The following is a 922746-nucleotide window of genomic DNA, read 5'->3' as shown; positions in this document are numbered from 1 at the left end:
CATGTGTCATTCCTTCATCAATGCCGCACGGCAGTGGGATTTCGAGTTACGCATAGCATGCCCCGACGGTTTCGAACCCAATGAAACCTTACTCAAAGAGAACGCTAATCGCGTAACGCTTTGCAAATCACCTGCTGATGCGGTGAAAGATGCACACTGGGTTGCAACCGATGTGTGGGCATCGATGGGCCAAGAAGACGAACAAAATGCTCGACTCGATAAATTTAAAGGCTTTCAAGTCAACCATGATTTACTGTCTACTGCGCAAAGCGATGTACTATTCATGCACTGCTTACCGGCTCACCGCGGCGAAGAAGTATCGGCAGAACTAATGGAAGACAACAATATCTCCGTGGTTTGGGACGAAGCGGAAAACCGCCTTCATGCGCAAAAAGCGTTGGTAGAATTTTTATTGCGCGCCAGCAACTAGACTCACTCAAAACACGTTACCGCGAGCGCAATCTACCAAGCGCTCCGCGGCCAACCAAAGCCAAATCTACTTCGTCGCCACTCGCGCTACGCCTTCGATCACATTCTAAAAAATACGTCTTTTGAGTAGCGGACTTGCGTGCCACTCGCATAGCAAAACGTCAACAAGTTCTCAATTGCGGATGAAAAACTGTCCCTCGACGCCCCCCAAAGATTTCATCGAGTATACTCAAGCACTTATTAAACAGGAGAGACGATGTGCTTATTCTCAGCCGACGCAACGGCGAATCTTTTGTCATTGGAGACGACATAAAAATCACTGTGCTATCACAACGCAGTAATCAAGTTCGCATAGGTATCGAGGCGCCTCGCTCGATGCCAGTTCACCGTGAGGAGGTCATTGCTCGGCGCGAAAAAGAAGCGGCGCAAAATCAATCAAGGGCAACAAGTCGACACTCCTCTTCGACTACCGACACCTCGCTGAAGACCGAGCTAGTGATAGAGCGCGACTAATCTTCGTCGCGCTATATGTACTATCCACAATATAATAAATCGATATATCTGCCCGCAAACACCAGTCTTTTCAATCTACCCCCCACGAAAATTGCCACAGCAGATTAGTAGCCACTGACAACCCTTTTTACTCACACTTTATCCACAAGAAATCCGCCTTCTTATAGTCTTGCAAAACCCCCTAAACCGCATTATCTTGTATGCCAGTTTATGAAAACCCCTATATATAGGGGTGTGAGTGTCTCTGGATCGATTGTTTTGCACACCCTTGGGTCAGGTAATCAAGCCGTGTTCCAGACTTGTGCAGCAATCCAAACAAAGGGAACTGCAGGTGGCTAGTTGACGAGTAGCTAGTTGATAAGTTGTCACGTGTACCGAAGAGACCACTAACAGCATTCAAGCTGTTATTCAGCAATCATTTTTACGGCGAGTTATTCGCCAACTAAGTAGGGCAATTTAGCAGTGAGAAATAAGCGTATTAGTATGGATGTAGCACGCCTAATAATAAGATCCGCGACAAGCCCAAGCTCTACTTCCAATAAAAAGGGATCGCTAGCACCCAATAGTTAACACTATTGTCGAGGTGCGATCATCCACCTCGCTAACAGCGCCTTGTAAAGCAACACCTGAAGTAAAACCTTAATTAGCTATTTTTTAGCACGCCACATGTTTCATGTGAATAACAACAAAACCAACCGGCAATCGCCGAAATAAACGCCTTTATACCGGAGACATCAATGCACACAGAGCCATCGGAAACCACTGTCGCAGAACCCGCCGCCCCCTCTGCTACTAAACCGGCCTCCAACAGTTCTAACCTCAACTCGACTGCACCAGGCCAAGTTCGCGTCATTAAGCGAAATGGCACGGTCGTTCCTTATGATGCGAGCAAAATTGCCATTGCCATCACTAAAGCCTTCCTTGCCGTTGAAGGTGGCACAGCCGCAGCATCAAGCCGTATTCACGAAACGGTAGAAGACATTACAGACCAGATTTCAAGCACCTTCAAACGTCGTATGCCTTCCGGTGGCACCGTGCACATTGAAGAGATTCAGGATCAAGTCGAGTTATTTTTAATGCGATCTAGCGAGCATAAAGTGGCTCGTGATTACGTGCTTTATCGTGAGCAGCGCGCTCGCCTCCGTGCGGAAAGCCAAGCGGCCCAAGACTCACACCATCCCACCATTCAGGTAACCATGGAAGACGGCAGCAAAGCGCCGCTCAATATGACTCGCCTAGAAGTGATCGTTAGCGAAGCCTGCGCTGGCCTTAAAGGTGTTGAAGCCAATGCGATTCTAGATGAAGCGTTACGCAACCTATACGATGGAGTTTCTATCACAGATGTGAACACCTCGTTGGTGATTACCGCGCGAACCCTCGTTGAAAAAGAACCTAATTATTCTTTTGCCACTGCACGTTTATTGTTAGATAAGCTTCGAGCGGAAGCGCTTAACTTTTTAGACGTTGCAGAATCGGCAACGCAAGCGGACATGAGCACGCTGTATGCGCAAGCACTGCCTGCTTATATCCGTCGCGGCGTCCAGCTAGAACTCCTGTCTCCTGAGTTATTGAACTACGACTTAGACAAGCTTGGTCAAGCTATCGATGCTGACCGCGATTTGCAATTCACCTACCTCGGACTGCAAACGCTCTATGATCGCTATTTCATTCATAGCAACGACATCCGTATTGAATTACCTCAAGTGTTTTTCATGCGTGTAGCAATGGGCCTAGCGACAGAAGAAGCAGATAAAGAAGCGCGAGCCATCGAGTTCTACAAGCTTCTATCGTCTTTTGACTACATGAGTTCTACGCCAACGTTATTTAATGCGGGCACCTTGCGACCACAACTATCGTCCTGCTACCTCACCACGGTACCGGATGATCTTCATGGTATTTATGGCGCCATGCAAGATAACGCCATGCTATCTAAATGGGCCGGCGGCCTTGGTAACGATTGGACCCCTGTTCGCGGCCTAGGCGCTTACATCAAAGGCACCAACGGTAAATCTCAAGGTGTTGTGCCTTTCTTGAAAGTAGCAAACGATACAGCGGTAGCCGTTAACCAAGGAGGCAAGCGCAAAGGGGCTGTCTGCGCTTACTTGGAAACATGGCACATCGATATCGAAGAGTTTTTAGAGTTGCGTAAAAATACCGGTGATGATCGTCGACGTACTCACGATATGAACACAGCGAACTGGGTACCCGACCTGTTCATGAAGCGTGTTTTCGAAGATAAAGAGTGGACACTGTTTTCGCCAAACGACGTGCCAGACCTTCACGACTTATACGGCACCGCTTTCGAACAACGTTTCGAAGAATACGAGCGTTTAGCGGCCGAAGGGAAAATGCGTTTATTCAAGAAAGTCAAAGCAGCTGATTTATGGCGCAAGATGCTAGGGATGCTGTTTGAAACAGGCCACCCTTGGATCACGTTCAAAGACAGCTGCAACTTGCGTAGCCCACAGCAACATGTTGGCGTCGTTCATTCGTCCAACTTGTGCACCGAAATCACATTGAACACCAAGGCCAACGAAGAAATTGCAGTGTGTAACTTGGGCTCAGTGAACCTAGCTCAGCACATCGAAAATGGTCAGCTGAATAAAGCTAAACTAGCGCAGACAGTAAAGACCGCAATTCGCATGCTGGACAACGTTATCGACATTAATTACTACTCGGTACCTGCTGCACGTACATCAAACTTACGTCATCGCCCAATCGGTCTCGGCTTAATGGGCTTTCAAGACGCATTGTACAAAATGCGTATGCCCTACGGCTCGGATGAAGCAGTTAAGTTTGCAGACGAATCCATGGAAGCTATCAGTTATCACGCGATTGACGCGTCTAGCGAACTTGCCATTGAGCGCGGTCGTTACTCGACCTTCGAAGGCTCCCTGTGGAGCAAAGGCATTATGCCAGTCGACTCTTTAGAGATTTTGTTAAAGAGCCGCGGTGCTCAATTCATGGAAGTGGATCGCAGTCAAACGTTGGATTGGGACGCTTTACGACAAAAAGTACAAACCCAAGGTATGCGTAACTCGAATGTCATGGCAATTGCGCCGACAGCGACTATCGCCAATATCACAGGTGTTTCTCAATCGATCGAGCCTACCTACCAAAACTTATACGTCAAATCGAACCTTTCTGGTGAATTCACCGTGGTCAACCCACACCTTGTTCACGATTTAAAAGACCGCGGGCTTTGGGACAACGTGATGGTTAACGACCTGAAATACTACGAAGGGTCTGTGCATCGTATCGATCGAATTCCAGCTGACCTTAAGGCGTTGTATTCAACTGCATTTGAGGTAGAACCACGCTGGATTGTTGATGCGGCCAGCCGTCGCCAAAAATGGATTGACCAAGCACAAAGCCTCAACCTCTACATTTCTGGCGCTAATGGTAAAAAGCTCGATATTACTTATCGCATGGCTTGGTTCCGTGGTTTGAAAACCACGTATTACTTGCGCGCCTTGGCCGCAACGTCAACCGAGAAGTCGACCATTAACTCTGGCAACTTAAATGCGGTGTCATCTGGACAAGCAAGCGCTCCAGCAGCGGCAGGGCCAGCGGAAGTACCGAAAGCCTGTTCGCTAGACGATCCAGATTGTGAGGCCTGCCAATAGGCTGACCGGCAACGGTTATTGGGGGAGAGCGTCTGGCGAGGAGTTAACTGATTGAGCCCGGTTAACTCCTCGTAAAGACCTTTTGCAAAACTCGCTGCAACTCTCTGCGGCGAAAGAACGGAAAAAGTTATAGGTAAAAATCATGTTAAGTTGGGACGATTACAACACCGAAGAGCAACCCACTAAAAAATATAATCCTGCTGCTGAAGAACCTGCAGCACAACAAAACGAAGTTGATTTGGAACTACGTCAAACAGAGGCAAAGGCAGAGCCTGCACTGCCCGAAACAGCAGCTACTCCAACACCTGCACTAGAGCCAGCTAGCAGTGAAGAACACAACATTGATTCTCAGGCGAAGGATCATATCGCCGCAGCGAAAGCCGCCATCGATAATCTAGACCCGGCTCCCGGCTTAGCCGAACTAGAAATGGGCGCATCGCGCATTGAAGTTGACGACAAAGCCATGATCAACTGTCGTGCCGACCTTAATCAGCTAGTCCCCTTTAAATACGACTGGGCGTGGCAAAAGTATCTAGACGGTTGCGCAAACCATTGGATGCCTCAAGAAGTAAACATGACTGCAGACATCGCGCTGTGGAAAAACGCTGACGGACTAAGCGAAGACGAGCGTCGCATTGTCTTGCGCTGCCTTGGTTATTTTTCGACGGCCGACTCATTGGTCGCCAACAACTTAGTTCTAGCGATTTATCGTTTAATCACCAACCCAGAAGCACGCCAATATATTTTACGCCAAGCGTTTGAAGAAGCGATTCACACCCATGCGTACCAGTACTGCATTGAGTCCCTCGGGATTGATGAAGGTGAAGTGTTCAACATGTATCGCGAACTTCCGTCGGTAGCGAACAAAGCAGCATGGAGCTTGAAGCATACTCAAGCGTTGGGTGATCCTACATTTAAAACAGGCACGCCAGAAACCGACCAAGAATTACTACGCAATCTCGTCGCCTTCTATGTCGTCACCGAGGGAATTTTCTTCTACTGCGGTTTCACACAAATCTTGTCCATGGGCCGCCGTAACAAAATGACCGGCGTAGCAGAACAATTTCAATATATTTTGCGTGATGAGTCTATGCATTTAAATTTTGGCATCGACGTTATCAATCAAATTAAACTAGAAAATCCACACCTATGGACGGAAGAGTTCAAACAAGAAGTCATCCAGATGGTGTTGGAAGGCACAGAACTTGAAGTGCAATTTGCGCGTGACACCATGCCTCGCGGTGTTCTTGGTATGAATGCGGCAATGATGGAAGAGTACCTTCATTTCATCGGCAACCGTCGTCTAGCGCAGGTCGGTCTACCTGAGCAATATCCTGGAGCCCAAAATCCTTTCCCATGGATGAGTGAAATCATGGATTTGCGAAAAGAGAAAAACTTCTTCGAAACACGTGTTATCGAATATCAAACAGGTGGTGCCTTAAGCTGGGATTAATACCACTAAATACCACACAACCGGGCGACAAATCGTCGCCCTTTCCGTGCCCAGGGGGAGTCATGGACAACGATAATAAAAAGCTAGATGAAGAAGTAGAATCAATCATTCAAGCACTCGATCAGCTAGGTGAAACACTTGCGGTTATGCACGAAATGATCGGCCGATTGAAATCTAGCGTTCTCGATGTCGACAGCCGATCAACTAGCGCATCAGGTGGTCGACGAAAATCAGACACACAACGAGACGAAAGACTCGATGCATTGATGGCAGAAACCCCCATCATCGTGCATTAAATAGTTTTCACTATACGCATCAGAACCAACCGCGCGTTACACATGTGTACCACAAGGTGATAATAGGGAGAGGTTTTGTTTTATGGCGCAATTATCGAATCATGTGCTATCAAGGAATGCATCAGCGTCAGCATCAACACGATCACGTACGGCATTGATCAAACAGGTCTCTCGTATCATTTGCCACATTCGTGACGAAATTCACCGTGATTACCCGCAAGTCATAATGCCTACTCGCAAAATGGTTGAAGCATTGGTTCACAACGCGTGCCAGCCAGAAAGTTTTTGTGACAACAACTGGCATGACTTAGTCATCGATACTTTAGATCGAATTAACCGCGCCACCCATTTAGATTTTGACGAACGCAGCCAATACACGTTGTCCGATGGTAAAACGCCTCTATTCCCCAATAGCGAACTCTTTGACGAAGTCGATGCCCATCGTTTTAGCCAAGCACTGCTGCATCATTTAGAAAACACTTTACGCTAAGCAGCAAAATCGCCGATGAAAACAACGCTCAATGTTACCGGGAGCTTTCGTGGAACGGTTTAACGACTGGCAGACTGCCGCTATCGCAACGATTAGCGCACAATTGCCGACTCTCAACAAACACCAAATTCTATTAATATCTCCTGAGCCATCTGCGACACTTAAACAGTGGTGCGAGAAGCAATCACTCGCTGACAAGCATATTGCTCTAGATGTTACACACATACAGTCACTGGAAGAAACCTCGGCACTGTCAGAGAATTTTGCGCTAGCGCTTATTCATAGCGTCATTGATGAAAAACCCAAATCACAATCTCAAATGTTACTTGGCCGCTGCCACAACCTTTTAGCCAGCCGCGTGTGGCTAACCGTTACTGCACAGTCTGCATGGACGCTCAGTGACTTTTTAGCGCTAGGTTTCAAACGGGTCAGTACCATTGAAAACCCCTCCGGGGATTTAACTTGCTTCGGCTATGACCTTGCCACCTATAACCACAAACGCAAGTGGAATAACCCCCAATATTGGGCAAACCCAGAAAACTGGAATAAGTTTCGCTGGTAATCTCTCACGTCAATTTAACCTGACTCGACATTGCCGCGGCGAACTCGACATTACTACGGCTAAAAAGTAGCGTGAATCCCAGCGCAACCCCAGGTTTTATCTATACTTAGCTAGAACGTGGTTTGGAAAAAAGCTGATGGCGCGAGTACTTATCGTCGATGACATAGCCGACAACACCCAATTGCTTAAATTTGAACTGGAGGATGACGGTCACGAAGTCTTCTCTCTTGATAATGGTCAAGCGTGTCTAGATTCTGTCGCCGACGTAAATCCAGATGTGATATTGCTGGATATCATGATGCCCGTATTGGATGGCATGTCCACATTGCGCGAACTCAAGGGGCGCACTGCCACTCGAGATATTCCTGTTATCATGATTTCCGCTAATGATGTTGATGAGCAAATTATTAACGCATTAGACATGGGAGCTCACGACTATGTTAATAAACCATTTGTTTATCCCATACTTGCCGCTCGCATGCGATCGGCGCTTCGACTCCAGGAAAGCCAACGCTTACTCGCTCTCGCCAATCAAAGCCTAGCGAAACTAGCCTCTCAAGATCCTTTGACCGGGGTCTACAATCGACGTTACTTTTTTGACCGGGCTGCCAGCGAGTTCTCAGCCTCGAAACGCCATGAACGAAGCATGGGGTTAATCATGCTCGACGTCGACAATTTTAAAGCGCTAAACGATAAATATGGTCACACAATGGGTGATACAGCACTCGCCCAACTGTGCCACACTGCCGGGCAGTTAATTCGAGCGGGCGACTTTATCGGCCGTATGGGTGGAGAGGAGTTCGCCATTTGCTGCCCAGAAACAGATCTTCCTGGAATACAGTCAATGGCTGAGCGCATTCGACGCACCATCGAAAAACAGTCGATTTGCTATGGCGAACTTTCGTGCTGCATGACGGTGAGCCTAGGCGTCACTCACAACCTCGAATCCGACACGCACTTTGAACAATTGTACGAACGCGCCGACCAACTACTCTATCAAGCGAAGGAGCAAGGGCGAAATCGTGTAATCGCCGCCTAGTAACGGGCTATTCGTCGAGCCTTGCTGTTCATTCGTCCCCAAAACGCGACATTTTTACCTTCAAAGGAACATCACTCCATTGTTTTTTTTGTTGGCTGCTACACTATGTAAGACATTTCCTACAAAAACTAGTGTCAATGACGACTATCTGGAACTTAGGAAAGGCAAGATAATACTCATCAACACGGACGTTTCAGGAACACACTCTGATTGACACAATGAGAGTTTCGGCCACGAAGGCCTACTAGGACGTTTGCGCACGGATCGCAGAGGTATGCTCAAGGATATGGATACTTAGAGCATCAGGAATGGGGACTTGCTGGTACGAAACGGACTTTAGGGACACTAGTTTTAAGGGCTCTTAGTTAGGAAATTAACGCAAGGATGTTAAGCCAGGATGGCTTTTTGGTCATGAGGGACGGATCTCACGCACGGAATGTCGACCAAGCAATTAAAAACGGGCTGTGTAAAACAGCCCGTTTTTTTATGTCTGGCAATGACGGCTAGCAACCTTATAACCCCCATCCAAACCAACTAACTCATTAAGACAAACCCAGTGCTGCTACACGTTCTCGCAATACCGGCACAACCTCCTTCTCAAACCAAGCATTATTACTTAGCCAACGACGATTGCGTGGCGACGGATGAACTAAAGGCATGAACAAAGGCGCATACCTAGCCCATTGTTTTACGCACTCAGTTAACGTCGAAAATTTCTCAGGCAAATAGGCCTGCTGAGCGTAGCGACCAACCAACAGCGTCAACCTAACGTTTGGCATCGACGCGAGCAGTCGGCCATGCCAGTGTTCTGCACATTCAGGCCTCGGCGGTAAATCACCACCACGCCCCTTACCCGGATAGCAAAACCCCATAGGCATAATCGCAACTTGAGAAGGGTCATAAAACACATCGCGCCCCATGGCCAGCCAATCGCGTAAGCGGTCGCCAGAGGGGTCATTCCAAGGAACGCCGGTTGCATGAACCTTAGTGCCGGGCGCTTGCCCAATAATAAGCAATTTGGCCGTTGAGCTAATTTGAACGACAGGCCTCGCGCCTAAAGGCAACGACTCCTCGCACACTGTACACGCACGCACTTCCGCCAGAAGGTCTGTCAAAGGGATGATAGTTGACGAGTTATTTTCCACGCGAAACCTCAGCGGCCTCGAAACATATTTGCGTTTGCAGCGAGATTATCGCAGCGTTCGATCAGGGATTTCATCTCGTGGGCGATCGCTAAAATGAATATTGCCGTCTTCATCCGTCCATCGATAGACCTGAGGTTCTGGCGTCGATTCGGATTCTTTTTCCATCTGGCTTTTTACCTGTGTCACTATGGGCGATTGAGAAACATCCGTGTTCATAATTGCGCTGACAATATTCATGAATCTCGCATCTGCCATTAATGCCATCGGATTCTTGGCTTGGACTTTTTTTTGAAACTCTGGGTCGCGCAATACCGCTTGAATTTCCGGGTTGTCTTTGATGGTTTGCGCCCTTCCCCAAAGCGTTGCCATTTGACCAGCCAATGAGTGATTGAACTCACTAGGGTTACTGGTATCAATGCCCGATGCTTCGGCTAATTGCTGAATCTGTTCGTTATCAGCAAACGCCTGAAAAGAGGGTAGCTGCGCGATTGCCTCTGGATCGTTACTCGCGAGCACGGCCTGATTGTCTGGGTTATTGAATAAATCTTTCGCGGCAGGGCTATCAAACACTTGTTGCATACCACCGACAATAGCTGCTGGATCAGTCACTAACAGACTCGTCATCTTAGCCACAGCGGGTTCCGCATCAAGCCCAGCGGCTGCCCAACTCGCAACACCACCGGCTACTCGCCTGGAAATTTGTTCAACACGACTAGGCGACTCAACCTGCACCGCGTCCGGCCGAACAGTGCTATAGACATCACGAAAATAACTCACAATAAACACCGCCGCCAAGCCAAATACCGAGCCCACCAACGCCCCGGTGGTAAGCCCCAAGACTTTAATCGCAGGAGAGCGCTGCTGCTTAATAGGCAAAAGTTTTCTCAGCAAAGAAATAAGTAAACTCACTAGCAACGAAGCGCCAAAAAACAACCCGATTGATGCGGCAATGAGCGACGCAAAGCCTTGAATAGTCGTTCGCTCACTGAGAACTTCGCTCAACGGCTGAGCAAATATAAATGCAGCGGTATAACCTGCAACCAAACCCAATATTCGGCCAAGCGCTGACAACGCACCCTGGCGGTAGCCCTGAAAACCAAAATACAGCACGCAAACCAATAAAATGATCCAGCTATATGACATACCTTTCTCCAACTATCGGGCCGTCACCCATAGTACCAGCGCATCGGACTCGCTGACCGAGACCAAACAATGGCCCATAGCCGCATCGTAATACATACTGTCGTTCTCATTCAGACGAACTGGCTCATAGTGCTCTGTATAGACGTCAATACAACCCTCTAACACTAGCAAAAACTCTTCTCCAGCATGCCGCACCCAACCCTCAAAATCATCAAATGAGCGCGCTCGAACCCTACATTTAAACGGCACCATCTTCTTGTTGGTAATCGATGCCGCAAGTAATTCATGCTCGTAAGTCGAGGTTGGATGAGGCTTGCCCTCGCCAGACCGAGTGACATCGCGGCGACTATTGGCAGATGAGCCTGGGGTGACGGGAGTGAATAACTGCGGAATGTCGATGCCTAACCCAGCGGTAAGCTTCTGCACCGCCTGAAAGCTGGGGGAAATCTGCTCGTTTTCGATTTTGGACAGCGTTGAGCGCGCCAACCCTGTTAGCTGGCTGGCCTCCTCCAAGGTCAGATTATTCGCTAAGCGAATTTCTTTAAGTCGCTTTCCAAGCTGCAACGGCTCCTCCAGACGGGGCTCCGCGCTAGGAAAATCGACTACGTCGTCGGCACGCTGGATGATTGGAGTAGCAGTAGATAGTGGCTTGTCTGGCACAACAGGTCTCACACGATTGGCACTGAGAGGCTAGCCTAACACAGCCCTACAGAGTTTGGAGACAAATTCCCCTAATGGAAACATAAGTTTCCTATAAGAAATTATTATTTGTGGAGCGATCACGACTTCTCTATCATCTCCCCCCTTCTCAACACCTATGAATTCAGACAGGAAACCACCATGTCGACTCAAGCGTCCTCCCCAAATTGGCAAGTAGCCCCTCTTACAGGCTTTGCGCAACGCCACATTGGCCCAGATACCCAAGAAACAGAGCAAATGCTCTCCAGCCTCGGAATCAATTCGCTTGAGCAACTGGTTGAAAAGGCCGTCCCCGCTGCGATCCGCAAAGACAAGCCACTAAAACTCGGCTCACCTCTATCAGAACAAGAGGCGCTGACAGAGTTGAAAGCTATCGCCAGCAAAAATCAAATGTTCACTAGTTACATTGGTATGGGGTACCACGACACTTACATTCCACCCGTCATTCTCCGCAACGTGTTAGAAAACCCAGGCTGGTACACCGCTTATACGCCATACCAACCCGAAATTTCACAAGGCCGACTAGAAGGGTTGCTCAACTATCAGCAAATGATCGTCGACCTCACCGGGCTAGACATGGCCAACGCATCGCTTCTGGACGAAGGTACCGCTTCAGCAGAAGCAATGGCACTGGCAAAACGCCAGGTAAAGAAGAACAAGTCCAATGCATTTTTTGTCGCCAACGATGTGCACCCACAAACTATTGCCGTTGTGAAAACTCGCGCCGAGCATTTCGGCTTTGAGATTATTGAAGGCGATTATACTGAACTCGATCAACACGAATACTTCGGCGCACTCCTGCAATACCCCGGTAGTACAGGCAAGGTTCAGGACCTCACCCCGTTTATCGAAACTATCCACAGCAAAAATGCATTAGCAACCGTCGCCAGTGACTTGATGAGCTTGGTATTGTTAACGCCGCCTGGAGAAATGGGTGCAGATATTGTAGTCGGTACCAATCAACGTTTTGGCGTACCCATGGGTTTCGGTGGACCACACGCTGGTTTCTTTGCCTTCCGTGAAGAATACAAGCGCAACGCGCCTGGCCGTATTATTGGTGTATCGATCGATAAAAAAGGCAACCAAGCGTTGCGCATGGCGATGCAAACTCGCGAGCAACATATTCGTCGCGAAAAGGCCACCTCAAACATTTGTACGTCGCAAGTTTTATTGGCATTGATTAGTGCGTTCTACGGGATGTATCACGGCCCCGATGGATTAAAAGCCATCGCCACAAAAATTCATAATCAAACCAAACAACTAGCAACGAACGTAAAGGCCGCCGGTTTTACATTAGTAAACGATACTTTTTTCGATACACTAGAGATTACGGTTAAAAACCAAAACGAAATCATTGAAAATGCGAAATCAAAGCGCATTAATCTTCGTGCTATTGGTAGTGATCGAGTTGGCCTTAGTATAAATGAAACAACCTCTGATGCAGACTTGGCGCTTTTGCTAAGCTGTTTCACCGAAAACGCTCTGATTCAAGCGAATGATGACAGCATCGGTATCCCCTCTGCATTAAATCGCCAATCGGATTTTATGACGCATGTGGTATTCAATAGCTACCACAATGAAACCGAAATGATGCGTTACCTAAAACGTTTGGAATCAAAAGACGTTGCGCTGAACCAATCAATGATCCCTCTCGGCTCATGCACCATGAAACTGAATGCAGCCGCGGAAATGATTCCCGTCACCTGGCCGGAATTCGGACGCATGCATCCGTTTGCACCTATAGAACAAGCCGAAGGTTACAAAGCCTTGTTTGAAGATTTGCAACGCATGCTCGAAGAATGCACCGGTTACGATGCAATCAGCTTACAACCCAATGCCGGTTCGCAAGGTGAATACGCCGGTCTTGTGGCAATCAAAAAGTATTTTGAAAGCAAAGGCGAAACACAACGCACCATTTGTCTCATTCCGTCGTCGGCTCACGGTACCAACCCAGCATCAGCGATGATGACAAGTTTAAAAGTCGTCGTTGTGAAATGTGATGGCGACGGCAACGTAGATATCGCCGACCTAAAGGCGAAAGTTGAACAGCACGGTGATACTATTGCCGCGCTAATGGTGACCTACCCATCTACCCACGGCGTTTACGAAGAAGGTATCCGCGAAATCTGCGAAATCATTCATTCCGTCGGTGCACAAGTGTATATGGATGGCGCCAACTTAAATGCACTGGTTGGTGTTGCAGCACCGGGTGAATTCGGCAGCGATGTCTCGCATCTTAATTTACACAAAACATTCTGTATTCCGCACGGTGGTGGCGGCCCAGGCATGGGCCCAATCGGTGTGGGCGCACACCTAAAACCATTTTTGCCAGGTCATCCAGTACAAAGCGTACCCGGCACCGACCCAAGCAACGGTACTATTTCTGCCGCACCCTGGGGCAGCGCTAGCATCCTTCCCATCAGCTGGATGTACATCAAAATGATGGGCAGCGAAGGCATGCGTAACGCAACCGAATATGCGATTTTGAATGCAAACTACATTGCCAAACAACTCGATAGCTCATACCCTGTCTTGTACAAAGGCAAGCAAGGGTTCGTTGCACACGAATGTATTATCGACATTCGCCCACTGAAAGAATCTAGCGGTATCACTGAAGAAGACATCGCCAAACGTTTAATGGATTTTGGTTTCCATGCGCCAACGATGTCATTCCCCGTAGCGGGCACCTTGATGATTGAACCGACGGAAAGTGAGTCCAAAGCAGAGATGGATAAATTCATCGAAGCGATGATCACCATCCGCCAAGAAATTGATGACGTAGTGAAAGGCAACTACACACTAGAAGACAATCCGCTGGTGAATTCACCCCATACATTAGAAGATGTATTAAGCGCAGATTGGGCACACCCTTACAGCCGTGAAAAAGCAGCGCGCCCTGCCAGTTACTTAAACGACTTTAAGTACTGGCCTACCGTCAACCGTATTGACAACGTTTATGGCGATAGAAACTTAATGTGCACATGCCCTAGCATGAGTGAATTTGAAGAAGAAAACATTTAGAAACATAAAACAAAGGGAAGCAACAGCTTCCCTTTGTTTTCAACAACTAAAGCTCAACAATAATGTCAACACGACGTTTCGTTTCTTCATCCAAGCCATTCGCATAATGATCGATAGTTTGGGGTCGATATTGATGTGTTTGCCGAATGATTTCTTGGCGCACGCCGAGTCTTGTTAGCGCCAGCACAACCATATCAGCGCGTGCCTTGGCTGTTTTTTTCTCCTCTCTCAAATCAACACCGTCGACAACATAGGGTTTTGTTGCAGCATACCCAACAACCTTTACCGAGGCTGGCTTCGCCGCTTTGATATACAGTGCGATTTTTTCTAACAATACTTCACTGTATTGGTAATTGAGAAAGCTAGAATTAAAATGAAATAAAACAGAAAACGTTTTATCTACGTAAGGCGGTGGAGGCAGGTCCCGCGGCACATTGGTTGGTTTCATCACATCTTTAGGCAACGAGAAAACCCTACTTGGGTATTCATCCGCCGTGATCACGTGTTCAGGGCATTCCTCATCGAGCAAGGACACACGAACTGGCTCAAGCGTCACACCACCACAAAATTTTTCATTACCGGGCGACACCACACCTTCAACCAATATCGCTTGACCCAATAGCGGTTTTGATTTTGCCGCGCTAACATCATACTGAACCCCTGACCCCCGCTCGGTTGCCAACCAACAACCTGATTTTGGACCCGCGTCGACATCGCGATACACAGGGCATGAGATGAAGGCTACCTCTTCACGCGTCCCTTCTTGTGCAAAGGAAATGATGCTAAAGCATAGTGACGCGATGATTACACCCAATCTAACCATCACAGCACACTCATTAAATTAGTAAGGTCTTGTTTTTCTTGTTCGGTCAAATTCATTTGATAACGACGCACGTAGTAATCAACAATTCCGCGGATATCCTCAGATAAACCATTGGAAAAAAATGGCGCACGGGCACTCAAACCACGCATATTTTGGATGGTTATTTTACCGATATCTTTGCAGCGCCCCGTTGTCAGCGCCAAACCAGGATCACGAGTAAACACCTCGCGCCCCAAGTGAGGGTGCGGCGCAAACCCTGGCTTACACGTTAATTTAAAAAGTGGTAGGTGCGGTGCAGGGTCGGCAAATGGCTCATTGGTCGTTCCCAGGTCCACTTGCCCAGGGGCCACATCCATTCCAGTTCTTGTCATGTTGTGGCAAAAATTACAATCATTTCGCACAGGATTACCGAACCCCATATCAGTAATACCTGCACTGTCTTTCACTAAGAACGTGCGATTGCGAAACAACATCACGCCACGAGCGACCGACAGACGAAATGCTTTTTGCTCTTCTGTTAAATGGCCAAATTTTTCGGCGCTGGGGTTTTTCAACAACTCTAACCAAGCATCAAATTCGGTCCACATTGGCAAACGTCTACCGGAATTAAGCACGCCTGCGTCGGCTTGCGCCAAGTACTGTGGACCACCTTGCGCACCATCTGATGTTAAATCCCCACCCTTAAAATCAAACTGTTGAGCGGCATAAATCTGCATTTGAAACGCAACCATCTCTTCAATTACTTCATCTGGCATGACGCCTGAAAATTCAAGGTGGCCACGTAATGCATCACGAGTTTGCTCCTCGATTGTCCAGACACGACGATCCGCAGTGATATTGCCACTCATGGGTTCGCCAGTTTTTGGATTGATAGGTAAAGGCAAACCATCTTTAGGCTCAAAGGGAAAACCAACCGCAGTAATGAATTTTAAGTTGGCTACAGGACGAGGCCGCCGATAAACGGATATGGCCGGTTCTTTCGCATTAAGGCCATAGTTTTTACTGGTGTTGCACCCCGTCGGATCTCTTACCACGTCAATCGTAAATTGGGGTTCTATTGGCTTTCCTAAATAGGGTTGCGGTGGCCAGGGCCGAGGAACGCGAATAAGCCCATAGTTAAGCAAAAGCGAATGAGATTTTTCTTCTCCTTGCGGCAAGTTCGGGCAATCAGAACCATCTATTGCCGCAAACAAGGGGTCACGACCATCGGTTGCCTTCCAGCGTTGCCGCACTGAATCTATCGACAAGCTCATGCCGTCCGCAGGCTGGTGACAAGTTACGCATGCACGACCATTTGAACCCAGGGGCTCAAAGAACGGATGTCCTTTTGTGTCTATTGCTCCTGACTCGTTGTAAATTCTCAACAAACCGCTGTCATTCGCGTAGTCTGTTGATTCATTCAATGGCTCGCCTTGGCCGGGGCTCCACCAAATACGCTCAACGTCAGCTACCGCAGCCGATGAGGCTGTCAAAATCAAAGACGCTACCATTGTTTTCTGCAGGATCATAGGGTTGCTTAAATAATAATTATTGGTATCAAAAATACAAAAAGCCATGGAGAGTTTAGCAACCCATCCATGGCTTTAGTAGTTAATGATTGTGAATCAATTTAAAGGTTTTTACGCACGAAAACAGAGATCATACGCCCCAAAGGAGAAGCCGCTGTGGGGTCGTACCCACCACCACCATTAACCCCTGGTGCAATATTCGCGTAAGGAGGCTCTTCGTCGAGTAAGTTTTTGATGTTCATTCCCAGCACCAAACCATCCGACAGGCTCGCTGCACCAGATTCACCAAACGTCCATGCCACATCGAGATCAAATGTATTAAAGGCACTGACTGTTTCGGGTGTTGCAGCACGATCATTGGTATAGCTATTGACGTGATTCCAGGTCAAACGCGTTGCAAGGTTTTCCAGACTCCAATTAACACTAGAGCGAGTTTTCAAGGTCAACGGGTTAAATATCGTGTTGCGATAATCATTCAGTTGACCCGTTGGCGTAATCGCTTCTTTGTAGTCAGCGATGTACATTCCACTCACTTTAAAGTCGATAGTGCCGTAGTCATCCAACGCGAGGCCGTAGTTAACTGCCACGTCAAAACCAGACGTTTCAGTTCGCCCAAGATTGTTTGTTCGACCATCCACAAACAACGTTACAGGTACTGGCGGAACACCGCGCGCATAGCCAAAGCCATCCGCGAGAAGATCATTCACATGAGCGTCAGCAGCGGCATCGCGTAAAATAATGCCTGTACCGGCAAATTCACTTTCCAGCGCAAGAATCGAGAGATCCGCTAAATACGCTTCGATTTGACCTTCATAGGTCACGTCAAAATAGGTCATGCTAAGCGAAAACTCGGGCAAAAACTCGGGCGAGTAATCGAAACCAGCACTCCACGTTTCAGCTTCTTCAGGCGTCAGGTCCAAGTTACCACCAGATAACGCTACGCCTTGCACAACCGCACCGCCATTGGTTGGGTCAGAGTATGGCTGAACAAATAATGCTGACGAATTACCATAGAGCTGCGAAAAGAGGGGTGCACGGAAAGATGTTCCGTAGCTAGCCCGAACCGTCAGTGAATCCGTTGGCTCCCACGTGATGCCATATTTGGGGTTGGTAGTGTTTTCAGATAAATCTGAATACTCGTCTCGTCGCGCTGCAATGTTCAACTGCAAACTGTGTATACCCGGTATCGCATTGTCTGCACCAAATACGGGAATCAACAATTCTGCATAAGCACTACGGATATCGCGTTCAAAGAAACGTTTGCTGTAGGGTCTCGACGCGCTTCCACGTTTTAACCATGGCTCATAGCTAAGCTCTTGCTGCTCGATACCAAGAGCAAGCTGAACATTGCCACCCGGCAGCTCCATTAAAGAACCGTCGGTATGTAGTTCGTAAGCTTTCATTTTGTGCGTGTTTTTAGCAATGAAAACTTGATCACTAATGGCTGCAAGCGTCGCTGCCGAGGTGCGATGCAAGCCGAAAGGATCAAACGCAGTCGCCGGATCACTACTTGCCAAAGCAACAGCTAAGCTACTGGTTGGGCCACGAGAGTCTAAACCAGCCGTCGTATTTGACTGACCATACAAATCACCATAGGTCATCAAGCCTTTCACGCGCCAATCACCGGCCACATCCAACTCAAAACCCGAGGTCATTTCCCAACTGCGCTCACCACCGGTTTGCTCATCGGGTGCTAGATCGTCGATGAAAGAGTAATTCACGGTTACCGACGTTGGCGACATTCCCTGTGGTGCCACAAAAAACGCATTCGTGTCCGGAACGACTAAAGCCCCACTAAAAGATGCGGGAGAACGTGTGAAAGATCGGTCCGCATAAAAACCATCCAGTAACCAAGTGAATGTATCACTGAATTCAAATTTCGAGGTGAATGCTAGGTTCTCGTATTCTTGTCGCGGGAGCAGATCTTGATTAGGTAAGCCCTCACATAAATTCGAGGTGTCCGCAATTAGCTGATCGTTGTTGGCAGGGGTTACACCACCAACAGGGATAGCATAATTCACACCGCCTACAACCATCGTACCCGGTGAACAACGGTTTACGCGATAGTCAGCATTGGGGCGCTGATCCGATGTAAAAAAGTCTCTATCGTTTCCATTCAGTTCACTGCGCTGACCTTTTTCTGCGGCCACAAAAAATGAACCGTTGTCCCACGTTGTCCCCCAGGACAATCCAAATTTGTACTGATCGAAATCATCGGCACCACCGTATTGTGCAACGAATTCGGCACCGTCTACATCGCGACGCATAATTAAGTTCACCACACCAGCGACTGCATCAGACCCGTACACAGCTGATGAGCCATCAGCCACGATTTCTACGCGCTCAAGTGCCAGGCTCGGCAAAACTGACGGATCGATTGCACTACCGTTACTGTTGACCCGATGCCCATCGACTAGTGTCAATGTTGCGTAGGGGCCAATACCACGTAGGTTAATGCTGTTCCCCCAAATAATATTTGAGCTTCCGCCCGACTGGCCACGTGATGCCTCAGATACACCGAGGTCGAAGACCTGTGGTACTTCTTTAATCATCTGATCAACTGAAATCGCAGGCGAAGCCTGAATATCATCACGATCAAGACTGACAATGGGCGAGCCAACCGGTGCTTCAGCACCACGCAAGCGAGAACCTGTCACCACGACTTCGTCCATGGCGTCATCGCTGCTGCCTTGAGCAAACAGTGTTTGACTAGGCAATGCAACCACGCTTGCGGTGAGCAGAATTGAATAAGGTAGGTGTTTTCTGGACATAAGTCTCCCTCCTCGTATGAATACGAGTTGTTGTGTAGATGTATCTAACGAACAGCTAGGTGACGTGTTCCGTGGAGTTTTTTATTTAAGCATTAATGCTTTTTATAGTTATATAGACAAATAGCTTTTATTCACTTAGTTCAAAGTCAATATGCTCTCATCATTATTGTATTAGCTCGTGATGAAAAATCATGATTGATTACCGGCACCCTAACCCAAAAATAAGCACCAGATTATTGGTTTGCACCACAAACTATTTTGCGATAGTGCGTCTAGCGTTTTAATAAATCAAGGGGTCATTCACAAATTTGAATAGGAGAAATCAAACAATTTCTGGCGATACGTTCTCCGCTATTCACGACAATCCATCGCTAGACCGCCATTAATTTTCTCTATGAGGGCACTCACGTAACGAAAGATGGCCTCGCCATCAACTCCGTAGCGGCTCAACATTTTCGCATCCTGCAATGCGATGCGGTGATAAATATCGTTCAGCCTGACCTGCTCACTTTCATCAAGCTCAACAAATTCAACACCTTGTTGCTCGCCGTATTCCACTGCTTCACGATTGCCTTTGAGGATATAGTGGGCGATACGCTCTTCCCAATAACGACCACTACGGGTAAGTACCGCTTGCAAATCTTCAGGTAGTTCAGCCCACGATTGATCCGAAATCCCTCGCGACGGATAACCACCGCGATGCATCGCAACACGGTTAAGATATTTACCAATTTCAGCAAAATGCATTGAACGTAAGGTGTCTTCTGGTGTTAACACTCCATCAATGACTCCTTTCGCAAAGGCTGAATACACATCACCCATTGGAATGAGCACAGGATCACCACCCAACTCATAGACCACGGGCACAAGCGCCGTCGGCGCTCTGAGCCGCAAACCAGCAAAGTCTTCTAATGTACGAATTGGCGCTTTCCGAGTCAGTACATAAGAGGGCGTTCCTCCCTGCACCACAAGTACCTTGACGCCTTCTAGCTCCTCTTGAAAAATCGGAAAGTCTCTTAATAAACAATGAAATACATTCACTTGTGTATCTATCTTATCTGCGCCAGCATAAAAGCCTGTCTGAGCCCTCGTCGCATGCATGCCAGCTCGCATATAAATTGGCGTAATCATCGCGATATCGGTAACACCGTGACGCAATTCAATAACACTTTGATCGCCGGAGATAAGGCTGGCCGACCAATAAGGATGAATTTTTATTCGCCCATTACTCTGCTCTTCGACATACTGCATCCAATCTTTGTCGGCGTGACTGAATGTATGATTGGAAGGGAGTGCCGAGCCATAGGTTAAGTGGTAGACACCCTCTTTGATTTTTACAGCAAAACTAGCCGCACTAAAAAACGACAATATAAGAGCCAAACACCAGAGGTGTTTCACTCTACGTTTATGGGTATTTGTTTTTTTCACAGAAACATTAAAAATTAGGGATAACACGATGACCCTCTGAAATATATATTTGATTATTCTTATTCATCACATCTACATTAAATATGGATTGATTGAAGACTAACAGAACTCATTGCCACGATAAACGTTTGCACTGCAAACTAATTCTATTTACACTTTTCGCGCACCACAATCATTACCCACCGATAATGTACGTTTTCACGAGGCCCCCTATGAGCATGCCGCCACCTCTACAAGGCATTACTGTTGTTGATTTTAGCCATGTTATGGCCGGCCCGTTTTGTACCCACACATTAAAAACCTTAGGGGCTCGAGTCATAAAAATCGAGCGTGCTGGCGAGGGTGATGTCATGCGTCACTATGATACGCGTGAAGAATACAAAGGAACGGCCCCCCCTTTTATAGCTGTCAATTGTGGAAAAGAATCTATAGCGCTAGATTTAAAATCAGAAGCCGGACTAAGGATCGCAAAACAACTATTAGAAAAAGCTGACGTAGTCGTCGAGAATTTTCGTCCCGGTGTGCTCGACCGTCTAGGATTAGGCTACCACGAAAACAAAGCAACTAACCCCGGCGTTATTTATTGTTCTGTCTCTGGATTCGGAAAATCCGGCCCCATGCGTGACAATCCAGCCTACGACCATGTGGTACAAGCGGTCTCAGGGGTTATGTCGTTAACTGGCGAGCCTGGCAGCAAACCGACCAAAGTGGGCTTTCCGGTACTGGATACGTTTGCAGGCTATACAGCGGCAAGCGCTATTGTTGCGGCTATTCTCCAACGGGAGCGATTTGGTGAAGGCCAATACATTGATGTTGCCATGTTAGACGCATCACTAAATTTAATGATCGCGATGGTCGCACCCTATCTCATTGCCGGTGATATTCCTAAAAAAGTTGGCAACCGCGGGTTTAACATGAGCCCAACGTCCGACACTTTTCAAGCCGCTGATAGCGAGATATCTATTGGCGCTAATACACAGGTGCAATACGAAGCATTATGTAAAGCGCTTGATCGTGAAGACCTCATTCATGACCCACGTTTTGCCGAGCGCGAAGGGCGGATCAAAAACGAGATCGCACTTCGCGACGAAATTGAAAGCCGTACGCGCGAAAAACCCGCCGAAGAATGGGAAATTATTTTTAACAAAGTCAGCGTTCCGTCCGCAGCAGTGAGAACGATCAACGACATTGCCAACCACCCCCATGTCGAACAACGACCGCTGAAGGTCTCAATTGATCTACCTCACAACCCATTAGCTAAAACGCTTGGACCAGGTTTTCAGCTGGCCAATGTGCCACCCGAAAGCCTTGGAGCGGCACCTCAGCTGGGTGAGCACACTCGCGCACTACTTATAGAATTAGGTTACACCAACGATGCGCTAGACACCCTGGCCGAACAGGGCGCTATCCAAATCGGACAGTCGCGAATCTAATTTAGTAGCTCAGCAATTTCTTCTTCACTAAAACCAAATTCCTTCAACACCGCTTGATTATCCGCACCAGGCATTCGCCCCAGGTGACGGATGGTCCCCGGGCTAGTAGAAAGTTTTACTGCGGGTCCAATTTGCTGTGTTAATTGGCCATCACTACCAGGCACGCTAACTACAGTACCTCGTGCAATAGCATGCTCATCACGCAAAGCATCGGCCAGCTCGTAGGCCGGAGCTACTTGAGTACCCGCCTCCCTCAACAGAGCGAACCATTCATCCCGTGAACGCGAGGCAAATACTTGAGTAAGCTCGGCATCTCGAAACTCAGCGTCTTCTCCCTGCGCAAATTGCAACGGCGTTAAATCTTCCCTGCCCACTGCGGTACAAAATTTTCGCCAGTACGCTGGCTCTAAATCTGTGGTACATAGTACCTTGCCATCTTTCGTTTTCCACAAGCCAATATTGGCACCCCGCCATGACTTCGGTGGCGCCTTACCCTCCATCAGATAACGCTGCATGACTGAGGTCATCATTGATAGCGCGCAATCAGACATGGCAACGTCAACCAATTGCCCGTGTCCTGTCGCGTCCCGTGATCGCAGGGCAGCCATGATACCGATAACTGTATGCAGCCCGGTGGCCAAATCACCGACCGGCATACCGGGAATATTAAAATCTGCCAATTCACCTCCCAGGCGACTTAGCGCACCGGATAGGGCCAATGCGATCGGATCATGTCCCGCCAGAGACTGGTAAGGGCCGCTCTGCCCGCAGACGGACACTTCGACATGAATAAGAGAAGGAAACTGTTGTTTAACCGAAGCGTAATCTAACCCCATTGCTTTCGCGTTCTCTTGACGATAGTCATGGATGAGGACATCGAAGCCAGCAATCATTTGTTGCAATGCGCTCCGCGCTTGCGCATCTCGCAAGTTGATACACAGCGAGCGTTTATTTCGAGCAAGCATTTCCTGCTCTTTAATAGCTCTTAACGCCTCAGCGCTGAGATGATCACGTCCGAACACTTTATTCTGTTTAGCAACCTCGTTAGGCTGCTCTACACGGATCACATCAGCACCGTAATCGGCCAGTATCATCGTTGCGTAACCGGCTGGTAAAAAGCGTGATAGATCCAGCACTTTGACACCCTGTAGGGGTAGCGGCGTTGCTTGCAGTTTGCCGGTGTCACTCATAAAAAACCTCTATAACCAAGAAAAGGGCTATCGCCTCACCTATTAAAAAAATACACTGCGCTATGCGAACTTTGCTATTTAGCCTAGGCGCGACTCGACACATCAAGATAGTTTGTGGTACAAACTATATCAGTGCAAAGATACCAAACCAAGCGACAATATTGGCGCTATCTCAACGCTTAAAAAACAATAATATAGATCACGGATCATAAATAGCTTCGATGCAAGAACCAACCAATTCCACAACGCAATTTCGTACAATGACAGCCATTAAACTTGCTGGCGCAATCACATTGGCATTGACGATGTTACTCGTTAGCGCCAGCGCCATTGGCCGTCATTTTGGACTGCCCCTACCAGGTACTGTAGAAATTGTAGAAGCACTAATCCTAGTTACCGCAGCTGCCGGCATACTATCTACTACTATCGAGCGTGCACATGCTTCCGCGAAATTAATAACCGAACTTCTTCCTCCAAGTACTCGACGTTTTGTTGAGGTGCTCGGGCTGATATTAGGTATTATTTTTTGTGCAGGTCTAGTAATCGGCAACACGTGGTTGATCTATGACGTTTGGGGGTTACAGGAAGCAAGCCACTTACTGGGTATTCCTATCGTGCCTTTACGGATCTTATTTGTAGCAGCACTGACCTGCACTGGTTTTATGTTGGCTCTACATCTATTCAAACCGGTTCCATCTAACGACTCAGACGATAGCGAGACACGAATACCATGATGGAATTTATATCACCAGAGATGCTTGGCGTCATTGGCTTCATAACGCTGCTGGTGTTATTGGCTGGAGGCATGCCTATCGGCTTTGCCTTGGGGTTTGTTGGTTTTGTCGGTTTAGCGGTGTTGATTGACTTCGAAGCGGCCGTCATTAAATTGGGTGTGATTAGCTTTAGTATGACATCCCACTACGAATTGGGTGTCATACCGCTGTATCTATTAATGGCCCATGTATGCTTCGCTTCGGGGGCAAGTCGTGATTTTTTTAATGCAGCCTCTCGCTTATGGGGCCACCATCGTGGCGGGCTAGCGATTGCATCCGTCGGCGGCTGCGCTGGCTTTGGTGCGGTAAGCGGCTCAAGCCTCGCAACAGCCGCTACCATGGGCTTGGTCTCCATCCCTGAAATGCGCGCAAAAAATTATTCCCCCAAATTAGCCACGGGTTCCGTCGCCGCTGGCGGCACTGTGGGGAGTCTAATCCCTCCCAGCGGGATGCTCATCGTATTGGGGATTTTAACCGAGCAATCTATTGGTAAATTATTTGCCGCTGGCATTCTACCTGGTGTTACACAAGCACTATTCTACGTTGTTGCCATTGCCATTATTTGTCGTATTAACCCAACGCTTGCGCCAACGGTTGCAAAAGCGAGCTGGAAAGAAAAGATTCAAGCACTGAGCAAGATCGGTGACTTATCACTGCTCATCTTTATCGTCATTGGTGGGTTGCTCATCGGTTGGTTCACACCAACAGAATCCGGCGCCATAGGCGCTTTAGGTGCAATTACACTTGCTATGGTAAGAAAGCGCTTAACGATGCGTGCATTTATCGACTCACTATACGAAACGTTGCGCACTGCCGGTATGTTATACGTCATTATTATTGGCGCATTTATTTTTAGCACATTTATATCTGCATCCGGATTGGCCAGTGATATTTCCGATTGGATTTTAAACGGCCAACAATCCACTATTGGGGTGATGCTTGGCATATTGCTCGTCTACTTTATTCTTGGAATGTTTCTCGACGGCATGGCCATGATGGCTCTCACCATACCTATTTTTTATCCCATCATTCAGTCATTGGGTATTAGCGGCATTTGGTTTGGCATTCTTGTCGTGCGTGCAATCGAAATCGCGCTAATTACACCACCTGTGGGAATGAATGCGTTTGTTATTCACGGTATTAGCAAAGACATTCCACTAAAAACTATTTTCGCCGGAATTGGTCCATTTCTTATTGCCGATCTATTCCACGTTGTTCTACTTCTCAGCCTACCGATCTTGTCTCTGTGGCTGCCTAGCTTGATGTAAGCATTTACGTATGAGTATTTCATCACCACGCAATCTTTCCGATAGCGATATCGCTAGCCTTCTCAAGACACTGAGCGAAGACCGTCTCGTGGTCGCAAAACGACACAAGGCTGAAGGCAAAAAGGTTATCGGTTACATTAGCAACAATGTGCCGCTTGAATTGATTGATGCTGCCGGCATTCTGCCAGTACATCTCGCTGGAATACCGGGAGAAAGCACGCCTCTGGCGGATCGCTTTTTAGAGCCTGCTTTTGACCCCTGGAGCCGTTCTATATTTAATCGCTTACTGCGCGGAGACTATGATTTTCTAGATGCTATCGTATTACCTCGCACGCATGACTCATTTCAGCGGCTTTACTATTATCTCTGTGAAATTGAGCGTTCGCATCCAGAGTTTTCATTACCACCTATCTATCTTCTGAATTTGCTACATACCGATAGAAAGAGCACTAGAAATTATAACCGTGCTCAATTTGATGATTTCAAAGCCTACCTTTCAACAATCGGCTCAGAGATTACCAATCAACGATTATCCACCAGCATCGAGCGCTACAACCAGTTACGCATCCAGCTAAAATATTTTTCCGATCTTCGCGCAGATCGTACTAGATTTTTTTCAAACACGCTCTGCTATCAAACCTATGCTGCATCGCAGTCTTTTCCAGTGAACACGGCGATCGACGTTGCACTCTATGCCTGTGAGCAATTTAGCGAGAAGCCAGATAAAGAACGGTTCCTAAGACTAATAGTCGCTGGAAACGGATTAGATTATCCGTTGCTGCATACAGTACTGGACAGACATAACTGCCTATTGGTTGGCGAGTATCACAGTCTCGGCAATCATTTTCTCGATACACCACTCATCAATATCGATGATAACAGCGACCTGACTGATAAACTTGTTGATCACTATCAACTACACACTATCAGTGGACGCTCATTTGATAGCTCAGCGAATAACTTGCTCGACTTTTCACATAGCCAACAGGCAGATGCCGTACTTTTTCACTACTTATTAAAAGAAGAAGCACTCGCATGGCATTACCCTGCACAGCAACGCGCTATTGTCGACTCAGGATTAAGCACCGAGCTAATGATCGACCAGCCCTACCAACTCGATGTGGACGCGCTTACTCAAGCTATCGCATCGTTAAAGTCAAAAATCGGAGGTTAACATGCCTGGCCTTTTATCTGGCTTGCGCGTCCTTGATATGAGCGACTATACCGGCGCGACAACGGGAAGCTTTCTTGCATCCCTTGGAGCCGAAGTAATCCGTATCGAACGGCCGGGTAGCGCGTCTAATCATCAGACATTGATAGCACGTCGAGGAAAAAAATCCATAACCTTAAACCTAGACGACCGCAACGCGATTGCTCTGTTTAAAGGCCTAATTAAAAAATCGGATTTTTTAATTGAAACGTTTAGACCTGGGTTTCTCAAAAGCAAAGGCCTGAGCTATGAAGAGCTCTCAACCATCAACCCCCAATTAATTCATGTATCGATTACACCTTTTGGGCAAACCGGCCCCTATAGTCAGTTCCTAGGCGGTGAATTGGTTGCTTCTGCCATGGGGGGCACCCTAGCCACCTGTGGTTATCCAGATGATACGCCAGTATTGGAAGCACTCGATGCTTGCAGCTTCCATGCATGTTCCGCAGCCGCCATGGGCGCCATGTTTGCACATCGAGACCGGGGGCTCACCGGGTTAGGTCAACACATTGATTGCTCTATTCAAGAAGTCGCTGCAAGCCGCAATACAAACAACCTTTTATCGTATCAATTTGATAAACGAAAACTGGAACGTGCAGGCAACAAAGTGCGCTTTGGCGTTGCCACCGTGCGCGTAGTCTGGGAGCTTGCAGACGGCTATTGTTTCCACAGTTTAATGACCGGTAAATTCGGCGCTCCAGCGAACTCCGCTTTATCTCGGTGGATGACTGAAGAAGGCTATGAAAATCCTATGGCTGATGTGAACTGGGATACTTACGATCGGAGCGCATTACCCGCAGACACACGACTGATTTGGGAAACCGCCATCGCAGCGTTCTTCAAATCAAAAACTAAAGCACAGATTCGTAACGAAGGTCATCAGCGCGGAATACGTGCGACCGTTGCAAATGATCCAACCGATGTGATGAACGATGATCATTTAAACGCTAGAGATTTCATTCGTTCAGTGGAGATGCCCAATGCTGGAGCTATTCAGCTGCCGGATTATTTCGTTCGCTTAAGTAATAGTGATTTTCGAAACCCAGCCAACATTCCTTCGTTAGGTAAAGACAATACCGAAGTATTTTCACAGCTACTCGACATTGGTGCCTCTGAGCTAGCCAATCTTCACGCTAAGGGGGTAATTTAGAATGAGCAACTCAACCCCGCTAGCAGGCGTTAAGGTTCTCGATTTTTCATGGGCTTTGGTTGGCTCTCTGACAACCAAGTTGCTAGCAGACTTTGGTGCTGAAGTTGTCAAAGTAGAATCTGCTTTGCGCCCGTGCTTAAGCCGAATAGATAAACAAGTGAGTGTATCCAGTCGAGAAAGCCTTGATGACAAGCCGTGGTTTAGCCATTTCAACAGTTCAAAGCTCAGCCTTCAACTCAACATGAAACACCCACGCGTAAGGGAAGTGATTAACCCGCTGCTAGACTGGGCCGATGTCGTTGTTGAAAATTTTTCGCCCGGGACTATGGAAAAACTCGGCCTCGATTACCCAACTATTAAAACACAACACCCTGACATCATCATGGTCAGTGGTAGCGTGTTCGGTCAAACCGGTCCCTACGCAAAAAATTGGGGCGTTGATGGCACCGGTGCGGCATTAGCCGGACGTATGTATATGACTGGGTGGCCAGATCGCGACCCCGTCACGCCTTCTGTCCCATACGGCGATGTAGTACTTCCCTATTTCATGGCGTCAGCCGTCGCTGCGGCCATCGAGCACAAGCGTACTACAGGCCAAGGTGAGTATATTGACGCCAGCATGTACGAAGTATGCGTACAGCAAATGTCAGAGGCCATAATCGAAAGCCAAGTTTCCCACGCTCCCCCTTTTCGTCAAGGAAATCGCTCACGCTCAGCACTTTATCAAGGTGTATTCCCGTGTCGAGATGACCAATGGATTGCCATCTCCATATTTAATGAGATGCAATGGCAAGCACTGGTTAACTGTGTCGCTAAAGCGCACGCCGAGCAAAGCGCTTGGCCTGCAGCTGAGAACCTTGATGAACTGACGCCTCCAATGTTAGATGAACTCGATGCACTCGTCAGTGAATGGACAGGTTCCCAAGAGCGTTACGCGCTTATGGAATTATTGCAAACCAATCATATTGCTGCCGGTGTTGTGCAGGATATTGCCGATACATTTGAAAACGACCCTCAATTACAGCACCGAGACTATTTAAAAACCCTAGACCACCCGCTACTCGGCGAGTTCGGACACCAAACACCGCCAGTAAAACTTTCACGCACACCGGCTGACGTAAAACTTGCCCCCAATATGGGCCAACATTGTGCGTATGTCTGCAAACAGATAATCGGAATGACCGATGATGTGTACGAAAGCCTTCGGGATGAAAACCTATTTGTATAGCAACACTTTGTGTGTGCAAGTGAATTTGGAGTAACTAATGGCACAACGTAGCCGCAAAGATCTAGAGTGCACGCCGAATGCACAACGTTTTCAAAAACAATTTGGAAACGAGTTAAAACAACGGGTGGTAGAATCTGGCGAGCCGTTTGCTATTGTGCAAGCCGATACGCCACACGAAATTTTTCACGCAATGGATATTCCCATTGTTACCAACCAATGGTGGTCAGCCTATATTTCCGCAAAACAACTATCGACCCGCTATGTTAAGGTGCTCGACGATGCCGGATTTCCGAAAAACAGCTGTAAATATTGTTCGCTAGGGCTCGGCTGCACATTGGACAACGACCCCGAAACAGCTCCTTGGGGTGGTCTACCCACACCGACGGTACTCGTCGCTAGAATGACATGTGATTGTATTCAACAAGTATTTACCTTGTGGGCCGACGCGCTTGGTGCGCCATTTTATCCACTGGAAGCTCCTGGCTGGCAAACAAAAGTTCCCAACTGGTGGGAAAAAGCACCACGCGAATGGGAAGAAGTTTATCAATCTGATCGCCTAGACCTAATGGTTGAAGAAATGAAAGGATTGATTTCATTATTAGAAGAGCGTACCGGTCGACGATTTGATGAAGGTAAATTGCTCGATTTAATGCAACGCATTAACGAGCAGGAAGAAATTCTTGGCGAGTGCGCACAGCTAGCGTTAGAAACTAAACCCTGCCCTGTAACCATTGTTGATCAGATGCCAAACACTATGATTCCTCAATGGCATCGCGGTTCCGACTGGGCTATCTCTCACGTCAAACAGTTTCGTGACGAATTGAAAGCGCGAGTCGATGCGGGTATCGGTGCTTGTAAAAACGAAAAAATTCGTATGATGTGGATCGGTGCAGGCCTATGGCATGACTCCGGTTTTTATCAGGCGCTAGAAGACCAATTTGGGGCTGTGTTTGTTTGGTCGATGTATTTACCGTTCGCGAATTACGCCTATCCGCGCTACAACCTCGAAGACCCTCTTCGTGCCTTAGCAAGCCGTATTTGTGGAATGAACGAAGTTTTACATTTGCCGCCTTGGATGAACGAGTGGATGCTCCACGAAGCAAAGCGCTCAGGCATTGATGCAGTCTTTATGTTGATGCCCGAAGGTGCACGCTTATCACAGAGCGGCTCCTTATTTACGCAACAAGCCTTTGAAGCCGCAGGCATTCCGGTATTAGCCATTCCCGCTGATATGGTCGATGCGTCAAGCTGGAATCGCGATGCAATGATAGAAAAGATCGGTACGTTTTTATCAGGCATATGAATCGCCGCTTTCGCTTCCAAAGCACCTGCAACCTTTTTCTAAAAATGCAAACCGCCCTTCAACAATAAAAAAGCCGCATTCGCGGCTTTTTAACTACACATTTTATATATAGTCCGCTTAGTGGTTCCGCGCCACAGGAAACATACGTCTCCCTTCCTGAATCTTAGGGTCCTCGACGCCTGGGAATAGTTTTGCGACTTTTACTTCACGCTCACCATCAGGGCTAACAATAAACGCTGGACTTAGATACATCCTATAGGCTGTAGAAATCGCCTGATGCTGGCCATCTTCGTCGGGCAACAAATCAGCGTTGCGACGCAAAGCATACCAATACCCAACCATATTAACGTGTGTGACGAGTTCATGAATTGCACCAGCTGCCGCCCAACCTCGGTAATAGTCATCGATGGATCGGTAACCACCAATCCAGGCCATCACCTGTTCACCGGTTGTATCAACTTTGATTTTGGCATTGTGCAATAATAATTGCGGAGGGAAAAACGGCGCTGTCTCGACATTACGAACACGCAACTCAGTTTGCTCTGTACTTACTAGCACACCATCAACAATTTTCGCTTTGTGAATACTTTGGAAACGCGGATCAGGGTTAATTCGAAACGTATAGTCATGTGCGATTTGACCGTTCGCATCTTTCGCCATCGGATCTTTCGCAAGATAGAAACCCACCGTCACATCTTGATCATTATTGGGGTCCTCACCTTCTCCCGATACCAACACCAACACACTAAAGACACCATCGCGCATTCCATCATTTACATATTTTGCATGATGCGAGAGCTTTGTCGGTCCCCGCCATGCCATCCAACAACCAGCCGCACGGTAATATTGATTATCAATACCCGGCGTGCCATCTGGACTTGTAAAACCTGTATCTGGATTGTTATCCAAGTCAAAACCATAGGCAATATTTCCCGAAACACCCGTCATCTTTGGATCAGGAACAACCCACGGTTTTTGATACACGTTCTCTTTATTTGGGCCACGAATTCCACCCATACGCGCTCGCTGTGGGTTTTCGGGATCCAGTATTTTTTCGATATCTGCATCAGAGCGATAGGACGTTTTTAATACTTTCCGCCAATCTAACTCAGGGTTAGTGCCATTAGGGCAGTCGGTGCCGGGATCGCTTTCACCCGTCTCTGCACCGTAGTAAAAAGCAGGCTCAAACCATTCCGCGACATAAGCCTGATGCCACCCTGCTGAAGCACCACTGACCCACAACATCCCGCACACTAAGCCGCCAAACAATCGTCCACTTCGCCGACTAAAATGCTTGCTTACTCCAGGGACATGAAACATTGGGGGTACCTTTATAAAATGAAAATAAAAATTCGAAGGCTAAGCCCGCCTCAATACCGCGGGCTTAGTTGGGTTTATCTAATGGGGAACTAGTTTGGAGCCATACTGCCACGAGGCGCGCCACGCGGAGGCCCATTAGGAATAGTCGACGCTTTCACTAATGATGGCGCGGCTTCAAACCGTGCAGCATCATCACTTTTTTCGGAGAACGCTGGCCAGCTAAAACCATCGGCACAATTAAGCGATGTCGCCGTTGGGCTTGCTTTAGCAAAAGCCACCCAACAGGAATGCACGCGTTTTGCTACCGTTCGATCAATTGCTTCTACCCCACCTTCTATATTGAGAGTCGTCGTATCCCAGCTATCAAAGACATACACTATTTCAGCTGAGTGAGGAGCGCCCATTGGCTGCGACTCTTTTCGCCACTCTGGCACATACGCAAAATTATAGAGAAACACGGGGGCTTTCTTACTCATCTCTGTTGCTACAGCACGAGCGCCATTGAACCCGCCTTCACCATTATTGCTACCAATAATTAACGGCACATAATTAGCCGAGCCAGTTTTAAATGCATTAAGTGTTGATTGCGTTTTAAACTTGCCATCAATCGGGCTACCTAAGCTTCTAGCGGTGTCTCGGTTTTGAGAAAACTTAGCGGCTGGGATCGAGCGAAGTTGCGCAAGTGACGCGTTGGCTCCATCTAACCCCATTTTGGTCGCCCATTCACTAGCGCGCTGCTGAGCATCATCCAGTGACAGTCCATCCCTAAGTGCCGCCCCCGACTGAATACCCGCTTTGGCAAACAAACCCTTGGCACTAGGAATTCCGAGTAAATTAACCACCATAAAACCGCCTGCTGACTGGCCAAACACAGTGACGTTGTCTGGATCACCACCAAACTGTTTTATATTGCGTTTCACCCACTCAAGACTGGCAACCGCATCCTGTAACGCATAGTTACCTACCGAATCGCTACCGCTGACTGACTTCACCAATGATGGATGTGCAAAGTACCCTGCTGGGCCTAAGCGATAATTTACCGTTACCATGATGACGCCGTCTTGCGCAAAAGCCGGCGCGTTGTATGAACCTAAGGAACCAGCACCAAGGAACGAAGCACCACCGTGCAACCAAACCATTACCGGGGCACTCTTAGCCGATGGCGGAGCAACAACGTTTAGATAGAGGCAGTCTTCTGAAGTATTCCCCCACACACCGCCGCCATTACGCGTTTTACCATCGGGGTTTGTCGGCTGGGCACAGGGCGCGGCAAACTCTGTCGCATCCCGTTCGCCTTGCCATTTGATCGGCTGAGGTGCCTGCCAGCGAAGCTCTCCCACGGGCGGCTTCGCGTAAGGCACTCCGCGAAAGTAGTGCACACCGTCAGCAGATTCACCGACAATTATCCCGCTGTCTAGCATGACCTTAGGGGCAGGACTTTCCGCGTTAGCCGATACGGCCATACACGCCAACAAACTGAGAATAAGCTGTCGAGTCATAGGTATTTCCTTATTGTTTTAAAATGACGCCGAATTGAATGGGAAGCGCGGAATGACATTCCTAGTCGTCTTCTTCACGAAACTGATCGTGACATCCCTTACAAGCCATACCCACTTTGCGATAATGCTTTTTTAAACCCTCAATATCTTTTGCGAATGCTAGCTCTAAAAATTTAGGCATCACATCGACCAATGCTTGTTGAGCTTTTGCAAATTCCTCTGGGTTTTCCCATATTGCGGCTTTGGCTTCAGTCTCCACACCGGCTTCTGGACCACTACCTTCTGGAAACCACAGACGCTGAACATCAATGTCAGCAATATCTTTCATCTGCTGCACAGTCGGTTGGATGAGGTAGATGTTCGGCTTTTTCGTTCGCAATTGATCGCGTATTGATTTGAAAGCACCACCAAGATCACGATAGGAGTGCTGCCGAGCTTTAATGGTCTCCTCGATCGACATATCTTCAGCGACGGATATCCCAGCGCCAGAAACAAAACCAATACTGACAAATAATAGTGTGATTTTGCTCGCCGCATTCTTCAGCGGTGCCAACATAGAGATTTTCATAAAAACTACCTTACTACTTAAATCAAAAAAGGGAGCGTTAAGCGAACACTTCGGTTGCTACACGATCTGTTTTCATACTACCTTGGCCAAACTCACCAACGGACATACCTGCCAACTGTTGTGCGGTCAAAGAAATACGAGAAACGGGATCACCATTACCCACAACATGCTGACCGGTCTTATGACGACCACCTGCAGACCCCGCAATAAACATTGGAATATTGTCGGTAGAGTGAATTTTTGCATAACCGGTATCACTAAAACCTAACACCATAGAATTATCCAGCAACGTTCCGTCACCTTCAGGTACCGCATCTAACTCGCGAAGAAAGTCGCCAAAACCTCGGAAAGAAAGCTCCGCCAACTCACTCGAAATCACTTGATAGCCCAATTCTGTATCAACGGGTTCATCATGCGTATGCAGATGATAGATATTTGAATCACCGGGTAAGTAGGTTTCAGAAGTGGCGCTGGTATGCACCACACTGAACACTTTGGTTTGGTTACACGCGAGTGCCATCGCCATCAAACGGCCCATCAAAATATTATTTTCGTTTACTTTATAAATTTCACCGCTACGCTTTCGATCCTCAGGCGCTTGAGGCACTACACAGGCTTCGGCTTTGGGTGGACGTTTTAATTCTACTGCTAGCTGCTCTTCTAGCTCACGAACGGAGGTGAAATATTGATCCAGTTTGATTCGGTCTTCGCTACCGGCATTCGCCATTAGAGCCTTGCGCTGTTCGCCCACAGTAGAAAGTACGCTCTTGCGAAGAATAGTATTGGGGTCAGGTCGCCAGTTCGGACTATTTGGATCCTGAAAGCCTTCTCCGAAAAGTCGATTGTATAGCGCCAAGGGTGAAGCATCAGGCGTATTAAAACCATTGCCGGTGGGTGTGGAGTAACTCAATTTGGGATTTCCAAACGGTGTCAATTGAACCGAACGAAAACGGGTACCACCGCCCAACTGCTCAGCCGCAGCAACGTCGAAGCTAGGACGATCAAATGCTTTCACAGTGGCGGGCGCTAAGCCAGTAAGAATGGCTCCTTGCCCGGTCCAATGCTGAATATTCGGTCTGCCATCGAGCAGCACGCGAAACCCAGAAAAAACACTCACTTTATGCTGTAAGCCTTTCAGCGACTGCAACTCTGGCGTCAGCTCGTATCCAGCACCTATTTTTTCAGGAACCCAACGGCCAGGTGTCAATCCTAGTCCCCAGAAATAGGTCCCCAGGCGAATAGGTAGCGGGCTACCGTCAGCATAGGCATTACCGTTCTCATTTAGAAACATATTTAGAGTGGGAAGCGCTACGACGTAAGACGCTCCGCGCAACGCACCACGCAGCAAAGAGCGCCGTGTAAACTTAGGATGCTTAGCCATGATTATAGATCTCCCGCGACAAGGTTGACATTGCGCGCGCGCAAACGCTCGGCAACTATTTCTGATTCTGGAACTTCAAAAAACTTTTCTGACGTAGCAATTTGGTTAAGTAGATAACTGAACCGGAATCCCTTCTTGGCAAACTCTGCAGTCTGCTCTTTAATAAATCCGTTTCGTTCCTTCGAAGTTGGCGCCCGACCAACGCCATAGGCATAGACGTTACGAACTAAACAAGAATGAACACGTTCATTTTCATACAAGACTTCACCCAAACCGCGAGAGCCCGTAAAACTTGTCCCTAAAAAATTGACGGTGACATCGATTAATTCACCATTTTCATACAACCGCGGCTGAGCCAATGCATCGAAGCGTTCTAATGCCATACCCAAAGGGTCGATCATTCGGTGACACCCTGAACAGGCTGGGTCTTCTGCGTGCGCCTCAAGTCGCAATCTAGACGTTTTTAGATTGGGATTATTTGTATCATTAATGATAGAAAAGTCGACATTCGCTGGCGGCGTAGGTGTTGGACTACACAAGAATATCTCATTAATTCCCACACCCCGTAGCGTAGGTGAGCTTTTGCCAGGGTGAGAAAAAACGCCCGCTAAACTTATCTGAGTGAGTAGTCCGGACTGTTCGGAATCTTTTGGAAAGGTGTACTCAGTCCAACCATCCTCTGCCAAAAACGGAATTTTATAAACTGCCGCTAAGGGCCTATTCATAAACGTGGTTCGCATAGTCAACAAATCACGGTAGTCGCCATCGTTTTCAATGAGCTGATGAACAACGGTTTTTAATGTTTGTTCTTTCGCAGAATTTGCAACCGTCTGACTAAACTTTGGATACAGTTGTGCATCTTTGGTGACCGTCGCATAGCGGTCTAGATGAAGCATATCGGAAAAGAAAGCGCGTGTTCCCGCCTCAAGGTTTGGGGACTTGAGCAATCTTTTTACCTGCTTTTTTACGCCCTTTTCAGTATGTAACTCACCGCTAGCTGCTGCACGCAAAAGCTCCGCATCAGGGGATACATCCCAGAATAAGTGAGAAAGTCGCGCGGCCTTAGTATATCCATCGAGTCGATATGCATCAGGGTTTTCGGGGTCAGGTTCAGCCACCTCAAGCCTAAATAAGAATTCCGGCGCAGACAACAAACCAATCATTGCCAACTCCATACCGCGATAGAAATCTTTCGCTTGAGTCGCGCCAGCGTTTGCTAGCTCTAAACGCGGCGCCAGCTCGGCTTCGGTCAATGGGCGCCTAAAAAGGGCTTTCCCATATTTTGACAATACTTCACTTGCACATTTTTCATCTGCTGCTTTGGCATTTGACGGAACACAAGAAAAATAGTGTTCACGATTTTCAGAGTTTACAAAATGCGAGGCGACCCCCCTTGCCATATTGAAGTATTGATTAAAACCCGCTGAGGATATTGACAGATCTGAACTACCCAATGCCAAGAGTAATTCAAGCCGCTGCTCTGGCTCGAACAAACCATTAATCTCGATATCGTTACCAAAGATTGCAGCAATGCTGTTGCGGTATTGCGTCTCAGTGATCCGTCTTGTCGCGACAATGACCTGCTCCTTGCTTATCGCCAGCGATTCACTAGATGATGCAGCATGTGAATTAACAGCAGCAAATATAGGTAGTACGATCAGTACATTGGTCACAGCAACCGAAGCAAGGCTTTTCACCAGCCCTGATGACGATAAGGTTTTACGACTTACCCGATTATTCGAAAAAAACACTGACTCACCTCACTTTGACTTCTCTATTTTTATTGGCGCACTTTTTCTAACCCGAAGACGGATTTCTACCTCGATGCTTGCTCAATTTTTTCGGGCCGTGGTTTTATTTGCGGTGGAAGAACGTCTTGCGGCGGCTCTACGGGCACATAACGCCGACGTCCAAAACCTGCTTTGGCCAGCGCATCTGGCTCGTTATTGCCTTCAAACAACGCGGCTGCAACTAGTGCTTCGGTAGCGGTCGGCGATACGACAATGGCCGGATTCGCGTAGATTCGATAAGCGGTTGAAATAGTTGTGTAACGACCACTAACAGGGTCGTAATGACCATCAGCCCATCGCTGTAAAGCGTACCAATAAGCCGGAATATTAATGTGCATGGTAAGTTCAAAGATTGCGCCTCCGGCTGCCCATTCTCTGAAGTAGCTGTCAATATCGCGATAGCCACCAACGAAGCCAATTAATTTCCCATCTTCACCAATTTCAAAGTTAAGATGGCCAGACCGCAAATGCATCGGCAGTCGGTCTATACTGCGCATGTGAATGTCTACCGGATCAATTGTTTCTACGATACCATCACGCGTTCTTGCTCTGACAATAGATTCATAACCAGGGCTAGGGTTAATACGGAACGTATAGTCGCTGGCCACTTTGCCGACCGCATCCATGACAATCTTGTCTTTGGCCTGGTAGAAACCGACTTTGACATTGGAGTCATTTCGCCAATCCGCTCCCTCTCCAGAAATCAACATGACTAACGTAAATCGACCGTTATGCATGCCATCGTTGACATACTTTGCGTGATGACCTTCTCGAGTTGGGCCACGCCATGCTTTTAGGCAACCAATGGCTTTATAGTAGGTATTGTCGATTCCTTTTTTACCCGTCTCGCCATGTATACCTATATGATTAAAGCCTGTTGATTCGTCAGCATCGAGGTTAAACCCATAAGCCAAGTCCCCGGTCACTTCCTGCAAACCTGGGTCTGGAACCGCCCAAGGAATTTGATAAACGTTTTCTTTGTTGGGGCCGCGAATGCCGCCCACTTTTGCACGCTGGGGCTTTTCCGGGTCGAGTATGGTATCGATATCAGCATCAGTCCGATAAGATGTTTTTAGCACTTTACGCCAATCCATTTCTGGGTTTGTACCCGCTGGACAATCCGTACCCGGCGCGGAAATACCTTCCTCTGCACCGTAATAGAAAGCTGGTTCATACCACTCTATGACAAAACCTTTTTGCCATGCGAAAGCGAAATTGCTCGCGGCAACGCAAGCGCCTCCCAAAACGAGCGCGGTCAAATGTGGAAAATGTATTCTCATTATGGATTTCCGTATAAGGTGTATTTTTATTATTAGAATTGCCCTGGAAGTACAGCAACAAACCATCCGGATGGTTTGCATTATACGACTTCACGGTCGTGCGCCAACGGAAAAAACTCGTTCTGGCGATTATTTACACTCTTTAACTCAATAAATTAGCAGAGGTTATAGTTAAAATAGCCTACCTAAAACCTAACATAATAAGATGCATCCCTGACATAATGTCACTTCATCAAACGATAAATAGATAGCTGCTTTTATGACACAATCTGATTCTCCCCGCCCTCGACGCACAAACGCTGAGCGAAGTGCCGAGACCATTGAAAAAATCCTTGAAGCAGCAATAAAGTGCATTTACGACGCGGGCTACGCGGGGACGTCAATTAATTCAGTGGCACTAATAGCCGGTGTGAGCAAAGGTGCAGCACAGCATCATTTTGCCAACAAAGCAGAGCTAATGCTCTCTGTTGCAAAGCGCTGCTTAGAAATTCATAACCAGATTCGTTGGTCCGTCTACTCAAAGTACCCACCCGGCAGCCAACGCATAGAGCAAAGTTCTGAAGCAAGTTGGGAAGTAGTCAATGACCCATCCTACACTGCGCTAATAGAAATTATGATGGCCAGCCGCAACGATGAAGAGTTGCGCAACGGGATGACACCTATTCTTGAAACTATCTACCAAGAACGACAGCGCGGTGTAGATACGATGTGCGAAGAGTTCAACCTCGAGCGTACCCCTCTGGTAGAAACTCTGATAAGAACTCACGTAACGGCGCTACGCGGTATCGCGATAGGCTTAATGTTCAACCCAGACAAAGACGCTTTTCGTGAGGAGCTAGCAATGATGCAGCGCTACGAAAATGCGATGCGACATTACTTGGAAAAAGAGTACCCGAAAAAAGACGTTGATAATAAAGAATAAAAAGCGAAGAAATGTAGCTATTCACTTTGTATGGCGGCATCGATGTTGCGGATTTTTGATAAACCAAAGTACATTACGACAACCAATGTAACGACACCTACCGCCGCGAAAAAGATTGCGGCTTGAGGACCGACCTTATCGGCCAACAAAGAAAGCGGAAACAAGGCAAGCGGTGCGAGACTGTAACTCATTAAAATATAGCCGGAGACGCGACCACGAGCGTCCTCACTGGACAACAGCTGAATAACCACTTGGTTTGTCACCAATGATACGGCCGCAAACATGTTGGCTAGCAACAAACACAACACGGCAACTCGAAACTCAGTCGCTTGACTGAACGCGCCAAAAAATATAGCTGCACCAACAGCCCCTACTAGCATTAACGTTGACCTACCCACAACTCGATTGAAACGCGCAACGAATAACGCACCTAAAAACGCACCACTACCCATTGCGGTAAGCAACACACCAAGGCCCGCATCGCCCGCTCCCCAAACATTCTTGGCAAACAGTACTAACATGTATTGCGTCGTCATCAACAGCATTAACGGTGGCAAACTAAACATCAGGCAATAGGCGATATAGCGATCACGAACTAAATAGCGCAACCCTTGTTGAATATCGTGGAGGACAGATGTTTGATCGCTTGCGGTCGGCTTGTGTTTAGGAAGCTGCAGCTGGCAAAGTAAGGCAATCAAAAACAACGAAACAACCACACCGTAAGCGACAGTCGTATCGTATAGAGCGAGTACGCCACCAATAATCGCCGGCCCGAGAATCCGCGATAAATTCATTCCGCTCGATAGCAGCGCAACCCCGTTGGCCATTTGTGCTCGACCAAGAAAGCTATACATTAGCGCCGTGCCCGCTGGATGAACAAATGGGTGGATGCAGCCACTGATAAATGTCACCAGCAGCACATGTGAAAAAACTAAGCGATGAAAGGACAGTGCGATAAGAATAGAAAGTTCACTCAGAAAAGCAATTGTCAGTCCCGCTGTAATTAATCGCTTTCGCTCCCATCGATCGACCAGCGCGCCAGCAAAGAGTGCACCAAAAAACATTGGTACAGCTAAGACCAGATTAATTTGCGCGAGTGCTATTTCTTCCCCAGTAATTTCCCAAGCCAATAAGTTGCATATCATCATCCTTGCAGCAATCGCGAAAAATTGCGCTAAATTACCACCAAGCAACCAGCGATAGTGGCGGTTACTGAGGGCGGCGAAAGTAGCACTCATCTGAGGTGTATCACTCAGTCAGCCATTACGTTTGTCGATTCGTTTGGCTCAATACGCAAAGGAACAGACAACGTTCCCCATTCTGGCCAGCGAGTCATTTTGACTTTTCCGTTCAGTTGAATAGTTTTGCTGCGTTTCAAAAACTCTTCTAATGTAACCTGCAACATCAATCGCGCAAGTGGCTCGCCTGCACAACGGTGTGGCCCCAATCCAAATGCGACATGATCTTTAATATTTGGGCGATTTAAAATAAATTCGTCGCCATTAGGAAAGATAGACTCATCACGATTGGCCGATGCATATACCAAAGCGATAGGCTCATCTTTTTTGATTAATCGGCCATTGATAGTGACATCTTTATTAGCGGTACGTGCAAAACCACGATAAGGCGTGTATAAACGTAAATATTCCTCAATTGCAGGCTCGATAAGGCTATCATCATTGCGAATTTGCTCTTGTTGTTCTGGGTTCTCTGCAAGATGGTGCAACATTGTGCCGATAAATACACTCGGGGCAATCATGCCCACTACAATCATTTGGCGAATAGTGCCCAAAACCATTTCTTCCGGTAATAGGTCGCCTTTCCACTCTTTCGCAAGCAAGGCCGAAGTGATATCGCTTTTAGGGTCTCTAGGTGAAGCCTTTCTATCTGCGATAATATCTCGAGCAATTTCATACAATTGCAAACTTGTTTCTTTCACTAACTCATCATTTGCTTCCTGTAGCGCCTTGTCGTAAACACAAGTCGTTTCTTTTATGCGCATCGAAAGCTCGGTTGATAATCCAAAAAATTCTGCAAATAAGTAGCCAGGATACTTGTGAGTGAATGCCTCACACACGTCACCGCCGCCGGCAGCAATATATGGCTGCATTAATTCCACGGTAACCCGTCGCAATACCGGCTCAAAGGCTTCGACATTTTGCTTGCTGAAAAAAGGATTGAGTGCTTGCCGATACGGAGTGTGTTCTGGTGGATCGAGATGTAGCGGCGGTCGGCGCCCTGTAAATGCCACTTTAGGTACAACGTTTTGTACTGAAGTAATATAGGTCCGATAGTCTTTTAATACGCCCACGACATCTTCATAGCGGGTTAACGCCCAAAAACCATTCCATTCATTGGTGTGCGCAACAGGACAACCACCGCGTAATTCTTTATAAATCGCGTGCGAAGATGTAAAGTCTTCTTCCGCTAGCGGATCAAAGTCGTCAGTCAGGCGGCTCTCATCGGAGCCAGTCATCGTTGTATCACTCATCGTTTTTCATCTCTATAAATAATTAAATAGCGAGCTTTCTAAATCACTCACCTGCTCTAGCGTTAAAATAGAATCTGCTAACGCGTGAATTTTCTGCTCATCCAGTTCGTGCATCGCAAACGAACAACAGTGTCTAAATTTTTCACGTAACGCCACCTGGCTCAGCGGTTGAGCAGGTGAGCCAGGTGCACCGTGACTTTCAATGTGCAATGTTCTGCCATCTGCAGTAACAACCTCCAGCCTGCCTCTTAGCATGCCATTTCCTCTATCGGCATAGTGACTTTCGACTTGGTAACTCACTTTCTGGGCAAACGCTAGTACGCTTTTATCAGCTAGCGATTCAGGGAGGAAACTATTGAGCGATGGCGAACCATAAACAGCCGTCCATGCAACACAGTAGGGAATACTAAACTTTGCGTCGATACTGGTTGAAGGCTTTTGCTTTGCTTCTATAGGTTCAGCCAACATGCGATTAATCCCATTACCGAATGCCCTTACTTGGCTCACATTGGTTATGGATATTTTATGCTCTTTTAGCACCCGCGCCGTCATATCAATAAACGCATGAGTACCGCGGCAACTCGGCCACAGTTTGAAACTAAGGTGCTTAACTTGAAATTCTTGCCCAAGACCATCGACGCACCGCCCCACATCATATTGATCACGAGCAAACATTGCGAAGAACCCTGCCTTGCCCTCGAAGGGTTCAGTAAATCCTTTCAGCCCTCGTTTGGCTAATTGGACAGACGACACACCTAATTGTGCAGGAAATGCGTCGCGCACCGCGCGGATAACGCTGGTCGGATTGTACTTAATCTCTCCGCTGCAACTGGTTTGCAGCAAGGTTAATGAAAATGCATCTAATACTTGCTGTTCATTTAATTGATAAAGGTTTGCAACGGCCGCAGTCGCACCAAAGGCACTCAAAATAGGCGGCGGATACCAAGCATACCGGTCAAGCGGTACGGTTAGCGCCAACCCCAAACGACACACAATGTCGCAACCGACGGCAATCGATGTTAACAATTGCTTGCCATTAATTGAGACACCTTGCTGAAGCAGCGATTCTGCCGCTGCAAAGACGGCAGGTATTACGGCGGCATTGGGATGAACCAACGCCTCATCATGGGTATCTTCAAAATCTAACGCGTGGGACAGCGAGCCATTGGCTAATGCCGCTAAAGACGCTAGAGATCGGGTTCCCGCTCCCCAAACACGGCTTTCCTCTACGGAACTTGCTGCTAAAGCTTGTTCACGAAATACATTGACGCCCTCACCCAAACGGGTTGCTGCCAAAGCGACACCCAGACCATCGAGTAACGCAACTTTAGTCGCGCTAACTGTTTCACTATCAAGCTGTTCAAAGCGCGTGCCTGATACAAACTGTGCGAGTTGCGCTGAAAGCGACGAACTACTCACCGGCTGCCTCAATAAAAATTTCGTTGCCCTCTTGCCGAAAACCAACACTCAACTTTTGATCACGACTAATGTCATCGACATAGTTAACGACTTCGTCAAAACGCGGATCAGTATGCTCGAGTACTTCGGGTACCGCCATGGGGCAAACGTAGGTTGGCAGGTAGCTAACTGACTTCACTTCACCGTCGGCTATCATTAGCTTCACGATCATTGTTCGACGTGAATCCGGAGGAAAGTTGTACAAACTATCAAAATCAGGAATCCATTCGGGGTGTAAGCCTTGAATTTCCTTGAAACCTTTACTCTGTGCATGCTCAGGTGTCATTGGTAAATCCACGGCAAAATTACACAGGCTGTAAAAAATGGGTTTACCTTTATAAACCTCCACACCCTTCAAAATATGGGCATGATGCCCCAAGATCACATCAACCCCCGCATCGATTGCGGCATAGGCCACTTCTTGTTGATAATCAGCGAGGACCGCCGGTACAAAATGAATACCCCAATGAATGGACATAACAACCACATCCGCCTGCTCTTTTGCTTTCGCAATATCGGCTTTGAGCGCGGCTAAATCATCTCGATGCGCAAATGTGTGGGTGCGGCAAGGCGTGCCTGGCTGGTCGTGTTCAATCTGCTCATACAACGTGTGTGCACGCATGGGCGCGCAACCAGGCCTATCGGCTTCTGCCCAATAGCATTGAGGCAAGATAGAAGAATAGGCAATAAACGCAATCTTGGTTCCTTTACTTTCTACAATTATCGGAGCACGAGCCTCAGTGATATTTGCACCGACACCCACCACGCTCATCGATTCTTCTTTCAATGCTTTAATCGTATCGAAAAATGCTTCGCGGCCCCAATCCATACAATGGTTGCCAGCGAACGACACCACATTAAAACCTGCATTGCGAATGGCGGTTGCCGCTTCGCGCTGGATACGGGTTGTATGTCGAGCTTGCGGTAGTCGTGTGCCGCGCTCAGAAATATTTGCCTCTAATTGGCAAAAAGCAACATCACCCTGACTGATTAAATCTCTGGTCTTCTCGAAAATCGAGTGCGGATCTTCTCTTTCTGGCAGCACATCGCCAACAGCATAAAGTACAACCGGGTCAGCCATTTACGACCTCCTCATGCGACTGTTGAGTTATAAAACACGCAACTTGATGCTCTTTGGTTTGCCCTATTAGTTCAGGTCGAGAACGAGAACACACATCCATACGACGTGGGCAGCGATCGATATAATGGCAACCTACCGACATCGTATCTGTGACACTAGCAACCGCTTTGTCTCGATCACTGATAGACGTTGGGTCAAGTTGCGCTCCATTGTTCTCTGCATTGCGCCCAAGCACTGGCTGCTCTGGCAAATTCGCTTGAAATAACGCTTGTGTGTACGGGTGCTGTGGATTGGCAAATACCTTTTCGCTATTTCCATCTTCAACAATTCTACCGTGATACATGACGGCCAAACGATCACTCATAAAGCGTACAGTGGCGAGATCATGCGCAATAAACAAATAGCTCATGCCCAACTCATCCTGCAAATCTTTTAAGAGATTAAGAATCTGTGCCTGAATAGAAATATCCTGCGACGAAACTGGTTCATCCAGAACAATAAGTTTTGGACGACACGCAACAGCCCGCGCAATAGCAATACGTTGACGCTGCCCACCACTAAATTGATGTGGATATTTTTCACCATCTTCAACGCGCATACCGGTCACTTCCAGCGCCCACGCCAGGCGAGCGTCGACTTCTGATTTAGTTAACGATTCATTCGTACGTTTTGCACTAACCAATAGCGGCTCAGTAACAATATGCTTAACACGCATTCGCGGATTTAATGAGGCATAGGGATTTTGAAAAACAGGTTGCACTTCGCGACGAAAGAGTGCTTTATCCTGTGCGTTTAATGAAGATAGATCTTTACCTCGATAAAATATTTCCCCGCTTGAAGGTTGATCCAACATCAATAATAAGCGGCTCAAGGTTGTCTTGCCGCTGCCTGACTCACCGACGAGTGCGACAGTTTCGTTGGTTCCGATATCTAAATTAACATCTGTGACTGCGCTAATGATTCTTTGTGACGATTTAAACCAGCCGCCCTGTTTAACGGTGAACTGGCGGTTGAGATTTCGCAAACTGAGGATGTGTGACGATTGCTTATCCTCAACGCGAGCTGAACTGTTTTTACTATTGCCTGGTGTTAGAGCTGCTTTTGGCTCGATATCAGTTTGCATTGCCATCCCCCTTTAACGGATTTTCAGGGAATTCACCTGACAAAGGGTACCAACACCGGACTTGATGCCCTTCAGCTAGATCCATTGCCGGTGGGCGTTGTTGCGTACACTCAGGCTTAGCTTGAGGACATCGCGCCGCAAACTTACAACCTTGAATATTGTCAGTTGGCTTCGGCGGAGCACCGGCAATAGAGGCTAAACGCCTGGGTTTCTCATGAAGCTTGGGGCGGCTCTCTATGAGAGCTTTAGTATACGGATGAGCAGGATTCTTAAAGATGGTCTGTACATCAGCCGATTCAACAATATGACCACCGTACATCACACAGACTCGGTGACACATTTTCGCAACCACGCCGAAATCATGAGTCACAATGACAATACTCAGCCCCATCTCTGATTGAATATCCTGAAGCAACTGTAAAAACTGCATTTGGATAGTGGCATCTAACGATGTAGTTGGCTCGTCAGCAATCAACAACCGAGGCGCACAAGACACCGCAATTGCACCAACGACTCTTTGCCGCATACCACCACTGAGTTGATGTGGAAAAGCGGAAATTCGCGATTCAGGTTCGGTAATTTTTACTTTGGTCAAAGCGCTTAGAACACGTTCTCGCAATTCTGATGATGACACTTGCCCATGACACTGAATCGCTTCTTCTATCTGGCTACCAATTGAAAAGACTGGGTCTAGGGATGTCATAGGATCTTGGAGGATCATGGATATATCACGTCCACGAATCTGCCGAAGTTCTTTGTCGGTCATCTTTAGCAGATCCTGACCATCAAACATTACCTCACCCTGGTAACGAACCTTATTATCGCCCTGTCCCCTTCCCGTACCGACCAACTGTAAAAGCGAAAGTCCTAGCGTTGACTTTCCTGAACCAGATTCACCAACAACACCGACAGTTTGATTTAACGATACAGAGAAATCGATGTCATCGATTAAGGTCAACCCACCTACTGAGGTAGACAGGCCTTTTACCTGCAATAGCGACTTTTCACGCTGTGAATTAGACGCTACCGCTAAGCGATCAGCGTTGTGGTCGCTTGAGACACTCGGAGATTTGTCGGTGACTACATTATTTGACACGAATACGCCCTCTACAACTTTACGTCGCGCCGAAGAGTGGGATTTAACCGTTCTGCTAAAAAGTCGCCCAGAATATTGATCGACATAACGGTTAACAAAATTGCCAAACCGGGGATAATCGCGATCCACGAGGCGGAAAAAATATAGGAACGCCCCTCAGCAATCATCGACCCCCACGCGGGCGTTGGCGGTGGCACACCTACACCTAAAAAACTCAACGATGCTTCAAGCACAATCACCACACCAACCTGCAGTGTCGCAAGTACAATTAACGGACCCGCAATATTAGGCGCGATATGCCGCGCGATAATGTAAGGAGTTGAACATCCAGCACTGCGCGCAAGATCGACATAATCGGCATGTTTAATTTTAAGCGTTTCTCCACGAGCCATACGTGCATATTGGCTCCACAACACTAAGCTAACCACGATGACGACATTGGAGAACCCGGGTCCAAATATCACACCAAACAACAGCGCCAGCAAAATAACAGGAAAAGACATTGCCAAATCCACCAAGCGCATCAAAATGGCATCCCACCAACCGCCGAAATAGCCGGACAGCACACCCAAGATTGAACCAATCGACCCTGCAAATAAAATCGCTAAGCCACATACTGTTAGAGAGATTCGAGCACCGTACACCAAGCGACTTAAAATATCGCGGCCTAGACGGTCGGTACCCAACACATAGTCAGACGTGCCGCCCTCCTGCCACATCGGCGGTTGTAAACGATCAAGCAATACGCCGTGTAAAGGGTCGTGAGGTGCGATCCACGGCGCAAAGATACCGACAAGAATTAAGCCAGTGCAAACCGACGCGACGATAATTAAGGTAACCCGCTGGAACATCTTCGATTACCCTTTTGCTAAACGGATACGTGGATCAACCCAGGCATAGGTCACATCCACTAAAAGGTTAACGACAATAAACAATGCCGTCATTGACAGCACAACGGCTTGAATCACTGGAAAATCTCTATTGAGGATTGCTTCGAACGCCAAGCGCCCAACGCCAGGCCAAGAAAAAACAGTTTCAACAACTACCGCGCCGGTAATCATCGTTGCAAAAAAAGTCCCCATAAACGTTAACACCGGAATCAAGCTATTGCGCAACGCATGCTTCCAAACGATCTGAACTTCACTCAATCCTTTAATGCGGTTTAATTTGATAAATTCACTGGAAAGTGCTTCTGCCATGCTGGCACGAATTAAGCGCGTTACCGCCGCCGTCGTAAACAACCCCAATGTTAATGCAGGCAAGATGTAATGATTCCATTGGCCATACCCCGACGTTGGAAACCAACCTAGCTGCACACTAAACACGTACATCATGACAAGCCCCAGCCAAAAAGCTGGAATCGATTGACCTAACAACGCCATCAAACGTGCTAACGAATCCCACACTGACCCATAGTACACAGCCGCAACAACCCCTAGCGGCACACCAATACTTAGGCTAATCAGCAGCGCAACTCCTGCTAATTTCAATGACGCAGGAAAGCGCTCCATCAACATATCAATTGCGGGGCGCTGATCGCCAATGAGTGAATTACCAAAATTTCCACTCAGCACATTGCCAAGAAAATTAACATACTGGGTCGCGATGGGTTTATCTAATCCCAGCTCTGCGGTGACACGGGCCCGATCTTCGTCGGACGCATAATCACTTAATAAAAGCGATACAGGGTCACCAGTAGCACGCCCCAACACAAAGACCACCATACTCATTAACAGCAACGCAACCAGCATTTCAGAGAGGCGTTTTAGAATATAGGTCGACATTATTTCTGCCCCTGCTCGGTATTGGTGCTTTTGGTAATGAGATCCATATTCGTGACGTGCTGGCTAAGGGATGGCCAGCGACCAATTTTTTGTGTCGCACCGTATGGCTCGTTACTAAAGATAAGAAACACACCGGTTGCCTCGTCGTGAATCATCTCACCGAACTCACGAATGCGTTGAGAGCGAACCTCAGGATCAAGCGCATTACTGATGCCTGACAGCATCTCTTCTACGTTGTCGTTGGAGAATGTAGAAAATACACTTTCCGATGTATAACTGGCTTGCAAACCGACTAGCGGATTGGGGAAGGCGATACCGCGATGTGTCCAGACAAAACCCGTCGTCTTGCCATTAATTTGCGCGCCTCGAAGCGATATCCAGTCAATCGGAACGATACGAACGTCAATACCTATTTCTCGCCAATACATTGCAATAATTTCACCAATAATCGGCAACTCAGCACCTGGGCTGGTAGTAAAGGTTTTTAGCGTTACAGAAAAACCTTTCTCAAAACCAGCATCTTTCATCAATGCTTTGGCTTTGGCTGGATCATAGGGATAAGGCTTAATCGGAAAAAATTCTTGCGCTGGAAAATCGGTCCCGGCAATGCGCCCTTCACCATGAAAGATCGCATCCAAGATAGCTTGCTTATCCACTGCATAGTTAAGCGCTTGCCGAACGCGCTTATCTTGCCAGGGCACCTTGCCATTGAAATATTTCTCATTATTTGAGACTAGACCGCCGAGACGCACAATCGGCGACCACGAATTTTTAATCGACACTATATTCAGGCCATGTCGTTTTAAGCTTTTAATCGAGTCAAAATTAACGGGCGCCAGATCGGCTTCGCCGGTTCTCAGCATCGCAACACGAGTAGACTCTTCTGGTACTGCATAAAATGCAATGCGTTGGAAATCAGGTTCAACCCGCCAATGCGGCTTAGACTGTGAAATTGATTTCACAATAATCGACACACCACTATGCAATGACTCCAATTCAAATGCGCCCGTACCAATAGGTTTTGCATTGGCCTCTTCATCACCCACTTCGGTAACATAGCGCTTCGATACGATCATCGCCTGCATAGCATTCGATAAATACCCTTGAACAAAGGCGATGTCTGGTGTTTTTAGTTGAATTTGTAGCTGATAGGGTGACGTTTGGCGTACATGCTCAACGACAGCGCGCATTGAAGACGACGGCCCCGATACCGCAGATGGGTCCAATAAGCGCTCGAGAGAGTAAACCACATCTTCCGCAGTCAATTCGCCCCAGCCTTTATGAAATTGAATGCCCCGACGAATATTTAACGTCCACAACATGCCATCGTCTGATACATGCCAGTTTATTGCTAGGCCGGGCAATAGCTCGTGTGTATCGGGGTCAAGATAGGCCAGGTATTCATAGATAGTATCGAGGTAGAACTTTCTCCCCCCGCCACCTATCCAGGGTAAAAAAGTTTCCTCGTGCAAAGTCGACATCGCTACACGCAATGTTGCTTGTTGAGTAGACGCACTTGGTTTTTCGCTAGCACCAGCCGCAAGGCTTACAGCGAAGACACTAAGAACACATAAAACAATTCGGATGTTCGACAACATAATGCCCAAGGTATAGATAAAAAAGGAGCGGGACAAGCCCGCTCCGCAAGGGGAGACTCCACGTCTCACTACACTCTAACTGGAGTAAACGGCCGACAACTGGCTGGCCGTTAAGGTCTTCATGAAAAACAGGTTTAGAAGTTATAGACTGCTCGCAAACCAAACTGTCGGGGGGCACCGTAAATTGGCCCACCTGTTGCGCTCGATGAATTTTGAATTTGCGATGCAACATACTCCTCATCTCTAAGGTTAGTAACAAACCCTTCGATCATTAACTCATCAGTTGGCAAGTAAGTAAGTTTTGCATCCAATAGTGTTCGAGAATCAACACGCGTCTCAGGATGGTCAAACGGGGTTGCCAACTGGTCATCAATATGTGAAATCTGTAGGCGAGGAATCAACGTGCCGTCTCCGACCTCGAAATCATATTGAATGCCCGCGTTAAACGTAATATCGGGAGAGAACGGCAGTGTATCTCCAGCCTCTACCGTATTGTTCGCCCCAGCATTGGTATCGTTGAGCACCACATCTTCATCAAAGGTCGCATTTAGGTAGCTAAGGCCCACATTGAAACCTAATGCATTAAACGCCCCCGTTAACTCGACTTCGAAACCATACGCGCTTGCAGATGCTGCGTTTTCTGTCACGGGTAAAGGAGGTCCAAACAATGCTCTCAAGCTTGCAAACTGGATATCGGCGTAATCAGAATAAAACACATCGGCATTGACACGTAGTCGGCTATCGAACAACTCTGATTTTACACCTAGCTCGAGAACGTCATTAGTTTCAGGCTCAAACACGCCTTGACGTGGATCCAGGTTTACACCACCCGCTTTGTATCCGCGAGATAGCGTGCCGTACAACATGGTATCTTCACTAGCAAAAAAGTTTAAACCTAGACGCCCTGTTACTTTATCCGACTCCTGAGTTGTATCGCATGGAAAACAGTTGGGAGGAGGAGGTCCAGGTAAGGCAAAACGGGTATAGACTTGCTCGTCCTCCGAGTAGCGTGCACCGAAGGTTAGCTGTAGCGCTTCACTCAAATTCGCATCGATCTGACCAAAGACTGACTTCGATGTATTTTTCGCTTCGGCCTGAATCGTTGAGTTGGATGTATCAAAGTCCTCCGTGTTGTAATTATCACGTTCTAAAATAACCGGTACATCGTCACTCATAAAGAATGCACCCGCCACCCAATTCACAGTCTCGTTACCTTCTGAAATTAAGTTAACTTCGAGAATGTCGGTTTCGAAATCTGTTTGCGCCCGACTAATACGACCTGGATATAAAGCCCGGTTAGCCCCGCTTGCGGGTAATCCAGTTGGGATTGCAGGCGCTGTCGAGGTGCGGTCACCATCAGTCTGATCTTTTGTGTAACCATCTTGAGTAGAGTACAACGCTCGTAACGCCAAATTGTCAGAGAAGTCCCAACGACCTTCAACTGATGCTCGGTAACCTTTTTGGTCTAAATAACCGCGCCCATCGTACGAAATTTCAAATGGATCATCGTTAGGGTCGTTACGATCTTTTACTGCGATATTGCCAGTTTCATAGTCAAACGTTTCATATCGAAAGTTATACGTTTGGCTATCTGTTGGCGTTAATAATAAATTAGCTCGCATGCTTTTCAGATCGCTACTGCCGGGGTCCATTCCCGTTGAAGGCCCTTTATTGTCAACCCATCCATCACGTGTTTCATAAACACCCGCAATACGCAGCGCCGCAACGTCTGTTGCCAAAGGAAGGTTGGCACCTACTTGAGTTCGACTCCAACCGTAACTACCGAGAGTTTGGTCGATACTGCCAGAGAATTCATCAGTGTGAGGTTTTGGCGTCGTAACATAAATTGCACCGCCGGTAGAGTTTTGCCCAGTCAACGTCCCTTGAGGACCGCGCAATACTTCAATGGCACCGATATCGTAAAAGCTTTGCCCAATAAATTGCTCATGAGGAATCAAAACACCGTCAATATAATAGGCTACACCCGGATTGGACGTCGGTGCGGACTGAGCGATACCCACTCCACGAATATTAATGAATGTGGAACGATTATACGTATTGATCGCCAAGCTTGGTGCAACCTGCTGTAACTCATCAACGTTATCAACACCTTTTTGAATCAAGGAGTCACCGGTTAATACAGTCGCAGAGATGGGTGTTTCTTGAAGGTTAACTTCACGACGTTCAGAGGTGATAACAATCTCTTCGAGCACGGCACCGTTGAAAGCATCATCCTGTGCAAGCGCTACTGTTGCGCTACCGCTGAGCACAGCTATAGCACTTGCTAACAGTTTTTTACGGTAAAGTGGATTTGAATTCATTAAGGTTACTCCCGGAGTAGTCATTATTGTTATGTAAAAACGCCGCGGCAGGAATGTAGAAATTCGTAACACGTTGATATCAACAGGCTAGGCGACGTTATTCTTATAGTGGGCCAAACAGGCCCTTTGCCATATTTAGTTTTAACTACAAACTATGAAATCATTCTAGAGCAAGCAAACTCAGCTTGGCAATAGTTTGTATTGTAAACTAATACGTGCAGTATTTTTTTTATATAGCAATTGCGTTGCAGCCCTTTAATTTGGCCACTCCGCCTTAACACTGAACAAATCGAACACACCAGTCATACTCAACTTCAACGTGAAATTAACTGTTCATTACTCTTCTAGATAAACCCTGTAGCGAATAGAACAGTTTGAGCTATATAACTGAAACAGTAGAAGAAAAAATTTTTGCACTCCTCCTCACCAGCTCTCCTATACTTGAAACGAAGACCACGTTTTTGGCCATCTAAATAGGCCAGAGTCCTTTGAAGAGCAAACCATTGTAGGAGACGTAGTGATGGGAATTGCGACTTCGCTAAAGCAGCACCTAGATAGTATGGGTATCGCCTATATTGTCACCCAGCACCCCTACGCTGAGGGTTCGGCCAATACGGCCCGCAGCGCGAAAATCCCACCCCAGTGCATGGCTAAAGCCGTGCTCTTTCGTGACGAAGACTTTAACTATACGCTGGCAGTTCTTCCCGCCTCGCACAAAGTAAAGCGACACACAATTAACGAGATTTTTGATCGCCATATGGAGCTTGCGGATGAGGAAGAAACCCTAGAGCTATTTGGTGACTGCCAATTTGGAGCAATCCCAGCCGTGGGAATGGCCTATAACATCGATGTAATTTGGGATGATAGCTTGCAGGATGCTAGTTATATATGGATTGAGGCAGGGGATCATGAGCATCTAATTCGATTAGACGTTAATAGCTTCACTCGCTTAATGGATAACTCACTACATGAACACATTAGTACCGCGCAACGCTACCATCCCCCACCCAAGCAAGTACCACTTAGTTACTATTGGTAACCGCTAAGTGGGTTGTTACCGTTTGCGGTAACCCGTGCCCACTTTCGGGAAACAAAGGTAATTGGCGATGCTGGTCGCCCACCTGAGAGTCCCTTAGTCGTACACCAATACCAATCAACCTAACAGACTTGCCCGCACCTCGCTCAATTGCGTCTTCGCATAGGCGTCGATAGTCTTTAAGTGTGGTACCCGCACTCACTCGTTCTATTGTCGTGACAGAAAAATCTGAAAATTTCAACTTCAAAAACCCTTTCACCGGCTCATATCCTCTATCCAATTGACGCATTCGCCTTACAAGCTGTTGACTCAACGCCGGCAATTGACTCAAACATTCGCCTAAGCCCGATAAATCAGCAGCAAACGTGTGCTCAACGCTCAGCGACTTGCGTCGCCAGTTTGTTTTTACAGGTCGATCATCCTGCCCCCTCGCTAACTGGTAAAGGCGCGTACCCATGCTGCCGAAAGACGACGCCAGCTCTAGCTCAGACATGGATTGAAGATCGCCGCAGGTTTCAACGCCTAAATTTTTCAAACGTTGGGCCGTTACCTTGCCGACACCAAAGATACGTGAAACCGGTAAAGCCTTCACAAAGGCATCGACGTCAGCCGGGGAAATCGTCGTTAAACCATTCGGCTTTTGCCAATCGCTTGCCACTTTTGCGAGAAACTTATTAGGCCCAACACCAGCCGACACAGTGATGCCAATCTCCTCTTTTGCGCGTCTTCGTATCTCCTCTGCTATCAACGTCGCACTACCCTGGTATTGATCCGCCCCTGTTACATCAATGAATGCTTCATCCAATGATAAAGGCTCTATGATTTCCGAATATTCATCAAATATACGGCGAAGGCGGCGCGATGCCTCTTTGTAACGTTCCATATTGGGAGGGATAATTAACAAATCCGGGCAGAGGCGCATAGCATGAGCCGATGACATCGCGGAACGAACGCCATACTCCCGCGCCTCGTAATTGCAGGTCGATATAACGCCACGTCTTTCGCTTGCGCCGCCAACCGCAACGGGGCGACCAATAAGACTTTTATCAAACAGTGACTCCACTGCCACATAAAAGCAGTCGGCGTCACAATGTATTATTTTCCGCTGCACCAGAATGCTCCACACATACAAACAACTGTATTAATATACAGATATATACGACAAATAAACCTAATAGGCAAGCATGTTGAGTTTTCAACGCCTATTTAGATCAACCGCTGAGCAAAAAAGCTTGAATTTTTACCGAAAAGTAATACTTTAGGCTGCTTATCTAGACCAATCACACTCTGCTGCAAGGACAGGGGCACTTAATCATTCTTACTGACTCTTTCTCACTCCACTTTTTAAAATTTAATTAACGATTCCAAAGGAATACACCATGGCCGCACGCAAAAAAGCAAAAACAGTCGACCCGATCGCAAAACTTGAAGCCGCTCTAGCAAAAGCTAAAGCCGAGTTGGAAAAAGCGCGAGATAAACAACTCGCCGAAGCCGAGAAAAACCTGAAAAAGCTTCAAACTCAAGCTGCTGCGTCAACCAAGAAGGCGCAAGCTGCCAGCAAAAAAGTGGCTGTACTACGCAAGAAAAAAGCTAACGCCACTCAAGTATCCACCGCTAAGAAGGCTGCTGATGCGGCAAAGAGCGCCGTTGCAGAACTTAAAAGTGCTGCCAAAGATGCTGCAAGCCACCTCGGCGATTTGAAATCAGCACGTAGCAAAGCCGTCCAATTAGGCAAGGCTATCGCTAAAGAGGAAGCCGCGCTGGCCAAAAAATTAGCCGTGGAAGAGAAGAAGTTAGCCGCTAAAGCGAAAGCAGTTGCCAAACGGGCTGCCGCCAAAGCGAAAGTGCAAGAGAAGAAGTTAGCGGCCAAAGCAAAAGCTGTGGCTAAGAAAGCTGCAGCCGCTGCTAAAGCAAAAGAGAAGAAGCTAGCAGCCAAAGCGAAAGCTGCTGCCAAGAAAGCAGCCGCCACTGCTAAGGCAAAAGAGAAAAAACTCGCTGCTAAAGCGAAGGCCGCAGCGAAAAAAGCGCTAGCGAAAGAAAAGAAAGTCGCTAGCAAGGTAAAAGCAGCCGCAAAGAAAGCAAAAGCCAAAAAGGCACCCGCCAAAAAGGCCGCAGCAAAGAAAGCGCCGGCAAAGAAACGTCCAGCTAAAAAAGCAGCCGCAAAAAAGAAAGCATAATGATTGAAGTCGCAGCCCACAGGCCGCGCAACCTAAGAAGGGCTCTTACCAAGAGCCCTTTTTTACGTTTACAGATCAGGAACGCCAGCTCCTGACGAGTTATTATCCGTCTCTTCCGTAGCATCCTTGTCCGTTGCCTTCCAGGGGTGAATGTCAATATGCTTCTCGTCCCCTGCAAAGCGACACACGCCTAAGTACTTTAAGGTACTTCCACTCGTCCCTGCCGCATTAAAGCGCACATCGAATACCACGTCCTTACCCTGCTCTTTAGCCTCGGGCATTCCAGACACCTCTCGAGTCACACCTCGCATCTGCCCGGTTCGTAGCTCGATCTGTGCTGAACAGATCTCCCAATAACTCTCATATTCCTTCATTCGCCTTTGCTTTGCCAGCTCCTCGCTATTGGGTGGCGGTGGACGATTAATGATCTCCATACTTAAGCCGTCGATCAGCCAAGCGAATGTCTGACGCTGCTTATCTCGACAAGTAATTTTAAATACCGGGTGATCTGGTTTACTGCGTCCCTGACTGATAGTACCCGCGATTACATATCGACAACGCTCGGTGGCTTCACCCACTTCCACGGCCTGGTTAAGTGCTTTTTTGTAGCGATAATAATTGCGCGGTAGCCATAACTGCGACGGATCGACGGCAGCCATGGCAACATCTGCGAAAAGCAAACCGCTAACGCAAATTTGGCAAATTAGACTGCGCCAACTGATAGCTAACATAAGCATAGAGCACTACTTTCCTTTCTGGTTCTTGCTCTAAAAATTCAACACCCAAGATTGTCAAAGGCGATGACTTCGACTTGTCGGGCGGATTTATTCGTGTACGCACTTTAGCTTTGACGTTGATATGGTGAGGCAACGTCTCAATATGAAAATCACTGCTGATATAAACTTCATCACCAATCACCGCTACCGGCTGCTTTAACTCTAGCTTTGCGCCAGAGTAGCTGATGTCCGTCAGACGACCTTCTGTGGCGTTATGTTGCTTCGCGACGCTACGTACAAACACCGGCAAATTGACCTCGACCCGATCAGCGTTGCGAATCTCTTTGAATTCAACCTGTTTAGGGTAGCTAAGGTACATAACGGGAAATGGGTCGTTTTGTACCATCAAAATTTTTACTGGAAACACACAAATTCCACGACCTATCATTAACCGCGCGGTCGCGGTGACACCCGCTGATACGTCTTCTATTTGCCCGCCCGTCACAAGCTTTGAGGTCACGATATATTGGTTCGCCGTGCAGCCAATGTACTTGCAAAAGAATCGCTGCTTATTACCGCGCGAGTCAGGCACCTGGAGCTGTATGGGATACCCAGATTTGAGATGAAGATGAGCAAAATCGGTCATACACTGCGAACTACGGTTATAAATGCGGTTATTTATAAAAGTGTAGACGATTGAACGTAGTTAGCGTGAGGAAGGAAACCGCACCCCATTGACGGGGTGCAGGCCGTGCTGGACTAATTGTAGCGCGCGCCGATGACAGGCAAATGGCGACGCAATGGTCGTACGTAAGTCACCCATAGCTCTCCAAGCCTTTGCGGCAACAGCAGCATAACGGGTGTAAGCAGTAACGTTAAAAATGTCGAGAAGGTTAGACCATATACAATTGCGCTCGCCAACGGCACCCACTGCGTAGCAATCGGGCCACCGTGCGCAATACTGCGACCAATTAAGTCGACACTTAGCCCAAGCGCCATAGGCAACAACCCTAAAATGGTTGTGAAGGTGGTCAGAAATACCGGGCGCAAGCGCTGCGCGCTGGCCATCACGGTTACCTTGGCCAAACTCAACTGGGGGTTTTCTTTACGTAAATAGTTAAAGGTATCGATCAAAACAATATTGTTGTTGACCACAATACCCGCTAGAGCAACGATACCAGTACCTGTAAGAATGGTGCTGAACACCGATTGCGTCAGCACTAGACCTAGCAGCACACCGGCAGTTGACATGATGACGGCAGATAGAATTAAGGCCGCTTGATACAAACTATTAAATTGCGTCACCAGTAAGATAAACATCAAAAAGAGTGCTGAAAGCATCGCCACCCCCAAAAACGCTTGAGAGTTTTCTTGCTCCTCATTGCTTCCTCGGAAAACGGCCTCAACATCATCTTCCAGTGGATGCTCTTCCAAATACGCTTGGATTTTTTTCACCATGTCATCAGCCAACACACCATCATCTAGCCCGGCTTTTATTGTCATCACTTCGATGCCATCTACGCGATCAACTTTATCCACGGTGGGGCTCGGCACGCGCTGCACAAACGTCGCAATGGGTACAGCGCCTTGATTGGTATTAACACGCAATAATTTGAGTGAGTTTACGCCGCGATACTCTTCAGGAAACCGGACACGAATATCCACTGGCTCCTCTGCATCGTCTGGTCTGTATTCGCCAACCTTCACGCCGTTAGTAACCAACTGAACCGCTCGACCAATTTCGGTTAAGCTTGCGCCAAACTGCGCAGCGAGTGTGCGATCAACCTGCATCTCCCAAGTAATACCGGGTAATGGTGTACTGTCGACAACATCTATCAAACCTGGAATATCGTTTTCCATAACTTTTTGTATGCGTCGGGCTTCGCGAATTAATTTCTCACGATCAAATGATTCCAACTGAACATTGACCGGGCGACCAACGGGTGGCCCACCTTGAGGGGTATCAACAATCACTTTGATTCCGGGAAGGTTGGCTGTTTTTTCGCGAATTTCCAATAGCACTTCCCGTGGTGTCGTGGTTTCTAGATCTTTACCATCCGCTAGCTCAACAAAAACTGAACCCACCTGGTCTTTAATCGATTCACCACCAAAATTACTGGCACCACTAAACGCGTTGGTCAGCAATACACCATGTATATTGCCGATAATGTCTTCTACTTCGCCAACTAGCTCGGACGTTTCTTCGACACTTAGATTACCTTGCGCACGAATTTTGACGTCGACATACTTCGGTTCCGACTCGGTAAAAAACTCAACCCCAGCATTAAATTTACCAAACAGCATAAATATGAGGATAAGTAAGACGAGCCCTGCAAAAGCGGTGCGGCCGACTCGTTGAGTCAGTTGCGTAAGCAACCGCGCATAGCCGCCAGTGAAGCCACGAAGTTGTTCGGGGTTCGGTGATTCCAGGTCGCGTAGATTTTGCAACATGCTTTCCGAGCCTTCACCGTGCGGCGTGCTCCCGATGAAACTACCAATAACTGGCGCGAACAATAGTGCATAAAATAACGAACCCAATAACACTGCAAAAACCGTTACCGGCAAATAGCGCATAAATTCGCCGGCCACACCCGGCCAAAACATTATTGGTAAGAACGCTGCCAAGGTAGTCGCCGTGGACGCAAGTACAGGCCAAAACATTCGTTGAACCGCAATAGAATAGGATTCTTTAGGCGATAGACCCTCTGCCATTTTTCGATCGGCAAATTCCGTAACAACGATTGCGCCATCAATCAACATCCCCAACGCCAACAACATGCCGAACATCACCATCATGTTGAAGGAAAAACCAATAGAGTTCAGGATAATTAGCGCGAACAATAACGAGAACGGGATACCAAAACCTACAATAAGCCCTGATCGCATGCCCAGTGCAGCAACAACAATGACCATTACTAACGCCATTGCGGTTAAAATGTTTCCCTGCATTTCTGTCACCATACTAATGGTGAACTCGGACTGATCTTGGGTGAAGTCGACGTCAACGCCTTTAGGAATGGTACCGCGCTCCTCTTCTACCAACTGGCGCACTTGTTGTACTAATTCGATATCGTTGACACCTGTTCGCTTGGTAATACGAATGGCAATAGCACGATTCCCATTAACACTGTTAAATCCGCGGGGATCTTTAAATGTACGACGAACTTCGGCAACGTCACTGAGTTTTACCGCGCCCGTAGTGGTGGTTTTTACTGGGAGGTCATAAAGGTCTTGCGCAGTCTCAATCAACCCTGGCACTTTGACCGAGAAGCGTCCTTGCCCAGCCTGCAACTCCCCTGCTGGCACTAACCGGTTGTTGTTTGCAATTGCGCGCGCAAACTCGTCACCCGTAATGCCATACAACTCTAAACGTGCGGGGTCGACAATGGCTTCCGCCACTTCTTCTCGGTGCCCGACTAGTTCCGCAGAGAGAACTAAGCTAATCGCATCAATTTTGCGTTTCAAATCCTGTGCAGTTTGGTAGACGATGCGTTCGTTCACATCGCCACCCACCGTCACCACTAATGAGACAGTGCCCTGCGCAGACAATTCAGTGATGATAGGCTCTTCCGCTTCTTGTGGCAGTTCAGCTTTAGCACTATTGACCGCAGCCCGGACATCTTCAAGGGAACTGTCGAGGTCAGCTTCCGCATTAAAACGTACCATTACAGTCGCAATAGATTCTTGTGCCGTAGCGACAATTTCGTCTAGATCATCCAGCGCACGTAACTCTTTTTCGAGCGGCTTGACGAGCATGCGAGCACCGTCTTGCGGAGAAATACCATCATGATATACCTGCACCATGACCATCGGCACGGAAACATCGGGGTTAGCCTCAGTGGTCATTAAGGCTCGCGATGCTAAACCAGCAATCAAGATAAACACCAATATGCTGAAGGTGCTTCGCGCACGCGACACCGCGCTGACTAAAAAGCTCATACTATGAAACTCTTTTGGGGTAATTTAATTGAATGGTTAACGTGCCGTGGTGGATACTGCTTCACTTTCCTCACCAACGGTTTCTTCTGCATTGGGCTCATCTTTTGAGACTGTCATCCCACTATCGTCAACTTCGTCATTGGTAGGCGACGCACCTTCATCTGACGTCGGCACGTCTTCAGAGGCCGCCGTGCGAGAAGCTGGTTCGGGCGTGTCTAAAGAAACCGTAACCACATCGCCATTCGCTACATACTCTTGGCCAACAGTGATTAACAATGTTTTCTCCGGTAGACCAGTAACCCACAGGCCTTCAGCGCTATCACCGATAACATCGACATTGTAAAACTGCACTGTGTCATTCTCATCGACGGTGCGCACCCCGATCTTTCCTTGATCATCCAGCATCAGCAAAGACGCTGTGATCAGATGCGCTTTGACATCGCGCACTGCAATTGCGATTTCGGCCGTAATACCACTGAAAAACAACATTTCAGGATTATCTATCGCAACTTCGACACGAAAGGTGCGCGTGATGTCTTCAGACTGACGAGCGATGTAACGAATATTGCCGCTCAACTCGACGCCAGTTTTTAAACGCGCGAAAGCGCGTGCATTAGGCTGCAAATGAATCACTTCGTCTTCCGACACTTCACCGCTCACCACCAACGGATTCATATCTAAGACCGTGGCACAGGTGTCGCCGACTCGCATTAGCGTTCCAATTTCGACCGGCCGGTATTCAATCACGCCATCGAAAGGCGCACGGATAGACGTTTTTTCTAAATCTATTTTACGGCGCAATTCCTGTGCCTCCGCCGCTTCTAAGCGTGATTTCGCGCTCGCAATGGCTGTCTCTGATTGATATCCGCCGGTTTTCAGTCGCAATGACCCTTCGTATTCTATCCGCGCTTGTTCAACAGCCGCTTGCGCTTCCTGCAAGCGCAGTTCGCGATCCTCTACCGCCAGTCGACAGATCACTTCATCTTTTTTAACTAACTGACCTTTGGCAAAAAGCAATGCCTCTACTTGACCTGCAACTTCTGCCTTTAAATCCACTCGACGATTGGCTTCCGTTTTTCCCTGAACACCAACCCTCAATGGATAGGTAACAGCTTCGATATGGCGACCACGAACGGAACTCCGCTCCTGAGATTTTTCAGAATTTGCCGCCTGCTCGGACGCTTCATCTTGAGAGCCAGTAAACACACCCGACAACAACCATAGCCCCATCAACAGCGCGATAATCATCGAGTAGCGGGTATTAGGGTTGCCCCAAAGTGAATTGAAAACATTACGCATAGCAGCTTCGCCAATAAACAAATAAGGCTGGAGTTTTCCAGCCACATTACATGAAAGAGGGTAAACAAATTTACGTGGAATGAAGCATCACTATGGTTGGGTGATATTATCCACTCAAGTAAATTAGTGTTTAGATCTACTGAGCCGCGCTAATGAACCACAAAACAGTGATTCTGCTCGCTCTGTCATTGAGGGATTAAATAGAAAAACGCGGAAAGAGCCGAACACGCCTCATCAAATGAGGCGCATATTTTATGCCCAGTACTGGCATCATACAAGTAAACTTACTCTACGCCAGCGACTAATTCGGGTTTGATTGCACCGCCGTCATTCAGCGATAAAACGCCAAAATTAGCATTCCATTGCACTAGCAATTTAGCCAAATCTCCCGCTTGCGCGTTGAGGGAGACTAACTCTTCAAGGGTATCTTTAGGGCCAACATACAGCTTGACCTTGTGATGAAGTCCCGCAAGCTCAGAGTGTGGATACTTCATGCGGTAGACATCCAACTTCCAACGTAGGTTATGGACTGTGTTTCGGTAAAACGCTAACTTTGTAGGCAAGGTAATGGTTCTAAAGTCGTCGACCTCACCAAATACTGTAAAGTCAGTGCCAAAAGCCACCACTTTGCGGCAGTTAGCGTCAGCAACCAAGGTGGCTGTGCGCTGGCGATTACCTAACAGCATCGCTACGTCACCAAATACCTCGCCAGGCGTTATGTAATTGACAGGTGCGGCCTCACGCGTTTCGTCTCCAACAAATACGGCGAGTTGCCCTTTTAGTAAAAAATAATGCCAGTTGTCATACTCGCCGCTGCGAAGTACAACCTCACCAGGCTCGAAGTCGACTATGCGTGAATGTGTTAAGAGGACTTCGAACTGCCAAGGGTCGTTCTGCTTGACCATTTTATAAAATGGTACCGAAGCCAATAACTGATCTACTGATTTGCGAGTGGTGACATCAAACTGTTTAACATCCATAGTGCTTAAATATAGCTCCAATATTTACATCTGCGCTGATTGCCGAGACACCCTCACAACAGCATAGCGATACTAGCCTGATCTACAGGGTGCGTATGACGCCATCCACACAAAGTGAGAACTACCGCGCAAAAAAATCTTCCAAATTTTGGCTGCAACAGGCAGTTTTCGCTGAGGGGTAAATTAATTGGATGAAAGGCAAACGATTTTAACATCCTAAAATCCTATCGCATTTAGGATAATAAACTTCATTAGCGAATATTTTAGGACAGAGAGCCTAAGGCGTCAGCTCGATTAGCCTACCTGACAGAACTACCGATCACTTTTTCATTGGGGCCCAGCTGGCAGCTGTTTACTCGAATTCTCAAATATCCTATAACTCGATCACATAATCAGATGACCGATCGACGAACCGGTCAGCTAAATTTTCATCCTGACGATTTAACCGCGATAACAAATATAACGTTACTAGGTTGGAGTTGCGCTTCATGAATATCCGTAAATTTACACAATTTGCAACGGGGCTAGCACTGTGTGTTGCCTCTAGCTGGGTGCTAGCCAAACCAGCCCTAAACGGCATGGCACCGCATACAGAGCTCGGCAAGGAGCGCTTTATAGCGGCGCTTTATTCAAACACGCTATCGAAAGACGCAAATGCGATCCTCAATAGTACTGAAGCTCGCCGCATGGAGCTGAAAGTCACAGCGCGCTTTTTGTCCGCGCGCAGCCTGAACAGCATGTGGATCGAAGGCATGGCGATTAACAATAGTTCAACTGAGCTCGAAGCTCACGCGGAAAACCTTGCCAAGCTAACCAACATGGTTCGTAAACGCTTACTCCAAGGGGATGTCCTCGCTATTGACTACGCACCCAGCATAGGCACTACTGTCTCAGTCAATGATGTCGAACTTGGCACCATTGCCTCCCCAGAATTTTTCCCGCTATTACTTCGAAGCTGGATTGGCCGCGTTCCGCTGTCTTCTGATTTCCGCAAGCAATTACTTGCCGAAGGTGATGTCGGTGCAAGCATTGCTGGACGCTATGCCTCAATAGAGCCAGATCCAGCTCGTATTGAAGTCGTGTCCGGTTGGGCCAACAGCAAGCCTCCAGCTCCACCTGCTGCCTTAGACGCTGATTCAGAGGAAGCTAGCTCAACCCCTCAACTTGCCATTGCGCCTCCCCCTCCTCCGGTCAAGCTCTCACCACCGCCAGGTAACGTCGACACTGCACCAGCACCGACTAGACAGCCTTCTCGTAGCCAAGCACAGTCGACTGTCGAAGCAATTAAAAAGCAGGATCCGCAAAAAGTAGCCGCCTCACTACCTAAAAACAAGCCAGCACCGGCGCAACCCAAGGCGACAGAGCAGCCTAAGCCACCGGCAGAGCCCAAACCAGAACCAGTGGTAGTTGCGAAAGCCGCTACGCCCGCTCCGGCGGTAGAAGACGAAGAGGACGATGATTTTGAGGAAGAGATATTCTCAGCAACTAGCCTACTGGACCGACAGTTCTATGTTTCTTCTTCACTCTTCTCTATTCAAAAAAACGTGAAGTACCCACGTCGCGCCTTGGAGCGGCAACAGCAAGGCACCGTGCGCTTGGCAATTACCGTCGACAGAAATGGCGCAGTGCAACAAATCGTTACGGTCGAAGAATCCAAGCACAGAGCGCTTGATCGGGCCGCCGTTGATGCAGTTGAAGACGCTTCTCCATTTGCCACGGTGCCTAACGGTGTTGGTGGTGACTCGTTTACATTTACGGCACCGATTACTTTCGCGCTCAAATAGTTTGAGCGATTGCCATCAACAAAAATGCCGGCTTTAAGCCGGCATTTTTGGTTTTGAGGGGCAAAAATTAGAGTTAACGTATAGTCGACATACGATCAATAATGACCTTGCGGATACTCTGCTGCTCAAGATTTGAAATGGTTGAAATTGCGTCGAGGTTAATCGAGTGGAGATGTAAGCATGGCGTACTTGCGTTCAACTCTCGCAAGTCCCCTTTCATTAACACCGGCAACAACGCTTTTCCTGCAGGGCGCTGCTGATTAACCACTCGTAACCCCACCTGTAGCGGAACCGCCCGATATTTAGTTTTTCCACTTTTAAAAGGTATGGTGAGGTAGGCGCCACTCTTACCAACCATAGCTCCAGGGATGATATTCAGTCCTGTCGCAACAACTGCATCTTCAGGGATGCCATTATAGTTGTCGTGGTGTGCATAGGGGTTCGGTAGGATAACGAGCTTTCTGTCTTCTTCTTTAGGAAAGAATAGGTTGTAGTTGGTATAGAGCTGATTGACGGAATTTGAATAAACACAAATCTTGTTTTCGAAACTCATGACAAAATCGATAGCACGCTGTCGCTGCTTAAAGCTATCGAGATCCCAAACGAGATCTTTGTTATCCGTTGCCAAATCCACCTTTGTCCCCTCAAGCTTTCCAAATAGCCCTCAGCAGCCCATACAGCGCTGAGCCCTCTATTCCTCGCGAAGGGTGACGTAAAGGTACCTACAGCAGAAACCGTTAGGCGGATATATCACTGCCAGCGCGAGGCAATCGTTATATGATGGCGTAGTTATTCCACGATGCCAAGTATCTACTAGGCATTAAGAATAAATTTTTATAGCGGAAATGAACGACGGTGATATTTAAAACAGCTCGATACTTTTTTGCTCTGGGCCTGGTGTGCGCTTATTGGGCGGCGCATCCGTCGATTCTGGGTCTCGAGAAAGCGCATCTTCTACCATGGCAGCATTGATTAGCGCCTTATCCATGTCCTCGCAAAGCGTATAAAATGCATCGTCGACCCGGAGCCCCTCGTTAAAAATACGGTTCGTATCGACCACACAGTGGGTAACAACTTCATCGAAAAACTTTTCTTGTTCTTCGCTAAGCGCTAAGTTTGGTATGCGTTCGCTAACCGCATCAGCGAGATCTTCTACTACCGTAGCGATATCCCTCATTACTTTCTGATAGGAATTATCGATTTCTGTCATCACCCGTCGAACATCTTCTGACAACTTGGTGAGTGCGGCTTTTTCATCGCGCAGTTTACTCTGCGCGTCGAGCGCCTTGATTCGCGCGTCTATCCCCATTAACAGCGCCTGCACATTATCCTTTATACTGCCGTATCGCTTCTGATTGTCTAGCGGCATATTGCGCACAAGGATGCTGGCTTGACCATAATTCATGATTGTGCGTTTTCCAAAATCAATGTACCTACCCGCACCGGCCATTTGTTCCAATAGCTGCGACTCCAGATCCTTCGCCATGCCGTTTGCTTCCATGTTCTTAATTCCATAGAGGCTGCGCATTTGCAAGCTGCACGAGAGTTCGTAACGAGATAAGGTTGAAAACAGCAACTGCCCAAGCTCATCCAAGTTATCACAATTATTGGCATCAACTAGGAACTGAACATTTGAGCCCAAATCACTATTATCCGCCATTGCAGTAAATGCTGTTTCGTTCGCAGCCATTAACCGGCTCTGTAACTGCTCATTGGCGATGGTATTAAAAATTGATTTGTGAATTCGCGCTGCCACTTCCTCGATACTGTCATTTGCATGCAATACATCGTCACAGCCTAATTCAAATGCGCGCAACTTATGACGTAGTTCTTCAATCGGCGACAACACAATAACAGGTTGAGACTTCACGGCCTCATCCTGCAAGAAGTCTTCGTAGCAATCGATATCAAACTCACCATTAGCGATGAGATCTAGAATCAATACCTTATATTCAGTATCACAGAGCAATTCAAGACATGCCTGCTGATCAGTAGCTGACGCATGAGCAAAAGATTGCGCAATATATTCAGCGACCTTTGACGGCCCCTGTGGCTGATAGATAAGAATTTTGTGTTCTTTGGACACTCGCTGCCTCCTGCAAGTTTGACCATACAAACGACATACCTGTATTAAGGTTTAGCTGAAAAAGTACATTAGTGCCATGCAAAGGCACCTAAAACAACAAATTCAGCGCGAGGCAGCAGCAAATTGTTTATTGCCTTATTTATTATATGGTTTAAAAGGAATGAAACAGGGAACGAGAGTGGAACTATTGATGCTCGGGCCTACATCCAACGAAGCTTTCTCTACAGTATTGGTACAGGGATTGAGCCTCCTCTTCGTAGTCTTCTCCAGGCTCAACTACTTTAGAAAAAATTATTTTCTTACGGCTGTAATCAAAACCAATCACTAGAATAGGCACACCCGCTGTGCGCGCAATACGAACAAAACCAGTTTTGAATTTGGTCACCTTTTTACGCGTACCCTCAGGGGTAATAACAACCCAAATGCTATCCTCTTCGGCAATTTTTCTGGCGACCTGGTTAACCACCCGAGCTGGCTGCGATCGATCCACAGGTATACCACCAACAGTCATTAACAAGCTTTTAAAAGGCCAGAAAAATGCCTCTTGCTTCATTATATAGGAGGCCTTCAGCTGCAAAGAAAACTTAGCCAGCATTGCAATAAAGAAGTCCCAATTCGATGTGTGTGGTGCGAGAATAACAATAGCTTTTTTTACTTTGGGTATCTCGCCCTCAAAACTCCAACCCATTTTCTTGAAAACATATCCGAACAGACGGTCTAGCACAGGCCAATACATTCGCGGCATGGTGTCAGGTATGTGTTGGCAAAAATTATTATTGTGATCTGACATAAGATTTTGCAAAAAATTAGAATGAGTTAATGCTCGCGCGTAGCCCAAAATTCAACATCTGGGTGGCGCTCTTGGGTCAATGATAAATTGACACGCGAAGGAGCTAAATAGGACAAATGGCCACCGCCATCAATGGCAAGATTATCCGCACATTTACGCTTAAATTGTTCCAATACTTTCGCATCTTCGCACTCCACCCAACGCACAGTGTTTACGGTGACACTTTCATAAATGGCGTCGACTTTGTACTCATCCTTGAGACGATAAGCAACCACTTCAAACTGCAGCATCCCCACGGCACCAACGATTATGTCGTTATTGTTCATTGGGAAGAAAACTTGCGTCGAACCCTCTTCTGCTAATTGCTGCAAGCCTTTTTGCAGTTGTTTGGTTTTTAAAGGATCCGCCAAGCGGATACGTCGAAACAGTTCAGGTGCGAAATGCGGAATCCCCGTATACTTGAGCGTTTCACCTTCCGTAAAAGTATCACCAATCTGTATTGTGCCATGGTTATGAAGACCGATGACATCGCCGGAGATTGCCTCTTCAACATGGCTACGATCCCCCGCCAGAAACGTTACCGCATCGGCGATTTTTACGTCTTTCCCTAATCGAACGTGTTTCATTTTCATACCACGCTGATAGCGCCCAGAACAAATGCGCATAAATGCAATTCTATCGCGGTGCTTTGGATCCATATTGGCCTGAATTTTAAAAACGAATCCCGAAAACTTTTCTTCTGTTGGCTCAACATGTCGCTCTTTGGTATCGCGACCTAAGGGTGAAGGTGCCCATTCGACAAAACCATCGAGCATTTCCCTAACACCGAAGTTTCCTAACGCCGTACCAAAAAACACAGGGGTTTGCCTGCCTTCGAGATAAGCATCGCGATCGAACTGGTGGGTGGCACCTTTCACCAATTCGATTTCATCAAAAGTATCTTCCCAATAGCTACCCAATAGCTCTTTCGCCTCAGCAGACTCTAGGCCCTTAATTTGTATATCATCTTGCAGCATATGCCCCATGCCTTTTTGAAAAACATGAATCGTATCGGTATACAGGTTATAGACACCCTTAAACTCCTTACCCATACCTAGGGGCCAATTAATGGGTGCCGCCTCGATCTTAAGCACTTCTTCAATTTCATCCATCACCTCAATGGGGTCACGAATATCGCGATCCATTTTGTTAATGAATGAAAGAATCGGCGTGTCACGCAAACGACAAACCTCCATCAGTTTAATGGTTCGATCTTCCACACCTTTCGCCCCATCAATAACCATCAAGACCGAATCAACAGCCGTCAGGGTGCGATAGGTATCTTCAGAAAAGTCTTCGTGCCCAGGGGTATCAAGAAGGTTCACCGTGCGCTCTTTATATGGAAACTGCATCACTGATGAGGTCACCGATATCCCCCGTTCCTGCTCCATGCTCATCCAATCCGACTTTGCGTGCGGTCCTTTTTTACCCTTCACACTACCAGCCGTTTGAATTTGATTACCGATGAGCAATAGCTTTTCTGTGATGGTTGTTTTACCAGCATCCGGATGCGAGATGATAGCGAACGTGCGCCGCTTGCTGATTTCATTTGATAATTTGCTATCACCCATACTGTCGTAAACCTTTTTAATACTCTTTAATTTGCGATTTCGCTTAATTTCTTGGCGAATGCCCTTTATAGGCCTTATCGTTAAGGCGCCGTATTGTATCTGAATACAGGCCCGCTATACATGCAATCCATGGGGCATATTTGATTGAAAACTGGCCTCTCTTGTCGTATTCCATTACCATTGGCGCCCCCTTAACATTGCCAGACTCACCGAATTTACTATGGAAGCACAAGACCCACCCGTTTTGTTGGAGCGAATTTATCCAAAAGAAATGGATATGTCTGACAGCAATGACCGAGAATCTCTCGCTATCCACGAAGCCCGCTACGAATTCGCCTCATCTCACTTAACCGGCAAGAGCATATTAGACATGGCCTGCGGCTGTGGTTTCGGCACTGCGCAAATGGCGGGGCGGCATCCTGAACTGCGATTCACGGGGGTTGATATCGACCCGGAAGCTATCGACTATGCGCGACGCAACTATCAATTAGACAACCTTGAGTTCATCTGTACCGATGCAATGCGCTTTGACCAAGGCCGCTTCGATACGATTGTCTCGCTTGAAACCATCGAGCACTTGATCGATCCTCGTGCGTTTATTGCGAATTTACCCAGTCTGCTCAATGCTGGTGGTGCCATCATCGCCTCGGTACCGATCACCCCCACCTGTGATGGCAACCCTCATCACTTGCATGATTTCAGCTTACGTAGCTTTAATAAATTATTTGGCAACATCAACTTCAGCCCAAAGCAAATATTCAAACAGACGCAACCCTGGGTATACAAAGACGCCTTTAGTGAAGATCAACAAAGCACCAGCCGCTCACAAGGCGTAGGCAACAACGTATTGGCCTACTACCGCAAGCACCCACTTGCGCTACTGACCCGCATCTACTCAATTTTGCGTCACGGCACGTGTAACATTTATGCCACTCAAGTGTTTACACAAAATACCTAAACCCGGTTAATTAATCGACCCAACACACACGGAAGTGCCAGCGATGACCTCACTCTCATCTGCATCGGAATCAATCGAATTAAACGCGTTGACCGCAATTCACCAAACAGCTTCCCCCGAGTTACAACAAAGACTGGGACTACAACTGAAAAATATTGGCGGCATTATCTGCTCGACCTCCAGCAAAGACCCCAGCATTCTCATTAACCGCTGTTTTGTATCAGATAATCGGATTCTGCAAGATCACGTTACACTTCAGAAAACAAAAGACTTCTATAGTCAAAACGCCATCAAAAAATTTTTTCTGCATGTAACCAATCCGAGCCAGCAAACTAGCGAGGCGTTATCACACGCAGGCTTCCAGAAGGCGCGGAGCTGGATGAAGTTTTCTCGTGACACCACACCACATTCATTCCCAACAAAGCATAGCGTTAAACAAATAACATCAGAACATGCAGAACACTTTGCACGAATCGTCGCGCCCTGTTTCGACTTGGATGAAACGTCAATTCCGTTAATTGCATCGATGATTAACCACCCTAACTGGCATCTTTTTATGGCCTTTGATGGTGACCTACCTGCGGCAACCGGCGCCCTGTTTTACGAAAATGGCATAGGCTACTGTGACTGGGGTGCAACCCACAGAGATTATCGTCAACGAGGATTTCAAGGCGCATTGTTGGCAGCGCGAGTGAATGCGGCGATTGCTATGGGCGCCGGGAGCATTATCACAGCAACCGGTGAAGAAGTGCCGGGTGACCCACAGCATTCATATAAGAATATATTGAGAAGCGGATTTAAAGAAAATTATTTACGTGAGAACTGGGTACCCACTGACAGCTAGCGTGCTGTTAACCCTCTTCGCATACTGACAATGTGCCTGCCTGTTGACGACTAACAACCCGACGCATCCATAGGTAGGCAATCAGTCCCACCATTAAATTAGATAACATAGTCGCGACAAACAATCCCGTTAGCCCCCACAACCAGCTAAAAACAATGGCAAAGGGCAGGTAAACCCCCATCACCCTCAAAAAGGATATCCCAAGCCCTGGCAAGGGATGGCCCATACCATTAAACATGGCAATAATAGACATCACCATGCCATAAGCCCCATAGCTGATCGGCACGATCGATAAGTAGCCGACGACCACACCAACAACTTCCTCGGAATCACTAAAAAATCCCGCAATATGCGGCCCAACAACCCACAAAAGCCCGCCAAGCAGCAGGCCAAACGAGAGACAGAATCGCATCACGACAGACAGTGTTTCTTGAACGCGGTGGTATAAACCAGCACCTTTATTTTGGCCGCACAATGGACCAACAACTCCAGACAATGCGTAAAACACAATGAGCGCTATGGGTTCGACCCTGACCGCGACACTGAAACCCGCCACCGCTAAATCGCCATGTTTCGATACCAAATTCACGACGATACCACTGGAGACAGGAATAATCAGATTACTAATCATCGACGGAATGCCGACATGAAATAGCGTGGCCCAGGAACTCGCTATCTCTTTCCAGCGCACGAAGGGGTTGGTCAATACCTGCATCCTCCCCTGCAGCACATAAATAGCAATGATCAACGTGACCACCCGTGACGCCAGGGTTGCGTAAGCCGCACCCTCCAATTCCAAGCGCGGCAAACCCGCCCAACCAAATATGAGAAAAGGATCTAGAACGCCGTTTATGAGTGCGCCGGTGATCATCAAACCACCTTGAATCTTCGCGAATCCAAGCGCGCGCAACGCGGATAGACTGATCATCGGCACCATGAGAAAAGGAGCACTCACGTACCAGATGGCCATGTAATCGTGAATGAGTGGCAGCAGCTCAGTGGAAGCACCAAGGACGGAAGTAAATAGCCAATCAATAGTAAAAAGGCCAATCACGCTCACAGCAAACGCGATGAGCGTCGCAAGCGTGAGGGCGTCCGTTGCTAAACGACGAACTCTGGTGGTATTACCTCCCCCCATAGCACGAGCAATAGCCGAAGAAGCACCAGCGCCTAGTCCGATAGAAATACTGGTAATCACCATGACAACCGGAAAGGTATAGCCCATTGCTGCAAGCGCCTTATCACCCAAACCGGGTTCAGACACGGTGTCCCAGTTGCCATCACCGAGGTGAGAAACAAACAAGGTATCGACAGCATTGAATGACATGGTCGCCAAAAGCCCCCACACCATTGGCAGGGCCATGGACCGTAAATGCCCAGCTATTGAGCCTTCGGTTAGAGTGGCGTGCAAAGAAGAATTCAAAACGAGAGTGTGTGTCCGCAGTCGCTATTTATTAGGCCGCGAAGTATAACATTGCGCCACCACAGCAACAGGCAAGAAGATTTAAGCGAACGCTGATTTAATCTAACGCCCCTCGAAAACGTTACGGCAGGTGGTTATCCGCCAGCGGCAGCGCGTAAATCCAAGCATCCTCTCGCCCGCCATTCGGCCCTGGGTAATAATTTGGGCGAACACCCACTTGGTTAAAGCCATAGTGCTCATAGAGATTTTGCGCGCGCAGATTAGATTCCCGCACTTCTAAAAAAACGCTATCGGCTTGACCAACTATTGTCGCGACCAATTCATCTAATAAACCTCTAGCCAAGCCTTGTCCCTGCGTTTGACTGGCAACAGCAATGTTGAGCAACTCTGCTTCCCCACCCGCGACCGACAGGATGGCATATGCCAATAATTCTCCATGACGATTTTCGACCACGCGGGAGATGTGACGAGTGGTGAAACAACTAGCGAAAATCGCCTCAGACCAGGGGCTTAGATGAACAGCATTCTCGATTGCCATCACCCGAGGTAAATCATCGAGACGAAGCTCGCGAATCGCACAGTCAATTGTATTTGGCATTGGCTAGAAGAGCCTATAGTGGTTGCAACGGGTTCGCGCGGAGAGGCTGAATCGCTTGCCAGGTTACCGATTTTAAAACGGGGGTTTGCAACATTGCCGAAAGACTCGGCACGACAATCGCCTCTGGCACAGCTGCTTTATTAGAATCAAAGCTACTTAGAGAAAAATGCTTACCCAGCAATACACGAGGGTCATCATCATCGGGCCAGAGCTGCTCATCCAGCGTAAAACGCACAGCGCTGGCACCCATTAACAAGACCTTCGAAAAAGGAAAGTGACCCAGTTGAGCTTGTAAATACGCTTGCACATAGGCGCGAGCTTCAGTTACTTGTTCCTCCGCTGACCCACTAGACTGCGTCAGCGGCCAACGCACGTGCTCAACGGCGGGCAAACGCTCCAGCGGATAACCGAGCGCCTTAAGAATGTTAAGCAACAAAGCATCCGTAGGCAGCGCCAGGCGTGGGCGGCGACTATCTACTACCAGCAAATTGGGGGCGATACGCCATACCGACAACACAAACCGTAACTGCGACTGGGGCTGGGGCTTGAGCGCTGAGTTGTTGTGTACTGGCTTTTTCTGGCTGCTAGCCGCCACGTCAATATTGTGCGTGCGCTCCCTGGGAGGGGGCTCGGCACGGTCATCGAGCGCAACGCTATCCATCACGGACTGGCTAGGCGCGCTGACTTGCGCATTCGACAACTCAGCCTCGACAACCTCGTCATCGACCCACTCATACTCGCATTGAACTGACGGCAAGGCATTGGGCAGCACCCAACGTGGCTCATAGCTGTCAATTTCAAACGTTTGTAAATAGGCTTGTCGCCACTGCTCGTGCATACGCAATCTCTAGCTCACCTCTACCCACGGTAGAGGTGAATATTGGCGGTCTGGTTTAAACCCCTTGCCCTTGCCCTTGCTCTTGCCATCGAACCCGCGGCCCTTGCGACTTAAGCAAATTTAGCGCATCGAGATAGGCTTTGGCAGACGCGATGACAATATCAGTATCCGCACCAACGCCGTTGACAATCACACCATCCTTTTCCAAACGGACGGTCACTTCGCCCTGTGAATCTGTACCCTGGGTAATCGCATTCACGGAATAAAGCTTTTGCGCCACACCGCTGTTCACCACAGCCTCAATCGCTTTGAAAACTGCATCAACTGGTCCGCTACCTTCAGCGCTGGCCTCTACCGTTTCGCCACCTTCGATGCTGAGCTGCACCTTAGCATGAGGAACACTTCCGGTCTTCGATAAAACTTCCATATCAACTAAGCGATACACCTCTTGCGTATCACTTTCAGAAACGCCACCCATGATCGCGTGCAAGTCTTCATCAAAGATTTCCATCTTTTTATCGGCGAGCTCTTTGAAACGCTCAAAAGCAAGGTTCAACGCCGCAGGGGAATCGAAGGTAAAGCCTAAGTCTTCCAAACGAGCACGCACGGCGGCGCGACCACTATGCTTACCTAAGACGATGCGGTTGTTACTCCAGCCTACGTCTTCGGCACGCATAATTTCGTAGGTCTCGCGGTGTTTCAAGACACCGTCTTGATGGATACCCGCTTCGTGCGCAAAGGCATTCGCACCGACAATCGCTTTATTCGGCTGGACAGGAAACCCCGTAATCGTCGAGACCAACCGCGAGGTCGGAACGATATGCTCGGCCACGATGTCGGTTTCAACGGGGAAGATATCCTTACGCGTACGTACCGCCATTACGATTTCTTCTAAGGAGGCGTTGCCAGCGCGCTCACCCAACCCATTGATGGTGCATTCAACCTGACGCACACCGTTCATGACGGCCGATAAAGAATTCGCTACCGCCAAGCCCAAGTCGTTGTGACAGTGTGTCGAAAAAATCGCTTTGTCCGAATTTGGAATATTTTCAATCAATCGCTTGAACAACAAGCCGTATTCACCTGGCTCACCATAACCCACTGTATCGGGCAAATTAATGGTGCTCGCACCCGCGTCGATCGCTGCCTCAATAATGCGGCACAAGAAATCAAACTCTGAACGACTCGCATCCTCACAAGAAAACTCCACGTCATCCACCAAATTACGTGCATGACGAATCGCATCTACCGCCTGCTCGACGACACGTTCAGGGGGCAACTGGAGCTTATATTCCATGTGGATAGGTGATGTTGCTATAAATGTGTGAATGCGTGGCGCATTAGCGCCTTTTAACGCTTCACCAGCGCGGATAATGTCCGGCCCGACTGCCCGAGCCAAACTACACACTCGCGAGTCTTTCACTGCTTCGGCTACTGCTTTTACCGCTTCAAAATCACCGGGGCTGGCTATCGCAAAACCGGCCTCGATAACATCCACTCGCATTTTTTCAAGCATTTTGGCGATACGGATTTTTTCATCCTTAGTCATCGAAGCGCCGGGGCTTTGCTCCCCATCTCGAAGAGTGGTATCAAAAATTACTAATTTGTCTTTGCTCATTACTGACAACTCCAGTCATAACCTCGCCATGCTGGAGGCGAGGTCGAAAAGTATAGGGGTGGTATGGACAGAGTGAAATTGATTAGCCGCGCAGCGGCAGCAGAATACCTTTATGGCACCCAGAGAGGATAAACACATTAAAGCGGTTTGCCGCTATCATCTTAGACCTTCAGCCTCTCTAGAGGCATTTGTTGCAACAAGGACGCTAGCACGCCTCATCACCATTAAGAATCAGTTACAGCGACTATAGCCGCCACAACGACAACAAGTCAATACATATCCTAAATATTTTTAATATAATCCAGATCCATCCTAAAAAATAACACTAACAACCCAACAAGCGAGATGTTTATCCCGAATCAGGCTATTGCCTATGACGAATCTCTTTTTGAGCGGATAAAAACAAAACATCGGCCCTAAAACGCACGCTAAAACACACAATCCTCATCTCACCCCATCGTTATTTGACTACACTTAAAAGGCTAGATAACTGCTACACCATAAGCTGTGCAGAGATCCACCTACCTGCGCAGCTAGCCTATTTGTTTCGGAACGTTGTATGAAAGACCGCCTAATGCACATCCACCAGGAGAGCTTCACGCCATTACACACTCTAAGTGAAGTCACAGCCCCCGAAACAACGCGAGTCGCGGATACGCCAATGACTCATCGTATCACCGCAGTTCAAAAGTCAGGGCACAAGGGTGCTCGCTCAAAGGGCGACCCTAAAGCAACCGCTCCCCAAGGAAAGCCAAGCACCCTAGGCACCCTAATACCTAGCCACCTTCATGTCTTGATCGTAGAAGACGACCCACTTGATCAAGCCATTAGCTACGCAGCAGCCCGACAATTGAAATGCAGAACGGAGATTGCCTCAACCGCTGAGGAAGCGATAGAGAAACTTAAACGCACCGACGCAGACGACTTTTTTGACCTAGTCCTGATTGACTACATGCTACCGAGTATCGACGGTGTCTCTGTTGCACAGCAAATAAAGACGCATTTACAGCTGGAGAACCCTCCTCCCATAGTGCTGGTCAGCGCACTAAGAAAAGACGACATTATATTTCCCCGCTCAACGGCCCCATCTGTTGATGCTTACGTTAATAAACCCCTGTCTCCAACAAAAATACGGGAAGTGATAGCGGATATCGAAGACGAAAAATCTTGGGCCGGTATTCGCTGGCCTAATCACATCCGCGACCACAGACAGCTCATTAGCAACTTACGAGTCCTGTTAGTTGAAGACAACCCTGTCAGCCAAAAGGCAGCCCAATCGCTTCTCGAAAGTCGCGATGCTGACGTCACTATCGCAGACAATGGGCTGCAAGCTGTTGAACTCATCGAAACCAAAACACCAGGCACCTTCGACATCATTTTGATGGACCTCGACATGCCGATAATGGATGGCGAACGCGCAACCCAAAATATTAACTCGCATGCCACCTACAAAGACCTGCCAATCATCGCGCTAACGTCTCACACAGAAATAGAAACTAAAAAGCGTTGTTTAAAAATGGGAATGCGCAACTACATCACCAAACCTATACACCCAACCGCACTCTATGCGGCGCTAATACAAGAGCTTGCCTTGCCCCATTCAACACCATCCTCTAGTCTCGAAGAGCAATGAGTTTATGCCCACACGAATGCTTTACGAGACTCCACACTCCAGCTACTTAGCGCACCAAGAAAGTGAAAGCGTAACGTTGGACGTCGTAAATTTCTCTCTTGGATTTGGGACAACGTTAGATGAAGAAACTTTCATCGCTCAATCCACAAGATTTCTTGAGCTTTGTGCGGCCAAGCTAGTGGCGCTGTTAATAAAGCGTCCGAACAACGGTTGGCACACTGTATTGCTACCAGAAAAGTCGGCTATTTACTTTCAAGAATCCCAGTCTGAACCTGACACTAGCTTGACAACACTCGTTGAGGCAGCAACCGGGAATTCCGCTCCAGCGCAGTGCCATCTAACCGGTTTCTCCTGCAGCATTATTGAGTCAAGCAATAGCGACAAGCTCGTCACTCTCAATATAGTATTGAACTCGGGAATACATTATTTGCTCATTGTCTCTTCCGACCAGTTATTAAAGGAAGTTGCAAGAGCACAGACTTTCCCCGCTTTACAGCAAAATTTTCTTAGCCTCATTTACTATTGTGAAGACCTCTTAAAAAAAAAATGAGAACTCAAAGTCGGTTGAACACTTGTCTAGAGTGCTAGACCAGTCCGATGCAATTTACGGCACATGGAATGAAAAAGATGGGTGGAAATACCATAACATCAAAGGCTTTTTAGACCTCGGCTATAGCGCTGAAACACTTACCTTGGACAAAATTCTAGAAAGTAACCCTATGCATGAAGCTGATTGGAACGCCGTTTTATCAGCCTTTTACGACTGCGCCAAGACAGGAAAGGAGTATCAACACGATTATCGCGCAATAGGTTTAAATGGTGATGTAGCCTGGTATCGCAACAACGTCAAAGCGGCACGAAAACATGAAGGTGGGAACACTTACGAACTTACTGCCATATCACGTAATATTACTGAACTAAAACAGGCAGAAAACCAAATCATCCATCATGCACAGCAAGAACAGTGGCTCGTACAAATTACAAACGATATATTCGACTGCAGCGATTTTGCATCCCTGCAGAAAATATTGGCTCGATTTGGTGAACACTTAAAGCTGGACCGTTGCACACTGCGGCTAACCGACCCTGCGACAGGCTTCTTCAACATGGTGTCAGAGTGGCATCGCCCCGGGCTTGAGCCTCTCGCTAAATTGTTTCCAGACCTCATCTCTCAACTGGGGACAGGCTGGCTAGATAGGCTCACTTCATGGGGGGACACTTACGCCATCAACACCTTGGAAGATCAACCGAGTAAAAGCGTTACCGCATACTACAGAAAAATAGACATAGACGCTTATGCTACCCAACCGATATTTCAGAACAACCAAGTTATCGGCCTTTTTAATATCTTAAGTACCGAAAAGCGTATCTGGACAAAAGAAGAAATCCGGCTGTTACGGATACTAACCGATAATATTCACATGGCCGTCTTACGCAACCGAATTTTGAACGAACTTCGGGCCAACGAAGATCGCTTCAACCTGGCGATGCAAACATCGACTCACGGGCTGTGGGACTACAATACTGAAACACAACACATCTACTTAAGCGAACACTATTACTCCGCACTCGGGTATGAGCAAGGCGAAATCGAGCCAACAATTCAGGCGATGATAGAGCTCACGCATCCTGACGATCGAGATTATTTCACCTCTCAAATATACAGCAATAAACAAAATAGCCAAGGCATGGTCAACATTGAGCTACGCCAAAAGAAAAAAGACGGTAGTTACGTATGGATGCTCAGCAAAGGCAAAGTCGTAAAGCGAGATGCATCAGGAAAAGCCTTGCGTATTATGGGTGTGAATTTGGACATCTCGTCACTCAAGGCAAAGCTTGATCACTTGAAAAGTATCCGCAAAGAAGCTGAGTTAGCAAACAACTCAAAGAGCGAATTCCTTGAACGAATGAGCCATGAAATTCGCACACCAATGAATGCCATAACCGGCATGTGCTACCTCGCGCTGCAAGATAAGCTTACCACCGAGCAACGAGGTTTTCTCAATGACATAGAATCAGCCGCACACTCACTATTGCGAATTATCGATGACATCCTTGACTTTTCAAAAATAGAATCAGGAACACTCGATCTAGTTCATGAAAACTTCAGCCTGTATAAAGAACTTAAATCAATCATCAAGTTGGTTGCAGCAAAAGCAGAAAAAAATCATAACGAGCTTTCCTTAAACATTGGCGACAATGTACCTAACAATGTTATTGGCGACCGGCACAGGCTTGGTCAAGTCATTACTAATTTGCTCAGTAATGCAGTGAAATTCACAGAGAACGGCAACATTTCTGTGTCTGCACAACTCGCCGATTTAGATTCCCGCACCAATTCTGTATCGATTCTTTTTTCAGTGAGTGATTCAGGGATTGGGCTAACGGACGAAGCGCTAGAAAAACTGTTTGAGCCATTTATACAAGCAGCGGATTCTACCACCCGAAAATATGGAGGAACTGGTCTAGGCCTATCCATCTGCAAAAATTTAGTGGAAATGATGGGAGGGTCAATTCAGGCTATCAGCCTCCCCGATGTAGGTACAACGTTCCATTTCACCATTGTATTCAAACAATCACCAACTCTAGAGGACGTAAACCCGCACGAAAAACGCTATCGAGCCGAGCCTATCACGCATGAAATACCACTCACATTGAAAACCGTCCTCCTCGTCGAAGACAACATCATCAACCAACGCGTTGCACAGGGAATGTTAAATAAGTTTGGCATTAATGTGATTACCGCAAACAACGGACAAGAAGCGCTTTACATGTTAAAAGCCTCTTCTACTGAGGAAATTAGCGCAATCTTAATGGATATAGAAATGCCAGTATTGAATGGCCTTGAAACCACAAAAAAAATTAGAGCAAGTGATGAAAATTGGCGAAACATTCCCATTATAGCGATGACAGCCCACGCAATGGTGGGAGACAAAGAACGCTGCCTAAGTTTTGGAATGAACGACCATATTGCAAAACCGGTAGATCCAGAAAAGCTGATTAGTACCCTATCGAGGATTGTTTCGCACAAATGACACTCGATACGCACTCCCACGACAACAACAGACCGCTTCCGCCCACATTCATTGGCGGTGTCGACCGGCGTACAATATTAAGGACTGTATCGGAATTACCGCACTACCTTAACCACGTGACTACGATCGAAGATATTCAAAAGTTGTGCGCCAATCAATTATCTATTTGGCCAATTCACACTGTCGCATTATATTATCGACGCAAAACACACGGTCATTGCCACCAGTTTTTTGCCAGCGATTCTCATCCTCTCCCGACGACGATTAAGTGTGATGACACACTATTAGAACATATGAACACTACACGCGGGCCGGGGCTTCACGTCATCCCAACGACTCCCATCGACGCAAAATCAAGCACGCTTTATTATCTTCCTATCACCACCAAAGGGCAGCTTATTGGATTTTATCTAATTACCGAGCCCGCTAGCGATGACAGTCAAGACAGCGATTTAAGCTGGGTTTGCAAGATGATGAAGATATGTGGAGAGCTTTTAATTCAAAAAACGCTTCGTCATCTAAATTCAACAGAGGTCTCCAATTCATACGGATCCTTAACCAAGCTTTTTGACAACAGTGAAGAGTTCATTTCTTCCTGGCATCGAGATACGGGATGGACATACCACAACGAACACATACTTTATCGTATTGGATATAAACCATCAGAGGTACAACCAGAAAACATTTTTGGTTGTCGCTACTTAATGAGCAAACAAGATTGGGAACGCTGCGAATTAGCCCTAAACAACACTATTGATGGCCTAGATCAACAAGTTTTACGGTTCACACTATTCGATGCCAAAAACAAAGAACACGTATTCCAGTCTAAAATCTCTGTTATTGATAACTACCCATCACTTGGCGAGCGCACGATTGTTGCTGTAAGTGCGGAAATAACTCAGACCTATCGATTCGTAAAGTCCAATCACGAAAATGCCAAGCTAGATGCCTGGCTTCTGGATGTAAATGCTAAGCTATTTAACACGTGTAACGAGCAGAGCATGCAAGTCACACTCGAAGAGTGCATTGATAAACTCGATTTTGATCGATGTTCCATTCGGCTCTATGAAGATCACGACCACGCCACACTATTGCTTGAGGCGCGAAAGAACTCTGTTAAACAAACCATCCCTGGACTGCAAACCATCGCAATAAACCCCAAGTTTCGAAACAACTCTTTTATCTTTGAGGATATAAAGGATGATGGCAGGCTTGAGAAAGTCAAAGCGTTTGCCAAGGAAGCTGGTGTGTCATCAGCTATTGCTAGACCCATAATTCACAAAGACCAGGTACTCGGTATCTTTGTATGCGCAAATGAGCATCCTCGTCGTTTCACTAGTCGAGAACTGAGAGCGACCCAAGTCATTAGTGAAACCTTAGGGATGGTACTCACCAAGGAAAACTTAGTCGCCAAACTCAATCTTAGTAAAGAACGCTTTCACATGGCGATGGAAGCCGCTTCCTATGGATTGTGGGAAATAAATTTATCGGAGCAAACTATTTACCTCAGCCCTAATTACTACGCTATGCTTGGTTACGACCCCGAACGTTATTCTGGGTTTCACCCTATCAGCGGATACCATTTGCATATCGATGATCAAGAAATAGTTCTCGAATACGCTAGAAAGCTTACCGCTGGTGAGATTGACGATTTTTCCCTAGAAATACGCCATATAACTCGTGACGGCGACATTTTATGGATACTTATGCGGGGCAAAGTCATCAGCTGGGACGATCTTGGAAAACCCATCTGCGCCATGGGAACCATGACCGACATATCAGATATCAAAAAAGCTGAAACTGATATTGAACTAGCCCATCAGCACGCACTCTCAGCCCACCACGCAAAAAGTGAATTTCTCGCCAGAATGAGCCATGAAATTAGAACGCCGATGAACGCAATCATCGGCATGGCTTACCTAACGATGCAAACGCAATTAAATGATGAGCTACGATCAAAGATTGTAGATATTGAAAATTCAGCGAAGTCATTGCTCAACATAATTGACGACATTCTTGACTTCTCAAAAATTGAAGCCGACAAGCTGGTCATTGAATACCACCCATTTAATTTAAAACGCCACTTAACCCGAGCACTTTCTCCCTATACCACACTGGCTCAGAAAAAAAACCTCACGTTAAATATTGCGATTGCTGAAGATGTGCCCGCTTTCGTTTCTGGCGACTCAACACGTATTCGCCAAGTGCTTGCCAACCTTGTTCACAACGCCATAAAATTCACCCGAGAAGGTCATGTCGACGTCAGTATTCACAGCGAAGAAGAAGTCAGCAATGTTGTACTTCACTGCAGCGTCAAAGACACCGGCATTGGCATTAACGCCGCACAGATAGATCAACTTTTTGACGCTTTCACTCAAGCCGATGGGTCATCATCAAGAGAGTTCGGCGGTACAGGTTTAGGACTAGCCATTGCAAAAAAACTGATCGAAATGATGGGCGGTCAAATTCAAGTTACCTCCCACCCCAAACAAGGCACAGTGATTGAGTTTACCCTTCGCTGCCAAGCGGTAAACAGCGACTCGCAGCCAACACTAGGTTTATCCCAACACAACTCCGAGGCGGCCGCTCGACAAAATAGCCGAGAGATACTTCTCGTCGAGGACAACCCTGTAAACCAAAAAGTTGCTCAAGGTGTCCTTATCAAACGCGGCTATGACGTAACCATCGCTAGCAACGGCAAGGAAGCGATAGACAAGCTCCAGCAACATACCGCCGACCACTTCGCGGTCGTGCTGATGGATATTGAGATGCCAGTGTTAGACGGATTTGCCGCCACCCAGCGCATTCGTGCGCTGGGAAGCTATAACTCACTGCCGATTATTGGCATGACCGCTCACCAAGCTGAGAGCGCTCGAAATAGCTGCATAGAAGCGGGAATGGACGATATTGTTTCAAAACCTATCTCCCCAAGCGCTCTTTATGCCAAGTTGGAACAGTATTGCACCTTGCATAGAGCATAAAAATTGTTTCTCGCCCTGACACAGCGCTCAAGTCTGCTAAGCTTTTTTATAGAACGTCTACAAAAGCAAGGATTGAGGTTACGGTATGGCGCGTTTGCCCCGTTATTATCTACCTGAACACCCACAACATGTGATTGTTCGAGGCAACAATGGCTGTGATATTTTCAAGCAACCAGCTGACTATGATTATTATTTGCTACAGCTTAAAAAAGCCTGTGCAAAGCATGCCTGTGAACTGCATGCTTATGTGTTGATGCGTAATCATGTGCATTTACTTATCACACCCAAGCAAGAGCAAAGTATTGGCAAGGCCATGCAAATGATTGGACGCTATTATGTCCAGTATTTTAACCAGACTTATGATCGCAGCGGGACGCTTTGGGAAGGTCGCTACAAAGCAACCCTGATCGATGCGAAAAACTATTTGCTGACGTGCTCACGTTACATTGAGCTTAATCCCGTTCGAGCGGGTTTGTCCGAATCTCCGAGCGAGTATCGTTGGTCAAGCTACGGAGCCAATGCACTGGGTAAAACTGATCATTGCTTAACTCCTCACGCCGAATATCTCAGGCTGGGCGACTCGCCCCAAGCCCGCCAAGCGGCCTACCGCTCACTATTTGAAGCGGAACTTTCCGAACAGACTATCAAAGCCATTCGCGAATCTACCAACAAAGCGTGGGTATTAGGCAAACAAGAGTTTAAAGACGATATAGCGAAGTTAGTAAATCGACGTGTTGAACCCAAGCCTCGTGGTGGTGACCGTCGCTCAGAAGCCTTTAAAGCTAAGCGTCGAGCAGCTCAACAAACTCAGCAAGCAACAATGCAATCACCGCCTCCGAACTACCCGCCTCACGCTCATACGTCCTGAATAAGGTCTACAGCATAACTGAGCGGTTCTCATAAGAACCGTTCAGTTATCATTGTGTTCCACTTTCTGTTGTTATCGACAGACGAAGCAGACAACTACCTACCACGGTTTAACATTCCGTTTTTACAGCGTTGCCATTCAATGGTTATACGACTTATAGATATTCTGAGTACTTGTACTGCGTCGAAGATAGGTCGAGCGGGGATATACCTTAAGTAATTTGTCTGGCGTTACGCTAGATCGCAATATCCGCCGCGACAATAGATTAAAGGCTCACTGTTTTCATCATGCAGCTTCACGGAGCTGATATTGGCTATCACAATATCGTGTGTACCGTAGGGGATACATTGTGTCACTTCGCAAATAAAAGTCGCCAAACCGTCCTGTAAACAAGGTACATGAGTTAACTCACAATCTTGCCACTGTCCTTCAGAGAAACGGTCTTCTTCATTTGGCGTGTAAGCACAACGGTCAGACACAGACTGTTGATCACTTTTTAAAATATTCGCACTGATTATCGCCCCCACTCCAATCACTTGGGCAACGGCGGCCTGCCGATGCAGACAGATTAGCAAGGCGGGGGGCTCATCAGTGACTGAGGTAATGGAAGTCACCGTCATGGCATAGGGCCGCCCAGACTTGTCACGGGTTGCGATTACCGAGACGCCACTCGCCAATTGGCGCATGCCTTGCTTCATTGCAGTTGCTAGAGGGGTATCATTTGATGGAGAGTGCGTAGACATACTTCAATAAGCCAGGGTGAAAACCTTATTAGACAAGAGGACATAAAACTATCAATCTGTGGCATCTTATAAGTATGGAGACCCCGCCACAACTGACTAGTTTAACACAGACGAGGCTCCGTTAGATAAGCCTAAGATAACACCACATTTGTGAATGACGAATCGCCATGACAGACTAAGCGAAAACAGACTTTAAACACCAAACAATCCGCCAAAGCACTATAACAGGTAACTATAAACGCCCCGCGATGCTTCCTCACCTCAATAACAACACATCCATAGACGCTCACGCCAACCAATTTTGCAGCGCCCTAAAAAAGCGAGGGTTTAGTGGTGATATCGAGTTAGATCTCGCTAATCGCGCAGTACAGTCGGTTGATAATTCGATTTATCAGCAATTTCCCAGCGGCATTCTCTACCCTCGCAGTCATAATGACATCAGTATCATTCTCCTCACGGCAAACCAACCGGCGTTTGCCGATATTGTATTTGCTGCGCGTGGTGGTGCCACTGGGACCAATGGTCAGTCATTGACCTCTGGGTGGGTAATCGATCTATCTCGGCACATGAACCGCATCCTCGAAATCAATGTAGAGGGCGGCTGGGCCAGAGTGCAAGCAGGTGTCGTAAAAGATGCTCTCAACAATGCCGTTAAGCAACACGGTTTGTTTTTCGCTCCGGACTTATCCACCAGTAGCCGAGCAACTATTGGCGGGATGATCAATACCGACGCCTCTGGCCAGGGTTCTGCGGTCTATGGAAAAACCAGCGATCACATTATTAGCACAACCAGTGTATTGAGCGATGGCAGCACTTGGCACTGTCAATCGATGAGTAGTGATGCATTGCATCGCTCACACGTCTCCAACAAGTTGCTCGATACAGCGCTTCGGCGCGTAGCCGACATTGTCGACCAACAAGCCCAACTCATAGAAAATAGTTATCCAAAACTACAGCGTGCTGTAACCGGTTATGACCTAGCCCGAATTCGTCAACAACAGGCTGATTGTCCTACTTGGGACTTTAATCGCCTGATCTGCGGTAGTGAAGGAACCCTGGCAATCGTCACCGAAGCCATCGTAAATCTCGAGCCTATTGCCAAACACACACAATTATTCGTGTGTAGTTACAATACAATAGTCGAAGCTTTACACCACAACGAAAGACTCAACCAATTTTTACCCCTCTCAATCGAAACGATAGATGATAAAGTCATCGCGCTTGCAGAAAAAAATATTTTATGGAATGAGGTAAAGTCCCTCGTTGTCAGCCCAGGCGGAGGGGTTCCCGGCGCCATCAGCTTTATTGAAATCATGGCAAGCGACGAGGAAAAACTATCGGCAGAAGTTGCGCGTTTTGAGGATTGTTTCGAAAGCACAAAAAACCAGTGGCTTAACTATCAAACATTGCATAAACCAGAAGACCGAGCAAACCTTTTGGCATTGAGAAAAAAAGCGGTGGGCTTGCTGGGTAGCATGCAAGGTCAAGCGCGTCCGGTGCCATTTGTAGAAGACGTTGCAGTCCCTACCCCGTACCTTGCAGATTTTATCACCGACTTCAAACAACTTTTGGACAGACACCATCTGACTTACGGCATATTTGGCCATGCCGATGCCGGCGTCATGCATGTGCGCCCGGCATTAAATTTACGCGACCCTTCAACTATAAACATGGTCCGTCGTATTAGCGATGAAGTCTTCTCCCTCGTCCGACGATACGGTGGTGTAATTTGGGGAGAGCACGGTAAAGGCGTGCGCAGTGAATATTCTCCAGCCACGTTTGGCGAGCTCTATCCCTATTTGCAACAAGTCAAACAAGCATTTGATCCCCACAACAAACTGAACCCTGGAAAAATTGCCACCCCCAACGCAGAAGCTCAGCTGACAAAAATTGACGAACTATCGACACGTGGGCAACGTGACAACTTAATATCGGTCGAGAGTTGGGAGGCTATGGCAGAATTACCATACTGTAATGGCAACGGCACGTGTTTTGATTGGAATCCTAATACAACACTGTGTCCATCTTTCAAAGCTAGCGGACAACGACTTTTTTCTCCCAAGGGGCGGTCCCAACTTATCAAGGAGTGGCTAGCTCAATTAGGAGAAAAGCATTACAACGTAAATACCGCTCCAGTTTCGTCAATATGGCATCTACCCAAAAAAATAATGAATCACTTTCTGGCAAAAACGTCTCAGACACCAGATTTTTCACAGCAAGTCCTTAAATCAATGGAAACCTGTTTAGGCTGCAAGGCCTGCGCGACCCAGTGCCCTATTCACGTGGATATTCCCGCGGCAAGAAGTCAGTTTTATGCCCATTACTACACGCGCTATCTACGACCAGTTCGACATTTTTTTATCGCGCACCTAGAAAAACTTTTACCCATCGTCGCTCGCACACCGAGAGTCTATCAATTTGCAACCGAATCCCAATGGGGCCGGCATTTAGCCGAAAGACTCATAGGTCTAGTTGACCTGCCACCGCTTAGCCAAAACACTCTTCAAACACTCGCAGGCCGCTACCCAATGCGGGTTGCCAACGAAAGAAACTTACAACGATTAGATGAATCTGAGAGGCCGCGAGCGGTTATTATCCTACAAGATAGTTTCAACCATTACTTTGATGCATCAGTTGTCGCCGATACCTATCAGTGTATCGAGCGCTTGGGTTTTATACCTTTTCTGGCACCGCTCGTGGAAAACGGAAAAGCGCTGAATGTATTGGGCTACGAGAAGGCATTTGCAAAAACCGCACAAAACACTGCCGCAATATTGGATACATTATCAAAATATAATATTCCAATGATTGGCATTGATCCCTCAATAACACTTTCCTACCGACATGAACATGCAAAGGTTCTTGGCTATGCCCCACCCGTTATGCTACTGCAAGAATGGCTCATCGATAATTTAAAACACCTACAGTGGAAACGACAACATCATAGCGGCAAATCCGAGCAAGCGATTTTACTTCTACACTGCACTGAAGCATCGCAAGGTGCTCAAACTGCAACGCAATGGGAAAGTATTTTTAACCGCCTAGGCTTTTCTCTGATTGTAAAATCTACGGGCTGTTGTGGTATGGCTGGAGTCTTTGGTCTTGAGCGGAAAAATCAGTCGCTATCTAAGCGCGCCTATCAACTCAGCTGGCAACAGATTGTCGAGGATCATCCCAACGCATTGTTAGTCACGGGATTTTCTTGTCGCAGCCAAATATCTCGATTCGGTCACACTTCTACCCCCCTTCACCCTATGCAATGGCTACTTTTACACATCGCCAAGGCAGATCGCGAGAACGAACGAAACCTTCTCAACTGACCAGACCATCACTTTGTTAAATTTTTATGAATTTTCCTAGAATTTTTAGGGATAAAAGCAGATTATTGATAGTGTATTAGTACATAATTAATCAATCTCGACGGAGCATTTTTCTGCCCCCACAAATGCTCACGCACCGTCGAGCCAAGTGTTTATACCGGGTGATCAAAATCGAATGGAAAAACCAACCAATCGAACTTGTTCGCGAATGGCATAGTGGAGCCACTTTCAGAGCTTTGCCACAGAGAATTTTCCAATTCGACTTGGCTATACTTAATTTAACAGGCGCGCTGACGCGACACGTCGCCCAACATCGCCCGCTGTTCACGCAGTGTTGATGGTTGCTACGAAATGTCTCGGGCCTTTCTATGCGCCAACCCTATCAAGCGGCGATTAGGTAGCATGAGGTACGGCTGCATAACCAGCCGTTATGCAAAGTTAATTTGATTTCTGAGGCCGCTCGTCAAAGAGTTCGAAGCGTCGAGACTATGCATATGAAACGAACCAAAGTAGCTCCCACATTGATCGGCCTCGTGCTGGTGTGCAGCCTGTCTCCGCTCGCGCTTTCCTTAACCAGTACTTCGGACTTGGGTCTACCCGATACCACCTCCGCTCAGAAAGAGCCTCAAGCATTGAGTAAACCGCCAGGAGCTCAAGAACCCACTTCGTCGCGCCTCAGCTATTCGCAGCATCTGGAGAACTACCATATTGAAATCGAACGCCTGGAGGCGGAAGCTGGACCCTGGAGTGCAGATCTTGCTGAACAGCTATCCGGGCTTGGCGAGATTTATCAGGAACGCGGCCAGCACCACGAAGCTATCGCAATCTTTGAGCGCGCCGCTCACGTAGCTCGAGTCAATAATGGCCTATACAGCTTGGTGCAGGCGCCCATTGTCGAAAACCTCATTGAAAGCCTCTCGGCACGCGGTCAATGGGATGACGTCTATGATCGGCAACAATATTTGTATTGGCTGCATCAACGCAGTTATGGTGAGGACGATCCTCGCATGTTGCCCCTACTCTCAAAAATGGGAAAATGGTACATCAATGATTACGCTATGAACGCCGAAGAGCGCGACCCCGCCAGCCTAATCGATGCGCACAACATATTTACCAATGCCACTCGCATTATTCGCAAAGAATACGGCGAGCACGATTTGCGCATGATAGAGCCTCTGCGCGGCCTTGCCCTCACCCACTGGTACTTTGCCGCCTACAACGCGCAAATCGTCGCCGAGGTTAACGCTACACGTTATTCATCCCAGTTTGGCATCTCTGGGATCGATGCGTCTTATGAGAGTTACCTTCGCAGCCGAACCAATACAGCAACTATCAGCTTGAACGATACGCGAGTGCCGCCCCAGTTGCGCCGCTACATCACCTCTCCATACCCCTATATCGGTGGCAAAGACGCCATTGTAAAAATGATGGAAATTTACAGCACCAACCCCAACGCGCCAGTGGGAGCGGCGGCAAAAGCCAAAATGGAGCTGGCCGATTGGCAGTTAATGTGGGACAAATTCCACTCGGCTAAAGCCTTATACCATGACGCTTACGCCCTAATGGCAGATGAAGTCGACAACCAAGAGCTCACTAACCGCTTCTTCCACAACCCCACTGCACTCCCGGCCATTTCTCTACTTGAAAGCCAGCTAGACACAGAAGTAGCCAGTGACGCGACCCCCACTGCCAACGACCCAGAATCGGAACTGCTACATTTCGTTTTGGTCCAATACGATGTCAGCACCTACGGCGATGCGCGAAATATCGAATTCCTAGAGTCTTTCCCTGCTGACAATAGCTCCAACAGGGTTCGTGTTAGACGCGCTTTGGAAGCAACACGATTCCGTCCACGTATAGTGAATGGAGAGCCGGTAGTCAGTAAAAAAGTAGTACAAAAATTCGTTTTTCCCGCCAGGTAGGATTTACGTCAATCAAGTTCGCCGCTGGCATTGCGCAGTATCACAACCCCGCAATAATTAGGTAGTAATATTGAATAACTCGCCTCCACGTAGCGATGCTCTTGGCAGGCAAAAATAATCGGTTTCCGCTGCTGTACGTCAACGGGCTAGCTACTATAATCAATAGGGCCAGGCCAGTAAGACGATGGAAGTCAACGGCATAGTTTGATCGCAGCAAATACAGGTAACGGGTTAGCTATGAGTTTACATCAGCATTATAAAAAGCTTCTGGTCACAACCATTGCCAGCGTGGCGCTTGCAGGCTGCCTGTCCAATCAGTCACAACAACAAAGCCAAAACATTCCGAGCACGCCATCATCGAGCAGCCAACAACAGCCTGGTACTAGTGGTCAGACCGGCAAACAGAGCCCAACATCAAGCCAACCCTCAACAGCAAGCTCGTCCACTAATTCGGTACTGAACAAACCCACCGTTCAGCCTTCACCAACTAGTGCTTCGTCCAGTAAACCGTCGACCGCAACTGTAAGCTCTAGCCGACAGCAACCCACTGGGCAAAGCCGATCACAGCCAGGCAACCCATCACCCAGCCAATCATCAAACCGGTCTCAACCGAGCGGGAGCGCTCAGCCCGCAAGTTCTACTCAACCAACGACAGGTAGCCCTAGCCTGCCCACCCTCTACTCTGAACATAGTGGTAGCCCTGCCCCAAGTGACGGCACTCCGACTCCGGAAGCATCAGACGCGACTGGAGATACACTCGACGACTCACTACCACAACCTGATACTGCTCAACCCGCAGAAACGACCCCAAGTGACGACATTGACTTCTCAGAAGAAGAAGCTTCCGCAAGCAACTCTAGCTCATCGAGCTCATCCGATTCGTCGAGTAGCTCTAGTCAGCAAACGCCAAATAGCCGTGACGAGCAAACCTTGAGCCACGAAGAGCGAGTTGCCGCTTTGGAAGAACAACTTGAGGGCTCGATGCGTGATTACGATGGCATGATTTTACGCGAACGCAACCAAGTACTGGCACGCGCCAACGACGACGGTAGCGAAGAAGAGGTAGCCGCCATTGACCGCTCCGTTGCCTACTACGAAGAAGCTGATTTATCCGCACCTGGCATTGAGCAGGTTGGCCCCGCGGGAGCCGGCTTGCCTGGCATGGACGAAGCAACAGGGTCCAGCGGATCCGGTCCCGACGGGCGAGGTAATGGCGGTGGAGGCCCAGGACAAAATGCCGATATTTATCCACCTCCGAATGATATTCCAGATGCTGAAGATGACGACGTCGTGGCTCGACAAATTCGAGAAGCTGCATTACATGAGCGCGACCCGGCACTGAGAGAGAAGCTCTGGGACGAATATCGCAAATACAAAGGAATCACAAAATAACATGAGATTCCCATTCACAAAGACGCGACCGCCCACAATCATCACATTGTGTTTTTGTAGCGCCGTACTGCTGCTTTGCGGATGCTCCAGCAAGGTAGTCAAGACAGCTAATCCCGAACCGGTCATTACAGAGGCCGGTGAAGTCCGTGAGGATTTACTGCTTGACGTTGGTGTTGAGATCTTCGGCACCGGTATCGACGACGCGCCAGAGGATGAAGACTACCTTCTTTTTGCCGAAGTACGAAAAGCCGAGTCGCGTTATATGCCGGTTCAAGTCATGGAGTCATTGCAAATCAGCGCCGCATGGGGACCTGTGCGTGTCGTTCCACCTCAGGAAGGCAACGTCGATGTGTATGTCGAGGGTGATATTTTGCAGTCTGACGGCGAAATATTAGCGCTACTCATTCGAGTCAGTGACGCTACCGGAAGAATTTGGTTCTCCAAAATTTATGAAGGTTTAGCCAGTAAATACGCCTATGAAAGCCGAGCGAGAGACCGGGGTGACCCATTCCAAAATATCTACAACCGTATCGCCAACGATATGCGCGAATACCAAATGACCCTTAGCGATGAAGATAAGCTCACAATACGTCGCGTATCAGAACTTCGTTTTGCGCAGGCCTTCTCTCCCGACGCATTTTCAGGTCATTTGGAGCAAAACAAAGCTGGTCACTATGAGTTAGTTCGTTTGCCAGCAGAAAACGATCCTATGTTAATGCGTATTCATCAAATTCGTGAACGCGATTATCTATTTATCGATACGCTGCAAGATTACTACGGCGGCTTTGTCAGAAACATGCAACAACCCTATCAAGAATGGCGAAAGCAGACCTATCACGAAGTTACTTCGATGCGAAAGCTGCAACAAGAGTCGCGCCGTCGCACAATTGCTGGCGTTCTTTCCGTGCTGGGTGGTATCGCCGCTGTTGGCAGCAACAACGGCTCTCTGTCCGCTGCTGGGTATACCGGCATTTTAGGTGGCGGATATTTAGTAAAAAGTGGTTTCGATATTAATAGCCAATCTAAAATTCACATCGAAGCGCTACAAGAACTTGGCGATTCACTCGAAGCAGAAATAGAGCCTAAAGTTATTGAGCTCGAAGACCAAACTATCACCCTATCGGGAACTGTCGAGAACCAATATGACCAGTGGCGACAACTGCTCAAAAATATTTACCAACTCGATACCGGCGCCGCCGTTAATTAGACGGCATCAATAATTCATTAATATTTACATATACGTTTTATGGCTACGGATACACATCAATCCTCATCAAACAATCGAGTCACACCCAGCTCAGATGCGCAACCGTTGGAGGCCACCTCAGTAACGCTGAATGCTGCGCCGCAAGCCCCCTGTAGCACAGAACGCTCATCAAACACCTGGCACCAATACCAATGGCCGATTATTGGTGCCGCCATCTGTATTCCTTTGGTTATATTGGTGGTTTTCGTACTACCCAACCTAGTCACTTCATCATCACCTACAGCGTCTGTAAGTGAAAGCGAGGAAAAAACAGAAGCACCTGCCGCACCAAAAAATGAGCTTGAATCACCCTGGCAGGATGCGCAACTGGCAAAAGCTCGCCGAGAAACCCAAGATCTACTAGCGATACTCCTCGATAAACAAGCGCAACTAGACAGCATGAACGTTGCCGACTGGGCAAATAATGAGTACCAAACAGCGGTCGATTTTGCTCATCAAGGCGACGAACATTATCGAGCGCGTAATTTCACAAGAGCACAAGAAGCCTATCGCAGCGCATTGTCTACTTTCGATGACATACTAATTCTCAGCGAAACGGTGTTCTCCAACGCTCTTAGCGACGGCGCAGAAGCAATCCAGTCAGGTACGTCTTCCATCGCTCTCGCGGCCTTTGAACGCGCACTAGCCATCACCCCTAGTAGCGAGTTAGCACAAGAAGGACTAAATCAAGCCAAGGTACTTGATGAAGTCGTTACATTGTTGAAAGCAGGTTCACGGGCAGAACGGCAAGAAAAATTCAACGACGCGCAAAACCTTTACCAAAAAGCACTGACGCTACTACCAGGACATCAAGCAACACAAGTGCGCTTGGCCGCTGTCAATGACCGCATTCGCGACAACCAATTTGCGGCCAAAATGGCGGCGGGATTTGCAGCGCTGGCAGCAGACAATGTACAAACAGCAATCTCATCTTTCCAGGAGGCACTCACCATAAAACCCAATGCTGCTGATGCCAACACAGCTTTGCGACAAGCTCAGCAGCAACAAACCAATAAAACAATCCAATCAACGTTAAAACAAGCCCTCCAGCAAGAGAGCGAAGAAAAATGGCAGGAAGCGCTATCCAGCTACAAGGCTATTCTTGAGCTTGACCGAAATATTGTTGAAGCACAGGTAGGAAAAATTCGATCTCAAGTCCGACACGATGTCGACAAAAAGTTAACGGATATTCTCAACAATTCCGCACGCCTCAATAGTCCAGCAGTCCATGCTCAATACACCGCGTTCTATAAAGACACGCTAAGCATTGCGACACCTAACAGCAAATTGGAAACCCAACTGAATCGCTTGAATATGGCTCTACACGCTGCCAATCAACCTACGATCATAACGCTACAATCGGATAATGAAACACAAGTTACCTTGTACCGAGTTGGCGACCTCGGCATGTTTTCTGAAACGACCGTCACATTGAAACCTGGCACTTATACTGCCGTTGGAACGCGCCGAGGCTATCGTGATGCGCGAACTGAATTTACAGTATCAGGCGAGAACCAAAATCAAACGATAGTTATTCAGTGCAGCGAAAAGATAAATAACGGATGAACCAAGAAACCACATCATCTTCTACGCTACCCAAGCAAGAGTACGCCCCGGCCACACAGGGGCAGGAGACTCCAGTTGACCGCGAGTTAATTCAACCCGCGTCGTTTACGCCGTTAAACCAACCGCAAGTATTTAAATCAAAACGCTGGCAACTACATCACTGGCTTATCGCACTTGCACTCTTCTCACTCGCGGCAATTACTACGTTTCTCTTTAGCGCGCAAACACTGTCAATCCACACTATACCCAATACGACCGACAGTGATATCGAGGTGCGACTCAGCCGGCTGTTGAGTTTCAAAATCGGTGATAATTATTTGTTGCTCCCAGGCGAAACTACTGTTTCTGTGCACGCAACGGGGTATCAACCCAAGCAACAAAATATTGTTATAACCAAGGAGGGTGAACAGGTTCTCAATATCGTTTTAGAGAAACTCCCCGGCTCACTGCAGTTAATCGCCACAAATGAAAAGGTACACAACCCAGATACGATTAAGGTCATGATTGACGGCAAGTATCGGGGAACGTTGGGAGAACCCATTGAGGATGTAGCGGCAGGTCTTCGCACGCTGCACATTGATTCCGAACGCTATCTACCTTTAACATCCGAAGTCAACGTCACTGGGCTCGGCCAACTTCAGAAGCACAGTGTCCGCCTCCAACCCGCCTGGGCCAATGTACAACTCACTAGCGAGCCCAATGGTGCGCAAATTATTGTTGATGGCGAAGTACAAGGTGTCACACCATCAACTGTGGAAATTCTCGCAGGAGAAAGGGAAGTACAACTTAAGTTAGAGGGTTACAAACCATGGTCAGAACTACTGGAGTTGAACGCAGGCGACCAAACCAACCTTGAGCCAATATCGCTTGAAAAGGCAGACGGTTTAGTTTCAGTCAATTCCCAACCAAGCGGCGCTAGCATTACCGTTGCAGGACAATATTTCGGCTTAACACCACAAGACGTTTCACTAAAGCCTGGGCAAACTTATACGATTACATTATTCAAAGAAGGCTACCAGCCATCTCACCAGCGCGTTGCTATTGAATCCAGTAAAAAAGCGAACATCAACATTGCGCTAACCGCTAACCTAGGAAAGCTGAATATCCAAGCTAACCCAAAAGATGCACTGTTGTACGTCGATGGCAGGCTCATGGGTAGAGCCAACCAAACACTCACGCTTCCCGCTGTTCAAACACAAATTAAAATTGAAAAAGACGGGTACGCTGCACACACCACGAGTGTTATACCACGTGTTAACTTTGCACAAACATTGAATGTAAAATTAAAAACCGTAGAAGAGGCCCGCTGGGAAAATATTCCAGCCACTATCAAAACCAAGATAGGCCAAACATTAAAACTCTTTAACCCCGAAGTAACCTTTACCCTGGGAAGCTCACGCCGCGAACAAGGACGGCGAGCTAATGAGGGATTTCGTAGCGTCACACTCAATCGGCCTTTCTATTTAGCCACTCACGAAGTCAGTAACAAAGACTTCCGTCAATTTCAAATTGAACACAGCTCTAATCATGTCAAAGGTAACAGCTTAAACGGTGAAGCATATCCTGTGGTCAATATTACTTGGCAACAAGCCGCACTATTTTGCAACTGGCTCTCTGAGAAAGCTGATTTGCCGGTTTTTTACCGTGTCGAAAACGGCGAGGTGGTAGGGTACAACGCACAGTCGAACGGCTACAGATTGCCAACCGAAGCCGAGTGGGCATGGGCGGCTCGTTTTAACAATGGCGCCATGTTGAAATATGCCTGGGGTGCGCGGTTAGCACCAAACAAAAAGGTCACGAATATTGCCGATCGCTCTGCCGCACCGGTAGCTGGCTATGTTCTTGCCGAATATGATGACGGCTTTGTCGCCTCCGCCCCAGTGGGATCATTCCAAGCAAATAGCAAAGGCTTATATGACTTAGATGGTAATGTTGCCGAATGGATGCACGATTTTTATGAGGTAAGTGCCGGTCTATCGTTGAAAGATGAAACAGACCCGCTAGGGCCAGAAAGTGGTGGCTATCATGTTATACGCGGGCCCAGTTGGTCCCACGGCACCATTACTATGTTACGCCTTAGTTATCGAGACTACGGTGTTGATGCTCGCAATGATGTGGGGTTCCGAATTGCTCGCTATGTCGATTAGTCACCAAAAATTAGGTTCCCGCGTGAGGGCTGCATTGGTAGTCTTTTTACTCTCGCAGCTGGTTGTATCCGCCGATAGGATCTACGCAGAGGATACGTCCACACAAGAGCAAGTTACGGAACGCGAGACTACCGACGAAAACACAGAAAACTCGAATAAAAGTAAAGACGTTCGAAACAAAGAGTCCATCGATAAACTAGAAGATGACATATTTATTCCATCTGAAGAAATTTCAGAAGATTTGTCGGTGTCGTTTCCAGTGGACATTTAACGATTGACAATAAAGTGTGCGAGCTACGCACACTCCAATATTCAATAATGCAGTAAATCGAGAGCCTTATGAAACGTTCACACCATACGGAATTTTTCTACCAACTATTTGCCTTGATTTTGGCTTTCATTGTGGTGCATACCATCTATGTGGGTCTGATTCGGCCAAAAGCAAATGCTGTATTAGAGGAGCAACTAGCTCGCCAGGCTGCTGGAGAGCAATACGTTGTGCAACGTTCGTTATATGTTGTGATGAAAGATTACGAACAGGAAGCATGCTTTGTGTTGATGATTTGGGCCATGGCCATCATGGGGTTCAAAGCAAACCGAGCGCTCAACGAGCGCAAGCTACTGTCGCAGACACTGATTAATGTCAGCGAGGGCACAAGCATATTACCAGAAGATGCACGAGAACTGTCTCGTCCAATTCAAGCACTGGATGAAAAGCAGCAACATTTTTTATTACCTCGCACGCTATTGGTTGCGTTACAGCGATTTGGCTCAACACGCAATATTGGCGATGTATCCCACGCCATCAAAGAAACCTGTGATACAGAATCGGAACGTTTGGACAGTGAATTAGCTATGGTCCGCTACATAGCTTGGGCGATTCCATCGATCGGTTTCATCGGCACCGTAAGAGGTATTGGCGAGGCCCTAGGTATGGCCCACAAAGCTGTCGAAGGTGATATCGCAGGTGTTACAGAAAGCTTAGGCGTTGCTTTTAACTCGACGTTTGTCGCTTTAGTACTGAGCATTATTATTATGTTCTTCTCGCACCAACTTCAACTACTGCAAGAACGTTTAGTTTTAGATGTGCAAAGCAAATGTGACAATAGTTTACTCAGGCATTTACGAGTACGTACGACGAGCACTGCCACGGCTTAACATTCATTCCTTTTTAATCGAAAATTCCTATGACTGTCAATGTAATCGAATTAAATGATGCCGGGCTTCGACTCTTCCATGACGAAAAAACTATCGTGGAAAGTCCTGGGCTTGCCGTAGTCCAAGGCCAGCAGTTGCTACTAGGCGAAGACGCTTTAAGCCAGTATCGACTGCATCCCGTTAACACATTTAGTCACTTTTGGCACCGCCTAAGTGCCGAAGCGCTCACCATTAATCACCCGCAATTTCGCCATCATGCTGACCTAGCTTACAGCCAATTACAACAATTACATCAAGTCTTGCCGGAAATGAGCGATGTTATTTTCGCGTTACCCGGCAGTTTCACACGAGAGCAAATGTCCATGCTGTTGGGGATCGTGGATCAATGCGCATTTAATATTGTGGGGTTAATTGACAGTGCTCTCGCCTCCTCTGTTCACGCCATACAAGGCTCTCTAGCAGTACATGTCGACCTACAGCTCCACCAAGCCATCATCTCAACGCTTGAAAATACCAAAGAAGGAAAGCTCATTCGTTCGCAGGTCGATACCGTCCCCGGTGCAGGCATACTAGCCATTCGAGATGCGTGGGCTCGCGGCATCAGTGACTATTTTATGGAGCAAGCTCGCTTCGACCCGCTGCACAGTGCCTCTAGCGAGCAGTCTCTATATGACCAGCTACCTTTGTGGGTTAACAATTTCCAAAACCAGTCAGAGTGCATACTCACTATTGAAAACAAGTCCGCCAAAATAAGTCGTGCACAATTTATTCAGCCAGTATCAGACATTTACACCAGAATACTAGATAAAGCCTTTTCACAAAGGCACCGCATTGAGCAACTAATTGTCGGTGATAGGCTCGCTATACTGCCAGGCTTTCTCGGCTTAGCACAACGTGATGACATATTTCTAACCAACTTAAATCAGGAGTCTCTATGCCGGGGTATTCTGGCCAACGTCAACCAAGTCCAGTGTGAACCCAGCAACATTCATTTCGTTTTATCGCTCGATATTGATAAACGAATGTCCCCGCAAGCAGACAAACAAAATTCTTCCCCTAATAACCACACAATTACACACTGCTTAATCGATTGCTATGCGCTGCCGATAAACACTTCAACCCTATTTGTTGATATACCAAACAAAACTATATCACCGACTCAAACAGGCTCGAGTACATTTTCTGTTACTCCGTCACCAACAGGTATTCAACTATCCCCGCTTGACACAGCTATAACATTGCGAGGAAAAGCTATTGATGAAACAACGGATATTTATCTAGGAGATGAACTACAAATAGCAGACATGAACGAATCCATCCGCTTCATCAATGTCGCCGAACACGGGTAAGGCGCTAACACATGAGTCGCAAGAATCGGCGTTTCAGCACTTTTAACCTGTCTTTTTTGGATATCATGTCCTGTGGTTTTGGTGCTGTCGCACTCATTTTTTTAATGATCAAACATGGCGCCGACAACCAAGTTGATAGGCCCTCCCTAGAGTTAATGGCCGAGGCGAATTTATTAAACGAAGAGGTTCTCGACGGAGACAAACAACTTGTCGACATTCAGAATACTTTATCAGACTTAGACCAACGACTAGCGGAGGCACAAGGTTTAGCCCGGCGCATCAATGATAACGTCCTGGCTTTGCGCAACCGTGTCACGACCTTGTCACAGGACAACACTGATCAGCAGATAAAAGAACTCGAAAAGCAACTCAACGATGCACGGGTTGAACGGGAACGATTGGCACAGCAAGAGCGTGAAAGAGGTAGCGATGCTCGAAGGTTTATGGGGCAAGGCCAGCGCCAGTACTTAACAGGCTTAAAATTGGGTGGTGCACGAATTTTAATTCTGGTGGACGCATCCGCCAGCATGCTCGATGAAACTATCGTCAATGTCATTCGGCGTCGCAATATGAGTGCTACAGCTAGGCAGTCGGCACCCAAATGGCTACGTGCGGTAAATACAGTGCAGTGGCTAGTTGCTCAACTTCCTACCCAAAGCCGCTATCAAATTTATACCTTTAACACTAAACCGACGTCGGTTATACCGGATAGCGAAGGGATTTGGCTATCGATAAGTGATAGAAATCAGCTTGAAAATGCGGTTCAGAATCTCTCGCTTATCTCTCCTGAAAAAGGCACCAGCCTCGCCAATGTATTTACGTCAATTTATCAATTCGAGGAAAGACCAGATAACATCTATTTAATCACTGATGGGTTACCAACACAGGGAGAGCAGACACCCAATAAAAATACGGTTAGTGGAAAAGAGCGCCTCAAACTATTTCGCGATGCAGCAGAAACACTTCCAATGGGCGTACCGGTCAATATCATATTACTTCCGATGGAAGGCGACTGGATGGCTGCGGCGGAATACTGGAAACTGGGTCAAATAACAGGTGGCTCATTCCTCAGCCCATCTAAGGATTGGCCATGAAGCGTAACCGCCAAGATAGTAGCGACTTAAACATCTCTTTCCTCGATGTTATTTGTTGTGGCTTTGGCGCGATCGTACTCTTGCTCATTATTGCCAAGACTGTGCAACCTATTCCGCTGGAACAGTCGGATATTAACCTCAATGGCCAGGTGGCAGACTTGCAAACTAAGCTCTTTGAAATTCGTGGCAAGACCAAAACGTTTAATCGAGAGCTGAACGCCAAACACGAACAGTTGTCGCTCGAGCTAGAACGTATCGCAATACTGCGCACTGAACTTGCGAATTTAGAATCCCGCTACGCCCTAGCTTCAAAAAACACATCCTCTGAAGACAAATTGTTACAGCAACTCGAAATCGCATTGCAGTCTCTTTCCCAAGAAATCGCAGATTTCACCATTCACGACAACAACCTCATCGGCGGAATTCCCGTCGATTCTGAGTATGTCATTTTCGTTATTGACACTTCTGGCAGTATGTTTAGCTATGCCTGGCCTCGGGTAATGCAAGAAATGGAAAATATTTTGGCCATCTATCCCAATATAAAGGGCGTGCAAGTGTTGAATGACATGGGGGACTATATGTTTCCAGCATTTCGTGGACGGTGGATTCCAGATTCAGAAAGCCGAAGAGACGCTATCATAGCTCGGTTAAAAAACTGGAATGCATTTAGCAATTCAAGTCCAGTAGAAGGTATTCAAAAAGCTATCGGCACGTTTTACGAAGCCGACAAAAAAATCAGTATCTACGTTTTTGGTGATGACCTTTTGCCTAACCATTCAATCAATGAAGTTGCGAATACAATTGATCGCTTAAACCGCAAAGGAATTAGTAAAGAACCCCTAGTAAGAATTCATGCGGTCGGCTTCCCCGTTATTTTTCAGGCGGCCGGCCCACAATACCACGCTACCGCTAACCGATTTGCAGCTTTGATGCGAGAAGTCACTCACCGCAATGGTGGTACGTTTGTCGGCTTGCAAGATTATCGGCAAGAATAATTTGGACTGACTATGTTGATGATAAAAGTTCCCAATATAGCTCGTATTGCATTTGCAGCACTACTTTACTGCCTACTTAGTGGATGTGCGAATACATTGCTGGTAGAGGGTGATTTTCCAGATCCGCTTATTGAACCCATACCTATCAGCGTGGGGGTACACTTCTCAGATGATTTTGAGTCGTTTCAGTATACGGAAGAAAGCAATGATCGAGATAAGTGGATAATTGTTCTTGGAGACATCCAACAACAACTATTTGAGATTATTTTCCAAGGTATGTTTAGCTCACTACACAGTATCGATTCTTCGCCACCATGGGAGTCGACGAGAGAGAGAGACTTTCTTAAAGATATCGATATTGTTTTGATTCCCCAGGTCAATGAGTTCCAATACACATTACCCTCTGAGACAAAAATCAACGTCTATGAAGTTTGGATCCAATACAATATCAAGGCTTATACCGCAACAGGCGACTTGCTTGCAGACTGGATACTGACCGCTTACGGGAAAACCCCTGACGGTTTTATGCAGAGCAGTGAGGGGGCGCTAAACCAGGCCATAGTCGTCGCACTCAGAGATGCCGGCGCAAACCTCGCGCTCAATTTTAAACAAGTCCCTGAACTGCGCGCCTGGTTAGCAGGAAGGGAACCAGCTATAGTAAAGAAAGGCACTTTTGATAGCGAACCATCGGATCCCAACGCCACAAATTAGATCGTCATAGGGAGGCCCTTATGAATAAATCGGATTACATCAGGCTAACTTCGCAGGTGCTTGCTTGGGGATTTTGCGCTCTATTACTTTCCCTCTGTGGCTGTACCAATGTCACCGTTGATCACTACTCAACGGCAGCCTTAGAACGCAATGACTCCGATGCAGTGGTGGTTCTTGGGCGCCGCTATGCCTCAAACTATGATACTGAAATCGATCTCATTTCATGCGTGGGCGAATCATTAGCCGAAGGCGCTGCAGACATTACCGTTATTCCGGAGTCCGAATTTGTCGACCGATTATATCCGTGGTTCGAACCGAGAACAGCCCCACTTCATGTTACAGGTTTACACAAACTGATTGATCAAGCGCCCATCGCCAAAATAATGGATGAGTACAAAATTCGGCATATCATCTGGATCGACGGGAATACAGAAACCACTCACAGTAGCGGGTCCATTGGGTGCTCTATCGGCGTGGGTGGTGCGGGATGCTTCGGCTTTGGTAGCTGGGACCGCGAATCCAATTACGAAGCCACCATCTGGGATTACCGAGACCGCAGTTTAATAGCCAAAGTCAGCACTGAAGCGGCAGGAACCAGTTATATGCCTGCGGTTATTGTACCGGTTCCATTGATAGCGCGCGTACAGAATAATGCCTGCAAAGGAATGGCAGACCAACTGGATACCTTTTTCTTATCCGCTAGCGCAGAATAATAAGTTGGCACTACAATTCCAGCTGGTCATTTAGAATAATTCTGACTGACTCAAAGACTTTCATAAAAAAGGAAGCGTTATGCGAGCGCCATTTCGTCTAACTCGACTCATCATTTCCTTAAGCAGCTATGTGATTAGCTTTTACATATTGAGCGGCTGCGCCATTAACCCCGCCACGGGTGACGCTGACTTTGTATTGATGTCGGAAGAGGCAGAATTAGAATTAGGTAAAGAGGCCCACGAAAAAATCATTGCGTCCGGCCCTATTTACGAAGATGAAGGCCTACAACACTATGTTAACGATATTGGTCAAAAGCTAGTAAAGCAAAGTGATCGCCCAGATCTCACCTATACCTTTACCATCATAGATTCACCAGACATTAACGCTTTCGCACTACCGGGCGGTTATATCTATGTGCATCGCGGTTTAATCAGTTACCTGCAATCAGAAGCTCAGCTCGCTGCGGTGCTCGCTCACGAAATTTCTCACGTCACTGCTCGGCATGCCGTGCGTCAAGATGCGGCGCGAAAAAGTTCTAAAGTGGGAACGGGTGTCGCCTCAATTTTATCAATCTTAACAACCGGTACCAATGTGGGTGGCGAATTGACGAGCCTGTATTCATCCGCCGCAGTTAGCGGTTACGGTCGTGATATGGAACTTGAAGCAGACCGATATGGAGCAGAGTACCTTTATCGCACGGGTTACAACCCTCAAGCCATGGTCGAAGTCATCGGCGTATTAAAAGATCAAGAGCGCTTCTCTCGCCTGAAAGCAAAGGACCAAGGTAAAAAACAACAAACTTATCACGGTGTATTTTCAACTCACCCACGTAACGATCAACGCTTACGAGAAATCGTTGATTCCGCTGGAAAGCTATCAGAAATAACGAAGATCAATAACGGCGAGCGCATATTTCGTGAAAAAACCCAAGATCTTATTTTCGGGATAAATTACGAAGTGGCAATAGCCAACATGCCAAAACCTGAGCCAAACCGTTACACACACGCAAAGCTCGGTTTCACTATGTTATTCCCCGAAGACTGGGGCATCAAAAATGAACGTTCAGCCATCATCGGTCGCGAGGAAGGCGGTGCAGCGCAACTATCACTTGGCGTCGCACGCCTCAATGCCAATATTCCGCCTGACGAGTACATCAGAACACAATTAGGGATTGAGCTTCTCATGAATTCTCAGCCGTTTGTTCAGAATGGCCTAATTGGACATACGGGATTAGCGCAGTTGAGCGGAGAGACATCACCACAACGCATTGCAGTACTTTACCAAAATCGTCGTGTGTATATTTTCAGAGGTAAAATACTTAAATCACCCCAAGACGAAGAGGTTGATTATGACGCGTTATTTCTTAGCAGTATTCGCAGCTTTCAACCCACTCGCGTCGCAGATTACTCTAATGTAAAGTCATATAAAATCCACTATGTAAAAGCCAATAACAATACAACGTTCGCTGCACTCGCCCAACTATCTCCGCTCAGACGCTACGCAGAACAAGAATTGCGGCTTCTTAATGGCTACTACCCTAACGGTGAACCGAGGCCCGGCCAGTGGATTAAAATTATTAAATAGCGCGGCAACTCTAATAGCTTTATTAAACTAGCTTGCGATATACTACGCTTTCCATCTTAACCAACAATAACAAATCGATAGGCCCTAGAGGCCTCATACCGGAGACGACCATGCATAGCACGATGATGAATACGCCGTTAGTACTCACCTCTATTATGAATTTTGCAGAAAAAGTGTATGGCGATTCGGAAATAGTATCTGTCACCGCTGACAACCCTCTACACCGCTACACCTACCGAGATGCCTTCAAACGTGTACGACAACTAGGCAATGCGCTAAAAACACTTGGTGCCAAACCACTGGATTCGATCGGCACAATGGCTTGGAACGACTACCGACACCTAGAACTCTACTATGCCACTGCCGCTTCGGGATACGTCTGTCACACTGTTAACCCACGTCTATTTCCTGAACAAATGGAATTCATTATTAATCACGGTGAAGACAAATTTATGTTCTTGGATGTGGCATTTGTGCCGATTCTTGAACAGCTTCAAGATAAACTCCCCAACGTTAAAGCCTTCGTCATTCTAACTGATGAGGCGAACATGCCGAACACGTCACTGCGCAACGTTATGTGCTATGAAACCCTACTCGCTGCTGAAAATGATCAAATTGTCTGGCCGGAACTCGAAGAAACAAGTCCAGCAGCCATGTGCTATACCTCAGGCACCACCGGCGACCCTAAAGCGGTAGTCTACAGCCATCGCTCCTCTGTGTTGCATGCCTATGCTTCGGTGCTGCCCGATACGTTTGGTATTTCGGTTCGCGACGTTGTTATGCCCATCGTGCCAATGTTCCATGTGAACGGATGGGGAATTGTTTATAACGCTCCCATGGTTGGCGCAAAATTGGTTTTACCTGGGCCAAAAATGGGGGATGGCGAAACCATTTGTAAACTCATTAATGGCGAAAAAGTCACCATCTCGGCTGCTGTACCCACAGTTTGGTTAGCGCTGCTCGATTACCTTGACAGCTCAAAAGGAAGCATCGACAGTCTAAAACGCATTACCGTTGGTGGTGCCGCGTGCCCATTGTCGATAATGAACGCTATGCGTGATAAATATGACGTGGAGGTCAGACACGCTTGGGGCATGACAGAAACAAGCCCTTTAGGCACTTACAATACCCTAAAACCCGGTATGGAAGACCTCCCCGCTGAAGAACTTGATGCTATTCGAGCGACACAAGGTCGACCCATTTTCGGGGTCGACATGAAAATTGTTGACGAAAACAATAACGAGTTACCGTGGGATGGCGAGGCCTCCGGCGCCTTAAAAGTACGCGGGCCTTGGATTACGCAAAGTTACTACAACACCGACAAAAAAGCGGTGGATGACGACGGCTGGTTCGATACAGGAGATGTCGCCAGCATCGACTCCAATGGCTTTATGATGATTACCGACCGCACAAAAGACGTCATTAAGTCCGGTGGCGAGTGGATTTCTTCCATTGAGCTTGAGAACCTTGCAGTGGACCACCCCGCAGTTGCCGAAGCGGCGGTAGTTGGTATTGCTCATCCTAAATGGACAGAGCGCCCCTTACTTATTGCCGTTGTAAAACCCGGAGAAACGCTGTCGAAAGAAGACCTATTAAATTGGTACGACGGAAAAGTGGCGAAGTGGATGATTCCAAACGACTGCGTTTTCGTTGATGAATTACCGCACACAGCCACCAATAAACTCGATAAAAAAGTGCTACGCGTGCAATTCGAAAACCATGCTTGGCCTGACGCTTAAACGTTAAATCATAACCGTCACATTTAACCTCAATCTCGGGATGTGCGTGATGAAATTTTTAACGTTTGTATGCCAAGTCATGACGATTGCAACGATTGCAATACTCTCGACAATGGTTTTTGCGGACAGTGAAAAAGGATTTAATAACGATACCCCCACACAGACCTATGGCGGCAAGATCACTAAAGACACACCTATTGATCTCGCGAAAGCAATCGCGTTGGCTGATAGTGGCAGCCAACAAACTATACTCGTAGAAGCAACGGTGGACAGCGTTTGCCAAAAGAAGGGCTGCTGGCTGTCGCTTGAAGACACGCACTCTCCGGTTCGTGTCACATTTAAAGATTACGGCTTTTTTGTACCGCCTACGATTAAAGGCCGGAATGTATTAGTTGAAGGCACTATTCACAAAAAGACCTTATCGCTTGCCGAATCGAAACATTACACTCAAGACGCTGGCGGCGACCCTAGCTTGGTGACTGAACCGTTAGTGGAATATCAGATGATCGCTATAGCCGTAGAAACCCGATAGCACTGAGCGTATACCATGGGTAATTCAGTACCACTCGACTTCAACAAGGTTTACCCCTACGTTTGCGACAATTCACTCAGGGAAACTCCCCTACTTCAATTGCTTCGTAAACAAACAGCAGAGCTGCCAAACGCAAGCATGCAAATACCCCCCGAGCAAGGTCAGCTTCTGGGTTTATTAACTCGTCTAACTGGGGCGCACCATGCCATCGAAATTGGCACATTCACCGGTTATAGCAGCCTGTGTATCGCAGAAGCATTGCCTAATGATGGAAAATTAATTTGTTGTGACATCAGTGAAGAATACACCACTATTGCTAAAAAATACTGGCGGCAAGCGGACGTTGAACACAAGATCGAATTAAAGCTAGGCCCAGCAATAGAGACTTTATCGACGCTGCTTAAACACCAGCAGAAAGAAACATTTGATTTAGTCTTTATTGATGCGGACAAGACCAGCTATATCGACTACTACGAGTTGTCTCTAGAATTATTAAAACCCAACGGTTTAATCATCTTCGACAACATGCTTTGGGGTGGGAAAGTCACGGATGAAAACGAACGGGATGAAGATACCGTCGCGCTTCGAGAAATGAACAGATTGCTACACGGCGATCAGCGTGTCGACATCAGTTTGCTAACTGTCGCAGATGGCATCACCTTGACCCGAAAGCGCTGAGACACACAAGCAAAAAAAGTGAGCAACCATAAAAGTGCCGAGCACAAAAAAGGCGCTTGCGCGCCTTTTCGTTAAACATACAACTTAATAATTTAGTTGTTGTTTTCAGTCTTATCAATGATTTTGTTGGCTTTAATCCATGGCATCATGCTACGAAGTTTCGCACCCACTTCTTCGATTTGGTGCTCGCCGGAGATGCGACGCTTCGCTTTTAAGAAAGGCGCTCCCGCTTGGTTTTCCAACATAAAGTCACGTGCGAATTTACCTTCTTGGATATCAGACAATACACGCTTCATTTCTTGCTTAGTTTCATCAGTAATGATGCGAGCGCCCGTTACATAGTCGCCGTATTCTGCAGTATTAGAAATTGAATAACGCATATCCGCGATGCCGCCTTGGTACATCAAGTCAACAATTAGCTTAAGTTCATGCAGACACTCAAAGTATGCCATCTCAGGCGCGTAGCCTGCTTCAACCAAGGTTTCGAAGCCAGCTTGAACCAATGCAGAAGCACCACCACACAATACCGCTTGCTCACCGAACAAATCAGTTTCAGTTTCTTCACGGAAGTTAGTTTCGATGATACCTGAACGACCACCACCGTTTGCAGAGGCATAAGACAACGCGATTTCTTTCGCTTTGCCGCTTGCATCTTGGTACACGGCGATTAGCGTTGGTACACCACCGCCTTCTAGGTAAGTAGAACGTACTGTGTGGCCTGGGCCTTTTGGTGCGATCATGATCACGTCGCAATCGTTAGGCGCTTGAATCAATTCAAAGTGAATGTTGAAGCCGTGCGCAAACGCAAGTGCCGCTCCTGATTTTAGGTTAGGTGCAACTTGATCTGCGTAGATGTTTGCTTGATGCTCGTCTGGAGCAAGAATCATCACCACATCAGCGTCTTTTGCGGCACCTTCGATGGTATCAACTTGCAGACCAGCTTTTTCAACTTTCGCCCAATTAGCTGAGCCTTTGCGCAAACCAACGACGACATTGGCAACGCCAGAATCTTTTAAGTTTTGCGCGTGAGCATGGCCTTGTGAACCATAACCAATGATCGCGACTTTCTTACCTTTAATGATAGAGAGGTCGCAGTCTTTGTCGTAATAGATTTGCATTGTTTTGTCCTAGGTTAAAAAATTAAATTAAAGACTTAGTACTTTTTCGCCGCGAGCAATTCCGGATACACCGGTACGCACCACTTCGAGAATGGCAGCTTCACCCACTGCTTGGAGAAACGCGTCCAACTTGTCACTTGCGCCAGTTACCTGAATAACATACACAGTACTGGAAACGTCGACGATTTGTCCGCGGAAAATATCAACACAGCGCTTAATCTCCGCACGTTGTGCACCGGTGGCTTTGACTTTCACCAACATCAATTCGCGTTCTACATGCGCGCCCTCGGTAAGGTCAACTAACTTCACTACATCAATTAAACGATTAAGATGTTTAGTGATTTGTTCGATGATATGGTCATCACCGACGGTGGTTAAAGTCAACCGAGACAAGCTTGGGTCTTCGGTTGGCGCCACCGTTAAAGTTTCAATGTTGTAGCCACGCTGTGAAAATAAGCCTACAACGCGAGATAAAGCACCCGGTTCGTTTTCGAGCAATACGGAGATAATTCTTCTCATTAGGTACGCTCCGTTTTACTCAACCACATATCGCGCATAGAACCGTTCGGGGCGATCAACATTGGATAAACGTGCTCGCTTTGGTCTACAGCGATATCCATAAATACAACTCTGTCTTTCATGGCGAAACATTCTTCTAACTTTTCTTTAAGCTCTTCACGCTTGGTTACGCGCATACCGACGTGGCCATAAGACTCTGCCAATTTAACAAAGTCTGGAAGAGAGTCTTCGTAGAGGCTTTCAGCATATCGACTTGAATACTGCATATCCTGCCATTGACGCACCATACCCAACGCCTGGTTATTCAAGCAGATAATTTTTACGGGCAAATTATATTGCGTACAGGTCGACAGCTCTTGGATACACATTTGGATGCTGCCTTCACCGGTCACACAAACCGAAATTGCATCGCGATCGGCAAATTGCGCTCCCATTGCCGCTGGCAAGCCGAAGCCCATGGTGCCAAGGCCACCAGAATTGATCCAACGACGTGGTTTATCAAACAAATAGTATTGCGCCGCAAACATTTGATGCTGGCCCACATCAGACGACACATAGGCCTCACCCTTCGTGACTTCATGCAAAGCTTGAATCACTTCTTGAGGTTTTATTTTACCGGTGGCATCGAAACGATTCGCCGTATATAGACCGTGGCGCGCTCGCCAATCATCGATTTGTTGCCACCAATCCCCTAGGGCCTTCGCATCAGGTTTTTCGTCGGATGACTCAACGACTTCAATCAATTCTTTTAGTACGTGCTCAACTGAGCCAACAATCGGGACATCAGCCGTCACAGTCTTTGAAATGGAAGCTGGATCAATATCAATGTGGATGATCTTTGCGTTTGGACAGAACTTGCCCGGAGTATTGGTTACACGATCATCAAAGCGCGCACCCACGGCCAAAATCACATCACTGTGATGCATCGCTGTGTTTGCTTCAAAGGTGCCGTGCATACCGAGCATACCGAGAAACTGGCGATCAGTCCCAGGGTAGCAACCCAAGCCCATCAACGTATTAGTCACAGGGAAATTTAGGGTCTGTGCAAGCTGAGTCAGCATCTCGCTGCCCTCACCCTGGATCACGCCACCGCCGGCATAGATCATCGGACGCTTTGCCGTTAGCAATAGCTGCGCCGCCTTCTTAATCTGACCACTATGGCCTTTACCTGCCGGCGTGTAGGAACGAACCTTAACCTTGCTCGGGTATTCGAACTCGAATTTATTGGCAGGATCGGTGATATCTTTAGGGATATCGACAACTACAGGCCCAGGTCGGCCAGTGGAAGCAATGTAGTAGGCTTTTTTGATTGTCGCAGGGATATCGCGAGGGTCCTTCACCAAGAAGCTGTGCTTTACGATAGGACGCGAAACACCGACCATATCAGTCTCTTGGAAGGCATCTTCGCCAATCTTGTCTGAGGCCACCTGACCGGAGATGACAACCATAGGAATTGAATCCATGTAGGCCGTAGCAATGCCGGTAATCGCGTTAGTCGCACCTGGACCAGAAGTCACTAGTACAGTACCGACTTTACCTGTTGCGCGCGTGTAGCCATCAGCCGCGTGTGTCGCAGCCTGTTCGTGACGCACAAGCACATGACGGACTGCATCTTGGCGGAAGATCGCGTCATAAATGTGCAGGGCTGCACCACCGGGATAGCCAAAAATGAGCTCAACGCCCTCTTCTTGAAGCGAGCGAATCAGCATGTCTCCGCCAGACAACATTTCCACGTTACTACCTCTTTGCAACATAAATGGGCTGCACAATGCAGCCCAGTATTCGTATTTAGTTAACCGCTTAGTCGAGTTTCGCGCTAGACCGGCATACACCGTCGCGGGGAAGCCATACGGCTTAGGCGGCTGCATGGGCCACCTGATCCAAGAATAAATCGGGCCCATCGCTAAACCGGAGAGATTTACCACCGGTCGAGAGAACCCGGCATTTTGGCAATTTTGTGTGCAATGTCAAGGAATTGGGCGTGTAGACTGCAACAATTACAGATTAATCAACATTTTAAGCACCTGACCACGCATTTCGGTTTATAGTTAGAACGATAGACCGTAGATTGTCGAGAATCACAACGGGGCCATACTGCCGTTTCTCGATCAAAATCTAGGCGATGAAGCGGTAGCCGGCTTCAGCGCAACGCCACAAGGATATGATTGCACTATGAATAAAACGTTACGCCGCACGCTTCCTCTGCTCTGTTGTCTTGGTTTTTTGAGCCTATCTACCCACGCGGCCCAAACCTTTTACAAATGGATTGACGAAGAGGGTGTGACACACTACTCCGCGCAAAAACCACACGGGCAGCAAGCCGATGAGGTCACCATTCGCGGTGGTCGACAGACTTCCCAAAGTAGCTCTCAAGCTAGCACCCCAGCAAATACAAACAACCAAAAGGATAGCTCGCCAGAAACCACCTCAAATGAAGAGGAGTTCTCTCGGAAAGATCCCGAACGATGTAACTGGGCCAAGGATAACCTTGCGACGTTGCAGTCTTATAGCCGGGTTCGGGTCAAAGAAGACAACGGCGAATTGCGATACCTCAGCGACAAAGAAAAGCAATCAAAGATTCGTGATATCCAAAAGATCATTGACGAAGCCTGCTAGTCTTTACCGAGATTTGCCACAAAAAAGCCCAGCAATTGCTGGGCTTTTTTCTATTCGAGAATGACTTCAATCAACTAAAAACGATCCGATCTCTCTCCTCATCCAAGTGGCCGTGAATAGTGTCACCCGGCGCAAACTCTCCAGCCAATACTTGCTGAGCTAACGGGTTCTCCACATATTGCTGGATGGCTCGCTTCAACGGCCTCGCTCCGTACACAGGGTCATAACCAGCCTCGACCAATTTTGCCATTGCAGGCTGATCTAATTCAAAGCCAAGGTCTCGTTCTGCCAACCGCTTGCGCAACAAGTCCAATTGAATTGAAGCAATACCCTCAATCTGGGATTGCGCCAATGGATCGAACACAACCACCTCATCAATCCGATTAATAAATTCAGGCCGAAAATGTTTACCTACAATATCCAGTACAGCGTTTTTCACACCTATCTGTCGCGCCTCTTCGGATTCAAAGCTACCATGACGCGTCATTTCCTGGATCACATCAGAGCCGAGGTTAGAGGTCATGACGACAACGGTATTTCGAAAATCAACAGTCCGCCCCTGCCCGTCGGTCAAACGGCCGTCTTCTAATACCTGCAGCAAGACATTGAAAACATCAGGATGCGCTTTTTCAACCTCATCGAGCAGCAACACAGAATAAGGTCGACGACGAACAGCTTCGGTTAGGTATCCTCCTTCTTCATATCCAACATAACCTGGAGGCGCACCAATCAAGCGAGCAACCGAGTGTTTCTCCATAAATTCGGACATATCAATTCGAACCATCGCCTCTTGGCTATCGAATAAAAATTCTGCCAGCGATTTACACAATTCAGTTTTACCTACACCGGTTGGGCCAAGGAATAAAAATGAACCATTGGGGCGATTAGGGTCGGCCAATCCTGCTCTTGAACGCCGCACAGCATTCGCAACCGCATTAACCGCTTGAGATTGACCAATCACACGCTTGTGTAACGCATCTTCCATACGCAATAATTTATCACGCTCACCTTCCAACATTTTAGAAACGGGAATGCCCGTCCACTTGGAAACGACTTCGGCTATCTCCTCTTCTGTTACGTTATTCCGCAACAGTTTCATCTCCATCATCTCCGCTTGGCCTGCCATATCCAATTGTTTTTCAAGCTCTGGTATGACGCCATATTGCAACTCCGACATGCGACCCAAATCACCTGCACGGCGTGCTGCTTCTAAATCCAAACGAGCCTGCTCCAAACTGGACTTGATCCCTTGCGATCCTTGTAGTGCGGCTTTTTCAGCTCGCCAGATTTCTTCAAGATCCGCAAATTCACGCTCCACCTTTTCGATTTCTTCCGCCAACTTTTCTAGCTGTTTTTTAGCACCTTCTGTTTCATCTTTTTTAACCGCTTCCCGTTCAATTTTTAACTGAATCAGACGACGCTCCAAACGATCCATTTGCTCCGGCTTTGAATCGATCTCCATACGAATACGAGATGCAGCCTCATCAATAAGATCAATGGCCTTATCGGGTAATTGTCGATCGGTAATGTAACGCTGAGACAGTTTAGCGGCCGCAATAATCGCAGAATCGGTTATATCGACGCCATGGTGAACTTCATAACGCTCTTTCAATCCGCGCAGAATTGCAATGGTGTCTTCTTCACTTGGCTCATCGACTAGGACTTTTTGGAAGCGACGCTCCAATGCTGCATCCTTTTCAATGTATTGACGATATTCATCAAGCGTTGTTGCACCAACACAATGCAACTCGCCGCGAGCCAGTGCTGGTTTAAGCATATTTCCAGCATCCATTGCACCTTCAGCCTTTCCCGCACCAACCATGGTGTGCAACTCGTCAATAAACAAAATAATACGGCCTTCTTGCTTACCCAATTCGTTAAGCACCGCCTTTAAACGCTCTTCGAACTCGCCTCTAAATTTCGCACCAGCAAGTAACGCACCTAAGTCCAATGAAAGTAGGCGTTTATTTTTAAGTCCTTCTGGCACTTCACCATTCACAATCCGCTGAGCCAAACCTTCCACAATGGCAGTTTTACCCACGCCAGGCTCACCAATTAGGACCGGATTATTTTTAGTTCTGCGCTGCAGCACCTGAACCGTTCGACGAATTTCATCGTCACGCCCAATCACTGGGTCTAACTTGCCTGCCTCAGCACGAGCGGTTAAATCAATCGTGTACTTATCAAGTGACTGTCGATTTGATTCCGCCTCAGGGCTATCAACGGTTTCACCGCCGCGCACCTTCTCAATACTTTCTTGGAGGCGATTTTTGTCGCCAAACTTCGCCAGTAATTTTCCAAGATCACTGCTGCCATCATTCATCGCCGCCAGCAAAACGCTTTCACTGGAAATAAACTTGTCGCCGCTTTGCTGCGATTGTTTATCAGCAAGATTTAACAACCGACCCATTTCACCCGACATATGAACATCGCCAGTAGGGTTTTGTACACGCGCTAAATTATCGAGCTGTTTGGCCAGTTCATTTCGAAGGCCTGATACATCAAACCCTGACTGACTTAACAGTGGACGCACACTACTTCCCTGTTGGTCTAACAAGGCCAACATCACATGTGCGGGTTCGATTTGACTATGGTCACGTCCAACCGCCAACGATTGTGCGTCAGACAGTGCCATTTGCAATTGATTAGTTAAACGATCAATTCTCATGAGTTACCCCATCAATAAATAAACATTACTCAGTACAGTAATGGACTGAATACTATCTTGGGGTTGGCTGATATATTTCAACTGATGCAGATCAAAAGAGAGAAGAGAAATTAAACCTCGCGTCACGATAACACGATGGCTCTTGGGACTACGTCTGCGATTAAGAAGTTTTCCAGATCAGGCTCGCCATTCTCCCTGTAATACCGTCCCGGCGATACGAATAAAACTGATTTTCATCTCGATAAGTACAGTTATTTCCACCATAAACTTCATTCACCCCTAACGCGGCAAGATGCAATCTAGCCACCTCATAAAGGTCCACCATCAAGCGCCCAGAATGATTTGATGGTACGCTGTATTGGTTTCGCTTGAGCCCTAGATTGCCGTCTATTTCTTCACACACTTCTGCACCTACCTCAAAATACGCCTGGCTAATGGCAGGGCCTAAATAGGCGTTTAGTTGATTCACTGGCGCTGAAAAAGCGTTGACCGCTTTCGGCAAAATACCTGCTGCCAATCCACGCCAACCGGCATGGATTGCTGCAACCTGGACGCCTTGATTGTCACACATCAGCACAGGCAAGCAGTCTGCTGTCAGCACTGCGCACGCAACACCAACCTCTCGAATAAAACTTCCGTCAGCTTCATGAATACTTAGGTCGGACGAACACGGTGTTTTAGAGGAACATTGAGAAGTCGCATCCACCAAACGCGTACCGTGAACCTGATTTAACCAACAGGGCTGCTGCTGAAGTTTCAAAGTGGACTGTAGCTGTAAACGGTTTTCTTCGACCTTGGTTGGGTTATCACCTACGTGAAGCGCGAGATTATTGCTGGCATAGGCATTTTGACTTGAACCCCCAGTACGAGTAGTGACAAAAGCTCTAACATTTGCCGGGGTAGGCCACTGCGGTGTAAAGCCGATGTCTACATTACTTTCCATCTACGCGACTCCATCTTCCATCTATAACACTCTCCACCTGTAGCGTTCTCCACCTGTCACCACTTCTCAACATCATCAAGCATTAACCTTGGGGGTCGTGGCGTCGCAAGGTTGCCAAGAGGTTACTCATATCAAGCGGCAACTCACGCTGCCAGGTACAACGCTCCTCCGTTTCCGGATGAATTAATGACAGTCGCTCAGCGTGTAAAGCTTGTCGATCAAATGTAGTGAGTACCGATTCGAGATCGGGGTCCATCCCTTGAACTTTGCGCATTTTCGACCCGTAAAGAGGATCGCCTACTAGCGGGTAACCTAAGTGTGCCATGTGTACCCTGATCTGATGTGTTCGCCCTGTCGACAACTTCAAAGTCATGCTAGCAAAGTGTCGAAAGCGTTCTGCGACGCGAAAATGGGTGATCGCCTCTTTGCTGTTACTGTGTACCACTGCCATTTTCTGCCTTTGCCTTGGATGCCTGCCTATCGGCTCGTCGATCGTCCCTTCAGCGGGGGGGCTCCCTTGCACAATGGCCACATATTGGCGCTCCACTGACCGCGCTTGCAACTGAGCAACCAGGCTATGATGCGCTTTAAGAGATTTAGCCACGACCATTAATCCCGTTGTATCCTTATCTAAGCGGTGAACAATACCGGCGCGGGGAAGCTCACGCAGATCAGGAAAATGGTACAACAGTCCATTTAGCAGGGTGCCATCCGGGTTTCCCGCTGCGGGATGGACGACCAAATTGGCCGGTTTGTTAATAACGATGACATGATCATCTTCGTGTACGACATCCAGTGCCAGGTTCTGGGCCACCCAATCACCTTCGCTCTGTAACACCACCGTTAAACTAAGCCGCTCACCGCCCACAAGCTTAGTTTTTGCTTTCACTGTGCGATCATCTACTCGCAGAGCACCCTCAGCAATCCAAGCCTGCAGACGAGATCTGGAATAATCAGGAAACAAGTTTGCAGCCGCTTGGTCCAAGCGTGCGCCAGACCAATCAACAGGAACGATTTGATGATGGGTTTCCGTGGTTTGCATGAATAGCCTAGGCTCGATCTTGAAAGTACTCTATTTTTCTCGGTATTCAGCCCCCACCGCTAACCGAGTTGCTGGCAGACAGGCATGGACCGCTAAGGTATCACATACGGTGCAATCACGCGTCGCCTGTGGAATAATGCCCGACCGTCGACAACGCCTACAGCGAATGTCGGGACCGAATTAGACTGTTGTTTTTGAGCGTGCACATGCAAGTAAAGGCCTTTTCTTATCTCACCATCCTAAGCCTATCAGCCCTGTTAGTACTGGGCGGCTGCGCCAGCAAAGAGGAGCGCGACCAACGCCGGGCCGAGCGTTTACGCAAGACCGAGAGAGAACTCTACGAGACATCTCAGCGACAACTACGCACCCAGCAGTGGGAGGCCGCAATTCAAAACCTCCAAGCATTGGAAGAGAACTTCCCTTTCGGTACCTACGCGGAGCAAGCACAGCTCGAGCTGTTATTTGCCTATTATAAAAATTACGATTTTGACGCTGTCATCGCCAACGCAGACCGCTTTATCCGGCTGCACCCCAGGCATCGCAATGCGGACTACGCCTATTATTTACAAGGGCTCGCATCCTTTGAAATACGAGGCGGAGGCCTTGATCGCTTCACCTCGGTGGACGCATCAAAACGAGACGTTGACGCTGCAACACAAGCGTTTGCTTATTTCAGTCAGCTTTTAAGCCTTTACCCTGATAGCCCTTATACAGCGGATGCTGAAAAGCGCATGATTTACTTACGCAACCTAATGGCTCGCCACCAAATCCATGTCGCTAACTATTACTTAAAACGAGGCGCCTATATCGCCGCCATCAATCGAGGCCGGTACGTGCTAGAAAACTTCCAACAAACGCCTGCTGTTCCAGACGCGTTAGCGGTAGTTGCGCAAGGTTACAAGCTGCTAAACATGGACGATCTGGTTAATAGCACACTCGCCATTCTCAAAGAAAATTATCCTCAACACCCCGCATTTGATGCCGATGGCTCGTTCGATTTTCAATTCCAATCGACAGGCGAGCGCTCATGGATAGACATTGCCACGTTTGGGCTATTCGATAAAGCAGAGCCACCGGGTTTTGATTCTCGCGAAGCATTTAACCCGCAATACCAGGCCAAGTAATTAGACCTAACCTCGCACAAACCAACAATGATCGGCGAATTAATCGCCGATCTTCCAACCTGATGTAATCGGATAACGACGATCTCGACCAAAGCCCCTTTTAGTAATTCTCGGTCCAATAGCGGCTTGGCGGCGCTTGTACTCATTGATATCCACTAAGCGTAATACGTGCTGCACATCGTGGCGGTCGTAGCCCAAAGAAATAATATCTTCTGCGCTTTGATCCTCTTCAATATAGAGCGCAAGAATTTTATCAAGCACTGAATAAGGCGGGAGACTATCTTCATCGATTTGATCAGGCGCCAATTCTGCCGACGGCGGTCGCTCAATGACACGCACCGGAATCACCTCCGAGAGCGTGTTGCGGTATTTCGCCAACTCAAAGACCAGTGTTTTCGCCACATCTTTGAGAGGGTCGAAACCGCCAGCCATATCACCGTATAGTGTTGCGTAACCCACCGCCATTTCGCTTTTGTTACCGGTGGTCAGAACCAGATAGCCTTTTTTATTCGAGATCGCCATGAGCAGATTGCCGCGTGTGCGAGCCTGAATATTTTCTTCCGTTTTATCAACTGGCAGCCCATCAAACTCATTGGCTAGGGCCGCTTGAAAGGCATTGACGATGGGCTCAATCGCAATAGATTGGTATCGCACACCCAACCGCTGCGCCTCTTCTGCCGCATCGTCTTGGCTCATCTGCGACGTGTATCGAAACGGCATCATAACCGCCTCTACACGGTCTTTTCCTAACGCATCAACAGCGATAGCAAGCACTAGTGCCGAGTCTATTCCCCCGGACAAGCCCAACACGACGCCCTTAAATCCGTTTTTTTCAATATAATCCCTCGTGCCTAATACGAGTGCTTGATAAACCTTCGCCAGGTTTGGGAGCGGCTCCGTCAATACACCCCCACTCACTCTGACACCGCTTTCGACACGCTGAACCTTGATAGGGTACAAACCTGTTTCAAAACTCGGAGCCTGACAAACAAACTCACCCTGCTGATCAATAACGAGCGAGCCGCCATCAAATACTAGCTCATCCTGCCCTCCCACTTGGTTGACGTAGACAATGGGTAGTCCAGTTTCTTGATAACGCGCCAGCAATACCTCTCGACGTTGATCAAACTTATGTATCTCAAAAGGTGACGCATTCAACACAACAATCAGCTCAGCGCCCAACGCCTTGGCTTTAGCGCTAGGCTCCGGCTGCCAAATATCTTCGCAGACCAGCACTGCAACTCTAATACCCTGGATATCTACAACGGTTGTTTCAAGCCCTGCAGTAAAATAGCGTTTGTCATCGAATACCTGATAATTGGGTAGACACTGCTTGCGCGCTTGCGCAGGCTCGCCGTCTTTTTGCAACACCCCTGCGGCGTTATAAACACCCTGCGAAGTCACCGCTGGGTAGCCAACAACAATACTCGCCGGTAAGTTTTCGTTAGCAATCTTCTCTAAACCAGCAGACACCCTTTTTTCAACACTGTCTCGCAATAGAAGATCTTCTGGTGGGTACCCCATCAAGGTCAGTTCAGGAAAAACGACCAAATCAGCCTCATATTCATCCACTGCTCGTCGCGTCATATCGATGACTTGCTGGCTATTTCCAGGGATATCGCCTACTAATGGATTAATCTGTGCAAGCACCAGTGTTAAAGTGGCCATAACGCTATACTACTCATTGAATTGAAACTGATAAGATAGCCGCTATTATACGTGGGACATTCCTAAACGACCATGACGACAGTTAGCCCAATAAGCTCCACATTCATAAACGAGCCCGAAACGTTCGACGAAGAAAGCTACAAATTATTGAGGGTATACGCTTACTATCGCACGCTTCTTAGCAGCATATTGTTGCTCCTCTTTATTTCCCAGGTCACCAAAAACTACCTTGGCGTACAGGCAGGGGTACTGTTTTTAACCACCGTGATTCTATACACCACAACAAACCTATTTATACTGATCTACCTGTGGCTCAAGCACTTCACACCACGGACCCCTCAGATTATCGCTATTCTGGTCATCGATATCTGTGCGCTCGCTGTACTCATGTACGCCAGCGATGGTAATGAACTCGCTTACTTAATCATTATTTGCATAGCTGCGGGTAGTATCTTCCTGGATAACAAGATCAGCCTTGGATTAGCCGGCTTCGCGGCTTTAGTCGTATTGACTGAAAGCTTTGTTCAGGCTGAATCAGCTACTCAGCTTACTAAGAACTTCATATTCTCTGGCACCTTTACAGCACTAGTTCTCGCTACTGCACATGCGTTCAATATTCTCAGCAATAAAATTCGCACATCTACCCTAGAGGCAAAAACCCAAGCGCGGCAAGCAGAATACTTAGAACAATTATCCCAGCTGATCATCGAACGAATGAGGACCGGAATTTTAGTGGTCAACAAAGAAGATGAGATTATGCTTAGCAACCATGCGGCTAAAGAACTACTGGAGTTAACACCAGACTCTTTTAGCATTGCAAGTATCAGCACACTAAAAGATCACTTGGATGTGTGGCGGGCTTACCCGCATACACGCAGTCCGACCTTAGCTATCGGTTCCGATACGAGATCCGACATACGAATTAGCTTTGCTAAACTCGATACAAGCCATCAAAGCGATACGTTAATTTTCGCGGAAGATAATCGACGGCTATCACAACAAGCACAACAACTTAAACTCGCATCCCTTGGCCGCCTAACCGCGAGCATTGCTCACGAAGTACGAAACCCTCTCGGCGCAATAAGCCATGCAGCACAACTCCTTTCAGAATCTAAAGAGCTATCCAGTCCAGACCAACGACTGAGTGATATTATTCAAAATCACTCAAGGCGAGTTAATGGCATCATTGAAAATATCATGCAACTATCGAGAAGGAAGCATTCTTCTCCCGAGCGGGTCAATATCAACGAGTGGCTTCAGGCTTTCGTTGATGAATACCTTCAGTCAAAAGCCGGGCATCTTTCATTAAGCCTTGAGCGCGCAAACATAGAAACCCGCGTCGATATCAGTCAACTTCATCAAGTACTTAGCAATTTATGCGATAACGGTTTACGCTATAGCGAGATGCACACAGGGAAGCCTGAAGTGTCCCTCCGAGCAGGCATTGATTCACACTCGGAACTTCCCTATATTGAAGTTATTGACTCAGGCAAAGGGATAGATGAGTCTGATGTCGAACAAATTTTCGAACCATTTTTTACCACCGAGTCCTCAGGCTCTGGCCTTGGCCTCTATATCTGCCGAGAACTTTGCGAAACAAACCAAGCCACTCTAGAATATCGACGCACTCAGGATGGGAAAAGTTGTTTTGTCATCACGCTAGCCCACCCCGATAGGGTCTTTTAAATCCACCAATCAATGTAGAGCACAATGAGCAATCCCATAGCCCTTGTCATAGACGACGAACCCGATATTAGAGAGCTTCTTGAAATTACACTTGGGCGAATGGGTATTGAGACCGAAAGCGCGGCCAATCTCAGCCAAGCCAGCGAAATGATCGCAAACAACAGCTATAACCTTTGCTTGACGGATATGCATTTACCCGATGGCAACGGCATCGACTTTGTTAAAAAAGTACAAGTTGAATACCCCCATATTCCAATCGCCGTAATTACCGCGCATGGCAATATGGATACGGCCATTGAAGCAATGAAAGCCGGTGCATTCGACTTTATTTCTAAGCCTGTAGAGCTCAATGATCTCAGAAAAATCACCTCTACCGCTTTAAAGCTCAGTACAACGCAGTCATCAAAACCCTCCACTCAATTACTCGGTAACGCAGACAGTTTTGTCTCGGTAAAAAAGAAAATTGCCAAACTCGCCCGCAGTCAAGCACCGGTCTACATCAGTGGTGAGTCGGGTACAGGGAAAGAACTAGTTGCACGCTCGATACACGACCAAGGCCCACGTGCCAACGAACCTTTCGTCCCCGTTAACTGCGGTGCCATCCCAAGTGAACTAATGGAAAGCGAATTCTTCGGGCACAAAAAAGGCAGCTTTACTGGCGCCAATAGCGACAAGCAAGGGCTTTTCCAAGCAGCCAACGGTGGCACACTATTTTTAGATGAAGTAGCAGACCTACCGCTAGACATGCAGGTTAAACTCTTACGCGCCATTCAAGAGAAAGCCGTTAGACCGGTGGGGTCCCAGCAAGAAGATCAGATAGATGTACGTATTCTCAGCGCCACCCATAAAGACCTGAACAAAGAAATTGCAGATGGAAAGTTCCGAAATGACCTTTTCTATCGCATCAATGTCATTCAATTAGACATCCCACCACTAAGAGACCGAAAAGAAGACATCGACGAGCTAGCAAAGCATTTCCTCAATAAGTTTGCAGCAGAACTCGATCTTCCTTCAGCGACTCTAAGTAAGCCAGGCATTAAAGCTCTAAAAAGCTACCCGTTCCCAGGAAATATACGAGAGCTAGAAAACATACTGGAACGCGCCTACACCCTCTGCGACAACGAAGAAATTGGACCTGACGATCTACAGCTACCGCAAGCCAAGGACGAAGATAAGGGCATAACAATGGGTAGTCGTGCAACAGCAATCACGGGATCTCTTGACGAGTACCTTGAAGATATTGAGCGTGATGTCATAACGAGAGCGCTGGATGAAACCCGTTGGAACCGAACCGCAGCCGCCAAGAAACTTGGTGTTTCTTTTAGGTCACTTCGCTATCGCCTTAAAAAACTTGGCCTAGATGAGGATGAGGAAGTAAGCGACAGTTGAGCGATATCTCTCACAAATCGCATATACAATGTCCTACAAGCAATTCAGACTTGACTAGTATTCCCCACGCCATAGAACTAATAACATTGTCACTCCGATCAATTACGCGCAAAGGATTGCAACGTGACAATAACAACCACTTCCAGAAATGAAGTAAATGGATTCACTTTAATCGATTTATTACTAGCCCTCGCAATCGGAGGCATTACACTTGGGCTTACTGTTCCTTCGTTTACACACATCTTTGACTCTTACCGGTCTCGTGTTTCGATCAACACTTTGGTAGGTGCAAATCACTTTGCGAGAGTCACCGCGATATCCAAAGGGAAAACAACTACACTCTGCGCAAAATCAGACGAAGCGACTTGCGGTACCAACTGGAGCAAAGGGATTCTTATCTTTATAGATGATAATAGAAATGGAAGGCTCGATGAGCAAGACACCCTACTAAGGACAGTAGAAGCCTTCAAAGACGCAAACGTAACGTGGAAGTCGTTTGGAAGCAACAACTACATTCGCTATAGTGCCAGCGGCTCAACCATTAACCAAAACGGGAGTTTTACGTATTGTCCTGCAAACGGCGATGAGATTTACGCGAACCAGGTAATAATTAACCGCGCTGGACGAACAAGAACAGCTGTAGACTATGACAAAGATGGCATAAAAGAGAACTCTTTAGGTGAAAACTTATCGTGTAGCTAAGACTATTAGCAATTGCTATCCCAGCAAGTTTCGCCACTGCCAAATGGGTCGTTATCTCCGTCTCGATCCCACCCTCGGAGACCCGTAGAACGCAAACCTAACACACCATCCCCCGCTTGATCACCCGTCGGTGTAGCTAGTATCTCGTAACTAGTTGCTCCCGCCGAGTCAATAGTGAGATTATAAAAAACCGTATTTCCGTTAGCTGGCGAGGTCGCAGAAAAGATCCTGGGCGCACCGGTATCAGCTGGGGTACTGGTCGTACCTGCCGCTCCAGCGTAAGTGCCATTGGTTGTGTAATGACGTTCCATAGCCTGTGCGAGCCCTTGCAGTGAAACTTGGGCGTCGGCACGACGTGTCTTTTTAATATGATTTGTATAAGCAGGGAAACCGATAGACGCAAGAATGGCGATAATAGCCACAACAATCATCATTTCTATCAGTGTAAAACCCTTATTAGTCGCCCTATTTCTACAGTTCAGCATTAACATTACCCTCAATGACATTCGAATAGACCGCTAATTGCGATACACCTCTTCCCAGGTGAGCCGGCCTTCATTGGTTCCTTGCCCAACCTCAATTTCTCGCTCTTTAATACTGCCATCACTTCCTGGTGTATATTGCTTGTCTCCTAGAAACCCTGACTTAGCGGGCAGGCTGTCAGCAAAATACCAGCCAACGTAACCCAAATCACTGTTATCAATGGTTCCGTCGTTGTTCGCGTCAAACACAGGAAACGGTGGAGCTAATCCTGTTAAGAAGTCAACTGACATTAACCAACCGGAGCCACCGGATGAACATGCCACACTACTTGGGATTACAGTATTAAAGAACAACACCTGTCGGCGAATCTGCGGATCAGACACGACACGTTCCCCAGTTGCAGGTAAATCCATTCGCCAACCATATTGAGTAGCCCAATCAACGGGGTTACCTGATACTGTACGCAAAATTTGGTAGTTGACCGTGGTCTGAGACAGTGAACGTGGCTCTAAATCAGATCTAGACAAGCTTGAAGTCCCCACATCCCATACCGTATAAAAGGACATGGTTGTGGTGTTGGAGACGTCGGTCGACTCAAGGTATTTTCCTGTACCGAAAGACACCAATACGTTAGGCGCAGAACCCGCTGATTCACTATTAATGGATAATATTGGAGCAGACGTAATCGGCTGCGAAGCAGACGTAAACAAAGGTGCGTTATTAACAACGCCCCAGCTACCATCAGATGTGCTGCTCACGTCAAACACCCACATATTTCCTTCCAAATCTCCGGCGTATATTCTATCGACAACTAGATCACCATCGATATCAGCCGCACGCGGTGTCGACAAACCGTTGGGGGTCGTCGTGGAACCAACACCCGTATCAATTTTCACGTAGTCTCCCGCTACCCACGTGCCGTCAGTGCCTTTGTTAATATAGATAATAAACAGCTTGGCATGGCCATCGCCCGTACTGTTGTATCCATTACCGACAATCGCCGCCCACTCTCCATTAGGCATCATCGCGATCGTTGGCTGACTATAGGTGTATCCCAGATCAGCGTCGTCACTGGAAGTAAATTCCCACAGAACAATATTCGCTGCATTACTCGCCGTTGTGTAGTCACCTGGGTCAGTCACATCAAGTGCAAATAAGCCACGACCACCTTCTCGAACACCTCCAACCAGAATTGTTGCCCAGTCGCTTTTACTGGTTAAATACACATCGGAAACCGCGGGAGTGAGGTCAACATAAAATTCATGCTCATAAGACTGGCTCGCCAAATAATGCAAACCTTTATTAGCTGCGGTCGAAACCACCGTGCTTGGGATGTAGGCCATTACCTCTTTACCTGCACTAGTGCCCGACAATTCCGCATTGAACCCGTGAAGCATGCCATCATTCGCGCCGACATAAACTACTGGCGTGCGAGAGGCATTCGCTGTCACGAATGCAGAGTAATTTTTTGAGCTAGTCCCAAACCGGTTGTCTGTAGCATAGTCAGGCCAGGCAAGCTCTGGCTCGCCAACAAAAACAGGGGTTGAGTTTACGATATCACCGAGACGATTTTTATCCGTACCATCATTTCTTACACGATACGAATTTGCACCGCTGCCCTCAAAGGTGTCGTCTCCAAGCAAGTACTCTAAAAGCGATTGCGCATCATCATCATCATCAACACCGCTGTCCACTGTTGACACCCCATCTCCATCTCTATCCACTCCCAAATACAAATCCGCTTTTAATGTAGCAGGAACATTTGTCCAGTTGGCAACCGAAACAGAAACACCATCTCTAACCGAAGCATCAGGATCATAGGTGAACACATCCCGCGTTGTGTGCGGCGAACTCATGTTGTCCAGTTTTTTGGCAGCATCCCACACTTCCGGGACTTGAATCGTACCTGTAGCATCGTTAAGGCTATAAGCCAATAAATTACCGTGCCATGGAACCGTATTAAACTTTGCTTGGAACAGCGCGCTGCCCGCATCTAGCTGGCCGGAATTAAAAGACACTGAAGCTACAGACCCTTCTTGTGTCAAAATTTTACTAATAATCGCATCAAAAGCACCTTGCAACTCATCGAGGTCATCTGGGAAGAATGGATCTTCAACGCCTCCACTGCCATTCTTAGCAACGTCATCAAATAATGGGTCTGTTTTGATACCTTGATCGGCAAAACCGATGATGTAAGTCGAAAGGTTATTAACAAACGCATCACCGGACTTTCTGTTGACATCTGGCCGCAAATCCATTTCATACATCGCCATTGCGACATCATCCATATAATCAGAAGAGTCGTTGAACTGATAAGAGTAGCCACCGGTATTTTTACGGTCCCGGTTAAACGGACTTTCGCAATTGGATGCATTAGCACCAGAACAATCTCTATCGTAATCGCTTAACGTCGCACTGATATTGTCATCATCGTTGGTTGGCTGGCCGTCCGTAAGCGCAATAAGATAATTTTTTTCACAAAACTTAATCGCATCGATGGGTGAAGCAGTCGACACACCGCTAGCGTATTGGGGTGGAAGATCAAAGAAATCTCTATAATCTTCAGTGCTAGGCAAGGGGTCATCATTAGGGTGTGGCTGCAATTGCAGCACGGTAGAAGGGCTACCTATAAAATACCTAGCGATCTCTGAGAAAGCTTCAGCCAAAGGTGTACTGCCGTCAGCATGAAACCCATCAATAACACCACCAGCCGCTGTTAACGTACTTTTTGCACTAGCAGTTAGAGGCGCAATCGCCTCATTTATTTCGGCACCGCTACCTCCGTCAAGGGTACTCAATCCTAGATTAATCGTATCGTCGTCACGCTCCGTGATAAAACTTTTGAGTACAATTTTTCCTACCTCCGAGCGCGTATACTGTTTAGGATGGTGTTCATCAGTAGGATCCCAAGAGCCCAACTCCGTTGAGAAATAGTAATTGAGATAATGGCCACTGTACAACGCACCGGCACCCGTAGCAATACTTGTGGTTGTTAACGTTGCTCGGTAATTAGCGTCATCATCGAAGCACTTGCCATTGAGACTGTATGGGCCACCATTATCTCTAGACGTTCCACTATTAAAATCGTGGAAGTAGTAGTTGTTACCCTGCTTAATCACTGGATAAGCGTTGCCAGCGCCACTGAACACCAACTCAATTTCTGTTCCCGTAGAGAGCCTAAGATTGTTCTTACATGTGCCGTAAGTCGCGTCTGAATCATAGTCCTGGCTAGGCGTCATATGATTCATTGAACCAGATGTGTCAAACAGCACCATGACATTAGGATCAGCAGCCTCAGCAACAACCAAAGGTTTGGTAGACAAGTTCAGCGGTGCAGCAGTAAGTATAGCGGGTAGCACACCGGCAGCAGTCGACGTACAAATTAATACCCTTTTAGGTACTTTGTGAATAAATGACTTTTTCATTATCTAACCCTCGAAATCAACACCGCTGATTATCGTTAAATTCTTTTACCGTAATAGGAAATGACTACTCGCTCTGCCGCTCCACTGAGACCAGTTGCTCTGGAAACAATGCGGAACCCAGTCGTATCACCTTGACCAGTGGTTTGACCGTACCCCAGTAGATTGATACCCGTTTCTGCATCGGAAGGTTCAGCCATAACACCTAATACTTCTATGTAATATTGCACGGTGAAGCTGGAATCAGTACCATCGCCGTTGGTATCGTAGCTGACGGTTAGGCTACGAGTTTTTGCATATGTCCAACTCGTGGAATCAAAATAACTAGCCGGACCCGAATCTTCAGCATATAAACCACCAGCGCCGCTAGCCGAAAAAATCGTGATACCGGTTATTCCGTCGAGAAAAGCTTCTCCAGCCTTTAACCCGCTCTCAGCAACCTCTAGAGCCACTTGTGAATCTCGCATCGCGGTAGTCATTCTCTCTTGAAGCACAACCGTTTGCGTACTCGATACAACTACAAGAGTTAGGATCAGCATAATGATTAAGGCAACCACCAAAACCACGCCAGCTTGACGACTCGCAGTTGAATTAATGGCTTTTTTGTTTCGTGACCTCATAGCACTACCGTTATATTAAAATATAGAATCTAAAGGACTCGGTTCCGTATACTCGATACGGCGTAAAAAGTTCTCTCAAGCGGAGCCCCTTCAATGCCAGTATCACCACTTTGTATTTGTAACTGAGCTCGAACCGAAATCACATTCTCCATATCCGTTACAGAATCGGCGTCAACATAAGTATTTACTGACTGGTTTGTACTAGTGTCTTCACCAAAAAATATTTGCATGTCAGTAACGCCGCGAATCACCTCCTGTGACACGCCAGTATTATATCTACGATAAAGAGACCAGGTCGCACCACCTCCGCTTTCACCGATAAAATAGGTTTTTGTATATGGAGAAGTAATCTGGGCATCACCCTTGTAGGTTTTAGAAAAATTTTGCGTAGCATTTTGTACTGAGCCAACGACAGATAAAGTACCCGTGTTATGAGCAACGGTCCCACTAGTTGGCGTATTGGCTTGTGTATTAGAAAATAAATCAGCACCACTACAATCACTAATCAACAGGATTTGGCCATTTGAAATATTGGTTCCTTTTCGCACGTGAACTGCAGCGGAACTCGTATTCATATATGGCTTTGTGATTTGCGCTCCTTCTAAAGTTGCAGAACCTCGCAACGTAATGACGTCGGTACCATCTTTCACAGTAATTGTACCGATAGTTAAGCTCGTAACATCATTTTGTGCCGCTAGACCGTTAGAGCCCCAGTTATTGATTATCGACGCATCATAGTCAGGGTCTGCCGTACTTAAATGATTAGTGACACTCCCGGCAGACTTATTACACCCCCAAAAGTCTGCCATTCGGATATCTCGCGTCATTAGCTCAACTGCGATGCGCGCACTTTCTTGAACACGGCTAATCGATGTCTGGTAGTTAGAGGATCGGCGATTGGAATCAAAAATAGTAATCACCCCATAAAGCAAGATCGCACTAAGCAGCAAAGACACCATAACTTCAATTAGAGTGAAGCCAGCGCTACTAGATTTGGGGCTCATTAAGGTATTCACACGTTTATTCATTTAGATTTGCACCCTAAGAATATAGTTTTGCTCGCCGACACTGCCGCCATCATTCGAAGAGATTTGCTCATCCCAAGTAATCGTAATCTCGAAGAAGCTTGATGCACCAACTCGACTAATAGACCACTCACCATTAGGTAAAGATCCATTTGCCAAATCATCACTATCTCCTTGAGTAATCAGTGTTTCCCATTCAAATGCATCAATTTGTGCTATTTGAGTAGGCGAGCACGAATTGCAGATAGGCCTATCTGCTGGTGCGCTTATGCCGTTATAAATAGCTTGCGCTGAACGATTTGCACGAATGCGTTCAGCCATATCGTGGGCATACATCGTTGCCAATGTACGGTAATTCGAGTTGTTGACGTTCTTCATCGATACCAGCTGCAAAGCCCCCAACCCAAGAAATCCAATTGAGGTAATAATCAGCGTTACCAATACTTCCCAAAGAGTAAAACCGCCAGAAAGTCTTTTATTCATATCAGTTCTCAATTAACTACATGTCACCGACGTTCGCGTCGCCGCACCAGAGATTAGTACATCTACTCTGTTACCTTCCTCGCCTACACGATCATCACAGACAGTAAATGTCTCCGCACGACTCGAAAAGCCCGATGCACCAAACGTCAAAATTGCTTGAGTGTTATCACCATGTGTTAGGGTTACGCCTGCCGGGAAGCTTTCCCAAACCCTCAGCACCTCGTCTGTAGAGTCCCAGTCATTGGACGTTGAACCCGAATCGACCCACACCACCCAGGAAACATTTGTTTCTTGCGCGGTCACACCAAGCGCGATTGACCCAACGTGAACAGTCGCGCCTCGTTTAACAGCCTCTGTACGCGCAAAATTCATAATCCCGAGCACTTCATTAGTGGTCGTCACGATACGATTTCTCTTGATGGCGCCCTGAAAGCTGGGAACTGCAAAAGACACTAATACACCAACCAATACCAACCCGATCATGAGTTCAGGAATCGTAAATCCACGCTCATTATTTACCTTGTCTATGTTTAAAACACCTTGCGCCATGGACTTCTCACTCACACCTTTTCAATTTCTGACACATAGGATAAGCCAGCCCCTTTTCTTCGTCGTCGGAAGTGGGATAAACGGCAATAGATAGCGGCTAGGTGACAAAAAGTGTCGGAAGAAAGGACTAGTTGCGGAATAAACCTCAGAAGAAGGTACCAAAAAACACGCAAAAATTGCGACAAATGATGTGAGTGCGCCAGGCGCCAAGAAAAGGCTTTAAGTTAGGCGGCGTAAGGCCTTGATAGTGATAGGGGTTTGGAAAAAACAAGCAGAATGAACGGTTAAAAAAGGACGACAGACTGTAAATCTATCCATTGACAATAATTGTCACGTCACACTAACTTTTTAATTCTTTAGGCAATGAAAAACTAATATTTTCAATTCGTCCTGGCACCTCAACGGGGACTTCTGCACCGAGTGATGCCAGTTTTTTAACCACTGACTGTACCAATATCTCCGGTGCGGAGGCTCCAGCCGTCACGCCGATAGTTGATACTCCTTGCAGCCAACTTTCATCAATGTCGGTTTCATCATCAATTAAGAATGCCTTTGCACCACAGCGCTCGGCGAGCTCACGTAGGCGATTCGAATTGGAGCTATTGGGAGAGCCAACCACTAAGACTAAATCCGATTCTAACGCTAACTGTCGAATAGCATCTTGACGGTTTTGTGTGGCGTAGCAGATGTCGTCCTTTTTAGGACCTTCAACATTTGGAAATCGTCGTCGAAGCGATTCGATAACTTTTGCTGTATCGTCTACCGACAACGTTGTTTGAGACACATAGGAAAGCTTTTCGGGGTTATTCACCGAGAGACGCTCAACATCGTTCTCGTCTTCAACAAGATAGATTTTCCCACCGTGGGAAAGATCATATTGCCCCATGGTACCTTCTACTTCAGGATGACCAGCATGGCCAATTAGCACGCACTCTTGTCCATCACGACTATAACGTAGAACTTCCATGTGAACTTTGGTTACAAGCGGACAAGTTGCATCAAATACTTTAAGTTTGCGCTCTTCTGCTTCCACTTTGACCGCTTTTGAAACGCCATGGGCGCTAAATATAACAATGGCATCGTCAGGGACTTGATCCAACTCTTCAACAAACACGGCACCACGTTCACGTAGGTCATTCACAACGGTTTTATTGTGAACAACTTCGTGACGAACGTAGATAGGTGCGCCATGGATATCCAACGCGCGATTGACAATGTCGATGGCTCGATCAACCCCTGCGCAGAATCCCCGAGGGTTTGCCAAATTAATCGTAATACTCATAAGGCCTGCGCCAAAGTAGAAAAGGTCTGAATAAGATCAGTGGCTAACAGCCACTTGTACATCGATGATATCAACATCAAACAACAAATCGCGTCCGGCAAGCGGATGATTAAAATCAACGATCACTTTATCGTTATCAATGCTGTGAACAACACCGGGTAGCTCTGCGCCATTAGCATCTGCGAACGAAACCATGAGCCCTTCCGACAGTTCTTCTTGGATATCAAATGCGTCTAAGGGGATTTCTTGCATATTGTTGGGGTTTCGCTGACCAAAGCCCTGCTCAGGTGTCACACGAAACGATTGTTTATCGCCAGCAACCAGCCCCATCAACAACTGCTCAAAACCATCGAGCAAGTTTTTATCACCCACCTCAAATGTTGCAGGGTTGCGATCGAACGTCGAGTCAACCACCGTACCGTCATCTAATTTAATTGCGAAATGCAGAGTCACCTTGGTGCCCTGACTAACCTGTAATTCAGACATCAATTACCACTTAAAATACGTCGATATAATAACGCGATTGTGTTACGAAGCTTGCTTATCCTGAACAAACAACATATCAAAGATTAATAACCCTGCGCCAACGCAAATACCCGCATCGGCGATATTGAACGTTGGCCAGTAATAGTGCTGGTAGTGCCAAACAATAAAGTCAACAACATGCCCGAGCATTATACGGTCGTACAAGTTGCCTAAAGCACCGCCTAATACTAACGACAGCGCCCACAATTCGTAACCTCGCCCAGGCTTTGCCTCGCGAACTAATTTCGCAATCCACACGATCAAACCAACGCTGACAACCATGGCGATCACTGCAAAAAACCAGCGCTGCCAACCACCACCGTCACGAAGAAAACTAAAAGCCGCGCCAGTGTTGTAGGCCAAATCAAATTTAAAAAATGAGGTAAGCACAATTTCCTTGCCACCTTTGAGGACGTTTTCGGCCCACACCTTTGTCGCTTGATCAGCAACAAACACGATCACCGCAATGGCATACCACATGGTTAATTTACTGACGGTATTGCTCGGCTTCATTGTCGCTGCGCCATCCACTTATTTATTCACTCGCTCTTGAAAACATTACACGAAATGGCGGGTTTCACCGGCACCATCAATATTATCAACACAGCGCTGACACAACGTAGGGTGAGCATCTAATTTGCCCACTTCGGGCAAGTAATGCCAACAGCGTTCGCACTTTTCATTGGGTGTTTTCGCAATACTGACTCGAAGTCCGCTCAAATCCGTTGCTTCTCCTTGCGCACCATCGTCTAGTGGCAACAATTCAACCGATGACGTGAGCAATGCGAAACGCAATTCATCGCCAAGTTGTGAAAATAAAGCATGGGTATGCTCGTCGGCATAAAGCGTGATATCACATTCCAGCGAACTACCCACATCACCGGCTTTTCGCACTGCTTCGATTTGTTTATTAACGGCGTCTTTCGCCGTCATAAAACGCTGCCAATAATCAGTACCAAAGGTATCACCCGATGGCAAACGTGCCAGCTCGTGCCAGCGCGCTGCAAACACAGACTGGCTACGGTCGCCTGGCAGCAGTTGCCAAATTTCGTCGGCGGTAAAACTTAATATCGGTGTAATCCAGCGAACAAATGCTTCCGCCACATGATAAATCGCTGTTTGTACAGAACGGCGCGCCAAACTATCCGACTTGGTGGTGTACTGGCGATCACGAACAATATCGAGATAGAAACTACTTAAATCTACGACGCAGAAATTGTGTAAACGCTGATAAATGGTGTGGAACTGATATTTATCGTAGAGCTCAATAATTTCGTCTTGTAATTGCGCAGCGCGATCTACCAACCAACGGTCCAGTGCCAGCATTTCATCGAAATCCACCGCGTCATTTTCGGGTTCAAATCCGTTTATATTAGACAACAAATAACGCGCTGTATTTCGAATACGACGATAAGAGTCAGACGAACGATTCAGAATCTCATTGGAAACATTCATTTCCGACGAGCAATCGGTTGACGCCACCCACAAACGCAATACGTCAGCACCGAGCTTATTGATCACTTCGCCAGGCAAAATGACATTACCCAGTGACTTCGACATTTTGCGTCCATCAGCATCGACCGTAAAACCGTAAGTCATGACTTGCTTGTAAGGAGGCTCCCCTTCAATCGCCATAGCGGTTTTTAAAGACGACTGAAACCAACCACGATGTTGGTCCGAACCTTCCAAATATAAATCGGCTGGATAGCGCAGCTCTTCGCGTTTTTTCAACACAGCAAAGTGGGTAACACCGGAATCAAACCAAACATCGAGCGTGTCGGTGACTTTTTCATAATTGTCCGCTTCAGCACCCAACAGCTCAGAGGGATCAAGATCAAACCAGGCATCCATCCCCTCTTTCTCAACACGTTGCGCGACTTCTTCAATTAAATGCGGCATCTCAGGATGCAGCGCTTGTGTGTCTTTATGCACGAACAATGCGATAGGCGCACCCCAGGTGCGCTGACGAGAGATACACCAATCGGGACTGGATTCCACCATCCCTTCGATGCGCGCTTCGCCCCATGCAGGCAACCACTCAACATTTTTGATGGCGTCTTTCACGGCACCCAGCAAATTATTTTGCGTGAGCGAAATAAACCACTGTGGTGTTGCGCGGAAAATCAGTGGTGTTTTAGTTCGCCAGCAATGCGGAAAACTGTGGGTGATTTTTGCTTCGTTAAGTAATGCGCCACGCTCTTTCAACAGGTCGATAACTTTTTCATCGACCTTATAAACGTGATCACCAGCAAAGATCTCAACGTTATCGCCATAGACACCGTTGGCATTAACGTAATTCAAGGTACCGATGTCGTATTTTTTGCCCACCAAGAAGTCGTCCATGCCATGATCGGGTGCAGTATGAACACAACCAGTACCTGCGTCGGTAGTGACATGGTCACCCAGAATAATGGGGACCTGGCGATCATAAAATGGATGTTGCAATAAAATATTTTCTAAATCTGCACCATCGCATTCACCGACGATAGGCACACTTTCCCAGCCCACACGCTGGCTGATGGATTCCAATAAATCCTCTGCAACAATTAGACGCTCTTCACCCACTTGCACGGCCACGTAACGCAGCTCAGGGTTAACGGAAACTGCTTGGTTCGCAGGCAATGTCCAAGGCGTGGTGGTCCAGATCACGACTTTAACTTCACCCAAACCGGTGAGGTTAGGCATGATGGGTTCAATCGCCGCTTGATCGACAAGGGGGAATTTCACATCAATTGAGAAAGATGTTTTATCTTGGTACTCAACTTCTGCTTCCGCCAACGCAGAACCACCCACCACACTCCAATACACAGGTTTAAAGCCTTTTTGCAGGTGGCCGTTCTCGGCAATTTTACCCAGCGCACGAATAATATCGGCTTCGAATTCATAGTTCATGGTGAGATAGGGATCATCCCAATCACCGAACACACCTAAACGAATAAAGTCTTGCTTCTGGCCGTTGACCTGCTTGGTCGCATACTCGCGACATTTTTTGCGGAAGGTTTTGTGATCGACCTTAACACCGGCTTTACCGATTTTTTTCTCGACTTGATGTTCGATAGGCAAGCCGTGGCAGTCCCAACCCGGCACGTAAGGGGCATCAAAGCCGCTCAAGGTTTTGGCTTTGATAATAATATCTTTTAAGGTTTTATTAACTGCATGCCCCAAGTGAATATTGCCGTTCGCATAGGGAGGACCATCATGCAAAATAAACTTCTCGCAACCCGCACGCGCATCTCGAATCTGCTGGTAAACATTCTCTTGCTGCCAACGTTTTAAGGTTTGTGGCTCACGCTGAGCGAGATTTGCTTTCATAGGAAAAGCAGTTTTTGGCAAATTTAGTGTATCTTTATAGTTCGTCATTGATGTCGTAATAACCTGATGTCAATAATTTGGAGTGGCTGCGACCTTCTACAACCTAACCCCTCTATGTTGTTTTGTTTGCGGCGTCCACTTTAAATAACGTTTGCGCGTTTTTAATATCTTGCTGGATTTGCGCCTGTAAGGACGGCAACGATTCAAACTTTTGTTCGTCACGTAGTTTATGCTGAAAACGCACAACAACACGCTGCCCATACAAATCGCCAGAAAAATCCAACAGGTGCGCTTCCAACAACGCTTTAGGTTCATTATTCACTGTCGGGCGCATACCCACATTAATAACAGCAAAATACTCACCTGCCCGAGTATTTACATGACCAGCGTAAGTCCCTATAAATGGAGATGTTAATCGCTTGAGATCAACATTTGCCGTGGGCACCCCCAGCTGCCGACCTAGTTGGCGACCATATTTAACTCGCCCCGCAATGGTAAAAGGACGCCCCAAACAAGCCTCTGCGGAGGCAAAGTCTCCTTGCGCGAGCAATTCACGGATGCGTGTACTACTCACTCGCTCACCTTCAAGACAAACAGTTTGAGCGCTTTCCATGGTAAAACCATGCTGAGCGGCATACTGTTCAAGCAACGCCTTATCGCCGCGGCGTTGCTGGCCGAACTTAAAGTCATCCCCCACTACCAAGTGCTTTACGCCGAGCCCTTCCAACAAAATTTCTTCGATGAAATCTTCAGGCGACTGTTGGCTCAGCGCTTTATTGAAGCTTAAGCACAGCACCCGATCAATCCCACACTCAAAGAGCGCTAAACACTTTTCACGAAAGGGCAAAATCCTCGCCACAGATTGACTGCGCTGAAAATACTCGCGAGGCAATGGCTCAAAGATGATGGCAACTGCGGGCAAATTCAATTGCCGTGCTTTGCTAATCGCCTGCTTAAGGACCGCGCGATGCCCGAGATGGACTCCATCAAACGCACCAATCGTCACAACACTGCCGTGATGCTCGGGTCGAAGGTTGATCCGGCCTCGAATCAGTTGCTTGGGTTGTTCGGTCACGGAGGGTCAACGGCTCCCTGGGCCTTCATCATTGTTGGGGCAAAACGAAGGCGGGAGTATACCCCAGGAGGCGCACAGCGCCTACCGTGGGACGAGATCAGTGGGGGAGGTCGTCGGGCTTAATTTCTGCTCGGAGAATATCTTTCCAACTCAGAATACCGACCACAACATTGCTTGCATCAACCACCGGCAAGATGGAAATTTCATGCTTAAGTAGGATCCCAGCCGCATCGCTAAGGGATTGGTGAGGGGAAATGGTAATCGGGTCTTTGGTCATAATATCCTGCGCCGACAATGCTAGCAGGGAGTGATCCGCCTCCGATTCATGATCTGTCCCAATGTGCGGGCACAGGCTGGATAAGACATCACGATCTGAAATGATGCCTATCAGGCGTTCATTCTCTTCGACCAGCAAATGATGGTAGTGAACGTCCGTTAGGATTTCATGGATAAGCTCCAAGGGCTCGTCGGGCGCCACACCATGCACATGGACGCTCATCAAGTTCGACACGGGTTGCGACATATCCATACCAGGCTCCTATCACCATATCGCTCAATACCGGCAACAATATTGGTTACCGATATATTGAGATTAGCACAGGAATTCACGAACTAAGCGCGGTGCGGCGCCTTGAGATGCTGAGGTCGCAACCCGCAGAGCCATAGTGTGGCAGCATAGGTGAACAAACCAGCAAAACACAGACCTGCCAGATGAAGGGAACGCTGCCACCAACCCCAATCAATCCAGCCACCCCATTGATCAAGCAACAGCACTAAAACCACAATCATGGCGACCGTTGCCGAGACCAAAGCTAAAGCAAAGCGGCCAAATTGAGGGCCGACATGATAAACACCTAAGCGTCGCAACCCCCTAAACAAAAGAGCCGCGTTGAGCGTTGCAGACGCTGCTGTAGCCAAGGCCAAGCCAACGTGCCCCAACCCGTAACCGATCAGCGAGAACACAAATACCGCGTTACACACCATGTTAACGATCATAGCGATGACACCAATACGCACGGGGGTTTTCATATCTTGGCGGGAAAAGTAACCTGAGGCCAACACCTTAATCAACATAAACGCCACTAGCCCTAAGCTGTATGCCTGGAGACTGTAACTCGACATCGTGATGTCAGCCACCGTGGCACGATTATATTGAAAGAGCGTCAACAAAATCGGCTGCGCCAAAACACATAACGCTGCTGCAGCCGGCACACCCAGCAGGCACACCATACGCACAGCCCAGTCCAGCGTAAGACCAAAATCCTTGCCATTGTCCGACGTATGTTGACGAGACAAGCTAGGAAGGATGACAGTAGCGATTGCAATGCCAAACACGCCGAGAGGCAATTCCGACAAGCGATCAGAGAAATACAGCCACGATACGCTCCCGGTAGGCAACAAAGTCGCCAGTATTGTATCGAGCGTCAGATTTATTTGGCTCACTGACACGCCAAAGAGCGCTGGCACCATGAGCTTGAGTATCTTTTTTACTCCTGGGTGATGCCAGTCCATGCGCGGACGCGGCATTAACTCCATCTTCATCAAGAAGGGTAATTGGAAGGTCAGCTGCACGATGCCCGCCGCCAACACCCCCCAAGCAAGCGCTAACGCTGGAGGGTCAACCATTGGCGATACGAAAACTCCCGCCGAAATCAAGCAAACATTGAGAAGCACTGGCGTGAAGGCTGGTACTGCGAAGTAACCGAAACTATTAAGGATCGCCCCGGCAAAGCCGGTCATGGAGATAAGAAATAAATAAGGTGCGGTAAATCGAATAAAATCAGTGGTTAGCCCAAACTTATAAGGATCATTCCAATAGCCTAACGCAAACACTCCGGTTACCACCGGTGCACCGACGACCATTAGCACGGTAACCAACAGCAAACTCGCCCCTAGACACCCTGCAACCCGATCAATCAGCTCCTTCACCGCCGCAACTGAGCCAGCTTCCCTGTACTCGGAAAGAACCGGGACAAAGGCTTGCGCAAAAGCCCCTTCGGCAAATAAACGCCGCAAAAAATTGGGGATTTTAAAGGCAAGAAAGAATGCATCAGCATCCGCACCCGCACCAATGTAGCGGAACAAAATATTGTCACGCACTAAGCCAAGCACTCGCGACAGCATAGTCATCGAGCTTACAACCGCACTCGACTTCAGCAGTTTATGGGACGTTTGCGTCGCCTGAATGTCACTCATCTTTGAAGGTAGAGCCTATAACACATTGAAAACTGTAGGGAATGAGGGACAGCATCGTACCTGCAACCCTGAGATGAGACCACTTAATTTTTTTGAGCAATAAAAAACCCTTACCAGCGAAACTGATAAGGGTTTTCGAAGACCTGAGAAGATTTAAACGCTGAAACCTTCCTTGCTAAACGGCAAGGTGCGAATACGATGCCCAGTTGCTGCGTGAATGGCATTACAAACAGCCGCCGCAAGAGGTGGGAACGCAGGCTCACCCAGCCCCGTCGGCGCAAACTCAGATTGGATAAAGTGAGTTTCGATTTCCGGGGTACTACGCATTCTTAGCGGGCGATAATTATGGTAATTAGATTGCTCAACCACGCCCCCCTCCATTGTCACCTCGAGATCAGCCATGGTACTTAACGCGTCCACAACGCTGCCTTCTACTTGGTTTTCAGCTCCACTCAAATTGACGATTGGACCAACGTCTGCGGCAACTACCACCTTGTGCACAGTGACCTTTTTGTTGGCGTCAACACTCACCTCGGCCACTTCAGCAATATGACCTGAGTGGGAGAAATGGAACGCCAAACCCATACCTCTGCCTGGAGGTAAAGTTTTACCCCAGCCCGCTTTCTCGGCTGCTAGCTTAATTACGTCAGCCGCTCTACCGGTATTCAGTGATCGAGTATTTCCTTCTTTAAACCAACGAGGCTCACCCATCACTTCGAGCAGAAACTCTTTGTGATCACGACCCGCCGCATCAGCTAGCTCAGCCACAAAGCTTTGCATAACCCAACCAAACGCATTCGCACCGGGAGCGCGCCAAGCATAGCAAGGTGTGCCAGTATCCAGTTGAGTTTGGGTCACTTTGCAGTTGTCGACGTTGAGCGCAGGAAACTCATCGGAAGCTAATGAACCACCACTGACGGGTCGACCGCCAAATGCAAAGGTAATGAAGTGATTTTGCCAAGCTGATAACTTACCGTCGGCGCCAACTGCACCTTTCAGCGAGTGGAAGCCGCCTGGGCGGAAGTGATCATGTTGTATATCTTCCTCTCGCGTCCACTGTAGCTTAACTGGAGCGTCAACACGCTGAGCAATAGCAGCCACCTCAGCGACATAATCATTGAGAAGGCGGCGACCGAACCCACCACCAATACGCGTTTGGTGGATTGTAATGTCTGACGCTGGAATCCCAGTCGCCGCAGAAGCGCTAGCAGGCGCACGCTGCGGGGTCTGAGAAGGCGCCCAAATTTCCATTTTGCCATCTTTATGCCACGCCACACAGTTTTGAGGCTCCAATGGCGCATGTGAAGCGAATTGGTAGGTGTAAAAACCTTCCACTGTTTTCGCTGCATCACCAAACGCCGCAGCCACATCACCACTCTCGGAGACGACTTTCTCACCGTCTTCGGCAGCCAAAGACTTCGCTTTAGCAGCACTATCGGTCCAGCTTAGAGTAGATGCTTTGCTAGTATCCCACTCCACTTTCAACTGCTTGCGCGCCTGAAACACAGACCAGGTGGAGTTGCCCACAATAGCAACGCCTGATGGCAGATCAGCATGTGTGCCTTTCGCACCCAAAATAAAGGCATCTTTAATACCCGACATTTTTTTGATGTCTTCGAGATTTGCACTTTTAGCAACACCACCAAACTGCGGGCATCGCGCAAAAGAGGCGTAAAGCATACCCGGCAGACGTGTATCGATACCAAACAAAGGCTTACCAGTCACAATAGCCTCGTTATCAACACCAGTGATTCGCTTACCCAGCAACTTAAAGTCGCTGCGATCTTTCATGGGCACACGCTTGGGCACATCTAGCTTCGCCGCGGCCTCGGCTAAGCTGCCATAGCTTAAACGCTGGCCATCCGGCGCAATCACAGCGCCGCTGTCAGTTCTCAGCGACGCCGCATCGACATTGAGCTGTTTTGCAGCAGCCGCGACCAACATAGCTCTAGCCGCAGCGCCAGCTTGACGGAGCGCCATCCAATTCATCGGGATTGACAGTGAACCACCCGCAAACTGCCGGCCATAACGAGAATCGATAGCGGATTGCTCGACAATGACATCGTCCCAGCTGGCGTCCAGCTCTTCAGCAATAATCATGGGCAGGGACGTTTTAACACCCTGCCCAATCTCAGGATTGACAGCGTAAATATAAATTTCGCCACTTGGTGCTATGCGCACGAAAGCAGTTAGCGTTGGTAAATCGCCTTCACGGTCTTGAGCTTCGGCCAGTTGAGGGGCGATTCCCACGGCGAGGGTCAAACCTCCCCCTGCGACACCCATCAACTTGAGAAAGGAACGACGACCTAACGAGGCTGCAGGCAACTTTGCTAGAGCTGACTCCGTTTGCTGAAACAGCTCGGCGAGAATTGGATCAGGAATATCGGACTGAGGGTTTAGATGACTCATGCCTTCTCTCCTTGATTTTCAGCCGCCGTGTGGATCGCCGCACGAATACGTTTATAAGTACCACAACGACAGAAGTTACCAGACATTGCCTGGTCAATTTCTTCATCGGTTGGATTTGGCTTTGCCTGCAGTAACGCCGTCGCGGACATTACCTGACCAGCCTGACAGTAGCCACATTGCGCAACGTCGTGGTCTACCCATGCCTGCTGGACTGCGGTCAACTTACCGTCATCCGCCAGGCCCTCAATGGTAGTAATTTGTTTGCCTTCTAAAGACGAGACAGGCGTCGAACATGAGCGCACTGGCTGCCCATCGACATGCACGGTACACGCACCGCACTGTGCGATGCCACAACCGTATTTAGCGCCGACCAATCCCAAAGAATCGCGTAATACCCACAAAAGAGGTGTGGATGGATCAACCTCGTTTACGGTTTGTTCCTGACCATTAATTGAAAGTTTTATAGTAGACATGAGCTCGTTCCGTTCAGTCGTCAGAGGCTTGAATAGTAAACCCAGTGTTCTAACGCCCCGACAGATCAAAGTCAAGCAACTATACATTCCATAACAGGCTCTACGTCACAAGGTGGCAGCAAGCGAGGTAAAGCGCAAAACAGGCGATAGTTAATACCTAGCATTAAGAATAACAATGCGACCTAAAGCGACCCGATGAAGAATCAGATTGTTATATTAATGGAAAAAGCATTTTTTTATCCGCCCCAATCTAAGCGAGAGGCATCAGAAGTTTTATTCATGAAACATCATGTAAAAAAATATAATTGTTTTTCTAGCGGCTTTACCAAACTCCGGAATGAGTACACACTCTGCCCTCGCTAGTTAAATCAAAATAATAAGGTCACCATTCAAACCCGCTTTTCTAACGAAAGGTGTGGAACAATAAACAAAGAAAGGAGAGGAACTCATCATGCGTAAACTACGCCATATTTCTCAGCGGTTATTCTCAGGAACATTAACAACGATTCTCTTTGTGCTTTCGACTCACGTTATCGCTGGAGCCGGTGAGATCCAGAGCGCACTCAACTCCGACAAACGCACAGCGGGCGATAGCGAGCGTGATGCAGGTCGAAAACCTGCCGAGGTGCTGGCTTTTCTCGGCGTTAATGAAGGCTCGACTGTCCTCGATTTAATGGCGTCTGGCGGCTGGTATACCGAAGTCATGTCACTTGCCGTTGGCGAATCAGGCAAAGTGTATGCGCAAAACTCTCCGGCATTTTTGAAGTTCCGTGACGGCTATTATGACAAGGCGTTAACCGAGCGTCTTGCTGGAAACCGACTTCCCAACGTCCAACGAATAAACGCTGACTTCAATGCAATGGGTCTGGAGAATGAAGTTGATGTCGCGATTACTGCCCTCAACTTTCATGACATTTATAACCGCAATCCCGACGATGCAATTGCCATGTTAAAAGATGTGAAAAAGGCACTAAAGCCAGGCGGGGTTATCGGCTTAATTGACCACGACGGCAATCCGGAAGCCGATAACAATAAGTTGCACCGCATGACCAAAGCACAAGCCATTGCGGCAGCCGAAGCAGCCGGTTACGAAGTAACTAGCAGCGATCTATTAAGCAACAGCGAAGACGACCACACCCAAGGCGTATTTGGCCCTGGGCTTCGAGGCAAAACTGACCGATTCTTGTTAAAGCTTAAAAAACCGATGTAATTAAAGCCAACAGCACAAAAAGGGGGTCACAGCACTGTGACCCCCTATTGGCACCCCACTCCAGATCCGGCAGTCAGTGACTAACACGCATTCTCCCCGTAAAATACCGCGCCTACACAAATCACCCTCACGTAACCTCTATCATGATCCAACTACGCTTCCAAACACCTGACACCTGGACTCAAATTGTGCTAGCCGATTTCAACGCTTTTTTAATCGATCACGCAGCGGCGGAAAAAAAAGCCTCGGGCATGGCAGTATCAATGTTATCGCATTACCCCGATCGCCCCGCGATAGTGAAAGCCATGATTGATTTAGCGATTGAAGAAATGACTCACTTTCGCGATGTTGTCCGAATCATGACAGAGCGCAATATACAACTCGCCGCAGACGAAAAAGACCCGTACATCAACCAATTTCGCAAACATATTCGCAAAGACAGCGAGCCCTATTTGCTCGACAGATTAATATCCGCGGGCATTATCGAAGCTCGTGGCTGCGAGCGGTTTAGCTTAATTGCCGATGCACAAGAAGATCTTCAACTAAAGCGGTTTTATACAGCTATTGGTCGCTCCGAATCCCGTCACGCGACGCTGTTCACTGATTTGGCAAAAGAATATTTCCCTGCTGATGAAGTGGAGGAACGCCTTGGAGAAATGCTCGATATCGAAGCTGATATTATAAGCCGACTCCCCTACCGGGCTGCATTGCATTAGCTAGCAATGGCCGATAAACAAGTAACAAAATACCTCGATAAGTATTGCGAAGCTGAGGCTACGCTGCTTAAAGATTTCGCCTTACCGAGCGAATTTCAGAACGGTTTTAAACACGCTGTCGTCATTCCCGCTTACAACGAAACACACGAATTTGTTGATCGCTGGCTTAAGCAGTTTAATGAACATGCATTGTTAATTGTCGTAATCAATGAACCAGACCTCAGCCAAGATCACGACCATAGCTCAACCATTAACAAGACTCTCTTTGATTACCTCACTACACATGGCGCCATAGTGTGGCGCAAAGGCAAATTAGTGTTGGTGATGCGGCTGGGGAGAGCCATCCTTATTGTCGATCGGTTTTCACAAGCCTCCAATAGGATCCCACGCAAACAAGGTGTGGGGCTGGCAAGAAAAATAGGACTCGACATTGCAGTTACCCTGTGGGCAAACGACCAAATCCTGTCTGAGGTCATTCACACGACAGATGCAGATGCCAACCTGCCAGAGGATTACTTCTTACAGACTGAACAACAGCCTTTGTGCGCAGCCTACGTGTACCGCTTTTCACATCGTGGACCCGACAACCCGACCACTCGCGCAACTCGTCTCTACGAACAATCCATACAATATTATGTCGATGGACTTAACTTTGCCGGGTCGCCTTATGCATTTCACACTATCGGCTCCTGCTTGGCCATTTCAGTTCGTCACTATTGCCAAGTGCGTGGCTTTCCCAAAAAAAATGGCGGCGAAGACTTTTATCTACTAAACAAACTGGCCAAATTAGCGCCCATTAAATCATTATCTGGCTCACCCATTTATATCGACTCACGCTTGTCCAATCGTGCGCCCTTTGGAACCGGGCCGAGCGTGGAAAAAATTCTTGGATTAAAAGAGCCAAATAACTTTGGCTGTTATGACCCGGTGATTTTTGTAGAGCTACAAACATTGCTGCGCAGCTTTTCTGAACTCGCCAACGCTGACAGCGTCAACCAATTTCACCTATGGCGCTCTGCTCTTTCGGAAGCCAACCAGCGCATGGTCGACCAGCTTTCTTTCATCGACCTATGGCAACACCTCAACAAACAGCAACATCGCGGCTCCCACGCTCTGAAGCACATCCATTGGTGGTTTGATGCCTTCAGGACGCTCAAGTATGTTCATGAGTCACAACGACACGCCTACCCTCCACTACCATGCCAACTGGCCTTCGAGAATTTCGCGACGCTCACTCATCGTTGAACCCTATACATAACAACTTGTCGAATGCAGCCAACCACGCGGATACATCATTCAAATGAAACACCTTCTGATCAACATTCACTGCCCATCTAGTAACACTCAAAAGCTGCGAGATGCGGCCGTCAAGGGTGCCAGCCACCCTGATATCAGTGACGTAACGCTGCGCGTTGTGGAGCCACTCTCAGCAACGCCAGAGGATGTGCTTTGGGCTGATGCGGTTCTTTTGGGCACGACGGAAAACTTCGGTTACATGAGTGGCGCAATGAAGGACTTTTTTGACCGCGTTTACTATCCCTGCCTCGAACTCAAACAAGGCCTACCCTATGCCATTGGCATTCGCGCCGGTCTCGACGGAACGGGTACCAAAATCGCCATGGAGAAGATCATCTCCGGCTTGAAATGGCGTGAGATTCAGCCTCCGCTAACCTCTAAAGGTGACTTCGACTCTCGCTTTATTAGCGACTGGGAAGAGCTTGGGCTAACCATCGCCGCCGGCTTAGACGCAGGAATATTTTAGATTGCCTTATTTCGCGAGACCGTTGGTTTTTGCAAGAAGAAAAAAGTTCGCCCTACCGCCACACAACCCCAGCCCGTATAATCCGGGCCGACCATTTGCCCGACTGGCACAAAACCACTTGGGCTAACCTTGCCTGGAGGAAACATGAGGAAGTATTTACTAACCTGCTCGGCGTTTGTATTCGCCGCATCAGCTTTGATTGCAGGTTGTGGTGACAACCGTGACAAGATAGAGCCATACCAGCCGCCAATCGAAGCGGACTTTATCAGTGGCGTCGTTGAAGCACCCAATGGCCTAGTCGCCCAATTACAACCCTCCCCTCTTCTCCGGGATATTGCTAATTGGCTGATCCCTTCTGCCTACGCCGCACTGACTGGTATAGAACCCGTTGTAGGTGCTGAGGTGGAGCTAGTCTACATCGATGACACGGGGACTCAGGTAGGCGACGTTATTGATACCGCCATTACCCAAAGTAACGGGGGATTTACGTTGATTGTCCCAGAAGGGGTCGAGATTGAAGAAAGTGGCGACCTCATTGTGCGTGTTCTAGGTGGTCCAGATTTTCGTGGGCAGGTAGTGCGCGGTCGTGCCGATATTAACCCCTACACTGAGCTGCTACTGCGCCGTTTTATCAACGATGGTTTTGACTTATCCGAACTCAATCCGGCATTAGTAGCAGCCATTTACACGTTTATCGATGACTACGAACTTCCCGTCGGGGCCAGTATTGAAGACACCATTACACAACTAGAGACAGAAGTCGGCCCACTTCTCGATAAGCAAATAGAAATATTACTAGCAACACACGGCAGCGCGTCGGATGTGCTCGACTCCTACCGTCTAAGTGAATTTCGCTGGGCCATGGTTGGAGACGGTGATGCTGACCATGTCATCGAGCAATTCAGCCTCACGGTATGGGACAGCCAATGGAATCTGGTTGACGATAGCATCAGCGATGATGGGTATTTACTCGTGAGCCCTGTATTCCAAGATACTGCTTTTTCTCAACTACTTGCCGACAACAGCATAAATTTCAATGCCAGCGAATCTTCACTATCGGGTAGCAGCGGAGGTCTTCTCTCTTCCGACAACATTTTGTATTCCCAAGTAGGATTGCTGCAAAGTCTCAATGGCGACTACCGACGAGATACCCAGCCAGCCGTAGTGGAGTATCAATTCTCTCCGGACTTTAACGTGTTTGCCCTTCCAAGCAAGACCGATAGCGAGTACTTCCGAGTAGTCGATGACGATGATGAAGTCATCGACCCAGCTGAAGAAGCGGGTGACGATTTTACTCGGGGTCTAGTTCTAAGCACCCGCATTCCCACTGAAGCCAGCACTAGCGATCTATCAGGCGATTTTGGGCGGGTTGCTATCACAACATCCATCGAGAATGATGGTAGCGTCGAGGCCGCGCTAACCAAAGATGAAATGAATTTTGATGGTATCGACACCGTAACTTTCACCAGCGGTACTCGCCAAACTCTTTCACGGACCGGCAGCAATAGCACCGACTATCTCAGCGCGACTTTTACTGATACCGATGGCAGCTATGCGATAGATGAAAACGGTAACGTTACCTTGAGAGACACAGAAGAACCAACAGGCTTTGTGAACGCCAACTTCGACTTTTATGGTGCGGTGATTGCTGACAGCACTGACGATGGAGCAGAGGAAGACCCTGAAACACTCTCGACGACACAGGAAATCCAGTGGGCAGTCAAACGTCCAAGCTCATTGATCGACTTGACCGCAAAATCTTACCGATTACTGTTTACTAACTTATCCATGACAGGTGATGCGATTGGCATTAGCTCAGCTCCGTTTGCATCAGTACTAGATATTGGCTCTCCAAGCAGCGGCACGCTGAACAGTAACGTCGATGTCTTGAATCAGCCGAGCCGAAATGCCGGAATCACTCGAAACCAAATAGCCCTCACCAACACACCAGTTACTATCAACTTACTAGCAACTGGCGAACTCACTATGAGTTTCGTCGATAGCAATGGCGATAGCTACAGTCTTGAAGGCTTTCTCAACGCGGCAGGAAACCTTGCCATATTAGGCTCAAGCTTTACGCCAAACGGGGCAAGCGAACCAACTCAGTTAGGCTTAGCGCTATTGATTGAAACACCATAAATATAGAACGCAAAAAAGGGGCTATACGATTACATCGTATAGCCCCTTTTTTTATTGCCATGACCCAGCGCGAGCAATTGTTTTATTACTCGAGAGTTAACCCGTCTAACGACTGCAAGACCTCAACCAGGTATGTCAGAAAACGTCCTGCATTAGCACCGTTGACCGCCCGATGATCATAAGACAACGATAACGGCAGCATCTGCCGCGGTTCAAATTCTTTGCCGTTCCACCAAGGTTTAATACTGGCTTTTGATACACCCAAGATTCCCACCTCTGGCGCATTCACAATCGGTGTAAAACCTTGGCCACCGATTGCTCCCAAACTCGACACAGTAAAGCATCCGCCTTGCATATCGCGCGGCGTCAACTTGCCATCGCGACCTTTGGCCGCCAAACCAGCGACATCTTCAGCAATTTCCCAAATGGATTTTTTATCTGCATCACGAATCACCGGCACAACCAAACCCGCTGGCGTATCCACGGCCATTCCAATATGTACGTACTCTTTTTGGTACATGTGCTCGCCATCTGAATCTAGCGAAACATTAAAACTAGGCTCCTTTTGCAGCGCGAGAGCACAGGCTTTGATAATAAAAGGCACTGGAGATATCTTAATACCGCGTTGCTCAGCATCCGCTTTTTTACTTTTACGGTAACCTTCCAGTGAGGATATATCGGCATCATCAAACTGCGTTACGTGCGGTACATTTAACCAGCTGCGTTGCATATTCGACGCAGTTAGCCGATGTATTTTCGATAATTTAACTTTTTTAACTGAGCCAAATTTACTGAAGTCGATATCGGGTATAGCCGGGATACCACCGCTAGACTTATCTGCAATAAGGTCACGCACATACTTGCGAAGGTCTTCTTTAGTGCAGCGATTACGTGGTCCGGTACCTTTTACTTTTTTAAGATCAACACCCAATTGTCGGGCCAGTTTTCTTACTGCCGGGCCCGCATAGACTTCGCCTTGACTGTCTGGAAGCGTTACCGCAGCGGAATGGGTCTGCGCAGGCTGCGATGCTTTTTCTTTTGTAGCTTTAGGGATTTCCGCTGCTGTCTGCTCTGCCGCTTTCGGGGGTGTATCGACCTGCGGCTCGTTTACTTCGCCAGCCGCAGCCGATGAAATCATACAAACCAACTGCCCTTCTTTAACTGAATCTCCCTCAGACAAAGACACACTCACCACTTTGCCCGAAACCGGACTAGGTACATCGACAGACGCTTTATCCGTTTCGATGACAATTAGGGAATCTCCCTCACTCACGTCGTCACCAGCAGAAACGGAAATTTCGATAACTTCAACGCTATCCGCACCCCCTAGATCTGGCACTTTGACTTCGAAACTCTCCGCCGCTTTTCCGCCTGGAGGTGGCGCCGCTTCGGTAGTGTCGGTAGAGGGTTCCGAGCTTGCTTCGGCATGCTGTTCTTGTGTAGGCTGGGATTCTTCTTCGGCGCTGTTTTCTCCGCAATCAACGGAAGTGTCCAACTCTATAATCGGCGCACCCGTTTTTATCTGATCGCCCTCGTTCACCAAAATTGAAATCACCTTGCCAACCGTATGGCAAGGGACTTCAACCGACGCCTTATCTGTCTCTAACACAATGAGAGATTGTTCCAGCTCCAGTACATCACCAACTGATACACAGACCTCAACCACTTCTGCCGCATCATCTGTACCAATATCAGGAACCTTTACAGTTTGAGTTGCCACGCGTTTTCCTTAGTAAAATCGAATTAGGCGATTGTATTGACGCTTTAAATACATTTTTTGTGCTATCAAGCGGACACTAAAGCAAATAGGGGTCTGACTTTTCAGAATCAATACCAAATTTTTGCATTGCCTCTGAAACCAGTTGCATATCCACCTTACCCTCGTCTGCCAACGCTTTAAGAGCAGCAACTGTAATATAGTGACGATCCACCTCAAAAAACTCGCGCAACTTTGCACGCGTATCACTGCGACCAAAACCATCTGTCCCCAGCACCGTATATCTCGCCGGGATAAATCCACGCAATTGTTCAAAGTAACTCTTGATGTAATCTGACGCAGCAATAACCGGTCCTTTATGTTTTTCGAGCTGTTGCTCAAGATAACTTTTACGCGGCGATTGCGCTGGGTGCATAAGATTCCAGCGACTGGTACTCTGCCCATCCTTCGCCAGCTCATTCACACTCGTCACACTCCAGATCTCAGCCGTCACCTGAAATTCATCTCGCAAAATTTCAGCGGCGGCCTCCACCTCTCGAAGGATCGTACCGCTACCGAGTAATTGAACGGTTTTATCTGATTTAACATCGCACCGACGCAGCAAATAAATACCTTTAATGATGCCTTCTTCCGCATCAACCGGCATGGCGGGATGTTGGTAATTTTCATTCATAGTTGTGATGTAGTAGAAACAGTTTTCCTTTTTTTCATACATACATTCAAGGCCATGCTGAATAATTACCGCCAATTCGTATCCATAGGTAGGATCATAACTACGACAATTTGGAATGGTGCTAGCTAGCACATGGCTATGTCCATCCTGATGTTGCAAGCCTTCACCGTTGAGTGTTGTTCTACCTGCGGTTGCTCCGATTAAAAACCCACGAGCTTGGCTATCACCTGCTGCCCATGCCAAATCACCAATACGCTGAAAACCGAACATGGAATAAAAAATATAAAACGGAATCATCGGTACGTTATAGTTGCTGTAAGCGGTTGCAGCCACTAGCCAGGCAGACATTGCACCGGATTCATTAATACCTTCTTCGAGAATTTGCCCACGCTTATCCTCTTTGTAGTACATAATTTGATTGGAATCGTGGGGTGTATATTTTTGGCCCGCTGAAGAATATATTCCCAACTGACGAAACATACCCTCCATCCCAAATGTTCTAGCCTCATCAGGCACGATAGGCACCACACGAGAACCAACAGATTTGTCTTTCGCCAATGTTGATAAACAGCGTACAAATGCCATCGTGGTGGAAATTTCTCTATCTCCGGAACTTTTAAGTTGCGCCTTGAAAGCATCGAGGGATGGAATTTCTAGTGATTTAAATTCACTTCGCCGAGAAGGAATAGGCCCGCCGAGCTCTTGACGGCGCTGCGACATATATTTTACTTCCGGCGAATCATTCTCTGGTCGGTAATAAGGCACTCGCTTAAGTTCTTCATCAGCGATAGGAATACCAAAACGATCGCGGAATTTTTTCAAACTTTCTAAATCAAGTTTTTTAACAGAGTGCGTCTCATTCTGAGCCTCACCCGCATCACCCATACCGTAGCCCTTTACAGTATGCGCAAGAATAACCGTAGGCTGGCCTTTATGTGCTACCGCTTTGGCGTAAGCGGCGTACACTTTAAATGGATCATGACCACCGCGATTGAGATACATAATATCTTCATCGCTTAAGTCTTTAACCATTTCGAGAAGCTCCGGGGAAGCACCGAAAAAGTGCTCTCGTGTATATGCCCCGCCATTGGCTTTATAGTTTTGCAATTCGCCATCACAAACTTCATCCATACGCTTTTGCAGCAAGCCGTTCTCATCTTTTTCAAATAATGGGTCCCAATGCCTTCCCCAGACGACTTTAATGACGTTCCAGCCAGCGCCACGAAAAATACCTTCAAGTTCCTGAATAATTTTTCCATTGCCCCGTACCGGGCCATCAAGCCTCTGCAAATTGCAATTGATAACAAAAATTAGGTTTTCCAACTGCTCTCGTCCCGCGAGAGAAATCGCGCCTAAAGATTCTGGTTCGTCGCATTCACCATCGCCAAGAAATGCCCATACGTGGCGGTCTCCTCGCGGCGCTAAACCTCGCGCTGACATATACCGCATAAAGTGCGCTTGATAGATTGCCTGAATAGGCCCCAAGCCCATCGACACAGTGGGGAACTGCCAGTAATTAGGCATTAACCATGGATGCGGGTATGAAGATAAGCCTTTACCATCAACTTCGCGACGAAAATTATCTAACTGCTCTTCAGTTAAACGCCCTTCCAAATAGGAACGAGCATACATGCCTGGTGCACTGTGACCTTGGAAATAAATGAGGTCACCACCATCTTCGGCATTATTGCCTTTAAAAAAGTAATTAAAACCGATGTCGTAGAGCGTCGCTGCCGATGAAAAGGTCGCAATATGGCCACCTAACCCTTCATCGTTGCTATTGGCTCGCATAACCATTGCCATCGCATTCCAGCGAATAAGCGAACGGATACGACGCTCCATAAACAGATCGCCAGGCATACGTTTTTCAGCATGGAAGGGAATGGAATTACGAAATGGTGTAGTAATCGCCGGAGGCAGTTCAACTTCAGATGTTACAGCTGCATCAGATAGTGCCTTAATGAGCTCTGCGGCACGCTCCTTACCTGAATGTCGAATAATGGCGTACAGTGAGTCTAACCACTCTTTAGTTTCGAGGGGATCTACATCCTCGTGCATGTAATGCTCCTTAAACAGGCAAGTAACGAAGTAAGCGGCCATATTGGCGGCTTAACAGAAAAATCGACGCAAGTAATCCGCTGTATTAAATAGTTTAGCTGATATGTAAAGGATTGAACGGTGACGTTGCCTATTAGGCGGGTGGAGCTGATACGCGGGTGCAGCAGGAAACCAAAAGATGGCTCGCTTGAAAAAATACAGACAAATTTTCTCAACATGACTTAAATCCGTTACCTCACCTTTTGTGCTGAACAGGATTATTGAAAAAGCGTCTACCACTACGGCATATTATGATGCACATTAGAGTAAAGCCGAAAGCCATATATATTTGATGAATGTACATGGCTCACAGAAATTTCAGAGCGAATCTATGATGAAGATTCTATGCTCAACACGCAGCTGTCGCGAATAATGTGTAATACCTGTTAAGTTAACCAGAAACGCCTCAGCCATGTTGCGACATTAAATTAGTCTGCAACGCCAACAGCACAACTTTTGGTTGCTCTTGCTCCGTCAACTCGGCAGTAATCACGAAGCCGCGCTTTCGGTATCATCATTGGCATCGCCAGCAACAACACCAGGCAATTCGTCATAGCGGGTAGGCCATGCATTTAAGATTGCCTTAATCAAGGTAGCTAAGGGTATCGCAAAAAACACTCCCCAGAAACCCCAAATGCCGCCAAATACCAACACGGCCAGAATAATCGCGATAGGGTGTAAATTAACCGTCTCGGAAAACAACAACGGTACAAGTACATTTCCATCCAGCGCTTGAATAACACCATAGACGATGATCACCGTCATAAAATCAGACGACCAACCCCACTGCATGTATGCAATCATTGCGATAGGAAGGGTCACCACGGCTGCGCCAATATAGGGGATAACAACTGAAAGCCCCACAGAAATCGCGAGCAGCAATGCATAATTAAGCCCCAGAAAAATGAAGGCTACGTAGCTCACGCTCCCGACAATTAGAATCTCGATCACCTTGCCGCGCACATAGTTGGCAATTTGCTGATTCATTTCTAACCCAATTTTCGTCATTACCGGACGCTCATTCGGTAAGAAACTGGCAACGAAGCGGAGCACCTTGCGCCCATCTTTTAGGAAAAAAAACACCAGAATGGGTACAAGAACTAAATACACAATGACCGCCGCCAATATAGGCAACCGAGTAACTGAGAACGATACTACTTGTTGCCCGAAGTCACCAATTCGTTTTGCGATGGCCTCCATAAGTTGTGCGATCTGCGGCTCGCTCACGATGTTTGGGTATTTTTGAGGCAACAGCAACACCACACTCTGCCACTCACCAAACATACGCGGCACGTCCGTCATCAACCGTGTTAGTTGCTGCCACAACCCAGGTAACAAGACCAACATAATCACAGCTAACGCACCGACAAACACAATACTGGCCAAGCTTACCGCAACAAGATGAGGCACACCCCACCCCCGCAACCGCGCGACCATTCCTTCCATCAAAAAGGCAATAATCATACTTGCGATCATTGGCGCTAAAATATCGCCCATCGTCATTAAAACAATGACCGCGCCGATCATAATCAATACCAGCAGCACGGCTTCTTCATCGGCGAAGTAGCGATTAATCCAATTTCTGAAAATACTATACATAGGCATTTGCTACAGGTGTCTTAGATTTTTTGCAAAACATAGGTAAAAGTATCGCCTATCTTTTCCAGTTGAACCAATGAATTACCGCTCAAGTTTGCAAACACCTCAAAATCTCTTTCAGAGCCCGGATCCGTGGCAAGGACTTTTAGACATTCTCCTGACCGCAGAGACTTGAGCCCTTGCTTTGCTTTGAGCAACGGCAACGGACAGGTTAGGCCGGTGGCGTCAACGGTTTCTGCTATGGTTAGTTTATCGCACATAAAATGTTCACAAATCTGTCAAAGGAACTTTACCCCTCAGAATGAGGTCAACTTAGACTGTTCTACGTCGAGTTTTCTACAACGACTGAGGCTTCACAACGCGCAGCATGTTGTCCGTTTCGAAGTGTAACACTTAGTCAGCGGGGTAAAAAGTTGCTAGAGTATGCTCCCCTTATCTTGGAAGTAAATGCGTGCTACAAGTTCTTAACATTGCTTTAAGGCGATTCACCCCTAAACCCATCTGTTTGGCGATTGCCCTGAGCGCTTTGCTTAGCACTTCAGTCTTACCCGCTTATGGCGCAGATGTTGATTTACCGGCACTAGGAGATAGCAGCGCCGGTTTAATCTCACCGCAGCAAGAATACGAACTTGGCCAAAAGGTGCTGAAATTGTACCGCAGCCAAATGCCAACGTCTTCTGACCCGATCATATACAGCTACTTAGAACAATTAATTACCAGTATCGCTGCCCACAGCGATCTACCAGATAAGCGATTCGACTTAATCGTAATCGACAACCCCTCGATTAACGCCTTTGCAGTCCCGGGCCGTATCATCGGCGTCCATACCGGCATTTTTCTAGAAACGGAAAAAGAAGACCAGCTCGCTTCGATACTTGCGCACGAGCTGGCCCACCTCAGTCAACGTCATTACGCCCGACAAGTCCAAGCACAGCAGTCATCTAGCCTGCCCACTATGGCTGGTTTGCTCGCAGGCATTATTCTCGCAGCGGCCGGTAGTGGTGACGCTGGGATGGCCGCTATTATGGCTACACAGGCTGCCGCACTGGATTCACGTTTGCGTTTTAGCCGCTTACACGAACAAGAAGCGGACAGGGTTGGCATTCAAACTCTGGCCGCCGCAGGACGAGATCCCAATGCGGCAGCCGACATGTTTGAAGTCATGCTACGTGATGCGCGCTTTTACCGAAAGCCACCGGAGTTTTTATCAACACACCCTGTGACTGAAAGCCGAATTGCCGATGCACGCGCTAGAGCAATGCAGTTTCCCCAGCGAGAATACCCGGATTCTGTTGATTTCCATTTAATTGCCGCACGCGCTAAGTTACATCACTCCGAATCTATTCAGCACGCCATCAAAGCATTTCAAAGCGAAGTAGACGGACAGTCTATATCTCAAGAAGCCAGTCGTTATGGCTTAGTACTGGCGCTAACAGAAGCAGGAAAAACGCAGCAAGCGCGTGAAGAACTGGATAATTTACTGGCCAAGCGCCCAGAAAAACTCATTTACACTCTCGCTTCTGCGGACGTCGATGCCAAAGAAGAAGATTACAAAAGCGCGCTAAACAAACTCAACAAATTGCTAAAACTCTACCCCAGTAGCCATGCCGTCAATATACAGTTTGCCGAAACATTAATGTCTGCAAAAGAATATGAACTGTGCGAACAGCTTTTAGTGCGTTATTCGCGCATTCGAAGTGACAACGACTATGTTTGGTATCTTCTAGCAGAGGTTCACGGTTTAGTCGGCAACATTATCGAGGTTCATCGGGCTCGCGCCGAATATTTTATTTTGAACGGCATCTACCAACGTGCTGAACGACAATTACAAAACGCCTATCGACTAGTCGATAATAATACGCCGACCGCTGCACTTATCGAGCAACGTTTAATTGACGTTAAACAACTTCAGAAAGAGGCAAAACTGTAACCTATAAAACGTTAGTTCACGTATTGCGTAAGCTCGACCAGCCCGCATTGTCTATCCAGGGTTCTACCGCCTCCGCAGGCATTGGTGGCGCAATATAGTAACCTTGAGCGAGGTCACAGCCCATTCGATCTAATTCAGTAAGTGCTTCAGCACTCTCAACGCCTTCCGCAACGACTTTCAACCCCAAGTTATGAGCGAGGTGAATGGTCGAATTCACAATAATCGCATCGTGTTTATCAACCAACATGTCCTTTACGAAAGAATAATCAATCTTTAATGTATCCACCGGTAGGCTTTTCAAATAAGCTAAAGAAGAATAACCTGTACCATAGTCATCAATAGATAAGTTAACCCCTAACTCACCCATTTGCCGCATAATATCCGCTGCACGTTTTGGATCCAACATGATGGAGCTTTCGGTAATTTCCAACTCTAAAAACTTAGGCGGGACCTTATAACGCTCAAGCAAGGTTGATATCATGTCGACAATATTTTCATCCAACAGATTTCGCGCCGACAAATTCACAGCCACCTTGCAATCTAGTTTCTTCGCTAGCCATTCACTACAACTTTTAATGGCAGACTCTAAAACCCACAAGGTCATTGGTTTTATATTTTCCGTCGACTCGGCTAACGGGATAAACTCCCCCGGAGGCAAAAATCCTAAACCGGGGTGATTCCAACGCAGCAACGCTTCAAACCCACGAATAAAGCGCCCTCCCAAATCAATCTTAGGCTGAAAATATAATTCAAATTGATTCTCACGAATCGCTTTCCCCAAATCGTTCATTAACGATAAACGGCGAGGCGTATAGGCATCCAAGCTTGCATCGTATTCAATAAAACCTAGGGATTCATTCTTCGCTTGATACATTGCTATATCGGCGTAGCGCATCAACCCAGAGATATCGCTCGCATGTTTTGGCGCTAGAGACAACCCGATACTTGCTTTAATTTCCGCCTGAAAACCGTTGAGGTTAAATGGTTCATTGACTGCATCACACAATGCTCTTGCTATCGTACCCCACTCTTCGTTATTGGTGCCCGGCAACACAATAGCAAACTCATCGCCTCCTAATCGTGCAACCATACCATTCACTGTTTTCACAACAGTCTCTAACCTAGGCCCAATTTTCTTTAGCAGAAGATCGCCGATATGATGGCCCAGGGTATCGTTTAGCTCCTTAAAGCGATCTAGGTCTAACAGTACAACCGCAAGCGGATTGCTTTCGGAAACATATTGGAGGTGGCTCTCAAGAATAGTATAGAACTTTTGCCGATTGGGTAGGTTGGTTAGAGAATCATGGTTTGCCTGGTACTCTAATCGCTGCAAATAGTGATAACGCTCGGTTACATCGCGAAGCGTGCCCCAACAACCGCAAAGAAGACCATCGTTAAAAACACCGACTAAACTAATACTGATCCATGTCGCTTGCGCGTTACCCATCGCCACATTGAGAGGTAGTCGAGCAACTTTAAAATTCCCGCTGGCAAACTCCTCAACTAGCTTGCGCGCGACGTTTTCACCACTTGCTTCCGACAACGTAAGACCGACCACATCCATCGGGTTGTCAATACCACAAAGTTTCGAAAATTCGTCATTGCATTCTCGGATGGTTAAGCTTTCATACAATACAGAAATGAGCTCATGAGTCGGTCTATCCGCACGAACGGGTTCTTTGAGTCGAGCCTCAAAAATGCCTTCATGGCTATTTTCAATAAAGCTTCGATAGCGCGCCTCGTTGTTTTCTAGCTCAACCGCACGACGCTTCGCTTCAGTAACGTTTCGAAAACTTCCCCACAGCTCATATAGCTTACCATCGGTAATGATAGGCTTCGCAGAATGCTCCCACCACTGACACTCGCCATCAATCATATGCTCGACTTCAACACGTTGTGGCCTTAACTCATTTTCTATAATGGTTGAAAACAAGTTTCTCTCGGGATCAAAGGTACCGACGATGTCGTTCACTTTGTGATAAAGAACTTTGTCGACGTTACGACGCAACAGCTCCGCGCACCGTTCATTGCAGTCCTCAAAATAGGCATACTCTGCAAACCAATCGACTTGTTTATCCTTTCGAAGACTCATCGGCATTGGTGGATTGATTGAAACGCTATACATCGCTTCAAAACTGTTTTCCATTAGCGCTCGAGCGCGAACTTCTTGGTCCTCAATTTTACGTTTTTGCTGCTGCATATGGCTAACATCTCTAACCACAACCAATGCGTTTGCAATTGAATTATCGATATTGAGAACTGGGGATATTTCAATTTTTATCCAGTATTCCTGCCCCTCTTGCACATAGCTTGCTTCAATTTTTACAGACGATTTTTTACCACTAAGCACATCACTGATACCGTCATCCAACTCCGGGGACCGCTCCCAGAATGGAGCAATACCAGACATGGTTTTACCATAGAGCGATTCTTTTGATGCCTTTAGTAATTTGGCGACCTTATTATTCACCAACTGTGCCTTACCCTGGCGATCAAAATAAAAAATAAGGGCGGGCATCGCTTCGATAAGCTGCCTTCTGCGAACATCCAGATTTGCAATGATTCGTAGCGCCTTTTCATCAACAGTTACATCGACAATACACGCACCAGTACCCACTACATTGCCAGCTTTATCTTTAAGTGAAAATCGCTTGGTTGAGTAAGTTGTCTGATCATTGACAAAATCAGTTTGCTCGGCGACTGCTTGTTCTTGAAGCTCAAGATCAATACTGGATGACATCAACCATTCTTCAAAACGTTCCTGTGAAGACGCATCCTGACCTGTACACTCACCAATGGTTTTACCCAGTAGATCTGCCGCGGATTTACCTAATGCTTTTTGGCAAGCACGATTAATAAAAATGAAACGATGTTCGGTATCCTTTACGTAAATCAGAGGCTCGGTTTGCGGTAAGTACTGGTCATTTAGAAGAGATGAATTACCCAACCGGAGTAATACACCACTCATCCACTCGGTTGTGTTGTCGTTATTTAGGTACGGGCTACCCATTAAGCGATAAGCGCCGTCATTGGCCGACCCACCCTGATTGATTGAGAGGTCAAAACTAAATTCCTCACCGGATTGACTCGCTTTTTTAGCCTGTGAGACAAGCAGATCCGCCTGTGCCTGATCCAGCATATCTAGCACGTGGGAAGCCAGTCCCTGACAAACCGATGTCATGCCTATTGCTTCACTGCATTGAAATTTGTTGCTGGCTAGGTTCCACTTCCAGGCGCCAACAACCACCGGAGAGAAATCAGCATTGGGGAAGGGCGCGTTCATGTAATCCTCTACATGAACGACACTTGATAGATTATTTGAACGTTTTTCTGCCCACATCATACTGTCAGAACAGGCCTGACCTGCCGCTAAGAATTTCAACTCCAGTATAGCCAACTCCCACATAGACGACAGCGGCGCCTCGGTATCGGGCAAAAAGAGCGGGTAGGCGGTCGATAGGCAACATAGACCCTATGACCAGTAGGGTCTCATCCAGTCTTGAATCGGCCCCGCAGGGATTGGCTTGCTGATGTAAAAGCCTTGAGCATAGTCACACCCCATGCGGCTTAGTTGCTGGAGAGCGGCCTGGCTTTCCACCCCCTCAGCGACGACTTTTAGCCCTAGGTTGTGCGCCAAATTGATGGTCGAATTTACGATTATGCGATCTTGCTCATCTTCAAGCATGTTAATCACAAACGAAAAATCGATTTTCAACGCATCGACGGGTAGCTTCTTGAGATAAGAAAGAGAAGAGTACCCCGTCCCAAAGTCGTCAATGGATAGTCGAACACCCAACGCGTGAATATTATTCAGTATGTGCAGTGCACGCTTCGGATCTTCCATAATCGAACTCTCAGTAATTTCCAGCTCTAAACATTCAGCCTTCAGTGAATGCCGTGTCAACAAGTTGGAAATTGAGTCGACGATATCGTCATCCATAAGATTTCGTGTCGATAGGTTAACGGCTATCGAAGTGAAGATGCCTTCATTCTCCCAAGCCTTGCATTGCTTGATCGCTTCTTCTAATACCCATAACGTCATTGGATGAATAAGACCCGTGCTTTCAGCGATGGGGATGAATTCACCTGGAGAAACCATACCCAATTCGGGGTGCTGCCAACGGATTAAGGCTTCGACACCGGTTGGCCTGTGCTCAACCAGGCTAAGCTTCGGCTGATAATGTAGCAATAGTTGCTCTTCACGGATCGCTTTACCCAAGTCACCCATTAACGACAGGCGTTTAGGTGAATGGGGGTCAGCGTCAGGATGATAAAGCGTGACGCCAAGCTGTTCCTTCTTTGCTTTATACATAGCAACGTCGGCGTAACGCATCATCGTAGTTAAGTCACTCGCCTGATTGGGTGATATGGCTATGCCGATGCTCGCGCCAATCTCCGAGTGATATCCCTCGATCATAAATGGTTGTTGAACCGCATCCAGCACCCTGTGCCCGAAAACGATTGCTTGCTGCTGATTGCGAATGTTGGAAAGAAAGATCGCAAATTCATCCCCCCCTAGCCGAGTGACAATACCTGGAGCATGTTCCATTTCCGCTTCAAGACGCGGACCTAATAGCTGCAAAACCTTATCACCAACATGATGCCCTAACGTATCATTGATTTCTTTGAAACCATCCAGATCGATAATTAGCAAGGCCATCAATTGATGCTGTTTTCGAGTTTGCATCGCTTGCTCGATCTCGTTGTAGAGCATGACTCGGTTCGGCAAGTTTGTGAGTGAATCATGTGTTGCCTGGTAGTCTAATTTCTCGAGATAGCGTTTACGGTCGGTGACATTTTTCGATGTTCCCCAGATGCGAATGAGGAAGTCACCTTCCACGGTGCCAACGGTTGTCACCTGCCAAAACTCTTTGTGCCCGTCGGAACTAAAGCGCTCACCGGGCTTATCGACGAGCTGGTACCCTTCGCGCACAAAACCCTCTAATCGAGACCGGTAATTTTGGAATCTTTCGGTTGGAATGGCCGTTCCTAGCAACTGTTCGGGATTCACATCTCCGTACAGCTCTGCAAAATGCTGGTTGCACTCAACCAAATGCGCGTTAGCCACAATGGCATCAACTTGTTGTTCAACCGGTAAATTGATATCCACAGGAGGCTCGATTTCAAAGCACCAAATGACATCATGACTTGCAGAAAATACTGCTTGGTATCGCTGCTCAGACGCTAGCAACTGCGAGCGCTGCTCAATAACTTCAGTTGAGTCTGTCATCGTCACAATAACCCCAACGATCTCATTGCACCCATTTTTAAAGGGGGTTTTGTCAATGGTGAAGTTACGTATTCCGTGTTCAGTAGGTACAACCTGTTGATAGCCAATCGAGCCTATATCGCGTGATAAAACATTGCGCATCTCCTCGTCATGAACATCCCAATACGCCTCGGGGAATATCCGGCTAAGCACATCAAATAGTCGCTCGCCTGAGTGAGGGTTCGAGTCTAGGAGTGCGACGGCAGCCTGATTTTCAAATATAATTTGGCCGTCACGATCCAAACACCAAAGCCCGTCGTGGACAACATCTAGACATTGCGACAATCGCTGATCGTATTGGACTACTAGCGCCGCATTGCTAAGGGAGGATTGATCCGCGCTGCCGATATGCACTAAGCCAGTGACGATATTTTCAACCGGCGATAACTGTTGCACACCACCATAAAAGCTCAATGGATAGCGGCTACCACTCACTTGCAACGTCACCGTGACGCCGATGGGGCACGCACGTATTGTTGAGGCAACTATAGAATCGCAAAGCGCCTGATGATCGGAGACGGATAAGTATCGAGCAAGGTCATCGAGTTTTTTCAAGGACCCCTGCGGGATATTGAGCTGCTGGTAAAAGTGCGGAGAAAAATTTAGGCTGTCACCTTCGATGGCCCAGGACCAAAGAACAGCCTGTGTCGCTGCCATAGCGCGGTCTAGTAATACATCGTCTGATACCGATGATACCCCCACTGACGCGGTCAAATGATGCATAAATACTACTCAACAAACAACTAATTAGACATCCCTCTCCAAAAGTGTAGTCGATCGTCGTTTTTTAGAAGCATCATGTGAATTTAGGTGCCGTTTTTTTGAACCAGCCTGCAAAATTGACCCATGCGATTTGTCGTATCTCACCTACCCCGCCAAATAACGGGCTTCAATCCGCACCAGGGAAGTGAGCGCCACAAATTCGACAATATTTTGCATCACGCTCATGGCCCGCATGGTTACAATTGGGGCAAGTTCGCGTCTGGCGATCGCGCTGAATTTCATGCGCAAGCTCGGCGGTAATAATCCCGGTAGGTACAGCAATGATGGAATAACCAATCAACATCGTCGTCGCCGCCAAGAGCTTTCCCAACACCGTGTGAGGAGTGATATCACCATACCCGACTGTGGTGATGGTAACGATGGTCCAGTAAATACTCGTTGGAATACTGGTAAAACCATTATCCTCCCCCTCAACGATAAACATCAGTGACCCAATGATTGTCGCCATCACTAACACGCTGTAAAAGAATACGAATACTTTACGACGTGAGACCATTAATGAGCGCAGCAATACATTGGACTCCCCGACGTAACGCGATAGCTTGAGGACACGGAAGATTCTGAGCACCCTAAGGAGACGCACAACCAATAAGAAATTGGCTCCGGGGAAAATGACAGTTAGGTAGGTCGGCACTATCGAAAGTAAATCGACCAGTCCGTAAAAGCTGAATATATAGGCCCGCGGGTTGGGAGAAGAATAGATTCTCACGAGGTACTCAAGCGTAAACAATATCGTAAACGCCCATTCCACTAGCGTAAGCTCGAGGCGGAATGTGCGGGAAAACCAACCAATCGAGTCGAGCATCACCGCCAAAACGCTGAGCAAGATACTGCAGATCAATACAAGGTCAAAGAGTTTGCCGGCGCGGGATTCAGTTCCAAAAATAATGTCGTAAAGTATTTCTTTTAATTCACGTTGACTCACAATCTCACCTTTTGCCACACTGACCCCGTCGTTCAGTGCCGACGATACCACAGTCTCGAAGTCTAAACATACCAGGCAATTCAAGTCGCATGATGGAACAACAACCAGACAAACTATCTAGAAGCCTATCGCTGCCATTAATCACCCTGTACGGAATTGGTACTATTTTGGGGGCGGGTATTTATGTCCTGGCAGGTGAGGTTGCGCGCGAAAGTGGCGTCTACACGCCTCACGCATTCTTGCTAGCAGGCATTATTGTCAGTTTTAGTGCTTACGCTTATGCCAAGCTTTCAAAGCGCTTTCCCCAGAGTGCAGGAGAAGCCGCATATATTCACGAAGCATTGAAAAGCCCTGCTCTAGCAAAAGTCGTAGGCTGGGCAATTATGCTCACTGGGATCGTGTCCGCAGCGACCATTACTCGCGGCTTTACTGGATATATTGCACTATATCTGCCGTTGCACCACTCTCTCAATGCGGTTCTCTTTGTCTCCATACTCACGGGGTTGGCCATTTGGGGGGTCAAGCAGGCCGTTGGGCTCGCAGCATTGTTCACGCTTGTCGAGCTGATTGGCATAGGGCTCATTGTGTATTTTGCCTGGCCTCTACTGCCTTCAATTGCAACAAACTACCCGATGGCCATATCACTGCCGCCACCTTCTGCGCTTAGCGCGATTGCTTTAGGTGCTTTTATCGCGTTTTATGCTTTTATTGGCTTTGAGGATATGGTCAATATGGCAGAGGAAGTAAAAAATCCGCGACGTAATCTGCCAATCAGTATTTATCTCGCTCTGATTCTCACTACTGGCTTGTATATTTTAACCGCTTTTAGTTTCCTCGCCCTCCTACCTATTGAGGAGTTAGCTAACAGCGAAGCCCCTTTTGCGGATGTTGCTCGCAACCACCCCGGTCTTTCCATTGGGCTGATCACCATGATTAGTATCGCGGCTATTTCAAATGGTGCATTGGTACAAATTGTCATGGGATCAAGAGTTCTCTACGGTATGGCAAATCGCCGATTAGCTCCGCGTATTTTCGGCAGCATTAACCCCACGACCCTCACCCCTATACCGGCAACGTTGGTGGTCGGCTTATTGGTAATTGTGTTCGCCACCGTGTTGCCTTTAGACATACTTGCCAAAATCACCAGCGCAATCGTGCTGAGTATTTTTAGTCTTGTTAACTTGGCGCTACTCATCCTTGAAATCAAAGCCGTTAAATCTCTTCAGCCTCTTACCCTCGCTAAACTATTCATACCCTTTATCGGTATGCTGCTATGTGTATCCTTTTTAACATTACAGTTTTACGAATGGTTCTTCAGGCATTAGTCGCGGTAATTCTGATACAATCAACATGTATCCAAACTTTGAACCCATTCTAGTTATGAGTAAAAATCGCAACGATAGCCGACTGGTCTACTCGACAGAATCAGGCCGAGTAAAAGAGCAACCAGAAACCGCAACACCCCCGCCGACCGATGGCATTGTGCGCATCAGTTACGAAACCAAAGGACGTAACGGCAAGGGCGTAACGGTGATTCGCGGCCTTGGGCTAGCGGGCAAAGAGTTACAACAGCTGGCCAAAAAGTTGAAGCAACGTTGCGGCACTGGTGGCAGTGTTAAAGATTTTAATATTGAAATTCAAGGCGACCACCGACAACTGCTAAAAACACAACTGGAAGGCCAGTCCTATGCCGTCAAATTTTCCGGTGGCTAAGCGATACCTCTCCGTCAAATAACCGCCACTTTTCAACCTCCAGAAAACATAACCCAGCGGGCAGCCGCCCCCATATTTTGTCGATCTTCGAGCGAAGCGGCGCGCTGCGCCAACCATGACAACCAAATCCCCGCCTGGCCTGAGTCTTGCAATCTCCTAGAATGACGACACTGGCTGTCGTAATTTTTGACAGTGCGGCCCAGATCAATTTGGGCTGATAAATCAGTTTGGGCTGGAGTTTGGCACACCATGGAAAACACTATCTTGTGGCAATTGCTGGATACATCATTAAAAATTGGTCTCGGAGCTTTGATTGCAGGCGTATGCGCTTGGCTATTGGTGCTCCGCCGTCACACACCGGAAATGCAATCTCGGCTGAATCGTCGCATGGAACTTTTTGAAGAGGTCTCGCGCAATGTCGGTGCTGTAAACCATATATTCGCCAAGTACTCTTCTTTGATTATTGAATCTACTCGGTTTGGACTACGCTGGCCTCAAGCCAGAAAGGATGAACTGGACCGAGTCAATGCTGAGCTGGTGGCAGAATTCAATAAGCTCGCGGATGCTGAGGCGAAACTACTCATGCTGGGTGAAAAGGGAATGGAGAAAACGTTGCGTTTTTACGGCGCGAAAATCGCTTACTTTCGCAAACACGTTTACGTTGGTCGGCAAGATATTAGTGATGAGGAAATCACGCAAATCAAACGAGACATTACTAAATTACGCGAACAGTTTTACGATATGCTGAGCCGGAAATATGATCGCTTGCTAGCGGCGAGCTGAGAAAAATCAACAAGCTTTTATGAACAATACCCGTTCTCTCATCGGCCTCAAGGATGCTCAAATGGAATGTGTAGGATCACAGGGAGAGCGGGTATTATTTTATAGCATCATCGCTACAGCTGAATTCGAACGTTGTTTTTAGTGAACAACTCCAACTCAATTCCATAGGCCCCGTCAATCAGCACCTGCCTGATACGAATAGGCGGTCCATCTTCCTTGGACTGATCCTGCAGACGAACAATGCGCTGCTGAGTAGGATTTTTGTTTTTATCTCGTACAATGGCAACTGTTGGCTGCAACCTATTCCCAGGGTTCGCCGCTAGCACGACACCCACTTCGCCCGAGCTTAACTCCACCAACGCCCCCGGCGGGAAAACGCCGATACACTCAATAAATTTAACGACCAACTTCTCATCAAATTGACTACCTGCATTTTCGTATAAGATTTTCAATGCCGTAGCTGACGTTTCACTGTGACTATAACAACGTCGACTGGTAATCGCGTCGTAAGCGTCAACGATAGAAACCACCTTAGTATAGAAGTCGACTGCGTCTGCGCGTAAACCATGGGGGTAACCCTTCCCGTCTGGTCTTTCATGATGAGACAGCGCAGCCGCTAGTACCTCAATGGGTAGTGTTTTATCTTCTTCAAGAATTTCTTTCGCGTAGAACGGATGGAGCTTGATGTGATCGAATTCTTCAGCCGATAAGCGACCGGGTTTGTTCAGTATGTCAGGTGAAACGCGCATTTTACCCACATCATGTAACATGCCGCATAGGCCCAACATTTCTAAATCGGCTTTATCAACACCCAAATGGCGACCAAATGCGATAGCCAATACACCGACATTTAAACAGTGTTCTGCCGTGTATTGGTCTGCGTGCTTAATGCGTGTTAACCACATCAGTGCCGATGGGTTTGCTTCGATCGAGTTGACACACTCTTTTACATAACCGTGTACGTTTTTGGCGGAAACTGATTGCCCAGTCTTAGCTCTCTCCAGAAGCTCACCAATAGCCGATTTCGCGCCACTGTAACTCCTGAATGCACGATCGATCTCTTTTTCGACGGCATGTTTGATCTTGTAGGCTTTTTTATTGAGCTTATCGGTGATCGGATGACTTCGGGACTTCTCCGGTAAGTAATATGACTTCAATACGTCGATATACACAAAGTCACAGATACGACGCAAAGTCTCCAGATCATTCTCATTTTCAACCTGGAACCCTTGAAACAAGAAAGGCGTCTCAAGCCAAGAACGATCTAGCTTAGAGATATACATCCCCAAGCGGATCTGATCTGCTGACACTTTTAGCGTCTGAGTTACCTCAGGCACCTTAGACTTTTGTGAATCTTCAGGCATATGAACTTTCGCAATGACATCATTATTAGGATAGTCCTTGATCGCAATCTAATCTCATTATTTGGCGAATGATATAGGCAAACGAACGGCGGCGACGAAATTGGAGTAAGCGGCGCGCACATTTGAAATTCCTGACAATCCCAAGAGCTTGGCGAGCTCTATCCAGCACCGACTACCAACTTACCACATGTAATCCACAGCGATAGCACCTCGTACCTGGCCGAGTTGATAGCCTGTGGCTGCATCGACCGGGTAGTATTGCGCCAACTGCTCGGAAATGGACTGAGCAATTACCTCACCATGACACGTCAAGCATAGGGGTTCTACCCGCTGCGCTTGCAGGTAACGAAAATATCCGGGTCGCCAGGAGCTAAGCTTTAGCGACTGATTAGGTCGCTTCGCTGCCTCGATATCAAAAACCCGCAACTGCTCAGCTTGCCACCTATCAGGCTCAGCACTGGGGTTGCGCGGTTTTAAACTCACCCGCTTGATTTGCCAACCAGACTCCTCTGACAGCTTAGCCGCAATTGCAGGCGCACGCTCGGCACACACCGCAATTGCCGCTGCCGGTCCTTGAGACTCCAACGCAGCTTTTAGGGTTGGCTTTAACTGGCCCACAAACTGCCGAACCAATGCTTGAGCCTTTCCAACTAGCTCGCTCTCGGTAAGTAACACATCCTTTTCTAAGCCTGGCTCACCCTGCGAAAAACTCAAGCCGCTGCAGGCACAACAGGTGGCCACGAGCGATAAGCAGATGGTGACCTTCAGGCGGCTTACACTACTTCGATACATCTCGGACCTCCTCAATAACACGTTAAATGACAACTCAATTAGCGCGTGTCAACAAAGCATATTGATCTAAGCCAGGGGCTGGCAATGGAATGTTCACAACCCAGCCATCACCCGGTGCAACCGCCAGAGCTTCCCCCCGCTCACTCCAAATCGATTCCAATGTGAACGAGTGATCACCCTTCGGCGTAATGACCTGCAACCGATCGCCAACGCAAAACTTATTTTTTACCACTATCGTTGCCGTCGCGCTTTTGTGGTCCACAGACTTCACTTCGCCAACAAATTGCTGCGTTCCCGAAAGGCTGCTATTTTGCTCATAGTTTTGATATTCCTTTGGCAAATGGCGACGATAAAACCCTTCGGTATAGCCTCGATTTGCTAGAACCTCCAAATCATCCATTAATTGCCAATCAAAATCTTTTTGCTGCAAAGCATCATCTATCGCGCGCCGATAAACCTGCGCGGTGCGTGCGACGTAAAAAGGTGATTTAGTACGGCCTTCAATCTTGAGCGAGTCTACGCCAATATCAATCAGTTGTTTTACATGCTGTACTGCACGCAGATCTTTAGAGTTCATAATATAAGTGCCGTGCTCATCTTCAAACGCAGGCATGTATTCACCAGGCCGGTTCTCTTCTTCCAACAACACGTACCCGAGATCATCATCAGAGACAGGTGTAAACTCCTGCACTACACGCTTAGCATCTTCGCATTCAACACCACCTGCGCGAGCAACAATATCACCTTCTGCTGTGGCGACTGCGGGCGTTGCCGAATACCGCCAACGGCACGAGTTAGTGCAAGCACCCTGGTTCGAATCCCTGTGGGTCATATACCCTGACAACAAACACCGTCCGGAATAGGCAATACACAAAGCGCCGTGCACAAACGTTTCCAGCGACATTTCTGGAACGCGTTGCTTGATCTCAGCAATTTCGTCCAGCGATAGCTCACGCGATAGAATCACGCGACTGATACCTTGTTGCTGCCAGAACTTTACGGTCGCCCAATTCGTCGCGTTGGCCTGTACCGATAAATGAATATCTTGCGCGGGCCAATGTTCGCGAACCAACATTATTAACCCCGGGTCAGACATTATTAGCGCATCCGGAGCCAAAGCAATAATAGGTTCCATTTCTCGCACAAACGAGCGGATCTTGTCATTGTGGGGAGAAATATTAACCGCGAGGTACAATTTTTTATGGTGGCTGCGCGCGTATTCAATAGCGCGCGATAAATTTTCGATATGGTTAAATTCATTGTTACGCACGCGCAAGCTGTAACGTGGCTGACCAACATAGACCGCATCAGCGCCATAAGCGAAGGCATACCGCATAGATTTAAGGGTGCCCGCAGGCGAGAGTAATTCAATCATAGACTACCGGTAAATCATTCGAGAAGGTCTGTGATTATACCGGCAAGCAGGCTGTAGCTATTGACTTAGCTCAAGTCATGTTAATGAGCAAAATAAACTAATCAAGCAGGGCTGTTTTACTGCGCTCATAGTTCAGCGCGGCACCGGCCACCTTGCCGCCACTCCCTGTGATAATCCAACGTTTTACACGTCCAGCATCGCCAATGGGGGAAAGTTTGCCGAAGGAATCTAACAACACCATTACGACGGGTATCCCATCTATATCGCTAAGCAAAACCAGGCAACGTCCGGCCTCATTGAGATAGCCCGTTTTACTCAAGCCAATTTGCCAGCTGTGACGGTGTACTAAACGGTTAGTGTTGCCGTAATAAAGGCTATACGATGGCTTACGGAAGCGGGCCGTGTATCGTGTCGTTGTGGAATATTCCCCGATGAGTGGATACGCCGACGCAGCAACCACCAGCTTCACCAAATCCCCTGCGGTGGATACATTGCCTAACGACAAACCCGTGGGACCAACAAAGCGAGTGCTGGTCATCCCTAATGCCAACGCTTTGTCATTCATTGCTTTGACAAACGCTTTCAAACCACCTGGGTGGTGTTGCGCTAAGTTATCTGCTGCGAGATTTTCCGAAGCCATTAACGCTAAACGCAATAAATCCTTGCGACGCAATTGCGAGCCAACTCGAATTCGCGAATAAGCATTTTTAGAGGATATTTTTTTATAGGCTCTTATCTCTAAGTATTCTTCAAGCGAAACACCGCTTTCCATTACTACGAGAGCCGTCATTAATTTAGTGATGGAAGCAATCGGCGCCTGCACATCTGAGTACTTATCGTAAATCATAGTCCCAGATTGCGGATCGTAGATCGCAGCTTTGACTGATGCCAACTGCACATTATCAATTTGTAAAGCCGCTAAGGCTTCTGGCAACAATTGACCAGTGGAAATTTCCGCACGAAGAGGGTGAGCCTGGATCAGCACCAAACCCAGCAGGAAAAGTGCATATCTAATTGAGCTATGGAAACAACATTTACATCGGATAAACATATTCGAGCATAGGGCTTTTGGTGTAACACGAGTTTGTGAGCACATAGCACTAGGCTTAGAACATAGAACTAGGCATAGAACATACAAATGTGGCCCAGCTGCCAGCCTTGACTAAGCTATTTTTTGTAACTCAAGCGCCGCGAATGGTACCTAACTTTATCGGCGAGATACAGCCTTAGTTTAGACCAGTATTATCTCGCTCACAGATAGCACACGCCTACTATCGGAGAACATTAATAATCTAAGCCTTCTCACCTTTTAGTGTTTGTCATTGTCTACTGACAACCATATCAAGCCAATCAACTCAGCTTCGTTCCGCGAGGCAACCAACATAAAATCTTGCGATTTATCTCCGTTTAGATCCAGAGGCGCAATATCGTTGATTATCAACTTGGTCTCAATCGCATAACGCGCGCTGGGCTCTTTACCCGCGACCAACAACTTAAAATCTGTTCTGCCAGACGTTGGGTTCTCCAGAATGGTCTTCAAGTCAACATCATAACTGTCTCGCTTAGGCGAGTAATCCGAGATACCTAGGAATTGTCCTTGCAACGCATCCTGAACATCGTTGTATACCCACAGTTCATTTCCGACCAACTGCACTAAAGAGGAAGTGCTTTCCTCGGACCGAGTAATCAGGCCCTTACCAGCACTAGGCGTTTGTTTATCCCGATCACTGCCCTGTTCTTGGTTTGCAAATGCACTAACCACTAAATCGGCGGAACGGAACAATGATGGGAAAGCGTAGCTTACCGTGAGCTTTCTATGTGGACGACGTGCAAACTGTTGACCAGAATTTTTATAGACAAACACCTCAACATCTACGCTTCCCGAAATGGCCAACCACATAAAAATATTGCCAACGGAAATATCCTGCAGACGCGACAACCACAGGTCTAAGCGTCCATCCCCGTCTTCATCACGCAGCATGACGCCAAGAACATTGCCCGCAGACTTGAGAACTTGACGTGGTTTTTCTAAGTTTATCCCCTCAGCATTGCCGGAGAACACCACCACACGCCCACCCTCGCGCAACAACAGGTCATCAACTTTATCGCCATCAATGTCGGCCAGTAGAAAACTAAAACCATACGACAACAATGAACTAAGGTTATTGTAGTCGACCTTATCAAAATCAATATCACCTAGGCGATCACGCACTTCAGTTAAATCCAAACCAAAAGATTCGCGAGAACCAAAACGATTCTGAATACTAGCTAGGTAAATAGATAACCTTTGCTCGCTGGTAACAATCAAATCACTTCGCCCATCCGCATTAACATCTCGCGTATTCAGCTGAGGGATTATCACCGACTGACCAACCATAATGTTGAGATTGTCGCGGGCCCTAACTCGCACATCGACATCCGCTTGCGAGCGAATAACAAATGGCGCTTCCCACTGATCTCCGTTTAAACCCAAACGAACATGCAGTTCGTCAGCCTGGGGGATAATTAAATCGGCATAGCCATCGGCATTAATATCGCGAACAAAATTTAGAGCGAAAGTACCGAGTGGCAATACTGAGTCAACCGATGGATCGAGAACCATTTCACGCAAACCTTCCTGCCATGACCACCGAACAATTTCGGCATTGTCTCGAACTGCGTAGATATGCCTCTCCAGCACCGCCCAACCCAATGAGCGAGCATCCGCTCCTAAGATCAAGCTAGGCTTTTGTGTATCAAATGGTTTTTTACTGTTTCCACTATTGAAATACAGCGCAATACCACCTCGATGGCCAACCAATAAATCCCTGTGGCCATCGACATTAAAATCAACACTAATTACACGCTCTGCACCATGTGCAAACTCGAATGGGAATACACGGTATTGCGCACCCTGCCCAGTTAAGGGCTTACTCAAAACAACGTCAGACGCTAGTTCATCTGCAGAGGTGGAAAAACAAATGATGCCAAACAATATCGTCAGCAACTGACGATGCCAAGCAACGTTACTCATTGACACCCCCATCTTCCACAGAGGCAAGCAACGTCAGAGAACGTTGGTGTGATAACGCCAGATCTGGTTTTTGATCGTTGTTCAACCTAAGCGACTGAAACCAGGTAATCGCGTGAAGCGGAACAAATCGCCAATAGGCTTCAGCCTGAATCTGCAAACTCGACTCTATTTTTCTCGCCATTAACGCGCCTTCCTGATCGACAGATAAGGCGTCTAGGCGCGCATCGCCGTCAAAGTCTTCACTGATGTCTATCCGCTGCGTCAACCCCCTAAAATTATCGGATGAAAATTTTTCTTCAAATTTAACTGACGGTCTTCGCTTAAATTTCACCTGCCCATCGAGATTCTCGCTCTCATAAATGAGTAATGTGCGCAGCATATTGCCACCCCGCACGGCACTTGCTGCGGACAGGCTATAGTAACTTACTAACATTTCAGGGCTGCGATTCATATCAATATCAACGAATTCCACATCGACATCGTAACCGGAAAACTTCAATATTTGATGTGGTGGCGCTCCCAAATGGGAATCGGTTTGTTGATACAGAGCGAGTGTTGCACCGCCTGCCTCCTTGTGATCACGAGTAACCAATTCTTTAACATCATCGCCATCCCAATCAACAAAATTCACAACTGACGTTGATGGAAGTAAGGCTCGAGAACGAAAAACGTCGTCGGAATGTGTACTATTTTTAGGTGCAATGTGTACGAACGTATCGCTTAAAATATTAAGCCGACGTTGGTTCTTATCTTCTTCGTCTAACCGTGGATTATCGAGGTATACCAGTTCAAGTTGTCGATCATTGTCAATATCATGACTCATGACTGCGCTTTGCCAATGTTCGCTCACTAGTAGTGGTTCATCATCACGCTGCAACTCGCCAGGTAGAGGGGAAACGTTCAGCTGTGGAACCAGTGACGCGCGAGAGTATATGTCGTTTGTCGCGAAGCTTAACCCACGGCGCATATCGAACCCAAGCTCAGCTTTAACGCCACTTGATCCAGAAACCTGTTTAGAAACCGGAAGTTCTCTCACCTCGTCAAACTGATTACTGCGTTGCAAAAATACGCCATAGCGTGTTTCTCCCGGTAACAGCAAATCTAACTCACCATCACCATTGAGATCTTGTAGCGCGTTAATGTAGCGGACGCCCTCCTTGTCACGATACGTTTGAGCTAAGGGCCATGAGATCAACCGCTGAATATTATCCGCATAACTTTCTTTCAGAGTCGAGAAACTATAAGCGCCCTCTCTAGTAAAAAAGACCAGCTCATCACCAGGGTCTGATCGTACATCGCCATACGAAAACGATAAAATGTCCTTTTTAAATGGAATAATACGATTTGGACGATTGCTGAAACCGCCATCTTCAGCCTGCCAATAGATGCGAATATCTTGCGCCTGGGTAGGATCTTGTTCGCTTGGCATTAAAACAACCAAAACATCATTGCGCCCATCACCATTAAAGTCGGCTACACGATATTGCTGGAGGTCGCCATTAAACTCTAACACACTCGCACGGTACTGAAGCTCAGCGGTGACGTTGAAACTCGCGCAAAACAATGCTGCAAAGCAGCCAGTATTAAGCCGCAAACGTTGACTCGATTTACTCACCCCACCCCCTTGCTGTTCATTCTTGTGTTAGTTCACCATAACCGGTAGAAAACTCCATTAACCGTAATATATTCACGCTTTTCTCATTATTTTCTTGTTCATATGCAAACAACCACAACAACCAAAAGTCCAACAAAGACCAACGCATCATTTCACCGTCGGCTGATGCTGAGTAGGTGAATAGCGGCCAAAGATTAACACTGGTGACTTTTCTTTCTGGCTTCCAGAGCGTGACGCTTAGCTCTTTAATTTGCACCTCGCCAACAATTTGACCTAGCGAGTGAATACGTAAGCGAATACTTTCTCCATAATCCGAATTAGCCAACAAGTCATTGACAAAAGACTGCGCTGACACAATTGGTTGGCCATTCATTTCCAGAATTATATCGCCCTCATCGATACCAACTTGCTGCAAGGGGCTATCTCCAAAAAGATGCAACACCTGCAACGCCACTTGGTTTTCGTGATAATTCACCAACCGGTAAGCTGCCCGCGTTTTTAGCGGATCAATACGCCCGACTTCTCGCACGGAAGAACCGGTTAACTTAGGAGAAACCAACAACCCTACCTCGAGTAACGTCGTATCGCGGCGAACAATCACATTAAATTTCTTATCTTGCGCAACATCGCCCTCATTCTCAGATGGCTCCAAAATGGCGTATAGCGTATCGGGCTTATTTGTATCGATACCGTTTACTGAAAGAATCACATCCCCCGAGCGCAACCCCGCCACATCCGCCACGCTACCAGCATCAACTCTGCGTACCCGTAACCCAGGCAAAATAGCCATATCCATCAGAGAGTCACTTTCATTTGCACTCACAGACAAACCAATATCAATACTGGTTGTACTCAAAGACGCCAAACTGACGTTATCGGGGGACAAATTTACGTGCGGCATTTGTTCAACCTGTTCTCGAGCCACACAACCACCTAGAACGTTTAGCAAAGTTACGCAAAAAACCATTTTGACCATGTGCACATAACGCCACATCGTAATTGTTTCAAACATCGAACATTCCTTATCAATTTCATGTTACATACGCTTACGACGTATCAACCAACACGCCACACACATCAAAAATACCGCCTGAACAGGCGGTATCCACCAGTTCATTAACATGTGTTGATCACTCACTAAAACATCAGAATAGCCACGCACAATTTTAGCCACTTCACCTAAGTAAGACGTGTCAATCAATGCGGGCTGATAAAAACTGAAAAACCAACGCCCCATGTCACCAAGTTGCGTTTTAAATACATCAACGACGACGCTCACGCCGAGCGTTGTGGCAACAGCCTGCATCGCACTATTCGTCAACACAGAGCACAATAACCCCAAACCTATCACTGCAGGCAACGTAACCAGAGCAAGAAGAAATCCCTGCCTTAATTCGAAATGAATTTCATCAACACCAATCAGCTCAAAGCCATCCTCGACCACGGCCAAGAAATCCCAAAACATGCTGGTCATTAGAATGGACACTGTCGAACATAGCACCAAAGCAGACAGCCCGAGAATTACCAAATTTAGAAACTTAGCGAATAGAACTGATATCCTCCCGGCGCTACGAATTAAATAGTGCCGGGCCGCGCCACAGTCACGTTCAAAGGCAAAACTGTACGCCGATACCCCCGCCAACACGAGGTATAACACCATAAATCCCGTTGACCAGGCATCAACTAGAAACCCATAGCCGCTCACAGCTTCATTGTCATCAGAAAACAACCAACGTGCCGACATCACCCGCACAACCACAGCCAAAGTTGGGAGGAGTAAAACCAATTTTAAGGCACGACTACGTAACAAGGAGTAACCATCCAGTGCCATACAGCGTTTAATATCACTCACTACCTGCATCATAGAGCAACCTCTGAAGCCTGCTTTTGCGAGGATGATGCTACAGAGCCGGTGACTTGCTGAAATAGATCGTGTAGAGACATGGGTTCAAGATGTAATTCCGCTATCGATAATTGCATATTCACCAAAGCAGTATTAAAGGCCGCGCTATTGCCACTATCCAGATAACAGCGCAACCATAACTCTTTGCCATTGTTGGTCATATGATCATCTAGACACTCAACTTTACTGACTCCAACCATGGTTGTGATCTTGGACAACACATCGGCAACTGAACTTTCGCCCAACAGAAGTTTTACTTTCACTTGGTATGAATCACGTTGTAACAAGCTATAGATGTTACCGCTAGCGACGGTTGTCCCGCCGTGAACAATTGCCAAGCTATCGCAAACGCGCTCTAGATAAGACAATTGATGGCTTGCCAACACGCAGGTAACACCGCGACGTTGTAGCTGCTGCACGAGATCTAAGACCAACTCCACCCCGTCGACGTCTAGACCATTGAAAGGCTCATCGAGTATGAGTAGTTTAGGGTCTCCCACCAGAGCCTGCGCTATAGACGCTCGCCGACGATTACCCAGCGACAACTCGCCCAACCTGTAATCACGAAACTGTTCGATATTTAATAAGATCAATAACTGATGAAAATATTCCGGGGTAAATTGCTTACCCGTAAGCTTTTGCGCCCACACTAACTGTTGATACACAGTAAGGTGAGGCAACAAACAGGGTTCATCAAAAACTGCTGACACTTTTCCGCGCAACTGATAAAGATTGGATGGCGTCTCACCAAACAGCCAGATATTACCCGCATCAAACGGAGTCAAACCCAACGCACAAGCTAAGGTGGTGCTTTTACCCGCACCATTTAAGCCAACTAAACCGCAAATTGAGCCAGGGGATACTTCAAGGTCAATACCACGCAAAACCTCGCGCGCACCAAATCGCTTGCGTAGACCACGTATTACGATCGGCGAACTAGAAGGCGGCTTTTCCGCAGCAGGTTGTTCAGCAAGCACACCAAAACTCCTTATAAACGCGTGATTTAATCCGTAGCGAAACGCCAGCACTTTAGGTAAAGGGCATGGTACACTTTTTCTCACGATCGTCGACACCAACCTAAACAAACGTGAGCAAGCAATGACGCGACCACCCAGCAAGCCAGAGCCGCAAACGGATAACAACAAGGCATCGGTATTAAATCGAATTGAAAACGCGCTGCGAGAATATTACATCGCACCGTTCCGCCAATCGATCGGCCGCGCGCAACGCGATGAAGATGATCTGTTCATGTTACTCGTTATGGCCGAGACGCTAGGGATACCCAACCCAACGACCTATTACACATTGGAGTTACTCCCCATTATTTACGACCGATTTCATGAATGGCATAAACGCATGGGAATGGAGCGATCCCCACTAGATCACGTTCACTGCTGTTAACCCATACCATCAATGTCACAGAGAAAACAATAAAAGGCGTATTCGTGAGCTTACTTCGAGATATCACAAAGGATAAAAAACTATTGTTTTTTAGCGGCAAAGGGGGGGTAGGCAAAACTACTGTTGCTGCAACCTGCGCGCTTGGGGCGGCAAAACAAGGGAAGCGCACGCTTTTAGTCTCTACGGACCCAGCACACAATCTCGGCCATTTGTTTAACGGCCACATCGGCGATACGATCACTTCGCTCACCGACAACCTTTTTGCTTTAGAGCTTGATCCAGAGAAAACTGCCACAAAACATCTCGACGAAGTCAGTCAAGTTTTGAGACGGCTCATGCCAGGCCAATTGGCAGGTGAAATTGATAAGCACATGGAACTCGCAAAACACGCTCCCGGCTTGCATGAGGCAGCTTTGCTGGAACGTATCGCGGAAGTACTAGAAACAGCGGAAAGTTACGACCTAATCGTCTTTGACACAGCACCGTCTGGCCACACCGCTCGTTTGATGGCGCTCCCCGAACTCATGTCGACCTGGACAGATGGATTACTTAAGCGACGCGACAAGTCTGAAAAGCTCGGCAAATTGTTATCAGGACTGGGGAAAAAAACGGAAGACAAGCAAGGCCGTAGTATCTTCGGCTCGGAGAGCAGCTCGCCTACCGCCGAGCGTGACGAACAGATCCGGCATATTCTCCATCGACGCAAACACCGGTTCGCCCATCTCCGCAACGCCATCCAAGATGATTCCCAATGTGCATTTCTCATCGTTCTCACATTGGAGCGTTTGCCAGTGATGGAATCCATTGAACTTGCACAGCAGCTCGCCGCCACCCGAACACCGTTAGCCGGCATAGTAATAAACAAACGCATCCCATCCGAAGCCACAGGATTGCTCGCTGAACGACGCAAACAAGAGGACGCTTATCTCACGGAACTGGAAGCCTTTCTGGGGCACTTACCGCAACAAGTTTTGCCGCTCAACGCCCAAGATATTACCGGGCTTGACGCACTGAATAAGCTAGCAGAAGAAGCCTGCCGCTAGTCGCCTTGCGGTCTACACAAGGCAAGCCGCGCGATATTTGCGGAAAAAATCGAAAAGGGACAGAGCGAAAAACAATTTGTTCTTAATTTTCAATAAGTTACAAAGCTTTAGACACCCCAGCACACATAAAATTAAAACGTGACACAGTTCTCAATTGTGGCATATAATTCCTCTTCACTAATGAGGGGTAAGTCCCGACCTATTGATCGTAAAGATTAGTTGTATAGACATTTCTAGGTAAGCATATGAGTTATCGTGCAAACGAAGAAGATCGCAGCTGGTTTCGCACAGACCGCTTCTTCATCATCAACAACGAGTGGTATTTCAATACGCGGGAATGCGAGAATGTCGGCCCATTCAGCAGTTTGAAAACAGCCCAGCAAGGTGCACACCGCTTCCTAAAAACTCTCAGCCTAGACAATACCACACCGCAGTATGCTGCAAATATCGCGCGCTCCGGAGAATGGGCTGTCACACTGTATCAGTAGCACTGTCGGTTAGCGCACACCTGCCCAAGCGCTAACCTTAGCGACTCTTCCACACGTTGCACTACTGCCGTTTTCTGGTGACAACAAAAGTCTCATCGTTAAACCACAGTGCTCCGCGGCGTTTTAACACCTCTTTAGTCACCTGCAAGTATTGGCCCGACGCCACAGCCGATGCCAATTGCTCTTCTTCGATTTGGTTCACGTAAATCGCTGCATTCCATGCGGCAAATAGTGTTGAACTGCCAATATGGTCACCAATTTCAGACGGCATGGTGTGCATGTCATAGCGAAAGACACTTTTCGCATCCGACATCGCATTGCAGTGAAAATCCCGCGCTTGTGGACCCAGCTCTTGTTTCAATACTTCGAGTAACACATGGCGATTTACCGTAAACGGTTGCTCATCGGGCCAGATACTTTGCACAATTTCCAAACCTGGATCATCACCGTAACTCTGCACGCCCAGCAGCCTACCTCCTGGAGCGAGTGAACGCGACAACGGTGCAAGAATCCTTTTAATTTTAAACTCTGCAGAGACACGCGCTTGCCATGGCTGCGCAGCTAAAATGAAATCGTAGTCACCCTCTTGGGCGCTTGGGCTGGGAATAATATTTTCCAGCAAAAATTGTTGGTCAGCGCGATACAGCACAATAACTGAAGGTGTCGCATAAATTGGGTTACCGGTTTTTTCACTGGGTTTGGTTTGCCAACCCTGATCTAAACTTTCATGAAGAGCAGATATCTGTTCGCCATAGGCATGAGCGCAGTTGCCTTCCAGGGGCACGAACTGCCAGTTAACTTCGACACCCTCACGATGACTCTTTAACCAAGGTGCTTCATCGTATGCGAGATTACTAATCGCAAACACCGTTGCAGGATGTTCCACCAAGCGATCAGGTAATTTCATTAGACCTAACCGCGTATCCTCCAGGCTCATTTCTTTTGCATTAATAAAGAATGGAACTGTTGGAAAGAGACGATGCATGTATTGCATCACGTAGGTTAAAACAGTGCCATCCCCCATGCCCGCGTCAAACATCCGTAATGCAGGAAACGTGGGCTGAATTAACTTCAACTCTTTACCCGCTCTCTGGGAAATAGCCCATTTTTCGTTACAGGTATGGACGAAATGTAAATATTTTTGTCGATTTTCGTAAAAGCGAAAGGGGCGGCGCTGATGCTTTTCAGTCGTTACCGTGGAAGCAATATCTTCGATTGGTTGAGCGACTTTCAGGGCAGGCTCAGAATAACTATCATCGACCAAGGTCAGTTGCGCGTCCTGCTCAGAAATAGTATCCGGCCCGGGCGGGTGGTTGCGAATATATTCGTTAACTTTATTGAGCGTTTTGAGAGTAACACCGCGCCCACTACGCAAACGCTTAACAAATTTGCCATCGTTAACGACCAAGCGGCCAAAAGTGGACTCAGAGAGCTCAGCTTGTTTGCAATAATCTGCAATTTTTATCAGCAGCTGTTCTACATCACTATCCATAGTACCGACCGATATTAGTAAACCAAACGCACACTGTTACGACCATAACTGTCTTTTAAGCGCTGCAGTAATTCATCACTCGGTTTTACTTGCCAGTCTTCACCCAATACGATCTGACCTTTAACATCGGCTCGCTGATAATCAATACGTATCCGACAACCTTCGCTACGATAAGGTGTCAACATGGAATGCAGGTGCTGCGCGAAATCAGTTTCCAACTCTTCACCTACGACACTGAGGCAAACTCCGCGCGCAAAGCGCGCCCGTGCGTCATCCAGCGTATGTACCGAGTCAGCCCGCATTTTTAAGCTGCCACTATAGTCATCATGATTTACGGTGCCTTCAATTAGCAAAATACTATCGCTCACCAACTTTTCTCGATGCTCCGAGTACGCATCGGCAAACAGTGCCACTTCGATGCGCGCTGTCCGATCATCGAGTGTTACAAAAGCCATATTGTCACCGCGTTTAGTTTTCATTACGCGTAACGCAACGATCATCCCCATGACTTTTTGTGTCGCGCGATCGGGTTTCAAATTGACAATGCGCGCCGAAACCAGGCGATCCACTTCTTCTTCATATTCATCGATTGGGTGTCCGGTAAGATAAAGCCCTAACGTATCTTTCTCTCCTTTAAGACGCTCTTTCATGCCCCAGTGACGAATCGTAGCGTAGGATTGATAAACATCTTCCGTCGTTTTGGCGCTCGGGACCAAACTACCAAACATATCTTCCATACCCGCAGCCGAGTTGGCAGTCGCTTGTTCTGCAGTTTTAACGGCTTCATTAATCGCAGCAAACATAACCGCGCGAGAAAAATCGACATCATCAGCTCGTCCTGCCGGGCCTATGCCATCTAACGCACCACTGCGCACCAAAGCTTCTAGCGCTCGCTTATTCACTTTACGCCCATCTACTCGCGCACAAAAATCGAATAAGTCGGTAAATGGACCACCACTATCTCGCGCCTCGATAATGCTTTCTATGGGACCTTCACCCAAACCTTTAATCGCACCTAGACCATAAATGATGTCGCCGTTATCGACGGTAAATTGAAACAACCCGCGATTCACATCCGGTGGCAACATGCGCAGTTTCATGCGCCGACATTCTTCAATAAACGTCACTACCTTATCGGTTTTATCCATGTCCGAAGATAGCGTTGCGGCCATAAAGTGCGCTGGGTAGTGCGCCTTTAACCACGCCGTTTGGTATGACACCAGTGCATAAGCGGCGGAGTGAGATTTGTTGAAACCGTATCCGGCAAACTTTTCCACCAGGTCAAAGATTTTAATCGCCAACTCCGGATCGATGCCTTCGTCTTTTGCGCCCGCTTCAAACGTTTCACGCTGCTTGGCCATCTCTTCCGGTTTTTTCTTACCCATCGCACGACGCAACATATCCGCGCCGCCAAGAGTATAGCCAGCAAGGGCCTGCGCGATTTGCATTACCTGCTCTTGGTAAACAATAACGCCGTAGGTCGGCTCAAGAATCGGTTGCAAACGCTCGTGCTGATATTTTGCGTCGGGGTAAGCGACCTGCGCGCGACCATGTTTACGATTGATAAAGTCATCCACCATGCCCGATTGCAACGGCCCCGGACGGAACAGTGCAACCAAGGCGATCATGTCTTCAAGGTTATCGGGCTGTAGCCGTTTAATCAGATCTTTCATGCCTCGCGATTCCAACTGGAATACGGCAGTGGTTTCGGCAGATTTCAATAATTTAAATGTGTCGGGATCATCAAGCGGAATAACGGTAATATCTAGCTCTTCTTCGCCAGCAACCTTCCGCTCTTTATCGATCATTTGCTTTGCCCAATCGATAATCGTCAGCGTCCGCAAACCGAGGAAGTCGAACTTAACCAGACCTGCATCTTCCACGTCGTTTTTATCGTACTGTGTAACGAGGTTGTTGCCGGCTTCGTCGCAATACAGTGGCGAAAAGTCGGTTAGTTTGGTCGGTGCGATCACGACACCACCGGCGTGCTTACCGACATTGCGCGTCATGCCTTCGAGCTTTAAAGCGGTTTCCCAGATTTCTTGACCGTCGCCGTCATTTTCCAAAAAGTCGCGAATAATTTCTTCTTGTTCATACGCTTTGGTCAGCGTCATCCCCGGATCGGGAGGAATCATTTTTGAGAGCTTATCGGCAAGGCCATAACTCTTACCTAGCACCCGCGCGACGTCGCGCACCACTGCTTTCGCCGCCATAGTACCGAAGGTGATAATCTGCGATACCGCATCACGCCCGTAGGTTTCGGCAACGTAATTAATCACTCGATCACGTTTTTCCATACAGAAGTCGATATCAAAATCCGGCATGGAAACACGTTCTGGATTCAAGAAGCGCTCGAAGAGCAAATCATATTTAAGTGGATCAAGGTCGGTAATGTTTAACGCATAGGCCACTAATGAACCCGCACCCGAACCACGTCCTGGACCAACCGGGACACCGTTTTTAATACCCCAATTAATGAAGTCCATTACGATCAGGAAGTAACCCGGAAACCCCATTTGGTTAATAATATCGAGCTCAAATCGAATACGGTCGAGATACACTTGATGTTTGGTGTTGTATTCCGGATCACTCTTATCGAGAATTTTTTCTAAGCGCTTTTCCAGACCTTCGAGCGAGATTTTTTCAAAGTACTGCTCTTCGGTCATGCCATCGGGAATCGGGTAAGCGGGCAGGAAGTTTTTACCCAAGGTGATATTCAGGGTACAACGCTTAGCAATCTCAACCGTATTTTGAATTGCTTCAGGGATATCACTGAATAGCGCCGTCATTTCCTCTGCGGAACGAAGGTATTGCTGTTCGCTATAACGACGCTCGCGACGCGGATCATCCAGCGTACGTCCTTCGGTAATACACACCCGAGCTTCATGAATTTCGAAATCTTCCGGCTCGATAAAGCGCACATCATTGGTAGCCACAACCGGGCAATTGTATTGCTCCGCCAGATCGACGGCAGCGTGCAAATATTCTTCATCATTTTCACGCCCTGTACGTTGTAGCTCGATATAAAAGGCGTTGGGGAAATCAACCATCCATTCTTGCAACAGAGCTGCCGCCTCTGACTGACGCCCCGCAAGCAACGCCATACCAATATCACCAAACTTCGCACCACTTAAGGCAATCACGCCCTCTCGGTGCTCGGTAATCCACTCGCGCTCGACATAGGCCGCACCATGATGTTGACCATGCTGGTAGGCGCGCGAAATCAACTCGGTCAGATTGCGGTAGCCACGGCCATTCATGGCGAGCAAGGTAATGCGCGTAGCACTCCCCTCACCTTTCGGCGCCACAATTAAATCCACACCACAGATAGGCTTAATACCGGCACCTTGAGCAGCTTTATAGAATTTGATCAACGCATAGAAATTGGTTTGGTCGGTGATCGCACAGGCAGGCATTCCCTTTTCAGCCAAAGCCCCAACCAGCCCTTTGACTCGCACAACGCCATCAACCAAGGAATAATCGGTATGGACACGCAGATGGATAAATTGGTCAGACATAAACGGTTTTTAATTTTTTGATTAGCTGAGAACAACGAGAAAGCCCGATTCTACTCGAAGTCCACTTCAAGACCCTAGCCTACAGCCCACAAGGTCATATTATTTGGAATCTTTTTTTACTTAGTGATGTCACAACCGATTAGGCCGAAGTCAGCGCAGCGGCCAAACGTTAGGTAATGCTATTTTTCTAGGCACCCTCAAAGCATTGTTTTACTATTGATGACCAATATTTACTCAGCTTGGCTCGCTAGCGTGCCGCAATGACTGCAAGCAAACAGTGTTCTGTATGGATATATCTTTCGACGCACCACACGCACAAAAAACATCCACGCACTTTGCTAGACACAAGGTGCGCCCCCCTATCCCTTACTTAATAAGGCTAGTCATATTCCTCTGTCTCGCCGCCAGTGCGCACTTTGCTGCAGCCGAGGCGGCTCCGGTGGCAATACATAGCGCCATTAAAGCCAATCTTATTGAAGACATTCCCCTTACCGGCACGGTCGTCGCCCCAACGCATTCGACCCTGTCTGCCTCTGTTGCTGGATTGGTTACCAAGCGCCATGCCGCTATTGGCGATGAAGTGAAAACTGGCCAAGTATTACTCGAGCTTGATGATGAAATAGTGAAGATTGAGCTAGACGGCGCTCAAGCTTCTCTGCAGAGCGCCCTGGCCAACCACGCTGAAGCACAACGCCGAGTGCAAGAAGCCGCCCCGCTTGTAAAGCAAAACAGCATTGCCGCTACCGAAATGCGTGCTCGAGAGTCCCAAGCCAAAATCGCCCAAGCGGCCGTTGATCGCGCCCGGGCTGAGGTTGCTCGTCGTAGCGCGGAATTAAAACGACACACCATCGCCGCCCCATTCGATGGCGTGATCAGTCAACGTTATGCGGAAGTCGGCGAATGGGTCTCTCCAGGACGAGAAATGTATGAGCTTGTGGCAACTCACGATGTTTATTTAGATTTCCAAGTACCGCAATCTATTTACCCTCGCGTGTCAGGCAACGCCAATATTTTCGTCAACTTCGATGCTATTCCGAATCAACAGTTCGCCGCATCCATCGTGAGCCGTGTCCCTGTCAATAATGCTAGTGCGCGAACATTCTTAATTCGCGCGCGCTTGGTTGAGCAACCACCCAGCATTACTCCGGGTATGTCGACACACGGAACCCTTCAACTACAGTCATCGGAACAGGGCGTGATGGTGCCCCGAGACGCGGTCATTCGCTATTCGGACGGCCGAATAGTTGTGTGGGTTGTTGACCTCAGCGAAGACGAACCCACGGTGAGTGAGCGCATTGTGACGTTGGGAATTAGCTCAAACGGTCAAGTGGAAATTAAGCGCGGATTAAAACCCGGGGAAGTAGTTGTCACCGAGGGCAATGAGGCGCTTCGCCCTGCGCAAAAGGTTAAAATTACTAACCGAGGATCGTTGGGTTCCGCGCAAGCACTCTAGCCATTTTCTTTTTCGGCTCGACACATCAAAAATAATAATTTGAGCCTCAAATTAAACGAGAAAGCGTATGTTTCATCATATCGTTCGCCATGGCATATTGGTCACCGTAACGGTGTTAATTATTTGTGTACTTGGGGTGTTGGCAGCGTTTCGCATTCCTGTGCAAATGATTCCCGACTTAGAAGTTCGCTCGATATCCGTGCGAACATTTTGGCCTGGCGCAACGCCGCAAGACGTTGAAAAAGAAATCCTCATCGAGCAAGAAGAATATTTACGCAACCTTCCCAATTTAACCGAATTAACATCCCGCGCATCCACAAGCTCTGCCAATATCAGTTTAGATTTTCCCTTCGGCGTCGACATGACCGACATGATGATTCGCGTGCAAAATGCATTGAGTCAGGTACGCGGATACCCCGAAAATGTCGACCAACCACGGGTGTCCGCCAGCTCCTTTTCAAGCAATGCATTCATGTTCTTTCGCATTGCGCCGCTAGAAGGCAACCCCCGCAACCTCGATCTCTACTTGATGCGCGACTTTATTATCGACAATGTACGTCCGCGCATGTCGAGTGTGCCTGGTGTATCCGAAGTGGATATTCGCGGTGGCGCGATCCGCCAAATCCAAGTTCGTATCCATCCAGAAAAGCTCGCCCAACGCGGCATTAGTTTAAGCCAGGTCAGACAAGCAATCCGAAACCGAAATCGGGATGTGTCCGCAGGCGAAGTGGAAAGCGGAAAGCGCCGATACTTGTTACGAACTATCGGTCGCTTTGAGCACATTGAAGAACTACCGGAACTCATCATCGCTCGCCGCGACGACGCAGTGATTCGCCTTGCTGATGTTGCTGACGTCGTCATGGACCATTTTGAAATTGACAACGAATCGATCATCAATGGCCAACCCGTCATTGCCGTGGCCGTTAGGCGCGAATCCGGCTCAAATGTGCTGGAAATTAAAGAGGCGATGATGAAACTAGTCGCCCCTATTAACCGTGACATTTTAAACCCTGCGGGCATGGAACTGATATGGACAGCAGATGATGTTGTTTACGTAGAAGATTCCGTTCGTAACGTCTGGAAAAACTTATTTCTCGGTGCGCTATTCGCTACCATTGTCATGTTTGTTTTTTTGCGCTCCATCCGTACAACACTGATTGGCGTGGTGGGCATTCCAATCTGCACCATTGCAGCGTTTTTAGGCTTGTTGCTAGCGGGGCGCACGATCAATGTCATCTCACTTGCCGGTGTCGCGTTTGCGATAGGCATGACGTTAGACAACAGCATTGTTGTTCTCGAAAGCATTCAATTAGAAAGGCGCAAAGGCCTCGACCGCATAAAAGCGGCTGTTACCGGCATACAAAAAGTGTGGCCTGCTGTGTTGGCCTCGACGCTGACCACAGTCATGGTATTTCTCCCGGTAGTATTTATTCAGGAAGAAGCCGGACAACTCTACTCTGATATCGCGATTGCAGTATCTGCATCGATACTCGTTTCAATGCTGGTGGCGATCACGGTTATCCCGACTGCCGCCGCCAACTTCGATTTGGACCACCACTCAGATAAACCCATCCCTGGGGATGGCCTGCGACAAAAAGTAGTCGAAAAAATCAGCTGGCTGATCGCCACATCCAAAAGAAGAATTCTGTGCATCATCACGTCGGTGGTTGTCAGCGGCTTAATCCTATTTTTATTGACGCCGCCAGCAGAGTACCTACCGGATGGGGAAGAGCCTAAAATTTTTGCCCGCATGAATGCACCGCCCGGTTACAACATCGACACTATGTCGGTGATGGGACACGAAATTCACGAGTACTTTTTACCTTACACAAAAATGGAACCTGAACAGTACGATGATGGCGAAATCGATATCCCTCCGATTCGCTACATCAACATGGGGATTTCCAATAGCAACGTTCGAATTATTGCCGAACCCAAAGACCCTCGGCACGTGCGTGACTTGATGGACGCTATTGGCGAAAAATATAAAACCTACCCCGGCATGCGCTCGTTTGTTTCTCGCGGTTCAATCATTAGCGGAAACAGTGGCGGTACGCGCGCGGTCAACCTGCGTATTTCTGGTCCCGATCTCGAGTCGATTTATGATGCCGCGCTCGCCACCTATCGTCGTGCGCAAGACGTGCTCGGCAACCCTCGCATTCAAACACGACCGTCGTCTTTAACGCTGGCTCAACCTCTCGTGCAAATTCGCCCGAACTGGGATCGCGCCGCTGAACTAGGCATGAGCACACAAGACATCGGCTTTACGGTTGCGGCGCTAACTGACGGCGCATTCGTTGATGAATTTTTTCTCGACGACAACAAAATCGATATTTACTTATTCAGTAATAGCGGGCCATCTTCAGACCTCGACCAATTAGATAAACTACCGGTTTACACACCACAAGGTACCGTGATCCCGTTATCCGCTTTAGCCCGGATCGAAGAAACTGTGGACACAAGCTTCATCAATCGCGTGGATGGCCGACGAACGGTGACCCTAGATATTATTCCACCTGCCGACATTCCATTGGAAACGGGCGTAGAGATTGTCCGCAAAGAAGTCGTTGAACATTTACGCTCATCCGGGGTGGTGCCGAGTAATATCGACATGATTATTTCTGGCGCAGCCGACGATCTTGAAGCCACACGCAGCGCATTGAAAAGTAATTATTTAATTGCACTAATTATTGTCTACTTGCTGATGGTGGCCATCTTTTCACACTGGGGCTATCCGTTATTAATTATGCTCACTATTCCGCTGGGCATCGCCGGAGGGATTGCCGGACTATGGCTAATGAACCTCACTACCGCATTTACCCAAGCAATAGGTCTTGGCGGCACTCATCAAGCCTTTGATATGATTTCTATGCTGGGCTTTTTAATCCTGATGGGCACCGTTGTGAACAACCCGATTTTGATCGTGCACCGCTCAGTATCCAACATGAAAGAGCTGGGGATCAACGCGCTGGATGCGGTTAACGAAGCGGTTGAAAGCCGAATCCAACCTATTGCCATTTCGACTATCACGACAATTTGCGGCTTAGCACCGTTGGTATTTTTACCTGGAGCAGGCAGTGAACTCTATCGCGGCGTCGGTATTATTGTAATGTCAGGAATTGTTGGGGCAGCCATCGTCACATTGACATTGCTACCAGCGCTAACGGTCATTGTTTTGCAGTGGTTTGAAAAAAGAAGAGTTGCGCGCCATGAATTTATAAATAATAAACCGAAAAACAGTTTGCTTTAACATGGATTGGATATTAAAGCACGGAGATTGTAGTCTACATTCCTCCGAGAAGTGCTCAAAGATCTCGGAGGAGCCTTCTTCTGCTTAAAATCCCACTATTTGAAACGGAGTTTAAAATGATTCGACAAACTATTTCCAGCTCATTGCTATTATTGGCGGTGTCATCACAAGCAGCACCGACCATGACAATCTTTGAGGACGAGCTTTGCCTCAAGGCTGAAATTGGCGTACCTTTCGCAACTGGAGGCACGACTTATAATATACAAAAGTTTTCAGGCAATATTTTTGACTCACCAAGAACCACAAGCACATCGAACGAATTTATTTTTCATGATGACATATATGGGAGCGAACCACTTTTCGTCTACACGCGATTGATGGGCTACGCTGATGCCAGCGTAGTCTCAATTGAGCTTCGCTCCGAATATAACTACAGTAGTAAACCTTCCAACCCAAATTATCCTCGACTAGCCGAAGATCGAGAACCGAGCTTTTCACCCATTGCATCACTGAATCTACGCTTTGTAGTCGACGAGCCATTAACTATCAATTTTCAATCAAGCACTCCCGGATACAAAACTGGGTTCGCCTACGCGAGGTTGACAGACCTGACTGAAAGATCTGATTTACTAGTATATAAAGAGAATAAAAGTAGATTCCATCAAGAGTCAGACAGAGTTAGCTTAGTCCCGGGTAACCTCTACAAGCTAAGATTAAGACTTAATGAAGCAGGCATCTTTGACGCTGACACATATATTAGTTTCAAGCTAGATGATAATGTGACTTATAAATATCAAACCGAAACTCACCCTAACTGCAATTAATAACATTCAAGGCGGCAACTCCAATCGTGTCTTTATCTTGTGTTGAGGCTGCCGCTTTTCACTGTGCTCAGCAGCCAACACCTCGAATATACTGATTTGTCTCTCGCCCACGATTCAGATCCAAACAGTTCGTTAAATAATGCAAATATTATCTAACGGGGATCTTCAGCGCTGCATTTAAAGGATGCTACACTGGCCCCTCAACCTTCCCGACCGCACAGCAAAAGGAGTTTTTCGTGATGTCTCATTCAAGTTTCAATCTGCACCGTGGCTTAGCTTGCTGCCTCGTAGCCTGCGTAGCATTCAGCGCAAACAGCTTTGCCGAATCTATTAAGTCCCTCATTGGTAAAGACAACGTCTATCTGCTGGTTAACCAACACCCTGACGAAGGCCGCCAGCGTATGTATACCGTTAATTACCAACTCCCGGCGGTTCTACCCGTTTGCACCAAAGTTCGACTAACTAAACTTAAGCGCAAGTACCTCGAGTTTGAAGTCCCTGAACGGGGAGATCGAGAGTATCGTTACTATCTTCACAAATCGCTGCCAGGAGATTTCCAAGATCACCTCGCAGAGATCTTTGGTACCAACTGCCCAGATATTTCAAAGATGTCAAAGAAAGACCAAGAAGGCATTAAAGCGGGTCGACCTCTGGTTGGAATGACAAAGAAAGGCGTGCTCATCGCAATGGGCCCCCCACCGGCTCACGTAACCTACTCTACCGATTTAGATACGTGGGTATACTGGGTAAACCGCTTCAACAAACAGAATGTTGAATTCAAAGACGGTAAAGTGAGCAAAGTCATCGACTAAGCTAAAACGTCCCGAATCCCAATTTAAAGGCGTGTTTGCTGACACGCCTTTTTCATTTTCGCCTACCAATAAACAAAAATGATAGAAAGTCGGTAGATTGCTTTATCACGATTTCCTGTTCGCTTTATAGCCATCATTCACAAGAATTATATGGGTGAGACAGTCAATAGTTCGCTTGAATCTCACCCCCTCTCAATGACATAATACGCCCCCTTAAAAAAGGGCAGCAGGTCAGAATCAGGGAGCGGTTCTTCCCAGCGTTGTTCGACTTCCTTTACCGGGAATTAACAACCCAGGTCTCCGCTACCTACGCGCCCCGTGAAGCGTCGACATCCAGTGGCACAGCATGCTTTTGCCATACCCGACACACCCAAAAACCTGCACAGTTTCAAACACTTAACCAGCGACAGACGACCGCCAGAGGTATATCTGATGACGACCAAGAACCAAGCCCTCCAGAAGTGGGTGGATGAAATGACAGCGCTATGCCAACCAAAAGATGTGGTTTGGTGTGATGGCTCTAAAGAAGAATACGATGCGATGTGGGACCTAATGGTCGCCAGTGGCTCAGCGAAAAAACTCGACGAAGCCAAGCGTCCTAACTCTTATTACGTTCGCTCAGTTCCAGAAGACGTGGCTCGCGTTGAAGACCGTACCTTTATCTGCTCTGAAAAAGAAGAAGATGCAGGCCCGACCAATAACTGGTGCGCTCCGGCTGAGATGCGCCAAACACTAAATGGTCTGTTCGAAGGCTGTATGAAAGGCCGTACCATGTACGTTATCCCTTTCAGCATGGGGCCTATTGGCTCACCTATCGCACACATCGGTGTTGAGCTTTCTGACTCTCCTTACGTTGTCACCAACATGCACATCATGACTCGCGTAGGCGCTAAAGTGCTTGAGCAACTGGGTGAAGACGGCGAATTCGTCCCTTGCGTTCACTCTGTTGGCGCACCGCTCGACGAAGGCCAACAAGACGTTGCATGGCCATGTAATCCAGACAACCGCTACATCGTTCACTACCCTGAAACACGTGAAATCTGGTCGTTCGGTTCAGGCTACGGCGGTAACGCACTACTCGGTAAAAAATGTTTCGCGCTACGCATCGCATCGGCCATGGCTCGCGACGAAGGCTGGTTAGCGGAGCACATGCTTATTTTGAAACTCACCAACCCAGAAGGTGAGAAAAAGTACATCGCGGGCGCGTTCCCAAGTGCGTGCGGTAAAACCAACCTCGCGATGTTAACGCCAACTATCCCAGGCTGGATTGTTGAAACGGTTGGGGACGACATCTGCTGGATGAAGTTCGGTGACGATGGCCAACTTTACGCCATCAACCCAGAAGCCGGCTTCTTCGGCGTTGCGCCAGGTACCGGTATGGACTCCAACGCTAATGCGATGTTGTCTATCAACGAAAATGCTATTTTCACCAACGTTGCCCTGACTGATGACGGCGATGTGTGGTGGGAAGGCATGACTAAAGAAAAGCCAGCACACCTAACCGATTGGAAAGGCAACGACTGGACACCTGAATCAGACACTCCAGCCGCTCACCCCAACGCTCGCTTCACCGCACCCGCGGCACAATGCCCAGTGATTGCAGACGAGTGGGAAGATCCAAAAGGTGTACCTATTAGCGCTATCCTTTTCGGTGGCCGTCGTGCATCCGTTGTACCGTTGGTTAACGAAGCAAAAGACTGGAACCACGGTACTTTCCTCGGCACCATCATCGCATCAGAAATGACTGCAGCAGCATTCGGCGCAATCGGCAAACTCCGTCGCGACCCATTGGCAATGTTGCCATTCTGTGGTTACAACATGGCCGACTACTGGGGCCACTGGTTGAACGTTGGCAAAAAAGAAGGTGCTAAGTTGCCAAATATTTACTACGTTAACTGGTTCCGCAAAAACGAAGAAGGCAAATTCATGTGGCCTGGCTTCGGTGAAAACAGCCGTGTATTGAAGTGGGTATTCGAGCGCTGCAACGGCACGGCTGAAGCAATCGAAACACCAATCGGCAACCTACCAAAAATCGATGGTATTGATTTCAGCGGCTTGGATCTTTCTGAAACTGAAATCGCTAACCTACTTCGCGTAGAAATCGATGGCTGGCTACAAGAAATTCCAGACATTAAAGAATACTACGCAAGCTTCGGCGATCACTTACCGAAAGAATTGCTAAACCAGGTTGAACAACTTGAAGCACGTTTGTTAGAAGCGAAAGCGAACTCTAACGTTGCTTAATTAGTTTTTTGGCTCGTAATTGGAAAGCCCCGCTTGTTTCGGCAAGCGGGGCTTTTTAATTTTCAGAAACTTAAGCGCTTGCTTTACTTGAGAAGTAAAATATCACTAGCCAACACCGCTACGCAGTTATCTGCAGCCTTTTGCAGATAATCTTTTAGCAGCTGGGCATTATTTTCCAACAGATCATCTTTTGTTGGTGGGTTTTCATCATCCCCCTCTCCGGCACTACACAAAGTCTCAGCAATCACTTTCTTTTCAGCCGCGTCAACAACCCTCAAACGGCCGCTATACCCAACCCTGTAATGAGACCAATCCGCAGGGTAGTAACCAAACATCCAACCAAACGTTTTATAATCGAGTATGTAGTCGACTTTTGGGTGATTATCTACCAAATCGTTGACTTTGTCGGACTCAGAGACAAAATCAGAAGAAACCAACTTCATACCTCGCTGATCCGCCAGCGCTTCCGCAAGACTATTCGAAATATATTTTGCTGGGTCTTCGATATCATTCTCTTCGACGATTGAATTCCCTTCCGCAATCATAGCTATCGCCCCAAAGGCCGCAAACGCCGCTTTCCCCGCGGTCATAGCGGTAAAATCGGGCTTGGAATAGCTTGACTGAACAATTGTTTTATTCGTCAAATTTTGAGACTGCTCCTCGGTTAGAGGAATATGCTTGACCGACGTACACGCCCCCAAAATGCTTAACAACGACAAGAATGTTAATCTTTTATACATATTATTATTTCCATTTAACGTGTAGAAAATTAAAAACCGCCAGCCGAGAATAGCAAAAATCCACACAAAAAATCCCGCCTCCCGACGAGTAGACCATTAGCCACGGTCAATGGAGCGAGCATTAAATGATATTCTTTTAAAACAAGATAAAAAATGTTTCTATAAGGGACGCATCGGTGCCGATTTTGGCGATGATAGACACGCTAAGCCGTATCGAATCAGGTTATTCACAACACAGCAATTATTGACAAGGAAAATCAGTCGAACTCAAGCAAAGATGCTTAAGCACTTACATAAACCATTGCTATAACAGTAAAAAACCCAGCGAACGCCAGGTTTCTTCAACTCGAATGACATGTGATATAAGCGCTATTTTTTAAGCTTTCTTAAAATCCAACATGCGCTGGAGTGGGATCATCGCCTTACGTGCAATCTCAGGATCTACAAATACTTCCTGACCACCATGCTCTAACACATGCGCTAAACGCTGCAAATCATTCATTGCCATCCAAGGGCAATTTGCACAGCTACGGCAGGTCGCACCGTTACCGGCCGTTGGAGCAATAATTAATTCTTTATCGGGGCAGACTTGTTGCATTTTGTAGAAAATGCCTTGGTCGGTGGCGACAATAAATTGTTTTGCATCCATGGTTTTTGCGGCGTTGATTAACTGCGATGTTGAACCGATGACGTCTGCAAGCTGCACGACATTATCGGGGGATTCCGGATGAACTAATACAACAGCTTCAGGGTAACGAGCTTTTAAATCCTGAATACCTTTCGCTTTAAATTCTTCGTGAACAATGCATGCTCCATCCCACAATAAAACATCGGCACCCGTTTGTTTCTGCACATAGCTGCCTAGGTGCTTATCTGGGGCCCAAAGAATTTTTTCTCCTTGGCTATCGAGATAATCAACTACATCTAAAGCGATACTTGAAGTCACGACCCAATCAGCACGCGCTTTTACCGCAGCCGATGTATTGGCGTACACAACAACGGTCCGGTCCAGGTGTTGATCACAGAACGAGCTGAATTCATCCGCGGGGCAACCAATATCTAGCGAGCAGGTTGCTTCTAAGGTTGGCATGATGACGCGTTTCTCAGGGCTTAGAATTTTCGCCGTTTCACCCATAAACTGAACACCCGCAACAACGAGTGTTTCAGCTGGATGGTCTTTACCGAAACGGGCCATTTCCAATGAATCGGAAACGCAACCACCGGTTTCTTCGGCCAACGCTTGAACGATAGGATGGGTGTAATAGTGAGCCACTAGCACTGCATTGTGCTCACGTAACAGACCTGTAATTTTTTCGCGATAAAATATCTCTTGTTCGGGCGTAATACCCTCAGCGCTTTCAATCTGGGCAAGAAATGCCTGTACACGCTCTTGGGGCGTGAGCGTGTTTGGAGAGACTTCGGGGCTTAACTCTACTGTTTCAATAGCGCTTGTCATACTGCTGCAGGTCTAGTGACTGTGGATATCTGTGGAATTGTCTATTGAGCATGGCTCAACTGATTTCGAGCCGGGCATTTTACCACAACTGCTGCTTTATTCACCGCTTCGTAGCGGGAATATCAGCCTTCACCAGATCTGACGTAACCTTTTGTTTTATCTAGAGTTTTTGTTGGGGAGCCACAAAAACCCTAAATTTACCAGCCTACCAGCTCGCCTCCTTAGCTTTTTCGCCATCAATTGGTTTGAATAGCGGGTCAAAGTTGGGCTTGATGCTCGGTTTGGTGGTTACCTCCTTGAGGAACTCAGAGGCATCACAGCTTCCATCCCGTTCCAGGCACCAATTCGACGGGTTACTGAACTTCGCTCGGTTTTGGTCGTGACGAAAACTAGACACCGCAAAGTAGACTAAACGACGGGAACGGTTAAGACTACCTAAAGGCTCCCATTCCCCAACGCCATGCCAAGGGTTCATAGAAAGGTTCTCACAGAAGCTTTGTTGCGCTTCGCTGGTAAACATTTGCGGCGGGATATAGACCTTCGCAATCGGTACGAAAGGAGACTCTTTCTCTGACCAGATTACGGTGGCGTCATCCAATGGCATATTCGCGCCGGGTCGCTTTTCTTGCACCATAAAATCAAAGCAGGCTGCATCACTATTCAAGGTGTTAGACATTTGTTCTGTTAGAAAATCAAAACTCGACTTATCGACTTTCTTAGAAAAGGACATGCCAGGACATGGTTTAACAGAAAATTTAACCGGCACTTCGCCCAAACGGTACGGCAACATAGAATAATATTGCGGCTGCAAGGGATTATTTATCTTTTGGCTAACGGTTTGTGTCGCACGATAAAAGCGCTTTGGATGCAATCTAGGTGGAAACAAACCAATGAACCAACCAGTCCGATCAAGCCGCGTTAGATATTCCATGTTATCGACATAATCAAACACGTTACGATTAAAGAACGCCGGGGTATTGGTCATAATAAAATCTTGCACGTTCGAATCCGGTAGCTCCGGTGCTATTTTTTCTCCAGGCACACCCACAACTCGAATCGCCATACCGCGTGCATCTGGCTTCTCATCTTTTTGAACGGTCATATCACCATTAGAAAAACGAATCCAAGCTTGAAATTCACTGGCGGGACTTTTAAATACACTGTGCTGATAATGCTCAGGGATATCGCCGTTTACGCTAAATGTCGCACGAACACAGCCAGTTGCTTTCGCGTGAGCATCGCGACGGTACGGCAGGCCATTTACTTTTTCAGCAGCGCGAGATATCTCTCGACCATACTCCATAGCTGTCGCTATTGCGGCTTTTTCTTCTTCAGAAATAATCATACCGAGCGTATCGATACGGTGTGTATCCGTCGCAAGCGGCAATTCATCAGAGAAGGTACTCAATGAAGTCAACGCGATTGCTGTCGCTAACAGCGATTTTCGAGCGGCGACCATTGCTGGAATCGTCATAATATTTTTCATTACAATGCCTCCCCAGCCGCTTTTTTATTGAAGCTAACCGCATGACGTAAATGCGAGTTACTGCACGACTGTTCGTGCACGTCGATTTCGGGGGGCGCGGAATACTGACTCCAATCCTGCGGATCACCACCAAGCGCTTCACTAAATTCGGGGTTGCCCATGACTTTTAGGTACTCCATTAAAGCAAATTTTTCAACTTCGCTTAACTTACTACCAATACGACCTGGCGTATTAGTATCAGTAAAGAGATGCCCAATGTTTTGATTGCCAGGAATAGACGTATCATGTTTAAAGCTACCAGGACTTTTAGCAGCGACATAACCCAAGTGTTGAGGATCATATTCACGGTTACCCACATAAAACTCTGTAGGCCGCTCTTCCAATGTCGATAGCATATGGTAGACGGTCGGCACCGAACCATTATGTAAGAACGGTGGTGTCGCCCATACCCCATGTAAAGGACGAGCCTTATACGCGCGAACATTTTCGATACGGAAAGGCACATTTAACCCATCGTAATCCGGAATTTGCTCACCTTCGATTTTCCAACGCTCGTAAGTTAATGGCACGAGTTCGTTCAACAATAACTGCAAACCAGAACCGGCATTTACTGGATCTGAACCAGGGATTAGTTTTTCAGCACTGTAAAGATTATTGATAAAGTTATCAGCTAGCTTGGGATCGGTACCGATTTCATCCACATCCAACCAAGGCACAGACCACATCACCTCACGCCAATCTTTGCGGAAATATTTGCCATCTTTTTCGACAACATCGCCTGCCATATCCCATTTCCAATTCACACCAGCCTGTCCTTCAATAGTGGGGTTCGCTTCGTCGGCAATGGGCCAAAGGTAGGGTTCGGACCGGTGCGGCCCGTGACAATGCTGGCAGCGCTCGGCAAACAAGTGTTTACCTTGCGTCGCTTGCTCGATATCGATCCTGCCTAGTACGTCTTCTGGCCAACGAGGAGGTTCCAAATCGCGCAATAAGCCTTCTGCACAATGCAAGCCATCGATATCAATGAGGGATTGACCAAATTCTTCGCCCTTTAAGAGCTTACCGTCTTCGTCAACCAACTTGATCGGGGCCAGTACACCTAAACTTTCACCCATGTTGCGCGCCATTGCCTGGTTGGTAAAACCCGTGTATTGCACCCAATCAAAACGCCAGATATCCCAAATAAATGGATAGCTAGCCGGTGCATCCGCTACGTGAAGATTCTCCGGCTGATCAAGATCATAACCAAAAACCATATTCCCAATACGGCCCACAGCGTCGGTACGACCACGCCCCTCTTCAACCGGATAGTATTTCGAGGCACCCGCTCCCGTAACAAAATCTTTTAGTCGATTGGCTAGCGCCCATACATCCTTCTTAAGGTGTTTACGCGCCTCGCTATCATGGCCGACAACGCGTGTAGCAAAGCGATCCCATTTTGCAGGAACCAGTAGGGTTTCAAAAATCGACGCTCCAAGTGTGGTAATGAATTCACCGCGTTTTGCATTGGGAATACTTTGTACCGCCTGCCCGCCATCAATTCGCAACGCAACACCTTGGTAGTGAAGCTCACCGGTGTGGCAAATTGCACAACCGATATCGAGCACTTCTTTTTGGGTTGTGGGATCTATATGTCGCCCCAAACCGACAGGTAAATTTCCAGGGTTGATAGGTGATGGCCGCTGCCCTGGGTCAACGATAAAACCCCAGCCGCGCATGTTTTCCTCGGTTACCAACAGCTCGTTGGATAGAGGCAACTCCAAATTGATAAACCATTTATATTCTAGACCGAACAGTTCTGTTCCTTGCGGCGTATAATAAAAGCTTTGACGTTGCTGCTCGCTCCAGCCTTCATTCAAATAACGCAGTGAATATACGGTTTCCTGTGTGAGGTTTGGCTGTAAGTAGTCATCGATGAATCGATAAGCTAGAAACCCTACAACGGCGACCACAAGCGTGACTCGCAGCCAATGCGGGCCTAATGCGCGCCAAAATTGCAGCGCCGCACGTGATAGACCACATAGCCAACCCCATAAATGCTTGAACGTCCGTGTAATAAAGCTAAGCACATTGCGTAGAACACGCTTAAATCCTTGGATCAGCAAAGCTAACCCACTCCGATGTGACATAAGGTTGACCCCATTTCTTTTAGCGAAACATTTTTGTTTTTTGATTAATGCAGTTGAATGGTGAAGGGTAGCGTAATAGAGCTATGTCAGTCGGGTTCATATTTTCTTAAAACGACAAAGCCCCATCTACAGGCGACCAACAAACATTTGTCCTCATGACAATAGCAGTTCAAGCCGAGACAACGGTAATACGAATACTTTTTGACCCAGAACTATAGTTAGCCTTGTATGATTGACGTATGATCCGGCATAGTGCGCGTCTTTATCGCGTCGCTTAATTCAACATCAATTATTATAAGAAGGCTTCACGCTCAACACTCGTATGCGCACTTTACAGACCATAAAGCAGGCCTCGCGCCTTGAACAAATTTTACGCAAAAGTGTTGTATTGGCTACCAGCCTATGGCTCTTGTTTTTAAGTCTATCGGTAGCAGCGTCAGAGCCTATCGAGATAACCGGTCGAGAAGCTGGCGAAAAAAGCACCGGCACAGAGGCTATATGGCATGACCCCAATAAAGACCGCTCTCTTGACGAGGCCCTTGCTGCCTATCAGCAAGGTCAATTTATTAAACTCAATACAGCGGGCTCTACGCGGCTGAAAAAAGGTGCCGTGTGGACGCATTTTGCACTTCACAATACTACCGACAAGGCACAACGTGTCCAACTTGAATATGTTGATCACCAGCTCATCGAACTTGAGGCTTACGAAAAATCCCCGCAAAGAGATGCATTTCTAAAAATTGCCGATCTCTCTCTCGATAATCCATTTTCACATCGCCCCATTGCCTATAATCGGTTCGTTTTTGAAGCGTCACTATTACCAAACGAAACGCACGATTTTTTTGTTAAATTATCTTCTGATCAGAGTGGTTACGCATTCCCCAGTTTGCGAATTTGGCAACCCAGTGAGTTGAAAGAGTTTCAAGCCAAAGAAACCAGCGCGCTTTCCTTTCTATTTGGTGGTTTTTTCGTGATGTCAATCTTCGCATTGATTGCTGGTATCACCAGCGGCGAAAAGATGTTCTACGCCTACTCGGCCTACTCATTCTCCAAGTTACTCATCTGGAGTACCGTATTAGGCTACGCTCACCAGTATATTGTCACCGAGCACTATAGCTGGCGCTATATGTCTATAAGCGGCGCTCTAACAATTTTCAGTGGAATATTTTTCGCGCGAATGGCGCTCCAATCTCGTGAATACATGCCGAGGCTCGATTGGGTACTGATATTGATGCTCACCAATTCGGTGTTCTTATTTGTTTGCGGAATTTTTAAGCTCAACACATTAGCCATACTCTCCATTACCTTTGCATTATTTCTATACCCTTTTCTTGCTATCGCCTCTTTTGTTCGCTGGCGACAAGGGTCAACCGAGGCAGCCATATACGCGGTTGCATGGAGCGTCCTGGTGTTTGGGTTGGTGGTTCAGGCAATGCGCGACGTTGGATGGGTACCGCACAACTATGTGAACTATTACTGGCCACCCGTCGCCTCTTTTACTGAAATGCTCACCATTATGGTCGCTATGGGTATTCGAGTACGGCGTTTTCGTGTGCAAAAAGAGCAAGCAGAAAAAAATTATCGAGATCAAATGGAGCGCTCTAAAGCTGAGCTTGAAGTGTTGGTGCAGGAACGCACCAAAGAACTTGCCGAAGCAAAAAAATTGGCCGAATTTGAAGCACATACCGATGCATTAACAGGTACTCACAATCGTCGAAGCTTTTTAAAACAAGCGGATTCTTTAATTAGCCAGGCGAAACGTAAAACGCTGTCACTTCACTTATTGATGCTCGACATTGATCACTTCAAATCAATCAACGATACCTACGGTCACAACGCAGGCGATAACGCATTACTTGCGTTCTGCCATAAGCTATCTAAATCAGTACGAGACAACGACGTATTCGGCCGTGTTGGCGGGGAGGAATTCGCATTATTAATTAATGAGGAGACGGCTGGCAGCCACGAATTGGCCGAAAGAATTCGACAAGAAGTTGAAGAAATTCGGTTAGATGGGGAAGCTGACGAACTCCGCTTGACGGTGAGTATCGGTATCGCCCGTTTCGAGGAGCATGACGACATCGACTCGCTAATGAAGAAATCTGACACTGCGCTCTACCAAGCCAAAGAGAACGGCAGAAATTGTGTCGTAGCGTACGCAAGCGAAACGGCATAGATGGGAATGGTATTGCCCTTAGTACCTCATACTAACAACTGCATAATTACCCAAACCGCTCCGCTATCGCTCGACACTGGGTTGAACTAAATGCTTTCGCCCACTTCTCTGATTCTGAAATAACATCCCGGTGTTTAGCTATATTTTCATCGGTCCAGTTGTCGGGATTACTGCCGAGCGGCAAATTATTGATCTCCGCCAAAACCCCCGTAAACGCAAAGAAGTCAGGATCATTTTCGTAAATACCGAGTGCCTCACGTAACGATACTAACTCGATAACGCCTTTAAGGTACGGCATCGAGCCTTGTAACATCGCGCTCGCTACCTCACCCGCACGACGCTTAGCGCTGTCTGTGGAAGTTTGCCGCTGCATAAAGAAATTAGTCTCGAAACACCACCGTCTTACTGCCGTTTAACAAGACTCTTTCTTCCAACAGATAGCTAACAGCTCTAGCGAGAACATTGCGCTCAATATCTCTGCCCTTTCTTACCAGATCGTCTGGCATATCGGCGTGAGTAATGTGTTCAATGTCCTGTTCGATAATTGGGCCTTCATCTAAGTCTGATGTGACGAAATGCGCCGTTGCACCGATTAATTTTACGCCTCGTTCATATGCCTGATGATACGGTTTTGCGCCTTTGAATCCAGGCAGCGAGCTGTGGTGAATATTGACACAACGACCTGAAACAAATTCAGTCAAATCTTCTGATAAAATTTGCATATAGCGTGCTAACACAATCAATTCAGCACCACTTTCATCAATGACTTGTTTTATTTTTGCTTCCTGCTCTGGCTTAGTCTCGGGTATAATTGGAAAATGGTAATAGGGCACATCACCCAAGGTCGCAATATTCAGAGAAGACCTTGGATGGTTAGATACGACGCCGACAACCTCCATCGCCAGCTCCCCGATTCGAGTACGGTATAGTAGGTCACCTAAGCAATGATCTTGCTTAGACACCAATATCAGTACTTTCTTTTTTTGGTTGAGAGGTTTTAGGGTCCATTCAATAGAAAATTGCTGAATGGGCTTTTGCAACGCTTTCTCCAGCGTACCGTCATCGCACGCCTCCGCACCTGCGGTAAATACGACGCGCATAAAAAAACGACCGGTATCCTGATCGTTAAACTGTTGAGCTTCGATAATGTTCGCCCCCGCCGAAAACAAACTGCTGGTGACGCCAGCGGTAATGCCGGGCTGGTCTTGGCAGACGACGGTTAATACAAATGATGCAGCCATAAATTATCTTATTTTGAGTCGCGTAGTTAATGTTTCAGGCCACTATAACTTTCTAGCTAACCGTTTTTCAATCTGCTTACGTGCCCAACCGCGCATGAAGACATTACCCTCCTCACAGTTCAACAGGCAATCTTACGAAGCTCCAGCCACTCGTTTGCTTTTGCGCTTAGTGAGACTGCGAAGCAAACGCCTGTAGGCCAATGCGAGCCCAGTCCATACCATAATCACTGACGCTAAACTGGCTAACCCAGCAATGGTTTGACCAACAACTCCCAGTGCTTCACCCGTATGAAGGAATCGAAGCAGCACTCGCCATTGACGCCCGGTCGACAGAGATGAAAATGGTTTGACTGCTGAAACCTCGCCAGTAGCGATATCCACTTCAACCGTCGTGCGGCGCTGAGGTTGACCGCCATTCCCAGTATCAAGAGTCACCGAGAGCACTTCAGCGTCGCCGCCCGGTATTGCTACCGACAGGGTTCGCCAGTCCGGCACTTGCTGTGCCGCAACGGCTATTAATTCGGACAAGGGTTTACCAGAGCTAACAACAATCTGTTGACTAACGCCCGCATTGGATAAGTCGCTCCCCCTGACTTGAGATCGCTATTGTATCCTCGCACCGCCGCGCGACGGAGGCTCCTCACCCGCTGCGAAATACACTAAATTACTGGCCCAGTTGTAACCAAATACCGTACCCGATGCAATTATGACCACCAAGGGAATGGCAAACCAAAAGCCCAACACGTGGTGCCAGTTAAAGTCTCTAGCGGCGCTACTAGGTGCAGTGACAAACTTCAGACGCAATTTGAAGGCACCCCAACGGTATACCTTGGGCAGCCACAAATACAAACCACTGAACAGTAAAAATAAAAACAATAAATTACTGACCCCTGTGATGGCGCGACCAGTTGCCCGCGCATCCCCCGAAAGATCAAACCAGCGGTGAAAACGAGTGATGAAACCAAACACCTGCGCTAGTGAGGATTCAGCAGGCTCAGACCATTTTCCCGTATAGGGGTTTTGTACTATAGAGTCTCGACGCCCCGCTCTCCAGGTTACGGGCGCATTCGGCTCACGACTCAATGAGACACTACTCGCCCGAAACGATGACTCATCAATAATAGCTTTTAATTGCTCTATAGGAAGCGGCGCTTCGGCATCAGGGGCGGGCACAAACTGCGGTGCTTCTGCTGCAAGTATCTGTCTTTCGTAAGTCAGTAACACGCCGGTTATCGACATGGAAAACACGATCAACGCCGCCGCCACACCACTACTCAAGTGGCACCAAAATAGAAAGGTCCTAAATCCAGCCACGCTAAGCCCCTCGCTACGAGTTATTTCAGTTATTTTTATGAAGAGCGACAGGTTAGCGTTTTAGGCAGTAAGGGGCGATTAATTTTTATTAAGGGCCAGGCGTGCCGTTGAGTGAGAACAAAAAAGGGCCGCCCATTTGGGCAGCCCTTTTTTGTATGGTGGGTCGTACTGGATTCGAACCAGTGACCAATTGGTTAAAAGCCAACTGCTCTACCAACTGAGCTAACGACCCATAAACTTTTGCTAATTGTGATTGCTGCATGAAGGCAGCTTTCTTTGAGGTGGCTTTCTTATAGGTGATAAGCTGGCGCTTTGGTGTGCGCTACCGGCGTCTCAAAGAGGCGCATATAGTAATGATTTCAGTTCAAAAGACAAGTGCTTTGGAGAACTTTTTTTATAGCAAAAGCAAGGGGTTATTCCCCTTCGTTCTGATTAGGCCGGTACGTATCGAGTTGGGTCTGAAACGCCTGCTGCGCGAAAGCCCTCTTGTCGGAGATAGCAGCTATCGCAGCGGCCGCAGGCACGACCTTCAGTATCAGCCTGATAGCATGAAACAGTGGCAGCATAGTCGACGCCAAGTCCAAGCCCACGCTGGATAATCTCGGCCTTACTCAGGTCAATAAGCGGGGTTCGAATACGCAGAGGCGTGCCTTCAACGCCCGCTTTGGTCGCAAGATTAGCCATTTTTTCGTAAGCAGCGATAAAATCAGGACGGCAGTCGGGGTAGCCTGAGTAGTCCACCGCATTTACCCCGATAAAAATGTCATTGGCACCCAGCACTTCAGCCCAGCCCAGAGCAATCGACAGAAACACCGTGTTGCGGGCGGGCACATAGGTAACAGGAATCCCTCCCTCTTCTTGGTGATCAGGGACATCGATAGTGTCATCAGTCAAGGCGGAACCGCCAATCGCTCGAAGATCCAGGTTAACCACTTTATGCTCGACGGCCCCGAGTAGTCGGCTATTACGCTCAGCGGCCACTAACTCTGCACGGTGGCGTTGGCCGTAGTCGAAAGCCAGAGAATAAACGGCGTAGCCCTCTGACTTTGCGATGGCAATTAAGGTGGTGGAATCTAATCCCCCTGAGGTTAATACAACGGCTGACTTATTCGACACGCTTGCTCCGACTGGCTAAAACTAGAGGCGATATTTTAAGGCCTCGTAGGTTTTATATAAACCGCGCTTTCTTCGGCGCCGAGCCGCTACTTTACACATCGTAGCAAAATAAGGTGATAGCATGCTGACCCGACAATAAATCCTACTATCGAACTTTGAGGACTACTCACCATGAAAGGAAACAAGTCACAACTGGCGCTTTGGCTCGCCAGCATGTTTCTGGCCACTAGCGTAATAGCGCAACTGCCGCAAACAACACCTGTGGTCGAAACAAACCTCGGAAAAGTCCAAGGTTTCGTTCACAACGATATCGACACCTTTAAAGGCATCCGTTATGGCGCAGCACCCGTCGGCGACCTACGCTTTATGCCTCCGCAAAAGCCTGAGCCAATCGAAGCGTTATACAACGCAATCGATTACGGTGCACCGGCGATGCAAGCAGCGGCAGGCTCGCTGGCGTTTCACCGCAACGACTATAGTTTGCGTATGCAAGCGCTAATGCCGACCTTCAGCGAAATGAAAATCGACAATGAGGATTGCCTGTTCCTGAATGTTTGGACTCCAGAACCCGATAATAATAAACGCCCCGTTATGGTTTGGTTTCACGGTGGAGGCCATGCCTTCGGCTCTGGTAATTGGCCTTTATACAACGGTGAAAACCTCGCCAAACGCGGTGATGTAGTCGTAGTGACCGTGAACCATCGCCTCAATGTCTTTGGCTACCTCCATCTCGCAGAACTGCTCGGCAAAGACTACGCGACCTCCGGTAATGCGGGAAATCTCGACATGGTGCTCGCATTAGAGTGGGTACGTGACAACATCGCCAACTTTGGTGGCGACCCATCGAACGTTACGATTATGGGTGAGTCCGGCGGCGGCCAGAAAGTGAGTAATCTTATGGCCATGCCGTCTGCTCAGGGGCTATTTCACAAAGCCATTATTCAAAGCGGCCCAGGCATAACCGTCACCCCTTCTAAAACAGCGACCGCAACCGCCACTGCATTGCTAGCTGAACTCGGAATTAACGACGTCCAAAAAGATTTAAAAACTCTCCAAGGCCTCAGCGCTGACACAATCATGGCAGCCGCTCTTAAAGTCGGTTCTGGAAAATTTTCGCCAGTACTGGACGGCATATCCATGCCACAACATCCCTTTATTATGGGTGCCCCGAAGATTTCCGCCGACGTTCCCGTGCTCATAGGCACCAACAAAGACGAACTCACATTCTTCCAAGCGTCAGAGCCATGGTTTGGAAACCTAACCGAAGAACAGCTCGAAGAATACGCAGCGAATACTCGCAAAGGCAAAGCACTGCTCGCAGAATTCCGACGTATCTATCCGGATTACTCACCCACGCATTTACGCACGGCGATAGACTCAGCAATGTTCCACTACGGATCGCAAATGCTCGCTGAACGTAAAGCGGCTCAAAATGCAGCGAAGGTTTATATGTATTCGTTAACCTGGGAAACACCAGCGAACAACGGTAAATTCCGATCTGCGCACACATTGGAAATACCATTCATGTTCGACAACGTGGAATTGTCACGCATTTTGGTAGGCCCGGGTGATGAGCCACAAGCAATGGCGGACCAAATGTCAGAAGCCTGGATAGCCTTTGCACGCACCGGCAATCCCAACAACAAAAACATTCCTGAGTGGCCCGCGTTCGACGCTGAATCACGTTCGACGATGATGTTCAATCTACCGAGTAGAGTAGAGAACGACCCCTTAAGCACTATTCGAAAAATCTTGTCAGGTAAAGAGGGATAGCGTTAATTCGAACACTAACCATCAGAGGCATGGTGGTTAGTGTTGACAAAACATTCTTATATCCCAGCTTGTCCACGAATAATTTTCTCATGATCATCGCAAGCACTTTTGTTGAAAAAAATAATTGATCAACAACGTTAAGAATGTCTTTGACACGGATGCAGACATTAATATTTTCCAAAAGATTCATATAGTCGTAAGCCATAGGATCAAGTGATACAGCATTAACGCCTTGCCATATATAATTCATCAAATAGCCTGTCACCAATCCGCAGCGATTTGGTACGCCGCCCTTCTTCAACAAAACCAAACTTTTTATACAGTGCGATCCCTCGCAAATTATCTTCTCGAACAGAGAGCTCTATCCGTCTAACCCCTTTGCAATTCGCCGCATCAACAACGACTGCAAGTAAATTGGCACCGACACCCCTACCCCAATATGGCTTTCTAACGCCCATCACCAAAGAACCAACGTGCCGAGAACGGCGCTGTTTACTAGCTGTTACGGCACAATAGCCAATTAGCTCTTGTCGGTCCTGTGCAATCATCCACGTCACGTTATTTTGTGCTACAGCATTTGAAATAATTTCAGACTGTAAAATTTTCGACTGCGGTCTCTCTCCTGGCTCGAGTAACATAAAATCAGATTCTGCATCGAGTGCCAAATTTAGCGCTAGCATTAAACCAGCGTCCCCTATTGCGATAGGCCTAACTTCCATCCCTGCCCTCCATAAATTCAAACTATCTCAAACTATAAATTAAAGCATGAAATGTGTTGAGAAGTTCTTAACACTTCTACACTTTATATTGGTCTACTCGAAACCGCGCTCAAACTAGCATACACTCACGAACCAACAACAAACCCGCTTAAGCAGTACGAGAGACATAACATGAATGGCGCTGAGAGTATTATTCAAACCCTTTTAAAAGCAGGTGTTGATACTTGCTTTACTAACCCGGGCACTTCTGAAATGCACTTCGTGCACGCGATTGGTACCCAACCGAAAATGCGTTCTGTGCTTGGACTTTTTGAGGGTGTTTGCTCTGGCGCCGCCGACGGCTACGCTAGGATGACGGGTAAACCTGCGGTTACGCTACTGCACCTTGGCCCAGGTCTCGCAAACGCGACAGCCAATATCCACAATGCTCGCCGCGCCCACTCACCGATGGTTAATCTCATTGGCGATCACGCCACTTATCACTTGCAGTATGACGCACCTCTTGCATCCGATATCAATGGCTTAGCGACTGCGTTTGGTGATTGGGTTAAGCATGCCGAAACGGCCGATGAGCTTAGCGGCTTGGGCGCTCAAGCTGTGCAGGCCGCAATGAGCAACTCAGGCCAAATTGCAAACCTCGTGGTGCCTGCTAATTGCGCGTGGGATGAAACCAACACCATTGCTGATGCCTTAGTTCCGACGCCACTTAAGTCAGTGCCTGGGGATCGCATAGACGCTATTGCCAAAGTGCTTCAAAGTAAATCGAATGTCACGATAGTTATTGGCGGCCCAGCAAATCAGCCGAGAGCATTGCACGCCCTAGATAAAATCGCACAAGCCACCGGCGCTACCGTTTTATACGAAACATTTAACGGTCGAATTACACGTGGAGCCGGTCAAGTAAAATTTGATCGAGTAGAATATTTTGTTGAGGCCGCCCAGGCGCAATTTAAGGATTGTCAACATGTCATCACCGTCGCGGCAAAATCACCAGTTGCGTTTTTCGCCTATCCCAATCGCCCAAGTACGCCGCTCCCTGACGGCTGCACTACCGACGCTCTCGCTGGTCTAGATGAGGATGTATTTACCGCACTGGATGATTTAGTTGAAGCTCTAGGCGCACAAAAAATATCGCCACGCATTCAAGAAGTCATTACTCCAGACCTCATGACTGGCAACAGCTTGAGCGCTAAAAGTATTGGCTATGCCGTTGGTAACATGCTGCCTGAAAATGCAATCGTCGTTGACGAAGCGGCAACGTCCGGAGGACCATCCACTGGATTAACGCAAGGGTCTGCCATGCATGATTGGCTGCAACTAACGGGTGGTAGTATCGGCTATGGTTTACCCGTTGCCACCGGTGCGGCTATCGCCTGCCCAGATCGCTCCGTTATTTGCTTACACGGGGATGGTGGTGCCATGTATACCATTCAATCACTCTGGACGCAGGCGCGCGAAAATTTAAATGTAGTAAATATTATTTTTGCCAACCGAAAATATCGTATTCTTCAAGTTGAGCTTGCGCGAGTAGGGGCAGAAAACCCCAACACCAAAACATTAGATATGTTGGATATTGATAAACCCGAACTTAACTTCCAAGAAATTGCGAAAGGCATGGGTGTCAATGCCACTCGCGCAACAACCGCTGATGAATTTAATGAACAACTCAAACGCGCACTTGCAGCGGAAGGCCCACAGTTAATCGAAGCCGTCATTTAAGTGTTACCCACCCTGAAAATAAAAAAGGAGCAGATTTGCTCCTTTTTTATTTTCAGGGTAGGGACTAAATTGAACGCTCTTTGCTTAAAGCAACACTAGGAATATCTGCCAACAATCCTGGTAATAATGCTTGGAACACTAACGAATTACTTTCGCCAGTTTCAACTTGAGCCGCTTGCACGCGCCAAATATTTCGAGATGTGGCAGCTTCTGACAAGGTTAGTTGCATCACCGTCTCATTGGTAGGCAAGCTAGCCACATCCTTACTCAAATCGTACACACCTTCCAACTGCGTACCGTTCCTTGCACGTACAGCGAACTCGCTACGTAACACTAAATCAGGGTTAATATTAGTAATTTTGTAGCCTTGAGTTGTTAAACAACCTTTTATTTGTTCTGCCATTTGCGCCTCGCCAGCGCCGGCGTTGGGCTGCGGCTCTACAGCCACGGAACGATATTCGCTCCAATTCGCCGTATTGTCTAACCAACGTTTTACTTTGGCATTATCTTGATTACGCTTTTGTTTTTGCTCCATACGCAAGCGAAGTTGAACATCGACTTCTGAGTCTGCAAGACGCGTAGCTTCTTCTTGTGTAATCGCCCCTTCGGCGACAAGTTGGTAAAGTGCATCATCAAACGTTTGACTACTGCTATTTTGATCCTTGCGCATAAGCTCTTTAAGTTCTGCAGTAGAGCCTTTGCGAATTATTTCTGCCATGTGCATGTTGTTGTACAACAACTCGATAACCGGCATTGTTTTACGTTCGATACCTTTCGCTAAGCGCTGTGCTACAACGGCTAGTAAGTGTGAAGCCACATCCTGATAAATTCGATGATGTGCATCAGGCGGGAAGAAATTCACCAAACGATCAACCGCCAAGTTAGCGGAAGTCGCATGTAAAGTCGCCACACAGAGATGACCTGTTTCAGCTAAACGTAGCGCATGCTTTGCCGTTTCTTCATCGCGGATTTCCCCAATGACAATGACATCCGGCGCTTCACGCAGCGCAAATTTCAAGGCATCAGCGTAGCTTTCCGTGTCCACACCAATCTCTCGTTGACTGACTAGCGATTGCGCGTGGTAGTGAATATATTCGATAGGATCTTCAATAGTGAGAATATGGCCTTGCCGATTTTGGTTGCGGTAGTCCACCATCGCAGCGACAGTAGACGACTTGCCGACACCAGTTGCACCAACAACCAACAGTAAGCCCTGCTCGGCCATAATGAGTTCTTTCAACACTGGCGGCAGATGAAGTTCTTCAATAGTCGGGATAATGTTCTTAATGTGACGAGCGACCAGTGCTACCTGTCCTTTCTGGCGGTATACATTGAGCCGAAATCTCCCGCCGTTTTTAATCTGCAGGCTAAGGTCAACCTCAAGGTTCAGCTGAAATTTTTCTATCTGTTCTTGATCTAGAGACTCAAGTACAAGCTGCTCAACTTCATTTTCTTCCAGGGGTGTTTCTTTCACCCAGCGAAGCTCACCATTTACTTTGAACATAGGTGGAGCTCCCGGATTTAAATAGAGATCGGAAGCTTTCAGCACTGCCATGCTCTCCAGCAAGCTGTGTAGATTCGTCATCATCTCGTTAAACGCCCCTCAATTTTATAATTCGTACTGTATAAAGTTTTTTGCACGGTGATAGAAAAATCGAAGAATCTTTGTACCCTATCACCACAGTGATGTAAACATTGCTCAGTTCTTAAATTTGAAGGAAATCACCTCTAATTCCACTCGTCGATCTACCCGTCACCTTTAATTGGGATTACTATAGGTGGACTAAGCAATTAACTTAGTCCCGCTTGGGGGTCAATCATTAACTTAGAGGATACAAGACCATGTTTTCGCTCACCCACCTTAAACAGGCATCGATGGACATCGATATGAACCAATTAAACGGGTATATGGATCAAGCACCAGACTTACTCATCACCTACGGTGCCAAGTTACTATTGGCACTCGCCATCTACATCGTTGGTGGCTGGGTCGCAAAATTTGTATCTAAGATGCTAGAAAAAGCGCTAGACAGCCGTTCGGTCGACCGCACCATCACGGTCTTTGTACGCAACCTCCTATACTACATCATGCTCGTGGTTGTGATTATCGCTGCACTCGGTCAGCTCGGCGTTCAAACAGCTAGTTTTGTTGCCATCATCGGTGCTGCGGGCTTAGCCGTTGGTTTCGCATTACAAGGCTCACTTTCAAACTTCGCCGCTGGCGTAATGCTAATTATGTTCCGCCCCTGCAAGGTCGGCGATTTCGTTGAAGCCGGCGGCGCTATGGGTGTGGTTTCTGACATTTCTATCTTTGCAACCACAATTCTCACTGGCGACAACAAGACCATCACCATTGCGAACTCAAGCATCATGGGCGGTAATATCGTCAACTACTCAACTCAAGAAGAACGACGCATTGATATGGTGGTCGGCGTAAGCTATAACGCAAACATCCAACAAGTCAAAGACGAACTGGCAGCCATCGCCGCAGCGGACGAACGCGTACTCACAACCAAAGATGTGACTATTGGATTGGCTGAGCTCGCAGACTCGTCTATCAATTTTGTATTCCGCCCATGGGTTAAGTCAGGTGACTACTGGCCCACCAAATTCGATTTGAACGAGAAGATCAAAAATCGTTTTGACGAGTTGGGTATCGAGATTCCATATCCACAAATGGATGTTCACGTACAACAGGCTTCCTAAATCACTTTTGATTAGGCACAAAAAAACCCGCTCAAAGCTGAGCGGGTTTTTTATGTCTAGCGTATAGAAACCTGTCGGGAGCGCTTACGCATCACCCGCTGGTTGTTCAGGCGCAGCCTCTTCAGCAGGTTGCTCAGCCGCTTCGTCTTGTTTCGCTTCTTTAATTGAAAGCTTGATACGGCCACGTTGGTCTACGTCTAAGCACTTCACTTTAACCATTTGGCCTTCTTCCAAGTAATCTGAAACACTATTCACACGCTCTTCAGCAATTTGCGAAATATGAACCAAACCATCTTTACCCGGCAAGAAGTTCACAAATGCACCGAAATCAACAATACGGACCACTTTGCCTTCATAAATCTGGCCAATTTCTGCTTCGGCAGTAATTTCACCGATGCGATCAACAGCCGCCTTCATTGACTCATTGTTATCCGCATAGACTTTAACCACACCGTCATCATTAATATCAATTGATGCGCCAGTCTCTTCGGTAAGCGCACGGATTGTCGCACCGCCTTTACCAATGATGTCTCGAATCTTGTCTGGATCAACCTTCAACGTCTCAAAACGTGGTGCGTTGTCGTTCACTTCGGTCCGTGAAGAATCGATAACTTTATTCATTTCACCAAGGATATGGAGACGGGCTTGAAGCGCTTGCTTTAACGCGACTTCCATAATCTCTTCGGTGATACCTTCGATTTTGATATCCATCTGCAACGCAGTAATACCCTGCGCTGTACCAGCCACTTTGAAGTCCATATCACCGAGGTGATCTTCGTCACCCAGGATGTCGGTTAATACGGCGAACTTTTCACCTTCTTTTACCAAGCCCATGGCGATACCCGCAACAGGCGCGCGAAGCGGAACACCAGCATCCATCAATGCCAAGCTTGAACCACATACTGAAGCCATAGAACTTGAGCCGTTAGATTCGGTAATTTCGCTGACAACCCGAATGGTGTACGGGAAATCTTCTTCTTTTGGCAATACCGCCGCAACACCACGACGCGCCAAACGACCGTGACCGATTTCGCGACGGCCCGTGCCGCCCATACGACCGGCTTCACCCACAGAGTATGGAGGAAAATTGTAGTGCAACATGAAGTTATCGCGTTTTTCGCCTTCAAGTGCATCGATGATTTGCGCATCACGTGCAGAGCCCAAAGTCGCAACCACAATTGCTTGAGTTTCACCGCGAGTAAACAACGCAGAACCATGCGCTTTCGGCAACACACCAACTTCAACATTGATTGGACGAACAGTTTGTTGATCACGGCCATCAATGCGTGGCTCACCGTCGGTTACACTGGTACGTACGGTTTGCTTCTCGATAGAACCGAAGACTTTCTTCACTTCGTCGCCATCAATACCGCTTTCTTCGGTAGCAAGAGTTTCAACCGCTTTCGCACGTAACTCACCCAGTGCGGTGTAACGCGCTTGCTTGTCAGTGATGCGATAAGCTTCTTTAATGCCCGCTGCGAAGCCTTCTGATACAGTGCTAATCAACGCTTCATTTTTAGGTTCTGGCTGCCAATCCCAACGCGCTTTACCGGCATCACGCGCCAATTCCTCACACGCTTGCACAACCGCTTGCATCTCTTGATGAGCGTAAAGAACAGCGCCCAACATAATATCTTCTGGCAATTCGCTTGCTTCTGACTCAACCATCAAGACAGCATCTTTAGTGCCTGCAACAACCATGTCTAGCTCTGAAGTCTCTAGGGCTTCGTACGATGGGTTTAGTAGGTAACCACTTTCCTGAGTAAAGCCAACACGAGCCGCACCAATTGGACCGCTAAATGGAATACCAGAAATCGCCAAGGCTGCGGAAGTACCAATCATTGCTGCAATGTCAGGGTCTTGGGTTTTGCACGTTGACATCACGGTACAAACAACTTGCACTTCATTCATGAAGCCGTCTGGAAAAAGAGGACGGATGGGTCGATCAATGAGGCGAGACGTTAGTGTTTCTTTTTCACTTGGTCGACCTTCACGTTTAAAAAAGCCTCCTGGGATTTTACCGGCAGCGTAGGCTTTTTCGATGTAATGAACAGATAGCGGGAAGAAGTCTTGACCTGGTTTGGTATCTTTTGCACCAACCACGGTGACCAATACTGCAGTTTCTCCCATGGTGACTAAGGCAGCGCCAGTAGCTTGTCGAGCGATGCGGCCAGTTTCGATGGTGACGGTTTGTCCGCCGTATTCAAATGATTTAATTACAGGATTCACAATTTTATCCTTTTCTATTTAGATACTATTTTTACGTTAATTTTTGCGTTAATACGGATACGTTGTGATACGGAATGAGTACAGCTGATTGCGCTCTCCGTTTACAACAACGTACTTCGATCGAATTAATTAGCTCTATGGTTATTCAATTCGACCACAAAAACGAATAACTCTGATTACACGAGCAATTTAAACGCCCACTAGAGAGTTAATTATCTACGAGGTAAACAAAAGGGGCTCGTAAAACGAACCCCTTATGTTTGCTATCGTCTTAGACCCAGCTTTTGGATCAAAGCGGCATATCGGCTTACATCTTTGCCTTTTAGGTAATCCAACAACTTGCGACGTTGGTTAACCATACGGATCAAACCGCGGCGAGAGTGGTGATCTTGCTTGTGAGATGCGAAGTGACCTTGCAACTTGTTGATGTTGGCAGTCAGCAATGCAACTTGCACTTCCGGAGAACCGGTATCACCTTCTGATTGTTGATGTTCTTGAACGATTTGCGCTTTTTCTTGAGCACTAAGTGACATAATTGTTACCTCAGTTAATATGCAATTAATGAACAGCTCATCTAGTCAGATAAAGCCATTCCCCATTCAGCCATACCCGCGCACATTTACAGGTAGGCTAATCAATAGGGACTTTATATTCCTATTGATCCATGACGCCACAGCGTAGCCACAACATCATAAATTTTGTTCCGCTGACAGTCCTTATACCACCAGCCTTTTTGGCGCGATACGCCCGTCATCCGTGGCCTCAGCGACGCCTAAAAAATCTCCAGTGTCGGAGAAGACACGCACAATACCACCTTCTTCTGTAATCTGATAGACCTGCGGATCCATCACCGCTTGGCCGTGTTTAAAATAGTAAACACTATGCTCGTTCAATGTTAGCACCGGCAGCTCCGCAATGGGCGCATCAACTGGAAGCAGATGGTGATCTAGTAGTTCCGCCAGGCCATCACCTCGCTCCTGCTCTAACTCGTCGAGTGACACGGCGTTTGTATCATCAAAAGCCCCAGTCGCTCGGCGGTGCAATTCAGCGACGTGACCACCACAACCAAGATCCTGCCCCAGATCCTCAGCAATGCTGCGAATATACGTCCCTTTGGAACACTCTACATCGATATCAACGTACGCAGGGTTACCAGGGATGAAGTCTAGCAGTTTAATCGCGTAGACAGTCACCTGCCTGACCTTACGCTCGACTTCTTTGCCCTCTCTAGCCAATTTATACAACGGCTGGCCTTGGTGTTTCAGGGCAGAATACATTGACGGGATCTGCTCAATCTTACCTTCGAAATGACGAAGCGCTTGCTCTACCACATCCCGAGATAACGTTGATGCATCACGCTCTTCAATTATTTCACCGTCAGCGTCACTGGTAGTTGTTCTAATGCCTAAACAAATACGGCTGCGGTAAGCTTTATCGGAGTCTAACAAAAACTGTGAAAATTTCGTCGACTCACCAAAACAGATTGGTAACACGCCAGTAGCAAGCGGATCTAAGCTACCCGTGTGCCCGGCTTTCGCAGCGAAGAACAAGCGCTTGGCACGCTGCAAGGCACCATTCGACGTCATGCCTGCTGACTTATTTAATAACAGCACTCCACTGATGGGGCGCCCTTTAGGTTTACGAACCAAGACCTTACCTATTTACAACTTCTACACGCGAGATTTAGCAATCGACAAAATGCGTTGCGTTATTCCTCGAGGTGCTTCTTATCTTTTGCCACAGCTTTATCAATCAAGCTGGAGAGCTTTTGACCGGCAACAGATGTTTTATCGTATTTAAAGTGTAACCGAGGAGTGGTACGACTATTTAACGACTTTGCTAATTGCCCGCGAAGAAAACCCGAGGCTTTGTTGAGAATCGATATCGACAGGTCAATTTGCGCAGGGTCTTCACTATTAATGAGCGTGACATAAACCGTAGCATTGGCGTAATCGGGACTAACATCAACCTCGTTAATATTTACAATCCCAATACGAGGGTCTGCGATTTCCGTTTGGATAAGTTGCGCGAGGCTTCTCTGTATTTGATCCGCAACGCGCAACGAACGACTAAAATCTTTTGGCATATGATGTCTCTAAAATAGCACGGCTATGCAAGAACGCGCAGCCGGATTACAGCTCACGCGCTACTTCTTTTACATCAAACACTTCGATTTGATCACCAACTTTTACGTCGTAGTCCTTCACACCGATACCACATTCAGTACCGTTGCGCACTTCATTGACATCGTCTTTAAAGCGACGCAATGATTCCAGCTCACCTTCAAAAATCACGATATTGTCGCGCAACACGCGAATAGGTTTACTTCGATACACAGTACCTTCAACCACCATACAGCCAGCCACTTGGCCAAACTTGGGTGACCTAAAGACATCCCGTACTTCGGCAATACCGACAATTTCCTCGACTCGCTCAGGTGCCAACATACCGCTGAGGGCGCTCTTCACCTCATCGATTAGTTGATAAATAATCGAGTAATAACGAATTTCAACCGACTCTACTTCAGCGAGCTTTCGAGCAGACGACTCAGCACGTACGTTAAAGCCGATCACAATTGCGCCACTGGTGATAGCAAGGTTAATGTCATTTTCGGAAATGCCACCAACACCAGCGTTGACAATATTCACCTGCACTTCTTCGTTACCCATATCAAGCAAGGCTGCTTGAATGGCTTCGAGAGATCCACGAACATCCGTTTTCAAAATAACTGGGAGCACTTTTTTATCTGCTTCGCCCATGCTTGAGAACATATTCTCTAATTTAGCAGCCTGCGCACGCTTCAAACGCTCTTCACGCTCTTTTTCCCCACGATGGAGAGCCACTTCACGCGCTTTCCGCTCGTCAGGGACAACAACAAACTCATCACCCGCTGCAGGAGCAGAGTCCAATCCGAGAATTTCGACTGGTGTTGATGGGCCCGCTTCGGTTACTTTTTGCAACAATTCGTTTGTCATCGCACGTACACGACCAAAGCTCTGACCAGCCAACAAAATATCGCCAGCTTTTAAGGTGCCTTGTTGTACCAACATGGTCGCCACAACGCCGCGACCTGTTTCTAGCCGCGATTCAACAACCACACCGCGCGCTGGTGCATTTTCAACGGCGCCAAGTTCAAGCATTTCGGCCTGTAGCGACACCGCGTCCAGCAGCTCATCAACTCCCATTCCGGTATGGGCAGACACTTGAATAAACTGCGTGTCGCCGCCCCAATCTTCGGGAATAACGTCTTTCGCTGCCAATTCGTTTTTAACACGATCCGGATCAGCGGTTTCTTTATCGCACTTATTGATAGCTACAACAATCGGCACACCTGCTGCTTTCGCGTGCTGAACCGCTTCTTCGGTTTGTGGCATCACGCCATCATCAGCGGCAACAACCAAAATAACCACATCCGTGCACTGAGCACCACGCGCCCGCATCGATGTAAACGCGGCGTGTCCAGGAGTATCCAGGAAGGTGATTTCACCATGGCCTGTTTTCACCCTGTATGCACCAATGTGCTGGGTAATACCACCGGCTTCACCAGAAGCAACTTTTGATTCACGGATATAATCGAGCAATGAGGTTTTACCATGATCAACATGGCCCATCACAGTAACCACTGGCGCACGGGAAACTTGATCACCTTCGACGGTAATCGCTTTTTCGAGCTTCTCTTCTACTTCATTGCCAGAGACTAATTTGGCCGTATGCCCCATTTCTTCTACGAGTAGCTGAGCCGTATCCTGGTCTAACGATTGATTGATAGTTGCCATAACACCCATTTTAATCAGGCGCTTAACAACCTCAGTACCTTTTACTGTCATGCGTTGAGCTAGCTCAGAAACAGAGATAGCTTCGGGTATTTCCACTTCGTGAACAATCTTTTTGGTCGGCATCTTAAACTTATGTTTGTTGACCAATTTGATTGGCGTTTTGGGTTTTTTACGTTCGGTTGGAATCAGATCTGCCGCCGTTGCATCTGCATCGTCGATTTCTTCTTCAGCCAACGCTTCATCAACTAACAGATCGATACGCTTGGCTTTTTTAGGACCCGCGCCCGGCGCTTTTTTAGTTTTCTTGTGACGAACTTCTTCTGCATCATCTTCTTCGTGACGCTCTTTGCGTTTAGCATGATGCTTGCGATCTTCTTCACTTGAATCTTCTGATGCTGGCGCTTTTTTAGCTGATGCAATTTGGGCAGCTTTTTCTGCTTTTTCTTTCTCTGCTTTTTCAGCCGCGACACGCTCAGCTTCTTCTACCTCACGACGCGCTTTAATAGCGGCCAAACGCTTCATCTCGATTTCATCGACGAACGATGATGGCTCGCTAGCAGGTACTTCTTTCGGAGGCTCTTCTACGACCGGCTCAGCTTCTACTTTCGCTTCAACTGGCTCTGGCGTTTCAACCGGAGCGGGCTCAGGAACAGGAGCGGCTTCAACCTCTGGGGCTGGCGCTTGAACTGGCGCTTCTTCCGCTTCTGACTCTTCTCGCTTAACGTAGGTACGCTTTTTCCGCACTTCAACGTTTACGGTTTTACGAGAGCTTCCACTACCGGTTTTTAAGGTTGTCGTCGTTTTACGACGCAACGTGATTTTCTTTGGCGTCGCTGCCGCCGTCTCGCCATGACTGTCTTTCAGAAACGCTAGCAAGGCTTGCTTTTCTGCATCGGAAACGACTTGGTCTGGTGACTCATGAGCTAAACCAGCCTCTTTCATCTGGCTCAACAATCGATCGACGGAGGCGCCGACCGATTTAGCGAGTTCGCTTACTGTTACTTCTGCCATGTTTTTTCCCCAGTCTTAATACCTATTGATTACCCTCTGAAGCTTCTGCTTCAGCAAACCAGGGTTCGCGTGCTTTCATAATCAATGCACTAGCACGCTCTTCATCAATACCTTCGATTTCTAACAATTCATCGACAGATTGTTCTGCAAGATCTTCCATGGTCACAATGCCACGACTCGCTAGTTGGAAAGCCGTTTGTTTATCCATACCTTCCATGTTGAGCAGGTCATCCGCCGGCTCTAGCGCATCTAGTTTCTCTTCACTCGCCAGCGCTTGAGTTAACAGCGCGTCTTTTGCACGCGCGCGGAGCTCTTCCGAAATTTCTTCATCAAAACCTTCAATCGCCAACATTTCTTCCAGCGGTACGTAGGCAACTTCTTCTAGGGTAGTAAAACCCTCTTCAACTAACACTTCAGCAACGTCCTCATCAACATCTAGAGCACGCATAAACGTTTCAAGAACGCTACCGGTCTCTTCCTGCTGTTTAGCTTCCCAGTCTTCAACGCTCATGACGTTGATATCCCAACCAGTTAAGCCTGAGGCAAGCCGTACGTTTTGCCCTGCACGACCAATGGCCATCGCCAAGTTATCTTCTGCCACAGCGACATCCATCGAATGCGCATCTTCATCCACCACGATAGACTCAATTTCGGCCGGAGCCATCGCGCTAATAACGAATTGTGCTGGGTTATCGTCCCAAAGAATAATATCGATTCTTTCGTTACCCAGCTCATTCGATACAGCTTGTACACGTGAACCACGCATACCGACACAGGCGCCGACTGGATCGATACGACCATCATTGGTATTCACTGCAATTTTTGCACGAGAACCTGGGTCGCGAGCAGCAGCCTTTAATTCTATAATTTCTTCCGAAATTTCTGGCACTTCAATTTTGAACAGCTCGATGAGCATTTCCGGACATGAGCGACTCAATTTGAGTTGAGGGCCACGCGCATCAGCAGAAATCTCAATCAAGATCGCGCGAATACGATCCCCCATTCTAAAGATTTCGCGACCAACTAATTGGTCTCTCGGCAACAAGCCTTCAGCGTTGTTACCAAGGTCTACGATAATATTATCGCGAGTCACTTTTTTTACTGTGCCGTTAATTAATTCGCCGATACGATCTTGGTACTCTTCAACAACCTGAGCTCGCTCTGCTTCACGAACCTTTTGTACGATAACTTGCTTGGCTGTTTGTGCAGCAATACGTCCAAAGCCGACGTTTTCAACCTGCTCTTCATAGACATCGCCCGGTTGTAAGGAATCGTCTTTTTCATGCGCTTCTTCAAGCGTAAATTCAGTACCCAAGGCAGCCATTTCTTCATTATCGCGGACCAACCAGCGACGAAAGGTTTCATAGTCACCAGTCTTACGATCGATAATCACCCGGATCTCAGAGTCTTCGTCGTAACGCTTTTTCGTCGCTGTAGCGAGCGCAACTTCAATCGCTTCAAAAATAACGTCTCGATCGACACCTTTTTCGTTTGATACGGCGTCAGCGACCAGCAAGATTTCTTTATTCATGCCTTGACCTCATTACTTGCCTTTGAGCTTTTTCTCACTCTTTGGGCTTGAAAAATTTGGGACTACATTTGCTTTGTCGATGGACTCGATAGGGAAAAGGTATTCCTCATCGTCGACCACTAATTTAACTTCGTCTTCCTCGGTACCAGTCAATAAGCCCGCAAATAGGCGGCGCCCTTCAAATGGTACGCGGAGTTTCAATTTAACTTGCTCACCGGCAAATTGTGCGAACTGCTCGATTGTGTACAGAGGCCTGTCCATTCCTGGCGTGGACACCTCCAACGTGTATTCCCCCTGAATAGGGTCTTCCACATCCAATACACTGCTGACCTGGCGACTAACACGCTCACAATCACTCAAACCTACGCCATCTTGCTTGTCTATATATAGACGCAAAATACCCCGACGCTTGCCTGCAGAGTGGTATTCCAACCCCCAAAGCTGACACCCTAGGGACTCGACCACAGGCTCCAACAGCTCGGTTAGGTGCTTCGAATTACCGCCCACCATGACAAACCTCGGTTTAAAACCAAAAAATGGGCCTACGCCCATTAAAACTTCTACCGCTAGGACTGCGGTCATGATCATGCTCAGCAAAGCTCAGCATGCGAGATACGAAAAAGCCCCTAAAAAGGGGCTCTTACGAATGCCTCTATTGGCCGTGACAACAGTCAAAGACCAACTAAGCCTTGTGACATCGTAAACGGCTACACGCACCGTTTACCGACCAAGCAACTGAGCGACGCTCAACCTGCTGAAAAGAACTCAGTTTAGCATAGAGCCAAACTAACGCCGAGTCTAGAGAATCACCAGCCTGGGCACTTAAGCCAACAACTTACAAGATTCCTAGGTCTCTGAAATAAATTGGTAGCGGGGGCTGGTTGCCAACGCTGTCTAAGCTGCTGGTCAATGCCCTTGATATTGCCTCTAAGCCACCACATATCAGCGCGTTACTATCTAGCTTAGAGGGAGCCCACGCTTCACAGGGCGCGGAGTATAACGGCGAAAGCCCCATTTTGACAAGTGGAGGGGCTTTAAATGGACGATAAAACGCCAAAAACCAAATATCCACCTCCGTTCTCCATGAGATTTACAGAGGAAGAGCGCAAGGCGCTGGAGACGGCTGCGGCAGGCAGACCACTGGCGGCTTACATTCGCTGGCTGATCTTCAAAGAAGATATGCCCGAAATGCCCAAAAAGCGCACGCGTGGCGAAACTGCTGATATTGATCAAAAGGCCATCGCCAAGCTCATTGGGGCGCTCGGCCAATCCCGCATTAGTGCCAATATTAACCAGCTCGCCAAGGCGGCTAATTCTGGTTCTCTCCCCGTCAATCATGACGTTGTGGAATCACTCAATGAGTCTGTTACGGCCATCCAGTGGATGCGTGACACCCTGATTAAGGCATTGGGGCTCAAGCCCCAAAGTGAGCCAGAAAAGGAGGATGACGATGATCCTCAAGGGTAATCAACGCGCTGGCGGTCGCCAAATGGCGCTTCACCTGCTCAACGGGGAGCAAAATGAGCACGTCAATGTGCATGAGGTGAGCGGCTTTATGGCACAGGATGTTCTTGGCGCATTGAATGAAGCCTATGCGCTATCCAAGGGAACCAAGTGCAAGCAATTCATGTATTCCCTGAGCCTGAACCCGCCTCAAGATGAAAAGGTCGATATTGAGACCTTTGAAAAAACGCTGGAGCGCGTGGAGCAAAAACTGGGGCTGGAAGGCCAGCCCCGCGTTGTGGTCTTCCATGAAAAGGAAGGCCGCCGCCATGCGCACTGCGTTTGGAGCCGTATCAATACGGACGAAATGAAGGCGGTCAACATCTCGCACCCAAAACTAAAGCTCAATGATATTTCAAAGTCACTCTATCTCGAACATGGCTGGAAGATGCCTGAAGGCTTCAAAGACAAAACCAAGAAAAACCCGCTGAACTTCACCCGCGCCGAATGGCAGCAAGCGCAGCGCGTTGGCCGCAAAGCCTCGGATATAAAAAGTGAGCTTCAGGAATGCTGGGCAATATCCGACACCAAAACCAGTTTCGAGCATGCGCTTCGTGAAAAAGGCTACTTTTTAGCCAAAGGCGATAAACGCGGTTTTGTGGCTTTAGATGTATATGGTGAAGTGTATTCACTCACGCGCCAGCTTGGGCAAAAAGCCCAAGCCCTAGAAGCGCGCCTTGGTAGTGCCAAGGAACTGCCATCAGTGCAGGAAGTAAAAAACGGCATACAAGGCCAGCTTTCAAAGCTGTTTGATTCTTATAAATTAGAATTGCACAACGTACACAATGAAAAGCTCAAACCTCTGCTTGCCGATAAGGCCAAGCTGACCAATGAACATCGCTCGGTACGCGCCAGCCTTAAGGAATATCAGCAAAAACGCTGGCAAGCTGAAGAGCTGAAGCGATCCGCAAGAATCCGAAAAGGCTTTAAAGGCATTTGGGACAAGCTCAATGGCCGCTACTGGAAAACACGAAAACGCAATGAACAAGAAGCATGGCAAGCACATTTGCGTGATCGTAAACAGCAAGAGGAACTGATTCAAAAGCAGTTAACCGAGCGCCAGAACTTACAAACACAAATCCAATTGCTTCGTGATACTCAGGAAAAAGAGCGCCAAGCGCTGGTGCGCGATCTTTCTCATGTTGCCAAGCATGAAGAAAAATCAAAACACGCTCATCGTTCGAAAACCAATACACAAAGCAAAAACACTCAAAACACCAATGCACCAAACCGTCAAAACAGGCGTGATGACGACAAAGGCATGGATTTAGAGCCTGAGATATAAGAAAGGACAATGGCATGGCTTGTGATAAATGCGAACATTGCGGAAACCGATACCACTGGAGCCATGCCTTTTCAAAATTCGGCTACGATGACGGCGGCGGAAAAATTGAAACGCCTGAAATCGCCGAACTACTCGAAAGCGAAGGCTATGAAGTGTGTTATGGGCGCTGGCTTGCGCACAACACGCTTATTTTTTCTATTAAAAAAGACGGCATGGAACTCATGCCGCTCAATAGTTCTGAAATTCGGATCGGCTATGACGATCCGGCGATTTATTTGCCTGAAGATATTCAGGCCATATTAAACAGCAAAATGCCATTCACTGGCGTTTTTCCTTATTAGCGCGGACAAAATTATGAGCTATCAATTTAAAACGGCAGATATCATTAAAGAATCTGAGCGCCTTATGAGTTTGAGTGAGGAAGCAGGACTTCTGGGCTGTCAAATGGCGCAAGTTTTAAGCAACCAGCACAACCACGAGCCGCAAACCTCAGAGTTTTACAGCGCCGTTTCTGCATATTGCTACGCTATGGAATGCTGCTCTAGTGAAATAGCTCAGCGCTATAAGCGCGCCACCGCTTCAGGTGAAAATTATAATTGGCCTCATCCAGAATTTTTACCTCTGGATTAGCTCATTCTATCAATGAGTTTTTCTATTTCTTGAATTGATAGTGAGCCGTACTTTTCGAATATTTCCATGGTGTTTTTTGATGCATTAGAGGGTGCGTTTACTCCGGCTATAGATTTGTAGTTACAAACTTTAGCACTTATGCTTCCCGCACTTAAATTAGTAATTTTTGATAGTTCTTGACAGAGACGAGACAGCTTGCCTCTTGGGAACCCTTCTTGTTGTAAGACTTTGAATATCAGAAGGCATTCAACTTCATTTTTGTCGTTCCATGCAGAGTTTTTCTTATAGCTCATAACTTAAGTGTCCATATTATTTTTTATATCTATTTAACTAACAATATCTGTGACACATTTTCAAATGTTTGAATAAAATTCGTCGCCGATAACTCGACAACGAATTTTAGATTATAACTATCTGTTCCAGAAAACATGCACTTCCTGATAGCCCGTTTCGATTGTAAAAATATCGCCGCTCATTTCCATGTCGCGCCCCATGCGGTCATAGTCGATATAAAATTCTAAATGGCTGGGCACTTCGCTTGTTTCTTCCGTGATTTCCTGCGCGTAATCCGACAAACTCGCATATTCGCCTTGATAATCTTCTTCCATGGCTTTCTGTGCTTCTTCAAGCATTGAAAAATGGCTGATCAATTCCGCGGCTATCTCGCCATGCTCTTCAATAAAACAAGCCACCTCGTGCGCGCTTTCTATGCCTTCATATTCTGACAGACGATAACTGCCGTATCCTTCAAAGTCGTGTATGGCGTATTCCTCGGCATCCTCTACAGGGCTGGATTCCAACATGCTGTTTATTTGGTCTTGAATGTCGTCAATGTCTGCGGTTGCATCAATCCAAACACCGTGCAAATAGCCGCTGTTATACGCTGCCAAACATGCCACATAAATTCTGATTTCTTCGCTCATTGCTTTTCTCCTTAATCTTAAAAACACATCCCCTTTTGGGGTTGAAAACCCCGGACAAAGGAGCGAGAGAAGCGAGCGTATGATCACATGTTTTGGCGCAATCCAGACAGGGGGAACCGCCCGACCTGCACAAGCCCAGTCGTTTCGGGCGCGGAAGGAAGGGGGATGTCTTGATGGAGACAAGTTGTGTGATATTTTGACGTTTACCCAAAAGGGGCACGTAATTATTGAGTCAAGTGAACACGATCAGTGTTCACACCTTATTGAACTTTCAGCCTAGCGCAGCGAAAACCTTCAACGCCTTTCAAAGCAGTCGTGCTTTAGCACTACCCAAAATTTTTCAATCAATCAGCACCGCCTGATTGAGCCCTTAACCAGCACTGCCTTTTAGCATTACCACTAGCGCAACGTGACAATTGATCAGCAAGCGTAAAGCTTCTTCACATTATTGCGACCTAAGGTGCAGATCAGTCACTTTGCACAAACACGCGGCCATACAAAGGCCGTGGCAGTCACGGCCTCCAAAAACAGGAGGTAACAATGAAATTGATTACAAGATTTGAACTGGCAGCCAAAAACACGAACGAGCTTTATGGTCTACATAGAAAGGCTTTTAATGAGCTGGCGAGAAGCAAGCCTGATAGCCATCAGAGAAGAAACGCACTCGCATCCATCGAGAATATTCAAAATGAATTGGCTTCAAGGGCACCTTGCCCTTGAAGCATTTTTTCTTAAACGGATACGGTGATCACAATCCAGATAATTTTTTCCATACTTCTTGGTAATCCTGACCAGACATAGTTGCGGATTGTGGTTTCATTCTATCCCAATCGGATGCCTGCAAAGATTTTAGATACTCATTAGCAGCATTGGGCGTAAAATTATCTGAATGAACCTGCTTAAACTCTGCTCCAGTTGCTTCGGCAATACTTCTAGGGACTGAACTCATTCTCATCAATACTGCTTCTTCGGTTTTAACACCGTGATAAATCATCGCAGGAAGGTTGTTTAGTTGTCTTCTTTTCTCATCTGACATTTCTTCAAAATTAAGACCTGATGTAGGCATTTTACTTAATGCAGATAAACCCCAAGAAGCATTGTTAGCGAGGTCTCGATATACAGCTTTACATGCTTTTGAAATCTTAACTGTAAAATCATCACCTTCAAAAAATGAATCTGCGATTTCAGCCAAACTTTTGCCAGATACCCACGCTTGAGTAATGTCAGCAAGTTTCCTATAACCCACACCGTCGCCAGTTAGTTCCTCTAAACTAGACTTAAGCTGAGGAACTTTCATCATAATGCCCATAAGGTCTGGTAATGTTGTATTACTACTATCACCAAACAAGCTAGATGGTTCCCAACTCTCACTAGAGAGATTGTTATCAAGCTGTCCCATTTCTAATAGTGCAGAACGAACGCCTTCAGGAGAGAAACCAGTTGCATCAGCCAGCGTTGCATTTTCAGGATGCTCGGCTAAAACTCTTACATAACTTCGAGTTGCTTCTAAAAGTGCTTCGGCTTTTTGAAGAGATGACTCGTCATTCTTTGCGCGCAGCGCACCAAACCCAAAAGTATTACGCAGCGTTTGTTCAGCCTCGCCAATAACAACATCTAAATTACGCTTTTCATTCCACAGATGGGCGATATAACTACGAAAATCAGCCCATTGATCTTGCATTATTAATACGGAAAGATTGTTTAGCTCCCCAGTCTCATACAAATCATCAAGCAGCGACTCCATCCTAGAAATTAATTCTCCAGTTGCGTCACTGACATATTGCCGCACGGCATTAGGATCGTTACCTGCTGCGATGCCTACGATTCCAACGCTATCCTGACCTATTCGTCCAGCACGCCCAGCCAAATTCCAGAAAGCGCGATGAGACATTGGAATACCGTAAGGATATTTCGTAGTCGCCAAGAACACGGATGAAACTGGGAAATTCAGACCTTGCGCAATCGTTGTAGTCGCGCACATCACACGTACATGACCAACTTCGGTTAGCCACTCTATTAAAGCCAAGGCTTCTGCTGGCAATCCTGCATGGTGAACCACTACACCCTTGGACAGCATATCAATAAGCTCAAAATCCTCACTCACTTCTGTCGCCAAGAATCGCTGAACAAGTGCCACCTCACTAGGCACTTGTTCAAAAGCCGGAAGCTCTGCGGCTACTTTTCTGGCAATACTCCATACATCCGGTATTTTTTGAGCAACAGCGATGCTCGTGCCCCGATGCGAGAATGATTTTGCCATGGCGACAGCTTGAGCAGAGAGGCTACCTCGAACCGTTGAGAAATTAAGCGCACTGAGTGGTCTAACGCCATTAATCTCATGTACCCCACGCAAATGAATGGTTCTTTGAGTCGTTGTCAGTGTTTCGAAATTCAGGTGCCAATCGCCTTGCCTTTCACCTCTGTCAGAGTCAAAAGGAGTGACATCAAACATACCAACCAATCTCTCGTTAGGCTGCCATGCGGTCGTTCCCAAGCTAATTGTTCTGCCTCTATCAGCAGCTAGCCACTGCGCTAAATCTTCTGGATTAGGAACAAAAGGCATCATTAGAAGGAAATTTGCTCTTGGAGATTCCTGTTTGATCGTTGCAAGAAGCAGCTCTATTCTAAGACCGCGTTGTTCATCCTCTATGTTATGAGCTTCATCCATCACAACTAATGCCAGAGGTCGAGCAATTTTCTTGTTACGCATTACGAGCTGTAATTTTTCAGGGGTCGCAACCAAAACCTGAAATGCGCGCTGCTCTCCCAAAAGAGCCTCTTCAAAGGCATCAACCTCAATAGCTCCCGACAATTGCTCTACATGAATATTTAAAGGCTCAAAATCTGAACGCAGTCTTCTAGTAATCTGTGAAACTAGAGCGCGTGTTGGCGCAACATAGGCGACCCAGCCATTATCTTGATCAAACTGATTCAGCGCTTGCAGCATCCTAAATTGAGACAACTGTGTTTTCCCGCCTGATGTAGGCAGGTTCACAATAACAGCTCTACTTGCCTGATCGAGTAATCCTTGCTCCTGCAAAGCTGCTCTTTGCGGAGGCAAAAGCTCAAACATCCCCTGATGTTTTGTTACATGATTAACAAATCTCGTCACTCTTGAATTTACGGTATGAGCAACCCACCATAAAGAACCCTCAGCCATTTTCCGACTAGCTAAATGAAGCCAATTCAGAACCATTTCTAACTGTACATCACGACTACTCTTAGCAGCTTTCACCGCTGCCTCAAAATGTTGGTCAAGTTCTGAATCAATGGCTACTGGCTCACCTTGCAGCATGTATACAGCAAGTCTTTCAGTGGCTTTGGCAAAATGGTATAGGGCAATCAATTGTAAAGCAGTAGCTTTACCTGCTGTTCCAGATCGGTCTTCGACTAGGAGAGATTCAAAGCGGGATTGATCTCTACGTAAACCAAGAACTATTTCTGAAATTTGGTCTAGATCATCCCAACTATTTTTCCGTAGCAGCCGAATCCAGCAGTCAAACAGCCTGTATAGCAATCGTTTATCCCACTGAACATCGGCCACAGAAGGTATTGCAATGGCTTCTGGGGAATCAGAAAACCAGCGCTTCAAATCTGTCCAACGCTCACCGCAATACGCCAGACCAGCCAGATGCAGTGTATGAAATATTCGAAAATCTGTATTGGTCGGAATTGGCAGAACGCGATACAAACCAAATGCCTTATGAGCGCCAGCTTGAGCTTGGTTTTTTAGCGCAGCATTCTCTTCACCTTGTGATGAACGCAATACTGCTGACAAGCCCTCAATAGCTGCCATTTCATAGGCTGTTGCAACATTTTCTATATCTTTATCAGTCACCTCTGACTGAACAGCGTTATGCAGAATCTGGCCTAACGCAGACCTAATTAATCGCTCATCAGCGGCCTCAAATACTCTGGCTAGCATGTCACTAGGTATTGCTTGTACAGCCCAGTGCTGATCGATATTTTCAAGATCGTGCAAGGTAAGTGTCATGGCTCACTCCCTTGCAAAGCTTGTTGTGCTTTGGCTTCCAATAGAGAAATTGCATTCTCTGAAAGATACAAGGCGTAAAGCGCGATACTCGTTAAGTCAGGACAACCATTCGCTAGAGAGGTCGCACGATATGAAAGGTCTGATTCATTAGGCTCTACATCACGAATCAGAACCCCAAAAATAGCAATATCAGTATACTCAGAGCTTAAATATCGCTTTGTAGCGCTTTCAAACATATATCGCCATGATGCATTTATGGCGTGATGCCCAAGATATAAAATCAGACTTTGCTTTGTTGGGTAAGAATCTCTTAATCCCTCAAGCTGATTTTTTAATCCCGTTCGACCGTACATGACATTAGGCGGATAATTTTCATCGCTGGATGTTTTTACCTCACCAAAAGCAAATCTGTATGGGTTTTCAGAATCGCCCGTCTCTTGAAAACCTGTCAAGTCTGCCCCAGCAGGGCTAGCTTCAGGGTTTTTCAGGTCTCTGCTCGTCGGCCAAGGGAAAGTGCAATTCTCATTGTCTGCGACATAAGCTTCGGCAAGAGCTTCACCTACTAACCAATCTTCGGGTTCAGGTTCTGCCTGTAACAACTGACTTATTTGATCTTGTTCAAACTCAGTGGAAGCTAGACCAGCAAGCATGTCATTTAGCTCAGCAGTCCCTGTTGTATCAAGCAGCAAGTCTTTAACAGAGCCATTGATTGCCTCATCAAGTTGTTCTTCATTATAGGCCATCCCACGAGCTATCACGGGCGCACTATCAACACTGTAGCTAAGCGTTGCTTCAGGCAAAGGCATGTGAATAAATCCTTTTTGTTTCACTGCGGCTACTGATGGCTAAAATATACATTGTTTCAATCCGCACCTTGTGTCAGTTCAGCTTTATTATGATCATATACATAATCAGCTATACTCCCATCCTTAATTTTTTCAACCACCTCATCAATAATAAACAGTGGCACTAAAAACCACTCTTGGGGTGAAACAGGATTTCCAAACCTGTCGGCAATTTCGATATCGAGCTTTGCGTTTTCAAAGAACCGATGGAGAAGATTTTCCAGCTTCACGCGATTTATATTGAATAGCTCGTATGTAGCGACGACCTCTACTTCAGCCATCAAGAAGGTAGGATCAATTTTCGCATTCGCTATACGCTTTTCGACTTTCCCGCCTGTCACTCCAATCTTATGAATAACATCTCGGTTTTGGGAAACAACCGGGTTATCTGACTTACTACGAAGCACATAGATGACGCCGCTTGCTAAATCCTCTTCATCCGCAACATCATCGAATAGCGGCCCAGCCGACAAGGATACAATTCTTCTACCTGCCTCATCCTCATAGAGAGCTTTTTGAAGTGAGCGCAATAGCAAGTCACTTTCCGTGCGATTGTCGTAGATCACACGAAGTCTATAGTCGTTCTTATCAAAGCCGTGATTGCGTTCTTTACTAAACTCGGCAACATACGCCTTTTGGCCATTTACAATAAACCAATCGCCTTGTTCGATTTTGGCCATGTAATCGCGGTCTTTTTGATCTTTGAGCAATTTAGCTTCTACAAGTCCATGCTTTAAATCGCTTTGAACCTTATCGAATAACGGTTTAAATTTATCGAAGTCTTCACACGGAGTGCGGTTAGCTATCTCTTCCGCCGCTTTTTTATCTGCCTGAGATTTCACATGTTTTAGGTAGGTGATATCACCTTCTTTTGGTGCCTCAATCCCTAGCTCAGCTAGTAGCTCTTCATCCGTATTGTATTCGGCTGGTGGCTCAGCCACTTGCAAGCTGCCAGCTAAAAGACCTTGATGATCAATTTCTTCAACGAGAGTGCGACACTCTTCCTGCTTTCGAATCTGATCCAGTCTTGTGGCATACAAGCGCTCAAATATATCTTTGTTCTCACCATGCTCTGGAGCATGCCCATGCTCTTCTACAAATCGCTGAATTTCCTCAAAGCCTGCGATGATGCGCTCTTCTTTTGGTGTTCTGGCCGCTTTCTTTTCTTGCTTAACCTCTACGCCAAGTTCAGCCAAAAGCTCTTGGTTAGTTTTTTCTTGTTTTACCTCAGCCATTACTTTCCTCCATTACTTTCCGTTGAAGGAAAGCGATGCCTTCTGCCATTCGACGCTCCCAAGGGTCTGCGGCTGTGATATCAGGCAATCGGTCTCGTTCACGTTTGAACTGAACCGCACGCGTTGCTAGCTCACGTGCTTCCTCTTCGGTGAGCTTAACTTTTTTGGAGTTAATAACTGCCTTCACCTGCTTAAGGCTTTCTTCATCCATCGATTTAGCGAGGATCGCATAGGCTTCGCTGAATGGGTTGATACGATCAATCAAATCAACGTCCAGCTCCCGCACGTCCATAGCGAACTTTCGAACGCCATCTACAAACGCTGTGTTAGCCGAGGCCTCACCATCTGCACCATCATTGGCGATATCTTTCGCTTGTTGTGTAATGTTTAACGCAGCAATTGCATGCTGGCGAACAGCCTCTTGGTCTTCCGCATCAAGCTCTGGGTATTTATCTTTAACAATTTTTCCCATCTTGAGCTGCGTGAGTTCTTCAGGAACGACTTCTTCATCAAACAAGCCTCGCTCCAAAGCGGCTTTATCCTGAACGAATGCTGTGATCACCTCATTCAAATCTTCCTGACAAATACGTTTAGCACTATCGCTCTTCGGCTCCACCAAGCCATTAATCTCGATCTGGAACTGGCCTGTATCTTCGTTGAAACCTACATTATTCCCATTTGGGTTATAGCCCTCCTCACCGTAATCAAAGCCTTCTTGTGGGCCACTGGTTGGTGTTTTCGGCGTAAAGTTAAATTTAGGCGTAAGCACCTGCTCCATTAGAAGGCTGGCAGCGATGGCTTTAAGGGTATCGTTCACTGCGTCAGTAACCGCTTCTTCCGATGCATCAGGCTCAGCAATCAGGTTAGTGAATCGAGCGCGAGTTTTACCCTCGGCATCACGGGTTGCACGACCAATAATTTGGATGATTTCGGTAAGGCTGGAGCGATAACCAACCGTTAACGCATGTTCACACCACACCCAGTCGAAGCCTTCTTTCGCCATGCCAAGCGCGATAATCACATCGACAAAATCTCTGTTCGATTTGGCCTCTGGGCGTTTGAGCGCTGCTGATACTTTGTCACGCTTTGGATCATCATCGACCAGATCGGCAACCTTAATCAGCTTTCCTTCGCTCGTTTTAATTAGCTGAAAGCCAGTATCTTCATCTGAACCTTCCCAATCGCCCAGTGCCGAGAAAATGCGTTCGACTTCGGAATACTTGTCTTTCTGACTTTCTCTGGATGCGGGATGAGGTATATGCACGATGGTCTTTTCTGAAGGGTCAAGAACTTCTCTAATCTCGTGCGTATAGTCGCCACTTGAATAAAAGTAGTAGCCAATATCCAGCGACTTTAAATATTCATAGCCATTAAGCTGCTCATAGTAGGTATAAGTTACTGTTTCAAAGTTAGCTTCATCTTCAGGGGAAAGAACAGCCTCGGCATCGCCTCTAAAGTACGAGCCTGTCATGGCGACTACATGAACTTTGTCTCGTGTAATAAAATCGCCTAGATGCGCACCCAGTTTGTTATCTGGATTAGCACTCACATGGTGGAATTCATCCACTGCTATCAAGCAATCATCAAAGGCGGGAACACCAAAACGGTCTACTGCAAAACGGAAGGTAGCATGCGTACATACAAGCACTTGGTCATCGCTATCAAGGAAAGCCTTTACAGAATTTACCTTACCGCCATCTTCACCTGGCGCATTACAAAGATTCCATTTCGGTACAACTTCCCAATCCCAATAAAAACCGTATTTTGTCAGTGGCTCATTGTTAAAGCTTGAACCAATTGATTTTTCAGGAACGACAACAATGGCTTTTTTAACCCCCTGATTGTTCAGCTTATCCAAAGCAATAAACATGAGAGCACGGCTCTTACCAGAAGCAGGTGGAGACTTAATTAAAAGATATTGTTCACCACGCTTTTCATAAGCACGCTCTTGCATCACGCGCATGCCCAACTCATTCGATTTCTTTGAGCTGCCATTGCTAGCATAGTTAACAGATACTGAGGGTATAGATTTATGCTCCGTCATGCTCAAGATACCTTTTTCTTAGAGTTGGAAGTGGATTTAGTCATTTTTGTATAGAGGTCAAAGAGCTTTTCAAGGCGCTCAGTGTCATTCTTGAACTTACGTCCAATGTAAATGCGCTCTAATACCTCGTCATTGCGCTCGTGTGCTCTGCGCAAATTATCTGGCATTTTTTCAGGATCATAGAGATCGGCAATGGTGGCGGGAAAATGCGCTTCGCGGGCGAGAAGAATGTCTTCTGCGCATTTGGTCAAATCTTCTTTATTTTTCTTGGTAAGTTGAGGGACAGGAAACGTATTCCAACCAAGGGTATTGGAATATGAAAAATCGGTTCGCATCCGCACGCAAACCGCTCCGATCCAAACCCAGTGCAGCCTTGAAGCTATTAGAGATAAATTCCATAGCGGCGCATCGCAAATAACAAAATTTCTATCGCCAACAATTGTATTACTGTCATAGTAATCTACGGGAAGCACATCCCTATTTTCTGATGTTACGCGTGGCACAACAATGCAGTTGCTCTTGGATATCCCTTGAATTTGACGAAATTTATGTGGGTATTGGGCATAGTCTCTTGTTGATGCAGCACTGCTATTAAGCCTAGACTCTTGTACTTTTTCTATCCGACCTTGAATTTCAGGTATCTTTTTAGCTTCTTCTATTTGATGATCTTCAATCCAGATACAATACCTAGTTAGACCTTTAATCAACTCTTGAGCACCGATGAATTTTCTAATGTATGGAGAGGCATCTACGTTACTATTTTCTAAAAACTGTTTTTCAGCCTCATTTAATAGAAGATTCCCTCCATCAGTCGGCATATTGCCGCGTATCATAAAGCCTCTTTCATCATGAGCTTTACTGATAGTATCTACAATTATCCTCTTTCCCGAAATTAAGTATGCATTGATATTTATCACTGAACTGGAGGTGGACACACCTTCACGGTCAACGTGAAAGATAGTTTTATTTTTGTATTTTTTTTGATTACCAACACCAACGATCACCACTGTTACGCCAGCATTGTGCGATGCTAAGTTTGCCCATTTGAATGATGTGTAAGCAAAGTAAATATCCATTTCATTTTCATAGATAATCGGCCATAAAATTGGAACCTGCTCACCTTGACAAATGGAATTCGTACTTACAAAAGCGTAGCAGCCATCTGTGGCTTTAAAATAGTCTGATGCCAACTTGAACCAACAAGCAACTAAGTCAAGTGATCTCCATTTCTTCGTATATCGGGAAAAAACATGCTGAATATCGCCTTTTTGTTCAGCACTTTGCTTTGAGCTGCCAACATATGGGGGGTTCCCGCATATATATGTCTCTCCACCTTCGTTTACAAAATCAATCTCAACTTGATCACAAGGAGCACCAAATAGGTCGTTACCTTGTACTTTGACCCCCGAGCCAGTAGGCGGGCATATGTGGAGCCAATCCAAACGGAGAGCATTGCCACATATAATCCAATTCATCGCATCCAAAGGCAGTAATTCCGCCAACGCCTCTTTCTGACCACGATAAAGGACATCACACTGATACTCCGCAATTATCAAGGCCAGACGAGCAATTTCAGCAGGAAAATCCCTAAGTTCAATACCCCGATAATTTGTTAGGGGAATATCTGATTTCCTGCCGCTTTCACCTCTACGCTGGTTGATCTCTGCTTCAATTGCTCGCATTTCTTTATAGGAGATAACGAGGAAATTCCCTGAACCACAGGCAGGATCGAAAACGCGTATTTTCGCCATACGCTTGCGAAGATTGAGTAACTTTTGAGGACTATCACCAGCCTCTTCTAGTTTCGCCCGAAGGTCATCAAGAAATAGCGGGTTCAGAACTTTTAGAATATTTGGCACTGAGGTGTAATGCAGGCCAAGAGCGCCACGCTCTTCTTCATCCGTGACCGCTTGGATCATCGAGCCGAAAATATCAGGATTGATTTTCGTCCAGTCCAAATTCCCGATATGAATAAGATAAGATCGCGCAATCTTACTGAAACGCGGAACATCTGTATTACCCGAGAAGAGGCCGCCATTCACGTAAGGGAAGGTATCTGCCCATCGTGGCAGGTTAGTGCTAGCTCTATCTTCAATCGAAGTATCCATTGCTCGGAATACTTCACTCATAATTTCGTGCGTATTTGAAGAGTCCCGCTCACTCATCTGCTCAATGGTCTTGGTAAACAGTCCCTCGCCATTGAAAATATCTGTATCTTCTGCGAAGAAGCAGAAAATCAAGCGAGCCATGAAGTGGTTCATATCATGGCGGCGTTCTTCCGTGCCCCATTCAGGGTTGTCTTTAAGCAGCTCGATATAAAGCCTGTTAAGACGCCCAGTTGCCTTTATATCAAATGAACTTTCGCGGATTTGTTTAACGGTCGTAATGCCTGCCAAAGGCAGGAAGAAGCCAAAGTGATCGGGAAATTCGTTGAAGCGGCATACCACTGGCGGATCGTCGGAGGTTAAATCTTCAGCCTCAAAGTCAATTCCATCTGTGGCAACTACAAACTTTGCTTTGCCTTTGACCGTTGCAGGACTTTCTTTCAACCGAGTAAGCGTTTCAGATACCGCACCCTCACTGCACGTGGCGATATGGATGTTATTTCGCTGTAAAACACCGCCATCGATATCTGAGGAGTTCGTATTGCCGCTTTTTAGGCGTTTAATGGTGGCGGGTTTATTTCCGAACGCCTCTAAAAACGCATACGGGAAACTAGCTGAGTCAAAGTCTTGCTCAGCGAGTAACGATATGGCTTCTTCTATTTCTACTGCGTTCAAGTGGTTTTACCCTTTATTCATGTTCTTTTGCTCTTCAATCCACTGGTCAATATCTTCTTTTTTGAAGCGCCAGCTCCCGCCAACCTTAAAACCGGGCAGTTTATCTGCTGCTGCCAGTTTGTAGGCGGTTTTCTCAGCGAGTTTTAAGTACGCCGCGACCTCTTTTAAGGTCAATATTTGATCAGTCATAGCATGTATCGCCCTCATAGCTTAGGGGAGAATATGGGAAAATAGAGGAAGGAACAACCAAAAACACCTATGATTGTTGGAGTTTCTGCACTAAATTGTTTGCAGCCAACCGAATAGACGGACTTTAGATGAACAACGCGCCAACCCAAGCCTATATCAAGCCAAGCGATGCCAGCTCTTGGGCATTGTGCGCGCGCCGTGTATGGCTGGATAACTATCCCGAGGCTTTGGGCGAACTGGAAGTTGAAAAAGCAGAGGATGCCTTTGAGGCTTTGATCATTGAGCTTGGCCTTGCTCATGAGCAAGCGGTACTAACCCAGCTAATGAAAGAAAAGTCGGTGCATACGGCCACTTCACCAGAAGATACGCAAAGGCTTATGGCCGAGGGTGTTGACGTTATTTACCAAGCCCAATTGCTCGACAAAGAAAATCTACTTGTGGGCTACCCTGATTTCTTAATTCGTCATGCCAGTGGCGAGTATCAGCCAGCCGATGCCAAGCTATCCCTCAGCGAAGATAAAAAGGAAATACAGGTGCAGCTTGGCTTTTACCGTCGAATGCTCAATGCAAGTTTGCCTGCCATCGTATTCTTGGGTGATGGTGATACCGCTGAAATTGACGACGAAACGAACCCTCTCACCAACCAGTTTGTCACCGAAATGCGGGAGCTACTGGCAAGTGATACAGAGCCACTGGTTCGCTATAGCCATAGCAAATGCCGCGCATGCCCTTATTACACGCATTGCAAACCTGCCTTTGAGGCGAAGGAAGAAATTTCACTGCTTTACGGTGTGCAAGGCCGTGCCGCCGATGGGCTGGAAAAACACGGTATTAGTACGATATCGGAATTAGCCGCAAGCTCGCCTGAAAGCTTGCCCGATGTGCCTTATCTCAAAGGCTATGAAAAGAAGCAGCGTGCCATATTGCAGGCACAATCCTATTTCAGTGGCGAAGTGCATCAAATTGCGCCCGTGAGCCTTCCCGATGGTCACTGGGTACATTTTGATATCGAAGATAATCCGCTCACGGGGAACGGCGAAAAGCATGTGTATCTTTGGGGTTTCTTAGTACCTGATTTTAGCAACGCTGATTTCGAATATGTTTGGACGGATACTGCCGAGCAGGATAGACAAGGCTGGATGGAGTTCCTTGCCAAAATCGAAGAATACCGTGAGCGCTATGCTGATTTGGTACTTGCTCACTATTCGCAGCACGAACGCACAACGATACGAAGCTACGCTAAGCGATATGACATGGAGAGCAATGAAACCGTCCTGTATTTGCTTGGTGAAGAAAGCCCTCTATTTGATATGCAAAAGCCTGTGCTCGATAGCCTTGTATTGCCATTACAAGGTTATGGCCTGAAGGACATTTGCAAGCACAAAGATTTAGTCAATTTTCAATGGGAAGATGACAACTCAGGCTCGCAATGGTCGGTGGTTCAATTCAACCGATTTTTGGCAGAAAACAATCCAGAAATGAAAGCTCAGTTAAAGGCCGAAATACTGGGCTATAACCGCGATGATGTGATTGCAACGCGACGGCTGGAAGAATGGCTACGAAACAGGTTCATCTAAAACTACAGGATTATTGTACTAAATGCGAGATTCATATGAACGCTTCTTTTCAGAGGGCTATATAGATAAAGATCAGTTCTTCGATTTTGGCCTACGCGAGACGATTTATGCGCCAAAAGATAAAGCAAAAGAAGGCTGGGAGCAGTTAAAGCAACGAATAGTAAATAACGAACCTGTATTCATGCGGGGCTTCGGCAGGAATTCGAATGGTAGCCATTTATTTCAAGAGTTTTACCGTCTCGCTTTTAGCAATGACAATGTAAAAATTGACCCGACCAACAATAAAGAACCGACCTTAGTTATTCGTGATATGACTGGCTACTCCAAGACCAAAAGTGCAAAGTATGAACCGATACGTAATTATCAGGTGTCCCATATTTTTGGGCGAACTAAAAATATATTCGCCTTCACTGCGCCTTGGAATATCGTATATCTGCCAAAGATGATCGACCCTTTTACAGGACATGAAGCGAAAGGCGATTTGATCGACGAATATCAGATGATGTTCCAGAAGCAAAGCTTTGCTTATTTTGAACCTTTGATAGACGACTATAACCAGCTAATTTTGGGGAGCAGTCTTCAAGCTCGTATTGACGAGGGTTTGAACGGCCTTCGCAATAATAATGCATTTTCTGATAGCGACATTGACAAGCTGATAAAGTCTGTACGTGAAGAGCTAACACCTATCTTGATCTAAGTAACGCATCCAAGGTCGCACCTTGGTCGTTCTCCACTGGCGAAACAGTGGTCGTGGTTAAGCGTCGAAACGCTTACGGCATCCAATCCGCGCAGGGTTGGTCGAGGGAGTTCATGAGGGGCTATGACATGCCCCTTTGATTGATGGGAAGTCCATGAAGGGAGAGCTAACGTCTCCTTTCTGGTTGATGGGGATGCAAGGGGAGAGCAAAATCTTGCCCTTGCCCATGGGGTTCTTAGGGGTAGCTCGGAGGCTCCCATAAGTGGTGATCGAACGGCCAATCGTTCGCTGGTGCAGCATACCAATCACTATGGATTGCGCACCAGATAAGCTCTTGCCAGAGAATGATAATTCGATGCTTAGAGCGCCGCCTGAGGATAGAACGGACGGGGCAACGTCCTTCTCAAGATAGGTGCGGGGAGGGAAAAATCTCTGATTTTGTACTACACGCACACATCTTGCGGTCATCGTAAAGCCGCGCCAATAGCGGAACTATGCTGAATTGCAGCAATTTATTCCTACTCACTCTTGTCCCATCTTCACGATGACGGTGATACTGAGGCCTGCCCCAAGGGCAGAAGTTTACTCTTTAATGCTCCGCGCCCACTGCCTGTTTACCGACTGCCGATGTCTATTACAAGCGCGATGTTGAATCATCATCGAGGCAGTCGGATGATCGATGGCATTGCCATCAGGTCATATAGGGTGGGCTTGGCGGCCAGTCAGTTTTCCGTGGCGCTCTGCGCTCCTTGCTATGCAAATCGGGAAAACTGGCTGGGGGTATTTAGGGCTTTGAGATTTGGCTCGCCCGCTCTTTCTTCAAAAAACAAGCACAATAAGCGAATTTTGGCACAACACAATAAGCGAACAGCAGCACATAGAAGCATCTCGATAAAAGCAATATATATGCTTCTTTTTACAACTAATATGCTTTAACCACGTAAAAGCAACTTATACGTTGCCAAAACCACAAAAAGAAACTAATATGTTTCTTAATGGCAAATAGCAACATATACGTTTCATTATGAATTCACTACTCGAACAGATCAAAAAACGCCGTATCGCATTGAAACTCAAGCAGCACGATATGATGCTGCGCGTTGGTATATCGCGCCAGCAATATCAGCGCTTGGAATCCAAGGGCAACCCACGGCTTGATACTCTTGAGCTAGTCGCTAAGGGGCTTAAAAGTGAATTGCTTCTAATACCACAAGAAAAATTGAATGCTGTGCTGGCAGTACTGGCCGAAGATACTCTTTTGCAGTCTGGGTCATCAACTGGGACAGCAACCAAGCCAAGCAAGGCGGGAAAAGAACACAATAACCCACTGGCCGATGATCCATGGCAGGGTTTGCTGGGAGAGAATGAATGAGCACAGATAGCAATGATGAAGTAAATGTTCTACAGCTCTCAATTCATGGCGTGCTGATCGGCTATCTCGCAGGGTTTAAAAATGGCCGCAATGTATTGAGTATTGCAGACTCATTTAAAAACAATCCTGATCGCCCGATATTCAGCCTGATTACTCATCCCGCGTTTCCGAATGCGGCCAAGCTCATGGCTGCACCATGGGCGCGGAATCAACGGCTGCATCCTGTACTTTCAAACTTGCTACCAGAGGGATCATTACGTGAGCTGATCGCACAAGGCCTGAAGGTGCACGTAGATAATGAATTTCACATTCTCTCGTATCTTGGCGAAGATTTGCCGGGGGCAATCGAAGCCATGCCAATGGAGCCTGAAGATGTTCCTGATTATGTCCTGAGCACGCACGGAAAAGCTAAGGCCGTTAAGTTCGATAAGGTCACTCAAGAAAACAAGTTTTCGTTGGCTGGCGTGCAAATGAAGTTTTCCATGAAGGAAAAGGATGGGCGCTATAACTTATCGAAGGGTAACGTGCTGGGTGACTGGATCATCAAAACGCCCTCAACAAAGCACAAGTTTGTGCCACTGAACGAATATACCTCCATGTCGCTGGCGGGGCTCGTTGGCGTTGACATTCCTGAGATCAAATTGGTCGAGCTGGATAAGCTCGACAACCTGCCACAAATTAACTTACCCGATGAAAAGCAGGCCTTTGCCATCAAACGATTTGATCGCGCGGATGATCAACGCATCCACATGGAAGACTTTGCGCAAATTCTGGTGAAGTACCCGCACGAAAAATACACTTCGGCAAATTATGAGAATATCGGCAAAGTCATTTATGATTTTTCTGGCGACGGCCTTGCCGACGCACAGCAGTTCGCAAGGCGATTGCTGGTGAATATTCTCTTGGCGAATGGGGATGCGCATCTCAAGAACTGGAGCTTTCTATATCCCGATAAGATTACGCCACGGCTGTCTCCTGCATACGATATCGTTACAACCAATGTCTATATCGAAAATGAAACCCAATATGCGCTCAACCTCGGTAAAACCAAAGAATGGTATACCGTTACCATGGCGCATTTTCAGTCATGGGCAGATAAGTCGGGTATTCCGTGGAGGGCAATAAAGCCGCACTTGGAAGACACCATGGCAAAAGCTAGGGAGCTTTGGCCTGAAGCACTCAAAGCACTACCGATGGATGATGCTCATAAAGATGGGCTTAGAACACATTGGGGTAAGCTTCAGGGCGATTTTAAGATCGAAGCCACAAAGTAAGTTAACGAATAATTAAGATACAACACGTATGATATTAATAGATACGTGGCTTAATTCTGAGAAAGCGATTACCTGTCACCAGCAGGCACGTGGCTAATTTTCAAACATGGGTGCAAGGAAGCGATGCAGCATATGGCTGTTACCGCTTCCTTTGAAAAGGAAAGCCCCATGGATGAGTTATTAAATGGCAAAAGCATTAAAGCAGACTTTGAAGCGCAGGTAACAGCGGCGCTTATGATCCAAAGCAATGCGCTTATCCCTCTCAAGCTTGCCGCTCGCTTATGCGGTATCCCTAAACACGAAATACTAAGGCGCATTGATTGCGGCACATTCCCCAAACCTAGAACATTATCCTCCACAGGTAAGCGTATTCGCGAGGCGTTTTACCTGAAAGATTTGCATGAATGGATTAAGTGCCCACACCTCTATCACCAGAGGGGGCTGCATGAGTGATCAATTAAGCTTGGCACAAATTAAGAGAGCGTATCATCAGGCTGCAAAAATTGTGGCACGATATGGCGATAAATACCTGCCGATATTCGAGCGCCTTGAAAAAGAATACCAGTGCAGAAAAGATAAAGTTAAAACCCTAAACCGTGCTATAAAAATTGCAGAAAAGCACACGGAATTCGAACCTACAGACCTCTAAAAACTGGGACACAAAATGGTACACATACTGGGACACAAATTTTTATAGTAGTAATTTCTAATAAATATTTAAAGCACTGAAATAGAACAATAATTAGAGATGAAATTTTTCAAATCGAATCCTGCCCCCTCCACCATTTTCATTTACATAATCTTAACCATTTACCCGCTAACATGTTGTATTGATTGAAATTTGTTTTTCAATTGACCAAGGCGCATTTTTGCTTTACCTAAAAATGGTACACAAAGTGGGCTACAAATTGGGACACATGGATGGCGAACTATGTATTTTGCAGAGGGAAGAATTTTTATTATCGCAGGCGCGTTCCTGAATACGTGTCCGACTATGATAAGCGCGCCATCATCAAAATATCTTTGGGCACCAAAGATGAAAAAGAAGCCATCCGAAAAGCTGCCATCTATAACGACTATATCGAAGATTATTGGCGCAGCCTGATTAAAGGCAATGGCAAAGCTGATCCTGAAGCTGAATATCGCACTGCTATCAAGCTCGCAAAAGCCCATGGCTTTGCCTATAAGAATGCCGTTGAAATTGCCAAAGAGCCGTTAGAAGAAATAGTCGAGCGCCTGAAGACGGCAAACAAGGCCATAGAACAACCTGAAACGGTCTCTTCTGTGCTTGGCGGCACAGAAGTGCCAGAGCTTCCTTTAAGCACTTGCGCTGATAAATACTGGCCGCTATGCCGTGACAGGCTTACCAATAAGTCCGAGCATCAAATCCGCAAATGGAAAAACCCGCGCCTTGCTGCCATCAATTACTTTATCAGCGCTATTGGTGATAAGCCTCTTAAATCCATTGCCCGATCTGACATTTTACAGTTCCGGCAATGGTGGATGGATCGCATTGAAAAAGGCGAAGTCGTCGCCGCAACTGCTAATAAGAACATGATGTACGTGAAAGACATGCTTCAGGTGGTCGGGCTTCAATATGAAGTCGCGACCGACTTTGACGTACTGTTTTCAAAAATACGCCTTAAAGAGCTGGAGCAATCACGACCACCTTTTGAAGCCAGCTATGTTCAAGATGTCTTACTTTCCAAACACGGCCTGAATAGCCTCAATGACGAAGCGAGGCTTTTGGTATTTGCCATGGCCGATACTGGTGCGCGGGAATCTGAGTTAATCGGCCTTACTGAAGAGGATATCGTTCTTGACGAGCCTATTCCTTATATCTGGATTCGCGCGCGTGAAAATAAAGCACTCAAAACGCTTACCTCTGAGCGAAAAATCCCACTCGTAGGCGCGGCACTTCATGCTTTCCAGCAACTACCGAGTGGATTTAACCATTATCGCACTGCCGATACCGCCTCCACGACCATCAACAAATATTTGCGTGAAAACGATTTAAAGCCAACGCCAACACATTCACTCTATTCGCTGCGCCATACCTTTAAAGACCGCCTCCGCGACGCAGGCGCGCCAGAGGAAGTCATCGACGAACTTATGGGGCACAAGAAGTCGGGGCCGAAATATGGCCGTGGTCATATGCTTGAGAAAAAGTACGAGTGGCTTAGGAAAATCGCTTTTAGCGTCTAATTACGATTTTTATTGAAAATTTTAAAGTTTTTCTGATATCCATAGTTTAGGAAGGCAGGCTATGGATGACCGACAATAAAAACAACACCCCAGAAGTAGGCATGACATTTCAAAATGTTACTGCTGATGAATTAGAAGAGCAAACAAACACCTCTGATGATATAGCGCCCCCTCAGGAGCCTTTTGATAAGGTTTTGAAAGAACAGCTCTCTCAAACAGACATACCAGAAAAAGACATTCGTAAGGCGTTGTTTGATAACGAGACACCGACCAGTGATGACGTACCACCAAGTTGGTTTAATGACTTACCTGATCTTGATATATAGGCTCAGGTAGTATTTTCTTTGTTTTGTAGATATTTGTGAATGCGCTCATTTACCTCTAGAAAATCAGCCTTGTTGGGCTTGAAAAAATCCCAATAGGTGTTTCTCTTTGAGCTCTGCTTTCGCTCCACCACCCACTTTAAGTTCTCAAGCATGGTCGAAAACCAATATTGAGCATCCGTGTGATAATCATGCTGATCTCTGATGGCTTCCCACACATCACTTGAAAATTGTGCTGCTTTATCTCCGCCTCTTATCCAGTCTAACCATGCGGTCACGGTCAGCTTCATGATCGAGACTTCATTTTGCATTTGAATGGCGAGTTCAAAGTTCCAGTCTTCCTCATCCAAGCCATGGTTCTCAGCATAGTGCTTGAGAAAGTACATTCTTAAACCTTGAAACCAAAAGTAATAGGTCTCTGAAATTGACCATTTTCGAAGCGAGTGGCAAATAAGCACATTACCAATGGCGTGATAAATTAGATTTTCTCTACCCTTAATACTGGGATTTGTATGCTTAAATCTTTTGGCTAGCTTGTCTACATCGGGAGGAGCACCCAAAGTTAAAAGCATTCCAGCCCCAAAGAACAATTGCGGATAATTCAGGGCTCCATCGATAAGATCAAGCCGTATTAAATCGTAGTACTTATAGGCGGAGGCTTCACTGATGGCTAATTTCTTTGCAATGTCTTTTACAGGCATATCACACAAAAAAGCGGCGAAAAGTGTCTCGACTTGGGCGTTTGATAGTTTGGAATGCTTGTAGTATTTATTTTTAGGCTTACGAGCTTTCCTTGCGCCACGCAGGTTAGGGAGTAGTTTGGCTTTCCATTTGGAGAAAGAAGATTCTGATAACTTGTTTTGTATACAGTACTCAGATTGAGTTAGCTTGCCACGCTTCCAAGAAAGAACATGAGCTTCCCAGAACTCAGATTTTGCCGAACGTTTTTTGGTATTTGCCATTTATACGCCTCGAACTCCCAGCTTTTGAATTTCCATTATACGGATAATAATTCCATATTATTCAACGGGTTACGGACTTCACCGTAGTTATTATTCTTTCGTCCTCCTTTTGCTCAAATTAACTGGATCACATAAGGTTTTCACAAGCTTTGCGCAAAGCCTCTTAGAACCCATGTTCATTGATTACCCCTTCTTAAAGGGGCTGGAGGCTTTACATGTCTGATGATATCCAAATATCCATTGAGATCACAATTGAGGCGGATCACCCCGTCCAATCCGATTTATCTGTACCCCCTAGCCAAGACGATCTACTGCGCTGTGAGATGTGGGCAAGGTGCGAATGTGCCTATTGCCACTCTTTTGGCTGTGTGAACGCGCTTAGCCATAAAAATTCGGAGGTGCACTAATGAACTTCGACAAACCATCCCCGTTTGACGGTGTGAAAGCCGTCAGCCCTTCAGGAGTGATCAAAGTACTCTTTGCCGTCTCACTTGAAGCCGCCATGTTCGTTATGTTCTATGCGGTCTACACCGAAACGATAGGCTTGATGAACGAAACGTACCTTTCAGAGCTTCCTGTACTCGGCGGCATGTTTGGCATGCTCGATCCCGATGCCAATGCCTCTCACATCATTTCGATATTGCTGGCCACGTTTTCGGTGGCAACGCCGCTCTTCATCTGGGCGGAAGTGCATCGTCAAAATATCTTGGATGATCCTCAAGAATGGTTTTCTCACCCGCAAAATCAGATTTTAGCAAGCATCGCTGGCTTGGTCTTAATCATGGTCATTGGCCTAGAGGTCGTGAATTTATACACCCTCGTTGCAAGGGAAAGCACTCAAGGTGGTTTTGTGGTGCAGCAAGAAAGCGGCGTGATGGCCTTCCTTGCACAAAACAAAGGGCTGGCGATTGGCGTGAGCGCCGTGATTGCCGTCATCAACATCATCCTAGCTTTATTCACGACACGCGCCTTCCAAAGCCTTAAGTCAGAGGAGAAATAGTCATGAAATATTTAACCGCTCTTATCCTTACTCTTTGCATTTCTGCTTGCGGCGAGCAAGTGCAGGCACCCAAAGCTAAAGCTCATGAAGATATTTTTGTGCTCATCGAGAATGGTGGAACGATTGCCACTGAAGATCAGGGAGAAGCGCTGAATACCGCGCTTTACTTACTTCAGCAATTAACCTCGCTCTCCCGAAGGAAAGCCACGAGTGATGTTCAGATTCACATTATTCTGAGCGCACTGCCTAACCGTATTGCGTGGTCGGGAACGGCTGGGCAGCTTCTCTCACAGGCGGAAGATGTTATGAATCTGATTATATTCAAACCGACTTTTTCAGATTTGGTTATGGCGTTTGATCAGATTGAAACAACCGTGAATCTGACTCAGCCTGACTCCATCCGATTGTACTGGATTGGCTCAACGGTTCATGTGCCGTTCCAGAATGGTAATGATCCGATTGACGTTGAAGTGCCTCAAGAAGTGCCAAGCGAGTTAGCGCTGGCAAATCTCGCCAGCAAGCTCACCACTCTCAAAATCATGCGCGTTCACCCCGATCAAGACAAGGTGCTGCAAGCCTATCTTGGCTCACTCGGGATTTTGAAACGTGCGCGCAATGGCGACATTGATTTTGAGTTGCTTGGTGAAGCGCAAACGAAGTCCCGACTGAATACGTTGCTTTAGGTGGAGGGATACCGATGAAAACTCTCATTAAAAACCTCGCAGTTGCAGTTGGCCTATCGGCCTTCTGCAACACCAACCTAATTGCAAACGAGCCTGTTATCACTGTTAAATCAAAAAGTGAGTATTCAGCGCCGATTATTGTTATTCGCTCAAAATATGATTTTGAGAAATCCATTTCTTTGAAGTTAAAAACTGACCCTTCGCTTGACGCCTCGGACATTCTCATAAGAACAATATCCAAGTTCGGAATGGTCGATGCCAATGGTATTAAGATCGTATCGGGGTTCGATATCGATCAGTCAAACAATATTATTGTCGCTTTTAGCGGTGGAACCTCCGAGATTATTCAAACATCGGGAAACCCTTCGCAGCTCAATATCGTTGCCAGCTTTCGAGATGCCAGTGGTCAGTTTGTTTCACCGCCTCCCGATAGCGTCGCGGTTTATTCTATGAGTGGTGAAAAGCTGTGCTTTGACTACAAAACCGTTCAGCAAGCACCACCTAACATTGGCATTGCTTTACTGCTAGATCGTTCAGGCTCTATGGCTGGCAACATTGATGCGGTGAAAAGCACGGCAAACAATTTTCTTAATTCATTGCCGACACATGCTCTATGCGCCGTTGGTAGCTTTAACTCCGACCTTACTTACGGTCATAAAAACTACCAGCAATGCAATGGCGGCGGATTTGGCTTTGAAAATATAGAAGCCAGTGGTGGCACAGATATTTTTAAGGCACTGAGCAGTGCCTATTCAGACCTATCGGGTAGTTACTTCAATGGGTATCAGAAGGCGGCCATTGTCATCACTGACGGTTACACCGTAAATGATGCAAAAGTAAAAGCTGAATTACTCGCCAATAAAAATGGCATTCTGACCTTTGTGTATTTCATTGGCGGAAACCATAAAGATGACCTTGAAGGCATTACCGACCACTTCATTTCTCAAGGCGGCAATGTAAAGCAGTCGCTATCACATTACTTTAGTGCCATCGGTCTTGCTTATAAAAGTCAGAAAGTTTTGAGCGTCAAACCTTGCTCTGGAGGTGCGCATGCAACTCCGTAGCCAAGGCACGCAGCATCCGTCGCGGATATATAGCCGCGACCCCGATTTGCATGGCTCAAGTAAATGGGCAACGAAAAACCACCTTCACCAAAAAGGCTATGGCGAAGGTGGGCGCATATTCCTTGGCTACGGCATGGCCGAAGCGAACAAAGGCCGTGCTTATTGCATTACCACAAACACACAAAAGCACCTGCTAACTGTAGCACCTACACGAAGCGGAAAACTTCTAACCGCGAGTATGCCGCGATGCTTGGAGCATCGTGGTTCGCTGGTTGCGCTTGATGTGAAAGATGGTGAGCTATCTTTAATTGCTGCGCGATATCGGCGGGATGTACTTGGCCATAAAGTCATCATTATCGATCCATGGGATTTAGCTTGCTCAAAGCTCGGCATGCCACAATCAAGGTTTAACATTATGGACTGGCTTGATCCTGACAATGATGACTTTGTTGAGGATGCCATGAATATTGCAGATAGTCTTGTCACTGATCGAGGTGGCAAAGACCCATTTTGGACGGATGAAGCTCGTGCGCTCGTTATGGGGCTAATTCTCTATGTTGCCGCCACGCCTCTGGTGCTAATGCCGACTGTCAAGCGCTCACGCGACATTCCGCAAGTGAGAAGATTGTTAAGCCTATCTTCTGATGACTTTAAAAAAATTGTTGGAGGCGAGTATGCTGAAGACGAAGAAGGCAATGCCGTGTTAATAAAGCCCGGCATGATGCAAAGCTCCAACGAATATGTTCGCGCTTCAGCCGCACGTATTCTCAATAAAGCGTCGAAGGAATTTTCTAGCATTTTATCAACGGCGCAACAAAATACGCATTTCTTAGAAAGCCCGAAAATACAGCGCACCTTATCGGAATCAGATTTCACCTTTGAAGAGCTGGAAAATGGCAAAACGGATATTTTTGTTGTTTTACCTGCGGGGAGATTGTTTACCTATAACCGCTTTTTGCGCATGCTGCTGAGTTCTGCAATCACTTCAGTAACTCGCTTTAAGACAAAACCAAACCCTCCCGTGTACTTTCTTATGGAAGAAGCCGCTGCCTTGGGACGTATGGAGGTCATTGAAACCGCCTTTGGGCTTATGGCGGGGTATGGCATGCAGCTTCATATGATCGTGCAGGACTTAAATCAGCTCGTCTCGCTTTACGGCGAGAGGTGGCAAACCTTCATTGCCAATAGCGGCGTTATACAAATCTTCGGCACCCGTGATTTGATGACCTCTGAATACACATCAAGGCTGTGCGGCATCACAACGATTGAATCGTTAAGTGAGTTCAGTGCTGAGATGCGAGCTCGCCTTTTTAGTGATCCCAATTTTTTAAGCCGAGAGGATGCGCTCACATCGCGTTCGCTTATCACCCCCGACGAGGTAATGACGATGAGCCCAGTTGCTCAAATTCTTATCTTGTCTCATGCCAATCCAGTCGCGTGTTTTAAAACCGCCTATTTTTTGGATCAGAGATATAGAAATAAAAATGGTTCACCCATTTATGACATTCATCCAAACTTTGCCGACGACCCAATAAGCAGGCCTGTTAATTTCACCAAACAGGGGCTCAACATTGCTGCGCCTCTATCTTCGATATTTGATGGAGGGTGAGCACATGATATTTAGAGCATGGGTTTCAATTATTGTAATAGGCGTATGTGCATGGAGCGTGTGGGTTGGGCTTGATGGAAAAATCCCCTCTTATGATTACGCGCCTTTTAGTTTTGTCTTTCATCGCGTAACACCATGGCTGTTACTAATTTTGTCGGCAAAGTCGTGGTATCGCGTTTTTATTTGGGAACGCATGCTTCAGGCGAAGCAAACACCGCCAATTCTTAGTCGAGGTCTCTCAACACAGGCGCATAAGCAAACAAATACAGTTTTATTGAAACTGACTTTACAGGCGCTATTTATTTTCGCCTTAGCTGGTGTGTTAAATCAGTTCTCAATTAATCACATCGAATGGTGGATCGCATCAATCGTTGCCTGTTTTTATCTTCTTAAAAAATCATCAAAGACGGGGTGATAAGTATGATTAATTTATTCTCCGCAAAAACAGAAAGTAAAAAAACGGCAGAAACATGCGGTTTACAGAGTGCTTATTTACGATTTATTAACGATTTCAGGCGTATCATTATAAGTATGAGAGATTGTCGGGACGCCAGAGCGTTCCATGCAACTCTCTTTTTTTGTGGTCAGGTGGGTGTATGTGCATGTTCCGCACCCAGAACGTGCCATCTCTCAGATATACGCGGCTGGCGCAAAGAATACGGCAGTGAGAGCAGTAATTCGCTTTCACTGCTTTTTTATGGGGGGATATATGGATAACCCTCTCATAAAACAGAATAAAAATGAGTCAAATGAGGCTCAGATTTGTTTGAAGACTCCGCTGAAAGCGAGTCATAATCGGGGTTCCGACGATGAAGCGATAATCGCTCTCGTGAAGTTTCTCGCAAGACGCGCCGCCGAAGAAGATTACGAATTTTACCGCAGCGCACTTAGCAATCCCGATATAGAAGATGGTGGATAGGAATATGACGCAACGTGCTTGCATATATGCTCGATATAGCTCTGACCTTCAAAGTGACGCATCTATTGAAGATCAAATTCGCCTGTGCAGTGACAAAGCAAGCGCTGAAGGCTGGAAGCTTGGCAATTGTTATACGGATGCAGGAATTTCAGGGGCATCACTCATGCGCCCTGGCATTCAATCTCTGCTCAGCGCCGCAATGAATGGTGAGTTTGACATACTCATTGCAGAAGCCTTGGATCGCCTCTCCCGTGATCAGGAGGATATCGCAGGCATTTTTAAACGCATGGAGTTTGCTGGCGTTAAAATCATCACCCTTTCGGAAGGTGAAATATCTACGCTTCACATAGGCCTGAAAGGCACTATGAACGCGATGTTCCTGAAGGACTTAGCCGATAAGACCCGCCGTGGGCTCCGTGGCCGTGTAGAAAAAGGTAAATCTGGCGGCGGTTTGGCTTATGGCTATCAAGTGGTAAAACAGTTCGACGCCAATGGTGAAGCCATCAAAGGGGATCGTGAGATTGATGAAGTGCAGGCCGATATCATCCGCCGCATCTTCCGGGAATATGGCCTTGAGAACAAATCGCCCAAAGCTATCGCTGCTCAGCTCAACGAGGAAGGTATACCTTGCCCATCTGGCAAAAGCTGGGGGCAATCCACCATAAACGGCAACCGCAAGCGCGGTACTGGCATTCTGAATAACGAACTGTATATCGGTCGCCTGATCTGGAATAGACAACGCTTTATCAAAGACCCTGCCACAGGAAAGCGTGTAACACGCCTGAATGATCCGTCTGAATGGATTGTTCAGGATGTGCCAGAGCAACGCATCGTTGATTCTGAGCTATGGGAAGCGGTTAAGGCGCGCCAGAAAACACTGGATCGTAAATCTTCCTCGCTTTGGCAAACGAACCGCCCTCAATATCTGCTATCAGGACTGACCAAATGTGGCGTTTGCGGTGGCGGGTATTCCAAGATCAACTCTACCCAATATGGCTGTTCTGCTGCAAAGAACAAAGGGGATAGCGTCTGCAACAATCGCCGCACCATCAAACGAGAAGCGCTTGAGGGCTATGTTTTGGATGGCTTGCAAGGCCATTTCATGCGTGAAGAGCTGGTCAATGTGTTCTGTAAGGAATACACCAAGCATTTGAGCACCTTGCATGCGCAGGCCAATGCGCAGCGTAAATCGCTTGAATCTCAACGTGACAGTCTTCTTAAAGAGCGTGAGCGCCTGATACAGGCCATCAAAGACGGTATTCCCGCCAGTATGGTGAAAGACGATCTGGAAAGCGTTTCAGAGCGCATTGAGAAAGCGGAACAAGCTCTGACGGTGCAACCTGCACTCAAGCCACTGATCCATCCCGCCATGGCATCACGTTATCACCAAGCCATAAAAGACTTAAAGGCATCGTTGAATGCGGATGGCGCGCGCGCCGAAGCATCACAGCATTTAAGGGGGCTTATCGACAAAGTGGTGCTGACGCCAGAAGAAGGCGAGAAAGGCCTGCGTATTGATCTGTACGGTGATTTAGCTGGAATCTTGAATATGTCTTTGGAGACGAAAGATATGAAAATCTTGGACAAACTATGCTTGAACGCATCGAATGATAATAAGGCTATCAATGGGGCTTTCGCCCACATAGATAGAATTGGTAGCGGGGGCTGGATTTGAACCAACGACCTTCGGGTTATGAGCCCGACGAGCTACCAGGCTGCTCCACCCCGCACCTGAGACACTGTTTTCTTGGAAAGCCCGAGCTGGGCTCAAAACCGAAGGTCGTATCACCCTTCGACTTTTGCGCTTTGGGAGCCCGTCAAACTAAAAGGCTGCTCCACCCCGCACCTGAGATACCATTTTTTAGAAGGCTGCACTTCCTTCTGCGATATAGACCAGCTAATCGCACCTGGTTTCTCAGCTGGGAAAGTCTCTCCCCTAACTGAGGCTGCGCATTATAGGGAGGAGCGTAGGAGGGGTCAAGACAAACCCCTGATTAGAAAGGTTTTATTTAAGGGTTTAGGCCGCATGCTCCGGGAAACACTGTTGTGCCTGCCGCTTTAAGTAATTAAACCGCTCAAACTGAGGGCTAGACTCCGATAAACCGTCGACACTACTTAGACACTTGCGACAGATTGCACGGTATTGGCGCTGGGCTCCGTTACTTTCGCATTCGGCAAGGATGACCTGAACAAGGTTTAGATTCAGACCAACGTGTTTAGGATAAAGCGCAACCGCGTTCTTAAATATGTGAATGGCCTCTTCGTAGTCCTTGCCCTCATAACACGCGATACCCCGCTTGGTGAGTTCAGACACCTGTTTTTTACCTCGTTTAGAAACAGGCTCGTCGGATAGAGAATCAATTTGTTCAGCCAGCTCGACGTTATTGGGGTCTTCTTTAACGATACGCTCCATAATCTTTCGAGCAGCTACGTCGTCACCTGAGTTCATTAATGTGTGTGCATACTCGAGACTTGCCTCAACCCCGACCTCATCTTCAATATCAAAGTAGATTTCACGAGCGGTATCTTCCCATTTTTCTGCATCTGCCAACTCTTTTCGCGCCGAGTGAACACGCGATTTGACGGATGCGCTTTGCAGCAAAATAGACTTATCTCTCGGATAGCGTTGCTCGACCTTCTGTAGGATTTCAAACGCTTCTTTCGAGTTTTGCGAGTTACTATTGCCGTTTTCCTTAATCGTATCTGCCAAGCGGCCCGCCAAATTGAAATAGTCTGTCGGGGACTCATAGCAAGAATTCTGACCGAGTTTTACAGTACTGCGACTCGCTTTTAGACTGGTTGGAATATCCTGGTTTTTTAAGGCCAGGGCAGCCAAACGACGCTGACGGAGCACAGATTTGGGCGACACCTCAACGGCTTTTTTCATTTCCGCTTGAGCGCGAATGCCGTCTGCCTGCTCGTTATAGCAAACGGCCAATAGGTCGTGGGCCTCGACGTAGCGATTATCCACTTCCAGCACTTCTTTAAGGACCTCTTCAGCGTCGCCGAATTCGCGCAACGCTATTAGTGTTTTACCCAAGCCTAGCTTCGCCCATACTGCATCAGAATCATCTAAGACACTGTCGTACAATGATCTTGCCTTGTCGTACTCTTCAAGCAGCTGATATAGCTCCCCTCGCATACTCTTACACATCATCTCGTAGCGCGGTTCGGTCTTTTCAACGGCCTCACTTAACTCGGCTGCCTTTTTATAGTTTTTCTTATCGATCGCCTGTTTTATGCCGTACAGTGCTTCATGACGAATAAGGGCTTTATCCAGACGAGTCCTCAAGGAGGACTGCGTAATAGGCTTTGTCACGTAATCATCCGGCTGATACTCCAGAGCACCCAACACCATGTCTCGGGACGATTCTGCCGTAATCATGATGTAGAGACTGGTGTTTTTCAGCAGCTTTCGAAAACGCAGCTCCTCTAAGATCTGCTGGCCATCCTTACCCTTACCAAGATTGTAATCACACAGCACTATGTCATAGCTTTTGCTGGTACAAAGCTCTACGGCTTCCTCACCATTTGCCGCAGTGTCCACGTCCTCAACGCCGAACACTTTCAGCATCCGCTTAATCGACCCGCGAATTTCGGAAAGATCATCGACAACCAAGCATCGCTTCTTGCTATATATTTTGATCAAATCAATCTGCTTCATGTAACCACTCATCTTCCTAAAACGATTTAGCTACTTACCCACGGTAAAAAGAGCCCTTTAGCTCAGTTTAGATGAGTTTTTGCAGATTGACCGAGTATCTCTATTTGGTCGAACCCCTTTGAAAACAGCAGCTGTCGTCGATTAACCGACAACTTCTCAACCTCCTAGCCCGCTGGCTGCTATTTTTGCCAGCCGACCCTTTAACCCTCTTAGCAGTGACTGCTAAACTGGAGAGTTCCTGGCCTACACTGAGTGAATCGTTTAGATCGCATGCCATGCCGTATATCAAGCCCTCAAAATCAAAAGCGAAGGAACGCCAAGAGCTGACAGAACAAATAGACGCGTTTTTGAAAAGAGGCGGCCACGTCACGCCCGTTGAAAGAGGTATTAGCGGAAAAGAGATCGGCGCTTACCAAATACCACCCGTGACTTTCAGCGAACCTAAAGAAAACCGCACGCCATTAGTCAATGAAGTCAAAGCGATTGATGCCAGGAGAAAGCCCACCCCCACGCCGAAAAAAGTCCGCAAACAACCACGACGCGTTTTGATTCGTGATGACTTTGGCGAACCCCTCCGCTGGAGCTGGGAAGACTGAATAGTCGTTATAATCCGCGCTGTTTTTTCACCAACTCAACCGCCTCCTCAAACACCGGAGATAACTGAGGTTCTGGCCAACCCTGCGGATATGACGTGTTCATAATCTCTAAGAAGAGCTGTTTATCTTGTTCGGATTTATTCAGTAGGTAATTCAGGAAGGTATAGAGCTTATCGGTAGATTCACCGATAAACACCTGCAAGTCTTGCTCGCTCAACTTGCCATTGGCGACAAAGTCATCCAGAACCGTTTTGCGCACACAATTTACCGACATAAGCAGCGCCATGTGTTGTACTACCTTTGGGTCCATGCCAAGCCTCGCCGTTTTTATGGAGTTGGTTATCCGCTAAATGACACCATGCCACCAAGCTATAGCATAGGCAACTCCGCCGAGACCGGAAACGACCAAAAACAGCACAAAAAGGAGCAATAACGGACGAAATGGCTTTCGCTCGATATCGTTGTATCCGCGCTTATTGTAGGCATCTACTCGAGCCTGATCATCTGGATAAAGTCGATTGTCCGACATATTGCCTTTCACCACGTTGCGAAGAATTACATTATTTTCAGTGCCGCTGATTATAAAGACAAAGCCCCTTACCGGCTAGCCAGTAAGGGGCTTGGAGCAGACCACAGATATTCAGCGCACGGAACTAAATATCAGCAAATCGCTCTTGGTCCAACGTCATCAAAGAATCGACACCATCTTTAATAGTCGCAACCAATGACAAAGTACGCGGTAAAATACGACGGTAGTAGAAAGTTGCCGTATCAAGCTTCGCCTGATAAAACTCAGTCTCGACACCCTCTTTCAGCTTTTCTTGCGCAACTTCAGCTGCTCTCGCCCAGAAGTAAGCCAAAGTAATGTAGCCTGAGTACATCATATAATCGAAAGACGCGCCGCCTAATTCGTCCATATTTTGCATTGCACGTGCACCCACATTCATCGTCACCTCGACCCACTCCTGGTTGAGTTTGTTCAGCGGCTCAATGAAGGGAGCCAACTCTGCATTCTCAGCATTTGCCTTACAGTATTTATGGATCTGCTTGGTGAACTTCTGAAGAGTTTGTCCCTGATTGCTCAGAATTTTACGGCCTAACAAATCCAGAGCCTGGATACCATTCGTTCCCTCGTAAATCATCGCGATACGCGCATCGCGAACATTTTGCTCCATACCCCATTCAGCGATGTAGCCGTGACCACCAAACACCTGCATGGCCAAGTTTGCGCCTTCAAATCCAACTTCGGTGATAAAACCCTTCGCAATCGGCGTCAACAGCGCCAACAACTCATCGGCTTCATTACGCTCCTCTTCGGTTTCAGCATAATGCTGAACGTCCAGCAGCTGCGCACAGTAATGCCCCAGCATGCGCGTACCTTCGGCAAATGCTTTCACGGTCAGCAACATGCGACGCACATCAGGATGAACGATAATTGGGTCTGCCGCGCCGTCGGGATTTTTAACGCCGCTCAAGGAGCGCGATTGCAACCGATCCAGCGCGTAACGAGTTGCGCCCTGCAGGCCGTTTTCAAGATGAGCCAAACCCTGCAACGCTACACCGAGTCGAGCCGAGTTCATCATTGTGAACATGTAACTCAAACCCTTGTTCAATTCGCCCACCAAATAGCCTTTTGCGCCATCAAAATTCATGACGCATGTGGCGTTACCGTGGATTCCCATCTTATGCTCTAGCGCACCACATGAAAGTGAATTGCGCTCGCCAGGGTTGTTATCTGCGTCAGGAACATATTTAGGAACAACAAACAACGAAATACCTTTTGTTCCAGCTGGCGCATCAGGCGTGCGAGCAATGACTAGATGAACGATATTCTCCGCCATATCGTGATCACCGGACGAAATAAAAATCTTCGTCCCAGTGACAGAATAAGTGCCATCAGCTTGTAGTTCCGCCTTGGTACGCAATAGACCAAGATCGGTACCGCAATGCGGCTCAGTCAAACACATGGTGCCTGTCCAGCGCCCCTCGGTAAGCTTCGGCAAATAAATACCTTTTAGCTCATCACTACCGTGACACTCCAAACTAGTTCGCGCTCCATGGCTTAATAGCGGGTACATTGACCACGACCAATTAGCCGTTCCGAGCATTTCATTCATGACCATACCCAACGAAACAGGTAGGCCCTGACCACCAAACTCAGTTGGACTAGACAAACCGGACCAGCCGGCTTCGATAAATAGTTGATAGGCTTCTTTAAAGCCATCTGGCGTTTTTACTTCGCCATCCTCTAAGCGACAACCTTGCTGATCACCCACTTGGTTACAAGGAGCCACTTCGTTTTCACTAAACTTGCCCAACTCTTCCAGGATCGCATCGATCATATCGGGGGTTGCATCTTCACACCCGGGTAACTTCGCCCATAATTCATGAAACTTGAGTACTTCATTACGTGCAAACCGAACGTCTCGCAACGGCGCTTTAAATTCTGGCATATCCACCTCAACTGATTTAAACACGGCCCCATTGAAGGGCTCGTTCTGGTTTCATAAAAACGCGACTGAAAAGCGCGAATTGGTCTCACTATAAAATAGAAACGAAATGGAACAAAGAGTCACAAAAAAATAAATGGCAACTTTACCATTTATAGCTCATTTACTACCGATGACCCAATGGCCAATACTGGTTAATTGGTCACAGATAGAAATTCAACACACTGTCGTAATGAAAGATGGCAACAATAATAGGGCATTACGTTGCCGAATAAAGATAGGCTCAGAGAATAGAGTAATTAATTACCAAAAGAATTAAAACGGGTAACGGAGATTTCTTTGCCGCAGCGAACGAATCAGACCGACTCGCTCACCATCGAACCCGAATCCGCTGAGGAGTCCTGCACCCCAATATCAATAAGGCGCTGATTGAGGTCGAGATTCCTGGCTCGGACTGCACTGAACACTTCCTCACGCTGCTGAGCTTCCTGCGCCAACTCTGAAACTCTCTCTTCTTTCTGCTCTTGCGCTTCACGCAGTTGATCTTGCCGCTCCATGCGCTGTTCGCTATCGGCTAGACGCTCTTGCTGAGCTTTCTCCACCAGCGCTTGCCTAGCATCAGCCTCCATTTGCGCAGCGCTAGCGGCTACACGACGGTCTTGCGGGGATGGGTCTGAGGGAGCCAACGCGGCGCGCCGAATGGCTTGCGCCTGCTGAATATTAGCTCGCGGATCTTCACTAATCCTGCCACTACTGATGGACACCTCCCCAGACACCGCGTAATTAACACCATCGGGACCACGCTTATAAGTATAGGTTGGCGCACCAGCATATACGCCGCCTAGTGCTGAGTGAGCACGCTCATGGTTACGCACTTCTCGATCACGCGCGGCAAGGTCGCGAATTTGATTTTGCACATCAATATCTTGTCGCCGCTTTTTAGACTCTGCTGCGTCAGCATCTGCCTCTTCCCTGTTTTCTTCACGGGCACCAGAACCCGACTCTTGCTCACCTTTCTCTTCCTCAATTGGACGATTGGCGCGATCCATGAGCTTGTTGGGATCATCTTTTTCTGTGCGGTTGTCTGACTTATTGGATTCTGGCGATTCTAAGACGGGTTTGAAGGTGCTTGCTTTAGATTCCGTATTTTCTTCACCAACAGCCTGCTTACCTACTGGGCTAAAGGGAGAGATAGCATTCGCGAAGTTGTTGACTGGACCGACGCCATTCATGACGCAACACCGCTAGGCCTTAATGTCCATGAGAGTGCCCAACATCTCATCGCCTACCTTGACAATTTTTGCAGAAGCATCAAATACTTGCTGCTCAATCGCCATGTTAACGATTGGCTCGGCAATATCAGAAATATTACTGTTATCGCGCTCTGTCGTACCGGCCTTTACAATGTCGTCGGCGGATTTCACGATCTCACGACTGCTACTCTGCAGCCCTTGCAAACCGGTATTAATCACTGAGCTAATCATAGGGACTCCTTGGGTCGACAGTGCACGAAGCGGGAGACAAAGCCCCTGAGTTGCACTTAACGCTGTAACACAGTGTACCGCGAAACTGTACAAAAATTCAGTCTAAAAAGGAGGTAACAGTCTATTTTATAAGACAATTTTTACTTATAAAAACACCTATATCTTCGCTCTGCGTCTAACCCCTTTGGATGGGTTCTTAGAAGTTCACAGGCAAAAGCGGGATGGAATATAGAATGAAATTGGAAAAGTAGGCAGCTTTTGCGAGCTGCCGTTGGGAACCTACACGGCGGCGTTGTAGAAAGGCTTGCGAGGGTCGGACTCCTGAATAGCATCAAGCAAGGCATTGCCTTCTTTATCTTGATCAACTGACGTTTCTACCATCTCAGGTCGCAATCCGAGCTTTTTAAATAGCTGCACATCGCGGTTAGCGGTTGGGTTGCTAGTAGTTAAAAGCTTTTCCCCATAGAAGATGGAGTTAGCACCCGCCATAAAGGCGAGAGCTTGGGTTTCTTCACTCATGTTTTCGCGGCCAGCGGATAAGCGCACATAGGATTGCGGCATTAAAATTCGCGCCACCGCAATGGTACGCACGAAGTCCATGCCACTGATGTCTTCGGCCTCTTCCAAGGGCACACCTTTTACCTTCACTAATTGGTTGATGGGTACGGACTCTGGATGTGGATTCATAGCAGATAGTTGTTGCAGCAGTCCCGCGCGATCACTCACTTCTTCGCCCATGCCAACGATACCGCCACTACAAATTTTCATGCCTGCCGAGCGAACGTTGTCGAGAGTCTCCAAACGGTCTTGGTAGGTGCGGGTGGTGATAATCTCGCCGTAAAACTCGGGCGAGGTATCAAGGTTGTGGTTGTAGTAGTCGAGCCCTGCATCGGCCAATTGCTGCGCCTGGTTTTCGTTGAGCATCCCCAGCGTCATGCAGGTTTCTAGACCCAGCGCTTTCACGCCCGCCACCATATCGGTGACCATGCACATGTCTTTCTCAACCGGAGAACGCCACGCCGCACCCATACAAAAGCGGGTTGCACCATTCGCCTTGGCTTCGCGGGCTTCTTGCAGCACCTTCTCCACAGCCATCAGTTTTTCTTTTTCAAGGCCCGTATTGTAGTGGCCGCTTTGCGGGCAGTACTTACAGTCTTCAGGGCAAGCACCTGTTTTAATGGAGCAGAGAGTGCTCACTTGGATTTGGGTGGGATCGAAATTCTCGCGATGCACCGTTTGCGCACGAAACAGTAATTCGTTGAAAGGCAGCGCAAATAAGTCCAATATCTCTTGTCGAGTCCAATCGTGGCGCAGACCTTTAGAGGCGATTGGCGCTGGGTGCGCTTGCGTCGATTGCGGTAAAGTCGATGCGGCTTGTGCCATAAACAGTGATCCCAGTTGTAGGTGGCTAGTATCTGTCCATAGTAATCATGAATATTTCACTGTCAACCTAAAAGACACAAACAAGTTAACGGTAATCACGGATGATGTCGTTTGCACGAACCCTAGCTCGCCAAGCAGCTAATGGCTTGCTTCCACAACAATGCCTAATTTGCCGGCGCCGCACCGATGCGCGCTGCTGCAGTGGCTGCTGGCAAGACCTCCCCTGGCTTGAATCGCGCTGTGCTCGCTGCGCCCTGCCTCTCCCAATCCATCAAAACAATCAGTTATGCGGTACTTGCTTGGCGTCTCCACCATTGTTCGACACGTGCTTTAGTGCCTGTCGCTATGACCATCCCATTGACCACTTAATTAGCCGCTTTAAATTCCACGGCGACCTCGCCGCAGGCCAGTTGCTAGCCGACATCTTGGCAGCTCACGTCACGTCAACGGCGCTTTGTGACTCAGCCGCTCGGCAAACACCAGATGCTATATTGGCGGTGCCTTTGCATTGGCGCCGCCACTGGAAACGTGGATTCAATCAAGCGCAGTTTTTAGCAGATCAACTGGGTCGACGACTTAACATCGAAGTAGTCGACGGTATTGCCCGCCAACACCACACCCCCAAGCAACAGGACTTAAAACGCAGCCAGCGGCTACGTAACCTGCGCAACGCATTTGTCACAACAAGAAGGTTTGATGGCCAGCATATCGCGTTAGTTGATGACGTGGTCACCACAGCAAGTACCGCCAACACCCTAGCCAAACTGCTGAAAAAAGCAGGTGCATCACGGGTCGATATTTGGAGCATCGCGCGAACCCCTTCGCCAGCAAAATAAGCCGACTAGCGAAGCTGACGTGAGAAGAGGATAATGCCGCGCAAATAGCCAACCCCCCGACCAGTAGAGATAAACATGAGCGAGAGCGAAGAGCCGAGTACGCAGCACCCTTATTCTGCTCTGACGCCAGAGGCCATTCTCGACGCAGTAGAAAGCCAAGGCTTTTTGTCCGATGCGCGCATCCTCGGGCTCAACAGCTACGAGAACCGTGTTTATCAAGTCGGCATTGAGGGCGAACAACCGGTTATCGCAAAGTTTTATCGCCCAGAGCGCTGGAGCGACGCGCAGATTTTGGAAGAGCATCAATTCATTCAAGATCTGGCAGATTTAGAGGTACCGGCGGTAGCGCCTCTGACAAATGAGCAGGGCGAGACGCTTTTTCAGTGGCAAGGCTTCCGCTTTGCACTCTTTCCCCGCCAAGGCGGGCAAGCCCCTGAAGTCGACAACCTCGATAACCTCGTCGTTATCGGTCGTTACTTAGGTCGCATTCATGCGGCAGGTGCAAAGAAACCCTTTACACACCGCCCAACGGTGGATGTCGCCAGCTTTGGCGAAGAAAGCGTTAACTTTCTATTGAACACCCCAGGCTTTATCCCAGATGAGTTACGCGAGAGCTACACCAGCCTCACCACTCACTTATTGGAAGCGATTCGCGAGCAATTTGGCAAAATCACCTATCAAACTATCCGATTGCACGGCGACTGCCATATAGGCAACGTCCTGTGGCGCGATGACCGCCCCCACTTTGTCGACTTCGACGACGCCCGCAATGGCCCATCGGTGCAAGATTTTTGGATGCTGCTTTCCGGCGAACGCGAACAGCAGGTGGTGCAAATCAACAAACTGCTGGACGGCTACTATCAGTTTTATGACTTTGACCCTATCGAGCTGAATCTGATCGAAAGTTTACGCAGCTTACGCTTAATGTATTACGCGGCCTGGCTGGCACGGCGCTGGAGTGATCCGGCGTTTCCGCACAACTTTCCATGGTTTAATACGCAGCGTTATTGGTCGCAACATATACTAGAATTACGCGAACAAATGGCGGCCATGAACGAACCACCACTGTCGCTAAATACGGGTAACTTCAATTATTGATGGTGGGCACACAAGCTGGCCTAACAGTGCGAGCTAACAACTTTTTACTTAAATTCAAGTTTTTCTAACTTACGTTAGGGTTGCCGCGCCTGTTACCATTCGCGCCTAACAGACGTAATTAAGCCGACGTAGTTGATCCAGTTCGATTGGATACACGTAAGCTTGGCATACGCAAAGGAATCGAGTGATGAACAACCCATCCCCAGCAGCAACGACCGACGGCGATATTGTTTGGCAAACAATTTTGTCCGAAACGCGCTGTCAGGCAGATCGCGAGCCGATCTTGGCGAGCTTCATCCACGCCACGATTCTCAACCATAAAAACATGGAAACGGCGTTGAGCTTCCATCTGGCCAACAAGCTCGATAGCCCGACCGTATCAGCCATGCTAATTCGCGAAGTAATCCAAGAAGTGTTAGACGCTGACCGCACCATCGGTGAAGCCGTTCGCGCGGACTTGATTGCAATGAAAACTCGCGACCCTACGGTAACCGGCTTAAGCGTGCCTTTTTTGTTTTATAAAGGCTTCCATGCCTTGCAAGCCTATCGCGTTGCACACTGGTTATGGCAAAACGATCGCAAGTCATTGGCGTTATTTTTACAGAATCAGATTTCCGTGGTGTTTGGCGTCGATATTCATCCGGCAGCGAAAATTGGTAGCGGCATTATGCTCGACCACGCCACCGGCATTGTGATTGGTGAAACGGCCGTTGTAGAAGACAATGTATCGCTAATGCAATCGGTTACACTCGGCGGCACCGGTAAAGAAGGCGGCGATCGCCATCCAAAAGTACGACGCGGCGTGTTGATCAGTGCGGGCGCAAAAGTCTTAGGTAATATCGAAATCGGCGAAGGCGCCAAAGTAGGTGCCGGCAGCGTTGTATTGCGCAATGTCGAACCCCACACCACGGTTGCCGGCGTGCCTGCGACCGTTGTCGGTCGCCCGCGCTCATCAAGCCCAGCACTAGACATGAACCATCAGCTTAATTGCGATATGGATTCCACAAAGTAACTGCCAACGCAGTAAACGTATTAAAAGCAGCCATTCGTGTCACGCCGAAAGTCCAGCCCCAAATTTATTAAGCCCGGCGGTTCTAGCATCCGCCGCGGACGCCATCGCACTTCTGCACAACAGGCTTCCGCATCATTCTCTGAAGAAACATTTACAGCCGTGGTGCGCGACATTGCCAGCGATGGTCGTGCGATACTGCCGCACCCAAGTGGCAAAACCGTATTTGTCCCGGGACTGTGGATTGGCGAAGAAGCTGAGATAAAAATTACCGCCAAGAAGAAAAATATTTTTGAAGGCGCTTATCAAACGATAGTTACCCGCCACCCTGGTCGCATCGAACCTCTCTGCCCGCACCACGGGTTTAGCTCAACCGAGTCAGACAACAAATGCGGCGGCTGCCCATGGCAATTTATCGAATATAATCAACAACTGACCGTCAAACAGCAGCGAGTAGAAAACCAGCTGGCTCGCATCAGTGACACGAAACCAAATCCAATTTGGCCTTCACCCAAAATCACCGGTTACCGCAGTCGAGCACAATTAAAAACCGATGGCCAAGTGATTGGTTACGCTAGTCTCGACAGCCATCGCATCGCGCCTATCCAGAAATGCCCTGTACTGAGCGAAAAAAACCAGCAGCTGTTAACAGGGTTAATCGAACAATTACCCAACCCACTTTGGAAAAAGAAAGGAAAGCAGCCCTGGCGCGAGCTGCATATCGACGAATACACTCATCTCGACGAGATTGTGGTCGATAAACCGCGCTTATTCCAGCAAGCAAATCTCGATCAAAATATTGCTATGCAACAATGGCTACGCAAAAAGCTATCGGAGATTGGCAACCGGCCATCAAAGCCACTGCACGTTCTTGAATTATTTTGCGGTGCAGGCAATTTTACTGAGCAAATTGCGCAAGATGATGACGTTCAGGTTACTGCGGTGGATGGAAAAGGCCCGGCCATTGCACAATTGGAATCGAAAAATCACGCACACGTTACAGCCTTAGCAAGAGACCTTTACGATGAAGCCGTGCTACCGCCACTTCACCGCCAACATGGACCATTCCAGGTATTGTTAGTTGACCCACCTCGGGACGGCCTCAAAAATACGAAAGGTTTAATTGATAAGAAACAGCCTTTCTCTGACATTTTGTATGTCTCGTGTAATTTAGCGACATTCATTCGAGACGCAAAATATCTCATTGAGGCGGGTTATCAATTAGTTGAGTGCCAGCCTCTCGACCAAACACCGCACACACCTCACATCGAAATATTGAACCACTTCAAACGCATTGTGTGATCTACAACAAGTGTTATCGACGCGATACTCAGTGCAATCTAAACAAATATTTACTTAGTGACCGACAATTTCTCGGCTGTTAAACAACGAGAGTTACAACACCCTCCAGATTGATTCAAAATTGGTGGCTACTGATACTCACCACATATAAACTTTTGAAATCAAAAAAATGGTTCTAAATAATAGAACATAGTAAAAAACATTCGCATTTGTGTGTTTCAGTAACACAAAAAACTGAAAGCACGACAAATCCGGGCTTACTGTCACTCGACTGTCACTACAACCCACCTTTTGAAAAAATCCGACCGCAATACGCTCGGCTGTTAAATGTTAGCAGGCGTTGCATAGGTGTTTTTCGTGAGTAAGATACCGCCACCTCTCACGCTTTACTTATAAATATAACGACACTCGCGTAACTAAAAATGAACAACCATTCCTTCAAGAATACTCCGCACACCGAATCCGAAGATGTCGTCTACCTTTGGGATGATCGCACGCTTTACTTTACTAACAAGCGATTAACTCCCGACGGATTAGTAACCACTGCCGATATGCTAATCGCCTATTTTGACGGTCAAAGCCTTTTAAAAGATGTGGAAAACTACGAACAGCATTCGCGCCTATTGCTGGTCAAGGCAGGACATTCCTTGGAGTTTATTGCGCAAGAGAAACAACGCGACTCTGCCATTGCGATTATTTACCTCGATCCGTTTCGGCGTGATTTTGAGTTACTACGCCGCAACATGAAACAAGTTAGCGAAAATATTTACGCTCACCACAACGACGAAAAATCCATACTGAAGAGCCTAGACAAAATTGCGCGCGGTGACCTCACTAGCCAAAAGGCGCGCGCAATGCTCAACAAAGTTGTGAGACCAGATGGCGCACAAATTCGTGGCCATGCACCGGTAGACGCACGCATTGTTCGCGTGGTTGAGCTACTAAAAAGTAGAGCCAATCAAAATCTAACTCTTGAACAACTCGCCAATACCGTGCACCTATCAGAATCACGGTTGTGTAAATTATTCAAGAAAGAAATTGGTGTCCCAATTCGTCGCTATCGCATGTGGCACCGCTTGTATATTTGCTCGGTAGCCTACGCGAATGGGCACTCGCTACTCGATAGCTCGCTATTGGCAGGCTTTTCCAGCCAATCACATTACACCACCGTATTCAGAAAGCTTCTCGGCTTAAGCCCTTCGGAAGTATTACGTCGCGAGAACGTCATGAAAGTTGTCGCAGATGATTCCGCGCTAGAGCGATTCATCAACCCCTATTCCGACAACGCCCTCGCTCTCCAATAACCCGCCTCGCACCTCCGTCGCCAGAACATTAGCGCTGGCGGCGCGGTCAGCTTTTTCAATCAGCATATTCGACTACACTTTAACTAAGGGTACCCATAGAGACTGAGCGTGGTTATCCATACCTTATTTTCTCCATATAAATCAGACAGTTAGATTATCGCCAACAGATTGGCTATTTGACGGAAGTGAATGAGCACTAGAGACGCGCCCCCCGAAAGAGCCGACGCACTTTCATCGGCCTCCTTTCCCTATAAACAAGCCGCCACCTGCTTACTGGGTACAGTGTGCTTCGTGGTGGTCTGTACTGGCCTATTCTTGAACACGTCCGGCTTCTGGCGAGTGCTCGCGCCTGTCCTGGCTATCGCTGGTATTGCGACGCTCCTGCTTGGGCGCTATCTGTCTACAAACGTCATGAGTGGCCAAGCGATCGAAGTGCTGCGCGCAGCCTCCAACACTGAACATTCCGACTTGAGTTCGCGACTGCCGGAGCGAAGTACCGCAAGCCGCCTCGATATGGCTTTGCGCGTTAACACACTGTTAGAGCGTGTTGATGAGCTGCTAGCGCTGCTACTGAAAAACAGTCTGAAAATTGCCGCCGCATCTGCAGAAGCACGTCAGCTTGGTGATAAATCACAACAAAACGCCACACGCCAAGCCGAGCTGTCCGATGTTATTTTTCAAGCCAATGCCGAAACCAATACCGCTCTGTCCGAGCTTTCTCAGCGCACCACCGCGATTACCGACTCAAACAACCTCAATTTAGAGGCCGCGAGAAAAAGCTTATCGGACATGGAGAGTGCGTTGCGACACATCGAAGTGTCGTCGGATGTGATGGGTGATTTCCAAGAAACCGTCACGCGGCTAGTGGGCAGTGCCGAATCGATTCGCGCGATTCTCGATACAGTGCAAGGGTTTGCCGCACAAACCAACATGCTAGCGCTGAACGCCGCCATCGAAGCCGCCCGCGCGGGCGAACATGGGCGAGGCTTTGCCGTCGTGGCAGATGAAGTTCGCTCACTGGCCGCTAAAGTCGGCCACGCTGCAGATCAAATCAACGAACTTGTCGAGGAAATGGGTGGCGCCGTTGAAAAGACATCCGAAAGTACAGCCTCGGCCTCCCACAGCACTGAAGAAGCTAAACAAGCCATCTCTTCGACGCTCAATGAATTTCAAGAAATGATGCACAAGTTTGAGCACACTAACCAGGATTTACTGCTAGTCAGCTCAACAATCGAAGAACTCAGCCTAACAAACGCTGAAGGTTTAGAACGCGCGCGAGAAATTCGTGATCTCGGTGAAGACATTCGCGAAAACATGGGCGAAATTTTCGTCCGTGCCGACGTAATGCGCGACACCACTAATATTGCATTGCAACAGCTAGCCAAATTCAGAACCCGACACGGTGTCATTGAGAAATTGGTCGCCACATTGTTTGAACGCCGCGAGATCGTTGAAAACATACTGACTGAGCTGCAAGACGAAGGCGTCGATATTTTTGACCGCAATTATCGAAAAGTTGATGGCTCCAAAATGGATAAATACGACGTCAGCTATAGAGTGCCTCTAGCGAAGAAAATCCAAGGCGTTCTCGACGATTGGCACAAGCCCGAAAATAGTCAAGGCGCCCTGTATTGGCTACCCAGCGACGACCAAGCTTATGTCAGCGTAAATCGCAGCGAAGTCTCTCAACCAGAAACCGGTGACCCAAAGTACGACGCAGCACACAGCCGCTATATGTTTTTCTCTGTATCCAATGAACAAGAAAAACGCAATGCCGCCGATTGCGGTGAAATTAGTATGGGCACACTGGTCATTCCCGGCGGAATGATCGTTATTACTATTTTTATCCCCGTTATTATTCGGGGAAAACGCTGGGGCACCTTCGCGCTAGGCGTATTACCGGCAGCGTTGGACCTGCTTAACGAATAGCATGCTTCGTACCGACCAGGCGGAAAAACGCCGTTAGTTTTTTTGAGATAACGTAGTACAAGAATCGAGTATGGAAACAACACAGCCTCAATCAAACCGAGAACCACTTCCATTGAAGCGTGTGGCTTTTTTTGTTGCCTGCATGTCGTGTTTAGCCCTCGCGTCCGTTGCGCTCTTTGTTCAATCAGAAGGGACATGGCGTGTTATTTCGCTGGTCGCGCTAGTTGTGGGAGGCGGCAGTATTTATCTCAGCCTCTTTTCATCTGCAGCCGGTATAAATCAGCAGCAAAATTCGGCGTTACAACTGGCGACCAACCCCGATCACGCGGACTTACGTCAACGCTTGCCCCTCTCGGGTTCGCGAACTGAAGGCGTGCGTCATTACGTCAATACGTTTTTCGGCCGAATTGATTCACTATTTGCACTGTTGTTGAAAAATAGCTTGAAGATTGCGGTTGCGTCGGCTGATGCACGTCAACTCGGCACTAAATCCCAAGCCAATGCCGATAAACAAGCAGAACTCTCTGACATTATTTTTCAAGCCAACGATGAAACCAATAATGCACTAATGGAGCTCGCCAAACGCACTAGCGGGATCACCGACGCTAACAACTTGAATCTCGACGCGGCACAACAAAGCTTAGAAGACATGAGTAAAGCACTAACACATGTCCAAACATCATCGCAGGTTATGGGCGAATTTCACGAAACCGTCTCTCGGCTTGTCAGCAGCTCCGAAAGCATCCGCACTATTCTTGATACCGTGCAAGGCTTTGCCGCACAAACGAATATGCTAGCGCTTAACGCCGCTATTGAAGCCGCCCGCGCGGGTGAGCACGGACGCGGATTTGCCGTGGTAGCGGATGAGGTGCGCTCGCTTGCTGGAAAAGTTGGCCACGCGGCTGACCAAATCAACGAACTCGTTGAAGAAATGGGTAACGCGGTGCATAAGACATCGGAGAGCACGCAATCAGCAACGCACAGCACTGAAGATGCTAAGACCGCCATTTCATCTACCGTGAGCGAATTCGAAATCATGATGGAGAAATTTTCCCATAGCAATCAGGACTTGCTACTGGTTAGCTCAACCGTAGAAGAGCTTTCGCAAACCAATGTCGAGGGGCTCGAGCGTGCACGAGAGATTCGCAACCTCGGTGAAGAAATCCGCAATAACATGAGCGAGATTTTTGTACGTACCGATGTTATGCGGGATACCACTAACATTGCATTGCAACAACTAGCGAAGTTCCGCACCAGCGAGGGCGTTATAGAAAAAGTCGTTGCATCGCTCTACGAGAAACGCGACTTTGTGCAACAGAAGTTAATTGAACTAGAAAAAGAAGGCGTCGACATATGGGATAGAAATTACCGTAAAGTGCCAGGCTCGCAAATGGGGAAATTTGACGTGAGCTACGGTGAAGCATTCCGCCGCAAGCTACAACCCGCTATCAATGAATGGCACGCAGGCGCTTTACAAAAAGGCATCATCTACTGGCTACCCAGTGACGACCACTATTATTTAGCCATTAACCGGTCGGAAAATGCGCGCCCAGAGACTGGCAATCTAAAAGAAGATATGGCCCATAGCCGCTATATGTATTTCTCCGTTGACAACGAACAAGAAAAGAAAAATGTCGACAATTGTGGCGAGATTAGTATGGGCAGTTTTGTCGTTCCCGGCGGGCAAATTGTCATTACTATATTTACACCGATCCGACTCCATGGTCGGCGCTGGGGTTTAATGTCCGTTGGCATTGTACCTATGGCGCTCGGCATTTAACGGAAACCCTTCCTTTGAATTTGGTTCCCACACCACTGCTCTTCCTGAAATTTATTTTTCAACAAAAGAAAACAAGTGTTTTCCTTGTTTTAAAAAGCGATGCACTAACGATCGCAGTTATTACCTTTACTAATCGAAAAATTTACTTAACAACCGCAAATTATAACGACACAAAAAAGTGCCAAATTGTGAAAGACTTCACCTAACCCCATCGAAAAAATCGCGTTTTTTCATCAAAAGAGTGCCAATTTGTGAAAGAGGCTACAAGTTTACCTTGTTAACTTCTCTTCCAGGCTTTCGTCACCGACGGAGCATCCGAAAAACTACAGCCGCTTCAGTTTGATCAAGTAGGCAAAAACAAAATGGATGCCCAGTCAGATAACTACAACTATGTGATGGTTGCCATGTTTTACCTGACTCAAAACAAAAATATTTATACACATAATTAAAACAAGGTTGGTCTCATGAAAAAATCTATCTTAGACAAGTTACTTGTCGGCGCGAGCGCGCTCGTTCTTTCTACCACTCTATATGCTTCAGGTGGTGGCGACGGTGGTGATGGTGGCGGCGACGGCGGCTCTACTCCTCCAAGCGGTGGCACTGAGTGCGGTCCAGCACCAACTGAATCACAATTGCTCCAAACCGGCGACAGTGGTCCATTCAACGTTTCCACTAAAAGCGTCAGCGACTGGTCAGCTAGCGGTTTCGGCGGCGGCACTATCTGGTACCCAAATAACTCTAACTGTGGTCGCATGGGTGGTATCGCGGTTGTTCCTGGCTATGTTTCCTACGAAAGCTCAATCGAGTGGTGGGGCGAGCGTTTAGCATCTTGGGGTTTTGTTGTGATCACTATCGACACAAACTCTATTTATGATCAGCCAGACAGCCGTGCCGATCAATTAAGTGCTGCACTCGATCACATCATTAGCGATAGCACTGTTGGTGGCATGGTTGATTCAAGCCGCTTGGGCGCAATTGGTTGGTCAATGGGTGGCGGTGGCTCACTCAAGCTTGCAACTGAGCGTGCAACTGTAAAAGCCATTATTCCACAAGCACCATACTATTCTGGCTTTAACGACTTCGATGAAATTGACGCAGCAACTTTCCTAATTGCTTGTGAAAATGACACCATCGCACCGGTCTCTTCACACGTTGATGACTTCTGGTATGACGTACCTAACAGCACATCAAAAATGTACATCGAAATCAACGGTGGTTCACATTACTGTGCTAACACTGGCTACTCAGACGAAGACTTACTGGGTAAAGCAGGTATCTCTTGGATGAAGCGTTACATCGACGGCGACACTCGCTTCGATAGCTACCTCTGCGGTAACGAGAGCTACTCTAGCCTTGACGTCTCTGACTACCGTTACAACAACTGCCCCTAATAATTTTTAGGATGGTGGTTTAAAGAAGAGGGCAGCTTAGGCTGCCCTTTTTTGTGCAACAGACTTTTCCATTACGCTGAATCTTTTCTCTTTTCTCTTTTCTCTTTTCTCTTTTCTCTTTTCTCTTTTCTCTTTTCTCTTTTCTCTTTTCTCTTTTCTCTTTTCTCTTTTCTCTTTTCTCTTTTCTCTTTTCTCAAATTCTTTATTTGTAAGACTGATAAATACAAGCAGAAGGGTGTGAACCACGTTCAAAAAAACATCAATAGTGCCAGAACATGAAATATGGAAAATATTTCTTCGTGATAATTTTCTAACCAGGCTGTCGCTGGAGATATGAACTGTCTTCTACGCAGTATGGACAGGTAACTTTGCAGTTAAATATCGCAGTACCACGATCATGCCTAAAAACAAAAAAATAATTTAATAATTAAAAAGGTTGGTACTATGAATAAATCAATATTTGAAAAGATAATCATTAGTGCAAGCGCACTAATTCTTTCTTCAACACTTTATGCATCCGGTGGTGGTGACGGCGGCGATGGGGGTGGTGATGGTGGCGACGGCGGCACTCCTCCTTCCAGCAGCGAATGCGGCCCAGCGCCAACTGACTCGCAATTACTTCAAACAGGCGATAGCGGTCCATTCAACGTTTCCAGCAAAAGTGTAAGCGACTACGCAGCCTCTGGATTTGGTGGCGGCACAATTTGGTATCCCAATAATGCTGACTGTGGTCGCATGGGCGGTATCGCTGTTGTTCCAGGGTATGTTTCCTACGAAAGCTCAATCGAGTGGTGGGGCGAACGTTTGGCGTCTTGGGGATTCGTTGTCATCACGATCGACACAGATTCCATTTACGATCAGCCAGACAGCCGTGCAGATCAATTAAGTGCCGCGCTTGATCACATTATTGGTGATAGCACAGTAGGTAGCATGGTTGATTCAAGTCGTTTAGGTGCCATCGGTTGGTCCATGGGCGGTGGCGGCTCTTTGAAGCTTGCTACCGAGCGCTCAACGGTAAAAGCAATCATCCCACAAGCTCCTTACTATTCGGGTCTTAACGACTTTGACGAAGTAGACGCTGCAACGTTCTTAATTGCTTGTGAAGATGACAGCATTGCACCGGTATCTTCTCACGTAGATGATTTCTGGGATGACGTGCCTAACAGCACGTCTAAAATGTACATCGAAATTAACGGTGGCGATCACTACTGCGCAAATTCAGGAAACTCTGATGAAGATATTCTCGGAAGAGCTGGTATCTCTTGGATGAAGCGTTACATCGATGGCGATACGCGTTTCAACAATTACTTGTGTGGAAACGTCAGTTTCTCAAGTCGCGATGTATCTGACTACCGCTACAACAACTGCCCCTAATTACTAAGGCGGTGAACCGATAAGGGCAGCCAAGGCTGCCCTTTTTTATTTCAATTTTGAAAAATCGAAAAACTTTTCACACCCATTTTATTTAGCAAAAACCTTTCGTAACCCCTACAAATATCACGTCATAATTTTCACTTTTTAGCACACTTATCTCTCCAAAAAACAAAAGTGACGGAAAGTGAAATAAAGAAAATAAACGGTTGTGCTAATTTTCGCACCAGGCTGTCGTCGGAGATACAAGCTTTCTATCACGCTGTATCCGTAGATACTTTTGAATCTCAATATCGTTTTAGCGCGACCACGCCGATAGCGACATAAAAATAAATTAATAATTAAAAAGGTTCATTTCATGAAAAAAACAATCACTGAAAAACTCTTGGTTGGCGTTAGCGCCCTGCTACTTTCCTCTGCGTTGTTCGCTTCTGGCGGCGGCGACGGTGGTGATGGCGGCGGTGACGGCGGTTCAAACCCACCCCCAAGCGGTGGTAATGCCTGTGGTCCAGCCCCAACCAGTTCTGCACTATCTCGCACTGGCGCAAGCGGTCCATTCTCTGTTCGCACCAAGAGTGTTAGCAGTTATGCGGCTAGCGGTTTCGGTGGCGGCACCATTCACTACCCAACCAACTCTAACTGTGGACGCATGGGTGCCATTGCAGTAGTACCTGGCTATGTGTCTCGCGAGAGCTCAATCAGATGGTGGGGCCCACGCCTTGCCTCTTGGGGCTTTGTGGTTATTACAATCGACACCAACTCCGGCTATGACCAACCTAACAGCCGTGCTCGTCAACTTAGCGCTGCATTGGACCACGTAATCAGCGACAGCACTGTGGGTAGCATGGTTGATCGCAACCGTCTTGGTGCTATTGGCTGGTCAATGGGCGGCGGCGGCTCGCTGAAACTAGCGACCGATCGCAGCGAAGTAAAAGCAATCATCCCACAAGCACCTTGGTACTCTGGTAGCTATGGTCGTATGAACACACCTGCATTCATGATTGCGTGTGAAAACGATGCAATTGCACCAACGTCCAGCCACGTTGATGACTTCTACCGTGATGCGTCTGGTCCTAAGATGAAGATCGAAGTTAACAACGGCAGCCACTACTGCGCAAACTCTGGTTACAACGAAGCGTTGCTTGGCAAGCCTGGCATTGCTTGGATGAAGCGCTACATCGATGGCGATACTCGTTACAACCAGTTCCTATGTAGCCAAGAAAACTACGGTAGCAGCCGGGATGTATCTGATTACGATTACGCAAGCTGCCCCTAATCTAATTAAGGCGCTGTATGATCAAAAGGGTGGCTCCAAAGCCACCCTTTTTTTGTCTGCTTTTTGCAGTTACGCTATTTCAAAAGGAAAGGTTAATACGTCCGCAATATCATTACAGCCGTTCATTACCATCAGTAGCCGGTCAACCCCTATAGCGATACCCGCACACTCCGGCAAACCATATTCCAACGCCGCCAACAAACTCTCGTCATAATTAACTGCGTCTAAGCCCAGAGCAATACGTTGAGCATTATCCTTTTCAAATCGACGTCGCTGCTCCGATGAGTCGGTTAATTCCCAATACCCATTCCCAAGCTCCACTCCCTCGCAAAAAACTTCAAAGCGTCGAGCAACTGCGACGCCAGAATGGTTCACAGTGACTTTAGCAAGCGCTGCCTGGCTCGCAGGATAGTCATGCACAAACCATAGCTGATCAACCAGTGTTGGCTGGATAACGTGCGAGAAGAGCAGATCCAACCAAAAGTCTCTACTGCCCTCATGCGAGTCGACATCAAGATGCAATTGAGAGATCTTCTTCAGGTCCGCCACCGGTATTGTCAAAGGATCAACACCCAGCGTGTCTTCAAACAACTGCTGATAGGTCGTTATTTTCGGAGATCTGCTCAATATAGGACCTAAAAGCGCTGATACTTCCTGCATTAGGGCGTGGTCATCAAACCCAGGACGATACCATTCGAGAATCGTAAACTCTGGGTTATGGTTTTTGCCGCGCTCGCCCAAACGAAAAGACTTAGTGATACTGTAGATAGGGCCACTTCCCGCTGCGAGCAACCGCTTCATGGCAAACTCAGGAGAAGTTTGTAGGTACCGAGAGGGATTAACTGTGTCGGTTAGAAAGGATTCAATATGGAGGTCCGACGTACCGGCTAAGCCAAGCAATGGTACATCGACTTCTGTATAACCTTGCGCATCAAAAAACTGTCGAAGTGATTGATATAGCGACGCTCGCGCTTGCAGCATCGAATTCGCGGCGGTTGGCCGCCACCGCGAATCGCTTTCCGGCGCAATATCATTCGCCATTTATTATTGCTCTTTAGCGCGACTCATATATTCGCCGGTTCGTGTATCGACACGAACAACTTCACCCTCTGTCAAAAACAAAGGCACTTTGACTACAGCACCAGTTGAGAGCTTCGCAGGCTTGGTACCACCTTGAGCTGTGTCACCTTTGAGACCAGGGTCGGTTTCAACGATTTCTAATTCCACATGATTGGGTGGAGTCACTGCCAACGGTGCACCGTTATAAAGAGTAACAATGCAAGTGTCTTGCTCTTTTAACCACTGAGCAGCATCACCCACAGTGTTTGCATCGGCCTGATGCTGTTCGAAAGTCTCAGGCTCCATAAAGTGATAGAATTCACCGTCGTTATAGAGGTATTCCATATCGCGGTCTGTTACGTCAGCACCCTCAAGGCTTTCACCTGATTTAAACGTACGTTCCCAAACCCGACCCGACTTTAGGTTACGGAGTTTGACGCGATTAAATGCTTGGCCCTTGCCTGGTTTGACGAACTCGTTATCGAGAATTGAACAGGGGTCGCCGTCTAACATGACTTTCATGCCGCTGCGGAATTCGTTGGTAGAATAACTTGCCATATGTCCTCAACACTCAGTAGGTAATTGCCGAATTGATTAGTGCAAGACCTATATCTTTCAGCTGGATTTTTAAAGGGCGCCTATGATACCCCGAACTGAGCTCTCATGGCAGAGCCAGAGCTGGCAAGAACAGCTTATTAATATTATTCGAGACCCGAAAGAGCTTTGCCGAGAGCTGGCCATTGATGTCGACGCGCTTAAAGGCTCATATCCCGCGCTCTGTAAGGCCAACGACGACTTCCACGTACGCGTACCCCGCAGCTATTTGCAACGTATCGAACGCGGCAACCTTAATGACCCATTACTGCTACAGGTTCTTCCCAGCGCTGCAGAGCTCATCAACGCACCAGGTTATGTTACGGACCCCCTCGCTGAAGCCGCCGCCACGCAAGCACCGGGAATCATTCAAAAATACCACGGGCGAGCGCTGCTGATGCTAACCAGCGCTTGTGCCATCCACTGTCGCTACTGTTTTCGTCGCCACTTCCCTTACGAAAATCACCGACAAAGCCGACACGAATGGCAGGAATCCCTAGACCGTATAGCAAGAGATACCTCACTGAATGAGATTATTCTTAGCGGTGGAGACCCGTTAACCTTAGCGGACGCCTACTTGGCAGAATTTGTCGAACGCCTTGAAGCCATTTCACACATCAAAACATTACGCATTCATACAAGACTGCCCATCGTCATTCCTGACCGCGTAAACCCAGAACTGCTAACGTGGCTGCACCGTGGTCGGCTTAACAAAGTGATGGTCCTGCATGCGAATCACGCCAACGAAATTAACAATTGTGTCCGCAGCGCTTGCCGCTCGCTACGAGATGCGGGCGTGACATTGCTCAATCAGGCCGTACTTCTGCGGGGCATCAACAATTCTGTCTCCAGTTTAGCCACCCTCTCTCACAAACTCTTTGAAAGTGGTGTACTTCCCTACTATTTACATGTCCTCGATAAAGTTCAAGGCGTCCAACACTTTGACCTACCGAGGCCAGAGGCATTAAAGTTGCATGAGCAACTACAAGCTCAACTCCCCGGATATCTCGTTCCTCGCTTGAGCCACGAGTTGGCAGGAGCTCCCAATAAAATAATTTTGTCGTGATAGGTGCCACCGGCTGGCCATTACGGTTAACATACTGGATTACACGGAAGATATCGCTAAGCTATTGATATGAGTGCAGAATTCAATCTGACAGAAATGTTTGAGAAAGTGACGTTACCCGCCCAAGATTTAGCGGCACTGTCTTTTTCTGCCAGTAATAAAGCGTCGTCGGTTAAAGCATGGGCCGAGGCATTACCCGCCACGCGAATTACACATACCGGCGTCTTGCTATACAAATCACTGCCTGAGATTCCTCGCCTTGAAACCTCCGCCGATAATCGGCTCGCGATGCTTGAAGCTGTTCGACCCTACGTACAACACTGCATCCAGGGTCTGGCGAGAGGGTTTCTTAATCAGCCGCTTATATTGCCTGAAGGGCCAATGAAAACCGCAGTGGTCGCACAAGCCCTACAAAAACATATGTGTGTTGGCTATTTATCGGTTCTCAAAGACATTGCCAGCAAAAGTACTAAAACCAAACCCCACCCACATCTCGAACTCGTGTGTCACCGAGCCATTGTCGGCTTAGGATTACTCCTTTTTCGGAGCTTCCAACTCTACCGGCAAACACCCGAGCAACTGTGGTTAGAGCTGCATACCTGTTACCGCGTGGCCGAGGAATTCGCCTTGCTCGATCGATTGGTCGCCGACCAGTTACTCGAAGAGAGCGACGCCTGCACAACCCAGCAGGCGTACATGCGGATCATATTGTTGGCCGCATCTCGCCCCAATCAAATGCGACAAATTGACGTTTCTGCCACCTACCAGGCTCTGGAGTCATGGGCGTATTTAGCGAAGCTGGTACCCACCGATAGCAACCGCAAAAATTTGTACGTGCTCAATCTAGCTGCCGACATAGGGCCGCTTAACAAAGCGCGCTTCAGTGGTTCACGCGGAGACTTGCGAGAGCTAGATTTGTCGCAATTGCTCACTGCGCTTAGAACCCAGCGTGAAGCGAAGGAGACGGACAAAGAGTTACTTAAAATCCCAAAGACGCTATCAGTAGCGCTGTTAGACCACCTAGAGCAGGCCTGGAGTACAAACTTACAACGCGCTTTTGAACGTCAGCCAACCAACAGCACTATCGAAGCTAGTGTTGGCTTGAGCAATATCCATCACCATATTATTAATGGCATGTCGTTCGAAGAGTTTCTTGGTCAAGACGAGATGGAAGAAATCGATTTTGGCTCCTTCGCGAATGACCCATGGAATAGCAAACAAAATGACGACGCGGAAGCCGACGATCACCCTATTGATCTCGTTCAAGTCATCGATACTAGCCCCGGCGGATACTGCCTAGAATGGCGGAAGGCAATTCCAGCGCACGTACGCGCCGGTGAAATAATCGGTCTACGAGAAAAGGGTAGACACCGTTGGGGCGTTGGCGTCATTCGCTGGGTGCAACAACAGCAAAGTTCGACGCGACTCGGCATTCAGATACTCGCGCCAAAGGCAACACCGTATGCTGCTGCAATCGAACAACCGACTGGTGAATATGGCGATTACATGCGGATATTACTGCTACCCGAATTAAAAGCGGCCAATCAACCAGCCACCCTCATTACAGCCTTCGCCCCCTTCCAAGAGTACAACCGGCTAGAATTGAATAGCTTTGGTGAGATTAGTCAGGGGCAATTAACGCGTCGCATATTTTCAAGCGGCTCAATTAGCCAGTTCCAATTTCGCGCTGACAAAATAGACGCGCCGGAACCGCACGTCAGCCAAGAAGCCACCGCCTCGGAATCTCAGCAAGTGGATGCATCGAGTGACGACGATTTCAGCTCTGCCTGGGATGACTAATATTCAAACAGCGCCTTCACTCTATGTTAAATTCTGCCCCCCCCCCCCGTTGAGAGGGCTGCAAGTTCAGTCCAGGCCCCATGTTGCACACGAACCAGCGGGTAATACGGGCGATCTCATCGCACATTGACGCTTTTTAGTCCGCTTAGCGAACATTTAAACTTAATCAGTCGCTCTCGATCACGAAATTTGAGTTAAACTGTTGTTATTAATGCTAATTTAGTGAGAGGATTAACCGAAATCAGAGTGCCGGCGTCCCTCGACCTAAGAGCACACGTTAGTAGCTTACTAAGCCACCAAGATTTTCTTGTATGAATCCCAACGATACTTTTCGTTTACTTATTCTTAACGACTCTCGTGACGAAGCCGAGCGCTTGATCAGCATGCTGCAAAATGCTGGCCGCTCGACGCGTTCACAATACGTCGAAAATGAAGAGGTCCTGACCAAGTTGCTGCAAGAGCAAGCATGGGATTTATTGATTGGCGATGCACGTGCAACCAACGTCCCACCATCATCAGCAATCAAACAAATCAAGCGCCTAAAAAAGGACGTACCCGTCATCTTATTAACTGACGAGGAAGGTTCACAACCGGCTGTAGAAGGCATGAAGATGGGCGCACAAGATGTTGTGCGTATTGACGAAGACCAACACTTGTTACTGGTCATCCAGCGGGAATTAGAAAACCACGAACAGCGCCAACAAAAGCGCCGCTCAGAACGTCAGTTCAAAGAGGCAGAACGTCGCAGCCAACAGCTACTCGACAGCTCTCGCGATGCCATCGCCTACGTCCAAGACGGCATGTACCTTTACGCTAACGAATCTTTTGCCGACATGTTTGGCTACGATGACCGGGAAGACCTGGAGTGCATGCCCATCATCGACATGATCAGCGACCCCGATCAGGACAAAGCCAAGGTATTCATGAAAGAGTTTGCGCTCAAAGGGGAAGAAGGCGAGAGCAGCCAGCTCGCATTTTCCGGTGTGCGTCCAGATGGTTCTATCACACCGGTAACCGTTGAGGTCGCCAACGCAATATACGACGAAGAACCCTGCATTCAATTCTTGGCACGTGCGCAAGCGGCAACCAGCGTCAATAACGAAGCATTAGAAGCGCAGCTCAACGAGATAAAACACCAGGACACTGCCACTGGGTTATACAACCGCCAGTATATGGTCAACCAGCTTAAGCAAGTCCTTGCCAGCACCGACGACTCTCAGCAGTCTGGTGCATTCTTAACACTTGAAGTCGATAATTTTGCCGATGCGATTCAATCAGTACTTGGCGTGTCGGCTTCCGACCAAGCGCTTGCGAGTATCGCTAAAGCGCTGAAGGAAAAATGCTCCGGGGACCAACAGCTTGCCCGTTTTGGTGACAACTCCTTCTCTATACTCATCCCTAGCATCACTGCAGACGACGCCGTCAAGTTTGGCGCAATGTTATGCAAAACAGTTGAAGATCATATCATTGATGTCGATGGCAGAACGTTGCAAACCACTTTGAGTGTAGGCATCTCGATTATCAGCGACACATCAACGAACTCGGAAGAAGTCATTGAACAAAGCATGAAGGCAGTCGCAAGTATTGCCGCTGGCACTGACAGTGACGCAGGCAACAAAGCCTTACTATTTGAACCCGAAGTATCGACAGATGCCGAAACCGATATGTCGAACGTTGTTCAAACGGCTCTAGAAAAAGATCAATTCAAATTATTATTTCAGCCCATTATTAGTTTGCGTGGCTCAGAAGAAGAACATTACGAGGTTCTGCTGCGCATGGTCACCGATGAGGGCGAAGAAGTATCACCGCACACCTTCCTAGAAGCGGCAGAACAAATCGGCGCGCATATTAAAATTGACCGATGGGTAATTCTCGAATCGATTAAAATGCTGTCCGAGCACAACAAAAAGGGCAATAAGACTCAGCTCATCGTCAACTTGACACGCCATTCAATGATGGATAAATCCTTGTTACCTTGGCTCGGTGTCGCCTTTAAAGCCGCCGGTTTAACGGGACAATCTATTATTTTCCAAATTAGCGAAGCGGACATTACTAACCACCTCAACGCTGCAAAAGATTTTCTCTCCGGCTTGGCCGAGATGGGCTGCTCGCGATCCATTAGTAATTTTGGCTGCGCACTCAACCCCTTTAATACCTTAAAGCACGTTGACGTAGATTTCGTAAAAGTCGATGGCTCGTTTACCTTAGACATTCAAAATAATAGTGAAAGCCCGGAAACACTTACCAACTTACTGAAAGAGCTTCACGCCGAAAATAAAATTACTGTGGTGCCTTTTGTGGAGAACGCCAGCGTGTTGTCTACCTTGTGGCAAGCAGGCACCCACTATATTCAAGGACATTATTTACAAGCACCTGCTGACGATATGAATTACGATTTCAGCATGGACAGCTAAACCAACAAGATATTAAGTTTCTCGATCGCGAAACCCTAACAGGTATAAAATAGCATCCAATCCCATCGTTGAAATCGAATGCTCTGCCGATGCTTTGACTAAAGGTTTAGCTCGAAAAGCGATACCTAACCCAGCACGACTCAGCATCGGCAAATCATTTGCCCCGTCACCCACAGCAATGGTTTGCTCCAACGAAATGCCTTCTTTTTCTGCCAACTCTTTCAGCAATTCTGCTTTACGCTGGCCATCAACAATGTCCCCTGAAACCTTACCTGTTACCTTGCCATCGACAATTTCAAGCTCATTGGCATACACATAATCAATCCCAAGCTTGTTCTGTAAATAACGACCAAAGTAAGTAAAACCGCCTGACAATATCGCCGTTTTGTAACCTAGCTGACGCAACGTGCGAATTAGCCGCTCTGCACCTTCCGTTACAGGTAAACGCTCAGCAATATCAGCGAGCACTTTTTCATCGAGCCCCTTCAACAAAGCCATACGCTCAGTAAAACTTTGCTTAAAATCCAACTCACCTGCCATTGCCCGCTCGGTAATTGCTGACACCTGCTCTCCCACACCAGCCAATATCGCAAGCTCATCAATTACTTCGGTTTCAATCAGTGTAGAGTCCATATCAAAACAGACTAAGCGGCGGTTACGCCGGTAAACGTTATCTTCCTGAACAGCGACATCAATATCAAAGCGGGTGGACAACTCCATAAAATCCGCTCGCAGTTGCGTCATGTCACTGGCCTGACCTCGCGCCGAGAATTCGACACACGCCTTGGCATCTCGCTGACTAGAGTCCAGCGGAATGCGACCAGACAATCGGTTGATGTTATCGATATTTAAATTATGCCGGGCAACGACAGCTGTCACCTCGGCAATTTGAGCCGCTGTCAGTTTGCGCGCTAGCAAAGTAATAATGTGCCGCGTCTTTCCTTGCTGACTAACCCAATCAGAGTAACTTTCCTCGGAAATTGGTTGAAACCTAATCTGCATGTCCATTTCGTGGGCTCGGAACAACAGATCTTTCAATACAGGAGAGGAATCGTATTCACTCGGAATTTCAACCAATATTCCCAAGGTCAGACGGTCGTGGATAACAGCCTGTCCGATATCCAAGATGTTTGCATGGTAGGTTGCCAAAATACTTGTAATGGCGGAGGTCACACCAGGCCGATCATGGCCAGAGACGGTGATCAATAGAGGTTCGTTCACAAGAATTACCGCTTGGATAACAATCAAATAGGCCGCGAGGTTAGCATAATTTACGAATAATGTGGTGTATCACTTCCGAGGCTTTTACGGCCCTAAGCTTTTGACACTATAATGCCGGGCTACTTTGACGCGACAGGAAAGTCATGAACACCAGGAAACAACTTTTTTTGCATCACCGGTGGTTGCCCTCCATTGTCATCACACTGGTTGCGCTAGTTGTAAGCGTTGGATGCAATTGGTGGGTCGCTCCGCAAATAGACAAGATGCATCATGATTACGGTCAAAATATCGCTGAGCTCGCGGCAAGCCGCGCGTTCGAGCCGAGCCTAGAACAGGACCTAGTCAGCCTACAGGTAATTGTTCAAGATGTAGTCGCCGCCCCAACGATCATCAATGCCACCATTCATGATGTCGAGAACAACCTTTTGGTTCAAGCTGGTAAACGCAGCCTGAACGTCACTCAATCACAGGTCCAGATCGTTACAACACCCATTACCGCTCATGACAGTGTGACGGGTTATATCTCGATAAGCATAAACAGTAACCAGCTATTTTTTACCTTAAGTTTCGCCCTCGCTACGGCTATCGTCGCCGCCGTTGCCATCGGGCTAATGTTGCTACAACGCTCCGTGCAAACAACACCCCCACCAAGTACCTCTTCGAAACCATCCACTGCCACCCACAGTGCGACTATCCCAATCGTTAACGTCGAACCGGAGCCTACAGCCAGCACCAATGATGCGGTGACAGAAACCGGCGCTCTTGGAGGCGCCGGACGGGAGCCGCAAGTGGAACTATTCATTTACTTCCATAATTTAAGGCAGCTTCATGGTCAACTAAACCACTCCTCCCTGCGAACAGTCACCGAGCGTTTTGAAATTCATCTACGCGATATTATGACGCTTTACTCAGGCAAATTAGCCAGCATCAACGCTGACTACGCCTGTTTACAATTTACCAATACGGCCAGTGTAGAAGCGGTATTTAGCGCGCTATGCAGCGGGCACCTATTACTAGAGTTAAACAAACAACTCAGTCAATTTCAGCTGCACTTTTCTTGTTTAGTCGTGCCACGCGACAGCGCCACCAAACAGCTGCGCAACTTGCCATACAACTTACTCAGCTTTGATGAGTGGCTGACGTTGTTACACAACACTGCTGCTGGCTCGTTGTTGATTGACGATAGTTTATTGGCAGAGGACTTGAACTTAGCGCCGCGCCTACATTCAAATGAGTTAACACACCACGCAGACGTATCGGTGGTAACCGGTTTTACATCACCCTATTGCATGTTACTTGATAAGCAACTTTCACAACTGCGGAAGCACACCAACTAAAATGGCAACACTCCCCTCCAAGGTAACCATCGTCGACGTCGGCCCACGGGACGGCTTGCAAAATGAGTCGAACGTTATCGACAAGGCAACAAAAATTGAATTGATTCATCGCTTAGCAGACGCTGGTCTATCAAAAATTGAGGCCGGCAGCTTCGTTAATCCGTCTCGGGTACCGCAGATGGCTGGCAGTGAGGAAATTTTTAGAACACTGTCCGAATCAGAGACAATGGGTATCACCTACACCGCGCTTACACCCAACTTGAAAGGGCTGCAGCGCGCACTCAGCGTTGGCGTCAGCGAAGTCGCGGTTTTTGCCGCGGCGAGCGAAACATTTTCGTTGCGCAATATTAATTGCAGTATTAGCGAAAGTTTACAGCGCTTTGAAGACGTCTGCGCCACAGCGCTCAAGCAAGGGGTTGCTGTACGTGGCTATATCTCCTGTGCGCTAGGTTGCCCGTTCGAAAACGAGGTGGATTACCATCGCGTCAATGAAATTTCTCTAGCATTACTCGAAATGGGTTGTTTCGAGGTCTGCTTAACCGACGCCATCGGCGTCGCAACACCGAAGCGAGTTGAAGAATTACTCAGTATTGTGACGACCTCGATCAGCACCGATAAACTCGCACTTCATTTTCATAATACTTACGGCCAAGCACTCGCCAATACCTATGCAGGGCTGCAAGCAGGAATCTCAACCTTCGATACATCCATCGCCGGGCTTGGTGGCTGTCCGTTCGCGCCCGGCGCGACCGGCAACGTCTCCACAGAAGACATGGTCTATATGCTGAACGATTTAGGGATCGAACACGGCATCGATATCGACAAACTAGTCGCAACCGGCAGCTGGATTTCTGCTCAGCTTGGTAAAGCCTACGCGTCCAATGCAGGAAATGCTCTTCTCTCCAAACTAAAACGCAGTGAGTAATCAATGACTAATTCACATAGCTCACGTCAACACACATGACTGACAACAAATCCAACCAGGCCGACACTCACTGGCGCTACAAAATCATCTATTACTGTCAGCAAGATCCGCGTTTAATAGTAAGAGCAAAAATTCGTTGGCTTGGCTGGTCAATCAACCTTGCCCACCGGACTAGCTACCTATTGGCGCTGGCGCTCGTTCTAGCAGCCCTTGTCCCTGCAATTTCTGCACTGAAAGATAATAGCGGTCCGAGCCTTCATGAGTCACTGATGTTATCGCTACTTTTTGTGGTGGCTATTCTATTTTCTGCCTATCGCGTAGGACGAAAATCAGAAAACTAATAACTGCCGCTATAATTCGACATAGCGACATTGCAGCAAAGGCGCTACACTAACTCCACACCTGACAATTTTTTTGTTACACTTCACTCGTTCTCCAACTCACCTATATTTTATTGACTAAGGCGGTAAAGCACACATGCGCAAGACGAAGATAATTTGCACCATTGGCCCTGCAACAGACAGCCTGAGCAAATTAACCGAACTTCATGAAGCCGGCATGAGCGTAGTCAGGCTCAATATGTCGCACGGTGATCACGAATCTCACCTCAAAGTCATGAAAGCCATCCGTACACTCAATAAAAAAGTCTCTCCTCCTGTGCCTATTTTACTAGACACCCAGGGGCCGGAGATTCGCACGGGTAATCTAAGCAGTGACCTAAACCTAAGTGATGGCGATGTTATATCCATCGTTGCTCGCGGTGTCGCCAACGTTGAAGAGACTTCGATCCCGATTAATTACGATGACTTAATTACTGACGTCAATATTGGTGATCGTATTACAGTCGATAACGGCTTAATCAACCTCGAAGTCTTAAGTAAAGAAGAACGCACAATGCGTTGCCGCGTGATTGACGGTGGGGTTTTAAAAAGCAAACGCCATGTTAATTTGCCTGGGATCCGCGTAAACCTACCTGCAATCACCGACAAAGATCGCCAAGATATTCAATTTGGTATCGATCAAGAAGTGGATTACATCGCTCTTTCTTTTGTTCGTGAAGCAAAGGATATTCGTGAGCTGCGCGAGTTTCTCGGGCCAAAAGCCAACAAGATTAAAATCATTGCCAAAATTGAAGACCAGGAAGGCGTGCGCAATATCGAAGATATTATTCGAGAAGCTGATGGCATAATGGTGGCGCGAGGCGATTTAGGAGTTGAAGTCCACATTCACGACCTGCCCAATATCCAGCGCAACATCGTTCGACGCTGCCACGAGCTTGGAAAGCGCGTTATTGTCGCAACACACTTGCTGGAGTCGATGATCGAAAACCCCATACCTACGCGCGCTGAAGTCACGGACGTCGCCAATGCTGTCTATGAAGGCGTTGATGCAATTATGCTCTCCGGCGAAACCTCGGTAGGGAAGTACCCCATCAAGTGCGTAGAGTTTTTAGATGAAATTGCGCAGTCCGCAGAGAAGAACCTAGGCTTGAGTTTTGAACGGAACTTGATAAAAGACACCGATAAACAGCATATTGCAACGGCCGCTACAGAACTAGCAGATTCACTGAATGCCGTGGGTATCATCGTGATCACGCGCCGCGGCTTGATGGCAAATTATCTCACTAATAGCCGCCCCAATGCTCCTATTTTGGCATTTACAAACGACTCTCGTACTCGGCGGCAGCTCGCGCTCAACCGCAACACGATTTGCTTCCGCATTCATTTCTCCAGTGTCCCAGAAAAGACCTTAGATAAAGCCTTTGAGATATTACTCGAGCGGGGTGGCTACAAAGAGGGCGATAAAGTGGTGGTGGTTTCCGACATCATCAGTGGCGCAGGAGTCGATGCGATTCAACTGCGACAGCTAGGCAAAGTCGCCGAAGCCATCGTGGAGCCCGCGGCCCACGACAATTAAGGGTCAATTACGACACGCTGCCTCGGTAAGCGCCTAGCGCGATAGGGTCTCGATGTTTGACTGCCCATGCAGGAGTCAAGAGACGCCGAGGCAAAGTAAACACTTGCTTACATTACTCCCCAGCAAAACCTAAATGTGACCCAGCTCACAAGTGTAGTGTTAGATTTGTGCTTTAATCAAACGCCGTTCCAATCAAGGCAGTATATGAGCGAACACACAGGCACCGCCGTTACCGGCAAGGAATTACGATTAAGGAGACAAGTACATTTTTTAAGCCGTGACGAAGCAGAGTACCCTCAGCTCACCCGCCTCTGTTTAGATTTCGATTTTCATGTGCTGCTAGTCGACAACTTTGCAGAGCCTAATATCCAGCAGTACATTTTAAGCCGAACCGCACCCCAGGTTGCCATTAACCCAATCACTCCCGCATTTCCCTCACTCCAGTCGCTAGAACGCTATACCAATGCAAAGGTTCTCGACATTCTCAAGCAAACCGTCTTTAGCTCAGACAGTTAACTGCATCAGACAATCTGGTTAAGCCCCTCAGTGTAAAGTCAGTGGATTATGCAACTCTTGGGAACCAATGGTGAAAGTGCTACTCTTAGAACCAGCTTATTCGTCAACTAAATTAATCGCTACACCCCACATGCACGCGACCTCTACACTACTAAAAGCCATCGCAACCAGTCTCTGCTGGCTACTACTCACGACGCAAGCGTTTGCCGGAAAACCGCTAGTTGAGGGTGATGACGCACCTGACTGGATATTAAACACTCCGACACAAGAAAGCTTATCGCTCTATCGAGACAGCGCGGACAGTAAAGCGGTTATTTTATTTTGGGCTACCTGGTGCCCATATTGTGAAGCCCTCATGCCCGAGCTCCAAGCCTTAAAAAATGAGCTCGATGGCCAGAGTATCGATTTTTATGCCTTAAATATTTGGGAAGACGCCGACCCCATCGCCTACATGCAGCGCAAAGGCTACACCTTTAAGCTATTGTTGGATGCCGACAAGATCGCCAAACGTTACCACGTTCGCGGCACACCCGGCTTATTTGTCGTCGACGAGAATAAAAAGGTGATATACGCCCGCAAGAAAGGCACATCACCTCAGGAGAGTATAGAGTTCGTTCGCACAGCCTTATCGAAATAGACACGGCGCCACGAAGAGAGCGGCTTAAGGCTGGGCAAGCAAATCTTCGAATTCTTTTAGCAAATCAAGTGGCTCGATTTCAGCGCCACTGAGCTCATCATCCCAGTTCACACCCACTAGAAATACATCTTCATGCATACCAGGCAACCATTCCTCCAGGAATTCTTCCAGGGACACGGGTACAACCTGATAGTCCGCCCACTCATCTCTGCAATGGTCTTTGGCGTACTCAGGTTGCGACCAAAACGGTATAACATCGGTAGAGGTATACTTATCGGAGGGGCATAAAGCCCAGCCGTCTGGTCCTTCTAGCCCCCAAATACACCCAAGCTCAATGGCATCTGCAAAAAATGCACTTAGGTTTTCTTCCGGGTCATCACTCAGTGGTTGCACAGCTTACTCCTAGAGAATCTTTACTGCGCTGCATTATACGTTAGCCCCGACTAGCGATATAGTTTCGCCAACCACCAAGAGACGTAATATCTTCAGCACCGTCTAGCCCATAGGCCTCGCAAATAAAGCCTGGCTCCCAACGCCCATCCACCAGCTGCACTTTGCCGATACCCAATGGAGCAGGAATCTCGCTCACAAATGATCCAAATGCAGACAACGGCAGCGACCACACTTCCACTTCGATAGTTTGACCCGACTCATCATCTCTCGACATACCTGGTCGAAACGGGGGGCCGCCCGGTAATGCAAATAGCCGGTAAGCCTCTGCAGATTGCGTCACCTCCACCAAATAACCACCTCGTTCGAGTAGTTGCCAATTGAGCGGAAGTCCAGATAGGTGCGCTCCACAAACCACTACATTCACACGATCTTGAGGTACACCCACATTATTATTCGAGCTCAATGCTAACCCTGTCGCCCCCAAAGGCAGCGCAAGTTGGTGCTGGACCTGTGCGGCCAACGACAGTAAACGCTTATCCGACATCGCTTGATGAAAAAATGTGATACCAAAGCCGACATTATTCTCGTACTGGCCTGTCGGCACTGCCACCGCCGCATAATCCAACAGGTTCATAAAATTGGTGTAATAACCGAGATTAGAATTTAACTGTATCGGGTCGGCTAATACGTCTGCGATAGAATAATGTGTACCGATAGTGGGTGTAACCACAGCATCAACTTTATCGAGTTCTAACGCGGCGAGCCGCGCGAAAGTTTCGAGTTGATATTGTGCAGAAAACGCCTCCGTCGCTGTGCGCGTTCCGCCGGGCTCGACAATTTGCCGAATAACCGGTAATAGTTTATCAGGCGATTCGTCAATGAGTGGTTGCAGAGCTAAGTAGCGCTCGGTCACCCAAGGGCCCTCATACAAGAGTTTTGCCGCTTGAATAAACGGGGAAAAATCAATGGCAACCATGTCATGGCCGAGTGCCTGCAGCGCTTCGCAACTTTTATGAAATAATGTTTCCGCTTCAGAGTTACCGAAAAACTCAAGCTGATCCGCTTGGGGAACACCAATCTGTAATCGCGGCACATTCGCATTAAAATACCGCGAACCATTTGCGTAGGAATTCTTTCGTGCATAGGGTTCAGTTTCATCAAACCTACTGGCAACATCGAACACTTGGTTCGCATCACTCGCGGTCAATGCAAAAATACTGACGCTATCAATACTTTTACAAGCGGGTACCACACCTCGATTACTCAGCAAGCCACAGCTTGGCTTTAAGCCAACGATATTATTAAGCGCCGCAGGAACACGACCGGAGCCGGCGGTATCCGTTCCCAGTGAAAAACTAACCCACCCTTTTGCGACTGCCACAGCCGAGCCAGAACTCGAGCCGCCGGATATAACCGTATTGTTTAGCGCATTTTTACAAGGTCCCCACGGTTCCGGAGAGCGCACGCCGACGAGTCCTGTAGCAAACTGATCCATGTTAGTTTTGCCCAAGGGGATTGCACCCGCTCGAATTAGCGCATCTACCACGAAAGCAGACTCTTTTGGTGTGTAAGTAAAATCCGCACAAGCGGCAGTGGTAGGCACGCCTGCTAGGTCAATATTGTCTTTAATAGCAAATGGCACTCCCCACAAAGGCAACGCATTACGCTGTGCTTTATCCATCGCCTCTAACGCGACTAAGTATGGTTCCAACTGCGCTGCATCAAGTTGTGTTATCCATACCGGGTTATCGACTTCGCTATTCATGGTGTCGCATAAAAACTCAATCAGCTCACGCGGTGTAAAATCACCTCGATCATAATGTGCTCGCAAGCCATCCAGAGTAATATTTAATAATTGCCACTGCATTAAGTGTTCTCCAAAATCATAACGGATTGTCCCGCTTGCACTGCTTGGCCTTGCTGTCGCAATATTTTTTTCACGACACCGCTATCGGGCGCATACAGCTCTATTTCCATTTTCATTGACTCAAGGATGCAAACCACATCACCCTCAGACACTTTTTCGCCCTCTTCAACACGCCACTGCCAAATGCTACCGGCGACGCTACTATCAACAAACTGTGAATTCTCCGGTAATTCAATCGTATCGCTAGCCGGTTCGCTTTCCTGGATACTAGAAAAATTAATTTGTCCCGAGTCAACCCAGCGCTGCAGCTCCTCTGCAAACGCCTGTTCTCGGTGTTCAGTAAATAGTTCAATACTTTTTTGATTATCAGATAAAAACGTCTCGTAGTCGTTAAGTGAAAACTCGGTTTCTACAATATCAATTGGATATTGGCCACGGGGAAAGTCTGAACGAATCTGTGTCAACTCATCAGCGGTGACTTCGTAAAACTGAATCTGATCAAAAAACCGTAGCAGCCAAGGTTTCGTGAATTCATGGGTTTTGCGATAGCGGTTCCACATTTGTAATGTGCGGCCAACAAACTGGTAACCTCCTGGCCCCTCCATACCGTACACACATAAATACGAACCACCAATGCCGACTGAGTTTTCTGCAGTCCACGTTCTTGCTGGATTATATTTTGTCGTGACAAGCCTATGGCGCGGATCCAAAGGCGTTGCTACAGGTGCACCGAGATAAACATCACCAAGCCCCATAACCACGTAGCTTGCAGAAAATACAATGTTTTTGACCTCTTCGATTGAACTCAAACCGTTAATACGACGAATAAATTCGATATTGCTCGGGCACCACGGTGCATCTTTTCGCACCGACTGCCTATATTTCTCTATCGCCTGGCGGCAAGCCTCATCATCCCAACTCAGGGGTAATCTCACGATACGAGAAGGAACTTTCAAGTCCTTAAGCGACTGGAGCTTTTGCTCTGCATTTTTCAACAGGAAGAGCAATTTATCCAATGGCAGAAGATGATTGTCATAATGAATTTGGAGCGATCGAATTCCGGGAGTCAACTCCAAGACGCCTGAAATATTTTGTTCTTGCAACGACAACATTAAGGCGTGTGCGCGGAAACGAAGCGAGATATCTAGTACCAGCGGCCCGTACTCGACCAACAAATACTTGTCTCCAGCCTGACGATAGACAACCGGTGTTTCAACATGATCGCCATCTATCTGATCAACGATTGGCGACAATGATCGCCAATCGTTGAAATCGACTGGTATAGCGTTGTGTGATAACGCCAATTGACTATCACCCGTAGCGGTTTGAATATATTGCTGCTGCGCCACCTCGATTTCTTTGGCTTGCTGTTGTGTTACCGGTACAAATTTAATTTTTGCACCAGCCTTCAGCTGTCCTAGCTTCCAAAGGTCAGCGGCAATGACAGTAACCGGGCAAACAAAGCCGCCAAGCGAAGGGCCGTCAGGACCAAGGATAACCGGCATATCTCCAGTAAAATCAACCGTACCAACAGCATAGGCGTTGTCATGGATGTTTGAGGGGTGCATGCCCGCTTCGCCCCCCGTTTCCCGGGCCCACTCAGGCTTTGGCCCTACCAGTCGCACACCCGTGCGGCTGGAGTTGTAATGCACTTCCCACTCGCTTGAGAACAAGTTGTCGATATCATTACGTGTAAAAAAATCTGGCGCACCATGAGGACCATACAACACGCGCACCTGCCAGTTATCACTGACAGTGGGTTGTTTATCGACTGTCAAATAATTTTCCGAGGGCGCTTTGAATACAGGAGAAACATGCAATACATCACCAGTGCGTAGCGCTCTACCACTGAAACCGCCAAATTGGCCTAAGGTAAATGTCGATTGCGAGCCTAAATAATCATTCCCTTCTACACCTCCCGCAACTAACAGGTAGGCTCTCGCACCATCCTTTTTGACTCTGCCCACATCCAGCACATCACCCGGCGTAGTGTGGTACACGCGATAAAACTCAACTGCTTTCTGATTGAGCGTCGCGTCCATCACTGCGCCTGTTAATATAAACGACGTTGCATGGTTAAATTGCAATTTCGGACCGGTTAGCGTTATTTCCAAACCGGCACAATTTCCATCATTTCCTAATAGATTATTCCCCAATTGAAACGCCAATGAGTCAAATGGCCCCGAAGGCGGAACTCCCACATCCCAGTAACCCGTGCGTCCTGGGTAATCTTGAATCGTTGTCATCGTGCCAGGCGCCAACACATCAATTGTGCTGGGGAGGTAGGCAAAGTCATTCAAAAAACGTGTGAAAATTTCTCCGCGCTTAAATACATCAGTACAAAGAACATCGCTGACGTAGCCACTATTTGTTTCCACGCCCTGAATAGTTATACCGCGCAAAGCACCTTGTAGTTTTGCAATCGCTGCATCGCGAGTATCGGACCAAACAATCACTTTGGCCAACATCGGGTCAAAGAAAGGTGACACCTCTACACCGGGCTCCACCCAGTGGTCTATGCGTAGCGGATGTCGCCCGTCAACAGTTTCGTCAATTATCGGAAAAGACACGGAACCCAGTAATCCAGCTGAAGGTTGAAAGTTTTTTGCAGGGTTTTCTGCGTAAATTCGTGTTTGAATAGACCAACCTTTAGGTGTCAGTCCGTCTCGCTCTTGTTGAAGATTCGGTAGATTATTCGATGCCAATCGCAGCATCCATTCAACCAAGTCAACACCAAATACTTCCTCTGTCACACCGTGCTCAACTTGAAGTCTGGTGTTCACTTCAAGAAAATAAAACGCCTGGGTCGCTTGATCAAAAATAAATTCAACAGTGCCGGCATTGCGATAATCCACAGCCTCCAGCAATCGCCTCGAGGCGGTGGCTAGCTCACGGCGAACCTCATCTGTTAAATTTGGCGCAGGACACTCTTCGATAACTTTCTGGTGACGCCGCTGGGCAGAGCAGTCCCTCTCTCCTAGCGTTACCACCCTACCCTGTCCATCACCAAAAGCTTGCACCTCAATATGCCGTGCTCGCTCAATATATTTCTCGACAAATACGCCATCATTTGAAAAATTGTTTGCACTTAAGCGCTTAACCGAATCAAAAGCTTTACACAGCTCTGCTTCTGACTGGCAAATTTGCATGCCGATACCGCCGCCACCGGCAGTACTTTTAAGCATCACGGGGTAACCAATGCTTGCAGCACTAGTGATTGCTTCATCGAGATCCGTTAAGAGATTACTACCGGGCAACAAGGGCACTTGATTTTCTTGTGCTAACGCACGCGCGGAATGTTTTAGCCCAAAGACATTAATCTGCTCAGCAGTGGGCCCTATAAATACAACGCCTGCGACATTACATCGCTCTACGAAAGTTGGGTTCTCGCTGAGAAAACCGTAGCCAGGATGAATAGCTTGCGCACCAGTGTCTTTAGCAATTTGCAACACTTTATCTTGATTAAGGTAGGTATCAGCCGCTGCACCGCTCCCGAGACAATACGCCTCATCAGCCTGGGTGACGTGAAGAGAATCGATATCCGCTTCGGCATAAACGGCAACGCTATCGATACCTAACTTACGGAGTGTTCGAATTATTCGAACTGCAATAGCCCCACGATTTGCAATCAGTACTTTTGAAAACATGCTTATCACATTAGCTTTGCGGGCCGTCCCGCCATGTTGACACGCTACTCAGGACGTCCCGAGCGCGGCGCATACTCGCGCGTATAAGAGGACTAAAAACTTACGCCAACGTTTATGACCAAACCAATACTTCTATAGGTGTTGGATTATAGCCATTGCATGGGTTATTCAGCTGCGGGCAATTGGAAATAAGCACAATGGTATCCATGAGTGCTTTTAGCTCGACGTACTTTCCAGGCGCAGAAATTCCATCTTCAAAAGTAAGCCCGCCCTCAGCCGTTACTGGCACATTCATAAAAAAATTTATGTTGTGCGCGATATCTGTTTTACTTAGCCCATATTCTTCATGCTCGGCTATCGCCAACATCCAGCTATCACGGCAAGCGTGCATACAGCGCTTTTCAAGATCGTAGCGAACCGTATTGCTCTCAGTAGCGCATGCACCACCAAGGGTATCGTGCCGACCGCAGGTATCAGCGACTATCTCCAGCAATGGATTTTCTAAATTCGTTCTTAAAATTGAACCGGTTGTTAAATAAATATTCCCCTGCATACGTATGGTATCCATTGCACTATAACGCTCAGCAGGATTATCAGCTCTGAAAAATAATGTATCTGCAGCCTGATTCCCCTCAATATCGAGAATTCGAATCACATCACCGGAATTTATAGTTTTAATAAAGTAGTCGCCAGCATCGACGATTTGCCTAAAACTCGCGTCTTCTGTTTTCAATTGGCTTTCAACTAACATCACTGAGACTCCATTCCGAAATGATACAATGCGTTGTTCTCAAAGCCACGTTGATTTTCTGGTCTGAAGTTTTTACAAAAATCATCATTTTCTATCGGCGCGGCTTTTTCTAACAGTATGTCAACGGGCTTCTCTGGGTAAGCTGTTGAAATATTCAGTGGATGAGGGCAAGTATGCAATAAGACCAGCGTATCCATTTCAAATCGCAACACCACCTCGTCACCGGCCTTACTTTGGTTAGCTAATATCAAATTACCTTTGTCATCTGCTCTTACACAGCTAAACCAATTGATATTGGATGCCATATCTCTGGCCGACAAATTATATTTGGTTAACTCGACTAAAAACGCATCGTAACCGTTTTGGTGCCACGCATTACTGTCTTTTTGATAGTCTCGCTTGCCCCAACGCTCCTCAACCAATGTTGCATGACTATTACCACACACTGACTCATGCCACCCAAATGAATCGTCTACCACCGAGCAAAATATACGCCCCATATCGGAATATAAACAATTCCCCTTGCTCAATTTGAACGTATGCTGACACTTTAATGTATCGGGGGCATTATACTTTTCAGTTAGCATTGTAGGATTGAAGAAGAGCATGCCGACATTTGCGCCACCTTGAAGGTCTCGAAGAGTCATCTGTACTCCCCGCCTAATCACAAGCGACCAATGTGACCCACCGGCTATTGTCGTTTTATATGTTTCCATTATTTTCACTTTGTTCAAGTTCTACGTTAAATACACCTTTCGTTTCGCTCAAGATGTTCCAGTTTTTCTCTCCCCAGGCTCCCCAATCGGAGGCAACGGATGAACCTGAGGAATAATCGCTGTGCTTAGCAAAAGCCTACCCGTGATAACCCCTCGCAGAGAGGTCATTTGATTGGCGATATCCTTTAGCTTCCCTCCAGGCCCTTGCACCAATACTACAGACATCGTGCGCGATTCTGTCAGATTAACATTTAGACTACTGATGACTTCATCTATGTATTTGTAGTGTATTTCTGCAAGCTGTTTTTGTAAGTTTGGGACAGAGTGATCAAACACTATATTGATTGTACCCGCCATAACGTTGTTGCCCTCATCCTGTTGATGCTGACTGAGTTGTTGATGAATCATGTCAACAATGAGTTGCGAACGACTATCGCAACTCCTATCGGCTACCATTTTATCCAAGTCCCGTAACAAAGCCTCAGGTAAAGACACGCTGATTCGGCTAATTTTTTCTTTAACAGATTCCATTATTTCAGGCCACATATTGAACTAAACGTCGTAAAAATTCGCAAACCTCTACCGCGCCATGCCCGAATTTTCACTGCTCCACTGCCTAAATTCATCGCGAACCACCGTCGCCATGAATTGATTTATCTTGTCTAAATCCACTAGCGATTTTGCGCCATCAATACTACGATATTCATAACCATCCGGCCCGAACTCTGGTGTCACGCTGGTTATGGAACGAGTTTTCTGAATACCCGCCCACAATACTCGCCATGTATTGAGGTGCGAACGCAACATGGTTCGATACTCGCCTTTTTCAGGATCAGGTACCTGTGGTCCTTGATCGTATCCAACTCGCGCATGAATGTGATATGCGTTGTCGGCTAAGCTAGCAATTAATGATTCCTCGGTACTCTGCAAACCTTCGCAAACCACCCACCAATGACTGATATCGAAAGTGAGTTTTATTTCGGGTATCTCTTTGACGATAGCCGCCGTCGCCCACGGGCTAAACAAACTACGGCCGCGATGCGTTTCGAAACTAATAGCTAAGTGATTCTCTGCCGCAATCGACATTGCTCGCGTAAAGAATTCGACAGACTGCTCAAGTGACCACGCATCGCACCCGCCTAAACACGTAACAAATTCGGGCTTTAAGTCTGATAGACTATCAAGATTTTTCTTTAAATCATTTAGGTGCGCTTCAACATTGCAGCGCCGATCGGGAACATAACTACCCGTAGTGGCTATTTCCGCAATATATTTCAGACCATGGTGCTTCAGTGACGATGTAAACTTTTCGATTTCTTCAACGTTGTGCGGGATCGAGGCTTCAACACCATCATAGCCCTGGGATTTTGCAACAAAGGTGCTCTCCGCCGCTGAAGAGGTACACCCCCAAAGTGTTTTGTAGCATTCCAATTCCACTTTACACCCCCACCAAGAACGACACGCCGGCTGCACCGATTGTTTGTTGCTGTTTTTCATCTAAAGAATCATTGTCAGTAATTCTTTGTTCACGATATTGGTGGTAACACTGCAACTGATCGTGAAAGGTAATTTCTTGGGGACAATTCACACCATAGCGATCGCGATGCATAGCCGGCAACCTATACCAAGGCTCACCGGATTTAACGTGATGAACATTGTGGTAACAAAAATTCAGCACGAATAGATTGAGAACAGGATATTTTCGACTGAGGAGGTTTGAATAGGTATGTTGCTCTTCATAAGCCCTATCAAATTGCGGCTTGCTTCGAGGTTGGTCAAGAGTCAAACGAATCTCATACGTGTGCTGATAAGCATCCATAAAGCCAAGGACAGTGATACACAAGAGGTAGGCTAGCCAATAGATAACCAGCAATTGAATATTGATACTGGCGACCAGCGCAAAAAATGCAACGCGAGAAGCAAACACTAATAGAAATCGCTTCCGCCATTGCACATGCTCGTCGACAATCCATGGACTGAATAATGCCAATATATGCGTCAAAACTTCCGCTGCGGGCAAGTGGTAACGCTGACCCAGTGTGACAACCTTTCGCAACATGTCATGACGCTGCAAAAACTGACGATAATCCAGTGTGACAACATCACAGCGCTCGGCATGATGCCGAAAATGCTTGTTTTTCAAGTGTTGATAAGGATGATATCCAGCACCTAATAGCCAGCAGATAAAGGCACCCATTTTTTCATTGGTTTCTACTCGCCTAAAAATAATATTGTGCATACACTCATGAGCAAAGTACGCCATTATTATCATTAGGTGCGCACAATATAGTGCTGAGAGCAAGACAGCCCAATACGCCCCTAGAGCCGATTGTACATCGGCGTAGAAGACGACTAACGACATTAAACCTATGACGACGTACACAATTAATACCGTATTAGGCAACACTGCGTCGTCGTATCGGTATAGCTTACGTAAAAAGCCTGAATTTAGATGGTTAAGCACCTTGATTCCCAGCCAGGTCGTCCTGCTTGTGATTCGCCTTACATAGGTCGTCCTACATAAGGGGTTAATCTCAAAGGCTCAAAAGCCCTAGAATAAATGACTATATCGCTCTAGCTCCCACTGAGATATGGTGCGATGGTACTCGTTCCATTCGTCACTTTTATACTTAATAAATTCTGATTTCAATTCTTTACCAAGTACACGTTCCGTTAGAGGATCCTCGTCAAACGCCCGAACCGCCTCTTCCAAAGTACGCGGCAAAAATTCTATACCCCTATCTCTGCGCTCAGCCTCTGTTAAATCATACAGGTTGTCTTCTTGCGGTATACCGGGATCGATGCCTTCTCGAATACCTTCTAGCCCCGCTGCTAATGCCAAGGTTGCTGCCAAATAGGGATTCACCGCACCATCAGCGTTACGAGATTCACAACGCCCTCCATTCATCGGCACGCGAATAGAGTTGGTGCGGTTATTCGAACCAAATGAGTTAAACACTGGAGCCCACGTAAAGTAAGGCATGTCACCTTGTCGAACCAAACGCTTATAGCTGTTTACTGTCGGCGCAAATGCCGCACACAACGCGCGACCGTGCTTGATAATGCCGCCAATAAACTGGTAACCCAACTTTGTCAGCCCCAAACCATTCGGATCATCTTTGGGACCACATTTAAATAGGTTTTCTCCGGTATTAATGTCGTAGAGCGACATATTAAAATGCGCTCCATTACCTGTTTTGCTAGCGAAGGGTTTTGGCATAAAGGTAGCGACCAGCCCTTCGTCGCGAGCAAACTCTTTCGCCATCAACTTTAAAAACGTAAATCGATCGCAACTTGTTAGCGCATCGGCGTACATAAAATCGAATTCAAATTGGCCATTGGCATCTTCGTGATCAAATGAATATAAATCCCAACCTAACTCATTGATGCAGCTCGCCATTCGGTCTAGCCAGGTGAATTGATGAAGAAAACCTCGTGCGTCATAGCATGGTTTAGTCAACTTATCTTCTTCATTGGGCACGGCGAGGCTGCCATCGTCATTTTTTTTCAGTACAAAAACTTCTGCCTCGATGCCTAGGTTCATCCCAAAACCCATTTCTGCGGCTTGGGCCAATACCTTCTTCAAGGCAACCCGCGTGTTGAGCGGGTAAGGCTCACCTTTGAAAGTATTGTCCGCTGGCATCCAGGCGATTTCTGGCTGCCACGGCAATTGAATAATATGATCAAGATCTGGCACGGAAGCGATTTCATCATCATTAGGCGCTTGACCTAACCCATCTAATGCATAGCCTGTATATAGCTCAGAGCCATGAGCCATGTGTTCCAAGTGCGATATCGGGACTACTTTACCTTTTTGAACACCGTGAATATCGACATAGGCTCCAAGGCAGTATTTCACGCCCTTTGCGATTAGCTCTTCTTGGATCTGTTTAATTTCAGCATCTGTTTTCATTGCAACCTCAACAATTTTTCACAAGCAATGCGATATACGATTACAAGCGCTCAAAATAGGAATGATTGAGTGGCGGCTCCTCTTGCTTTCCTTTTTCCACTAATACACACAAATCCTCGACCATCCATGCAAACAATTCTTCTCCTTTTGATTGGGTCGCCAGGCTTGGCGTTCCTGTCACGCCATTCTTACTCGTACGATTTACAGGATGAGAAAATATTGAATTAACAGTACGGTCTTCATCGTCGCTATCCGCGCATTTATCTGCTCGCACCATTTTGTCGTCGATTGCCAGCATCAGCGAGGTTTCCGCGTCGTTCGCATGCCAGTCTTCCGCATCGCAAAAGTGCGCTTGTTTTACTCGTTCACTAATTTCTGGGGTATTTATTAATGCAACCATCATGTCATCATGCTCCGCGCGCAACATTTCTAGCGCACAACGTAATGGAGCAAAGTTTGTCACATGCGCATTGATAATGAATAAACGCTTAAACCCCGAGCGATACACCCAATCACCAATGTCTTTTATTACATCAATCAGCGTCTTTGGCTGAAGGGCAATGGTACCTGGCCACCGCTGAGAATGACCGATAGAACAACCGTATGCTTGAGTGGGCAACAGTGCCACATCGACCTGTTGAGCGACTGCGCGACACACGCGCTCAGCTATACTCGCATCCACACCACAACCCAGTTGAGGGCCGTGTTGCTCTGTTGCACCGACTGGAAGCATGGCCGCGTCTACGCCACTTTCACGCAATGTGAGAATTTCTTCCCAGGTCATGTAGTACCAGCTGTTCATACTTGTTCTCACAACACACTTGGCACGTCGTCACTGACGTGAACCATCCGAACCATGTTTAACTTATCTTCGGATACATCATCAGCCTCTTCCGGCGGATGGATGAGTTCTTCTAACCGTCGCTTAGTCGCCATAAACTCTTCACTCAACAATTGGGAAGGGTCTCGCGGCTGAGGGACCGGTACTTCAATTAATTCCTCGACCTCGCCGGGATGTGCCTTTAGCACTAATATGCGATCCGCTAAATAGATCGCTTCATCGAGATCATGGGTAATAAACACAACGGTAATATCGATGTTGCGCCAGATTTCCATTAGGTGGGATTGCATTTTTCCACGTGTTTGAGGGTCCAATGCACCAAACGGCTCATCCATCAACAGTATCTTGGGTTGATTTGCCAGCGCTCGGGCAATAGCCACACGCTGCTTCATTCCACCTGACAACTGATGGGGATAACTATCTGCAAAATTTGATAGCCCAACGAGATCTATCCACTGAAACGCTTGCTCTTCCGCCGCCACCTTGCCGATACCGGACTCCATAAGTCCAAACATTACATTGCGTTTTACCGATAACCACGGGAATAACGTATACCCTTGAAAAACCATACCACGGTCAGGCCCAGGACCGGTTACCTCGTTCCCATTGAGTAACATTGACCCGCTACTAGCGCTCTCTAAGCCTGCCAGAATACGAATCAACGTTGACTTGCCACACCCTGACGGCCCGATCACGCAGACAAATTCTCTGCGGTGCGCCTTAAAGTTAATATTTTTTAGTGCGGTTACCTGGCCCTTCGGAGTTTCAAAATGCTTGTATAGATTTTTTACTTCGAGTGTCACCGGGCGATCCTTTAAACGATCAAAACGGTCTTTCACGCTATCCGATTGATCTAAGTAGCTAGGCTTTTTAATATCATCCATATGCTATACCTCAGCTTCTTTTTTCTGCCACGGGAACAAGCGGGCACCAATGGCCGCTAGCAACATATCGATCGCCAAGCCAATAATGCCAATCATCATAATTGCGGCAAAGACGTTTTCGAAGTTCTTGTAACGCGCTTGCTGAGTTATAAACCAAGTAATACCTGAGCTTGTACCAATGAGTTCTGCAACAATTAAGTACGTCCAGGCCCACCCCAATAAAATTCTCATATCACGATATAAGTCGGGAAGCACACCCGGCACGACGACTTTAAACAATAGTGATTTGTTTTTTGCACCTAAGGTTTGAGCAGCCTCTAACAAAGAAGCGTCTAACTTTCTCGTCGTATTCGCAATCACTAACACTTGCTGAAAAAATGTACCAATAAAAATAATAGCTATTTTAGGTGCTTGATATATCCCCAAAATCGCCACCGCTAACGCACCAAATGCCGGCGCAGGTAGGTACCTAAAAAACTCAATGAATGGTTCGAAAAGGCGTGAAAAAAAATCGTACGTACCACCTAAAATGCCAAGCGGCACTCCAAACAATGAAGAAAGAAAAAACCCCCAAAAAATGACTTGGATACTGCTCCACAAACTTTCATGCAGCCATTTTTCGCTTCGTCGTTGCGGCTCTGTAGTAAACGAGGTGTAAAATGCACGCACCACCTCATGAGGGGCAGGGAGATAAATAGGGTTTGCCCGAGCTCCTTCAGGAAGCGCTAGGCCTTCTGCTATTGCCGTTTGCTTCTCGGTTTCAAATAATTCACGCTCAACCAGCATCCCTTCTTGAAAATACGATACGCCACCTTTATTTTCTATCTGTATCATCGGGTGCCATATAAAGGGCACATAGCTGACCACACACCAGATAATAATCGGTAAAGCGAAACTCAGGAGCGTTACCCAGCGACGCGGCCGCGGCGGAAGTTTTTTGCGCACGGCCAAAAGGCTTGCAGAAGACATAGCAATCTCTTAACGGTCAGTGATATCAAAGTCGATAGACAATGTTTCCGTAAAGCACGCAATAGCCATGTATGCAAACTACTGCGCACTTTTCGATAGGTTACATTGACTCCATTAGGCTTGTGTCAATGTAGCTGTCGATCGACTGTGCTTCTTTATACACGTCGTTCGCGAGATTAAAATCATCAGAGATTTTTGAAGAACCATACAACGAACCAAAACCATCTCCTTTACCCAAGAACGCTTTCGCCTCGTCGAGAGTCAATATTTTGGTGCCGTCAATAAAACCTTTGTATTCTTCAGGCGGCAAACCGACGCGTGCAGCCATAATAGAGATCGCTTCTTCGCGCGTTGCTGGGTCATTTAAATAACTGACAGCCATGTACCATGCTTTAAGTACTTTACCCCAGTCACTTTTTCTCGCGGCAAGACTCGACGGCGACACCGCAAGCACATCATAAATAAGGCCTGGTTCATCTGCACTGGAGTATATTCGAGTAGAGCCTGGCACTAGGTTCAAGGCCTGGCCCGAATTAGGTTGCCAGGCAACAATGGCATCGACATCTCCGGACGCCAGCACTTGCGGCGTTTCGTTGGTTGGTACATTAACTAGCTCGACATCTTTTTCTGTCATGCCATTTTTTTCGAGCGCATTTAATAACAACAGGTGCCCCACAAAACCAATTTCTACGCCGACTTTTTTGCCTTTCAAGTCTTTTACAGATTTGATACCTGGTTTAGCCACAATCATGTCATTGCCATTACTGTAGTCATTAACCAAAATCATCACGCTTTGCGCACCGGTTGCGCCAGTCACTAACGCATCACCATTCGTCATTGCAACCGCGTCTAGCTGACCTGCTGCAAAGGCGTCCATACTAGCGACATAGTCAAACCATTCAAACTCAACATCGACGCCGACCTCTTTGAACATCTCTTTTTCAATAGCAATTTCCCAGGCCACCCAACCAGGCCAATCGGAGTAGCCAATCTTGAGTGGTTCTGCTGCATGCACCGCAGCGGTCATTAGCAGGCCAGTCATGATTCCTGCTAGTCGTTTCATTGCTCTGCTTTTCATTGTTCACCCCTTGATTAAGTCTTGAAGGCACGTGATTTAGTAAAGTCGTGTGACCCCAGTGCGTTACGGTGCTCTCTAAGCCAGTATTACTGGAACGCATTTAGGTAATACTGACAAAGCAACCTACGTGCCACCGCCCCTGAATACAGTAACCTACTGATAACTATGGGTATTTAACCAAGAAGGGTTTCGCGCGATGTGATCAGAACGTATACAAAGGGTGCGAAAGGCGCCATGACGCACCAAAAAAGGGAATAAATTGAGACAACGATAAAGCGTTAGACACGCTCATTAATCACAGTGCCGATGGCTTGGGATGAGCGAGCTATAGGGGCAGACGCTGAAGCGCTATACTGTTGAGGCGGTGTGGCTGACCTAGCCAAATCAGGTGCTGTTGACTCAATTAACTGCAACGCTATTTCAGCCACCAACTTTTGGTGCTTCGCGGAAGGCGGCAAAGGGGCTAGCGTAGAAGATACCGATGAAGCCGATATATCCATTGTAATTCCACCTGAGCGACCGCGTTAGTCGAGGCGATAATCCAACGAAAATATAATACTTCGTCCTTGTAGCGGGTGGTCTATGGGAATTGACGGATCACCTGGCTCCAATGCCTCTTCATCGAACGCATTATGTATCACCAACCCCATATCCCAATGACCAAAAACGCGCTCTTTAAAAAGGTTAATGTTGACCAAGGTATAGTCATCGAGATCATCCCGTGAATCAAACGAAGCCCGTTCTCGATCCGCAACATGACGTAACGAACCCGTTAATTGCCATTGGTCGTATAGCTGCCAGTCTACTCGCATCGAAATAAGCTGTTTCGGTGCCTCCGCAACCGGTTCCTTTAACTGAGAATTTTCAGTGTCTTGCCAGGCGAAATTCCCGGACAGCGTGAGCGCGTCATTTAACGCCCAACTTGCCTCCATCTCTACACCATGGCCATCTTGATCATGGGAATTTTGCGCTACTTTTTCGCCAACGTTCATCGGGTCAGGCACGAAATTAATGAGCCCGTCGATATCATATCGATAGATACTAAATTGTGTATTCAGAGCGTAGGAATACCGATAGTTAAAAACCAACTCAATGGTGTCGATGGTTTCAGGATCGAGGTCCTCGTTACCCAAAAATACCGGATTGTTTTTTGCGAACAACTCGCTCAATGCTGGGGCGCGAAAAGCACGGCCATAAAGCAGCTTGGAGGTTAACTTGTAAGTCGTTTCCCAAACTAGCGCCAAACGAGGATTGGTGGTGCTTCCAAAATCAGAATAGTCGTCGTACCGTAAACCAGCGGTCAACACCCAGTCACTTGCCATCACCCATTCATCCTGCAATGACACGTGGTACGCATGGCGATCAGTGTCTTCCAAGAAAATAAAAGATGTACCTGTTATATCCGTTAAGGAGCCGTCCACAACCGGCTGAGACCCATCAATGACACCTGGACCAAAATTAAGTCTTTCGTTGATCGCAGTTTTCTGATGTTTATAACCTGCCGCAAAACGAATATCGTGATTTTCGAAGCCAGTAAAATGTTCAACCAGGTCAATGGAATAGTAATCGTCTTGGCCTCCAGGGCGCGCGAGGAGACCATCAGGGAAGAAAACAACACCGGCGGGAGCCACGGGATTAAAGTTGCCATTGCTATCAATAGGCAATACGGCACCGGCAGGGAAAATAGTGTAATGGTTTTTCTGCTTTAGATAGTGGTAATTAACGCTAACATCTGTCCGCCAATCATCAAACCGATCTTCCGTTGAATAGTTCGCATCAAGTAGGTGTTGCAAATAATACTGATTGCCGGTTGGATCTAACGCGTCAGCTATACCCGTACCTAACCCTGCTTCATCCTGGTAATAGGTGTTAAGCGTAAATTCCCAGTGTGGCCGAGATAGTTGAATCTGAGTATTAATGTATTCGTAATGCGTATCAGCTGAACCAGGTGCATGGGATACACTGGTAAGAAAGATTTCATCTAAAACGGTTTGGGTATCGCGCTCTACTGTTCTGCCTTCGTCCCCTTTACTTTGCTCTGTTTCTAATTGCACACTTAACGCCCAATCGCCCATTTCGGTTTTTGCTTTCAACCAACCACCATAGGTGTCGTAGGACCCAGCAGAAACTCCCACCTCTAAAGCGCCGAGGTCGTCATTCCCATAGGTAATGATATTGATCACGCCAGCGAACGCATCAGCACCATACACAGCTGAGCCGGGACCTCGAATAATTTCGATACGGTTAATATTTCGGATAGGGAATTTGCGCATGATGATTCGCGCACCGCTATAGACCTCCGATAACGGCGTACCGTTGAGCAACACCAAGGTTTCTGGAGCAGCCTCGGTATAGATTCCTCTCATCGATATATGAGACCCATACCGATCGAGAACGGAAACATGTACGCCTGTTACAGTGCGCAATACATCCTCAAGCGAATTGGCGCCCAAAACGCGAATATCTTCAGCCGTGATGACTGACGTAACAGAGGGAGCTAGGCGCTGAGGTTTGCTGGACCCGGTAGCAATACTAACTACCTCTTCATCGCCATAGAGAAATTCAACGCCTTCATCGATAAAATCTTGCGCGACGGGCTGCTGGGCGAGCAGGAGCCAGCAACATCCCAGCATCACACTCACACTTGACCGACGACAACCTTCCATAACTACACCACTCCAACACGACTCAAAATAACCACTTAATAGATCGATCAAAGAAGCCGGGCACTACCCGCGCACTCTCTTTATCAAGTGTAGAAGTGATTGACGCGTTTGATAGGGTATTTTCGTAGGAAGAGTAAAATAGGCTCGGTTTTAGGCGTCAAAGCGTTCAATAACACGTCAAATTGGCGCGAATTTCATCTATAAAACTATATTGAGCGCTGAGCTTTGGTTAACTAAGAGCCTAGCGGCTGTGATCATGATGATGATCTTGTTTATTGCCCTCAACATGCTCTCGCGAGTATCCGCGCGCCTCGTTGTAACGAACCACTTGCGCAGGTGTCAGCAATTCCTTTTGCTTTATGTGGGTTTTTAAATGCACCTCTCGCACTTGTGCATACACGGCACCTAGCTCAATCATTATCGAATGCAGCTTTGTTTCTGTCGCCATTTTCGATGCAAACAATTGATCGAGCTGTCGCTCTAAGTCAACCAATCTTGCCCCTAAAGGCTGAGACTGAGCGGACATCGCCGCAAACAAACTGTGTGTTTGACTTTTTTGCTCATCACTTAACTGCAGCTCTTCAGATAGATCTAACACATGTTTTGGGCCCGGATATCCGTTCAATTCTGCCGCTCTTGCCAACCCCATTCCCTTACCAGAAAGATAGCCTGACACTTGCTCGCTGGATAACGCTTTGATTTCACGTTGTTGCTCAGAAACGTAGGGAGACTTTTCATCTGCATTTGAACAAGCCGACCCAATGCAAAACATAACTATCAACAAATGTTTCATCAATATTCCTCTAAATAGTTTCAGCCTTTACTGCGCTGCAATGGGTAACTGTCGTTTGCAGGTTATTGTTCGGCATGCGATAACGCTACTTTTTTACCGGACGTTTACTCAGCTTGCGCTGCAATGTTCGTCGATGCATTCCCAATGCGCGTGCCGTCGCAGAAATATTGCCATCATGTTCTTGCAACACCCTTTGAATATGCTCCCATTCCAAGCGATCAATAGATGGTGGATTAAATTCTTGAGCTGAAGCACTTGAGGATGCCCCACCGGTCTTATCTTGAAATGCATTTAAAATTTCTTCGACATCCGCCGGCTTGCTGAGATAATTCACAGCACCCAACTTAATGGCGTCAACTGCCGTGGCGATACTTGAATAGCCCGTCAACATCACCAATTTCATACCGGGTTGCTTGGCAAGTAGTGCAGGTATTAATTGCAAACCGGAAGCTTCGGCTAGTTTTAAATCTACAACCGCTTTTTGATAAGCATCCTCACTGGCTTTTTCAAGCGCTGAGTCATAATCGTTCGCGACGCTTACCGCATATCCGCGCCGCGTCAGCGCTCTTTCAAGCACTTGCGCCAACACCACATCATCATCGACCACGAGTATAGATTCTTGGCTATCAGTATCATCTTCCACTTACTTACCTATTTTTCCGATTCAACCAGTGGGATCAGAACGATCAGTGTTGTACCGCCCGATTCTCGATCTTTTATCTCTATTGTACCGCCAGCACGGGAGATAGTAGCGTTACTCAAGAATAAACCCAGCCCCAAACCTCGCCGTTTTGTCGAAACAAATGGTTGGCCCAACTGTTCACGAACATTGCTGGAAATTCCCGCGCCATCATCTTCAATGACAAAACGCATCTGCTGCTTATTCCAAGTAATTGTGATATTGACCTGATGATGACAAGCGTCTGCTGCGTTGTTCAGCAAATTAATTAGTGCCTGATCAAGCGTAGAGTAAAACTCAGCGGTTTGTTGATTATCGTCTTGTAAACTAATACTTGCTACCACATCCGGGCGCAACACCTGCCAACGCTCAATGACTTTTTCAGCAAACTGATGTAAGTTCACGCGGTAATCTCCGCGGCTTTCATTTGCTTCTGCTTGTATTGATAGATCTTTCAATGTCTTAGTACAAACTTGAACTTGCTGTTTAAGCAGAGACATATCCTTAGCAAGGTTGCCATCGCCGCTATAATCATGAACCATTTCATCAACTAGCACTTTCATTGTCGTCAACGGCGTTCCTAACTCATGAGCCGTCCCTGCTGCCAACGTTGCTACTGCCAGTAGTTGTTCGTCTCGAAGATTATCTTCCCGCTGCTGATTAATTAATGCTTGCTGTGCCTTTAAGGCATTTGACATGCGAACAACAAAATAACTGATCAAGATCACACTTAAAATAAAATTAAACCACATACCCACGACATGAGCATTTAGATAACTTGCTCCGTGATGTGCATGAGATGATGGAGCTAGGCCGGGAATCGGTATGTTATAAATCAGCAACACGCTGTAGCAAACAATGGAAAGCAATGCCAGCGCCCAAGTAAAACGCCAAGGTAACGTTACCATCGAGATGGTGACAGGCACCAAGTAGTACGAGATAAAGGGGTTGCTCGCACCGCCACAGAAAAAAAATAAAACGCTAACCGCTAGAATATCGACGACTATTTGTACGGAAAATTCCAATGCCGTAACAGGCCAAGGCTGACGTAGGCGTAGCGCCATGACAATATTAAGCAACACAAACGAACTGACCAACCAAATCAGCAGTACATAGGGAAGCTCAATCGCATAGAGCCAATAACTGACGGCCAAGCCGATCAGCAACGCGAAAATCAAAAGACCACGAATAATTAATAATAACGCCAAGTTTTGACGGGGGGCTGCAATGGCGGGAACGTTTGTTTTCATGAGGCGGCGACACTGATTAGACCGATCAAGCCACAGTGTACTGTATTTTGTAGCGCATCTCGATTGAACTTAATGCAATCGAGATGCAAATAGAAGGCGCTAGCGGTTGATCATCGAATATATCTAGAAGTGATAGCTCACTCCGGCACGAACGTTTCGGCCGGCACCCGGCAAACGCTCACCCACCGCCACATCTGCGTCGGCGACACGATTATAACCATTCAGGTGTACTGCGTATTTCTTATCAAATACATTGTCGATACCTAATACCACGTGAAGCCGATTGGCAAATTGCCAGCGCGCATCAATATGCAACAAACCATAACCTGCCGAGGCTTGTTCATTGTTGTAACTAGAGACTTTGTCTTGCTTGGCGACCAATTCAGAGGTGGCACTGAGATCCCAATTACCCAGAAGTGCTCCTAAGGTTAAACTGTGATTGAGCGGCGCAATGCGATACAAATCATCGCTCACATCATCACGCTCGCCACGCACATAACTTAAGTTTCCACGGTAGTACCAATGCTCAGCAAAGCTTCCTGTGTAGCCAATATCGGTACCGTATAGTGTTGCTTCAACATTGTTAAACTGAAGCGCAGGCTGACCACCCATCATCGTTGAGATCATGTTGACTTGCATGGCATTGGGCAAATTTATCTGCGAAGTGCCTTGAATGTAATCATCCACTCTACGATAAAAAAGTTGTGCAGACACAGCAAAAGTCCCGCGATCTACATCCATGCCAACGTTTAGTTCGCGAGCCGTTTCATTCTCCAGATTCAGATTACCGACATAATTGCGACCGTCAGCTAACCCACCAGTGGCTTGCAATGGCGCCCACAAATACAACTCTTGATAACTAGGTGCACGCGTTTTTTGTGCAACACCCGCAGACAGCACGGCATGGGATGATGCGTGATACGCTAACTTGGCAACCACATCGGTATTGCGCTCATCTCTGTCGCGCTCACTCGCATTGAACTGTACTGCCAGCGGGGCGACCATCATCGGACCGCTCACCTCATCCGCATCAGACTGCCAAGAATTACTTCGAACCCCAAGCTCCCATGACAATGCATCACTTTTTGAAATCCACTCTGCATAGAGTCCAACAATCGTTTTTTCGACATTGTTGAAATTGGCAACCGCAAACATCGCATTGTTGGGGTTGCTGATGTCAGAATTGTGTAACGCTTTTGAATAATCTACGCCGGCATTGATATAGCCAACCCCAAGCGGGGCATGAACAGCAAAGTTCGCATGATCGTGATCACCGGTAGCATAGTTATTCCGATAACGAGTAGGGTCCACAAGGAAGCGATGACTAAAATTATCCATCTCGTGTTCAATATCTTGCGTACCAATTGCAGCACTTAATGTCATGCCACCCACTGCGATAGAGCCATCAACATTTACTGTATCGGCATCAATATAGAGAATATCCATCGGCAACGATGCCGTACCCGTGTCTTCTGTTGCAATTTGCGTGACATCGATATTTAACGTGGAATTGTCTGTTTGCAAAGCGTAAAAAGCAGCTACACGGTTGCGACGAAAGAATGTATTGGGCACGTCGCCATCAACGTAATCTTGATCATCACCTTCCTGATAGCTATAGGCGACACCCGCTTTTTGTTGATCATTCGCGACAGCCGCCAATACACTCGAATGCGCACCGCCGCCGTTACCATTGTACAAGCTGGTGACACGTACCTGCGGATGCCATTGAGCATCTTCGGAAAACTGACCGCGCTGACTGGTCACCGCCATGTGCCCGCCCAAGGTTTCTTGCGCAGCACTGACCGACGCAATACCGCGGCTCACTGAGAGTGTTTTGACGTCTGAGCCCGGCACAGACGAGATCGGCGCATCCATCGCGTTGGGACCACCCGGAAATAAAGTCATTCCATCAACCGACACATTTACCCTATCGCCACTAGCACCGCGATATTGAGGCAGCGCCGTTAGCGGCCCATTGCGATTGATATTCGCCCCGGGCACCCATTTTAAAATGTCACCCGTGTTGCCAATTTTTAGCGCATCTCCTTCGAGAGACAGACTATTTTCGACCAGCTGAGATTCACCCACCACGACAATTTCATCTATGTTGCTGTCAGCAACACATACACCAGCCATCAAAGCGGCGGGGGCTATAGAAAGTTGCAGACAAGATAGCAATGAGCTTCGGCGGGATAGATTGTTGGCCATTTTATTCACCTCTTTTTATATGGCCGCCATAGTAGAGGGTTAGTAAGACTGGAGCGATGCGACAAATTGTCGCACCTCTGGTGTAGCCAGCTACTCCAGCAATTGATATTTACGCAAGTAGCCGCGCAACTGATGATAACTCAGACCCAAAAACTCAGCGGTTCTACGCTGATTGAACTGACAGTGCGCCAAGGCTTGTTGCAGCATGGTTACCTCCCTACCCTGCCAAAACTGCTTAAAGTCTTGCGAGGCGCTCTTAAAGCGCTCAAAGTCATCTGCACACTCTGGCTCCACTTCAACTTCGCGCATCGGCTGCCCAGTAGGTTCACTCTCTTTTTGCGTGGGACGAAATGGCGAAGCAAACGGGTCAAAAACGAGGTGGTCAATGGGCTCATCCGGATCAATAGAGCGGTAGACCGCCCTCTCCACAACATTTTTAAGCTCACGAATGTTTCCCGGCCAAGCGTAAGCCTGAAGTTGCTGTTTCGCATCGGCCGAAAAACCCGGAAAATAATCACGTCGCATCTCCTTCACCATCCCCATGGCGAACACTTCAGCAAGAATCTCAATATCCTCGGTTCTCGCCCGCAGCGGCGGAAGGGTTATCACATCAAACGCTAGACGATCCAGCAAATCAGCCCGAAAGTCCCCTCGCTGAGCCAAGGTAGGCAAATCACCATTGGTTGCCGCCACCAAACGAACATCCACCTCGACAAGCTTGTCTCCACCCAAGCGAATTAGTTCACCATACTCTATGACGCGAAGTATCTTCTCCTGCACGGCGACTGACGTCGTTGCCAACTCGTCTAAAAACAAGGTGCCGCCATCAGCTCGCTCGAAATAGCCTTTATGCTGCTTAGTCGCGCCACTAAACGCTCCAGCCTCATGACCAAATAACTGAGAATCCAGCAGAGACTCACTAATCGCCGCACAGTTAATTTTAAGAAACGGCTGCCCCCAGCGCTCCGATAAAAAATGAATTCGGGAAGCGATCAGCTCCTTCCCCGTGCCCCGCTCGCCCACGACCAGCACCGGCTTGTTCAGCGGCGCCAGCCGAGAAACCTGCTCCTGCACCTCTAAAAAGGCAATGGATTCACCCAGCATGCGTGTCGTCGATTCTGAGTTCATAAAGCCACCCTTAACTAGCTATTTTGACTATATATTAGCGTATTTACCCTATTAATAGTTATTTAAACCACTCTCCATATTCAACCAAAATTAAATCAAGCCAACAAACACAATAAAATCAATAAGTTACGAATCGAGATGCAGTTGGCACAGCCTTCGCTATATAAGAATGCAAATCAACTGTCTTAACCGCTATACACGGATTCAATACACGAGGTGAAACATGGGAATTTTTTCACGCATAAGCGACATCATTAACGCCAACATCAATTCATTACTGGACTCCGCTGAAAACCCAGAAAAAATGATCCGCTTGGTAATTCAGGAAATGGAAGAAACCTTGATTGAGGTGCGAACCAACTCAGCCAAAATCATCGCGGAAAAAAAGGAGTTGCTACGCCGAAATGATCGCCTACAGAAGCAGGCGGACGACTGGCAAACTAAAGCCGAACTAGCACTTAGCAAAGACCGAGAAGACCTAGCCAAAGCGGCACTAATTGAGAAGTCCACTGTGGTAGATCTGGTCAGCGTCATCAAAGAAGACCTAGACAAGCTCGACGATACGCTAACCCGCCTCACAGACGAAATCGAACAGCTACAGCAAAAACTCAATGACGCGAAAGCGCGACAAAAAGTTATCGCCATGCGCACTCGCGCAACAGAATCACGAGTGGGTGTTAACCGTCACCTCAATAGCAAAAACTACGACAGCGCGATGGGGAAGATGGACTACTTCGAGCAGAAAATTGAAAAGATGGAAAGCCAAATTGAGGCAGACAATCTCGGCAACCAAGGCTTACAAGGCGAATTCGAAGAACTAGAAAAGCAAGACAAAATAGATAAAGAACTTGCAGAGCTGAAAGCCAAAATGACGAAGCCAGAATAATCGTGTTGTTCGCTGACAGTATATAGTTTGCCATAGGGGAGAGGCGACATGGAGTCACGAAGTCATCTATATATTTTGCTGACTGCTGGATTACTGCTATCAGCGAGCTTAGTACACATGTGGTTTAGCGGAAACATACATTTTGGCCACGGCAAAGAAGCTATATGTAGCAACGGTAAAGAACAAAGCAGTAACGGAGTACAGGTGAAGATCAACTTGCAACATTCCACCTGGATTTGGACTCAGTGCAAAAATTCTTAACCAACCGGTAATCATTCACCACCAGTAATAAGGAGATAGGCATGAAATTACTCGACCCGCTAAGACAAGCAAAAATTGAATACTACTTTCAAGTCATGTTTTCAGCTTTGATCTCTATTGGCTTCACGCTGATCTTAGCTATAGCGACAACACCCGGATATTTTGCAAACGCCAGCCAACTGACCGGGGCGTAACAAAAGCGCTTCACAATAGCAGACGCTTGAAAATAGCGAGTAGAGCGACAACAATGACTAAGTTTATCGCCGCACCTAGTCGCTAAAAGACTCACTTTAAACTTCAACCATGTAATAGGGATTCAGATTTACCAATGACAGGCTCAAACATTATCGGCCTCGTGGCCGTTATTATGGTATTCAGCATTCCTCTGTGTCTCATTTGGGCGCGGGTATTAGTCATTCGCTATCGCTCCCAACAAGCGGAGGTCGGCACAGCGGAAGCAGAGGAACTACAACGCCTGGACGATCTCGCAGAGAAGTTATCACAACGGGTTGCGACACTAGAATCAATCCTCGATAGCGAAATACCCGGCTGGAGAGATGAACATGAACAATAACGTCCCTTTTCTACGCGACCGAGACAACCGTGTTATTGCCGGCGTTTGCTCTGGCCTCGGAAAGTATTTCGACGTCGAGCCACTATTCGTTCGCATTGCGTTTGTTGTGGGTACAATATTTTGGCCACTGACTATCGTCGCTTATATCATTTTAGTCTTTACAATGAGCAAAAAGCCTACTGACTTAAGATCAATGGGTGAAGACATCAGCTCTAGCCGAGTTGGCAAACGGGTAAAATCCATCGACTACAAACGTGGCCTTCATAAAAATCGTCGCGATAAAAAAATTAGCGGCGTATGCTCTGGCATTGCCGAATATATTGGCACCTCGCCGTTCGTCGTAAGACTGGTTTTCGTGTTGGCAACCTTTATTTTCCTCGGCCTCTTTGCACTCGTCATCTATATTATCGCCGCTATTCTTATGGAGGACGACCCAGATTATTTAGCGTATAGAAAGCAGTGCACTCGTGGAGACACCAGCTATCGAGAGTGGCACAGGCGCCAGTGTCAGCAAAATCACAGGGATCAACACTATGCCCAGCCATTTAATAAGCGTGACTTGCAACGCACCACTGAGCGCTTTGCGACACTAGAGAAACAATTACAGCGCCTGGAAGCAACGATCACATCAAAGAAGTTCAAACTTCACAATGAATTCAATCGAATGTAAACAATTAGCAGATCTGAAGGTATAGGAGCAGAAGAAAAATGGAAGAAGTGATGTACATAGTCCTTATAAGCGTCGCGTCGGTCGCGTTTGGACGCTACTTAAAGCATCGTCAACGTATGCAAGAAATAGCCGCCAAAAGAGAGGCATCGCCGGACATACAAAAAGAAATCGCTGAACTTCGTGATCGTGTAAAAACACTCGAAACCATCGTCACAGACAAAGGATATCAATTACACGAAGAAATCGAAAAACTCAACGGATAACCTCAGCTTCAATAGCAAAGGACTGTGATCATGCCTATTCCAGATGCCGATAAACCACTTGAAACTCTGCGCGAAGAATCGATCGACCAATTGATTATGAACTATGGCCATGGACGGTTATCTCGATTTGCATTTGAAGAGCGATTAGATAAAGCAATTTCGGCACACGAGCATCAGCAACTGATTGAAATTAGCGAAGACTTAGAGCTAGAAGTAGACGAACAATTTATCCAAGTAAAACGCGCCGAAATGGGTAGTCGCTACGCGAGTGCTCCTAGGGCTAGCAAAGAAACGTTTTTTAACATTTTTTGGGGTACGACGCGAACAGGAAACTGGAAGGCACCCAAAACAATTTATATGATTAACCTGTTCGGCGGTGCCGAGCTAGATTTTACAGAAGCCACCTTCGACAGCAACGATACCACCATTAATATCATCTGCGTGTTTGGAGGAGTTAGCCTTCTTATTAACGACAACTTTAAGGTGAAAAGTAGAATGCTCGCTTTTTTTGGCGGAAGCGACAATCACTCAGGCTCCACATCGCAACCTCAAGGGCCAAACATAACCATTCAAGGCATCGCCCTATTTGGCGGAGTCAGTACCGAGATCAAATACTCACTCAGGGAAAGTTTGCGGGGTTTTGCGAAACAAATAAGGAATGAAATTCGATAGTAAGAACAGCCTAAAGCTCATCTATCCGCTCTTTCGGTATCATCGTGACAGTAATAATTGCAGCCACTATCAAAAAGAATAGGAAAGAATAAAACGCAGGATTGTAAGTCCCAAAGTTGTCATACATCCAGCCTGCCAATGGCAATCCTAACACCTGTAAAGGCAACATCATGGGACGAGACAAGCCCATTACCTTACCAAAACCTCTACGACCGAACAATTCACCAACGGCCGAACCATGAAGCGGCACCACACCGCCCATACCAAAACCAAAAATAATTGACGCAATAGACAGCGTCCACGCTTGTTCGACCTCGGTCATCATCGCGATACCAATCCATTGGGTGCCTATGGCCCAAAGAATTGCGTTCCCAATACTAACTTTATCCGATAAAACACCAAAAAATACTTTACCCAAAACACCTGCCAGCGCTCCGTAAGCTAAGATTTGCGCGGCATCATGCTTTTCGATTCCCATATCAACGGCCAGCGGGATCATGTTAGTTAACGTTGCGCCCATACCACAAAACGTTAGACCAAAAGTCAACGTGACCGCCCAGAATGATCTCAGCTTAACAATCTCTTGCCATTTAATATCAAATGTAGGTTTTGGAGGCACCGGAATATTGTCTAACTTAAGTCGACGACGACCATCAGGCTCCTGATCTTTCTCCTCCGGAGTACCCACTACAAACAATAAAACCACCGGCACAACAATGAGTATGGTTGCCACCGAGAATATTTCTAAACTGCCACGCCAACCAAAAAGATCAATTAACCAGGTCGTCACATTAGGCATCACTACGCCCGACAACGACACCCCCATGGTTGCAATACCCAATGCCATACCACGTTTCGCGACAAACCAATTGGCTACCAATTTTGCTGTCGCGAGCTGCCCCATGATTGATGTGCCCACTGCAGTCAATAACACCAACACGATATAAAATTGAGTCATGCTTTGCGCAAACGACAAGCAAGCAAAACCAATGGAGCTGATCACCGCCCCCAAGGTCATGATGTATTTTATGTTAAAACGATCCAACGCATCGCCTACCCACGGAGCAATAATCGCCCCGGTCGCATTGACTAACACGATACCCATATTGACGCCCAACCGGGAACCGCCGCCGAGCTCTTCAGCAATAGGTAAGAAAAAAGCGCCGTAACTGTAGAAGAAAAAACCCACTGCGATAAAGTCGACCACAAACGCCACCATGACGATTGTCCAGCCGTAAAAGTATTTTGAATCGCTCATGGTATTCCTAAAGTGAACTACTGAAAGACAAACAAGCGAGCACAACTGCTCGGTAAGAGACTTGATAACCAGTATAGGATCAAAACTGGCCTGAGATTATACGCTGACATCGCACTATAACGAAGCATCCCGGCGTAAAGATTCGCTACGGGAGCTGCTTATTGGCGGCTGGACAAACTCCATAAACCGCCTTAATAGCACGCTATAAATTACTTTCTAGTGCGAGGTTTTTTATCGCCACCTCGAAACTTCTTTGGCCCGCCACGACGTTCACCATCGTCTGATTTGCGACGGGGGCCTTTCTTGGCGAATTTTTCATTGCCATGACTTTTTCCACGACCATCACGCGCATCCTTACCTCGACGATCTTTGCGGTTTCCATCAGGCTTATCATTACGCTTACGTGATGACCTACGGGACTGCCCGTCATCAGCGCCCGTAAATGCGCGCATGTTCAGTTTTTGCTGACAAACCCACACGCCTTGAAGGTGTGACAGTACCTCCGGTGGCATTTCTGCAGGTAAATCAACCACTGAGTAATCGTCAAAGATTTCAATATGGCCAATGTATTTACTTTCGATATCAGCTTCATTGGCAATAGCACCCACAATATGCCCAGGTGCAACGCCATCACTGTAACCTACATCAATTCTAAATCGCTGCATGTCCACATCGGGGAAGTCTTTCAACGGCTTTGCATTGGTGTCGGCCAATGTTTCATCTTTTTTACGGCGCTTACCTTTTTGCGCAGGTCGATCATCATCCCACTCTCGCTGACTACGAGATTCTTTTTTAGCGGGTTTATCTTTCACCAAAAATGGCTGATCACCTTGAACCATTCGCGCCAAACCGGCCAAAGCATCTATCGCATCAATTTCTCGTGATGAAATATAATCAGTAAGCATTTGTTTATAAAAGTCCAGGTCATCCGCCTGACGCGCCTCATCAATACGCTGCATAAATCGCTCAACTCGCTGCGTATTAATATCTTGCTCACTAGGCAAGCGCATGAGTTCGATAGGCTGTTTAGTCGCACGCTCAATCGCCTTCAGCATGCGTCGTTCGCGATTTGCGACGAACAGAATGGCTTCGCCTTTACGCCCGGCACGTCCGGTTCGACCAATACGATGGACATAGGCTTCGGTATCAAACGGAATGTCGTAGTTAATGACATGAGAGACGCGCTGAATATCGATACCCCGTGCTGCCACGTCAGTTGCGATCAAAATATCCAATTTACCGGCACGCATTTTCTCAATAGTTTTTTCACGCTGTGCCTGCGCCATGTCGCCATTCAGCGCATCAGCACTGAAACCACGTGCGCATAATCGATCCGCCAATTCGGTCGTTGAGATTTTTGTACGCACGAAAATAATCACACCATCAATAGGCTCAACTTCGAGAATACGCGTGAGTGCATCCAGCTTATTAATGCCCCCTATTGGCCAATAGCGCTGCGTGATTGCTGTTGCGGTTTGGGTTTTTCCAGCAATTTTGACTGTCTGCGGCTCGTTCAAATAATTCTGAGCAACCCGCTGGATTTCTTTTGGCATGGTTGCCGAAAACAGTGCCGTTTGACGGTCATCCGGCGTGTGCTCCAAAATCCATTCGACATCATCGATAAATCCCATACGTAACATTTCATCCGCTTCGTCTAAGACGAGCGCACGAAGCTGATCTAGCTTCAACGTTCCACGACGCAAATGGTCCATCACACGCCCTGGCGTACCCACTACGACTTGAGGATTAGACTTCAGCTGCTTTAACTGCGTCGAGTAACTGGCGCCACCATAGATGGGCAACACACGAAACTGCGGAATGTGGTGCGCATAAGACTGGCATGCCTCCGCTACCTGAATAGCCAGTTCACGGGTCGGCGCCAATATAAGTAACTGGGTGTAACGCGCCTTCGGATCTATACGCGATAGCAACGGTAACGCAAAAGCAGCCGTCTTGCCGGTACCTGTTTGTGCCTGCCCTAGTAAATCGCAACCATCGAGAAGAATGGGGATACTCTGCGCTTGAATCGGCGATGGCTTTTCATAGCCTACTTCGGAAATAGCTTTTAAAAGATGCTCGGGCAAACCGAGACTAGCGAAGTCAGTGACTTCTGGGGCATTGGTCATAATGGATTCCTGGTATACCGCAAAGCACAAACTGCAAGGCAGGAGAAAGGCGATAAGTGTCGAACTGAGAAAAAGGGGGCGGGAGTATACAGGAAATAGTAGAGCGAGGCTAAATTTTCATCAGCCCCGCCAGAGATTTTCTTCGTTACACCATGCAAAAAGCACAGAATTTGTTGCCATCCAGATCCCTGAAGTAGGCCCCATAGAAGGTATCGGTACGCATACCGGGCTCTCCCTCATCGCTACCGCCAAGTGCTAGCGCTTTTTGATAAAACGCATCAACGGCTTCTTTGTCTTTCAACGATAGTGAGACCATCATGCCATTCCCCACGCTAGCAGGCTCTCCATTGAAGGGCGCTCCAACACCAAGCAAAGGCTTGCCTGGCTCTACACCCCAGAATGTCATGTGGTCATTGCCGAAGAATTGTTTACCACCAATCAATGCCAGCAACTCATCAAAATAAGCAGCCGACTTTTCTCTATCATTTGTACCCACAGTTACATAGCCAATCATCTTTCACTCCTCATCGTATCAATGCCTACCTTGCGTGGTAAGACTGTCATAAGTGGTAGACACCATTGTATTCGCTTGCATTTTGCAAGTGAATAGAGGCGGCAAAGAAAGGCTGAAATCGAGGGGTTTTTGGTAGATCAAAGGGGCTTAAGGCGCTATTGGTCAGCCGCTGACACATGGGCGATCATATATTCAACACCCGGCATAAACATCGCGCGCCACGCCAATCCATCCGCAGGCTTATAACTAGGATCAACACGCTCTAGGGCTTCGACCAAACTGTCCATCCACAAAGCAAATAGATCGGCTGGAATATGCAGCTTTGAATGCACCCGTGCCAAGGATTGCAGACTCTCGCTGGTCTCGCCGGTCGCAGCACAAGACAGCAGCATCATTAAGGAGTCTTCAAGCATCGACTTTTGTCGTTCCATATCAACGCCGACAAAAGCCTCTGCCACCCTGGGATCCTTCGAGATAAAGCAGCTATAAAAACACTCATAGAACTGATCTCGATAACGATCAGACATGCGCTGGTAGCTGTCATTAAAAATCTCGGCGATTGACGCAGACATACAATGCCTTCACAAATATTATTTGAATTACCTACATTAAGTATGTCTGCAATCTGTCATTAATCAAAAGCACCCTACCTAACTTTTCGACAACAGCCTTTATGCATCTTCGGGAATCACCACTCGAAAAAGAATGGCATAGAGAACCGGCACAATAATTAAGGTTAATACCGTTGCAAATGCCAAACCGGCCATAATAGTAATCGACATATTGACAAAAAAAACATCACCCAGCAGTGGAATCATGCCCAAAATCGTTGTACTGGCAGCCATCAACACCGGACGCATTCGGGACACGGCGGCTTCGATAATTGCAAAATAGGGTTCTAGACCTTCCGCAATCTGTTGATCAATCTCTTCAATCAAAACAATAGCGTTTTTAATTAGCAAGCCGATTAAACTGAGCGCACCCAGTATCGCCATAAAGTCAAAAGCTCCGCGAAAACTCAACAGCCCCACTGTAATACCAATGATCGCGAGCGGAACGGTAAACCAAATAATCAGTGGCTGGCGCAACTTACCGAACAACAAAATACTAATTAAAATCATCGTCAAGAAACCCATGGGTAATTGCGCAGACAAACCTTTTTGTGCTTTTTGCGAGTCTTCGTACTCCCCTCCCCAACTGAGAGAATATCCGGAAGGCAACGGAATCGCTTCGACCTGTGGACGAATGCGATTAAATAGCGGTTCGGCCAATGGCTCTATGGGGTTAGCTGACGCGATAATTGTTTGGGCTCGATTTCTACTACGGATTTCAGTGTTTTCCCAAGACACGTCGATGCGGTCGATGACCTGTGCAAGAGGAATACTTTTATTCAGCACAGGGCTCCATACTTGCAAGTCTAGAATATCGGCCGCATTAATATTTTCCGCTCGAGGAGCACGCGCTTGAATCGGCAACAAGCGATTACCATCCCGGTATATTCCTACTTGCATGCCACCAAATGCATAAGCCGTTGCAACGGCCACCTCTTCTCGTCCGATACCAAGGTTTCTACCTCGCTGCTCGCTGTACACGGGCACTAAAACTTTCTCCAGCTGGCGCCAATCGTTCCGTACTTCTTTGGCACCGGCATCCGCACGTAAAATGGCTTCGGCCTGACTTGCCAAATCGCGCAACACGACAGGATCAGGGCCATGAAAACGCGCCTCTATTTTGCTGTCACGACCAGGGCCGATGCGTAATGCTTTGATAAGCGGATCAATGTTCGGCATCCCCACCATAAATTCGTCAACCGCTCGCCACACTTCCGCAATATGTTCACGCGATTTCGTTTTAACAATAATCTGCGCATAAGCTGGATTCGCTTCCTTCGGCGTAAACACCAGTGAAAAACGTTGGTCCCCGCCTCCCACTATCGTTGTTGTTTGTTCAACACCAGGCTGTGCGCGTAAAAACTCACTCACTTTTAACGCATCGTCTCGCGTCATGCGAATGTCCGTACCCTGACGCTCCCATATGTCAACGAAGAACATCGGTGTATTTGAATCCGGGAAAAAACTTTTTTTCACAAAACCGAAGCCCAAACTAGATGCGACAAACATCGCCACAACAATGGCAAGCGTTGCCCGACGATGATGCAAAGCATAGGCAACCAAACGCTTATACAGTACAAAAAACTTTCCAGCGTAAGGGTCTACTTCTTCCTCAACGCGGCCCGGCTTAATTAATAGACCGCATAGTAATGGCGTAGAACTAATCGCAGTAAACCAGCTCAACAATAGCGAAATGAAGATAACCTGAAATAGTGACCCAGCAAATTCACCCGTAGAATCTGGTGAAAGTCCGATAGGAGAAAATGCCACAATGCCTATGACAGTGCCGCCCAATAAGGCCCAAATATTTTTTCGTACCACATCGCCCGCAGCCTTAACCGCACTCATCCCTGCTTGCAACCGCACCAACATGCCTTCAGCAACCACAATCGCATTATCCACCAACATACCCAATGCAATCACTAGCGCACCGAGGGAGATACGCTGCAGCTGGATGTTTTGTAACTGCATAATCCACAGTGTTCCAGACACTGTAATGAGCAGAATAGTGCCAATAATGAGCCCCGTCCGCAATCCCATAAAAAACAAGAGCACAACAATTACTATGGCAATCGCTTGACCTACACTGACGAGGAATGAATTGACAGAGTTGTCGACTTCACTAGGCTGGTCGTAAATAACATTAAACTCAATACCCGCAGGAATAATTGAATCCAACTCTGCAATACGACGGTTCAGCGCAGCGCCAACATCAATAACATTTTCACCGCGCAACATGGAAATACCCAGCGTGATAGCGGGTTTGCCATTAAGATAAATTAGCTTTCTCGGAACTTCCCTGTACTCTCTGCGAATAGTCGCGATATCACGCAAATAGGTTTGCCGACCGTCCAGATCACTGATAATGGTGTCTCCCATGTCACGCACCGAGAGAAATTCCCCTGTCGGCTGAATGCGGAGGTACTCTCGACCAACCGTCACGTTCCCGCCCGACACCACTTTATTTTGCGTCGACAACGCTTGCGCGATTTGCGATATAGGAATACCTAACTCACCCAATTTAGCGCGAGATACTTCAACGTAAACCACCTCTTGTTGATCGCCGCTAATCACGATTTTTCTAACGCCCGATACTAAGACTAATTGCTTCTTGAGGTTGTCAGCGGTGTCTTTTAAATCACGATAGGTGTACCCCTCACCGGTCAATGCAATGTACACACCGTAGACGTCAGCAAAGTCATCTACTACGATTGGCTTTTTCGCGCCAGGCGGTAGCTCTCGCTCCGCATCCGTGATTTTTCTTCTCAGCTCGTCGTAAATTGCCGGGAAATCTTTACCGCGATATACATCTTTAAACTCTATGGACACTTCCGAATAACCCGGACGTGAAATAGACATATTCAAGTTTTTAACTTGTTCTAATTTTTGTATCGCATCTTCAATGTGATACGTCACTTCATCCTGAACTTGCCTTGCCGTTGCACCAGGGTAATGCGTTATGACTTTTGCTTTCTTAATTGTGAAGGAAGGATCTTCCAGCTTGCCCATTTTTTCAAAGCCGTAAAGACCGCCACCCACCAAGATGATAATAAAGAGCCAAGAGACAACAGGGTTCTTAACGGAGTATTCACCTATATTCATGATTGACAATCCGTACCGTAGCGTTTATTTCGCTTTAAAGTTCAGTTGCCTGCTCGACATCAGGCATGATGGTCACTTGTTGACCGGGCTGGAGAAATGACACACCGGCAACAACTATTCTCTCCCCCGGCTCAACTCCGGATACGACTTCGATACGAGAATTTCCGACACTTCCCAACGTCACTTCGCGAGCAATGAGGTTCATATTTTCTTCGTCGACAATAAAAACTTGCGCAGCACCATCGTTAGCACCAAATACAGCAGCACTTGGAATCCATGGATTTGTATTGGCAGCACGCTTAAGGCGTTTAGTCAGGTCGACCGTCACAGTCGCCGACATTCCCGGAAGCAGGGTAATGTCGCTTAGTGCAGGCATGATGTACACAGCGGAAAATGTTTGTGTCGCGCTATCGGCGGTGGTCGATATTTCTTTGAAGCTGAGAGGTATTGCCTTGTTTGCATAGTTTTCAAATGCGGCCGTCACCGCAATGTCATCAGCGCCGTGGCCTGGCTCTCGACGATCAATCTGCTGTATTAAGCTTTCTGGAATCTGAATCACCAGCTCTAGCAAATCTGGATTGTTTAGACTAATAACCGTTGTCTTAGCGGTAATCTCCTCGAAATTATCAACCCACCGTCTTGCAACCACACCATCAAAGGGAGCCAGCAGCTCCGTATAGGCGAGATTCTGTCTCGCTTTCTCAAGAGAGGCCCTAGCTGATTCAAACTGGCCCTGCAAACGGTCGTAATCGCTGCGAGAGATATATCCATCAGGCATCAAACTTTTAGCACGTTCAAAGTTCGCCAACGCAGTTTGGTAGCTTGCCTCTTGTTCTCGGACCGCAATCTCAAAATCGGTTGGATCCAAACGCGCTAACACCGCACCGGTCAATACGTTTTCGCCCTCTCTAACATTCAGCTCCTGAAGCGTGCCGGAAATACGAAAAGACAAGTTGGCGGTTTGGTTCGCCTCTACGCGTGCAGGGAACTGTCTGATAGCTTCGCCACTCTCACCTGACACAACCAGTGTCTTAACCGGTTTAGATCCCACCTCAATGACCGCAGCCTCTTCACCACTACAGCCACCAAGCATTGCCAGCTGGGACCCAAGACATATCACAGCAACCGTCATTGCCAAAAAGCGCATAGTTATCACCCGTATTTATGGTTCGCAAGTCGTCGTTTTTTCTTGTCACCGTTACGACAAAGTCGTTAGCAAACTTTTAGCATAGCCCACTAGGAAGCTAGCCATTTTTATACTTGCGAGAAGTATGTCGCCATCAGTCTAGCCTCAATAGGGTCAAACCACTAGCGCCACTACACCCAGTTTTTTTAACGCGCTATTCAACCCATCTAATGCAGCCTAACTAGAAGCATCTATACTTTTAACATAGGCAAGGAGAACACCATGATTATCGAACCAGGTGATGCGATGCTGATATCGCACCGACGACTTTTCTCAGATGACACACCACGCTATTTTGTTGGCACCGTCGACGCTTACCAAGATGGACTTGTACGAATCACTGGGACTACGTGGCTACATGATTTAATTACCGCACAAATGCACCACAAAGAAGATAAACGCACAAAGGTTATTGCATTAACGTCTGGGACCTTCATTGCTTATTTATTGCCGTCAGGTATCAACACTGACAATCTGCGTGTTGTTTACGAACAGCAACACTATTTTCTGTGTGATGAAGGCGGTTTTAAGATGGATATTAGTGACCGAGTCGGTCATCGCAGCCAAACGTAGCGTTTAGTTATCAATGACTCAGAACATCAACCCCTCAGTCAATGAGATTGATTGTGCACTGGCAAGCATCAATCGCGCAGACTTTATACAGCATGACCAACCCGAACTCATTTCGGGGCATAGCATTCCTGCCAAACGTTTAGCGCAACAGATCCTTTATCAAATTACCTTTCCTCCAGACGCCACCATTTTGCAGATAGGCGCTGGGTCAGGTTACTTCACAGCATTACTCAGCCAACTGGCCAAACAGGTTTACGCCGTTGAAAAGCAGCCTCAGCTCGCAGAATTTGCGCGCACTAATATCGAAAAATTACATATCCACAACGTAAGGATCATACACACTGACGGCACCAAAGGACTTAATGAACACGCACCATTTGACATCATTGTCGTCTCAACATCATCTATTCAAAAACTGGATCAACTAATAAAGCAACTCAAGGTTGGCGGCCAACTGTTGTGTTTAGAAACCCTACAGCAGGCTAAGCTGCTTCTCGTTCGATATAAAGTCGATATTGAAGGTAGCAGTACACGGGAAGAGCTTGGCATTGTTAACTTCTCTCGCGACAATATCGATCTACTCGTCGACATGGGGATCGCCGACGAATCATTATTAGATCAAGCAAAAAAGATCGCGCAAAAAAATCGCACCTCGGTATTAAAAGAATTACACCAACTGATTAACATCGAAGACAATACGCTCTACCGATCGCTTGCTCATCAATCAGGATTACCGGTAGGTGAAGTCGAAGATTTACTTAAAATCGCAAATCCGTCACTGTTCCACTCGTTTTCCAAGGCATTTCTGGATAGTCATCGCATAATTCCATTGGTATTAACTGACGATTCACTGGTTTTTGCATCAAGCGATACCGACCCACAAACGCATGATTTGCGATTAATTCAGCCAAACAAAAAACTAAAGCAATACCTAGTCACACCTACCGACTTTCATCGGCTCTGGTCTGCACTCGATCTCAGTCGCAAACATGATAATCAAACTGTCTTGACCGCATCACAAGACACCAATATATCTGATGACCTGCTCGAAGAATCTCACACTCAGCTCAATGCGCACCTTATAACGGTATTTAATGCCATGCTGTTAGATGCCGTAGCCAGCCGAGCTAGCGATATCCATATCGAGCAATACCATAAACGAACTCGCGTTCGCCTAAGGGTGGACGGGGAATTACGTGATTTATCACATTATGATTTATCACCCATGGATTACCTTGGGTTAATCAACGTTATCAAGCTCCGTGCAGAACTCAATATTGCAGAGAAGCGCCTACCACAGGGCGGCCGGTCACACTTAGTCGTTGGCGGCGACACGTATGATTTACGCGTGCAAATACAGCCATCGCTGTATGGTGAACACGCAATCATTCGCTTATTACCGCAAAATCAATCACTGCTGGATATTAAACAGCTGGGTTTTTCTGAACCGCTCGCCAACAGCTATGAGCGACTACTGCAAAACCCAGCGGGGTTAGTCTTAGTTGTTGGGCCCACCGGCTCAGGAAAATCGACAACACTCTACGCTGGCTTACAAACATTGGCTCACGATAGCTCGCGCAAAGTTATTACCGTTGAAGACCCCATCGAATACTCTATCGATGGCATACAACAGACACGTGTCAGACCCGACATAGGATTTCATTTTTCCGATGCCATGCGTGCATTTGTACGACAAGATCCGGATGTTATTCTTGTGGGTGAAATTCGTGATAAAGAAACAGCACTAGAAGCGGTACGCGCTTCGCAAACCGGCCACGTCGTGCTCTCTACCCTTCACAGTAACGATGCAATTGATGCGCTACAAAGGCTTTACGATTTAGACATTCAAGCCAATTCACTTGCCAGCGAGTTATTGTCAATTATCGCACAGCGTCTTGCTAAAAGGATCTGCCCACACTGTAAAGTCTCAGCAACACCCAACCCCGATATACTCAATGAGTTATTTCCCCGCCAAGTTCCGCATAACTTTCAGTGTTTTACCGGCAAAGGGTGTAAGCATTGCAATGGGCAAGGCACCTCCGGCCGAATTGCGGTTATCGAATACCTGCAAATAAATCCGGATTTACGCAAAGCCATTGCATTGCAACCACCTATTGTGGAACTTCGACAACTCGCATTAGATACAGGATTAATGACGATGCGAGACAGCGCCTTAAGCCATGTTATTCAGGGCACTATTGCGCTAGACGAGCTGCCAAGAATTCTCCCACAAGAGCGCATGGCACCGGAGCGCCGAGGTTTATTAACGTGAACACGATGTCGACACACAGCGCTCCGATTCAACGACCCGCTGCAGAACAGTTATATAAAGACGAACTGGAACAACTTCACGAATGGGACAAACATCCACGTCCCGCCGGCTGGCAACTATCGCCTATTGCGGTCGAAAAATTTGTCGCAGGCAATACCGAAAAAGGTGCACCGAACATTCAACGGAAATTCGTTGCGCCACGCGACTTACTGACGCGCGTTATCGTTGGGCTACTAACAAACCGGGGAGCGATGTTGGTTGGAGAACCCGGCACTGCTAAGTCTTGGCTATCTGAGCTTCTTTCAGCCGCTATATCAGGAAGCTCTACCTTGCTTATTCACGGTGGCGCAATCAGCTCAATCAACCAACTGATGTATTCCTGGAACGATGCACTTCTCGAAAAACATGGTCCCTGCCAAGATGCATTAGTACCAGGCCCTCTCTACCACGCCATGGCACAGGGAAGAATTTTACGCTTTGAAGAACTCGCCCGGGCACCCATAGCACTCCAGGATGGCTTACTCTCCGTGTTGTCGGAGCGACAGTTTTCAATTCCAGAACTCAACGAAGACAGTATTTTATTTGCCAAGGCAGGCTTTAACGTAGTAGCCACATCCAACACCGTCGATCAAGGATTGCAAACCATGAGCGCCGCTCTTAAACGCCGCCTCAATTTTGAAACTATTTATCCTATTCGTAACCTAGATGACGAGGTCGACGTCGTACAGCGCGAAGCCCACAAATTACTATTGGCTTTAGGCATCGATACAGAACTGCCAGAAGAGCTGATAGTGTGCTTAGTCACTATGTTTTGCGAGTTACGCAATGGGGAAACTATTGATGGGCGCAGTACCGACCGCATTACCGGTACGAGTATGTCCACCGCCGAAGCCGTTAGTGTTGCTCATGCACTGGGTGCTCACGCGCACTTTTATCGCGACGGGGCTGTGGATGTAAAAGACTTAGTTGGCTTTCTAGTGGGTGCGACGTTGAAAGATAACCCCAATGATCGGCGACGACTGCGTCATTATTTCGATCTCGAAGTGGCCCATAAGCCTGACCCCATTTGGCGTAAGGTATATCGCTACAAACACCTTATCTAAGCAACCTTACCCACCACCTTAGCCAGCACTGTCCGGTCATCTGCTAATTTTGCCGCCAACGCCGATTTCGCCAAATTCATACAAAATCTGTACGCTTATTTACATTCGAGGCCTTTTCTAGCCTCTATCATTACGTAAAAATGTGCTAGTAAGCTTCGCTTATTATCTGGGTCCGCGTAGCTTAGTATTCCTAAGTGACAAACATCATTTAAAGGCTTTTATAGCATGCAGTTTGAAAACGATATCCTCTCCATTTTCATGACAATCGTAGGGGCCGTTACCGGCATACTGATTTTGGTGGAAATTTATCTGCACTTCGCCAAAGGCCGACGCTACTACCGGTATGTCGATGTCATTACCAATGTGCAAACAGCCGTGCTCTACAATGTGCTAGGCATTGTGGCACTGGGCGTCATCTACTGGTGCTACCAATTTGTAGCCGACAATTTCAGCATCATGCAGCAAGACATCAATTCGCCTTGGGCCTGGATTGGCGGATTCATTCTCGCGGACTTTTGTCATTACTGGTTTCACCGCACATCACACCAAAATAATTTCTTGTGGGGCATTCACCAAGGTCACCACACTAGCGAAGACTTCAATTTCAGCACCGCCGTACGCAAAGGTATTTTTCAACAGTGGGTTGACTGGCCGTTCTTTATACCGATGGCGATTCTGGGCTTCCCCTTTTTCACCATGTTTTTACCACTGAAAGGTCTGCAGTTTGCCTACCAGTTTTGGCTCCACAACAAGTTCATCCCCAAGTTACCATGGATTGATTGGTTGCTGGTCACCCCCTCTGTGCATCGTGCGCATCATGGACAAAACCCACAATACATTGATAAAAATCATGCTGGCGTTTTCATTATTTGGGATAAGTTATTTGGCACCTATGCCGAAGAAGGTGAAGAAGTCGTCTACGGCACCACGGAATCTGTCGATAGCTTCAACCCTATCGGCATCCAGTTTGTGTGGTACAAAAACCTATGGAATGACTTTAAAAACACCAAGCGCTGGCGCGACAAACTCGCTATTTTCTACAAAGAAACGGGATGGCGACCCGCAGACGTTGCTGACCAACCCCGCGCCAACCACATTGAAGATATTAAAACTTACAACCGTTTTGACATTCCCGTGCCTGGCACACTTAAAGCCTATGTATTTATTCAAGTCATTTTTCTTTTCATGGTGTTTGGTGCATCTGGCGGCAACAACCCCAACCAGGGCGCGCAGTTTGCGGAAGCTAGCCTGTTTTCTTTTAGCGACCCGCTGCAAGTGTTCGGCCTCGTCTATATCTTATTGACTTGCTTCAGTTTGGGCGCACTGATTAATCGGACACGTTACTCTCGAATATTGGAGTTCGTACGCCTCGGCACCCTATTCGCATTCGGGCTATTCGCCGAAACGACCACTTATTTCGGTACACCCACTATGGTACATGCTGGGTTATTGATGATAATTCTTTCTACAGTTGCTTTTTCGGCTATCGCGCTAGGACAGAAGCAAGCGTGGCAAATGTCGATTTCAAACCCTGCAATGCAATAAGCAAATAAAAACCCAGGAAAGCCTGGGTTTTTATTTAATAGCATGACGATAAACCCCTCTCGAAAGAACGTACCTATCAGCCGACTACAACATAAATAGTCACTGCGCTTCAACGTACAAGCTTTCACGCCTCAGGGGCTCTCCAACTCCATATTATTCAGATGCGGTATAGGCACGTTTTTGAGCCTCAGACCGAGGCCATATAAAAGTCGATGTTTGTTTTAGCCACCCGAGTTTTTCATAGAAACCACTTTTACCTGGAGCAGCAGTCAACATGGTAGTGATATAGGATTCAAGGTCGGTTTCCAGCTCTTTTAACAGACAAGTACCAATACCCATACCTTGATATTCCGGGAGAACAACCAAGTCAACAATCCAACCGTAAAATGCGCCGTCATCAACCGTTCTGCCAAAACCAATAAGCTTTTCACCATCAAACGCAAAACGAACAGATGCGCTTTGTCGAAATGCGCTCTCTAGAGCGTCCGCTGGCCGAACACCCCAATCAACCACCTCGAAGATTTTCGCAACTTCGCCCCAATTGACAACATCACAATGTTTAAAATACGTTATTTTCATAATGAATAATCATATTGGCTACTACAACGACCGAAAACCAATCTAGTTTTCTCCGCTATATTCTTAGAAGTTATCTGCACCGTTGAAATACCTTACCGGTACATGCTCAACACGTTGACGCGCCATACCGAAATTGACGGCAACGATCGGATCCGAGCGTCCTGCTTTTGTCTCATAATGAGTAACACAACCACATTGAGCACAACGTATAAAATCGATTTCTTTATCACCCCAGCAATAAGCACTGACACCGGCTGCACCTATTTCAATCTTCGCCTCAGCAGGTTTGACATATCCCCACAAACTCATGTATCGACTGCAAATAGAACAGTTACATTGAGTCACCTGACTGGGCTCATCAACATTAATGATGACGTTTTTACAGTGGCAAGTTAACTCCATTGACAGTCTCCGCTTTACCCTGAGCCTTTGGTTACCCTGTTGAGGAATAACAGCATCTCGTGCGTTTTTCTAGCATGCAAGTGTTTGACACTGGGCTATTTTGTTATTTTTCAATGTGACACAACGCCTCAACCTGTAGGAGGTTGCCATAATTCCACTTTATTGCCTTCCGGATCGATAACCCAGGCAAACTTTCCATACTCCGAGTCATCAATTTTATCCAGCACGTGACAGCCTTCCTCTTTAAGTACTGTAATCAATGATAACAAGTCATCTACTCGGTAGTTGATCATAAACGAGGCATTACCCGGCGCAAATGGAGCGTCTTGCTCCGAACTAACAGACCATATAGTTGTACCGCCAGTAGAATTGCCACTGGAGTCTGTTGACTCAAACGCAGTGCCACCCCACTCTTGGACGTCGATGCCGAGGTGACGCTTATACCAAGCGCGCAATGTAGAGGCATCTTTTGCCTGAAAAAATACACCGCCAATTCCGGTAACTCGTTTCATAGGAATGCCTAATCATGTTGATGATCGTTAATTAACTTAATGTATCTAACCTCTGATTTGTAAGCGTTTAATGATTTTTCAAGATCATTGTTCGCTCAGGGCTACAATCTTTATTTTCTAGGAAGTATTACCTTCCATTCCAAAGCTTATAGCGTGAGCCATCATCCAATATCACCTCTCTAGCCATAGCACGTGCATCGTCTTTACCCGATATTCTCCCCGCGATACGAATTTTCTCGCCAACCTGAAACATTTCTTTTCTTACACCAAGCTGGTACAAATTCGATATTGTATCGGCAATGAAATTAACCTTAACGCCTTCTTTCGTTTGAATAACCAGCTCAACATGAGGATTTTTCCAGCTCACACTGGTCAGAGTGCCATCAAATTCCGTTGTTAAAAATAGAAATTCTGAAGTGGCGTGATGCCCATGTATCGACAATGTCGTGAGACAACATAACACTGCGGTTAATAGTTTTATTCGTCGAGTCTTTTGCATTTGGACAGGTTTCTCCCTAATACCTGCAGAAACGGTTTTTCTAGTATTTATTACAACTGTTCTTGAGCATGACTGATGAACTCTCTCCAAACGCTGTCCATCTTTGGCAACCACTGCTCCAAAACTGGAGTTTTGGCTTGGGCAGCTGAGAACCCCTTGCTTTGCAGATATCGAAATAGAAACGCTGAAACACGTGCATTAACAATGCAATGTACCCACACTTTTTTGCTTCCGAGTGCGTCCATGAAACCCGCAAATGTTTCGAAGTGATCTTTATTAGGCGAATCGAATGGGACTGGAATATGAATATAACTCATACCAAGCGATGTCACTATGCTCCCTTCTGCGGCGATAGAGTTCTCGTGGTCTGGCATTACCAAGTTAATAATAACTTCATAACCATCCCTAGCAATTTCGTCGAATTGAGCTTCTGTCGGCTGACCTGAAGATGCAATGCTTTCCGTCACTTGGTAATAATTGAGTATGCTCATAGTGTTCACAGATACGTAAAGTTATGACGCTTATTATATCCATCAACAGATAAAATCTACTTACTACTATATACACCGGTATAACTTCCTGATGTAGACAGTTACAACCTGCCGCCCCCTTTTGAGGGCACGCAAATTCAGCACCAACGCATTAACTCATCAACAGATAGGTTTTTTAGTTTATACGGCCCAAAATAACCAGATGCGCCGGATATATCTAGCAATTTTTGCTTACGCTGGATGCAATCAATGAAATACTTCATCACTGACGCAGAGTTCAATGTATAAGTGTTTGATTTTTCGATAGAAAATAGCTCTTCGCTTTGACATAGCACATCAGACAAAGCCCGCGCACTTGCACAACCATAAAAGTACTGTATATTTATACAATATACTTATTTTGATGGCATGCTGATGAATTCTGAATTAGAACAGCTACTACAACTACCTAATGTCTGGCAGGCTTCGCGCTTAAAGCGGCGCACCACAGTCTTGAGTACCGGTTATACGCCACTCGATAAGGCATTACACGATGGTGGCTGGCCCGATAGCGCGACCACCGAATTGCTGTTACCTCATGTTGGTATTGGTGAACTACGCCTACTCATACCGGCACTACGCAAAGTACAACAACAGCGGCCTTGGGTGGCCTTCATTTCGCCTCCGTATCTGCCTTTTGCCTCCGCTGTTCGATTGCTAGGGCTTAATCCACAAGGGGTATTATTAATTACACCCCGTGATGAACGCGAGCAGCTTTGGAGTGCTGAGCAGGTGTTGCAATCTGGGTGCTGCAGTGCAGTCATCAACTGGGCCGTCACTACGCAACTTGATAGTCGGCAATTACGACGCTTACAACAAGCCGCTCACCGCGGCCAATGCTGGCACACATTGGTACGGCACCGCAGCCAAGCAAAGCAGCCCTCTCCTTCGGCGCTACGCTTAAGCCTTCAAAGCGAACCCCAAGGGCTCTTGCAGCTTAACATTTTGAAGCAGCGAGGCGGCTGGAGCGGGCAACAAGTTAAGCTAGCGCTGACACCTGATTTAACAAAATTACAAACACTCTCGACCTTTCAACTGCCATTACCCCTTGTTCAACTGCAACACAATACCGCCGCTGTGAGCGACACCTCAAGCTCAATCAAGAGCAACAACGTAATACCGATATCAACTCCGTAACGCGCAGCCTTTAGTCTATTAATGTTTCTTTATTGGTATGAAAAAGTCACAACAACGCGATCAATTATGGTTGTGCCTCCATCTTCCGCAGCTTCCTTTGGATCAACTGTCGAGGCAATTGGGAGCGCGGAAGGCGCAGGCACCGTTAGCGATTGTAGAGAAGCAGCGGCTGGTGTTCGTGAATACCGCAGCGCAAGCCAAAGGATTACGTATCGATATGCGACTCGCTACGGCCTACGCCTTAGAGCCAGACCTACAGGTGATGGAACGCAACGATGAACACGAGCAAAAAGCGCTGGAGAAGCTTACCGAGTGGGCTTATCAATTCACCCCCACTGTCAACAACAAGCCGTTTAGTTTGCTGCTAGAAGTCAGTGGCTGTTTGCGCTTATTTAGAGGAGTAAGTCGTTTAAGAGGGCAAATCCAACGCGGCTTGCAAAGCAAAGGCTTTCATTGCGTTGAAGGCTTAGCGCACACCCAAGAAGCGGCTTGGTTATTTGCCCGTTTTCGCACAGATAACCCTGAACAAGTGTTATCTGATTCCCCTCTCAACGAGTTTGTTGCCCCTCCCGCCACGCACTGGAAGACAATGCTCGAACAAATGCCAATAGCCTATCTTGACGGGGCAGAAAAACAGCAGCAACAATTAATCAACGCTGGTTTAACAACACTCAAGGACCTATTTTTATTACCTTCAACTGAATTAGGGAGCCGTTACGGCAAACCGCTGATAGAGCAACTCGCTTCACTGGCGGGAAATTTATATGATAAGCAATACACCGCGAGGCCCGTGCAGGATTTTATTCCTTCATTAGTCTTTTTATCTTATAGAGAATTCCAAGGTGAGATTACCAATAGCCAAGGATTAGAGCTGCCGATTACCGAACTACTCAGCGAACTATGCCAATTTTTAGTCCAACACGGTGTAGCCGCTAGTCAACTCAGCTGGACATTTTATTATTTTAAACACCCTAGTGATCAGCTCAATGTCGACATATCCAGCAAACAACAAAACCTGGCAGGTTTGCAACACCTTACACGATTGAAACTAGAATCTTTCTCGCTGAGTGCACCTCTAGAAAGCTTAGCTCTAAAGGTTGAGCGATTCACAACGTTAGATGGCGCGAGCCAGTCCTTATTTCCAGAATTATCATTGCCAACCGAGCAACTGAACGACTTCAAAGCATTACTCGATAAATTGATGAACCGGCTCGGCGACAACGCCTTAACGATACTTGACGAACGCGATGAACATTTACCCGAATTGCAACAAAGCTGCCTGGCTGTTACACCCTTGACGATTGATAGAATCACCCTACCCAAAATATCTAACATAGAAAATACCAGTGAAATTCTTCCGTTATGGCTTAGCCAACAAGCTATTCCTATTAGCGCACCTCATTTACCAACCGATGAACATAATGCCCCGAGCGCAACATCACCATTACGCGTTGTCTACGGACCAAAACGTATTGACAGCCATTGGTGGCAACACCGACAACAACGTGATTATTTTATTGCACGTCACAACAACGGCAGTTATTGTTGGGTTTACCAAAATCTATTGAACCAACGTTGGTATTTACACGGTTTTTACGGTTAACCCACTGACAGCCAGGAAATTCACAATGCACGCTGAAAAACCCAGTTCGCCCACAACAATTGCACCCGAAGAAGTTGATGTTGTGATTGTAGGTGGCGGATTATCCGGTATCGGCGCCGCGGTACATCTACAACAACAATGCCCAGGAAAACGCTATGTATTATTGGAATCACGAGATGCATTAGGTGGCACTTGGGATTTATTCCGCTATCCAGGCATTCGCTCCGATAGTGATATGCATACTCTAGGTTTTAGCTTTAACCCCTGGCCCGATGCAAAAGCCATTGCCGATGGCCCGGCCATCAAACGTTACATCAATGACACAGCCGATAAATTTTCCGTTACACCGCATATACGTTTAAGCCATCGTGTTACCCAAGCATTTTGGTCTGATGAAACTCAACGCTGGACAATTACCGTTCAGCATGGCGGCAATACACTTCAGTTTATTGTCCAATTTTTATTTATGGGGTCTGGGTACTATAACTACAATGCTGGGCATAACCCACTATTCCCTAACGAGTCAGACTTCAAAGGTGAAATTATTCACCCACAATTCTGGCCAGAAGAGCTCGATTACCGCGATAAGAATATGGTCATCATTGGTAGCGGTGCGACAGCAGTAACGCTAGTTCCTACGCTCGCGAAAACAGCCAAACATGTCACCATGCTGCAACGATCACCTACTTATATCGTCGCTCGACCCGGCAAGGACCGCATTGCCAATCTGTTAAAAAGCCTGTTGTCCGACACGCTCGCCTACAAAATAACTCGGAAGAAAAATATCTGGCTTAGCCGTTTTTTTAATTCACGCATTCAAAAGAACCCCGGTAAAGCCAAGAAATTCCTTTTAAAGCTAACCCGAAAAGAACTTCCAGAAGGCATCGACATCAAGCACTTTACGCCTGACTATATGCCATGGGACCAACGTATTTGCTTAGCACCCGATGGTGACTTTTTCTCAGCGCTACGCAATGGGTCGGCGAGTATCGTTACAGGTGATATTGAATCCTTTTCCTCTAGTGGCATTACCTTAAAATCAGGACACACGCTAGAGGCAGACATCATTGTTAAAGCAACAGGATTAGAGTTGGTGACAGGTGGTCATGTTGATATACGAGTTAACAATGAGCCCATACATTTCGGCGAGACTGTCAGTTACAAAGGCGTGATGTTTAGTGGTGTACCTAACTTCGTGTTGGTATTTGGTTACACCATGGCGTCGTGGACATTAAAAGCCGATTTGGCCGCCTTGTATTTCTGTCGGATGATTAATCACTTGGATCGTACCGGGTATTCTATGGCCTGCCCACCTCGACCACCTCAAGACCTACAGATAAAACCATTGCTCAGCTTTAACTCAGGCTATGTACAGCGCGCCGAAGCAAAATTACCCAAACAAGGGGATCGCCCACCCTGGGTGGTACACCAGGACTATCTAGCAGATCGACAAGTACTGCTTAATGAAGAAATCCCCGACGGGGTGATGGTGTTTAAGTAATTAAACGTTTTTTTCGGTTCGGCGCAGCGTGGGTAACATAACGGTAAATTCACTACCCTCACCTAGCTGACTACGCACGGTAATAATACCCCCCAGGGCGTTAACTAACTGCTGGGTAATCATCAATCCGAGGCCAGTGCCTTCCCGATCGGTACCCTGAACCTCTTTTGCTCTGAAGTAGCTTTTAAATAGTTTTTGTTGGTCTTCATCGGACAAACCAATACCCGTATCTTTAACGCAAAAACAGACGTGCTCATCAGCCGAATTTTCACCTTTCTGCTCAAGAGATAAAACAACAGACCCCGCATCAGTATACTTTATGGCATTCGAGACAATATTTTTAATGATTTGTATTACCTTTGTTTCATCGCTACGCATAATGATAATTTTTTCTGGCAGATTAGCGGATAGTGATATATCACTACCCTCACTATTTTTTTCATCTACTAAGGCCTGCCAATCCTTTAGGTTAGTGTTTATCAGAGCCACCACATCAAACGAGGTTAACGTTAACTCTGTTTTACCCGATTCCACTTTTGATATATCTAAAATATCATTAATCAAAGCCAACAAATGTTTACCGTTGCGATGAATTGCTTGCAACCCTTCTAGCTCACGCACTTTTAACCGATCGGCGACATTACGCGTTAGCACCTGAGAGAAGCCGATAATAGAATTTAATGGCGTACGTAACTCATGAGACATATTAGCCAAGAAGTTGCTCTTCGCTAGATTTGCCTCAGCAGCTCGCTCAGTCGCAAGGCGATAATCCGCTGTCATTTCTTCCGCTATTTTTTTCGCTTGGCGATTGATCGAATACAATGAAACAATGAGATAAAACAAGAACAGATCAATAATAATACCGGCAATAAGAATAAATTTTGGCTGATCAGACGCGTCTATATTTCCCAGACTAGCCGTATCTTTGTAAACAATTGTCCATAGCCGGCCCTGTAGCTCCACTTGCTTTATTGTTTGCTCGAGAGAAGACGGCTGTGCCGCTTTGCTTTGAAACAGCAGCGCAGTAGGCGTGATTGTATCGCCATCATAAATCGCAAACTCAATACTGGGATCTTCGGCACCGATAATGCCGCGCATTAGATCTCCTACACGGAACGGCGCATACACCCAACCTCGTATCAAGGCCTGACGTTCTTCAACGGTGGCTGGAATATTGCCACCATGATAAACGGGCAGGTACATCAAAAAACCTGCTTGTACATTTTCATCAGTTTCTTGTACTAAGGTGATTTTTCCAGACGTTGACGCATTAGCCGTTTCTACCGCACGCGCCATCGCCTCACGCCGTACTTCATTTGACCACATGTCATAGCCAAACGCGCGTTGGTTGCGCCAGTCAAAAGGCTCGAGATAAATTATCGACGTATAGTAGTCACGAGTCCCCTGAGGGTTCACTGCAAACTCGGGAAAACCTTCCGCACGCACGCCCGCCACGAAAGGTTCTAGCTCCTCAGGTTGAACCGGTACGGAAAACCCAAGCCCTTGAATGCCAGGCCAATGCCGATTGATATCAATCGTGGTGACGAAATTACGCCAATCATCACGTGACGTGTTTTCCTGACTACGAAGTAAAGCAACACCACTGCGTAAGGCTTGCTCGTAGACATTCATTCGCTCTTCAATGGCCAGCGTAATTTCATTCGCCCTGTATTCAAAACGCTGCAAAGCCTTCTGCTCGGCCAAATTACTCGCCACTAAATAGGCAACAACCGTAATGGTCAGCGATGCGCACAGCACCACCCAACCCGATAATGGATTGTGTAGATAGCTGATGATCCGCCAGTTAAGCCCAAACGCTCGATCAATTAGCGTCTTCTGTTCTGAAGCAACATGATCTCTACCACGCTGCGGGGACATATTGGCATCTGAATGCTTTGCTGTATTCATTGGGTCCAGATGAGTGAGCCTATATCGCTATTGAACTAGTGCCACTTTAAAAGCATAGCACCCACACACCAGCACACATTTATATTCAACGGGGTTCTCCACTCAGCATTTTAACTGTATATTAATACAGTTATGAGCCAATTTGCCGAACTACACTGCCTCAGCAACTTCACCTTCTTACGCAGCGCCTCCCACCCAGAGGAGCTAGTGTGGCGCGCCGCTGAATTGGGTTATCGCGCATTAGCAATTACCGACGAGTGCTCGCTAGCTGGGGTAGTAAAGGCTCACTCCGCGGCCAAAGCCGTCAGTCAAAGTGGGTTACCCTTACAGCTCATCATTGGTACCGAACTGCACCTACATAGCAACCCAAGCAACGAGGCCAACAGCCAGGCACCCGATATCCATCTACTTCTGTTATGCCCCAACCGCACTGCGTATAGTGAAGTATCCGGGCTCATATCCCGGGCTCGTCGGCGCAGCGACAAGGGGCACTACTACCTAGCACTATCTGATCTACAGTTCGGGACCCAACACTGCCTCGCTATTTGGTTGCCCAAGGCCGGCCTAGCCCCCACATCGATACAAATACTCGGCCAAACACTGGCCAGTTTTTTCAAACACCGGCTCTGGATTGGTGTGACACTCAATGCGCAAGGCGACGACCAAGCGCACTATCACAGCTGCCAACAACTGGCCGACATATGCGAAATCCCTATGGTGGCCTGCAACAACGCGCAAATGCATCACCTGTCGCGAAAGCCCTTACACGATGTGCTAACCGCTATACGCCTTAACACTCCCGTGCAAGACTTAGGCACACAGCGACTCGCTAACGCCGAGAACTATTTACGCCCCATTGAAGAACTCCAGCAGATTTATCCCGCCGCTTTATTAGAAGAAAGTGTGCATATCGCAAATCACTGTCATTTCAGTCTGGATGAGTTGCGCTATGAATACCCCGAAGAGCTAGTGCCCAAGGGGCAAGATGCCACGGTGTATTTACGCAAACTCACGTTCAGCGGTGCTCAACAGCGCTGGCCTCAAGGTATTCCCCCTAGTGTGCGAGAACAACTCGATAAAGAATTAGCTACCATTGCCGAGCTGCGGTATGAACACTACTTTTTAACGGTGTACGACTTAGTTCGTTTTGCCCGCAGCCAACATATTCTCTGTCAAGGTCGAGGATCAGCAGCCAACTCAGCGGTATGTTATTGCCTCTTTATTACTGAAGTTGACCCGGCACAAAGCGATCTATTATTTGAACGTTTCATTTCCAAAGAACGCAACGAGCCACCCGATATTGATGTCGACTTTGAGCACGAACAACGAGAAGAAGTCATTCAATATATTTATCGAAAGTACACGCGTAAGCGTGCTGCATTAGCCGCTACCGTCATTACTTATCGTTCTCGTAGCGCTATTCGTGATGTCGGTAAAGCCCTGGGGTTTGATGATCCATTGATTGATAAATTGGCTAAAAGCATGGCTTGGTGGAACAAGGCTGACCAACTCGCCGAGCATTTTCGCTCAGCTAATTTATTACCTTCTCAAGAACCATCCAACAACAATAAACATCGAGCAAAAAAAGCAGGACATTATCAACACATAGCTCAACAGTTCTTATCGCTAGTCAAAGACATTATTGGTTTCCCTCGACATTTATCACAGCATGTGGGTGGCTTTTTAATTACACACAGTCCTATTAGCACCTTAGTGCCAATTGAAAATGCGGCTATGCCGGATCGCACTATCGTGCAATGGGATAAAACGGATATCGAAGCATTAGGTTTGTTAAAAATCGATGTCTTAGCATTAGGTATGTTGACCGCCATTAGAAAAAGTATCGAACTTATTAACCAATATTCGGAAAATACATTGTCTATTGCCAACATTCCCAAAGAAGATCCAAAAACGTACAACATGTTATGTCGGGGCGATAGCATCGGGGTTTTTCAAGTGGAGTCCCGCGCGCAAATGGCCATGTTACCGCGCCTAAAACCCAAAACATTTTATGACCTGGTCATTCAAGTTGCGATTGTTCGCCCCGGCCCGATTCAGGGCGATATGGTGCATCCGTATCTAAAGCGTCGTAATGGCGAAGAAGCTGTTACTTACCCAAATGATGACGTCAAAGCCGTATTAGAGCGTACGCTTGGCGTACCTATTTTTCAGGAGCAGGTTATTAAACTTGCAATGGTCGCCGCCGGTTTTAGCGGAGGAGAAGCTGATCAATTACGTCGCGCGATGGCATCATGGGGGAAAAACGGCCACCTGCAACAATTTCACGATAAGGTGATTAATGGCATGCTATCACGTGGGCACGATCGTGAATTTGCTGAACGACTGTTTCGACAAATGCAAGGGTTTGGTGAATACGGATTCCCAGAATCACATGCGGCTAGTTTCGCATTGCTTGTTTATATTTCCGCTTGGTTAAAGTGTCATTATCCCGCCGCATTTTATTGCGGTTTATTGAATAGCTTGCCGATGGGTTTTTACTCCCCATCGCAACTCATACAAGATGCGCAACGCCATCAGATTAAAATCCTGCCCGTGGATGTGCGCCATAGCCAATGGGATCATTGTTTATACCACCACAGTAAAAACCCGGTACTCGAACAACAACCAGCCATTCGCTTAGGAATGCGTATTATTAAAGGTTTTAATCGTGCTGCGGCTGAACGTATTGTCAGCGCACGCAAGCAAGCCTTTACTAGCGGCCATGACATTCGCCTACGCGCGCAATTGAACCAACAGGAACTAAGTAGCCTAGTCAATGCTGATGCACTGTTAAACGTGACAGGGCATCGCCATCAAACCCATTGGGACACACAGTCCATTGCCTCTCCGACGCCACTGCTTGGTCTAAGCGAACTAGAAAACACCAATAGCCACTATACACCTAGACAGATGGCGCCCCCCGATAAAGTCGCCACTACGGTAATGGATTATCACAGTACGGGTTTAACACTGAACTCTCATCCAATGGCGCTGCTGCGAGAACAACACACATTCTCTCGCTGCCGTCGCGCTCAAGATCTGTACACGTTAAACACCGGGCGCTTTGTCCGCATCGCCGGACTAGTGACAGGCCGCCAGCGTCCCGGCACCGCATCAGGTGTAATCTTTATGACGCTTGAAGATGAGACAGGCAATAGCAATATCGTTATTTGGCGAGATGTATTACAACGCTTTCGTCAACAAATTCTGACAGGACGCTTGCTGTTGATTAAAGGCGTAGTAGAAAGAAAAGATTCCGTCATCCACGTTATTGCCGGGGATATTATCGATTACAGTGAAGCATTACCGACATTACGTAACCGTTCGAGAGATTTTCACTAGCCATCCACTCTAGCAAGACAGCTGAACACGTCAGGGAGCTAAATCTCCTAGACAATGAGCGCTTTAGCTGGCTAAAGCCCATGCTCCATATCACGAAAGTTTGACTAAAATTACGCTAGTGATCGCGCCGAATACGCAGCTAAACGACAAACGGCGTAATAATCATCCCAATTCTCCATATCCATAATTGGCGAATTCCAAACAAGCCCGTAACATTATTAACCTCGTAACGCACCACATCGCAACACGCCCAGTAGCCGACCAAGCGATGTATGATGTTATTGCCGCAGTGATGAGAAAGGATGCCACCCATGAGCAGCGTAAACCCCTACACTACCCCCCAAGGACAAAGCGGCGTTGGCTTAGAATCAGACTACCAACCCAAAATCTTCACCATGAAAGGCCGCATCGGTCGCCTACGCTATCTAGCTTACAGCTGGGCGTGGGGCATTATTTCTATGCTGCCTATTGCTATCGCTGGGGTTATCGCAGGCGCAGCCGCCTTCGCTGGCACCGGAGAAATTGGCCCTGTCGCTGGCCTCTTAATTATACTCGGCTACATCATTTCCTTTGTCGGCACGTTTGGGATGGCGAAACGCCGCTTGAACGATATGGATCGAAGTGGATGGTTATCGCTACTGCTACTATTACCCTTCATTAATTTCGCCGTAATTCTATTTTTAATTTTTGGTCGCGGTACGCAAGGCTCGAATAGCTACGGGTTGCAAACGGTGCCCAACACAACCGCTGTCTGGGTTTTCGGTTTAGCTGCACCTATTTTAAGCCTGTTGGTGATCATTGGAGTCCTAGCGGCTGTCGCTATACCCGCCTACCAAGGCTACGTTGAACAGGCACAAACAGGCTTTGAAGATCGCGGTATTGACTTCCGCTCGAACGGCACTCATGAAATACCTGTTGCCGAAGCCATGTCCTATACAGCAGATCTTAAGGAAAGAGTCGAAGCCTACGCTATCGAAAACCAAGACTTTCCCGCACAAAATGCTGATATCGGACATCACTACAAGGTGAGCTCGCCATACCTCGAATCAATTGATATCACTACAGGCGGAATTATCACAGTCTCATTCAGCAAAGAAGCTGACTCAATTATGGGTGAGACACTGGTATTTAGACCACTCGTTAACAATGACGGGTATATTGAATGGGACTGTAGTGGTGGCAGCTTAGCTACCGAATACCGGCCAACGAACTGCCAGTAACCAGACAAACAAATTTTAAAAACGGAATAACCATAATCACCCAAGACAGGGCAGGTAAATTATGTCTAAAACAGCAATCATTATCGATTCCGCAGGAAGCCTTCCTGGCTCGGTGTGTAAAAAGTACAACATATCATTTGTACCACTAACCTACACCGTCAATGGCGATACGCAAACCGATCCATGTGATGAAAAAGCAGCTTCAGAATTATTTACCTCGAATGCCTTTAATCGAAAAAATGACGTCTACACCACCCCTCCCACAGTAGATGACTTTGAAAACGCCATACTCAAAAAAATTGAAGAAGGCTACAATAGAATTATTGTACAAACGGTTAACCGAACCCAAGGAGAAACCTACAGCAATGCCAACGCCGCTCTCGCCAGGGTAAATAAGAAGTTAACCGACAAATCGGTCACTGTGCGAATCATGGATAGTCGCACAGCGTTTGCCGGACAGGGATTGATGGCGATTGAAACTATTAGACGTCTACTAAAAGAAAAAAGTGATGACGCAGTACGTCGCAAGATGGACAAGCTATCCGAAAAAATTCACACGTTTATATTGCCCAAAGAGGTCCGCATCGCACAAAAGCGCTCGAAGACCCGTAACGAAAATAGCGTTAGCACAAGCCAGGCTTTTATTGCTGATACACTTGGCATCCACCCTATTGTGTGTAACGTTAACGACTCCACCCATTCACCCGCAAAAATTCGCGGCTTTAATAAAGCAGCACAGGCCTTGTTTTCGCACGCAAGCAAATGCATTGAGTCCGGTTTGTATAGCCCCATCATTACCGTCACTTACGCAGGGCCACTTAGCGAGCTAAAAGAATTGCCGGGTTATAAAGCATTGAGTGAGAAAGCTGCAGCGAAAAAACTGATGTTGGTGCCGACGGTGGCAAGCCTAGCTGCAGGAATCTATACAAGCCCCGGCTCTCTTTCATTGGCATTAGCAGCCGAACCTCAAGAATGGAGCTAAGACTTTAGACAATATTCAGGGGCACAATCCAGGGGCACGGTTAAGTGTGACCCCTGAGCTAAAGATATCACAGGCATCACGCGATGCTTATGCCACTCTGTCATGCTCGACTATTATCGGCGCAACCTAGCCGCGCTGCTTAGCAAAATAAGCCTGCAAATCAGTAAACCCACCGATATGTTCATCACCGAAAAAGATTTGCGGCACAGTACGACGCCCACTGCGCTCCATCATTTCTAACCGCTTAGCAGGTTCTCTGCTGACATTTATTTCTTGGTAGGGAATGCCTTGCTGCTCCAGCAAACGTTTCGCCGCCACACAGTAACCACACATATCTGAGCTATACACTAAAGCAGGTTCCATAAACTTCTCTCTTTTAAACATTTAAAACGATACACCCTTAAGTCCATCGCCGACAAATACAACTATACGCGCCAGTTTAATCAAATAATTGACTTACTCAAGTTGTGGTTAGACAAAGCAGTTATATTGATAGCCTTTTCCCAGATTTTAATGCCATTTGTTAGGACATATAAAGAGCGAGTACGTTACAATCAGCACGATAGTGGACAGGCTCGTTTTAAGCCGTCAACCTCATTATGTAGCTCCACACGTGCAGTGTGATAGCTGAAGTTGCCGACAATACGTCAAGGCAGCAGCACAACATGAAGAGCGCCGTTGCCAATACGATTACAAAAGACAAGCTATTGATCCACCTGCTCCGGCCGCGAAAGAATTGGACTCAGTCAGTGAAACCAAACAAAGAAATAAAACATTTATTTCTTATCAGCATAACACTGATGCTGGCACTGATCGCAACACCTCATACCCAAGCTCAAGCCCAACCTCCACATAACGCAGTACAGGAACAAGTCTTACGCGCGCACCTCATTATTAATTTACTTCGCTATGTAAAATGGGATCGTGATAATAGCGCATATACAATTAACGAGACCCCTAAGTTAAACCTGTGTACCGCAGGAAATCCCAGCTCCACCAATGAACTTCGCAAGCTTCACGGCGTCACCATAAACACTCACACGATATCGGTCATACCACATTCAGAAACGCAGTGGTCTTTATGTGATGTATTGGTATTTGGTGAAGAATTAAAAAAAACCGAAACACATTTTGAGTTACACACGCCACTGTTAATTTGTGATAGCTGCATCTCGCAAAAAATACCGTCAGCCATTCGCATAGTAAGAATCGAAGAGGAGCAAAAGCCGGGCAACGTGGTTGTCCGCAATGGCTTTGAGGTTGACCTTAAACCTGCCAAGGAAGCTGGAGTATCTTTTGGATCAGATTTATTAGCGCACGCCATCAAAGTAAAGGGAATACAAGATGGCCAAGAGTAAGCGACAATCAATCCTAACGAAATGCCTAAATGCACTGCTGATCTGTATTTTAATGGGTATAATTTTTAGCATTTTTAGCCTACAAATTATTGGCACACGATTATCAACTCAACGTCTCAGCAACGACATAGAAACCGTCGGCATTATTCTAGGCAACCGTTCAATTGCATCGCTACGCTTTAATGACCCTAACGCCGCGACGCACAACCTAGAAGCCGCTAGATTCCACCCACATATTGACCGACTATGTTTATACAATACAAACAATAAAATTTTCACACAGTATATTGCCGACGGAAGCCAACAAGCCGATTGCAGCGAAACTATTTCTTCACAACAAGATTCTGGTTACAACTCTATTCGGGGAAACAATATACTAATTATCAAAGACATCTTTGATGATGGCGCTTACATAGGCAAATTAGCCATTACGGGAAACCTGTCTTTTGTAAAAAAACAACAAGGTCTCGAACTTATTGCCCAAGTTATTATTTTTGGTATATCAGCGCTAATTTGTTACTTTGCCGCGAGAAAATTGCTCGGCAATACACTTAAACCACTGGCCAAACTCAATCACGTTGCACTTAAGATCATCGATGACCCATTAACTAAGAGACGAGCGGGCATTGAAAATGACGATGAAGTGGGTGATTTAACCCAAGCGTTTAATCAAGTATTAGACAATCTATATGATGAAAACGGGAAGTTAGCAGCATCAGAGCAACGTTTTCGAACGCTGGCAGAACACTCACCCATCGCCATCTATTTTCGTGACAAGAAACATAACTTAATTTTTGCCAACAGAATGTGGCATCAATTCACGCATGTTAGCGAAACAGGTGAGCTAGAAGAGTTTTTTCAATATATCGAACCATCTGACCGCCGCCGCTACGAAAAGCTGATTACCGAGCAAACTCTGGCAGGCAAACAAGGAGTCATTGAATACAAGTTTAACCACCCAAATGATTCCGACAAAAAAGTGCTGCTCGAGTATATGGCGCCGCTCAGCGATACGGACAATCCCTCCGAAGTAGACGATATCACGGGCTACATCGGATCCGTTATGGATATTACCGAGCTAAAGTCTGCACAAATAGAGCTAGAAAAACTCGCATTTCACGACCCTCTAACCAATTTGCCCAATCGTCGGTTTTTTAACGATCACCTGAATTTTCGACTGGCCTCTGCAAAGAAAATTAGCACACCGCTCGCGGTTTTATTGATTGACCTTGATAATTTCAAACGCGTAAACGATTCACTTGGCCATGATTCCGGTGACCGATTGCTTGCGATTGTTGCTCAACGTCTGCGGGACGAAGTTTTTGAGGAAGACGTTGTTTCTCGGATGGGTGGTGATGAATTCATTGTGTTTTTGGAGTCTGCGCTCACAGAGGAAATGATCGATTCTGTTACTCAGCGCATACTGCATGTTGTCACCAAACCGATCAACATCTCCCGCCACGCAATCGAGGTAACCTGCTCAATCGGCGTCGCCAGGTTTCCACAAGATGCAAATAGCGCTGAGCACCTCATTCGCAACGCAGACATCGCGCTCTACAAAGCTAAAAGCATGGGCAGAAATTGCGTTGCTCATTTTTCTATGGAGCTCGATAACTATGTTCAAGAAAAAGTCCAATTAGAAACGAATTTACGAAAAGCGATATTGCGCGATAAATTCGAGCTATATCTTCAACCGCAGTTCAACACCCGGTCGAATTGTTTCGAATGGGCAGAAGCACTCTTACGCTGGCGCTTGGACGATGGCAGCTTTGTGGCGCCGGATAGATTTATCCCTGTTGCCGAAGAGACTGGGTTAATCGTTAAGTTAGGCGATTGGGTTTTTCGAGAGACCTGTCGAATAATTGCGTCACACCGACCTATATTGTCTGATTTAGGCATTAAAGGTATCTCTATTAACCTATCGCCCCGCCAATTCTATAGCAAGAACTTCGTCAATTTCGCGAAGAAGACCATAGCAGACTTCGATGTAAACGCTGGAGAAATAGAGCTTGAGATCACCGAATCTATCCTGATGGAAGATGTACCGGAAGCCGTGCTTCGCATGAGAAAATTGCATGCCTTAGGCTTTAAAATCTCAATTGACGATTTTGGCACAGGCTACTCTTCACTGTCCTACCTCAAAAACTTCAGCATCGACAACCTGAAAATCGATAAGTCGTTCGTTGAAGAGCTACCTCACAATCACAATGATGTGGCGATTACGACGGCGGTGTTAGCCATGGCGGAGAAGCTAGGTTTTGTTGTTATCGCAGAGGGGGTTGAGACACAAGAGCAAAGCGATTTTCTTCAACAGCAAGGTTGCTACATGATACAGGGCTACCTTTATGCCAAGCCCATGCCTATTGGAGAATTACTTGCGTTACCGCCTAGCTTAGCAAATTCACAGTCTGCTCACCGTCTCGAAGAGACTCGACAAGGTAAACGCTATTGAGCATTAGTTGCAGCATCGACTTTGTCTTTATCTAATGCCGCAACCACCCAAAAATCTACCGCGTTTAGAATACATTCCTCTCGGCTGATGCCCAATCGTTGATACATCTCAGGCCTAGCCGCACTGCGCAGCAATGCTCGGTAAGCTGCCCAAGAAAAATCTTGGGCTAGATCTTCTCTCATGTAGGGCGAAATAATCTTCCTTATAATCTCGACTCGCCCTCTGAATGCTTTTTCATAGTGGCTGTATAAATCTGGGTATTCTGATCTGAGGTCACGCCAAAATGCGACACAAAACTGCGCATCTGTATTGACCCAGCGTTTTGCCCAACCTTTTATCGAACCAACGATATCTGTTTCAATAAAAACGACCGGCTCGTTCACGCGCCGCTCCCAACGCACGATCAATTCATAGGTAATTGCCTCTTTACTGGGAAAATATTTGTAAAGAGTCTTCTTGCTCATACCCAAAGATTTGGCCAGGTCAGAGAGCAATATAGTTTTAATACCTACCTCGCGAGCCTTGCCAGCAAAGGCCTCCACGATTCTTTTCGCAACTTCCGCATGCTCATCATCAGCAATTTTACTGACTAATGACGGGCGCCCGTCAGTATTGACTTCTAACAGTTTCATAATAGAATTTCGCCATAGGAAACCAATATATTTAGTCCAGTTTCCACGAAATAGTATTCAGTTTCAAGGTTTCAGTTTTAAAAGCCTGCTTAATCGTTCGATAGCCAAATAGCTGCTCTATTTAAGCACCCGCTCGATCTTTGCAGTCACTTTAGCGTTTGTTAGAAATTGACGAGCAAAGTAAAACTGAAAATCCATCGCTAGTCACTTGACGGGATTACAATCCATGTTTTCGGTCAGTCGATTAGCGAAACGCTTTCATAGACCAACCTTGTGTGCCGTATCGGTTAACCCGCTCTGCGGCACTTTTTTTAACACCTTTTTTAACGCCTTAAGTAAACACGTCGAAGCCTCGATAGCGTCAGTGGCATTCGCTCGAACTCTCTTCCCACACCAATGATCTAACACGCCTGAAATGACGAACAACCTGCACCACTGGTGAGCACACAGGAGAATGATTCGTGATAGGATAGGCGTCCGTTTGTACCGAGCAATATGACTCGCTCGAAACCAAAGGTCATCAGGAGACAATATGCGACGCTTTATCTTAAGCTGTTTTAGCTTATTAATCGCATCCGCCGTAATCGCTCGCCCAGTAAGCGACACAACCACCTTAGATGGGGACGAGAGTTTCGTATTGGTGAAGCTTAACTCTGATTCCCACCCAAGATTCGCAACCCTATCACTCGTGCGCTGGGAAGATGAAAGGATATCAACATCCTTAGCCGAGTATTACAGTCTGCCTGCCAACGGTGAATATGTGCTCATCAAGCAGAGCCTCGCGGGCACCTTCTATCCCTACAACATCGACGACAGTAAGCGTGATGCACAAGGCCGCAAGATGGTTTTTGGCAAAACCCTTAAGGGTTCTTTGGTTGAAGGTGAACAAGCACAATATCGATACACACTTACCGAGGGCAAAATTAACTACATAGGTGACATTTCCGTGGAATCTGGTGAATCGGGTCAACATCAACTAAGCATCCAAAATCAGATTGAAGCGGCCACACAATTTGTTCAGACTCATTACCCCTCGCTATTTGAGCATTACGACGTCACTGAAGCGCTAATGACGACCAACAGCGATAGTGAAACCAGCGATTAACTGACCTTACGAGCTAACCGTTCCCAGCTAACCCTTACCAACCACCCTTTACCAGCCAACAACAGGCACTCACCGTACTCATGCGCTATCAAGGAAGCTGCCACTGTCAGGCGATTCAATTCTCAATAGAGGCACCTGAGACCTTAAATGCCATCAACTGCAACTGCACTATTTGCACAAAAGGTGGCTTCCTTCACTACATTATTCCACTGAACGATTTTCATTTGATCAAAGGTCAAGACGATATTACGACCTACTCATTCAATACTGGCATCGCTAAGCATACATTTTGTAAACACTGTGGCATCAAGCCGTTTTACACTCCCCGATCCAACCCCGACGGCATTGACATAAACGTCAATTGTTTAGACACCCGGCCCAACGAACTTGTTATCACCCCCTTTGATGGCCAGCATTGGGAGGAACATGGTCACACCCTCTCACACCTTAGCAAAGACTGAACACCACGCCCTGCAACCCAAGGTGGCGCGCAATCAACAGATGACGCTCTCAGGCTGTGCAGTCCTCACGGAAACTGCTCACAAGAGTCATGCATTCGCATTCAACCAGAAATCCATTGTGGTGCACCAAGGTTGCAAGACGCCTTAGCATTGAGCATCAAGCCCCCTAAGTGACCTACAAAATACCCCACAATAGCCTTAACCCTTTGAAATTAGTGGTAATTAATTTGCTGGCACACCAATTGCTCTGTCTCCGACATCACAATTGTTTAACACGCTCAACTGACACGTTGTGATCAATTGACTAACAACATTTCGATTTCCAACCGATTTCCAACTAAGGGAGCCGACATTTATGGCCAGTTTGTATGAAAAACTAGGTGGCGCAGCCGCTGTCGATGCAGCCGTTGATATCTTTTACCGCAAGGTTTTAGCCGATGATCGCATCAGCGAATATTTCGATGGCGTGGATATGACAGCGCAAGCAGCAAAGCAAAAATCCTTTTTAACCATGGTATTTGGCGGCCCTAACGAATACACAGGTAAAGACATGCGTGCAGCGCACGCGGGCATGAAAGGTTTAAACGATACACACGTTGATGCCGTGATCGAAAACCTTGGCGCAACACTCGCTGAGCTCGGCGTTGGCGAAGCTGATATCGCCGAAGTCGCGGCTATTGCGAACAGTGTTCGCGATGACGTATTGAACCGCTAAGTTTATGACGACGTAACGACAGCGCGAGCTATAAGCTCGCGCTGTTTTTTTATAGCACCACTGAAAACCGAATGAGTAATGGAATCAATTCAAGTCATGTATGCCGATACGCCCCTTGCGTATCAACCAGGCGAGTCACTCCTCGAAGCCGCCACGCGGGCAAATGTAGCCATCCCCAATAGCTGTCGCAGCGGAATATGCCAATCGTGTTTAGTGAAGGTTACCGACGGTGAAATCCCCGCTAAATCTCAAGACGGTTTGAGTGAAGCTCAAAAAGCACAAGGTTACGCACTTGCATGCCAATTGAAACCCGATAGCCCTATCCTCGTCCAACCTGCTGATCATCAAGATCAACTCAACGCTACCGTTATTGAACATTCACTGTTTAACAACGGCGTTCTCAAATTAGTGCTCGCAAGTGATGAACTGAAGTGGATTGCAGGCCAATTTATTTCAATCTGGAAAACCGATCAAATAACAAGACCGTATTCAATTGCGAGCCTACCTGAAGATCATCTCATTGAATTACACATCCAAAAGCACGAACACGGTATCGTGAGTCATTGGCTACACGATGAAGTAAAGCCAGGCGATACGCTCAAGATTGGCTCTGCACGCGGTGAATGTTGTTACGGCGATAACATGTCAGAAAAATCGCTGTTGCTAGTAGGCACAGGAACAGGCCTTGCCCCTCTTATAGGGATTATCAAAGATGCACTGCAACGTGGCCATCAACAACCTATCAAATTGCATATTGGAGCTCGTGATGCCAATCGCCTTTACCTGGTTAATGAACTACGAGCGCTGCAATCAACCTACACAAATTTTGAATTTTTACCGATATTGAAAGAGGCGGATGACTTATCAGCAAGCGGGCCTTTCGAACAGGCTGATGAACTCAGCAGTTACATAAAAGAAAGCTACAGCAGCTTTCAAGATTGGTGCGTATTTTTATGCGGCGCGCCTGATTTAGTGCGAAAATTGCAACGCATCTGCTTCTTAAATGGAGCAAGCTTAACCGATATCCATGCGGATCCTTTCATCAGCAATTAAAAGTGTGCACCTAAACCAGCTATAAACGATCCATTATGTAGCCTTATTAATCAAATTCGCTTCAACATAATGCACTATTATCCTAGGTTTTCAGCTTAGAGCTTCCGGCAACCACAAAATACCTCGCTATCACTCCCCAGAACTACCCAAATTAGGCGTCTTCAGATGTTTTTGTCGTACGAACGCAAAAATTATCGCAAAAATAGTTTTTGGCAAGCGAATTGCAAATATCTAGCTATCGGCGCCACTTTATCCAGGGCGCACCCAATTAGGTCATCACCTTATTTAAATCCATAGCCGGCACCATGAGCGATGTAGCACTACATAAACCTACTTCCAACAGTGACGAAAGCAATCCTTTGGAAAGTACACCGCCAAAAGCGCCCGCCAAAATACTTGATGGGCCGCAATTTATTATTGTTGGCGCGGGCCCTGTGGGCACTCGTTGTGCGACCGAGATTCGTAAGCGTTTCAAAGCGCCTTGTAGCATTACAGTATTTGGGGATGAACCTTACGCGCCTTACGACCGCATTAAACTCACTCAACTGTTAGCGGGTAACATTCACTACCCCGATATATTTTGGTCATTGGATGTGAACGAAGCTGAGAAAGGTCATCCGGACTCTCAACTCGACTTCGTCACCGCAGCCATTGACCACATTAATCCAGTATCCAAAATTGCGGTTGATAGCCAGGGGAATCAACACCCTTACGACTATATTATTCTTGCGACTGGATCGTCGCCGCACATTCCCAACATTACCGGTACCGAATTATCCGGTGTCTACACCTTCAGAAATATTCGCGATACCGAAGGACTTATCGCTCGCATTAACCGATCACGACATGTTGTTGTCGTAGGCGGTGGCCTACTTGGACTTGAGGCAGCAAAAGGCTTACAGCGAAATAACACGCAAGTGACATTGGTTCATCAGGCACCACGTTTGATGAATAGGCAACTAAGTGAAGGTCCGGCAGAAGAGCTGCTCGAACAAGTAAAAGCACAGGGCATTCAAGTCATCACCAACGACGGCTTACGGAAAGTCCATGGCGATATCCGGGTCGACGGCATCACCACCCGCCAAGGTAAATTTATCGAGTGTGACACTGTCGTATTATGTACGGGCATAAAGCCCAACACTGGCATCGCGCAACGGTCTGGTATTGCATTCAATCGCGGCATTATTGTTGATGAAACATTAAAAACGTCTGCAAATTGCGTTTATGCCATCGGTGAATGTAGCGAATTTAAAGAAGAAGTTTTTGGCCTCGTTGCCCCAGGTCTCGAGCAAGCATCTGTACTCGCAACAAACCTCGCTGGTGGTAATGCGACTTTCTCGGGCACACAACCCTATACCAAACTTAAGGTAATGGATACTCAAGTCAATAGTTTGGGCTTGGTTGCTGACTTTATTAAAAGGCCGAAACTTTCACAAATAGAACGCACAAAAACCAAAAAAGGTAAGACCCTGTTTAGTCGCAGTGTCGCCTTCTACAAGGGCCATATTATTGGTGCCTGCGGCGTCGGTGAATGGCCTGAACTACAACGTATTCGCGAAGCTTACCTACAAGAACGATTCATCTTTCCATGGCAGCTACTGTGGTTTCGTTTAACCGGTAATATTTGGTTCACACAAAAAGAAGACCACGTCAGCAACTGGCCCGCTAACGCCGTTGTATGCCAATGTAACCAGGTCAGCAAAGGCAGTATCGAAGGCGCTATCGCTCAAGGAGCCAACTCTGTGGCCGCTGTTGGCAGTATGTGCAATGCTGGCACAGTGTGCGGCAGCTGCCAGCCACTACTTCAAACACTAGTCGACGAAAACATGCAAGACCTTGGCGAAGCGGTCGAACTACCTAGCACAGGCTTTCTTTCGTCACCAAGTCTGATGCTTAGCAGCGTTATCGCGTTTGCCATTGCTGCTGCAATTCTATTTCTTCCAAGTATTCCAGCACCAACATCTGTTCAAGAGGCTTCACTATCTTGGTTATGGACGGACACATTTTACAAACAAGTGTCCGGATTTAGTTTGCTTGGGATTACTGCTCTCGGTCTAATTTTGTCATTACGCAAACGATTTAGATGGCAGTTCTTAGGTGATTTTAGCCATTGGCGTTTGGTCCATGCCATTTTTGGTGTACTGGCGTTGGTGATATTGCTTGCTCATACAGGGTTAAGCCTAGGAGATAACCTAAACCAGCTATTGATGATTAATTTTTTGGGTGCAGCTCTAATAGGCTCAGTATTGGGTGTACTTATTAGCTCCACCAAGGTGTCAACTAACAATCAAACATTCAGAAAACTGAGTTTTTGGATGCATGTTTTAACGGTATGGCCTCTTCCGGTGCTCATAACAGCACACATTGTATCGTCATACTATTTTTAGTTTTTAATAGGAACACCCATTGTTTGGCAATAAATTTATTTGGTTAATTTGGGGATTAGTGACAGTGGCACTAGGTGGTTACTATGTTTATCAATTTGAAGGCGCGGAGGATAAATCCGCCCTACTCATTGGTGATACCAGCCACGGACATTTTCAAATTGAAATGGCTTGCTCTAGTTGTCATACCGATCCGTTTGGTGGTCCTGAGATCCTTCAGAATGCTTGCCTTAATTGCCACCAAGACGAGTTAAAGGCAGCTGATGATTCGCACCCTAAAAGTAAGTTCACCGATCCACGTAATGCTGATCGAGTCAAGATTCTAGATGCTCGCTACTGTATTACCTGCCACACGGAACACGACAAAGACAACACACTGGATATGGGCCTTACCATTCCCGAAGATTACTGTTTCCACTGCCACCAAGAAATTTTTGAAGAGCGACCCAGCCATGAAGGCATGGGCTTTGAAACCTGTGCTACCTCTGGCTGCCATAATTACCATGACAACCGTGCACTCTACGAAGACTTTCTCATTGAACATGGCACTAAGCCTGCAATGCTGCCTACTCAGAAGTTACCCGACTTAGTGAGTGATAAGGAAGATAATCAGCTCACAGTGACTGAGGCTGACGCACCTATAGAACATCAAAATGCAACAGCAATGTCGGAATGGCACGAAAGTGCTCACGCACAAAAAGGTGTGCAATGTAGCGATTGTCACCAACCCCAACACTCTGATTCATGGATAGAAAAACCAGGTATTGCTGAGTGCAGCACTTGTCATACCGACGAAGCTGCAGGTTTCACACAAGGCAAACACGGGATGCGTCTTTCATCGACTCTAGACACGCCTCTAAACCCGGTAACTCCTGCGCTGGTCAGCAGCAATGGGACAGCTCTCGCGTTCAATCCCGAAACCATGGATCAAACACACGGCTGTAACACTTGCCATGGCGCACATACATTTAATACACAATCTGCCGCAGTCAATGCTTGTTTAAGTTGTCATAACGACGACCACAGCCAAGCTTATAACAGCTCACCTCACGCTGCCTTATGGGAAAAAGAAATTGCCGGAACTGCAGAACCAGGTACTGGCGTAAGTTGTGCTACCTGCCATATGCCGCGCGAAGTTCATGATGACTTCGGCAACATCACTGTAATCGTTCAGCATAATCAAAATGCGAACCTTCGACCTAACGAAAAAATGATTCGTAGTGTTTGCATGAACTGCCACGGACTGGGTTTTAGTATCGACGCGTTAGCCGATGATTCACTCATTAACAGCAATTTTCATGGGCAACCCGCGAACCACATACCATCAATAGATATGGCCATTGAGCGCGCGGAGCGATAGCAAAATACCATTAACAATCACCACTAAAATTGAAGCGTTAAACATTAGCAACATTACACATCCATTAAGGGGTAGATATTATGAAACATTCAACATTGGGTTTAAGCATTGTAGGGGCTGCTTTACTTTTGAGTGCTTGTGGCGAAGAAGCCGCGGCGCCAGTGGGCATTGAACCAAAACTCTATACCGATTCACTATTTGCGGTAATGAACGCGGACCGCGCTAATTACACAAAATTAATCGTCCAACGCCTGGGGCCAAATGGCGCGGGTGTTATCAAACCAGACGAGCACTGGAAAGAACTTGAGAATGGCGCGCTGCTTCCAGCGCAGATGTTCCGTGCGGGTGCTGAAGCCGTTGCCGAAAAAACAGATGAATTCTCTTACTCGTTACAGTCTCTATGGCCTGTTAACAAGCAAAACGCACCGCGAACGGAAATGGAAAAGGAAGGTCTACAGTACATCGTTGATAACCCTGGTGAAAATTTTTACGGTACTGAAGCATTAGGCGATGTCAGTTATTTCACCGCTGTTTATCCTGATGTTGCGGTTTCTCCCGCGTGCGTAAATTGCCACAACGAACATAAAGATACGCCTAAAACTGATTTCAAAATCGGTGACGTAATGGGTGGTGTGGTTATCCGCGTTCCACTTTAGGCGTTATAGTTCGTCACTCTCATTCAGCTGATTGCATTCATACCGGATGCAATCAGTTTGAGTTGTGCTCAGTGTGCTCTAGCGGGTGGAGAGGAAACTCTCCTAGCTGAAAGTCGTTTCCGTTTTGTTTTGTTGCTTCTCTCGATGTGTTTTAGCAAAACTCACCGCAAGCGTGAATCGACTGGAAAGACTCCGATACCCGCTAGATCACACTAAGCGCAATTTCCCTATCACTCCACCGCTGCGTGTTAAGGAGTCGTCCCATGTCATTGTTACTTGCAGATTCTAAGGTAGAAAAAGCACATCGTTTATTAGGATCAGGTTTTTTCTGTGGGCTATTGTTGCTTATCGGCTGCGACAAAACCGACCCTGACATTATTGCTGGCGAAACGATAGTGAATCAAAACTGTAAGGTTTGCCATGCCCCAGGTCTCAACAATGCACCGGTTTTAGGCAACAAAGTGATGTGGAAACCACGTGCAGAACAGGGCTTAGAAACTCTCGTCCAGCACGCGTCTAATGGCTACGGCTTAATGCCTGCAAAAGGCGGAAACGAAGCGTTGACAGAGCTAGAAATCACGCAAGGTATAAAATACATGCTGTCGCTGTTAGAGGCGGAATAGTATTTAAATACCACACCAATGATATAAGGCCTGGGAGAACCCTAAATAAGCCGATTTTTGCTTCGTACGCCGACACATCCAAGGGACAGCGCCCATTGAATTCCATTTCGACTTCCCAATGCTCCCCGTATACAATTTCCTTTCGTCTCGTCCATACTAAAAAATAACCAACCCTTTAGACAGACCTAAGCGTCCGAAGATAGGAAATACAACATATGACTAATATAGTTGAAATTCATTACTGTACCTTATGTCGCTGGCTACTAAGATCGAGCTGGATGGCGCAAGAGCTTTTGACCACTTTTGATGGCGAGATTGATGCTTTAACGTTGCGCCCTGGCAGTGGTGGAGTTTTTGAAGTGACCGCAAATGGAAAAATCGTATGGTCGAGAAAGGAAGAAGGCCGATTCCCCGAGATCACTGAATTAAAACAGCGCGTGAGGGATGTCATTTCTCCCAATAGGGATCTCGGCCATATAGATAAAGTTAAGCGCAACGTAGAATAAAAATTCTACGTTATCAGCACCGACTATTCATTGTGCCACTCTATTACAACGAGGACTGTTTCGCGGTAATAATATAAGCACCATCCCAGGCTTCACGATGGAGCTTATCCGGATCGTCGACAATTTCATCTTGAGAAGAAAAGCGATAAATTTTCCGATCTTCATGACTGTATTGCGGCCAATTGTCTAAAGGCTTTCCATGGTGAACGAAGTGTGCCCAATGGGCTTGCATACGCTCGGCAAGCGCTTTTCGTTTACCCCAAAGTAAACCGCCACGCATCGCTATACCAAACAAGCCTTTAAACGGCCAGACAAAACCTAATTCAACAGCGTGCGCCGCACCGAGTAGAGGATGTTTAAAATCAAACCGATAGCACCAGGTATCATTATTTTTCGCATGCTCTTCAGCAAAATTCATGGTGGGCATACCAAAGGTAATATGCGTTGCTAGTAAACGATTTCCCGCTTTATCATTTGGATAGGCGCTTAATAGCTGATTTGCCGCTTCGGCGCTAAGCTGCTCTCTAACCAACAGTTCGCTATCCTCACGAGCCATTGGCAAAATTGGCTTTCCCTTTATCACCTCAAACAATCTAATCTCCTCTTGATTGTAACCAACCAGTAGCGGCACGTTATGAGTTGTTTTTGCTCTAGCCTCTTCTAAAGAGGTAGGAAAAACATCTCCATCATACCAAGGCGCCGCTGGCACTGTTTGCTCTTCGAAAGAAGCCGCTTTTATTTGAGCATGTAACAATGTCGAAATATCCAATGCACGCAGCGCTTCAAGACTGGATGCTGCTTCACCAAGCACTTTTTTATAGTGTTCAGCAATACGCTGACTCCGTTCTTTGGCATGGAATAAACTAAGCGCACCACTCTGCATAATTGCACCATGAAACAACGGCCACTGGGTTTCATTAATCAGCAGCATTGAAATGGCTAAAGAACCTGCGGACTCTCCCGCAATAGTGACCCGTTGTGGGTCACCTCCAAATGCAGCAATATTGTCCCGCACCCATTCTAGCGCAGCTATTTGGTCACGAACCCCCAAATTACTTGGCACATCCAAGCCGAAAGCATCAGCGAAATTGGCAAAACCTAAGATACCCAAACGATAATTAATGGAAACGACGATTATATTTTTTTCACTCGCGAATTTGCTGCCGTCATAGGTATTGCCGGAACCCGTCATGAAAGCGCCGCCGTGAATCCATACCATGACCGGCAGCGGCGTATCGCTTTTCTGACAGGGAGTCCAAATATTGAGGACCAAGCAATCTTCATCAACAGTTGGACCCGCGATTTTTTTCTCGGTGGCAAGCGCACCAAAAAATTGCGGACACTCCGGCCCATATTTCGTTGCGTCTTTTTCTTCGACCCAGGGCACTGGGGATTTAGGAACACCAAAACGCTCTGCAGACGCATACGGCACCCCTAACCAATAGCGTGCTCCGTTGCTCTCTGCACCATGAACAGGCCCGGACTGTGTCTCGACAACTAAACTCATGTAGTACTACTCACCTCAACATTTATTTATATTTTCTCACGAACTCACAATACAAGACTGTAACGTACTAAAGCGGACAGAGTATCCCGCTGGCTATCGAATGACTATCACGTTTTGGCATCTATTTTTGTACCACATTCCAATGCAAGTCTTAATATTGCCACCCACACTGAATTCAATAGGGTACCATATGTAAAAAATCATTGACCAAAGAGCTGGTCCAAACTTTATAATCGACCCATCATTCGTTTTTTCGTATATACAAGGTAATCATTCATGACGTCAATAAGCGGCACGCTCAAACACCGAGAGCGTATATTGCAAGCAATTCGCGACCTACCGTTCCATCGATATTTAGGAATAGAAAAATTGGTTGCCAATGATGGACAAGCAACGCTTTCATTGACTGTTAATAAAAATACGTTAAATCCAGGGGGCATGTTCCATGGTGCAGTAGCCTATGCAATTGCAGATATAACTGCTTATGCAGCAGCCGTCAGCACACTCGAAGAAAATCAGGAAGCAGTCACTCACGACTTACATGTTTCGATGCTGCGCCCAGCGAATGACGGCGATAGGATTGTGACGGAAGCCAACGTGGTCAAGCGAGGACGCTCTATTATTTTCATCGATGTAGCCGTTTACAAAGAGGCTTCACACTCTCTGCCTGACAACTCTTCTCAGCAACCCGATAACAATCCGCGTGCGCTCATTGCGATGGATCGCGTAACTAAAAGTGTTATAAATTATTAGCGCTTGTGATATTCCATGAAAACTTCAAAACCTTTTTTGCTACCGCCAATTGCCACTGCATTATTATTTTTTGCATTGCAGTATGCTACTAGAGAAATAACCGTCACATTAACAGAAACGTTTAAAATAAGTGCACATATCTTTGACAACGTTACATGCATCAGCCTCTCGGCAATATTATCCACTATTTCTACGTTATTGATTGGAATCTCGACTTTCCAGTTTTGGCGAGATCGCACATCAGTCAACCCTCGTAATTTCGAAGGCACTCAAACGCTTGTCGTCCGCGGTGTTTTTAGACTGACTCGAAATCCTATGTATTTGGGGTTTTTCCTATTACTCGTTGCACTTGGTTTTTTCCTTGATAACATAGTCAGCATGATAATTGCAGTGTTCTTTATACCAGTGATGACACGGCTACAAATCAAACCGGAGGAACAATATTTAAAAGAAAAGTTTGGAGAAAGCTACGAAAACTATTGCGCGAACGTTCGCCGCTGGCTTTAATAAATCACCAGTCCATTGGCGTTAACTAACTGCCTAAACGATAGCGAAGTTTAACAACCAGCTGCTCTGAACTCGGATTATGATATGCAGACTGCAGCATATCCTGGAATTCATCCTGCTCTATCGGTGCATATCTCTCATTACTATTCTTGGTATAAACAACAAATAGATCTGATAAAGGCGCGATCTCCCACCGGTATCGCAACTGGAAATTGAGATTTGAGATGCTGAACTGCCTCGATTCATCTGCCGGATTGAGCGCATCCTCTATCAGGTGTCCCGGACTACTAGGAATTGTATATCGTTCATCTTCAAATGCACGAATACCCACCCACTGAAAAGATGCTCGAAACTGCTGCTTAGCCGTGAAGAAAAAGTCAAAGTCCCACTGAACCTTCCACTCTTCTGCGTCATAAGTACTCATGCTTTCACCCGCAAAGTGCAGCAACCAACCTTCACGATTTTTATTACTCATACTAAGTGAAGTGCTCAAACGATCCACAGGGCGATAGGTTAATTTCATCCATGAATAAATGTTATAACCTCCTTTGTCCTCAGGACCTCGCTCTAGCAAGAAATTAGCCGAGAGTTTTTTTGACGTATCTGTCTTGTAACCAATACCTGCTTTGTATCGCTGGTCGATTTTATAAGTGCCATTCCCAAAACTATTACGATCTTCGTAACGCTCGGGTAATAGATCAATTTTGGTTCGCCACTCTGATAGGTTATCGTTTGTCAGATAGCCTTTCCAAAACAAACCGGAACGAATCAATCGTTTATCTAGATTCCATAACTGCAGCATCGATACGTCATTTCGAAGTTCTCGCCCATAATTGATAGAAGAATCTTGCAAATTCAACGAATAGCGGAGAGCCATTGCATCATTACGGCGAAAAAACCCAAGGTCGTTAATGTTGACTTCACGATCAAAATATTCCAATTCCAGCATGTGCTTCACACCTTGATCAGGAGTATAAACCGTATCAAGGAAGCCACCGACACCGTCACCTTCGACATCAATATCTGAATAAAATACCTGGCCGTCTAATTGCCACCGCCCGTCACCTGTCAAATAGTGCCCGTCAATACCATGCACTACGGCCTCACGATCAGAGTGTAGAGCTGCCGTCGACATCCAACCCAAACCCCGAGTAGCGCCACCACTGGCGTCTTCATACAAGACTCGAGCAACAGCGTAGTTTCGACCATTTTGCTCAACGTCTACTGCTGATCCACTGATATCTTCACCCACAAATGTTGTGTCATCCTCTATCGCTGATAACAAACCGTATCGGAAATTACCGCTCTCTCCTGTGAGTTTTGCGGCTCCCAACAATTCCGCAGGCTGACCCAGCTCTACGGATGGGATGTCAACATCTGCGGGGATATCAGGAGCAAATGCTCGACCACCAATCCGTCGGGTATTGAGTAGCGTTGTTGGAACATTATTTGTGGCTTTAGGTGTTGCTATAAATACGTCTTGCCCTTCTAGGAAAAAAAGCCTTTTCTCGGGAAAAAATGTTTCGGTCGCGGACAAGTTAACGATCACGTCATCGGATTCCACACTACCAAAATCTGGATTTAATGTTGCCGCCAGTTGAAAGTTGGTTGTCGGACGCCAAAATATATCGGCTCCCGCTTTGGTGTCCGTCTCGTCGGTTATTCGGTCTAGCGTTGAAGAAAGGTAAGGGAAAATACTGTACTGTTGGCGAGGCGAAACACCCACCACTTCGTATTGATCTAAGACCGACAGAAATTGCGGCTTTGTGCTCGGCAAGGCAGGCCAAGCCCACCGCTCATCCAAATACCCTACTTTACGAGATGCATATACGCCGATGTTCCGCTCAGCTTCGCGTTTAGGCATGCTCATCACAGACCACGGAATAAACATTTCCGCGCTCCATCCATACTCAGTTTCTGATGTAGCACCGCGCCATGGGCCGTCCCAGTTCGGAGAATAACGTCGCTCCGGTAAGATCGTTCCATCCAATAAGCTGCCGCCCAGAGCGACACCAAACCAAAACCCATAGCGGGCTTCACTGGAACTATCGAAAGTAATGAAGACGGCATCGCGATTCAAACCGCGATTATCCCGCGATGATAATCGGTTGAGTAAGGTTTCTTTAGGTTGGTGCAGATCAAAGCCGACATAAACTCCCTTTTCGCTATAGAACACTCTAAGCTCTGTGAGGTGTTTGCCAGGGACTAAGGTGTCTGGTTCAACGGTACCGAAATCAGTTTGCGGTTCGATGTCGCGCCATTGCGGCTCGAGTAGCTTACCGTCGATGCTCATGTCGAGCTCTGACTCGACAAAGTTCAGCAGACGAATGCGAGATGTTGGTTGGATAGTACGATCTAAGGGACGAATCGAGTCTTCTGCATTCACGGGTTGAATACCTTGGAATGCTAAAAGTAGTAAGATTCCTCCGCGGGACAAGAGCGACCTAACATTCTCTTGCCCGTTACAGCACTTTAATAACTGACTTTTAAAAACAGGCAGGTGAAAACATCGCATCAAGCGCAAACCTCTGAAACACATCGGCAAATAAAAACTCATCACACGCTTTGTCGACTTGGAATGCGAGACACATAAGGGACATTACGGCGGAACATCTGAACGCGAATTATAGACATTCGCGAAGCGATTAAAAAATGCGAGGGCGTGTTTGAGGCAGAAAATAGCCTAGATTTTAATGCGATTTACCATTCTTAATATTTGGCAAGCCATTAATAAAGTTTTGTAAACGGCAAGTCTTATACGCTACTTTAGAGTTCAGTCTATTTCTCAATACCGAAAGAGTTAACAACCCTATGTTTTTGTAGAGCGTGAATAGGGATTTGCGGGATAAGAGAAATAGAGCATGACAATCGCAATGGTTGCGTAGCTTATTGTCGCTATAACTATAGTCGACAAATTCGTTGCTTGATCAATAAAATATCCGAGCAGGATGGGTGAAAGTGAAGTCGCAAATACTATGATCGCAATATTGACAGAGCGTATAGCGCCAATAGATTGTGCACCATATATTTCTGCCCACAATGCCCCAGTAATCGGCGAGCCACCACCGATCGACATCGCCAAAAGCGCCATAAAAACTATTGCGCTCCGATCTCCATCGCCAAATAGAATCACCGCTAGAGCACACACCAGAGGTATAAGAAAGTATGGTAGCAGCCGATGAGCGCTAAACCGATCGACAAGCACCCCACTCACTAGCGAGCTAACCCAGTGCACTACGCCATAAACAATAAAACAGGTCGCAAACAATGCGGCTGACCACCCTTTGCTATCTAGCAAAAAATTCTGGTGGATAAAGATACCTGTTGCGATAAATGGTCCCGCCATCAATCCGGGTAACGCTAGCCAGTATCGGTAGTCTCTGAGTAACAGTGCCCGTATACCTTTTTTTTGAATAGCAGCGGTCCGAACGGCGGAATCATTTCCAGAACTATGTGTACCCTTCTGCGCATCGTCTAGACGCTCGATATCGCTATACTGGATAAGCATTAACATACTCGGCAACACAACAATCAATACCCACACACCAATGGCCATAAACGCATGCTGCCAACCAACTGTTGCGATCAAAACTACCGCCAAAGCCGGTAAGATAATCTCTCCCACCGGGAACCCAGAGGAGGCAATGCTGAGTGCCTTTCCACGATGGGTATCGAACACTCTCGCCATCGTAGTCGAGCCTGCGTGGGGCAAAAGTGCCTGCCCAAACAATCGCAAAAAATACAACGCGATAACTAAAAGCGCCGCCACTTGCACCTGCGACAACAACAAACAAGCTACCGACAGCCCCACACAGACAATTGCAACATAGTGGCGCAACTGCAATCTATCTACCAATCTCCCTGCCCACACAACGGTCATCGCACTTAGCAACGTCGCCAATGAATAGGTAGAACCGTATTCGGCGGCGGAAAGACCGAGGCTACTTTGTATCGCTTCGCTAAACTGGCCGACAAAAAATGATTGCCCAAAATTCCCCCAAAACACGGCGAGAAATCCAAACAGTAGAACGGCCCACGAATGCTTTACGAAGAGAAAGTAAGATTTCATAAATAATAGCGCAGGCGTTAGAACGCCTGATTAGAAATTGACTGTAAGCCGACGACTTTGCTTTTTAAGATGTATACGTAGCGATTAGAAAGCGAATCAATGGAATCGACTGTGCTGCGATAGGAAATTTTTTTGGCTTCCCGGAACGCTTGCATATGATCGACAAAGCGACCACATTGAGGGCTATAGTTTTCACCGAGAGCATACTCTAGTTGGTGATTACCATCCCCCACACCGCCGACCTCCAGCTCTTCTCCAGAACGAAGGTAGACAAGCAGCTGAACATCGCCATCGCCATTTTTCAACTTCACCAGTGCATCTTTTCCTGGAGGGTTTGCCAATGTTAAAACGTGCTGGCCGCTACGAAAGAAATTACTGATTACGCTGGTCATCGGACGCTGTGTTCCAGACTCACGGCAACGCAAAGCGATCGTTTCCTCGGATGGCCCTGGTCGCAAATTCGAACGTAACGTATAGCCTTTTACCGAGGGTGAACTTATCCAAACCCAAAGCCCATCATCGGATATTTTCTCCACATTGACTTCGACCTGATGCTCCAACTCTATAATGGGTTCTACCGACTGATCCGATTTAACCATGCGAGGGTAAATAGCCGCAGTCAACGATTTAACATGCATCAACTCAGGCGCGAGCAATAACTCCATGTCATCGCTAGCAATATGCGACACATCATCATCAGAAAATAAGATAGCCAAAACTGCAATACACATTGTTGCCGCAGTAGCAAAAAAACCTAGCACTCGGTTTTTCCGCTTCTCACCGGTAACCTTTTTTTCAACACCTGAAGAGAAAGCAGACATCTTCACGGGGGTAATCGTTTCACTCGCTGAAAGTGAGGATGCCTGTTCGGCGGACTCTGCAAAATCACCATAGCGTTTCACCCAGCCCGCATTAGACTGCATATCAATAGCCTGCCTGACTTTTGCGATAGCTGTTAATGCTCGATGAGTATTGTCGTAAGCTACTTTTCTATCAGGGTTTAATAGGATAGAGAAGCATGCATGTTGTTCGTCATCATTACCTTGGGTGATATTGCTTAGCTTGTCCCGATTAATCTCATAGTTGGCCAAACCACAGCGGCGATATAGATCCTTCATCCGCGTAGCACCTCGTAAGCTTGCTTGACCAACACAAACATAGTGCTCGCGACAGCGGCATCGACTTTTGTAGGGTCATTTCGATCAGGGTGATACTGCTGTGCACGTTTTCTATATGCCAGTTTTAATTCTTCTTGCGTTACATCTTTAGCCACACCCAGTACTTGGCGCGCATCATCCGCTGTTAAGCTCTCAGCATTAAATCGTTTAACAATCTCTTCAATTCCAAGTGCTTTCTTCGGCACACTGTTTTCCCACCAGTCAACACTGCTGGGGTCACCCGGCGCTTTCAGTATCCGCCGTGTTTCTGTTTTGTATGCGTCTTGTAGTACTCGATGGTCAATATCAAACAAATCAGCCAAGAAAGTTAAAATATGAATATCAGCTTCTGAAACATGCGGTTTCGCGTTAATCAGTTTAATTGCCTGTTCGACGAGGAATAATTGTTCAGCGTGGTTTAAGTGCTTGCGTAAATTCTCGCAAGCAATCACCAAGTGTTGGAAAGATTGTCTTAAAGACTTATAAATAAGCTCCGCGTACTGACCTGTTTGCGTATCGTTTTTTAGATAGCGAGCCAGAATCGGGCGCTGGGCATCCATCAAACGTCCTTCGCTCAACGAAAGCCATACCATGATGTATGCGACTGACACATCAACTTTAGTTGACGGGTCGACTAATAAAGAGTCTAGCGTTACCTCTTTAGATCCCGATGACATAGTACCACACAAAATAACTGACGATTTACTACGACTTTTTTCTGAGTCAGCGTCTTTTCCTGGAGGAGAAAGGAATCGTACGTTCGAAAAAGCCCTCAATAAGATATTGGGCTAATTATAGCGCAGTGAATAGCCAAAGCGGAGAGATTAAGAGCGCAATCAATGCGCTAACAAAAAATATTAGTAGAAGTGCTTTAAACGGCTTTTGTTTTACGTTACCCCAAAAGCTAGGTGCGCGGCCTCGAATTACAGATTGACGATGTTCGTCACGGGCTTTCTGAGCAAAGCCCTCCTGAAACTCAATAATGAGACTCTTCGCCTCTGCAAGGCGTTGCTCGTCGCTTGGCAAGGGCTCAGCGACGAGCCGCGTTTTTTCTTCGGCATCTTGACTCGCTGCGGCCTCAATCACCGCACCCTCAATTAACCATAAACCATGCACGCCCGTCCCCCAGAAACCCGGAGAGGTTTCGTAGTATGCAACATGGTTCTCGTCAAGTAGTCGCTTTACCGCTGCTGCTTCAGCCGGAGGAACCTGATGAAGATTAAATATCAATCGAGACACAATAGCGTTTACAACATACCCTAAGGCTTGAGGCCATAGCCTGTGCGAAAAATCCAAGCTACCACGCCTAAACACAACCCAAGAAAACCTAAGATAGTGACAATACTAACCACCACACTCACATCAGCGATCTCATAAAAACTCCAACGAAAGCCGCTAATCAAATAGAGCACAGGGTTTAACAGCGTGATGTTTTGCCAAACAGGTGGCAACATATCAACGGAATAAAAACTTCCCCCTAAGAAAACCAATGGCGTGACTACAAGCATCGGAATTAGTTGCAATTTTTCAAAGTTATCCGCCCAGATGCCAATAATAAAGCCACATAAGCTAAAAGAAACACATGTCAGCACCAGAAAGAAAAGCATCATAAATGGATGGCGAATCTCTAATGGCACAAACACCGAAGCCGTCATCAAAATAATAATACCTAATAGCATCGATTTGGATGCCGCTGCACCAACGTAACCTAGCAATATTTCCCACATTGAGATGGGAGCGGATAGCACCTCGTAAATTGTGCCGGTGAAGCGAGGAAAATAGATTCCAAATGAGGCATTAGATAAACTCTGAGTCAAAAGCGATAGCATCATTAGGCCTGGCACAAGAAAGGCACCATAGCTAACGCCACCCACTTGATCAATTCGAGAGCCAATAGCTGAACCAAATACGACAAAGTACAACGAAGTAGACAGCACTGGTGACACGATGCTCTGCAACAACGTGCGCATAGTGCGAGACATTTCAAAGAGATAAATTGCTTTTACTGCGTGCCAATTCATACTAATCACCGGGCGACAATCTATCGCCAATATATGTTTATTCAGTTACCGACTACCGTTCACTAGCTCAACAAATATATCTTCTAATGAACTTTGCTGTGTCTGCAAATCTTGAAATACAATTCCCGCTTCGCGTAGTGCATCGAGTAATTCCGTGACCGTGGTCGCCCCGGATTGTGCGCTATAGTTGTAGACCAGTCGTCCGTCATCGCTGAGTTGCAAATCATAGTTTGACAAACTATCAGGTATTTTTTCTATCGGGTTAACTAGCTCGAAGGTCATTTGTCGGCGACCTAGCTGACGCATCAATACGTTTTTCTCTTCGACTAAAACGAGCTCGCCTTTATTAATAACCCCGATACGATCAGCAATTTCTTCAGCCTCTTCAATATAGTGGGTGGTTAAAATGATAGTCACACCGGAAGCTCGGAGTTCCCGTACCAAGTCCCACATATCCTTTCTCAGTTCAACATCGACACCTGCGGTGGGCTCGTCGAGGAACAAAATACTCGGTTCATGCGAGAGCGCTTTAGCAATCATAACTCGACGTTTCATACCGCCTGATAACGTCATCATCATGTTATTTTTCTTATCCCATAGACTGAGCGCGCGCAATAATTTCTCGATATGCCCGGAGTCTTTTGGCTTACCAAATAAGCCACGGCTAAAGTTAACTGTATTGATTACGGTTTCAAACGCATCGGTTGTTAACTCTTGAGGAACCAATCCGATTTGACGGCGCGTCTGGCGAAAGTCTTTAACGATGTCATAACCGCCAACAGTGACGGCCCCATCGCTGGGGTTAATAATCCCACAGATAGTGGAGATGAGTGTGGTTTTACCAGCGCCGTTAGGCCCCAGGAGTGCGATGATTTCACCTTTATGAATATCGAGATTGATATCCTTCAGAGCCTGAAATCCGCCCTCGTAGATCTTTGATAAGTGCTTTACAGAAACAATTGATGTCATGGTGTAGCCGATACTCTCGCCACAAAAAGACCGCAGTATGCATGTTTTAGATGGAGCGTGCACGTCATGTGCAGGGACTAAAGGAATTTTTAGGCGTTTTTTCTGGTTTGCTGTTTGATGTCATCAGCACCGACGGCTCTATCTCGACCCAGACCTTTAGCAACATACAGCGCTCGATCAGCCTGCCCCTGTAACTCACGAAGTTCCAAATTCTGCTGTGGTATCAGCGAAGCGAAACCGATGGACACAGTGAGATACGAACTAATAGGCGATGCGACGTGGAGAATTTTTTCCTTGCGAATACAATCTAAAATCACTTGTGCCATATTGGCGGTATTTTGATAGTCATTCCCTGGAAGCAGTACCACAAACTCTTCACCGCCATAACGAGCGATCAGGTCATTTGGACGTCGGAGCTCAGAGCTGATCAGTTTGGCCACTCGACGCAAGCATCTGTCACCCGCATCATGGCCATATTCATCGTTAAAATTTTTGAAGTAATCGATATCAATGAACAATACACCTAGCGGTTCCGAAGAACGCTGCATCGCGCGCCAATCCAACTGTAAGCGATCATCTAGCTCTCGTCGATTGGCAATGCCGGTTAGCTTATCGATCCGAGAAAGCCGCATCGCCTCATCGCTGCGTTTGTAAACTCGACTATATGCCACCGTGGCAATAATCAAAGCCAGTAATGTAATCAATAAAATCGCGCCGCGCTGCTCGACCACGGGAAGAAATTGTTGCCATACACTCTGTTGAGGAATGGTAACGACGGCCAACAGCTCAATGGGCTCCATCCAATAGAACCCTGCGCGGCGGCGCTTCTGATCATAAGGGCTGTGCTCTATGACTAATTGTCCACGTTGCCTTTCTTCCATAACTTGGAACTCTGGCGTTTCGAAAACATTAATCGAGGAACTGGCCGGATCGAATGGATATCGGTAACTCCACTTGCCAGATTTTTGAGCAATCACCACGCTACTTCCTGGCTCAAGCGCCAGCTGCTTATAAAAATATTCGAAGGCATCCACTCTTGTGGTGATACCCACTACACCAGCAAAATTACCTTCCGCGTCGTTTAAGCGTAAGGTTTGATAGATCACCCAACGATTAGTTAAGCGAGATTGCAGCGAACCGCTATAGTAAACATCCGGCGAAGTATTCTCAGTGTGATGCTCAAAGTAGTCGCGATCTATAGCAAGAATCTCAGGTGTGGGGTGGGAATAGCTTGTCACTCGCACCACACCTTTACTATCGACCCAGAATAAATCGTGTTTGGAAACAGCGACATCCGACTGGGCAAACGCAGCTACAACCCCGCGCAGTGAGTCATATGCTTGGGTATCATCCCAGGAATCAGGGTTAGGGTTGTCCTGCAATTTGTCACGAGCAAAGCGCAATGCCAGCTCCGTTGAACGAAATTCCGCTTCAGCTTGTTTGATGAGAGTTAGGGAAAGGTTTTCTAGGGTTGTATCCGTTGAGGCAATATGGTCCTGGTAGCTCAGGTATAGTTGCCCACAAAAAGACGCAACAAGCAGCACAATCAATGAAATCGAAAATCGAATCCAGTTGCGCTTTGAATCAACTATGCGTTTACCAAGCTCAAACAATGTGAAGCATCCGCTGTTTTGATCTTAATCCCTAACCCCTTTTCGTTTTGGGGCATATCGTTTGATCTGTCCTTATTTTGGCAACATTAACCTGCCGAATAAGGCAGTCGCAACCTGTCCGCGACAAAGGGTTTGCTCAACGGTATGTTAGCCTTCCCAAGCAATCGATAAAATTTCCATCACATCCCCAGCAGACCTTATAGGCCGTGGGTTTGCTTTAACCACTTTGTGCTCAGCGCTAGCCTCAGCAATGGCAATTAATTGGTTTTTCGCGACGCCAACATCTGGTAACGCCGACGGTAGCCCTAGCGTTTTGACCAAGGAACGAACCAATACGGCGGCGGAATCCCCTCCTCCAAGGGCGGCGGCAACTGCACGTTGCCTTCCTTCATTGACTGACGAGTTCCACTCAAGCACGGCCGGCAACATGACACAAGAGGTATAGCCATGGGGAACACCACACTGAGCGCCCAGTGCATAGCCGATGCCGTGGCTTGCGCCGTGCCGCACCCGCCCCAAACCAGAGCAAGCTAACCACACAGCCTGCTGAAGCTGGCTACAAGCATCGCGGAAGTCAGTACCCGCAGCCTTTTGCGTAGGTAAGTACTCAGCAAACAAGCGTATTGCATGCAAGAACTGCCCCTCGAGGTATGGATAGACGTTGCTGGCACAGTAACCCTCAATAGCATGGTCGAGCGACCTTATGGCAGTCGATAGCCACAACCATTCTGGCGTACTTTCACCTACAGTAGGCGAATAGATTACGCCTTGCGGGCACAAAATCGCGTCACGGTACCCCTCCTTTGCACCGGTATCCGTGTTCAATGCACTAGCGGAATGACTAAATTCCGCTCCAGAAAGTGTCGTTGGTACTGCTAAAAAGCGAATCGGCCGAGCACGGGCCAGCGTCGATCCAGCCTTTGGCCCGCGAGAACCATCACTGAATTGGGCGTATTCTCGTAATTCAGCAACCGTTTCCACTTCCGTGTTCAACGCCAATTGAATAATTTTAGCCGCATCAATTACAGAGCCCCCGCCGATAGCTATCAACACATCCGCAGCAGACTGCTTGGCGAGAGTCACGCCGCTCCACACATTTTCATAAGGTGTATGAGCTTGAACGGACGGCAGCACGGCAACACAACGTTCACCAAGCTCCTTTTGAAAGACCGCTAAGGTGTCGCCTCCCAATCCACTTCCTCGAGACAGGCTGTTATTCGTAACAATCAATGCGCGACTGAGGCCAGCACCGTCTAACCACCGAGCAATAGCGTCGGCTGGGTTGTCAACCTGAGATACGAATTCGATGGGTAAATTTTGATGAATCATTGGCTGAATAAATCGTGTCATACCGAGAGTCTAGAGATGAAAAAGACTTTGTTCATAAACTGAATTGTATCATCGACAATTCGCACCGCTGCCATTTATGTAACCCGGCACAAATGATAAACTTCGCCGCCAGGTGCACCCTAGTGTGCAACGCCATCATCGCACATAATTGTCAATTTATATAAAACCCAAACTCAACGGAGAAAAACGGTGATTCGATACACTTTAGCAGGATGTACACTGTTACTTAGTAGCGCAATTTCACAAGCAGAAACATGGAGTGGCGAAGGAGAGCTTGGCTTTGTTCATGTCAGCGGCAACACATCATCAGAAACCTTCAACCTTGGGTTTAAGGTAGAAAAAAAATCCGATCCTTGGCTGCATCAACTCAAAGGCTCGGCCGTGAAAGCGGAATCCAAAGGTGCGGTCGATGCACAAAGTTATGCATTAGGCTGGAGAACAGAATATTTCTTTAGCGAGCGAACCTATGCTTTCGGTGATGTGCGTTACTTTGAAGACAAGTTTGATTCATTCGATGAGATTTACACCGTCGCTGCGGGTGTCGGTCACCTCTTCATTGACCGTGAAACGATGAAATGGAAACTCTCCGTGGGTGTCGGTTATAAAGACACATCAACCGAGCCCTACGATTCGACGCCTGATGCTCCGACGCCAACAATTGTCCCCTCTGAAGATATTAGTAGTGTTACCTACTTATTAGAATCTGAGTATAAGCACGATTTAAGCAAAACGACAAAATTCGAAAATTATACGCGTGCGGAACCTAATAAATACAATACGTTTGCGCAAAACGTATCGTCTTTGGCCGTAAAGATAAACTCATCGCTTGCATTGAAGCTTATCTATGATATTCGCTATAACACAGATCCAGAACCAGGTTTCCGTAATAGCGATCGTATTACTTCGATGAATGTCACCTACTCGTTCTAATCGTAATCACAAGCCAATGGCGGTAGCCACCTTGCTATCGCCATTTACTTTTCACTTCTCTCCAAAACAAATCTCACCTGACGCCCCCTCCCGCCAAGGCTTGTATTTCATCATCACCGATTGGAATAAAGTGGAATTTAGCAACTCATCTAACCAACGCTGCAAGTGCAGAAAATCTGCGCTATCGAACCAGCCTTTATCGACAAAGGCGCATTGACGGATAAATGGAAAAATAGCTATATCGGTCAGTGATGGATGTTGGCCGCAAAGGTAAAGACTATCGGCGAGTCTGCTGTTTAACTCAGAAAGAAATACCACTACCTTCGCACGGTAAAACTCCAACGAATGCTCAGGATAACGATCGGCATATTTATAGCGATCCAAGTGCGGCTTAAACTGGAGATCATTCTTCAGCACCAACTCTTTATCGTAATTTGACAGCCAATGATCGGGGTCGTTTTTGTGCAACGCCCACAACATCACATCAAGACTTTCATCAATCACGCCACCGTCTGGCAACACCAACACAGGAACCGTACCTTTGGGAGAAATATCTAGCATCGGACGTGGCTTGTTTTTTAGCTCCACCTCCCGCAAACAAACCGGAACGCCTGCGTAATTGAGCGCAATGCGCGCGCGAATCGCGTAAGGGCAACGTCGAAATGAATACAAAATGGGAATGTTGTGAAGCATAGCCTAAGGAAGCAGGTTAACGCGAAAAGGCTAGCAGCCTTTAGCGCTGAACTAAGCCCAGCGTTTGAAGATTAAGGAGGTATTGATGCCGCCAAATGCAAAGTTATTGCTCATCACATAATTAACATCCATCGAACGACATTCGTGTTGAACATAATCAAGTTCGCCACAATTTGGATCGACATTATTCAGATTGATGGTTGGATGGCACCACCCTTCGCGCATCATTTGAATCGCCACCATGGCCTCTAATGCACCACAGGCCCCAAGAGTATGCCCGGTATAGCTTTTAAATGAGCTGACTGGCACTTTGTTGCCAAAAATTCTCGCTGTTGCCTGCGACTCGGCAACATCTCCTCGATCTGTTGCGGTTCCATGAGCCGAAATATAGCCGATATCATCTGGGGCTAAACCCGCACTTTCCAAGGCTAACTCCATCGCACGCTGCATGGTAGCTGACTGCGGTTGTGTCACGTGCGTACCATCGGAGTTGCAACCAAATCCCACTAGCTCCGCGTAGATTGTTGCACCGCGCTGCTGCGCATGCTCCAACTCTTCGAGAATTAAAGTACCCGCTCCTTCGCCGATCACCAAACCATCACGATCAACATCAAAAGGCCGTGGTGTGAGATGCGGCGTATCGTTGGCTGTACTGGTTGCATATAACGTATCAAATACGGCAGCTTCCGTTGGGCACAACTCTTCACCGCCGCCGCCTACCATTAACTGTTGCATACCGTACTTGATCGCTTCATAAGCGTAACCAATCCCTTGACTACCTGAGGTACAGGCACTGGATGTGGTGTACACACGCCCTCGCAAACCAAAAAATACGCCAATATTGACGGGCGCAGTATGCCCCATCATTTTGATATAGGTATTGGCATTAATACCATCTGTCGAATGGTTAAGTAGCATGTTGCTAAATTCCATCACGGCATCAGTGGAACCTGTAGAAGAACCATAGGCTACACCCATACGACCATCTTTAATGATTTCATTTCCGAGAAGGCCTGCATCACTTAGCGCCAACTCTGTCGCGTGCGTCGCCATCATTGCAACACGCCCCATACTACGGGTCATTTTACGATTATAGTGCGCGGGTTTTTGCCAATCGCTTACAGCCCCCGCAAGGCGGGTATTCAGATCTGAATATTTATCCCAATCGGTAATATATTGAATGCCGGACTGTAAGTTTTTCAAATTGGTCGAAATCGTTTCCCAATCACATCCAATAGGAGAAATTCCTGCCATTCCGGTAACGACAACTCGTTTCATTAACACATACCACCATTTACAGAAATCACTTGCCGAGTAATGTACCCAGCATCTTCTGACAACAGGAAACTAACAGTCGCTGCTACCTCGTCTGGTTTTCCCATTCGACGCGCGGGGATCATCTTCATCGCTTCGTCTAGCACGACATCTTCAACCATATCAGTTTCGATTAAACCCGGGGCAACACAATTCACCGTAATCTGTCGTTTTGCCAATTCAAGCGCTAGCGCTTTCGTCGCACCAATGAGTCCGGCTTTCGATGCACTATAGTTCACTTGACCTCGATTCCCCATCACACCAGAAACAGAAGACAACACCACTATGCGGCCTGGTTTACGACGCCTCACCAACGGCATTGTTAGCGGGTTAAGAACATTAAAAAAGCCATCTAGATTTGTGTGAACAACACGATCCCATTCTTCCCCGGACATTGCTGGAAAAGCGTTATCCGCAGCCAACCCGGCATTACACACGACGCCGTAATAGGCACCATGCTCCTCGACATCTGCCAACAACGCTTCGCCTGCTTGCTTGCGGTCCGCGATATCAAATTGCAGTATACGTGCGCGTCGACCGAGCGCCGCGATTTCTTGCTGCACAGCCTGCGCCGCATTAAGACCACTACGACAATGAACCACAATATCATAGCCTTCATTTGCCAAGCGGAGCGCAATAGCTTTTCCAATACCGCGACTAGAGCCGGTTACCAATACTGATTTTTCCACACAACTTCCTAAAATTTTAACTAATTCCACTATCGCTAGATGGGTGACTCACCCGATAAAAATGCGTCAACATCATCCGGCTGAAATACGTTTAAGCTACTCTCTACGCGCGACTTATCATCACCATCGATCACACAATCAAAGACCCCGAGGCCATTATCAGCCTGAAAAGCCTGAGTGACTGTGATTCGCAACACCGAGCCATGCGTAAAAAATGCTGTCGAAGGTTGATATTTTCTCGCACCAACAAGAAAACCTACTTTGGCTGGTTCTCCTTTTTCATGCTGCTCAACACCCGCGTAAGCCGCAATTGCTTGCGCCATGTATTCAATGCCGACCCAGGAGGGAACACCATCTTCGACAGCAAATTGTGCATTCGGATGCACATCAACCTCGGCCACTATATGCTCTTCACCGTATTCAATAATGCGATCAAGAAGGCTCATTGAACGCCTGTGCGGTACTACAGCATCAATAGGATAAAGACTTGCAGGCTTTGAACTCATTGAACACGCTCCAACAAGACGGCAATGTTATTTCCACCGAATGCGAAGGAGTTACTCATTATCCGCTCAATGCTTGCCACGCGATTATTTTCGCGACTCACCAGCTTGATCGGGGGTATTGATTCATCCATCGCGCCGTCCCATCGATGCACCGGTAATTGTAATTTATTTGGTGACGAGATACCCAAGGTCTCTTGTTGCAATGTTAACCAACCGAATCCCGCCTCCACTGCGCCAGCCGCGCCTAACGTATGCCCGGTATAACCTTTGGTTGAACTGCATGGCAACTGACTACCAAATAGTTGGTTCACAGCCAAACCCTCCATGGAATCATTCAATGGGGTCGCAGTGCCATGCAAATTCAAGTAATCGAGCTCCGCAGCACTACAACCCGCATCGTCAAGCGCCTGCTGCATCGCTGCAATAGCACCTCGACCATCGGGCGCCGGTGCCGATATATGATGCGCATCAGAGGTTTCTCCAACTCCAGCGATTGTAACACTGGACTGACTAGCACCACGCTCACCCGTTACAACAAACAGCGCGGCACCTTCACCAATATTGATTCCGGATCGGTTGCGACTAAAGGGAACACATGGGCTTGCGCTTACCGAGTCGAGCGCACTAAAACCGTTAACTGTTAGTTTACAGAGAACATCGACGCCACCGGCAACCACAACATCGCAGATCCCATGACGAATTAATCGTCTCGCGCTTGCGAGTGCTTTGGCACTTGAGGAACACGCAGTTGATATATTAAAAGCGGGGCCATCGGCACCGATTTGTTCAGCCAAAAACTCTGCCGGGGCAGACATTTCCTGCAACTCATAAGAATAACTTTCTGGAAACTGCCCATTAGCGAAGTATTCACGCCAGGCCTCTTCACCTTCACGAATGCCGCTGGTACTCACGCCCAAAATTACGCCGATTTTAGCGGATGGCACGCCGGCTAATGCAGCATCAAGTGATAATTGAATTTGTGATAATGCAGCCAATAGCAGCTGATTACTGCGAGACTGTTGTGACGCTGGAAATTGTTGCAGTGAAGGCAAAGGCTCCTTAACAACACCGAGCGTTACTTCCGAACCAAACGTGAATTCTGAAGTACTCGATAAGCTGTCGCCATAACCTTGAAAAAGACGCTCAGCAATTTGTTGCTTGCCACTTCCTAAAGCGCAAACAATGCCTAAATCATCTAAATAAACTTGCCTTGTCATTACTCTAATGTATCTATAGTTATTTTTTGTCTAACGACGTTACACTCAAGAAAAAATCTACCCAATGATGCTGGACAAAAACCTCACTATCCTGCTCACTAACAGTAGAATCATTGTCAAGCCCCTGACAACCACCCGCCTCTCTTAAACTAACCGACAACACCAAACGACGCTGCAAAAATAATTGTCTACAACCTGCACTTACCCTTGCCTGCCAGGCGGAATGTCGATATCCGTTCTGCACACTGGACTCAGGCCAGTGCGCCAATTGCACTTGTGCTAATACATCTCTAGCAGGAAATGCATCAGGCATCAGCGGACTAAAGTCCTCTTCCAAGGTTTTACCGTCATAACTCAGTGTTAGCAGCCGCTGCCCTGTCGGCGTCAACCCCACGAAAATTAATTCGTCTTGATTAACCGTCCAAGCGGCGAGTAGAGTTTGCTTTTGGCCCTGAAATTCAACAATGACTCGCTGAGATCGCTGAACGGCGACTTGCTCATCACTACTTACAAATACTGTCTGTGCTGAAAAATAATCCGAAGGCGGCAACAGAGGCAAATCTGGTGGTTGGGAAAAACCAATAAACCAACTACTGCACCCCGACAAAATACTAATTGATAAAACTATGCCGATTGAACGCGACATATTTCCGCCAAAGTATTCATGCGGCGTTCACTTTCTTTAACATAGGGATTTTTATCATCCCAAGCATAACCAGCAAGAATGGAAGAAATCATCTCACGGATTTCTGTCGATTGATTTTTTGCAAAAATAATATCTTGAAAGCGACCGTCATACCAAGCGGTGACAAATGTTCGGAAAGTATCTACGCCCGCGCGCAAAGGTAACGCATAGTCTTCTTCCCAATCAACGAGCTCACCTTGCAGCTGCCTATCCAGGCATTTTACGGCGAGACTTGCCGACTTCATGGCAATTGTGACCCCGGAGGAAAACACTGGATCGAGGAATTCACCCGCATTACCCAGCAACGCAAAACCCTTACCCCATAAACTACTCACGTCAGCCGAATAACCCGTAATCTGGTTGACTGGCGTATCGAACTCAGCGTTGCGTAAAAGGTTTCTTAGATTCGGATCTTGCTCGACAATAGTTTGAAGACGACGTTTCGGATCCTCTGGCAGACCTTCATAAAATTCACTCTCGGCGACAACGCCAAGCGAACAACGACCATTGCTGAATGGAATCAACCAAAACCAGACATCTTTATGTTCCGGGTGGATCGTGATACGAATTTTATCGCGATCAAATTCAGAAGCGTCAATGTTATCTTGGATATGCGTAAACAAAGAAGTTCGTGAAGGAAAGCTACTGGGTTTTTCGAGTTTTAATAAACGCGGCAATACACGCCCAAAACCACTAGCATCCAATACAAAACGCGCAGACAACTGATAGGCATCGCCTTCTGCATCTTTTGCATGTATCACTGGATACTCGCCGCTATTATCAAGAGACGTCAATTCATGCCCCCATGATATTTGAACGCCTTTTTTATGCGCTTCTTCCGCTATGAGGTTATCAAACATCGCGCGCTGAACTTGAAATGTTGTTCCTGGGCCTTCTGAAAATTTTTGACGAAAATCGAAATCAGTGTAGCTATCACCACGTACAAATGCAGCACCATTTTTGAACTGAAAACCTAACCGGTCTGCGGCTTCATTGACAGCATCAAGCATCCCAGCCTCTTCAACAAATTGCATACACTGCGGTAGTAAACTTTCACCGATTGAAAAGCGAGGAAAGTATTGCTTCTCGATAATGTGTACGCTGTATCCTTTGTTCGCCAACATAGCCCCGGCAATACTGCCTGATGGGCCTGCACCGACAATCGCTACATCACAATCTACCGCTATGTTTTCCATATTCATGCTCATCTTTCAATTCAAATTAACGACTGGGGCACCCTGACAACACCATTCTGACCCTGCCAGCAGTTTACCATATTTGTCTTCTCTACTGCCGACACTAGGTGTTTGCCAATTCCTGTTCTGGCTTATCGACAAAACACGGGGTTAAAACCCATATACCGGCTAGGCTGACTAGCACAGTGATACCAAATTGGTGCAACACCGGGGTTTCACTTAACGCAAGAAACCCGAAAGCCATGACTGTAGTGAGTGACGACAACGTTACCGCGACCCAGGTGTGTGGACTGCGCCGACTTTCCCTGAGAAAGATACTGGCATCAAGACCAATTCCTAGCACCAACAACAACGCCAACAAGTTAAAGATATTCAAGGGTATACCGAGTGCACCGAACACCGCCAAGGTAATCAGACTCGCCAACCCAGGGGCAGCAACAATACGCCAAGCTTGACGAGTATAACGCCAAGACAATATGAGAAACACTATACCGTAAGCCGCAAACAACCAGAGTTGAAACTGCTGCCGGTGATAAGTGAGAACCGCTTCTAAAGCAGCAACGTTGTCAACGAACTCAACATGGGCATGCTGTTCAGCAAGAGTCGCAAGAGAAGCGACAGTATCTCGATCCTCTATACCCGCCAGCGTCACAATCATATGACTGATACCGTCAATTTCACCAAGCCAAAGCGGGCGCAGGGGCTGACTAACATCATGCTGGGACCAGTCTTCGAAGGTAAGCAGTTGTTGACGCGCCCCAGCGAAGGTGCGATTAAAATCATCGAGCAGTTGAGGTGTTCCAATTGCATCTAAAAAGTCGAATAGCAATCCGTCATTTATGTATACCTTTTCAGACTGCAACACTATATTTTGTTGCTGCGACTGCAAAGAAGGCAGCACTCGCGCTATGCTTTGAAAATCGTATAACGCACCAGCCTCTACCAACTCCTGAAGGGAAGGCATGAACGCTTCAGCATGCTGCAATACTTGCTCAGCATTGTTGCCACTGATTACGAAAAATTGGCTACCCGATATATCACCAGTCAATTGTTGAATTTTTCGATCTTCTGCAAGCAGCTCTACCGGCGATGTCTGTAATCTTAAAATCCCATCATCAACATCAATTTGACTAACACCCAGCACAGCTAGGAAAAAGACAGCTAGCAAACCCGCCCTAACGGGCCATACATCAATCGTTGGCCAGCGAAGCAGCAGACGGGTGATCCCCTGAATAATGAATGCGGGCATTTCACGATTTTCACTTTGTTTAACCTCTCTAAATGGTAACCAAGGAAACCAACTGACAACCGTTAACCAAGCACCCAACAGCCCACATACAGAAAACAAAGCCATCTGTCTTAAACCAGGAAATGGCGCTATACCCTGCGCAGCGTAAGCCAAGATACTTGACACCAAACCGAGGAATAGACCGGGGAAAATTAGCACTAACGTTCGCCTGGCACTAGCCCGAAAACTACCGCAGTAGTGATTGCTAGGCTCACGCTGAGCACACAAAAAATGTAGCGAGTAATCGATCGCAACGCCCACCAAGCTCGCACCGAACGCGAGCGTAATAATATGCAGTTGGGCAAACACGGCATTGGTGACAGCGAATGCAAATGTGCAACCCACAACGATTGGTAAAAACGCCAGAAGCAAATAACGGACGCGGCGAAAGACATAAAGCAACAGCAATGTCACACCTGCCAATGACCCTAGACCAATAGTCGACACTTCACGCTTTGCCAACTCTGCACCGTATGCCGCATGCTTTAGAATACCGGAAGTAATGACATCCGATGAAGGCGGGAGGTTATCCTTACCCCGTTGAATAGCCATAAAGACAGCTTGCTGATAACTCATATCAAACGGGCTTTGTGTTAGTTCAGCACTGACCATCCTATAATAGACTTCTTTACCATCTTGTTTGGTTTTCCGTGTCAGCCAATTGTCATTGATAGACAATGGTGTTTTAGGAGGGGCGTACATCTGCCAATCGAAAAAAAGCTGTAGTGGATCTGACTGAATATCTGGAGCAACGCTAGCCGCCATTGGGCTATATAGTCGAGCGACTGCACGAGATACTAACGCGCTAGCATCTTCTTTCCTGAGCAACGCTTGCGCTTCTGGGGTCAACAAACCATATCGATAGTCGTGATAAAAGCGCTGCCATTTAACGGCATTATCAACAGTCTGTTCAGCAACAATATTGTTGAATAATTCGCTTCGGCGAAGTGCCCGTGTGAAGTTCTCGGCCGCTGTAATACTATTTTCCCTGTCATTATCGACCACCAAAAACAGCATTCGAGTGCTAGCACTGTCAGTGAGCTGACGTTTCGCCAAGCGTACACTTTCTCGCTGCGTTGACTGCTCTTCTGGCAGCAACGCCATAATGCTAGTATCGAAAGTTTTGTAGGGTAATGTGAGAAGAATACTCAGTAGCGACAGCACAACACACAAAAACCAGAGCTGCGCTGCTCGGCGATGCGTTAAGACAGACAACAACCAATTAAAGTACTCGAACCGCATTCTTTACCTAATGACTATCAGCATACGTGACATCCAAATTAATTTCTGTGCGCTCCTGGTTGGGCTCAAACATGACGATCGACTCTACCACGCCACCTCCCTTTACCTGCAACCTATCGATTACCGTAGACCAAGACAGCTCCTTAGGCGTGAGTTGCACCGACCATCGACCTTCTTCGATACTCCCGGCAAGCACAAAATATTCTTGCAGGACTTCCCAGTTGGAGGACAGTATGCCTGTCAGGACTTGAGTAAGTGCGACGGTAATCGGCTGATTGGGGTCAATAGCCCAGAGTGTTTCACCATCCACTTGCTGTGATATACCCAAGTGATTGAAGTGTAATTCACTCGCAATGGGCTCTAACGTCTTCCAGAGCAAACCGCCATCTCGTGAGAAAGCAAACTCACCACTAGACCGCAAGGGATGAGGGAGCACCTCGATAAACTTCTTTTGAGTAAAAGAACCTTGCACATTCTCGGACACTTGCACAATAGCCTGCACCCGCTCTGCCAACACATCACCTTCAAATTGCTCGGCAGACAACGGCGCACCGATTAGAAGTAAGGCTAACAGCCATATCTTACAGGTAGTTTTATTCACGCTTCTTTCAGACCAAGCTTTTCGAGTAACACATCAGGTGATGCCATGCACATTTCACCCTCTTCCATGTTTACCGCAACTTGCACGGTATAGCCTTTTGTTACGCGCTTCCCCTCAGCATTTCGAATTTCGTAATCAATTTTCAAACGATTTTCCCACTCCACCAAGTAGGCGGTCACCGACACAACCTGACTAAACAATATCGAGCCGGGGTAGCGTACCCGCAGATCAATAACTGGCCAAGCATAACCAGACTCTTTCATCTGCGGGTAGTTGTAGTCGATTTTATCTAACAGAGCACAACGGGCAATTTCCAGGTAGCGAACATAATGCCCGTGCCAAACGACACCCATCATATCAACATCATGAAACGGCGCCTTGATCTCAACGGTTGCGCTAAGCAGAAAATCTTTAGGCATCGTACACGGCCCATTTTTGAGTTTGTATGAACTGAACTAATTGACGTAGCTCACCATCTAACCGTCGATCTTCAACAAGAAAATCTACACTTTCGCGCACGTCCGCCATGGTCTGCTTGATGCTTGCGCCTATTTGTTCAGATGCAATTTCGCCGCTATTCATCCGCAACTCAACGCCCTGCACAACCGCAAACAAACTCGCTGCCACCACTTGTTCGGTTAACTGCAAAACACGCAAACAATCTCTCGCCGCGATGGTACCCATACTTACCTTGTCTTGATTGTGACATTCCGTAGAGCGTGAAAAAACGCTGGCGGGCATGGTTAACTTGAGCGCCTCTGCAGTCCATGCCGACACGCCAATTTGTACTGCTTTAAGGCCATGATTAATGGACGCACGCGGACCTGACGCACCACTTAAATTGGCTGGCAATCCGTGATTAAATTTCCCATCGACAAGTTGAGCTAACTGGCGATCGAGTAAATCGGCAATATTGGCGATGATTGTTTTTAGTGTATCCATCGCCAATGCGATATGACCACCGTAAAAATGCCCACCATGCAAAACCTTCTCATTTTCGCCATCAATGATTGGATTGTCGTTTGCGCTATTTAACTCGTTTTCTATTAGCTGTCTTAACCACGGCAAGCTATCCGCAAGCACTCCGATAACTTGCGGTGCACATCGCAAAGAATAACGATCCTGCAAACGATCAGAATTTCGCGGCGCTTCACCACTGTGCAAGTCTTCACGTAGCCATTTCGCAATTTGCTGCTGCCCAGGGTGAGGTTTGACAGAAAAAAGCGTTTCATCAAAATGGTGCGCATTACCTTTACCGGCAATCACCGCCATTGCTGTGATTCTAGTTGATAACTGCATTAAGTATTCTGCTCGCTTGTAAGCTAAGCAGGCCATGGCTGTCATCACAGCCGTTCCGTTCATTACCGCCAAAGCTTCTTTCGGACGTAACACCAGTGGCTGTATCTTCAAGGAAGAAAATACTTCGGCGGTTTTTCTTATCTCGCCTTGATAGTAAACTTCGCGCTCACCGCACATAACCGCAGCAACATAAGATAGGGGCGTCAAATCGCCACTCGCGCCAACCGATCCCTCAGCTGGAATAACAGGGACTATATCGAGGCTGATTAAGCGCTCGAGCTGCTCAAGCAACTCAACGCTCACGCCGGAAACACCTTGTGATAAGGATGCTAAACGCGTCGCTAATACAGCGCGACCAACTTCCGGAGAAAGTAACTCACCCAAACCACAGCCGTGAAAAGTATACAGGTGCTTAGGCAGCTCTTTGGTTAACTCTTCGGCAACCGCGACAGTGCAAGAGTCACCATAACCTGTGGTAACACCGTATATAGAACCTTCTTCACGTAGCAACGTATCAACAAACTGAGCGCCTTTAGCGATACGCTCTCGAAACTCGGCAGAACCACCCAACGCAACCTTTTCGCGTTGTGCGGCAATGTCCGCCACGGCTTCAAGCGTCAACGGTTGGCCATCAAAAATAATCATTTACGAACTTCCTTAACTTTATTGAGGGACGCCTCTACGTCAGAGGTACGCCAAAAATCATAAAAATTAAACCATTGCATAGGATATTGTTTAGCATAATGCTCTAATCGGTCAGCATAGCGCTGTGCCCACTGCTGCAAATCTACATCGCGTGTTTTCCGAGACAACTTAATTGAATCGGCAAATTTTTCGATAACGACGCAGAAATGATCACCCTCTCGAACAAACATAACGAAATAAACCGGGCACCTCAACAAGGACGCCAATATGTAGGGACCTTCCGGCAAATACGCCGTTTCACCCATGAAGTTGACAGCTGCCTGGCGATCCCCGCCACCTACCGGGGTACGATCAGCAGCGATGACAACGGATTCACCTCTCTCCACACGTGCGTTCAAATCTATTGCTGTTCCAGGAGAAATACCCGTCACTTGCAACAGATTAAGCGCACTATTTTCGTCCATCTCGTTTAAAAGACTATTAAATTTTTCAGCATGCTTGGTATGAACAAGTATGTTAAGTTTGGCACGACGGTGCGAACCAGCTATCAAACGACCTGCTTCAACATTCCCAATATGGCACGTTAGCATTAGTCCACCGCGCCCACTTTCAATGTGTTTCAAAAAATCTTCCCGCGCACCGCCATGATACGAGACCGGCCCAGTCTTAATTTTGCCCGACCAAAGCGCCAATTTATCCAGCAAGCCAAAAGCGAATGACACAAAATGACGGAAACTCATCCAGTATTTTTTTACTGGCTTCTCACGCAATGACGGTATCACCTTGCACAAGAATTGAATTGATGCAGAACGTGCCTGCTTCTCAACAACAAAATAGAAAAACATGACCGGCAACAGTACGCACGAAAACACAAAACGTCCGAACACGCTGTACACCCACAGCAATATTTTCATGCCGCGCACATTGCTATTCTCTTCGATTTCGTCCCAAGCCTTATTGCTCACAAACTATGTCGCCGTAGTAGAGATTTTTCGCCAAATTAAACGAGGCAACCGAGCCAACATCCCGAAAAAAAGCCGGGTATGCATTTTAGTAATCAAGACATTGTCCTGAAATAATTGGAAGTGAGACACGCCATCCGCGGGATACCGGACATGAGTTTCGATATTAGTAACCTCTCCACCACGCCAAACCCAGCGAACCAGCAACTCGGGATCAAAATCCATTCGATTACCTAAAAATTCCTCATCAATTAGGCGACATACAGCCGCTAGCGGGTAAACGCGTAAACCACACATGGAATCTTTGATCTGCAAAGAGAGGGAATTGATGATCACCCAAATATGCGTCAAGTAGCGCGCATAAAACCGCACAGTGGGTACTGTTTCATCATACACAGGACAACCAGACACTATGATACTTGGCGATTTTTGCGCTACTGCTAAAAAAGACGGAAGATCATTTAGGTTATGTTGACCATCCGCATCAACCTGCAACGCATGACTATATCCGCGCATCCAGGCCTCACGAATCCCCGCTTTTACCGCGCCACCTTTACCACGATTTTCAGGCAGCGACACTAAAACGCAGTCAGCGTGTTTATCTGCAAGCTCTACTAAAACTTTTACGCATTCTGGCGAACTGCCATCATTCACAAGCACAATGGGCAAATGATGATTAAGCACACCTAACACAACGTTTTCGATAGCATGCTCATGATTATATACGGGAATAATGACGCAGGGGTTCCATAAGTCTTGCATTCTCACAACCCCATCATACAAACACGAATCGACCACTAGAATGTCGCCCGCTGTCCGACTCGAAACGAAAATGCAACTTCCCTTTCTCCGCCTCGTATCGAAGCGTCAAGCTCACACGCTGCTCCGGCACAATGACATTTTGAAATTTAATCGCTTCAAGGTGTGAAAATTTTCCCTGAAACTTAAAATGTCCACGGCCATAGTATTCCGCCCAGGTCAGCTGCACGACACCGGGTAAAACTGCCGCCTGATCAAAATGACCATCGAAATACACGAGATCTTTAGGGGCTTCAAAAACAATAACCCAGCTGTCATTTTCACTGTATTGTTCTACCAGGTTGGGATAACATTTGTCAGACATACTCTTTACTTTTCTTCAAACAACGCGAGCAGTGTGGCGCGAACTAATTTTCCCTGCGAGGTATAAGGCATGCGCTCACAATAGCGCCATCGACGAGGTAACACAGGACGATCAAACTGCTCAGCTAAAAAATTTTGCAACGTCTGATTAATATGACGCTTACCTTTTTGCGCTAGCATCTGCTGACCAGCGCTTGATAATTCAACAACTGCCCCGAGCTGAGTACGCCGCCCGTCGAGCAGCAGTAACTTACTGGCTTGAACCCACTCATGTTTCTTCAGGCGCAGCTCTACATCGGTTAGCGATACACGCTTGCCCTCTACCTTCACTATTGAATCGGCGCGGCCCTTCAATTGGAAGTGATTATGTTCATCTAAGACCGCCATGTCCGGCGTCACGTACCAACTATTTCGCAGCGCGGCTGGCAAATAAGGTGATTGAATAGACAAACATTGTGACGACGCATCGATTGAGACATCTATACCGGGAAAAGGCTGCCAAAACACATCGCTTGCTACCGACTGTTGACGCCACGCAATGCCTCCCGTCTCACTACTGCCAAAAACTTCATAAGGCGACAGTCCGAATTTTTCCCGACTATCTGCGCTACCTTCAGCTGGAAGCGGTGCTCCAGAACTGTATATTGCGACACATCGATCACGAATTTCTTGCCAGTCAGCATCAGGAATACGGGTCAAATGGGTTGGGCTAGAAATGAGTGCAATAATTTTATATTGAACAGCAATCCGCTGAACGTCTTCGAAAAACTCACAAATCTCTGGATAAAAGCGCAATCCCGCAGCCAAAGGTAAAAACACTCGGAATAACATGCCATAAATATGATGATGGGAAACTGTACCTAAGACGACCGCACCTTGAAGTGCATCACCCCAAACCCGGTAAAGGTTATGCACTTCACTATTGAGCTGACTAAGCTCTTTGCTTATCGCGCTCGGCTCTCCCGAAGAGCCCGAGGTAAAAACTTCCAGCACCATTTTACTTTCATCAAGCGTGACATTACCTGAATCGGGAATCGCCGAATCAACACCATCGGGCGTGCACTGCAGACAATCCACATCATTAAATTCACCGATAAAGGCATCGACTCGTTGACTAAGCTGCTTTGTCACTTCTGGCAGATTAGAGCCAGGCACACAAGCAACTTTTCCTTCCGCCCAAATCGCGTACAACATTGCTGAAAATTCAAATGAATCATCACAATATAACGCAACTCGGCTACCAGAAACGCCGCGAAGGCTTTTACGCCATTGAGCAACTCGCTTTTTCCAATCACCCCACGTTAGCATCATTTGGTCATGCTCAACCAAAGGATAATCTGCCGGTCTGTTAACACTTAACAGTGATTGCAATGGCGTATAGTTATTCATTGTCATATTTCATTACAAATTGACGAACCACCCACTCAATCGCAAACATGGCACCGAGCAGAAAGTATGAGATAAGCCCATTGTAGAGCGCCCACGTTTTGTCTGATGCAGCGACTGCGGTATAGAGTGCGATACTGCCATTACAAAAGAAAAACACGCACCAGACGACAGTCACTTTACGCATATAGTTGCGAGCATAATCACTAAATTGTTGCCCACCCATGGTTGCCAGGCGCTCAATCATGCTTTGGGGTGATTTTAGGCTCCAAGCAAAGGTAGCGAGCAAACTCAGATTCACCAACACGGGGTAGACCTTTAGCCCCATACTCGTATTGCCAACCCACGTCCAAGCAACGAGCACAGCCAATAGCGCCACCGCTCCCCACTGCATAAGCGGCCCCTGCTTATCGGTAAACAGTCTCACCGCAACAAAGAAAATAAGCAGGAGTATTAAAAAACGGGGGTCAAAGTGCTGCAAACCAAAGTAGATGGCAAACGGATAAAGAACCGTTAACACACCGACGAGAATACGCCAGATCACAATTATTCGTCTTCGAGCAGCTCAGCAACCGCATCAACTACGTCAGCGACAGTTCGAACATTTTTAAAATCATCAGGTTTGATTTTTTTTCCAGTGATTTTTTTCAGCTCAACAACCAAGTCGACAGCATCAATAGAGTCCACATCTAAATCAGAATAAAGATTAGCTTCCAACGTAACATCAGCCGGATCAATTTCGAAAAGCTCTTCTAATACACCGACAATTCTATTGTATATTTCAGTCTTGTCTTTCATTATTCAACCCGCACTTTGCTACTGTCGATTTTCTTCGACAAAGTTTTTCAAGCTATCCAAGCTCGCAAAATGTTTTTTGGTTTCTTCAGAATCAGACTCCAACTTAACACCGTATTTTTTCTGTAGCGCCAACCCTAATTCTAACGCATCGATCGAATCAAGCCCCAAGCCTTCAACGAACAATGGCTCGCTACTAACAATATCCTCTGGCGTTACATCTTCCAGATCTAATGAATCAATAATTAACTGCTTAAGCTCAAGCTCGAGGCTGCTCATTCAGTGATAACTCCTGTGTAAAATAGTTGTGCAAATACTTTGTTAAATTTCTCGCCGCCAATGATGCACTATTCTGACCTATTACATCAGCAACATGAATTGAGGGTCGAACCGTATAACTAAAATGCGGTTTAGTTTTCGGCACTCGGTACCAAGGCTCCCCCTTGGTTAGGGTAATTGGATCACAGCGCGAAACCACAGGCGCTATCGGTGCATTTGTTCGCACAGCGATGTTAGCCGCCCCACGACGAAGCTTTATTGGCTGGCCAGGGGTCGTTCGGGTACCTTCAGGGAATATGATCAAGCTATTGCCTCGCGCTAACGATGCAGCAGCTTCGACTATCACGCCCTCGGGGTCATCATTGGCGATGTAACCTGCCAGACCTATTGGAATTCGCGTAAACGGGTTGCGCTTTAACGCACCCTTCACTACACAATCGGCATTCGGTACAAAGGCAATCAAAAAAACCGTATCAATTAATGTTGGATGATTTGCCAGCACCAAATGCCCCGGGCGATTATACTGTGTCTTGTCGCCTATCTGGTAACTCAACACGCCCAAACCATGCATTATGCGAACAAAACTTCGCATTAGAAAACTCACGAAGGCCTTAGCTCGCCTTTCACGGGTTCGCTGATCTCGAGTAGACAGGTAGATAATTGGCGCAACCAATACCGGCATAATCACACCACCCAACCCAAACACGGAAAAAGACAGCCCTGTAGCAGCTATCCTCCACATCCTATTAAGCACTGCCCACATCCGCAGCTAAACCACTTTCGACCACTGCCAAGCATGACGCTTGCCAGCAAAACGCAGGTCACCTGCATTACCACTCAACAGAAACTTGATGAAGTGCATTGCCTGCGGGACTCCCTCCTCATCATCTACAGACTCGACTGACTGCAACTCAACGGTCAACCTGTTCGCTGGGGAATCCACTGGAAGCACGCTCGAAAGCACAAAGGCTGCCGCATAGGGAACACTCGGAGTAACGCAGTGAAATTCTGCCTGAGGGGGCTCATCGTAGATTACACACAACACCTCAGGGCACTGCTGCTCATCTAGAATCATTTGAGCTTCCAGCAAAGCAACACTGAGCCCTTCATCACCCGCAGCCAGTGCAGTAATACTGGACATATCTTTGCGTGCAATCGACGCAACACCACCAATCGCATTATGGACAGACAGGCTAAAATGAGTTGGTGACAGGTCTTCCTCGTCGGCCAACTGCTTAAGCAAAGTCACGGTGCGCCCAAGCTCCCCGTGGCGACTACAGAATACACTCGGTATTGCGACACCTTCTCCCATGAGTGGCCAAGCGACAGACAACGCCATTTTACCTAGCGAACTAAGACGACGGCGCAACATGGCTGGAATCGCACTGACGACGGGCGGCTCACCGAATTGAACCTCTTTTTCTCCCAAAGACCAGGCCTGCCAGTCCTCCAGAGTTTGCAAGCCAGGAGCCCAGGCCGCCCAGCGGCTAATTATTATATCTGCCACAAATACCCCAAATACCTGTGACTACTGAGAGCAGTATCGCAGCAGCCAGCACTTTAAAGGCGTACATTCTACCGGCTGCCAAGCGCTTAGCAACAGCACCCCACCAATGATTCTTAACCCTACACCCCTTGAACAGCATAGGGCACTTGTTAGAACATCTCGCCATAAATTAAATTAATAGCCACTACTTACAATATTCCACCGAGAGAGGAATTTCCATGCGCCGTTTAGTACCCGCCCTTGCACTACTATTAATAGCTGGCTGCTCCGAAGAAGCGGCTCAGCAAACACCTTACCGGCCGCATCTATCCATGATGGAATCAATGAACATCCTCCTCGACCCCGCCGCTGACGTTATTTGGGGTTCTGCTGGCTGGGATATTACAGCAGAAGGCGAGAAAGAGTTATGGCCAACCACCGAAGAGGGGTGGAACAACCTTGTCTACGCGTCTGCCGTGGTCACAGAAGCTGGAAACCTGTTAATGATTCCGGGCCGTATTGATGGTATTGATGGCCGAGGAGAGGATTGGACAGCCTATTCACAGGCGATCATCGATACCGGGTCAGCACTTATCACCGCCTCTCAGGAGCGTAACAAACAAGCCATCTTCGACTTAGGTGGACAGCTCTATCGAGTTTGCGTGGCTTGCCACACCCGCTATGCCTACGATGACGCCGACGAATAAACACCGTGAAATATCTAAAGCCACTAAGCAATGCAGGTCTCACCTCACTTCTGACACTACTGACATGCAGCGCACTCGCCCACAATATCTCAGATAGCAACGCTCAATTTGTGGAAGGAGTGGAGGGTGCTGCGATTGCACCCTTCCTATACCTAGGTGCAAAACACATGGTGACCGGCTACGACCACTTGCTGTTCTTAGTGGGTGTCGTATTTTTCCTGTATCGATTAAGGGATGTTGTCATTTACGTAACACTCTTTACCCTTGGGCACAGCGCAACGTTGCTACTGGGTGTACTTGGCGGACTAAACGTTAACGCATATCTCATCGATGCCATTATCGGCCTGTCAGTAGTGTATAAAGCATTTGAAAATATGGGCGGGTTTCGACGCCTTATGGGTGTCAACCCCAACACCAAAGTTGCTGTAGGCATATTTGGGTTATTTCATGGACTAGGTCTTGCGACAAAAATTCAAGAGTTTGAACTAAGCGATAACGGACTGATTGCAAACATCATTAGTTTTAACCTGGGCGTTGAAATCGGGCAAATGTTGGCCCTATCCGCTATTCTATTGCTGTTGTTTCGCTGGCGACAAAGCCAACACTTCAACAAGCATGCATTTCTCGCGAACTCAGTATTAATGACCGGCGGCTTTCTCTTGACCGGCTACCAACTTGTCGGTTTTTGGTTGTATTAACACTCCCTAACCAACAATTACAAAACCCCACCAGCAGGAACAGATCATTGCAATGAACACTGAGTTAAATCAAAAAAACTCGCCTAACCGGCATATAGTATTTGCTACCATAGCGTCCTCAATTGTTGCAGGCACTATTTTAATGACTGCCATTTTACCGGCAGAATTTAATATAGATCCCTTAGGCACTGGAAAGCTTTTGGGTATAACAGGAATGTCAGAAGAGCAAAACGTTGGCGTTCTTCATACTCAAGAAAAACCTGCTAGTGAAGATGTTTTTGAATTTACGCTAGCGCCATTCGAATCGCTAGAATACAAGTACCGTCTTGAAGAAGGTGCTACTTTATTGTTCGAGTGGTCCGGGACAGATCAGCTAAAATTTGATTTACATGCAGAGAAAGATGGCGTGGACCCAATGGAATACTCTCCATCATTTGACCAGCGTCAAAGTAACGGAGAACAGGGTTCTTATACTGCACCATTTTCTGGACTTCACGGCTGGTATTGGGAAAATCGCACATTGAATGATGTGACACTCAAATTAGAAACGACCGGCTTTTTTAGCAAGGCAATTGAGTTTAGAGAAAACTACAAAAACGAAAAAACGTTTTAATTTTTCAAAGCTGCAATATAAGCAGTCACTTCCATTACAGGAGAAACCATAACGTGATCAACCAACTACTTTTTGACTTTTCAACCTGGCTGGAGTCTCACCCCAGCAGCGAGTCGATACACAGCTCCTTTTACTTATGGAACTGGATCGAGTCCACCCATGTTCTCATGCTAATGGTTTCATTGGGCAGCCTGTTTATTATCGACCTGCGAATGATTGGCGTAGGTTTTACCAACATTCGCGCTTCAAGTGTCGCTGATCGCCTAGCAAAACCGATGTTCATTGGTTTCGCTTTTATGATCGTCACCGGCCTTATTCTGTATTACGCGAACGCAGTTCACGAAACACAAACTATTTGGTTCCGCATCAAAATTGTGTTGCTTTTCGCGGCCGCCATTAATGCTTGGTTATTCCATCGCGCACTGAGCAACTCTGTTGATTCTTGGGATAGCGACCCAACCCCACCAAAGCGCATACGCGTTGGCGCAGGGATTTCACTTGGCCTATGGATTGTGATTGTCATCATGGGACGCTTGATGGCCTATGACTGGTTTGACTGCACTAACCCTCAAGGTCCGTTTATGACCTGGTTAGTTGGCTGCGATCTACATTAATCCGATTACGAATAATTACTGACAGATTTTTAGGAGTTCCCAATGGAGCTATTACCTTTTTTCGAATGGTTAGAAACCTCATTATTAGGCCAAGCGGCTAAATCATACGGCGGACTGTATGCGATGTTCCAAAGCGCGCACTTGTTAGCCATGGCATTACTTGGAGGCTGCGTTCTTATCACTGACCTCCGAATCATGAATATCGCGATGACAGACACACCTGCCCGCGCAGTTGTCGACGGCGCGCACAAGTGGTTTAAAGTTGGCTTGATCATTATTCTGGCCACAGGCGTATTTATGCTCGCCGGTGTTGCTACTAAGTGTTATCACAACGCCGCCTATTGGGCAAAAATGGCCGCTTTATTTTCAGGCATTTTATTTGTTTTCTTGGTCAAGCAACCCTTGCTTAAATACGACCTAGAACAGATTAAACCTTGGGTATTAAAGTCTGTTGGCATCAGCTCACTACTGATTTGGTTTACAGTCGCCGCAGCCGGACGCTGGATTGGTTTTTCATAAGTGCCACGAAGCAAATATTTCACAGATTTTTTGATTAATGGAGGACACTATGTCTGACAACAACCTCGCTCAAAAGCAAACAATTGCGGGCGCTAGTTCGCTGGCTATCATCACTGCTAGCATCATTTACTGGGCATTCCAAGTACACAACTGTTATGAGATGCTATTGCTGGCTTATGGCTGATTAGTCCATTTGCAAAGTGCTAAAAGCCACCTTCGGGTGGTTTTTTTATGGGCGTAAACAAAGCAAATAGAGTTTATATAGACCGGCAAATTCTGGGTTGCAGGCTCACAGATATTTTGTCAGCAATGGATTTACTTAAACCAAGTAAACGCCCCTAAAACGAAAACCATGACTCATAGGGCAGCCCTCGTAAAGTATTTCCACACCCACAACCCGCAAACATGCGCACGCCCCAATATCATCATAGCGAAATGCAACACCCCTCAACAAAACTCGCTTCGCTATTCCGCCCACAAAAAAGCCCGCACTAGGCGGGCTTAGAATAAAATTTAAAAAGGGAAGAATGAAATTATTTCTTCAAGCCTTCCGCGCCATCATCTGGAGCACCAGTACCTGATGAACCCATGAAGACTTTCTCGCCATTTGCAAGCGTGATATCTCGACCATTCGCTTTACATTTTGGCTCGCACGCACGGTCTTTACTTTGGTAACCGCGAACAATTACATCAGTACCAATTGGCAACGAACGCTTAGTAATACCGTTGCGAAGCAAAGTGTTAGGTGTACCACCTTCAACCATCCAATCAGTCTCAGTACCGTCTTCGTCAACGGCCTTCACATGAATCCATGAATGTGGGTTGATGAATTGAACGCGCGTTACTTTACCTTTCAATAAAACCGGCGCGTTCGCGTCGAATTCTGCCGCGAAAGCGTGGTGAGCATTAACCTGACTAACACCATAGATAGCCGCTAATGAAGCTGCTGCTGCAGCAAGAGCAAGTTTGATTTTCATGAGTGTTACCTCTATTTGAGTCTATATTCTGTTCGATCTTGTGGTAGTTTCACTATGACAGATATTACCGTGCCATATTTAGACCTAGATCAATCCAAAGGGTTCTTTCTTAGGTGGCCATACATTAGCTCTTCGACAAACTCGACACACTTAAATTGTTGAAGTTGAGCATCTTTACCCGCCATTTTGTAAATGGTGGTTTTTATCGTCCAAGGCTTGGTAAAAACCTCTGGGTTCTCAATGGTCGCTTCATAATCCATGGTGTTTGGCCCGGTTTGGGTAAAACGCTCAACGACTGTTGCACCATAACCAATGTAGTTGCCAGATCGATCCAACCAAGTTTCACCGTTTTGGTCGGTTACCGTAATAACCAAGGTGTCACCATCCCACTTTGCCCAAGACTGCCCCATCCAAGAATCAATAGGTGCCGGACCTGGATCTTCCAATACGACGTTGCGAACCGCACCAGCGTACTCATAAGCAAAGAATAGCGCATCTTCATTGTGGAAGATTTGAAAGCTGTACGGCATATAATTAGCGCGAGGAATACCCGGAAGGTAACATTTTACCTCTGGATCCTTTTCTAAGAAGTTAGCCGCATTATCATCGCGAACTTTAAGCGCTTCAGGCTTGTATGGGATCTTGCCGCCTTCAACAATACCAAGGCTTGCAGGAACAGACCCAACAGAACCTAAAGCCACAACGGCCTTTGCGGGCACTGGCACAAAAGGACCTTCACGGAGCTGCATCGCAGCACGCGCTGAATGAGGCTCAATATCGTAGTTGGCTCGTCCAGTAGCCTGCCAAACGCCGTTAAAATCCGGCTTGCCATTCGCAAGGCGCTTGGGCTCATAGTCTTCAGCAAACGCTGAGGACGCAGAAAGTAGCGCCGCGGAGACTAAACCCGCTACAAATAATCCAGTTCGGATACCTTGGTTGACCATATGCATTCTCTCTTGTGGCTAAATCTGTGAATGTGCGTTTAATTATCAATATGCGTTGTTATGACTTCGAATAAATCAGTAGTATCAGTGAAATATTCCCCATCTTTCTCTAACAGCTCATCACCTAGACCCAAAATAGTCAGGCAAGCTGCCCGAAATTCAATGGAGAAAAGACTGCTCTCGACGCTCAGTGGCGGAGATGTTATCGAATCACTGAATATTTCGCAAAGCGGAACCCCCCTGAACAACACTACTTAACCCAAGTGTAACTATCCCATACAATGGCCGTTTATTTATGCTTGCCAAGAAACCACGCCAAACACGTAAATTAGTGTATTTACCCGATGTTTCGGCGATAACCAGCGGCCTCTTTTATGAAGACCACCATTGAACAATGGCGTATGCTCGAAGCCCTTATTAAACACGGTAGCTTCGCCAAGGCCGCCAGCGCGATTCATAAAAGCCAATCAAGCATCAATACAGCCGTGCACAAGCTGCAAGACTCTCTTGGCGTCACTTTAGTAACCACTCAGGGCAAACGCACGACGCTCACTTCAGCAGGAGAATTGCTGTTGCGGCGCGGAAGCCTGGTCTTGGATGAAGTTAAGAGAATAGAGGAGCTAGCCCAGCAGTTGGGAAATGATGTTGAGACCCACTTTCCGGTCGCTGTAGACAGCATTTTTCCGTACGAGGTGATTTATAGAGCCTTTGACGAACTGTCCATACACTACCCGTTTACCCGAGTGGAGTTGCGGGAAACCATACTCTCAGGGAGTAACGAATTATTCGCGTCAGGGGAAGTGACAGTCGCTATCTCAGCGTCCGCACCGCCTGGCATCCTGCCAGAGCAAATAGCCGAGGTTGAATTTGTCGCAGTCGCCAGCCCTCATCACTCTCTTACTGCCAAGCCCGCTCCGCTGTCACCTCAAGACCTTCAAGCCTTCAGGCAAATAGTAACTCGAGATTCTGGCCAGCATCACAGTAAAGATTCTGGGTGGCTTGAGGCTGAACAGCGCTGGACTGTCACGAACCTAGATACATCTATCGATTTGATCAAACGTGGGTTTGGGTACGCCTGGCTACCACGCACCAAGATCGATGAGGCGATCCGTATCGGTGAACTTGTAGAGTTACCATTACAAGCAGGCACAACTCGCCACCAGACGCTGTATTTAGTAACGCCAGATGAAGCATCCCTTGGACCAGTAGCTCGCCGCTTTATCACTACACTACGCCGCATGCGCGACGAGTAATTGGGTCACTCACGCTCGCTAAAGACGCTCTACCGAAGCGATCAAATCGTCGACCAAATTATCAAGCTGAGCCAACCCAGCCTCGTCAATCAACTTTCCCTGATCATCGAAGGCTTTTCCGTAATAGGGAACCGCCAGCTGATTCGGTAGCACATTCACTTGGATATTACCGAGTAACATACGCAGCGGAACCAACCCACGCAAGCCACCAAAGTGCCCTGGTGCCGCAGCAGCCAGCGCAGCGACCTTGCCTCTATAGGCCACTAATGGCGTCTCATTTTCTTGATGAGGTCGAGAAATCCAATCGAGGCTATTTTTCAGCAGCGGCGAGAACGAAGAGTTGTATTCCGGCGAAGCGATGAACAACCCCTGGTGCTCAGTAAATACTTGCTTAAGCTTAATAGCGTTATCAGGCAAGCCGCTCTCAGCCTCTAAGTCCCCGTTATACAGGGGCATATCGAAATCCGCTAGATCAATAAAGGTTGCCGAGGCGCCTTTCTTCAAGGCAAGTTCGTAAGCCTGCTTGGCCAATTGCTTATTCACCGATTGCGTTCGCGCGCTGCCTGCTAAAAATAAAATCTTGTTACTCATAAGAATCTCCAAATGATTATAAAACCTTTAAAAAATGCCATTAAGCAGGCAGATCAAACACCAACAGATTGCTATCGACCTGGGCCTGGAACACTAGCTCCCCATCATGCTGCAATCCGACACTATCGCCTTCATTTAATACTGCCTCGTCCACCCCATTTGCGGATAGGGTGACACACCCTTCTGCAACATGGACCCACGTTTTCCGCTTTCCACTGATAGCGTGTTGTTGGACGTGACCAGCCGAAAACAAGCCAGAATAGAGCGTAGCGTCTTGGTGAATCTTCAGCGTATTTGGGATACCACGGCCAGACACAATGGGAAGCAGTCGGTTTCTCCGCTGCTGCTCTGAGAAGTGCTGCTGTTCGTAACTCGGCTCAAGTCCCGTCTGATTAGGTAAAATCCATATTTGCAAAAAGTGGCTAGCCTCCGTTGAGGACGGATTAAATTCCGAATGCAAAACACCCGTCCCTGCAGACATTCGCTGCACATCTCCTGTGCGAATTACCGACCCGTTACCTAAACTGTCCTTATGCTCCAAGGCTCCAGACAAAGGGTAGGAAATAATCTCCATATCGCGATGGCCATGAGTATCAAAGCCACCTCCAGGCGCGACACGATCATCATTAATGACTCGCAACACACCAAACCCCATGTGATTGGCATCGTAGTAAGAACCAAACGAAAAGCTGTGACGACTGTGCAACCATCCAAAATCGGCAGTTCCACGATCATGCGATTGTCGAATATACATCGGGGCTAAACCTCCTTTAATTTCGCGCACCCTTTAAGACATTGAATAGGTGCTTGCTATGAATTAACACCAGTATATATTCGGTTATATAAATTAAAATCGTAAAATATCGCCCATATCGTTCTATTTAAACGAAGGGTAATACAGGGTAAGGGGGGGGGCAGATCATTGAGGACAGACAACTGCCGCCCACAGGTTATGCAGGCGAACACTAGGGCAACTTAGATGATCCGAGAGAAACTTTGCTTTGTCGGCTGGCGCAGGTAGGCATCAAATACCATGCAGACACGGCGGATTAACAATCGTCCTTGAGGTGTTACTCGAACGTGAGTGGGTGCCAATTCGATGAGGTGATCGGCGGTAAGTTCGTTCAGCTCACGCAATTCTGTTGCAAAATACTGCGTGAAATTAATACCAAATTTATCTTCGATTTCAGCAAAGCATAATTCAAACTGACAAATTAAGCGGTTAATGACGTACTGCCGCAGCAAGTCATCTTCACTGAGTACCAACCCTTTCTGCATCGGTAGCTGACCGCTCGCAATTGGCGCAGAGTAGCCGGGAATATCTTTAAAATTTTGCACATAAATATTATCGATTGCCGAGATTGAAGAGACACCAAAGGCAAACATGTCACAATTCCCATGGGTAGCATAGCCTTGGAAATTGCGCTGCAGCTCGCCTTTCTCTTGCGCTATCGCTAACTCATCATCAGGTTTTGCAAAGTGGTCCATACCAATATAAACGTACCCCGCTTGGGTCAGCAGAGTAATGGCCAACTCAAGCATCGATAACTTTGTATCGGCACTCGGTAATTGGCGTTCATCGATTTGCTTCTGCGTTTTAAACAGGTGGGGCAGATGGGCGTAGTTGAACAGCGATATCCGATCTGGTGACAACTCTATAACCGACTGTACAGTGGCTCGAAGCGTTTCAAGCGTTTGCATCGGTAAGCCGTAGATAAGATCCATACTAATGGAATGAAATTTTTTCTGGCGTGCAGCCGACACCAACTCACTCACCTGCTCAACACTATTGAAGCGATTGACGGCTCGCTGAACAAGTGGATCGAAATCCTGAATACCCATGCTGATACGATTAAAACCAAGCTCACGCAATACACCTATAGTGCCGACTTCCATTTGGCCAGGGTGTACTTCGATAGAGTATTCACCAGTATCATTTTCATGAAGATTGAATAACTCTCGCGTCACCCCCATGAGCTCGCGCTTTTCGTCATCGCTTATGTAGGTGGGCGTCCCACCCCCCCAGTGCAACTGATTAACCGGACGATCGCTGGCGACTTTCTCCGCCATCAAGCGCATTTCATCAAACAGCGAATCCAAATAAGGTCGCGCACGTGATTTATTCGCGGTAACAATTTTATTACACGCGCAGTAGTAACAAATGGTGTCGCAAAACGGTATATGGAAATAGAGCGAGAGCGGGCGTCTACTCGCATTGCTTCGCTCAATAGCCGATTCAAGCTGCTCGAGGCTAAACTCTTCATGAAACTGCGGCGCTGTCGGATACGAAGTATAGCGCGGCCCAGACTTGTCGTGACGCTGAATCAGTGTTGGGTCCCAGCTTGGTGCTTGCATCTTTTAAACATTCCCCGTCAGTAATGGCATTGAGCGGCGGGCATAGTAACGTTGTTACCCGAACCTCATGTTGACCTGCATCAGAACATCCACGACTTCGGAGTAAAAAGAGCGTATCTCCGACACGCCTGATCTACATCAAGGTCAGAGTAGTAGCCCTTCTGCACAATAACCCCTAATTTTTAACTGGGTAATATGCCGTGCCTTCAAACGACTCCAACAAACAGGTGCCTGAAAGGCCTACCGTTGTCGCGTGCGCTGGTGGCTCACAGGTAGCCAAGGTGGCAAATGATATTGCCGTTTCGCTGAGTGAAAACAGGCTCGCAGACATGGTAGCGGCATCCAGCATTGGGGCAAATATTCTACCCATCGTACAGGCCTGCAAAACTAAACAGCGAGTGATCACGATCGACGGCTGCGGGTTACACTGCGCTAAACGCTGCCTTGAGATGAAAGGCATTCAACCACATGAGAGCGTTACACTAACGGATTTAGGTATTGTTTCAGCGCGCGACGACCATGTTTCGATCATGCAAAGCGTTCAATTGGTCCAGCGCGTCTACCAAGCCTTGGGGTTTGCTGTACCCGCCACAAGCGGTGATCGCTAACTCGTCTAACGCAGCGCCCCCCCCCCGCTACCGTTATCCAAATACCGCTATACACTGACGGCTCAGCATCACCAAGCGTCCGTCTTCATCCCAAAAGTCACTATTTTGCCAAGTGTAGCCCTGACCGCTGGCAAGAGCCTCGGCATCGACACGAAACCACGGTTTATCTGTCAGCGCACTGGGCTGCTGCACAAATTCGAGCTGCCAATTCATTGAACTGGCGGGCGCGAATTGACTCAACGCCGCCATGGCGACTGGCGGAGCTACATCACCTAACGCCACCAAATGTGCCTCGGTCACCATATCGTCATCGCGATGCCTTGAGTAAGCGATAGCTCGTGGATGTTTGGTGGCAGAGAATAGTTTAGGTCCTTCGGCAAAATGCGTTTCAAAATGCTGAGTAAATGCCGGCATCATGCCTTCAACATATTTTACCCGATGGGACTCATCACGACCGCGTTTCGCTGGCTCCGCAGTGGGAACGTCTGCCAGCTCAGACGGTCGATCGGTGCCGAAAATACCGACAGCGATTAAACGTAGCTTGCCGTCATCGTAAATTTCCGCTTGCACCTGGGTGGCCGACTTTCCTTGACGTAACACTTTAGCATTGACGGTCACGTCGCCAAAAAAAACGGGGCCGATGAATGTCACCTGCAAGCTCCTTAGGGGAACATCATTTCCTAAAACCCCGCGCATGGCGGTTACAGCCATCGCGCCCTGCATCCCACCAAAGACGGTCCGCCCCTGGCCCCAATCTTCAGTGACATTAAACGTGACGGAGTCACCCTGCCACTGGGCAGCGCCTATAATTTCAGAAAATTTATTCATAAAACGAAATTCCGGTTCAACGTTGTAAAGCAACCTCGCCATACCAATCGGTTTGGGCGCCGCACAATAACACAGCAAAGACCAAGGCTCGACTAACGAAAACTTTCTACCAACGCTTGAATATCAGCTTTATTGTCGAAGATTACATCAAGCCAATCGGGGTGTTTGCAGCGACGTTGCTCAGGCAAGAGTTTTTTGTATACAGCAAGCTCACCAATGGCAGGTAGCGAAGCAGACTTGTTCGTGAACTTGACCGCGTAGTAGATCGAGAGGTTTACCACATCCAGCAACCCCACGCTCACTCCATCCGTATCAGCCCAATCACCACAGCGCTTCGCGACGTCAATGTATTGCTGATCCACATTCCATTTTTGCAATAAAATGCTACCGAGAGATTTACTGTAGTTGCGGCACAAACTGACATAGGTATCAGAATCTGGGGCTGCGTCCAACTCCAATAGCGCTGAAAGCACCGCTAGCGCCCCAACTTCCGTCAACATACTCGCCATTTGCGCCTCATCCACCGAGACACTCTTGAGTTGCTTGGCGAGAAAGCCAGCGACGCTCATTTTTACCACCAAGCGCCGCCATGTTTGGGCAAACAATTTTTTTACCGACGGACTGCGCAACACCATAACGCTGCGTACACTGTGTAACATCACCAGGCTATTTACACTGGAGAATCCGAGTAAACCGATGACCTCAGGTAAAGTTTTAGGTGTGACGGCACGGCGGTAGATTGGACTAGAGGCGGCCTTTAGTAGCAGTGTACTTAGGGCAGCATCCTTGGAAATGAGCTCCGCCAACTGCTCAATTGTCGTATTCTCGGAACTGATAGCGCGGCGAATTTTGAGGGTTACGCTGGGCAGGCTGGGTAACTTCTCACTATCTTTCAGAACCTGCCCAATGACTTGTCGATAAACTTGATATTGTTGATTCAGCGATTGCACCGCGATACCCAATGACTCTGTTACTTACAGAGTAGACCATCTAGCATTCACTGCGGAGCAGAGCACCGAACCCAGCTGAATCAGACAATCAGGCACTGGCTACACTGTTTGGCACCACGTTAGTCTGTTGAGACACAGATACGCGATTCCGGCCTTCGCCTTTGGCCTGGTAAAGGGCAATATCACATCGCTTGAGCCACGAGTCAGGCGAATCACCCGAACACACACTGCTGATGCCACAGCTAATACTGACGGGACCGCCAGCGAGAAGCACCGATTCAAAAATCGCCGACCGCAAGTCCTCCGCAACCAACTGTGCTTCAGTTTCGGGAGTATTCGGTAGAATGACAACAAATTCCTCACCGCCAGCACGACACACATAATCCAATGAGCGCACTCGATTGATGAGAATATTCACTAGGTCCTTAAGCACCTTGTCGCCCACACTGTGGCCGTAGTTGTCATTGACCTGTTTAAAGTGATCGACATCCAACACTATCAATGTGGACACAGTGCCACGTCGACGCTGCCACTCAATCATTTCTGTCAACTTGGTATCCATAAAGCGACGATTAAAAGCGCCCGTTAAGTGATCGGTAATCGTCAATCTTTCCAGCTCACCCACATGTTTTTCCCAGTGAACAACAGCGATGTTAAAAAAAACGGCAATCATCATAATGGTGAGGCCAAACCTGATCACCATAAATGGCTCAAATAAGACCGCCGCTGTCCCCACCGATATAATAAATAGTAATACAACGAGATATAGCGCCGTGGAACGGCTGTGAACCCAGTACACTGAAAGCAAAATGGGGTAAGCCCAGAACATGCCCGACACACCCAGCAGGTAGATAACGCTACTATTGGATACAACAAACAAAGTAGAAATAACGACCGGTGAGATGGGCATACGCCCGGTATATTTATGAGCCAAATAATTTGTTACGCATAGCAGCGCAGCGAACCCTGGAACTGCAGATACCTGCCAATTCCCCTGCACTAACCACCAAGCCACAAACGGCAACACAACCACTCCAACCACGGTGTAAAACTGGAGGGCCATCGTTGTACGATTTGCCAGTTGAAAGGTTTGCATAACTCACCATTTAACTCCGCTTTCACGAAGCTACTACAAATACCTAAATAAACAGGATTGTGACGCGGTCGTCACCAAGAGGAATGATGCGACATAATACCGCAGTTGGGGTTTAGTACTTATATCGATTCAGTATAGTTTTCCAAGGAATTATGCATAGGCTGAAAAACAAACACTCCCTGGCATCGCAACCTCAATTTGATGTCAGACAAATAAATCCTAATTTTTTACCTATCAGATGAATATGACACTTCTATTATCAGGACAAGTCTGCTATCGTTAATGATAACAATTCGCATCTCTTTTCACCTTTCTATCTTCGGTAGATGTTCATGGCGCTTTCTGATTTCTCTGTACAGGCCCACTCCCTCCACCAGGCCCGCCCCGGCAGTCGCTGGCGCGTCACTGATATCGCGAGTGCACCAGAGATCTCAAGTCGACTGTTTGCGCTAGGGTTGTTTCCTGGAGCAACGCTCGATGTCCTTCGTTATGCGCCCATGGGCGACCCCATGCAAATTAAAGTGGGTCAAACCCTACTGAGCATCCGCAAAGACGACGCGCAAAGCATTGCCGTCGAAGAATTGGTCACTCATCACGAGACGCTGGTCACCGGGGTAGCTTAATGTCCAGCAGCATTGCGCTGATCGGCAACCCCAATTGCGGGAAGACGACACTCTTCAATGTTCTCACAAGTGCCCATCAAAAAGTCGGGAACTGGCCAGGTGTTACCGTTGAGAAAAAAACCGGCACCCTAACCATTGACGGCCAATCCGTTGAAATCGTCGATCTCCCAGGCATTTATAACCTCGAACAGACGCATGTCGGTATTGACGAACGAATCGCCCAAGATGCTCTCGACCAGGGTGATTATTCCTTAATCATCAACATCCTCGACGCTAGCAACCTCGAAAGAAATCTCATTCTGACGCAGCAACTGTTGGAGAAGCAGCTACCCGTTATTGTCGCTTTGAATATGCTCGATGTGGCTGAGCAGCAAGGCTTACACATCAATGCTGACGAACTAGCTGGGCGCTTACAGGTTCCTGTGATCCCCATCGTGGCTTCGCGTAAGCAAGGTGTTAATGGGTTGCTTGAGAGTATTTCTGAACACCTTGGTGTGGATCTCCTCTCACCGCCAGAAACCCCAGACCCTGTCACACCCGGTGACTTACCCGCGCGTTATATGAAAGTGCAGCGCATGCTGGATGGCGTTGTTACCGTTGAATCACACCGCCAGCCTTTTACCGAAAAAATTGATACCTGGGTACTCAATCGCTATTTAGGGATCCCCGTTTTCCTATTAATGATGTACCTAATGTTTACCTTCGCAGTGAACGTTGGCGCAGTGTTTATCGACTTTTTCGATATTGTATTTGCCAGTCTATTTATCGATGGCACACGCTACTTGCTTGATTTAATACACTCGCCTGCCTGGCTAACCACATTGCTTGCAGATGGTCTTGGCGGTGGCGTCACTCTAGTCGCAACGTTTATTCCCGTTATCGGATTTTTGTACCTTTGCCTATCCGCCCTAGAAGATTCAGGCTACATGTCTCGCGCGGCATTCGTTGTCGATCGCCTAATGGCCCGGATTGGGCTACCCGGGAACGCTTTTGTACCTTTGATTGTTGGCTTTGGTTGCAACGTTCCCGCCGTGATGGCTTCGCGTAGTTTAAGCCGCGATAGCGACCGGTTAATGACTATCGCGATGGCTCCATTTATGTCCTGCGGTGCACGATTAACCGTGTACACGTTATTTGCGGCGGCGTTCTTCCCTACTAACGGACAAAATATTGTTTTCCTTTTGTACCTGTTGGGGATTGCACTCGCCGTAGGCACAGGCTGGATATTCCGCCGCCAATTATTTCCCGGAGAAGTGACGCGATCAGTTCAGGAAATGCCGGCCTATCATATGCCCGTCATGCGTAACATTTTTATCACGACTTGGTTTAGGCTGCGCGGCTTTGCCTTACGGGCCGGTAAAAACATTGTTGCTGTAGTTGTGGTACTGAGCATGCTGAACTCAATTAGTACCGACGGCACCTTCGGCCATGAAGATTCTCAAGACTCTGTATTGGCAGCGATTGGTCGCACCATTACGCCAGCGTTTTCGCCGTTGGGAATAAGTGAAGATAATTGGCCTGCGACGGTTGGCTTGTTCACCGGCATGTTCGCAAAAGAAGCTATCGTCGGCACCCTGGATGCACTCTATAGCGAACCAGTAAACAATGACGCGGGCACAGCGGAAGCACCCGATATTGTCGGCGCATTTAGTGAAGCAATTACATCCATTGGTACAGCGGCCAAAGATTTGAGCGGTGCGTTAATTGACCCGCTAGGAATAGGCGGTGTAGGCAGCGAAGATGCAGCAAGCGTTGCAGAAAGCCAAGGTGTAAAAACGGCGACATTGACCAATATGGCCGCTTTATTCGGCACTGCCTTTGCCGCATTCTCTTATCTCGTGTTTATTTTGTTGTATGCACCCTGTGTCGCGGTGCTGGGGGCGGTAGTGAAAGAGGCCGGGTGGCGCTATGCATTAATCGTGTTTAGCTGGAGTACGGGCCTCGCTTATTATATCGCCGCATTGATTTATCAAGCAGGTTCACTAAACACCACCCCGCTCTTTTCTTCGATCTGGATTATTGCATCCACCATAGCGATGGCGGCGGGTATATTTTCACTAAAACGATTCGGCAAAAAAGCCGTATCACCTCACCTCATCAACGTCGTGCAAATCGGTTAGACGCGGACTCGGTCTTCTACTGAGCCACTGCTGTCGAGACCAAACGCACTAGGCAGCAGTCCAGAATTTAGCGTGCCCCAGCGTTTTCCATTGACGTATAACGCAGTGTATACCGAGAACACTGTCGTGCCATCGGGGAGCAAGAACGTCGACATACTAAAGTTGTTGATCTTGCCAATAACCGCGAGATCATTCTTGTCTGTGATAGCGAAATACATGTGGCGACTTTGCAACCTATCCACTTTAGGATCGCCAGTCGGCTCTTTCGAAATCGACGATCTATTCACGGATACGTACCCATCCGTTGTGACCGGTAAGCAGTAGAGAATATTATCTTTGTTTTCCCAGTCATCAATAATGTGTTGCGTCGCGCGCATTAACGGCTGACACCACGACACATCATACTTCGGCCAACCATTGTTAGCATGTTCTCTATAATTTTTATCCCAGATATCGACGCCGCTTTTTTCTAGATCAGCCAAAGTTGCTTCAAAAATGCGCTTACGCTCAATGAGCACATCCATATTATGCTCAATCGCTCCTTGACCAATTCGAACGGCGACCAGGCTTCGTAGCGCAACATTCGTTGTCAGTCGCATCACGTCGGCATGATCAAAAATAGTTTCCATATCACGATGAATTTTTTCACCAAGCTCTAAAATCTCGGTGCTACGCTCATGAGACTCTTGATTAGACGCAGACATTTGTTCAACCGCTGTACTTATCATTAACAAGTCACTGTGCGTTCGTTCAAAATCCCCCATCATTTCCGAAAATTTTTGTGTCGATTCAGAGATTGTCTGTTGCGCCAGCTCGGTGCTCTCAATCATATTGGTAGTACCTACGGCGGTTTGACTGACAGCGCCCCCCATTTCGCCAACCAATTCATCAATTTGATCTGCGGCTCCTCTTACCTTCCCAGCTAAAGATCTAACCTCATCAGCGACCACGGCAAAACCACGGCCATGCTCACCCGCGCGTGCAGCTTCAATGGCTGCATTCAAAGCCAGCATATTTGTTTGCCCCGCAAACGCTTGAACGGTATCTAAAATTTCGCGAATACTATCGGAGGTAGATTCTAGCCGCTCGACCGTGTCGGAAAATTGCTGCATTAATTGCGATACCGAACCAACCAAATTTTGAACATTCCCCATATCCTGGAGTGACTCTTTTGCCAGTTCGATATTTTTCGAATTAACTCGAGCAATTAATGCACTACGCTCCGCCAATTCATCTATAGCACTAGCAGTCTGCTGACTTGATTGAAAATTGAGATCCGATACTGACTCTTGTTTGCTTGCATGATTTTTAGCCGCAATAGCCAGCTTTCGAGATTCCACGGCAGCCAAACCGATTCTTAGGTTATTCATTTGGTCTTGTTCAACAATTTTACGAACACGCTCAATAAATTTATTAAATTCCGTCGCCACCTCTCCCGTGAGCCCACCCGTATTCACTTCAACATTGTTAGATAGATCTCCTACATCAGCATTTGCAGCTCGCATCACCTCCAATAAATTCGAAATTGCAGCACCACTGCCAACAAATCTCCGTATCCAAATCGCCAAGGCAAAAGACGTCACCCCCATCGCTAATGCGAGATACTGAACCCACCCTTCTGCTACCCAAGCAAAACCTAAGGTCAAGCCAAGTTGGCAGACCAAAATGCCGACCATGGCACCACCTTTAATCAATACTTCTGACCAATTATTAGCACGTTGACTCAATGTATTTCCCGTCCATTCATTTTATTTTTTGACCGAAAAAATCAGCCTGCCATATTCATAACATCATTAATGTTTACACCAAACGCTTGGGGTGTTACACCAATGCTCACGGTTCCCCAGCGCTTGCCATTGACTATCAAAGGAGATGATACAGAGAAAGCAATGTCACCATTCAGTACGGTAAACGTCGTTAAACTTATGTCTTTTATAGCGCGGTTTGACTCCACCCGCTTTGCATCCAAAGCAATATATCGGTAACGACTTTGCTGTACGTCGACCTCTGGATTGCCAGTCGGTGGCTTGGATAACGCGCTACGATTAACAGACACATAACCTTCGTCATCAACTGGTAAGCAATAAAGGAAACCGGGATGCTTAGTGCTATCAGTCCAATCATCCATGGTGGCTTGCAATCTATCTCGCAATACACTGTCCCATGCTGTTGTATACTGCTTGGGATTAACCGACTCGGGCACGGGTTGATAATTCCGGTCAAAAACGTCTACACCTTCGCTCGCCAGGTCTTCAAGCAAAGACTCTAAGTAGCGTTTTCGATCAGCTAGCAAAGTGACTACAGGCTCAATTACGCCAGCACCAATTTTGATCCGCACGTAATCTCGCACCGCACTATTGGAAAACTCACTCATGGCATTGGCGTGACCAAACGACGTTTCCAACTCATCATGGATACGCTTACCTAGATCCCGAATCGTGGCGCTATGTTCTCGCGACTCCTCATTAATTTGTGACAATTCTTCAGCGGCGTTGCTGACATGAACCAAGTCAGCATGCGCCGATGTAAATTCAGATACCATAGATTTAAATTGAGACGTGGCCTCATCCACTGAGCCCTGAGCTTGCTGCGTATTAGAAATCGCCAACGCACTACCGTCCGAAGCACTTTGCACCGCACTCGCCATCGCCTCTAATAGCTGATCAATTTGCGAAGTCGCAGCATCCACTTTCCCCGCCAAGGTTCTCACTTCATCGGCGACCACCGCAAAGCCTCTACCTTGTTCACCGGCACGTGCAGCTTCAATAGCCGCATTTAATGCCAGCAAATTAGTTTGAGCAGCAAAACTTTGCACGGTTGTTAATAACTCTCGAATACTCTCCGAGCTGGAGGTCAATTCACCAACGGTTGCTTCAAAACCCACCATTGCATCAACAGCAACATTTATATTGTCTAACGCGCTACTTAACCCGGTTAAAGAGTTTCGTGCGGATTCTAGATGACGAGTGTTTAACTCAGTCACTGAGCTTGCCCGCTCACTTAATCCATCGATGGCTTTAGTCACGCGCTCATTTGAATGGAATATTTGCTCGGACACCTGCTCCTGTTGCTGTGTGTCTTGGCGGGCTTGCGTCGCCAATTTGCGCGCGTCAGCGCCAATGTATGCAATTTGCATATTCACGTGTTGCTGCTTCTCTAATGTTTCTTTCAGAACACGAATGAAGCCTCGATAATCATCAATCAAAGCGCCCGACATACCATTAGCGCCACGAGGAAGGTCCATTGAAATATCGGCAGGTTCACTATTTGCCGCGCCCAATGCCTTGTGCAATTGAGCTAAGTGGTGAGTGCTGCCAACGTTGACACTGACAACGATCAGATAAACGGTGAACAACAGACAAACCAGCCCACAAAGTAAGGCTCCCTGCCAACCAGCCAGAAATAACGATAACACCGCCACTCCCCACCCCAGCAGGAGACAGGCGGTGACAACGCCACGATTCAATAAGGTGCTCACCCAGAAAAACGACTTAGACAATCATCTCTCCCTATTCTATTGACCCTTTTTTCAGTATAGACACGAGATTCGACCCACGAACGCACAATCACGTGAGAACAATGAGTCACTTCGCAATAGAGGTTGTAATCACCCACAATCTCATTAGGATTTGGGGTCAGAGTGGCTGGGCAATCCAGCCAATGACAAGCAGGTTCACCCTATGGCATACCTTCTCGCAATCGATCAAGGCACCACGAGTTCTCGGGCAATCATTTTTGATAGCGCGTCAGTGTCCACACATAGTGCACAGCAGGAGTTCCCTCAACATTTTCCCGCCGACGGCTGGGTTGAACACAACCCCGATGACATCTGGCAATCAGTCATCGATACCAGCCGTGAAGCTATACAAAATTCAGGTCTCTCCGCTGCTGACATCAGCGCAATAGGCATTACCAACCAGCGAGAAACGACGTTGGTGTGGGACAAAAACACAGGCGAGGCCATCTACAACGCCATCGTCTGGCAAGACCGCCGTACCAGCCAATATTGTCAGTCGCTGAAAGCCCAGGGCCACGAAACGGCCCTAGCAGATAAAACCGGCCTACTGTTGGACCCCTATTTTTCCGCCAGCAAGATCCATTGGATATTAGAGAATGTCGAGGGTGCGAGAGAAAAGGCCCAGGCAGGCCAATTACTGTTTGGCACCGTAGATACTTACCTACTCTGGAAACTCACCGATGGCCAGTCGCACAAAACCGACGCCACCAACGCTTGCCGCACAGCGCTCTTTAACATTCATACCCAAGAGTGGGACGACGATCTCCTCGCGCTTTTTGATATTCCGAGATCGATGCTGCCTGAGGTATGCGACAACGCTCACGCATTTGGCCATACCGCTGATCAATGGCTAGGGGGGGCAATTCCTATTTTGGGCATGGTGGGTGATCAGCAAGGCGCATTCTTCGGCCAAGCCTGTTTTGAGGAGGGAATGGCCAAAAGCACCTACGGCACAGGGTGTTTCTTAGTATTGAACACCGGTCGGCAGCCACTTAAATCCCAAAATAAGCTGCTCTCAACAGTCGGGTATCGTTTAGATGGTGAGGTTACCTACGCACTTGAAGGTAGCATTTTTATTGCTGGTGCCGCCGTGCAATGGCTGCGTGACGGTCTAAAGCTCATTAGCAACGCCGGTGAGACAGAAGCCCTTGCCAAGAAAACTGCTGAGGACCATGGCGTGTTTTTAGTACCCGCATTTACCGGGCTAGGAGCACCCTATTGGGATCCCGATGCACGCGGCGCCATATTTGGCCTAACGCGCGATACAGGGATTAACGAAATTGTAACGGCTGGCTTGCAGTCCGTGTGCTTCCAGACCAAAGACCTCCAAAAAGCGATGGAGGCTGATGGTTGTCGACCGACCACATTGCGCGTCGACGGCGGTATGGTTGCGAACGATTGGCTACTGCAGTTCCTAGCCGATATTCTCGGCGCAGAAGTCGACCGCCCCACCATTATTGAAACCACTGCACTGGGGGCAGCGTATCTTGCTGGTTTGCAAGCCGGTATTTTTAGCAGCCTTGATGAAATTGCAGAGCGCTGGGCTTGCGACCAGCGCTTCGCACCGAGATGGGACAAAACACGTCGCGATCAATACTACGATCAATGGCTTGATGCTGTAGAGCGTGTGCGTAGCGAACGATAACACCGACAACAATATAGACTGCCCCGTCATACACATTTGATACAATGCCCGCAGTCATTGAGATAAGAACAACCATCGAGAGAGAAGTACACATGGCACAAGTTTTAGACGGCGTAAGAGTTTTAGATTTTGGTCGTTACATCGCAGGCCCATTTTGCGCCGCACTATTATCTGACATGGGTGCCGAAGTCATCCGGATCGAACGCATCGAAGGGGGTGAAGATCGATTTACCTCCCCGGTTGCCGAAGACGGCTCTGGCGCTGCGTATCTGCAAATGGGCCGTAACAAGAAAGGGATGACCCTGAACCCACTTAAGCCAGAAGGCAAAGAAGTTGTCCGTCGCTTGGTGGAAACCGCCGATGTTGTGATTGCCAATCTACCGCCTCAAACTCTTAAAGCGATGGGCATCGACTACGACAGTCTCACTGCTATTAAACCTGACATTATCCTTACCTGGATTTCCACCTTTGGCGAAGGCGGCCCCTATTCTTCACGACTTGGCTTTGACGGTTTAGGGCAAGCCATGTCTGGCGCCATGCACTTAACCGGCCCGCAGGATCACCCGGTGAAGTCCGCAATCAATTACGTCGATTTCGGTACGGCAAGCCTCAGCGCCTACGGTACTATGGCTGCATTATTGGAAAGAGAAAAAACCGGTCAAGGGCAAATTGTGGAAGCTTCTCTGTACCGTACAGCACTCAATTTCGCAGGCAATTTTTTAACCGAGCAAAGTGCATTAAATTTAAATCGACACGGCACCATGAATCGTCTCCAAAACAGTGGCCCTGGTGACACCTTTCAAACCAAAGATGGCTGGGTCTTGGTGCAAACTGTTGGCAACGCCATGTTTGAACGTTGGGCAAAATTAATGGGTGAGGACCACTGGCTCACCGACTCACGTTTTAAAGACGATATTTCTCGCGGCGATAATGGCGAAATAATCAGTGAGCGCTTGGCAAACTGGTGTCATGAGCGGACAACGGCTGAAGTTCTTGCCGCGTTTGAAGAAGCAAAACTACCTGCTGGTTCAGTGTATGATTTACAAGAAGCGCTGGATGACGAACACGCGGCAGCGACCAGCGCTTTTGAGGCAACAGATTACCCCGGCACACCGAAGGCAGCGAAAATCGCCAACACGCCCATCAAACTATCCAAAACCCCTACCGCCATTAAACATCGCGCCCCAACACTATCTGAACACACCGATCACATTATGACATCACTAGGTTACAGCGAAGCAGAGATTGCCGAGCTTAGAAACAAGCGCGTCATTTAATGTTGAATAACCTACTCACATTTCATAAGGCTCTACACAGGATACCCTCAATGAATAAACACTTGTTTTTTGGTTTATCAATGCTCGGCGTTGCCGCAATATCCGGTTGCGGCGGCACAGAAAAAATCGAAAAGACGCTAGTTTATTGTTCGGAGGGAAGCCCTGAAGGTTTCAATGCGGCTTTATTCACAGCGGGGACAACATTCGACGCCTCATCCAAAAATGTTTACAACCGTTTAGTTGAGTTTGATATCGGCACAACAAATATTAAACCTGGGCTCGCAGAATCGTGGGAAATTTCTAACGATGGACTGACCTACACATTTCATTTACGACAAGGGGTTAAATTTCATAGCACTGACTATTTCACTCCAACCCGCGATTTTAACGCAGCGGATGTCGTGTTTAGTTTCAAACGCCAACTTGATAATGAACACCCCTATCACTCTGTATCGGGCGGCAGTTACGAATACTTTGCTAGCATGGACATGCCGACACTATTAAAAGATGTTATCGCAATTGATGACTACACTGTCCAATTTACCCTAAACCGCCCTGAAGCGCCGATGATTGCCAACATGGCAATGGATTTCGCGTCCATAATGTCTGCTGAATATGCCGATAAAATGATGACCGCAGGCACGCCAGAAAAAATTGATTTACAGCCAATTGGTACCGGCCCATTCAAATTCGTCGCCTACCAAAAAGACGCATTTATTCGTTATGTTGCTCACGCTGATTATTGGGCAGGACGCACCGCTATAGATCGTTTAGTTTTTGCCATCAACACTGACCCAGCCGTTCGCTATCAAAAACTTCAAGCGGGCGAATGCCACGTAATGTCTTATCCTAACCCGGCAGACTTAGAAAAGATGGCAGCAGACCCCGCCATTAATTTGCTGTCACAGCCAGGTCTCAATGTGGGTTATCTCGCCTTCAACACACAAATGCCTCCCTTTGACAATCCACAGGTGCGCCGAGCACTATCTATGGCCATTGATAGAGAAGCCATATTGGATGCAGTCTTTCAAGGGGCAGGCGTCATCGCAAAAAACCCAATTCCACCCACCATCTGGTCATACAATAATGCTGTCGAAGATTTACCTTACGATCCGGATGCAGCCAAACAAATCCTAGATGAAGCGGGCATAGAAAATCTTGCAACCAATATTTGGGCCATGCCGGTGCAACGCCCATACAACCCGAACGCGCGCCGCATGGCTGTGCTGATTCAAGAAGATTGGGCAAAAGTAGGGGTATCTGCAAACATCGTGTCCTACGAATGGGGTGAATACTTAGAACGCTCTAAGGATATTAATCGCGATGGGGCACTATTAATGGGGTGGACTGGAGACAACGGCGATCCCGATAATTTTCTGGCTACGTTATTAGGGTGCGGCGGCGTCGGCAACGCCAATCGCGCGCAATGGTGCTACCAACCATTTGAAGAACTAATTCAAAACGCCAAAGTCGTTTCCGACAAAGCAGCGCGCACAGAAATTTATGAACAAGCACAGGTTGTTTTTAAAGAACAATCGCCCTGGGCAACCATAGCGCACTCAACAGTCTATGTGCCGACTCGATCAGAGGTTACCGGTTTTAAAATCGATCCACTTGGCGGTTTTTATTTTGTCGACGTCGATATAAGCGACGCGCGTTAGTCGTTAGCTAGTAACTCATGCTTACGTTTTTTCTGAAAAAAGTCGCCCTACTTATTCCCACATTTATCGGGGTGACGTTAATCGCATTTACGTTTATTCGCGTTTTACCTGGCGACCCTATTGAGTTACTGGCGGGCGAACGAGGAATTTCAGATGAACGTCATGCAGCATTAATGGCTGAATTCGGCTTCGATCAACCCATTTGGCAACAGTATTTTTCGTTTTTAAACGGCATTTTACGCGGCGATTTTGGTGAGTCTTTCGTTACTAAGCAACCTGTATTGAGCGAATTTATTCCACGCTTCAGCGCCACTCTCGAACTAGGCATTTGTGCGTTATTGTTTGCCATAGTCATTGGCATACCAGCCGGCACCGTCGCCACCGTGAAACGCGGCTCCAAGTTTGATCACATCATTATGAGTTTCAGCTTAACCGGCTATTCAATGCCGATTTTTTGGTGGGGCTTACTGATGATTATGTTTTTCTCTGGGTATCTCGGATTAACACCGGTCTCCGGACGCATTGACGCCATGATTTGGCTAGAACCTACCACCGGCTTCATGCTCATTGACACGTTATTGTTTACCAACGAACCAGGTGCGTTTACATCAGCGCTAGCTCACCTGGTACTTCCCTCTATTGTTTTAGGCACAATGCCATTGGCTGTTATCGCGCGACAAACCCGCTCCGCGATGCTCGAAGTATTAGACGAAGACTACGTCCGTACTGCGCGCGCGAAAGGGTTAAGCGATTTTCGCGTGGTAGGCATTCACGCACTGCGCAACGCCATGATCACCCTCGTTACCGTCATCGGATTACAAGTTGGCGTCTTAATGGCAGGCGCAATTTTAACTGAGTCGGTTTTCAGCTGGCCTGGAATAGGCAAATGGATGGTCGATTCTATTTTTAGACGAGATTATTTTGTTGTACAAGGCGGGTTGGTGCTCATTGTCTCCATTATCATGGTCGTAAACTTAGTCGTCGATTTACTTTACGGCCTAATTAACCCTCGCATCGTAAATAATTAGCAATGAACAGCGAAATTTCTCTCGACGCAAGCATCCACTATTCACCTCTACGCGCGACGCTGAAGGAGTTTTGGTTTTATTTTGCCGAAAACAAAGGTGCCGTCGGCGGTCTCGTCGTTGTCATTGGGATTGTCTTGCTGGCCATCTTTGCAGACCTGATTGCACCTCACGCTGCTAACGAACAATTTCGCGAAGCGTTATTATCTCCCCCCTCCTGGCAACAAGGTGGAAGCACTAAATTTTTACTTGGCACTGATGATGTAGGCCGTGACATTCTGTCACGGTTAATATATGGCACCCGTTATTCACTTTACATTGGCAGCATCGTCATCGTTTTTACGCTGACAGCTGGGATTGTGCTTGGACTCACCGCAGGTTTTTTCCGAGGCTGGTGGGAAGCGCTTGTGATGCGCATCATGGATATTATTTTGTCTGTGCCTTCACTACTTATGGCATTGGTACTCGTTGCCATTCTCGAACCCGGGCTTGGCAATGCCATGATCGCAATCTCCATTACCTATCTACCGCACTATGTGCGACTTATTCGAGCATCGACAATCAATGAAGCTAACCGCGACTATGTGACAGCAAGTCGAGTTGCTGGGGCGAGCAAACTGCGTTTAATGTTCATCAGCATCTTACCCAACTGCCTGGCACCTCTCATTGTTCAAGCGACATTAAGTTTTTCAGCTGCCATTTTAGATGCCGCTGCACTGGGATTCTTAGGGATGGGCGCTCAGCCGCCAACACCGGAGTGGGGAACGATGTGTGCGGAAGCCAGAGAATTTATCTTGAGTGCATGGTGGGTAATTACCTTTCCCGGCCTGGCCATTTTGATCGCCGTGCTTTCAATCAACCTCTTGGGTGATGGTTTGCGTGACGCACTCGACCCCAAGATGAAACGTTCTTAAGAATTGAACAAGCGATGAGTCTACTCGAAGTCGAAAATCTAAGCGTAGAGTTTGCCACAGCCAAAGGGACTTTCCGTGCGGTTGACTCAGTGAATTATTCATTTAATAAAAATGAGATTGTCTCCATCGTTGGCGAATCTGGCTCTGGAAAATCCGTTTCTATGCTCGCGCTAATGGGACTACTCCCCACCTCTGCCAGTGTTACAGCGGATAAAATGATTTTTAACGGCGAGAATTTATTGGGCCTAGATACACATCAGCGACGAAAGATCGTTGGCAACGACATGACAATGATTTTTCAAGAGCCGATGAGCAGCCTTAACCCCTGTTTTCGCATTGGTTTTCAAATTGTAGAAAGTTTACGTCAGCATGTTGGAGGGACTAAACGAGAATGCGAAAAAGTCGCCATTGAATTGTTAGGTCGCGTCGGAATACCCGCGCCTGAAAAACGAATGAAGGCCTACCCGCACCAATTATCAGGCGGCATGTGTCAGCGGGTAATGATCGCCATGATGATCGCATGCAAACCTCAGCTGCTTATTGCCGACGAGCCGACAACCGCACTTGATGTGACAATTCAATCGCAAATTCTCGATTTAATTAGCGACCTACAACACACTGAACAGATGTCGATAGTCTTGATAACTCACGACATGGCCGTAGTAGCGGAAACAGCCGACCGCGTTATCGTGCAATATGCTGGACAACAAGTTGAGCAGCAAAATGTAGAACACCTATTTGATCACCCAAAGCACCCTTACACACAAGCGCTGCTAGCTGCCCTTCCTGAACGCGCAGCACCAGGCAAACTAAAAAGCATCCCCGGCGTCGTTCCTGGGCAAAACGATAAACCGCGTGGGTGTTTATTCAACCCACGATGCGAATACGCACAACCGCGTTGCCGCGAAGAAGCGCCACTTTATAAAGACCATGCCCGCTGCCACTTCCCGATACCAGCAACCCAATAATCACCTGACAAATAAATAACTTCGCAACCCAATAAAAGTGAAGGCCATGCAGAGTAGTGACAAACCCATTCTTATCGCCAAGAATTTGCGCCGCACCTACCGCGTCGACGGAGACAATCTATTTAAGAAAAACCGAGTCACGGCCATCGCCGACGCAAGCTTCAGTCTTAAAGCAGGAGAAACACTTGCAATCGTTGGCGAGAGCGGTTGCGGCAAATCTACGTTAGCGCGTTTGTTAACGCTTATAGAACCACCTGACGCTGGCTCATTAATCATGGACGGCATTAATGCGACGGGCAACTTAGACAGCGACGCTACAAAAACATTGCGTCAAACGGTACAAATTGTATTTCAAGATCCTTACGGTTCGCTTAACCCAAGACATAAGATAGGAAGTATTCTTAGTGAACCACTGCGTATTAATACCTCATTTGACAGCAAACAGCGCCGAGAAGCCGTCGAAGACATGCTGGAGAGAGTGGGCTTGCGTAGAGAGCATTATAATCGCTACCCACATATGTTTTCTGGCGGCCAACGGCAACGAATCGCTATTGCGCGCGCCCTAATGCTCAGTCCTAAAATCGTTGTGCTAGATGAACCCGTCTCTGCGTTGGACGTCAGCGTACAAGCCCAGGTATTGAACTTACTACAAGAGCTCAAGCAAACGTTAAATCTCACTTTCGTGTTTATTTCACACGATCTATCCGTTGTTCGTTACATTGCCGATAAATTAATGGTGATGTATTTAGGACGCGTAGTTGAAACTGGCGATAGTGAAAAAATATTCAACAACCCGCAACACCCCTATACCCAAGCGCTACTATCAGCGAGACCAATAGCCGACCCGGCTAATAGGAAAAGCAATAAAGCAAAACGGATCAAACTTACAGGCGAACTACCTTCTCCTCTAGCCCCTCCTTCAGGTTGCGCATTTCATCCACGCTGCCCCATCGCGACGACCCGCTGTCGAACCGAAACACCACAACTCATACATCACGAAAGCAACGCTAGCGACGTGGCCTGCCACGCGGTACAGCAGAAGAGCACATAGCGATGATTATTTTTCGCTGCGAAAATATTGGACATCAGACGTCTTGAAATTAAGCGATTGTGGCCACAGCACATCCAACTGCGTTTCTGCCACTTGGTCTTCATCAAAATAGACAGTAATTTTGTAGCGTCCGCCGGGCATATCCAATAAAAACACATTTAGCAACATATAGTCGCCGTCTTTTAAAATATAAATATCATCTAGCGCTTTCTGCTTCTTGTCCGGCTTATTATTAAAATCCAATAATACGGATTTATTCGCAACAATCTCCCCTTGCGCAATTTTCTTAGTGTCCATCAGACTGACGGCAAGGCTATCAAGCGCACCCACCCAACCGCTTCCAGCAGCCGCTGGAACACCTTCAAATAACCCTAGAGAAAAGCCTAATGAACCAGTACAACTGACAAGCTTCTCGTCATCGGCCTGCATTGTCTCACGCAACACATAGTTTTCTGGGAGGGTAAATTGTTCACCGAATGATTTACCTGTTCCATCCAGCAATTGGTACTCACCATGCATGTGAATTGCAGACGCCGACAAAAGATCAAATGTTTGTTTAGCGTTTTGGCTGTTAATCAGTACTACGGCGTCCTCGTTGCCACAAGGAAAGTAAACAAAAGGTTTGTCGGCCATATAGGCCTCTAAAACTGTCACATCTAATAATTGACGCTCAAAATTATTAATGTCCTCTCGTAGGCTTTCGGTAGGAGACAGCTTGGTTAATTCACTAGCAGGTAAATAAACAAGTTGCCAACTCGTATCAACCGGCTTCACTGACGTGAGTAGACCATCGTCGAGTATTACCCCATGGCTTAACAGTTCAAAAGAATCTTCTCGCTCTCGGCTTACCTCGCCGTTATTGAAGGTCAACGAGGTAGACATTGTTACGTTAGTCACCGGTGCGCCATTCACGCCAAGCCACAAACTACCCAAACCCGGGTCGTAATCATTCTTACTAAAGACAGCCGTTAAATCTGATTCCACATCTAACATATGCCACGGAAAATCATTACCGGACACTCTTTCGGCAGATATTTTCACTCTATTCAAAATGTGTCCATCACGGATATTTCGAACAAACAAGCGAATGGCGGCAATGTTTTTATCACTTAGCTGAGCCTTTCTAAAATATTCTTCTCTGGGATCATCAGAAGACGTCCCATCTTCAGAAATACTGACTCCAAGAGATTCTGCCTGTAAGGTGTTATATGCATTGGGTAGCGGGTTGTCTTTAAACTCTGCCAACTCATCGAAATAGTAACGGCCAAAATCGTTGAGAATACTTTCGAGGGCACTCTGCTCCAGAGAAAACACGCCATCAGAATACTGATAGCCTTCAACCGGGTACACAATAGACGTTTCTTCTAGTACAGCAGGCTGAAATTGATTCGCTATTGTCCAATGTACTCCATAGGCGACAAACGGAACGAGCGTAGTCACCAACACACCAGCCTTCAAAAAAGATCTTTTACGCGAAGCGTCGTTACTATCTTGGCTGGTCGCGGCTATACATTGCTGCAAAGATTCTGCCAGTGGCATGCACTGCGCAAAGGGCAAATCACTTCCTAGCAATATCTCAACCTGCTTATCTGCTTGCTCTATTGCTATACGCAAATCGTCATCTAGCGGAGTCCTTAAAGCGTGTTCGAGGTCGATTTTGAGTTCGCATAACGTATGCACGAGATCGCCATCAGAATGACGCACAATCTCACCCGGATTGAGTTTAATATTTTTATAAAGCTGGACTTGAATCGACCTAATCATCGACTCATTGAGAATTGAATGTGTCGCCACTCCATCAGCGAGGGCCGGCAATAGCTTTTCTAATAACGACGTCGCCCACATAGTTGCCCCATCCTTCTGGTCGATGTGAAAATAAAACTCGGTTGATCAGGTCGGCAGTTAGCCGCTACTTTTTATTGGGTACTGATTGTACTGACGAGAGGCGAAATGGATAGGACATTTCTTGCTTATCGATATGCTGAGCGAAATAGTCAAGAAAACGGGAAATTTTAGGTGCCAGCTGAAAACGACTTGAGTACAAGCCGTAGGCTTTAATAGGCTCGATGGCGACATCAGACAATAATCGCGTTAGCTCGCCGCTTTGCAACTCCTGCCGACATTGTGCTTCCGTCATTAAGGCGACGCCCAATCCATCTTTAGCCATCTGTTTGATCGCCGCTGAACTGTTGGCCCAGGCGCGGGGTTTAAAGTTTACTAAGCGCTTTTCAGTACCTACGCCCAATGGCCAGATGGGCGCCGATTTGGAACTCCCCAACATCAAACCGAAGTGATTGGATAGCTCCAATGTGCTCTGCGGCTCGCCATGAGCTTTCACATAGGCGGGGCTCGCGACTAGTACGAGGCGCCGCTCAAATAACAGGCGAGCAACTAAATCAGAGCTAGCCAGTGGCCCAAACATCACAGCGATATCGCAATCTTGACCAATCAGGTCGATTTCGCCATCCGCAAACTGTACCTCAAGATCGACCTTGGGGTAGAGCTTGAGAAACCCGGAACATAGCGACGCCATCACCTCCTGATTGAATGCGATGGGTAGCATCACTTTCAAGCTACCTGAAACATCTTCTCTCGCGTTCTCGATGGTGGCGTGAACCGATTGCACTTCACGCAGGATGTTGAGGCAGTTGTCATAAACTTCTCGGCCGACCTGGGTCAGTCTCAGCTGGCGCGTATTGCGTTGCAGAAGACGAACACCCAGTGTTTCTTCCATCTGGGAGATCTTTCGACTGATGGTAGATTTAGGAATACCGGCCTCTTTAGCCGCCCGAGAGTAACTTTGTGCATCCACCACTTTGGCAAATAGCATCATTGCATTGAGATCAATCATCGCTTTTTGTGCTCTCTATCCACCCTACGCTTATCTGTCTCTCGCTTTGGAAATAAACCCGACAAATCAAAATTGGCAACTCACACGCCACAATGCTCAAAATTCAATCGATATTATTGCGCTGTTAATCTGGCTTTCATCAGCAGGTTAACTGCCACAACTGTTGCAAATATGGAACAAAGCGTTCGTGACGGAATGGTACCACAACCCAGGAATATCGGGATAATGCTTAGACTACAGGCTACGTGGGCTTTGCAGACGACCTCTACACGGCCAATATTTGGGACAATCATCACATTTGAGATCCCTTCGAATAGGTCGAACAGCCACTTCAGCCACAGACATGCACCTTGACCCACCACATAAGTTCAAACGAGAGATAGCACCTTATGACGGCGAAACAAAAGATTGATCAGGCACCTAGCGTCGACACGCTGTTTATCCAAGCAGAAAACCTCGCATCTAACTTTTCACTGTTCCCGGATCAAAACCCGCTCTCCGCCGGTAAGCATCTCAAAGGGCTAATTGAGGAACGCCGCGTTAAAGCCCGCCTCAAACAGCTTGATAAACTCGATGTCGATGGCTACATCGCGGAAGTGGTTCAGCCAGCGCAACATACCAAGCGCCCAGGTGCCAAAGAAATCATCTCTCGCCTGAATGGCAAGATCATCACTAGCCAAGAAAAAGGCCCGTTCTATAGTGCTGAAATCGAGCTGCCCTTTAGCGATACCACCCGCCGTATCGGTATCGTCGCGCAGGAGCGTTCGTCAGCCAACGGCGCCTGGATGCCTGAACACCACCTCATGGCCAGCGAAACTATTCGCCGCTTCGCCGATATGTCATTACCCATTGTCTACTTTATTGACACGCCCGGGGCGGACGCTGGTGAGGCCGCCAACAGCAATAACCAAGCGCACAGCATCTCTCGAATGATTACCGAAAGCACCGATATCGATGTACCATCAGTCGGTATTGTCATAGGTGTCGGCTACTCGGGTGGTGCGATCCCTCTTGCCGCCGCAAATATTCTGCTTTCAGTTCGAGACGGTATTTTCAACACCATTCAACCGCAAGGCCTGCAAAGCATTGCCCGCAAGTTCAATCTTTCTTGGCAAGAATGCGCTAAGAGTGTTGGCGTCTCACCAGAAGAACTTCTGTCGCAGGGTTGTATCGATGGTGTCATTGATTATTCACCCATCGATACCGACGAACGTCAACACAACCTTCAACGTGCTATTGTTTCCAGTATTGAAGCGATTGAAAAAGCGGCGCTGGAATTTGTGCCGCAAGAGCCTGACTTGATCCAACATTACCAACGCACCCTGGATCGTTATCTAAACCCAACCGAATACCAGCAAGCACTTGAGCGTAACTCGCCCATGTTGCTAATGCGCAGCCCAACTGTACAGCCTAACTTGTTCGGCATGTGCTACCGCTATATGCGTTACCTGCGTTTGCGTGGCCGTATTCATTCGATTTCAGCAAACGAGTATGGTCGCCTATCAAAACTCACCTTACCCGAGGGTGATTTACATGCACGCCTTTCACAAGAGCAAGCAAAACAATTCACCAGCTGGCTAGAAAACCCAGACAAACTGGTTTATGACGATGTATTGGCAAAAGCGTGGAAAAACTTCTACTCGAAACGCGAAGATCAAGGTACCGAGCGCAATAAAGTCACTCGATTTTTGCTGGGTGAACCTAAAGAAAATTATGAAAAAGCGAAACAACGCCTACTGTTCAATCTGAGTTTCTCACTGTATAACCGCTGGAAGAGTGGTGCCACCCACAACCTTAGCGAACTAATCAAACTCTTAGATGACGAAATCAAAAACCCGTCAACAGAAAGCTGGCCAGCACTGAGTGACATGACAGTGCTTGACGCTGTACTCCACAAGGATCTGCGCAATCCATTTAAAGAAATGTGCGAGAACTTGTTAATCTTTGATGCGCTATACAACAATGTAGTTGCCGACCTGCCGTCTATTGCAAAAGAAGCCATGGACACTAAAGAGTTATCCAAAGATTCGGTAGGCAAACTTCTCAACACTTCACTAAGCGTCGCCCTCTGCGCTGGTCGCAACAACTGTGAAACCGCAGAAGGCAAAGCGTCTTTCGAAAGTTGGTTGCAGTACTTTGTTTCACAGCGCAACCGCGGTGAGCTGTTGGTCAAAGTGGAGGAATGGAAAGGCATTGGCTTCCCGCAAATGAACGATAGTTTATTTGTTATTCTCACCTATTTCTTCGAAAACCTATTACCTTCTTATTACAACAGCGAAAACGGTAGCGCTTTCAAAGGTGCCATCAACCCTGCTCGCATCGGTCGCAAGAAAGACTTCTGGAACCGTTTAATCATGGGTTACCGAGACCTCTTGATTCAACGCCTACTTAAGGAAGTAAAAAGTACAACGAAAATGTCACCTGATGACATCATCAATAAGTTCTTTAACAACTTTGTTGAACTTGATGCAGACAAAGCCAGCTCCAACCCCGTCAACTTCCCGGGATTCCGCCAAGCAATTGAAGGGGCTATTGAAAAAGGCATGCGTCCAAGCGGTCTTGTCACTGGCTTTGCTGATTACACAAAGGGCAAAGAAACTAAGCGCGTAGGTATTGCGGTATCCAACGTTGCTTTCCAAGCTGGCGCTTTCGATATGGCTAGCGCGGAAAAATTCTGCCACCTACTGGTTGAATGTGCGAAAAATAATTTGCCGGTTGTGTGCTTCATTAGCTCTGGCGGAATGCAAACTAAAGAAGGCGCTGCAGCACTATTCTCCATGTCAGCCGCGAACGATCGCTTGACTCGATTTGTTGTTGATAATGATTTACCGGTGGTCATTTTTGGTTACGGTGACTGTACCGGTGGAGCGCAAGCGAGCTTCGTTACTCACCCGTTAGTGCAAACATATTACTTCTCCGGTTGTAACATGCCCTTCGCTGGCCAAATGGTTGTACCTTCATATCTACCATCGACGTCAACGTTGTCGAATTACCTTTCTACTAATCCAGAATCAATGTCTGGTTTGGTTAAGCACCCGTTTGCCGATGATATCGACAGCAAGTTACGTGAGATCGACCCAAGCATGCCTGTGCCATCGCTAACGGTTGAAGAGATCATTGACAACACATTCACTAAAGCATTGCCAGAACAGATTCTTGATGCAGGTGATACTCAAAGTGATCCTCGCAAACTGTTGAAACCCGTCGATAAAGTCTTGGTGCACGCTCGCGGTTGTACAGCGGTGAAATTAATTCGCAAAGCACACGAGAGTGACATTAATGTCGTACTCGTTGCATCTGACCCAGATATGGCCGCAGTGCCCGCAAAAATGCTGAAAGAGAGCGACCGACTCGTCTGTTTAGGCGGCAACTCCTCTGACGAAAGTTACCTTAACGCCCATTCAATTTTGCGTGTCGCCGACTACGAAAAAGTTAACGCACTGCACCCCGGTATCGGTTTCTTATCGGAAAGCCCACAGTTTGCAAACTTGTGTGTTAGCCATGGCATCAACTTTGTTGGCCCAAGCTCTTACAGCATGATGACTATGGGTAACAAATCCAATGCGATTCAAACAGTTCAAGATTGTAACGTGCCTGTTGTACCCGGTAGCCACGGGATTTTGATTAGTGCCGAACAAGCAGCGGACATTGCAGCTAGCATTGGTTACCCCGTATTGCTAAAAGCGGTACACGGCGGAGGCGGTAAGGGCATTCAGGTGGTGCAGTCTCCCAGTGAAATGTTCCGCTTCTACAATATGATTAGTACCGAAGCACGTGCCGCATTCGGCAATGGTGATTTATACCTAGAGAAATTTGTCACTTCAATGCGTCACATCGAAGTGCAATTGCTGCGCGACTCACACGGCAATACCAAAGTCCTCGGCTTACGCGATTGCTCTGTACAGCGCAACAACCAAAAAGTTGTTGAGGAATCTGGCTCTACGATGTTGCCGGAAGAACTGAAACAAAAAGTCTTCGACTACACCAAAGATATCGCTAATAAAGTCGACTATATGGGTGCCGGCACGGTCGAGTTTATCTACGACCTGGCCAATAACGCTGTGTACTTCATGGAAATGAATACCCGCTTGCAAGTTGAGCATCCCGTTACCGAAGCCACGTCAGGCATTGACATTGTTAAAACGCAATTCGAAATTGCATCTGGCGGTAGTATTGAAACCCTTGAACCTGGCGATAGTGGCTACGCGATTGAAGTTCGCGTTACCGCGGAGAAAGTAGTGGTCGACAGTGATGGCATTATGCAGCTAGCGCCTAGCCCAGGAAAAATCGTTGAATGCGTGATGCCGGAGAGAGACGATGTAGAACTCATCTCAATGGCGGGCACCGACATTGAAATTTCACCTTTTTACGATAGCTTAATTGCACAAATTATTATGCGTGGTAAAGATCGTGAAGATGTCACTGACAAGCTACACGGCTATTTAGATAGCGTTGTCATTAAAGGTATTCCTACCAATATTCCATTGCTGAAGAAAATCCTTAAAGACGACACTTTCCGCGGTGGCGACTATGACACCGGTTACTTGCCCAAGTTTATGGCTACTCTCGATGCCGACGCGTTGATAGCGGAAATTGAAGAGGCAGCAAGTGCCGCAGGCAACACAATCGATACCGATTCAATTCGAGTTGATGATAGTGAAGAACTTAAAGTATTCGCGCAATCGTCAGGTATTTTCTATACCGCGTCTTCGCCTTCTGATCCAGATTTTGTGAAGCCAGGAGACATTGTATCCACCAGTGATACGCTTGCGTTGATGGAAGCGATGAAAATGTTCAGTCAAATCACGCTCGGCCAATACAACCGCAGCGGTGCTGAACTTTATCCGTCTAACAAAAAGTATCGCATTGAGCACATCAATGTGGCTAGTGGCCAACAAGTCGGCAGCGGCGACCTACTATTCATTGTTAGCGTGGTGGATTAATTCACAGCTTAACTTAGTTCTCACCATGAAAGGGGCATCAATCGATGCCCCTTTTTTATTCGCTGCTTTCCATTAGTTCGCGGGCTTCTAACTTACGCTTTCATTGTTCATGCAAGAACGCACAAACCAGAGAATTCTCAATTAGCCCCATCTTTTAGTGAGGCGTGTTTTATACACGCTGAGTCATCTGTGTTTTCATCAATGCATTCATCTTTGGTTATCACACGATTACGACCGTTGTGCTTAGCGCGATAAAGACGCCGATCGGCATCTTCAACAGATTTTCTCCAATCATCGCAATTACCCTCCGCGACACCAGCGCTAATAGTTAACACACTGTATGGACTGGCGTTGTGTTCAATGGCCGCTTTTTCGATGGCTGCACGAGACCGCTCAGCAATTTCTTTTGCACTTTGTAGATCAACTTTTGGCATTAGCAACACAAATTCTTCTCCACCATAACGGTATAGCCGATCACTATCTCGAATCTGGGTCTGAATAATCTCGACTACACGACGTAAAGCGTCATCACCTCGTTGATGCCCGTATTCATCGTTGTATCGCTTAAAGAAATCAATATCTAACAACGCGAGATGGTATTCCTCACCATATCGATTTGCAGTGGATTGCGTGTGGTTGAGATCGATCTCCATAGCGCGACGATTACCAATCTTCAGTAAGCCGTCTTCCATTGCAAGATCAAGCAGCTGGCGATTACTTTCTTCGAGCTGCTCCGTGCGTGATTTTACTTCGTCAGCTAAATTCGTTTCATAGTTTTGCAACGTGCTGAGGTAGGAATCCACCATGTCTGTTTGGGTAACAATACCGACTAACAGACCCACTTCATCGACAATCACTAAGTGTCGCAAACGTCGCGCGCGAGACAATTGCAATGCATGCAAAATAGAAGACTGCATATCAACACTCACAGCGGGGCTGGACATGATGTCTGACACCGACACGTCTTGGAAGCTATTTGGTGAGCGAGCAATAAGTCGAACGATATCGCGCTCGGTCACGATACCCTCTGGTCTGCGCCCATCGCCAACGACAACACAAGAGCGTTGCTCTTTGGCCATGACGCCCACTACCGCCGAGACTGACGTGTTTGGCGGAATGCATTCAGTATGCGGAGTCATAATGTTGGCAACGACGCGTTGCGGCATGGCTATCTTCACTCTTTATTGCGAACTTGCATTTTGTTAACGCTGGTTTCTTTCATTATAATACATCGCCAAACAGCTCTCACGGTGCTAGCGCTGCACGCCTAGCGTATCTTTTCCATCAATATACGCCAGAACGATGCCTCAATCGGCATCACTGAAAGCCGCGGTTGCCGAATTAAAGGCATCTCGCTCAGTCGAGCGTCAGACTTGATATCCGCCAGCGTTAGCGGCTCGGCAAGGCTTTTTATTGCCTTCAACGTCACGGCAACAAATTTGCCACTTTCATCAGTGGGGTCAGGATAGGCTTCAGCGATTACCTCGGTAATACCTACAATTTCCCGTCGCTTTCCCGAATGATAAAAGAGCACTCGATCACCACACTTCATCGCTTTCAGGTTATTGGCAGCCTGATGATTTCGAACACCGCTCCACACCTCACCCACGTCTCCCCTGTCCAATTGGTCTTGCCAAGACCACTCCTCAGGCTCGGATTTAACCAACCAATACTGTCTCTTTGACGGCATCACGCCCCTCTCAATTTAACCTAGTCGGCGACAAATCGCGCCTTGCTAATAAAGCGTGCTGCGAATGGCCCGCTTTACTAATAGATAGCAACTTTCAATATCAGTAGAAAGTGGCAGAGTTTTCGACTCAATTACATACAGAGGTTAGCTGTCCCGAATTAATTATGACGGCCTTCACTCTACAAACGAGTCACTACTTACCTGAAACCTCGCGCCAGAAGAGGTGTACACATTTCTGACATTTATATGAAACCTATTCGTAACATAGATGAAATCATAATGACACACGTTTCATCTAATTTCCCCCGCGACATCGACAAACCAACAGGGTTTCCATTCGTCCTACGGATGCGAGCATTCACCCAATCCCGGTAGGCCCAACCCTACCGACACAATTTTCGCTGTTAAGACGCTTCTCGCTATTCATCTCAACAGCCTCGAACGTCAGTCATTTTGTTTTACATATTACACAACCATAGGAGTGTATTTTCACAATGAACGCTAAAACTTTAATCAGCATGGGGACACTTGCCGCGGTATTGGCCGGCTGTGGTGGTAATGATGGCATCACCTTGGCGCCCTCAAACACTGCTATTAATTCAAACAACACGACCGGTGGTGGCTCAGTTTCGAACAACCCTTGCGCAAACTACCAGGTATCTGGCCAAACTTTCCAAGGCCAATTTGATGGCGACAACTGTATCTACGACGTTACTTTTGTCAGTGATACTCGCCCGCTCGTAGCAGACCTCAACATTCCCGCACTTTCAAATGACGGCGTTCATATTTTTGAAGACAGCCTTTGGGTCGGTGAAGATGTTAACGCGAGTGCCGCTGCTGCTGGTGTTTCAATTCCCCAAGATGGCGAAGGCCCAACCTTAACTGTCGCGCCGGGAGCAAAAATTGCTTTCTCGGCTCCGCAAGATTACGTTCGCATTGCTCGTGGCTCACGCATCATTGCCGAAGGAACTGAATCAAGCCCGATCATATTCAGCGCGACTGCAGACCTTATCGATGGCACTGCAACTGAATCAGACCGTGGGCTTTGGGGTGGTATCCAAATAAATGGTAACGGCCTAACTAACAAATGTACTGATGCAGAGCGTTTAGCTACGGGCTCTAATCCTCACAACTGCCATATCACATCTGAAGGCCGCCCAGCGACTTACGGTGGCAACAACAACGACGAGAATTCTGGTGTATTGAAATATGTTCAAATTCGTCACGCCGGTTACGAAGTTGTTGATGGCGACGAGCTAAACGGTTTAACACTAAACGCTATTGGTGCTGGCACCACAATTGAATTTGTTCAAACCTACACTACACAAGATGATGGTTTCGAAATGTTCGGTGGTGCAGTGAACATGAAAAATATCGTTGCGGTTAACGTAGGGGATGACTCAATCGACTACTCGGAAGGTTACACCGGTAACATTCAATTCGCTTTAGTTGTTCACACCTCTGGTGGTAACCGCTGTATTGAAGGTGACAACACCGGCGATAGCCGTCCAGACGACATTGCTCCTTACTCAAAATTACGCATCTCTAACATGACTTGCGTAACCTCGAACGTTGACGAAGGTGCAGGAACAGACCCAAGTGCTAAAGGCGACTCAGAAGGTCCTCTATTCCGCGAAGGTGTTTACTTCGAAATGTACAACTCTCTGATCACTTCAAATGAAGCGGTGATGACAAGTAACGAATGTTTCGAGCTTAGCAGCACGCAATCAATCGACGGCGTTGACACGTTTGCTTATTCAGTAGCGCTAGGCAACGTCATTGCGTGTACTGAAGCACTTAAAGGTGGCGCGGACGCAGTAACGCTTCGCAACTGGTGGGAAGCCGACAACGCGGTTGTTGACGACCCTCTAAACCTGCCTGCGTCAGTGATCGATGGATTAGACACCGACCCACGCTCATACATCACGGCAGCATCGCTAACAGACGCAAATGCAGCGCCTATCGCAGTGACTGTTTACGACGTCACTCAACTCGAAGACTCTTTTGACGCTCAAGCGATTCCTGCACTTGGCGGAAGTGGCTCAAGCTCGTTCTTCGAATCAGTCGACTTTGTAGGCGCGGTTAGCGCTGGGGATGACTGGGTTAGCGGGTGGACCACGGGTTTATAAGCAACGCCTTATCACTCCTTTTGGCGAGGCCTTACTGGCCTCGCCGCATTCATTTCCAATCAACAGAATTCATTTAAAAGTGTTTAACGTAATTATTGGCAGGTTAAGCCCATGAAAACCATTTTTTTAAAGCGCCATAAACTCGCTGTAGCTATTGCCGCTGCAAGTTCTATCTTGGGCGCACCGCTTGCGATTTCTCAAGAAGGTGAAGTTCTCACACCGCCACCACCTGCACCTGAGGCGCCAGTCATTGACGAACTTGTTGTTACCGCCCGCCTTCAAGATGCCGCCAGCCAAATCGCTTTGGAGCGATTTGAACAACCGTTTGCCGCAGAGATTTTAGGTGTTGATCAAATTGTTCGTGTCGGCGACTCGAATGTAGCCTCCGCTTTACGCCGCGTGACAGGTTTGACACTTGTCGATGGTAAGTTTGTCTATGTTCGCGGTTTAGGCGAACGCTACTCAAGTGCAACATTAAATGGTGCATGGGTGCCATCACCTGAATTATCACGTAACGTTATTCCTTTGGATGTTTTCCCAACGTCTATATTAAGTTCGGTTAAGGTTCACAAAGCCTACTCACCAGACCAGCCTGCATTATTTGGTGGTGGCGCTGTCGATATCCGCACCCGTGGCGTGCCTGATGGCCCAGTATTCAAAGTGTCTATTGGAACCGGTTGGGACTCAAACAGTGGAGACGATGGCATCGAAGTATACGGCGGCGACAGCAACGCTGTTCCATCGTCACTAAAAACAGCTATTAATACTTATCAAGGTGATCCAAGCTTTAACAGAATTCTATCTTTCATTAACGCAGATGGCGGTGTTTCGAGCACAGCTCAAAGAGCAGAAGCCGATCAGATTAACCGTCAAATCGCTATTGACTCTACCAACCGAAATCAAGATTTCGAAAATAGTTCGTTATCTCCGGACTTTGATGGCAGCATCGGTTTAGGAAACTCTTGGCTAATTGGGGACGACTGGGAAATCGGCGTACTTGCCAATTACGAGAACAAAACCAAGGTTCGAAACGAAGATCGAATTGAACGTAATTATCAATCGCCAGACCTAATATATACCAACATCCGCCAAACCAAAGAAAGCCAAGACACCAACTACGCAATTAACTTTGGTATTAACTACCTAGGAAAACATTCGATTGCAACCAACAGTTATCTTCTGAGAAATGAAGATGATCGCGCCTCTATCGCTGAGGGCTTCGATTCAAACTTTACCATTGCAGACGGATCACAACGCCTTACCTATAACGCCCGCTATGAAGAACGTGAACTATTGGTTAACCAGGCACTGGGTGAACACACAGTTGAAGATGGCGACTTTGGCTTCGCCTGGGTACCAGCGCCGTTTGATGCGGTTAACATTTCCTGGATCTATTCTCTTTCAGAAGCAAACACGATCAACCCCGGCGAAGCGACGTATCGTGCTGCAAACTATTTTGATCCTGTGACGCGCGTTAGTACCGGATCGTCCCTGCTTGGCACAACATCTGTTGCGCAATTTAATTACCTGGACCTCGAAGATGAAGTCGAAAGCTATGGGATGAAATTTGAGCTTCCCTTTACTACCGACAATACCTATGGAAGCTTGTACGTCGGCTGGCTTGATAGCAGCAAAAATCGCGATTATTCCGCTTATACTGCAAACATCAACGCCTCTGGCATGACCCGCGCGGATCTCGCAGGTACGCCAAACACGGTACTCTCCAATAGCAACTTGATGAATACATCGAATAACTTGTCATTCAATCTAGGCGGTGCATTTGGAACCGAAAGCTATGTTGCGGCCCAGATGAATGATGCTGTGTATGGTGGGTTTGATATCACATGGGACGAGACTTGGCGTTTAGCGGCAGGTGTCAGGTGGGAACAAGATCAATACGCGATCTTACCTTATGACAACCTTGATTTCTCAGGCACAAGTATCTTGCAATACTTCGAAGACCTGTTAGATCCCGGTCAAAACTTTGCGGGTGAGACTGACGACTACTACCCCACAATTGCGTTAACGTATATCGGCACAGGCCTCCTTGGAACCGAAACCTTCCAAATACGTACAAGTTATAGTGAAACCGTTGTTCGTCCTGACCTACGAGAGCGCGCACCGATTACCTACCTTGATCCAGACTTAGGTATTCGCGTACGCGGAAATTCAAATCTAGTCGATGCAACCATTTCGCACTTTGATCTCCGCACGGAGTTAATGTACGAAAATGGCAACAACTTAACAGCGTCACTTTTCTATAAGGACATCACCGATCCAATCGAGACTATTAACGAGTTCGCCTCTGAGACCATCGCTCAGACATTCGTCAATAGTACTGATGGTTATGTTTATGGTATTGAAATTGAAGGATTGGCCGAGTTAGGGGCTGGATTATTCTTAACCGGGAACGTAACTCTGAGCGATTCAGAAACCGACTTTAGCGGCTCTGAAGAAGCTCTCAACCAAACCAATCAACAACGACGCTTAACTGGGCACTCTAAGTATGTTGTTAACACACAGTTAGGCTACGATTCCGATGACGGAATTCACTCAGCATCGTTGGTTTACAACGTGTTTGGGGAAAGAATTTTTGCCGGTGGCTTAAGCCCCGACCCAGACCAGTACGAACAACCTTTCCACAGCCTAGACTTGGTTTACTTCATTTATCCAACAGAAAGTATTTCGGTTAAATTTAGTATCGAAAATATTTTAAATAGCGATCTAGAAGTTGATCAAGGCGGTGTTACTGTGATTGAAGAAGAACGAGGAACAAGCTTTGGTTTAGATTTCAAATACGACTTCTAAACTTATCCAGATTAAAAAGGGTTGCCATGAAAGTGGCAACCCTTTTTTATTGTTTCAAGATTTCAATATTAATCACTCACCCTTTGAATTCTCGCCATCGTTAAACGTGAAATACAACACAACTTATCGCGATCATCAAAAATTTTGATTTCCCATACTTGCGACGTTCGGCCAATGTAGTGAGGTGTTGCGACACTGGTTAACATTCCTTCCCGAACACCACGCAAATGATTGGCATTAATTTCCTGCCCTACGCAATAATGTTTGCTGGTATCAATTACCCAGTTGGCGGCAACGCTGCCAACGGTTTCCGCGAGACTCACGTAGGCACCACCGTGAACACGGCCGGTGGGTTGATGTATTTCAGGGCGGACTGGCATAGTCGCTTTCAAGTAATCTGGACCACTTTCAGTGAACATAATATCCAGATGTTCGCCTAAGTTACCCTGCATACTGGTATTTATTTTTTTTAAATCGGGTTCTGTAAACCAGATAGATTCTTTCGTCACATTACATCTCGTTATTTTATTCAGTCGCTATTACAGCCAGATCCAAGCAGTACGGTATTTATCGATAACGCGCATCAGCAACAAAAGGGTTGGTCGCGCGCTCTTGACCAAAGGTGGACATCGGTCCGTGGCCCGGCACAAATTGGACATCGTCACCCAACGGCCAAAGCTTTTCACGAATCGATGAAATTAGCGTGTCGTGATCACCACGCGGGAAATCGGTACGCCCAATAGAACCTTGAAAAAGCACATCACCGACAAACGCCACGCGCTCTTTTGCCGCAAACAATACAACATGACCCGGCGTATGCCCTGGAGTATGAATGACTTTTAATTCGACATTGCCCACTTTCACTTCATCACCATCATGTAGGTATTGTGTTGGCGTAAAGGTTTCGCAAGGAGGAAAACCAGATTTAGCGCAATGCTCGGGCAATAAATCCAACCAGAATTGATCCTCTTCTTGAGGACCAATAATCGGTACACCGTGGCGTTGCGCCAGTTCCGCTGTACCGGCTGCGTGATCAAGATGCCCGTGGGTGAGCAATATTTGTTTTAGCTGAAGATTGTGTTGCTTGAGAATGTTCTCGATTAAATGTAAATCACCACCCGGGTCGACGACAGCCGCCTCATTGGTTTCATCGCACCAAATGACACTGCAGTTTTGTTGATAAGGTGTAACGGGAACAATATTCGCCTTTAACATGATGCTTTGAAGACCTCTGGTGATTTTGTATTCAAAGGTTATTATCGCAGTTCGCAGAAATGATGTCTTCCCTAACCGCGTCAGTTCGAGTAAAGCGGTAAATGTCATATTGCAATGCATCTCCATCTTGAAAATAGGATTGGCACGCTAGTCGCGGATCAACATGTAGCAGCTCTTGAGGCTCTAGGATGAACCGTCGATTGAAGCCAGTCTGAAGGTGGTGATTAAGATTAAATGTTGTCACCACCAGCTCGCCATTCAGTGCCAATTGATCTGCACACCACCCATAGAGCGTATGTACCGCTTTATAGCGGCATAAACAAATCAAGTCGTATTGAGTTTTGCTTGCATCAGGCGCAGGGCGATTCAAATCACGTTCTAGATCCATCACTTCTGTATCCACCATCAAGCCTTCCGCTTGAGCAAACCTATTGAGCCGGACCAATGCTTCTTCCGAGAAATCAACACCTCGCACTTCCCACCCCATCCGCGCCGCCATCAATGCTACAGCTCCATCACCGCATGCTAGGTCCAACAACCGTCCGGGAGCCCGCGTCTGAAGCAGTTTGAGTACATGCTGGGGACAAGTGGGCGGCTGATCGGCCTGCTGCTTATATCGGCGCTGCCATTTCACTTGTGTCATAAAGCCTCTACACTAATAGATAATCTCTCTATTGATATTCTGCTTGATAACAAATATGACCATTATTTTCATTTTTTCGCTCGCGATCATAATGATTGCCGTCCTCATCCACTATGAGGTGCTTAGCTTGTTATCTCGAGCACTACCGCGCTTTAACTGCCAACGCCGCATTCTCGTTTTAATTGGCGTTATCGGTGCGCTGATTGCGCATGTATTGGAGGTCATTCTATTTGGCTTAACGTACTACGTGTTAATTCGTTGGTGGGATGTGGGCACACTGGCAGGAAATTTAGATGGGACTGTTTTTGACTGCGTATATTTCTCCTTTACTACCTTCACTACACTGGGTTTTGGCGACATTGAACCAGACGGCTACATCCGCATGCTAGTTGGATTAGAGGCTCTCACTGGGCTAGTGCTCATTACCTGGAGTGCCTCGTTTATGTTTATTGAAATGCAGAAGTTTTGGCAGCGCTAGCGCGGTATGCAGCCATGCAGCGCCACACCCTACTGCCTGGTTTATGATAAACGCATATTACCTTCACATACCACCACCCCCGTACCGCCAATACGGATGGTCAGTTGATCGCTTCCCTTATTATCCACCTCAACATGCAGTAGGCTCCGCCGGGTATTTGATGAACCGCGTTCAGCAATAAAACTGTAAGTGCCTTTTTGAATATGATCATGGGCACAAAGGTAGGCCGAAAACGCGGGTATTGCCGATCCTATTGGCGGCGGTGTTGCACTATAGCCAGTAGGGCTCAGTAAGCGAAGGTGAAAATCTGCACCAGGTTGCTCGGTCTGAGGGGAGAATAATATGATCTGTTGCGCCAGCGTATTGGGTGCTAACGAATGATTCCACGCGGCGCGATCAAAAACGGCTGCTTCTAGCTGTTCCCGGTAATATATAGGCACAACGATGTAAACGCCTTTATTGGCAACGAGCAACGGCTTAAAGTCTTTGATACCGATCATTTTACTATCAATGGAAAGTAGCGACGCCAACTCTTCATTACTGGGCACATAGTTGTCGACAACAGGTTGCGTGGTCAAAGAAAATGTCGCGAGGTAATCATCTTGCTGACGCGTGACATGAACATCGATATCCCCTGTTTTATGACGAAAAATAATCGGGGAGCTTGCATCACTCACCTTGGCTTTACCCGTTGACGCCAGCACCTGTGCCGCCGCTAACGTCGCGTGACTACCGAAGTCAATTTCTTTTTCTGGGGTGAACATCCGAAGTGAATAGGTGTTTTGTGAGTCTTCGTGATTCAAAAACACAGTAGACCAGAGATTTAACTCTTGTGCGATTTGCTGCATTTGTTGATCAGAAAGTTGATCTGATTCAGTGACGACAGCAACTTGTGCTCCGCCAAAGGTTGCATTGGTAAAAACATCTGCCGTGTAAAAAGGAATGTGCATAAACGCTGCTCCGTTGTGTACTGGTAGTTGTTTAACGCTTTGAAAGTGTTTCAATTGTAACTAGCAGACAACAGGTGTCACGCACTTTTTACCCGCTTATACCTGCAGGCTTAGATGGCCCAAATCCTGAAGCAGATGATCTGGCGCTTTTACCGTACGGGCAATTGCCGCCAAGGGTACATCGTCTGACGCTATTTTATCTACCGCATATGCCTCACAATACAGGTTCGCATCAAATAATAATTTCCCGTACTGATCGACTTGAGTGCCCACATCTAAGTCGACTTGCTGCTGCAATGCCGTACAAATTTCTTTGGGCAAATCCCAATCCATCGCAATCGTTGCGCTGAGTGATGCGGCTTTATCTTGCATCACGGGAATAAACGCACTTGCAGGTGGTGTACTAGGTGTACTATTCAGTTTGAATTGACGACATAATTCACTGAATATTGTGATCTTACCAATGTCATGTGTAAGCCCCAGTAGATAACCCTTGTACGGCTCCAAACCTCGTAGTTGACCCAGTACTTCACAAGTCACGGCGCAGCATAAAGTATGCTCCCACAACTTTTGACCAAAGCCACTGTAGTAGTCCGACTGACGCTGCACAACTGGCTGCATAACTGCTGCCGAAAGCACCGCCCTCAATCCTTCTATACCGAGCTTTACGACAGCCGTGTCGATATTTTGGATGCGATTTGTCGTTGGGTTAAAGTAAACACTGTTAGCCAGTTTCAGTACCGCAGCACTCATTGCTGGGTCCTTGTTAATGATGGAAACGTAATCTTTTGCCGACGCCTCAGGGTCTCTCAAACTTCTCAACAATCGGGGAATCACGCTGGGCAGCCTGGGCACCGCTTTAGTACGTGCGGATTTTTCATCTAGCGAGTTACGCGCAACGTCAATGACCAAACGCTGCGGAACGCTTAGGGTTTGCGTCGCATGCTGCGCGTCAAGTGGTAGAGCAACGCCAAACAAGGTTTCATAAAACCGTTGCTCAGACAAAGACGCTGGCCAGGTTGATATGCCTTCAATAGTATGTCGCTGCGCTGCCGCGTAAGTAGGAAAGCTCTCACCCTCGGTGTTTCCACGCTGAAGAAACTGTCTAACAAATGAAAATGCCACGCTACCGTTCCCTATTTTTTGTAAAGTACCTACTCAGTCGGTCACAATGCTATGATCTAAGCCGACACCCAAAGGCCGCCGACCTTATAGCCATTTTGAAAACACTCCTTTTAACATTAGCACAGGCCCATGGAGGCGCTGCTATTTCTTGAGAGATCGCATCATGCACAAACCGCACAGACTTACCTGTTTCGCACACAGAGGAGGCCGTTCTATTGGTGTCGAGAATGCGCTGGAGACCATTGAAAAAGCACTTGCCTTGGGTGTGGATGGGGTTGAAATTGATATTTGGCTGGCGGGTGGTCAACTGATCGTGACCCACGATCGTCGATTAGGCAGAACAGTAAAAGGCGAGGGGTCCCTGCTGAAGTTATCTACCGACGAGGTCGCATCACTTAGGCACTACGATGACAGCCCGGTCGCGACCCTCAAAGAGGTTTTAGAGTTGATTGGCCAACGTGCAAGATTGAATATTGAAATTAAAGGCCCAGGATGTGCATCACCCATAGTTGAGCTACTCACAAACTATTGCCAGCAAAGCAATACGCCACTCGATAATTACATTATCTCCAGTTTCGACCACCGCCAATTACAGCAAGTAAAACAGCGTTTACCGGATGTCCCTATCGGCGCTTTAGTGGACGGCATTCTTTTGGATCTAGCCGCCTGCGCAGAATCGTTAGGAGCGATCTCACTCCATGCCGCTATTGATTTTTTGAGTGACGAATTAATTGACGATGCGAAAAATCGTGGGCTCAAGGTTTATGTTTATACTGTGAATGAGGTGGATGACTTCGAAGATCTAATGAATCGCGGGGTGGATGGCGTGTTTACTGATTTTCCGGAGCGACTGTTAGAATTTAATAAACAGCTGTGACGCCACACAAACAACCGGCACCTTCAACCTCCCATGTCGGCAACGACTTTACCGGTGATAACATCACGCAATTGTTCAAGTAATGCATCTAACGAATTATGCGTCTCGAAACAATGATCTCCCAAACAGATTAACCCTTGATTGTCGTCTAACATTAACAGTTCTGGCGGGTGAACATCTGAGCTATCGGGTATATAAAAACAACTGACTTGCTCTCCATATACTTGGTAGATTGACTGCTGCCAGCGGCGTAGATCTTCACCTCCCTTTAACAATATTTGCGGTGTGGGATGCAAGTATTCAGACAATGCCAACAAAATAGTGTGATGAGCTTTCGGCGTTTTTAACATAGCTCCCCAGCCACTTAACAATGTGCGGCGCGCTGCTTCAATATAATGCGGCTCAGCTGACAAATATCCGAGACGTAACAGTACTTTTGCCGCAACACCATTCCCGGAGGGGAAGACATTATCGGCATAGGTTTTTGGCCGGGCGATCAATGGCTCACCATCATGACTCGAAAAATAAAACCCACCGCCCTCGTCATCTGAAAAATCATCAATCAATGCTTCAGCCAGCGACACAGCAAGCTGGTAGTCTTCATCCCGCCAATGACTTCTTAACAACTCCAACAACCCATCTAACAAGTAGACGTGATCAGATAAATACCCATAGTGTTTTGGCTTGCCATCTTGCCAGGTAGCGAACAAGCGATTATTAACCCATAAATTTTCACGAATAAAATCGACAGCTTTTTGTGCTGCCTGAATATATTCGGGCGACCTAAACGTTCGGCCAGCCATGGCTAAACCTCGAATCATTAGGCCGTTCCAGCCGGTTAATATTTTATTATCATGAGCAGGCTTATTGCGTTTTAAACGCGCTTGGCGTAATTTTTCTAACGCAGAATAGAATTGTGATTTAACGGCATCCTCTTCTAACTCTAATTCTTCCGCTATCGACACCCAATCTCTCTCACGATGCAAATGCCAGTGGCTACCAAAATTTGCGTATTTATCCAGCTCAAACGCGGAGTACAAGACACCACGTTGTGTCGCATCGAGCAAATCGGATAATTCATCCGTCGACCAAAGATAATATGCACCTTCTGTATCATCACTATCGGCATCAAGCGAGCCGTAAAACGCGCCATGCTCATCACGCATTTCCGTCAAGGCCCACTGCGCGATACTATTCGCCGCGATCTCTAAATTCGCTTCATGAAATACCGTAAACGCTTGCGAATAAATAGCCAATAACAATCCGTTGTCGTATAGCATTTTTTCGTAGTGCGGGATCATCCATTGAGCATCGCGCGCATAGCGAAAAAAGCCTCCACCGACCTGATCGTTGATACCCGACCTCGCCATAATCAGCAAAGTATTGTGTAAGTGTACTGCGCAAGCGTCGCGCATAGGACTTTTGGTAAAAAGCGTAACGAACAATCGTTCTAGATTCGCAGGCATGGCAAATTTGGGCGCACCACCAAAACCACCCTGCATGAGATCCGCATCCTTTAGTAAATCCCCGGCCGCCTTAAGTACAGGAATCCCGCTCATGTTGACTTCAACATCTTGAGTGGTTTCGCTGCTATACAACTGTTTAAAATGCGCGCGCACATCTTTTAGTGTATCGGCAAAATCTTTGCCACGAGAACGATAATAGTCATCCACTTTGATTAGCAGGTCTTTAAAACCCAGCTGGCCGTTATTGGCTTCAACATTAAAGTAGGTGCCCACCAAAAAGGGAAGTCGAGTGCGAGGACATAAAAAAACAGTTAGCGGCCAACCGCCAGGTTTATTAGTGAAAAACTGATGAGCTGCTTGGTAGATTTCATCAATATCGGGACGCTCTTCTCGGTCTACTTTAATATTGATGAACATGGTGTTCATGAGTGAGGCGATCTCGGGGTCGCTAAAACTCTCTCTCAACATGAGGTGACACCAGTGCGATGCCGAATATCCTATCGATAACAATATCGGTTTATCCAGGCTTTGAGCAAGGGCTAAGGTTTCTTCGCTCCACGGTTGCCATGCCACAGGGCTGAATTGATGCTGCAACAAATAAGTGCTGGTGGCGTGCTGCAGTTGGTTGGTGAGTCGAGTCATTGACATCTCAAAGATACATCGCGAAGGCAAGTCATTTGCCAAAACGCAACACGTTATACCAATCTCATTGGTCCCTCTAGCCTGTCTCGATTAGCTAAAATATTTTCCCGATAAGCGTTAGGGTCGCACACCGTTTGTTTGACTACCCGATGTGTCTGCCGATAACATCCGCTGCGCCTGCCATGTGTGCAAGTTGATTAGCATGATATCAACCCACTGGCGCTGCACACGCGCAGAGTGACACCACTCCCACCCCAAAGCAGCGTAAAAAGCCTTGTGCTTTGGCGTAAACAATCGTAGACGATGCTGACCGTGCTGAAATGCGTAAGCACACGCATGATCAACTAACTGCTTGCCAATACCTTGCTCTCGATGACCTTCAATCACAAAGAGGTTCGCCAGCCAAACACTCTTGGTCGAGACCCGGTTGCCATAGTGTATGAGGCTGACCGACCCTACTAATTGCTTGCCATCCAGCGCCACCCAGGTCACCGGGTATTCTTCATCAGACAAGTGCTCTTGCAAGCGCTGCGCTCGCTCTTCCGAGGTTGTCACAGTGCCATCTAATTCCCACTCTTGCTGATGACAGTCAGCCAACGACGGCAGATAGTCAGGACGGGTTCGAAGGTCAACAATTTCTACGGGGGTATACATCAATTGTGTCTATCACTGTTACTTCTCGGTTCTTTGAGTGTAGCAGTTGACGACCGGAAAACGGCAGCATAGGCATAGAACGCCACCTTATCCGACAAACAGATGGCATATTGGCGGAAAGGGGGTAATTGAATCGCGATCAGACGATTTTCTCGCCTGATGCTTGTTTATCAGCATGATAGGACGAACGTACCAACGGCCCGCAAGCCGCGTGCTTGAAGCCGAGTTCTTTAGCGAGCGCTTCGTATTCAGAGAACTCGTCGGGGTGAACGTAACGATCAACTGGAAGGTGATGCTTAGATGGCTGAAGGTACTGGCCTATCGTGAGCATGTCGATATCATGCTCACGCATATCCTTCATAACATCAAAAATCTCGTCTTTGGTTTCTCCCAGCCCAACCATTAAGCCCGATTTGGTGAGTACATCAGGACGACGAGATTTGTATTCTTTGAGCAGCTTGAGTGACCACTTGTAATTGGCACCGGGGCGCGCTTGACGGTACAAGCGTGGCACCGTTTCCAAATTGTGGTTGAAAACATCCGGGGCTTCTCGCTCAAACACATCTAGCGCCTCGTCCATACGACCACGGAAGTCAGGCGTCAACACCTCTACCGTCAGGTCTGGAGAGAGACGTCGCGACTCGCGGATACATTCAGCGAAGTGCGCAGCGCCACCGTCACGCAGATCATCACGATCTACCGACGTGATGACCACATAGGACAAACGCATTTCAGCAATCGCCTGTGCCAGGTGCAAAGGTTCGTGGGCATCCAGTGGATTAGGCTTACCATGACCCACATCGCAAAACGGGCAGCGTCGAGTGCATATCTCGCCCATCACCATAAACGTTGCTGTGCCACCAGCAAAGCATTCACCAAGATTGGGACAACTTGCTTCTTCACAAACGCTCGCAAGACCATTTTTACGCAAGATCTTTTTTATTTGATCGACACGCGGGTCAGCCGGCATTTTTACGCGAATCCAGTCTGGCTTGCGCAGATAGGTCTCGCTTTCAACGACCTTAACGGGAATTCGCTCGACCTTATCAGCATCTCGCAGCTTTTCGCCTTGCACTCGGCGTCGGGTTCGCTTGACGGGGATATTGTCTTGGGTGTCACTCACGATGATGTCTCTTTATCGTCAACGGCTGTTTAGCCAGTTTTATCGGTTTGTATCCAATCAGGGGCTTCAGCCCAGCGCGGGGATAGGTCTAAGATGTCGGCGCAATGCCTAACCAGTGCCCGGCTAACATCATCCAATGATAGGCCGTCATCTGAGCTCAAGTCAGACATTTGTGTGACCGCCATGCCCGCGTAACCACAAGGATTAATGCGCTGAAAAGGCTCCAAATCCATCGCTACATTGAGGCTCAAACCATGGAAGCTGCATCCTCGGCGCACTCTCAAACCAAGGGCGGCAATTTTAGCACCTTTTACATAGACACCGGGCGCACCAGCCATTCGTTCTGCCTCAATACCATAGTCTTTTACGGTATTGATCAGCACCTGTTCGATCTTTTCCACTAACTCGCGGACCCCGACTTTCAATCGGGGTAGGTTCAACAATGGGTATGCAATCAATTGCCCCGGGCCGTGATAGGTCACCTGCCCGCCGCGATCACACTGAACAACTGGAATGTCGCCAGGTGCCAACACGTGCTCTTGGCGGCCCGCTTGCCCAAGGGTAAAAACCGGCGGATGCTGCACCAACCAAAGCTCATCTTGAGTATCCGGCGTGCGAGAGTCTGTAAACCGGCGCATCTGCTCCCACGTGAGCTGATAGTCTTGCACACCGAGAGAGCGCACCAGAACTGGCTGGGGCATTAGAGAACCATCTTAATCAGGTCACTGGCCATCAAATCTCGGTGTAGTGCTTTCAACTGGTCTTCACCGGTTGCCGTAATAAACACGGTAATGGATTGGTAACGGCCATTGCGACTATCGCGCACGGTTATCTTGGTTTGATCAAAGCCTGGGGCATGGGTATCCACAAGGGTGGTTACAACACTGTGGAGGCTATCATGCGCCTCCCCCATGATTTTTATCGGGTAGTCGGCGCAAGGAAATTCAATTTTTGGTGGTTCTTCTTGAGTCATACAGGACTAGGTCGGAGTTAGCGGATTGATAACATGTTAAGCCCGTCGCGAAGATTCGACAACGTCTCAACAGCATGGCCGTATTAATGAGGGCGAGCTAAGCAATCTCAAGACAGGCAATCATTGGACCCGCTCTGCGGGTCCGAGGGTCACTTACAACATACCAAATAAGCCCATGAAGAACAGCTTTAAGCTATCCCACAAGCGCGCAAAGAAGCCCGCCTCCTCTATCGCTTGTTTAGCCACTAAGGGTAAATCGAGAATTTGCTCGCCTTCAAGCGCTACAGTCACCGAACCAATTTCTTGACCCGCCTTAATGGGTGCTTCGATCACTGTATCGAGGTGCATCTCAGCACTTAAACTATCTTCCGCGCCGCGCGGAATAGTGACAGCGATTGGTTTCGCCACACCTAACTCTAGAGAGTCTGACTTGCCTTTCCACACATCAACCGTGTGCAATACATTGTCTACGCCGTATAGCTGGTGCGTTTGAAAATAGCGAAAGCCATAAGCCAAGAGCTTTTGCGACTCTGAAGCGCGCGCTTCTTCAGATTTGGTGCCCATCACTACCGCAATCAAGCGCATATTATCTTTCAGTGCTGAACTTACTAAACAGTAACCAGCGGCTTCGGTATGTCCTGTTTTCAAACCATCTACACTAGGGTCTCGAAACAATAACTTGTTACGGTTTGGCTGATTAATACCATTGTATTTGAAGTATTTTTCCGAATACATTTCATAATGAGATGGGTAGTCGTTAATGAGTGCGCGGGCCAACAAGGATAGATCTCTTGCAGTAGTGACGTGACCTTCAGCGGGCCAGCCCGTCGCATTCTTGTAATGCGTACTATTCATTCCTAACAGTGTGGCTTGCTGATTCATGATATCAGCAAAGGCATCTTCACTACCTGCCACATGCTCAGCCAATGCAACGCTAGCGTCGTTACCGGATTGAATAATCACCCCACGCAACAAATCTTCAACCGGCACCTGAGTACCTTCGCGGATGAACATTTTTGAGCCACCCATTTGCCACGCTTTAACACTGATATTGACCATGTCATCTAGCGCAAGATTACCGCTAGCAATCTCACCCGACACAATGTAGCTGGTCATCATTTTTGTCAGGCTTGCAGGTGGCAATTGTTCATCTGCATTGTGCTCAACCAATACTTTACCCGTATTGGCATCCAGCAATATGTATCCCGTTGACGCTAATTGCGGAGGCGATGGAATAATAACAGGCTTGGCACTCGCAATACTCGACAACAAACAAATGCCCACAAACCCCAAAACTGCACTCAAACGTTTTACCAACAAAACTGACTCCCTTAGCCTAATAAATATCAAAATGTTTATTACTATTTATCGAACAACATGAGGCTTACCTAGCCTTTGCTGTTCTATTAAAGACTGCAAACTAACCAACTCGAAGTTATCGGCTATTGGGCCGATTCTTACCCTAAACAAGCGTTTTGCGGCGCTGATAGTCTCTTCAACAAAAACTGGGTACTGGGTGAGCGCCCTAATTTTTTGCTGTAGGTTATTCGCCGCACTGGGGTCACTAAACGCACCGGCCTGTAAATAGGTTGGCTCAGCTAGCGAATAACCCGCCGAATTATCCGGTGCATTCGCTACCAAATCGCCCTCAGCATTTTCAAACGTTGACTCACTAGTTACTTTGCGACGTTCGAATGTGCCGACTACGGGGGCAGAGCTTTGCGAAGCCTGTTGGCTTTGGGTTTCTCTGGCATTGCGCTCAGCATGAAACGCTACCGGATCGATCGCAGCAATTTCCACCATTGCTGTACCTTTATCGACAAACCCCAACTTCTTCGCCGCGGCATAAGTTAAGTCAATGATGCGATCACCATGAAAAGGCCCTCGATCATTAACTCGCACAATCACTTCCTTACCGTTTTCAATGTTACGCACAGTGACAAATGTTGGAATCGGTAAATTTTTGTGCGCTGCGGTCATACCGTACATGTTATATACCTCGCCATTGGAGGTGCGTCGGCCATGAAACTTACGCCCATACCAGGAGGCATAGCCTCGCTGCGTAAAGCCATGAGACTCCGGTAATACGCTATAAGTTTTCCCAAGTACTGTGTACGGGCTTTTATTCCCTGCGCTGGTACGCGGCTCTACTCTGGGTACAGCATCAGGAACATGCGCCACATCAACAGGCTTGGGAGGACCGGAATCTTTTATGTCTTGTTTGCCAAGACTAATACAACCCGTCAAGGCGAATAGAGAAAAACCAGCGACGAGGATTAGCCGTATTAACGGCAACGGCGATGCTTGAAGAAATCGAAAGGGCAAATGATTTTTCATTATTACTTCGTCATCTCCTGGGTCGCGGTGAGGTCAAGTGTTAAGGCAGACGAACTCGCACTGTCATATCGCTTACGCAATTCTTCACTCAATTGATAAACCGCTAGTGCATACAATTGACTACGATTGTAACGTGTAATCACTTCAAAATTCTTAAACCCCATCCAAAACTCGGTCCCCGCCTCGCCCTGATGCTTCATAACCAACGCGTCGAGTTCTCCGTCAACTTGGTTTACAGCGGTATAACCAAGAGACTCTAGCTCTGTAACGCTATGGGTTAGTGATAGTTTCTTTGTGAGTGCACTTTGATCGAAAGCCGCTGACACTTTCACGCGTGACGCAACGGGCTGACCTGCTCGCCAGCCATGACGTTTAAAATAATTGGCAACGCTACCAATAGCATCAACGGGATTGTTCCAAATGTCGGTGAAGCCATCAGCATCAAAATCGACGGCGTAGGCGCGATAACTCGACGGCATGAATTGCCCATAGCCCATAGCACCTGCATAGGAGCCCGTCAGCTCTAATGGACTTTGCTGTTGCTCGCGGCTCAACAACATAAAGTTTACCAACTCTTTACGGAAGAACTTAGACCGCGGGGGGTAATCAAAGCCCAGCGTCGATAACGCATCGATTACACGGTAGTTCCCGGTATATGTGCCATAACGAGTCTCCACGCCCAGTATCGCCACGACGACTTGAGGTGCCACACCCAGCTCTTGTTCGGCACGCGCTAACGTACCCGCATGTTTTTGCCAAAACTTCACACCATTATTTATGCGCCGTTCTTCAATGAATATGTCTCGATACTCTCCCCAGGTCAGTGTTTTTTCTGCCGGACGCGCAATAGCATCTAAAATAGACTGTTTTTTCTCAACCTGCGTAAACAGTTGGCGCAAATCCTCTTCAACAAATTGATGCTCTGATGTCATCTCTGCGATAAAGCTGTTAATTTCATTATGCTGAGAATAATCAGCCGCAACCAACGCGCTCAGTGACACACTAGCCAGCGCCATAGCGTTTGCAACGATTTTTTTGTTGAAGATCCCCATACTACATTCCCTTAAATTTCTTACATCGTGACGCGTTTCGGCTCAGTACTCACAGCCATCAGTAGACCAAACCCCATCATGAGTGTTAACAAAGAAGTACCACCGTGGCTAACGAGCGGTAAAGGCACCCCCACAACGGGCAGTAAACCTGCAACCATTCCCATATTGACAAAGACATAGACAAAAAATGTCACTGTAATACTACCCGCCAACAATCGACTAAACGTATCTTGCGCGCTCATGGCGATATACATTCCCCGCAAGAAAATTAACAGGTAAATGGCCATCAACAGCAACACGCCCATTAAACCAAACTCTTCTGCAAGAACCGCAATGATAAAATCGGTATGACTTTCCGGCAGAAAATCTAAATGCGATTGTGTGCCTTGCAGCCACCCTTTCCCGTGAACCCCACCAGAACCAATGGCCGTTTTAGATTGAATGATATTCCAGCCGGCGCCAAGTTTATCACTTTCCGGGCTGAATAATGTGAGGACCCGTTGCTTTTGATAATCCAATAAAACGAAGTGCCACATTGGCCAAATACTAGCGAGCAACAAAGCCAGAGCACCAAAGATTAGCCTCCAGCGAATACCCGCAAAAAACAAAACAACCAACCCTGAAGAGGCAATTAGCAGCGAGGTTCCAAGATCTGGCTGTTTCAAAATGAGTAATGTCGGCACCAATACCAATACCAAACTCCAAAATATATGCTTAATCCCTGGCGGCAGTGAGCGCTGAGCGAAATAGGCAGCAATAGTGATTGGCAAAATCACTTTCATAATTTCTGAAGGCTGAAATCGAAAGCCTCCTACGCTTAACCACCGTTGCGCACCTTTCGCACCCACCCCAAAAAAGATCACAGCCACCAACAATGCCACGCCAAGCCCCCACATTACAGGAGCCCAACGCATCAAGCTGTGCAACTTAACTTGAGCGATGGCAAACATGACGCCGTATGCGAGAACAAAAAAAGTAACCTGACGCTTGATGTAACTTGGCGAGTCATCGCTAGCGCTGATTAGCACCGTTAGCCCATAGGCGGTGAGTGTTAACAACAGAAGCAGTAAAGGAACATCAATACCCAAACGCTGAGACAAACTGCTCCTGCGTCGCAAGTGGTAACTCGCTTCCGGCATACGACGAATAAAATCTTGCGTGGCCACTATGGCGTCCCCGAGATATGTTTGACGTTTCGCCGCGCTTCACTCGCGAAATATTCATCGAGCACGATACGTGCAATTGGTGCAGATTTTTCGCCGCCGTGGCCACTGTTTTCCAGCACAACCGCAATGGCAATTTGCGGCTCGTCCGCTGGCGCATAGCCTACAAACAATGCCTGATCACGCTGACGTTCGGCCACATTTTCTTCATCGTACTTTTCATCTTGGGCAATACTAATAACTTGTGCGGTACCTGTTTTGCCAGCCATACGGTACCCGATGTCTTTACTAATGCGCCGCGCCGTTCCCTTAGGGCTGTGTATCACTTTTTCCATAGCAAGTTGCACATAATCCCAGTGCGTGTCGCTGACATTGAGTTGACTCACCGGGTCGGTTTGAGCCAGTGAGTCGCCTTCGTTCAACGGGTCCCATTGTTCGTCCACCAGCTGAGGCGTAAAGCGGGTTCCGCGCGATGCCATGGTCGCGACCATCACCGACAACTGCAGTGGCGTTGCCAACACATAACCCTGCCCCACTCCAACATTTAAACTGTCGCCCGGATACCAACTGACACCTATTCGCTCACGCTTCCACTGCCGTGACGGCCATGCTCCGGTTTTTTCGTTAGGAATATCAATACCGGTTCGATACCCCAATCCGAAGTGACTCCCGAACTCGTGAATACGATCAATGGTCATGCGATTTGCAAGATCGTAGTAATAAGTGTTGCACGACTCTATTATCGCTGTTTCTAAATCAACATTTTTACCGTGCCCCCAGCTGATGTGGTCGCGGTAGCGTCGTTCTTCTCCGGGCAGCTGAAAATAGCCAATATCATTGATGGTATATTTCGAAGAGATAATCCCGGTGTGCAAGCCACCTAGGCCTATCATCGGTTTTAGGGTAGAGCCTGGCGGATACTGACCTTGAATAGTTCGATCGAACAATGGAATGTCTTTAGATTCTCGCAGCGCCGCATAATCTTTGAAGCTAATGCCCGTCACAAATAGATTGGGATCAAAACTCGGCGTCGATGCCATAGCGATAACGCCACCATTTCGAACATCGACTGCGACCACTGCTCCCCGATAACCTGCCAGCGCATCGACTGCCGCTTTTTGCACGTCTGCATCAATAAATAAATGCAAATCTTCGCCGGGCTGTGGATCTTCACGCTCCAATTCTTTTAGAACACGCCCCCGCGCATTGGTCTCGACATGCTGGTACCCCACCTCACCCAGCAATCGTGACTCATATTGCTTCTCTAAACCAATTTTGCCAATTGAGTAAGTGCCGCTGTAACGCTGCTTTTGTTCTTCATCAAAACTTGCTACTTCACGATCATTGATACGACCAACATACCCAACCGAATGAGCAAACAGTTCACCCAAAGGATAATAACGTACCAACTGGGCCTCCACTTCAACACCCTCTAAGCGATATTCATTGGCAGCCAATTTAGCCATTTCAATTTCGGTGAGCTGGTAACGCAGTGGTACGGCCTCAAATGGTCGTCGGTACTGGGAAAGATTCTTCTCAAATTTTTCTAAATCACTCTCGGAAACATCAATCAAGTCACTAATAATTGCCAAGGTTTCAGGCAAATCTTTTATTCGCTCTTTGATTAATGACAACGTGAAGCTGGGACGGTTGTCGGCCAGCAAGACACCGTTGCGATCAAAAATGAGACCTCGAGTAGGAGGGATAGGCTTAACGTGAATGCGGTTGCGGTCGGATTCGGTAACATAATCCTCATGCTGGACAACCTGCAAGTTGTAGTACCGATAGATCAAGACACCCGCAAGTGAAACCACCAACAACCCCATCACCACAGCACGATGGAAAAATATCCGCGCTTCGCGACTGTGATCTTTTAGATGGAGATGATCGGACATACTGTCGTAATCGGTAGCTGTTTAATTATCAATCTAGTCTAGAACAGATAGGACAGCAAAAACACCCATAAATTCAGGCATTTAGCTGGCAAATTATGTTTTTTTTGGATACTTTTCGCAAAACACCCGATGTTTATTTATTTGTGGTACGGGTGATTATTTAAAATCGTCCACGCTCGATAAATTTGTTCCGCCAATAACACTCTCACGAGAGGATGAGGCAAGGTTAACGCAGACAGCGACCACACCTGATTTGCGCGCGTTAAGCAGGCTTGAGACAAACCGTCTGGCCCACCAATCAATAACACAACTGATTTGCCGTCCATTCGCCAGTTTTCCATTTGACCGGAAAGCTGCTCAGTACTCCACTGCTTGCCACGAGAATCTAACGCGATAACCCACGCTCTATCATCGATCGCATCGAGTAACTGCTGCGATTCTTTTTCGATAGCTTGAGCCGTATTAGTATTTTTACCGCGATTAGTTAGCGGCAATTCACGAAACTCAAGCATGCAATCTCGTGGCAGACGCTTGAGATATTCACCACTACCCTCTTGCACCCAACCCGGCATTTTTGTGCCGATGGCCAACACCGTAATCTTCATGATTTTTTATGCGAGACGCTAGGTTATTCAGTATCAGTTTGTTGCGTGCGATTTTCTGGCTCGAGTGACCAGAGTTTTTCCAACTCATAAAATTCACGCGTTTGCGGCAACATTGCATGAACCACCGTCACCCCATAATCAACGAGCACCCACTCACCGCCTTCTTTACCTTCCATGCCCAGAGGCCTCTCACCAATCTGCTTCATCTCATCTATTACGTTGTCGACCAATGACTTTACATGACGGCTAGATGTACCACTGACAATAATCAACGTGTCCATGACATCGCTGAGTTCACTGACATCAATTGAGACAATGTCTTTGCCTTTGAGGTCTTCAAGAGCCTGGATGATTACTTCGTTAAACTGCTCAGCCATTAAAGCTTACCTTTTGTGTTTTCTGGAGTGAGTTGGGGGTGTATATCGCATTAGTGTGTAAATATTCACTTACCTTTTGAGGCAGTAAACTAGAGACATTTTCATTTTGCAGTAGGGCTTCACGCACCACGGTGGAGGAGATATTGACTAGACTCAGCTCAGCCAAGACGACCTTCCCTTTTGCCTGCTGTTGCACATCGATAGCCTCTCCGCGGTGTGCCTCTATAAAATCAATAAGCTCGCCGGATTCAGGCAGCTGATAACCAGGGCGCGCGGCAACAACGATGTGACCAAAGTTGAGCAGCTCTCGCCAGCGATGCCATGAGGCCAAACTCGCTAAGGAGTCCATCCCCATACCGATGCTTAACGATACATCATTGCCTAACTCCTCGCGCAACACCTTCAATGTGTTGAGAGAATACGAGGTGTCCGGGCTATCCAGCTCCACGGTATCTATCGTGAGGTCCGGATGATCCTCGACGGCCAGACGCAGCATCTCTAAGCGCTGATTGACGTTCGCGATTGGCTGCGGCCGATGCGGAGGGATGTGGCAGGGCACTAAGCGCATTTCATCAAGCCGAAAATACGCCTTTAACTCAGTGGCCATTTGAATATGTCCACGATGCACAGGATCGAATGTGCCACCAAACATTGCGACGCGCTTCACTCGGACACCACCTGACAGTAAGAGAGCATCTGCGCACATGAAAAGCGGAAGAACGTAAACACGGTAGTTAACCTAGAGGAGACAAATCCGCACGGCACCGTAGTGAGGTGCCGCACAGCGAAAACACGTTTGACCATCTTAAGGGCGAATATGCCCATCACCATAGACGACCCATTTTTGTGTTGTTAGCCCTTCCAGACCGACAGGGCCGCGAGCGTGGAGCTTGTTCGTAGAGATTCCAATCTCGGCACCAAGGCCATACTCAAAGCCATCGGCGAATTGGGTAGACGCGTTGACCATTACAGAGCTGGAATCCACCTGCGCGACAAAACGTCGAGAGGTCGTTAAGTTTTCAGTAATGATGGAATCAGTATGGCCAGAACCATAAGTAGCAATATGCTCCATAGCCTGGTCGACATCGTCAACGATACGGATTGATAAGATCGGTGCCAGGTATTCGGTAGCCCAGTCCTCTTCAGTCGCGGCGGCCGCTCCAGAAATCAGGCTCAGCGTTTTCTCGCAGCCACGCAACTCAACACCTTTTTCGGCATAAGCTTCCGCCAAACGGGGCAAAACATGGGGTGCTGCCTTGGCTGAAACAAGCAAGGTTTCCATGGCACCACAAATGCCGTAACGGCGAGTTTTTGCATTAAGCGCGACATTAAAGGCTTTATCCATGTCGGCATCGTCATCGATATAAACATGACAGATACCATCCAAATGCTTGATCACAGGCACTGTCGCATTATTGGCAATTCGCTCGATCAAGCCTTTACCACCACGGGGTACGATGACATCGACATAATCTTGCATCGTAATCAGCTCACCCACTGCTTCGCGATCAGTCGTATTGACCACTTGCACCACGCTTTCTGGTAAACCCGCGACCCTCAAGCCCTCAGCAATACACTCCGCAATGGCCTGGTTCGAATGAAGTGCTTCGCTGCCGCCACGCAAAATCGTGGCATTGCCGGATTTCAAACATAACGAGGCGGCATCGATAGTGACATTAGGGCGAGACTCATAAATGATACCAATAACGCCAAGTGGCACGCGCATCTTACCTACTTGGATACCACTCGGGCGGTAGGTTAGACCTGTCACTTCACCACAGGGATCATTCAGACCAGCCACCTGCTGCAAGCCTGCGATCATGCCATCGATTCGCGCTGGCGTTAACTCGAGGCGGTCAAGCATGGCCGCATCGAGACCTTTATCTTTACCGGCCGCCATATCTTTTTGGTTCGCGCTCAAAATATCCGCGCGAGATTTTTCCAACGCGTCTGCCGCGGCAGTTAACGCAAGATTTTTTTGGCCAGTGCTAGCAGCAGCAACAAGGCGAGCGGCTTCGCGCGCCTGTTTACCTAATGCCTGCATGTACGACTTGGTATCACTCATTAGCAAATATTCTTTTCTTTCAATTCAAAAGGGTCAGGGTTACACACAAAAAGTACCTAGTGTGCTACTCAATGCCCGGCATTATATCGCCTTTACCAAGAAAACGCGTGACCCGCACACGCACTTATCAAGAATTACCCGAAATTACCAAGATATCGGCTAACTTTTGGAAAGCTCTGCGACTAGCCCGGCCAAGTATTCGAGCCTCAAGCCGACGTCGTTGCATAAAAACGTACGCCGCTTCTCAGCCTCCGATAACGGCAGCAAATAGGCTAACTGGTTTGCCAAATCTGCCGTTGTGGCAACCCCTGGCAAACCGAGGCTTTCGTTGTGGGGGTGCTCTTTTAAGGTTTCAACCAAATCCACCAAACCTTGATATTCTTCATCAAGTGGAATTTGCTCATCGCGAGATAAATAGCCAATACGCCCCACCATCAGTCCATCATCTTGAGTCTCGCTATCCAGCACCTCAAAACGGCGCCGCCCCATTACGTCTAACTGAAGCAAGCCATTGGGCCGCTGATCCCAGTCCGTCACGATGACTTCAACGCCGAGTGGATAGATCTCCGGTGGTCGCCCAACCTCTTCCCCCTTGGCAATTGGCACAATACCAAAGCCCTCATTGGCTTTTAGTTGGCGACTAACCATATCTAGATAGCGGCGCTCAAAGATCTGCAGTTTTAAGGGTATCCCCTGAAACAAAAACACCTTAAGCGGAAATAATGGCAGCGTGATATCCGCTGCTGCGCCACTAGAGTTATCAAGATTAGACACATACACACTCTCTATCGGTTTAATTCTTCAGGATTCATTCAGGGTTCGCGCCGTAACCTGTATCCATAGTCAGACACAGATATCGACAAGGCAACATTTTCCACACTAGCAGAATGGGAATCACTATGAAAACAGGCACTAGTATTACAACACGATTGGCGTTATCCGCAGCACTCGTCACCGCGTTAAGCACGACGAGTGTAGCAAGCATCGCGGGAAACAAGCACCACAACGAACACCACAACCACCGCCACCATTACGAGCATAACCCCCACCCCCGTTACGCGAGAGTAGTGTCAGCGGAGCCAGTGTACCAATTTGTCACTGAAACAATCCCTAAAGAAACCTGTTGGACAGAAACCGTCTCTCGACCACGACACTCTCGTGATGCAGCGCCATTAGTTGCAGGCGTTATTGGTGCCGCAATTGGCAACCATATCGGCCGAGATGTGGGTCACAACGACCACCATACGCGTGTCGGCACTATTGCCGGCGCAGTCATTGGTGCGACCATCGGAAAGGACATTGCTCGCAAGTCTCGTCATGGCACGATCACTGAGGATATTCAACGCTGTGAAACTCAATATCATGAAGTCCGCCATAAAGAGATCATCGCGTACGACGTACATTATAAATACCGAGGGCATAGCTATTTCACTCGCACCTCGCATCACCCTGGAAAAAGAATCGAAGTAGACTGCGAGCTGACCAACCGTAAACATCACAAAGGGAAGCATCATAAAACCAAGCACTATCACGGCAAGCATTACCGTAGCAGCACCTACTGAGACAACCTTTGTAGCGATACCCCACATGATGGATATACTCTAGGCACACGGAAGTGCCCTGAGTACTTTCGCAAGACATGTACAGCCGGCTACACTTAAACATGACGCCATTAACATCCAAAATGAGCCACGCTATCCAAACAGCGAGGTACCGCACCTCGGCTCCCAACGAAGACTTAGCACTAAACCGGCACCGAATATGACTCAACGATTAGCAACAAAACCTTTCGCACACATTCAACGATATGCCCTAGCTTTCGCGTTCACCCTCGCGACAATGAGTTTGTGCGTGCCGGCCAGCGCAGTGATCACTACTTACGAAAATCGACAAACCGTGATCCAAAAGGCAGGTTTTCTGACACCAAAACGTCAGGCTGCGTCCAACGCTGCGGACGCTGCTAAAATCGCACAGGCTCGCCATGGCGGCAAGGTTGTCAAAGTCAGCAGAGTTGAAACTAATCGCGGAGTTCAATACAAGGTAAAATTGTTACTCAAGGATGGAAGAGTAAAAACGGTTACCGTAAACGGGCGATAAACGCTTACATTCATTTCGGCTCTAAAGAACAACAGTATGCGAATTTTAATCGTTGAAGATGAACCAACCTTACAGCAACAACTTGCTGAAACGCTGCGCGACGCAAAGTACACCGTAGATACCGCCAGTGATGGCAGTGAAGGGCTCTACTATGGCAGCGAATATGAGTACGACTTAGCCATTATCGATCTCGGCTTACCAAAACTGGATGGTGTAAGCCTCATTAAACAGCTACGCAACGAGAATTATAATTACCCTATTTTAATACTTACCGCACGCGATGCCTGGCAGGACAAGGTCGAAGGGTTAGAAGCTGGTGCAGATGATTACCTCGTCAAGCCGATTCACCCAGAGGAATTGAAAGCTCGATTGAATGCGCTATTGCGCCGCTCAGCCGGACAAGCCACACCAGTATTTCGTTTCGACGATATTAGTGTAGATACATCGGCCAAGCTGGTCTGCGTAAACGACACCCCACTTGAACTCACCAGCTATGAGTACAACACGCTAGAATATTTGATTCATAATGCGGGAAAAGTAGTCTCTAAAAGCGAGCTCACCGAACACTTGTACGATCAAGACTACGACCGAGATAGCAATGTTATTGAAGTATTTGTAGGCAGATTGCGCAAAAAGCTCGATCCAAACGGCATACGAAAACCTATCGCCACGGTGCGAGGCCAAGGTTATCGATTTACACTCACCCAACCCGCCGACCAATGACCTTATCGCTACGAGCCAGACTCCTGTTAACGTCTTTACTGCTACTACCTGTACTGTTGGGCATTGCGGGTTTTGCACTGGAGAGCGCGTTTAAAAAAAGTCAGCGCGCCAGTGAAGAGGAGCGACTTACCAGCCACTTTTACCTAATACTTGCCGCAGCTGAAATTATTGAAGGCAACCTATGGATGCCAGATCAATTAACCGAACCACGCTTTGGCCAACAAAACTCTGGCTTATACGGATTCATCCTGGATCAAAACAATCAAGTAATTTGGCGATCTACCTCCTCGAACCTACTCGGCACAATCAACAGCTCAACCTTTTCTGAGACTGAAATAACACCGGGCCTTTCGTATTTTTCAGAGAAAATCGTCCAAGACGAAGCGTTATTTTTTTCCTTGCGCGATATTGAATGGGAAATAGGTGATCAGGAAGACTCAACATTACCTTTACGATTTATTGTCGCCCACTCACAAAATGAATACATCGCCGCACTCTCAAGCTATCGAAAACAACTCTGGCAATGGCTGTTATTTTTAACGATCAGTTTGCTAGTCGCCCAGCTCATTATATTGCGCATTGGCATGGCCCCACTACGTGCCATAACGCGTGATATAGATTCGATAAAGACTGGCGAGAAATCAAAGCTACAGGGGCAGTACCCAAGAGAAATTGGCCCGTTAACAGAAAACCTCAATAACCTGTTACAAAGCGAACAACAACAGCGTCAGCGTTACAGCAACACCCTCGCAGACCTTGCCCACAGTTTGAAAACTCCTCTCGCCGTTATGCAAAATACCATTCTCGATGAGAACGAAGCGCTACAGACTGACTCCACGAACACGCTACGCGAACAACTCGATAGAATGAACCAAATTGTCGGTCATCAACTCAAGCGCGCGACGAGCGCTCAACAGTCACTTTCACAACGAACTACGATTATAGCGCCCATCGCCGCTCGTATTATCGACTCATTAAAGAAGGTTTACCGAGACAGAGACGCCAACATTGAAATGTTACTGACACCTGAAATGGGCTGGCAGTGCGACGAGCGAGATATATTTGAAGTATTAGGGAATGTGCTTGAGAACGCATTTAAATATGGCGCCACAAAAATATCAATCCACGCAGAACAAGAGCAATCCATGCTAACCGTGTATATCGATGATAACGGTAACGGAATATCTCAAACACAACAGCACGCAATTTTGCAACGCGGAGCACGAGCAGATACTGCCACTACAGGTCAAGGCATTGGCTTATCCGTTTGTGTTGATATCATCAGTAGCTACGGCGGCAGCCTTGATATAGCCTCATCACCCGATGGTGGCGCACGTATTCAAATAGCCTTGCCCTGTTAACGCTTCTCCCTACACCGTGTATCAATCGGTATTCGAATCTCTCCGCCGCCCTCTGCCATAGAATCCAATCTGGCGGTCTGTCCGATAATCGCTATAGGGGTCTCCACTTTGCTCCTGCTGCTCCAGCCGACGCACAATAGACAGTATTTTTTGTCTGATATATTGGTGAGGCGCAGACGACTCAACACGCCGATGAGTCACCATCACATAATGGATATAACTTTCTTCTTGTACTGGGAGCTTTATGGCTGCCAAACCGACACCCAGTGCCGGATGACGAGTGATAAACGGCGGCCCAAACAAAACGCAATTAGTTCGCCTAACGACTTCGATAGCAGAAAACATGTGTGACGTTTCAAACACGACTTGCGCTTGCTGTGGTCGCCCCAGCTGTCCCATTTCTAACTCATCAAGATCGGGGACATACAAGCCGACCTGGGGATAGCGCTGCACGATGTCCAGTAGCTCCTGCCAGTGACTAATTTCTTTTTTCGCTGCTCGCAATGGGTGCGCCTGCCGCACCAGCAATACCGGTGGCAGGCTTGCGATAGGATCAAGCGTAAAATCGGAGGGATACTGAGAATGTTTTACATGAATGGCGATGTCTAAATCGCCAACCGCCAGGCGCTCCAATTGATGCTCGATACGAGTGATCGAGACAATTTTGATGTTGGGCGCTTCGTGTTGCAGCTCTTCAATCAACGTTGGCAACACCACCATACCAACGTATTCCGGAATCGCGACTTTGATCTCACCGCTGTAGGTCCAAGGATCAAATTGTTGTTCGACAACCAACCCCTGCACACTCTGCAAGATAGCGGTCAGCTCGTTTTGTATCTCCGCTGCACGAGGCGTTGGCACCATGCCATGACTACTGCGAGTAAACAGAGGATCACCGAATAAGTCACGCAAGCGGCCGAGCGTTTTACTCATCGCGGACTGAGTGATAAACAACCTATCGGCTGCCTTGGAGACATTACACTCTTCAATTAAAACCTGGAGTGCAACCAATAAATTGAGATCTATACGGGCTAACTGTCGTAAATCCATTGGCATCTAATATATGAATTGAAGTCATGATTATTTTACAGTGATGCCACAAAAAGACTATCAAAACTCAGTAAAAACCCTCTCGCACGGCCGCCAAGCAGCGCTACAGCCGATTAAAGCAATGGGGGTAGAGACAATTTATGAAAATTCTCGTGTCACAATAACCAGCCACGTCATGGTATGAATCTGTTTCATTGTTAAGATGACTTTCTACCATTTGAAACATATCACCCCGGAGCGTATCTTTACTAGCAATTGAACAGCAACACCATTTGCCCTCAGGGCGGAGTAAGTATCATGTTTAGCTTAATTACCTTTAGCGTTTACGCAGTTCTATTAGCGGTAGTCGCTTGGGAAGATTTACGCATGGGTTCAAGCGAGTTTTCACTCAAGGCTTAAGCCCAAGCAAACCCCCGTGAGAATGAGTCAGTCAATCTCCTCTTTGTTTTATCACTTCTAGCTTCATTTGCCCGACTCCCCGTCGGGCTTTTTTTTGCCCATTATTTTATATCAGCTCTCTCTTGCCTTTGAGTACACACTGAAACCGGCTCTTAGTTAAAACATCACACCGTAAGGAAGTCTTGTTTTGAGGGGCTAAAAACGCTCACCTGAATCGGTAAGTCAAACAGCGTACCAACACCGCCATGATATGAATTTTATTCACTGTTAAGATGATTTTCTACCATTTGAAACATATCACACCAACCCCTATATTTACACTCAAGCAAGACGAAACGACAGCAGCACAGGAGGGATTTACCATGTTAGTCGCTACAGCATTTGCACTTTATTTTACTTTGTTAGGCTGGGTTGCCTACGAAGACTTGAATTTGGGTGGTCAGGCTTCGACGTTTAAAGCCTAATCGCTCAACTCCCCCCTCGAGGATGAATCGTTCATACTCGTGACTTCACTTCTCAAATCTAGCTTTTAGTGCCCATCATCTTGATGGGCTTTTTTTATGCTCGGTACCAAGTTGGCTCAAAACAATAATTTCTGCGACAAACTGCCCAAAACAGGACAGACAGATACTGCGTCGGGCTGATCTACATCAATTCAAAAATAACCCGTTCCGTCAAAATGGCAGATCACATCTACTCAGTGACGGTCAGCTCCATGTCGAAAGTTATTCCTTTTAAAAAACGAGGCGTACTACCGATTATGTTCGCATGCAGCGGGCCATCGGATTTGGCGCAAGTGAGCAACGATATTGCCATTACCTTACATAATTTGGGTTATGTAGAAATGCTAAGCCTTTCAAGTATAGGGGCGAGCATTGAATCAGTTATCGATAAAGCAAAAACTGATAGGCCTGTTTACGTCATAGAGGGGTGCGATACGAGTTGCGCCAAACGTTGTTTGGAATCTCACGGCATTCAGATCGAAAAATATATAAACCTCAACGCACTTAATGTGACACGCCATACTCATCACAATGTCTCTTTTGCAGAAGGCGCGCGTTATTTACGTCTCGTTTATCAAGAACTGGGCATCACGCGTCGACCTCGACTTGAAATCAAATAGCGCTGAACCCGCCAAGATTCCCGCACCATTTCATCCGGCATATGCACTACGACCCATTTTCTCTTACCGCATGATTACGATATTGATCTACCGCCAGTTGCGATACAATGCCGCCCACACCTTCAACGCACGACATGCATTCTGAAATATCGCAGCAGACCAATCGTATGCGTGGCTAATTTTTAGGTATAGGTCGTGACAACGCGTATCCAAATCATCAACACATCAGAGATTGACCCAACACTCAACCAGCAGTTGTGGGAACTCTACAAAGATGCGCACGCTATTGATTTTGAACAATTCAGCTCACGCCATCAGCAATTAGACAAAGTAGCACTATGTTGGGATAAACGAACAGAGCGCCTAGTAGGCTGTATCGGCATTCGTTTTCAAGAGCTTCCTCTCGATAAAGGGAAGACCGTACCGACATTATATTTTGGGCAGGTATATATTCTTCCAGAATACCGCGGTCGTCTACTTGTACAACGTACAGTCATTCGGCTAATGCTTCACAGCAAAGTAAGCCACCCGTTTAAAACAGCCTACTTTTGGACGGATGCACTGTCGTACAAGCCATACCTAGTGATGGCAAACAACCTCGCAGAATATTATCCAAGCCCATTGTTTGCTACACCACCCGCAATACACTCACTGATGTTGGCGATTGGAAAACGATACTACACCGACAGCTTTCAAGAAGAGACGTGCACTGTGCACAAGCCATTCCGGTTGCTAACGGATAAATCTGTCGTCATTACCGAGCGAGATTTCTCGAATCCATTCATTCGCTTTTACGCTGAACGTAACGCCGGACATGCAGAAGGCGATGGGCTACTCTTAGTTTGCCCCATGAGTATCAAGAATTTACTGCATTTCGCTTGGCGACGTTTGCGCCCGAGGCGCTCCTCGCGACCAGAATATGTTCGTTAAGCGCGTCAGCATTTTTCAAGTTAACCTACCGCTGCGCGCTTCCTTCAAACACGCTTTGATTGAACGAAAAGGTTCCCAATCTCTATTTCTACGCATTGATGTATCAGGGGAATCTGATTGCGTCGGCTGGGGAGAAGCGCTACCTCGAGATTACGTCTCTGGCGAAACTCTCGCATCCAGCACGGCTGCACTTTTAGCCTGGCGTCCCCAGCTTGAAGGCCAAGCCCTCGATAGCTTTGACGCTTTGCGAGCGCACTGTGCTTCCTTTGAACGCGCGTTTCCTCGTGAGCGATGCGCATTGGCTGCGCTAGAGTTAGCGCTGCTCGATGCCTGGAGCCGCTCCACCGGAGATACCATCTGCAAATTTACCGGCCAATTAAAAAAACAAAACCTACAATACAGTGCCGTAATTTCCGACGAGTCGCCACAACAGCTTGAACGGTTATTTTCACTTCAAGCTCAACTCAGACCCAAAGATATCAAGCTAAAAGTAGGTAAAGATATAGCGCGCGTCAAAGAGCAATTAGCAGCCACTCGACGCTTTTACCCCGATGCAACAATACGGCTTGATGCGAATGGTGCTTGGCAGTCAGTCGCTATGCGAGACGTCATTGACGTAATACACCAATTTTCAATCGACGCTATAGAACAACCGTTTTTAACGGGCGCAGTGTCAGCACAAGATCTTGCAGCACTAACAACATATCGCCAGCAGCTACATCGAGATAGCCAATGTCTGTTAGTCCTTGATGAGTCGATTTGTTCCGTCGCCGACGCCAAAGCCCTGATCGACGCCGAGGCGGTTGATATTATCAATATCAAAATTTCAAAAATTGGTGGCCTGCTGGCTGCTTTAGAAACTCATCGCATCGCCAGCGAAGCAGGCATTATTTGCCAGCTGGGAGCTAATGTCGGGGAAAGCTCGTTGATTACAAACGCCGGACAAATTTTTGCGGCCTGCGCAGGCGATCTTATTTACCACGAAGGTGCTTTTGGTAGTTTATTATTAGCAGAGGATGTCTGCTCAACCCCCACAATGTTTGACAGCAACTTTTCAGTTAACGTTGAACATTTTGAACATTCCCTCGGCTGGGGCATTCCCGTAAACCAAATGGTACTCGAGCGGTTCAGCCGTTAGATAACCCCCAAGACTTTTTCTTCCCCTACCCTCCTGACACTAACTTTACCCCGCAAACAATCAAGCAAGCTTTCGGCTCTGCAGGCCTAGCTTCTACGCGAACCTCTAACTTCACCAAAGTCCTCATAGACAAACGTGCGCCATAATAGTTATGATATATTGTATCTTTATGGTGATCTATCCAGCTAATCAGCAGCAAATGACACCGTAACGCATCCAACCCAATTATTAGGAGCCAACTGTGAGAACCCCCTACGCGTCGACAAACGTGCTGTACGTAGCAGTACTTTTATCCTGCACATTCCCATTCAATTCTGCGTTCAGCCAAACCAGTGAAGCAAAAAGCGCTGAAATAGAAACCATTGTCATCACGGGCACACGACAAGCGTACCGGGGTCAATTCACCACACTAGAAACACCTCAATCGGAACTGACGCTTGACTCGGAAATTCTACGCAATGCAGGAGCCATCGACCTGAACCAGGCGTTAGATCTTTCATCATCAGTCGCTCGCCAAAATAACTTCGGTGGGCTGTGGAACAGCTTTGCGGTTCGAGGATTTATCGGCGACGAAAATCTTCCCAGTAATTATCTAGTGAATGGGTTTAACGCAGGTCGAGGTTTTGGCGGGCCACGTGACCTCTCCGGCATCGAATCGGTCGAAGTGCTGAAAGGTCCTCGCGCAGCGCTGTACGGCCGCGGCGAACCTGGCGGCACGATCAATCTTGCCACTAAGCGCCCAACCTTTGAGAACCACACAGAAGTAAGAGTCTCTGCGGGTAGTTTTGATACTTACCGCGGCGATGTCGATTGGGATAGCGCTATCTCTGACGCCGTCGCTTTTCGCTTGGTCGGCTTTTACGAAGATGCAGAAAGTTTTCGCGATACCGTTGAAACGACTAAATACGGGCTAAGCCCATCGGTTGCCGTACGATTTAATGATCAAAGCCAGTTGGTTTATGAAATGGAATTCAGTGACCAAGAAATCCCATTCGATCGTGGTGTTATTGCTATCGATGATAAATTAGGTGTTATTCCTGAAAGCCGTTTTCTTGGCGAGCCGAGCTATGGGCCAATAGAAACCGATGTACTTGGTCATCAAGTAGAATATCAACACGATTTTGATGGTAACTGGGTGGGCCTAGTTGGCTTCAACTACCGTGATACTTCGCTTGAAGGCTATGCATCAGAAAATGGCTTTGCAGCTCCAGATCCAAATGGCGATTACAATCGCTTTACGCGCTATCGCGACTATGATGCCACCTACCAAGTATTCCGCGCTGAAATCAGCGGGAGTTTTGATACAGGAGCCCTTAATCACCGTGTTATTGCTGGGCTCGATGTTGATGAGTTTGAGAATGATCAACTTGCTCGCCGGGATCGCGATACTCCTCAAATTATCAATATTTATAATCCAGTCTATGGTAACTCCCCAATATCTTCGCTCGACCCCAGCGTACAAATTAACAGAGTTGAAACACAAGAAACTATTGGGTTTTATATACAAGACCAAATCAGTTTAACCAACAACTTGGATATACGATTAGGCGTACGCTTCGACGATTACGACCAAGAGCTAATAGACAGACAAAGAGCTCCCGACCATCCACAGAGAAAATCAAACTATTCAGAGACTCAAGTGAGTCCGCAATTTGGCGTAGTGTACAAAGCAACCGACTCGCTATCCTTTTACGCGGCTTACGGTGAAAATTTTCGTCCGCTGTCAGGTGCGACAGACGAAAACGGTTTGGATCCCAACCTATCAAAATCTGCCGAAGTTGGTTTAAAGTTTTCGCTCAATGACGGTGCGCTAGAAGGCACCTTCGCCATTTTCGATGTTGAACAATCTAACGTTGCCACACTGGACGACGCATACGAGCCCACCGCGATCGGTGAAGCAGGAAGCCAGGGACTTGAGTTAGACCTGACCGGTAACCTAACCAACAACCTGAGTTTGTGGTTTTCGTATACGTTTATTGATGCCGAGACTAAAAACGATTACAGGGATGCAATTTCGTACCGTGATATTCCCGCAGGCTCTGATCTGCTGAACATTCCTGAACACCAAGCCAGCCTACAATTGACTCAACGAGTTGAACTAGCGGGCAACCCATTAACATTTATCGGCGGTGTGCTGTACGTCGATGATCGCAGTGGCGAATTTGGCTATCCACGTTTTAGATTACCTAGCTACACCACTGTGCAAGTTGCGGCTAACTACGCCATCTCAGATTTCGCTGAACTGCGGGTAGAAGTTAACAATCTATTTGATGAGGAGTACTACACCAACTCCTATGCCTCGGTGTGGGTACAACCAGGAACGCCAATCAATGGGCGCGTTTCTGCCACGTTTAAATTCTAAGTCGTCTTACATTGAAACGCATCGATTATTAAACATGAAACTACAAACCGAATCATTACATGTCTCCCGCACAGGAAAGGAAGTCCTGCGCGGTATTTCTTTTTCCGTCAATGCCGGGCAAGTCTACGCGCTATTGGGAGGTAATGGCGCTGGCAAGTCGACCACCTTGCTAAGTTTTCTGGGCTTTATCCAACCCAGCGGCGGCTATATTCGGGTTGATGGGAAAGATGTTCACACACATTTAGCGAGCACACGCAAAGCCATTGCGTATCTACCGGAATCGGCGTCGTTGTATGAGCACCTCAACGCTTACGAAAACATAACCTACTTTTTGCAACTAGCCGGTAGCGAAGCGAAACATCAGGATATAGACAACGCACTGGATCGCGTGTCGCTGGCTAGTCAATCGAGACAAAATCCATTGCGAGATTATTCAAAAGGTATGCGTCAAAAAGTCGCAATTGCATTGGCAATATTGCGCAACACCGACATCCTGCTATTAGATGAACCCACATCAGGTTTAGATCCCAGTGCCATTGATGAATTGCATCACATTGTTCGTAGCCTAGCTGACAGCGGAAAAACTATTTTAATGGTGACTCACGATGTATATGGGGCATGCCAAGTCGCCGATAAAATCGGCTTGCTGCGAAACGGTGCCTTAGTCGGCGAATTTTCTGCTGACGGTGACCGTATCGATACCGAAAAGGTTCACAAAGCGTTTACTGGCACACCTAACCAATCGCAACAATCCGTTCCGGCCTAATCTTTATGAATCAAATTCTACATATAGCCGCTGACGAATGGCGATATTGGTTTCGCTCGCAGCTTGCCCTTGGCGCTGCGGGAATATTTTTAGTATTCGTGCTAGTCACTAGTCTGATCACTGCGGTGCGTATGGAAGCAGAAACCCATACGCGCACCCACCAACAAACCGAAGCCGAACAAACATTTTTATCGCAACCTGATCGCCACCCGCATCGCATGGTGCATTATGGCCACTATCTTTTTCGGGCGCCCGCTCCACTCGCGATGTTTGACCCTGGGCTTGATACCGTAACAGGGCAATCAATCTTTCTCGAAGGCCATCGTCAAAATACAGTGATGTTCGCGGAGTCAGCTGCAAGCGCAAATTTTGGCGGTCTGGCTTGGCTATCGCCTGCGTTGGTTTATCAAATATTTGCCCCAATTATCATCATTTTATTGGGACATAGCGATATTGCACGAGAGCGCGAATCCGGCCAACTGGTCTCTCTACTGGCAATTAGCATCAGCGGCCATAAAATCATGGCTGGAAAAGCCCTAGCGTTACTTTCACTTTCTTTATTACTGCTAATCCCACTCATTATTGGCACTTCCATAGCCCTGGCTAATGGTGAAGATTTTTTCGCTCTCCTGATTCTCTTTGCTGCGTATTTTTCCTATCTAGCGCTTTGGGTTTTCATAACACTAATCGCATCGATCGTATTGACTCAACGTTCAGCAACATTGGCCACATTAACAGCGGCTTGGTTTGGTTTTGCCCTAGTATTGCCGTCGGTTGCAGTAAATGTCGCTACCGGCTCTACACCTGTGGCAGGAAAAATTGAAACTGATCTTGCGATGCTTTATGACTTACGCAAGCTGGGTGATGGCCACAACGAAAACGATCCAGCTTTTCAAACGCTGCGATCAGACTTACTAGAGCAATACAATGTAAAACGCATTGAAGATCTGCCCATCAACTTTCGCGGCATAGTCGCTTTTGATGGCGAAGAACAACTGACGAAAGTTCTCAACGAATATGCAGAAGAGCGCATGCAGATTGAGGCCCAGCAAGACACCACGATTTCTCGGTACAGCATATTGACGCCGGTCTTAGCAATAGCCTTTGCGTCTCGCTCAATCGCCGGTACCGATCTGGCACACTATCACCGATTTCAACGAGAAGCAGAAGCAGTGCGTTATGATTTTGTGCAGGGCCTAAACCAAGCCCATGTTGAAAAGCTCTCTTATCAAGCAGACATCAATCGTAATAAGGATGAAGAATCGTCACGTCGAGCGCGCGTGGATGCGTCTAACTGGCAGGTGCTCGACGACTATCAATTTGAAACAGCAGACGTTTCTCAACGCATGGCCACCGCGTCTTACTCGCTACAATGGCTGTTAACCTGGTTAGCAACCTCGTTGATTAGCTTGTTATGGCTGAGTGGGAGGATAAAACCATGAAGAGCTCAAATGCGTTTATCCGTGAAACAAAATTTGCTGCTCGTGATCGTTCACTGTGGTTCTGGCTCATCGTCGTTGTTGCATTATCGACAATTTCTATTAGCTTCGGGTTAACAGAAGTAGCACGACAAAATGCCACACTAGAAAGACTGGTTATCAGCGACCAACAAGATCGCTGGGCCGAATTAAAAAAGCAACAAGATTGGGGCAGCGCGGCGTACTACAGTTTCCACCTGACTTACGATGCCCCGTCAGACTTTACTTTTGCGGCTATGGGCCTGCGCGATCAACAGCCCTGGAAGCATCGAATTCGGATGCTGGCGTTAGAGGGCCAAATTTACGAACGAGATGTCGCCAACCCAAGCGTAGCCCTGATCGGTCGGTTTGATTTTGCTTTCCTCGCCGCATTTGTTATTCCGTTGGTTTTAATCATGCTGCTATACGACCTCAGAGCTAGCGAGCGAACCGCCGGGCGTCTCGACCTTTTAGAATCAACTACAGCGAATACTTTACGTTTTTGGTTAACGCGCATGAGCTTGCGCGCTAGCGCTGTATTTTTATGCGTCACCCTACCGCTTATCGTTGGCGGCCTAATCGCGAGCACTGCGCCAGGCACACTGTTTCTCGCGTCCTGTGCTGTATTTATCTATATCGCTTTCTGGTCACTTATTTGCTTTTACGTTGCCTCTTGGAAAAAATCGAGCGCAACGCTACTGATGACGCTCGTTTCAGCATGGCTAACAACCGCCGTAATAGTTCCAGCAGGTGCACGACTAGCTATCGACCAACTAGTACCCGTTCCATCCGGTGCGGATATTTTATTATTGCAAAGAGAAACAGTAAACGACGCATGGGACTTGCCAAGAGAAACCACCATGGATGCCTTCTTTGAACGCCATCCCGAATGGTCAAATTATCAGCCAGTGGAGAGCTCTTTTGAATGGCCATGGTATTACGCATTCCAACAAGTAGGCGATCAACGCACCGAAGATCTGGCCAACGCATACCGCGATGGCCGCCAACGACGAGATCACCTAGCCGCATGGACAAGCCTCTTAGCACCACCTTCGCTATTGGAACGGTGGCTTCAAAAACTTGCAAGGACGGATTTAGAGTCGAGCATCCACTACGAGAACAGCGTCCGCGCATATCACCAAGCACTGCGCGACTTCTACTACCCTAAATTTTTTAGCGCTGCGCCTTTTGATAAATCATTGCTAGCCGAACTTCCTAAGTATCGGCCCACGCAGTCAGATGGTGCCCATTAGACTTCGGTTGAAACGACCTGCTAATAAAAAACCCGTAAGAATGTCTTCTTACGGGTTTTTCTACGTTCGCGTTCTGTATAACAAATACTGTTTAAGAAAATGGGTTACGTAGAACAATAGTCTCAACACGATCTGGGCCAGTAGAAATAATATCCACGGGCACGCCCACTAATTCTTCTAATCGCTTAATGTAATCGGTCGCTTCTTTTGGTAGGTCTTCGTATTTTTTAACGCCGACAGTGGTATCGGTCCAGCCGGGCATTTCTTCGTAAACGGGGGTGATGTCGTCCCAGCCTTCGGCATCGAATGGGATGGTAACTGTTTCGCCTTGGCTGTTTTTGTAGCCAGTGCAGATTTTGACGGTTTCAATACCGTCGAGGACGTCGAGCTTGGTTAAGCATAAACCGGAAATAGAATTCAGTTGTACCGCGTATTTAACGGCAACAGCATCGAACCAACCGGTGCGACGTTCGCGGCCAGTAGTTGCGCCAAACTCGTGGCCTTTTACGCCGAGGTGTTTGCCAATTTCACAACTGAGTTCGGTTGGGAATGGGCCGGAACCAACACGCGTGGTGTAGGCTTTGGTAATACCGAGTACGTAATCTAAATACAATGGACCAAAACCAGAACCGGTTGCCGTACCACCCGCCGTGGTATTTGATGAGGTAACAAAGGGATAGGTGCCGTGGTCGATATCCAGCAACGAACCTTGTGCTCCTTCAAACATAATGTCTTCGTTGCGCTCACGGGCACCGTGAAGAATGCTCACTACGTCGGCAACCATTGGTGTTAATTGCTTGCCCCACTCCAACGCGTCTTTCAAGACATTGTCGTAATCCACGGCTTCAGTTTTGTAGTACTCGGTGAGCATAAAGTTGTGATGCTCAAGCACGGTTTTTAATTTCGCGGCAAACTTTTCGGGGTTTAATAAATCACCCAAACGTAAACCACGACGTGCGACTTTGTCTTCGTAAGCGGGGCCAATGCCACGACCGGTAGTGCCGATTTTTCCACTACCGAGCGCTGCTTCACGCGCCTGATCAAGGGCAACGTGGTAAGGCAAAATTAGCGGGCAAGCGGGTGATAAACGCAAACGCTCGCGCACAGGAATATCGTTCGCTTCCAGTCCCGCTATTTCACTTAACAGCGCTTCAGGCGATAGCACAACACCATTGCCAATCAAACAGGTCACGTTATCGCGCAAAATACCCGAGGGGATAAGATGCAGCACGGTTTTTTTACCGTCGATGACTAAGGTGTGACCGGCATTGTGGCCACCTTGGAAGCGCACCACCCAGGACACTTGTTCGGTGAGAAGGTCTACGACCTTACCTTTACCTTCATCACCCCATTGGGTGCCCAACACGACAACGTTCTTTCCCATGCTTTTTCTTACCTAAGTCGATCAAAAAATTCTTTGTTAAAAAACAGAAACGGTTAACTGTCTGCGACGACAGTATATTTACCACCTACGTTTTCAATACGGCGATCGCAACGCTGCGGCGGCGAAGTATCACCCGTGAAACCACAGATAACCACTTCACCTTTGCTTCGCAACGTTTGGATAAATTCCCACAATACTGGGTCTTCGCTACTTTCCACAAAAATGGCGGAAGTTTTTTCTACCGGCATATTCAGTAGTTGATTCACTGTGGTGACATCAATTGAAAAGCCTGTAGCAGGACGCGCACGACCAAACACTTCGCCAACGTCGTCATAGCGGCCACCACTGGCAAGCGCGCGACCCAAACCTGGCGCGAAAACAGAAAACACTAAACCAGTGTGATAATTAAAACTGTGAGGTTCACTTAAATCGAAATACAAGCGCGCTTGAGGGTAACGGGATAATAGCCTATCGGCTAAATTTTCAAGCTCACCGATTGCATCCAGAACCGGGGCGGGGGCATCGGCCAGTTTCTCTCTCGCTTTTACCAATGAGGCTCTGTCACCGGCTAGCGTTGGTAACACGTTAATCAGTTGTGCCACTTTCGATTCGCGAATATTACTTTCGATCCAACTACTCAGCTCGGTCAAAGCCTTTCGCTGCAACATATCAAACAGCTCAGCACGACGATTGTCAGACAGCTGTGCTGCCTCTGCAATGGCTCGGAAGATTGCAACGTGACCCAATTCAATCGATGCACTGCTAAGCCCAACTGTGTCGAGAGACTCTAATAGAAGAGATAGCACTTCAAGATCGGCATTGATGCTAGCTTCACCAAACAACTCCACACCAGACATAATGGGCGAGCGAGTTGCGAGAGGGGCCTTGGGTTTGGTAAACAAAACGTGTCCGGCATAGCATAAGCGATTTGCACCATCGCGTTTTAACGAGTGTGCATCCATTCTGGCCGCTTGGGGTGTGATATCAGCACGAATGCCCAACATACGACCAGAAAGCTGGTCCGTCACTTTAAAGGTGAGAAGGTCTAAGTCACTCCCCATGCCAATCAACAGCGAATCGGTGAATTCCATTAAAGGGGGAATAACGAAGTCGTAGCCCCAGCGACGGTAGAGATCGAGTAGCTGGCGGCGAAGTTGTTCGATTTGCTGCGCCTGACCAGGAAGAATTTCTTCCACTCCGTCAGGGAGCAACCATCGATCTGCGTAGGTCATGTTATTTAGGTCTTTCTTGATCAGTTTTTGAAATTTAGCGCGTGCAAAACTGTCTAGCGCAACAAATACAGCATCGCGACACCTATGGCCATCGATACCAGCCCTATTATGCGGAGACTGCGGTCATTAATAGTAGCCATCACAACCACCATACTGCGCCACCGCTTCGGGTAGAGAAACGGCATAATGCCTTCAAACACCAACATCAGGCATAACGCCCTGAGGATTTCCTGCCACATGTTTCCTGCCACATGTTTCCTGCCGCGTTGAGGAAGCTGCATTAAATAAGGGACACAAAAAAACCGGGTTGGAGTCTGTTGGATTTAGGACTACAAGCCAGTGCAAGACTGGGTTGGCAACTAGCGCTAAAGCCGACAGGCTCCACGAGCCCGGTTACCGAATTCTACCATTAATTGCCGTAGCGAGAACAGGGAATTTACCTAGCTGTGATGATTCTGCAGTCGCTAGGGGTTGAGCGGGATATGACTGATAGGAATCTCAATTTCTGTAGACGGGAGGGACAACATAAAGGCGAAAACAGGCTAAAACGCGGTATTTACACGCAGTAAATGAGCATTTTGAGCCTGTTTTCGCCCCCAATGGCAACCCAGATAGGAAATCCTACTGAGCGCCTGACTTGTTCAAATATCGGAAGAAATCGCTATCTGGGTCAACCAATAACAGGTCACTCGGCCCGTTAAACGACTCTTTATAAGCATTGAGGCTGCGCACGAACGAGTAAAACTCTGGATCACGAGTATAGGCATCAGCGTAAATACTGGCAGCCTGCGCGTCCCCTTCACCGCGGATTTGCTCAGCTTCTCGATAAGCATTCGCGCGAATCACCACACGCTGACGATCAGCGTCGGCCTTGATGATTTCCGCCTGCTCCTGACCTTCTGAACGGTGGGCTCGCGCCTCTTGCTCACGCTCGGCTCGCATACGACGGAAAACCGATTCAGATACGTCAGGCGGAAGGTCAATGCGCTTCACGCGAACATCGATGATCTCGACACCCAAGCGCGCTTGAGCTTCTTCGCTAACCTTGTTGATTAGCGCTACCATCAACTCATCACGCTCACCACTAACCACTTCTTGTAGAGTTCTCTCACCAAACTCGTTGCGCAACCCTTCATTTACCGGCCTAGCGATAGCTCGATCAGCATTGAATTCGTCACCATTGGTCGCCGTGTAGTATTTACCGACATCTGAAATTCGCCATTTCACGAAGTAGTCTACTTCCATACCCTTTTTCTCAACGGTAAGGAATCTCTCTGGGCGCTCTGTACGTGATGTCAGTATGCGAGCATCGAAGATTTTAGTCGTGTTAATTAACGGCCAACGCCAATGCAAACCAGGCTCGATTTCGGTATCAACCACTTTCCCGAACTCAAGCATAATCGCTTTTTCGCGCTGCTCTACGATATATAGGCCGCTGGATACATACAACAATGCAGCAACGGCGACGATGATTACAATTAAGCTTTTACCACTCATGATGTCGTCTCCTTAGCGCCAGCGGGTATTGTTATTTGACGTTTCTCGCCGCAATTGCTCGAGAATACGCTTTTCCATTTCAGCGATTTCATTGGCCGAGAGACCAGCGCTAGCGCCGCCGGAGGAGCGAGTAGCTCGCTCAGTCAACTTGTCGAGAGGCAAGTACATCATATTGTTACCGCCTTCGACATCTACCAATACTTTTGAGCTGTTTTGCATAACGTCTTGAACAGCATCGAGATACAAGCGCTCTCGCGTTACCTGGGGCGCTTTTTTGTACTCAACTAGCAGTTTGGCAAAACGATCCGCCTCACCTTGAGCCCGTGCAACCACCTCATCACGATAACCGTTCGCTTCTTCAATCACACGCTGCGCCTGACCACGAGCCTCTGGGATAATACCGTTGCTATAGGCTTGCGCCTCATTAATGGCACGCTCCTCATCCTCCCGAGCGCGGTTAACGTCGTCAAACGCATCTTGTACAGCGCGAGGAGGTGTTGTTTCTTGGATGTTCACTGTGCCGATAGACATACCCGCTTTATAGGAATCAAGGTATTCCTGCAGGCGCTGAGCAACCAGGATAGCCAACTCGCCACGCCCTTCCGTCAAAACTTCATGCATTTCTGCAGAGCCCACTTCATGACGCAACGCACTGTCGGTCGCTTCACGAAGACTCGTTTCGGGATCACGGACGTTGAGCACAAAATCTTCTGCGTTGGCAATGTTGTATTGCACAGTGAGATCAACCTCAACAATGTTGAGGTCTTGTGTCAGCATTGAGATGCTTTTTACTTCATGGAATCGCACACGCGTGACATTCACCGTGTACACCTTATCGACTAAAGGTGGAGCCCAATTCAAACCTGGGCTAAGCGTTCGATCATATACACCGAGGCGAAGCACAACCGCGCGCTCTTGTTCATCGATGATTTTGACACCTGCGACAACGTAGACCACCAACATTACCGCGATAATCAAGCCAAAGGTCGCACCGCTAAAACCTTTACCCTGGCCGCCCCGGCCTCCGCCGCTGCCAAAAATACCGCCTAGCTTCTCCTGAAATTTTTTCAGTGCTTCATCTAAGTCTGGAGGCCCTTGATTGTTGCCTCGATTGCCGCCGCCCCACGGGTCTTGGTTATTACCACCGGGTTCGTTCCAAGCCATATTGTTCTCCGTCGTACTAGGTTCACTACTCAATTGTTTGGGAGTTATGTAATGAAGTGATACGTAGTTTTAATTTTAAAGGTTTATGATTTTCAAAAGTTAAAGAATTCTAGACGCTTCGGGTGACGATTTCAGCCTAAATCGAAAAATCACTGCACCAAAGCTACACATGCGGACCTTCGCTATTGCCCTGACCTCGCCAGTGCAGGTCGTCCCAGCCGACGTTTTCAGCGCTGAGAAGGCGCATAAAATCTGGTTTGGGCATTTTGATTTCCAGTTCACTGGAGCCGTCATCCAAAAAGTCTTCGTGACTTACCGCATTGGCATCAAACAATCGCGCCCGCAGACGACCAAACTGCGGTTTGAGCCAAAGCACATCGTGCAGTTCCTCACTGGCTAAGCGCTCCGCAACCACTTCCTGTAGCAGCTCGACACCTTCGCCTGTGTGGGCGGACAACCACACAGCTGTCGCTGTGCCGTCTTCGTCACGTTCAATGCGCGGCGCGTGCCCCGGTAGTAGATCTAATTTATTGAAAACTTTGAGCTGTGGTTGTTCCTCAGCGCCGATCTCTTCGAGCACCGTATTAACATGTACTATGTGATCGGCGGCCTGTTCGCTCGCGCCATCAATCACATGTAGCAGTAAATCAGCATTGTTAACCTCTTCGAGGGTCGCACGAAATGCTTCAACGAGACGGTGAGGAAGGTGACTGATAAAGCCCACTGTATCCGCAAGTACCACGGGCCCAACCCGCTCAATCTCGATGCGGCGCATGGTTGGATCCAATGTCGCAAAGAGCTGATTCTCAGCATAGACGTCGGAATGAGTCAGGCGATTAAACAACGTAGATTTACCCGCATTGGTATAACCCACCAAGGAGACCGTTGGGATATCAACACGCTTTCGACTGCGCCTACCCTGTTCACGCTGCTTACGAACTTTCTCGAGGCGCGCTTCAATTGAACGAATTCGCCCACGAATCAGGCGGCGGTCAGTTTCTAACTGCGTTTCACCTGGGCCTCGTAGACCAATACCGCCCTTTTGCCTTTCCAAGTGGGTCCATCCGCGAATCAATCGAGTCGATAGGTGCCGAAGCTGCGCCAACTCCACTTGCAGTTTACCTTCGTGGGTGCGTGCGCGTTGCGCGAATATATCGAGAATCAAGCCGACACGATCCAGTACTCGACAGCCGAGTACCTTTTCCAAATTACGCTCTTGGCTGGGGGATAAGGTGTGGTTGAAGATCACTACTTGAGCTTCGTGAGTAACCACTAGATCCTTCAGTTCTTCTAGTTTGCCTGTGCCGATAAAATATTTCGGATGAGGGGTAGCACGCTGCCCCATCAAGAAAGCAACCGGATCACCTTGCGCTGATAAAACGAGTTCTTCAAATTCCCGTGGATCATCGGGTTCGTCGAAACGATTAAAGTCGAAATGGACAAGAACCGACGCCTCGCCCGACTCGGGCCGATCAAAAAACAAGCAAACCTACCTGATTAACTACCTGACTCACCTTCTTGAGGATTAGCCATAGGAATACGAACGGCACGCGATGGCACGACAGTTGAAATCGCATGTTTGTATACCATTTGGCTGACGGTGTTTTTTAACAACACCACAAATTGATCGAATGACTCAACTTGCCCCTGCAGTTTGATGCCATTCACAAGATAAATGGAGACAGGAATACGTTCTTTTCGTAATACGTTTAAGTAAGGGTCTTGTAGACTATGCCCTTTTGACATGGTGGTTCTCCTTTAAACAAAGATAAATAAAAGTAAGCAAAAACAGAATTTGGCAAATAAGCCCCAATTTAGTGCCGGGAGAAATGCACTCCCGCTTTCGGGGAACATCAGCATCAGTATGGTGCATTTACGCTATAAATCCACCGAGGTTACACCCAAAATCTCTGGAACACGGTTTCCAAGTTGGAAACACTGACTAAAATTCATTCCAAAGCAAAAGCAACCGCTGAATATGACAAGCAAACTTGCGCAGCGTTTCCATTATATCCCTGATATTTGTAAATAACTCAAGGTCTCTTTGACTATTTGGTTAATATTTTTAGTTTGACCTTGATCATTATCGGTGAAAATCCACTTCAGTTCAGACCAACCACGTAACCACGTGAGTTGGCGCTTGGCTAGCTGACGAGTTGCCGCCACGCCTTTTTCGACCATTTCATCATAGTCATATTCGCCATTCAGATAACCCCACATTTGACGATAACCCACTGCACGAATAGCGGGTAAGTCGCTATGTAAATCGTCGCGCTGATAAAGCTTTAGCACTTCGGCTTCAAAACCTTCGTCCAACATTCGCTGATACCTTAGCGCTATTCGGGCGTGCAGAGTTTCACGCCTTGTCGGTGTCAGCGCGATTTGTTTAACGTCGTATTCCGCCAGCGGATCGCGTTGACGTTGAACATGCTGTTCATTGCGCAGTTGAGTCATGGTTTTACCGCTTAACTGGTAAACTTCCAAAGCTCGAGCGATACGTTGCGAATGGTTGGGGTGTAATGTGGCGGCGAGTTCTGGATCAATTTTTTCTAAGCGCTGATGCATTGCTGGCCAACCAAGTTCGCTAGCTTGTTGTTCAATTTGCGCCCGCAGATCCGGATCCGAGGCTGGCATATCAGCCAGCCCTTTAAGCAGCACATTGAAGTACATCATGGTACCGCCAACCAACAAAGGGGTTTTACCTTTTGCAATAATGGAATCGATAAGACGCAACGCATCATCACGAAACTCTGCCGCAGAGTATGGGTCGGCGGGATCTCGGATATCAATTAGATGATGGGGGATGCTGGCCAATTCCGTGGCGCTTGGCTTGGCCGAGCCAATATCCATCCCTCGATAGACCAGGCTTGAATCGACGCTAATAATTTCACAAGCAATATGCTGCCCTAGCGCCAAGGCGAGATCAGTTTTACCCGATGCCGTTGGCCCCATAATAAAAACAATTAAGGGTTTTGATTGCATATCACTCGATCAGGTTCAAATGTTGTTTGTAGTTTGGTAAAGCACCGGCTTGAGCGTTACCACTATTGCCCACGCATAAATAATTTATCGAGTTCATTAATGCTAAGCGCCGTCCAAGTCGGACGACCATGATTACACTGTCCACTACGTTCGGTTTCTTCCATATCGCGCAACAGTGCATTCATTTCAGGAATGGTCAGTTTTCGGTTTGCTCGCACCGAACCATGACAGGCCATAGTGCCGAGAATTTCATTCATGTGTTCAGCAATGCGTTGACTTGTACCGTGCTCAACTAAGTCAGCTAAAACATCACGTACCAACTGCTCCACATTACTGCGATCAAGCATAATAGGGATTTGCCGAACCAATAAACTTTCTGGCCCTGCACGCTCCAATTCAAAACCTAACTGTTTAAATGTCTCGGCATGTTCGTCGGCGCAATCTGCTTCTTTTTGGCTCACCGCTATGGACTGAGGAACCAATAATGGCTGTGTCGCTATACCCTGCTCTGCCAATGATTGTTTCATGCGTTCATAAGTGATGCGCTCATGCGCCGCATGCATGTCGACCAGCACCAAACCTTGCTCATTTTCCGCCAACACATAAATACCTTTAAGTTGGGCAATCGCATAGCCTAACGGCGGGATAAACGCAGAGTTATCTGCAGAGGAGGCTACTTGCACACTATGCTCATCGCGTGAATGAGACGATGGATGCAAGGCTTGATACACGCCCATATTTTCGCGAACTTGCGTTACGGTAGGCGATGGGCTTTGAGACAAATTCAAGGCCGTTTGATTACGCAATGTATCGGCTTCAGCAGCCGAAGTGCTGGCCAAACCGGAATTACTTGGCTGCAGCATACGCTCCGATGCCAACCCGCTTTCATTGCTTGAAGCATTGGATGTCGGTGGCGCAGCATTACCCGGGCGCACATCGGCCAAGGCTCGATGCAAACTTCGGTACAAAAAATCATGGACTAGTCGGCTATCACGAAAACGAACTTCATGTTTTGTTGGATGCACATTGACATCGACGGTGGCAGCATCTAACTCTAAATTCAGCACGTATGCAGGATGACGCCCATGATAAAGCACATCAGCATACGCCTGACGCACTGCATGGGTGACGACTTTATCGCGAATAGCGCGACCGTTAACATAAAAATACTGAAGGTCCGCCTGGCTTCGAGAGAACGTCGGTAACGCAACCCACCCCCATAAGCGCAGCCCACTGGCTTCCATTTCGATAGCCAGAGCATTCTCCATAAATGCCGGGCCACAGACTTGAGCCACACGCCGTTCTTTTTCTGCTTGTGTCGCTGCCGTACGGTAGGCATGCACAACACGGCCATTATGTTTTACGGTGAAATTAATATCGAAGTGGGTCAGCGCTAAACGCTTCACCACATCTTCTATACGATTAAATTCTGTTTTTTCCGTGCGTAAAAATTTTCGTCGTGCTGGCGTATTGAAAAACAAGTCTTGCACTTCGACAGTGGTGCCTTGAAGGTGAGCGGTCGGTGTCACCTCAGCTTCCATATCTCGACCCGCGGCCCTAACCTGCCAGCCTTGCCCCTTCTCCTCAGTGTTACTCGACAACACTAGTCGGGCAACTGAGCTAATACTGGCTAAGGCTTCGCCACGAAACCCTAGTGTTTTTACTGCTTCAAGGTCATCTAGTTCGACAATTTTACTAGTCGCATGACGACTCAGCGCTAAAGCCAGATCGTCTTTGGTAATGCCGCAACCATTGTCACGCACCCGAATTAATTTTACTCCTCCACGCTCAATATCGATCTCAATATTGGTCGCCCCCGCATCGACTGCATTTTCGAGCAATTCTTTAATAACTGAGGCAGGCCGTTCCACCACTTCGCCGGCTGCAATTTGGTTTGAGAGGCGGGGGCTAAGTAGTTGAATACGACGGGTGTTTAAAATGGACACAAATGATTACGACGTTGGAATTTTAAGACGCTGACCAACACGAATATTCGTGCTATTCAGCCCGTTGACGGAAAGAATGTCATTAACCGATACCTTGTAACGTTGCGCGATAGCACTCAAGGTATCACCACGAACGATGACATGCTCATTAAATTGTTTACCCGTAGATTTAAGCCAAGCGAGGTAACTGTCTGGCGGAGGGACTTGCTGAAAATAGCGATTCACACCATAAAATATTTTTTCTGCTATTTGTTGACGATATTTTGGTGTGCTTAATCGTTTAGCTTCGCCAGGGTTTGAAATAAAACCTGTCTCAACGAGCAATGAGGGCATATCCGCTGATCGCAATACAGCGAAATTCGCTTGTTCAACGCGCTGTTTGTGTAAATGCGCAATACCGCCCATTGACTTCAAGACTTCGTCACCGACTTCGAGGCTTGAGCTTAATGTGTGTGTCATCGAGAGATCCACAAGCACATCAACCAAAACTTGATCCTTGCCACGCAAGTCAAGATCAACAACACCACCTATCAAGTCAGATTTGTTTTCTTGGCTTGCCAAATTCGCAGCGAATTCTGAGGTTGCTTTCGCGCCTCGTCGACTCAGTGTAAACACCGAGGCTCCCCTAGCGCTTTTATGCTTGAATGCGTCGGCGTGAATCGATACAAACAAATCGGCACGATGTTTACGCGCTAATTCACGTCGCTGCCGCAAAGCGATGTAGTAATCACCCGTACGAATTAAAACGGCTTTATAACCTGGCGTGGCGTCGATTTGTTTCGCCAGGCGCTTACTAATATCGAGCACGACATCTTTTTCTTTGATCTTTTGTGCACCGATCGCACCCGGGTCTTCGCCGCCATGACCTGCATCGATGGCAATAATAATATCGCGCTTAACATCGGATGGCCTATCGACGATGGTGGGCTCTACTGGCTTACTCGGGGTGAGGTCGTAAAGATCCAACACCAAACGATCGGACTTATCACCATGCTTAGCGAGCACAAAACTACTCGGGTCGACTTTTGATTTAAGGTCTAGCACGATACGCAAATCATTGCTGTTGCGCTTACCCGTACGCAGACCACTAACCGGGGTATCACTCAGAGCAAGGTGGTTTAACGATGCTTTGAATTGCGCATTGTTAACATCGATCACCAAGCGGTTTGGATTTGCCAAAGTAAATATCTTGTGCTCAACAGGGCCGCTGAGATCAAACACAATGCGCGTGTTATCAGGCGCTCGCCATAAACGCACGCTCTCGACGTTTTGCGTCGCATAAGCCTCGCCACCGATCACAACGAGCGCGGCAATCAGCAAACCTTGTACGTAGCGTAAAACCAAAAAAACCTCACAAACACGTTAGGACTGAGGTGCAAATTCACGGCAACCTTGAATGATTGCCTCGCCCACTTCACTCTGCGCTAAAAGTCGCGCTCGGCGCCCTGGCAAAGAGCCCAAAGACGAGGCCTCTCCGGGGCTGACGCTCACTTTAACGATTAAATCCGCAGGAGGCAAAACTCCTTCCCCACGACTCGGCCACTCAATCAAACACAGACTTTTACCGTCGAAATAATCTCGAATACCGACATATTCAAGCTCTTCCGGGTCAGCCAACCGATAAAGATCAAAGTGGTAGATGTTGCGGCCAGGCATTTCGTAAGGCTCAACCAAGGTATAGGTTGGACTCTTAACCGCACCTGAATGCCCCAGCGCATGCAGCACACCACGTGTTAGCGTGGTCTTCCCTGCACCGAGGTCGCCAATCAAATAGATGATAGCGCCCCTATCAGCTGACAATGACTCTAAAATTTTCGCGCCAAGAGCGACCGTAGCCTGCTCATTCGGCAACATTAGTGATAACTCACTCACTGATTTGTCTCGACTCTATCTATCTTGTAATCCGCCCAGCAGATGTCACATGCCATTTAACAACTGGCGCAAATGAGGCAAAAGATCCGTTGCCAGCAACCCTCGTTCTCCGCCGTTCGCCGCAGCGCGATCAGCCGCTAGGCCATGAACGACGGTGCCTAATTGGGCCGCATCAAACGCCGTCAAATGTTGTGCTAGCAATGCACCAATCACTCCACTCAATACATCCCCCATGCCACCGCCAGCCATTCCGGGATTGCCATAGCCACTCACGGTTAGCGCATGTGTAGTGGCCACAACACTTCCCGCGCCTTTCAACACGACAGCTGCGTTGTAGTTTGCCGCCAGTTTAGCGGCTGCCGCAAATCGATCACGGTTAATTTCTTGCGTCTCAACCCCGAGTAATCGTGCAGCTTCCGCAGGATGAGGGGTTAACACGATGGTTTTTGCCCCTTTTGCCTGTTCAAGTAACGCTGGCGCTTCGGCAATAAGGTTCAACCCATCGGCGTCAATCACCATGGGCAATGGGGATTTGATGATGGCAGAGAGAAAATGTTGCGCCCACTCGTCTAGCCCCAACCCTGGCCCGACTACCACAACCGATGCAGCGCTCAACAACCGAACCAAATCAGCGACCGTTTCCGTCGGTTTCACCATGATCTCAGGCTGACGGGCTAGAAATGCCGATACATGCTCCGGCTGAGTAGCAACGCTGATTAACCCCGCCCCACATCGGGCAGCAGCCTGCGCCGCCATCAACGCTGCGCCACCCATGCCATGATTCCCCCCCACTACTAATACGTGACCAAAATGGCCTTTGTGCGAAACTCGCGCTCTGGGAGGTAATAAAGTTGAGAGACTGTTATAGCTTAAACGGGTCGCCGCAGGCACAAGAGACTTATACACATCGTCCGGTACAGACAGAGAATCGAATCGCACATCGCCGACATAATCTGCCGCGTCTCCGGTCAACAAGCCCTGCTTCAAACCGATGAAGGTCACGGTAACAGAGGCAACAACACTACAACCTAATACGTTGCCGGTGTCCGCACACAGCCCCGATGGAATATCGACCGCTAGAACCGGTTGCTGACCACGATTGATCAGCTCTATTGCTTGCTGATATCGACTGCGAACCTCGCCATTCAAACCTGTGCCTAGCAACGCATCTACAACCACGCCAAAGCCGTCGAGCGACGTATCGTCACTAAATGGTTCTATAGGTACCGACGCCTGCTTCGCAAACTCAAAGGCTAGCCGCGCATCACCCGTTAGCTTGTCTGTTTCAGCAACAGTCACAACCCTCACATTGAAATTTTGCTGTGCCGCCAATCCCGCGATGATATAGCCATCGCCAGCATTGTTACCGACACCGCAGAAAACGGTAATAGCTTCAGGTTTTGGCCAATATGCCAATAGCTGCTCGAAAGCCGCGCGACCCGCCCGTTTCATCAGTACAATACCGGGGACAGCAAATTCTTCGATGGCGATTCTATCTAACTCACGCACTTGCGCTGCGGTATAAGCGACAACGGGCAAATCTGAAGCAGTCATGGGAAGGCGACCATTATGACGTCATGTATATTTAGTGGTGTGATGTAGAGTCATTGAGTGACAGACTTCCACAAAATTTTTCACAATTATACGCACAATCTTTTAAGCACGCAGAGTTATGCAAAACACCTTTGACCTTCAACAACTCGCCGACCAAATTGCGCTCTGGGCTAAAGCATTGGGCTTTCAAGGCGTAGGGATTGCCGACACTCACTTACAAGTACATGAAACGCACCTCGAAAACTGGTTAGACAATGGCTACCACGGTTCAATGCAATGGATGGAAAGCCATGGGACAAAACGTTCGCGACCGCAAGAACTGCTCCCCGGTACGCTGCGGGTAATCTCCGTGCGCATGGATTACCGTCCGGAAGGCTACAACCCGGTAGAGCTTTTACAGCAACCCGAGAAGGCCTATATTTCTCGATACGCATTAGGACGTGACTACCACAAGCTAATACGCAAGCGACTTGCACAGCTCGCCGACAAAATCGCCAATGCTGTCGCCAGTGAGGTTCAGCAGAGGCCCTTCGTTGATAGCGCGCCTGTGTTAGAAAGGGCAATCGCTGAAAAGTCTCGCTTAGGATGGATTGGCAAAAACACGATGTTAATCCACGAGAAAACAGGTAGCTGGTTTTTTCTTGGTGAACTTTTTACAAATATCCCCTTACCCGCAAGTGAAGAACCCGCCACCAATCACTGTGGCAGTTGCAGTGCTTGTCTCGATATTTGCCCCACCAACGCGTTTATCGGCCCCTATCAGCTAGATGCTCGCAAGTGTATTTCTTACCTCACCATAGAGCATGATGGCAGCATACCGGAAGAGCTTCGGGCGCTTATGGGCAATCGCATATACGGCTGCGATGATTGCCAACTGGTTTGCCCATGGAACAAGTTTTCACACATCAGCCAGGAACCCGATTTTGCACCTCGACATAGGCTAGATCGCGCCGATTTGGTCACGTTATTTAATTGGACCGAACAAGAATTTCTAGACAACCTTGCTGGCTCAGCCATTCGCAGAATCGGTTACGAAAAATGGCTGCGCAATATTGCCGTGGCTTTAGGAAATGCGCCCAGCACCACCGAGGTTGTGCAAGCACTGGAACACAAACGTCAACACTCGTCCAAACTCGTCAGAGAACATGTCGTTTGGGCGCTTGCTCAACACCAATAGCCGCTAGGCTCAATTGTTTTGGTTTTACACTCAACGGGCCGCTAAGGCATTTTAAAAAAGTTGGCTCGGTAGTGCTGCAATTCAGCAACAGAATCTTTGATATCATCCATCGCCAAATGACTGCCACCTTTTTTTACCCCGGCGGCGACGTCTGGGTGCCACTGCTGGGCAAGAATCTTTATCGAGCTAACATCAAGGTTTCGGTAATGGAAAAACGCTTCTAGTGTTGGCATTTCTCGCGCCAGAAATCGACGATCCTGACAAATCGAGTTGCCACACATCGGCGACTTGCCCGCGGCAACCCACTGCTGTAAAAAAGCGATGGTTTGTTTTTCCGCTTCCTGCGTCGAAATTTGACTGTCTCGAACACGCTGCGTTAAACCCGAGCTACCGTGTTGATTGGTGTTCCATTCATCCATTCCTAATAAAATACTATCGGGCTGGTGAATGGCATAGATAGGGCCCTCGGCAAGGATATTCAGCTCAGAATCAGTGACCAGTGTGGCGATTTCAATAATTGAATCCTGCTGCGGCTCGAGGCCGGTCATTTCCAGGTCGATCCATATTAAATTATTGTCATTTTGCATAACTCGCCTTCTTATCACGTTAGGGAACACATTCGATCACAGCCGCAGTCGACCTAATGCCACCAAGGCCAACAGCAGACTTATATGAGAATAGCAGCAATCGTTACTCCAAATCAGCCCTAATTCCCAAATAGCGATGCAATCAGTCATACAATTTCTGCTATCCTTCCGCGGTGCACAATTCTTCACACCGAACACAACGAAGACAACGAAGACAACGAAGACAACGAAGACAACGAAGACAGATTATGACTGACCGCCAACTCTCCTTAATCATCGAGCCCGAAGACCTGCAAAGCATCGCTAGCCAAAGTGACAACCTTATCATCGTAGACCTATGCAGCGAGCCTAATTACATGAGTGGGCATATTCCTGGAGCTATTCACGTCTCACCGGCAGAAATAGTGTTAGGTGTACCGCCTGCCCCCGGCAAGCTTCCTGAAGTTGAGCGCCTCAACAGCGTGATGACTCGGATCGGTCTAACGCCGGACAGCCATGTTATCGCCTACGACGATGAGGGCGGCGGCTGGGCAGGCCGCTTTATCTGGACGCTTGACGTCATCGGCCACGCTCACTCTTCTTACTTAAACGGCGGTCTAACCGCTTGGAAACAGGCGGGCCTAGAGCTCACAACCGACATTCCTAAGCCGGCACCGCAGCCTAATAGCGTCACGATTCATCATGAACCAATACTCAACAAAGATGAGATTTTGACCGCACTGGCACAACCCAACTTTATGGTATGGGACGCTCGCAGTGCCGACGAATATTCTGGTCAACGCCAAACCGCCCAGCGTAATGGCCATATCCCCAAAGCTGTGCATTGCGAGTGGACAGAGTTAATGGATCAAAATGCAGGGTTGCGTATTCGAAAAGATGTCGCAGCGTATATTGAAGCCAAAGGGATTACCGCAGACAAATTAATCGCGACACATTGTCATAGCCACCACCGGTCTGGGCTGACCTACTTGGTCGGCAAATCCCTTGGGCTAAATATCAAAGCCTATCCTGGATCGTGGTCGGAATGGGGTAATGATCCACTCACGCCTGTTGAGTAGCAGCGAGCATAGAGATCATTAAGGCTTCTAAATTTTCAGATAATACACAGGTACATCAGTGAAATTTATTTTCGCATTTTTACAATATCTAGTTCCGCAACAATGGCTATCTCGCTTAATGGGTAGCCTTGCAGACTCCACTTTGGGGCCCATCAAGAACACGTTTATTTTAATTTTTATCAAAGCATTTAAGGTGGACATGAGCGAGGCTCAAGAACCCAATCCAAGGAGTTATCCAACGTTCAATGCTTTTTTCACTCGTTTGCTACAACCACAAGCGAGACCATTGTGCTCAGAAATGGACGCTGTTGCTTGCCCTGCCGATGGTACTATTAGTCAACTGGGAGACATAGAAGGCGGCCAACTTTATCAAGCCAAAGGCAAGCAGTTTGACCTAACAGCATTGCTCGGCGGCGATGAATACATCAGCCAGCAATTTATTGGCGGTAAATTTGCAACCATATATTTATCGCCAAAAGATTACCATCGCGTTCATATGCCAATGGATGGACAGCTACAAACCATGATCCATGTCCCTGGTAAACTTTTTTCCGTCAACAATGCCACGACGCAAACCATTGACTCTTTATTTGCGCGCAATGAACGCGTGGTGACGCTATTTGATACGAGCGCAGGGCCGATGGCGGTCGTGTTGGTAGGTGCGATGATTGTAGCCAGCATCGAAACAAGCTGGCACGGTGTAGTGACACCAATCCCACGGAAAATCACGACAATTGAATACCCAAATACCAACGAAGAAATTCAGCTTAGCAAAGGTGATGAGATGGGTTTATTTAAACTGGGTTCAACCGCAATTGTTTTATTCGGGCCTGATATGGCGGAATGGCAAGAAGGGCTCCAAGCCGGCAGCAAGGTAAGAATGGGAGAGCGACTCGGCTCGTTAATTAACGTCTGATAGGGCGCTATTGAGAAATGAATGCGGCGCGATTAATCCCAATCGCGCTTCAAACCAAACAATGACAACAATCCTTTTTTCTTAGGCTGATCACTATCACGAGGAATTCCACCTGCAAACATGTAATCGTCGCGAATACGTGCGACGTCGATGGCGTAAGTTCCTGGTTCTAAATCCTGCGCAATTTCAATTTTTTCGACTTCAGCAGGAGTCGCTTTACCTTTATCAATTAATTCTTGTTTTCGGCGCTCATCTTCAGCCATATCCAACAAGATTGGGTTATGCAGTGGATTTTTGACCGAGTCGAGCACCAATATAATTTTTGGCTTTAATCGACGCTCAAAATTTTGCTCTACAACAACCCCAACTTCACCAGTGCTTAATTCGACCAGCGTCCCGGTTGGGTATAGGCCGATAGCACGGATAAACTCAACAACCAAATCTTCCTGAAATTCAGTGTTACGGAGCTCATAGAGTTTAGCAACAGCTTTCGACGGTGACAGAGGAAATTTTTCTCCCCGCGGATTAGTCGTCTCGTCATAAAATGTAACGACGCCTGCAATCTTGCCCAGTAAAGGAATTTTATCGCCCCGCAAGTGCTGCGGATAACCACTACCGTTTAGCCTTTCGCGATGCGTTTTTACCACAGAAATAACTCGCGGCTCGATTCCTGGCGTATCACGCAATATTTTTACACCGGCTTCAACAAATTTTTCATACTCGAGCTCTTCCGATGAGTTGCGCTGCTTTTTCATTATCAGGTCTTTGGATAAGGTAGCCTTGCCGACATCCTTAAGCAGTACGCCTACCGCCAGTGTATCCAATTCTTTCTTTGGCAAACCAACGTGTCGCCCAAACAAAATTGCCCATACTGCAGAACGCACTGCATGACTGTAGGTGTACTCATCGAGTTCCTTTACCCGCGCCAACCAACTAAAGGCATCAGGGTTTCGGATGATACTATCAACCATATCGCTAGCCAGGCGCTTTGTATCAGCAACCGGCACATGGCCACCGCCTTCAATCTGCTTAGTGACTTCCGATACGGCACGGTAGACGCGTTGATGTAACTGCTGCGCCCTAGAAATTTCTTTCTTCAGAGGCTCTTTTTCTGAGTAGACATCACGCTTGATTTTGATTGGCGCCACTTCAATTTTAGCGGCGGTATTTTTGGAATTACGGGTAAAGAATTTAGGCTTCTGAGCAGCGGAGCTTTTTTTGAGATTGGTTTGAACGGGACCTCGTCCTTTCACCACATCGATATAAACATGCTTACAGTGAGACTTCAGCTCTTTGACTTCTTCCATGTCACGCACGTAAAAGCCTTGAAGCGGAAAAGGCGTCTGCGACCATGGCCGGTCTAGGCCTGACACAAACATGCCGACCGCGACCTCATTCACATCGACTTTTATCTGCTTAATAGACACCCATGGCCTCCGTCCACCTGCCAGATGAGTATGCTACCCACCATATTCATTGAGACTGCGATAACTTGATAGAATTCTACTGACGAGCTGCAGTACTCACCCGATCGCACATTTTCCCAGCAGTCTAATGTAATACAGAATGGCGCGTCTGCCTACTGCAGAACGGCCAGGACGCGACGGGCAGCCCACAAGGCAATCCGAATGGAATAATGAATAGACTTAGATAACGCTTTGGAATGTAGGAGATTATTCAGGCGCGTGAGTATCGTGATAAGCAGGAGATAGCTCAACCACGGCATCAATGAAGGCACCAGCATTGGCTGGATCAACCTCTGGGGTTATGCCATGACCCAGATTAAAAATATGCCCCGGGCCAGACCCGAAACTGGCCAAAATACGACCAACTTCGTCGCGGATTTTGCTCGGCTCACTGTACAGAACGGCCGGATCCATATTTCCTTGAAGCGCCACTCGCTGGCCGACTCTGGCGCGAGCCTGACCAATATCCGTGGTCCAATCAATACCCAATGCACTTGCCCCAGTGTCGGCCATTCGCTCGAGCCATTGACCGCCACCTTTGGTAAATAAAATAACGGGTATTTCACGACCACGATATGCTTTGTGCAAGCCGGCTATGATACGAGCCATCGGTGCCAACGAGAAGCGCTGATAGGCATCATGGGATAGCGCACCACCCCATGTATCAAAAATCTGTACCGCCTGAGCACCCGCTTCAATTTGTGCATTGAGATAATCGATAACAGAATCGGCCAACTTATTCAGCAGCTCCATCAGCACTTCAGGCTGGTTATATAGCATCGACTTTGCTCGTCGAAAATCTTTACTAGAGCCACCCTCAATCATGTAGGTCGCAAGAGTCCAAGGGCTACCAGAAAAACCAATCAGCGGTACACGACCATCTAGCGCTTTATAGATTGTGCTGACCGCATCGGTGACGTATGACAAGTCTTTTGCCGTATTAATGACATCGAGCGCTTCGATATCTTGCGCTGTGCGCACAGGCTTTCTGAAACGGGGGCCTTCACCCGTTTCAAAATAGAGGCCTAAGCCCATGGCGTCCGGAATTGTCAGAATATCTGAAAACAAAATGGCGGCATCAAGAGGATACCTTTCTAGCGGCTGCAGGGTGACTTCACAGGCCAACTCTGGATTCATACAGAGGGACATAAAGTCGCCCGCTTGCGCTCGCGTAGCGCGATACTCTGGGAGATAGCGGCCCGCTTGACGCATCATCCAAACAGGCGTGCGGTCTACAGGTTGTCGTAATAGAGCTTTTAGGAAACGATCATTTTTTAATTCGGTCATGCGCCAGACAACTCTGTTTTTAATCGAGAAAAATTAAAGCTCTATTTTGCCTATTCAGGCTTTTATACTTTCAGATAATCTAATATGGATTCTGCCGCCTGGCGCCCCTCCCAAATGGCGGTTACCACTAAGTCTGAACCTCGCACCATATCACCACCAGCAAACACTTTCGGGTTAGTGGTCTGGAAAGGGAATTGCTGTTCTTCACCGGCGACTACGCCACCCCAATCGTTGATGTCGATATTATTATCGGCATACCAGTCTTGAGGGTTGGGGCGAAAACCAAATGCAATCAAAACGATATCTGCATCCAACGTTTCTTCACTACCTGCAATAGGCTCCGGGCGACGACGACCGTTTTCATCCGGCTCGCCTAACTGTGTCGTGACTAACTCTACACCCGCAACCTTATCATTCCCGGCAATAGCAACTGGCTGACGGTTAAACAAGAATTTCACACCTTCTTCACGGGCGTTGGCAACCTCACGGCGCGACCCAGGCATATTTTCTTCATCGCGACGATAGGCACAAGTCACTTCTTTTGCACCTTGACGAATGGACGTGCGAACACAATCCATCGCCGTGTCACCGCCACCCAGGACGACGACTTTTTTATCTTTGACTGAAATAAAATCGGCGGGGTCTTTTTCGAAACCGAGGTTACGATTTACGTTAGCAATAAGAAATGGCAGCGCGTCGTAGACTCCGGGTAAGTCTTCTCCAGGAAAACCACCTTTCATGTAGGTGTAAGTACCCATACCCATGAACACAGCATCATACTCGTCGAGTAGCTCAGCCATAGAGACGTCTTTGCCGATGTCAGTATTTAGCCTGAATTCAATACCCATCTCGGTAAAAATCTCTCGACGTTTTACCATCACGGACTTTTCTAATTTAAACTCAGGGATACCAAACGTGAGCAAACCACCTATTTCAGGATATCGGTCAAACACAACGGGCTTCACACCATTACGCACCAGAATATCCGCACAACCCAAACCTGCAGGACCAGCACCAATCACCGCTACCTTTTTATCGGTCCAAACGCGACTCGACAAGTCTGGCTTCCAGCCCATAGCAAACGCAGTATCAGTAATATATTTTTCAGCATTACCAATGGTTACCGCGCCAAAACCGTCATTCAAGGTACACGCGCCCTCACACAAACGATCCTGAGGACATACTCGACCACACACCTCGGGTAGCGTGTTGGTTTGATGACAAAGCTCAACCGCTTCCATCACGTGGCCTTCCGCAATCAGCTTCAACCAGTTTGGAATGTAATTGTGAACAGGACATTTCCATTCGCAATAGGGGTTGCCGCACTCTAAACACCGTTCAGATTGATCGGCGGCTTGCGTTTCGGAGAATGGTTCGTAGATTTCTACGAATTGCGTCGTGCGCAAGTCCATCGACTTCTTCGACGGGTCTTGCCTCCCTTGATCAAGGAATTGAAAAACATTTTTTGATTTCTTGCTCATATCTCTGTTCTCAAAACACGCCTCAGTTGGTGGCGTTTTTGCAAATGAGTCGTTGCCTCAGCAAATCGCTAGTGCTGAATTATTCACAACGCGTGGTTATTGTCGCCAATAAAGATTCAAGGCTCGCGGCCTTAGGTTTTACTAGCCAGAACTTGCCAATCCACGCGCGGAAGTTATCAAGAATTTCTTGACCCCAAGCGCTGCCGGTTTCAGCAACAAACTCTTCAATAACACTGCGCAAATAATTTTGGTGATCACTTAACGCTTCACCATCAATACGATGACTATCAATCAATTCATGATTTATTTTGTCGGCAAACGTATTCGACTGATCTAGCACGTACGCGAACCCACCCGTCATGCCGGCACCGAAATTAACGCCACAATCACCAAGAACGGTAACCAGTCCACCCGTCATATATTCGCAACAGTGGTCACCTGCACCCTCAACCACCACATGCGCACCGGAGTTGCGAACACCGCAACGCTCCCCCGCGCTTCCAGCAGCAAACAATTTACCACCTGTAGCGCCATACAGGCAGGTGTTACCAATGATACTGGTGTCTTGAGATTTAAATGAAGAACCGGCTGGTGGTCGAATTACAATTTTACCCCCTGCCATACCTTTACCGACGTAGTCGTTGGCATCACCTTCAAGATAAATATCCAATCCACCTGCATTCCATACACCCAAGCTTTGACCAGCAACGCCTTTTAATTCAAGTCGGACTGGCTTGTCACACATACCAAGGTTGCCGTGACGCTTCGCGATTTCACCACTCAAGCGCGCACCGATGGAACGATCGCAATTGGTGATATCGTAACGGAAAGTGCCGCCCGCTTTATTTTCAATCGCTGACAACATATCCGCTACCATTCGCTCTGCTAAGAGCCCCTTATCGTACGGGGTATTTTGCGGCAACTGACAGATCTGAGGCTTGGACTCAAGAAACTCATCGCTATAAACGATGGGAGATAGGTCTAGCCTTTGTTGCTTACTGGTTGCACCGGAAATGGGTGCAAGCAAATCGACTCGACCAATGAGATCGTCGAGTTTACGCACACCTAAAGACGCCATCAATTCACGAGTTTCTTCTGCGACAAAGCGGAAGAAATTAATCGCCATTTGAACCGTGCCTTTGTAATGATCTTCGCGCAACTGATCATTTTGCGTTGCAACGCCTGTAGCACAGTTATTCAAGTGGCAAATACGAAGGTATTTACAGCCTAACGCGACCATCGGTGCAGTTCCAAAGCCAAAGCTTTCTGCACCCAAAATAGCCGCTTTAATTACATCCAAACCGGTTTTCAAACCGCCATCTGTTTGTAAACGCACTTTGTCACGCAGGTCGTTGGCACGCAGGGTTTGATGCGTTTCGCTTAGCCCCAACTCCCATGGCGAGCCAGCATAGCGAATTGACGTTAACGGGCTCGCAGCAGTACCACCGTCGTAACCAGAGATAGTAATTAAATCAGCGTAGGCTTTCGCAACACCCGCTGCAATGGTGCCCACACCTGGGCGCGATACGAGTTTTACGGAGACAAGCGCATCTGGGTTGACTTGCTTGAGGTCGTAAATTAACTGCGCCAAGTCTTCGATGGAATAAATATCATGATGAGGTGGAGGCGATATCAATGTCACGCCAGGCACAGAATAACGTAGGCGCGCAATTAGCTCATTGACTTTTCCGCCAGGTAGCTGACCACCCTCACCGGGTTTAGCACCTTGCGCCACTTTGATCTGCAACACTTCCGCGTTAACCAAATAATGCGGGGTGACACCAAAGCGTCCCGAAGCCACCTGCTTAATTTTAGAAGACTTAATAGTGCCGTAGCGCGCGACATCTTCGCCACCTTCACCACTGTTGGACCGGCCACCTAACGTATTCATGGCTTCCGCAAGCGCTTCGTGTGCCTCAGGCGATAGAGCACCTAATGACATCGCTGCAGAATCAAAACGTCGCACAATTTCTGAGACTGGCTCCACCTCATCCAGAGGAATTGCTTTAATGTCGTTTCGTAACGACAACAAATCACGCAGTGTTGCCACTGGGCGCTCGTTGATTAAAGTTGCGCAATCACGCCAGTCGGCATACTCACCACTAATTACCGCACGGTGTAATGCTTGCACCACATCAGGGTTAAAAGCGTGATATTCCTGACCATGGACGAACTTAAGCAGACCACCAGGATGGATAGGTTTACGTGCAACCCACGCAACAGCAGCCAGCTCTTTTTGATCGGATTCTAGATCGTTGAAGCTCGCACCTTGAATACGACTCGCCGTACCCGTAAAACACAAATCAACAATTTCATCGTCAAGACCGATTGCCTCAAACAACTGAGCACCGCGATAAGACTGGACAGTTGAAATACCCATCTTAGACAGGATTTTCATCAAACCTTTGTCGATACCTTTGCGGTAATTCAGATAGGCCTTTTCCTGCTCGACACTAATTTCACCAGTGGCAATTAGATCATCGATAATGGCATAACTGAGATAAGGGTAGACCGCCGTTGCACCCATACCAATTAAGGTGGCCACGTGGTGCGAATCTCGCGCAGTACCGGTCTCGGCAATCAGGTTGGCCTCACAACGTAAACCCTCATGCACCAAACGGTGATGCACAGCACCTACTGCAAGTAGCGCATGAATGGGTAATTGACCTTCTGCTAAATCTTTATCGCTTAGGATAATCGTTACGACATTTTTCTTAACCGCAGCTACAACTTCATCGCCCAATTTTGCGATCGCGCTTTTCAAATCAGTTGTCGCTGGGTCGTAATGCAGTGAGAATTTACGGCTCTCGTAACCGGGGCGATCTAAACGCTCAACTGCGTCAGCTTTACGTGGTGACAACAGTGGCGAGGTTAAGATCACGCGATTGGCGTGAGTCTCTAACTGCTCAAATACTGACTCTTCCCTACCTAGGCATGTCTCCAGCGACATCACAATTGCTTCACGTAGCGGATCAATTGGCGGGTTAGTTACTTGCGCAAACTGCTGACGGAAATATTCGTAAAGGGGGCGTTGCTGTTGCGACAAAACAGCCATCGGCGTGTCATCACCCATAGAGCCAGTGGCCTCTTGGCCTGACTCAGCAAGTGGAATAACGACCTGAGAGCGCTCCTCCATGGAAGCCTGATACATCTTCATGTAGGTGTTAAGCAGGTTCGCCGGCACACCGGTATCGCCACCACCTTCTGTCTGAAGAACATCTTCGACGTGGAGTGCATTTTTATCCAACCACTCGCGATAGGGATTGCCAGACTTCAACACTTCGTCGATATCACTCGTGTGCAGCAGCTCTCCGGTTTCGGTATCTACCGAAAGAATCTGACCGGGACCAAGACGACCTTTCGCCACAACGTCAGCAGGATCATAGTCGTAGACCCCAATCTCGGAAGCCACGGTAATGATGTCATCTTTGGTGATAACCCAGCGCGATGGGCGTAAACCATTTCGATCGAGTGTACACACTGCATAACGGCCATCGGTAATAACCAAGCCTGCGGGACCATCCCACGGCTCAATGTGCTTCGAGTTAAATTCGTAGAACGCACGGAGGTCTGGATCCATATGTTCAACATTTTGCCAAGCTGGCGGCACGAGCATACGGATGGCTCGATACAACTCCATGCCACCTGTCAGTAGCACTTCAAGCATGTTATCTAAGCTGGAGGAGTCAGAACCGGTTCGGTTAACAATAGGAGAAACGTCCTGAAGGTCAGGCAGCAGATCCGTTTGAAACTTTGGCGTACGCGCTACAGACCAGTTACGGTTACCCATAATGGTGTTGATTTCGCCGTTATGCGCCAGCAAGCGGAATGGCTGAGCCAACGGCCAGCGTGGCATCGTGTTAGTTGAAAAGCGCTGATGGAATACACAGATACCTGTCTCTAGGCGCTCATCTGCCAAATCCAAAAAGAACTTCGGCAGATCAACTGGCATTACCAAACCTTTATAGGACACCACTTTGGCGCTCAAGCTGGCAACATAAAAATCTTGATCTTCGGCAAGACGCAACTCGGCTTTACGGCGAGCAATAAATAGCCTGGACGCTAACTTACTTTCGCTAGCTTCGCTGGTATTGATAAAAACCTGATAAAACTGGGGCAACGTTGTCTTCGCAATCTCACCGAGGATTGCATTGTCGGTAGGCACCTGGCGCCACGCGGCGACTTCAAGACCTTGCGCTGCCAGTTCTTCACCAAGTACTTCACGTGACCTGGCGGCTTTACTCTCATCGATGCTGAGCATGATGCTACCCACACCATAGCTCGCCGATAACTCAACGCCCTGCTCGTCTTTTAAGACTGTTCGAAAAAAGCTATCCGGCTTTTGCAGCAGCAATCCACACCCATCACCGGTTTTACCATCAGCACCAATTGCACCACGGTGAGTCATGCAAGTGAGTGCCTCAATGGCTGTGGACAAAAGTTTATGGCTCGGCTCGCCTCGCAAATGGGCGATTAAACCAAACCCGCAATTGTCTTTAAATTCATCAACGCTGTATAAGCCAGTAGTCATAGGCAGTGTACTTCCCAGGGTTAGTCTGGAGTTCATTCATAGCCGCTGCGACAAAATCATCATCACAGCGTCAGCGATCAACCGGATTAGTAGCTAAAAGCGTCGCGACGCATGGCATGAAAGAAACGCAGGTGCGATACAGTGGCAACTTTAATGCCAACTGCGAACATCTATCGCGATCCTTTGGTGATCGGTCTGTTTGGAGGTCAAAACCCCCATCCCCAGACAAAAAAGCCCCTTAGGGAGGGGCTTGGTTTTGAATGGGCGGCAGATATTACCTGCTGGCGACCAGCTTGGCAAGAGCCAAGAAATCCTTTAAATATCGGTAACTTACGATACCTGCGACACATTAGGGCTTGCTAGAGTCTCTACATGCTAGCCAATTTATGCGACATTTGGGTTTCAGACGACTATTTTCCCGCTATAACGCAGGACCAGGCCACCCATTGACGGTCAGGTCAGATATTTCTTTTAAATCCATTAATATCTTTGTGAATAGACCCCATTTGGCGCGGCCATGCGCCAGCTTTACGCTGCACATCAGGCAGCTGATTTATCGCCTGGCGAGCCAGATCTAGCGAAGAGAAAACACCGGCCACAACAATATAAACAACCCGGTCATTGCGCTTCGCGGAATAAACTCGGAGTTGCGAGCGATTGGGCTGACGCACAATGTAATCGTCAACGGCCTCACGCACAGTTCCCGATAGCACTTGCAACGTATATTTATCTGCTGGCGTATCCAGCAAACGTCTCTCGTCAATCGTAAACAACTCCGCCTCAGCATCGGCGAGCATCGCCGCTTCAATACCAAATGGTTGCGCGGGCGGCTCATCTTTCAGGTCGGGCATAGCCTCGGCAGTAGGCTGACTGCTGGAATCCGGTAATGCGGCAGCAGATTCAGCAACCAGCCCCTCTTCCTCCGCCAGCACCCTCTCCATAGGTTTACTCGGATCCTCTTTAGGCGCAACTGCGACGCTATTTGCGCCCCCCGACACAACGGGTAACACAGGCTTCGCGATAACCGTACGCTCACTCTCTACTTCAGCTTTCTCGGCAACCAGCTCAAGAGGCTCGACTAGCGCTTCATCAGGGTCTTCAACAGACGCTGACTCTTCCTGGTCTCGAGTATCCGCGGCGTCACCCGCCGTCCGCTCCCCAAGCTGGGACAAGGTTTTATTTCCAGAGTTGTGATCTACAGCCAACGGGATCACAGCTGGCTCATCATCACCAGATGAGCTCAACAGTAAAATTAACAACAGCCCAGCGGCCAACACAACAATAATAGCCATATGCGGTAACGGCAGACCAAGCCTGCGCGCTTCCGGCTCAGGCAACACCATTTCAATTAAGATCTCTCTCGCAGGCTCGTGAACAGCGCTAGGTATACCTTGCGACACATCATGGAGAAAGCTTATATCGTCATCACTAAACGGAAAGATCCCTGAGAACCCAGCCAAATCGAGACGAAAACGCAAATATGCCCGCAGATCCTCTCGGCTTAAAGTTTCCAGATGAAACACTTGCACCATCTGATCCGACTTTGCGCACTGAACTAGCCGAACACCGAACATGTTTTCGCCGAACAAGATGAGATGCAGGCAGCGATGATCTTCGTCTTGATATTGCGCAATACGCATTAACGCCGAAAGACTTTGTTCATCAAGCTGGTGTGCTTCATCGATAATAAGAATCTTAAGCGGATCATCATCCTCTGCGGCCGCACCATAGTGGCCAATCAATTCAACCAAATGATCAATGATTTGGCCTGGCTCACCGTCAGGAATAGAAGAAACAGAGGGAAGGTTAAAGGCTTGCGCGATGTCTATTAGAAGCTGACGAGGATCATTAAGTACCGGGGCCGACATATCGACCACAATCTCGCTTTCGTCGATTCTCGCTAATAGCTCTCGCTTAAAAACTGACTTACCCATGCCTCGCTCGCCCACAACGGCAAGGACACTGGTACTAAACTGGCTCAGATGGATGAGCTGCTCAAACTGATCCCGCCGATTAGCACCATCAAACAGCTCGCCACCTTGATCAAGAAATGGGTCTTCTGTAAGCCCAAAATGGTCAAGATAGTCAGCGACAGCGCCCTGCTCAAGTGCTTGGGTATTTAGCATAGTGGTAGCCTACAGTGCACTCGCGAGAAAAAGTATCTAGTTACTGTGATTGCTCTAACCGTTGGCAGCAATAATAGCCTAATCAATCGTGTACTTAAATGACGACACCCAGGCTCAAATTATCTGATTGACGACGCAGGCCTTGCGCGAGCGCCGCAATTAATCTGCAAGATCCGCTGCGTAATCACGCGTTAAACACTCACGCAGCTTATCCAAAGGAAAGTCGTCCGTCACCAACGCCTCGCCAAGTGACTTGAGCAAGACCAAGCGGATTTTGCCATCCAACACTTTTTTGTCTTTCGACATCAGCGTCAAGTAGCGATCCTCGGACATCTTGGGCGGCACCACCGGTAAATGTGCTGCCCGCAATAGAGCGACTAGACGGTTAAAATCCTCTTGGGTTGTCCACCCTAACCGACAAGAAAGATCCATCGCCATGACCATTCCAGCCGCAACAGCTTCACCGTGCAACCAATTCCCATAACCTTGATCAGTTTCGATTGCATGGCCGAAGGTATGCCCTAGGTTTAAAAACGCTCGGACACCGGACTCTCTTTCATCTTTAGCGACTATGTCAGCCTTTATTTCGCATGACCGGCTAATTGCATGAACCAACGCACTGTCTTCGAGAGCCATTAACTCGGCAATATGCTCTTCTAGCCAGCAAAAGAACTCAGAATCTGCAATAAGGCCATACTTGATAACCTCAGCCATACCTGCGGACAACTCCCTTGGAGGTAAGCTTTTCAGCACATCGGTATCAATGAAAACTGCCTGAGGCTGATGAAAGGCCCCAATCATGTTCTTACCCAACGGGTGGTTAACGCCAGTCTTACCGCCCACCGAAGAATCCACCTGTGAAAGCAAGGTGGTTGGCACCTGAATAAAGTTCACGCCGCGCTGGTAGCTCGCTGCCGCAAATCCCGTCATATCACCAATTACCCCTCCACCCAGTGCAACCAAGGTCGTGGTGCGATGATGATGATCTTGAAGCAACGCATCAAAAATCAGCTTTAGTGTATCCAGGGTTTTATATTGTTCACCGTCAGGCAACAGAACACTAGTCTGCTGTCCAGCGCCCGCGAACTGTGCTTCCAGCAGCGGCAAATAAAGCGAAGCCACCGCTTGGTTCGTAACAATGCAAGCTTGTTTTAGCTCAGGATCAAGTAACCGCTGAATTTCATTAAGGACGCCACTGCCAATGTAAATCGGATAAGACTTACCGGGGATAAAAACATGGATGGTATTCATAGTCGATACAACAAACTGAAACAATAATTTGAAGGACTATTGTATGACGTTTGCGATCAGCTTAAAACGTATTGCGCCATCGACGGATTAAAAGCGTAAGGGAAATACCGGAAAGCAATTTCTGCTTCCTAATAATTGAGAGACGAGACGATCGACTGCGCTACAGCTTTTGGGTTACCAGCATTGGTGTCAATAATATGGTCTGCCACTTCTCGATACAAAGGGTCTCTACGCTGGTAGAGCTCTTTAATGCGCTGTTTGGGGTGGTTTACTTGAAGTAGCGGGCGCTTCTTGTCCTTGGCTGTACGCTGAGCCAACTGGCTAAGTGACGCATTGAGGTAAACAACATCGCCACGTCCCGAAAGAAGGCTGCGATTCGCGTCACGCTCAACCACACCACCACCTGTGGCAATGACACAAGACTCGTGAGCATCAAGCAACTCAGACAACAACTGCTGCTCTCGATCGCGGAAACCAGACTCTCCTTCGACATCAAAAATCCACGAAATATCAGCACCAGTGCGCTCTTCGATGATCTGATCCATATCGAGAAAAGGTAGTGACAAAAGATTTGCCACTACCTTTCCAACAGTCGATTTACCGGACCCCATAGGGCCGACGAGAACTACTTTGCGAGCCACGTTATTGAACGAGTGTCTCAGCCATAATGCGAGGAGTGATAAATATCAGCAATTCGCGCTTTTGCTCTCGCTTGACGTCTTGGCGGAACATGCGACCTAAATATGGAATGTCACCCAAAAACGGTACCTTGTTGACACCCTGAGACTGCTCTGTTTGATATATACCACCTAAAACTACGGTTTCGCCGTTAGCGACCAACACCTGGGTTTCAATTTGAGTGATATCAATAGTCGGGATACCACTAGCCAAATCAATTTCACCCACTGAGTCTTGGGAAATATCTAAATCCATAATGATATTGTTATCTGGGGTTATTTGGGGCGTCACATTGAGCTTTAACACAGCCTCTTTAAATGAGGTTGAGGTTGCACCACTCGCAGAGGCTTCTTGATAAGGGATTTCAGTACCACTAACAATTTCCGCTTCTTGCTTATCTCCGGTAATGACCTTAGGCTGAGAAACGATCTCGGCATTACCAGTATTTTCTAGCGCCGACAATTCCAGATCGAGAAGCAAAGCATCCTCACGAAGCACCCTGAAAGCAAATGAGCCCGCAGGATTTACCACACCCAGATCCACGACCAAATCCTCAACGATATCTGTGGTCCCGCCATTAAAAAATTCCGAAGGCGCACCGGGATCTGAGTCCAGGGCTTCATGACTACCAGCGAAAGCAACATGATTACCGTCACTACCTTCGTTATAACCAACCCCGCCCCATCTAACACCTAGCTCTTCGCGAAAGTCTGTGTTTGCGATAACAATTCGGGCCTCAATCATCACTTGGCTAACCGGAATATCAATTTGCTCAACCAGCTCTCTAAAATTGTTTATCTTGTCTTGCGTATCCGTGAGAATAATTGAATTAGTTCTCTCATCAACAATTGCCTGCCCACGCTCGGACAAAATCGAGCCAGTAGCATTGCCATCTTCACCACTACTACCGCCACCACTATCCGAGTCTTTAAACAAATTAAACAAATCAACAGCATTTGCGTAACGAATGCGTATGTATTCGGTTCGCAACGGAGCAAGCTCCTCTAACTGCTTTAAGGTTTCGAGCTCTTGACGCTCACGCTCTGCAATTTCTGCAGCAGGCGCCACCATCAACACGTTGCCAATCTGACGGCTATCTAGGCCCTTAGTCTTTAGCACCAACTCAAGAGCCTGATCCCAAGGAACATTATCCAGCCGGAGAGCGATATTTCCGGACACTGTATCACTTGTAACTAAATTCAAATCCGTGATATCGGCAATAATCTGTAACACAGAACGTATGGGGATATCCTGAAAGTTTAAGGATAATCGCTCACCTGTATATTTGAACTTTTCATTCCTTAGTTCAATTTCCTTTTGAGTAAGCGGCTTAATACTAATTACATATTCTTCATCGGTCTGATATGCCAAATAATCATACTCACCGGTTGCTTCAATGCGAATAATAGCTCCAGAGCGTTCACTTTCAGCATCTACAAATTGTACCGGCGTTGCAAAGTCGATGACGTCATAGCGGTTCGCCAAATCCGAAGGCAGCTGGGCGCCATCAAAGGTTAACTCAATTGCCCCCCGAATTTGCTCCATATCAACATTAGTATTAGGGTTCGATAACGAAACAACAATTTTTCCCTCTCCGTCAGCTCCACGACGAAAGTCAATACCTGTAATACCACTGTTACTTTTCGCTTCAAAAGCAGCTTCATTGCGACGCTCCAGCCCCTGACTGGAGGAAGATCTCTGAGTAACTGCCGGTTTAGCGACGTCGGAGGATCGGGTTGAGGCCGCCACTTGAGCTTGCCCCACTTCCAAAACAAAATCATTACCTTCGGTGGACATTGTATAATTGGACAGCTCATCCAAATTCAAAATTAGTCGAGTTCTATTTTCACCACCAAGAACCATTGCGCTTTGGGCGTTCGGCATTGAAAGGCTGTGTCGTTTTTCTTTTAACGCACTTTCAGCGCCAGGAAAATCGACAACAATTCTCGCAGGCTGCTCAATGGAATAATGCTCCACCTCCGGAGGCTCATCACTAAAAGTTAAGCGGACTTCAAAGCGGTCTCCAGGTAAAGCTGCAAAGCTGATATCATTGATGGCGTTTGAATAAACGGCAACGGCCCCAAATAAACCAAGCAACAGCACAAAGCTTTTTAGGAAGGCTTTATTTTTAATAAAGTATTTGGTCAACATAACCGCTTATTCCTTTTCTTTCAGTTGCAATGACCGAGGACGCTCAACCCAGCCGTCTAAGCCATCGGTAACAATTTCGATAATATCGATCTTGGTGTTTGAAGACGCCACAATACGCCCATGGTTTTTCCCAAGATAGTTGCCGTTTTTAACCATATGAATTTGACCTTCACCGTCATCCACGAGAGCCCAGAGGGTCTTATCCTTCTCGATCGTCCCCACCATCGAGAGCGATGCGAAATTGTAGTTCTCGAGCAATTCTTTAGGGCGATTAAAATCAGGCTTTACGTTGTCACTAGATCCCACGATAATATTTTTCTGCTCTTCAACGATTTGCTCAAAGGGGTTGCGCAACCGAGCAGCACTATAGGTAAAAGCCTGATACGGCGTAAAAGTGGGCATTGGCTCGATTTGCCCTTTAGGTCGCCGTTTAGTTTCATTAATAAAATCGGTGAGGTCTTGATTATCCCCCCCCATACAACCCACCAACGAAAGTGATAGGCCGATGATAAGAATGCGCCGCCACCTCATAGTTATTCGTCCTGACTTTTATATCGATAAGTTTTCGCAAGGATTGTCATATCCAAGCCACGCCCGGAGCTAGAGCCACTAATAGTGAAATCATGTAAGGTAACGATTCTTGGCATTCCAGCGATAGCACTAACAAAACTGCCTAAATCGTGATAGCTTCCTTGTACTTTCACTTCAATAGGAAGCTCAACATAGAATTCTGCAGCTCTTTCAGACTTAAACGTGGTGCTATTTAAATTTAGACCTGTAGCCTCACCACGCTCTTCAATGTCTTCGAGTAAGCCGGGAACTTCCGTATCACTTGGAAGCTGGGAAACCAAGCCTTTAAAAGCTTCCTCCATTGCAACCATCTGCTTTCGATAATCATCCAGATTTGAAGCCTCAAAGGCTTTTTTCTCAAAAGTACTACGTAATTGAGACTCTTTATTTTCTGCAGACTGCAGCTTGTCATTCATATCTTTTACAAACATGAAATAAGCGCCTGCGATCAGAACCACGAACGCTGCGACCCAGATCGCAGCCCGAACTGCAATCGGCCAGACGCCAATACGCTCTACGTCGCCAAGATCAATATTTTGAATTTCTTCGAGAGTATCTTTCCAAGCCATTAGCCATTACCCTCTTCGTCTTCACCTTCTTTTCGCGGTGATGTAGTATTTACGGTCATGGTAAATCGTTGAATTGTCGAGCCCGAGTCTGCGCCTGACGCTTCATCAATCTTCGACATATTTGCACCGTTGAACCAATCTGAGTTTTCCAAGTTCCTCATTAGCGAAGATATTCGATTAAGAGACTCTGCTGCCCCCTCAATACTAAGCTTATTCTTGCCCCTAGACAGTTTCGTCAGATACACACCCTCGGGTACTGCACGAACCAATTCATCAAAGTAACGAACAATAACGGGACGAGTGCCTTGAAGATCTTGAATTACCTTCATTCGCTCCAGAAGCTCTGCACGGCGCTTTTTCAGCTCCTGAATTTCTGCCACCTGCTTCTGCAACGCATCAATCTCCGATTGCAACATTTTGTTGCGACTATTCTGGTTATCGATGGTGCCTTGCACCGCACTTATCCAAACGTAGGCACAAAGCACACCAAGGATTGCAAAGCCACCCAGCACGGTGAAAAATTCTTTTTTCTTCTCCTGGCGCTTTGCGTCGCGCCAAGGGAGGAGGTTGATATTCGCCATTATTCAAAACTCCTCATCGCCAGGCCGGTTGCAATCATCAAAGCCGGCGCGTCATTGGCAAGCGCTACAGTGTTTACTTTGGGAGCAACAGACATATTCGCGAAGGGGTTAGCAACAACGGTTTGCGTTCCTAATTTTTCTTCAATTAGGTCTGACAAACCTTCCAGCGAAGCAACGCCACCAGCCAAGACGATATGATCCACATCATTGTACTGGCTCGACGAAAAGAAAAATTGCAATGAGCGAGTAACCTGCTGCACTACAGCATCTTTAAACGGCTCTAACACCTCACTCTCGTAGTCATCTGGGAGACCGCCTTGCTTCTTCGCCAAACCCGCCTCTTCGGCAGACAGCCCATAGCGACGCTGAATTTCCTCGGTTAATTGTCGACCACCAAACAGCTGTTCTCGGGTGTAAATAGTCTTACCATTTACCAACACACTGAGTGTGGTCATGGTCGAGCCGACATCCACGATAGCGACCACCTGATCTTCTTGCTCTTCAAGCTGCTCTTCAATTAGCTGATATGCGCGCTCCATGGTATACGCTTCAACATCTACGATTTCCGGATTCAGACCTGCGGCCTCGATAACTTCAACCCGCAAATCCACGTTTTCACGACGACACGCAGCAAGCAGCACATCGACTTGGTCCGGATTGCGCTCAGAAACACCCTGAACCTCAAAATCAATTGCAACCTCTTCAAGCGGATATGGAATGTATTGATCCGCCTCCATACTAATCATGGTCTCCATGGCGTCATCGCTGAGCCCGCCCTGCATTTCGATTAGCTTGGTAATAACAGCAGAACCCGCAACCGCAACCGCGACGGATTTATTTTTCGATTTTGCTGTCTGAGCCACCGTGCGCACGATATCGGAGACTGCTTCGACATCATTAATGTTCTTTTCAACAACGGAATTAGGTGGGAGAGGCTTAACCGCGTAGCTTTCCACACGGAAGCGGTCACCTTGGCGGCTAAGCTCCAGCAATTTGACGGATGTCGAGCTAATATCGATCCCGATGACCGGCTTGGTCTTTTGATCTAAGAAGTCAAAGATTCCCATTTTTCTATCTATTTCCGAGACTTATACGTGATTGATGTTATAGCACTTTAAGTAGGGTAGGCAACAGGGATATGAATAGGTAATCCGCCGAAAAGCCCGTATAATGAACCGATCATCCCAGGAAAATCAGCTAACCCCTTAATTTAATTAGATAAAATGCCAATTAACCGCTCGTCCTTATCAATCGTCCTTCTAGTACTTTTGACTGGTGTCTGTGGGGCCGTCGCAGGTTGGACAGCCCTCTACTTATACCTTAGCCCGAATTTACCGGCCGTGGAGTCAATAAGGGAAATCAAATTCCAAACACCGCTGAGAATATACTCAGCAGACGATCATTTAATCGGTGAGTTTGGCGAGATCCGACGCATCCCTGTCAGCTATGAACAGACTCCGGCTCTACTCATTAAAGCGTTTCTTGCAGCTGAGGACGACCGCTTTTACAGTCATAATGGGGTCGACGTCAGAGGGATACTGAGAGCTGTTTCACGTTTACTGCAAACAGGGGAAAAACAAGGCGGTGGCAGCACAATTACCATGCAGGTCGCGAAAAACTCTTTTCCAATCAACGATGGCTCTTTTATTTACAAAGCGAAGCAGATCATTCTCGCGACAAAAATCGAGAAAGAACTCAGCAAAAACGAAATCCTAGAGATCTACCTAAACCAAAACTTTTTAGGCTACCGAGCTGAGGGTATTGGCGCAGCCGCGCAAGTCTACTACGGCAAAAGTATCGATCAGCTGACCCTCGCGCAGTGGGCAATGATCGCTGGACTTCCCAAGGCCCCCTCGACCTTGAACCCCCTGGTTAACCCCGAGCGAGCCAAAGAGCGTAGAGACTGGATTCTGGAGCGAATGTACAGTCTCGAATATGTTTCAGAAGAAGACTTCCGTGAAGCGGTATCCACACCGCTCACAGCCAGTTACCACGGCCAGCAAATAGACCTTAGCGCACCTTACGTTGCAGAGATGGTGCGCGCGGAAATGCTCACACTCTATGGTGACGCCGCTTACAGCGAAGGGTTTAAAGTCGTCACTAGCGTCGACAGCCATCTGCAAAAAGTTGCACAGCAAGCGGTTATAAAAGGCCTGCTTGATTACACACAACGACACGGATATCACGGCCCGGAAAAAAAGTTTGAAACATCATTGTTTGACGTCGAAGAGGCCAAATCACTGATCGACGCTAACGAGCCTGCAAGTGACAATCCCACAACCTCAGCGTTTGAGTTATACGCAATTCACGCGACCCTTCCACAACCTCAAGCCTCACTAGAACCAAACAACAACGAAACACCGGAGGCAAGCGAAACACCTGAGACTGAAGCCGAAGCAGAAGGGCTTGGCGAGATTACCGAATACATTGACCTTGCTCCATGGCGCAAAGAACTCACCGACACGCCTAGCTTTGGAGGCCTAGCCCCCGCCATCGTCATCGACGCTCGTGAGCGGCACATCGAAATCCTCGTTAAGGGTGCCGGTGTCATGACACTCCCCTGGGAGAACGGGCCTTCAAGTGCGCGCCCTTATATCTCTGAAGACCGTCGAGGGCCAAAACCCAAAGTCGCGACAGACGTTATCAATCGGGGCGACCTTATTCGAGTATATTTCGATAGCGAAGACGAACCTTACCTAGCGCAAATCCCCAAAGCTCAAGCGTCGCTGGTCTCCCTAGACCCAAATAACGGTGCCATACGCGCTTTAGTCGGCGGCTTCGACTTTAGCTATAGTAATTACAACCGCGCCACACAGGCTAACCGTCAGCCCGGCTCTAATTTCAAACCATTTATCTACGCCGCAGCGTTAGAAAATGGCTTTACAGCGGCCACCGTGGTGAATGACGCCCCCATTATTAAATTTGATAGCACGCTTGAAAAAGCCTGGCGCCCTGAAAATTCAGGCGGCAAATTTAGTGGCCCTATTCGCCTGCGAGAAGGGCTTTATCGCTCGAAGAATTATGTCGCCATTCGCGTGCTAGATTCCCTCGGTTTTACGCAAACCATTCGCGGCATGGACCGCTTCGGTTTTGACAAATCCGAGTTACCACGAGATTTAACACTCGCGCTAGGCAGCCATGTGCTAACCCCACTCCAAGTCGCTCGCGGCTATACAGTATTCGCCAACGGTGGCTACAAGGTAGAGCCCTATTTTATTGAAAAGATTTTTGACTCAGAAGACAATCTGCTCTTTGAAGCCACCCCTATTACTGTGTGCAAAAACTGCAACAAGGAAGACAAAGCGCTAGCTGACGAAACACTGGAAAACACAAACCAAAGCACCGATGCAAACACCGAGCTAGCAGAAAATATCGAATCACCGCAAACAATTGATTCGCAAATGGTTAGTGATGAAGAGCTACTCGAAGCAGAACTAGAAGCAGAGATTGCAAACATGCTCAATGCAGAAGGACAGCTGATAGCGGGGGAAAAATCAGAAGATACCCACCAGGAACATCTAAAACAGAAGCAACTGCCGATTGCCGAACTGGTTATGGATCCACGTGTTGCCTACATCATGGACGACATATTGAAAGATGTTATTAAACGTGGCACAGGTACCAAAGCGCGCTCCCTACAACGCCCAGATATCGCTGGAAAAACTGGCACCGTCGGATCAGACATCAACAACTTTGATGCCTGGTTTTCAGGGTACAATCAAAAAATAGTCACTACCGCTTGGATAGGCTTTGATCAAAATTTACCTCTCGGTAAAGGCGAATACGGCTCGTCCGCCGCCCTACCCATTTGGATGACATTCATGCGTGAAGCGTTAAAAGATATTCCCATTGAAACTCGTGAGCAACCACCCGGTTTAGTCACCGTACGCATTAACGCGAAAACCGGTAAACGTGCTCAGCCAAATGACCCGGATGCAACCTTTGAAATATTCCGCGAAGAAAACGTACCCGAATTAGAGCCCATAAGCGACGTGTTTGTACCGGCAGATAGCACCGGTGAGGTACACCCCGACGAATTATTTTGATTTAAATAGGACGCATTAAAAAAGCCCAGCCTGTTAAAACCAACGCTGGGCTTTTTAATGCCTTTTTGAAACCGCTAAAGCGGATAATGTTCCGGGTAATCCATTCGCGCCGCATCCGACTCTATTGCTGCAGCAGCAACCGCAGCAGCGACATTGGATAGCAAACGGGGGTCTGTTGGTTTCGGCAAGATATAATCAGGCCCAAAACTAAACGTAACACCACCGTACGCCGCGCTCACGGCCTCAGACACAGGTTCTTTTGCAAGCGAGCGGATCGCTTCCACTGCTGCCAATTTCATTTGGCTATTGATTTCCTTCGCGCGCACATCGAGCGCCCCACGAAATAAAAACGGGAAGCACAGCACATTGTTAACCTGGTTTGGATAATCGGATCGGCCAGTCGCCATAATCAAATCATCACGCACCTTATTCGCAACATCGGGAGAAATTTCCGGATCGGGATTTGAACACGCAAACACAACCGGACGCGGTGCCATTTTTTGCAACTGTTCAGCTGATAACAAATCCGGGCCAGACAAACCTAAAAACACATCGGCGCCAGTAATTGCGTCATCAAGGTCGCGCTCATTAGTCACCAATGCAAATTCGCGTTTATGTTTATTCAAATCCGTGCGCTCTGAATGGATCACACCTTTTCGGTCTAACATCGAAATATTTTCTAATTGAGCACCTGCATCAATCAGCAATTTACAGCACGCTACTGCCGCTGCACCGGCCCCCAGACAAACAATTTTTGCCTGACGCAACGACTTCCCTTGAATTTCCAGTGCGTTAAGCATGCCCGCCACCGTAACAATCGCGGTGCCATGTTGGTCATCATGAAAAATAGGTATATCGCAACGGCGAACCAGCTCTTGTTCAATTTCAAAACATTCAGGGGCTTTAATATCCTCGAGGTTGATTCCACCCCACGTCTCAGCAATACGTGCAACAGTGTCGATAAACGCTTGTGGAGACTCTGCGTTGACCTCGATATCGACTGAATTAATATTCGCAAAACGCTTGAAGAGCAGGCTCTTTCCTTCCATCACCGGCTTGCTGGCCAATGGTCCAAGGTTCCCCAAACCTAAAATAGCCGAGCCATCAGAAATAACCGCGACGGTGTTACCTTTGCCCGTATAGCGGTAGGCATCGTCAGGATTTTTGGCAATTTCACGGACAGGCTCTGCAACACCAGGACTGTAAGCCAAAGCCAAATCCAACTGGGTATCTGCGGGTTTAGTCAATTCCACACTGAGCTTTCCTGGAACGGGAAACTCGTGGTAATCCAACGCTTTTTGTTTAAAGTCTTCGCTCATCTCTATTCCGTACTACGTATAACGCGAGAAAATTCAGTCGACTGCCTCAGCTAAATATAGCTAAAAGCACATTAATTACTCTCAATCTTTGGGCATGCAGCCCAATCCAGTGCGTAAGGAGTACGCACCTGCATTAGCCAAGGTTTATAACCCCGAGCTTTGACCATTTCGTTGTCACTTCGATCAATCAGCCACCCGGAAACTGTAATATGCATTCCGACTGCAGACCTAAGCCTCTCAATGTCAAATTCGCTATGTTCAAAATAGCGCATATCACGATGCGCTACGCGCAACACCAAATCACCTTCCAGTTCGATAAAGAGATCGCCAGACTGGTCTACCTTTTGGACAACCCCGCAAACACGACGAAAAGCGGGCTCAAGATCATTTAACTGGTGTGCTGCAACCGCCTGCCAATACGGATCATTCCAGAGCCCCAAACCCGCCTTTTGCGCTTGCTTGGCTTGCGCCATGAGACAATCTGAAAAAGCTAAATCTGGAGGCACTGCCAAGGGGAACGCTAATCCCTGGCTTATTAAATGGCTTTCAAGGTTGCGGCCCGATGGGAGGGTGACATGGGCCAAGACTCTACCGTAGCGATCAGCCCGGCGAGACTCAAAAGACAAATGCACAAACTGTGTTTCCGCCAAAAAGGCCTCAACCGCTTCCCGCGATGCACGGGCTAGAGGTTGCTCTGCATTGCCATCTCTTGCTAGTTCGGGTGCATTGATTGCGATTAATCGCACCCTGCGTCCGTCCGTTAAACGGAGCGTATCACCATCATGAACAGAGGATACTTGCGTGCGCTCATGGATGGGCAACTCGGGACAATCCATTCCCCAAGTCGTTGGCGACGCAAATACTGCGTTGCCAAACAAAAAAACGCCTGAGATTAAAACCCCAGACGTTCTGTAAAGCATCTACTGGGTACTGTGAAGTCATAGCTAGCGCGACGGTTACCGAAACGCTTCTTGAAGCGGTCAATACGACCACCCGTATCCGCCACTTTCTGTTTGCCAGTGTAAAACGGATGACACTCAGAACATACGTCGATAGTAATGTCCTTCGCCAAGGTTGATTGAGTTTCAATCACGTTGCCACAACTACATTTAGCGTTCATCACGCCGTAGTTTGGATGAATTTCTGCTTGCATCGGCTTTGCCTCATCAATATCGTTCGTGCCCTGCCTCGTGCGCGGGCAACTGCGAGTAGCCACAGATAAATAACTGCAGCCACCTTAAAAATTAAGACGGCGCATACTACCAGAATGCAAGCGCAAGGCAAGCGATCTCCGCGAATTGGCGGTTAAATTTTCACCCTTTGAGGGAAGTCTGCGAGAATGGCTTCCGTATCCGAAGAAAGTAGGCCGATAATAGAGAATGCTCCCCACCCTCGTATTGAGTATCGCGCTCCCAACTCCATTGCGCCGCTGCTTTGACTACCTGCCTATCGAAAGTGCTGAGCTACCCGCTCCCGGTTGCAGGGTAACCGTTGAATTTGGCCGCCAGCAATTAGTCGGAATCGTCGTATCGCACAATCCTTCAAGCGACGTTCCTATAAATAAACTTAAGCCAATTCAACGGGTTATAGATTTATCACCCTGCCTTAATGAAGAACAACTCAGCCTACTAGAATGGGCCGCAAAATATTACCAAGCCCCTATTGGCGAAGCGATTACTGCTGCACTACCCAGCCTATTGCGCCAAGGTGAACCGGCGCAACTAGCGCCACAATTCGCTTGGCACCTAACCCGAGAAGGGCTGGGACTGCCCGCTCAATCACTTTCTAGAGCGCAGAAGCAGCGCCAAGCGCTCGACGCCTTATTAACGCACAAGCACATTGCCCCCGCCCAGCTTGCCGCTTTAGGCCTCACCACCCCACCTTTCAAAGAGCTTGAGAAAAAGGGCTTAGCAGAACTGGTAGAGCTTGATGAAACGCCAGAAAATGCCCCACAACCTCTATTGGCCGAGAAGCCGTTGCAGCTCAACGAAGAGCAATCCATCGCTTTGCAGCAGATTTCACTCTCCCAATACCATTGCTACTTGCTAGAAGGCGCCACAGGAAGCGGTAAAACCGAAGTCTACCTTCAGGCAATTACCAAAGCGCTAGAAGCCGGAAAAGGTGCGCTAGTATTAGTGCCAGAAATTGGCCTCACACCGCAGCTCGTTGGCCGCTTTAAACGACGCTTTAACGTAGACATTGCCTCTCTTCATTCTGGCCTATCAGACAAAGAGCGGACACAAGGTTGGATTCAAGCGAAAGAGGGCAAGGCACGCATTGTTATTGGTACCCGCTCCGCGATATTCACGCCCATACCCAACCTTGGGTTGATCGTCATTGATGAAGAGCACGACCTGTCTTTCAAACAGCAAGATGGGTTTCGTTACTCCGCGCGAGATCTCGCCGTACTGCGCGCAAACAGGCTCGGTATTCCCCTGCTCATGGGCTCAGCCACACCCGGCTTGGAAACACTCTACAACGCCATTCAAAACCGCTACCAGCACCTGCGCCTAACCCGTCGCGCGGGAGATGCCAAACCTCCGACAACTGAGCTAATCGATATCCGCGGGCAACAGCTTTACGAAGGGTTTTCGAGTGAGCTACTGCAACGTATTGAAACCACGCTGGCAAAAAGCGAGCAGGCGCTGGTTTTCATTAACCGCCGCGGTTTTGCACCCGCTATGCTGTGCCACGATTGCGGGTGGATAGCAGAGTGCAGTAACTGTGCGGCCAAAATGACGGTGCATCGCCATCCCCCACACTTGCATTGCCATCACTGCGATCAGCAGCGTCCCACGCCTCGGCAATGCCCAGAGTGCCGCAGCCAAGACTTGGTTAACCTCGGCATTGGGACTGAGCGGACCGAGCACAACCTCAAAGAACTATTCCCCACCACACCCGTCATCCGAATTGACCGTGATACTACTCGCCGCAAAAACGCCATGGAAGATTTGCTCGCCGAAGTAAAGCCGGGAACACCCTGTATTCTTGTAGGCACCCAGATGCTGGCAAAAGGACATCACTTTCCCGATGTCACTCTGGTCGCCATTCTTGATATCGACAGCGGGTTATTCAGTGCCGATTTTCGCGCTCCCGAACGCATGGGACAATTGCTCATTCAAGTCGCGGGCCGCGCTGGTAGAGAGCAAAAGCCAGGCAATGTGGTGATCCAGAGTCATCACTGCGACCACCCCAGCATCCAGAGCCTAATCAAGGAGGGCTACCACCGCTACGCACGCCGATTACTGCGTGAAAGGCAGCTAGCAGGACTGCCACCCTACCAATACATGGCATTATTCCGCGCCGAGTCAAAGCGACCTGCCAATGCGTTGGAGTTTTTGCACCTCACAAAAAACTTGTTACGGCAAACGGTCGCGGCCAGCCCAACTATGCAATACATTGGCCCCCTACCTGCGTTTATGGAACGCAAGCAAGATCGCTATTGCTTCCAGCTTCAGGTCATCGCGGCAGACCGTCAACAATTGCAACAGCTGTTAACTAGCGTGTGTTTAGCGTTGGATAGTCACGCACTTAGCCGCCGTACACGGTGGTCAATTGATGTCGACCCACAAGACATGAGCTAGCACCAGAGTCGCTCAAAAGCCCGAAATTCAGTGGTCGCGTAGACTTAACCAGAGCTTCCCAATACAATCCGCTGCACGTTTTGCCAGACACTGTCGTTGGATATTTTATGAGCCGTGATTACAAACGCCGCAACAACTCATCCACTCATCGCGAGTCGAGGATTCCTGGTTGGGTATGGCTATTTACCGGTTCGATCCTCGGTGCGTTTGTGATGTTTTTGTTCTACCTGAAAGATATTCCTAAACAACCTGCCACATTAATGACCGAATTTAACGGTAACGACACCAACAAAAGCGCAGCACCCAAAATAGACGAAACCAAAGATGAAGACGGCGTCACCAAACCACGCTTCGTCTTTTACGAGCTACTCAAAGAAAACGAAGTCGTTGTGGATACCACGCCCATCGACATGCCGGAAGCGAACGAAGTCAAAGAAGACATTGAGTACATGCTACAAGCCGGATCATTTCGTAACGCTGCCGACGCTGATCGCTTGCGCGCGCAACTCATTCTGCAAAACCTCAATGCGACGGTTGAAAAGAAGCTTGTCCGCGACCAGCCCTGGCATCGCGTAATGGTCGGCCCATTCAAGACCCGCGCCCAGGCCTCCAAAGCCCGCGGCACTCTGGCAAGCATGGATATCGATAGCATTATGAGCAAACAAACTGTCGGTGGCGGCTAGCCAGCAACTCAATTACGCCGTTGAATTCTGAACGACCGCCCCCATCTTGGCTAGTTCAGCCTCCTGCACTCAGCATTTGATCAAATCTAGATAATAAGGATTCACCGTGGAGCAATACCGAGGTACCACTATTCTTTCCGTTCGCCGCGGCAACAGCGTTGTTATCGGCGGCGATGGTCAAGTATCACTTGGCAACACCATTATGAAAGGCAACGCCCGCAAGGTGCGACGTCTCTACAAAGACCAAGTCATCGCCGGCTTTGCCGGTGGCACCGCCGATGCCTTCACCCTCTTCGAACGGTTTGAAGCCAAATTAGAAGCTCACGGAGGTCAACTCACCCGCGCCGCTGTCGAACTTGCCAAAGACTGGCGAACTGATCGTGCCTTGCGCCGCCTTGAAGCCCTACTCGCGGTTGCCGACAAAGAGGCGAGCCTAATCGTCACTGGAAATGGTGACGTCATCCAACCCGAGCAAGACCTCATCGCCATTGGCTCTGGCGGCCCTTTTGCACAATCGGCCGCGCGCGCGCTATTAGAAAATACGGATCTCAGTCCCCGTGACATCGTCGAAAAAGGCTTAGGTATTGCAGGCGATATTTGCGTCTACACCAACCACAACTTCACCATCGAAGAACTCAATTTTTAAGCTCGCTAGGCAAAATACGCTAAGCGAGCCAATCAAACGGTTAATTGTTTTATGTCAGATATTACTCCCCGCGAAATTGTCCACGAGCTAGACAAACACATTGTCGGCCAACAAAGCGCAAAGCGTGCGGTCGCGATTGCACTGCGCAACCGCTGGCGACGCATGCAACTCGACGAAGCCATGCGCGATGAAATCACGCCAAAAAATATTTTGATGATTGGCCCAACCGGGGTCGGAAAAACAGAAATTGCAAGACGTCTCGCCAAACTTGCAAATGCACCATTCATTAAAGTAGAAGCCACTAAATTTACCGAAGTAGGATACGTTGGCCGCGATGTAGAATCGATTATCCGCGACTTGGTAGAAACCTCCATCAAACAACACCGCGGAAGCGCAATGGAGAAAGTGCGCTTCCGGGCAGAAAATGCAGCAGAAGAACGTATTTTAGATGCACTCCTGACACCCGCCCGTGGCGAAGAACCCGACAACAACGAATCGTCAACGCGCCAACTATTTCGCAAGAAATTACGCGAAGGCGAACTAAACGAAAAAGAAATTGAAATCGATATGGCTACAACACCGGTAGGCGTGGAAATAATGGCACCCCCCGGCATGGAAGACATGACCAGCCAACTGCAAAATATGTTTTCCTCTATGTCATCAGGTAAAACTAAAATGGTGAAAACCACCGTTAAAGATGCCTTAAAAAAAATCACTGAAGAAGAAGCGCAAAAACTCATTAATGAAGACGAAACCAAGGCCCAAGCCATTGAAGCCGCCGAGCAGAACGGCATCGTCTTTATTGATGAGATTGACAAGGTAGCAAAACGTGGCGATTCAGGTTCAGGGGGAGACGTATCACGCGAAGGTGTCCAGCGTGACTTACTGCCTTTAATCGAAGGGTGTACAGTCAGCACCAAACACGGCATGATCAAAACCGATCATATTTTATTTGTGGCTTCAGGTGCATTCCACCTTAGCAAACCATCTGATTTAATTCCCGAGCTCCAAGGGCGTTTGCCGATCCGAGTTGAACTCGAAGCATTAACGCCGGACGACTTCGAGCGCATTTTGACGGAGCCCGATGCCTCACTCACCGAGCAACATCAAGCGCTTCTAAAAACCGAAGGCATCGAACTCGACTTCACAAAAGACGGCATTCGACGCATCGCGGAAACTGCTTACCAGGTAAACGAGACCACGGAAAACATTGGCGCCCGCCGCCTACATACGGTACTGGAAAAACTGTTAGAGGATGTGTCGTTTAGTTGTGGCGATGACACAACATCATTAGAAGTGAACGCCGAATACGTCGACAAACATCTTGGCGCTCTCGCCAGCAACGAAGACCTCAGCCGCTTCATTTTATAAATCGCAACCAATAACTGAGAGCTACACGCAAGGTAAATCAGTGGATATTCCGCAACGCATAAAACTCCACAAGAAATCCAAACGGCTCGAACTGGTGTTCGGTCATAGCGAGTACATGCTCGACGCGGAATATCTACGCGTATACTCTCCATCAGCTGAAGTAAAAGGTCACGGCCCCGGGCAAGAAGTGTTGCAACACGGCAAGATGGACGTCGCTATAGAGAAAGTCGAACCGGTTGGTAATTACGCGCTGAGGATTGTGTTTGATGATGGCCACGATAGCGGACTCTATAGTTGGAACTACCTCGCCGATTTAGGACATAAAAAAGACGCCAACTGGCAAGACTACCTCCGCCGCCTCGAAGCCGCAGGTAAATCACGTGATGCCAATGTGAGTGTTGTTAATCTGATCGACCCAACACCTACCCTTTAAACTTACTCAACGCCTCATACGCCTCTCGCACCTCGCGAAAACGCTCAACATCACCACCCTTATCGGGGTGATGCGTCGCAACCAATTCTTGATAACGTCGCTTTATCTCATCCATAGAGGCATCATTGGAAACCCCCAACACATTTAAGAAGTCCGTTCGCCCATCGTAACTCGCGTACATCTCCCAAACACCTTGAAGCAATTCGCGAACATTGCCTGGCTTCATGTCTTCAAAATGACGCCAATCGCCGTAGTATTCGCGCAACAGCCTGTCGGCATCGAGGTTGGCGCTGGGTAAATTGCAGGTTTCGGCTTGCCCCAGCGGCTTCAACGCTATCGCAAGTGGTGAAATTGATAAGTAACCAACGTTATTTTCCAGCCATTGCTGTTGTAAATCATAGAGCGTATTCATCAAGACAAAATGCCGCCTAAACAATTGCAGTTCAGGATCGTCATCACTAAATGACAATACATCGTGACCAGAGAGTAGGCCTAACAGCTCGTACTCGCTGCAAGAAGACGCCTCAGCGTTCAAAAACAGTTCGCTCAAATCGCGACGCAGTGCAGCCGTTTCCATTGTGCCCTTTTGAATTAGCTTGATACCTAGCGGCAATATTACTCAACACAATCAATCGATAACGATTCAATTAATGCTTGGCGATAGTAAATAATCAATTAATAACCGAAAAGAATAGGCCATTTAACAATATAGCGTGATAGAAAACAAAAGCAGCTACACTTATGAGTGAGGAGTACTCACCTACAAAAGAGTTACGCCGATTAATGACTCAAGATATTCGCTAAACACGATGCTTCGCAAAAAAATACTGACACAGATTTTGCTAATACAGCTGCTAATACTCTGCCTATTTCTAGCAGCGTATGCTGTTATTTACTCGAGCTATAGCCGCATTGAGCTACAGACGCTCGAGACCAACCTGAGTCGCGCAAAGAGCGCTCTCAATCGCGAAATCTCCAACTTAAATAGATACAATCGAGAATGGGCCGCCAGCGGAATCATTTACTACTCCATCCGAAATACGGAAGAAAGCACTATTCGAATGCGGCGACTTATGATGAGCAGCATTGTTGGTGCCTTTGGAATCAATAAAGCCGCCATTTACGATAAAAATGGCGAGAAAGTTCAGGCAACCGAACTAGTTGACAATGGCCCCAAAGAACGTGAGATTCTAGATGACAGTCACTTCATGCGTAGCATTCAGCAAACTCCTGCGATCTTGTCCCACGAAACGCTCGAGAGCTCAATCAGCGGCTTGCACATCGCCGGAGATGATATTTTAATTCTTGCTTCACAACCCATAACGCTCGGTGGTTTCGGCCCAGGTGTTCAAGGCTCGCTAATAACCACTTCCGAGTTCGGGGAGAAAGCGATTCAGAACCTGGAAGACATTGTTCGGCAAGAGCTCGATATCCAACCACTTTTTGAATTTTCAAGCACGCAAGAAGGTGAAGACATTCTTGCAAAAACACTAAAGTCTCCCAATCAGGAGCTATACACCCCTATCGACTCAGACACCATTGGTACCTATGCATTACTGAATGATCTCAATGGCAACCCGAGCTTCATGTTATCTATCCGCTCTCCACGTGCGATCATGGCTCAAGTGAGGGACACACTGGTAACCTCCGGCATTGCCCTACTCATATCTTTCACATTGATGGCAGCATACGTTCTCTTCTTCCTCGATCGATCAATTCTAAGACGCTTAAAAATATTGGACAGCGACGTCCGCGATATCGCTAACGCCGAAAACATTCAACATCGGCTTGAAGTGTCTGGAAATGACGAGCTATCAGGGCTAACAGTTGCGTTTAATGGTTTACTTGACTCACTTGAAAAGATTCAAGACTCGCTCAAAAACGAAAAAGATAAAGCCGAGACAACGCTGGCCTCGATTGGCGACGCCGTGATTACTACCGACCTCAAAGGCAGAGTCGAATACATCAATAAAGCGGCACAAAATATAACTCGGGCATCATTAACAGAATGCCAAGGAAAAAAACTGGAAACTTTTTTTAACCCGACAGATGAACACGGCGAAACGCAACAAATTAATCTCGCGCTACGCTGCATTGAAGCACATCGCACTATTCGCGACACAGAGTACTGCAACCTCATGACGGCCAGAGGTGAAGACATTATCATCGAAAGCCTAGCCTGCCCCATTCAAGGACAAGATGGCCTTGTAAAAGGCGCAGTTGTCGTCTTTAGAGATGTCTCTCAGTCGCACCACTTACAAAAAAATCTCGTTTACCAAGCCTCTCACGACAGCCTAACAGGTTTGTTCAATCGTAGTGAATTTGAAAGACAACTAGGCATTGTGACGCAATCAGCTCACCGCAATGACCAACACTACCATTTATTATTTATCGATCTCGATCGCTTCAAAGTGGTCAACGATAGTTGCGGTCATATTGCAGGAGATCGAGTATTAAAAGAAATCGCACGAATTATGAACTCATCCATTCGCCAAAGTGATGTTATTGCGCGAATTGGTGGTGACGAATTTGCAATTATCTTAATGGACTGCAAATCTTCAGATGCCTATGACGTCGCCGAAAAGATTCGCATAGCGATCGATAACTACCGATTCACTAGCAGTGGAAAATCGTTCACATTTGGCGCCAGCATCGGCCTCCTCAACCTCAAAGATCAAAACTTTACCAGCGACACGGGTGTACTATCACTCGCAGACAAAGCCTGCATGGCAGCTAAAAATGCTGGCAGAAACCGCGTACATATATTCAAACATGAAGACGCAGAGCTTGCTGAGCAACAGAAACATACACAATGGGTTCATCGAGTCACAGACGCCTTAGAACATGATCACTTTATACTTTTCTATCAAAAAATTGTCCCTGTTCACCCCAATGCCGATCTACCTACAAGCGCAGAAGTACTCATACGCATGGAAGATACCGACGGCTCAATTATCGGACCCGGGGCCTTTTTGCCCGCAGCGGAACGTTATGGGTTGATGAAATTTGTTGATAAATGGGTTATCGAAAAATTTGCCTTGCTATCTAACTCCAACCCAGAGATATTTGAAAGCGTGGACCAATTCTCTATCAATTTATCTGGACAATCCCTAAGCGACAGTAAATTTTTAACCTATCTGTTGGAGTTTTGCGAAAACTCAAATCTCGATCCCAAACGTGTTCGGTTTGAAATCACCGAAACCGCGGCAATACACAATATCCAAAACGCACAACACTTTATCCAACGACTCAAATCTATCGGCTTCACCTTCGCACTGGATGACTTTGGCTCTGGTATGTCTTCATTTGGATACCTTAAAAATCTTCCGATCGACTCGCTAAAAATCGATGGGGTTTTTATTCGCAACATTGATAAAGAACCAATCGATTACTCAATGGTTCGCTCAATCACTGAAATCAGTAAAGTCCTAAACATTTATACTGTTGCAGAGTTTGTCGAAAATGAAACAACGATGACACTTCTACGCGAACTTAATATTGATTATGCGCAAGGCTATCACACACATAAGCCCGAGGCGCTAAACTTGTTATTCAATCCAGCGCACCACTCCAGCGCCGCATCCTAGACAATCTTCGCTTCACTCATCCGCCATGGTGTAGCGCTACAATTTAGTAGATAATCGCGTTTACTTTAGGGAACTAGAGAACGCATCAATGACAGTTCAGTTCAGTGACACGGCATGCAGTATTGGTATTGACCTCGGCGGCACTAAGATTGAAGGCGTTGTACTCGAACGCAATGGAAACGAACTCGCACGGAGAAGGATAGCCACTCCTCGCGGCGACTACAGCGACATCATTGAAGCGATCTGCACCCTGGTCGAAACTCTTCGCAATACAACTCAAACAACCACACCGGTAGGTATAGGAACGCCGGGCGCACTGGACAACAACTATCAACTAAAAAACAGCAATACCACCGAATTAATTGGCCAGCCCTTTAAGCGCGATATAGAAACACGTTTGGGTCAGCCATGTGCTATCGCTAATGATGCCAATTGTTTTGCCCTCTCAGAGTCTGTCGATGGGGCCGCCGCTAATTCAAACAGTTGCTTTGCTGTTATCCTTGGCACAGGAACGGGTGGAGGGCTTGTTTTTAATCAGCGACTGCACACCGGCGCAAACAATATAGGCGGCGAATGGGGCCATAACCCTTTACCCTGGCCTAGCGACGATGAGCGCCCCGGGCTGCGCTGCTATTGCGGAAAAGATGGCTGTATCGAGACGTTTCTTTCCGGACCTGGTTTTAGTAAACATTTCGCCAAAAATACGGGGGCACAATTAACAGCTGAGGAAATTTTCGCTCTTGCGGACAATGGCGACCCACTCGCGCTCAAGTACGTTGAGATTTATGAAGACCGCCTCGCACGGGCTTTGTCTTCGGTCATTAATATCGCAGATCCAGATTGTATTGTCGTAGGGGGTGGCCTCTCGAAGGTGGCGCGCTTTTACAACACTATACCTGCACTGTGGGAGCGCTATGTATTTAGCAGTGATGTCACCACCCCCTTAAGACCGGCGCAACACGGTGACGCGTCTGGAGTGCGTGGTGCGGCGTGGCTGGGTTTCGAACTAGCCGCAAGCCAGCACAGCTGACTATGGCTTAGCAGACCAATAAATCGTGTTTGGCGAGATAGTCTCACGCAACTAGCTAGTGAAACCTTGTCAATAAAAAGCCACAATACGACCAACGAAGCCGATACCTTCTTGAGTGTCATTCAAGCGCTTGTCACTACACTGATATAGTAGTGCCTCACATTTTTTGCCGTAGCTGCCGTTCACGCGTTAATGAATAGTACATCGCACAAACAATTTATACCCTTCATTGCACTGCTAGTTCTAGTTGGGCTTATTGTATGTGGACTATGGTTTGCGGTAAGCGCCACTCCTGATTCTCTAAAGCCTACTCGGACAGTGAAAGCTGGATTGGTAGTCCATAATGGGGAAATACCTCAGCATGATTCCAACGCTTACACAGATGATTATTCTGATGACATCTTCTATGTCTTGCTTAGAGAGATTGCCAAGCCACGTGGCTGGTATCTTGACTACACACCTTGCCAATGGTTTGAATGCATCGACCTGCTTAAGCAAGGTGAGATTGATGTCCTTCCCGCCGTAACCTACAGCGCGGAGCGAGACGCGCTTTTCGATTTTCACTCAATATCTGTTCTACAAAGCTGGAGCCAGGTGTACACCAACCCTGGGGCTCACATCCGTAACCTGGATGACCTCGCAGGACTCACTATTGCAACACCACGAGGCAGTATTCAAGCAACGGATTTGCAGCAGGCGATGTCATCCCGGGGACTTACGTACAACGAGTTGTCTCAACCCTCTACGAGTGCAGCGCTAGATGCCCTGCGCAGCGGACGTGCTACAGCTGCAATTGTTGATAATATTTTAGGCAGGCGTCTTGCGCACGAATTTAACGTTATCGAAACCCCAATTTCACTAAACCAAGCTGGACTTTTTTTCGCTACCCCTGAAGGCACTAATGCCGACCTTTTGATGGCATTTGATCAGCAACTCGCAACGTGGAAGGGAAACCCCGATTCTGTTTATTTCGATACTTTCAATAAGCAGCTCACTTCCTCATCGCCCCAGAGGATTCCCACATGGCTGATTTCCACTCTTCTTATCACCACCGCATCGGTTGTAGTACTCATTACGGTTGTGCTCTTTTTGCGCTGGTCCATTAAAGCGCGTACGGCACAAATACAATCCACCAACCAGCGCTTACATCATTTAATGAATTCGAGTAGCGCCATTATTTATTCCCTGGACCCACATACCGGACATATTCGGTGGATCAGCGACAACGTGCTTCGTATTACAGGGTTCACAGTTGCAGAAGCTTGCCAAGCCAAATGGTGGATAAATCAACTACATCCTGAAGATCGCGATACAGCTATCGCTACTTTTAAAAAAATATTTTCCGACAAACACATCACACAAGAATACAGATTCATTGATAAAACTGGCAATGTCCGATTTGTCCGCGACGAATTGCAGCTCACATCATTACCCGGTAACCGTCGCGAAATTATCGGCACATTGTCCGATTTAACTGACGACTACAAATACCAAGCAGAAGTTAGCTTTCTACGAGAGCACGACTCACTCACCGGCTTACCAAACCGAACCCAACTATTTGAAAAATTAACAGCGACGATTAATGAATCACAAAGAAATAAGAACAGCTTTTCAATCATATGCATTGATCTCGACCGCTTTAAAAACATCAACGACTCACTAGGTGTCGAATTTGGTGATAAAGTATTATTGGGTTTGACTAAGCGATTAGAATCATTCTGCCGTACCGGCGAAACGTTAGCACGAAGCGGTGCCGATCAATTTGTTTTACTATTACCAAATCACGGTAGCGTGCAGGTCGCCGAAAGAACCGCCAGTTCGCTGTTGCACGAAATTCGCAGACCGCTAAACATCGACAAAAAATCTCTCATCATCACATCGAGCATTGGCATATGCTTGTACCCAGAAAACGCCGAACGGGCCGACCAAGCAATTCATAACGCTGAATTAGCTATGTTTGCTGCAAAAGAGCAAGGCGGCAATAGCTTCGCTTTCTATCAAAACTATCTTGCAAAAATTAGCGAAACAAAGTTCCGCCTAGAGAACGACTTGCGTCATGCCATTGCAAACGAAGAGCTTCAGCTGTACTACCAACCCCAATACGGTCTACGCGATCTATCCTTAACTGGAGTCGAGGTACTTATTCGTTGGGAGCACCCCACGCAGGGCTTTATACCACCCAGCCAGTTTATTCCTCTTGCGGAAGAAATCGGCGTTATTGCCGAGCTCGATACCTGGGTAATGCATCAAACCTTTAGTCAACTATTGAGCTGGGATAATGACATTGGATTTAAAGTTCCACGGATCAGTTTAAATTTATCTGCCGCAGAACTGGATGATCACAACTTGGTGAATCGCTTTGTCGATGCAATTGAAGACCACAATCTATCTGCGGATAGAATTGAATTAGAAGTTACCGAAAGTGCGTTAATGCGGTCGCCAGACACTGCCATACGAATATTACGAGAATTACATTTACTCGGAATCAAAATTTCCATGGATGATTTTGGTACGGGTTATTCAAACCTTGCTCATCTTGGCCGACTCCCCATCGATTGCCTTAAGATAGACAGATCATTCGTCCAACAAATTGGCAAATCACACTACAGCGACTCATTAATTCGCGCCATTATTGCGATGGGGCAGGCACTAGACTTGAAGATTATTGCCGAGGGAATCGAAACCACCAAACAGCAACGGTTTCTATTCCATGCGGATTGCCATATCGGCCAGGGTTACCTATTGAGTAAACCACTTTCCGCAGACGCAATGTCGAAACATCTGCAGGAACTAAAAACGCAAGACACTCAACGCTCGCAAAACATGCTTTAACATTATAGATCGAGCCTAATGCTGATGTCCGCCTGGGCCATGCACGTGCCCATGAGCTATTTCTTCTGCCTCTCCAGCCCGTACCGACTCTATACTGACTTCATAGTACAACGTCAGACCTGCAAGGGGGTGGTTCATATCAACATCAACATTAAACTTGCCGGATTTTACCACCACCATATTTCTCACACCTTGGTCAGTTTGCACTGATACAATTTGACCAGGTCGCAATTTTTGTTTTTTATTATTTAAATGTAGATGTTTAATCGGCACTCGCTGCACTGCATTCTCGCGACGCAGACCATAACCCTCTTCAGGCGTGACAGTAATCTTGAGATCGTCGCCAACACAGCGTCCCAACATCGCCTTTTCCATACCTGGAATTAAATTGCCATGCCCATGCAAATAGTACACAGGATCACCGTCCAGAGATGTTTCGAGCCATTCACCGTGGGTGCCATCAGCGTCCACTCGACACATTTTATAGTGAAACCCAACCACTGAATTTTTTTCGATTTTCTCTTCGCTACTACTATCTAAAACCACTATACCTACCTCAATTGTCCGCCCAACAAGTAGTCCTCGCAGGCCGTTACTGTATTAATATCACCGAGAATCATAACAATATCTCCCGGCTTTAGTTGATCCGCAAAGGTGTCTGCCGGAATAATATGTCCTGCTCGATGAACTTCGACTAGCGGGCTACCCTCACAAGGCACGGTTAATTCATCAAGCCGCTTACCACAACTCCACGCATTGTCGGTTAGCGCAGTGGCATGCAATATTTCTCTAGACACATCATCCTCCAACCGATATTGCTCACCTTGATAAAATCCATGTAACAATTTATATCGGTTAGAACGCGCCTTATTGATGACCTCATCTATTTTACTATTCGGCACATTCAACATTAGCAGCACATGAGACACAAGTGTCAAGCTAGCTTCCAAGGTTTCAGGAATGACCTCTTTTGCCCCCTCTGCCAGCAGTCCCTCTAACTGGCTGTCGTCGCGCGTACGAACAAACACTGGCAGCGTTTCATTAATTTCTTTTACCCTGCGTAAAATATCTTTTGCCTGAGCGCTATCGTCAAAACTGATAATTAAAAGAGCCGCGCTTTCAATACCTGCAATTTTTAAAATATCACTTCGCGTACTATCGCCATAGTACGCAGGCTCTTCCGCGGCAACTGCCTCGGATATTCGCACCATGTCGGTGTCGAGTGCCACATAAGGAATATCCAACTGTTTAAGAAATCGCGCAATAGTTTGGCCCACTCTACCAAAACCCAAAATGACAACGTGGCCGGTTTTTGCTGGAATTGCCTCCGCCCCGGGCAGATTAGACTCGTCTCCCAACACCTGCTTCCCAGAGAACCGCCCTAAGAGCGCATCAATTTTATCCACAATAAAATCAGAATAACGGATGACCACGGGTGTTAACGCCATACTGACAATAGTCACTGACAGAAGAAATGACGCAACGTCATCGGGGATTAATTTTTCTCGAGTTGCTAGCGCAAGCAATGCAAATAGAAATTCACCACCCTGCGCAAGGGATAACCCCGCTTGCATCGAGGGACGAAGTGACTCACCCAACGCTTTGGCTACCAGCGTAATAATGAGCGCTTTAAAAGCCAGTAATGCTACACCACTGACAATTATGCGGAACCAATACTCCGTCAGCATGCCAATATCGATCAACATACCAATGGTGATGAAAAATAGTGCCAGCAAGACATCGCGAAACGGTCGCACATCAACTTCCAGTTGATGCTTAAAGCGCGTTTCACCTAACATCATTCCAGCAAGAAAAGCGCCTAATTCCATACTCAAACCAACCGCCTCTGTCGTCACTCCCGCCAATAACACAATCACCAATGCGGAAAACACCAGCAGCTCATCGGAACGAGTTCTTGCTACCTCGGCCAAAATTCGTGGCAACACATAACGCCCAAAGAGAAAGAAGAGCACCAAAATGCCGCCACTCTTCGCGACCTCTAAAACAAGCTTATATCCATCGGCTTGCTGGCTGCTACCTGCCATCAATGGCACACTGATTAGCAAGCCAACAGCGACTAGATCTTGAAAGAGCAATACGCCAATGGCCATTTGGCCGTGACGGCGATGCAATTGGCCAAGCTGAAGCAATTCACGCGAAACAATCGCGGTGGAAGACAGCGCCAAACCTCCGGACACCAACAACGCGAGACTCCACTGCATCCCCCACCAATAAAAGGCGACAAAAAATGCCAGAGTACAAATGATGACCTGCGCAGAACCAAGTCGAAAAACCGTGTTGCGCATGGCCATTAACTTCGGTAGAGAAAATTCCAAGCCCAGTACAAACAATAAGAAAACCAACCCTAGTTCAGCAATCGCACGCAAGTCTTCAACATTAGTGACCACCGCAAACCCGGTAGGCCCTAACGCCAAGCCAACTAGCAAATACGCTAGCAACCCGGGGATATGTAAGCGGTGAAAGATCGTGCTAAGTACCGCCGCATTGGCCAGCAAGATTAAAATAGGTTGGAAAATGTGCCCTTCTTCACCGTGCACGCGAGCCTCCTCATTGAGTCACCCTGACTGTAGACAGACTTGCTATTAAACAGGATATCGACAACGTCTGCATTACTCGCACTCAACATCAACAAAATTCGCTCCGCAGAAACAAAAAAGGGAACCGCTGGGGTTCCCTTTCTCTATTGCTTTCGAAAGTTACGAGTCTGGATGCTCTTCTTCAACGACGCCTAGACCAGACGACGTATCACCTTCACGTGGGTTGACGTAACGCCACTTAATGGAACCAAATAGCATTTCATCCCAAGACTGCAAACCCCAAGGTACTACACGATTAGGATCTGGGTTTGCTGGGTTTTGTGCTGAGTTATCCCAGGCGGTGTTATGTACAATCACGGTACCCGCGGGCAATTGGATCGGCTCTTCTAAGTGATAAGTTGTTTGCCAGTTAAAATCGTAATTAGGAACTGACAACAATACCTCTTCGCGACCATCAGGATAGCGAGCAACAAAGTTTGATGCTTTACCGCGAAAATGCGCGTGTGGTAACAGCGTGTAGACCAAAATGTCACGCTCTAGCGGCTTTGATTCGCGCTTTGCCCAATACTCTTTGGTGTTCGCTGGAATCTTAATCATCGGGTTGAGCAATACTGTAGAATCCAATGGATACTTTGGCTTCTTCTTGTGCAGATAGATACCCATACGCGATGTATCTGTCACCGGCTTACCAAACGTGGTGTAGTGCATTTGAAAAGAAAACACAGCATCTTTAGGCAAAAAGACGCCAGTGTCTTCCGGAAACTCTTCACCTCGACCTCCTGGTACATACCCCCCCAAACCACCCATAGCCTGAATGCCACGAGGGTTGTTTGGATCGGCTTTACCAAAGGTTGTAATAACATGGTGCAACGCTTGACGTGAGCCTGGCAGAATCTCGACAGCGCGAACCCACACATCTTCATCTAATGGGTTTTCTGCAGTGGGGTTCAAGTAATCAACAACGCCTTTTGCAGGCACATCAAACGACGGAATCTCTACAATCACATCTGGCTCACCCAGAGTCCACTCTGGCCAGTCGTGCTTGTACTCCGCCAGCGGGTCACCACCTTCTCCACGTGGGGCACCGGCCTCAATCCAATGAACGAGTGTTTGCTGCTCCTCATTAGACAAACTTCGATCATTAGAAAACTCACCCACATGTGGGTCAGCGTGCCATGGCGGCATTCTCTTGGTTCGCACTACCTCACGAATCATCGGCGCAAAGCCGCGAATCATGTTGTAGTCCGACATCGCGAAGGGACCAATACCACCATCGCGGTGACAGGTTAAACACTTATCAATCAAAATGGGGGCAATCTCATCAGCGTAAGAGATTTGCTTGTGCTCTTCGGTTTTATCCGCTTCCAAAAGGTTAACCAAACAACCTTTTGCTTCTGTATATGCCAGCTCAGGTTGTTTGCCTTTTAACGTGGCATTAATAGCATCAACAGCATAGGTTTTTGCCGCAGCAACTCGTTGCGTCTCGTAACCCAAGCGGTCACTTAACTCACCGCGATAAGTCACCTTCCACGACTTAGGATCAATAACGTAAACATCAGCCGTGCGTACCACGCCCATCGACTCTGCTATCAATTGCGTATCGTCGATCAAGATCGGCATATCGATACCAAACTCTTCGGCTTCTTTCGCGATTGATTTTCTAGAGTCTTGAATAAACGAGTTAAGCATTAAGAACTGTACATTCTTATCTTTGAACTGATCGCGTACTTCTTTGTACTCATGTACCGCATTGCGGACAATCGGGCAACCGTTACCATGAATCATTATCACTACCGCATCCATATCGGAGTAGTAGTACAGTTCATGCATTTTTCCGTCTTGATCTAGCAGCTTGAAGTTATCGATGCGGTCGCCCGGTTGCAGAGCCCAAGATTGGAATGCCACTGATAACAGCAGCACGGAGGTTAGTATTTGTTTCATCGCATTCACCCTGTTTGATGGGATAGACGTAGTCCGATTCTAGCGGCAGTGCTGCCAGAGTATTGACTACACGGTTCTTATTTGTATTTATAAAGGAAACCTATATCTATGTTAGCGCCAAATAAAATTAACTTCAGGTTAAGAAAGGTTTCTTCGCGTTAGCTTTTCCTTCTTAAAAGGTCACTCAACAGAACAATCAGCCTGGAAACACCTTTTTTTATAATAAACTCCACCATGATAACTAAAACTAATCCATGCATAAGCGAGCCTAATCAAGCCATTAGAGCAACTAATAGCGTAACGTTAGCCGTGCTTATTTCTTTCAAGCCTAGCTTGAACCCACCGGTTCAGCACAAGATAATGTCGCCCTCTTTTAACTTGTAGTCTTTTGGGAATAACTATGGCCACTTTTGTTAGCGCGACCGGTATAGGGGTCAGCGATCTCTCTGCCTCTGAAAAATTTTATGCAGACATGTTAGGCATGGACTCCATGCAAACGATTAAAGCATCCAACATGGATGAAATCGTGATGGGCTATAAAGGCACTCGCAGCGCCGCTATCGTGTTGATGCATTTCACCGATGGCTCAACCCCTAACTACAAAAACAATCCGATCAAACTTGTTTTTATGGTGGAAGACTGCGCCGGCACACTGGATAAAATTGCCGCCGCCGGCTACACGGTTGTCGAAGAACCTAAAAATTACGCCGCTATGGGCGACATGATCATTGGTTTCGCGAAAGACCCAGATGGCTATCTCATTGAATTAATGCAAAAGCCTGAAAAAAATTAATTGGTATAGAAGTAGAGCATTATGGCAAACACGGCAACCCCCTCGTGGTTTCAACAAGCAATAGACACACCCTATAGTGAGCACAAGGTCTCTGCTTACGGCTGCGATATCCATTACCAAGCATGGGGAGACCCGAGCAACCCTGGTCTCTATTTTTTGCATGGCAATGGAGCGCATTCACACTGGTGGGATTTTATAGCGCCGAGTTTCGCTGATCGCTTTTATGTCGTCGCCCCCTGCATGTCAGGCATGGGAGATAGCGGGCATAGAGATATCTATAACGTCGCCACTTACGTAGAAGAAGTAAAGGAAACATGTGATGCCATTGGCTTTTCAAGCAAACCCTTATTAGTCGGACACAGCATGGGAGGACGGCTGGTATTCGCAGCAGAGAAAAAATACCGTGATGCATTTTACGGGGTCATTATTGCTGACTCTGCTTTCCCGCCGCCTGAACGAACATTTAATTTTGAAGAACGACGCAAGGCGGGTGTTAAACCTCATAAGATTTACGCAACCGAGGAAGAAGCACTATCTCGCTTTAGACTTTTTCCACCGCAGCCATGTGACAACGAATACATTGTAAAATTTATTGGCAAGCATTCTATGCGTGAGGTAGACGGGGGATGGAGTTGGAAATTTGACCCTAAAGTATTCAGCCAATTCGATTATGAAAACATGTTATCCAGCATGCCAGAAGAAGGCGAAAAAATACTAGGGATGATTTACGGCGCAGACAGCAGCCTATACACCGGCACGGCTGTGGAATATAACGAAAATTTGTTCGCCAAATTTGGTTTACGTAAACCGATCGCGATACCTGGCGCCCACCATCACTTATTTCTCGACCAACCACTAGCGTTCATTGATGAACTCAAAAAGCTGATCGACGAAACAGGCTACGGCCAATAAGGCTCATCGTTGCGACAAACCGCCAAAGCCTGTGAGCGCATTCCCACACAAGGAAAGAGCCAAACAAGGAAAGAGCCAAACAACGAATAAGCCAATCGTTGGCTAGATAGTAAATCCAACATTGTGTAACGGCATCTCAGTAATGCGCTCTCCACAGGCGTTAAAAATTGCGTTACAAACCGCGCCCGCCAATGGCGGTAAAGCAGGCTCACCCAGCCCTGTTGGGGCATAATCACTTTCAATAAAATGCACATCAACTGGTGGCGTTTTCGCTATACGCATACCGCGATAATCATGGAAATTAGATTGTTCAACGCGACCGTTTTCCATGGTAATAGCTAAGCTATTTAGCGTGCTAAGGCCATCAACAATTGACCCCTCCACTTGCGCTACTGCACCACTGCGATTGATCACCGGACCGGTATCGACCGCCGCAGTAATGTTGTGCACGGTGACTATTTTCTTTCCGTTAACATCTACATCGACACTGACTTCGGCCACTTCGGCTACATGCACGGCATGGCTAAAATGAAACGCTAGCCCCATACCCCGCCCGGGAGTTAGCTGTTTACCCCAGCCTGATTTTTCCGCGGCGAGCTTGATCACCCCCGCTGCACGGCCTGTATTAAGCGAACGGATATTAGTGGAATCGAACCAACGCGGCTCGCCCATAATCTCCAGTAAAAATTCAACATGATCACGCTTAGCGGCATGCGACATTTCTGCCAAGAAACTTTGCAACGCCCAGCCTAAGACATTAGAGCCAGGAGCACGCCAAGCACCACAAGGTGTCTTCGTATCGATCAAGCTCATGCTTCCACGATAATTGTCGATACACAGCGCAGGAAACTCTTTCGGGTTTTGATAAATACCAACCGGTGAACGCCCATCAATGCCTGGGCCAATAATGTGATTGTGGAGTGCAACCAACTTTCCTTTTTTATCAACGGCGCCTTTAAATTGGTAAAAGCCGCCCGCGCGGTAAAAATCATGTTGCACATCATCTTCGCGCTTCCACATTAAATGCACAGGCGCACCAACGCGTTTTGAAATACTGGCCGCCTCGCTGGAAAAATCAGTCCGGCCTCGACGACCAAAACCACCGCCCATTCGTGTTTGATGAACAGTGACCTGATCGTTATGCAAGCCAAGCACTTGTTCCGCCATGGTATAGATACGCACTGGCGCTTGGGTCGGTGCCCACACCTCGAGACTTGCGGGTTGACCATTTTTTCCTGCACGAAAATCGGCGGTGCAGTTCATAGGCTCCATGCATGCATGGGCGACGTAGGGAAAGGTATAAAAGTTTTCAACTACTGTATTGTTAGCGTCAGCAAATTGCCCATCAACATCGCCCGTATTGGCACGCTGCTGTTGCGGTTTACCGGCGGCAATCTTTTTTGCCTCGGCTTTCATGCCTGTCCAACTATCTTTGGATGCGTTGCGCTCATCCCACTCGACCTTTAATGCGGCTCGAGCCTGATAAGCTTGCCAGGTGGTCTTGGCTACAATAGCCACCCCATCAAGCAACTGATTAACATCGCCATTACCTTCCAACACAAAAGCATCAACCACACCGGGCAGCTTTTTAATCTCCGCAAGATTGGCCGATTTCACCTTACCGTAAACAGCCGGGCACTTGATGTAAGTGGCATACAACATGTTCGGTAGTTTTACATCCGCTCCGAACAGCGGCTCACCAGTAACAATAGCGGTGTTATCGACACCGGTAATCGACGAACCAATGAGGGTGTAATCTTCTTTCTCTTTAAATGTTAAGTCATTTTTCGCAGGCACTGATTGCAACGACGCCTCATGCACAACGGCTTTAAACGGCAAGCGTCGCCCAGTCGGCTGATGGATCACTTCGCTGTCCACGGTTTTACATTCACTCGCACTGACTTGCCATTGTTTACTAGCGGCAGCAATCAACATTGTTCTCGCCATTGCGCCCATTTCACGCATAGGCTGCCAATTGCGATTCAAACTGCGTGAACCACCCGCACGCTGTTCGCCATACACGGCTTCGTTAACCGGTGCTTGTACGATTTGCACATCATCCCAACTTGCCCCCAACTCTTCCGCCAAAATCATGGGGATCGCCGTTTTTACACCTTGCCCCATTTCTGGGGTATGAGAATACAGCGTAATTTGTCCGTCGGGGCTAATATGCACAAAGGCATTCAAAATGAATTGCCCATCTACGCCTTCACCATCGGCGGCGAGCGTAACATCGGACATCAATCCGTTTGCCAAGGTTAGGCCACCACCCGCAACTGCCGACATTTTTAAAAATGATCGACGATCAATAGTCACTAAATCATCTTGTGTTTGCGGCCTACTCAACGCGCCGCGAAAGGTTTGCTGAATAGTTTTGAAAAGCGTTATTGTCGAGTCGTCATCGCGCAGTGGGGCATTCATGAGGTGTCCTCAAGCAGTCCGTTTTAGAAACTCTACTTTAGCGCATGGTTTGTTGGAATTTAACTCTACTAGACACTTATTAGCACTATTCCACGGCATCACGCGGCACCACTATTTTTTGTAAGCCGCTCGTGATTGATATCGCTGCACTCTTTTAGGTTATATCGCCATTCTTGCAAATAACCTTGATGTAGATCACGAGCTGCCAGCGGTTCTTAACACTACTATCGATATAATGGCGTACAGAAAAAGGGGAATTGTCATGATGAGAAACTATCTACCGCATCTACTACTGGTGAGTGGCGCATGTCTATTGAGCGCCTGTGAGGAACCAGCATGCATAGACAACACTAAACCGGATACCGAGACTGTTGCGCAAGCGCCCAGCGTCACAATCGCCGCTACGGTAAAAGAACTTATGGTCGGCGCCATTGAGCCCGCAAGCAATGCCATTTGGGCCATTGGCATGGATGAAAACATGCCGCAAAGTGAATCCGATTGGCAAGCGCTGGAAAACGAGGTCTTTCAAATGATGGCTGCAACCGCCGCGATATCACTAGGGGGCAGCGGCGCAAATGACGACGCCTGGGCGAAACAAGACGCTTGGCAGTTGATGACGCAGCAAATGGCGACTATTTCCTCGGATATTCTAACGGCTGTGCGCGCACGCGATTACGATGCAACGCTCGAAGCCAGTAACTATCTGATCGAGCCCTGCGGCGCGTGCCATAGCGCGTTCCCTGGCGAGTCTTCTCTGTAGAACCTTTCGCCGCTTCATCGCCTCAGCGCAGCTGGGGCTAAATCAGCTTACTCACACCTCCAGCCCCTATTGTTAAGCCCATGCGAAGACAAGCTGGCTTTGCTATCATCGCCGCCCATTTTCGTTGCGCAGTAGTAGATGGAGACGCCGAATGAATCACCCTATGACCACCCTTATCCGCATTCGCTATGGTGAGTGCGATGCTCAACAAGTCGTGTTTAACGCCCGGTATGCAGACTACGTCGATGCCGCCATGACTGAATATATGCGTCATGTGCATGGTGGACCGAACAAGCTGCTTGAGCAGGGGCTAGACAACCAGGTGGTCAAGATGACGACCCAATGGCGCTCCTCCGCCGTGTTCGATGACACCATTGCCATCACCACGGAGACCGTTCATATCGGTAACACGTCGTTCACATTGATGTACAAGATATTTGATTACCCTACCGGAATACTCAGAGCGACCTGTGAAATGGTCTATGTCATGGTCGACAGCACCGACTACAAAAAACACCCGATTTCAGAGGATATTCGCCAACAGCTTGAGCGTGGTGCGCCAGGCGTGGTGATAAACTTTGCCGCCATCGATTTCAGCGCGGAGACATTGTTTAACAATATCGAAGAGCACTAGAACAAACATAAAAAACCCCGCCAATTGCACACAGTAACTACTCGATTGGCGGGGAATAAGAGCAAATATTCAATTAATCATCACAGGTTAATCATCGCCTTTTAAGCTTGGGTAGCCATGGGTAAACACCCAGTGCGTGCCTGCAGCAGGCAAATGACATCCTTTGCAAGACACCTCAAAGCCTTCGGATATATTCTTAGCCGGGTTCTGAGCATCAAACAACGCCCACCCCCAACCTTCCTGCCAATGTTTGTTGCCTGGAAAGCGGTCAGCAGTATCCCGCACCATGACAAACCAAATCTTGGTCGCACCCGCCCATTGCGCGTGCCCGGTCGTTAATGTCCCCGATTCAATGTGACTAACATCTTTTACTATCACCGTCCCGTCGGGGAAATCGCCTTTGTGACGATAGGATTCGAGTGCCTCAGGCTGGGTGTAGACATCATGCAGACCGGCACCAGGTGCCATCGGTTCGGCAATTACCCAGCTGCCGAGGTGCGACCACTGCTGACGATACTGTCGAGGAAGTCGCAAGCCACCTTTCTGGTCGATCAGCGACTCAAACGTGCTGGCCAGTGATTGCGCCTCTGCCGTATGCACCGCAAGTAAAATCGCAACGATGGCCAATCCGCGTAACAACGAAGATAACATGCTAGTTGCCATACTAAACCTCCATAGAGGTGAGGCCAGACAGCGGCCCCACGCTCGTGTCATGCACCGAGAAATTTAATCGAGCGATACAGTGGGAAAATCGATGTCGGTGTCTGCAATATGGTTGGTGTAATTGGTGAAAATGTTGGCCACCACATTGGCAACAATTTCCAGCAACAATCCATTGTCGACACCGGCTTCATAGGCATCTGCCAAATCGGCGTCACTGACCACACCGCGATTGCGCACGATCTTGGTCGCTAGATCAGCTATTGCGTTGTGAAGGGCATTAGTACCACGCCCTTGCCTGGCTTCAGCAATTTGCACCTCCGACAGGCCGGCCCCCTTACCCAATAAGGTGTGCGCAGAAACGCAGTATTGGCATTCGTTAGCTTGACCAACGGCAAGCGCAATGACCTCCCTCTGAGATGCTGTTAAACGGCCATTAGCAATGACGCCGTTTAAGGTGAGAATGGCTTCGAGCGCCGCGGGGGCATGCGCCAGAGTGGCGTACAGATTGGGGACCATGCCGATCTTGGCTTTCACGCCATTTAAGAGTGTTTGCGCTTCTGGCGCGGCGGATTCTAACGTTAGCGGTTGAATACGTGACATAAGACTGACTCCTGAGTTAATTGTTTAACGATTCGAGAGTCAGTATGCGATACTTTTAGCAACACAAAGTATCACAAACATTGCAGATCATACCAATGTTTGCTCTAATCCCCACTTTGCGACAAACAGGAACGACCACCATGGATCGCTTGTCACCTATTTTCAGCCGCTTCAGACCCACCACAACCGTGTTCTACGCCGGTCAAGTTTGTCAGCAAGCCAGCTTCAGCAAGGATGACAGCTTCGGCCATTTACACATTATGAAAAGTGGCTCGATGCGCTTAGCAGAAGATGATGAAAACGAGCTTGTTGAAATCAATGAGCCAAGTGTCATTTTTTATCCTCAACCCAAAGACCACCAATTTATACAAAGCGACCAATGCCCTCTAGATATTGTCTGCGCATCAATTGATCTTGGAAGTACCGCATTAAACCCGATATCAGCGGCACTCCCAGACCGCTTAATCATCCCTCTCGCAGCAGTCGAGACCTTGCAGCCATTACTCGATATTTTATTTAGTGAAGCGTTTTGTAATTACTGCGGCAGACAAGCAGCACTCGACAACTTGATCAGTTATTTTCTCGTGATTTTATTGCGCTACTTAATTGAAGAGCAGCAGTGCTCGACGGGACTGTTTGCCGGACTAGGCGATGCGAAGTTAGCAAAAGCCATGGTCGCCCTACACGATAACCCACAGCTTAATTGGAATGTTGAAAGCCTGGCAGACTATGCGGGAATGTCGAGAGCGCGGTTTTCAGAGCACTTTCATTCCGTGGTGGGTATCACGCCGATGGAATATGTGACGCGCTGGCGTATCAGCGTCGCACAACAACTGCTTAAACAAGGCATGAGTATTAAACAAGTCGCAGGCAAAGTGGGATATCAAAGCGCTGCGGCGATGACACGCGTGTTTAGCAAACGCACCGGCGTGTCACCACGAGAATGGGCGGCAACAGTGCGGACGAGCGGCCAGGAGTCAATCCCACCGACGCTGACCTCTTACATGCCATCTCTGAAGTAACGAGTATCGCTTATTGTTTTTGCTGCCGTTCTTGCAGACGCGCGCCTTGCAATATACCGGGCAAACCGTAATTACCTTCATGGCAAGCGTATTCATAAATCACATCGTCAAATGCCATCATCGGCAACTCTCCTGTGAAGGGTTGTGCAAACGATGCAGGGTCATCAACGGTAAAACGGTAGATAATTTTATCGTCCGCGACACGGGTTAAGCGCTCAGTAATTTTCGCGTTAGCGGAGCTACCGCGAAAACTTTGCTCTTCACGAAACCCCGTCGTTTCAATCACTAAGGTATCGCCATCCCAATGCCCGATGGAATCTCCCATCCACTTAGCCAATGGACCGTGTTGCTGATTGTCGCCGATGGGGATAATGCGCGCATCGTGAACCATCTCAGCCAAAATCATCACATAACCCGGCGACTGTACGATTTGATAATGCGCGTTGTACATCGTGGGTAACATGGGTGGCCCAGCTAAGGAGCCAAAAGATAAAATACACCGCTCTCCCAAGGAGCGGCCTTCTGGGCCATCATTCTGAGTCGCACGCGATCGACGTCTTGCTCTCTCTTTCCCCGATTCCGTTAATGCAGGCATTTTGCCGTTGGGCGGGTCAATCAAAATTGATGTGCGATATTCACCGTTAATTTGGGCAGCTTCCATACCCCGATCGGTCCAAAATAAATTGTAATTCCCAACCGGCGGTAATGGCTTCGCTTCCGGAGCTGGCGCGTCGGGGTCGGTTGGCTTGGCATCCTCTGCGACTCGTGCATAAGCCTCTCGGCTTATGGCTTGAGCTTCCTCTACCGTAAGTGCTCGACGAGTTCCAAATTCAGTGGGACGCTCAAACGGTGTGGCAACCTTATTGTGCCAAAACCCTTGAAAGTCCGGCGTACCGTCCGCCATCCGTGGCACGGTATACGTATCAGCACTCACCTGACCACTAAGACCAACGGCAACGAGACACACAGCGGCGTAACGCACCATATGTGCTGACCTACGCGAGCCTTTGAAGTTGACTTCACATTGATGCGTACAATCGACTACCATAGCTTCTCCAGTTTTTATTATTTTTGCTCTGCACAAAGCTTGAGTGATTGATTTCTCGCTGTAAATCACTTTAGCAGTTCTTAGCATGAGTACCCAGTGAGCCCGACCAAGACAGCCTTCATGATGTACTTCCCCCGCTTACTGTTACGATTACCGTTGCTATTACCGTTGCGATGGTGTCTTGCACTCTGCACAACGATGCTACTGAGCACCCAAGACAGCCACGCCATTACAAACAATAACGTCACACTACTGCCGACTAAAAATACCGTCCGCGTCAACGGGCTGAGCACCGAGCAGATTAAAGCACTGGCTCAACTAACCGCACTCGAAATGCGCAGTGCTCTATCGGTTGTCATTAGCAACACCTTCCCCAGTGACGCAGATTTTGTGATTTACGTCGTCGGCGACGTGGAATTTTCCCACGATCACATCAGTTTTGTGCCCGACCAACCATTAAACCCACAACAAGAATATTATTTAACGCTTTCGCTTATTCCTATTGGAGAAAAACTAATAATCGAAGAAAAATTTACCTTAGCCACGCTTTTAACAGGCGATGAGCCAAGCATTGTTCACGTCACACCCGGCTCCACCCAAGTACCAGCCAATCTGCAACAATTTGAGGTTATTTTTTCTGAACCAATGGATACGGATATTCCAAACAGCAGCATTCAGATTCTCAATGCGCGACAAGAACCTATTGCAATGCTCAACGCCTTAATGCAATTACGATGGTCGAATAGAGACAGAAGGCTAATCATCACACTGCCCAATCAACCCAATACAGCATCCGACGATAGTTATAAAAGCGAACGCTTTGCCATTCGTCTGCTACAAATCAAAGGCACTGTGCGCAATCAACACGGCGAACCCATGCGTAGCGATTACCAAAAACCGTTTTATGTTTTACCAATAGACTTAACATCACCTGAAATAAATAACTGGGCAATTGACACACCAAAGAGAGACACAAGAGAAGGGTTCGAAATCCATTTTGATGAACCGCTAACCCTCAAAGACTTACAGACAGCCATCGCAATTTACGATAGCGAGGGGAACAAAATCGCGGGGAAATCGCTAATCAGCCATTTACAACTTTCATGGCACTTTATTCCGAGTCGCGCCTGGAAAAAAGAACGCTATCAAGTTCGTCTCTCTCACGCGTTAAGCGATCTCGCAGGCAATACAATTTCCAACGCCCAGGATATTCGGTTGCACTTTACACCGGAATAGACCAATCCTCAGGCGCTTATCTAGCAATCAATTATTTCGAAAGATTGTTGGTAGGAACGCAGCACGTCGACCACATCAATTCGCACGTTGCGATACCAGCGACCGTGGCTATACGCACTAGCATCCGCATGATCAACATCATCGCGCCAACGTTGAATATCTTCTAACGAATGCCAGTAGGAAATGGCGATATCCAAGTCGCCTGGCTTTTCACCTTCTGATACCGCACTAAAATCCACGCAACCGTATTCGCTAAATGCCTTATCACGTAAAAAATTAGTCGCTTTTTCATAGCGCTCATCAAGTGCGTGAATCTCCGCACGAAAAATAACAGCGTACATTTTTCATCTCTGTAGGTACATTTGATTTAACAGCCATTACTCTTACGCTTGCTGCTCATGATTTAGCAGCCAACGCTTTCTTTCCAACCCGCCAGCGTACCCTGTTGTAGATCCGTTGGAACCGATAACACGATGACAAGGCACAATAATCGCAATAGGATTGCGACCATTCGCAGCACCCACCGCACGCGCAGCCGCTGGCTTGCCGACGGCTGTAGCCAATGCCTTGTAACTCCAGGTGTCGCCCAGTGGAATGGTTTGTAACATACGCCAAACACGCTGTTGAAACGACGTTCCTGCTGGCTTTAACGGCAAATCAAACGCCACCCTTTTTCCTGAGAAATATTCTGTTAGCTGCTGTGTTGCATTGGCAAATATCACATCGTTAAATTGCCAATGATCCACGGCAGGGATATTTTTTTGTCCCGCCATCCACACATGTGTAATGGCGTCACCATCGCCAGCAATACCTAGCTCCCCTAACGGGGATGCCATGCTTGTGTAATAGACAGTCATTCTATCGCCCCCTCAGTTGAATGAGTGTTAGAGTGTAACGTTGCCCATAGCGTACTAGACTAATGGATGACCGCTCTGCCAACACGACTACTGCCGTCAACCGAACACCCCATCCCTCTCACCATGCCAGTAAAGCCACGCCACAGCCCCAGAGAAACACCACGGTATGCTAACCCGAAGTTCAATTCAAGATGGGACTTTGTCGGCCATCACACGGCTAGAACCAGCGTCTACGACGTTAGCGTATAGACTGGTTGAATGACGAAGGCGAGTCGTGAGATTCTTAACCCATCGCGCCGTGGCTCAGCAAGAAACAAAGACCCCGGCAACGCATATAGGCACACTAAACGGACAGAATGTTTGCTAAAACCAAAACACACCAATGGATGACGCATGAAAAATCAGCTAACCCACGGCGAAAGTAAGCGAATTATGTACATAGAAAATAAAGAAGGCCTGATTGATGAATTCGCCGCACATATAGGATGGGTTACCTTTTCAAAATCGGGAAAAACTGTTTATTACAAAGACAAAGTGCTAAACAGGCTGAAAGGAGGCGGAATTACCGGCAATCATATGGATGCAGCCTCAGGTGACGAGTATTGGGTTTCGGGTATAAAGAAACGAGGCTTAAATACGCATTGGGCTGAACCGACCCCCGTCAAAATAGACGATGACGCCCGGGAAGAATATGAACGTCTCATTAAGCGCTAACCGGCATAACTAGACGAGGTTTTTATGAGCACCAAACCCCAAATATTATTCTTGTCTCATGGTGGCGGGCCGATGCCCCTATTGGGCGACAAAGGCCATGCTGAGATGGTTGATTGTTTAAAAAAAATCACGTCATTACTACGTAAACCCTCAGCTATTTTAGTGGTGAGCGCGCACTGGGAAGAAAAGGTACCAACCATCACCGCCGGCGAAAGCCCAGCACTTATTTATGACTACTATGGATTTCCAGAAGAATCCTATAACATCACCTATCCTTGCAAGGGCGAAGAATCGCTAGCCAAAAAAGTCCATGACAAGCTGAAAATTGCTGACATCGATTCTAACCTAGACAAACAACGCGGTTATGATCACGGGTTATTTATACCACTGAAGATAATGTATCCAGAAGCAGACATTCCATGTGTTCAGTTATCACTTCTGGATAATCTGAGCCCAGAACAGCACATTAATTTGGGCCATGCGCTACACGATTTAGACTACAAAAATCTGCTAGTCATAGGCTCAGGCTTTTCTTTTCACAACCTAAAAGCTTTTTTCGCCCCAGAATCGCCGGAGATGAAAGCATCAAATGAATCATTTGAGTCTTGGTTGCTAGATACGTGTTCGAACCCGGATATCACTGAAAAAGAACGGCAACTACGATTGTGTGAGTGGGAAAAGGCACCGGGCGCTCGTGCCTGCCACCCGCGAGAGGAACACTTATTGCCACTACATGTATGTTATGGTTTAGCAAACAGTGCCTGCACACAATCATTCGAACTTGAGATTCTCAATAAGAAATCAAGCATGTACTTGTGGCAATGAGATGACAACGCCGCTTAATAAAGCGGCTTAGATTAAGCTGGCACACATGCGAGTGTGCCACTTTGAGCTAGAGAACGATATTCGCCAATGTGGCAAGAACAACAACCAAAGCCACTGTAATAGAGGCTGCAATTGCAGTTTGACGTATTAGCCGCAGATTTTCATCGGTTCCGGTTTTATCTGTTGAATCCATAATAATCACTCATATATCGACGGGTTTATGATAATACAACCATAAACCTCACTTTAAAAAAGGGATTAGCGGCCGTATTTTTCGGGCCGCTATTTTAGAGGCTCTAAACAAAAAATTATAGAGCCCGCTCGATAAATTATTTGCTCTATTTTAGGGCAAATAGTCAGGCAGCCCTGCTATATACTTGAGGGTAAACACAGACACTTACAGCGATCCATGCACAACCAACTGCCATCCTTGTTGTCGTGACTAAGCGTCCCCTTTCCACGAAAATCGCTGGCAAGCACACATGAATATACTGGAAACTGAGCGTTTACTATTAAGACCATGGAAAGCATCTGATTTAAAACCGTTTTCCAGAATGAACTCCAACCCTAAGGTTATGGAATATTTCCCAAAAACGTTAAGCGAAGAAGAAAGTACCCGTTTCGCAGAAAAAATAGCAAAAGGTATCTCGAACAATGGTTGGGGGCTTTGGGCCGCAGAAAGAAAAGCCGATGGGAAGTTTATAGGCTATGTAGGTCTTAACCGGCCAGATGCTGAGCTGCCGTTTTATCCGCGTGTTGAAGTAGGCTGGAGACTCTCAGAGGAGTACTGGGGAATGGGCTATGCGACAGAAGCGGGGTTGAAGGCGCTAGACTTTGCCAATAGCAGCCCAGATATTACTGAAGTAGTGTCTTTTACCGCCGCTATCAATAAACGCTCGGAGGCCGTAATGAAGCGGCTTGGGATGATCAAAGTACAAGAAAGATTTTTCCATCCAAACATACCTAAAAACGACCGCTTATGTGAACATATTTTGTATAAAATTAGTGTAAATCGCTAAGCTTTGGCAATTAAATACCAGCCACCGAAATCACGGTGATACGCCTATGTTTTTGTCGAAACGGCCGAGGGTGGATTTTTAAAACTTAAAATGAATTGTCCAAAATGTAGTTGCCAGGGAGCCAAACTCAACTTGGCAATGACCTCACTGCGGTATAGCGTGCTCAACGTACACGTGATTATTAGACAGACTCGCGACAGATAAAAACAGAGGCTTAATAGTCAGACAGCCTACAATCACTTCCAAGCGGCCAGGTATAGGTCCAAATAGTAATTTATAGACAATGGACTAGTTAGCATGCGTGAAGAAGACGTCCCCAGTCCAATAGATTTGAAAAACTTAAAGGATGCACAAGAATGGGAAAAAGCCGCTATGCAGCGCCCATTCCGACTCGATTTTTTTCAGGCCTTTTGCACACAGCTATCGGCGTCAAACAATCCCTCTCTCAACGTATTAGAACTTGGTTCTGGTCCAGGCTTTTTGGCGGAGTATTTATTATCTCGGTTACCCACACTGAACATTTCGCTGTTAGATAACTCGCCCGCGATGCACTCGCTGGCAGAATCAAGGCTGGTCAAATATCTCGATCGCGTCGAATTTATTGAAGCTGACTTCAAGCAAGCAGATTGGAATAAAGAGCTAGATACATTTGATGCGGTAATCACATTACAGGCCGCGCATGAACTCAGGCACAAGCGCTACGCCGCTGAGTTTCATCAACAAGTCCGACCGCTGTTAGGCGAAAATGGCGTTTATTTGTTTTGTGATCACTATTGTGGCACTGATGCCATGCAGAATGATCAGCTGTACATGTCTATCGAAGAGCAGCGCCAAAGCCTAGCGGCCGCTGGTTTCTTCTATCAAGAGATCCTCAACAAAGGTGGTAGGTGCTTGTACAATGCTTTCTAAAATAGATCGCTTGCCAGAGAAGACAACAAGCTGACCAGCATGGATTTTTATTACAAATTGACATTCCTATACCAGATGAATTTACCCAAGGTTCGTCGCACATGGACATAATTAAAATCGACCAATCACACTGGGAAGATTTGAAGACTATCAGGATCGAGTCGCTACGCGATTCACCCGAGGCGTTTGGGGCAACCCTAGATGAAGTGCAAGGCTTCGACGACGACAGATGGAAGTCGATTCTGTCGAACGACAGCAACCTAGAATTCTTTCTCGCTTATAATAATGGCCAACCTATTGGCATGATTGCTTTCGTAAATGCATTAACGCTCGCATCTATGTGGGTAAACCCAGCACACCGGATGGAAGGTATTGGACGTAAACTAGTTTCCACTGTACAAAGTCATGCAAGCTCCATGGGCCACGAAAAAATAGTACTCAAAGTCGAGGCCGAGAATGCTCAAGTGATTAGCTTTTACCAAAAATGCGGCTTTGAAATGGTTAAAGAGCCCAATAACGAAATGGTTTGGCAACCTTAGTAAAACAACCTAGCACATAGAGCACACAATGAAAGAGATTGAAGCGGTATTAGATTTCATCGTCGAGATAGAAAAGCTCAAAGACGTACACAGAAAAACCAAGCCGGTAGGATTAGAACGCTTTGAGAACTCTGCAGAACATAGTTGGCATGTATGCTTATCCGCCTTGATGCTAAAAGATTATGCTAACGAAGCGGTAGATATTAATCGCGTTGTAAAGATGTTATTAATCCATGATCTCGGTGAAATTGATGCCGGCGATACTATTATCTATGCCTCAGAAACTAAACAGCTAAAGGATCAAGAGGAACAAGGCCTACGACGGGTACTGAAATTCCTCCCAGACGGCAAAGCACAAGAGTATATTGATTTGTGGCTTGAGTTCGAAACCGGTAAAACAGCCGATGCAAAGTACGCAAAAGCCATCGATCGAGTACCACCACTACTACATAACCTCCATGGAAACGGGCATAGCTGGAAAGCCCACGACGTATCCCCCGAAAAGGTCCTAGCCGTCAATAGCCGCATAGCAAACGGCAGTAAGAAACTGTGGCATATCATGGAAGGTAAGATAAGAGATAAAGTGCACAACGGCGAGTTTAAAGACACGTTTGAAGTTTAAAGATACCCGGTTGACTTAAAAAGAGAGCAACATGAAAAAAATAATTGGTTTAGTATTCTCAATGCTATTCTCGTTTGCTAGCTCCGCGCAACTTTCACAAAAGGATGGAAATGGAATGACACCGAATGACTTCATAAAAGCCTACGAAACCGCAATTTCCAATCAACGCTGGGAAAATATTGAGGGTTTAATCCATGACGACTGCGTCGTTACCTTTACCAATGGAACCTATCGAGGTAAACCGCAAGTTGAGGAGATATTTCGCAAGAACTTTGAACTGATCAAAGATGAAGTGTACACCATTTCCAATATTCATTTCGTTATCGAAAAACCCGACTACGCCGTGTTTATATTTCATTACCACTGGAAAGGCATCATCCACGGTCAGCCCTCCGAAGGTGGCGGTCGCGGCACGTCGGTCATCGTCAAAGACGAAAAGAGTGGCAATGGCGCTTGGCAACTGATTTCCGAACATCTCGGACCGCATGCCTAAGCTCAGTTGATAGATGGGCACGCTAGCTTGAACCCATTTAGCTGAATTGACACTATGATACCCATCTTATGAAGCCAACAGACACCGGCAAAGCTTACGATACCATCACTGATCGCTGGACCAGCGATCGTTTTGATATGCATAACGGTATCGAACAGCATCGCCGCGCGATTACGTTTACCGATAACAGAGGCTACGCACTCGATGTCGGCTGCGGTTGCACCGGGCGCTTTATGGATTTGTTGTCGTCGGAAGGTTTCACACCCGAAGGCATCGATGCCTCGGAAAAGAAAATAGAAATCTCACGCCAGCGTTCCCCCGATCTCAGTTTTTATCACGACGACATCTGTGTTTGGGAACCCAACAAGCAATATGACTTCATCACCGCATGGGATAGCATTTGGCACGTGCCACTTGAAGATCAAACCGCACTGATGATAAAGCTCATAGACCTTCTCACTGTGGACGGTGTTCTTATATTTTCTTTTGGCGGAACCGAAAAACCCGGCGACCAAACCAACCACGATATGGGGCCAAAGACCTACTACTCCTCCCTCGGTACCAATGGATATCTGGAATTATTTATAAAAAATCATTGCGCGATAAAACATTTAGAATTTGATCAGCACCCAGAGCTGCATACTTATTTGATAGTAAAAAAGCTCGCCTGACAAACAAATATCTATTTTATTTCTCGATTGCTCAAACCTGGGCTCGCAGATTTATAGTGGCCACTTATGATTAGAGACTTTGAAGATAGAGATTTAGAACAAGCTTCCATACTATATGTTGAGGTTTTCAAACACGCTCCATGGAACGAAGGTTGGAAAATCGAATGGGTGCAAGACAGGCTACAAATGATTATGGATTCACCTGGCTTTTTCGGATGCCTCTACGAGGAAGATAAAACTGTAGTAGGCGCCATTGTCGGACGCACAAATAGCTTTAAGGGCCGGCGCGAACTCGAAATAGTCGAGCTGTTCGTATCACCCACACATCAGTCAAAGGGATTGGGTAAAAAACTCCTTTCTGCAATTGAGAAAAGTGCAAAACAGGGTGGGTACAGCCACTCAACGCTCATCACATCCAGAGCTGCGCCAGCTTTTGATTTTTACATTAAACGAGGATTCAAAGCCCGTAGCGACATGACGTTTATGTCGCACTCGCTAGATTGATGTTCTGAATTATTGATAAGCATACAACCGAATAAAGGATTCAGCAGATACAAAACTGCCCCGCAAATGCGAGGCAGTTAAATATAAAGCACCAAATATGCTGAAGCAGATCCCTAAAGCATATGCTCGATGGCTTTTCTCACTTCACGCGCAATTCGCTCAGTAATTCGGTTTAACACCATACGAATTAAAGCTTCGGTTAACTCTTCGATGGTCTCAGCAACTTTCATCCCCAATGCGCGCATCATGCGCTTAATCAACAAGAAAACCCACGTTGCGGCCTCACCACCTAGCTGAATGCCTTTTTTAAGAATAATGGCGAGGTGATCGGCAATAGTTAATGCACCAACAACGACGGCTTGCGTTTTAGCAATCAACATTTGAATCACGTGGGATAAAGCAAAATTAAGTTTTTCCCAAAAACTTGAAGATTGCACTGTGTCGGCAGAGTCACTGGTTAGCCATGCTTTTATGGCTGCAGCAGAGTTTTGAATAGGATTGGGTTGATAGACAGCTTCCCAATCATTACCTTTAATCGAGCCAATATAATTTCTCATTTTATGGGCACTGAGGTTAATCAGGATACCGCCAAACTGCATGTAATAAGCACGGCCAGATGTTGGCGCATGTGAGTATGGAAAAACAGGAACCATTGTTACTGGGTCTGTCGAATGATACATACGATAAATATTCTCTGCCTTAAGCTTGCTAGTAAGCGCTTGACCAAAACCACCTACGCCGAAGCCAACCCGTGGAGCGCCGAAGGTATACAACTGGGTTTTAACCGAAAATTTATCTTTTACCCAATCAGCTGCCAGCGATGCAACCGCACCACCAAGGCTATGGCCAATACAGTGGACTGCAGTGACACCCGTCTGCCCCGCGAGAAATCGAGCCAAATCACCACAAAGACTACTGAAGACTTGATTAAACCCACTATGTACAAATGAACCCGTTTTCGAAACACTCAATCCGCAGCGTAGATCCGTGACAATATCCGCTCCGTAGTTCGACGTTGTGGTACCACGAAACATAAGAAAAACGTCATTTGCATATTCTCCAGCGCCTCGCGCACAGACCGCAAAACTGTCGCGGGTATTGACCAACCGGCTACCCACCTCGCCAGCTAAAGCAGTCTGATCACCTTTCTTCTGAGAAAATTGCGGGCTCATCATGAATAAGTTTAAATCAATACTATCTTGAACACCGTATACATCTGCTGCCAACTTTGCGGCAATATTTGCAGCTACTCTAGCCATTGCCAAATCTCCTTATTAATTATTGATCCCAGTGACAGGTGGTTCCGATAAACCCCATTTCCATATCAACTCGTCGCAAATCTTCACCTAAATCACAACGTAAGTTTTGTGGCTTCGCACCACCAAACTCTCCAAATTCTTCCTCGATGAGTTTTCCGCCTGTCCATATCAGGTGCTCTTGTCCTTGATATTCGACAAGTATTTTTTGCCTGGAAACAAACTGGACAACCAAACCACGTTGCTTATCCCAAACTGATTCAAATGAAAACCTGCCCTCTTCATCGGCAGTTACCACATCTTTATGCTCAGTATTTTTGAATTCGTATGTCCTCGTTAATTTCGCACCCGAGGCAGGTTCTCCATTCAGCATAACCTGACCAGCAAACCCCGAGAACAAACAAACTTTTTCCCCTATCAAAAGGCCCATATCTTCATCCTCTACCGTCGATACATATGCCAATGGAATAACACCTAGCACGAGAAGCACAATCGCTACCACACCCCAAATTTTCCAACGCCCTTTTGTTTCAGACATAGCGCACGCTCCCATAGCAAAGGGATACCAGTAACAAATAGGTGTGAAATCGATTGCCGCTCTGAAGAGCGAAGCGTCTGGGCTGTTTAGCGAATATGGTTTGCATTAATCAGAGATCCATCTCAGCTTGGCGCGAGTCGTCTATATTACCGCAGCCAGGCGCAGCACATTTTTATAAAAACACAAAATGTGCGCCAATTATCACTTAGCTAACAAGGCTGGTTACAGCTTAACCTACCGATTCCGGCATAAACTTAATGTCTACGAAAGAAGTAGTAAGGTAGCAGCCCTCATCAGCCATTACCTCTTACTCTCGACTGCCCCTTAGACCCAACTAATCCCAATGACAATTGGTACCAACAAAACCGGGATTAAGATCTACCCGCCTTATTGGGTCTTTCAATTCGCATCGTAAGTTCCGGGGTTTATTTCCTCCGAACTCCCAAAACTCCTCTTCACCTAATTTAGCGCCGCCCCAGATTTTCCAGCGTACTTTCCTTTCAGCCACAACATTTACCCTAAAGGCAAAGAAATAGAAAAAATAAAATCGTTGTAAAATTGATTGACGCGTATAGTGGCAAAACGAGCCAGCTGTTTAGCGAACGTGGTGTGCATTAGTCAGAGATCAATATAAACCCTGTTCGAGCAGCGCATGTTACATCAGTTGATGATTGTTTTGACACGATAAGCTGTAAAATTTGCTAGGCCTATCAGTTCCGAATAAGATATGCATCCCAATCAATACGGCGCGTCTCTATACACTTGCACACCCCGATACCGTGACACATCCGTTTACCTTGACACACCTCTATACCCTGACATACGCATAGCTCTAGCAACTCAAAGAAATCTAAAAAATAGGACAAAGCATTGCTATACCTAAGAAAACCCACCAGCGACGATGAACAGCAAGTTCAATCGCTCTACAAACAAAGTAAGGATCTGCATCTTCCGTGGAGCTATCCGCCTCAAGACATTAAAAAATATTTGAATGAAGAAGAACGTTACTTTTTGTGCCTCGATGACGACCAAACGATAGTGGGTACATTTAACATCTCCGGAATCGTTCGTGGATATTTCCAATCGGCTTATCTTGGCTATGAAGTGTTTTCGCCTTTTCAAGGCAAAAGTTACATGCGAGAAGGGTTAGCACTTTTAATCGACGAAGCGTTCGGCCCTTTGAATCTCCACCGCTTAGAAGCTAACATCCAACCAGGTAATACCGCGTCCATTAAGCTTGTCGAAGGTGCTGGATTTACGAAAGAGGGGTTTTCCAAAGCCTATTTAAATATCGGTGGTAAAGGCTGGCAAGATCACGAACGTTGGGCGCTAGTTAACGAGTACTGGCAAGAGCAGCAATAACCACTTCAACACAGCAAGCCATCAACTGCGCTGACGCTGCACGATGCCCATCATTTTATATAGCAATTGACTCGCAGCGAATTCGTAGGCGTGGAAGCCAGGGATGGGAGCGAATTCAAGCATGTCGAAGCCAATGATGTTGCGCTGGCTAACAACGGATTCAAAAAGGCCGAGGGTTTGATACCAGCCTAAACCACCAGGAACAGGCGTACCAGTAGAGGGAAAGATGGAGGGGTCCATGCCGTCGATATCGAGAGTGAAGAAAACATTTTTCGGGAAATCACTCGGCAACGTAATCTCTGAAATATTATTCGGCACGATGTCGTCGGCATCGAAATAGACTACGTTAAATTCTTTGCGCGCTTGCATTTCTTCTTCGCAATACGCGCGAATACCCAGCTGCACGAGTGGAATATTTTTTTCAACAATGCGTTTCATCACGGATGCATGGCTGTATAGGTCGCCTTCATAAGCATGTCGAAGATCGGCATGAGCATCAATTTGCACAACGCCAAAATCAGTAACACCCGCGTCGAGATAGCCTTTAATAATTCCCCAGGTGACGGTGTGTTCGCCGCCAATACCAACCGGCATGCCGCCCTTTTCTAAAATGTTTTGGGTGGCGTTGGCGATACGCTCGATAACAATTTCAGGATTGCCTTCGCAGTTCACCGCTTTATGGGTATAGATACCCAACTCACTGGGATTACTTTTTCCATCCCACGTTTCTAATTGTTCAGAGGCTTCGATAATACTTTTAGGGCCTAGTGCGGTACCGCCACCATAGGACACCGTGCGTTCAAATGGTACAGGCAAAATATGGAATAGCGCATCATCAAATTTCGGCTGCTCAATTTCGGAGCCCAGAAAAATGTTATCGATTGCCTGATCATTCGACATATATGATTACTCTTGATTTCTAAATTTTTTATAAAAGGGGCTAACAAGGCTCTTTAGGATAAGCGCGTTTTAAAATCGTCGTAGGTAAATTCACGCACGAGTGTTAATACATCAGTCTCCGAATTCCACAACATAATCGCCGGCAATTTCGTGCCATTGAAGGTTGTGGTTTTTACCATGGTGTAGTGCGCCATATCTTCAAATACAATTCGCTGACCGATTTCTAACGGCTCGGCAAACGAATAGTCGCCAATGACATCCCCCGCCAAACAGGTCATGCCGCCTAAGCGGTAGGTATAAGGAAATTCATCGGGCTGCCCAGCATTTGTAACATCAGCGCGGTACGGCATTTCTAACGTATCCGGCATGTGGCATGTCGCGGAGGTGTTGAGAATGGCTTGCGGTAATTCGTTCCAGGTGACATCAAGCACCGAGGTGACTAACACACCGGTACCAATGGCCATTGCTTCGCCTGGCTCTAAATAGACCTGCACATCGTAGCGATCAGAAAATTCTTTAATCGCGTCGACTAGCGCATCACGTTGATAGTCGTCACGCGTAATGTGATGACCACCACCAAAATTAACCCATTCTAAATCTGGCAGGTAACGACCAAACTTTTCTTCTACTGCCGCCAGAGTACGTTGCAACGGTAAAAAATCTTGCTCACAGAGTGTATGAAAATGCAGCCCGGAAATACCGTCCAGCGTACCGCCCTCGGCTTCCCATTGCTCGAATTGCGACAAGGGAATCCCTAAGCGTGAACCGGGTGCACAAGGGTCGTAGATTGGCACTTCACCTTCAGAGTGTTCAGGGTTAATCCGCAAACCAAAGCGCAACTCAGGCCGCGCTTGCTTAGCATCGTGAATCAACGGCTGAAAGCGCTGCCATTGAGAGAAGGAATTAAATACGACCGTATGGGCGATCCCGAGAATTTTTTTCAAATCCTCTTCGGCATAGGCAGCAGAGAAGCAATGATGCTCCGCGGCATTTTCTTTATCTATGGCATCATCGCCGGAATAATAGTCATGCGCCAATTGTAATTCGTGCAAACCACTAGAACAGGTACCGCTAAGATAATTGGCCGTCAAATCACCTAACGACCACATGGAAAATGCTTTTAGCGCGCCTAAAATCTTTGCCCCGCTGCGCGCTTGCACATCGGCAAGAATTTCCAAATTTTGACACACCGCCACCTCATCCACCACAAAGCAGAGTGGCGGCAGGCGAGAAAGGTCGAGTTTTTTAAAATCGGTTCGTTGCATCTTCTTATACAACTAAACGGAAAAATCCGGATCTTCAATCACCTTCCAAGGCAATCCGTATTTGTTCATGTCTTCCATAAAGGGATCGGGGTCCATTTGTTCCATATTCCAGACGCCGGCGCCTTGCCATTTTTTTTCAAGCAACATTTTTGCACCGATCATCGCGGGCACACCGGTGGTGTAGGAGATCGCTTGCGATTGTACTTCGGCGTAGCAGGCTTGGTGATCGCAGATATTGTAGAGGTACGCGGTTTTCGGCTTGCCGTCTTTAATACCGGTAACGTAGCAACCAATACAGGTTTTACCTTTGGTACGCGGACCAAGGCTTGCCGGGTCTGGCAACAGGGCGCGCAAAAACTGCAATGGAATAATTTGCTTGCCTTCAAATTCGACCGGCTCGATTCCAGTCATACCCACATTACCCAACACTTCCAAATGTTTGAGGTAGTTGTCGGAAAAGCTCATCCAAAATTGCGCACGTTTTAAAGTCGGGTAGTGTTTCGTTAATGACTCCAACTCTTCGTGGTACATGCGATAAATATTGTAGGTGCCCACATCTTCCGGGCAGGTGAACGACTGCGACGTAGACATCGCCGGTGTTTCACGGAATGCGCCGTCTTCCCAATGACGACATTCAGCGGTAACTTCGCGAATATTAATTTCTGGGTTGAAGTTAGTGGCAAATGGGTAGCCGTGATCACCACCGTTTACATCAATAATATCTAAGGTATGAATTTCGTCGAAATAGTGTTTCGCCAAATAGGCAGTGAAGACGTTAGTTGCGCCTGGGTCAAAGCCAGAACCTAATAGCGCCATGCGGCCCGCTTGTTTAAATTTATCTTGATAGGCCCATTGCCAGCTATATTCAAACTTAGCCGTTTCTGGTGGTTCATAGTTGGCGGTGTCTAGGTAATCGACGCCCGCTGACAAACAAGCATCCATGATACTCAGGTCTTGGTATGGCAACGCGACATTGATCACCAAATCGGGCTTCTCGGCTTTCAACAACTCGGTCAACTCAGGGACATTATCCGCATCCACAGCGACCGTTTTAATTGGGCGGCTGAGCTGTTCTGCAATAGCATCACACTTTGATTTTGTGCGACTCGCCAAGGTGATTTCGGTAAATACTTTGGGAAGCTGCGCACACTTATGCACAACCACACCACCAACGCCACCAGCACCAATAATCACAACTTTCGCCACTGCCAGACTCCTTTTAAATACTCAATAAATTAAACGGTATTGCACATCAACTAAATTGGTTAACGCTCAAAATAGGTATATCCACGCAAGCTTTCTGAAAAGGCTTGCAGCATGCGCTTACGTGTCGCTGGCGAAATTTTGCCGTTACGCACTGCCTTTTCTGCTGACCGGCGGAAATTTTCCAGCATATCTTGAGGATTGTATTCGACGTAACTCAGTACGTCCGCAATACAATCACCTTCAAACTCACGCTCAAAGTCAAAGGTTGCATCTTCATTAATTCGCACGCTCACCACGTTAGTGTCGCCGAACAGGTTATGCAAATCACCTAGCGTTTCTTGATAGGCACCCACTAAAAACACCGCCAAATGGTATTCTTCATTTTCATTTAGCGGGTGCAACGAAAGAGTCGTTTGCTCGCCATTGGGGTTCGCGAAACGGTCAATCTTGCCATCACAATCACAGGTCAAATCTGCAAGGATCGCTTCTCGTGTTGGTTTTTCGGCTAACCGTTCGATGGGCATAATTGGCAACAATTGATCAATCGCCCAGATATCGGGTAACGATTGAAAGACACTAAAATTACCGTAATACACATCACTCAACAAATTGGGCAACGCTTCAAGTTCTGGCGATACACGACGAGCCTGAGGTAAAAGTTGTGCGATTTTATACAACACTGCGCGACAGAATTTATCAGCCAGTGCACGCTCCCGTAGTTGCATTTGCCCATGCCGAAATAAGTCATACACCTCATCTCGGTAATAAAGCGCATCGTTAAAACACTCTTGCAAATTATCTTTGGTAACGCGATCAAGCACATCGACTAAATTGACAATTAGCTCATGACTGTCGTCGGGGAGTTTCTCTGGTAAGTTATGCGGCTCCGGCTTGCGCACATCCAGCACGTTAAACAGCAACAGCGATGAATAGGCGACGGTCGCACGACCACTTTCCGTCACCAACACTGGATGAGCAATATCTTGCGCATCTAATACTTCTTTAACAGCTTCAACAATGTCGACGCAGTATTCATCGAGTTGGTAATTCATACTGTGAGTTGAGTTAGAAGCGGAGCCGTCGTAATCGACCGCAAGGCCACCACCCAAATCCAGATACCCCATCGCCGCACCTTCTTCAACCAGGCTGACGTAGTAGCGACACGCTTCTAATACGCCTGTACGAATGTTACGGATGTTCGGAATTTGCGAACCGAGATGAGCGTGCAGTAACTGCAAACAGTCCAACATGTCGGCTTCTTTCAACAGGTCGACAGCATCAATTAATTGCGATGGGGTTAAACCAAAGAGGCTTTGTTCGCCGCTGTCATTTGCCCAATGGCCATCTACCTTAGTTGATAAGCGCATACGCGCTCCAATTAAGGGGCGCACCCCCATCGCTCGGCTGCGTTCGATAATGATCGAAATCTCTGACAGGGATTCCACCACAAAAAAGCAACGGATACCCATTTGCACCGCATACAAACCTAGCTCAATAAATTCCGCATCTTTATAACCGTTACAAACAATGAGGCTATCGGTGTCTTTTAAATGCGATAGCGCGATAATGAGCTCGGCCTTGCTCCCCGCTTCCAACCCATGATGGTAGCGCGCACCAAATGACGCAATCTCTTCAATCACGTGACATTGTTGATTCACTTTGATCGGGAAGACACCGCGATAATGATTTTGGTAATCCAATGACTCTATCGCTTTTGCGAATGCTTCGTTTAACTGGCCAATGCGGTGGTCGAGAAGGTTTTCAACACGTAACACCACGGGCATTTCCATGCCGCGTTCCGCCATGCCGTGAACGATATCTTTAATTGGAACGCGAACCTGTTTATCCGCAAAATGCGCAATAACTTCAGCATCACCTTGTTCACTGATGTCGAAGTATCCAGCACCCCAATCACGGATACCGTAGAGCTCTGCACTAGCCTGCGCCGACCAATCATCTTCGCTAGTTTCATTAAACGCAGCAAAGGTATCAGACTCAATGGCTTCTGCGATGTCGGAAGGGGAAACAGTCATTAAAGAACCTCGAAATCGTTAGGGTTTCTTCAGCAACGGGCGAGAAATAGCTGTGGAACTAGCCAGATATGCTGGCTGCGGATTTTGCATATTCTGACAGACAAAGAAAGCAGAATTTCAATTTTTTTCGATGGGTTGGGGCCGCCGCTTTTCGACTTGATCGCGCTCAGCGGTGGACAACGATTTATAACCTCTGACTTCACCATCCGTTAGATAGGGCCACCCATAACCCCATCGAAATGGCGTATCAAGATAGGGGCTGCCACCGACACGCACTCCCATTAACATCATCATCGCCACCTCCGGCTGCCCCACTTCGGCTACACATTGGCGAAGGGCCTCATCAGCTGCCTGGCGCTCGGCGTAACTTCCACCGGCCCAGTAGGCTAGATCGTGAGCAATGCAGCACTCGAGCCAGAGTTCGTTTTCCTTCGCATTGCCATCGGGAAACAAACTGCAGCCATCGCTGCGAAATGGCTGTAGCGTCGATAGGTTATCAGCACCATCGCCGACCTCATTCTCGGCGGCAGAGGGTGAGCTGACAGGCAGCAGGAGCAAAGCGACCACCAACACAAGGAAAGGAACAGCTGTTACTTCCCCAAACGGGAGTAAAACTCGTTGATTCATTCGTTATTCTCACTGGAGTTCGGGCATTGGCAATGTACAATACCGACACTTACGAAAAGCAATGCGTAACCGAAGGTAGACTCCATGTCGCAGCAGAGTGATAACAATATCAAAAGCCAATCTGATACTACACATTTTGGCTTTCAGCAGGTCAAAGTAGGCGAGAAGGCCGGGCGTGTCGCCAACGTATTTCACTCTGTTGCCTCTCGCTACGACCTAATGAACGATTTAATGAGTGGCGGCGTTCACCGATTATGGAAGCGCTTCACCATTGAGTCTGCAGCAGCCAGGCCTGGGCAAACCATCCTCGATATCGCTGGCGGTACCGGCGACCTCACCATGAAGTTTTCATCCATCGTGGGCAAAGAAGGCCAAGTGGTGCTCGCTGATATCAATGATTCTATGCTCAAGGTCGGACGCGACAAGCTGATCGACAAGGGTTACGTCGACAATATCAACTACTTACAAACCGACGCGCAGTTTCTACCCTTCCCGGATAACACATTCGACTGTATTACCATCGCTTTTGGCCTGCGCAACGTCACCGATAAAGACACCGCGCTCGCCTCGATGTTGCGTATTCTAAAGCCCGGCGGCCGACTCTTGGTACTGGAGTTTTCCAAGCCAAGTAACCCTGGCTTAGGCAAGATTTACGACACCTATTCCTTCAGTATTTTGCCGCGCATGGGCAAGCTCGTCGCCAATGACCCCGATAGCTACCGCTACCTCGCCGAGTCGATTCGCATGCACCCCGACCAAGAGACACTAAAGGGAATGATGGAGGGTGTGGGGTTTGTAAATACTAGCTACACCAACCTAACCGGTGGCATTGTTGCGCTGCACAAAGGGTTTAAAGCCTAATGATTGATCCCAGTATTCAAAGTGCTGCCTGTGTTGCGATCGAAGCAGCCATCAATACGGCGTTGCGCTACGACCCAGGTACTCGCCAAGGCCTCGCTGGCCTCAGTGGACAAGTGTTAGCAGTTGAAGTGAGTCCGCCCGGCGCGCAGGTCTACCTGGTACCCGGAGAAACCAAGGTATCGGTACTTGGGCAGTACGAAGGTGATGTATCGACACGGGTTAAAGGCTCACCACAAGCGCTGCTAGCACTGATGCGATCTAGACAATTAAATTTGGCCGAGTCCGGCGTTGAGGTGTTTGGCAACACTGGCCTGTTGATCCAGCTAGCGTTTATCCTCGGCGCACTGGATATCGATTGGGAAGAAGCCCTCAATGACATCGTGGGTGAGGTCATCGGTCATACTACAGCCGACACTATCCGCCGCACACTGGGCTGGGCAAGGGAGCGCAAACAGAGTTTTACTCGATTATTGGGCGAGTACGTTACCGAGGAATTGCGCAGTACGCCCGCGCAACCAGAACTCCATGACTTCTATAGCCAAGTCGATGAGCTTCAGCTCGCCGCCGACCGTCTCGGGGCTAAACTCGAGCAAATTAGAAAAAAACGCGACCAAGACAGAGCCGCCGCAGACGCTGCCGCCTTAGACAATTTTGATTCGCTGGACCCGAATAGCGAAACCAAACATTAACCTTGCCGACGCTATTACCCGGATCGCAAAACCTGCTATTGACCGACACCGCCCGACAGAGACCCCTACGTGATCGCACTATTCCGTTTTCTTCATGTCAGCCGCATCATTCTGGCCTATCGACTCGATACTTTGCTGCGCGACTACCCAACCCCCTGGGCCGTTCGGTTGCTAGTCGGCTTACTGGGTTATTTACCAGAACCTAAAACAAGCCGCGGCATTCGCTTGCGCCTTGCGCTGGAGTCACTAGGACCGGTGTACGTCAAGCTAGGGCAACTGCTGTCCACCCGGCCTGACCTTATCCCCGCAGATATCGTCCAAGAACTGGATAAACTCCAAGATCAGGTGCCACCCTTTGCGCCGGAGTCATTTCGCCAGATTGTGGAATCCGCCCTAGGCGCATCTATTGAAGATCACTTTGCAAATTTCGACAGTCAACCGTTAGCCTCAGCTTCCGTTGCCCAGGTCCACGCGGCCACGCTACCCTCTGGCGAAGAGGTGGTCATTAAAGCGATTCGCCCAGGCATCGAGCGAACGATTGCAAAAGACATCAAGCTGATGCAACGCTTAGCGCAACTGCTCGAAAGCCACGTGTCGTTCGGCAAACGTCTACGCCCAGTGGAGGTAATCGAGGAATACCGCCACACCATTACTAACGAACTCAACTTACAACGCGAAGCCGCCAACGCAACGCAACTGCGCCGCCATTTCGCCGGATCGCCTCTGCTTTATGTCCCCGCTGTCTATTGGGATTTAGTGCGCAAAAACGTGATGGTCATGGAGCGGGTGTACGGTGTACCGGTCGCGGACATCGATACACTCAAAGAAGCTGGCACAGACATGAAAGTGCTTGCCGAGCGCGGGGTCGAAATCTTTTTTACCCAGGTGTTTGAGCACAATTTCTTTCATGCTGACATGCACCCAGGCAACATTTTCGTCAACATCGAAGACCCAGCCAACCCCAGCTATATTGCGTTGGATATGGCCATCGTCAGTTCGCTCAACCAGGACGACCAGTTCTATTTAGCGCGCAATCTGCTGGCCATGTTCCGCCGTGACTACCGCATGGTGGCCGAGCTGCACGTCATGAGCGGTTGGGTCAAAGAAGAGACCGACATCAACGAATTCGAAGCGGCCATCCGCACAGTCTGCGAACCAATTTTCGAAAAACCATTGAAGGATATATCGTTCGGGCAGGTCCTAATTACGCTATTCCAAACTGCCGCGCGATTCGATATGACGGTTCAGCCACAGCTGGTGTTATTACAGAAAACACTACTCAATATCGAAGGCCTGGGCCGTCAACTCTACCCCGAACTCGACCTGTGGAGCACCGCCCACCCTTTTCTCGAACGCTGGCTTAAAAAGCGCTTCAAGCCGAAAACCCTTGTCCGCCAACTGCGCCGATATGGTCCAGAGTGGCTGGAGAAATTCCCTCAGGTGCCCCACTTAGTATTCAATGGCTTACAGCAAGTTAATCGCCTGGAAGACACCTTAGGCACACTGGAGCAGCAGGTAAAAAGCCAGCAAACTACGCAACGTAGCACCCGACGTCGCAATGTCATTGGCATCATCTGTCTGGTTGCAGGCGCCGCCATTGGCTGGCCAGCCCTACAGGCACCCATCGTCGCATTACCCACTGCCAGCGCTGTACTATTCACGGTGGGCGCATTAGCGTGGCTAATACGCTAGAATCACACCTAATCTGCGATCCCGAAAGTGCATCGTCAAACTAAACCATCGTTTCTCAGACATCACACCATGACCGACGTTTCCACCACAGACAGCGCTTTCCTCGACGAGATAAAATGGTCCGCGGATGGCTTAGTTCCCGCCATCGCACAGGATGCCGACACGCATCGTATTCTGATGGTAGCCTGGATGAACCGTGAAGCCTTAATGCTGACGGCACAAGAGAACCGTGCCGTGTATTGGTCTCGCTCCAGGTGTAAACTATGGCGCAAAGGTGAAGAATCCGGGCATGTGCAGCAAGTCCATGAGATTCAACTAGACTGCGATGCCGATGTCATTATTCTTAAGGTGAAACAGCTGGGCGGTATTGCCTGCCATACTGGGCGAGAATCTTGCTTCTATCGAGTTTTACGTGATGGCCAATGGGAAGTGGTTGAGCCTGTACTGAAAAACCCAGACGAGATCTATCACCACACCAAGAGCGATGAAACCATAGACGGCCAATCCAAAGGTTGAGAAAAGAATTGCAATGAATGATGTACTACAACAACTGGATGCCATACTAGCCGAACGCAAAGGGGCCGATGCCGGGTCGTCCTACGTCGCCAGTCTGCACCACAAAGGTCTCAACAAGATTCTAGAGAAAGTCGGTGAAGAAGCCGTTGAGACTGTACTCGCCGCAAAAGACGCTGAAACTAGCCAAGACAATAGTGATCTCATCTATGAAACAGCAGACTTGTGGTTTCATTCACTGGTCATGCTATCGCACTTGGGGGAATCATCCGAATCGGTTCTCAACGAACTGCAACGCCGCTTTGGCCAATCAGGCATTGAAGAAAAAGCCTCGCGGCAACCTAAATAGATTTTTGTTACGGAGTTAAATTATGGGTATTGGCGGCATTAGCATTTGGCAATTACTAATCATCTTAGCCATTGTGGTCATGATTTTTGGTACCAAACGCCTTAAAAATATTGGTGGCGATTTAGGTTCTGCTATTCGCGGATTTAAAAAAGGCCTCAACGATGAGGACAAACCTGCGGTTGAAGAAAAAACTGACGACGCAACGAACGAGAAAGTTATCTCTGGTGAAGCCGAAAAGGTTGAGAAGGACTAACCTCAGTGTTTGATATTGGTTTTACCGAAATCATCGTCATTGCCGGTGTGACGTTAGTCGTGGTCGGCCCAGAACGCCTACCCGAAACTGTACGCACAGTGGGTTTATGGCTCGGCCGATTCAAACGCAGCCTGCGTGAAACTCGCCGCGAACTGGAAAACCAATTTGGGGCGGATGACATTCGTAGACAACTGCACAACGAAGAAATCATGCGCAGCTTAGAATCAGTGCGTGATGACACCGTGGATGCATTTGACCTGCAACAGGATCTGGAAAAAGAAGACGACCTTTATCCACCGGGTCACCATGATCATGACCCCAATAATGATGAAGAAGAAAAGCGTCTAGCCACTGAAAACACCATTGCGCCACCTCAAAACAGCGACATTCAAGACAGTGTCGAGACCCCTAGCGATAGCGCATCCGTTAGTAGCGAGAGCACAACTGAAACCAACAAACCCTCTTAGTTAGCCCCAACCTGAAACAATAGACTCTATGACCGCCGGCAGCAGCTCCACAGACCATAGTAATGATCAAGAATTGCCCCTGATTGCACACCTAAAAGAACTGCGCAATCGGTTACTGTATTGTTTTATTGCCGTCATCGCTGTTTTTTTATGCCTAGTGTACTTTGCCAACGATATTTACAGCGTAGTGTCAGCGCCGATGATGCGAGCCCTCCCGGAAGGCTCGAAAATGATCGCTTACGAAGTTGCCTCGCCTTTCTTAGCGCCTTTTAAATTAACGTTTTACGTTTCCTTTTTTATCGCGATGCCTTTCGTGCTCTATCAAATCTGGTCTTTTATTGCACCAGCGCTGTACCAAAAAGAAAAACGTATCGCGATACCCCTGTTTATTTCGAGCGTTATCTTGTTTTACGCAGGCATGGCGTTTGCGTACTTCGTGGTGTTCGAAATTATCTTTAAATTTTTTGCCTCAGTGGTGCCGTCGGATATTCAGCAAGCCCCGGACATCAACGCCTACCTCAGCTTTGTTCTAAAATTATTTTTTGCCTTTGGCTTTGCTTTCGAAATCCCTATCGCCACTGTTTTGCTGGTATGGGCGGGCGCTGTGGATACAACCAAATTGTCGAATGCGCGCCCCTACATCATCATTGGCTGCTTCGTCTTTGCCATGCTACTAACCCCTCCCGACGTGATATCACAAACATTATTAGCTCTGCCCATGTGGCTATTGTTTGAAGTAGGCGTATTTTTTGGCCGTTGGATCGAGAGAGACAAAAAAGACGAGGAAGAAAGCCCAGCAACCTGATTACACAGTTCAAATTTGAGGCATAAAAAAACCAGCAATAAGCTGGTTTTTTTAAATTCTTTAATGAGTTCTCTTACAGCATCAGGAAGATCAAAATCCATCCGATAGCAGCCACAACGATAGATTCACCGGCTTTCGCCCAGTTAAACAAGCCGTAAAAGTAAGAGAGCGGCGGAACAAAGACGGTCGCCAAACCCCATGTGAAGTCTTCTTTGAAAGAGCAAATTAACAACATTACCCAGCTGGCCACTAAGAGGGCTATGCCGAAAGTTAGTAATACGCCTGACACTGGATCCATCGATCTCTCCTCAACAATCGTGTAATTGCGCCCCAAGTGAGCGACAGTCATTCAATTCTGTTCCTGCATTGTTGTTTGTCTTTTGCAGGAAGGAGGTGAATGGGGCTAACCCAGTCCCTCGCGAGATGGCGCATAATACCAGCCTCTTTGCGGGCTTGCTAGCGCTACGCTGACAACCAGAAGGTAACGGGGCCGTCGTTACAGAGGCTGACCTGCATATCAGCGGCAAACTGGCCTGTAGCCACCTGCAATTCAGGGTATTCACCAAGCTTCGCGACAAATGCTTGGTAGAGCTGATCGGCGAGTGCAGGAGGCGCCGCTGAAGAAAAACTGGGACGCAGCCCTTTCTGGGTGTCCGCCACCAGAGTGAACTGTGATACCACCAGAATACCGCCTCGGATATCCAACAGACTGCGGTTCATCTTTCCTGCTTCGTCGGAAAAAATACGGTAGTTAATCACCCTGTGAAGTAGCTTATCGAGCTGCGCTTGGCCATCAGCCTTTTCAACGCCTAAGAGCAGTAAGATACCTTGGTCAATGGCGCCAACAACATCACCACCCACCTCAACTTTGGCATGCGTTACCCGCTGAATCAGTCCCCTCACGTTTCCCCCGTAATCAAGCCATAAAAAGCGTGGGAGAGTAGGCCATTACGCCTCGGAGGGGAAGTCTGCCTCAAAACGATCAGCCATTTCTCGGGTGGCACGCACCAGCGCATCCACGATACTAGGCTCGCGCGAAGCATGGCCCGCATCTCGAATAATGTGCAGCTGGGAATCATGCCACCGCTTGTGGAGCTTGAATGCGTTATCAAGAGGACACACGGCGTCGTAGCGGCCGTGAACAATAATCCCTGGAATGCCTTGTAGCTTGTCGGTATGTTCAAGAATTTGGTTTTCGTCGATAAAGCAATTGTTGATGAAGTAATGCGCTTCAATACGCGCTAACGCCACGGCACGGTGTGGGTCGGCAAAAGTCTCCACGACTTCGTGATTGGGACGCAACGTTGAGCAGCGCCCCTCCCACACAGACCATGACTTAGCCGTAGCCATCTTAGCCAGCTCGTTCTCTCCAGTCAGCCTATCGTAATACGCCTTAATCATATTACCGCGTTCAGCTTCCGGAATTGGTTTGACGTAGTCTTCCCAATAGTCAGGAAAGAGATGGCTCGCTCCATCTTGATAGAACCAATTGAGATCGCGCTGACGGCAGAGAAAAATACCACGCAATATGAGCCCCATGACTTTGTCTGGGTATGCCTGCGCATAAAGCAAACTCAAGGTTGACCCCCAAGACCCTCCAAATAGAACCCAACGCTCAATACCTAAGTGCTTTCGAATTTTTTCGATATCACTCACAAGTGCTTGTGTGTTGTTGTCCTCTAATTCCGCATGCGGTGTAGAATGCCCCGCGCCACGCTGATCAAAAGCAATAATGCGATAACGCTCAGGATCGAAAAAACAGCGATCTTGCTTACCCGCTCCCCCACCTGGTCCGCCGTGAACAAACAACACAGGAATCCCGTCCGGGTTCCCAGACTGCTCGACATAGAGCGTGTGCAAATCACTAACACCCAACATTTGCTTATCGAAGGTTTTGATATCCGGGTACAAACTGAACATGGCGGCCTCTATTTCGCTGCTCTTGTGCAGAGCAAGTTGAGCTATAAGTGTAGACTAAAGAGACTACTCTCATCCCTTTTCAGCCGCTACGCCTATTCGCGCGGTTTTTGACTTAGATCGAGAAATAGGTCTACAAAGCCTCGTCAAGGCTCAGCTCCTCTAGGCACAGCCCCTCTCAATCTAAGGCCATAAAACCAAAGCCTATAAAATCTCAAGCTCATTGACTTTCCGAGGTGGCACCGTATTAGCGGCACTCTTCGATTGCGAATCACTCTCTGTCTTACGCAACTAAGATTGGCGTCTCGGTCTCAAGGTTGGCATATGGCACATTGGCCAACAAAACAGAGAAGCTAACAAATCAGCAGCAAACAAATACGCCCACCGCTATCACGAAGTACACCGATCTTAGCGTTTGAAGAACCTGCACTACGGCAGCCAAACTTGGTACGCGCGATACAAGAGATGAACTGCAAAGAGAAATAAAGGCAAAGCCATTATTTTAATGAATAGCGCATACAACCGTTTATTGAACATGTTGCCGAGACGAAACACGGCCAACGCAACAGCCAATTTTGTCAGACATAGCGAGGTTAAAGCCACAATGATAAAAACGCCGGCTTCCAAGGCCGTCCCCATAGCAATGTAGCTACTGCCAATCGTTAGCCAAAACAAATAAGGTGAGGGATTTAAGGCATTGATTTTTACAGCCGTCAACAAACTAGATGCCCCACTCGATTGTTGAGGATTAATCTCGCTTGGAGCCATCAATAATTTGTAGCCGACCCACAATAAATACAACCCACCCAGCAATGACAACAACGCTTCTAACTGACTCAGAGAGTGAAGCGTCGTCGACAGGAGCAAGGCAATGATAATAATAGGACCATCAGTAATGAATGGCGCGAGACTAGCAAGAAAGCCAACCCGAACACCTCGCGTGAGGGTTTGATGAATAATAAAAACCCCCAATGGTCCAGGCTTGATACCCGCAGCAACACCAAATGAAATGGCAGCGAACATAAACACTAACATCGGCGCTCAACATTCCAACCAGTAGCGTGCCAATAATTCAACAACAAACATTCTTTACTTTCTTATTCACTATGGCAATTGTTCGCGCTCGACAGAGGCCCCAGCGCTCGCAGTGTAGTTTCACTATTAGTGCCTGAAATTACTCACCCGAAAGCCCACAATGGGCTATATGTATTTAGTATTAAGTCATTCTCGAGAAGATTAAATTGGACCATCTGATTTAATGGTTTGGTTTTTTATCATACCTAGGGAATTCGTCATTGATAACGTACCAGCTAGGCGTGGAGGAAATAAAGGCATGATATTGTCTAGCAGGATTAATGTGCGAGTCTAGCGTTCCCACGCGCAGCCGCAAAATACTCGGCAGATCATCTCTTGCGCTATATAAGGGGCTTGCACAGATTCCGCAAAAGACGCGACGCTTGTTTGGTGACGCTCGATATTCGCTGAGCTTATCTTTTCCTTTTACGACTTTGAAGAGTTCCGCTTCGATCGGTGCAACTGCGACGAAAGCACCGCCTTGGGCTTTTTGACATTGCGCACAATAGCAACGCGATAGCTCCTCGATGTCTCCCGCATAGGTATAGCTTACCTCACTGCACAAGCAACTTCCGCCATGCATAATAGCCCCCTTAATCGTATTCTAAGCGCTTACCCATAGAGACCACTCGATCCATGCTGTAACCGATCGCCTCATAAAATTCTATAACCTGTTGATTGGTTGTTCGTATTTGCAGGTTTATCTTTGGGCAGCCTACAGCTAACAATCTTTTTTCCACTGCTTTCATCATCTCGCGGCCTAACCCTTCACGTCGCATTGAGGGCAATACGGCCAAGTAATTAATCCAACCTCGATGCCCATCGTAGCCAGCCATTGCACTCGCCACGATTCTTCCGTCAATATCGCCCACCAAAAACAACTTACCACTATCCTGCAACTTTCGATCAATATCTTTATGTGGGTTGTTTTGCGGAACAACTAAACCGCACACCTGCCAAAGATCGATCACCGCTTCGCGATCGTGCTCATCAAAAGATCGAATGTTCATTCTGATTCTCGCTCGTCTGCCAACGCATCCTCGATTGGCCCATCAGCATGAACACCAAACTCACGGCCAAAAATTTGCCAAAACGCAATAAATAGCATGGCGATGATTGGACCCACGACAAAACCATTCATACCAAACAGCGTTAAACCACTTAACGTCGACAGCAACACCATCCAATCTGGCAGCTTGGTATCTTTGCCGACTAATATGGGGCGCAGCACATTATCAACTAAACCAATAACAAAAATACCGAAAAGTACTAGCACCGTGCCCGACATCACTTCACCCACTGCGTAAAGGTAGATTGCGGCTGGCAACCACACGAGACCCGCACCGACGGCTGGAATTAACGATAACACTGCCATCACCACACCCCACAACAAAGCTGGAGGCAAATCCAACACCCAAAATATAATGCCACCCAATGCACCCTGAACAATAGCAATAACCAAGTTGCCTTTTACCGTTGCTTTTGATACTTCACTGAATTTTTGGAACAGAAGACGCTCACGCTCATCACCAATTGGCAGATAATGAATCAGCATTTCAATGAGCTCATTCCCATCTCGCAACAAAAAGAACGCAACGTAAAGCATAATGCAAAATGACAGAAAAAATTGAAATGTACCCTGACCGACAGCAAGCGCATTGCCCGCGAGAAATTGGCCCGCTGCTAACGCTGCTTTGGAAGCACCCTGCCTTAACGCATTAATATCAATATCAAATCGCTGCAGAAGTGATTCAATTGCGGGAAAAGCCGCACGCACCTGATCGACATACTCAGCTGGATTTACATCCCCCTCTTTTAACTTTTGGTAGAGGTCGACGCCTTGCTGTATAAAGGTAAACCCCAGAAACAACACTGGTATAATCACTAAAACAATACACACCATCAACGTTACCAAGGCAGTAACATTTGGCCTCTTCCCCCACTTGCCGACCAACCAACACTGCATTGGGTGAAATAATATGGCGATAATGCAAGCCCATAAAATCGGTGCAAAAAATGGCAGCATGAGCGCGCCAAATAGTAGCGTAATGCCAATTAGCGCACCGAGAAATGCTCGTCTTTCAATTTTTTCCGCACTCATGCAAACCTCTGTATTGATAAAGATGTACTGATAGATTGAGCGTTAATCAGCGCAAAACCTTTTCGTCATATAACAACCATTCGAGTCCTCACTGTATGCAGCAAAAAGGCTTGCAATACACAAACCCCTCACGCTCGCACAACCGCCCGGCTTGGTCAAAATGGCATGCTTCCAGTTGCCAACCATAATGATTGATAACAACGCCCAAGCAACGCCTCGGTCTCTCGACTCTCGCGCAGTGCGCATCGATTTAATGTCACCGTTTTGTGAATTCAGCTCTTTCAGCGCCGCACACCCCAATACATTCAACTTATCTCTTGCCACCCAACATGTCACGTCACGGTACTTTAACTTCTCAAAGGTAAGTGCATGTCTACTTTCAGGGGGAGATGTGATTTGCATATCTGCCAGTTGTTCTTTGAGCAACCGAATAACAGCAGGGTCTTCGATGAAGTCTATTGATGTGTCCATGCATAGCCAGTCCTTTGCAAAAATAGAGTAAACGCTTTGTTATTGGGTTCTACAGGACGTTTCCTTTTATGATTAAAACATAAGATGAACACAAGAGAGAATACGCAAGCGCAAATAAGCGACAACCAACCGCGCATAGTTGTAATTCAATTGCGACTAAGGTTAGAGTGGAGCCCCTAATAACGTTGAAGCCCCCAGGAGCTAACAATGCTCGAATTTCCTCAGCAAAAGGTTGATAGCGCGCGTCTTTTTTCAGAAGACACCGACAAGCCTTTGCCGGAGACTCTCAACCCCAAAACACGCTACGCATTTTTTAGCACCATCGCCAAGGGCGGAAAATCCATTATTCAATCCTGCCGCGATCTGCACCTAGGACGGACTATCTGCTATAAATCGCTACGCCCTGAGTTCATTAACGACCCGATTGAGACAAAACGCTTATTACGAGAGGCTCGTATTTCTGCAATTTTGCAGCACCCCAATACTATTCCAACCTATGAAATCGGTCGCGACAATCGCGGCAATTATTATTTCACCATGAAATTGGTACACGGTTATACACTTCGTGAGGTGCTAAATTTTCGTGAGCGTTATGATCTAACTCAGCTCATGGATCTTATTATGCCCGTCGCACAAGTGCTCGGTTATGCTCATTCACGAGGCGTACTGCACCGGGACATTAAGCCTGAAAATATTCTAGTAGGCCCATACGGCGAGGTACTTCTGCTGGACTGGGGGCTTGCAAAGGTATGGTCAAAGGACGAGAAAAAGGTCGACGATAATTCGGAGCTAGAACAAATTGCCGCCGAACCTGGCATGACCGGCGAAGCAAAACTTCAGGGCACGGTCATGTATATGTCACCAGAGCAGATACACCGAGACCCATCCATCGACGTACAGTCTGACCTGTATAGCTTAGGCTCGGTACTCTACGAAGTACTCACTGGACTAACACCTTTTCAGGGCGACAATGTGACAACGCTGCTGGAACAAATTAAAACCGAGACACCTGTCGACCCGCGCAAAGCATCTAAAGCCCGAATACCGAGTATTCTCGCCGATTTAACCATGAGCTGTTTGGAAAAAGACCCCAATAACAGGCCGCACTCCGCCGATGCTGTGCTGCGCACCCTCAGAGAAAACTGGGGATTTGTGCAATAGACTCTCGCGACCTCGATACCAGGCTTACTCAAAATATAGAACCACGGCCATGCCCTACATTGATTTTAAGCAGCTGAAAGAACTTGAAACGACATGCACGTCGGCAGCCTCGATATCCTGGCATAGCGCAGCTAAAAGTCATGCAGGACTGGTGCGCAAAGCCAACGAGGATGCCTTTTATCACTCATCGGAACATGGTTTATGGGCCGTTGCCGACGGCATGGGTGGTCTAAATCGCGGTGACTATGCCAGCGGAGTAGTCGCTGAATCGCTTGTGCATTTTATGAAGGCAAGCTCCCTGGCCGAGAGCGTCAGAGACCTTGAAATGAAGCTGAGGGATGCACACAATCTTTGCCGGACGTCATTTCCCGGTGAACAGGTTGGTTCAACCGTTGCCGTTCTGTTCAACTATGGATCTCATGTCTTCTTTTTGTGGGCTGGGGACAGCCGAATATATCGACTAAGAAACAACACGCTGACTCAATTAACAACAGATCATAGCGTCGCCCAGACCATGATCGCGCGTGGTCAGCTGCGGCCTGCCCAAGCTGAGCATCATCCATCCGCCCACGTATTAACCCGCGCTGTTGGCGTCCATCAAACTCTCCACCTGGAGCTTGATTTTGACTGTGTTGAACCAGGAGATCGATTTTTGATTTGTAGCGATGGCCTCTACAAAGACCTTACCGTTGACGACATAGAACAATTACTTGCCCAAGATACCGCCGACAACGCTGTGCGTGCACTCATTGATGGCGCACTCAATAAAGGGGGCCGTGACAACATAACCGCCATTGTTGTCGATGCCGACTAATTAGCAGAATAGTGCTAATCTGGTGCAGTTTGAACAATAGCCAAAAATGAAAAAACGGGTGTACCCACGCGATTAAAAACCGATGATTTATTGCGCTACTACGCCAAGGACAGGCTAGAAGGCGAATACAAGCCAAAAGCATAGATCTCGCTCTAAAGGCCTACGAGACAAGCGATAGCACCAAAATGGAGCGACAAGTGATGCACCGCACCAAATAGGTGCTTTAAATTGGTGCATTTTCTAACCCTTTGTCCGCACCAGCCCATTCAGCAAGGGCTTCGCCACAATACTCGACCTGGCATGAATAATGTAATGCCAATTGCGATAAATAATGTGTCATTTTATCTGACTTCAAAAATCAGGGGCTCGCCCTGAATAACGACCTTTACGGAGAATGAAAATTATGAAGAGTAAGTTGGAATATATCTGGCTTGACGGCTACCAACCAACCCAAAGCCTACGCAGTAAAACTATGGTCCGCAAAGACTTCAGCGGCAAACTTGAAGACTGCCCAATGTGGTCATTCGACGGTAGTTCTACCGAACAGGCTGAAGGCAACGCGTCGGATTGTCTGTTGAAGCCAGTCGCCATTATTCCTGATCCAGGTCGTATCAACTCTTACCTCGTAATGACCGAAGTATTGAATGCTGATGGTACTCCTCACGTATCTAACGGTCGTGCGACTATCGAAGACGATGACGATGATTTTTGGTTCGGCTTTGAGCAAGAATACTTCTTGTGGGATCCAAACACTAACCTTCCTCCTGGTTTCCCAGCTGGCGGTTACCCACCTCCACAAGGCCCATACTACTGCTCAGTTGGTGCACGCAACGCCTATTGCCGTGACTTAATCGAAGAGCATTTGGACCTATGTCTTGAAGCGGGCCTCAATGTTGAAGGTATCAACGCCGAAGTAGCTGCTGGCCAGTGGGAATTCCAAATTTTTGCTAAGAGCGCGAAGAGAGCCGGTGACGAAATCTGGTTGGCTCGTTACCTATTAGAGCGCACCGCAGAGCGTTATGATCTCGCCATCGACTGGCATCCTAAGCCTCTTGGTGATACCGACTGGAACGGTTCAGGCATGCATTCTAACTTCTCTAATGGCGCAATGCGTGAAGCTGGCGACGAGAGTGTATTCACCAAGATCTGTGAAGAATTCGGCAAGCATGTTGAAGAATGTATCTCTGTATACGGCGCTCATAACGAGCAGCGCTTAACAGGTAAGCATGAAACTCAATCTATCGATCAGTACAGCTATGGTGTATCTGACCGTGGTGCTTCTATCCGTATTCCAATCGGTACTGTAGAAGATGGCTGGAAAGGTCGCCTAGAAGACCGTCGTCCCGCGTCTAACGCTGATCCTTACAAGGTAGCTGCTGTTAACATCAAAGTAACCAAGCTAGCTTTGGCGTAATATAAGGCCACTAGCATAAAGCTAACCGCCAACAAAAAACCGGGGGAGAATCAAATTCACCCCCGGTTTTTTATATCTGATTTGAGCTAAGCGCTATGTTACGTCGCTTACTGCTACCAGTTTCGCGTCGAATTGGGAGATGACTTAAACACCTTCTCCGTAGCCTCCATAACCGCTTTTTGAGTATCGCTAGGCTCGCCTCCAAACGACGCAATTTCATTTAGCATGCCTAGCAATGATTCCACGTGCTTTTCTTCGAACGTCTTTAGGCTGGGCGAGAGAATGCCTTGCACTTCTTGCGATATTTCCCCCGCTTCTTTCAACAAATAGGAAGAAGAGGCATAAAGGCTAGCGGCATCTTTAGCTGAGAGATTAAACTCACGACAAAATACATCGATGACTTTGTCTTTGAGCTCTTGGGTCATCAAACCAGGCAGCTCTGCCACGGCAACCACCAATACAGCAGCAGCTTCCATTGAACTTTCGATGCAGTGCAATGGTTTAGCCCCCACCTTTTTAGCCCAACTGCGACGCCTTGCCCAATAAAACGGGTTAAACGAATTGAGGTCGACACCAGAGTTTTGCAGGTTATAAAGTGCCCAGATCAAGCCCGCCGCCGCCGTTATGATTCCGATGATGATATGCATAGATCCTCCGATGATGGCGCACTTCCATCAATGCTTAACCATACACCGGCGCGATCACTAGCGGAAATTCAGGCAGCACCAACGGCCTTTGAAATAGGATCAATTACTCTGCTACTAAGTGCTCACACCGCCATCGCTCACTGCCGTCCTTTGATAGCGCGCTAGACAGGCGGCCTGCAACGCGGCGATACAGCGCGGACAGGGTCCAAGGTGGATTCACAATAATCATTCCCGACGCAGTCATACCCAGCGCGGCATCTTCAGCGACACCCATCTCGTACAGCTGAGTATTTTTAAGCGTCGTTTTTTTTATTTTAGCTTCCAAGGCATCAATCGTGCCGCGACTCACCATCGGGTACCACAACGCCAGAGTAGCTTGCGGCATTTTTTTATACGCCTTCTGCAATATATCAACGACGGTATGATAATCACTTTTAACTTCGTATGATGGGTCAATAAGCACTAGCGCGCGCCCATTAGGCACAGGGAAAAGGCTCAACAACCCTTTAAAGCCATCCTCCTGTCGCACATAACACTGCCCTTTCTTTTCACAGTGCACCCGCAGATCTTTGACAACCTGCGGATGCATTTCAAAAAACCACGCCGTGTCGTCTGCCCGCAGCAATTGCTTAACGATTGAGGGAGAGCCGGGGTAGTTTCCATTTTTTAACTCGCCACTAACAAGCTCTCGATACAGATCGAGCTCTGGATAATTTTCCCAATTTATTTTCAATACACCGTCAAAGATTTCGTTAGTTTTCAACGCTTCCACACTATCGATACGATACATCCCATTGCCTGAGTGCGTATCAATATAAACAAAAGGTTTGCTTTTCAACTGTAGGTAGCGAACGCATTCGATTAGCAACCAATGCTTGAGAACATCCGCATGATTACCTGCGTGAAATGGGTGCAAATAGCTAAACATAACTATCCTTTTATTTAACGCCTGTTGTCGAATCGACAGGCTGCACACTATGTATTACCGACGCCCCAAAAATCATGTTGTCTTGGTCTCGCGACAACAATTTTTATGTTACTTGTATCCTTTTTGAAAACTTTGCAAGTTTACGAGTATCCAGAACGGTTCCGCCGAGAATTCGGTGTCGATGCAAGAACGATTAGGGGAGTGCTTGAGGAAAGAGAAAGCGGCATATCGCGAATGCGCTATGCCGCCGCATTTTTTAACCGGCGTTTTTAGCGCGCTTACGCTCGTTCTCGGTTAATAATTTTTTACGAATACGAATGCTTTCGGGTGTCACTTCGACAAGTTCATCATCTTCAATAAACTCTAAGGCTTGTTCCAGTGTGTGCTTGATAGGGGGCGTTAAGGTTAACGCCTCATCCGTGCCTGACGCACGCACGTTGGTTAGCTGCTTGCCTTTAATCGGGTTAACCGCGAGATCGTTGTTGCGCGAATGGATACCAATCACTTGACCTTCATAGACGTCGACTGCATGGCCTAAGAATAAACGCCCACGACTTTGTAAATTGAACAAAGCATAAGCCGCTGTTTTACCCTTTAGCATACTCACCAACACGCCATTTTGGCGCTTCGCAACTTCGCCATCCTTTACCGGGCCATAATGGTCAAAAATGCTGGTCATGATGCCGGAGCCAGAGGTCAACGTGAGAAACAAACCACGGAAGCCGATCAACCCTCGAGATGGCATAATAAACTCTAAACGCACACGCCCTTTGCCATCTGGTTCCATATTAGTAAGTTCGGCCTTGCGCAATCCCAACTCTTCCATGATGGCACCTTGATGTTGCTCTTCAACATCAATGACCACTTGCTCGAAGGGCTCTTGAATTTCGCCATCAATCTCTTTCTGAACAACTTCCGGGCGCGATACACCTAATTCAAATCCTTCGCGGCGCATGGTTTCGATCAATACTGATAGGTGCAACTCACCACGACCAGAAACAATAAACTTGTCTGCGCTATCGCCTTGCTTTACTCGTAACGCCACATTGTGAATAAGTTCTTGGTCGAGACGATCTTTGATATTACGGCTGGTAACAAACTTACCTTCTTTACCCGCAAACGGTGAGTCGTTCACCATGAATGTCATACTCACGGTAGGCTCGTCGACTGTCAGAGGCGGTAGCGCTTCGACACATTCAGGGTCGCAAAGCGTATCGGAAATACTGAGGCCATCGATGCCATTGACGCAAACAATGTCACCAGCGGTGGCCAGCTGCGTTTCAACCTGATCTAGGCCGAGGTAGCCCTTCACATTCAGCACCTTGCCTTTGCGCTCTTTACCATTCGCTTCTTTGACAATCACCTGCTGACCCGGCTTTAACGAGCCGCGAGTAATGCGGCCAACACCGATAACGCCAACATAGCTATCGTAACTTAACGCAGAGACCTGCATTTGGAATTTACCGTCAGGGTCAACATCTGGAGCAGGGACATTCTCAACGATCATTTCGTAGAGAGGCGTCATGTCATCGGCCATTTCGTCAGGCTCTAGACCTGCAATGCCATTGATAGCCGATGCATAAATAACAGGGAAATCTAACTGCTCTTCGGTCGCTCCAAGGTTATCAAATAGATCGAATACCTGATCCATCACCCAGTGAGGGCGAGCCCCAGGACGGTCGATTTTGTTAATGACAACGATTGGCTTTAAACCTCGTTCGAACGCCTTAGACGTTACAAAACGTGTTTGCGGCATGGGGCCATCGACGGCATCGACTAGCAGTAGTACAGAATCCACCATCGATAGGACACGCTCTACTTCACCACCGAAGTCGGCGTGCCCAGGAGTATCGACGATATTAATGCGGTAGTCGTTCCATTTGATCGCAGTATTCTTTGCGAGAATGGTAATACCACGCTCTTTCTCCTGATCATTGGAGTCCATGATGCGCTCAGCACCTTCGTCTTTTCGATCCAGGGTGCCAGATTGGCTCAGAAGTTTATCGACCAGGGTGGTTTTCCCATGGTCTACGTGAGCAATAATCGCAATATTGCGGAGTTTCTCAATCACAAAAAAGGCCTCAAATTCAGGAGCTTAGAGTACTGCAGGCGGGGGTGACTACGCGGCAGGTCCGGCTGGTTAAAAACGGGCGCGATTATACCTAGGTGGGCTAAGCACCACCAGTGGCAGCGACGAAATTTTGTGCATCATCACGTAGTGAGTTTTCGACGGGAGCTAGAACCTTTTGAATTGACTCGCTGGTTGGCGCTCACATCAGATGAGAGAAGCCGGTTCTTCTAGAAATTGCTCTACTTCTTCGCTGGGAAGCGGCTCGGAAAAGAGGAAACCTTGCCCTTGATCGCAGCCATGCTCCATCAAAAATTGCAGCTGGCTGGTGGTCTCAATCCCCTCCGCAATGGTGGTGACATTCAATTCTCGACACAGGCTCAATAACGACATGACAATTGCGCGGGCTTCACCATTTTGGGTCACATTGGCAGTAAAGCTCTTATCAATTTTCACGGTATCAATCGGCAGTTTTCTCAAGAAACTCAACGATGAATAACCCGTACCAAAGTCATCCAAACTGATTTCGACACCCAAGTTGCGGAGCGCACTGAGGTGCTGCACGGCCAGCTGCTCGTCTTGCAACACACTGGTTTCCGTCAGCTCTATTTCTAAGCGGCTGGGTGATAAACCAAAATGCTCTATCATCATTTCAAGCTGCTCAACCAGATCCACCTGCGTAAGCTGACGGGCTGAGATATTAATCGCAATCCGTACTTCCTTCGGCAACATCCTGTCCCACAACTGAATCTGCTGCATGGACTCGCCTAAAATCCAGTTCCCTATATCGCGAATCAAGTTGCTTTCTTCAGCGATCGGAATGAATTTACCCGGAAGGATTAATCCTTTTTTCGGATGCTGCCAGCGTATCAATGCCTCGAAGCCTACAGGCTTCATATCTGCCAAGCGAACCTTAGGCTGGTAGTACAAGCAGAATTGATTCTGCACCATGGCGATCTGCAGTGCATTCTCTAGAGCAAGTCGCTGGTGAACCTGATCATTAATCGCTGAGGTAAAAATATGATAGTTATTTTTACCGCGCGCCTTAGCTTCATACATAGCAAGGTCTGCATTGCGTAAAAGTGTATCTGCGTCACGACCATCGTCTGGAAAAACAGCGATGCCAACGCTAGCACCAACATGGATTTCACTTTTTGCAACAAAGAAGGGCTCGTTCAAATCTTGAATAATACGCTCTGCAACAACAGCTGCATCATGAGGCGCTTTAATAGAACTTAATATTGCATTAAATTCATCACCACCTCGACGACTAATGAGCTGATCCACCGACGTTACGCCAGCTTGCTCGAATAAAATGTCGGCCTGACGTAAACGATTTTTTAAGCGGTCAGATATTTGCACCAATAACTCATCGCCCGCCTCATGACCAAGACGATCATTTACTTTTTTAAAGTCGTCCAAGTCAATAAATAGCACCGCCGCTTTATTTCGTTCCGATTCCGCTCTCGCCAATAGTCGATTTAAGGTTTCGCGTAATGTAGTGCGGTTGGGCAGCTGGGTTAGCGGATCATAGTAGGCGAGCTGTCGAATTCGACGGCTTGTATGCATCAGCTGCTGCCCCATTTGTCGAAAAGCAACAGCCAACTCACCAAGCTCATCTTTAGTACGAATGTTTAGCTCAGGACGGAATTCACCACGTGCTATATGCCGCGTAGCGTCAATTAAGTTATGAATTGGTTTAATCGCAATATTATTAACAAAGTGATTAAAAACAACGCCAGAAAGTAGCAGCGTAAAAAACAGTGCACCAACAAAAATGAAAATATAAGGTAGACGTTTATCAAACAAGACTTGCTTATCAGTCAGCGTCGCCAACCAAAAACCATTAGCCACTGGTCGCACACTGGCAAAATACGATCGATCTGCCACGTTAAGAGTATCGATAAAACCATGCTCGCTACGCTGATAGAGCTGCGCAATATTGTTAAGTCGCGTAACAACTTGTTCACTTTGCGTAACCACATTGCCATCATTATCGAGCAGTACAATTTGATCGGCACGATCCGTACCATTGACAACACCCAGGCTATGCTTGAGCAGAGGGGAGACTGCAACTTCAGCCACAAAATAACCGAGCACAGAATCATTCCGCTTGATCGCAGCCCATCCAATCAAGACACCCACTGACGACTTACTGTTGGCAGTTCCACTCTCAGCAACTAAAAACCCGATAGATTCTTGACTATCAATTAGCTCCGGCAGTGCTGAAAAATAATCTTTCGAGAACTGCCCTGAACCGACACTGGCAAGCGGGGTTTGCAACTCAAGGGCTGAGTATATGGACAAGCTGACCAACGATTCTTCGCTCTCGAGAATGTCAACTAAGAACGACTGAATGCTTTCATTGTAACTCTGTGCTGGTCGCTCGGTTTTCTGCAGAGCGCTTATCAACGCAGCATCTCGTGCCGATTGACGAACAACATAATCAATGTATTGAAAATAACGAGAAACTGAATCCCCTTGCGATTCAGATAATTCAGCTTGGTAGGTAAATAGATCTTTCTTGAGCTGACCATCGATATACACATAGCCAATACTGCCCAATATTGCGAGCGGTGCCAATAAAAGCGAAAACCAAAGTAACAGTAATTTTATTCTCAAGCCCATCAGCTTTTATTCGCAGCGTTCCCATCCATGTATTCGCCGATGAGCCTGCTGCAAGTCCCCCAAAACTAATTGATGCGGCCACTACTTTAGAGCATTCCACATGCGCAAGTAGTTGCCTTCCTATAAACCAAAAAATCCACCGTCTGATTGCCGACGTGCTCCTGGTTGTTCCTGCTTGTTTTCAACGCTTTCGAAATGAGTAATCGATCCGCGCGAGGCATGCACAAAACAATTCAGAAAAAACTCTGTCGTTTCACCGCTACTGCTGTTGCGCCCGTAGAGGTCCAAACGGTAATACATTTTGAAACGATTTGAGCGCTCATCATAACGGCTTGAGTGGCGATCTAATGTAATAAAACGTAACCGTTTACCAAACTTTTCTTGCGCGAAGTTTTGGCACTCCATGGCGGCATCGGTCAATGTGACATTTTTATAGCCGTTGCTTCCTGCATTGCCGCCCCCGAAGAAGCTGATCAAATCTAGGTCGCCACGCCATACAAGAGTTGCTACAAAACCACATACAATCACAAATAGCAACAAGACGGCGACGCTCGTGTTTTTTGTGTTGGATGATCGACGTTTTTGAGGCGATTTTGCCATACGCTCCCTATTGAAGAGCCTTATTTTCCGTGCAAAGTGACTGGCTTAAGGGCGATAAACACCTATATTGGTGAAGCCCAAATCCGCTAGGTGTGCAGCGTGAAGCTTACTCATAACCCCTTTATCACAATACAGCAGGTATTGCCGATTACTATCCAATTTGGGAAAGCGGGTATTGAGCTGATAAAAAGGCACTTTCATTAGTGTAGCCCCACCTAGATCAAGCGGCTGCTTTTCTTCCTCATCGGGATGACGGATATCAATGACGATCGCATCGCCTACACTCTCTGAAATACTCGTTTCTTTAATATCGCCCTTCAGGTCTTCAGCAACCTGATGGATGGGCATTTCAGCACGGCTCGCCAGCGCTTGTTCTAAAACATCCCAATTAAAATTCGTTTCTTCCCTCTCAATTCTTTCTCGACTGGCTCGAGTTGTCGGCTTGACGGAAATAACGCCGCAATACTCCGGCATATTTGCAGCAAATTCCTCTGTCCCAATTCGTCGTGATAACTCAATGATTTCACCCTTGTCCATTGTAATGAGCGGGCGCAACACTAAGGTATCGGTTACCGAGTCAATAACGCTGAGATTAGTGAGCGTTTGGCTAGACACTTGAGCAATAGCTTCACCAGTCACCAGCGCTTGTATGTTTTTCTCTGCTGCAATTCGCGTCGCGGCTCGCAACATCATTCGCTTGAGCACCACCCCCATTTGGGAGTTGTGAATATTTTCGAGAATTTCACTGACGACCCCTTCAAAGGGGACAGAAATAAACTTTAGTGGTTGATCAGGAGAGAATTTACGCCACAAATAGTAACTGACTTCTTTGACCCCCAACTCATGCGCGCGCCCCCCCATATTGAAAAAGCAAAAGTGCGTTTGCATACCTCGCTTTATCGTAAGATAGGACGCTACAGTGGAGTCAAAGCCGCCAGACACTAACGAGAGTACCTCGTCTTGAGTGCCAAGGGGATAACCACCCAAACCAGGGCGCTGGTTTTGCAATACAAAACACTGGTCGTTTAAGATTTCCAATTTGACGACGACTGTTGGGTTACTTAAATCAACACTGGCTGACTCACAACGCCAGTTGAGCACCGAGCCTAATTTGCGCTCCACTTCCATAGAGTTGAAGTCATGTTTGCCTTGTCGCTTAGCACGCACCGCAAAACGCTGATTTTCCAGGTGCGGCAACCACAACTCTGCAACTTTTTCGGCCAAATCATCAAGGTCGGTAAAGGTAACTCCCACAGCTTCTGAAAAATGCGCAATGCCAGGCGTTTGCGCGAGTATCTCTGCCACTTTGCTCTCAGCAGCAGCATCGACATCTCCCTTCACTTCAAGGCGATCCCAATACCTCACGACTTCAATACCGGAGGAAGCAACATCGTATTTAATCCTGCGCGCCAAATTGCGATGTAATTGCTTAACGAACCGCTTGCGCACAGGCGAGGTTTTGATAGTGATTTCAGGGAAATATTTGACAACAAAGAGCATGATATTCGCGGAACCAGGTGTTAGATCAAGGGAGCGGCATTATAGGCGAGCTATCGCTTTAACTCATCTGCCTCTTGACTTAACATGGCGCAAACTACGGCACGCGCCTGCCGCAATGCCTGATGCTGGGTAGGACGCACACCAATACGGTGCTCACGAATAATTGCAGTGTGGTCTCCCCCAGCACGAATAGCCAGCACGTTAACCCATTGATTTTAAAAGGGTTATACCGAGCTGCAATTAGAGTAAGTCGTGTTTTGTAGTTTTAGGGTATCCGGCTATGTATCCTCATAACCATCCCTGATGTTGGGTACTGAGCCGAACATAGAAAACCTGGGTCCCTCGACACAATTGAGCATTCACATTCAAGATTAAAGACTTAACCATCTGGAGGACACCGAATGTCAGGTATTTCCCTGAGCTTGATCAATGATAACGAAGCCCGCTGGGTTGATTTACGCTTCACCGACACCAAAGGAAAAGAGCAGCACGTAACGATACCAGCGACTGAAGTCGACGATGACTTTTTCACCGAAGGCAAAATGTTCGACGGTTCTTCAATTGCGGGCTGGAAAGGCATTAATGAGTCAGACATGATATTGATGCCTGATGACGAAACAGCTCTTTTAGACCCTTTCACTGACGAACCAACGGTCATCATCCGCTGCGATATCGTTGAACCCTCAACAGGTCAAGGATACGAGCGCGATCCACGCTCCATCGCCAAACGAGCCGAGGCTTACCTAACATCAACCGGCTTAGGTGATTCGGCGTTCTTCGGTCCCGAGCCAGAATTCTTCGTATTTGACGATGTAAAATGGGGCTCAGATATGAGCGGCTCGTTTTACAAAATCAGTTCTGAAGAAGCCGCTTGGTCTTCTGAACATCATTTCGACGATGGCAACATGGGCCACCGACCCGGCGTAAAAGGCGGTTACTTCCCAGTTCCACCAGTTGATTCGCTTCACGATCTGCGTGGCGCAATGTGTAACGCCATGGAAGCCATGGGCCTAAACATCGAAGTACACCACCACGAAGTAGGCACTGCCGGTCAATGTGAAATCGGTGTGGGTGCCAACACCTTGACCAAGAAAGCCGACGAAGTACAAGTACTGAAATACTGTGTACACAATGTTGCCCACGCTTACGGTAAAACCGCAACGTTTATGCCTAAACCGCTGGTTGGTGACAACGGCAGTGGAATGCATGTTCACCAGTCATTCGTCAAAGATGGTGTCAATCAGTTCGCGGGCGATGTCTATGCCGGCTTGAGTGAAACCGCGCTGTTCTATATCGGCGGGATCATTAAGCACGCAAAAGCCTTAAATGCGTTTTGTAACGCTTCAACTAACTCCTATAAACGTCTAGTGCCAGGCTTCGAAGCCCCTGTTATCTTGGCTTACTCAGCGCGCAACCGTTCAGCGTCCATCCGCATTCCTTACGTTTCAAACCCCAAAGGCAAGCGTATTGAAACTCGTTTTCCTGACTCAACAGCGAATCCTTACTTGGCATTTGCTGCGTTGCTAATGGCTGGCCTGGACGGAGTGAAAAACAAAATCCACCCGGGTGATTCGGCCGATAAAGACCTCTACGATCTTGAGCCTGAAGAGCTGGCAGAGTACCCAACGGTTTGCGCGACATTCGACGAAGCGCTGAAAGCCCTCGACGAAGACCGGGCGTTCCTAACCGAAGGTGGTGTTTTCTCTGACGACATGATCGATGCCTATATCGCACTGAAGTCTGAAGAAATCGAGACGCTAAACATGACCACTCACCCCGTTGAGTTCGATATGTACTACAGCGTTTAATTCAAACGTTAATAGACGATAGAAAAAACCCAGCTACGGCTGGGTTTTTTGTGGGCCCCATAGTCGTAAGGTCACAATGAAAATGGCTTGGAGCTGCGCCAAAGCAAACGGTACACTTGCTGCACTACATCCCAATTGATGGAATGAATCTATGCGCCTTATGGTTTTTAAGTTATTTATCACGATTGCCTACTGCCTCTTGTTCAGCCAGAGCACCTATTCAGCCGACGTTTATAAAACAGTCGACGAGCATGGCAACATAACCTACAGCGATAGTCCCTCAGGTTCATCATCAGAGAAAGTACAATTAAAAGAAGACAACCGAATGCCGGCACCAGCGCTACCAGCCACCCCCAGCGCACCTCGCCAAAGTGAAGAAGAGTCGCCTGAGCAAGAGATCCCAACGAGCTACAGTGTAAGCATCACCTTTCCAACCCATGAATACCACGTACCTCCGGGTGAACGAAGCCTTACTGTGAGCACAAAAACCGACCCTGAACTCCATAGCAGCCACACTGTTAAGGTGAGCGATAATGGGTCTATGTTAGACGGCTCGACCATCAACCATATCACCCCTGGAACTCACAGCATCAGCGCAAAAGTCGTTGATAAGCGCGGAAAAACGCTAGGTAGAGCGGCCGCCGTTACCGTGTATGTTCACCGAGTGAATAGACCGCGACCAGCCCCTTAACGGGCGACACCCAAGAACAACTGACAAGCCCCATTTTAGAACCACTTTTTTCACCCCTCCCCTTTATGAATCACGAGAGCACACTTTTGGTTCATACTGATGCACCACACCCCATAATTGCACTACAATTGCGCACACCTCTTTCTCCGATAGCGAAATATCTCAGCTGATCACTACTGGTTATGCGCCTTGAATTGCCCCAATTAGGTGGTTTAGTTTTTGCAAGCGTCCGCTAAGCAGTGAAGGACACACCAATGCCAATAAACCCAGACTTCAAACAAATCATCGAAAACCTGACCACAGCCATTCTCATTGTTGATCAAAAGCTGTGCTTCCAGTACGTCAATCCGGCGGCAGAAATCCTCCTCGAAATCAGTGGCGACCAAGTTAAAGGTACACCTATCAGTAGCAGCTTTCACGAATCCGAGGCAGCTTTAGATACCTTGCAAGACGCTTCGACGCACCGAGTCACTTACACTAAACGACAAGCACCATGGCAACTGCCAAATGGCACAGACCTAACCGTCGACTACTCTGTCACTCCCTTAGCAGAAAGCTCAGATCTCCTCATTGAAATCCAGCACCTGGACCGCCTACTGCGCATCAGCCGTGAGGAAGCGACAACAGCAGCCCAAGAAACCACTCGAAACTTAGTGCGTGGGCTTGCTCACGAAATCAAAAATCCGCTAGGGGGGATTCGCGGTGCCGCTCAGCTGCTCGCACGTGAACTCAACGACAGATCCCTTGATGAATATACCCACGTCATCATCCAAGAGGCTGATCGTCTGCGCAATCTAGTGGACAAGATGCTCGGCCCACACCAACCCACCTCAATGGAAGCGGTCAACATTCATGCGGTCGTTGAACGCGTTGCCACCATTATCAATGCCGAATCCGGTGGCACCTTGGTGATTGAGCGCGACTACGATCCAAGCATCCCTGAGATTCAAGGCGATAAAGAGCAGCTAATCCAGGCGATTTTGAACGTTGTTCGCAACGCTTGGGAGGCATTAGAAGATGCTGGCATGAAAGATGAAGGGGAAATAACTATTCGTACGCGTGTGCAGCGTCAATTTACCATTGGGCGCTTCCACCATAACCTGGTTTGCCGGATTGACATCATCGACAACGGCCCAGGTATTCCGCCAGAAATCATTGAAGATATTTTTTACCCAATGATTTCTGGGCGAGCCAAGGGAACCGGACTAGGACTCGCAATTTCACAACAATTAATCAGCCAACACTTAGGGCTAATCTCCTGTGACAGCCGCCCTGGGCGCACACAGTTTTCAGTCTACATACCTATGGAACAAGATAATGCAAAAGTCTAATCAAGTGTGGATTATTGACGACGACCGATCGATTCGCTGGGTGCTAGAAAAGGCACTGCATCAAGCAGGCATTGAGACCGAAAGTTTTGATAGTGGCGACCGCGCCATGCTGGAATTACAAAGCTCCCATCCCGAAGCCGTAATTTGCGATATCCGCATGCCCGGCATTGATGGCTTGGAGATGCTTAAAAATCTGCAACGGGATAACCCGGATGTACCCGTCATCATCATGACAGCTCACTCAGACTTGGATAGTGCTGTCGCTGCCTACCAAGGTGGTGCCTTCGAATATTTACCAAAACCATTTGACGTAGACGAAGCGCTAGCGGTGACTCAACGTGCGCTTGCACATGCAAAAGAGAACCGTGGCCTCAGCGTCCCTGAACCCCAGGAAATTGGTGGTGAAATCATCGGTGAGGCACCTGCAATGCAGGAAGTGTTTCGAGCCATCGGGCGCCTTTCGCAATCCAACATTACCGTTTTAATTAATGGCGAATCAGGCACCGGTAAAGAGCTTGTTGCTCGCGCGCTCCACACCCACTCGCCTCGACGCAGCAACCCCTTTATCGCGCTGAATATGGCAGCCATTCCCAAAGACTTAATTGAATCGGAATTGTTTGGTCACGAGAAAGGCGCATTCACCGGCGCTGGCGCGCAACGCTCTGGCCGTTTCGAACAAGCTAACGGCGGAACCCTGTTTCTCGATGAGATTGGAGACATGCCCGCGGAAACGCAAACACGTTTATTGCGAGTGCTCGCCGATGGTGAATTTTATCGCGTAGGCGGACACACTCCCGTAAAAGTTGATGTGCGAATCATTGCGGCAACACACCAAGACTTAGAACAACTAGTTGAAGCAAATCGCTTTCGGGAAGATTTATTCCACCGCCTCAACGTTATCCGGATTCACATCCCTAAACTGGCCGACCGACGGGAAGACATACCGAAACTGGCAACCCACTTTTTTCAAACAGCCGCGAAAGAACTCAACGTTGAACCTAAAATATTATTGCCACCAACAGAAAACTACCTGTGCAGCTTAAGCTGGCCCGGTAACGTTCGCCAACTTGAGAACACCTGCCGCTGGATTACAGTGATGGCTTCTGGGCGAGAGGTTCACCTGGAAGACCTCCCACCAGAATTACTCGACAAGAAGGAAGCTAGCGCTCCAGCGGGTGATTGGGAGAATGCACTTCGCCATTGGGCAGACCAAGCGCTTGCAAGAGGCCAGCACGATATTCTCTCCGAAGCGGTGCCGACGTTTGAACGGGCACTTATCGAAACCGCACTTAAACATACCGCCGGACGCAAACGTGACGCCGCAAACTTGCTTGGCTGGGGCCGCAATACCTTGACACGTAAACTCAAAGAACTCGGTATGGCGGATAGCGACGACTAGAGTTTCAGACTCTTTTGATCTAACAACTCAGACTATTCCGTTAATCCAAACATGCTTTTCGTGCGTATGATTAGTGTGGCTGGATTAACTGGAGTAGCACATGCATTCTACAAACCGAAACACCTCACACAGCATCACTAGCAATCCAAACAAACCTCTTGTCGCCATTGGTAGCTGCCTCGTGGGTAAGCCCGTGCGTTTTAATGGCCAGCATAAGCGCAAGCATCGCCACGTCGAAGCACTTAAAGAATTTATGGATCTCACCCCCATCTGCCCAGAAGTCGGCATCGGCATGGGTGTCCCCAGAGAACCCATTCGCATTGTCGAAAAAGAGGGGAAATTGATTGCTACCGATTCAGCTACCCAGAAAATCGACGTCACCGAACCACTCGAGCAATACGCGCAGCAACAACTTGCTCGTCATCCAGACCTCTGTGGCTACATTCTTGTTAAAGACTCCCCCAGCTGCGGCCTAGAACGCGTCAGTCGTTACAATGCGAAAGGAAACTTTACCGCGAATGACGCCACGGGAATTTACGTCAGCTCACTCATGAATCATGACCCGCTGCTTCCACTCGAGGAAGACGGCCGTCTGCACGACCCCAATCTTCGAGAAAGCTTCGTAGCACGGGTTTATGTCTACCATCAATGGAAACAAATGCGACACAGTGAGCTAACGGTAAACGCTCTACTCCAGTTCTATGCGCGCCACAAGTATTTGGTGACGGCTCATGACGTCAGCACTTATAAAGAAATCGGTCCCTTACTGGCCAATGCAAAACAATACCCTATTGATGAATTGGCCGATAAAACCATCACGCTGATCATGAGTGCGCTGAAAAAGCCTGCAACACGACGCAGCCAAGCCAACGTCATGCATCACATACAGGGATATTTAAAGCAGCACATCTCCGGTCCCGAACGACAACGGTTGCGCGAACTTATCGAGCAATACCGGGAAGGGATTATTCCAATGATCACACCGATGACTATGTTGCAACATCACTTTCACCACTCGCCCGACGAATACATTGCCGAGCAAGTATTTATGCAACCTTATCCAGAGGCATTGGCACTGCGAAGCCATCTCGCTTGATATTGGCACTTTGCTGAAGGATTTAATCGACACGTGGGAACTGACTCAAGGTCATCAAAAGACTACAAGCATGCGCTCGTCTGGATTCGCAACGATCTTCGAATTCACGACAACCCCGCATTACACAACGCCTGTAAAAAAGCACATGAAGTAAGCGCCTGCTTCCTGCTTTGCGAAGAAACGTGGAACACGCACCACGTCTCGAATCGCCGACTCGGATTGACCTATAGCGCACTGCAATCACTCAATGACGAGCTAGCGCAGCTTGGCATCAAGCTGCATGTGCTCAATGCAAAGACATTCGATAGCGCCGCAGATTCTCTTCTCACGCTGGCAAAAAAATGCCAGATCGATAGCCTGTTTTTCAATTACGAATACGCACTGGATGAGCAACAACGTGACTCACAGGTTTCGAAACGCTGCGCCGAGCATTCGGTTGACGTTATCCGTAGTAACGCCAATATCATCATACCGCCTGGAAAGATCAGCACAAAAAGCGGCACGCCCTTTAAAGTATTCACCCCTTTCAAGCGTGCCTGGCTGAGTCACTATGCAGACTACGACCGACACCCACTAGCAAAACCCGCAGCGAAAGGCAGCATCAAGGCAAAACCATTAAAATTACCAACCACTGACTTTGACGACGAATACCACCAGAAACAGAAAGTCACCGAGAAACAGGCGCTCAAACAGCTCAAGCAGTTTATTCAGCGCGATGTCGACAACTATCATCACCAGCGCGACTTACCCAGCATTGAAGGCACAAGTCTACTCTCGCCCTTTTTAACCATTGGGCTAATATCGCCCAGGCAATGCATACACCTGCTACGCAACCACAATCAGGGCGATTTGGTATGTGAAAAAGAAGGGCCTGATACCTGGCTGAGCGAAATCATTTGGCGCGAATTTTATATTCATCTGCTTACGGCATTCCCTCAGATTTCAAAAAACTGCCCAATGAAACCCGAAACCGAGTCAGTGCCATGGCGACACGACGAACAGGACTTCGAGCGTTGGTGTAAAGGGGAAACAGGCTTTCCTTTAGTCGATGCCGCAATGAAGCAACTGAACCACAGCGGCTGGATGCACAACCGTTTGCGGATGGTTGTCGCCACCTTTCTCACCAAGTACCTCCTCATCGACTGGCGATGGGGAGAGCGCTACTTCATGGAACAATTAACGGACGGCCACTTCGCTTCGAACAACGGCGGCTGGCAATGGTGCGCCTCAACCGGCACCGACGCCGCCCCCTACTTCCGAATTTTACACCCTGTACGTCAGGCGGAGCGCTTTGATCGCGATGCAACATTCATAAAACAGTGGCTACCAGCACTAACAAACCTACCTGCAAAAGTGATCCATAAACCCGGCGACCCCGCCCTACTCGACGCAGGTTACCCTGCACCGATGATTGATCTCACCTTCGGTAAGGAGCGCTGTTTAAATGCGTTTAAAAAGTAATATACAACGTTGAGAAGTAAACACTTTTGCATTAGAGGCATCGACTTCTTTTTATTAAACGATTTTAATGCCACCCCAAATGACACGCCTGCGCAAATTATTCAGATAATTTCATCTGATTGATCCAGGTCATCTCCAAGTTTTTTCTACGCCCTACAATGCACGCCGTAACATCATAACTATGATTGAGGGCAATATGATTAAACTATCAAAATTAACAACCGTTATTGCAAGCCTAGGACTAGCGATAGGCTCTACTACTGCCATGGCATACGAAAAAGGTGACGGCATTGTGCGTCTAGGTGCGGCTTATGTGAACCAGCAGTCTGGCAGCGACCCTGTTACTCAGACAGGTTTACCTCTGCCAGCAACTTTAACTGGCACCAATGTAACCGTTGATGACGATGCAGAGATTGGTTTAACCATTGCGTACATGCTCACCGACCACATTGCCCTTGAACTGCTAGCCTCTACGCCGTTCTCTCACCAAGCAGAGGTAAGCGGCATTGTTCCCGGAAGTCTTAATCTAGCGGAAGCAAAACAATTACCACCAACACTGAATGTACAATACTACCCACTTTCCACCACAAGCAAGTTTCAACCGTACATTGGTTTAGGTGTTAATTACACTTTATTCTTTGGCGAAAAGCTTCACAAAGATGCCGCAAACGCTTTGGGCAGCGACGGCGACGTATCATTAGATGACTCTGTCGGCCTGGCCTATCAAATTGGTGCTGACTTTGCTTTAACCGACACGTTTGGATTAAATATTGCGATTTGGCAAATTGACCTAGACACAACGGCGACCATTGACCTAGATGTGGGCGCAAAAATTAAAGCTGATATCGAAATTGATCCGACTGTATTTATGATTGGCGGTGCCTTTAAGTTCTAAACAGTAAAAGGTTTAAACACCGACAACAAAAAACACAATGGGTGTTTTCTAGGGCCTCTCTACTGAGGCCTTTTTTATCGCTGAAAACTTAAATCTTCAATAATTATGTTATGTATTCTTAGCCTTTTCTGAACGGAATTGATTCAACCAGCGATCAAGTTGATTCGCAAATTGTTGCCTATCACTTTGAGATAAGCTCGGCGTTTTCGATTGCACCAACCCACTCGATCGCATCGTCTCCATAAAGTCCCGCATATTTAAACGAGCACGCACATTTGCCGCAGTCAGTTTTTCGCCACGACTGGTAATAACCACACCGTGTTTATCAACCACCTCTGCTGCTAGCGGAATATCGGAAGTAATCACGAGATCATTTTTCTCAACGGACTGAGCAATAAGGTTGTCAGCGATATCAAAGCCCTTTGCAACCTGCACAAACTTTACAGTTGGCAAGGATGGTAACTGCAAGGGTGAATTAGCTACAAAGGTAATTGGCACGGCGACGCGCTGAGCCGCTCGCAGCAATACCTCTCGAATAACCACTGGACAAGCATCGGCATCAACCCAAATCTGCATAATATATCTCTATAACGAAATCGCATTGCGTAAAGATTGCTGGTAAGCAGCCTGGACTTGAGGTGACGGTTCCAAGCCAAACCGAATCCGTAGCATTTCTTTGTATTGCTCAAAGGCATTCATAATGGATGACTTTTGCTTAAGACTGGAAAAACAATTCATCAGCACGACGTAAAGCGGCTCATAAGTTTCATCGACGGATAAGCCACGCCTCGCCAACTCAATGGCATCATCAATATAGCCAATCAGCAAATAGTGATTACTCAATCGTTTGACCAAGGTTAGATAATCTTTGTGTAACGATTCTCGATAACGCAACACCCAAAAATCGCTATCGGCATTGAGGAATGGCCCACGATATACATCAATCAAGCGTTGTAACCGTGAAGACTTCGCGGACAACCAACTTTGACGGTGTAACAGCCGTTTAACCTCCCCTTGAACAACCCAGGCGTCGACCCAGCAGTGCTGACGACTCAATGAAACCCGATTATCTTGCTGTATAACAGCATCTCGACCTACCAACTTTCTCAATCGAGATAAAGTTACTTTGAAGTTATTAAACCCTTTTTCGCCATCTAGCTCCGGCCACAATATCTCAATTAATTCTGATATCAATATCGGCTCTCGGCCTCGAGTGACCAACAATTTCAACATTTGTATTGGACGGCCGCTTTGCTTAGCCAAATCTAGGTTCTGCCCATCTAACGTGACGCTAAACTCACCTAGTGAGCGAATTCTTACCGACCACGGCCAATTGATCAATGTCCTCCCAAGATCATTCGGCGACACTTTTTGTAGCACGATACGCTGACAAACGAAATCAGGCGCTATATCCAGGTCGAGGGCTTGACTATAGACATCAGATAACAACAAACCAACCGAACCGTGAAAATTAACGATATCGTTATCCCTCGCAAAGTAAATCGCTTTTGCAACGGCTTGATAGGCATCCTGCTTTGCACCTTGAATAACAATCCACGCCTCCAACAACAGCACTTTGTACTGCACCAAACGCGAAATATGTGAAAGCCGCATAACTTTCAATTCATCTAATGCACTTAGTGATGCCTCATATTGACCAAGGCGAAAATTCACAACACTCAACAAAAAATAACAGGTAGACACACCAAAACTATGCGACATCGAGCGTGCTTTTTTAAGCACATTATTGAGAATAGGTTGAGCCGTCGCAAAGTTTCCACGCTGCACACACAACCACGCCTCACTAATTCTTGCATTTATCTTTTCAATCGTCCGTGCTTCAGGGTGAGTGCGAAGTTGCTGAGCCTCTTCGCCAACATTCTCCGGTTGATCGTTAAGCAAAAACGTCGTCATCCTACCACTGAGCAAATTGGTTCTTGCAGGCAAGCCCTCATACAAATGCAGCTGCTCTGCTTCATCGGTGGTACGATTAGCTTCACTGACTTGAGCTCTAGCCGCCAAGTACATCGATTTAATCAGCAAGAAAAATAATGCTGTTTGAGGTTCGACGGTATCAAGCGAAGGAATTTGATCCAATAGCGTGTCAACGTCGCGCGTTAGAGGAACGAAACCATAATTATAGAAATGCCAAAGCAACACGGCAATCAAGCGTAGGCGCGCTGTTGGGTCCTCCTCCTCGCTCAGCAAAACCTCGCATTCTTCTGCAAGCGTTCCATATTCGAAATTTTCCGGGCATCGCCAATTTAGACACCACATCACACCGATAATGACAGTAATGTGAACTTCCTGGCTTGGGTATTGCGGACAGCGACGACGCAACCTATGTAATTTATCAAAGTGTTCATCTATACCCGAAAGATCCGCTCTGCCCAACGCGAAATTGAGCGCGGTGCCTGCCCATGTCATATATAGCCCGGCAAAATCTCCTTCCCGCTCAAATTGAATCGACGCTTTTTGCCACTCTTTTGACGCATCGGGAAGCGACATGACGCTGAGAGCTCGGCCGTAAAGCACAAGCAACCACGGCAACTGATCCCTAACTGATTGCGGTATGGCTTCGACCCACTCCAACAGAACTTCGTGCTCACCTGCTTCCAATAACACCTTACCTTCCCGCATGCACAAGCTAATGAGCTGTTGCCAGGATGACGCCTGACAATAATTTTCTGCAGCCCAACGCGTAGCACCAGCGGCCTCTAGTACACGACCAGACTGATAAACGATGTTGAAGTATTCTCTGTTCGTTAATGTCTCCCTTCCATGCCGCATCAAAAACCGCTTAAACACCGGATTCATTTGATACCAAACATCATCACTTTTTGAAAATCCCGCTTTTGATGCGTACAAGCATCCAGTTGATAAACGAATTCTATCTAGCGACTCTATGAGCAAATCTCGATCCAACAACATGAGGTCTTGGAGCATACCGACGTTGAATAGCGGCAACGCAACCAATCGAAGGAGTATAAACTTTTGCTTCGCTGTCAGCGGCTCGAACACCTCGTGCAACAAAAAGTCATACAAGGTTTTTTCACCATACCTCGACAACGGTTCGGAGGCTTTGCCAACATCGTCTAGGGACCGAGAAAAAATAACGACCCCTGCTACCCACCCTTGCGTTTGATGCACAATTTGTCGAGCGACCTCGCCTTCTGGAATATTCAGCAGGTCAAACAATGTCGACATTTCTTGAGCATCAAACAGCAACGCTTGAGTATCGAGGCAAATCAATTGTTGTTTGACAACAAACTTGGCAATTGGCCCGGCAATTAAGTCGCGTGACGTCAATATTAGTCGGCCATGGCCAGGTAACTGAGCAATCAATGCCTCAATAAAACGATAACCGCGCTCACTCGCGGTAAGATGGTGCGCATCATCAATCACCAAACAAAACGGTTTTTCACACTGCGCATAAAATCTTTCAATCACTGCACTGTCATCACCGGCAGGCTCATTAGGCAGATGCTCCGCAGTCCGCATACTAAGGTGCATTGCGCAACGTGATACGGAATCTTTGTCCGGTTCAACGTTGACCCAAATTGATTCACCCTCAAATTGTTGCTGAAATTGCGCAGCCAAGGTTGATTTACCGACACCCGGGGCACCAAATAAACACACACAACGGTGACTATCTTGATTTAATTGACGTAACAACCTAGGCCGAAAAAGTGTGTTATCAACTGATGGGCCGGCATGCATTCCGGTGGGTAGTTTGGATGGTGACATTTTTACTTCTTGTATATGCAAAACTAATTTCTGATTGTCACTTTTGCCCTAAATGATGTAGCGATAGGCTGTATTTCAATTTCCTGCCGAAAAGTGTGACAAACCTCTAGTTTTTATCTCGCAGGTCAACATTTCTTAATGTTGTAACCCTAACTGTAACCTCAATTACACAAAAATGCCCGCGTTTGATGATTCAGGGTGCTTTGATTAAGTCTTTGGATCCTAGCGGCTCGAGAGAACTGGGAGTTCTCGTAGTTCAAGTCGCATCGTAGAGCTGTGCTATGCAACGCAACTCGTCACTGAGCTTTGGGGGCGATGCTTAGCCATTCGCTAAGTTATCGATGGGCGAGCGCACAGCTTTAAGAAAATTGGCGCGATGGGTTTGAAATGGATTTCTAAGCCAAGGAATCGGCTTGCTGGTCGCGCCAACCTTTTTCTTGCTTCATGGACGGCGCTACATCGAGTTGTGCTAGTTCGGCTGTTGCCACACCTTTAATATAAAGCAAGCTTATAGTTTATGACCAAGCATTCACACGCAGACTTTGCGACCATGAAGTCACTTTTTGATAGTGAAGCAAAGGTGTCTATTAGCAGCTGGCTATCCCTCACCAAGAAATCAGAAGCCGTTGAGCTATCGCGCGGTAGCACGCTTCAAGAAATTTATTTTAATGTTTCTCACATTTATTTTTTAACCAGTGGCGTTGCTCAAGAATTTATTGAGCTTGAGTCTGGAAAAAATATTATTCGCGCATTTCATATGGCCCCAGCTGTTGTAGGAAACTTATCAGATTACAAACGTCATTCGATTAGCCGCCACAACGTAACGATGATCGAAGAAGGTAGCGCTATGCGCATACCTTGCCAGGCACTCATCGACCTCATGTCCGAATGTCCAGATTTGGAGCGTTGGTTTTTAATTAATATGTCGCAAGCTCTACTTAAACATCAACATCGTTTACAGAGCCTGTTACAACTTGAGAACGAACAACGCCTGGAGGCATTTTTTTCAGATCAGCCTGAGCTAGCAAGCACACTATCGAGCCAACATATTTCCGAGTACCTGAACGTACCGGCAGTTATCGTCAATATAGTCCGCAAGGGTTACAAGAAAGCCTCAAAGCAACGAGAGCATTCCTTAATGAGCGCATAACCGCGTCTCTTTTGCTGACTGCAACGTCCAACCTTTCAAGCTCCAGGCTTTTTCGTGGAAGTAGTACGCTACGGTATTACACATCGGCTCAACCAAAGCCAGAGCTCCTCCTACCATGACATCACCGGTCATGATTAAGCCGACAGTGAAAGCCACTGCCATGTGAATCACAGCGAAGCTAATCGTTTTCTTAACACCATTGGTTTTAGACTGGTTCATTTCAACACCTCAGACATCCATCACTGATTAACAATGTGTCCAGTATTGCAAATGACTCTCATTTGATGAAATTAATCGATACTAACAGCGCAATTTAAAATGGCTATTGTAATGAGGCAGAGCCTCGAGTCAGAAGGCGACTCAGACGATGAGGATAGAGGCCGAATGGCCCCTATCCAAGGCAAGACTATAGAGGGCGGTAAATGAGCTGGCGGGTTTTGCTGTGCAAGCCGCGCGCATAACGCAGGTCGTCATGATTGATCATCCCCACGAATACGACATTCTCAACAGGATCAATCCAAAACCAGGATCCAGCAATCCCCCACCACCAATGCGTACCGACCGGCATGCCATCCGCTTTGGCCGGGTCGTTCACAATGGCAAAATCAACACCAAATTGGTTACCTGGATACCCCGGACCAATATTCGCGATACTGTCGGGCAGCTGATTGGAACGCATAATGTCGATAGCGTCTTCTGACAAAATTCGCTTGCCGTTATAAACACCCTTGTTTACATGCATGAGTGCAAAATGCATGTAATCTTCCGCGGTAGAAATCAAACCACCACCGCCAGAGAAAAACGTAGTTGGCTTAAGGTAAGTGCTATTTTCTGGACTCGCTAGCTTGCCATCTTTACCCGGACGATAGCGGCGTACTAAACGATTTGCTTTTTCCGTCGGCACTTGGAATGAAGTGTCCTTCATTCCAAGTGGTGAAAACAATCGCTCCTGTAGAAATTCATCAAACGGCTTACCCGAGAGCACTTCGACTAAGTAACCTTGAATATCGACCGAGATACTGTACATCCAACGGCTACCCGGCTGATGATTCAGAGGGATCGACGACAGTTTGTCCGCCATATCCGCCAACGTGGTATCACGGCCAAGAATGTTGGCTTTAGCGTAAGCTGAAGGAACTGGGCCTCGAGACAGCGGTGGAAAATACGCGTAGCCACCAGTATGGCTCATCAATTCGCGTATTGTGGTCGGATGCTCCGCCGGTTCTGTGGTAAAACTGCCATCATCAGCAACGCCTGTATAAACCTCTAGCCCTTTCAGCTCAGGAATATATTTTTCAACAGGATCATCTAATTTAAATTTTCCCTCATCATAGAGCATCATCAACGCAGTGCCGGCAATAGGCTTCGTCATAGAGAAAATTCGAAATAGACTGTCATCGGTCATTGCGACATTGTTTTCTAAATCGCGGTAGCCGTAAGACTCTTTCATCTGCACCACGCCGTCTTTCGCCACCATCGCGACGACACCGGCAAGTTCGCCGTTATCAACACGCTGCTTTAGCTCGGCCTTAATGGCATCGATGCGTGCAGATGCAATAGGCTCGGCAGCTGTAATTCCGCTAACGGTGGTTGAAAGAAGAATGCTTGCGGCAAGAACTGCTCGCTTGCAATGGAGAGCAATGGACATAAGAACCCCTCATCAATCATTAGGTCGGTATTTAAAATTGAGGGGGATGGTACCTTGTGGACGGTAGGAGCGCATGCATAGTTACGCTGCTTTACAAATTCTAACCTCCCAATAAAAACTGCAATGGGTTTTTGGAACGAGTAGCCTCACTGAGTTCATCAACGGCAAAACACACCTGGTTACAACCCAAGGTTTTCGCTTGCGACAAATATGTCGACGATTCTTCAAGAACATCTTGCCAGTCGCGCTGTAAACTCGCTTCACCCACGCCGAGGCCAACACTCGCTGTAACGTGACCAAATGCATTTTTGTCGTGCTCAATGTTTTGCATCTCAATATTTTCGATCAGGCGATTCATTGCCTCAACCGCTTCAAAACGACCGGTGTCTGGCATTAGGACCGCAAAGCTATCTTCGCCATATCGATAGTGACGATCTCCATACCGTAGCGACTCTTTAATGGTCGCACTTACTTGGCACAAGGCGGCGTCACCCGCTGCGTCACCATAGTGTTTTACGTAGCCTCGAAAATTGTCCAGCTCAAGCAAGGCTAATACATAGGCACTTTGTGACTGCATCGCATTGGCGTGATTAACGTATACGTCGACTTCTAACGCTCGCCGGTTGCCTATCGCCAAAACATCATCCTGTAACGCTAAATCACTTAGCACCTCGTTGCTCGCCGCTAACTCTGCAGTTCGGTGACGGATACTCTGTTCGATGGATTCTCGTTGCTGATCAATTAGTCGGAAATGCGCGCGCGCCAATTCGGTTTGTGTTACCAACCCGATTACTGTGCGGCGATCATCGACGATAGGAATATGGCGAATACCACGAGCCTGGGAGATCGTTAAAGCCTCGTGCAAAGTCGCATTGGCATTTAACGTGACCAGCGGCGCCGACATAATATCGGCCGCGCATAACCGCTGAATCGCTTCTCCCGCTGAACAATCGGCCAGACTACGAACAATGTCATGTTCCGTGATTATCCCCAGCGGAAAAGCACCGCCGGAGTCAGGCGCAGAATGATCAATCACAACACAGGACACCTGGTGATCCCGCAGGGCTTTCGCTACATCGACAACCGGAGTCTGATTGCTCACGCTGACGATGCCGCTAATCATTAATTCGCGAACGGTAAGATGTTCCATGAGGTTCTATCCAGCCTCTTAGGCAAATGTGCAGAACGGGTACACCTTTCAGTGTAGGCTGGTTTCCAAAGTTGGCAAAAACAGTGGGTAACGCCCCCTTTTGGTCGACACCGGCGGCATAGAAAAAGCGGCTTTATCAAGTCTCGGTTAACTAACGAATAATCCAAGCTATGCTAGGCTTTAGATAAACCCTCCACGCTTCTGCGACGCGGGCTGCCCACGCCGCAGGCGACAGTCGAGAACGCTACCATGCCTGATCACACAGAGCGCCGCCGTTTTAGTCGCGTTAATTTTCAAGCGGACGCATCCCTAACTCAGGGGATGCTCAACACACCCGTTACCGTGCTAGATTTATCGTTGAAAGGTGTTTTGCTACAGAAATTTGAATCCGCTCAATATGAATTACAACGCCCCTTGCAACTTCATATCAGTCTATCCGACAATGTGACTATTAGTTCGACACTACAGTGTGTGCACCAAGAAGCTGATCGCCTGGGGTTTCAATTTCAATCGTTGGATAACGACAGCATGGCTCATTTGCGGCGTCTCATTGAATTAAATCTCGGTGATCCAGCGGCTGCAGAGCGTGAGTTAATTGAGCTGCTTCACTAGATTTTCGATAGTTTGAACTCCACCAGCTCTCACACCTCTAATAAAGTCGGTACAGCACAAGCATAAAAGCCCTATGGCCTAAAGGAGAAATAAACCAATGACGGATATCGCCAGCAATGATCGCCGCTACTTTCCGCGGGTAAACTACCGCGCGCACGCGACGCTCGTTACCTCGCAAAATCGTTGGCCAGTGCACCTACTGGACCTATCTTTTAACGGTGCCTTGGTTGCGCTAATTAACAAGCACAACCTTATACCTGGCGAAACTATCATCCTCAACATCGAGCTCCACGAAGGCGACATCATCAAGCTACAAGGCACCCTATCGCATATCAAAGAGCACTATTTAGGGTTGGAATGTCGCGCTACCGGAATCGATAACCAAGCTCGATTGAGAGAACTGCTTGAGAAGTTTAAAAGCAAAGAAGCCGATCTAGCAGAGCGCAGTTATGCGTCACTCTTAGACTCCAATAATTACGACCTTGGCGACTAGAGGGCAGCCACTAGAACAGAGCCAAAATAAACGCAGGCTGTGAGTTCACACCGCCTGCCCAGCTAAGCCGTCAGCCTGCAACCATTCAAACAATCACAGCACATCCAACACTTCTGATAATTTTTTAACAGCCACGACCTCCATACCTTCGATAGGCTGTCGAGGTGCATTGCCAGCAGGAACAATGGCTCGTTTAAAACCATGTTTGGCTCCTTCCCGAATACGCTCCTGACCACTCGGCACCGGGCGGATTTCACCCGATAATCCAACCTCACCAAACACCAATAAGTCGGGCGCTAAGGGCTGATCCCTTAGGCTTGACACCACAGCCACGAGTAACGCCAAATCACCACTGGTTTCGATGATTTTTACACCACCCACGACATTCACAAACACATCTTGATCACCAACCATTACCCCAGCATGGCGATGCAAAACCGCCAGCAGCATGGCCATACGATTGTGCTCCATACCGACTGATACACGGCGCGGATTGCCTAGGTGGCTGTCATCAACCAGCGCTTGAATTTCTACCAATAAAGGTCTCGTACCTTCCCACACCACCATCACCACAGAGCCAGCGGCAATTTCTTCCGGGCGCTGCAAGAAAATCGCCGAGGGATTGCTAACATCACGTAGCCCCTGCTCGGTCATGGCAAAGACACCTAACTCGTTGACAGCACCGAAGCGGTTTTTATTACCGCGCAACGTACGATAACGGGAGTCGTGAGAGCCCTCTAACAAGATCGAACAGTCAATCATATGCTCGAGGACTTTAGGACCAGCGAGACTGCCGTCCTTAGTAACGTGACCCACAAGTATGAGTACAGTGTTAGTTTGCTTCGCAAAGCGAGTTAAAAATGCCGCACATTCCCTTACCTGGGACACACTGCCTGGTGCCGAGCTGATATCAGCAAGGTGCATTACCTGTATCGAATCGACCACCATCACTTTAGGCTTATTGAGCTCAGCCTGTTGAACAATGGCCTCTGCACTGGTTTCGGACAACAGCTTGAGCTTATCGGTCGGCAGTTGCAGGCGCTGCGCACGCATCGCCACCTGCTGTAGAGACTCCTCACCCGTGACATAGAGCGTGGCCATGGTCTTTGCCAACTCGCACAGGGTTTGCAGCAGCAGGGTAGACTTCCCCGCGCCAGGGTGGCCGCCCATCAACACCACTGAGCCTGGCACCAAACCACCGCCAAGAACACGATCCAACTCTTGGCTACCGGAGCTAAAACGCGGCACAGCCTCGAGATCAATCTCCGCCAGGGTCTGTACCTTGCCCATCGCGGCACCACCAGCATAACCCTCAAACCGCTCAGCGCGAGCAGTCGTCTTAGTACCGAGACGCACTTCACTTAACCGGTTCCACACACCGCATTCCGTGCATTGGCCTTGCCATTTAGCGTAATCCGCACCGCACTCCTGGCAGACATAGGCTGTTTTTTGCTTCGCCATAAATCTCCGATAGCTCCTTGTCTAAGAATTCGGTAAGCTCGCTGGCCACCTGTGAACAGCAGGCAGGATAAACACAATATACTGTATATACAACCATGAATTTAGCCCCCGCAATGCCCCGCCCAGCACGCTGCTTCATCGCTGCTCATGACACCTGGAGTCGCTTCACGCGAGGCGGTAGACTATCGCAATGAGCTGCTCCCTGATTCCCGAAAAACCACTACTGATTTCGCCATCCCTCGCGGCCACCATCGGCCTTGAGGAAGCGGCCATGCTGAGCGTATTGAACGATTTTGCCAGCCACCAATCCCCCAAGCAGTCAGGTAACTATCACTGGTATAGTTTTGACCACCATTCAGCAGGGCAATGGCTGCCCTTCTGGACAGCGCACGATATACAGCGCATTAGTAAGAACTTGGTCGATAAAGGCATACTACTGCTGCAAAGTGCTCCGTTTCAGCAAAGTGGACAGTTGCACTTTGCTTTTAACGAAACACAACAAGACACCCCAGCAACGGCCATCACCCCCAGTGCCCACAATACGCCAGTTCACGGCAAACACCGCATACCGCCCAATTGGCAACCCAGTGACGACGTACTTGCGCAAATTGCGCAGCGCAATATCCCGCGCACATTTGCCATGGAGCAACTGCCGGAATTTATCACTTATTGGCGAGAGCGTGATGAGCCCGCTCATTCTTGGGGAGCCAAGTTTCAGAAACAAGTGATACACGCTTGGCGTAACAACCAAACCATGCAGCATCGCCGCGAAACCTCGGATGCCATGAGCAGCAATTGGCGTCCCAGCGAAGATGCCATAGAAGTTTTAACTGTACATGCAGGCATTAACCCTCAGTTTGTGGAGGACGCCATCCCCGAGTTCGTACTCTATTGGCAAGAGCGAGGTGAAAGCTCTCGTACTTGGAACAGTAAATTTATTCAACATGTGCGCCGCCAATGGAACCGCTATACGGCGACTGTTGAAAACGAAACCGTTCCCAAACCGTTACCGGACAATTGGCGGCCAGGTGACGATGTCTACGATGTACTACGACTGGCAAATATCGACTTACAGTTTGCCAAACAATTGCTGCCAGAATTTATTCTCTACTGGCAAGAAACCAAACAAGTGAACACCTCGTGGAACACAAAATTTTTACAGCATGTAAAATACCACTGGGCCAAAAGTCATAACCAATCGACACAAATGAGCAATCAGCATGGCGAAGCAACCCATAACACCCGCGGACGCTCCCTCAGCGACGACCTCAGCGACCGCAGCTGGGCATACTAACTCGCAACAGTCTGGCACGACCGGCGATGAACTCATCGACACGATCAATAGTGTCTTCGCGTTATTTCGCGTGAACTATCACAACCAATACTATGCAGCGTTTGGTGATACACAACTGCTGAACCAGACAAAAAAATTATGGTTTGAAAGCTTAAAACGATTCACCCCGCAGCAAATTTTGCAGGGGGCTAAACTAGCGATCGAACAATCAGAATATTTACCCACGCTACATAAAATGATTGTGTTTTGCCAAGGCGACCCCAGCAGTTACGGGTTGCCGAACCCTCATCAAGCCTATGTAGAAGCCTGCAATGCCCCTAATCCCAAAACATTACAGCGCTGGAGTCATGCCGCGGTCTATCATGCCGGGCGCGCATGCGGTTGGTATTTTATCGCCTCAAACCCGGAACACATTGCCTTTCCCGTGTTCAAACAACACTACCAAGAATGGACAGATAGGGTGCTGAACGGTGAAGTATTACCTGACATCGAAGTTCCGAAATTGCCGTCTGACACCGCTACGCCTTTATCAAAAGACGAAAACCGTTCTCGAATGAAAGCCATGAGAGAGTCGCTAAAAATATAAATTATTATTTTCACTTTCAGCAACACACTTCGCATTCACGATAACCACCTCTAAGCATTACGCATAGAGCGATCTGTTTTTACAGAAACAACGGATTGGAATCAACATGTCATCATCGAACAACAAAGCAAATGGTTTATTAGCCCTCTTCGTCATCTATGCATTCTTTTGTATTGGGCTAGTAGGCTACCTGGCCCAAAACCCTATCAAATCCAAACAATTGGCCACCACCGAGGCGCCAAATTTTTCTGCTATTAAAGATATTAGCGAGCGTAAATCAGCGTTTTTTAATTTTATCGATCCACTAATCCAAGAGCGCAACCAGGCAATTTTACGCAAGCGATCTCGATTACAGTTTATCGCTGACCAATTAAACGAAGAGGGTGTTTTGACTCATCGCTTAAAAACCCAATTACAGGCGCTGGCAACAAAATACCGAATCGATACTGAAGATCTTGACCCAGCATCACTCATTAAAGAGTTGGACTTGCGAATAGGACAAATTCCCCCATCAATGGTATTAGCACAAGCCGCCAATGAGTCCGCATGGGGGATGTCGCGCTTCGCGCTGAAGGGAAACAACTACTTTGGCCAGTGGTGTTATCGCAAAGGTTGTGGACTTGTCCCGCAGCAGCGCTCAACAGGTGCAGCGCACGAAGTGGCAAAATTCAAAGACGCGCGCGCATCCGTGACGTCCTACTTCCTCAACATCAATACCCACAGTGCGTACAAAGAACTACGTGCAATCAGAAAACAACTACGCTCTAACCAACAAGCAGTGACGGGCTTACAATTAATTGAAGGACTACGCCGCTACTCTGAGCGCGGCGACGCGTATGTCGAAGAACTTGCGGACATGATTCGTTTTAACCGGCTGAATACAAAAGACGTGCGGATCAATAACGAATATATTGCGATAAAACTGGATTAACGCGCGGCTATTGCTAACAATAATATGAATAGCTGCGTCATTCTCGCCTGATGAGACTACTAGCTCCTCATAATAGAACCCGCAATTGAAACACAAAATTCATCTGGGCTAACGGCGCGTTTAATGCTATCGCCAATATCAGATAGCGCTAGATTTAACAATTTTGGCGGCAAAGAACTATTCGCAACAGTATCCCACATCAAACTCACCAACGGTTTATGTTGTTGCCGCAAATTAGGCTCAACTACCATGGCTAACCGGTTCGACGCTAGTTCTACTACCGAGCCTGCTGGGTAGATACTCATGCAAGCAATAAACTGATATACCACTTCGCTATCGAGGTGCGAGCCAGACCAATCTAAGATTTTCTTCATTGCCGCAGTGGGTAACATACCCTGGTGATAAACCCGATCTGCCGTTATCGCATCATATACATCAACTACGGCACCCATTCGTGCAGCCATGACGACAGCGTCTTTAGATAGGCCGCGAGGGTAACCAGTACCGTCTAATCGTTCATGATGTTGGGCACAAATTTGTTTAATGACGGTAGGCACTTCAGGTTGATTCAACGCCTCTTCACCATACTGAACATGGCGCTTCATTTCTTCCCACTCATCCGGTGTTAACGAGCCTGGCTTGTTCAAAATCTCATCCGGCACGTGCACCTTACCGACGTCATGCAATAGACCGCCAGTTACTAACTCATGCATTTCATCACCACTAAAGCCCATTGCACGCGCCAGCACACCCATAAGTACCGCGACACTGAATGAATGCTCCATGAGATATTGGTCTTTACAACGCAGGCGAGTAAAACAAGAGAGCGCACTTTGGTTTCGGCGAATTGATTCACTAATGCTATCGGCCATGTCTTCAACGGGCTGCAAGTTAACAACATTTCCCATTTTCACATCGTGCATCACCTGCGAAACGAGGTTTAATGCATTGGCGTGAATACTGGTTGCAGAACTCAACTCGTCAGAGAATTCGACAACAGGTTTGTTATCGGGCGCATTCCTTTGAATTGCCGACAATTGCGCATCGATTTTTTCATTAACCGTATCAATAGGGGTACCTTCACTGCAATCCAACCCCTTTGCCGTATCGATATATAATTCAGTCACACCAAGCTTTCGAATTTGCTCTATGGCAACACTGCGCTTGATGAGACCGTGTCGCCGCAAATTATTATCGGGTATCCATGCATTATTGAGGTCGGCAATATACATGCCCACCTGAAGATGATCAGCGCTTATGCGTTTAATACTCGACATTCAGAAAAGGTCTACGAAGTTGAATCTATTAGACAAAGTATAGATATATCTCTGAGACTTCGTAAAAGCACAGCTAAAAATTATCCGTAAAACGCAATAATTTTCGATGAACTCTGGAACGCTTGATTAAGATTTCAAAACTTATTCTTCGGGGTACCACTCACCATTTGGTTGTTTGCGAATAAACAATTGGGAATACCAATAATAGCGTCCCGACTCTTCACTCGGCGCGGTGCAGTTGTAACGTGAACGCGCAACAGGCAAATCCTGTGTTGCTATTGTATGAACAACAGCTCCAGTTACCGAGACGGGTATAGCACCTTGTCCACTGGCATAACACTGCACTCGTTCAGCAAGATGCCGGTCGCTCAACGTTATCGAAACCTGTGGTTTAGTATGGCCTTGCGGCAGAACCACATCGTTCAGCGGGCGGCCTCGATCATCAGTCACCGCCACGCTAACTAATGGCATGGGCACGCTTTTAAGTTTTGTTACAAAGTCATCAACCGTTCCGTAACGGCCACCAAAGGGGAAACGGGGCAAGGCCTGTAAATGGTCGATCGAATTAAGAGGGCCGGATTGTTGCCCGAACGCCAACATGTTCAAAGCGGCTACAATCTCCTGTACAGCCAGATTATATTCACCATAAGGATAGGCTAACAAACCGTGTTGTTGGCCTGTGTGCTTCGTGATGAGCGCCTCTGTAATGTTAATGTCATCACCAATTCGAGTACGCCACTCTGCATCTGTCTCTTCATTGTTCTTGCGCAAAAAGTGGCTATGAGAATGCGAGTGGTTGGCAATGGTTGCACCATCGTTTGCCATCTCGTTCAGTTGTGCCCAGCTAACAAACAGCGATGAGCCACGCTCAATGGGCGCAGTATTCACAAAGACCGTAAATGGGAAACCATATTGTTTTAGTAGAGGATACGCATTGTCATAAACCGACGAATAACCGTCGTCAAAAGTAATCGCCACGGTTTTGTCAGGTAAGGCTTTACCTTCCCGCAGTAAAGACGCCAGAGACTCAAGCTTAACCACCTGATAATTAAGGCGCTTAATGGCAGCCAAATGCTCAGCAAATAAATCCGGTGAGGTACTGGTAGAAGCGGGTGTTTCATCCGATATATGGTGATACTGTAATACCACCGCAGCCTGAGATGACGACAAACCCATTATTAACAGTGCACCGGCGCACAGGGCATGCAAAAGCGCGTGCCTACGCGCTTTTGCTAGTCGATACAGTGGTGGTTGAATCATCTCACGCCTCTCTTGAATGGTAAAAACTTAGACAAATGCAGCCTGTGCCCGCATAGCATAGAGCGCTATAATAACCGCACTTCACCAATAACCGAACTGCAAACTCGGTCTGCCAACAACTGCGCTGATCTTATGAATTCAATATTGCCTTCTACCCCTACCCCCACGGCGCGACGCATTGCCAAGACAATACTCAACGGCTTTGACTCCTATTTCGCGGACTTCCAAAACATAACCCTGGGAGCAAAAGCACGCTTTGAAAAGGCCGACTGGGTAGGCGTACAAGTCGCGCATCGCAACCGTATCGAACTCTATAAACGCAAGGTAGAGGAAGTTATTCGGTTGACCCATGACGTCACCAGTAAAGATGTCAGTAATGTTGAGCTTTGGCGTCAGGCGCGAGTCGCCTATGCGCAGCTCATTGAAAACCACAGTAACTATGAGATCGCAGAAACGTTTTTTAATTCCATCTTTTGCGGGATTTTTGATCACGAACATATTCACGACCGCCATATGTTTGTAAAACCTTCGCGACCCTGGGATGACAAGCCGCTGCGTGGTTACTCAATATACATGTGTTATCAAATCACTCGAGGGCTGGTTGACTTGGTGTCTCGCATTCTAGACGACTTCGAGTTTTCAGTGCCCTGGGAAAATAAAAAACGTGACATCGCGAATATAGTCCGCGCTATTCGCGAAAATATTTTGGAAAACTTTACCGGCACACCGGAAGAAGTTCGAATTGATATGCTGGAATCGATCTTCTACCGTAATAAAGGTGCCTATCTCGTCGGTCGAGCGGTGATAAAAGGGCGCTATCTCCCCATCGTGTTGCCGTTACTCAATAACGAAGGCAAGGGTGTATTTGTCGATACCGTTATTTTCGAACCCGATGACGTCAGTATTATTTTCAGCTTTACCCGTTCTTACTTCATGGTCGATGCGCCTATACCCTCTCGTTTCGTGCGCTTCATTAGCACCTTGATGCCCAACAAAGACATCCTAGAAATATATAACGCGATTGGTTTCAACAAACACGGTAAAACCGCGTTTTATCGGCATATTCTTAACCACTTAAAACACAGCGACGATAAATTTATCATCGCTCCAGGCATCAAGGGTATGGTAATGACAGTGTTCACGCTGCCGTCATACGATGTAGTGTTTAAAATCATTAAAGACAAATTCGGCTCATCAAAAAATGTAACCGAGAAAATTGTGCGTGAAAAATACAAACTTGTATCCCGCTCCGACCGAGCCGGGCGCATGGCCGACACTCAGGAATACACCAATTTTATTTTTTATCGCAACCGTTTTAGCGAAGAGCTGATTGAGGAGCTATTAACGCTTGCGCCTTCGAAAATAGAGCTGACAGAAAAAGTACTGATCGTAAAGCACTTGTACATCGAGCGTCGCATGACGCCACTTAACTTATATTTAAACAAAGCCACCGATGAACAAATTGTTGACGTGATGGATGAGTACGGTAACTGTATTAAAGAGCTAGCCGCAGCAAATATCTTCCCAGGGGATATGCTTCTAAAAAACTTTGGGGTAACCCGTCACGGTCGCGTTGTGTTTTACGATTATGACGAAATTGCGACGATGGACGAGTGTAATTTCCGTCGTATCCCGCCCGCCCGCGATGACTTCGATGAGTTTTCCCCATCACCAACTTTTGCAGTACATGACAACGATATTTTTCCAGAAGAGTTCCCACTCTTTTTTGCTGGCAATCAGAAAGCGCGGGATGCCTTTGAGAGCCGTCATTCTGATTTGTACGATTATCAATATTGGAAAAAGATTCAAGACCAGGTGTCAGACGGTGTGGTTGAAGATACTTTCCCTTATCGACGCCGAAAGCGATTCGAACGTCGAGGCATGTCGATACAAGCCCGCTCGAGAAATTTACAGTAGTATTATTGTCGTTATTTTTGATCAAAAGGGGCTATTTATCCCACCCCTTCATACAACTGACGTGAACAGCTTAGCCCCTTGCACCACGCTTTGTTATTATAGGCAGCAAAATTAAGAATATTGTCACTTTCGCCGACGCAGTGCGCATAGCGTTTAGAGAAGGATTGAATATGCTCAATCCATTGGTTGGGGTTAATATTGAGCTGACTAATCAGCGTAGGAATCTCAGATTGGATAAACCCGCGCTTATCCTCTCGAATAACACGACCGGTCTTATCCACTAAATCAAAATAATCTTCGCGAGTAAATGGCAAGGCCGCATGGATATCGGTATGCGCGCTTCCATCAAAAGGCATTAGTGACGCTTCAGGTAAATTCTCTAGATCCAGATCAGTTTTTAGTTGTCGCTGTTCATTTACCTGCTTAGTTAAACGCTTTTCGTCTTTGTTTTTAATCGCCTTGTATTTTACATAATCAAATAAACGTTGTTGGATCGACGTAAAATCACTATCGATTAAGTCATCCACCATCCCTGCACGTACAGGGTTCAGATCGACATACGCCATGCAGCTTAATACAGCAGCTTCATCCAACAGCGCCTGACTTTTAAAGCGGCCTTCCCAAAAACGCCCTTTAATACCGTCTTCTTCGTTCGCCATACGCGCGATTTTTTCATTTACACCGCGCATAAACCAACTAATGCTCGATAAGCGCTCGCGCCACTCTTCGATAATGTCATGTACCACATCGAGTGACGCTTCATCCAAAGCCGCAGGCTCCGTCATCCAGCGGTCAACGAGCATATGGCCTTTGTACAACTGCAACCACCGCTCAACCACTTCATGCTGTGACCATTCATCAGCACGTGCCTTATCAACATGCAGCACCACATGGTAATGATTACTCATTACCGCATAGGCACAAATATCTATCGCATACACATACGACAAAAACCGCAAGCGCGACACAAGCCACTGCTTACGGTGATCAAAGTTTTCACCCGTCTCATAATCCTCACCACACAAATACGCACGCCTCACACAGCGCACATAACAGTGATAAAACGGGGTGGCGTCTAAGCTAACTTGCGATTCGCGGTTTATCGTCATGGTGGCGAACTTTACAGCAGAGTGGAAGAAATGTAAAATTTATGGGTGTCCTATTTATTCTTCGATAATCCTCACCACACAAATACGCACGCCTGTAAGCAGGTAATAAAGTTGTGAACTAACTATTAAAGTCATGAACTGTTTAATAAAGTCGTGAAGTAGATAATAAAGTCGTGAAGCTGGCTCACATGGAAGTTCATTAAACTGAGGTCTTTTATCGCCTTTGAATAGTTAAATGAACTACTTAATACTATTGATTACATCGGAATTACTCTATTCAAGCATGTCTGCTTTGTGCCAATAACAGACATAGTAATCACGAGCAGAAACAGCAAAAGGGAAAGACAGCAGTTGCTGCTTCCCTGTCTTTTTCCTAGTGAAGGCGCGCAACTTTGTCTATCTATGTTTCACTAGTAATGAATTTGTTTTTGCGTGGCGCTATAACCTCGCCATTACCATCACTCCTAGATAACCTATCGTGTACGCTATCAGGAGCCAGTGGAAAAACTTAAGGTAAGTGATGAACGTCAGCTCAGAAAGCTTACTCAGTGCAATAACACCGGCTGCAGAACCAATGATCAGCATAGAACCACCTACCCCCACAGCATAAGTTAGCCCCAACCAGTCAGCCCTATCCATCTCGATGCCCGACTTGAGGATAGCTGCTGTTAGAGGCACGTTATCAACTAAGGTTGAGAGTATCCCAACGAAGTAGTTAGCCATGTACGTAGGCATCTGTTGATAAAGCTGAAGCAGTGTATCCAGAACAGACAGCTCTTTCAGCATGCCTACAAGTAGCAACACACCCAAGAAGAATAACAGAGTATCAAACTCAATCTCACGTACGTACTCCAGCACGTTCGGTTTCGACTCGCTTTTATAAATCATCCGGTGAACAAGGAACATCAAAGACAGGCCAAACAGGAAGGTAAGAACCGGCGGCACAGCAAAGAGTACGCTGAACAGCAATGTACTGATAATAGTTAACAGAAACAAAGCCGCTATAGCCTTATCAGCCAACGCTATTGGGCGTTTGAATTTAGGCAGCTCGACCTGATCGTTATTACCCCACATAAGTAACAGTGCGAGAACAATCACCCCAGCCACAGCAGGGCCTATCAGTAAAAACAGGTTCGTAATCGTGACCTTATCCGCAAGGAAGATCATCAAGGTCGTTACATCACCGGTAATCAGAGAAACACCACCTGAATTCACAGCAAACACGATCAAAGCTGCAAACTTCAGTGTTTGTTTGGTATCCAGTTTCAATGATGACAAGAGTGACAACATGATCAAAGAAGCCGTGATGTTGTCTGCAAGCGAAGAGAACAGAAGAGCAAGCAGAGCCATCAGAATCATCAATGACCGCATGTTTAGTTTTTCAGGCAAAAGCCGGTACACCAGTTGAGTTATCAACCCCTTCGCATTCAGGTAGGCAACGAACGTCATTGCCGCCATTAAGAACAGCCATAATGTTGCTATTTCGAGTAAATTTTCATTCAGCCCTTCCTTTAAGTGCTCAGTGCCATGCTCAGGAAAGATGAACGCAAGAATCCAAACTAGCGTACCTATGAATAAAGTAGACTTGGCTTTGTTGAGGTGTATGACATCCTCAATGATGATGAGTAAGAACGCCAGAGCGATCAGAGATAAAAGAATTACAGTCATGTTAATGCTATCAGCCAGAAATATGGGGAGGAGTCATCACAATCCCAATGCCGATGATACACATTGGAACATACTCTCGGCGTTAGGCAGGGCTAGTTAGAATTATTAGAATGAAAAAGGCCCTGCATATTAATATACAGGGCAAACCCACGAGCGAGCATGGACGCAAGAATTACTTAAGAAATACTTCCATGACAGAGGTATTTTATTTCCAGGTACTCTTCAATACCGTATTTAGAGCCTTCACGACCCAAGCCGGACTCTTTTATTCCACCAAACGGCGCAACTTCCGTAGAGATCAATCCTTCATTAATCCCTACCATGCCGTACTCTAGGGCCTCTGAGACACGCCATACACGCGCATTATCCCGAGCATAAAAATAGGCCGCCAGACCATAAGGGGTGGTATTAGCTAGTTCAATAACTTCATGCTCGTCGTCAAAAGGTATCACCGTCGCGACAGGCCCGAAGATCTCTTCCTGGGCGATTCGCATACGATTATTAACCTTAGTCAAAACCGTTGGCTCAAAGCCCGCGTTTAAGTTTTCAGCTGCCTGACCACCAATGCTAACCTCAGCCCCTGAAGTGATAGCTTCTTCCACCAACGACTGAACTTTTGCTTGCGCTCGTTGATCGATAAGAGGACCGATAGTGACACCGGACTCATTACCGTTACCGACAGTCAAAGCGGCAACCGCATCGGTCAGTTTGCCAACAAAGTCATCGTAGACACTGCGCTGTACAAAGATCCGGTTAGTACAAACGCAGGTCTGTCCGGCATTACGGAATTTAGAGATCATAGCCCCACTCACCGCTGCATCTAAATCCGCATCATCAAAGACGATAAAGGGCGCATTTCCCCCCAATTCCAGGGAGACTTTTTTAACCTGTGCGCCGCACTGCTGTGCAAGTAACTTACCGACTTGTGTAGAGCCAGTGAAAGATAGTTTTCTGATACGGCTATCTTCGCACAACAGCTGACCTATCGTCGGTGCATCAGTGCTGGTCACAACATTAAACACGCCAGGCGGCACACCTGCTTGCTCCGCCAGTTCAGCCAGCGCCAACGCGCATAGTGGCGTAAGTTCAGAAGGCTTAACCACCACTGCACAACCGGCCGCCAGCGCCGGTGCAACCTTTCGGGTAATCATAGCGATTGGGAAGTTCCATGGCGTAATGGCAGCAACGACACCCACCGGCTGTTTCACTACCAACAGTCGCTTATCCTTACCATGAGCAGGTATCACATCGCCGTATACACGCTTAGCCTCTTCGGCGAACCACTCAACGAATGAAGCACCATAAACTACCTCCCCTCGGGCCTCTGCCAGAGGTTTACCTTGCTCGGAGGTCATCATCAGTGCCAGATCTTCCTGCGCTTCGAGTATCAGTTCATACCAACTACGAAGCACTGAGGCTCGTTCTTTTGCTGTTTGCTCTCGCCAGGATTGCTGAGCCAGGCTTGCGGCATGGATTGCCTTATCTGTATCCGCTGCACTAAGATCCACCACCTCAGCTAACGCGGCTCCCGTTGCAGGATCACTGACGACAAAAGTTTTGCCACTATCAGCATCACACCATTGGCCATTAATATATGACCGAGTCTTCAATAGCTCTGCATTATTCAGTTGCATAACCTGCTCCTTAAAGCACAATTTTCTCTAGTGCTACACGCAACGGCTCCGGCAATGCGGTAGGGCGCTGCGTTTGCTTATCGACATAGACATGAATGAAGTGTCCTTGGGCAGCGGGCTGATCTTCCTCTTCTTTGAACAAGCCCACCTCATATCTGACCGAACTATTGCCAATCCGAGTGACCGTCAGCCCTGCGGTAATCGTTTCAGGAAAAGCCAGACTTTTCTTGTAGTTACACTGGGTTTCCACTACCAGACCGATCACCTCACCCTGATGGATATCCAACACTCCCTGATCGATCAGATAACGGTTCACAACTGTATCGAAGTAACTGTAATACTGAACGTTATTCACATGACCGTAGATGTCATTATCCATCCAACGAGTTTGAATACTCAGGGTATGCTTATAGTCACCCAGCACTTCAGGTGAATGATGTTGCTGTGCATTTGCCATAGTTTGGTTACCACGCTGCCTGATAGATTTTGAGTGCATCCTCTTGAGTCACCTCACGAGGGTTATTACCTAGTAAACGGGTCTGCTTCATCGCTTCTTCAGCCAGCATCGGCAACGCGCTTTCTTCAATACCGTAATCCCGTAAACGCACCTCTCCCAAAAGATCTCTGTTTAATTGAGCCAGGGCTTCAATAAACTGGTCGCTACGCTCAGCTGAATCACTTATCTGCGCCATATCCGGGAACACGATGGGTGCCAGCTCAGCATACTGCTGAGCACAAACTGCCTGGTTAAATTGCATCACATGGGGTAGCACCAGTGCATTGGTAAGGCCGTGTGACAAGTGATAGATACCACCCAGTGGATAGGCTAGTGCATGCACTGCTGCAACCGGCGAATTAGCAAATGCTTGACCGGCCAACATAGATCCCAGCAGCATCTCTGAGCGGACATCCAGGTTACTACCATCCATCACCGCCTGGCGGATATTCCCCCCCAGCAGCTCCAATGCCTTACAGGCGAACAGGTCAGAAATACCGTTATGGTTAGGATTAACTGATGTATATGCCTCAATTGCATGAACCATCGCATCAATACCGGTTGTCGCGGTGATCATGGCTGGTAGTCCAACCGTCAATTCGGCATCCAGTACCGCCAGATCAGGCAGCAAGCGTGGTGATACAACACCTTTTTTCTCGGTCTCACCTACGGTGATGATTGACACAGCCGTCACCTCGGAACCGGTCCCGGAGGTGGTTGGAATCTGAATCAAAGGCAGGCGTGTGCCTTTCACCAGATTCACACCATAAATCTCGTCCAACCGCTCTTCACCCTTAGCCAGCAAAGCAACTAACTTGGCAACATCCAGAGAGGAACCGCCCCCCAAACCAATAATGGCTTCAGCTTGAGTATCGATAGCATACTGAGTTGCTTGTTCGACGATACGTTGTGCCGGATCAGCTTGTACCTGATCATATACCGCGACTTCAATCTGATTGGCTTGTAACGCCTCAACCACCGGTTGTAACAGCCCAACAGCCACAATGCCCGGATCAGTCACCAGAAGGGCTTTCTGATAGCGGTTGCTGGAACAATAAGCACCCAGGTCCTGAATCGCACCGGGTTTACAAATCAGTCCGTGGGACGAATAAAAGCTGAATGCATTCATGCTACATCCTCCTGCTTAAATGAGCTGGCAGCGGTTACAGAACCACGCTCAATGGAGTAAACCTGATCCACCAGGTCCGCCGAATGGCTGTAATCAGATTCCGATAACAGTACCGACATCCCTTCATCTTTCAGGGTGTGTAATACACTGGCCAGACGACGGGATAATGCTGGCGCAACCCCTTCGAACGGTTCATCCAGCAGCAACAGACGACTGCCGGTGATCATCGCCCGCGCCAGGGCAACCAGTTTCTGCTGGCCGCCAGACAGCTGCAGCGCTTTACGATCGGCAAAACCTTCCACCTCGGGCATCAGCTCATAAACCCAGGCCAGTCGTGCTTCAGCGTCCGGCAGTCGGGCCGCCCAGGCCGGCACCAGAATGTTCTCCTCCACGGTCAGTGTCGGTACTAGTTGCCGATCTTCTGGCATGTAGCCGACTTTAGATTCCGCTCGGATATGGGAAGGCAAAGCAGTCATATCTTTACCATCAATGCTGAGAACGCCATCGGTAGGCTGCAACAGTCCCATTACCGTCCGCATCAGCGTGGTTTTACCCGCGCCATTCCGGCCAATCAGCCCCACCATAGTTCCGGTCGGAACCTCAAGGGTAACGTCCCGCAAAATAGGCGTTCCTGCGATCTCGGTATTAATCGACTCAAGCTTAAGCATTTACCACCTCCTGAGAGTAACTGATCTCCAAATGGTGACCGGTCACCAACTCCTGTACTTTATCGTCGCTCATCACTTCAGCAGTTGGCCCATCCGCCAGGACCCGACCATCGTAGAACGCCATTAGACGGGTGGCGTAACGAGCAATCACCTCCATATCGTGCTCAACGAACAACACTGCCGCACCGGATTTTCTTACCTCCTGCATCACCGTATCCATCAGGTCGAACTTATCATCGATAGCAACACCTGAAGTCGGTTCATCAAGCAGTAGCAGTTCCGGTTCACCGAGCATTGCCAGAGCAATATCCAGCAGTTTTCTGACGCCCTGAGGCAGCGTCATTACCTTCTCATCCCTATATTCAAGAATGTGATACGCGCTGAGCAGAGCTTCTGCCCGCTCGATGCGAGCCTTGGTCTGAAGCGGTTTGATCAAGGAAAGAAAGGAACCCTGTTCAACCATACCGATCGCAATCAGCACGTTATCCAGCATGGTCAAATCTGGAAACAATTGAGCCACCTGAAATGATCGGCATATACCTTCGCGCATAACTTCGCGAGGTGATTTACCAACGATATTTCTACCATGCAGCAGGATCTCACCACTGCTGGGAGGCAGATAGCCAGTCACCATATTAATAAAAGTTGTTTTCCCAGCGCCGTTAGAACCAATCACGCCGACAATTTCACCGCGATTAATTTCAACATTGATATCCGCTGCTGCGGTCACCGCTCCAAAGTTACGTGCCAACGCACGGGTTTCAAGAAGTGCACTCATGATGAAGTCCTCCCAGTGAAGCGCTCAACCAAAGACCAGATACCTTTTGGTAGATACAGAATGATGGCCAACAGGGCGATACCCAGGATCATTTGCCACGTATAAGGTGAAATCTGGAAGGCGTAAGTACGCAGCAGCTCGAACATTGTCGCTCCCAGTACCGGTGCCGCAACGTGACCTGTCCCCCCCATCAGAGCGATGAATACAAACTCACCTGAAGTGGTCCAGTAAGCCATCTCAGGATCAATGTGTCCGGCAGCCAATGCAGTAATAGCGCCACCCAAGCCTGCCATAGCCGCAGCCAGCAGATACTTGATATAGATAACCTTCTTCACCGAGACGCCCAGATACTCAACCCGGATCTCATTCTCGCGCACGGCTTCTCCGGCAAACCCCATTGGCGAACGAAAATAACGCCAAACCAATGCAGCCACGACTACCGTTGCCACCACAGCGATGCTGTATGGCAATAACTGTGCACTGGCATCAACCGGAGCCCAGCCGAACAGTTTTGGCGGCAGAACGTTATAACCGTCAGAGGAACCGAAGGAAGTGCTTTTGACCAGCACGCCATACAGGATCATGGAAAATGCCATAGAGAACATGGCAAAGAAGATATCCCGGTAACGGCACAGCAGCAGCCCGATTACAGCCGCCAGCGCAACGCAGATAACAATCGCCATCGGTATCAGCAACAGCGCTTCCTGGGTTTCTAAATAGTCCCCGGCAATCCCTACAACGTAAGCCCCCAGGCAGTAATAAAGCCCCTGACCGAAGGACACCAGGCCCGCCCGCATCAGCAGTAAAAGTCCCAGTACCACTAGGCCCTTCGCCATCGCCAGAGTCAGCAGAAAACTCAGCCACCCAGGCATCAACATACCGGCTATCAGCATCGCGATAACGCTGACAGGTAATAAAATTTTTGCATGTTTCATGTCAGATTTTCCTCGCTGTGGCAATTGCAAATAGCCCCTGAGGTCGGAACGCCAGTACCAGCGCCATCACACCATAGATAACGAACAGCTCAGCATCTGGATACAGGTGAACAGAGGCAGCTCGGGCCATGCCGACAATCAACGCTCCTACCAGTGCTCCACCAACACTACCCAGACCACCGATAACAACAACCGCAAACGCCAACACGATGACCTCAACGCCGATACCCGGCATCACGGAGATACCTGGCGCCGTCAGAGACCCGGCTAGAGCACCCAGCACAGCACCAATGACGAAGGTTACGGTAAACATCCGGGTCACATTAATGCCCAGAAACGCTGCAGTATCACGGCTGTGAATCACCGCCTGCAGCAACTTACCCTGACGGGTACGGTTCAGACCCCACCACAGCATGAAGCCAATCGACGCAGAGACAGCAATCAGTACCAGGTCGTAGTTTGAGAAGGACAAACCCGCCAGCTTAGTACGGCCGAGCATGGTATAAGGCTGATAAGCAAAGTAAGCATCAACGCCCCAGATCAGCTTGATGACATCTTCCAGTACCAGCAGAATGCCGTAAGTCACCAGAATCATGACCACTTCATCCCGGCCATACATGACTCGCAGGATGCCGCGCTCGATCAGCAACCCCACTACGACACCACTCAACAACGCAGCGCCCAGCAATAACAGATAACCACCCCAGGGTGGATACCCTCCGGCGAAGTAGAGCCCTACAAGTGAGGCTCCAGCATAAGCCCCTATCGCGTAGAAGCTACCATGCGCCATATTCAGAATTTTCATGACACCGTAGATCAACGTCAGTCCTGCTGCGATCACAAACAGCCAGGAAGCATAAATAACGCCATCCATCAGCATCGCCATAAGCAACGTCATAAGATAAATCTCGTTTTAACTAGTAAAGAAGAGCGCCGGAGCATCGCTCCAGCGCGAAGGGACATTAGTTACACTGAGCGCCAGGCATACCCTGTTTAATCCAATCAATGCCTTTAACGCCTTCTGGCGGGTTGACACAATCGGCCGGGTAACGACGGATATCGGTCACATTAGGCTCACCACCATTAAGGGCGTAACGACCGTAAACCATCTCCATGGAAGCCTGGTGACCTTTACCGCGGTTCATAGATACTTTACCGCCAGGGCCTTCGTACTCCAGATATTCAAACGCGCTTGCAACGTCTTCCGTTGTCGGCGAGCCCTGAACCGTTTCAGCAGCCTTCTCGTTAGCCAGTTTCAAGCCCAGTAGGGCCTGAACCATTTTGTATGCAGGATAAGTAGGCGGAGTACCGAAACGTTCTGTATATGCCGCACGGAACCATCGGTTCATCTCGTTATCAGGCGCGAATACACCGAACGGTCCACGCGCACCAAGCACAGTACCTTCCGGAATCTGCTCTGACAGACGGTACATAGCACTTTCACCAGTGGTTAGCAGTACTGTCTGGTCATCAAACAGACCACGAGCAGAGCCCTGCAGCAGGAACGCCTCCATATCACCACCCCAGAAAGATGAGTGGATGACATTGGCAGAGTTCACCATCAGTGATGAAATTTCCGCACCGTACTGTCCAGCGTAGATTTTAGGGAACTGCTCGGTGGAGACATCCACCTCAGAAGAAAGGTTTTTCAGCGAGCCAAGGAAATCGTCCCAGGACTCATGGCCAAATGAGTAATTCTGGTTAATTCCCGAAACGCTTTCGACATCGCCCATTGTGTCTTTAACGTACAGAGCAGCCGCGACGTTATCCATCGTTGCAGTCGGGCCAGTACGGAAAACATACTTGTAATCCTGATCTTCAAATACTCGCGGAGTACCACAGTCAAACAACACAGTCAGGGTTTTCAATTGCTCAGCAACAGCAGGAACCGCCAGACAGTCGCCCGATGAGATATAGCCCACAACGGCATCGACACCTTCGCGCTCAACCAGATTACGGTACTCTGCGGTTTGTTTAGTCGCGCCACCCGCTTCATCAATGTACACAGGCTTTAACATCTCGCCGTTAATACCCTTGGTATTGTATGGCGCAGGTAAAGTCCCGCTATTGATCGCTTCGATAGTAAGATCAGCAGCATTCTTAGCAGGAACACCGAATGGACCTGCAGCGCCGCCGGACAGGAAGGTCACAAGACCAAGCTTGTATTCATCATCAGCAGCGAAAACTGGTTGTGTGACGGTAGCGGTTAGCAGCAAACCCGCTAAAGCAGAAGGCGTTTTTAGTGATTTAAACATTATTATGCCTCAAAGGTTTTAATTATTGTTGTGACAGAAAAAATCTGTACATTTCCTTTGAGCAACAGCTATGCCAATAAACAAAAACAATAATAAACAATTGTTTTTAATACATATTTTTAAGAAAACAATGATGGTGACTGTAAGATCATGAGCGCTACACGCTCAGAGCCGAGCGCTACCGCTCTGAGCGGTCAGCGCTCAAACCAGCTACTATTGATCGGACTGAGGATAGTAGATACGCCAGTCACCCAGCATATGAGTAGCAGGAGGGAAGGCGGTATTCGGCATCGTCACTCCGATGGCGATCACTTGCTGCAATTGATGCTTTTCAGCATCCATAAATGAGGTGAAGCCTTGCGGATCCTCCGGCAGCGATATTGTTAGCTGCTGCAGAGCAGAGCGAATCTCATCATCTTTGGCGTCCACTCCCACCTCAGCCATAACATTCGCAATCGCCAGCATGCCGGAATATGCACCTTCGGCCGCATACGAGGGGTAGCGCCCGCTAAGTGCTTTAAAACGTTTAATAAACCACTGATTGTACTTGGTATCCGGCCAGTTATTATGATGCCTTGAAGAAAGAATCAGTCCATCCGGCATATCGTCGCCCAAGGCTGCCAGGACATCGTAATTACTGCCCGTATCAAAATTAGCAAAACGAGCATGCCTGAACAGATGAGTCTGATTCGCCTGTCTGACAAAGGCAATCAGATCTCCACCCCATAGCGAATTGACAATCAGATCTGTCGGCTTTTCCAGCAAAGCTTTCAGATAAGGCGTATAGTCTGACTCATACAAGCGCGGCCACAGCGCCGTGACGATTTCAAAATCCACACCTTTCTTCTCCAGAGAGGTTCTCAGATCCTGCCAGGTCTGATAGCCGTAATCGTAGTCCGGGCCTATGTATGATATGCGTAACGGTTGATCAGCCTTAATAGTTTTAAATTTTTCCTTGATGTAGCTCGCTGCGGCATGCATGGACTGCTGGGTATTATTGTTCACTCTGAAGTAATACGGCGAGACATTGGTACCGGTCAGTTTTGAGGATGCATGGTCAGTGCCGATAAAGAATGCCTTTTCATCCTCAGCAACCTTCGCTACCTGCAAGGCGATATCTGAATTCACCACACCGCAAATAAAACGGGCTTTATCTTTACGGATAAAATCTCGCGCCAGTCGGGTCGCCTTAGAAGCTTTTGAACTACTGTCAGCGATCAGCACCCGAATAGGCGGATATTCTACAGACTGCATCTCAAGCCATTCAAAGGCCAGACGGATTCCAACTGCACTGTCCTGGCCATAAAGTCCACTCCGCCCTCCCAGTGGGAATAGACACCCCACCTTAACCGTCGCATCTTTATCGCTAGCCCCCAGAGCAAACTCAGACGCCCAGGTTGACGGAGACAGCGCCAGCAACAATAGCACCCAGCGAATCATAGGAAATCCTCTAACTGCAGGCGCTGAATTCTCCGCTTCAACGCATGTCTAGAAATACCCAGTTTTTCTGCCGCCAACCCTTTGCGCCCTCCGGCTTCTTCCAGAGCATTGAGGATCAACTGACGTTCCCGGTTTTCCAGATCTTCGGTATAGCTGTTTTCATAAGCCGGATCGGCCCTCTTGCTAAGGTATTCCTCAGGCAGTAGATTCAGAGAAACCGTGCGACCGGGATTGAGAATGGTTAATCGCTCAACCAGATTCTTAAGCTCACGAACATTGCCCGGCCAGGTATAATTGAGCATCTCCTGCAGTGCATCCGATTCCCAACGGTTAGCTTCAACCCCTTCCTGCCGTGCAAAACTCTCACTGAAATAGGACACAAGTAAAGGAATATCTTCCCGTCTCACCGACAGCGGTGGCGCCTCAATCGGCAGTACATTCAGACGGTAGTAAAGATCCTGTCGAAATGTTCCCGCTTCAACCTCATCTTGCAAAGAGCGATTAGTTGCTGCAACAACAAACACATCAGCATTTCTTTCTCTACCTGCACCGATGGGCCTGTAGGACCTGTTCTCCAAAAAGCTCAGTAGTTTTGCCTGTAAGCTAACAGGCAGCTCACCTATTTCATCTAGAAACAAGGTGCCACCGTTGGCCAGCTCTATCAGCCCGGAGCGACGCTGATTTGCCCCGGTATACGCCCCTCGCTCAGCACCAAACAACTCTGCTTCGATTAATTGCTCAGGTAACGCAGCACAGTTCACCTCAATGAAAGGCGCATTACCAAAACGGATATCGTGTAAGCCTTTTGCGATCAGAGACTTGCCGGTGCCGGAAGGTCCGGTAATCAATACCGTCTTACCGGCACTTCTGCCAACCTGCTCGATCTCTGTTTTCAGCTTTGCTATGGCCGGACTGCTGCCAACCAAACCGCTAGGACTGTGGCTTTTACCGCGTAAAAACTGTAACTCTTTCACCATTCTAACCTGTTCAGCACTACGCCGGATCAGGATCACTAGCTCGTCCACATCAAACGGTTTAGTTATATAATCGAGCGCCCCCTCTTTCACAGCCTTGACCGCCGCCCGGGTATCACCATGGGCAGAGATCATGATCACAGGAATATCCGGGTGCTGAGTTTTGAGCTGCGACAGAATATCCAGCCCCGAGCTATCGGGTAATCCCAGATCAAGCAGAATAACATCCGGGCTGGTCTCTGCTGTTTTCTCCAGCCCTTCCTGACCAGTAAAAGCTCCGGTGACTTCAATCTGCTCATCACTCAGAGAAAAGCCCAGACTCCGAACAAGATTGCGCTCATCGTCAATCATAAGCACAGAAATATCCTTACTCATCAGACTGTCCCCCTATAGCTTTGGGTAATTGCAAGCTCACAGTCGTTCCCTGTCCCTCCTTGCTGGTAATAATAAGCTGTCCATTATTATTGTGGATAAGCGCATTACAGATAGCTAACCCCAGCCCAGTACCGGCCGACTTTGTGGTAAAGAAGGGCTCAATGATGTGCGGCATAACATCTTTTGGAATCCCGGTGCCACTGTCACTGATTATCACATCCACACAATCAAATTTTTCAGTGCAGCGGATCAGCAGGTTTCCGCCATCCCGTCCCACCGCCTGAATGGCATTCAGCATAAGATTCATTAATACTTGCCTTAACTGCCCATCATCGATCCAGACCTCTGTTGCTGCAGGACACTCAATGCGGATAGTCACGTTATTTTCCCGGGCAGATGCGCTCAGCAAGGTCGCCATACTCTCAAGCAGCTCGGATAAATTCAGTAATTCAGCCTTTGGCTCTCTAGGCCGGGCATAATCAAGCAAGTTTTCAATTACATCATTCACCCGATCAATCTCGTCCTCTAGCATATTCAACATATCCCGATTGACCGGATCTTTCTCCCGCTTGGTAAGAGCAACAATCGTAGTTTTTATAGTGGTAAGAGGATTACGTATATCGTGCGCCAAACCAGCAGCCAACTGACCTAACGACGCCCGTCTCTCTATTTCAAGGGTTGAAGTAATAAAGCCCTTCAGTTGCATACGCATAGTATCGATCGCTTTCGCCAGCTTATCCATTTCAAGGCTAGTAGACTGTTTTACAGGACTATCAAGATCACCTGCGGCAACCTGTTCAACGCTTTTGACAATTGAATCAACCTGCTGATTCAGTTTTCTAGAAATATTGAAATGCAGTAGTAGCAAGCCGACCACTGTACACACTACTAGAACTATCAACCAGATTCGCATCTGCTCAATTGGGGTTGATACCAGGCCATGGTTTTGTAATAAATGCAATGACCAACCAGGTAAGATCTCTCTTTGAAAGCTAGAAACTTTAGCTTCAATAGGCTGCCCAACTACATCGTAAGTTTGACCACTCGAAACCCTAAGCACAGAACGGTAAGTGTGTGGCTGATCCAACCCCTTCATCATCTCAGTGATGGAATTAAATCGTATAATCAGACCTATACTCGGCGCTTTAACCTGTCGCCCATGAAAGTTTACTTGGCTTTTCATAAGGATATAGGGTGGATGTTCCCAACTGCGGGTCGACGGATCGCTCAATACAACACCCTCGAAAATAATTCCTGCATTCAGTTCATCAAGTACAAGATCATCTGGAAAGGTCCAGCTCAGCTCACCGCTCTTACCAAAAAAGGCGATACCGTAGATAGAACTATCATCTGTCTGAAGTCGTAAGAGATCTTCCATTTCAATTGAAAGCAGCCTGCTTCCTTCATGCTCAAACAGACTTGGATCAGTAAATTGATCGGCAAGCGCTGCTATTTCGTAACCTCTCTCACGAAGAAACACTCTCATCTCATTTTGAGTCGCAGCCATACGCGTAGCTAGCTGTTCATCAGTGATCTGAGAAACCAATTGCATTGTGTAATAGTTGTAAAGTGCAGCAAAACTGATAAGCGGAATTAACGCAACGGCTAAAGAAAGAAGTAGATACTTAGAAGAAAGACGTTGGGACATCATAAAATGCTTTTCTCATTACTGACTTCTCAGTATTCAGTTCTTTGGGGGTATGAAATCCTTTCCATTTGTTAACAGCAAAAATAGGGCCAACTATTTCCCTCTTCTTTTATAGCATGCACGCTTAATATAGCTCACTTATGAGCGGGTTTCGCTCATAAGTGAAACCTTTGAGCGATAAGCGCTCACATACATATAGAGAAATTAGTTGGCTCATGTCCGCTAATAGCGCGAAGCTGCCGTTAGCGGAACGCCCGGAATTTCCTGCCCTTTGAATCACCCTAGTAATACTTAACTTTTAACCCCTTTTGGATTAGAAGGCCTAAGAATTCTGAGGTGAACATCTGTTACATAGTCCTTTACCTTTTCCCTGTAAGCCAACATATGAGACATTGAAAGATGTTCATTTAATGACTCTATAGAATCCCAAGCTTCAATGAGTGTAATCCTGTTTTTATCAATAGGCTCGCCCCTAGGAATCTCAACATTGCAGTCAATGTAAAACTCATATTCTATACAGCCTCGTTCTGAACGTACTGATTCAGCAACAAGTGATAGCTGCTTTAGCACTGAACTTAGTGTTCCTTCCACCACTGTTATCGTTGCAACCACACGGATCATCATTTGGCCTTACTGTTGGATTAAAAGAGAGCTGTAATATTGAAGCAATAAAAAGATGCTCAACACTGAAAAGAGAGTAGAGAAAAGGATAATTGTTGATGTCCTGTGCACATGAATTTGATACTGCTGAGCCAGAACGAAGCATCCTGCTCCTGTTGGAGTTGCTGCCATTAATACTGCAACGGCAGCCCATAGAGGTGGAAGTTCAAAAATCCATATAGCAAGAAACCAAGTGATCGCAGGGTGAACAATTAATTTGAGAAGTACAATTGCTGTGACTTCTGAAATGCCATCTGATACCGGCTTACCAACCAGAAACAAACCTATTGCAAATAATGCACAAGGCCCTGCTGAAGAACCCAGTAATTCGCAAAAACGCAATACAGCTTCAGGTAAAGGTTCGTCCAAACATGCCCAAAGTAACCCCAATGCAGGTGAAATGAGCATAGGGTTCTTACATAAAGCTTTAAAAACGTCGTAAATCACTTTAGATTTTTGAACTTCCCGGTTCTGAGCTAGCTCAACAACTATAATTGCTGCAGCAACAACCAATGCAGAATTCACCACAACCGTGATAATAGTGGGGACCGTTGCGGCTTCACCAAAGGCAGCAAAGGCGAGTGGAATTCCCAGAAACCCAGTATTCCCATAAATACTGTTCATCCCATTAATTCCACTCACTTCTAAAGTGTTTTTATAAAACAGTACCCCAACCCCCATGGCTATGATCATTACTATTAGCTGACCACCAACATATGCCCCGAAAAAATCAGCATCAAAGATAAGATCAAGATCAACCTCAGCCATGGCGCCGAACAATAATGCGGGCAGGGCTACCCAGTAGACGTATTGGTTTAGCCCTGCAGTAGACTCAGCGCCTAGAAGCTTGGATCTACCACAAAGGTAGCCGGCTAAAATGATGCCAAAGATTGGTAAGACAATATTGATAAGTACAGGCATTCATGAGTCCATAACAACGAAAAGTCTAGAGCTGCTAAGCAACAAACGTAAGAATCTAATAAAGGTTGTGAATAAATAAAACAGAACAATCCACAAAACACTTTTGTCAGCATCGAGATAATCTGTTGATAGAATTGGCTACTCTAATTAAGAGCAGCCCTAGATCGATATTTCCAGCCTAGAACCATGCGAATAAGTCCCGTTTCCCAGCTCTTTCTCTCGATAAGCAGCATTTACTACGTAATCGACAAGGTAGCTCAAAAGGCAGAACTTATGCGTTATTTCCCTAGAGTAGGCAGTGAATTCATTATTAATTCCTATTTATTAATTGTGAAAGTGGGGCAGTACAAATTCAGCAATGTCATGCATCGTTACATCTAAGGGGCGCTGATTGCGCCTGAACTGCAACCCAATGTGATCTACACCAGCAGCCTTCATCGACTCCAACTCCTGAATCAGACCTTCTATTCCCGTACTAATACCGAAACAATGCCTTTTCACAGAAGCATGGGATTGATCGATAAGGTCTAGGTGAATAAAACTCACGTAAGGTTTATTACCAGCAACACTCCTCCATAGAGCAACACGTCGCTTGTGATCATCGGGTGTTCCAGGATATGCCAACCAGCCCTGCATATGTTCTACAGCCCATTGAGGCGTTTGTTGTGCAAGACCTGCCACGAGTAAAGGAGGGGCTGGCTCCGTAGGTAATATAGCCATGCCCTCCGCTAGCTTATCGTCATGCAGCCCCTCAAGGACTTGTACTGCCTCTATGAATAGCTCTCCCCTACGATCATATTCGACGTCAAAAATGGGATATTCACTCGGTCGATCACCACTTGCGACACCTAACATTAGTCTTTGATTACTTAATGCCTGAACGCTCGCAGCAGCTTTTCTTACAAGCCAAGGATTTCGTAAAGGAAGTACAACAGCTGCGGAACCTAAAAGGATCTCTTTAGTTTGAGCCGCCAGATAGCCCAGATATGTAAATATTTCGAATACTTGTGCAGCATCGCCAAAGTGAGGATCATAAATTGGTACATCTCTTACCCAAGCAGCCCTAAACCCAAGTCGATCAGCAAGTTGAACCCTTTCAGCATGATGTTTCATATCCGGCACGCCAAAAGGACGATTCTCGATTCGGCGGTGCGAATCCCCATCTACAGACCAATCATTGTCTAAGGGCAACTCCACTCCGATAGAAAAACCACCTTTTGTTAACTTTTCTAAACTCATTCGATAGTCCTTGGGTGGGGGTAACCCCACCCGCTAAAATTACTGGATTAGATAGCTCGTACCTGATCCCTTTGATCCAAGAAGCCCGACAAACGCGTGAGGATAAGTGCCAGAACCACAATGACTGCACCAATCCAAGGCAAATCCATCAGCGCCATCCCGTCAACAACAACACCACCCAGAATGGAGCCCAGTGCAATCCCAACGTTAAATGCGGCAATGTTTAGGCCTGAAGCGACATCCACGGCTTGTGGTGCGTACTTTTCTGCCAACTGCACCACATAGACCTGCAGCCCGGGCATATTACCAAAGGCGAAGGCTCCCCAAATCAAAACCGTTAACACTGCGGTAATCTGATTGTCAGCAGTAAAAGTGAAGGCCAGCAGCACCAATGAGAGTGCGGTGAAGATAATGTGAAGCGCTTTTACCGGCCCCATTCTGTCGGCTAGACGTCCACCCCAAATATTGCCCACTGCAACCGACACTCCATATACCAACATGATTAAGCCGATGGAGCTGGACTCGAATCCTGACACTTGTTCGAGAATTGGAGCGAGGAAAGTAAACGCAACAAAAGTACCGCCATAGCCCACAGCCGTCATGGCAAACACAAGCAACAGGCGTGGCTGTGTTAACACACGCAGCTGTTGAGCTAATGAAGCTGGTTCAGCCTGCTTTAGGTTTTTCGGCACAAGAAAAGCACTGCCAATCAAGGCAATGAAGCCAAGACCTGCAACCACCATAAAGGTCGCTCGCCACCCGAAGTGCTGCCCGATCCAGGTACCAAGTGGAACACCCGTTACCAATGCCACGGTCAGACCGGTAAACATAATGGCGATTGCACTCGCTTCTTTATCTTTAGATACAAGGCTCGTCGCTATGGTAGAACCAATCGAGAAGAACACCCCATGTGCCAATCCGGTAAGTATTCTGGCGGTTACCAATGATTCATAGCCAGGTGCCATCCAGGCCATTAAGTTACCGATAACAAATAAGGACATGATGGTCAGCAGGACATTTTTTCGCTTCCAGCGACCGGTCAGGGCAGTAAGAACAGGAGCGCCAACAGCAACTCCCAGAGCATAGAGACTCACCAGCAAACCTGCTGATGGCAAACTGACACCAAGATCTTGAGCAATTGTCGGCACCAACCCCACAATTACAAATTCAGTGGTGCCTATTGCGAATGCACTTAGAGTCAGCGCAAATAAAGCTATGGGCATAATACCCCCTCCTAAATAGTTGACAGAGTAATTTTGCCGGGGAATACTTGTGTCAAAAACACGATTAATAACAAATAACTTTTGTTAAAAATGATATGATAAGCAAATCTGAAGACCTTGAACTTTTACTTACTGTTGTAGATTGTGGCGGTTTTTCAGCTGCTGCAGATCAACTTGACGTACAAGTTGCCAAGGTATCTCGCGGTATCCAGCGTTTAGAAAAACAACTTGATATAACGCTCTTACAACGCACAACAAGAAGAGTGGCATTAACCGAAGAAGGGAGAATATTTGTAGATCACGTCAGGAATGGACTGAAACAACTAGAAGCTGCAGAAGAACAGTTACGCCTAATGAAGGAATTACCTATAGGTCGGCTACGTGTGGATGCAGCCTCCCCATTTATGCTGCATCAGTTAGTGCCTCTCATAGGGGAATTTCAACAAAGCTTCCCTGGTATAAAACTAGAGCTCAGTACAAACGACGAGATTATTGATCTATTGGGAAAAAGGACGGACTTAGCTATACGTATTGGTAAACTAGAAGACTCTAGCTTACACGCTACTTCTCTAGGGCGCTCCAAACTCAATCTTCTTGCTAGTCCAGAGTACCTTTCTAAGCACGGTACACCAAACACTCCTGATGAACTTGATAAGCATCGCCTACTAGGGTTCATTCCCCCTACAAAACTGAATATATGGCCTGTGGATGATGGTATGGAGATTAAACCTGATCTGACAGCAAGCAGTGGAGAAGTTCTCAGGCAGGTCTGTATTGCCGGTGAAGGTATCTGTTGCCTGTCGAGCTTTATGGTCAAGCAGGACATTCAAAAAGGTAAGTTGGTAGCATTACTAAATGACCATATACAAACACCTCACCCTCGTGAGCAAATTCAAGCTGTTTATTACAGGAACACCGCTTTATCTTCTCGAATCAATGCATTTATTGAATTTATTAAACCTCGCTTAAAGCTTCTCTAGGCGAATGGTGTCTTCTCGATAGAGCTAGACTTCTGAGATCTATTACGCAGAGGTCTGCTATTGGCACAAAGCGGAAGCTGGGAGGATGCTTACTCTGTTATAGAATGACGTGCACCTTGTTGGTTCGATCGTTTATAAAGCCTTAAAAGGGGCAGATAGTTCCTTCTTCAACTTTGACATTAGTAGGATGGGCTCTACCATAATTTTTAGCCCCGGATAGGTTACGCCAGTAATGAAGAAAAAAGTACCTAGTGAAAATAGCAATGCTGTTAAGAACGGAATGCTTGATGAAAATAATAGGTATGAAAGCTGCAGCCAGCCGAGTATTGACGAAACAAGACAAACAGAGGCAATGGCAACAAAAAGTAGTTCTTTTATTCTCCATCGAAACCTCTGAATGGGTTCATCTAAGTAGCCGCAGAAAGCTAATATCCTCGAGTCTTCAGGTTTCAGTCTTCCTATTCTAATTAGTCTATCCATTTGAGAGAAACAGGATTTTTTTGCCATAGAACCACGTTTGTATTTTCGCTCTGATGCAATGAAAGCACGTTCGAACAAAGGTGGGGGATCTCTCTCTTCTGAATGCCTGAATAGGAAACGAGTAATTTTCAAAAAAAAGAAATGTAATGGACCATTGGTTAGTAACCAAGTGAAGAGCTGGATTTTAGGTAGGTCGCTCCTTGATGAGTATGTATCATCTTGATTCATGCAGATTTCCTAAGAATGTCCTGGATCCTTAGATCATCAGGTAATTTCCCTTCAGATTGAATTAAGTCGCAAATTTCTTCAAACACCCTTCGCCTGAAACCAACATCAAGTAGAATCCCCTGATTGTCTCGACAATGATGATCCACAATTGAATAGACTTGTCCAAGAGTTGATGATTCAAGGATCTCACCTTCTGAAATGTTGTTTAGATATTGCTCGTTGAGCAAATAATCTAGCCTGACCCCAACGCTTCCGATTTTCATTAAATATTCTGCGTTAGGGCTTCTCTCATCGGCTTCATAAAGAGCTTGAGTAACACGTGAGACCTCTCCAATGTTGCCAAGCTGTGTTTGATTTAACTTAAGCCGTGTTCTTTCATTTCTTAGGCGTGTACCAAAACTATCGTTTACATTGTTGTTAACAATACTTTGCATTTATAGGGGCTTCTACGTATTATTTCAAAACATTTCTTGTTAATTCAGTATACGCCATGACCAAGAGTACTCCAAAAGAAGTTCGACATGAATTTGAACAGTGGGGAATTTCAATTAGCTCCTGGGCCAAAGAGAATGGTTTCTCTCCTGCATTGGTATATCAGGTTCTATCAGGGAAAAATAAGTGCTTACGTGGCCAGAGCCATAGAATTGCTGTGGCCCTTGGGCTTAAGGAAGGGAAGGATATTGCTATCAATGATTTCCCTCATGGGCGTTCAAAAGAAAAAGTATTGGGTAATTAGGAGGTGAGGCACAACTTTAAGATGCTCTAAAAAGAACAAACCCGAAAACAGTATTCTGGATCCGGGCTCGGTTTGTAGTAAATACTACGGTTAGCGCTTCTAGTATCTCTCTACCTTCCTAGCCCGTCAAGCACCCTTTTGCCTGTAGGGAGGTATTTCTATGGCTTTAAATAGGCGAAATGTTAAAAAACTAGCAGTTCAATGGGAAAAAAATCAGCTTTCAAGTAAAACCGGGCTTGAGTATGTGCCCTTTCTTGGAATTCGTGATGTTCCGAGTGATGGCCAACGTCTACGGGAGTACTCGTGGACCGTCGGTAGGGTCCATCACATGATGTCTAAGTTAGAGGCGAAGTTTTTCTATCTTATTGATTCTAATCCTCTTGTTCTAGATATCCGTGAACAGTATCCGCTACTACCTATCCAAGAAGTAGAGCAAATAGCTGATAGCTTAGAAGTGAAGTACACCTTGAATAAGGTGGATCACGTATATACAACAGATTTCCTTCTAACGTTGGAATCGGGCCCTGTTGCTATTCATGTTAAGCCTTCTGAAAAGTTAAAAACTAAAAGGACATTAGAAAAATTAGCTGTTGAACGTTATTACTGGGATCGTCGAGGAGTTCCTTTCTATGTAGTAACAGAACAGGACATATCAGAAGAAATTGTCAAAAGTATCAAGCAATATCATAAGTACAGAGACCCTCAATCTTTAAGCCTACCCAATAGCCGCATCGAAATAATTGAAATTAGGGTTGGGCACCTCTTGCAACAGGAAGATGGTCACCCTGCCCATATAATTTGTACTCATGTTGATAAAGAGCTCGAACTCGATTGTGGAACTACTTTGTCAGTTGTTAAACACTTCATCGCTTCAGGGCGATGGTTTCTTAAAGAGGGGACATTATTTGACCCTGATCAGCCTCTGCAAATAGAGGATTCAGGCCATGAGTGAATACGACACCACATTACGAATTAATCAAATCTTGTGGGATGGTGCTTCCATAGAAGCTGCTATGCGAATTGAGCGAATTTGTTGGATGAGGCCTGATGATGATTTTATCGGCTTAATAAATATCAAGGATCTTAATGCAAACCCTAGAATAGATAGCCTTAAAAAAATAAAAGAATTAGTAACCGAGAATGCATTACAAACCTCTAGCTCTGATCAAATTGTTATCAGCCCTCTACTGTCTACGGACATCGGTGATAAGTATTTTGCGCGAGCTAAAGAACTATACGATCTTTTCACTCCATTCTTTCATGAGAACCAAGTAGAGCTATTTACAGAGGGGATGCGCTACCGGGTAATCAAAAAAAACCGGGTTACCCTACAAGTGGGCCTCAACACAGTTCTCAAATACTTAAGGCGCTATTACCAAAAAGGTATGACCTTAGACGCTTTTGTTCCTGAATATGCAAAATGCGGAGGGGCTGGGAAAGAAAGGAGGTCGATTAAAAAGCTTGGGAGGCCTGTTAGCCCTGAAAATATTGGAGGGTATTCTGATGGCATGCCTTTATCAAAAAAAGATAAGGAGAATCTTAAAAAGGGGTGGGAAAAGTTTGCCGGAGTAAAGAAAGAAACATTTCAAGGAGCTTATGAAAAAACGTTAAAGGAGTTTTTCTTTCATGAAATTCGGGTGCTTCCGAGTGGAAAAATTGAGCGAGTTATTGATCCAGAAAAACCGATTCCATCTTTTACACAATTTACTTACTGGGGAACAAAAAAACTTTCTAAGAAGGCGATTCGATTGAAAAAGAGCTCAGAAATAGAAATTGAGCTGAATCACAAGCCTATTATGAATTCTTCAAGAGTTAAGGAAGGCCCTGGTACACAATATCAGGTTGACGGTACTGGTGGCCTTGTTTATTTAGTTGCCCCTTGGGATGAAACAAAAATTATAGGGAAAGCCCAAATTTATGGTGTACAAGATAACTATTCTCAACTTGTAGTGGGATGGTCAGTCGTCATTGATAATGCAAGCTACGCTACTTTGATGCTTGCTCTTGAGTGCGCATTTACAGATAAGGATGATCTTCCTGCTGATTTAAATGAGGAGCTTTGTGAACGTTTAGGTTTGCCCTGCGGATCTCCTTTGATGCCAAAAGGTGTTGTTTGTGACGAACTCCTTGGAGATGGGGGGCCAGAGTTGGTAGGCGAACAGTCATCTCGTTTAGTAGAAAGAGGGCTATTTAGTTGGGCAACGGCAAAACCGAGAGCTGCTAATTGGAAAGCATATATAGAGAGGTTTTTTGGACACCTTAAAGCGAAACTTAATCAAATACCAGGGGCTGCAGACCGCTATAGAAAAAGAGGTGTAAAAGCCCCCTCAGAGTTAGCTTGCCTGACACCCTCGGAATTTAAGTCCCTTATTATCCAAGCAATTATTCAATACAACCATTCTTATACGGTTAAAGATCACCCGGATGCTATTTCACTTGCGAGAGCAGGATACGATTGCTGCACTCCCATTAATTTGTGGGAATGGGGAAGCCGTCATCGCTCTGGATCTGGCAGGTCCTATCCTAAAACTTTTATCAGAAGTGTTTTGCTCCCGCGTGTAGACGCTAGCATCTCATCGAAAGGGATTAAAGCAAATAACCTTTATTACATAAGCGAATCAGTTAACCAGTTGCATGGATTCCATCGTGGATTAAAGCAAAAGACAAATAGGATACAAGTTGCCTTTGATCCTCGTGATGTGAGTGCTATCTGGCTAATTAACGAGGATGGAAGTTTAGGAGAAGTATGCCTGTTAACGCCAGCGAACCAGCACTTTACGGGCCAATCTTTGTGGGATGTGAATTCTTACTTCAAAGAGGAAACGGCTTTCATATCAAAGTCCAGAAAACGCGGCCTTTCTAAATCGATATCTATAGATGATGCTATGGACAGTATAATTTCGGCAGCGGTTGCTAGACGAAATATGGCTTCAGAAAAACCCTCCTTTGATCAGGATTCTAGGGATAACTATCAACAGGAAGAACGCCATCATAATAAGTGGTCAAACGAAATAACAGGTTCTCCTAAACTCGAAAAATGTGATCCCGACACATCTCCCTTTGATACAGCAGAAAGTTACTTTTTTGGAGAATAAAAATGATTGATGTGTTTGCTCAGAACAAGAATTACGTACTTGCCAATTACTCCGATAAAAATTTACCAAAAGACTGTATAGGGCATCCTTTTATCGAAAGCTTACCTATTTTCAAACAGCCATCTGAGATAATACAAGCCCTTAATAATAGTGTCGTCATAGGGCAATCTGAAAAGCTAGATTCTCGAGAGGTTCGTTTAAATTCTCTTCGAAAACTTAAGGAGCACTTTATAGCTTTGCCGCGTGACGGAATGCTTTGGGGCGTTTTACAAAGGGAGATAACATCTGTCTATTTAGGGCGGTATAAGGCGGATCCAAATCATTATAGAAAGTTACTAAATTGCCAAACTCCAATTTGTGTTGGACCAGACGGCTATAAGCCAAGCTTTATGGTACTGAAAGGAGCATCTGGTGCAGGCAAAACAACCAGCATCAATAGGGTTCTTTCTCAAATACCCCAGGTTATTCGCCACACAAATTACAATGGTTATCCATTTCAAACTAACCAGATTCCTTGGATTAAAATTGATTGTCCGCATAACGGCACACATAAACCAATACTGATCGATATTATCTCTCAAATACACAGCCTATTGGGCCAAGATTCGAAAAAGCCCAAAATGTCCCGCATTAACGCTGAGACGCTTTTGAGCTATGTAACTGCAATGTTTGCAACCCAAGGAGTTGCTTTATTGGTTATCGATAATACGGAGAATTTAGTCTCAGTATCTGAAGGTAAACGCATGCAGCTACTTAACTTTTTGTTCAACTTGTACGAGAAAACCGGTGTCTTTGTGGTTTTTATTGGGACTCCTGAAATTGAGTCGGTTATCGCGTCTGAGCTTCGAGCTCATAGGAGAAGCATAGAACAGGACGTCCCGAGGTGGACGTCTCTTTCAGATAGAGATTGGCAGCGCTTTATCGAATCGTTATGGAGCGTTCAGTTAACACAAAACCAAACTTCTTTAACTGATGACTTGAATGAACTTATGAGAGAGTTTTCTCTGGGGCTACCTGGTATAGCTAGACCTCTCTTTACAAAAGTACAGGATGAAGCGATCAGGATGGGGCATTCAGGAAGTGGCGAGATCATTACCCCTTCTTTATTAAGCCGAGTAGCCAACGAACATTTGAATGGAATTTATGAATCCTTGGGAGTGTCTTTTGAAAGTGGGAGTTTAGGTCCAATCAATAAAAGAGCAACAAACAAAAATACTCAAACTGAAACAGGAAAGTCACAGAAGAAAGATGCACTTGTGCTGGATCGTAGTTTCTTGAGGGAGTTGTTAAAACTAGCAAAGGACGAAGTGTCAATAATAGAGGGGCTAGAAGATCTAGGCTTAAGAGTTCCCAACCATTTAGTGCAAGCATAAGCTATGTTTGGGTCAATCGCACCCCAGATAGAAGGCGAACTTCTGTGGAGCGTTATTGCTAGATCTAATGACGCTTCTGGAGGTTTTAATGAACTCTTGTTGAAAAATTTGGGAGTAGTTAAAAATTTGAGAATGCCAGGGAATTTGGAGAGGCTGACAGAGTTAACCGAATGGGCTGGATGGACTACTGATTCCATAATAAATGAAATGACCATTTATCCGTACTATCGTATGGTTTCTGGAAACTTCTATGACTCATTGCTGGAAACGGCCAAAACGGGTGCAGGCTCAACTCCATCAAAATTGGCTACCAATCTCACAGGGAAAATCATTCGGCAAAAATCTATTGTTTTCTGCCAAGAATGTAGAGCAGACGCTTTTAATGAGCATGGTTTTCTTTACCTCAAAAGAGAACATTACCTGCCTGGGGTCTATGTTTGCGCCTCTCATGAACGACCGTTAACAATAAGCATGATCAGTGACGAAAGTACTTTGTCTCTACAAGGTCTTGGTGATGATGTGGGGGGAAAATTAGAAGGGATTCTAGATTCAGAATTTGCCTTATTTTTGGCTCGAAAATCTAAATTATTATTGAATTACGATGAAGAGAAAAGTCGAAAGGAAGCTCGTGATAATAGGCTGAAAATTAAAAGGGGGATTGAGGAACTAGGTTGGCTATCAGCGTCTGGGAGATTGATCGATGGAAGGCTGTTTGAAGCTTGGAGCAGAGAATGTAATCAGGAGTTTTTGGGTAGCTTAGGAGTGAAATGTTCTAGGCTTCAGCCGTGGTTAAAAAAAGTTGTTGAAGGTGGGATAAACAACCGGTTTCTGGTCCATCCTATCTGGATGTTAATCCTAGAGTGGTTGGTTTTGAAGGAAACAGCACAGGATCCACAGTTCGCACTATTTAGGTATATAAAAGGGGGTATTATGAAGTGTCCCAATCCTATATGTGGCCGTGAAATGTCCGTTGTGCTTGGTCAAATGAAGCAATGTGACCGGTGTGGTTATACATTCAAGGTTTCAAAGAAAAGAGCTGTTGTCTCTGAAATTATCGATAGAGGGGAGAGATGGAGAAAGCACCTAAGCACACTGCTTCAAGAAGAAGCACCATTGAAAAAAATAGCAGCTGAATTAGGGGCATCACCTATAACTATTAAACGAGAAGCTTTAAAACTCGGGTTTAAGGCTCGTTGGAAGACGCCTCCTGATGTAAAAGAAGTAGGAGTCTCGATTGCTAGATTACGTTCCGAGAGGGAAAAGTGGCTTGTTGTTCGGCAGTCAAACCCTTTGGCAGGCCGAAAAGAACTTCGCAAGTTAACTCCGATTACATGGAAATGGCTTTATCGTAACGATAGAACATGGCTGTATGAGAATTACCCAGAGAATTTGTTAGATTTAAAGAAATGTTCGATGGATGCTGTTCGCAAAATTGAAGATAGGGATAAAGCAAAAACTCTGATTTCTATGATTCGCTCAGGGGAGCTAAGAAACACCATAGGAGGGAAGCGCCCGACATTTAATAAGTTGTCGGCAGTACTTAATTTACCTCTTCTATCAAATGCTAGGTACCAACCTTTATACAGGTGGACGAGTCGAGTAGCTTGTTTGCTGATAGCCTCTAGTAAAGCTCTGAGTAGTAAGAAGGTGTATAGAGAGGGTGCTAATGATTAGCTTTTTACCTGAACTTCATGAAGGGGAACTATTGGTTGGGACTCTCGCTAGATATGCAAAAATTATTGGTTGCAGCAACATAAAGCAACTATCCAGAATGGCTCCTATTGACTCCCCAGAGTCTAGAATAGACAAAAGATATCGGCAATATGTTCTAAAGATAGCTGAAGAGTATGGAAAGCTTGGGTACTCTTTTGAACAGATCGTTAGAGACCATTCCCTACACTACAATGATCGGCTATTGACTAATTTTGCAGACCGTTATAGAAGCTTTAAACCTGATTTTGGGGAGTCTCTGGACTATTTTCAATATTGCCCTGAGTGCTTTCATGAATACTGTAATTTGGGTACGGTAGGTATAATAAAACGTGAGCACCAACATCCGTTGGTGTCTGTATGTACTGAACATGGTCGTTTTCTAAAATCTGTCACGAAGGATCGAAATGACTATTTGTTACCTATAGATCGTTTCTCCTTAAACTACAATGACACTCCAATTATACCGGATCTCCTCTACAATTTTGCATCTTTATATGCGAAAAGTTTCTCAATTATCGATGACACTATCATCGATTTTGAAAGAATTGATACTGCGTTAAGGCGGATACTAACCAGTTGGTTAAAAAAGTATGAGCGGTTGCCAGATGAACTTTTGGAAAAAATTGATGCGCTTTCAATTCTCAGAGATCGACGCTCCTTGACCTTTAAAGGGTTTGATAAAGTATCAAATAAAGAGGTATTCGGTTTCTGGGAATATGATGGTGTGTTCAATACTGATATAGGAGAAGTCTTGCTAGTCAGTCTCGTCTTCGGTTTAGGGTTGAATGAGCTACGTGCTTTAGATCAATCAAACCCATTAGTACAACTGCCTCTTATCACAGAATACAACGAGAACAATTTTTCAGTTGAGTTAGAATATGAGGTGGTGCTAGATAAATATCCTAGATGGAGGTTTGAACGAGCATCACCTTGCTACGAAAATACCTGTCGTATAATAGTTCCACTAACTCAGGCATCTGTTCGAAATGAAAGTATGGATGTTATTACAAGTTTATACCGAAAGGGTAATAGGGAAAAACAAACATATAAGTTCAAAACCATTCATGGTGAAGGTCGAAAACAGAGCAATATCAAAGGACTCGGATGCTTTGCTTTTTCTGAATTTGTGTATTTGATTATTACCATCCCGCTAGGGAAAACGGTCGAGTAGCATCTTGGTTCGTAGTATCGCAAGTGCCTCAGCGTTGGCTATATAATAAAGTCGTGAAGTTATGGATTAGCCCAGATTTGGTGTTTACGTCAAATTGGGCTTTCAAGCTAAGTTCCATTGACCACTTTTCTTGTTCTGGTGTATCTCAGAATCACACTAAACCGCTTTATTGCTTGTGGTACTCTTGGGCATTGTCTAATAATAAAGCCTTTAACCAACTATTTTGATCGGGTAAAGACTTTATTGTTAGCTCGGAAGAAGTAGTCGCTTGTAAGCTATTGAAAGTTCTTATTAACTAGTTCACAACTTTTTTACTTGGCCACAACGCCGTACACAGCGCACATAACAGTGATAAAACGGCGTAGCGTCTAAGCTAACTTGCGATTCACGGTTTATGGTCATGGTGGCGAACTTTACAGCAGAGCGGAACGGATGTCAAATTTATGGGTGTCCTATTTATTTTCTACAGGCCCCGAAAGTGCCTGGGTTACAAAACCCCGCTGGAGGCCTATACTGAACTAACCGGTGCACTTACTCCTTGAAGCTGGGCAGAGCGGAAGAGATGTCAATTTTATGGGTGTCCTATTTAATCTTGCGGGTGTTTGTTATATTTTGCACACTTCTATGTTTACTCTATGTTTACTATTAGAGATGTCAAATTTATGGGTGTCCTATTTATTCTTCTTCAATCAACTTCTTGGTATAAACTTTACCTTCATAGCCATCTATATCAATTTCATCAAAATAATTTAGCAAAATGAAATATAAAATATCACTTGGATAAGATAGCCCTTTATTAGCAGCAGATAGCTGAAGCTCTCCATAATACTCAGACGACCCAAAGTAATTTAGCTCAAACATGGTGCTCAATTCGCTAAAAATTAGGCTCAAACCTGCGCCTTTAGAAAGCCCAAAATCAGAATAGGCAGAATCTAAACTTACATTTATAGACTCCCATAAACCATCTAGATCTGCCTCAGAAAAGTTTACATTCGAATTATCTAGGTGCATTACCACACCGTTTCGCAACACAGATTTCAGCTTTTCGTCAAAAACTAACTTTAGCAACCCAACAGCCTCCTCAGTCGTTTTTGGGAGAACCTTGTTTCCATTCATGTCCGAAACATGAACCAACCTTAAGTTTTCAATCACCCCCTCGCCAGGAAAGCCTGGTACAGCTTGGACGGATACAGGCTCTAGCTTATATAAAGAGTCATCTTTGTTTCCACCAATTGATGAAATCGACACACACCCCACTAGAGACAAGAAAATCAAAATAAATATCGAACGTGTGAGATCAGTCATTTCGCGCACACCCGCTACATAGAGTCGGCCCATAACCGCCTCGTGATGGCATCCCAGGTAAAAAGACACCAATATCACCTTTCATATTTCCTATAAAAACCGGCATAGCTCCAGCTTTGCTCAAGCTCGTATCAGAATCAGAAAATCTCATGCTATGACTATCAGTTCCAGGATGAAGATGAACATTCATCATCAATTTAGTTGAAATATTTGCAGCCTTTTTATTAGCAGCAACAGAGTTGGAAACCTTACTCTTACATGCCGCAACACTACCACCATAGCAAAGATTGTTTGGAAACCCTGGCACGGGTATTCCATCCACAGCTTTCCCAGACTTCAAATACAACCTCCCATAATACTCTACCGCATCCCCATCTTTCATTGCTGCTTGCTTAGGTATGCTGGCCTTGATGTACTTAATAGCTTCTTCGTATTGACTCCGAGGGACTTCATATTTTTTCCCCTTCCAAGTTATCTTGACTGTAGCGCTCCTTTCAACACCAGCCTCTTTAAGCCATCGGGCTAATGGGCTCAATCCTTCACTGCCGCCTGTACCAGCAGCATCAGATTCTTCACTCCCATTCCCCTCACTAAAGGTTCCATTCTCATTTAGAACAGGCGCACCACCACTCCCACTATCACCACCACTGTTTCCACCACTGCCTGATGTATCCGGCTCCGGCTCTGGATCCTCATCCTGTTCAACAGAACCTGAATCTGAGAAAAACCCACCGTTAACAGCAAAACTACTACCGTCAATATAACTCCCTAAAAACCCCGTCGGATCAATCATACTCACCGGATTATTCCAAACATACGCATACCGGTTATAACTCTGACTAAAGTGCGGTGCCTGCACCACCACATCCGGCGAAATAAATCGCCCAAGCAATGGATCATACACCCGCCCATTCATGTGAATTAAACCGACATCATCCAACTGCTCGTGCCCGGTAAAACCGCGCGATGTCGTTTGCGCTTGCTTCAACCAAGTCGGTGCTGCACTAATCGCACTCCAATCGAGATGACGATAGCCACCAAAGGGATCAAAATCTTTACCGCTATCGATTTCCCCATCTTCATTGGTAATGACATTAATCGAACCCAAGTGATCGGTATGGGTGTAGAGCATTTTCTCATCGACGTGCATATCGATACCCACTTCACGCGAGTGAATCGCACCACTGAGATAGGTTTTCTCGATCGTCATGATGCTACCGGTTGCCGGGATCACCACTTCAAAATTACCACCGTATAGATACACGGTTTTATCGCCGCGATGGTTTTCTTGGTAGAAACGCGAGGTATCCGGATCGTATTCGAAAAATGCTTTAGCCGTTGGCGATGCCGTATCACCCTTAGTAATTAAATAGGGTTTACCAAACGCGTTATAACTGATATCGCGATCGTCAGCGACGCCCGCAACATTGTCTTTAACAATATTACCGCTCGCATCGTAAACAAAATCATGTTGCGTACCGTTAATCGTTACACGGTTTAGACGATGCGCGCTGCTATCTAAATCGTAACGATAACCGGTGAGGTTGTGACCATCTGAGTCGGTTTTGGTTTTAATATTCCCCAACGCATCATAGGTATAACCCAAAGTGCGTGAACCACCGGTGGAGTTAATGTTCGAGCCGCGTAAGCGCTTTAGATTATCGTAATTAAAGACTTCACGATTGCCGCTTAAACGGTGATTGGTGCGACTGTGAACGGTGTTATCGGACCACCATTCAATTTCAAGGTTTTGAATACTGCCGCTACCCGTCACGATCGATTCTAATTGTCCGGTGATAGGGTTATAGCTGCGCTGGCTACTTAAACCATTCCCCCATTCGGTATCACTGATGTTGCCGTGATTATCCATTGCTGTGACTTGGTACACCAAGGGACCGCTGACGCTATCGCGTCGCACGGCACTGGCAAAGCCGTGGTCATTATAAACATTAAATATTTCTAAGCCGGATGGGTAGTTTTGCGTCTCTACGCGGCTGTAACCATCGTAGGTGATATCGGTTTGATAACTCTCAGTGAAGTTATTCAAGTTGATATTGGTGGTGATGGTCTCCATTTCCAATAATGATGTGTACTGGTAGGTCTCGGTAAAGCCGGGACGCGATTTGTAATCGAGCACACCTTGGTATTGCCCATCGTAGGACCAGGTATTGGTCATTTGATCGCTACCGAGGTGATCATCAATCCGCTGCGTCATGCGACCTAACTTGTCGTAGTAGAACTTGGTGGTAATACCCCGCGCATCGGTTTGTTCCGTGGCTTGACCTAAACCATCGTAGACGTAATTAATAGTGCCGGCGTTCGGGTCTTGCAATTGCGTCATGTTGCCGCGGTTATCAAAATCAGAAATGACATCGGTATCGGCATCACTATTGACACGCACCCAGGTATTGTTACCCATCGCATCATAACCGTATTCGGTTTTGACTTGGTCGCCGGTGCCGTAGGCATCGTAGCTAACAATGAGTTGATTGAGGATGTTGTACTCTTCAACACGCGTATAGGTTTTGTTTGTACCCGGCCCAACAATCGTGGTGGTTTTAGTCACACGACGTCGATCATTCAATTGCTCGTAGTCGTATTCCACTAAACTGCCATCGGCGTTGCTGACGGTAGTAGGGCGATCGTAATGGTCGTACTCGAACTCGGTGTAGGTTGGTGAACCTGTGACATAAGGCACACTGCGTTTTTCAACTCGACCCAAGTAATCGTAATAAATATCAACCTTAAGATCTTCACCATCAAAACCTTCGGTCACGATGCGAATTTCGCGACCACGGCTATCGTAGTAGGTGGTGGAATCCGGTGCGCCTTTATTAATTTCGTAGGCATGCTCGGTAGTTCTTACCACTTTATAGGTGGGCGCTATGGAACCTACCGATGGGCACAGTGCATCACACAAAATTTTCGAGGTGTTGATGATCGTACCGTTAGGCAAGGTCTCTTTGATTAAATTGCCAAAGGCATCGTATTCGTATTCGGTTACCAAACCATTGGGATCAGTAACACGCTTAGGCTTGCCAAATCGCAGATCGTATTCGTACTCCGACAAATGACCTTCTGCATTCATTTGATAACGAGGGTAACGGTTATCAATATACTCAACCATTTCACTGGTGCGCGAACTAAATCCAGTGCCCGATACGGTTATAGACACAGGGTTGCCATTGGTATCGTATTCTGGATCTTCTGTTACGGTGTGTTCTGCGGTTGTCGTCGTCGAGGCACCCAACGCTAACGAGTCACTGCGATGTTTAGTGTTCGTCACCGTTTGCGATTTATTGTTAGCCGAGTTGCTTGGGTCAATGTACGACGTCGACACACTTTCAGCAAAGCCCAATACCCAGTCTGCTGCATTGTTGTTGTATTGGGTACTAACAACTTTGCGATGCTCTAGGTTGTTAAATGTACCGGGCGTAAAATTGCCTGTAGGCGAATAACCATAACCCGTGGAAACAGTGGTTTGCATGCTGTCTTGATACATACTTCGATTGCGAGCTTGACCATTACCTTCAAACGTAATGTTGTTTTCGGTGATGACCGCGCCAGTTGTCACGCCGTAATCTACGATGTATGTTTCTTCGAGTTTGAGGAAGTGCTTGTAAAAGCGTGGACGCTCATAATACAGCCCATCCCAATTTAATGCATAACCATCGGCGTAGTTCCAATAGCGCTCCTGCTTAGATAAAAGAACATTATTGTTGCTAATATAAAGAGGGTTTAAGTAACGCTCCTCCTTTTGAGGCAGGCCATCACCCTCTTCTGCCTTGTAATGAAAGCGACTGTATTTGTAACTTCCATCCGGTAACGTTTGACGATATTCAGAATTCACTTCACTGTGTATAAACCGATAATCATACTCCGTGCGATTAAAGCCACCTAACCCATTGGATGATTCAATAGCCTCGATTTGCAAACTGTCGCCACAGACAGCATCACTATGACAATTGTAGTTAATAGGGGGTAGCTGGGGCTCATCACCAAAGTCCGTGTAGCCGCGTGCTATTTCCTGCTGACGACGAGTTTGTTCAGATTCATAGAAGAATTTACGAATACCACCCAGCCCATTATCGATTTCATCGACACTATACCTATCGACAGTATTGAGCGGACTCCCTGATGGGGCTTTGATGATATCGTATCCGTTGACTCGGTAGCTAAACACATTGGGTAGACCACACGATAGGTTGATCCCTGCAGCGTCATACCCGCAATAGCGAATTGAATCCAGAACCTCAGACTGCCCTTCGCTTCGATAATTGAATAGATACTCGGATACAGGTGCGCCATTCGAATTGTTTTGAATGCTAACCAGCTGCCATAGACCTGCGCCAATAGTGGGCTCACCACTACGAGGCTGATACCCCAAAACGACTTCATATCCACTGTAGCGAATACTTACCGGATATATTTCTTTATATTCGTAACTATTTCCTGCAATGATTCTCTCTTCTGACGCCTTTCCATAAATAATGTCTAACTCGTTTTCAAAAGCATCAATCACCTTACTGGGATACCAGAAGTCTTTATCAGTCGTCCCCTCAGGAAGGTAATCTGGGTTGTACGGAACATCATCCCAACGTTTCAATCGACTATTTTCCGTCGAACCATATAGGTATGTTTTGCCCCCCTTATGCATTTCAAAGTACGCTGATCCGGTTGCATCTTCCCTATAAATAAACTGCTCATCAGAATTCTTTTCTGCACGATAGATTGCACCCACAATTCCTCTTCGATCCCAATCCTCCGGTATTAGCTTGTGCCCTTTATAGCAATACCTCATCTCGTTTTCAGGGAACAGTAAAGTGGAAGGCAAGTCACAAGTGGATATTGGAGCTAAACCGGATAACGACCAGCCAGACTGAAGAGGAGTTGGCGCATTATCCTCCGATTTCCAAGTAGAACTACTCGACAACGCACCGGCAAAATGTGAGCTGTGGCTTAGCACAAGACTTGGAGCATTACCGTTAACGCCCGGCATAGTTTTTATGGGTAGGGAAAGCTCCAAAGCGCCTTGGCGATTAATTCTATGGTCAACATGAAGCGCTTCAGGTAACTCTGAAAATTCAGGTAACTCACCATTAATACTTATTGAAACTGCATTAGAGTAGCTGCAACCAACTTCATTACAAGCCTCAACACGGTAATTCGTAGTACCTAATCTTACTGCATGATGCGTGTATTCTCGGTCACTTACACCAACGTCTGCCACTTTCCTCCAAGAACCATCGATATAGTGCTGGACTGAGAGACTTGTTAAGTCATTGCTTTGAGCTACCCACGTTAAATAGGCTCTACGTTGTGAGTTAGAAGCATCGACACTTAATACCGGCGCTGCAGGCGGTATTTGAATCATAACTATTCCGCTTTGCGCCCAAGCCGAGCAACCACTAGAGTTACACGCGCGAACTCTATAGGTATACCATTCATTGTTCGTTAGTTGCGACTCTTGCTTAGACGTCGAAGCCGAATTTTGAATTGTTGACCAGGAAGGTGAGCCAACATCAACCCAAATTGCACGCTGAAGTTGATAGCTAATTGAAGTCCCCGAGGCGGCCGCCCAAGATACTGTAAAAGTGGATGAATTGACCGGATAAGGTACCGTAGGTGTACCAGGCACCCCAGGAGGAAGCACTACTTGGACGGATTTAACAGCAGTGTAACTACCACATCCAGCCGCGTTGCACGCGCGCACCCTGTAGTCATAACTTCCATCAGAGAGACTGCGCGACTTGGATCGACTCGACCCTGAATATATTTGACTCCAACTCCCGCCATTTTTACGCTGATAAAGTTGATAAGATGTCGGAGAGCCGCTAGCAGCGCCCCAATTAACCGTAAAGCCTCCATCAATATCTTTGCTTGAAGATGCATGAGATAGATTGCTAAAACTAATAGCTCCTGGCGTCGCAGGTGGGGAGGGCGCGGCAACCATAACAAATACCGAACCCAAAGGGTATTTCGAGTAATAGCCAGGATAAGCTATCTCAAAGTACAGCTTATATTCGTAATTACCGGCTGGGACGGATGAAAAGCTATAAGTATTGGCTGAAGGAGGGGTGCTATAAGACTGATTGAAAACACCATCTTTGTATACTTCGATCAAATCAGCTTTAAACGACACATAGGGCCCCACAACATTCATATTGAGGCTAAAATTACCCGTCGTATTCGTATAACTATTTCCTACCTCATAAACTTGCGCCGACGAAACCTGCGAGAGCAGTACGCCCATTGCAATAGTAAGAAAAGCAAATACAACGTGAAATGACTTGCGCTGAAAAACCCCAAACATAACAACCCCAATTATCTACGTAACATAGCTCACTCTTTTTTAGGCCGAACGAATGCCTGCCCAAAGAGCAATTATCGAGAAAAGAAAACAGTTTTTACATCAGACTGGCATCCAATGCCTTTCGTAATCAACTCACTGTATACGGCAGCTAAGCGCCGCTTACCTCATTATTAGTCTTGCGACGTGATCGATACAATCGATGCTAACGTTAGGCGTACTTTCGGCCTAAGAAAAAGCCAACCGAGGCCCAACCCCCAATAAATTATTCGCTTTTACAATACGTTATTGTTAGCGCGAAATTCGTTTTGGTTATTCTTAGTGCAATAATTATAAAAATCAATATTAAAATGGCCGCTTATAACAAATATTTTTAATTTTTGTCGTCCAATTCAACAAAAAGCCCCTTTAACTTTTCAGCTAAAGGGGCTTTCCTTGACTAAGTGCCACGACAACTATTTATCAACCACCTCAAACGCATCCACCTTCTGGAAGCCGCGCGGCAGTTTACTACCACGCCTACCACGCTCTCCCAGGTAGTGATCGAGGTCTGCCATTTTTAATCGCGTATGGCGTTTGCCCGCGTAGAGCACCAATTCTTGTTTGGCATTGACGGTTGCGGCGGCCACTAAAAATTCTTCGCGGGCTTGCAAACGCTTACTGGGGATATTGAGAATTTTGTTGCCCTTGCCGCGCGCCATAACGGGTAAATCTTTGACCGGGAAGCTTAGCATCCGGCCTTCGTTGGTAATGGCGATAATTAAATCGTTTTCAACATCTTTAATTAAGCAGGGCGATAACACTTTGGCACCTTTCGGTAACGTTAATGCTGATTTACCGGAGCGGTTTTTAGTAAAGAGATCACCAATGGTGGCGACAAAACCATAGCCCGCATCGGAGGCGAGTAACACGGCTTGATCGTTGCTACCCATAAACAACCCTTCGAAGGATGCACCGCTAGGCGCATTTAAGCGACCGGTAACTGGCTCACCTTGGCCGCGAGCAGAGGGTAAGGTGTGTGCTGCAATGGCGTAGCTGCGGCCAGTTGAGTCAAACAAGTACACAAACTCGTTACTCTTACCAAGCGCGGAATATTTGTAGCTATCGCCCGATTTATAATTCAGTGCAGTCGGGTCGATGTCGTGGCCTTTGGCAGAACGAATCCAGCCTTTTTCTGATAGCACAATAGTAACTGGGTCGCTGGACAGTAAATCTTTTTCATCCAGTGCTTGCGCTTCTTCGCGCTCGACGAGTGGTGAACGACGGTCATCACCGAATTCATCGGCAACGGCTTGCAGTTCTTTTTTGATGAGTGTTTTTAAACGCGCCGCCGAACCGAGAATTTTTTCCAGTTGTTCACGTTCTTTTTCTAACTCTTCTTGCTCACCACGAATTTTAATTTCTTCGAGCTTGGCGATTTGCCGTAAGCGCAATTCTAAAATCGCTTCCGCTTGAATATCGGTAATACCAAAGCGTTCCATCATAACGGCTTTGGGTTTGTCTTCGGTGCGGATGATATGGATCACTTCATCAATATTGAGGAACGCCGCCAAGTAGCCTTCCAAAATATGTAACCGCTTGAGCACTTTATCAAGACGATTCTGCAAACGACGACGCACCGTCACCATACGGAAGCTCAACCACTCGCCTAAAATTTTATCGAGTGATTTCACACCGGGGCGGCCGTCGATGCCGATCATGTTGAGGTTAACGCGATAGTTGCGTTCAAGGTCGGTGGTGGCAAATAAGTGATTCATTAATTGCTCGACATCAATTCGATTCGAGCGAGGCACAATCACTAAGCGTGTTGGATTTTCGTGATCAGACTCGTCACGCAAATCGGCGACCATCGGCAATTTTTTGGCCTGCATTTGCTGCGCAATTTGCTCAAGGATTTTTGCACCGCTGACTTGATGCGGCAAGGCAGTAATGACAATATCGCCACTGTCTTTATCCCACACCGCGCGCATTTTGATGCTGCCGCGACCGGTTTCGTACAGTTTAATAAGGTCGGCTCGGGGCGTTGTGATTTCTGCATCCGTTGGCATGTCCGGCCCAAGAATATGCGCACATAATTCCGTCACGCCAGCCTTGGGGTTTTCTAACAGATGGATTGTTGCGTTAACCACTTCGCGTAAATTATGCGGCGGAATATCTGTCGCCATACCAACGGCAATACCCGTCGTGCCATTTAGCAATACGTTCGGTACTCGCGCAGGCAAAACGGAGGGTTCATCCATGGTGCCATCAAAATTCGGCGCCCAATCGACCGTGCCCTGCCCCAGCTCTGATAACAAGACGTCGGAGTATGGTGTGAGTTTGGATTCGGTGTAACGCATCGCCGCGAATGATTTAGGGTCATCTGGCGAACCCCAGTTACCCTGTCCGTCGACTAAGGGATAGCGATACGAAAATGGTTGAGCCATTAGTACCATGGCTTCATAACAGGCCGAGTCACCGTGCGGATGGAACTTACCAATCACATCACCCACGGTGCGTGCTGATTTTTTGTACTTTGCACTGGCTTTTAAGCCGAGTTCACTCATCGCATAAACAATGCGGCGCTGCACCGGCTTTAACCCATCGCCAATGTTGGGTAGGGCCCGATCCAAGATGACGTACATGGAGTAGTCGAGGTAGGCTTTCTCGGTATAGGTTTTTAACTCGATGCTTTCTTCAGCTTCGGGGGTTTGAATAATGTCTGTCATAGGCCTTCAATGATGTTCAGCAAATGAATGAAGAAGATGTTTAGTGTGCTAGGCATTCTACCCATCGCCCAGCGGCTAGCAATAGCTGGATATCACTATCCTTAGATTTTGCGGTGGCGATACCAGGTGAATAGCGCAACGCCAATGTTGGCTCCAACAATACAACAGGCACCGAGGATTTTGTTCCAGGTAAGTGATTCGCCCAGCCAAAAAAAGCTCGTCAGCAAGGCGATAGGAACGTATAAATAATAGACGACACCGGTAATGACGCCGGGCAATTCAGAGCTGACTTTTACCCAGAGACTGTGACCGATGACGGTACAGACCACGCCTAGAAGTATTAAACACCACCAATCCGTGGTGTTTAACTGCCAGTCAGTCATCGGGATAAAGGGAAAGAAAATAATACCCGCAAACAGGAATTGCCCCCAGGCTCGCGTTGCAGTGGGCACGGCGATCATACGTTGATGCAACAAAGGCAAGCATGCGTAGAGAAACCCACTCACGACACCAATCAGCATTCCCACCGTGATTTGATTACTCAAGCTGAATTCTGGCGCGACCAAAATCACACCGACAAAGCACAACAACACGGCTAACCATTCCAACGGTGCTATCTGTTGTTTTTTTATCAGCCAGTTGAGAATAAGTAGGTGAATACCGTATGTGGAAATGGCGATTGCAGCGACCGAGGCGTTGGCCGTTTTGATGCTAATAAAGTAGGTCAACCAATGACATCCAAACACCGCGCCAACAACCGCTAAATTGATCCAGTCGGCAGCGCGTAACGTGGTGATTTTTTGCCGCCACAAGGCAACCGGGCTTACCAATAGCAAAGCAATTGCAATTCTCGCCACACCAATGGTGAACTCATTGGCTGATGTAGTTCGAATTAAAATGGGCACTAGCGACATTGATACAACCGCTAGCAAGGCGGCGGCTAGTAGCGAGACAGATATTCTTGCCATGGAGGATTTCACTGGGATCATTTAATGCTGGAGCGCGGTCAGGTATGGTACGGCAATCTAGCGCAATATCAATCTACCCTCGTGATATTTATCGCAATGACAGTAAATAGACATGGTGCAGCTCTTTGTCGAGATGTGATTCAACCGTCATTGTCATTGGTACAAGCTCACCACTCGCTCTGCATACCTGCGCTCGACAGGTGATGACATTGGAAGACGGCATATCGCCATCGATATCGGCTTTGATGAAGTCTCTGACTATTTTTCGACTCTCTTCACCCAATAACGCATCAATGGGCTGACCGATAACGGCATCACGAGTCATACCACTACGACTAAATGTAGCGGCGTTTGCGGTAATGATATGCGCATTGATATCGATGGCCACGACAATATCGTTAGTTTGATTCAGCATAGCCTCAAATAACAGCTGTTGTTTTTCTATTTCAATCGCGGCTTTTTTGTATTCCGTAATATCAATTTGCAAACCATAGATTTCTTTCGGTGCTTCTTTATCATCGACAAACATTTTTCCCACGCTGCGCATCCAACGAATATCACCAAGACGCCGAGCAATGCGATATTCAACATCAAGCTCGGATTTTTCTTCCCACATAGTTCGCACAGCGGCACGTACTTTGTCTTGATCTTCCGGCAGCACAGAGGATAACCATAATTCAAAACTCGGCTTATGCTGCCCCGGCAAATAACCAAGTATCTGGAAATTTTTCGCCGACCATTGCAGCGTATTACCATCGGACTCCCACTTCCAGGCACCCGCACCTGCCGCCTGCAAAGCCAAACGCATGCGCTCCTCTACATCCATCAACTCATTCATTTGCAGAGAAATTTTCTTCCCCATATCGTAAACAAATTGACTTAAATAACCGATTTCATCTTTACGGGTATCCAGGTTAAATTTTTCTAAATTCCCATCACTAATAGCATCCAGTGAGTCCGCGATACTTTCGATACGTCGTGAGAACATCGTACCAATGAGGTATGCAACACACGCAACAAATAGTAAGCCAGATAACGCAACGGCCGAGCCAAACCGCAAGGTTTCTCCCGTTATCGCCTGGGTTTTACTGTGGTCGTAGCGATAAAGTATTTTTCCCACCAACCCACCCGCTGCGGTGATATTGCTGGTCTGCCAGGTAGAGTCCAACTCAAAGTCAGTTAACGATTGCCCTAGTTGTTCTATTTGTGAGGAAGCGACAACCCGCTCGTTATTATCGACAACCATTAAGCTTTCAAAATCCGATTCTTGCACCAACGTCTGCAATTCAAATTGCAACTGGCCGTAGGCTTTGGTCATGAGCGCGGTTAAACCACTGGTACTACCAATATGCCAGACGATAAACGCATTCGAATCTTGGGTTTGCGCGATTAAACGATCTTCAAAAAATTGCAAGGACTTCCACAGCACGGTAAACAAGACTGTAGACGCAAGGACGAGAATGCTAATGACTATTTTGCTACGAAAGGACATAGTTTTTTATTATTGGATGCTCATCTAGGCATCACGTTTTTATTGAAGAGACTCAAACCATTCGATGTAATCGCTATCACGCATTGCAATAATGTTATCCAGGTACGCATTATCAAGAATCGCCTGGTTTGTTTTTGTATCATGCAAGCTAAGAAACCAACGCTGAAGCTGCGCATGAAGGTGACGCAATTTAGGACCAATAATGACTAATATGGGTGGCGACGGAGCGGTATAACCAAAGACGCGATAATTACGCCCGACTTGCTCGCGACTCGTTTCACCAAACCGCTCACCAACGACGCAAGCATCGACGCTCCGGTTGGCTACTGCCAGCATGCACGATTGATGATCGCGGTGATAAACGGCTTGATAATCGTCTTCTTCGATACCGGCTTGCATCAGTCGCTGTTTCGCCGTCAACGTGACAGCGGCCATTTGGTCTGGGAAAGCGACGGTTTTACCCTGAAGTTGTGAAACGTTTGTCAGCGAGTCATCGTTGGTTACGAAGACTCCCCGCAACGGATTGCCTTTTTGCACCAGCCCGGTATAGCCTTTCTCGCGAACAGCCATATAGTCCCAAGGTTGAACCAGAGCAATATCAAATTCGTGTGCGCTGAGCGCTTCGCGGAAGGGAGCATAGGCGGCACGACTTTCTAGCAACACCGGTTGATCAAGCGCTTCGCTTAACGCTTGAACTAGCGCTCGAAACCGGTATTCCAGAACACCGGCCGGAATAAAGGGTAAAACACCAAAACGAATCGGATCTTCGTTTTTGAGAAGTGATGGTTCTGCATCAGCGCTCATTAGCGGAATAAGCGCTAAGGCGACAAGCAAAATTATCTTTCGTCCATTTGACATAGAAACCCCGAGCTTTAACCACGAATCAACTGATTACAGGCCCTCACTGGCGCCTCGGAGAGTGACGTACCGCGAGCACAGTGGCTCGACGCAGTCAGACATGACCACTATACGCCTGTTATACCTCTGTGGGCAATTTTTAACCACTGGTATTGCTAGGGATCCTCACTTTTTTGGTTTTTGCCATAAACCTAGTGTAAACATGCGTTATTCCATTCTTTTAAGCATTGGCTCATCCGCGCCAGCTTTGTATGATGCCAGTCGCTCAATAACGACAATAACGAGCGAATATTCATCAGACAGTCAGATCGTCTAATTCTTTTTCTAACTCTACCTAGACACTGGGGACGTGACTATGCACTCCGTTTTAATCGTTCTATTTGGTATCGCCGGCATGTGCTTTGGCTGGTTCGTCTATTCGAAATTCATCGCCACAAAAATCTTTCGCCAAGACCCCAACTTTGTCACGCCAGCTCACGAACTTGAAGACGGCATTGACTACGTCCCGACCAATAAATTTGTCCTTTGGGGGCATCACTTTACCTCCGTTGCAGGGGCGGCACCAATTGTTGGCCCCGCCATTGCGGTCTATTGGGGCTGGGTGCCCGCTGTATTATGGGTTGTTTTCGGAACCATTTTCTTCGCCGGGGTCCACGACATGGGAGCCCTGTGGGCTAGCGCGCGCCACCAGGGGAAATCGATGGGTGCGCTTTCCGAAAGCGTTGTGGGTAAACGCGCACGCTCACTCTTTATGGTGGTCGTGTTTTTAGTACTGCTTATGGTGAATGCCGTGTTTGGTGTGGTAATCGCCAATTCGTTTGTCGGCACACCCGGTGCAGTCTTTCCTGCGTGGTCTGCTATTGTCGTCGCGTTAATTATTGGGCAGCTCATACAGCGCCGCTTCTCATTATTGCCGCTAATCGTTGGCGGTGTTATCGCGCTCTACTGCTCGATTTATGTTGGCAGCGTGCTACCTATTTCATTACCTGATGAACTACTAGGGCTTTCGGCCAAAGCAAGCTGGATCGTTATATTATTTATCTACGCAGCCATTGCATCGTTACTCCCTGTATGGATGTTATTGCAACCCCGAGACTTTATTAATGGCATGCAGCTGTTAGTTGGTCTGGTCTTATTGTACGGCTCTGTTTTCCTATTTATGCCTGACATTTCAGCGCCTGCATTCAACGATCAACTCGCTGAGGGTACGCCAAGTATTTTCCCATTATTATTTGTGACTATTGCCTGTGGTGCAGTGTCTGGCTTTCATGGCATTGTTTCGTCGGGTACTAGCTCTAAACAACTTGATAAAGAACCAGATGGACGCTTTGTAGGTTACCTAGGCGCAGTTGGTGAAGGCTCACTTGCGCTAATCACCATTGTTGCCGTGTCCAGTGTCGCGTTAGCAGCATCACCTGACAGCTGGCGAGAAATTTATTCCAGCTTTTCCGCCGGTGGTGCAGGCAAATTTATTGAGGGCGGCGCCAATTTAGTTCATCAAGGCTGGGGCATTCCTGTTGAATTCGCGACAACCTTGTTAGCCGTCATGGTGGTGTTATTTGCAGGCACAACTATGGATTCTGGTGTGCGCCTACAGCGTTACATCATTCAAGAGTGGGGAGAGATTTATCAAATTAGCGCTTTTAAAAATGGTCTCACGGCAACATTAATTGCCGTTGCCGCTTGTTTACTGCTTGCGTTTGGTGCCGGCGGCTCGTCGGGTGAAGGCGGCATGGTCATTTGGCCTTTGTTCGGCGCGACCAATCAGATCCTCGCGAGCTTGACCTTGCTGGTAATATCGGTGTTCTTAATGAAACTCGGTCGACCCGCCTACTACACGCTAATTCCCATGGTGTTTATTCTTTGCATGGCGTTCTTTGCTGGAATTTTACAGCTCATTGGTTTTTATGAATCGAAGAACTGGCTATTGGTAGTCGTTGATAGCATTGTACTCATTGTTAGCGTGCTTGTTATTTTAGAGGCCATTTCTGTCATCATACGCCTTAAACGTGGCCAACCAGCAGAGCCTGCTGTATCGGCGGATTGATTCGCTCCAGCGATTAGGTTACTTTGGCTTGCCAAAGTAACCTATCGATAGCGAGACTCTTCAGCATGGAACGCCAACCAAATCTTATTACGTCAATTTCTTTGTTTATTGTCCTCATTACGGCTACGGCATTTAGTAACGCCAGTGATGGCTTTTTCTATGTTACGCCGCAATTCACGATCACCCACCTGTCATTTGATCGCGAATTAGTTCCCGAAGGTTTAGATCGAACCAGTAACGCTATTGGTGCGCAAGTTTCAGCAGGATACCAAACACCTTTTTGGGTAGTCGCTGAAGTGGGTTATGGTTACGCAGAAAATATTGAGGCCTTAGGTAGCACGTTTGATAATCATGAAATCGGCGAGTACCGCTATGCGTTAGGTGTTGCTATACCGCTCGGCAACAATGTTCGCTTGGTACCCAAAGCAGGTCGCATCCGCTACCGAGTTACCGCTGAGGAAGGGCAGTTTTTAAACGCCGGAAGCGAGCAAGGCACCACGATAGAAAACAACGAACATTACCTTCAGTTAGATTTAGAAATTCGTTTGAGTGACTTGGTTGGTTTGGATTTATCCTATGTCACGGCTAACACTCATTTTGGCGATATTGATGCGGCGCGCATTGGTGTTCAATTCGAGTTTTAGTCACCGCTTGATTATTAATAAGCAAAGCTTCTCTTGCCCTTTGCCTTCATGACCCGCATTGTTAATGCATGGTAAAACACACGTCAGATTCAATCACGCAGGCGTTTGAACGCGGCATTGCTATTTATTTCAGCCAATGCCGCTCTCGCATCCCTGCGTTTTGTAACACGCATTTTAATTTTTCTGGCGCTTGGAAAACAAACCGTCGGGCATTTGGTTGGGATATTATTAAAGCGCCTATTAATCTTTTCTGGGCGCCAATTTATATTGCACTCATCTTATTTGGCCTTCTGCTTAGAAAAGCTGGCTTAGAGTTTCCAGCTCGCCTGTTACTGAAAATGCCAAGTGGCTTAACTACCCAAGTACAGCATTACGTTGCCCAAGCCATACACACAGAGTTACTTTGCTCCAACGACCCTACGCAATCGTTGCAGTCTTGTATTGTTGTAGAGTTAGATAAACTCTCCACCCAATCCACTGACCACCAATTGCTTTACCAACAACTAGAGCCTGTGGTCAAAGATGCGCTCAATCAATACACCATTACTCGAACTGCATCGGCCGATATAACTAATTCCCTACTCAGCACGATCGTTGGTGCATTTGCGTTTAAAAAGTTCACCCCCGGTGGCTTTGCCATTGGGATTTATTTAGCCAGCTACATAGCCCATCACTTAGCTGTAAGTGATTTTTTGTTGGGTGCATTTTTCGGTAAGCTTTATTACGCGCTTTTTCCACCGACACCATCCTGGCAAATCCTGGCCGTCAGTATCGCTGCCATATTGGCGATATTATCTATTCTGGCTTCGTTTTCAGGAATTATTTCTGATCCCATGCAACTACATTTAGGGATTCATCGCAAACGGCTTGAGAAGCTCGTCGATAAGCTAGAAAAGGATTTTAAGGCGCAAGAAGTCGGAGGGTTTAGGCCAAAAGATCAGTATGTTGCTCGAATTCTCGAACTCGTTGACGCCGCTAAAGCTCAACTGTTTTAAGCTTTTCCACGACCTCTAACCAGGCGTTTTATTCCTAGGTAGGACCCCGTCAAAGTCGCTATCGATACGCCGATCAACAAGAACCATACAACAATATCCCAGACAGGACGCACGCGTAACCAAGACGCAAAATCCATTTGATGTAAACCGGAAAATAGCCAACGGTACCAACGGTTATCGCGATCAAAGTAACCTACCAGTTCTCCACTTTCGCCATGCAGGTATAGTCGTGTCGATTGCTCATCGTCTAACACCACTCTCTGCACAGGAAAATAGCGCGTGGAATGATGGTTGTAGTAATAGCCATCTGCTTCGTTCAGGGTATCTACATGACGGATTTTTCGCTCAAGCGATACCTTATTAATTAACCGTTGCCATTCGTCGCTCGTCAGGGGATTAGGCGAGAGATCTTCAGCGTTCAACCGCTGCACGCCGGTATCAGAGACAGCAAGAATCTCTAGCTTTCCTGAGAGAGCATAACCTTCTAATCGTTTGGTGTTTTCTGGTATTGGCAATGACGGTAATCGACGAATAAATTGTTCTACATCGCTCGAGGCAAGCGGTACACCCGTTAAAGCTTCTCGCTCGAGCTTACCACCACCTAATTGAAATAGTTGCCAAGGATTCATCGACAATAATCCGCTACCGACCCACGTCAACACTAACAACCCAAACACTAAACCCACATAATGGTGCCACAACGCTACACCTCGATAGGGTGAATGCCGACCACTGGGAAGCCGCCTGTACTTTACAACACCAAGATAAAGCCCAAACACTGTAAGAAATACGCCCAGCAGAGATAAGGCAATAACGACATTTTCCCAAAGCTTATCGTGCTGACGTAACAGCTGAGGATAGAGCCAATGGGGAATCGCGCCAAACCAACTCCATGTTCTCTGCGTTTGAGTTGTTAGTTGTGCAAGGTGCCCACGCGTACTAGAAAAATACAATGCGGTATCATCGATGAAAGAGACTTTCAGCAAAGGACGATCAACATCGTAAAAGTTTGTTACCGTCCATTGATCTTGGTCGATCCACTGCGTGCTGACCACGTCGTTAGGGTCAAACAAAAAGGCATAGGCACCCTCGCTCTGTTGAATTAATTCCGTTTTGCTAAAGGCAGGGATTACTTGCCCGGTACGCAAATCTAAAATCGGATTTTTTCGATTTGAGGCATTAATTCGCAGTATCGGACGATCGGCGTGCATTTCTATTACAAATCGATTCACATCAACCAATGCTTGCGATGGCAAAGAATCAACTCGACAACATTCCGCTGTCGATAACGGGGAAAGTGTTTTAACCTGCTGCTGAGAAGAGACACTAGGAAAAGGAACGTACATCATGACGAAGCCTGATAAACACCAGGCGCTCATCACCATACCGATCGCTATACCAAGATAGCGGTGCAACAAGGTTGAAACACGAAGAAAGGACATCGCTAAAGGTTGGCCCACGCCTGCACAAGCCAGAACACGCCGACACCAAAAGTAATCGCGGCAATGAGGAAACTCAGCCAACGCTCACCCAACTTATGCGCCCCTAAACCCTGCACCGCACACGCTGCGGTCACCGCATAAATCACCATCGCCAATGTCGTACCGACACTAAATAGCACCAGGTAGATAAGTGCCTGCTTAAAATCGTTCAACAGTGTAATTGGAATCAAAGCCAGCAACGGCGCAGAGCCTGCCAAACCATGCAATGCGCCCATTGCGGTCGGGATATGTCGATGCCGTTGCGACTGGGTTAGCCCGTGATCGAGTCCGTCTGGTTGCGAGTGACAAGCGTAGACCAATGATTCATTCCGCGATACCACACCTCTATTGCTAACACTCACCGCAATAGCCCAGACAGCAAGACCGATCAGCGCGGCGCCCACAAGGGCTTCTCCCCAATATTGCCAGTAGGCGTCTAAACGAATATTTAGCGCTGCCAAAATACTACCGACGAGCACAACAATCGCTGCATGCCCTAGACCCCAACGCGCTCCATAACTCGCCGCCGCTTTTAACTTAGGCCTCAAACCGGCAAACACGCTAACCGCCACTAAATGGTCTAGCTCGATAGCATGAATTGCGCCGAGTATGAACGCTGTGAAATACGCACTAATTACAATATCCATTACACCACATCATAAGGGACAGATAAGTTCAGATGCCATGATACCAGGCTACCTGAATTTTTAGGCCACTCATTGCGGCCTGCGGCTAACACAACATCGGATTTCGCCGTCTAACGCGCCTATTTGCACGAAATTGCCAAGCATTTCGCATACTTTCTCTTCAAAATACTTTTAGAACTGTTGAAAAGTGTAATGCGTTTAGATCGAGGGACTAGCTCCCTCTTGGTTGACAGTACTCATGGTTATTGAATGTGTAGTATGTCACACATCCAAACTAAAATTGATAACTAAAAATAAGATTATTGTACGCGCCAACCAGAAACTTTTGAAAATCTATGGATATAAATTATTGGAGGGAGTACCTGCCGGTCGATATAGTCTCCTCAGTTTTGTGAACAAGGGCAGCCACAGAGTGGTCGGCTACCCATTTTCTAGAAGAGGACGCATCTATGAAATTATTCGCTTTGGTATTTGCCAGCTTACTTTTTACTAACATCGCTGTTGCAGGTTGTGAAGAGCCACAAGAACCTGCACTACCCAACGTTGCCGATGCTGTAACCGCTCAAATGGTTAAAGCACAAAACGACGTTAAGGATTACATTAAGTCTGCTGAGAAATTCATTGGTTGCACACGCAATGAGTTAGCGCAGCGTCGAATGACGAAAAAGATTGAAACAATCGCGGAAGACTTTAACTCGCTAGTGCGTGCTTATAAAGAGCGCATGCAAAAAGCGTAAGTTATCATAAGCCAAAAAAAGGCGCAGCCTAGGAAGGTCTGCGCCTTTTTTATTGGCCGCAATTAACACTAGTCAGCAATCAGATCATATTGCTCTTTTAAGATCGCGATAATTTCCGCTTTAGGGTTGTCTGATAGCTCGATCTTTTCCCCAGTAATCTTCTCTGCAATACCGCGATAGGTATTCGAGACATCCATTAACGCATCCATCGGCAATTCATTGTCACGTGCTAGTGCAGAACGCTCCGCCATCCGGTCTTTATTCAGCAGAATGTCGGAGTCTTCAAAATGACCAAGTAAGAACTGACGGAAGCCTTCTTTCGAGTTCTCTACAATTTTACCGTCTTGGTAGCTCGCTCCATCCCAAATGCGTGATGAGTCAGGAGTACCAACTTCATCCATGTAAATAAGTTTTTCGTTCCCGGCCTTATCCGTCACAAAGCCGAACTCAAACTTGGTATCGACGAAGATTTGATTAAGTTTTTCAAGGTCATCACTGATGACGTTAAAGCCCTCACGCAATAACTTTTCGTAAGTCCCAATATCATCGTGATTACGGAAATTAAACGCTTGATAATTATCTTCGATATCTTTTCGGGTGATGTTTACATCATCGACTTCAGGTACACCGGGGATTCCTTTGAGAATACCCTTAGTAGAGGGGGTAATTAACAATTCTGGTAGCTTTTGATCTTTCTCGAGCCCATCGGGAATAGCAATACCACAGAATTCCCGCTCACCTTTGCTATACGAACGCCACATGGAACCGGTGATGTATTGGCGACAAATCGCTTCGATCATTACGGGCTTAGCTTTTTGAACAATCCACACAAATGGGTGGGGAATATCAAGGATATGGCTATCGGCTAAACCTTCTTCGCGAAAGCGCTTAAACCAGTGGTTGGAGATGGCATTAAGTGACGCACCTTTACCTGGCACACCTCGCACATCGCCTTCACCGCGCCAAATGCAATCAAACGCGGAAATGCGATCGCTGATCACCATGATCGCCAATGGTGCATCGGCCGCCACATCGTACCCTTTCTCGGCAATCAAGCGACGACTATCGGCTTCGGTCAACCAATAGACGGAGCGGACCTTTCCACTATGAACGGGTTGGTCAGTACGGATCGGCAGATCGTCGTTTACCGCTAACACGGCATTTTTAAGAGATTGGCCGGAAGTGCTCATAGGAATTCCCTGCGATAAAAAGTCTATAACAATAGAGGTATGATTAAAAAAGCCGCGAATTCTACAAGATTCTTACGTTTTCATCACGTAAAGTTATAGAACCAAAGGCTCTATATTTAGACTCGAAGTAATTCTTTTAGATATTTAAAAACCCTCGCCAAGCGGAAGTTAGCGAGGGTTCAGCAGGCTGGATTGCTTAGGCTTATTAGCGAGTAAATAACCCTTTCACCGCAGTCGCGATATCGGCGGGATAAACGACCATCTTGGAATTGTTGGAGGCCGACAGCTCATTGAGAGTTTCCATGTATTTTTCGCCCAGTAAGTACATTACCGGCAGCTCGTCGCCACGCTCTATGGACTCCGTAACCAATTTAATCGCTCTTGCGGAGGCATCAGCCAATACAATGGTCGCTTCTGCATCACGCTTAGAGGCTTCAAGGCGACCTTCGGCTTCTAGTACTGCGGCCTGTTTTTCACCTTCTGCTTTGGTCACTGCAGCACGTCGCTGACGCTCGGCCGCTGCTTGTTCTTCCATCGCCTTTTGCATGGTTGGCGATGGATTAATGTCTTGAATCTCAACGGTCTTCAAGATAATTCCCCAATCGGAAATATCATCAGAAATAGACATCTTAAGCTTTGCCTTGATCTGATCTCGAGAAGAAAGCGCATCATCTAACGACATTTCGCCCACAATGGAGCGCAGCGATGTCTGGATTAAATTCTGAATAGCGATAATGTAATTCTCAACACCATACACCGCCTTTTCGGGGCTTACGATATTAATGTAAGCGACTGCATTCGCAATAATGACCGCATTATCTTGAGTAATAACATCTTGTGAAGGGATATCAAGCACGATGTCTTTGGTTGTGACTTTGTAAGCAACCGTATCAACATAGGGAATAATCAAGTTGAGGCCGGGCGTTAACGTTTTATGGTATTTCCCCAATCGTTGAACAACATCTTTACGGCCTTGCGGTACAGTGCGCACACCTAGCGCAATAGTGACAATAACCAAAATAACGATTGCGATGACTGGAATTAATGACTCCATGCTCCCTCCTTAGCTCACTTTTTTGACTAATAAATCATTACCACTGGTGTCAAAAACAGACACTTTATCACCAGGCACCAATTCGGCTTCACAAATAAACCGCCATTCATCTTCGCCTAAAATTGGTGCTGAAAACCTCAATGTTCCTCGCCCTGAAGACACCTGATACTCAAGTACAGTCCCCACCTTGCCGTTGATGGCTTCCATCGCCATACCGGAGCGAGTTCGATCTTTCATTTTAGGTGCAACAAACTTAAACCACCCAACCAGACAGGCAACAGACAATGCCGCCCATATACCCAGTTGCACGGCAAAAGAAATAGGCGCAACAAGCATGACCATACCCACAACCACTGCGCTAGCACCCAGCCAAATCATGAAAAAACTGGGAACAAATATTTCCAATACCGACAGAAATATACCAAACACCCACCAATGCCAGTACTCCGCATTCGCGTTCAACCAATCAACCATGATGATTCCTCTTTATGGAGTTTGTTATTGTTGTTATTAAAGTTATATGGCTTGGTTAACGGCTACGCCGCCCTTTCTTGCTGTGCAACCACATCGCAACCAGAAACCCAGAGAGCGCGCCTGCCAGGTGAAACTCGAATGATATGCGTGGGTCGCCTGGTAGGACACCATATATCATTCCGCCGTAGAAAAATACGACAATCAATGCAATTGCAATATTCCAGAATCGTTTATCAAAGAATGCGGTAGCAATACTTAAACTCCAGAGGCCAAAGATCCAACCGCTAGCGCCAACGTGCAATGAAGCTCGCCCAAATATCCAAACCAACAAACCACTGACGATGATTATTAAGGCGCTCGCGATAAAGAAATAACGCTTCGACTTTAGTACTGCAATCGCACCAAATATTACCAGCCCAATAACGTTATTCACTAAGTGGTAGTTACTACCATGAATAAAGGGTGCGGTTAAAATCTGCCAAATTTTAGAAACGTTTCGAGGCAACACTCCATATTGAACAAGCTCGTACTGCAATAAGACGTTGGCCACATGTACAACAGCAAGCAGACCAACCGCCGTAAGCAAATAACCCAGCCTATCGGCGATACGAGAAATGTTCATCGAAAAACGTAGTGCTTATTAAATTAATCTTTATCAATCGCTAACCCCAGTGTTCTCGGAATAATCGTTTAGGCTATACCTCAGCCATATCACCTTTTGTTTCTAGCCATGCTTTGCGGTCGCTTGAACGTTTTTTGGCTAACAACATATCCAGCATTTGCGCGGTATCATCGCCGGAGTCGATGGTGAGCTTAACAAGGCGGCGGGTGTCCGGGGCCATGGTGGTTTCGCGCAGTTGCAGCGGGTTCATTTCACCCAAACCTTTGAAGCGTTGTACGTTTACCTTGCCTTTTTTCTTCTCGGCTTCGATACGGTTGAGCACACCTTGCTTTTCAGCGTCATCGAGTGCGTAGTAAACATCTTTGCCGACATCAATGCGATACAGCGGTGGCATGGCAACGTAGACGTGGCCCGCAGCAACCATAGGCTTAAAGTGGCGAACGAATAGCGCGCATAGCAGTGTGGCGATATGCAAACCATCGGAATCCGCATCGGCAAGGATACAAATTTTGTGATAACGAAGGTTATCGAGATTATCTGATCCAGGATCAACACCGAGCGCGACTGAAATATCATGTACTTCTTGAGAGGCTAGCACTTCTTGGCTTTCAACTTCCCAGGTATTTAATATTTTTCCGCGCAACGGCATGATGGCTTGAAATACGCGATCACGCGCTTGCTTGGCAGAACCACCTGCTGAATCCCCTTCCACCAAAAATAATTCGCCACGCGAAGGATCATCCGATGAACAATCTGCCAACTTGCCAGGCAAGGCGGGTCCCGCTGTGACTTTTTTACGGGCAATCTTTTTACTTGAACGAACACGTTTTTGCGCGTTACTAATACAGAAGTCTGCCAGTTTATCGCCTTCTTCTGTGTGTTGGTTTAGCCACAAGCTAAATGCGTCTTTGGCAACACCGGCAACAAATGCGGCGGCTTCACGTGACGATAAACGTTCCTTCGTTTGGCCAGAAAATTGAGGGTCAGCCATTTTTGAAGAAAGAATGTAACAACAGTTATTCCATAAATCGTCCGGTGCTAATTTAATCCCGCGAGGAATTAGGTTACGGAACTCACAATATTCACGCATCGCATCCATTAACCCCGTACGCAACCCATTGACGTGGGTACCGCCTTGCGCAGTGGGAATTAGGTTAACGTAACTCTCTTGTGTAAGCTCGCCACCTTCGGGTAGCCACTGCACCGCCCAGTCAGCGGCCTCGGTCGTTCCTGAAAAGGCACCAACAAAAGGCTCTGTTGGCAATGATTCCCAACCTTGTGTCGCTTGCAGCAAGTAATCTTTTAAACCATCTTCGTAGTACCACTCATCTTTGTTGCCACTTTGCTCGTCTAAAAAAGTAACTTCAAGACCCGGGCATAGTACCGCTTTTGCACGAAGCACATGACGCAAGCGAGATACAGAAAACTTTGCCGAGTCGAAATATTTCGGGTCAGGTAAAAAACGAATGCTTGTGCCCGTATTGCGCTTTCCACAGGTATCGATGATTTCAAGGTCTGACGCTTTCTCTCCATCTTTGAAGCCAATACGATGCACACTACCATCGCGCTTAATGGTGACTTCCAAAACTTTCGATAACGCGTTGACAACCGACACACCAACCCCATGCAAACCGCCTGAGAACTGGTAGTTATCGTTGGAAAATTTACCGCCTGCGTGCAACGTACTTAAGATTACCTCGACACCGGGCTTACCTTGTTCTGGATGAATATCCACCGGCATACCACGACCGTCATCGGTCACAGTGATAGATTGATCTTTGTGTAAAATGATATCAATTTTTTTACAGTGTCCAGCCAACGCTTCATCGACACTATTATCGATAACCTCTTGCGCCAAATGATTGGGGCGATTGGTATCGGTATACATGCCTGGGCGTTTTCGAACGGGATCAAGCCCTGTTAAAACTTCAATATCTTCTGCGGAATAATTTGCCATAACTATTTTGTGTTAAACCTAGTATTTAAAAAAATGTTAGTATTTATTAATGTTTTTCTAAGAATTCAATAATTTCGGGTAAATGTTGCTGGAAATTTTGAAAGCTGTGATCCCCACCTTCTTCTATTAGCTGCGCGCATCCGCAGTATTTTTCTACGGCATCGCGATAATTTAAGGTCTCGTCACCTGTTTGAGCCATTAGCCATAATCGGCTTTTACAATTAATAACTTGCGGGTTAAGTGCTTCCAATGCCGCCGTATCCGATTCATCAAGACGGTAGCGTTCTTCATTGTGATAATTTTTTAAGTCTGTATGCAAATATTTACTAATAAGCTGATGAGGATTTACTGCTGGATTAATCAGGACAGCTGGGAAACCATGTTTTTCCGCCAGTACAGTGGCATAAAAACCACCCATAGAACTCCCCAGCAAATATATTGATTCGGGTTGGTGAGATTCGACGATCGACTCTAGTTGCTCCATCGCCTGTTTAGGGTAAGCCGTTAATGCCGGACAACAATACTGAATATCAGGCCGATGTTGTTTTAGCCATGCCTCACATTGCACAGCTTTCGCAGACAGAGGCGAACTCAAAAAACCATGAATATACAACAGCAAGCTCATAGGTAGGTAACCGCGACTATTAATAGCCTTCGGAATTAAACTCGATGGGATAGGATTTTTGAGGTATTCGAACTACAGAGGTATTGAATTCGCCATCAGGGAGCAACTCAAACCACCGATAACCGGGCATTAAATTTTCAATCGCAAACTCATCACTTTGCGTTTTAAATTGAATGCAAGTAGACGGTGTCGACATAAACGGCACACCTTGCCTATCTGCCGAAAATTCCTGATGAACATGTCCCCATACAACACCCCGGACATGTGTGTACTGATCAAGTACTTTAAAGAATGCAAAATCTGCACGAACCTTCTGGGTATCTAGCCACGCACAACCAACCACTAACGGTTGATGGTGAAGAAAAACTAAAACATGCCTATCCGCAGTGTGCGACAGTATTTCGTCAAGTAAGTTAAGTTCACTACCATTTAAATTTCCGTGTGTGTGACCTGGCACTTGCGAATTTAATAACACGAGAGTCCAATTGCCAATATCAACACGTTTTACCAGACTCTCTCGATCCTGAGCCTCTAGCATATCAACCGGGGAGTCGTGATTCCCCGGTAGCCAAGCAAAATGATTAAATTGCAACGAGCTATCTTCAAGCAATGTTAAAAAACGCCGGTAAGTTCGCGCACCCCCATTGTTCGCAATATCGCCTGTGGCCAATAACATATCGTACGGCTGTGTTTGCTGCGCGATAACATGCGCCAACACATCGTGCAGACTTTCGTTAGTATTTAAGCCAAGCAACTCTTCCGTGTCATCAGGGCCGATATGGCAATCGGTAATTTGTAGAAGACGGATAGGCAGTTGCGAATTTTCTACAGATGCAGTGAGGGTATAGTCCATAGTTTACTGTCGTCGTTTTAGCTCAATTGCGGCTGCACACAAAATGTCATTGGGCGCTAAACAGCCGAACACCGAGCTATTTAAGTCCCATCTATTTAAGGCCAAGGGTTTTTAAATCAACAGTGACACGACCTTGAGACTGGCACAAAGTCAGCCAGTCTCGTAAAAATTTATTTTGTTGTTGCTTTTCGTCTGGGTGATACATTTTTTCGTTAGGTGTTTCATACCGCGCTTGCCACTGGTAGTGACGATTCCACGCAACCACCTCAGCCATTTCAGCATCGTGATACATGCGCACAGTCATTTCTACGGAGGCATTCGTCAACTTGGCGACATCACTAGATGCTTCGTGCAATAACTGGTGACCAAGGGTGACGGTCGTTGTATACGGAGCACGGTCGGTGATATCGACTGATAGAAGTGTGGATTGACCCACTTCAAACTGGCATGAGTCTTTTGCATCTAACGCCGCCAGCAAGCGTTTAAGGCTGGCATAGTTAAATTCACAGGTAGCGTGATGATCGGCCAAATCCACTTTGTAGCGCGATTTTTTTACACGACGAGACATACCCGCCTGAGCCGATGTGTCTCGCTGCGTGTAGATGGCTTTTGCTGCGCTTTCTGCTGCACTACGCATGAATGACTTCAACCTTGCCGCTCGCGGCGAATACGTTCTCGATTAAGCTGCAACCACTGCAGCGTGATAAGCGATGCCGCATTACCGCATCGTCCATCATATAGGGTATCAAAGACATCCTGCGAAGGTAGAACACACACTCGGATGTCTTCGTCTTCTTCGGCCAAACCGTGCACACCACCTGCCTGACTCAAATCACAATAACCGCAAAACAGATGGAGCTTTTCATTCGTACCGCCAGGGCTAGTGAGGTAATCGCAGATATACTCCAAGTGTTCAGCTTTGATATTAGCTTCTTCCTGCAATTCTCGCTCTACCACTTCTTCAGCGGTTTCACCGGGTTCGATCATACCAGCGACAACCTCGAGACACCACGGGCCTTGCGGCTCATTCAAGGCCCCAACTCGAAACTGCTCTACAAGACCAATCAAATCGTGAACAGGGTCATACAATAGAACGCCGATGGCCTCGCCACGGATGAAAAGCTCCCTAACCACCTCTCGCCCCCAGCCACCGTCAAACAGCTTATGGCGCAAGGCAATCCGGTCCAGCTGGAAAAACCCTTTAAAGACTACATCCCTGGAGACGATCTCCACGTCATCAGAGTGAAACTCGGATGGCTCAGTTGTCATAACTACACCTTATGATAAATTTCGCTGCCCGATTCACGGAATTCTCGCGCTTTATCGGCCATTTCAGCTTCCACATCAATCATTTTGATCGTATCAACATTGTCATTCACGGCAACACCAAGATTAGCAGCGTAGTCGCGCACTTCTTGAGTAATCTTCATCGAACAAAACTTTGGCCCGCACATCGAGCAAAAGTGGGCAACCTTTGCAGAATCTTTCGGCAAGGTTTCATCATGATAGGCGCGAGCGGTGACGGGGTCTAACCCGAGGTTGAACTGATCTTCCCAGCGGAACTCAAAGCGCGCTTTAGACAAAGCATTGTCTCGCACCTGTGCTCCCGGATGCCCCTTCGCCAAATCCGCAGCGTGTGCAGCAATTTTATAGGTAATAATGCCTTCTTTTACATCATCTTTATTGGGTAAACCTAAGTGCTCTTTAGGTGTGACGTAACACAACATGGCACAGCCATACCAACCAATCATTGCGGCACCAATACCCGAGGTGATGTGATCATAGCCAGGCGCGATATCAGTGGTTAAAGGGCCCAGCGTATAAAATGGTGCTTCACCACACTCACGCAATTGCTTGTCCATGTTCTCTTTGATCATCTGCATAGGCACATGACCCGGGCCTTCGATCATCGTCTGGACATCGTGTTCCCATGCTATTTTTGTTAGCTCACCCAAGGTTTCCAACTCGCCAAACTGGGCTTCGTCATTCGCGTCGGCAACAGAACCCGGACGCAAACCATCTCCCAAACTAAAGCTGACATCATACGCTTTCATAATCTCGCAGATGTCTTCGAAATGCGTGTAGAGGAAATTTTCTTGGTGATGAGCTAAACACCATTTGGCCATAATAGACCCGCCACGCGATACAATACCTGTCACACGTTTTGCCGTCATAGGGACGTAACGCAACAGCACACCGGCGTGGATCGTAAAGTAGTCGACACCCTGCTCTGCTTGCTCAATCAATGTATCACGGAAGATTTCCCACGTGAGATCTTCCGCTACGCCATTCACTTTTTCTAACGCCTGATAAATGGGAACCGTACCGATCGGCACATGAGAATTTCGCATGATCCATTCGCGCGTTTCATGAATATTTTTACCCGTCGACAGATCCATAATGGTATCGGCACCCCATCGGGTACCCCAGGTAAGTTTTTCGACCTCTTCTTCAATGGAAGAGCTCACCGCCGAATTACCAATATTGCCATTAATTTTCACCAAGAAATTTCGACCAATAATCATAGGCTCTAATTCTGGGTGATTAATATTGGCAGGAATAATAGCGCGACCACGAGCAACTTCGGAGCGAACAAATTCTGGCGTTATCTCATCGGGAATACTTGCGCCAAAACTTTCACCGGCGTGCTGTTGATGTAACACACCAAGCTCTTTTGCCTGCTGCAGGCTCATATTTTCACGGATCGCAATGTATTCCATTTCTGGCGTAATAATGCCTTGCTTGGCGTAATGCATTTGCGTGACATTTGCGCCAGGTTTTGCTTTGCGAGGTGTACGCACGTGTTCGAAGCGTAGTTTATTTAAACTCACATCACTCAATCGCTGGGCAGTAAATTCAGAACTTGCTCCGTTTAATAATTCCGTATCGTTGCGGGCCTCAATCCAAGCACTGCGCACGTCGGGTAAACCTTTTTTGAGATCGATATTTACAGACGGATCTGTATAGGGACCCGATGTATCATAGACTCGCACGGGCGGGTTTTTTTCCCCACCAAAATCTGTCGGAGTATCTGCCAAACGAATTTCTCGCATTGGCACCTGTACTTTATGTTGCTCGCCTTGCACATAAATTTTGCTGGAATTGGGCAACGGCTCAATCGCTTCACGCTGTACCGTTGTGCCTTGCGCTAATTGCACATCACCATTATTCGCTTCATTGATAGTTAGATCCGCCTTATCAAGGTTGGTGGACTCCGACATAGTGTTTACCCTTTTTACAGTGTGTGCCTTTGTTTCCGCTACCGGTCCAACAAAGGTTATTGATAAAAGTGCTGCAACGGACCATGACCGTCACCGATATGTAATTGATCGGCGTGAGCAATGGCGTGTGTTACATATTCTTTTGCAGTACTGACCGCATCATTCATGGCATAACCTTTCACCAACAGCGCTGCAATAGCCGACGATAAAGTGCACCCGGTACCATGGGTATTGTTACTCTCAATTTTTTCGGTGCGAAAAACTTCACATCGCTGATTGTCTCCATCGCGCCACACCAACACATCGGTGGCGCTGACACCAGTGAGGTGCCCTCCTTTCAGTAATACGGCATTTGGCGATAGCGCCAACAGCGCTTCAGCCTGTTCAATCATTGCCACCTCATCAGTAGCAGGCTCTGCGTCGAGCAATAGCGCGGCCTCCACTAGATTAGGCGTCACGATACTCACTCGCGGCAATAACTCTTCGCGTAATGCAGCCACCGCTTCTTCGCTAAGTAGCGCAGAGCCGCTGGTCGACATCATGACTGGATCGCAGACCACAGGAATATTCTCATGTGCAGTTAAATGCCGCGCGACACACACCACATTGCCAACACTGTGCAACATACCTAGCTTAATCGCGGAGACGTTTAGGTCTGCGAATACTGCCTCTATTTGTGCCGCTACTGTATCGATAGGGACAGGCGAAATGGCAGTAACCCCTAGCGTGTTTTGCGCGGTTACAGCGGTGATAACCGTTGCTGCGTAAACCCCCAGCGCAGAGCAGGCTTTTAGATCAGCTTGTATGCCAGCACCCGCACTGGAGTCACTACCAGCGATAGACATAACAACGGGCGTTTTCGCAGACGAGCCAACTTGTCCCACACAGGTCTCCGTTGTGGTTATTTGCAAATGAGGGTCAGTATCGAGTTCAGAAGGATATAAGAGGCCGGGGAGCAACCACAGTCACTACCCTTTGATCATCTCGTTTCCTACGCCAGTACTAACCGGATCAGGTTCACGGGTCTATCTCAGCTCGGTTAGGTTTTAATCACCTTTTCATCACCGGCACCCCGACAAGATACCATCGCAACCGCGACGAATTGGCAGTCTAAGCAACCGTCCTCGCACTGTAAAGCGACGAAGGCGCATTACAGCTTCTCACCAACAAATTGGTGAATCTACGGTCTATAATGAATATTGCGCTCGATAGTGTGTCTTGATTGGGGCGACAACCCTTAACATTTGGCAATACACAAGGAAGGTGATCTAAGCGGTATGACGTTTCATTACCATCCCCAGATAGACACGGTAATTCGGCCTGACTATGAACGCATAGAGCGTCGTCATGAGCGCCCGCCGTTGATTATCGAGCCTCTATCACTACAAGAGCTCAACGGCACGCGCTTTGATCGAGTCACTTTGTCCGCCGATGCATTGGCCAGCCAGCAGCAAGATTTACGCGGCGACCCAGTCAGGCGTAGTGAAGGTGATAGCCTTGCCACCCGCAACGAAGTCATCGGATCACTCAACAATGAACCCAGCTCCGAGCGAATACTCAGTCAGAAAGCGAAGTCCGCTATTCGTGAATATCTCGAGGTAGCCGATGCACAACGCAAATTCAGTTAATTGACCCAGGTATTAAAATTAACAGATATTTACGGCACCCCTACAGACTTACCTCGACCCTTTATTGTCAAATACGCTAAACTCGTGAACGCTATTTAGTCAGCAGAAACACCCACCGCAAGATCCACAGGAAAACGGTTCTATGAAAGCTTTTTACCCCGCACTTGGTATCGCCTGCCTGCTCAGTCTACCGATGACCAGCCATACCGAAACGCTTGAAGAAATCTATGAGTTAGCGCTTGAAAACGATGCGCAATTAAAAGCCGATCGCAATGCGTATTTAGCCGGCAAAGAAAGTTACAAAATCGCTCGTTCGGGGTTAATGCCAACCATCTCAGCAAACGCTTCACTATCAAAATCGAGCGATGAATCCGATGGATATCGAGAGACACCCAAGGGGTCTGCACCTTCACCTATAGCGGGAGAAACTGATACCGACTCTACAGGATGGGGAGCATCTTTGGTGCAGCCGCTTTTCGATATGAGTATTTGGTATGGATTTCAGCGCGGAAAAATTAGCAACGAGTTAGCCGAAACACAATTTGCCTCAGCACAGCAGGACTTTATCCTTCGAGTTGCCGCGGCTTACTTCGACGTTTTACGATCTATCGATACATTAGAAACATCCATCGCGGAAGAACGAGCGATTGGTTCACAGCTCGAACAAACTAAACAACGTTACGAGGTTGGTTTAACCGCAATTACCGATGTACACGAAACGCAAGCAGAATACGATCGCGCTACCGCAAACACACTCCAGTCACGCGGCAATCTAGGTATTGCCTTCGAAGCATTAGAAGTTTTAACTGGTCAGCCAGCCAATGCAGTTGCGCCCATAGGCGACAACTTCCCTGTAAACAACCCCGAGCCTGCCAACCGCGAAGAGTGGGTTAACTTTGCGCTTGAAAACAACTACCAATTGCAGTCTGCCAAACTCGCAGCAGATTCAGCCAAGTTCAGCGCAAAGAGTGCAAAAAGCGAACACTACCCAACCGTTACGGGACGAATCACTTACAACAACAGTAGTAGCGAAAGTGACTTCACAAACAACGGGGCTGTTAGCCTAACAAGCCCAGCCAGTCGCTACACAGATAGCGATAACGAATCTACAAGCGTTGTAATTAGCTTGGATGTTCCCCTTTTTACCGGTGGACGCACCTCAGCGAGTCGGCGTCAAGCTCACTACCAATATTTACAGAACTTAGAACTCTTCAACAACGCCAAACGTAACACGATTCAATCGGCACGAAGCTCTCACTTATTGGTAGAAACGTCTGTAGCGACAGTACGCGCTCGACAACAAGCTATCGTGTCGAGCCAAAGCGCATTAGAAGCCACACAAGCAGGTTATGAAGTCGGCACACGTACGCTGGTGGATTTATTATTATCACAACGAGCGTTATACCAATCGCAGCGCTCATACTACGACGCACTTTACTCTTACATCATTAACACGCTTCGTTTAAAACAAGCGGCGGGCACCTTGAGCCCTGAGGATATTTTAGAGTTAAACCGTTGGTTGGACGCAGAAAACCAAACGACTCGCGCCAGCTACGAAAACTAACTTCAGCTAGAACACTGTTAGCGGTAAGGTTTAATGACCGCTAACAGTTTATCCAACGCGCCGCGATTAGCATCAGCAATTTGCTTTGCTCTTTTACCCATTTCACTTCGCAACTCATCATTACTCGTTAGATTCGCGACAGTTGCCGACAGCTGTTCTACATCATCGGTAATCGCCATCGCATCGGAGTCTTTTAACAAACGACTTACTTCAGCAAAATTAAATAAGTGCGGGCCGCTCATTATTGCACTACCCCAAGCTGCAGGCTCAATAAGATTATGACCACCCACTGGCACCAGGCTGCCACCGACAAAGGTGCAATCAGCAACACCGTAAAGCATTAATAATTCGCCCATGGTGTCACCCAATAGAATCTCACAATCTGCACCAATGGCCTCACCGTGGCTACGTCGCTGAACTTTCCAACCACCCGCCTCACATTGATTGGCTACGTTATTAAATCGTTCTGGGTGTCGCGGCACGAGAATTAAAAACAATTTCGGGTTTAATTGTTTCGCGAGCTTAAATGCGGCAAGAACTTTTTCGTCCTCACCCAGATGAGTACTGGCAGCCAGCCAAATATGCCGCGGCTGCTGTAAAATCTCGTTGCGTAGTGCTGCGGCACTCTGACGAGTATCGTCGCTAATCGTGAGATCAAACTTAATGCTACCGGTGATGACGCAGTTTTCTTGCGGCAAACCCAATTCCATCATCCGTCGACCATCATCACGGTGTTGTACCGCCGCCTTGGTGAGCTGTTTGAATGTACCACCGATCACGCCACCAATTTTCTGATAACCACGTGCCGACTTTTCCGATAATCGTCCATTCGCGAGCACTACGGGAATATTACGCTCCGCACACGCTGCGATGGTATTGGGCCAAAGCTCAGTCTCCATAATGATTAAACATTTAGGACCTACACTCGATAAGAACCGTTGTACGCTAGCGGGTAAATCGTATGGCGCATACACGTGAATTAGTTGTTTAGCCGCGATGGCCTCAGCAAAATTGTTTTGCACCTGAACAGAACCGGTTGGCGTCATGGTGGTCATAACCACGACTTCACCGTCTGATAATAGGCTCTTTACTAAAGGAACCGCCGCCAACGATTCACCGACAGACACACTGTGTAGCCAAATGGGGGGGCGTTTTAGTGGCGGTATTTCTGCATAGCCAAAACGCTCACCCCAACGTTTGAGATAGGCTGGCGCGCGCAGCGCTCGCCACAGAAGGCGCAGGGCGATCAATGGTAGGCAGGCGTAGAACAATGCGGTATAGAGCTGACGATTCATCGCTTCGGAACTAGTAGTCTAAACTTTCAGCAAGTCTGCATTCGACTGTGCAAGTGGTTATAATGGCGCACCTGAATCGGCACACCGCCAAAGACTGACAAGTCTATGGCCAATTGAGAGCACCGCATTGTGCGGAACAACATTAGTAATGTCCATCTCACCTGCTGAGAAACGCCAACTACCGCAATAACACAAACCGACAACAACAGGATAAAGCGCAGTGCCGCAAACACAGCCAGTAAAAATTGAACTCGACGTTGCCGTTGTCGGTGGCGGTATCGCGGGCCTATGGCTGACACGCAGACTTGCCGAGCTAGGTTACGGCTGCGCCTTATTCGAGGCCAAAGCACTGGGTAGCGATCAAACACTTGCATCACAAGGCATGATCCACGGTGGGATTAAGTACACCCTCGCAGGGTCACTCACAGGGGCGTCAGAATCTGTGGCCGACATGCCGCAATATTGGCAAGACTGTCTAAACGGCAAAGGCGATATCGACCTGAGCGATGCGAAAACGCTAAGCGAGCACTTTTATTTTTGGTCAAGCGACAGCGTCTCATCCAAGATGACGACGTTCTTTGCGAGCAAGTCTGTTCGTGGACGTGTTGATAAGGTAGAACCTGCTCACTATCCCACACTTTTCCAGGACAAACAGTTCAATGGTCAGCTGTACAAGTTGCAAGATATCGTGATGGATACCGCCAGTGTGATTGGCGCGCTTAGCGCTCCAATGAGTGACAGGCTTTTTTTACTGCCCACTGATTATCGCTGGGTTAAAAACGAAAACGGTTTAGCGGAATTGCATTTTGAACACGCTGATCATCAGTACATCGTATGTGCACAGCAATTTATTTTGTGCGCTGGCAAGGGGAATGGTGAGATTCTAAACGCGCTTGGGATTAAAAAACCCAAAATGCAACTGCGCCCACTCCAGCAGGTTTGGGTTAAACATAGCAACCCCTATGCATTTTACGGGCATTGCTTAGGCGCCGATAGCACTCCCAGATTAACGATCTCATCTCACGCGAGCAGTGACGGACGCATAGTGTGGTCACTGGGCGGCAGCCTGGCCGAACAAGGCGTAAAGCAAACACCTGCTCAACTTATTGCTGCGGCAAAAAAAGAACTTAACGATTTATTCCCCTGGCTCGACTTTAATGTTGCCGAGTGGAGCACGTCGAAAATCGATCGAGCGGAAGCCAAGCAACGGAATTTCATGCGGCCCGACAAAGCTTTCGTCGCCCCGGCTGATACGGTCGCAAATGTCATGGTAGGTTGGCCAACAAAATTAACACTAGCACCCAACCTAGCTAACGAAGCTGTGCGTCTGCTTGGCAAGAAGAGCATTCAACAGACGGCATTAAGTGCACTCGACCCACTACACGCACTCGAAACACCCACCTGCGGCGTACCACCATGGGAAAACCCAGAGAATATTCACGCATGAGTCCTTCACCCTCACTATTGCCCCAAGTCCCCCTTGGTAGTACAGATATACACATTAGCCGCGTTGGATTGGGCACCGTAAAACTTGGACGTAATCAAGGCGTTAAATACCCAACCTCTTTTTCATTACCCACTGACGCCGAAGCGTTAGATTTACTCGCTCACGCCAGACAACTAGGCATTAATTTAATTGATACTGCGCCAGCGTATGGGACTAGCGAAGAACGGCTAGGCGAATTTTTGCTTGGTCAACGTCACGAGTGGATCATTTGTAGCAAAGCCGGCGAAGAATTTGAACAAGGTGAATCCAGCTACAATTTTTCGCCTAAGCACATCAAACACAGTGTGGAACGAAGCCTACGCCGTTTAAAAACTGATTACCTCGATATAGTACTTCTTCATTCCGACGGCAACGATTTAGAAGCAATTGAGCAAGGCGGTCTCGATGCACTAGCGCAACTGAAATCTGAAGGACTGATTCGATCTTTTGGCATGTCAACCAAAACTGTTGGTGGTGGTATCGCAGCGGCAAAACAAAGTGACTGCGTAATGGCAACCTACAATCTCGCCACACAAGACGAAAAACTAGTCCTAGATTATTGTGCCGAACATGGAAAAGGCGTGTTACTCAAGAAAGTTTTGGCTAGCGGCCATATAACACACCAAGCCACGGCAAACCTTACCTCAGGCGAAACACAAGACAACCCACTTCAAGCCAGCATGGATTTTGTGTTTAAACACCCTGGTGTTAGCGCTGCCATTATCGGCACGATTAACCCAGCTCACGTTGCAGAAAATGTCGCGGCAGCTATTCAAGCTTGCGCAAATAAGTAGACAAAAAAAACCGGTAGCACCAGGGCGGCACTACCGGAGAGAGTCGCTATTAATCTGAGGTCCCCAAAACAAGGTGAACTAATAGCTGGTCATGAAATTGAATACACGGTACTAAAACGTAAGCCTTTACTTTTCAAAAACATACTCGCCAGGAGAAGCACAGATCGGTGGATGCATTTCACTACCAAGGCGAGTTGGCGCGGGCTTTTCTTCACCTGATCGCTCAGACAACCAACCTTTCCAGTGTTCCCACCAACTGCCTTTATTCTCAACAGCGGCTTCTTTCCAATCTTCGGCATTATCCATCGATGTATCGCCAGTGTAGTAAGTCGTGCGACCTATACCCGGTGGACGCAAGACACTTTGGATATGCCCGCTGTCACTCAAGACAAACTCACATTTCGAATCCAACAACTGTAGGTTCTTGTAACAGTTTTTCCACGGCATGAGATAATCTTCTTCGCCAGCGAGGAAGTAGGTATCCGCATCAATATCACGAAGATTAACTTCTTCACCTTTGATCATCAGCGGAATATCTTCAGAAAACCGATTGTTCACAAAAATATCTACAAAATCGCGATGTAGGGCCGCAGGTAACCGCGTTGGGTCATTATCCCAAAACAACACATCCAACGATGGCGGCTCTTTACCTAGCAAATAATTGTTGACCCAATAATTCCAGACAAGATCCGTCGGACGCAACCAGGCGAAGACATGAGCCAACTCCTTACCTTCCATAACACCGCGCTTGCGTGAAGACTTTAACGCACGCGCAATGCCTTCCTCAGTTAAGAACAAGCTTAGCGTGGGATGGTGACCGATCTGTAGTGCCGTCACTAACAAGCTGTGGTTTTTAACAATCTTTTTGCCTTTTTTGCCCAGATGGGCCAACAAAGACATCGATGTAATACCGCCTGCACAAGCACTTACCAAACTCAAGTCGGGGCTATTAGTAATTTCCAACGTTGCATCCATTGCTTTCTCAATATCATCGATGTATTGATCAAGCCCCCAATGTGCATGTGATTTATTAGGGTTCTTCCAACTAACAATGAATACCTGAAACCCCTGATCCAAAAGATAATTCACGATGCTATTTTTGGGTGACAAGTCAAACACATAGAACTTGTTGATTTGCGGCGGCACAATAAAAATTGGCTTTTTGTAAACGGTCGCTTGTGTCGGGTTATATTGGATCAACTCCAACTTTTCCGTTCTAAAAACAACAACGCCAGGCGTGATCCCCAAATCGCCACCAACTGTAAAACTATCGGGTGAAATTTGTCGCGGCATCGCATTATTGTTTTCGACATCATCAATAAAGTTTTTTAAGCCAGTTAGCAAGCTCTGCCCACCAGTTTGAAAAGCCCGTTTGACCGCTGAGGGATTCAATGGAGAGTTAGAGGGCGAAAGCGCGGCAGCAAACTGTTCCACTAAAAATTGCGAACGCAAACGATCTTGCTCTTCAAAGTCCAAGTCATCGACTAATGCTTTGCATTCTTTGTGGCAGGCGATATATGTTTGCATCACCGTTCGGTAAAAGGGGTTGTCATGCCACACGGCATCTCTAAATCGATGATCACCGCGCTGCGGAATTAGGTCGGACTTATTTCGGACCACCTTCAACATTTCTAAAGCAAAGCTTTCATAGTGTTTAGCAAACACCAACGGCTTTTTCAGCATTTGTGTATAGAGAGTAAAGATGGAATCAAATACGCCTTTACTCGTGCCATCTAATCCAGGGAAGTCTGTTTCTTTATCCTCTTCGAGCTGCTCTGCTTCTAGCTCAGGCGCTTCGGCCTCCTGCTCGATCGATTCATCATTGATAGGTTGGGTCGCACCGACGGCAGCAATATCCAGCTCCACTGCGCGAGGGTAACGGCCGTACTGGCTCTCAACACGCTTGGCGAACGCTTTGAGAGCATTTGCGCTATTACGAAGTTTATTCAGCTTTGCCTGAAGCTCATCATCCGCTTCTTCACTAGCAAACTCATCGAGTAATGATTCACTCGCTTGCTCGACTCTATTCACAATGTTTGTAATTTGCTCAACGCTAGTCGCGTCTACTTCAGAGGGCGCCACAGTTGCCTCTGACGCGGGCGCATGAGCCGCCCCTTTGGTGGGCGACGTCACCGCAGCATCACTTTGGCCTTGTACTTCTGTATTCATTTTAACAAAAGCGCCATCCTGCTCGGATGGAGAAGCGATGGGAAGCTGGGAATCATATGTGCCTTGCGTTTGTGCCATGGCCTTACATCACCTCGCGGTTAATCTATAGGTAACATTTCTAATTGCACACTAATAAGATAATGCAATATTGCTACCAAGTTTTGACAACCTTGTGGATCGGTTTGGTGATCCAACGTAACGCAGGTTAGAAACTTGGCTTTCCGGTACTCAGCGAAAAAATATGACCTGCTGAGCGACACACCCTTCGAATTGGATGCGTACCGGTATCGCGAAATACGGTGTAGGTGTAACAGTGAGACACCTCCATGTGTCTCGCGATGACTAGGTCTTAAAGCGTTTAATTCACGTCGGCCGTGGCAGCTTTAGTGGTGCGCTTGGCCTTGGGAGGCGCAGCTTCAGCTAGCTCGTTGATAGCATCAGACATGTCCTTCATCAGTGACGTCAGCTCTCGTACGTCACGCTTTGTCGGCACACCAAGTAGATGCAGTGAGCGATTAACACTTTTATCAATCATGGTTTCTACACCCGTGATTTTTGTGTTTGCCTTCTCACGTACCCCAACGGTCTTTTCAGATACCTGATCTTTTGTCTTAGCCATTTTCGACTTCAGTTCTCCAACTTTTTTGTCTTCAAACTCTAAGCCCTTTTTCGCTAGTTCGCCGGCAAGTGACGTCCCTTTTTTGGACAAATCCGACGCAGTGGCTACAGCTTTTTCCTCAAGCGTCAAGACAGCACCAAGCCATGCATGCCAGCCAAACTTGGCCATACTACTTGCCATGCTAACTGACTTAGTGACTTTGCCAGCTAATTTCGATTCTTTTAGTTTTGATTCAATAGACTCAACATTGGATTTCTCAGAGTCTGTTTTTTTTGCAGCAGACGTAGCCATTACTCACCTCACTGTGGTTTATGCGTGACTTTCAAACGTTAGATAACAATCTACTTACCTGGTGTAACCTACTGACCTGAAAAACTTGTTTACATAGCAAACAAAGTCTTTAGGCGTTACCTGTAGTGCTATCTAGCAAAAAGCAAACCAAAGGCAACAAACCAAAATTCTGTGGTTCCTATATAGGTACATAACAGGTTGAGAATAACGGCTGTATATGACGAAGATATTGCGAGGAAGTAACGCTTTCCTTGCTTCATCACAGCCGCTTCAAGAACTATTTCAAAGATACTGAAATAGTAAAATGAGATTAAAGACTATGCCTTGTTTTTAGATTTCTCAAACCGGTCAAGTTGAGTCATGTGCCAATCGTAAGATAAACTTGTCATTACCCCATGGCCTGATATCCAAGAGAAGAATAGAACGATTGATATCGCAAGACGTCACTATGGTAGCTACAGACCAATAGCTAATTACTGACAAGTAAAGACGTAAAACTTGAATTAAAAGCACTGATTTTCAAGCACTTATACGTTTTCGGAAATGCGGGCTTAGGATTCTTCGCGAGAAAACCGGTACCATCGCTGGCCCCAGCAAAGCATTTCACACACAAAAAAGCATCAGCTTAGTGCAGCCTCACCAAAGCGGAACATTTTGTCGTCTTTATTTTCTTTTTGAAGGGTCTTTATTTTATTACTGACGGCAACCATCACCATCGGTTGCATCAAATTCATTTTCTGCGCTCAAATCGAGCAAATTAATCCGCTACACGACCACCTTGCTTTCCATTTTGAGCCACTTGTGGCGTTATGCCCGCACTAACTTGAAACGTCGATTTGGTTAACTTATAGAGCTACATTTGATAAACGGCGTTGACCGGACCGGCAAAGCTACCGTTTGCGGCGCCATCACTGATGGTGACTTGTAAGCCTGGAATAAAAAGTAGAACTGTACAGACACTTTTTCTCTAACACCTTTTTTTCAAACCAATGCGACGAGAAACAAGCACTCAATTGACCTATCGTTGAGCCAATCGCTTTAGTATCCGAAGGAGTTGTAATAAAGCTTTTTAATAACTAAATAGTTTTAGAAGCCGCCTCTATCTAGCAACAACTAAAACTATTTTCATATCAGGTTGGAGACCAGACAGGTTCCAGAAATGTGCACACTAATTAGCTTTTCACCAGTTTAGCGCATCGTCGCTCGAGGCTGTGGCAGACTAATGATCTTCCTTGCCATCAAGCAGGTGACCGAGCTTACCCTTCTTGGTTTCAAGGTATTTACTATTGTGTGGGTTTCGACCGGTTTGGTGAGAAATACGTTCAACAACTTTCACACCTAACTCTTCCAGCGCCTGAACCTTGCGCGGATTGTTAGTCATTAAGCGTATTTGGTCGATCTCGAGATGATCGACCATAAACTTAACGATACTGTAGTCGCGCATATCCGCACCAAAGCCTAATTGTTCATTGGCTTCGACGGTATCGGCTCCCTTATCTTGGAGATGATAAGCCTTAATTTTGTTTAGCAAACCAATACCACGGCCTTCTTGTCGGAGGTAGAAAATCACTCCCCGTCCTTCCATAGCAATGCGATGCATCGCTGCTTGCAATTGCGCGCCACAATCGCATCGCAAACTAAACAGCGCATCGCCCGTCAAACACTCAGAATGAATACGAGCGAGCACCGGCTCATCGCCACGGACATCACCCATCGTCAGTGCAATATGTTCTTTATCAGTTTCTGTATCTTCAAAGCCGTGCATTTCGAAAATTCCCCACGGTGTGGGAAGCTTCGACGACTCTACATAACGCATTGTCACAATGTAATTCCAGTTCTATAAATGAGATTCGAGGATCAACACACCCGCTTCACGACGCAAATCAACGCGGCTCAAAAAGCTATTCCCCAATAAAATTTCCCGCGGAAAATCACCATAGGTGATACTTGCTTCCACATTATTCACCACCACATCCCCAATTCTCACGCTGTCGAGCATGACCAATTTAGCTTCGGCAACGCCATTTGCCGTGGTAACACTAATACTGCGACCCGCACGATAGTTAATACCTAAACGCTTCGCTTGGTTGAGGTTCATGGCAACCGATGTCGCTCCGGTATCCACCAAAAACGAGACTGCCTGACCGTTAATACGGCCTGGCGTAAAAAAATGCCCGCCGCGTCCCGACGCTATTCGAACAACCGACTTCTCAGCTTTTTTAAAGCTGGTCGATATCGACTTCGATAGCGCTACAGTTTGTTGAGTGCCATCAATGTCTAATACGGCTTGGTTTGCATCGGCTGAAACCAATAAAACACCTTCAGGGCTGCGCTTGCCTTCTTTAAGCACGCGTTGCTTGCCGTCGATTATCAAAATCGCACCACCGCGATATAACCCTTGCACGGAAATATCTAACGCTGCCACTGGCATCACTGCACATACCAGCAGTGAAAAAATAATCAACCAACTCTTTTTCATCGAGTCTCCTTGTTATTTTTGATTGCCATGTGCGGTCACACCGATACCGCTGCGCCGAGCCATCCCATCCAAATCACGCCATGCAAGCATAGCGCGGCAAAAATACCGGCTATGACATCATCTATCATGATGCCAAAACCGCCACCGACTTGCTTATCTAGCCAACGGATTGGCCAGGGCTTGAGAATATCGAACACTCTAAACAATACAAAACCCAACAAAACGGTAAGCCAGGTTGCCGGCACCAAAAACATGGTGATCCAAAAACCTACAAATTCATCCCACACAATTCCCGGATGGTCGTGACAACTTTGGGCTTTCGAGGCAGCCTCACAAAAATAAATACCTACCGCAAAGCTCCCTACAAGCACCGCTCCGTAGAGCGGGGCATTCAAATACTGCAACAATAAATACAATGGTATCGCTGCCAATGTGCCAAACGTACCCGGTGCTTTCGGTGCACATCCAGAGCCAAATCCAAAGGCCAGTAATTCAACGGGATGGTGCAATAAATAACTGAATGCTGGTGCGGCTTGTCGACTCACAATACAGTCTCACTCATGTTATCCAAAGTGCTGAAACCCACTTTGACTAACACTCATGACTCTCCCTTGGTTTTTGCACAACACATCACGACCACCTGTAATCACGCCTACTTCGGTCGCGTCGATTTTATTCATTGCGATGAGGTGTTCCAATTGCCGTACGTTGTTTTCCGGCACGGTAAAACACAGTTCATAATCATCGCCACCCGTCAGTGCCCATTTCACAACTTGCTCTTCTGTCGCTAATTTATTGAGCGCTTCGGATACCGGCACATCTTCCCAACGAATTTCTGCACCAACACCACTGGCCGTACAGATGTGCCCCAGCTCAGCCATGAGTCCGTCGGAAATATCGACTGCGGCAGACGCCAAATCTCGCAACATGACACCTTCTTTAAGACGAGGTGTTGGCCTGTAGTAGTGACCCATAAAATAATTAAACGCTGATTTACCCACCTGGAGCTCTTGTTTGATTACCGCAACACCGGCGGCTCCATCACCTAGCGTGCCGGTCACATAAATGCGATCGCCCACTCTCGCGCCACTACGCTGTAGCGCACTGTTCAACTCGACGGCGCCCATTACCTGAATGGTTAAGCTCAAAGGACCTCGTGTGGTATCTCCGCCAACCAAAGCACAATTAAATTCCTGTCCCGCTCGAAATAAGCCTCGAGTAAACCCATCCAGCCAGTATTCATCGGCAGAGGGCATGGTCAGCCCTAAGGTGTACCACATGGGTTCTGCGCCCATGGCGGCCAAGTCGCTCAAATTTACGCGCATTGCACGTTCAGCGATTAATTCAGGATCGGCATTTTTAGGAAAGTGATTTCCTCCAACCAAAGTATCCATTGATGTCGCTAATGTTTTACCCATCGGCACATTCAATAGTGCACAATCATCGCCAATACCTAGCGCTACACCGTAGCCGCCCAAATCCTTTTTAAAATACTTATTGATTAAATCAAATTCACTAATTGCCATAACATCTACTAACGCTTCACAGTGCCTCGTGCACTACGACTATTTTCTTTATAAAAATTTATTGCGCGCCCTTTTCGATGGATCGCAATTTTGTTGCGACCTGATCTAGCACCGCATTAATAAATTTGTGACTATCAGCAGCTCCGAATTTTTTTGCCAGCGAAACCGCTTCATTGATTGCCACTTTGAACGGCACATCAATTCGCGATCGCAATTCATAGGTGGCAATGCGTAATAAAGCCAAGGTAATAGCATCCAGCTCATTAAGCGAACGGCCCTGCAAAAACGGCGTAAACTCAGTATCGAGACTTTCGCCTTCATCAATACCTACACGCACAAGTTCTTGAAGATACTCATAGTCGACATGCTTCATGTCATATTCAGCACGAAACTGCGCGATGATTTCGTGAGGCGCGTCATTGTTCAACTGCCATTGATAAAGCGCCTGCATGGCATAATGTCGGGCTTTGCGGCGGGCTGCGGGACTACTCATTTATTTATTCTCTAACGTTGAAGGTGTTGCACTTATGTACAGCTTTACTGACTATAGTTTCTTAAGAAGAGAGACCATTTCCAGCGCTGTTGTGGTCGCTTCAACACCTTTATTACCGGCTTTAGTTCCCGAACGCTCAATCGCTTGTTCTATGCTATCAACCGTTAGTACACCAAAGGTGACTGGCAGATCGGCATTCAATGAAACCTGAGCAAGCCCTTTTGTACACTCACCCGCTACATGCTCAAAATGTGGTGTACCACCACGAATCACCGCACCCAGCGCAATAATTGCATCATATTTTTTTGAGGCCGCTAATTTTTGAGCCACGAGTGGCATTTCAAATGCACCTGGCGCATAACAAATAGTCACGTCATCATCTTTGATACCGTGACGACGTAAGGTATCCAAAGCCCCTTCTTTTAAGCTTTCGACAACAAAGCTATTCCAGCGGCTCACAATAATGGCGTATTTACCGTCTACCGATGTAAAATCACCTTCAATCAATTGCTGGCTCATATTTTTCCTCAAACTTTTGTCAATTCAAATATTCTATTCTTAACGGATTTAAAAACTGATTTACTCTGGGCTTGAGACGTGTTCAACCACTTCTAAATCAAATCCAGAAATACCCGAAAACCTAAACGGTGCCGACATTAAGCGCATCTTATGCACACCAAGATCCTGGAGAATTTGTGCACCTGTACCCACTTGACGATAGACATTGTCTTGACTTGGTCGCACTTGTTTTCCAGACAACAGCCAATCCACACTTTCCTCGACCGTTGATGCAATATCATTGTGGCAAATCAACACCACCACACCTTTGCCTTCTTTCGCCACATGATCGAGAGAGCGCTGAAACGTCCACGCTTTATAGTCTTTTTCATCTTCGCTTTGTAACGACAAAATATCGCGTGCGGCATTTAGCACATGCACGCGAACTAAGGTTGGCTCGTCACTGACTATTTCACCTTTAACAAAGGCAAAGTGCATATCTTTGCGAGCGACATCACGATAGGTTAATAAACTAAAATCTCCGTAATGCGTCGACACTGCACGATCATTGACACGCTCAACAGTTTTTTCTTTTACTGAGCGGTAGTGAATTAAGTCAGCGATGGTACCAATCTTAAGACCATGCAATTCCGCGAATTTTTCTAAATCCGGACGGCGCGCCATAGTGCCGTCTTCATTCATAATTTCGACAATGACCGAGGCCGCCTCAAAGCCTGCCAAGCGCGCCAAATCACAACCCGCTTCGGTATGACCAGCACGACTTAGTACACCCCCAGCTTGCGCTAAAATAGGAAAGATGTGCCCAGGTTGAACAATGTCTTGCGGCTTAGCATCACGCGAAATCGCAGTACGCACTGTACGTGCCCGGTCTGCGGCAGATATGCCTGTAGTCACGCCCTCTGCCGCTTCGATAGATACAGTAAAGTTGGTAGAGTGACGAGCGCCGTTGCGATTAACCATCAATGGCAACTCTAGCTGCTTACAGCGATCTTCAGTCAGCGTTAAACAAATTAACCCTCGAGCATTTTTTGCCATAAAGTTAATGTCATCGGCACGTACTTGCTCTGCGGCAATAATTAAATCGCCTTCATTTTCTCGATCTTCATCATCCATCAAGATAACCATTTTACCTTGACGAATATCATCAATAATTTCTTCGATACTATTCAATGCCATAATTAGATCAGCCTACTTGTTTGCTGTTCGTTTTTTCGATGCGCAAAAACGTTATTTTAAAAACCCGTTTTCTGCTAAAAATTCCATACTAATAGTCGATGCGCCACCATCAGCCGCTTTATCGCCGAGTACCAGTCGCTCCAAGTAGCGCGCTATGACATCGACTTCCAAATTCACTTGTGTACCCGCCTGATAACTACCGATCACCGTGTGATCTAACGTATGCGGCACAATATTTAATTCAAACTCACAACCATTGACTTGGTTTACCGTGAGACTTGTACCATCAACCGTAATAGAACCTTTCATGGCGATGTAGCGAGCAAGCTTAGATGGCGCACGAACGACAAAGCGTTCTGAACGAGCATCCGGTACTCGACTGACCACTTCACCCACAGCATCGACGTGACCACTAACAATGTGTCCACCTAAACGCGAACTCGGCATCATGGCTTTTTCTAGGTTTACCGAATCACCAACTTTCCAATGTGGAATGGTGGTATTGGCTAACGTCTCTTGAGACACATCCGCCCAATACCCGTCACCCGGCAATTCAACCGCCGTCAGGCAGACCCCGTTGGTCGCAATGGAATCGCCCAGCGCCACATCGCTTAGATTTAAGCGATTCGTCACGATACGAATACGCAAATCGCCGTTACAGGGTTCGAGCGCTGCAACACGTGCAACATCTTCGATTATTCCAGTAAACATTTTGCCTTCCTCTATTATAGATTGCGGCTAGTCATCTTTATCTAAGGTGGCTGTGATGCGCCAATCTTGCCCAACCGCTCTGATATCTTGAATCTGAACCGTCAGCTGAGCGGCCATGGTATCCAACGGCAAATCAAATAAAGGGCGCGCGCGACTGCCCATTAGTTTCGGAGCCATGTAAACCACCAGTTCATCAGCCAAGCCGAGCTGGACAAATTGACCAGTCAATGTCGAGCCAGCCTCTACCATCACTTCATTGCACTCGCGCTCAGCCAATAGTCGCAGCAAGCGCATTAAATCAATACGACCAAGGCCATTCTCGTCGAGGTTAAGGTGCTGACATTCGGTATCAGCCAAACGCTCGCTCTCAATGGTGGTGCTACCAGCTGATACCCACAAAACGGGGCCAGCCTCTTTCAGTAGCGGAGCATCATCGGGTAACCGTGCCTTGGAGTCCAACACCACCCGTAGAGGTTGTTTGCTAGGCGCATACTCGGCGCTAACACCTAGCTCATCATTGCGTACCGTTAGACGGGCCTGGTCGCGCAAGACCGTCTCAATACCAGAAATAACGGCCGAGCTTCGTGCCCGTAGACGCTGCACATCCGCGCGCGCCTGGCCGCTGGTTATCCATTTACTTTCACCGCTTGCCATAGCGGTACGCCCATCAAGACTCATCGCCATTTTGATGCGCACATAGGGCAAGCCCTGCTCCATCCGCTTAATAAATCCAGGATTGAGTGCCCGGGCCGCATCTTCCAGCACAGGCCCATGGACCGCAATGCCTGCCTGCTCCAAGCGTTCGATTCCACGACCAGCCACTTTGGGGTTGGGGTCCAGCATGCCGTAAACGACACGACCGAGCTTCGCCTCAATTAACGCATCGGCACAAGGCCCCGTTTTCCCATGAAAGCTGCAAGGCTCGAGGGAGACATAGGCCGTTGCGCCGGTGATATCCACTCCCGCACTATTCGCTGCGCGAATTGCGGCAACCTCAGCATGAGCTTCGCCAGCCCGCTGGTGCCAACCTTCGGCCAATACGCTGTCACCGCGAACAATGACACATCCGACTCTGGGATTGGGCTGAGTGCTATATAAACCACGCTCCGCTAACGCGATGGCTCGCGCCATCATGGCTGTATCCAATACTGTTTGATCGCTAGCAGTTTGCTTGAGGGGCTGTAGATCTTTCACCCGGATAACTCACTCGTCTGCCGGATTTAAAGAAAGCCGATCAATCTCTTGGCGAAACTCATCGACATCTTGGAAGCTACGATAAACCGAAGCGAAACGCACATACGCTACTTGGTCTAGCTGACGCAACTGCTCCATGACTAGCTCGCCCATTTCGCGAGAGGGTAGTTCTCGTTCACCGGTTGCTTGAAGCTTATGTTTGATATGGCTGATGGCCGACTCAATTTTCTCAACGCTGACAGGCCGCTTTTCAAGCGCGCGCTGCATACCAGCCCGGAGCTTTTGATCGTCAAATGGCTCGCGCGTGCCATCGGATTTAATCACCCTGGGCATCAGCAGCTCGGCCACTTCATAGGTTGTAAAACGCTCGTGACAAGACAAGCACTCTCGACGACGGCGTACTTGATCGCCCTCGGATACAAGGCGTGAATCGATAACTTTAGTATCATCAGCACTGCAAAATGGACAATGCATGGATTGGTCTCGCAGCAGAATGGAGGGGCAGTTTAGCACAGCAGCTTTAGCCGCTCGCTATTGAATAGCGCCGCCACAGCTTAACAAGGCCTAGCAGCGCACCCTTTGAGCTAAATCATGCCGCTAACGATAGCGGCATCACTCGTGAATTGCAGGTTAGTGACTATGGGTATACAGGAAAGCGCTTGCAGATATCTAACACTTTGGCTTTCACCTCGGCGCAGACCGAATCTGCTGTACCAGCTTCCAGGGCATCTAAAACGTCGCACATCCAGCCAGTCAACTCACGCGTTTCAGCCTCACCAAAACCTCGCGTAGTAATCGCTGGCGTACCAACACGCAACCCGCTGGTAACAAATGGTGAACGCGGATCATTAGGTACCGCATTTTTGTTGACTGTGATGTAAGCGCTACCGAGTGCCGCATCAGCATCTTTCCCGCTGTACTCTTTACCGATCAAATCAACCAACATCAGATGGTTTTCGGTTCCACCAGAAACAATCTTGAAGCCGCGCTCCATAAATGTTGATGCCATGGCTTTCGCGTTTTTAACCACTTGCTCCTGGTAGGCCTTGAACTTTGGGCTCGCAGCTTCTTTAAAGCACACCGCCTTCGCCGCGATAACGTGCATCAATGGGCCACCTTGACCACCAGGGAAGACCGCCGAATTTAATTTCTTTTCGACCTCTTCGTTCGCTTTGGCCAAAATCACACCGCCACGAGGGCCGCGCAAGGTTTTATGGGTAGTCGACGTCACCACGTCAGCAATCGGCACTGGGTTCGGATAAACGCCTGCAGCAATCAAGCCCGCCACGTGGGCCATATCGACCATCAAGTAAGCGCCAACCGAATCGGCGATATCACGAAAACGCTGCCAATCCATAACTTGAGAATAAGCTGAGAAACCGGCGACGATCATTTTCGGCTTATGTTCTTTCGCCAAGCGCTCAACTTCATCGTAATCGACTTCACCGGTCTCTGTGTTCAGACCATATTGGACTGCGTTGTAGATCTTGCCAGAGAAATTAACTTTGGCCCCATGGGTTAAATGACCGCCGTGATCCAAGCTCATCCCTAACACCGTTTCGCCTGGAGCAACTAAGGCTTGATACACAGCGGCATTTGCCTGGCTGCCTGAATGGGGCTGAACGTTGGCGTAGTCGGCACCAAATAAGGATTTAGCGCGTTCGATCGCAGACACTTCGACCTTATCGACATATTCACAACCGCCGTAGTAGCGCTTGTGCGGGTAACCTTCCGCGTATTTATTAGTGAGCTTACTACCCTGCGCCGCCATGACTTGCGGGCTGGTATAGTTCTCAGAAGCGATTAGCTCAATATGCTCTTCCTGACGCTGAGCCTCTTCTTGCATGGCCTCCCAGATTTCTGGATCGTATGCATCTAAACCGCGTGAATCATCAAACATTGGCGCCTTGTCTCCCAAACAGAACAGTCCCGAATTGGACAGATTTTAAGGAGCGCGAATTGTACTAGAGGTTAAGGTAGCTCTCCAGTTAAACATCGATCTAGTGACCAACTATGAGCTTCACAGGAAAGCCACGGCGGGTTCGGCTATAGTAAAAACTGAACCTCCCGGAAACCACCTTATGAGCGAAATAGAAGGACGCTACGGTTCTGCCGTCTTTATCGACGACCACATCGTCTATATGCGAATGAACGAAGGAGTCGAGGTCAAATTGAGTGGCGCCCGCAGCACCCACAGAAAAATCGCTGAGCACATGCCCGGTAACTACGGCATCCTGATAGACCGTGTTCACGACTATTCAATCAGCCCGGTCGAGCTGTACGAGTACCTCAATTCAATTGAGAACCTAAAAGCCATTGCAAACGTGGTCTATCGGGAGAACACAAAAAGCAGCCTGGCAACCGCAGAGCGGATATTTCAAGGTCATTTCGGCTACTTCAGCTCAGTAGAAGAAGCGCATGCTTGGCTAAACTCAGTCCTAACCGAAGAATAAAATCCCCAGCATTGAACCGTTGAATTCAACGCAGAGTTTGGGTAACGTCTCGCCCAATCGACTCGCAACCCATTATTCGCTACGACACCCTGTTTTCTAACTTTGTTTTCTAACTAAGGAACTCAAGCCCCCATGGCTCAATACGTATACACCATGCAAGGTGTTGGCAAAATCGTGCCGCCTAAGCGCGAAATCCTCAAAGACATCTCATTGTCGTTTTTCCCAGGCGCAAAAATTGGCGTACTCGGCTTAAACGGTGCGGGCAAATCAACCTTGCTGCGCATCATGGCGGGCGTCGATACCGATTACATCGGTGAAGCACGACCAATGCCCGATATTAAGGTGGGTTATCTGGCACAAGAGCCACAACTTGACTCAGAAAAAGATGTGCGCGGGAATGTAGAAGATGGCGTTCGTGAAGCACTCGATGCGCTCGCCGAGCTCGACCAAATTTATACCGCTTACGCGGAGCCCGATGCAGACTTTGACGCCCTGGCCAAACGCCAAGGCGAACTTGAAAACATCATCAATGCCTGGGATGCACACAACCTCAACAACACCCTAGAGAAAGCCGCCGACGCCTTACGCTTACCGCCCTGGGACGCCAAGGTTGACACATTATCGGGTGGTGAAAAACGTCGCGTTGCCTTGTGCCGATTATTACTATCACGCCCCGACATGCTGTTACTTGATGAGCCGACCAACCACCTGGATGCCGAAAGTGTTTACTGGCTAGAGCGCTTCCTAAAAGACTTTACAGGCACCGTAGTGGCCATTACCCATGACCGCTACTTCCTCGATAACGCTGCCGGCTGGATTCTCGAACTCGACCGTGGTCACGGCATCCCCTACGAAGGCAATTATTCCGATTGGCTCGAAGCAAAAGAAAAACGTTTAGAACAGGAAGAACGTAGCGAAGCCTCACGTCAAAAAGCCATTCAAAAAGAATTGGAATGGGTGAGACAAAACCCCAAAGGCCGCCACGCGAAAAACAAAGCGCGTTTAAATCGTTTTGAAGAAATGCAATCGCAAGAATTCCAGGCGCGCAATGAAACCAACGAAATTTATATCCCACCCGGCCCGCGCTTGGGCGACCAAGTCATTTCCTTTGACCATGTATCAAAAGGTTATGATGGCCGTTTGTTAATTGATGATCTCTCTTTCTCAATTCCGAAAGGCGCGATTGTCGGTATTGTCGGCGGAAACGGTGCCGGTAAATCGACACTGTTCCGCATGATTTCTGGCATGGAAGAGCCCGATAGCGGCAAGATCGTTGTTGGGGAAACAGTAAAAATCGCTCACGTTGATCAAAGCCGTGACAAGCTCGATGATAAAAAAACCGTATGGGAAGCGATTTCTGACGGTTTAGATGTTATCCAAATCGGCAATTACGAAGTCAATAGCCGCTCTTATGTGGGCCGTTTCAACTTTAAAGGCTCCGATCAACAAAAACGCGTCGGCGATTTATCCGGCGGTGAACGCGGCAGGTTACATCTGGCAAACACGTTAAAACAAGGGGCAAACGTATTGCTCCTTGATGAGCCCTCAAACGACTTGGATGTTGAAACTTTGCGCGCATTAGAAGAAGCTATCGAAGCTTTCCCTGGTAGCGCACTAGTGATCTCGCATGATCGCTGGTTCCTCGACCGTGTTGCGACTCATATATTGGCTTACGAGGGTGAGAGTGAAATTGTATTCTTCGAAGGCAACTATACCGAGTACCACGACGATTTAGTGAAACGCAAGGGTGACCAAGCTGAGCCTCAACGAGTGAAATACAAAAAGATTGGCTAAGCCGACACAGTCGCGCAAAAACAAAAAGCCCGCGTTTACAGCGGGCTTTTTTATATTAGAAAACAGGGAGCGTGATCTTAGCATTCGAAAAGTTTTGCACGAAAGGTTTGCAAAACAGTCAATCACTACGCTGAAAAATTTCCGCGTTTTTATTCTCTTCTTGTTTAAATTTTCCATACCGTAAAAAATAAACAACTTCTTCTATCACCGCATCGTTTTGCATCATCATCGGGTGAGTAATAGGCATCACTTTAAAGTCATCCATACCTTCAAGCTTGGTATTTTCTACCGAGACCTTGCCATCATCATCACCAGGGATCAAACTCGACAGGATCCAATTAATACTCCAATTCCCTGCAATAATACCCAGTTCAAAATTAGCAGCGCCGAGCTGTTTCGGCATATCATCTTCACCTGTCCCTAGTTGCAAACCAGCGTCGCCATTTATCCAATGAAATAACCTTATCTCTCCCAGCTCATCAACAACTTCACTCCCCTGATTAGGTGGCCCCAACATCACTACGCGGCCGAGGTTATCCAGCCCGTTGTTTGCTGTGTTGTTAGCGATATAGTGGCGCACCAATATGCCGCCCATGGAGTGCGTCACAAAATGCACAGGCTCGTCATCTGGGCACTGGACAATGGCTTTTTTAACCTCTTCCTGCGCCAGCGTTTCCACCCGAGCCTCACGAGATGGATAGTCGTGATTGACCACGGCGTAACCTTCTTCAGTCAGGCGCTCTGCCATGGTTTCCATCGATTCACTACTGCGAGCCAAACCATGCAACAGCACCACACAGTCCGCGGTAACACAGTGGCTAGCCAAGGGCACAGCCAACAGTATCAACCCCTTAATCAAAGTCTTCATTAACCAACCTAATTGAAGAGTAAAGAAGCGATCATGCCATCGCGGCGTGATAAAGCAAATCAGACGCTGAGCAGCCGTGAAACCGCACTAACTGTCGGGCAGTGTCTGCTGCAACCGCTGGTTTAGCACCCATAAAAACAACTTCCGGATCGCTTGCTGGCTGTGCGAATCCACACAACGAAAGTGATCCACCGACAACTTATCGTCTAGCATCAACTGTTTAAGGACTTCTTCATCGAGATCAATTGCGATACCGTGTAACACTTTGCCACCCCCTGGCGTAACGAAAGACAGGGGCACAATATTATTGATAATGATAATCATTTGCAACTAGATAAAGGAGCGAATAGGCGTATTGAGTTGCGATGGCTCAGCGAGACTACATTCAGCGGAACCATCCACTCGCAATCACTTCCAAGTTCGCAGGCGCACCGCCCTGAAGGCAAGGCCATGCAAATAACGTCGCCAAAGCGGCGATTTCAGGCTATGTAAGTGCTCACACACAAAATCGAGTCATCTCGACGTCACACAATGGGAAAGGCAATGCTGATCAAGTCTAAACACCGCAACACCCTCACTGAAGCGCATGTCACGAGCGAAACTCACTACAGCAACCGTCGACAGTTGCTCAAAGCAATGGGAATAGGCGCGGTCGGCGTGAGCGCCGCTAGCCTTGCCACACCTGGTCAAGCCCAACTGCTGGATGGCCTTTTTGGCGGCGACAAGAAAGAAGAGCCCCGCTTCCGGCTTGGCGACCAAACACTTCCTTTCACCAATACACGAACACCGTCGCCAACGCTGGAAATCACCCCAGAAGTTAAGGCGGCGACATACAACAACTTTTATGAGTTTGGCACGGATAAATCCAATCCTGCGCACATGGCAAAGGATTTCAAGGTCAAACCCTGGACACTGGAAATCACCGGCGAGGTAGACAAACCCGTTACCGTCGACGTGTGGGAACTGATTAACTCAGCAAAACTTGAAGAACGCATCTACCGCTTTCGCTGCGTGGAAGCCTGGTCCATGGTCATCCCCTGGATTGGCATTGAGCTGAGCGAGCTGATTAAAAAAGCTAACCCCAACAGCCGAGCAAAATTCGTCGCCTTTGAAACGCTATACGACCCAGACCAAATGCCAGGGCAAAAATCTCGCTGGGTAGGCGGCGGCATCAGCTACCCCTACGTGGAAGGTATGCGCATTGACGAAGCCATGCACCCATTAACGATGATGGTCGTCGGCATGTACGGCAAAACCCTACCCCCACAAAATGGCGCACCATTGCGACTCATGGCGCCGTGGAAGTACGGTTTCAAAGCGATTAAATCCATTGTCAAAATCCGCCTCGTCGAAGAAATGCCGCCGACTACCTGGGGCCTACTAGCACCGCAAGAATATGGCTTTTACGCCAACGTCAATCCCGGTGTGGATCACCCTCGGTGGTCTCAAGCTAGCGAGCGGTTTATTGGCGAAGGCCGCTTCGCCAGCCGTCAACCCACGCTGCCATTCAATGGCTACGCTGACGAAGTCGCAGGGCTTTACGCAAACCTCGATCTAAAAAAGAATTATTAAGCTCTGAGTAAACTGCATGCCTGCCAAAATACTTTTTCTGCGCTCGTTGCGCCCAGCGGTGCATCTGTTTGCCGCCATTCCTTTGATATTGATTGGCTATCAGTTGTGGTTCAACCCACTAGCGTTTGCAGACCCCGTCGAGTACCTGACCCATTTTAGTGGCGAAAACGCGTTACGATTGTTGCTACTCAGCTTAGCCGTCACACCCATTGCAAAACGGCTCAAGCAACCACTGGTTATTCGTCTGCGTCGGCCAATAGGCCTATGGTGTTTTGCTTATGCGTCACTGCACTTAGGCGTATGGCTCAGTTTAGACCTGCAATTTCAGTGGGCACTGATTGGAGAGGAAATCGTTCAAAGAAATTATCTACTCGTGGGATTTGCCGCGTGGGCCATCATGTTGCCATTGGCCATAACCTCCCTCCCTGCTCTGCAAAGGGCGTTGGGCAATCGATGGAAAAAGCTACACCACTGGGTTTATTTAGTCGCACTGTTAGCGCCGTTACATTTCATTTGGTCTGTGAAAAGCGGCTTAACGGAACCGCTGATTTATCTGGCCGCTGCCCTGATGTTGCTCAGCTTTCGCTACCGCACACTCACCAAATATATTCGCGCGCGGCAGTAGACGATTGAGGGAAAGACCCAATCGCCGCGCCTCGCGTCAAAGAGGCTAATGATCTGTTTGACTGTAAGGTGGCGCAGGCTTAAGCAGAGGACGCTGCAACGGCGCATTGAACAGTACGCGGGTATCTTTCGCATCTAGATACAAATAAAACCGCCACGACAGCCAGGCCAGTAGACCAACCACAACAACAATCATCAGGTTCTTCACTGTTGGCTCGAGCATGACCAACATCGACAAGAACGCCACACTAAACACACACATACCCAAGGTTTGAATGACCCAGGCAGCCAGCCACGCGGGGTAACTCATACGTATTAATCCACGCATGAGTACCAAGTATATCGCCCAAAAAAATACGGTTCGTACAATTGAAATGGGTTGGTTAAAGATGATGGTGGCAGCAATGATCGAGGCGGTGTACCACAACAGCAATAGTTTGAGTCGCCGTGGTAGCTGGGGAATGGCTGTGAATAAAGAACTTAATTCAGTCATAAATCACCCTAGTGTTATTTATTATTTTGGGTAGTTATGGGGTAGTCGTAACTCTCAACTACCCTAGCACTCGAGCAAAGTTTTGCAAAGGGTCTTTACGCTATTCACTCAGTAAAACGATAAGCAGCGCTACTTTCAGCACCTAACCTTATAAATTAGACCTTACCCTTGTTTAACACCGCCGCAAGCCAGTGTGCAGCCGCCAAAAATGCACCAATTCCGGGAACCCCAAAAACACCTGCAGATAATTCACAACCGATAAAAACAGCAATACCTTTCAACCACGTAGTGCGACTTGTCGGTTCACCATCACGGGCCCCAATTCTAAATAGCGCCACAACGACCGTGATAATAGGTATCAATAAAATCAAAAATACATTTTCAATCGGCCCAAACGCTGACGTAATGACGAGACGCTCTATGGATGTTTGCCGAAGACAAAAATCGGCAGCGATAAAACATCCAACAGCCGATGCGATTAACAACACACCAATAAATACACTACGTACGACCTTCACAGGCAAATAGACTCACTCTACAGACAGGCTACTAGAACGGCGCTAAGCGTTTAAATACACCAGGATAATCATACAGCGACGTCACTTCATCGCCCGGTAAAACCTCAGGATCTATAAATCTCAAAGTCTCTTCCGACGGCTTGCAATACAAAATATCCAGTGACAAACGGTTACCGCCGTATAAGCCACGATGAATCATATTTGCAGAAAACACCAATAGATCCCCGGCACTTAACGTAATGGTTTTTGCACCATTCAAATCCTCGGAATGACGACGACCGTTCTGTTCCAACCTAACATCCAACTCATCTTGAGTATCCCAGCGCCTATGCGTACCCGGTACTACCTCTATCCCGCGTTCATCCCGAAGCGGGATTCGACAGTGAATAACCTGCGTTTCACTTAGCGTGCGTTTTTGCTCGTCTACAGATAAATGGTACTGCGCGTCACGATGCCAGTAATTTTTTTGTTGTAAATTGGCCGGATCAAAGAACAGCTGAGTATTCATAAACAGCACATCATCACCGACAATTGATCGCGCAATCGAGAAGAGTTTTGAGGATGCAATGAGCTTAAATAAAAGCTGCCTCTGGCTATCGTCGAGATAATCTGGTTTTGTCAAACCCGCTGAATTAACCGCACGCTCAGCATATCGCTGCGCATTGTGCGTCAACCAATGCCTGTGATAACACTCTGCCACGTCAAGAAGGGATGCCAACTCGCTGGCGGCAAAACAATTTCGAACTACGCAATAGCCGTCTCGCGGGTAGTCACTGTTCATTCTGGTCTCGTCAGAATAAAGGTCGCCGTGCCCATAAAACACACCGCAGCAATGATCGGCACCCAAATATTGGATACACTGAAAAACATAATGCACCAGCTGACTACAAGCATCACGATAGCTAACACTTTGCTCGTTCGTGAAATGGCGCCACGCTCCTCCCAATCAATTAACAATTTACCAAAATGGGGGTGGGCATAGAGCCAAGCATGTAACTTGTCTGAGCCTCTCGCCGCAAACCATGCTGTTAGCAATAAAAAAGGAACTGTAGGTAACCCAGGGAGGAACACACCAACAATAGCTAGCGCAAGAAAAAAATAAGCGAGGATAAGTGATAGAATTTTTTTCATAGAGTGGAATTAAACTATCCTCTTTACTACACCAACACCTATATCAGCATAGCCTAAAATCACGACACTGATTCACCACCAACAAAGACGAGGTAACCGGCCCTGAATACGCTTTCATTTCAATCTTCGCTAATGAGCATCATCCGTTCTGATCAAGTTTAGCGTCGCGGACACACCACTTAAAGTCACTTGACCACACCAAACGTTGTTTAACCCGGCCACAGGCACAAAATACTCTTCATCCAGCTGTGAGAGTAATTCAGCCTTATCCGCACGACTGATGATATGCTCGACACCTTGGGTGTCCCAGGCTTTAATACATTCAAACGGAGCATGTTGCCTATCATCACTGTGAGCTTGGCAGATATACGTACCGCCATCAAAGTCCATAACCAAGGTGTACAGCGCCATCTAACTAAATCCCAACATTGTGTAAAGCTGTTACATTGTGTAACCCTGCGACATTGTGCCACCCCGCATCAACATCTAACAGCTCGCGAAAGAATGAACTCAGTATGCACAATGATTGATAACACCCGCTGATTCACGTCGAACAACGACCTCAAAACAGAATCAGCCGGGAGCACGCCCATGAAAGGCAATGTATAGCGCCCTAAGATTGACAGGCAAAATATGCCAAAACGGTTCTGAATCATTTGGCCCAACCTGCCAAAAGAGATTCTCAACAAACGCCACATCGATAGTATTTTTGAGTTCGTCTGATCCACATTCAAATGCTTGACTGATTGCATTCAGCAACGGCCCGTAGTCTTGAATAGGTCGTCGTTTACTCATCTCGTCATTCAGCGCGTTAGCAAGCGACTCAAACCAGGAATGGGAAGAAAATTCAGTATCAACTAAATCATTCCAATAGGCATCATAAAGCGCATCAGCTCTACTGGATATATCTGGATAGTTATCTCTAACACGCTGACAGAAAGCATCTAACTCCATTATCCACCGACCACATGAAGCTCGGCAGCACGTTGATGCAACCAATAAACGGCCACCGTAATAATCAGCGCACTCAGAATAAACACAAAACCACTTTGAAAAATAATACCTAAGACGACCCCTAAAATTGGCACTAAGTTAACCAGTACATTAGCTATCGCTTTTTGTCGTGTCGATATAGTACAAACAGCATGACAAGTGTTGCATATATACTTTACTGAGAACACATTCCTTAATCGTAACGCTTTATTACCGCAACTTGGGCACTTTCTCATAGTTGCACCTCATTTTTTGATACAGGTCGTTACAGGATAGGCCTAACACCGGATCGCAATAGGTCGTGGCAATTTTATTTGCCAATTAAGTTCGCCAACTCATACCAATAGCCAAGATCCCAAGATCGGTTTGCGGCCCCACTGGTTGAAGGGGCCACGTACATTTTACTGTTTCCAATCATTTTATCCTGAAGACCAAAATCAACGTTTTTCGAACGCAAATAAACTTGAGCGGCCTTCTTTCCGTTAAAACAAACCACCTCCGGTTGAATGTCGATCATCTTCAACTCAAACTCAACAATTCCTGCCTGAGCAAAATCTATAGCACTATCCATTCCTGACTGATCTTTTACTACATCTGTTAATCCAATACCAAATTCAATTAAACGGTGATACTCAGAAGGTCTCAATACACAATCGGTCAAGCCAACGTCAAAAAGTGTCTTCCATATTTTGTTGCCTCTTCCCGCATAATATTGACCAAGCTGAGCTGAAGCTGCCCCGGCCGCCGTACCGCAAATCACCAACTTTAGATTATTTGACAACAGGTCATTTAACATAAATTTTTATGGCCCCAAAAAGCGCGCGGTTCAAATTTGACACTACGACTTTTTCTCATTCACTTGTGACCAGTGGTGCGGCATTAGCTCGCGAAGAGGCTTAAAGATTAATTGATTTTCAGGATTACTTATCGCGACTTCAACCTCACCGCCCCAATACGCTAAACGCTCCTGACATATTCCACAAGCGGTTAGGACAATGAAATCTGACTCGGGAGACTCTCTGTAAATGCAAAGTGAATGCGTCACGTTCTCATTCAATTTACACGCCTCCAAGAAGGCGCCGACCTCCATACATAATGACAGCGCGTCATGCTCTGTGTCAGGAGAGACACTAGTTAATATACTCCCTCGGCTCGTCGCTACGGCTGCCGCCCCTCCCGAACCAGAGGGATACCTTTCATTGACGAGTCTCGCCGCCGCATCAAAAAGTTTTTCGTGTATCTCGCTCTGTAGATTCATTTGCTTTAACGCTTATGACTGCTGAGGCGCATTTTTTTGCGCCGTCAGCCTACCCATACTTGTTACGTGACGTTAATTTGTTCGAAAAATATGTTGGTCAATTGATGCCACAATGGATCTAATCTATTCCAATCTAGTGCACCATTAGGCTTCTTTATATGCAATTTTCCAAGAAGAACCTTGTCGTATAGAGCCGCCTCTATATTTCGATAATATTCATTCATATCTTCTTCTCTTTTGGGTACAGGGTACCTACCATCCCACACAATAGAGCCCGAGAGAACTTCAAGAACCTTTACCGTTTTATCATCGAAACTTAGCTCTGTTTTATTTAGCAGTTTCGATAAATCATGAGTGTGCGGTACGGGAAGTTTCTTGGCTACAATTATTGCTTTTAAAATTAGCTCAAAAGACATGCCATAAAGCATTTGATACACAGGCCAGCAAGCTACGGACATTGAAAAGCCAGAGCCCAAATCAAGCTGTTTTGAAAAAACATGCTCATTCTGCATTGCTATCCACACTGCGCCAGCTGATGCGTGTAAATCAGAGGATTTGTTGTACCACCACAGAGGTGCTTCCTGCCTCCTTTCGTATACACCTTTAATCATTCAGAGTCACTTTAGTCCGATACTCGAGAATCACGCAACGCTTGGTTCAGGCGAGCCGTAGACGTCACTTGGAGCCGCTTGTTATAGCACACTTTGCACCGCACTATACGATGCAATTCTTTTATCAATCGATTCCTGCGCTTCTTTTGGAAAGCACCCTGTTTCAGCCATTTTTATTAAATCACTGAGTTCTGGATCTGGGTATCCATTCTCAGCGCAATGCATCAGTAGCCAAGCTGATAATGATGATACGAGCTTACTGTTTTCATCAGTAGTATAGCGTTCTTCAATATCATGACTTGCTATCATGAATTGTGCTGATATGCGGCGCATCATATCAAGGATGTATTGCTCTGATGTCAGAGCTATCGTTGCTAGCACATTTTCGACGATCAAATATACATAGAATAGTAAATATGGCATGCGGCTATAAAAGTATTTCCACTGAGAAGGCAACCCTTTAACACCAGAAAATATGAAATTTATATTTGAATCTTCTGTCTTTATCGAATGATGCTCAGTAAATAGATGCATGGCCTTATTACATACCCCATCAAAACTATCATTTGAGCTTTTGTCATACCGCAATTGGGCAATGTAGTCTGAGTCGAGAACTCCATTAAACGTAAAAGATTCTAGAACTTGAAAAATTCTTTTTTTGTGCCCATCGATACCTCCCGTGATTTTAGGCTGAAGACGGGATTGGTTGCTCTCAAGGTTCCTTACAAAAGCATCTCTATCAAGATACATCTCTTCAAGCACAAACAAACTTTCTTGAATAGGCTTTCTAATTAGCATGTACGCAACTGACATTTTTCCCTTTGATGCGGATGATAGCGCCTCATAAATACAATGCATCATGTCAGATAAAATAGCAGGAAGAACTGTAGAAATTATAATCCGATTTTTATCTTCTACCTTATCATTTCTCTTTAGCCAGTCTAGTATATGTTCTTCATCAGGAATTGAATCTATCTCTTCCTCACTGAGCTTTACATGCGTTGTAAAAGCACCTGCTTTTTCTCCCGACTCAATTATTTGAGTCATTATGTCATGAAGTATGAAGCATAGATCATGTGCACTTTGATATTTCTCTGGGAGAGTAATCATTGCTCAGAACTCCCTGGAGTGGTATGACGCCTCAACAACGGGCCGGAGCACGCAGTGCGGAGGTCCGGCGCCGAAGGCGCGAAGTTGATTGATTTGTTAGGCATGCAATTATAGAGCTGATCATTTTTGGCCATCCACTTCGACCATTTCAAAAATCTTTCCGTCTATTTGCTGCTTAAATCGTCCTCTTCTAATTAGCTCTTTGTTAGCTTTGCTCACTTGGGAAAAAGTACACCCAAGCTTCATGGCCACTTCTTTATGCGCACCGGTTGGCCAAGGTTGATCAGGCATTAGTTCAGCGACTTTCTCCAAGAAATCTTCGGTTAACGGCTTGCTCGGGAATGGAGTTGAATCAACCTTAATGCCACCATTTTGCAAGCGTACGATTTTTATTCGGCTATTGCAGTTATCACAATCTACTGATTTAGAGGAGCTCGGATAGTTATCCACCAATATCTCGGACTCTTCCAAGCAATCAGGGCATTGATACTTTTCTTTTATTTCTTGTCTATTTTCAATAGAAAAATCATCGTCTTCTTTTGAATATTTAGAGATTAATTTGCTTCCACAAGAAGTGCATTTTATTAATTTATGGCTGTTGGGCCTGGCACGTTGTAGATAACTCAATTCGTTGTCGCACTTTGGACATTTTTTTGATACATCGCGACGTACTTTTTTTGTGGGCTTGTGAACTTTTACTGAAGGAACAGATAGTTCCTTCATAAGAACCCGGACATCTCTGCTTATATCGTCGACCTGTCTTTCTAAAGCCATATTCCCCATACCGGACACATAGTGCAACTTTGAAATAGACTCTAGCTTGTCGGCAATGTTCATTAACTCCTGCTCGCGTTCTTGCCTTTCTTCCCGCTGCTCTTCAAGTTGCTCTCCAATGACACCCTGCCAATCGCTAAGTGCGGTATCATTTATAGACTTGAGCATTCCAATCATATGAATCGCACTTTGCAACCTTTCTTCCCGGGCACGTAGCGTTTCTTCAACTGTTTCATAGTCCGAGTTCTCTAACTCATCAGAAATGTAGATCGAAAGCTTATCTAGCTGATCGGAAAGATTAGTGACTTTTTCAGCCGCTTTTAACGCGTAAGTCTGCAAATTTTCGTGATGAGCATTTTTGACTTCTTCAATTGCTTTCGCGTGGCCTGACTCAGAATAAATATGAGAAACTATCCACGCCACTACCACAGATAGTATTGTAAGTATCGTACTCAACAAACCGGTTTCTCTCGTCGTTAAATCACCGGTAGCAAGATATAAGAGCGTGCCCAACACCCCAAGAATAAACAGGCTTATAATTATTGATATAAATCTTTGTGATGGCGCCCAATTCATAAGATTTCCTTATATATTTTTCCCGCGATCAACCATGCAGATTCTGCCTAACGCCTTGCACACGGGCCGTAGTGGAGCGCCAGCGGAACGGAGGTCCGAGCCGCCGCGCAGTGGCGGCGCTTTTTGTGGTGCAAATTGTTAGTTTTCTTTGCGCGCATATATTGGACGCCCCTTTAAAGAACCAACCCCTTGCGATAGCTCAGCAGAGGAAACAGTAACCACACAACTTATATCAAATGGCCCAGGCTGAAGGGCTTCAAACTCAGCAAGTAAATCTTCGGCCTCTTCTCGATCTTCCATGCTATCTTCAGCAATGAGATAGTGCACTATGACCTTTTTATTAATACATTCAAATGACACTCCGCGAATATTCGGCGAGACCGTGCCAAGTAAAGCTTGCATTAAGTCTAGTGCTACTCTGTTCTCGAAATCTAAATCCATATCTCTACTGGTAAAACTAACAGTTTATTAAAGAACGCGCCTAAATATGGATACCGTTTCCATATATGGACACAAATGTCTAAATATGGACTCAAAGTATCCATATTTAGGTGCACTTGTCTATATATAGGCGCGTTCTTTAATTCGGCCTTCGGGATGAGCGATAGAGGTGACTAATAGACTGAGAACATCTTATAGGGCTGTTTGATAAGGTTAATACGACTGTTTGATAAGGCTGGCTCTGCCGCTATACTGCGCTCTTTGTTTTTATTTGGGCTTTCTCATGCCTTCATTACATGCTAACGACGCCTCTCTGTCGCTTTTTCAAGAAATTTTGCTCACCACCGACGGTACCGTGACCGATCTTATTGCTCTTTATACTGGGAGCCCCATTCATATCACTAAAATTCAGCAATCAGTCGTTAACCATGCGGTACCGACATCATTACAGGTCGACCCGCAAAGCGATGTCTTGCATCGTGAAATCTTGTTGAGTGGCGATGATAAACACTACCTTTATGCGGAGTCTCATTTTGTTATTTCGCGGATGTCGGAACAAATGCAAAGTGATTTACTCCATACTGACACACCGATTGGTTTGTTGTGGAAACAGGCACGCTTAGAAACTTACCGTGAGATTATCGATTCGTTTACCGAGCCAATGGGCAAGCTCGCACCCTATTTCTCCGGCGATCCGTCAGACAGGCTACGCTGCCGAAGCTACTTGATTCATCACAACACCTTGCCGCTGGGCTTGATTACTGAGAAGTTCCCCGCAAGTTTTTTTACCTAAACACATGTAAACATTCGAATAGCGTAGCACTTTTACCAATTTCACGTACCATGCTACTCACATCGTTCACACCGACATAGGGGTTAAAGGAGTTAAGATGAAAGCGTTAAAAATATTCCTGGGCATTGTTGTAGTGCTCGCGATTGTCATTGGTGGCGTATCGTATTATGCCGTCAAGAATATCGATGACATTATTAAAACGGCTGTTGAGGAGCAGGGTTCGAAAGCGATTGGCACACAAGTCACGCTAGGCAGTGCTCACGTCGATTGGAAAAATGCCCGTGTCGAGCTTAAGGACCTAAAGATTGCTAACCCCGACGGCTTTTCGACAGATTACGTGATTGCACTCACCGAGGCTGTAGTTGATCTCAATTTAGACTCATTAGAAAAGAGAGTCATTATTTTGGATGAAATATTGGTCGATGGGCCAAGCATTATTGCTGAAGAACGCGATTTAAAAATCAACTTAAAACAGCTGGCTGATAACCTACCCAAAGGAGAAAGCGCTAAAGCCAGTGAATCAGCTGATTCAACAAGCAGTGCGCCTGAGATTCTACTAGAAGTGAAGAAATTCACCTTCAGCGACGCCAACTTACAGCTTGTTAGTCAAGAGTACGGCGACCGAACACTCACCGTGCCAACAATCTCTCAAACGAATCTCGGCAGCCCTAACGGGGTGACACCGGATGTACTTGCTCAGCAACTCATAGATCGTGTTTTGGATTCGGCCAACGATGCCGTGACGAAAGCCACCAAGAATGCCGCCAAAGAGAAGGTCCGCGAAAAAGCGAAAGAAGAGCTTAATGAGCGGTTATCTGATGAAGATAAAGAAAAGCTTGATGACTTAAGGTCACTATTAAAACGCTAGGATAGCGGCCTTAGTCAACTCAACACTATTTAGCACAATCTTCATTATCCATTATTTATTTGGAAAACTAACAGGAGATAAATCATGCGTCACATTCTGGCCATCGCATTATCGACGTTGATTTTTACTGGGTGTAGCAAAGCCCCAGAACCCGAAGTGGACGTTGCCCCACAACCGACTGCCGCACAAGCGCAAGATATTCGCGGTGAGGAAGTCACTTATACCGTGGGTGACACGACGCTAACCGGTTATATTGCCTATGACGCCAACCAACAAGGGCAGCGTCCTGGGGTGTTAATTGTTCACGAATGGTGGGGGCATAACGATTACGTCCGCACGCGTGCGCACATGCTCGCTAAATTAGGATACACCGCATTTGCATTGGATATGTACGGTGATGGCAAGCTGGCAACCCATCCGGAAGATGCTCAAAAATTCATGATGGAAGTCATGAATAATATTCCCACCGCCGAAGCTCGCTTTGCTGCCGCACACAAATTGTTAGACGAGCACAACACCACTAACCCGGCTCAAACAGCGGCGATGGGTTATTGTTTTGGCGGTGCGATGGTGCTTCATCAAGCACGTATTGGAAGCGACCTGGCGGGTGTTGCCAGCTTTCACGGCAACCTATCAACAACATCTCCTGCCAAAGCGCACGGCGTGAATGCGAAGGTACTGGTATTGCACGGCGCCGATGATCCCTTTGTACCACAGGAACAAGTGGATGCATTTAAAAAAGAAATGGCTGCCGCTGTAGCGGACTATAAATTTATTGCTTACCCCGGTGCGGTTCACGCATTTACCAACCCCGGCGCAACAGAAATTGGTGAAGAGTTTGGGTTACCGCTAGCCTACAATCCCAATGCCGATGAACAAAGTTGGAACGAATTAAAAGATTTTCTAAATCAGCTCTTCTAATAGATTATTGATGATTAAAGCCGCCACTGTGTCACTCGCTTTGGCGGCTTTTTTGTTCCTGCACTTTTTCATCTCTGGCCTCAAAAACTAACAGCACATTACCCACTTCACCGCGCCTTACATTAAAACCACTGACAAAGGCAAACACACCGTTGGCAGCTATCGGCCCACCGCCATCTAACGCGCCACCTTGTACGGTCACTCCATTCACCGTGTTATACACTTCACGGGCCGTATTATATTGCCACAGCACTTCACCGGTTTGACTGTCAAAAGCGCTCAACACACCATCGCCACTTCCGGCAAATACAATACCGCCAATAACCGTCACGGCTTGCGAAAAGGCATTGGTGCATCGAAACCCGGTTTGGTTTTTGCAATCTGGTTTGGGTGCAGCCACATGCCAAACAATTTGCTGCGTTGCGATATCCACTGCGGTCAAACCTGGCTTGGCTTCCTGACGATCACCACCGACATCGGCAACAGCGACATAGGCTCGCTTACCATCATTGGCAAAGCCCCACTGAATTCCTCCGAGAGGCCCACCGCGTCCTAACTGTAATTGATTAATGAGTTTGCCTGAATCGGGGTCAATAAAATAAAAAATCCCGGATTTTTGCCCGGCGATAATCACATCCTTACCGTTTGCGAGCTGGACTAGTTGTGGCGTGCTACCAAAGTCATAATCGGGGCCTAAATCTTCAGGGCAGTTCCCATGACTCGTCCGGCCGCAGCCAATCACAAAGTTGTCATTAGCAGTTACTTGATTTTTCCAACGAATGTTTCCGGTTTTAAGTTCGATAGCAACGATGGCATCAGAGCCATCTTCTGCCACATCCGTGTAGGAGTCACCAGTCGCGACGTAAAGTAAACCGCGTTTTATGTCGATACTTGGCGCGGACCATATGGCTGCCCCGGCCGGGCCAAACATTTGTTGACCGTGCTCATTAATTTTAGTGGGAGCGGGTGCCTCATCGATGACATAGGTTTTCCACAGGATTGCTCCATTGGTCACATCTAGCGCGGTAACGCTGCCGCGGAAATTACAGCAGCCATAGTCTGGGCTGCTGGCTGCGACTTCTTCGTTGGACGACATAGGCACATAGAAAACGCCGTCGTGATAAATGCCCGCACCGGTTACACGGCCCACGGGGTTGTTATCGATCCTGGTTTGCCAAAGCACCTGGCCGGTATCGACATCGACGGCAAACACATCATTTGCGTTGGTACCAAACAATGCGGCGTATCGCGTATTATTTTTGCCGATGGGCACCACACTCACCGCATTACGAACACCGGAATTCACCTCCACTTCCCATACAACACACCCCGTTTGTAGGTCTAACGCGTAGGCTTTACCAGGAAATACGCCGGTGAAGAGTCGGTTTCCAACAATACTGGGTGGGGCGTGACGTCTACCACCGGGATACGCAAACGCCCAGCGCAGTTGAAGCTTGTGGAAGCTATCCAGGGGAAGCGTTGTGGCAGATTGAAAGCGACTTTGCGTTAAGTCGCGCCCCCAGCCATTCCACTCGGTTGGGCCAAAAGGGTCATCCACAACAGGTGAAAACTGCGACGGGTTTTGGCAGTAATTTGCTTGCCATGTTTGGCTGGCATTTTGCTCGCCCCCACCGCTGAGGAACAATGCAATTTGGCTTTTTTCTTCTTCACTTAAACGCACGCCCTGGGCGCGCATTACACCCGACGTCAGCGCATCCCGTATGTCCTGGGGCGATAACGCCGCCAGTGCAGATTTGGGAGGCGTTTGGTTCTGCGGGGAATTGTGGCAAATACCGCAACGTGCCTCGTAAAGCGCTTCACCCGCTTCTTCCGCTTGTGCAAAATGTAAAAACAGCGCGAAAGATACAGCACCAATGAACTTAATACGCATTGTGATGGTTTTCATAGGCAACTTTTATTATTTGTATGTACCACTGATGAAGTTTTTGCGCCCTCATTCTTACACTAGTCGCTACACAAGGCTAGAAACCTACTAGGGCTACAACAAAACTTAATAGTTTGCACGTTAAGCTACTGAACCCTCAATGCTAGTATGTGGCGATAAATTTAGGCATTTAGCCGAAAAATAAGTATCACGTACAAAACCGCACGCTCACAACCGGTAGCCTCCGAGGCACTTATCATGCTCATGACTGACCTTTTGCGCTCACTCAAATCGCCCTCCTTAATCGCGTCAACGGGCGCCTCTTCAATGCAACGATGGGCTCGTCATACTGGGTTTTTCCGTCATGTGTTGATAACCGCAGTCGTACTTTGTGGTTGCCCCTTCGCGTTAGCTGGGTCGCTACCGACATCGACACCAGAGCGGGTCAACTTGTCTTCGGAGCGGTTGAGTGCCATTGGTGATTCACTCGAGGGCATTATTGATGAAGGTCAACTTCAGGGCAGCGTGACGCTGGTTGCGCGACACGGCAAGCTTGCCTATCAGCATGTATACGGAACGCTTGATATTGAAACAGACACACCACTGCAACCAGACAGCCTTTTTCGCATTTACTCCATGACAAAACCCATTGTCACCGTGGCCGCCATGCAGCTGTATGAGCAAGGTAAATTCCAACTTACGGATCCTGTCAGCCAATATCTTCCAGCGTTCAAAAACACGCGTGTATTGCGTGACGGAAAATTAGTTGAGCCCAGCACACCGATAACAATTCAACACCTTATGACCCATACGTCAGGTATGGTTTATGACTTTTTGGGCCGCTCTGAAGTTGTTGCGATGTATCAAAAAGAAAATTTGCGCAACGCAAAAGACAACGCGGAATTCGTGGAACGAATTGCCAAGCTGCCTCTGCAACAGGAGCCCGGCAGCCAATGGGTATACTCTTTCTCCGTGGATGTATTAGGTCGATTAGTCGAAGTGATCGCTGGTGATAGCCTCGGCAATGTACTGCACGACACCATCTTTGAACCGCTCGGCATGGAGAACACCTTTTTCGAAGTGCCTACGGAGAAGCTTTATCGGTTTGGCACTAATCACCAATTTGCTGCTGATGGTACGCTCAACATTATCGACCGCCCCAGCGATAGTGCCTTTGTTAATAAAACCACATTCGAATCCGGCGGCGGTGGTTTAGTGTCGACAGCGCAAGATTATCTGACGTTTTGCCAAATGATGCTTAACGGCGGATCTATTAATGGCGTGCAGATTCTGAGCCCAAAGACAGTTTCGTACATGACTCGTGATCATCTTCCTGGCATATTGGGCAACACATCGGGCGTGCCCAACCGACCAGGTTTTGGCTTTGGGCTCGGTTTTGCAGTCACCACCGACCCGGTCGCGGCGGGCACCATCAGTTCTGCTGGAGAATACTATTGGTCCGGTGTAGCGGGTACGCTGTTTTGGATTGACCCAGCTGAAGATTTAATTGTCATTAGTATGATTCAACAGAGAAGCTCACGAGTACCTTTGCGAAATCTGCTGAAGCAAATCACCTATGGTGCAATGCTCGACGCCCAATAGTATTTACCCCTATTAAAACAACGTAGTTAAAAAAATAATTATAGCGGGTGCAACATACCCAACACTCAACAAGCAATAAGAGGTTTTTATGCGTACATTAGCTAGCATAGCCGCCATCACCGTATTGGCGGGATGTGCTCAACTCCCAACAGCCACATCCTCCCGCAGCCATAACCCGGCTGGACTGGAGTTTTCATCGCCTGAAAGTGTGGGAATGTCCAGTGAGCGTTTAACTAACGTCAACAATGTATTGCAAGGCTATATTGATGACGGCGAAATTGTCGGCGCGGTAAGCATGATTTCGCGGCACGGTAAAGTCGTCCATCATGAAAAATTCGGCGTCCACAACAAAGACTCCGGACAAGAAACCGAACTCGATAGCATTTACCGCATTTATTCGATGACTAAACCAGTCACCACTGTCGGTGCAATGATGTTGTACGAAGAAGGTAAGTTCCAATTAACTGATCCAGTTGAAAAATACCTACCTGAATTTAAAAACGTTTTAGTCTTAACGGAAGATGGCAAACTAGAAAAACAAAAACGCCCCTTCACTATTCAAATGTTAATGAGCCACACAGGCGGGCTCACCTACGGCGTATTTGGCAACACGCCTGTTGACCAACAATATCGCAAAGCGGGCATTCTGCAAGACAAAGACTTAGCCGAAATGGTTAGCGACCTTGGCAACATTCCATTGCAGTATCAACCCGGTACTCGCTGGCACTACAGTGTCTCGGTCGATGTATTAGGGCGCTTAATTGAAGTGTTGGCAGATCAACCGTTAGATGAATACTTACATGATCGCTTGTTCGCACCACTGGGCATGACTGACACTTTTTTCCAGGTACCCGAAGATAAAATTTCTCGCTTCGGCACCAACCATAGCTATAGCCGAAAAACGCAAACGCTCGAAGTCAGTGATCGCCCAGAAACAAGTCAGTACACCAAAGACGTGACCTTCTTTTCAGGCGGTGGCGGCTTGCTATCCACAGCGGAAGATTACATGAAATTCTGCCAAATGATGCTGAACGGTGGCGAATTTAACGGCGCACGTATTCTTAGCCCTAAAACCATTAACTATATGACCACCAACCACCTGCGCGGTATCTTTGCTAACCGTGGTGGCGAAGGCGCAAATAGTGGCATCCTTGGCGCTCAAGGTTTTGGTTTGGGATTTGGCGTGACGGTTGACACCGTAAAAAGCGGCGTCATTAGCTCTACCGGAGAATACTATTGGGGTGGCGCTGCCGGGACAGTGTTTTGGATCGATCCTGTGGAAGATTTAACCGCGGTTGTGATGATCCAACACATGAATGTCCGCGTCCCATTACGTGCCAGCATGAAGTCGGCAATTTACGGTGCCCTTACTGAATCGGCCGAATAACTTCTTTTTATATCACATGATAAAAAGGGCGCTTGGCGTCCTTTTTTATTTGGAAACGCACAACCACATTATTCAAATTTTTTTCGTCCACATAGATTCTCTCACACTAGAAAATACCTTCTCGAAGTAAAAAGAGTATACTCCGCAAACGCACCATCCAGTCACCACATAATAAAGAACAAGGGACTTGTATGCGCTATTTCATTATTTTCGCACTATGCATCTTAGCCATCTCAACCGTTTATGTTGTTCACAACAACGACGACACAATACCTGCTTCGGCGTCGACTTCTCTTGATAGAACGACAACAGCGCCAGAAAATCAACGTCAGAACACCATTCGCCAACACACAGCAACCCTAGATAAAGCTCGCATAATCGCTGCGGATAAAGAGCCCAATAATTGGCTCGCTCATGGGCGCACATACGATGAAGCACGATTTAGCCCGCTAGATAAAATTAATACTAAAAACGTCGCTCAATTAGGTTTGGCCTGGCATTACGATTTACACAGTAATCGAGGTCTCGAGGCAACACCGATTGTTGTCGACGGCGTTATGTTCACCACGGCGGCATGGAGCATTGTCTACGCACACGATGCGCGTAACGGCGAACTGCTCTGGCAATACGATCCAAAGGTACCCAAAGCATGGGGCGCCAAGGCCTGTTGTGACGCAGTGAATCGTGGTGTCGCGGTTTGGAAAGGCAAGGTATTTGTCGGCACCTTAGATGGCTACCTGGTGGCGTTAGATGCCGCTAGCGGTGAAGAAGTGTGGAAGATAAATACCATTGATCGCAATAAGCCTTACACCATCACGGGTGCACCACGGGTTATCAACGATAAAGTCATCATTGGCAACGGCGGCGCTGAATACGGTGTGCGTGGTTACATCACGGCTTATGATACGAATACCGGCAAACAGGCCTGGCGTTTTTATACGGTGCCTGGCAATCCTCAAGAGGGTTTCGAATCAAACGCATTAAAAAGAGCGGCTGATACGTGGAGCGGCGAATGGTGGCGCTACGGTGGTGGTGGCACAGTCTGGGATTCAATGGCCTATGACCCTGAATTGGATTTATTGTATATCGGTACCGGCAACGGTTCGGTTTGGAACCGACAAGTACGTAGCCCCGATGGCGGCGACAATTTATTTTTATCGTCTATTATCGCTATCAATCCCAACAACGGTGAATATGTGTGGCACTACCAAACGACGCCAGGTGATAGCTGGGATTACACGGCCACGCAACATTTAATTTTGGCCGACTTAACTATTGACGGCGCGCAACGCAAAGTCATTATGCAAGCACCGAAAAATGGATTTTTTTATGTTATTGATCGTGTCACTGGCGACTTTATTTCCGCGAACAATTATGTGCCGGTCACGTGGGCTTCACACATCGATCCAAATACCGGCCGACCAGTAGAAACGGCCAATGCGCGTTACCAGGCGGATAATCCTTTGGCAGCATTGCCGCCGGAGCAACAAGTCGCCGCATTAAAATCACTCACCACGGCGCAACTTGAATCGGCATTTCACAAACCCTCACCCTTTGGTGGTCACAATTGGCACCCGATGTCCTACAGCCCCGAAACTGGTCTTGTGTATATTCCAGCTATGGATATTCCTTATGCCTACGGAAATGAACCTGCCTTTGAGTACCAAGAAGGCCGCTGGAATTTAGCGATTGATTGGCAATTAAATGCAGCGACGGGTGATGAGGAATTAGATGACCGAATTGCGGGCACCGTACGCGGACATATTTCGGCGTGGGACCCGGTCACTCAAACCGAAAAATGGCGAGTACAACATGCAGGCTCGTGGAACGGCGGAATGCTATCCACCGCAGGCAATATTTTATTTCAGGGAACAAGTCACGGTCAGTTTGTCGCGTATAACGCAAAAACCGGCGAGCAACTTTGGGCAAGCGAAGCGCAAACCGGCATTGTCGCACCGCCTATTACCTACGCCATTGACGGCGAACAATATATTACCGTCGTCGCAGGCTGGGGCGGCACCTTCCCGCTCGCCGCAGGGAAAGCGGCCGAAAAAATTGGCCAAACGCATCGCGGTCGTATTCTCACCTATAAGCTAGGGGGAACCGATCAACTGCCACCGTTAAATACCTCTGTCGACGTCCTACCAGCGCTACCTGCATTTAACGCTAGCAGCGAAACATTACGACAAGGCAAAGCACTTTATCATCGCTACTGCGGTGTGTGTCATGGGCCGGGTGTACAAGGCGGCGGCGTGATTGCGGACCTTCGCTTTATGGGTGAAGCAAAACACGCCATGTTCAATGACATTGTACTGGGTGGCGTCTTTAGCGATCTTGGCATGGTGAGTTTTGCGGATGTCATGGATGAAAAGGATACTGCAGCTATTCAAGCTTATGTTCTTTCGGAAGGTCATCGGCTAAGACGCACAAAGACAATTGAAAGCCATTAGTTTTTATCGATCTAACGACAGCTATCACACACATTATAAACACAGGTAACTCAACACTAGTGGCTTTGTTTATAGGGCTTAACGATTCGGAAAAAGCTGAGTAATTCTGTTATTCTCTTCGCGCCATACATTTCACAGCACGCAATTTAAATGCGCGCTATTTGTCCGTTACCCTTGCAGTAGTCAAACGTTCGAGTCAACAAGTACTGCTGCAGCTCTTTATTAGGAAGACAACATGACATTACGAATTGATGAATTATTTACTGTGGCCGGCAAAGTGGCCGTTGTAACCGGTGGCTCACGTGGCATCGGTTACATGATCGCCCACGCACTCGTGGAGAACGGTGCAAAGGTGTATATCACTGCACGCAAAGCCGGACCCTGCTTGGAAGCAGCGGCAGAGTTATCGACAATGGGCGAGTGTATTGCAATACCCGGTGATCTTGCGACCGACGAAGGGCGCCAAAAGTTTGTTGACGATATCAAACAACGTGAATCAAAAATTGATATTTTGGTCAATAACGCCGGCGCGGCATGGGGTGCTCCCTTTGAGTCTTTCCCCGATGATGGTTACGACAAGGTGTTTAATATTAACGTTCGCGCAATTTTTATGTTGACACGCGATTTATTACCACTTCTCGAGAAAGATGCGTCGCGCGAAAGCCCAAGTAAAATCATTAATATCGGTTCAATTGACGGCTTACGTATATCAACAACGGACAACTATTCCTACGGTGCCAGTAAAGCCGCTGTGCATCACTTAACGAAAAATTTAGCGGTTCGATTGGCAGACAAAGGTTTAAACATCAATGCGATAGCACCCGGGCCTTTTGAAAGTAAGATGATGGCACAAACATTAAAAGACCATAAGGAGCGCATTGAAAGCGGTATTCCAATGGGTCGCATTGGCCGCCCACAGGATATGGGTAGCTTAGCACTGTTCTTGTCGTCCCCTGCCAGCAACTATGTCACGGGGCAAATCATTGCACTCGACGGCGGTAGTAATATTGCGAATGCACAAAAGCGCACTGACGACTGATTTGAGTCCAGCACCAATAAAAAAACGCCGTACTGTTTTACACTGTACGGCGTTTTTTTATATCAGCGTATTATGAATACGTTGCTATGAGACAAGCATTAGTGTGCGTGACCGTGGGCAACTTCTTCTTCAGACGCTTCACGAATTTGCATAATTTCTACTGAGAAATTTAATGCAACGCCAGCCAACGGATGGTTCGCGTCAATAGTCACTTCATCACCTTCAACGGCTTTTACAACAACTTGTTGTACCTGCCCATTTGGGCCTTGCGCGTTAAATGTCATACCTTCTTCAACTTTATCAACACCTTGAAATAAAGACTTGTCGATAGTCTGCACAAGCTCGGGAACCACTTCACCATACCCTTCGGCTGCTTCTACACGTACATCGAGTTTATCACCCGTTGTTTTACCGACTAAGGCATTTTCTAAGCCCGGAATTATATTGCCTGACCCATGCAAGTAATTAAGTGGATCTCGGCCCTCAGAAGTGTCAATAACTTCGCCTTCATCATTTTTCAGTGTGTAATGCATGCTAACGACGACTTTGTCGCCTATCAATAAGGACATGATGTCTCCCAATCTGTGTTAGTTAAGCCTATGAAAATAGCCAACGACATTGTTGGTCAATGAGTCATATTTTCAACGGATTAATTTAGTGAAAGTTCTCTGGAAAACCGCAATCGTTTATCCAATAGAGCCTGACGGCAGGGTGCCATTCACGTAAACACTATGTAGAAGTCACAATGTCCCATGAAAATGATCGGTATTAGAGCAGACGCGGCGCTGCGACTCGAATTGTCTCACAAATGGACTATTGATAACAGGTCAGCCCAGGGCGGGATAATGCACATGAAGAGTGCAGAACCAAGTAGGAGTGAGAAACCAAGTAGGACTGCGAAACCAGTGCCGCTATTAATCGAGATACTGTTCAAACATCAAATTAACGGAAGCCAAGCGCGCACTTAACATCGCTAATGACTCCTTCAGTTGTGATAGGTCACCGTCTCGCGCCGCCGACTCAAGCGCCGCCGCAGCTTCCATGGTGCTGTTAGCGCTGATATTCCCGGCCACACCTTTTATAGTATGTGCAAGTTCACGAGCTGTTTGCACATCCTCCGCACGCACTGCTTCCTCTAATGCTTGTAATCGGTTTGGCATTTCGCCCAGGAACATCTTCATTAGTACCACTAAGCGCTCTTCTTTTCCTCGAACACGTTTAAGCGCCGAGCCTTTATCCCACAGGTCTGTATTGCTTGGTGCTTCGACATACGGTTGTGCAAATGTGTGGTCGACTCCACCGGATTGTATCAACGCCCATTTCGTCATCATTCGCTCCAATGCACCGGAATCGATCGGCTTGGATAAGTAGTCATTCATCCCCGATGCTAAACAGCGCTCTCGATCACCGCGCATCGCGTTGGCGGTCAGCGCAATAATAATACTGTCACTATGGCGCTCACCTGCATCACCACGACGAATTGATTCACTCGCTTGATAGCCGTCCATTTCGGGCATTTGGCAATCCATAAGGATGAAGTCATAGGGGTCTGCACTTGCTAGTTTATGCAAGGCCTCTAAGCCATTATCTGCAAAATCAGGGTGAAGGTTGTATTCATCTAAAATGCCTGCGATCACTTCTTGGTTAATTTTATTGTCTTCCACTACCAACACTCGTTTATTTTCCATCAGTGACGCATGTGTTGGTCCAGTTATTTCATCTTCAGTATGACCAGACCAATCTTTACGATAGGTTCCTTCACCCAACACAATAGCCGCAAGCGCATGAACTAAATCATCGAGAGTTAGCGGCTTCGAAAACGAAAAGCTCACACCGCACCGGGTGAGAATTCGTGGGTCCGAATGGTCTTCGATTTGAGTCATAAGAACAATACATGTCTCCGCCGACAAGGGTGCTAATGCCTGTATCTTTTCTAACATATTGTCTTCGAGGTTATTTGCTAACCAATAACCCATCGAAGGACACACCTGAATGCTTAGCCCCCACGAGATATTGTTCTACCTCATTTACGGACTTCGCCGTTTTTACATTCGCACCTAATTTTGTAAGTTGATTCACTATGGCATCTACCGCCGCTTGATTAGAATCAGCAACGAGCAGCTTAACATCTCCCATCACATCAGCGATGTCTCGCCGCAATCCGACGCCTTCTGTGCAATGCTCTAAGCCACAGTCAACGAAAAACTCAAAACAGCTGCCCATCCCGACCTTGCTCTCTACTTTGATGTCCCCACCCATCAATTGACAAAGCTTTCTCGATATAGCCAGCCCCAAAGCAGTACCGCCGTACTTACGCGTGGTCGAGGCGTCAACTTGTGTAAACGATGAAAATAACTCAGCAATTTTTTCTTTAGGAATACCGACACCCGAGTCAATTATTTTACAAACTAACCGAGTATCAACAGGGGATTGCTTTTCTAAGCTCGCAATAATTTTAATTTCACCCCGGTCTGTAAACTTAATTGCATTGCCTAATATATTGGTGAGTATTTGCCGAATACGCGTTGGGTCACCAATGATTGTCTGATAGTTGACGTTTGTTTGATCTAAGATCAACTCGACCTTTTTATGCTGGGCCTTGACCGCCATTGCTTCCGCCACTTCACCCAGCAAATCTCGCACACGAAAAGCAATGTACTCGACATCCATCCTACCTGCTTCGATCTTTGAAAAATCCAAGATATCGTTGATTAGAGACAATAGCGACTTGCCACTGGACTCCGCCAAACCGAGTTTGTGGCGTTGCGCTCTATCTAGATTGGTTTTTTTAAGCAACTCTATCATGCCCAGCATGCCATTCATGGGTGTACGAATTTCGTGGCTCATACTCGCCAAAAACTGTGACTTGGCGAGGTTTGCCTGATCGGCTTTATCTTTCGCTTCGAGAAGCTCAGCCGCTTGTTGCTCCATAATCTTTCTGCTTGCACTATTGCGTTCTACCAGCGAGTTGTAAGCATTAACGAGAAGACCCAACTCATCTTTTGATCCATGCTCGATTTTTTTGGTCAGCTCACCTCGATGTGTAATTTGCTCAATTATCTTTTGCCTAAACCTTCTCAGTGGCGAGGTTACTACAGCGCTTTGGACCCAAAATACACCCGCGAGTATCAGCAGCAAGCCTATTAAATAGCTAGCACTAACCGCGTAGATTTCTTGAATACCACTGGCCAATAATTGGTCGGGGTTGAGCGACAAAATCACGTGAAATGTTCTTAGTCTATTAACCGAACTATCGATCAATTGAATAGATAGCAGACGAATACCTTTGTCCAAGCTATCGCCAACCGGCGCACTTTCACCCGACACATAGTGCAGATAGTCAGATAGAATCTGCGATGGTAGGTTATCGACTCCCTGGTACTGCAGATTTTCTTGGCTCGATGCATAAATCTGATTTTTTCGGGGATCGACGACATAAATTTCACGTATAAAATCTTTCGCTGCGATATTGAATGTGATGCGCTGTAGATTCTCTGCCGATGAATTTGCTTCTGAGGCAATAACTAATGTATCCCCCAAGTGATCAGCTTCTTGCACTAATCGTTGTTGAATTGCGCGCTCAACGCGTAGATATTCAACCGCAATCAAACCTAATAACGACAACAAACCGACAACTAGAACCGGCAGCATCAGTTTAAACGATAATGATTGGTAAAAATGTGTCTTAATGGCTTTCAATGATCTACACCTTGACGACCCTGCAAGCTATTATCTTTTTAAAGCCTATAGACATTACTGCTGCCTATAGGCTAGCAAGCCCAACTCTTGGCAGTTATATTCAATAGCGCCTACACGATTAAGTACATCACAAACAGATTTCGCTCGTTGGTCCAGCTCGGCGGGCTTACTGAAAATAGCTTTCTGTTCCTCATAGCCAATAATTTTCAGATCACCTAGCGCTTCTCGGAATTCTTCACTCGTAATACCTTCTCTCTGCGCCATAACATCATAAGCCATGTCAGGATTTTGCTCAGCGTAGTCCAGCACTTTTTTCCAAACGTTACGCAACTTCTCAACAAAATTTGGATAGTTTTCCAAGACGTCATTAGCAACTGCAACCGTATCAACAATTTCATAGGGAATTTCGGCTGAGCTAAAAATTATTGATCTATTGGGTTGTTTTAGAATTTCTAACGAGATCGGAGGGTAGGTAACAAATGCATCAATATTGCCAGCATCCATCGCTCTAGCACCGCTACTTTGTTCAACATTAACAAGCTCAACGTCATCTAGTGAGAATCCCGATTCTTCTAAAGCACGCGACAACAAATAAATGCCGAGGGAGCCAATCTCGCAGCCTACACGTACACCTTGTATGTTTTCCATCGATTCAACAAGGTTGCTGGCGACAATCACATCGCCACCGTTCGAAAAATCAGGAACAAGAACAATCTTGAGGGGCCGACCACCCAACGCTTGAGATTGAACAGCTTCGATTATGGTACTGGCTAATCCATCCACTCGACCATGAATATAGGCTCTCTGCGCATCTGACAATGATCCGAAAGGGACAAGCTCAACAGGTAAGTTTTCCGTGTCAAAGTAACCAAGATGTTCAGCCAGATACAAAAATTCGTATCCTGGCCACGGGTTGATCGCAATTTTGATGGTCTCTTGCGGCGGCTTTCCACAGCCAAGCAGTAAACAACTAACAATAGCGAACGACAGACAGAGTAAACGCACGGTACACCTCGAGTTGGGGCAACTCTACTCAGTGTAGCAATGCTTTAAAGAAAACAAAGGAAGGAAGAACCGCCCTACTGCAAAGTGCAATAAGAGCGATTCGAGTAAGAATAGATGGACCTAAACCAAATAACTAAGGCCCTATTGGTTACTATTTATCAGCGAGAAACTTCTTAGCGTCTTCAATGCCACCCATATTTTGAACATTGGTGTAACCCATCTCTTCTAATGCCTTTTCTGCTTTACCCGCGCGTCCACCGCTGCGGCAATAAAGTTTAATGGGTGCATCTTTGTCTTCAGTGATCGCCGCAATTTTGCCGGTAATCTCATCGTAAGGAATGTGTACCGCTTGCTCGAGATGCCCACTATTCCATTCTTTCTCTGTGCGCACATCAATCCAGATATCATCTGAAGCAAAGGCACCCATTGAAAATAGTGATACCTTTAACAAAACGCAGACCATTATGGCTTTTGTTAGATATTTCATTGTTCAACGCTCTCCTGTTTTCATGGCTATTTATATCACTTAACGATAAGACGCTTTATAAGCGCTTTAGCTTACAGATTCAACCGACTTCGACAAAAGCAATGCGTTTTTTACCAGCGATACGATATGAATCAATATTTGCTGCCAGTTTACACGCAAACTACACTGGCAAAGATTCATCGCATTATCACTGTCGTCAACACCAATACGCTTGCGGAGTTAAACACAACAATGACGCAGCCCCTAACGTTGGAACAACTCCAACACTGTTTAGCCAATGACGTAGATGCTGAACATGTGGCAACACGTCTGAACTTAGAAGAATCTCACCATCAAAACGTTATTCGCTGGCACCGAAAGTTTTTTCATTTAGAAAACTGGTATTCCATTCACAGCTTAATGCGCGGGTGCCTGCGCCTTGCTGGCTTACTTAAACGGGGTGAAGACAACACACACAAGCTGAAAGTTGTTAACAACACCATTCATTTACCCCATTTACCGCCCGCATTCGATGGCTTTAGGATCCTTCACCTTAGTGATTTGCATCTCGATATGGATGATTCGAGAGTCAACGTTGTTGCGTCCACACTGGCGACTCTCGAGTACGATATATGCGTTCTGACCGGGGATTATCGTGCCGATACATTTGGCGATAGCGCGCGCTCTATGCAATTATTAGCTCAACTGCGCGAACACATTAACAGCGATATCTACGCTGTGCTCGGCAACCATGATTCAATTCGTATGGTGCCATTTATGAATGACATGGGCATCAAAACCCTAATTAATAGCGCTGTTTCACTGAGAAAAGGCCGAGATATTATTTCGTTAGCAGGTGTTGATGATGGGCACTATTTTCAGTTAGACAATATTGAAAAAGTGGCAACCACACTCGAGCCAACACGCTTCACTATCTTGCTGTCACACACACCAGAATTATTTCATATTGCACAACAGGCCCATTTTGATTTATTTTTTTGCGGCCATACACACGGAGGGCAGATCTGCCTTCCTGGCGGATTACCCATAATCTTAGAATCACGCTGCCCCAGACAGCTGGGCAAAGGGAACTGGCAATACCAACAAATGCATGGTTACACTTCCGTGGGAGCGGGAACTTCAATCATCAATGTACGATTAAACTGTCCACCGGAAGTAGCTGTCCATACATTACGTTGCAACGGCTTTAGCACTTAATAGGGAACTTTGCGCAAACCTAATTTAAATAATATGGGTGATAGTAAAATATCACCCGCCACAAAAACTAATGCACTACTCAAAGCCACCGTTAGGCTAACCTCAAAAAATATAACGACAAACAGTCCAGGAATGATGGCTTCAGGTAGTTGGTCAACTCCACTGCACCGCGCACTCGAGGGCATCTCTAAGCGGCGTTTTGCAAAACTTGACAGCAAATCACCGAGCATTGCGCGTAACGCGATTACACAACCAAACAACCAGGATAATTGCAACACGCAGGCCAACACCATACATGCCGCGATAGACGTAAAGACACCCCGCCAGGTTTTACTCTCGCCAAATACTCGGTTGCCATCTGAGAAACGATGATACCCATCGACCGGAAAGTCAAAGTCATGGAGAAATAGTTTCCTAGCGATAACCGGAGCACCATTTGCTGCGAATAATAGAAGCACACATTCAATTAACAGCATGTTTCACCTCACCGATACAACGTAGCGTCAGGCCCAGCGCAAAATTGCTGAATGACATCTCAAGCTTTGTGTTAAATCGACGACATAGCAAGTTTTTTTATGACCAGTTTGCTTTCAAAAAACGAATGGAATATAGCATCCATTTATATCTTGAGACTTGCCACTATATTTTCGGGGTGTTTGTGAAATTTCTGTGAGTGTTAGAACTATTTATTCTTAGATGTGAGAAACTGAAAAAACCAACTAGGCCATAGTGATTTAAGTAATAGAAAGAGACCACAGGCCAAACTGCACCCAATGGCGTTGGCTAACATATCAAAGCCGCTCAGTTGACGACCGGTCAATTGTTGCATTATTTCGATGAAAACTGAGTAACACCACAGTGCCACGATAGCGGTGAGATAGTGCCGTCGATAGCCCCAGGCAGCACTGAGCGACCCGCCAATAACGAACCAACCAAACACATGCAGCGCTTTATCCCAGATAGAGACAAAAATATCACCATGGTCCGGTTTTAACGAAAGGTAGGTAATGAGAGAAAGAAGGGAAACAAACTGCAGCCAAGCCAGCCAACACCAAAGCAGTTTAAACTTCGCTACAGTTTTCATCTTTAAATGGAGCAGTTAACGAATCATTAATTAACTGTTTTGTTGTCAGCCTCACCGGCTTTTTCTTTTGCCTGCTGTAACCATTGCAGATACAAGGCATCGAAGTTAACGGGTGGCAACATGAGCGCAGGGAAACTCCCTTTTACGATAACGTTGTCGATTGTTTCCCGTGCATAAGGGAAAAGAATTTGTAAACAGGTGGTGCTTAACACTTGTGCTAATTGCTCGTTTTCAAGGCCCTTAACAAAGAACACGCCGGCTTGTTGCAACTCAATTAGAAATACAACTTTATCCTCAAGCTTAACGGTAACGGTGAGGCTCAAGACCACTTCGTAAGCATCGTCACCTACTTTGGCATTTTTCGCGTTAATTTCTTGATTAACCTGTGGCTTCCATTGCTGACTGAAAGCCTCTACCCCCATAGGCGCTTCAAAAGATAAATCTTTGATGTAAATACGCTGTAGCGCGAATTGCTGGCCAGCCTGGCCTTCAGTTTCGTTTGCCGTTGGTTGCTGTTCGTCGGCCATTGTTTACTCCAAATAAAAACTAAAATTTAAATAATGTACGTTATAAAAGTTACTTAACCACTGGAAGGTTCTGAGCCTCCCATTCGGACATACCGCCACTCAATCGATTCACTTGGAAATCTTTACCACGCAAGGTATTGCCAACACCACCGGTGTGCTGGCCCATTTTGTCCACCAAGATTATGGTCTTCGCTTTGTGGGGTTCCAACTCTTGCCAGCGGTCATTGATTTTATTGAAGGGGATATTCAGTGCATTCACAATATGGCCGGTTTTGTAGTCAGACGGGTCACGCACATCAACGAGTATGGCTTCGTCGTTATTCATCATGCGCGTTAACTCGTGGGTGCTTACGGTTTTACCGCCACGACGCTTTTCGTTCCAAACGAAGGTGTAAATTAACGCGAGCAGCACACCAACTAAAATGTATTGCTCACTAATAAAAATAAAAAAGTCCACGGTTACTCATATTCCTCTCTCTGGGGCTACCTCTTGGTAAGGTGCCAAACCCAGGCCATGAGCACCTGAGCGGGCCAGGAGTATACACTATCAATCTAGCAATTTCGCGGCCCAGACGGTCCTGTCCTGCCCAGGCTTCCGGCTATCACACCAATAGCGTGAGTGAATAGAGTTCGTGGCGTTAACCCAGTAGAATGGTGGGTCTAGACTTCTTGGTCTCCAGAAATGCGCTGTCTCGACAGATACTCTCTATGGAGGAGCCCAAGCAACCCCTTAGCCCTCTGTACGGAATACGAGACCCCCTTATGAGCGATCAGAAAAAGCCATTGTTGTTAATCGTTTTAGACGGTTTTGGCTATTCTCCGGCCCCCAAATACAATGCCATCATGACGGCAAACACCCCCACTTGGGACGCACTGTGGGCGAATAAGCCACATACACTCATCCACACCTCTGGCATGGCAGTTGGCTTACCTGAGGGGCAAATGGGTAACTCCGAGGTGGGGCACATGACACTGGGAGCTGGCCGTGTGGTTTACCAAAATTACACCCGCATCAATAAAGCCATTGAAGACGGCAGTTTCAATACAAACCCTGTCTACTTGGAGGCCATTGACAAGGCGGTTAACGCAGGCAAAGCCGTGCATATCATGGGCTTACTGTCTCCCGGTGGCGTTCACAGTCATGAGGAACACATCTTCGCGATGATTAAGCTCGCCGCATCTCGCGGTGCTAAAGAAATTTATCTGCATGCGTCACTCGACGGTCGCGACATGCCACCCCGCAGCGCTGAACCCTCACTAGCAAAAGCCGATGCTGTGTTTAAAGAGGTAGGTGTTGGCAGGGTCGCCACCATCGTGGGCCGCTTCTACGCACTTGATCGCGATAACCGCTGGGATCGAGTACAAGCCGCCTACGACGTGATGGTCGACGGTAAGGCTGAATATCAGGCCAATAGCGCTGTTGAAGGCTTAGCTGCGGCTTACCAACGCGATGAGAATGATGAGTTTGTTAAACCTACCGTGATCGGCGATAAAGTAACCATTAACGACGGTGATTCAGTCATATTTATGAATTTCCGCCCCGACCGCGCGCGCCAGATTTCGCAGGTTTTCGTCAATGCTGATTTTGATCAGTTCCCCGCTCGTAAGCCTGCCATTGCCGCTTTTGTGCAGACAACAGAGTACAGCAGCGACCTAGATGCACCGATTGCTTTTCCGCCACAAAGCCTAGAAAACTCCATGGGCGATTACTTGGCAAAACAGGGGAAAACACAATTACGTATCGCTGAAACGGAAAAGTACGCACACGTAACCTTCTTTTTCAGCGGCGGCCAAGAAGACTTGTACGGCGGTGAAGATCGCGAGCTAATCCCCTCTCCCCAAGTCGCCACCTACGATCTAAAACCCGAGATGAGTGCTTACGAGGTGACCGACAAACTGGTGGCCGCCATCGAATCCGGCAAGTACGACACCATCGTCTGTAACTACGCCAACTGCGACCAGGTTGGCCATACCGGCGATTTCGACGCGGCGGTAAAAGCGGTTGAAGTCGTCGACGAATGCTTAGCAAAAGTCATCGCCGCGAGTGACAACGTTGGCGGTGAACTACTCATAACAGCCGACCACGGTAACGTAGAGGAAATGTTCGACGACGCCACAGGGCAACCTATGACGCAGCACACCACTTTACCCGTTCCGTTAGTCTACGTCGGCGGTCGCGACCTATCTTTCAATGGCGAAGGCAGCCTCGCCGATGTTGCCCCAACCATGTTGGCAATGATGGGCTTGGCACAACCGAAGGAAATGACTGGAAAAATTCTGGTAAACCTATAGATTTAGGTAAGCCCGCTTCATAACGTGGCGGGCTTTTTTAAAACGATCACTTGCAATAAGTGTAACCAAGAAATGGCTTGAGCGGCTAAGCAAAAGCCACCCCAAAAGCCAACCTATAAAAAGGAACGCATCGTGAAAAAAATACTGGCCAGTGCGCTTGTGGTTTGCAGCGTTGGTTGGGCTCTCCCCAGCTTCGCGCAAGACGCATCTGAAGCGGAGTACCAAGCCAAACTTGAAGCCTTGCAAAGTACCATTAAAGAGCTTGAAGACGAATTATCCACTGTTAAAGATTCACGCGGTAAATTGCTCGACCAACTCGAGTCGAATGAGACCCGCGTCAACGAGCTGCTCGACAAAATTGATGAAATCAAAGCTGACCTGGAAGCAGAAGGCCAAGCGCTGATTCAATTGCAGCAACAGCGTCAACAACTCGCAAGCGAGCAATCCTCCCAAAAGAAGCACATAGCCCAGCAGGTACGCACTTCGTACCGGCTGGGCAAACAAAGCAACTTGAAGCTCCTCCTCAATCAGGATGACCCTCAAGCGATATCGCGCATGGTGAAGTACTACGACTACGTACTCCGTGCGCGCACCGAAAAGCTCGCACACTATGCGGCAACGGTTGATGAACTTAACCGTGTCGAGCCTGCCATCCACACAAAAACCGCACACCTAAAACGTAACCGCCAAGCATTACAGGATCGCTACAAAGACCTCACGTCGGCACAACAACAGCGGCAAGAGACGCTAGCGCGACTAGATGCAACCATCAAAACTAAAGACGAAGAACTCCGCAAAGCCAGCCAAGACCAGGCCGCTATCGAGCGTGTATTAAGTCGCCTACAAAGCGTCACTGGATCCGACACGGTCAGCTACCGACCATTTGCCAGCGACACCACACCCTTCACCAAACTCAAAGGAAAGTTGCCCTGGCCAGCAAAGGGCAATCTCAGCCACAAATTTGGCAGCTACCGGGTCGCGGGCAAGCTCAAATGGGATGGCGTCGTCATCAGCGCCAAAGAAGGAACTCCTGTTAAAGCGATTCACCACGGCCGAGTCGTATTCGCCGACTACCTTCGCGGTCAGGGTTTGCTCATTATTGTTGATCACGGCGAAGGTTATATGAGCCTCTACGCACACAATCAATCACTGAATAAGCGTGTTGGCAGCTGGGTAACCGCTGGTGAAGTCATTGCCCAGGTAGGCCGCAGTGGGGGGCAAAAACAAGCAGGCCTATACTTTGAAATCCGCCAAAAAGGCCAACCCACCAACCCAAGCCGCTGGTGCGGATGAAGCCGCTTTCTGGGGATTAAGTCGTTACAAACGCGTTTTTATCCATTAGATTTGGGTTAATTCGCTGAATTTAAGACCCCATGTTGGGTCTACACTAGGTATTGGTAACTCGCGCCCCCATAATCACGTATTCGCGAGATGATAAATTTCGAGCCCAGCCGTTTCTCGGCTCGACAGGAGATCAACATGTTGCCCTTGGGCTTTCGTCAACAACACCTTAAATCTGCTGCGACAAGCATTACGGCTTTGATGGCCAGTATCCTCTGCCTGACCGGTACAAGCTGGGCCGAAACCGATACGCCGTCACAACCAGAGGCGCTAAAAGAGATTCAGCAGCCAATGCTTCCGCTGGATGACTTACGCACCTTCGCAAAAGTATTCAACCATATTCGCACTGGCTACGTTGAAGATGTCACCGACAGTGCACTGCTCGAATATGCAATCAAAGGCATGCTCACTGAGCTAGACCCTCACTCCGCCTACTTAGACTCAAGCTCGTTTGAAGACCTTCAGGTGAATACCACCGGTGAATTTGGCGGACTAGGTATTGAAGTCGGTATGGAAAATGGCTTCGTCAAAGTTATCTCACCCATTGACGATACGCCCGCCGCACGCGCGGGTGTCGAGGCCGGCGACCTCATCATTAAGCTCGATGAAAAACCCGTAAAAGGAATGTCGATCTCAGAAGCCGTCGACAATATGCGCGGCCCAATCGGCAGTGAAATTCGTATCACCGTGGTGAGAGATGGCATTGATCAACCTTTTGAATTAACCCTGGTACGCGACACCATCAAGGTCACCAGCGTACGCTCGCGGATGGTAGAACCCAATTATGGCTACCTGCGCATCGCACAGTTTCAACTACATACCGGCTCGGAAGTAGTGTCGGCTGTGGAAAAGCTGAAGTCCGAAAGCGACGATTTACGCGGCATTATTCTCGACCTCCGCAACAACCCTGGTGGCGTTTTGCAAGCCTCAGTCGAAGTAGCTGATGCGTTCTTAGACGAAGGCACTGTGGTCTACACCGAAGGCCGTCTGACCGATGGCAATCTGAGTTACAGTGCAAACCCTGGTGATATTCTCGACGGATTGCCCATGGTGGTCCTGGTAAATGATGGATCGGCTTCAGCATCAGAAATTGTTGCCGGCGCTTTGCAAGATCACGGACGAGCAATCATTGTCGGGACACAAAGCTTTGGTAAAGGCTCTGTGCAAACCGTGATTCCCATCAGTGATGATCGCGCCATCAAAATGACCACGGCTCTCTACTTTACACCCAACGGCCGCTCGATTCAGGCGCAAGGCATCACGCCAGATATCAACGTCGAGCGCGCTAGGGTAACCACCATCAAACCGCAATTGCGCACTACCGAGGCAGACCTCAACAACCATCTCGGCAATGGTAATGGCGGCAACGACAATGGCTCAAACGAACGTGAACAGCGCGCAGCCTCGAGTGATAACCTAGCCGAGCGAGATAACCAACTCTCTGAAGCATTGAACCTTTTAAAAGGTATTCATGTGTTCGGTAAGCATGGCCCCAAAGCAGTGACAAAAATGGCGCAGAAAGATATCTAAAGACGCTGTAAAACGACACATTGATCAAGTTCACAAAGGGGGGGGTGAATGCGATTAACTGACTGGGATAGCTTCAGCCTTTGCCCGAAGAAAGCGCTTGTGAGTTTCATCCTCTGCGCCTTGATGATCTTTGGTGTTGCCGTCACGGTCAGCGCTAACGGCACACTACCCCCTCCACTGACACAAAAGCGCCTGGCGCAACCACCAACCCTCCCGTCTCAAGTCCAGATTGCCATCATCATTGACGACATTGGATACAGCTGGCGTCAGGGAGCCGATGCGGCTGCCTTACCGGGCCCAGTCACGCTGGCGATCATCCCTCACAGCCCCCATGGAGCAAAATTGGCAAGAGCCGGACACCAACAGGGGAAAGAAATTATGCTGCACGTCCCCATGAGCAATGTGCTCGACAAGCCGCTAGACGCTGGCGCGTTAACAGAGGACATGCCTTATGCGATGTTCATGCGCACGCTGCATGAAAATCTCAAAGCAGTCCCTCACGTGCGTGGAATCAACAACCACATGGGCAGCAGGTTGACCCAGTTGAAGCAGCCCATGCGCTGGCTGATGGAAACGCTTAAAGACCAACATCTTTATTTCGTCGATAGCAGGACTAGCCCTCATAGCGTCGCCTGGAAAACGGCTCGCGAAACACACGTGCCAACTCTCCAGCGTGACTATTTCCTCGACAACGACGTCGATCTCGCCAGCATCGCATTCCAATTTGGCCGCTTCCTGCAAATGGCAAAACGGAATGGCCAAGGCGTCGCCATTGCCCACCCGCACCCCGAAACCATTCAAGTATTGCGTACCGCCATCCCTTTACTGGAGCGATCTGGCGTCCGTTTAGTCCCGGTATCTGACCTTTTATCCGCGGAAGACAACCCGCAGACATTGATACATATGCCATCAAACACCTCGATTGATGGTCCACAGGACTATAAATCCCCCTTTTTTACCCGATAATCGAATAAAAAAGCAGCAATACCAGCCAAAAGTTGTATAGGCATTGAGCAGCAAAAGCGCTAGTATTATGTCTTACAGCGCTAGATTTACTCGTGCAGGCAATTTATTGCCCACTGGAAAGCTAAGTCATGGTGCAACTAAGCAGCAATTAAATTGCATTATGTGAACTCCGACACACTTATATCGCGCCCCACTGATTGAGTGCGACTATAGTTAATCGACCATTAAGCATACGGTAAGTATTGTGTCGATCTGGAGTCTAACCACTGAAGGATGCTAGCTATGAAATTTAACCGCACAGGCGAGCAAGGACGAGTACCCGAGAGATCGGATCGTTTCTACTGTCGAGAAGAATACTGGTATTACACAACTCGCGAAGGTGTTGATATCGGTCCTTTCGATTCGCTAGACGATGCAGCCAATGGCGTAAATGAATTTATCGAATACGTGTGCGAAGCTGAGCCGAGCTTCTCTGCAACTTTGCAACAATACAGCAGCCACGCCGCATAACGTCGCCTCCCAACATTACAAAAAAAGCCCAGTACTCTTCTCATTTGTCAGTACTGGGCTTTTTTTATTGTCTCAAGATATTCAGCGTCTAGCCTATAAACGCATCTCTATACCTTGCGCTTGCAAGTGCTGCTTTGCTTCTTCGATTGCCACTTCACGAAAGTGGAAAATGCTCGCCGCTAAGACAGCATTGGCTTTACCTTCTAAAATGCCATCTGCTAAATGTTGCACATTGCCAACGCCACCTGAAGCGATCACTGGAATATCAACCGCTTCACTGACCGCGCGTGTTAATGGCAAATCGAATCCGTCTTTGGTGCCATCACGATCCATACTCGTTAATAAAATTTCACCTGCGCCGTAGGCGGCCATTTTTTTCGCCCACTGAACCACATCAATGCCCGTCGGCTTTCGGCCCCCGTGCGTAAAGATTTCCCAACGAGGTGTTTCACCTTCGCCACTCACGCATTTGGCATCAATTGCCACAACAATACACTGCGCCCCGAAACGCTGAGACGCTTCACGAACGAACTCGGGGTTATGGACCGCAGCAGAATTAATACTGACCTTATCGGCGCCCGCATTGAGCATGCGGCGAATATCTTCGATCGTGCGAATACCACCACCGACGGTTAATGGAATAAATACTTCCTCTGCCATCCGCTCTACAACATGCACCATGGTATCGCGGTCTTCATGGCTCGCCGTGATATCGAGAAACACAACTTCGTCAGCACCTTCCTCGTTGTAACGCTTTGCGACCTCAACTGGATCACCGGCATCACGGATATCGAGAAACTTTACTCCCTTCACCACTCGCCCGTTATCAACATCTAGGCAGGGTATAATGCGTTTTGCTAGAGCCACTTTAACATCCTCGCTGAAAACAATTTCACTCACAAATATTTAAAGACGGGCCTTTACAACCATTGTTTAAAATCAAGATGGTTGCACTTACCTGCGTTTATAAACTTTCAGCTATACTTCTGAACAAAAAATTTGCACTTCGTTAGTTGAAAGCACGCTTTTTTCTCAGGCCGCAAATTTGATCTTCTACACTCAGTATATGAACAACTCAAAGTTTCCAAAAGGCCCTGGACAATCTGGAATCGAGCAACGCCGAGAGCCACGCTATAAAACTCGCTTGGCATGCATGGTAAAAAACGCCAGTGGCGATTCATGTCCAGGGCTAATCACCAATTTGTCATCAGGCGGATTTCAAGTCGCCGGAAACTTTCAGTTAATGCGCACGGTTTTCCCTCATTTCAAAAGGGCCGCCCTGAACGACGCGATAAAACTCAGTGTGGATTTTCGCGTACCGACAACAGACAAAGTCGCCGCGTCTGTACACCTATTAAGCCAAAGCGTTTACTGTCGGCGAGTGCGTGGCGACTGGTTTCACATTGGGTGCCAACTCGTTGAGCTGGATGTGGAAAGCGAAAAAGTATTGAGCAACTTTATTCAGCATTTTGCCGCTCAACATAGCGCCGTACTCAACGGGCTTCGCCCACCACGCTAGGCTGTTTGGCTGTCACACCAGGCTTGAGCTTCTGCGATATCTAAGGTGCCTTCATATATGGCACGCCCAGTGATTGCGCCCAAAATCCCCTCGCCTGCCACCGCTTGTAACGCTTTAATATCATCAAGCTTTGATACACCACCAGATGCAATCACAGGGATTGGCGACGCTTGCGCCATGGCAACGGTAGCATCGATATTAACGCCACCCATCATGCCATCCCGAGCAATGTCGGTATAAACAATGGCACTCACGCCATCGTTGGCAAATTGCTTGGCCAGGTCGGTAGCTTTTACACTAGAGACTTCGGCCCACCCATCGGTGGCAACAAAGCCGTCTTTTGCATCCAAACCGACAATAATATGACCAGGAAATGCCTTGCAGGCTTCAGCAACAAACTCGGGATTTGTTACCGCTTTAGTACCGATAATGGCGTAGGTCACACCAGCTTTTAAATAGGCTTCGATGGTTTCCAACGAACGAATACCGCCGCCAATTTGAATGGGTAAGTCTGGGTATTTTTTTGCAATCGCCGTCACCACTTCACCGTTGACAGGCTCACCCGCAAACGCACCGTTGAGATCTACCAAATGCAAACGGCGTGTGCCCTGATCAACCCACTGCTGCGCCATCGCGACAGGATCATCAGAAAACACTGTGGAGTCTTCCATCAAGCCTTGTCGCAAACGTACACACTGGCCATCTTTTAAATCAATTGCAGGGATAATTAACATAATACTGTCTCTAACGCGTTTTATGCGGTTTACACTGTTCCATTCCAACGCACAAAGTTTTGCAGCAATTGCAAACCGGCGGTGTGGCTTTTTTCGGGGTGAAATTGAGCTGCAAATAGGTTGTTTTCACTTAACACGGCATCAAACGCAACGCCGTATTGACACTTACCCGTTACCTGTTCAGCATTTTCTGCCGAAACGTAATAACTGTGTACGAAATAAAAACGCGAATTTTGCGGAATATTTTCCCATAGAGGATGCGCTTTCACTTGCTCAACTTGGTTCCAACCCATGTGAGGAACTTTAAGTTGATTGCCATCAACGTCTTTCAATGCACTTGAAAAGCGTTTTACATTGCCAGGCAAGACATTCAAACAATCGACGCCATCGTTCTCTTCACTGTGCGACATCAATGCTTGCAAACCAACACAAATGCCTAACACAGGTTTACCGGATGCAATGGCATTTTTAACCATTACGTCGGCTTCAATATCGTATATACCTTTGATGCAATCACGTATTGCGCCAACACCAGGAAAGATGACACGGTCTGCATCAGCTATAACGTGTTTATCAGCTGTAATCGACACGTCTACTTCTGGCGCTACATTTTTAATAGCGCTAGCAACAGAGTGAAGATTACCCATACCGTAATCGATAATGGCGAGGGTGCTCATAGTTGAACTCACAACGAAAAATTTTACTGAACAAGCAATGATATTCATCGCTCGATATTAAACTCACAAGAGAGCAATGGCACGATCGAAAGTCGTGCCCCGGGGTATTTAGAAAACTACAATGTACCTTTGGTAGACGGCATGACATTTCCCAAGCGATCATCACGTGTTAACGCCATACGTAACGCGCGCCCAAAGGCTTTAAACACTGTTTCGATCTGATGGTGCGCATTCATACCTTTGAGGCAATCGATGTGCAAACTCACTTGCGCGTGATTGACGAAACCTTGGAAAAATTCGCGAAACAACTCAGTATCGAAATTTCCGATACGTTTTTGCGTGAAAGGCACATCCATCCACAAACCGGGGCGACCAGAAAAATCAATCACGACCCGTGATAAGGCTTCGTCCAGCGGCACATAGCTGTGGCCGTAACGAGTAATGCCTTTTTTGTCGCCCACCGCTTGCGCGAACGCTTGGCCGAGCGTGATACCCACGTCTTCCACGGTGTGGTGATCATCGATGTGCGTGTCGCCATCGCAGGTGACATCGATATCAATCAAACCATGACGCGCAATCTGATCCATCATATGTTCTAGAAACGGCACGCCAGTATCGAATTGGCCTTTGCCGCTACCGTCTAGATTGATGGTGGCAGTGATTTTGGTTTCTAGCGTGTCGCGCTTAACACTGGCTGAACGCTCAGTCATGGTGATTCCTCAATGTTTATCAAGCCGCGCATTATACTGGTTTGAGCCCCTTAGTCGCCAGGGGGAAGGATCGAGATACTAAGTCTATGATGAAGCGTTTTTCGAGGCAGCCAATGATGGGTGCAGTGGCAACGCAGATCGCTTCACTCGACGATTGTGAAGATTTGGTCGAAGTTCGCGTATCTAAGCACCGTCTTAATCTCCGGTGGGATTTGCGTCAGCAGCAGGTTTTCCTTACCGAGGCCCGAATAGTCACGCAACACCAGTAACAAGCCCAAGCCGCCACTATCAAGGCCGAGGCAATGCTGCAGACTAACCGCATAGCGCTCGAATTTAGGCTGCCCCTCAAAGCTCTCGCGGAATGCGGCGTGCAGAGCACCATTAAAATAGCCTTCTACCGCGATAACCAAGCCTTTCTTATTGGAGGTAATTTGTGTACTCACTTGGCTTTGAGGGATCACTGCTGCTCCTGAGCTATTCCTGTGTTAAACCGATAAAAACCTATTGAAGAGTATAGGCTAAACCAACGCTAGGCACCGATTCCCATGGCCTGCCGAGCTATCATCTTTTTCAAAAAACCCAGTTGGTTTACCTGCTTGAGCCCTGAGTTCCGCACCACCTGTAGCGCCGGATGACGACTGCCAAACAATCGCTTAAAACCTTCCATCGTCGCCATCATCGCCAGATTATGGGTTCGACACTGTCGCTGGAAGCGTTTAAGGACCGACGGATCACCAAGCGGAATACCGCGTTCACCAGCGCGCGCTACTTCCGCTAGTAATGCTTTTACGTCGTGAAAACCTAAATTCACACCCTGCCCAGCTAAAGGATGGATGGTGTGGGCTGCATCGCCCACCAGAGCGAAGCGAGGGGCTATGTAGTCCACCGCATGACGCTGACGCAGAGGAAAACTGAATCGCTGATCACAATGCTCGATGCGACCAAGCCGTTGTTCAAACGCTCTTTCTAAACGACTAGCAAACACCGCATCCTCTAGTGCAAGTAACTCGGCAGCTAAGTCTTCGGTGCATGACCACACAATCGAACAATAATGTGCATTGCCCTCTGTCGTTTGTAATGGCAGAAATGCCAAAGGCCCGGTATGACTAAATCGTTGCCAGGCGGTAAATCGATGAGGCTTTTCGCAACGAACGGTGGTGACGATGGCTCGATGCCCATAATCCCACTCTCGCGTTGCTAAGCCTACTTGCTGTCGTAAAGGAGAAAGAGCACCATCGGCCGCGACGACCAAATCCGCTGTTAGGCTTTGCCCATCGTTTAGCTGAATCGTTACCGGCTCGTCTTGCCCATCACTGGGCAAGCTAATATCTACCACACTTTGACCACGCAACAATTCAACATTAGGTAGCTGAATGCAGCGAGTTAACAGTGCATTCAGTGCGACCGAGTTTTCGACAATATGACCGAGGTTGGGCTCGTGTAATTCATCACTATCGAATTGAATTGACCCAGTACCCTCGCCATCCCACACCGACATGTGCTGGTAAGCACATGCCCGTTGATCGACAATGGATTGCCAAACACCAAGCTCATCTAATAAGTTTTGCGATTGACGCGTGAGTGCTACCACACGCGGGTCAAATTGTTCGCCACTGAAAAGCGCTGGGGCTTTGCCCGGATCGACAACAACAATATTTAGCGGCTTAGCACTTTCTGATTGGCTTTTGGCGTGCGCAATCGCTAAACCACACGCCAGTGCAGTACCGACGAGACCCGCACCTGCAATGATGACATCATAATGTTTCCCAAACTCTGCTTCCCAGTGAGACTCTGTCTTTGTCATTACGCTAATCCCATTGAGCGTTTGGATAACAGTGAGCCGGCGCCCGGCACCACATCCAATAAAAACAAACCCAAATTGCGTAACACGGATTGCTGCATACTGGCACTGGAAAACCACCGCACCATTTGATCGCTCAAGCCGACAGTTAAGTCTTGATCTAAGATTTGTTTGTCGATGTATTGCTGCAAAACGTGTAGATCACTCAACGCAACGTTTTTATCATTCGCGTCTTTCAAAACTTTCATTAGCTGCCAGCAATCACGCAACGCTAAATTAAACCCCTGCCCAGCGACAGGGTGTAAGAAATGCGCCGCATTCCCCATTAACACTAAACCGCGACGCACCTGTTCGCAGGCTAACTTTAATTCCAACGGATAGGTAAAACGCTCGGCGCAACGTATAAATTTACCTTGGCGAAAACCAAAGCGCTGTTGCAATATGTTTAAAAAGGCATCTTCATCGAGCGATGCGATTGACTCTGCTTGATCTTCAGGCAGAGTCCACACCAGCGCCGACGTACAACTATGGCTGGCTTCGCCCAGTGGCAACAAGGCTATTGGCCCTGCGTCCGTAAATCGCTCGTAAGCACGACATCGATGCGGCTCACTCATTTCGATATTCGTTATCAGCGCCGTTTGCTGATAAGGCTTAGTCGAAAATTGCACCCCCAACGTTTTAGCCAAAGGCGACTCAGCACCATCTGCAATTACGGTTAAGTTGGCATGTAACTGTGCAACACCAGAGTCAACCAAGTCGATCTGATAGCCCTGTTGTAGCGGCGTTAACTTCTTGACTCTTGCCGGTGCTAAACAGGTAATGTGGGGTCGCGACAATAGCTCAGACATCAGCACACGACCAAGCCAAGCATTTTCAACCACATGACCAACGGCGTTCATGTTGTATTGTGCCGCGTGAATTTCCGCTCCACCGAAATGCCCACGATCGGACACATGTACGGTATCGATAGGCGTAAGATGCTGAGTAAGGGTCGACCAAATTCCACAGGCATCTAGAATTTTTTCTGAACCCGCAGCCAACGCAGTGGAGCGCGCATCAAAGCTACTTTGATAGGGCTTTTCATCAGGTTTGCTGAAGGCAGCCGATTCGATTAAAACGATTGACCAGTCCGGTTGCGCGCGATTTAACATCAACGCCAGTGCGATACCCACCATACCTCCACCAACGATGGCGATATCGCAATGACGAATAGTTTGCTCTGTCGTTTCCGAATTAGACAACTATTAATTCTCTGCCAAAAAATTAGGACGCCATTAAGGCTTCAATGTCTTCAACGGTTTTGGGCACGCCAACGCTCAACTCTTCGCAGCCGTCCTTGGTAATTAACACGTCATCTTCGATGCGAATACCAATACCGCGCCAGCGCGCTTCAACCGTTTCATCATTAGGCGACACATAAATCCCTGGTTCAACGGTCATTACCATACCAGGCTCTAGCACACGCCATTCACCACCAACTTTGTAGTCGCCCACATCGTGCACGTCCATCCCTAGCCAATGGCCGATGCGATGCATGTAAAAACGCTTATAAGTCTCTTGCTCAATGATGTCTTCGAGATCACCCTGCAACAAACCGAGTTCTAATAAGCCTTCACAAATAATACGCACCGAGATCTCGTGTGGGTCATTCCAATGATTGCCAGGTTTAATCACCGCCATGGCTTCGCGCTGCGCTTTTAGGCACACTTCATAGAGCGCCTTTTGCTCTGGCGAAAATTTTCCATTGATGGGAAAGGTGCGGGTAATATCTGCGGCATAGTTATCTAATTCACAACCGGCATCGATTAACAACAAATCACCATCGCGTAATTTTTGGTTGTTTTCGATGTAATGCAAAACACAGCCATTTTTACCACCGCCAACGATACTACTGTAAGCGGGAAAGCGTGCGCCGTTGCGACCAAACTCATGTAATAGCTCCGCTTCAATCTCATATTCAAACATGCCAGGTTTGCAAGTTGTCATCGCACGAGCATGGGCCGCAGCTGAAATTTCCCCAGCGCGCTTCATAACACGAATTTCCGCAGCGCTTTTGTACAAACGCATATCGTGAAGAAAATGATCAAGATCTAAAAACTCACCGGGCGGTGTGGCACCAGTGCGCACCTTGGCGCGAATACTGTTTACCCATCCCATTACGTGAGCATCGAATTCAGAGTTTTTACCCATCGCGTAGTACACACGCTCGGTGCCTTCGATCAGACCCGGTAAAATATCGTCGATATCATCTATGGGAAACGCATCGTCAGCGCCGTGATCAGCACAAGCACCTTCAGGGCCTGCGATGTAGCCGTCCCAAATTTCTTTGCCTGGATCTTTTTCCCGCACAAACATCACAGTTTCACCGTGGTCGCGGCCAGGAATGATCGCCAGAACTGCGTCCGGCTCGTTAAAACCGGTCAGATAAAAAAAGTCGCTGTCTTGGCGAAAGGCAAAATCGGTATCGCGATTACGCACCTTGATTGACGCCGAAGGAATAATGGCAATCGAATTAGGCTCCATGTGCGCCATCAAAGTTTTACGGCGCCGCGCGAATTCTTGTTTGGTAATCGACATAGCGGACTCTTATTTATGCAATACGGTTAGTGAACGGTGCGTTGATCTTCCTCTGGGTTGGGGTCTGAGTGCACACCGATTTCCATAAAAATAGTGAGTAGGGCAACGCGAATGTATTCGACAATTTCCATGTAGTCATTTTCGCTATCATCATCAAGCGCATCCTCGGGGCTGATCTGCACAAACGCTGCAAAATCACGTAACGCATCAGCAGTTTCTGCTGACATTTGCGTATCACCGCTAAGCCCCGATGTACCAAAGCCCGTCAGAAACCCATGACACCAATGGCCAAGCGATACTATACGTTGTTCTAAATCCGTATCGTCGTCTGGCAATAACAACAGCACAGAGAACTCCTGATCACGCAATTGCGATAAGGTCGTTTGGTAGATTTGGATTAGCAACTGCTCTGACTCACCATCAACACTTTGACTGCAATCTAGAAATTCTTTAGCCGCTTTCAGCCACTCTCCATGGCTATAACGGCCCCCTCCACAAAGATGACCACAGATCATGCCGTGAAGTTCGGCAGGACTATTCAGCGCCCCTAATGATAGAAATTGATCGGCTAGCCCATCAAAAGACGGCAGTGTTTGGGTTTTATTTGTCATGACTCTCCAACAGGTGTGTCCGCCACTGCTTCGTGGCATTGCAGTCCGCCTTGATTGAAGCATCAGAGGCATGAATCAAAGGTTCCGGAAAACTGCGCATCCTATCACGATTCAGTGAAAGATCGTTCGCATTAGAGAACAAACAGCACCCAGCCACGCGTCCGCAATTGACCCCCACAAGTCGGCGCAATATAGTAACGACCAGGGTTTTGTGGTGCGATACGCTATTATCTTGTTTAGAATCAGCCTTTTACTGAAAGAACCTCGAATAAAGTCTAAGGCAAAGCAAAATCTGGGTTAGTAGACTATAGATAGATACTGTTAGCCAGACGAAAGTGGACACTATGAACGATAGCATCCTTGCCACACTAGAAAGTAAGATCGAGCAGCTCGTTCGCATGTGCGATCAATTGCGTGAAGAGAACCGCCAGCTGCACGCCAAAGAATCTGAATGGATCGGCGAGCGTACTCGCCTGATCGAGAAAAACGAACTTGCCCGCACGCGTGTTGAAGCGATGATCGCGCGCTTAAAGAGTTTGGAATCCGAAGCCTAAAGTCCGGGCGTAACAGGAATACACCATGACTGACAATGCGACTATCGCCGTCAATCTGCTCGATAAAGACTATCAAGTTGCTTGCCCACCAGAAGAACAGGCCATTTTGCAGTCCGCCGCCCGCCAGCTGGATCAGCGCCTACGTGACATCCGCTCAACTGGCAATGTAATTGGGCTGGAAAAAATCGCCATCATGGCCGCACTCAATTTAAGTTACGAGCTGATGCTCGCGAAAGAGTCATCAGCGTCTGCAGACTTGGATAGCGACAAGCTAAAGAGCCTCGTCGATACGCTGGATGCTGCGCTGAGCAAATAGCCACCACTCTGCACAACGGACGATCGCCCACTACCGTGCATAACCATGCCTGCCAGTGATACAGCGCAAGTGTTATCAAATTTTCGTTTCTCCAAACAATAAAATCTCAGCATCCCCTTACAGCCGAGCAAGGCTAGCGTTATACTGTGTTTAATCCCTGAGGTGTTCGCCAGTCGAGACGTCCTTGAGCCGATAATACCTACCCGGGGATCTTCTGCTGATACTGTGTGCATGTCCGCGAGACGGAAAGCCTAATGTATTACAGGGATCACCACCTTGAACCGTTACGGTTCAAGGCAACATTGACAGCGGCACCCTTCGGGGCATTTCTATCGCGCTATGAATTACCGGCGCTTTCGTCATTACTCATACGCATGACCAACCTCCCATCAACGCTATCTATTCAGCGCAAAAACTTGCGTCAGAAGCTTCGTATGCAGCGTCGCACCCTGACAACCCACCAGCAACTTCAAGCCGCTATTGAGCTTGATCGCTTGGTCTCGCGCCAACCCGTGTTTCTTCACGCACGCCGTATCGCACTGTATTTAGCCAATGATGGTGAAATTGACCCGAGCTTATTGTGGAAACGCGCATTGGGGATGGACAAGCAATGCTTTCTGCCGGTACTGGATCCACATCATGCTGGAACGTTGAAGTTTGCGCCCTACGACGCAGAGTCATCACTCGACAATAATCGCTTCGGAATACCCGAACCCACGACAGAACCCATCGCAACAGAGACACTCGATATTGTGTTTATGCCATTAGTGGGATTCGACCATTGGGGGCAAAGGCTCGGGATGGGCGGGGGATTCTATGATCGTACGTTTGCGTTTAAAGCAGACCAGGCTGAAGGGGAGAAGCCATTATTAATTGGCTTAGCCCATCAATGCCAAGAGGTGGACAGACTACCGGTAGAAAGCTGGGACATCCCCTTAGACGGCATCATTAGCGACGGCCGCATTATCGCGCCTGGGTCTCTAGCCAGTGACAATTTTCTTGCCGGTGATCTACGCCGAAAGCCATAGAGCAATTTGCGCACATAAAAAACGGCGCCTTGTGAGCGCCGTCTTCTGATATGTTATTCCATTACTTTAATTGAATTCAGGAATACCCCAAGATTCTGACTTCAAGCAATGGTTCACGTCCTAATGTAACTGCTTCCCGAGTTGAACGTTAATCTTCAACGTAGTGTTACACCTTGGTGCAACGCTGAGGGAGTATGTTGTTCTTTTTCGGATTCGAAGACATCACTGAACCCGACACTACTGACCAAAACTCCCACGAAGAAGACAATAACTGCAATAGTTAAAATGTCATTTTTCATAGGAAGAACCTACCTTCGTTGTAATCGTTGTTTCTGAAGGGCCGAACTTTATACAATAAAATCCAACAAAAACCAAACTTTAGCATGAGAACTAAATCCAACTTCTCATTTGGTTTCAGTATAGCGAGCAAAAATAAAGCCAACAGAGAAAAGTGATCAATTTGCGTTCTAGATCACAAAGTTATATTAATAGCAGGGTTTTATATATCTGAAATGATATAAAAAATAGAAATCGAAAACCAAACGCTCTTACTGCAGCTAGCTCAAGCCCCTAACCTGAACCTTTGAGGGCCCCAGATTGGGGCCAACATCACCAAAAAGAGGCGTAAAACTCAAACGATACGCTAGCTCAGGAACAACTTATAAGCCGGATTTTCAGACTCGTCCCAAAATGGGTAATTTAAGTCAGCGAGAAACCGCTTCAATTCGGCCTGCTGAGCCTTCGGTACCTGCAGCCCAACCAAAACACGACCAAAAGCGGAACCGTGATTACGGTAGTGAAACATCGAGATATTCCAGCCGGTCGCGAGATGGGTTAAAAACTTCAGCAACGCACCTGGGCGCTCAGGAAACTCAAACCGATAGATCACCTCGTCCTGCACCTGGCTCCCGCGCCCACCTACCATATGACGAATATGCAGTTTCGCCATTTCGTTGTCAGTGAGATCTTCAACGGCATAGCCTTTTTTACGTAGCCCAGCCACCAGTGATTCACGGTCGGTTGGGTCTTCGCTTACTTGAATACCCACAAACACATGAGCCTGCTCTTGATCCGCATAGCGGTAGTTAAATTCGGTGATACTGCGCTTACCAAGGTCACGACAGAACTTTTTGTAGGCGCCGGGACGCTCAGGCAATGTCACTGCTAATACGGCTTCGCGCTTTTCACCCGTTTCAGTCCGCTCTGAGATATAGCGCAGGCGATCAAAATTAGTATTCGCACCACTGTCGATAGCCACCAGGGTTTGCCCTTCGCAACCCGTTTCTGCCACATATTTCTTGAGCCCCGCCAACGACAATGCACCGGCTGGCTCAGCAATGGAGCGAGTATCTTCGAAGATATCCTTGATCGCTGCACACATTTCATCGGTGTCGGCCGTGATCACACCATCAATGGATTTACGAATGACGCGAAAGGTCTCTTTGCCGATCTGCTTAACCGCAACACCATCGGCGAAGATGCCAACTTCAGGCAGGATTGCTCGGCGGTTTTTCTCCATAGCCAACTTCAAGCAGGCTGAATCCTCAGCTTCAACCGCGAAGATTTTCGTCTCCGGGCGGATATATTTGATGTAGGCCGCCATCCCCGCACACAAGCCTCCGCCACCCACTGGGATAAAGACGGCATCGATTTTACCTGGATGCTGCCGCAGTAATTCCACCGCCACAGTCCCCTGCCCCGCAATGACATCAGGGTCATCAAAAGGATGAATGTAGGTATACCCTTTTTCGGCAATAAGCTTTTGTGAATGCTCGAACGCATCGTCATAGGCATCCCCGTGCAATACAACCTTGCCGCCGTTGCGGCGCACACCATCCACCTTAATTTGTGGGGTGGTGCGGGGCATCACGATGACCGCCGGGACCCCCAAATGGTTCGCAGCCAGCGCCAAGCCTTGAGCATGATTACCCGCCGATGCCGCTATTACACCTTTACTACGCTCCTCTTCAGTCAGTTGGAGCATTTTGTTGTATGCGCCACGAATTTTGAAAGAAAACACAGGCTGTAAGTCTTCGCGCTTAAACAACACATTGTTGTTCAAACGGCGCGACATAAGTCGTGCAGTATCAAGCGGAGTTTCGACAGCGAGATCGTAGATGCGCGCATCTAAAATGCGCTTTACGTAGGACTGAGGCATGATGCAAATGATCGATAAAATGTGAGAGCAATTATATAAAGCGGCATGGTAAAGCATGCACTGTTTGAAGTCATGGAGTTTTACTGCACTAGCTGCTTAGAGCATAGGATCCAGGCTATAATGCGCAACTCGCTATTCCCGACGAACCCGAGGTACGCATGACACAAGATGAACTCAAACGAGCCGTTGCGAAAGCCGCTCTAGAATACGTTAAACCAAAGCTCTACAGCGATACCATACTGGGAATAGGAACCGGCTCTACTGCCAACTTATTTATTGATGAGCTGGCTAGCGTAAAAATGTATTTCGATGGTGCCGTAGCAAGCTCGGAAGCTAGCGCCGAGCGTTTAAGAAGCCACGGCATCAATGTTTACGATCTCAACAATGTAAGCGATATCGCCATTTACATTGACGGGGCTGATGAAAGCAACGCTAAATTAGAATTAATTAAAGGCGGTGGCGCAGCCCTAACACGGGAAAAAATCGTCACTGCCGTGGCCCAAGAGTTTGTTTGTATCGCAGATGAAAGCAAGTGGGTAGACTGCCTTGGAACATTCCCTTTACCTGTTGAAGTCATCCCTATGGCACGCTCCTACGTTGGCAGAGAGCTTGTTAAATTAGGGGCTGACCCGGTATACCGTGAAGGGGTTGTTACGGATAACGGTAACGTCATTATTGACTGCCACCATTTAGAAATTCGCAACGCGGTTAAGCTCGAAGCAGCCATTAATCAGATCGTTGGTGTGGTGACCAACGGCTTATTTGCTCAGAAACCTGCGGACGTATTGTTGCTGGGCACAGCAAACGGGGTTATCGAAAAGCGCGCAGAAAAGTAGATCGGCACCCGGCGCTAGCGAGCAAAACTCTATTGCTCGCTTCCCTCAACGTGAACACCATAAGGCTTATCAATAAACGATTTAATCCCAGCGAATACTTGTGCGCGGTAAGGCGCGCTTTCACCGACTAAGTGATGCCGACCCTGTGGAACCATTTTGATCACTGCGCTGGGCAGCACAGTTTGTAACGCCGATAAATTATATTGCCAATCTACTGTATGGTCGTCATCACCCTGGATAATAAGAACGGGCGTATCCACTGGAGTAAACTTTCCAACTTTGGAGATCCATTCTTTCATCGCCCCCACCCATCTGACAACCAAACGACGATCTTGTAGTGGGTCGGACTTTTTTAAAAACTGCAAAAAAACCTCATCGTGTGAGTTGTCGGTAAAGACCCGCGGCAAACTCCGCAAGAAAAAACGCCCGATTGCATAGACCCATCGATCTCTAACCCACCCTCGAGATCGCACCAAGGGCGCCAATAGTACTGATTTTTCAAACACAGGATTTGTGGTCGTCAACAAGTGCTGTACTACTGCAACACTCCCCATACTCTGTGCCACAGCATACCAAGGTGATGGCATCACATGACGAAACTTTTCGATCGCCGCTTCGAGCACCGCATGATAAGTGTCAAAGCTTGCAATGGATGAGCGTGGGCCACTGCTTAACCCCATACCGGGAAAGTCACAAGCCACTACCGCATAATCGTTCTGCAACGAAAAACGCACGAGATGATTAAATAATCCTACATGGTCGTAATAGCCATGACACACGAAAATAGTGCCTCGACTCATCTCTGGCAACCAGTAATGGGCAGCGATAGCAAATCCGTCTACCTCAAAACTACCAAAGCCATGAAGCACACCCTCTAACGTTTTTGAAAAATTTATTTTGTAGTGATCAAGATATGCCTGCACCTCAGGCGAACGGATATTATTTTTATCGGAATCAATATCAAACGATAAGGGCTTCAATGAAGAGGCCAACTTTTTAGCAGATGACGCTGTGAACATAGGGGTTCTTCAATTAATAAGAGAAAAGCTAAAGAGAAAGTGAGTCACCCAACAAAGCTGGCTCGTTAGAATCAGGAGTATAGCAATTTGCACACTAATACTAACCCCTATCAGCTAACCAATGTGATAACTGTTGCTCGTATTCACCGAGAAATGTCGTACCGACCGATGCACCATCAGCCTTGCCCAGTTTAATAGCCCGACGTAGGCTTTTGATAGCCGCATCACGCTCCTCTAACTCCCACAAGGATAAGCCACGCAAATAATAGAATCGATGCTCAACACTGTGTCGGCGTATAGCGATATCCATTTGCTCGACCACTGTTTGAAACTCTCCCTTGCGATAAGCTTGTTGTGCTAATGCAAAACGATAATAGGGATTACGCAGTTTAAAGTCTTCAGCAAGGCCTCGCAGCCGCTCCGCCTCAACCGTATCACCTTGAAATTCAAAAATAACCGCAAGATTATTTAGTGCAGACCAGTCATCAGGGTCGAGCTGTAAAGCGTGCCGGTAGCTCGCTTCGGCTAAACTCATATGCCCAAGGCGGCGCTGGATGATGCCCATGTTGTTCCAAATAAAACCACGATCTGGAGCAACACCTATCGCTTTGTTGGCATAAACATAAGCACGCTGTAAATCCTCAGCAACCAGGTAATCCATACTCAGGTTGCTGTAGTAATGAGCCAATGCTGTTTGGTCAGAGACAATACGTTGCGGATAATTTTCGCTATAGCGATCAACACGGAAGTCGATAATGCCATTGCCACCGCGTTTCAAGTCGACACTGACATTCACATGACGGTATTGCACCAGGGTTGACTGAGTGACTGCATCCCATGCAGGAGGCACATCCACCTCTTGAAAATTCGCATTCAAACCCAGCTCTCTCGCCATAGCAACGAACATCGCAGAAAACGCTAAGCAGTTACCACGGCGCTGCGAAAACACTTCTTGCGCAGTGAGGGTAGCATCAGCTTCGTAGCGAATATTAAAGTCTGGGCTATAACGTAAAAGATTAAACAGCCGTTCCAGCCTCGCATCTTCCGATGGCACGTCACCCACTTGATCACGTAACACATTACGCATCCCGGGGGTTATTTGGAGCAACTCGATAGCGGGCGTGTTTAACAAGCTTTCGGGAATATCAGGCGGTGGTGTCATGACCGCTTCGAGAATTTCAGGCTTAGGCGGCTCTACGACAACTATTGGTGCGTTACTGCAGCCAACAACAAAACCAGCCAAGCAAAACACAACAAGCGCAATGCAATGATGCGGTATATTTATTATGTGTAACAGGTACCGGTCGTTCACAGCAAACTCCCAGATCAAGTTTCAACAGTGCACGGCTGTTTATTTCAAATTATAGAAGAACATGGCTAGTTGGACTGATAGAAACGGCAGTAGTTCTTATTGTTAGCTCGCCGGTCAATCAGGGCATATGTCGATGTATTGACTACGTTCTTCAAACGTTTTGCAGTTATTGGGTTGTAACTGTTATTGGGTTGTAACTGTGCGTTTTATTGTTGTCATTCGTTACAAGGACGCCAAACATCGGCGGAAATAGCAGCGGCTACTAAAAGCAGCCGCCGAATTACGTAGATCTTACTTCACGTTTGGTACTAATTCACCGGACTCATAGCGTTCAAACATTTTTTCCAAACTAATGGGTGTAATCTTCGAAGCATTACCCGCAGTGCCAAAGGCTTCGTAGCGCGCCACACAAATATCTTTCATGGCTGTAACTGTTTCTTTGAGGTATTTTCGCGGATCAAACTCAGCGGGGTTTTTCGCCATGAACCGTCGCACAGCGCCTGTTGATGCCAAACGCAAGTCGGTATCAATATTCACTTTGCGCACGCCGTGTTTGATACCTTCACAAATTTGTTCAACCGGTACGCCGTAAGTCTCTGGGATTTCACCACCGTATTCGTTGATAATCGCTAGCCACTCTTGTGGCACGCTGGACGAACCATGCATAACCAGGTGAGTATTCGGAATACGCTTGTTGATTTCTTTAATGCGATCAATCGCAAGAATGTCGCCCGTGGGTGGGCGCGTAAATTTATATGCACCGTGAGAGGTACCGCAAGCAATCGCCAACGCATCTACCTCAGTTTTCTTCACAAAGTCAGCGGCTTCTTCTGGATCAGTCAGCATTTGATCGTGGCTCAATTTACCTGCCGCACCAATACCATCTTCCTCACCTGCTTCACCCGTTTCTAAGGATCCTAAGCAGCCAAGCTCTCCCTCAACTGACGCGCCACAGGCATGCGCCATTTCCACAGTTCGACGAGTCACTTCGACATTGTATTCATACTCAGTCGGTGTTTTGCCATCTTCACCCAATGAACCATCCATCATCACCGAGCTAAAACCCAACTGAAGTGAGCGCTGGCAGACAGACGGCGAGGTACCGTGGTCTTGGTGCATACAAACAGGGATATGAGGGAATTCTTCGATCGCCGCAAGGATTAAATGACGCAAAAATGGCGCACCGGCATATTTTCGAGCGCCCGCTGAAGCCTGAACAATCACTGGACTATTGGTCTGGTCAGCAGCCTCCATAATGGCACGCATTTGTTCCAGGTTGTTCACATTGAACGCTGGCACCCCGTAGCCGTTCTCGGCAGCGTGGTCCAATAGTTGTCGTAAGCTGATAAGAGCCATAAAAAGTAATCCTTGCAGGCAAAGTTAAATCTTGAAAGTTAGCAGAGAATGGTAAGATGCCAGCCCCCGTTTCGCAAGTTGAGAGACGCAAGTAACGCAGCCCACTTCGCGCCCATCGACAAGCACAGAGGTAACCCCATAGACTACAAGGGTTAGGCTAGCCAGCGAACAGGCTTGGCAACAGCCGCAGTTAACGATATTTATGTGGAGCCATTATGACAACCAGTACCTTTGACCTGCCGCAAGGCTTTCAGTACTTCGGCAAGAACATCGGCATCAAAGACGATACCAAGGACTTTGGCGGCATACTCGCCGACGCCCCCTGCACCGCAGCTGCGGTCTTTACACGTAACACCATGCCGGGAGCACCTGTGATCGTTGGCCGGGAACACGTTGCTAATGGCGAGCTACAGGCCATCATCGTGAACTCCAAGAACGCCAATGTCGCGACGGAGATGCGCGGTATTGAAGACTCTCGCCGCATCTGTCAGCGGGTTGCTGAAGAGTGTGGCATCAAACTAGATCAGGTTCTACCCTCGTCTACCGGTGTGATTGGTCGACGCCTACCTATGTCGGTAATCGAGTCTGGTTGCGAAAACCTGAAGGCCGCTTTTGGGTATTCACAACAGCATATGGAAGATTTCGCCAAAGCGATTATGACCACCGACACGCGTGAAAAAATCATCAGTGGCAAAGTGGGTGACGCCACCATCCTCGGGATCGCCAAGGGCGCAGGCATGATCGAACCTAATATGGCCACCATGCTGAGTTACTTCACCACCGATGCAGAGATACCCGAATCGGCCCTGAAAGTAATGTTAAAGCGTGTCGTCAATCGCTCTTTTAATCGTATTTCTGTCGACAGCGACACCTCGACATCCGATACCGTCGTGATCCTAGCGAATGGTCAAGCAGGCAGTGTCGACCTCGAAGCCTTTGAAGAAAAGCTTGCTGAACTGGCAATTTACTTAGCCAAAGAAATTGCACGCGACGGTGAAGGCGCAAGCAAGTTAATCGAACTAAAAGTATCTGGCGCAGAAACGCCGGAACAAGCCTTACTTACCGCCAAAGCCTGTGTGAACTCACCATTAGTTAAAACAGCCATTTATGGCGCCGACCCAAACTGGGGTCGTTTTGTGATGGCAATTGGCAAAGTGTTTCAATATCAAGTTGACATCACCCAATTAAAAATTTGGTTTGGCCAAGGCGAAGAGCGTTTGTCGATTACCGCCAAAATGCTCGACAGCGATAGCGTCCCATTGGATCAAATTTCTAAACTGTTGCAGCGCGACAAAGTGTTTATTGAAATTATTTTAGGTGAAGGTGATTGTAGCGAAACGGTTTGGGGCTGCGACTTAACGGAAGGCTATGTCGATGTAAATGCGCATTACACTACCTAATTTAAATCGCATTTTTTTGAGCTTTATTTAGGAGCACTGGCCACGTTCCTGAAATAACCTGCTGTTTGCTAGCGTGTTATTTACCTGTGCTCTACACCCACCGCATTGACTGATTAGCGTTGCGCACTAGCCATCGAATGCTCATGAGCGATTCGCGAGACTAGTTGTATTGGGATTCGTTTTGATCACTAAGTCGGCAAACTATTTAAAGAGGTAAGCAGTGAAATAGGCCCGCGTGCGAAGCGGGCCGGAAAGCGTTTTACTTGTGAGCGATAGGCTTATCGGTGAAGAGGTAATCTTTAAGTTCTTTATCAAAAACCGGATCCTTACGTCTAATCCATTCAAGCGTCATCGCCGCATGCTCTTTTTCTTCGTCGCGATTGTGAATAAGTATGGCTTTCAGGTCAGGATCTTTACACGCGTCGACACGCTGGTTGTACCAATCAACAGCTTCGAGCTCTTCCATCAGCGACACGATGGCGCGATGCATATCGCGGGTCTCGTCGCTAAGTTCAGCAATAGGTTCGTGATAACCTTCGTTAGACATGTTTACTCCTATTCTTATAGTCAGTATTTTTTTAATGGTTTAAAAAACGCGTTACGGAGTGACGTCAACGTCGAAGCCGTACTGCTTAAATAGCGCTTTACTTTCTTCTGGCGAGTCACTGGTTTCGATAATCACTCGCGTTAGCAAACTGTAGCAGAGATATAAACAACCGTGGATTTTACGTCCCAAACTTTTACTCACCGCAATATTATCAGAGTGCATTAACCGCTGAATACCGTTAAATTTGTTTTGAATCAACTCCCAGTCGCTGCCGAAGTAAAAACGTTTAACAATGCCCTTGTGAGTAGCGGCCAATTGCTCAAGCTCTTTATAAATGACTTCGAGACGACGAAATTCGTTCACCATCTCCGTTTCATAGTGTGAGTCAACTTCAATAGGGTTTACCAACAGGCGCTCCTCAATTTCTTTAGGCACCACCCCCATAGGTAAACTTGAGAGCTGCTCTATCAAAGACTCCTCTCTGATAGAAGGCAGCATAGGAAAATATTGTAAGCGCTGAAAAAAGCAACACACATCATACGTTAGCTGCTTGAATTTCGGCAGCCGCATCAACGAGATCACCGCAATCGCTATTAACATCACTAGAAATATGTGGATAGCACCATCATCGCTGAAGAACCTGAGAAAGACTTTGCGCCATATCACGTCAGCCACTGAGTAGGTAATGACCCAAAATAAAATGGCAAATAACAGACAAGAGCCATTCATCACGACAAATCGACGAACAGGTGTCGTTGTATAGTAATAGCGAAACGATTCTTTTTGCGTTTCTTCTTCAGAAACAACGGGGGGCGCTGTACGCCAAATCCAAGCAGCCCATACCAAGTAAACCAATAATAATAGAAATCCTATCCACATAAGCTGTTAACCATTATGAGGGCATAAACCCTGGTGTTAGTTAATTTTTGAACATCTATTGTTAAGAGGGTCGATAAATTACTCAAACTGCAAAAATGTCAGTATTTTCGGGACGACTTCTTCCCGCTTGGTTAGCAACAAAAGATGACCACATTCAATCTCCACCAAGATACTATTCGGAATACGCGCGGAAAGAATTTTTCCATTTGCCAAAGGGACTAACGGATCATCCGTTCCCGCCAGAATTAGCGTGGGTTGCTGTAATTTATGCAGCCAGTGGATACTCGTCCACCCGGCCACTGCAGCCAACTGATTAAGGTAGCCACGACCAGATTTTGCTGTCTTGATGTGTTCGGCAAACTCCTGGACTCGCTCCGGCTCGTCTCTCAAGACACCACCATAAATATGATGAGCAACCTCCATTAGATACTCTTCATCTAGATAGCGTTTAGGGGTTGATAGTTTCATGAAAACCGAAGGCTTACTTGGCACCATGACCACACCTGGCGATGTGGCGGCAAGAATTAGACGGCGACAACGTGTTTGGTGTTGGCGGGCAAAGTCTTGGGCCAAACCACCACCCCAAGAAACACCCAGCGCGTCAACATTACCGTAATCAAAATAATCGAGAATTTTTGCGGCCAAGCGACTGAGCTGCTTAAAGCGCATGGGCAGGAGCGTGCCCTGAGATTGGCCAATTCCAGGAATATCGAAGGTTATGCACTCAATTGGTTCAAGATCTTCCATGAGTGGCTTTAGTAGCTCTGCGTTTGCTCCAATACCGTTAAAGAGTAGCAAAGGCGGCCCTGTGCGATCAGGGACAAGCTTGCGCACCACACGAATCTTCAGCCTATCCACCTTGATAATACTGTCTTCGAATTCAACCAATGGTAACCACCTTAAGGCTCATTATTTTGCCAAGACGTTATAGGCACCTAGTTCTAAATCGTACGCCTTTATTCAAGCGTTGTGTATCGACTAACAATGCTGCTGCAAAAGCTGTGCCTTGCCACCAGAGCGCACCAACCTTAGCGAGCAAATGTGACAAATGAGTTTAGTGACGAGAGAAGGAATAGCCGTAATATTAGCGTATTAAGCAAAATGTCTTTAATAAAGGCGAGCTTACGCTGATTTTATGCCGACATACAAAATCAATGGCCAGCTTACAGGTTTTTCGGACTCTGGAGCGCCCCAGGCCTGCAAAAATCTATCGCTATACAACGAGACAGGATTGCGCCCCCTGTCAGCTTCATAGGATTTAACGGCCGACCAAGTATTTAGATAGCCAATAAGATGATCAAAGTGCCATTGCTTTTCCATGGAAAAAGCAGGTGTCTTTTCACGCGGGTAGGGAAGAGGAATTTTAGTGTAGCCCTCATCTAATAGTTCACGACCTTTTGGCCAATACGGACCGATGACTTGCGAATGGAACTCCGCAACGATGTCATCAAGGGTAGTACCCGTGTGTAACAACTGATAACCCCAAGCCGCTAGCACCCCACCGGGCTTTAGCACGCGACTCACCTCCGCAAAAAATCGGCTGTGATCAAACCAGTGAATGGCTTGCGCTACGGTAACCAGATCAACGCTACTATCATGTAAAGCCACGTGCTCCGCAGGAGAAACACGATAGGTAATATTCGGCCGAGAGGTCGCGTGTGCAATTTGATTGTCACTAATATCCGTTGCAAAAACACGATCAAAATGATCCGCTAAAGCAATACTTGCCTGACCATTACCACAACCGCAATCCCACACCAGTTCGGTGCTAGGCGATAATGTCGCAAGATAACGATAAAGCGCTTCGGGATAGTCGGGACGAAAATCCCGGTAAGCATTAGAGGCTTGTGAAAACTGATCGGTTAACTTCGGCATTATTTTACTTTATGGTTAACGGCCAACGGTCCAGGTGTTAAATGAAATGAATATTGTTCGCGTCGATTACAATAACCCGCAGCATGCAGCAGATCTACTGTTGCTTCTTGATCACTATGCGAGAGACCCTATGGGTGGCGGTCAGCCGCTTAACGAATGGACCAAAAGCAATTTGGTGACCGCTTTGAGTCAGCGTCACGATGCAATCAGCCTACTCGGATATATTGATGACCAACCCGTTGCATTACTCAATGCATTCGAGGGCTTCTCTACCTTTAAATGCCAACCGCTCATCAACATACATGATGTTGTGGTGTTGAATCAGTTTCGTGGTAAGCACCTGGCAGCATTAATGTTTAACGCTCTGGAAGTTATTGCAGATGAGCGCAACTGCTGCAAACTAACCTTGGAAGTATTGTCTGCCAATACATCCGCTCAACGTTTGTACCAACGCCTGGGTTTCACCGCTTATGAACTAGACCCACAAGCCGGGCAAGCATTGTTTTGGGAAAAATCACTGACGGAAAAATAAATATTGCATCCATTGCCATGCATTCTACATGTAGTAGCGAACACCCACTGACACTGCATTCACCAACATCGAATCGACAAAAAGGGGCGAATCAAAACGGAATTGCTGCCATTCCAACTTCATACTGTAAGTGCGGGAAAAACGGTAAAACATTCCCACTCCATAGTAGAAACCAAAGTCTTTATCTTCACCATCAAATTTTGCTTGCGTATCGGTAACCGTAAATTCAGACTCCACGTCAAACAAACCAACGCCGAACTTCGCAGTAGTAAACCAGCGCGGAGTGAGCGCCCAGTTACCAATCACCGCACCGCCAAGCACATTATATTTAAACGATGCATCCAGCGTTTGATTTGGCGGTATTCGATCTCGAAGCAAGGACGAATCAGAACCAAAATCGTAATAACTCGTTTCTATCCCAATGTTGTCATTAAAGCGAACGCCTAGCGACACCCCCCAATGACTACCATCGGCTTCGAAAGGACTCACATCGTCAAAAAATTCATAGTCCGCAATTGTTTCACCGTAAGAACCTTCGGCATAATAGCCCACTATGTCAGCATAAGTGCTCGAAGCAATAACGAAAAACATTATTGCTGAGAGAATGCGACTGGATATTTTTCTTATACTGTATTGCATATCCCCTCACTTAAAATCGTAAAAAAGCCGCGCAACGCGGCTCTAGAAGTACGATAGGAGTTATTACTTACCTTTATGCTATTTACCTTCGAGAACGGCAACAGCGGGTAACGTTTTGCCTTCCACATACTCCAAGAAAGCGCCTCCGCCCGTTGAGATGTATGACACTTTATCGGTTATGCCAAATTTATCAACGGCCGCTAACGTATCACCGCCGCCCGCAATGGAAAAGCCCTCACTTTCGGCAATTGCTTTTGATACGATTTCAGTGCCTTTTGCAAACGCGTCGAACTCGAATACGCCAACCGGCCCATTCCAAATGATGGTTTTTGCTTCTTTGATTAGTGCTGCCAATTGATTAGCTGAATCCGGACCGATATCAAAAATCATATCGTCTTCTGTCACGTCATCCGCTGATTTTAACGTTGCTGGAGTTGTCTCTGAAAACTCTTTACCGACAACAACATCGGTTGGCATCGGAATATTTACTTTTTCGAGAAGCGCTTGCGCAGTCGGCACCAGATCGTGTTCACACAACGACTGACCGACTGGCTTACCAGTCGCCGCCAAGAAGGTATTCGCAATACCTCCGCCAACAATAAGTTGATCGCACTTATCCGCTAACGAATTCAGTACTTCGAGTTTAGTTGACACTTTTGAGCCGCCCACAATCGCTAGCATAGGTCGCGCCGGATTCGCCAAGGCCTTTTCTAGCGCATCCAACTCAGCAGCCAACAGTGGTCCAGCACACGCTTCAGGAGCAAATTTTGCGACACCATGGGTAGAGGCTTGCGCGCGATGGGCAGTACCAAATGCATCCATTACAAAAATATCACACAGTGATGCGTACGCTTTGGCTAAATCATCTGTATCTTTCTTTTCACCGACATTAAAACGCACGTTTTCAAGTAATGCGATTTGCCCATTTTCTAATTCGACGCCGCCCTGCCACTCTTTAATAAGCGGCACGTCGCAACCAAGCAACTCGGAAAGATAAGATGCCACTGGCTTCATCGAGTATTCTTCAGCGTACTCACCTTCCGTCGGACGACCCAAGTGAGACATGACAATCACTTTAGCACCCGCTTCCATCGCCAGTTTTACAGTGGGCAAAGCCGCTTTAATACGAGCATCGGAGGTCACCTTGCCATCTTTGACAGGCACATTGAGGTCTTCTCGAATCAACACTCGCTTACCGGCAAGATCTAAATCTTTCATTAATTTGATGGCCATACGGACTCCCTCGTTATTGAACTCTTGTTTCGCATAGTTACGCTTAAGCCCTATTGCTTAGCGATAACACGCACCATATCTAACATGCGGTTTGAAAACCCCCATTCGTTATCAAACCACACTAACACTTTAACTAAGCGTCGCCCCGCAACGCGAGTTTGTAACGCATCGACGATCCCCGAGCGGGCATCATGATTAAAATCGCAAGACGCTAACAATTCTTCGCTATAACCTAAAACTATTTTGTATTGCTTGCTCGCTGCCTCTGCAAGCACTGCATTCACCGACGCCACATCAACGTCGCTTTTGACGACTACGCTCATATCAATCGCTGATACATTAATAGTGGGCACACGCATCGCTTGCGCTTCGAAGCACCCTGTCAATTGCGGTAACAAGCGATCAATTCCCTGAGCCAACCCCGTTTCTACTGGAATAATAGATTGAATCGCGGAGCGAGTTTTGCGCAGGTCGGTATGATGATAGGCATCAATGACAGGCTGGTCGTTCATTGCCGAGTGAATAGTAGTAAGCACACCGCTATCAATACCAAAAGCGCGATGCAATGAATCTATCACGGGAATGATACAGTTAGTCGAGCAGGAAGCGTTGGATATTATTTGGTGTTCCGCATTCAAGTGCTGGTCATTGCAACCAAAAATGGCTGTAAAATCTACATCATCCTGACTGGAACCGGGTTGAGACAGCAACACACGCTTCGCACCCGCATCAAGGTGCTGCTGCAACGTACTTCTATCAGAATATTCACCGGTGCATTCCAAAACCAAATCAATACCCAAACTTCGCCAGGGTAAGTCGCTAATCTTTTCTTTATGCAAAATCTGAATGCATTGCTCATCGATAGTGAGTAGATCGTTGGCAACGCGGACATCGGCAGGGAAGCGGCCGTGGGTAGAATCGTACTTGCATAGATAGGCGATGGTGTTGCAATCGGCCAGTTCATTAATGGCAACGATTTCGATATCGTCGAGACCCGATTGCTGCGGGGAATGGTTGCGCGCCTCAAAGTAACTGCGCAGCACGCATCGCCCGATTCTTCCGAAGCCGTTAATGGCAATGCGTGTTGGCATAATTCTGCGCTTTTCCTAAAAGCTTACTTAATAGTTAAAGAATGTCATTCGCGGTGTTAATGACGTTCTCGACGCTGAACCCGAAGTGCTTCATCAGTACATCGCCGGGCGCAGACGCACCAAAGCTTGTCATACCAATCACGCGACCATCAAGACCAACAAACTTGTACCAGTAATCCGCATGGGCAGCTTCGATAGCGACGCGCGCGCGCGCAGCACTTGGCAATACTGATTCTCGATAGGCTGCATCTTGCTGCATAAACAGTTCAGCGCAGGGCATTGATACTACACGCACGTTTTTGCCTGGCATTTGCTCTGCCGCTTCAACAGCAAGCGCCACTTCAGAACCCGTTGCAATAAAAATTAAATCCGGTGTGCCGTTACAGTCTTTTAAGATGTAACCGCCTTTTGCAATTGCCGCGACCTGACCTTCATCACGAGGCTGCGCAGCTAAACCTTGTCGAGTCAAAATAAGCGCGCTCGGCGACTGCTGAGATTCAATGGCTAGCTTCCACGCTACCGCCGATTCAACACAATCGCATGGACGCCATGTAAACATGTTCGGCGTGTTACGGAGGTTAGCAATTTGCTCAATAGGCTGATGCGTAGGACCATCTTCACCCAAACCGATAGAGTCGTGGGTGTAGACCATGATTTGTGGTTGATGCATTAGCGCCGACATACGTACCGCATTGCGTGCGTATTCCATAAACACTAAGAACGTTGCGTTGTAGTGGACGAAACCGCCGTGCAAGCTAATGCCGTTGCCGATGGCAGTCATACCAAACTCGCGTACTCCGTAAAACAAGTAGTTGCCCGATGCGTCGTTTTTACTTACACCTTTTGCGCCGGACCATAAGGTTAGGTTGGAACCTGCCAAATCGGCCGATCCGCCAATCAGTTCTGGCAATAACGGGCCGTATGCATTCAAACAATTTTGCGATGCTTTTCGGGTGGCTACTTTTTCCATGCCCGCCTGGCATTCTGCAATATAAGCATCAGCGGCAGCGGAAAATCCTTCTGGTAACTCGTTACGAATCACACGGCGCTCAAACTCCGCTGCTAGCTCAGGATACTCATTACGATAAGATTCAAACGCTTGCTGCCAGGTGCCTTCATCTTCAGCACCTTTTGCTTTCGCATCCCAATCTGCATAGATCTCTTCCGGAACAATAAACGCATCATGAGGCCAACCCAGCGTTTGCTTCGCTAGTGCAATTTCATCTGCACCCAGAGGGGCACCATGACATTCTTCTTTGCCTTGTTTATTCGGCGAACCGAACCCGATAACAGTCTTACAACAAATCAGTGTTGGTTGTTCGCTGTTGCCACGACCAGCATCAATAGCCGCTTTAATGGCATTGGAGTCGTGACCATCGACTTCGCGAATCACTTGCCAGCCATAGCTCTCAAAGCGAGCTGGCGTATCATCAGTAAACCAACCTTCCACTTCACCATCGATAGAAATACCGTTGTCATCATAAAAGGCAATCAACTTACCGAGACCTTGCGTGCCAGCCAGCGACGCCACTTCGTGAGAGATCCCCTCCATCAAACAGCCATCACCTAGGAACACATAAGTGTTGTGATCAACAATGGTATGACCAGGACGGTTGAACTGTGCCGCCAAGACTTTTTCCGCAATCGCCATTCCAACACCGTTGGCAATACCTTGACCTAGCGGGCCAGTAGTCGTTTCTGCGCCGGGGACATCGTGATACTCAGGGTGACCAGGGGTTTTGGAACCCATTTGACGGAAGTTTTTAATGTCATCTATCGACAAATCGTAACCGGTCAAATGCAACAGTGAGTAGAGCAACATCGAGCCGTGACCGTTAGACAGAATAAAGCGGTCGCGATCTGGCCAATGAGGATTAGTAGGGTTGTGCTTCAGATAATCATTCCACAATACTTCAGCGATATCCGCCATCCCCATCGGTGCACCGGGGTGGCCGCTGTTAGCTTGTTGCACAGCATCCATACTGAGGGCGCGGATGGCATTGGCGAGTTCGTTTCGAGATGGCATAACAGGCAAAACTCCTAAAGCGGCGATTGGGCGATTCTGAGTGAAATCTGGGCTAGTAAAAAGGGTGCGTATTGTCCCTTACCGCCTCAGTAGCGTAAAGGTCTGAAGCCGCTATTTTGGATATTTAATGGCCTTATGATGTGCAAGCACGGACCGCGCAGGGTGTAGGGTTGATCGCACCCTATTGACGCCCACAAAACCTATATCAATATTTTTTGATATAGGTTGGCGGCTCTGCTAGACTTCGCTTTCGACCAGCAATGAGTTTGGATCAACCCAGGCAATATTCTGTGAGCACCCCAGCGCCCAGCAAAGCAATTAACGACGCTCAACCCGACCCAACAGCCCATCTAAGCATGATGCTTAAAGCGGCTGCCGATCCTCTGCGCCTGGAGATTCTCCGTGTACTTGCCCAGGGCTCTTATGGCGTGTTGGAGTTATGCCAAATCCTTGATTTGAAACAATCCGGCCTCAGCCACCACCTCAAAGTGTTGGCACAAGGGGAGCTAGTCGCTACACGGCGGGAAGGCAATTCCATTTTTTACCGACGATCGCACTTAGCTACAGACCACCCACATTTCGGCTTTGTCGCACAGCTCTTTGAGACCATCGATCAACTCAAACTGAGCGAGACCGTGCAACACCAACTAAACTCAGTTGCACGGGAGCGCGCTAGTAACTCTCAGGCATTTTTTGCAGCCAACGCCAACAAATTTCGAGAGCAACAAGACCTCATTGCGAGTTACGACGTATATAAAGAACAAGTCAGCGACATTCTCAACAGCGTCGTTCCCGCCACAGCCCATAGCTGCCTAGAAATCGGCCCAGGTGAAGGCGAGTTTTTAAGCGTATTGGCAAAGAAATTTAACCAGGTGACAGCACTAGATAATTCACTGGATATGTTGAATCGAGCCCAGCGGTTGTGCCAGCAACAACACCTAGACAATGTGCAATTAGTGCTGGGAGACTCGTCTGTCGCTATTGAAAAAACATTAACAGCAGACTGCATTGTAATGAACATGGTTTTACACCACGTACCCAACCCTGCAGAACTGTTTCAACATTCGACACAATTACTTCATCACAGTGGTGCGCTGATCGTGACCGATTTATGCCATCACAACCAACAGTGGGTAACAGAATCCTGTGGCGATTTATGGCTCGGCTTTGAGCCCGAAGATTTAACTGAGTGGGCAGCGCAAGCAGGTTTAAATGAAGGCCAAAGTATTTTCTTTGCACTTCGCAATGGTTTCCAGATTCAAATCAGACATTTTTTAAAAATTTAATGACAAGTTTATTTTAAGGAGAACCTCCATGTCAGAGTATTCCGTATTTACTTCTGAATCTGTTTCAGAAGGACACCCGGACAAAATGGCGGATCAGATTTCTGATGCCGTTGTTGATGCTATTTTAAAAGACGACCCCGACGCGCGCGTCGCAGTAGAAACCTTAGTCAAAACCGGCATGGCAATTGTGGCCGGGGAAGTTCGCACCTCCACCTATGTTGACCTAGAAGATCTCATCCGCGATGTCATTTTAGATATTGGCTATGACTCAAGCGATGTTGGTTTCGATGGTGCAAGTTGTGCGGTATTGAATGCAATTGGCAAACAATCTTCTGACATCGCTATGGGTGTTGACGAAGGTGACGACAAGGATCAAGGCGCTGGCGACCAAGGTTTAATGTTCGGTTACGCGACCAATGAAACCGACGTATTAATGCCAGCACCTATTTATTACTCGCACCGTTTAGTAGAGCGTCAAGCAAAGCTCCGCAAAGACAAGGTATTACCTTGGTTGCGCCCCGACGCAAAAAGCCAAGTCACTTTGCGTTATGAAAACGGGAAACCGGTTGCCATTGATGCCGTCGTACTTTCAACTCAACACGACCCTGAAGTTTCTCAAGAGAATATTCGCGAAGCCGTATTGGAAGAAATCATTAAACCAGTATTGCCTGCCGAGTGGTTGCATAAAGATACTCTTTTCCACATTAACCCAACCGGTCAATTTATTATTGGTGGTCCAGTGGGCGACTGCGGTTTAACCGGGCGCAAGATTATTGTAGATACCTATGGCGGTATGGCACGGCACGGTGGTGGCGCGTTCTCTGGTAAAGACCCTTCAAAAGTTGACCGCTCTGCTGCTTACGCGACCCGTTACGTAGCCAAGAATATCGTAGCCGCAGGTCTTGCCGATAGATGTGAAATCCAAGTGTCATATGCAATTGGTGTTTCTGAGCCAACATCTATATCAATCAACACTTTTGGTACCGGCAAAGTCAGCGATGAAATCATTGCTACACTTGTACGTGACAACTTTGATTTACGTCCAAAAGGTTTAATCGCAATGCTTGATCTTAAGCGTCCAATTTATCAGCCAACCGCAGCCTATGGTCACTTTGGTCGCGAAGATCAAGATTTCCCTTGGGAAAAAACTGACAAAGTTGATGCGTTGAAAAGCGCGCTGTAGGGGTTTTTCGGGAGACGTGAGACGATGGATGTGAGATGAAAGGGATTTTATTGAACTAAAGGATTTAGTTTTATGCAAACGGAAAAAGTTGCTCGGAAACATGAAAAGCTAGAGGTATGGCAGGATGCGATGGACTTGGTTACGAGAACCTATCAACTGACCGCTTCGTTACCTCCAACTGAAAAGTATGGTCTTACGTCTCAAATGCGACGGGCAGCGGTTAGTATCCCGTCTAATATCGCTGAAGGTTCAGCACGTGGAAGCACGAAAGAATTCCTGCGCTTCTTGGGAATCGCAAGAGGTTCGATTGTAGAACTGGAAACCCAGTTACAAATCTCGAATCGTTTGAGCTACGTAGAACAGCTACAGCAAGTTTATTCAAGCACCAATTAAAACCTATGCAAAACTGAATGCGCTTATTCAGATGCTAAGAACACGAACCGAAGTCAGTATGTAAGCCCTTTCATCTCACGTCTTACATCTCACTTCTCACAAAATACCGGAGTCAAATATGACATCACCAGCTACTCAACAAGCCGCAGGCTTTTCTGATTACAAAGTTGCCGACATCTCACTCGCTGAGTGGGGCCGCAAAGAAATTGAAATCGCTGAAGGCGAAATGCCCGCATTGATGGCTTTGCGTCGCAAGTATAAAGATGCGCAGCCACTAAAAGATGCAAAAATTATGGGCTGTATCCACATGACCATTCAAACCGCGGTACTTATCGAGACCTTAGTCGATCTTGGTGCTGAGGTGCGTTGGTCTTCATGTAACATTTTCTCTACACAAGATCACGCTGCTGCCGCGATTGCAGCCGCTGGCATTCCTGTGTTCGCCTGGAAAGGTGAAACCGAAGAAGAATTCTTGTGGTGTATCGAGCAAACCATTCTCGCTGAAAAAGAAAGTAGCGAAGTATGGGATGCGAATATGATTCTGGATGATGGCGGCGACTTAACTGAAATGGTTCACGCTAAATACCCAGACTTGTTGAATGACATTCACGGAATCTCTGAAGAAACCACCACCGGCGTTCACCGTTTGTTAGAAATGATGGAAAAAGACGAGCTTAAAGTTCCAGCCATCAACGTGAACGATTCAGTTACTAAATCTAAAAACGATAACAAATATGGTTGCCGCCACTCATTGAATGACGCGATCAAACGCGGTACTGACCACTTACTTTCTGGTAAAAAAGCCTTGGTTATCGGTTACGGCGACGTAGGTAAAGGTTCTGCCGCTTCACTTCGCCAAGAAGGCATGATCGTAAAAGTCACCGAAATCGATCCTATCTGTGCCATGCAAGCGTGCATGGATGGCTTCGAAGTGGTGTCTCCCTACAATGACGGTGTCAACACTGGTAAAGTAGAAGATATTAATACCGCAGTTCTTAGCACAACTGATTTGGTTGTTACTACCACGGGCAACGTTAACGTGTGTGATTCAGCGATGATCCAAACACTCAAAAATGGTGCAGTGATTTGTAACATTGGTCACTTCGATAACGAAATCGATACGGCGTTCATGCGCGAAAACTACGAGTGGGATGAAGTTAAACCCCAAGTACACAAAATCTATCGCGATAAAGCTGCAAACGATCATCTAATTCTTCTTTCTGAAGGTCGTCTCGTTAACCTAGGCAATGCCACTGGTCACCCTTCACGCATCATGGACGGCTCGTTTGCTAACCAAGTACTCGCGCAAATTTATTTGTACGAAGCCAAGTTCGCTGATCTACCAGCAGCAGAGAAAGCAGACAACATCTACGTTAAAGTGCTACCTAAAAAGCTTGACGAAGAAGTAGCACAAGACATGGTTGAAGGTTTTGGCGGTGTCATCACTAAACTGACGGGTAATCAAGCCCAATACATTAACGTCAATGTAGAAGGTCCATTTAAGCCTGAGTCTTATAAGTACTAAAAAACTAATTAGGAATGTACTGAGGCAGTTTGTGCACACACAAACTGCCTCATAAGTTGAATAACTTATTTTGGTAAATTTTGTAAATGCAGAAAACGTGGCTTTTCAGCCATTTTCGCAATGAAGAAAAACGTTATTGACTTATTGCATACCTATCTAATTTAAAAGCAAGCACCCATTACCGAGAGGATGCAAATAGGTTCTTGCCATTCAGGAGCTGCTTTTATAAATGCCTCCAACTTAAAACTAGGAATCTTATCAAAAAGGCCTGGTTACAACGACAAATATAAATACTGCAAACTTTACTTTAGCCTGATACTCCATAGCTTTTAGGGACAACCCTATGATTGCACATCGAGTTGCCATCATTCTGCTTACTCAAGTATGCAGAAAGCACATGCGCCCCCCAACGCGAAGCAAATCATAATAGAAATTGCAATTAAGCCTGAAGCCATCCAATTTATTGGTTTCTGGCTAAGATCATCCAGCCCTTTTATTTCATAGCTCTCAATTAATTATTTTGGTTTCAAGCGATAAGCTGATTCCAAAAGTCACCTGTTATGGTGAGCATCCCATTATCATATAGGTTTTTTCCAAAAAATGTTGATTGATCGAACATTAAGCCATAGAGACAAAATCATCCCAAACACTAAACCAGAGCAGTGGCTCGCATCAGCCGCATGTTGCATATAAACCCCTGCCGCGGCAATCGATATTGTTGCGACAAAACCGATATGTAATGCAATACCTGAAGGCAGAAGGTTTTTCCTTATTATGCCTGACATGAATACCGATCCGAATAGAGCAAATATACCAGGTGATATCCCAGCGTACGAATCGTAGGGGTAATCTGCGACCATCCTACCTAACACGGTAGAACACAAAGCACCTATAGCACTTCCAGCCACAAGAATAGAAATAGACCTATATGCATATATAGACCAAGCGAGCGGGCCTATAATCATTAGAAAAACGGAATTTATCAAAAAATGTGAATTCGACGAGTGAAAAAAGGGTCCTATCAAAAGCCTCCATATTTCACCTCTAGCAACCATTTCATGCATCGCACCAAAATGATAAATCAGCTCAAATCGACCACCCAACCAAAGCTCAAGTAAAAACTGAAGAATTGCTAGAAAAATAACGAAGATTAACCACCCAGCAACAGCTCGCCTTATCGGCGCTGACGTAGCAACCCAATAAAAAAACATTGTCCTCTCACCTAAGACTGATAGCGATTTGAACGAAATCAAATAGTCGCATAAAATCGTAGCAGATATTAATGAAAACAAACCGGCCCCTTTCAGGAATACCGGGCTGCCCGAGATCATGACACCGAAAAATACAACTATGGTTGCCGCTATGGTTAACACTAGACCAATGAAAACTCGTGCCTTATAATTTTTAACCAATTTTCTAGCTATTTCAGGGTGGCAAGTTGGCGGTAAAAAAAAATCTCCCCCTGGCTTTGCGACTAAAATAGGCATGAATGGAGACCAATTTTTTAAATCTTTTAGGACGTCCTCAACGAACTCGTAATCAAATTTCTTTCTTCCTTTGAGGAGCGACCATTGTTCATTCAATCCTTGCCGCCTCAGAGACCCAAGTTGCCAATCATTTCGCTTATCTTTAGGCATATAAACTATCAATCTAAAGTAGTTAAAATAATGGCCAATCGATAACTTATCGATTGGCCATTTAGATATCACTGGATTTTGACTTAGGAGGAGGACAAATGGGAGAAACGATTGGTACTATAGGCTCCGTAAAGCAAGCCGACACCAACAGCTAATCCAAATCCAGCAGCGAATGGTGCGCCTGCGATAACAGCCGTTGCTGCTAGAGCAAGAGAGGCTGCCCCACCATCTTCCATTGACAAACCAGCGCTAACAGCTTCAAGCTCCGTCGAAGACAATTCACGTAGAGTATTACTTGACATAGTTTTCTCCTATATTGATCCTATGTAAAAAAAAGACACACAACTGTGTGCACTCTAAATCTCCCATATGCCTTCTGCATTTTAAACCTCAAATCCAGCCAAATTTAGTGGCAAAATCAGACAGTGGGAGGTTTAGCTTGATCAATTTATTCCGTAATAACCGAAGATCCCCACCGTTTCAAAGCTCGATATAGGCTTTTATTGTCTGAAAACCCCAAGGCCTCAGCAATTTCACTAATAGTAACTTTGCTATCGGTTTTTAGAAAAAGGTATCTTCGTCTACGCTCGGCATCCAAGAGACGCTTAAAGCTCGTACCTTTTTTACTTAACTTACGACTCAGGGTGCGCTCACTGACACATAAAGTTTCTGCAATACTCGCGGCTCGGACTGTCATTAGATCACAGGTCCTTAATATACTCCCCACCCACTCAATAACTGACTTTTCAGCTGTTCCCGCAGCAGCTTTTATTTTAATTAAAGAGGCGGAAAGCTCATCCAGAGCCATATCGTTATCTTGGTTTTTCTTCAACCAACGATGAACATGATCGGGCAGGGCCATGCTTATCCACCTCCTGTTTTAGCAACCTAATAATCGAAGATTGAAAGATCTAAATTCTTTTATCCAATCAACTTATGTGAGCTGCATTAGCATTTCGTGATCTACTTCTGTTATTCCATTGTCTTTAATTACATATATTTGGTGCACAAAAGACAATGGTGACTGCCTGTGAGTCACAATGACAGTAGTTATTTTCAGTGACGCCAGATTTTGAAGAACAATCTTTTCAGAGTCCTGATCCAGATTTGCAGTTGCCTCATCCAGAAACAGAATTTTGGGTCTTTTGTATATAGCTCTGGCAATTAGTAACCGCTGTCTTTGACCTGCGGACATTATCGATCCCATATCACCAATGAGGCTGTTGTATTTCATGGGCAGAGAATCAATAACCTTATCCAACCCTGCAGCAATAACTGATCTATTAAGTTGCTCATAATCTATCTCTTCAGAAAACAATGTAATATTATCAAGAATTGTTCCGGACAATAATTGGTCTGACTGGAAAACACCTGCACATACATCACGGTATTCCCTGATGCCAAATTGATTAATTAAAATACCATCAATTTTGACGGTACCTTTAGTAGGCTGAAGCAGGCCAGCAAGAATTTTTATCAAGGTTGATTTTCCGCTTCCGGACGGGCCCACAATGCCAATACTATGGCCAGCCGGTATTTCGAGATTAATATTCTTTAAAATCGAAGGTTCGTTTTTTGAATAACAAAAAACTATATTTTCAAGCCGTAGATTTCCTTCGATCGGAGGCCTAAGCTTTGGCAAATAAAACCCCTTAAACTCTGGCTCGGTACAGGTTATATCGGACACTCGCTCGAGCTGAAGCTTTACCAAACGGATTTGCACCAATTTATCGACAAATGATTTTATTGACGCGGCGAAATTCTGTTTTAAAGCGACAAAAGCAGTTAGGAAGCCAATGGTAATCTGGCCACTTATTACGAATGTCGCAGCCACGTATATAAGAATTACGTTCTCTAACCCATAGATTATTCCGTATGCAGCTTCCACGTTTATATTGAACCGAGTGAGCTTGACATTCGCATTGACTTGTTTTGCGTAAGTATTTCTCCACAGCAAAAGACGAGGTACTTCCCGGCAATAAAATTTTATTGTTTCAATTGTCCTCATGTTCTCCATGAGGTTGGTATTTGAATTAGCTTCGGCAACAAGCCTTTGCTCTTGCAACGCCCTGACTTTTGGAATAATTGAAATCTTTATAGTGGTAGCTACCACAACAAACAGCAATACGATAGATGCCAATGTGGAACTGAAATAGAACATAACCCCCAAGGTCACCAACGCAAGAAACCCATCCAGTATCACTGTAATCAAGTCTTCTGTGATAATACGTCGAATTTCCCTGATACTACCAAAACGTGATGTTAAATCCCCCACATGCCTCTTTTCAAAATACTCTGTGGGCAAACTCATTAGGTGATCGAAGACATTTCCAACCATTTGAAACCCGATCTGATTGGAAAAATACATCTGTATACGCGACCTTACGAAGCTTACAAGTACCGACATTAGCGTTATAATACCGAAAGCTATCGCTACTGAGGTCAAAAAAGTAGTATCCTGTTTGGCGATGCCCTCATCTATTACGAATTGCATATAAAAAGCGCTGGCGATACCTGTCAATTGGATTAACAAAGAAAATACTGCGAGCTGGATAATGGCGGCATTAAACCCTGGATAACGCCTAAACAGCTCAAATAGTCTTGTTCTCAATATTTGCTTTTTTGTTTCAAACCCAATACCCGGACTCGCTTCCATTGCTATTCCGGTAAAATGTTTTCCTACCTCTGAAATGCTGTAGTCTCGCCTGCCAACAGCGGGATCGTGGATGGTTACATTTTTTTTACCAATTTTCTTCAGCACTACAAAATGCTTCATATCCCAGTGAAGGACCGCAGGAAGCTGTAATTTGGAGAGATCTGCCACTTCCAGCCTTAACGCTCTCGTCTTGAGTCCCAGAGCCTGAGATACTCCCATTATTTCCTGGATATTGGCACCTCGGGCAGAGACAGCGTACTCGCGCCGCAACGTATTCAGGTCAATTTTGCGCCCATAATAGGAAGCCACCATCGCCACACAAGCAAGACCGCATTCACTTTGTTCTGCCTGCAATATAGCCGGTAACACATATTGACCACCAAAAAGCTCCCGAATCATAAGCGAGTTCCCACACTTTTAAACGGCTCGAACAATCGATCCAGTAAACTTTCATGAGCGGTGATTACTTCAGCTGAAAACTGCATACCGGAGCGTAAAGATATTTTTTCTTTGGAATCGCTGTAATTCACCTCTGCTTTTACCCGATAGAATGGTTCTTCTATAGCAACAGGCACCAGGTATTCTCGCGGGTCGGTCACTGTTTGCGAGATGTCTGTGATTTTTCCGGGAAAGAAACCGTAGGTTTGATAAGGGTAGGCATCATAGAAAATCATAATCTCCTGACCTACCTCGACCGCGCCCAGCGCTCTCGATGGCATGAACAAGTTGGCTTCCAAGGAATAGTCTTTGGGTAAAATGGTCACTATTGGTGTTTGAGGGATCAAATAATCACCAGTGCTTACGTCAAGATTTGAAATGGTTCCATTCACTGGGGCCACAACTGTAATGGCCCCTTGACTTTCAAGCTCTATTCGTTCGGAGCGAAGCCTGGCTAATGAGTTCTTTAAGTTTGCTATATCTTCCTGATGCCTCACAGGAAGAGACAAAAGCTCTTGCTGTAGTTCAGTGTTTACATTTTCCCTAGCGAGTTGCTCCTGCTGTGCACCCTGAAACATCTGTGCAATACTCAAGTAGCTAGCCTTCTTCTGGTTATACTCCGATTTAGCGACCACATTTTCCGTCATAAGCTTTTCTGTTTTTTGCATTTCTTCACGAGTTATTTCCAGTCTCTGTTTTATTATTTTCTGGCTTTCAGCCAGAATTTCTATTTCCTGCTTGCCCCCTTCTATTTTGGTTTCCAGTGTCGATTTAGTTATCACATGCCTAGACTTTGTAAGATCGATTAATTCTTTTAAGTAAGCTATCTGCTCATCTAGCTCTTTTAGTTTACTTTGACTAATCGAGCTTCCGCTCTCCCCAAATACCAGTGGCGTTAGGACAACCAACACATCACCCTTTTTTACTTCCTGGCCGTTCTTAACGAAAATGTTTTCTACTGCACCGGAACGCCCTCCATAGACTTTCACTTCGCCAGCGTTTGGCTCTAGATAGCCTCTTACTATCTGTGTATCTTTGAATTTTAATGTTGCAAGAATAACTACCAAGCCAACAAAAACGATGAGCAACGCCAAGCTAACCAGTTTCAATCCTAAGGGCTGGTAATACACAGGCTCACCAAACAATGTCCCTACACTGTTTGATATCGCTTCCTGTCTAAATAGCTGGCCTGACATAAAACTAAGCTGCTTTAGTTATATCAAGCTGGGGACGTTTCGATGTGCTCTTGACGTCAGGCACGGTAAAGTAAGAAGGAATATTGGGTAAATATTGCCACTGCTCAGGGTGAGCTCTTATCCATTCTTCTGCCTTTGAAACAAGTTTTTGCAGTATTCGAATTGTGGCATTCTTCATAGTCTCACCTTTTAGCGGGTCTGTACTAATTGCACTCTCCATCTCTATAATGTTTTTATTTCCTCGCCTGTAGGTTACAAAGGGAATAATTGGCGTACGGCCTGCAATTGCAATTTCGACCGGCCCCTTAACAAACCTTGCGGTTTGGCCAAAGAATTGAACCTCTTCAGTCTCTCCAAAGCTATCACTTAGATCAAAAAGCGCTGAGAAGCTTGCATTACCCTTTCTCAGAGAGCTGACTATTTGAATCGGGTTATATTGACCATGCCGCATAATTCGATAGTTCAAACGTGCTTTTTCTCCAGCAAGCCGTTCGTCCCAAATATCTTGTTGCTCTCGCCGCAAAACGAAGGCCTCCCGGCCAGGATCTGCCAGTTGTGAAATTAGTTGAAATGCACTAACGAAATCACCCATATGAATAGTTAGCAATACCCGCGATTCTTTTGATACATTTATATAATTTTCATACGCTTGCTTATCCTGCCAGTAGAAGCCATCCCTTAAATAGGCTTGGTACTCGCTTTTTGCATGTTCGAACAAATGCCTATGAATGTTGGTAACCATTGATTGGTGTCTTTGCCTGAAAAGTACTTTTTTCGCTTCAGAATAAGGTTCTTGAAGTACAAAACTCAACATCATGGCCGTTTTCTCTTGAAACTCTTTACCCTCCTGCACAAATCCTGTTGCTACCCAGTTGAGCAGCGCAAGCGGTAGAAGTAATAGCCGTTTACAACGCAACTTAAGGCTAGACATCAAAAGCCTGTTGGAAAATCGCCTCACATACATGCAAAGCATTTCGTTAAAGGTCAGATCATTTATCTTTTCGATTATTGATTCCAGAAATTGGACATTGGCAGCACTTTCACTTTCATCGAAAGTTTTCTGAGTCACATCCATTCTCAAAAACCCGTTGCCACCAATCACGCGGGCCCCGGCCTGCTCGCAGGAGAGGCTTGTTAAAATTGATGTCAAACGCCTATCAAATATATTCCTGCCAATATCATCAAACGCGTCAAAACATTCAATCGAGGCTTCCGTATACCTCCCTTCAATATGATGCTGCCTTGCTATTTGCATAAGGGCTTTTACGCTCACCCAACTTGAGCTCATAAAAAGGCAAGCAGCCCTTTTTAAAGGGCGCCCAAGACAACTTAAATGTCTTGAGCCATCTTTAGCATAAAATTTAGAACTTTGCTGATTCACAACCCTGAAACCTGCATTTCTGCCCCTTCTGATGAATCAAAAAGCGCGACCAAATCCGCTATCGACTCTACCTGCGCCAACAATTCTTCATCGGCGCTAGTTCCAAAATGATTTTCAAGATCAAATACGATCTCAATTAGTTTTAACGAGTCCAGGCCAAGCTCACCAAATTTGGTATCCATAGTAATAGACTTTCTTTCATTGCCAACAAGTTGGCGGAAGCTTTCGATGACTTTTTCTCTAACATTTTGGTTCATTGTTGTTTCCATATATTTAACTCAAGGTTTCTGTATCGAGCACTTTAGACTCCCAAGTAATACATCCATCTACCGTATTTATTATTTTGCTACATAATTCTTGACACTTATCTCTTTTGATTTTTCCACTTGTTGTTAATGGAATCGAATGTGGTGCTACAATTTTTATTGCATATGGAACGATGCCGATTCGTGTACGTAACTCATTGGAGACATCTATCTCAATCAGATTGTACGCCTCCTGTGAAAAATGCTTCATTTTCAACTCTATGAGTATAACCAACTCCTCACGATCGAATGTCAAACCAACTGCTGCACATCGATTAACTAGCATTGGTCTAGTTAGTTCATGCACAATGGACTCAATGTCTTCCAGATAAAAATTTTTTCCATTTTGTTTGATGATATTTTTAATTCTTCCTACAAAATATAAGTTTGAATCTTTGATAAAACCCAAGTCACCTGTTTTGACATATCCTCTATCACCAGCAACTGTTTGGTCAAATATCGCTCTGCTCGCAAGTGAATTAAGGTAATACTCTCTGGCAATGGATTTTGACTTGACATATATTTCACCCACATCGCCATCACGAATGATTTGATTTGTCTCTGGACTCACTAGCTTGATGTTCTTTGAAACTTTCCCGACAGCGACGTATTCGCTTTCACCTAAGCCGGACGTTTTGATCGCCCCTTTAGTGCCAGCAACAAATAACGTTGACTCTGCCAATCCATAACAAGGATAGAAAATAGAAGATTTATAGCCGCAATCAACAAACCTGCGACTAAAATCTTTCATTGTTACCGGGTTTATTTTCTCTGACCCACTATATGCCAACTTCCATCCACTTAAATCCAATCGTTCAATCTGCTCGTCATTTACTTTTTCACAGCAAAGCTGGTAACCAAAATTCGGTCCACCACTAACTGCTCCATCATATTTGCTAATAGCTTCAAGCCACAGATATGGCTGAGCAACGAACCGGATTGGCGACAAAAAATAGTTGAGCATTCCTGTATAAAGTGGCTGAATGATATGCCCAATCAATCCCATATCATGGAAAAACGGTAGCCAGGTAACCCCAACATCCCCCGGTTTATTATCGAACTCTCTTCTTATCTCCTCAGAGTTCGCCATAATATTCTCATGAGTTATTACTACACCTTTAGGTTTTGACGTCGATCCAGACGTATATTGAATGAATGCAATATCGCTTGCCTCAACTCTTGGCATTTTCCAGTCATTCGACAACTGATCACAATCAACCAGACTTTCCGTATTGATAATTCTTATGCTTTTATTGATTTCTTCGGAAGCATTTATCACAGCAGCGCTTTGGGAGTTAGTGAGCGCCCATTGACAATTACTTTGGTGAAGCACATCTACTACGGCCTTCCAGCTATTACCTCGGGGCTTGGCTAACGGCATCGGGTAAGCACCAGCCAATATGACTGCAAAAAAAGCAATTATAAAATCCGGGCCATGTGGGTAGATGATTGCGACGGGCTTTTCCACAGCACCTAGCGCCTGAATATATGCAGCCATCGCGGATGATTTTCTAAATAATTGGCCGACAGATAATGACGAGCGCACCTCATTCTTATTTCCTAGAAAAGAAAATAGAGGTCGGTCTGGATGTTCGTATGACAGGGCCACCAATAGTGACACCATATCCTTATGTTTGTATTTATATAAGTCCATTTTTAATTATTATGTATGTAAGTGTTGCTATTTTGATGCAATCATCGCTGACTCTATTATTTTTATTTTCTATGTGCAAGCTTAACGTGTCGATTTAATTTACTGCTATCAATAAATCTATTCTGAATATAACCCTATTTTCCCGTTATTGAAATATATCGCTCCCTGCCTAATACAAGGAAAGTATTTTACTGCCTCCTGTAAAATCTGACGTAGTTGTGCGAACCTAGCGGATTCTAAGGCTTCGCATCAGCTATAGCCGATGGTAGCAGTGCCTAATCCGCCAGCATAGCGATCACTTTGGGTAGATCCATGTGCTTTTCTATTAATCAAGTTCATTTAGAACGCATTAAGCTGCTTTGTTAGCAATCAATACATTACGGTACTTATACGAAGTTTCATTTTTATGCATTTAAAAACATGATTTATTTTTCTTTTTCAAAGGATAGCTTTTGCATCAAGTGATATTTCTAGGATAGGATTGAGTCACTTCAACCAGATAATTATTAAATTCTATGCATGACATATCCGAGGAGAAGGAATTCCTCAACACCGGCTCAACCAGTTTTTTGAACAACCCATACCCAACCTATTCAAATTGGCGCCTAAATAGTCCTGTCTTTTACAGCCCTTCGCATCAGGCCTGGCTGGTCACTTGCTACAAAGACGTTTTGAAGGTTCTCAAAGACCCCAATACTTTTTCATCAGACAGGCCTCTGACATCATCCCCTGGTGGCTTGGGCTATCGCTTTATGCTATTCAGTCAGGATCCACCTGAACACAACCATCTACGATCAGTTATTAAACATGCATTCACAACAAGGCGAATTAAAGAAATAGAGTCATGGGCTAACCAACAAATTGAACTGCTTTTGCACGCGCTCCCTAAAGACAGTTTTGATATTGCCACCCAACTGACAATTCCTTTTCCGATTATGGTTGTTACCGAAATGCTCGGTATTCGACAGGATAAATGGCAAGACTTAAAACGATGGACTGAAATGATAGTAGGTCATCACAATAAAGACTCTCATTTACTGGGTAGAAAAGCATTCTTAGAACTGCATGCTTTGTTCAAAAACGAAATAGAGATCAAGAAACGCAAACCTTCGGAAGATATTATCTCTCATTTGGTATTAGCTGAGTATTCGGGAGGAACTCTTAGCGATATCGAAATTATTAACTTTTGTACGACACTTTTGGTGGCAGGAAATGAGACTACAGCCAGCCTTATGTCTAATATGTTCAATATTCTTGGACAAAATCCAGAACTTTGGGAGCGGTTGAGGAAAGACAGGAGCCTAGTTCAAGCCGTAGTCGAAGAAACTTTACGCTATGACAGCCCAGTCCAGTATGTAAACCGGACTATCACTCAACCAGTTTACTTATCAGGTCAACAGGTTAATGAGGGGGAAACTATTATTTGTTGCCTGGGGTCCGCTAATCGTGACGGTGATATTTTCATAAACCCAGATGTATTTGATCCCGAACGTAGTCAAGGTAAACACCTTGCCTTTTCTCATGGCATACATTTTTGTGTTGGCGCAGCGTTGTCAAGGATGGAAGCCTGCTTGGTCTTGAATCAAGCACTTGACCGCTTTCATCGAATCGAAATTTCGGAACCCGGTTCACGTTATGAGAATATGTTTTTTCGTGGTTTCAAACATCTCAAATTGGACGTTACTACTTAATCAGAGAAAAAAATGGACGATATATTAACAGGTGATTTAGATAATAAGTCACAGAGTTTTTTGGAATTTGTCACTCAGCTTTCGAGCAGAATAGTTTGGGAATACTCGGATGAGAAAACTCAAATTTCGGATTTATATGAAATAGCTAAAGAAAAATTTTGGAACGCATCTCGCGATATTGACTGGTCTTCTAATAACCCAAGACTGAGTTGGCCAACGCAGCCAGAATCTAACCCTTTATTTGGTTTCAAACCCTATGATCTTTTGCCAAGCGAAGAGCGTATCCGGATAAGTTGGTGGCAACACGGCCTGGAAATCAGCGAAGTTTTACACGGTGAGCAAGGCGCTTTGATAATCGCATCGCAACTTGTGTCTTGCATGCCAACAATGGAGGCCAAGCTTTTTGCAAGCTCTCAGGTTTCTGACGAGGCACGCCACGTAGAATTCTTCTCTCGATACCTGACTGATATTGTAGGTTTGATTTACCCACCAAGCAAAGAGCTGGAGCGGTTTATAAGGCTAATGGTTGACGACCCACGGTGGGACATGAAGTTTATTGCCTGCCAAATATTAATCGAAAGCTTAGCAATGGCTAAGTTTCAAGAAATCAAATCTAAATCTTTAAACCCTATTCTGACGTTTGCAGTAGACTATATTGCCAAAGATGAGGCACGACATGTTAAGTTTGGTACTACTTTACTGGAAGACTATATTAACTCTTTGTCTGATCATGAGATTCAAGAAAGAAGTGATTTCGTATTAGATAACATATTACGGCTTGCAAACGCCCAAAACATATACTCTCGAATAGCTGAAGAAATGAGTTGGGATAAAACAGCACTGCGTTATCATTTGCGCAAGTATCGAATTTCACACCCAGAAATAAACCGGAACAAGTTTCGTCAACTGTCCATCAATCTAGATTCGGTTGGATTATTAACCGACAAAACGATAGAACGAATGGCAAGTATTCAGACCATATAGCTGTAGTACGCAAATTCTCTTTCAGGGTACCTCGCTCAAACCAAATTCTTACTCAACGTAGCCCTTGGCAGAATGGGAAACAGGCTGATATCTAATGCTTTCTATTATCCCGAAAATTATTGCGAGTCTAGCGATTTGTGCCTGCTGTTTGTATTTTTATCCAGGCTAATAACGGTAATCGATAAAGCAGACGGCATTGATTGAGTCCAGATTATTTTAGCCGTCATGGCGGCATAAACTAGTATAAGCGCGTGGAAAATTACAAAAACCAGCTTCTTTAGCCATTTTATGGCCGGATTATACTTAAGTGCATTACGCTACATGTAATGGCCCCTCCCTATATCAAGGGTCAATAAAATAGCACTATCGACCGAGCCATTGGCAATGAGAATTATCGATTTTTGGTCCGCCCGCCCCACAATGTGACGTTCACCAAGTTGTTTACGTATCTAGCCCTTATCTACAAACGCTGCAATTGCCAGAATCGACACTACGTACGCCAATGGCGTCTTAAATTTATACCCCAAGGATTTGGGAGGCGAAGACCTGCAATTTCGTTTTGCGATGTTTGAGGCTCACCAACCGCTTGCGTTGTGATCAAGCCAGTCTGCCCACACTTGGTAAGATGCGAAAGATGGTAGTGGCTGAAACGCAGCAGGGTCGTAATTTGGGTTTGCAGTTGATAGTGGGTGTTGAGAACGCCCTGATTACTTGGGGTACTTCGAGCATTGAGTTATCTAGCCCGATGCTCTGCACTCGGTTTTTTCAATGGCTGGACTATACCACTGCTGGTGGTCACCATTAAGTACAGGGTGTTGATCACATTGCTATGTCCCAAGATTTTCCCTCCAGCTAAACCTGTTACATACCTCATCTATTCATTAGACTGTCGATATTCAATCGACTGGAATTTGATATGCGTATCCCACGACTTTTTATCGACAAACCGCTGACAGTTGGTGCCACGGTTGCTGCCAATAAAGAAACCGCTCATTACGTGGCCACTGTATTGCGCATTGATGTTGGTCGCGAGGCGGTATTGTTTAACGGCACCGGTGGCGAATATTCAGCACGGGTAATAACCGCCTCCAAGAAAACGGTGGAATTTGAACTGCTCGAGTTTATGGGTTGCGACATTGAATCACCTCTGCATACGCAATTGGCAATTGGTATTTCTAAAGGCGATCGCATGGATTGGGTGGTTCAAAAATCAACGGAACTTGGTGCCACGGCCATCCAACCAATATATACGGAACGAACTGAGGTCAAATTCAAAGCCGTCCGACTGGAGAAAAAACTGCGTCACTGGCAGCAGATCATTATTAATGCCTGCGAACAAAGCCATCGTACCGCGGTGCCCAAACTACACACACCACTTTCATTCAACGATTACCTCGCCCAATGCGACGGTGAAAGCAAATTAATTCTTGACCCCCACAATGCACAATCGCTCGATAGCTTTGAAAAAGCGCCGGCAAGCGTCTCTCTATTGGTTGGTCCGGAAGGTGGGTTTTCGGAAGAGGAAGTCAATCAGTCGCACGACCAAGGTTTTACTTCTTGGTGTTTGGGACCGCGAATTTTACGAACGGAAACAGCGCCGATAGCGGCGTTAAGTGTTTTACAAGAAAAGTGGGGCGATTTTTAACAGTGCTAAACTTGGGTGCGGCGGTAATCGTAAAACGCCTGCTCTAAAGCCGTCACATTAGGGATCACATGCTTTTCACCGGCATGAACCACGCCCATCATGTCGAAGCGTTTAAGTTCGGCATCCTCATCTTCATGAATTTCTTCTGCCTTCACACGCGCTAGCTTGGGGATACCTTGTGTCGCGATAGCAATAAACGGCAGGTCATCTGAAATACCTGTGCCATTCAGTACGGCGATACGGCAGGCGCTGCTATAACTCGGCTGTGCCTCACCGCACATGACTTCGTAACAAATAACAGGTATTAATTGATCACGCCATTCAATATCACCTAAGTACCAATCAGGTGCATCGATATGACGTTGGGGTTCTCTATACGGAACCATTTCCGCTACGGTCACCGTTGGCACTAGTAGTTGGCGCCCAGCAACTGGTATCAACAGGCTAGCAACTTCCTCTACTGTGGCATGCGATAAGCGTTGTGGTTCGTTCATTGAATTTGCCTACGTTTAATCTTTTTGGGAGCGGCTAGAGTTTTCTCCGCTCTCTATCACTATTCGGAATTATGCGCTGCGCGTTTCTTGATACCGTACAGCTTGCATCTCTTGAGTTAAATGTTGAGCTAGTGTGTACGGCGTGCCTTTGAAATCAACACACCCCGTGTCTAACACAGATTCTGGCATGGAGGTGCTCGTACAACTGCTCGGCGTTTGAACCCATACCTGCCCGCCATTTTTTTTCATGAGGCGACTGCTAGCAGCCCCGTCATCACCCATGCCGGTAAAAATAATCACACCACTTCGCTCACGAAAACTGTAAGCAACATCTGACACGATACTATCCACGGACGGTGCGTAGCCAGTACTCCATTTTTCGTCATCAACTAGAAACGTACCGTTCGACAGCACTTCGGTATAACGATCCGCCGGTACGATTGCGAGCTCATTTGGCATGACCACATCACCATGCTCTATAGCTTTCGCTGGATAGTGGGAATGCCTTGTCATCATTTGTACTAACGTATCGTCGTATCCAGCGTCGATATGTTGCACATAAATAAAACCGATACCCAGCTTTGGAGGCAACTCACTTAAAAACTGCTTCACCGCTTCTGGCCCACCGGTTGAGGCAGCAAGCACCCAAACACGACGCGCGCTGCCTTCAGTTACACGCGATAAATTTATAGTACCGCTGAGCTGCGTTAATTTAGCCAGTAAACGTCGCGACCAAGCGTCGTATTCTGGTTGATGACTCGCAGGAATCTCACCATCACAAAAGATAATGGGGACGTTTTGTCCATCGAGCCAGTCATCTAAATATTCGTCATCACCTTCGCCACTATCGACATCAACTACCCATGCATCAACCGGTGTTGATCCCAAGTCAATGTTGACTTGGCCGCGGGAATCAATTTGCGATACTAATAGCTTACAGCCAATTTGATGCCCACCACTTTCTACGACACCACTTAACGTGCGGTGCTGCGCCGTGGTGTAGGCTAATACGCCGATCCTTAGCGCTTGTTTTGTCACTAGGACTCCGCTTCCTCGCCAATAAGTTCATGGATAGCGCCGAGCAACACTTCCTCCTGGTAAGGCTTACCGAGATATTTGTTAACACCTAGGCTCAATGCCCGCTCTCTATGTTTATCCCCCGTACGAGAGGTAATCATAATAATCGGAATATCACGCAGACGACTTGATGAGCGAATATTTTTCGCCACCTCAAAACCATCCATACGAGGCATTTCGATATCGAGCAACATGACATCCGGTATATGATCCTGCAGTGTCATGAGTGCATCTGCACCATCTTTTGCCGTAATCACTTCGTAGCCTTCACGCTCAAGGAATCGCGAAGTTACCTTACGCACAGTCACCGAATCATCGACCACCATGACGGTAGTCACGCGATCCTCGACTTCTTCCACTTGCTGTATTTCGAGCTGTTGGGCCCCTGGCGACAACAAGGCAATTTCTTGGCGAATCATTGCGTGTGGGTCAAGAATAACAACCACACTACCATCACCCATTACGGTTGCACCGGACAAGCCTTCAACTAAAGCAAACTGTGGCCCCAAGCTTTTTACAACAATTTCGCGCGACCCTAATAGCTTATCTACTTGGACCGCCATAGCGTGCTCACTCGTGCGCACCAACACTACGGGTATTGGCAGCGCTTGCCCTTCAAGACGCGGCAAGTTATTGGGATTGAGCATGGTACCCAAGTATCTTACGCGATAGTTTTCACCAGCGTATTCAAAGCGTGCATTTTCGTCTTGATAATAATGCTCTAATTCAAAGGGGCTAACTCGCACAATACCTTCAATAGTGTTCAACGGAATTGCGTAATTATCATCACCAATTTGAATCATTAAGGCGCGGTTTACTGACACCGTAAATGGCAGGCGAATTGTAAACTGAGTACCTTCGCCCCAGCGTGAGTCGATGAAGACCGAACCACCTAACTGTTTAATCTCGGCACTCACCACGTCCATGCCAACGCCGCGGCCAGAAATTTGCGTGACTTTTTCTGCGGTAGAGAAACCTGCATGCAGAATAAATTGCATGATGTCGTGATCAGACAGGTTTGCACCTTCTGTCATCAAACCACGCTCGATTGCTTTCTCTTTAATGCGCTCCAGGTTTAATCCGCGACCGTCATCAGTTAGGCGCATGATGATATCGCCACCCTCGCGGCCGAGGCTCAAGACAATGCGACCTACTTCAGGCTTTCCTGAGGCAGCGCGCTGCTCCTGGGATTCGATACCGTGGTCAACGGCATTACGCAACATATGTTCAAGTGGTGCAACCATACGCTCCAGTACAGAGCGGTCCATTTCACCTTCGACATTATCCAGCTCGAAGCTCACTTGCTTTCCAAGTTCAGTAGATATTTGTCGAACAATACGACGCAAGCGTGGAACAAGACGAGAGAAAGGCACCATGCGCGAGCGCATTAAGCCTTCTTGCAAATCGGTATTAATACGCGACTGCTGTAACAATAATGTTTCTGTGCCACGGGTTTTATCGTTAAGGGTAAACGTTAAATCCATCAAATCCGATGCAGATTCCATTAACGAGCGGGACAGTTGCTGCAGTTGTGAATAGCGGTCCATCTCCAGCGGATCAAAATCTTCTGCCTCTTCCATCTGCTCTTGACGGAAAATCATTTGCGCTTCAGTTTCGATATCCAAACGACGCAACTGTTCTTGTAAACGCTGTACCGTTGATTCCATTTCGTCGATGGCGAAAACCAATTCAGAGTTTTGCTCCTCTAAACGGCCACGACTGATCGAGGTTTCACCCGCTAAGTTAACTAATTCTTCGAGCAACTCAGCAGAAACCTTCACCATTTCCTGCGGACCGGCACGACGCGCTGCAACCTGGCCAGGACCAGTAGGTGATCCCGTCGGTGAGGCGACAGGAGCTGCTGGCTGCGTTGATACCTCGGTACCAATCGGAGCGGGGGCTGAAGGCGAAGTCGTTAATGTGCCAGGCACATCCCGCTCGGTCATGCTGGGACGCTTCGGCTGGAACGGCAAAATTGAAGCACCCGCGTTATCGTCACTCGGTGCGGCGGGCGCTTGATCAGCCGCCTTAAAGGCTTCTTGCGACGCAATTTCTTCGGCGCTACTGGTCGACATAACGTCATCCAGGCCTTCCGGCTCATGTCCGGCTACGCGCGCTTTCACTTTATCTGTGCCGCTGATTAACTTGTCTTGGTAATCATGAACGATGGCAAAAAATGCTTCATCAACCTGCGGATTTTCACCTTTGCTGATAAGGAACGATTCAAACTCATGGGAGAGATCACCGAGGCCCATCAAACCAGCGAGACGTGCACCCCCTTTCAAGGTGTGCAATGAACGCTTCAGTGATTCTACTTGTGTCGAGTCTTCCCAATCGCCTTCCCAATCATTTACGGCGTTGTCGATATCTTCAAGCAGCTCGTCAGCTTCTTCGATGAAAATCTCGAAAACTTCAAGATCCACTTCTTCGCTATCATCACTGGTATCGACGTCGGACACCACGATACGAGCATCAGAAGCGTTTTCGTCACCCGCACTCGTGAGGTGGTCTGCTGCCAACTCGTGATCAGTGACTTCGATAACAAAATGATCATCGTGTTCGTCGCTACTGTCTAGCGCACTTTCTTCATCCGCGCTGTCAGCGATTAGTTCTGCGTCTGCGCTATCTTCTGCGCTCGCTTGCTGCGGCACATCATCACCATCAAACCCAGGCAAATCGACCTTGGACTCTTCGTCCCAATCGGTTTCAGGTAAGCCTAAAGATAACTCTTCAACGGGTTCCGACGTCTCTACATCGGGCGTTTCAGTGACGGCACCAAAGGTAGGTATGGTGCTGACGACATCGTCAGCCGATTGAAGTAGGGCTGAAATTTTATCCAGGGTTTCTTCACGAACAGGCTGGATGTTATGACCAATCGCGACGGCGTCGATCATATCTAGCAGTTCCGCATGCCCCTGAGATAACGAAGTATAGAATGCTTCGTTCGAGGTAAGCTTCTGGTTAGCGGCGGCTTGATATACTTCGCACAACTGTCGACTGAGTGTCGCCATTGGCGGCAGCTTCGCGTGTTTTGCACCTTTAAACAATGTTTCAAGCTCAACAATCATCGCTTGCAGTGTTTGCTTATCCGCTTCACCGGCTTTTTGCCAAGATTCAATAAACTCATCTGCATCCAACAGAAGTTTCATATCTTCTGCCATGAAGATAGAAAGCAATTCCGGATCGACAACGGCCTGTGAATCTTGTTCTGCTTCTTTTTGTCTAATCAGTGGCGCAACAGATCGCTCTTTGAGTTCAGCGACTCGAGCCAAGAATTGATCGAGCTTAGAAATTTTAAGCTCTTCATTGTTTTCAATTTGTGTCAGTACGTCTTGCGTATAGTCAACGCAATCTTTGATCAGCTGTAAGATATCTGCATCGATGTTGACTTGGTAATTGCGTAACTCTTTGACAAAACGTTCTAGCGGCGTTACCAATTCAGCAATTGGCGTCACTTCGGCCATGTGCGCGCTACCCTTAAGGGTATGCAAAGCACGCTGCATTGCATCGCTAGGCGGCGTGTAGAGTGGCGCAGAGTGATCCATTTCTGCGATATATTCTTTAACCACATCTAAATGCGTTAGCGCCTCGGAGCCGAAAATCTCCCATAGCACTGAATCATCGCCATCGTCATCATCGTTTTCTTCGAGATAACTATATTCTTCTGCACTTGAAGTCGGCACTACGTTTTCGGGTTTCGCCACAGAGTCATACATCTCTGGGCTACTCTCGAACAGCTCAGATGCAGGCTCTTCACCCTTGGAAATGGACTCGGCCCAGGTGGCTAATTTTTCGATGTAATTGGGATGTGGAATCGGCGTGCGGTGTTTAAAGGCATCTACCATCGCCGGTAATTCGCCAATAACTTTGCGAATTAAAACAACTATGGCATCGCCAGGCTCAATGGTGTTATCAATGACGCGGTTGAGCATGTTCTCAACCGACCAAGCTAACTCACCCACATCGTCCGCATTCACCATGCGACCGCTACCTTTCAGCGTATGGAAGGCTCGGCGGAATTCGGTTAACGAGTCACCATCTTCGAAATCATCCGCCCATTTGGGGAAAAATTCGTTTATTGTTCCGAGGACTTCTTCTGCCTCTTCAATGAAAATTTCTAGAATTTCATCGTCGATGATTTCTTCATTTTCGTCATCAGCATCAGACGTTAGTTGCACCGGCTGAGTAGGCGCGGAACTTTCCTCTATACCAGCTTGAGGCTCTTCACTGGCTTCAGCAGAGACGGGCTCGACATCATCGAAAGCATGATCTAAATCGATATCGTTGGCGCCAAGCTCGTAGTCAGACTGCTGACCATGAGTCTCTTCTTCGCTAGGCAAGGCAGCGATTTCGACAGACTCAACAGCAGGATGACTTTCGATACCACCTCGAGTGGGCACTGTACCAGTCGTTTTGGCGGCCGGACCGCGCATGGTCGCAGGAATTGGATAACCGAGAGACTCAACACTTTCTTCAGCAACGGAAAGCAACATTTCGTCTTCTTCGTCACGGTCACCAGTAATTCGCTCTAAATAGTATTCAACGCTGGCAATCGCATCGGCCAACGTATCCAGTGTCGACCACTCTGGAGATTCCTGTCGCTCTAACAATTGTTCACGCACATACGTCGCGCATGATTTCAAAATGGCAGCGGGCTTGTGCAACGGAATAATATCCAATCCGCCTGCGATTTCAGTTAGGTGCCCAGGCACATTGCCCAGGTGCGATGTGTCCCACTGTGACGCGATGTATTCAATAATCGCATCCTTGGCTTGCTCCAAGCCATTGCGAGATTCACGCAGAACTGAGTCATGGGCGGAATCCAATGCGTTGAGAGAAACACCGCCATCTTCACTTTCCGCATCTCGCTCTGCACCACGCGCCATGAGTTCAAGTGAATTCTCGATCTCAATCACTTTGCCAGCGACTTGCATCAATACATCGGCAGAGACTTCGCCTTCAGCCAAGCTGGATTCCAAAAGTTGCGCTTGATTCAGCATTTTCTTGCGCAGGTCACCAATACCTAACACGGCCATCGTATCGGCCACACGTTTGATGACGGGAATTGCTTCGTTGATGTCAGCGCTTTCACGGTCCGTGAGACTGACATCGAGCGCATGCTTGATTGTATCTAGTTCATCTTTCAGCGCATTGACAACAGAGACAATCGCTTCCAGGTCGGGCGCGATAATCTCGTCTTCTGATTGGTCAGCCTTCTTCTCAGGAAGCGCATCATGAAGGTTGTAAGCATCACGAATACGTTTGATGTACTTTCCTTCACTTTTGGCGCCTGCAATGTAATAGAGAATATTTTTTACCAAGTCGTCATTGGTAAAACTATTGAGCTCAGAAACGCCGCCAGACGCCAGTTCTGCAATCTCTTTATCAATTTGACGTAATAACGTTTTAACTGATGCGCTGGACTCAATTCCATCCAATTCCAGCCCTTCAACCAACGCTAGAGAAATATCCCATAGCGGCTGACGACCGGTATGTTGTGTCAACTTGCGCAGACGGCTAAACACTTTGTAGAGATACTTGATATTCTCGTCGCGGTTAACCGCTTTAATCACACCTGCAGCAGCATACTGATACATCTGACGCAATTTGTTGACGATAACAACGAATTGTTTCGGATCAATAGTCCCCGCCGCATTTTTGTCGGCAATATGATGGGCAGCCGCCAAATTCGGTGTAAATAATTTGGTTTCTGTTAGCAATGCTTCGCCACGCACTGCGCGCAAATCATTCAACAGTGGCAGGACAGCATTTGGGGAGTCTTTCTTGGATTTTTTCACCTGCTCTAAGTAAACAGGTAATTGTAGAATAGCGCGCATCAATACTTCTTGCGCTTCGGTTTCATTACGAACCGATTTATTCATCAGCGCTTGCGCGAGACCTTCCATCTCTTCTGCGAGCAGTGCAGCGCCGTAAAATTCGACCATCTGCAAACTGCCATGCACTTGATGAATATGCGTTAGGCAAAAACGAATGCGAGTTGTATCCTCAGTGTTCTCCACATAAGCTTCCAGTGCTTGCCTGGCCTGCTTAAGGGACTCACCAATTTCGCCGACAACCCAATCAAGTGCTGCGTAGCTGCGGTTATCGCCCATAGCGTCGCTTCTCTTCGTTCTTAACTTACGATCTCGCGATCGTTTTAATCATTGTCAGTACTAGCGAACTATCCCAAGCAGCTAGCGTTTTATATAAGCTTGAACACTTTCGTCTGGATGGCGCTCTAAATCTGGATCACGCCAATCCACCATTTCACCCAAACCGATGACCAATAGACCGCCGGGTTTTAGGTGATCGACTAAATTTTTCAGGATGTCTCGTCGCCGCCAACGCCGAAAATAAATCAGCACATTTTGGCAATAAATCACATCCATCTTTTCAGCCGGCATGATGTTTTCTTCCAACACACTGCCTTGGCTAAAACACAATCGATCTCGAAGCTTTTCTTTAACTTGGTAATTACCATCACCAAGATCAATAAAATAATGTGCTACTTCCTGCGCGCTTAGCCGCTCCAATTTTCGCTTAGGGTAAATCCCTTCACGAGCGCGACTTAAAGCCGGCAAACTAATATCAGTGGCAAACACCCCAAAATAAGGCTTCAGTTTTGCCAGTTCAAAACAGTCGTTAAACAACATTGCCAACGAGTAAGGCTCTTCCCCCGTGGAGCAACCTACACTCCACACGTCAAAGCTACCAGACAGTTGTTGCTTATCGATCCGGTCTTGTAACAATCGTCGCACGCATTCATACGATTGTTTATGGCGAAAAAAACTGGTTTCTTTCACCATGAGTCGGTCAACTAACACCGACCATTCTGCTTTCCCCCAAACTCCTTCTCCGAGTTTGGTGTAGTACTCTGAATACTCAGTAAAACCCAATTCGCGCATGCGCATTGAGATTTGTGTTTCCAAAAACGCTCGCTGGTGTTTACCCAGCAATATACCTGTTCGCGCTTCTAGTAGTTTTGACCATTGCTCAAATTCAGCATCGGTCAACGTCGCAACAGATTGAAGTTTCCATACCATCCTTGTGGCTGAGCATCGCTATCTAAGCGATTTTTTCTTCATCTTCTGTATCATCTAATAAGTCGATATCAAGATCGTCGTCTAAATCTGGCACATCGAGTTCAGCAAAATCACTTTCAGACACTTCGTCATCTAGAGTTAACTCTACCGCGTCATCATCAGCCAGCTCTTCATCCGCGAAGTCATCTGCGTCAGCTATAGCTTCCATTGTTCCAGTATTGCTAAACGTCATCGCAAGTTCTTCAGGTAGTTTGAAGCCCGCTACAGATTCACGGAGATCCCCGGCCATTTCTGCCAAGCGACCAATCGAGTCTGCCGTTGCACTCGTACCCGCAGAAGTTTGCGAAGTAATTTCCTGAATAACGTTCATCGTATTTGAAATGTGGCCCGCAGAGGATGCTTGTTGGCGTGCCGCGTTCGAAATGTTTTGAATCAATTCCGCAAGAGATGACGATACGTTTTCGATTTCTTCCAGTGCCACACCCGCATCCTGTGCTAGGCGAGCCCCACGTACCACCTCCGCAGTGGTTTGTTCCATCGAGATAACGGCTTCGTTAGTATCGTTCTGAATCGTTTTAACCAACGCTTCAATCTGTTTGGTCGCAGCGGCTGAACGTTCTGCCAGTCGCTGCACCTCATCCGCTACCACCGCGAAGCCTCGACCGGCGTCACCCGCCATCGATGCCTGAATCGCCGCGTTAAGTGCGAGGATGTTGGTTTGGTCAGCAATGTCGTTAATCAACGATACGATGTCACCAATTTCCTGTGATGATTCACCGAGGCGTTTAATACGTTTTGAGGTGTCCTGAATCTGTTCACGAATGGTGTCCATACCGTGAATGGTGTTTTGTACCACTTTTGCACCGTTGTTCGCGATCGATACCGACCGCTCCGCAACCGATGCTGATTCAGCGGCGTTCGCAGATACTTGGTCAATGGTGACCGCCATTTCGTTAACCGCCGCGGATGCTCCAGCAATTTCTTGCGCCTGGTGCTCAGATGCTTCAGCGAGATGCAATGCGGTTTGCTGTGTATCTTGCGATGCCCGCGCAACGTTTACTGCCGTTTCATTAATGCGCGATACCAGGATCCTAAGTTGGTCAATGGTGTAGTTAATCGAGTCAGCGATCGCACCAGTGAAATCCTCGGTTACCGTTGCCGTGGTAGTCAAGTCACCGTCTGCGAGGTCAGCTAGCTCATCGAGAAGACGTAGAATTGCGTTTTGGTTTCGCTCGTTAGTGTTCGCAGTATCAACTAATCGACCACGCGTACCGGCGTAAACACGAATACCGATAATCGCCAACAAGATAAACGCGATAACTGCTGCACCGATGGTAGTCGCATTATTTGGAACACGTACCGCCGATTGCGCATCAATTTGGGTAGATAGTGCCGCAAGTGCTTCACCGAGCTGAGGCAAGTCATCGAGCAGTGCTTCTGTTGCTTGGCGTGCGCCAAATAGTGCTGGAGATGCTTCGAAGATTTCTCGTACCGAACTGTTCACGAACTCGAAAAGCTCTGACACTTCACTCAAACTTTCAACTGCAAACGGATCTCGTATGCGTGAAATACCTAAAGCAGCGTCGCCCTCTTGCATACCGTTAAGGAATTTACCGAATAAGTTTGCATCAAGGTTAAATTGGTCAGCAGCTTGCATCGCATCAAATCCACCCGCGAGCATGCGCTCTACGTTACGACCAATCCGCTCTGCCCGCCATGTTTGTTCCTGCACCGCAACAATTTGTGCCGCAGGCGCACGGTTTTCCAACAAGATTTCTTTAATCTCTTCGTGCTCAATCTGCAGTTCAGGCAGTGTTTGGTTAAGGTTTGCCGCCACATCATTTAGGAAGATGATCGTGTCTTTGTTAGTTAGAATCGTATTGGAGTTTTCTTTTACTCGCTCCCAAATCGCTTCAAAGCGCGCAAATTCAGACGCTACCGCCGTCCGCGTGCGAGGGTCACTTGCGCGCAGCGTATTCCACGTTTGTGTCATGTTATTAATAACAGTTTGCAACTGGCCGAATGAGGCTTCATCACCGTTGGTAGCATCACGAGCTAGCGCGGTCACCTGATTTGACTGCACACGCAGTTCCGCCGCTAACTGAATGTAGCCCTGATCTCGTTCACCCTGCATCTGAGCGATAAGACCACTGGCACCCATCGCAAGGAAGGATAAGATGAAAAGGACAATGAGCAATGTCATTGCCAGGTTATCCTTCATGGTAGCGAAGATGTTTTTAGATTCGATTTTCATGCTACGCGCTCCTGAGCGTCTCTGCCTTTACTGCACAACACAGCTAATCATCAATGGATTCTGTAAACTTACTCTTCACAAGCACTATCTGCCTATGAAGGATTGAACAACTGGTACCAGGGTGCGATGAACACCCTTACAGGGCATAGGCTTTTAAAAAAGTCTATTGCGCTGCATTAATAAATTGTGGATCGTCGATAAGTTTGGCGGGACTAAAAACGTACCAGCGTTGATCGTCGCTGGTAATGGCACTACGGCTATTGGCGTAGCTGCCCGCCATGTAAGGCTGCAGCGCTTTATCAAGCTCAGCAACACCTTCGTTGTAGGTATCGATTGGAAAATGCTGCATACCTAACGCAGCATCAACGACCAGACCGGTATATAAATCACCTTGTTCAAGCACTAACACGCGGTGACGCTTACGCTGCCCTTCAAGACGGCCGCCCATAAAAGCAGGCAAATTTATCAAGGGCAGCAATCGACCGCGAACATTGGCCACCCCCATCACCCAAGGCTGCACACCGGGCAATTTAGTATAAGGAGGATGCTCAAGTAATTCTGTCACTTCGCCCATTGGTGCCACGAAGTACTGACCCAGCAGGGTGAAACCGATACCACTCCAATGTGGTTGCACTTTAGCTTCTGATGGCAAGCCTTTTGCCGCACTGCGGCTGCGTTGTGCCAAATCGACTAAAGCGTTAAAAGCGGTTTGTGGTTGTGACATGCGTAAACGTTATCCTTGCTGTGGACGTGATGCGGGCATCACGTCCTACCCTTTATGCCATGACTTCTTTAATGGTTTGCATTAGCAACTTGTCGTCGATGGGCTTAGTCAAATAGGCTTTAGCACCTTGACGCATACCCCATACACGATCGGTTTCTTGATCTTTGGTGGTCACGATAATGACAGGAATATTGGTAGTTTCCGCACTCTTGTTAAGCTGGCGTGTCGCCTGAAAACCATTAAGACCTGGCATAACCACATCCATCAATACCACGTCGGGTAATTCTTTTTTAGCAACGGCAACGCCGTCTTCTCCAGTCTCTGCAGTGATTACCGCATGACCATTCTTTTCAAGCATGTTGGTCAGTTTGTACGTTTCGGTTGGAGAGTCATCGACGATCAATACTCTTGCCATATTTAACTCCGGGAGACTGGTTATCTGAAAATTTATAAACGTTATTATCTTGCGCTTCGCTCAACCGGATTCACCGATCAAAGCGAACTCAACGCAGTGTATGCAGTTCGAGCGAGAATTTAAGACGCCTGTGCCTGATTGGGCTTTACATGCTCCTCAATGGCACCTAACAACTCACTTTTACTGAACGGCTTGGTCAAGTACTGGTCCGATCCGACGATGCGGCCCTTAGCCTTATCGAACAGACCATCCTTGCTGGATAGCATGATGACTGGTGTACTTTTGAATTCACTGTTGTTTTTAATCAGCGCGCAAGTCTGATAGCCGTCAAGACGCGGCATCATAATATCGACGAAAATGATATCGGGACGCGTATCGGCAATTTTCGCCAGTGCATCAAAACCATCGGTTGCCGTGACGACTGCGCAGCCGGCTTTTTTAAGCAAAGTCTCGGCCGTGCGACGAATCGTTTTACTGTCGTCGATCACCATCACCTTTAGACTCTCGAGGTTCATCTCCATACTTTTATGACCTTTTTATTGCAAAATTTTGCTTTTGATAACTACACGCTCAGTCGCAATTCGGTGGTAGTTCCCAGGGAACCGCATAGGTGCAAATCTTTTAACATAGAATTCAGGTATTATCTATAAACCGCTGAATAAATGGCAAAAACTGGGTTTTCAATCGACCGAACGGCAGCTAATTAGCGACCACTAATCAGTTGCGAACCCGGGCTGAAAACCGTAATGTTTCGCCACCGACCAACAGGGCGTGATTTACCTTCACCTTCCATTGCAATCGGGACAAAATTAACCGGAACTTGATAACTCCAACTCAAATACTGAAGAGGCCTATGAGCATTAAGCTAGGGGTGGTGATGGACCCGATTTCCTCCATCAATTTTAGCAAAGACACCACACTTGTCCTTCTTTTGGCAGCAGCAAAACGTGGCTGGACCATAGAATATATCCAACAACGTGATCTCTTCCTCGAGAAGGGTACACCCAAAGCTGTTGCTCAAGCTTGCGAGGTATTTGATAACCCCGACCAGTGGTATCAATTGAGTGATCGTCGAACGATCAATCTGGATGAACTAGATGCCATCTTAATGAGAAAAGACCCACCATTTGATGGGGAATATATTTATTCCACCTACATTCTCGAAGCCGCAGAGCGAAAGGGTACGCTTATCGTCAACAAACCGCAGAGCTTGCGCGACTGCAATGAAAAGGTGTTTGCCACCCAGTTCCCCGAATGCTGCCCCCCTCTCGTGGTTAGCCGCAACCTCGACATATTGAGAAGCTTTCATACCGAATACAAAGACGTGATTTTTAAACCATTAGATGGCATGGGTGGAAGCGGCATCTTTCGTGTTGGCGAAGACGGCCGAAATCTTGGTGCGATTTTGGAGTCGCTAACCAATAATGGCCAAGAAACTATCATGGCCCAGCAATTCCTCCCTGACATTAAAGAAGGCGACAAACGTATCCTCGTCATTGATGGTGAGGCAGTTCCCTATAGCTTGGCACGCATCCCCAAAGAAGGCGAAACCCGCGGCAACCTCGCTGCTGGCGGCACCGGCAGACCACAACCATTAACTGACCGAGATCACTGGATTGTGGAGCAGGTCGCTCCCGCATTGCGAGAAAAAGGGTTACTCTTTGTGGGACTCGACGTCATCGGTGATTACCTGACCGAGATTAATGTCACTAGCCCGACCTGCGCTAAAGAAATCAACACAGCATACGATACTGATATTGGCGGGCGCTTGATGGACGCCATTGCCGCTCGATTGCCAAAATAAGCCGTTCTTGAGCCAACAACACCTATGACAAACAGCAGCACATCGCAACCTGCTACCACCCTCTCGGATGCCCAGGTTAGCACTAATGACCGCCTCAGCTTTACGGCGTTTATTGCTATCGCACTGCATGCTCTGTTGATACTAGGAGTGAGCTTTCACTACAGTGCAGAACCCACGGTACCGCCTACCTTCGAAATCACGCTCGCAACACATAAAAGCGACAAGACACCAGAGGACGCTGATTTCCAAGCGCAATTCAACCAGGAAGGCAGCGGTACGCTAACCGACCCGAAAGAGCTAACGACGGACAAGCTTGCACCACTCGCTGATACGAAGATTAGAGAGATGACACCTCTACCCGAGCAGATGGCAAGCACCGAGCAGGTTGCGGAGCCCAAAGAGGTGATTCGCACGGAATCAAACGCAACGCTTCAGGTGGCGCGCCGAGAAAACACCCTCGACCTTGAGAACCGAAAACAGCAAGAAGGCAAAGAGCGCGATATTCCGCTCATAAGTCCAGAAATTGCCAGCTTACGCGCCAAGCTCGACAGACAAAAACAAGCCTACGCAAAAAAACCACGCATTCGACGCCTGACCAGCATCTCAACGACTGCATCTGCCGATGCCGCCTACCTCAATGAGTGGCGTCAAACCGTAGAACGGGTCGGTAACGAGAATTTCCCTCGCGAAGCGCTAAGCCAAGGCATTTACGGGCAACTGCGTATGGCCACGGTACTCAAATCCGATGGCACCATCGTCAGCAATGAATTGATGTCGAGTTCAGGACACAGCATCCTGGATAGTGCGGCACTGCGCATCGTTCACCTGGCATCGCCTTTTAAACCCTTCCCTCCAGAGATTGCAAAGGATGTGGATCAACTTGAAATCATCCGCACCTGGCGCTTCGAAATCACCGGCCTAACCACCAACTAATTCCGCTGCGCTATATAAAACACGTTACTAGACGCTACAGATTTAGCGATATCTGCGTTTAGCGCTTGTATTCCTTCCCGAGCACCCCAATACTTAAAGGCATGGCCAGTTTAACTCCTCACAAATCGTTCGAAGAACACTTTCAAAGTGGCATGGAGCTGTCAGAAGGCGGCCTCCGCGATCAGTTTCTCATTTCCATGCCAAGCCTACGGGATCCAGTGTTTGCCCATGCCATTACCTATATCTGTGATCACACAGAAGAGGGCGCATTAGGCATCGTCATCAATCATCCACTGGACATCAATGTTGGCGATATTTTCGAGCAACTGGAATTGGACCGTAGCAGCCCAATCTCTCAAGATATGGTGATGTCCGGAGGCCCGGTGCAAATGGATCGTGGGTTCGTCCTTCATCCAAGCAACTTCGATTACGAATCAACCATTCGGGTATCGGACGACATATGTTTGACTGCCTCACGAGACGTCTTAGAAGCGATGGCGAATCAGGTTGGGCCAGATAAAGCTGTTGTAGCGTTGGGCTATGCAGGATGGGGCGCTGGTCAATTAGAAGAAGAAATTCTTGCTAACTCTTGGCTGACCGTGCCAGCTGACAAGAATATTTTATTCAATACGCCTTGCGAACACCGCTGGGCAGCGGCATCAAAATATCTTGGCATAGACTTAAACCTCATCCACGGAACAGCTGGGCACGCCTAGACTGCCGATACACTAAAAATTACCAGCGCCTCCGATAGAGCGCCCTTACTCTTAACCCTATTGGCTTCTATAAAACCCTTTAGCCGCCCGATCATTAAACTCACCGCTCATGCCAACCACCCTACTTTCCTTCGACTACGGCACACAAAGCATTGGTGTTGCCGTCGGACAGGCGATCACGCAAACAGCTTCCGAGTTAAAACCGCTTAAAGCTAACGATGGCGTACCCAACTGGAACGCGGTTGGAGAATTAATTCAACAATGGCAGCCCGACCTGTTAATCATAGGCCTACCGCTCAACATGGACGGCAGCGAAAGCGAGCTCGCAGCCCGCGCTCGAAAGTTTGCCAATCGACTTAACGGCCGTTTTCACATTAAAACGCACCTGATGGACGAACGACTATCAACCTACGAAGCAAAAGAAGAGGCGATGGCGAGACGACAAACCCTCGATTTCAAAAAGAACCCCGTTGACTCGATTGCTGCACGATTAATCTTAGAGTCTTGGTTTCATGAGCAAAGTAAACAATAGACTTTTGCCCTACCAACTCGAATTTTCTTAAACCTCACCCTACAAGCTTAAAAAAAGTATGGGGTTTGTTATTCTCGAGACAGAAATGCAAACGCCGACAAAGTCTGTCGGCGCATTCAAAAATAACAGCGGCATAATACTGATAAGTGTTCAAATAGATCGGACACAGACCCGCGATGGATTAGAACAAACGTCCGCCGTTATCTTTTTCATCCTCTTGAATGGTTAATTCATCCGCCGCATGAGATAAGTATTCGGCATCGGTTTCTGAAGCAAGCTTAATCATCAAACGTAGGTCGTTTGGTGAATCCGCATACGCTAAGGCGTCTTCATAAGTGATTTCGCCACGATCATACAATTCATACAATGCCTGATCGAACGTTTGCATGCCCAGGTCGGTAGATTTTTTCATTAATTCTTTCAGTTCATGCACTTGGCCTTTACGAATCATATCTTGCGCCAAAGGCGTATTGAGCATGACTTCAAGGCAAGCACGACGACCATTGCCATCGGGTGTCGGAATTAATTGTTGCGCAACAATTGCTTTCAAGTTGAGCGACAAGTCCATCCACAATTGCGAGTGACGATCCGCTGGGAAGAAGTGAATAATACGGTCCAATGCCTGGTTAGCATTGTTGGCGTGAAGGGTACACAAACACAAGTGACCTGTTTCCGCGAACGCAATGGCGTGATCCATAGTTTCTCGAGAGCGAACCTCACCAATCAAAATAACATCAGGTGCCTGACGCAGAGTATTTTTAAGAGCCATCTCAAATGATTCAGTATCAATACCTACTTCGCGCTGCGTGACAATGCAGCCTTGATGCTGATGGATAAATTCAATCGGGTCTTCGATAGAAATAATATGGCCCTTTGAATTACGATTTCGGTGTCCCAACATTGCGGCAAGCGATGTCGATTTACCGGTACCGGTTGCACCCACGAAAATAATCAAGCCGCGCTTGGTCATCGCCAGCTCTTTAATAATTTCCGGCAAACCCAGTTCATCAATTTTGGGGATATTGGTTTCAATTCGGCGCAAAACCATACCTGCCAAGTTGCGCTGATAAAACGCACTACAACGAAAACGACCCACACCGCGCGCACTGATCGCAAAGTTTAATTCTTTTGTTTCGACAAACTCCTTACGCTGACGCTCATTCATCACACTTAGTACCGCTTCGCGCGCTTGTTCAGGCGAAAGAGGTGACGTTGTTACAGGCACAACTTTTCCGTGCAGCTTCATCGATGGCGGCACACCCGCGGTAATAAATAAATCTGACGCACCTTTTTCAACCATCAGACTTAGTAAGCGATCAAAATCCATGTTTAAAAAACCCCTGGTTTTTTTGTGGAGTGAAATTTATCCTGATAACTTCCACTCTGAATCAAATTATTTACTTCGCTTTTTCTATACGTGTACAAATCTGCCTCTCTACGGTGCCTCAAAAAGAGTGAGGAAAGTGTGCTGGCAAGGGCCGACAATTGCTCCTACATTACCGGCATACATCCCATCCTAGAAATAAAGCAACACGCGCAGAACCGGAGTGTATATGTAATACATGAGGATTCGAGCATGGAGCTGACGCGGCCAGCGCGCTTTCATCGCACTTCTTGTGCATCTTAGAAGTTGTCGGGCATCTTCGCTTTCTCTCTCGCCACTTCGCGAGTGACTATGCGACGCTCAACTAGATCAGTCAAACACTGATCCATCGTCTGCATACCCAACGAACCGCCGGTCTGAATGGCGGAATACATTTGCGCCACTTTGTCTTCACGAATCAAGTTACGAATCGCTGAGGTACCACGCATAATTTCATGCGCCGCCACACGGCCACCGCCATTCTTTTTCAATAGCGTCTGTGAGATTACCGCCTGTAGCGATTCCGATAGCATCGAACGTACCATAGCTTTTTCATTTGCGGGGAATACGTCAACAACACGGTCAATAGTTTTAGCGGCGGAAGTGGTATGCAGCGTGCCAAACACCAAGTGGCCAGTTTCTGCCGCAGTTAACGCAAGGCGGATGGTTTCCAGATCACGCATCTCACCCACCAGAATAATATCGGGATCTTCACGCAATGCTGAACGCAATGCCTCGGCAAAACCATGAGTATCACGATGCACTTCGCGCTGGTTTACCAGGCACTTTTTACTTTCATGAACGAATTCAATCGGATCTTCAATGGTCAGAATATGCTCGTATTTGTTGTCGTTGATGTAGTCCATCATCGCCGCAAGCGTCGTGGACTTACCCGACCCCGTTGGCCCTGTCACCAACACGAGACCACGAGGTACTGCACAGATGTCGCGAAATACGTTACCCATGCCAAGTTCTTCCATGGTTAACACCTTGGAAGGAATAGTACGGAAAACCGCACCCGCACCGCGATTATGGTTAAATGCATTGACGCGGAAGCGCGCTACGCCCGGCACTTCAAAAGAGAAATCTGTTTCGAGAAATTCTTCGTAATCCTTACGTTGCTTGTCATTCATAATCTCGTAGATCAGACTATGAACCTGTTTGTGCTCCATTGGAGGCAGGTTGATTCGACGCACGTCACCGTCAACGCGGATCATAGGCGGCAAGCCAGCAGACAAATGAAGGTCAGAAGCGCCCTGTTTTGCGCTGAACGCCAGGAGTTCCGTAATATCCATACAACTACCTTAGTCGATTAGCTGGTAAAATGTTTGCAGTTCAATCAGTTAGATCGGGAAATGAAGGTTGTAACTCAATCAGGTTAACCTCTACAAGTATATGCATAACTTGCACGACAAACTAATCAAAGTCCGCGACCGAGTGCACGAGGCGACAAAATGTGCACGACGAGACCCAGAAGGCGTACAAATTATAGCCGTCAGCAAAAAGCAACCCGCTGAGAAACTACGCGAAGTCTACGAAGCGGGGCAGCGGCAGTTCGGCGAAAGTTACCTGCAAGAAGCCCTGGAAAAACAGCTCGCTTTAGCCGACCTAGATATTGAATGGCACTTTATCGGCCCCATTCAAAGCAATAAGACGCAGTCCATCGCGCAGCATTTTAATTGGGTGCATAGCGTTGACCGAGAAAAAATCGCACGACGCCTGAATGATCAACGGCCGAGTGAACTGCCACCACTCAATGTCTGTCTACAGGTAAACATTGACAACGAAGCCAGCAAAAGCGGTATAACACCCGATCAATTGATCGACCTAGCGGAGCGTATAGTCGATTTGCCGCACCTTCGCTTACGGGGGCTGATGGCCATTCCCGCACCGCGAGAAGACTACCAGGAACAACTCACAGCACTAATGAAGGTGCGAGATCAATTTGCCCGCCTTCAGCAACAACTCGCCAGCCCCCATATCGATACATTATCGATGGGAATGTCAGGCGATTTAGAAGCGGCTATTGCGGCGGGCGCCACGATGGTGAGGGTCGGCACGGATATATTTGGAGCGAGAGAAAATCCATTGCCAGCCAAAGGCAACTAACCAAAGGCAACTAACCAAAGCCACTTAACTGGTTAACGGTAAACACATAATTCGATAATCTTTGGAGCAGTACATGAGTAACCCAGCAATCACCTTTATTGGTGGCGGCAATATGGCCAGCAGCATCATTGGCGGACTCGTCGCAGAGGGCTATGACGCAAAAGCAATCACGGTTAGCGACCCTGTGCGAGAAAACTTAGAACAGCTAAATCGCGATTTCGGCGTGCATGTCACCAGCGATAACCAACAAGCCGTAGCCAATGCAGCGGCGGTAGTCCTGGCCGTTAAACCCCAAGTCATGAAAACAGTCTGCTCGGATCTGAGCGATGCCCTGCAGCAACCACTCATTATTTCCATTGCCGCAGGTATTACGGCTGGGCACCTCCAGCAATGGCTGGGAGGTCATTTACCGATCGTGCGTTGCATGCCCAACACCCCGGCGCTCGTCCAACTTGGCGCCAGCGGTCTCTACGCGAATGAGCAATGCGAAGACAACGATAAGCAATTAGCAGAACGTGTGCTGAGCGCCGTCGGTATCGTTGAATGGCTCGACAGCGAAACATTGATAGACGCAGTGACAGCCATATCTGGCAGTGGCCCCGCGTACTTCTTCCTGATGATGGAGGCGATGATTGCCGCCGGTGTGAAGCAAGGCCTACCCCAAGAAACGGCCAGCCGCCTTGCGATACAAACCTGCCTTGGGGCAGGCAAACTGGCTAGCGAAAGCGATGTTGAGCCAGCCGAATTACGCCGCCGAGTATCATCCCCTGGTGGTACGACATTGAAAGCGCTTGAGTCGTTCGAACATGACGACTTCCACGCGGTAGTTGAACGCGCCATGGCCGCCTGCGCCGCTCGCGCTGAAGAAATGGCCAACGAATTATCTTAAAGGAGACTCTGAATGGGCACATTAGCTCAAATAGGCTTATTGATTATTGGCTCTCTAGGTTCGCTATACCTTGCCATCATCCTACTACGATTTATGCTGCAACTAGCTCGGGCTGATTTTTACAACCCGGTCTCACAGTTTATCGTCAAAGCAACCAACCCCTTACTCATTCCGCTTCGCAAAGTCATCCCAGGCCTCTTTGGCATCGATATCGCATCGATAGTCCTTGCTTTGGCCTTCCACTTCGTGGTGATTTTGATTTTAGGATTGGTAGTCGGTTTTGGCATTGTGCCTATTGGCAACGCCATTATTTGGAGCTTCTTAGGCACCATTTCCATGGTGCTGTACCTCTATTTCTTCGGCATGATAGTCATGATTATCGCCAGCTGGGTTGCTCCTATGAGCTACAACCCTTTCTTGATGCTGATCCGGCAAATCGTCGACCCTATTACCGCTCCGTTTCGCAAGATTATCCCGGCAATGGGTGGCATCGACATCACACCCATTTTTGCATTTCTCGCGATTCAGGTGTGCCGCATTATCGTCAATGACTTAGCAACCAGTGCACGCTTGATTCCCAGCATCGTGCTTGGCTTTCAGTAATGCCGTGATTAGTAAAAACGCTGACGGCTCACTCACGCTGCGTTGCATCCTGCAGCCCAACGCAGCCAAAGACGAAGTTGTCGGCGAATACAACGGGCTTCTCAAAATACGCATCAGCAGCCCGCCGGTCGATGGCAAAGCGAACACCCAGCTCATTAAATTCTTAAGTAAGGCTTTTGGCGTACCCAAAAGCCACGTATCGCTCCTGAAAGGCCATACCAGTCGTCAGAAAACTGTATCGATTGTCGCCCCTCAACAGTTACCACCGATAGTCTCCGAGCTAATCAAATCGTGATCAGTGGCGCATATTGACGACAGAACCCGCCGAATAGCCCGCCCCCAATGGAAACCACGCAAACTAATCTATTTTTCAACGAGTTAGATGAAAAAAGTCATTTAACACATCACTTCCCACGACGCTTAAATTCGGTTTTAATTAGTAGGGGCTAATTTCACAACCAATTTCAACAATCGATGTTAGCAAGCTGCTGACACCTGATTAAGGGCACCTGATGGATGTAAGATCGCTATATCGCCAAATGGCGAGCTACGATCGCTGGAAGACCGAGCTGCAACAGCACCTCAAGTCGTTTCAGTCGTGGTTTAGCGAGCACCGCATTCGCTCCACTGAGGCCCATCACTGCCTCGAACACGCCCTATCTCTGCTTGAAGACAATTATTTTACGCTCGCATGTGTGGGTGAGTTCTCTCGAGGTAAAACCGAGCTCATCAATGCGCTGCTGTATTCTGAGTACAATCAACGCATCCTACCGTCTCGCCCTGGCCGCACCACCATGTGCCCGACGGAAATCTATTATGACGGCGAGTCAGAACGCTGTTGCGTGCGATTACTTCCTATCGAGACTCGCCGCACCAACACCAGCATGGAGAATTTCCGCAAAATTCCCAAAAAGTGGGTAAGTATTTATTTTGATCCGCGCAACCCGAAACAGCTTGAACATGCCATGTCACAAATCTCGGCGACCAAGTCTGTTACTGAGCGTGAAGCGCGCCGCATGGGTTTTGACAACCGCACCCTGACCCGCGACAGCAAAGACCGTAACATGGTGGAAATCCCCGCCTGGCGCCACGCACTGATCAATCTCGATCACCCTTTGCTGCGCCAAGGGCTGCATCTTATAGATACGCCCGGACTCAACGCCCTGGGTAATGAGCCCGAACTAACACTCAACACCTTACCCAAAGCTAACGCTGTCATATTCCTGCTATCTGCTGATGCCGGTGTTAGCGCCAGTGACATGGCAATCTGGAATGAGCACATCGAAGTATTGCGGGAAAACCAAGGCATGTCGGTTCTGGTGCTACTGAACAAGATCGATACCTTGTGGCATGACCTTTACGAACCAGACGAAGTCGCCAAAGCCATCCGCTCTGTGCGAGAGGTTACGGCACGACAATTAAAATTACCCATCGAGCATGTCGTCCCAATTTCGGCAAAAGAAGGCCTTTTAGCTAAAGCACACAATGATCGCCCAAGACTCTTGCGAAGCAGCTTATTAAAAATGGAAATGCTGCTGGCCGAACGCATCGTCGACAATCAACGCCACATTACCAACCACCGCGCAATCGCCGACGTGATGGCCATCGCCAACAACACCTATAGCGTATTACAGCGTCGGACAGAAGAATGTCGTCGAGAACTAGCACTATTAGAATCCAGCACCAGTGCTGAAGCACAGATTCAAAACTTAGCGAAGTTGCGACACAACATTAAAGTTGCTCACACCGGCTATCATAAACAAGCGCTCGCATTGCGTTCTAGTCAGCGTTTGCTTGACCGGCAGAGAACCGCACTGATGGCGCCTGTCAGCCCTGTCTTATTAGAACAATTAGTCGCAACGACCACTGATAAGCTCAACAAAAGCTGGACAACCGTTGGCTTATCGAAATGTATCGCCGACTTTTTCGATATTCTTGAAAAAAATATCGACAATATGATTCGCGAAGCACAGCACGCAAACAAAGTTTTAGCCGGCATTTACGATCGCCCCGAAAACGCCGATGCAGGGAAAGGCGCTTTAGACAGGCATTTATTTTCAGTTAAACCTTACCGAAAATATCTAGAGCAGCTTAAATACCAAGCCAACAAATTTCGTTTATCTCTCGATACGTTATTCGCCAGCAAAAGCCGGGTCATCGAACGCTTTGTACAGTCATTGGTGACTGAAGTACGCACGCTATACAAACACCTGGAAGAAGATGTCGATCACTGGGTTGCTGAGGCCTTAACGCCGCTAACACACCACAACCTGTATCAGAAGCAATTGCTTGAACGCCATATGATGCGCCTAGCTAATTTAAGCAATGAAGATCGCGGCATCGACATGCAGCTTAAAGAATTACGCGTTAATGTTAAAATTCAGGAGCAAGCACTGATCAACTTGGGCGAAATTCTGGAAAATCTAAACATCTCAACGCCTGAGGGTGCACCCACGCAGGACAATGTCATTAGTATCAATTCGGCGCGGCGCAGTGTCATCAACGGCTAACGCATTACCAGAACTGCCTCCGGTCAGCTTTCACCTTAAACACTATTTACGAAAACCCTCATGAAATTCTTTTTGTCAGCATTATGCTTATTAGCCTTCTCCAGTTTTAGCCACGCACAAGACGAGTATAAAACTGCCGTCCAAACAGGGCAGGGAACTCTGGATATTCATCACAGTGTATTTAGTAGCACATCGCTTACCCCTAAGATCGCCGAGCGGTATCAACTCGTCAGGGGTAAAGACTACGTTTTAGTGAACATTGCCGTCGTGCCGCAAAGTACGCCAGGCCAAGGTATTCCAGCCAAGGTTACGGGTAAAGCAACTAATTTGATGCAACAAATGAAGTCGCTCGACTTCAAAGAGATTGAAGAACCCGGCACCGTCTACTACATCGCAGAATTACGTGTCACCGAAGAAGAACATTTTCATTTTGATATTGATGTAGCCTTACCAGGCGAAAGCTCGATCAATATAAAATTCACTAAAAAAATGTACGTTAATGAATAACACCCAACGACTCTCGATGATAGTGATTGCCAGCAATAACACTGGGAAGCTAAAAGAATTCAAACGCATCCTAGCCGACCTACCTTTCTCTTTAAAAACACAGGCCGATTATTCTGTCTCATCCGCTGATGAGACTGGATTATCCTTTGTGGAAAACGCCATACTCAAAGCGCGCCACGCAAGCCGAGAAACACAGCTGCCTGCCCTCGCTGATGACTCTGGATTATCGGTTGACGCCTTGCAAGGCGCCCCAGGAATATACTCCGCGCGATACGCTGGTACACAGGGTGATGACGCCGCAAACAACGCACGCCTACTAGACAACTTAAAAAGTGTTCCCGATGAACTGCGTACTGCCCGCTTTCATTGTGCGCTCGCCTACGTTCGCTACCCAGAAGACCCGTGCCCGATTATTTGCCAAGCCTCATGGGAAGGTAGAATCTTGAAAAAAGCGCAGGGAGAAAACGGTTTTGGCTATGATCCGTTATTTTTTGTAGCGGAAAAAAATTGTAGCTCAGCTGAGTTACCGCCTGAAGTGAAGAACAAAATCAGTCATCGCGGGCAAGCCATGGCAAAGCTATTAATTGAACTTAAACAAAGCATTTTCTAAGCCAATTTTAACGGCAATCTAAGCAAGATAGTCGATTATTTTTCGCGCGTGCAACAGTCTCACTTGGCAACTCATTGAATAATTTTGCATACGCTCGACTGAAATGCCCCATGTGCGTTAGACCATGTCGACGTGCAATTTCAGCGATGCTGCCTTGCGTCCTATCCCCTCCAATAAGCTCCGCTTGAATAACACTTAAACGTATACTATTCATATATTCTTTCGGGCTAATATTGAGATAGATCTCAAATACTTTTTCCAGTGCTCGTCTTGTCGTATGGAGAGAGTCTGCGACATCCGAAACCTTTAGCTGGCAGTTGTTCCCCTCACCGATCAACCCCAGCGCCTTGTCCAAAAGCCTCACCTTAGAATTCGACCGGACCTGCTCCACCTGACCATTTCGCAGCAAAAAACCAATAATATGGAATATGTCACTGCGTATCTCTCCAAACACACTATCTGATTTATTGTGAGACCCACTGAAGCTACTGGCATGAAGTGACCTATCACATACTCGCTTCGCAACGTCATAGAAGCCCTCTGTAAACAATTCAATACGGTTCTCCGTTAACAGAAAAGCTTGCAAGACGGCATGTAAATCTGGAGCGAGGTGCTTTGACAGACTAGAGACTTTAACAAGCAAGACATAGTGCATCGTATTCGCTTTAGTAATCACTTCCCATTCTGACAAACCAGCCTGAATAGAAACGTGCCCCATGCCGGAGTAGTTACCTTTGGAGTAACAGCAGTGGTCACTAGGGTGAAGTGTGAAGCAAACGTATCCGCTATTAAACACACCTTTTTGATAGATTAACTGATTAGTCGTCCTACGTATGATGCTTAAGTCAGGGTGCAAAATCGCATCACTTTTTCCTACAAAGGGCCCACTACTTAACTGCATGGTATTGATAGAGTGCGGTAGCGCTTTAAGCCCGTATTGATCAATAGAATTAGCGATACAAGAGAAAAAGCGCTGTTCATGCAGCTTTTCTTGAGAGTCAGTTGTGGCCATAAAGTTACTACAGAAAAGAATTTCTAGCCTGCACTGATGTGGAAAGCGTGGTCTTAATCCCAAAAGCGGTTTTTTACAAAAATATTACAGGTGTTTGTCCACGCACATTTTTTACTTAACTAACCTCCCTCTCGCGAAACAGTAAAATTCCTTTTTATTTTGTTAGGACATGTAAACGTATGCAAAACCCTTCGTCAGTAATTATACAAGCTTCACTAGGTGAGAAATAAAAAGAACCAAACCATCAACATCACGCAGCGAGAAACTGCTGAGTTAAAAGCAGCGCTTATCTTACACCTAATAACAATAATAAAAACAGGGTCAATATCCCTTATGCGAACGAAAGATAAATTCTCTGTCCCAAATGCGTCCAAATAAAAGATCATCCAAGATTTTATTAGTTCGCATGCTTAACTAATAGGTATATGGAATTTATTCATTGAAGAATTAGGCATGAAAAAGGAAGTCCGGCGCACAGACTCTCAGCACGAAACGCAATTCGCTATGCGATCAGCATATCAACTTGGTGTGATTGCACGTTTATCTAGAGAAATAATCTGCTGCCAGGAATTAGAGTCTATTGAAGCGGTTATTTATGGCGCTGCTCGGCGTTTTCAGCTATCGGGCTGTTTTCGAGCAGCGGTAGCAGAAGAACAGATAAGCATCCAGTTCGGGAAAGGTATAAGTCGTCAAGATTTATGCAGCTTAGCAAAGCTCTCAGGTCGCGGTACAAAACTCTCTACCCATGAAGGCTATATCATCTTCCAAACCAAGCACTTGCTCCTTGTTTTATTGAGATCCGACTTTAGTGAAGATGAAATCGACTCGCTCAAAGACAACCTGGCAGTGTTGATTGATACTATTCACTATTGGCTCGACAACTATGCACGACTCAAAATAAAAGATACTCAATCTCGAGACGCAAGATTGGCGATCGCGCAAAAAATGAATGATATCGTCAATACCATGGTGCGTTTTAGCGAACACTTGAGTAATAGCCATAGTGCGCTGTGCGGGGATCTGTCATCCAAACTATTGGTAGAGCTGTCTACATTGGGACTCGAGGCAGACCAAGAAGAGGACATCATCGAGCTGGTCAATAGCACCAACGAGAAACACGGCTACTTAATTGATATGCAAGTTAAACACAATGCCGACATGCGCTCGATAATGGCCGAAGCGGTTAGCTTACTGCTTCAGGACCATACACCCGCAGAAAAACAAACCACCATACAGGACTACGATGCAGACGTTACCTTGTTTTGATAAGCCCTGCTACTGTACCGGATGCAATACGGTAGCGCTCCTTATTTCAGATTCATTCTCCGAGCGCGTTAAGATTAAAAATGCGCTTTTTGAGTACCCTTGCTGCATTATTGAAAGCTCTTGGGAAAACGCCCTGTCGCAAGCAACTCAATTACAACGTGTAAACTTTATTATTGCTGACTGCACCATAGAAGCACATGAATTTTGGCTGCACATTGAATCCATTCAAAGTCACTTCGAAAATACTCGACTCAATGCACTCATTATTACCGAAACTCACCAAGAAGCACTTTATTTGGGCCGCATTGTGAACGGAACGCGAATAACCCTATTAAAACCAATCAACCAGGTTACGTTAAAGCAAGCAGCACAGCTCGCAATCTGTAAAGCGGCTGAATAATTACAACACGCTTATAGAAAGCCTTCCGTTAGGTTACTTTAGATGTTTTACCAAATAGTTAATTCTCGGAAAGTGCACCACGACTTCGCCTGCTCTTTCATCCGTACGCGCAATTGCGACTTTATGTTCATCAGCATAACGCAGTGTGCCAAGAACTGGGTCAAAACCATAGTCTGCTGGCATCACAGAGACTTGATCCCCAATTGCGAAGCCTTCTAGCATACAGGTTGCCGATAACGAATTGGGCTCGCTCTGACGTGCAACCTGTATTGCGGCTTCACTTGTTAGCACACTGCTCTCACCTTCCCCAAACGCATTCAGCCGCTCCATCCATCGATTGACGTTAGCATAGGGCTTCAATGTCTCGTTAACGATAGGCTTCGTTTGCAAAAACCAAAGCGGATGATAAACAGATGCATCAGCAATGGTTAGGTAATCGCCTAATAAAAAGGGACGGTCATCGCTAAGCTGCTCATTAATCTGGTCAAGCGCCTGCTCTATAAACACCTTGGCTTCCGACGCAGGAATTCGTCGGCGAGGTGCATCCTTATTGAGGGCAGAACGATCTTCAGCAAATGCAGCCATAGCTTTTTCATTGCCACCAAACATCGCAATTAAAATATCCTTTTGAAACACCAAACCCACAGCATTTTGGAACAACTGAGTATCACCCCATTGCGACATGGCGTTCACCGTCGCGAGTTGGTCAGAGGGATATACATCAACTTCAGGCGAGAGTGCGTTTATAACCTTCGCAATTAATACGGTATCACAAAAGATGTCCGCACCTTTTTGCAGTACCGGCGTTCGACGATAACCACCCGTCAGCGCGACCAGGTCTGGCTTTGGCATCACCCGAGGGATTTCCACACTCTTCCAGTTTAGATTTTTCATTCCAAAAATGAGTCGGATTTTTTTAGCAAATGGTGATGCGTCGTAGTGATGGAGAATTACGTCTGTCATTGTTTGGCATCCTTATTAGGCTATGCAACGCGCTAATCGATGGAAAAGTTCCACAGTACATCGAAAGCGCTGCTTTCGCCGCTGGTCATCTCAACAAATATATTTTTAGTTAAGCGGTAGTTTAATGTTAATGAATTTACCGCCTCGAAGACACCAATACCATAACTTACTTTGAGGTCGGATGTCAGGTACCCACTAACACCAACTTGGGGTCCACTTTCATTGCTCATTGTCGTGACTCGTATGTCTTCAATACCCAGTAATTGACTCGCGCGATGCGTCAAATCGCTCCCCAATTCAGACTCTAACGCCAGTGACAGCGCTGCTTCGGCGGCAGCCACCGTAGGGTCCAGATCCACGCTTTCATTGGGAGGACCACCCGTCAACAAGTAACTAATTTGTTCTTGCTGCGACATCGTCGGATTGGAGAAGAGCGATATATTGGGTTCCGTCGCTGGCCCAGTCGCGCGCAACCCTACCTCAACCTCATTACTGACTTGGTCACGTACCGCAACCAGTCGCAACTGCGGATTATCAATGGCATTGACAAAGACTAAGTCGCCTTCGCGAATTAATAAGTTTTGACCGTATTTTTTAAAGCGGCCTTTTTCTAAACGAATAGTGCCAGTTGCCCGTAATGGCTCGTTGCTAGCTTGTTCAATAGCTAACGCTCCCGCCACACCCGTGTCGAGGCCAAAACCCTTGAAACGAACGTCGTCTCCTAAGGTGACATTTAGATCACTATGTACTTTCTGCCCCATGGCTTTCTCGCTACCCTCAACGATAGCATCAGCAGATTCTTTCACTGCCTGTTCTGGCAATGAACGGATTTCCACCCTCGCCCAGGGAATAAAAATATCGCCCGTTAAGTACACTTCCTCCGGAGAGGCTTCCAATGTGATATCTGGGCTAACCCGCAACTCGATTCTCGGCTCAGGAGTAAACTCTAAGTTTTTCGCTTGTAGACTCAGCTTTGCGGCCCAGTTATTTTGCTCCCATTTGAATGCCCCTAATACTTCGCCCGGTTTATTAAGGCTTTCAAACTCGCCCTTTAGTCGCGCGTCATTATTGTTAACAGCAATATTCACCTGTATTGATTCTATTGGCACTGGAATGATGGATGAACGAACGAGGCCTTGGTTGATATCAACCTCGCCATTTAACACGGGAAAGTCCAACGGGCCTGTTAGCGTCAATGAAGCATCTAGCACTCCATCTAATTGATCGGACGACGACTTCATCAACAGAGGCGATAAGCTCTTTAGCTGTAATGAATCGACCACCAACTCACCTTCAATGTTTGATTTCTCTAGTTGGAGGTGTCCGCGTACAGCGCCATCAGATTTTGTTATCAGCTCCCAACTGACGAGCGGGCTTAGATCACTAATTTCCGCACTCGCTCGCATCGTCTCCACCGGTAAATGTACGGCATGAGATGCATTGTTTAAATCGATGGTGAAATCAGTTGCTAAAATATCGCCATGAATCGCCTGCTGACTAATAACCTGCTCTCCACTAAGCACAAAAGACCAGTGACCGCGAGCTGACACACTCTCCGGAAGCAGTGGCTCTATCCATGCAAAAGGCAAATGATCGCCAGTGATATTTAAGTCTGGAATGTCACCATTCACATACCGCAGGTATTCATTACTACAAACCTTTGAGCGCTGAACACTAGCGATGGCCGCCGCTTCGCTATCCTGGTTACTCATCCCACTTTGCTCATTTAAGCAAAAAGATGAGAGGCTAACTTTGCTATCCTCGAACTGCCAATCGATATCGATAGGCGCGTCCAACCCCCATATTTTTTCTCCATTCAGCTGAAACCCAATAGCCATCTGGTCACATAATCCAATCCATCGCTGGTAGCCCTCCGTCAGCACATCGAGATTAAATCCACCTCGGCAGTCTAGATTTACCGTTTTATCGCTATGATTATCCAATCCGCGCAAATACAAACCCACGTCTTGCTGTTCGAGCGTCCCACGCATCGAGGTCTGAACTTGGCTGCCCATACCATTTGGCAACCGGAACTCCTCGATAGACAAGCGGACGTTATTGTTCCTCTCACTTCGATGCTGCCAATCCATCTGGATAGTCGATTGTAAAGCGTAAAATTCCTGCCACTGGAGCCGTTCGGAATTCAACTGTGATGACAATCTCCAAGCAGCTAGAGGACCACTGATTTTCCAATCACCATTGAGATCACCACTTAAGTCCGCTGATAAAAGGGTAAGATCGCTTAACGCCACATCACCTTCAAATAGAAGAGCTTTCTCGCCCAACTTTCCTTGCGCATTGAGTGTATTGCCGCTCCCAATATTAATTGCAAAAGCTTCGAGAATAAGTTCGTTTTGTTGCCATAGAACGTGCGCACTGCTGCGCAACGGCTCTCCTAGATAGTCAGCCTTTATATTATTCAACGCAATATCTGCATCAATAGCAGCACCGTCAATGGAGATATCCCATCTTCCTTCACCCTCTATAGCATTGATTTCCACACCTTTTATGGGCGCTATAAGCGGTGTCGTTGATGGGTCTAAACTAAGCCCATTTAACTGCAATAGACCTTCGCTTCGAATACGCTCAGACCACTTTATCTCGCCTTGCACACGTGCAACTGCATCACGCCACTGCCAATTAAACGACGAAACCTCTAATGTTTTTTCATGTAGTTTAAAATTTCCATCAAACGTGTGCTCATCCGGTAGGAGCCCACTATCTAATGTCGCTGTCAAGGTTGAAGTCAATTGCTGTAGGTTTCCTCCGACACTTATGGAGGCAGCATTTAAGCTCAGTTTATCTTTAGGTAGTTTTATACCGGCCGGTTTAGCTAAAAAAATCTCACCAGACACCGGGAGATTTGGTGCTAATAGTGCAACTGACAGGTTTGCACCTAATGACAGGGCATCTTGTACCAAGTGAATATCAAACGATTTGCGAAGTGATTCGCGTGTTGCTTCGGCGACTGCATCGATACTGACTTGGCTTAAATCGCCATCGAGCCTAGCGGCAACATGAGTCTGCCATTGCACATCATCGCACTCAGCGGCCAAGTCTAAGGGATAGTTTCCTTTCAAAAATATCGAGCCAGCAATACCCCACCGACAAAACCTATCTTCTCCTGCCATCTCATATAACCGGATACGCTCACCTTCCCATTGACCGGTTAGAGAGACTCTATGCATGTTATATAATGGCGATTTTTTATCGTTAAGCAAAAATGTATTTAAATACAACGCATCAATTTCTAGCGCGACAGGTATGGATATATGAGGTAAAAGCAGATCACGTGTGCTCCTAGTCTGATCTGAATCAGAATAAATATGGATATTGAGAGTGTCGATTGATGCACTTTTAACACAGAGTGCAAAACGAAATAAACAGCTAGGAGTTAGAGTAAAAGTAGCATTCTCTCCTTCTACACTTGCGCTATCGGTATTGTAATAGAAACTAAAACTCAGCCCTTCACTCAAGTTTCCATCGACTGCTGAAAATTGAATTTCAGGTATTGCTTGTTCTACTTTTGAAAACACAAAGCTTGCGAAGCTATTGGAACGAAATAATCCTAACAGAACGAAATAAAGGACTATCGCCAGCGACAGGAGAGCCAAGACTAGCCAGCGACCAAAACGAAATAATACTCTAAGTTTCGAGAATGCCGTCATGTAGAATTACAACACCGTACCAAAATAGAAATGGACGCGGTAATCACTATCCTCTTGATTAGTTGGGGTCGCGACGTCCAACGCTAAAGCGCCAACCGGGGTCTTCCAACGAACACCCACTCCAGCTCCGCCATAAAAATTATCAGCTTTGTTTAACTCCCCGACCCAAGCGTCTTGCTGCGCAATGGTAGGTACGAATTCGCCTTGGTTATCAAAGCGCACTCTACCGGTGTCATAGAACAACGCAATTTTCCAGTTCTCAAAGATTTTGTATTGATATTCCAAACCCCCTACTATCAGTTCATTGCCGCCAATCGCATTCCCATCGGGATCTACAGGCGCAATACTTTCATACCGATAGCCACGAATCGTTTGATCACCACCTGTGAAGTACCGAATCGATGGTGGTACCAGCAAAAAATCGTCTGCATCAATGAAACCCAAGTCCAAACGGCTTACTAAAGAATGTTTCCCAAATAACCGATAAGTAACGCCGCCTGATAAATTCAGTTCGTAAAAATTGGTATCTGATCCTAATGACTCCACGCTCGCACCAAAATTTAGCGCCATTCGAAAAGCTAAATCAGGATCCGCAGCAATACCTTTGAGATAACGTTTCGAAATATTTACACCCGGCATCACGTAGGTAAATGAATCTTGCTCTTGTTCACTCAGTTGGGACGTTTCATTTTTATATTCAACGAGATAGCTATATTGCCAGCCGCTGTCCGTCGCACGATTATAACTTGCACCCACGACGGTTTCGCTACTCTCAAGCTCTGTAGTCACCTTATGCTTCCACCCAGAATCTAGGCTGATGTAGCTTTTTTGAGGGTGTGGCCACGGAATTTGGTATCCAAATGTTATATCTTGCTCAACCTCAGAGGCGCGTAACTGCGTGAGCAAAGAATCACCGCGATAATTAAGTTTTGGCGTCAGCCACTTAAATCTAAATCTCAAACCGTTGTCATTGGTTGTTAAACCTAGTCCAGTTGAGAACTGGAAGCGCGGCTGCTCTGTCATTTCGATATGCAAGGTAATCTGATCGGGCGGCTGTCGCTCAACATTGATAGCGACATGTTCGAAATAGCCACTACTTAATAACCGATTGTAGATTTCACCAATGCTATTGACGCTGTACCAATCCCCTGGCTCCACTTCGATAATACGTCGAAGGAGTTCATCCTCGACCGTCGTCTCACTAAAATTTATTTCCACAATTCTGTGGCGAAACCCCGCTTCAAGGCTCAAATTAACATCGGCGTGATGAGACTCTGCATCAATTCGCAATTCGCTCGTCGTATAATGCGCATTAAAATACCCGCTATCGATCGCAAGAGTGAGCAATTGGGTTTTGAACGCTTCGTATTCCTGATGATTGATACGCTTACCCGGCGTAAATGGTTGGCTATTTATTAACGTTTGCAAACGGTTGTCGTGGGTGTGTGATGGGTGTCGCACCGAGACATTAGCTTTGCGCCAAACCGTTGGCTCACCCAACACAATCTGGATGAGTAAGTCTTTCTGCAGAGCATACTGGATGCTCGGGTCGTAGTATCCGATCGCCCGCAAAGCCTGCTTCACGCGAGGATCAAACGTTTGCTTCAGACTTTCGATATCTTCGCTAGGAAGGCTATCCCAGTTCGCCAAATACAGTTGGATATTGCGTTTGGCATCTCCGGGATCATTTTCAATGACAACATCAAACTGCGCCCAAACCTGTATCGGTAGAAGCAGCCACATTAAAAATCCGCCGCTAAACCTAATCCAAAGTCGATTTTTAAAATGCATGGGTGCAGTCTGTTGAGTTTGTCTGTACAAAAGGATTTATCAGATATTCATTTGGCTAGAGGTTGATGGTCGCTGCGCTATTGTGTCATACGCGCTATAATATGCGCTACGCAACATTTAACACTGGTGCATTTTGTCAAACCCCCGCTCGCTAGTTTTACCTCCTCTTAGCCTTTACGTTCACATCCCTTGGTGCGTCCGCAAATGCCCCTACTGCGACTTCAATTCGCACCAAAAGAACGAAGCATTACCCGAAACAGAATATGTTCGGAAGTTGCTGGATGATCTACAGCAGGACTCACGCTGGGCGCAGGGCCGACATTTACAAAGTCTATTTTTCGGTGGCGGCACACCAAGCCTATTTAGCCCTCAAGCCATTAGCCAAATCATCGAGGGTGTGGATCGTATCATCGGCATCACAGAGGCCGCCGAGATTACGCTTGAGGCGAACCCAGGCACAGTCGAGCAAGCGCGATTCGTCGGCTATCGTTCCGCCGGGGTAAACCGGCTTTCTATCGGCATCCAGAGCTTCCAGCCACGCCAGCTCGAAAAACTCGGGCGAATCCATTCATCGGACGAAGCAGTCAAGGCCATTCATAATGCGAGCATTGCAGGCTTCGACAATGTGAATATCGATTTGATGCACGGACTCCCTCAGCAGTCGCTAGAGCAAGCCATAGACGACCTTAAACAAGCGATTGATCTTCAGCCAACGCACCTATCCTGGTACCAATTAACCATTGAGCCCAACACCGCCTTCTATAGCCAACCACCTGCCATGCCCGGCGAGGACCTGGCCGCCGATATTGAACAAGCGGGCTGGGAGTACTTAGCCAGTCACGGCTACCAGCAATACGAGGTTTCAGCGTTTTCGCTGCTTGAACAACAGTCTCGGCATAACCTAAATTACTGGCAATTCGGCGACTACCTTGGCATCGGCGCAGGGGCACATGGAAAGATTACCGCGCCAGACCAAGGACAAGTATTACGCACGCAAAAAACCCGGTTACCTGAGCACTACCTCGACCATATCCCCGTCGACAAGTGGCGGGCCGTCGATGCGCAACAATTAACACTCGAGTTTATGATGAACGCGCTGCGCCTCAATCAAGGTGTCGAGCTAGACTCTTACACACTGAGAACAGGCTTGGAGCTGGCCAATATTCAGCCTGAGCTGGAGTGGTTGGAAGAAAACGGTCTTCTACAGCTAACTGGTGGCCAAATGGCCACAACCCCGCTTGGACAGCGCTTTTTAAACGATGTGATTGCTCGCTTTATGCCAGAGGAGTAGACAATTTCCTCGCTAATCCAAGCTCTATGAAAAAAATTCGCGCCTAAGCGTTGATAAATTGGCCAACTATCCCCATAACTGCTTGTAACCCCTATACTGGGTGCTTATCATTCCATCGCCGCAGCAAACGCTGCCCGCGTAAAAATTAACCTCCCCCGACTTTTGGAGACTAAACACTATGAGCGACGCCATTGTAAATGTGACTGATTCGAGCTTTGAGGGTGATGTTCTGAGTGCCGCAGAGCCCGTATTGGTAGATTTCTGGGCGGCTTGGTGTGGTCCTTGTAAGATGATTGCCCCGATCCTAGAAGAGCTTGCTGGTGAATATCAGGGCCGAGTCAAAGTATGCAAAATGGATGTAGATGCCAACAAAGAAACACCCGCTAAATACAACATTCGCGGAATTCCTACGCTAATGCTTTTCAAAGGCGGCAACATGGAAGCAATGAAAGTTGGTGCATTGTCTAAGGCTCAGCTGACTGAATTTGTAGAAGGCAGCCTCTAAGCTAACCCCCGTTTAGAGACCTCCAGCCGCCAATTAGTAATCTGGCGGCTGAAAACTTTGCTTCCCCAAGTTTTTGTCGCTATACTTCCTAGCAGTTCTCGCAACAACTCCCAGCGGTAACCCATTTCCAATTCTTCGATTCCCTAACCTTTTCTCTTGAGCCTAACCCGGCCACCTAGCGATCGAAGTCATAGTTGGTAAATTCCCCCTCCGCTGCGACCCTAATTGGGATGTTGCTACCATGATTGCAATCGCGACACATAAAAACGCGTCGCAACAATGTTTGCAAAGGAGCGCCACAGCGCCCAAAGAATTTTTACGGTTTGCTCAAATCCTGCATCAACGCTTCACCTTGTATTTTGAGAAACGCAGGTTACTGATGTGTTGGACGATCAGCATAATGCCAAACGAGTATTAGCCAAGTATTAAACAACCAACACACCATTAATAGTTAACGCATTCAGTTAGGCAAAACAAATGCCTATCTGATGGAGTTTCAATTAAACATACTTTTATTTATTTTTTGATATTTTTTGAGTTGTTACGCGGGAAAAATAGTCTATTACTCCTATAATAATTAACACTATTCACTACCGCACTCCGTCGCTTACCACTTTCTAACCGTTAAGCGATCTCAGTAACGATTCATTTCATTAACCCCCAACAACAGCCCCCCACATATATTTATGAATCTAACAGACCTAAAAACCAAACCCATTGAAGAGCTCATTGATATCGCCAAACAAATGGGTCTAGAAAACCTCGCTCGATCACGAAAGCAAGACGTCATCTTCAACATCCTTAAACGACACGCGAAAAGCGGTGAAGATATTTACGGTGATGGCGTGCTAGAAATTCTTCAAGATGGCTTTGGGTTTCTAAGGTCTGCTGACAGCTCATACCTCGCCGGCCCGGATGACATTTACGTATCCCCCAGCCAAATACGGCGCTTCAACCTCCGCACCGGAGACTTTATCGCTGGAAAAATTCGTCCCCCGAAGGAAGGTGAGCGTTACTTTGCATTATTGAAAGTGGCGGAAATCAACTACGACAAGCCAGAAAACTCCCGCAATAAAATTCTATTTGAAAACCTTACCCCCCTGTTTCCAGACCAACGCTTGGTGCTTGAAGCAGGCAACGGCTCTACAGAAGATCTTACCGGTCGCATCATTGACTTAGTATCGCCGATTGGTAAAGGGCAGCGCGGGCTCATTGTTGCGCCACCCAAAGCCGGTAAAACCATCATGATGCAGCACATCGCACAGTCCATCATACGTAACAATCCAGAATGTCACATGATTGTGCTTTTGATTGATGAGCGCCCTGAAGAAGTGACAGAAATGCAACGTTCCGTGCGCGGAGAGGTTGTTGCTTCAACATTCGATGAACCACCAACTCGCCACGTGCAAGTGGCAGAAATGGTCATCGAGAAAGCGAAGCGCTTGGTAGAGCATAAAAAAGATGTGGTAATTCTTCTCGATTCCATCACCCGTTTAGCTCGTGCATACAACACCATTGTTCCTTCATCCGGTAAAGTATTGACCGGTGGTGTCGACGCTCATGCACTGGAGCGCCCGAAACGCTTCTTCGGTGCCGCTCGTAACATTGAAGAAGGTGGCAGCCTATCGATTATCGCTACCGCATTGATCGACACCGGTTCAAAAATGGACGAAGTGATTTACGAGGAATTTAAAGGAACGGGCAACTTAGAATTACATCTCGATAGAAAAATTGCTGAGAAGCGTATTTATCCAGCCATTAATATCCGTCGCTCCGGCACTCGCCGTGAAGACCTACTCATGAAAGAAGATGAGCTACAACGCGTTTGGATTCTTCGCAAATTACTGAACGACATGGAAGACGTTGCCGCTACAGAGTTTTTGGCTGGTAAATTAAAAGACTTCAAAACCAACGATGAATTTTTCCTTTCCATGAAACGAAAGTAAAAGCGGTCTTAGCTATTATTCTATTTTCAACACTGGGTTTTGCAGCGAACTGATGAAATATAAAGACCTCCGTGATTTCATCGACCAACTTGAAAAAGCTGGCGAATTAAAAAGAATTTCCGTAGAGGTCGACCCCTACCTTGAAATGACAGAGATTTGCGACCGCACACTTAAAATGGGCGGTCCGGCTCTACTGTTTGAAAATCCCAAGGGTTCAACCATCCCCGTCCTTGCCAACCTCTTCGGCACGGAAAAACGTGTTGCGCTGGGGATGGGCCAACAAGACGCTAGCGCACTGTCCGAAGTAGGCGAATTATTAGCATTTCTCAAAGAACCCGACCCACCCAAGGGCTTAAAAGACGCTTGGGAAAAACTACCCATCTTTAAACAAGTCTTAAACATGGGCCCGAAGGTCGTCAGCAAAGCCCCCTGTCAGCGCGAAGTGCTACGAGACGATGAGGTGGACCTTACTAATCTACCTATTCAGACCTGTTGGCCAGGTGATGCAGGACCATTGATCACATGGCCATTGGTCATTACCAAAGGACCCCACAAAGAGCGCCAAAACCTCGGCATTTATCGCATGCAATTGATCGGCAGAAACCGCTTAATCATGCGCTGGCTAAGCCACCGCGGTGGTGCTCTGGACTTTCACGAGTGGCAAAAAGCACATCCAGGCGAACCCTTTCCGGTATCCGTTGCACTCGGCGCCGACCCCGCGACGATACTGGGAGCCGTCACGCCTGTGCCAGACACGCTATCTGAATACGCATTTGCGGGGCTTCTGAGAGGTGACAAAACGGAGGTCACCCAAAGTCTACTAAGCGACTTGCAAGTGCCTGCCAGCGCCGAGTTTATTTTAGAAGGCGTGATCGAGCCTAATGATATGGCTGATGAAGGGCCGTTTGGCGATCACACGGGTTACTACAATGAAGTAGAACGCTTCCCTGTATTTACCGTAAAAGCGATTACACATCGAAAAGAGCCGATTTACCACAGCACCTACACTGGCCGACCACCCGACGAGCCTGCAGTATTAGGTGTTGCGCTCAACGAAGTCTTGGTACCCATACTAAAAAAACAATTCCCGGAAATTGTTGATTTTTATCTTCCGCCGGAAGGTTGCTCATACCGAATGGCTGTAGTTACCATGAAGAAACAGTACCCCGGTCACGCCAAGCGCGTCATGATGGGGGTCTGGTCTTTCCTACGGCAATTTATGTACACCAAGTTCGTCATTGTCACAGATGACGATGTTAACGCGCGTAACTGGCAAGATGTTATCTGGGCAGTCACGACCCGAATGGATCCTGCACGCGATACCACCATAATTGAAAATACTCCCATCGATTATCTCGACTTCGCCTCTCCCGTAGCTGGCCTGGGTTCCAAAATGGGCATGGATGCAACAAACAAGTGGCCCGGTGAAACCTCCCGCGAATGGGGAAACCCAATCGCCATGGATTCCGACGTCTGCGAGCGGGTCGATGATCTTTGGAATTCATTGGGGATCGACTCCCTCATATCCCGATAGCGAAATCTTTTTCTTTAAACTTTCGATCGCTCCATATCTTGATATCTGAGCTACGCTTAATAAGTGCGGCTGGTTACTCGAGATATATTCATGGGATCAATTCTACGAAAGCTATTGATTAGGCAACGAATTTGGGCGCTAGTTTTGCTCAGCATGCTAGGTCTTGCCTTACTTGCGACGATTGCTATCCAGCAAGCACAAAATCAATTTATGGAGATGAAACAAGAGCAGTACGTGAAGCTTACGGACACAGCGAAACAACTGATCAATTTTTATTATCAAGCTGCCGAGCTAGGGGAGCTAGACAATGTCCAAGCACGTAAACTGGCCAAAGAAGCGGTTAAAAGTCTAGCTTTAGATAATCGCAACTATTTTTATATTTATAATCGCACGCACGGTTTAATGGTTGCACACCCTTTCATTGCTGCAGTCTACTCCGATGACACCCCCGAACAAATTGCCGCGTCAGTTAAATACGATCGAGAAGCCATGGCGACGTTTGGTGAAACCTTGGGATTAGGACGGCCTGCACTGTCTGGCTTCGATGTATTTAAAAAAACCCATAGCGACAACTACACCGGTTTTTTTGAATACTACCTTTACTTAACTGAAGAAAAGCAAGGCGTTGTCCAAGAGCCCGATGACCCCAACCTATCTGAACAAGCGGAACTCAAAATGGGGTATGGCACACTATACGAACCTTGGGACTGGGTTATCTTCACGTCGGTTTATCTAGACGACGTGAAAGAAAGCTTTTATTCCTGGCTAATCAACATGGTGACCGTCTCTGCGGTCATCATAATAGCTCTTTTTTTATTTGCTTTCGCAATATCGCGCTCTATCACAAAACCGCTACATGCTACCGTCGAACTCATGTCCGACATCTCCAGTGGCACCGGCGACCTTACGAAGCGTTTGGATCCAACCGGTAGTGATGAATTGAGTCAGCTCGCAGGGACATTCAATATTTTTGTTGAAAAAATTTCGACCATAGTTCAGCACGTTACGTCAGCCAATGAAAATATAATGCGTTTATCGCAACAAATGACGACCGTCATGCAATCAACCGTAGGACGTTCAGAAAGCCAGCTCTCTGAAACCGAACTATTAGCTAGTGCATCAAACGAGCTTTCTTATTCGGTAAAAAGTGTCGCCGAACGCGCCAATGAATCGTCAGAAGCTGCCCAGTCAACTGAGCAGTCAACGAGCCAAGCTCAAAACTCCATGGCAAAGAATATTCACTCGATTCAACAGTTGGCGGATGCTCTACTAAATACTCAAAGCCAAGTTACTAGCATGGAAACTTTCAGCAATAAAGTATCGTCGGTATTAGAAGTGATTGTCGGCATTGCAGAACAAACGAACCTCCTTGCCCTCAATGCTGCTATTGAAGCAGCTCGAGCGGGTGAGCAAGGTCGAGGGTTTGCCGTAGTCGCCGATGAAGTTAGAACTCTGGCTCAGCGAACGCAGAGTTCTACCGCTGAAATCCATAGCATTATTGAAAACCTTCAATCAGGCACTGAAAATGTCGTGCGAGCTATGAAAGATGGCCTAGACCACTCAGAGATATGCGTAAAAACTGCTACTGAAGCCAGCGACGTATTACAACAGGTAATTGAGTACGTATCGAAAATCACACAAATGAATATACAAATTGCCAGTGCAGTAGATGAACAATCCAAGGTGACACTGGAAATTGCTCAGAGTAGCCAGACTATCGCAAACACGTCGAAAGAAACACTAGATGCTGCCAATAGCAATATGCAGTCAAGTCACGAGTTAAATAATGATTCGCGCTCATTAAACGATTTGGTTGCTCAATTTAAAGTGTAGATTTATTGACGAATAACATAACGGGAAGGTCTTTCCAGTGTCTAAACTTTTACAACAACTGTCGATCAGACAGCGAATTTGGATTCTCATTTTCTGCAGCATTATAGGCATCTTGTCGATTGCTATAGTGGCGGTGAACAAAGCCCAAACTCAGTATTTTCAATTGAAGCAAAGCGAATACATTAAGCTCACCAATGTAGCGCTAAAAACCATTACTTATTATTATCAGCAATTTGATTCTGGCAAACTGACGGAAGCAGAAGCTAAACAGCAAGCCAAAGCCGCTATTCGGTCCCAAGCTTTAGATGATAGAAACTACGCAATGATTTTCCATACGAGCGAGATGCTTTTAGCTCATCCATTTCTAGACTTTGCGTATAAAGACGAAACACCGGAGTTATATCAACAAAGTTTAGCCATCAATCGTCGCGGCAAGGCCGACGCGGGTAAAAGAATCGGACTAGATGGGCCGCTGAAAGATGTTATGTCTGTCATCAAAGTCGTTCACCCAACCGACTATACAGGCTTTTCTGAGTATTACCTGTATTATGCTGAGGAAGACTCTGTACCCGTCACTCAGCCTATCGACGTTGACCCTGCAAAGCTCCCTGACGATGCCAGTCTAAAAATGGCCTACTCGACTTACTTTCAACCATGGGAATGGGTCGTTATCAGCGTTGTATTTCGCGATGATGAAAAAATCGCTTTCTACGACTGGGTAACAGAGATGGCCATCTATAGTGCCATACTCCTAACACTGATTTTTGTCATAGCGCTATTTATTTCTAGATCCATCTCTCAACCGCTTAATGCAATCGCTGAGCTGATGACAGACATTTCTCACGGAACAGGCGACCTGACCAGGCGTTTGGATATTTCCGGAAACAATGAGTTAAGCAGATTGGCTTTGGGGTTCAATACGTTCGTTGAAAAAATTGCCCACATAGTCACCAGCGTTGCCGATGCAAACGATAACATTCGCGGGCTGTCGCAACGTTTATCAGGGTCGATGCAATCAATCGTAGATCATTCCGACGAACAATTATCAGAAACGGAAATGTTGGCCAGCGCCTCAAATGAACTCTCTTATTCCGTTAAAAGTGTCGCTGATAGAGCTATCGAGTCTTCAGATGCCGCCAGGTCCACCGAAGAAGCGACGGGCCAAGCTCAAAGTTCAATGAGCAAAAATATCCGCTCTATTCAGCAACTTTCAGATGCTCTCCTGAATACTCAAAACCAAGTGGCAAGCATGGAGAGCTTCAGCAATAAAGTCTCTTCTGTGCTTGAGGTTATTATTGGCATAGCCGAACAAACCAATTTGCTAGCATTGAACGCCGCTATCGAGGCCGCGCGAGCCGGAGAACAGGGGCGTGGTTTTGCCGTTGTAGCCGACGAAGTGCGCACGTTAGCGCAACGTACACAAAGTTCTACATCGGAAATTCATGAAATAATTGAAAATTTGCAATCTGGGACGAAGAACGTGGTCAGCGCAATGAAAGATGGCCTGAACCATTCTGAAATATGCGTGAAAACAGCGACAGAAGCCAGCGATGTTCTCCAGCAGGCCATTGAACACGTCAGTAAAATTACACAAATGAATATTGAAATTGCCAGCGCTGTTGAAGAACAATCAAAAGTTACCCAAGAGATGGCGCAAAGCAGTCAAACCATTGCAAGTGGCTCCAAGGAAACACTAGAAGCCGCCAAAGAAAACATGCAAGCTAGCAAAGAACTTAATGGTGACACGCAAGCCATGGCAGACCTAGTAAAGCAATTCAAAGTCTCTTAGTTCAGCTATTGCGATTTCGTCGAGAGCTCATTCTCCATGGAGGTATTCAGCAAGGCTATTTTTAGCTCCATGGCATCGATGGTTTCGAATTCAACAAACCTTCCTTGTCGACGTATTTTTTCTATGTTTGCAACCCATTCGTTCCCTCGCTGCAATATCACAACACAGCGTAAGACAATTTCTTGCCTTCCTTGCAATAAAGAAACATTAATGTGGATTTTTGTATTATTTTTGATCCAACGATGCGATGCACTCGGTGGGTTTGGAATAAACCGCAACGCTTTTTCTGAAATATCTAATACGTAAGCGGGAGAATACTCTTCGTTCTCTGCAGGTGATATTTTTGCTGCTACATAAATCGGCACACGCACCGCGTCTCGCAGCTCATAGCTTTCCACCGACCCCATCAACACATCCAGTTGCGCCACCGTGTGGCCAGCATGTATCCCATCCTTAAGCAAAATATTTTTTTTGACTTCTGCATTGAGTCGGATATTTTCTCGGTCCGGGTTCAACGACATTAAACTGAAGTCTTTACCGACGGCAAACGGACCTCGTCGACCAAGGGACGCTCGCGTCTGATAATCCAGCTTCCGCTCTTCTCCTATATCACTGGGTATGAGAATACTGAAACAATCGATATATTCAATATCTTCTTGTCGGTCTTCTAGCAACAGAGTGAAGCCAGGTAAAATGTGGTCAGGGTCGCTCACAACCTGATTTTTTTGAAACACCAGGTGGCCGTTGATGTTGTAACCAATCACCAAACTTTCGAGACGAGCCGTTTCCTCAAAATCCACTATATAACGCACGCGACCGCCAATAACAAAGCAGCTGATAATTCGCTTCACTGTTTCAAGATGACGGGCAGGTGAAACCGCCACTTTATTTTTAATTGGTTTTTTCGGCTTGAAAAACGACATAATGCCTTCCCTGTAGAACAGTCGTACCCTTTCGTCTCTGTCGCAAACAAAAGGCCTCCCATTTCAGTATAGACAGGGAATCGCGATCTACTGGAAGTTTTAGTTGTGGCGGTTTGTTTGAACGTGCTTAGGCGAGAAAGCGGTTAGCTAAAATGACTAACCAACTAAAGACTGTAAACAGCAAGCAGATAAAAACGGCGGCTGAGCCCATATCTTTTGCTTGACCGCTTAGCGGATGATGTTCACTACCGATTCGGTCGACCGCCGCTTCGACGGCGCTATTTAATAGTTCGACAACCAATACTAAGACGACCGTCGCCACTAGAAATAGTTTTTCGAGTACAACAAGCGGTAGTGCTACAGCGAGAGGGATAAGTATGACTGCCAGCACAACTTCAAAACGAAAAGCCGCTTCGCTATGCCATGTTTTAACCAAACCTTGCATAGAGAACCGTGTTGCGTTTTTCAAGCGAATTATTTCATTTGTCACTGCACTCATATGGCTCTAGATCTCGCTTATCTATGGCTTTCCGTTTAACTAGCAGCTTTCAACACTAGGTTAACGCCGCAGCGCTTCCAATAGCACTAGGTACTCCCGGCATCGGTAGTGCTGGAAGCGCGTCTGCTGCCAACCCTAAGCTTGCCTGGTAATAATTACTGCTTTGCTCGTACTCACCTAGATGCCCGCACAGTCGCCCAAGCTCGGCATAGGTTTCGGCTGATTTTTCAAGTTTCAAGCTACTCTCAAAATACTCTTTCGCTTGTGTCCACTGTTGATTTAGCAAGCTAAGCCGGCCTAGAGTAAGCATCAGCATTGCGTCTCCTGGACGCTCTTTGAGCCAACCCTCTGCAACCAACAATTGTTTTTTCGGGTCGGCGCTATTAACCCGGCCAACCAAGTTTATCAGTTGATTATGCCAGTTTTGTTTCAGTGCATGGCGGAGTATACGAAATGCCTCCTGCCCCATGTCCATTAACTGCAGCTTTTCGACGTAGAGTACGATAACCGATACATCTTTTTTGAGAGCGGATGGAATGGCATCCCACTCCTTTTTCAAACGCGCGCCCCCAGCCTCCCTATTTTGAAACTCTGCCTTATTGGCAACCTCTATCAAAGATGAAAGATACAACTTCCGCTCTAGATCATACAGCGCATGCTCATCCATTACGTCATAGCGCTTTAATTCAGGGATGATCGCTTTCAGCGCAGACCAATCTTCTAAACGAAGATAAGTTTGCTGTAATAAATCTAAGACCACAGGATGATCAGGCGCAATTTTTTTAGCACGCTCTAGATTTGCCAGGCACTGTTCGTACTTTTGCCCAACCAATAACATTCTCGCCTGTGTTAGGGCTACCGCCAGCCCACTATCAGGAGACGAACGTTCAGCCTTATGCAGTAGATCAAATGCTTCTTGTGTATTGCCCAGCTCATAGCTTGAACGTGCTGCGGCAAGATAATTAATCAAAGGGTAATCAGCTCTAGGTGCCGATCTTATCAAATGCTTGCGCGCCAATGTCCAGTTGCCCTCAATAAAATTGATAATTCCTTTGGCCGTCCGTTGTTGTACCCAGCGGTTAGAGCGCACACCCAGTGTTTTTCCACCTAACGAAACGATGCGCCAGCTACGTGCAATCAACCACCACACTAGAATACTCAGCAATACGAGTAAGATTATCAGCGCAAGCGCCACCCAAAAGCTCATCTCTACTCGCGTATTACCAAGAGCTATCAAAACATAGCCGCTGCCTTCACTGATCTTTTGGAATAGAAACGCACCAGCAAATAAACTCGCAACGATGAGAAGAAAGAGCCGCTTCATGGCAACTCACCTTGGGTCGAGTCATTTTCACTTTCGTTAGTTGACTGATTAACTTTATTCTCAGTTGGCAACTGCTCGGTCGTCGCGCCACCCAGCTTGTGTATTTTTTCTAAATAACGGCCTAACACTTGTGTTGAGCCAGAGATATCGGGAATTTGTTGAACAATATTTCTATTTTTGAGCTCAGCGATTTGCTCACTTAGTTGTTTCGCTTGGTCGGACAACGGGTAGTATCGTTTTAGCAGCTCATCTACTCGTTGCAGACTTTCTTGATACACCAGTGTTTCTTCACGAAGCAATGCCCACTGCGCATTCTCAATATTTAGCCGCAAACTAGTATGCAACTGAGATTGTGCTTGTGGCGATAAAATATCATCGAGTGTTTCATCGCTATGAGTGATGCGCACAAAGCCTTTCAATCCAGAAAGCGATTGAAAGAAACTTGTTTGGATTTTTTCCCACCATGAAGAGTCGTCTTCGGTAGCAATATCAGCTGGTAGTTCAGATTTGATGGATTGGACGACCGAAAAATTTTCAGGGAAAGGTTTCGGTAGAATATTGACGATATTTCCGATAGCCGATAAGGATAAGAACAACCCTTCCCGATCAAAGTCATCTGCTAGTTTCAAGGATGCGATATCATCAGCCAGTTGCTTTCGAATATCATAAAGCGCGGGATCTGACCGATGACTGATTATTTCATCCGCCGCGAGCAACAACGCCAGCGCGCTTTCTGCATCACGTTCCATCAATAAGCGTTGACCCGCTAAACGAGTTAAGTAATGCGCTTCGGCAAGTTTCCAATCGTCATTCGTCGTCGAGGTCAGCGCTAACAACTGTGTACTAATACTTTGCAACGCTAACTGCTGCTGCTCAACCGTCTCGGCCAACTCGACTACAGTGTGTTCTTGCTGCTGCCATTGTTCTGTAAGTGATAGCTGTTTTTTTGATAGCGCATTAGTTCCTGCCACCAATGTCGCCGAGGTATTTCCCAAATCGGTCGCTAACTGAGTTTGTTGTTTTTCAAGTAATTGTTGTTGCTGCCACATCCAATACCCACCCCCAGCTGTACCACCTAATAGGATTAACATTAACAAGGCGAGCAACCAAACACCTATGGTACCGCGCTTACTTTGCCGACGCGGCTTTCCTGTTACAGTTATGTCATCCAGTTCCGGCTGATCAAAACTAACGTCCGTAGATGAGGAAGGCAACGCGTTAGAAGGCTCCCGTGTTGCGTTGGGCTTATCTTGGCTCGCATCTAACACAGTGTCGTTTTGCGACTCGGCATCAGACTGCTCGGGTATTGTTTTTTTATCGCTCATAGTATGTTGTCTTGTTTATCACTGACTCTACGCGTTGCCAGCGTGCGCTTGTCGCCACGCAATAAGTGCTTGGGTCATCGCTTTGTCCGTTGCATTCATCGCTACAATGACCTGGGAAAAGCCTAAGTCGCTTGCTACTTTTGCTACTCGCGCGCCAGGCACTAGCAATGGTGTATCATAAAAAGAGTGTGTTTGACACTTTAACACTTCGTTAAGATTCTCCAAACTTTCACCACTATGAACACTGAGAACAAGGCGATCTTTCTCGACTAGTTCTACGCTACGTTTAAAATCTTCCAGCACCGTCGACGGCCGATGCCGCTGATAAAGCTCACAATATTCGACTTTAGCACCACGTTTAGAGAGTTCGTCCGCTAGATGTGTACGACCGCCTACACCGCGCATGATCAGTATTTTTTGCTGTTCAACATTTGTCAGCTCTTTAAGCGCCAACAGCGCTTCGCTGTTCATTGCAACACCGGCTTCAGTGACATCTAAACCCTTTTCTCGCGCCAGCCTTGCAGTTGCCTCACCCACCGCGAAATATGACACCCCCAGCGGAAATTGTGGCCAATATTGGTCCATCCAATCAAAGCCGTAGCTGACCGCGTTTTGACTGACAAAAATAATTTTTTGGTATTGATCGATATCGAGAATGGTTTGCTTGATGCGCTGCTTAGCTGTCTCGTCATGGAGTGGGCAAATCTCTAGAACTGGTGAGACAAGTGCTTGCGCACCCAGTGAAGATAGCTGTGCAGCCCACGTCTCAGCCTGTTGGCGCGGCCGAGTCACTATGATTTGCACACCAGACAGTTTAGCCATGGATAATTTATTTCTTGTTGTGACAATACCGCGGCAGGAAATGAATAATTTGCCATGCGGCGGCGCGATAAACCAACGAGGTTTACTTATCCTCGCAGCGCTGCCAGTAATTTATCAGCGCCCGCTGCGATGAGACGATCGGCAACATCAACACCAATCTGACTCGCATCGACAACGTTGCCAAGCGCTTCATCCCGTACCATGGTTTGACCATCTTCTGACCCCACCAATGCTCGGAGATATAGTTCACCCTCGGTATTAGCCGCTGGAATAGCATAGGCCGCGATCGGAACTTGGCAGCCACCTTCTAAGCGCTTCACCACCGCCCTTTCAGCGTAAATCAATTGTGCTGTAGGCTCATGGTGCAAACTTTTTACACAGTCAACAATCCACTGATCGGCCATGCGACATTCAATGCCTACTGCACCCTGACCACCTGCTGGCAAACTAATATCTACTGATAAACGATCACGAATGCGATCATGAAAACCTAACCTCACCAGTCCTGCAGTCGCTAGTATGATTGCGTCAAATTGGCCGTCATCGAGTTTGGCCAAGCGCGTATTCACATTACCACGTAAAAACTCAATCTTGAGGTCTGGACGATACGCTAGTAATTGGCACTGTCGTCGTAAACTGGAGGTACCCACCTTCGCACCTTGTGGCAGATCGTCTATTGTCGCATAGTGATTTGACACGAATGCATCACGCGGGTCTTCACGCTCACAGATGGTAACCAGATCAAGCCCTTCCGGAAACTCCATGGGAACATCTTTCATTGAGTGAACCGCAATATCAGCTCGACCATCGAGCATGGCCTTTTCTAGCTCTTTCACAAACAAACCTTTGCCCCCTACTTTCGAGAGCGAGACATCTAACACCTCATCGCCCCGGCTACTCATAGGCACTAACTCCACCGCTACGTCAGGGTGGTGCTTTAGTAGTTCAGCCTTAACGAACTCCGCTTGCCACAAGGCTAGTGCGCTCTTACGGGTTGCGATACGGATGAGTTTGGTTTGTTCAGTAGACATGATGTATTCCAGGCGGCCAACGACTCGCCGCGATAATGATAGGACAAAAAACGGCAGCCGAAGCTGCCGTCTGATTCTACCATTTTTACATGGTGGTTAGCAGTTCTCGCAGCCGCGACACATGGCGGCGACTCACTACAGGCTTTTCTTCAATACCTTTTAAGCGCACTTTGTATTGACCTTGCGCATTCCGTTCCATACCTTCAATGGCATCGATTGAGACTAGAGCATTGCGGTGAATACGGACAAAAAGGTTGGAGAACTCGTTCTCTAAGTCTTTCAGCGTATCGTCAATTAGCGTCTCACCTTCGATGTGATAGACCGTGACATACTTATGGTCGGCAATAAAAAATCGTACGTTATCCAGCGGGATCAGCTCTACACCACGACGCGTTTTGGCGCTAATGTGTTTGCGTTGATCAGCTGGCGCTTGGCGTTCAGAGAGAGCTGCGAGCTGCACTTTATTGAGCTTTTGTGCTTTTTGTAATGCGGTTTCCAAGTCTTCCAGTTTTACCGGCTTAAGCAAGTAACCTACTGCATCGGTAGAAAATGCATCCAACGCATATTCATCATAGGCTGTACAAAAGATCACAGCGGGAGGGTCATCCATCGTGGTGATCTTTTTCGCCGCGCTTAAGCCATCTTCTTCTGGCATGCGGACATCCAACAGCACGACATCCGGATCGTGTTCTGCAACCGCTTGTAGCGCCTGCTCAACATTTTCAGCCTGCGCCACAACGTGGCAATCTTCCAATTTTTCTACCATGCGCGCCAAGCGGTCACGTGCTAGGGGTTCATCGTCGACGACCAGAACATCCATAGTTTCATTCCTAACTGTTTATGCTGTTGGTTTCTTGTTTAAAGGTGTTGCGGAGCCTGCCAACTGACGCCTCCGCAATGTTTAGCCCGCCCCGCAACACTCTATACGGGGTAGCTAATTTCAGTTTCATAAATGTCGCCGAGAATCCGCGCTTCAAATACTGCGCGCTCTCCATAGTACGCCGCTAAACGGTGACGAATATTTTCAAGCGCAACCCGATTACCCGGTTTACTCGGCGCTATCGTTTCACTTCCGCTACTGTCGCGCACTTTCGGCAAGGGGTTGCGCACCACAACAGTGAAGCGATTGTCCCTTGCATTTGCTGAGATCTCAACCGTGCCGCCTTCGCTGCGAGGCTGAATGCCATGATAAATCGCATTTTCAATGATCGGCTGTAAAAGTAGGCTAGGGATAGTGACACTTTCAGGCAATTCTTCTACTTGCCAGTCTACCTGCAACCGATTACCCAAGCGTATCTGCTCGATGCTTAAATACTGACGACAGAGCGACAATTCGTGCTTGACCGGTACTTTTCCTGGCTCCGCCAAGCTCGCTCGAAACAGATCAGACAAATCTTCTACGACGCGTTCAGCTCGATCAGGATCAGACCCAATCAGGCTGACAATGCTGTTCATACAATTGAATAGAAAGTGTGGGCGAATGCGCGATTGCAGCGCTTGGATGCGTGCTTTTAACTCAGACTCTTCTTGCGCACGCAGCTGCTGTTGGATATAGAAGTAACGCAGCACGATGCCAGCAAAGATGGCGGTCAGCACTAGATTGGTCGCAACTTGCCAGGCATCGAAACCCGATTCGCTATCGATCAACCACTCGGCACAGACTGACACGAACACCGAAACGCAGAGAATCAATGAGAAACTGAGAAAACCGGCTAGCACCAGTGAGTGATTCGCCAAAAAATTGCGCAATGGACACAATAGCGCAGCACTCAGCAGAACAATCCACTGCACGAGAAAAGACACCATGCCTAATTGCTCCCAATCCAATGGGTAGAGGCCAGTATCGGCGAGCACTAACGCTAACGCCAGCAGTTCGCCAGCAATAACGAGCGTAAATACCGACTGCACCTTGCATAGGTCAGGTAGAAAATCCCCGCGCTGCTCGACAGAGTGCCGGGTTATCAGCTTAGATTGCGTACTAATCGTTAGCCCCCAATAGCTGCCATCTGTTTTGGCTACTACGAAATAATTCCTAGCTAGCTGTTTGCGTCTAATTATTCTGATGAGGCTGCGCTATAATGCTCCGCGATTTTTAGGGAGGTTTGGCGCGCCATTCTTCCAGCCAGCGAAATTTAGTCGTCATCCTATGGCGTACTATTATCCCTAGTCAATTGATTTACCGTAATTTTTTCGGAAATATGTGCATGAGCAACCAAAAATCTAGCGATAAACCCTGGGGCGGCCGCTTCAGCGAACCAACCGATGCCTTTGTCGAGCGTTTTACTGCGTCAATTGAGTTTGATAAGCGCCTATATCACCATGACATCCAAGGCTCAATTGCACACGCTACGATGTTAGCCAAAGTGGGCGTGCTGACCGATGATGAAAAAGCTCAGATCGTTGATGGCTTGCAAGCCATCAAGGCCGACATTGAGGCAGGAGACTTTGCCTGGTCAGTCAGCCTAGAAGATGTGCATATGAATATCGAAGCAGCGCTAACTGAGCGCATCGGTATCACCGGGAAGAAGCTTCACACCGGTCGCTCGCGCAACGACCAGATCGCCACAGATATTCGTCTCTATCTGCGAGATGAAATTGATGCGATCAGCAAAGAGATTACACGCTTGCAAAGTGGGCTCGTACAACTGGCAGCCCAAGAAGCCGACACCATTATGCCCGGCTTTACCCATTTGCAGTCGGCGCAGCCCGTTAGCTTCGGACACCACTTGCTGGCTTGGTACGAGATGCTAGAACGCGATTACGATCGTCTTCAGGATTGTCGCAAGCGCGTCAACCAATCACCTCTCGGTGCTGCCGCTTTAGCTGGCACCAGCTACCCAATCGATCGCGCTTACACTGCGGAATTACTCGGATTTGACGCGCCGACGCGCAACAGTTTGGATTCCGTAAGTGACCGAGACTTTGCCATCGAGTTTTGTAGCTTTGCAGCCACACTGATGACCCATCTATCCCGCGCCAGTGAAGAGATTGTCTTGTGGTCATCTGCGCAATTTGCGTTTATTGACTTACCTGATCGCTTTTGCACAGGCTCATCGATCATGCCGCAGAAGAAAAACCCTGATGTACCTGAGCTAGTGCGAGGCAAAACAGGACGCGTCAATGGACACCTTATCAGCTTGCTAACCTTAATGAAGTCACAACCGTTAGCCTACAACAAGGATAATCAAGAAGACAAAGAGCCACTCTTTGACACCATTGATACGGTAAAAGATTGCCTTCGAGCCTTTGCCGATATGGCACCCGCCATGCGAGCCAAACGCGATAATATGCGCAACGCCGCAATCTCGGGGTTTTCGACTGCCACAGACCTCGCCGATTACTTAGTTCGCAAAGGCATTCCCTTCCGCGATGCGCACGAAGTCGTCGGCAAAGCAGTGGCACACGGTGTTGATACTGGAAAAGATCTCTCTGAAATGTCACTCGACGAGCTTCAACAGTTTTCGAAAGAGATTGAAGGCGACGTGTTCGACGTATTAACGCTCGAGGGGTCTGTCTCGGCTCGTGATCACATTGGTGGCACCGCGCCCAATCAAGTACGAGCCGCAGTGACCGAGGCTCAGAAAAACCTCTCTCAACGCGGTTAAAGCCTTCTTTAGGTCCCGACTCCTTCCCAAAGCGGTATCGGTTTCGCCCAGCCGCTTTGCTACCATACTTTTACTTCGGCTAACGAGTACTTGTTAGTGCCAAATGATCCAACGGTAACCTAACAGTTTTTGGCACCCACCTCTGATTAAGACTACGCTTAAAAGACCTAACGCTGTTATCACACATCAATGGAACACTCATGCTTCCCAAGATCGCATCATCTTGGCAAAGAAACATTCTCTAGATTTTACCTCAAGCATGAGGACGCGCAGACGACATGTATGGCTGAGGAAAGACAACAACATTTTCGAGTCAACGTCTCCACCACCGGTCAACTTCTTCCGGGGCACCTTTACGCTCCAATAGGGAACAGTTCGTTTGCCGAAAACATCATGTCAGCCGCGACTGACGGCTTTTTTGAATGGCACACTCATGAAGACCGCTATTTCTTTAGCGACAGCTTCGCCAAACTTCTACAATATCCACCAAACATACTGCCGATAGAATATGGGTATATTTCTGCGCACGTTTGCGCAGAAGACTTCATGGACCTTCGCCTAAAGATGGCACAAGCGGCTTATCGTAGCGAAGAAATCATCACCAATTTCCGCATGCATGTTGCCGATGGATCGCTACGATGGTTTGAATTGCGACTAAGCATTATTAAACAAAACGCACGCGGTCAAGCAACGGTATTACTCGGCTGCGTAAGAGACATTAATGAATACATCACCCAAGAAATGGACATGCAACAGCGCATGGAAAAAGAACGCTGGGTGCAGGAACAAATTGGTAACATTCTGAACGATGATTCGGAACAATCCTTCAACAATTGCCTGAATGCGCTCTGCGCCTATATCGATACAGACTACATCACGTTGCGTTGGCAGGACCAACAAACCGAATCACTCCAACTCGTTGCGCATGGCGGCAGCAAAGCATTAAAGCACAACACAGCATTCATCGAACCCAAAGCATCTATCTCATCCAACGATCTGCCGACAAGCATTAAAAACCTCTCACGTGGTGAAGTGTACTATTCAAAAATTAATACGGAAAATCATCTCGATAACGAACTCATACGCACAGTAAAGAAATTTGGCGCTCGTGCCATCATCACAATACCTATAACCTACGAAGGAAAGGTCGAACACTTTTTTTCATTAATTCGTTGCCAATCAGACGACAACTTAACGAAGGATCAAACCAATATAGCGAAGGCCATAGGTCTTACTATGGCGATGATGACAGCGCGCCGACGTATCGCCAAAGAATTAGAAGAAAGTGCCCTACGCCTATATAACGTATTAGATGCAACGCAGGATGGCATTTGGGACTGGGATACCGCCAACAACCACTATTATGTTTCGCCCAGCTTTCTCTACATGCTTGGATACGACGAAGATGTATTGCCTCTTTCGCGATCGATTGTTGAAAGCTTTTTGGTTGAACCCAAACATCCAGAAGAGCTGTTTTACGACAACCAAAGTCAAGATAGCAAAAGCAACGTATATTTTAGACAAGCGATATTTCGTCATCGCAATGGTAGCAACGTCGACGCACTTGTCCGCGGAAAACAAATCACCTGGGATGCCCATGGCCGTCCCACGCATTGTGTTGGCGCAACGAGCTATATGCAGTGGTGCAATAGTTTCTGCGGTGTCGATTTCAACGCACATTCAGAGCAGAGCCAAGTACAGGCTGTTAAAGTTTTTGAACCATCGCCATTAAACAAATCAATACCCGTTAGCGAATTTTCGATCACGAAACTCGTCAGCAATATTTTAACGAGCGTAAAGCTGCAAAATGCAAGTCGCTCTCTCGATTTTTCTCTGCATTTTACCAATTCGCTGCCCGCGAGCATTGTCGCTCAGAAGGAAAATATTGCGCTAATACCAAACCTACTTTATGCGCGTGCCACCAATGTGACTAGGCGAGGCGAAATCAACCTATCTGTCAGCGTTGTACACGGCACCAACGGCTCCCCCGAGCTATACTTTGCACTTAGCGACCAAGGAAAAACGTTACATATTTCGGATCCCAGCTTGCTCACTAAAGGCTTACCTATTGCGTTAATACAATTAAAAGAGGTATTCGCATGGGTCAACCAACAAGGTGGACGTATCGATGTTCAACCCAACCCTAAAACCCATGGAAATGTCGTCAGTATGAGATTACCCCTCAAGGAAGCAATACCAACTACCAACGAAACTACAACCAAATCAATCGATAGTCCCGATGACATCAATTCAGAGGCACCCGAAACCCGACATGTTTTATTGGTAGAGGATAATTTGGTCAATCAACAAGTGGCTAAGGGCATTCTTAAACGCCGTGGCTTTGAAGTAGAAGTCGCTAATAACGGGCAAGAAGCTCTCGACCGCTTAAGTAAACCAGACGCCGATAAATTTGACATTGTCTTATTGGACATGGAAATGCCAATCCTCGATGGCTACCAAACAGCAAAGGCCATTCGATCAAACCCTTGTTATGAACACCTGCCGGTCATTGCGGTTACCGCGCATGCCATGCAAGAAGACAAGGAACGCTGCTTTAACGCGGGTGTAAACGACCATGTTGCAAAACCCATTCGTCCCGACATCTTATTTACCGCAATGGACAATCTTCTCGACACCGACGATTCCGATGCAATAGCTTAATAGCCGTTATAAGTGCACCACACCTATAGCGAAATACTTTAAAGCGTGATGTGATTAGCAACTAAACTTAAGACTGGATCACATCGCAACTCACGTTTGTATCGCCTTCATGTTCGCTAAGCCCATTGACATTGGCCCTATTGATGAAGGCCTAGACCGGAAGAATTTAACAACTCTAAAAAAGCGCTTTCTACAAATCAATAATGCACGTCTCGATCGAGTCTATGACGTCATTACTGACCGGCAACGTCCTTATCTTCAACTCATTCCCTTGCTATTCCATGTTAATCACCCAATGCTGCCAGGGTACGTCAGCCACCAAACACCCTGCGGCATCGATAATTATGAGCCAGATGCAGAGGCTCTACGCATCGCAAAAAAATTCTCTCGGAGTTTTCGGTATCAAAACGCGTCACAGCGCTACGACAATCGTTCCCAATGCAGCGCCATAGAAGCAATATTTCTCATGGGCAGCATAGGCACTATAGCGCACACCAGAAAAAGCGACTTAGACTGCTGGATTTGCCATAGCAACATCGACGCCACGTCACTAAAAGAGTTACGCATCAAGGCACAACTCATTACCAACTGGGCGAATAATGCTGGCTTAGATGTTCATTTTTTCATTATGAACGCCGAAGAGTTTCGTGCAGGGAAAAATCTACCTATCAGCGCCGAGGCAAGCGGAAACACTCAACACTACTTGCTTCTTGATGAGTTTTATCGAAGCAGTATTTTACTCGCCGGACGACGTCCATTGTGGTGGTTCGTACCAAGCAATGCGGAGACGAATTACGCAGACTATACTCGCACCCTGCTCGGCAAACGATTCCTCGCGTCGTCCGACGTTATTGATCTCGGAGGTGTTGGACACATTCCAGCAAGTGAATTTATTAGCGCAGGGTTATGGCACCTTTATAAAGCCATAGACTCACCCTACAAATCGTTGTTCAAATTAATTCTGCTAGAAACCTATGCTAGCGAGCTACCCAACATTCGCCCGCTATCGCTCGACTACAAACAAAGTGTTTACGATGGCTGCCAAGACCTCAATCTACTCGACCCTTATGTCCTGACCTTTCATCGTGTGAAAGCGTATTTATTACAACGGCGCGAAGATAGTCGGCTGTCACTGGCGAAACGGTGTTTTTACTTTAAAGCACAAAAAAAGTTAAGTAGCCCTTCGACAAAACACCTAAAATCGTGGCAACGGGATGTCATCCAGTCTTTTGTTGCTGATTGGCAATGGAGTGAAGAACAACTTGCTCATCTTGACAACCCATCGAAATGGAACATCGCTGAAGCGCTAAAAGAACATCAAGCTATTGTGTTGGAACTGAATCGCAGCTACCAGTGTTTAACTACTGTGGAGGACAGCGACTTATCGCACACGCAATATGATGCCAATGAATTTGAAATTCTTGGTAATAAATTGAAAGCAAATTTCACTCGTCGGCAGGGCAAAATAATTGGCATCAGGCTTGGCTTTGATTTACAAGTGGCTGAAGACCACCTCGTTTTTCATGAAACTCACGATGATGCAGGCCGTCATATTTGGCAGCTGCATTTACAAGAACTACGAGACTTTAACACTCTTCCAAAGCCCGCAGTTTATACAGGGCAATCTCTATGCGAATTAATCGTGTGGGCTTTGCGCAACGCTGTTCTCCATACTCAAACTCATGTAGAGTTAGTTACGGAGAGAAATTCTGCGTCTGCTACTGCTGCCTCCCAATGCGCAAAGGCGCTGGTGGATCTTATACCCTTACCGACCGAAAAAACGCCCCATGACAACTTTAGTCAGTCGCCCGTTGTCACTGATATTGTCATCATCGTTAACCTAGAAAGCGAAATCACAACTAACTCAAGCAGCGGATACGTCCAGCGCATAAGCGAGCGTACTGATGCCTTTAACTTCGGCACGAACAATGAAAATCTCGCGCAGTCGATCGATATAGTGATGCGTAATAGCTGGGACGAGATCGAAATTCATCATTTTTCGGATAACGCACTCATTCACGCACTCAGTTTTTATTTGCAAAAACTTGCCGACTGCAACGCAAAGTCTCAGCTACGACCTAAATTACAAAGCTATTGTTTTACTACAGGCTTTGGTCTAAGTATAAAGAATCGCGTGCACGGCTTATTTTTAGACGCCGCCACTTCACAGATTTTCGAATCCACGCGATTTGATGGCCGCTATGTATTTTCCGCCGACAATTGCTTTTATTGCTGCGAACGGACTCACTCTCACCATGTCAGGCAGTTTACGAGCGAGCCGGAGTTACTAGATTATCTATCGCAACCCCTCAGCGGTTTTCATCGACTCCGTACCGATAGCTTTCTCGACACACATTTTCCACTGCACTTGCTAGCGAGCGTATGCCAGAAGCCGAGTATTCATATTGTGTTTTCTATTCGTGGAAAAAATGCCAACGCGTTGATACTCGACGAATCAGGCTCTCTTTTTGTTGCAGATTCTGTCATAGAGACACCGGAAAGCTACCTACGATGCTTGCATTATTTTATTAGGGACTACATTCAACAACAAAACTTACCTGTGTTATCGCCCGATTCATTTGGCGTATTTCCGGTAGAGTTTCATCAGTACGATTTTAACGACTTTGGTCACGAGTTTTTGAAGCCGGCGTATGTCACCACCGATATTTATGCGATCCCCTGCCATACCGTCATCGCTGAAGTTCACCAAGATCACGATGACCAACTATGGTTTACCTTGCACATCAACAACGAGGTATTCGACGGTGACAAATCGGGTAGCCGCTTGTTTAGCAGCGCGAGACAAACCATTCTGCAACATGACGGAAACCACCCCTTTTATGTGACGCACCTCGATGTTACCCATTGTCCACGACTGAAGTCGCGCCAAGGGGGCGATATCCAGCTAGTCCACTATCTAACCCTTAAGCAGCATATCGAAGAAAGACTGAATGCCGGCGAGAACCGATAAAACCGCTACCCTCCAGTACGGCAAGTATTGAGCACCTGGTTCTTAAGCCGCTATACTTGCCGACCTACATCAAGCATGGAAAGCGCCGCGCCGCCATCGGCAAGCCTTTCTGACACTTGATTCACTCAGCTTTCGAGAGATTCAACCATAATGTCCGCGTACCGCCGCTTCGTGATCGCCGCATCCATCGTCTTTAGCATGTCACTCATGCTAGCCTGTGGCCACAAAGCTGATTTGCGCCTACCCGTTGACTCCGACCAAGCCGCCACCGACAAGCCTGTGCAATCAAAACGCAGCGCGCCTTAAGTTCGAAGCTCCGATCAGGCATTTCCTCAACGCTCCATTCATTAGCCGCACAGCAATAGACAGAGATCAGATTAATCATGAACGCCTTTACCTACCGCAACGGCACAATGCACGCCGAAAACGTCAGCCTTCAAACCATTGCCCAGCAAGTCAGCACGCCCTGCTACGTCTATAGCAAGCATTCTATTTTGGATTGTTTTAATGATTACCACAGTGCCCTGGGCGACTACCCCGGCCTCATTTGTTATGCCGTCAAGGCCAACTCCAATCTTGCAGTGCTAAATCTGCTAGCCAAGGCAGGTGCAGGTTTCGATATCGTCTCCGGCGGCGAATTAGAACGCGTTCTCGCTGCGGGAGGACAAGCGGACCGCATCATCTTTTCCGGCGTTGGTAAAACACGATCCGAGATGCAGCGCGCTCTCGAGGTCGGCATCGCCTGTTTCAATATTGAGTCCATAGCCGAAATCGACCGGCTCGCCGAAGTCGCCGCAGAGATGGGCGTTGTCGCCCCGATATCGTTGCGAGTGAACCCAGATGTCGATGCAAAAACACATCCGTATATTTCTACTGGCCTTAAAGAAAACAAATTCGGCATTGATATCACGCAAGCAGAAGATGCCTACCGCAAAGCTCAGCGCTTAGATAGCCTCGCTATTAAAGGTATTGACTGCCATATTGGCTCACAGCTAACCGACGTCACGCCTCTTTTGGCTGCGTGTGATCGTTTGATTGCACTCTACGACCAACTGCGTGATATTGGCATTAGTATTGAGCATTTAGACCTAGGCGGCGGCATAGGGATTATCTACAACGATGAAAGTCTACCATCCATTGCCGATTACCTTGCGGAAGTAAAGAAACGAATTGGCGATCGCCCATTATCGCTGATGCTCGAACCCGGACGCTCCATTGTCGGTAATGCCGGTGTCTTAGTCACTCAGGTCGAATATCTTAAGCAAACACCCAACAAAAACTTTGCCGTCATCGATGCCGCCATGAATGACTATATTCGTCCCGCACTGTATAGCGCCTGGCAACATATCAAGCCTGTTAGCCAACAATCTTCAGCGAAGGCCTTGCATTGGGATTTCGTGGGTCCCATTTGTGAGTCGGGAGATTTCATTGGCCGGGACAGGGATATAGCAATACAGGAAGGCGACTTAATCGCCGTGATGTCTACTGGAGCCTATGGTTTTACGATGAGCAGCAATTACAACACTAGGCCACGAGCTGCTGAGGTTATGGTCGATGGCGATCAGTATTACATTGTTCGACAACGAGAGAGTTTTGCTGACCTGATTAAAGGCGAAGCGCTATTACCCTAAGGCAACAATCTGCTCGACACGGCCAGGGCCAAATAGTTTATTATCAAGGATATTGTGCTGTAGACACACCCGCAGCTCCCGAAGGATAAGTAGCTCGACATGCGATTACGTTTTACCAAAATGCACGGCTTGGGTAATGACTTCGTTGTCATTGATGCGATTACGCAACAAGTCAGGCTAACACCAGAGAAAATTCGCGCGCTGGCGGACCGACATTTTGGCGTTGGCTGCGATCAAGTACTGCTTGTCGAACCACCAACACAAACCGATGTCGACTTCCGCTACCGCATCTACAACCAAGACGGCGGTGAAGTGCAAAATTGCGGCAATGGTGCCCGCTGTTTCGCAAAGTTCGTCTCCGACCGACGATTAACAGGTAAGCGTGCTATTCGGGTTGAAACCGCCAACGGATTAATGACTCTCCACCTCCAAGCAAATGGAGACGTGTCTGTCGATATGGGCGTACCGGTTCTATCACCCAGCGAGATCCCATTTCTAGCCAATTCCGAGCAACAGACTTATGCCCTCGCGCTACCCAATCAAGATATTGAGCTATCTGCCGTATCGATGGGCAACCCACACGCAGTCATTGTCGTAGAGGATGTAGCAACCGCACCGGTAGAAACGCTCGGCAAAGCCATACAGCGAGCCGAGGAATTTCCGGAAGGTGTCAATGTAGGGTTTATGGAGGTATTATCTCGCGGTGAAATCCGACTCCGCGTACTAGAACGCGGCGTCGGAGAAACCCTTGCCTGCGGTACCGGCGCATGCGCTGCGGTTGTTGCTGGGCAACTCAGAGGGCTACTTGATAACGAGGTAACAGTTACACTACCTGGTGGCGTGTTACATTGCCAATGGCAAGGACCAGGCACACCGGTTATTAAAACAGGGCCAGCCACGACAGTCTTCCAAGGACAAGTACGAATTTAAGTCGCCCGATTAATCAGTTCAAGACAACAAGACGACGATAACAATGAGCAATAAACCCGACCTCACCGTACAACAAGTCAGCGAATTCTTACGAGAGAAGCCGGATTTTTTTGCAGATAACCCAGATATTCTCGCAGACATTACACTGCCTCATCATAGTGGTGATGCGATTTCCCTCGTTGAAAGGCAAGTTGCCGTGCTGCGCGATCGCAACATGGATATGCGACATCGCCTAACTAAACTGCTCGATAACGCCCGCGAAAACGACAAGCTGTTTGATAAAACCCGACGACTTATTTTGATGCTACTCGAGGGCAATTCACTTCCAGATATTGTGAGCACTATCTGTTTTAGCTTTGATCGCGACTTTAACATCCCTTACACCTCAGTGATTCTTTTCGCAGACCCCTCCAAAGTCCCTGAGTCGTCCGCTCGCATTGTGTCCGTTAACGATGCACGCCAATCGGTTAGCCGCTTAATCAGTAATAGTCGCGCTTTATGCGGCGATTTTCCGCCGAATGAACTCACATTCTTATTTCAGGACAAAGCCAAAGACATCGGCTCTGCGGCAGTTGTCCCACTGATGCACGGCAATTGTTTTGGTTTGTTAGCCATTGGCAATAGCGACCCGAACCATTACCGGTCAAGCATGGGCACCCTGTTTTTAAGTTATATCGGTGAAGTATTAAATCGTGTTATACCAAAGCATTTAACGTTTTAGATTAGGTTATTTTACGCTTAACGAGGGGAGGCCTTTGCAACATGGCCAAAACCATATCGACAGAAAAAGCCAAAAAATCCGCCCTGACTGAGGCTATAGACGCATTTTTACAACACCTAGTCATCGAAAAACAACTGTCATCCCACACTGTAAACGGCTATCGCAGAGACCTAATAAAGCTTGCATCGTTTAGCGAACAATATTCGTTAGCACATCCAAAAGATTTACATACATCACATATTCGTCAGTGTGTTGCGCTGTTTAACAGACAAGGACTCTCATCCAAAAGCTTACAACGTTGGCTCAGCGCCGTACGTAGCTTCTACCATTTCTGTAGCAAGAAAAACCTATGCGAACACAACCCAGCCAACGGCGTTCGCGCGCCAAAAGGCCAACGCAAACTTCCTACCACTCTTGACCCAGATGCAATGGAATCACTTATCAACCTAGAGGGTAATGATTTTTTCGCTATTAGGGATCGTTGCATCCTGGAGCTAATGTACTCCTGCGGGTTGCGTTTAAGTGAACTTGTCAATTTAGATATTCAGAACCTATCCAGTGACTACCATCAAGTCACAACGGTTGGAAAGGGAAGCAAAGAGCGAATGATACCTATAGGCAAGCACGCCAAACAGGCTCTCAGAGAATGGATCAACACACGAACCCAATACAACGAATACAATCAAAATGCGCTGTTTATTAGCAAAAAAGGGGCGCGTATTACGGGCCGAGCCATACAGGCTCGTTTCAAAAAATTGGGCTTACAGCAAGGTTTAGATCAACCACTTCACCCGCACATGATTCGGCATTCCTTTGCCAGCCACCTATTAGAATCGAGCGGAGATTTGCGCGCAGTGCAAGAATTGCTCGGCCATGCAAACATTTCAACCACACAAATTTACACCCATTTAGACTTTCAACATCTCGCCAAAATTTACGACCAGTCACACCCTAGAGCACAGAAAAAGCAAACCGAAGACTAGATCGCCATTTTTTTGGCGCTTTTTAGTTTTTTGTTTCCTATCGTCAAATAGGACGACTACCATAGTTGCTGGTTGGTTTTTTGGGTGGGTCATTGGTTACACCAACCGCCACTTCACTAATTGCTCCCCCCTCAGAAAGAAATGCTTCTATTTGTGAAGACAATTCTGTTCTTATGTGCGCGCGAGATGTCACCGTTCTATCTTCTGGCCGATCGTCTTTACTACCAAAAAATTCTTTTTCTACACGCTCAGAGTCATTAAGACCTAATCGAGATTTAACTTTACTCATATCCTTACCCTACTTATTCCGTTGATGACGGCGCAACACATTGATGCAAAGTCATCGATTTTTCTCAGTTGTCTTTTTGCTTCACAGCGAGAATATTTATAGCTCAAGGGAGTCAGGATGGCAGGCGAAGTTACAAATATTTTTAGCCTTTTTTGTCCTTAATTTTTATCAACACTAAGCAATACAGTTATTAAACTCATTTCGAAATTAGCGTATGCTTTGAGCGGCAAACTATTGCCGTCCAAAAATCTGTCCATCAACGCACACTCATGGAAAACGACTTGAAACATTTAAGAGTGACTATCGGCATCAGCGCCTGCTTGGTTGGCCAACGAGTGCGATACGATGGCGATCATAAGCGCTTCAACCGACTTCTTGAACGATTAAGTCACCAGGTGGATTGGAAGCCCTTTTGTCCTGAGGTCGAAGCGGGCCTAGGAACACCCCGTCCACCTGTTCAACTTATTGAAAATAACAAGACTATTCGTGCTCTAGGCGTCGAAAACAAAGCGCTCGACGTCACCGATCAGCTACAGGAGGCGTCCATTGATTACTGGTCTCAACAAGCGCGTCATCGGCACGTGAGTGGGTATATTTTTAAAGCGCGCTCGCCAAGCTGTGGAAGAGGCTCAACCCCTGTTGTTGATCACGAACAGCACATCCTTCACCATGGTGATGGAATATTCGCCAGTCATTGTCAGCGTAATATCGCGGCGGTAGAAGACACCTGGTTTCAATCTGACGCGCATTTTGTACGTTTTCTCGCTGCGTCACACGTCGCCCGCGCTATTCAGCGCGAAACTTTTGCGAGCATTACTTGGCTATCGGAATATCTAGAGGGAGCGCCCAGCGAGCACTGGATTGCTCAACTGCTGGATCGATCCATCGATGAATATGGAACGTTTGATGGTGAGGTGTCAGGCGATAAAGAGCAAAAAGCCGCTCTTGTGAAGCGGCTTTTTGAGATCTGGCCTGTTGATTTGGCGTGACACAGAGTTCAGATGCGTTAGACGGCGTCCGAACCTGTTTCTCCTGTGCGGATTCGAATAATCTCATCGAGGGGGCTAATGAAGATCTTACCGTCACCAATTTTACCGGTTTGAGCCGCTTGAGTAATCGCCTCAACCGCCTGCTCAACCATTGCATCATCCAATGCGAGTTCAACTTTCACCTTCGGTAAAAAATCAACCACATACTCTGCACCACGGTAAAGCTCGGTATGGCCCTTTTGGCGACCAAAGCCTTTAACCTCGGTCACAGTCATTCCCTGAACGCCTACATCGAAGAGCGCGGTACGTACGTCGTCTAATTTGAAGGGTTTAATGACAGCGGTAATCAGTTTCATGAGGTCAATTTCCTTACGTAGTATTGGAGCCATCAGGTATACGGCTCTTTGAATCTTTGTTGTTATTTTGTCTTGGAGCTTGATTCTGCGAACCCGGCCCCACAGGTGCCTAAGATACACAAAAAGCGCTCCACGAGCCAGAGAGGCGCTACGGCTAGCAAATACGCTAGCGAAGCGCCAAAAAACAAAAAACCCAGCCGAGGCTGGGTTTTTCGTGACTTCGCTACTCGCTGGTGGCGAGTATGCTTAATCTTAGCTCTTAACGAACTCTGGGTAAGCTTCCATACCACACTCAGAGATATCGACGCCTTCGTACTCTTCTTCTTCAGAGACACGCACACCGATGATCGCCTTGATGATCAGCCATACCACTAAGCTAGTGACGAATACCCATACGAAGATGGTTAACGCACCAACTAGCTGACCCATAAAGGTAGCATCGCTGTCGGTAATCAATACCGCGAAGATACCCCACAAACCAACCACGCCGTGAACAGAGATCGCACCGACAGGATCGTCAATTTTCAATTTATCCAACGCTAGGATGCTGAATACTACGATCACACCACCGACAGCACCGATGAGAGTTGCACTCAAACCAGAAGGATCAGCGGGCTCTGCAGTGATTGCAACCAAACCAGCTAATGCACCGTTCAATGCCATGGTCAAATCGGCTTTACCGAACAAGATGCGCGCAACAATGATTGCCGCAATCAAACCACCGGCCGCCGCAGCGTTAGTGTTTAAGAAGACGTTAGCAACTTCGTTCGCAACACCGATACCACCTAGTTTTAGAGTAGAACCGCCGTTGAAACCAAACCAACCTAACCAGAGGATGAAAGCACCCAAGGTTGCTAAAGGAAGGTTTGCACCTGGAATAGCGTTGATTTCGCCGTTGGCACCGTATTTACCTTTACGAGCACCGAGTACCAATACGCCAGCAAGCGCAGCAGCCGCACCCGCCATATGAACAATACCTGAACCCGCATAATCGCTATAGCTCAATTCGTATAGACCAAAGACGCTTTTGCCACCCCAAGTCCAACCACCTTCGATTGGGTAGATGACACCGGTCATAACAACCGCGAAAGCAAGGAAAGCCCAAAGCTTCATACGCTCAGCAACCGCACCCGATACAATCGACATCGCGGTTGCAACGAAAACGACTTGGAAGAAGAAGTCAGAAGCTCCTGAGTATTCACCCATGTCTCCGAAACCAGCTTCGTTGGACGCCTCAAGAATGCCCGCAATAGCTGCATCATCCATTCCGCCAACAGTTGTTACGCCAGAAAGGAATAGGCCGCCGTCGTACATAAAATGGTAACCGCAGATTAAGTACATAGTACAAGCAACGGCAAACAGAGCGACGTTTTTGGTCAAAATTTCAGTTGTGTTCTTTGCGCGAACGAGCCCAGCTTCAAGCATTGCGAAGCCTGCGGCCATCCACATAACCAGTGCGCCACACACTAAGAAATAAAATGTGTCCATGGCGTACTGCAATTCAAAAATTTGATTTTGTAAATCCATAGCGATTCTCCGGAATTGCGATTATTCGTTATAGAGCGTCTTCGCCGTTTTCGCCGGTGCGAATACGAATGACTTGCTCTAGCGGCGAAATGAAGATCTTCCCATCACCAATTTTTCCGCTATGTGCTGTTTTACTAATTGACTCAACAACGCTGTCAACTTGAGAGTCGCCAACGGCAACTTCAATTTTGGTCTTAGGTAGAAAATCCACCACGTACTCAGCGCCGCGATACAATTCTGTGTGACCTTTTTGTCGGCCAAAACCTTTTACTTCAGTCACGGTAATACCCTGTACACCGATTTCTGAAAGTGCTTCACGAACAGCATCAAGCTTAAAAGGTTTAATAATTGCTGTTACTAATTTCATAAGGGTTTCCTCAGGTTGATTGGCTTCAATACTCGGCGATAAAAATGTCTAACTGTTAAAGCCGAGTAAAAAGCTGGCCGAAACCAGCTTTTTACAGACTCAAGCCTTATTCAATAGGAAGAGAGTAAGAAACAAGGAATTGCATGTTGTCATCAACACCTTCTTCGTCTTCGATAAACTTACTGATAGTGAAGCTCAAGTTATCGTTGTAAGAGTAAGAAAGGTCCAAATGTACAGGATCGTCGTTCTCACCGCCGTCGTTGTGGTGTTGGCCAACTAGGATACCGAAATCACCGATAGAACCAGCGATGGTGTAGTAGCTGTAACCAGGTCCGCCAGCAATGTTGTCGTAGTAGGTCACTGCAACAGGGCCGATACCAACAGATAAGATCGCTTCAGACAGATCACCAACAGTGTCGTCTCGAGCAGGGATATAAGCGAACAGTGGATCGATTAAAGTGTCATAAGTAGCATCTGGATAAACGTATGACAAAACGCTTAGGTCAACACTAACAGGGCCAAACTCGCCGCCCCAGCCGACATAAAGGTCGTACTCAGAACCCAAAGAGTCATCACCAGAAGTGCCCCAAATACCAGCGTAGAAACCTGCACCACTAACGGTGATATCACCAGATACAGCTGCACTGCCGTCACCTAGATCATAACCACGCCACAAGTACATGTTAGCAACGCCAACTGATGCACTAACTTCAGCATTCGCAACAGGTGCAAACGCTGCAGACGCCGCGATTGCGGTAGCTGCTAAGGTACAAGTCAATGATTTAGTCATTTTCATGTTTTTTAGTCTCCAAGAATGATAGTGATTTTCATTTTGTTATTACGTTATCTGCGCTTGCGTCGCGATGGTGCGATCACCGTTGCAGCTTCGATAATGTTGTATCGCGCCCTACCCTAAAGCATACAGCGTGCCACTACGAAAAAATCCTTATTCGTCAATGTGTTACAGCCAAAACCGGAGATTTTTTGGCTTGCAACCGCACATATACGCCCAACAATAGCGCGCGGGCCACAATATGCACCAGTTTCACGCCCTAATAAAGAGCAGAAGCAATAGTTTTAAGGGTTTAGCACGAGGTATTGATTGGTTATTAAACAATTAAGCAGGAAACTTAAAGAAAGGATGCACCGAAGGCGCCCAAAGGCAACGCGTGAAACATTGTTTTAGGCGCCAGGTGCCAATCTAGACGGTCATATGTGCACGGACTTTATCTTCTTCCATTTCAGCCGCTAAGCCAGATAAAACCACTTCACCGCGATCCATCACCGAATACTCATCAGCGAGTGCACGGGCAAATTCAAAATATTGTTCGACTAACAAAATAGCCATCTCACCACGTTCTTTTAGGATAGTAATGACGTTGTGAATATCTTTGATGATTGACGGCTGGATACCTTCCGTTGGCTCATCCAGGATAAGCAAGCGAGGCTTCATGACCAATGCACGCGCGATAGAAAGCTGCTGCTGTTGGCCACCGGACAAATCACCGCCTCGGCGATGCAGCATTTCTTGCAACACGGGAAACAAGCTATAGATCTCATCATCGATTTTTCGTTGGCCGCGTGGCAAGGCAGCAAAACCACTTTTGAGATTCTCTAACACCGTCAGCTGAGAAAAAATTTGTCGGCCCTGTGGAACATAAGAGATGCCTTGCCGTGCACGGTCTGCCGCGCTTAGTTTGTTGATATCCTTACCTTCCCAGGTCACAGTACCCGTACGAATTGGCTGACGCCCTGTGATGGCCTGCATCAAGCTACTTTTACCTACCCCGTTGCGACCCAGTACACAGGTTATCTCACCTTTTTTTGCACTTAGGCTAACGTTCTGTAGTGCCTGGCTAGCGCCATAATATAAATCGATATTTTCTGCTTTTAACATGACTCAGCGCCCCAGATATACTTCAACGACACGAGGATTAGACGATACCGTATCCAAATCGCCCTCGGCGAGCACACTGCCCTCATGCAGAACGGTGACTTTACAATCTAGCGCTCGTACGAAATCCATATCGTGCTCTACAACAACGACTGAGTGCTGCTTGCTAATCTCTTTTAACAGCTTTGCAGTTTCCATCGTCTCTGTATCCGTCATCCCACCGGCAGGTTCATCCACCAACAATACTTCTGGGTCCTGAATAAACAACATACCGATTTCTAACCATTGTTTTTGTCCGTGCGACAAATTAGCGGCTAAATCATCCGCCTTGTCTTGCAAACCTATTAAGTCAATCAACTCGTGAATACGTTGTCGTTGCTCGTCAGTTGGCTTGTAAAACAACGTTTGCAGTACGTTGCGATTGCCCGCTAACGCCAGGTCTAAGTTTTCCCAAACCGTCAGACTTTCCACTACTGTAGGCTTTTGGAATTTACGACCGATGCCCATGTTCGCAATGTCCGCCTCATCGTGTGTGGTCAGGTCGATGGTATCTTTAAAACGTACATCACCAACATCAGGCCGGGTTTTTCCTGTAATGATATCCATCATGGTGCTTTTCCCTGCGCCATTTGGTCCGATAACCGCTCGTAGTTCGCCAGGCGCGATGGTTAGCGATAAGTTGTTAATCGCTTTAAAACCATCAAACGATTTCGTTACGCCACTCAGGTACAGAATACTGGTTACTTGATCTAGGTGTTTTGTCTCTATCATTTTGTCGACCCCACACTATCGCCTTCTACGCGGTTGGGTTGCTGCATAGTTCTTTTTTCTTTCATTTTATCAATGATATTTTGTGCTATACCTGCAAGCCCTTTGGGCATATACATGGTGGTTAATACAAACAGCGCCCCTAAGGCGAACAGCCATAACTCTGGGAATGCCGTAGTAAAGATTGCCTTTGCGTAAGTAATAACAATTGCGCCAACAATCGCACCATACAATGTGCCACGGCCACCTAGCGCGACAAAGATGACAATACCAATGGAGTTAATAGGACTGAATTCAGCAGGACTAATAGCACCCATCATAGGTACATAAATTGCGCCAGCTATGCCAGCAAGAGCAGCAGAAAACACAAAAATCACAAGTTTATAGTGCTCAACTTTGTAACCCAAAAACCGACTGCGACTTTCAGCATCTCGAATTGAAATCAGTACACGTCCGAATTTACTAGTAACTATCAACTTGCAAACGATATAGGAAAGACACAACACAATGGCCGCAAAAAACACCAGAAACGAACGCGTGCTATCCGCTTGAACGCTAAAACCCAGCAAGTCTTTAAAATCAGTTAAACCATTATTTCCGCCAAAACCGAAATCATTCATAAAGAACGCTTGCATCAGCGCATAGGTTAACGCCTGGGAAATAATTGAAAAATACACACCGGTCACACGAGAGCGGAAAGCCAACCAACCAAATACATAAGCCAAGAGGCCAGGCACCATAATCACCATTAGCATGGCAAAGCCGAAATTGTCGAAGCCGTACCAATACCAGGGCAAGGAATCCCAATTAAGGAATACCATGAAATCGGGCAACTCAGGATTGCCGTACACACCTCTATCGCCAATTTGACGCATAAGGTACATGCCCATAGCGTAGCCACCGAGAGCGAAGAAAGCGCCATGGCCAAGACTTAATATACCGCAGTAGCCCCACACCAAATCCAACGCCAGGGCCAAAATGGCAAAACACAAAATTTGCCCCAGCAATGTAATGGTATAAGTCGATACACCAAACGTTGATTCCTGTGGAACCATTACATTGAGCAACGGAATAATGATTCCCAAACACAGGACAAAGCCGAGCACGTACTTTCCAATACTATCTTTCTGAATAGTTTGAAGAATTATTGATTGTCTAAACATGCTACAAAACCTAATTAATCTTCAACAAACCGACCCTTCAAGGCAAACAAGCCTCTAGGACGCCACTGAATAAAGAGAATAATAAATACTAGTATCAATATCTTGGCGATCACCGCGCCGGTATACGGTTCCATAAACTTGTTAGACACACCAAGTATCAACGCGCCCATAAAGGTGCCCATAATATTTCCAACGCCGCCGAAAACCACAACCATAAAGGAATCGACAATGAGTGTTTGTCCGAGATTAGGTCCAACACTGGTAATTTGACTTAACGCGACACCTGCAATACCCGCGATACCCGAACCTAGACCAAAGGTCATAGCATCAACCCAGCTAGACTTAATTCCCATTGAGTTTGCCATGCCGCGGTTTTGCGTCACGGCGCGCATCTGCAACCCGACCATGGTTTTTTTCAGCAACAACGCCAACAAAGCCAATACCACCAAACTAAAAATCAGAATATAAATTCGATTGTAAGTGAGCGAGAGTGCACCATTGAGTTGCCAAAAGCCCGCAGCCCAATCGGGTGTTGCGACAGACACGTTGTTGGAGCTATAACCCGTGCGCACTAATTGCTGCAACACCAAACTCACGCCAAACGTAGCCAACAAGGTATCGAGAGGGCGTCCATACAAGTGGCGGATAATAACTCGCTCAATCAAAATACCCATACACCCAGAGACGATAAACGCAGCAGGAATCGCGATAATCAACGAATAATTTAAGAAATTAGGAAATAGCTGCTGGATAGCAAAGGTGGTGTAGGCGCCAAGCATAATCATTTCACCATGCGCCATATTAATCACCCCCATCACGCCAAAGGTGATCGCGAGACCAATAGCGGACAAAAGTAAGATGGACCCCAGGCTTACGCCAAACAATAAATTCTCTGAGAATTTAAAGAACCCAAGCTTGGCATTAATACTATCCAATGACTGTTCAGCAAATGCCGCAAGTTCCGTATTGCTTTCTAGGTAGTTACCGTCTTCATCTTTTTCCGCAAGTGTGTTTAAGATCGCAACCGCTTCTGGCTGAACCGTACTACTTAATGCTTTTGCCGCGGACATGCGCAGCGCCTGATCGTCGCTATAGATGTCGATCAAACCTAACGATAAATTCAAATAGTCAAGAACCGCACTCGATTTTTCAGTCTCAATGGCGACCGCAATGTGCTCTCTGAGATCTGCATCTGGATTCGCTGCCAAGTTCTTGGCCGCTTCGAGTCGCAACGCTTGGGATTTACTCTGTAGCTCGAGAATGGCGATATTGCTTTTCAGTGCACGACGTATTTTATTGGTAATTCGAATTTTCGTTAGCTCACCGGTATCTACACTGTTATCAAGCTCACCGGTTAGCAAATCAGTTGCGAGGTCCTGGTCTTTATCAAAGACAAAAAGCTGTTTACTGCTTTTCTCGTAATATAGACGTGCATCTAACAGTGCTTTAAGCGTCGTTAGAGATCTAGGGTCGTCGACTTTCGCTAGACCTTCGATAAGCCCTACTAGTTCTTTTCGCGAGCTATCGGGAAAAAGGGCCGCTTGTGTTTCGAACTCTTGTGCAATGCTTATTGTGGTCATCAATAGACCGACGCTAAAACACAATAGCTTGTGGAATATTTTCATGTGGCACCGAACCGATGTTCAGGAGGAGTAGGAGATCTCCTCAAACGAAGGCAATTTTTATTTTTAAATCACCTCGCAACCCTGTTGCGAGGTGATATTTATTGCAAAGAAATGCCTTAGGTCTTAGAAGTTTTGACCCGAGCACTTTTTGGTTTCGGTATTGTAATTACCGCAATTGATGGCTGGATCCTGCCAGTTAGACTCGATCTTCGCGCTCTCAGGCAAGAAGTCAGTCCATGCATCACCAGGAACTTCTTCGGTTTGCGAAACAATTTCGAATTGACCGTCAGCTTGAATTTCGCCAATCAATACAGGTTTTGTGAAGTGATGGTTTGGCAATACTTCTGCAGTGCCACCTGTTAAGTTAGGCACTTTAATGCCGTACATAGCAGGAATTACTTTATCAACTTCTGCAGACTTCGCTTTCTCAACCGCTTTAACCCAAGCATTGAATCCAATATAAGTGGCTTCCATTGGGTCGTTTGTAACGTATGGCCCTTTAATGTTGTTTGCTTTGGCGAACGCTACCCACTTCTCGATAAACTCTTCGTTAACGTCAGCTTCAGCACTTTGGAAGTAGTTCCATGCCGCCAAGTGACCCACGAGTGGTGCGGTATCGAAGCCTTTGAGTTCTTCTTCACCTACAGAGAACGCAACAACGGGAATATTGTCTGCTGTAATGCCTTGGTTACCCAGTTCTTTATAAAAAGGCACGTTCGCATCACCGTTAATGGTTGATACCACAGCGGTCTTTTTACCAGCTGAGCCAAACTTTTTAATTTCAGAAACACGGGTAGACCAGTCAGAGAAGCTGAAAGGCGTGTAATTCACTGAAATGTCTTCTTCAGCTACACCTTTGCTCATCAAATAAGCTTTAAGGATTTTGTTGGTGGTTTGAGGATAAACATAGTCAGTACCTTCGAGCACCCAACGCTCAACACCTTCCTCTTCCATCAAGTAATCAACAGCAGGAATTGCTTGCTGGTTAGGCGCTGCGCCCGTGTAGAAAATGTTGCGTGAAGATTCTTCACCTTCGTACTGCACTGGGTAGAACAACAAACCGTTCAATTCTTCCACAACAGGCAAGGTGAATTTACGTGAAACTGATGTCCAACAACCAAAAATAACATCCACTTCATTCACTTCAAGAAGCTCGCGTGCTTTAACACCAAACTTTGACCAATCCGCTTTTTCATCACCTGGATCAACAACAACCGCTTCCAGCTGTTTACCCATAACACCGCCTTTAGCGTTTTGTGCTTCGATCAACATCAGAACGGTATCTTTTAGTGTGGTTTCACTGATAGCCAAAGGCCCGCTCATAGAATGTAATACGCCAACTTTAATTGTATCTGCTGCATCCGCTATTGCTGCGGTCATGGACATCGAGACACCAGCCAATACTGCACCACTGCGTCGCATCCATTTTTTTAAATTGTTGCTCATTTTAAGCCCCCAATTGGTGATTGTTTTCGGCAGGGTTGCCGCGGGGGGATTAATAGCAGGTTTGGTGCCAACAGACTGTCAGCGTTTGTTTTTAGCAGTTAACTTATTGTTTTTATTAGATAATTTGTCAACCCGACAACATCTTCACAGCGCTAAACATTGCTTTTCTCAAGTTAACGAGAAGGGGTTGCTCACTAATGGTGCGCATAAATCTTTCGATGCACTTGGCTCGCACCAATAGTGAGCGATTTAATGTCATTGCTTACAACGCAGGCTAATCACGCTATAGCAGGCGTCAACATCCCTTCCTCTTCAATAAAGCTGATGACCTCTGACAACCCGTCCCCTGACTTGAGATTGGTAAAAATGAACGGTTTTTCACCGCGCATTTTTTTAGCGTCTCTGTCCATTACGCCCAAATCTGCGCCCACCAATGGTGCGAGGTCTGTTTTGTTGATAATAAGTAAATCCGATTTGGTAATACCCGGCCCACCCTTACGAGGAATCTTGTCGCCTGCCGAGACATCGATAACATACAACGTCAGATCCGATAATTCAGGGCTAAATGTAGCAGCAAGGTTGTCACCACCGCTTTCTATCAAAATCACATCTAAGTCAGGAAAGCGCTGTTGCAGCTCAGCAACAGCTGAAAGATTCATTGAAGCATCTTCCCGGATCGCTGTGTGGGGGCAACCGCCCGTTTCTACGCCAATAATGCGATCTTCATCTAGCGCTTCATTACGCAGTAAAAATTCCGCATCTTCACGCGTGTAGATATCGTTGGTGATCACCGCAACATCAAATTTATCCTTAATCTCTGCACACAGTGCTTTTACGAGTGCTGTTTTACCGGAGCCGACTGGCCCACCAATGCCAAGTCGTAAGGCTGGTTTTTTCATAGACTGAACACCTATCATTTACAATGTTTAGAATTTTATTTAAGAACGAAATAGTCGCGAGTATTGTGTTTCGTGTTGCATAGAAGCAACCGCGATTCTTGGTGAGCTATTGCCAACCGCTGCGTCATCAATAGCCGCGGCCTGTAAACACAGACCAGGGATTTCAGGAATCAAGTTGACTAACAACTGATTTGCTTGCGTCTGCCCCAGAGGGACTAACTTGATTGCAGCTTGCATTTGGTTTTCCAACCAGCTCCAGACAAAGCCTTCAATGCAGCTCTCTTTTGCCACGGTATAGTGTGATGCCGCTAGCGCAAACATAGATGTAAAACTCGTTGTGCTTGGCTGCCATTTTTTCGCGCCATCAATGTCTAGCTCTTTCAAGAGACGCCATAATGCTTGGCCCATTTGTGAGTCTTCAAGCAATAACTCTTTGGTCTCTCGTGATGCGAGGATAAAGTCATTCCAGTAAATGACTTGACGAACATCGTCACTTTGCCAAGCATCATATAGACGCATCAATACAGGCGCATCGAGCTGTGCAATATTGTACTGCATAACATTGCGTAACCAATCCTCGGTAGAACCCGCATCATGAACCCAGCCAAACTCGACGGCACTTTCAAACCCTTGTGAATACGCATAAGCACCCACCGGTAGTGCAGGGCTAACCAAATGCATTAAGTGAACAAGTGATGCTGAAGTCGCGTTACTCGTCATGATTAATGCGCGTGGTCATGAGAATGATGATGGCCACTCGAGTGATATGCACCATTTTCTGGGTTAAAGGGCCGTTGCTGACATTCCACCTTTAAGCCGAGGCCTTTGACCATGTCATCGAGTACATGGTCGTGCTGATAACACAAACACTCTAAAGTCACCTGCAGCGGTACATGACGATTCCCTAAATGATACGCTGCACGAAGCAATTGGAGTGGTTCCGCCGAACTCACCACCGATAAGGTTTCTGGCGCGGCTGATACTCTAATCTCTTCTCCACTCTTGCCAACCAGCAGACTTCCGTCGGCTAACACATGGCCGCGCTCTAAAAACCAACCCACTTGCTCACCTTTTTTAGTGGTCGCCTGCGCACGACTTTTTTGACGTTGCTCAAATGTGAGCTCGACTTCATCTTGATATTGGATACCGTCTCCGGCTTTAAATTGATAGCACTCAATCACATTATTTCTCGTTAAATTTAATTGACTCTACTTCAAGACTGATATGTCTAAAATAAAAAGTAACGCTGCGCGAGCGGCAAGACCGCCATTGGCTCACACACTAATAGTTGCCCATCAGCACGCACTTCATAAGTTTCAGGGTGAACTTCCATGTGCGGCTGGTAGGCATTGTGAATCATGTTGGCTTTTTTCACAGTACGACAATTTTTGACAGGTACCATACGTCGGCTTATCCCGAGTGTGTCCGCTGTACCATTACTGATTGCAGCTTGGCTAACAAAGTTTACCGACGTCGCTAGGCGAGACGCACCAAAACTACCAAACATACTCCGATAATGAACCGGCTGAGGCGTTGGTATTGACGCATTGGGATCACCCATTGGTGCAGCTGCAATTGCACCCCCCTTTAGAATCAATGATGGTTTAGTACCAAAAAACATTGGCTTCCAAAGTACTAAGTCAGCAAGCTTACCCACTTCTATTGACCCTACCTCGTGATCAATGCCGTGGCTAATAGCGGGGTTTATGGTGTACTTGGCAACATAACGTTTAACACGAAAATTATCAGATCGCTCAGAATCTTGTTCTAACGCGCCACGTTGCACTTTCATTTTGTGTGCCGTCTGCCAGGTACGCGTAACGACCTCACCCACACGTCCCATCGCTTGCGAATCAGAGGCTATCATTGAAAACGCGCCGAGGTCGTGAAGTATATCTTCGGCTGCAATAGTTTCTTTACGGATACGCGAGTCGGCAAAGGCTACATCTTCTGGTATGTTTGGGTCCAGATGATGGCATACCATCAACATGTCGAGATGTTCATCAACCGTGTTAATGGTATAAGGTCGCGTCGGATTAGTTGATGACGGCAACACGTTATCTTCACCGCAGGCTTTAATAATATCCGGTGCATGACCACCACCTGCACCTTCGGTATGGTATGTGTGAATAGTGCGGCCTTTAAATGCTGCCAGCGTGTCTTCAACAAAACCAGATTCGTTCAGAGTGTCTGTGTGAATGGCCACCTGAATATCATAGTTTTCTGCAACGGTTAAGCAATTGTCGATCGCCGCAGGCGTCGTACCCCAATCCTCATGCAATTTTAAACCCATTGCACCGGCTTCAATTTGCTCATTAAGCCCCGCAGGCAAACTGGCATTACCTTTTCCTAGAAAACCTAAATTCATTGGAAAGGCTTCAGCCGCTTTGAGCATTTGATGAATGTGCCATGGTCCCGGTGTACAGGTTGTTGCATTCGTCCCTGTTGCCGGTCCGGTACCGCCGCCCAACATAGTGGTCACACCACTCATTAGTGCTTCTTCAATTTGTTGCGGGCATATAAAATGGATGTGCGCGTCGATTCCACCGGCTGTCAGTATTTGACCTTCACCAGCTATGGCTTCAGTACCCGGCCCCAGTACGATATCAACATCGGGCTGAATATCTGGGTTACCTGCTTTACCGATTGCAGAAATGCGACCATCCTTTATTGCCACATCGGCTTTTACAATGCCCCAGTGATCAATAATCAGCACGTTAGTAATCACAGTATCGGGGGTCTCGTTACTCGCCTTTTGGCTCTGTCCCATTCCATCGCGAATGACTTTTCCCCCGCCAAATTTCACTTCTTCGCCATAGGTTGTAAAATCTTTTTCAACCTCAATCCATAATTCTGTATCGCCTAGGCGAACGCGGTCTCCTACTGTAGGACCAAACATGTCGGCATAGGCTCGGCGATCAATTTTGCTCATGACGCTTCTCCGTTGAGAATTCTATTGACTATTCGTTTGCACATCGCAATTACAATTTACCCATCACTTCGCCACGGAATCCGTAGATAGTTTTGTTACCGGCGATTTGCACCAATTCTACTTCGCGATCCTGCCCTGGCTCGAATCGTACTGCCGTTCCCGCCGCAATATTTAAACGAAAACCTTTAGTTTTTTCTCGATCAAATTTTAACGCAGGGTTGGTTTCAAAAAAGTGGTAGTGAGAACCGACTTGTATCGGGCGGTCGCCGCTATTTTCAACAGTAATAGTGATAGTCGGCCGGCCCGCATTGAGCTCAATATCACCCGCTTGAATATCAAATTCACCTGGAATCATGTGTAACTCCCTTAAAAGAAAGCGTTTGCATTAGACGATTGGGTTATGCACCGTCACGAGTTTTGTACCATCGGGAAATGTCGCTTCAACTTGGACTTCATGAATCATCTCGGGTATGCCATCCATCACATCATCGGCACTCAAAATGGTTCGACCATAATCCATTAATTCAGCGACAGTTTTCCCCTCACGCGCACCCTCCATGACTTCTGCAGAAATAATCGCCATAGCTTCAGGATAATTAAGCTTCAACCCTTTCGCCTTACGTCGCTCTGCAACAAGAGCTGCAGTAAAAAGCAGCAATTTATCTTTTTCTCTCGGGGTTAACTCCATAATATTTCCTCAACAAGATCGATATTTTTTGGTGAACGTAGTCGTTGCCGTTTTCGGCTGATTTACGTATTCCAAATTCTAGGTCTACAGATTTCACGCCCGTTGACGAGTGGGCGCAGCTGGCTCCATAAATATTCAAAACCACGTCGCCCCTGCTCAGGTGATTGGCCCAAAAAGCGTGCAACAAAAAAGCCTGGTTTTTGCGTCATTCCCCATTCGCCAACAAAGTTGCGCTGGGATAAACCATCTCGCCAGTCATCTATCTGCTGGCGACTTGCCTCGACACTCGCAATCAGAGTACCAGAGACAACATGCCCGCCCATACCCCAATGCGCTGCTAGCGCGTCACTACCACCGAGCCATTGCGTTCGTTCGCGCAGGACGAGACGATTGTCTCGCGTCACTTCGATTAATTGAATGCAATCTCCGTGCGAGAACTGTTCGCCACTGGCACGGCGACCCAAACAGACAAAATCCCATGCTATGAGGTTTGCATTATCCCGAAGGTGAAAATGATTTTGTAACTCAGCTTTCGCACCCGAAAACACAATCGTTTCCTGGGGCAACCACTCAAGGCAGGCATTCGCCGCCACCGAGGCATGAATGCCCTGATATTGGGGATGACCATGCTGATCGCTGGTGTAGACTTTTCCGGCGGCAGGGGTCGTGAGTAATACTTGCGTACCTTCTGGCAACTCGGCCGACAGTGTTAACGTATCACCCGGCGCCATGCCACCCGGCGGGTGCAACACATAGCAGTGGCAGCAATCGCCTTCAGGATAAAATGGGCGCTGGATTCGCAACGGGCCGAGGTGCTTAGCCCTCAACACAACTGTTTTCTCACGTTGCGCGAATTCTAAAGCAAGCTTAGCTTCCCACTCTCGCAGCGGCTTAAGAGTGGTTAAAGGAAGTGCATCATTCATTGTGTCGTGTTGTTTAGTAACGGCTGCGTCACCGCCGCAAATTGAGTCTAAGCCCGTGATCATACCGTTTTGGCATCTAGCACGTCAGCAACTTACTGAATTTCGTTACAAATCACGATACACTAGCTGGAGTTCAGTCCACTCTCAGCCCATTGAGGCAGCGCTGTATGGTACCGATTACGCCTGTATTAAAACTGTTAGAGCAAGCCAATAAATTTCTTTCTGAACAAGATATTGCGCCGGAAGTAAAGGCTCAGGCCAAGCTCGCAATGCAATCAGCCTTGTCACGCCTTGATTTGGTTACGCGTGAAGAATTCGACGCGCAGACCGCTGTATTGCAGCGCACGCGAGAAAAATTAGATAAACTTGAGCAAGACGTCGCCTCGTTACTTTCTGAACAGGAAGACGAGAAATAAACTACCAGAAATAAACAAATAGTCGCAGCAACCTAACGTGATGCTCAGGGAGAGCACGCCATACCGACGACTTCAGCAGGGAATGCCATGTCACTCGCTATCGTACACACTCGCGCCCAAACCGGCGTATCTGCACCACCCGTTACCGTCGAGGTACATCTATCCAACGGACTACCCAGCCTATCGATCGTTGGGCTACCTGAAACTGCCGTCAAAGAAAGCAAAGATCGAGTCCGCAGTGCCATTCTCAATAGCCACTTTGAATTCCCAGCTCGGCGTATCACTGTCAATCTAGCACCCGCCGACCTTCCTAAAGAAGGGGGGCGTTTTGATTTAGCCATTGCCCTTGGGATTTTAGCGGCTTCAGAACAGCTGCCTAATGACTCATTATCGACCTTTGAGTTTTTAGGTGAATTAGCTTTGTCTGGCGAGCTGAGACCGGTTCGAGGCATATTACCTGCTACGCTTGCGAGCAAACAATCCTCGAGAAGCCTGGTCGTCCCTGTCGACAATAGTGCCGAAGCGGCGCTAAATGATGACGCCAATGTGTTAATAGCTCGATCACTACTTGAGGTCTCCGCCCACCTTCACAATCGCGGCGAGCTGCAAAAGGCAAAGCCATATAACGCTACGACATCAACTCAAAGCCGCGCCACTACAACGCCCGATTTAAATGAAGTCCATGGGCAAGCACAAGCAAAACGCGCGCTAGAAATCGCTGCCGCTGGTGGCCACAATATTTTGTTTTACGGCCCACCCGGCACGGGTAAAACCATGCTCGCAAGTCGCTTACCTGGGATATTACCGGCAATGGAGCAGAGCGAGGCACTAGAAACGGCTTCAATTTACAGCGTCGCGAAAGGGCAAATCACCTCGCAATGGCAAGAAAGGCCGTTTAGAAACCCACACCATACCGCATCAGCGGTCGCCCTTGTCGGCGGTGGTTCTCACCCAAAACCGGGAGAAGTGTCGCTGGCTCACAACGGCGTCTTGTTTCTGGATGAATTACCGGAGTTTCAACGGCAAGTGCTAGAGGTACTGCGTGAACCTCTGGAGAGTGGAGAGATAGCCATTTCACGAGCTAACGCGCAAATAAGCTTTCCTGCAAAATTTCAGCTCATAGCCGCCATGAATCCTTGTCCCTGCGGCTACGCGGGCAGCCGTGACGGCAGATGTCACTGCACACCAGACCAGGTACTACGTTATCGACGTAAAATTTCGGGCCCGCTACTGGATCGCTTTGATCTACACGTCCAAGTGAATTCAATCGCTGCAAAAGATTTGCAACGGCTACCGACAGGAGATAGCACGGCCATCGTCAAGGCACGTGTGGCTGAGGTAAGAAAAATGCAGATGGCACGACAAGGAAAAGCCAATTTCTCATTAAAGGGTGAACAATTAATCGATGCCTGCCAGCTAAGCACAGAACAGCAAGACCTGCTGTCAAATGCGATGGAAAAGTTTGGCCTATCAGCACGTGCCTACCATCGTATTTTGCGTGTAGCGCGCACTATCGCCGACCTTGCTTTTTCGCAGAAAATTGAGACTGCGCACCTCACTGAGGCTTTGAGCTATCGACAACTCGATAGACGAACGCAAAGAGCGTTGGCTTAATGTAAAATATTCACTCCGGTGAGCTATCCGACCGGCATCCTAAATCGCAAATACCTTAACCACAGAGTAGCCTTTAACGACTGCAACTGACTGGCTGAAAGTTGCTTTGCCTTTTCGAAACATTGTATTGCTTTCGCGACACGCTTTTTTCGGACATAGAGTTTTCCGAGAGAATTGTATTTGCGCTGCAGTAAATAATCGAAGGCCTTTTTATCAACCGCCCAAGTACCTGATTGTTTAATGTCTTCAAGAATTTGTATTTTATATTCTCGGTTTCTTAGTTTATTGCCCGTTGCGTTGCTGTCATGGACCCGATACATAAGCAGCTCATCGAAAATATAGTAGTATTCGTAGTACTGTAAAATCCTGAGCCACAATTCGTAATCTTCACCGATTTTATAACTAGTGTTAAAAAGTCCTACTTTATTGACACATTCACGCCGAGTCATTGTGCTAATTGAAAAAGGGATATCACCGGCCAGCATTTCAATGAGTGTAATTCTTCCTTGTTTAAGGTCGGTATGTGCCTTTTCTTTTCTACTTTTAACGGGCTCCCCATCGCCATCAATATGTGTAGAGGCTGTGGGAACGACACCGGCATTTGGGTAAGACTCAAACACCTGTACCTGACGTTGCAATTTTTCAGGGTGCCATAGGTCATCAGCATCTAAAAAAGCCAGATACTCGCCTTTCGATTTTAATATTGCCTCATTCCTGCAAGCCGAAACACCTTGATTGATATTATTGATGATTGCAACGATCCGCGAATCTTCAGCGGCCAATTTTTCAATAATCTTGGCAGACCCATCAGTAGAGCCATCACTAACAACTATGCACTCCCAGTGAGGATAGGTCTGCTTTTTTAGGCTGTCGATTGCGCTCTCAATATATTTCTCTCCGTTGAAACAAGGCACTATCACTGACACCAGCCCTGATGTCCAACCAGTAGAAGATTTGCCCAAATTAGTAGACATACATATTCCCATTGAAGTGCCGCTCTATGCACTGCATCGTGTTTTCACCGTATCGATACAATAGTATCGAATACTGTGAGCCCCACCGGCGCAAACTGAATAACGATGTTAGAGGACGTCATTAACTATTGCATCGTAAAAATTGGACATGTTAACCCAGCTCATGATGCCAAGAAAAGAAAAGGGTTGAGGGAATAACGCTTAAAACACAGAGCTGCCTGAGAAAACGTTAGAGAGGCGAAACTTCATTGCTGGCAAGATTATCCAAAAGTCTCTGAATAGGTTCTTTTGCGGCACTTAGTGAAACCAAGTGGCTGGATAACATAGATGTTTTTTTCAACTCATCCTGGTTGGCTAAAATAAGCTGCTTGCCACTCGCACGAGCCAGGTCTGAGATAAGCGCTACCCGGCTGTGATCATGGAGAGCTAGATCAACAATAAACCGATGGACTACCGCATTCGCGATCAAATCAAAGCTGCTCAATTGCGCGCCTAAGTTTTCCAGAACCACACCGCATCCGAACCGACCCAAAGAGTCCAACTGAGGAAGGCTTCTTTCTAGTTGCTCCACTAACTCGTGTTCTTTTAAACAAAGTTCAATCTTTGTCACACCGTTTGCTTGGTTGCATAGCACTTTCAACTCGTCGACAAAGTGTCGATCATTAAGCACCTGGTGATTCACACGCAAGATTAGCGCCGGTAGTGTTGCCTCATGTTTTTTTGCTTCTTGCACAACGAGCTCCAGTTGCGCCATGACCCAACTCGACACACCGATAGCTACTTGATTAATCGCCACATTTTCGTATTCTCGATAAGACAACCAACCTTTAGATGGGTGGTACCAGTCAACTTCCAGCATTAGTCCTTCGGTCAGCCCGGTTAAATTATTTTTGATCGGTTTAAAAAACAGCTCTATCTGGTGCGTATCGAGCGCTCTACCAAGTTCTCTCTCAAGCATCAATAGCTGACTTGCTTCAACATTCATTGCTTCAGTAAAAAATTGATAGGTACTCGCGGGTATTGATTTGGCTTGATACATTGCTTTATCGGCATTACGCAACAAGCTGCTGACGTCATTCCCTGCTTCTGGGTAAACAGCAATACCAATACTACAGCCAATAAAGATATCGAAGCCGTGGATTTTGTGTGGCGCTTCTAAACTGCTAATAATTTTTTCAGCGATATGAGCGATGTCCGCAGAGCTCGCGGATTGTTCTAGCAATACCGTAAATTCATCGCCCCCCATTCGCGCAACCGAATCACTTTTCCTCACACTGGAGACGATTCTTGCAGCGCAAGACCGTATCAGTTCGTCACCAACATCGTGGCCATAGTTGTCATTGACTTGTTTGAAGCCATCGAGATCCAGATACATCAAGGTGAACGAATATTTATCTCGACTCGCAAATTGAATGGCATGTTCAATGCGGTCGCGAAACAAAATGCGGTTGGGCACTCCCGTCAATGCGTCATAGTGTGCAAGCTTGGCCAGCTTACTTTCTGCAACTTTTCGCTCAATAGCATAACGAATAGTGCGCTCTAGAAGCTGACTGTCGATGCGACCCTTAATTAGATAATCTGAAGCACCGAGTTGGATGGCTTCGCGGTCGACATCCGCTTCCATTTCATCGGTCATGACAATAATGGGAACTTCGCAACCTTGTTTGATTGCGGCGATGAGTAGATCTCGTGCCGAGCCGTTTTCCTGCCAATGATAGTCCAGCACAATGACATCAAAGCTGTTCGATAAAATGAGATCTAATTGCGCATCGGTGTAGGGGCAGTCGGTTAGATGATAGTTACGATGGTGAACATCGCTGAGTAAGGACGCGATAAGCTCGTATTCGTCTCGATGACCAATATGCAAAATGTTCGTGATAGCGTCCATAGATTCCTCTCTCCATCATGGAGAGTCACACATTCACCCGCAAGGTAATCAACCCTGGGAGGCTGAAGCCTCAACGGTGTCGAATTCAACACTTATGTACGGCCAACTCTGTTGCGCACTTAAAGTATTTAGCAGCAACACTGTCAATTTTCCACCGACCGCCACTAAAAGGCACTCAACGGTATAAAAAACCACCTGAAATTGACGTTTTTGAGAAATTTTCACACTGATGTCGGTATGGGATGACGGGCTTTGCTTCGACTTGCTAGAATGCTCCGCCACTCACTAAGCCGTATTCCTGTGACTCGATTAAACCCTCAACAATCCCGTGCCGTTCGCTATATCGATGGTCCCTGCCTAGTGCTCGCTGGCGCCGGGTCTGGCAAGACCAGTGTGATCACCCATAAGATCGCTTATCTCATTCGTGAGTGTGATATTCCGGCTCGACACGTTGCTGCGGTCACCTTTACCAACAAGGCGGCCAAGGAAATGAAGGAGCGGGTTTCTGGCCTGCTGAAAGGCGGCGACAGCAAAGGGTTAATCGTCTCCACTTTCCACAACCTCGGTTTACGTATCATCCGCTCCGAATACAAGCGACTGGGCTACAAGTCGACCTTTTCCATATTGGATGCTGAAGATGCCCGCGCAATTCTTAATGAGATTATGATCAAGCACAACGATCTTGATAGTGATCACCTGGACCGGATACAGAACCAAATTTCTGAGTGGAAGAATGACGCCCTTACACCAGCAGAGACCATAGAGCGTGCACAAAGTGGTGGCGAGCAATCCATCGCTTTGATCTACCAAGGTTACGACCAAGCATTAACCGCCTATAACGCGCTCGATTTTGATGATTTAATCGCTCTACCAGTGCGCTTATTTGAAGAACATCCCGATGTCTTGGACGCCTGGCGTCGACGCATTCGCTATTTGTTGGTAGATGAATATCAAGATACCAACAATAGCCAGTATCGCCTGGTCAAACAACTCATTGGCAATCGAGGGTGTTTAACCGTGGTGGGTGATGATGACCAATCTATCTACGCATGGCGTGGTGCAAACCCGAACAACCTGGCACAACTAAAAGAAGACTTTCCCAATCTGGACGTCATCAAACTCGAACAGAATTACCGTTCGACTAGTCGCATTTTGAAAGCCGCAAACCACCTTATCGCCTTTAACCCCCACGTGTTTGACAAAACATTGTGGAGTGAAATGGGCATGGGAGATCCTATTCGCATTGTTAGATCCGCGAACGAGGACGCTGAGTCGGAGCGCATAGCCACAGAAATTTTGCATCAGCGATTAGGAAAGCGATTACAGTTTCGTGATTTCGCGGTGCTTTACCGCAGTAATCACCAAGCTAAATTACTCGAACTCAAACTACAGCAGCATCAAATCCCCTACAACATGAGTGGCGGTACGTCATTTTTCGCCAAAACTGAAATCAAAGACACCATGGCCTACCTACGGCTTGTGGTAAACCCCGATGACGACAGTGCGTTTCTGCGCGTTATTAATACCCCGCGCCGTCAAATCGGCACATCGACACTGGAAATACTCGGCAACTACGCTACGGATCGCGAAATCAGCCTTTATGACGCATGCTCAGAGATCGGCTTGCAGTCACTCTTGAAAGACAAGGCGGGTGAGCGATTGCAACGTTTTGTCGACATGATTGATCATGCTCGTGAAGCCTGTGAAGAATCCGAGCCAAAGAAAATTCTCAGCGAATTAATGGACGATATCGACTACGAAGGCTGGCTACACCAAAACGCCAGCAGCTCGAAAGTCGCCGAAAAGCGATTTGAAAACGTCCACTTTTTAATTAATTCTGTGCAATCAATGATGGATAAATCCGCCGAAGATAGTATCGACGGCGAAGGCATGGACCTGGCAGCCGCCATTGCCCGGTTATTGCTGCAAGACATTCTCGATCGCCAAGAGGAAGAAGATCTTACCGACCGAGTACAACTCATGACACTGCATGCAGCAAAAGGGCTGGAGTTCCCTCATGTTTTCGTAATGGGGCTTGAAGAAAATATTCTACCCCACGCCAATAGTGTTGCCGCCGGTGATGTTGAAGAAGAACGTCGACTCGCTTATGTTGGCATTACCCGCGCGCAAAAAACGTTGACGTTAACGCTTGCCAGCAAGCGCAAACAATTTGGCGAAATTATTGATACCAGCCCAAGCCGATTTCTCGAAGAACTGCCCGAAGAAGATTTAGTACGCGAAGGTTACAATACAGAATCCTCTCCCGAACAAAACCAAGCAAAAGGTAACGAAACCCTACAGGGCTTGCGAGATTTACTGGGTTAAAATATTTACCGACATTAGGTGTTCGAATATGAGTCATTGCGGTTATTCTTTTTAGTTTATAAACAACACTTTCTTTCTATTACACCAGATCTTTGGCACTTATTTCATCAGCCATTCCCCCCCTCTCAGCCTAAAAAGCTCTATACTTCTCTATCACGCTTTAGTACTCACGGTAAACGTCATGAGTAAGCTGAGACAACTATCCATTGCTGCCTCCTGCGTTTTCTCATCGCAAGCATTTGGTGTGCTGAGCGACTCATCTCAACCGCTCTATCAACTGAGCCTTGATGAGTTGCTGACGCTGCCAGTTGTTGGCGCGACACTCAGTGACGAAACCACGCTCACCGCCCCCGCTGCCGTTACTGCATTTAGCGATGCTGATATCGCTAAGCTAGGCGTCACCTATCTGCATGAATTACTTAACTTGATCCCCGGCTTTCAGAGCCAACGTAGCGCTGAATTTGCAAATATGTATTCTTATGCATCACGAGGTAGACGCAACGGCACCTTTTCTAAGGAGGTTTTGTTACTTGTCGATGGACGTATCTTTAACGACCCACGAAGCGGGGCAAGCAATGGGACGCTACCCATATTCCCACTAGAGCAAGTCAAACGTATTGAAGTCATTCGAGGTCCGGGTTCAGCACTGTATGGTGCAAACGCTTACACCGGTGTAATTAATATCATTACCCACAACGAAATCAATTCATTAGGCATAGAGTACGGCAACCAAACAAAAAAACTCATCGCATTGGGGTCAAAACACCGTGGCGATTGGTCATTGGATGGCTACCTCGGTTTAGATAAAAAGGATGGCGAGGTATACAACCTACCAGATTCGTTCAGCACTTCACGTGTAACCGCTGAAGACCCCTATCAAGCCGGGCACATTGATATCGGTATACGTTATTTATCAACTTCGTTTGACATCCGATACGACTACAACAACAGCGAAAACTTCTATCTCGGCGGCTCCCTAGCCGAAGGCATTAACAACGTTGAATTTGGTCAACTGCACACACGGTTAAAACATTCATTGATGATCAAACCGGATTGGGAGAGCAGTGTCGAAATAAGCTACTTAAAAAGTGGCTACACATTTGATACCCAAGGTTCGGCGCCCGGAGCATTCGCGTTAATCAGTAACCCGCCAAGCAATGCGCCGTTGCTGGCTGAAGGAAAACTCGAAGGCCATCGTTATCGAATACTGTGGCACAACGCGGCCTCATGGCGATCAGCCGATGATGTTCAATTTGGTATAGAGTGGCGGCACGAAGACGATACCCACGCGCGTGCTTACACTAATTTTAATACGGCACAGCTCGTCGCTGGCGACTTTCCTGTCGATTCTTTTACTGGGCTGGACTATTTATCACCTGCTACGCTGGAACAGGAAAGTGATATCTTAGGCGGCTACGGCCAAGTTCAAATCACCATTGGTAAGAACACGCATACCACGGTTGGCTTTCGCTATGACGATTATGATGATGCAGGCAGCCATGCCAGCCCTCGTTTCGCATTAGTGCATTTATTCAATGAAAAACACGCACTCAAATTACTTTACGGAGAAGCCTTTCGGGCACCCGCCAAAACGGAAACGGGTTTTACTCAAAACCAATTTATCACTGGAAACCCCGAACTCACTCACGAGCTAGTCAGCACCTCAGACCTAATTTGGATAAGCCACTGGAAACACACGTTTATTTCAGCGGGCATTTTTTACAATCGCTTCGAGGACCCAATTCGCGCAGGCATGTTAGATGGCCGCAGAAGCTTTTTGCAAAGCGGCGTTGAAGAAAGACGTGGTATTGAAGCCGAAATTCGCCAAGGAGTAGGGCAACATTGGGAGGCGCTTATGAGTTTTACCAAGCTAGACACATTGGATGACGCGCCTGATCTCCAAGCGACACAATTTGGCTCATTGTCGCTTCTTTTTAACTACGCTTCCTGGGACGCGAGTGTTTCTGCAACTTACCTAGGCAAGCGTCAAATGAACATTGTAGGGAACGATATCCTCGATATCGACAGCCACTGGGCGATCACCAGCAAACTGGGTCTCCAGTTCGGCCAACACTGGGGTTTTTATGTATTGGCAAAAAACCTTACCGACGAAGAGTATTTTTCTACATTCGAAGGCAGCCGCTTGAGTGAAGGCGTACCTAATAGAGGGCGCGATTGGGTTCTTGGCGCAACCTATACTTTTTAACAATTTTTGGTTGTTGTCGCTCTTTCATTACACCCGTTAATGAACTCCATCCGCTCAACACATATTACTTAAACTCAATCGGCGGTAAATCCCCATTCGCTGCATCCGTTTCGTTAACTGGTGCCTGACTACTATCTGCGTTACCAGCGCTTTTTTCCTCCATCGGCACTAACGACAAACCACCTGGCTCATTCGCTTTTATTCCCGAGGGCTCAGTGCTTGGGTTGGCACGGCTGCCAAAAGGCAAACTCGAACTCGATGGCCGCTTTGCTCCTTTGGGCTTTGCCGCCGGCTTCGCTAATTGTTGTTTTCGTTGCGCCGCTAATTGCTTCGCCAGCAAACGACACTGTTTCGCGGCCGCCTCCTTTTTCGGTAAAAGGTCTAGCGCATCCGCCATCAATCCCACTGCTTCAGGTAGCTGAGCGTAGTCTGGATGAGCTTTATGCATACCGTTGAGTAGTTTTATGGCAACCATTGCTTCGCCTTTTTCCAAACGATTTTGGGCAAGACGATGACGTGCTGATGCAGACCCGGGAATAAAATCAGGCATCACCTCGAGAACACGTCGGTAAACCATTGCCAACTGATGCTCTTCTTGACCGCGCGACAAGAAATCTAAATAGCGCGTCGCGACTTTACCTAGCACCTGCAATCGATTAGTCGCAAAAATAAATTCAAAATAATTCTTTTGAAACTCTTTATCGTTAGGGAATTGCGCTAGCGCCTTGTCAAGCAAAGCGACCACCTGATTGTAATTTCCCTCTTTCAGTTCAACATCAATGTTCGCTGCCAGACGATCCCGAGGCGAACGCGGCTCCTCAAAATCACCATGATCCTCTCGCGCATTAAAACCTAGTTCACCTTGGTATTGAAATATCATATAACCCATAATATGGAACATCACCAGCATGTAGTAATTACTGATTGCTGATTGCACGACAGCGGACAAAGGACCCAAGTTATCCCCCACCACACCACTAATACTGGCGACCGAGGCTGTCATAATCATGATAAAGCCAAGTATCAATCCGTACGGCAAGCCAATCGACGTTACTAACTTGATGATATTCGCTGGATTAAGCGCTTCATTTAAGCTATCGGTCATGCCAAAGATAATCAAAATCGCAGGCAAACCCAGTACCAGCAAAAAGCCGACTAAACCTGCCATTTGCGGCCCAAGAAAACGATAGGTTGTGCCCACCATACCCGCCATGACAATAGGGATTACCAGCATCCGCAGCAATAATGTAATGCCGCCTCCATAGGCCTCACTAATATCCGGCGCCACCAACAAACCCTGCGACGTGTTTTCCAACGCACTAAAACAATATTTTAAAAATGCCCCGGTCAACATTAAGTACCAGATGAAACCCAAGGGTAGGTAAAGCAATAGCGAACTTAATACCGCCGCGCCAACCACAACCGCAATTGCCTCAGAAGATAACGGGTAGCGAAAGCTTTCTTGCAAGCGCCGCCAAAATGGCGTTGCGTGATTCGCAGCCCCTAATGACTCAACGCCCTTGTGACAAAGAAAACAACTTTGTTTCGTGCCGTCTTCGCCTTCGTCAATACAATGATCACACTGACTCACATCGCAATGCGGACAGTGGAACGTCGCTGCGGCTGACGGGTGGTACTGGCAGAAGGTGTGCTTACCTGCTTCAATTACAGCCGACATTACACACCCACCACTTTTTTAACGAAGTTTTCATAGGCTTTTTGCTTACTGTATTCTTTCATGTCCTGTGCCACCGCCGCCATTTTTCTGGCGAGAATCGCGAGATCATTGTGCGGTGCTTTATTAGCGTAGAGCCCCTTAAATATGGCTTCAGCTAAAGAGAAATGTGATTCACTACAGAATCGCATGGCAGCTTCGATTTTATCGCGCATGTCTAACTCTTTCGCTAGTTCAGGGTTTTCTTCCCATACCTGTTTTTGCGCGGAAAGCTCACGTTCATTGTCCGCTTTCATTATTAACAATTTCTTAGCGATACGAGTGTAATCTTCGCCTTTGCTAATTTTGGTGAGGTTGTACTGCAGTCGAGCCAAACGAAAATCTAACCCATATTCTTCAATAATATCGTTAAGTGCTTTTATCGCGCTCGCAAACTGATAATTTTCGATCGCGCGATACACTTTCGATAAGCGGTCTTGATAAGGGTTAACTTTTTGATCCGTCTCAATGTACTCCTCGTTAATACTAGCGGGAAAGAACATCTGGTTAACCGCAATGAGAATAGCGCCACCGAGAAAGCCCCCCGCGTGCGCCATAAATGCAACATTGCTACCCTCATCAAAAGCGTAGCTATACAGCTCTTTGCCGATATAGAACGGCAAAATCAGCATAGCAGGCGCTCGGAAGTAACCGACGAAGACAAAAAACCAATAGAAGAATTCGATTTTTTTAAATCGAAACACTCCCAGGTACATTGCCATCACACCGGAAATTGCGCCCGACGCCCCAAGCGACGGAATCGAGCTGCCGAGATCACTCACCACCTGAGCGGCACCAGCAATAATGCCTGAGAGCAAATAGAAACCTAAAAACTTCATGTGCCCAAGAGCTGCTTCGACGGCAAAGCCACACACCAGCAAAAAAAACATATTGCCTAATAAGTGCATCACGTCGCCGTGCAAAAACTGGGAAGTAATAAAATCGATAATGCTTAATTCGGTAGGAATCAAACCAAAGCGGTAGAAACTGACCGCTTCTAAGTGACTATTGACGTCAGATCTGGCCTTCTTCCAATCAAAATACACCGCATCTGGCACCACATCTCGTTGGTTTTCCATAATGTGGCGCTTAAAATCAAAGTCGCCAAGCAGCGCCCAGCTTACATCGCCGAAGAAAAAGTCGAGTTCAGCATATTCCTCTTCACTATACTCATCTTCGCTATAGCCATCTTCACTATACACTTCGTTATAGTCATCGCCGTACTCTTCCTGCCAATAGCTTTCGTCGCCGCTGTCTATCGCAGCGCGCTCATCCACGTACTCTTGATATTCTTCGGCCAGCTCAGTTTCACCCTGATCGATCAGATACTGCTTGTAGATCGGCCATTCGATCTCCAGCAACCCTGTGGATTCGTAGGTGGTGTATGCCTGCTCAAATTTTGCGGAGTCGTTACTTTGATAGAAGAAAAAAACAAAGACGTTCAGTAGCACAATGCTGATGAGGACAACCGGGGCATGTTGCCAGTCAAAGCTCTTTTCGGTCGGTAGGATTATCATGGAGGCAAATCGATCCTTCTCTTGTTCGTATCCTCTGGCACAGTACGATCGATTGTCACGCCTCTTCCTTTACCCGTCTAGCAAATCGCCTTGCCTGAAGATGGGCACCCGATACCGCCGATGATCGGTCACCGGCTTACCCATCGGACTAACTCGCCGCCATGAGGATGACGTTACGCAGCGCATCAACCGATTCAGGGTTGATTGGCTTCGCAGCCGTTTCAACAGTAATTGACACGCTAGGTAGATCGGGAAGCCCTAGTTGGCGATGACACGTTTCGAGGTCGTTATTGAGAAAGCTGCGACCTCGGATTGTCACGCCCAAACCTGCGCCAACCGCCTCGCGAATGAAGAATATATTCTGCGCGGTAAAACTCAGCTGCCATTGAATTCCAGCCTCCTCCAGCGCGGCAAAGGCCATTTCACGATACCGGCAAGGCGCAGGGCAAAGTACTAGGGGTAAGGGTCGATCATGTTCCCAGTCAAACTGCTTACCCGCAATCCACTGTAATTGATCACGTACAATTAACTGCTCATCATCTGCTTTTGGATTGACTAATACGGCAATATCTAAGCGCCCAGAATCCAGGGCATCGCGCAACTCACTTGAGGTCCCTTCGGTTATTTCAAGTCGTACACCTGGGTGTGCTTTAGCAAAGTTAAACAGCGTGTTGGCACAGGCGTTCATAGCCAAATCTGGCAACAAGCCTATTCTCACAGGGCCACTAATAGCTGGCGATGACATGGCGCTCCACGCTTCGCTGTGGAGATCGAGAATCCGCTTGGCGTAGCGCAGCAACAACGTCCCCTCCTCCGTTAACGCAACCCCTTGGCCATGCCGCGTGAAGAGCTGACTTTGCGTCAGCTCTTCGAGGCGTTTTACACGAAGACTAATGGTTGGCTGTGCTAAACATAGGCGATCACTGGCTTTGGACAAGCTCCCTAGCTCAGCCACGGCCATAAAAGTACGCAATAGCGAGGGTTCAAAATCTGTAACGTCCATACATCTCCGTCATAGGTTATTGAAATGAGCAATACAAGAGTTTGCAATTATTAATTTGTATTATATCTAGTATGCCGTTAATGTCTGCCCAAAAATACCGGAGACGTCACTATGAAACGCTCGCTAAAACGCACCGCCTCTGCACTGACTCACTTAATCGCATTGCTATCACTCGCAATGTTACCCTTTCAACTCTTGGCTAATCAGGACACAACCATGCATACAACCGTCATTGTTAACTTTCCACTGGGTGCCGACACAACTGTTGAGCAAGCTAAAGCGTTATACGAAGCGTCAGTCCCGATGTACAAAGATTTACCCGGCCTCATTCGCAAGTACTACTTGTTTGGCGAAGGCGGCATCGGCGGTGGTGTTTATCTTTGGGAAAGCCGCGAAGCAGCCGAGGCTGTCTACACAGACGAATGGAAAAAAGGGTTAACAGAGCGCCTTGGCGCAGAGCCCACCGTTACCTATTTCAGCTCTCCGGTTATCATTGATAATGCGCAATAATCTCTTCGGGATAGGTAGCGCGCTTCAATAAAACCAATAACGCACAAGGCTAGCACGATGAGCAAACAACCTTTTGACAACAAGGCTAACGAATCTGATACGCAGCGCCGCCAGTTTTTAAAACGAGGCCTGGCAACAGGTGCCCTTGCTAGCCTGCCTAGCTGGGCTTTACCTGCACTAGCAGCTGGAGAAGAATTGATTCCATTTAGCGATATGCCAAAAGATTTTGCTCGAGGAGAGGCGCAACCCGGCGCCATGCACTTTCAGGATACACGTAAAATTTCTCGCTTTTATTCACGTAATGAAGACTTCTATGTTGTTCAACATTACGGCCAGCCCGATCTTGACCCAAACACTCATCAACTGAGCATCTCAGGCTTAGTTGACAAGCCACTGAATTTATCAATCGACGACCTTAAACAATATAAACAAGTCGAAATGGATATCGGGTTTGAGTGCGGTGGCAATCAACAGCGATTATTTCATGGGCTTATCGGTAACGCTCGCTGGAAAGGCGTACGCCTGAAAGATGTACTCAAAGATAGCAAGCTACAACAAAGTGCCCGAGAAATCGTATTCTTTGGCGCAGACGCTGGCGAAGAAACTGTTCGCGATAACAAGGTGATGCAGCATTTCGGACGCAGCTTATCGGTAGAAGAAGCCATGGAATCCAACGCCCTGCTCGCGCTCGAAATGAATGGCGAACCACTACCGTTGTTTCATGGAAAACCCGTACGCCTCATCGTGCCGGGCTGGTACGGTGTAGCGAATGTAAAATGGCTCGAGCGCATTCATGTACAAGACACGCGTTACATGGGGCGCTTCATGGCAAAAGATTACGTCACACTCAAAAAAGATCCACTAAACCCAGACACATGGGTTCAAAGTTCCGTCAGCCGAATGCACATGAAATCAGTCATCGTGCGCGCCACTCAAAATAGTGGTAGCTTTGTATTTACTGGTTTTGTCGTAAATGACGGTTCCAAACTGGATCGTGTTGAAGTCAAACTAGATAATGGCGAGTGGCAAACCGCAAAATGGCACAAAGAAAACTCCAGATATTCCTGGAAGCTGTTTTCATTCGAAACAAATAAACTCCCACCAGGAGAGCACACTATCGTCTCCCGCGTCATTGATCGCGCAGGCAATATTCAACCGACGCTGGAAGAAGCCCCTGAGAAAGCAACCTACTGGGAAAACTTTGCACAACAGCCGCGAACGTTTACTGTCTAAGATTTTCCTCGCTGTAGTCGCTTTACAGACCCCTCTCTTCGCTTACCACGAAGCAGCTGGAGCCAGCTCCACTGCTTCGTAACACAGTCATATTCAAATTGCAGAAAAACTTAGCGGGACTTGAGCGTTGTTGCACTTTAACGTTTCGACAATAAAAAGACTCGTAAAGAAAAATCCGCTTGGACCAACTAGTTGAAAGCCCTCACCTCTGTTACACCTCAACGCTAAACCTAGAATCCCGCCAATCGCCGTATAAAAGCTTTGGAATACAACCACACTCACTGACTTACTCCACAGCATCCGCACCTCAGGAACACGTCAAATCACTGATCTAATCCCCAAACTTCGCAGCCCGGGCTGCGAAACAAAGTTACAGGGCAGATAACCTACTGATAAGTAGAGATATTTATAGGCTGTAGAAACAGGCCGCGAAACAAAATACTCACAGCCAAGGCTGCTTTTCATGCTGGCGCGTTTTCCAACATAAAGCCTAAGTAGTTGTTTTTAATTGATTTAACGGTTTAAATGAGAAATCCAAAAAATAATTTCGCAGCCTGGAGATAAACAGCCAAGGCCGCAGAATAATACTGCTATATTTTTGAGAAAGCATGAAGCTACATATCACAGGGAATGCAGGTTCAGGAAAAACGACATTGGCTAAAAAATTAGGCCATGCTCTCGGAATACCAGTCGATAGTTTGGATAGTGTGGTTTGGAAAGAGGGGTGGGTTGCCGCTTCAAAAGAGGAGCGGGCTATAGGCGAGCAGCAGCTAATTAATCAAAACCAGTGGATAATTGAAGGGGTGTCGAAAACGGTTAGAGAAAGCGCAGACTATGTAATATTTCTCGATGTACCGAGGCATATCTGTATATTTCGCTGTTTTAAGCGCAATGTTTCCTATATGTTTAAATCTCGTCCGGAGCTTCCATCTAACTGTCCTGAAATCCGAATTATTCTAAGGTTGCTAAAGTTAATTTGGATGTTTCCATACTTAGCAAAACCAATAATTTTAAAATCTGTGGAACATAAAAAAGGTATTGTGTTTAATAAGGTAGCGGATGTAGAAGACCTTATTGCTAGTGTCAAAGCTTCAGTTGGGTAAGAGTGGTGGGTAAATATAACAAGGCCAATCAGCATCGCCCACTTCGTGGGCTGGACAGCTTACACTGCGCATCGTTTGTGTTCGTTTCGCTCATTGTTTCACAAACGGTGCTCCATGTAATCTGCCGCTGTTGGCGGCGTTAATGGTTCATCATGCATCAGGAAGATAAAGAAAGAAAAGCAATTGCCGCTACAGCAAAGAAGGTGCTCGCACTGCCTACAATATTATTATTAGTCTCGATAATCTTACTTTTTAGCGCTGAGCAGTAATGCTTTCACATTGTATTTAAGGGAATAACTTTAGCCCTATTCGGCTCTATATTTATTCTATCTACAACCCCTTTTCTAGTGCATGGCGTTATCCTTGGAGCATCCGCAATGCAAAATGGCTCTCTTGTAGGCATTTCTATTGAGACTCGCGCAATTAGGTTTAAAACTGATCCAGTTAGGTTTGTATTTGCACTTGCTTTATTTTGGGGGCTGGGGTGTTCTTTATTTCAGGGGGAATCTATTGGTTAAATACGCTGTCGGCACTCAACCAGTAACAATGCGAGGTTGTCGCGTTCGGCTGAGACAACGCAAAATATGCGCTGTGAAATAGCAACACTTGGCGTTATATGTAATCGAGGATGAAATCAATATCTAATGAAACACGAAGTTGAGGAAAAGTTTAAAGACTATCCCGCGTCAATAAGAAAGAAGCTCGAAACGATAAGGGATTTGATATTGGCAGCGGCCAAAGAGAGTGGTCTTGGTGAAGTTGAAGAATCGCTGAGATGGGGTGAGCCAAGTTATCTGGTTAAGGGCGGTAGTGCTGTGAGGTATGACTGGAAAAAAAATTTTCCTGACCAGTACGCAATCTATTTCAATTGTAATACTAAGTTGGTAGACACGTTCAAAGAGTTATACGGCAACAAATTTCGTTTCGAAGGGAATCGAGCAATTGTCTTTGGGGTAAAAGACTCTCTTCCTAAAAAAGAGCTAAAACACTGTATCAAGATGTCGCTTACGTATCATAAAGTCAAGCATTTACCACTCTTAGGAGGGTAGCAAATGACAGCGTGTAGCAGTCCGCAGCGATCACTCTTTCCGAGATTTCGGGTGTAAAGGCCTCTCATGTAGCCGAAGTGCTCGATTTCCACGATGTAATGCATCCTTTTCTTAGTTAGTACAGTGTTAATTTAGCGCTCTACTATACATTCGAAGATTATCTCGGTATAACCTAAGCCCTGCTTACAACGTCATTTATAGGTCACCTTCACCATGATCGATTCGAAGAGTTTTTGGGACAAAATAGCCACTCGCTACGCGAAAAACCCTGTTCGTAATGAAGAGGTTTATGAAAAAAAGCTAAGCATTACGCAAGGCTACTTCAAGCCGGATTGGAAAGTATTTGAATTTGGCTGCGGGACTGGTAGTACTGCCATTGTTCATGCGCCTCACGTTGGGCAGTTTCTCGCTTCCGATATTTCACCAAACATGATTGCGATAGCAGAAGAAAAACGCATTGCGGCAGGGCTTGATAACCTGTCATTTTTAGAAGGAACGTTGGAGTCACTAGCGTTAGAGCCCAATAGTTTCGATGCCGTTTTGGGCCTGAACATTTTGCACCTGCTCGATAATGTCAATGAAACAGTTGCAAGTGCTTATCGGCTCGTTAAACCCGGCGGCATCTTCGTCACCAGTACAGCGCTAATTGGTCACATCAATCCTATTTTTCGCTCATTTATTAAGGTTATGCAGTGGTTTGGTAAGGCGCCATTTGTAAACACTTTTGACAAGCAGACATTACTAGCTGCGATGACAGATGCGGGATTCACTATTGATCATGAATGGCAACCCGGGAAAGACTCGATTTTTATCGTCGCTAGAAAACCGTTGTAGAGAATGTTAATGCGATTTTATTCAGCGTTAGTTGGTCTTTCGCTCGAAGCGATGAGCATGCTACTCCTTTTCTGGGATGGGGTCCCTCCAGAGTTGCAACTGAGTACGTCGCACAGTTTATTGATGGCGGGCATAGGTCTGGCGTTAATGATCTTTGGCCGCCATTATTTATTGCATTGGATAGGTTATAGCCTGTCCGGTAGCAACGATACAGATTAGCCGTCATTACTCGCCACTTTACATAGCTTTTGTTTCACCACTCTTCTTTAGCACCTCATTAGTTTGTAGTATTAACTAATTCGTTTTATACAATACAACAATAATGTTTCGCGAAGGAAAATCTGCATGGCCAAGCTAGTTTCCCTTTTGTCTTTGTTTTACCGCTCGACGCTATGCGTCATCCCGCTGATTTGCATACCTCACGTTTACGCAGAACCATGGCATCTGGGCTTTGTTGTCGAGTATTACGAACTCGCCCACTACTATGGCAGCGACAGTGTACAGCGCGATCTACCCGGCACCGATTGCCCGCAGGGCACCAACCCAGACAATGACTGGCCTACGATTCTGACAACGCCCTACCGCACGCGCGCTGAAGCCATTGCAGCACTGGACCCTGAGCGGGTCGACGAGCGAACGCGCGGGCCAAATGGTTACTCTCTCTATTACAACCGCGGCCCCAACCGCGAAAATGTTTATGATAATCCCACGGTTTTGCCTGACCCGGGCATGTACGAGGTAGAAGGTGATATCGCGTTTGGTTTTAATCTCGACGGTGATGAGTCGACAGGATTTACTGGCGTTAATGGCGTGCCAGGTGTCGATAATGCGTTCTATAAATCCTCGGGCTGTGTTTTGCGTTTTCGCGGTCAACCGCGGGAAGCCGGTACGGGTAAAAACTCTAACGACTCAATGCATGATGGCGCGTTTACTATTGTTATGCTGTTGTCAGGAAACGAATCGCCGATGAATGACAGCAACGCGAAGTTGGGTTTTTACCTCTCTAAAGACGATATGGTTAAGGATGCCAATGGCGATATTGCAGCGGATTACTCGTTTCGCATCGACCCTGACACACGCTTCCAAGATGTTTCATCAGTGCGCATAAAAGACGGTATCGTTACCAATATTTCACCAGAAACATTAACGCTAAGAGATTTTTACGCCCCTGCGTTTTACCCTAAAGAATTAGTACTAGAACAATCACAATTTCAATTTGAGCTGAAGCCCGATGGTTCTCTATTTGGTTATATGGGCGGTTACCGCGATTGGCGAGAGCATTACCGAGGGACTGCGGGCAATGGTCGCAGTGCTGTTGGCGCGATTCACGAAGTGGTTGGAAAAATCAATTTACCGGCTTGGTGGTATTCGTTGCGCCGCAATGCGGATGGCTTGCCTGACCCAGAGACAGGCGAGATGCGCGGCATATCAACAACCTATGCCATTACTGCACTTCCCGCCTTTGTAATCTCTCCAAATGGACAGCACGAACAAGCGCTTGCTCAATCTATTCGGTAGCGACCATTGCGGTAGCCATTGCTATAGGCAAAACCGCTACCGCTTTTCACTTAGTCGTTAAGCAACGTTTGCAGCCAATTCATTATCGATTTGGTCAGCTCGCTTCGCCGCTGGACGACTCTGCGCTCGCTCGACATATTCCACAAACACCGGTTTCGGCTCAATTTGCTTTTGCGCTATGTGCCACCCCAACATACTGCTTAGCAGAAGATCGGCTACCGTAAACGAATCACCACAGACATAGGGCTTATCGGCTAACAGTTGTTCAAGCGTGCGAAAGACATCACTCACCAAGCCACAACCAATGGATTGGGCACGCTCTTGATTAATTTCCCAATCGAATACAATCGCGTTCATTGCCATTTCCAAAGGGCCTGCAACAAAGAATAACCAACGGTAGTATGCCGCTCGCTCAGGGCTGTTGACCGCGGGTGCTAAGCCTTTGTCAGGGAACTGATCGGCGAGATAAGCACAAATCGCGGCCACTTCAGTCACCACCGTATCGCCGTGAACTAAGGCAGGCACTTTGCCCATCGGGTTAATGTTCAAATACTCTGACGATTTAATACTGCCCCCGTATTCCATGATTTGCTCTTGGTAGTCCACGCCAAGCTCTTCCAACATCCAGCGGGCAATTCGGCCTCGTGAAAACGGGTTGGTATAGAGGGTGATCGGCTGTTGAGTCGTTGTCATGGTATATCTCCTTTTCGCGTTTTGAAGGTTTTTACCCACACAGGTTGGGGTTACTGCAAAGAATAAGTGCCAACTAGGCTGTTTTACGTCCTAATTAAACAGTAAAGTGATCATTCCTTATTAACGGCAGAGAATTCGCCATGTCCCGCCCTACCGTTCGCGTACTTGCTCTACTAGAACTGCTGCAATCCCACGGCCGATTGAGTGGCGCAGAGATCGCACAGCGTTTAGCGGTGGATCGACGTACCGTTCGCCGCTACATCACCACATTGGAAGATCTGGGAATTCCCATTACCACCGAACAAGGGCGGTACGGCGGCTATATGCTGGTGGCAGGCTTTAAATTACCACCAATGATGTTCACCAATGAAGAAGCTCAAGCCATTACCCTGGGTTTAATAGCGGCGGCGCAGCTGGGGCTTGAAGAAGGCACGCCAGCGATTGCTTCTGTGCAATCGAAGTTGGAGCGCGTGATGCCGGTTAACCTCAAGCAACGCGTGCGCGCACTGGGTGAAAGCATCAATATTGTATTGCCACATGCTGAGACACTAGGAAACGGGGTCGTGCTATCGCGCTTAACCAATGCGGCACAATATCGTGAAAGCGTCGAACTCCGTTATCAATCCAAACAAGGTGATTCAACACAGCGCATCATCGACCCATACGGGCTGGTGTACCGCTTCCACCGTTGGTACGTGTGTGGCTTTTGCCATTTACGCCAAGAGCTACGGACATTTCGTATTGACCGGATTCTCAATGTCACCTTGCTTGAGCAGTCATTTGAGCGGCCTATAGTTTTTGATGCGGCGGAGTTTCTCAACCATAGTATTATGCAGGCACCTCGAGTACATTCTATTAGCCTGCTGTTTCACACTGACCTGGCGACGGCCTCCAACTCGATGTGTGAAGTAGAAGCCTTATTGGAACAACGTACAGATGGCATACTGCTACGCACCACCACCGATAGCTACGATTGGCTGGCGAGTTGGTTAGTATCATTGCCGTTTGACTTTACAATAGTTGAACCCACCGAGTTAAAACAAGCACTGCGCCAACGCTTAGAAGCTTTAGAGCGGTCGACTCGATAACAAAAAACAGGGCAGTAGGTATGCGTTTATGGGAAAGAAAATAACCATCGTGATCGAGGGTAGAACACATGTTTTGCACGTTGATAACCCGCAATCTCTGCAAGCCATACCCAACGACGATCGCCAACATTTGCTTGAGCTATTAGGCGCGCTTAAAACACAACAGACCCGCGCAGCCGAGCAAGCAGAAAAAGCCCTAGCGCAAGCAAAAATCAGCGGCGCGATGGGCAACCACCAAATCGCCAATAAAATCGCAACAAAAGAGCCCCGTATAAGCGGTGACATGGGTAAAGGCGACGTCGACCATATTATGGCTCGCCTGATTGCCGAGGAAAGAGCCAATCAAAAACCCAGCGTACAGCCATCAACGATTTATAAATGGTTGGCTGGGATTGTGGTGATAACGTTTATTTTGATTATTATTTAATTTGGGGAATCCGAAAATTGAAATTACGACATTATGAAATTTATGTCATATATCTAACCGTAATTGTAATTACTATAGCTTGTTTACTGATGAATGGGCCAATGCGCGATGGCCTACCAATCGATTCCGATATCTCAAGCAGAATGGAGTTTATCGCGACCAATAGAACTTTATGGACACTATCATGGTTCGCGTGGATGCTATCTGCTCTAGGGCTATTTATCTTCTGTACAATATTCGCAAACAAACTACGCTCGTCACCGCTTAAAATAGTGGGCCTAGCTTTTGTTGGAATGGGAATTGCCCCAGACTTGATAGCTGAAGTGAATTACGCGTTCATTATTCCTGAAATATTGGTCAACGGTGCAGATGAACAAACATTCCTAACGCTGGAAACGTTATCTATTTACTTAACCGGTTTTCTTGGTAATGGCCTGTACAATTTGGGTGGCGTTGTTCTTACTATTTCCGCGATTCGCCAAGGCTTGATTCGATCTTGGGTAGCTATATGGGGAGTTACAGCTTGGATATTAGGACTTCTCTTATCGCTATCGATAGCTATTGGGTCCATGGCTGGTGCAGAGCTTTTTACCGCAAGCAGTATGGTGTTGAGTACTTTGTGGATGCTGATCTTTGCTCATAAGGTGGCTAATCATTGATTGAATATGCCCTCATTAAAACAGTACATATTGGTGCATTGATTCTCTGGTTGGGCCCGGCACTTGGTGCGTGGCTAGTATTAAGGGCTATAGATCAAGACAATTTAACTACCGACACCACAGCGAGGGGTGTGGTTAGAATTTTTTACTCGACAGTTGTTTTAGAGCATATTGCCTTTTTGGTGCTAATAGGCTCAGGGACTTTATTAGCTCTAAATTTCGATTTTTGGGGAAGCGAATGGCTTCAACAAAAGCTACTCATATTACTGATCGCAATCATTCCTCTTGAAATCATCGACATATATTTAGGTAATTGGGTTGCAATGAAAGCTTCCAGTAAAATAGCCAACAATATAGATCCAACCTCTTGGGAGAAAAAAGGTCTTTCTATATACCACGGAATATTTACGAAAATCGCCTTGTCAATTATTCCCGTTGCGGTTACAGGAATAATCTTTCTCGCCGCTGGCAAATCACCTATCTTTTAATTTTACATTAGGAAAACCATGCTCAATTGGATTTGGCTATCATTTTTTATCGCGGCTTTTTGTAGTGCGCTAGCCCAATTGGTTTTTCAAGGCAATACTGAGATATTCAATACGTTAGTCGCTGCGTTGTTCGAGATGTCTAAGTTATCATTCGATATTGCGTTGGGCTTAGTCGGTATTCTCACGCTATGGATGGGTATTTTAAAAATTGGCGAGCATTCAGGGCTTGTGGATAAACTGTCTCGCTTGTTGTCACCGCTGTTTGTACACTTAATGCCGGAAGTACCGCGCAACCACCCTGCGTTAGGGCACATTTCCATGAATTTTGCCGCTAACATGATGGGTCTCGATAATGCCGCAACGCCTATTGGCATTAAGGCGATGCAAAGTTTGCAAAGTATTAACCCCAATAAAGACAGTGCATCAAATGCACAAATTTTATTTTTAGTGCTTAATACCTCGTCGCTCACATTATTTCCTATTGCTATTTTGATGTACCGTGCACAGCAAGGTGCGCCAGAACCGGCCTCGGTATTTTTGCCCATACTACTGGCCACCAGCGCATCATCTTTAGCCGGATTGTTGTTGGTAGCCTTCGTTCAACGGCTAGCGATTTTTAATCGCGTGGTATTAACCTATCTGGGCTCCATAGCTGCCATACTCGTTGCCTTAGTAACTTATCTATCGCAACTACCGCCTGAGAAATTAGCCCGCACCTCGTCACTGATGGCTAACAGCTTACTTTTTTCCGTAGTGATTATGTTCATGGTGATGGGGATTCGACGCCGAATAAATGTTTATGAGAGCTTCATCGAAGGAGCCAAGGAAGGGTTTCAACTCGCGATCACTATTCTCCCCTACCTACTCGCCATGTTGGTTGCGATTGGCGTATTTCGCGCGAGTGGTATGCTGGATTATTGCCTATCGGTTTTACGTTGGGCTTTTGAGCTTGTTGGTGTGGATACACGATTCGTCGATGCGCTGCCGACCGCGTTTATGAAACCATTAAGTGGTTCGGGTGCGCGAGCTATGATGCTGGAGACGATGAACAATTTTGGTGTCGATTCATTTCCCGCGCTCATTGCCGCGACCGTTCAAGGCAGTACAGAAACAACATTTTATGTGCTAGCGGTTTACTTTGGCGCGGTAGGTATTAAGCGTATTCGCCATGCCGCCGCGTGCGGATTATTTGCCGACTTAGTGGGTATCATCACCGCTATTGTTGTTGGCTATTGGTTTTTTGGGTAAAGATCTAATTTAGGCTGCTCACTTTGATCAACCTACACGCACGCATTTTAGGACCGATCCGTGCACCTTATTCATTTGGAACTAACACACTAGTCCCAGACAATTATTCATCGAGGACTGGCTTTTCACATTATATAACAGGATAAAAGATGAGCTTTCGTCGTCATTACTTAGTATTACATGTCATTATTTTAAACCTTGTAGGCTGCGCCTATCCTATCGGAAAGACGATTCAAAAACCCATTTCCAAAGCCGCTGTAGTGGTAGATATAAATTCAGACATCGTTTGTTACAGAAAACATGCGACTCTTTTTACTAACGGTAGCAAAGATAGCATTCCGCTAGGTGCCGATTGGAGTAAAGACTTTAAAAAGAGCTTCGAGAAAGCACTCATCAAAAATAATGTTCAGTACGAGTTTTTTCAACTATCTGACCTCGGTTTGGACAATACGAGTATCGAAAAAATTGGCAACTCCATTAAAGCCGTTGTGATTCCTGAACACCAAGCAGTCTTCACGCAGCGTGTTTCGCAATTAAATGTTGATGCTGTATTTATATTGACCGATGTAAATGATCCAGACAATACTAATTCCTGTAAAAGCGCCATCAACGCTGCCGCAGACATGTACGGACTATTTGCTAGGGCACCCAGCATTGGAATATTCACCAGTCAAGGAGAGTACTCAAAAACGTTAGGTATTAGCGCAGTCATTAATTCTAGGGGCATTGCGACTCAACCTAGCACATTGAGCCAGCAAACTGTTTCTCGTATCTATCATACGCTAAACAACACGCTTGAAGACGCACTCGACAATTACCTTAGTCCAAGGATTGAGGAACAAGACCCGTTTCAAAACTGGTAATCGATTTTATTATGTACCTACCACAATCTGAAAAATCATGCAGCAGCTTATAGACGGAAACTTCATCGCGACTAACGCTCGACGTTATCGAGAACCGTTTAGAAAATACCGCGGAACCGCGCTCAAAAATTAGCAACGGCCCACGCAACAAGTCATTAGTGTATTTTAGTCTTTTCGCTTTCTTCTAGACCAGCCGTTTTATTGAAAACGTTAGAATGTCTATTGCTTACGCACCCGATGATGGCTGTGCATCTTGCTGCTCCGGCCGAGCCTTTTTGAATTGTCGTTGGTTTAATTGAAGTGGGTTTGACCGACGCTTTTTGAGCTTTCGGTTATTCCATAAAACAATCCCGCCAAACACAGCACTACTCACAATACACAATAGCAATACGGCGACAATCATCACGTCCCTTATTTGGCGACCCACTAGCGGGGTCAACATATTCCATTTATGCAGGATCGAAAACGACCATGACTCTGCACGATCGATGGTTCGGTTTTGATCCACAAGCATACCTGTCACTGGGTCAATAAACATTCGTTGGCCATTCTCATCATTAAAATCGAATTGCCAAACGGGTAAGCGTTTATTACGGAAATCATAGCCTGGACCGAAATGGGTCACTAAACGTTGGTGGCTCATCAAACTTTCATCCAATCCACTGAACTGTAACGCCCAGTAGCGCGAAAACTCAGCATCGGTCAAAGTGGAAACACGACCACTACCAGCATGTATATACATTGCGCTCGCTTCAGTTGGTCGGCCCGCAAAACGTTGCTCATCGCTCAACATCGTCCCATCCGTTTTGGGTAATACACTTAAGCGAAAATAAAACGTATCTTGTGCGCCTGAAACCAAACTGATTGCAGAAATATCCTTGTTGCCAACGACATTTTCTAGTTCATTGGAAATGTTTAGTTCTACAAGATTCGCCGGTGGCGAGAGACGCATGCCAAATGACGTATCCACATAGTGCGATTGCAAAAGATGGTAAAACCCGCTGGCAGACCAACCAAGTAACGGTAGCCATAAAATATAACCGAACACACGGTGCCAGCGCCGACTCGTATCAGGTATTTTTCGATTCGGCAGTAATAGCACCAAACTCAACCCGGTTGCTGCCATCGCACCGAGCGTGAGCATAAAGCAGGCGATAATCAGTACTCGCCCCGTACCGGCGACATCTAACCAACTCCAGGTATGTAAGGCCTGAAAAACCGACGCAAAGATGGCCCGACGCCCGTTCACCAACGATGCCAAACTATTGGTTTCGGTAAAGACGAAAGCGGTCAACTGATCATCACCTGCAAACTGAACTTTATAGACAGGCAACAAGCGATTTACCGACGGGTAGTGAGTACTGAACTCAGTGATTTTTTCTAGACTCTCAATTTCGTCGGTTGGTCGACCAGTATAGTAACTTGCCAACCATTGAGCTTGCGCTTGATCGTGATTAGGCAATTCCTGTTGGGTACTGAGCGAAAAGTAACGGCGTTGCTTGCCGTCTTGTTCTGTCACCTGCAAAAGGGGTTTATTGGCGAACGGAACAACTTTAATGACTTGCGCTTTGTGTAAATTTTGAGATCCAGTAATGCTTGAAATGGATGACAGTTGCTCCGCCGTGTACGTCATCTTGGGCGGGTAAAATGCGGCGGCTTTGGGGCCGAACCACGACATCAATGGGTGAGCGATACCCGATATCGCCCACACAATTACAACAAAGGCTCCCCACCAACCCAACACGTTGTGCCATTTCGCAGAAAAAGACCGTATTGCGGTTTTATTGATCACCTAACGCTACCTCTTAATGTTTTCTAAAAATTAACGCGTAATCCAGCAAATATGGAACGCGGATTACCTGGGCGATAACTTAGATCTGGGTCATTGACTTGATTAGAGGTATACGTTGAATACAGCACATCGCCAATATTCATCACTCGCGCATAGACAGCCACCGCATCGTTAACGGAATAATTCACGCGTAAATTCCATAAGTCATGGCCATCATAGCGTTGCGTATTTGTTTGATCCGTTGCGTAACTACCTACATGAGAGAATTCCAATTCAGCACGTAGGCCTTGAATAAGATCTGGGGTATAGCCGAGGCGAATATTACCTAAGCCTTCGGGAGCAAGTGCGACGTCGTTACCCGCAAAATTAATTTGTTGGTTGCAAAAGCAATCTCTGGAAAAGAAAACGTAAGAAAAGTCTTCATAGGTTTGTTCGGTATACGTGTACGAAAAACCGAGCTGCCACTGGGGCGCGATCAAGGCATCAACACCAAGTTCGACACCGCGATGACTGGTTTCACCCGCATTAACAGATTCGCGACTACCGTTATTGATTATGCTGACGATGTCATCTTCTACTGCCATATCATAGATGGCAACCTCGTAGTTGATTGCAGAGCTGCCGTCTCCAATCAACAAGTCGCCTCGAAAACCGATTTCTGTGCTGACGCTCTGAACTGGTTTTAGCTCGGTGCTATTTTGTGAACTACCAGGGCGAAACAACGCACCCACGGTCGGCGCACGGAATGCATGTCGATAGCTGAAATACGCGTGATGATTTTCGGCATATTGATAGGTTAACCCTAGTTTTGGGCTCGTATTATCATAATCGATCGATTGACTTTCTGGACGCCGATGGGAGAAGTCGAGTGCCCCATTCACAATATTATTGTCGTAATCCACCGTAAACGAATCGAAACGCACACCTGCATTCAGACGCACCTGATCTGTTATTTGGTATTCAGCATGTACATAAGGCGACACCGAGCGTTGATCTGCGTCGAAATCGTAGTGAATGTTGCCGGTACGTTGATAGTCGGTATAGATATCGCCATTTTGAGCGACGACAATTTCTTCCTCTAGGTACTCCGAAGGCGTTGAATCCACATCGACACCGACAATGAACTCAGCGCGATTATCGGCAAGTGCGTAACGGTATTTGAGTAAAAGGCCATAGGATTCAAACGTATAATCGCGAATATTCGGGTCGTAGGTCACCATCCAACTAGGCATCATGGTCATTTCGTTCTTACGATAGAACGGTGTCGCCGTTATCAGGTTCGATTCATTGAGCGCAATATTAAACTCAACCGATGCCCTACCCGCTTCTACCACCCGAAAACCAATGTCCCCATGAAACTGGTTTTTTTCGGTATCACTTTTATAGTCATTGTATTCGAGGCTCGAAACACCCGATTGATCAATGTCAGAGAAGGAGGTAATCAATTTAACGCTAGTGATATCTCCCATCGTGCTATCCACTCTGACATTAAGCGACTGCCTGTCGTAGGCAGCTTCATCTCTAAATCCGTCATTACGGGTTGTGTTGTAATCAATCCGAACACCGGAAGACTCTCCCAGATTTGTTCCGGCAGATAACAAACCGCGCCTCCATCCGAATGAGCCACCCTCAGCATTGGCCATCAAAATCGGGGCATTGGGGCTAGGTGAAGTAATCGCATTAATGACTCCACCAATAGCATCACTACCATAAAGCGCCGAGCCGGGCCCCTTAATGACTTCGACCCGGCTACTTTGCGGTATGTTAATTTCATACAAGCCGTTGTGATTAAAAAAACCGGTAGGGCGAGTAGGAATACCGTCTTCTAAGAATAAATACACACCAGCCGTAGTGATAGGCTGGCGAATGGAGGTCATGTGGCCCTCACCACCCAGATTATTGATATGCACACCGGCAACGCGGTTGAGTGCTTCAGAAGGATGGCCTGGGTCAATAAACTCCAATTCAATTTTGTTTATCACACCCACTGACTCAGAAAGATCGCGAATGTCTTTTTCTTCTCGCGTTGATGTGACCACAATATTGTCCATTGTCTCGTCAGACACAGCCACAGCGGGCAAGGTTTGTACGGCAACTATCAATGACAATGGAATTATTGAGACGGGTTGGTTCATTATTTTCCCCAGGATAAAAAATGGGGATAGTAAAGATCAGGGCAGTATAACGGAATGCGACAAATCGTCGCAGGCAGCCGCTACGCACCGGAGCAAAAGGTCACCACCCTACTAACTAGAGAGAAGTACCTGTAACTCCCAACGTTTTTCTGTGTTCAATCCGCTTGGCTACATTATTTAACGCACTTATTCTTTCATTCCTATTAACTTTCATTTACTTTGCATTCATGCAAAATATCTTTCTTCCACTTGGCGATTTACTCGCAGACTCACTCTTGCGATCGCTTGCTATCGATTGGTTACGCAATATTCCTGGATTGCCACCGATCCTGCAGTCCATTCACATTCTTGCTGTTGCTGTAGTCATGGCATCAGCGGTGCTTATTCACCTGCGCTCACTCGGTATCGCCGTTAGCCAACAGACGTTGGCGGAGCTGTACCAGCGAATGCGTTTGTGGTTTTGGTTCGCCTTGCCAGTATTATTTTTCTCAGGCATTTTGTTTATTTTTGCTCGGCCTTACCGCTATTTTAAGAACCCGGTATTTGGTTTAAAACTGTTGTTCATCGCGTTAGCGATCACGATGACCTGGTGGATATTTCATACCATTAAACGTCAATCAATGTTATCTAAAAACTGGGCTTTTAAGCTAACCAATGCGCTAGCGTTGGTATGTTGGCTACTCGTCATTTTTGCAGGCCGCTGGATTGCCTATGCAGAGTATTTATTTCCTAGGTAACCAATCGCTATGATCATTAATATCACCCCGTCAATGGAAGAGTCGCTGCTTCAACTCGAATATCTAGATATCGCACTCACTATTGGCGCTACCTGGTGGTTTCCTTTTATTGAGTCGATACACGTGCTTGCAGCCACCTTCATGCTTGGCATGCTGCTAATGGTAGACTTGCGTTTGCTTGGTGTTGCAGCAAAACACTACAGCGTTAATAGCATACTGAAGCAGCAACTACCCTGGGTATGGCTGGGGTTTGTCGTAGCAGTCGTTACCGGCGGCTTGATGTTTATTACCAATGCTCTGGCGTATGCCAGCAATCCGGCAATGCAATACAAGCTATTGTTAATATTAATAGCTGGACTCAACACCGTTTTTTTACACGCGTTGTTAAAACCAATGAAACGCGTAGCAGATCAATTGAACTCGGTTTCGTCAAACACGGGTTTCCAGCTCACCGCGGTCGCCGGGGGAGTATCACTATCCATTTGGGTAGCTATTATTTTTGCTGGGCGCTGGATAGGGCATATTCAATAACCTATCAAACGTAGTATGGTAAGCACTCCTTTAGTTACCGTGTTAAACGAGCGTTAACCATGTCTTTTTATGAGAATAAAGTTCTTCCACACGTTATTAACCTTGCCTGCTGAACCAAACCCATTTTAAAACAACGGCGCAAAATTGTGCCTAAAGCCGAAGGACGCATTTTAGAAATCGGCATGGGCTCCGGCATTAACCTTAGCTACTACAATCCCGATAAAGTTGAAAAGCTGTGGGGGTTAGAACCGTCGCTGGGTATGCGTGAAAAAGCAAAGCCTGCAGTTGATGCTGTACCCTTCGACATTGATTGGCTCGATTTACCCGGTGAAGAAATACCGTTGGATACGAATAGCGTCGACACCGTGGTATTAACTTACACGTTGTGTACTATCCCGGATTGGCAAGCAGCGCTCACTCAAATGCGTCGTGTTCTCAAGCCTGGTGGCAAATTATTATTTAGTGAACATGGAAAAGCACCTGATGACAATATTCATCAGTGGCAAAACCGCATCAATCGGCCATGGAAAAAGTTATTTGGAGGCTGCCATCTCAACCGCGACATTCCTCAACTGTTACGAGAAGGTGGCTTCGACATTAAGCAACTAGATAGCGGCTATCTTCGAGCAACACCGAAAGTAGCTGGTTTTAATTACTGGGGTTATGCTGATTAGCCCCTGACATTCTCAACAACTATTTTTTGGAATTAATATGAAAGCTTTACCTCATCATTATACTGCATCGTCCAAAGGTAACCCCGAAGACAACTTGGTCACCCAATCTGATGCATTGCCGTTGATCTCTGTTGCAGCACCCGCTGACTTTGATGGGCCTGGCGATCAGTGGTCGCCAGAAACGCTGCTAATGGCGTCGGTTGCAAATTGCTTTATTCTGTCGTTCCGCGCTGTAGCGAACGCAATGCAATTCCAATGGCTAGAGATTGAGTGCAAAGCTGATGGCGTACTTGATAAGGTCGATCGTAGTATTCAGTTTACCGATATCTTAACGACGGTTTCCCTTATCATTCCCTCATCGGTAGATACAGCAAAGGCTGAAAAGGTGTTAGAAAAATCTCACCGGGCGTGTTTAATAAGTAATTCACTGTCATGTGAAACTCGCTTGGAATTTACCCTGCATCACGCCGATTAACATTCTGTACCGACGTTCAGTGATAACGGGTTAATCTGCTATCACGCATGCTTTACGCTCTCGACGTAACCAACAGGTGCGGCCTAACGTAGAGGGACTTTCTCTACAGCAAAGACTCAAGGGATATGAATTTACGCTTCAAACGCTTAGACGAGGTTGAGCCATCTGCACTTATTGCGCTGATGAACAACCCCGCTGTGCGTCGTCAAATGCCCCTTACCTTCGACAATTTCGATGAAGACGATTGCAATACCTTCGTCGCGGCCAAAAATACGCTTTGGCGTGATCACGGTTATGGGCCGTGGGGCTTTTATATAGATAACGAGTTTGCAGGTTGGGGAGGCCTTCAGCCGGAACATGGTGATGCTGATTTTGCTTTGGTGTTACATCCACGCTTTTGGGGTGCCGGAAAGTCCATCTTCACAGCCGTGGTTAACCAGGCATTTACAGAATTAGATTTACCCTCTATTACTGTGCTTATACCACCCTCTCGCACACGCATCCATGGATTGCGTCGCCTAGGCTTCGAAAGAGACGGCGAGCTCGTTATTACACATACCACGTTTTATCGATTTAGATTGCATCGCGAAACCTGGAATAGCAATAACCCCTAGCGATTCAAAAATGAGACAGTGCTTATGTGTGTTCGATCAATTGTTTCAAACGATTGGGCTGCGATACATCAACTAGAGCTAGACAGTTACAGTCAATTAGCGCCAGAATCAATCGATACATTGCGCAGCAAGTGGCTGGTTGCACCCGAATTTTGTTTTGTTTATGCCATATCCAATACCGTTGTTGCCTATCTATTAGCCCACCCTTGGAACAATAAGACCCCACCCAAATTACATCAACGCTTAAGGGTCGACGACTTAGGCGTGGCTGACCTGCAATGTAGCCCGCTTTTTTTACATGATCTTGTCGTATCTCGGGAGCATGCCGGTAACGGTATTGGCTCCTCCTTATTTTCTCGATTATTGAGCGTCGCGAAAGCATACAACATATCTTCAATTAACTTAGTCGCTGTAGAAGGAGCGCACACCTATTGGCAACGACATAAGTTTCAAATTGTTTCAGAACAGGTTATTGATGAATGCTACGGCTCAGACGCTTATACCATGACGTTGTCGGTTTAGGTCACTGCCTTTCTAGTTATCCATCATCGCGCTATGATCCGATTTATTTGATAATTTGGGCTGCTCAAACCTTAGGACTGAATGATGGAATTAGTTGTCGGAGATTGTTCGACCTGGTCGATTCGCGCTCTCATGTGTTTAGCGCTAGCAGAGATCAACGTCACGGAACGCATTATTCCGTTGGGCCAACCCGGTTATGAGAAGGCCCTCTCCGGTGTATCGGACTCAATGCTGGTGCCAGTATTGATCGACGGGGATACGCGTATCCATGATTCACTCGCAATCGCAGAATATGCCAATGAATTGTCCGCTGGATTACTCTGGCTTCATGACCTCAATGAACGAGGACTCGCCCGCAGCTTAGTGTGTGAATTGCACTCAGGATTTGCCCAAATTCGCACCCTAATGCCATTTAATTGGGTTGTCTCTCGACCTGTCGATATCTCCGACGCACCTGCTGTGCAAAAAGAATTGCGTAGGCTCGACGCTATTTGGAGTCAAGCAGGCAGCACATTCTATTTTTCAACGCCTAGCGTGGTAGACGCGTTTTATGCGGTGTTGGCTTATCGCCTAAACGCCTACGGCATCACACTTTCGGGCGCTGCGGGTCGTTATCAGCACGCCCTCTTGCAATGGCCCCTCTTTAATCAGGTATTGGAGCGAGCCAAAGGATGGGCTAGTTGAGGCTTAAAAGCGCCCGGTTATCTTTCAAGGTTCTACCGAGATTAACTTTGTTGTACTCTCCTTTTGCTAGCATCTACGACACCTTGCTAGATGCATGAACAATAAATAAAACAAAGAGGATTTGATCATGAGTGAAAATATTTATAAAAGCCCAGATTCAGAGCTACAGAGTGACGGGCAAGCTACTGTGCCAATGACCATCAAAGATATTTTGTTTTCGTTTCAGGGGCGAATTGGGCGAGGAAAATTTTGGGCTGTTTATCTAGCAACCATTGTTGTGACCTATACATTGATGTTCGCTGTTGGGCTTTTACTACCAGACCCGGCGATTTTCGGCGCGTTGACATTCATCCTGATGGTTCCAATGATTTGGATTTCATTAGCTATTCAGGTCAAGCGCTGGCATGACCGAAATAAATCCGGTTGGTGGGTATGCATTGCTTTTGTGCCTATCATTGGCGCTTTTTGGGCGCTGATTGAAAATGGCTTTTTAGCCGGTGATGAAGGAATCAATAACTTCGGTGCACCTGCCGCGAAATAAGCAGCTTTTCTACAAGTCGAAATTCCTATCGCCTCTCGGCTAGAACATTCGATACGGCCACAACCAATAAGATCTTACTATTTGATCAATGCGTTGTGGCCGTAGTTCAGTCTAGTCACACGCAGACTAACCCTTATCAATCTGTTTACGGACAAACATCAGTATGCTTTTACTTTCAAAACCCTCTTCTGTCGGCCTTAGTCTTTTTCTATTTGGCTTATTGTCCGCATCACTCGGCGTTAACTCAAATCCAGCCCCTAGTAATGAGGTCGCGACGCCAGATGATTCCCCCGTCACAGCACCACAAGAGGCGGCTAATGAAAGCGCTGTTAACACAGACAAACCTGCTGCAATCGAAACGAAAAACAACCAACTGGAAAAACTGACTAGCCTGCTACCCACCTACGGCAATTGGTGCGGCGCGAATCACCCAGTAAATATGCAGGAGGCCGAAGAGCCCATCGACGGCCTCGATACCGCCTGCAAACGCCACGACATGTGCTATGAAGAGAAAGGCTACTTAGATTGCGAATGCGATAGCCAATTTCGTGATGAGGTTGAACAGGGGATATTAAGCGGCGAGTACCAAGGGAACGAAGAGAAAATAGCTCGATCGTTTAGAATCTATTTCCACGGCTCTCCTTGCCAAGGCGATGCCAGCGGCAAAATAGCGCCGTCTCGCGATATCCACAATATTGTTAAAAAGGTAACCAAAGTCGGTAAAAAAGTCGCGACGGATATCGCCGAGCGCGTACCTTTTGCTGGGAAAGGTAACGATGATCAATAAAGGTACTGCTATTTTATGTTTATCCAACCCGAAAAGCCCGTCCAATGTGGGTGCGGTCATGCGCGCGGCGGGCTGCTATGGAGCGGAAGCAATCTACTACAGCGGGACGCGGTTTGAACGTGCCAACAATTATACGCAAGACACCAAGGATATTCAGAGCAAGGTCCCTCTTATCGCTGAAGAAGATTTTCAGAAGCTAAAAAATCGTGACAGAAAACTAGTGTGCATCGAATTAGTTGAGGGGGCGTCTCCCCTCACAAGTTTCGAGCACCCACAAGATGCGATTTATGTATTTGGTCCAGAGGACGGTTCTATAGAACAATCAACTATCGATATTGCGGATGCGGTAGTCTACGTTCCGACTATTGGCTGCATGAATCTAGCGGCTACGGTCAATGTGGTGCTGTACGACCGGATGGCAAAAACTATTCAAACAATCGATCACGACGCATTAATCTTAGAAAGCCGTGATCAAAACAATCGCCTCAAGACCAAAAACTAATCCGCAGCTGTAAACAATGAGACCATTCACACGAGCTTAGGCGTGAAACGGCATAACGTAATCGTCTCACAGTGACTAATTTCTTACTTCCACTCTGTAATTTAACACCGTTTGATTTTTAGGAGGCACTTGGATTGTCCATTGCGCCAATGTCGATGATTCTTTCACATGAGGCGCGCTTTCTGAAATCATTCGCCAATCGCCTGGCATAAATTCATTGACGATCACTTCAACAGGCTCTTCCTTGGCATTTTTTAGAATAATCTCGTATTCACTTTGATAGATATTATTTGCCAATCGTTGATACTCTGTTTGGTAACGCTCCGCTGTCACATCAAATGCGTTACCCAGTTTTAACCTTACCGCTTCTTTATCAGGCGTATGATCGATACGGTCTTCACCTACAAATTGCGGACGCCCCTGGCTATCGTTCTTGTAGGCTCTCACCGTACCTTTTGGCAGAGGCATTCCTAAACCGTTTTCTTTTTCATTCTCGAATTGCACATACACGTCAACTTTGAGTTGGTGACTATCACCTTGGTATTGACGATAAAACCAATTCTGTGTGTTGGCGTTGAGGTAATATTCCTTTTTAACCGGCACACTTTCCGCGTTCAGTAAAGAAACTTGTTTGGTTTGATTGTTACGCAAGGTTGTACGGCGGTTGAGCGTATATAAGTGATAGTCGAAAAATTCCTCTTCCCGCATAGCACTACGTGGCTTAGCACTGACAGTGGATAGCGCTTCCAGTCGCATGGGTGCATCCATCGATGGCACCCGACCAACATCACCTGCAACTAATTGTAGCAGTGCATTGTTGTAGCTTGTTCCGCTTGAATTGGTTAACGTCACCCAGCCGGAGAGATCAAGTTGACTATCGTCTTCATTCAATTCTGCAACATAGTCTGCACGCCAACCTAAACCACTAGTGAGGTAATTTAGTTCAGTGGTATGTGTTTTTGCACGCTCATTGTTTAGAGTCACAATTAATGTAGGCTTGTCTCGCAGATTTCCCGGCACATCAGGAAAGACCATCCTGCCAGGATAATTTGTTTCGATGCGATCGCCTATCTTTAACACCGTGCCATTGTTAGTGGCTAACACAGTCGCTGTTTCAACTTTATTGTTCTGATTCGTGGGGTCTTGCAGGATGACTTGTATGTCTCTTCCGATATACTTCGTTAGCAATGATTGCGGTGTGAGCAAATCAAAATCAAAATTTTGCTCAAGCACATTCAAGCTTCCGGGTTCTGTTTTACTTCGTAGAATCGCTGTTTCTGGAATGATCAGGGCACTGACTTCACGTAAAGCGAGCTCTACTTCACCCTTGGGTAACTTAATGTCTCGTTGTTCGCGCACCATCGCTAAATTATCGTTATAGATTGTGACTGCAATATCTTTTTGATCGTCAGTCGAACTAACTATTTCCCCCGAACTAACCGATATGCTGGCTGTAAGCAAAGCCGCTGCCACGCTGTAAGCAGCACCCTTGGACTTAGTGTACTTACTTGTTTCACTTACCGTTCGCCATCCTTTTTTCATCGCTATCTCCAACCGATTTGTATGTGCCTATGCTCATTCGGCAACCTTTTCGCTCATTGGTTCACCCCCCCCATCGCCACTCACTTCCGTAGCGTGTAAATTGTGTTGCAGAAAATATATACTGCTGGATGGTGTAATTATTACACTTTTACTACCATTAAATTAAGGGATGTAACATGATAAAGAAGTTAGCGTTAACGAGCCTATCAATTGGTGCACTATTGCTGTCTAGTCAACTAACTTTTGCGGAAGGCGGTTTTTACTTGGGTGCGAAGACTGGCAATTTGGATATCGATGCAAGCAGCTTTGACGCAGAAACTCCTCTAGGGATTATGGCAGGCTATGAGTTTGACGGCGGTTTTGCCATTCAACTTGAAACATTAAGCAGCGATTTAGATGTTAATTCAGCCGGAAGAAACGGAGATTTTGAGTCTTATGCGTTGTATGGCGTATATCGCGGTCCATCAACTGTCTACTTTATGGCAAAGGCTGGCATACTCTACGAAGATATCGAAGTTCCCTCGTCATTTTACCCAGGGTCCATCAATGTCTCTGATGAAGGGCTCTCGGCCGGTTTTGGCTTAGGTTTCCGTCCAGGCAATCACGCACTTATTGAGTTTGAGTATACAATCATTGAAGAAGACGTGAACTTTATTGGCGCTAGCTTAGCTGTTCAGTTTTAGTTATTTTCAATAACATTAAAGTTTTCTCAACGCGCCGTTCATTGAGTTTGGACGGCGTTTCTATGTTTCAAGCTATCCACCAGCATCGAAACGATACCCGACACCCCAAACGGTATCGATAGAAAGTACACCATCACTAACCTGGCTGAGTTTTTTTCGAAGTCGATTCATGTGATTGCTGACGGTATGCTCGTAGCCATCGAAATCCACTCCCCAAATTTCCGAGACTAATTCTCTTCGCGAAAATACCCGCTTGGGATATCGCATAAATATCCATAGCAGTTCAAATTCTTTCGGCGTTAATTCACACTCTATATTTTTATACCAAACTTTGCGCTGCTGCCTATTAATTTTTAGGCCACCAACACTGATGGCGTGCTCCTGCTCATCGTTTACAGAGGCTTGCTTTTCATTACCCTTTTGACCCGCATTCAATCCGATATCAGACCTCAAAGTCGTCCCGTATGATGCAGGAAGTATCACCACAGGAATGTTGCGAGTGAGGGTCACTTTACCCAGCGCATCATTCAAATCTGTATCGTGAATCTCAATATTTATTACTTGGATATTTACAGGAGTTACATTTGACTCGCAGGAACCACCTTCGTCACTGTCCAACGAAGCCGCTATTCCCGCTTGAACAGATTGGTTGACAAGTATTTTTTCAACCAAACGTTTTATATTTTGCTGATCTGGCATTGTCATACTTGTCAGTCTAAGGTCGTGATCACTTGTCTGCATACGTTAAATCCCTATGTTTCAACGCTCGCGGTGTCTTTCTCGCTAATCGTTAGCAATACGCGGATAGCGTTCGATTAGATACACTCATATCAAACAGAAATACTCTGCGTCATTTAATGTTAGAACTCGAATTTACACTCCTCACTACGCTCTCATTTTCTCCTTAGTTACAAATTTTTTTTGGAAGTCGATGAATTTAACAAAAATATTTTTATTTATCCCGATGTGGCTAATTTGTGCTTATTTTAGGAGGAATGTACTGACAAGCGGAATCACCATGTGCGCCAACTAGCCTCATGCCACCTCTGTTGGGGAAATACATGCCAAACCAAATGAGAAATCGTCAGCATTCCCGCAATGTGCTTCTACCTCATTTTATTAGTGTCGTAATACCTGCACTCAATGAAGAAGAATCTATTGGATTGGTGGTAAAAGATTTACATCAAAAACTACTTGAGGCGGGTTTCGATAGCCGCTTCGAGATTATCGTCGCTGATAACAACTCGACCGACAACACTGCACACACAGCAATAAGTGCAGGCGCCAAAGTTATTCACGAACCTCGCCGAGGTTATGGCGCTGCATGCTGGTCAGCTTGCGAAGCGTCGATTGGGGATATATTAGTTTTTGTCGATGCCGATGGCGCCGCCAATTCAGAAGACTCAATTCGTTTAATAAACGCCGTAGCAGCAGGGTCAGATTTAGTCGTAGGGATTCGAAAAAATCCCGAGCGAGGATCTATGTCAATTTCCCAAAAATTCGGAAATTGGCTGGTTTGTCAGTTGCTGCGTCTACTTTGGCGTATAAAAACTGAAGATTTAGGGCCACACCGAGCGATCAGGCGTGAAGCTTTTGACGCTATGCAAATGGAAGACCGCGGGTTTGGCTGGACGGTCGAAATGCAAATTAAGGCCGCCCTGTTAAAACAACGTGTTGTTGAGCTACCCGTTAGATGGCAGGCAAGAGTATGTGGCGAGTCAAAAATTAGCGGCTCTTTGACTGGTGTTGTTAAAGCAGGCTTCGGCATCTTAGGCATGATTACTCATATGCATCAAAAATACCCTGCTTCAAAAAAGTTGCCATGGTGCCCGCCGCCTATCACTCATAAGCGCGGATTTAATTTATTTCACACTTCATTTCAACATCCTATTGAGGAAAGGAAAACACTATGAAATCTCTGCTCATAACTACTGCGACCGTCGCTTTGCTCGCGGTCAGCTCTATGTCATTCGCGTCAGGTGCCGATACTTCTGCTGGTGCTCGTACAGGTGATGCTGTTGCATACCAAATTGGCAAGCGAGTTTACGCCACACAATTTTCCTGTAAAAGCTGCCCGTTGAGTGGAAAAAAATTAACAAAAGACTCCGCTAAAGCGATTTTAAATGGTGAGCCAAAGGTCAGCTTAAGTGATAGCGATGCGCAGGCATTAGCTACTTTTTTAAAACGCCGCTTTAAACTGTAATTTAGGAAGGAAAGGAATTTATCATGAAAAGTTTACACATTGTTTTAGCTGGCGTGTTAATTAGCAGCTCAAGCTTCGTCACCGCAGAAGGCACATCACCTTGGTTGCCCATACCAGGACAGTTTTCTTCAAGCATCAACTATTCATTACAATCCGGTGACTCTGCCTACATTGGCGATCAAGAGTTGGACGTGGAGCTTATTACTGGCAGTGGCGCATCGGAATTCGAACGCGCATCAACGACGCTATCGTTTTCCTATGGGATCAATGATTTCCTCGCCTTAGATGCCACTATCGGTTATGGAGACGTCGAGGTTGGTAATGCAGACGAGGATTCTGGCTTAACCGATACAACCATTGGTTTAAGTTGGCGTGTTACCGATGAGTATTTCAACCCAGGATTCCCGACAACAACTCTTCGCCTTGGTGCCATTATTAATGGTGATTACGATGGCGCGCGTTTAGCGGCGGTTGGTAAAGATGCTAACGGTGCTGAGTTTTCTATCTTGTTAGGCAAATCCTTTACTAATTGGTTTTCTGTCTCTGCAGAGTTAGGAGTACAAGAACGCGACAACGACGTTCCGACAGCCACTTACTATGCAATTTCGACTCTATTTTATCCGGCACCTGGTTGGAGCTTAGGCTTGGGTTATTCCGATAAAACCTTTGATTCTAATTTAGACATTGCTGGCCCTGGTTTTTCTCCCGACCGTTTCCAGGAAGTGGCTGAAGAACGGTCCCTTGTAAAAGCCTCTGTTGGTTACGGCTTTGGAAATCACGGTTTTGCATTGTTGTATAACAACCTTGTTGATGGCCGTAACACGGTAAACGATGATGCGATAACACTTAGCTATACGTTGGCTTTTTAGTCCCATAAGACACGAGCCTAAGGGGTCTCCGATCAACTCGAAGCTTTCTTCGCGTAGCTGAAATGCCTTTATGTAAAACAAGCGGCTTAGTTAATGCCCTGTTCCTCAGCAAGGAGCTTAACGCCGCAAAAATGCACTTCAGATGCGCTCGTAAAGGCTCTCGGGAATTTGGCTCGATATTACTGCATCACTCTATCGCGGAGATAACACACCTACTTAGTGTTTCTCACCAACGAGACTTCCTGAATGTCAGAGAAAGTTTAGACTTGGTCGGAGTCCCCTAGTGTCTTATTTTGCAGCCACTACACAACCTAGGGTAGTGGCTTTTTTTGTTTTCTTTATCGTTACCGGCTCCAGTCTTGCCGCTCTTCTTTTCGGCGGTTGGCTAAATGCATCCCACTCAATACAGTTTTTGGGGATCACTCTCAATGCCCTATTTGGCCTGTTCGCGGTTGGCATTGTCTTATATACCCCCTTTGCTCAACAAATCTCTACTGCTCAACTATTTATTTTCGCTATAGCTTTACGGGTTCTCAGTCTTTGCTTATACCCACTGTTAGAGGATGATTATTTTCGCTATCTCTGGGATGGTTTTCAAACGCATATATCCGGCAGCCCTTATAGCAAGGCCCCTTTCGACTTCTTTCCCGGTGACGGACTTTCGCAACGCTGGCAAGACATTCTTTCAGGTATTAATAATCCAGATTTAAAAACCATTTATGGACCTGTTCTACAATACTTGTTTCTCTTAAGTTATTGGATCTCACCCGGTGATCTAGCGCCATTACAAGTACTTTTGGCGATATGGGATGTGTTGATTCTCGCGGTGCTTACCCAACAAAAGACTCGCAAATCATTCCTACTGGCTTACGCAATTCATCCGATGATTTTGCAAGAGGCCATAGCGAGTGCTCATCCTGATATTTTGCTAGGCGGTTTATTGTTATTCGCATTGTTAGCATGGCGCTCCGGCCGGCCTTTTTTAACTGGCACATTGTTAGCGCTGGCTTGTAGCTCAAAGATATCTGCTATCGTAGCGATACCTTTTCTACTAATTCCCGCTTCTCAAAACCATTTATCGCTTGGCCAATTGAGTTTTATGAAACGGTTCCGTTGTACTTGGCAATGGAGTGTCAAACTTGTTATTGCCTTTATAGTCGCGCTATTAGCGCTGTATGCTCCCTTGGTGTCGGTCGGCCAGTCTGAATTAGAATCACTGTTTGTTTTTGGCCAAGACTGGCGTTTTAATCCATTGTTATATCGCGTTCTTGAGTTAGTTATTTCACAATCTGGGAGCGCTGATATTACTCGTTTCTTTTGTGCAACGCTTTTGGTCTCACTGGCACTGTTTCTATTTTCTCATCAATGGATGGCGAAATTTAATTACGACACACCGCCAATTTTGATTATTTTAATCGCCCTTCTCCTGCTTTCACCTGTTGTGAACCCTTGGTATTGGCTGTGGGTTCTTCCTATTGCAACCTTTCTCGAACGACGATTGTTAGTCCTTGTTTTACCAACTGCCACCGTTTCTTACTGGAATACCAATACCCTGCAGGAAATCGGTTGGATTGAGTATAGCGCACCATCATTCGTTGTACCTTGGGCTATAACATTATTTCAAGTGAGCATTTTTGCACTTGCTCTCGTTGTTGAATGGCAACTCACCCACTATCGATCGAAACATTAGTATCCCTACATCGAGCATTTTTACTAAATACTGGCGTGAAACCTTTGCGAACTTTTATTCGTACATACGTAAGAGGTATCACAGTCGCCGTATGATGTATTTCCAGCCTGCTTTACATTCTATCTCGGCATCTATTTAACCGGAGCTTACTCATGAAGAAAACGGCTATAGTGCTTGTAATTGCGCTACTCGTTGCAGGGTTTTTTTACTTTGATTTACAACAGCTATTGACCTTAGCTGGCTTAAAGGATGGTTTAGAAGAATTTCAATCCTGGCGTGCTGCACAGCCGCTATTAGTCACTGGTGGCTTTTTTCTTTTATACGTTGTTGTCGCAGCCCTCTCTCTTCCCGGAGCTGCAGTCATGACTCTAGCGGCGGGCGCCTTGTTTGGTTTAGTGTTGGGTACGGCGATTGTATCCTTTGCCAGCACTGTGGGCGCCACATTAGCTTTTCTAGTTTCACGTTACCTACTACAACAAGGCGTACAGCAACGTTTTGGTGAACGCTTGGCAACCATAAATGAAGGCGTCAAACGAGATGGCGCTTTCTATCTTTTCACATTGCGCTTGGTACCCGTGTTTCCCTTCTTCTTGATTAATTTGCTAATGGGTTTAACACCAATACGTACCTGGACTTTCTACTGGGTTAGTCAAATCGGCATGTTTGCCGGTACTTTAGTGTACGTTAATGCCGGGACCCAACTTGGAAAGCTCGAAAGTTTAAGCGGCATTCTTTCGCCTGCTTTACTATTTTCTTTTGTTTTGCTTGGCGTGTTTCCTCTTATTGCTAAAAAACTATTGAACACCATCAAAGAAAAACGAGTATATGCTAAGTACAAAAAGCCCAAGTCTTTCGACCGAAATATGATTGTTATTGGTGCCGGTTCTGGCGGGTTGGTGGCATCTTTAATCGCAGCAACAGTCAAGGCCAAGGTCACGCTCATCGAATCAAACAAGATGGGTGGAGACTGCCTTAATTACGGCTGCGTACCCAGTAAAGCACTCATTAAAAGCGCCAAAGTAGCTCAACAAATGCGCAATGCCGAGCAATACGGGCTTTATAGTAGTCAGCCATCATTCTCTTTCCGAAAAGTCATGCAACGTATTAACGATGTTGTGAAAGCAATTGAGCCCCATGACAGTGTCGAGCGCTATACAGGCTTAGGTGTTGATGTGGTTGAGGGTTACGGCCGACTCATCGACCCTTGGACAGTTGAAGTAGAAAAAGCCAACGGCCAAAAAAGCCGACTAACAGCGCGCTCTATCGTGTTAGCAACGGGTGCACGGCCATTTGTCCCGCCACTACCCGGCATAGAATCCACCGGATATGTTACGAGCGACACGCTGTGGGAAACATTTAGTGAGCTAGATGCGCCACCTCGACGTCTAGTCGTGTTAGGTGGTGGACCAATCGGTTGTGAACTTGCACAAAGCTTTGCGCGATTAGGTTCAGAAGTCACCCAAATTGAAATGGCACCGCGCATTTTAATCCGTGAAGATGACGATGTAGCAGCGCTTGCGAAAGAGTCGCTTGAGAAAGATGGTATTGAGTTACTCACAGGCCACAAAGCATTGCGCTGTGGGGTTACGACATCAACCGATACACACGGCAACACAACCAACGAGAAATTTATTGTTGTTGAACATCAAGGTAAAGAAAAAGCTATCGCGTTCGATTACTTACTGTGCGCCGTAGGCCGCTCTGCGAGACTCGATGGCTATGGGCTGGAAAGCCTGGGTATCGAAACAAATCGCACCATTGTCACCAACGATTACCTCGAAACCCTTTATCCCAACATCTATGCCTGTGGCGATGTCGCCGGGCCCTATCAATTTACCCACACAGCATCTCATCAAGCCTGGTATGCATCAGTTAATGCACTGTTTGGTACGTTCAAAAAATTCAAAGTTGATTATCGTGTTATTCCTTGGACAACCTTTCTTGAACCCGAGATCGCGCGTGTTGGCCTGAACGAGCAAGAAGCGAAAGAAAAAAATATCCCATACGAGGTTACAACCTATGGCTTAGATGATCTTGATCGAGCTATTGCCGACAGTGCTGCGAAAGGCTTTGTCAAAGTCATTACACCACCCGGCAAAGACAAAATACTTGGTGTCACCATTGTCGGAGAACATGGTGGAGACTTGCTTGCAGAATTTGTTTTAGCTATGAAACACGGCTTAGGCTTGAACAAAATTCTCGGCACGATTCATACGTATCCGACCTGGGCCGAAGCCAACAAATATGTGGCTGGCCAATGGAAGCAAAAACATAAGCCAGAACTAATTTTAAACTGGCTCAATAAATATCACTCTTGGAGACGAGGAAAATCAAATGAAACAACTGCAACTGATCAGCATCACGCTGCTAAGCTTGATGATTCAACCAGTAGTGTGGGCTGAATCGATTAGTCACGATCCTTGGAGTACGTTGTTAGCTCAACATGTAAAACCTGTCGATAATAACCGATCGACAGGTGTGAACTACGCTGGATTTGCGAAGCATAGAGCAGAATTAAAGCAATACTTAAGAAAACTTTCGTCTGTTAGTCGTAAGGAGTTCAACGCGTATAGTAGAGATGATCAACTAGCTTTTTTGATCAATACCTACAATGCTTGGACAGTTGAACTAATTCTTACGCGCTGGCCAGACCTTGAGTCTATCCGCGACTTAGGTGGTCTATTAAGCTCTCCTTGGAGTAAAGAGTTTATTCCTTTATTTGGCGACACTGTTAGCCTTGATCACATAGAGCACTCATTAATTCGCGGTTCCGGTGCTTATAATGAACCACGTATTCATTTTGCCGTGAACTGTGCGAGTATTGGCTGCCCAGCATTGCGCGCAGAGGCCTACACCGGTCAACAGCTTGACGCGCAACTAGAAGAACAGACACACGCCTTTTTGGCCGACACGAGTCGTAATCGCATTGCCGGCGGAGAAGTTCAGCTGTCCTCGATTTTTAAATGGTACCGAGATGATTTTGAACAAGGCTGGCTTGATTACTTTTCTCTTGAAGAATTTGTGGCGGCCTATGCCGATGCGCTGAAACTCAGCCCCCAGCAAGCAAAAGCGTTAGAAAACGGAGACTTGGATATCGAATTTCTTGATTACAACTGGAAGTTAAATCAGACAAACAATTAATTGCTATGAAAATTTCTTACACCTATTTTCCATTATGGATTCGACACCTGATTGTCACGAGTTTTTCACTACTCATCGGTTTGCAAACACCTAATACGCTAGCAGATGGCTCGCGCTTAACTATTACAGGCTCCAGCACTGTGGCACCCTTAGCACTGGAGATGGCAAAAAGGTATGAAAGACAACATCCAGGGGTTCGAATTGATGTACAAACCGGCGGATCTTCGCGTGGGATCAATGATGCAAGATCAGGGCTCGCCGATATCGGCATGGTTTCTCGAGCGCTTAAAGACAACGAAAGTGATTTAACGGCCCATCTTATTGCGCTTGACGGAATCAGTATTATTTTGCATCGCAGCAACCCAATAGCGAAGCTTACCGGACAAGAAATCGTTGATATCTATACAGGCAAAGTCCGTAACTGGCAGGAAGTTGGCGGCCCCAATTTAGCCATTACTGTTGTCAACAAAGCGGAGGGGCGCTCAACACTCGAATTGTTTTTACATCACTTTGAGTTAACCAATAGTCAGATCAAGCCTAATGTGATTATCGGTGACAACCAGCAAGGCATTAAAACTATTTCCGCTAACCCAGGCGCTATTGGGTACGTTTCGATTGGTACAGCAGAATTTGAAGTTACCTTTGGCACCCCGATAAAACTGCTACCCATGGGCGATGTAGAATCGAGCGTTGCCAATGTCGCGCAAGGCTATTATCCGTTGTCTCGCCCACTTAACTTCGTAACTACAACCAACCCTAGTGAATTAGGGCAGGATTTTTTGCGCTTCGCTCAATCGCTTCATGTTAAAGACCTTGTCGAAGAGCAATTTTTTGTTGCGCCTTAACGTTTAGACCGATTGAAATATTCTATGGCTTACCTCATCAATCAATCCATAAACAGACTAGATCGCGGTGCTTTTTTTGCGTTGGGGTTGATTTCGCTGATATGTTGTAGCTTATTAGGCATGGTGATTTGGTTTTTGTTTCATGAATCGCTGCCCGTGCTTAGGGGTAGCCACGCTGGAAGCTTTATTTTTGATGATAGTTGGTTTCCCCTTGAGCAACGTTTTGGCGTCATGCCGATGGTCTGGGCATCGCTAGCCATTGCATTGGGGGCGACATTTATCGCAACGCCATTTGGTATTGCGAGTGCAATTTTCTTGGCCTTCTATTCAAGAGGCCCCATAAAGAGCACTTTCCGTTTACTCATGAATATTTTAGCCGGTGTCCCATCGGTGGTCTTAGGCTTATGGGGGTTAACCGAATTAGTCCCCATAGTCGCATCAATTCAACCACCCGGTACAAGCCTACTAACCGCTGTGCTTGTTTTGTCGCTGATGATTTTACCCACCGTCACACTGACGTCTACCGCTGCACTAAGTGCTGTACCCCCTCAGTTTCTCGAAGGTGCTCAAGCACTCGGCTTCAACCAAAAATCTGTCATTTTGCATATCGCTTTACCAGCGGCTAAAGCAGGTATCATCAGCGGCGTGTTGCTCGCTATAGCGCGTGCTCTGGGTGAAACGATGGTAGTCCTCATGGTTGCCGGTAATGTCGTACAAAACCCATCAGGGTTATTGGAACCCGTCCGAGCACTTACGGCAAATATCGCGTTGGAGATGGCCTATGCAATGGAGGATCATCGAGCAAGTCTATTTTTCTCCGGCCTATTATTAACGTTAGTCGTTTGGGCACTCGCAATGCTTTCCACAAGATTTAGATCACTGGACGGGCGCACGCAATGAACACTACGCGATTCGACTTCGCTGACTATCTATTTAGATATTCGATTTACTGCGTCAGCCTTTTAATGATCTTAGTGATCGCTTGGCTATTAGGTGATGTCTTCATAAAAGGCTTCTCTCACCTTTCTTGGGACTTTTTAGTTGAAGAACCACGAAGCTCTGGACGCGCCGGTGGTATTGCTCCGATCTTAACCTCGACAATGCTCATCCTCGCAGTGGCGCTCATTACTGCGGTGCCTATTGGTTTAAGCGTCGCGATCTGGCTCGCCGAACTCACTTCATCATTTGGAAAATATCAGCAACCACTCACGGGATTCGTAGGATCTACTCTCGATGTGCTAGCAGGTATCCCATCGATCGTTTATGGATTATTTGGTAACGCGTTCTTTTCCGTGTACCTCGGGCTGGGCTTTTCTATCTTATCAGGCGGTTTAACCCTTGCTTGTATGATTCTGCCCGTATTTATTCGCACTTGTGAGTCGGGTTTGCGCGCGGTGGATCGTCATTGGCGCGACGGTGCGCTTGCGCTTGGTATGTCGAGAGTCACCACTATTTTTCATATTTTGCTACCCACCACAAAACCCGCCATTCTTGCCGGTTTAATTTTAAGTATGGGTAGGGCTACCGCGGAGACAGCCGCACTCATTTTTACTAGTGGTTATGTCGATCGATCGCCAGACTCTTTATTAGATTCAGGCCGAGCACTGGCAGTACATATTTATGATTTATCAATGAATGTCACCGGTGGTGACGCGAATGCTTATGCTTCCGCATTGGTACTTATTTTAATGATATTGATTATTAATGTTGTGGTACAAGCCATGCTCGATCGATGGTTTTTCGCCAACACCAGAATAATTCGTAGCACAACATCAACTCACCAATAGTACTGAACCCATGACTGAATTAGAAACGCAAAGTCTAACCAAATCAACCTACAGTCAACCTACATTTACACTAGGCGAACTAGAACAGGGGACACAATGTTGCGAACCAACACCTCATTTGGCTATTGAAAACTTAAGCGTGTCCTACCATTCAGTACCAGTGTTGTCAGACGTATCTCTAAATATTTACAAAGGGTGTATTACCGCGTTGATTGGGCCTTCCGGTTGTGGGAAGACAACGTTTCTTTCGACTCTCAATAAGCTCATTGACAACAACTACAACGCGACCGTTACAGGCAGCATGAAGCTCGATGAAAGCGACTTAGTCAAAGATACTATCGATACACTACAACTACGACGTCGTATTGGTATGATTTTCCAACGCCCCAATCCCTTTCCACTATCGATTCGACGTAACTTAGACCTTCCTTTGAAGGAGCATGGTATTCGCAACGCGAAAACAAGAGCAGAAAAGATCGAAAAAGCATTGTCTGACGTAGGCCTTTGGAATGAGGTAAAAGATCGGCTCGATAGCTCTGCACTACAGCTATCCGGCGGTCAACAACAGCGACTTTGTATTGCGCGTGCGATCGTTTTAGAGCCGGAGGTATTGTTAATGGATGAACCTTGTAGCGCGCTTGACCCAGTAGCATCTGCAGTTGTAGAAGATTTGATTCAACGTCTAGCGGGTAGTTATACAGTGGTTATTGTGACTCACAACCTTGCACAAGCGCGACGTGTAGCGAACTATGCGGCGTTTTTTTGGATGACTGAACGAGTGGGCAAACTGATTGAGTTTGGCCATAGCCAACATTTATTCGAGCAACCAAAGCACGCACTAACCGCGGCCTATATCACTGGCAAACAGGGATGATCGGCGGCTATTTTTAAATCGTGTCACAAAGACTATTAATTGTGCGACGATGAACTCAGCGCATAACATGAACCTAGGTCCTTCAGCCTCCCTTTACCCCGTCCACCCTGCTAGCATTGTTATAAATTGATCGGTATCAAAGCCCACCCAGGCTATGTATATTTTTTCAATCTCTTTCCTAGTTTTTATGGCGCTCTCACCTACACTAAGTACAGTAGGCTAGATTACAACGGTAGTCTGCCCCTTTTGCTAAGTGCCCGAAACGATATGGAAAGACGCAATAAAAAGCTTTTTAGCCTTTTCTTTGCCTGTGCAATGGCCTGGCTTTCGCCGCTCGCCCCTGCCTGTGCGTCGCCTGTTGTGATTCATCACCCTCAGCTAGCATCAGAAGACTTTTCAACCACATCGCTGGTTCGCATTTATGCGATGCAAAAACGCGTGTGGTCTGACCGCTCCAGCATCAAGGTATTCACACTTCCAAAAGACAGCGGTACGCATAAAGAATTTGTGAAGGGCCTACTCCTAATGCAACCCTATCAGCTTGATAGGTTATGGCATAGGCTGGTATTCAGTGGCACCGGGTCTACACCGGAAGAAGTCAGCTCTCCAGAAGAAATGATTGAAAAAGTTAGAAGTACACCCGGCTCGATTGGCTATATTGATAGCAAATTCTTGGGAGCAGTCGACCAACGCATGTATGAGGTCGCCCAATGAATAGATCACTGCAATTGTCGACATTGTTCATTGGTTTAGCGCTTAGTACCGGGGCGTGGTCCGATAAACCCACCTTCAATGGTTTCGTTAGCCAAGCGGCTATTATTTCTAACGATAACCCCTTCTACGATGACGAGCCTGACAATAATTTCAATTTACGTGAAATAGGGCTTACAGCAAATTGGAATTTAACAAAAGAAATTCGCCTCGCTGGCCAGGCACTTTCAAGAAAAGCGGGGAGCTTTAATAGCTCAAGCCCGGAAATCGATTTCTTGCTCGTCGACTATAACTTTTGGCTAAGCGAACACCTTTCTAGTGGCGTTCGGCTCGGCCGCGTTAAAAACCCTTACGGGCTGTACAACGCCACACGAGATGTACCTCACGCTAGACCCGGCGTGTTTGTACCTCGCTCAGTGTATTTCGAAAGCTTCCGTGAGGCATTGCAAAGGATTGATGGTGGCACAGTATATTTAAGTAATACCTCAAACCTAGGTGACTTGAATATTGATCTATCGCTAGGTTCAACCACTATCGAAACTACCACGGTTGAATATCAAGTGTTCCAGAAAGATATTGTTGGGGAATTCAAAGATGTTGATGTCGAGGGCTTCAAAATTGAATTCGTACCAACCGCCGTCAGAGATCTTACTCTAGGATTTACCTGGTACAACGCAGAAATGGCGCTACAAGACGCCGCAACTTTTACGCCTCTCGAGCAATTCGCAGGCTTTATGGTATTACTTGGCGACCCAACACAATTCACCAACTATGTCACGGGCTTTAATATCGACGCCGAAATGAATTTGTTTTCGGCGCAATATAGCTGGAATCAGTGGCTATTTACGGGCGAGCTACTAAACATAGACATTAACACTACCGATATTGAGGTGTTACATATTCCCGAAAATGATCGTCAGGCAAAGTTGAGGGGATACTACTTGCAATCTGAATGGTTCGCCTCCCAGCGCTGGAGCCTTTATGGGCGCTATGAAGAATTATTCAATAACGTAGACGACAAAGACGGTATAGGTTTTGCTCAGCGCACAGGCGGCAACGCGCTAACCCAGTACGCAAAAGCGTTTACGCTAGGTGCAAGGTATTATTTAACTCCTGATTGGTCAATTACAGGCGAATTCAGTAATAACGAGGGCGCGGCGTTTATTGCCGGAACCGATGACATCGATTACTCCTCTCTGGAAAAAAGATGGCAACTATTCATCTTGCAGATGTCCTATCACTTTTAGATAACGACGCCTATTACAATGTTTATCAGTCTTAGATGGAAAGCCGTCGTTTTTCTAAGTCTTGCGTTAGTTTCGATAACTGTTGTCCTCACATGGCAAACAGTTAACAAGCAGCTAGATAGTTTTAATAGTGAGCTTGATAAGTCCTATATCAACCAACACACGCTACTTTTAGAGCTTATTAACGACGCCTATTTAAAGCTGTCGCAATTTTCACAGCTCATTTCGACCAATCAAACCGTTTCCTCCTCTTTAGACTCATCGGCTCACCCCGGCCACCTACAAAATTCTCTCGACGAAGCATGGCTGTCCTACAGCATTAACTTGGGATTAGATTACCTAGCCATTTACAACAATCAAAATCGTAAACTAGCCTCGGTAGGCAGTCCTAAGGTTAGTGGTGATACCCAGTTTTCTGTTGAAATCACCAAAGCAATAGACACAAGCACATCAACGGGCTCTCCACAGAGCTTTGTCTACTGCCAAACAAGTTGCATTCTCGTCGTTATAGAGCCTTTTATTAACTCAGCGGGCGAATCTGGCTTCGTGGTTATCGCTCAGAATATGGCTGATCTACTGCGAGTATTTTATAGCTTTTCTAGTACGGGCCTTGCCATTCTTTTAAGCAGTGAACCCGGTCAACAATCTACCAATGCCTCACGTCACTTAACGGAATGGCAAGCAGACATATGGGCTATAAGCGATTTCCGCAATCTCTTTCCTGTACTGATGCAATATTCCAAATTTAACCGACTTAACGAGAACCGCTTAAATACACTGTTTACTTATACCGATGATCAAAAATACCTCATCAAACTTTTACCGCTTGATAGGGTGAGCTTTCGCGGTATACACCCGATGCTAATCTTCCTATCAGACACCACAGCGAATTATAATTTGATGGTGTCGAATATAGAGCGGGGGGTTATCACAGGCTTTTTTGGGTTAATCGCCGCCGAGGTGTTGCTGCTTCTATTGCTTAATGGACCACTTAGGAAAATTCGTATAATTGCAGAGTCTTTGCGATTACTACCATCCCAGGAATTTTCTGCCGTATTGCAAAAAGTTAAGACTAAACCTTCTTACATATCTGATGAATTAACGACCCTTGAAAAAAGCACTATTTACGTCACAGAAGAGCTAAAAGAGCTTCATCATCAAATAGACTTAAAAAACGAATCACTTAACGGGAAAATTGATGAGCTTACGCGATCCCGCTCTTTCCTTAAACGGCTTTTTGATAGCTCTCAGATTTTTATCATTACACAAGGTTTTGACGGAACAATCCACACTAGTAATGCGCGATTTGAAGCGGTATACGGAAAGTCGCCTGACAACTTTGATTCACTGTTTTCCATTGAAGGTGAAGAAATATCATTCCGCCAGGAAGCTCTCAAATTAAAAAACAGGGAGATCGATTTATTCCAACAAGAAACACAGTTTCTTAGTAGCGATGGAAAACCGCTGGTTATCAACTGGACTCACGCATTAGTCGAGAGCGAAAACGGCGATACCGTCATATTGTCCATCGGCATGGATCACACGCTACAAAAGAATGCTGAAAATGATTTACGCTGGATGGCTCATCACGATAGTTTGACGAATATTGGAAATAGACGTTGGTTTACTAATGTATTCACAGACATGCTTGCGTCAAACACACCGGGCGTTTTAGTGTTTATCGACGTGAATCGCTTTAAGCAGATCAATGATATCTATGGTCACAATTTCGGTGACCAGGTGCTTATCAACATTGCTAACAAACTTCGAAAGTTTACCCGATCTTCCGACGTAGTCTGCCGATATGCAGGGGATGAGTTTACCTTGCTTCTTAACGAAATGACGAAGGAGCAGTTGAAAAGCTTCCTTCAAAAGCTTTGCCAAGAACTAAAAGGCAGTATCCAAACCAATGATGGCAGAACAGTGAAATTTTCCGCCAGTGTTGGAGCTTCAATATTTCCAGAACATGGCGAAGACGCGCAGACACTGATCGTACACGCCGACATGGCGATGTATCACGCCAAGAAGAAGGGCCGCTCTCAATGGCATATTTTCGACATAAACGATGCACAAGTTGCTCAAATTAGAAATGAAAATAAAGTTATTCTTTCGATTAAAAATGCACTACGTAATCATTCTTTCTCTCTAGTCTTTCAACCCATATTGGAAATAGATTCTGAATCTATTTCTCACCATGAAGTGCTTATTCGCATGACAGACGAGTTCGGCGAAAACATTTCTCCCGGTATGTTTATTCCGCTTGCTGAAAAAAGTGGTGAGATAAGGCAAATAGACAACTGGGTTTTGGAAAACGCGCTAAAAATACTGAGTAACTTAAACTCCAATCAATTATATACTCGCTTTGCTATCAATATTTCAGCGCCAACCTTGCAGCACCCTGACTTTCCTACGCAGCTGTGCGACCAAGTGGAGCAGAATTGTGTCTCACCAGATCAAGTAGTTATAGAGTTAACAGAAACTGCGTATATTGAAAATTTTGGTCAGGTACTAACCAATCTAAAACACATTTCTAATTTTGGCATTAAGATCTCACTCGATGATTTTGGTGTAGGCTTTTCGTCATTCACATACTTAAAATTAATGCCGCTCGATTACGTAAAACTCGATGGATCCTACATTCGAAGTTTGCTAAAGAACCCTGATGATCAAGTGTTTGTACGCAGTATGGCAGCGATGATCACCGCGTTTGGAATGAAAACTGTTGCGGAGTTTGTGGAAGATAAGGAAACACTGGATCTTTTGACAGAATTGGGAGTGTCGCATGGACAAGGCTATTTTATTGGCAAACCAATGCCACTTGATTCTTTAGCGCTTGAGAGCCACTCAAGCGGCCCTCAGCGACTGCTAGGCGACCGATAGCCGCCACGAAGTTAACCTTGCCTCGGTGCTAGTACGCTACATTAGCGCCTATCATTAGTATGTTCGAGTGCGCATCGGCCACACTATGTGTTGCACCAGGTCCTAGGTTTCCACCACTTATAAAGTTCAGGGGCGCATACCCTTCGGTTCGAATTGCTTCGACAAAAAGTTTTGCGCTGGGCGTAACGAAACTTGCAAACCCCAACACCCACTGATCTTGCTTTTCCCATTCCGCGCCATCTGGACCTGCGACAAAACGACTAAATTCCAGCGAGAATTGCGATTTTTTACCACCTAATGCTGTCGTATAACGTGTGCCTAAGTCCCAACTGGTGACTTTCGAGGCATCGAACTCTGGGATAGTTGGGTTAAAGGTACCCGGCCATTCGTCTTGTGTTTTAGCGTATTCCCCTTGTACTTCCCAATTTCCAATATGTAGCTGAGTGTAAATATCATAAGCGCCATTCTCTTCTTCACAGGCTTCAAAGTGAACGACAGGAAACCCTTGGCAATAGGGGCTGCCTTTGATGTACGAGCTACCTATTAACCAGTGGCTAGATTCTCCCAATGGAAACGTATAGCTGATATCTGCTGCGTAGTTATTTAGTTTGCTAGGCACATTGCTGTTGTCGACAGGTACGTTGGCAGCACGAAATTGTGCTCCACCTTGTATACCCATTAACCGCAACGAGAAGCTATCTGTTTTTATACCCGTATTTAGGCCGTATGCTAGGCCGCCGAACGCGTGCCAAACTGTTGATGCAGTAAATGGATTTACGGTATCCATTAAGCCAAATGGCACATCCATTTTACCTAATGATGCATAGACAGGCGTCGCCTCAAGGTCACCCAACAGCACATAGCCGCGGCGCACTTGCACTTGGTTGCGGTTTAAGTCAGTCAAGGTACCAGAGCCAAAACTTTGCTGAGGATCGTAGAGTATTTCAACGTAAGTTGTAACCCAATCACCAACCGTTGCTGTTAAAGCGATCTGTGCGGAGTGAATGACAGCCTCAGATACTGTTTTAGTCCGTTGGTTGTTTTCTGTGGGATGACGCATTAAGTATCCAAATTTACTCTCCGTATTACTTTTTTGGTAATCCGCAATAGGCGTTACAGCACCTGAAAGATATAGCGCATTGGAACCGATGCCGCTCTCTTTCTTCTGACTAAGAATCAATTCTTGTCTTCGCGTTATGTTTGTTGTGGGGTCTAGAATGTCGTAGCTATAGCTATGATTAGTGTGGACGATACCTTGTTCGCTTTTAGCAGGCTTTTTATCCGCTGGTGACGGTCCAGCTTCTTCCAGTTGTGCTACCCGTTCTTTTAACGACTCATTTTGCTTGGCAAGCTGGTCTAACCGTTCTTCAATGTCAGCCGGTGTTGCCGCATGTGTTCCTATTGATGTAAATAGCAGCGTGAATGCTGCCCTTTTGATACTACTGCCCATGATTTGCCCTTATATTTCATATGGAGATAAGCGTCGCGGATGCTACTGCACCCCTACAATGTTCACAACGACTACATGGTGAACGCGCGCCTTTGGCGACTACACGGTAAGGCAGATTAGATTTGATCATTAGGGCTTGTTTGCAAATTAATCAGTCACTATCAGAAACGTTGATCTGACGATATAAAATACTCAAACGTATTTTTCCCTTTGGCCTTAGACAGGTACATCGCCGCATCGGCGTTTTTCATAAGGTCGATTTTATTTTTTCCATTCAGCGGATATCGAGCAATACCCATACTCGCACTGACCTGACACTCCTGACCGAGAACCTCTACTGGTTGACGCGAAACCTCTAGAATCTTGTTTGCTACGATATCAATAGCTTGAGTGTCGTAAGCATCGTTGAGCAAAATCACAAACTCATCTCCACCCAATCTCGCAACCACATCACTTTCGCGAAGGGTCGACTTCATTCGCGCCGACACTATTTGTAGTAGCTTATCCCCCGCAGCGTGGCCAAGGAAATCATTGATACGCTTAAAACCATCAAGGTCAATAAACATGACAGCGAAAGCCAATTTTTTTCGTTTAGCACTGGCAATAGCTTGTTCTAGCAGCTCACTAAATAAGCCTCTGTTGGGCAAGCCCGTTAATTCATCGTGAGTCGCTAGATGTTGTACACGTGCTTCCACTTTGGTTTTTTCTCTACGTTGAGCAAGTGTTTCAATACCATAGACTAAGTTTTCAGCAACATTTTCTAGTAGAGATACCACTTCTTTATCAAACACTCGACGTTCGTGGGCACTTAAAAAAAGCGTCCCAATGCACTTCGCATTTTTTATGAGTGGTATGGCTGCTCCTGATCGAAGGTCCAGTTTTTCAGCATGCTCCTTCCACACTTTCGCTCGTGAATCATGCAAAAAGTCATTGCTCACACAATTTTTCTTTGATCTATATGCTAATGCGTTCAGCCCTAACCCACCCGGTTGATTGATAGAAGTTGATACGCTCATACTTAGAACTTCGTCGCGAAAGCCTCCAGAAGCCGCAACGGTATTTAGCGTTTCTTGGTTTTCATTTTCTAGCATAATAGACACGGAATCCAATCGCCCGTGATCGACAAGCGCCTCACACACGCCATCAAATAGGGTTCTCTCGTCTACAGCGCGCATGACAGTACTAATCGTAGCGCTTAAAGCAGAATATATTCGTTTTGCTCGCTCTAATGATTTTTCCGCTAAAATTAGCGGCGTCACTTCGCGGGATATCGTAACAATATATTGCGCTCCATCCATTTCCATTACGCGGTGACTCGGCTCAAACCAACCTCGTTTTTTACCATCAACACTTGTCGCAAAATGAATCGGTTCTGTGTACCCCTTCTTTCCTGCTTCAATTGTTTTGGCAAAGATATCGATGGTATCTTCGAAAGTTCGACCAGTTAATTGATGACCATACATATGCAGTAGCTGTTCACGCGGTATTCCACTCAACTCCACTACACGATTGTTTACGTATTCAAACTTAAAGTTTTGGGTGTTTGATAAGAAAATACAGTCTGGAGATTCGTCGGCTATTTCTCGAAATCGAAATCGATCTTGTTGTGCATTGGTGACTGAAGGCACTATGATGATCAAACCCCGATAGCCGGTGCACTCGTCAGCATCATTTCGAATATCCGACATCGCAACGCGTAAATATTTTGGGGCACCACTTTTGTCGGTGACAACGCAATCACACCATGGCGACCGACCTCCACTATTTAATGTCTCGATAAGACTTTTTTCGGGGTCGTTCACGACAAGCGGTTGAACGCTCAATTCGTCGAACGGTAAGCCAATGTAGTCATCCAGGATGGGACCCCAGAGAGTATTCAGACTGTCGCCTTCTAGACGGGTGAGCACACCATTTCTGTCGGTTTCCCAAGCGCCGTCCGCTATAAATCCAACCAAATCGATAAGCGTATTCCACTGAAAAGGGTGTCCTTCCTCTTGCGGATCATTGGGAAAAATATTTTTCATTGTTAAGTAACGCGCCTATTTGTCGATCAGCTCAGAGGGATAGCAAAAGGGCACGAGTTACTATGGCTTAGATCAATTATCTTCACTGCTCTCAGTCGCAATTACGTTCGTGAATCATTTATAGCGGCCTCATGGCTCGGCTGGTTTAATAAAGTTTAGCCGAAGATCATCACCCTATTGGATCATCTAGCCCTTATCTGGGCCGCTTAATCTCTTTACCTAGGCACTGAGATTCGTTGACCCCAAACGGCAATGTAACGGACTTATACCGTAAGTACTCAACCAAGATAGCTGTCAGCCACTTCAGCGAATGAATACGCCCGCTCGCAGCGTAAAACCAATAATGAGAAGGGAAAAGTGTAGTGTAGGTTTTTGTTGTTTTACGCGACAACTGTCCAGTTCGTCGCGGCCAATGATTAACGTGTTAGTGTGGTCATTCCATACGAGAACGACAAGTTTCTGGGCAAGCCAACGTAGAGCCTTCTAGGCAGAATTTTTCCCACTGTTTATAAACGGCGTCTATTTAACTTGACGCGTGTTGAATTGTTTTGAGTGTTAGATCACGTTGGCTTATGAAGTGAATATTCCGCACTGCTAAACGGCTCGTCACTAAACGATATACTGTGGTGTGGCGACTAGATCGCTTGCGCGGACGCCCCTTTTGAAGGCTTCTGTTCCCACCATAAATGCTTCGTCCGGTAAATCAGTAACTTTAAAGCCCGCATTGATAAAGTTATGTCGAAAAGTAGCTCGCTCTTGCGGCGTCAAATGCGGAATGTGTTCTGGGCTTTCATGCAAGTCTGAAAGAAGCCCACCATTGCCCCCAGTAAGCCACTTCATGTATTTAATTTGCAGCCATGGATGACCGCCAACACGCAGAGATGGCGCTTGCATAGCGTAGAAGGCGCTCGCTATAGGCTCATACTGCCAATACAGGTCGTAAGCTTGTTCATTCTTGCCGAGGCTCAGTAGTTCTAAATATTGATTTACCCAAGGCTTCTCGGGAGACTGCAGAGAGTCGATGCCCCACTGAGCAGCCCATTGCACTTTGTATTTCAATGAGAGTGGTAGCATCATTTCAAGGTCTACTACGCCCAACAGTAAACGATCGCCTACGCGTTTTGCGACTGCATAGGCGGCCGCTGGCCTTAATTCTTGTGTGAATTTTACTGCAACAACATTATCTAGCTCTGCTAATTTGTCGAATACGTCGAGAGGTAAACCGGTGGGATCAAAGCGTTCGATTTTTTTGTTCGGCCTTACGTAAAGTACAATAGCGAGTGATGTGTTTTCAATAATCTCGCGCATTTGTTGGTAGATTTCATCTAAGCTTTGAAGCTCGGGGTTGAAATACATTAAGGCATGGGAAAACCCTTGACGTTCTAGTGCACGCACATTGGCTTTCTGCTTTTGCCAACTTCCCGGGCGAATCACACCCACCATTAATATCTTATTTTTTGCTTCATCTGCTATGACACTATTCATGTGCATATAAGTGTCGACATCAATGCCCGTGTTCAATGGCATGATTGAACAAAAGCCTTGGGCTATAGAGTGCCTGACATCGCGACGCAGCCCATCTTCATCAAGCGATTTGAGATCCGCTTGGTGAGACGGAAGGATAAATACTTCTCCACCCCGTAAATGCTGCTTAGCCCAAGCTTTATGAGACTTTCCACTTTGTGGTTTTGAATGTGTTTCTTGAGTTGAAGCTGAGGTCGTCATCGACATTCCCTCTGTTATAAATGCCGCGCTAGCAAGGCTACTAGCCCCGATAAATTGTCGGCGAGTGATAACCGGTAAAATTGCATTGTTGTTATTACTCATCGCTCTGCTCGCACTCTATTGTCAACGTAAGATATTAGCCAACAAACAAGTCAGATAGTAGCGCATTTACGGAATATAACTCACCGCACCCTTTGTTCTGAATAATGGACCCATTGGCGCGTCAACCGTCAGAGCAATGAGTAGGAAATTGCCGGCCAGAGAGCCTGACAACACCAATAGTCGATTGCGATAAAAGAAAATTTATAAGCATACCGCATAATTTTTTATATTTTCTGAAACCTCGCCACTACAAAAATCGAATTACTCGTAAAGGCATATCTGCGGAAGTGCTGACATCGTCCACCTCTCGAGCTGCATTTGAAACGCTATTGGATTTTTAAATACCATAAGTCTAATCCAACGTTATTATTCTTTATCAGACCACACCGCAAACTCATTGCCACTCGGCTCCTTGAAGTGAAAGCGTCGGCCACCAGGAAAAGAAAAGACGGGCTTACAAATTACCCCCCCTGCTGTCTCGATCTTCTTTTGAGTGGCATCTAGGTTTTCGCTATAGAAGACAATGAGCGCCGCCCCATTCGCGGTGGTTGATGAATCTTCAGACTGGTAAAACCCACCATCAAGCCCCGCATTAAAAAAAGCACTATACTGTGGCCCATAGTCTTCAAATCTCCAACCAAAAACTTCACTAAAAAATGTTTTCGTCGCTAAAATATCTCGAGCAGGAAGCTCGAGATATTTAATTTTCTCGTGTGAGTCAGTCATATCAATAATCCTTTTTACTTATTGCCGACATTTTGATGAATATCGTTAAATATAATCTCAGCTTTCAAAGCTTTGGTTATTCTCATCCACGCTGTAGGCCTGTTCACGCAAACCTTGACTATCCCATTTGCTGCGCTGTATCGAGAAGAAATTAGCGCCATAGATGTGTATAGCACCAGTGAACTCGTTTATCGGGTTTTTAACCGAATGTATTGTCTCTTCTGGCATCGCAATAACCTCACCAGCGCAGATAGATTGCGAGCCAACTTGCTCTATACGTCCCATCGTATCACCTTGTAGGCGCCGCCAAAACGTATTGTCTTCTTGACCCACATAGACGCCAATGACTGCCCATGTATTATGGTTGTGAGGAGGCATCATCATACGTGGCTGCCAGACGACGTTTAAAACCGTCAGCGTATCTGATACGTACAGCGCTTCGATACCGCCGTTTTTTGTGGTTGCCATAGCTGTTGCAATTGATGATAGTTTGTCTCGGAGATATGTTTCAACAGTCGAAATGCAATTTGGCTTTGACCTGGCGTGTTGACAATAAGTAATAAGTTCTTCAATGATGGTTGCCATGTTTCCCTTGTGACGGATGGCTAGTGTTTTCTACATTGCTTAGTGGTGTTGAATATTCTCTCGTAGGCAATCGTTGTCGGATGTAGCAAACATACTCAAACGTCAATTTTTCCGTTTCCAATCCGCATACTTTTCATGAACACCTTTGGTAAGACCGGAAAGGTGGTCTTCTAATAAATCAACACCATAAAGGATCACCACGACAATGAATGACAGCTTAATTGCAACAAATCCATCAATGACAGCGATACAAACACCAATAGCCGCAAGAGACCAGATGGTAGCCGCCGAGGTAACCCCCACCACCGCACCATCTTTAGCAAGCATCACACCAGCCCCAAGAAATCCAATACCTGTAACCACCTGACCAATAATACGTGATGTATCCGTAACCTCGGTACTGACCAGTGCCGATGATGCGATAAAGATATACGTCCCCAGCACAATCAGTGACGAGGTTCTAATACCCACCGGCTTACCCCTTAGCTGTCTCTCAAGACCAATAATGCAACCACACAAAAGCGCGGTGCCTATAGATAACCAACTGAAGGGATGAATAGAAAACATGTGTTCGACGGACATTGATACCCTGCTAAATATTATCAATTAAATAGGTATCGAACTTTAGCAAGATTTGAGAAGTTTGAGGCCCTTTGTTTTAACTTTGTTAAGAATGGCCACTAATCTTTGTGGCCTTTCAACACTTATCCAGCGTAGCGTATTTAATAACGATAGATGAAAAATAAAACAACGGTAAAGTCAAACGCTCCTAGATTAGTCTTCTAACCAAACCTCCCGCTCGAGGTGCCTAATATCCTCAACCACTTTACTCTCCACATCAAATACCATACCTGGTCGAGTTTCGGTGTTGTAGGTAGGCCACTCGGGGATTCCTGGATGATTGGGGTCGCCCGTCCTGGCGAAGGCAATCCAGGCTTCGCTAACGGCATCTTCTACGGCCTTAGCGTCCTCCGGTGGATTGTCTACCGACGTCGCATTGCTGTATGCATAGGCGATTTCTGCGCCGTGGTGGGCTTTGAGCTTTTCGTTCACGGGAAAATCGAAACTGTACAAATAAGTCGGCCCCGACGCTGAATGCACGGCGGCTAAATTATCTGTGCCTCGGTGGAAACGGCTACTCTGAACTGCGATATATAGATCCCAAGGATTGGTTGTGTTACGACTTTCTGAATAAGCCGCAATAACGTCGGCATATCTGTCGCCTGTCGTCGGCACTAGTTTTTCTTTTAATTGGGCTTCGGTCATCTCGCCAAAGTTAGGATTGCCCCGCTCGTATATTGAATATTCTTCACGGTTACTACCAACCATGATCGGTTTACCCACAGCACTCGGCGCGGAATCAGGTACAAACATATCGCGAGGTATGTAGTTACCGTCTTTAATAGGTCCAAAGCTCGGATTAGTTCTTACTGGGTTGGCTACCGCGCCAAGCAATGTTTCCATGGGCAAGGCTTGGAGTTCTTCAACTGTACTGACGCCCAATTTCTCCATCACGGTATCGCGAGATTTTTCGGCGTAAGCAATGGGGTAGGCTGTTGGTCTAGCACCACTTTGGATAATGCCACGCTCAAATAGCGCTTTTGCACTCGGCGTACCCAATAGTGTGGCAACTTTAACGCCGCCACCTGATTCACCAAAAATCGTCACGTTATCTGGATTACCGCCAAACGATGAAATATTATCCCGCACCCACTTCAGCGCGAGCTCCATATCTTGCACACCGGCATTACCGGATGTCGCAAACGCCTCTCCAGCTTTATCACCAAGGTGAAGATAGCCAAACACATTCAGTCGGTGATTGACGGTAACAACTACTAGGTCACCACGTTTCGCTAGGTTCGCACCATCGTAAAGCGGTTCGGAGCCAGAGCCTGCATAAAATCCACGGCCGTGAAACCACACCATCACTGGCCGATCTTTCGTTTCTGTTGATGGCATCCATATATTAATTACCAAACAATCTTCGCTAGCGGGTAACAAATCTCCTACGTTATTGATACGACCAACTTCACCACCTTGCGGACATACATCACCAAATTGGATAGCTTCTTTTACGCCTTCCCAGCTTGTAGCCGGTTTGGGGGGCAAGAAACGATTCTCCCCGGCAGTCGATTGACCGTAATGAACACCTCTAAAAACGACAACTCCTTTGTCAGCTAGGGCTTCTCCTTGCAACACGCCTAGACTGGTAGACACTCGCGAAGGGTCTCCTGTCACTACAGCGTTGCTACTGCTGGGTACGGGGCTTTCACTGATTGCCTCTTCTTTGCTACACCCAGTTAAATAGACAGAAAACGCAACACACGCCCATAAAGAAAGACTTAACATTTTGCGTGTGCGGCTATGTTGATCATTTACATTAGCTATTTTTTTGAACATGATCGCCTCTAAGATTATGTTGTATTTGGGTATCATCCTATCAAAGCAGAAGCAAAACGCCTTGATAGATTACATTACCTTACCAGCTTATAATTCCGATATTCAGAACAATTTTGTCGGTTGTGAATACACTTAGCCTATCTCACGCTAATCCCGGTGGACTAAACAATGTCTGATAAAAGTACGCTAACACTCTTCGCGCATTACAACCAATTGATGAATGCAAAAGTCTATGCTGCCGCAAAGTCATTGGGCACCCCCATAGTTACCAATGATTACAACGCTTTTTTTCGCTCTATTCTCGGAACACTCAACCATATATTGGTCGCGGATATAATTTGGTTAACACGTTTTGCAAATCATCCGGCGCAATTTCGAGCGTTAAATATTATTGTGAATTTTCCAAAACCTACATCTCTGGATCAAATTATTTATGACGACCTAGAGAAGCTAGAAGAAAGCAGAGCAAGTTTAGATGCTGCAATAATTGAATTTATCCACGAGCTAAAGTCAGAGCACTTAACGTCCAATTTAACCTATCACAATACAAAAGGTGCTTCGTTCACAAAGTCGTTTTTACATTTGTTGCATCATTTTTTCAATCACCAAACACATCATCGAGGCCAGGTAACCACATTACTAAGCCAGCACAACACTGATATTGGCTCTACTGATTTGCTTCAACTATTGCCTAACGTTTAATATTCATCTTAGGATGGGCGCACATGAATAACATACCAAGTCCTTTAATATCTGCGGAAGAGCTTCAAGCGCTCATAAATTCTAAACAGATTATTATCCTCGATGCCACAATGCCGCCCGTTGGTTTTACGGTTAACGAAGACAAGTTTCTCTGTATTCCTGGGGCGAAATTCTTTGATATTGAAGAGAAAGCCAGTGACCTGACTAGTAATTTGCCACATTCGTTGCCGACACCAGAAACCTTTACCCAATACGTTCAATCACTGGGTATAAACACCGATGCCCATGTTGTTGTTTATGATCGCTATGGAATTTATTCAGCGCCTCGAGCTTGGTGGCTTTTCAAGACTATGGGGTTAGAGAATATTCAAGTTCTCAACGGTGGACTTGTAGCCTGGCGAGAGGCCGGCTTCGCTACGGACGAAAGATATGAGTGCGACAGCCCACCGGGCAATTTTGTGGCACGTTTACAAACTCAATGGGTCGTTGACAAACAGACTGTGCTTAATCATTCCAATCACACCACAGCGAATATTGTCGATGCCAGATCAAGTGGGCGATTTTATGGAACCGAACCGGAGCCTCGTGCAGGTTTACGTGGTGGTCATATTCCAAACTCAACAAACATTCCATTCGCGACACTGGTTGACGAAGGTCGCTACCTAGGACTGAAACAACTCAAGAGCATTTTTAACCAAGCGGGAGTTAAGGCAGCGCTACCGTTAATATTTAGCTGCGGCTCTGGTGTTACTGCCTGCGTCGTATTGTTAGCGGCTCAGTTGTGCGGCTATAGCAAGTTATCTGTCTATGATGGGTCATGGAGCGAATGGGGAGGAGACAACGACTTGCCCGTCTCTAAGACCTGATAAACTCGGTGTGTCTGCTAATCCTCGCCGCCATCTAAGGTGATATCAAGCTAGGGAATCAGGCACAAAAAAAGCCGCTAAAGAGCGGCTTTTAAATACATCGCTGACTATCGCTTATGGAATCATGTGCTCGATAGTTGCTTTCATTTCGTCTTCCGTACAATCCATGCAGATACCTTTAGGTGGCATCGCATTGAAACCGTTCCACGCGTGATCGAATAATACGTCCATACCTTGTGCTACACGAGCCTCCCAATCACCGGCATCGCCGATTTTTGGCGCGCCACCAACACCTGCATTATGGCAAGCGGCACACTTGGTAGTATAGATTTCTTCACCGCTGCGTGGCTCACCAGCCGCTACAACGCTAGCACCGCCTGCACAGTCATCACCAGCCATACACACTTTTCCTACCGGCTGTAAACGCTCGGCAATAGCGTCAGAGTCACCAGCGGCGATGGCGAAAACAGCACTTGCCATTAGGGCAGCGCTCATTAGACCTACAACTACTTTCTTCAACTGTTTCACTATGAAAACCTCGCTAAGACGAAAAGACTGGCCAGGAGGCCAAAAAACGGCGCTTATTATAAGCACAATCAGCGCATAACGAAATGATTTGCGCACATTGACGCCAATATCTGTGATGACGCCGGGGTCACATACACCTGAGAGCTCGCTATGGATTACCACGTTTCTCAAAGCACCCCGTGTTTGGACCCACTAACGCCAATAGAGATCCCACATGGCCTGTGTTTCTCACCTACACTTAGGGAAGGCTTCTTGAAGGTGATGTATGAGCAAATCGCTACTAGTTATTGAAGATAACCCAGACAATCAGTGCCTAGTCACTTGGATCCTGGAGGATGGTGGCTATGACGTCACTTGTGCAGACACAGCCGAAGCGGGCCTGGATTTGCTTGAGCAGGCGTCCTATGACTGCGTATTAATGGATATTTCTCTGCCGGGGATCGACGGTAAAGAGGCAACGCGTCGCATCCGCGAAAACGAGCAATGGCGTGACCTTCCAGTTATTGCGCTTACTGCTCACGCCATCAAAGGTGAAACTGCGGACATTTTTGCTTCCGGCGTAAATGATCTGATCACTAAGCCGGTAGACGAAGAGAAACTTCTAGCCTGCTTGAAAGCCTTGATACACCACTAGCTCGCTGCCACCCAACGTGAGGTTTAGGAAACAACACGGGCGCAATTTCGCCCATCATTTTTCGCTTGGTACATAGCATTATCTGCGCGTGAAAATAGGGTTTCTACTGTGTCACTCTCTTTAAATTCACTGACGCCAATTGATACGGTAATGTTCACCGGTTGTTCCTTAAAGTGAAACGGCAACTCAGCCACAGTTTCACGAATAGTATCCAGCGCTTTTAATGCGTCGTTAGCCTTTGTTTCTGGTAGTAGTACCACAAACTCTTCTCCACCATATCGCGCTATAAAATCCACTTCACGTAGTCGTTTGGAAAACTCTTTACTCACCAATTTTAAAACTTTATCGCCAGTCTGATGCCCGTAGCTATCATTGATATTTTTGAAGTGATCGATATCAATCACTGCCATCGATGTTGGGTTTTGGTATCGTGACCACCGAACCCATTCCTGGTGAGACCTTTCATTGTAAGCCTCACGATTAGGCAAACCAGTTAATGCATCAGTACGCGCTTTTTCACGCTGTATATTCAGGCTTTCTGTCGTTTCTTGTGCTTTGTTTTCTAGTGCCTCTACCTGCTGAAGCAGTTCTTTTATTTGGTTTGAAATACTATGGCTCGATTGTGTTTTCTCCATCGAATCGCGAATCACTTTCACCCGCTCAGCAATGGTCAATTTTAATGACTCTAGATCTGTAGCCGACTCAGTAACCTGGGAAATCTCACGAAGCTGATTACTCAATTCACTTTGACTAACGGCTTCACGTGCTTGCTGATCATCAAAAGCGCTGCCAGTGAGTTTTAATAGTTTTGATATGTTGAGTAATTCGGTATTAAGTGAAAGTAGATATTCACTAAAGCTGTCGTTCGCCGCTAAGTGCGACTGCATAATTAAATCGCGAACATCTTCTAGCGTTGGCACCAGGTCTCGCCAGTTGAGGCCGCGAGAAACCCGCTGTTTAGCATTTGATATTTTTTCAGCGACACACTCGGCAGGCTCAATGTCGTCCAACATTTTTTGTAAGATCATTGCGACGCGGGCACCCAGTACGTGGAGATCTATCCCCGCAAAGGTTTCAGCACTAGTCGCGATCACTTCAGGTTGACCAGTGCCGCAGTCTATATCACCCGTGGCAAGTGAAACATGCTGAGAGGAAACTTTCACATCCGTTGTCTCGCTCGGGGTAGTGGAATTACTGCCCAACAACCGAACAAGAAAACTCTGCTTCTCAGGCCTCGCGACGCCCTCAGGCTGGAACAAGTCGGCCTGCAGCGCGCTCAAATCATTCAGCAATTCCCCCAGCAGAGACCAATCATCGAGCTTTCTAATGCGCTTGCTAAGGGCTTTGATACGGCGTTTCGCCGCCGCATCTGGTTGAAGCATTAGAAGTTGCTCACAAATCTGCGATAACGCGCTCTGCATATCGGTTTGGCGCGCTGACTTACGCTGCTCGAAGTGGATAACCTCTTGTTCGAGGCCATCTAAATGCTTCGACAATCCAGTGATCTTGTCCTTTTTAAGGGTACTACGCAGGCTAGACAACGCACCATCAAGCTCTGGGTCAAGACCATCCGCGGCAAGGCTGACTCGCACTAGCGTACGGCGCAGCAACTCTTGTTGCTCTGCGTTGGTCTTCTCAGATGCTTCCTGTACTTCAATAAGGTTGAGGTACTTCTCTTTCCAATGCTGAGTGTTATCGGTGGACATTGTCCGGCCTCGATCTGTCTGTCATATATTGAGTATAGACAGGCTGCAAAAAAGCCAAACAAAAGGGTATGACTAAAAACAACGGCGCCGCACGAATAGTGGGGCGCCGTTGGTTATCGAGAGGAATGCGTTAAAACGTTACAGGTCGCCAGCTTTAATTTTAGCGATCAAATAGTCTGCAATTTCTAGCATTTGTTTTTGTGACACATTATTTTTGGGTTGAATTTTATATTTACCGTTAACAACTAACTGGGGAGTTGAATCAATCTGATAGTCACTCATCATATCTTGTAGGCGGTTCACTTTGCTATTTACGCCAAACGAACGGTAGGTTTTATCAAAGGCCTTTTCTTCGACGCCAGCCTCTAAAAAGACTTTTTTAATTTCTTTTTCTTCAACGACACGCTTACGCTCGATATGAATAGCATTAAACATTGCATCGTTGGCGGCGTCACTGCGTAGTGCTTTCGCGGTATAGAAGGCACGCGCAAGATTTTCTGTTGGCCCATCCCACTTAATATGCTCTTGCTTAAATTTGACCCCTTCAGGGAGATTCTTTTTGTACTCTTTGATTAAAGGCTCGAAGTTATAACAGTGTCCACAACTATATGAAAACACCTCGACCACTTCAATTTTTCCTCGTCGCATTGGTTTGTCACTAATGACTGTATAGTGAGTGCCCTCTTCAAACTCCTGCGCTTGCAGTGTCGACACACACAACATGCTTAATGCAATGGCGGTAAACCACTGTGTAATAACTTTCATTGATTAGTCCTTTTAGGCTTAAGGCAGTAATAATTATTTTTCAGATCGAATCTTTGCCACCAAAAAATCGGCCACTTTAAATAAATCGGCCTGCGTGGTGTTTCCGTTGGTTTCGATTCGATACTTACCATGTACAACAAGCTGTGGCGTTCCACTGATTTGATAAGCTCGTGCACGCGCATTCGCAGCATTGACTTTCTCAACCACGGTATGAGCTTGAAGCGCTTTTAGAGCGTCGTCTTTTGCTACACCGTACTCGCTAAAAAACTCGGCTATTTCTTCGAAGGATTTAAACATTTTGGGCTGACGCTTGACGATAACGATGCTTTCAGGCTGTTGTGGATGCATCGCATCAAAAATAGGTTGGTGCACTTTGTCTAAGATGCCCAACTCTTCAGCCGCGTAGAACATACGCGAATGAAGTTCCATGAGCCCATTCCAAACGGCGGGCACGCGAACAAAATTCACATCACTGGGCGCAACCGCCTTCCAGGTACGCGCTAACGGCTCGAAATGGAAACAGTGGCTACATCCATACCAAAACACTTCGGCTACTTCGATTTTGCTTGGGTCATCCACGGGATAGGCTTTTGGCAAGGTGACGTAATGAACACCTTCCTTATAAGCAGGCGCGGTCGATTGTGCTTTGTCTTCAGCACACGCAGCAAGAGAAAAGAAAACGGTAAATAGAACAGCGAAAAAGCGCATAGCTAACCTCTGACCAGAACGAAGCGTTAAGAAGAAGCGGGAGTCAAAGAGTGCTTTCTGAAGTAACGCTCGGATGTTTATCGGTTTGCCGTTATGGCTACTCACCGGTAGCTAATCGGCTTGATTATTAGATATTGTTAGGGTGCCATTAAGGAGCGTTATTCACCCTGTAGGCCCGTGTTACACAGACCTTGGTTGTCACGCAGGGTTCCCAATTTATTCGTGAGCGTATCGAGAACCCTGGTAACTAATGTAAAACCTATTAATTTAATCCAGCGATATAGTTCGCAACCGCTTGGATTTCCGCATTGCTCAGGTGTTTCGCAACGCCACGCATGGTTTGTTCATTGCCATCGTTGACACGAACACCATCACGGAAGCTTTCGAGCTGTTTAACAACATAATCCGCATGCTGTCCACCCAAGCGTGGGTAACCGGCTGGATCATTACCTTGGCCAGTGGGTGAATGGCACCCTGTACAGGCTGCAACGCCAGACTCTGGATTACCGTAGCGATAGAGTTGCTCTCCGAGACGCAAAGCATCAACGTCAGCGCCACTGTTAACACGAACAGTCATCTCTTTAGCGCCAGTCAGCGCAGCAGGCTTGCTGTCGTAGAAAGCCGCCACATTAGCAAGGTCTTGATCAGACATGTTAGCGAGCAATCCCGTCATCTCTGGAATAGCGCGCTCGCCACTCTTGATATCTTGAAGCTGCTTCGTGAGATACTTTTCACCTAAGCCTGCGAGGCTTGGGTAAATAGGTGCAAGGCTATTGCCATCTGCGCCGTGGCATGCAGCGCACACAGCGGTTAATGGTTCTCCAGCAGCGGCATCACCTTGAGCGGCAGCGCCCTGAGCCATTGAAAGTGCGCCCATCAGAAGCAAAGCAGGTTTAAAAACGTTCTTCATCATTAATTCCATCGTAAATGTTGTGGTGTGCTACGGAATTCGTTTTCATCTCACCCCTGTTGCGACACCTCTTCCCCAAGAGGTTCAACGGGATAAGTGACCGCCACGCAACTAGCCCGGTGGCAAAGGCCGCACATTATATACTAACCATCTGATAAAGCACCTTTTGAGCCCGTTTTTTGGTTAAGAATTAAGCGTTTAGAGGCTTTTTCCTGCATCAGATTCGTTCCCTGCACCAAACCTATGGATTTACCCGTACAATAGCGCCTCCTAACAACCTGCAGCAGGTGAATTCTTGTCCAAGCCCAATCGTTATCACAATGCCCAGTTTTTACGAAGCGCACCGACTTTGCAGGAGTGCCCCAAGGATACTGCGGCTGAAGTCGCCTTCGCCGGGCGATCAAATGCTGGTAAATCTAGCGCCATCAATGCCCTAACGGCGAATAGTAAACTCGCTCGCACCAGTAAAACGCCAGGACGAACTCAACTCATCAACTTCTTCGATATTGGTGACCGCTGCAACATTGTGGACTTACCCGGCTATGGTTACGCCAAAGTCCCATTAGAAATGAAAAAAAAGTGGCAGAAACATCTGTTTGATTATCTCCAAAAACGCGAGTGCCTAGAAGGTTTAGTGATTTTGATGGACATTCGCCATCCTATGCAGGAATACGATACAACCTTGCTCAATTGGGCCATTGAGGTTGAGATGCCTGTCCGCATTTTGTTAACAAAAGCGGATAAACTTAAAACCGGTCAGGCGAAATCAACACTCCTCAAAGTTCAACAACACTTGCGCGAGGCCAATGTTGATGATTTGGTTTCCGTACAATTATTTTCGTCGCTAAAAAAGACAGGCATTTCTGAATTGGTAGTGCAGCTCGATGAATGGTTACGCAACGAGCCAGACGAAAAATCCGACGACACAACCAATCACTAGTTCATCAACTACGTTTAATTTTGACGCGCAAAAAAAACCCGACGGCTTGGGGTAACCATCGGGTTCAAATTCCAGCACTCTTGGGGCCGAGTACCGGCTTACTGAACACATTGGGCTTATGCGCTCAGTAGTTGTTTAAATAGACCGGGGGTCTAATCAAAAGTTTCATTCTCGATTAACTTTTTTACAAAAAAAAACGCCCTAATAAAATTAGGGCAATTCGCTACGAAGTTTCAAGGAGAGCTAAAACTAACTCTAAGCATAGTTAATCTTGGCCCATGAAACGACCTAGGATTGTTGTTTTGTGCAAGGGCTCACGAAGTACTCAACATTATGGAACGGGTTTCCGACTATATGTTCGACCCGTTCTCACTGCGTTTGTGCACTTGCACAGCTCCTAGCGTGCTGAAAACCATTTAATGCGCCTGATCCCAATTGTCACCACTCCCCGCTTCAACCAATAGCGGTACATCCAAGTCCGCTGCGTTGGACATAATTTCGCACAACGTTTTACTGACTCGCTCTAAATCACTTTCATGCACCTCGAGAACTAATTCATCGTGCACTTGCATAATGATCCGCGCGTCTACAGCACTTGCCAATAAATCACCTTGAGGCGAACTATTGTCTGCTTGCGCGTCGCCTTGTAACCAAGCCTCGACCGAAATCATTGCCTGCTTAATAATGTCTGCTGCAGAACCCTGCATTGGCGCATTGATCGCCGTACGCTCAGCAGCTTGTCGACGCATACCATTACGATCATTTATCTCTGGAAGATACAATCGTCGACCACGAATGGTTTCAACGTACCCTTTGTCATGCGCTAATGCGCGAGTACGCTCCATATAGGCTTGCACGCCCGGATAGCGCTCAAAATATAAATCAATATATTCTTGCGCTTCTTTTCGGCCAATATGCAATTGTCTTGCTAAACCAAAAGCCGACATGCCGTAAATTAGCCCAAAGTTAATGGCTTTTGCACTGCGGCGTTGATCACTTGTCACTTCATCCAGTGCCACACCAAAAACTTCAGCCGCCGTTGCGCGGTGTACATCTAGGCCTTTAGCGAAGGCGTCGAGCAAGCCTTTATCCTGCGAAAGGTGCGCCATGATGCGCAATTCGATTTGCGAGTAATCGGCTGCAACAATTTTGTAGCCGCTCGGCGCTATAAATGCTTGACGTATACGGCGTCCTTCTTCGGTCCGAATCGGAATATTTTGCAAATTTGGATCTGACGATGACAGTCGCCCCGTCGCCGTAACCGCTTGATGATAAGACGTATGAACCCGACCTGTTTTTTCGTTAATCATCAACGGTAACTTATCGGTGTAGGTCGATTTCAATTTTGATAACCCTCGGTGCTGAATAATTAACTCAGGTAGAGGATAATCAAGCGCTAACTCTTGGAGTACTTCTTCTGCTGTTGAAGGTGCACCTTTGGCCGTTTTTTTCAATACTGGAATTTCCAGTTTTTCGAAAAGAATGCGTCCCAGTTGTTTAGGTGAACCTAGGTTAAATTCTTCACCTGCCAAGTCATAGGCTTGCTGCTCTAGCTCTTCAAGCTTAATCGCTATTTCTTCACTCTGCTTTTTCAGCGCAGCACGATCGATAAGCGCACCACGGTGTTCAATACGCTGCAATACAGTAAGCAGTGGCAGCTCTAATTCATCAAATACCGCCTCTAGGCTAGGCTCTTTTTCCAAAGCGGGCTTGAGCACCTGGTGAAGGCGTAACGTAACATCGGCGTCTTCAGCGGCATAGGGTGCCGCTTCTTCAATCGCTATCTGGTTAAAGGTTTTTTGTTTAACTCCTTTACCCGCAATATCTTCAAAATGAATTGTGTTGTGACCCAAATACTTCAGCGCCAAACTGTCCATATCATGACGAGTGGCCGTTGAATTCAACACATAGGATTCCAGCATGGTGTCAAAACGGATCCCGTTTAATTCGATATCGTAATTCTGCAAAACATGTTTATCGTATTTTAGGTTTTGACCTATTTTCCCAAGCGTTGCACTTTCTAAAAGGGGTTTTAGTTTTTCTAGAACCAATTCTCTTGATAGCTGTTGCGGCGCTCCATCATAGTCATGGGCTAACGGAACGTACGCCGCTTCACCGGCTTCGACAGCAAAAGATACCCCAACAATTTCCGCCTCCATGTAATTTAGGCTAGTGGTCTCGGTGTCGAAGGCAAATAAGCCCGCGTCTTTAATTCGCTGCAGCCAATCTTCCAACTCTTTTTCATCGGTAATGGTGTGGTATTGCGCTTCAACTGCCATCGCTGTGGCCGTGGCATTGTCACCCCCATCGTCGGACAATTCATCAACCCAAGATTTAAATTCGAGCTCGGTGTATAGCTCTCGCAAACGCTCGATATCGGGGGCGGACATAGCGATATCCTGCGGCGTGCAATCAAGTTCAACATCGAGTTTGATGGTGGCTAGCTCATAGGATAAGTAGGCTTGATCTCTATTCGCTTCGAGTTTTTCTGGTAGTTTTTTAGCGCCGCGAATTGGTAACTCTTTTACCGCATCAAGATTCTCATAGATCGCGTCCAACCCACCCACGCCTTGCAACAAACCAAGGGCCGTTTTTTCACCCACTCCCGCCACACCGGGAATATTGTCGACCTTGTCTCCCATCAACGCGAGGAAGTCGATAATCAACTCCGGCGGAATACCGAATTTCTCTACCACACCTTCACGGTCCATCACCGTTTCCGTCATGGTGTTAATCAACGTTACGTGTTCGCTGACAAGCTGCGCCATATCTTTATCACCAGTAGAGACGATGACTTCAACACCTCCCTTGGTGGCCTGGTTGGCTAGCGTGCCGATAACATCATCAGCTTCCACGCCATCCACGATGAGCAAGGGCATTCCCATCGCACGAATAATGTTATGGGTAGGCTCAATTTGGCTTCTAAGGTCATCCGGCATAGGCGGCCGGTGCGCTTTGTACTCCGCAAAAATTTCATCGCGAAAGGTTTTCCCTTTAGCGTCAAACACGACGGCGATCGGACTCTCGGGGTAATCCTTTTGAAGCTTTTTAAGCATGCTGGTAACACCACGAACGGCGCCTGTGGGTTGGCCGGATGAAGTGCGTAGATCAGCTTTAAACATGGCGTGAAACGCGCGATATAGGTAAGACGAACCGTCTACTAGGATTAGGGGAACACTCTTTGTGGTCATAGCGTGAATTGGTGCTTTTAATGTGGAGGATACCGCCGGATATCGGTGGTAATGAAAGGGCGCTAGCTTACACCAAAGCCTCTTAGTTCGCCGCTTCGCTATCAAAACAAAGACCCCTTCATACTGACATAAAAAGGTGTACTATTTTGATACCTACGATTTCCAGAGCTCTCAGAATAAGTGCTCACTTACCAAGTGTTGACAACAGCTATTCATGGTCGAGGCAACCTCAGGGAATTCACCCATGACGTAGAGGTAAGTTTTTATTCGTCAGTTTCAGAGCGAGGTCTCGGCTAGTATTCGCATTCATCGAAAACCGACTTTGGAAGAAACAGCACCCAATTGCTGTAAGTGTGCACTCGCTTATCTTTAGAGTCTCGAGGTTATTGTCTTTCGATTCCTCCTTTTGTCAGCACATCTATCCCGTTTTATCCCGACCCCGACGTACATCACACTATTTATAATTAGATGCTTTTTCAGGCAATTTTTTCAAAAGTGACAAGGCCGGTGGCAGGCGGGTCGACTACACTTTTCCGTACCCACGCTATGATTCGGGGGGATATGTTGATCTATTAAAGGGGATTTTCGTGAACAAACTGATACTGTCTCAGTCCGGTGTTTACCGGCTACAACAACTCGCTAGCCAGGTACACACACTAACTGGAGTTCGCCATAAGCTTTCGGATGAAGCGGCGATGATCGACCTTCTAAAAAATTGTGCGCAATCAAGTGACAAAGTAATTCAAACCTATTTCGCTGCGTTTACTAGTGAGCTCAACGAAGACCAAGTCAACTCACTTCTTGCACGCGGTGTTAGGCCCAGCGAATTAATGCACACGCATTAATCAGATGTCACCCCGCCAGCCTCCGTTCGCTGGGGCTGGCACTTTCCAACAATCCACATGCTTGCCGCTCATTGCGCTGTCGCTAAACACGCCTGCATGTCCGTAACAATATTATTTAGCATTGCTGAATAACTCTCTACACGCACATCTGCCCCCAGGATATCCAGCGCCACGGCTTGCAAACCCAACTGACCCGCTATCCGATTGGCGACTTCAGCATTACCTGAAACCTCGAAAAACAGACATTTGACGGGTTTGTTAATACTCACTTCTTTAATCGATTTTTGCAGTTCGACAAGATGTCTAACGCTAGGGGACTGCTCTGGGTTTATCGTCACCCAACCTAACTGCTGCAATCCGAAATGCTCCACTAATGCATCGTAGCCTCGGTGATACACAACAAATGGGGTGTGTTTAACCAACGCATATTTTTCGCTCAACTGCTGATCCAGTGTGGCGATTTTCTCTGCAAACACTGCATGCTTGTCAGCCAACTGATTTGCCAGCTCGGGATGCTCCGCTGACAACGTGGTTACGATATGTTTAGCCATGACACGGACTGCTTGAGGGTCTAACCACTGATGGTTGTCGGCATGGTGTTCATGGTGATCCGTATGGTTACTATGGTTATGGTGAGTATTATTGGGGTGATCAATAGTAGCCGTGAGAGTTATCGTTCGCTTTTCTGAAATGTTAGATAGTAATTTCGTCATAAATTGTTCGAGTTCGGGCCCGAGCCAAACCACATAGTCGGCAGCGTATAGCGCCTTTACATCCGACGCCTTAAGTGTGTAGTCATGAGGCGATGCATTGGTTGGCACTAAAACCCGGGTTGAGATTAGGTCTCCCAGAAGCTCTTCTAAAATCAAAGCGATGGGACGAATACTCACAACGACATCTAACTTAGCCGGTGACACTGACATTAAGTCACCGTTAGCTGTGGCCTTTGAGGTTAGTGCTTGATCATTATCAGCAAAACCGGACAGAGACAAAAACGACATGAGTAATACAGCAATAAATTTTCCCAATGTCACATGTAGAGGGCGTAAACCCCCATGGTTGTTGACTCTACTAACTTGATTACTCAACCTACTGCCCATAATCTTGGATATGCCTCGCGAATCTTGATCTTTAATGTTGCGCCCCGTTCTATTAACTTGGCATTTTACAAGAAAGTTATGTTATAAAGTAACAATTCTTTTTCAAGCGCCGGTAGAATACCGGAATGAATGGTCTATGCACCCTACCTCACTCACCTCTCAGCCACATAATCAGCAGCACTGCACTAATACCGCGTTGATGACGGCCAATCGGCTGTGCTCTGAGCGTGGCGTAAAGTTAACGCCGCAGCGTGAGCAGGTACTTCGGCTGATTCTGCAGAGCCGTCAGCCAGTCGGGGCCTATCAGTTAATGGCCATGTTAGAAGAACTGAGCGATAAGACTATCGCACCCCCCACTGTATACCGTGCACTAGATTTCTTGGTTGAGCAGGATTTGGTCCACAAGCTGCATTCCATCAATGCATTCGTCGGCTGCAATCATCCTTCATGCCATCATCAAAGCCACTTCTTAATTTGCAGCCACTGCCAAACGGCAACCGAGTTTGACGATGATTCGTTGAACCAAGCAATTACCCATTCGGCACAGGCTCGACATTTCGTGGCGAAAGAACAATCCATAGAGATCTTTGGATTGTGTCCAGATTGCCAAACCAATACATCACACCAGACAAACGCCTGAATGGCACACCCACTATTATGAATGCTACGCCTAACCACCCCACCGCTCAGCCTTTAATTGAGGCATCGAGTATTGGTTTCACCCGTCACAAACGCGATATTTTGCGCAATGCAAACCTACAAGTTTACGCTAAAGAACTAGTTACCCTCATTGGGCCTAACGGTGCAGGTAAGTCGACACTTATTCGTATACTGCTAGGGTTACTCAAACCGGATGCAGGCCGTGTGATTCGGCGACCTGATCTACGCATTGGCTACATGCCGCAGAAGGTCTCCATTGATCCTACCTTGCCTCTCACGGTTAAAGGGTTTTTAGGTCTTGCGGGTGGTGATCGAAATGCTGTCAGCCAAGCACTGGCGCTCACCGACGCAAGCCACCTGGAAAACTATGCGATGCAATCTCTCTCAGGCGGAGAAATGCAGCGTGTACTGCTATCCCGTGCCCTGTATCGTAAACCACATCTTTTAGTGCTTGATGAGCCTGTGCAAGGTGTGGATGTCGCAGGGCAATCGAAGTTGTATCAGTTAATTAGCAACTTACGAGATGAATTAGAGTGCGGCGTGCTGATGGTCTCACACGATCTCCATATCGTCATGGCTGCCACTGACCGAGTAGTGTGTTTGAACCAACATATTTGCTGTGAGGGTCATCCAGAAGCTGTTAGTACGCATCCAGAGTTTTTGCAGCTGTTCGGTAAAACCGAAGACACGGGTATTGCGATATACACGCACCATCACGACCACACCCACGATGGCAGCCACAGTCACGACCATGCTTGCCAGGGTGACCACCATGCCTAATTTTATTCTTTACGCATTGCTAGCCGGTATTGGTGTCGCGCTATTAACAGGCCCACTGGGTTCATTTGTGGTTTGGCGCAGAATGGCCTACTTGGGGGATACACTTGCGCATTCCGCACTATTTGGTGTCGCACTCGGGTTACTTTTGTCGATCAACTTAAATATCGCCATCGTTGCAGTTTGCACAACCCTCGCGTTGCTGTTCGTTGCGATGCAACACAATCAAAGTCTCGCGACTGACACACTACTTGGTATTCTTGCGCACTCAAGCCTAGCGCTTGGTTTAGTAGCCGTTGCAATTATTGATAGTCCCAGTGTTAATTTGTTTAGCTATATGTTTGGCGACCTCCTCGCCACATCGATCAAAGATATCGCTTTGATCTACGGCGTCGGCGTTATCGTGCTCGGCTTACTCATTTGGTTTTGGCGGCAGTTGTTGTCTTTTACCGTTCAGGCCGACCTCGCCAAGGTTGAAGGCATAAATACGACATTTATCCGGACCTTACTCATGGTGCTCCTCGCGGTTGTGATTGCGGTTGCAATGAAAGTTGTAGGCGTTTTACTTGTCACGGCATTACTTATTATTCCTGCAGCAACCAGCCGAAGACTATCTAAAACACCAGAACAAATGGCGATTGTGTCCGCTTTAATTGGTTGCTTAGCAGTTTGTGGTGGGTTAGCTGCTTCTTATTGGTTAAATACACCAACTGGTCCCTCTATCGTGTTATCAGCCACAACGTTTTTTGTCATCTCCCTCTCTAAGAAAGTAGCTATCTAACGCTTAGTTAAACTTCGTCTATTTGTGCGTGCAATAGCACGCACTACCCTTTCCGTTTATGCGATAATTCAAGCTTTTCGAACATTGATTTTTTCAACAATAATGCATTCATACATGAAGCAATTTTTGTCGCTTATTTGTTTAAGTTCCTGCCATTTTATCATTGGCAGTCCTTCCGCGTTTGCAGACAGTATATTTGGTTATTTGGGCGGAGGTGGACGCTATTTTCTTAACGAGCCCCTTTATACAAACCAACACAAGCATGATGTTTCTGGCGTTGCAAAGTTAGAATTCTACAAAGACTTCAACGCAAGCGATCAGCGCGTTGTTGGCACCTTATTTGGACGATACGACAACTCCGACTCGCATCGTTCCCACGGGGATATCCGCGAACTGTATTGGTCAAAAAATTATGCTAATGTCGAATTGTATGCCGGTATTCGGCAAATTTTTTGGGGTGTAATGGAATCAGTTCATCTTGTCGATGTGATTAACCAAACGGACTTAGTCGAAGATATAGACGGCGAAGATAAATTAGGCCAACCCATGCTGCAAGCAAATATTGATCGTGACTGGGGCAGTCTGTCGGTGTTTGTCTTACCTTATTTTCGAGAGCGTAATTTCCCTGATGAACAGGGTCGACTCCGGCCCCCATTACCTATTTCAGATAAAAGCTTTTTTGAGTCCGGCGCAGAAAAAAAACATATCGACGTCGCGATTCGTTGGAGCCATTATGTTGATCTTTGGGATATTGGTATTTCACATTTTTCAGGCACCAAACGAGAACCCTACTTCGTACCCGCTTTAGACGCAAACAGCCAACCCGTATTGAAACCCCTATACCCACAAAGTGAACAAACTAGCGTTGATGTACAGGCGACATTCACTTCGTGGGTATGGAGAGCAGAATTAATACGCGTTGACGACACTGAAGCCGGAGTCTACAGTGCGTTCGCTGGTGGCTTTGAATACACCTTCTACGGATTAGGTCCCCAGAAATGGGACTTCGGGTTAATTAGCGAATATCAATACGATAGCCGCGAGAAAACCTTTGAATCTCGCGCGCAAAATGATCTTGCCATTGGTGGCAGGTGGGCATTAAATGACTTAGCTGGCACTCAAATTCTAGCTCTCATTACAAAAGACTTAGACTACAGCAATCAATTTATATCGCTGGAAGCAAGCCGGCGTCTCTCGACAAAATGGGAAGCTAATCTAACCGCGCGACTATTCAATAATGTCTCATCAGAAAGTTACGAATATACTGTGAGAGACGACGACTATATAGAACTAGAATTTCTCTATTACTTTCAGTAACTTTATATAGCATACACTACGCACACTCCATCGCTAGCGTAGACGTTTTAATCCATTCGGACTAAAGTCTCTTTCACTGAGGCCTACGTTAAAAGCCCAGTTATCGAATCGTAGCTCCGTACTCTTACCAGTCAAATAATTTTCCATAATCAGCGTGTTGGGCCACCAAGTGTCATTCACTCTTTGTTGATAGTCTTTAAGCTCAAGCTTTTTGTACTCTTGACCAGCACGATCATAAAACATGATTTTGTATGGGCGATATTCAACGGCGTCTACCCACACCTCCTGCCGAGAATATCCTGAATCGCTGTCTACCGGTATTTGCTCCACGATATACGTTAGCTCATTGCCGAGTGTTTCCTCGCGCAGGAAGTCGTAGGTGTATTTTTCAATCTCCTGGGATGCAATATCTTCGTAAGCAAATTCACTATTCATAAATGAACCCGCTTTGTTATTGGAAGCAATTCGCTTGACCTTTTTGAGCGCAGGTAAAAATATCCATTGATCGTCTACATCAACTTTGTGCGTGTGTGAAAGAAATGCCGTGCCTTTTACATTCCCGGGGCTATCAAAAATAATAATTGATTTATCACCATCATTTTCTTGTTCTAAAATTTGGCTGCGCATACGGCGAGATTGCTCAGCACCCGAGCTATCCCTAAGTATCATCGTCATATCACTAGTGACATCGCCGAACCCATCTTGAGTACGATGCATTTTTTCTATAATTTCGTAACCTCTAAGTTCCGACGCTGAAGAGTCAGCTGCACTATTGGCTAAGGCACATGCTGAACACAACACCAGTACGCTAGCACCTACAGACCTTATTATTCGAGTCATCTCAACACCTTTTATTTATTGCTTTGCCACTTGCCTATCGTCGACAACAAGGAGTATTAGCGGGAGCAGCAAGAATACTGAATAAAGAGCCAATGCAATTGCAATACACATCATAAAACCCAATATGCTATTAATGGCAAATGCACTAACCGAAAGAATAAAAAACCCAGCTATAAGGACTAAAGAGGTAACAACTATAGGGCGGCCTACATAAGAAAAACTACTGATGATCGCCGATGTACACTCTTTACCTTCTTCTCTTCGCGCCAAAAGATATTTGCTAAAAAAGTGCACTGTATCGTCCACTACAATACCGAGTACCGCGCCGGCTAAAACAGATGCAGCCATATTCACTTCGCCGACGAATATACCCCATAAGCCGAAGGTAAGTGCTATAGGCAACAAATTTGAGACTACACTGATAATGGCTATTTTTGCGCTCCGTAAAGCAATAAAGATAATCGCACTAATTAGTATAATTGCGATTCCTGTACCCCACAGCATTGCCTTGATATTGCGCTCTGATATGTACGCAAACATAACCACTGGGCCAACGCCAAGGCTATCCAAACCCTGGGTCTCTTTTAGCCAGCCTTCCGCGCGCTGACTAAAACGGATCAAGTCGCTAGAGCTTAAATTCTTTACCGTCGCGGTCACTTGTGTCGATGATCTTGAGATATTTAATTGATTGTTCAAGTCCATACCGATCGGCAAAGACATTTCATACAATAACAAGTATTGAGCGAGGACATCTTCCTCTTGAGGTAACTGGTATGCTTGTTCGCTATTGTTAGCCATTACTTTATTAATGTGCTTTAGCGTATCTGAGACACTTGCAACCTGAATAACTTCCGGCTGAGCTCGAAGCCATTGTGTAAACGCTTCGACACTTGCCATGAATTCGGGCTGAGTTACACCGTATTCTTCAGTTGAGTCGAGCGAGAACTGTACTTGATATACCCCAGTTAAATTTTCTTGGGTGTAGTCGGTGGCTTCTCGAAACTCGATAGATTCATCAAAGTACTCAACAAAACGATCATCTAGTTCATTGAGTGGAATAGCGGCACAAATCAAGAAGCTTAGTAAAAGATTGAGAGGTAAAAACCAACGCTTGTTAGCAATGGCCCAACCCGTCAATTGTGTTATATCGGTGCCTGCTGACTTTGCTGTAGCTTTGGGCTTGAATGGAAATAATAGCAAACAGATTGGCAGGATGGTGTAGGCAAGCAACATAGCGATGAGTACACCAATCGCTGTTAGGTTACCGAGATCATGAAAAGGTGGAGAATCACTAAAATTAAGCGATAGAAACCCAACCGCTGTAGTTAAACTCGTTAAGGCAATTGGAAACACATTAAGACGAATTGATTCGGCAATAGCGTCGGCTTTCAATGCACCCCGCTGTAGCGCTTTTGTTACACCGGATATCACATGGATACAATCTGCGACCGCCAATGTTGAAATGATAATGGGAGCAGTACTGGAAACCGGGTTAATCTTTAGACCCAAATAACCTGCTACGCCCATACTAGCGAGCATAGATAGAAACACCACCACCATTGTAGCTACCGTGGCGACAATAGAGCGCAACAAAACGTAACAGATTATAGTTATGACTAGGTACATCAAAGGAACTAGCGTTCCCATGTCGTCCATTGACGCCTCAAAAAAGGCCCCTGACAGCATCACTTGTCCAGTAAGACGAATATCAACGGGATATTTTGCTTCGATTGATGTTTGGAGCGCTTTAACCTGTTCGATGATTTTGGGTTGTGCTTCAATGCTGTTTGCAGGCAATTGAAACTGAAGGTTAACCGCCGTGATTGTACCCTGCTCATTCACCAACAGCTTGTGCACTCGGGGATCATTAAGGACGACCTCACGTATTAGCGCGATCTTGGCGTCACTGATTTCGTCGTTTACTCCTAATAGAGGCTCAGTAACCAGGTCATCCATTCGAGCATAGCTATGGCTAAAGTTGGTAACGGAATCTACTCTAAGTAAATTTGGTATTTTCCAAGCGCTTGCTGTTAATTCACGAATAGCATTTAGTACCTCAGATTGGAATATGTCGCCGTCGCGAGGTGTTACTACCACAAAAATATTTTCGTTCTGAGTGTAGATCGCTTGTTGCTTTTCAAATGCTGTTAATTGGGGATTTTCGCTTCCAAAATACACTCGATAATCGTTGCTAACGCCTAGATTCTTTGCGCCAGCCATTAGTAATAGAACGAAAATGACTACGCAAAGCAGCGTGCGCTTGGGATATAGCATCAACAGCATTGTCGAACGTGTGATTAGTGCATCCATAGTTTGTCTCTGAATCACGAGTTTTCTAGAGCAGCGTTTCGACTAACGGATTGCTCTCTTGTTGCGCCAACTGATGTAGATCCCGTATTCGCCCGTTTCCTCCATTCAAAGTCCTGCTCCCTCACCTTCAAAGTCTTGAGCCAAAATCGCGTAGTAGATGCAGGCCAAATTGAAAAATTCAGCCCTTCTTTTGAGTGATACCAACTTCTGCACCCTGTATCCCAAACAGTACCGTCAAAAAGGTTCACCACCGTATCGAGAAAGTCTTTGGCAGCCTCAGAAGTTACCTCTACTTGACTAACACTTCGCTGCTTAGCTTGTTTTATTAATTTTGTGATAAGGTTTACTTGGCATTCAATGATGAAAATAATGGAGTTGTGTCCCAAACCAGTATTTGCACCAATAAGCTGAAAAAAATTGGCAAAGCCCGGTGTCGTTATGCCGTAGTAACTTTCGGGGCCGCCTTTCCAGGCATCTAGTAAAAGCTTACCCTGACTTCCTCTAATCGGCACTTGCGACAAATAGCTCCGAGGATCAGTATCAAAACCAGTTGCATAAATTATGCAATCAACGGGTACAAAATCACCCTGGCTTGTGACGACCCCATTTTTTTCGATGGCCGCAATATCATCCAAATTGATGTCAACATTTTCACGATTAAAGGTTTTATAGTATTGGCTCGATATCAACACCCGTTTGCAACCCAGATTATAGGTTGGTATAAGTTTTTGCCGTGTATCTTTGTTTTTAACTTGATATTTAATATATTGCCTTATCAATAACTCAGATATCCGGCCACCAGTTTTTTGAAAAACTAGAAATATTCTAGCTTCATTGGCAACGTATAAGAACGAGCGATATAGCTTCCTAGCAAAGGGTATATTTCGAAAAATCCACTTAGTCAATGCAGAATAAGGCCTTTCATTTCGAGGAAGCACCCAAGCACCGGAACGTTGAAATACGCTCAATTTTTTGGCTTTCTTCGCTACTTCTGGAATAACCTGGACCCCACTGGCACCCGTACCGATGATGGCAACTCGCTTGTTCTCTAACGAATAATCATGGTCCCATCTAGCGGTGTGAAATTGGTGCCCGTCAAAATTATTCGCGCCTTTGAGGTTCGGGATCACAGGGACATGTAGCGGCCCTGTTGCCAATAAAAAATATTGGCCTTCATATGTAATACCGCTACTAGTCGTAACACTCCATAGACTTTTCTCATTATTAAATGTCGCCGATGTCATCGCGGTATTGAGCCGTGTGTAGCGTTCCAGCGCATTTGCCTCAACAAAGTCGTCTATATATTGCTTTATCTCCGACCAGCCAGCAAAGCGACGACTCCAATTTGGGTTTCCTGCAAAAGAGTAGGAATAGAGATGGCTTTGCGTATCGCACGCACAACCTGGGTAGGTGTTGTCACGCCACGTGCCACCGATATCATTCGACTTTTCTAAAATGACAAAATCAATGCCCTCGTCCAAAAATCGTTTCGCAGAACATAAACCACCGAGCCCACCGCCAATAATAATAACCGCAGCGCTGTCGACTTCCTGCTGTTGTGTTTTTGTCGAACTATTCATCATAAGTCGCTTTTTATTTTTTTAGAGTTGCCGGGTTATCCCGCTCTGCGCTCCGGGCCAAGACGGCTAACCACCGGGCAAGGGATCGAAAATCCAAACGCTTTAGCCTGTTCCAGTATTTCTTTCGCTCTGTTAAAGCAAGGTCGCTTTCCGGTGCTCTGATGTGCTCGAATACTCGACATTGTTAATACGATGGTTTCACTTAAGCATGCCAACGCTTCCCCGGTATTTTGACCAGCGATATTTTGGGTGCCGAAACGAAGCTGAGAATCAGGCAACGCTATTTCACCACCACTAAAAATATACACATCATCGCGTTGTTGATGATTTCGGATATCCGGCGGTTGCGATGCATCACAAATAATCGCCCCAGAGCGACAGCTTGATAGATCTAAAAATCGCTTCCCCATGCTAGTCGCTGTCATCAATGCATCACAACGGGGGAGGCTTTCACGTAGTTTGTTGCTTAGCGTAATTGGGAAATCACTATCACTAGCCGTATATTCAGCCAAAAACAGTTCATACACCTCTGAAAAACTTAAGCTAGTATTTTTAACATGCTCAATAAGATGATGAGAGTGTCGACTTATTTTTTGCATTATCGGCGACGCCGTCACCAGTGAAGAGGTTATCAGGTGCGTTATTATCTCGCCCCCTAGATCACGTAATTTCTCAAGGCTATCCGAGCTTAGGGGGTTGCCAACAAGGATAATATTGTCGGCCTTTTCTGATAGAGCAATACTCGCAATACGGCCTACTGATCCATAGGCTCCAGCAATCGCGACGGTTCTTTCGTTCAAAGGTTTAGGTGTTTGTTGTGATAATTTCTCAATAGCTTCCACACATGACAACGCCGTTAGGCTATTGCCTGTGGTGATATGGTAGCCCCTGTCTAACACATCATTGCCAGCATTACTGATAATTGATGTATAGGCGCCAAGGCCCACGTAGTCTATGGGAAGCCCTTCAATTGCCGAAAAATAATTATCAAGAATATCTCGGCGCTGCGACGTATTTAACGCTAGCAACTCTTTAGGCTTTAAGATACTGGTAACAATATAGCCAAGGACGTAGTCACCCTGCTTGTTATAAATTCGTTTGGTCTGATACGCCAACCCAGCATCTAATTGATCTTTAGCCCAGCTTCTTGTTTTCTTTAACCAGGCCGCCAACTCATTCCTAAACTCACCATCAATATCCGTTCCATTGAAGGCGCTATCACCCCACATGCTGTCATCATCCACAGGGTGCAACAGAAATGCAAAACGCCCCAGGCACTTACCTTGATTTAAGGCTTTCTCTTTAGGGGGTTTGCTAGGTGTGCCTCTTTTTGCGCTTGCTACACTAGGACTTGATGCCTCATCTGACGCTGGCTCAATTAGTCTCAAGTATTCAACTAAACGCTCCGGCTGGTTATTTCTAAGCAGCAAGGCAACGTCATCTAATGCAATCAATAGCTTTTCAATTTGTTGATCACTGACAAGCAACGAAGGCTGTATTCGGAGGGTATCATTCCCATTTAGGGTGGGTAGGCAAACAATTTTATGTTTATTTAACAAATAACCCGACACCATGGGCACCGCAAAACCTACCGAGCTCATAAAACTCATGAGGTACAGTTTTTCTCCAGACCAAGGCATAAGCTTCAACCCTAGCATTAGGCCTCGACCACTTACTTGCTGGTATACATCAGGATAGCGCTCAACTAAACCCTCTAGCTTTTCTTTTAAATACTGACCACGCAAAGCTGTCTGCTGGATAATTTCGCTATTATTTTGGGTTAGGGTTTTTAATACTTCACCCCCTACACAAGCCGCAAGATTATTGTTGGCAAAGGTTGAACTATGATACATCCCAAAGTTTTTAGTCCACGCTGTTTTTTTTATTATTAGCGCGCCAATAGGCAAGAAACCACCGCTAAGGCCCTTTGCCAGCAACAGCATGTCAGGCTCTATCCCCTCATGCTGAATTGCGAACAGAGCGCCTGTTCTTCCCAAACCTGTTTGAATTTCATCGACAATCAAAAGCGTCTTGTATTGGTGGCAAAGTGCTTGCGCTTCACGCAAGTAGCCTTCGGGTGGAACATTAACCCCACCTTCTCCTTGTATAGGTTCAACAATAAATGCAGCATATTGCTGAGTTTGAAGCGCACGCTCTAGTTCGTTTAAATCACCATAGCAAACATGTTCTGTGTCATTACACGATATTAGAAAAGGTTCACGGTAAACGTCATTACCCGTAGCCTTTGCTGCGCCCTGGGTTTTACCGTGAAAACTTTGTACTGTGCTGAGTATTTTTTCACGACCAGTGGCCGATTTTGCCAATTTAAGCGCAGCTTCTACTGTCTCAGCCCCAGAATTGGTAAACTGAACATGACCATACTCATCACTAGGCATCAACGCTTTTAACTTCTCAGCCAGCTCTTCAACATAGTTTGTCGCGAAAGGCTGTATCATGATCGCTTGGTCAGAATCGATAAATGATTTAATTTTTTCCTGTATCGGTGGGTAATTGTGACCCAGGATCATGACGCCGAACTGAGAACTGAAGTCTGTTAAAACATCGCCATTGTCACATGTTAGCTCGCAGCCTTTTGCTTGCGTAATCGAATGATCAAATCCAATGATCTTTAAAAATTGCTTGCGGTCAGAATTGACTGTATACATCCGTTTTTCTCTTTGAGTGCCTACTAAGAGTTAGGCACGCTCTCCCATCATTGCGAGTTCTGTCGCTAAATCAGCAATAGTGGCTTGTTCCACCATTAACTCTTCGTCGATTTCAAAACCAAATCTTTCTTCTAACTCACCAAATATTCCCAAAAGCGCAACAGAATCAAGTCCAAAGTTGAGCCATTGTGTATCAGCGGTCACTTTCGTATCGATGCCTTCTTGTTTCAGTGTGTCCTGAAAGGCTTTTATTACCGCAATCAATATTTGATCCTGCTCCATACCCCTTCCTCGCAATATTTTTTACAACGCCTGTATCTCGTTACTGATGTATTGCTGCTTTAGTTTTGTTCTCTGTAGTTTGCCACTGGTCGTCTTAGGTATCGTACTTCGTCTAACGAACATCACGTCTTTGACTGCAATACCAAATTCCTGTGAGACTTGAGATTTGATGGTTTTTGCGATCTCTTCGCTGTGCGCCTTAAACGACTTGCTTGGGCCAACCTCCGCAACCACCACGGCGCTTTCCGCTCCTTTATCGTCGACTTGAAAGGCTCCAATGGAGTCACGTAACACCTCCCGAAAAGAGTCCGCGACACTGTTTTCTATATCGTTTGGGTAAATATTTCGTCCATTAACAATCAGCATTTCCTTACTGCGACCTGTAAGATATAACTGACCTTCAAACAAAAAACCCAAGTCCCCCGTTCTCAAGTATTGGCGCCCATCGTAGGGGTTCAAACGCGCATGGAAGGTTGCCTCAGTTACTTCAGGACGACGCCAATAACCTTTAGCGATATGTTCACTGCTTACCCATACTTCACCAACAGCCCCATCAGCTAACGATTCATTGGTCAGAGGGTCGACAATCTTCATTACCACTGATGTCTGAGCGACTCCACAGCTAACGATGGACGAAGCGATGATCGCTTCTGTCTTGTGCAGCGGAGTCACCTCATAGGACCCAGTAACCACTGCGCGACCCTGCTGCAATTCATCTGCATTTACCGACCGACAGCTCATATTTAACTGGGGCGGCAAACTCGACACGTATAACGTCGCCTCGGCAAGCCCATAGCAGGGTGCGAGTGCATCGGGCTTCAACCCATAGTGATGAAATTTATCGATAAACTGTTGCATAGTGGAATGACGTATCAGTTCAGCGCCACTGAAGGCCACTCGCCAAGTAGCCAGCGATATCCCTTCTAGAGCACTATCTTTGATACGCTTAACACACGCGTCGTAACCGAAGTTCGGGCACCCAGCTACAGTAATACTGTATCGACTGATCATTTGTAGCCACTGGACCGGCTGCTTGATAAAGGCTGAGGGAGACATCACAACGGCGGTGCCACCCAAGTAAATGGCCTGGAAAATGGCGCCAATAAGCCCCATGTCATGAAAAAGTGGCAACCAGGTGCCAATTCGATCTTGCGGACGGAGCCCAAAACCCACTTGCATCAGCTCTTGGTTTTGAACGAGGTTTTCGTGCGTAACCATAACGCCCTTCGGATCACCTGTGGAGCCAGAGGTGTATTGCAACATCGCCAGCTCTGGCGCCTGGTCTAACCAGGCTTCATCTTCTGCAAATGACTCAACTGCGCTAACACTGTTCATTCCGGCTTGAATAGCGTCCCAGTCG

General features: G+C 47.1%; 811 protein-coding genes, 2 tRNA genes, 1 other RNA gene and 1 riboswitch (2 of these 815 running past the window's edge). Of the genes, 352 read left to right on the top strand and 462 right to left on the bottom strand.

What is annotated here, in order from left to right:
* The 8 genes from argF to ACZ5NB_RS04285 form a co-directional block, all read left to right on the top strand.
* Positions 1–430 carry the 3' portion of an ornithine carbamoyltransferase gene (gene argF / locus ACZ5NB_RS04320; RefSeq protein WP_460231761.1) on the top strand. The gene continues 485 nt to the left of window position 1, outside the view, so 430 of the gene's 915 nt are visible here — the last part of the coding sequence; its start codon lies beyond the left edge, outside the window; its stop codon occupies positions 428–430.
* 257 nt (positions 431–687) lie between these two features.
* The gene (gene csrA / locus ACZ5NB_RS04315; protein WP_460231760.1) at positions 688–942 is read left to right on the top strand and encodes a carbon storage regulator CsrA; all 255 of its coding nucleotides are present in this window, start codon (positions 688–690) and stop codon (positions 940–942) included.
* A 737-nt stretch (positions 943–1679) separates the two neighbouring features.
* Positions 1680–4568: a ribonucleoside-diphosphate reductase subunit alpha gene (locus ACZ5NB_RS04310; protein WP_460231759.1), complete on the top strand. Its 2889-nt coding sequence runs from the start codon at positions 1680–1682 to the stop codon at positions 4566–4568.
* 142 nt (positions 4569–4710) lie between these two features.
* Complete coding sequence (locus tag ACZ5NB_RS04305; protein ID WP_460231758.1) at positions 4711–6021, top strand: ribonucleotide-diphosphate reductase subunit beta; 1311 nt, start codon at positions 4711–4713, stop codon at positions 6019–6021.
* Positions 6022–6083: 62 nt separating this feature from the next.
* Positions 6084–6317 carry a hypothetical protein gene (locus tag ACZ5NB_RS04300; protein ID WP_460231757.1) on the top strand — a complete coding sequence of 78 codons (234 nt, stop codon included), beginning with the start codon at positions 6084–6086 and terminating at the stop codon, positions 6315–6317.
* An 82-nt stretch (positions 6318–6399) separates the two neighbouring features.
* A complete protein-coding gene (locus tag ACZ5NB_RS04295) occupies positions 6400–6807 on the top strand; it encodes a hypothetical protein (RefSeq protein ID WP_460231756.1) in 408 nt (135 codons plus the stop codon).
* Between the two features lie 49 nt (positions 6808–6856).
* Positions 6857–7369, top strand: a complete 513-nt coding sequence (locus ACZ5NB_RS04290) for a DUF6231 family protein (protein ID WP_460231755.1) — start codon at positions 6857–6859, stop codon at positions 7367–7369.
* Positions 7370–7505: 136 nt separating this feature from the next.
* On the top strand, positions 7506–8408 hold the full coding sequence (locus ACZ5NB_RS04285) for a GGDEF domain-containing protein (RefSeq protein ID WP_460231754.1): 903 nt from the start codon (positions 7506–7508) through the stop codon (positions 8406–8408).
* Between the two features lie 542 nt (positions 8409–8950).
* On the opposite strand, the gene ACZ5NB_RS04280 is transcribed toward ACZ5NB_RS04285, so the two are convergent.
* Genes ACZ5NB_RS04280 through ACZ5NB_RS04270 form a run of 3 tightly spaced genes read right to left on the bottom strand, consistent with a single transcriptional unit; the run spans position 8951 to position 11356 of the window.
* A complete protein-coding gene (locus tag ACZ5NB_RS04280) occupies positions 8951–9553 on the bottom strand; it encodes a uracil-DNA glycosylase family protein (RefSeq protein ID WP_460231753.1) in 603 nt (200 codons plus the stop codon).
* A gap of 45 nt (positions 9554–9598) precedes the next feature.
* Complete coding sequence (locus tag ACZ5NB_RS04275) at positions 9599–10696, bottom strand: CvpA family protein (RefSeq protein ID WP_460231752.1); 1098 nt, start codon at positions 10694–10696, stop codon at positions 9599–9601.
* 12 nt (positions 10697–10708) lie between these two features.
* Positions 10709–11356 carry a helix-turn-helix domain-containing protein gene (locus tag ACZ5NB_RS04270; RefSeq protein ID WP_460231751.1) on the bottom strand — a complete coding sequence of 216 codons (648 nt, stop codon included), beginning with the start codon at positions 11354–11356 and terminating at the stop codon, positions 10709–10711.
* A 180-nt stretch (positions 11357–11536) separates the two neighbouring features.
* On the opposite strand from ACZ5NB_RS04270, the gene gcvP reads away from it, so the two are divergent.
* Positions 11537–14416, top strand: a complete 2880-nt coding sequence (gcvP, locus tag ACZ5NB_RS04265; RefSeq protein ID WP_460231750.1) for an aminomethyl-transferring glycine dehydrogenase — start codon at positions 11537–11539, stop codon at positions 14414–14416.
* Positions 14417–14462: 46 nt separating this feature from the next.
* On the opposite strand, the gene ACZ5NB_RS04260 is transcribed toward gcvP, so the two are convergent.
* The 4 genes from ACZ5NB_RS04260 to dctP all read right to left on the bottom strand — a co-directional run bounded on the left by ACZ5NB_RS04260 (position 14463) and on the right by dctP (position 20886).
* Positions 14463–15242: an OmpA family protein gene (locus ACZ5NB_RS04260; protein ID WP_460231749.1), complete on the bottom strand. Its 780-nt coding sequence runs from the start codon at positions 15240–15242 to the stop codon at positions 14463–14465.
* Positions 15239–16747: a hypothetical protein gene (locus ACZ5NB_RS04255; RefSeq protein ID WP_460231748.1), complete on the bottom strand. Its 1509-nt coding sequence runs from the start codon at positions 16745–16747 to the stop codon at positions 15239–15241. Before ACZ5NB_RS04255 ends, ACZ5NB_RS04260 begins: the two co-directional genes overlap by 4 nt.
* A gap of 101 nt (positions 16748–16848) precedes the next feature.
* Positions 16849–19518, bottom strand: coding sequence for a TonB-dependent receptor plug domain-containing protein (locus ACZ5NB_RS04250; protein ID WP_460231747.1), 2670 nt, complete (start codon positions 19516–19518; stop codon positions 16849–16851).
* 351 nt (positions 19519–19869) lie between these two features.
* Positions 19870–20886 carry a TRAP transporter substrate-binding protein DctP gene (gene dctP / locus ACZ5NB_RS04245; RefSeq protein WP_460231746.1) on the bottom strand — a complete coding sequence of 339 codons (1017 nt, stop codon included), beginning with the start codon at positions 20884–20886 and terminating at the stop codon, positions 19870–19872.
* Positions 20887–21158: 272 nt separating this feature from the next.
* Between dctP and ACZ5NB_RS04240 the strand changes: the two genes are divergently transcribed.
* Positions 21159–22379 carry a CaiB/BaiF CoA transferase family protein gene (locus ACZ5NB_RS04240; protein ID WP_460231745.1) on the top strand — a complete coding sequence of 407 codons (1221 nt, stop codon included), beginning with the start codon at positions 21159–21161 and terminating at the stop codon, positions 22377–22379.
* Here the strand turns inward: ACZ5NB_RS04240 and ACZ5NB_RS04235 are convergent.
* Positions 22376–23569: a CaiB/BaiF CoA transferase family protein gene (locus tag ACZ5NB_RS04235; RefSeq protein ID WP_460231744.1), complete on the bottom strand. Its 1194-nt coding sequence runs from the start codon at positions 23567–23569 to the stop codon at positions 22376–22378. The two genes, ACZ5NB_RS04240 and ACZ5NB_RS04235, sit on opposite strands and share 4 nt — an antisense overlap.
* 260 nt (positions 23570–23829) lie before the next feature.
* Between ACZ5NB_RS04235 and ACZ5NB_RS04230 the strand changes: the two genes are divergently transcribed.
* From ACZ5NB_RS04230 to ACZ5NB_RS04205, 6 genes are read left to right on the top strand one after another with little or no spacing between them, the layout of a single operon-like run.
* Positions 23830–24303 carry a TRAP transporter small permease gene (locus tag ACZ5NB_RS04230; RefSeq protein ID WP_460231743.1) on the top strand — a complete coding sequence of 158 codons (474 nt, stop codon included), beginning with the start codon at positions 23830–23832 and terminating at the stop codon, positions 24301–24303.
* Positions 24300–25610, top strand: a complete 1311-nt coding sequence (locus ACZ5NB_RS04225; protein WP_460231742.1) for a TRAP transporter large permease — start codon at positions 24300–24302, stop codon at positions 25608–25610. Before ACZ5NB_RS04230 ends, ACZ5NB_RS04225 begins: the two co-directional genes overlap by 4 nt.
* A 10-nt stretch (positions 25611–25620) precedes the next feature.
* The gene (locus tag ACZ5NB_RS04220) at positions 25621–26784 is read left to right on the top strand and encodes a 2-hydroxyacyl-CoA dehydratase (RefSeq protein WP_460231741.1); all 1164 of its coding nucleotides are present in this window, start codon (positions 25621–25623) and stop codon (positions 26782–26784) included.
* Position 26785: 1 nt separating this feature from the next.
* Positions 26786–27970 carry a CaiB/BaiF CoA transferase family protein gene (locus ACZ5NB_RS04215; RefSeq protein WP_460231739.1) on the top strand — a complete coding sequence of 395 codons (1185 nt, stop codon included), beginning with the start codon at positions 26786–26788 and terminating at the stop codon, positions 27968–27970.
* Position 27971: 1 nt separating this feature from the next.
* A complete protein-coding gene (locus tag ACZ5NB_RS04210; RefSeq protein ID WP_460231738.1) occupies positions 27972–29198 on the top strand; it encodes a CaiB/BaiF CoA transferase family protein in 1227 nt (408 codons plus the stop codon).
* 37 nt (positions 29199–29235) lie between these two features.
* Entirely contained in the window at positions 29236–30501 is a 1266-nt protein-coding gene (locus ACZ5NB_RS04205) for a 2-hydroxyacyl-CoA dehydratase subunit D (RefSeq protein ID WP_460231737.1), read from the top strand.
* A 117-nt stretch (positions 30502–30618) separates the two neighbouring features.
* On the opposite strand, the gene ACZ5NB_RS04200 is transcribed toward ACZ5NB_RS04205, so the two are convergent.
* The 6 genes from ACZ5NB_RS04200 to ACZ5NB_RS04175 all read right to left on the bottom strand — a co-directional run bounded on the left by ACZ5NB_RS04200 (position 30619) and on the right by ACZ5NB_RS04175 (position 38339).
* The gene (locus ACZ5NB_RS04200; RefSeq protein ID WP_460231736.1) at positions 30619–31821 is read right to left on the bottom strand and encodes a hypothetical protein; all 1203 of its coding nucleotides are present in this window, start codon (positions 31819–31821) and stop codon (positions 30619–30621) included.
* 89 nt (positions 31822–31910) lie between these two features.
* A complete protein-coding gene (locus ACZ5NB_RS04195; RefSeq protein WP_460231735.1) occupies positions 31911–33320 on the bottom strand; it encodes a carboxylesterase/lipase family protein in 1410 nt (469 codons plus the stop codon).
* Positions 33321–33381: 61 nt separating this feature from the next.
* Positions 33382–33888 carry a c-type cytochrome gene (locus tag ACZ5NB_RS04190; protein WP_460231734.1) on the bottom strand — a complete coding sequence of 169 codons (507 nt, stop codon included), beginning with the start codon at positions 33886–33888 and terminating at the stop codon, positions 33382–33384.
* 37 nt (positions 33889–33925) lie between these two features.
* The gene (locus ACZ5NB_RS04185; protein ID WP_460231733.1) at positions 33926–35269 is read right to left on the bottom strand and encodes a DUF1552 domain-containing protein; all 1344 of its coding nucleotides are present in this window, start codon (positions 35267–35269) and stop codon (positions 33926–33928) included.
* Positions 35270–35271: 2 nt separating this feature from the next.
* Positions 35272–37020: a DUF1592 domain-containing protein gene (locus ACZ5NB_RS04180; protein WP_460231732.1), complete on the bottom strand. Its 1749-nt coding sequence runs from the start codon at positions 37018–37020 to the stop codon at positions 35272–35274.
* A gap of 65 nt (positions 37021–37085) precedes the next feature.
* Complete coding sequence (locus ACZ5NB_RS04175) at positions 37086–38339, bottom strand: hypothetical protein (RefSeq protein ID WP_460231731.1); 1254 nt, start codon at positions 38337–38339, stop codon at positions 37086–37088.
* Positions 38340–38598: 259 nt separating this feature from the next.
* Here ACZ5NB_RS04175 and ACZ5NB_RS04170 point away from each other — a divergent pair, with 259 nt between their 5' ends.
* Positions 38599–39261, top strand: coding sequence for a TetR/AcrR family transcriptional regulator (locus ACZ5NB_RS04170; RefSeq protein ID WP_460231730.1), 663 nt, complete (start codon positions 38599–38601; stop codon positions 39259–39261).
* Positions 39262–39278: 17 nt separating this feature from the next.
* Here the strand turns inward: ACZ5NB_RS04170 and ACZ5NB_RS04165 are convergent, their stop codons facing one another.
* The 10 genes from ACZ5NB_RS04165 to ACZ5NB_RS04120 form a co-directional block, all read right to left on the bottom strand.
* Positions 39279–40499 (bottom strand): MFS transporter, encoded by a 1221-nt coding sequence (locus ACZ5NB_RS04165; RefSeq protein WP_460231729.1) that lies wholly within the window; start codon positions 40497–40499, stop codon positions 39279–39281.
* Between the two features lie 14 nt (positions 40500–40513).
* Complete coding sequence (locus ACZ5NB_RS04160) at positions 40514–41752, bottom strand: cytochrome P450 (RefSeq protein WP_460231728.1); 1239 nt, start codon at positions 41750–41752, stop codon at positions 40514–40516.
* Positions 41753–41764: 12 nt separating this feature from the next.
* Entirely contained in the window at positions 41765–43171 is a 1407-nt protein-coding gene (locus ACZ5NB_RS04155) for an MmgE/PrpD family protein (protein ID WP_460231727.1), read from the bottom strand.
* On the bottom strand, positions 43164–44291 hold the full coding sequence (locus ACZ5NB_RS04150) for a CapA family protein (RefSeq protein ID WP_460231726.1): 1128 nt from the start codon (positions 44289–44291) through the stop codon (positions 43164–43166). Before ACZ5NB_RS04150 ends, ACZ5NB_RS04155 begins: the two co-directional genes overlap by 8 nt.
* Positions 44284–45414: an oligopeptide/dipeptide ABC transporter ATP-binding protein gene (locus tag ACZ5NB_RS04145; RefSeq protein ID WP_460231724.1), complete on the bottom strand. Its 1131-nt coding sequence runs from the start codon at positions 45412–45414 to the stop codon at positions 44284–44286. Before ACZ5NB_RS04145 ends, ACZ5NB_RS04150 begins: the two co-directional genes overlap by 8 nt.
* The gene (locus ACZ5NB_RS04140) at positions 45404–46510 is read right to left on the bottom strand and encodes an ABC transporter ATP-binding protein (protein WP_460231723.1); all 1107 of its coding nucleotides are present in this window, start codon (positions 46508–46510) and stop codon (positions 45404–45406) included. Before ACZ5NB_RS04140 ends, ACZ5NB_RS04145 begins: the two co-directional genes overlap by 11 nt.
* Before the next feature lie 11 nt (positions 46511–46521).
* Positions 46522–47361, bottom strand: coding sequence for an ABC transporter permease (locus ACZ5NB_RS04135; protein ID WP_460231722.1), 840 nt, complete (start codon positions 47359–47361; stop codon positions 46522–46524).
* Positions 47362–47367: 6 nt separating this feature from the next.
* Positions 47368–48294 carry an ABC transporter permease gene (locus ACZ5NB_RS04130; RefSeq protein WP_460231721.1) on the bottom strand — a complete coding sequence of 309 codons (927 nt, stop codon included), beginning with the start codon at positions 48292–48294 and terminating at the stop codon, positions 47368–47370.
* On the bottom strand, positions 48294–49928 hold the full coding sequence (locus ACZ5NB_RS04125; RefSeq protein ID WP_460231720.1) for an ABC transporter substrate-binding protein: 1635 nt from the start codon (positions 49926–49928) through the stop codon (positions 48294–48296). The genes ACZ5NB_RS04130 and ACZ5NB_RS04125 overlap by 1 nt, the downstream gene beginning before the upstream one ends.
* A 98-nt stretch (positions 49929–50026) precedes the next feature.
* A complete protein-coding gene (locus ACZ5NB_RS04120; RefSeq protein WP_460231719.1) occupies positions 50027–52213 on the bottom strand; it encodes a TonB-dependent receptor in 2187 nt (728 codons plus the stop codon).
* Between the two features lie 520 nt (positions 52214–52733).
* Here ACZ5NB_RS04120 and ACZ5NB_RS04115 point away from each other — a divergent pair.
* A complete protein-coding gene (locus ACZ5NB_RS04115) occupies positions 52734–53252 on the top strand; it encodes an aminoacyl-tRNA deacylase (protein WP_460231718.1) in 519 nt (172 codons plus the stop codon).
* On the opposite strand, the gene dinB is transcribed toward ACZ5NB_RS04115, so the two are convergent.
* Positions 53236–54360, bottom strand: a complete 1125-nt coding sequence (dinB, locus tag ACZ5NB_RS04110) for a DNA polymerase IV (protein WP_460231717.1) — start codon at positions 54358–54360, stop codon at positions 53236–53238. The genes ACZ5NB_RS04115 and dinB overlap by 17 nt on opposite strands.
* Positions 54361–54628: 268 nt before the next feature.
* On the opposite strand from dinB, the gene ACZ5NB_RS04105 reads away from it, so the two are divergent.
* Positions 54629–55426: a hypothetical protein gene (locus ACZ5NB_RS04105; RefSeq protein WP_460231716.1), complete on the top strand. Its 798-nt coding sequence runs from the start codon at positions 54629–54631 to the stop codon at positions 55424–55426.
* Positions 55427–55494: 68 nt separating this feature from the next.
* Here ACZ5NB_RS04105 and ACZ5NB_RS04100 read toward each other — a convergent pair whose 3' ends face one another.
* From ACZ5NB_RS04100 to ACZ5NB_RS04080, 5 genes are all read right to left on the bottom strand, one after another.
* Positions 55495–56085 (bottom strand): hypothetical protein, encoded by a 591-nt coding sequence (locus ACZ5NB_RS04100; RefSeq protein WP_460231715.1) that lies wholly within the window; start codon positions 56083–56085, stop codon positions 55495–55497.
* Between the two features lie 25 nt (positions 56086–56110).
* Complete coding sequence (locus ACZ5NB_RS04095) at positions 56111–56788, bottom strand: flagellar brake protein (RefSeq protein ID WP_460231714.1); 678 nt, start codon at positions 56786–56788, stop codon at positions 56111–56113.
* 113 nt (positions 56789–56901) lie between these two features.
* Entirely contained in the window at positions 56902–60081 is a 3180-nt protein-coding gene (locus tag ACZ5NB_RS04090; RefSeq protein ID WP_460231713.1) for an efflux RND transporter permease subunit, read from the bottom strand.
* 36 nt (positions 60082–60117) lie between these two features.
* Complete coding sequence (locus tag ACZ5NB_RS04085) at positions 60118–61380, bottom strand: efflux RND transporter periplasmic adaptor subunit (protein WP_460231712.1); 1263 nt, start codon at positions 61378–61380, stop codon at positions 60118–60120.
* A gap of 284 nt (positions 61381–61664) precedes the next feature.
* Positions 61665–62360 carry a cyclic nucleotide-binding domain-containing protein gene (locus ACZ5NB_RS04080; RefSeq protein WP_464107849.1) on the bottom strand — a complete coding sequence of 232 codons (696 nt, stop codon included), beginning with the start codon at positions 62358–62360 and terminating at the stop codon, positions 61665–61667.
* A 488-nt stretch (positions 62361–62848) separates the two neighbouring features.
* Here ACZ5NB_RS04080 and ACZ5NB_RS04075 point away from each other — a divergent pair, with 488 nt between their 5' ends.
* Positions 62849–64144, top strand: coding sequence for a TonB family protein (locus tag ACZ5NB_RS04075; RefSeq protein WP_464107848.1), 1296 nt, complete (start codon positions 62849–62851; stop codon positions 64142–64144).
* Positions 64145–64217: 73 nt separating this feature from the next.
* Here the strand turns inward: ACZ5NB_RS04075 and ACZ5NB_RS04070 are convergent, their stop codons facing one another.
* The 4 genes from ACZ5NB_RS04070 to ACZ5NB_RS04055 form a co-directional block, all read right to left on the bottom strand.
* On the bottom strand, positions 64218–64778 hold the full coding sequence (locus tag ACZ5NB_RS04070; protein ID WP_460231709.1) for a hypothetical protein: 561 nt from the start codon (positions 64776–64778) through the stop codon (positions 64218–64220).
* Between the two features lie 228 nt (positions 64779–65006).
* Positions 65007–66230, bottom strand: coding sequence for a response regulator (locus tag ACZ5NB_RS04065; RefSeq protein WP_460231707.1), 1224 nt, complete (start codon positions 66228–66230; stop codon positions 65007–65009).
* Between the two features lie 184 nt (positions 66231–66414).
* The gene (locus tag ACZ5NB_RS04060; RefSeq protein WP_460231706.1) at positions 66415–67020 is read right to left on the bottom strand and encodes a 1-acyl-sn-glycerol-3-phosphate acyltransferase; all 606 of its coding nucleotides are present in this window, start codon (positions 67018–67020) and stop codon (positions 66415–66417) included.
* A 26-nt stretch (positions 67021–67046) separates the two neighbouring features.
* On the bottom strand, positions 67047–68630 hold the full coding sequence (locus tag ACZ5NB_RS04055) for a peptide chain release factor 3 (RefSeq protein WP_460231705.1): 1584 nt from the start codon (positions 68628–68630) through the stop codon (positions 67047–67049).
* A gap of 220 nt (positions 68631–68850) precedes the next feature.
* Here ACZ5NB_RS04055 and ACZ5NB_RS04050 point away from each other — a divergent pair, with 220 nt between their 5' ends.
* Together ACZ5NB_RS04050 and ACZ5NB_RS04045 are read left to right on the top strand one after the other, a co-directional pair.
* Positions 68851–69588 carry a class I SAM-dependent methyltransferase gene (locus tag ACZ5NB_RS04050; protein ID WP_460231704.1) on the top strand — a complete coding sequence of 246 codons (738 nt, stop codon included), beginning with the start codon at positions 68851–68853 and terminating at the stop codon, positions 69586–69588.
* Positions 69589–69631: 43 nt separating this feature from the next.
* Entirely contained in the window at positions 69632–70432 is an 801-nt protein-coding gene (locus tag ACZ5NB_RS04045; protein WP_460231703.1) for a GNAT family N-acetyltransferase, read from the top strand.
* A gap of 7 nt (positions 70433–70439) precedes the next feature.
* Here the strand turns inward: ACZ5NB_RS04045 and ACZ5NB_RS04040 are convergent, their stop codons facing one another.
* The 4 genes from ACZ5NB_RS04040 to ACZ5NB_RS04025 form a co-directional block, all read right to left on the bottom strand.
* Positions 70440–71795 carry an MATE family efflux transporter gene (locus tag ACZ5NB_RS04040; RefSeq protein ID WP_464107847.1) on the bottom strand — a complete coding sequence of 452 codons (1356 nt, stop codon included), beginning with the start codon at positions 71793–71795 and terminating at the stop codon, positions 70440–70442.
* A gap of 181 nt (positions 71796–71976) precedes the next feature.
* Positions 71977–72453, bottom strand: a complete 477-nt coding sequence (gene rimI / locus ACZ5NB_RS04035) for a ribosomal protein S18-alanine N-acetyltransferase (protein ID WP_460231701.1) — start codon at positions 72451–72453, stop codon at positions 71977–71979.
* 13 nt (positions 72454–72466) lie between these two features.
* Positions 72467–73291 carry a hypothetical protein gene (locus ACZ5NB_RS04030; protein WP_460231700.1) on the bottom strand — a complete coding sequence of 275 codons (825 nt, stop codon included), beginning with the start codon at positions 73289–73291 and terminating at the stop codon, positions 72467–72469.
* A gap of 55 nt (positions 73292–73346) precedes the next feature.
* Positions 73347–74909, bottom strand: a complete 1563-nt coding sequence (locus tag ACZ5NB_RS04025; protein ID WP_460231698.1) for a 2-isopropylmalate synthase — start codon at positions 74907–74909, stop codon at positions 73347–73349.
* A 559-nt stretch (positions 74910–75468) separates the two neighbouring features.
* Between ACZ5NB_RS04025 and ACZ5NB_RS04020 the strand changes: the two genes are divergently transcribed.
* The 5 genes from ACZ5NB_RS04020 to ACZ5NB_RS04000 all read left to right on the top strand — a co-directional run bounded on the left by ACZ5NB_RS04020 (position 75469) and on the right by ACZ5NB_RS04000 (position 83426).
* Positions 75469–76542 (top strand): response regulator, encoded by a 1074-nt coding sequence (locus tag ACZ5NB_RS04020; protein ID WP_460231697.1) that lies wholly within the window; start codon positions 75469–75471, stop codon positions 76540–76542.
* 4 nt (positions 76543–76546) lie between these two features.
* Complete coding sequence (locus ACZ5NB_RS04015; RefSeq protein ID WP_460231695.1) at positions 76547–77092, top strand: hypothetical protein; 546 nt, start codon at positions 76547–76549, stop codon at positions 77090–77092.
* 22 nt (positions 77093–77114) lie between these two features.
* Positions 77115–79577 carry an ATP-binding protein gene (locus ACZ5NB_RS04010; RefSeq protein WP_460231694.1) on the top strand — a complete coding sequence of 821 codons (2463 nt, stop codon included), beginning with the start codon at positions 77115–77117 and terminating at the stop codon, positions 79575–79577.
* Positions 79574–82558 carry an ATP-binding protein gene (locus tag ACZ5NB_RS04005; protein ID WP_464107846.1) on the top strand — a complete coding sequence of 995 codons (2985 nt, stop codon included), beginning with the start codon at positions 79574–79576 and terminating at the stop codon, positions 82556–82558. The genes ACZ5NB_RS04010 and ACZ5NB_RS04005 overlap by 4 nt, the downstream gene beginning before the upstream one ends.
* A gap of 85 nt (positions 82559–82643) precedes the next feature.
* Positions 82644–83426 carry a transposase gene (locus ACZ5NB_RS04000; RefSeq protein ID WP_460231691.1) on the top strand — a complete coding sequence of 261 codons (783 nt, stop codon included), beginning with the start codon at positions 82644–82646 and terminating at the stop codon, positions 83424–83426.
* A 230-nt stretch (positions 83427–83656) separates the two neighbouring features.
* Here ACZ5NB_RS04000 and ACZ5NB_RS03995 read toward each other — a convergent pair whose 3' ends face one another.
* The gene (locus ACZ5NB_RS03995) at positions 83657–84169 is read right to left on the bottom strand and encodes a flavin reductase family protein (RefSeq protein ID WP_460231690.1); all 513 of its coding nucleotides are present in this window, start codon (positions 84167–84169) and stop codon (positions 83657–83659) included.
* A gap of 248 nt (positions 84170–84417) precedes the next feature.
* On the opposite strand from ACZ5NB_RS03995, the gene ACZ5NB_RS03990 reads away from it, so the two are divergent.
* From ACZ5NB_RS03990 to ACZ5NB_RS03910, 17 genes are all read left to right on the top strand, one after another.
* Complete coding sequence (locus ACZ5NB_RS03990; RefSeq protein WP_460231689.1) at positions 84418–87489, top strand: FAD-binding and (Fe-S)-binding domain-containing protein; 3072 nt, start codon at positions 84418–84420, stop codon at positions 87487–87489.
* Positions 87490–87983: 494 nt separating this feature from the next.
* Positions 87984–89411 carry a hypothetical protein gene (locus tag ACZ5NB_RS03985; RefSeq protein WP_460231688.1) on the top strand — a complete coding sequence of 476 codons (1428 nt, stop codon included), beginning with the start codon at positions 87984–87986 and terminating at the stop codon, positions 89409–89411.
* A 237-nt stretch (positions 89412–89648) separates the two neighbouring features.
* The gene (locus ACZ5NB_RS03980) at positions 89649–90803 is read left to right on the top strand and encodes a hypothetical protein (protein ID WP_460231687.1); all 1155 of its coding nucleotides are present in this window, start codon (positions 89649–89651) and stop codon (positions 90801–90803) included.
* A 1-nt stretch (position 90804) separates the two neighbouring features.
* On the top strand, positions 90805–92010 hold the full coding sequence (locus ACZ5NB_RS03975) for a hypothetical protein (protein ID WP_460231685.1): 1206 nt from the start codon (positions 90805–90807) through the stop codon (positions 92008–92010).
* 39 nt (positions 92011–92049) lie between these two features.
* On the top strand, positions 92050–93615 hold the full coding sequence (locus ACZ5NB_RS03970; RefSeq protein ID WP_460231684.1) for a tetratricopeptide repeat protein: 1566 nt from the start codon (positions 92050–92052) through the stop codon (positions 93613–93615).
* The gene (locus ACZ5NB_RS03965; RefSeq protein ID WP_460231683.1) at positions 93612–95762 is read left to right on the top strand and encodes a PEGA domain-containing protein; all 2151 of its coding nucleotides are present in this window, start codon (positions 93612–93614) and stop codon (positions 95760–95762) included. Before ACZ5NB_RS03970 ends, ACZ5NB_RS03965 begins: the two co-directional genes overlap by 4 nt.
* Positions 95725–96033 carry a hypothetical protein gene (locus ACZ5NB_RS03960; RefSeq protein WP_460231682.1) on the top strand — a complete coding sequence of 103 codons (309 nt, stop codon included), beginning with the start codon at positions 95725–95727 and terminating at the stop codon, positions 96031–96033. Before ACZ5NB_RS03965 ends, ACZ5NB_RS03960 begins: the two co-directional genes overlap by 38 nt.
* Positions 96034–96101: 68 nt before the next feature.
* Entirely contained in the window at positions 96102–96920 is an 819-nt protein-coding gene (locus tag ACZ5NB_RS03955) for a MotA/TolQ/ExbB proton channel family protein (protein ID WP_460231680.1), read from the top strand.
* A 29-nt stretch (positions 96921–96949) separates the two neighbouring features.
* Entirely contained in the window at positions 96950–98269 is a 1320-nt protein-coding gene (locus ACZ5NB_RS03950; protein ID WP_460231679.1) for a hypothetical protein, read from the top strand.
* An 11-nt stretch (positions 98270–98280) separates the two neighbouring features.
* Positions 98281–99363, top strand: coding sequence for a vWA domain-containing protein (locus ACZ5NB_RS03945; protein WP_460231678.1), 1083 nt, complete (start codon positions 98281–98283; stop codon positions 99361–99363).
* Positions 99360–100358, top strand: a complete 999-nt coding sequence (locus ACZ5NB_RS03940) for a vWA domain-containing protein (protein WP_460231677.1) — start codon at positions 99360–99362, stop codon at positions 100356–100358. Before ACZ5NB_RS03945 ends, ACZ5NB_RS03940 begins: the two co-directional genes overlap by 4 nt.
* A 12-nt stretch (positions 100359–100370) precedes the next feature.
* A complete protein-coding gene (locus tag ACZ5NB_RS03935; RefSeq protein WP_460231676.1) occupies positions 100371–101069 on the top strand; it encodes a hypothetical protein in 699 nt (232 codons plus the stop codon).
* Between the two features lie 20 nt (positions 101070–101089).
* Positions 101090–101782, top strand: a complete 693-nt coding sequence (locus ACZ5NB_RS03930) for a hypothetical protein (protein WP_460231675.1) — start codon at positions 101090–101092, stop codon at positions 101780–101782.
* A gap of 79 nt (positions 101783–101861) precedes the next feature.
* Positions 101862–103367 carry a M48 family metalloprotease gene (locus tag ACZ5NB_RS03925; protein WP_460231674.1) on the top strand — a complete coding sequence of 502 codons (1506 nt, stop codon included), beginning with the start codon at positions 101862–101864 and terminating at the stop codon, positions 103365–103367.
* A 110-nt stretch (positions 103368–103477) separates the two neighbouring features.
* Positions 103478–105106: a long-chain-fatty-acid--CoA ligase gene (locus tag ACZ5NB_RS03920; protein WP_460231673.1), complete on the top strand. Its 1629-nt coding sequence runs from the start codon at positions 103478–103480 to the stop codon at positions 105104–105106.
* Between the two features lie 49 nt (positions 105107–105155).
* The gene (locus ACZ5NB_RS03915; protein WP_460231672.1) at positions 105156–105638 is read left to right on the top strand and encodes a DUF4920 domain-containing protein; all 483 of its coding nucleotides are present in this window, start codon (positions 105156–105158) and stop codon (positions 105636–105638) included.
* Between the two features lie 15 nt (positions 105639–105653).
* Positions 105654–106316 (top strand): O-methyltransferase, encoded by a 663-nt coding sequence (locus tag ACZ5NB_RS03910; protein ID WP_460231671.1) that lies wholly within the window; start codon positions 105654–105656, stop codon positions 106314–106316.
* Between the two features lie 92 nt (positions 106317–106408).
* Here the strand turns inward: ACZ5NB_RS03910 and ilvC are convergent, their stop codons facing one another.
* The 3 genes from ilvC to ACZ5NB_RS03895 are packed head-to-tail and all read right to left on the bottom strand — an operon-like array spanning position 106409 to position 109686.
* On the bottom strand, positions 106409–107434 hold the full coding sequence (gene ilvC, locus ACZ5NB_RS03905) for a ketol-acid reductoisomerase (RefSeq protein WP_460231670.1): 1026 nt from the start codon (positions 107432–107434) through the stop codon (positions 106409–106411).
* A 27-nt stretch (positions 107435–107461) separates the two neighbouring features.
* Entirely contained in the window at positions 107462–107953 is a 492-nt protein-coding gene (gene ilvN / locus ACZ5NB_RS03900) for an acetolactate synthase small subunit (RefSeq protein ID WP_460231669.1), read from the bottom strand.
* Positions 107953–109686 carry an acetolactate synthase 3 large subunit gene (locus ACZ5NB_RS03895; RefSeq protein ID WP_460232087.1) on the bottom strand — a complete coding sequence of 578 codons (1734 nt, stop codon included), beginning with the start codon at positions 109684–109686 and terminating at the stop codon, positions 107953–107955. Before ACZ5NB_RS03895 ends, ilvN begins: the two co-directional genes overlap by 1 nt.
* Before the next feature lie 439 nt (positions 109687–110125).
* Here ACZ5NB_RS03895 and ACZ5NB_RS03890 point away from each other — a divergent pair, with 439 nt between their 5' ends.
* On the top strand, positions 110126–110569 hold the full coding sequence (locus ACZ5NB_RS03890; RefSeq protein WP_460231668.1) for a DUF4124 domain-containing protein: 444 nt from the start codon (positions 110126–110128) through the stop codon (positions 110567–110569).
* Between the two features lie 70 nt (positions 110570–110639).
* Here the strand turns inward: ACZ5NB_RS03890 and clpB are convergent, their stop codons facing one another.
* The 3 genes from clpB to rluD all read right to left on the bottom strand — a co-directional run bounded on the left by clpB (position 110640) and on the right by rluD (position 115222).
* On the bottom strand, positions 110640–113237 hold the full coding sequence (gene clpB, locus ACZ5NB_RS03885; RefSeq protein ID WP_460231666.1) for an ATP-dependent chaperone ClpB: 2598 nt from the start codon (positions 113235–113237) through the stop codon (positions 110640–110642).
* Positions 113238–113397: 160 nt separating this feature from the next.
* Positions 113398–114180 carry a peptidoglycan editing factor PgeF gene (gene pgeF / locus ACZ5NB_RS03880; protein WP_460231665.1) on the bottom strand — a complete coding sequence of 261 codons (783 nt, stop codon included), beginning with the start codon at positions 114178–114180 and terminating at the stop codon, positions 113398–113400.
* Between the two features lie 82 nt (positions 114181–114262).
* On the bottom strand, positions 114263–115222 hold the full coding sequence (rluD, locus tag ACZ5NB_RS03875; protein WP_460231664.1) for a 23S rRNA pseudouridine(1911/1915/1917) synthase RluD: 960 nt from the start codon (positions 115220–115222) through the stop codon (positions 114263–114265).
* Between the two features lie 206 nt (positions 115223–115428).
* Between rluD and ACZ5NB_RS03870 the strand changes: the two genes are divergently transcribed.
* Positions 115429–116346: an outer membrane protein assembly factor BamD gene (locus tag ACZ5NB_RS03870; protein WP_460231663.1), complete on the top strand. Its 918-nt coding sequence runs from the start codon at positions 115429–115431 to the stop codon at positions 116344–116346.
* A gap of 39 nt (positions 116347–116385) precedes the next feature.
* On the opposite strand, the gene ACZ5NB_RS03865 is transcribed toward ACZ5NB_RS03870, so the two are convergent.
* The gene (locus ACZ5NB_RS03865) at positions 116386–118014 is read right to left on the bottom strand and encodes an NAD+ synthase (protein WP_460231662.1); all 1629 of its coding nucleotides are present in this window, start codon (positions 118012–118014) and stop codon (positions 116386–116388) included.
* A 72-nt stretch (positions 118015–118086) separates the two neighbouring features.
* On the opposite strand from ACZ5NB_RS03865, the gene ACZ5NB_RS03860 reads away from it, so the two are divergent.
* The 3 genes from ACZ5NB_RS03860 (at position 118087) to ACZ5NB_RS03850 (ending at position 121791) form a co-directional block, all read left to right on the top strand.
* A complete protein-coding gene (locus ACZ5NB_RS03860; protein ID WP_460231661.1) occupies positions 118087–119700 on the top strand; it encodes a sensor histidine kinase in 1614 nt (537 codons plus the stop codon).
* Between the two features lie 24 nt (positions 119701–119724).
* A complete protein-coding gene (locus ACZ5NB_RS03855; RefSeq protein WP_460231660.1) occupies positions 119725–121089 on the top strand; it encodes a sigma-54-dependent transcriptional regulator in 1365 nt (454 codons plus the stop codon).
* Positions 121090–121212: 123 nt separating this feature from the next.
* Entirely contained in the window at positions 121213–121791 is a 579-nt protein-coding gene (locus ACZ5NB_RS03850; protein ID WP_460231659.1) for a GspH/FimT family protein, read from the top strand.
* A gap of 5 nt (positions 121792–121796) precedes the next feature.
* On the opposite strand, the gene ACZ5NB_RS03845 is transcribed toward ACZ5NB_RS03850, so the two are convergent.
* The 15 genes from ACZ5NB_RS03845 to ACZ5NB_RS03775 all read right to left on the bottom strand — a co-directional run bounded on the left by ACZ5NB_RS03845 (position 121797) and on the right by ACZ5NB_RS03775 (position 139645).
* Complete coding sequence (locus tag ACZ5NB_RS03845) at positions 121797–122276, bottom strand: type IV pilin protein (RefSeq protein WP_460231658.1); 480 nt, start codon at positions 122274–122276, stop codon at positions 121797–121799.
* A gap of 33 nt (positions 122277–122309) precedes the next feature.
* The gene (locus ACZ5NB_RS03840; protein ID WP_460231657.1) at positions 122310–125699 is read right to left on the bottom strand and encodes a pilus assembly protein; all 3390 of its coding nucleotides are present in this window, start codon (positions 125697–125699) and stop codon (positions 122310–122312) included.
* 35 nt (positions 125700–125734) lie between these two features.
* On the bottom strand, positions 125735–126316 hold the full coding sequence (locus tag ACZ5NB_RS03835; protein ID WP_464107845.1) for a pilus assembly PilX family protein: 582 nt from the start codon (positions 126314–126316) through the stop codon (positions 125735–125737).
* A 29-nt stretch (positions 126317–126345) separates the two neighbouring features.
* The gene (locus tag ACZ5NB_RS03830) at positions 126346–127344 is read right to left on the bottom strand and encodes a PilW family protein (protein ID WP_460231655.1); all 999 of its coding nucleotides are present in this window, start codon (positions 127342–127344) and stop codon (positions 126346–126348) included.
* Positions 127345–127824, bottom strand: coding sequence for a type IV pilus modification protein PilV (gene pilV / locus ACZ5NB_RS03825; RefSeq protein WP_460231654.1), 480 nt, complete (start codon positions 127822–127824; stop codon positions 127345–127347).
* Positions 127825–127836: 12 nt separating this feature from the next.
* Positions 127837–128388: a GspH/FimT family pseudopilin gene (locus ACZ5NB_RS03820; protein WP_460231653.1), complete on the bottom strand. Its 552-nt coding sequence runs from the start codon at positions 128386–128388 to the stop codon at positions 127837–127839.
* 325 nt (positions 128389–128713) lie between these two features.
* Entirely contained in the window at positions 128714–129649 is a 936-nt protein-coding gene (gene ispH, locus ACZ5NB_RS03815) for a 4-hydroxy-3-methylbut-2-enyl diphosphate reductase (protein WP_460232086.1), read from the bottom strand.
* A gap of 42 nt (positions 129650–129691) precedes the next feature.
* Positions 129692–130141, bottom strand: a complete 450-nt coding sequence (locus ACZ5NB_RS03810) for an FKBP-type peptidyl-prolyl cis-trans isomerase (protein WP_460231652.1) — start codon at positions 130139–130141, stop codon at positions 129692–129694.
* 42 nt (positions 130142–130183) lie between these two features.
* Positions 130184–130693, bottom strand: a complete 510-nt coding sequence (gene lspA, locus ACZ5NB_RS03805; RefSeq protein ID WP_460231651.1) for a signal peptidase II — start codon at positions 130691–130693, stop codon at positions 130184–130186.
* A gap of 45 nt (positions 130694–130738) precedes the next feature.
* The gene (gene ileS / locus ACZ5NB_RS03800; protein ID WP_460231650.1) at positions 130739–133540 is read right to left on the bottom strand and encodes an isoleucine--tRNA ligase; all 2802 of its coding nucleotides are present in this window, start codon (positions 133538–133540) and stop codon (positions 130739–130741) included.
* Positions 133541–133604: 64 nt separating this feature from the next.
* On the bottom strand, positions 133605–134567 hold the full coding sequence (gene ribF, locus ACZ5NB_RS03795; protein ID WP_464107844.1) for a bifunctional riboflavin kinase/FAD synthetase: 963 nt from the start codon (positions 134565–134567) through the stop codon (positions 133605–133607).
* Between the two features lie 97 nt (positions 134568–134664).
* On the bottom strand, positions 134665–135096 hold the full coding sequence (locus ACZ5NB_RS03790) for a CBS domain-containing protein (protein ID WP_460238249.1): 432 nt from the start codon (positions 135094–135096) through the stop codon (positions 134665–134667).
* Positions 135097–135179: 83 nt separating this feature from the next.
* On the bottom strand, positions 135180–136763 hold the full coding sequence (gene murJ, locus ACZ5NB_RS03785) for a murein biosynthesis integral membrane protein MurJ (protein ID WP_460238250.1): 1584 nt from the start codon (positions 136761–136763) through the stop codon (positions 135180–135182).
* 153 nt (positions 136764–136916) lie between these two features.
* Entirely contained in the window at positions 136917–139172 is a 2256-nt protein-coding gene (locus tag ACZ5NB_RS03780) for a xanthine dehydrogenase family protein molybdopterin-binding subunit (RefSeq protein WP_460231646.1), read from the bottom strand.
* Positions 139169–139645: a (2Fe-2S)-binding protein gene (locus tag ACZ5NB_RS03775; protein ID WP_460231645.1), complete on the bottom strand. Its 477-nt coding sequence runs from the start codon at positions 139643–139645 to the stop codon at positions 139169–139171. Before ACZ5NB_RS03775 ends, ACZ5NB_RS03780 begins: the two co-directional genes overlap by 4 nt.
* 451 nt (positions 139646–140096) lie before the next feature.
* Between ACZ5NB_RS03775 and ACZ5NB_RS03770 the strand changes: the two genes are divergently transcribed.
* The 5 genes from ACZ5NB_RS03770 to ACZ5NB_RS03750 all read left to right on the top strand — a co-directional run bounded on the left by ACZ5NB_RS03770 (position 140097) and on the right by ACZ5NB_RS03750 (position 145472).
* Positions 140097–140855 carry a class I SAM-dependent methyltransferase gene (locus ACZ5NB_RS03770; RefSeq protein WP_460231644.1) on the top strand — a complete coding sequence of 253 codons (759 nt, stop codon included), beginning with the start codon at positions 140097–140099 and terminating at the stop codon, positions 140853–140855.
* 143 nt (positions 140856–140998) lie between these two features.
* Positions 140999–141571 carry a MiaE family protein gene (locus ACZ5NB_RS03765; RefSeq protein ID WP_460231643.1) on the top strand — a complete coding sequence of 191 codons (573 nt, stop codon included), beginning with the start codon at positions 140999–141001 and terminating at the stop codon, positions 141569–141571.
* A gap of 6 nt (positions 141572–141577) precedes the next feature.
* Positions 141578–142816, top strand: a complete 1239-nt coding sequence (locus tag ACZ5NB_RS03760) for a hypothetical protein (RefSeq protein ID WP_460231642.1) — start codon at positions 141578–141580, stop codon at positions 142814–142816.
* 55 nt (positions 142817–142871) lie between these two features.
* Positions 142872–143333 (top strand): flavodoxin family protein, encoded by a 462-nt coding sequence (locus ACZ5NB_RS03755; protein ID WP_460231641.1) that lies wholly within the window; start codon positions 142872–142874, stop codon positions 143331–143333.
* Between the two features lie 144 nt (positions 143334–143477).
* The gene (locus ACZ5NB_RS03750) at positions 143478–145472 is read left to right on the top strand and encodes a hypothetical protein (RefSeq protein ID WP_460231640.1); all 1995 of its coding nucleotides are present in this window, start codon (positions 143478–143480) and stop codon (positions 145470–145472) included.
* An 85-nt stretch (positions 145473–145557) separates the two neighbouring features.
* On the opposite strand, the gene ACZ5NB_RS03745 is transcribed toward ACZ5NB_RS03750, so the two are convergent.
* From ACZ5NB_RS03745 to ACZ5NB_RS03730, 4 genes are all read right to left on the bottom strand, one after another.
* Positions 145558–147192, bottom strand: coding sequence for a dihydrolipoyllysine-residue acetyltransferase (locus ACZ5NB_RS03745; RefSeq protein ID WP_460231639.1), 1635 nt, complete (start codon positions 147190–147192; stop codon positions 145558–145560).
* A 76-nt stretch (positions 147193–147268) separates the two neighbouring features.
* Positions 147269–149920: a pyruvate dehydrogenase (acetyl-transferring), homodimeric type gene (gene aceE, locus ACZ5NB_RS03740; RefSeq protein ID WP_460231638.1), complete on the bottom strand. Its 2652-nt coding sequence runs from the start codon at positions 149918–149920 to the stop codon at positions 147269–147271.
* A gap of 528 nt (positions 149921–150448) precedes the next feature.
* On the bottom strand, positions 150449–151558 hold the full coding sequence (locus ACZ5NB_RS03735; RefSeq protein ID WP_460231637.1) for an AI-2E family transporter: 1110 nt from the start codon (positions 151556–151558) through the stop codon (positions 150449–150451).
* Between the two features lie 20 nt (positions 151559–151578).
* Positions 151579–151818: a sulfurtransferase TusA family protein gene (locus ACZ5NB_RS03730; protein WP_460231636.1), complete on the bottom strand. Its 240-nt coding sequence runs from the start codon at positions 151816–151818 to the stop codon at positions 151579–151581.
* A gap of 191 nt (positions 151819–152009) precedes the next feature.
* Here ACZ5NB_RS03730 and ACZ5NB_RS03725 point away from each other — a divergent pair, with 191 nt between their 5' ends.
* Positions 152010–153488 (top strand): M48 family metalloprotease, encoded by a 1479-nt coding sequence (locus ACZ5NB_RS03725; RefSeq protein ID WP_460231635.1) that lies wholly within the window; start codon positions 152010–152012, stop codon positions 153486–153488.
* A gap of 16 nt (positions 153489–153504) precedes the next feature.
* Here ACZ5NB_RS03725 and ACZ5NB_RS03720 read toward each other — a convergent pair whose 3' ends face one another.
* The 3 genes from ACZ5NB_RS03720 to ACZ5NB_RS03710 all read right to left on the bottom strand — a co-directional run bounded on the left by ACZ5NB_RS03720 (position 153505) and on the right by ACZ5NB_RS03710 (position 160465).
* Positions 153505–156894, bottom strand: coding sequence for an EAL domain-containing protein (locus tag ACZ5NB_RS03720; RefSeq protein WP_460231634.1), 3390 nt, complete (start codon positions 156892–156894; stop codon positions 153505–153507).
* A gap of 66 nt (positions 156895–156960) precedes the next feature.
* Positions 156961–159480 (bottom strand): sensor domain-containing protein, encoded by a 2520-nt coding sequence (locus ACZ5NB_RS03715; protein ID WP_460231633.1) that lies wholly within the window; start codon positions 159478–159480, stop codon positions 156961–156963.
* Between the two features lie 166 nt (positions 159481–159646).
* Positions 159647–160465: an ion transporter gene (locus ACZ5NB_RS03710; RefSeq protein ID WP_460231632.1), complete on the bottom strand. Its 819-nt coding sequence runs from the start codon at positions 160463–160465 to the stop codon at positions 159647–159649.
* 89 nt (positions 160466–160554) lie between these two features.
* Here ACZ5NB_RS03710 and ACZ5NB_RS03705 point away from each other — a divergent pair, with 89 nt between their 5' ends.
* From ACZ5NB_RS03705 to ACZ5NB_RS03695, 3 genes are all read left to right on the top strand, one after another.
* Positions 160555–161790, top strand: coding sequence for an APC family permease (locus ACZ5NB_RS03705; protein WP_460231631.1), 1236 nt, complete (start codon positions 160555–160557; stop codon positions 161788–161790).
* Between the two features lie 55 nt (positions 161791–161845).
* Positions 161846–162178, top strand: coding sequence for a stress response translation initiation inhibitor YciH (gene yciH / locus ACZ5NB_RS03700; protein WP_460231630.1), 333 nt, complete (start codon positions 161846–161848; stop codon positions 162176–162178).
* A 249-nt stretch (positions 162179–162427) separates the two neighbouring features.
* Positions 162428–162961: an energy transducer TonB gene (locus ACZ5NB_RS03695; protein ID WP_460231628.1), complete on the top strand. Its 534-nt coding sequence runs from the start codon at positions 162428–162430 to the stop codon at positions 162959–162961.
* Positions 162962–163074: 113 nt separating this feature from the next.
* On the opposite strand, the gene ACZ5NB_RS03690 is transcribed toward ACZ5NB_RS03695, so the two are convergent.
* From ACZ5NB_RS03690 to ACZ5NB_RS03650, 9 genes are all read right to left on the bottom strand, one after another.
* The gene (locus tag ACZ5NB_RS03690; RefSeq protein ID WP_460231627.1) at positions 163075–164325 is read right to left on the bottom strand and encodes an HD-GYP domain-containing protein; all 1251 of its coding nucleotides are present in this window, start codon (positions 164323–164325) and stop codon (positions 163075–163077) included.
* 180 nt (positions 164326–164505) lie between these two features.
* Positions 164506–165117: a Tll0287-like domain-containing protein gene (locus ACZ5NB_RS03685; RefSeq protein ID WP_460231626.1), complete on the bottom strand. Its 612-nt coding sequence runs from the start codon at positions 165115–165117 to the stop codon at positions 164506–164508.
* Between the two features lie 34 nt (positions 165118–165151).
* A complete protein-coding gene (trhP, locus tag ACZ5NB_RS03680; protein WP_460231625.1) occupies positions 165152–166492 on the bottom strand; it encodes a prephenate-dependent tRNA uridine(34) hydroxylase TrhP in 1341 nt (446 codons plus the stop codon).
* A 97-nt stretch (positions 166493–166589) separates the two neighbouring features.
* A complete protein-coding gene (gene pbpG / locus ACZ5NB_RS03675) occupies positions 166590–167477 on the bottom strand; it encodes a D-alanyl-D-alanine endopeptidase (protein WP_460231624.1) in 888 nt (295 codons plus the stop codon).
* A gap of 324 nt (positions 167478–167801) precedes the next feature.
* The gene (locus ACZ5NB_RS03670) at positions 167802–169505 is read right to left on the bottom strand and encodes an FG-GAP repeat domain-containing protein (protein ID WP_460231623.1); all 1704 of its coding nucleotides are present in this window, start codon (positions 169503–169505) and stop codon (positions 167802–167804) included.
* Positions 169498–171120, bottom strand: a complete 1623-nt coding sequence (locus ACZ5NB_RS03665) for an FG-GAP repeat domain-containing protein (RefSeq protein ID WP_460231622.1) — start codon at positions 171118–171120, stop codon at positions 169498–169500. The genes ACZ5NB_RS03670 and ACZ5NB_RS03665 overlap by 8 nt, the downstream gene beginning before the upstream one ends.
* 16 nt (positions 171121–171136) lie before the next feature.
* Positions 171137–172132, bottom strand: a complete 996-nt coding sequence (locus ACZ5NB_RS03660) for a PDZ domain-containing protein (RefSeq protein WP_460231620.1) — start codon at positions 172130–172132, stop codon at positions 171137–171139.
* A gap of 24 nt (positions 172133–172156) precedes the next feature.
* Positions 172157–172984, bottom strand: coding sequence for a hypothetical protein (locus ACZ5NB_RS03655; RefSeq protein WP_464107843.1), 828 nt, complete (start codon positions 172982–172984; stop codon positions 172157–172159).
* Positions 172981–174084: an ABC transporter ATP-binding protein gene (locus ACZ5NB_RS03650; RefSeq protein WP_460231618.1), complete on the bottom strand. Its 1104-nt coding sequence runs from the start codon at positions 174082–174084 to the stop codon at positions 172981–172983. The genes ACZ5NB_RS03655 and ACZ5NB_RS03650 overlap by 4 nt, the downstream gene beginning before the upstream one ends.
* Positions 174085–174121: 37 nt before the next feature.
* Between ACZ5NB_RS03650 and ACZ5NB_RS03645 the strand changes: the two genes are divergently transcribed.
* The 3 genes from ACZ5NB_RS03645 to ACZ5NB_RS03635 all read left to right on the top strand — a co-directional run bounded on the left by ACZ5NB_RS03645 (position 174122) and on the right by ACZ5NB_RS03635 (position 175955).
* Positions 174122–174424 carry a cory-CC-star protein gene (locus tag ACZ5NB_RS03645; protein ID WP_460231617.1) on the top strand — a complete coding sequence of 101 codons (303 nt, stop codon included), beginning with the start codon at positions 174122–174124 and terminating at the stop codon, positions 174422–174424.
* A 44-nt stretch (positions 174425–174468) separates the two neighbouring features.
* Positions 174469–175467: an ArsA family ATPase gene (locus ACZ5NB_RS03640; RefSeq protein WP_460231616.1), complete on the top strand. Its 999-nt coding sequence runs from the start codon at positions 174469–174471 to the stop codon at positions 175465–175467.
* 245 nt (positions 175468–175712) lie between these two features.
* Complete coding sequence (locus ACZ5NB_RS03635) at positions 175713–175955, top strand: DUF6316 family protein (protein ID WP_460231615.1); 243 nt, start codon at positions 175713–175715, stop codon at positions 175953–175955.
* A 61-nt stretch (positions 175956–176016) separates the two neighbouring features.
* Here ACZ5NB_RS03635 and ACZ5NB_RS03630 read toward each other — a convergent pair whose 3' ends face one another.
* Together ACZ5NB_RS03630 and dnaE are read right to left on the bottom strand one after the other, a co-directional pair.
* On the bottom strand, positions 176017–177447 hold the full coding sequence (locus ACZ5NB_RS03630) for a hypothetical protein (protein WP_460231614.1): 1431 nt from the start codon (positions 177445–177447) through the stop codon (positions 176017–176019).
* 14 nt (positions 177448–177461) lie between these two features.
* Entirely contained in the window at positions 177462–180965 is a 3504-nt protein-coding gene (gene dnaE, locus ACZ5NB_RS03625; protein ID WP_460231612.1) for a DNA polymerase III subunit alpha, read from the bottom strand.
* Positions 180966–181251: 286 nt separating this feature from the next.
* Here dnaE and ACZ5NB_RS03620 point away from each other — a divergent pair, with 286 nt between their 5' ends.
* From ACZ5NB_RS03620 to ACZ5NB_RS03600, 5 genes are all read left to right on the top strand, one after another.
* Positions 181252–182418, top strand: coding sequence for an efflux RND transporter periplasmic adaptor subunit (locus ACZ5NB_RS03620; RefSeq protein WP_460231611.1), 1167 nt, complete (start codon positions 181252–181254; stop codon positions 182416–182418).
* 67 nt (positions 182419–182485) lie between these two features.
* On the top strand, positions 182486–185668 hold the full coding sequence (locus tag ACZ5NB_RS03615) for an efflux RND transporter permease subunit (RefSeq protein ID WP_460231610.1): 3183 nt from the start codon (positions 182486–182488) through the stop codon (positions 185666–185668).
* 116 nt (positions 185669–185784) lie between these two features.
* Positions 185785–186492, top strand: coding sequence for a hypothetical protein (locus ACZ5NB_RS03610; protein WP_460231609.1), 708 nt, complete (start codon positions 185785–185787; stop codon positions 186490–186492).
* A 239-nt stretch (positions 186493–186731) separates the two neighbouring features.
* A complete protein-coding gene (locus ACZ5NB_RS03605) occupies positions 186732–187304 on the top strand; it encodes a hypothetical protein (protein ID WP_460231608.1) in 573 nt (190 codons plus the stop codon).
* A 432-nt stretch (positions 187305–187736) separates the two neighbouring features.
* The gene (locus ACZ5NB_RS03600; protein ID WP_460231607.1) at positions 187737–189548 is read left to right on the top strand and encodes a phosphoenolpyruvate carboxykinase (GTP); all 1812 of its coding nucleotides are present in this window, start codon (positions 187737–187739) and stop codon (positions 189546–189548) included.
* Between the two features lie 83 nt (positions 189549–189631).
* On the opposite strand, the gene ACZ5NB_RS03595 is transcribed toward ACZ5NB_RS03600, so the two are convergent.
* The 4 genes from ACZ5NB_RS03595 to ACZ5NB_RS03580 form a co-directional block, all read right to left on the bottom strand.
* The gene (locus ACZ5NB_RS03595; protein WP_460231606.1) at positions 189632–190288 is read right to left on the bottom strand and encodes a hypothetical protein; all 657 of its coding nucleotides are present in this window, start codon (positions 190286–190288) and stop codon (positions 189632–189634) included.
* A gap of 376 nt (positions 190289–190664) precedes the next feature.
* Positions 190665–191744 carry a quinolinate synthase NadA gene (gene nadA, locus ACZ5NB_RS03590; protein WP_460231605.1) on the bottom strand — a complete coding sequence of 360 codons (1080 nt, stop codon included), beginning with the start codon at positions 191742–191744 and terminating at the stop codon, positions 190665–190667.
* Between the two features lie 205 nt (positions 191745–191949).
* A complete protein-coding gene (locus ACZ5NB_RS03585) occupies positions 191950–193230 on the bottom strand; it encodes a catalase family protein (RefSeq protein WP_460231604.1) in 1281 nt (426 codons plus the stop codon).
* Positions 193230–195359: a di-heme-cytochrome C peroxidase gene (locus tag ACZ5NB_RS03580; RefSeq protein WP_460231603.1), complete on the bottom strand. Its 2130-nt coding sequence runs from the start codon at positions 195357–195359 to the stop codon at positions 193230–193232. Before ACZ5NB_RS03580 ends, ACZ5NB_RS03585 begins: the two co-directional genes overlap by 1 nt.
* Before the next feature lie 388 nt (positions 195360–195747).
* On the opposite strand from ACZ5NB_RS03580, the gene ACZ5NB_RS03575 reads away from it, so the two are divergent.
* Positions 195748–197535: a sensor domain-containing diguanylate cyclase gene (locus ACZ5NB_RS03575; RefSeq protein ID WP_460231602.1), complete on the top strand. Its 1788-nt coding sequence runs from the start codon at positions 195748–195750 to the stop codon at positions 197533–197535.
* 46 nt (positions 197536–197581) lie between these two features.
* Here ACZ5NB_RS03575 and ACZ5NB_RS03570 read toward each other — a convergent pair whose 3' ends face one another.
* From ACZ5NB_RS03570 to queC, 6 genes are all read right to left on the bottom strand, one after another.
* The gene (locus tag ACZ5NB_RS03570; RefSeq protein ID WP_460231601.1) at positions 197582–197908 is read right to left on the bottom strand and encodes a DUF2489 domain-containing protein; all 327 of its coding nucleotides are present in this window, start codon (positions 197906–197908) and stop codon (positions 197582–197584) included.
* Positions 197909–197915: 7 nt separating this feature from the next.
* The gene (gene purU, locus ACZ5NB_RS03565) at positions 197916–198776 is read right to left on the bottom strand and encodes a formyltetrahydrofolate deformylase (protein ID WP_460231600.1); all 861 of its coding nucleotides are present in this window, start codon (positions 198774–198776) and stop codon (positions 197916–197918) included.
* Between the two features lie 132 nt (positions 198777–198908).
* Positions 198909–199304 (bottom strand): PepSY domain-containing protein, encoded by a 396-nt coding sequence (locus ACZ5NB_RS03560; RefSeq protein ID WP_460231599.1) that lies wholly within the window; start codon positions 199302–199304, stop codon positions 198909–198911.
* Between the two features lie 75 nt (positions 199305–199379).
* Positions 199380–200090: a PepSY-associated TM helix domain-containing protein gene (locus ACZ5NB_RS03555; protein WP_460231598.1), complete on the bottom strand. Its 711-nt coding sequence runs from the start codon at positions 200088–200090 to the stop codon at positions 199380–199382.
* 156 nt (positions 200091–200246) lie between these two features.
* A tRNA-Lys gene (locus tag ACZ5NB_RS03550) sits at positions 200247–200322 on the bottom strand.
* Between the two features lie 200 nt (positions 200323–200522).
* Positions 200523–201206, bottom strand: a complete 684-nt coding sequence (gene queC, locus ACZ5NB_RS03545; RefSeq protein ID WP_460231597.1) for a 7-cyano-7-deazaguanine synthase QueC — start codon at positions 201204–201206, stop codon at positions 200523–200525.
* 171 nt (positions 201207–201377) lie between these two features.
* Between queC and ACZ5NB_RS03540 the strand changes: the two genes are divergently transcribed.
* Positions 201378–202979, top strand: a complete 1602-nt coding sequence (locus ACZ5NB_RS03540) for a carboxylesterase/lipase family protein (RefSeq protein WP_460231596.1) — start codon at positions 201378–201380, stop codon at positions 202977–202979.
* 224 nt (positions 202980–203203) lie between these two features.
* Here ACZ5NB_RS03540 and ACZ5NB_RS03535 read toward each other — a convergent pair whose 3' ends face one another.
* Positions 203204–203698: a GNAT family N-acetyltransferase gene (locus tag ACZ5NB_RS03535; RefSeq protein ID WP_460231595.1), complete on the bottom strand. Its 495-nt coding sequence runs from the start codon at positions 203696–203698 to the stop codon at positions 203204–203206.
* A gap of 171 nt (positions 203699–203869) precedes the next feature.
* Between ACZ5NB_RS03535 and ACZ5NB_RS03530 the strand changes: the two genes are divergently transcribed.
* Complete coding sequence (locus tag ACZ5NB_RS03530) at positions 203870–205417, top strand: acetolactate synthase large subunit (protein WP_460231594.1); 1548 nt, start codon at positions 203870–203872, stop codon at positions 205415–205417.
* A gap of 64 nt (positions 205418–205481) precedes the next feature.
* Here the strand turns inward: ACZ5NB_RS03530 and ACZ5NB_RS03525 are convergent, their stop codons facing one another.
* A complete protein-coding gene (locus ACZ5NB_RS03525; RefSeq protein WP_460231593.1) occupies positions 205482–207005 on the bottom strand; it encodes a PilT/PilU family type 4a pilus ATPase in 1524 nt (507 codons plus the stop codon).
* Between the two features lie 254 nt (positions 207006–207259).
* Here ACZ5NB_RS03525 and ACZ5NB_RS03520 point away from each other — a divergent pair, with 254 nt between their 5' ends.
* On the top strand, positions 207260–208123 hold the full coding sequence (locus ACZ5NB_RS03520; protein WP_460231592.1) for a mechanosensitive ion channel family protein: 864 nt from the start codon (positions 207260–207262) through the stop codon (positions 208121–208123).
* A gap of 84 nt (positions 208124–208207) precedes the next feature.
* Here the strand turns inward: ACZ5NB_RS03520 and pnp are convergent, their stop codons facing one another.
* From pnp to rimP, 7 genes are all read right to left on the bottom strand, one after another.
* Positions 208208–210352: a polyribonucleotide nucleotidyltransferase gene (gene pnp, locus ACZ5NB_RS03515; protein WP_460231591.1), complete on the bottom strand. Its 2145-nt coding sequence runs from the start codon at positions 210350–210352 to the stop codon at positions 208208–208210.
* Positions 210353–210615: 263 nt separating this feature from the next.
* A complete protein-coding gene (gene rpsO / locus ACZ5NB_RS03510; RefSeq protein ID WP_460231590.1) occupies positions 210616–210885 on the bottom strand; it encodes a 30S ribosomal protein S15 in 270 nt (89 codons plus the stop codon).
* 183 nt (positions 210886–211068) lie between these two features.
* A complete protein-coding gene (truB, locus tag ACZ5NB_RS03505) occupies positions 211069–212001 on the bottom strand; it encodes a tRNA pseudouridine(55) synthase TruB (RefSeq protein ID WP_460231589.1) in 933 nt (310 codons plus the stop codon).
* A gap of 59 nt (positions 212002–212060) precedes the next feature.
* Positions 212061–212438: a 30S ribosome-binding factor RbfA gene (gene rbfA / locus ACZ5NB_RS03500; RefSeq protein ID WP_460231588.1), complete on the bottom strand. Its 378-nt coding sequence runs from the start codon at positions 212436–212438 to the stop codon at positions 212061–212063.
* A 46-nt stretch (positions 212439–212484) separates the two neighbouring features.
* Positions 212485–215139, bottom strand: a complete 2655-nt coding sequence (gene infB, locus ACZ5NB_RS03495) for a translation initiation factor IF-2 (protein WP_460231587.1) — start codon at positions 215137–215139, stop codon at positions 212485–212487.
* Between the two features lie 22 nt (positions 215140–215161).
* Complete coding sequence (gene nusA / locus ACZ5NB_RS03490) at positions 215162–216670, bottom strand: transcription termination factor NusA (protein ID WP_460231586.1); 1509 nt, start codon at positions 216668–216670, stop codon at positions 215162–215164.
* Between the two features lie 12 nt (positions 216671–216682).
* Positions 216683–217177, bottom strand: a complete 495-nt coding sequence (gene rimP, locus ACZ5NB_RS03485) for a ribosome maturation factor RimP (RefSeq protein ID WP_460232085.1) — start codon at positions 217175–217177, stop codon at positions 216683–216685.
* 531 nt (positions 217178–217708) lie between these two features.
* On the opposite strand from rimP, the gene ACZ5NB_RS03480 reads away from it, so the two are divergent.
* From ACZ5NB_RS03480 to ACZ5NB_RS03465, 4 genes are read left to right on the top strand one after another with little or no spacing between them, the layout of a single operon-like run.
* Positions 217709–218137, top strand: a complete 429-nt coding sequence (locus tag ACZ5NB_RS03480; RefSeq protein ID WP_460231585.1) for a MobC family plasmid mobilization relaxosome protein — start codon at positions 217709–217711, stop codon at positions 218135–218137.
* On the top strand, positions 218121–219458 hold the full coding sequence (locus tag ACZ5NB_RS03475) for a relaxase/mobilization nuclease domain-containing protein (protein WP_460231584.1): 1338 nt from the start codon (positions 218121–218123) through the stop codon (positions 219456–219458). Before ACZ5NB_RS03480 ends, ACZ5NB_RS03475 begins: the two co-directional genes overlap by 17 nt.
* Before the next feature lie 14 nt (positions 219459–219472).
* A complete protein-coding gene (locus ACZ5NB_RS03470) occupies positions 219473–219799 on the top strand; it encodes a hypothetical protein (protein WP_460231583.1) in 327 nt (108 codons plus the stop codon).
* Positions 219800–219812: 13 nt separating this feature from the next.
* Positions 219813–220088 carry a hypothetical protein gene (locus ACZ5NB_RS03465; RefSeq protein WP_460231582.1) on the top strand — a complete coding sequence of 92 codons (276 nt, stop codon included), beginning with the start codon at positions 219813–219815 and terminating at the stop codon, positions 220086–220088.
* Here the strand turns inward: ACZ5NB_RS03465 and ACZ5NB_RS03460 are convergent.
* The gene (locus tag ACZ5NB_RS03460; protein WP_460231581.1) at positions 220085–220381 is read right to left on the bottom strand and encodes a hypothetical protein; all 297 of its coding nucleotides are present in this window, start codon (positions 220379–220381) and stop codon (positions 220085–220087) included. The two genes, ACZ5NB_RS03465 and ACZ5NB_RS03460, sit on opposite strands and share 4 nt — an antisense overlap.
* Before the next feature lie 117 nt (positions 220382–220498).
* Positions 220499–221011, bottom strand: coding sequence for an antirestriction protein ArdA (locus ACZ5NB_RS03455; protein WP_460231580.1), 513 nt, complete (start codon positions 221009–221011; stop codon positions 220499–220501).
* Between the two features lie 540 nt (positions 221012–221551).
* Here ACZ5NB_RS03455 and ACZ5NB_RS03450 point away from each other — a divergent pair.
* Entirely contained in the window at positions 221552–221731 is a 180-nt protein-coding gene (locus ACZ5NB_RS03450; protein WP_460231579.1) for a hypothetical protein, read from the top strand.
* Between the two features lie 28 nt (positions 221732–221759).
* On the opposite strand, the gene ACZ5NB_RS03445 is transcribed toward ACZ5NB_RS03450, so the two are convergent.
* Genes ACZ5NB_RS03445 through mads1 form a run of 6 tightly spaced genes read right to left on the bottom strand, consistent with a single transcriptional unit; the run spans position 221760 to position 232098 of the window.
* Complete coding sequence (locus ACZ5NB_RS03445; protein ID WP_460231578.1) at positions 221760–225005, bottom strand: DEAD/DEAH box helicase; 3246 nt, start codon at positions 225003–225005, stop codon at positions 221760–221762.
* Positions 225002–225835: a hypothetical protein gene (locus ACZ5NB_RS03440; protein ID WP_460231577.1), complete on the bottom strand. Its 834-nt coding sequence runs from the start codon at positions 225833–225835 to the stop codon at positions 225002–225004. The genes ACZ5NB_RS03445 and ACZ5NB_RS03440 overlap by 4 nt, the downstream gene beginning before the upstream one ends.
* 32 nt (positions 225836–225867) lie before the next feature.
* Entirely contained in the window at positions 225868–227085 is a 1218-nt protein-coding gene (locus tag ACZ5NB_RS03435; protein ID WP_460231576.1) for a GIY-YIG nuclease family protein, read from the bottom strand.
* Positions 227078–229129, bottom strand: a complete 2052-nt coding sequence (locus ACZ5NB_RS03430) for a DEAD/DEAH box helicase (RefSeq protein WP_460231575.1) — start codon at positions 229127–229129, stop codon at positions 227078–227080. The genes ACZ5NB_RS03435 and ACZ5NB_RS03430 overlap by 8 nt, the downstream gene beginning before the upstream one ends.
* A 2-nt stretch (positions 229130–229131) precedes the next feature.
* Entirely contained in the window at positions 229132–231909 is a 2778-nt protein-coding gene (locus ACZ5NB_RS03425; protein WP_460231574.1) for a class I SAM-dependent DNA methyltransferase, read from the bottom strand.
* 6 nt (positions 231910–231915) lie between these two features.
* The gene (mads1, locus tag ACZ5NB_RS03420; RefSeq protein WP_460231573.1) at positions 231916–232098 is read right to left on the bottom strand and encodes a methylation-associated defense system helix-turn-helix domain-containing protein MAD1; all 183 of its coding nucleotides are present in this window, start codon (positions 232096–232098) and stop codon (positions 231916–231918) included.
* 128 nt (positions 232099–232226) lie between these two features.
* On the opposite strand from mads1, the gene ACZ5NB_RS03415 reads away from it, so the two are divergent.
* The 8 genes from ACZ5NB_RS03415 to ACZ5NB_RS03380 all read left to right on the top strand — a co-directional run bounded on the left by ACZ5NB_RS03415 (position 232227) and on the right by ACZ5NB_RS03380 (position 239549).
* Positions 232227–233675, top strand: a complete 1449-nt coding sequence (locus ACZ5NB_RS03415) for a TM0106 family RecB-like putative nuclease (RefSeq protein WP_460231572.1) — start codon at positions 232227–232229, stop codon at positions 233673–233675.
* A gap of 22 nt (positions 233676–233697) precedes the next feature.
* On the top strand, positions 233698–234372 hold the full coding sequence (locus tag ACZ5NB_RS03410) for a hypothetical protein (RefSeq protein WP_460231571.1): 675 nt from the start codon (positions 233698–233700) through the stop codon (positions 234370–234372).
* 1024 nt (positions 234373–235396) lie between these two features.
* A complete protein-coding gene (locus ACZ5NB_RS03405; RefSeq protein WP_460231570.1) occupies positions 235397–235744 on the top strand; it encodes a helix-turn-helix domain-containing protein in 348 nt (115 codons plus the stop codon).
* Complete coding sequence (locus ACZ5NB_RS03400) at positions 235741–237018, top strand: type II toxin-antitoxin system HipA family toxin (RefSeq protein ID WP_460231569.1); 1278 nt, start codon at positions 235741–235743, stop codon at positions 237016–237018. Before ACZ5NB_RS03405 ends, ACZ5NB_RS03400 begins: the two co-directional genes overlap by 4 nt.
* Before the next feature lie 168 nt (positions 237019–237186).
* Positions 237187–237471 carry a helix-turn-helix transcriptional regulator gene (locus ACZ5NB_RS03395; protein ID WP_344799454.1) on the top strand — a complete coding sequence of 95 codons (285 nt, stop codon included), beginning with the start codon at positions 237187–237189 and terminating at the stop codon, positions 237469–237471.
* Positions 237464–237667 carry a hypothetical protein gene (locus ACZ5NB_RS03390; protein WP_460231568.1) on the top strand — a complete coding sequence of 68 codons (204 nt, stop codon included), beginning with the start codon at positions 237464–237466 and terminating at the stop codon, positions 237665–237667. The genes ACZ5NB_RS03395 and ACZ5NB_RS03390 overlap by 8 nt, the downstream gene beginning before the upstream one ends.
* A 272-nt stretch (positions 237668–237939) precedes the next feature.
* Positions 237940–239223 carry a DUF6538 domain-containing protein gene (locus tag ACZ5NB_RS03385; protein ID WP_460231566.1) on the top strand — a complete coding sequence of 428 codons (1284 nt, stop codon included), beginning with the start codon at positions 237940–237942 and terminating at the stop codon, positions 239221–239223.
* Positions 239224–239288: 65 nt separating this feature from the next.
* On the top strand, positions 239289–239549 hold the full coding sequence (locus ACZ5NB_RS03380; RefSeq protein ID WP_230715878.1) for a hypothetical protein: 261 nt from the start codon (positions 239289–239291) through the stop codon (positions 239547–239549).
* A 2-nt stretch (positions 239550–239551) separates the two neighbouring features.
* Here the strand turns inward: ACZ5NB_RS03380 and tnpA are convergent, their stop codons facing one another.
* A complete protein-coding gene (gene tnpA / locus ACZ5NB_RS03375) occupies positions 239552–240508 on the bottom strand; it encodes an IS66 family insertion sequence element accessory protein TnpA (RefSeq protein ID WP_460231565.1) in 957 nt (318 codons plus the stop codon).
* 406 nt (positions 240509–240914) lie between these two features.
* Here tnpA and ACZ5NB_RS03370 point away from each other — a divergent pair, with 406 nt between their 5' ends.
* The 7 genes from ACZ5NB_RS03370 (at position 240915) to ACZ5NB_RS03340 (ending at position 247458) form a co-directional block, all read left to right on the top strand.
* Entirely contained in the window at positions 240915–241508 is a 594-nt protein-coding gene (locus tag ACZ5NB_RS03370) for a hypothetical protein (RefSeq protein ID WP_460231564.1), read from the top strand.
* Positions 241509–241510: 2 nt separating this feature from the next.
* Positions 241511–242191 carry a hypothetical protein gene (locus ACZ5NB_RS03365; RefSeq protein ID WP_460231563.1) on the top strand — a complete coding sequence of 227 codons (681 nt, stop codon included), beginning with the start codon at positions 241511–241513 and terminating at the stop codon, positions 242189–242191.
* 14 nt (positions 242192–242205) lie between these two features.
* On the top strand, positions 242206–243255 hold the full coding sequence (locus ACZ5NB_RS03360; RefSeq protein WP_460231562.1) for a VWA domain-containing protein: 1050 nt from the start codon (positions 242206–242208) through the stop codon (positions 243253–243255).
* Positions 243242–244864, top strand: coding sequence for a type IV secretory system conjugative DNA transfer family protein (locus ACZ5NB_RS03355; RefSeq protein ID WP_460231561.1), 1623 nt, complete (start codon positions 243242–243244; stop codon positions 244862–244864). Before ACZ5NB_RS03360 ends, ACZ5NB_RS03355 begins: the two co-directional genes overlap by 14 nt.
* 4 nt (positions 244865–244868) lie before the next feature.
* Positions 244869–245279, top strand: coding sequence for a hypothetical protein (locus ACZ5NB_RS03350; protein WP_464107842.1), 411 nt, complete (start codon positions 244869–244871; stop codon positions 245277–245279).
* A 147-nt stretch (positions 245280–245426) separates the two neighbouring features.
* Positions 245427–245783, top strand: a complete 357-nt coding sequence (locus ACZ5NB_RS03345) for a hypothetical protein (protein ID WP_460231559.1) — start codon at positions 245427–245429, stop codon at positions 245781–245783.
* A 4-nt stretch (positions 245784–245787) separates the two neighbouring features.
* Positions 245788–247458 carry a recombinase family protein gene (locus ACZ5NB_RS03340; protein WP_464107841.1) on the top strand — a complete coding sequence of 557 codons (1671 nt, stop codon included), beginning with the start codon at positions 245788–245790 and terminating at the stop codon, positions 247456–247458.
* Here the strand turns inward: ACZ5NB_RS03340 and ACZ5NB_RS03335 are convergent.
* Positions 247437–247513: transfer RNA gene (locus ACZ5NB_RS03335), tRNA-Met, on the bottom strand. The genes ACZ5NB_RS03340 and ACZ5NB_RS03335 overlap by 22 nt on opposite strands.
* 287 nt (positions 247514–247800) lie before the next feature.
* Positions 247801–249447, bottom strand: coding sequence for a tetratricopeptide repeat protein (locus tag ACZ5NB_RS03330; RefSeq protein ID WP_460231455.1), 1647 nt, complete (start codon positions 249445–249447; stop codon positions 247801–247803).
* Between the two features lie 275 nt (positions 249448–249722).
* On the opposite strand from ACZ5NB_RS03330, the gene ACZ5NB_RS03325 reads away from it, so the two are divergent.
* Complete coding sequence (locus tag ACZ5NB_RS03325; RefSeq protein ID WP_460231453.1) at positions 249723–250043, top strand: hypothetical protein; 321 nt, start codon at positions 249723–249725, stop codon at positions 250041–250043.
* A gap of 7 nt (positions 250044–250050) precedes the next feature.
* Here ACZ5NB_RS03325 and ACZ5NB_RS03320 read toward each other — a convergent pair whose 3' ends face one another.
* From ACZ5NB_RS03320 to bioB, 6 genes are all read right to left on the bottom strand, one after another.
* Positions 250051–250353 carry a hypothetical protein gene (locus ACZ5NB_RS03320; RefSeq protein ID WP_460231451.1) on the bottom strand — a complete coding sequence of 101 codons (303 nt, stop codon included), beginning with the start codon at positions 250351–250353 and terminating at the stop codon, positions 250051–250053.
* Between the two features lie 36 nt (positions 250354–250389).
* Positions 250390–250572, bottom strand: coding sequence for a DUF3094 family protein (locus tag ACZ5NB_RS03315; protein ID WP_460231449.1), 183 nt, complete (start codon positions 250570–250572; stop codon positions 250390–250392).
* Positions 250573–250696: 124 nt separating this feature from the next.
* Positions 250697–252496 carry an acyl-CoA dehydrogenase C-terminal domain-containing protein gene (locus ACZ5NB_RS03310; protein WP_460231447.1) on the bottom strand — a complete coding sequence of 600 codons (1800 nt, stop codon included), beginning with the start codon at positions 252494–252496 and terminating at the stop codon, positions 250697–250699.
* Positions 252497–252849: 353 nt separating this feature from the next.
* Positions 252850–253725, bottom strand: coding sequence for a putative metalloprotease CJM1_0395 family protein (locus ACZ5NB_RS03305; protein ID WP_460238349.1), 876 nt, complete (start codon positions 253723–253725; stop codon positions 252850–252852).
* A gap of 12 nt (positions 253726–253737) precedes the next feature.
* Positions 253738–253977, bottom strand: a complete 240-nt coding sequence (locus ACZ5NB_RS03300; protein WP_460238351.1) for a flagellar basal body rod C-terminal domain-containing protein — start codon at positions 253975–253977, stop codon at positions 253738–253740.
* Positions 253978–254256: 279 nt separating this feature from the next.
* Entirely contained in the window at positions 254257–255360 is a 1104-nt protein-coding gene (gene bioB, locus ACZ5NB_RS03295; protein ID WP_464107840.1) for a biotin synthase BioB, read from the bottom strand.
* Positions 255361–255461: 101 nt separating this feature from the next.
* On the opposite strand from bioB, the gene ACZ5NB_RS03290 reads away from it, so the two are divergent.
* The 8 genes from ACZ5NB_RS03290 (at position 255462) to ACZ5NB_RS03255 (ending at position 266009) form a co-directional block, all read left to right on the top strand.
* Positions 255462–256196 (top strand): double zinc ribbon domain-containing protein, encoded by a 735-nt coding sequence (locus ACZ5NB_RS03290; protein ID WP_464107839.1) that lies wholly within the window; start codon positions 255462–255464, stop codon positions 256194–256196.
* A 75-nt stretch (positions 256197–256271) separates the two neighbouring features.
* Positions 256272–257294 carry a serine/threonine protein kinase gene (locus ACZ5NB_RS03285; RefSeq protein ID WP_464107838.1) on the top strand — a complete coding sequence of 341 codons (1023 nt, stop codon included), beginning with the start codon at positions 256272–256274 and terminating at the stop codon, positions 257292–257294.
* 187 nt (positions 257295–257481) lie between these two features.
* A complete protein-coding gene (cysE, locus tag ACZ5NB_RS03280) occupies positions 257482–258306 on the top strand; it encodes a serine O-acetyltransferase (protein ID WP_464107837.1) in 825 nt (274 codons plus the stop codon).
* Positions 258307–258342: 36 nt separating this feature from the next.
* A complete protein-coding gene (locus tag ACZ5NB_RS03275) occupies positions 258343–259605 on the top strand; it encodes a class I SAM-dependent RNA methyltransferase (protein ID WP_464107836.1) in 1263 nt (420 codons plus the stop codon).
* Positions 259606–260027: 422 nt separating this feature from the next.
* Entirely contained in the window at positions 260028–260909 is an 882-nt protein-coding gene (locus ACZ5NB_RS03270; RefSeq protein ID WP_464107835.1) for a helix-turn-helix transcriptional regulator, read from the top strand.
* A 189-nt stretch (positions 260910–261098) separates the two neighbouring features.
* Entirely contained in the window at positions 261099–262838 is a 1740-nt protein-coding gene (locus ACZ5NB_RS03265) for a methyl-accepting chemotaxis protein (protein ID WP_464107834.1), read from the top strand.
* A gap of 70 nt (positions 262839–262908) precedes the next feature.
* Entirely contained in the window at positions 262909–264618 is a 1710-nt protein-coding gene (locus ACZ5NB_RS03260) for a methyl-accepting chemotaxis protein (RefSeq protein WP_464107833.1), read from the top strand.
* A 464-nt stretch (positions 264619–265082) separates the two neighbouring features.
* The gene (locus ACZ5NB_RS03255) at positions 265083–266009 is read left to right on the top strand and encodes an alpha/beta hydrolase family protein (RefSeq protein ID WP_464107832.1); all 927 of its coding nucleotides are present in this window, start codon (positions 265083–265085) and stop codon (positions 266007–266009) included.
* A 36-nt stretch (positions 266010–266045) separates the two neighbouring features.
* Here ACZ5NB_RS03255 and ACZ5NB_RS03250 read toward each other — a convergent pair whose 3' ends face one another.
* Positions 266046–266261 carry a hypothetical protein gene (locus ACZ5NB_RS03250; RefSeq protein WP_464107831.1) on the bottom strand — a complete coding sequence of 72 codons (216 nt, stop codon included), beginning with the start codon at positions 266259–266261 and terminating at the stop codon, positions 266046–266048.
* A gap of 192 nt (positions 266262–266453) precedes the next feature.
* Between ACZ5NB_RS03250 and ACZ5NB_RS03245 the strand changes: the two genes are divergently transcribed.
* Positions 266454–267383: an alpha/beta hydrolase family protein gene (locus ACZ5NB_RS03245; protein WP_464107830.1), complete on the top strand. Its 930-nt coding sequence runs from the start codon at positions 266454–266456 to the stop codon at positions 267381–267383.
* A 355-nt stretch (positions 267384–267738) separates the two neighbouring features.
* Positions 267739–268656: an alpha/beta hydrolase family protein gene (locus tag ACZ5NB_RS03240; RefSeq protein ID WP_464107829.1), complete on the top strand. Its 918-nt coding sequence runs from the start codon at positions 267739–267741 to the stop codon at positions 268654–268656.
* Positions 268657–268725: 69 nt separating this feature from the next.
* On the opposite strand, the gene epmA is transcribed toward ACZ5NB_RS03240, so the two are convergent.
* Positions 268726–269697 carry an EF-P lysine aminoacylase EpmA gene (gene epmA, locus ACZ5NB_RS03235; RefSeq protein ID WP_460238366.1) on the bottom strand — a complete coding sequence of 324 codons (972 nt, stop codon included), beginning with the start codon at positions 269695–269697 and terminating at the stop codon, positions 268726–268728.
* A gap of 3 nt (positions 269698–269700) precedes the next feature.
* Positions 269701–270273: an elongation factor P gene (gene efp / locus ACZ5NB_RS03230; protein WP_460231423.1), complete on the bottom strand. Its 573-nt coding sequence runs from the start codon at positions 270271–270273 to the stop codon at positions 269701–269703.
* Positions 270274–270355: 82 nt separating this feature from the next.
* Between efp and epmB the strand changes: the two genes are divergently transcribed.
* The 3 genes from epmB to ACZ5NB_RS03215 all read left to right on the top strand — a co-directional run bounded on the left by epmB (position 270356) and on the right by ACZ5NB_RS03215 (position 275589).
* The gene (gene epmB, locus ACZ5NB_RS03225) at positions 270356–271375 is read left to right on the top strand and encodes an EF-P beta-lysylation protein EpmB (RefSeq protein WP_460238368.1); all 1020 of its coding nucleotides are present in this window, start codon (positions 270356–270358) and stop codon (positions 271373–271375) included.
* 69 nt (positions 271376–271444) lie between these two features.
* Positions 271445–273175, top strand: a complete 1731-nt coding sequence (locus ACZ5NB_RS03220) for a hypothetical protein (RefSeq protein WP_460231419.1) — start codon at positions 271445–271447, stop codon at positions 273173–273175.
* Positions 273176–273486: 311 nt separating this feature from the next.
* A complete protein-coding gene (locus tag ACZ5NB_RS03215; protein WP_460231417.1) occupies positions 273487–275589 on the top strand; it encodes an EAL domain-containing response regulator in 2103 nt (700 codons plus the stop codon).
* 12 nt (positions 275590–275601) lie between these two features.
* On the opposite strand, the gene serB is transcribed toward ACZ5NB_RS03215, so the two are convergent.
* Complete coding sequence (gene serB / locus ACZ5NB_RS03210; RefSeq protein ID WP_460231415.1) at positions 275602–276810, bottom strand: phosphoserine phosphatase SerB; 1209 nt, start codon at positions 276808–276810, stop codon at positions 275602–275604.
* Between the two features lie 143 nt (positions 276811–276953).
* Here serB and ACZ5NB_RS03205 point away from each other — a divergent pair, with 143 nt between their 5' ends.
* From ACZ5NB_RS03205 to ACZ5NB_RS03180, 6 genes are all read left to right on the top strand, one after another.
* On the top strand, positions 276954–278147 hold the full coding sequence (locus tag ACZ5NB_RS03205; protein ID WP_460231414.1) for a hypothetical protein: 1194 nt from the start codon (positions 276954–276956) through the stop codon (positions 278145–278147).
* Position 278148: 1 nt separating this feature from the next.
* Entirely contained in the window at positions 278149–279072 is a 924-nt protein-coding gene (locus ACZ5NB_RS03200) for a hydroxymethylglutaryl-CoA lyase (RefSeq protein WP_464107828.1), read from the top strand.
* Between the two features lie 35 nt (positions 279073–279107).
* Positions 279108–279413 (top strand): hypothetical protein, encoded by a 306-nt coding sequence (locus tag ACZ5NB_RS03195; RefSeq protein ID WP_460231412.1) that lies wholly within the window; start codon positions 279108–279110, stop codon positions 279411–279413.
* 136 nt (positions 279414–279549) lie between these two features.
* On the top strand, positions 279550–280989 hold the full coding sequence (gene pyk / locus ACZ5NB_RS03190) for a pyruvate kinase (RefSeq protein WP_460231411.1): 1440 nt from the start codon (positions 279550–279552) through the stop codon (positions 280987–280989).
* Positions 280990–281193: 204 nt separating this feature from the next.
* Entirely contained in the window at positions 281194–281505 is a 312-nt protein-coding gene (locus ACZ5NB_RS03185; RefSeq protein WP_460231410.1) for a hypothetical protein, read from the top strand.
* A gap of 130 nt (positions 281506–281635) precedes the next feature.
* Positions 281636–282142: a TlpA family protein disulfide reductase gene (locus ACZ5NB_RS03180; RefSeq protein WP_460231409.1), complete on the top strand. Its 507-nt coding sequence runs from the start codon at positions 281636–281638 to the stop codon at positions 282140–282142.
* A gap of 24 nt (positions 282143–282166) precedes the next feature.
* On the opposite strand, the gene ACZ5NB_RS03175 is transcribed toward ACZ5NB_RS03180, so the two are convergent.
* The 20 genes from ACZ5NB_RS03175 to pspF form a co-directional block, all read right to left on the bottom strand.
* Positions 282167–282535, bottom strand: coding sequence for a DUF2750 domain-containing protein (locus ACZ5NB_RS03175; RefSeq protein ID WP_460231408.1), 369 nt, complete (start codon positions 282533–282535; stop codon positions 282167–282169).
* A 40-nt stretch (positions 282536–282575) separates the two neighbouring features.
* Complete coding sequence (gene atzF / locus ACZ5NB_RS03170) at positions 282576–284402, bottom strand: allophanate hydrolase (protein WP_460231407.1); 1827 nt, start codon at positions 284400–284402, stop codon at positions 282576–282578.
* Positions 284402–288049, bottom strand: a complete 3648-nt coding sequence (uca, locus tag ACZ5NB_RS03165; RefSeq protein ID WP_460231406.1) for an urea carboxylase — start codon at positions 288047–288049, stop codon at positions 284402–284404. The genes atzF and uca overlap by 1 nt, the downstream gene beginning before the upstream one ends.
* Positions 288050–288161: 112 nt before the next feature.
* Positions 288162–288800, bottom strand: a complete 639-nt coding sequence (locus tag ACZ5NB_RS03160) for an urea amidolyase associated protein UAAP2 (RefSeq protein WP_460232083.1) — start codon at positions 288798–288800, stop codon at positions 288162–288164.
* Complete coding sequence (locus tag ACZ5NB_RS03155; protein WP_460231405.1) at positions 288800–289516, bottom strand: urea amidolyase associated protein UAAP1; 717 nt, start codon at positions 289514–289516, stop codon at positions 288800–288802. The genes ACZ5NB_RS03160 and ACZ5NB_RS03155 overlap by 1 nt, the downstream gene beginning before the upstream one ends.
* Before the next feature lie 48 nt (positions 289517–289564).
* Positions 289565–290047, bottom strand: a complete 483-nt coding sequence (locus ACZ5NB_RS03150; protein WP_460231404.1) for a CopG family ribbon-helix-helix protein — start codon at positions 290045–290047, stop codon at positions 289565–289567.
* Positions 290048–290095: 48 nt separating this feature from the next.
* Positions 290096–290953: a sugar phosphate isomerase/epimerase family protein gene (locus ACZ5NB_RS03145; RefSeq protein WP_460231403.1), complete on the bottom strand. Its 858-nt coding sequence runs from the start codon at positions 290951–290953 to the stop codon at positions 290096–290098.
* Position 290954: 1 nt separating this feature from the next.
* Positions 290955–291980: a fatty acid desaturase family protein gene (locus ACZ5NB_RS03140; protein WP_460231402.1), complete on the bottom strand. Its 1026-nt coding sequence runs from the start codon at positions 291978–291980 to the stop codon at positions 290955–290957.
* A gap of 87 nt (positions 291981–292067) precedes the next feature.
* Positions 292068–293429 (bottom strand): type III glutamate--ammonia ligase, encoded by a 1362-nt coding sequence (gene glnT / locus ACZ5NB_RS03135; RefSeq protein WP_460231401.1) that lies wholly within the window; start codon positions 293427–293429, stop codon positions 292068–292070.
* A 40-nt stretch (positions 293430–293469) separates the two neighbouring features.
* Positions 293470–294231: a creatininase family protein gene (locus ACZ5NB_RS03130; protein WP_460231400.1), complete on the bottom strand. Its 762-nt coding sequence runs from the start codon at positions 294229–294231 to the stop codon at positions 293470–293472.
* 8 nt (positions 294232–294239) lie between these two features.
* A complete protein-coding gene (locus ACZ5NB_RS03125; RefSeq protein WP_460231399.1) occupies positions 294240–295154 on the bottom strand; it encodes an ABC transporter ATP-binding protein in 915 nt (304 codons plus the stop codon).
* A 3-nt stretch (positions 295155–295157) separates the two neighbouring features.
* On the bottom strand, positions 295158–296123 hold the full coding sequence (locus tag ACZ5NB_RS03120; protein WP_460231398.1) for an ABC transporter permease: 966 nt from the start codon (positions 296121–296123) through the stop codon (positions 295158–295160).
* 100 nt (positions 296124–296223) lie between these two features.
* Positions 296224–297201, bottom strand: coding sequence for an ABC transporter substrate-binding protein (locus ACZ5NB_RS03115; protein ID WP_460231397.1), 978 nt, complete (start codon positions 297199–297201; stop codon positions 296224–296226).
* Positions 297202–297479: 278 nt separating this feature from the next.
* Positions 297480–297701, bottom strand: a complete 222-nt coding sequence (locus tag ACZ5NB_RS03110; RefSeq protein ID WP_460231396.1) for a hypothetical protein — start codon at positions 297699–297701, stop codon at positions 297480–297482.
* A 24-nt stretch (positions 297702–297725) separates the two neighbouring features.
* The gene (locus ACZ5NB_RS03105; protein ID WP_460231395.1) at positions 297726–299867 is read right to left on the bottom strand and encodes a TonB-dependent receptor plug domain-containing protein; all 2142 of its coding nucleotides are present in this window, start codon (positions 299865–299867) and stop codon (positions 297726–297728) included.
* 241 nt (positions 299868–300108) lie between these two features.
* On the bottom strand, positions 300109–300660 hold the full coding sequence (locus ACZ5NB_RS03100; protein ID WP_460231394.1) for a Spy/CpxP family protein refolding chaperone: 552 nt from the start codon (positions 300658–300660) through the stop codon (positions 300109–300111).
* A gap of 85 nt (positions 300661–300745) precedes the next feature.
* Positions 300746–301303, bottom strand: a complete 558-nt coding sequence (locus ACZ5NB_RS03095; protein WP_460231393.1) for a response regulator transcription factor — start codon at positions 301301–301303, stop codon at positions 300746–300748.
* An 8-nt stretch (positions 301304–301311) separates the two neighbouring features.
* A complete protein-coding gene (locus tag ACZ5NB_RS03090; protein WP_460231392.1) occupies positions 301312–302589 on the bottom strand; it encodes an ATP-binding protein in 1278 nt (425 codons plus the stop codon).
* A gap of 123 nt (positions 302590–302712) precedes the next feature.
* Complete coding sequence (locus tag ACZ5NB_RS03085) at positions 302713–304797, bottom strand: TonB-dependent receptor (protein ID WP_460231391.1); 2085 nt, start codon at positions 304795–304797, stop codon at positions 302713–302715.
* 90 nt (positions 304798–304887) lie between these two features.
* On the bottom strand, positions 304888–305925 hold the full coding sequence (gene pspF / locus ACZ5NB_RS03080) for a phage shock protein operon transcriptional activator (RefSeq protein ID WP_460231390.1): 1038 nt from the start codon (positions 305923–305925) through the stop codon (positions 304888–304890).
* 223 nt (positions 305926–306148) lie between these two features.
* Between pspF and pspA the strand changes: the two genes are divergently transcribed.
* The 6 genes from pspA (at position 306149) to ACZ5NB_RS03050 (ending at position 309251) form a co-directional block, all read left to right on the top strand.
* The gene (gene pspA / locus ACZ5NB_RS03075) at positions 306149–306811 is read left to right on the top strand and encodes a phage shock protein PspA (protein WP_460231389.1); all 663 of its coding nucleotides are present in this window, start codon (positions 306149–306151) and stop codon (positions 306809–306811) included.
* A 302-nt stretch (positions 306812–307113) separates the two neighbouring features.
* Positions 307114–307266, top strand: coding sequence for a hypothetical protein (locus ACZ5NB_RS03070; RefSeq protein WP_460231388.1), 153 nt, complete (start codon positions 307114–307116; stop codon positions 307264–307266).
* A gap of 134 nt (positions 307267–307400) precedes the next feature.
* Entirely contained in the window at positions 307401–307646 is a 246-nt protein-coding gene (gene pspB, locus ACZ5NB_RS03065; protein WP_460231387.1) for an envelope stress response membrane protein PspB, read from the top strand.
* Positions 307636–308316 (top strand): PspC domain-containing protein, encoded by a 681-nt coding sequence (locus ACZ5NB_RS03060; RefSeq protein ID WP_464107827.1) that lies wholly within the window; start codon positions 307636–307638, stop codon positions 308314–308316. The genes pspB and ACZ5NB_RS03060 overlap by 11 nt, the downstream gene beginning before the upstream one ends.
* 38 nt (positions 308317–308354) lie before the next feature.
* Positions 308355–308579 carry a hypothetical protein gene (locus tag ACZ5NB_RS03055; protein ID WP_460231385.1) on the top strand — a complete coding sequence of 75 codons (225 nt, stop codon included), beginning with the start codon at positions 308355–308357 and terminating at the stop codon, positions 308577–308579.
* Positions 308580–308609: 30 nt separating this feature from the next.
* Positions 308610–309251: a hypothetical protein gene (locus ACZ5NB_RS03050; RefSeq protein ID WP_460231384.1), complete on the top strand. Its 642-nt coding sequence runs from the start codon at positions 308610–308612 to the stop codon at positions 309249–309251.
* 10 nt (positions 309252–309261) lie between these two features.
* Here ACZ5NB_RS03050 and ACZ5NB_RS03045 read toward each other — a convergent pair whose 3' ends face one another.
* The 6 genes from ACZ5NB_RS03045 to ACZ5NB_RS03020 form a co-directional block, all read right to left on the bottom strand.
* The gene (locus ACZ5NB_RS03045) at positions 309262–310509 is read right to left on the bottom strand and encodes an MFS transporter (protein ID WP_460231383.1); all 1248 of its coding nucleotides are present in this window, start codon (positions 310507–310509) and stop codon (positions 309262–309264) included.
* A 209-nt stretch (positions 310510–310718) separates the two neighbouring features.
* Complete coding sequence (locus ACZ5NB_RS03040; protein WP_460231382.1) at positions 310719–312635, bottom strand: DEAD/DEAH box helicase; 1917 nt, start codon at positions 312633–312635, stop codon at positions 310719–310721.
* A gap of 145 nt (positions 312636–312780) precedes the next feature.
* The gene (locus ACZ5NB_RS03035) at positions 312781–313149 is read right to left on the bottom strand and encodes a VOC family protein (RefSeq protein ID WP_460231381.1); all 369 of its coding nucleotides are present in this window, start codon (positions 313147–313149) and stop codon (positions 312781–312783) included.
* 155 nt (positions 313150–313304) lie between these two features.
* Positions 313305–313721: a globin gene (locus ACZ5NB_RS03030; protein ID WP_460231380.1), complete on the bottom strand. Its 417-nt coding sequence runs from the start codon at positions 313719–313721 to the stop codon at positions 313305–313307.
* Positions 313722–313820: 99 nt separating this feature from the next.
* Positions 313821–316862 carry an efflux RND transporter permease subunit gene (locus ACZ5NB_RS03025; protein WP_460231379.1) on the bottom strand — a complete coding sequence of 1014 codons (3042 nt, stop codon included), beginning with the start codon at positions 316860–316862 and terminating at the stop codon, positions 313821–313823.
* Positions 316863–316896: 34 nt separating this feature from the next.
* Complete coding sequence (locus ACZ5NB_RS03020; RefSeq protein ID WP_460231378.1) at positions 316897–318009, bottom strand: efflux RND transporter periplasmic adaptor subunit; 1113 nt, start codon at positions 318007–318009, stop codon at positions 316897–316899.
* Positions 318010–318270: 261 nt separating this feature from the next.
* On the opposite strand from ACZ5NB_RS03020, the gene ACZ5NB_RS03015 reads away from it, so the two are divergent.
* The 4 genes from ACZ5NB_RS03015 (at position 318271) to ACZ5NB_RS03000 (ending at position 323541) form a co-directional block, all read left to right on the top strand.
* Positions 318271–318621 carry a hypothetical protein gene (locus tag ACZ5NB_RS03015; RefSeq protein WP_460231377.1) on the top strand — a complete coding sequence of 117 codons (351 nt, stop codon included), beginning with the start codon at positions 318271–318273 and terminating at the stop codon, positions 318619–318621.
* A gap of 13 nt (positions 318622–318634) precedes the next feature.
* Entirely contained in the window at positions 318635–320893 is a 2259-nt protein-coding gene (locus ACZ5NB_RS03010; protein WP_460231376.1) for an ATPase, T2SS/T4P/T4SS family, read from the top strand.
* A gap of 5 nt (positions 320894–320898) precedes the next feature.
* Positions 320899–321996: an AAA family ATPase gene (locus tag ACZ5NB_RS03005; RefSeq protein WP_460231375.1), complete on the top strand. Its 1098-nt coding sequence runs from the start codon at positions 320899–320901 to the stop codon at positions 321994–321996.
* 225 nt (positions 321997–322221) lie between these two features.
* A complete protein-coding gene (locus ACZ5NB_RS03000) occupies positions 322222–323541 on the top strand; it encodes a sterol desaturase family protein (protein ID WP_460231374.1) in 1320 nt (439 codons plus the stop codon).
* 153 nt (positions 323542–323694) lie between these two features.
* On the opposite strand, the gene ACZ5NB_RS02995 is transcribed toward ACZ5NB_RS03000, so the two are convergent.
* The 5 genes from ACZ5NB_RS02995 to ACZ5NB_RS02975 all read right to left on the bottom strand — a co-directional run bounded on the left by ACZ5NB_RS02995 (position 323695) and on the right by ACZ5NB_RS02975 (position 326024).
* The gene (locus ACZ5NB_RS02995) at positions 323695–324120 is read right to left on the bottom strand and encodes a GNAT family N-acetyltransferase (RefSeq protein WP_460231373.1); all 426 of its coding nucleotides are present in this window, start codon (positions 324118–324120) and stop codon (positions 323695–323697) included.
* A gap of 63 nt (positions 324121–324183) precedes the next feature.
* Complete coding sequence (locus ACZ5NB_RS02990) at positions 324184–324522, bottom strand: GFA family protein (protein ID WP_460231372.1); 339 nt, start codon at positions 324520–324522, stop codon at positions 324184–324186.
* Positions 324523–324650: 128 nt separating this feature from the next.
* Complete coding sequence (locus ACZ5NB_RS02985; protein WP_460231371.1) at positions 324651–325034, bottom strand: VOC family protein; 384 nt, start codon at positions 325032–325034, stop codon at positions 324651–324653.
* A 127-nt stretch (positions 325035–325161) separates the two neighbouring features.
* Entirely contained in the window at positions 325162–325533 is a 372-nt protein-coding gene (locus ACZ5NB_RS02980; protein ID WP_460231370.1) for a hypothetical protein, read from the bottom strand.
* A 50-nt stretch (positions 325534–325583) separates the two neighbouring features.
* The gene (locus tag ACZ5NB_RS02975) at positions 325584–326024 is read right to left on the bottom strand and encodes a protein tyrosine phosphatase family protein (protein WP_460231369.1); all 441 of its coding nucleotides are present in this window, start codon (positions 326022–326024) and stop codon (positions 325584–325586) included.
* Between the two features lie 414 nt (positions 326025–326438).
* Between ACZ5NB_RS02975 and imuA the strand changes: the two genes are divergently transcribed.
* The 3 genes from imuA to ACZ5NB_RS02960 are packed head-to-tail and all read left to right on the top strand — an operon-like array spanning position 326439 to position 330304.
* Positions 326439–327200 (top strand): translesion DNA synthesis-associated protein ImuA, encoded by a 762-nt coding sequence (gene imuA / locus ACZ5NB_RS02970; RefSeq protein ID WP_460231368.1) that lies wholly within the window; start codon positions 326439–326441, stop codon positions 327198–327200.
* 37 nt (positions 327201–327237) lie between these two features.
* A complete protein-coding gene (locus ACZ5NB_RS02965) occupies positions 327238–328803 on the top strand; it encodes a Y-family DNA polymerase (protein WP_460231367.1) in 1566 nt (521 codons plus the stop codon).
* Positions 328804–328828: 25 nt separating this feature from the next.
* Positions 328829–330304, top strand: coding sequence for a flavin-containing monooxygenase (locus tag ACZ5NB_RS02960; protein WP_464107826.1), 1476 nt, complete (start codon positions 328829–328831; stop codon positions 330302–330304).
* Here the strand turns inward: ACZ5NB_RS02960 and ACZ5NB_RS02955 are convergent, their stop codons facing one another.
* Complete coding sequence (locus ACZ5NB_RS02955; RefSeq protein WP_460231365.1) at positions 330305–332212, bottom strand: CHASE domain-containing sensor histidine kinase; 1908 nt, start codon at positions 332210–332212, stop codon at positions 330305–330307.
* A 132-nt stretch (positions 332213–332344) separates the two neighbouring features.
* Here ACZ5NB_RS02955 and ACZ5NB_RS02950 point away from each other — a divergent pair, with 132 nt between their 5' ends.
* The 3 genes from ACZ5NB_RS02950 (at position 332345) to ACZ5NB_RS02940 (ending at position 337756) form a co-directional block, all read left to right on the top strand.
* Positions 332345–335554 carry an error-prone DNA polymerase gene (locus ACZ5NB_RS02950; protein WP_460231364.1) on the top strand — a complete coding sequence of 1070 codons (3210 nt, stop codon included), beginning with the start codon at positions 332345–332347 and terminating at the stop codon, positions 335552–335554.
* A 311-nt stretch (positions 335555–335865) separates the two neighbouring features.
* Positions 335866–336774, top strand: a complete 909-nt coding sequence (locus tag ACZ5NB_RS02945; RefSeq protein ID WP_460231363.1) for a DUF805 domain-containing protein — start codon at positions 335866–335868, stop codon at positions 336772–336774.
* A 61-nt stretch (positions 336775–336835) separates the two neighbouring features.
* On the top strand, positions 336836–337756 hold the full coding sequence (locus ACZ5NB_RS02940; protein WP_460231362.1) for a DegV family protein: 921 nt from the start codon (positions 336836–336838) through the stop codon (positions 337754–337756).
* A 126-nt stretch (positions 337757–337882) separates the two neighbouring features.
* Here ACZ5NB_RS02940 and grxC read toward each other — a convergent pair whose 3' ends face one another.
* A complete protein-coding gene (gene grxC, locus ACZ5NB_RS02935; RefSeq protein ID WP_460231361.1) occupies positions 337883–338119 on the bottom strand; it encodes a glutaredoxin 3 in 237 nt (78 codons plus the stop codon).
* Positions 338120–338421: 302 nt separating this feature from the next.
* On the opposite strand from grxC, the gene ACZ5NB_RS02930 reads away from it, so the two are divergent.
* Positions 338422–339114, top strand: coding sequence for a YfiR family protein (locus ACZ5NB_RS02930; protein WP_460231360.1), 693 nt, complete (start codon positions 338422–338424; stop codon positions 339112–339114).
* The gene (locus ACZ5NB_RS02925) at positions 339101–341566 is read left to right on the top strand and encodes an EAL domain-containing protein (protein WP_460231359.1); all 2466 of its coding nucleotides are present in this window, start codon (positions 339101–339103) and stop codon (positions 341564–341566) included. Before ACZ5NB_RS02930 ends, ACZ5NB_RS02925 begins: the two co-directional genes overlap by 14 nt.
* Here ACZ5NB_RS02925 and ACZ5NB_RS02920 read toward each other — a convergent pair.
* Positions 341560–342198, bottom strand: coding sequence for a TetR/AcrR family transcriptional regulator (locus tag ACZ5NB_RS02920; RefSeq protein WP_460231358.1), 639 nt, complete (start codon positions 342196–342198; stop codon positions 341560–341562). The two genes, ACZ5NB_RS02925 and ACZ5NB_RS02920, sit on opposite strands and share 7 nt — an antisense overlap.
* Before the next feature lie 532 nt (positions 342199–342730).
* Between ACZ5NB_RS02920 and ACZ5NB_RS02915 the strand changes: the two genes are divergently transcribed.
* The 9 genes from ACZ5NB_RS02915 to ACZ5NB_RS02875 all read left to right on the top strand — a co-directional run bounded on the left by ACZ5NB_RS02915 (position 342731) and on the right by ACZ5NB_RS02875 (position 351061).
* Positions 342731–343303 carry a hypothetical protein gene (locus ACZ5NB_RS02915; RefSeq protein WP_460231357.1) on the top strand — a complete coding sequence of 191 codons (573 nt, stop codon included), beginning with the start codon at positions 342731–342733 and terminating at the stop codon, positions 343301–343303.
* Positions 343304–343383: 80 nt separating this feature from the next.
* Positions 343384–343764, top strand: a complete 381-nt coding sequence (locus ACZ5NB_RS02910; RefSeq protein WP_460231356.1) for a GFA family protein — start codon at positions 343384–343386, stop codon at positions 343762–343764.
* A 355-nt stretch (positions 343765–344119) separates the two neighbouring features.
* Positions 344120–344479, top strand: a complete 360-nt coding sequence (locus tag ACZ5NB_RS02905; protein ID WP_460231355.1) for a group I truncated hemoglobin — start codon at positions 344120–344122, stop codon at positions 344477–344479.
* Between the two features lie 78 nt (positions 344480–344557).
* A complete protein-coding gene (locus tag ACZ5NB_RS02900) occupies positions 344558–345532 on the top strand; it encodes a 2Fe-2S iron-sulfur cluster-binding protein (RefSeq protein ID WP_460231354.1) in 975 nt (324 codons plus the stop codon).
* A 305-nt stretch (positions 345533–345837) separates the two neighbouring features.
* Positions 345838–347919, top strand: a complete 2082-nt coding sequence (locus ACZ5NB_RS02895; protein ID WP_460231353.1) for an FAD-dependent oxidoreductase — start codon at positions 345838–345840, stop codon at positions 347917–347919.
* Positions 347920–347977: 58 nt separating this feature from the next.
* On the top strand, positions 347978–349276 hold the full coding sequence (locus tag ACZ5NB_RS02890; protein ID WP_460231352.1) for a cytochrome c3 family protein: 1299 nt from the start codon (positions 347978–347980) through the stop codon (positions 349274–349276).
* Between the two features lie 80 nt (positions 349277–349356).
* Positions 349357–349932 (top strand): Tll0287-like domain-containing protein, encoded by a 576-nt coding sequence (locus ACZ5NB_RS02885; protein ID WP_460231351.1) that lies wholly within the window; start codon positions 349357–349359, stop codon positions 349930–349932.
* A 263-nt stretch (positions 349933–350195) separates the two neighbouring features.
* Positions 350196–350555 carry a c-type cytochrome gene (locus ACZ5NB_RS02880; RefSeq protein ID WP_460231350.1) on the top strand — a complete coding sequence of 120 codons (360 nt, stop codon included), beginning with the start codon at positions 350196–350198 and terminating at the stop codon, positions 350553–350555.
* A gap of 215 nt (positions 350556–350770) precedes the next feature.
* A complete protein-coding gene (locus ACZ5NB_RS02875; RefSeq protein WP_460231349.1) occupies positions 350771–351061 on the top strand; it encodes an Rdx family protein in 291 nt (96 codons plus the stop codon).
* A 43-nt stretch (positions 351062–351104) separates the two neighbouring features.
* Here the strand turns inward: ACZ5NB_RS02875 and ACZ5NB_RS02870 are convergent, their stop codons facing one another.
* A complete protein-coding gene (locus ACZ5NB_RS02870) occupies positions 351105–352568 on the bottom strand; it encodes a carboxylesterase/lipase family protein (protein ID WP_460231348.1) in 1464 nt (487 codons plus the stop codon).
* Between the two features lie 276 nt (positions 352569–352844).
* Here ACZ5NB_RS02870 and ACZ5NB_RS02865 point away from each other — a divergent pair, with 276 nt between their 5' ends.
* Both ACZ5NB_RS02865 and ACZ5NB_RS02860 read left to right on the top strand, forming a co-directional pair.
* On the top strand, positions 352845–353321 hold the full coding sequence (locus ACZ5NB_RS02865) for a PaaI family thioesterase (protein ID WP_460231347.1): 477 nt from the start codon (positions 352845–352847) through the stop codon (positions 353319–353321).
* 15 nt (positions 353322–353336) lie between these two features.
* Positions 353337–353828 carry a methyltransferase family protein gene (locus tag ACZ5NB_RS02860; protein ID WP_460231346.1) on the top strand — a complete coding sequence of 164 codons (492 nt, stop codon included), beginning with the start codon at positions 353337–353339 and terminating at the stop codon, positions 353826–353828.
* Between the two features lie 25 nt (positions 353829–353853).
* Here ACZ5NB_RS02860 and ACZ5NB_RS02855 read toward each other — a convergent pair whose 3' ends face one another.
* The 9 genes from ACZ5NB_RS02855 to ACZ5NB_RS02815 form a co-directional block, all read right to left on the bottom strand.
* Positions 353854–356214: a DUF5916 domain-containing protein gene (locus tag ACZ5NB_RS02855; RefSeq protein ID WP_460231345.1), complete on the bottom strand. Its 2361-nt coding sequence runs from the start codon at positions 356212–356214 to the stop codon at positions 353854–353856.
* A 423-nt stretch (positions 356215–356637) separates the two neighbouring features.
* A complete protein-coding gene (locus tag ACZ5NB_RS02850) occupies positions 356638–357897 on the bottom strand; it encodes an MFS transporter (RefSeq protein ID WP_460231344.1) in 1260 nt (419 codons plus the stop codon).
* A gap of 17 nt (positions 357898–357914) precedes the next feature.
* Positions 357915–359015 (bottom strand): hypothetical protein, encoded by a 1101-nt coding sequence (locus ACZ5NB_RS02845; protein WP_460231343.1) that lies wholly within the window; start codon positions 359013–359015, stop codon positions 357915–357917.
* Positions 359012–359731: a J domain-containing protein gene (locus ACZ5NB_RS02840; RefSeq protein WP_460231342.1), complete on the bottom strand. Its 720-nt coding sequence runs from the start codon at positions 359729–359731 to the stop codon at positions 359012–359014. Before ACZ5NB_RS02840 ends, ACZ5NB_RS02845 begins: the two co-directional genes overlap by 4 nt.
* A 115-nt stretch (positions 359732–359846) precedes the next feature.
* On the bottom strand, positions 359847–360293 hold the full coding sequence (locus ACZ5NB_RS02835; RefSeq protein WP_460231341.1) for a DUF6164 family protein: 447 nt from the start codon (positions 360291–360293) through the stop codon (positions 359847–359849).
* Between the two features lie 20 nt (positions 360294–360313).
* Positions 360314–361075, bottom strand: coding sequence for an ABC transporter permease (locus ACZ5NB_RS02830; protein WP_460231340.1), 762 nt, complete (start codon positions 361073–361075; stop codon positions 360314–360316).
* A gap of 45 nt (positions 361076–361120) precedes the next feature.
* A complete protein-coding gene (locus tag ACZ5NB_RS02825) occupies positions 361121–362044 on the bottom strand; it encodes an ABC transporter ATP-binding protein (protein WP_460231339.1) in 924 nt (307 codons plus the stop codon).
* An 89-nt stretch (positions 362045–362133) separates the two neighbouring features.
* A complete protein-coding gene (locus ACZ5NB_RS02820; RefSeq protein WP_460231338.1) occupies positions 362134–363657 on the bottom strand; it encodes a sensor domain-containing diguanylate cyclase in 1524 nt (507 codons plus the stop codon).
* Positions 363658–363804: 147 nt separating this feature from the next.
* Entirely contained in the window at positions 363805–365007 is a 1203-nt protein-coding gene (locus tag ACZ5NB_RS02815) for an iron-containing alcohol dehydrogenase (RefSeq protein WP_460231337.1), read from the bottom strand.
* A 189-nt stretch (positions 365008–365196) separates the two neighbouring features.
* Here ACZ5NB_RS02815 and ACZ5NB_RS02810 point away from each other — a divergent pair, with 189 nt between their 5' ends.
* Positions 365197–365937, top strand: a complete 741-nt coding sequence (locus tag ACZ5NB_RS02810) for a DUF481 domain-containing protein (RefSeq protein ID WP_460231336.1) — start codon at positions 365197–365199, stop codon at positions 365935–365937.
* Positions 365938–365988: 51 nt separating this feature from the next.
* Here ACZ5NB_RS02810 and ACZ5NB_RS02805 read toward each other — a convergent pair whose 3' ends face one another.
* The 20 genes from ACZ5NB_RS02805 to ACZ5NB_RS02710 all read right to left on the bottom strand — a co-directional run bounded on the left by ACZ5NB_RS02805 (position 365989) and on the right by ACZ5NB_RS02710 (position 383363).
* Positions 365989–366630, bottom strand: a complete 642-nt coding sequence (locus tag ACZ5NB_RS02805) for a glutathione S-transferase (protein WP_460231335.1) — start codon at positions 366628–366630, stop codon at positions 365989–365991.
* Positions 366631–366681: 51 nt separating this feature from the next.
* Positions 366682–367908 carry a beta-ketoacyl-ACP synthase gene (locus tag ACZ5NB_RS02800; protein WP_460231334.1) on the bottom strand — a complete coding sequence of 409 codons (1227 nt, stop codon included), beginning with the start codon at positions 367906–367908 and terminating at the stop codon, positions 366682–366684.
* Complete coding sequence (fabG, locus tag ACZ5NB_RS02795) at positions 367908–368633, bottom strand: 3-oxoacyl-ACP reductase FabG (protein ID WP_460231333.1); 726 nt, start codon at positions 368631–368633, stop codon at positions 367908–367910. The genes ACZ5NB_RS02800 and fabG overlap by 1 nt, the downstream gene beginning before the upstream one ends.
* Positions 368634–368668: 35 nt before the next feature.
* On the bottom strand, positions 368669–369139 hold the full coding sequence (locus tag ACZ5NB_RS02790) for a hotdog family protein (RefSeq protein WP_460231332.1): 471 nt from the start codon (positions 369137–369139) through the stop codon (positions 368669–368671).
* Entirely contained in the window at positions 369136–370356 is a 1221-nt protein-coding gene (locus tag ACZ5NB_RS02785; protein ID WP_460231331.1) for a beta-ketoacyl-ACP synthase, read from the bottom strand. The genes ACZ5NB_RS02790 and ACZ5NB_RS02785 overlap by 4 nt, the downstream gene beginning before the upstream one ends.
* Before the next feature lie 19 nt (positions 370357–370375).
* Entirely contained in the window at positions 370376–371002 is a 627-nt protein-coding gene (locus tag ACZ5NB_RS02780) for a DUF3261 domain-containing protein (protein ID WP_460231330.1), read from the bottom strand.
* Positions 370981–372249 carry an NAD(P)/FAD-dependent oxidoreductase gene (locus tag ACZ5NB_RS02775; protein WP_460231329.1) on the bottom strand — a complete coding sequence of 423 codons (1269 nt, stop codon included), beginning with the start codon at positions 372247–372249 and terminating at the stop codon, positions 370981–370983. The genes ACZ5NB_RS02780 and ACZ5NB_RS02775 overlap by 22 nt, the downstream gene beginning before the upstream one ends.
* Positions 372250–372340: 91 nt before the next feature.
* Positions 372341–374767, bottom strand: a complete 2427-nt coding sequence (locus ACZ5NB_RS02770; protein ID WP_460231328.1) for an MMPL family transporter — start codon at positions 374765–374767, stop codon at positions 372341–372343.
* Between the two features lie 7 nt (positions 374768–374774).
* On the bottom strand, positions 374775–375368 hold the full coding sequence (locus tag ACZ5NB_RS02765; RefSeq protein ID WP_460231327.1) for a LolA family protein: 594 nt from the start codon (positions 375366–375368) through the stop codon (positions 374775–374777).
* Positions 375365–375787, bottom strand: a complete 423-nt coding sequence (locus ACZ5NB_RS02760) for an acyl-CoA thioesterase (RefSeq protein ID WP_460231326.1) — start codon at positions 375785–375787, stop codon at positions 375365–375367. Before ACZ5NB_RS02760 ends, ACZ5NB_RS02765 begins: the two co-directional genes overlap by 4 nt.
* Positions 375780–377312 (bottom strand): HAL/PAL/TAL family ammonia-lyase, encoded by a 1533-nt coding sequence (locus tag ACZ5NB_RS02755; RefSeq protein WP_460231325.1) that lies wholly within the window; start codon positions 377310–377312, stop codon positions 375780–375782. The genes ACZ5NB_RS02760 and ACZ5NB_RS02755 overlap by 8 nt, the downstream gene beginning before the upstream one ends.
* On the bottom strand, positions 377309–378277 hold the full coding sequence (locus tag ACZ5NB_RS02750) for an LpxL/LpxP family acyltransferase (protein WP_460231324.1): 969 nt from the start codon (positions 378275–378277) through the stop codon (positions 377309–377311). Before ACZ5NB_RS02750 ends, ACZ5NB_RS02755 begins: the two co-directional genes overlap by 4 nt.
* Positions 378278–378280: 3 nt before the next feature.
* Positions 378281–379036, bottom strand: coding sequence for a glycosyltransferase family 2 protein (locus ACZ5NB_RS02745; RefSeq protein WP_460231323.1), 756 nt, complete (start codon positions 379034–379036; stop codon positions 378281–378283).
* Between the two features lie 13 nt (positions 379037–379049).
* The gene (locus ACZ5NB_RS02740; protein ID WP_460231322.1) at positions 379050–379397 is read right to left on the bottom strand and encodes an ApeI family dehydratase; all 348 of its coding nucleotides are present in this window, start codon (positions 379395–379397) and stop codon (positions 379050–379052) included.
* A gap of 5 nt (positions 379398–379402) precedes the next feature.
* A complete protein-coding gene (locus ACZ5NB_RS02735) occupies positions 379403–380785 on the bottom strand; it encodes an AMP-binding protein (protein ID WP_460231321.1) in 1383 nt (460 codons plus the stop codon).
* Positions 380778–381326 (bottom strand): COG4648 family protein, encoded by a 549-nt coding sequence (locus ACZ5NB_RS02730; RefSeq protein WP_460231320.1) that lies wholly within the window; start codon positions 381324–381326, stop codon positions 380778–380780. The genes ACZ5NB_RS02735 and ACZ5NB_RS02730 overlap by 8 nt, the downstream gene beginning before the upstream one ends.
* Positions 381327–381328: 2 nt before the next feature.
* Positions 381329–381580: an acyl carrier protein gene (locus tag ACZ5NB_RS02725; protein WP_460231319.1), complete on the bottom strand. Its 252-nt coding sequence runs from the start codon at positions 381578–381580 to the stop codon at positions 381329–381331.
* Positions 381581–381598: 18 nt separating this feature from the next.
* Positions 381599–381856 carry a phosphopantetheine-binding protein gene (locus ACZ5NB_RS02720; RefSeq protein ID WP_460231318.1) on the bottom strand — a complete coding sequence of 86 codons (258 nt, stop codon included), beginning with the start codon at positions 381854–381856 and terminating at the stop codon, positions 381599–381601.
* A complete protein-coding gene (locus ACZ5NB_RS02715; protein ID WP_464107825.1) occupies positions 381837–382610 on the bottom strand; it encodes a lysophospholipid acyltransferase family protein in 774 nt (257 codons plus the stop codon). Before ACZ5NB_RS02715 ends, ACZ5NB_RS02720 begins: the two co-directional genes overlap by 20 nt.
* Before the next feature lie 15 nt (positions 382611–382625).
* On the bottom strand, positions 382626–383363 hold the full coding sequence (locus ACZ5NB_RS02710) for a beta-ketoacyl synthase chain length factor (protein ID WP_460231316.1): 738 nt from the start codon (positions 383361–383363) through the stop codon (positions 382626–382628).
* 218 nt (positions 383364–383581) lie between these two features.
* On the opposite strand from ACZ5NB_RS02710, the gene ACZ5NB_RS02705 reads away from it, so the two are divergent.
* Genes ACZ5NB_RS02705 through ACZ5NB_RS02680 form a run of 6 tightly spaced genes read left to right on the top strand, consistent with a single transcriptional unit; the run spans position 383582 to position 386677 of the window.
* The gene (locus tag ACZ5NB_RS02705) at positions 383582–384049 is read left to right on the top strand and encodes a hypothetical protein (protein ID WP_460231315.1); all 468 of its coding nucleotides are present in this window, start codon (positions 383582–383584) and stop codon (positions 384047–384049) included.
* Positions 384050–384054: 5 nt separating this feature from the next.
* A complete protein-coding gene (locus ACZ5NB_RS02700; protein ID WP_460231314.1) occupies positions 384055–384747 on the top strand; it encodes a HupE/UreJ family protein in 693 nt (230 codons plus the stop codon).
* A 52-nt stretch (positions 384748–384799) separates the two neighbouring features.
* Complete coding sequence (locus ACZ5NB_RS02695) at positions 384800–385360, top strand: hypothetical protein (protein ID WP_460231313.1); 561 nt, start codon at positions 384800–384802, stop codon at positions 385358–385360.
* A gap of 53 nt (positions 385361–385413) precedes the next feature.
* Complete coding sequence (locus ACZ5NB_RS02690) at positions 385414–385974, top strand: DUF6644 family protein (protein WP_460231312.1); 561 nt, start codon at positions 385414–385416, stop codon at positions 385972–385974.
* Between the two features lie 42 nt (positions 385975–386016).
* Complete coding sequence (locus ACZ5NB_RS02685) at positions 386017–386493, top strand: DUF6644 family protein (RefSeq protein WP_460231311.1); 477 nt, start codon at positions 386017–386019, stop codon at positions 386491–386493.
* A 49-nt stretch (positions 386494–386542) separates the two neighbouring features.
* Entirely contained in the window at positions 386543–386677 is a 135-nt protein-coding gene (locus ACZ5NB_RS02680) for a hypothetical protein (protein WP_460231310.1), read from the top strand.
* 349 nt (positions 386678–387026) lie between these two features.
* Here ACZ5NB_RS02680 and ACZ5NB_RS02675 read toward each other — a convergent pair whose 3' ends face one another.
* Entirely contained in the window at positions 387027–387470 is a 444-nt protein-coding gene (locus ACZ5NB_RS02675; protein ID WP_460231309.1) for a DUF6152 family protein, read from the bottom strand.
* Between the two features lie 89 nt (positions 387471–387559).
* Complete coding sequence (locus tag ACZ5NB_RS02670) at positions 387560–388414, bottom strand: hypothetical protein (protein WP_460231308.1); 855 nt, start codon at positions 388412–388414, stop codon at positions 387560–387562.
* A 374-nt stretch (positions 388415–388788) separates the two neighbouring features.
* Here ACZ5NB_RS02670 and ACZ5NB_RS02665 point away from each other — a divergent pair, with 374 nt between their 5' ends.
* Positions 388789–389667, top strand: coding sequence for a LysR family transcriptional regulator (locus ACZ5NB_RS02665; RefSeq protein WP_460231307.1), 879 nt, complete (start codon positions 388789–388791; stop codon positions 389665–389667).
* A gap of 18 nt (positions 389668–389685) precedes the next feature.
* On the opposite strand, the gene ACZ5NB_RS02660 is transcribed toward ACZ5NB_RS02665, so the two are convergent.
* From ACZ5NB_RS02660 to hemN, 3 genes are all read right to left on the bottom strand, one after another.
* Positions 389686–390258 (bottom strand): NADPH-dependent FMN reductase, encoded by a 573-nt coding sequence (locus ACZ5NB_RS02660; RefSeq protein WP_460231306.1) that lies wholly within the window; start codon positions 390256–390258, stop codon positions 389686–389688.
* Between the two features lie 40 nt (positions 390259–390298).
* Positions 390299–391012, bottom strand: a complete 714-nt coding sequence (locus tag ACZ5NB_RS02655; RefSeq protein WP_460231305.1) for a pirin family protein — start codon at positions 391010–391012, stop codon at positions 390299–390301.
* Positions 391013–391233: 221 nt separating this feature from the next.
* Positions 391234–392613, bottom strand: a complete 1380-nt coding sequence (hemN, locus tag ACZ5NB_RS02650) for an oxygen-independent coproporphyrinogen III oxidase (protein WP_460231304.1) — start codon at positions 392611–392613, stop codon at positions 391234–391236.
* 200 nt (positions 392614–392813) lie between these two features.
* On the opposite strand from hemN, the gene ACZ5NB_RS02645 reads away from it, so the two are divergent.
* Positions 392814–393221: a putative zinc-binding protein gene (locus ACZ5NB_RS02645; protein ID WP_460231303.1), complete on the top strand. Its 408-nt coding sequence runs from the start codon at positions 392814–392816 to the stop codon at positions 393219–393221.
* Positions 393222–393254: 33 nt separating this feature from the next.
* Here ACZ5NB_RS02645 and ACZ5NB_RS02640 read toward each other — a convergent pair whose 3' ends face one another.
* From ACZ5NB_RS02640 to ACZ5NB_RS02630, 3 genes are all read right to left on the bottom strand, one after another.
* A complete protein-coding gene (locus ACZ5NB_RS02640) occupies positions 393255–394049 on the bottom strand; it encodes a thioesterase family protein (RefSeq protein WP_460231302.1) in 795 nt (264 codons plus the stop codon).
* 92 nt (positions 394050–394141) lie between these two features.
* Positions 394142–394999 (bottom strand): HDOD domain-containing protein, encoded by an 858-nt coding sequence (locus ACZ5NB_RS02635; RefSeq protein WP_460231301.1) that lies wholly within the window; start codon positions 394997–394999, stop codon positions 394142–394144.
* A gap of 88 nt (positions 395000–395087) precedes the next feature.
* A complete protein-coding gene (locus tag ACZ5NB_RS02630) occupies positions 395088–396095 on the bottom strand; it encodes a GGDEF domain-containing protein (RefSeq protein WP_460231300.1) in 1008 nt (335 codons plus the stop codon).
* 332 nt (positions 396096–396427) lie between these two features.
* Here ACZ5NB_RS02630 and ACZ5NB_RS02625 point away from each other — a divergent pair, with 332 nt between their 5' ends.
* Together ACZ5NB_RS02625 and feoB are read left to right on the top strand one after the other, a co-directional pair.
* A complete protein-coding gene (locus tag ACZ5NB_RS02625) occupies positions 396428–396718 on the top strand; it encodes a FeoA family protein (RefSeq protein ID WP_460231299.1) in 291 nt (96 codons plus the stop codon).
* Positions 396718–398838 (top strand): ferrous iron transport protein B, encoded by a 2121-nt coding sequence (gene feoB, locus ACZ5NB_RS02620; protein WP_460231298.1) that lies wholly within the window; start codon positions 396718–396720, stop codon positions 398836–398838. Before ACZ5NB_RS02625 ends, feoB begins: the two co-directional genes overlap by 1 nt.
* Here feoB and ACZ5NB_RS02615 read toward each other — a convergent pair.
* Entirely contained in the window at positions 398835–400565 is a 1731-nt protein-coding gene (locus tag ACZ5NB_RS02615; protein WP_460231297.1) for a methyl-accepting chemotaxis protein, read from the bottom strand. The two genes, feoB and ACZ5NB_RS02615, sit on opposite strands and share 4 nt — an antisense overlap.
* A 41-nt stretch (positions 400566–400606) precedes the next feature.
* Positions 400607–402337, bottom strand: coding sequence for a methyl-accepting chemotaxis protein (locus tag ACZ5NB_RS02610; RefSeq protein WP_460231296.1), 1731 nt, complete (start codon positions 402335–402337; stop codon positions 400607–400609).
* A 181-nt stretch (positions 402338–402518) separates the two neighbouring features.
* Here ACZ5NB_RS02610 and glpK point away from each other — a divergent pair, with 181 nt between their 5' ends.
* The 7 genes from glpK to ACZ5NB_RS02575 all read left to right on the top strand — a co-directional run bounded on the left by glpK (position 402519) and on the right by ACZ5NB_RS02575 (position 410896).
* The gene (glpK, locus tag ACZ5NB_RS02605) at positions 402519–404000 is read left to right on the top strand and encodes a glycerol kinase GlpK (protein WP_460231295.1); all 1482 of its coding nucleotides are present in this window, start codon (positions 402519–402521) and stop codon (positions 403998–404000) included.
* Between the two features lie 92 nt (positions 404001–404092).
* Positions 404093–405277 carry a CaiB/BaiF CoA transferase family protein gene (locus tag ACZ5NB_RS02600; RefSeq protein WP_460231294.1) on the top strand — a complete coding sequence of 395 codons (1185 nt, stop codon included), beginning with the start codon at positions 404093–404095 and terminating at the stop codon, positions 405275–405277.
* Between the two features lie 50 nt (positions 405278–405327).
* The gene (locus ACZ5NB_RS02595) at positions 405328–406938 is read left to right on the top strand and encodes an ABC transporter substrate-binding protein (protein WP_460231293.1); all 1611 of its coding nucleotides are present in this window, start codon (positions 405328–405330) and stop codon (positions 406936–406938) included.
* A 17-nt stretch (positions 406939–406955) separates the two neighbouring features.
* Positions 406956–407966: an ABC transporter permease subunit gene (locus ACZ5NB_RS02590; RefSeq protein ID WP_460231292.1), complete on the top strand. Its 1011-nt coding sequence runs from the start codon at positions 406956–406958 to the stop codon at positions 407964–407966.
* 2 nt (positions 407967–407968) lie between these two features.
* Positions 407969–408877 (top strand): ABC transporter permease subunit, encoded by a 909-nt coding sequence (locus ACZ5NB_RS02585; protein WP_460231291.1) that lies wholly within the window; start codon positions 407969–407971, stop codon positions 408875–408877.
* A gap of 14 nt (positions 408878–408891) precedes the next feature.
* Positions 408892–409845: an ABC transporter ATP-binding protein gene (locus ACZ5NB_RS02580; protein ID WP_460231290.1), complete on the top strand. Its 954-nt coding sequence runs from the start codon at positions 408892–408894 to the stop codon at positions 409843–409845.
* 46 nt (positions 409846–409891) lie between these two features.
* Complete coding sequence (locus ACZ5NB_RS02575; RefSeq protein ID WP_460231289.1) at positions 409892–410896, top strand: ABC transporter ATP-binding protein; 1005 nt, start codon at positions 409892–409894, stop codon at positions 410894–410896.
* Positions 410897–410902: 6 nt separating this feature from the next.
* On the opposite strand, the gene ACZ5NB_RS02570 is transcribed toward ACZ5NB_RS02575, so the two are convergent.
* Together ACZ5NB_RS02570 and ACZ5NB_RS02565 are read right to left on the bottom strand one after the other, a co-directional pair.
* The gene (locus tag ACZ5NB_RS02570; protein ID WP_460231288.1) at positions 410903–412741 is read right to left on the bottom strand and encodes a hypothetical protein; all 1839 of its coding nucleotides are present in this window, start codon (positions 412739–412741) and stop codon (positions 410903–410905) included.
* 64 nt (positions 412742–412805) lie between these two features.
* Positions 412806–413747, bottom strand: a complete 942-nt coding sequence (locus ACZ5NB_RS02565; RefSeq protein WP_460231287.1) for a LysR family transcriptional regulator — start codon at positions 413745–413747, stop codon at positions 412806–412808.
* Between the two features lie 389 nt (positions 413748–414136).
* Between ACZ5NB_RS02565 and ACZ5NB_RS02560 the strand changes: the two genes are divergently transcribed.
* Complete coding sequence (locus tag ACZ5NB_RS02560) at positions 414137–418690, top strand: ATP-binding protein (protein ID WP_460231286.1); 4554 nt, start codon at positions 414137–414139, stop codon at positions 418688–418690.
* 137 nt (positions 418691–418827) lie between these two features.
* Here the strand turns inward: ACZ5NB_RS02560 and ACZ5NB_RS02555 are convergent, their stop codons facing one another.
* Both ACZ5NB_RS02555 and ACZ5NB_RS02550 read right to left on the bottom strand, forming a co-directional pair.
* Positions 418828–419856, bottom strand: a complete 1029-nt coding sequence (locus ACZ5NB_RS02555; protein WP_460231285.1) for a diguanylate cyclase — start codon at positions 419854–419856, stop codon at positions 418828–418830.
* A gap of 101 nt (positions 419857–419957) precedes the next feature.
* Positions 419958–420380: an EVE domain-containing protein gene (locus ACZ5NB_RS02550; RefSeq protein ID WP_460231284.1), complete on the bottom strand. Its 423-nt coding sequence runs from the start codon at positions 420378–420380 to the stop codon at positions 419958–419960.
* 494 nt (positions 420381–420874) lie between these two features.
* On the opposite strand from ACZ5NB_RS02550, the gene ACZ5NB_RS02545 reads away from it, so the two are divergent.
* Together ACZ5NB_RS02545 and ACZ5NB_RS02540 are read left to right on the top strand one after the other, a co-directional pair.
* Positions 420875–422509: a hypothetical protein gene (locus ACZ5NB_RS02545; RefSeq protein WP_460231283.1), complete on the top strand. Its 1635-nt coding sequence runs from the start codon at positions 420875–420877 to the stop codon at positions 422507–422509.
* Positions 422510–422620: 111 nt separating this feature from the next.
* On the top strand, positions 422621–425317 hold the full coding sequence (locus ACZ5NB_RS02540; protein WP_460231282.1) for a TonB-dependent receptor plug domain-containing protein: 2697 nt from the start codon (positions 422621–422623) through the stop codon (positions 425315–425317).
* A 68-nt stretch (positions 425318–425385) separates the two neighbouring features.
* On the opposite strand, the gene ACZ5NB_RS02535 is transcribed toward ACZ5NB_RS02540, so the two are convergent.
* Genes ACZ5NB_RS02535 through ACZ5NB_RS02525 form a run of 3 tightly spaced genes read right to left on the bottom strand, consistent with a single transcriptional unit; the run spans position 425386 to position 427175 of the window.
* Positions 425386–425826, bottom strand: a complete 441-nt coding sequence (locus tag ACZ5NB_RS02535) for a hotdog fold thioesterase (protein WP_460231281.1) — start codon at positions 425824–425826, stop codon at positions 425386–425388.
* A gap of 58 nt (positions 425827–425884) precedes the next feature.
* On the bottom strand, positions 425885–426532 hold the full coding sequence (locus ACZ5NB_RS02530; RefSeq protein ID WP_460231280.1) for an MBL fold metallo-hydrolase: 648 nt from the start codon (positions 426530–426532) through the stop codon (positions 425885–425887).
* Positions 426533–426563: 31 nt separating this feature from the next.
* Positions 426564–427175, bottom strand: coding sequence for a class I SAM-dependent methyltransferase (locus ACZ5NB_RS02525; protein ID WP_460231279.1), 612 nt, complete (start codon positions 427173–427175; stop codon positions 426564–426566).
* A 55-nt stretch (positions 427176–427230) separates the two neighbouring features.
* Here ACZ5NB_RS02525 and ACZ5NB_RS02520 point away from each other — a divergent pair, with 55 nt between their 5' ends.
* Positions 427231–427653: an ion channel gene (locus tag ACZ5NB_RS02520; RefSeq protein ID WP_460231278.1), complete on the top strand. Its 423-nt coding sequence runs from the start codon at positions 427231–427233 to the stop codon at positions 427651–427653.
* Positions 427654–427694: 41 nt separating this feature from the next.
* On the opposite strand, the gene ACZ5NB_RS02515 is transcribed toward ACZ5NB_RS02520, so the two are convergent.
* On the bottom strand, positions 427695–428603 hold the full coding sequence (locus ACZ5NB_RS02515; protein ID WP_460231277.1) for a PhzF family phenazine biosynthesis protein: 909 nt from the start codon (positions 428601–428603) through the stop codon (positions 427695–427697).
* Positions 428604–428699: 96 nt separating this feature from the next.
* Complete coding sequence (locus ACZ5NB_RS02510) at positions 428700–429728, bottom strand: HDOD domain-containing protein (RefSeq protein ID WP_460231276.1); 1029 nt, start codon at positions 429726–429728, stop codon at positions 428700–428702.
* Positions 429729–429891: 163 nt separating this feature from the next.
* On the opposite strand from ACZ5NB_RS02510, the gene ACZ5NB_RS02505 reads away from it, so the two are divergent.
* Positions 429892–430605, top strand: coding sequence for a glycerophosphodiester phosphodiesterase (locus ACZ5NB_RS02505; protein ID WP_460231275.1), 714 nt, complete (start codon positions 429892–429894; stop codon positions 430603–430605).
* 23 nt (positions 430606–430628) lie between these two features.
* On the opposite strand, the gene ACZ5NB_RS02500 is transcribed toward ACZ5NB_RS02505, so the two are convergent.
* From ACZ5NB_RS02500 to ACZ5NB_RS02430, 15 genes are all read right to left on the bottom strand, one after another.
* Positions 430629–432713, bottom strand: a complete 2085-nt coding sequence (locus ACZ5NB_RS02500) for a thioredoxin domain-containing protein (RefSeq protein ID WP_460231274.1) — start codon at positions 432711–432713, stop codon at positions 430629–430631.
* A 117-nt stretch (positions 432714–432830) separates the two neighbouring features.
* On the bottom strand, positions 432831–433367 hold the full coding sequence (locus ACZ5NB_RS02495; RefSeq protein WP_460231273.1) for a GNAT family N-acetyltransferase: 537 nt from the start codon (positions 433365–433367) through the stop codon (positions 432831–432833).
* Positions 433368–433506: 139 nt separating this feature from the next.
* On the bottom strand, positions 433507–434490 hold the full coding sequence (lipA, locus tag ACZ5NB_RS02490; RefSeq protein WP_460231272.1) for a lipoyl synthase: 984 nt from the start codon (positions 434488–434490) through the stop codon (positions 433507–433509).
* Positions 434491–434519: 29 nt separating this feature from the next.
* Entirely contained in the window at positions 434520–435191 is a 672-nt protein-coding gene (gene lipB, locus ACZ5NB_RS02485; protein ID WP_460231271.1) for a lipoyl(octanoyl) transferase LipB, read from the bottom strand.
* Entirely contained in the window at positions 435191–435463 is a 273-nt protein-coding gene (locus ACZ5NB_RS02480; RefSeq protein ID WP_460231270.1) for a YbeD family protein, read from the bottom strand. Before ACZ5NB_RS02480 ends, lipB begins: the two co-directional genes overlap by 1 nt.
* A 153-nt stretch (positions 435464–435616) precedes the next feature.
* Positions 435617–436768 carry a D-alanyl-D-alanine carboxypeptidase family protein gene (locus ACZ5NB_RS02475; protein WP_460231269.1) on the bottom strand — a complete coding sequence of 384 codons (1152 nt, stop codon included), beginning with the start codon at positions 436766–436768 and terminating at the stop codon, positions 435617–435619.
* 60 nt (positions 436769–436828) lie between these two features.
* Positions 436829–437800 carry a septal ring lytic transglycosylase RlpA family protein gene (locus ACZ5NB_RS02470; protein ID WP_460231268.1) on the bottom strand — a complete coding sequence of 324 codons (972 nt, stop codon included), beginning with the start codon at positions 437798–437800 and terminating at the stop codon, positions 436829–436831.
* A gap of 2 nt (positions 437801–437802) precedes the next feature.
* A complete protein-coding gene (mltB, locus tag ACZ5NB_RS02465) occupies positions 437803–438852 on the bottom strand; it encodes a lytic murein transglycosylase B (RefSeq protein WP_460231267.1) in 1050 nt (349 codons plus the stop codon).
* Between the two features lie 20 nt (positions 438853–438872).
* Positions 438873–440021, bottom strand: coding sequence for a rod shape-determining protein RodA (gene rodA, locus ACZ5NB_RS02460; RefSeq protein WP_460232082.1), 1149 nt, complete (start codon positions 440019–440021; stop codon positions 438873–438875).
* A complete protein-coding gene (gene mrdA, locus ACZ5NB_RS02455; RefSeq protein ID WP_460231266.1) occupies positions 440018–441910 on the bottom strand; it encodes a penicillin-binding protein 2 in 1893 nt (630 codons plus the stop codon). Before mrdA ends, rodA begins: the two co-directional genes overlap by 4 nt.
* Before the next feature lie 137 nt (positions 441911–442047).
* A complete protein-coding gene (rlmH, locus tag ACZ5NB_RS02450) occupies positions 442048–442515 on the bottom strand; it encodes a 23S rRNA (pseudouridine(1915)-N(3))-methyltransferase RlmH (protein ID WP_460231265.1) in 468 nt (155 codons plus the stop codon).
* A 23-nt stretch (positions 442516–442538) separates the two neighbouring features.
* Entirely contained in the window at positions 442539–442892 is a 354-nt protein-coding gene (rsfS, locus tag ACZ5NB_RS02445; protein ID WP_460231264.1) for a ribosome silencing factor, read from the bottom strand.
* Positions 442885–443559, bottom strand: coding sequence for a nicotinate-nucleotide adenylyltransferase (gene nadD, locus ACZ5NB_RS02440; protein ID WP_460231263.1), 675 nt, complete (start codon positions 443557–443559; stop codon positions 442885–442887). The genes rsfS and nadD overlap by 8 nt, the downstream gene beginning before the upstream one ends.
* 138 nt (positions 443560–443697) lie before the next feature.
* On the bottom strand, positions 443698–444957 hold the full coding sequence (locus ACZ5NB_RS02435) for a glutamate-5-semialdehyde dehydrogenase (RefSeq protein ID WP_460231262.1): 1260 nt from the start codon (positions 444955–444957) through the stop codon (positions 443698–443700).
* A 159-nt stretch (positions 444958–445116) separates the two neighbouring features.
* Positions 445117–445731, bottom strand: a complete 615-nt coding sequence (locus tag ACZ5NB_RS02430; RefSeq protein WP_460231261.1) for an LON peptidase substrate-binding domain-containing protein — start codon at positions 445729–445731, stop codon at positions 445117–445119.
* A gap of 125 nt (positions 445732–445856) precedes the next feature.
* On the opposite strand from ACZ5NB_RS02430, the gene ACZ5NB_RS02425 reads away from it, so the two are divergent.
* From ACZ5NB_RS02425 to ACZ5NB_RS02410, 4 genes are all read left to right on the top strand, one after another.
* Complete coding sequence (locus ACZ5NB_RS02425; RefSeq protein ID WP_460231260.1) at positions 445857–446519, top strand: glycine zipper 2TM domain-containing protein; 663 nt, start codon at positions 445857–445859, stop codon at positions 446517–446519.
* A gap of 199 nt (positions 446520–446718) precedes the next feature.
* Entirely contained in the window at positions 446719–447054 is a 336-nt protein-coding gene (locus ACZ5NB_RS02420) for a PepSY domain-containing protein (protein WP_460231259.1), read from the top strand.
* A gap of 36 nt (positions 447055–447090) precedes the next feature.
* Positions 447091–447777, top strand: coding sequence for a response regulator (locus ACZ5NB_RS02415; RefSeq protein ID WP_460231258.1), 687 nt, complete (start codon positions 447091–447093; stop codon positions 447775–447777).
* Complete coding sequence (locus ACZ5NB_RS02410) at positions 447774–449138, top strand: ATP-binding protein (protein WP_460231257.1); 1365 nt, start codon at positions 447774–447776, stop codon at positions 449136–449138. The genes ACZ5NB_RS02415 and ACZ5NB_RS02410 overlap by 4 nt, the downstream gene beginning before the upstream one ends.
* 21 nt (positions 449139–449159) lie before the next feature.
* Here ACZ5NB_RS02410 and ACZ5NB_RS02405 read toward each other — a convergent pair whose 3' ends face one another.
* Positions 449160–450188, bottom strand: coding sequence for a LysR family transcriptional regulator (locus ACZ5NB_RS02405; protein WP_460231256.1), 1029 nt, complete (start codon positions 450186–450188; stop codon positions 449160–449162).
* A gap of 1114 nt (positions 450189–451302) precedes the next feature.
* Between ACZ5NB_RS02405 and ACZ5NB_RS02400 the strand changes: the two genes are divergently transcribed.
* The 7 genes from ACZ5NB_RS02400 to ACZ5NB_RS02370 all read left to right on the top strand — a co-directional run bounded on the left by ACZ5NB_RS02400 (position 451303) and on the right by ACZ5NB_RS02370 (position 459616).
* Positions 451303–451710: a putative zinc-binding protein gene (locus ACZ5NB_RS02400; RefSeq protein ID WP_460231255.1), complete on the top strand. Its 408-nt coding sequence runs from the start codon at positions 451303–451305 to the stop codon at positions 451708–451710.
* Positions 451711–451905: 195 nt separating this feature from the next.
* Entirely contained in the window at positions 451906–452640 is a 735-nt protein-coding gene (locus tag ACZ5NB_RS02395; RefSeq protein ID WP_460231254.1) for a hypothetical protein, read from the top strand.
* The gene (locus tag ACZ5NB_RS02390; protein ID WP_460231253.1) at positions 452630–453778 is read left to right on the top strand and encodes an enolase C-terminal domain-like protein; all 1149 of its coding nucleotides are present in this window, start codon (positions 452630–452632) and stop codon (positions 453776–453778) included. Before ACZ5NB_RS02395 ends, ACZ5NB_RS02390 begins: the two co-directional genes overlap by 11 nt.
* A gap of 241 nt (positions 453779–454019) precedes the next feature.
* The gene (locus ACZ5NB_RS02385) at positions 454020–456140 is read left to right on the top strand and encodes a TonB-dependent siderophore receptor (RefSeq protein WP_460231252.1); all 2121 of its coding nucleotides are present in this window, start codon (positions 454020–454022) and stop codon (positions 456138–456140) included.
* 34 nt (positions 456141–456174) lie between these two features.
* Positions 456175–456906 (top strand): ABC transporter ATP-binding protein, encoded by a 732-nt coding sequence (locus ACZ5NB_RS02380; protein WP_460231251.1) that lies wholly within the window; start codon positions 456175–456177, stop codon positions 456904–456906.
* Positions 456907–456911: 5 nt separating this feature from the next.
* Entirely contained in the window at positions 456912–458348 is a 1437-nt protein-coding gene (locus tag ACZ5NB_RS02375) for a DUF3526 domain-containing protein (protein ID WP_460231250.1), read from the top strand.
* Positions 458345–459616, top strand: a complete 1272-nt coding sequence (locus ACZ5NB_RS02370; protein WP_460231249.1) for a DUF3526 domain-containing protein — start codon at positions 458345–458347, stop codon at positions 459614–459616. The genes ACZ5NB_RS02375 and ACZ5NB_RS02370 overlap by 4 nt, the downstream gene beginning before the upstream one ends.
* A gap of 91 nt (positions 459617–459707) precedes the next feature.
* Here the strand turns inward: ACZ5NB_RS02370 and ACZ5NB_RS02365 are convergent, their stop codons facing one another.
* The 12 genes from ACZ5NB_RS02365 to ACZ5NB_RS02310 form a co-directional block, all read right to left on the bottom strand.
* Positions 459708–461000, bottom strand: a complete 1293-nt coding sequence (locus ACZ5NB_RS02365; RefSeq protein WP_460231248.1) for an adenylosuccinate synthase — start codon at positions 460998–461000, stop codon at positions 459708–459710.
* Positions 461001–461053: 53 nt separating this feature from the next.
* Positions 461054–462232, bottom strand: coding sequence for an ATP phosphoribosyltransferase regulatory subunit (locus ACZ5NB_RS02360; RefSeq protein ID WP_460231247.1), 1179 nt, complete (start codon positions 462230–462232; stop codon positions 461054–461056).
* Between the two features lie 53 nt (positions 462233–462285).
* On the bottom strand, positions 462286–462483 hold the full coding sequence (locus ACZ5NB_RS02355) for a DUF2065 domain-containing protein (protein ID WP_460231246.1): 198 nt from the start codon (positions 462481–462483) through the stop codon (positions 462286–462288).
* 370 nt (positions 462484–462853) lie between these two features.
* Positions 462854–463729, bottom strand: coding sequence for a protease modulator HflC (hflC, locus tag ACZ5NB_RS02350; protein ID WP_460231245.1), 876 nt, complete (start codon positions 463727–463729; stop codon positions 462854–462856).
* A 12-nt stretch (positions 463730–463741) separates the two neighbouring features.
* A complete protein-coding gene (gene hflK, locus ACZ5NB_RS02345; protein WP_460231244.1) occupies positions 463742–464893 on the bottom strand; it encodes an FtsH protease activity modulator HflK in 1152 nt (383 codons plus the stop codon).
* A gap of 163 nt (positions 464894–465056) precedes the next feature.
* Positions 465057–466376 carry a ribosome rescue GTPase HflX gene (gene hflX, locus ACZ5NB_RS02340; protein WP_460231243.1) on the bottom strand — a complete coding sequence of 440 codons (1320 nt, stop codon included), beginning with the start codon at positions 466374–466376 and terminating at the stop codon, positions 465057–465059.
* Between the two features lie 14 nt (positions 466377–466390).
* On the bottom strand, positions 466391–466639 hold the full coding sequence (gene hfq, locus ACZ5NB_RS02335) for an RNA chaperone Hfq (protein WP_460231242.1): 249 nt from the start codon (positions 466637–466639) through the stop codon (positions 466391–466393).
* Between the two features lie 261 nt (positions 466640–466900).
* Positions 466901–467875, bottom strand: a complete 975-nt coding sequence (miaA, locus tag ACZ5NB_RS02330) for a tRNA (adenosine(37)-N6)-dimethylallyltransferase MiaA (protein WP_460231241.1) — start codon at positions 467873–467875, stop codon at positions 466901–466903.
* A 62-nt stretch (positions 467876–467937) separates the two neighbouring features.
* Positions 467938–469821 carry a DNA mismatch repair endonuclease MutL gene (gene mutL / locus ACZ5NB_RS02325; protein WP_460231240.1) on the bottom strand — a complete coding sequence of 628 codons (1884 nt, stop codon included), beginning with the start codon at positions 469819–469821 and terminating at the stop codon, positions 467938–467940.
* A 6-nt stretch (positions 469822–469827) separates the two neighbouring features.
* The gene (locus ACZ5NB_RS02320; RefSeq protein ID WP_460231239.1) at positions 469828–471165 is read right to left on the bottom strand and encodes an N-acetylmuramoyl-L-alanine amidase; all 1338 of its coding nucleotides are present in this window, start codon (positions 471163–471165) and stop codon (positions 469828–469830) included.
* Positions 471166–471183: 18 nt separating this feature from the next.
* A complete protein-coding gene (gene tsaE, locus ACZ5NB_RS02315; protein WP_460232081.1) occupies positions 471184–471675 on the bottom strand; it encodes a tRNA (adenosine(37)-N6)-threonylcarbamoyltransferase complex ATPase subunit type 1 TsaE in 492 nt (163 codons plus the stop codon).
* Positions 471676–471738: 63 nt separating this feature from the next.
* On the bottom strand, positions 471739–473247 hold the full coding sequence (locus ACZ5NB_RS02310; protein WP_460231238.1) for an NAD(P)H-hydrate dehydratase: 1509 nt from the start codon (positions 473245–473247) through the stop codon (positions 471739–471741).
* 118 nt (positions 473248–473365) lie between these two features.
* Between ACZ5NB_RS02310 and queG the strand changes: the two genes are divergently transcribed.
* Complete coding sequence (queG, locus tag ACZ5NB_RS02305) at positions 473366–474424, top strand: tRNA epoxyqueuosine(34) reductase QueG (RefSeq protein ID WP_460231237.1); 1059 nt, start codon at positions 473366–473368, stop codon at positions 474422–474424.
* 41 nt (positions 474425–474465) lie between these two features.
* Here queG and orn read toward each other — a convergent pair whose 3' ends face one another.
* Positions 474466–475011, bottom strand: a complete 546-nt coding sequence (gene orn, locus ACZ5NB_RS02300; RefSeq protein ID WP_460231236.1) for an oligoribonuclease — start codon at positions 475009–475011, stop codon at positions 474466–474468.
* Between the two features lie 248 nt (positions 475012–475259).
* On the opposite strand from orn, the gene ACZ5NB_RS02295 reads away from it, so the two are divergent.
* Positions 475260–476069, top strand: a complete 810-nt coding sequence (locus tag ACZ5NB_RS02295; RefSeq protein ID WP_460231235.1) for a sulfurtransferase — start codon at positions 475260–475262, stop codon at positions 476067–476069.
* Between the two features lie 58 nt (positions 476070–476127).
* Positions 476128–476985 carry an archaetidylserine decarboxylase gene (gene asd / locus ACZ5NB_RS02290; protein WP_460231234.1) on the top strand — a complete coding sequence of 286 codons (858 nt, stop codon included), beginning with the start codon at positions 476128–476130 and terminating at the stop codon, positions 476983–476985.
* Between the two features lie 32 nt (positions 476986–477017).
* On the opposite strand, the gene ACZ5NB_RS02285 is transcribed toward asd, so the two are convergent.
* The 12 genes from ACZ5NB_RS02285 to ACZ5NB_RS02230 form a co-directional block, all read right to left on the bottom strand.
* Entirely contained in the window at positions 477018–478412 is a 1395-nt protein-coding gene (locus ACZ5NB_RS02285) for an HD-GYP domain-containing protein (protein WP_460231233.1), read from the bottom strand.
* Positions 478413–478658: 246 nt separating this feature from the next.
* Positions 478659–479738, bottom strand: coding sequence for a uroporphyrinogen decarboxylase (gene hemE / locus ACZ5NB_RS02280; protein ID WP_460231232.1), 1080 nt, complete (start codon positions 479736–479738; stop codon positions 478659–478661).
* 62 nt (positions 479739–479800) lie between these two features.
* Positions 479801–481219 carry an FAD-dependent oxidoreductase gene (locus ACZ5NB_RS02275; RefSeq protein ID WP_460231231.1) on the bottom strand — a complete coding sequence of 473 codons (1419 nt, stop codon included), beginning with the start codon at positions 481217–481219 and terminating at the stop codon, positions 479801–479803.
* 79 nt (positions 481220–481298) lie between these two features.
* Positions 481299–485750: a glutamate synthase large subunit gene (gene gltB, locus ACZ5NB_RS02270; RefSeq protein WP_460231230.1), complete on the bottom strand. Its 4452-nt coding sequence runs from the start codon at positions 485748–485750 to the stop codon at positions 481299–481301.
* Positions 485751–486208: 458 nt separating this feature from the next.
* A complete protein-coding gene (locus ACZ5NB_RS02265; protein ID WP_460231229.1) occupies positions 486209–487876 on the bottom strand; it encodes an AAA family ATPase in 1668 nt (555 codons plus the stop codon).
* 159 nt (positions 487877–488035) lie between these two features.
* Positions 488036–489127 carry a 3-dehydroquinate synthase gene (gene aroB, locus ACZ5NB_RS02260; RefSeq protein ID WP_460231228.1) on the bottom strand — a complete coding sequence of 364 codons (1092 nt, stop codon included), beginning with the start codon at positions 489125–489127 and terminating at the stop codon, positions 488036–488038.
* A 128-nt stretch (positions 489128–489255) separates the two neighbouring features.
* The gene (gene aroK, locus ACZ5NB_RS02255) at positions 489256–489768 is read right to left on the bottom strand and encodes a shikimate kinase AroK (protein WP_460231227.1); all 513 of its coding nucleotides are present in this window, start codon (positions 489766–489768) and stop codon (positions 489256–489258) included.
* A 1-nt stretch (position 489769) separates the two neighbouring features.
* On the bottom strand, positions 489770–491956 hold the full coding sequence (locus ACZ5NB_RS02250; RefSeq protein ID WP_460231226.1) for a type IV pilus secretin PilQ: 2187 nt from the start codon (positions 491954–491956) through the stop codon (positions 489770–489772).
* 6 nt (positions 491957–491962) lie between these two features.
* Entirely contained in the window at positions 491963–492433 is a 471-nt protein-coding gene (locus tag ACZ5NB_RS02245) for a pilus assembly protein PilP (RefSeq protein WP_464107824.1), read from the bottom strand.
* Positions 492434–492489: 56 nt separating this feature from the next.
* Positions 492490–493095 (bottom strand): type IV pilus inner membrane component PilO, encoded by a 606-nt coding sequence (locus ACZ5NB_RS02240; RefSeq protein WP_460231224.1) that lies wholly within the window; start codon positions 493093–493095, stop codon positions 492490–492492.
* Positions 493095–493676, bottom strand: a complete 582-nt coding sequence (locus ACZ5NB_RS02235; protein WP_460231223.1) for a PilN domain-containing protein — start codon at positions 493674–493676, stop codon at positions 493095–493097. The genes ACZ5NB_RS02240 and ACZ5NB_RS02235 overlap by 1 nt, the downstream gene beginning before the upstream one ends.
* Entirely contained in the window at positions 493676–494743 is a 1068-nt protein-coding gene (locus ACZ5NB_RS02230; protein ID WP_460231222.1) for a pilus assembly protein PilM, read from the bottom strand. Before ACZ5NB_RS02230 ends, ACZ5NB_RS02235 begins: the two co-directional genes overlap by 1 nt.
* Positions 494744–494899: 156 nt before the next feature.
* On the opposite strand from ACZ5NB_RS02230, the gene ACZ5NB_RS02225 reads away from it, so the two are divergent.
* Positions 494900–497722: a penicillin-binding protein 1A gene (locus ACZ5NB_RS02225; RefSeq protein WP_460238581.1), complete on the top strand. Its 2823-nt coding sequence runs from the start codon at positions 494900–494902 to the stop codon at positions 497720–497722.
* Between the two features lie 74 nt (positions 497723–497796).
* Here ACZ5NB_RS02225 and ACZ5NB_RS02220 read toward each other — a convergent pair whose 3' ends face one another.
* From ACZ5NB_RS02220 to rpmE, 3 genes are all read right to left on the bottom strand, one after another.
* On the bottom strand, positions 497797–499041 hold the full coding sequence (locus tag ACZ5NB_RS02220) for a malic enzyme-like NAD(P)-binding protein (protein ID WP_460238582.1): 1245 nt from the start codon (positions 499039–499041) through the stop codon (positions 497797–497799).
* A gap of 71 nt (positions 499042–499112) precedes the next feature.
* Positions 499113–499919, bottom strand: coding sequence for a thermonuclease family protein (locus ACZ5NB_RS02215; protein ID WP_460238583.1), 807 nt, complete (start codon positions 499917–499919; stop codon positions 499113–499115).
* Between the two features lie 14 nt (positions 499920–499933).
* Positions 499934–500194, bottom strand: a complete 261-nt coding sequence (gene rpmE, locus ACZ5NB_RS02210) for a 50S ribosomal protein L31 (protein WP_460238584.1) — start codon at positions 500192–500194, stop codon at positions 499934–499936.
* Between the two features lie 226 nt (positions 500195–500420).
* On the opposite strand from rpmE, the gene ACZ5NB_RS02205 reads away from it, so the two are divergent.
* The 5 genes from ACZ5NB_RS02205 (at position 500421) to ACZ5NB_RS02185 (ending at position 505758) form a co-directional block, all read left to right on the top strand.
* Positions 500421–502625, top strand: a complete 2205-nt coding sequence (locus ACZ5NB_RS02205; RefSeq protein ID WP_460238585.1) for a primosomal protein N' — start codon at positions 500421–500423, stop codon at positions 502623–502625.
* A gap of 107 nt (positions 502626–502732) precedes the next feature.
* Positions 502733–503308 (top strand): SPOR domain-containing protein, encoded by a 576-nt coding sequence (locus ACZ5NB_RS02200; RefSeq protein WP_460238586.1) that lies wholly within the window; start codon positions 502733–502735, stop codon positions 503306–503308.
* 106 nt (positions 503309–503414) lie between these two features.
* Positions 503415–503954, top strand: coding sequence for an ATP-dependent protease subunit HslV (gene hslV, locus ACZ5NB_RS02195; protein ID WP_460231216.1), 540 nt, complete (start codon positions 503415–503417; stop codon positions 503952–503954).
* A 51-nt stretch (positions 503955–504005) separates the two neighbouring features.
* Complete coding sequence (hslU, locus tag ACZ5NB_RS02190; protein WP_460238587.1) at positions 504006–505325, top strand: ATP-dependent protease ATPase subunit HslU; 1320 nt, start codon at positions 504006–504008, stop codon at positions 505323–505325.
* A 40-nt stretch (positions 505326–505365) separates the two neighbouring features.
* Positions 505366–505758 (top strand): gamma-butyrobetaine hydroxylase family protein, encoded by a 393-nt coding sequence (locus tag ACZ5NB_RS02185; protein ID WP_460238589.1) that lies wholly within the window; start codon positions 505366–505368, stop codon positions 505756–505758.
* Here ACZ5NB_RS02185 and ACZ5NB_RS02180 read toward each other — a convergent pair.
* Complete coding sequence (locus ACZ5NB_RS02180; RefSeq protein ID WP_460238590.1) at positions 505748–506335, bottom strand: DNA-J related domain-containing protein; 588 nt, start codon at positions 506333–506335, stop codon at positions 505748–505750. The two genes, ACZ5NB_RS02185 and ACZ5NB_RS02180, sit on opposite strands and share 11 nt — an antisense overlap.
* Positions 506336–506567: 232 nt before the next feature.
* On the opposite strand from ACZ5NB_RS02180, the gene ACZ5NB_RS02175 reads away from it, so the two are divergent.
* From ACZ5NB_RS02175 to ACZ5NB_RS02165, 3 genes are all read left to right on the top strand, one after another.
* Positions 506568–509345 (top strand): EAL domain-containing protein, encoded by a 2778-nt coding sequence (locus ACZ5NB_RS02175; RefSeq protein ID WP_464107823.1) that lies wholly within the window; start codon positions 506568–506570, stop codon positions 509343–509345.
* An 88-nt stretch (positions 509346–509433) separates the two neighbouring features.
* Positions 509434–510375, top strand: coding sequence for an ROK family protein (locus tag ACZ5NB_RS02170; RefSeq protein WP_464107822.1), 942 nt, complete (start codon positions 509434–509436; stop codon positions 510373–510375).
* 192 nt (positions 510376–510567) lie between these two features.
* A complete protein-coding gene (locus ACZ5NB_RS02165; protein WP_460231210.1) occupies positions 510568–513207 on the top strand; it encodes an EAL domain-containing protein in 2640 nt (879 codons plus the stop codon).
* 15 nt (positions 513208–513222) lie between these two features.
* Here ACZ5NB_RS02165 and ACZ5NB_RS02160 read toward each other — a convergent pair whose 3' ends face one another.
* The 3 genes from ACZ5NB_RS02160 to ACZ5NB_RS02150 all read right to left on the bottom strand — a co-directional run bounded on the left by ACZ5NB_RS02160 (position 513223) and on the right by ACZ5NB_RS02150 (position 517706).
* Positions 513223–513753: an FKBP-type peptidyl-prolyl cis-trans isomerase gene (locus ACZ5NB_RS02160; protein ID WP_460231209.1), complete on the bottom strand. Its 531-nt coding sequence runs from the start codon at positions 513751–513753 to the stop codon at positions 513223–513225.
* A 5-nt stretch (positions 513754–513758) separates the two neighbouring features.
* Positions 513759–515765, bottom strand: coding sequence for a cation:proton antiporter (locus tag ACZ5NB_RS02155; RefSeq protein WP_460231208.1), 2007 nt, complete (start codon positions 515763–515765; stop codon positions 513759–513761).
* Positions 515766–515924: 159 nt separating this feature from the next.
* Positions 515925–517706, bottom strand: a complete 1782-nt coding sequence (locus ACZ5NB_RS02150) for a redoxin domain-containing protein (RefSeq protein ID WP_464107821.1) — start codon at positions 517704–517706, stop codon at positions 515925–515927.
* A 400-nt stretch (positions 517707–518106) separates the two neighbouring features.
* Between ACZ5NB_RS02150 and ACZ5NB_RS02145 the strand changes: the two genes are divergently transcribed.
* Together ACZ5NB_RS02145 and ACZ5NB_RS02140 are read left to right on the top strand one after the other, a co-directional pair.
* The gene (locus ACZ5NB_RS02145) at positions 518107–518499 is read left to right on the top strand and encodes a VOC family protein (protein WP_460231206.1); all 393 of its coding nucleotides are present in this window, start codon (positions 518107–518109) and stop codon (positions 518497–518499) included.
* Positions 518500–518520: 21 nt separating this feature from the next.
* Positions 518521–519411 (top strand): alpha/beta hydrolase, encoded by an 891-nt coding sequence (locus tag ACZ5NB_RS02140; RefSeq protein ID WP_460231205.1) that lies wholly within the window; start codon positions 518521–518523, stop codon positions 519409–519411.
* Between the two features lie 102 nt (positions 519412–519513).
* Here the strand turns inward: ACZ5NB_RS02140 and ACZ5NB_RS02135 are convergent, their stop codons facing one another.
* Positions 519514–521832 carry a xanthine dehydrogenase family protein molybdopterin-binding subunit gene (locus ACZ5NB_RS02135; protein WP_460231204.1) on the bottom strand — a complete coding sequence of 773 codons (2319 nt, stop codon included), beginning with the start codon at positions 521830–521832 and terminating at the stop codon, positions 519514–519516.
* Positions 521833–522094: 262 nt separating this feature from the next.
* Here ACZ5NB_RS02135 and ACZ5NB_RS02130 point away from each other — a divergent pair, with 262 nt between their 5' ends.
* On the top strand, positions 522095–522592 hold the full coding sequence (locus tag ACZ5NB_RS02130; RefSeq protein WP_464107820.1) for a hypothetical protein: 498 nt from the start codon (positions 522095–522097) through the stop codon (positions 522590–522592).
* A gap of 151 nt (positions 522593–522743) precedes the next feature.
* Complete coding sequence (locus ACZ5NB_RS02125) at positions 522744–523226, top strand: acyl-CoA thioesterase (protein ID WP_460231202.1); 483 nt, start codon at positions 522744–522746, stop codon at positions 523224–523226.
* An 87-nt stretch (positions 523227–523313) separates the two neighbouring features.
* Here ACZ5NB_RS02125 and ACZ5NB_RS02120 read toward each other — a convergent pair whose 3' ends face one another.
* Together ACZ5NB_RS02120 and ACZ5NB_RS02115 are read right to left on the bottom strand one after the other, a co-directional pair.
* Entirely contained in the window at positions 523314–523889 is a 576-nt protein-coding gene (locus tag ACZ5NB_RS02120) for a cytochrome P460 family protein (protein ID WP_464107819.1), read from the bottom strand.
* A 63-nt stretch (positions 523890–523952) separates the two neighbouring features.
* On the bottom strand, positions 523953–524489 hold the full coding sequence (locus tag ACZ5NB_RS02115) for a carboxymuconolactone decarboxylase family protein (RefSeq protein ID WP_460231200.1): 537 nt from the start codon (positions 524487–524489) through the stop codon (positions 523953–523955).
* Between the two features lie 140 nt (positions 524490–524629).
* Between ACZ5NB_RS02115 and ACZ5NB_RS02110 the strand changes: the two genes are divergently transcribed.
* Positions 524630–525511 carry an AraC family transcriptional regulator gene (locus ACZ5NB_RS02110; protein ID WP_460231199.1) on the top strand — a complete coding sequence of 294 codons (882 nt, stop codon included), beginning with the start codon at positions 524630–524632 and terminating at the stop codon, positions 525509–525511.
* A gap of 10 nt (positions 525512–525521) precedes the next feature.
* Here the strand turns inward: ACZ5NB_RS02110 and ACZ5NB_RS02105 are convergent, their stop codons facing one another.
* Positions 525522–526559, bottom strand: coding sequence for a hypothetical protein (locus ACZ5NB_RS02105; RefSeq protein ID WP_460231198.1), 1038 nt, complete (start codon positions 526557–526559; stop codon positions 525522–525524).
* A 120-nt stretch (positions 526560–526679) separates the two neighbouring features.
* Here ACZ5NB_RS02105 and ACZ5NB_RS02100 point away from each other — a divergent pair, with 120 nt between their 5' ends.
* Positions 526680–527795 (top strand): Ig-like domain-containing domain, encoded by a 1116-nt coding sequence (locus ACZ5NB_RS02100; protein WP_464107818.1) that lies wholly within the window; start codon positions 526680–526682, stop codon positions 527793–527795.
* 20 nt (positions 527796–527815) lie between these two features.
* Here the strand turns inward: ACZ5NB_RS02100 and ACZ5NB_RS02095 are convergent, their stop codons facing one another.
* Both ACZ5NB_RS02095 and ACZ5NB_RS02090 read right to left on the bottom strand, forming a co-directional pair.
* A complete protein-coding gene (locus ACZ5NB_RS02095) occupies positions 527816–528136 on the bottom strand; it encodes an antibiotic biosynthesis monooxygenase family protein (protein ID WP_460231196.1) in 321 nt (106 codons plus the stop codon).
* Between the two features lie 42 nt (positions 528137–528178).
* Positions 528179–528652, bottom strand: coding sequence for a methylated-DNA--[protein]-cysteine S-methyltransferase (locus tag ACZ5NB_RS02090; RefSeq protein WP_460231195.1), 474 nt, complete (start codon positions 528650–528652; stop codon positions 528179–528181).
* Positions 528653–529045: 393 nt separating this feature from the next.
* On the opposite strand from ACZ5NB_RS02090, the gene ACZ5NB_RS02085 reads away from it, so the two are divergent.
* Together ACZ5NB_RS02085 and ACZ5NB_RS02080 are read left to right on the top strand one after the other, a co-directional pair.
* Positions 529046–529366, top strand: a complete 321-nt coding sequence (locus tag ACZ5NB_RS02085) for a hypothetical protein (RefSeq protein WP_460231194.1) — start codon at positions 529046–529048, stop codon at positions 529364–529366.
* Positions 529367–529390: 24 nt separating this feature from the next.
* Positions 529391–530191 carry a DODA-type extradiol aromatic ring-opening family dioxygenase gene (locus ACZ5NB_RS02080; RefSeq protein ID WP_460231193.1) on the top strand — a complete coding sequence of 267 codons (801 nt, stop codon included), beginning with the start codon at positions 529391–529393 and terminating at the stop codon, positions 530189–530191.
* 67 nt (positions 530192–530258) lie between these two features.
* Here the strand turns inward: ACZ5NB_RS02080 and ACZ5NB_RS02075 are convergent, their stop codons facing one another.
* Complete coding sequence (locus ACZ5NB_RS02075) at positions 530259–530384, bottom strand: hypothetical protein (protein ID WP_460231192.1); 126 nt, start codon at positions 530382–530384, stop codon at positions 530259–530261.
* Positions 530385–530673: 289 nt separating this feature from the next.
* Between ACZ5NB_RS02075 and ACZ5NB_RS02070 the strand changes: the two genes are divergently transcribed.
* The 7 genes from ACZ5NB_RS02070 (at position 530674) to ACZ5NB_RS02040 (ending at position 534948) form a co-directional block, all read left to right on the top strand.
* A complete protein-coding gene (locus ACZ5NB_RS02070; protein ID WP_460231191.1) occupies positions 530674–531210 on the top strand; it encodes a GNAT family N-acetyltransferase in 537 nt (178 codons plus the stop codon).
* A 297-nt stretch (positions 531211–531507) separates the two neighbouring features.
* On the top strand, positions 531508–532119 hold the full coding sequence (locus ACZ5NB_RS02065; RefSeq protein WP_460231190.1) for a class I SAM-dependent methyltransferase: 612 nt from the start codon (positions 531508–531510) through the stop codon (positions 532117–532119).
* Positions 532120–532220: 101 nt separating this feature from the next.
* Positions 532221–532658, top strand: a complete 438-nt coding sequence (locus tag ACZ5NB_RS02060; protein WP_460231189.1) for a GNAT family N-acetyltransferase — start codon at positions 532221–532223, stop codon at positions 532656–532658.
* Between the two features lie 28 nt (positions 532659–532686).
* Entirely contained in the window at positions 532687–533280 is a 594-nt protein-coding gene (locus ACZ5NB_RS02055; protein ID WP_460231188.1) for an HD domain-containing protein, read from the top strand.
* 31 nt (positions 533281–533311) lie between these two features.
* Positions 533312–533773: a nuclear transport factor 2 family protein gene (locus ACZ5NB_RS02050; RefSeq protein ID WP_460231187.1), complete on the top strand. Its 462-nt coding sequence runs from the start codon at positions 533312–533314 to the stop codon at positions 533771–533773.
* 68 nt (positions 533774–533841) lie between these two features.
* Positions 533842–534444, top strand: coding sequence for a class I SAM-dependent methyltransferase (locus tag ACZ5NB_RS02045; protein ID WP_460231186.1), 603 nt, complete (start codon positions 533842–533844; stop codon positions 534442–534444).
* A gap of 66 nt (positions 534445–534510) precedes the next feature.
* Positions 534511–534948: a GNAT family N-acetyltransferase gene (locus ACZ5NB_RS02040; protein ID WP_460231185.1), complete on the top strand. Its 438-nt coding sequence runs from the start codon at positions 534511–534513 to the stop codon at positions 534946–534948.
* 113 nt (positions 534949–535061) lie between these two features.
* On the opposite strand, the gene ACZ5NB_RS02035 is transcribed toward ACZ5NB_RS02040, so the two are convergent.
* Complete coding sequence (locus ACZ5NB_RS02035) at positions 535062–536207, bottom strand: lipase family protein (protein ID WP_460231184.1); 1146 nt, start codon at positions 536205–536207, stop codon at positions 535062–535064.
* Positions 536208–536226: 19 nt separating this feature from the next.
* A complete protein-coding gene (locus ACZ5NB_RS02030; protein WP_460231183.1) occupies positions 536227–536742 on the bottom strand; it encodes a DUF6795 domain-containing protein in 516 nt (171 codons plus the stop codon).
* An 870-nt stretch (positions 536743–537612) separates the two neighbouring features.
* On the opposite strand from ACZ5NB_RS02030, the gene ACZ5NB_RS02025 reads away from it, so the two are divergent.
* Positions 537613–538104 (top strand): GNAT family N-acetyltransferase, encoded by a 492-nt coding sequence (locus tag ACZ5NB_RS02025; RefSeq protein WP_460231182.1) that lies wholly within the window; start codon positions 537613–537615, stop codon positions 538102–538104.
* A 21-nt stretch (positions 538105–538125) separates the two neighbouring features.
* Here ACZ5NB_RS02025 and speB read toward each other — a convergent pair whose 3' ends face one another.
* The 5 genes from speB to ACZ5NB_RS02000 form a co-directional block, all read right to left on the bottom strand.
* Positions 538126–539004: an agmatinase gene (gene speB, locus ACZ5NB_RS02020; RefSeq protein WP_460231181.1), complete on the bottom strand. Its 879-nt coding sequence runs from the start codon at positions 539002–539004 to the stop codon at positions 538126–538128.
* 53 nt (positions 539005–539057) lie between these two features.
* Positions 539058–540269, bottom strand: coding sequence for a carboxynorspermidine decarboxylase (gene nspC / locus ACZ5NB_RS02015; protein ID WP_460231180.1), 1212 nt, complete (start codon positions 540267–540269; stop codon positions 539058–539060).
* A 12-nt stretch (positions 540270–540281) separates the two neighbouring features.
* Positions 540282–541475, bottom strand: coding sequence for a saccharopine dehydrogenase family protein (locus ACZ5NB_RS02010; protein ID WP_460231179.1), 1194 nt, complete (start codon positions 541473–541475; stop codon positions 540282–540284).
* Between the two features lie 59 nt (positions 541476–541534).
* The gene (gene speA, locus ACZ5NB_RS02005) at positions 541535–543508 is read right to left on the bottom strand and encodes a biosynthetic arginine decarboxylase (protein ID WP_460231178.1); all 1974 of its coding nucleotides are present in this window, start codon (positions 543506–543508) and stop codon (positions 541535–541537) included.
* Between the two features lie 117 nt (positions 543509–543625).
* Entirely contained in the window at positions 543626–544135 is a 510-nt protein-coding gene (locus ACZ5NB_RS02000; RefSeq protein ID WP_460238632.1) for an FAD-binding oxidoreductase, read from the bottom strand.
* A gap of 84 nt (positions 544136–544219) precedes the next feature.
* Between ACZ5NB_RS02000 and ubiE the strand changes: the two genes are divergently transcribed.
* The 8 genes from ubiE to tatC all read left to right on the top strand — a co-directional run bounded on the left by ubiE (position 544220) and on the right by tatC (position 549764).
* Positions 544220–544996: a bifunctional demethylmenaquinone methyltransferase/2-methoxy-6-polyprenyl-1,4-benzoquinol methylase UbiE gene (gene ubiE, locus ACZ5NB_RS01995; RefSeq protein WP_460238634.1), complete on the top strand. Its 777-nt coding sequence runs from the start codon at positions 544220–544222 to the stop codon at positions 544994–544996.
* Entirely contained in the window at positions 544996–545685 is a 690-nt protein-coding gene (locus ACZ5NB_RS01990) for a ubiquinone biosynthesis accessory factor UbiJ (RefSeq protein WP_460231175.1), read from the top strand. Before ubiE ends, ACZ5NB_RS01990 begins: the two co-directional genes overlap by 1 nt.
* 69 nt (positions 545686–545754) lie before the next feature.
* Positions 545755–547377 carry a ubiquinone biosynthesis regulatory protein kinase UbiB gene (ubiB, locus tag ACZ5NB_RS01985; protein ID WP_460238635.1) on the top strand — a complete coding sequence of 541 codons (1623 nt, stop codon included), beginning with the start codon at positions 545755–545757 and terminating at the stop codon, positions 547375–547377.
* Between the two features lie 69 nt (positions 547378–547446).
* Positions 547447–547893, top strand: coding sequence for a phosphoribosyl-AMP cyclohydrolase (hisI, locus tag ACZ5NB_RS01980; protein WP_460238637.1), 447 nt, complete (start codon positions 547447–547449; stop codon positions 547891–547893).
* Positions 547894–547906: 13 nt separating this feature from the next.
* Positions 547907–548239, top strand: a complete 333-nt coding sequence (locus ACZ5NB_RS01975; protein ID WP_460231172.1) for a phosphoribosyl-ATP diphosphatase — start codon at positions 547907–547909, stop codon at positions 548237–548239.
* A gap of 22 nt (positions 548240–548261) precedes the next feature.
* Positions 548262–548492, top strand: coding sequence for a Sec-independent protein translocase subunit TatA (gene tatA / locus ACZ5NB_RS01970; protein ID WP_460238638.1), 231 nt, complete (start codon positions 548262–548264; stop codon positions 548490–548492).
* A gap of 5 nt (positions 548493–548497) precedes the next feature.
* On the top strand, positions 548498–548959 hold the full coding sequence (tatB, locus tag ACZ5NB_RS01965; RefSeq protein WP_460231170.1) for a Sec-independent protein translocase protein TatB: 462 nt from the start codon (positions 548498–548500) through the stop codon (positions 548957–548959).
* 28 nt (positions 548960–548987) lie between these two features.
* Positions 548988–549764 (top strand): twin-arginine translocase subunit TatC, encoded by a 777-nt coding sequence (gene tatC, locus ACZ5NB_RS01960; RefSeq protein ID WP_460231169.1) that lies wholly within the window; start codon positions 548988–548990, stop codon positions 549762–549764.
* 73 nt (positions 549765–549837) lie between these two features.
* Here tatC and ACZ5NB_RS01955 read toward each other — a convergent pair whose 3' ends face one another.
* The 8 genes from ACZ5NB_RS01955 to ACZ5NB_RS01920 all read right to left on the bottom strand — a co-directional run bounded on the left by ACZ5NB_RS01955 (position 549838) and on the right by ACZ5NB_RS01920 (position 555327).
* Positions 549838–550062 (bottom strand): hypothetical protein, encoded by a 225-nt coding sequence (locus ACZ5NB_RS01955; RefSeq protein WP_460231168.1) that lies wholly within the window; start codon positions 550060–550062, stop codon positions 549838–549840.
* A 164-nt stretch (positions 550063–550226) separates the two neighbouring features.
* Complete coding sequence (gene dtd, locus ACZ5NB_RS01950) at positions 550227–550667, bottom strand: D-aminoacyl-tRNA deacylase (protein ID WP_460231167.1); 441 nt, start codon at positions 550665–550667, stop codon at positions 550227–550229.
* 45 nt (positions 550668–550712) lie between these two features.
* Positions 550713–551684 (bottom strand): prolyl aminopeptidase, encoded by a 972-nt coding sequence (pip, locus tag ACZ5NB_RS01945; protein WP_460231166.1) that lies wholly within the window; start codon positions 551682–551684, stop codon positions 550713–550715.
* 426 nt (positions 551685–552110) lie between these two features.
* A complete protein-coding gene (locus ACZ5NB_RS01940; protein WP_460231165.1) occupies positions 552111–552716 on the bottom strand; it encodes a LysE family transporter in 606 nt (201 codons plus the stop codon).
* A gap of 220 nt (positions 552717–552936) precedes the next feature.
* On the bottom strand, positions 552937–553338 hold the full coding sequence (locus ACZ5NB_RS01935) for a GFA family protein (protein ID WP_460231164.1): 402 nt from the start codon (positions 553336–553338) through the stop codon (positions 552937–552939).
* A 10-nt stretch (positions 553339–553348) separates the two neighbouring features.
* Positions 553349–553765, bottom strand: coding sequence for a GNAT family acetyltransferase (locus ACZ5NB_RS01930; protein WP_460231163.1), 417 nt, complete (start codon positions 553763–553765; stop codon positions 553349–553351).
* The gene (locus ACZ5NB_RS01925) at positions 553762–554856 is read right to left on the bottom strand and encodes an AI-2E family transporter (RefSeq protein ID WP_460231162.1); all 1095 of its coding nucleotides are present in this window, start codon (positions 554854–554856) and stop codon (positions 553762–553764) included. Before ACZ5NB_RS01925 ends, ACZ5NB_RS01930 begins: the two co-directional genes overlap by 4 nt.
* A 42-nt stretch (positions 554857–554898) precedes the next feature.
* Positions 554899–555327 carry a GNAT family N-acetyltransferase gene (locus ACZ5NB_RS01920; RefSeq protein ID WP_460231161.1) on the bottom strand — a complete coding sequence of 143 codons (429 nt, stop codon included), beginning with the start codon at positions 555325–555327 and terminating at the stop codon, positions 554899–554901.
* Between the two features lie 207 nt (positions 555328–555534).
* Here ACZ5NB_RS01920 and ACZ5NB_RS01915 point away from each other — a divergent pair, with 207 nt between their 5' ends.
* The 3 genes from ACZ5NB_RS01915 (at position 555535) to ACZ5NB_RS01905 (ending at position 558716) form a co-directional block, all read left to right on the top strand.
* A complete protein-coding gene (locus ACZ5NB_RS01915; protein WP_460231160.1) occupies positions 555535–556488 on the top strand; it encodes a serine/threonine protein kinase in 954 nt (317 codons plus the stop codon).
* A gap of 49 nt (positions 556489–556537) precedes the next feature.
* The gene (locus ACZ5NB_RS01910; protein WP_460231159.1) at positions 556538–557302 is read left to right on the top strand and encodes a PP2C family protein-serine/threonine phosphatase; all 765 of its coding nucleotides are present in this window, start codon (positions 556538–556540) and stop codon (positions 557300–557302) included.
* Positions 557303–557705: 403 nt separating this feature from the next.
* Entirely contained in the window at positions 557706–558716 is a 1011-nt protein-coding gene (locus ACZ5NB_RS01905) for a glutamine synthetase beta-grasp domain-containing protein (RefSeq protein WP_460231158.1), read from the top strand.
* A 113-nt stretch (positions 558717–558829) separates the two neighbouring features.
* Here ACZ5NB_RS01905 and ACZ5NB_RS01900 read toward each other — a convergent pair whose 3' ends face one another.
* The 7 genes from ACZ5NB_RS01900 to ACZ5NB_RS01870 all read right to left on the bottom strand — a co-directional run bounded on the left by ACZ5NB_RS01900 (position 558830) and on the right by ACZ5NB_RS01870 (position 567287).
* On the bottom strand, positions 558830–559363 hold the full coding sequence (locus ACZ5NB_RS01900; RefSeq protein ID WP_460231157.1) for a hypothetical protein: 534 nt from the start codon (positions 559361–559363) through the stop codon (positions 558830–558832).
* A 103-nt stretch (positions 559364–559466) separates the two neighbouring features.
* The gene (locus ACZ5NB_RS01895; RefSeq protein ID WP_460231156.1) at positions 559467–560291 is read right to left on the bottom strand and encodes a 23S rRNA (adenine(2030)-N(6))-methyltransferase RlmJ; all 825 of its coding nucleotides are present in this window, start codon (positions 560289–560291) and stop codon (positions 559467–559469) included.
* A gap of 256 nt (positions 560292–560547) precedes the next feature.
* Positions 560548–562362: a translational GTPase TypA gene (gene typA / locus ACZ5NB_RS01890; protein ID WP_460231155.1), complete on the bottom strand. Its 1815-nt coding sequence runs from the start codon at positions 562360–562362 to the stop codon at positions 560548–560550.
* Positions 562363–562566: 204 nt separating this feature from the next.
* Entirely contained in the window at positions 562567–564981 is a 2415-nt protein-coding gene (locus ACZ5NB_RS01885) for a bifunctional diguanylate cyclase/phosphodiesterase (protein ID WP_460231154.1), read from the bottom strand.
* A 126-nt stretch (positions 564982–565107) separates the two neighbouring features.
* Positions 565108–565587 (bottom strand): hypothetical protein, encoded by a 480-nt coding sequence (locus tag ACZ5NB_RS01880; protein ID WP_460231153.1) that lies wholly within the window; start codon positions 565585–565587, stop codon positions 565108–565110.
* 45 nt (positions 565588–565632) lie between these two features.
* Positions 565633–567087 carry a tRNA uracil 4-sulfurtransferase ThiI gene (gene thiI / locus ACZ5NB_RS01875; protein ID WP_460231152.1) on the bottom strand — a complete coding sequence of 485 codons (1455 nt, stop codon included), beginning with the start codon at positions 567085–567087 and terminating at the stop codon, positions 565633–565635.
* 50 nt (positions 567088–567137) lie between these two features.
* Entirely contained in the window at positions 567138–567287 is a 150-nt protein-coding gene (locus tag ACZ5NB_RS01870; protein WP_464107817.1) for a hypothetical protein, read from the bottom strand.
* 201 nt (positions 567288–567488) lie between these two features.
* Here ACZ5NB_RS01870 and glnA point away from each other — a divergent pair, with 201 nt between their 5' ends.
* From glnA to ACZ5NB_RS01835, 7 genes are all read left to right on the top strand, one after another.
* A complete protein-coding gene (gene glnA / locus ACZ5NB_RS01865; protein WP_460231151.1) occupies positions 567489–568895 on the top strand; it encodes a glutamate--ammonia ligase in 1407 nt (468 codons plus the stop codon).
* Between the two features lie 151 nt (positions 568896–569046).
* Positions 569047–569586, top strand: a complete 540-nt coding sequence (locus ACZ5NB_RS01860) for a DUF4124 domain-containing protein (RefSeq protein ID WP_460231150.1) — start codon at positions 569047–569049, stop codon at positions 569584–569586.
* A gap of 254 nt (positions 569587–569840) precedes the next feature.
* The gene (gene glnL, locus ACZ5NB_RS01855) at positions 569841–570917 is read left to right on the top strand and encodes a nitrogen regulation protein NR(II) (protein ID WP_460231149.1); all 1077 of its coding nucleotides are present in this window, start codon (positions 569841–569843) and stop codon (positions 570915–570917) included.
* Positions 570904–572316 (top strand): nitrogen regulation protein NR(I), encoded by a 1413-nt coding sequence (ntrC, locus tag ACZ5NB_RS01850; protein ID WP_460231148.1) that lies wholly within the window; start codon positions 570904–570906, stop codon positions 572314–572316. Before glnL ends, ntrC begins: the two co-directional genes overlap by 14 nt.
* A gap of 100 nt (positions 572317–572416) precedes the next feature.
* Positions 572417–573412 carry a YbgA family protein gene (locus ACZ5NB_RS01845; RefSeq protein ID WP_464107816.1) on the top strand — a complete coding sequence of 332 codons (996 nt, stop codon included), beginning with the start codon at positions 572417–572419 and terminating at the stop codon, positions 573410–573412.
* Between the two features lie 33 nt (positions 573413–573445).
* Positions 573446–574873 carry a deoxyribodipyrimidine photo-lyase gene (phrB, locus tag ACZ5NB_RS01840; protein WP_460231146.1) on the top strand — a complete coding sequence of 476 codons (1428 nt, stop codon included), beginning with the start codon at positions 573446–573448 and terminating at the stop codon, positions 574871–574873.
* A 196-nt stretch (positions 574874–575069) separates the two neighbouring features.
* On the top strand, positions 575070–575768 hold the full coding sequence (locus tag ACZ5NB_RS01835; RefSeq protein ID WP_460231145.1) for an OmpW/AlkL family protein: 699 nt from the start codon (positions 575070–575072) through the stop codon (positions 575766–575768).
* A gap of 108 nt (positions 575769–575876) precedes the next feature.
* Here ACZ5NB_RS01835 and ACZ5NB_RS01830 read toward each other — a convergent pair whose 3' ends face one another.
* Together ACZ5NB_RS01830 and ACZ5NB_RS01825 are read right to left on the bottom strand one after the other, a co-directional pair.
* The gene (locus tag ACZ5NB_RS01830; RefSeq protein WP_460231144.1) at positions 575877–576344 is read right to left on the bottom strand and encodes a YaiI/YqxD family protein; all 468 of its coding nucleotides are present in this window, start codon (positions 576342–576344) and stop codon (positions 575877–575879) included.
* A gap of 9 nt (positions 576345–576353) precedes the next feature.
* The gene (locus ACZ5NB_RS01825) at positions 576354–579515 is read right to left on the bottom strand and encodes a BTAD domain-containing putative transcriptional regulator (protein ID WP_460231143.1); all 3162 of its coding nucleotides are present in this window, start codon (positions 579513–579515) and stop codon (positions 576354–576356) included.
* A 517-nt stretch (positions 579516–580032) separates the two neighbouring features.
* On the opposite strand from ACZ5NB_RS01825, the gene ACZ5NB_RS01820 reads away from it, so the two are divergent.
* Complete coding sequence (locus tag ACZ5NB_RS01820; RefSeq protein ID WP_460231142.1) at positions 580033–580665, top strand: Crp/Fnr family transcriptional regulator; 633 nt, start codon at positions 580033–580035, stop codon at positions 580663–580665.
* Here the strand turns inward: ACZ5NB_RS01820 and ACZ5NB_RS01815 are convergent.
* The 3 genes from ACZ5NB_RS01815 to ACZ5NB_RS01805 all read right to left on the bottom strand — a co-directional run bounded on the left by ACZ5NB_RS01815 (position 580651) and on the right by ACZ5NB_RS01805 (position 583463).
* Positions 580651–580884, bottom strand: coding sequence for a DUF2061 domain-containing protein (locus ACZ5NB_RS01815; RefSeq protein WP_460231141.1), 234 nt, complete (start codon positions 580882–580884; stop codon positions 580651–580653). The genes ACZ5NB_RS01820 and ACZ5NB_RS01815 overlap by 15 nt on opposite strands.
* 187 nt (positions 580885–581071) lie before the next feature.
* On the bottom strand, positions 581072–582313 hold the full coding sequence (locus tag ACZ5NB_RS01810; RefSeq protein ID WP_460231140.1) for a serine hydrolase domain-containing protein: 1242 nt from the start codon (positions 582311–582313) through the stop codon (positions 581072–581074).
* 100 nt (positions 582314–582413) lie between these two features.
* Positions 582414–583463 (bottom strand): diguanylate cyclase domain-containing protein, encoded by a 1050-nt coding sequence (locus ACZ5NB_RS01805; RefSeq protein ID WP_460231139.1) that lies wholly within the window; start codon positions 583461–583463, stop codon positions 582414–582416.
* 249 nt (positions 583464–583712) lie between these two features.
* Between ACZ5NB_RS01805 and ACZ5NB_RS01800 the strand changes: the two genes are divergently transcribed.
* Together ACZ5NB_RS01800 and ACZ5NB_RS01795 are read left to right on the top strand one after the other, a co-directional pair.
* Positions 583713–584075: a PilZ domain-containing protein gene (locus tag ACZ5NB_RS01800; protein WP_460231138.1), complete on the top strand. Its 363-nt coding sequence runs from the start codon at positions 583713–583715 to the stop codon at positions 584073–584075.
* 97 nt (positions 584076–584172) lie between these two features.
* Positions 584173–584568 carry a PilZ domain-containing protein gene (locus ACZ5NB_RS01795; RefSeq protein WP_460231137.1) on the top strand — a complete coding sequence of 132 codons (396 nt, stop codon included), beginning with the start codon at positions 584173–584175 and terminating at the stop codon, positions 584566–584568.
* Positions 584569–584661: 93 nt separating this feature from the next.
* Here the strand turns inward: ACZ5NB_RS01795 and radA are convergent, their stop codons facing one another.
* The gene (gene radA, locus ACZ5NB_RS01790) at positions 584662–586029 is read right to left on the bottom strand and encodes a DNA repair protein RadA (RefSeq protein WP_460231136.1); all 1368 of its coding nucleotides are present in this window, start codon (positions 586027–586029) and stop codon (positions 584662–584664) included.
* A 190-nt stretch (positions 586030–586219) separates the two neighbouring features.
* Between radA and ACZ5NB_RS01785 the strand changes: the two genes are divergently transcribed.
* The 3 genes from ACZ5NB_RS01785 (at position 586220) to ACZ5NB_RS01775 (ending at position 588840) form a co-directional block, all read left to right on the top strand.
* On the top strand, positions 586220–587323 hold the full coding sequence (locus ACZ5NB_RS01785) for a DnaT-like ssDNA-binding domain-containing protein (RefSeq protein ID WP_460231135.1): 1104 nt from the start codon (positions 586220–586222) through the stop codon (positions 587321–587323).
* Positions 587250–587909 (top strand): replication protein P, encoded by a 660-nt coding sequence (locus ACZ5NB_RS01780; protein ID WP_460231134.1) that lies wholly within the window; start codon positions 587250–587252, stop codon positions 587907–587909. The genes ACZ5NB_RS01785 and ACZ5NB_RS01780 overlap by 74 nt, the downstream gene beginning before the upstream one ends.
* Before the next feature lie 106 nt (positions 587910–588015).
* The gene (locus tag ACZ5NB_RS01775) at positions 588016–588840 is read left to right on the top strand and encodes a glucosaminidase domain-containing protein (RefSeq protein WP_460231133.1); all 825 of its coding nucleotides are present in this window, start codon (positions 588016–588018) and stop codon (positions 588838–588840) included.
* Positions 588841–588899: 59 nt separating this feature from the next.
* Here the strand turns inward: ACZ5NB_RS01775 and ACZ5NB_RS01770 are convergent, their stop codons facing one another.
* Positions 588900–590117: an HD-GYP domain-containing protein gene (locus ACZ5NB_RS01770; protein WP_460231132.1), complete on the bottom strand. Its 1218-nt coding sequence runs from the start codon at positions 590115–590117 to the stop codon at positions 588900–588902.
* Positions 590118–590258: 141 nt separating this feature from the next.
* On the bottom strand, positions 590259–591377 hold the full coding sequence (locus tag ACZ5NB_RS01765) for a polysaccharide deacetylase family protein (RefSeq protein ID WP_460231131.1): 1119 nt from the start codon (positions 591375–591377) through the stop codon (positions 590259–590261).
* A gap of 132 nt (positions 591378–591509) precedes the next feature.
* Between ACZ5NB_RS01765 and aceK the strand changes: the two genes are divergently transcribed.
* Positions 591510–593294 carry a bifunctional isocitrate dehydrogenase kinase/phosphatase gene (gene aceK, locus ACZ5NB_RS01760; RefSeq protein ID WP_460231130.1) on the top strand — a complete coding sequence of 595 codons (1785 nt, stop codon included), beginning with the start codon at positions 591510–591512 and terminating at the stop codon, positions 593292–593294.
* A gap of 35 nt (positions 593295–593329) precedes the next feature.
* Here the strand turns inward: aceK and ACZ5NB_RS01755 are convergent, their stop codons facing one another.
* From ACZ5NB_RS01755 to ACZ5NB_RS01675, 17 genes are all read right to left on the bottom strand, one after another.
* A complete protein-coding gene (locus ACZ5NB_RS01755; protein WP_460232079.1) occupies positions 593330–594319 on the bottom strand; it encodes a transposase in 990 nt (329 codons plus the stop codon).
* A gap of 522 nt (positions 594320–594841) precedes the next feature.
* The gene (gene nhaD / locus ACZ5NB_RS01750; RefSeq protein WP_464107815.1) at positions 594842–596071 is read right to left on the bottom strand and encodes a sodium:proton antiporter NhaD; all 1230 of its coding nucleotides are present in this window, start codon (positions 596069–596071) and stop codon (positions 594842–594844) included.
* Between the two features lie 176 nt (positions 596072–596247).
* Positions 596248–597705: an NAD-dependent succinate-semialdehyde dehydrogenase gene (locus ACZ5NB_RS01745; RefSeq protein ID WP_464107814.1), complete on the bottom strand. Its 1458-nt coding sequence runs from the start codon at positions 597703–597705 to the stop codon at positions 596248–596250.
* Between the two features lie 10 nt (positions 597706–597715).
* A complete protein-coding gene (locus ACZ5NB_RS01740) occupies positions 597716–598162 on the bottom strand; it encodes an acyl-CoA thioesterase (RefSeq protein WP_464107813.1) in 447 nt (148 codons plus the stop codon).
* Between the two features lie 7 nt (positions 598163–598169).
* Positions 598170–599330 (bottom strand): iron-containing alcohol dehydrogenase, encoded by a 1161-nt coding sequence (locus ACZ5NB_RS01735; protein WP_464107812.1) that lies wholly within the window; start codon positions 599328–599330, stop codon positions 598170–598172.
* Positions 599327–599998: an ATP-binding cassette domain-containing protein gene (locus tag ACZ5NB_RS01730; protein ID WP_464107811.1), complete on the bottom strand. Its 672-nt coding sequence runs from the start codon at positions 599996–599998 to the stop codon at positions 599327–599329. Before ACZ5NB_RS01730 ends, ACZ5NB_RS01735 begins: the two co-directional genes overlap by 4 nt.
* Positions 599991–600776 carry an ABC transporter ATP-binding protein gene (locus tag ACZ5NB_RS01725; RefSeq protein ID WP_464107810.1) on the bottom strand — a complete coding sequence of 262 codons (786 nt, stop codon included), beginning with the start codon at positions 600774–600776 and terminating at the stop codon, positions 599991–599993. The genes ACZ5NB_RS01730 and ACZ5NB_RS01725 overlap by 8 nt, the downstream gene beginning before the upstream one ends.
* Positions 600773–601711, bottom strand: coding sequence for a branched-chain amino acid ABC transporter permease (locus ACZ5NB_RS01720; RefSeq protein ID WP_464107809.1), 939 nt, complete (start codon positions 601709–601711; stop codon positions 600773–600775). Before ACZ5NB_RS01720 ends, ACZ5NB_RS01725 begins: the two co-directional genes overlap by 4 nt.
* A gap of 1 nt (position 601712) precedes the next feature.
* Positions 601713–602609 (bottom strand): branched-chain amino acid ABC transporter permease, encoded by an 897-nt coding sequence (locus tag ACZ5NB_RS01715; protein WP_464107808.1) that lies wholly within the window; start codon positions 602607–602609, stop codon positions 601713–601715.
* A 64-nt stretch (positions 602610–602673) separates the two neighbouring features.
* Positions 602674–603966 (bottom strand): ABC transporter substrate-binding protein, encoded by a 1293-nt coding sequence (locus ACZ5NB_RS01710; protein WP_464107807.1) that lies wholly within the window; start codon positions 603964–603966, stop codon positions 602674–602676.
* Between the two features lie 213 nt (positions 603967–604179).
* The gene (locus ACZ5NB_RS01705) at positions 604180–605406 is read right to left on the bottom strand and encodes an ABC transporter substrate-binding protein (RefSeq protein WP_464107806.1); all 1227 of its coding nucleotides are present in this window, start codon (positions 605404–605406) and stop codon (positions 604180–604182) included.
* Entirely contained in the window at positions 605403–606755 is a 1353-nt protein-coding gene (locus ACZ5NB_RS01700; RefSeq protein WP_464107805.1) for a sigma-54-dependent transcriptional regulator, read from the bottom strand. Before ACZ5NB_RS01700 ends, ACZ5NB_RS01705 begins: the two co-directional genes overlap by 4 nt.
* Positions 606748–608406: an ATP-binding protein gene (locus ACZ5NB_RS01695; protein WP_464107804.1), complete on the bottom strand. Its 1659-nt coding sequence runs from the start codon at positions 608404–608406 to the stop codon at positions 606748–606750. Before ACZ5NB_RS01695 ends, ACZ5NB_RS01700 begins: the two co-directional genes overlap by 8 nt.
* Before the next feature lie 288 nt (positions 608407–608694).
* Entirely contained in the window at positions 608695–609027 is a 333-nt protein-coding gene (locus tag ACZ5NB_RS01690; RefSeq protein WP_464107803.1) for a putative quinol monooxygenase, read from the bottom strand.
* Between the two features lie 6 nt (positions 609028–609033).
* The gene (locus tag ACZ5NB_RS01685; protein WP_464107802.1) at positions 609034–609984 is read right to left on the bottom strand and encodes an AEC family transporter; all 951 of its coding nucleotides are present in this window, start codon (positions 609982–609984) and stop codon (positions 609034–609036) included.
* A 324-nt stretch (positions 609985–610308) separates the two neighbouring features.
* A complete protein-coding gene (locus ACZ5NB_RS01680; protein WP_464107801.1) occupies positions 610309–611223 on the bottom strand; it encodes a TIGR03571 family LLM class oxidoreductase in 915 nt (304 codons plus the stop codon).
* 47 nt (positions 611224–611270) lie between these two features.
* Entirely contained in the window at positions 611271–612446 is a 1176-nt protein-coding gene (locus tag ACZ5NB_RS01675) for an MFS transporter (protein ID WP_464107800.1), read from the bottom strand.
* Between the two features lie 95 nt (positions 612447–612541).
* Between ACZ5NB_RS01675 and ACZ5NB_RS01670 the strand changes: the two genes are divergently transcribed.
* Positions 612542–613426, top strand: a complete 885-nt coding sequence (locus ACZ5NB_RS01670) for a LysR family transcriptional regulator (protein WP_464107799.1) — start codon at positions 612542–612544, stop codon at positions 613424–613426.
* A gap of 132 nt (positions 613427–613558) precedes the next feature.
* On the opposite strand, the gene ACZ5NB_RS01665 is transcribed toward ACZ5NB_RS01670, so the two are convergent.
* Both ACZ5NB_RS01665 and ACZ5NB_RS01660 read right to left on the bottom strand, forming a co-directional pair.
* Positions 613559–614134: a hypothetical protein gene (locus ACZ5NB_RS01665; RefSeq protein WP_464107798.1), complete on the bottom strand. Its 576-nt coding sequence runs from the start codon at positions 614132–614134 to the stop codon at positions 613559–613561.
* On the bottom strand, positions 614131–614568 hold the full coding sequence (locus ACZ5NB_RS01660; RefSeq protein ID WP_464107797.1) for a helix-turn-helix domain-containing protein: 438 nt from the start codon (positions 614566–614568) through the stop codon (positions 614131–614133). Before ACZ5NB_RS01660 ends, ACZ5NB_RS01665 begins: the two co-directional genes overlap by 4 nt.
* Positions 614569–614624: 56 nt before the next feature.
* On the opposite strand from ACZ5NB_RS01660, the gene ACZ5NB_RS01655 reads away from it, so the two are divergent.
* From ACZ5NB_RS01655 to ACZ5NB_RS01630, 6 genes are all read left to right on the top strand, one after another.
* Positions 614625–614870, top strand: coding sequence for a DNA-binding protein (locus ACZ5NB_RS01655; RefSeq protein ID WP_464107796.1), 246 nt, complete (start codon positions 614625–614627; stop codon positions 614868–614870).
* 160 nt (positions 614871–615030) lie between these two features.
* Positions 615031–615822 (top strand): TnsA endonuclease N-terminal domain-containing protein, encoded by a 792-nt coding sequence (locus tag ACZ5NB_RS01650; RefSeq protein WP_464107795.1) that lies wholly within the window; start codon positions 615031–615033, stop codon positions 615820–615822.
* Positions 615815–617965 (top strand): Mu transposase C-terminal domain-containing protein, encoded by a 2151-nt coding sequence (locus ACZ5NB_RS01645; RefSeq protein ID WP_464107794.1) that lies wholly within the window; start codon positions 615815–615817, stop codon positions 617963–617965. Before ACZ5NB_RS01650 ends, ACZ5NB_RS01645 begins: the two co-directional genes overlap by 8 nt.
* Before the next feature lie 2 nt (positions 617966–617967).
* On the top strand, positions 617968–619338 hold the full coding sequence (locus ACZ5NB_RS01640; RefSeq protein WP_464107793.1) for an ATP-binding protein: 1371 nt from the start codon (positions 617968–617970) through the stop codon (positions 619336–619338).
* Positions 619339–619341: 3 nt separating this feature from the next.
* Entirely contained in the window at positions 619342–621012 is a 1671-nt protein-coding gene (locus ACZ5NB_RS01635) for a TnsD family Tn7-like transposition protein (RefSeq protein WP_464107792.1), read from the top strand.
* Positions 621005–622222, top strand: coding sequence for a TniQ family protein (locus tag ACZ5NB_RS01630; protein ID WP_464107791.1), 1218 nt, complete (start codon positions 621005–621007; stop codon positions 622220–622222). Before ACZ5NB_RS01635 ends, ACZ5NB_RS01630 begins: the two co-directional genes overlap by 8 nt.
* A gap of 675 nt (positions 622223–622897) precedes the next feature.
* Here the strand turns inward: ACZ5NB_RS01630 and ACZ5NB_RS01625 are convergent.
* The 6 genes from ACZ5NB_RS01625 to ACZ5NB_RS01600 form a co-directional block, all read right to left on the bottom strand.
* On the bottom strand, positions 622898–623527 hold the full coding sequence (locus ACZ5NB_RS01625; RefSeq protein WP_460231129.1) for a hypothetical protein: 630 nt from the start codon (positions 623525–623527) through the stop codon (positions 622898–622900).
* On the bottom strand, positions 623520–629840 hold the full coding sequence (locus ACZ5NB_RS01620) for an RHS repeat-associated core domain-containing protein (protein ID WP_460231128.1): 6321 nt from the start codon (positions 629838–629840) through the stop codon (positions 623520–623522). Before ACZ5NB_RS01620 ends, ACZ5NB_RS01625 begins: the two co-directional genes overlap by 8 nt.
* 452 nt (positions 629841–630292) lie before the next feature.
* On the bottom strand, positions 630293–632545 hold the full coding sequence (gene parC, locus ACZ5NB_RS01615) for a DNA topoisomerase IV subunit A (RefSeq protein ID WP_460231127.1): 2253 nt from the start codon (positions 632543–632545) through the stop codon (positions 630293–630295).
* A gap of 101 nt (positions 632546–632646) precedes the next feature.
* Positions 632647–633513 (bottom strand): DMT family transporter, encoded by an 867-nt coding sequence (locus ACZ5NB_RS01610; RefSeq protein ID WP_460231126.1) that lies wholly within the window; start codon positions 633511–633513, stop codon positions 632647–632649.
* Positions 633514–633601: 88 nt separating this feature from the next.
* Complete coding sequence (locus tag ACZ5NB_RS01605) at positions 633602–635005, bottom strand: PAS domain-containing protein (RefSeq protein WP_460231125.1); 1404 nt, start codon at positions 635003–635005, stop codon at positions 633602–633604.
* A 39-nt stretch (positions 635006–635044) separates the two neighbouring features.
* Positions 635045–635863 carry a phosphate/phosphite/phosphonate ABC transporter substrate-binding protein gene (locus ACZ5NB_RS01600; RefSeq protein ID WP_460231124.1) on the bottom strand — a complete coding sequence of 273 codons (819 nt, stop codon included), beginning with the start codon at positions 635861–635863 and terminating at the stop codon, positions 635045–635047.
* Positions 635864–636218: 355 nt separating this feature from the next.
* On the opposite strand from ACZ5NB_RS01600, the gene ACZ5NB_RS01595 reads away from it, so the two are divergent.
* From ACZ5NB_RS01595 to ACZ5NB_RS01585, 3 genes are all read left to right on the top strand, one after another.
* A complete protein-coding gene (locus tag ACZ5NB_RS01595) occupies positions 636219–637910 on the top strand; it encodes a carbon starvation CstA family protein (RefSeq protein WP_460231123.1) in 1692 nt (563 codons plus the stop codon).
* A 65-nt stretch (positions 637911–637975) separates the two neighbouring features.
* Entirely contained in the window at positions 637976–638554 is a 579-nt protein-coding gene (locus ACZ5NB_RS01590) for an outer membrane beta-barrel protein (protein ID WP_460231122.1), read from the top strand.
* Between the two features lie 68 nt (positions 638555–638622).
* A complete protein-coding gene (locus ACZ5NB_RS01585; RefSeq protein ID WP_460231121.1) occupies positions 638623–639549 on the top strand; it encodes a DUF6635 family protein in 927 nt (308 codons plus the stop codon).
* Here ACZ5NB_RS01585 and ACZ5NB_RS01580 read toward each other — a convergent pair.
* On the bottom strand, positions 639546–641009 hold the full coding sequence (locus ACZ5NB_RS01580; RefSeq protein ID WP_460231120.1) for a hypothetical protein: 1464 nt from the start codon (positions 641007–641009) through the stop codon (positions 639546–639548). The genes ACZ5NB_RS01585 and ACZ5NB_RS01580 overlap by 4 nt on opposite strands.
* Positions 640994–641677 carry a HoxN/HupN/NixA family nickel/cobalt transporter gene (locus ACZ5NB_RS01575; protein ID WP_460231119.1) on the bottom strand — a complete coding sequence of 228 codons (684 nt, stop codon included), beginning with the start codon at positions 641675–641677 and terminating at the stop codon, positions 640994–640996. The genes ACZ5NB_RS01580 and ACZ5NB_RS01575 overlap by 16 nt, the downstream gene beginning before the upstream one ends.
* Before the next feature lie 449 nt (positions 641678–642126).
* Here ACZ5NB_RS01575 and ACZ5NB_RS01570 point away from each other — a divergent pair, with 449 nt between their 5' ends.
* Positions 642127–642414 (top strand): hypothetical protein, encoded by a 288-nt coding sequence (locus tag ACZ5NB_RS01570; protein WP_460231118.1) that lies wholly within the window; start codon positions 642127–642129, stop codon positions 642412–642414.
* Positions 642415–642482: 68 nt separating this feature from the next.
* Here the strand turns inward: ACZ5NB_RS01570 and ACZ5NB_RS01565 are convergent, their stop codons facing one another.
* The 11 genes from ACZ5NB_RS01565 to thiD form a co-directional block, all read right to left on the bottom strand.
* Positions 642483–643604 carry a phosphoribosylaminoimidazolesuccinocarboxamide synthase gene (locus tag ACZ5NB_RS01565; RefSeq protein WP_460231117.1) on the bottom strand — a complete coding sequence of 374 codons (1122 nt, stop codon included), beginning with the start codon at positions 643602–643604 and terminating at the stop codon, positions 642483–642485.
* A gap of 205 nt (positions 643605–643809) precedes the next feature.
* On the bottom strand, positions 643810–644658 hold the full coding sequence (locus tag ACZ5NB_RS01560) for an SPFH domain-containing protein (RefSeq protein WP_460231116.1): 849 nt from the start codon (positions 644656–644658) through the stop codon (positions 643810–643812).
* 9 nt (positions 644659–644667) lie between these two features.
* Positions 644668–645132, bottom strand: a complete 465-nt coding sequence (locus ACZ5NB_RS01555; RefSeq protein ID WP_460231115.1) for an NfeD family protein — start codon at positions 645130–645132, stop codon at positions 644668–644670.
* A 55-nt stretch (positions 645133–645187) separates the two neighbouring features.
* Positions 645188–645754: a rhomboid family intramembrane serine protease gene (locus ACZ5NB_RS01550; RefSeq protein ID WP_460231114.1), complete on the bottom strand. Its 567-nt coding sequence runs from the start codon at positions 645752–645754 to the stop codon at positions 645188–645190.
* Between the two features lie 73 nt (positions 645755–645827).
* A complete protein-coding gene (gene parE / locus ACZ5NB_RS01545; RefSeq protein WP_460231113.1) occupies positions 645828–647711 on the bottom strand; it encodes a DNA topoisomerase IV subunit B in 1884 nt (627 codons plus the stop codon).
* A gap of 46 nt (positions 647712–647757) precedes the next feature.
* Positions 647758–648336 carry a YqiA/YcfP family alpha/beta fold hydrolase gene (locus ACZ5NB_RS01540; protein WP_460231112.1) on the bottom strand — a complete coding sequence of 193 codons (579 nt, stop codon included), beginning with the start codon at positions 648334–648336 and terminating at the stop codon, positions 647758–647760.
* Between the two features lie 19 nt (positions 648337–648355).
* Positions 648356–649189, bottom strand: coding sequence for a 3',5'-cyclic-AMP phosphodiesterase (cpdA, locus tag ACZ5NB_RS01535; RefSeq protein WP_460231111.1), 834 nt, complete (start codon positions 649187–649189; stop codon positions 648356–648358).
* A gap of 91 nt (positions 649190–649280) precedes the next feature.
* Entirely contained in the window at positions 649281–649826 is a 546-nt protein-coding gene (locus ACZ5NB_RS01530) for a DUF1249 domain-containing protein (RefSeq protein WP_460231110.1), read from the bottom strand.
* Positions 649827–649834: 8 nt separating this feature from the next.
* Positions 649835–650458, bottom strand: a complete 624-nt coding sequence (locus ACZ5NB_RS01525; protein WP_460231109.1) for an NUDIX domain-containing protein — start codon at positions 650456–650458, stop codon at positions 649835–649837.
* Positions 650459–650460: 2 nt separating this feature from the next.
* Positions 650461–652410 (bottom strand): phosphomethylpyrimidine synthase ThiC, encoded by a 1950-nt coding sequence (gene thiC / locus ACZ5NB_RS01520; protein ID WP_460231108.1) that lies wholly within the window; start codon positions 652408–652410, stop codon positions 650461–650463.
* Between the two features lie 56 nt (positions 652411–652466).
* Positions 652467–653294 carry a bifunctional hydroxymethylpyrimidine kinase/phosphomethylpyrimidine kinase gene (gene thiD / locus ACZ5NB_RS01515; protein ID WP_460231107.1) on the bottom strand — a complete coding sequence of 276 codons (828 nt, stop codon included), beginning with the start codon at positions 653292–653294 and terminating at the stop codon, positions 652467–652469.
* An 87-nt stretch (positions 653295–653381) separates the two neighbouring features.
* Positions 653382–653495: riboswitch (TPP riboswitch) on the bottom strand.
* 192 nt (positions 653496–653687) lie between these two features.
* Here thiD and ACZ5NB_RS01510 point away from each other — a divergent pair.
* Together ACZ5NB_RS01510 and ACZ5NB_RS01505 are read left to right on the top strand one after the other, a co-directional pair.
* Positions 653688–654038: a hypothetical protein gene (locus ACZ5NB_RS01510; protein ID WP_460231106.1), complete on the top strand. Its 351-nt coding sequence runs from the start codon at positions 653688–653690 to the stop codon at positions 654036–654038.
* 142 nt (positions 654039–654180) lie between these two features.
* Positions 654181–655602: a TolC family outer membrane protein gene (locus ACZ5NB_RS01505; RefSeq protein WP_460231105.1), complete on the top strand. Its 1422-nt coding sequence runs from the start codon at positions 654181–654183 to the stop codon at positions 655600–655602.
* Positions 655603–655619: 17 nt separating this feature from the next.
* Here the strand turns inward: ACZ5NB_RS01505 and waaA are convergent, their stop codons facing one another.
* Positions 655620–656897, bottom strand: a complete 1278-nt coding sequence (gene waaA, locus ACZ5NB_RS01500) for a lipid IV(A) 3-deoxy-D-manno-octulosonic acid transferase (RefSeq protein WP_460231104.1) — start codon at positions 656895–656897, stop codon at positions 655620–655622.
* 220 nt (positions 656898–657117) lie between these two features.
* On the opposite strand from waaA, the gene ACZ5NB_RS01495 reads away from it, so the two are divergent.
* Positions 657118–658344, top strand: coding sequence for an FAD-dependent oxidoreductase (locus tag ACZ5NB_RS01495; RefSeq protein WP_460231103.1), 1227 nt, complete (start codon positions 657118–657120; stop codon positions 658342–658344).
* Positions 658341–659177, top strand: coding sequence for an aldo/keto reductase (locus ACZ5NB_RS01490; RefSeq protein WP_460231102.1), 837 nt, complete (start codon positions 658341–658343; stop codon positions 659175–659177). Before ACZ5NB_RS01495 ends, ACZ5NB_RS01490 begins: the two co-directional genes overlap by 4 nt.
* Before the next feature lie 126 nt (positions 659178–659303).
* On the opposite strand, the gene ACZ5NB_RS01485 is transcribed toward ACZ5NB_RS01490, so the two are convergent.
* The 13 genes from ACZ5NB_RS01485 to glyA form a co-directional block, all read right to left on the bottom strand.
* Positions 659304–661424: a PHA/PHB synthase family protein gene (locus tag ACZ5NB_RS01485; protein WP_460231101.1), complete on the bottom strand. Its 2121-nt coding sequence runs from the start codon at positions 661422–661424 to the stop codon at positions 659304–659306.
* A gap of 280 nt (positions 661425–661704) precedes the next feature.
* Positions 661705–662256: a phasin family protein gene (locus ACZ5NB_RS01480; RefSeq protein WP_460231100.1), complete on the bottom strand. Its 552-nt coding sequence runs from the start codon at positions 662254–662256 to the stop codon at positions 661705–661707.
* A 1219-nt stretch (positions 662257–663475) separates the two neighbouring features.
* Entirely contained in the window at positions 663476–664078 is a 603-nt protein-coding gene (gene ribA, locus ACZ5NB_RS01475) for a GTP cyclohydrolase II (RefSeq protein ID WP_460231099.1), read from the bottom strand.
* A gap of 15 nt (positions 664079–664093) precedes the next feature.
* Positions 664094–664735, bottom strand: a complete 642-nt coding sequence (locus ACZ5NB_RS01470) for a retropepsin-like aspartic protease family protein (protein ID WP_460231098.1) — start codon at positions 664733–664735, stop codon at positions 664094–664096.
* 35 nt (positions 664736–664770) lie between these two features.
* Positions 664771–665280, bottom strand: coding sequence for a phosphatidylglycerophosphatase A family protein (locus tag ACZ5NB_RS01465; RefSeq protein WP_460231097.1), 510 nt, complete (start codon positions 665278–665280; stop codon positions 664771–664773).
* Between the two features lie 18 nt (positions 665281–665298).
* Positions 665299–666261, bottom strand: a complete 963-nt coding sequence (gene thiL, locus ACZ5NB_RS01460) for a thiamine-phosphate kinase (RefSeq protein WP_460231096.1) — start codon at positions 666259–666261, stop codon at positions 665299–665301.
* A gap of 58 nt (positions 666262–666319) precedes the next feature.
* Complete coding sequence (nusB, locus tag ACZ5NB_RS01455; protein ID WP_460231095.1) at positions 666320–666754, bottom strand: transcription antitermination factor NusB; 435 nt, start codon at positions 666752–666754, stop codon at positions 666320–666322.
* 51 nt (positions 666755–666805) lie between these two features.
* Positions 666806–667273 carry a 6,7-dimethyl-8-ribityllumazine synthase gene (gene ribH / locus ACZ5NB_RS01450; RefSeq protein ID WP_460231094.1) on the bottom strand — a complete coding sequence of 156 codons (468 nt, stop codon included), beginning with the start codon at positions 667271–667273 and terminating at the stop codon, positions 666806–666808.
* 60 nt (positions 667274–667333) lie between these two features.
* Positions 667334–668449 (bottom strand): bifunctional 3,4-dihydroxy-2-butanone-4-phosphate synthase/GTP cyclohydrolase II, encoded by a 1116-nt coding sequence (gene ribBA / locus ACZ5NB_RS01445; RefSeq protein WP_460231093.1) that lies wholly within the window; start codon positions 668447–668449, stop codon positions 667334–667336.
* 51 nt (positions 668450–668500) lie between these two features.
* The gene (locus tag ACZ5NB_RS01440) at positions 668501–669160 is read right to left on the bottom strand and encodes a riboflavin synthase (RefSeq protein ID WP_460231091.1); all 660 of its coding nucleotides are present in this window, start codon (positions 669158–669160) and stop codon (positions 668501–668503) included.
* 27 nt (positions 669161–669187) lie between these two features.
* Positions 669188–670291, bottom strand: coding sequence for a bifunctional diaminohydroxyphosphoribosylaminopyrimidine deaminase/5-amino-6-(5-phosphoribosylamino)uracil reductase RibD (gene ribD, locus ACZ5NB_RS01435; RefSeq protein ID WP_460232078.1), 1104 nt, complete (start codon positions 670289–670291; stop codon positions 669188–669190).
* A 72-nt stretch (positions 670292–670363) separates the two neighbouring features.
* On the bottom strand, positions 670364–670828 hold the full coding sequence (nrdR, locus tag ACZ5NB_RS01430) for a transcriptional regulator NrdR (protein ID WP_460231090.1): 465 nt from the start codon (positions 670826–670828) through the stop codon (positions 670364–670366).
* Positions 670829–670991: 163 nt separating this feature from the next.
* Complete coding sequence (glyA, locus tag ACZ5NB_RS01425; RefSeq protein ID WP_460231089.1) at positions 670992–672254, bottom strand: serine hydroxymethyltransferase; 1263 nt, start codon at positions 672252–672254, stop codon at positions 670992–670994.
* Positions 672255–672435: 181 nt separating this feature from the next.
* On the opposite strand from glyA, the gene ACZ5NB_RS01420 reads away from it, so the two are divergent.
* Together ACZ5NB_RS01420 and ettA are read left to right on the top strand one after the other, a co-directional pair.
* Positions 672436–672807, top strand: a complete 372-nt coding sequence (locus ACZ5NB_RS01420; protein ID WP_460231088.1) for a hypothetical protein — start codon at positions 672436–672438, stop codon at positions 672805–672807.
* Positions 672808–672939: 132 nt separating this feature from the next.
* A complete protein-coding gene (gene ettA / locus ACZ5NB_RS01415) occupies positions 672940–674601 on the top strand; it encodes an energy-dependent translational throttle protein EttA (RefSeq protein ID WP_460231087.1) in 1662 nt (553 codons plus the stop codon).
* A gap of 118 nt (positions 674602–674719) precedes the next feature.
* On the opposite strand, the gene ACZ5NB_RS01410 is transcribed toward ettA, so the two are convergent.
* Both ACZ5NB_RS01410 and ACZ5NB_RS01405 read right to left on the bottom strand, forming a co-directional pair.
* Positions 674720–675469 carry an esterase/lipase family protein gene (locus ACZ5NB_RS01410; RefSeq protein WP_460231086.1) on the bottom strand — a complete coding sequence of 250 codons (750 nt, stop codon included), beginning with the start codon at positions 675467–675469 and terminating at the stop codon, positions 674720–674722.
* A gap of 87 nt (positions 675470–675556) precedes the next feature.
* Positions 675557–675793: a hypothetical protein gene (locus ACZ5NB_RS01405; protein ID WP_460231085.1), complete on the bottom strand. Its 237-nt coding sequence runs from the start codon at positions 675791–675793 to the stop codon at positions 675557–675559.
* Between the two features lie 219 nt (positions 675794–676012).
* Here ACZ5NB_RS01405 and msrP point away from each other — a divergent pair, with 219 nt between their 5' ends.
* Positions 676013–677041, top strand: coding sequence for a protein-methionine-sulfoxide reductase catalytic subunit MsrP (gene msrP / locus ACZ5NB_RS01400; RefSeq protein ID WP_460231084.1), 1029 nt, complete (start codon positions 676013–676015; stop codon positions 677039–677041).
* Between the two features lie 16 nt (positions 677042–677057).
* Positions 677058–677666: a protein-methionine-sulfoxide reductase heme-binding subunit MsrQ gene (locus ACZ5NB_RS01395; RefSeq protein WP_460231083.1), complete on the top strand. Its 609-nt coding sequence runs from the start codon at positions 677058–677060 to the stop codon at positions 677664–677666.
* Between the two features lie 45 nt (positions 677667–677711).
* Here the strand turns inward: ACZ5NB_RS01395 and ACZ5NB_RS01390 are convergent, their stop codons facing one another.
* The 13 genes from ACZ5NB_RS01390 to ACZ5NB_RS01330 form a co-directional block, all read right to left on the bottom strand.
* A complete protein-coding gene (locus ACZ5NB_RS01390) occupies positions 677712–678158 on the bottom strand; it encodes a hypothetical protein (protein WP_460231081.1) in 447 nt (148 codons plus the stop codon).
* 155 nt (positions 678159–678313) lie between these two features.
* Positions 678314–678676, bottom strand: a complete 363-nt coding sequence (locus ACZ5NB_RS01385; RefSeq protein WP_460231080.1) for a hypothetical protein — start codon at positions 678674–678676, stop codon at positions 678314–678316.
* Between the two features lie 31 nt (positions 678677–678707).
* Positions 678708–679457 (bottom strand): phytanoyl-CoA dioxygenase family protein, encoded by a 750-nt coding sequence (locus ACZ5NB_RS01380; RefSeq protein ID WP_460231079.1) that lies wholly within the window; start codon positions 679455–679457, stop codon positions 678708–678710.
* On the bottom strand, positions 679454–679807 hold the full coding sequence (locus ACZ5NB_RS01375; protein WP_460231078.1) for a YbaN family protein: 354 nt from the start codon (positions 679805–679807) through the stop codon (positions 679454–679456). Before ACZ5NB_RS01375 ends, ACZ5NB_RS01380 begins: the two co-directional genes overlap by 4 nt.
* Positions 679808–679936: 129 nt before the next feature.
* Entirely contained in the window at positions 679937–680218 is a 282-nt protein-coding gene (locus ACZ5NB_RS01370) for a hypothetical protein (RefSeq protein ID WP_460231077.1), read from the bottom strand.
* Positions 680219–680380: 162 nt separating this feature from the next.
* Positions 680381–680761, bottom strand: coding sequence for a DUF7674 family protein (locus ACZ5NB_RS01365; protein WP_460231075.1), 381 nt, complete (start codon positions 680759–680761; stop codon positions 680381–680383).
* Positions 680761–680895, bottom strand: coding sequence for a hypothetical protein (locus ACZ5NB_RS01360; RefSeq protein WP_460231073.1), 135 nt, complete (start codon positions 680893–680895; stop codon positions 680761–680763). Before ACZ5NB_RS01360 ends, ACZ5NB_RS01365 begins: the two co-directional genes overlap by 1 nt.
* Positions 680896–681110: 215 nt before the next feature.
* Positions 681111–681596, bottom strand: coding sequence for a mismatch-specific DNA-glycosylase (locus ACZ5NB_RS01355; protein WP_460231071.1), 486 nt, complete (start codon positions 681594–681596; stop codon positions 681111–681113).
* Between the two features lie 42 nt (positions 681597–681638).
* A complete protein-coding gene (locus ACZ5NB_RS01350) occupies positions 681639–682058 on the bottom strand; it encodes a cytidine deaminase (protein ID WP_460231069.1) in 420 nt (139 codons plus the stop codon).
* Between the two features lie 62 nt (positions 682059–682120).
* The gene (locus tag ACZ5NB_RS01345; protein ID WP_460231067.1) at positions 682121–682669 is read right to left on the bottom strand and encodes a HEPN domain-containing protein; all 549 of its coding nucleotides are present in this window, start codon (positions 682667–682669) and stop codon (positions 682121–682123) included.
* An 81-nt stretch (positions 682670–682750) separates the two neighbouring features.
* On the bottom strand, positions 682751–683779 hold the full coding sequence (locus tag ACZ5NB_RS01340; protein ID WP_460231066.1) for a hypothetical protein: 1029 nt from the start codon (positions 683777–683779) through the stop codon (positions 682751–682753).
* A 120-nt stretch (positions 683780–683899) separates the two neighbouring features.
* Positions 683900–685129, bottom strand: coding sequence for a hypothetical protein (locus ACZ5NB_RS01335; RefSeq protein WP_460231065.1), 1230 nt, complete (start codon positions 685127–685129; stop codon positions 683900–683902).
* Positions 685130–685267: 138 nt separating this feature from the next.
* Positions 685268–685570: a hypothetical protein gene (locus tag ACZ5NB_RS01330; RefSeq protein ID WP_460231064.1), complete on the bottom strand. Its 303-nt coding sequence runs from the start codon at positions 685568–685570 to the stop codon at positions 685268–685270.
* Between the two features lie 283 nt (positions 685571–685853).
* On the opposite strand from ACZ5NB_RS01330, the gene ACZ5NB_RS01325 reads away from it, so the two are divergent.
* The 3 genes from ACZ5NB_RS01325 (at position 685854) to ACZ5NB_RS01315 (ending at position 688152) form a co-directional block, all read left to right on the top strand.
* Positions 685854–686363, top strand: coding sequence for a chorismate--pyruvate lyase family protein (locus ACZ5NB_RS01325; protein ID WP_460231062.1), 510 nt, complete (start codon positions 685854–685856; stop codon positions 686361–686363).
* 97 nt (positions 686364–686460) lie between these two features.
* On the top strand, positions 686461–687231 hold the full coding sequence (locus ACZ5NB_RS01320; RefSeq protein WP_460231060.1) for a DUF748 domain-containing protein: 771 nt from the start codon (positions 686461–686463) through the stop codon (positions 687229–687231).
* An 84-nt stretch (positions 687232–687315) separates the two neighbouring features.
* Positions 687316–688152, top strand: coding sequence for a dienelactone hydrolase family protein (locus tag ACZ5NB_RS01315; protein WP_460231059.1), 837 nt, complete (start codon positions 687316–687318; stop codon positions 688150–688152).
* 31 nt (positions 688153–688183) lie between these two features.
* Here the strand turns inward: ACZ5NB_RS01315 and ACZ5NB_RS01310 are convergent, their stop codons facing one another.
* Positions 688184–690058 carry an outer membrane protein assembly factor BamB family protein gene (locus ACZ5NB_RS01310; protein WP_460231057.1) on the bottom strand — a complete coding sequence of 625 codons (1875 nt, stop codon included), beginning with the start codon at positions 690056–690058 and terminating at the stop codon, positions 688184–688186.
* A 306-nt stretch (positions 690059–690364) separates the two neighbouring features.
* Here ACZ5NB_RS01310 and ACZ5NB_RS01305 point away from each other — a divergent pair, with 306 nt between their 5' ends.
* From ACZ5NB_RS01305 to ACZ5NB_RS01290, 4 genes are all read left to right on the top strand, one after another.
* Positions 690365–691639 carry a serine hydrolase domain-containing protein gene (locus ACZ5NB_RS01305; protein ID WP_460231056.1) on the top strand — a complete coding sequence of 425 codons (1275 nt, stop codon included), beginning with the start codon at positions 690365–690367 and terminating at the stop codon, positions 691637–691639.
* A gap of 88 nt (positions 691640–691727) precedes the next feature.
* Positions 691728–693026, top strand: a complete 1299-nt coding sequence (locus ACZ5NB_RS01300; protein ID WP_460231055.1) for a serine hydrolase domain-containing protein — start codon at positions 691728–691730, stop codon at positions 693024–693026.
* Between the two features lie 191 nt (positions 693027–693217).
* A complete protein-coding gene (locus ACZ5NB_RS01295; RefSeq protein ID WP_460231054.1) occupies positions 693218–695476 on the top strand; it encodes a PQQ-dependent dehydrogenase, methanol/ethanol family in 2259 nt (752 codons plus the stop codon).
* A 235-nt stretch (positions 695477–695711) separates the two neighbouring features.
* Positions 695712–696515 (top strand): SDR family oxidoreductase, encoded by an 804-nt coding sequence (locus ACZ5NB_RS01290; RefSeq protein WP_460231053.1) that lies wholly within the window; start codon positions 695712–695714, stop codon positions 696513–696515.
* 98 nt (positions 696516–696613) lie between these two features.
* On the opposite strand, the gene ACZ5NB_RS01285 is transcribed toward ACZ5NB_RS01290, so the two are convergent.
* From ACZ5NB_RS01285 to ACZ5NB_RS01265, 5 genes are all read right to left on the bottom strand, one after another.
* Positions 696614–697084, bottom strand: coding sequence for an FKBP-type peptidyl-prolyl cis-trans isomerase (locus ACZ5NB_RS01285; protein ID WP_460231052.1), 471 nt, complete (start codon positions 697082–697084; stop codon positions 696614–696616).
* A gap of 345 nt (positions 697085–697429) precedes the next feature.
* Positions 697430–698491 (bottom strand): response regulator, encoded by a 1062-nt coding sequence (locus ACZ5NB_RS01280; protein ID WP_460231051.1) that lies wholly within the window; start codon positions 698489–698491, stop codon positions 697430–697432.
* Positions 698469–700214 carry an ATP-binding protein gene (locus ACZ5NB_RS01275; RefSeq protein WP_460231050.1) on the bottom strand — a complete coding sequence of 582 codons (1746 nt, stop codon included), beginning with the start codon at positions 700212–700214 and terminating at the stop codon, positions 698469–698471. Before ACZ5NB_RS01275 ends, ACZ5NB_RS01280 begins: the two co-directional genes overlap by 23 nt.
* 54 nt (positions 700215–700268) lie before the next feature.
* Complete coding sequence (locus ACZ5NB_RS01270; RefSeq protein WP_460231049.1) at positions 700269–701219, bottom strand: ABC transporter substrate-binding protein; 951 nt, start codon at positions 701217–701219, stop codon at positions 700269–700271.
* A gap of 151 nt (positions 701220–701370) precedes the next feature.
* The gene (locus tag ACZ5NB_RS01265; protein ID WP_460231047.1) at positions 701371–701706 is read right to left on the bottom strand and encodes a rhodanese-like domain-containing protein; all 336 of its coding nucleotides are present in this window, start codon (positions 701704–701706) and stop codon (positions 701371–701373) included.
* Positions 701707–701832: 126 nt separating this feature from the next.
* Here ACZ5NB_RS01265 and ACZ5NB_RS01260 point away from each other — a divergent pair, with 126 nt between their 5' ends.
* Complete coding sequence (locus ACZ5NB_RS01260; RefSeq protein ID WP_460231045.1) at positions 701833–702903, top strand: metallophosphoesterase; 1071 nt, start codon at positions 701833–701835, stop codon at positions 702901–702903.
* Here the strand turns inward: ACZ5NB_RS01260 and ACZ5NB_RS01255 are convergent.
* From ACZ5NB_RS01255 to ACZ5NB_RS01240, 4 genes are all read right to left on the bottom strand, one after another.
* Complete coding sequence (locus tag ACZ5NB_RS01255) at positions 702900–703379, bottom strand: CDP-archaeol synthase (protein ID WP_460231043.1); 480 nt, start codon at positions 703377–703379, stop codon at positions 702900–702902. The two genes, ACZ5NB_RS01260 and ACZ5NB_RS01255, sit on opposite strands and share 4 nt — an antisense overlap.
* Before the next feature lie 206 nt (positions 703380–703585).
* Entirely contained in the window at positions 703586–703987 is a 402-nt protein-coding gene (locus tag ACZ5NB_RS01250; protein ID WP_460231041.1) for a VanZ family protein, read from the bottom strand.
* A 26-nt stretch (positions 703988–704013) separates the two neighbouring features.
* Entirely contained in the window at positions 704014–704514 is a 501-nt protein-coding gene (secB, locus tag ACZ5NB_RS01245) for a protein-export chaperone SecB (protein ID WP_460231039.1), read from the bottom strand.
* 49 nt (positions 704515–704563) lie between these two features.
* Positions 704564–704971: a rhodanese-like domain-containing protein gene (locus ACZ5NB_RS01240; protein ID WP_460231037.1), complete on the bottom strand. Its 408-nt coding sequence runs from the start codon at positions 704969–704971 to the stop codon at positions 704564–704566.
* A 305-nt stretch (positions 704972–705276) separates the two neighbouring features.
* Here ACZ5NB_RS01240 and gpmI point away from each other — a divergent pair, with 305 nt between their 5' ends.
* The 5 genes from gpmI to ACZ5NB_RS01215 all read left to right on the top strand — a co-directional run bounded on the left by gpmI (position 705277) and on the right by ACZ5NB_RS01215 (position 711153).
* Positions 705277–706806, top strand: coding sequence for a 2,3-bisphosphoglycerate-independent phosphoglycerate mutase (gene gpmI / locus ACZ5NB_RS01235; RefSeq protein WP_460231036.1), 1530 nt, complete (start codon positions 705277–705279; stop codon positions 706804–706806).
* A 132-nt stretch (positions 706807–706938) separates the two neighbouring features.
* Complete coding sequence (locus tag ACZ5NB_RS01230; RefSeq protein WP_460231035.1) at positions 706939–708099, top strand: murein hydrolase activator EnvC family protein; 1161 nt, start codon at positions 706939–706941, stop codon at positions 708097–708099.
* Between the two features lie 249 nt (positions 708100–708348).
* The gene (locus ACZ5NB_RS01225; RefSeq protein ID WP_460232077.1) at positions 708349–709677 is read left to right on the top strand and encodes a S41 family peptidase; all 1329 of its coding nucleotides are present in this window, start codon (positions 708349–708351) and stop codon (positions 709675–709677) included.
* 48 nt (positions 709678–709725) lie between these two features.
* Positions 709726–710643 (top strand): divergent polysaccharide deacetylase family protein, encoded by a 918-nt coding sequence (locus ACZ5NB_RS01220; RefSeq protein ID WP_460231034.1) that lies wholly within the window; start codon positions 709726–709728, stop codon positions 710641–710643.
* A gap of 282 nt (positions 710644–710925) precedes the next feature.
* Positions 710926–711153 carry a DUF6316 family protein gene (locus ACZ5NB_RS01215; protein WP_460231033.1) on the top strand — a complete coding sequence of 76 codons (228 nt, stop codon included), beginning with the start codon at positions 710926–710928 and terminating at the stop codon, positions 711151–711153.
* 93 nt (positions 711154–711246) lie between these two features.
* Here the strand turns inward: ACZ5NB_RS01215 and hisF are convergent, their stop codons facing one another.
* Positions 711247–712020 carry an imidazole glycerol phosphate synthase subunit HisF gene (hisF, locus tag ACZ5NB_RS01210; protein WP_460231031.1) on the bottom strand — a complete coding sequence of 258 codons (774 nt, stop codon included), beginning with the start codon at positions 712018–712020 and terminating at the stop codon, positions 711247–711249.
* A 199-nt stretch (positions 712021–712219) separates the two neighbouring features.
* Between hisF and ACZ5NB_RS01205 the strand changes: the two genes are divergently transcribed.
* Positions 712220–712672, top strand: a complete 453-nt coding sequence (locus tag ACZ5NB_RS01205; protein ID WP_460231030.1) for a PilZ domain-containing protein — start codon at positions 712220–712222, stop codon at positions 712670–712672.
* Here ACZ5NB_RS01205 and hisA read toward each other — a convergent pair.
* The 8 genes from hisA to ACZ5NB_RS01165 form a co-directional block, all read right to left on the bottom strand.
* Positions 712669–713406, bottom strand: coding sequence for a 1-(5-phosphoribosyl)-5-[(5-phosphoribosylamino)methylideneamino]imidazole-4-carboxamide isomerase (gene hisA, locus ACZ5NB_RS01200; RefSeq protein ID WP_460231028.1), 738 nt, complete (start codon positions 713404–713406; stop codon positions 712669–712671). The genes ACZ5NB_RS01205 and hisA overlap by 4 nt on opposite strands.
* A gap of 29 nt (positions 713407–713435) precedes the next feature.
* Positions 713436–714083, bottom strand: a complete 648-nt coding sequence (gene hisH, locus ACZ5NB_RS01195) for an imidazole glycerol phosphate synthase subunit HisH (protein WP_460231027.1) — start codon at positions 714081–714083, stop codon at positions 713436–713438.
* Between the two features lie 116 nt (positions 714084–714199).
* Positions 714200–714793, bottom strand: a complete 594-nt coding sequence (gene hisB, locus ACZ5NB_RS01190) for an imidazoleglycerol-phosphate dehydratase HisB (RefSeq protein WP_460231025.1) — start codon at positions 714791–714793, stop codon at positions 714200–714202.
* 143 nt (positions 714794–714936) lie between these two features.
* Positions 714937–715254: a hypothetical protein gene (locus ACZ5NB_RS01185; RefSeq protein ID WP_460231024.1), complete on the bottom strand. Its 318-nt coding sequence runs from the start codon at positions 715252–715254 to the stop codon at positions 714937–714939.
* 68 nt (positions 715255–715322) lie between these two features.
* Entirely contained in the window at positions 715323–716597 is a 1275-nt protein-coding gene (locus ACZ5NB_RS01180; protein ID WP_460231022.1) for a UbiH/UbiF/VisC/COQ6 family ubiquinone biosynthesis hydroxylase, read from the bottom strand.
* Positions 716597–717835, bottom strand: coding sequence for a 2-octaprenyl-6-methoxyphenyl hydroxylase (gene ubiH / locus ACZ5NB_RS01175; RefSeq protein ID WP_460231021.1), 1239 nt, complete (start codon positions 717833–717835; stop codon positions 716597–716599). Before ubiH ends, ACZ5NB_RS01180 begins: the two co-directional genes overlap by 1 nt.
* 22 nt (positions 717836–717857) lie before the next feature.
* Entirely contained in the window at positions 717858–719171 is a 1314-nt protein-coding gene (pepP, locus tag ACZ5NB_RS01170) for a Xaa-Pro aminopeptidase (RefSeq protein WP_460231020.1), read from the bottom strand.
* Positions 719172–719197: 26 nt separating this feature from the next.
* Positions 719198–719782, bottom strand: coding sequence for a UPF0149 family protein (locus ACZ5NB_RS01165; RefSeq protein WP_460231019.1), 585 nt, complete (start codon positions 719780–719782; stop codon positions 719198–719200).
* Positions 719783–720126: 344 nt separating this feature from the next.
* Here ACZ5NB_RS01165 and ACZ5NB_RS01160 point away from each other — a divergent pair, with 344 nt between their 5' ends.
* The 4 genes from ACZ5NB_RS01160 to ACZ5NB_RS01145 all read left to right on the top strand — a co-directional run bounded on the left by ACZ5NB_RS01160 (position 720127) and on the right by ACZ5NB_RS01145 (position 721680).
* A complete protein-coding gene (locus ACZ5NB_RS01160) occupies positions 720127–720336 on the top strand; it encodes a TIGR02449 family protein (protein WP_460231018.1) in 210 nt (69 codons plus the stop codon).
* 25 nt (positions 720337–720361) lie between these two features.
* A complete protein-coding gene (locus ACZ5NB_RS01155) occupies positions 720362–720652 on the top strand; it encodes a cell division protein ZapA (protein WP_460231017.1) in 291 nt (96 codons plus the stop codon).
* A gap of 151 nt (positions 720653–720803) precedes the next feature.
* Positions 720804–720981: non-coding RNA, 6S RNA (gene ssrS / locus ACZ5NB_RS01150), on the top strand.
* A 45-nt stretch (positions 720982–721026) separates the two neighbouring features.
* Positions 721027–721680, top strand: coding sequence for a 5-formyltetrahydrofolate cyclo-ligase (locus tag ACZ5NB_RS01145; protein ID WP_460231016.1), 654 nt, complete (start codon positions 721027–721029; stop codon positions 721678–721680).
* 643 nt (positions 721681–722323) lie between these two features.
* Here the strand turns inward: ACZ5NB_RS01145 and ilvA are convergent.
* Complete coding sequence (gene ilvA / locus ACZ5NB_RS01140; RefSeq protein WP_460231014.1) at positions 722324–723838, bottom strand: threonine ammonia-lyase, biosynthetic; 1515 nt, start codon at positions 723836–723838, stop codon at positions 722324–722326.
* A 158-nt stretch (positions 723839–723996) separates the two neighbouring features.
* On the opposite strand from ilvA, the gene rpiA reads away from it, so the two are divergent.
* On the top strand, positions 723997–724674 hold the full coding sequence (gene rpiA / locus ACZ5NB_RS01135) for a ribose-5-phosphate isomerase RpiA (RefSeq protein ID WP_460231013.1): 678 nt from the start codon (positions 723997–723999) through the stop codon (positions 724672–724674).
* Between the two features lie 29 nt (positions 724675–724703).
* On the opposite strand, the gene ACZ5NB_RS01130 is transcribed toward rpiA, so the two are convergent.
* The 3 genes from ACZ5NB_RS01130 to fba form a co-directional block, all read right to left on the bottom strand.
* Positions 724704–725693, bottom strand: a complete 990-nt coding sequence (locus tag ACZ5NB_RS01130) for an alpha/beta hydrolase (protein WP_460231012.1) — start codon at positions 725691–725693, stop codon at positions 724704–724706.
* A 100-nt stretch (positions 725694–725793) separates the two neighbouring features.
* The gene (locus ACZ5NB_RS01125; protein ID WP_460231011.1) at positions 725794–727005 is read right to left on the bottom strand and encodes a tetratricopeptide repeat protein; all 1212 of its coding nucleotides are present in this window, start codon (positions 727003–727005) and stop codon (positions 725794–725796) included.
* A 291-nt stretch (positions 727006–727296) separates the two neighbouring features.
* Positions 727297–728361 carry a class II fructose-bisphosphate aldolase gene (gene fba, locus ACZ5NB_RS01120; RefSeq protein WP_460231010.1) on the bottom strand — a complete coding sequence of 355 codons (1065 nt, stop codon included), beginning with the start codon at positions 728359–728361 and terminating at the stop codon, positions 727297–727299.
* A 215-nt stretch (positions 728362–728576) separates the two neighbouring features.
* On the opposite strand from fba, the gene argJ reads away from it, so the two are divergent.
* Positions 728577–729761, top strand: a complete 1185-nt coding sequence (argJ, locus tag ACZ5NB_RS01115) for a bifunctional glutamate N-acetyltransferase/amino-acid acetyltransferase ArgJ (RefSeq protein WP_460231009.1) — start codon at positions 728577–728579, stop codon at positions 729759–729761.
* 259 nt (positions 729762–730020) lie between these two features.
* Here the strand turns inward: argJ and ACZ5NB_RS01110 are convergent, their stop codons facing one another.
* The 4 genes from ACZ5NB_RS01110 to ACZ5NB_RS01095 all read right to left on the bottom strand — a co-directional run bounded on the left by ACZ5NB_RS01110 (position 730021) and on the right by ACZ5NB_RS01095 (position 733062).
* On the bottom strand, positions 730021–730308 hold the full coding sequence (locus tag ACZ5NB_RS01110; RefSeq protein ID WP_460231008.1) for an encapsulin-associated ferritin-like protein: 288 nt from the start codon (positions 730306–730308) through the stop codon (positions 730021–730023).
* Positions 730309–730359: 51 nt separating this feature from the next.
* Complete coding sequence (locus ACZ5NB_RS01105; protein ID WP_460231007.1) at positions 730360–731187, bottom strand: hypothetical protein; 828 nt, start codon at positions 731185–731187, stop codon at positions 730360–730362.
* A 78-nt stretch (positions 731188–731265) separates the two neighbouring features.
* A complete protein-coding gene (gene phaZ, locus ACZ5NB_RS01100) occupies positions 731266–732075 on the bottom strand; it encodes a poly(3-hydroxyalkanoate) depolymerase (protein WP_460231006.1) in 810 nt (269 codons plus the stop codon).
* A gap of 234 nt (positions 732076–732309) precedes the next feature.
* Positions 732310–733062: a class I SAM-dependent methyltransferase gene (locus ACZ5NB_RS01095; RefSeq protein WP_460231005.1), complete on the bottom strand. Its 753-nt coding sequence runs from the start codon at positions 733060–733062 to the stop codon at positions 732310–732312.
* Positions 733063–733108: 46 nt separating this feature from the next.
* Between ACZ5NB_RS01095 and ACZ5NB_RS01090 the strand changes: the two genes are divergently transcribed.
* On the top strand, positions 733109–733594 hold the full coding sequence (locus tag ACZ5NB_RS01090; protein WP_460231004.1) for a GNAT family N-acetyltransferase: 486 nt from the start codon (positions 733109–733111) through the stop codon (positions 733592–733594).
* 24 nt (positions 733595–733618) lie between these two features.
* Here ACZ5NB_RS01090 and ACZ5NB_RS01085 read toward each other — a convergent pair whose 3' ends face one another.
* From ACZ5NB_RS01085 to tkt, 4 genes are all read right to left on the bottom strand, one after another.
* Entirely contained in the window at positions 733619–734233 is a 615-nt protein-coding gene (locus ACZ5NB_RS01085; protein ID WP_460231003.1) for an outer membrane beta-barrel protein, read from the bottom strand.
* 78 nt (positions 734234–734311) lie between these two features.
* Positions 734312–735466: a phosphoglycerate kinase gene (locus ACZ5NB_RS01080; RefSeq protein ID WP_460231002.1), complete on the bottom strand. Its 1155-nt coding sequence runs from the start codon at positions 735464–735466 to the stop codon at positions 734312–734314.
* 50 nt (positions 735467–735516) lie between these two features.
* Positions 735517–736557, bottom strand: coding sequence for a type I glyceraldehyde-3-phosphate dehydrogenase (locus ACZ5NB_RS01075; protein ID WP_460231001.1), 1041 nt, complete (start codon positions 736555–736557; stop codon positions 735517–735519).
* A gap of 34 nt (positions 736558–736591) precedes the next feature.
* A complete protein-coding gene (gene tkt, locus ACZ5NB_RS01070) occupies positions 736592–738583 on the bottom strand; it encodes a transketolase (RefSeq protein ID WP_460231000.1) in 1992 nt (663 codons plus the stop codon).
* Between the two features lie 290 nt (positions 738584–738873).
* On the opposite strand from tkt, the gene ACZ5NB_RS01065 reads away from it, so the two are divergent.
* From ACZ5NB_RS01065 to ahcY, 4 genes are all read left to right on the top strand, one after another.
* Entirely contained in the window at positions 738874–739869 is a 996-nt protein-coding gene (locus tag ACZ5NB_RS01065) for an ArsR/SmtB family transcription factor (RefSeq protein ID WP_460230999.1), read from the top strand.
* A gap of 28 nt (positions 739870–739897) precedes the next feature.
* Positions 739898–741052: a methionine adenosyltransferase gene (metK, locus tag ACZ5NB_RS01060; protein ID WP_460230998.1), complete on the top strand. Its 1155-nt coding sequence runs from the start codon at positions 739898–739900 to the stop codon at positions 741050–741052.
* Between the two features lie 72 nt (positions 741053–741124).
* Positions 741125–741445 carry a four helix bundle protein gene (locus tag ACZ5NB_RS01055; protein ID WP_460230997.1) on the top strand — a complete coding sequence of 107 codons (321 nt, stop codon included), beginning with the start codon at positions 741125–741127 and terminating at the stop codon, positions 741443–741445.
* A gap of 118 nt (positions 741446–741563) precedes the next feature.
* Positions 741564–742970 carry an adenosylhomocysteinase gene (ahcY, locus tag ACZ5NB_RS01050; RefSeq protein WP_460230996.1) on the top strand — a complete coding sequence of 469 codons (1407 nt, stop codon included), beginning with the start codon at positions 741564–741566 and terminating at the stop codon, positions 742968–742970.
* A gap of 578 nt (positions 742971–743548) precedes the next feature.
* On the opposite strand, the gene ACZ5NB_RS01045 is transcribed toward ahcY, so the two are convergent.
* The 8 genes from ACZ5NB_RS01045 to ACZ5NB_RS01010 form a co-directional block, all read right to left on the bottom strand.
* Positions 743549–744607 carry a rhomboid family intramembrane serine protease gene (locus ACZ5NB_RS01045; protein ID WP_464107790.1) on the bottom strand — a complete coding sequence of 353 codons (1059 nt, stop codon included), beginning with the start codon at positions 744605–744607 and terminating at the stop codon, positions 743549–743551.
* 83 nt (positions 744608–744690) lie between these two features.
* Positions 744691–744909 carry a hypothetical protein gene (locus ACZ5NB_RS01040; protein ID WP_460230994.1) on the bottom strand — a complete coding sequence of 73 codons (219 nt, stop codon included), beginning with the start codon at positions 744907–744909 and terminating at the stop codon, positions 744691–744693.
* Between the two features lie 146 nt (positions 744910–745055).
* Complete coding sequence (locus ACZ5NB_RS01035) at positions 745056–745469, bottom strand: helix-turn-helix domain-containing protein (RefSeq protein ID WP_460230993.1); 414 nt, start codon at positions 745467–745469, stop codon at positions 745056–745058.
* Between the two features lie 72 nt (positions 745470–745541).
* Positions 745542–747662: a peptidase domain-containing ABC transporter gene (locus ACZ5NB_RS01030; protein ID WP_460230992.1), complete on the bottom strand. Its 2121-nt coding sequence runs from the start codon at positions 747660–747662 to the stop codon at positions 745542–745544.
* A complete protein-coding gene (locus ACZ5NB_RS01025) occupies positions 747659–748831 on the bottom strand; it encodes an HlyD family secretion protein (RefSeq protein WP_464107789.1) in 1173 nt (390 codons plus the stop codon). The genes ACZ5NB_RS01030 and ACZ5NB_RS01025 overlap by 4 nt, the downstream gene beginning before the upstream one ends.
* A gap of 70 nt (positions 748832–748901) precedes the next feature.
* On the bottom strand, positions 748902–750278 hold the full coding sequence (locus tag ACZ5NB_RS01020; protein ID WP_460230990.1) for an LpxL/LpxP family acyltransferase: 1377 nt from the start codon (positions 750276–750278) through the stop codon (positions 748902–748904).
* Positions 750275–750535, bottom strand: coding sequence for an acyl carrier protein (locus ACZ5NB_RS01015; protein ID WP_460230989.1), 261 nt, complete (start codon positions 750533–750535; stop codon positions 750275–750277). Before ACZ5NB_RS01015 ends, ACZ5NB_RS01020 begins: the two co-directional genes overlap by 4 nt.
* A gap of 16 nt (positions 750536–750551) precedes the next feature.
* A complete protein-coding gene (locus ACZ5NB_RS01010) occupies positions 750552–752237 on the bottom strand; it encodes a fatty acyl-AMP ligase (RefSeq protein WP_460230988.1) in 1686 nt (561 codons plus the stop codon).
* A gap of 515 nt (positions 752238–752752) precedes the next feature.
* On the opposite strand from ACZ5NB_RS01010, the gene ACZ5NB_RS01005 reads away from it, so the two are divergent.
* The 4 genes from ACZ5NB_RS01005 to ACZ5NB_RS00990 all read left to right on the top strand — a co-directional run bounded on the left by ACZ5NB_RS01005 (position 752753) and on the right by ACZ5NB_RS00990 (position 756557).
* Positions 752753–753928 carry a cytochrome P450 gene (locus tag ACZ5NB_RS01005; protein ID WP_460230987.1) on the top strand — a complete coding sequence of 392 codons (1176 nt, stop codon included), beginning with the start codon at positions 752753–752755 and terminating at the stop codon, positions 753926–753928.
* Positions 753929–753940: 12 nt separating this feature from the next.
* Positions 753941–754912: a ferritin-like domain-containing protein gene (locus tag ACZ5NB_RS01000; RefSeq protein ID WP_460230986.1), complete on the top strand. Its 972-nt coding sequence runs from the start codon at positions 753941–753943 to the stop codon at positions 754910–754912.
* 634 nt (positions 754913–755546) lie between these two features.
* Positions 755547–755717: a hypothetical protein gene (locus ACZ5NB_RS00995; protein ID WP_464107788.1), complete on the top strand. Its 171-nt coding sequence runs from the start codon at positions 755547–755549 to the stop codon at positions 755715–755717.
* Positions 755718–755828: 111 nt separating this feature from the next.
* Positions 755829–756557 (top strand): 16S rRNA (uracil(1498)-N(3))-methyltransferase, encoded by a 729-nt coding sequence (locus tag ACZ5NB_RS00990; RefSeq protein WP_460230985.1) that lies wholly within the window; start codon positions 755829–755831, stop codon positions 756555–756557.
* Between the two features lie 5 nt (positions 756558–756562).
* Here ACZ5NB_RS00990 and ACZ5NB_RS00985 read toward each other — a convergent pair whose 3' ends face one another.
* The 8 genes from ACZ5NB_RS00985 to pilG all read right to left on the bottom strand — a co-directional run bounded on the left by ACZ5NB_RS00985 (position 756563) and on the right by pilG (position 769085).
* A complete protein-coding gene (locus ACZ5NB_RS00985; RefSeq protein ID WP_460230983.1) occupies positions 756563–757051 on the bottom strand; it encodes a chemotaxis protein CheW in 489 nt (162 codons plus the stop codon).
* A gap of 69 nt (positions 757052–757120) precedes the next feature.
* Positions 757121–758089, bottom strand: a complete 969-nt coding sequence (locus tag ACZ5NB_RS00980) for a chemotaxis protein CheB (RefSeq protein WP_460230981.1) — start codon at positions 758087–758089, stop codon at positions 757121–757123.
* Entirely contained in the window at positions 758089–764241 is a 6153-nt protein-coding gene (locus ACZ5NB_RS00975) for a hybrid sensor histidine kinase/response regulator (protein WP_460230979.1), read from the bottom strand. Before ACZ5NB_RS00975 ends, ACZ5NB_RS00980 begins: the two co-directional genes overlap by 1 nt.
* Before the next feature lie 81 nt (positions 764242–764322).
* Complete coding sequence (locus tag ACZ5NB_RS00970) at positions 764323–765171, bottom strand: CheR family methyltransferase (RefSeq protein WP_460230977.1); 849 nt, start codon at positions 765169–765171, stop codon at positions 764323–764325.
* Positions 765172–765193: 22 nt separating this feature from the next.
* Positions 765194–767425 (bottom strand): methyl-accepting chemotaxis protein, encoded by a 2232-nt coding sequence (locus tag ACZ5NB_RS00965; RefSeq protein WP_460230976.1) that lies wholly within the window; start codon positions 767423–767425, stop codon positions 765194–765196.
* Between the two features lie 163 nt (positions 767426–767588).
* A complete protein-coding gene (locus ACZ5NB_RS00960) occupies positions 767589–768149 on the bottom strand; it encodes a chemotaxis protein CheW (RefSeq protein WP_460230975.1) in 561 nt (186 codons plus the stop codon).
* Between the two features lie 52 nt (positions 768150–768201).
* Positions 768202–768564: a twitching motility response regulator PilH gene (gene pilH, locus ACZ5NB_RS00955; protein WP_460230973.1), complete on the bottom strand. Its 363-nt coding sequence runs from the start codon at positions 768562–768564 to the stop codon at positions 768202–768204.
* 119 nt (positions 768565–768683) lie between these two features.
* Entirely contained in the window at positions 768684–769085 is a 402-nt protein-coding gene (gene pilG / locus ACZ5NB_RS00950) for a twitching motility response regulator PilG (RefSeq protein WP_460230971.1), read from the bottom strand.
* 332 nt (positions 769086–769417) lie between these two features.
* On the opposite strand from pilG, the gene gshB reads away from it, so the two are divergent.
* The 4 genes from gshB (at position 769418) to ruvX (ending at position 772549) form a co-directional block, all read left to right on the top strand.
* Entirely contained in the window at positions 769418–770368 is a 951-nt protein-coding gene (gene gshB, locus ACZ5NB_RS00945; RefSeq protein WP_460230970.1) for a glutathione synthase, read from the top strand.
* A gap of 24 nt (positions 770369–770392) precedes the next feature.
* Positions 770393–771301, top strand: coding sequence for an energy transducer TonB (locus tag ACZ5NB_RS00940; protein WP_460230969.1), 909 nt, complete (start codon positions 770393–770395; stop codon positions 771299–771301).
* 101 nt (positions 771302–771402) lie between these two features.
* Complete coding sequence (locus ACZ5NB_RS00935; RefSeq protein WP_460230968.1) at positions 771403–772017, top strand: YqgE/AlgH family protein; 615 nt, start codon at positions 771403–771405, stop codon at positions 772015–772017.
* A gap of 109 nt (positions 772018–772126) precedes the next feature.
* Positions 772127–772549, top strand: a complete 423-nt coding sequence (ruvX, locus tag ACZ5NB_RS00930; protein ID WP_460230966.1) for a Holliday junction resolvase RuvX — start codon at positions 772127–772129, stop codon at positions 772547–772549.
* A gap of 181 nt (positions 772550–772730) precedes the next feature.
* On the opposite strand, the gene ACZ5NB_RS00925 is transcribed toward ruvX, so the two are convergent.
* On the bottom strand, positions 772731–773876 hold the full coding sequence (locus ACZ5NB_RS00925; RefSeq protein ID WP_460230964.1) for a PilT/PilU family type 4a pilus ATPase: 1146 nt from the start codon (positions 773874–773876) through the stop codon (positions 772731–772733).
* 296 nt (positions 773877–774172) lie between these two features.
* On the bottom strand, positions 774173–775207 hold the full coding sequence (locus ACZ5NB_RS00920) for a type IV pilus twitching motility protein PilT (RefSeq protein WP_460230963.1): 1035 nt from the start codon (positions 775205–775207) through the stop codon (positions 774173–774175).
* Between the two features lie 100 nt (positions 775208–775307).
* On the opposite strand from ACZ5NB_RS00920, the gene ACZ5NB_RS00915 reads away from it, so the two are divergent.
* The 7 genes from ACZ5NB_RS00915 to rdgB all read left to right on the top strand — a co-directional run bounded on the left by ACZ5NB_RS00915 (position 775308) and on the right by rdgB (position 781140).
* On the top strand, positions 775308–776021 hold the full coding sequence (locus ACZ5NB_RS00915) for a YggS family pyridoxal phosphate-dependent enzyme (protein WP_460230962.1): 714 nt from the start codon (positions 775308–775310) through the stop codon (positions 776019–776021).
* Positions 776022–776094: 73 nt separating this feature from the next.
* Entirely contained in the window at positions 776095–776910 is an 816-nt protein-coding gene (gene proC / locus ACZ5NB_RS00910; RefSeq protein WP_460230960.1) for a pyrroline-5-carboxylate reductase, read from the top strand.
* 12 nt (positions 776911–776922) lie between these two features.
* Positions 776923–777513, top strand: a complete 591-nt coding sequence (locus tag ACZ5NB_RS00905) for a YggT family protein (protein ID WP_460230958.1) — start codon at positions 776923–776925, stop codon at positions 777511–777513.
* Between the two features lie 4 nt (positions 777514–777517).
* Positions 777518–777808, top strand: coding sequence for a DUF167 family protein (locus ACZ5NB_RS00900; RefSeq protein WP_460230957.1), 291 nt, complete (start codon positions 777518–777520; stop codon positions 777806–777808).
* A 217-nt stretch (positions 777809–778025) separates the two neighbouring features.
* A complete protein-coding gene (locus ACZ5NB_RS00895; RefSeq protein WP_460230956.1) occupies positions 778026–780023 on the top strand; it encodes a dynamin family protein in 1998 nt (665 codons plus the stop codon).
* Between the two features lie 60 nt (positions 780024–780083).
* Positions 780084–780530 carry a DUF4426 domain-containing protein gene (locus tag ACZ5NB_RS00890; protein WP_460230954.1) on the top strand — a complete coding sequence of 149 codons (447 nt, stop codon included), beginning with the start codon at positions 780084–780086 and terminating at the stop codon, positions 780528–780530.
* The gene (gene rdgB, locus ACZ5NB_RS00885; protein ID WP_460230953.1) at positions 780523–781140 is read left to right on the top strand and encodes an RdgB/HAM1 family non-canonical purine NTP pyrophosphatase; all 618 of its coding nucleotides are present in this window, start codon (positions 780523–780525) and stop codon (positions 781138–781140) included. The genes ACZ5NB_RS00890 and rdgB overlap by 8 nt, the downstream gene beginning before the upstream one ends.
* 7 nt (positions 781141–781147) lie before the next feature.
* On the opposite strand, the gene ACZ5NB_RS00880 is transcribed toward rdgB, so the two are convergent.
* Positions 781148–782152: a helix-turn-helix transcriptional regulator gene (locus tag ACZ5NB_RS00880; protein WP_460230951.1), complete on the bottom strand. Its 1005-nt coding sequence runs from the start codon at positions 782150–782152 to the stop codon at positions 781148–781150.
* Positions 782153–782605: 453 nt separating this feature from the next.
* Here ACZ5NB_RS00880 and ACZ5NB_RS00875 point away from each other — a divergent pair, with 453 nt between their 5' ends.
* Positions 782606–783418: a hypothetical protein gene (locus ACZ5NB_RS00875; protein ID WP_460230949.1), complete on the top strand. Its 813-nt coding sequence runs from the start codon at positions 782606–782608 to the stop codon at positions 783416–783418.
* Positions 783396–783818: a hypothetical protein gene (locus ACZ5NB_RS00870; protein ID WP_460230948.1), complete on the top strand. Its 423-nt coding sequence runs from the start codon at positions 783396–783398 to the stop codon at positions 783816–783818. Before ACZ5NB_RS00875 ends, ACZ5NB_RS00870 begins: the two co-directional genes overlap by 23 nt.
* Before the next feature lie 33 nt (positions 783819–783851).
* Here ACZ5NB_RS00870 and ACZ5NB_RS00865 read toward each other — a convergent pair whose 3' ends face one another.
* Genes ACZ5NB_RS00865 through ACZ5NB_RS00855 form a run of 3 tightly spaced genes read right to left on the bottom strand, consistent with a single transcriptional unit; the run spans position 783852 to position 790192 of the window.
* A complete protein-coding gene (locus ACZ5NB_RS00865; RefSeq protein ID WP_460230946.1) occupies positions 783852–784781 on the bottom strand; it encodes a glutathione S-transferase family protein in 930 nt (309 codons plus the stop codon).
* A gap of 32 nt (positions 784782–784813) precedes the next feature.
* Entirely contained in the window at positions 784814–788449 is a 3636-nt protein-coding gene (locus tag ACZ5NB_RS00860; protein ID WP_460230944.1) for a translocation/assembly module TamB domain-containing protein, read from the bottom strand.
* Positions 788450–788455: 6 nt separating this feature from the next.
* Entirely contained in the window at positions 788456–790192 is a 1737-nt protein-coding gene (locus ACZ5NB_RS00855) for an autotransporter assembly complex protein TamA (RefSeq protein WP_460230943.1), read from the bottom strand.
* A gap of 181 nt (positions 790193–790373) precedes the next feature.
* Between ACZ5NB_RS00855 and hemW the strand changes: the two genes are divergently transcribed.
* The 6 genes from hemW (at position 790374) to ACZ5NB_RS00825 (ending at position 799138) form a co-directional block, all read left to right on the top strand.
* The gene (gene hemW, locus ACZ5NB_RS00850) at positions 790374–791531 is read left to right on the top strand and encodes a radical SAM family heme chaperone HemW (RefSeq protein ID WP_460230942.1); all 1158 of its coding nucleotides are present in this window, start codon (positions 790374–790376) and stop codon (positions 791529–791531) included.
* A 178-nt stretch (positions 791532–791709) separates the two neighbouring features.
* Entirely contained in the window at positions 791710–792036 is a 327-nt protein-coding gene (gene trxA, locus ACZ5NB_RS00845; RefSeq protein WP_460230941.1) for a thioredoxin TrxA, read from the top strand.
* Between the two features lie 686 nt (positions 792037–792722).
* Positions 792723–793982, top strand: coding sequence for a transcription termination factor Rho (rho, locus tag ACZ5NB_RS00840; RefSeq protein WP_460230939.1), 1260 nt, complete (start codon positions 792723–792725; stop codon positions 793980–793982).
* A gap of 52 nt (positions 793983–794034) precedes the next feature.
* Positions 794035–795516: a 4-hydroxy-3-polyprenylbenzoate decarboxylase gene (gene ubiD, locus ACZ5NB_RS00835; RefSeq protein WP_460230937.1), complete on the top strand. Its 1482-nt coding sequence runs from the start codon at positions 794035–794037 to the stop codon at positions 795514–795516.
* A 90-nt stretch (positions 795517–795606) separates the two neighbouring features.
* Positions 795607–797349, top strand: coding sequence for a methyl-accepting chemotaxis protein (locus tag ACZ5NB_RS00830; RefSeq protein WP_460230936.1), 1743 nt, complete (start codon positions 795607–795609; stop codon positions 797347–797349).
* Positions 797350–797386: 37 nt separating this feature from the next.
* Positions 797387–799138, top strand: a complete 1752-nt coding sequence (locus ACZ5NB_RS00825) for a methyl-accepting chemotaxis protein (RefSeq protein WP_460230934.1) — start codon at positions 797387–797389, stop codon at positions 799136–799138.
* A gap of 5 nt (positions 799139–799143) precedes the next feature.
* Here the strand turns inward: ACZ5NB_RS00825 and ACZ5NB_RS00820 are convergent, their stop codons facing one another.
* The 8 genes from ACZ5NB_RS00820 to ACZ5NB_RS00785 all read right to left on the bottom strand — a co-directional run bounded on the left by ACZ5NB_RS00820 (position 799144) and on the right by ACZ5NB_RS00785 (position 806970).
* Positions 799144–800061 (bottom strand): PilZ domain-containing protein, encoded by a 918-nt coding sequence (locus ACZ5NB_RS00820; protein ID WP_460230933.1) that lies wholly within the window; start codon positions 800059–800061, stop codon positions 799144–799146.
* A 127-nt stretch (positions 800062–800188) separates the two neighbouring features.
* Positions 800189–800560, bottom strand: coding sequence for a diacylglycerol kinase (locus ACZ5NB_RS00815; RefSeq protein ID WP_460230931.1), 372 nt, complete (start codon positions 800558–800560; stop codon positions 800189–800191).
* 55 nt (positions 800561–800615) lie between these two features.
* Positions 800616–801884 (bottom strand): heme biosynthesis HemY N-terminal domain-containing protein, encoded by a 1269-nt coding sequence (locus tag ACZ5NB_RS00810; RefSeq protein WP_460230930.1) that lies wholly within the window; start codon positions 801882–801884, stop codon positions 800616–800618.
* Positions 801881–803209 carry a uroporphyrinogen-III C-methyltransferase gene (locus ACZ5NB_RS00805; protein WP_460230928.1) on the bottom strand — a complete coding sequence of 443 codons (1329 nt, stop codon included), beginning with the start codon at positions 803207–803209 and terminating at the stop codon, positions 801881–801883. Before ACZ5NB_RS00805 ends, ACZ5NB_RS00810 begins: the two co-directional genes overlap by 4 nt.
* A gap of 27 nt (positions 803210–803236) precedes the next feature.
* The gene (locus tag ACZ5NB_RS00800) at positions 803237–804031 is read right to left on the bottom strand and encodes a uroporphyrinogen-III synthase (protein WP_460230927.1); all 795 of its coding nucleotides are present in this window, start codon (positions 804029–804031) and stop codon (positions 803237–803239) included.
* A gap of 86 nt (positions 804032–804117) precedes the next feature.
* On the bottom strand, positions 804118–805062 hold the full coding sequence (gene hemC, locus ACZ5NB_RS00795; protein ID WP_460230925.1) for a hydroxymethylbilane synthase: 945 nt from the start codon (positions 805060–805062) through the stop codon (positions 804118–804120).
* Between the two features lie 85 nt (positions 805063–805147).
* The gene (locus tag ACZ5NB_RS00790; protein ID WP_460230924.1) at positions 805148–805882 is read right to left on the bottom strand and encodes a LytR/AlgR family response regulator transcription factor; all 735 of its coding nucleotides are present in this window, start codon (positions 805880–805882) and stop codon (positions 805148–805150) included.
* Positions 805883–805983: 101 nt separating this feature from the next.
* Positions 805984–806970 carry a sensor histidine kinase gene (locus ACZ5NB_RS00785; RefSeq protein WP_460230923.1) on the bottom strand — a complete coding sequence of 329 codons (987 nt, stop codon included), beginning with the start codon at positions 806968–806970 and terminating at the stop codon, positions 805984–805986.
* A gap of 296 nt (positions 806971–807266) precedes the next feature.
* On the opposite strand from ACZ5NB_RS00785, the gene argH reads away from it, so the two are divergent.
* From argH to xerC, 8 genes are all read left to right on the top strand, one after another.
* Positions 807267–808667, top strand: a complete 1401-nt coding sequence (gene argH, locus ACZ5NB_RS00780; RefSeq protein ID WP_460230922.1) for an argininosuccinate lyase — start codon at positions 807267–807269, stop codon at positions 808665–808667.
* Between the two features lie 282 nt (positions 808668–808949).
* On the top strand, positions 808950–811328 hold the full coding sequence (locus ACZ5NB_RS00775; protein WP_460239550.1) for a response regulator: 2379 nt from the start codon (positions 808950–808952) through the stop codon (positions 811326–811328).
* A 109-nt stretch (positions 811329–811437) separates the two neighbouring features.
* Complete coding sequence (locus ACZ5NB_RS00770) at positions 811438–814299, top strand: class I adenylate cyclase (protein ID WP_460230917.1); 2862 nt, start codon at positions 811438–811440, stop codon at positions 814297–814299.
* Positions 814300–814449: 150 nt separating this feature from the next.
* Complete coding sequence (locus ACZ5NB_RS00765) at positions 814450–814605, top strand: hypothetical protein (RefSeq protein WP_460230915.1); 156 nt, start codon at positions 814450–814452, stop codon at positions 814603–814605.
* A gap of 77 nt (positions 814606–814682) precedes the next feature.
* Positions 814683–815930 carry a diaminopimelate decarboxylase gene (gene lysA, locus ACZ5NB_RS00760; RefSeq protein ID WP_460230913.1) on the top strand — a complete coding sequence of 416 codons (1248 nt, stop codon included), beginning with the start codon at positions 814683–814685 and terminating at the stop codon, positions 815928–815930.
* Between the two features lie 99 nt (positions 815931–816029).
* Positions 816030–816860, top strand: a complete 831-nt coding sequence (gene dapF / locus ACZ5NB_RS00755; RefSeq protein ID WP_460230911.1) for a diaminopimelate epimerase — start codon at positions 816030–816032, stop codon at positions 816858–816860.
* Between the two features lie 43 nt (positions 816861–816903).
* Positions 816904–817581 (top strand): DUF484 family protein, encoded by a 678-nt coding sequence (locus tag ACZ5NB_RS00750; RefSeq protein WP_460230910.1) that lies wholly within the window; start codon positions 816904–816906, stop codon positions 817579–817581.
* Positions 817582–817622: 41 nt separating this feature from the next.
* Positions 817623–818564, top strand: coding sequence for a tyrosine recombinase XerC (xerC, locus tag ACZ5NB_RS00745; RefSeq protein ID WP_460230908.1), 942 nt, complete (start codon positions 817623–817625; stop codon positions 818562–818564).
* 43 nt (positions 818565–818607) lie between these two features.
* Here xerC and ACZ5NB_RS00740 read toward each other — a convergent pair whose 3' ends face one another.
* Positions 818608–818853, bottom strand: coding sequence for a hypothetical protein (locus ACZ5NB_RS00740; RefSeq protein WP_460230906.1), 246 nt, complete (start codon positions 818851–818853; stop codon positions 818608–818610).
* 281 nt (positions 818854–819134) lie between these two features.
* On the opposite strand from ACZ5NB_RS00740, the gene ACZ5NB_RS00735 reads away from it, so the two are divergent.
* The gene (locus tag ACZ5NB_RS00735; protein WP_460230905.1) at positions 819135–819842 is read left to right on the top strand and encodes a 2-thiouracil desulfurase family protein; all 708 of its coding nucleotides are present in this window, start codon (positions 819135–819137) and stop codon (positions 819840–819842) included.
* A gap of 17 nt (positions 819843–819859) precedes the next feature.
* Here the strand turns inward: ACZ5NB_RS00735 and ACZ5NB_RS00730 are convergent, their stop codons facing one another.
* From ACZ5NB_RS00730 to ACZ5NB_RS00655, 16 genes are all read right to left on the bottom strand, one after another.
* Positions 819860–820198 carry a P-II family nitrogen regulator gene (locus ACZ5NB_RS00730; RefSeq protein ID WP_460230904.1) on the bottom strand — a complete coding sequence of 113 codons (339 nt, stop codon included), beginning with the start codon at positions 820196–820198 and terminating at the stop codon, positions 819860–819862.
* 252 nt (positions 820199–820450) lie between these two features.
* Positions 820451–821725, bottom strand: a complete 1275-nt coding sequence (locus tag ACZ5NB_RS00725) for an ammonium transporter (RefSeq protein WP_460230903.1) — start codon at positions 821723–821725, stop codon at positions 820451–820453.
* 28 nt (positions 821726–821753) lie between these two features.
* Positions 821754–822092 (bottom strand): P-II family nitrogen regulator, encoded by a 339-nt coding sequence (gene glnK / locus ACZ5NB_RS00720; RefSeq protein WP_460230902.1) that lies wholly within the window; start codon positions 822090–822092, stop codon positions 821754–821756.
* Positions 822093–822198: 106 nt separating this feature from the next.
* Positions 822199–822888, bottom strand: coding sequence for a TorF family putative porin (locus ACZ5NB_RS00715; protein WP_460230901.1), 690 nt, complete (start codon positions 822886–822888; stop codon positions 822199–822201).
* Between the two features lie 405 nt (positions 822889–823293).
* The gene (urtE, locus tag ACZ5NB_RS00710; protein WP_460230899.1) at positions 823294–823989 is read right to left on the bottom strand and encodes an urea ABC transporter ATP-binding subunit UrtE; all 696 of its coding nucleotides are present in this window, start codon (positions 823987–823989) and stop codon (positions 823294–823296) included.
* A gap of 3 nt (positions 823990–823992) precedes the next feature.
* Positions 823993–824757 (bottom strand): urea ABC transporter ATP-binding protein UrtD, encoded by a 765-nt coding sequence (gene urtD, locus ACZ5NB_RS00705; protein WP_460230897.1) that lies wholly within the window; start codon positions 824755–824757, stop codon positions 823993–823995.
* Positions 824754–825917: an urea ABC transporter permease subunit UrtC gene (gene urtC, locus ACZ5NB_RS00700; protein WP_460230896.1), complete on the bottom strand. Its 1164-nt coding sequence runs from the start codon at positions 825915–825917 to the stop codon at positions 824754–824756. Before urtC ends, urtD begins: the two co-directional genes overlap by 4 nt.
* Before the next feature lie 14 nt (positions 825918–825931).
* Positions 825932–827497, bottom strand: a complete 1566-nt coding sequence (urtB, locus tag ACZ5NB_RS00695; RefSeq protein WP_460230895.1) for an urea ABC transporter permease subunit UrtB — start codon at positions 827495–827497, stop codon at positions 825932–825934.
* A 168-nt stretch (positions 827498–827665) separates the two neighbouring features.
* Positions 827666–828964, bottom strand: coding sequence for an urea ABC transporter substrate-binding protein (urtA, locus tag ACZ5NB_RS00690; RefSeq protein WP_460232076.1), 1299 nt, complete (start codon positions 828962–828964; stop codon positions 827666–827668).
* A 302-nt stretch (positions 828965–829266) separates the two neighbouring features.
* Positions 829267–829887, bottom strand: coding sequence for an urease accessory protein UreG (gene ureG / locus ACZ5NB_RS00685; RefSeq protein WP_460230893.1), 621 nt, complete (start codon positions 829885–829887; stop codon positions 829267–829269).
* A gap of 39 nt (positions 829888–829926) precedes the next feature.
* On the bottom strand, positions 829927–830607 hold the full coding sequence (locus ACZ5NB_RS00680) for an urease accessory protein UreF (RefSeq protein ID WP_460230891.1): 681 nt from the start codon (positions 830605–830607) through the stop codon (positions 829927–829929).
* 2 nt (positions 830608–830609) lie between these two features.
* On the bottom strand, positions 830610–831068 hold the full coding sequence (gene ureE / locus ACZ5NB_RS00675) for an urease accessory protein UreE (protein ID WP_460230890.1): 459 nt from the start codon (positions 831066–831068) through the stop codon (positions 830610–830612).
* A 47-nt stretch (positions 831069–831115) separates the two neighbouring features.
* Entirely contained in the window at positions 831116–832819 is a 1704-nt protein-coding gene (gene ureC / locus ACZ5NB_RS00670) for an urease subunit alpha (protein WP_460230889.1), read from the bottom strand.
* A gap of 49 nt (positions 832820–832868) precedes the next feature.
* The gene (locus ACZ5NB_RS00665; RefSeq protein WP_460230887.1) at positions 832869–833174 is read right to left on the bottom strand and encodes an urease subunit beta; all 306 of its coding nucleotides are present in this window, start codon (positions 833172–833174) and stop codon (positions 832869–832871) included.
* Between the two features lie 30 nt (positions 833175–833204).
* On the bottom strand, positions 833205–833507 hold the full coding sequence (gene ureA / locus ACZ5NB_RS00660) for an urease subunit gamma (protein ID WP_460230886.1): 303 nt from the start codon (positions 833505–833507) through the stop codon (positions 833205–833207).
* Positions 833508–833569: 62 nt separating this feature from the next.
* Positions 833570–834493 carry an urease accessory protein UreD gene (locus tag ACZ5NB_RS00655; protein ID WP_460230885.1) on the bottom strand — a complete coding sequence of 308 codons (924 nt, stop codon included), beginning with the start codon at positions 834491–834493 and terminating at the stop codon, positions 833570–833572.
* Positions 834494–834597: 104 nt separating this feature from the next.
* Between ACZ5NB_RS00655 and ACZ5NB_RS00650 the strand changes: the two genes are divergently transcribed.
* Both ACZ5NB_RS00650 and ACZ5NB_RS00645 read left to right on the top strand, forming a co-directional pair.
* On the top strand, positions 834598–834846 hold the full coding sequence (locus tag ACZ5NB_RS00650) for an accessory factor UbiK family protein (protein WP_460230883.1): 249 nt from the start codon (positions 834598–834600) through the stop codon (positions 834844–834846).
* Positions 834847–834933: 87 nt separating this feature from the next.
* Complete coding sequence (locus tag ACZ5NB_RS00645) at positions 834934–836460, top strand: YifB family Mg chelatase-like AAA ATPase (RefSeq protein WP_460230881.1); 1527 nt, start codon at positions 834934–834936, stop codon at positions 836458–836460.
* Positions 836461–836483: 23 nt separating this feature from the next.
* Here the strand turns inward: ACZ5NB_RS00645 and ACZ5NB_RS00640 are convergent, their stop codons facing one another.
* Both ACZ5NB_RS00640 and ACZ5NB_RS00635 read right to left on the bottom strand, forming a co-directional pair.
* A complete protein-coding gene (locus ACZ5NB_RS00640) occupies positions 836484–837434 on the bottom strand; it encodes a glycosyltransferase (protein ID WP_460230880.1) in 951 nt (316 codons plus the stop codon).
* Between the two features lie 229 nt (positions 837435–837663).
* Entirely contained in the window at positions 837664–839322 is a 1659-nt protein-coding gene (locus tag ACZ5NB_RS00635; RefSeq protein ID WP_460230878.1) for a two-component system response regulator, read from the bottom strand.
* Between the two features lie 300 nt (positions 839323–839622).
* Between ACZ5NB_RS00635 and rep the strand changes: the two genes are divergently transcribed.
* Together rep and ACZ5NB_RS00625 are read left to right on the top strand one after the other, a co-directional pair.
* Entirely contained in the window at positions 839623–841647 is a 2025-nt protein-coding gene (rep, locus tag ACZ5NB_RS00630; RefSeq protein WP_464107942.1) for a DNA helicase Rep, read from the top strand.
* Between the two features lie 181 nt (positions 841648–841828).
* Complete coding sequence (locus ACZ5NB_RS00625) at positions 841829–843853, top strand: TonB-dependent receptor plug domain-containing protein (protein ID WP_460230876.1); 2025 nt, start codon at positions 841829–841831, stop codon at positions 843851–843853.
* A gap of 64 nt (positions 843854–843917) precedes the next feature.
* On the opposite strand, the gene ACZ5NB_RS00620 is transcribed toward ACZ5NB_RS00625, so the two are convergent.
* From ACZ5NB_RS00620 to ACZ5NB_RS00610, 3 genes are all read right to left on the bottom strand, one after another.
* Positions 843918–845531 carry a tetratricopeptide repeat protein gene (locus ACZ5NB_RS00620; RefSeq protein WP_460230875.1) on the bottom strand — a complete coding sequence of 538 codons (1614 nt, stop codon included), beginning with the start codon at positions 845529–845531 and terminating at the stop codon, positions 843918–843920.
* The gene (locus ACZ5NB_RS00615; protein ID WP_460230874.1) at positions 845531–847084 is read right to left on the bottom strand and encodes a rhomboid family intramembrane serine protease; all 1554 of its coding nucleotides are present in this window, start codon (positions 847082–847084) and stop codon (positions 845531–845533) included. The genes ACZ5NB_RS00620 and ACZ5NB_RS00615 overlap by 1 nt, the downstream gene beginning before the upstream one ends.
* 148 nt (positions 847085–847232) lie before the next feature.
* Positions 847233–848087 carry a LysR substrate-binding domain-containing protein gene (locus tag ACZ5NB_RS00610; RefSeq protein WP_460230872.1) on the bottom strand — a complete coding sequence of 285 codons (855 nt, stop codon included), beginning with the start codon at positions 848085–848087 and terminating at the stop codon, positions 847233–847235.
* Positions 848088–848198: 111 nt separating this feature from the next.
* Here ACZ5NB_RS00610 and ACZ5NB_RS00605 point away from each other — a divergent pair, with 111 nt between their 5' ends.
* The 7 genes from ACZ5NB_RS00605 (at position 848199) to ACZ5NB_RS00575 (ending at position 854334) form a co-directional block, all read left to right on the top strand.
* Positions 848199–848597 (top strand): hypothetical protein, encoded by a 399-nt coding sequence (locus ACZ5NB_RS00605; RefSeq protein WP_460230871.1) that lies wholly within the window; start codon positions 848199–848201, stop codon positions 848595–848597.
* Between the two features lie 57 nt (positions 848598–848654).
* Entirely contained in the window at positions 848655–849830 is a 1176-nt protein-coding gene (locus tag ACZ5NB_RS00600) for a sulfite oxidase (protein ID WP_460230869.1), read from the top strand.
* Between the two features lie 608 nt (positions 849831–850438).
* Positions 850439–850933, top strand: coding sequence for a P-loop NTPase family protein (locus tag ACZ5NB_RS00595; RefSeq protein WP_460230868.1), 495 nt, complete (start codon positions 850439–850441; stop codon positions 850931–850933).
* A 644-nt stretch (positions 850934–851577) separates the two neighbouring features.
* On the top strand, positions 851578–851982 hold the full coding sequence (locus ACZ5NB_RS00590; protein WP_460230867.1) for a DUF1801 domain-containing protein: 405 nt from the start codon (positions 851578–851580) through the stop codon (positions 851980–851982).
* A gap of 213 nt (positions 851983–852195) precedes the next feature.
* Positions 852196–852816, top strand: coding sequence for a class I SAM-dependent methyltransferase (locus ACZ5NB_RS00585; protein ID WP_460230866.1), 621 nt, complete (start codon positions 852196–852198; stop codon positions 852814–852816).
* Between the two features lie 9 nt (positions 852817–852825).
* Complete coding sequence (locus ACZ5NB_RS00580; RefSeq protein WP_460230865.1) at positions 852826–853035, top strand: hypothetical protein; 210 nt, start codon at positions 852826–852828, stop codon at positions 853033–853035.
* Positions 853036–853161: 126 nt separating this feature from the next.
* A complete protein-coding gene (locus tag ACZ5NB_RS00575) occupies positions 853162–854334 on the top strand; it encodes a hypothetical protein (RefSeq protein WP_460230863.1) in 1173 nt (390 codons plus the stop codon).
* 57 nt (positions 854335–854391) lie between these two features.
* On the opposite strand, the gene ACZ5NB_RS00570 is transcribed toward ACZ5NB_RS00575, so the two are convergent.
* Entirely contained in the window at positions 854392–855027 is a 636-nt protein-coding gene (locus ACZ5NB_RS00570) for a glutathione S-transferase family protein (protein WP_460230862.1), read from the bottom strand.
* A 140-nt stretch (positions 855028–855167) separates the two neighbouring features.
* On the opposite strand from ACZ5NB_RS00570, the gene ACZ5NB_RS00565 reads away from it, so the two are divergent.
* The 6 genes from ACZ5NB_RS00565 (at position 855168) to ACZ5NB_RS00540 (ending at position 859800) form a co-directional block, all read left to right on the top strand.
* Positions 855168–856115, top strand: a complete 948-nt coding sequence (locus ACZ5NB_RS00565) for a helix-turn-helix transcriptional regulator (protein ID WP_460230860.1) — start codon at positions 855168–855170, stop codon at positions 856113–856115.
* 28 nt (positions 856116–856143) lie between these two features.
* Positions 856144–856542, top strand: coding sequence for a hypothetical protein (locus ACZ5NB_RS00560; RefSeq protein WP_460230858.1), 399 nt, complete (start codon positions 856144–856146; stop codon positions 856540–856542).
* Entirely contained in the window at positions 856494–857201 is a 708-nt protein-coding gene (locus ACZ5NB_RS00555; RefSeq protein ID WP_460230857.1) for a hypothetical protein, read from the top strand. Before ACZ5NB_RS00560 ends, ACZ5NB_RS00555 begins: the two co-directional genes overlap by 49 nt.
* Positions 857198–857689, top strand: a complete 492-nt coding sequence (locus ACZ5NB_RS00550) for a hypothetical protein (protein ID WP_460230855.1) — start codon at positions 857198–857200, stop codon at positions 857687–857689. The genes ACZ5NB_RS00555 and ACZ5NB_RS00550 overlap by 4 nt, the downstream gene beginning before the upstream one ends.
* An 18-nt stretch (positions 857690–857707) precedes the next feature.
* A complete protein-coding gene (locus ACZ5NB_RS00545; protein ID WP_460230854.1) occupies positions 857708–858937 on the top strand; it encodes a nucleoside recognition domain-containing protein in 1230 nt (409 codons plus the stop codon).
* Between the two features lie 149 nt (positions 858938–859086).
* Positions 859087–859800 (top strand): hypothetical protein, encoded by a 714-nt coding sequence (locus ACZ5NB_RS00540; protein ID WP_460230852.1) that lies wholly within the window; start codon positions 859087–859089, stop codon positions 859798–859800.
* A gap of 226 nt (positions 859801–860026) precedes the next feature.
* Here ACZ5NB_RS00540 and ACZ5NB_RS00535 read toward each other — a convergent pair whose 3' ends face one another.
* The gene (locus ACZ5NB_RS00535; RefSeq protein ID WP_460230851.1) at positions 860027–861592 is read right to left on the bottom strand and encodes a hypothetical protein; all 1566 of its coding nucleotides are present in this window, start codon (positions 861590–861592) and stop codon (positions 860027–860029) included.
* Positions 861593–861615: 23 nt separating this feature from the next.
* Complete coding sequence (locus ACZ5NB_RS00530; protein WP_460230850.1) at positions 861616–863727, bottom strand: TonB-dependent receptor; 2112 nt, start codon at positions 863725–863727, stop codon at positions 861616–861618.
* Between the two features lie 227 nt (positions 863728–863954).
* Between ACZ5NB_RS00530 and ACZ5NB_RS00525 the strand changes: the two genes are divergently transcribed.
* The 10 genes from ACZ5NB_RS00525 to ACZ5NB_RS00480 all read left to right on the top strand — a co-directional run bounded on the left by ACZ5NB_RS00525 (position 863955) and on the right by ACZ5NB_RS00480 (position 869794).
* Positions 863955–864464: a DUF6644 family protein gene (locus tag ACZ5NB_RS00525; RefSeq protein ID WP_460230848.1), complete on the top strand. Its 510-nt coding sequence runs from the start codon at positions 863955–863957 to the stop codon at positions 864462–864464.
* Positions 864465–864473: 9 nt separating this feature from the next.
* Positions 864474–864995, top strand: coding sequence for a DUF6644 family protein (locus tag ACZ5NB_RS00520; protein ID WP_460230846.1), 522 nt, complete (start codon positions 864474–864476; stop codon positions 864993–864995).
* 146 nt (positions 864996–865141) lie between these two features.
* Positions 865142–865669, top strand: a complete 528-nt coding sequence (locus ACZ5NB_RS00515) for a class I SAM-dependent methyltransferase (protein WP_460230844.1) — start codon at positions 865142–865144, stop codon at positions 865667–865669.
* A gap of 37 nt (positions 865670–865706) precedes the next feature.
* On the top strand, positions 865707–866144 hold the full coding sequence (locus tag ACZ5NB_RS00510; RefSeq protein WP_460230842.1) for an OsmC family protein: 438 nt from the start codon (positions 865707–865709) through the stop codon (positions 866142–866144).
* Between the two features lie 125 nt (positions 866145–866269).
* Positions 866270–866758 (top strand): GNAT family N-acetyltransferase, encoded by a 489-nt coding sequence (locus tag ACZ5NB_RS00505; protein WP_460230841.1) that lies wholly within the window; start codon positions 866270–866272, stop codon positions 866756–866758.
* Between the two features lie 24 nt (positions 866759–866782).
* Positions 866783–867280: a GNAT family N-acetyltransferase gene (locus ACZ5NB_RS00500; protein ID WP_460230839.1), complete on the top strand. Its 498-nt coding sequence runs from the start codon at positions 866783–866785 to the stop codon at positions 867278–867280.
* A gap of 84 nt (positions 867281–867364) precedes the next feature.
* Positions 867365–867964 carry a glutathione S-transferase N-terminal domain-containing protein gene (locus ACZ5NB_RS00495; RefSeq protein WP_460230838.1) on the top strand — a complete coding sequence of 200 codons (600 nt, stop codon included), beginning with the start codon at positions 867365–867367 and terminating at the stop codon, positions 867962–867964.
* Positions 867965–868091: 127 nt separating this feature from the next.
* Positions 868092–868505 (top strand): DUF805 domain-containing protein, encoded by a 414-nt coding sequence (locus tag ACZ5NB_RS00490; protein ID WP_460230837.1) that lies wholly within the window; start codon positions 868092–868094, stop codon positions 868503–868505.
* 163 nt (positions 868506–868668) lie between these two features.
* Positions 868669–869292 carry a hypothetical protein gene (locus ACZ5NB_RS00485; RefSeq protein WP_460230836.1) on the top strand — a complete coding sequence of 208 codons (624 nt, stop codon included), beginning with the start codon at positions 868669–868671 and terminating at the stop codon, positions 869290–869292.
* A complete protein-coding gene (locus ACZ5NB_RS00480; protein WP_460230834.1) occupies positions 869282–869794 on the top strand; it encodes an RNA methyltransferase in 513 nt (170 codons plus the stop codon). Before ACZ5NB_RS00485 ends, ACZ5NB_RS00480 begins: the two co-directional genes overlap by 11 nt.
* Positions 869795–869869: 75 nt before the next feature.
* On the opposite strand, the gene ACZ5NB_RS00475 is transcribed toward ACZ5NB_RS00480, so the two are convergent.
* A complete protein-coding gene (locus ACZ5NB_RS00475) occupies positions 869870–871336 on the bottom strand; it encodes a DUF4139 domain-containing protein (RefSeq protein ID WP_460230832.1) in 1467 nt (488 codons plus the stop codon).
* Positions 871337–871512: 176 nt separating this feature from the next.
* Between ACZ5NB_RS00475 and ACZ5NB_RS00470 the strand changes: the two genes are divergently transcribed.
* Complete coding sequence (locus ACZ5NB_RS00470; RefSeq protein WP_460230830.1) at positions 871513–872019, top strand: outer membrane beta-barrel protein; 507 nt, start codon at positions 871513–871515, stop codon at positions 872017–872019.
* Positions 872020–872091: 72 nt separating this feature from the next.
* Here ACZ5NB_RS00470 and ACZ5NB_RS00465 read toward each other — a convergent pair whose 3' ends face one another.
* Complete coding sequence (locus tag ACZ5NB_RS00465; protein WP_460230828.1) at positions 872092–872760, bottom strand: winged helix-turn-helix domain-containing protein; 669 nt, start codon at positions 872758–872760, stop codon at positions 872092–872094.
* A 320-nt stretch (positions 872761–873080) separates the two neighbouring features.
* Here ACZ5NB_RS00465 and ACZ5NB_RS00460 point away from each other — a divergent pair, with 320 nt between their 5' ends.
* The 13 genes from ACZ5NB_RS00460 (at position 873081) to ACZ5NB_RS00400 (ending at position 888266) form a co-directional block, all read left to right on the top strand.
* Positions 873081–873932 (top strand): glycosyltransferase family 2 protein, encoded by an 852-nt coding sequence (locus ACZ5NB_RS00460; protein WP_460230826.1) that lies wholly within the window; start codon positions 873081–873083, stop codon positions 873930–873932.
* Positions 873929–874222, top strand: coding sequence for a hypothetical protein (locus ACZ5NB_RS00455; RefSeq protein WP_460230824.1), 294 nt, complete (start codon positions 873929–873931; stop codon positions 874220–874222). The genes ACZ5NB_RS00460 and ACZ5NB_RS00455 overlap by 4 nt, the downstream gene beginning before the upstream one ends.
* Before the next feature lie 23 nt (positions 874223–874245).
* On the top strand, positions 874246–875091 hold the full coding sequence (locus ACZ5NB_RS00450) for a hypothetical protein (RefSeq protein ID WP_460230822.1): 846 nt from the start codon (positions 874246–874248) through the stop codon (positions 875089–875091).
* 283 nt (positions 875092–875374) lie between these two features.
* Positions 875375–876781, top strand: coding sequence for a hypothetical protein (locus tag ACZ5NB_RS00445; RefSeq protein WP_460230820.1), 1407 nt, complete (start codon positions 875375–875377; stop codon positions 876779–876781).
* A gap of 152 nt (positions 876782–876933) precedes the next feature.
* The gene (locus ACZ5NB_RS00440) at positions 876934–879183 is read left to right on the top strand and encodes an FAD-dependent oxidoreductase (protein WP_460230818.1); all 2250 of its coding nucleotides are present in this window, start codon (positions 876934–876936) and stop codon (positions 879181–879183) included.
* Positions 879116–879922, top strand: coding sequence for a DUF547 domain-containing protein (locus ACZ5NB_RS00435; RefSeq protein ID WP_460230817.1), 807 nt, complete (start codon positions 879116–879118; stop codon positions 879920–879922). Before ACZ5NB_RS00440 ends, ACZ5NB_RS00435 begins: the two co-directional genes overlap by 68 nt.
* Before the next feature lie 5 nt (positions 879923–879927).
* Positions 879928–880767, top strand: a complete 840-nt coding sequence (locus ACZ5NB_RS00430; protein WP_460230815.1) for a phosphate ABC transporter substrate-binding protein — start codon at positions 879928–879930, stop codon at positions 880765–880767.
* A gap of 24 nt (positions 880768–880791) precedes the next feature.
* Positions 880792–881667 (top strand): phosphate ABC transporter permease subunit PstC, encoded by an 876-nt coding sequence (gene pstC, locus ACZ5NB_RS00425; RefSeq protein ID WP_460230814.1) that lies wholly within the window; start codon positions 880792–880794, stop codon positions 881665–881667.
* Positions 881664–882554, top strand: coding sequence for a phosphate ABC transporter permease PstA (pstA, locus tag ACZ5NB_RS00420; RefSeq protein ID WP_460230813.1), 891 nt, complete (start codon positions 881664–881666; stop codon positions 882552–882554). Before pstC ends, pstA begins: the two co-directional genes overlap by 4 nt.
* Before the next feature lie 10 nt (positions 882555–882564).
* A complete protein-coding gene (locus tag ACZ5NB_RS00415; RefSeq protein WP_460230811.1) occupies positions 882565–883428 on the top strand; it encodes a phosphate ABC transporter ATP-binding protein in 864 nt (287 codons plus the stop codon).
* Between the two features lie 267 nt (positions 883429–883695).
* Positions 883696–884142 carry a hypothetical protein gene (locus ACZ5NB_RS00410; protein WP_460230809.1) on the top strand — a complete coding sequence of 149 codons (447 nt, stop codon included), beginning with the start codon at positions 883696–883698 and terminating at the stop codon, positions 884140–884142.
* Positions 884139–885386 (top strand): hypothetical protein, encoded by a 1248-nt coding sequence (locus ACZ5NB_RS00405; RefSeq protein WP_460230807.1) that lies wholly within the window; start codon positions 884139–884141, stop codon positions 885384–885386. The genes ACZ5NB_RS00410 and ACZ5NB_RS00405 overlap by 4 nt, the downstream gene beginning before the upstream one ends.
* An 18-nt stretch (positions 885387–885404) precedes the next feature.
* The gene (locus tag ACZ5NB_RS00400) at positions 885405–888266 is read left to right on the top strand and encodes a bifunctional diguanylate cyclase/phosphodiesterase (RefSeq protein WP_460230805.1); all 2862 of its coding nucleotides are present in this window, start codon (positions 885405–885407) and stop codon (positions 888264–888266) included.
* Between the two features lie 28 nt (positions 888267–888294).
* On the opposite strand, the gene ACZ5NB_RS00395 is transcribed toward ACZ5NB_RS00400, so the two are convergent.
* The 7 genes from ACZ5NB_RS00395 to ACZ5NB_RS00365 form a co-directional block, all read right to left on the bottom strand.
* The gene (locus ACZ5NB_RS00395; RefSeq protein ID WP_460230804.1) at positions 888295–889716 is read right to left on the bottom strand and encodes a hypothetical protein; all 1422 of its coding nucleotides are present in this window, start codon (positions 889714–889716) and stop codon (positions 888295–888297) included.
* A 161-nt stretch (positions 889717–889877) separates the two neighbouring features.
* Complete coding sequence (locus ACZ5NB_RS00390; protein WP_460230802.1) at positions 889878–891740, bottom strand: sensor domain-containing diguanylate cyclase; 1863 nt, start codon at positions 891738–891740, stop codon at positions 889878–889880.
* Between the two features lie 609 nt (positions 891741–892349).
* Positions 892350–893567 (bottom strand): dihydrodipicolinate synthase family protein, encoded by a 1218-nt coding sequence (locus ACZ5NB_RS00385; RefSeq protein ID WP_460230800.1) that lies wholly within the window; start codon positions 893565–893567, stop codon positions 892350–892352.
* A gap of 366 nt (positions 893568–893933) precedes the next feature.
* Complete coding sequence (locus tag ACZ5NB_RS00380; RefSeq protein WP_460230799.1) at positions 893934–894293, bottom strand: VOC family protein; 360 nt, start codon at positions 894291–894293, stop codon at positions 893934–893936.
* Positions 894294–894350: 57 nt separating this feature from the next.
* Complete coding sequence (locus ACZ5NB_RS00375; protein WP_460230797.1) at positions 894351–894761, bottom strand: hypothetical protein; 411 nt, start codon at positions 894759–894761, stop codon at positions 894351–894353.
* A gap of 219 nt (positions 894762–894980) precedes the next feature.
* Positions 894981–895460, bottom strand: a complete 480-nt coding sequence (locus ACZ5NB_RS00370; protein WP_460230795.1) for an MgtC/SapB family protein — start codon at positions 895458–895460, stop codon at positions 894981–894983.
* A 192-nt stretch (positions 895461–895652) separates the two neighbouring features.
* Entirely contained in the window at positions 895653–897278 is a 1626-nt protein-coding gene (locus tag ACZ5NB_RS00365; protein ID WP_460230794.1) for a carboxylesterase/lipase family protein, read from the bottom strand.
* A 168-nt stretch (positions 897279–897446) separates the two neighbouring features.
* Between ACZ5NB_RS00365 and ACZ5NB_RS00360 the strand changes: the two genes are divergently transcribed.
* Together ACZ5NB_RS00360 and sseA are read left to right on the top strand one after the other, a co-directional pair.
* The gene (locus ACZ5NB_RS00360; RefSeq protein WP_460230792.1) at positions 897447–897980 is read left to right on the top strand and encodes a DinB family protein; all 534 of its coding nucleotides are present in this window, start codon (positions 897447–897449) and stop codon (positions 897978–897980) included.
* A 23-nt stretch (positions 897981–898003) separates the two neighbouring features.
* Complete coding sequence (sseA, locus tag ACZ5NB_RS00355; protein ID WP_460230791.1) at positions 898004–898846, top strand: 3-mercaptopyruvate sulfurtransferase; 843 nt, start codon at positions 898004–898006, stop codon at positions 898844–898846.
* A 114-nt stretch (positions 898847–898960) separates the two neighbouring features.
* Here sseA and ACZ5NB_RS00350 read toward each other — a convergent pair whose 3' ends face one another.
* Complete coding sequence (locus tag ACZ5NB_RS00350) at positions 898961–899341, bottom strand: c-type cytochrome (RefSeq protein ID WP_460230789.1); 381 nt, start codon at positions 899339–899341, stop codon at positions 898961–898963.
* 298 nt (positions 899342–899639) lie between these two features.
* On the opposite strand from ACZ5NB_RS00350, the gene ACZ5NB_RS00345 reads away from it, so the two are divergent.
* Positions 899640–900008 carry a response regulator gene (locus tag ACZ5NB_RS00345; RefSeq protein WP_460230787.1) on the top strand — a complete coding sequence of 123 codons (369 nt, stop codon included), beginning with the start codon at positions 899640–899642 and terminating at the stop codon, positions 900006–900008.
* A gap of 23 nt (positions 900009–900031) precedes the next feature.
* On the opposite strand, the gene ACZ5NB_RS00340 is transcribed toward ACZ5NB_RS00345, so the two are convergent.
* The 4 genes from ACZ5NB_RS00340 to ACZ5NB_RS00325 form a co-directional block, all read right to left on the bottom strand.
* Entirely contained in the window at positions 900032–901714 is a 1683-nt protein-coding gene (locus tag ACZ5NB_RS00340) for a GGDEF domain-containing protein (RefSeq protein ID WP_460230785.1), read from the bottom strand.
* A gap of 138 nt (positions 901715–901852) precedes the next feature.
* The gene (locus ACZ5NB_RS00335; protein WP_460230784.1) at positions 901853–902479 is read right to left on the bottom strand and encodes a thiol:disulfide interchange protein DsbA/DsbL; all 627 of its coding nucleotides are present in this window, start codon (positions 902477–902479) and stop codon (positions 901853–901855) included.
* Positions 902480–902512: 33 nt separating this feature from the next.
* The gene (locus tag ACZ5NB_RS00330; RefSeq protein ID WP_460230783.1) at positions 902513–903187 is read right to left on the bottom strand and encodes a thiol:disulfide interchange protein DsbA/DsbL; all 675 of its coding nucleotides are present in this window, start codon (positions 903185–903187) and stop codon (positions 902513–902515) included.
* 262 nt (positions 903188–903449) lie between these two features.
* Complete coding sequence (locus ACZ5NB_RS00325) at positions 903450–904097, bottom strand: c-type cytochrome (RefSeq protein WP_460232074.1); 648 nt, start codon at positions 904095–904097, stop codon at positions 903450–903452.
* 295 nt (positions 904098–904392) lie between these two features.
* On the opposite strand from ACZ5NB_RS00325, the gene yihA reads away from it, so the two are divergent.
* Positions 904393–905037 (top strand): ribosome biogenesis GTP-binding protein YihA/YsxC, encoded by a 645-nt coding sequence (gene yihA / locus ACZ5NB_RS00320; protein ID WP_460230781.1) that lies wholly within the window; start codon positions 904393–904395, stop codon positions 905035–905037.
* Between the two features lie 416 nt (positions 905038–905453).
* Here yihA and polA read toward each other — a convergent pair whose 3' ends face one another.
* A complete protein-coding gene (gene polA, locus ACZ5NB_RS00315) occupies positions 905454–908228 on the bottom strand; it encodes a DNA polymerase I (protein ID WP_460230779.1) in 2775 nt (924 codons plus the stop codon).
* 587 nt (positions 908229–908815) lie between these two features.
* Between polA and ACZ5NB_RS00310 the strand changes: the two genes are divergently transcribed.
* Entirely contained in the window at positions 908816–909073 is a 258-nt protein-coding gene (locus tag ACZ5NB_RS00310; protein WP_460230778.1) for a hypothetical protein, read from the top strand.
* Positions 909074–909141: 68 nt separating this feature from the next.
* On the opposite strand, the gene ACZ5NB_RS00305 is transcribed toward ACZ5NB_RS00310, so the two are convergent.
* On the bottom strand, positions 909142–910161 hold the full coding sequence (locus ACZ5NB_RS00305; protein ID WP_460230777.1) for a metal ABC transporter solute-binding protein, Zn/Mn family: 1020 nt from the start codon (positions 910159–910161) through the stop codon (positions 909142–909144).
* 148 nt (positions 910162–910309) lie between these two features.
* Here ACZ5NB_RS00305 and ACZ5NB_RS00300 point away from each other — a divergent pair, with 148 nt between their 5' ends.
* The 4 genes from ACZ5NB_RS00300 to ACZ5NB_RS00285 all read left to right on the top strand — a co-directional run bounded on the left by ACZ5NB_RS00300 (position 910310) and on the right by ACZ5NB_RS00285 (position 913708).
* Entirely contained in the window at positions 910310–910813 is a 504-nt protein-coding gene (locus ACZ5NB_RS00300; protein ID WP_460230776.1) for a Fur family transcriptional regulator, read from the top strand.
* Entirely contained in the window at positions 910768–911613 is an 846-nt protein-coding gene (gene znuC / locus ACZ5NB_RS00295; RefSeq protein WP_460230775.1) for a zinc ABC transporter ATP-binding protein ZnuC, read from the top strand. The genes ACZ5NB_RS00300 and znuC overlap by 46 nt, the downstream gene beginning before the upstream one ends.
* A complete protein-coding gene (znuB, locus tag ACZ5NB_RS00290) occupies positions 911606–912391 on the top strand; it encodes a zinc ABC transporter permease subunit ZnuB (RefSeq protein WP_460230774.1) in 786 nt (261 codons plus the stop codon). Before znuC ends, znuB begins: the two co-directional genes overlap by 8 nt.
* A gap of 114 nt (positions 912392–912505) precedes the next feature.
* Positions 912506–913708 (top strand): hypothetical protein, encoded by a 1203-nt coding sequence (locus ACZ5NB_RS00285; RefSeq protein ID WP_460230772.1) that lies wholly within the window; start codon positions 912506–912508, stop codon positions 913706–913708.
* Between the two features lie 33 nt (positions 913709–913741).
* On the opposite strand, the gene ACZ5NB_RS00280 is transcribed toward ACZ5NB_RS00285, so the two are convergent.
* The 6 genes in view from ACZ5NB_RS00280 to ACZ5NB_RS00255 are tightly spaced (at most 32 nt apart) and all read right to left on the bottom strand, a layout consistent with a single transcriptional unit that may run on beyond the window.
* Positions 913742–914548, bottom strand: a complete 807-nt coding sequence (locus ACZ5NB_RS00280) for an outer membrane lipoprotein-sorting protein (RefSeq protein ID WP_460230771.1) — start codon at positions 914546–914548, stop codon at positions 913742–913744.
* 15 nt (positions 914549–914563) lie between these two features.
* On the bottom strand, positions 914564–916858 hold the full coding sequence (locus ACZ5NB_RS00275; protein ID WP_460230769.1) for an efflux RND transporter permease subunit: 2295 nt from the start codon (positions 916856–916858) through the stop codon (positions 914564–914566).
* A gap of 14 nt (positions 916859–916872) precedes the next feature.
* Positions 916873–918441, bottom strand: coding sequence for a flavin-containing monooxygenase (locus tag ACZ5NB_RS00270; RefSeq protein ID WP_460230767.1), 1569 nt, complete (start codon positions 918439–918441; stop codon positions 916873–916875).
* Positions 918442–918473: 32 nt separating this feature from the next.
* Positions 918474–921104 (bottom strand): aminotransferase class III-fold pyridoxal phosphate-dependent enzyme, encoded by a 2631-nt coding sequence (locus ACZ5NB_RS00265; protein ID WP_460230766.1) that lies wholly within the window; start codon positions 921102–921104, stop codon positions 918474–918476.
* A gap of 30 nt (positions 921105–921134) precedes the next feature.
* Positions 921135–921386: an acyl carrier protein gene (locus ACZ5NB_RS00260; protein ID WP_460230765.1), complete on the bottom strand. Its 252-nt coding sequence runs from the start codon at positions 921384–921386 to the stop codon at positions 921135–921137.
* A gap of 21 nt (positions 921387–921407) precedes the next feature.
* Positions 921408–922746 carry the 3' portion of a fatty acyl-AMP ligase gene (locus ACZ5NB_RS00255; RefSeq protein WP_460230764.1) on the bottom strand. It continues 464 nt past the right edge of the window, so only the last 1339 of its 1803 coding nucleotides appear in the window; the start codon falls outside the window, past its right edge; its stop codon occupies positions 921408–921410.

The organism is Aurantivibrio plasticivorans (assembly GCF_055392955.1).
Note: the sequence above shows the minus strand (reverse complement) of the source record. Positions and strands in the feature narration are given on the sequence as shown.

Coding starts and splice junctions, on each gene's coding strand:
- ACZ5NB_RS03015 (WP_460231377.1), top strand. CDS start 318,271: ATGATTATCGAACCAGGTGATGCGATGCTGATATCGCACCGACGACTT.
- ACZ5NB_RS02425 (WP_460231260.1), top strand. CDS start 445,857: ATGAAAACAGGCACTAGTATTACAACACGATTGGCGTTATCCGCAGCA.
- ACZ5NB_RS02945 (WP_460231363.1), top strand. CDS start 335,866: ATGAGCAGCGTAAACCCCTACACTACCCCCCAAGGACAAAGCGGCGTT.
- ACZ5NB_RS01420 (WP_460231088.1), top strand. CDS start 672,436: ATGAGCGAAATAGAAGGACGCTACGGTTCTGCCGTCTTTATCGACGAC.
- ACZ5NB_RS04005 (WP_464107846.1), top strand. CDS start 79,574: ATGACACTCGATACGCACTCCCACGACAACAACAGACCGCTTCCGCCC.
- ACZ5NB_RS04030 (WP_460231700.1), bottom strand. CDS start 73,291: ATGCACGAGCAGTGGCGACAAGCCTATTTACAAACGTTTGAAATTGAC.
- ahcY (WP_460230996.1), top strand. CDS start 741,564: ATGACATCACCAGCTACTCAACAAGCCGCAGGCTTTTCTGATTACAAA.
- ACZ5NB_RS03940 (WP_460231677.1), top strand. CDS start 99,360: ATGAAGCGTAACCGCCAAGATAGTAGCGACTTAAACATCTCTTTCCTC.
- tnpA (WP_460231565.1), bottom strand. CDS start 240,508: ATGGCAAATACCAAAAAACGTTCGGCAAAATCTGAGTTCTGGGAAGCT.
- ACZ5NB_RS01055 (WP_460230997.1), top strand. CDS start 741,125: ATGCAAACGGAAAAAGTTGCTCGGAAACATGAAAAGCTAGAGGTATGG.
- ACZ5NB_RS02175 (WP_464107823.1), top strand. CDS start 506,568: ATGCTTCGCAAAAAAATACTGACACAGATTTTGCTAATACAGCTGCTA.
- ACZ5NB_RS04130 (WP_460231721.1), bottom strand. CDS start 48,294: ATGTCGACCTATATTCTAAAACGCCTCTCTGAAATGCTGGTTGCGTTG.
- ACZ5NB_RS01605 (WP_460231125.1), bottom strand. CDS start 635,005: ATGTCCTTTCGTAGCAAAATAGTCATTAGCATTCTCGTCCTTGCGTCT.
- ACZ5NB_RS03980 (WP_460231687.1), top strand. CDS start 89,649: ATGAGTTTACATCAGCATTATAAAAAGCTTCTGGTCACAACCATTGCC.
- dnaE (WP_460231612.1), bottom strand. CDS start 180,965: ATGTCTGACCAATTTATCCATCTGCGTGTCCATACCGATTATTCCTTG.
- ACZ5NB_RS03965 (WP_460231683.1), top strand. CDS start 93,612: ATGAACCAAGAAACCACATCATCTTCTACGCTACCCAAGCAAGAGTAC.
- ACZ5NB_RS00615 (WP_460230874.1), bottom strand. CDS start 847,084: ATGATAATCCTACCGACCGAAAAGAGCTTTGACTGGCAACATGCCCCG.
- ACZ5NB_RS01915 (WP_460231160.1), top strand. CDS start 555,535: ATGCTCGAATTTCCTCAGCAAAAGGTTGATAGCGCGCGTCTTTTTTCA.
- ACZ5NB_RS01785 (WP_460231135.1), top strand. CDS start 586,220: ATGAGCTGCTCCCTGATTCCCGAAAAACCACTACTGATTTCGCCATCC.
- ACZ5NB_RS00765 (WP_460230915.1), top strand. CDS start 814,450: ATGTCCGCGTACCGCCGCTTCGTGATCGCCGCATCCATCGTCTTTAGC.
- lspA (WP_460231651.1), bottom strand. CDS start 130,693: ATGAAGCCGAGCAATACCGTCAGTAAATTAACCATGTGGTATGCCATT.
- ACZ5NB_RS03115 (WP_460231397.1), bottom strand. CDS start 297,201: ATGAAAAGCAGAGCAATGAAACGACTAGCAGGAATCATGACTGGCCTG.
- secB (WP_460231039.1), bottom strand. CDS start 704,514: ATGGCCGACGAACAGCAACCAACGGCAAACGAAACTGAAGGCCAGGCT.
- ACZ5NB_RS04025 (WP_460231698.1), bottom strand. CDS start 74,909: ATGAGCAAAGACAAATTAGTAATTTTTGATACCACTCTTCGAGATGGG.
- ACZ5NB_RS02755 (WP_460231325.1), bottom strand. CDS start 377,312: ATGATTATTTTTGATGGCCAACCGTTGACGCTTGAAGCCGTGGCGGAC.
- ACZ5NB_RS04015 (WP_460231695.1), top strand. CDS start 76,547: ATGCCCACACGAATGCTTTACGAGACTCCACACTCCAGCTACTTAGCG.
- ACZ5NB_RS03090 (WP_460231392.1), bottom strand. CDS start 302,589: ATGAAAACAAACGTTCCCGCCATTGCAGCCCCCCGTCAAAACTTGGCG.
- ACZ5NB_RS01720 (WP_464107809.1), bottom strand. CDS start 601,711: ATGAAACATGCAAAAATTTTATTACCTGTCAGCGTTATCGCGATGCTG.
- ACZ5NB_RS04120 (WP_460231719.1), bottom strand. CDS start 52,213: ATGAATTCAAATCCACTTTACCGTAAAAAACTGTTAGCAAGTGCTATA.
- ileS (WP_460231650.1), bottom strand. CDS start 133,540: ATGACGAACTATAAAGATACACTAAATTTGCCAAAAACTGCTTTTCCT.
- ACZ5NB_RS02500 (WP_460231274.1), bottom strand. CDS start 432,713: ATGACTCGACTCACCAACCAACTGCAGCACGCCACCAGCACTTATTTG.
- ACZ5NB_RS00625 (WP_460230876.1), top strand. CDS start 841,829: ATGAGTAAGCTGAGACAACTATCCATTGCTGCCTCCTGCGTTTTCTCA.
- ACZ5NB_RS00520 (WP_460230846.1), top strand. CDS start 864,474: ATGATCATTAATATCACCCCGTCAATGGAAGAGTCGCTGCTTCAACTC.
- ACZ5NB_RS01010 (WP_460230988.1), bottom strand. CDS start 752,237: ATGGACTTATATAAATACAAACATAAGGATATGGTGTCACTATTGGTG.
- pspB (WP_460231387.1), top strand. CDS start 307,401: ATGACAGGCTCAAACATTATCGGCCTCGTGGCCGTTATTATGGTATTC.
- ACZ5NB_RS00265 (WP_460230766.1), bottom strand. CDS start 921,104: ATGTATACAGTCAATTCTGACCGCAAGCAATTTTTAAAGATCATTGGA.
- ACZ5NB_RS02230 (WP_460231222.1), bottom strand. CDS start 494,743: ATGGGAATCTTTGACTTCTTAGATCAAAAGACCAAGCCGGTCATCGGG.
- hisI (WP_460238637.1), top strand. CDS start 547,447: ATGACCGACGTTTCCACCACAGACAGCGCTTTCCTCGACGAGATAAAA.
- ACZ5NB_RS01565 (WP_460231117.1), bottom strand. CDS start 643,604: ATGAGCACTTCCGGCCAATCTCTTAAAAATGCCGTGTTAGCGGTAAAC.
- ACZ5NB_RS03595 (WP_460231606.1), bottom strand. CDS start 190,288: ATGTATAAAAGATTAACATTCTTGTCGTTGTTAAGCATTTTGGGGGCG.
- ACZ5NB_RS02685 (WP_460231311.1), top strand. CDS start 386,017: ATGGAGCTATTACCTTTTTTCGAATGGTTAGAAACCTCATTATTAGGC.
- ACZ5NB_RS02785 (WP_460231331.1), bottom strand. CDS start 370,356: ATGACAAGGCAAGTTTATTTAGATGATTTAGGCATTGTTTGCGCTTTA.
- argJ (WP_460231009.1), top strand. CDS start 728,577: ATGACAACCAGTACCTTTGACCTGCCGCAAGGCTTTCAGTACTTCGGC.
- ACZ5NB_RS00600 (WP_460230869.1), top strand. CDS start 848,655: ATGAGCAAACAACCTTTTGACAACAAGGCTAACGAATCTGATACGCAG.
- ACZ5NB_RS02415 (WP_460231258.1), top strand. CDS start 447,091: ATGCGAATTTTAATCGTTGAAGATGAACCAACCTTACAGCAACAACTT.
- ACZ5NB_RS01905 (WP_460231158.1), top strand. CDS start 557,706: ATGAAGAGTAAGTTGGAATATATCTGGCTTGACGGCTACCAACCAACC.
- ACZ5NB_RS02120 (WP_464107819.1), bottom strand. CDS start 523,889: ATGGCAACTAGCATGTTATCTTCGTTGTTACGCGGATTGGCCATCGTT.
- ACZ5NB_RS03050 (WP_460231384.1), top strand. CDS start 308,610: ATGCCTATTCCAGATGCCGATAAACCACTTGAAACTCTGCGCGAAGAA.
- ACZ5NB_RS04150 (WP_460231726.1), bottom strand. CDS start 44,291: ATGGCTGACCCGGTTGTACTTTATGCTGTTGGCGATGTGCTGCCAGAA.
- ACZ5NB_RS03810 (WP_460231652.1), bottom strand. CDS start 130,141: ATGTCTGAATTACAGGTTAGTCAGGGCACCAAGGTGACTCTGCATTTC.
- ACZ5NB_RS01655 (WP_464107796.1), top strand. CDS start 614,625: ATGACCAAGAGTACTCCAAAAGAAGTTCGACATGAATTTGAACAGTGG.
- ACZ5NB_RS03445 (WP_460231578.1), bottom strand. CDS start 225,005: ATGACACTTACCTTGCACGATCTTGAAAATATCGATCAGCACTGGGCT.
- ACZ5NB_RS02375 (WP_460231250.1), top strand. CDS start 456,912: ATGAATCAAATTCTACATATAGCCGCTGACGAATGGCGATATTGGTTT.
- ACZ5NB_RS02920 (WP_460231358.1), bottom strand. CDS start 342,198: ATGAAACTGTTAGAAGTCAATACTGACGGGCGCCCGTCATTAGTCAGT.
- ACZ5NB_RS03620 (WP_460231611.1), top strand. CDS start 181,252: ATGGATATATCTTTCGACGCACCACACGCACAAAAAACATCCACGCAC.
- ACZ5NB_RS02000 (WP_460238632.1), bottom strand. CDS start 544,135: ATGAATCAACGAGTTTTACTCCCGTTTGGGGAAGTAACAGCTGTTCCT.
- ACZ5NB_RS03985 (WP_460231688.1), top strand. CDS start 87,984: ATGAAACGAACCAAAGTAGCTCCCACATTGATCGGCCTCGTGCTGGTG.
- ACZ5NB_RS01630 (WP_464107791.1), top strand. CDS start 621,005: ATGATTAGCTTTTTACCTGAACTTCATGAAGGGGAACTATTGGTTGGG.
- ACZ5NB_RS00860 (WP_460230944.1), bottom strand. CDS start 788,449: ATGACGGCATTCTCGAAACTTAGAGTATTATTTCGTTTTGGTCGCTGG.
- aceK (WP_460231130.1), top strand. CDS start 591,510: ATGAATTCAATATTGCCTTCTACCCCTACCCCCACGGCGCGACGCATT.
- ACZ5NB_RS02675 (WP_460231309.1), bottom strand. CDS start 387,470: ATGAAAATCAAACTTGCTCTTGCTGCAGCAGCAGCTTCATTAGCGGCT.
- ACZ5NB_RS01780 (WP_460231134.1), top strand. CDS start 587,250: ATGGCGAAGCAACCCATAACACCCGCGGACGCTCCCTCAGCGACGACC.
- ACZ5NB_RS03635 (WP_460231615.1), top strand. CDS start 175,713: ATGAGTTATCGTGCAAACGAAGAAGATCGCAGCTGGTTTCGCACAGAC.
- ACZ5NB_RS02055 (WP_460231188.1), top strand. CDS start 532,687: ATGAAAGAGATTGAAGCGGTATTAGATTTCATCGTCGAGATAGAAAAG.
- ACZ5NB_RS02825 (WP_460231339.1), bottom strand. CDS start 362,044: ATGACATCAATTGTTTCTGTAAAGCACTTATCAAAGATCTACGAGGGC.
- ACZ5NB_RS01725 (WP_464107810.1), bottom strand. CDS start 600,776: ATGAGTGCACTTCTTGAAACCCGTGCGTTGGCACGTAACTTTGGAGCG.
- ACZ5NB_RS04055 (WP_460231705.1), bottom strand. CDS start 68,630: ATGGGTGATAGCAAATTATCAAATGAAATCAGCAAGCGGCGCACGTTC.
- ACZ5NB_RS02590 (WP_460231292.1), top strand. CDS start 406,956: ATGCTTACGTTTTTTCTGAAAAAAGTCGCCCTACTTATTCCCACATTT.
- ACZ5NB_RS00905 (WP_460230958.1), top strand. CDS start 776,923: ATGGGCACATTAGCTCAAATAGGCTTATTGATTATTGGCTCTCTAGGT.
- parC (WP_460231127.1), bottom strand. CDS start 632,545: ATGACAGACATTATTCAAACCCCCGAAGCTGAAGAAAGCATCGAGTTA.
- ACZ5NB_RS03360 (WP_460231562.1), top strand. CDS start 242,206: ATGAAAACTCTCATTAAAAACCTCGCAGTTGCAGTTGGCCTATCGGCC.
- ACZ5NB_RS04175 (WP_460231731.1), bottom strand. CDS start 38,339: ATGAGAATACATTTTCCACATTTGACCGCGCTCGTTTTGGGAGGCGCT.
- ACZ5NB_RS03835 (WP_464107845.1), bottom strand. CDS start 126,316: ATGAGGTCACGAAACAAAAAAGCCATTAATTCAACTGCGAGTCGTCAA.
- ACZ5NB_RS03755 (WP_460231641.1), top strand. CDS start 142,872: ATGAAACACCTTCTGATCAACATTCACTGCCCATCTAGTAACACTCAA.
- rbfA (WP_460231588.1), bottom strand. CDS start 212,438: ATGCCAAAAGATTTTAGTCGTTCGTTGCGCGTTGCGGATCAAATACAG.
- ACZ5NB_RS03670 (WP_460231623.1), bottom strand. CDS start 169,505: ATGAGTAACGTTGCTTGGCATCGTCAGTTGCTGACGATATTGTTTGGC.
- ACZ5NB_RS03925 (WP_460231674.1), top strand. CDS start 101,862: ATGCGAGCGCCATTTCGTCTAACTCGACTCATCATTTCCTTAAGCAGC.
- ACZ5NB_RS02205 (WP_460238585.1), top strand. CDS start 500,421: ATGCTCCCCACCCTCGTATTGAGTATCGCGCTCCCAACTCCATTGCGC.
- ACZ5NB_RS00525 (WP_460230848.1), top strand. CDS start 863,955: ATGCAAAATATCTTTCTTCCACTTGGCGATTTACTCGCAGACTCACTC.
- ACZ5NB_RS01555 (WP_460231115.1), bottom strand. CDS start 645,132: ATGGTTGATTGGTTGAACGCGAATGCGGAGTACTGGCATTGGTGGGTG.
- ACZ5NB_RS01355 (WP_460231071.1), bottom strand. CDS start 681,596: ATGTTAAATGACCTGTTGTCAAATAATCTAAAGTTGGTGATTTGCGGT.
- ACZ5NB_RS02980 (WP_460231370.1), bottom strand. CDS start 325,533: ATGCAAAAGACTCGACGAATAAAACTATTAACCGCAGTGTTATGTTGT.
- ACZ5NB_RS03305 (WP_460238349.1), bottom strand. CDS start 253,725: ATGAATGGCGTCGGTCCAGTCAACAACTTCGCGAATGCTATCTCTCCC.
- ACZ5NB_RS02165 (WP_460231210.1), top strand. CDS start 510,568: ATGAATAGTACATCGCACAAACAATTTATACCCTTCATTGCACTGCTA.
- ACZ5NB_RS04255 (WP_460231748.1), bottom strand. CDS start 16,747: ATGATCCTGCAGAAAACAATGGTAGCGTCTTTGATTTTGACAGCCTCA.
- glnT (WP_460231401.1), bottom strand. CDS start 293,429: ATGAAAACAGATGCTGAAATTAAACAGATCCAAGAAGAGCTAATCGCA.
- ACZ5NB_RS00585 (WP_460230866.1), top strand. CDS start 852,196: ATGATCGATTCGAAGAGTTTTTGGGACAAAATAGCCACTCGCTACGCG.
- ACZ5NB_RS00260 (WP_460230765.1), bottom strand. CDS start 921,386: ATGGAGCAGGATCAAATATTGATTGCGGTAATAAAAGCCTTTCAGGAC.
- ACZ5NB_RS04305 (WP_460231758.1), top strand. CDS start 4,711: ATGTTAAGTTGGGACGATTACAACACCGAAGAGCAACCCACTAAAAAA.
- hisH (WP_460231027.1), bottom strand. CDS start 714,083: ATGAGCACCCTCGCCATTATCGATTACGGTATGGGTAATCTTCACTCT.
- ureC (WP_460230889.1), bottom strand. CDS start 832,819: ATGAGCAAAATTGATCGCCGAGCCTATGCCGACATGTTTGGTCCTACA.
- ACZ5NB_RS02400 (WP_460231255.1), top strand. CDS start 451,303: ATGTCGAAAGTTATTCCTTTTAAAAAACGAGGCGTACTACCGATTATG.
- epmA (WP_460238366.1), bottom strand. CDS start 269,697: ATGGCGAATGATATTGCGCCGGAAAGCGATTCGCGGTGGCGGCCAACC.
- ACZ5NB_RS03685 (WP_460231626.1), bottom strand. CDS start 165,117: ATGTATCGAAGTAGTGTAAGCCGCCTGAAGGTCACCATCTGCTTATCG.
- ACZ5NB_RS02410 (WP_460231257.1), top strand. CDS start 447,774: ATGACCTTATCGCTACGAGCCAGACTCCTGTTAACGTCTTTACTGCTA.
- proC (WP_460230960.1), top strand. CDS start 776,095: ATGAGTAACCCAGCAATCACCTTTATTGGTGGCGGCAATATGGCCAGC.
- ACZ5NB_RS00805 (WP_460230928.1), bottom strand. CDS start 803,209: ATGAGCGATAAAAAAACAATACCCGAGCAGTCTGATGCCGAGTCGCAA.
- ACZ5NB_RS01570 (WP_460231118.1), top strand. CDS start 642,127: ATGAAATTATTCGCTTTGGTATTTGCCAGCTTACTTTTTACTAACATC.
- queG (WP_460231237.1), top strand. CDS start 473,366: ATGCAAAACACCTTTGACCTTCAACAACTCGCCGACCAAATTGCGCTC.
- ACZ5NB_RS01350 (WP_460231069.1), bottom strand. CDS start 682,058: ATGAATCTACAGAGCGAGATACACGAAAAACTTTTTGATGCGGCGGCG.
- ACZ5NB_RS01015 (WP_460230989.1), bottom strand. CDS start 750,535: ATGAACCAAAATGTTAGAGAAAAAGTCATCGAAAGCTTCCGCCAACTT.
- ACZ5NB_RS00635 (WP_460230878.1), bottom strand. CDS start 839,322: ATGGACGCTATCACGAACATTTTGCATATTGGTCATCGAGACGAATAC.
- ACZ5NB_RS04000 (WP_460231691.1), top strand. CDS start 82,644: ATGGCGCGTTTGCCCCGTTATTATCTACCTGAACACCCACAACATGTG.
- ACZ5NB_RS02740 (WP_460231322.1), bottom strand. CDS start 379,397: ATGTCTGACAAATGTTATCCCAACCTGGTAGAACAATACAGTGAAAAT.
- ACZ5NB_RS02800 (WP_460231334.1), bottom strand. CDS start 367,908: ATGAAACGAGTTGTCGTTACCGGAATGGCAGGAATTTCTCCTATTGGA.
- hfq (WP_460231242.1), bottom strand. CDS start 466,639: ATGTCAAAAGGGCATAGTCTACAAGACCCTTACTTAAACGTATTACGA.
- ACZ5NB_RS03970 (WP_460231684.1), top strand. CDS start 92,050: ATGGCTACGGATACACATCAATCCTCATCAAACAATCGAGTCACACCC.
- glnL (WP_460231149.1), top strand. CDS start 569,841: ATGCCAATAAACCCAGACTTCAAACAAATCATCGAAAACCTGACCACA.
- pip (WP_460231166.1), bottom strand. CDS start 551,684: ATGTTCAGTTTGTACCCGGATATCAAAACCTTCGATAAGCAAATGTTG.
- ACZ5NB_RS03600 (WP_460231607.1), top strand. CDS start 187,737: ATGACGACCAAGAACCAAGCCCTCCAGAAGTGGGTGGATGAAATGACA.
- ACZ5NB_RS01900 (WP_460231157.1), bottom strand. CDS start 559,363: ATGCATATCATCATCGGAATCATAACGGCGGCGGCGGGCTTGATCTGG.
- ACZ5NB_RS00575 (WP_460230863.1), top strand. CDS start 853,162: ATGGCCAAGCTAGTTTCCCTTTTGTCTTTGTTTTACCGCTCGACGCTA.
- ACZ5NB_RS00620 (WP_460230875.1), bottom strand. CDS start 845,531: ATGTCGGCTGTAATTGAAGCAGGTAAGCACACCTTCTGCCAGTACCAC.
- ACZ5NB_RS02555 (WP_460231285.1), bottom strand. CDS start 419,856: ATGCCGCAACGCGTCGTTGCCAACATTATGACTCCGCATACTGAATGC.
- ACZ5NB_RS02275 (WP_460231231.1), bottom strand. CDS start 481,219: ATGAGCAAGAAATCAAAAAATGTTTTTCAATTCCTTGATCAAGGGAGG.
- radA (WP_460231136.1), bottom strand. CDS start 586,029: ATGGCGAAGCAAAAAACAGCCTATGTCTGCCAGGAGTGCGGTGCGGAT.
- ACZ5NB_RS02540 (WP_460231282.1), top strand. CDS start 422,621: ATGAAAACCATTTTTTTAAAGCGCCATAAACTCGCTGTAGCTATTGCC.
- ACZ5NB_RS00580 (WP_460230865.1), top strand. CDS start 852,826: ATGCGATTTTATTCAGCGTTAGTTGGTCTTTCGCTCGAAGCGATGAGC.
- ACZ5NB_RS03385 (WP_460231566.1), top strand. CDS start 237,940: ATGGCGAACTATGTATTTTGCAGAGGGAAGAATTTTTATTATCGCAGG.
- rpmE (WP_460238584.1), bottom strand. CDS start 500,194: ATGCAAGCAGAAATTCATCCAAACTACGGCGTGATGAACGCTAAATGT.
- ACZ5NB_RS01530 (WP_460231110.1), bottom strand. CDS start 649,826: ATGCGTAGTGCAGCAGAAAGCGCAGCAAAAGCCATCTACACGCAGCGA.
- ACZ5NB_RS00965 (WP_460230976.1), bottom strand. CDS start 767,425: ATGAAAATCGAATCTAAAAACATCTTCGCTACCATGAAGGATAACCTG.
- urtD (WP_460230897.1), bottom strand. CDS start 824,757: ATGATAGAGACAAAACACCTAGATCAAGTAACCAGTATTCTGTACCTG.
- ACZ5NB_RS03105 (WP_460231395.1), bottom strand. CDS start 299,867: ATGGAAGGTTGTCGTCGGTCAAGTGTGAGTGTGATGCTGGGATGTTGC.
- ACZ5NB_RS01335 (WP_460231065.1), bottom strand. CDS start 685,129: ATGAATTGGGCGCCATCACAAAGATTTATATCAATAATTATAAGCCTG.
- ACZ5NB_RS02105 (WP_460231198.1), bottom strand. CDS start 526,559: ATGGTAGTCGATTGTACGCATCAATGTGAAGTCAACTTCAAAGGCTCG.
- ACZ5NB_RS04220 (WP_460231741.1), top strand. CDS start 25,621: ATGAGTATTTCATCACCACGCAATCTTTCCGATAGCGATATCGCTAGC.
- ACZ5NB_RS02720 (WP_460231318.1), bottom strand. CDS start 381,856: ATGAGCAGCCTCGAGCTTGAGCTTAAGCAGTTAATTATTGATTCATTA.
- mads1 (WP_460231573.1), bottom strand. CDS start 232,098: ATGACTGATCAAATATTGACCTTAAAAGAGGTCGCGGCGTACTTAAAA.
- ribD (WP_460232078.1), bottom strand. CDS start 670,291: ATGGCGCGAGCCATCGCGTTAGCGGAGCGTGGTTTATATAGCACTCAG.
- ACZ5NB_RS01910 (WP_460231159.1), top strand. CDS start 556,538: ATGCCCTACATTGATTTTAAGCAGCTGAAAGAACTTGAAACGACATGC.
- cysE (WP_464107837.1), top strand. CDS start 257,482: ATGAACAACCCATCCCCAGCAGCAACGACCGACGGCGATATTGTTTGG.
- ACZ5NB_RS02990 (WP_460231372.1), bottom strand. CDS start 324,522: ATGGAGTTAACTTGCCACTGTAAAAACGTCATCATTAATGTTGATGAG.
- ACZ5NB_RS01745 (WP_464107814.1), bottom strand. CDS start 597,705: ATGCAACTGAATAATGCAGAGCTATTGAAGACTCGGTCATATATTAAT.
- ACZ5NB_RS01735 (WP_464107812.1), bottom strand. CDS start 599,330: ATGAATGCATTCAGCTTTTATTCGTCCCACGGACTGATTTGTAAACCC.
- ACZ5NB_RS00715 (WP_460230901.1), bottom strand. CDS start 822,888: ATGAAAATGACTAAATCATTGACTTGTACCTTAGCAGCTACCGCAATC.
- ACZ5NB_RS02665 (WP_460231307.1), top strand. CDS start 388,789: ATGAAGACCACCATTGAACAATGGCGTATGCTCGAAGCCCTTATTAAA.
- ACZ5NB_RS03410 (WP_460231571.1), top strand. CDS start 233,698: ATGCGAGATTCATATGAACGCTTCTTTTCAGAGGGCTATATAGATAAA.
- ACZ5NB_RS01290 (WP_460231053.1), top strand. CDS start 695,712: ATGACATTACGAATTGATGAATTATTTACTGTGGCCGGCAAAGTGGCC.
- hemN (WP_460231304.1), bottom strand. CDS start 392,613: ATGCAAGCACCAAGCTGGGACCCAACACTGATTCAGCGTCACGACAAG.
- ACZ5NB_RS03750 (WP_460231640.1), top strand. CDS start 143,478: ATGAGGAAGTATTTACTAACCTGCTCGGCGTTTGTATTCGCCGCATCA.
- ACZ5NB_RS02550 (WP_460231284.1), bottom strand. CDS start 420,380: ATGCCGTCAAAGAGACAGTATTGGTTGGTTAAATCCGAGCCTGAGGAG.
- ACZ5NB_RS03055 (WP_460231385.1), top strand. CDS start 308,355: ATGGAAGAAGTGATGTACATAGTCCTTATAAGCGTCGCGTCGGTCGCG.
- ACZ5NB_RS00655 (WP_460230885.1), bottom strand. CDS start 834,493: ATGATCACGGGCTTAGACTCAATTTGCGGCGGTGACGCAGCCGTTACT.
- ACZ5NB_RS03955 (WP_460231680.1), top strand. CDS start 96,102: ATGAAACGTTCACACCATACGGAATTTTTCTACCAACTATTTGCCTTG.
- ACZ5NB_RS01835 (WP_460231145.1), top strand. CDS start 575,070: ATGATTAAACTATCAAAATTAACAACCGTTATTGCAAGCCTAGGACTA.
- rluD (WP_460231664.1), bottom strand. CDS start 115,222: ATGCAAACCACGGAAACCCATCATCAAATCGTTCCTGTTGATTGGTCT.
- ACZ5NB_RS01660 (WP_464107797.1), bottom strand. CDS start 614,568: ATGCAAAGTATTGTTAACAACAATGTAAACGATAGTTTTGGTACACGC.
- ubiD (WP_460230937.1), top strand. CDS start 794,035: ATGAAATATAAAGACCTCCGTGATTTCATCGACCAACTTGAAAAAGCT.
- ACZ5NB_RS03520 (WP_460231592.1), top strand. CDS start 207,260: ATGTTTTCGCTCACCCACCTTAAACAGGCATCGATGGACATCGATATG.
- ACZ5NB_RS01705 (WP_464107806.1), bottom strand. CDS start 605,406: ATGATTCGCTGGGTGCTATTGTTGCTGGCGCTGTCTCCGTCAACCTGG.
- ACZ5NB_RS03100 (WP_460231394.1), bottom strand. CDS start 300,660: ATGAAACATTTGTTGATAGTTATGTTTTGCATTGGGTCGGCTTGTTCA.
- ACZ5NB_RS02885 (WP_460231351.1), top strand. CDS start 349,357: ATGAAACATTCAACATTGGGTTTAAGCATTGTAGGGGCTGCTTTACTT.
- ACZ5NB_RS03975 (WP_460231685.1), top strand. CDS start 90,805: ATGAGATTCCCATTCACAAAGACGCGACCGCCCACAATCATCACATTG.
- ACZ5NB_RS02140 (WP_460231205.1), top strand. CDS start 518,521: ATGGCAAACACGGCAACCCCCTCGTGGTTTCAACAAGCAATAGACACA.
- ACZ5NB_RS03390 (WP_460231568.1), top strand. CDS start 237,464: ATGAGTGATCAATTAAGCTTGGCACAAATTAAGAGAGCGTATCATCAG.
- ACZ5NB_RS04275 (WP_460231752.1), bottom strand. CDS start 10,696: ATGTCATATAGCTGGATCATTTTATTGGTTTGCGTGCTGTATTTTGGT.
- ACZ5NB_RS01650 (WP_464107795.1), top strand. CDS start 615,031: ATGGCTTTAAATAGGCGAAATGTTAAAAAACTAGCAGTTCAATGGGAA.
- ACZ5NB_RS04185 (WP_460231733.1), bottom strand. CDS start 35,269: ATGGCTAAGCATCCTAAGTTTACACGGCGCTCTTTGCTGCGTGGTGCG.
- ACZ5NB_RS00335 (WP_460230784.1), bottom strand. CDS start 902,479: ATGAAAGTTATTACACAGTGGTTTACCGCCATTGCATTAAGCATGTTG.
- ACZ5NB_RS00340 (WP_460230785.1), bottom strand. CDS start 901,714: ATGTCCACCGATAACACTCAGCATTGGAAAGAGAAGTACCTCAACCTT.
- ACZ5NB_RS04060 (WP_460231706.1), bottom strand. CDS start 67,020: ATGTCAGATCACAATAATAATTTTTGCCAACACATACCTGACACCATG.
- ACZ5NB_RS03830 (WP_460231655.1), bottom strand. CDS start 127,344: ATGAATAAACGTGTGAATACCTTAATGAGCCCCAAATCTAGTAGCGCT.
- ACZ5NB_RS00365 (WP_460230794.1), bottom strand. CDS start 897,278: ATGTTCAAAAAAATAGCTAATGTAAATGATCAACATAGCCGCACACGC.
- hflK (WP_460231244.1), bottom strand. CDS start 464,893: ATGGCTTGGAACGAACCCGGTGGTAATAACCAAGACCCGTGGGGCGGC.
- ACZ5NB_RS04300 (WP_460231757.1), top strand. CDS start 6,084: ATGGACAACGATAATAAAAAGCTAGATGAAGAAGTAGAATCAATCATT.
- ACZ5NB_RS03660 (WP_460231620.1), bottom strand. CDS start 172,132: ATGTTTGAAACAATTACGATGTGGCGTTATGTGCACATGGTCAAAATG.
- ACZ5NB_RS04135 (WP_460231722.1), bottom strand. CDS start 47,361: ATGTTCCAGCGGGTTACCTTAATTATCGTCGCGTCGGTTTGCACTGGC.
- ACZ5NB_RS03200 (WP_464107828.1), top strand. CDS start 278,149: ATGGCAACACTCCCCTCCAAGGTAACCATCGTCGACGTCGGCCCACGG.
- ACZ5NB_RS01295 (WP_460231054.1), top strand. CDS start 693,218: ATGCGCTATTTCATTATTTTCGCACTATGCATCTTAGCCATCTCAACC.
- ACZ5NB_RS02725 (WP_460231319.1), bottom strand. CDS start 381,580: ATGAAAGACAAGACTGAAATATACAATAGAATTGTCGGTGTATTAGAA.
- ACZ5NB_RS03300 (WP_460238351.1), bottom strand. CDS start 253,977: ATGATTAGCTCAGTGATTAATACCGGTTTGCAAGGGCTGCAGAGTAGC.
- ACZ5NB_RS00540 (WP_460230852.1), top strand. CDS start 859,087: ATGAGCTTTCGTCGTCATTACTTAGTATTACATGTCATTATTTTAAAC.
- ACZ5NB_RS04230 (WP_460231743.1), top strand. CDS start 23,830: ATGACAGCCATTAAACTTGCTGGCGCAATCACATTGGCATTGACGATG.
- ACZ5NB_RS01285 (WP_460231052.1), bottom strand. CDS start 697,084: ATGTCCTTATTGATAGGCGACAAAGTCGTCGTTAGCATGCATTACACA.
- nusB (WP_460231095.1), bottom strand. CDS start 666,754: ATGAGTAGTCCCGCAGCCCGCCGCAAAGCCCGACATTATGCCATGCAG.
- ACZ5NB_RS00530 (WP_460230850.1), bottom strand. CDS start 863,727: ATGAACCAACCCGTCTCAATAATTCCATTGTCATTGATAGTTGCCGTA.
- ACZ5NB_RS03470 (WP_460231583.1), top strand. CDS start 219,473: ATGGCTTGTGATAAATGCGAACATTGCGGAAACCGATACCACTGGAGC.
- ACZ5NB_RS04090 (WP_460231713.1), bottom strand. CDS start 60,081: ATGAGCTTTTTAGTCAGCGCGGTGTCGCGTGCGCGAAGCACCTTCAGC.
- ACZ5NB_RS03630 (WP_460231614.1), bottom strand. CDS start 177,447: ATGGATAGTGATGTAGAACAGCTGCTGATAAAAATTGCAGATTATTGC.
- ACZ5NB_RS00645 (WP_460230881.1), top strand. CDS start 834,934: ATGTCACTCGCTATCGTACACACTCGCGCCCAAACCGGCGTATCTGCA.
- purU (WP_460231600.1), bottom strand. CDS start 198,776: ATGGCTGCATCATTTGTATTAACCGTCGTCTGCCAAGACCAGCCCGGC.
- glnA (WP_460231151.1), top strand. CDS start 567,489: ATGTCAGGTATTTCCCTGAGCTTGATCAATGATAACGAAGCCCGCTGG.
- ACZ5NB_RS03130 (WP_460231400.1), bottom strand. CDS start 294,231: ATGAACAGCTGGTACTACATGACCTGGGAAGAAATTCTCACATTGCGT.
- ACZ5NB_RS02130 (WP_464107820.1), top strand. CDS start 522,095: ATGATGAGAAACTATCTACCGCATCTACTACTGGTGAGTGGCGCATGT.
- ACZ5NB_RS03580 (WP_460231603.1), bottom strand. CDS start 195,359: ATGTCACATCGGAGTGGGTTAGCTTTGCTGATCCAAGGATTTAAGCGT.
- ribBA (WP_460231093.1), bottom strand. CDS start 668,449: ATGGCATTGAATAGTATCGAAGAAATTATTGATGATATTCGTCAAGGT.
- nhaD (WP_464107815.1), bottom strand. CDS start 596,071: ATGACTGTAATTCTTTTATCTCTGATCGCTCTGGCGTTCTTACTCATC.
- ACZ5NB_RS01325 (WP_460231062.1), top strand. CDS start 685,854: ATGCCTTCATTACATGCTAACGACGCCTCTCTGTCGCTTTTTCAAGAA.
- ACZ5NB_RS02905 (WP_460231355.1), top strand. CDS start 344,120: ATGGCCAGTTTGTATGAAAAACTAGGTGGCGCAGCCGCTGTCGATGCA.
- ACZ5NB_RS02380 (WP_460231251.1), top strand. CDS start 456,175: ATGAAACTACAAACCGAATCATTACATGTCTCCCGCACAGGAAAGGAA.
- ACZ5NB_RS02250 (WP_460231226.1), bottom strand. CDS start 491,956: ATGTTGACCAAATACTTTATTAAAAATAAAGCCTTCCTAAAAAGCTTT.
- pilH (WP_460230973.1), bottom strand. CDS start 768,564: ATGGCAAGAGTATTGATCGTCGATGACTCTCCAACCGAAACGTACAAA.
- ACZ5NB_RS03110 (WP_460231396.1), bottom strand. CDS start 297,701: ATGGATATATCGGCTTCATCGGTATCTTCTACGCTAGCCCCTTTGCCG.
- ACZ5NB_RS03155 (WP_460231405.1), bottom strand. CDS start 289,516: ATGGAAACATATAAAACGACAATAGCCGGTGGGTCACATTGGTCGCTT.
- ACZ5NB_RS02225 (WP_460238581.1), top strand. CDS start 494,900: ATGCCAATTAACCGCTCGTCCTTATCAATCGTCCTTCTAGTACTTTTG.
- ACZ5NB_RS00650 (WP_460230883.1), top strand. CDS start 834,598: ATGGTACCGATTACGCCTGTATTAAAACTGTTAGAGCAAGCCAATAAA.
- infB (WP_460231587.1), bottom strand. CDS start 215,139: ATGGCAGAAGTAACAGTAAGCGAACTCGCTAAATCGGTCGGCGCCTCC.
- ACZ5NB_RS02865 (WP_460231347.1), top strand. CDS start 352,845: ATGACGTCAATAAGCGGCACGCTCAAACACCGAGAGCGTATATTGCAA.
- ACZ5NB_RS03770 (WP_460231644.1), top strand. CDS start 140,097: ATGCGTAAACTACGCCATATTTCTCAGCGGTTATTCTCAGGAACATTA.
- ACZ5NB_RS02145 (WP_460231206.1), top strand. CDS start 518,107: ATGGCCACTTTTGTTAGCGCGACCGGTATAGGGGTCAGCGATCTCTCT.
- ACZ5NB_RS01105 (WP_460231007.1), bottom strand. CDS start 731,187: ATGTGGATAGGATTTCTATTATTATTGGTTTACTTGGTATGGGCTGCT.
- ACZ5NB_RS02985 (WP_460231371.1), bottom strand. CDS start 325,034: ATGAAACGAGTTACCGGAATTGGCGGTGTATTTTTTCAGGCAAAAGAT.
- ACZ5NB_RS02705 (WP_460231315.1), top strand. CDS start 383,582: ATGCGCCGTTTAGTACCCGCCCTTGCACTACTATTAATAGCTGGCTGC.
- argH (WP_460230922.1), top strand. CDS start 807,267: ATGAGCAACCAAAAATCTAGCGATAAACCCTGGGGCGGCCGCTTCAGC.
- ACZ5NB_RS04210 (WP_460231738.1), top strand. CDS start 27,972: ATGAGCAACTCAACCCCGCTAGCAGGCGTTAAGGTTCTCGATTTTTCA.
- ACZ5NB_RS01390 (WP_460231081.1), bottom strand. CDS start 678,158: ATGACTGAATTAAGTTCTTTATTCACAGCCATTCCCCAGCTACCACGG.
- ACZ5NB_RS02975 (WP_460231369.1), bottom strand. CDS start 326,024: ATGAGCATACTCAATTATTACCAAGTGACGGAAAGCATTGCATCTTCA.
- ACZ5NB_RS04235 (WP_460231744.1), bottom strand. CDS start 23,569: ATGAGTGACACCGGCAAACTGCAAGCAACGCCGCTACCCCTACAGGGT.
- ACZ5NB_RS01375 (WP_460231078.1), bottom strand. CDS start 679,807: ATGAAAAAAATTCTATCACTTATCCTCGCTTATTTTTTTCTTGCGCTA.
- ACZ5NB_RS00730 (WP_460230904.1), bottom strand. CDS start 820,198: ATGAAACTGATTACCGCTGTCATTAAACCCTTCAAATTAGACGACGTA.
- speA (WP_460231178.1), bottom strand. CDS start 543,508: ATGACTGTTTCCCCTTCCGACATCGCAGAAGCCATTGAGTCTGATACC.
- ACZ5NB_RS02065 (WP_460231190.1), top strand. CDS start 531,508: ATGCGTGAAGAAGACGTCCCCAGTCCAATAGATTTGAAAAACTTAAAG.
- ACZ5NB_RS01490 (WP_460231102.1), top strand. CDS start 658,341: ATGAGTCCTTCACCCTCACTATTGCCCCAAGTCCCCCTTGGTAGTACA.
- uca (WP_460231406.1), bottom strand. CDS start 288,049: ATGTTTTCAAAAGTACTGATTGCAAATCGTGGGGCTATTGCAGTTCGA.
- ACZ5NB_RS02965 (WP_460231367.1), top strand. CDS start 327,238: ATGAAAAAGTCACAACAACGCGATCAATTATGGTTGTGCCTCCATCTT.
- ACZ5NB_RS01825 (WP_460231143.1), bottom strand. CDS start 579,515: ATGTCACCATCCAAACTACCCACCGGAATGCATGCCGGCCCATCAGTT.
- ACZ5NB_RS01795 (WP_460231137.1), top strand. CDS start 584,173: ATGACGGATATCGCCAGCAATGATCGCCGCTACTTTCCGCGGGTAAAC.
- ACZ5NB_RS03735 (WP_460231637.1), bottom strand. CDS start 151,558: ATGTATAGTATTTTCAGAAATTGGATTAATCGCTACTTCGCCGATGAA.
- pgeF (WP_460231665.1), bottom strand. CDS start 114,180: ATGGAAAGTAATGTAGACATCGGCTTTACACCGCAGTGGCCTACCCCG.
- urtA (WP_460232076.1), bottom strand. CDS start 828,964: ATGCGACGCAGTGGTGCAGTATTGGCTGGTGTCTCGATGTCCATGACC.
- ACZ5NB_RS03715 (WP_460231633.1), bottom strand. CDS start 159,480: ATGCATCATTTGACCGCGTCAGTGGGGGTATCATCGGTATCAGACGAT.
- ACZ5NB_RS03160 (WP_460232083.1), bottom strand. CDS start 288,800: ATGTTAGTTGAAAGCCAATTGAAAACAGAAGACGCGAGTTTTAGGCAA.
- ACZ5NB_RS02925 (WP_460231359.1), top strand. CDS start 339,101: ATGGCCAAGAGTAAGCGACAATCAATCCTAACGAAATGCCTAAATGCA.
- ACZ5NB_RS01280 (WP_460231051.1), bottom strand. CDS start 698,491: ATGGGTTATTGGTTAGCAAATAACCTCGAAGACAATATGTTAGAAAAG.
- ACZ5NB_RS03245 (WP_464107830.1), top strand. CDS start 266,454: ATGAATAAATCAATATTTGAAAAGATAATCATTAGTGCAAGCGCACTA.
- ACZ5NB_RS00455 (WP_460230824.1), top strand. CDS start 873,929: ATGAAATCTCTGCTCATAACTACTGCGACCGTCGCTTTGCTCGCGGTC.
- ACZ5NB_RS00890 (WP_460230954.1), top strand. CDS start 780,084: ATGAAATTCTTTTTGTCAGCATTATGCTTATTAGCCTTCTCCAGTTTT.
- ACZ5NB_RS01990 (WP_460231175.1), top strand. CDS start 544,996: ATGATTGATCCCAGTATTCAAAGTGCTGCCTGTGTTGCGATCGAAGCA.
- ACZ5NB_RS03910 (WP_460231671.1), top strand. CDS start 105,654: ATGGGTAATTCAGTACCACTCGACTTCAACAAGGTTTACCCCTACGTT.
- gpmI (WP_460231036.1), top strand. CDS start 705,277: ATGAGCGATCAGAAAAAGCCATTGTTGTTAATCGTTTTAGACGGTTTT.
- ACZ5NB_RS02050 (WP_460231187.1), top strand. CDS start 533,312: ATGAAAAAAATAATTGGTTTAGTATTCTCAATGCTATTCTCGTTTGCT.
- ACZ5NB_RS01505 (WP_460231105.1), top strand. CDS start 654,181: ATGAAAGCTTTTTACCCCGCACTTGGTATCGCCTGCCTGCTCAGTCTA.
- ACZ5NB_RS02520 (WP_460231278.1), top strand. CDS start 427,231: ATGACCATTATTTTCATTTTTTCGCTCGCGATCATAATGATTGCCGTC.
- ACZ5NB_RS00935 (WP_460230968.1), top strand. CDS start 771,403: ATGGCCAGTTTAACTCCTCACAAATCGTTCGAAGAACACTTTCAAAGT.
- fba (WP_460231010.1), bottom strand. CDS start 728,361: ATGGCTCTTATCAGCTTACGACAACTATTGGACCACGCTGCCGAGAAC.
- ACZ5NB_RS02880 (WP_460231350.1), top strand. CDS start 350,196: ATGTCATTGTTACTTGCAGATTCTAAGGTAGAAAAAGCACATCGTTTA.
- ACZ5NB_RS01320 (WP_460231060.1), top strand. CDS start 686,461: ATGAAAGCGTTAAAAATATTCCTGGGCATTGTTGTAGTGCTCGCGATT.
- ACZ5NB_RS03840 (WP_460231657.1), bottom strand. CDS start 125,699: ATGAAAAAGTCATTTATTCACAAAGTACCTAAAAGGGTATTAATTTGT.
- ACZ5NB_RS04285 (WP_460231754.1), top strand. CDS start 7,506: ATGGCGCGAGTACTTATCGTCGATGACATAGCCGACAACACCCAATTG.
- ACZ5NB_RS02745 (WP_460231323.1), bottom strand. CDS start 379,036: ATGCAAGACTTATGGAACCCCTGCGTCATTATTCCCGTATATAATCAT.
- ACZ5NB_RS00555 (WP_460230857.1), top strand. CDS start 856,494: ATGGTTGGCTGGGATTGTGGTGATAACGTTTATTTTGATTATTATTTA.
- ACZ5NB_RS04225 (WP_460231742.1), top strand. CDS start 24,300: ATGATGGAATTTATATCACCAGAGATGCTTGGCGTCATTGGCTTCATA.
- ACZ5NB_RS02060 (WP_460231189.1), top strand. CDS start 532,221: ATGGACATAATTAAAATCGACCAATCACACTGGGAAGATTTGAAGACT.
- ACZ5NB_RS03890 (WP_460231668.1), top strand. CDS start 110,126: ATGAATAAAACGTTACGCCGCACGCTTCCTCTGCTCTGTTGTCTTGGT.
- ACZ5NB_RS03060 (WP_464107827.1), top strand. CDS start 307,636: ATGAACAATAACGTCCCTTTTCTACGCGACCGAGACAACCGTGTTATT.
- ACZ5NB_RS03320 (WP_460231451.1), bottom strand. CDS start 250,353: ATGGACCCAAAGGTAGTACAACACATGGCGCTGCTTATGTCGGTAAAT.
- ACZ5NB_RS01165 (WP_460231019.1), bottom strand. CDS start 719,782: ATGACAAATAAAACCCAAACACTGCCGTCTTTTGATGGGCTAGCCGAT.
- ACZ5NB_RS01250 (WP_460231041.1), bottom strand. CDS start 703,987: ATGAAAACTGTAGCGAAGTTTAAACTGCTTTGGTGTTGGCTGGCTTGG.
- ACZ5NB_RS02830 (WP_460231340.1), bottom strand. CDS start 361,075: ATGAATTGGCACGCAGTAAAAGCAATTTATCTCTTTGAAATGTCTCGC.
- ACZ5NB_RS01560 (WP_460231116.1), bottom strand. CDS start 644,658: ATGGAGTCATTAATTCCAGTCATCGCAATCGTTATTTTGGTTATTGTC.
- ACZ5NB_RS00410 (WP_460230809.1), top strand. CDS start 883,696: ATGGAAAGACGCAATAAAAAGCTTTTTAGCCTTTTCTTTGCCTGTGCA.
- ACZ5NB_RS01930 (WP_460231163.1), bottom strand. CDS start 553,765: ATGAACATTCGATCTTTTGATGAGCACGATCGCGAAGCGGTGATCGAT.
- ACZ5NB_RS03265 (WP_464107834.1), top strand. CDS start 261,099: ATGAGCACTAGAGACGCGCCCCCCGAAAGAGCCGACGCACTTTCATCG.
- nrdR (WP_460231090.1), bottom strand. CDS start 670,828: ATGCATTGTCCATTTTGCAGTGCTGATGATACTAAAGTTATCGATTCA.
- ACZ5NB_RS00385 (WP_460230800.1), bottom strand. CDS start 893,567: ATGAGTAATAACAACAATGCAATTTTACCGGTTATCACTCGCCGACAA.
- ACZ5NB_RS04080 (WP_464107849.1), bottom strand. CDS start 62,360: ATGGATGTTAAACAGTTTGATGTCACCACTCGCAAATCAGTAGATCAG.
- ACZ5NB_RS01080 (WP_460231002.1), bottom strand. CDS start 735,466: ATGGCCATCAAATTAATGAAAGATTTAGATCTTGCCGGTAAGCGAGTG.
- ACZ5NB_RS00415 (WP_460230811.1), top strand. CDS start 882,565: ATGACTGAATTAGAAACGCAAAGTCTAACCAAATCAACCTACAGTCAA.
- ACZ5NB_RS00665 (WP_460230887.1), bottom strand. CDS start 833,174: ATGATTCCAGGTGAATTTGATATTCAAGCGGGTGATATTGAGCTCAAT.
- ACZ5NB_RS00610 (WP_460230872.1), bottom strand. CDS start 848,087: ATGGACGTTACAGATTTTGAACCCTCGCTATTGCGTACTTTTATGGCC.
- ACZ5NB_RS00925 (WP_460230964.1), bottom strand. CDS start 773,876: ATGGATTTTGATCGCTTACTAAGTCTGATGGTTGAAAAAGGTGCGTCA.
- ACZ5NB_RS00510 (WP_460230842.1), top strand. CDS start 865,707: ATGAAAGCTTTACCTCATCATTATACTGCATCGTCCAAAGGTAACCCC.
- glpK (WP_460231295.1), top strand. CDS start 402,519: ATGGCATACCTTCTCGCAATCGATCAAGGCACCACGAGTTCTCGGGCA.
- bioB (WP_464107840.1), bottom strand. CDS start 255,360: ATGGCACAAGCCGCATCGACTTTACCGCAATCGACGCAAGCGCACCCA.
- ACZ5NB_RS00330 (WP_460230783.1), bottom strand. CDS start 903,187: ATGCGCTTTTTCGCTGTTCTATTTACCGTTTTCTTTTCTCTTGCTGCG.
- ACZ5NB_RS03480 (WP_460231585.1), top strand. CDS start 217,709: ATGGACGATAAAACGCCAAAAACCAAATATCCACCTCCGTTCTCCATG.
- ACZ5NB_RS03120 (WP_460231398.1), bottom strand. CDS start 296,123: ATGTCTTCTGCAAGCCTTTTGGCCGTGCGCAAAAAACTTCCGCCGCGG.
- ACZ5NB_RS02850 (WP_460231344.1), bottom strand. CDS start 357,897: ATGAAATCTTACTTTCTCTTCGTAAAGCATTCGTGGGCCGTTCTACTG.
- ACZ5NB_RS02815 (WP_460231337.1), bottom strand. CDS start 365,007: ATGACACGATTTATTCAGCCAATGATTCATCAAAATTTACCCATCGAA.
- ACZ5NB_RS04200 (WP_460231736.1), bottom strand. CDS start 31,821: ATGTTTCATGTCCCTGGAGTAAGCAAGCATTTTAGTCGGCGAAGTGGA.
- ACZ5NB_RS03845 (WP_460231658.1), bottom strand. CDS start 122,276: ATGCTGAACTGTAGAAATAGGGCGACTAATAAGGGTTTTACACTGATA.
- ACZ5NB_RS02960 (WP_464107826.1), top strand. CDS start 328,829: ATGCACGCTGAAAAACCCAGTTCGCCCACAACAATTGCACCCGAAGAA.
- ACZ5NB_RS04250 (WP_460231747.1), bottom strand. CDS start 19,518: ATGTCCAGAAAACACCTACCTTATTCAATTCTGCTCACCGCAAGCGTG.
- nadA (WP_460231605.1), bottom strand. CDS start 191,744: ATGACAAGCGCTATTGAAACAGTAGAGTTAAGCCCCGAAGTCTCTCCA.
- ACZ5NB_RS03935 (WP_460231676.1), top strand. CDS start 100,371: ATGTTGATGATAAAAGTTCCCAATATAGCTCGTATTGCATTTGCAGCA.
- ACZ5NB_RS01590 (WP_460231122.1), top strand. CDS start 637,976: ATGGAACGCCAACCAAATCTTATTACGTCAATTTCTTTGTTTATTGTC.
- ACZ5NB_RS01225 (WP_460232077.1), top strand. CDS start 708,349: ATGGCCAGTATCCTCTGCCTGACCGGTACAAGCTGGGCCGAAACCGAT.
- glyA (WP_460231089.1), bottom strand. CDS start 672,254: ATGTTTGATGATTCACGCGGTTTAGATGCATACGATCCAGAAATCTGG.
- ACZ5NB_RS00855 (WP_460230943.1), bottom strand. CDS start 790,192: ATGTGGCTGCTTCTACCGATACAGGTTTGGGCGCAGTTTGATGTTGTC.
- ACZ5NB_RS03350 (WP_464107842.1), top strand. CDS start 244,869: ATGATATTTAGAGCATGGGTTTCAATTATTGTAATAGGCGTATGTGCA.
- pstA (WP_460230813.1), top strand. CDS start 881,664: ATGAACACTACGCGATTCGACTTCGCTGACTATCTATTTAGATATTCG.
- ACZ5NB_RS04310 (WP_460231759.1), top strand. CDS start 1,680: ATGCACACAGAGCCATCGGAAACCACTGTCGCAGAACCCGCCGCCCCC.
- ACZ5NB_RS01370 (WP_460231077.1), bottom strand. CDS start 680,218: ATGGCGCTGTACACCTTGGTTATGGACTTTGATGGCGGTACGTATATC.
- ACZ5NB_RS03380 (WP_230715878.1), top strand. CDS start 239,289: ATGACCGACAATAAAAACAACACCCCAGAAGTAGGCATGACATTTCAA.
- ACZ5NB_RS02870 (WP_460231348.1), bottom strand. CDS start 352,568: ATGAGTTTAGTTGTCGAGACACAGTCCGGGCCTGTTCATGGTGCAGAG.
- tatA (WP_460238638.1), top strand. CDS start 548,262: ATGGGTATTGGCGGCATTAGCATTTGGCAATTACTAATCATCTTAGCC.
- ACZ5NB_RS03655 (WP_464107843.1), bottom strand. CDS start 172,984: ATGATGCAGGTAGTGAGTGATATTAAACGCTGTATGGCACTGGATGGT.
- ACZ5NB_RS01955 (WP_460231168.1), bottom strand. CDS start 550,062: ATGGATCCAGTGTCAGGCGTATTACTAACTTTCGGCATAGCCCTCTTA.
- ACZ5NB_RS01575 (WP_460231119.1), bottom strand. CDS start 641,677: ATGGATATTGTAATTAGTGCGTATTTCACAGCGTTCATACTCGGCGCA.
- ACZ5NB_RS03030 (WP_460231380.1), bottom strand. CDS start 313,721: ATGTCTGCGTCAATCGCCGAGATTTTTAATGACAGCTACCAGCGCATG.
- ACZ5NB_RS00490 (WP_460230837.1), top strand. CDS start 868,092: ATGAGTGAAAATATTTATAAAAGCCCAGATTCAGAGCTACAGAGTGAC.
- ACZ5NB_RS01800 (WP_460231138.1), top strand. CDS start 583,713: ATGCCTGATCACACAGAGCGCCGCCGTTTTAGTCGCGTTAATTTTCAA.
- ACZ5NB_RS02095 (WP_460231196.1), bottom strand. CDS start 528,136: ATGTACGCTGTTATTTTTCGTGCGGAGATTCACGCACTTGATGAGCGC.
- ACZ5NB_RS04145 (WP_460231724.1), bottom strand. CDS start 45,414: ATGCAAACTGATATCGAGCCAAAAGCAGCTCTAACACCAGGCAATAGT.
- ACZ5NB_RS00345 (WP_460230787.1), top strand. CDS start 899,640: ATGAGCAAATCGCTACTAGTTATTGAAGATAACCCAGACAATCAGTGC.
- ACZ5NB_RS04105 (WP_460231716.1), top strand. CDS start 54,629: ATGGCCGCACGCAAAAAAGCAAAAACAGTCGACCCGATCGCAAAACTT.
- ACZ5NB_RS00770 (WP_460230917.1), top strand. CDS start 811,438: ATGTTCGCTAAGCCCATTGACATTGGCCCTATTGATGAAGGCCTAGAC.
- ACZ5NB_RS04115 (WP_460231718.1), top strand. CDS start 52,734: ATGGGAATTGCGACTTCGCTAAAGCAGCACCTAGATAGTATGGGTATC.
- ACZ5NB_RS03325 (WP_460231453.1), top strand. CDS start 249,723: ATGCCGTATATCAAGCCCTCAAAATCAAAAGCGAAGGAACGCCAAGAG.
- ACZ5NB_RS00475 (WP_460230832.1), bottom strand. CDS start 871,336: ATGAAAAAAGGATGGCGAACGGTAAGTGAAACAAGTAAGTACACTAAG.
- ACZ5NB_RS03780 (WP_460231646.1), bottom strand. CDS start 139,172: ATGAGTCATCTAAACCCTCAGTCCGATATTCCTGATCCAATTCTCGCC.
- hflC (WP_460231245.1), bottom strand. CDS start 463,729: ATGAGTGGTAAAAGCTTAATTGTAATCATCGTCGCCGTTGCTGCATTG.
- ACZ5NB_RS01075 (WP_460231001.1), bottom strand. CDS start 736,557: ATGCCAACACGCATTGCCATTAACGGCTTCGGAAGAATCGGGCGATGC.
- ACZ5NB_RS01485 (WP_460231101.1), bottom strand. CDS start 661,424: ATGGCACAAACGCAAGGCACATATGATTCCCAGCTTCCCATCGCTTCT.
- ACZ5NB_RS01815 (WP_460231141.1), bottom strand. CDS start 580,884: ATGAACCAGTCTAAAACCAATGGTGTTAAGAAAACGATTAGCTTCGCT.
- ACZ5NB_RS03690 (WP_460231627.1), bottom strand. CDS start 164,325: ATGCCTGAAGATTCACAAAAGTCTAAGGTGCCTGAGGTAACTCAGACG.
- ACZ5NB_RS01675 (WP_464107800.1), bottom strand. CDS start 612,446: ATGCCCATAGCTTTATTTGCGCTGACTCTAAGTGCATTCGCAATAGGC.
- ACZ5NB_RS01880 (WP_460231153.1), bottom strand. CDS start 565,587: ATGGCAAAATCGCCTCAAAAACGTCGATCATCCAACACAAAAAACACG.
- ACZ5NB_RS00975 (WP_460230979.1), bottom strand. CDS start 764,241: ATGGGCGATAACCGCAGCTACGCAGCACTTGATTGGGTTGTCGGCGAA.
- ACZ5NB_RS03870 (WP_460231663.1), top strand. CDS start 115,429: ATGCAAGTAAAGGCCTTTTCTTATCTCACCATCCTAAGCCTATCAGCC.
- ACZ5NB_RS02595 (WP_460231293.1), top strand. CDS start 405,328: ATGAATAAACACTTGTTTTTTGGTTTATCAATGCTCGGCGTTGCCGCA.
- ACZ5NB_RS02565 (WP_460231287.1), bottom strand. CDS start 413,747: ATGATTGATCTCAATGCAATGATGCTATTTGCCAAAGTGGTGGATGCA.
- ACZ5NB_RS01470 (WP_460231098.1), bottom strand. CDS start 664,735: ATGAAAAAGAGTTGGTTGATTATTTTTTCACTGCTGGTATGTGCAGTG.
- ACZ5NB_RS03215 (WP_460231417.1), top strand. CDS start 273,487: ATGAATCCCAACGATACTTTTCGTTTACTTATTCTTAACGACTCTCGT.
- ACZ5NB_RS03035 (WP_460231381.1), bottom strand. CDS start 313,149: ATGATTGGCTATGTAACTGTGGGTACAAATGATAGAGAAAAGTCGGCT.
- ACZ5NB_RS02805 (WP_460231335.1), bottom strand. CDS start 366,630: ATGCTTCACAACATTCCCATTTTGTATTCATTTCGACGTTGCCCTTAC.
- ACZ5NB_RS03205 (WP_460231414.1), top strand. CDS start 276,954: ATGAACACCAGGAAACAACTTTTTTTGCATCACCGGTGGTTGCCCTCC.
- pyk (WP_460231411.1), top strand. CDS start 279,550: ATGCGCAAGACGAAGATAATTTGCACCATTGGCCCTGCAACAGACAGC.
- ACZ5NB_RS02370 (WP_460231249.1), top strand. CDS start 458,345: ATGAAGAGCTCAAATGCGTTTATCCGTGAAACAAAATTTGCTGCTCGT.
- ACZ5NB_RS01035 (WP_460230993.1), bottom strand. CDS start 745,469: ATGGCCCTGCCCGATCATGTTCATCGTTGGTTGAAGAAAAACCAAGAT.
- ACZ5NB_RS00810 (WP_460230930.1), bottom strand. CDS start 801,884: ATGAAGCGGCTCTTTCTTCTCATCGTTGCGAGTTTATTTGCTGGTGCG.
- ACZ5NB_RS01040 (WP_460230994.1), bottom strand. CDS start 744,909: ATGTCAAGTAATACTCTACGTGAATTGTCTTCGACGGAGCTTGAAGCT.
- ntrC (WP_460231148.1), top strand. CDS start 570,904: ATGCAAAAGTCTAATCAAGTGTGGATTATTGACGACGACCGATCGATT.
- ACZ5NB_RS03000 (WP_460231374.1), top strand. CDS start 322,222: ATGCAGTTTGAAAACGATATCCTCTCCATTTTCATGACAATCGTAGGG.
- ACZ5NB_RS03345 (WP_460231559.1), top strand. CDS start 245,427: ATGCAACTCTCTTTTTTTGTGGTCAGGTGGGTGTATGTGCATGTTCCG.
- ACZ5NB_RS00790 (WP_460230924.1), bottom strand. CDS start 805,882: ATGGATGTTCTGGTCGTCGACGATGAACCCCTAGCACGTGACCGCTTG.
- ACZ5NB_RS04050 (WP_460231704.1), top strand. CDS start 68,851: ATGGAAGCACAAGACCCACCCGTTTTGTTGGAGCGAATTTATCCAAAA.
- ACZ5NB_RS01205 (WP_460231030.1), top strand. CDS start 712,220: ATGAACAACTCAAAGTTTCCAAAAGGCCCTGGACAATCTGGAATCGAG.
- hemC (WP_460230925.1), bottom strand. CDS start 805,062: ATGTCTACTGAACAAACCAAACTCATCCGTATCGCAACCCGTAAGAGC.
- ACZ5NB_RS00270 (WP_460230767.1), bottom strand. CDS start 918,441: ATGATGAATAGTTCGACAAAAACACAACAGCAGGAAGTCGACAGCGCT.
- ACZ5NB_RS01085 (WP_460231003.1), bottom strand. CDS start 734,233: ATGCAATACAGTATAAGAAAAATATCCAGTCGCATTCTCTCAGCAATA.
- ACZ5NB_RS00880 (WP_460230951.1), bottom strand. CDS start 782,152: ATGGCCACAACTGACTCTCAAGAAAAGCTGCATGAACAGCGCTTTTTC.
- ACZ5NB_RS01685 (WP_464107802.1), bottom strand. CDS start 609,984: ATGCCTGTACTTATCAATATTGTCTTACCAATCTTTGGCATCATTTTA.
- trxA (WP_460230941.1), top strand. CDS start 791,710: ATGAGCGACGCCATTGTAAATGTGACTGATTCGAGCTTTGAGGGTGAT.
- ACZ5NB_RS02860 (WP_460231346.1), top strand. CDS start 353,337: ATGAAAACTTCAAAACCTTTTTTGCTACCGCCAATTGCCACTGCATTA.
- ACZ5NB_RS03005 (WP_460231375.1), top strand. CDS start 320,899: ATGTCGACACACAGCGCTCCGATTCAACGACCCGCTGCAGAACAGTTA.
- pilG (WP_460230971.1), bottom strand. CDS start 769,085: ATGGAGATGAACCTCGAGAGTCTAAAGGTGATGGTGATCGACGACAGT.
- nspC (WP_460231180.1), bottom strand. CDS start 540,269: ATGCAACGAACCGATTTTAAAAAACTCGACCTTTCTCGCCTGCCGCCA.
- ACZ5NB_RS02640 (WP_460231302.1), bottom strand. CDS start 394,049: ATGAATAAATTTTCTGAAATTATAGGCGCTGCCCAGTGGCAGGGTGAC.
- pepP (WP_460231020.1), bottom strand. CDS start 719,171: ATGTCGATTACCAAACAAGAATTCGCGCGGCGCCGTAAAACTTTGATG.
- ACZ5NB_RS01265 (WP_460231047.1), bottom strand. CDS start 701,706: ATGAAATATCTAACAAAAGCCATAATGGTCTGCGTTTTGTTAAAGGTA.
- ACZ5NB_RS01220 (WP_460231034.1), top strand. CDS start 709,726: ATGCGATTAACTGACTGGGATAGCTTCAGCCTTTGCCCGAAGAAAGCG.
- ACZ5NB_RS01810 (WP_460231140.1), bottom strand. CDS start 582,313: ATGTCCATTGCTCTCCATTGCAAGCGAGCAGTTCTTGCCGCAAGCATT.
- rimI (WP_460231701.1), bottom strand. CDS start 72,453: ATGCCAAATACAATTGACTGTGCGATTCGCGAGCTTCGTCTCGATGAT.
- thiC (WP_460231108.1), bottom strand. CDS start 652,410: ATGTCGGAGTCCACCAACCTTGATAAGGCGGATCTAACTATCAATGAA.
- ACZ5NB_RS02220 (WP_460238582.1), bottom strand. CDS start 499,041: ATGAGCGAAGACTTTAAACAAAAAGCGTTGGATTACCACGAGTTTCCC.
- ACZ5NB_RS02735 (WP_460231321.1), bottom strand. CDS start 380,785: ATGAATAACTATACGCCATTGCAATCACTGTTAAGTGTTAACAGACCG.
- ACZ5NB_RS02090 (WP_460231195.1), bottom strand. CDS start 528,652: ATGACTGTCTATTACACAAGCATGGCATCCCCGTTAGGGGAGCTAGGT.
- ACZ5NB_RS03730 (WP_460231636.1), bottom strand. CDS start 151,818: ATGTGCGATAAACTAACCATAGCAGAAACCGTTGACGCCACCGGCCTA.
- ACZ5NB_RS04020 (WP_460231697.1), top strand. CDS start 75,469: ATGAAAGACCGCCTAATGCACATCCACCAGGAGAGCTTCACGCCATTA.
- urtC (WP_460230896.1), bottom strand. CDS start 825,917: ATGTTTAGACAATCAATAATTCTTCAAACTATTCAGAAAGATAGTATT.
- ACZ5NB_RS01345 (WP_460231067.1), bottom strand. CDS start 682,669: ATGATTAAAGGTGTATACGAAAGGAGGCAGGAAGCACCTCTGTGGTGG.
- ACZ5NB_RS03455 (WP_460231580.1), bottom strand. CDS start 221,011: ATGAGCGAAGAAATCAGAATTTATGTGGCATGTTTGGCAGCGTATAAC.
- ACZ5NB_RS03570 (WP_460231601.1), bottom strand. CDS start 197,908: ATGCAGCGGCAAACTTCCACAGACAGCGCTAAGCGTCGTGCGGGTGAG.
- ACZ5NB_RS00280 (WP_460230771.1), bottom strand. CDS start 914,548: ATGACTCGAATAATAAGGTCTGTAGGTGCTAGCGTACTGGTGTTGTGT.
- ACZ5NB_RS01595 (WP_460231123.1), top strand. CDS start 636,219: ATGCACTCCGTTTTAATCGTTCTATTTGGTATCGCCGGCATGTGCTTT.
- grxC (WP_460231361.1), bottom strand. CDS start 338,119: ATGGAACCTGCTTTAGTGTATAGCTCAGATATGTGTGGTTACTGTGTG.
- ACZ5NB_RS03525 (WP_460231593.1), bottom strand. CDS start 207,005: ATGATGACGAATCTACACAGCTTGCTGGAGAGCATGGCAGTGCTGAAA.
- ACZ5NB_RS01845 (WP_464107816.1), top strand. CDS start 572,417: ATGCATTCTACAAACCGAAACACCTCACACAGCATCACTAGCAATCCA.
- ACZ5NB_RS00775 (WP_460239550.1), top strand. CDS start 808,950: ATGGCTGAGGAAAGACAACAACATTTTCGAGTCAACGTCTCCACCACC.
- clpB (WP_460231666.1), bottom strand. CDS start 113,237: ATGAGAATTGATCGTTTAACTAATCAATTGCAAATGGCACTGTCTGAC.
- ACZ5NB_RS01935 (WP_460231164.1), bottom strand. CDS start 553,338: ATGCATGGCGGAAGTTGCTTGTGCAGTGAGGTAAGCTATACCTATGCG.
- ACZ5NB_RS01310 (WP_460231057.1), bottom strand. CDS start 690,058: ATGAAAACCATCACAATGCGTATTAAGTTCATTGGTGCTGTATCTTTC.
- ACZ5NB_RS00875 (WP_460230949.1), top strand. CDS start 782,606: ATGAAAAAGGAAGTCCGGCGCACAGACTCTCAGCACGAAACGCAATTC.
- ACZ5NB_RS00430 (WP_460230815.1), top strand. CDS start 879,928: ATGAAAATTTCTTACACCTATTTTCCATTATGGATTCGACACCTGATT.
- ACZ5NB_RS03180 (WP_460231409.1), top strand. CDS start 281,636: ATGCACGCGACCTCTACACTACTAAAAGCCATCGCAACCAGTCTCTGC.
- nusA (WP_460231586.1), bottom strand. CDS start 216,670: ATGAATAAAGAAATCTTGCTGGTCGCTGACGCCGTATCAAACGAAAAA.
- ACZ5NB_RS02915 (WP_460231357.1), top strand. CDS start 342,731: ATGCGACGCTTTATCTTAAGCTGTTTTAGCTTATTAATCGCATCCGCC.
- ACZ5NB_RS02135 (WP_460231204.1), bottom strand. CDS start 521,832: ATGAATGCCCCACTGCGCGATGACGACTCGACAATAACGCTTTTCAAA.
- ACZ5NB_RS02245 (WP_464107824.1), bottom strand. CDS start 492,433: ATGGGGGGGGATAATCAAGACCTCACCGATTTTATTAATGAAACTAAA.
- ACZ5NB_RS01130 (WP_460231012.1), bottom strand. CDS start 725,693: ATGTTCACAGCGTCATCTGCTAAAAAGTTGGCCTCTTCATTGAAGCCC.
- ACZ5NB_RS02390 (WP_460231253.1), top strand. CDS start 452,630: ATGTTCGTTAAGCGCGTCAGCATTTTTCAAGTTAACCTACCGCTGCGC.
- rsfS (WP_460231264.1), bottom strand. CDS start 442,892: ATGGCTGAGCAGTTTAACGAAGTAATCATCCAGGCTCTTGAAGACCTC.
- ACZ5NB_RS02495 (WP_460231273.1), bottom strand. CDS start 433,367: ATGTATACCCCCGTAGAAATTGTTGACCTTCGAACCCGTCCTGACTAT.
- ACZ5NB_RS02480 (WP_460231270.1), bottom strand. CDS start 435,463: ATGACTCAAGAAGAACCACCAAAAATTGAATTTCCTTGCGCCGACTAC.
- ACZ5NB_RS03765 (WP_460231643.1), top strand. CDS start 140,999: ATGATCCAACTACGCTTCCAAACACCTGACACCTGGACTCAAATTGTG.
- ACZ5NB_RS02950 (WP_460231364.1), top strand. CDS start 332,345: ATGAGCCAATTTGCCGAACTACACTGCCTCAGCAACTTCACCTTCTTA.
- ACZ5NB_RS03340 (WP_464107841.1), top strand. CDS start 245,788: ATGACGCAACGTGCTTGCATATATGCTCGATATAGCTCTGACCTTCAA.
- efp (WP_460231423.1), bottom strand. CDS start 270,273: ATGGCAAGTTATTCTACCAACGAATTCCGCAGCGGCATGAAAGTCATG.
- ACZ5NB_RS03270 (WP_464107835.1), top strand. CDS start 260,028: ATGAACAACCATTCCTTCAAGAATACTCCGCACACCGAATCCGAAGAT.
- ACZ5NB_RS01805 (WP_460231139.1), bottom strand. CDS start 583,463: ATGGAACATCTTACCGTTCGCGAATTAATGATTAGCGGCATCGTCAGC.
- ACZ5NB_RS03220 (WP_460231419.1), top strand. CDS start 271,445: ATGAGTGCAGAATTCAATCTGACAGAAATGTTTGAGAAAGTGACGTTA.
- ACZ5NB_RS02775 (WP_460231329.1), bottom strand. CDS start 372,249: ATGAGCATGAATATGGAAAACATAGCGGTAGATTGTGATGTAGCGATT.
- ACZ5NB_RS03040 (WP_460231382.1), bottom strand. CDS start 312,635: ATGACCAATGCCCCAGAAGTCACTGACTTCGCTAGTCTCGGTTTGCCC.
- tatC (WP_460231169.1), top strand. CDS start 548,988: ATGACCGCCGGCAGCAGCTCCACAGACCATAGTAATGATCAAGAATTG.
- ACZ5NB_RS03260 (WP_464107833.1), top strand. CDS start 262,909: ATGGAAACAACACAGCCTCAATCAAACCGAGAACCACTTCCATTGAAG.
- ACZ5NB_RS00390 (WP_460230802.1), bottom strand. CDS start 891,740: ATGAAAAATATTTTTCCCAATGATCCGCAAGAGGAAGGACACCCTTTT.
- ACZ5NB_RS04160 (WP_460231728.1), bottom strand. CDS start 41,752: ATGAGTGATACAACGATGACTGGCTCCGATGAGAGCCGCCTGACTGAC.
- ribH (WP_460231094.1), bottom strand. CDS start 667,273: ATGAGCCAGCAATTGATTGAAGGTGATTTTACATCGGTAGACGGTAAA.
- ACZ5NB_RS04170 (WP_460231730.1), top strand. CDS start 38,599: ATGACACAATCTGATTCTCCCCGCCCTCGACGCACAAACGCTGAGCGA.
- ACZ5NB_RS02045 (WP_460231186.1), top strand. CDS start 533,842: ATGAAGCCAACAGACACCGGCAAAGCTTACGATACCATCACTGATCGC.
- ACZ5NB_RS02780 (WP_460231330.1), bottom strand. CDS start 371,002: ATGTCGCGTTCAATCGGCATAGTTTTATCAATTAGTATTTTGTCGGGG.
- ACZ5NB_RS01920 (WP_460231161.1), bottom strand. CDS start 555,327: ATGGACACATCAATAGACTTCATCGAAGACCCTGCTGTTATTCGGTTG.
- ACZ5NB_RS03855 (WP_460231660.1), top strand. CDS start 119,725: ATGAGCAATCCCATAGCCCTTGTCATAGACGACGAACCCGATATTAGA.
- ACZ5NB_RS00595 (WP_460230868.1), top strand. CDS start 850,439: ATGAAGCTACATATCACAGGGAATGCAGGTTCAGGAAAAACGACATTG.
- ACZ5NB_RS01640 (WP_464107793.1), top strand. CDS start 617,968: ATGATTGATGTGTTTGCTCAGAACAAGAATTACGTACTTGCCAATTAC.
- ACZ5NB_RS01145 (WP_460231016.1), top strand. CDS start 721,027: ATGACCAACCTCCCATCAACGCTATCTATTCAGCGCAAAAACTTGCGT.
- ilvN (WP_460231669.1), bottom strand. CDS start 107,953: ATGAGAAGAATTATCTCCGTATTGCTCGAAAACGAACCGGGTGCTTTA.
- pstC (WP_460230814.1), top strand. CDS start 880,792: ATGGCTTACCTCATCAATCAATCCATAAACAGACTAGATCGCGGTGCT.
- xerC (WP_460230908.1), top strand. CDS start 817,623: ATGGCCAAAACCATATCGACAGAAAAAGCCAAAAAATCCGCCCTGACT.
- ACZ5NB_RS02545 (WP_460231283.1), top strand. CDS start 420,875: ATGAACGCTAAAACTTTAATCAGCATGGGGACACTTGCCGCGGTATTG.
- ACZ5NB_RS01830 (WP_460231144.1), bottom strand. CDS start 576,344: ATGCAGATTTGGGTTGATGCCGATGCTTGTCCAGTGGTTATTCGAGAG.
- ACZ5NB_RS03615 (WP_460231610.1), top strand. CDS start 182,486: ATGTTTCATCATATCGTTCGCCATGGCATATTGGTCACCGTAACGGTG.
- ACZ5NB_RS00360 (WP_460230792.1), top strand. CDS start 897,447: ATGTCTGATAAAAGTACGCTAACACTCTTCGCGCATTACAACCAATTG.
- epmB (WP_460238368.1), top strand. CDS start 270,356: ATGATACCCCGAACTGAGCTCTCATGGCAGAGCCAGAGCTGGCAAGAA.
- ACZ5NB_RS03930 (WP_460231675.1), top strand. CDS start 101,090: ATGAATAAATCGGATTACATCAGGCTAACTTCGCAGGTGCTTGCTTGG.
- ACZ5NB_RS02600 (WP_460231294.1), top strand. CDS start 404,093: ATGGCACAAGTTTTAGACGGCGTAAGAGTTTTAGATTTTGGTCGTTAC.
- ACZ5NB_RS00405 (WP_460230807.1), top strand. CDS start 884,139: ATGAATAGATCACTGCAATTGTCGACATTGTTCATTGGTTTAGCGCTT.
- ACZ5NB_RS00940 (WP_460230969.1), top strand. CDS start 770,393: ATGACAAACAGCAGCACATCGCAACCTGCTACCACCCTCTCGGATGCC.
- ACZ5NB_RS01395 (WP_460231083.1), top strand. CDS start 677,058: ATGCCTGCCAAAATACTTTTTCTGCGCTCGTTGCGCCCAGCGGTGCAT.
- ACZ5NB_RS00960 (WP_460230975.1), bottom strand. CDS start 768,149: ATGTCACAACCACAAACCGCTTTTAACGCTTTAGTCGATTTGGCACAA.
- ACZ5NB_RS00400 (WP_460230805.1), top strand. CDS start 885,405: ATGTTTATCAGTCTTAGATGGAAAGCCGTCGTTTTTCTAAGTCTTGCG.
- ACZ5NB_RS01365 (WP_460231075.1), bottom strand. CDS start 680,761: ATGGAGTTAGATGCTTTCTGTCAGCGTGTTAGAGATAACTATCCAGAT.
- rho (WP_460230939.1), top strand. CDS start 792,723: ATGAATCTAACAGACCTAAAAACCAAACCCATTGAAGAGCTCATTGAT.
- ACZ5NB_RS04085 (WP_460231712.1), bottom strand. CDS start 61,380: ATGCGTAATGTTTTCAATTCACTTTGGGGCAACCCTAATACCCGCTAC.
- ACZ5NB_RS01895 (WP_460231156.1), bottom strand. CDS start 560,291: ATGTTTAGCTATTTGCACCCATTTCACGCAGGTAATCATGCGGATGTT.
- ACZ5NB_RS01380 (WP_460231079.1), bottom strand. CDS start 679,457: ATGAACAGTGACTACCCGCGAGACGGCTATTGCGTAGTTCGAAATTGT.
- ACZ5NB_RS01710 (WP_464107807.1), bottom strand. CDS start 603,966: ATGTTTAAATCACTAAAAACGCCTTCTGCTTTAGCGGGTTTGCTGCTA.
- ACZ5NB_RS00465 (WP_460230828.1), bottom strand. CDS start 872,760: ATGCAGACAAGTGATCACGACCTTAGACTGACAAGTATGACAATGCCA.
- ACZ5NB_RS02170 (WP_464107822.1), top strand. CDS start 509,434: ATGACAGTTCAGTTCAGTGACACGGCATGCAGTATTGGTATTGACCTC.
- ACZ5NB_RS02115 (WP_460231200.1), bottom strand. CDS start 524,489: ATGTCACGTATTCAACCGCTAACGTTAGAATCCGCCGCGCCAGAAGCG.
- ACZ5NB_RS04195 (WP_460231735.1), bottom strand. CDS start 33,320: ATGACTCGACAGCTTATTCTCAGTTTGTTGGCGTGTATGGCCGTATCG.
- ACZ5NB_RS03695 (WP_460231628.1), top strand. CDS start 162,428: ATGGAAAACACTATCTTGTGGCAATTGCTGGATACATCATTAAAAATT.
- ACZ5NB_RS03150 (WP_460231404.1), bottom strand. CDS start 290,047: ATGGAATCTGTTAAAGAAAAAATTAGCCGAATCAGCGTGTCTTTACCT.
- ettA (WP_460231087.1), top strand. CDS start 672,940: ATGGCTCAATACGTATACACCATGCAAGGTGTTGGCAAAATCGTGCCG.
- ACZ5NB_RS00820 (WP_460230933.1), bottom strand. CDS start 800,061: ATGTCGTTTTTCAAGCCGAAAAAACCAATTAAAAATAAAGTGGCGGTT.
- ACZ5NB_RS03070 (WP_460231388.1), top strand. CDS start 307,114: ATGAAATTACTCGACCCGCTAAGACAAGCAAAAATTGAATACTACTTT.
- ACZ5NB_RS01045 (WP_464107790.1), bottom strand. CDS start 744,607: ATGCCTAAAGATAAGCGAAATGATTGGCAACTTGGGTCTCTGAGGCGG.
- mrdA (WP_460231266.1), bottom strand. CDS start 441,910: ATGTCCGATCATCTCCATCTAAAAGATCACAGTCGCGAAGCGCGGATA.
- ACZ5NB_RS03540 (WP_460231596.1), top strand. CDS start 201,378: ATGAAAGGAAACAAGTCACAACTGGCGCTTTGGCTCGCCAGCATGTTT.
- urtB (WP_460230895.1), bottom strand. CDS start 827,497: ATGACCACAATAAGCATTGCACAAGAGTTCGAAACACAAGCGGCCCTT.
- ACZ5NB_RS02790 (WP_460231332.1), bottom strand. CDS start 369,139: ATGAGTTCAAAGCCTGCAAGTCTTTATCCTATTGATGCTGTAGTACCG.
- ACZ5NB_RS03240 (WP_464107829.1), top strand. CDS start 267,739: ATGAAAAAAACAATCACTGAAAAACTCTTGGTTGGCGTTAGCGCCCTG.
- ACZ5NB_RS04040 (WP_464107847.1), bottom strand. CDS start 71,795: ATGGCCCTGCCAATGGTGTGGGGGCTTTTGGCGACCATGTCATTCAAT.
- ACZ5NB_RS00545 (WP_460230854.1), top strand. CDS start 857,708: ATGCTCAATTGGATTTGGCTATCATTTTTTATCGCGGCTTTTTGTAGT.
- ACZ5NB_RS03255 (WP_464107832.1), top strand. CDS start 265,083: ATGAAAAAATCTATCTTAGACAAGTTACTTGTCGGCGCGAGCGCGCTC.
- ACZ5NB_RS00570 (WP_460230862.1), bottom strand. CDS start 855,027: ATGACAACGACTCAACAGCCGATCACCCTCTATACCAACCCGTTTTCA.
- ACZ5NB_RS01690 (WP_464107803.1), bottom strand. CDS start 609,027: ATGATGATCCGTGTGGTTGCAACGATAACAGTGGTGGAAGGAACACTA.
- ACZ5NB_RS04095 (WP_460231714.1), bottom strand. CDS start 56,788: ATGACCGATTTTGCTCATCTTCATCTCAAATCTGGGTATCCCATACAG.
- murJ (WP_460238250.1), bottom strand. CDS start 136,763: ATGAGTGACATTCAGGCGACGCAAACGTCCCATAAACTGCTGAAGTCG.
- ACZ5NB_RS03705 (WP_460231631.1), top strand. CDS start 160,555: ATGATGGAACAACAACCAGACAAACTATCTAGAAGCCTATCGCTGCCA.
- ACZ5NB_RS02680 (WP_460231310.1), top strand. CDS start 386,543: ATGTCTGACAACAACCTCGCTCAAAAGCAAACAATTGCGGGCGCTAGT.
- ACZ5NB_RS02695 (WP_460231313.1), top strand. CDS start 384,800: ATGAACACTGAGTTAAATCAAAAAAACTCGCCTAACCGGCATATAGTA.
- ACZ5NB_RS03395 (WP_344799454.1), top strand. CDS start 237,187: ATGGATGAGTTATTAAATGGCAAAAGCATTAAAGCAGACTTTGAAGCG.
- ACZ5NB_RS00920 (WP_460230963.1), bottom strand. CDS start 775,207: ATGGATATTACGGAACTCCTGGCGTTCAGCGCAAAACAGGGCGCTTCT.
- ACZ5NB_RS02585 (WP_460231291.1), top strand. CDS start 407,969: ATGAACAGCGAAATTTCTCTCGACGCAAGCATCCACTATTCACCTCTA.
- pspF (WP_460231390.1), bottom strand. CDS start 305,925: ATGAACTCAGAATCGACGACACGCATGCTGGGTGAATCCATTGCCTTT.
- rpiA (WP_460231013.1), top strand. CDS start 723,997: ATGACACAAGATGAACTCAAACGAGCCGTTGCGAAAGCCGCTCTAGAA.
- ACZ5NB_RS03315 (WP_460231449.1), bottom strand. CDS start 250,572: ATGTCGGACAATCGACTTTATCCAGATGATCAGGCTCGAGTAGATGCC.
- glnK (WP_460230902.1), bottom strand. CDS start 822,092: ATGAAATTAGTAACAGCAATTATTAAACCTTTTAAGCTTGATGCTGTT.
- ACZ5NB_RS00915 (WP_460230962.1), top strand. CDS start 775,308: ATGCATAACTTGCACGACAAACTAATCAAAGTCCGCGACCGAGTGCAC.
- ACZ5NB_RS02180 (WP_460238590.1), bottom strand. CDS start 506,335: ATGGAAACGGCTGCACTGCGTCGCGATTTGAGCGAACTGTTTTTGAAC.
- ACZ5NB_RS02630 (WP_460231300.1), bottom strand. CDS start 396,095: ATGCAAACCTTTCAACTGGCAAATCGTACAACGATGGCCCTCCAGTTT.
- ACZ5NB_RS03760 (WP_460231642.1), top strand. CDS start 141,578: ATGGCCGATAAACAAGTAACAAAATACCTCGATAAGTATTGCGAAGCT.
- ACZ5NB_RS00375 (WP_460230797.1), bottom strand. CDS start 894,761: ATGGCAACCACAAAAAACGGCGGTATCGAAGCGCTGTACGTATCAGAT.
- sseA (WP_460230791.1), top strand. CDS start 898,004: ATGAATAACATACCAAGTCCTTTAATATCTGCGGAAGAGCTTCAAGCG.
- ACZ5NB_RS01940 (WP_460231165.1), bottom strand. CDS start 552,716: ATGTTAGTGTTTATGTTCGCTGCCATTTCATTTGGTGTTGCTGCGGGT.
- ACZ5NB_RS02845 (WP_460231343.1), bottom strand. CDS start 359,015: ATGAAGGATCTATATCGCCGCTGTGGTTTGGCCAACTATGAGATTAAT.
- ACZ5NB_RS01975 (WP_460231172.1), top strand. CDS start 547,907: ATGAATGATGTACTACAACAACTGGATGCCATACTAGCCGAACGCAAA.
- ACZ5NB_RS00485 (WP_460230836.1), top strand. CDS start 868,669: ATGCTTTTACTTTCAAAACCCTCTTCTGTCGGCCTTAGTCTTTTTCTA.
- ACZ5NB_RS01260 (WP_460231045.1), top strand. CDS start 701,833: ATGAATCAATATTTGCTGCCAGTTTACACGCAAACTACACTGGCAAAG.
- ACZ5NB_RS02360 (WP_460231247.1), bottom strand. CDS start 462,232: ATGACCTACGCAGATCGATGGTTGCTCCCTGACGGAGTGGAAGAAATT.
- ACZ5NB_RS03645 (WP_460231617.1), top strand. CDS start 174,122: ATGACGCGACCACCCAGCAAGCCAGAGCCGCAAACGGATAACAACAAG.
- ACZ5NB_RS03195 (WP_460231412.1), top strand. CDS start 279,108: ATGACTGACAACAAATCCAACCAGGCCGACACTCACTGGCGCTACAAA.
- ACZ5NB_RS02035 (WP_460231184.1), bottom strand. CDS start 536,207: ATGGCTAGAGTAGCTGCAAATATTGCCGCAAAGTTGGCAGCAGATGTA.
- ACZ5NB_RS01005 (WP_460230987.1), top strand. CDS start 752,753: ATGCATGACATATCCGAGGAGAAGGAATTCCTCAACACCGGCTCAACC.
- ACZ5NB_RS01510 (WP_460231106.1), top strand. CDS start 653,688: ATGACGTTTCATTACCATCCCCAGATAGACACGGTAATTCGGCCTGAC.
- ACZ5NB_RS01340 (WP_460231066.1), bottom strand. CDS start 683,779: ATGATTACTCTCCCAGAGAAATATCAAAGTGCACATGATCTATGCTTC.
- ACZ5NB_RS02515 (WP_460231277.1), bottom strand. CDS start 428,603: ATGCACATTCCTTTTTACACGGCAGATGTTTTTACCAATGCAACCTTT.
- ACZ5NB_RS00590 (WP_460230867.1), top strand. CDS start 851,578: ATGAAACACGAAGTTGAGGAAAAGTTTAAAGACTATCCCGCGTCAATA.
- ACZ5NB_RS02200 (WP_460238586.1), top strand. CDS start 502,733: ATGAGCCGTGATTACAAACGCCGCAACAACTCATCCACTCATCGCGAG.
- gcvP (WP_460231750.1), top strand. CDS start 11,537: ATGTCGACTCAAGCGTCCTCCCCAAATTGGCAAGTAGCCCCTCTTACA.
- rlmH (WP_460231265.1), bottom strand. CDS start 442,515: ATGAAGATTACGGTGTTGGCCATCGGCACAAAAATGCCGGGTTGGGTG.
- ACZ5NB_RS00830 (WP_460230936.1), top strand. CDS start 795,607: ATGGGATCAATTCTACGAAAGCTATTGATTAGGCAACGAATTTGGGCG.
- ACZ5NB_RS02310 (WP_460231238.1), bottom strand. CDS start 473,247: ATGACTGCTTCAGATTTGCCCGTTGTCGCTTATACCGCAGCGCAAGTG.
- ACZ5NB_RS01160 (WP_460231018.1), top strand. CDS start 720,127: ATGAACGATAGCATCCTTGCCACACTAGAAAGTAAGATCGAGCAGCTC.
- ACZ5NB_RS00815 (WP_460230931.1), bottom strand. CDS start 800,560: ATGAGTGCAGTGACAAATGAAATAATTCGCTTGAAAAACGCAACACGG.
- ACZ5NB_RS02660 (WP_460231306.1), bottom strand. CDS start 390,258: ATGAGTAACAAGATTTTATTTTTAGCAGGCAGCGCGCGAACGCAATCG.
- ACZ5NB_RS01000 (WP_460230986.1), top strand. CDS start 753,941: ATGGACGATATATTAACAGGTGATTTAGATAATAAGTCACAGAGTTTT.
- ACZ5NB_RS02995 (WP_460231373.1), bottom strand. CDS start 324,120: ATGAAAATAACGTATTTTAAACATTGTGATGTTGTCAATTGGGGCGAA.
- ACZ5NB_RS01610 (WP_460231126.1), bottom strand. CDS start 633,513: ATGGCAAGAATATCTGTCTCGCTACTAGCCGCCGCCTTGCTAGCGGTT.
- ACZ5NB_RS03990 (WP_460231689.1), top strand. CDS start 84,418: ATGCTTCCTCACCTCAATAACAACACATCCATAGACGCTCACGCCAAC.
- ACZ5NB_RS04295 (WP_460231756.1), top strand. CDS start 6,400: ATGGCGCAATTATCGAATCATGTGCTATCAAGGAATGCATCAGCGTCA.
- pspA (WP_460231389.1), top strand. CDS start 306,149: ATGGGAATTTTTTCACGCATAAGCGACATCATTAACGCCAACATCAAT.
- ACZ5NB_RS01715 (WP_464107808.1), bottom strand. CDS start 602,609: ATGACGTTGCTTATGGCGATGCTGATGGATGGCGTTATTTATGCTTCC.
- ACZ5NB_RS01585 (WP_460231121.1), top strand. CDS start 638,623: ATGGTAAAACACACGTCAGATTCAATCACGCAGGCGTTTGAACGCGGC.
- ACZ5NB_RS03995 (WP_460231690.1), bottom strand. CDS start 84,169: ATGTCTACGCACTCTCCATCAAATGATACCCCTCTAGCAACTGCAATG.
- ACZ5NB_RS00895 (WP_460230956.1), top strand. CDS start 778,026: ATGGATGTAAGATCGCTATATCGCCAAATGGCGAGCTACGATCGCTGG.
- ACZ5NB_RS01740 (WP_464107813.1), bottom strand. CDS start 598,162: ATGGCAAATGCACAGCAACATCATTCACCTGAAGTGCTGGGTGACTAT.
- ilvA (WP_460231014.1), bottom strand. CDS start 723,838: ATGCCTCAGTCCTACGTAAAGCGCATTTTAGATGCGCGCATCTACGAT.
- gltB (WP_460231230.1), bottom strand. CDS start 485,750: ATGACTACTGGCTTATACAGCGTTGATGAATTTAAAGACAATTGCGGG.
- ACZ5NB_RS03945 (WP_460231678.1), top strand. CDS start 98,281: ATGAGTCGCAAGAATCGGCGTTTCAGCACTTTTAACCTGTCTTTTTTG.
- ubiE (WP_460238634.1), top strand. CDS start 544,220: ATGTCGCAGCAGAGTGATAACAATATCAAAAGCCAATCTGATACTACA.
- ACZ5NB_RS02940 (WP_460231362.1), top strand. CDS start 336,836: ATGTCTAAAACAGCAATCATTATCGATTCCGCAGGAAGCCTTCCTGGC.
- rdgB (WP_460230953.1), top strand. CDS start 780,523: ATGAATAACACCCAACGACTCTCGATGATAGTGATTGCCAGCAATAAC.
- urtE (WP_460230899.1), bottom strand. CDS start 823,989: ATGTTAAAAGCAGAAAATATCGATTTATATTATGGCGCTAGCCAGGCA.
- ACZ5NB_RS01480 (WP_460231100.1), bottom strand. CDS start 662,256: ATGGCTACGTCTGCTGCAAAAAAAACAGACTCTGAGAAATCCAATGTT.
- ureA (WP_460230886.1), bottom strand. CDS start 833,507: ATGGAGTTAACCCCGAGAGAAAAAGATAAATTGCTGCTTTTTACTGCA.
- ACZ5NB_RS01730 (WP_464107811.1), bottom strand. CDS start 599,998: ATGCTTAAGCTTGAGTCGATTAATACCGAGATCGCAGGAACGCCTATT.
- ACZ5NB_RS02770 (WP_460231328.1), bottom strand. CDS start 374,767: ATGCGGTTCGAGTACTTTAATTGGTTGTTGTCTGTCTTAACGCATCGC.
- ACZ5NB_RS01180 (WP_460231022.1), bottom strand. CDS start 716,597: ATGACAAAGACAGAGTCTCACTGGGAAGCAGAGTTTGGGAAACATTAT.
- ACZ5NB_RS01440 (WP_460231091.1), bottom strand. CDS start 669,160: ATGTTTACTGGAATAATCGAAGATGTTGCACGTGTTGCAGCGCTCGAA.
- thiL (WP_460231096.1), bottom strand. CDS start 666,261: ATGGCAATTAGTGAATTTGATTTAATCAATAAGTATTTTAAAAAGGAT.
- ACZ5NB_RS00970 (WP_460230977.1), bottom strand. CDS start 765,171: ATGGTATGGAAACTTCAATCTGTTGCGACGTTGACCGATGCTGAATTT.
- lysA (WP_460230913.1), top strand. CDS start 814,683: ATGAACGCCTTTACCTACCGCAACGGCACAATGCACGCCGAAAACGTC.
- lipB (WP_460231271.1), bottom strand. CDS start 435,191: ATGCCCCAGCCAGTTCTGGTGCGCTCTCTCGGTGTGCAAGACTATCAG.
- ACZ5NB_RS03585 (WP_460231604.1), bottom strand. CDS start 193,230: ATGAAAAATATTATGACGATTCCAGCAATGGTCGCCGCTCGAAAATCG.
- thiI (WP_460231152.1), bottom strand. CDS start 567,087: ATGCTCTTTGTTGTCAAATATTTCCCTGAAATCACTATCAAAACCTCG.
- ACZ5NB_RS02895 (WP_460231353.1), top strand. CDS start 345,838: ATGAGCGATGTAGCACTACATAAACCTACTTCCAACAGTGACGAAAGC.
- ACZ5NB_RS01305 (WP_460231056.1), top strand. CDS start 690,365: ATGCAACGATGGGCTCGTCATACTGGGTTTTTCCGTCATGTGTTGATA.
- ACZ5NB_RS02420 (WP_460231259.1), top strand. CDS start 446,719: ATGACTCAACGATTAGCAACAAAACCTTTCGCACACATTCAACGATAT.
- ACZ5NB_RS03535 (WP_460231595.1), bottom strand. CDS start 203,698: ATGGAAGTTAGGCCTATCGCAATAGGGGACGCTGGTTTAATGCTAGCG.
- ACZ5NB_RS01155 (WP_460231017.1), top strand. CDS start 720,362: ATGACTGACAATGCGACTATCGCCGTCAATCTGCTCGATAAAGACTAT.
- ACZ5NB_RS02125 (WP_460231202.1), top strand. CDS start 522,744: ATGAATCACCCTATGACCACCCTTATCCGCATTCGCTATGGTGAGTGC.
- dapF (WP_460230911.1), top strand. CDS start 816,030: ATGCGATTACGTTTTACCAAAATGCACGGCTTGGGTAATGACTTCGTT.
- ACZ5NB_RS02435 (WP_460231262.1), bottom strand. CDS start 444,957: ATGAGTGATACCAAGTCGTACATGCAGGCATTAGGTAAACAGGCGCGC.
- ACZ5NB_RS03460 (WP_460231581.1), bottom strand. CDS start 220,381: ATGAGCTATAAGAAAAACTCTGCATGGAACGACAAAAATGAAGTTGAA.
- ACZ5NB_RS02930 (WP_460231360.1), top strand. CDS start 338,422: ATGAAGAGCGCCGTTGCCAATACGATTACAAAAGACAAGCTATTGATC.
- ureG (WP_460230893.1), bottom strand. CDS start 829,887: ATGAAAAAACCAGCCTTACGACTTGGCATTGGTGGGCCAGTCGGCTCC.
- ACZ5NB_RS00480 (WP_460230834.1), top strand. CDS start 869,282: ATGATCAATAAAGGTACTGCTATTTTATGTTTATCCAACCCGAAAAGC.
- ACZ5NB_RS03310 (WP_460231447.1), bottom strand. CDS start 252,496: ATGCCAGAATTTAAAGCGCCGTTGCGAGACGTTCGGTTTGCACGTAAT.
- ACZ5NB_RS03775 (WP_460231645.1), bottom strand. CDS start 139,645: ATGTCTACTATAAAACTTTCAATTAATGGTCAGGAACAAACCGTAAAC.
- ACZ5NB_RS01525 (WP_460231109.1), bottom strand. CDS start 650,458: ATGACAACTGAGCCATCCGAGTTTCACTCTGATGACGTGGAGATCGTC.
- ACZ5NB_RS03920 (WP_460231673.1), top strand. CDS start 103,478: ATGCATAGCACGATGATGAATACGCCGTTAGTACTCACCTCTATTATG.
- ACZ5NB_RS01765 (WP_460231131.1), bottom strand. CDS start 591,377: ATGATTCAACCACCACTGTATCGACTAGCAAAAGCGCGTAGGCACGCG.
- feoB (WP_460231298.1), top strand. CDS start 396,718: ATGTCCAGCAGCATTGCGCTGATCGGCAACCCCAATTGCGGGAAGACG.
- ACZ5NB_RS00300 (WP_460230776.1), top strand. CDS start 910,310: ATGCACCCTACCTCACTCACCTCTCAGCCACATAATCAGCAGCACTGC.
- ACZ5NB_RS00680 (WP_460230891.1), bottom strand. CDS start 830,607: ATGACGAGTAACGCGACTTCAGCATCACTTGTTCACTTAATGCATTTG.
- ACZ5NB_RS03370 (WP_460231564.1), top strand. CDS start 240,915: ATGAACTTCGACAAACCATCCCCGTTTGACGGTGTGAAAGCCGTCAGC.
- ACZ5NB_RS03185 (WP_460231410.1), top strand. CDS start 281,194: ATGAGCGAACACACAGGCACCGCCGTTACCGGCAAGGAATTACGATTA.
- ACZ5NB_RS00470 (WP_460230830.1), top strand. CDS start 871,513: ATGATAAAGAAGTTAGCGTTAACGAGCCTATCAATTGGTGCACTATTG.
- ACZ5NB_RS01770 (WP_460231132.1), bottom strand. CDS start 590,117: ATGTCGAGTATTAAACGCATAAGCGCTGATCATCTTCAGGTGGGCATG.
- ACZ5NB_RS02265 (WP_460231229.1), bottom strand. CDS start 487,876: ATGCTAAATACCCAAGCACTTGAGCAGGGCGCTGTCGCTGACTATCTT.
- trhP (WP_460231625.1), bottom strand. CDS start 166,492: ATGATTGAATTACTCTCGCCTGCGGGCACCCTTAAATCTATGCGGTAT.
- ACZ5NB_RS02040 (WP_460231185.1), top strand. CDS start 534,511: ATGATTAGAGACTTTGAAGATAGAGATTTAGAACAAGCTTCCATACTA.
- tkt (WP_460231000.1), bottom strand. CDS start 738,583: ATGCCATCTCGAAACGAACTCGCCAATGCCATCCGCGCCCTCAGTATG.
- ACZ5NB_RS02625 (WP_460231299.1), top strand. CDS start 396,428: ATGGCGCTTTCTGATTTCTCTGTACAGGCCCACTCCCTCCACCAGGCC.
- ACZ5NB_RS01645 (WP_464107794.1), top strand. CDS start 615,815: ATGAGTGAATACGACACCACATTACGAATTAATCAAATCTTGTGGGAT.
- hemE (WP_460231232.1), bottom strand. CDS start 479,738: ATGACCGAATTAAAAAATGATCGTTTCCTAAAAGCTCTATTACGACAA.
- ACZ5NB_RS02910 (WP_460231356.1), top strand. CDS start 343,384: ATGCGCTATCAAGGAAGCTGCCACTGTCAGGCGATTCAATTCTCAATA.
- ACZ5NB_RS00500 (WP_460230839.1), top strand. CDS start 866,783: ATGTGTGTTCGATCAATTGTTTCAAACGATTGGGCTGCGATACATCAA.
- hisA (WP_460231028.1), bottom strand. CDS start 713,406: ATGTTAATTATCCCTGCAATTGATTTAAAAGATGGCCAGTGTGTACGT.
- ACZ5NB_RS03365 (WP_460231563.1), top strand. CDS start 241,511: ATGAAATATTTAACCGCTCTTATCCTTACTCTTTGCATTTCTGCTTGC.
- ACZ5NB_RS00995 (WP_464107788.1), top strand. CDS start 755,547: ATGGTAGTGGCTGAAACGCAGCAGGGTCGTAATTTGGGTTTGCAGTTG.
- ACZ5NB_RS00725 (WP_460230903.1), bottom strand. CDS start 821,725: ATGGATTTACAAAATCAAATTTTTGAATTGCAGTACGCCATGGACACA.
- ACZ5NB_RS03085 (WP_460231391.1), bottom strand. CDS start 304,797: ATGGCCAACAATCTATCCCGCCGAAGCTCATTGCTATCTTGTCTGCAA.
- gshB (WP_460230970.1), top strand. CDS start 769,418: ATGAGCATTAAGCTAGGGGTGGTGATGGACCCGATTTCCTCCATCAAT.
- ACZ5NB_RS02240 (WP_460231224.1), bottom strand. CDS start 493,095: ATGGCTTGGAAAGATACTCTCGAAGAAATTCAAAATATTGATCTTGGC.
- ACZ5NB_RS00985 (WP_460230983.1), bottom strand. CDS start 757,051: ATGAACGAACCACAACGCTTATCGCATGCCACAGTAGAGGAAGTTGCT.
- ACZ5NB_RS04075 (WP_464107848.1), top strand. CDS start 62,849: ATGAATATCCGTAAATTTACACAATTTGCAACGGGGCTAGCACTGTGT.
- ACZ5NB_RS03045 (WP_460231383.1), bottom strand. CDS start 310,509: ATGAGCGATTCAAAATACTTTTACGGCTGGACAATCGTCATGGTGGCG.
- ACZ5NB_RS02570 (WP_460231288.1), bottom strand. CDS start 412,741: ATGTGGGCGACGTCGTTATTAGAAAAGCTATTGCCGGCCCTCGCTGAT.
- ACZ5NB_RS00640 (WP_460230880.1), bottom strand. CDS start 837,434: ATGTCTACTAATTTGGGCAAATCTTCTACTGGTTGGACATCAGGGCTG.
- aroB (WP_460231228.1), bottom strand. CDS start 489,127: ATGAATACCATCCATGTTTTTATCCCCGGTAAGTCTTATCCGATTTAC.
- ACZ5NB_RS01775 (WP_460231133.1), top strand. CDS start 588,016: ATGTCATCATCGAACAACAAAGCAAATGGTTTATTAGCCCTCTTCGTC.
- parE (WP_460231113.1), bottom strand. CDS start 647,711: ATGGCAAATTATTCCGCAGAAGATATTGAAGTTTTAACAGGGCTTGAT.
- cpdA (WP_460231111.1), bottom strand. CDS start 649,189: ATGGACTATACCCTCACTGCATCTGTAGAAAATTCGCAACTGCCTATC.
- ACZ5NB_RS03285 (WP_464107838.1), top strand. CDS start 256,272: ATGAGCGAGAGCGAAGAGCCGAGTACGCAGCACCCTTATTCTGCTCTG.
- ACZ5NB_RS00990 (WP_460230985.1), top strand. CDS start 755,829: ATGCGTATCCCACGACTTTTTATCGACAAACCGCTGACAGTTGGTGCC.
- ACZ5NB_RS02525 (WP_460231279.1), bottom strand. CDS start 427,175: ATGACACAAGTGAAATGGCAGCGCCGATATAAGCAGCAGGCCGATCAG.
- ACZ5NB_RS01540 (WP_460231112.1), bottom strand. CDS start 648,336: ATGAGCTTGCTGTTGTATATTCATGGTTTTTTGAGTTCGCCTCTGTCT.
- ACZ5NB_RS00565 (WP_460230860.1), top strand. CDS start 855,168: ATGTCCCGCCCTACCGTTCGCGTACTTGCTCTACTAGAACTGCTGCAA.
- imuA (WP_460231368.1), top strand. CDS start 326,439: ATGAATTCTGAATTAGAACAGCTACTACAACTACCTAATGTCTGGCAG.
- ACZ5NB_RS00560 (WP_460230858.1), top strand. CDS start 856,144: ATGGGAAAGAAAATAACCATCGTGATCGAGGGTAGAACACATGTTTTG.
- ACZ5NB_RS00460 (WP_460230826.1), top strand. CDS start 873,081: ATGCCAAACCAAATGAGAAATCGTCAGCATTCCCGCAATGTGCTTCTA.
- ACZ5NB_RS03450 (WP_460231579.1), top strand. CDS start 221,552: ATGAAATTGATTACAAGATTTGAACTGGCAGCCAAAAACACGAACGAG.
- ACZ5NB_RS02075 (WP_460231192.1), bottom strand. CDS start 530,384: ATGGATTCAACAGATAAAACCGGAACCGATGAAAATCTGCGGCTAATA.
- ACZ5NB_RS04190 (WP_460231734.1), bottom strand. CDS start 33,888: ATGAAAATCTCTATGTTGGCACCGCTGAAGAATGCGGCGAGCAAAATC.
- ACZ5NB_RS03605 (WP_460231608.1), top strand. CDS start 186,732: ATGTCTCATTCAAGTTTCAATCTGCACCGTGGCTTAGCTTGCTGCCTC.
- ACZ5NB_RS03125 (WP_460231399.1), bottom strand. CDS start 295,154: ATGGATGATATTAAAAAGCCTAGCTACTTAGATCAATCGGATAGCGTG.
- ACZ5NB_RS01620 (WP_460231128.1), bottom strand. CDS start 629,840: ATGTTTGGGGTTTTTCAGCGCAAGTCATTTCACGTTGTATTTGCTTTT.
- ACZ5NB_RS01030 (WP_460230992.1), bottom strand. CDS start 747,662: ATGATTCGGGAGCTTTTTGGTGGTCAATATGTGTTACCGGCTATATTG.
- atzF (WP_460231407.1), bottom strand. CDS start 284,402: ATGCAGTGGCAATTATTAAATATTACTCTGGATGGCTTGCGAGCACAT.
- ACZ5NB_RS02900 (WP_460231354.1), top strand. CDS start 344,558: ATGGAATCAATTCAAGTCATGTATGCCGATACGCCCCTTGCGTATCAA.
- ACZ5NB_RS02530 (WP_460231280.1), bottom strand. CDS start 426,532: ATGTTAAAGGCGAATATTGTTCCCGTTACACCTTATCAACAAAACTGC.
- tsaE (WP_460232081.1), bottom strand. CDS start 471,675: ATGTTGCCGAATGAGCAGGCTACGGTCGCTCTTGGCGCGAAAATTTTA.
- ACZ5NB_RS02505 (WP_460231275.1), top strand. CDS start 429,892: ATGCACAAACCGCACAGACTTACCTGTTTCGCACACAGAGGAGGCCGT.
- ACZ5NB_RS01635 (WP_464107792.1), top strand. CDS start 619,342: ATGTTTGGGTCAATCGCACCCCAGATAGAAGGCGAACTTCTGTGGAGC.
- ACZ5NB_RS02080 (WP_460231193.1), top strand. CDS start 529,391: ATGAGCACCAAACCCCAAATATTATTCTTGTCTCATGGTGGCGGGCCG.
- ACZ5NB_RS01680 (WP_464107801.1), bottom strand. CDS start 611,223: ATGAGTTTAGAAAAGTTAACAAAAGGTGGTTTTTCTATCGGAGTGGAG.
- ACZ5NB_RS01255 (WP_460231043.1), bottom strand. CDS start 703,379: ATGCTGTTAATTGAATGTGTGCTTCTATTATTCGCAGCAAATGGTGCT.
- ACZ5NB_RS02955 (WP_460231365.1), bottom strand. CDS start 332,212: ATGAATACAGCAAAGCATTCAGATGCCAATATGTCCCCGCAGCGTGGT.
- ACZ5NB_RS04165 (WP_460231729.1), bottom strand. CDS start 40,499: ATGAGTGCTACTTTCGCCGCCCTCAGTAACCGCCACTATCGCTGGTTG.
- ACZ5NB_RS00370 (WP_460230795.1), bottom strand. CDS start 895,460: ATGTCCGTCGAACACATGTTTTCTATTCATCCCTTCAGTTGGTTATCT.
- speB (WP_460231181.1), bottom strand. CDS start 539,004: ATGTCGAATGATCAGGCAATCGATAACATTTTTCTGGGCTCCGAAATT.
- ACZ5NB_RS02235 (WP_460231223.1), bottom strand. CDS start 493,676: ATGGCGAATATCAACCTCCTCCCTTGGCGCGACGCAAAGCGCCAGGAG.
- ACZ5NB_RS00275 (WP_460230769.1), bottom strand. CDS start 916,858: ATGGATGCACTAATCACACGTTCGACAATGCTGTTGATGCTATATCCC.
- ACZ5NB_RS03330 (WP_460231455.1), bottom strand. CDS start 249,447: ATGAAGCAGATTGATTTGATCAAAATATATAGCAAGAAGCGATGCTTG.
- ACZ5NB_RS00380 (WP_460230799.1), bottom strand. CDS start 894,293: ATGACTGACTCACACGAGAAAATTAAATATCTCGAGCTTCCTGCTCGA.
- ACZ5NB_RS02560 (WP_460231286.1), top strand. CDS start 414,137: ATGACGGCGAAACAAAAGATTGATCAGGCACCTAGCGTCGACACGCTG.
- pilV (WP_460231654.1), bottom strand. CDS start 127,824: ATGAATAAAAGACTTTCTGGCGGTTTTACTCTTTGGGAAGTATTGGTA.
- orn (WP_460231236.1), bottom strand. CDS start 475,011: ATGCAAAATGACAATAATTTAATATGGATCGACCTGGAAATGACCGGC.
- ACZ5NB_RS02405 (WP_460231256.1), bottom strand. CDS start 450,188: ATGGATTTACGACAGTTAGCCCGTATAGATCTCAATTTATTGGTTGCA.
- ACZ5NB_RS01405 (WP_460231085.1), bottom strand. CDS start 675,793: ATGATTATCATTATCAATAATATTGTGCCCCTGTCTTTCGTTACGCCA.
- ACZ5NB_RS03020 (WP_460231378.1), bottom strand. CDS start 318,009: ATGCGCTTTTTGGCAATGACGGTTGCTGTGATATGTCTTGGGTCCCAG.
- ACZ5NB_RS01600 (WP_460231124.1), bottom strand. CDS start 635,863: ATGTCAAATGGACGAAAGATAATTTTGCTTGTCGCCTTAGCGCTTATT.
- ACZ5NB_RS01330 (WP_460231064.1), bottom strand. CDS start 685,570: ATGGATTTAGATTTCGAGAACAGAGTAGCACTAGACTTAATGCAAGCT.
- ACZ5NB_RS01315 (WP_460231059.1), top strand. CDS start 687,316: ATGCGTCACATTCTGGCCATCGCATTATCGACGTTGATTTTTACTGGG.
- ACZ5NB_RS03400 (WP_460231569.1), top strand. CDS start 235,741: ATGAGCACAGATAGCAATGATGAAGTAAATGTTCTACAGCTCTCAATT.
- ACZ5NB_RS02760 (WP_460231326.1), bottom strand. CDS start 375,787: ATGCCTAAAGATTTTCTGCTTAGCGCAACCGTTGAGATCAAGGCGCCG.
- ACZ5NB_RS01215 (WP_460231033.1), top strand. CDS start 710,926: ATGAAATTTAACCGCACAGGCGAGCAAGGACGAGTACCCGAGAGATCG.
- ACZ5NB_RS04240 (WP_460231745.1), top strand. CDS start 21,159: ATGAGCATGCCGCCACCTCTACAAGGCATTACTGTTGTTGATTTTAGC.
- ACZ5NB_RS01700 (WP_464107805.1), bottom strand. CDS start 606,755: ATGAGTAAGGATATTTCTGTGCTTATGATTGACGATGAGCGCAATCTT.
- ACZ5NB_RS02840 (WP_460231342.1), bottom strand. CDS start 359,731: ATGTCATCGGGATCTAAAGAGGTAACGCTAGACTCTTTATTAGTCGAC.
- ACZ5NB_RS02110 (WP_460231199.1), top strand. CDS start 524,630: ATGGATCGCTTGTCACCTATTTTCAGCCGCTTCAGACCCACCACAACC.
- ACZ5NB_RS03790 (WP_460238249.1), bottom strand. CDS start 135,096: ATGGATATGTCGCAACCCGTGTCGAACTTGATGAGCGTCCATGTGCAT.
- ACZ5NB_RS00865 (WP_460230946.1), bottom strand. CDS start 784,781: ATGACAGACGTAATTCTCCATCACTACGACGCATCACCATTTGCTAAA.
- ACZ5NB_RS03950 (WP_460231679.1), top strand. CDS start 96,950: ATGACTGTCAATGTAATCGAATTAAATGATGCCGGGCTTCGACTCTTC.
- yciH (WP_460231630.1), top strand. CDS start 161,846: ATGAGTAAAAATCGCAACGATAGCCGACTGGTCTACTCGACAGAATCA.
- ACZ5NB_RS01820 (WP_460231142.1), top strand. CDS start 580,033: ATGACCAAGCATTCACACGCAGACTTTGCGACCATGAAGTCACTTTTT.
- hisB (WP_460231025.1), bottom strand. CDS start 714,793: ATGACTGAGCGTTCAGCCAGTGTTAAGCGCGACACGCTAGAAACCAAA.
- hslU (WP_460238587.1), top strand. CDS start 504,006: ATGTCAGATATTACTCCCCGCGAAATTGTCCACGAGCTAGACAAACAC.
- ACZ5NB_RS01695 (WP_464107804.1), bottom strand. CDS start 608,406: ATGATGTCCCAACGTCTTTCTTCTAAGTATCTACTTCTTTCTTTAGCC.
- ACZ5NB_RS01665 (WP_464107798.1), bottom strand. CDS start 614,134: ATGAATCAAGATGATACATACTCATCAAGGAGCGACCTACCTAAAATC.
- ACZ5NB_RS02875 (WP_460231349.1), top strand. CDS start 350,771: ATGACTAATATAGTTGAAATTCATTACTGTACCTTATGTCGCTGGCTA.
- ACZ5NB_RS02470 (WP_460231268.1), bottom strand. CDS start 437,800: ATGAAAAATCATTTGCCCTTTCGATTTCTTCAAGCATCGCCGTTGCCG.
- ACZ5NB_RS02100 (WP_464107818.1), top strand. CDS start 526,680: ATGATGTACTTCCCCCGCTTACTGTTACGATTACCGTTGCTATTACCG.
- ACZ5NB_RS00740 (WP_460230906.1), bottom strand. CDS start 818,853: ATGAGTAAAGTTAAATCTCGATTAGGTCTTAATGACTCTGAGCGTGTA.
- ACZ5NB_RS00800 (WP_460230927.1), bottom strand. CDS start 804,031: ATGGCTAAACTGTCTGGTGTGCAAATCATAGTGACTCGGCCGCGCCAA.
- ACZ5NB_RS01925 (WP_460231162.1), bottom strand. CDS start 554,856: ATGAGTGCGGAAAAAATTGAAAGACGAGCATTTCTCGGTGCGCTAATT.
- ACZ5NB_RS02085 (WP_460231194.1), top strand. CDS start 529,046: ATGAAAAATCAGCTAACCCACGGCGAAAGTAAGCGAATTATGTACATA.
- ACZ5NB_RS03415 (WP_460231572.1), top strand. CDS start 232,227: ATGAACAACGCGCCAACCCAAGCCTATATCAAGCCAAGCGATGCCAGC.
- ACZ5NB_RS00495 (WP_460230838.1), top strand. CDS start 867,365: ATGGAATTAGTTGTCGGAGATTGTTCGACCTGGTCGATTCGCGCTCTC.
- ACZ5NB_RS03610 (WP_460231609.1), top strand. CDS start 185,785: ATGATTCGACAAACTATTTCCAGCTCATTGCTATTATTGGCGGTGTCA.
- ACZ5NB_RS02150 (WP_464107821.1), bottom strand. CDS start 517,706: ATGAAACAAATACTAACCTCCGTGCTGCTGTTATCAGTGGCATTCCAA.
- ruvX (WP_460230966.1), top strand. CDS start 772,127: ATGCCAACCACCCTACTTTCCTTCGACTACGGCACACAAAGCATTGGT.
- ACZ5NB_RS04100 (WP_460231715.1), bottom strand. CDS start 56,085: ATGGCTGCCGTCGATCCGTCGCAGTTATGGCTACCGCGCAATTATTAT.
- ACZ5NB_RS02575 (WP_460231289.1), top strand. CDS start 409,892: ATGCAGAGTAGTGACAAACCCATTCTTATCGCCAAGAATTTGCGCCGC.
- msrP (WP_460231084.1), top strand. CDS start 676,013: ATGCTGATCAAGTCTAAACACCGCAACACCCTCACTGAAGCGCATGTC.
- ACZ5NB_RS03865 (WP_460231662.1), bottom strand. CDS start 118,014: ATGGCCACTTTAACACTGGTGCTTGCACAGATTAATCCATTAGTAGGC.
- ACZ5NB_RS01090 (WP_460231004.1), top strand. CDS start 733,109: ATGAATATTGTTCGCGTCGATTACAATAACCCGCAGCATGCAGCAGAT.
- ACZ5NB_RS03465 (WP_460231582.1), top strand. CDS start 219,813: ATGAGCTATCAATTTAAAACGGCAGATATCATTAAAGAATCTGAGCGC.
- ACZ5NB_RS03475 (WP_460231584.1), top strand. CDS start 218,121: ATGATCCTCAAGGGTAATCAACGCGCTGGCGGTCGCCAAATGGCGCTT.
- ACZ5NB_RS01110 (WP_460231008.1), bottom strand. CDS start 730,308: ATGTCTAACGAAGGTTATCACGAACCTATTGCTGAACTTAGCGACGAG.
- ACZ5NB_RS03025 (WP_460231379.1), bottom strand. CDS start 316,862: ATGAATATAGGTGAATACTCCGTTAAGAACCCTGTTGTCTCTTGGCTC.
- rpsO (WP_460231590.1), bottom strand. CDS start 210,885: ATGTCACTTAGTGCTCAAGAAAAAGCGCAAATCGTTCAAGAACATCAA.
- ACZ5NB_RS00395 (WP_460230804.1), bottom strand. CDS start 889,716: ATGGGCAGTAGTATCAAAAGGGCAGCATTCACGCTGCTATTTACATCA.
- ACZ5NB_RS00325 (WP_460232074.1), bottom strand. CDS start 904,097: ATGAAGAACGTTTTTAAACCTGCTTTGCTTCTGATGGGCGCACTTTCA.
- ACZ5NB_RS04045 (WP_460231703.1), top strand. CDS start 69,632: ATGACCTCACTCTCATCTGCATCGGAATCAATCGAATTAAACGCGTTG.
- ACZ5NB_RS03355 (WP_460231561.1), top strand. CDS start 243,242: ATGCAACTCCGTAGCCAAGGCACGCAGCATCCGTCGCGGATATATAGC.
- ACZ5NB_RS03530 (WP_460231594.1), top strand. CDS start 203,870: ATGAATGGCGCTGAGAGTATTATTCAAACCCTTTTAAAAGCAGGTGTT.
- ACZ5NB_RS01300 (WP_460231055.1), top strand. CDS start 691,728: ATGCGTACATTAGCTAGCATAGCCGCCATCACCGTATTGGCGGGATGT.
- ilvC (WP_460231670.1), bottom strand. CDS start 107,434: ATGCAAATCTATTACGACAAAGACTGCGACCTCTCTATCATTAAAGGT.
- znuB (WP_460230774.1), top strand. CDS start 911,606: ATGCCTAATTTTATTCTTTACGCATTGCTAGCCGGTATTGGTGTCGCG.
- polA (WP_460230779.1), bottom strand. CDS start 908,228: ATGACCACAAAGAGTGTTCCCCTAATCCTAGTAGACGGTTCGTCTTAC.
- ACZ5NB_RS03915 (WP_460231672.1), top strand. CDS start 105,156: ATGAAATTTTTAACGTTTGTATGCCAAGTCATGACGATTGCAACGATT.
- ACZ5NB_RS00605 (WP_460230871.1), top strand. CDS start 848,199: ATGAAACGCTCGCTAAAACGCACCGCCTCTGCACTGACTCACTTAATC.
- ACZ5NB_RS00350 (WP_460230789.1), bottom strand. CDS start 899,341: ATGAGCGCTGCCCTAATGGCAAGTGCTGTTTTCGCCATCGCCGCTGGT.
- ACZ5NB_RS03720 (WP_460231634.1), bottom strand. CDS start 156,894: ATGTGGGAGTTGGCTATACTGGAGTTGAAATTCTTAGCGGCAGGTCAG.
- ACZ5NB_RS01550 (WP_460231114.1), bottom strand. CDS start 645,754: ATGAACATTTCTCGTATCGCCGATAGGCTGGGTTATTTGCTTACGGCG.
- ACZ5NB_RS02070 (WP_460231191.1), top strand. CDS start 530,674: ATGAATATACTGGAAACTGAGCGTTTACTATTAAGACCATGGAAAGCA.
- miaA (WP_460231241.1), bottom strand. CDS start 467,875: ATGCAATCAAAACCCTTAATTGTTTTTATTATGGGGCCAACGGCATCG.
- ACZ5NB_RS01860 (WP_460231150.1), top strand. CDS start 569,047: ATGCGCCTTATGGTTTTTAAGTTATTTATCACGATTGCCTACTGCCTC.
- ACZ5NB_RS00450 (WP_460230822.1), top strand. CDS start 874,246: ATGAAAAGTTTACACATTGTTTTAGCTGGCGTGTTAATTAGCAGCTCA.
- ACZ5NB_RS03860 (WP_460231661.1), top strand. CDS start 118,087: ATGACGACAGTTAGCCCAATAAGCTCCACATTCATAAACGAGCCCGAA.
- ACZ5NB_RS02655 (WP_460231305.1), bottom strand. CDS start 391,012: ATGTATATTCGACAATCGCATGATCGTGGAACTGCCGATTTTGGATGG.
- aceE (WP_460231638.1), bottom strand. CDS start 149,920: ATGCACGAGGATGTAGATCCCCTCGAAACTAAAGAGTGGTTAGACTCA.
- ACZ5NB_RS02295 (WP_460231235.1), top strand. CDS start 475,260: ATGACTGACCGCCAACTCTCCTTAATCATCGAGCCCGAAGACCTGCAA.
- ACZ5NB_RS03405 (WP_460231570.1), top strand. CDS start 235,397: ATGAATTCACTACTCGAACAGATCAAAAAACGCCGTATCGCATTGAAA.
- ACZ5NB_RS03010 (WP_460231376.1), top strand. CDS start 318,635: ATGACTCAGAACATCAACCCCTCAGTCAATGAGATTGATTGTGCACTG.
- ACZ5NB_RS00285 (WP_460230772.1), top strand. CDS start 912,506: ATGAAGCAATTTTTGTCGCTTATTTGTTTAAGTTCCTGCCATTTTATC.
- waaA (WP_460231104.1), bottom strand. CDS start 656,897: ATGAATCGTCAGCTCTATACCGCATTGTTCTACGCCTGCCTACCATTG.
- ACZ5NB_RS04215 (WP_460231739.1), top strand. CDS start 26,786: ATGCCTGGCCTTTTATCTGGCTTGCGCGTCCTTGATATGAGCGACTAT.
- ACZ5NB_RS04205 (WP_460231737.1), top strand. CDS start 29,236: ATGGCACAACGTAGCCGCAAAGATCTAGAGTGCACGCCGAATGCACAA.
- ACZ5NB_RS01095 (WP_460231005.1), bottom strand. CDS start 733,062: ATGCCGAAGTTAACCGATCAGTTTTCACAAGCCTCTAATGCTTACCGG.
- ACZ5NB_RS01410 (WP_460231086.1), bottom strand. CDS start 675,469: ATGAAGACTTTGATTAAGGGGTTGATACTGTTGGCTGTGCCCTTGGCT.
- ACZ5NB_RS03290 (WP_464107839.1), top strand. CDS start 255,462: ATGATGTCGTTTGCACGAACCCTAGCTCGCCAAGCAGCTAATGGCTTG.
- metK (WP_460230998.1), top strand. CDS start 739,898: ATGTCAGAGTATTCCGTATTTACTTCTGAATCTGTTTCAGAAGGACAC.
- ACZ5NB_RS00870 (WP_460230948.1), top strand. CDS start 783,396: ATGCAGACGTTACCTTGTTTTGATAAGCCCTGCTACTGTACCGGATGC.
- ACZ5NB_RS00435 (WP_460230817.1), top strand. CDS start 879,116: ATGAAACAACTGCAACTGATCAGCATCACGCTGCTAAGCTTGATGATT.
- ACZ5NB_RS01625 (WP_460231129.1), bottom strand. CDS start 623,527: ATGACTGATCTCACACGTTCGATATTTATTTTGATTTTCTTGTCTCTA.
- ACZ5NB_RS03960 (WP_460231682.1), top strand. CDS start 95,725: ATGATGTGGGGTTCCGAATTGCTCGCTATGTCGATTAGTCACCAAAAA.
- ACZ5NB_RS03435 (WP_460231576.1), bottom strand. CDS start 227,085: ATGGCTGAGGTAAAACAAGAAAAAACTAACCAAGAGCTTTTGGCTGAA.
- ACZ5NB_RS01670 (WP_464107799.1), top strand. CDS start 612,542: ATGATAAGCAAATCTGAAGACCTTGAACTTTTACTTACTGTTGTAGAT.
- ACZ5NB_RS02365 (WP_460231248.1), bottom strand. CDS start 461,000: ATGGGAAAGAACGTTGTCGTGTTGGGCACCCAATGGGGTGATGAAGGT.
- mltB (WP_460231267.1), bottom strand. CDS start 438,852: ATGGGGATCTTCAACAAAAAAATCGTTGCAAACGCTATGGCGCTGGCT.
- ACZ5NB_RS00750 (WP_460230910.1), top strand. CDS start 816,904: ATGAGCAATAAACCCGACCTCACCGTACAACAAGTCAGCGAATTCTTA.
- ACZ5NB_RS02670 (WP_460231308.1), bottom strand. CDS start 388,414: ATGGTCAACCAAGGTATCCGAACTGGATTATTTGTAGCGGGTTTAGTC.
- ACZ5NB_RS02580 (WP_460231290.1), top strand. CDS start 408,892: ATGAGTCTACTCGAAGTCGAAAATCTAAGCGTAGAGTTTGCCACAGCC.
- ACZ5NB_RS00505 (WP_460230841.1), top strand. CDS start 866,270: ATGAATTTACGCTTCAAACGCTTAGACGAGGTTGAGCCATCTGCACTT.
- ACZ5NB_RS02030 (WP_460231183.1), bottom strand. CDS start 536,742: ATGTCTGAAACAAAAGGGCGTTGGAAAATTTGGGGTGTGGTAGCGATT.
- ACZ5NB_RS03430 (WP_460231575.1), bottom strand. CDS start 229,129: ATGACGGAGCATAAATCTATACCCTCAGTATCTGTTAACTATGCTAGC.
- ACZ5NB_RS00440 (WP_460230818.1), top strand. CDS start 876,934: ATGAAGAAAACGGCTATAGTGCTTGTAATTGCGCTACTCGTTGCAGGG.